Source organism: Janthinobacterium rivuli (assembly GCF_029690045.1).
GTDB lineage: Bacteria > Pseudomonadota > Gammaproteobacteria > Burkholderiales > Burkholderiaceae_D > Janthinobacterium > Janthinobacterium rivuli.
Map to the genome: position 1 here is coordinate 2,337,678 of NZ_CP121464.1, position 922,746 is coordinate 3,260,423.

Genomic DNA, 922,746 nt, shown 5'->3' on the forward strand with positions numbered 1-922,746 from the left:
AGGCCGACGTCGTCGTCGCGCTCGGTTCGCGCCTGGGGCCGTTCGGCACCTTGCCGCAGCACGGCATGGATTACTGGCCGAAGAATGCCAAGATCATCCAGATCGACGCGGACAACAAGATGCTGGGGCTGGTGAAAAAGATTTCGGTCGGCATCTGCGGCGACGCCAAGGCGGCCGCCAAAGCGATTCTTTCCCGCCTCGATGGCAAGACGCTCGACTGCGACGCCACGCGCGACGAGCGCTATGCCACCGTGCAAGCCGAGAAGGCGGCGTGGGAAGAAGAGCTGACGAACTGGACGCACGAAAAAGATGCGTACAGCCTGGACATGATCGAAGAGCAGAAGAAAGAGCCTGGCAGCTATCTGCACCCGCGCCAGGTCTTGCGCGAGCTGGAAAAAGCCATGCCGGAAGACGTGATGGTGTCGACCGACATCGGCAACATCAACTCGGTGGCAAATAGTTACCTGCGCTTTGAAAAGCCGCGCAGCTTCTTTGCGGCGATGAGCTTTGGCAACTGCGGCTACGCCTTCCCGACCATCATCGGCGCCAAGGTTGCCGCGCCGCACCGTCCGGCCGTGTCGTACGCGGGCGACGGCGCCTGGGGCATGAGCTTGATGGAAACGATGACCTGCGTGCGCCACAACATTCCCGTCACGGCCGTGGTGTTCCACAACCGCCAGTGGGGCGCGGAAAAGAAAAACCAGGTCGATTTCTACAACCGCCGTTTCGTGGCCGGTGAACTCGACAACCAGAGCTTTGCCGAGATCGCGCGCGCCATGGGCGCCGAAGGCATCACGGTCGACAAGCTGGAAGACGTGGGTCCGGCCTTGAAGAAAGCGATCGACATGCAGATGAATGAAGGCAAGACCACCATCATCGAAATCATGTGCACGCGCGAGCTGGGCGACCCGTTCCGCCGCGATGCGCTGAGTAAACCTGTGCGTCACCTGGACAAGTATAAAGACTACGTTTGATGTGATGGTGTTGTTGGATTACGCCCTGGCGGGCTAATCCAACCTACGGGTACCTGCATCTGCATGCGGGTAATCCCACACCACTGTGACCGATCCTTGTATGACCCCGGCAATCGCGCCGGGTTTTATGTGCCGGAGCCATCTTTGTGCTTCCATGGTTCCGGCATTTTTTTACCGAATTGGAGTCGCCATGAAAGCCCTGCACCGCATCATCGCGCAAGCCCGCGCCGTGCCGAAAAACATCGTCTTGTGCGAAGGCGGCGATGTGCGCGTGCTGCAGGCGGCCGCGCGTGCCGCTGCCGAAGGCCTGGCGCACATCACCATCGTCGGCAAGCCGGCCGCCATCCTGGCCCTGGCGCGGGAACACGCGCTGGACCTGGACGCCGTGCGCCTGGTCGATCCGGCAACGTCTGACGAGTCGGAACACTATGCCCAGCAATTGTTCGTGCTGCGCCAGGCCAAGGGCATGACGGTGGAGCAGGCGAGGATCGCCGTGCAGGAACCCTTGTGCTATGCCAACCTGATGGTGCGCCTGGGCGACGCGGACGGCTGCGTGGCGGGGGCCGTGCACACGACGGCCGACGTGGTGCGCAGCGCCATCCAGATCATCGGCGTCGATCCGGCCTTCAAGCTCGTGTCCAGCTTTTTCCTGATGATGCTGTGCGAACCATTCCACAGCCTCAAGGGCGGCTTCATCTTTTCCGACTGCGCCCTCGTGGTCGATCCGAAAGCCGAGGAATTGGCCGACATCGCCATGGCCGCCGCCGACAGCGCGCAAGCCTTGCTGATGGAAGAACCGCGCGTGGCCATGCTGTCGTTTTCCACCAGCGGCAGCGCCCACCACGCGGCCGTCGACAAGGTGCATGCGGCAACAGACCGGGTCAAGGCCCAGCGTCCGCTGCTGGCCATCGATGGCGACGTGCAGCTCGATGCGGCCATCGTGGCCGAGATTTCCCAGAGAAAAGTCAAGGATTCCGTCGTCAACGGCCGCGCGAATGTGCTGGTGTTCCCGAACCTGGACGCGGGCAATATCGGCTACAAGCTGGCCGAGCGCATGGGCGGCGCCGTCGCCATCGGCCCCTTGCTGCAAGGCTTGAAGAAGCCCGCCAACGATCTGTCGCGCGGTTGCAGCGCCGACGATGTCTATAACGTGATTGCGGTCACGTCCGTGCAGGCCCAGGGTGGGCGCTGAGTTGTTCAGCTGGCCCGTGCTGGCGCTGCTGGGCGTAGTGGCGGCGGGCACGTACTTCCAGACCGTCACGGGCTTTGGCCTGGGCATGATCGTCATGGGCGTGGCCAGCGGCCTGGGCCTGGCGCCCGTGCCGGCGCTGGCGGCCCTCGTCAGTTTGTTGTCCCTGGCCAATTGCCTCGTGGCCTTGCCGGGCGCCTTGCACCACCTGGACTGGCGCGCCATCCGCGCAGCCAGCATCGGTTTGCTGCCCGCCATGGCGGCCGGCGTGTTGCTGCTCGGCTACCTGGACCAGGCGTATGCGCCCTTGCTGCATCTGTTATTGGGCGCGGCCATCGTATATGGCGGCGTCAGCATCCTGCTGCAAGCGCCGCCGGGACCGGGCGCGGCGGATAAACGCAGCTTCTTCATCAGCGGCGTGTGCGGCGGCCTGTTCTCGGGCCTGTTTTCGCTGGCCGGGCCACCGCTCGTGTACCAGTTCTACCGCCAGGAAATGAGTCTGAAAACCATCCGCTACAGCCTGATCTTTTTGTTTGCCATCAGCGCGGGCGGACGCTCGCTGATGGCGGGTAGCCAGGGCCAGCTGGACGCAAAAGTGCTGTTGCTGTGCTCGCTGGCCTTGCCCGTGGGCGTGCTGGCCACGATGGCCGGCAAGCGCTACCCGCCGCCGATCGCCCAGCGCGGCATGCGCCGCATCGCGTTTGCCGTGCTGACCTTGATCGGCATTTCGCTGATGGCGGCGGCCGTGCCGCAATTGCTGGGCTAGTCTCCAAGCGTGCGGCGCTTGCAAAATAATTAAACTGCCGTTATATTTCCGGTTCTTTCTAGAACCTCTTCCTTATTGGAGCCAAAAGTGCCTCGCTACTTCGCCATCACCTGCTAACGCTGACGAAATGCTCTCTGCAGCATCGTTCGGCGCGTTGACGCCCCCGATTGCTGCGGCACTGTTTTTGTTCCATCCGCACACGTATCCAAGACTACGCTCTTGATCGTCCACGCCCGAACACGTCGTCAGCACCCCTGACCCTGTATGGACACGCCCCGGTGAACGCGGCGTGGGACGCTATGTTTTTACAATCTTTGCCCTTATTCAAATATCCGCGCACGCCGCACTTGGAAGGCTCGCGCCTGCAGGACGGCGACGACGGTTCCGACCAGATGCCCCTGAAAAAGCTGGCCGGCCAGTACGTCGTCATCGAGGAAAAAATCGATGGCGCCAACTCCGCCGTGTCGTTCAGCGATGCGGGCGAGGTGCTGCTGCAGTCGCGCGGCCACTATCTGGCGGGCGGCGGCAGCGAACGCCAGTTCAACCTGTTGAAACCGTGGGCGCATGCGCATGAGCACGCCTTGCTGCACCTGCTGGAAGACCAGTATGTGCTGTTTGGCGAATGGTCGTACAGCAAGCATTCCGTGTTTTACGACCGGCTGCCCCATTACTTCAACGAGTTCGACGTGTATTGCCGCCGCAGCCAGATGTTTTTGTCGACGGCGCGCCGCCACGCCATGCTGGCCGGCTCGCCCGTGCTGTCCGTCCCCGTGCTGTATGCGGGATTGATGCCTACGTCGCCAAAGCAGCTGTGGCAGCTGCTGCGCCATTCGCTGGCCAAGTCCCGGCTGTGGCGCGACGCTTTCGAAGGAGCGGTGGCGCGCGAACGCCTGCCGCTGGACCTGTGCTGGAAGCAGACGGACAAGTCCGACCACGCGGAAGGCCTGTACCTGAAAGTGGAAGACGACGAGCAAGTGCTGGCCCGCTACAAGCTGGTGCGCCATGACTTTACGCAAACCATCCTCGACAGCGGTTCGCACCACAGCACGCGGCCCTTGATCCCGAACCAGCTGGCCGAGGGCGTGGACCTGTACGCACCGCAGCCGCTCGTCACGTGGGAAAGCCTGGGTTTACACACCTGCCGGTCGCTCGACGAACTGGCAGTTTTATCGAGGAGTACAACATGATGCACTGGAAAACCCTGCAACAACTGGTGCCCATGCCGGGCCAGTCGCCCGATTTCAACGCTTGCCTGGCCGCCTTTCCCCAGCTGGAACTGGCCAAGACGACGCCGCAAAACCCCGTGTACCACGCGGAAGGCGATGTGTGGACGCATACGATGATGGTGGTCGAATCCCTGCTGGGCATGCTTGAATATCAGCAAGCCACGCGGGCGGAACAGGAAATCGTGTTTCTCGCCGCCTTGCTGCACGACGTGGCCAAGTGCAGCACCACGGTGATCGACCCCGTGACGGGCGCCATCGGCCAGCCGGGCCACTCGCGCAAGGGCGCCCTCGATGCGCGCATCGCCCTGTGGGATGGCGACGTGCCGTTTGCCGCGCGCGAAGAGATCTGCCGCCTGATCAATGTGCACCAGGTGCCGTTCTTTGCGCTGGAAACATCGCGGCGCGGCGTCACGCCCGAGTTCACCGTGCGCGAACTGTCGTGGCAAGTCGATATCCGCCTGCTGGCCATGCTGGCCGAAGCCGATATTCGCGGGCGCATCTGTCCCGATCCGCAGCGCATACTCGACGCCATCGAGCTGTTCCGCGAACTGGCGCGCGAGGAGGGCTGTTATGGACAGCGGCGCGCCTTTGTCGACGACCACACGCGCGTCAAATATTTTCGCGGCGCCGAGGCGCATCCCGATTATTCCCTGTTCCAGGAAGCGGGTTCGTACGTGATCGTCATGTCGGGCTTGCCCGCGTCGGGCAAGAATACGTGGGTGGAGAAACACCATCCGCGCCTGCCCGTCGTGTCGTTTGACGATGCGCGCACGGCCCTGGGCTTGAAGCACGGCAAGAACGAAGGGCAGGTGGGCGACTATGCGGAAGAGCGGGCGCGCGAACTGTTGCGCAAGGGCGAACCGTTCGTGTGGAACGCCACGCACCTGTCCAAGCTGATGCGCGAAAAGACGCTCAACCTGCTGTACAAGTACAACGCGCAGGTGGAGCTCGTGTACCTGGAACAGCCGCGCAAGGAATTACTGCGGCGCAACGGCCAGCGCGACACATCGCTCAGCAACAAGAAGCTGCAAGCGATGCTGTGGAACTGGGAAATCCCGCTGCCGATGGAAGCGCATGCCGTGCGCTACGAGGTGAGTTGAACCGCTAGCGTTTGCGTCCACCGAGCAACTGCGCGATCTCGCTGAACAGCTCATTGTTCAGCGAGGCGGGCAGGGTGGTGGCCAGGCTACGGCTGTAGTAGGCGCCCAGGTCCAGGCCCAGTCCCAGGCCGCAGATTTCCACGGCGCCCTGCGCTTCGCGGCGCGCCACCACCTGTTTCAGATGTTGCGCCAGGTAAAACTCGTCGTTGGCCAGATTCGTGGCCGTATCCATCGGGCAACCGTCGGAGACGACGAGCAGGATTCGCCGCCGTTCCGGACGCGCCAGCATGCGCGTGCACGCCCAGTCCACGGCTTCGCCATCGACGCCTTCGCGGTACAAATCCGCCTTCAGCAGGGCCGCGATGTCGGGCCGCGCGCGGCGCCAGCTCGTATCCCCATCCTTGAACACCATGTGCACGAGTTCATTCAAGCGGCCCGGATTGGCGGGCGAGCGGGCGCGCATCCAGTCGCGCTTGACTCGTCCTCCGTTCCAGGCGCCCGTCGTAAAGCCCAGCAATTCGGTGGTGATGCCGGCCTGGTCCAGCGCGCGCAACAGAATGTCGAGCAGCACGGCCACGGATTCCGCATGCGTCTTCATGGAGCCGGAACAATCGACGAGAAAGGACACCAGGCAATCGGATTGCGGCAGGAATTGTTCCTTGCGAAACAGCCTGCGCTCGGACGGCGAACTGATCAGCTGCGCCAGCCGCCGGCCATCGATATACCCCTCTTCTTCGCCAAATGACCAGCCATCGCGCTGGGGCACGGCCAGCAATTGCGTGAACCGCCGCGCCAGACGTGCCGTGTTGATGCCCAGGCTGGCGATGCGGGCATCCATGCGTTCGCGGTAGTCGAGCAGCAGGGCGCGGCGCACGAGCTCGCCCGCTTTTTCCTCGCGGTCATAGGCCGTGGAGTACGCCTTGTAGCCGCCATCGCCATCGCTGAAGGCGCTGCTCTCGCCCAGCGGGGCGGCGTCTGGAATATTGTCGTTATCGCTGTCGAAATCGAGCAGCAGCTTGAAGGCTGCCTGCGCCTTGGCATCGCCCCCATCGTCCTGGCTGCCGTCGCGCGCCGTTTGCGCGTCTTTCAGCATGGCATCGACGGCGTGGGCGATGGCCAGCGCGTGCCGTGCAAAGGCCGCCTGGTCGGCACGGTGGCGGCGCAAGCCAGCCAGGTCGCCGCTCAGTGTTGAGGACACGGACCAGCGCGTGGCCTCGATAAAATCTTCCGTCTTTTCCAGCACGGGCCTGGCCGTCAGGCGCGACCAGCACATCTGGAACACTGTATACAAGAGCAAGCCCGATGCGCCTTCCGCCAGGCCGGAATCGTAAAACGCGTGCGACCAGGCCGTGAAACGGTGGCGCAGGTTGGCGATCACGCCGGCATGTTGATCTGGCGCAAGCGTTTCCACCCTTAACTGTTCCAGCAGCTCGAAGACGAGGCGCGCCACGGGGTCAAGCGGACACAGGGACTTGTGCAGGGCGGCATCCGTGTGCAGCAGGCGCAGGGCCACGCTGTCGGCCGCGCCGCGCAAGGAGGGCAAATCCTGCAGCGCCGCATCGGGCTGCAGATGGGCCGCATGGATGGGCAGCGGGCGGTGGCCGTCGTGCAGGCGCCGGCCCCGGTAGCGTATCGAGGGAGAACCGCTGAGGGCGCGGATGGCGCCCGCGCACAGCTCATCCGTTTCCTGCTGCTCGCGCGTGTAGGCGGCAGGAATGATGGCTTCGGCGTTCATGCCTGGCTCGCCAGCAATTCCTCATTGAAACAGCGCTGGTAATACTCGGCCACCATGGGCCGCTCGGCCTCGTCGCATTTGTTGAGAAAGGACAGGCGGAAGGCCAGGGCCGGGTCGCGGAAGATCTGGCAATTCTCCGCCCAGGTGATCACCGTGCGCGGCGACATCAGACAAGCCAGGTCGCCCGCCGCATAACCGTGGCGCGTGAGGCTGGCCACGGCCACCATGCGGGCGGCCAGCTGGCGGCCCGCCTCGTCGTTCATGGCGGGGACACGCGCCAGCACGATCTGCGTTTCCTCGTCCTGCGGCAGATAATTCAAGGTGGCAACGATGTTCCAGCGGTCGATCTGCGCGTGATTGAGCACTTGCGTGCCGTGGTACATGCCGTTCAGGTTGCCCAGGCCCACCGTGTTCGAGGTGGCGAACAAACGGAAGTGGGGGTGCGGCGTGATGACACGGTTCTGGTCGAGCAAAGTAAATTTGCCATCGCGTTCGAGGATGCGCTGGATGACGAACATCACGTCGGGGCGGCCCGCATCGTACTCGTCGAAGATCAGCGCCACGGGGCGCTGCAAGGACCAGGGCACGATGCCTTCCTGGAATTCGGTCACTTGCTGCTGCTCGCGCAGCACGATGGCGTCCTTGCCGACCAGGTCCAGGCGGCTGATGTGGCCGTCGAGGTTGACCCTCACGCAAGGCCAGTTCAAGCGCGCCGCCACTTGCTCGATGTGCGTGGACTTGCCCGTGCCGTGCAAGCCCTGCACCATCACGCGGCGGTTGTGGGTGAAGCCGGCCAGTATCGCCAGGGTCACATCCTTGTTGAAGCGGTAGGCGGGGTCGATGTCGGGCACGTGCGGATCGCGCTCCGTGAAGACGGGCACGAGCAGGTCGCTGTCGATATCGAACAGGCTGCGCACGGACTGCAAGGTTTGCGCCGCTGCGGCGGGGGGATGTTGGCGTGAATCGGGCACCTTGTTCTCCTGTGAAACCGCAGCATGGGCGCTACGGCGGTTATGTGTGAGTTGCGGAATTACCGGTTTGCAATGCGTCGTCGTCCCCGCCCGTCGTCGGCATGGTTTCCGATTCGATGGCGGCCAGGGCTTGCGCGGCGCGCTGCAATGCTGGCAAGAAATGTAAAGCCTTGTCGTGCGTCAAACGGATGATGGGCGCCTGGATGGCCACGGCCAGGTTCGAGCGGCCGTTCGGGTTCGGCACCAGCACGGCCACGCACAGCAGGCCGGGCAGGAATTCCTCGTCGTCCAGCGCATAGCCGTTGCGGCGCACCAGTTCCAGTTCGCGTTCCAGCTTGACGGGGTCCGTTTCCGTCTTGTCCGTAAAGCGCGTCAATTCCATATGGCCCAGCAGGCGGCGCCGTTGTACGGGCGTCATTTGCGCCAGGAACAGCTTGCCGCTGGACGAGCAGTGGGCCGGCACGCGCGAACCGGGATGCAGGTAGAAGCGCAGCGGCGCCGCCGTTTCCACCCGGTCCAGGTACACCACTTCGCTGCCGCTGAAGGCCGTCAGGTTGCAGCTTTCGCCCACTTCCTCGACCAGCTGGCGCAAGACCATGCGGCGGGCGCCATGGAAAGTGTTGTTAATCAAGAGGTTCGACGCCAGGCGGCGCAGGCGCACGCCCGTGCTGTAGTGGCGACCATCGCTTTCGCGCTGCAGCACGCCCACGCTTTCCAGCTGTTGCAGCATGCGGTGCAAGGTGGGTTTTGGTAGACCCGTCTCTTCCACCAGCGCTTGCAGCGACAGCAACTGGTCTTTTTCGGCAATCACTTCCAGCAAGGCAAACAAACGCATCGTGGGCGTGTCGCCTTCCAGTTTTTCCGGCTCAAGTTTTGGGGATGAAATCATGTCCATGGTGGCCTCGGTTGTCTGTCTGAGTGTTATTTCATTTTCGAACTCAAATTGTACCGTTTCCTCGAAATTCTGTTTGACTTTTGATTGCTGAACGCTTAAATTGAATTGTATATCAAATTTCGGAACAAAATATACCGTTTTTTGATAATTTAGACGAAGCTTATCACCACAGACCAGGAGACACCCATGAATGACATGACCGAGCAAAAAGCCGCCGCCGCAGTGCCCCCCCCCCACCGGCCCGCAAAAGATGACGCCTTCCGAAGCGTTCGTGGAAACCCTGGCCGCCAATGGCGTGACCGACATGTTCGGTATCATGGGCTCGGCCTTCATGGACCCGATGGACATTTTTGCCCCGGCCGGCATCCGTTTGATCCCCGTCGTGCACGAGCAGGGCGCCGGCCACATGGCTGACGGCTATGCCCGCGTCTCGGGCCGCCATGGCGTCGTCATCGGCCAGAACGGCCCCGGCATCAGCAATTGCGTCACCGCCATCGCCGCCGCCTACTGGGCGCACACCCCCGTCGTGATCATCACGCCGGAAACGGGCACCATGAGCATGGGCCTGGGCGGCTTCCAGGAAGCGAATCAGCTGCCGATGTTCGAGGAATTTACGAAATACCAGGGCCATGTGACGAATCCCGCCCGCATGGCGGAATTTACGGGCCGCTGCTTTGACCGCGCCATGTCGGAAATGGGCCCGACGCAACTGAATATCCCGCGCGACTATTTCTATGGCGAAATCAAGGCGGAAATCCCGAAACCGAACCGCCTGGATCGCGGCGCCGGCGGCGAACAAAGCCTCAATGATGCGGCGGAATTGCTGGCCAAGGCCAAGTTCCCTGTGATCATCTCGGGCGGCGGCGTCGTCATGGGCGAAGCGATTGAAGAGTGCAAGGCGCTGGCCGAACGCCTCGGCGCACCCGTCGTCAACAGCTATCTGCACAACGACTCGTTTCCCGCCAGCCATCCGCTGTGGTGCGGCCCGCTCGGCTACCAGGGTTCCAAGGCAGCCATGAAACTGATCGCCCAGGCCGACGTCGTCGTGGCCCTCGGCTCGCGCCTGGGACCGTTCGGCACCTTGCCGCAGCACGGCATGGATTACTGGCCGAAAAACGCCAAGATCATCCAGATCGATGCGGACAACAAGATGCTCGGGCTGGTGAAAAAGATTTCGGTGGGCATCTGCGGCGACGCCAAGGCGGCCGCCAAGGCGATTATTGCGCGCCTGGATGGCAAGACGCTCGACTGCGATGCGACGCGCGACGAGCGCTACGCCACCGTGCAAGCGGAGAAGGCGGCATGGGAAGAGGAATTGACGAACTGGACGCACGAAAAAGATGCGTACAGCCTGGACATGATCGAAGAACAAAAGAAAGAGCCGGGCAGCTATCTGCACCCGCGCCAGGTCTTGCGCGAACTGGAAAAAGCCATGCCGGAAGACGTGATGGTATCGACCGACATCGGCAACATCAACTCGGTGGCCAACAGCTATCTGCGCTTTGAAAAGCCGCGCAGCTTCTTTGCGGCCATGAGCTTTGGCAACTGCGGCTATGCGTTTCCGACCATCATCGGCGCGAAAGTGGCCGCGCCGCACCGTCCGGCCGTGTCGTATGCGGGCGACGGCGCCTGGGGTATGAGCTTGATGGAAACGATGACCTGCGTGCGCCACAACATTCCCGTGACGGCCGTGGTGTTCCACAACCGCCAGTGGGGCGCGGAAAAGAAAAACCAGGTGGATTTCTACAACCGCCGCTTCGTCGCCGGTGAACTCGACAACCAGAGCTTTGCCGAGATCGCGCGGGCCATGGGCGCCGAAGGCATCACGGTCGACAAGCTGGAAGACGTGGGGCCGGCGCTGAAAAAGGCGATCGACATGCAAATGAATGAAGGCAAGACCACCATCATTGAAATCATGTGCACGCGTGAATTGGGCGACCCGTTCCGCCGGGATGCGCTGAGTAAACCTGTGCGTCACCTGGACAAATATAAAGATTACGTTTGATGTGATGGTGTTGTTGGATTACGCCCTCTGGGTTAATCCAACCTACGCCACTGCATGTGCGTAGGTCGGATTAGCCGGGCGCAAGCCCGGCGTAATCCGACACAGCGCTGTGTCGAAATTCTCACACATTGTCACTTCTTCATCGCTATTTCAATAAAGAATACAAAACGTCCCGGTATTTGGATTATTTGATTTGACAAGCCCAAGCATTAAGCTTAAATTCAATAAAATACTAAAAAACGGAACGAATAGTACCAAATTCGACTCACGGAGACAAAAATGAACACACGAGTACCTACCGACGCCGTCACCACCGCTGTCACTACTGACTTCCTGCAAGCGTTCGGCGATGCCTGGAACCGCCATGATATCGACGCCCTGATGGCCGCCATGGCCGACGATTGCGAATTCCACGCCGTGGCCGGCCCTGACTTGCTGGGCAAGAGTTTTATCGGCCGCGACGCCGTGCGTGCCGGTTTTGAGCTGGCCTGGCAAACCTTCCCCGACGCGGCATGGCTTAACCCCGTGCACTTCGTCAGCGGCGAGCGCGGCGTGACGGAGTCGACCTTTGCCGGCACCAAGGCGGACGGCACGCGCATCGAAGCGCGCATGGTCGACATTTTTACTTTCCGCGACGGCAAGATCGCCGTGAAGAACGCTTTCCGCAAGGATCGCCCACCGGTCGTCACGGCTGCCAAAGCCTGAGCCAGTACGTTCACCAGGAATGACCATGAACAAACCTGTCGACACCCCATCTGACGTACTGGGCAACAGCACCGCCGCCCGCACGCCCTACGATCCCGCCTTCGATCCGCTGGTGGCCCAGCGCCCCGGCCACGGCAATGCCTACGCGCCCACCTACTGGATCGGCACGGCCGGCGAGCCGCCCGCCGACGACGGCCCCATCACGCATGACATCGACGTTGACGTGGCCATCATCGGCTCGGGTTTTACCGGCCTGTCCTGCGCCATCTTCCTGGCCCAGGAACACGGCATCAAGGCCACCGTGCTGGAAGCGAACCGTGTCAGCTGGGGCTGCAGCACGCGCAATGGCGGCCAGGCGCAATGCACGACGGGCCGCCTGAAGCGCTCGCAGTGGATAGACCGCTATGGGCTGGACACGGCCCTGAAACTGCACACGGAAGTGTGCGACGCGATGGAAACGTTCAAGAAGATCACGGCCGACATCGATTGCGACCCGCAGCCGGGCGGCCACCTGTACATCGCCCACAAGGCGAAAGCCATGCCCGCGCTGGAAAAGGAAGCCAAGATCATGCGCGAGATCTTCAAGTACGACGCGCGCATCCTCGACGCCGACACCGTCAAGCGCGAGTATGTGGACGACAAGGAAGCGGCCGGCGCGCTGCACGAGCCGGAAGGCATCGGCATCCACGCGGGCAAGCTGGCCTTCGGCTACTTGCGCAAGGCGCGTGCGCTGGGCGCCAAGGTACACCCGTCCAGCCCGGTGATGGGCTGGGAAACGCGCAACGGCGTGCATTATCTGCAAACGCCGGGCGGCGTCGTGCGCGCCCGCTCCGTGGCCGTGGCCACAGGCGGTTACACCTCGCCGCACTTGCACCCGCAAGTGAAAAACCGCTTGCTGCCGATTCTGTCGAACTCGCTCGTCACGCGTCCGTTGACCCCGGCGGAAATCGCGGCGTGCAATTTCCGTACCCACCAGGTGATCACGGATACGCGCATCCTGCGCCACTACTACCGCTTGATGCCGGACAACCGCGTACAGATCGGCAGCCGCAGCGCCATCACGGGCGCCGACGCGCCGGACGAGAAATACAAACAGTTTTTGATCAACGATCTGCACCGCAAGTTCCCCGCGTTGACCGGGATCGGCATCGATTATTCGTGGTGGGGCTGGGTCGACGTCAGCCACGACATGATGCCGCGCATCGTGCAACCGGATCCGAAGCAATCGATCTTCTATTCGCTCGGTTACGGCGGCAACGGCGTGATGTACTCGGCGCAGGCGGGCCGGCGCATGGCCGAGCGCATCGCGGGCAAGGCCAGCGACACGGGCTTGCCGATCTTCAATTCCAAACTGCCGTATCCGAACATGATGGAACTGGTCGAGTCGCAAGCCTTCGCCCCGTTCCGCCGCCTGGGCCAGCGCTTCCTGTACCGCTGGTATCACTTGAAGGATGAAGTGTTTTAAATAGCAGTAGCCGTACCAAGCCGCCGTATGGTTGACAAAGAGCAACCAGCGGCGCCTGTTCCGCAAGGAGCAGATATTGCCCGAACGTTCACACATAACAATAAACTTGGAGTGAGACATGAACACGATTACGAGCAAAACCCCGAGCAAAACGGTTTTTTCAACGATGCGCCGCGCCATTCTCGGCACCCTGGTGCTGGGCGTAGTGGCGGCCTCCAGCGGTACCGCCTTTGCGCAAAGCAAGGAAGTGACGATTGCCTACCAGGAAATCAACGGTCCCTTCCTGGTGGCGATCGCCAGCGGCGAAGTGGAAAAAACCACCGGCTATAAAATTAACTGGCGCAAGTTCGATTCGGGCGCCAAGGTAGCCACCGGCATGGCGTCCGGCGACGTGCAGATCGGCGTCATCGGTTCCAGCCCCCTGACGGCGGCCGTCAGCCGCGGCGTCGACCTGCAGCTGTTCTGGATCATCGACGATATCAATGAAGCCGAAGCGATGGTGGCCCGCAATGGCGCCGGCATCACCAAGCCGACCGACCTGCGCGGCAAGAAAATCGCCGTGCCTTTCGTTTCCACCACGCACTTCCACACCATGTTCGCGCTGGAAACGTGGGGCATCAAGCCCACGGAAGTGAAATTGCTGAACATGCAGCCGAACCAGATCGCCGCTGCCTGGGAGCGCGGCGACATCGACGCGGCCTTCGTGTGGGACCCGGCCTTGAGCAAGCTCAAGCAAAACGGCAAGGTGCTCGTCACCTCCGGCGAATTGAGCAAGAAGGGCAAAGCCACGTTTGACGGCATGGCCGTCGAGCGCGGCTGGGGCGAAGCGAACGCCGACTTCATGGCCAAGTTCGTCAAGGTGATGGCCGCTGCCGACGCCGACTACCGCGCCAATCCGAAAGCGTGGACCATCGATTCCCCGCAAGTCAAAGCCAACGTCAAGCATTCGGGCGCGGCCGCCAAGGACGTGGCCGCTTCCGTGGCCCTGTACGCCTATCCATCGCTGCAGGAGCAGGCGTCGCCGGCCTGGCTCGGTGGCGGCGCGAAGGGCGGCGTGGCGCAAGCCTTGCTGGCCACGGCGCAATTTTTGAAGGGCGAAGGCAAGATCGACACCCTGGCAACAGATTACGCCAAGTATGTGACACCCAGGTATGCACAGGCCGCCGGCCTGCTGAAGTAAACGTTGTGCGATGGCGCGCCTGCGGGCGCGCTGACTGAACAGAATGCGTTGAACTGAAGTGACTACACCTATGCGGGGCACATGATGGAAAATCTCTACGTCAAGGATGTCAGCGTGATTTATCCGGGCAAGACGGCCGGTGAACGCGTACATGCCTTAAATAATATCAATCTCACCATCAATAGCGGCGACTTCGTCGTCGCGCTCGGTGCCTCGGGTTGCGGCAAGACCACTTTGCTGAGCCTGATGGCGGGCTTTATCGCTCCCTCCAAGGGCGAAATCATGTTGGGCAGCAATAAAGTGGAAGGGCCGGGCGCCGACCGTGGCGTCGTGTTCCAGAAGCATGCCTTGCTGCCATGGCTGAACGTGATGGAAAACGTGGAATTCGGCCTCAAGCTGCAAGGCGTGGCGAAAGCCGTGCGGCGCGAACAGGCGGCGAAAAACCTGGCGCTGGTGGGCTTGAAGGACTTTCACGACAATATGATTTATCAATTGTCGGGCGGCATGCAGCAAAGGGTGGGCATCGCCCGCGCCCTGACCAGCAATCCCGCCATGTTGCTGATGGATGAACCGATGGCGGCGCTCGATGCGCTGACGCGCGAAACCATCCAGGAGTTGCTGCTCGATATCTGGGCCAAGTCCAGCACCATGTTCTTCTTCATTACCCACAGCGTCGACGAGGCGCTGTTCCTGGCGAACCGGCTGATCGTCATGTCGCCCCGTCCGGGCCGCATCACGCACACGTATGAACTCGATTTCAACAAGCGTTTCCTCGAATGCCGCGATGCGCGCGCCGTGAAATCGAGCCCGGACTTCATCAAGATGCGCGAAACGGTGCTCAACATCATTTATGGCGACGAGCGCGCTGTCAATAAAGAGCTGGAGGTGTCTCATGCATAGCCCATCCGCCGTGGGATTTCCTCCCGCCACCGCCAAGCGCGCCGGCTTCTTTGGCCGCCTGTTCGCTCCCCGCTGCGCCATGCCAGGCGAAGCGTTCGGCGCGCCGGGGCAGGGCAATTCCAGCCGCATCGCTACCGTCACCGTCATCGCTGTGCTCTTGCTGTGGTTCGGCGTGACGGCCAGCGGCATGGTCAAACCGCTGTTCCTGCCGTCGCCGCAAGCCGTCTACGAGAAATTCATCATGGCGGCCACCACCGGTTTCGGCGGCGCCACCCTGTGGGAACACACGGTCGCCAGTCTGGTGCGTGTGTTCGGCGCTTTTGGCCTGGCTTGTTTGTTCGCCATTCCCATCGGCGTGATGATGGGCGTCAACCGCGTGGCGCGCGGCATCTTCGATCCCTTGATCGAGTTCTACCGCCCGCTGCCGCCGCTTGCTTACTTGCCACTGGTTATCATCTGGTTCGGCATCGGCGAGTTTTCGAAGGTCTACCTGATCTTTCTGGCCATCTTCGCGCCGATGGCGATTGCGGCCCGCGCCGGCGTCAGCTCCGTGTCGCTGGAGCAAATCCACGCTGCGTATTCGATGGGCGCCACCCGTTTCCAGGTCATCGTGCACGTGATTTTGCGTGCTGCGATACCGGAAATTCTCACCGGCATGCGCATCGGCATCGGCGTGGGCTGGACCACCCTGGTGGCGGGCGAAATGGTGGCGGCCACGCGCGGCCTCGGTTACATGGTGCTGAGCGCTTCCGAGTTCCTGGCCAGCGATGTGGTGATCATGGGCATCATCGTGATCGGCTTCTTTGCTTTCCTGTTTGATTTGATGATGCGTTACCTCGAACGTACCCTCGTGCCATGGAAGGGCAAGGTGTAAGACGTTCCCGGGAGTGGCGCGCACGCCACAAGTGTTGCCGCCGCTCCTTTTTTTTAGCAACCCTCACTGTACGTAACCTCCAGCGCGCTTGCCCCTTGGCTGCCGCGCCGGGCCGCTGCATTTCCAGATTGACTTATGGAATGCGGCCAACCAGACTGATTCACACGATGTATCGATGCTGCTTGACGGTGTTGCCTAAATAAAACAAAGCCGCGCGGCAAGAACAAGCCGCAGCAGGCAGGGCGCACCGGGCTTCAGAGATTTTCAGGAGACAAAACATGATTAGCGAATCGCATAACAGTACCGGCTTGCAGCACTCGCTCAAGCAACGCCACATGAGCATGATCGCCATCGGCGGCGTGATCGGCGCCGGCCTCTTCGTCGGCAGCGGCGTCATCGCCAAGGCCGCCGGCCCGGCCGCCATCCTTTCCTTTCTGCTCACGGGCGGCCTCGTCGTCCTGATCATGCGCATGCTGGGCGAGCTGGCTTCGTCCCTGCCCGTGGTCGGCTCCTTTTACGAATATGCGCGCCTGGCCTTCGACGACAAGCCGAAAGTGTCGAAATTCCTCGGCTTCATGAGCGGCTGGATGTACTGGTATTTCTGGGTCGTTGTCGTGGCGCTGGAAGCCATCGCCGGCGCCAAGCTCGTCAACTTCTGGCTGCCCGACGTGCCGTCGTGGTCGATCAGCCTGGTGCTGCTTGTCTCGATGACCATCCTCAACCTGTTCTCCGTGAAAGCGTTCGGCGAATTCGAATTCTGGTTCGCCTCGATCAAGGTCGTCGCCATCATCGTCTTCCTGTTCGTCGGCGCCCTGTTCATCACGGGCAGCTTGCCCAACAGCATCCCGACCCTGGGCTTTTTGACCAGCAACGGCGGCTTCATGCCGCACGGCTGGGGACCGGTGCTCAGTGGCGCCGTCGCCGCCACGGCCTTTTATTCGGGCGCCGAGATCGTCACCATCGCCGCCGCCGAAACGTCGGATCCTGCCAAGGCCATCGCCCGCGCCACCAATTCCGTCATCACGCGCGTGCTGATGTTTTATGTCGGCTCCATGTTTGTCGTCGTCTGCATCGTGCCCTGGGATTCGCCGGCCATCGCCACGCCATTCGTCAGCGCCCTGACCGTCATGAATATCCCGTACGCGGCCCACATCATGAACGCCATCATTCTGACGGCCGTGCTGTCGGCTCTGAACTCCAGCCTGTACGCCTCGTCGCGCATGATCTTCGCGCTGACGCGCCGCGGTGACGCCCCCACGGGCCTGGTCAAGCTGAGCAAGAATGGCGTGCCGATCCGCGCCATTTTGTTCAGCACCTTGTTCGCCTATTTCGCCATTGCCGTCTCGTATGTGTCGGCCGACCTCGTATTCCCCTTCATCGTCAATTCCTACGGCATCCTGATCCTGTTCGTCTACCTGCTCATTGCGATATCTCAATTGCGTTTGCGTCGCCGCCTGGAACGCGAATGCCCGGAACGCATCAAGGTGCGCATGTGGCTGTTTCCCTACCTGACGTATTTCACCATCATCGCCATGCTGGTGATCCTGGGCGCCATGAGCGTGTCGTCCGATACGGAGCAGCGCGTGTCGTTCTGGTTCGGCCTGTTGAGCGTAGTCATCCTGAGCGTCATGTACTACATCAAGAAACTGGTCAACGACGACCGCAACGGCGACAACGAAGCCAAAGTGGAGCTCAAACATGTCTGACACGACCTTGTTGCCCGCAGGCCGGCGCCGCTTCCTGCGCACGACGGCCGCCCTGGGCGCCGCCGCCGTGGCCGGCCCAGCCTTGGCGGATTCCATCACTTTGCCGTTTGAAAATGGCGAGCGCGAACTGGTGGCCTTCCCGCAAAAGCGTCCGCTGATCCTGCTGACCAGCCGTCCGCCCCAGCTGGAAACGCCGTTCAGCGTGTTCAATGAAGGCGCGATCACGCCCAACGACGCGTTTTTCGTGCGCTACCACTGGAGCGGCTTGCCCACCAGCATCGATGGTGGCAGTTACCGGCTGCGCATAGCCGGCCTCGTCAAAACGCCTTTGGAATTGTCGCTGGGCGAGCTGAAACAGCTGGCCGCGCCCGTCGAGGTGGTGGCCGTGACGCAATGTTCGGGCAACAGCCGCGGCTTCTTTGCCCCGCGCGCGAACGGCGGACAGCTGGGCAATGGCGCCATGGGCAATGCCCGCTGGACGGGTATCCCCCTGAAAACCGTGCTGGAAAAGGCCGGCATCGCGGCCAGCGCCGTGCAAGTGGCCTTCAATGGACTGGAAACGCCGCCCGTGGGCGACGGCCCCGATTTCCAGAAAGCCCTGTCGGTCGAGCACATCATGGCAGGCGACGTCATGCTGGCCTGGGCCATGAATGGCGAGGACATTCCTTTCCTGAACGGCTATCCGCTGCGCCTGATCGTGCCAGGGTTCTATGGCACTTACTGGGTCAAGCACCTGAGCGACATCACCGTGCTCGACAAGCCGTTTGACGGCTTCTGGATGAGCACGGGCTACCGCATTCCGGACAACGGCTCCGGCTTCATCGAACCGGGCGCGCCCGTGGGCAAGACGACGCCGATCAGCCGCCTCAACGTGCGCTCGTTCATTACCAGCGTGCAAGATGGCGCGCAGGTGAAAGCGGGGCGCGACCTGGCGCTGCGCGGCATCGCTTTTGACGGCGGCCAGGGCATCAGCGAGGTGAGCGTATCGGTGGACGGCGGCCAGACGTGGCAGGAAGCCAAGCTGGGCAAGGACCTGGGACGCTTTTCGTTCCGCGAGTGGACGATGGTCATGAAGGCGCCGCGCAAGGGCAAGCATGTGCTGATGGTGCGCGCCGTCAACCGCATCGGCCAGAGCCAGCCCATGAAAGCCCTGTGGAATCCCATGGGTTATATGCGCAACGTGGTGGAAACCACGCACATCCAGGCAGTCTGAGGAGAACCATATGAAGATCTTGTTTGCCGCGCTGGCACTGTCGGCGGCGGGCGGCGCGTGCGCGCTGGAAATCCATTTGCCACCGGAAACGGCGACTTATAAACCCAGCGAATTGCCCGGCTACCAACTGGTGCAGCGCAACTGCATGACGTGCCACGCGGCCCAGTACGCATCGAGCCAGCCGCCCGCTTCGCCGCGCGCCTACTGGGAAGCGACCGTCAAGAAAATGAAAAAGCCATTCGGCGCCCAGTTTGACGACGCGGACATGCCGGCCATGGTCGATTACCTGGTGAAAACCTATGGTGCGGAACGGGGCGCGGCCACCCTTGCTGCTGTGGCCGCGAAGTCTGTTGCTGCTGCACCGGCCGCCAGCGGCAAGGACGTGAAAACCTTGCTGGCGACGAACGGCTGCATGGCTTGTCACGCGCTCGACCAGAAAGTGGTCGGCCCGGGTTTTACCGAGGTGGCAGCCAGGTACAAGGGCAAGGATGGTGCCGCCGCCGTGGCGGCCAACATCCGCAGTGGCGGCGCCGGCAAATGGGGGCCCGTGCCCATGCCGCCGTTCAGACAGCTCAGTGCAGCCGACGCGGCCAGTCTGGCGAAGTACGTGCTGAACAGATAAGTTCGTCCCGGACGCGCAGCAACCCTTAATACCACTTGCCGCCGCCCATCCTGCGCGGTATTGCCCGCTGCCATTGCGCAGCGGGCTTTTTTTACTTCCCCCATTCGCCGCTGCATCGCTTGCCAAAGCAACAATCCTCAGCACTGGTATTGTAAAAAACACCGTTATACAAAACCACTTGACTACCAATTTAGGGCGTCGCATTCTCTGTGCAGAAAGCCGACGCTTCGCTGTGCTTTCTTTACGTACAACATAAAAAGCTACTTCGATAGTTTTCGTATAACGTTCAGGAGACACTGTGAAGACACGGCAAATTAGCCGGCTGGCCTCGCCTTTGATGGCTGGCCTGCTGGGCAGCGCGCTGCTCGCTTGCGGCGGCAATTCCACCACCGAACCCCCATCGACCCTGCTGGCCGCCACGGCCGCCAGCGACAGTTGCGCGGCCTGGAGCGCCAGCGCCGTCTACACGGCGGGCCAGTGCGCCGTCTATGACGGCAAGGTGTACCGCGCCAAATGGTGGGTGCAGGGCACGGCGCCGAACAACGACCAGTGGGGACCGTGGAGTCTCGATACGAGCACGCCAACCCCGACGCCAACGCCCACTCCAACGCCGACGCCGACGCCGACGCCGACGCCGACCCCGACGCCCACGCCCACGCCCACGCCAGGCGTGCCCACCAAGGCCCAGGCCGAGGCCAACGAGGCGGCGCTGACGAACAACGATTTCTTTCGCAAGGTCAAGGCGTCGATCCGCACCCTGGGCAATGCGGCCGTCGAAGCCGTCCAGCCTGGCCTGGCCAGCAATCCGCTCAACGTCAAGCGGGTCGAACGCCTGCTGCCGGCGGCGAAGTGGGATTACTATTTTGCCGCGCGCGACGCCAGCTACACGTACCAGCGCTTCCTGCAAGCCGTGGCCAAGTTCCCCGCCGTGTGCGACGACTACAGTAACGGACGCAATGCGGACGCCATCTGCCGCCACAGCCTGTCCACCATGTTCGCCCATTTTGTGCAGGAAACGGGCGACCATAACGCCAGCAGCCCGCTGCCGCAATGGCGCCAGGGTTTGAAGTATTTGCGCGAGCTGGGCTGCGACGAAACGGGCGCCGGCTGCGGCTACAACGTCGAGTGCGCCGATCCCGTCTTCAACAAGGTGTGGACCTGCGGCAAGAACGCCGACGGCAGCTTCAAGAAATATTTTGGCCGCGGCGCCAAGCAGTTGTCGTACAACTACAACTACGGTCCCTTTTCGCAAGCCATGCATGACGGCGATCAATCCGTGCTGCTGAAGAACCCGGACCTGGTGGCGTCGACCTGGCTGAACCTGGCCTCGGCCACGTTTTTCTTTGTCTATCCGCAACCGCCGAAGCCGTCGATGCTGGATGTGCTGGACGGTACGTGGGTGCCGAACGCGGCCGATACGACGGCGGGTGCGGGCAATAACTTTGCCACCACCATCATGATCATCAACGCCGAATGCGGGCAGGGCACGGAAAAGCAGGCCGCGCAAAACCGCATCGATTACTACAAGCAATTTGCCGCCGACATGGGCTGGGATTATTCCGGCGAACAACTGTCTTGCGCCAACATGCAACGCTTCACCCCGGCCAGTTCCGCTTCCTACAACATTTATTGGGAAAAGAACTGGAGCGCCGGTGGCGACAATCAATGCCAGCTGGTCAGCTATCAAACCCCGTACAGCGCCTTGCTGGCCGGGAACTACGTGAAATGCGTGGAAGCCAACTGGAATGTGAAGTTGCAGTAGCAGCAAAAGCAGGACCAGCCAGCCAGGGATAACAGTTGACAAGAGCCCCTTCAGGGGCCTGCAACAGCTCTCGATGTAAAACCATAACGGAGACCAATACAACATGAAATCGAATGCATTATTGATGGCCCTGCTCAGCGGCGTACTCGTCGCTTGCGGAGGCGGAGGCCAGGACGGTACGACCGCCACCCCGAACACCTTGCTCGCCGCCGTCGAAGCGTGCGCCGTCTGGGATGCCGCCACCGTCTACACGGGCGGCCAGTGCGTGCTCTACCAAGGCGTCACCTACAAGGCCAAGTGGTGGACGCAGGGCAATGTCCCCAGCGCCACGGACCAGTGGGGCCCATGGGCCGTGACGGATACGCCGACGCCAACACCGACGCCAACGCCAACGCCAACGCCGACCCCGACCCCGACGCCAACGCCGACACCGACACCGACACCGACACCGACCCCCACAGCTTGCCGTCCTGACGGCCTGATCTCGGCCGTGCCGAATGTGCCGTACTGCAAGGTGTACGATACGAATGGCCGCGAAGTGCTGAGCAATGGCTTGAACCGGCGCATCGTCGGCTACTTCGCCAGCTGGCGCACGGGCGTCGATGGCAGCCCGACTTACCTCGTGAATAACCTGCCGTGGGACAAGATCACCCACCTGAACTATGCGTTCGCTTCCGTCGACCCGGCCACGTCAAAAATCGCCATCGGCAGCGGCGCGGCCAATCCCGATACGGGCCTCACATGGCCGAACGTGCCGGCCGCCGCCATGGACCCGTCGCTGCCGTACAAGGGCCACTTCAACTTGCTGTCGCAATACAAGAAGAAGTATCCAGGCGTCAAATTGATGATATCCGTGGGCGGCTGGGCCGGCAGCGGCGGCTTCTACACGGCCACGACGAACGCGGATGGCAGCATCAATACGGCCGGCATCAATACCCTGGCCGATTCCATGGTGGCCTTCGTGCGCCAATATAACTTCTTCGATGGCGTCGATGTCGATTACGAACACCCGACCACCAACAATGAAGCGGGTAATCCGAACGACTTCGCCGTCTCGAAGCCGCGCCTGGCCGGCCTGATGACGAGCTATAACCTGCTGCTGAAAGTACTGCGCCAGAAGCTCGACGAAGCGGCCGTGCAGGACAATAAATACTATCTGCTGACTATCGCCGGTTCCGCCTCGGGCTGGGTCTTGCGTGGCGAAGAAAACATGTCGGGATTGAAATATCTCGATTACGCCAGCCTGATGAGCTATGACTTGCACGGCGCATGGAACCAGTATGTGGGGCCGAACGCGGCGCTGTTTGACGACGGCAACGATGGTGAATTGCGTGCCGGTAACGCCTACCAGTTCCAGAACATCGGCTACCTGAACACGGACTGGGCTTACCGCTACTACCGGGGCGCCATGCAGGCGGGACGCATCAATATCGGCGTGCCGTTCTACACGCGGGGCTGGAAGGATGTGACGGGCGGCACGAACGGCCTGTGGGGCACGACGCCACTGATCAGTTCCACTGTCACCTGCGCCGGCACCAAGACCTGCGGCACGGGCGCCACTGGCATCGACAACGTCTGGTACGACCTGGACTCGCAGGGCAACCCCACGCCGGGCGGTGGCAACCCCATCTGGCATGCGCTGAACTTGCAGAACGGCATCGTTCCAAGCTACCTCGATGCGTATAAAGTCACGGACAAGGCGCTGGTGGGCAGCTATGTGCCGTATTACAGCAGTACCATGGTGGCGCCGTGGCTGTGGAATGCGACCAAGAAAGTGTTCATTTCCACGGAAACCACGCAATCGATCGCGGCCAAGGCCCAGTACATCGTCAACAACAATATCGGCGGCGTGATGATCTGGGAAATGGCGGGCGACTATGCCTGGGATGCCACGCGCAACAGCGGCAAGGGCGAGTACTTCATGGGTACCACCCTGACGGACGTGCTGTACCAGGCTTTCCGCACGGCTGGCGTGTATGGCAACAAGCGCGCCGAAATCGCCATGCCGGGCACGGCGGCCAACGTCAGCATCACCCTGGGCGGATGGAAGCTGGGCGACAACAACTTCCCCATCAATCCCGTGATGACGGTGAAGAACAACACCACGTCGACCCTGCCGGGCGGCACCGTGGTGGAGTTCGACTATCCCGTGTCGGCACCGTCGGACATGAGCGACCAGTCCGGCTTCGGCTTGACGGTGATCAATGCCGGCTACACGGGGCCGAACAATATCGGCGGCTTTACGAAGAACTACAACCGTGCCCGCTTTGCGATTCCCGCCTGGCAATCGCTGGCGCCGGGCGGCTCCGTGGCGCTGACCCTGAACTACCGCTTGCCGATCTCGGGACCGGCCAACTACACGGTCACCGTGGGCGGCACCAAGTATGCGTTGACGCAGGAGTATCCGGAACTGCCGGTGGCGCTGCCGTAAATTGGTGATGCCGTAAAGTAAAAGGGCGGAACCGAGGTTCCGCCCTTTTTTAGTTTTTACCGCTGATTCCGTTTAGAACCAGGTTTCTACCTGGAAACCATACGAGGTGCCGCTGGTATTGTTGTTGTAGATCGGGCCGCCGTTGTTCGACGCATTGACCGAGGCGGTAGCCGCATCGTTCCATTTGCCGTAGGTGACGAAAGCGCGCAGTTCAGGACGCGACCACAGGCCAGGACCGGCCGAGATCGTCGGGGCGATGGTCAGCTTGGTCAAGCGCTTGGCCGGCAGGCCGCCCGCTTGCGTCACGCGGTCCGTGCCCAGTTCGCCCACCAGCTTGAAGTTGTCGGTGAAGGCATACACGGGACGCACGCCGACCGAGGTCCAGGTCGAGGAACCGTTGGCGTTCGACTCGTCTTTTTGCCACAGGGCGACGAATTCCATGCCGAAGTTGGCCATCGGCTGGATCGCCATGTCATTGAAGATACGCGTGCGTTTCACGTCCGAACCCAAACCGGTGTCGCCCGAAGCGCCGAACTGTGCGCCCTTGCCGGTGCCGGGACCGACGCCGTACTGCACGCCGAAGGTATTGCCGCCGCCAAACACTTTACCTTGACGGTGGAATGCCGACAGCTGCCAGCCGTTATTGCGCTTACCAGTGATGACGTCATCCTTACCTTCGCCGATGATGTAGGTCGCGGCCAGGTCCAGCGTGCCGTTTTCATTGACGGGAATCTCGCCAAAGATGAAGTTCTGGCGCACGGCCGATTTGGTGTTGACGCCGCCGTTCGGCAACGGGACCTTGACGTCGTTGTCCTTGAAGAAGGCGTACGAGAATTTACCCGGTCCTGCAGGAATGCGGTCCAGGCCGGCGCCCGTGCCGTTCATGTTGATGTACTGCAAGTCCAGCATGTGGATGTCAGGACGGTAGTAGAAGCGCTTACCTATCCAGGCCGTGCCGCCGTTCAGGAAATCGAGTCCCTGCGCTTCGACATAGGCCTTGACGATGCCCAGTTTGTTGTCGCCGAAATCCGAGTTTGGCGCGTAGGCGTTGACCCAGATGGTGGCCAGGTAGTTCACGCCGCCGGACTTGGCGACGGACTTGGTGTAGCCGAATTCCGTGTAGGCGTCGCACTCATTGCCCAGACGGTATTTCATGGTATTGCCACCCAGGCCGAAGCAGCCTTGCGAACCGCCGTCGCCCGAGGTATTGCTGCCGGCGCCAGCGCGCAGGTAGCCATGGAAGCCTTCGGCGTCACTTGGGTACATGGGGTCGGCCATGGCGGAAGCGCTGGCGAGGGCCAGGATGAGGGCAGGTAAGGTTTTCAATGCAGTGCGGTTCATGCGGTCTCCAGAAGAATGTAGGTGGTAACGGTGGCGCCCAGGGGGACGGTCACCGCACGCGGTCTAATGCCGAAAACCAAGTCTAGCAGCGCTTTTTTAACCACCCTGATACAAAACGTGCAAGTGCTGATACTTTCTTTCAGAGTGTTGTTTTTGCCACATATCGATACTCTTGCGCATGGCAGGTTTGCAAAGGAGTATCGAATTGCGGTTTTGGAGTATCAGAAAGTATCAAAGTCCGGTGCTACATTGTGGTCGTGGTGCCAAGTACCTGAGCATTGCCAACGACAAAAAACACTGGAGACACACAATGAAACGTTCCGCCATTGCCGCGCTGATCGCCGGCTGCCTCAGCTCGTCCGCTTTCGCCGCTACCGACCTGGTCATCGCGACCGTCAACAACGGCCACATGATCGAAATGCAAAAGCTCAGCAAGTTCTTCGAGCAAGCCAATCCCGACATCAAGCTCAAATGGGTGACCCTGGAAGAGGGCGTCTTGCGCCAGCGCATGACCACCGATATCGCCACCAAGGGCGGCCAGTTCGACGTGATGACCATCGGCCTGTATGAAACGCCCATCTGGGGCAAGAAAAACTGGCTGATCCCCATCAAGCCGGACGCCAAGTACGATATCGACGACTTGCTGCCCGCCATCCGCGAAGGGCTGTCCGGCGACGGCAAGCTGTACGCCTCGCCGTTCTATGGCGAAAGCTCGATGATCATGTACCGCAGCGACCTCGTCAAAAAAGCGGGCGTGACGATCGAGGACCGCCCAAGCTGGAACCAGCTGCGCGACGTGGCGGCCAAGCTGCACGATCCGGCCAACGGCGTGTACGGCATCTGCCTGCGCGGCAAGCCGGGCTGGGGCGACAATATGGCCCTGATCACCACCATGGCCAATTCCTACGGCGGCCAGCTGTTCGACATGAAATGGAAGCCGCAATTTACCAGCAAGCCGTGGAAAGACGCGGTCACCATGTATGTCGACCTGATGAAGAAATACGGCCCGCCGGGCGCGGCCGCCAACAGCTTCAATGAAAACCTGGCGCTGTTCAACCAGGGCAAGTGCGGCATCTGGATCGACGCGACGATTGCCGCCTCCTTCATCACGGATCCCAAGCAAAGCAAAGTGGCCGACAAGGTGGCGTTTGCCCAGTCGCCCGTCGGCGTGACGGAGCGGGGCGCCAACTGGCTGTGGATCTGGTCGCTGGCCATTCCAGCCAGCTCCAAGCACCCGAATGAAGCGCAGCGCTTCATCAACTGGGCCACCTCGCCCGACTACGTGAAACTGGTGGCCAAGGAAACGAGCTGGGCCAACGTGCCGACCGGCACGCGCAAGTCGACGTATGCGAGCCCCGAGTTCCAGAAAGTGGCGAAATTTGCCGCCGCCGAAGGCAAGGCCCTGGCCACCACGCGCGCCGTGCAAAGCACCTTGCCGCCATCGCCGTACGTGGGCGTGCAATTCGCGTCGATTCCCGAATTCCAGGTGATCGGTGTGGCGGCCGGCCAGCAGATGGCGGCAGCATTGTTGGGCAAAGTGACGGTGGACCAGGCGCTGGAATTGTCGCAGCAGACGGCGGAAAGAGAAATGCGCAAGGGCGGCTACTACAAATAACGCAGCGTCCTTGTCGAGTAGTTTGCTTACCCCAACGGCGTAAAGCAGGGGTCAGACCCGCCGGGTCTGACCCCAGATTTCACCTTGTCCCAAGAGAATCCTATGAAACGCATTATCCCCCGGACTTTGCTGACGCCGGCCGTGGTCGCCGTCTCCGTCATTTCCGTGATCCCGCTGTTGATCACCCTGTATTACGCGTTCGTGCGCTATTCCATGCTCGATCCGAGCGGCCATCCATTCCATGGCCTGGACAATTTTCACTTTTTCTTTACGGATGCCTCTTTCCTGCCGGCATTGCAGAATACCTTCACCCTGCTGTTTTCCGTGATGCTGATCACGGTGGTGCTGGGCACGGCGCTGGGCTTGCTGATCAATGAAGCGTTCCCGGGACGCGCCATCGTGCGCGTGCTGCTGATTTCGCCCTTCCTCGTCATGCCGGCCGTGAATGCCCTGATGTGGAAGAACATGCTGCTCAACCCGATCTACGGCCTGTTCGCGCAGATCAGCCTGTTCTTTGGCGCCACGCCCGTCGACTGGCTGTCGGCCCACCCCCTGTTTTCCATCATCATGATGGTCTCGTGGCAATGGCTGCCGTTCGCCTGCCTGATTTTCATGACGGCCCTGCAATCGATGGACCGGGAACAGCTGGAAGCGGCGCGCATGGATGGCGCCACGTATCTGCAGCAGCTGCGCTACCTCTACATTCCCCACCTGGGCCGCGCCGTCTCGGTGGTGCTGATGATCGAGATGATCTTTTTGCTGTCGATCTTTGCGGAAATCTTTACCACCACGGGCGGTGGTCCAGGTTTCGACACGACCACCATCACCTTCATGATTTACCAGCAGGCACTGTTGTCGTATGACGTGGGAGCGGCCTCGGCCGGCGCCCTGTTCGCCGTGCTCATCGCCAACATCGCCGCCTTCTTCCTGATGCGCGTCATCGGCAAGAATCTGTCGAAATAAGGAGACCTTGATGCATAGCAAACTCAATCTATATGGGCGCACGGCCGCCGCCTGGCTGGTCGCGCTGCTGCTGTTCTTTCCCATCTTCTGGCTGGGCCTGATGGCCTTCAAGACGGAAGGGCAAGCCATTTCCACGCCGCCGCTGCTGTTCTTCACGCCCACGCTCGACAGCTTCCGCGAAGTGCTGGCGCGCGACAATTACTTCGGCTACGCGTGGAACTCGCTGTTTACCAGCGTGCTGTCGACGGCCATTGGCCTGTTGATCGCCATCCCGGCCGCGTATTCGATGGCCTTCTTTCCCACGGGCGGCACCATCGGCTTGCTGAAATTCATGCTCAGCTCGCGCTACATGCCCGGTGTGGGCGCCCTGATGCCCATCTATATCTGCTACCAGTATTTCGGCCTGCTCGACACGCGTATCGGCCTGACCATCATGTTCATGCTGATGAATTTGCCCATCATGATCTGGCTGCTGTACACGAGCATGAAGGAGCTGCCGCGCGAAATCCTCGAAGCGTCGCGCATGGATGGCGCCACCGTGTGGGATGAATTCCGCCACGTCGTGCTGCCCCTGTCCGTGGGCGGCATCGCTTCCACGGCGCTCGTGTGCATGGTGTGGTCGTGGAATGAATCGTTCTGGTCGCTGAACCTGGGCGCCTCCAACGCCGGCACCCTGGCCTGGCTCATCGCCTCATATTCCAGCCCGGAAGGCCTGTTCTGGGCCAAATTGTCGGCCGCGTCGCTGATGGCGATTGCGCCCATCATGGCGCTGGGCTGGTTCTGCCAAAAACAACTGGTCCAGGGTATGACCTTTGGCGCAGTCAAGTAGCATCGAAAACAAATCAGAAATGAGACAATCATGGCTTACCTTCAACTGAGCAATATCGAAAAATTCTTTGGCGAGCACCGCGCCATCAAGGGCATCGACCTGGAGATCAAACAGGGCGAGTTCGTCGTCTTTGTCGGACCGTCCGGCTGCGGCAAATCCACCTTGCTGCGCCTGATCGCGGGCCTGGAGCCGATCGACGGCGGCAAGCTGTCGCTCGACGGGCGCGACATCACCAGCGTGCCGTCATCGAAGCGCGACCTGGCGATGGTCTTTCAATCGTATGCGCTGTATCCGCACATGACGGTGTTCCAGAACATGTCGTTCGCGCTGAAACTGGCCGGCGTCGATCCGGCCATCATCCGCGAGAAAGTCGACAAGGCGGCCGCCATCCTCGACCTTGGGCGTTACCTGGAGCGCACGCCGAAGGAACTGTCGGGCGGCCAGCGCCAGCGGGTGGCCATCGGCCGCGCCATCGTGCGCGACCCGAAAGTGTTCCTGTTCGATGAACCGCTGTCGAACCTCGACGCGGCCCTGCGCGTGCAGACGCGCATCGAGATCGCCAAGCTGCACCGCGAACTGGGCGCCACCACGATTTACGTCACGCATGACCAGGTCGAAGCGATGACCCTGGCCGACCGGGTTGTGGTGCTGCGCGATGGGCAGATCGAGCAGCATGGCTCGCCCCTGGAATTGTATGACCGTCCCGCGAACCGCTTTGTCGCCCAGTTCATCGGCACGCCCAGCATGAACGTGGTGCCGGCCGATGCGGCGCCGCAGTTGCTGGCGCAGGCGGGCAGCGCGGCGCAGGCGGACGGCTTTGTCGGCATCCGCCCGGAACACGTGCACTTGGGCGCGGCGCAGCCAGGCAGCGTGCCCGTCACCGTCGATCTGGTGGAGTCCCTGGGCGTGGAAACCCTGACCTATGTGCGCTTGCCGAACAACGTGCAGGTGGTGTCGCGCGGCGCGGAGCGCAGCAGCCTGCAGCCGGGCCAGCAGACGCATCTGACGTTCGAGCCGGGCTTCGTCCATTATTTTGACCGCGCCGGCAAGACCTATGCCGCCGCCAAGGGAGTTTGAAATGAGCGCCATTGAACTGAAACAGGCGAACCTGGCAAATCTGCCAGGGAACGTGACCGTGCCCGCGTATGCGCGCGAGACGCTCGTGCCCAGCATCGTGCACATCGGCGTGGGCGGTTTTTTCCGCGCCCACCAGGCCGTGTATCTCGACGATTTGCTGGCCTTGCCGGGCCAGGAACACGCGCAGTGGGGCTATTGCGGCGTGGGCTTGCTGGCGCACGATGCGGCCATGCGCGATGCCATGAGGGCGCAGGATGGCATGTACACGGTGGTCGAGCGCAGCGCGGCCGGCGATACGGCGCGCATCATCGGCTGCATCGGCGACTACCTGTATGCGCCCGACGAGCCGCAAGCCGTGCTGGAAAAGCTGGCCGACCCTGGCACGCGCATCGTCGCGCTGACCATCACCGAGGGCGGCTATTATGTGAACCAGGGCACGGGCGAATTCGACGCGCAACACCCCGATATCGTGCATGAACTGGCGCATCCGGAATCGCCGCGCTGCTCGTTCGGCTACCTGGCCGCCGCGCTGGCCCTGCGCCGCGAGCGGGGCCTGGCGCCGTTTACCATCATGTCCTGCGATAACCTGCAAAACAATGGCGACGTCACGCGCAAGATGCTGCTGGCCTTTGTCGCCCTGCGCGACGGGGACCTGGCGCGCTGGCTGGCCAGCGATGGCAGCTTCCCCAACAGCATGGTCGACCGCATCACGCCGGCCACCACCGATGAACACCGGGCGCTGGTGCGCGACAGCTTCGGCATCATCGACGCCTGGCCCGTCGTGTGCGAGCCGTTCCGCCAATGGGTCATCGAAGACGAATTCCCGCAGGGCCGGCCGGCCTGGGAGCTGGTGGGCGCGCAGATGACGCACGACGTGCTGCCGTATGAAAAAATGAAGCTGCGCCTCCTGAATGCCAGCCACCAGGCCCTGTGCTACATCGGCATGCAGCTCGGTTACACGTTTGCGCACGAAGCGATGGAAGATCCTGGCATCCGCGCACTCGTGCGGCGCATGATGGATGACGAGGTCACGCCCTTGCTCGACGAAGTGGAAGGCATCGATCTGGCGCGCTATAAAGATACCCTGATCGAGCGCTTCTCGAACCCCGCCGTGCGCGACCAGCTGGCGCGCATCGGCACGGAGGGTTCCGCGCGCATCCCGAAATTCGTCCTGCCGTCCGTGCGCGAAGCGCTGGCCAAGGGGGGCTCCATCGAGCTGCTGGCGTTTACCGTGGCGTGCTGGTTCCGCTACCTGGAAGGCCATGACGAAGCGGGGCGCGAGATGCCCTTGAATGACCCGTATGCGGCGCGCCTGCGCGCGCTGGCGCTGCAGGGCGGGGCAGACGCTGCGGCCTTGCTGTCCTTGCGCGAACTGTTCGGCGAGTTGAGCGACACAGCAGCGTTCACGCAGGCGGTGGGGCAGTCGTTGGCCAGTCTGTATGGGCTGGGCGCGCGCGCGGCGCTGGAACAGATCGTCGCCTGACGGGGAGGGTGCGCCATGCCACGCAAAGCCGATGCCTCATTGCCGCAAATGGAGCTGGAACAGCAGCGCGACGCCACTCCCGGCTTCGAGCCGAAAGGCAGTTTCGGCTTCATCCGCTACCTCGAGCACGGCTTTCCGAATGCACTGGTGCGCTGGCACTACCACGAGGAGTACGAACTGCACCTGATCGTCGAGACGAGCGGCAAGGTTTTTGTTGGCGACTACATCGGCCAGTTCACGCCTGGCCACCTGGTGCTGACGGGGCCGCGCGTGCCACACAACTGGGTATCGCTCGGCACGCCGCCCGAAGGCGTGGCCTTGCGCGACATGGTGATCCAGTTTTCGCATGCGCCGCTGGCCTCGATGGCCTCCGCCATTCCCGAACTGAAGGATATTTTTCCGCTGCTGCAGCGCGCCTTGCACGGCGTGGAATTCTTTGGCGTCAGCGAGCAATCGCTGCGTCGCTTCCAGCGCATCCGCGACAGCAGCGGCCTGCCGCGCTTCATCGAATTTTTGACCCTGCTGGGAGAACTGGCGCAGACCAGCGACTACCAGCTGCTGTCGACGGTGCCGATGCAATCGAGCGACGACGACGTGGCGCTGGCGCGCATCAGTTCGGCCATCAACTACATCGTGCACAATTACAGCAGCCAGTTTTCGCTGAGACAGCTGGCCGAGCAGGTGGACATGCCCGAGCGGACGTTTTCGCGTTTCTTTCGCAGCGCCACGGGCAACAGCTTCACGGACTTCGTCAACCGCCTGCGCATCAACAAGGCTTGCCAGCTGCTGATGGAGACGGAGCGCTACGTCAGCAACATCTGCTACGAGTCCGGTTTCAATAACGTGGCCAATTTCAACCGGCGTTTCCTGGAACTCAAGGGCATGACGCCGAAGGAGTTTCGCCAGCAGGCGCTGGGCCGTTTTGGCGCCTGAGGTTTTTTGAGGTACATTCGAGGGCGCAGGCGGGGACAGCCTGGGAGAGACTAGCATGGAACACCTATGGCAGAAGGACAGCGAGCGCAAGGCGCCCGAACTGGAACGCGAAAGCTACGATGGCATCATCAATTACCTGGAACATGGCTACCCCAGCTCGCGCGTGCGCTGGCACTGCCACGAGGAATATGAGCTGCACCTGATCGTCGCCACCAGCGGGCGATTGTTCGTGGGTGACTATATCGGCGAATTTTCGCCCGGCCACCTGGTGCTGACGGGCCCGCGATTGCCGCACAACTGGATTTCCAACGTCATGCCGGAGGGCGGCGTGGCGCTGCGCGACATGATCGTGCAGTTCGCCCACGCGCCCTTGGCGGGCGCCGCGCGCCTCATCCCCGAATTGCGCGAACTGCTGCCGCTGCTGGAACGCTCCAGCTATGGCGTGGAGTTTTTCGGGATGGGAGCGGAAGCGGAGCAGCATCTGGCGCGCATCCGCGCCACGCATGGCGCCGAACGCTTTGCCGCATTCGTGCAATTAATGAGCAAGCTGGCGCGCACGGCCAATTACCGCTTGCTGTCGAGCGCCTCCCTGCGTTCCTACGACGATGACGCCACCCTGGCCAAGGTCAATTCCGTCCTCAACTACATCACGGACAATTACCGCGAGCCGATTTCGGCGGAAATGCTGGCCGAGCAGGTGGGCATGTCGCTGAGTAAATTCTCGCGCTTCTTCCGCAAGGCGACGGGCAACAGTTTTACGGATTTCATCAGCCGCCTGCGCATCAACAAGGCGTGCCAGCTGCTGATGGACACGGATCAATACGTCTCCAACGTTTGCTATGACGTCGGCTTCCAGAACGTGGCCAACTTCAACCGCCGCTTTTTGCAGGTGAAGGGCGTCACGCCGAAGCAATTCCGGCGCCAGGCCGATGGCCGCTTTGGCGGCATCGGCGGGCCCGTGGCGGATATGCCACAGGCATGAGGACTGTCATGGGCTTGTCACGTTGACTGGTTATGCTCCACGGCTTCAATCCCACCTTAGCCGAGGAATGCATGAACACTGCCGTAACGTCGATCCCGAAACTGACCCTGCTGGCCATCGCCGCCGGCCTGACCCTGGCCGCCTGTGGCGGCAGCGATAACACGCCGGCGGAGCCTTCTAGGCCCGTGGCGCAAACGGGCGTGTTCCTCGACGGCGCGGTGGAAGGACTCGATTACGTGGCCGGCAGCGCGGCCAAGGCCAGCACCAATGCCAAGGGCGAATTCACGTGCAATCCGGGCGATACGGTGGCCTTCAGCGTGGGTGGCCTGGCCCTGGGTTCTGCCCCATGCGGCGCCATCGTCACGCCGCTGGCGCTGGCCGCCAGCACCAACGTGGCGGACGACAAGGTCGTCAACCGCCTGCTGGCGCTGCAACTGCTCGACGATGACAGCGATCCGTCGAACGGCATCAGGCTGACGGCGGAAGTGAAGGCCGCGCTGGCCGGCAAGACGCTGGACTTTGCCGCCGCCCCGGCCGTTTTCAACGCTGCCCTGTCCGCGCATTTGACTGCCGTGGGCGCGAAATTCGCCGGCCGCACGGTCGATGCGGAGCGCCGCGCCCTCGTGCGCGAGCATTTCGAAGACACCCTCGCCTCGAAAGCGGGCGCGCCCGTCAACGAGGCGCTGACGCAAGCCAATCCCCTCGGCGAAGTGAAAGTGACCGTGACGCGCTACCAGATCCAGGCAGCCGATAAATTCTACGTGCCGTACGAAGGCGCCAACGCCAAGATCAAGGGCGAATTCCCGAACGGCTTCCTGCCATCGTACGGCTCGGGCCTGGCCTACAAGGGCAAGAACGCGGCGGGCGACCTGGAATTCTATGGATTGACGGACCGTGGCCCGAACGGCGACGGCCCGCTGGTGCCCGATCCATCGGGCAAGGGCACGATCGGCAGCAAGATATTCCCGTCGCCCAGCTTCACCCCTTCGTTCGGCGTGCTCACGGTGGGCAAGAACGGCGCCGTCTTGAGTTCGTCGACGCCGATCAAGGTGTCGGCGAGCGTCAACAGCTCGGGCTTGCCCGTGCCCGTGGGCGCCGTCGGCAATTCGGCCGAGATTCCCGTCATGGATGCGATGAAGTTCGACGCAAGCGGCAAGGCCGTCTTCAATGCGGGCGGCCTCGATTCGGAAGCCATCGTCGTCGACGCGAAGCGCAATGCGCTGTGGGTCTCGGACGAATACGGGCCCTTCATCGTCAAGATCGATGCGGCCACTGGCATCATCCAGGCCAAGTACGAGCCGGGCAAGGGCTTGCCGGCGCTGTTCGCCAAGCGCCGCGCCAACCGTGGCATGGAAGGCATGACCCTCGATACGAGCAACGACAAGCTGTACGCCTTCCTGCAAAGCCCCTTGTCCGACGGCACGGCGCCGTACTCGGTAACGAAGAAGAATGAACAGGTCGAGCGCTTTGCCCGCTTCACGCGCTGGATCGAATTCGATCCGGTGACGGGCACCAGCGGCAAGATGTATGCATATCCGCTCAATGCCGCCGACTACCAGGATGGCCGCACGGGCAACGCCAAGCTGGGCGACATGGTGGCGCTGGGCGGCGGCAAGTTCCTCGTCATCGAGCAGGGTGCCGCGCCGTCGGGCAAGGTGTTCAATAAACTGATGCTGGTCGAATTGAAGGGTGCCACGGATATCGCGGCCGCCGCTTTCAACGCGGCGACGTCCGATCTGGAAAAGAGCAGCATGGGTGGCGCGGCCGTCAATGGCGCCGACTGGGCCGCCGTCACGCCGTTGAAGAAAACCCTGCTGCTGGACTTGAACGCCATCGGCTGGGCGGCGGAAAAGGCGGAAGGCCTGACCCTGGTCGACGACTCCACCATCGCGCTGGCCAACGACAATGACTTCGGCCTGAAAACCAAGGTGTATGACGCGGCCGGCGTGGAAGTCGATGGCGCCGACGTGACCAAGTGCACGGTCGATGCGAGCGGCACCATCGTCACGAGCAGCGCGGCCGGCTGCAACGCGGCCAACACCATCCGCGTGGCGCGCGGCGACGACCGCGAGCGTCCTAGCCGTTTGTGGATCGTGAAGTTCGCCAAGGCGCTCAGTACGTATTGATGTGTTGCGGTGATGTCGGATTACGCGCCGCGGTGCGGCGCTAATCCGACCTACATGAACATGAAAAAGCCGCGCGGTGCTGGATGCACCGCGCGGCTTTTTTAACCCTGAAGGCGAAATACCGGGGTCGGACTTTCAGGGTCCGACCCCGGCCCTTTCGCTTGGGTTTACTTCTTCGTGTAGGTATTCAACCAGTCCAGCACCGTGTGATGCCACAGCAGCGAATTGGCCGGCTTCAGCACCCAGTGGTTCTCGTCCGGGAAGACCAGCAGCTTGCTCGGGATGCCCCGGCGCTGCAGCGCCGTGAAGGTGCCCAGGCCTTGCGCGGTGGGGATGCGGAAGTCCAGGTCGCCCTGCACCACCAGCATCGGCGTCTTCCAGTTTTTCACGAAGTTGACGGGATTGAACTGTTCGTGCTTGGCTGGCGCGTCGTAGTACGGGCCGCCGTTTTCCCATTCCGTGAACCACAGTTCTTCCGTCGCGTAAGCCATGCCGCGCTGGTCGAACACGCCGTCGTGGTTGACCAGGCACTTGAAGCCGTCCGGCCAGTTACCGGCGATCCAGTTCATCATGTAGCCGCCGTAGGACGCGCCCAGCGCGCAGCTGCGCTCGCGGTCCAGCCACGGGAATTTCTTGGTGGCCGCTTCCAGGCCCTTCTGCAAGTCGACCAGCGGCTTGCCGCCCCAGTCGCCGCTGATGGAGTCCGTGAACTTCTGGCCATAGCCGGTCGAACCGTGAAAGTCGATGAAGACGGTGGCGTAGCCGGCGCCCGCATACACTTGCGGGTTCCAGCGGTAGCTCCAGCTGTTGCCAAAGCTGCCTTGCGGGCCGCCGTGCACGAGGAAGGCGACCGGATACTTTTCACCGGCCTTGGCATTCCATGGCTTCATGACGTGGCCGTAGACGGTTTCGCTATTCGCGCCGGCGAACGAGAACTGTTCATATTCGCCGAAACGCACATCGGCCAGTGCTGCCGCATTCTGCTTCGTCAGCTGCACCATCGGCGCGGTTTCCGACTTGGCGTCGAGTTTGCGCGTGTACAGCTGCGCGCCCGACGTCAGGCTCGCTTGCGCCAGCACGATGGTATTGCCGCGCACGTCGAAGTCGCCCACGGAGCCCTTGCCCGTCAGCGCAGCGACCTTGCCGCTGGCCGCGTCGATGTGGAACAGACGGTGCTGGCCCACGTCATCGGCGGCGACGAGGAAAGCCTTGCTGTCCGGCGTCCAGCGGAAGTCGGCCACGGAACGGTCCCAGTCGTCGGCCACGGTGCGTTTCTTGCCGGTGGCGACATCCATCAGCACCAGGTGGAAACGGTCCGCTTCGAAGCCGGGCTTGGTCATGGCGACATAGGCCAGGGTGCGGCCATCGGGCGACCAGGTGGCTTTCGCGTCCCAGGCCGGATTGTCGGCCGTGAGGTTGCGCGGCGCCTGGCCGCCGGCGGCAGGAATCGTGTAGACGTCGAAGTTGGTCGACCACGATTCCGTGCGGCCAGCCACGCGCACGGAGAAGGCCACGGTTTTGCCGTCCGGGCTGAAGTGGTATTCGCCGTTGTCGCCGAACGGTTTCGACGGCGCGTCGCCGTCGAGGGTGCCGCTCAGGCTCACGGGTGCGGCGCTGACCTTGCCGGTCGAATCGATCGGCGCCGAGTACAGCGCGTTGCGGCGGCCATCGGCCCAGGTATCCCAGTGGCGTACGAACATCTGGTCGTAGACCATGCCGCTCGCCTTGTTCTTGGCTTTGTCATCGAGGCGCTTTTTCGTGCAGGCGATGTCCGCGCAATCGAGGAAGACGCCCATGCTGAAGGCCAGGCGGTCGCCCTGTGGCGACAAACGGTAGGTGTCGACGTCCAGCGCCAGGTCGGTGACCTTGGCCGCTTCGCCGCCGTTCAGGGGCAGTTGCCACACTTGCGAGGAGCCGGAGCGGCCCGAGAGGAAGTAGATGGCGTCGCCGTTCGGCGACCATTGCGGGTCGCTGGCGCTGGCATCGCCGCGCGTGAGCTGGCGTGGCGCCGCATTCGGTGCGCGCAGGTCGATCATCCACAGCTGCGTGTTGCCGCGGTTTTTATCCAGGTTGGTGGTGCGCACCGTGTAGACGACGCGCGTGGCGTCCGGCGACAGCACGGGGCTGCCCACACGTTCCATGGCCACCATGTCTTCCACGGTAAACCCGCGCGGCGCGGCCAAGGCCGGCACGGCGGCCGTGGTGGCCAGGGCGGCACTGAATGCTCCCAAGAGCAGCAGACGTAAACTCATTCAAACTCCCAATGTTATTGCGACGTTGTTGATGTGATATGAACGTGGCCGGCTGTACCGCCGGCAGGCCGACATCATAGCAATAAAGACGCGCCAGCTGCGGGAGTTGACCGCCGGTTAGCCGGCCTGAGTGGCCAGTTGGTCGAGCGCCACGTGGCCCCGGAAACCGCCCTGGCTGGCGGCCGGCAAGCCAGCTTCGATGGCGTGGGCGAAGCGGATGCCGGGGTCCTGTTCCAGCGCGGCCAGCACGCGCGCCGTGTTCGGATAATCGGCCAGGCTGGCCAGCTGCAGCGGTTCTGCCCAGCGCGCCGTGGCCGCCAGATAGGCGTCGGCGATGGTCGGCGCCGTGTCCGATGCCAGCCAGGCGCGGCCAGCGAGCAGGCGCTCCAGGTGGGCCAGGCTTTTGTTGACCTTCTCGATGGCCATCTCGCGCCAGACGGCCGCGCGCGCATCGTCCGGTGCCGCACGCGCGGCCTGGAAGGCGGGCATGAAGGCCGCGTGAAAGGTCGTGTGCAAAAAGGACAGCACGCTGTTCAGGCGGTCGTATTGCGGCGTGCCTTGCGCATAACCCAGCTTGCTGTTTGGCGCGCGGGCGGCGAGGTGCAGCAGGATCGCCATGCTTTCCAGCAGCGGCGCACCCGTGTGCGTGAGCAGGGCCGGCGTCTGGCCCAGCGGATTGATGGCGAGAAAGGCCGGATGCTGCTTGCTGGCCGGGTCGCGCGCTTCCACGCGGGCCAAACGATACGGCAAACCGCTCCATTCGAGGGCGGCAATGGCGGCAAACGAGCAGCCGAACGGGACGCTGTAGATCAGGGTGGTTTCCAAGTCGAAACTCCAAGTTGGGTGGGGAAGGGCAGTCTAAGGGCAATGGTTACTATTTGGAAGAAGGCAGAATAATGTGGTATAGGTACATTTTTTATACCACGCAGGAAGCAAACCATGAAAGACAATGTCTCCGGCTGCGCCGTGGAAGAAGCCATGCGCTTGCTGGGCGGGCGCTGGAGAACCGTGCTGCTCAGCTATCTGATGGCGGGTCCGAAGCGCTTCAGCGAAATCCGCCGCGCCGTGCCGAATATCTCGCAGCGCATGCTGACCCTGGACTTGCGTGCGCTGGAAGAGGCCGGTTTGCTGACGCGCACGATTTATGCGGAAGTGCCCGTCAAGGTGGAATACCGGCTGACGGACGAGGGCTTGCGCTTGCGCGAACTGGTCGAGATGCTGCGCGCCATCGGCCTGCGCCTGCGCGGGCAGGCGGATGCGGGCGGCGCCTTTCTCGCCCCCGATGGCGAGGGTCATTCTCAATAGAAACAGCTGTTGTTATGCAAAGTGCTAGACTGCCGGCCTTAGCTCACTACTCCCGATACCCATGCGCCTGACTTCCATCGCCCTGACCGCCGCCGCCCTGTTCGCTATCCTGCCGGCCCATGCCGCCACCATGCCGACACTCGAACAAATCCACGCCGCCGTGCAGGCGGGCGTGGCCAAGACCCAAGCCAAGATGCAATCGGCTATGCCGGTACCGATCGCCGTCAAGGTCACCAGCCTGGTCGGCTGCCAGGAGTCGCAGGAAGTGCCAGGCGAAGTGGTGTGCCTGGTGGGCATGAGCGCCGGCATGCGCGATGCTTTTAACGTACTGCCATTGCGTAATGAGGGCGGCACCTGGGTTGGCGTCGAACGCAAGAACGCCAGGTTCACGGGGCCATCGCCGGCCGAGGCGCAGGCGATGATACGCGCCTGGGCCAAGGAAGAAGTGGCGCGCAATCCGGAAGCGGCCAAGGACGTGCAGATGCAGGAAGCGCAAAGCACCATGCAGGTCAAGGCCGTCAACGAGTGCGTCGTCAAGCGCAAGACGGGCTATCTGGTATGCGATACAGAATTGAGCGTGCCGAGCCGTCCGGAAGCCATCAAGACGGAACTGACCTTTATGCTGGAAAACGCCAGCTGGCGCTACGTGCCGCGCTAAGCCGCCGGCCGCGACGCCGTTCGCGCGTCCGCCTGATACTTCTTTCGCCATAGCGCCAGCCCCACGTCGGGGCGCCGGCGCTGGCGCACTTCCCTTCCGCACAGTATGCCCAAGCGGCGGCCCATGAGGCCGCTGGCAGGCATGCGCCGCCATGATCGGCAGAATACATGCAAAACTGTAAATTCTGCATGATTTAATTGACATATTTATTAATTTAATATTTATTTCAATGAAAGCGATAGAATTGGTGATTATTGTTGTATTTATTGCGATTCTGCCATATAAAATAAATATTCGGTTTAATCATTATTTTTTCAGCGTATGATATTGATAATGCGCAAGTAAATGCCGCGATCTGACTGTGTGGAGAACCGTCGTGCTGAAAAAAATAAGGAGTAGTGAACTGGTGCTGGGAATGTATGTCGAGCGCCTGGGCCGTTCCTGGCTCGATAACCCGTTCTGGGCGCGTTCCTTCCTGCTCGAGTTGCCGGCTGACCTGGAACGTATCCGCGCGGCACGCCTCTGCGAGGTATGGATCGATACGGCGCGGGGGCTGGCGCCGCCGGTTGCCGTGCCGCCTGCCGTGCCGCCTTCCGTGCCGCTGGCTGCAGTCGCGCCGGCAACAGGTAGCGGCCCCGTCCCGAATGCGGCGCCAGCCAGGTCGCGCGACGAGGAACTGGCGCAAGCCCGGCGCCTGATCGAACGTTCGCGCCAGGCCGTGCAGACCATGTTTGACGAGGTGCGCATGGGCAAGGCTTTGTCTGCGGCGCAGGCCTATACACTGGTCGACGATATCGCCGCGTCGGTGCTGCGCGGCGGTAACGTGCTGCTAGGCCTGGCGCGTCTGAAAACCGCCGACAATTACACGTATATGCATTCGGTGGCCGTGTGCGCGCTGATGACGGCGCTGGCCAGGGAGCTGGGCCTGGCGCCCGAGCAGGTGCGCTCGGCCGGCCTGGCGGGCTTGCTGCACGATATCGGCAAGATGGCCGTGCCGTCCGCCATCCTCAACAAGCCGGGCAGCCTCAGCGAAGCGGAATTTTCTTCCGTGCGCGCCCATCCGGCCGCCGGGCACCGCATGCTGCGCGAAGTGGGCGAGATCGATCCGGTGGCGCTCGACGTGTGCCTGCACCACCATGAAAAGCTCGATGGCAGCGGTTACCCGGAGGGATTGCGCGGCGAGGAAGTCAGCCTGTTTGCGCGCATGGGCGCCATTTGCGACGTGTACGATGCGATCACCTCGAACCGGCCGTACAAGCAGGGCTGGTGCCCGGCCGATTCGCTGCGCCGCATGGCCGCCTGGCGCGGCGGGCATCTCGACGCGCAACTGTTCGCCGCCTTCGTCAAATGCCTGGGCATCTATCCGTTGGGCACCCTGGTACGGCTGCAGTCGGAACGTCTGGCCGTCGTGGTGGGACAGGCGCCGGGCAAGCCGCTGACCGCGCCCACCGTGCGCGTCTTTTTTTCCATCCGCGCCGGCACGTGCATCGCGCCGGCCGTCGTCGACCTGGCCGCGCCGGGTTGCCAGGAGCGCATTGTTTCCACGGAAAGCGCAACGGATTGGCGCTTGCAGGACGTCGACCGTTACTGGGCCGGCGAAGCCGCCATGGCATGACGGCTGGCACGGCCGTAATAAAGTGCATTTTGTTAATAATAAAATATTAAAATAATGGTGCCAGTGCCGTGTCCGCTTTCCTGGCTGGCGACCGTTCCTTGTCCGCATACCCGTCACCGTACGGGCTACTTCTGAGGATGTGACCATGCGACTCAATCTTCCCGTCAGCGATACCGAAATCAATCTGAGCGATACCGAGACCATCGTCTCGACTACCGACTTGCAAGGCAATATCACGTATGCCAACCCGTATTTCATCGCCGTCAGCGGTTACAGCGCGGAAGAATTGATCGGTGCGCCGCAAAACATCCTCCGGCATCCGGACATGCCGGTCGAAGCGTTCGCCGATTTCTGGGCCACCATCCGCTCGGGCCGGTCGTGGAGCGGCATGGTGAAAAACCGCTGCAAGAACGGCGATTGCTACTGGGTGCTGGCGAACGTGACGCCCGTGGTGGAAGACGGCGTGGCTGTCGGCTACATGTCCGTGCGCACCAAGCCCACGCGCCAGCAGGTGGCGCAGGCGTCCGCCCTGTACGCGCGCATCAAGGCGGGGCAGGCCGATGGCCTTGTCATCAGCCAGGGCGCGGCCGTGCGCACGGGCTGGCTGGCCAGGCTGGCGAGCTTGCGCGATCTGCCGCTGGGCAAGCGTATCGGCTGGAATTTGGGTTTGCTGAGCCTGGTGTTGCTGCTGCAGCTGGCGTGGAATGCGGGCGTGCTGCCCGATGCAAGCCACGGCTGGCTGACGGGCCTGTCCGTGCTGGCCGTGTGCGCCACCCTGTATTTCTGGCACAGCTTGCACCGCGCCGTGCTGCAACCGCTGCAGCAGGCGCGCCAGGCCTGCGACGTGATGGCGGGCGGCGACCTGACGGGCGAACTCGATACGACACGGCGCGACGAGATGGGGCAGCTGCTGCGTTCCTTGCGCCAGCTGCGCGTGAACTTGCATTCCATCGTTGGCGACGTGCGCGGCAATTTCTTGCGCATCAGTATGGCCAGCCAGGAAATTGCCGCCGGCAATATGGATTTGTCGGGCCGCACGGAGGCGCAGGCGTCGGCCCTGCAGCAGACGGCGTCGAGCATGGAGCAACTGGCGGCCACGGTGCAGCAAAACAGCGGCAACGCCGTGCAGGCCAGCGACATGGCGGGCAAGGTGCACGGCCTGGCCGGGCGCGGCGGCGAACTCGTCGGCCAGATGGTGGCGATGATGGCGGACATTAACGCTTCATCGAAGAAGATCGGCGACATTACGGGCATTATCGAAGGCATTGCCTTCCAGACGAATATCCTCGCCTTGAACGCGGCCGTGGAAGCGGCGCGCGCGGGCGACCAGGGGCGGGGATTTGCCGTCGTGGCGGGCGAAGTGCGCAGCCTGGCCCATCGCAGCGCGTCGGCCGCCACGGAAATCAAGCAATTGATCACGGCATCGCTGGCGCAGGTGCAGGCGGGCGCGAAGCTGGCGCAGCAGGCGGGCGCCAGCAGCGCGGAAATGCTGGGCGCCGTGCAGGGCGTGCACGGCATCATGGAAGAGATCGCGTCGGCGTCGCGCGAGCAAAGCCACGGCATCGGTCAAGTCAACATGGCCGTCACGCAAATGGATGAAGTGACGCAGCAGAACGCGGCGCTGGTCGAGGAATCGGCGGCGGCGTCCGCGTCGCTGCAGGATCAGACCTTGCAGCTGGAGCAGGCGATGGCCCTGTTCAAGCTGGAACGGCGCAGGGGCGGCCAAGCTGTTCCCCTGCGCGCGCCCGAGCGACGCCGCGCTACAGCAGGCGCTCTGACAGCGCCTTGAAGGCAACCTCGGGCACGACAAAGGCAAACGGTGCTGACACGGGCGGCAGTTGCCCCAGCAAGCCGCAGTCGGCGCGCACGGCCATCAGCGCTTGCACCTGATCCACATCAACGGGCAAGTCGATTTCGCCAAAGACGAGCTTGCCGTTGCGTGGCACATGCGCGATGGCCGCATCCTGGCAGGCGAGGAAGGCGACGGCGTCGCGCCAGTTGCCGAACAGTTGCTGCCAGCCGGCATCGAGGCCATGCTCAGCCGTGATGTCCGCCTGCACGTCGAGCAGCGGCGCGCTGCCGGCGCCGCTGGCAATGCTGCAGCGCGCTTGCGTGGCCGTGACTTCCAGCGCCATGCCGGCGGCCAGGTGGGTCGGCAGGATGTCGCTGAACAGCCGCGTGCCCAGCGCATGGGGCAGGCTGTCCATGATATTTTTCAAAAAATACACGCAAGGCACGTCCGGCGCGCCCGCTGGCGTGTGATCGAGGTACAGGCGCCAGTTGCTTTGCAGCGGAGACGGCAGCAGGCGGCGCAAGCGGCCGAGCAGTGCCGGGCCGAAATGCCCGTGGCGGTAGGTCAGCACGGTGAACGGCGTCTTGCCGTCGCGTTGCCACAGGGTCACGCCGGCGGGCAGCATCCGCTGCGCGGCAGCGGCATCGACCAGCCAGCTCACGTAGACGACATCGCGCACGTCGCTGTGCAGGGTCAGGAAGGGCAGGCGCGACATGACGGCCTGGCGCACACTGGCAAAACGCGTGCAATTGGCGAGCGCGGCAAACAATTGCCCCGGCCAGCCCGCGCGCGGGTGGCGGTAAGTGTTGTCTTGCAATTGGGAACTTTCAGATGCGGTGATGCAGGCGGACGGCGCCGCCTGCCGGAGACGCTACGTGTTATTGCATGTGCCAGCCGTGGCTGACGACGATCGATTGTCCGCTCAGGGCGTTCGACGGGAACGCCGCCAGGAACACGGCCGTTTGCGCCACGTCTTGCGTGGTGGTGAATTCGCCGTCGATGGTGTCTTTCAGCATGACTTTCTTGATCACGTCTTCTTCGCTGATGTTCAGCTGGGCCGCCTGTTCGGGGATTTGCTTGTCGACCAGTGGCGTGCGCACGAAGCCCGGGCAGATGACGTTGGCGCGGATGCCATCTTTCGCGCCTTCCTTGGCCACCACCTTGGCCAGGCCCAGCAAACCGTGCTTGGCGGCCACGTAGGCGCTCTTGAACGGCGAGCCTTCATGCGAGTGCACGGAACCCATGTAGATGATGGCGCCGCCGCGGCCGGCCTTGATCATTTCGCGCATGCAGGCGCGCGTGGTGAGGAAGGCGCCGTCCATGTGAATGGCCAGCATCTTTTTCCATTGCTCGAACGGGTAGTCGACGACGGGGCTGATGATCTGGATGCCCGCATTGCTGATCAGGATATCGATGCCGCCGAAGTGGGCCGCGGCATCGGCCACGCCCTTGTCGACTTGTTCTTCGCTCGAGACATCCATGGCGACGGCAAACGCCTGGCCGCCCGACTGCTTGATTTCCTCGGCCGTCTTGCTGGCCGCTTCCAGGGCCAGGTCGGCGATGACGACCTTGGCGCCCTGTTTTGCGTATTCAATGGCCATTTCCTTGCCGATACCACTGGCGGCGCCGGTAATCAGTGCGACTTTGTCTTTGAGTTGCATATTAATCCTTTGCATTGCGGGTTGGAGTGATCGTGGAAAATCTGACTATGCCAGTATAGCGAGAAAACGGACTGCGCATGCCCCGCGCACGGCTAAACGGCTTGCTGCCTGTCAAGGATTTCCTGTAGCCGCCAGGCGCCGGGATTGGTGCCCGCCCAGGTGCGAAACGCGTGATTGAACGCGCTTTGTTCCTGGTAGCCGAGCAGGAAGGCGATGTCGACCAGTGACAAATGCGGCTCGCGCAGATAGTCGCGCGCCAGGCCGTACCTGGCCTGGTCCAGCAAGGCCTGGAAACTGGTACCCGCGTCGGCCAGCTTGCGCTGCAAGGTGCGCGGCGTGACGGCCAGGGTGGCGGCAACGGTGGCCAGCCGCGCCGAACCGTGGCGCAAGCCCGCCACGATGGCCGCGTGCACTTGCGCGTCGATGGCGCCGCCGGTGTCCGCTTCTGCCTGGCGCTGCGCCAGCAATTGTTCCGCATGCTGGCACAGCACGGGGTACAGGCTGACGTCGGCGTTTGGCACGGGCCAGTCCAGCAATTGCGCATCGAAGGTGGCCGTGTTGGCGGCGGCGTTGAAATCGGGCAGGCTGCCCAGCACGCGCACGTATTCGTCGCGGTGGGCCGCGTGGCGCAGCAAGTCGCCGCCGCCATCGTGGCTGAACGCCAGCCGGGCCGGCGGCAGCGGCATGCCGGCCAGCCAGTCGCCGCTGACACGGATGCCGGCAAAGACGCTGTCGACCAAATGCCGGCTGGCGCCCGGGTAATTGCTGGTCCAGCCGTAATGCGCGACGGCGCCATCGCGCTGCAGGGTCGAGCGGCCCAGGTCGTGCGCCAGCCGTTCATAGCGGGCCGTCTGTTCCAGCACCTGGCCCACGTTGCTGCAACTGAGCAGTATCAAGCCATATGCGCTGTACGTGCCCATGCGCACCCGCTGGCCCACGTGCAGGCCGAAATGTGCATCGCCCGCCAGCTGCGCGCCCGCATCGAGCAGGCGCACGTAGTCGCGCGCAGGCAGGCCAGGCGCGGACGCTTCCAGATTGTGCGGCGCCACGCCGGCCGCTTGCGCCAGGGTGGCTGCCGCGATGCCGTGCGCGCCGGCCGCTTCCAGCAGCGGCAGCAGATAGGCGCCGGCGACCCGGCCGTCAGTATTTGTCATGATGGAACAATGCGATTGTCATGAAAAACCAATACCCTTCGTCTGTGGCGGCATATGCTATCGATCAAGCAAGAAAATCAAGCAAGAAAATCAAGCAAGAAAATCAGGCAGGAACAGTATAGCAAGCCGCCGTGGCGCGCAACTGGCCGAACACAGGGGATGTCGATGCAACGCTGGAATGGCTGGGGAGATGAAAGCATCACGTATGCGCTGAGCGAGGACGCGCTGGCGTTTTTGCGCGAGCGCCTGGGGCCGGGCAGCGCCATTGCCGATGCCACCTTCGACGACGCCTGCGCGCAAGTGCCCGCCTCGCGCCTGGCGCCGCATCCGCTGATCGACACCACGCCTGCCACGCGCGTGCGCCATGCGCTCGGCCAAAGCCTGCCCGACTGGTTTAAATTGCGCCATGGCCGCATCGGCGCGGTGCCCGATGGCGTGGCCTTTCCCGACAGCGCGCTGCAGGTGCGCCAGCTGCTCGCGTATGCGCGTCAGGCGTGCGTGGCCGTCATTCCGCACGGTGGCGGCACCAGCGTGGCCGGGCATTTGACTGTAGCGGCAGGACCGCGTCCCGTGCTGTCGATCAGCCTCGCGCGCCTGTGCGCGCTGGGCCACCTGGACCGCGAAGCGCAACTGGCCACGTTCGGCGCGGGCGTGTATGGCCCCGACCTGGAAGCGCAGCTGCGCGCGCAGGGCTACACCCTCGGTCATTATCCGCAGTCGTTCGAATATTCGACCCTGGGCGGCTGGATCGCCACGCGCTCGTCGGGCCAGCAATCGTTGCGCTATGGCCGCATCGAGCAGCTGTTCGCGGGCGGCGAAGTGGAAACGCCGGCCGGCACCTTGCGCATCCCCACGTTTCCCGCGTCGGCGGCCGGCATCGACCTGCGCGAAATGGTGCTCGGCTCCGAAGGGCGGCTGGGCATCGTGACGCAGGCGACGGTGCGCGTCTCGCCGCTGCCGCCTTATGAGGCGTTTCACGCCGTGTTTTTCGCCGACTGGGGCCAGGCGCAGGCGGCCGTGCGGGCGCTGGCCCAGTCGCGCCTGCCCCTGTGCATGCTGCGCCTGTCGAACGCGGTCGAAACGCAAACCATGCTGACCCTGGCCGGGCACAAGAAACTGGTGGGACTGCTGGAACGTTATCTGTCGCTGCGCGGTTGCGGCGAAGGCAAGTGCATGCTGATGCTGGGTGTCAGCGGAGAGGCCGCGCCGGCGCGCGCGGCCCTGCGCGGCGCCCTGGCGCTGGCGCGGCGGCATGGCGGCGTGCACGTGGGACGGCACATGGGCGACAAATGGAAGCAGGGACGCTTTCGCAACGTCTACCTGCGCAATGGCGCGTGGGAGCATGGCTATGTCATCGACACGGTGGAAACGGCCGTCGACTGGCCCCGCGTGGCCCCGATGATGGCGGCGCTGGAGCAGGCGGGTGTCAATGCGCTGGCCGCGCACGGCGAACAGGTGCACGCGTACACGCATTTGTCGCATGTGTATACGCAGGGCGCCAGCGTCTACACCACGTATGTGTACCGGCTGGCGCCCACCTTTGAAGACAACATGGCGCACTGGCGTGCCTTGAAAGACGCGGCCGGCGCCGCCATCGTCGCCAACGGCGGCACCATCAGCCACCAGCATGGCGTGGGCACGGACCACGCGCCATGGCTGGCGGCCGAAAAAGGTGAACTGGGCATCGCCGCCATGCGCGCGCTGCTGCGCCAGTTCGATCCGCAGGGCATGATGAACCCCGGCAAACTGCTGCCTGATGGGGGAGGCCCATTGTGAACCGGGCGGATTTGCCTGGCATCCTGGTGCGCGAGTGGGACGTGCTGATCGTCGGCGGCGGCATCACGGGCGCCGGCATCTTGCTGGAAGCATCGCGGCGCGGTTTGAAGGCCTTGCTGGTGGAACAGCGCGATTTCGCCTGGGGCACGTCGAGCCGTTCCTCGAAGCTGGTGCACGGCGGCTTGCGCTACCTGAAGCAGGGACAGTTCGCCATGACGCGCGAATCGGTGCATGAGCGGCAAGCCTTGCTGACGGATGCGGCGGGGCTGGTCGAGCCGCAGGGCTTTGCCTTTGGCGACTACACGGGCAGGAAGCCAGGGCGGCGCCAGTTCATGCTGGGCCTGGCGATTTATGACGTGATGGCGGGCCGGCGTGCGCGCCGCTATGTCGACGCGGCGGACTTTGCCATGCTGGCGCCGCACATCCGGCGCGACGATCTGCAGGGCGGCATGCTGTACCAGGACGCGAAGACGGACGATGCGCGCCTGGTGCTGCGCGTGCTGCAGGAGGCGCGCCGCCATGGCGGCGTGGCCGTCAATTACCTGGGCGTCGCATCGCTGTTGCGCGAAGATGACAAGGTCGCCGGCGCCACCTTGACCGATGCGGTCGATGGCACGGCATTCACCGTGCGTGCGCGCCTGGTGATCAGCGCCACGGGCGCCTGGGCCGACGCCTTGCGCGGCCAGGTGGGAGAACAGCCGAAACTGCGGCCCCTGCGCGGCAGCCATTTGCTGCTGCCGGCCTGGCGTTTGCCGCTGGCGCAAGCCGTCAGCCTGATGCACCCGCACGATGGCCGCCCCGTGTTTGCGTATCCATGGGAGGGCGTGACCCTGGTGGGCACCACCGATGTCGACCACGGCGCCAGCCTGGACCTGGAGCCGGCCATCACGCGCGGCGAACTCGCATATCTGCTGGCCGCCTTGCGCTGGCAGTTCCCGCAGCTGGCGCTGGGCGAAGACGACGTGCTGGCCACGTTTGCCGGCGTGCGTCCCGTGATCGGCAGCGGCCAGCTTGACCCGTCGAAGGAAGCGCGCGAGCATGCGCTATGGCTGGAAAACGGCTTGCTGACGGTGGCCGGCGGCAAGCTGACGACGTTTCGCGTGATCGCCCTCGATGCCTTGCGCCGCGCCGCGCCGCTGCTGCCGGGCTGGCAGGCGGATTTGCGCCCCTTGCCGATTTTCGACGCTACGCCACCGTTGTCGGGCAAGGCCCTGGTACTCGATGGCGAGCAGCGCGAACGGCTGCTGGGCCGTCATGGCGCGGGGGCGCAGGCGCTGTGCGATGCGGCGCAGGAGGGTGAGCTGGCGCCGATTCCCGGCACGCAGACCCTGTGGGCGCAGCTGCGCTGGGGCGCGCGCAGCGAGGACGTGCAGCACCTGGACGACTTGCTGCTGCGGCGCACGCGCCTCGGTTTGCAGCTGGCTGGCGGTGGGCTTGCTATCATGCCGCGCCTGCGCGCCATCTGCCAGCGCGAACTGGGCTGGGACGACGCGCGCTGGGAAGAAGAACAGCAGCGTTACCTGGCCCTTTGGCGCCGCCATTACAGCGTGCCGCAAGGCGACTGAAAAAGTATAAAAAATAAGGAGAGCATCATCGAGACTACCCTGTTTGGCCAGCCCCTGGAACTGGGCGACGCCCGCATCACCTACGACAGCCTGTCGCCGCTGGACTTGCGCCAGAGCGTGGACGTCCTCGTCGACGACCTGGGTGAAGACCTGCTGCAAATCACGTGCGCGAATGGCGACATCGTCGACGTGGGCTGGTATCCGGCCTGGAATGCACAGGGACGCTTGCGCGTGGTGGCCGTGCGGGGACAGGATTGGGAAGCGCCTGTCTTCAGCGCGCTGCCGGAAAAAGATCCGCAGGCGCTGCTGGCCGCGTTGCGCGCCGCGCTGGCCAGCCTGGGCTGAGGCCATGGCCAGCGCAGCCGGCCAGGGGCCGTACATTCTCGCCATCGACAATGGCACGCAAAGCGTGCGCGCGCTGCTGTTCGACAGGGACGGCAACCTGGCGGCGAAGGCGCAAGTGTTCCTCGAAGCGTATTACTCGGAGCACCCCGGCTGGGCCGAGCACGACGCCGACGGCTACTGGCAAGCCGTGTGCGCAGCGTGCCAGCAGCTGTGGCGCAGCACGGACATCGCCAAATCGTCGGTGGCCGGCGTGGCCGTCACCACGCAGCGCGGCACGGTGGTCAACGTGGATGAAGAGGGACAGCCCTTGCGGCCCGCGATCACCTGGCTGGACCAGCGCAGCACGCGCGACATCCCCCAGTTGGCGCCATGGTGGCGCGCGCTGTTTCGCGCCACGCGTCTCGATGGCACGATCGCGTATTTTCGCCGCGAGGCCGAGATCAACTGGATCAGCGCACACCAGCCCGACGTCTGGCGCCGCACGCATAAATTCCTGCTGCTGTCGGGCTTTTTGAACCACCGCCTCTGCGGACGCTACGTCGATTCGACGGGCTCGCAGGTGGCGTATATTCCCTTCGACTACAAGCGCCATGCGTGGGCCGGGCGCTTCGACTGGAAATGGCAGGCACTTGCCGTTAAACCATCGATGCTGCCGGAACTGGTGGCGCCGGGCACGCGCATGGGCGCCATCACGGCATCGGCCGCCGCGGCGACGGGCATTTTGGAAGGCACGCCCCTGCTGGCGGCGGCCGCCGACAAGGCGTGCGAAGTGCTGGGCGCCGGCTGCGTCGAACCGCAGGTGGCGTGCCTGAGCTACGGCACCACGGCCACCATCAATACGACCAACCGCAAATACGTGGAAGTGACGCGCTTCATTCCGCCGTATCCGGCCGCCATGCCGGGCGCCTACAGCACGGAAGTGCAGATATTCCGCGGCTACTGGATGGTCAACTGGTTCAAGGAGCAGTTCGGCGACCGCGAACGTGCGGCGGCCGCCGAGGATGGCACGGGCTTGTCCGCCGAAGCGCTGTTCGACCGCCTGGTCGAGGCCGTGCCGCCCGGTTCCATGGGCCTGATGCTGCAGCCGTACTGGAGTCCCGGCATCAAGGTGCCGGGGCCGGAAGCGAAGGGCGCCATGATCGGCTTTGGCGACGTGCACACACGCGCGCACATTTACCGCGCCATTCTCGAAGGTCTCGCGTATGCGCTGCGCGAAGGCAAGGAGCGCATCGAGCGGCGCAGCGGCATCGCCATCACGGAGCTGCGCATCGCGGGCGGCGGTTCGCAAAGCGACGCCGCCATGCAGCTGACGGCCGACATCTTCGGCTTGCCAGCCGCGCGCGCCCACGTGTATGAAAGTTCGGGCCTGGGTGCGGCCATCGCCGCCAGCGTGGGCCTGGGCTGGCATGCGGATTTCCCTGCCGCCGTGCAGGCGATGACGCGCAAGGGCAAGGTATTTCAGCCGCATCCCGGGCACCGCAAGATCTACGAGCAGTTGTACCGGCGCGTGTACCAGAAAATGTATGCGCGGCTGCAACCGCTGTACCGCGAGATAGCCGACATCACCGGCTATCCGGAATAGCTAGTCATTAAATCGTATTGCGAATCATTCGCATCCGATATATGATGTGTTCCGCATTTCACTAAGGCAACTTATCCCGGTGACTGCAGTGCGCCGCCGGCCATGCGCAGGCGGCGTGTCCGCGCGGGCAGAGTTCCGCCGCAACGCTTCCTTCAACGCCGCCGCTTGATCGTGCACCGCTGTCCTCTGCCCCTGCATTTTTTCATTCCACAAGCATCGAGCAGCAAGCAAACCCAGGCAAGGATAGCGATGAAGAGCAGCAGCAAACATGGATTGACCCCGCTGGCCGCCGCGCTGGCGCTGGCATTGGGTGGCGCGCACGGCCACGTGTGGGCGGCGGCGATGGCCGACAAGATCGAGAAGGCCGACGCCGTGCAGATGCCCGCCATCAGCGTGTTCGGCGACGCCATCAGCGCCGGCACGGCCGGACGCTCGTACATCAACAGCGCCGACATCGAACGCCAGCAGGCCGACAATGTCGCGTCCCTGCTCGACACCTTGCCCGGCGTGGACCTGGCCGGTACGGCCCGTCCCAGCGGTCAGAGCCTCAATATATGGGGCTTCAATAAAGTGCAGGACGTGAAAGTCATCCTCGATGGCGTGCCGAAGGGCTTTGAAAAATACCGCCAGGGTTCCATCTTCATCGAGCCGGAACTGATCAAGCAGATCGAAGTGAACAAGGGCGCGCATACGAGTTTGTATGGCAATGGCGGCTTCGGCGGCGTCATCACGGTCGAGACCAAGGATGCGCAAGACTTGCTGGAAGGCGGCGAAAAGGCGGGCGCCATGCTCAAGTACTCGCGCCACTCGAACAATGCGGAAAACGACGCCACCGTGGCCGTCTACGGCCGTACGGGAGATGGCCGTTTCGATGCGATGGCCTTCACTACGCAGCGCAAGTCCGATGACCTGCGCAAACCCGATGGCAAGCCATTCCGCTTTTCCGCCATCGATGCGCCATCGAGCCTGGCCAAGCTCAATATCCGGCTGACGCCGGAGCAGCTCTTGACCCTGACGGCGATGAAGAGCGGAAGTTCGGGCTGGGGCCCGTTCGCCGCCATGGGCGAGGACGTGCCCACGCCGACCGAGGCGGAAATCAAAAAATACGGACTGGAAGAGGCGTGGCAGCGCAAGGCCGTGTACCGCGACCAGGACGACGACACCTATTCCGTGAAGTGGCAGTACGCGCCGCAGAACAATCCATGGATCAAGCTGACGGCCAGCGCCGGCTATTCGCACACGGACCAGCATGACAAGCGCCTGCCCTCCGCGTCGCTCGGTTCCTACCTGGGGTCACTGGGCAATGAGAGCTGGGCTTCATATGTGGACCGTATCGTGGAGGTGCGCAACGAAAGTGTGTTTAGCACGGGCGCCGTGTCGCACGTGCTGCTGACGGGACTGCAATGGCACAAGAACGTGCGCGACACCTTGATGTACTACCCGTCGTCGACGGCGCTGAAGGACCCCAGCTACAACTATGGCTACTTCCAGCCCTACTACATGCCGGCTGGGCGCCAGGAAACCACGGGCCTGTATCTGCAGGATGCGATGACGTATGGCGACGTGACGGTAACGGCGGCACTGCGCCACGACAGAGTCGTTTCGGAGGGCGTGCCGAACAAGGCGCCGCGCTACAACAGCCCGCTGGCGGCAGCCGGCCACGACTTCAGCGAAAAGGCACACGAGGACTGGTCGCCGCGCCTGGGCCTGTTCTGGAAGGCATCCAGCACGCTGGCCTTGTTCGGCGACTTGAGCCGCACCTGGCGCGCGCCGACGATCGACGAGATGTATTCGAATGAATATTATGTGTCGTCCAGGCTCGGTTCATCGACGCCGGGCACCAGCCGCGACCTGGCCGTCGAGCGCGTGACGGCCGTGCGCACGGGCGTCATGCTGCATCGGCAAAACGTGTTCATGGAACGCGACGACGTGCAGCTGCGCCTGACGGCGTACCAGAACCGCGTCAGCGACAATATCGGCCCGCGACTGGGCATCCTGATCGAAGGCTATGTGCCGGGATCGGGCAAGGTGCCGCCGGCGCTGTCCGACTACCGCAACCTGGCAGGTTTCCGCACGCAGGGCGTGGAGGTCGAATCCTACTACAACGCGCCGCGCCTGTTTGCCAGCGCCTCGCTGTCAAGGCAGCGCGGCACGCGCAGCGGTTCCCAGCGCGACCCGTGGGGCCAGGACGAACCCGTGTCGACGATTGCGCCGGACAAACTGATGGCGGGCCTGGGCTGGCGCTTGCCCGACCTTGGGGCCACCATGGGCTGGCAGGGCCGCTTCGTGGCAAAGCAGGAGCGCGTCCTGCCGGTGGGGAATGTGTACCGCCTGCCGCCATCGAAAGGCTATGCGCTGCACACTTTGTTCGCGTCGTGGAATGGCCGGCAGGGTGCGTGGCGCGGCACGGAAGTGCGGCTGACGGTGGACAACGTCTTCAACCGCAATTACATGCCCTACTTGAGTGAAGCGGTTACCGGCGTGGGGCGTAATGCGAAGTTGAGTGTGTCGCGTAAGTTTTGATTAGTTTTAAGAATGGCGGGCCGGAGACGCGGGACTGAGAAAATGCCGATGGCAGCGTTGCAGCTTCCTTGCCGTACATGCGTACTGTCTGCGTCGCTGCGCCTTGCCCTCGACATTTTTCAGGTCCGCTTGGCCCGGGGTGCCTTTTTTTGTGACTTGGGCCTACTCCGGGTCCGATGCATTTTCCGTTGAACTCCCAACTTCAAACGTCAACGAAACACCAACGCCTTGACCGTTTCCCAGGCCGCGCTGCCCGACTGCGTGACGCGCACCTGGTTGCGGCCCCCTTCCTTGGCCACGTACAGGGCGCGGTCGGCGGCGACGAACAGCGCTTCGCGGTCGTCCAGCTGGTGCGGGCGGATGGTCGCCACGCCGATGCTGACGGTGATCCACGGCGAGGTGATCGATCTCGGGTGCGGCAGTTGCAGCGCCTCGATGTGCGTGCGGATGGTTTCGGCCAGGTGCAGGGCGCCTTCGGCATCCGTGTCGGCAAACAGCAGCACGAATTCCTCGCCGCCGTAGCGGGCCGCCAGGTCGCCCGGGCGGGCGGCGTGCGAGGCGATCGCTTGCGCCACCTGCTGCAGGCAGCTGTCGCCAGCCGGGTGGCCCAGGCTGTCGTTGTACAGCTTGAAGTGGTCGACGTCGAGCACCACCAGCGACACGGCGCCGCCGACCCGCACGGCGCGCTGCCACTCTTTTTCCAGGAAGCTGTCGAAATGCCGGCGGTTGGCGATCTGCGTCAGCGGGTCGAGGTAGGCGGCGCGCTGCAGCGCGTCTTCCGACTGCTTGTGATGCGTGATGTCGTGCAGCAGGCCGATATACAGGGGCTGGCGCAGGTACATCGGCGTGAGGGTCAGGTCCATGCTCAGCGCCTCGCCATTGCGGTGGCGGATCGCCACTTCGCGCGTGCCGTGGTTGTGCGCCTTTTCCGGATTGGCCGCGTGCATGGCGAAGTAATCGAGGTATTCCTGCGTCACCAGAGGGCTGAGCAGTTCGCCGATGAAGCGCCCGGACAGTTCATTTTCGCGGTAGCCCAGGTACTGGTCGCAGGCCGGATTGGTGTACTGGATGCGGCCGTCCGCCTCGATGATCAGCAAGCCCTCGGCCATGTTGTTGACGATGGTGCGCAGGCGCTCGGCCTGTTCCTGCTGGGTTTCATTGTTGCTGCGGATTTGCAGCTGCGCGCGCACGCGGGCGCACACTTCGGCCATGCGCAGCGGCTTGCTGATGTAATCGACGGCGCCGCAGTCGAAACCGGCCACCACGTCTTCCGTTTCCGTCCTGGCGCTCATGAAGATGACGGGGATGCCCTGCGTCAGCGGGTGCTGCTTGAGGCGGCGGCACGTTTCGATGCCGTCCATGTCCGGCATCAGCACGTCGAGCAGGATCAGGTCGGGGCGGGCGCGCTGGGCGATCGCCAGCGCCCGTTCGCCGGACGTGGCGACATAGGTTTGATAACCCTGTTCGCTCATCAGCTTGCGCAGCACCTCAAGGCTGGCCGGCGCATCGTCGACAATCAAAATGGCGGCGTCGCGCCGCTGGTAATGTTCCACACTGCCTGAACTCATTGCTTCCGGCCTTCTCGATGTACTTTGCGCTGCCAGCGTTTGCCGCACTGTCGGTGATGCTGACCGGATTCAAATCGGATACAGCGTTCAAATCATACCGCCTTGCCAATTTTTTGGGTAAAAAATCGACGTTGCGCGAGGCGGAAAATATTATTTTTATACTATTTTTAAAAATAAATACACGCAGTTGCTGTCGTGAAGGCGGTTTTTAGGCGGAAAAGGCGCGTGCCCCCGGCGCCGGGGGCAGCTGGGACACGCCCCGCAGCTGCGGGGCGTGAAGAGGCGAGTTACATTTTTGCGGCGATCAGCTTGCCCAGGATGGCGATGCCTTCGCGGATGCGTTCCGGCGGCACCGTCACGAACGACAGGCGCAGGGTGTGCGTTTCCGGCGTGTTCGCGTAGAACGGCGCGCCCGGCACGAATGCCACTTTATTGGCGATGGCTTCATCGAGCAGTTTCATCGCGTCGATGTGCTTCGGCAGGGTGACCCAGATGAACATGCCGCCTTCCGGCTTGGTCCACGTGACGCCGGCCGGGAAGTGCTCTTCCAGCGCCGACAGCATGGCCTGGCACTGGTTGCCGTACAGGCTGCGGATGCTGGGGATATGGCGGTCCAGGAATCCATCCTTGATCACTTCATGCACGACCATCTGCGTCAGCTGCGAGGTGTGCAGGTCGGCCGCCTGCTTGGCCAGCTCCAGGCGGCGTACCAGCGGCATTGGCGCCACCACGTAGCCGAGGCGGATGCCTGGCGTGAGCACTTTCGAGAACGAACCCATATAGATGACGCCATCGGGATTCATGTTGATCATCTTCGGATACGGCTCGCCGCTGTAGCTCAGGGCGCCGTACGGATCATCCTCGATCAGCGGCAGGCCGTGGCGGGCGCAGGTTTCCACCAGTTCCACGCGGCGCGCCACGGACAGGCTGCGGCCCGTCGGGTTCTGGAAGTTCGGCAGCGCGTACAAGAGGCGCGCGCCATCGGCGACGGGGTTGATCGACGACGGCACCAGGCCTTCATCATCGGTGTCGACGGAAACGAATTCGGGACGGTAGACGGAAAACGCCTGCAGGGCGCCCAGGTAGCTGGGGGTTTCCACCAACACTTTGCTGCCTTCGTCGATCAGGACCTTGCCCAGCAAGTCCAGCGCCTGTTGCGAGCCGGACGTCATCAGCACTTGTTCCGGCATGATGGTGCCGCCATTACCCGAGAGCGAGTCGGCGATCCACTGGCGCAGCGGCAGGTAGCCGTCGGTCGGGCCGTATTGCAGGGCGACCTTGCCATTGTTCGACAGGACTTTGTCGAAGGCCGTCTTCATTTCTTCCACGGGGAAGGTGGCGGGCGAGGGCAGGCCGCCGGCAAACGAGATGATCTCGGGACGCTGCGTGATCTTCAGGATTTCGCGGATGAACGAGCTTTGCAGCTGTTCCGCGCGTTCGGCAAAGCGCCATTGGATCGGATTCGGATTTTCAATTTTCATACGAGTCTCACAGAAGATGCCGAGCTGCGCCGGCTGGATTTGTTGGCCCGCTTGTGGCGGTGCTTGCGCAAGCGGCGCCGGATAGGCGTCGCCATGGTGCTGCGGTATTGTACGGCCTGCACGCCGCCGTGCCCATCCGCACGCGCAAGGGCGTTGCAAATGGGCGTCAGGGAGCGTTACTTCAGCTTGCGCCCGATCCCCACCACGGCGATCACGGCGCCGGCAAACAGCAGGCTTTCCCCCGTCAATGGCTCATTCAGCAGCAGCGCCGCGCCCACCAGGGTGAGGAAAGGCTGCAGCAGCTGCGTCTGTCCCACGCGCGCCACGCCGCCCAGCGCCATGCCCCGGTACCAGAAAAAGAAACCGATAAACATGGAAAACACGGAGATGTAGGTAAAACCCAGCCAGGCCGCGCCGCTGGCCTGCGCCATCAGCGCGCGCTGCGGCCAGGCGTTCCACAGCACCACGGGTAGTACGAAAGGTACGGCCAGCAGCAGCGCCCAGGAAATCACATGCTGGCCCGGCATCGCTTGGGCCAGGCGTCCGCCTTCCGCATAGCCGAGTGCGGCCAGCAGCACGGCGGCAAAGATCAGCCAGTCGGCCAGGTGGAAGCTGCCGCCGCCCTGGCGCAGCGCGAACGCCACCACCAGCGCCGTGCCGAGCAGGGCCATCAGCCAGAATCCCGGCGAGGGGCGTTCCTTGCCGCGCAGCACGGCAAACACGGCCGTGGCCAGCGGCAAAATGCCCACCAGCACGGCGCCGTGCGAAGCGGGCAGGCTGCGCATGGCGATCGACGTCAGCCACGGAAAGCCCAGCACGCAGCCCAGCGACACGAGCGCCAGCGGCAGCCATTGCTCGCGGCGCGGCAGGGGCGCGCGCTGCTGCCACAGCCACAGGCCGGCCAGGCAGGCGGCCACCAGGGCGCGGCCCAGGGCGACAAAGGTGGGGTCGAGTTCGGCCACGGCCAGCCGCGTAAAGGGCAGGGTCAGGCTGAAGAGGGCGACGGCGATGAGGCCCAGCAACAGGCCTGTGCGGTCTGCGCCCAGGCGCAAAGGGTGACTGGAGGTGGTGGTGGTGTGCGATGGCATGGCTGTCCTGGTGCGGGTGTGTGAGATAAAGGCGGGCAGATGTGGATGAATGTGCCCGGTACTGCTATCCTAGGGCGCAATAGCAATACAGTACAAATACACTTCTACGCATAATTTCACATACTGTGATGGTCATATGAGCAATACACTCGCCTCTCCGTCTCTGCCCTTGCTGTCGCGCGCCTCGGGCGAAACCCTGATCGACCAGATCACGCGCTCGCTGGCGGCGCGCATCGACGACAAGCTGCTGCGCGGCGGCGCGCGCATGCCATCGATCCGCCAGTGCGCCGCCAGCCTGAGCGTGTCGTGCGCCACGGTGGTGGCCAGCTACGACAAGCTGGTGGCGCGCGGCTACCTGGAATCGCGGCGCGGCGCCGGCTTTTTCGTGCGCGAGCGCTCGCCCCTGAACACGCCGGCGCCGCCCGCTGGCGCGCAGGACGCGGTGGCGCAGCCGATGGACGTGGTGTGGCTGATCCGTAACATGTTTCGCCAGACACCTTCCATCCCCGCGCCCGGCTCCGGCATGCTGCCCGCCGAGTGGCTCGATGGCGAGCTGGTGGCGCGCGCCTTGCGCGACGTCAGCCGCCAGCCCGGCAGTTTGCTGCTCGGTTATGGCGCGCCGCAGGGTTTTTTGCCGCTGCGCCAGCAGTTGCAGCTGAAGCTGGCGGAGCTGGAAATCGCCTGCCCGCCCGAGCAGATCGTCACCACGGTGGGCGTGATGCAGGCGCTGGACCTGGTGGCGCGCGAGTTTGCCCGCCCCGGCGAGACCATTTTCGTCGACGATCCCGCGTACTGGCTGATGTTCGGCGCCTTTGCCGCCATGGGCATGACCGTCATCGGCATCCCGCGCCTCGGGGACGGCCCCGATATCGCCGTGCTGGCCGAGCTGGCGGCCCTGCACCGTCCCAGGCTGTACGTGATCAACTCGGTGCTGCACAACCCCAGTTCGACGTCGCTGTCGGCGGCCAAGGCGTTTCAGGTGCTGCGCCTGGCCGAACAGCACGACTTCCTGATCGTCGAGGATGACATTTATTGCGACATGCATCCCGGTGGCGCGGTGCAGCCGGCCACGCGCCTGGCCGCGCTGGATCAGCTGCGCCGTGTGATTTACCTGGGCGGCTTTTCCAAGAGCCTGGCGGCGAACCTGCGCGTGGGCTTCATCGCCACATCAAATGAGCGGGCGCAGCGCCTGGCCGACCGCAAAATGCTGGCCACCCTGACCACCAGCGACATCGGCGAGCGCGTCGTCTATAAAATCCTCTCGCAGGGGCTGTACCGCAAGCATGCGGAGCGCCTGCGCGCGCGGCTCGACAAGGTGCGCGACGGTACCTACCGCAAGGTCGAGCGGGCGGGTTTACGTTTCGAGCCGGCATCGGCCGGCATGTTCGTGTGGGCCGATGCCGGCTGCGACACGAATGTCCTGGCCGAAAAGGCGCTGGCCGAGGGGCTGGTGCTGGCGCCGGGCAGCCTGTTTTCGCCGCGCCAGCTGCCGTCGACGCGCATGCGCCTGAACCTGGCCACGGTGCAGGACGAGCGCATCTGGGCGTTTTTCGACCGCGCACTGGGCTGAAACAGCACATTTTTCGGGAGCTCTTGAAATCGCTTGTACCATCCCCAACTCCGTAGAATCCGTCCATCCACAAGACTATGAGGTAAAAATGGCTGTCTCCGAAAAGCAAACCCTGGGTTTTCAGACCGAAGTGAAGCAAATGCTGCACCTGATGATCCATTCCCTGTACTCGAACAAGGAAATCTTCCTGCGCGAATTGATCTCGAACGCGTCCGACGCGGCCGACAAATTGCGCTTTGAAGCGATCGATAACGACGCCCTGTACGGCAACGATCACGAATTGAAGATCAAGGTCAGCTTCGACAAGGATGCGCGCACCATCACCATTTCCGACAACGGTATCGGCATGACCCGTGACGAGGCGATCTCGCACCTGGGCACCATCGCCAAGTCGGGCACCAAGGAATTCTTCGGCAAGCTGTCGGGCGACCAGCAGCAGGATGCGGCCCTGATCGGCCAGTTCGGCGTGGGCTTCTATTCGGGCTTCATCGTCGCCGACAAGATCACCGTCGAAACGCGCCGCGCCGGCGCGGACGCCTCCGAAGGCGTGCGCTGGGAATCGGCCGGCGAAGGCGATTACAGCATCGAGACCATCGAAAAGACGGGCCGTGGCACGGACATCATCCTGCACCTGCGCGAAGGCGAGGACGAATTGCTGTCGAGCTGGAAGATCAAGTCCATCATCCGCAAATACTCGGACCATATCTCGCTGCCGATCGTGATGCAGAAGGAAGAGTGGGACGAAGAGAAAAAAGAAACCGTCGTCAAAGACGAATTCGAAACCGTCAACCAGGCCAGCGCCCTGTGGGCCCGCAACAAGGCCGACATCACGCCGGAACAGTACGACGAATTCTACAAGCACGTGTCGCACGACTTCCAGTCGCCGCTCACGCATACGCACAACCGCGTGGAAGGCCGCAGCGAATACACGCAGCTGCTGTACATTCCGGCCAAGGCGCCGTTCGACATGTGGGACCGCAACAAGCGCGGCGGCATCAAGCTGTACGTCAAGCGCGTCTTCATCATGGACGATGCCGAGCAGCTGATGCCAACGTATCTGCGCTTCGTGCGCGGGGTGATCGACTCGGCCGACCTGCCGCTGAACGTGTCGCGTGAAATCCTGCAGGAATCGCGCGACGTCAAGGTGATCCGCGAAGGCTCGACCAAGCGCGTGCTGGGCATGCTGGAAGAACTGGCGAACGCGGACGAGCAGGACAAGAAGGACAAGTACGCCGTCTTCTGGAAGGAATTCGGCCAGGTGCTGAAAGAAGGCATCGGCGAAGACGCGGCCAACAAGGAACGTCTGGCCAAGCTGCTGCGCTTTGCGTCGACCGCCAACGACAGCGACGAACAAATCACCTCGTTCGCCGATTACGTGGCGCGCATGAAGGAAGGCCAGGACAAGATTTACTACGTCACGGCCGACAACTACGCCGCCGCGAAAAACAGCCCGCACCTGGAAATCTTCCGCAAGAAGGGCGTCGAAGTGCTGCTGCTGACGGACCGTGTCGATGAATGGATGCTGTCGTTTATCCAGGACTTCGAAGGCAAGGAACTGGTTTCCGTCGCCAAGGGCGGCCTGGATCTGGGCGCGCTGGAAGACGAAGCGGAAAAGAAAGAGCACGAAGAAACGGAAACCTCGTACGCCGACCTGGTGGGCAAGATGAAGACCGTGCTGGCCGACAAGGCCAAGGACGTGCGCGTCACGTTCCGCCTGACCGATTCGCCAGCTTGCCTGGTGGCCGATGAAAACGAACTGTCAGGCAACCTGCTGCGCATGCTCAAGGCGGCGGGCCAGAGCGCGCCGGAATCGAAGCCGATTTTGGAAATCAACCCGAACCACCCGCTGGTGACGCGTCTGAAATACGAAGATGCCGAAGGCGGCAAGTTCGGCGACTGGGCCAACATCCTGTTCGACCAGGCCATGCTGGCCGAAGGCGGTTCGCTGGCCGACCCGGCCAGCTTCGTGAAACGCCTGAACGAATTGCTGCTCAATTCGGCGAAGTAATTCCCTTGCCGTAATCCGACACGGCGGCTGATGCATCCAGGCCGGCCCTTTCCTCGCGAAAGGGCCGGCTTTTTCATGCGTGACGTTCAGCGCCGCATGCGCGTGCCTCAAGCCCTGGCCGCGGCGACTTCAGGCATAATTGCCCCTTGTTGAATTTAATCCGTCGATGGCCGGCATGGCCGTTGGTGCAGGAGCCTGTCATGTCAGTGAGTACCCGCGACGCCCTTTTGAAAAGCGCAGAGATCCACCTGCGTTCGAAAGGCTACGCCGCTTTCAGTTATGCCGATTTGTCGGAAGAAATCGGCATACGCAAGGCCAGTATCCACCATCATTTCCCGACCAAGGAAAACCTCGGCGTGGCCTTGATCACGCAATATATCGAGGTGTTTACCGCGAAGCTGCAAGCCATCGATGCGGCGCATGCCGATCCGGTCGAACGCCTGCGCGAGTTCGGCGGGCTGTTCCTGGCCAGCGCCAACGATCATTTGCTGCCGCTGTGCGGCGCGCTGGCGGCCGAAATGGCGGCGCTGCCCGAATCGCTGCAGGCCCTGGGCCGGCAGCTGATGGCGCAGCAGCTGGACTGGATGGAAAACAATCTCGTGCAGGCGGCGCAGCTGCATGGCTGGACCTTGCGGAAAGCGCCGAAGGACTATGCCTTCATGCTGCTCAGCGCTCTGGAAGGCGCCAGCTTTATCGGCTGGGCCCTGGGGCCTTCGACCGATCCGCTGGCCGCGTTTCATTACATGCTCGACAATCTGGCGTAGCGCAGGCCAGCCTGTTCAGGCCAACAGGGCCGGTTTGGCGATCATCAGCGCGCAGATGGTCAAAAATACGGCCAGCTTGATGCACAGCCAGATTCCCAGCCTGGCGCCCGCCTGCGCGTATCCCTGTTCCATTTTCTCTTCCACCTTGTCCGCCCAGAAATGGTCGATGGCTTGCGCGCCGATAAACAGCGCGAGGGACAGGCGCATCCAGCCCATGTGCAGCCAGGCCCATTCTTGCTGGTACAGCAGGACCAGCCCGCCGATCAGCAGTATCCAGCCTGCGACGGCGATCTGCTGATGGAGTTTATGTAATGTATCGCGGCCGGCAGGCTCGCGCATCAGATGCAGCAGGCGCGGTGTCAGCATCATCGGCCCGATGAAGGCGATGGCGGCGACGATGTGCAATATCAGCAGGAATGTATAGGTGTGCATGGCGTTCTCGTATCGGCAAGGACGGTTGTTTGCGGAACGTTTAGAATAAGTTTTACTACCCACTTCCGCTACTCGCATTCATGGAAAAAACTGCAGCGCATGGAGAACCCCGCAAGCGGCCGTCCCAGGCCAGATCGGCTGCCACCGTGGCGGCGATGGTGGAGGCGGCTGCTCGCATTATCGAGGTGCGGGGATGGGCCGCGCTGACGACGAATCACGTTGCCGAGCTGTCTGGCGTCAGCATCGGCTCGCTGTACCAGTACTTCCCGTCGAAAGAGGCGCTGCTGGCCGAACTGGTACGCCGCGAACGCGCGCTGCTGCTGCACGACGTGGGTCTGGCCATGGCGCTGGAGGGCGAATTGCCGTCCGCGATAGAGCAAGGTGTGATGGCCGGCCTGGCGCACCAGTTCAGGCGCCCCGCGCTTGCGCTCGCGCTGGAATCGGCGCCGTCGTCGCCATCCTTGCAGCGTGAGGACGAGGCCTTGCGGCAGGCGCTTGCCGGCCAGCTCGCGGGGCTGCTGGCGCGTCATGGCGTCGCCGATCCTGATATGGCCGCCGCCGACGTGATTGCGCTATGCCGCGGCATCATCGACGCCGCGGCGCTGCGGGGAGAAACGGATATGGCGTCGCTTGCGCGGCGCCTGGGGCGCGCGGTCCACGGCTACCTGGACACGGCGGCGCCTGCGAGGGAAGCCGCCGCCGGTGCTTAAGGCAGGATGCAGCCGTCCAGGCCGCAGACCTCTCCGGCCGATGCGGCCAGGTCCTGCCGCGATTGCGCATGGAGATTTTCCAGCGCCTGGCTGAACACTTCTGGCGGCTGCGCGCCGGAAATGTGCGTCCCATTGCCAAAGACGAACAGCGGCACGCCGGAAGCGATGCGCGAGGCCTGGTACTCATCGTCCTGCACCTGCTGGCGCCATTGCGGTGTCGACCAGGCCTGCTCCACCACTTCGGCAGGTACGCCCGCCTGGGCCGCGAGCAGGGCGAGGGAATCGCGGTCGAACAGCAACTTGCCGTGCGAAATACTCTGCGCATACAGCACTTCGGCCAGGCGCTGTTGCGATGCCGCGTCGCCGGCAGCCTTGACGAGCATGTGCGCGTCCATGGTGTCGCCAAACAGCATGGTATCGAAGCGGTAGTCCAGGCCTTCCGCGGCCCCATGCGACTGCACCGAGTACAACATGCCCTCGGCGGCCAGCGGATCGCGAAACTTTTTCAGCAAGGCTGCCTTGATCGGCTCCGCTGGATGGCCGGGCGCGATGCGGTAGGCGCGCAGCCTGACCTGCACGGCGTCCCTGTGCTCGAAAGCAGCAAGGGCCTTGTCGAAGCGCCGCTTGGCGATCCAGCACCAGGGGCAGACGAAATCGGACCAGATGTCGACGACCAGCGTTTGTGGGATGTGTTTCATGGTTGCTCCTTGAATGGCGGCGGTATCAAGCCTTGTCGAACGCGTCCAGCACGTGGGTGCTGTACACAAGGGCGGCGCCCGCATTGAGGTTGATCGCCACGCCGAGCGCCTCGGCGATTTCTTCGGTGGTGATGCCCAGTTTCTTGGCGGCGGCAGCGTGGAAGGCGATGCAGCCGTCGCAGCGCGTGGTGACGGCCACGGCCAGCGCGATCAGTTCCCGTGTTTTCGCGTCGAGATGGTTGGTCTTGTCGCCGGCGCCGCCCAATGCGGCGATGCCTTTCATGGTGTCGGGCGTCAATGCGTTCAGTTGCATCGCACGTGTGTTGATATCTTGCCGAGCTTGTTTCCAGTCTTCCATGATTTCCTCGCTGTATAGGCGCTTGCGCGCGGGTTGGTGGTTCGATGATTCCCGGGAGGGGAATCAGGCCTCGATTATTTCCAGGGTGGGCAGCATGCGGATGGCCTTCGAGAAATTGGCCAGGTTGACCGACGTTTTGGTGACGGCCTGGTGCAGCGTTTCGACGCGTTCGCGCGAAGCATCCGTGCGCAGTCGCACCACGTAGCTGACTTCGTCGTAGCCGGGATTGACGCTCTCGTCCAGGCCAAGGAAGCCGCGCAGATCCAGCTTGCCGTCCGTTTCGATCTCCAGGCTGTGCACGGTGATGCCCATGGCCGCCGCATTGGCCGCGTAACCGACCGACAGGCAGGCGTTGAGGGCGGCCATCAGCAGCTCTTGCGGATTGGGCGCCGTGTTTTGGCCCAGCAATTCATGCGGTTCGTCCGAGGCGATCTCGAAATGGCGCGCATGCTTTTCACCGCCCAGCACATAGTGGCTGACGGTGGCCACGCTGCGCGTCTGGTGTTGCCAGCGGGTCTTGACGTTGAAACGGGCGTCGCCTTTGTCTGGATGGCCTGCCACACTCTGGGCAAATTGCTGCAATGCTGCCACGTTGATGCCATTGAGCATGTTGGCGCCGGCCGCCGCGCCATACGCCGGATAGTCGGTATAGCCCTGGGACGGGGCGCCGCTGGCGCCGTAATAGGTCGAGCGGTCGCTGTCGGCCAGCGGCCAGTTGTTTTGCATGCGTTCCACCAGATCCGGGTTGGAAATGAACGGCATGCCGAAGGCGATCAGATCGAGGTCGCCTTTTTCCAGCTCGCTGCGCGCCAGTTCCTGCGTGAAGCCGCCCGCGCCGATCAGGGTGCCGTGGTAGGCCTGGCGGAACTGCGCGCCAAAGCCGGCTGGCACTTCCGCCGCCGTGATGGTGGGCTGGTAGTTCAGGTGCACATAGGCCAGCTGCCTCGTATCGAGCGCCTGCGCCACGCTGCTCCACACCTGCGCTTCGTCGGCATAGGCGCGCATGTCGTACAGGCGGCCGAACGGCGAGATGCGCACGCCGACCTTGCCGCTGCCGATGGCGGCCGACACGGCGTCTACCGTTTCGAGCAAAAAGCGCTGGCGGTTGGCGATGCTGCCGCCGTACTGGTCCGTGCGCGTATTGACGGCGCTGCTGAGGAACTGGTCGAACAGGAAGCCGTTGGCCGCCATGATCTCGATCCCGTCAAAGCCGGCGTCGATAGCGACTTTTGCCGCATGCACGAAGTCGGCGGTGACCCGCGCGATCTCGTCGACGGTCAGCGCGCGTGGCACGCTGGGCAGCACCGGTCCCGCCTTGCCCGCTTCGGTCCAGGCGTACACGGTGGTGTTTTCCGCCGCCACGTCGCTGGGGCCGACGGGCGCTGCGTTGCCCGGCTGGATCGATACGTGCGACATGCGGCCCACGTGCCACAGCTGGGCGAAGATCTTGCCGCCCTTGGCGTGCACGGCATCGGTCACCTGGCGCCAGCCCTGGCCCTGTATGTCGCTATGGATGCCCGGCGTGTACAAATAGCCGCGGCCTTCATCGGAGACGGGCAAGCCTTCGGTGACGATCAGGCCGGCCGAGGCGCGCTGGGCGTAATACAGCGCGGTGAGCGCGTCGGGATTGTTTTCCAGGGTGCGCGTGCGCGTCATCGGCGCCATGACGACGCGGTTGGCCAGGGAAATGCCGGACAGGTCATAGGGGGTGAACAGTTGATGCATGTAATGCCTCGCAGAGAGTCGAATGCGCCGTGGCGCGGAAGGATTACCGGGTGAAATACCGGGTTCGAAATAAGTCTACCATCTAGTAGGTAGGCTAGTCAATCGATCGTAGCGCCAGCAAAATCGCTATGATGCGGCTTTGCACGAGACGATACGGATGATTGCCATGAAGAACCGCCTGATGGCGGGCCTGGGCGCGCATGCGCTGGGCTGCCTGCTGTTTATTGTGTTGAGCTGGCTGGGTTTTTACCTGTACACGCAGCTGTTCGGCAGCCTCGGCTCGCGCGGCGTGGCCGGCGGCCTGGCCTTGCTGCTCGTGTTTTATGTGTATGCGGGCACGAATTTGCTGCTGGCGCTGTTGCCGCCCGGCAGGTGGAAGCCGGTGCTATGCGGTTTGCTGGGCGCGGCCGTGCTCGCGTATCTGCTGCCCCAGCATCCGCTGCGGGCGATCTACTTCAGCGTGCTGTCGGGCGGCTTGAGCTGGCTGGCCGTGCTGGCCAGCGTGCGTTTAGTTGAGCGCCTGCGGAGCTGACAGGCTGTCGATAAAAGCGGCGACGGCGACGGCGGCCGCTTCCGGCGCTGCCTGCAGCAGCATGTGCGGCGCGGCGATGTCAACCAGTTGCGCGTCCGCTGCCTGCCGCAGTATCTGTACGGCGTTGGCCGGCGGCACCAGGCGGTCGTGGCGGGCGCGCAGATACAGCACGGGCAGGCTGCCGCGTGCGAAGCTGCGCGAGGCGTCGGTTTCCAGCACGGCGCGCAGGCGCTGGCGCAGCACGCTGGGCGGCACTTGCGCCAGCGCCGCTGCCAGTTCCGCCTGCAGTTGCGGCGTGGCGTGGGGCGCCAGCAGCGCCTGGCGCAGCGCGAAGCCGGGCATGGCGCCAAAGGGCACCATGTGCAGCAAGTGGCGCAGCGGCGCCAGCATCGGGCGCGGATTGCGCACGAACGAACAGCACAGGATCAGGGCGCGCATGCCGGGTGGCGGATCGGCGCGCAACGCTGCCCCCAGCGGCCCGGAAAACGATTCGGCCAGCACGACGAATGGACGGCCCTGCGGCAGGCGCTCGCGTACGAACGCTTCCAGCGCCGCGTAATCGAGCGGCGCGGCCGGATAGGCGATGGCCAGGGTAACGATGGCGCTGTGCGCGCGCAAGGCGGCGTCAAAACGGTGGAACAGGCTGGCCGTGCCATCCATGCCGGGCAGGAGGACGAGCAGTGTCGAAGCGGGAGGAGAGGTCGTCATTGCGGCCATCATAACAGCGGCCTCGGCGCACGCGCCGTCCGCCAGCCGCGCCGCATGGGCGCGGGCGCCATGCTAGAATCGCCGGCGCGCCATGCGTGGCCGTAATCGCGGTCTAATCCCCGACAGACAGAATCATGCATATCATTTTTTCGAATTACCGCACCCTGGGCAGCGCCTTGCTGGTAGCGGCCTGCGTCCTTTCCCAGCCTGCCCGCGCCACGGCGGCGCCCTCTGCGCCGGCCGGGAAAAGCCTGTCGTCCTTGCTGGCCGGCGGTCCCTTGCCGCGATTGAGCGAAGACCCGCAAGTGCGCGCGGCCCTGTTCGATTTCTTCGGTTACGCGCGCGGCAGCTATACGGAAGACGATGAATTGCTGCTGGCGCAGGCGCTCGAAGCGATCAGCGAAAAGCGCGATGCCACGCGCACCGTGCTGGCCGATGGCCGCCAGTTGCTCGCGTCGATGAATGACCGCAAGCAGGGCCGTGAACGGGGCGCCATGCTGCTCGACAAGCGCGGCGCCATCATCGCCTTTGGCCTCGTCAACGGGCATTGCCGCCTGGAGGGCCAGCCGCTGGCGAAAGTCTGCAATCCCGATCCGAATGCCGTGCTGACGGTGTTCCACCGCAAGGGCATGCTGGTCGGGGATGCGGCGCCTTTGCTGGCCTGGGCCCGGCAATTGCCGCCCATGCTGGCGCTGATCGCGGGCGACAAGGAAGCGGGCGCCGACGGGCAAAAGATCGCCAGCGTTGAATATGTGCTGGCGCAGCCGGCCCTGCCGGGCTGGAACCGCGCCCAGCTGCCGCCCGCGTATCCGCCGGCGCTGCTGCCGCTGCTGCTCGATAAATCCACGGTGCTGACGTCGGCCGGCGCCGGCGTGTTTGCCTATCCGCTGACCCTCAAGGGCAAGAAACAGAACAATGTGCTCGACCATGCGGAAGGCCGCCCGCCGCGCGACCTGGAAGTGGCGCTGCGCAGCTATGCCAGTTTCGACACGGTGGTCGAGCGTTACCGCCAGCTGGCCAAGGGCGCCCGGCTGCAGCGCAACGAGCGCACGGCCTACCTCGATGGCAACATGGGACAGGGCAGCTACCGCGTCTACATCCGCAACACGGGCGCCGATGGCGTGATGATCGACGTGGCGCTGTGGCAGCGCAAGTTGTCTGCCAGCCGCTGAATTCAATCAGGGCGCGCCTCTTCGTAGCCCAGTTGCGCCAGCTGCGCGGCGATGGCGTCGTCGCGGGTTTTCTTGCCGGTGCGCAGGCGCGCATGCGTGAGCGACGCGGGCAAACCATGCGCCAGCAAGGCGTCGATGTCGAGCATGGTTTCGGATGCCGACAGCTGGCGCAGGGCGGGCAAGGCGGCAAGGCCTGGCAGGCTGTCGAGCGTCTTGCAGGTGTGCAGATGCAGGCGTTCAAGCACGGGATTGGGCCCCAGCGCGATCTGCCGCAGCTTGATCTGGTCTTCCACCCATAGCGCCTGCAGCAGCGGGAAGCGGCCGATATCGCCCAGGGTTTCCAGGCCGCGCACGCGTATCACTTCCAGTTTCCGCAACAGGGGCGCCTCGACGTGCGTGAGCGATTCGCGCCCGCCCAGCTGCAACAGCAGCCGGTCCAGGCGGGCCATCTCCGAGATGAAATCCAATGGCACCTTGTTCTTGATGCGGTATAGCGACAGCTCGTGCAGCGCCGGCAGGCCGGCCACGGTGTCGATATGCTGGTGGTGGCCCTCGATGACCAGGCTGGCCAGCTGCGCGTAGTGGCGCAGCGGGGCCAGGTCGATATTGTTTTTGGCCGACTCGCCCAGGTTCAGGTATTCGAGGCCACGCAAATTGTCGAGCTGCAGGATGTCGGCCTGCGCCAGCTGGTACACGCCCAGGCTCAGGCGCTTCAGGTGGCGCAGCTCGCCCAGGGTTTCCAGATGGATGGCTTGCCAGTGGCAGTCGATGGACAGGCTGGCCACATGCGGCAGCGCGCGCAGGATGCGGGCGTCGAACACCCTCGGGTCGTAACCGTAGATGCGGATGGTCAGCGCCGTGCCGCAGGTGGCGGCCAGGGCGTCGAGGTCGGCCAGCAGCGGCTCCGGCTCGCCCAGGGTATCGAACTGCACCAGCACCTGCTGGCCGCCCGCGATGGCGGCGCGGATCGCCGCAGCGTCGATGCGCCCGGGGTTCTGGATGCGTAGCGGCTGAGTTGTTTGCGTCATGGTCATAGTCCTATCGGATAGTCGACTTTCCTGGGGGGAGGGCAGCCTTCCGGTCCCGGAAACGTCTGCTTGCCCGTGTCGTCGTAGCGCTTGCCGCACTCGACGAGCACGCGCTTGCGGAAGGTGTAGATGCTGGCCACCTTGCCGTTCGGGTGGTAGCAGATATTGTCGCCGTCGCGGTCGGTCGAAGCGTAGCTGATCGTGGTCTCGCCGTTGACCGTGCGCGTGCTGTGGCCGCTGCGCGGCTCCGTGCATTTGAGCTGGCCGCTTTCGTAATAGACGTTGAGGACGGAGGTGTCGGCGGCACGGTCGACCAGCAGTTCATCCTTGCGCTTGCCGTTCGGGTAGTTCGAATAGCCTTCCTGGCGCTGGCCGTACTGGAAGGCGTAGTAATACTGCGGTTTGCCGTCCGGGTAGTACATGTGGTGGTACTCGCATACGTCGTCGCGCGTGCTGCCGTACTCCTTGAAGGTGCAGCGGTGGATGTCGTTGAACAGCTGGCCATCCTCATAGTACTCGCGCAGGTGCGTGAGCAGGCGGCCCTGGTCGATGACGGCCAGGCGTTCCGGCTTGCCGTTCGGGTAGTAGCGCGCGTCCAGGCCCTGCTTCTTGCCCATGTCCCACAAGGTGTCGAGACGCAGGATCTTGCCGCTGTCATCGAACGCCTGTTCGCGCCCATCGAGCTGCCCGCTGCGGTAGGAGGCCGTGTAGACCGCGTATTCCTTGCCGGCCGGGCCCAGATAGCGCGTGCGGCTGCCTTCGAGCACGCCGGCCTGGTAATGGTCGCGCAGGCGCAGCGCACCTTGCGCATCCGTGTCGATCGCTTCACCCTGCTTTTTGCCTTGCACGAAAGTGACGCTTTGCGTGGCCTGGTCCTTGAGCTTGAGCTTCCACGGCCCGTCGCGCAAGCCTTCGATGAAGCTGCCGTCGCCGTCTTCCGTGATCCACGCGCCATGGCGCGCGCCGTTGACGTAGTTGCCGCGCGTTTGCAGCTTGCCGCCCATGCTGCGTTCGTGCGGGCCGTTCAGCTGGCCGCCCGCGTAGGTGTCGAAGCCCGTCACTTCCTCTGCATCGGCATAGTTGACGACCGTCCAGCGGCCTTCGCGCTTGCCGGCACGGTACATGCCGCTCTCGCTCTGCTTGGGATAGTTGAAGGACCACAGGCCTTCTTGCAGGCCGTTGACGAAGTGGCCCTTTTCGCTGCCTTCGTGCATGCCGTCGCGCACCCACAGGCCCTGGCGCTTGCCCTTCACGTACTGGCCCCGCTCGACCACCGAACCGTCGTCCCAGGCCAGGCTGTAGATGACGGAAGGGCCTTCCTGGCTGCCCGTGAACTGCTTCGGCGCCGTTTCCCACGTCACTTGCCACAGGCGGTAATTGCGCAGGATGCCGGCGCCGACATCGCTGTACAGGGTGTAGCTGGCGGTGAGAAAACGCTCGCCTTTTTTCCCGAAGGTTTTCTTGTAGATGATGGCGTCCTGGCTGCCGGCCGCCACGGGTTTACCCTCATCGCTGTAGTAGCCGACGATGGTGCCCTGCGTATGGTCGATGGCGTCGAAATCCGCATTGCCGCTCTTGCCGCGCGCGACGCTGTAGTCCATCGGCGCCAGTTTCGCCAGCGCCGCCTTGACCTGGCCCGCGTTGGGCGCGGCGCTTTGCGCCACGATGCGGTTCAACGCCGGCTGCAAGCCGTCCAGGCGCCTGTATTTGCCGGAACTGCGGTCGTAGCGGTAGGCGCGCAGTCCGTTCTTGCCGTCCTGGCGGAACAGCACCAGCATGGTTTGCACGCTGTCGTTCGAATCCTTGTCCAGCGAGGCGTAGAAGACGGAGCGGATGACGGCGTTGCCGAACTGGTCGAGCAGGATGGGCTTAGCGGTGCTGCTCTTGCACTCGCAGTAATAGCCGTTGACGCCTTCTTTTTCCTTGAGAAAGGCGACGTCAAGCCCGCTGTCCTGCGCGGCGCTGATGGCGGGATGGGCGAGGCTCTTGCCTTCGTAGAAGGGCGCGCCGTGGGCAAGGGCGGAGCAAAGCAGCAAGGGCAGAAGCAGACGTTTCATCGTGAGGCTGGCGCCGGGGCGCCGCAATGGAAAGGCCACGATTCTGCCTGCGTTCTTACTTGCGGGCAAATGGGCGCGCGTCTATCGTGTGCGCGCCCCCGTTCAGGGCTGGTGCGCGGCGCAGAAGTCCAGCAGCAGCTGTTCGCCGTCCGGCCACGGGCCGTAGCCGGCGTCGCCGTTGATATGGCCGGCGTCGCCGATCATGGTGAAATCGCTGCCCCAGGCGGCGGCAAACGCGCGTGCCCGCGCGAAGCTGACGTAGGGATCATCGCCGCTGGCGACCACCAGGCTGGGAAACGGCAAGGCTAGCAGCGGCATCGGCGCAAAGCCCGTCGTACCGGCGGGGTAGGAGGGCGCTTCCACATCGCTGGGGGCGACGAGGAAGGCGCCGGCGATCTTGTGCGGCGAGCCGCTGGCCGCCCAGTGGGCCACCAGCGTGCAGGCCAGGCTGTGCGCCGCCAGCACGGGCGGGCGCTCGCAGGCGGCGATGGCGCGGTCGAGCTCCGCCACCCATTCGTCCTTGTCCGGCGTCTGCCATTCCCGGTGCGGCACGCGCGACCATTGCGGGTGGCGCGCTTCCCAATGGGTTTGCCAGTGCTGCGGCCCGGAATTCCACAGGCCGGCCAGGTTCAGGACGAGAGACGACATCGATGCTCCTTAAAGTTATAACTCCGTGCGAAGGGCAAACAGTTCGGGGAACAATACCACGTCGAGCATCTTGCGCAAATAGCTCACGCCCGCCGTGCCGCCCGTACCCGTCTTGAAGCCGATGATGCGTTCGACCGTCGTCACGTGGCGGAAGCGCCAGAAGCGGAAGGCCGTTTCCAGGTCGACCAGCTTTTCGGCCAGTTCGTACAGGGCCCAGTGTTTCGACGGGTCGCGGTAGACTTCCAGCCACGCCGCCTTGACGGAGGCGTCGGCGCTGGTCGGCAGGGCCCAGTCGGCGTTCAGGCGCTCGGGGGAGATGGGCAGGCCGCTGCGCGCCAGCAGCTTGATCGACTCGTCGTAGACGGAGGGCGCGCGCAGGGCGGCGTCGAGCACCTTGTAGGTTTCCGGCGCCGTCGTATGCACGTTGAGCAGGGCGGCGTTCTTGTTCCCCAAAATGAATTCGATCTCGCGGTACTGGTAAGACTGGAAGCCGGACGAGGCGCCCAGGTAAGGGCGGATGGCCGTGTATTCGGGCGGCGTCATGGTGGCTAGCACGTCCCAGGCGTGCACCAGCTGGTCCATGATGCGCGCCACGCGGGCCAGCATTTTAAAGGCGGGCGCCAGGTCGCCGCTTTGCAGGTTGGCGCGCACGGCGTGCATTTCGTGCAGCATCAGTTTCATCCACAATTCGCTCGTCTGGTGCTGCACGATGAACAGCATTTCGTTGTGGTTCGGCGACAGCGGATGCTGGGCCGTCAGAATGCGGTCCAGCGCCAGGTAATTGCCGTAGCTCATGGACTCACTGAAATCCATCTGCGCGCCATGCCACTGCGTATCCTGGCCGCCCGCATGCATGGGACAGCCGCTGGTGTTTTCCTTGTTCATATTCTTGTCGTCGCTCATGGGATGTTTCAGGTGACGGCATCGCGCTTGGCGGCGATGTCGTAGGCTAGTGTGTCGAGGATGTCGCGCAGGATTTCCACGGCATCCCACACGTCGGCAAAGCTCGTGTACAGGGGCGTGAAGCCAAAGCGCATGATGGCCGGTTCGCGGTAGTCGCCGATCACGCCGCGCGCGATCAGCGCCTGCATCACGGCATAGCCGTGCGGGTGCGTGAAGCTGACATGGCTGCCGCGGCGCGCATGCTCGCGCGGCGTGACGAGGCCCAGCGGATGGCTGGCGCAGCGCTGCTCCACCAGCGCGATGAACAGATCGGTCAGGGCCAGCGACTTGCGGCGGATGGCTTCCATGCTGGTTTGCGCAAAGATATCGAGGCCGCATTCGACCAGGGCCAGCGAGAGTATCGGCTGCGTGCCGCACAGGGCGCGGGCGATGCCGTCGGCGGGCGCGAAGCCCGGCTCCATGGCGAACGGCGTGGCGTGGCCCCACCAGCCGGACAAAGGCTGGCGGAAGCGCGCCTGGTGTTTTTCCGGCACCCAGATGAAAGCGGGCGAGCCGGGGCCGCCGTTCAGGTATTTATAGGTGCAGCCGACGGCCAGGTCGGCGCCGGCGCCGTTCAGGTCCAGCGGCACGGCGCCGGCTGAATGGGCCAGGTCCCACAGCGCCAGTGCGCCCTGCGCGTGGCAATGGCTGCTGATGGCGGCCATGTCATGCTGATAGCCGCTGCGGTAGTTGACGTGCGTGAGCATGGCGACGGCGCAATCGGCAGCTATGGCTTGCGTCAGTTCTTCCGGGCTGTCGACCAGGCGCAGCTGGTAACCGCGATCGAGCCAGGCGGCCAGGCCTTGCGCCATGTACAGGTCGGTGGGGAAGTTGCTGCGTTCGCTGACGATGATGCGCCGCGCCGCATGCGCGGGATCGCTGGCCTGCATCTGCAGGGCGGCGGCCAGGGCCTTGAACAGGTTGACGGAGGTGGTGTCGGTGATCACCACTTCGCCCGTGCCGGCGCCCAGTAGCGGGGCCAGGCGGTCGCCCAGGCGCTTGGGCAGGTCGAACCAGCCGGCCGTATTCCAGCTGCGGATCAGGTCCGTGCCCCATTCCGCCGTGATGACGTGCTGGGCGCGGGCCAGGGCCGCTTTCGGCCGCGCGCCCAGGGAGTTGCCGTCGAGGTAAATCACGCCTTGCGGCAAGTCGAATTGCTGGCGCAGGGGCGCCAGGGGATCGTCGAGGTCGCGTGCGCTGCAGTCATGTCGAGAAATCATGGTGGCTTTCATATTGATACTTGTCTCAGTGGCACGATATTGCTTGAAGCTTAAAGTATTGTGCGGAAGCAGGCAGTGTAGCAAATTCACGCTGGAAAGCGGAATTTCCGCTCGGGTTGAAGCGCGGAAAGTACCTGCCTGCGGGGCGTCAACGAAAAAAATCACGATTTTTAAAAATATTTTCAAATAGCCCTAAAGTTCTGCGATTCGCCGCCGTCAACGATTACATGAACGGTGTCAAACCGACGGAAAAAGAATGCGGGTTTTTGAAATATTTTTCAAAAAAGCCCTAAAGTTCCCGCCAGGACAGCCGTTATCTAGGTAGACAGGCTTGATTCCAATCAAGTTGTTGTAAAAAAGTGATATTTTTTACAGGCCAAAAATTGGCTAAATCCGGCCCAGAGCCAACCCTCCATACCCGCGCCGTTGCTGGCGCGCGACCATGATCGAGTAGTGTTTGTCAGACAAACACCTACGATCCCATCCGCTATTGCCCGACCAAAAATACAGCGCTACGCCTCTGTTGCATTTAATGTTGCTCCTGCAGAATGTATCTCACTGGCAACACACAACGCCAGCTGAATTCAACGGATTGAGGAGATGGAAATGACTGCTAACGATATGATGGCTGAGATTCGCGACGCTAACCTGAGCTACCTGATGCTGGCCCAGCAAATGATTCGTGCGGACAAGGTAACGGCCATCTTCCGTTTGGGCATTGCCGCCGAAATCGCCGAACTGATCGAAGGCATGAGCAATGCGCAGATCCTGAAGCTCGCTGGCGGCAACATGATGCTGGCCCGCTTCCGCTTCGACGACAGCGCCATCCTGGGCATGTTGACGAACTACAATAAAGACCGCTCGCTGGCGCAATCGCACGCAGCTATCCTGATGGCAGGCCAGGGCGTCGAAGAAATCGCTTGATTCAGCAATCTTCAGTCAGTATCAGTTAGTTAGTATCAGTCAGTCGCGGAGTACACAGCATGGCCAAAAAAAGTGTCGTATCGGAAGCGCAGGAAATCCAGCTGGCCATCGAACTGATACAGCTGGGCGCCCGTTTGCAACTGCTGGAGACCGAAGTCTCGCTGTCGCGCGAACGCCTGCTCAATCTGTACAAGGAATTGAAGGGCGTCTCGCCGCCCAAGGGCATGCTGCCTTTTTCCACCGACTGGTTCATCACCTGGCAACCGAATATCCATTCCTCGCTGTTCATCAACATCCACAAATTCCTCGTCGACCACGCCGGCGCCACGGGCATCGAAGCCGTGATGAAGGCGTATAAACTGTATCTGGAACAGATGCCGCCCGACGCGGGCGAAGAGCCGCTGCTGTCGCTGACGCGGGCCTGGACCCTGGTGCGCTTTTTCAGCAGCAAGATGCTGGACATGGCCCCTTGCGGCAAGTGCGGCGGCAAGTTTGTTGTCAACTGTCTCGACCTGAACGCCGATTATGTGTGCGGCCTGTGCCACATGCCTTCGCGTGCCGGCAAGACCAAGAAGGCGCGCGATGAAGCGGCCGCTGTCGCGCCACCGAGTGTCGCCGCCTGATATTGCCCGAATTACTGTCCCAATAATAGCCTCAGTGAAAACCGGAGCGGTCGCCAGACCGGACTCCGGTTTTTTCATGGCGCTTTCGCTTACACTGGCGTTTTCCTCCTTTAACTTGCCCATGCTGCAGCAAATCCTGCGCGCGCCCGCGCTCAAGGCCATCCTGATCCAGGTGCTGGCCTTTCCCTTGATGTTGCTATTGGTATATGGTCTGGCGCGCGCCGGCGTGGCCATGTCGCTGCCGGCCGTGGCGCTGGTGCAGGGCGTGCTGGCGGCGCTCATCACGTGGCGCGCGGGACTGGCGCGCTGGTGGTGCGCCATCGGCCTGCTGTTCGCGCCCGCCTTGCTGGCCGCCAGCCTGCTCGAGCTGCCGCCGGCCGTGTTCCTGGCGGCCTTTGTTTTCCTGCTGAGCTTGTACTGGTCGACGTTCCGCACGCAAGTGCCGTTTTACCCGTCGGGGCCGAAGGTGTGGCAGGCGGTGGCCGGGCTGATCGCGGACCGTCCCGGCGTGCGCCTGATCGATATCGGCAGCGGCCTCGGCGGCCTGGTGCTGGACCTGGCGCGGCGCCGGCCCGATGGGCAGTTTTCCGGTATCGAGCTGGCGCCGCTGCCGTGGCTGGCAAGCCGCTTGCGCGCATGGCTGGCGGGCAGCCGCGCGCGCTTCCTGCGCGGTGACTACGAGGCGCTCGACTTCGGCCGCTACGATGCCGTCTTTGCCTACCTGTCGCCAGCGGCGATGGCGGCCCTGTGGCGCAAGGCGGAAAAGGAAATGTTGCCCGGTAGCATGCTTCTTAGTTACGAATTCCAGATCGCGGCACGCGCGCCCGATAAGACCATCGCCGCCACAGAGGGTGGCCCTTTACTTTACATATGGTGCTTTTAAGCAATTGTCTGCGTTATTTGCTTGCCCGTGGGGCAATCTCACGTTATTGTAGTTCCACACGGCATTTTCTCGGAATTGCATTGAAAAGCAGCACATTTCAATTAACTTCCGGTTGCTTTTTTTGCCGCTGTCTTTGCCGGCGGCGCAGCCGCCAGAAGACAGAACAGGTTTGAACATGCCGGGCGTACAGCCCCGGCCATTATTGGGAGTCAGGGCACTTGTTAGTCATAATCGGATACATCATCGTCTGCGCCTCGGTCTTTGGCGGCTTCGCAATGGCCGGCGGCCATCTGGCGGCGCTGTTCCAGCCGCTGGAGTTGCTGATGATCGGCGGCGCCGCCCTGGGCGCCTTCCTTGTTGGTAACAATAACAAGGCCATCAAGGCGACGATCGCCGCCTTGCCCAGCTTGTTCAAGGGTTCGCGCTATACCAAAGAGCTGTACATGGAACTGATGTCGCTGTTGTTCGAAGTGCTCAGCAAGGTGCGCAAGGAAGGCTTGATGTCGATCGAAGGCGATATCGACAAGCCCGAGGAAAGCCCGCTGTTTTCCAAGTACCCGGCCGTGCTGGCCGACCACCACATCGTCGAATTCATGACCGATTACCTGCGCCTGATGGTATCGGGCAATATGGATGCGTTCCAGATCGAAAACCTGATGGACAACGAAATCGAGACGCACCATCACGAAGGCGCCGTGCCGGCCCACGTGATCGCCAAGGTGGGCGATGGCTTGCCCGCGTTCGGTATCGTCGCCGCCGTCATGGGCGTGGTGCACACGATGGAATCGGTGGGCATCCCGCCGGCCGAGCTGGGCATGCTGATCGCGCACGCGCTGGTCGGCACCTTCCTCGGCATCTTGCTGGCGTATGGCTTCGTCGGCCCGCTGGCCAGCCTGCTCGAACAGAAGCTGGAAGAGTCGAGCAAGATGTTCCAGTGCGTGAAAGTGACCCTGCTGGCCAGCCTGAACGGCTATGCGCCGGCGCTTGCCGTGGAGTTCGGCCGCAAGGTGCTGTTCTCGACCGAGCGTCCGACGTTCAATGAGCTGGAAGACCACATCAAGAAATCGAAAACGAAGTAAGCAGTGAATATACGCCTGGACACCATGAGTCATTTGCAGCACACGGAAGGGGGATGCCATGGCCGATGAAGGCATGCGCCCGATTATCGTCAAGCGTATCAAGAAGACGGCTGGCGGACACCATGGCGGGGCGTGGAAAATCGCCTACGCCGACTTTGTCACGGCCATGATGGCCTTCTTCCTGCTGATGTGGCTGCTGGGCTCCACCTCGAAGGGCGACTTGAACGGCATTTCCGAATTCTTCAAGACACCGCTGAAAGTGGCGATGGCGGGCGGTTCCGGCAGCGGCGAGAGCAATTCCGTGATCCAAGGCGGCGGCCAGGACCTGTCGCGCCAGGATGGGCAAGTGCGCAAGGCGCAGGAAGAGCAGCAGCGCAAATCGTTCGACCTCAATTCCGCCAAGGCCGCGCTCGAACGCGAGGAAGGCAAGCGCCTGCAGGCGCTCAAGGCGCGCATCGAAGCGACCATCGACGCCAATCCCCTGCTGAAAAAATACAAGAACCAGTTGCTGCTCGATATCACCAGCGAAGGCTTGCGCATCCAGATCGTCGACGAGCAGAACCGTCCGATGTTTGCGCTGGCCAATGCGAACCTGCAACCGTACACCAAGGAAATCCTGCACGCCATCGGCTCCGTGCTCAATGAAGTGCCGAACCGCATCGGCCTGTCCGGGCATACGGATTCGACGCCCTACATGAGCGATGCCGGCTACAGCAACTGGGAATTGTCGGCCGACCGCGCGAATGCGTCGCGGCGCGAACTGGTGATTGGCGGCATGAAGGAAGAGAAAGTATTGCGCGTGGTGGGACTGGGCTCGGCCGCCCACCTGGACAAGCTCGATCCCTTCAATCCGATCAACCGGCGCATCAGCATCATCGTCATGAACAAGCGCACGGAAGAAAATGTCCTGCGCGATGGCTCGGCGATCGAGCTGCCGGTGACCGATGCCGCTTCCGCCGCTGTCGCTTCAGGGCTGGCGGCCGGCGCGCCGCCCGCGGCGGCGCCAGCCCCCAGCCCGGTAGCGGCGAAAAAATAACACGCAAGGCTGTCGACGCGTGATGTATTGAAACAATGAGACCTTTATGACAAGAAAGAAAATACTTGGCTCGCATGTAAAGCGCCTGCTGTCTGGCGTGTCGGACCATGGCCGCAAGCACTTGACGGAGGTGGAAACCGACCTGGTGCAGACCGGCATCTTGCTGGAAGAGGCGATCGAGAAGCTGTCCTTCAATTTCATGGCGATACATGCAGCCGTCGCTGCGCAGCAAGACACCATCGCGCTGCTGCTCGACGGCGGTATTCCGGCCGAGCAGCAGCGCGAAAAACTGCTGGCGTTGCAGGATGAGGTGGGGGGCTACGTGAATGCCGCCATCACCAGCCTGCAGTTCCAGGACATGACCAGCCAGCTGATCGAGCGCACCTTGAAGCGCGTGACGGGCTTGCGCGAGTTCCTCGGGACCCTGGGCGAGCATGGCGCGGAGATGTTGCCGGAGAGCGACAATGAAGAAATTGTCGCCTTGCTGGGGCGGGTCAGCATGGCGCTGGCGATTCAAAGCCTGGAGTTGCGCAGCGTGCTGCGCAAGGCTGTCAGTCAACAGCATTTGGAAAGTGGCGACATCGAGCTGTTCTAGCATGCCAGTGCTGAACGCTTGTGGTTGCATGGATTGATTAATCAAATACTCGGGCAGGATGCCCGGAATAAGTGGGAGCAAAGATGGCCAAAACGATACTTGCAGTGGACGATTCCAGCTCATTGCGCCAGATGGTGGCGTTCAGCCTGAAAGCCGCCGGTTACCAGGTGGTGGAGGCCGTCGACGGCCAGGACGGACTGGAAAAAGCCAAGCTGCAAACCGTGGACCTGGTCTTGACGGACCAGAACATGCCGCGCATGGATGGCCTGGAGCTGATCAAGCTGCTGCGCGAACTGCCGACCTACCAGAAAGTGCCCATCCTGATGCTGACGACGGAGTCGTCGGACGAGATGAAATCGAAGGGACGTGCCGCCGGCGCCAATGGCTGGCTGGTCAAGCCATTCGATCCGCAACGCCTGATCGAAGTGGTCAAGAAGGTGATCGGCTGATGCCAGCCGCGCAGCACAACGATGCAATTGACGGAGTCACCCTATGACCATCGATATTAGCCAGTTTTTTCAGGTCTTTTTCGATGAGGCCGAAGAACTGCTGGCTGAAAAAGAACGGCTGCTGCTGGCCGTTGATATTGCGGCGCCCGACGCCGAAGACCTGAATGCCATTTTCCGCACCGCCCATTCGATCAAGGGCGGCGCATCGACGTTCGGCCTGTCCGACATGAGCGAGGTGACGCACATCCTCGAGTCGCTGCTCGACCGCATCCGCCAGGGCCAGATGGCCCTGACGGCGGAACACGTCGACGCCTTTTTGGCGGCCAAGGATATCCTCAAGATGCAGCTCGATGGCCATCGCCTGGGCAGCGCCGTCGACCAGGATGCCGTGGCCAATGTGCGCATGATGCTGCAGTCGTTCTCGCAGGACGTGCCCGTGGCCGCGCTCACGCCCGTCGCGCCGGCCTTCCATACGGCGGAAAAGGCCGCCGTCAGCCATGCCGGCGGCCATCGCATCCGCCTGGAACTGCCGCAGATGGAAGGGCGCGAAGTCGATGCGCTGGCGGCCGAACTGGGCTTGCTGGGCGACGTCGCCGTGTCCAGCTTGCCCGACGCGCGCAAGGTGCTGGAAGTGACGACGCATGAAAGCCTGGACGATATCCTGGCCATCTGCTCGTTCGTGCTCAATCCGGACGACATGGTGATCACGCAGGCGCCGCCACTGGCGCCAGGCGAAGCCGAAGCGGCCCGCGCGGCGCAGGAAAAGGCGCAAGGTTACGGTTTCTTCGACCCGCTGCCAGGCGCGCCTGGCGCGGCCGATCCCGGCTATGGCTTCTTCCAGCCGCTCGAGGATATCCGCGCCGCCGCCGGCGTGCAGAGCGACGCCGAACAGGGCTACGGTTTCTTCCAGCCGCTCGAACAGATACGCGCCGACGCGGCCAGGGCGGGCAACGCCAGCGCCGCCGCCGCGCCGGTCGTGGCCAGCGCCGTGGCCGAAGCGGAGCAGGAAAAGAAACCGGCCAAGAAAGAAGGCGACAAGGCCGGCGCCGAATCGTCGTCGATCCGCGTCTCGATCGAGAAAGTCGACCAGCTGATCAACCTGGTGGGCGAACTGGTGATCACGCAGGCGATGATCGAGCAGCGCGCCAGCGCGCTCGATCCGATGCTGCATGAAAAACTGCTCGACAGCGTCAGCCACCTGACGCGCAACACGCGCGACTTGCAGGAAGCGGTGATGTCGATCCGCATGATGCCGATGGATTTCGTCTTTTCGCGCTTCCCGCGCATGGTGCGCGACCTGGCGACGAAACTGGGCAAGAAGGTCGATTTCATCACGAATGGCGCCGCCACGGAACTGGACAAGGGCCTCATCGAGCGCATCGTCGATCCGCTCACGCACCTGGTGCGCAACAGTATCGACCATGGCGTGGAAATGCCGGCCGCCCGCGTGGCCGCCGGCAAGACCGAGGCTGGCCGCTTGTTCCTCTCGGCCAGCCACCAGGGTGGCAACATCATCATCGAAGTATCCGATGACGGCGCTGGGTTGAACCGCGAGCGCATCCTGGCCAAGGCCGCGCAGCAGGGCCTGGACGTGTCCGAGACGATGAGCGACGCCGACGTGTGGCAGCTGATTTTCGCGCCCGGTTTTTCCACCGCCGAAGCCGTCACCGACGTGTCGGGCCGCGGCGTGGGCATGGATGTCGTCAAGCGCAATATCAGCGCCATGGGCGGCGTCGTCGACATCCGTTCGGCCAAGGGTTTCGGCACGACGATTTCGATCTCGCTGCCGCTGACCCTGGCCATCCTGGACGGCATGTCGATCCGGGTCGGCGACGAAGTGTATATTTTACCGCTGGGCTTTGTCATCGAATCGCTGCAGCCAGCCGTTGAGGATATCAAGGACATCAGTGGCAAGGGGCAGGTGGTGAAAGTGCGCGGCGAATACCTGCCATTGATCCCGCTGTACCAGATGTTCGACATCGCGCCGCGCTTTACCAGCCCTTCGGAAGGCATCTGCGTGATCCTCGAGACGGAAGGGCGCAAGGCGGCCCTGTTTGTCGACGACCTGGTGGGACAGCAGCAAGTCGTGGTGAAAAACCTCGAATCGAATTACCGCAAGGTGGTGGGCATTTCCGGCGCCACCATCCTGGGCGATGGCGGCGTGTCGCTGATTCTCGATGTCGCCGCCCTGATCCGTTCCTCTCGCCAGCTGGCCGACGAGTCCATTTTTTCGTAATACCGATAGATAAAGATAGGAAAACGCACCATGTCAGATACTCAACAAACATCCGGAAGCAATGCGGGCGACGGCAAGGACATCGCCGGCCGTGAATTCCTGGCCTTCACCCTGGGCTCCGAAGAGTACGGCATCGATATCCTGAAGGTCCAGGAGATCCGTGGTTACGAAGCGGTCACCCGCATCGCCAACGCGCCTGAATTCATCAAGGGCGTGATCAACCTGCGCGGCATCATCATTCCCGTGGTCGACATGCGCATCAAGTTCAACCTGGGCACGCCCGTGTACGACCAGTTCACGGTGGTGATCATCCTGAACATCGGCGGGCGCATCGTCGGCATGGTGGTCGACAGCGTTTCCGACGTCACCACCCTGACGCCGGAGCAGGTGAAACCGGCGCCGGAAATGGGCACCGCCTTCTCGACCGACTACATGATCGGCCTGGGCACCATCGACGAGCGCATGCTGATCCTGGTCGACATCGACAAGCTGATGTCGAGCAGCGAGATGGGCCTGATCGACAAGCTGGCGGCGTAAGCCTCCGCATGGCAGCAAGGCGGCGCCCGGTGCGCCGCCGTTTTGGCACGCAAAGAATCACTACAGATATGCATGTACCGGCGCGGCCAGAGGCGCGCCGGCAGGCTGCAAGGTCCGTCAGAGACCAGGCCACAACACGGCGCCGTCCGGTTGAACGGGCGCCGTTCACATAAATATTGGAGACTGTAATGAGTTTGCGCGATTTCAAGATAGGCACCCGGCTGGGGATAGGTTTTGGCAGCATCCTCGCCATCCTAGTGGTGGTGATCGTTTCGGCGAATGCACTGAATTACCGTAACAAGGCCCAGTTGCTCACGGGCCTGGCGCTGGCAAGCGAAAAGAATACGCAGGCGTCGCTGATGAAAAGCGCGATGCTGGAAACCGGCATCGCCATGCGCAATATCGGCCTGCAGGGCGATGTGGCCCTGATGCAGGCGGAAGAGGGCAAGGTGCGCGAGCAGCGCAAGCTGTATGACGGCGCGCGCGGCAAGCTGGCCACCCTGGGCCTGTCCGAGGGCGAAAAGGCGCTGCTGGCCAATATCGCCAAGGTCGACGGCGATGTCGATGCCGCCTTCAAGGAGGCGATGGGGCAGGTGCTGGCGTTTAACAGCGAGGGCGCGGCGAAGGTGATTGCCACCCGCATCGACCCATTGAACAAGACGACCCTGGCCGATATCAACAAGCTGCTCGACTTGCAGCACGTGGCGCAGCAAAGCTTCATGGATGACTCGCTGGCGGCCGATGCGCGGCTGATGACGGTACTGTTCATCCTGGGCGGCGCGGCGGTGGCGATCGGCGCCTGGTGCGCCATCTTCATCACGCGCTCGATCACGGTGCCATTGTCCGGCGCCCTCGCCGTGGCGCAGAAGGTGGCGGCCGGCGAGCTGACGTCGCGCGTGGTGGTCGAAGGCAAGGATGAAACGAGCGCCTTGCAGCAGGCGCTCAAGGACATGAACGAGAGCCTGGTGCAGACGGTCAGCGACGTGCGCAATGGAACGGACACGATTACCGTGGCGTCGCGCGAGATCGCCAGCGGCAATGCGGACCTGTCGGCGCGCACGGAAACGCAGGCCAGTTCGCTCGAAGAGACGGCATCGTCGATGGAAGAACTGACGTCGACCGTGAAGCAGAATGCGGACAACGCGCGCCAGGCCAACCAGCTGGCCGTGTCGGCGTCGTCGGTGGCGGAGCAGGGCGGCAAGGTGGTGGCGCAAGTGGTCGATACCATGGGCTCCATCAAGGACAGTTCGCGCAAGATCGTCGACATCATCGGCGTCATCGACGGCATCGCGTTCCAGACGAATATCCTGGCATTGAATGCGGCCGTTGAAGCGGCGCGCGCAGGCGAGCAGGGACGCGGTTTTGCGGTGGTGGCGTCGGAAGTGCGCAATCTGGCGCAACGATCGGCCGGCGCGGCGAAAGAGATCAAGGGCCTGATCGGCGACTCGGTCGACAAGGTTGATGCGGGCAGCCGCCTGGTGGACGAGGCGGGGCAGACCATGGGCCTGATCGTCACGTCGATCCGGCAGGTGGCCGACATCATGGGCGAGATCACGGCGGCGACGCAGGAACAGAGTCATGGCATCGAGGAAGTGAACCAGGCCATCGCGCAGATGGACCAGATGACGCAGCAAAACGCGGCGCTGGTCGAGGAAGCGGCGGCGGCGGCCGAAAGCATGCAGGACCAGGCGCAGAAACTGGCCGACGCCGCCCGCATCTTCAAGCTCGATGGCGAGAGCGCGGCGCAGGTGGCCATGCCCGTACCCGCGCCAGCAGTCAAGGCGGCGGCACGGCCGGCGCCTGTTGTGGCGGCAAATACACGGCGATTGGCAAAGACGGCGCAAGCCGGCACGCCAGCGCCCGCGAAAAAGCTGGCGGCAGCCGGCGGCGACGATTGGGAAGAGTTCTGACGCCAACCCGGTCCCGCTAGTTATACTTGCAAAGGCATTGGTCAGAGTAGTCATAGAGAGGTAAAAATAAAATGCCGCAAACTAAAACGGATTCGGTCAAGGAATTTGATTTCACTGGCAAGGACTTCGAGCGGGTCCGCGCCATGATTTACAAGCGGGCCGGCATCGCGCTGGCCGACAGCAAGCAGGAGATGGTCTACAGCCGTCTGGCCAGGCGCTTGCGCGCGACCGGCATCTCCTCGTTCGTCCGCTACCTGGACGACCTGGAAGCTGGCCGCATGGGCGATGAGTGGGAAGCGTTCACGAATGCGCTGACGACCAACCTGACGTCGTTCTTCCGCGAGGCGCATCACTTCCCGCTGCTGGCCGAGCATGTGAAAAAACTGAGCGGGCCGATCACCATCTGGTGTTCAGCCAGTTCCACCGGCGAGGAGCCGTATTCGATCGCCATGACGGTGTGCGAGGCGTTCAATACGCTCACGCCGCCCGTCACCATCATCGCCACGGACATCGACACGAACGTGCTGGCCACGGCCGCCAATGGCGTCTACAACCTGGACCGGCTCGACAAGATGCCGGCCGACCGTGCGCGGCGCTTTTTCTTGCGCGGCAAGGGCGATCGCGAGGGGCAGGTGCGGGTGCGCCCGGAACTGCGCCAGATGATCACCTTCAAGCCGCTCAACCTGCTGGCCGACGGCTGGCCATTGACGGGGCAGTTCGACGTCATCTTTTGCCGTAACGTGATGATTTATTTTGACAAGGCGACGCAGCGCAAGATCCTGTCGCGCTTTGTGCCCTTGATGAAGCCGGATGCCCTGCTGTTTGCGGGCCATTCGGAGAATTTTCTGTACGTGTCGGATTCATTGAAGCTGCGCGGTAAAACAGTCTATGAGCTCGATCAGCCTCGGGGCGCCGCGCCCAAGGCATCGTCGCATCGTACATGAGAGTGAAATATGAGCCTGGAATCCAAAGAGCAATTCGCCACTAACGTCTATTACGACAGGACGTTCAATTGTGACGCCGCCAAGATCTTGCCTGGTGAGTACTACTTTACCAACAAGGATATGCTGATCGTCACCGTGCTCGGCTCCTGCGTCTCGGCCTGCATCCGCGACCGCGTCACGGGCCTGGGCGGCATGAACCACTTCATGCTGCCCGATGGCGGCAGCGACCCGAACAGTCCGATTTCCGCGTCGATGCGCTATGGCACCTACGCCATGGAAATCCTGATCAACGATTTGCTGAAGGCGGGCGCGCGGCGCGAGAACATGGAAGCGAAAGTGTTCGGCGGCGGCGCCGTGCTGCGCGGCTTCACGGCGATCAACGTCGGCGAACGCAATGCGGCCTTCGTCATCAACTATCTGAAAGCGGAAAAGATGCGCGTGGTGGCCGAAGACCTGAACGACATCCACCCGCGCAAAGTGTATTTTTTCCCCCGCAGCGGCAAGGTGCTGGTGAAAAAGCTGATGCAGACGCATAACGATACGCTGGTGCGCCGCGAACTCGATTACGCCAGCCGCCTCAAGGTCGCGCCGGTGGGCGGCGAAGTCGAACTGTTCTGACACACACCAGGCCAAACTTGCTGCGCGTCGCGCTGTGCGGCTTGCGGCGGTTTTGTCCGGTGTACTAATTTAATAAAGAATAAGGGCCGCAAGGCCTGGAAGGAAGAATATGAAGATCAAGGTTTTGATCGTGGATGATTCGGCGCTGATCCGCAGCGTCATGACGGAAATCGTAAACAGCCAGCCCGACATGGAAGTGGTGGGCGCGGCGCCCGATCCGCTGGTGGCGCGCGAGATGATCAAGCAGACCAACCCCGACGTGCTGACCCTCGACGTCGAGATGCCGAAGATGGATGGCCTCGACTTCCTGGAAAAACTGATGCGCTTGCGCCCGATGCCGGTCTTGATGGTGTCGTCGCTGACCGAGCGCGGTTCGGAAATCACCATGCGCGCGCTGGAACTGGGCGCCGTCGATTTCGTCACCAAGCCGAAAATTTCCATCCAGAGCGGCATGCGCGAGTACACCGACATGATCGCCGACAAGATCCGCGCCGCCTCGAAGGCGCGCATCCGTGCGCGCACCCTGCCGTCGGCCGGCGACAAGGTGGCCGCGCCGCTGCCTGCCCTGCGCAGCCCATTGACGTCGAGCGAAAAGCTGATCATCGTGGGCGCCTCGACGGGCGGCACGGAAGCGATCCGCGAATTTCTCATGCAGATGCCGTCCGACTGCCCCGGCATCCTGATCACGCAGCACATGCCGGAAGGCTTTACGCGCTCGTTCGCGCGCCGCCTCGATTCGCTGTGCAAGATATCGGTGCAGGAAGCGGCAGGCGGCGAACGGGTGCTGCCCGGCCACGCCTACATCGCGCCCGGCCATTCGCACCTGACCCTGACGCGCAGTGGCGCCAACTACATGACCAAGATCGACCAGGGCGAACCGGTCAACCGCCACCGCCCGTCCGTCGACGTGCTGTTCCGATCGGCCGCGCAATCGGCCGGTAAAAATGCCGTCGGCGTGATCCTCACAGGCATGGGCAAGGATGGCGCACAAGGCATGTTGGAGATGAAGGCCGCAGGAGCGTATAATTTTGCGCAGGATGAAGCCAGTTGCGTGGTGTTCGGCATGCCGCGCGAGGCGATCGCCGTTGGTGCTACGCATGAGGTCGGCGCTCTGACGGCATTGCCTGGCATGGTGCTGGGACACCTGGCGGCGCATGGCATGCGTGCTTTGCGCGTGTAAGCCACGTTTTATATGATCTGAGGCAAGTTTGTTCGCCTAAAAGCAACGAAAATGCTATCCTACAACTTGCTGCCGTAGTGTCGACCATAATGTCGGCATTCATGTCGATATTATTAACAAACCGCTACAGAAACAACGGAGTTATTCATGGCTGATCCAAAGATGAAATTTTTAGTCGTTGACGATTTTTCGACGATGCGCCGCATTGTCCGGAATCTGTTGAAGGAACTGGGTTATGCCAACGTCGATGAGGCGGAAGACGGCGTGATGGGCCTGGCCAAGCTGCGCGCGGAATCGTTCGATTTCGTCGTGTCGGACTGGAACATGCCCAACATGGATGGCCTGACGATGCTGCAGCATATCCGCGCCGATCCCGCACTGGCCAAGCTGCCCGTGCTGATGGTCACCGCCGAAGCGAAAAAAGAAAACATCATCGCCGCCGCCCAGGCTGGCGCCAGCGGTTATGTCGTCAAGCCGTTCACGGCCGCGACCCTCGATGAAAAGCTGAACAAGATTTTCGAGAAGCTGGAAAAAGCCGGCGCCTGATCCAGGCTTGACCGTTATCAAGAAAACGCTGCCCGTGCAAACCGGCAGCGTTTTTTTCGTCCGCCTGCGCCGATCACATGAGATTGCGCAAAGGAATTAAATATTTCCTAAAGTTAACTTTACACGTCAAATAATTTGGCCCATGATCGCTGCAGTATTTCCCTTTGTCCCCGACCCCGACAAGAAGGAGCGCGCGATGCGCCGAGCACCCGTATTATTTTTCGCCCTGAGCACAGCCATGTTGGCGGGCTGTGGCGTGAGCCTTGAACAAACCACCGCTGCGCCTGTCGCGTCGGTCGAGATGCAGGAGCTGGCCGCGCAGTCGCCTGCCGAAGCCGATGGCCGGCATGCTTATCTGCACCGCGTGGGTGGGCATGACTATGTCAGCCTGAGCCAGAACGGCCCGGAAGGCGGCTTGCCGATCCTTACGGGCACACAGCGCCATGCGCACGCCATTCGCCTGCTGGCAGCCGATCCGGCCCAGCAAGGGCCATCCTGCGCAGCCTGAGGCTGCCTGCAAACCAGCGCAAGCTGTGGGCGGGAGAAGAAATCGTGCTTGATGCGGCCAGCTATGACATGTTGCAAGCGGCCCGCGGCAGCAACAAGCCGCTGTTTGCCGAACTCAAGCTGGTGGGGATGGAGAAGTAAAAAAAGAAAGGCTCTGTCATCGATAAATAGGGGATCTGCCTGAATCTTTCCTTGGCTGTGCTGTCTGACTCTGCATACCCACCATGCAGGAGCCGATCATGCAGCCAGCCGAATGGATACGCTTTATCGCGCAGTTTGCGCAGTTGAACCGACGCCAGCGGCAGGCAGGAATAGCCTTGCTGTGTGGCAATGGGCCACACGATGTGACCGTCACGCTGCTTGAAAACGCTACGCAAGCACGCCTGGGGTGTCCCGCCTGCCAATCGTGTCACCTGCACCGGCATGGCCATGCGCACGGCCTGCAGCGCTACCGCTGTGTATCCTGTGGGCGCACATTCAATGCCTTGACGGGCACGCCGCTGGCGCACTTGCGCCATAAATCGCTGTGGCTCGACTATGCGGATTGCCTGCTTGATTCCAGGTCGGTACGCCAGGCCGCTCAGCAGTTGGGACTGCACCGCAACACCACGTTTCGCTGGCGACACCGTTTTCTCAGCGTAGCAAAGACGGACCGGCCGCATTGTCTGCATGGCATTGCCGAGGCCGATGAACTCTACGTGCTGGAATCAGAAAAGGGATCCAGGCAAATGACGCGTCCGGCGCGCCGCCGTGGCGGCCATGCCCATCAGCGCGGCATTTCCAATGAACAGGTTTGCATCCTGGTGGCGCGCGACCGTACTGGGCAGACCCTCGATTTCGTCACGGGCAAAGGGGCGTTGACGAAGGCACAGCTGCATCATTCGCTGCTACCCGTTATCGACAAGGACGTGCTGCTGGTGACCGACGGTCATGCCGCCTATCTGGCTTTTGCGAAGGAAGCGGGCATCAGCCACCAAGCAGTCAACTTGCGCGCTGGCATCCGTGTGCGAGGGGCCGCCCACGTGCAGAACGTCAATGCCTATCACAGCCGCTTGCGCGCATGGCTACGGCCCTTTCACGGCGTGGCGACGCGCTACCTGCCGAACTACCTGGGCTGGCGCTGGATACTCGACGCCAGGCGCATCCGTTCATCGGAAACGTTATTGAAAGCAACGTTGGGCGCATTCCCACACTTGACGGTGACATAGCCAAAAGAAACGGGGCCGAATGGCCCCGTTGTGACAATGCTTAAATTTCCAGGTTGTCGATGAGTCGCGTCTGCCCCAGCTTGGCGGCAGCCAGCACCACCAGCGGTTCGCCGGCGGCCAGCTCGGCGGCGCTAGGCGCTTGCAGGTTGGCGCGCTTGCGCACGGCGATGTAGTCCGATTTCCAGCCGCGGCCGTCCAGCAACTGCATGGCTGCCTGTTCCAGTTCGCCGACGGCCAGGTTACCCTTGCGCACTTCTTCGGCCACGAAATTAAGTCCCTTGTACAGTTCCGGCGCTTCCGCGCGTTCGCTTTCCGACAGATACATATTGCGCGACGATAAGGCCAGGCCATCGTCCGCGCGGTACGTTTCTGCGGCGATGATTTCCGTTGGCAGCGCGAACTGGCGCGCCATGTTGCGGATGATCATCAGCTGCTGGTAATCCTTCTTGCCGAACACGGCCACGCGCGGACCCACGCACGAAAACAGCTTGGTGACGACCGTGCACACGCCTTCAAAGAAGCCGGGGCGGAATTCGCCTTCCAGCGTATTGCCCAGGTCATCGGGCGGGCGCACGCGGTATTCCTGCGGTTCCGGGTACAGTTCCTTTTCCGTCGGCGCGAACAGCACGTACACGCCTTCCTTTTCCAGCTTGGCGATGTCGGCGGCCATGGTGCGCGGATATTTTTCGAAGTCTTCGTTCGGGCCGAATTGCAGGCGGTTCACGAAGATCGAGGCGACGACGGGGTCGCCATGCTTGCGCGCCAGACGCATCAGCGACAGATGGCCTTCATGCAGGTTGCCCATGGTAGGGACGAACGCCGTGCGCAGCTGTCCGCTGAGCTGGTCGCGCAATTCTTCGATGTCGGAAATAATTTTCATGGATTGCTTTCGCTAAAACCCCGTTGTACGGTGGTCAGTGACAAAGGGAGGGAGTCAGGCGGGTGAATAGGCCAGCCGGACGTAGATGGGTGCAAACGGTTCTGCCTGCGTGATCTCGATCAGGGTTTCCTTGGCCAGTTCCAGCAGGGCCACGAAGTTGACCACCACTACGGGCACGCCGCCGGCAATGTCGAACAGCTCGCTGAACTCGACGAAGCGCGACGACTGCAAATGGCGCAGGATGCTCGACATGTGCTCGCGCACGGACAGTTCCTGGCGGCTGATGCGGTGATGCTGGGTCAGCTTGGCGCGTTTCAGCACGTCGAGCCACGCCTGCTGCAAGTCCACCGGTTCCACGTCGGGCCAGGTGGGCGTCAGGCTTTGCTCGATGAAAATCTGCGTGCGCACGAAATCGCGCTCGAACTGCGGGATGGCGTTCAGGTCGTAGGCGGCCAGCTTGATCTGCTCGTATTCGAGCAGGCGGCGCACCAGTTCGGCGCGGGGGTCGCCGCCATCTTCCTCGACGTCGCTCTTGCGCGATGGCAAGAGCATGCGCGACTTGATCTCGATCAGCATGGCCGCCATCAGCAAGTACTCGGCGGCCAGTTCCAGGTTGCGCACGCGGATCTGGTCGACATATTTCAGATATTGCAGGGTCACCTGCGCCATCGGAATATCGAGAATGTTGAAATTTTGCTTGCGGATCAGGTAGAGCAGCAAGTCGAGCGGGCCTTCGAAGGCTTCGAGGAAGATTTCCAGCGCGTCCGGCGGAATGTACAAATCCGTCGGCATGCGCAGCATCGGCTCGCCATACAGGCGGGCGATGCCCAGCGGGTCGGCGGCCGGCGCCGCGTCCGTTACTGCCGTGGCCGATGTTGCAGGGTCGCCGCTGCCGTCGCCTTCAGCGACAGGTGGGAGCGACTCGATGACTGCGCCGGCACCGGAAGCGTCGGCTTCCGGCGTGACTGCAGACTCTTCAGGCAACATCGTGCCGGTTCCAGATCTTAGTTCTTGTTCTGGTAAACGTAAGCCTGTTGCTTGACGGCTGACGCCAGCTGGCGTTCCTGCTCATCGATGCTGACGGCCGGCTTGTCCCACAGCAGGGCGCGGCCCGCTTGCTGGCCCGCCTCCATGCCAGGGTTCTTGGCCTTCAGTTCGGCGATGAACAAGGTGTGGTCGGATACGTAGTTGTTGTGTTTTGCAGGCAGTTTCATATTCTCTTCTGAGTGTCTTATGGGTAAGGTCAGCCGGCCGTATTTTACCGCGCCGTGCGGCCTGGCGGGTTGTTGTATCGGCAAGTCCGGGGCGAAATTGCTAAAAATCAATAACGCAGCAAACGCCGCATCACCATCGGCGCCGGTTCGGCGGGGTTGGCGTGCGAATATTCCAGTTCTTCGGCCAGGTCGAATTCGAAGGCCGCATAAAAATCGATCAGCTTGCGCTGGTCGCGCCGCACGGCCAGGCGCAATTCCTCGGCCTGGCACGACAGGCCGTGATGAATGATGGCTTCCAGTAAATGCTGCGAAACGTGGCTGCCCCGGTAGGCGGGCAGTACGCCCATGCGTGAAATCTTCCAGATGGCGGGATCGCTGTCGAGCGGCATCCAGCGCAGCGAACCGGCTGGAATGTCGTCGATCAGCAACAGAAAACCGCCGCCGTGGCGCAATTGCTCTTCCACTTGCTGCGCCGTCTCGTGGTGTCCACTGGACGAGGCGGCCACCTTGCCGGCCCACGCGGCGCGGGTCAGCTCGGCCATCAGTTGTGCATCGGCATTTGTTGCTTCGCGCACCACGATATTCATCATCGGTCCTTGTGCTGGCTTAACGGATGCGCATGCCAGGTTCGGCGCCCGGCCACGGGTTCAGGATGTAGATGCCTGGATTGGCCTTCTCGTCTGCGCTCGATGCGGCCATGACCATGCCTTCGGAAATGCCGAACTTCATCTTGCGCGGCGCCAGATTGGCCACCAGCACGGTCAGCTTGCCGACCAATTCTTCCGGCTGGTAAGCCGAGCGGATGCCCGAGAATACGTTACGCAGACGGCCTTCGCCCGCATCGAGGGTCAGGCGCAGCAGCTTGTCGGAACCGTCCACCAGTTCGCAATTGACGATTTTCGCGATGCGCAGGTCGACCTTGAGGAAGTCGTCGATCTTGATTTCGGGCGCCAGTTCCTCGATGGCGGCTGCGGCCGGAGCAGCGGATACTGCGTCATTCGCGGCGTCGCCGGCCGGTGCGGCAATGGCGGCGGCCGCTTGCGGCGCGTCGAACAGCGCTTCGATCATCTTCGCATCCATGCGCGTCATCAAATGGCTGTAGGCGCCGATGGTGCGGCCCAGCATGCTGTTCGAGACGGCGTCGCCGAACACTTGCGTGTCGGCCCAAGTAAATTCTGCGTCGTTGAGGAACGAGGCCACGTTCTTGGCCACGCCCGGCAGGACCGGCGACAGCAAAATCGTCAGCTGGCGGAACAGGATCAGGGCCGTGGTGCACACGTCGTGCAGTTCCGCCGTCTTTTCGGCGTCCTTGGCCAAAATCCACGGCTTGTTTTCATCGACATACTGGTTGGTGATGTCGGCGATTTCCATGATTTCGCGCAAGGCCTTGCCGAATTCGCGGTTCTCGAAGTGCGCGGCGATGCTGGCCTGGCGCTCGACGATGACGCCGTTGACGTCCACCGTCAGGGCGCGGTTGATCCAGCTTTGCGCGCCTTCCGACAGCGTCGACGCCAGTTTGCCGTCGAAACGCTTGGCGATGAAGCCGGCGCAGCGGCTGGCGATGTTCACGTACTTGCCGATCAGGTCGCTGTTCACGCGGGCGACAAAGTCTTCGCCGTTGAAGTCCAGGTCTTCCACTTTCGAGTTCAGCTTGAAGGCGATGTAGTAGCGCAGCCATTCCGGGTTCATGCCCAGGTCCAGGTAGCGCAGCGGCGAGATGCCCGTGCCGCGCGACTTCGACATTTTTTCGTTGTTGACCGTCAGGAAGCCGTGTACGTTGACTTTCAGTTTGTCGATCACCGGGTGATTGGCGAACTTCAGCATGGCGGGCCAGAACAGCAAGTGGAAGGAAACGATGTCCTTGCCGATGAAGTGGATCTGTTCCGTCGACGGGTCATTCAGGAAGGCGTCGAAATCGATGCCTTTCTTGTCGCAATAGTTTTTCAGGCTGGCCAGGTAACCGACGGGCGCATCCATCCACACATAGAAGAATTTACCAGGTGCATCAGGAATCGGGATGCCGAAGTAGGGCGCATCGCGCGAAATATCCCAGTCGGCCAGCTTTTCACCGGCTTCGCCCAGCCATTCGCTGACCTTGTTGACCATTTCCGGCTGCAAGCGGCCTGGCGTATTGAGCCAATCTTTCAGGAATTCGAAGCAGCGCGGGTCGGACAGCTTGAAGAAATACTGTTCCGACGGCTTCATCACGGGCGTCGCGTTGGTAAACACGGAGAACGGGTTGACCAGGTCGGTTGGCTGGTAGGCGGCGCCGCACACTTCGCAATTGTCGCCGTACTGGTTCTTGGCACCGCATTTCGGGCATTCGCCCTTGATGTTGCGGTCGGCCAGGAACATGCCCTTGACCGGATCGAAGAAGCGGTCGACGGTTTTCGTGACGATCAGGCCCGTATCGCGCAACTTGCGGTAGATCGATTGCGACAGGTCGACGTTTTCAGGCGAGTCGGTCGAATACCAGTTGTCGAAGGCGATATGGAAGCCGTCGAGGTACTGGGCGCGGCCGGCCGCGATGTTGGCGACGAATTGCTGCGGCGTGATGCCTTCCTTTTCGGCGGCGATCATGATGGGCGTGCCATGCGTATCGTCGGCGCCCACAAAGTGCACTTCACGGTCGGCTGCGCCATCGCGTTGCATTCGCTGGAACCGGACCCAGATATCGGCCTGGATGTATTCCATGATGTGGCCAATGTGAAAAGCGGCGTTTGCGTAAGGCAGGGCAGTGGTGACGAACAGCTTGCGAGTCATGATTGATGCACTTTTGGGATGGATAATAGGACATTTTAACAGCGGAAAGGCAATATGAGCAGATGCAGCGCCGGCAAGTGATGCTTTTGCCGCCATCGCGCCATGCAAATTTGCGCTAGACTGCGCGTATTGCACATATGTAGTACACACGGAGATTTACATGAGCATCACAGTAGAAGACGTCAAGGCCGCGCTGGCCCAGGTTATTGATCCAAATACACATAAAGATTTCGTTTCCAGCAAAACCGTCAAGAATCTGAAGGTCGATGGCGATGATATTTCCCTCGACATCGAACTGGGCTACCCCGCCAAAAGCCAGATCGACCTGATCCGCAAATCCGTGCTGGCCGCCCTGCGCGTGCTGCCGGGTGTGGGCAACGTCAGCGTGGGCGTGTCGTCGAAAATCATTTCGCACACGGTGCAGCGCGGCTTGAAGCCGATGAGCAACGTGAAAAACATCATCGCCGTCGCTTCCGGCAAGGGCGGTGTGGGCAAATCGACCACGGCCGTCAACCTGGCCCTGGCCCTGGCGGCCGAAGGCGCCACCGTTGGCATGCTGGACGCCGATATCTATGGTCCGTCGCAACCGATGATGCTGGGCATCAGCGGCCAGCCAAAAACCCTCGACGGCAAGAGCATGGAGCCGATGGAAAACCACGGCCTGCAAGTGTCGTCGATCGGCTTCATGATCGATCCGGACGAGCCGATGGTGTGGCGCGGCCCGATGGTCACGCAAGCCTTGCAGCAACTGCTGGACCAGACCAACTGGCGCGACCTCGATTACCTGATCGTCGACATGCCGCCAGGTACGGGCGACATCCAGCTGACCCTGTCGCAGAAAGTGCCCGTCACGGGCGCCGTCATCGTCACGACGCCGCAGGACATCGCCCTGCTGGACGCGCGCAAGGGCTTGAAAATGTTCGAGAAGGTCGGCATCCCGATTCTGGGCGTGGTGGAAAACATGAGCACGCACATCTGCTCGAACTGCGGCCATGCGGAAGAAATCTTCGGCGCCGGCGGCGGCTCGAAGATGTGCGCGGACTTTGGCGTGGAATTCCTCGGCGCCTTGCCGCTGACCATGGCGATTCGCCAGCAGACGGATTCGGGCACGCCGACCGTCGTGGCCGAGCCGGAAGGCCCTGTCGCCGTGATCTACAAGCAGATCGCCCGCACCATCGCGATCAAGGTGGCGGAAAAGGCGAAGGACATGACCAGCAAGTTCCCGAGTATCGTGATCAAGAACGATTGATCGATAGCCAGCTTAAGCCCAAGGCAAAGACTGGGGTCGAACCCTCAGGGTTCGACCCCGGCTCTTTATGGGTTAACAATCCTGCGCCATTGTCAGCAGGAATATGGTTTCATGCAGTCCGTGTTGTTATCAAACAAGAGGAGACATCATGCAATTGACCACCGTATTCCTGCGTAAAGCCGCCGTCGTGATCGCCGGCAGCCTGCTGGCCGCCAGCGCTTTCGCCCAATCCGTTTCCTTCGTCGAGCCAGTCGATGGCGCGACGGTGACGAGCCCGTTCAAAGTGAAATTTGCCATCAAAGGCATGGACGTCAAGCCGGCCGGCGACATGACGGCCAAGACGGGCCACCATCATCTGCTCATCAATATGGGGCCGATGAAGGCGGGCGAGATGATACCCATGGATGACAAGCATTTGCATTTCGGCAAAGGACAAACGGAAACGGACGTCACCTTGCCGCCGGGCCAGTACACGCTCACCATGCAGTTTGCCAATGGTGCGCACCAGTCATATGGACCGGAGTTGAGCAAAAGCATCAAGGTGACGGTCAAGTAAGTCAGGCAGATTGTCTGTTGCGGCATAAGGCCGGGTTCCAGCGATGGAACCTGGCCTTTTTTATATTGTTGCCTCTTGTCATTATTGTGTCATATAGTCGGCGTATGCTGGCCGGTGGCCTAACTTTTGATGAGCGGATATGACGAAACATTTCTCCCTTTCCCGGCAACTGGCGCAGGCGCTGCTGCTGGTCGCTGGCGTGGCGGCGTGCCAGGCGCATGCGGCCAAGGCAGTTCCCAATGCTGCGACGCAGCCGAAGCTGGTCGTCGTGCTGGTGGTCGATGGCTTGCCGCAGGAACAGGTGACGCGCTACCGCGAGCAGTTCGGCCAGGGCGGTTTCCGCCGCCTGCTGGAGCAGGGCGCGTGGTTCAGCGACGCGCACCAGGCGCACGGCATCACGGTCACCGCCATCGGCCACTCGGCCGTGCTGTCGGGCGCTTACCCGTACCAGCATGGCGTGATCGGCAATAACTGGATCGACCCCGTCACGAAGAAATCCGTGTATTGCACCGAGGATGGTAATTTCCATTACATCGGCGAAGAGACGCAACCCGACGACGGCACGGCGCCGACCAAGCTGCGCGTGAGCACCCTGGGCGATGAATTGCGCTATTCCACGGGCGACAAGTCCAAGGTCGTCACGGTATCCGGCAAGGACCGGGGCGCCATCCTGCTGGCCGGGAAAACGGGCACGGCGTACATGTACATGGAAAAGACGGGCAATTTCGCCAGCAGCACCTACTATATGCAGCAGCATCCGCAATGGGTGCAGCGCTACCAGGCCGCCAAGCCGCAGGACCGCTATTACGGCAAGAGCTGGACGCCGCTGCTGGCCGATTCGGCCTATGTCAATGATGCCCGCGATGACATCGTGGCGGCCAAGCTGGGCACGCGCAACACCTTCCCGTTTGCCTACTACAGCGACAGCGGCAAGCTCGATGGCGAGTACTACAGCCGCCTGAAATCCGGCCCCTTCCTCGATGAGCTGACCCTGGAATTCGCCCGCGCCGCCATCGATGGCGAGAACCTGGGCCGCAACCCGGCCGGCGTGCCCGATATTCTCGGCGTGAGCCTGTCCGCGCACGACTACGTGAACCATGCCTACGGCCCGGAAAGCAAGATGTCGCACGACCACCTGCAGCGCCTGGACCGCATGCTGGCCGGCTTCTTTGCCGACCTCGATAAAAAAGTCGGCATGGACAACGTGCTGGTGGTGCTGACGGCCGACCATGGCTTTGCCAACGTGCCGGAATTTGCCGAAACGCGCGGCTTCTCGGCCAAGCGCATCGATGGCGCCAAACTGGTCGATGCCTTGAACCAGCACCTGGCGACAAGCCTGGGCATCGACAAGCTGGTGACGACGTCCTCGCTGCCGAATATCTACCTCGATTACGCGCTGGCGGAAAAGAGCGGCATCCATCGCGCCGCGCTGGAAGACGCGGCGGCCCGCTTTCTGATGCAGCAGGACGGCCTGGCCCAAGTCTATACGCGCACGCAGATGGAAACGGGAGCCGTCGCCACGCGCATGGACACCCTGATGCGCCGCGCCTGGAACCGCCAGCTGTCGGGCGACCTGATGGTCGTTACCAAGCCGGCCTGGTACTTCGGCAAGGGCAGCGGCGGCACGTCGCACGGCACACCTTACACGTATGACACCAACGTGCCGCTGATGGTCTTCGGCCCCCGCTGGATCAAGCCGGGCGCCTACGGCCAGTACGCGGAAGTGGTCGACATCGCGCCGACCTTGGCCCACCTGCTGCGCATACGCCAGCCGTCGGCGTCGGAGGGGCGGGTGTTGACGGAGGCGGTGAGGTAAAAGAACCCCGGTGCGAAAAGCCGGGGTCGGACCCTCAGGGTCCGACCCCAGGGTTTGTCGGTGGGTTGGCCGTTAAAAAGGTACTACAGCAGCCAGTCTATCGGCAGCACCGACAGAATCGCCACCCCCATGCGCTTCCACACGCTGGTGCCCGGTTCCGTGTCGTAGCGCGTTGTGGTGCCGCTGGCGTCGCGGGCGATCCAGTACAGCGCACCGTCGTCGCCCAGCATGACCTGGTAAGCGCGTTGCGGGATCGTGGTGCGCATGGCCTGGCCCAGCTGGCTGGCCAGCGCGGGGCTGTCGATGACGAGGCCCATTTCCGTATTCAATTCGATCGAGCGCGGGTCGAAGTTGAACGAACCGACGAAGACGCGCTGGTCGTCGACGGCAAAGGTCTTCGCATGCAGGCTCGATGCGGAGCTGCCGAAGCGGCCGGTCTGTTCGCGCGCATCGCCGCGTTCCCACGAGCGGCGCGACTCGTACAGCAGCACGCCCGCTTCCAGCAGCGGCTTTCTCCACTTCGCATAACCCGCATGCACGGCCGCCACGTCGGTCGCTTCCAGCGCATTCGTCAGGATGCGCACGCCCACGCCTTTTCTTGCCAGGTCGGCAAAGGCTTGCGTGCCCGACTTGCCGGGCACGAAATACGGCGACACCAGGTCCACTTCCTTTTCCGGCACACCGAGCAGGTTTTGCAGCTTGTCCGCCACGCCCGTGCCGGGCCTGGCCTGGTCCAGCACCTTGGCTGGGTCGTCGCTGACCATGCGCGTCCTGGCCCATTCGAAGGGCAGGGTGCGTTCCATCATCTGCTTGACGAAAGGCGAGGTGCGCAGCGCCTGCACGTATTCCTCGGCTGCCTTGGTGTCGTCGATGCGGTCCGCCTCGGCGGCGATGGTGGCCGCGTCGCCCTCAACAGGGCTGGTCAGCAGCAGCCTGGCAGGGTAGGCCGATGTGCTGTTCCAGTAGCGGTCGAAATCGTGCGAGACATCGTCGACGACGGGGCCGATGGCCAGCACGTCCAGGTCGGCGAACAGCACGTCGCCGGCCGCGCCAAAATATTCATCGCCCACATTGCGCCCGCCGACGATGGTGGCCTGGTTATCGGCCGTGAACGATTTGTTGTGCATGCGCCGGTTGAGGCGGGAAAAATCCGTGGCAAAGGCGAGAACGCGCGGTGAACGGGGCGCGAAGGGATTGAACAGGCGGATTTCCAGATTCTGCTGCTTGCCCAGCATCGTCAGGGTCTGGTCCAGGCCCGCCGTGTTGTTATCGTCGAGCAGCAGGCGCACACGCACGCCCCGTTCTGCCGCCTGGCGCAGGGCATCGAACAGCAAGGTGCCCGTGATGTCCTTGTGCCAGATGTAGTACTGCACGTCCAGGCTGCGCTGGGCGGCGGCGGCCAGCAGGGCGCGCGCGGCAAAGGCATCGCGTCCGTCCACCAGCGGATAAATGCCGGACACGCCCGGATGCTGCGCCACCATGGGCGCAATGGCCGTGGCCAGCTGGGTGTGCTTTGTGTCGGCAATGACGGTGGAGGGAATGCGGCCTTCCAGCGAGGGCAGTGAAGCGCAGCCGGTGAGGATGGCGGACAGCAGCAGGGGCAGCAGAGGCAGCAGAAAAACGCCGCTGCGGCGGGCAAGGGTGGTGGCGGGCATGGCGGGCTTTCATCGAGTTGCCCCGATGTTAGCAGATGCGCATGCCCGCACGCGGGCGCGGTTTTAGAGTTGTTCCAGTGCGATCAGTTCGGCCACCGTCTGGCGGCGGCGGATCAAGCGGGACTGCTCTCCATCGACCAGGTATTCCGCCGCATGCGGACGGCTGTTGTAGTTCGACGACATCGACGCGCCATACGCGCCCGCACCTTCGAAGACGACGTAGTCACCCACCTGCGCTGCAGGCAGAAGGCGTGTTTCCACCACGCCGCCATCGCGCTGGGTAAACACGTCGCCCGATTCGCACAGGGGGCCGCCGACCACGGTGGCGTGCTGGGTGTCCAGTGCCCGGCCGTCATGCGCGATGACCGACATCTCATGGTAGCTGCCGTACATGGCGGGGCGCATCAGTTCATTGAAGCCCGTGTCGAGCAGGGTGAAGTGGTTGCCGCCCATTTGCTTGGTGGCGCGCACTTCGGCCACCAGCAGGCCCGCGTCGGCCACGAGGAAGCGGCCCGGTTCGATTTCCAGGTGCACGGGATGGCCCAGGTGCGCCTCGATCTGCTTGCGCGCCGCATCCCACAGCTGGAAGTAGTGGTCCGTATCGACGGGCTGCTCGCCTTCGCGGTAAGGCACGGACAGGCCGCCGCCGGTGGAAATGGCTTCGATGTCGTGGCCCATGTTTTTGACCAGGTCGACCATGGTGCCGCAGACGGTTTCCAGGTGGCTGTAGTCGACGCCCGAGCCGATGTGCATGTGCAGGCCGACCAGGTGCAGGCCATGCGCGCGGATGACGGCCAGCGCCTCCGGCAGCTCTTCATGCCAGATACCGTGCTTGCTGTTTTCGCCGCCCGTATTGGTCTTGTTGCTATGGCCATGGCCATAGCCGGGATTGATGCGCAGCCAGACGCGGTGGCCGGGCGACACGGGACCCAGCTGGCGCAGCATGTCGACGGAGCCGCAATTGACTTCGATCTTCGCCGCCGCCACGCGCGCCAGGGTGGCGCGGTCGAACAGGTCGCAGGTGAACACCACCCCGGCGGCGCCGTTCGTTTGCGCCGGCGTAAAGCCTGCCTGCAGCGCGCGTTCGATCTCACCCAGCGAGACGGCATCCACGTGCACGTCCGCTTCACGCATCAGTGTGAGCAGATGGATGTTCGAATTGGCCTTTTGCGCGAAGCGCACCGTGTCGAATTGCGCCAGTTGGGCGACGCGCGCGCGGATGGTGGCCGCGTCATACACCCACAATGGCGTGCCGTGTTCCTGGGCGAGTTGGGCGAGGGTGGCGTCTGGGACTGGTTTCATGGTGGTTGTCTTTGTCATGTGATGGGTGGCGTCCGAGGTGGTGTCGGATTACGCGGGCTTTGCCCGCTAATCCGACCTACGATGCTGGCCATGATGCCGCTTTTTAGGCTAAACATAAAATATCCATTTGCGCTGACCTTATTCATTTATGATATGACCATGACTATCTCCTTGCGCCATATCGAAGTCTTCCGCGCCATCATGACGACGGGCAGCGTGACGGCCGCCGCCGCCATGCTGCACACGTCGCAGCCCACCGTCAGCCGCGAGCTGGCGCGCCTCGAGCACTTGACGGGCCTCACCCTGTTCGAGCGCGAGCGGGGGCGGTTGCGTCCGACGGCCCAGGCGCTGCAACTGTTCGAGGAAGTGCAGCGCGCGTATTTCGGCCTGGAGCGCATCGTCAGCACGGCGGCAGCCTTGCGCCAGTTCGACCAGGGCCAGTTGTCGATCGCCTGCCTGCCCGTGTTTTCCCAGTCCCTGCTGCCGCAGGCGTGCAAACGCTTCGTCGCCGATTTTCCCAAGGTGAGCATCAGCATCACGCCGCAGGAGTCGCCGCTGCTGGAAGAGTGGCTGTCGGCGCAGCGCCACGACATCGGCCTGACGGAAGTGGGTAATGCGCCGCCGGGCACCGCGCTCGATACCTTGATGTCCGTCGATGAAGTGTGCGTGCTGCCCGATGGCCATGCGCTCGCAAGTAAAACCGTGCTGCAGCCGGCGGACTTCGCGGGCCAGCCTTTCATCAGCCTGGCCGCCGTCGACCCCTACCGCCAGCAGATCGACGCCATTTTCGCGCAGGCCGGCGTGGAGCGGCGCATGGCGCTCGACACGCACAGCGCCGCTTCCGTCTGCGCGATGGTGCGCGAAGGCGTGGGGCTGGCCATCGTCAATCCACTCACTGCCCTCGATTATGCGGGGCAGGGCTTGCAGATCCGCCGCTTTGCCGTGTCCTTGCCGTTCACGGTGAATCTCGTGAAACCTTTGCACCGGCCCCTGTCACAACTGGTCGCCCTGTTCGAGCGGGCGCTGCATGCGCAGGCGGAAGAAGTAAAAAGGCGGCTGCTGGCACTATAAGACAAGCCCCTTGAAGGACCGGGGTCAGACCCTCAGGGTCTGACCCCAGCGTTCGTGGTGGGGTTTGCCTTAGGGCTTTGCTTAGGTAGTAAAATGGCGTTTTACTTATTCAAGCCTGATTACTTCGATGACCACAACCGCTACTCCCGTCCGTACCCGTTTCGCTCCCAGCCCGACCGGCTATCTGCACCTGGGCGGCGCCCGCACCGCTTTATATAGCTGGGCGTATGCCCGCCACTTCGGCGGCACCTTCGTGCTGCGCATCGAAGATACGGACGTGGAGCGTTCCACGCCGGAAGCCGTGCAAGCCATCATCGAAGGCATGAAGTGGCTGGGCCTGGACCACGACGAAGGCCCGTTCTACCAGATGCAGCGCATGGACCGCTACCGCGAAGTGGTGGCGCAGATGCTGCTTGAGGGCACGGCATATCACTGCTACTCGTCGCCGGAAGAAGTCGAAGCGATGCGCGAGCGCATGCGCGCCGCTGGCGAAAAGCCGCGCTACGACGGCACCTGGCGTCCGGAGCCGGGCAAGACCTTGCCGGCCATTCCTGCCGACCGCAAGCCCGTCGTGCGCTTCAAGAACCCGCTCGATGGCGACGTGACGTGGGACGACGTGGTCAAGGGCACGATCACGATTTCGAACCGCGAGCTGGACGACCTGGTGATCGCCCGCCCGGACGGCACGCCAACGTATAACTTCTGCGTGGCCGTCGACGACTGGGACATGCAGATCACCCACGTGATCCGCGGCGACGACCATGTCAACAACACCCCGCGCCAGATCAACATCCTGCGCGCCATCGGCGCACCGCTGCCGCTGTACGGCCACCTGCCGATGATTTTGGGTGCGGACGGCGAGAAACTGTCGAAGCGCCACGGCGCCGTCAGCGTGATGGATTACCCGGCGCAGGGCTTCCTGCCGGAAGCGATGCTGAACTACCTGGCGCGCCTGGGCTGGAGCCATGGCGACGATGAAGTGTTCTCGACCGAGCAGTTCTGCGAATGGTTCAACCTGAACCACCTGTCGAAATCGGCGGCACAGTTCAACAATGAAAAACTGGCCTGGCTGAACAACCACTATATCAAGCAGGCCGACAACACGCGCCTGGCCGACCTGGCGCGTCCGCAAATGGCCGCCGCCGGCGCCGTCTTTGAAGGCGCGCCGGACCTGGCGCAAGTGCTGGGCATGATGAAAGAGCGCGCCAACACGGTCAATGAACTGGCGGCCGCCTCGATGCTGTTCTTCCGCGCGCCGCAGCCGGAAGCGGAACTGGCGGCGCAGCACATCACGGATGCCATCAAGCCTGTGCTGGCGCAGTTTGCCGAGCGTATCGCCACGGTGGAGTGGAGCAAGGAAGCCGTTGCCGCCATGATCAAGGAAGTGCTGGCCGCCAACACCATCAAGATGCCGCTGCTGGCCATGCCTTTGCGTTTGATTTTGACGGGCCAGTTGCAGACCCCGGCCATCGATCAGGTGGTGGTGATCTTCGGCCGCGACACCGTGCTGGCGCGCCTGGCAAAGTGGCTGTAAGCGCCGCTCTTAAATACGCGTAAAAATACGGTGCGGAAACCGCCCCTATGAAAAGTTGCTCATAGACGAAAAAGGGTATTTGCAGAGTGAAACTTCTTTGCTATACTCTTGTTTCTGCACCAACGGGGGTATAGCTCAGCTGGGAGAGCGCTTGCATGGCATGCAAGAGGTCAGCGGTTCGATCCCGCTTACCTCCACCAGCAGCAATGATGTTGCTTGTTGAAGTGGTGCAGATGTTGTTTGGAAGTTCCGCGGTCCCCATCGTCTAGAGGCCTAGGACATCACCCTTTCACGGTGAGTACAGGGGTTCGAATCCCCTTGGGGACGCCAGGTAGTTGTGGTATAGTAGTGGCAGTTGTTTGTACTGATTGTTGTAAGTTCAGGCCCGTAAAAAACGGAATCTGGATGGAAAGCAAGTAGTGGAACAAAGTCGCCAAGTGCGGCTTTTATTATTTCTGCGCCCGGGGGGTATAGCTCAGCTGGGAGAGCGCTTGCATGGCATGCAAGAGGTCAGCGGTTCGATCCCGCTTACCTCCACCAACAGCGCAGAAGTAAAGCAGCAAACTGTAGTGCCGAGGTCCCCATCGTCTAGAGGCCTAGGACATCACCCTTTCACGGTGAGTACAGGGGTTCGAATCCCCTTGGGGACGCCAGTTCAGTCTGGTGTTGTAGTAAAGAAGTAGCAGTGTTTCTGCGCCCGGGGGGTATAGCTCAGCTGGGAGAGCGCTTGCATGGCATGCAAGAGGTCAGCGGTTCGATCCCGCTTACCTCCACCAACAGCGCAGAAACAGGTAGTGAATAAATCAAAGTCGCCTAGAGCGGCTTTTTTTATTTTGGCGAAGTATTTCCGCCATACCCTTGGGGGAATATGGCTAAGCTGTTAGCGCGCTTGCATGGCATGCAAGAGGTCAGCGGTTCCATCCCGCTTACCTCCACCAACAGCGCAGAAGCAGGTAGTGAATAAATCAAAGTCGCCTTGAGCGGCTTTTTTTATTTGTGCTGGCGGTTTCTTCGCTCGGGGGAATATGGCTAAGCTGTTAGTGCGCTTGCATGGCATGCAAGAGGTCAGCGATTGGCTCCCGCTTACCTCCACCAACAGCGCAGAAATCACACAGTAATCAAAGTCGCCTCGAGCGGCTTTTTTGTTTCCGCGACACTTTTCGCCATACCCCTCGGAGGAATGTGGCGTAGGTCGGATTAGCGCAGCGTAATCCGACAACACCGTCGGCCTAACTCGGCATCCATAAGTCGCTTATGCGGCTTTTTTACGCCTGCTGAAATTACAATAACGCAGTATTTCCGTATCGCACGCGCATCTTCTGCCCCATAGGGAGATCTGTGCAAATAAGATGGAAAATAAAACCCCCGGCAGTTGATTTCGTGAATCGCTTCGTGTTAAACTTCGCGCACGCTTTTTTGAGGGGCTAAGCAAAGCCTTCAACGAAGAGTCCGCTGAGAGTAAAACCAGCACAGGTCCCCATCGTCTAGAGGCCTAGGACATCACCCTTTCACGGTGAGTACAGGGGTTCGAATCCCCTTGGGGACGCCAGGATTTAGTTGTAAAGTAAGAGAGCAGTGCTGAACGGGCCTGACAAGTCAGGCTTTTTTTGTTTCTGCCATATTGCTGCAGTACCGGGTCAGGATGCAAAGTAGTGCATTCAGGACAGATTTATGTCCCCATCGTCTAGAGGCCTAGGACATCACCCTTTCACGGTGAGTACAGGGGTTCGAATCCCCTTGGGGACGCCAGATTCGCAAGCAGTAACAGGTCGGGGTGCGGAATAATGCATCTTGGACAGATTTTCTGTCCCCATCGTCTAGAGGCCTAGGACATCACCCTTTCACGGTGAGTACAGGGGTTCGAATCCCCTTGGGGACGCCAGACCGGCTGAATCAGCCAACAAAAAGCCGCCTGGTAACAGTGCGGCTTTTTTGTTATGGGTCGCCATGCCAACGTTTTTCTCTTTCCCTTGCATATGCCATTACCCACCGATCGCGCAGCATCTCTGGCCATCTTCTGCAAAGTCGTCGACAACTACGGTGATATCGGCATTTGCTGGCGCCTCGCGCGGCAGTTGAGCGGCGAGCATGGCGTCGCCGTCACCCTGTGGGTCGATGATTTACCGAGTTTCCAGCGTATCTGCCCTGAAGTCGACGTGGCGGCCGAAGCGCAGCGCGTCTCCGGCGTCACGGTGCGCCACTGGCGCGGCCAGGATGGCGTGTTTTCGCCCGCCGATATCGCCGATATCGTCATCGAGTTTTTTGCCTGCGACATTCCGCCCGGCTATATCGCCGCCATGGCGCAGTGCGCCCCGCAGCCCGTGTGGCTGAACCTGGAAGGCTTGACGGCGGAAGAGTGGGTCGAAGGCTGCCATGCGCTGACGTCGCCGCGCCACGGCATGATCAAGCATTTCTTCTTCCCCGGTTTTACCAATAAAACGGGCGGCTTGCTGCGCGAGGCGGCGCTCGATGAAAAAAGGCTGGCATTCCAGGCTGATGCCGGCGTCATGGCGGCATTCCTGGGGCAATTCGGCGTGAGTCCGGCGGAAATGTCTGCCTTGAAGGTATCGCTGTTCTGCTACCCGTCCGCGCCCGTCGCCGAGCTGTTTGGCGTGTGGCAGGCGGGCAGCGAACCCGTGACGTGCCTGGTGCCGGAAGGCGTCGCGTTCGATTCCGTTCAGGCCTTTATCGGCGATGATGCGGCGGTGGCCGGTGCGGCGCGCACGCGCGGCGCGCTCACCGTGCGCGTGCTGCCGTTCGTGCCGCAAGACGATTACGACCGTCTGCTGTGGGCTTGCGACGTCAATCTCGTGCGCGGCGAAGATTCCTTCGTGCGCGCGCAATGGGCTGGCCAGCCGTTTCTCTGGCATATCTATGTGCAGGATGAAAACTTGCATCACGTGAAATTGCGCGCCTTCCTGCAGCGCTATGCGATGGACGCGGACGGCGCCATCGACAGCCTGGTGCAAGCGGCGCTGGCCTGGAATGACGCCAGCGCGGATGCCTCGCCATGGACGCAGCTGTGGCCCGCATTGCAGGCCGATCTGCCGCGCATCCGGGCGCGCGCGCAGGCCTGGCAGCGGCAGATGCAGGCTAATGGCGATCTGGCAAGTAAGCTGCTGGCATTCGCTGGCGCGACGAGATAGGCGCTTGCCAAAAATTAAGGTAAAATGCTCGGTTATTTCTAACGTATTTTTAACCGATCAAACGCAAGCTTGCGGCGCTGATGGCGCACAGGCGGCAGATGGTCTTCATGCAACCCACTTTTTACGTACATTCCTATGAAACCCGCAAAAGAAATTCGTGTTGGCAATATCATCATGGTCGACAGCAAGCCAATGATCGTGTTGCGTTCTGATGTCAACGGTTCGAGCCGCACGGGCTTCACCTACAAATGGAAGATGAAAAATCTTCTGACGAACACCCCGATGGAAAACGTGTTCCGCGGCGACGACAAGTTCGACGTTGTTGTTCTGGATAAAAAGCCAGTGACGTATTCGTACTTCGCCGACCCGCTGTTCGTGTTCATGGACACCGAGTACAACCAGTACGAAATTGAAGAAGAAAACCTGGGCGAAGCGCTGAACTACCTGAAAGATGGCATGGAATGCGAAGCCATTTTCTACGACGGCAAAGCGATCTCCGTTGAACTGCCTACGACCATCGCCCGTCAAGTGGTGTACTCGGAGCCAGCGGTCAAGGGCAACACCTCGGGCAACGTCCTGAAAGAAGCCAAGATCGAAAACGCCATCGACGCACATCGCCACACCGTGCAAGTGCCGCTGTTCGTGGCACAGGACGACGTCATCGAAATCGACACCCGTACCAACGAATACAAGCGTGTTGTACGCAACTGATTTGCCCCAGTGCCAAATCATCAAGAAACGCTGCCTTCGGGCAGCGTTTTTTTTGCTTAAAAAATAATTCCCTTCAACAACAATTGTGTTGCAAGGACTGCTATGCTATGGCTAGAACATTATTGCGGTAGAAACATTGAAGTTTCCTGGAGATACCATGCAGCGCAGTCAGATGTTACGCGGTGGCGCGTCGCGTCCCGTATTGGCCCGTGCCACGGCGCCCGCCAGTCCCATGGCCCATCTGCTCGATGCGGGCGTCTTGCCGCAACAGCAGATGATGCAGGCAGGCAAACTCAGTTCCCATGCGCTGACGTCGCAGTACCTGGGGCGTATCCGCTCCCTGTGCAGCATCGGCGCGCGCGCCTATCCCGGCATTGAAATCAATCCCGATGCGCTGAAAATTGCCCTGGAAATGGACCGCGAACGGCAAGTGCACAAGGTGCGCGGTCCCTTGCATGGCATTCCCGTCGTCTTGCGCGACAATATCGCCACGGGCGACCGCATGAAGACGCGCACGCAGTCACCGCTGGCCACGCATGCCGGCTGCGATTCCTTCGTGGCGGCGCGCCTGCGCGCGGCCGGCGCCGTCATCATCGGCAAAAGCAATTTGCGCCAGTGGGCCGCCGTCAGCGTGCCGCATGCCACTGCCAGCTGGGCCGGGCTGACCATCCTGGCCGTCGACAGCGCGGCGGACGGCTCCATCGTCGCGCCTGCTTCAAACTGCGGCCTGGTCGCCATCAAGCCCACGGGCAGGACTGCCGCGGGGCAGGGCGGTGAGCCAGCCACGGCCGGACCGATGGCGCCCAGCGTGCGTGAGGCGGCCTGGCTGCTCGCAGCCTTGAGCGGCGAGCGCCTGGCCGATGGTGTGGTGCTCGATACTGCCGGTTTGCATGGGCGCCGCATCGGCGTGGCGCGCAGCCTGTTCGGCCAGTGTGCCGGGACCGATGCCGTGATCGGGCAGGCGCTGCTGGCGTTGCGCGAACAGGGCGCGCAACTGATCGAGATCCCGGCCGCGCCCGTGCCTGGCGGCATCGAAGCGTTGCTGTGCTCGCATGGGTTCGATGCGCTGGTGGGGCCTACCTGTCATGGCGTGGCGCAGGCGCCGTCGGCCTTGCCGCATATCACGGTGCCGGCCGGCGTGGCCGGCGGCGCGCCGGTCGGTTTGTCCTTCATCGGTCCTGCCCACGGTGACATGCAGCTCATTGCGATGGCGTACGCCTACGAGCAGGCGACCTTGCACCGGCGCACGCCGGCGCTGCCGTCGAGCATTACCCTGGCGCTGCGCCTGCCATGATGATTCTTTTCGTTTTCTTGCGATAAATTATGCTTGCAATCTTGCTGCTGAGCGCGGCCGTGGCCGCCACCCCGACTCCTTTCGACGCCACGCAATTGTCTGGCAGCTGGTCCGACAGCGTGAATACGAATAGTGTGTGCGAAGAAGCGCGGCACTTTACGCGCATGCAGTTGTCTGACGATCATCAGCGGCTGGCGATCTTTAATGACCGGACGTGGAAAAGCAAGTTGGGTGAAACCAACCGCTTCGCCGCGACCGTGGTGGCGGAAACGGAGCATAGCTTGACGTTGCGCTATGACAATGAAACCCGTGTCAATGCCGCTGGCAAGCTGGTGGAATGGCAGTTGATCATCGTCGCGCCCGGCGTGTACCGCTGGCGCGAGACGGGCTGGGCGGAAGGCAAGGTCAACGGGGTCGTCGGCATCCGCTGTTCTCCCTGAGGCCGCTGCGCAAGCATGCCATTCTGCTATGCTGCCCCCATTATTGGATGCTTTTAGGAGATTGCATGTCCGCACGTTTGCTCTTACCCCTGTTCCTTGGCGCCGCCGTGACGCTGGCCGCCATGCCGGCGCAAGCGCGTACGCCCAAACTGTCGCTGATCGAGCAGGCGCAAAGCTGCGATGGCGGCCCTGCCTGCCCATATTTCCCCGACGTCTACAAGTCTGACTACGCCTTTCGCCAGGCCTTCAATATCGGCCTAAAAAAGGCTGGCCTGAAGCGGCAGCGCTGGGTGCCCGATGGCGTGGCCAGTCCGCTCAAGCCCGTCGAGATCGACGGCAAGGCGCGTCTGCTGAGCAGTGTCTGCGAGCCGCACAATTGCGGCCACCGCTATTCTATTTTGTACGATCCGGCTCAGCGCAGCATGACGGGCGTGTACGTGGGCAGCGACGCCAAGGGCGAACCGCGCACCGTGTATTTCGGCGAGCCCAGCATCGCTGAGGCCGACTTGCTGTACAAGAACTGATGCACGCGCCACTACACATTTCCAGCGAGCGCGGCGACCTGGACGTGCCCATGATCCACCGCTACCTGAGCGAGCAGTCGTACTGGAAGCGCGGCGTGGCGATTGAAACCGTGTGCAAGGGGATCGCCAACGCCCTGTGCTTCGGCGGCTACGTGGACGGCCAGCAAGTGGCGTTCGCCAGGGTCATCACCGACTACACGGATTTTGCCTACCTGCGCGACGTGTTCGTGCTGCCGCCATACCAGGGGCGGGGCTATGGCAAGCAGATGGTGGCCGCCGTGCTCGGCGACGAGCGCTTGCGCCAGGTCGCCTGGATGCTGGGGACCGATGATGCGCATGGCCTGTATGCGGGCTTTGGTTTTGCGCCACTGGAGGCGCCGCACAAATACATGCGCCGCCCCGCGCCATAATGGTTATTAAATTAATAGTTGATTCCAGGATAACCATTAATATTGTTGCATGAGATTAATGTTGCCTTGATAATGACAACATGTCATTATGCGCGCTGTGCTGCGATTGCGTAGCCGTACTTTGCTGGTGTTTTGCCTTGCCATCGCCATGCGGTGAGGGCGAGCTCAATGAGCGGTCTGTCTGGTCGTCCCCTGGTACGTTTTCTCGACTATTTAAAGGAATACATCATGAAACAATATGGCGCCGAATTTCTCGGCACGTTCTGGCTGGTCCTGGGCGGTTGCGGCAGCGCCGTGCTGGCCGCCGCCTTTCCGGGCCTCGGCATCGGCTTTGTCGGCGTGGCGCTGGCGTTTGGCCTGACGGTGCTGACCATGGCTTACGCCATCGGCCACATCTCGGGCTGTCACCTGAATCCCGCCGTCTCGATCGGCCTGTGGGCCGGCGGCCGTTTCCCCGCCAATAAACTTTTGCCGTACATCATCGCGCAAGTGCTGGGCGCCATCGTGGCCGGCGGCGTGCTGTACGTGATCGCCAGCGGCCAGGCCGGCTTCGATGTCAGCAAGGGCTTTGCCTCGAACGGCTTCGGCGCCCATTCGCCGGGCGGCTATTCGATGCTGTCGGCCCTGGTCATTGAAATCGTGCTGACGATGTTCTTCCTGATCGTCATCCTGGGCGCCACCGACAAGCGCGCGCCGGCCGGCTTCGCCCCGCTGCCGATCGGCCTGGCGCTGACGCTGATCCACCTGATCAGCATTCCCGTCACCAATACCTCCGTCAACCCGGCCCGCAGCACGGGCGTGGCCCTGTACGTGGGCGACTGGGCCACCAGCCAGCTGTGGCTGTTCTGGCTGGCACCGATCATCGGCGCCTTGCTGGGCGCGCTGGCCTACCGCTTGATCGCTGGCGAAAAAGAGTAGGCCGGTTTAGACCGCAGGGCGTAAGCCGACAATGCCGGCAACGCAGCTTGTCGGCTTACGCGTGGCCATGCCACGCTAAGCCGACCTACGCGGCGCCCATCATCGGCGCCTTGCCCGGTACGCCGACATCGTCGTAGGTCGGCTTAGCCCGCAGGGCGTAAGCCGACAATTGACAATTGCCGGCAAACCACTTGACGAAAGCAGCCTGCGGGCTGCTTTTTTCGTTTAGTCGGCGGCGCGCCACTCGCTCAGGTAGTGTTGCGGCGTGCGGCCCAGGATGCGGCGGAACATGGCGCTGAAGGCGCTGGGGCTGGCGTAGCCCAGCGCATAGGCGATGGCCGCCACGCCTTCGCCCCGGTCCAGGCGGCAGAAGGCCTCGGCCAGGTGGACTTGCTGCAGCCATTGGCGGTAGTGCAAGCCCGTCTCCTTGGGGAATAAACGGATCAGGGTGCGCGCGCTGGCGCCCGCATCCTGCGCCCACTCTTCGATGCTGCGCCGGCTGCCGGGCGCGCTCATGATGGCCGAGCAGACGGCCACCAGGCGCCGGTCGCGCGGCCAGGGGATGGCGAGGGGTACGGTATCGGCCGCTGCCAGTTCCGACAGGATCAGGTGCGCCAGCCAGTCGCCGCGCCCCGCCAGCGCATATTCGACCGGTTCGGCCAGCAAGGCCAGGATCAGCTCGCGCAACAGCCGGCTCACTTCCAGCACCTTGCAATCGTCGCCATACGGGGCCGCCACTTGCGCATCGATGTACACGGTGCGCATGCTCAGTTCGCTCAAGATGTGGACTTCATGCACGACGCCCACGGGGATCAGCAGGGCGCGCCGCGGCGGCAAGATCCACACGCCGTGTTCGGTGGACACGCGCATCACGCCTTCCGTCGCATACAGCAGCTGCGCCCGCACGTGGCTGTGCGGCGCCGTGTAGTCGCCGGCCGCATATTGCCTGGACATGGCCGTCACGGGGCGCGGCACGTGCTGGTAATCGTGCGAGCTGGTGCTGCGGCTGAACGGCACGCCGTCGGGATGGGTCTGGACGAGTGGTTGGGTGTACATGCTGGTCGTTGGCTTGTCACCTAGTTGTCACTTGGGCGACGATTATTGGAAGTTATCAGTTCAGTGACCATACTATACTGGCTTCTTTGCCGGGCCGCCCGCCGTGCCCGATTATTGCGGATGACACATGCACACAACCACAACTGCCCCAGCATTGGCCAAGTCCGTGCCGGCGGCTCCTTCGCTTCATAGTTCCCAACAACAATCCGGTCTGGCCATGCACATCCTGGGCGCCGTCGCCTTCGTGCATTTGCTCAATGACTTGATCCAGGCATTATTGCCGTCGATTTATCCGATGCTGAAAGCCGAGTTTTCACTCAGTTTTACCCAGGTCGGCCTCATTACCCTGACGTTCCAGTGCACGGCCTCGCTGCTGCAGCCCTGGATCGGCTTGTACACGGACCGCCGTCCGCTGCCATTCCTGCTGCCCGTCGGCATGTGCTTTACCCTGGCCGGCGTGCTGATGCTGTCCGTCGTCTCGACCTTCCCGACTCTGCTGATCGCCGCTGGCCTGATCGGCGTCGGCTCGTCGACCTTCCACCCGGAAGCGTCGCGCGTGGCGCGCATGGCCTCGGGCGGACGCTACGGCTTTGCCCAGTCGCTGTTCCAGGTGGGCGGCAACATCGGTTCCGCGCTGGGGCCGCTGCTGGCGGCCGCCGTCATCGTCAATCGTGGCCACGGCAATGTCGCCTGGTTCAGTTTGCTGGCCGCGCTGGCCATCGGCGTGCTGTACAAGGTCAGCCACTGGTACAGCGGCCACCTGGCCAGCTTCAAGCCGAAGACGGGCGGCCTTGGACCGAACTTGTCGCGCAACAAGGTGATTGGCGCGCTGGGCGTGCTGGCCCTACTGGTGTTTTCGAAGTACATCTACATGGCCAGCCTGTCGAGCTATTACACGTTTTACCTGATCGACAAATTCCACTTGTCGCTCAGCGATGCCCAGCTGTATTTGTTCCTGTTCCTCGCCGCCGTGGCGGCCGGCACCTTCATGGGCGGCCCCATCGGCGACCGCATCGGCCGCAAGCGCGTGATCTGGATTTCCATCCTGGGTGCGGCGCCGTTTACCCTGCTGCTGCCCTACGTCGACCTGTTCTGGACGGCCGTGCTGACGGTGATCATCGGCTTCGTGATTTCGTCCGCCTTTTCCGCCATCGTCGTCTTCGCGCAGGAACTGGTGCCGGGCAAGGTGGGCATGATCGCGGGGATTTTCTTTGGCCTGATGTTCGGCGTGTCCGGCATCGCGGCCGCCGCCATGGGCCACCTGGCCGACGTGGCAGGCATCGCCTATGTGTACAAAATCTGCTCCTACCTGCCGCTGCTGGGCATGTTGACGGTACTGCTGCCGCATATCGAGCAGGCGAAAAAGTAGGCTAGCGCCGCGGGAGGGCTTGACGGCCCGCCCGCGCGCATGCGATATTGTCTCCATGATCTCTTCCATCCTCCATCCAGTCCCTGCATATCGCGCCGCCGCTGCGCTGTGTCCGTGTACCTGGCTTCGCGAGGATGCGGCCCGGCGCCGTTAAATTTTTACTCCTCATTCCGATGGCCACAGTGTTGAAAAACCTGTGGCCATTTTCTTTTTCCGCAACGCACATGAAAGTCCCGCATGACACTTCATTTGTACGACACGTATAGCCGCAGCCTGCGGCCCTTCGAGACCATCGCCCCGGGCCAGGCGGGCCTGTACGCCTGCGGCCCCACGGTCTACGATTACGCGCACATCGGCAACCTGCGCACCTATCTGTTCGTCGACGGCTTGCGCCGCGCGCTCGAATTCAACGGCTTGCAAGTGCGCCACGTGATGAACATCACGGACGTGGGCCATCTGACGTCGGATGCGGACAGCGGCGACGACAAGATCGAGGCGCGCAGCGCCCGCAGCGGCAAGTCGGCCTGGGATATCGCCGCTGAATTCACGCGCGCGTTTGAGGATGACCTGCACGCGCTGAATATCCTGCCGCCCACCGTCTGGTGCCGCGCCACCGACCACATCGCCGAGCAGATTGCCTTCATCCTCGACCTGGAAGCGAAGGGCTACACTTACCGCACGGACGACGGCATTTATTTCGACACGACGCGCCAGGACAGTTATGGAAAACTGGCACGCCTGAACCGCGACGGCCTGCAGGCGGGGAAAAGGGTCGACCTGGGAGAAAAACGCGACATCTGCGACTTCGCGCTGTGGAAGTTCAGCGGCGTGCCGGGACAGCGGCAAATGGAGTGGGACAGTCCGTGGGGCCTGGGTTTTCCGGGCTGGCATATCGAGTGCTCGGCCATGGCGGAAAAGCACCTGGGCGCGTATTTCGACATCCATTGCGGCGGCGAAGACCATGTGGCCGTCCACCACAGCAACGAGATCGCGCAAACGGAAGCGCGCCACGGCACGCGCCTGGCCAACTTCTGGCTGCACGGCGCCTTCCTGAAAACACAGGACGCGAAGATGTCGAAATCGTCGGGCGAATTTTTGCGTTTGCAAAGCCTGGTGGAGCAGGGCGTCGATCCGCTGGCCTACCGCTACCTGTGCCTGGGCGCCCACTACCGCAGCAGCCTCAATTTCACGGACGAAGCCCTGCGCGCCGCCAGCAGCGGCCTGGCGCGCCTGCGGGTCAGCGTACATGGGCTGGGCCAGGCGGATAGTGAGGCCGCTCCTGATCTTGCATGGCTGGCGCGCTTCGCGGCGCAGATCAACGATGACCTGAACTTTCCACGCGCCCTGGCCATGGCCTGGGAACTGTTGAAAAGCGAGCTGCCGGATGCCGTCAAAAAGGCCACCATGGCCCGTTTCGATGCGGCCCTGGGACTCGATCTGCTGGCCTGGCAGCCAGCGCAGGTGGCAGTGCCGCAGCCGGTGCAGGCATGGATGGCGGAACGGGCCATCGCCCGCGCGCAGCGCCAGTGGGCCGAGGCGGACCGTTTGCGTGCACTGGCGCGCGCGGCCGGCTATGACATCGACGATACGCCGCAGGGGCAACAGGCGCGGCCTTTGTGAAGATGTCCGGCATAATGGCCGCCTGATGACACTGGAGATGCCGTGAAGCGCCGTTTGCTGCTATTGAGTTGTTGCCTTGCCTTTTCTGCCGCGCATGCGGCCAGCGAATGTCCTGGCTTTCCCGCGCTGGCCACTTCCAGCGAGGCGCTGCTGGCGCAAGTGCGCGCGCTGCCGCCCGTCGGCATCGACCGCGAGCGGCAGGCGTGCGCGCCGGCGACCGTCATCGATTTCGCCTACAGCGGCGGGGTGCTCTGTCGTTTTGGCAGTGAAGTGGATGCGGCGACATCGGCCGTCACGCGCCTGGCGGACGGCGGTGAACTGGTCGAGTACCTGTATCTGTTCCCGTATGCGCCGGCCACGCATGCGCGCCTGCTGGCGCTGCTGTCCGCGCGGTTTACGCCAGTCGACAGGGCTGCCTGGCCGATCTTCCTGCAGGCGGCCAAGCCCGGCAAGGAAACCACGGCCCTGTTCACCCACGGCGGCTTTTATATCTCGCTGGGCAAGCCCACCGAAGGCGATCCTGCCGCATGGTATTCGAATGTGATCTTTGAAAAGGCGGATAAACCCGCGCTGGGCGTGCGCAAGGTTTGCAAGGAAGCCAGCGATGGCTGAAGCGGATGCCTTTCCGGCCGCATTGGCCGGCACGGTGGCGCAGCTGCTGCCCGCGCTGGGGAGCAGCCACGCACACCCGCCATTTGCCGTTTGCCAGGATGGACAGGTCTTGCTGATCCCGACGCGCACGTATTACGACCGCAAGCTGCTGCTGGCCTGCACGCAGCTGCCCGGCGACGCGGGCGTGCTCGCCCTGTGCCTGGGCACGCGCCACCATGACGGCCATGTGCGCGAAGCGTGTGTAAGGCAGCTCTTGCTGCAGGAGCGGGCGTGGACGGTGCCGTTCGTCGTGCACCTGTGCGGCGAATACGTGCTGGAGATCGTCGAGGCAATTGGCGCGCTGCTGCCGGCCTGGAATGCGCAGGCGCTGGCGCGCTACCTGCGGGAGAACCCCGCGTATGTGACCACCCTGGAGCGGCGCGTCATCAGCTACTGGAACTGCTACTACCGCCGGCAGTATCCCGTGTGGGAAGACTATCCGGGATGCAGGGCCATGGCGGCCCTGCATGCCTTGCAGGCACTTACGCCTCGATAAAGCGCATCTTGAAGCTGCGGCCCTTGATGTTGCCGAAGTCGCGGCCCAAGGTGTTGCCCGCGTTCAGGCGCTTGAATGCCGCCTCGGCCACCTTGCGGTCCAGCGCCACGTAGGTCATGAACTCGAACACGTTGATCTTGCCCACTTGCTCCTTGGTGAGGCCCGCGTCGCCCGTCAGCGCGCCCAGCAAGTCGCCCGGACGCAGCTTGTCCTTCTTGCCGCCCATGATGCACAGGGTGACCATCGGCGCCGGCAGCGCCTCCATTCCGTCATCTTCCGCCAGTTCCTTCAGGTCGTGCCATTCGGCGGCGCTGTTCTGGTATTGCTCGATCAGCTTGACCCATTTTTTCTCGTTTGGCGCGCACAGCGACAGGGCCAGGCCCTTCTTGCTACCGCGGCCCGTGCGGCCGATGCGGTGGATGTGCACTTCCGTGTCCTTCGACACGTCGACGTTGATCACGGCGCCCAGGTCGGAAATATCGAGGCCGCGCGCGGCGACGTCGGTGGCCACCAGCACGGAGCAGCTGCGGTTGGCGAACAGCACGAGGATTTCATCGCGCTCGCGCTGTTCCAGTTCGCCGTACAGGGCCAGTGCGGAAAAGCCTTGCTGGCGCAGTTCTTCGGCCAGTTCGCGGCAATGCACCTTGGTGTTACAGAAGGCCAGGGTCGATTCCGGCTTGAAGTGTTTCAACAGCTTGCCGACGGCGCCATTGCGCTCGTCGAAGCCGATTTCATAGAAGCGCTGTTCGATCTTGTCGTTGTCGTGCTGCGCCTCGACCGTCACTTCCAGCGGATTGACGAGGAACGACGCCGTGGCGCGGCGGATGTCTTCCGGATACGTGGCCGAGAACAGCAAGGTCTGGCGGCGTGCCGGGCAGGCGCTGACGATGCCGGCGATTTCCTCGTAAAAGCCCATGTCCGTCATGCGGTCCGCTTCATCGAGCACCAGGGTTTGCACGTGATTGAGGTTGATGGTGCCGCGGCCCAGGTGGTCGCGCAAACGGCCCGGCGTGCCGACGACGATGTGGGCGCCGTGTTCCAGGGAGGCGATTTGCGGGCGCATCGGCGCGCCGCCCGTCAGGGTCAGGATCTTGATGTTGCCGGCCGCGCGGGCCAGGCGGCGCAGCTCATTGGCCACCTGGTCGGCCAGTTCGCGCGTGGGGCACAGCACCAGTCCCTGCACGGCAAACCAGGTCGGATTGAGCTTGTGCAGAATGCCGATGCCGAAGGCGGCGGTCTTGCCGCTGCCCGTTTTCGCCTGGGCGATCAGGTCGCGGCCATCGAGCACCGCCGGCAGGCTTTGCGCCTGGATGGTGGTCATCTCGTGGTAGCCGAGCGAGTCCAGATTGGCCAAAAAGGCGGGCGTCAGCGGCAGGCTGGAAAAAGAAGTGGTAGTGGCAGTGGTGGTGTTCATAAGGGCGGAGCCGGTAAAAAGCGGGTGGATGGGCACAGTCTACAGGCGTTCTACGCCCTTGTGCGGATGGTGATGAAGCCGGCGGCAAACGGCCGCCCGCGTTGGGAAATCAGGTATCGGGAGCCCAGATGGGCAAACCGGTGAGATCGAGTCCGGCGTCGCGCGTCCAGACGGGCAAGCCCGTGGCGTCGGTCGGCTCCAGCAATTCGAGCTGCACCTGCTTCAAAGCCACCTTGCGCGCGCGCGTGCGGCGCTGCGGCTCCGGCGCCGGCTCTTGGGCCTCGTGCGCTGGCGGCGGGCCGAAGCCGGGCAAGTCGATGGTGGCGTTGTCTTTTTTATCTCTCATTTGCTAACCTCTGTCCCTGGCCTGCGAAAACCAGGGGGCGGGCAAGGTGCTGCCCGCCTATGTCTATACGCTTTAACTTCATCCACAAAACAAAAGCCCGGCTACTGGAGTCGGGCTCATTGTTGGGACAACCTGCAGGAAAACTTGTCCTGCGGATTTAAGTGCGGCACGCAGTGTATCACAGGCGTGCCGCATTGTGGGTGGCTTAGCGGAAGCTGAGGGCGCCCGTCAGGTCGCCCGGCGGCAGCGCGCCGCGTGACGCAAAGGCGTCATTGCGCACTTTCAGGCCTTCGAGCAGCGGCAGGTCGTGCAGACGCGTGATCAGGCGCAGGATCGACGTCGTGTCATAAAAACTGTGGTCGACGGCGCCTTTCTTCGCGTACGGCGAGATGACGATGGCGGGAATGCGCGTGCCCGGACCCCAGCGGTCGCCTTTTGGCGGCGCCACGTGATCCCACCAGCCGCCGTTTTCATCGAACGTGATCACCACGATCATGTCTTTCCACTGCGGCGATTCCTTCAGATGCTGGATGACGTTGGCCACGTGCTGGTCGCCCGACTCGATATCCGAGTACCCGGCGTGCAGGTTCAGATTGCCCTGCGGCTTGTAGAAGGTCACGGCCGGCAGCTTGCCCGCCACGGCGGCGGCGAGGAATTTGTTCGAGATGGGGCTGTCGCCCGTGCCGCCGTCGCGCAGGTGTTCGGCGCGCGCGGCCGTGCCTGGGGCGAACTGCTTGAAGTAGTTCAGCGGCTGGTGGTGGAACTGGAAGTTCGGTTTGCTGCCGCCGCCCTTGTGGTCGAGCGCCGCTTGCCAGCCGCCGCCATACCACGCCCAGCTGACGCCCTTGCGCGACAGCAGGTCGCCGATGGTGTCATAGGTTTGCGGCGGCAGGGTATTCGCGTCCGCCGGGTCGGCATGCAGCGGGTCGCCGTCGAAGGCGGGGCGGATATAGCTCGGTTGATATGGCGGCGCCATGGTGTTGACGGCGTAGCCGTCCGGCGTGAGGGCGCCATCATTGACGTATTTCGGCTTGCCGTCCAGCGCGGAGGCGGGGCAGTCGGGCGAAATGGCCAGGCGCACGCCTTGCGGGCCGTCGGACAGCACGGCGATCTTTTTCTTCGCTGCCGTCTCGGAAGCATTGAAGTATTCGTTGGCGCGGCCCGTCACCAGGAACTGGTGGTTCATGTAGGAGCCGCCGAAGGCCGCCATGAAGAAGTTGTCGCACAGGGTGTACTGCTCGGCGATCTGCCACAGGTTCAGGTTTTTCGACGTTTCGCCGTAGTGGCCCATCACCAGGCCGCCGCTGTCGGCCCACGCGGCAAAGCCGTCGTTCTTGCCGCCGTTGATCTGCATCTGGTTGTTATAGAAGCGGTGCACGAGGTCGCGCGTGATGATGCTCTCGGGCAGGGGCTTGCCGGCTGCGTCGCTCAATTTGTAGGGCGCGTTCGGCAGGCCGGAAATCTGCTCTTCCTTGATCAGATAATCGATGCCGCCGATATTTTGCTGGTTCGGCACGAGGCCGCCCCAGATCTTCGGCAGGGTGGCCAGCGGCTTGCCGTCGCGGTCCAGCTGCTGCGCCTGTTCGGCCGTGACGGCGGACAGGGGCGCGCTGGTGCCGGGGAAGTTGGCGAACAGGTTGTTGAAGCTGCGGTTTTCCAGGTAGATCACGACCACGTTCTTGACGTGCGCCTTGAGTTTCGCGTCGAGCGAACCCTTGGCGATGGTCTTTTTTGCTGGCGCGGCGTCGGCCAGCGCTGGCAGGCTGGCGGCCAGGCCGACTGCGGAAGCGGCCTGGAAAATGCGCCGGCGCGAGGGATTGGCGGGTTGGTCGGCCGGATCGGCTGGCAGGGCGGGGGCGAGGTCCTTCACACATTCTCCTTGGGTGTCTCTATGGGCACGGGCGTTGACGGGAATGGCCGGCAACGCCCGTGAAGCGGGAAAATTGTATCACCGGCCCTGCGCCAATGTGAAATATTCAGCCCGGCCTAGAATTGATAGCGCACGCTTAATGCCACCTTGCGCGCCGGGCCATACATGCCCGAGTACCACCAGTCCGAGATCGAGGCCGTGTACTGCTTGTCGAACAGGTTGGACACGTTGACGGTGGCCGACAGCTTGTCGTTGACGTCGTAGCGCGCCATCAGGCTGGCCACCGAGTAGGCCTTCTGTTCCCAGTGCAGGGTACTCTTGATCTGCCATGCGTCGATGTCGGAATACACGCGGCTCTGCCAGTTCATGCCGCCGCCCACCGTCAGGCGATGCAGCTCGCCGGGCAGGCGGTAAGTGGTCCACAGTTTCACCAGGTGGCGCGGGAAGGTGCCCAGGATGGCCTTGCCTTCATTGTTTTCCGTCTGGCTGTACGACCACGAGGCCGAGATGTTCCAGTCCGGCGTCAGGGCGCCCGTCGCTTCCAGGTCCACGCCCTGGGTTTTGGCGCCCTTGATGGCGCGGCTGGCGAAATTTTGGGTGCCAGGCACGTAGTAACCTGGATCCGACTCGGCCAGGTTGTTCTGGCGGATCTGGTACAGCGCGGCGGCCGTGTTCAGGCGCCCATCGAGCCAGCCGCTCTTGACGCCCGCTTCCAGGGTCTTGCCTTCGCGCGGCGCCAGCAGCTGGCCATAGCGGTCCTGCGATGCTTGCGGCTGATGGATGGTGGAGTAGCTGGCGTAGGCGCTGTGCGTGCCGTCGATGTCGAACACCAGGCCGCCATACGGCGTGACGACGCGGCTTTCCGAGGCTGGCGCCGCGTTGTAATAGGACTCGGCAGGCGTGTTCGAGATGTAATTTTCGTCGTAGCGCAGCACTTTTGCCCCGGCGATCAATTTCAGGCGCTCGGAGAGATGGAGGCGCGTGGCGGCATACACGCTGGCCTGGCGGCGCGTGCTGTCGTTGGTGCCATAGGTGCCGCCAAACACGGGCGTCGCCGTGCGATTCCAGCGGTACAGGTTGGCGGGCGTGCGCTCGATGCTTTTGTCGAAACGGGCATCCGTCGTGCTTTGAAATTCGCTGTAATCCATGCCCAGCACCAGTTCGTGCTGGCGGCCGAATGCGCTGAACGGTCCGCGCACATTGACATCCACGCTGTTGATCTGGAGCTGGTAGTCGCGGTAGTCGGCGTTCAAGCGCAGGCCATCGCCCGTGGCCTGGTCGGGCAAGCCGCCACTGACGCTCAGGTAGACGGCGCGCTCTTCCTGCGACGACTGCACGCGGTTGGCCGATATTTTCAGCTTCCAGTCGTTTGCCAGCGCGTGTTCCACAGTGGCGAAGAGGTCGGTCGAATTGGTGTCGAAGCGGTTCGATTTGGCCGCCGGGCTGAACGAGCGGGGCAGGTCCGTCATGGCGCCATTGCTGTAGAACAGGGGGAAGCCCAGGTAGGACAACGATCCATTCGTGCGCTTGCGCTGGTGCGTGACGCCAGCCGTCAGCTTCGTGTCGGCGGACAGATCCGCCTCGACCACGCCGTAGACCACTTTCTTGTCGCGGTTGTAGCCGTCGACGATGCTGTCGCCTTCCTCGTACACCGTCACCAGGCGGCCGCGCACGGTGCCTGCCTCGTTCAGCGGACCCGCGATGTCGGCCATGGCGCGCCGCTCATCGTGGGAACCCAGCTCGCCTTCGACGGACGCCTGGAACTGCGCCGTCGGCTTCTTGCGCACCATGTTGATGGCGCCCGAGGCATCGCCCGCACCCGTCATCAGGCCCGAGGCGCCGCGCAGCACTTCGATGCGGTCGTATAGCGCCATGTCGGCCAGGCTTTGCGACGGTATCGCATTGAGGCCCATGGTTTCCGAGTGCGTGCTGACGCCGTCGAGCTGGTAATTGCTGATCGAATAGCCGCGCGAAGTAAAGCCCGTGCGTTCGCTGCCCAGCGAATACAGGGTGATGCCCGGCGTTTGCGCCATCACTTGCGCAATCGTGCTCAAGCCCTGATCCTGCATGCGCTGCTGCGTGATGACGCTGACCGATTGCGGCGTTTCCTTCACGGACAGGCCCAGCGGCGTGGCCGTGGCGATCGGCAGGGTGGAGACATACGCGCCCGAGCCTTCCGTCGCATCCTGCTGCGCCTTGACCGACACTTCCGGCATCATCGACAGCGCTTCGCCACCGGCCGCCGCATCGGCCGGACGCAGGACAAAGCTGCCATTGGCGCTGCGCTCGGCCTTCAGGCCCGTGCCGCGCAGCACGCCGTTCAGGGCGGCCAGCACGTCGTGGCGGCCGCTCAAGCCGGCCGACGTCTTGCCGCGCGTCTGTTCCGGCGTGAAGCTGAGAATGACCCGCGACTGGCTGGCGACCTGGCGCAGCGCCGCTGCCAGGTCGCCGGCCGGCACCTGGAAATCCTGACTGGTGGCTGGCGCTGTGGCGCTTTCCTGCGCCAGGGCTGGCGCCTGGGCGTTCAGCAGCAGGGCCGAACCGATGAAGACGAGTTGAATGGCATGCGCCATGCGCTTGATGCGCGGCTTGGAATGAATGGCAAGAGACATGGTTACCTTGTGGTGTAGTCGTCAAAAAGAACGTTGCCTACACAGGTCACGCGAGAAACGAAAGCGGGTACTTTTTTTTGCGCCGGCGTCAAAATATATTTTCAGCGCGGCTGGCGCGCCTCGACCTGCACCCAGTAGCGCGTGCGCAGGCGCACGTCCACCGGCAGGGAATCGGGCAGCGACAGCAGCACGGCGTCCAGGTCGGCCAGCGGGAAGACGCCGGAGATGCGCAGGCCGGCGACGGCGTCGTCGCAGCCCAGCAAGCCGTGGCGGTAGCGGCTCAGTTCATGCAGGAAGTCGCGCAGCGGCATGGCGTCGGCCAGCAGCAAACCCTGGCGCCAGGCCCAGATGTCGGGCGAGACGGCGTGCGCGGGCAGGGCATCGTGCGCCGTCATGCCGCCGCCCTGGCCCGCGCGGATCAGCGGACTGGCGTCGCCATGGCGCGGCATCAGCCGGACGGCGCCTTCCTCGACGGCGACCAGCGTGCTGCCTTCGGTCTGGCGCACCGAGTAGCGCGTGCCCAGCGCCTGCGCCTGGCCTTGCGCCGTTTCGACGAGGAAGGGGCGGTAAGGGCGGCCCGTTTCGTGGGCCGTGGCGATGAAGACTTCGCCCTGCACCAGTTGCAGCAGGCGCCGCGTGCCCGTGTAGCGGATGTTGACGGCGCTGCCGCTGTTCAGGTGCAGACGGCTGCCGTCGGGCAGGGGCAGCTCGCGGCGTTCGCCCACGCCCGTGGACAGGTCGGCCAGCGCGGCGCGGGCAAGGACGGGCGCATAGTCCGAACGCGCGCCGAACCAGCCCGTGAGGCCGATGGTGGCTGTCCACGCCAGCAACTGCAGGCTGCGGCGGCGCGAGATGGTCGAGGCAGGACGGGAGCGCTGTGTCAACGCCGTGCGGCTGGCCTGCGCATCGAGTTCGCGCAAGCCGCCGCTGGCGCTTTCGATGTGTTTCCACGCCCGCTCATGGTCGGGGTGCGCCTGGCGCCACTCGTGCCAGGCCGCTTTTTCCGCCGGCGTCGTTGCGCCGCTCATCAGGGTGGCCAGCCATTCGGCCGCCTGCATGGCGATGGCCAGGTCGATGGGCTGGCCCTGTGCGTAGACGGTGGCGCCGCGCATGTCAGGATGCGGCAAAATCGGGCACGGCAAAAAAGCACAGCAGATTGGCCTTGCTCAGGTATTTTTTGACGGAATGCGTGGTGGTGCCCAGTTCGGCGGCGATCTCGGCATAGGTCATGCCGTCCAGGTGGGCCAGCAGGAAAGCGGCCCTGGCCTTGGCGGACAACTGCTCCAGCGCGCGGTCGACCAGCTGCAGCGATTCGAGCAGGAGGGACATCGCTTCCGGCGACGGCGTGCACGCTTGCGGCTGATGCAGCAGGGCGTCGAGGTAGGCCCGTTCGAGCGCTTCGCGCCGGCAGTGGTTGGCCAGCAGGCGCTTGGCGATGGTGGCCAGGAAGGGGCGCGGCTGCGCGATCCCGGCGCTGCTGCGCGCGACGAAAATCTTGATGAAGGTATCTTGCGCCAGGTCGCCGGCCAGCCCCGCATCGTGCAGGCGGCGCTTCAGCCAGTGCAGCAGCCAGGAATGGTGCTCGGCATACAGGGCCTGGAAATCGGACGACGGGGAAGGGGCGGACAACATGGCGGGTGGAATGCGGCTTAATCTAAATGAGAATTGTTCTCATAATAGCGCAGCGGCGCGCGCCAGGCAATCAGGAAAACGCGGCGTTGCTGAAATGCGACTGCATGCCCGGCTCGTGTGCAGTGCCGGATTTGCGCCTGCGCACGGCAGATGTAAAAGTTTCCTTGGCGCAAGCTTTCATGTGAGAAAATGCGGCTTGTCGATGTGGTGCGGAGCGAAAAATGATGTGGATGGTTGGCGGTGCCCTGGTTCTCCTGGTCGCCAGATTCTTATGGTTGGCCTTTTTTCACCGGGTCAACGCGATGTCGCGCCAGGCGGAACTGATGAACTGGCTCGACATCGGCCGGGTGTCGAATCCCGATGGCGGCAAGGATATCCTGTTGGCGCGAAACGAGCGCGGCGCCCGGATCGACTGGCGCACGGGCGAAGTCTGGCTGATGAATCCCAAGGTGGCCGAGCCGTTTGCCGATTTTCTCGCCGTCGAGCGCTGGCTGACTATGCGCGACATGCCGACGGCGGACAAGCCGGCCGCAGCCGCGCCTGCGCCAGCGGAACCCGAAGCGGCGCCTGAACCCGGCCCCGTGCGCGACACCTTGCCGGCCTTCCAGCAAAAGGTCGACGCTTGCCTTGCCAAGGCCGAGGGCGGCCAGGAGTTGCTGGAAACCAAACAGGCGTTCGAGGCGGGCAGCGAGCCCTATCTTGAAGCGTCGACGGAATTGAGCAAGACGGCGCTGGAGCTGGAAGTGTCGCCGGCGATGGTGGCCACGTTCCATATCAGCGCCTTTGCCGCGCTGGCCGAAACGGCGGGCGCCGACAAGCTGGAACGGGTGGCGGCCAGCCTGCATGCGGCGGCCAGGCAGATCAGGGCCAGCGTCGCCGCATAAAAGTACTGGCCCGGCCTGAAATGAAAAAACCGCTGAATCCCTTGCAGGAGTCAGCGGTTTTTATGTATTGGTTGCGGGGACAGGATTTGAACCTGTGACCTTCGGGTTATGAGCCCGACGAGCTGCCAGACTGCTCCACCCCGCAGGCGAATTATATACCAGTTTGTTGCATTGCGAAAGAGCGCATTGCAAGCGGGGGCATTTGGTGTGCAGGAGGGGCATGGACATGCTGCGCCGCAATGGAAAAAGCCGCCGATCCCCTTGCAGGAATCAGCGGCTTTTATATGTTGGTTGCGGGGACAGGATTTGAACCTGTGACCTTCGGGTTATGAGCCCGACGAGCTGCCAGACTGCTCCACCCCGCAGGCGAATTATAGCGGGGTTTGCTGCAATGCGCAATGGCTGACTGGATTACGCCGCCGCCAGGCGCCACAGCGAGGTGATTTCCTGCGAGCGGGCCGCATGCAGGCTGTCCGTCGCATCCTGCGCGCGCGGGTGCGTGGGTTTCACGTCCAGGCGGTCGATGACCTTCAAGCCCGCTTGCGTGATCCATTCCAGTAATTGCGCGCGCGGGCGCAGTCCCAGGTGCTCGGCCAGGTCCGACAAAATCAGCCAGCCTTCGCCGCCCGGCTCCAGGTGGTCGGCCAGGCCGGCGAGGAAGCCGCGCAGCATGCGGCTGTCCGGATCGTAGACGGCGTATTCGATCGGCGAGCTTGGGCGGGCCGGCAGCCATGGCGGATTGCACACGACGAGCGGGGCGCGGCCGGCGGGGAACAGGTCGGCCTGCACCACCTCGACCTTGTCGATCACATCGAGGCGGGCCAGGTTTTCGCGCGCGCAGGACAGGGCGCGCGGGTCCTGGTCGGTCGCGACGATGCGTTGCACGCCGCGTTGCGCCAGCACGGCGGCCAGCACGCCCGTGCCGGTGCCGATGTCGAAGGCCAGCTTGGCGCGCGCGGGCAGCGGCGCTTCCATCACCAGGCCCACGTATTCGCCGCGGATGGGCGCGAACACGCCGTAGTGCGGGTGGATGCGCTGGCCCAGGGCCGGCAGTTCCACGCCCGTGCGGCGCCATTCGTGCGCGCCGATCAGGCCCAGCAGCTCGCGCAGCGAGGCGACGAACGGCTCTTCGCCGCGGCCATATGCTTCATTGCACGCCAGTTTCACGTCCGGCGCGCGGCGCAGCGGAATCGTGTAGTCGGCGTCAAAAGGCAGCAGCAGCATGGCCAGGGTGCGGGCGCGCTGCGACTGGGCCTGGCGGTGCAAGTGAAACGCTTCCGTGGCCGTCGGTTCCGGCTTGGCCAGCTTGGCGGCCTTGGCCTTTTTGCTCGGTTTGTCGTTCTTGTGGTCGGCGCGCCGCGCCAGCGCCTGCAGCAGCTGGCGCGCATTCTGGAAGTCGCCGCGCCACAGCATGGCCGTGCCTTCGCAGGCCAGGCGGTAAGCCTGGTCGGCCGTCGTGCGGTCATCGGCGATGACGACGCGCTTGGGCGGCGGCATGCCGCTTTCCGAGCGCCAGCGGGCCGAATGCTCGGCGCCGTTTTCGCTCCAGTGGATCTGCGGATGAACGGTAGGTGAAGAAGTGTCGGACATGGGATTCAATCGATAGAAGGTGGGCGCGCGGCATGGTCGCCTGCGCAGGCCGTCTTCCATTATACGTTGCTGGCCGTGCTGCTAGCGGTGTCGGTGCCATAGGCCAGCGCCAGCGCACGGGCGCGCGCCTGCTCTTCCTTGGCGGCGTCGACCGCTGTATCCGGCTGCACCAGCTTGAGCAAACGCAAGCTCAAGCTGCCCGCCAGGTCGCCATCCTTGGCGCTGGCGCTGGCGTCATCGGCGCTGCCCTGATAGAGATTGCTTTGCAATTGCTGGCCCAGCAGCTTGAACAGGTCGTGCAGATTGCCGGCGAAATGCGTGTCGGGCAACTCTTTCTCAGGCAGGTTTGTGTCATCGGCGGAGCCTGCTTCCTCGGCGGCATTCTGCGTTTGCTCAAGCATGCCCGCGCTGATGTTCGATTGATATTGCACTTCCACTTCGAAGTCGAAGGTCTGGCCATCGGCCGTCGTGATCTTGCCCTTGCCGATGAAATGGGCGTTTTCATCGAGGCTGAAGGCGGCCGCGCGGCTGCTGCCGCCCGCGCCCGAGACGCTGGCGCTGCCACTGCTGAAGCTGGAGCCGGCTTGCAGGTCGACGGAATCGAAGGAGACAGTGGCGCCATCGCCAAATAGCTGGCGCGTCATGTTGTTCAGAAAATCCTGCGCCACGTCGACGGTGGCGTTGCCCAGCGCATCGGTGCGTTGCGACAGTCCCCTGGCCGACAGGTCCAGGCCATTTTTCGACAGCGCCACCACGTCTTGCGCCGTGCGCTGCATCAGGGGCGAGCCTGCCAACCCCGTGGCGCCGCTGCCCGTGCGGGACGGCTGCTGGCCAGCCAGCGTATTCGAGGCGGGTTGACGGCTGGCGAGGGCGGGAAGCTGGGACATGGCGGTTTCTCAATGAGCGAAGTACCGTTATTAACGGCGTTCTACGCCCATTCTTTAACCATTAGTGGTGGTGCGACCAGCTACCGTCCGCCGACTCCAGGTAAGACTTGACGGCATCGGCCTGGCCCGTGGCATGGCGCTTGAGTTCGCCGCATGCGCAAATGCCCTGGTACGGCTGGATATGCGAGCAGGCGGAGACTTTTTGCAGGTAGACCTGCATGGATTTGTGACATTTTACGCACTTGAAGGTGAGGCTGCGGGCGGCTTTCATGGGGTTCCTTGAACTGTTGCGGGGCGTAGAGTTCATCTGCGCGAAGGCGGCGATTTTAACGCACTCCAGCCATCGTTACACGTTGTTGCATCTGCGCCACGCACACGTCAACTGAATCCGCGCCATCACGTTGAGCGTATATGGGAGGTCGTCTGACCGCCATTGAAGAGGTAGCACCATGGACAAGCATGACAAGGAAAAGCCTGCACAGCCCGCCAAGGAGCTGGTCAGGAAGTGGCTGAAAGCGGAGCTGGAACAGCGCCGGCCGCCGCCCGACCCCGAGCAGATCCGCCGCGAACTGGGCTGGGATATGCTCAGGCTGTGCCGGGAGCCGGCCAGCCGCTAGCGGCCTAGCGCACCGTCACCACGCTCTTACCGCCGGATCCCGGCTGCACAAGGATGCGGGTGGCGATGCGCTCCGTCATTTCCTGTACGTGCGAGATGACGCCCACCTTGCGGCCCATCGCTTGCAAGCCGTCGAGCGCATCCATGGCCACGCGCAGGGTTTCCGTGTCCAGGCTGCCGAAGCCTTCGTCGATGAACAGCGATTCCACGCGCACGCGGTTCGAGGACAGCGAGGCCAGGCCCAGCGCCAGGGCCAGCGAAACGAGGAACGATTCGCCGCCCGACAGCGAATGCACGGAGCGCAGCTCGCCGCCCATGTCCTGGTCGCGCACCATCAGGCCCAGCGATGGATTGTTCGGGTTGTCGATGCGTTCCAGCTGATAGCGGCGCGCCAGGTGGTTCAGGTGCGCGTTGGCATAGCCGAGCAGCACTTCCAGCGTGAATTGCTGCGCGTAGTTGCGGAATTTCTTGCCGTCGGCCGAGCCGATCAATTCATTCAGGCTGGCCCAGCGCCGCTCGATGACGGCTTGCGCCTCGATCTGCGCCAGCATCGCTTGCGCGCTGTGGCGCCGTGCGTCGTCCTGCGCGATGGCCAGGCGCAAGCGCGTCGCTTCCTGGTTCGCCGCCTGGCGTTCCTGCAGCAGCGCGTCGAGCGCGGCCTGCAGCACGGCCACGTCCATTTCCAGCGCCTCCGGCGGCTGTTGCACGTGCATCGCCAGTTGCTGCCGGCGTTCGGCCAGCACGGAAACGGCAGCCGTGTGGCGGTCGGCGATCACTTGCAGGGCGTCGCGTTCGGCGCGCATGGCGTCCGGCGCGATGGCCAGGCGCGCGCGCAGCGCGTCGAGCGTGGCGGGCGCGTGGCCGGCGTGACGCTGCTGGAACTGCTGCAGCCAGTCGTGCAGGGCGGCGGTGGCGCCGTGTTGCTGTTCCCGCAAGGCGGCCAGGCGCTGTGCCATCTGCGCGCACGCTTCATCGAGGCGCGTGCGCTGCTGGCTGGCCGACTGCGCCGCCGTTTGCTGCTGCGCCAGCTGTTCTTTGGCCTGGGCGATGGCGCCTGCCAGGCTGCGCTCGACCTCGGCCACGCTCTGGCCCTGCCATAGCGCGCTGCGCCGCGTTTGCAGTGCCGTGCGCTGTTTATCGGCGGCCGCAAAGGCGGCGTGGGCTTCCTGCGCCGTGTGCTGCGCCTTGCCGGCGGCCAGCAGCGCCGCTTCCAGTTGCGCGGCCAGGGTCGCCAGCGCGTGGCCGCGCTGGTCCTGGTCCGTTTGCTGTTTCAGCCATTGCCGGCTTTCCGATTCCCGCGCCGCGCGGAAGGCGGCCGGACCGGCGCGCCAGTTGTCTTTCCAGCCTTCGGCTCCTTCCACGTCGTCAAACGCGGCATCGAGCTGCGCCAGCAAGGCATCGAGCGCGGCGCGCGCCGTCTCGCCCTTGTCGGCGTTGCCCGCTTGCTGCGCCTGCAGCTGGGCCAGCCGCGCTTGCGCCTCGGCGACGGTGCTGGTGCAGCGCGCGTGCTCGCTGGACGCCAGTTCATGCGCCGCCTGCGCCTGCTCGCGCAGTGTACTGGCCTGGCGCAGCGCCGCTTCCTGCTGCGCCAGCGCCTGCAAGCCTGCCGCATTGGCCACCAGTTGCTGCGCGAACCAGTCCGCGCGCTGGTCTTCCTGCGGCAGCGGCAAGATGTCGGCATGCGGCTGCCACTGTGCATTCAGGCTGTCGATGATGGACGGCAGTGCAGATAGTTCTTCCGCCGTCTGCGCCTTTTCGTGCAGATGGGCGGCCAGTGCCGCCTTGTGCGTGGCCAGCCGTTCCAGATTGCCGCGCGCCTGCGTGCGGCAAGCCAGCACCTCATCCTGCAAGCTGGCCAGCATCGCCTGCAAGGCCTCGTCGGCGTGGCCAGCGTGGATATATGGGTGTTCCAGCGCGCCGCAGACGGGGCAGGGCTGCTCGTCCTGCAAGGTGGCGCGCAGCTGCGCGACGCTGGCCGCGCATGCCGCTTCCGCGCCTTTCAACGATTTTTCCGCCTGCGCCAGGCGCGCTTCCAGCAGCGCCGTTTGCGCCGCTTCCACTGCCAGTGCCGTGCTTTCCGTTTGCGCGGCCTGCGCCAGTTGGGCTGCCTTCGCTTGCCAGTGCGCCAACGCCTGCTGCTGGCGCGCCAGTTCGCTCCAGGTTTTTTCCGCGCTGCTCAACATGCGCGCGTGTGCCTCCAGCTGGCCGCGCTGTTCCTGCAGCCCCTGGCCATCGATGGCTTGCATGGCCGCCAGCGCCTCGCGCCGTTCGGCATCGCGCAGCGCCAGCGCGGCCGCGGCGCTGTCCAGCGCCGTTTGCGCCGCCTGGGTGGCGTCAAAGGCCAGGCGCACCTGGCGCGCCGATGCTGCCATGCTGGCCTCGGCCGCATCGGCTTGCGCGGCCGCTTGCCCGGCCTGGGCAAACAATTGATCCCACAACTGCCACGATTGCGCCAGCGCCTGCCACTGCTGGTGCGATGTCAGCCACTGGCGGCCCGTTTCCTGCTCCGCCTGCATGGCCTGCTGGCGCTGCTGCAGATCGTGCAAGGTGGCGCGCGCCGCCTCGTTGGCCTGGTCGGCGGCCAAGGCGCCATCTTGCGCCTGGCGGTGCGCGGGCAAGTGGGCCGCAATGCCTGCGTCGAGCGCCTTGGCCTGGTCGAGCAGGGGTGCCGCATCGCGCAGCGCCGCTTCCCTGGCCAGCAAGTCCGCCGCCGCCAGCTGCACGGCCTGCGCCAGCTGCGTCTCGCTGGCCACGGCTTGTGCGGCCTGCAGGCGCGACGCTTCCAGCGCGGCGCCGGTGCTGGCGATCTCGCCGGCCAGGCGCGCCACGCCGTCGATCAGGGGCCGCGCCGGCTGCAGCAATTCCCACTGCGCCAGCGCTGCGCGGCGCTCTTCGGCGGCGGCCCGTTCGGCATCCGCGCCATCGAGTACTTCCTGCGCCACTGTTATCTGGCTTTGCAGCTTGTGCGTCTCCTGGTGCCAGCGCTGCTGCAGTTCCAGTACGGCCTTGCGCAAGTCGATGGTGTGCAGGGTGGCTTCGGCCGCCTCGCCCAAGGTTGCCGTCTCGGCCCGTTCTTCCGGCGACAATGGCCGCTGGTCGGCCAGCTTTTCGCCCAGGCGTTCGAGGACCTGCTTTTCCTTTTTCGCCCGCTCGAAGGCGCGCATGGAAATGTCGGTATAGATGCTGCTGCCGGTCAGGGTTTCCAGCAACTCGCCCCGTTCATTGTCTTCCGTCTTGAGGAAGGTGGAAAACTCGTTCTGCGCCAGCAGCACGGCGCGCGTAAACTGGTCGAACGACAGGCCGATGCGCTTTTCGATTTCTTCCTTGACTTCCGTCTTGGTGCCGCCGATGGGCTGCAGCGCGGGCAGCTGGTGCAAGCTCATGGCGGTCGCCTGCAGCGCCCCCTCCGCCTTGGTGCGCGAGCGGCGCACGCTCCAGCGCGCGCGGTAGCTTGCGCCGTCGTTGCCGACGAAGTCCACTTGCGCGTAACCGTCCGGCGTGCCGCGGCGCAGCAGGGTGCGCGTATCCTGGGCATTGACGGTTTCCTTGCCCACGTCGGGCAGGGCGCTGCCCCGTCCCAGCACTTTCAGCAAACGCGGCGTGGCGTCGTACAGGGCCAGGCACAGGGCGTCGAGCAGGGTGCTCTTGCCCGCGCCCGTGGGACCGCTGATGGCGAACAGGCCGGATGACGCCAGCGGTTCCTGCTGGAAGTCGACTTCAAATTCGCCGGCCAGCGAGGCCAGGTTCTTGCCGCTGATTTTCAGGATTTTCATGGTTCTTCAGTTGCGCTCACGCGCCGGGCAGCAGCAGTTCGGCCAGGGCCGACAGTTGTTCGGGTGGCGCTTCCTTGCCATATTTTTGCAGGTACAGGCGGCGGAAGATGTCGTCGGGCTGCAGCTGGCCCAATTGGTCTAGCGTCATGTTCTCGGGCGCGCTGCTGCGCGCGGCGCTCGACGTTTCGATCTTCGCCAGGCGCACGGGCTTGCCGTCGAGCGCCGTTTCGATGCGCGTGCGCAGGCCCGGTTCCGGCGCATCGAGGCGCACGCGCACTTCCAGGAAGGGCTGCGCTTCGGCTGGCGCGGCGGGCACGTCGAGGGCGGCCAGCTGCGCCAGTACCTCGTTGATGGGCGCCGGCGTGGCGGGCACGCGCAGCAGGGGTACGGCGCGCGGCACTTCGATGGCGCGCACGGACTGCAGCGCTTCGCCGTCGATGTCGAGGCACAGCACCTGGTGGCGGTAGTTCACCTCCGCGAAGGACAGGGGAATCGGGCTGCCGCAGTAGCGGATGTGCTCCTGGCCGCCCACGGCCTGCGCCTTGTGCAAATGGCCCAGCGCCGCATACGCGATGGCGGCGTCAAAAATCCCCGACGGCAGCATCTCCGTGCCGCCGATGACGATGCGGCGCTCGGAATCGTTCGACATTTCGCCGCCCACCATGTGGCAGTGGCCCATGGCAAGGATGGCTTGGCCGGGCTGGCGGCGCGCCAGCGCCAGGTCCGTCAATTGCCGGTACAGCAGGGCGATGCCGCCCAGGTAGGCATCCTGCGTATCGCCGGCCGGCAGTTTCGGCACGTCGCCGGGGCGCAAAAAGGGCACGGCCAGGCACCAGGCTTGCACTTGCCCGTCGGCGCCCGCCAAAGGCAGCAGCAGGCGTTCCAGGTCGATATTGCCTGCCTCGCCGCGCAGCAGATGGCCAATCACGTGCGTGCCATGCGCGGCCAGCAGGGGGCCGGGCGCTTCCAGCCGCCCCGCCGAATCGTGGTTGCCGGCGACGACGACCAGTTGCAGCGCGGGCAGGCGCGCGCGCGCCTGCTGCAGGAAGACATATAACTGCTTTTGCGAGGCGGCCGACGGGTTGGCGTTGTCGAACACGTCGCCCGCCACCAGCAGCACGTCGGCCTGTTCGGCGACGAGCGTGTCGAGCAGCCAGTCGAGGAAGCGCTGGTGCTCGTAGCCCCTTTCAAAATTGTGCAGGGTCTGGCCCAGATGCCAGTCGGAAGTGTGCAGCAGGCGCATGGTGTGGCAAGGGTAGGGGAGACAGGCGCCAATATAGCAGGAATGACGGCATGCGCCAGTGGCTATATCAAGCCGTCAAGGCGCCGGCGCGATAGGTATTCCTGCCATCCTGCTTGGCCTTGTACAGCAGCACGTCGGCCCGCTGCAGCAGTACGGCGGGCGAAATGTCTTCGTCGCGGTAGAAGGCCAGGCCGATACTGGCGGAAATGCGCACGGTGATGCCATCGAGGTCGAACGGCTGCTGCATGGCGGTGACGATTTTTTCCGCCAGCACGGCCGCGTCGTCGGGCCGGGTGATCTGTTCCATGATGATGGTGAATTCGTCGCCGCCCAGGCGGGCGATGATGTCGGTGGCGCGCATGGTCTGCGTCAGGCGCTGGGCGAAGGCGCGCAGCAGGGCGTCGCCGGTGCCGTGGCCGTGCGTGTCGTTGACGGGCTTGAAGCGGTCGATATCCATGTACATGACGGCCATCAGGTGCTGCTGCTGGCGGCTCGCGTGCATGGCGTCGCTGAGTTTTTGCTGGAAGCCGGCGCGGTTCGACAAGCCCGTCAGCGCATCGACCTGGGCCAGTTTCAGCAGGCGCTGTTTTTCGCGCTTTTGCACGGTGATATCCTGGCGCATCACGTGAAAGCCCACCACCTGCAGCTTGTCTTCGCCGATCTGCGGGATGTAGATCACTTCCATGCAGCGCTCGATGCCTTCCTTGTCGTCTTCTTCCTCGAAGCTCAACGTTTCGCCGGCCAGCACTCTTTCGATATACGGCGCCACCGTGCCGTAGCGCGCCTCGCCCACCGTGTCGCGCACGCTCTTGCCCAGCACCAGCTTGCCCGTCAGGCCGAATTCGCGTTCATAGGCGATGTTCAGGAAGCGGTAGATCTGGTCGGCGTCGATGTAGGCGATCATGGCCGGCAAGGTGTCGGCGATGGTGCGCAGGCGCGCTTCGCTTTCCAGCAGCGCCACTTCCGATTCGCGCAAGGTGGTGATGTCGTCCAGGGTCCCCACGTAGCCTTCGATCTGGCCGTCGATGAGGATGGGGGCGATTTTGACGGATACCCACACCAGCCTGCCGTCGCGCTGCAGGCAGCGCAGGGTGGACTGGAACGGCGCATGGCTGCGCGTGAGCTGTTCCAGCGCCACGTGCATCAGCGGATAGTCGTCCGGATGCAGGGCGCTGGTCCAGCCGGCGCCCAGGGCGGCCGCGCGCGGCAGGCCCGTGATCGATTCGAAGGTGCGGTTGACGTAGGTGCAGCGGCGCTGGCGGTCCAGGCGCACGAGGCCGAGCGGCGAGGCGTCGTTGACGGCGGCCAGCTCGGCCTGTTTCTGCCGCAGTTCCAGCTCCTGCTGGCGGCGCTGCGAGATATCCTCGGCGATGCACAGGATATGTTCGATCTGCTGGCGCTCGTCGAACACGGGCACGGAGACGGCGCGCAGGTAGCGCAGGCTGCCGTCCGCCAGGCGCAGCGGCTTTTCCGTATGGTCGATGACGCCGTGCTCGGCCAGGATGGCGCGGTCGTCCTCGGCATCGTGCAGGCCGAAGTCGGGCGGGAAGGCCTGGCAATCGGTCTTGCCGATGACGTCGGCGGCCAGGTGGCCGGTGATGTCCTCGGCCGCCTTGTTCCACACTTCCATCTGGCCGAAGTTTTCCGGGCGCGCGCTTTTCACGTAGACCAGCACGGGCAAATGGTCGATCAGCGACTGCAGGAAGCTGCGGTTATCCTGCAGCGCCAGTTCGTCGTGCTTGCGCGCGCTGATGTCGCGCGAAGTGACTGCCACGCCGTCGGTGATCGGCACCACCTGGTGGCGCAGCCAGCGCGTGCCGCCCGAGGCCAGCGGCAGCTCGAATTCATCTTCCAGCGGCTGGCCCGTTTCCATCACCAGCACGAAGCGCTTGAAGAAACGCTCGCCGCGCAGCAGCGGCATCTGCTGCAGCACGCGCTGGCCCAGCAGTTCGGAGCGCGGCTTGCCCAGCATGTCGGCGGCCCGCTCGTTGATGTCGGCAAAGGTGAAGTCTTCCACCGGCTTGCCTGGCGCGGGGCGCCAGGCTTTGAGCAGCAGCACGGCATCGAGGCTGCCCTGGTGCGCCGCGCGCAGCAGCGCCTGCGTTTCCGTGGCCTGGCGGATGCTGCGGCGCAGGCGCGCGCTCTGGCGCATCAGCAGGGCCGTGAAGCCGGCAATGAGTACGCTGGCGGCGAGCAGCGCGCCCACATACACGAGGCGGCGGTGTTCGAAGCGCGCCAGGGCGACGGCGCGGCTCACGCCCACCACGGCCAGCAGCGGGTAGCGCGGCAGCTCGTGGTAGCTGTAGATGCGCGGCGTCGCATCGACGGGCGGTTCGATCAGCGGTTCTTCGGACGCGTGTTCGGGTGGTCCCGGCATGCGGAAGTCGATGCGGTCGCTGAGTATCAATTGCTCGCCGATGCGCCCCACCGTCAGGCCGCTGTCGCGCGCCACCAGCATCAGCGCGCCATGCTCGTCGAGGTTCAGGCGGTCGTAGTCGTCGACGAAATACGTGGGGTCGACGAGGATGACGATGGCGCCGGCGAAGCGGCCCCGCGCATCGTTCAGGCGGCGCGCCAGGCGGATGGTCCAGCGCTTGCCGTCCGCGTCGAGCATGGGGGTGTCGACCAGGGCCGTGTCGGAGGCATTGGCGGCCAGCGCTCTGAAAAAAGGCTGCGCGGCCAGGTTTTCCGGCAGATAGGCGTGGGCGCTGTCGAGCACATTGCCGTGCGCGTCGATGAGAGCGATCGGCAGTTCCAGCTTCGATGGCAGCACGCTGTCGAGCAGGCCCTGGCGGCGCGTGAATTCATTCAGGCGCAGGCCGCCGCCCGTTTCCTCGTATTTGAGCTTGAACAGCTGCGTGGCGTGGTCCGTCTGGCGCAGGGTGAAACTGGTATGGTCGGCCAGGGTGCGCGCCAGCGTCTGGCTGACGGCCACGGCGTCGCGCACGGCGCTGGCCCGCTCCTGGCCCACCTGATAGTAGACGGCCGCCCACAGCGCCAGCAGCAGGATGAGCGCGAACAGGGGCACCAGACTGATGCGGTACAGGCGGCGGGCAAGGCGTTGCAGGGGTCTCGTTATCGCTATCACGGGCGCTTGCAGGCTAGATTCATGGAAAAAGGGAGGGGCGGCGTGGCGCGCATGATAGCCGAAATCGGCTGCCTTGCGCATAAGCCCTTCGCCGCCACGCCCATCGTCTGTTCGCGGTCTGTCGCTGGGCTTATTTTGCGTTAAATCAAGTAATTGTGGTGCCGCGCACGCTAAAAAAAGCACGCCGGCGGCGACAGGGGCTGGCGGCGTGGCAGAAAAAGTACAATTGCGCCCCCATCCTCATTAAAATGGGCGCTTCTACCTCCCATATCGAAAGTTGTCATGCAGAGTAAAAAGCCCGATGCGGCACGGCTGGACAAGATCGTGGCCGAAGCGCGCCGCGCCGCCGACCAGCGCGAGAGCGGCTACCGCGAGCGCTCGCTGAAGATGTATCCGTGGGTGTGCGGCCGCTGCATGCGCGAATTTACGCGCGCCAACGTGCAGCAGCTGACCGTGCATCATCGCGACCACAACCACGACAACAATCCGTCGGACGGCAGCAACTGGGAACTGCTGTGCCTGTATTGCCACGACAATGAGCACTCGCGCTACCTGGAAGCGGACCGTGGCGCCGGCCTGCTGTCGGCCGAGGTGGCGCCCGCCACGCACAATCCGTTTGCCGCGCTGGCGGGCCTGATCAAGAAAAAGGACTGAGCGGGCCGCGCCGCTTCCCCATGCGCATCTTGCTGACCGAAGACGACCCGCAGCTGGGCCGCGCCACGCAAATCGGCCTGGAACAGGGCGGCTATGCCGTCGACTGGGTCACCAGCGCCGAACACGCCCATACGGCCGTGCGCCTGCACGACTATGGCTGCATCCTGCTCGACCTGGGCTTGCCGGGGCAGGACGGCATGCAGGCGCTGGGCGTGCTGCGCGACAACGGCTACAGCGGCGCCGTGCTGGTCGTCACGGCGCGCGACACGGTGGGCGAGCGCATCGCCGGACTCGACGCGGGCGCCGACGACTTCATCGTGAAACCGTTCGACCTCGACGAACTGGCCGCGCGCATCCGCAGCGCCTGCCGCCGCGCCGCGGGCCGCCTGCGCGAAAATCTCGTGCACGGCGACCTGGTGCTCGATATCGCCGACCGGCAGGTGACGCAAGGGGGCTTGCCCGTGCTGCTGACGGTGAAGGAATTTCGCATCCTGCAACTGCTGCTGGAACACGGCGGCCGGGTGCTGAGCCGGGAACAGCTGGAGAAAAACCTGTACAGCTGGGGCGGCGAGGTGGAAAGCAATGCCGTGCAAGTGCACATCCACCACCTGCGCAAGAAGCTGGGGCGGGACCTGATACGCACCGTGCATGCGATCGGTTATTGCATCGACAAGCCGAAAGCGGCCTGACAAAGAAAACGGGCCGCCCTGAGGCAGCCCCTTGTGCTCTATGGCTGGTCAGCCATCAACGCATCAGAAATCGACGGTCGCCGACAACCACAGGCGGCGTCCGTCCAGGCTGTTGACATAGCGGTTGGCGTAGGTCAAGGTCGGCGCCGATGAGCCACGGTACGGCTGGTAGTCGATGAAGTCCTTGTTGAGCAAGTTGTACACGGCCGCGTTCAGCGTGACGCGTTTGTTCAGCTGGTAGCTGGTGCCCAGGTGCAGCATGGTGTAGCCCTTGTAGTCGCCCAGCGCGGCCTTGGCGGCGCGCGTGGAAGCCGAGGTGCCCGGATCGCGGAAGCGCTCGCTGCGGTACTCGGCGCGCAGCCAGCCGTTCCACTCGCGCGAGATATCCCACGACAGGCGCGCATTGACGGCGTGCTTGGGCGTGTCGCTCAGGGGCTTGCCCGCGTTGCTGCCGCTCTTCTGTTCGCTTTCCGTGTACGTGTAGTTGGCGCTGGCCGACAAGGTCTTGCCCAGCGGGAAGCGCGTGTTCAGCTCGACGCCGCGCGTGACGGCCTCATCCACGTTGACGGATTGGCCAAACGCATCGACGTTGGGCCAGTTGCCAAAGCTGACGCAGCCGGGACGGTTGGGCGAAGGGCGGTAGTCGCAGTTGACGAGGCCCGTGCCCGTCGTGATTTTGTCCTTGAACTCATTGTTGAACAGGGAGCCGCTGGCCGTCCAGCCGGCCAGGTTGTCGAAGTAGGCGCCGATCTCCGTTGTCGTGCTCGTTTCCGGCTTCAGGTTCGGGCTGCCGACGAGGGGAATCGTGCCCTGGCCGCCAAAACCGTTGATGCCTGGCGACAGTTGCTCCACGCGCGGCGTCTTGTAGCCCTTGCTGACGCCGCCCTTGACGGTCCAGCGTGGCGTTGCGTTCCACACGGCATAGGCACGGGGGCTGGTCTGGCCGCCGAAGATGCTGTGATCGTCATAACGGGCGCCGAAGGTCAGCGCGACGTTCTCCAGCACTTGCCATTCATCTTCCACGAACAGGGCTTTTTGCGTGAATTCGAATTTTTTCGGCGCCACGCCATCCGTCATTTCCGCCTTCCACCATTGCGCGCCGACGGTCGCCATGTGCTTGCCCAACGGCATGACCAGCTTGGTGTCGAACACCTGGCTTTCCACTTCCAGGGTGCGCGCGCTGCCGGCCACGGCGCCGGGCGTGCCTGGCGGAATCGTGCGGCCCAGGGTTTCCGTCTTGTTCACCATATAGCTGCTATCCAACGTGCCGAAGCCGAAGCGGCCCGTGTGCGACAGGATCCACTGGTCGCGGTTGTATTTCTGCTCGGGACCGTAGCCGCCTTGCAAGCCCAGGGTGCCCAGCTGCTTCTTCGAATTGTCGTAGGTCTGGCGGCCCGCGTCCGCGTCGAGGATGACGGTGTGGTAGCGGTTTGGCGTGAAGGCCAGGCGCGCGCCAAAGTTTTCAATGTCCGCACGCACGGGGTTGGCGCCCATGCTCGGCACATTCGCCCCTCCGGCCGCGTCGTTGTAGCGGATGTTGGCCGCATCGCGGCGCTGCTTGCTGCCGCGCAGGGACAGGCCCAGCAGGTCGGTGGCGATGGGGCCGCTCAGGTAGAAGCGGCCGTTTTTTACGTCGCCGAAATCGGATTCTTCCTGCACGGTGTAGTCAGCAGAGATAGAACCCATCCACTGCTTGCCCACCTTGCGCGTGATGATGTTGATCACGCCGCCCATGGCGTCCGAGCCGTACAGGGTCGACATGGGGCCGCGGATGATTTCGATGCGCTCGATGGCGGCCAGCGGCGGCATGAAGCTCGTCTGCGTTCCGCCGAAGCCGTTCGGCGTGACGTTGCCGGCCGCGTTCTGGCGGCGTCCGTCGATCAGCACCAGCGTGTAGTCGCTGGGCATGCCGCGGATGCTGATGTTCATGCCGCCCGTCTTGTCGCCCGCCGCGCCCACGTCGATGCCTTCCACGCTTTCCAGCGCCTGCGTCAGGTTGCCGAAGCGCTCCTTCGACAGTTCCTGGCGCGTCAGCACCGTGATCGATGCCGGCGCCTGCTTGATGTCCTGCTCGAAACCGGAAGCGGAAACCACCACTTCGGGCATGCTGGCCGGCGCGCCCGTCTGGGCGTGCGCCGGCAGGCAGGACAGGGCGGCCAAGGCCAGGGCCAGGGTGGTGGGACGCGGCAGGCGCGCGCGGCGGGGGCTGTTGGACATGCAAACTCCTGATGGTGGATGAGTTATCGGTTGATGTTGCTGCTGCAAGCTAATGGGAATCATTGATGCAATAAGAATCATTTACAATTGCGCCCATGGTTACCCAAAAAATATTTCGCTCCGGATCTTGCGCAGAAGTTCTTAAGAGATTCTTAACGGCTGGCGGCGGCGTGAAAACATGGTCGCTGCGGCGCACCCTGCTGGCCGTGCTGCTGGGCCTGACCCTGGCCCTGTGGGTGGGCAGCGCCGCCATCGTGTACGTGGAAGCGCGCCGCGAAAGCCAGGAGTTGTTCGACCAGTCGCTGATCGAGACGGGACATTTGCTGCTGTCGCTGGTGGAAAAGGATGTGCGCCAACACGGCTTGACGGGACCGATCGACCTGCCGCTGCGCGGCCAGCCGAATCCCCACCAGTATTTGCTGTTCAAGGTACGCGACGCGCAACAGCGCGTGCTGTACCGCAATGACGCGGCGACCGACATCGCCCTGTCGCGCAGCGCGCCGGACGGCCTGTCGTGGACCAGCATAGCCGGCCAGCGCTGGCGATTGTTTTCGCTGTGGGACCCGCAGCGCAGCCTGCAACTGCTGGTGGCCGAGCCGACCAGCCACCGCGACGACATCAGCCGTGGCTTCTTTTACCGCATCGCCGTGTTCGGCCTGCTGCTGGTGGCGCTGGCCACCATCGCCATCTGGTGGAGCATCCACCGCGTGTTTCGCGTGCTGCAGGCGTCCGCCGATGAAGTGTCGGCGCGCACGCCTGATGAACTGGCCGACGTCAGGCTCGCTGGCGCGCCCGCGGAGCTGCATCCGCTGCTGCTGGAAATAAACCGCCTGTTCGGCAGGGTGCGGCAAAGCCGCGACAACGAGCAGCGCTTCACGGCCGATGCGGCGCACGAGCTGCGCACGCCGCTGGCCGCCATCAAGACCAATCTGCAAGTGCTGCAGCGGGCCCGCAGCGCGGACGAGCGCGAGGAATTCATCGCCGCCCTGGGCGCCAGCGTGGAGCGGGCCACGCGCCTCGTCAACCAGTTGCTGGCGCTGGCGCAGCTCGATCCGCAGTCGCAGGCGGAGACAGCGCTGGCGCCGGGCGACCTGGCCGAGCTTCTGTCTCGGCAGGCCGCGCAGTGGCAGGCGCTGGCCGCGCCATACGGGCTGTCGCTGGCCGTGAGCCTTGCGCCGGCGCCGTGCGCGCTGCATGCGGGCAGCCTGCATATCCTGCTGCGCAACCTGGTCGAGAATGCGCTGCGTTACACGCCGGCGCCGGGCTTTGTGGCCGTCAGCTGCGGCGTGGAAGCGGGGCGCAGCTACCTGCGCGTGGCCGATACGGGGCCGGGCGTCGCCGAGGAATTGCATGAGTGCGTGTTCGAACGCTTCGTGCGCCTGGGCGGCGGACAGCTGCCCGGCAGCGGCCTGGGATTGTCCATCGTGCGCCGCATCGCCGAACGGCATGGCGCGCAGATTGTTCTTGGCACCGGCTTGCAGGGCCGGGGGCTGGCGGTGACGGTCATGTTTCCCGCAGCCTAGCGTGGCCAGCGGCCGCGCGATCCGATAGCGATAAAACGCACAAGCGACGGGCAGAATGCGGTATCTTTCTGTTATGCACAGCCCCCACCAGCCCATTCCTTCCGCAGTCCCCTCCTTGTCGCTGCCCGCCGCGCGCGCCTTGCACCTGGCCGCGCAGGGCTTGCTGCAGGCGCGGCGTAAAAAGGCTGTGAAGGCCGACGTGCTGGCCGCCATCCGACAGATGGGCGTGCTGCAGATCGACACCATCCATGTGGTGGCGCGCAGCCCGTATCTTGTGCTGTGGAGCCGGCTGGGCGACTATCCGCAGCCGTGGCTCGAGCAATTGCTGGCCGAGGGCGCGCTGTTCGAGTACTGGGCGCATGAAGCGTGTTTCGTGCCCATCGAAGACTATGGCTTGTACCGCCACCGCATGCTTGATCCGGCCGCCATGGGATGGAAGTATTCCGTCAAATGGATGGCCGAGCAGGGGGACGCCGTCGCTTCGGTGCTCGAGCATATCCGCGCCAACGGCGCCGCGCGCTCGGCCGACTTTGAACGCACGGATGGCAAGGCGGGCGGCTGGTGGAGCTGGAAGCCGGAAAAGCGCTCGCTCGAAGTCTTGTTTACCTCGGGCGTGCTGATGATCGCCAGGCGCCATCAGTTCCAGCGCTATTACGACCTGGCCGAACGCGTCTTGCCGGGCTGGCACGACGGCTTGCTGCCGCCGGAAGAACAGGTGCGCCGGCACCTGCTGCTGGCCAGCGTGAAGGCGCTGGGCCTGGCGCGGGCCAGCTGGATTAGCGACTACTTCCGCACCAAGCAGTCGCGCGCCAGCCTGGCGCACGACTTGCAGGCGCTGGTGGACGAGGGCGCGCTGCTGCGCTGCACGGTCGATGGCTGGATGGACGCCGTGTACGTGCATGCGGATCATGCGCAATTGGCGCGCGACGCGGCCGCCGGCAAGCTGGCCCCCACCCTGACGACGATCTTGTCGCCGTTCGATCCTGTCGTCTGGGACCGGCGCCGCGCGCTGGAATTGTTCGGCTTTGACTACCGGCTCGAATGCTACACGCCCGCTGAAAAACGCCGCTATGGCTATTTCACCTTGCCGGTCTTGCGCCGCGGCGCGCTGGTGGGACGCCTGGACGCCAAGGCGCACCGCGCGCAGGGGCGCTTCGAGATCAAGTCGCTGGCGCTGGAAGACGGGGTGCGTCTCAGTGCCCGCCTGGTGCAGGACGTGGCCGGCGCCGTGCAGCGGCTGGCGCTCTGGCATGCCTGTCCCGATATTGATATTGCGCAGGCGCAGCCGGCGCTATTTGGCCAGCAGCTGGCCGAGGCCCTGCACGACGGCGGCGCTGCCGCAAGGCAGGCCGCATGACGCTGCCAGCTGCTCCTTCCCATCTGCTCGACGCCGACGGCCAGCCCCGCTTCGGCCGCTACACGGGCCAACTGGACGCCTTCGACTGGGCCGCGCTGGCGCCGCCCTATGCGCGCGGCGCCCTCTGGCGGCTGTTCCACCACAAGCGCTGGCATTACGTGGCCCTGTCCACGCCCACCCTGTTCTGCGGCGTGGCCATCGTCGACCTGGGCTGGACCAGCACGGCCTTCGCGTATGCCTTCGACCGCCACAAGGGCAAGATCGTGGCGGCCTTTTCGCAGGATGGCGTGCCGGGCCTGTCCGCTACTGTCGCGCCGAACGCTGGCGCCAGCAGCCGTTTCCGCGTCCTTTCGCAAGTGATCTCCATTGAGGCCCTGCCGCAGCAGCGCTACCATTTGCGGCTCGATTGCGGCCATTTCGGCATCGACGCGGAATGCGGCCCGCCCGTGGCGCCCACCTTGCTGGCCGTGGGCCCCGTGGGCGAGGGCGGCAGCGTGCATGCGACGCAAAAGTCGGGCGGCCTGCCCTTGTGGGGCACCGTGCGCTGCGGCGCCATGGGCTACAGCCTCGATGACGGCGTGGCCAGCTTCGATTATTCGAACGGGCTGCTGGCGCGCGAGACGGAATGGCGCTGGGCCTCGGCGCACAGCCTGGACCTGGGTTTCAATCTGCAGGCTGGCTATTTCGGCGCGCATGAAAACGCGCTGTGGCTCGATGGCCAGCTGTATCCGCTGGGCCGCGCGCATTTTGACTTCAATCCCGACAATCCGCTGGCGCCGTGGCATGTGTGGACGGACGACGATTTGCTGGACCTGCACTTCAAGCCGGAAGGCGCGCGGCGCGAGGATAAAAACCTGTGGATCGCCGCCAGCCGCTACATCCAGCCGATCGGCACGTTCAGCGGGTGGGTGCGCGCCAGCGCGGAGTCGCCCAAGCGCATCGTGGCGCAATTGGCCGGGGTGACGGAAAGCCACCGCTCGCGCTGGTAGTAGGCGCATGGTTTTTTGTGAAACGCATCGCAAGGTCAAATTTTTTTGGCAACGCATCCTTTACACTGGGGCGTTACCAAGCAAGCCACTCCGGCAATCCATGAGGCCAGAACATGAGCATCCGTAATCTCGACAAGCTGTTCAAGCCGGCCTCGGTGGCCCTGATCGGCGCCACGGCGCGCGAGCGCAAGCTGGGCGCCATTGCCCTGTACAACCTGCTGGGCGGCGGCTACCAAGGGGAAATCTGGCCCGTGAATCCCAAGTATGACGAGCTGATGGGCCTGAAATGCTACCGCAAGCTGGCGCACTTGCCCAAGGCGCCGGACCTGGCCATTATCTGCACGCCGCCCGCCACCATCACGGCGCTGATCCGCGAACTGGGCGCGCTGGGCACGCGCGCGGCCATCGTCATGACGTCGGGCCTCGACCCCGTGCGCGAGCAGTCGCTGCGCCTGGCCATGCTGAAGGCGGCCAAGCCGCATTTGCTGCGCATCCTCGGCCCCAACAGCATGGGGCTGCTGGTGCCGAAACTGGGCTTGAACGCCAGCTTCGGGCATCTGGGCGCGACGAGCGGCAAGATCGCCTTCGTCTCGCAATCGGGGGCGCTGGTGTCGGGCGTGCTCGATTGGGCCAATGCGCATGGCGTGGGCTTTTCCAAGTTCATTTCGCTGGGCGCCAGCTACGACATCGATTTCGGCGACCTGCTCGATTACCTGGCCGGCGACATCGACACGGCCGCCATCCTGCTGTACATGGAAGACATCCAGGCGGCGCGCAAATTCATGTCGGCGGCGCGGGCGGCCGCGCGCAGCAAACCCGTCATCGTCCTGAAAGCGGGGCGTGAGGCGGAAGGCGCGGCCATGGCGGCCTGGCATACGGGCGCGCTGGCCGGTTCCGACGCCGTGTACGACGCGGCCATCCGCCGCGCCGGCATGCTGCGCGTGTATTCGGCCGAAGAACTGTTCGACGCCGTGGAAACGCTCACGCACATCCGCTCGCAGCGCGGTGAGCGCCTGGCGATTTTGTGCAATGGCGGCGGCCTGGGCGTGATGGCCACCGACGCGCTGGTGAGCAGCGGCGGCAAACTGGCCGAACTGTCGCCCGATACCGTCATCGCGCTGGAAAAGGCGCTGCCACGGGGCTGGTCGCACGACAACCCCGTCGGCTTGCCCGGCGACGCGGCCGTGCAGCGCTATGCCGACGCCATCAAGCCCTTGCTCGACGAGCCGCAGGCGGACGCCTTGCTGCTGCTGCATGCGCCCACGGCCATGGTGTCGTCGATCGACATCGCCGAAGCCGTCACGCCGCTGATCAAGGCGACCTCGCGCACGGTGCTGTCGTGCCTCTTGGGCGGCACCACCGTGGCGCCCGCGCGCCAGGTCTTTAACCGGGCCGGCATTCCCACCTACGACACGCCGGAAAAGGCCGTGCATGGCTTCATGCAGATCGTGCAGTACCGGCGCAACCAGGAAACCCTGATGCAGGTGCCAGCGCAATTACCCATGTCGGCCACGCCGCGCCGCGCCAGGGTGCGCGAAATCGTCGCCGCCGCGCTGGCGGCCGGCCAGACGGTGCTCGGCGAATGCCGCTCGAAAGAGATTTTGGCTGCTTACGGCATTCCCGTCGCCACCACGCGCATGGCGGCCGACGTGGAAGAGGCGCTGGCCGTGGCGGCCGACATCGGCTATCCCGTCGCGCTGAAAATCCACTCTCCCGACATCGCCCACAAATCCGACGTGGGCGGCGTGGCGCTCGACCTCGACACGCCCGACATCCTGCGCACGGCCGCCGCCGCCATGCTCAAGCGCGTGCGCCGCATGCGTCCCGACGCGCTGATCGACGGTTTTACCGTGCAGCAGATGGCGCGCCGGCCGCAATCGCATGAATTGATCGTCGGCGTGACGACGGACGCCGCCTTTGGCCCCGTCATATTGGTGGGGCAGGGCGGCATCGCCGTGGAGGTGACGGCCGATCACGCCATCGGCCTGCCGCCGCTGAACATGGTGCTGGCGCGCGACATGCTGGCGCGCACGCGCGTGTCGAAACTGCTGGCCGGCTACCGCAACCAGCCGCCGGCTGACATCGACGCCATCTGCTACACCCTGATCCAGGTGGCCGAACTGGTGGCCGACATCGGCGAACTGGCCGAACTCGATATCAATCCGCTGGTGGCCGACGCGGACGGCGTGATCGCCCTCGACGCGCGCATCCGTTTGCAGCCGGGCCAGCAGCGCGACCGCCTGGCCATCCGCCCGTATCCGCAGGAACTGGAAGAGCAGGTGACGTGGATGGACCAGCCGATTCTGCTGCGCCCCATCCGCCCTGAGGACGCGCCGCAGCACATGGACCTGTTCCACGCGCTGGACCCGGACGACGTGCGCCTGCGCTTTTTCACGTCCATGCGCGAGCTGCCCGTGTCGCAGCTGGCGCGCCTGACGCAGATCGATTACGACCGCGCCATGGCCTTCATCGCCACGCACACGGGGCCGGACGGCAAGCCGGAAACCCTGGGCGTGGTGCGCGCCGTGGCCGACCCGGATAACATTCACGCCGATTTCGCCATCGCCGTGCGCTCGGCCCTGAAGGGCAAGGGGCTGGGGCACATCCTGTTTGAAAAGCTGGTCGACTACTTCCGCAGCCGCGGCACGGAAGCGCTGGTGGGCGAGGCCATGGCGCGCAACAAGGGCATGCAGCGGCTGGTGAAAAGCTTTGGCGGCGAAGTCACGCCGTCGGAAGAGCCTGGCGTCGTGAACCTGCATATCGGTCTGCGCGCGCCGTAAAAGAATGCGCGGCTGGCCCGCCGCGGGTTTGTGCAGGATCAAGCCCACCCCTGTCGGTAGTCTTTACACTTTCACTTCCAGGATGAGACATCCAGCGCGTTTTCGGGAGTGAGTGCATGCTTACGGCAACATATATATTGGTTTCCCTGTCGGTGGAACAGGCCAGCATCCGCTTGAGCTTGCTGGCTTTTCAGAAGTACATGCATGTGCAGCTGCGCCATCAGAGTCAGCTCAGCCTGGCGCAACTGCAATATGCGGGCGACTGGCTGAACCGGCTGTACCAGGGGGGCTACTGGCGCAAGGTGGAGATGTATCTGATCCCCGCCATCCGCCAGGCCGCACCGCATGCCGACGGCTTGCTCAATGAGCTCAATGGCTTGAACCATGCGGCGCTGGAAAGCATCAACGTGGTGCAGCAGCGCGCGGGCGCCGCCATCGACCATTCCGAATTGCAGGCCGGGCAGCTGTGCGCCGCCATCGACGCCTTTTGCGCGGCCTTGCTGCAGCGCCTGGAAAAGGAAGAGCGCGAGCTGTTCGCGCTGGCGCGCAAGGTCATCGTCGGCGAAGCGTGGTTCGCCATCGCCTACCAGTTCCTCGCCCACGATGCGCGCGCGCAGGAAGCGCGCCGTGGCAAGGCGCAAGTGCTGCCCTTTGTTTTGCCAGCGCCCTTGCCAGCGCCCTTGCAGGCAGCCGGCGGCAGCGCTGAAACGGCAGTGGATGGCGCCGCTTTCACGCCGCCCGTGCCGCCACAGCCGCTGCGTGCGCAGGCTTGAATGGGTAGCAAGCGCACACCCCGTCAGGCGCTATCTGCCGGGAGCGTTTTTGTGATGATCACTGGCGCACCGTCATAGGGAAAAGATATAGGGAAAGATTCGATTTATTCATTTGATAACTTGTTCAGTCCTGTCCGATGCAATACCCGGGGCTTTGTTATGATGGTGGTTTTGATCCACGCGAAACCCGTCATGTTCGAATTTCTCTTCAAGCGTTCTGCCAGCAAGACTGCCGCACCCGATCCTGTCGTGGCAGAACAGGCCGCCGCCTCGGCGCAGAGCGCATCGCGCCGCGCTGAACAGGTTGCGCGTGCCCATGCCGTGGCCGGCGACGAAGCCGCAGCTGCCGATTTCATCCTGTCCAGCGAATTTGCCGATGCCCGTCTGATCGCGGCCGAACACGTTCATGCCTTGCCTTTGCTGGAAAAAGTCCACCACGCCATGCGCAACACGGACCGCCGCGTGGCCAAGCTGATGCAGGGCCGCATCGACCTGATCCGCCACCAGGCGGCCGAGACGCAGCGCGCCCAGGCCAGCATTGACACGGCCCAGCGCCTGTTGAACGATGAAAAACTGAGCCCGAACCAGGTAGCCGAGCTGGACCGCCAATGGCAAGTCATCAAGGCTACGCCCGAGCTGGCGATGGCGTTTGCCGCCGCGCGCGCCGCGCTGGCCGCCCGCCTGGAAGCGCAAGTGCTGCTGCAGCGCGCCGTGATCGATGCCGTGGGTGCCATGCGCGCGCTGGCCAGCAATGGCCAGTCCGCCGACGAGCTGGCGCAGGCGCTGGCCCGCCTTGATGCCGACCATGCGCGGCATGCGCAATCGCCTGAGCGCGCTTCCTTGCCGAAACACCTGGAAAGCGATTTCAGCCAGGCGCGCGAGCAGGCGCAGTCCGCCTTGCAAGCGCTGCAGCAGCACCAGGCCGTGTTCGACGCGCGCCAGGCCGCGCTGGCCGAATGGCAGGCGCAGGATGCCGCCACGCTCGACGCGGACACCTTGAAACGCGCGTGGCAAGCCCTGCCGCGCCTGCCCGAATCGCCGTTGTCCGACAGCCTGCAGCAGCAATTCGCGGCCCTGCTGGCCAGCGCGCCGGCGCCCGTGCAGTCGGCGGCGCCAGAGTCCGCATCGGTCCACGCCGAGCCTGTACCTGTGCTGCGCAAGCCGCGCCAGGAGCACGCGCCCGTGTCGAAAGAGGCGACGGAGCAATTCTTCAAGGTGCTCGACGCCATGGAAGCGGCGTTGCAGGATGGCTTGCTGCACGTGGCTTCCGAGCATGACAAGACCTTGCGCGACACCAAGCACGGCCGTTTGACGCCGGCGCAAGCGGACCGTTTGGCCCATGTGCGCGGCGAATTCAAGCGCCTGGCCGACTGGGCGCGCTGGGGCGGCAACGTCTCGCGCGAGGAACTGGTCAAGGCGGGCGAGGAATTGCCGGCGCAGCAACTCCCGATGGCCGAGCTGGCCAAGAAAGTGGGCAGCCTGCGCGAGCGCTGGAAGTCGCTCGACACCCTGTCCGGCCCGGCGCCGAAGTCCCTGTGGGAGCGTTTCGACGCGGCCTGTAGCGTGGCGTATGCGCCAGCGGCCCAGCATTTCAAGCAACTGGCAGAAGAGCGTCACGGCAATGCGGCCAAGGCCCAGGAACTGATCGCGGAAACGGCGGCCCTGGCGGCCGAAGAGAGTACCGACTGGAAACACGTCGCCTCCGCCTCGCAGCGTTTGCGCCAGGCGTGGACGCGCCTGGGCACCATCGACCGCAAGGAAAAGAAACGCCTAGATACCGAGTTCGGCGCCGCGCTGGACGCCCTGTCGAAGCCGCTCGATACCCAGCGCCAGATCGAGACGGCGCGTCGCGAACAATTGATCGTCGAAGTGGGCTTGCTCAAGCCATCCGAGCGCAACACGGTCGACATGCTGAAAGCCTTGCAGGACAAATGGCAGGAACTGGCGAAAGCCCTGCCGCTGGAGCGCCGCGCGGAACAGGCGCTGTGGCAACGTTTCCGCGCCGCCTGCGACGACATCTTCGCCAGACGCAAGGAAACGGCCCACGCGGCCGACCACGAACGCCGCGAACACCTGCATGCGCGCGAAGCGCTGTGCGCCGCGCTGGAAACGGCCGTCGTGCCCGAGGGTGACGACAAGAGCCGCACATCCTTCATCAACCACTTGCTGCGCGACACGCGCGCCGCCTGGAATGCCACGGGCCCCGTGCCGCGCGCCAGCGAAGCGAAGATCGAGCAGCGCTACCAGGCGGCCGTGGCTGGCGTGCAAGCGCAGGCGGACGCCATCGCCGAACGGGCTGGCGCAGCGCAAGCCAACGCCCTGCGCGACAAGCTGCGCCTCGTGCAATCGCTGGAAGCGGCGCTGCTTGACGCCGGTGCCGCCACCGACGCGCAAGCGTGGAGCGAGCGCTGGAGCGCCTTGCCGCCGCTCGACGCCCAGTACGAACGCAGTCTGCAGCAGCGCTTTGCCGCCGCCCAGGCCGCGCTGGGCGAAGGCAGCGCCGCCTACGTGCAGCAATTGCAGTCGAACCAGGAGCGCTTGCTTGAGGAAGTATTACGACTGGAAATCGTCGCCGGCGTCGACAGCGGCGCCGAATTTGCCCGCGACCGCCTGAAAATGCAGGTGGAAGTGCTGCAATCGTCGCTCAAATCAGGCCAGAAGCCGCTCACGCAAGCGTCGCAGCTGATGCAGCTGTGCGCGATTGCCGCCGCCACCGATGCGCGCACGGCCAGCCGCATCGAAACCTTGCTGCGCCGCATTGGAGGCCATGCCAAATGAGTACCAGCGTCCGCATCCAGCAAGCTGATTTTGACTTGAGTCAAGAAATCGCACAATTGCGTGCAGGCAACCCCAAGGTGGGCGCTGTCGTCGGCTTCGTCGGCACGGTGCGCGACATGAACGAAGGGCTGGACGTGGCCGCCATGGAGCTTGAACATTATCCGGGCATGACGGAAAAGTCCATCGTCGCCATCGTCGAGCAGGCGCGGGAACGCTGGCCCCTGTCCGGTGCGCTGGTGATCCACCGCGTGGGGCCGCTGCTGCCACAGGAGCAGATCGTGCTGGTGGCGGTCTCGTCCGCACACCGGGGCGAGGCGTTTGCCGCCTGCGAGTTCATCATCGACTACCTGAAGACGGAAGCGCCGTTCTGGAAGAAGGAAGACACGCCCGAAGGGGCGCGCTGGGTCGATGCGCGCGACAGCGACGAGACGGCGCTGGACAAGTGGGCCGTAAAAACAAGCGCCATCTGAATCGTACGCGCCCCGCACCCTAGCTTTTGTCCAAAAGCATCGGTTTTCTGCTTTGTGTATGCTTGAAAAGTACTGCCTCACCCCAATTTGGTTAACAACTAATTAACCGGGAGCGCTTTTCATGCGACAAGACAAACTCACTACCAAATTACAGGAAGCCCTGGCCGATGCGCAAAGCTTGGCCGTGGGCAACGACAATCCCTATATCGAACCAGTCCATTTGCTGACGGCCCTGTTGAACCAGGACGACGGCGGCGCCCGCTCGCTGTTGCAGCGTGCCGGCGTCAACGTGGGCGGCCTGTCCAAGGCCCTGGGCGCGTCGCTCGAACGCTTGCCGAAAGTGTCGGGCACGGGCGGCGACGTGCAGGTCAGCCGCGAATTCGTGGCCTTGCTGAACCTGGCCGACAAGGAAGCGCAAAAGGCGGGCGACCAGTTCGTCTCCAGCGAAATGGTCTTGCTGGCCATGACGGAGGACAAGTCCGACTGCGGCAAGCTGGCGCGCGAAAACGGCCTGACCCGCAAGGCCCTGGAAGCGGCCATCGAGGCTGTGCGCGGAGGCAACAAGGTCGACTCGCAAGAAGCCGAAGGCCAGCGCGAAGCCCTGAAAAAATACACCCTGGACCTGACGGAGCGGGCGCGCAAGGGCAAGCTCGACCCTGTCATCGGCCGCGACGATGAAATCCGCCGCACCATCCAGATCCTGCAGCGCCGCAGCAAGAACAATCCCGTGCTGATCGGCGAACCGGGCGTGGGCAAGACGGCCATCGTCGAAGGCCTGGCGCAGCGCATCGTCAATGGCGAAGTGCCCGAGTCCCTGAAAGGCAAGCGCGTGCTGGCGCTGGACATGGCCGCCCTGGTTGCCGGTGCCAAGTTCCGCGGCGAGTTCGAAGAGCGCCTGAAATCCGTGCTCAAGGAACTGGCCATGGATGAAGGGCAAACCATCGTCTTCATCGACGAGATGCACACCATGGTGGGCGCGGGCAAGGCCGACGGCGCGATGGACGCGGGCAATATGCTCAAACCTGCGCTGGCGCGCGGCGAGCTGCACTGCGTGGGCGCCACCACGCTCGACGAGTACCGCAAGTACATCGAGAAGGATGCCGCGCTGGAGCGCCGCTTCCAGAAAGTGCTGGTCGACGAGCCGACCGTGGAGGCGACGATCGCCATCCTGCGCGGCTTGCAGGATAAATATGCGCTGCACCACAAGGTGGAGATCACGGACGCGGCCATCATCGCCGCCGCCGAGCTGTCGCACCGCTACATCACGGACCGTTTTTTACCGGACAAGGCGATCGACCTGATCGATGAAGCGGCGGCGAAGATCAAGATCGAGATCGACTCGAAGCCGGAAGTGATGGACAAGCTGGAACGCCGTCTGATCCAGCTGAAAATCGAGCGCGAAGCCGTCAAGAAGGAAAAAGACGAAGCATCGTTGCGCCGCCTGGGCCTGATCGAGGAAGAGATCCTCAAGCTGCAGCGCGAATACAATGACTTCGAGGAAATCCTGAAGGCGGAAAAAGCCGTGGTGCAAGGCAGCACGCACATCAAGGAAGAGATCGAGCAAGTCAAGCTGCAGATGGAGCAGGCCACGCGCGAGAGCAACTGGCAGAAAGTGTCGGAGCTGCAGTATGGCAGGCTGCCGCAGCTGGAAGCCCAGCTCAAGCAGGCTGACAGCGGCATCCCGAAACTCGACCCGGACCAGCCGAAACTGCTGCGCACGGAAGTGGGCGCCGAGGAAATCGCCGAAGTGGTGTCGCGCGCGACGGGCATCCCCGTGTCGCGCATGATGCAGGGCGAGCGCGACAAGCTGCTGCACATCGAAGAGAAGCTGCACGAGCGCGTCGTGGGCCAGGATGAAGCGATCACGGCCGTGGCCGACGCCATCCGTCGCTCGCGCGCCGGCTTGAGCGATCCGAACCGTCCATATGGTTCCTTCATGTTCCTGGGACCGACGGGCGTCGGCAAGACGGAATTGAGCAAGGCGCTGGCCACTTTCCTGTTCGATACGGAAGAATCGATGATACGCATCGACATGAGCGAGTTCATGGAGAAGCATTCAGTGGCCCGCCTGATCGGTGCGCCACCGGGCTATGTCGGCTACGACGAGGGCGGCTACCTGACGGAAGCCGTGCGCCGTAAGCCGTACAGCGTGATCCTGCTCGACGAAGTGGAAAAGGCGCATGCCGACGTCTTCAACGTGCTGCTGCAAGTGCTCGACGATGGACGCATGACGGATGGCCAGGGCCGCACGGTGGACTTCAAGAATACCGTCATCATCATGACCTCGAACCTGGGTTCGCATAAAATCCAGGCCATGGATAGCGATGATCCCGGTGTCGTGAAGCTGGCCGTGATGGCCGAGGTACGCTCGCACTTCCGTCCCGAGTTCGTCAACCGCATCGACGAAATCGTCGTGTTCCACGGCCTCGACGAGAAAAACATCGGCGCGATCGCGAAGATCCAGCTGAAAATCCTCGAAGAACGCCTGGCGCGCATGGATATGCAGCTGAGCTTGACGGACGCGGCATTGCAGCAAATCGCCGAAGCGGGCTACGACCCGGTGTATGGCGCCCGTCCGCTGAAACGGGCGATCCAGCAGCAGATCGAAAATCCGCTGTCGAAGCTGATCCTGGAAGGCAAGTTTGGCCCGAAAGACGAGATCCGCATCGACGCCCAGAACGGCAACCTGGTGTTTACGGGCGCGCAGGTGGGGCTGGATAAGGTGTAATGTCGCAAAGGCCGGGGTCAGACCCCCGTCATTGTCAGCGCTGAATTTTGCGTTGGCGGTGTTGAGGGTCTGACCCCAGCGGTGAAAGCAGGGCGGTATCAGGCTAGACCTGATGCCGCCCTTCTTGCTATCATCGTCACTATTTTCTGACTATTTCCGGAGGCGGTACGATGGCAAACACATGGCAAGCAGGGCGGCGCATTGGAGTGGGACTGGCCTTGGCGGCGGCCGCACTGGCCTTGTCTGCGCAAGCTCAGGCTCAGGAAGAGAAAGTCCTGAACATCTATAACTGGTCCGACTATATCGGCGACGATACGATCAAGAATTTTGAGAAGGAAACGGGCATCAAGGTGCGCTACGACGTTTTCGACAATAACGAAATCCTCAATGCGAAACTGGTGGCGGGCAAGTCCGGTTACGACATCGTCGTGCCGACGGCCCAGTGGGCGCGCCTGCAGATCGATGCGGGCTTGCTGCGCAAACTCGACAAGAGCAAGCTGACGAACCTGGGCAACCTGGACCAGAACCTGCAGGCCAAGCTGTCGAAGATCGACCCGAACAACGATTACCTGGTCGACTGGCTGTGGGGCTACACGACGGTGGGCATCAACGTCAACAAGGTCAAGGCCGCGCTGGGCGGCATGCCCATGCCTGAAAACGCCTGGGACCTGATCTTCGACCCGAAATACGCGGCGAAGCTGAAGTCCTGCGGCGTGTCCTTCCTCGACTCGCCGTCCGAAGTGCTGCCGGCCGCCCTGCAATACCTGGGCAAGCCCGCCTATTCGAAAGCGGCCGCCGATTACCAGGAAGCGGGCAAGGTGCTGCAGGCGATCCGCCCCTACGTGACCCTGTTCAGCTCGTCCGGCTACATCAATGACATGGCCAACGGTTCCGTCTGCGTGGCGCTGGGCTGGTCGGGCGACATCAATATCGCACGCCAGCGCGCCATCGATGCGAAGAACGGCAATGTGATCCAGGTGCTGGTGCCGAAGACGGCCGCCCTGATGTTCGACACCATGGCCATCCCGGCCGACGCGCCCCATCCGACCAATGCGCACCTGTTCATCAACTACATTTTGCGCCCGCAAGTGCATGCCAGCCTGAGTAACAAGGTGTTTTACGCGAATCCGAATCCGGCCAGCATCAAATATGTGCGCAAGGATATCGGCGAGAACAAGGCCATCTTCCTGTCGGACGCCGACAAGCAGCGCATGGCCGCACCGGAAGCGACCACGGCCGATATTCGCCGCTTGATGACGCGCATCTATACGAAGTTCAAAACGGGAGTGTAAGGCGGGAGTGTAAATACAAGGATGGCGCGAGGGACGGGGATATGCCGTCGCTGGCGCCATTCGATAGTGCCGGGGTGAACACTACTCGTGGTAGCGGTCCATCAGCTTGTGGTGACTGCCGCGCATTTCTTCGACCAGTTCAAAGGCGACGAAGCCGATGATGGCGGCGAAGATGGCGATGAAGAGAAAAACGAGGAAGGTTAACATGGTCTTTCAGCCGCCGTTGGACGGCTGTCCGCTGGGTTGCTCAATGTGCCAGAGCGGCGCTCCAGCACGTAGTTGATGCAATTAAACTCTAGCAGATCGGCAGCGCTTTACAAGGCTGCCGTGTTGTAATTTCTGCCAGTAGTTGTCCCAGCGCACTTTTTGCGCATTTCCCTGCTTGAGCAGTCCTATTTCACCACAAGGTCATGTGCCATAACCGCCTTGAGATAAACACTGATCGGGTCGCCCGGTTCGCGCTGGGAGAACCACCACGCGCTGGCCTTGCGCATTTCCCATTCCTGCTCCTCGCCCGTCAATAGCAGGGCGGCCGCCTGGCCCAGCGTGGGCTGGTGGCCGACGATGAGCACGGTTTCCTTGCCGCCGGGCCAGTTGGCCGCCTTGAGGATGTCTTCCGCCTCGGCGCCGGGCGCCAGTTCAGGCATCAGCTTGAACTTGCGCCCCAGCGCTTCCGCCGTTTGCAGGGTGCGCAGGGCGGGGCTGACGAGGATACGGCAATTTTCCGGTAGTTGCGAGGCCAGCCATTCGCCCATGCGGCGCGCCTGTTTCTGGCCTTTGACGGTCAGGGCGCGTTCGAGGTCGGGAACGCCCGGCTCCGCTTCTGCGTGTCGCCACAAGATGAGATCCATGCTGTACTCCTCTGTGTAGAATTGCCTATTCGCCGACCTCCGCGCCCGGCGTGCCCAGTGTATGCATCAAATATTGCTGGGCGCTGAACGGCGTTTGCTTGCCACGCGGCTTGCGGCGCGCGTAATGGCCCGTCGGCTCCAGTTCCCATGCATTGGTATTATCCTTCAAATACGGATTCAGGCCCTCGGCGATCACGCGCCGTTTCAGCGCACGGTCAAGTACCGGGAAGGCCACTTCCACGCGGCGGAACAGGTTGCGGCTCATCCAGTCGGCGCTGGCCAGGTAGACATCGTGCGCCAGGTCGTTGCGGAAGTAGTAAATGCGGCTGTGTTCGAGGAAACGGCCGATCACGGAGCGCACCTTGATATTTTCCGACAGGCCCGGCACGCCCGGCTTCAGGGTGCAGGCGCCGCGCACGATCAGGTCGATCTTCACGCCATCGGTCGAGGCCGCATACAGGGCGCGGATCACGGATTCGTCGACCAGCGCGTTGACTTTCACGATGATGCGCCCGCGCCGGCCCGAGCGGGCGATCTTCGCCTCGTTGCGGATGGCCTTGATGATCTCGCTTTGCAGGCCGAACGGCGCCAGCCACAAGTGGTTCAGGTTATGCGGCTTGGTCAGGCTGGTCAGGTGGATGAAGACCTCATTGACTTCCACGGCCAGGTCCTGGTTGGCCGTCAGCAAGCCAAAATCCGTGTACAGCTTGGTGGTCGTGGGGTGGTAGTTGCCGGTGCCCAAGTGGGCGTAGAAGCGCAAGCTGCCTTCTTCGCGGCGGATGACGAGCGCCACCTTGGCATGGGTTTTCAATCCCACCACGCCGTACACGACTTGCGCACCGGCTTGTTCGAGCTTGTCGGCCCAGTTGATATTGGCTTCCTCGTCGAAACGCGCCATCAATTCCACGATGACGGTCACTTCCTTGCCCATCTTCGCCGCCGTGATCAAGGATTCCATCAAGTCCGAATTCATGCCCGTGCGGTAGATCGTCTGCTTGATGGCGACGACGGACGGATCATAGGCGGCGCTGCGGATGAAGTCGATCACCGTCTGGAACGACTGGTACGGGTGGTGCAGCAGGATGTCGTGCCTGGTCAGCGCGGCAAAGATGTCGTTGCCGATGGCTTTATGCGCGAGGCCGGGGAAGAACGGCGGGAAGCGCAGCTCCGGTTGCTTGACGTGGTCGATCATTTCCGACAGGCGCACCAGGTTCACGGGGCCGTTGACGCGGTACAGCCGGCTTTGATCCAGGCTGAACTGGTCGAGCAGGAATTGCGACAATTCTGGCGGGCAATTGCGTGCCACTTCCAGGCGCACGGAGGTGCCGAACTGGCGCCCGACCAGCTCGCCTTTCAGGGCCTGGCGCAGATTCTTGACTTCGTCTTCATCGACCCACAGGTCGCTGTCGCGCGTGACGCGGAATTGCGAATAGGCGATCACTTCGCGCCCGGCGAACAGGTCCGAGATATGCGCGTGGATAACGGACGATAATAAACAGAAAGACACGCCATCGCCGGAAATCTCGTCCGGCAGCTTGATGACGCGTGGCAAGACGCGGGGCGCCTTGACGATGGCGATCGCCGTGCCGCGGCCGAACGCATCCTTGCCGCTCAGCGAGACGATGAAATTGAGACTTTTATTGACCACTTGCGGGAATGGGTGGGCCGGGTCGAGGCCAATCGGCGTCAGCAGGGGGCGCACTTCGCGGTCGAAGTATTGCTTGACCCACGCGCGCTGCGCCTCGTTGCGGTCGCTGTCGCGCAGCAAATGCACGCCCGCTTCGCGCAGGGCCGGCAAGACGTCGCTATTTAATATCTCGTACTGGCGTTCCACCAGCGCATGGCATTCCTTGCCGATACGTTCCAGGTTGGCAGCCAGGGCAGGGTGGCCCGCCAGCGAACCGCCGATGCTGCCGGCCGCCAGCAGGCTGGCCACGCGCACCTCGAAGAACTCATCCATGTTACTGCTGACGATGCACAGGTAGCGCAGGCGCTCGAGCAGCGGAATGTTCGGATCTTCCGCCTGGGCCATCACGCGCCGGTTGAAAGTCAGTTGCGACAGCTCGCGGTCAAGCAGGATGCCCGATTTGGTCACTTCCGTGTGCAGTTCAGGTTTCATATTCTTTTGTCTTTGCAGATAGTTAATTCTAGCCGTATTTCATCATGTATGACGCGTTGTGAGTGTAATCATGAAATATGACGTAAGCGTGACATAAGCTGTCATAAAGCGTCGCCCGTCCTGTCATTTTTCATGCCGAAAATGGCCATCCTCGGGGCGTAGGCAATTATTTCAGGAATTTTTACCCATGTCATAAAGCTGTCATATTCGCTTGCTAGACTGCGCAGCATTCAACCGGGACTTTGAGCCCTAACAACCCTGAGGACTTGATATGCAAATGAAGCAAATGTTCAAATTTATCGTCGTGGGTGCTTCGGCAGCGATGGCATTTTCTTCCGCTTCCGTCATGGCGGCAGATATGACAGGTGCTGGCGCAACCTTCCCGTACCCGATCTACGCCAAATGGGCCGAGACGTACAAAGCCAACACGGGCAACGGCCTGAACTACCAGTCCGTCGGTTCCGGCGCTGGCATCAAGCAAATCAAGGCCAAGACTGTTGAATTCGGCGCCTCGGACATGCCTTTGAAGGCAGAAGAGCTGGAAGAGGCGGGCCTGATGCAGTTCCCGGCCATCATGGGCGGCGTGGTCACCATCGTCAACCTGGACGGCGTGACCCCAGGCCAGCTGAAAATGACGGGTAAAGTCGTTGGCGACATCTACCTGGGCAAGATCACCAAGTGGAGCGCTCCTGAAATCGCCGCGCTGAACAGTGGCGTCAAGCTGCCGGACACGGAAATCACCGTGGTGCACCGCGCCGACGGTTCGGGCACCTCGTTCCTGTTCACCGACTTCCTGTCGAAAACCAACCCGGAATTCAAATCGAAAATCGGCGCTGGCTCGGCTGTGAAATGGGCCGTGGGCGTGGGCGGTAAGGGTAACGAAGGCGTCGCCGCCAACGTACAGCGTATCAAGGGTTCGATCGGCTACGTCGAGTGGGCTTACGCCAAGAAAAACAAGATGTCGCACACCCAGCTGCAAAACAAGGATGGCAACTTCCTGCAGCCTGACGACGAAAACTTCAAGGCAGCAGCCGCTTCGGCACCTTGGACGCAAACCCCAGGCTTCGGCGTGGTCCTGACCGACCAGGCTGGCAAGAACAGCTGGCCTATCACCGGCGTGTCGTTCATCCTGATGCACAAAGTCCAGGCTGACGCAGGCAAGGCAAAAGAAGTCCTGAAATTCTTCGACTGGGCCTACAAGAACGGCGGCCCTGCTGCCGTCGAACTGGACTACGTGCCGATGCCGGCATCGGTCGTGAAACTGGTGCAAGAGTCGTGGAAGGCCAACCTGAAAGACGCATCGGGCAAGTCGATCTACTAATCCGATAGTCTGAATACAGCAATATCCATCCTTGTCCCCGCCAGCAGCACGGCGGGGCAGGGAGTTAGCCAGGACCGCCCGCAAGCCCTTGCAGACGGTCCTGGCTAAAGAAGCAACAATAAAACAAGAGTTCAAAATAGCGACACCGGCAGTACCACCCACATCTGGCACAATATGAGCGCACAATCTACCTCCTCCACGATCCCCATGCCAGGCGGCACCATGACCGATTCCATCAGTCACGCGCAAATGCTTTCCACCATGCGCAAGCAGCGCTTCCAGGATTTCATGTTCCACAAGGTGACGATGCTGTTCGCCCTGTCGGTGCTGATCGTCCTGGTCGGCATCATCATTTCGCTGATCATGGAATCGATACCGGCCTTCAAGACCTTCGGCCTGCATTTCATCGTGTCCGCGGAATGGGACCCCGTCAATGACCAGTACGGCGCCCTGATCCCCATCATCGGCACCCTGGTGACCTCGGTTATCGCCTTGCTGATCGCCTTTCCCGTCAGCTTCGGCATTGCCCTGTTCCTCACGGAAATCTGCCCGGCCTGGCTGCGCCGCCCGCTGGGCACGGCTGTCGAATTGCTGGCCGGCGTGCCATCGATCATCTACGGCATCTGGGGCCTGTTCGTCTTCGCGCCCCTGTTTGCCGACCACGTCCAGCCTATCCTGAAAGCCACCCTCGGCAACGTGCCCGTCATCGGCCAGCTGTTTAGCGGCCCCATGATGGGCATCGGCTTGCTGACGGCCGGCCTGGTGCTGGCCATCATGATCATCCCCTTCATCGCTTCCGTGATGCGCGACGTGTTCGAGATCGTCCCTGCCGTGCTGAAGGAATCCGCATACGGCCTGGGCTGCACGCGCTGGGAAGTCGTACGCAAGATCGTCTTGCCATACACCAAGACCGGCGTCGTCGGCGGCGTCATGCTGGGCCTGGGCCGCGCACTGGGCGAGACCATGGCCGTCACCTTCGTCATCGGCAACGCGAATAAACTGTCGTGGTCGCTGTTCGCCGCCGGTAACAGCATCACCTCCCTGCTGGCGAATGAATTTGGCGAAGCGCAATCCGAGCTGCACGTGGCCTCGCTGTTCTCGCTGGCCCTGATCCTGTTTGTCATCACCTTTATCGTCTTATCCGCCGCCAAGCTGATGCTGGCTGGCATGTCCCGCAAGGAAGGCACGAAATGAGCCAAGTAAGCACTCTCGACGCTCCGGTCAAGCCGGCCATGAATCCCGTCTACCGCAAGCGCCTGCTGATGCACCGTGTCGGCATCGCCCTGTCGGTGGCCGCCATGGCCCTGGGCCTGGCCGTGCTCGTGTGGATCCTGTTCACCCTGGTGATCAAGGGCTTCGGCGCCCTGTCCGTCGACCTGTTCACGCAAACGACGCCGGCGCCCGGCAGCGAAGGCGGCGGCTTGATCAATGCCATCGTCGGCAGCGCCCTGATGGTGGGCCTGGCGACTGTCGTCAGCACCCCGATCGGCATCCTGGCCGGCATCTACCTGGCCGAATACGGCGAAGAAAACAAGCTGGCGCAAGTGACGCGTTTTGTGACGGACATCATGCTGTCGGCGCCATCGATCGTCATCGGCCTGTTCGTGTATGCGCTGTACGTGGCACACGTCAAACACTTCTCCGGTTATGCCGGTGCCATCGCGCTGTCCCTGATCGCCGTGCCGGTGGTGGTGCGCACGACGGACAATATGCTGCGTTTGGTACCGAACAGCCTGCTCGAAGCCGCGTTTGCTCTCGGCGCGCCGCGCTGGAAGGTCGCCACCCTGGTGCGCTTGCGCGCCGTCAAGGCGGGCGTGATCACCGGCGTACTGCTGGCATTGGCCCGCATCGCCGGCGAAACGGCGCCGCTGCTGTTCACGGCCCTGAATAACCAGTTCCAAAGCTTCAACATGAATGCGCCGATGGCCAACTTGCCGTCCGTCATCGCATCGTTTGCGATGAGCCCGTACGACAACTGGCGATCGCTGGCCTGGGGCGGCGCACTGCTGATCACCTTCAGCGTGCTGGCCTTGAATATCCTGTCGCGCACCGTGTTCAGCCAAAAAGTCCCTAATTAAACAGATACCGAGCGAAGCGAACCCATATGAATACGCAAATGAATCCAGCCCAAGACCTGGCACCAAAGAAGAAAACCATCGAGATTTCGGGCCTGAACTTTTTTTACGGCAAAACGCAAAGCTTGCATAACGTCAACCTCGATATCCACGAGAAAAAGGTCACGGCCTTCATCGGCCCGTCCGGTTGCGGCAAGTCGACCCTGTTGCGCACCCTGAACCGCATGTACGACCTGTATCCGGGCCAGCGCGCGGAAGGCTCGATCCTGTACCGCGGCCGCAACGTGCTTGACGCGGACCAGGACGTCAACATGCTGCGCGCCAAGGTTGGCATGGTGTTCCAGAAGCCGACGCCGTTCCCCATGTCCGTGTACGACAACATCGCCTTCGGCGTGCGCCTGTATGAAGACCTGTCGAAGGGCGAAATGGACGAGCGCGTCGAGTGGGCCCTGAAAAAGGCGGCGCTGTGGGGCGAGGTCAAAGATAAACTGTCGAAGAGCGGCCTGTCGCTGTCGGGCGGCCAGCAGCAGCGTTTGTGCATCGCGCGCGGCGTGGCCGTCAAACCGGACGTCTTGCTGCTCGACGAGCCGACCTCGGCGCTGGACCCGATCTCGACTTCGAAAGTGGAAGAACTGATCAGCGAACTGAAACAGGATTACACGATCGCCATCGTGACGCACAATATGCAACAGGCGGCGCGCTGCTCCGACTACACGGCCTATATGTATTTGGGCGAGCTGGTGGAATTCGGCGAAACGGACCAGATCTTCATGAATCCGGCCCGCAAGGAAACGCAGGATTACATCACGGGCCGCTTCGGCTGATCCATCCCGCATAGCTATACATACAAGACAACTGAATACGGAGAGACGGCATGATAGGCGAACATTCATCCAAGCAATACGACAACGAACTCGAAGCGATCCGCTCGAAAGTGCTCCTGATGGGCGGCATCGTTGAAACCCAGTTCCTCGACGCGATGACGTGCTTCCGCATCGGCAATGCCGAGCGCGCCGACCGCGTGATGCGCGAAGACGACGTCGTCAACCAGCTCGAAGTGTCGCTCGACGACGCCTGCAGCCATCTGATCGTGCGCCGCCAGCCCGCCGCCAACGACTTGCGCACCATCATGGCCACCATCAAGGTGATTACCGACCTCGAGCGCGTAGGCGACGAAGCGACCAAAATCGCCCGCGTGGCGAAGAATCTGCACAAGCGCGGCAACGGCGTCGTCAACCATTACGAGATGGTGCGCGGCATCGCCAACACGGCCACCGACATGCTGCACGACGCGCTGGACGCGTTCGCGCGCAACGATGGCAAGCAAGCCTTACAATTAATTGCACAAGATGCCATCATCGATCATGAGTTTCGGTCTATCATGCGCAACTTGATCACCTTTATGATGGAAGACCCGCGCACGATTTCGGCGGCGCTCGATACCCTGTGGGTGGCCAAGGCCATCGAACGGATCGGCGACCATGCGAAAAACATCGCCGAATACGTGATTTACGTGGTTGAAGGCAAGGACATCCGCCACACTAAGGTGGCTGCTCCCGCCATTTCCGAGGAGCTCCCTGAGTAAGCTTTATGGCATCTGATAAAACCACGGTATTGATTGTTGAAGATGAGCCGGCCATCGTTGAACTGGTCACCTATTCGCTGCGCGAATCCGGCTGGAATTGCTGTTCCGTACAAAACGTCGCCGATGCCTGGGAATTCATCCAGCACCGCACGCCGCATCTGATCCTGCTGGACTGGATGCTGCCGGACCAGACGGGCTTGCGCCTGCTGTCGCGCATCCGCGCCGACCGCAATTTCGCCGCCATCCCCGTCATCATGCTCACCGCCAAGAGCATGGAAGAAGACAAGCTGGCCGGCCTGAACAGCGGAGCCGACGATTACGTCACCAAGCCGTTCTCGCCGCGCGAACTGCTGGCCCGCGCCAAGGCTCTCTTGCGACGCAAGAGTCCGGAACACGCGCAGGCGCCCATGCGCGCCGGCAACGTGGCGCTGGATCCCGTCAGCTGCACCGTCATGATGGATGAACAGAAGATCGATATCGGCCACGCCGAATACAAGCTGCTGAAATTCCTGCTGGCCCATCCGGAACGCGTGTTTTCGCGCAGCCAGCTGCTCGACAAGGTGTGGGGCGACCATGTGGTGATCGAGGAACGCACGGTCGATGTCCACGTATTGCGCTTGCGCAAAGCCTTGAAAGAGGCGGAAAGCCTGATCAAGACGGTGCGCAGCGTCGGCTACATGTTGTCTGAAAAGTAAAGTTTGACTCTATGAATCCGAAATTGCTGTTCTGGGTACCGGCCGCCTTGCGCATGGTGCTGGCGCTGCTGGGCGTGGCCGTCGTCTGGTATCTGTTTGGCGCCACGTATGCGCTGGGCATCGCTTTCGTGCTGATGGCCATGATGGTGTTCGTGCAGCTGTCGTATCTGTTCCAGCTGAGTAACTGGCTGGACAATCCGCAAAGCGCCAAGCTGCCCGACGGCTGGGGCGCCTGGACCAGCATTTTCGCGCGCCTGTACCGCATGCGCCGCGACGACGAGAAAAACCAGGCCGAGCTGACGGAATGGCTGGCGCGTTTCCGCCAGGCCATGCACCTGCTGCCCGACGGCGTCGTCATCATGGACGACGTGCTGTTCCTCGAATGGTGCAACCCGGCCGCCGAGAAGCACCTGGGCCTCACGCACGAGCGCGACAAGGGCATGCGTGTGACCAACCTGATCCGCAGCCCCGAGTTCATGGATTACATCATCCTGGGCCGCTACGACCAGCCGCTGACGATCACTTTCCGCAACCGCAAGCTGATCGTGCAGATCATTCCATTTGAGAACCGCCGCCAGATCCTCGTCACGCACGACGTGACGGAGACGGAACGCATTGAAATGATGCGCCGCGACTTCATCGCCAACGCCTCGCACGAACTGCGCACGCCGCTCACCGTCATCGTCGGCTTCCTGGAAATCGCTTCCGCCGAGCTGGACCTGGACGCCACCACGCGCGCCTCCCACCTCAAGCTGATGACGGAGCAGGGTCACCGCATGCAGCATCTGATCGAGGACATGCTGACGTTGTCGCGCCTGGAATCGGTCGACTACCCGCTGCGCCCCGAGCCCGTGGATATCAAAAAGCTCATGCAGCAAGTCTTGCGCGACGCCAAGGGGCTGTCGGCCGGCAAGCATGAAGTGACCATGGAATGCAACGGTCCCGACGTGCTGGGCAGCTACGACGAGCTGTACAGCGCCTTCGGCAACCTGGCGTCGAACGCCGTGCGCTACACGCCAGCGGGCGGCACCATCACCCTGCGCTGGCAGGATGGCCCGGCCGGACCGCAATTCATCGCGCAAGATACGGGCATCGGCATCAGCCAGGAACATATCTCGCGCCTGACGGAGCGTTTCTACCGCGTCGACAAGAGCCGTTCGCGCGAAACCCAGGGCACGGGCCTGGGCCTGGCCATCGTCAAGCACGTGCTGCTGCGCCATGGCGGCACCCTGGCCATCCAGTCCGTGGCCGACAAGGGCAGCAGTTTCATCGTCAGCATGCCCAAATCCGTTGTCACGCCGCTACAGGGCGAGCTGCTGGTCAAGTAAGCCGCAAGGGGGATAGTTTCCCCCTTGTTTCCCTGGCGACTGGTGCAAGCTTGGCATAAGTCGTTACAATCAGGCCATGACTTTAATCAACGCCTCTTTCCGCCATGCCGGCGCGCAGCAACTGGCCCAGTCGCTGCAGGCCGCGCGCCAGAATACGCTTTCCCTGTTCGACTGTTACGTCACTGCCGGCCTGGACGTGGTGGCCGGCTTGCCGCGCCATCCGCGCCTCGTTCCGCCCTTGTGGCAACTGGCGCAGATCGCCTGGTTTGCCGAGTGGTTCATCCTGCGCGAAGCCGCTACCAGCCATCCGGCCGACGCCATTTATAACTCCCTGCTGACGCGCGGCGACGACTTGTTCGACGCCAACATGGTCGAGCACCGCGCGCGCTGGAAGCTGGAATTGCCCAGCCCGGGCGCCGTGAAGACGTATTGCCGCGAAGTACTCGACCGGGTGCTCGATAAACTCTCGCGCGAAGCCAATGTCGACAGCGCCCTGGCGCCGTACCGCCTGGCTTTGGCGCATGAGGACTTGTGCGGCGAGGAAATGCTGGCCGGCTTGCAATGGCTGGGTCTGGAAGCGCCGGAATCCCTCGCCGCCAGCCCGGCCTTGCCGCCAGGCGCGGGCGAGATCGCTTTTCCTGGCGGCAGCATCGAACTGGGCTCGCCGCGCGGGGCCGGGTTTGCCTTCGACAATGAATCGCCGCCCTACAGCTGTTATGTGGCGCCGTTCTCCATCGATGCCTGCGCCGTATCGAACGCCCAGTTTGCCGATTTTGTCGCTGACGGCGGCTACCAGAACCGCCAGTTCTGGAGTGCGGCCGGCAGTGCCTGGCTGATGCGGCAGGAGCGCTCGTCGCCCCTGTACTGGCTGCGTGAAGCAACGCAGTGGCGCACCATGCGTTTCGGCCAGCGCACGACCTTGCCGCCGAACGAAGCCGTGCGCCACATCAACCTGTATGAGGCGCAGGCCTACTGCGCTTGGGCGGGGCGCCGCCTGGCGACCGAGGCGGAATGGGAGTATGCTGCGCTGTCCGGCCATCCGCGCTTTCACTGGGGCCAGGTGTGGGAGTGGACGGCGACGCCGTTCGAACCGTATCCGGGCTTTGCGGTGGACGCCTGGCGCGAATATTCCGCGCCGTATTTCATGCAATACCAGGTGCTGCGCGGCGCCGCCTTCGCCACGCCAGCGCGCCTGCATTCGCCCCGCATGCGCGCCTTCCATGCGCCCGAACGGGGCGACATCTTTGCCGGCCTGCGCACCTGCGCCTGGTAGCGCGCCCAGAACAGACATCATTTCAGGATACCCTTGAGTACAGATAACGCCCCGCAGTTCATTCCCAAACGCATCACGCCCACGCCGGAGCAGGTGGCCATCCAGACGGCGCAAAAGAAAGTGGTCTTGATCGACGCCAATGCCGGCGCGGCCAAGACGACGACCCTGGCCCTGCGCCTGGCCGAGGCGCTGCACCGGGGCCGCGCGCCCGAGCGCATGTTGGCCCTGGTCTTCACGGAAGCGGCGCGCGTGGCCCTGCGCCAGCGCCTGCTGGAAGTGGGCGTGCCGCTCGGCGTCGTCAAGCGCCTGACCATCGATACCTTCGACGCGTTTGCCGCCAAGGTGCTGCTGCAGCTGGAAAACATGCAGGTGGCATCCATGCGCAGCGATGAAGAGCTGCGCCCGGTAGCCTGGGAAGCGCTGGAAGTGGTGTCGGAAAAGTATGCTCACCGCTACCCGCTGGAAATCAACACGACCAACGGGGCGATTGCCGAGTTCTTGAAATTGCAGTTGCGCACCAAGGCGCGCCTGGATTTTCAACATCCTGACTTCGAAAGCAATTCCCTGGACGACAATCTGGAAATGCTGGGCATGTCGCGCACGCATTATCTGTGGCTGCGCGAATACGAAGGTTTGCGCGGCGCCGACACGGGTGATATCCAGTTCCGCGCGCCGTTCGACGCCACCTACGACCTCGTGCGCATGCTCGATGGCGACGAGCCGCTGCGCCAGCAATTGCCGGCCTTCCAGATCATCGTGGCCGATGAATTGCACGACTTGAACGAAGCGTCATTCCGCCTGCTGACCATGCTGATACGCCGCGGCAACGCATTTTTCTGCGGCGCCGGCGACAAGGATCAAGTCATCTACACGTGGTCGGGCGCCGACCACCGCTTCCTGCGCCAGCGCTTCGAGCAGGAATTCCCTGCCTTGCAGCGCCTGCCGCTGACGGCTTCCTACCGCTACGGTCCGCAACTGGCGCAGGCTGTCGGCGTGCTGAAAAACAAGGCCAGCGTGTCGGCCCTGTCGCGCGCCACCCACATCGAAGTGCTGCAATACGAGCATATGCAGCCGCAGGCGTGCAGCGCCCAGCTGATCGCCGCGCTCGAACATGCGCATGCGGGCACGACGGCGATCTTGCTGCGCGACCGCGACCAGGCCATCCGCGTGGAAACGGCGCTGTTCCAGAGCGGCATCGCGTATGGCCTGGTGGACATGAACAGCTATCTGCTGAGCCTGGAAGTGCTGATGTTGCGCGGCATGGTCGCCATCGCCCGCAAGGACTTGCACGCGATCAAGAGCGGCCCGCGCCGCGGTGAAATCCTCGAAGCCCTGGTGGCCTTCGCGGAAATCCCTTTTACGCGCGCGGAATTGCAGCAAGCCAAGGCCGACGTGGTCAACTATCCCGACTTGCTGGAAGGCTTTTTGACGAACCAGCTGGCCAAGTCGCAGAACCAGGACAAGGCGGCGCTGACCCTGGCCGCCGTCGATTACCTGCGCGCGCTGCCCCCCGACGCCCTGGCCGGTGACGCCCTGCAGCACATCTTTGGCTTGATGCAGCTGGAACAGACGGCGCGCCGCATCTATGTCGACCCGGCCCAGGCGCGCGTCGTCGCCCGTTCCCTGCACGGTTTTATCGCCGTGTGCCGCGAAGCGGGCGTGGCGCTGGGCGGCTTTGCCGGCTGGCTGGGCGAGATGGAAGAAGCCGTGATGGTCTCGACCGGCAAGGCCAAGCTGGTCATCGCCTGCATCGACCAGATCAAGGGCCTCGAATACAACCACGTGATCTTGCCCTACCTGGCCGTCGATGAATTCCCGCGCAGCAAGACCGACCCGCTGGAAGAGGAAAACCGTTTTTATGTGGCCGCCACCCGCGCGCGCGACAGGCTCACCTTGCTGACGCCGGAAGATCCTGCTTACCAAAGCCGCTACATTGCTGCCCTGCAGCTGAAACAGAAGACTGTTGCGTCCAAGTCATAGATCTTTTGCTGCGCGGCTGCTTTTTGCGAAAGACGAAAGCGGGCATACTGGACTGGTGTGATTGACAGCAATCTAACCAGACAGGGAGTAAAGCATGAAAGTATTCTTGACGGGCGCGGCAGGTTTCATCGGCAGTTCCATCGCGGCGGGCCTCGTGCGGGCCGGCCACCAGGTCACGGGCCTCGTGCGCAAGCCGGAGCAGGTGGCCGAGCTGGCTGCTATTGGGGTGCACGGTGTCGTCGGCACCTTGAACGACCGCGCATTGCTCATCGAGCAGGCGAAGGCGGCCGATGCCGTCATCAATGCGGCCAGCAGCGACCACCGGGGCGCCGTCGAAGCCATTATTGAAGCGCTGGCCGGCACCAACAAAGTGTTTTTGCACACCAGCGGCTCGTCCATCGTGGGCGACGCCTCGGGCGGTGAGGGCACGGAACAGATCTATTACGAAGACAAGCTGCCGGCGCCCACGGCCGACAAGGCGGCCCGCGTGGCCATCGACGACCTGGTTCTGGCCAGCGCAAGCCAGGGCGTGCGCGCCAGCGTCTTGTGCAACACCCTGATCTACGGCCACGGCGCCTTGCCGCGCGACAGCGTGCAATTGCCTCGCTTATTGAAACAGGCGCGCAAGAGCGGCATCGTGCGCCATGTGGGTCCGGGCCGTAACATCTGGTCCAATGTGCATATCGACGATGTCGTCAGCCTGTATCTGCTGGCGCTGGAAAAGTCGCCGGCCGGCACCTTTTACTTTGTCGAATCGGGCGAAGCGGCTTTCCGCGACATGACGGCCGCCATCGCCGCCGCGCTGGACCTGGGCCCCGCACAGGACTGGCCGCTGCCTGAGGCGATTGCCGAATGGGGTTACGAGATGGCGTCGTATGGCCTCGGCTCCAACAGCCGCGTGCGCGGCGAGCGGGCGCGCAAGCTGCTGGGCTGGCAGCCGCAGGGACCGTCCGTGCTGGCATGGATCAAGCACGACATGCTCAAACCGCCGCACGCCGTCACGGGTTGATGCAGCTCAGCAAAACTCCATCAGTGTGCGCTAGCGAACGGTGCTGTCTGGCGATCGGGAGTATGATGTCTCTGCTTGGTTGAGACGCACTGCCGTGAAGTTGGCGGCATGTTCGATCTTCCAGCAGGTCAGCCGGTCGCCTCGAGGATCGGCACCAGATTTCTGTTCGCGTTTGCGCCCTGCGCCACGCGGCTGTGCACTGCAACTCCAGGTCGCGGTGTGGACTGCGAACCCCTTCAAGGCCGGCTTAGCCGGTCTTTTTTTTGCCTGTTTTTTCCCCGTCATTTCCACCGTTGCGCCATTCACCGCTGTCTTTCCGCCATTCGCCGAAGCGTTGTTTTCTCCTCCCCGAAATCCGCGTATCTTTACGATCAACCAACTTCAAGGGGTGACCGTGAAACCTGAACCAGCCTATTGCCGCCGTACCCAGCTGCTGTGGGGCGTGCTGCTGATCGCCATCGGCGCCATCGTCCTGCTGGACCGGCTCGATGTGATCTATCTCCACGATTACTATTCACTATGGCATTATTGGCCGGTGATACTGGCCGTCTTTGGCCTGAACAAGCTGCTGACGCCCGTCTCCGCCAAGCAGGTACTGAGCGGCCTGTGGCTGATCTTTTTCGCCGCGTGGTGGTATGTCTCGTATGAAGAACTGTGGAACTTGCATTTTTACAATAGCTGGCCCGCCTTGCTGATCGCCTGGGGCGTCGGTCTCGTGCTGGAACCGCTGCTGAACAAACATTTTATTGCCTACCGGGAGTCCGAGCATGAAAAATAAACCGCCGCTGCACTCGCCATCGCAGATCGTGCTGGGCGTCATCGTCATCGGCCTGGGGCTGCTGTTTCTGCTCGACAACCTCGGTTTCATCGATGTGCGCTATACCTTCCGCTTCTGGCCCACGGCGCTGATCGTGTTCGGTCTGCTGAAACTGTCGCAAAGCCGCAGCGCGAACGGTTATTTATTGGGCGGCATGCTGGTGCTGCTGGGCGTGGCATGGACCCTCAAGCACATGGGTATCTTCTACATGAACTGGGACTTGCTGTGGCCCTTGCTGATCATCGGCCTGGGCGTGGCCGTCGTGTCGAAATCCTTGCCCGGCGCGCAGCAGCGCCAGCGCCGCCGGCGCTTTGGGGCGCAGCAGGATGGCCCCGCAGCGCCTGACTCGTTCGGCCAGGCCAGAAATGGCGCCGTGTCGCTCGACAAGGACGCCGCCGATGCCACGGCAGCGCCCGGCGCCAGTGGACAATCGGACGATGACAGCATCATCGAAGTGACGGCCATCCTCGGCGGCTACGTGCGGCGCGTGTCGTCGCAGCGCTTCAAGGGAGGCGATATCAATGTCATCATGGCCGGCTGCGAAATCGACTTGCGCCAGGCGTCGATCGAAGGCGAAGCCGTGCTCAACGTATTTGCCCTGTGCGGCGGCGTCACCATCAAGATTCCGCCCGACTGGAGCGTCGTGCTGCAGGGCACGCCCATCCTCGGAGGCTTCGAGGAAAAGACCATCGTGCCGCCGAACCAGGCCAAGCGCCTGTACGTGACGGGCTACGCCATCATGGGCGGCCTGGAAATCCGCAACTAGGCGCGCATGTCGGGGCCTTTGTCGAAGCGGCGTGGCGCCGTGGTGGTGTTCCTGGTCTGCATCGCGCTGGGCCTGGCCCTGGCTTCCATCCTGGCCAGGGTGGCGCACGCGCCCTGGCTCAATGCCGTCGTGCTGGTGGTGCCCGCCACGCTCGTGTATGCGATCGGTTCGGGTTTTTCCGCATACTACCTGTGCCGCGCCTACCCCTTGCACGCCCGCCATCCATTCGCCATCGCCGGCGTGATGGGCGTGGCGGCGCTGTTCGCGGGCTTGCTGTGGGCCACCCTGCTGCAATTTTTGAACAGCGTCAGCCTGGTGCTGGAGCTGCGCTGGCTGGGCGTGAACCTGACGCAATCGCTGCTGGCCCTGTTCTTCGGCCTCGGTGCGCTGCTGTATTGCCTGGCTGCCGCCGTGCATTATCTGTTGCTGGAATTCGTGCGCGCCAGGATGGCCGAGCAGCGGGGGCTGGAAGCGCAACTGACGGCGCAGGAAGCGCAGTTGCGCATGCTGCGCACGCAGATCGATCCGCATTTCCTGTTCAACAGCCTGAACTCCATCAGCGCCCTGACGTCTATCGATGCAAAGGGCGCGCGCCAGATGACGGTGCAGCTGGCCAGTTTCTTTCGCCAGAGCCTGAGCCTGGAAGCGCACAAGCACATTACCGTGGAGCAGGAACTGGTGCTGATCCGCCACTTTCTCGCCATCGAGCACGTGCGTTTCGGCGCACGTCTGCAAGTGACGGAAAGCCTCGACACTGCCGCGCTGGCGTGTCTGCTGCCACCCATGCTGATACAGCCGCTGGTGGAAAATGCCGTCAAGCATGGTATCTGCGGCTTGACGGAAGGCGGCCTGATCGCCATCGAGGCGCGGCGCGTAGGCAGCCTGCTGCAGCTCGCCGTGCGCAACCCGGTCGATGCGGATCAAGGGCCTGAGCGCGGCAATGGCGTCGGCCTGGAGAACGTGCGCCAGCGACTGGCCGGCGCGTATGGCCATGAGGCCAGCGTGCACTGGGGCCGGCGCGACGGCCATTTCGAAGTGATGATTTCCATGCCGGCGCAGACCGGCGACACGGAGGAAGCATGATGCAGGCAAGAATGCGGGTGGCCATCGTCGATGACGAATTGCTGGCGCGCAGCGTGTTGCGCGAATACCTGGCGCGCCACGACGATATCGATATCGTGGCCGAGTGCGCCAACGGCTTCGAAGCCGTCAAGGCCATCGCGGACCTGGAACCGGAACTGGTGTTTCTCGACATACAGATGCCGCGCCTGGACGGCTTCGAAGTGGCCGAATTGATCGGCGCGAAGACAAAGCTGATCTTTGTCACGGCCTACGACCAGTACGCCTTGAAAGCGTTCGAATGCCATGCCCTCGACTATCTGCTCAAACCATTCAGCGAACAGCGCTTCGACCAGGCGCTGGCCCATGCGCGCGCCAATCGCAGCTTGCCCGAGACTGTGCTGACGCTGGCACGCGAGGCGGCCACGCGCAGCGCGCCGCTGGACCGCGTGCTGATACGCGACGGCGCCAAGGTCCACGTGATCGCCAGCGCGCGCATCGAGTACATCGAGGCGCAAGATGACTACATCAGCATCCGTTCCGAGGGCAAGTCCTACCTGAAAAGCCAGACGCTGGCGGAACTGGAGACCCAGCTCGACCCCGCCAAGTTCCTGCGGGTGCACAGGTCGTATCTGCTCAATATCGACGGTATCCGCCGCATCGAGGCGGCGACGAAAGACAGCCACGTGGCCATCCTGCGCGATGATACGAGGATACCCGTGAGCAAGGCGGGCTATCAGAAGCTCAGATTATTGGTGGGTTAGCATTTTCGCTGGCGTAGATGCATAATCATCTACGCATGATATCATCTGGAGGTGATGGTGAATGCGCCGAGGACATGGCCGGTCACGTTTCACGATGACTTCGATGCGGAATTCGATGCTCTGCCGATAGATGTTCAGGATGAATTGCTGGCGAGTGCCGATGCGCTGTCGAAGCTGGGCCCGGCTGCCGGGCGTCCTCACGTTGGGACGTTGAAGAATCCCAAACACCCGAACATGAAAGAGCTGCGTTTCAAGGCCAATAACGGGGTAGAGGTGTGGCGCGCGGTCTTTGCGTTCGATACGAGGCGTGAGGCGGTCATTCTGGTTGCGGCGGCCAAGCAAGGTGTCAATGAGGACAAGTTTTACAGGGATTTGTTATTCAAGGCAAATGCTCGCTACGAGCAACATCTCACCAACCTGGCTGCGGCGAAGGCGAGGCAGGACAAAGGCAGTAGATGATTTCAGGAGCAGGAGTTTGTCATGGGAAGAAATGTGAACGACGTCATCCACAGTTTGCCGGCCGAGCGGCAGGCAAAAATTGCGGCTCTATCCCAGGAAAAGATGCACGAAATGATAGCGCACGCCGCCACGCTGACGGATTTCCGCAAGGCAGTAGGCAAGACCCAGGCGGAAGTTGCGAAGGAACTGGGGATTCAACAGCATGCCGTTTCCCAACTGGAAAAGCGTACCGATACTTATGTCTCGACCTTGCGCCGTTTTTTGCAATCGCTGGGCATGACATTGGAGATGTCGGTCGTTGCGCAAAACGGTGTGCGTATCGAACTGCAAAATTTTCTGCGCAGCCAGGAAGTTGATGCGGATGTCCATGACAGTGCACTTGCTACGCCTGCGACGCCCCCAGGGAAGCGGAAAGCCGGCGTGTCGCGCAAGCGGGCTGGCAACACCTGAAGCTGCTTTATCCAGTAGCTAGCTGCACATTCCACCACGTCGGCAAGAGCTGGCGGATTTCCGGCCGTGAAAAACGGTCGTCGATCAGGTAGACGACGCCCTTGTCGGACGTCGTGCGGATCACGCGGCCGGCCGCCTGCACCACCTTTTGCATGCCTGGATACAGATACGTGTAGTCGTAGCCGGTACCGAAGATGTCGCCCATGCGCTGGCGGATTTGCTCGTTGACGGGGTTGATCTGCGGCAAACCGAGGGTGGCGATGAAGGCGCCGATCAGGCGCGCGCCGGGCAAGTCGATGCCTTCACCGAAGGCGCCGCCCAAAACGGCAAAGCCGATGCCGCGCGTGTCCAGGCCAAAACGGCCCAGGAATTGCGCGCGGGCAGTATCGTCCATGCGGCGCGGCTGCTGCCAGATCGGCACGTCCGGGTAATGCTGGGCAAACAGGGTGGCCGTCTTTTCCATGTAGTCAAAACTGCTGAAGAAGGCCAGGTAGTTGCCCGGCGTTTCAGCGTATTGCTTCGCCATCAGCTGGGCGATGGGCAGCAAGGAGGCGGCGCGGTGCTGGTAGCGTGTGGAAATGGTATCGGCCACGCGCACGGACAATTGTTCCGCCTGGAACGGCGATTCCACGTCGACCCAGGCCGTGTTGGCTGGCATGCCCAGGGTGTCGCTGTAGTAATTCCACGGGCTCAGGGTGGCGGAAAACAGGGCCGTGCTGTGGCTGGCCGCGAAGCGATCCTTGAGAAATGGCGCCGGCACGATGTTGCGGATGCAGACGGTGGAACCCGTCTCCGTTTTGCTGACGTCGAACAGCGAATGCGCGCCGAAACTTTCCGCCAGGCGGTTGATCAGCAGCACGTCGAAATAAAAGCGCTGTAAGTCTTCATCTAGCGCGGCCGCGTGTTCGGCCATGTAGTCGCCGATGGCCGTCGCCACCCCTTGCAGGGCGCCAAAGAATTTGTCGGGCAAGGCGGGATGCACGTGGTAGTCGCCATCCTGCTCTTTCAGCAAAGCCGTCCACTGGCGCGAGAGGCGGTCGAGCGGCTTTTTCAAGGCGTCGGGCGCGAACTTGCGCAGCATTTTCAGGTGGATCTGCGCCAGCTCGGCCGAATACATGTTGCGCGCACGCGACACCATATTGTGCGCTTCGTCGACCAGCACATTGACTTTCCAGTCGTGGGCCAGGGTCATGCCATACAGCATGGCGCTGAGGTCGAAGTAATAATTGTAGTCGCCGATGACGACGTCGCTCCAGCGCGCCAGCTCCATGCCCAGGTAGTAGGGACAAATACCCTGCTGCAAGGCGATGGCGCGCACGGCTTCCTTGTCGAGGATCAAGCCGCTGGCCAGCGCCACTTCGCGCGCCAGCGGCAGGCGGTCGTAAAAACCCTTGGCCAGCGGACACGATTCGCCATGGCACGCCTTGTCCGGATGCTCGCAGGCGCTGCTCTTGGCGCTCAGTTCCAGCACGCGCAAGGGCAGCAGCGGGGCGCTGTCCTTGAGGATGGCGCAGGCGTCGAGCGCCATTTGCCGGCCCGGCACCTTGGCTGCCAGAAAAAACAGTTTATCGAGGCCATGCGCGGCCGTCGCTTTCAACATGGGGAACAGGCTGCCCACCGTCTTGCCGATGCCGGTCGGCGCCTGCGCCAGCAAGCCGCAGCCACGGCTGCTGGCCTTGTACATGGCTTCGGCCAGCTGGCGCTGGCCCGGACGAAAATCGGCATGGGGAAAGGCCATGGCTGTCAGTTGTGCGTCGCGGCTGGCCCGGTGCGCCATTTCCTGCTCGGCCCAGTCGAGGAAGAGGGCGCAATGCTGCTCGAAGAAGGTGCGCAGCGCCTCGGCGGCGCACTCCTCGTGCATGACGGTTTCCTTCTGGCTCACGATATCGAAATACACGAGCGCCACGCGCAGCATGGGCAAGTTCAGCTGCCGGCACAGCAGGTGGCCATAGATGCGCGCCTGCGCCCAGTGCAGCTGGCGGTGGTTGGCGGGCATCGCGTCGAGTTCGCCCCGGTAGGTCTTGATTTCTTCCAGCTGGCGCCGCGCCGGGTCGTAGCCATCGGCGCGGCCGCGCACGTGCAGGGGGCCGAAGTCGCCGCACAAGCTGATTTCGCGCTGGTAATCGTCATCGCGCCGGCCCGTCACGGTGGCATGGCCCGCCATGCCTTCCTGCGCCGTGGGGGACGGCGTGAAACGCAAGTCCAGGTCGCCCACCTTGGCCGTGAATTCGCACAGGGCGCGCACGGCGATGGTGTAAGTGTTGCGGCTCATGCTGCCGCCTGCCATTGCAGGTAGCACACGCTGACGGGCATGGCGTGCTCGGCGCAATACGCGATCCAGCGCAGCTGGTTGTCTTGCAGGCGGTCGCCCGGACCCTTGACTTCGATCATGCGGTAGCGCCGTTCCGCAGGCCAGAACTGGATCAGGTCGGGAAAGCCGCTGCGGTTGCTTTTGATGTCGAGCAAGATGCGCTCGAACGCCTTCTTCAGGTGCGCGGCCGGGATGCAGTCCAGCGCCAGGTCCAGCAAGCCGTCGTCGAGTACGTCCCAGCTGACGAAGGGCGAGACGATGCCGTGCTTGGCGGCAAGCGTGGCGCGGATGGCGGCGTGGTAGCTGCCATCGTCCAGTTGCGCCAGGCAAGCGGCAAAGTCCAGGCAGCGGCGCTGGTAAAAATCGGCGCTGTGCAAGTCGGCTGGGCCCCTGTGAAACGGGTGGAAGAAGGCGCCCGGCATGGGCTTGAAGATGGCGGGCCAGCACAGCAGGCCGAACAGCGAATTGATCAGGGTGTTTTCCACGTAATACACGGGGGCGTCATCCTGCATCAGATGTTGCTGTACCACCCCTTCCACGTAGCACGCCTGTTCAGGGCAGGGCAGCAGCAGATCGATGCGTTCCACGGCGGCGGCCGCGTTGGCCGCCTGCTTCGCATGGCCCAGTTTGCGCCGCAAACGGGGCGCCATGCGCAACAGCAATTGCTGTTCCGCTTCGCTTTCCGGCGCGGCCTGGGCGATCATCAGGCGCTCGTAGGCAGCTTGCGGCTGCTCATCTTTCTCCAGCACGCGGATGGCGCGGCCACGCGCGCCCGGATAGCGGCAATCGGCGTAGGCGCGGTAGGCTGCCGGCCAGTCCTGGCATTTTTCCAGATGCTGGGCGATCTGGAAGCGCAGCTTGTCGCGCCGGCTGGCCAGCCAGGTGTTGTCCTCGGACAAGGGCAGCGCAGCCAGTTCCTGCAGCACCTCGTCCGCCGGCGCGCTGTCGTTGTAGCGTTCGCGGCACTGGTGCAGCACTTCATAGTGTTCGATATCCTGGCGCGTGCGAAAACCGCGTGACTGCGGCGAGAATTCCACTTTTTCATATTGGTACACGCCGAGGTCGGACAGCACGAACTCCGACCAGTCCTGGTGATAATTGCCAAAGTAAATCAGGCGCAGGCGGTCGCACAGCGCTTGCAAGTCGATGCGGTACAGCACGTCACTGGAAGCCGGATGCCAGGCGGAAAACGGTTTACTTTTTCTATGCTGCTCGCGCAAGGCATCCAGTTGCTCCGCCTTGCGCGCCGCCTTCAGGGGCGCGTCGAGAGCGAAGGCCTGGACAATTTCTACTTTCAGCAGCAGGTCGAACAGTTCATCGAGCGAAATGGCAGGATCGGCTTCCACCCAGCCCGTGGCGAGCAAGGGCAGGGCGGCGGCGCGCGTGTCGCCGATTTCCGGGTAATTGAGCTTGCTGGCGCGAAACAGGCAGCCCTTGCGCATGACGAGGCGCACGAACAGGGCGCGCGATGGCTGCGGCAGGGCGCCGAAGGCGGCGATGAACTGCCTCTCTTCAGGACTCAGCAGATCGGCGTAACGCGCGGCTATCCAGTTCAGCACATCCTGGAAATTATCCAGATAGTACAGGGGATTTTCCAGGACTCTCAACATGGGGATGGCAATAGGGCAAGATGCAAGGTGATGGGTTTTACTGTGTTTATATACAGTTTAAACCTTCAGCCGCCGCTTGCCCAGCGAATTATGTTCAGTCAGCCGCGCTGTAGGCAAAACCGCTGTCGAACTTTTCGTAGGGAATCAATTCCGCGCGCAGGCTGGCCAGTTCGATATCGGTCAGCAAGCCCCGGTGCGCCTCCGTGCGTCCTTTCGGCAACGCCACGTCGTAATCGATGATGTCCCGAGCCAGCAGGCCCTGCAGCACGTCGGCTTGCCGCGCCGTCAGGTAGCGCGCATGCGTGCCCAGGGTTTTCGTCAGTTGATCCTTGAATGCCTCGTCGCTGACGTCGTTGTACGTATCCTGGTCGGCCATGCTGTTTAACAATATGTGAACCATGAAATCTTGCAGGTTTTTCGCCAGGTACTGGGCTTCATTGTCGTCATGCCACAGCAGCACGATGGGCATCTCGCCGTCTTGCTCGCCTGACGCGAAAAAGCAGTAGTGGTCGCCCGCGCCCGTTTGCGCGAACGGGATGAACTGGAAGGCGGGGTCGATCTGCCGGTAATTGTCCGTATCCAGCAGCGCGTCCACTTCCGCGGCAACGGCCTCGATGTTGAGCAATTCAAAATCGTCCGCATGCAACAGCAGGGTGGGCCGCTCCGTCAAGGTGGGATAGACCAGCTTATGCCAGTCGGGGCCATATTCGCCCACGGCCAGCATGCCGTCGCGCTCCAGCTGCCGATACAATGCGGGATAGGTGAAGCCGTGTTGCCGTTCAATTTCTGACAGTGTCATGTTTGCCCCGTTAAACGTGATTCGTGTGGGCATGATAGCCGAGGCCGTGCCTGGCACGCTTCACCGCAGCAAGGAGGGCGCCATTAATAAACATTTACATTTGCTTATGTGGCATGGCCACGTATGCTTGCCAGACTAAGCCAGACTAAAATTCGCCGAACCCGCATGAAAAACATCATCCTGATTTCCGCCGCCTGCCTGCTGGCGCTGCTGTCGACCATCGGCGCCTCGCTGCCATATCCTATCCTGCCGCCCCTGTTCGCGGCCGAAGCGCCGAATGCCTTCAATAATTTCCTCGGCTTGCCGTCGAAATTGCTGTTTGGCCTGGCGCTGACCATCAACCCGCTGGGCTTGCTGATCGGCTCGGCCCTGCTGGGCCCCTTGTCCGACCGTTATGGCCGCCGTCCCTTGCTGATGCGCACTGCCGTGGGCGCCGCCATCGGCCACGCCATCACGGCCTGGGCGCTGGTGATCCAGTCCTACCCGCTGTTCATCGTCGCCCGTTTCATCACGGGTTTGCTGGAAGGGAACGGCGCCGTGGCGCGCGCCATGCTGGCCGACCAGCTGACGGGTCCGCTGCGCCTGCGCGCCATGTCATGGCTGAACGGCGCGTTTTACCTGGGCTGGCTGGTGGGCCCGATCCTGGCGGGCGCGACCCTGCATTGGGGCGTGACGGTGCCGTTCTGGATCGCCGCCGCAGCTTTGATGCTCGTCGCCGTGCTGGTGGCCGTGGGCTTGCCGCGCGAAACGCCCTCGCTCTTGACGACGTCGTGGTGGCAAGTGGCGCGCGACCGCCATTCGCTCAATTTGCTGCGTCATGAGGAGTTGCGCACGCTGTTCATCGTGCAACTGGCATTTACGTGCGGCGTGGCCAGTTTTTACGAGTTCTATCCGCTGTGGCTGGTCGAGACGGCCAATTACCACGCACAGGAGATTGCCTGGGTGAATGTGGGACTGTGCGGCACGATGACGGTCACGTCCTTGCTGGCGGGCGGTCCCAGCCGCCATGCGCCCTTGCTGCGGGCCAGCTGGTATGCGTGCGGCGTGGCGCTGGCCGTAGGAATCTTAGCATTGGGTAATATCTGGGTGGGCATCGCGGCCATCGTGCTGTTCGGCATTCCGAATGCGCTGTACAACACGGTGATACAGGGCTGGTGCGCCGAACGCTTCAGCGCGCACGGGCAGGGTGCCGTGATGGGTTTGCTGGCCACCACCTTTTGCATCGCCAACATCGTCGTCGCCCTCAGCGGCTCCGTGCTGACCCTGATCGATACGCGGCTGATCCTCGTCGCGGGCGCCGTGTCCGCCGCCTGGGCCGCGTGGCGCATGGTCGCCTGGCGGCGGCAGCTGGACGGCGCCGTCGAGGCGAAGGCATGCCAGGATTTATGCGGCTAGGAGTTGGCTATCTTTCGGGGGTATGGGAGGGGGCGAATGCCGGACCCTGCCGGTGGATTCATTGTAGGTCGGGTTTGCGCTACGCGCGTAACCCGACATTCCTGCTGCGCCAACACTATTGTCGGATTACGCGCGGCTTCGCCGCGCTAATCCGACCTACGTCGCTTATTTTTTCGCTGCTTTCGGCTTGGCAGCCGGCGCCGCTTTTTCAGCCGCGGCGGTGGCGCCGTTTGTCGCCTTTTCCGTTGCCTGCGCCACTTGCGCGCTGGCCTTGGCGATCTGCTCTTCCACTGTTTTGACGGCCTGTTTCGTGGCCTTGGTCACTTGTTCGTAACCGAGGAAGGCGTTGTCGATGGCGGCCTTGACGATGGCGACGGCGTTTTCCGAGCCTGGCGGTACGTTTTTCGTGACGTCGTAGATCAGGGCGCTCAGATTGCTTTTCGCTTCGGCCACATGGGCTTCGGCGGCCGTGGTGAATTCCGTGTGGATTTCCTTGATGATGTCGTCGAGCTGCTGTTTATACGCTTTCGCGCCGGCCACGCCTGGTTGAAGCTGGGCGGCGGCGGCGGCCATGGCGGCTTTCGGATCCTTGGCCTGGCTGATTTCCTTGCCGGCGGCAAGGCCATCCTCGATGCCGGACCTGGCGGTGGCCATGTTCAGCGCCAATACCTGTTCCACGCCTTGCACGGCTTTGGAGGTGAGGGTGTTGAAGGTCATCAGCTGGAATTCAAACAGGGCCTTGGTGGCCGTTGCGAATTGTTCGGGATTCGTAAACATGTGGTCTCCTCGGTTTGAATAGATACGTTCTTATCGTTCCATACTCTTTCGACGCCGCAATGCCATCGCTTGATCTCAAGCCGGTGCCCCGTGTGGTCATGGCCCCATTATTTAACAAGCGCCGGTTTTTCGCAACGGCTATCTTTGTACGGTCCCGAGGCCAGTTCCCAGCCAAATCCCAGGGTCGATTGGGCGCACGACAGGGTGCCGTCGATCTTGCTGCGCCATTTGTACCAGGGGGCGGGTCCGGCCATTGCGCAGGCGCAAACTGCCAGCAGGGCGGCGGCGGTCAGGTATTTCATGGGTGCTCCGAAAGAAATGCTTGCGGGCATTGTAGCGCGCTTGTCATTCAGGGGGCGGGCGCTTGCGGCGCGGCGGCGGGCAGCTGCAGGGTGAAGGTGGTGCCGCTGCCATCGCCGGTGCTGCTGGTGGCGTCGATATGGCCGCCCAGCACGCCCGTGACGATGTTGTGCGCCACATGCAGGCCCAGGCCCGAACCGCCGGAACCGAGCTTGGTCGTGAAGAAGGGGTCGTAGACGTGCACGAGGTCGTCGGCGGCGATGCCCACGCCCGTGTCGGCGATGGACATGGTGATCGTCTTGCCGTCGTCGCTGCCACGCGCCCTGATGTGAATGGTGCCGCCGCTGCGGCCCTCGAAGGCGTGGCGCAGGCAGTTTTCCAGCAGGTTGCTCAGTACCTGGCCCAAGGGACCGGGATAGCTGTCCATGGCCAGGCCCTCGGGCACGTCCTGCGTCAGCGTCAAGCCGGCGGCCTTGAGCTGCGTGCACAGGGGCAGCATCAGCTCGGCGACGAACTGGCGTAGCAGGAAGTGGCGGCGCTGCGAGCTGGCGCGGTCGACGGCGATCTGCTTGAAGCTCGACACGAGGTCGGCGGCGCGCTGCAGGTTGCGCAGCATGATGGCATCGGCCTCGCTGGCCTGGGTCAGGTAGGCGCCCAGTTCGGAGCGGCGCAAGCCGTCGAGGAAGCTGGCCTGGATTTCGCGCGTGCGTTCGGCCATGGTGGTGGCCACCACCAGGCCGTTGCCGATCGGCGTATTGAGTTCATGCGCGATGCCGGCCACCAGCGCGCCGAGCGCGGCGAGCTTGTCGCGACGCACCAGTTCTTCCTGCGTGATGGACAGGTTTTCCAGCGCGGCGGCCAGTTCCAGGTTCGTTTGCTCCGAGTGTTCCTTGGCCAGCGTCAGCGCTGCCGTTCGTTCTGCCACCAGGTCTTCCAGGTGGGCGCGGTGGCGCTGCAGCTCGCGTTCGTGGCGCATGCGGCCAATCGCGATGCCGGCCAGGTCGGTCGCCGTGTCGATCAGTTCCAGGTCGCGCGCGTCTGGCTTGCGCACTTCGCGGTAGTACATGGCAAACGAGCCGAGCACGGCGCCATCCTGGCTGAAGATGGGACGCGACCAGCAGGCGCGCAAGCCGAACGGCGCGGCCAGCTCGCGGTAGGGCGCCCACAGCGGGTCGTGCATGATGTCGGTGACGACCACCGGTTGGCGCAGGAACATGGCCGTGCCGCAGGAACCCACGCCGTCGCCGATGGCCACGCCTTCGAGCAGGGCCATGTACTCGGGCGGCAGGCTGGGGCCGGCCGCGCTGTGCATGTGGACGCCGTCGTCGTCGAGCAGCATGATGGAACAGAGCACGCCGCGCGACTGGCCTTCGATCAAGAGCAGCAAGTGGTTCAGGGTGGGGGTCAAGGGCGCGCCCTTGGCGACCATTTCCAGCAGGGCGCTCTGGCCCGAGCGCATGGCTTCGGCGAGGTTGCGTTCGGTCAAGTCGATGATACGCGCATGCACCAGCTGGCGGCCTGGCACGGACAATCGCATCAGGCGGATTTCGCAGGCGATCGGGTGGTTGTCGCGATGGCAGCAGCTGGCGCGGAAGACGACGATCTTGCCTTGCAAGGTATCGCGGATCTTTTCTTCCAGCAATTGCGGCGAGGCGCGGCCATCGCCCTGATGCCTGGGGAACAGCGGCTCCATGCCGCCTTGCAGCAGCTCGGCCAGCGGCATGCCGAACAGTTCCTCGGCCAGGTGGTTGGCGTCGATCAGCAGGCCGTTGTCGATATCGAACAGCAGCACGGCGTCGGGCGAACCGGCCAGGATGGAGTGGTAATTGACTTCCAGCGTTTGCGGATGCAGGGGGCGCGGCGGTGTGACGGCATGCGGCGCGGGCGCCTCGGCCCTGTGCAGCGCCAGTTCCATGAGGATTTTTTCCGCCACGTCGCGCGCATTGAAGGGCATCTTGATGTAGTCGGAGGCGCCGGCGCCCACGCTGCGGCCCTGCTCCTCGGCGCTGGGCGTGGCCGACATCAGCAGCAGGGGCACGCTGTGGCGTCCGCCCGCATTGCGCAGGCGCATGCAGGTGGCGCCGATATTCGAGCCGGCCAGGGCCGCGTCAAGCAGGATCAGGTCCGTGCCGCCGGCCGCCAGTTCCACGCCCTCGTCGATATCGCCCGCCAGTCCCGTGCCCAGGTTATGCCGGTCCAGCACATACAGCAGTTCGCGCACATCGTTCGGCGAATTGCTGACCAGCAGCACATTGGCCCGGTCGGTGATGGAAGAAATCAACTGATTCATGGTATCGCGCCCTTACGCGTTTCATGGGCCTAGTATTACATCAAGGCAAGTAGGAGTAAACGATAATTCTTGATGACCAAAAGCAAGGGTCGCAGCACTCGTTCAGGCGGCGTTTTGTGCGGCTTGCGGCGCCAGATCGGCGCGCGCCTGCTCGATGCGCGGGTAATTATCCTCGATCCAGTCGACCAGCACGGCCAGGCGTTCGGCCGCCTCGCGTCCCAGCGGCGTGAGGCTGTATTCCACCTTGGGCGGGATCACCAGATACGCTTGGCGCAGCACGAAGCCGTCGCCAGCCAGCGCTTCCAGGGTTTGCGCCAGCATTTTTTCGCTGACGCCGCCCACTTCACGGCGCAGTTCGCTGAAGCGCCGCGTGCCGCTCAGCAGTAGCACCAGCACCAGCACGGCCCAGCGGCTGGTGAGATGGCTGAGCACGGCGCGCGACGGGCAGGCGGCCGCCAGCAGGTGCGCGCCCTGGGTTTGCAGGGCGAGGGCAGCGCGCAGGCTGGCGCCGGGAGTGTCTGTGGACATGATAGTTGGCCTTGTTAGTGGGGAATACATTCATACTTACCAAAAGGTACGTACTTACAATAAGTAAGTAATAGTCCTATTATAGGGTTTTACCACCCACGTACCAAGGAGAAATCATGATCGTCATCACCGGCGCCACAGGCAATCTGGGCCAGCACGTCATCGCCAGCCTGCTCAAGTCCGTTCCTGCCGCCAGCATCATCGCCGCCGTGCGCAACCCGGCCAAGGCCGGCAATCTGGCCGCCCAAGGCGTGCAAGTGCGCCAGGCCGATTACAACGATGGCGCCAGCCTCGATGCGGCATTCAAGGGCGCGACGAAAATCCTGCTGATTTCGTCGAGCGAAGTGGGCCAGCGCGCGCAGCAGCACCAGAACGTCATCGATGCCGCCAAGCGGGCCGGCGTGGCCCTGCTGGCCTACACCAGCGTCTTGCGCGCCGACACGTCGCCGCTGGGCCTGGCCGCCGAGCACGTGATCACGGAGGCGGCGATTCGCGCATCCGGCCTGCCGTACACTTTCCTGCGCAACGGCTGGTACCTGGAAAACCATACGGAACACCTGGCGCCCGTGCTCGAGCATGGCGTCGTGCTGGGCGCGGCGCAAGACGGGCGTTTCTCGTCGGCCGCGCGTCTTGATTACGCTGCCGCCGCCGCTGCCGTGCTGACAGCGGATAAACCGCAAGCCATCTATGAACTGGCGGGCGACCAGGGCTTTACCCTGGCGGAATATGCGGCCGAAGTGGCGCGCCAGTCGGGCAAGCCGATTGTGTATAAAGATTTGCCGCAGGCGGACTTCAAGGCGGCGCTGGTGGGCGTGGGTGTGCCGGAAGGCTTTGCCGACCTGCTGGCTGATTCCGATGCGGGCGCGGCCAAGGGCGGCCTGGAAGACCATGGCAAGCAATTGAGCGCGCTGATCGGCCGTCCGACGACGAGCCTGCTTGACGCCGTGAAGGCGGCGCTGGCCAAATAAGGGGAGGGTGCCGCAGGGATGCGGCATTCTGGAATGAAAAAAGCCGCAAACTCGTGAAAGTTTGCGGCTTTTTTGCGAATTAGGTAATGGTGCCCACGAAGGGACTCGAACCCCTACACCCGAAGGCACATGGACCTGAACCATGCGCGTCTACCAATTCCGCCACGTGGGCACTGATGCTGCTTACAACGATATCTCACTACTGTACTGCGGACTACAACGAAAACAACTCGTTGCTGGTGGTGCCCACGAAGGGACTCGAACCCCTACACCCGAAGGCACATGGACCTGAACCATGCGCGTCTACCAATTCCGCCACGTGGGCATTGTGTTGCTTGTTACTGCTATCTTACTACTGTACTGCGGATCACAACAATGAACAACTTGTTGCTGGTGGTGCCCACGAAGGGACTCGAACCCCTACACCCGAAGGCACATGGACCTGAACCATGCGCGTCTACCAATTCCGCCACGTGGGCATTGTTACTACTTGCTGCTTGTCGCTGCGTGTTCTGCAGCGAGGACAAAATCATAAGGGCTGGCGCGCATTCGGTCAATCAACATTTTGCACTTTTCTTCAAGAAACATGTTTTTTCGTCTGAAAAGGGCTGTTCCCTATGAAAAATGGCTGGATCTGCCTCTTTTTTCAGCGCTTTTCCGCAGCTTTCCGTCCGTACGCGTGTCAGGTGATCCGGCTGCCTGGAGGGGAGTGCTTTTTGCTGCGGAAATGAAAAAAGCCGCAAACTCGTGAAAGTTTGCGGCCTTTTTGCGAATTAGGTAATGGTGCCCACGAAGGGACTCGAACCCCTACACCCGAAGGCACATGGACCTGAACCATGCGCGTCTACCAATTCCGCCACGTGGGCACTGATGCTGCTATTACTACTTGTTGAAAAATAACTTCACAACAATTCTGCTATTATAGCGACTTGAAGAGTTTTGCGCCAGATGAGCTTTCGCTCCATACTGCACATCAACCCTGTACCGCTTTCCTGCAACTGCATTCCCGTGAAGGTTTGTCGCTGCAAGAGACCGAGATTATAGAGCAATATTTGCCGAAGTCAAATGCATTGCGCAGCTTTTCTCCTTTTTTTCATCGGCGGGGCACTTGTTCGGTTTCCGCTACGCTGTCCGTTAGGCAAACCAAGGCGTCCTCCGGTACACTACCGGACATCACCGTGTCAATATTGACGGTGATGTCATCGGTCTTTGTCTTCCGTTTGATCACTGTCAATAACAACTATAGAAATACTTTTGAGCCAAAATACCCACACCATCCCCAGCCGGGAGGACATTCTCGGCATATTCCGCAGCGTCAGCGCGCCTCTCGACCCGCAGTCTCTCGGGAAAACGCTGCAAGTGCATGCCGATTCCATGGATGTCCTGGTCCGTCGCCTGAAGGCGATGGAGCGCGACGGCCAGCTCAAGTCTGACGCCAGCGGTGTTTTCAGCCTGGCCGACCAGAGCGCGCTTGTCGCCGGTCGCGTCACCAGCCACCGCGATGGCTTCGGCTTCGTCATTCCCGACGACGCCAGCGCCGACCTGTTCCTGCCCGAGAAAGAAATGCAGAAAGTACTGCATGGCGACAAGGTCATGGCCCGCATCGTCGGCACGGACCGCCGCGGCCGCCCTGAAGGCACGATCGTCGAAGTCACCTACCGCGCCAACACCCACGTCATCGGCCGTTTGATCCATGAAAACGGCACCTGGGTCGTGGCGCCGGAAGACCAGCGCATCGGCCAGGACATCCTCGTCACCGGTTCGGTCGGCAAGGCAAAAGCCGGCCAGATCGTCAGCGTCGAACTGACCGAGCAACCGATGCGCTTCAAACAGCCGGTCGGCAAGATCGTCGAAGTGCTCGGTGCGCTCGATGATCCCGGCATGGAAATTGAAATTGCTGTGCGCAAATTCAACGTGCCGCACATCTTTTCCGCCGCCGCCCTCAAGCAAGCTGAAAAGCTGCCGTTCGAAGTGCGCGCCGCCGACCTGAAAGACCGTGTTGACCTGCGCGACGTGCCTTTGGTGACCATCGATGGCGAGGACGCGCGCGATTTCGACGACGCCGTGTATTGCGAACCCGTCAAGATCGGCCGCGCCAACTGCTTCCGCCTGATCGTGGCAATTGCCGACGTCAGCCATTACGTGAAACCGAACGACGCGCTCGATGCCGATGCGCTCGAACGCAGCACGTCCGTCTACTTCCCGCGCCGCGTGATCCCGATGCTGCCGGAAAAACTGTCGAATGGTTTGTGCTCGCTGAACCCGGCCGTCGACCGCCTGACCCTCGTCTGCGACGCCGTCGTCAGCGACAAGGGCGAGCTGAAGGCGTACCAGTTCTACCCGGCCGTGATCCACTCTGCCGCGCGTCTCACGTATGACGAAGTCGCTGCCGTGCTGGGCAACACCAAGGGCCCCGAAGCGGCACGCCGCGCGGACATCCTGCCGCACCTGCAGAACCTGGAAGCCGTCTACCGTGCCTTGCTGAAAGCGCGCACGGAGCGGGGCGCCATCGATTTCGAGACGACGGAAACCTATATCGTCTGCAATACGGCTGGCAAGATCGAAAAGATCATCCCCCGCACGCGCAACGAAGCGCACAAGATCATCGAAGAGTGCATGCTGGCGGCCAACGTCTGCGCGGCCGATCTGTTGCTGCGCAACAAGCATCCAGGCACGTACCGCATCCACGCCAGCCCGACCAAGGAAAAGCTCACGCAAGTGCGCACCTTCCTCAAGCAAGTCGGCCTGAACCTGACGGGCGGCGACACGCCATCGGCATCCGATTACCAGACCCTGATGCAGCAGATCAAGCAGCGTCCCGACGCGGCCCTGCTGCAAACGATGCTGTTGCGCTCGATGCAGCAAGCCGTCTACAGCCCGGACAATATCGGCCACTTCGGCCTGGCGTACGAGGCTTATGCCCACTTCACCAGCCCGATCCGCCGCTATCCCGACCTGCTGACGCACCGCGCCATCAAGGCCATTCTGCAAGGCAAGAAATACGAGCCGAAGCTGTCCGAGAAGACCGTGCTGAACACCAACGTGTCGAACGCCACGCGCAAGCAGCAGGCCAAGGACAAGGCCGACGGCAAGCCGAAAAAGACGGATCTGACGATCTGGGACGCGCTGGGCGTGCATTGCTCGGCCAACGAGCGCCGCGCCGACGAAGCGTCGCGCGACGTCGAAGCCTGGCTGAAGTGCTACTTCATGCAAGACAAGCTGGGCGAGGAGTTCACCGGCACGATCACCGGCGTGACCACCTTCGGCGTGTTCGTGCAACTCGACACCCTGTTTGTCGAAGGCCTGGTGCACGTCACCGAGCTGGGCACCGACTACTTCCAGTACGACGATGCGCGCCATGAATTGCGCGGCGAACGCACGGGCAAGCGCTACCAGTTGACGGACCGTCTGACGGTGCAAGTGGCACGTGTCGACCTGGAAACGCGCAAGATCGACCTGCGTTTGGTGACCGATGCGGAACTGGCGGGCGAAGAAGCGCCAGCCAAGCAAGCTGGCGGCAAGCGCAAGGGTGAAAAGAAATCGATGGTCAAGCCCGGTCCCGCGACCGAGCAGCGCCACGAGATCAAAACCAGCGTCAATGGCGGCAAGGGTTCCGGCGGCCGTTCCAACGGCGCCAAGCCTGTTGCCAAGGAAGTCCCCAAGGCAGCCGCGCCGAAGCGCAGCAAGAAACCAGCCGCGGCACCCGCTGCGGCGGCACCACGTGCAGCAAAAACTGTATCAAAATCAAGCAAGAACAAGCGATAAAAGAAACGATAACAAATGAAGAATAAAATGATTTTCGGCTTCCACGCCGTCACCTCGCGTCTGCGTCATGAAGCGTCGTCCGTGGAAGAAATTTTCGTCGATGCCAGCCGCGTCGACGGCCGCATGAAGGACATGATCGCCGCCGCCAAGGCTGCCAACGTGCGCGTCATGCCCGTCGATTCGTCGCGTCTGGACAAGATCGTCGGCACGCGCCGCCACCAGGGCGTGATCGCGTTTGCCTCGCAACTGTCGCTGGCGCGCAATCTCGATGAGCTGCTGGACGCCATCGACGGCCCGCCGCTGCTGTTGATTCTCGACGGCATCACCGACCCGCACAACCTGGGCGCCTGCCTGCGCGTGGCCGACGGCGTCGGCGCACATGCCGTCATCGTGCCGAAGGACCGCGCCGTGGGCTTGAACGCCACGGCCGCCAAGGTCGCCAGCGGCGCCGCCGAAACCGTCCCGTACATCACCGTGACGAATCTGGCGCGCACCATGCGTGAATTGAAGGATCGCGGCATCTGGCTGATCGGCACCTCGGACGACGGCGAAAAAGGCTTGTACGAAGCCGATTTCACGGGCCCGACGGCTCTCGTCATGGGTTCCGAAGGCGAAGGCATGCGCCGCTTGACGCGCGACACCTGCGACATCCTCGTCAGCATCCCGATGTTCGGCTCCGTCGAGAGTCTGAACGTGTCGGTCGCTTCCGGTGTCTGTCTCTACGAAGCGCGCCGCCAGCGGATTGCTTTAGAAGCATAAGCTAGCGTCACTTGGGGTCAGACCCGTCGGGTCTGACCCCAGCTTGCCGTTGAGGAGCCTCTCGACGTCAGCCCCTCCAGCATTCCCCCTCCGAATACGCTACCATTTGCGTTCCACCTTATTCATTGTCATTATGTTCCACCACCTGCGCGAAGACATCAACAGCATCATCGAACGTGACCCGGCCGCCCGCAATGGCTGGGAGGTGCTGACCTGTTATCCCGGCTTGCACGCCATCGTCATGCATGGCTGGGCGCACTGGTGCTGGACGCGGCACATGAAGTGGGTAGGGCGCTTCATTTCGTATATCGCCCGCATCATCACGGGCATCGAGATCCATCCGGGCGCGGTCATCGGCAGGCGCGTCTTCATCGACCATGGCTTCGGCGTGGTGATCGGCGAGACGGCCGTCGTCGGCGACGACTGCACCATCTACCAGGGCGTTACTTTGGGCGGCACCTCGCTGCACAGCGGCGCCAAGCGCCATCCGACCCTCGAGCGCGGCGTCATCGTCGGCGCCGGCGCGCAGGTGCTGGGCAGCTTCACGGTGGGCGAGTACGCCAAGGTGGGTTCGAACGCCGTGCTGTTGAAACCCGTGCCGTCCGGCGCGACGGCCGTCGGCAACCCCGCGCACATCGTGCAAAAGGATGTCAGCGCCCTGCGCGAGGGCAGCACGGCCCATTTGTTCGCCGCGTATGGCGTCACGCCCAACGGCGACGATCCGCTGTCGAAAGCCCTGCAAGGCTTGATCACGCATGCCGTGGCACAGGAACAGCGCATCGAAACCATCCTCGCCACCCTGAAGGCGGCCGGTATCTGCTGCCAGGCTGTGCCCGAGTGTGATAAATTCGATTCCGAGCAAATGAACAAGCTGGTTGATTAAGGATACAGGCATGACTACAGACGCAAACATAGCTGAAAACGCAGCAGAAAAAAGCAGTGACAATCCGAATCTGCTCGACCCTTTCGAGATCCGCGTGCTGGCCGTGCTGGCCGAAAAGGAAGCGCTGACGCCGGACAGCTATCCGCTCTCGCTCAACGCGCTGACGAACGGCTGCAACCAGCTATCGAGCCGCGACCCCGTCATGGCCCTGTCCGAGGAAACCGTCTACGACGTGCTGCAGCGGCTAATGCAGCGCAAGTTCGTCAATGGCATCACGCAGGCGGGCGCCCGGGTCGCCAAGTACGAACACCGCATGCGCATCAAGTGGTCGCTGGAACAGGACAAGCTGGCCATCCTGACGATCTTGATGCTGCGCGGCTTGCAGACAGCGGGCGAAATCCGCAGCCGCAGCGGCAGGGTGCATGAATTCAAGTCCGTGGCGGAAGTGGAATCCGGCCTGCAATTTTTGATCGACAAATACCCGCCGCTGGTGGCCAAGCTGGCCGTCGCGCCTGGCGCCAAGGAACCGCGCTACGGACACTTGCTGGGTGGTGAAGAGGCGCTGGCGCAGATCGAGACGGCGGCGGGCTACGCCGGCGCCGTCAGCGCGCCGCAACAGGGCAGTCGCGTCGCGCAGCTGGAACAGGAAGTGCTGCAGCTGCGCAGCGACTTCGATGGCCTGGCGGCGCAGTTCGAGGCGTTCCGCAAGCAGTTCGAATAACGTCACTGCACGCATGACTTTTTCCTTCCTGTGCCGCTCCTGCGGCGAAACCCACACGGGCATGCCCAGCTTCGGCGCCGATGCGCCGTGGCTGTATGAGCAGATGGCGCCGGCCGAGCGCGAAGCGCGCTGCCAGCTCGACAGCGACGCCTGCATCGTCGATGAAGCGCACTGCTTCGTGCGCGCCACCATCGACATCCCCGTGCATGGCTCGGATGAGCCATTCAGCTGGGGCGTGTGGGTGTCGCTGAGCGGCGAGAGCTTCGACTCCTGGGATGCCTGCTTCAATGACGCGCAGCGGGCGCACATCGGCCCCTTCTTCGGCTGGCTGAGCACGCAGCTGTCCGTGTACCCGGCTACCCTGAACCTGAAAACCCGCGTCCACCTGCGCGACGATGGCGTGCGCCCATCCATCGAGCTGGAGCCGACGGAGCATCCGCTGGCCATCGAACAGCGCGACGGCATCACGGCAGAGCGGGTGGCCGAGCTGTATGCGCGGCTGGTGCATGGCGCGTGACAGGCCAGGCTTTGCAGCCGCTCCCTGTCAGTCAGCTCGCGTTTCCGGTATCATTCGGCATGAATACTATTTCCTTCCAACCGTTTGTTATTGGTGTCGCTGGCGGAAGCGGCAGTGGCAAGTCCACCGTATCCCAACAAGTGCTGGCGTCGTTTGGCGCCGACATGGTCTCGGTCGTGATGCAGGACGACTACTACTGCGACCAAACCCATCTCTCCCCAGAAGTCCGGCGCCAGCAGAATTACGACCATCCGCAGGCGTTCGAGTGGCCATTGCTGGTGCAGCACATCCAGGCCTTGCGCAATGGCGAAGCGATCGAGATGCCCGAGTACGACTTCACGCTGCACAATCGCTCCAGCCGGACCATACCCGTCAAGCCGGCGCCGGTGATCGTCATCGAAGGCCTGTTCGCCCTGTATGACGAGAACTTGCGCGACATGATGTCGCTGAAGATCTTTGTCGACACGGCCTCCGACGTGCGCTTCATCCGCCGCATGCAACGCGACATCACGGAGCGCGGCCGCTCGGTGGAAAGCGTCATCGAGCAGTATCTGGAAACCGTGCGCCCGATGCACAAGCAATTCATCGAACCGACCAAGCGCAATGCCGACGTCATCTTGCCGCATGGCGCGAATGGCCCTGCGGTCGACATGATTACGGCCAAGGTGGCCAGCGTCATTGGCCGCCTGAAGCCGGCCGGCTAAAAGTCCGCCGCGTCAGCGCTCCCCCATCGATTCCGAAAACGTCTTGGTGATCGGTTTCGTCAGGTAGCGCAAGACCGTCTTGCGGCCCGTGTTGATTTCCACCGTGGCCGTCATGCCGGGCTGGATCAGGATAGGCTCGCCATTCTTGCCCATCAGATTGCGCCCGCTGGTCTTGATCTGCACGCGGTAGTAGGGCTGCTCGTTGCCCTTGTTGTCCTCACTTAAGGTATCGGCGCTGATGTAGCTGACGGTGCCGCGCAAACGCCCGTAAATGCCGTAGTCGTAGGCGTCGAGTTTCACGGCCGTGGGCAGGCCCGGCTTGATGAAGGCGATGTCGGCCGGTTTGACTTTCGCCTCGATGATCAGATCATCGTCCGTCGGCACGATCTGCAGGATTTCCTCGCCCGGCTTGGCCACGCCGCCCAGAGTGGTGAGGCGCACGTTGCGCACGATGCCGTCCGTGGGCGCGTAGATATCCGTCGAGCCCAGCTGCTCCTTGCGCTGCGTCACCGTCTGCAGCACGCCGGCCAGGTCTTCCTGGGCTTTCACGAGGTCCGTCTGACTGTCTTGCAGATATTTGTTGCGCCGGTTGGTGATCTGCGCCTGGATGTCGACCACTTGCCGCCGCAGTTTCAGCACCTCGGCGCGGCTGACATCGCCCGTTTCCAGCAGCGGCAGATTCATTTCCAGCTCTTCCTTGATCAGCTTCATGGCGCTTTCCAGCGAGCTCACTTCCGCCTGCACGGCGCCCTGGCGCTTGCTGAACAGGGCCAGCTGGTTGGCGCGAAATTCCGGGAACGCCTGCAGTTCGGGCGGGAACTTCGGCGCGCCGCCAAACACTTCCGCCTGCAGGCGCGCCACGGCCGCCTTCAGACCGGCTGCCTTGGCCGTGCTTTCCAGGTAGCTCGTCTCGGCCCGTGTGCGGTCGAAGCGCGCCAGCAATGCTCCCTTTTTCACGACGCTGCCTTCATGCACGCGCAGTTCGGCCAGCACGCCGCCATCGGCCACCTGGATGATCTGGTTGCGCGAACTGGCAATGACCTGGCCGTTGGCGCGCGTGACCTGGTCCAGCTCCGCCCACGAAGCCCAGGCGATGACACCGGCCAGCGCCGCCGTGCAGCTCCAGATCAGCACCCGGCCCCGTTTCGCTTCCTCTTTCGCTTCGACCCTGGCCAGTTTCATGCGACGGCTCCTTGCGCCACCGGCGCGGTAGCGGAACTGGGCACGGCCTGCGGCTTGCCCGACAATTTGGCCAGCACGGCATCGCGCGGGCCGTCGAGCAGTACTCTTCCCGCCTGCAGCACCACCAGGCGGTCGAGCAGGGGCAGCAGGGCGTTCTTGTGCGTGGTGGCGACCATGGTCACGCCTTCGGCCGCCAGTTCGCCCAATAGCCCGACGATGCGCGCCTCCGTTTTCGCATCCATGGCGCCTGTCGGTTCATCGAGCAGCCAGATGCGCGGCTTGGCCAGCAGCAAACGCGTGACGGCGATCAGCTGGCGCTGGCCGCCCGAGACGCCGCGCCCGCCTTCGGTGATGCCCAGCGCCAGCCCCCGTGGTTGGCCCAGTATCAGCTCGATCAATCCCGTGCGTTTGGCGGCAGCCAGGATCGCTTCCTCGCCCGGGTCGGCCAGCCCCAATAACAGGTTGTCGCGCAGGGTGCCGCTGAACAGCCGCGTTTCCTGCGGCAGGTAGCCGACCATTTCGCGCACCACGGCCGGCGCCAGCAAGGCCATGTCGACGTCGCCCAGGTAGGCCTTGCCCTCGGCCGGCTGGTACAGGCCCGAGGCCAGTTTCAGCAAGGTGCTCTTGCCCGAACCGATGGCGCCCACCAGGCCGACCCGTTCGCCGGGGCGGATGGCCAGGCTTTCCACTTCCAGCGCCACTTTTTGCGCGCCGCCATACGTAAAGCGGATGCGTTCGAAGCGCAAGCCCGTATCGAGGCTGCGCGGCGTCAGCGCGAACTGCGCGTTGTCCGCCTCGTTGGGCAGGCTGATGACCTGTTCCAGGCCGTCGATCGAGGCGCGCGCATGCGCCCACTGCACCATCACGGCGGGCAGCTGCACGATGGGCATCAGCGCGCGGTTGCTGATGATGGTGCAGGCCATCAGGGCGCCCATGGTCATCTGGTTTTCGGCCACGAACCACGCGCCCATGGAGATCAACGCCACGTTGGTCAGCTGCTGGAAGGCGGCCGTGATGTTTTGCGACAGGGCCGCATAGTCGCGGATATTCTGCTCCGCGTGGCTGCTCTCGGCCACCAGTTCGGCCCAGCGCGCCTGCATCATCCATTCTGCGCTGCTGCCCTTGAGCGTTTCGACGCCATCGACGGCTTCCACCAGCAGGCCCGCCTTGCGGTTGCTGGCGTTGAGGTTCTTGCGCGTATGGCTCTCGATGGCGCGCTGGAACATCAGGCCGCACACGAGGGCCAGCGGCAGGGCCACCAGCGGCACCACCACGAGCCAGCCGCCGATGATGGTGATCATGGCGAGAAAAATCACGGCGAAGGGCACGTCCGTGAGCACGAACAGCGATGTCGACGTCAGCACGCCGCGCACCATTTCAAAACCTTTGACCTGCGCCGCCAATGTGCCGACGGAAGCGGGGCGCGCCTCCATGCGGATGCCCAGCATGCGCTGGAAAAACCACTCGGACAATTCATGGTCGACGTCATTGCACGAGTGGTCGACGATGCGGCTGCGCACCTGCTTGAGGATGAATTCCAGGCCGATCGACAGGGCCACGCCCACCACCAGCACCCACAGGGTGCTGAAGCTCTGGTTCGGGATCACGCGGTCGTACACCTGCATGGAAAACAGCGAGGTGGCCATGGTCAGCAGGGTCACCAGCGCGGTGGCCAGCACGGCGTCGACAAACACGCTTTTCTTCAGCCACAGGGCGTTGCGCACCAGCCCCAGGGCGCCGGGGCGGGCGGCGCTTTTTTCGCTGCGGCGCGGCAGGCCCACGCAAGCCAGGCCAGCCAGTGTCGCCAGTTGCAAGGCGCGCCCATCGACGCCTTCGCCGCGCCAGGCGCCGTCGGCGCCGCGCGACTGCAGCAAGCCCCAGCCCGTGCTGGCGCTGTAGACGGCGAACGGCAGCTCGCCCGGCGTCGGCTCGTGCAGCGGGCGCGCCGCGCCTTCCAGGCCGGCCGCCTGCCAGATGGTGGTCAGTACCGCGCCGGGCGCGCCATTGCCGTCGGCGTCATCGAGCTGGCGCTGCAGGTCGGCCAGGCGCGCGGCAGGCACGTGCTGGCCCGTCAGGCGGGCGGCGCGCTCGATGAGTGTCAGCAAGCCATGTTTGATGGAGGTATCCACGCTGTCTCCTGTTCGTGTTCTGTGGCGGTCAATTGGCGCGCACCATGCCTGCCGGCGCCGTGCGCCCGGCCAGGGTGCCCGTTTGCGCTGCCAGGCGCAGGCTGGCGGCAATCGCCTGCGCGCGCGTGTCTTCCAGCGAAAACTGCGCCTGGGTCGCTTCGCGCACGGCATTGAGTACGTCGTTCCAGCTCTTGCGGCCGATCACGTACTGGCGCGCATACGATTCGAATACCTGCGTCGAGGTGGTGCTGGCTTCGCCCGCATTGCCCAGGCGCTGGCGGCTCGCCTCGGCCTCGTTCCAGTCCAGGGTGAAACGCTCGCGCACCTCGCGTTCGGCCACGTCGTGCGCGGCGCGCGCGCCTTCGCGCCGGGCCACGGCGGCATCCACGCCGGCCTTGGCCGACAGGCCGGCGCCCGGCTGCGCCTGCAGCACCAGCATGGCGCGCGTGCGGTTGTCGGCATTGATGCCGCCCGTGGGCTTTTCCATGCGCAGCACCACTTTCGGCATGTAGGCCGAGCGCTGCAGGGTGATTTCGGAATCGGCCGCCTGCGCCTCGAACTCGAGGCGGTGCAGGGTAGGGGAGTAGTCGATGGCCTGGCGCATGACCCGATCCAGGCTGGCGTCGGGCAGGGGTTCGCCCACGCCGATGCCCGTGGCGCTGACGAGGCGCACGGGTTTGCCAGCCAGTTGCGACAGCTGCGCCAGCGCGTTTTCCAGCGCCTGGCGCGCATTCGATACGTCGTTGGCCGCCTGGTAGGCGCGTGATTCGGCCAGGCGCTGGTCCGTTTGCGAGCTGACCGACTGCGCCACGCGGCGCTTGATCATGTCCAGCAGGCGCTGGTGCTCGGCCAATCCGCCTTCCGCGGAGCGCACGCGCGCCGTCTGGCGCAGCGCTTCCGTGTAGGCGGCGATCACGCGCAGCGAGAGGCTCAGGCGTTCTTCCTCGATGGCGGCGCCGGCCGCATCGACCCGGCTGCCGGCAGCATCGATGCCGGCGTCGATGCGCCCGCCGCTCCACAGCGGCTGCTCGATGCGCACCACGCCGCCCGTTTCCTGCGAACCCGTGGGGACTTCCGCCGACAGGCTGGGATAGCGCTGCCATTGCGCGCCATCGAGTTCGGCGCGCGCGGCCGCCTGCGCCGAACGCCTGCCTTGCACGGCGGGATGGTTTTGCAGCGCCTGCTGCAAGACCTGGTCGAAGCTCCAGGCGGTGGCGCCCTGGGCGCCGGCGAAAGACGATACCGATGCCATGGCCACGGCCGCCAGCAGGGCCGCGATGCGTGGCAGTGAAGACAATGCTGGGAAACCGCGTAATCTCATCCCGTATTTTTCCGGCACCAGGCCTGACGCATTTCTAGGTGTGGCGGGAGCGCGCCGTGTTGCGTTGCGCTCCCGCCGCCGTGCCAGGCGCGGCGCCTGGCGTGGGTGCCCGGCTTCAGACGACGAAGTTGGCCGCCGTCAGTTGCGTGATGTTCACCCCGCTGAGCAGCACCAGCGCCGTGTCGATGGCGTTGGCGTTGCTCAGGTCACTCGAGTGATACACCGTCACGGCGCCGCTGTTTTGCGCATCGGCGATGACGATGTAGCCCTGGCCCGACAAGACGCTGCTGTCGGCCGCGATGGCGCTGGCCGCCGCGCCGATCGACACGGACGTGCCGTCGAAGATGAACAGGTTGTCGTTGCCAAAGTCCGTGCTCAGGTTGACGCCCACGGCCACGGCAGCCGTCAGGTCGGCGATGGCCGACATGTCGATCACGTCGCCGCCGGCGGCCGGCAGACCGGTGCTGAAGTCGGCTACCGTCAGCGGGTTGTGCAGGGCATTCTGGCTCAGCACGAACAGCTGGCTCGCGTCCGTCAGGTCCGCTTGCGCCTGCGCCGCCGCCGCCGCGGCGGCATCGGCATTCGCCGCCACCGTCAGCGAGCTGGCGTCCGTCAGGTCTGCCTGCGCCTGCGCCTGCACGGCGGCGGCGGCCGCCGCATCGGCTGCGAGGTGCAGGGCATTGGCGTCCGTCAGGGCGGCCGTCTGCGCCGCCGCCAGCGCCGCTGCCGCCGCCGCATCGGCAGCCTGGGTGAGTGCCACGGCATCGGTCTGGTCGGCCAGCGCCTGCGCGGCGGCGGCAGCGGCGGCGTCCGCATTCGACACCACGGCCAGGGCGCTAGCGTCGGTCTGCGCGGCGAGGGCGTTCGCTTGTGCCAGGACCACGTCGGCAGCCTGCGCGTCGGCATTGGCCTGGGCCGCTGCCGCGTCGTCCGCCTGCGCGGCATTCGCATTGGCGTGCGCTTGCGCCGCCGCAGCGGCCGCGCTGGCGGCGGCCGCATCGTCGGCTTGCGCCGCTTGCAGGGCCAGCAGGGAGGCGGCGGCCTGCGCCTGCGCCAGCGGCGCGGCCGCATCGGCCGCATGGGCCGCCGCTGCCGCTGCTATCGCAGTATTGGCGTTGACCGTGGCGGCTGCCGCCGCCGCATCGTCGGCCTGTGCCTGCTGCGTGTCGGCCAGCGAGGAGGCTGCCTGGGCGGCTGCGGCCGCGGCAGCGTCGTCGTCGTTCTGCGCTGCCGTGGCGGCAGCCAGTGCGCTCGCTGCCGCGGTTGCCGTACTGACGGCCAGGGCATCGGCGGCGATGGCGGCCGTATGCGCGGCGGCGGCGGCGGCGGCATTGGCCGCTGCCTGGTTGGCGGCCGTGTCGTCGGCCTGCGCCGCCTGTGCGGCGAGCAGCGATGCCGCCGCTGCGGCGGCGCTGGCGGTGGCGGCGGCATCGGCCGCTGCCGCTGCGGTGGCAGCCGCTTGCGCCAGCGCTGCGGTGGCGGCGGCATCCGCGGCGGCCTGGTCGTCGGCGACGGCGGCGTTATGCGCCGCCTGGGCGTTGGCGGCGTTGGCCGCTGCCAGTGCGGCTGCCGCGTCGTCGGCCTGCGCCGCCTGCGTGGCTGCCAGGGTGATGGCGGCGGCAACGGCTGCTGCCGCTGCCGCGACATCGGCGTCGTGCGCGTTTTGCGCCGCCAGTTGGGCGGCGGCGGCTGCCGCCGCGGTGGCGGCGACGTTGGCGTCGGCGGCGATGGCGGCGTCCAGCGCCAGTTGCGCATTGGCGGCGGCCGTGGCGGCGGCTGCCGCCGTGGCGTCGTCGGCCTGGGCATTGAGCGTGTTGGCCATCGAGATGGCCGCTTGCGCCGCTGCCGCTGCCGCGGCGGCATCGGCGTTTTGCGCCGCGACGGCCGCCGCATGCGCGGCAACCGCATTGGCGGCAGCGGTGGCGGCAGCCGCATCGTCGGCCTGGGCCGCCGCCAGCGCCGCATGGGCGGCAGCCGCATTGGCATTGGCCTGGGCCGCATCATCGGCCGCACCCTGGGCGGCGAGCAGGAGGTTCAGTTTCAGCGTCTTGTCATTGTCCGCATCCGTGGCGTTGACATCGGCCGTCACGGCGGCGGTCAGGTTGGCGATGGCCGCGTTGAGCGCGGCATGGGCGTTCAGGGCTGCCGTATCGGACAGTTGCGCCGCCAGGGTGGCGGCCGCCGAGAGGGCGGCCGTGTGCGCGGCATCGGCGGCGGCATCGTCGGCGGCCAGGGCCAGGCTGGCGGCCTTCAATGCGTTGTTGGCCGCCGTGGCGAGCAAGGCCAGGTCGGTATCGGCCAGCAAGGCCGCATTGGCAAGGAGCTGTGCCGCTGCGGCGGCCGCCGCCGTGCTTGCCGCCGTGGCGTCGTCGGCCGCGGCGGCATTGGCGGCGGCGAGCGAGGCGCTGGCCGTCACTATCGCCGCGTTCAGTGCCGTCGTGGCGTTATTCAGGGCCGTTTGCGCGTTGGCTGCCGCCGTGGCTGCCGCTGCGGCGAGGCTGTCGTCGTTCAGCGCCTGGGTCAATGCGGCCAGCGCGCTCGCTGCCGCTGCCGCGGTCGTGCCGACGGCGAGATCGGCGGCCTGTGCGGCCTGGGTGGCTGCCAGCGAGATGGACGCCGTGAGGGCGGCGGTGGCGGCGGCGATATCGTCCGCCTGCGCATGTTGCGTGGCGGCGGCCGAGATGGCTGCCACGGCGGCGGCGGCGGCGGCGGCCGTATCGGCGGTGGCAGCGGCAACCGCGGCGGCCGTTGCATTGGTGGAGTTGAGTACAGCCGCAGCGGCCGCCGCGTCGTCGGCCAGGGCCGCATTCAGGGACGCGAGCGCGTTGGCGGCGATGGTGGCGGCGCTGGCGGCGGCACTGTCGGCCAGTTGCGCCGCTTGCGCGGCAGCTTGCGAGACGTTGGCGACAGTGGCGGCCGTCGCAGCGGCCAGATCGTCGGCGACGGCGGCAGCGGTGGCCGCACTCGTCGTGATGGCGGCAGCGGCCGTGGCGGCCGCATTCGCGTCCGCCTGCAAGGCCGCATTCAGGGCGGCCAGGGCGCTGGCGGCCGTCGCGGCCGTCGTGGCGGCGGCGGTATCGGCCGCTTGCGCGGCCTGGGCCGCTGCCAGCGAGGTGGCAGCGACGCCGGCGGCGGTGGCCGCGAGCGTGTCGTCCAGCGCCGCCGCCGTGGCTGCCGCCTGGGAAGTCAGGGCCAGGGTGGCGGCGGCGGTGGCGGCACTGTCAGCCGCGAGCGCATTGTTCAGGGCGGTCAGGGACGCTGCCGCCGTGGCTGCTGTCGAGGCGGCCGCCGCGTCATCGGCCTGCGCCGACTGTGCGGCGGCGAGCGACAAGGATGCCGTGGTGGCGGCGACGGTGGAGGCCAGTGCCGCCACCAGATCGAATGGATGGGCGGCCGAATAGGCGGCCAGGGCGGCGGCATTCGCGGCATCGTTGTTGGCGACGGTGGTCAGGGCGGCGGCATCCGTCAAGGCGGCCTTGGTGGCCGCCACGGTGGCGGCCGTGACGTTGAGCGTGTGGGCAGTCCCCAGCAGGACGGCGTCGGTGAGGCCGGCGACGGCGGCCGCGGCCGTGGAGGCGGTGGCGTTGACGGTCGCTGCCAGGCCCAGGGCGACGGCGTCCGTCAGGTTGGCCGTCGTTTGCGCTGCGGTGGCGGCGGCCGCATCGACGGTCGCTACCAGGCCCAGGGCGACGGCATCGGTCAGGGCGGCCGTGGCCGCTGCCGTGTTGGCGGCGGCCGTGGCGGCTGTCGAGACGGTGCCCAGCGCCACGGCATCGGTCAGGCTGGCAACGGCGGCAGCGGTGCTGGCGGCCGTGTTGGCGGCCGTCGACACGAGGCCCAGCGCAACGGCGTCGGTCAGGTTGGCCGTCGTTTGCAGGGCGGCAGCGGCAGCCGCGTCGGCCGTGGCGACCAGGCCCAGGGCCGTGGCGTCGGTCAGCGCGGCGGTGGCGGCAGCCGTATTGGCGGCCGTGGTGGCAGCGGTCGAGAGCGTGCCCAGGGCCACCGCATCGGTCAGGTTGGCAACATTCGTCGCCGTATTGGCGGCGGCTGCGGCGGCCGTGGCGAGCAGGCCCAGTGCGGCGGCATCCGTCAGGTTGGCCGTTGTCTGCAGGGTGGCGGCCACGGTGGCATCGGCGGTCGAGATCAGGCCCAGCGCCGTGGCGTCCGTCAGCGCCGCCAGGCTGGCTGCCGAGGAGGCGACCAGCGCATCGGCATTCGAGATGAGGCTCAGCGCGGTGGCATCGGTCTGGCCAGCCGTCGTCAAGGCCAGGCCCGCGGCCGCGTCGGCGGCCGTCGAGACGAGGCCCAGGGCCACGGCGTCGGTCAGGTTGGCCGTGTTTTGCGCAGCCGTGGCTGCCGCTTGTGCCAAGGTATTGGCAGCGCTCAGCGTGTTGACGGCGGTCTGGGCGGCAAGTTCAGCGGCGGCGTCGGTGGTGGAAACGAGGCCCAGCGCGCCGGCATCGGTCAATGCGGCAGTGGCGGCTGCGGCAGTGGCGGTGGCCTGCGCCGCGGCAGCCGCGCTGACGGCCGAGATGTCGACCCCGCCCAGCCCGGCGGCTATTTCCGCCGCCGAGACGGCAGATGCCGCCGTGGCGATGAGTGCATCGGCATCGGTCGCGGCGGCGATGGCTTGCAGGCCGGTGGCCGTCAGCGCATCGGCGGTGGAGATGCCGGCAAGAATGGTGGCATCGAACAGGGCGGCAGTGATATCGGCGTTATCGGCGCCGAGCTGCAAGCTATTGACGGTGGCCGTCAGGTCGAGCACGCTGGTTTGGCCAGCCGTGACGTTGGCGGCCAGGGCGGCGAGGTTGGCGAGATTGAAGGCATTGAGCGCGACATTGACGTCCAGCAGGCTGGCTTGCGCATTCGCCGCATCGGCATCGGCATCGGCCTGGTCGGCCGCTTGCTGCAGGGCGACGACATCGGTCTGGTCAGCCACTGTTTGCGCATTCGCGGCATCGCTGGCGGCGGCTGCGTCGGCAGCGGCCAGGGCGGCCGCATCCGTCTGGTTGGCCGTCGTTTGCGCCGTCAGCGCGGCGGCGGCATCGGCGTCGGAAATCACTTGCAGGGCGGCCGCGTCCGTCAATGCCGCTTGCGTGGCGGCGCTGGCGGCCGTGCTGGCGGCTGCATCGGCCGTGATTTGCAGGGCGGCCGCGTCGCTCAGGCTGGCCGTGACGACGGCATTCGCCGCCACCGTGGCGGCAAGGGCAGCGGCCGCGTCGAGCGCGGCGGCATCGCTACTGGCGGCCAGGGCGGCGGCCGCCGCCGTGGCGGCATCGGCATCGGAAATCAGGGCCAGCGCGGCCGCATCCGTCAGGCCGGCCTGGAGTTGCGCGGCGTCCGATGCCAGGGTGGCGGCATCGGCGATCAGGCCCAGGGTGGGCGCGTCCGTCATGTTCGCTTGTGTCTGGGCATTGGCGGCGTTTGTCGCGGCGGCATTGGCTGCCGCTTGCAGGGCGACGGCGTCGGTGGCGTTGGCGATGGTAGCGTCCTGGGCGGCAACGCCGGCGGCGGCATCGGCTGCCATGCTCAAGGTGACGGCGTCGGTCAGCCCCGCTTGGGTGGCGGCGGCGGTGGCTGCGTTCGCGGCGGCGGTGGCGGCGATGCCCAGTGCCGTGGCGTCGCTGGCATTGGCCGCTGTCGCCGCATCGGCGGCGGCCGTGGCGGCGGCGCTGGCGGCGGCGGCCAGGGCGGCGGCATCGGTCACATCGGCCAGTTCGGTCGCGGCGGCAGACGCGGCGGCATCCGCATCCGAGATGAGGGCCAGGGCGTCGGCATCGGTAAAGCTGGCCTGGATGCCTGCGGCGACGGCGGCGTTGGCGGCGGCCGTTGCCGCCAGGTCCAGCGCGGCGGCGTCCGTGGCATTGGCCAGCGCCGTGGCGGCGGCAGCGGCGGCGGCATCGTTGGCCGCGATGACGCCAAGGGCTGCCGCATCGGTCAGCGCTGCCTGGGTGTTGGCCGCGGCGGCGACCACGTCGGCGGCATCGGCGACGGCTTGCAGCGCCGGGGCGTTGGTCTGGTCCGCTTGCGTTTGCGCCGCATCGGCAGCGGCGTGCGCGGCGGCGGCGTTGGCGGCGGCCGTGGCGGCGGCCGCATCGGCATTTTGCGCCGAGGTGGTGGCGGCAAGGGATATGGCGGCGGTGGCGGCAGCGGCGGCGGCCGCGCTGTCGTCATCCGTGGCGGCGCCAGCGGCCGCTTGCGCGCCGGGGACGACGGCCGCCGTGCTGGCCGCCAGCGTGTCGTCGCTGGTGGCGGTATTGGCGGCGAGCAAAGCTGCCGCCGCCGCAGCGGCGGCCTGCGCCGCCAGTTGGTCGGCCAGGATGGCGGCATTCGCCGCTGCCAGCGAAGCTGCTGCCGTGGCCGCTGCCGCGGCGGCGGCGGCGTCATCGGCCAGAGCGTTATTGGCGGCGGCGACAGCCGCGGCGGCGGCCAGTATGGCTGCGTCGGTGACGACGGTGGTGGTGGATTGATTGCCGGTGCCACCGCCGGTCGAGCCGCCCGTGCCACCGGTACCGCCTGTACCTCCTGTCCCCGTGCCACCGCCGGTGCCGCCAGTGCCCGTACCGCCGCCAGTGCCGCCGGTGCCCGTGCCACCGCCGGTGCCACCACCGGTACCGCCCGTGCCACCGGTGCCGGAGCCGCCGGCCGCAGCGCCACCGCCTCCGCCACCGCCTGCCGCGGCGGCAACCAGGCCAAGGCCGCCGAGCGCGCCCAGCACGCCAAGTCCGCCCAGCCCGCCTGTAGCGCCGGCACCTGCACCCGCGCCAGCCGAAGCCCCGGCGACATCGACCACACTGCCGCTGGGGATGCCGGCCGCCCCGGCGCCGGCGCCAGCGGCGCCACCGTTGTTGTCGCTTTGCGGCGTGCCGGAATCGGCGCCGCCGTTGCCCGCCTGGCCGGCCGCCGCACCACTGCCGCCGGCTGCCAGGGCGGCTGCCGCAGCCAGCGCCGCGGCCGTGCCCAGGGCGGCGGCATTGCCGCTTTCGGCGCTTCCCGTGACTTCCACGACATTTTCAGGCGGCATGGTCGCGCTGGCATCGGCCCCTTTGATCAGTTCGTCTTCGTCATACTGCTTGCGCTCGCCGTCTTTTGGATTGACGGCTTTTTTTGCCGGCGTCGTGATCCTGGCGGCTGCGCCTTCGGCATTGACGGGAACTTGGGCTGGATTTTGGGTGGTGGCCATTTGGAAGTCTCCGGAAAAGGTTATGTACTCGTTCAATTTTCTAAAATAATAAAAAATCAATAATCTGATTCGATTCCTTGCTTGCTCCGGCGAGGCTTGGGCCGTGGTCGAACTTGGGTGTTACCGATGTCGATAATGGCAAGTAAAACATAACTGGAAAAAAAACGCTGGCACAACAGAACATTTATTCAGAAACTATAAAAATGCCATTTTTATAGTTGTTTCATGCGGCATCATTTTTTTGTCTTTTGTTTCTATTGCAACTGGATTGCCGGCTGATATTCACTCGCGGAATGCGGTATTTACAGGCGATGCCTATCTGCTCCCACTCTGATGATAGTTTCAATTCTGAAACTTTCAATTTCATTTTGATCATTTTTCATGACTCTATTCTGTCAAGCTTTGCTTTCACCAATCATCACGAATTGTCACGAAATGGAGCTTTCCTGCTGAATCTGCCAACATGCGCCAGTGTTTCTGCGTCTTTTATTCAAAAAACATATCGCTATCGAATTGCTAGTTGTTGCTTTTTTGTGTGGTGATTATCAAATGTGATTTGGAATAAAATACGATAGAAATAATTATTTGTAATTATCATATCGATTTATTACTATCGATCGGATAGCCGGTATTGAATGAAGAGGATTTTTCATAATAACTATCAGTAAAGTAGTTATTGCTTCATTGACTTGAATGGGGCGGAAAATGCAAAACGCCCCGACGGGCGGGGCGTTTTTTAGGGGATGAGACAGTGCGCTGTCAGCCTTCCTCGCGCCAGCGGCGCAGGCGGATGGCGGCGTAAATCAGCGCCGCGCCTGCCGCCGCGCCCAGCCAGACGGCTGGCAAGGCCAGGCTGGACCAGGAATTGCTGAACACATCGATGCGCGTCATGTGCGATCCTCCCTCCGCCAGGGCGTGCATGCGCGGCAGCAGTTCCGGTTCGAACAGATACCAACTGCCGGGGAGAGTGCCCAGCAGGGCGCGTCCGATGACATTCATCTGTATCCAGCTGAGATCGCTTTCCGTCTGCGTCAGCTTGCCTGCCCAGACTGTCAGGATAAGCAGCAGCAGCGGCACGCCGACGGCCCACAGGAAGACTTTCGACTTGGCCCAGCTCGATACCATCAGCAGCCAGCCAACGGTCGGCAAGGCCCACAGACAATACACGGGCAGCAAGCCGAACACGCGCAGCGGTCCCAGGTACAGGCCCGGGGTGGCGAGCAGTTCGGCAAACACGTGGATGCCGTTGGCCGCCAGTACGCCGCTGAGGATCAGGATCAGGGCCAGCGACGTCAGGCTGGCTGCAGCAGCCACGATCAGCGGTGCGACCAGCAGGGCGATGGCCGCTTTCGACAGCACTGTCTGCGCATCCGAAATGGGCAGCGATTTCCAGAACAGCACGCTGCGGTCGCGGCGGTCGTCATGCAGGGCGCTCAGGCAATAGAAAAACACGAGGAAACCCAGCGCCAGGAACAGCGGCGCGGCCGCGTACGTATAGTTGTTGGCGACGGCGTCGATGATTTCCGTGCGGCGCGGCCCGAAGGTGCGCGTATTGAAGATGGTGCTCCAGGAAATTTCCTCGCCGTTGACGATGAGCGCCGTGTGCATTTTGGTCCTTGCGACAGTCGCGGCCGCCATCAGGGCGCCCAGCACCGTCATGACGACGCCGATCAGGGCCGGCGTCCACACCAGCATGCCCTTGTGTTCCCACAACTCGCGCCGGAGCAGCCATTGCATCTTGTTTACAGGGGAAATACTCATTGGTACGATCCTTTCATGGTCGCGACAAACAGGTCAGCCAGGCTGGGCGTGCGTACTTCGCCGAGGGCGGCCAGCTGGGTGCGGGCGACGCCATCGAACAGCATCACCGACTTGCCGAACACGCTGCGTTCGCTGATCGGCTGCAGGGCGCGCGCCGGATTGACGTGCTGCGGACCCACCATCACCTCGATGTAGCGCTCGCCTACTTCTTCCATGCTCGACGCCAGCACGATCTGGCCGTCGCGAATGAACATCAGGTCGCTGAGGATGTGTTCCACTTCCTCGATCTGGTGCGTGGTGATGACGATGGTCTTGTTTTCATCAAAATAGTCTTCCAGCAAGTTCTGGTAGAACTGCTTGCGGTAGAGGATGTCCAGGCCCAGGGTCGGCTCGTCGAGCACCAGCAGTTTGGCGTCGATGGCCATCACCAGTGCAAGGTGCAGCTGCACCACCATGCCCTTCGACATGGCCTTGACCTTCATTTTCGGCGACAGTTTGGTGTGGGCCAGGTAGCGTTCAGCCTTGCTGCGGTCGAAACGTGGATGCACGCCGGCAACGAAATCGATGGCGTCGGCCACGCGCAGCCAGCCCGGCAGGATGGCCACGTCGGCGATGAAGCACACGTCTTCCATCAGCGCGTCGCGCTGCACGCGGGGATCGCGCCCCAGCACCGACAAGTCGCCCTCGAAGCCCGTCAGGCCCAGGATGGCTTTCAGCGTGGTGGTCTTGCCGGAGCCGTTAGGCCCGATCAAGCCGACGATGCGGCCCGGCGCGATATCGAAGCTGATGCCATTGATGGCCACCTGCTTGCCATACTGCTTGCGCAGGCCGCGCGCGCTGATGACGCTGTCCTTGTTCAATGCATTCATGCGTTCTCTCCGTGTGCGCCGGCGTCGCGGCTCGCTTGCAGCAGTTGATCGAGGTCAAGGCCCAGGCGCGTGATGTGTTCCAGCAAGGCTGGCCATTCTTCGCGCAGGAAGCGTTCGCGTTCACTGGCCAGCAATTTGTCGCGGGCGCCTTCCAGTACATACATGCCGAGTCCTCTGCGTTTTTCCACCAGGGCATCGTCGACCAGTTCCTGGTAGGCGCGCGAGACCGTGATGGGATTCAATTGATAATCGGCCGCCACCTGGCGCACCGAAGGCAAGGCGTCGCCGGATTGCAGCACGCCATCGAGCATCATGCCCACCACCCTGGCCTTGAGCTGGCGGTAGATGGGGCTATTGTCATTCCATTCCGCGCTCATGGGATGCGCTCCGACAAGGGGGGGGCGGTGCGGCGCATGAAAAATGCTGTTGGCATTGAAGCTCCGTGATGTATCGAGTTGGTGTTGTAGTTAACTATAACAGTGAAAATTCAAATGTCAACATATTCATGTTTTTCTATCCACAAGGAAACTATAATATTGTGTGTTTGAAAATCTTACTTGATAACTTTTGGCGTGCATGTCGCCGCAACCATGAAAGCAGAAATGATAAATTGCTTTGGAGAAGTACAAAACCTGTTCAGGCGTGCCGGTGGCGGCGCCACCCTGTTGGCGCTGCTGAGCGCCTGTGGCGGTGGTTCCGGCGGCGGCACGTCCACGCCGCCACCGACACCCGTGGCACCGGTCGAGACGTCGCGCTATTTGCTGGGCGGCACGGTCAGCGGCCTGCTGCCTGGCGCCAGCGTCGTGCTGGCGAACGGCACGGATAAAGTGACCGTCACGGCCAACGGCCCCTTCAGCTTTGCCGGCAAGCTGGCGGCGGGCGCCAGTTATGAAGGCAAGGTCGACAGCGCTTCCGCGGGTCTCGCTTGCAGCATCGCGCAAGGCGCGGCCACCATGGGCAGCGCGGACGTCAGCAGCCTGGCCGTGCGTTGCCTGCCTATCGTGCTGGCCGGCGTGCAGGAAAAAATCCAGAATGTGGCCGGCATGGTGCAAGATGTGGCGGGCAACTATTACATCGCCGATGCTGTGCGGCAAGTCATTCATAAAGTCACGCCTGGCGGTGCCTTGAGCGTGTATGCGGGCATCTCGGGCAAGCCGGGCGCCGACGATGGCGCTGCTGCCACAGCCACTTTCCATATGAGTGGCGGGATTTCGATCCTGACCATTGATCGCGCGGCGAATCTGTATCTTTTCGATAATTGCAATGCACTCTTGCGCAAGATTACGCCCACCGGCGTGGTCAGCACGGTAGCGGGACAGCGCAGCGCGGCATGCGACTGGTCTGCCCCGGAAGCGGTAGTCGCGGATGGACAAGGGGCACTGGCGCAATTCGGCTGGACTACGGGCATGGCCATGGATAGCAATGGCGATGTCCTGCTTGCTGATGCTGAGCGGCAAATGATTCGCCGGGTGAGACCTGGAGGGCTCGTTAGTTCCGAGAAGCTGGTTGATAGCCGGGGATACCGGATATCCCCATCGCAATTGGCCGCCGATGCCAGCGGCACGATCTACTTCAGCGATGGGATTGGCAGCCGGATATATCGTTGGCAGCAGGGCGTGGCCGTCGTGGTTGCGGGAAGCAACAAGCGTGTGAGCGAGGACGGCAAAGGCGCCGCCGCCAGCTTCCGCAATATTCGCGGCATGGCGGTTGACCGTGACGGCAATGTGCTGGCGGCTGACGTCACGGCTATTCGCCGCATGACGCCGGATGGTGACGTGACGACCCTGGTTGGCGGGGCGGTGACGGACGCGGCTGGCGTTTCCGCCGGCTGGACATATCTCAATTCCCTGTTGCTGGAGTCTTCAGGCGCCTTGATAGTCCACGATGCCAGCAAGCACCGTTTGGTCCGTTTCGACGCGACAAAGGTGTTGTCCGCCATGCCATTCATGCCGGGCAATATGGGGGTGGCCGAGGCTGTGGGCGGGGCTGCCCGTGTGGGATATGTGGGTAGCTCTGGCATGTGCAGCGATCCTGCTGGCAACGTCTATCTGCTCGATATGACAAACAAGGTGCTGCGCCGTGTCACGCCGGACGGGGCACTCAGCGTCTACGCAGGCATCGCTGGCGTGGCCGGCAGCAATGACGGTCCGCGCACCAGCGCGACCATGCTTGGCCCTGTCGCGATCGCCTGCGACAAGGATGGCGCTGTATATTTTGCCGACAAGACAGCTGCTGGCACCGGATTCAACTTGCGCAAGATCGGCAAGGATGGCCAGGTATCCACGCAGGAAGCTTTGCCGGCCGGCACAGGCAAGCCTTTGCAGTATCGGCTGGCGATTGACAAGGATGGCTATCTGGCCTGGCTGGGCTGGGGACCCGACGGCATCTTCCGCCGCCCTCCCGGGGAACGTTTTCGGCTTTCCTGTCATTTGAAACCCTGACGCGCTCGCTGGGCGACACGGGGTCTGGCTGGGAATACATGGACCCGGGAAGTCTGGTTTTTGACAGCAAGGGCAATCTGTATTTTGACGATAATGTGCATCAAGTTGTCTTCAAGGTCGATCGCGCAGGCAAGGCCAGCGTTTTTGCCGGTACCTTGAACAAGGGAAGCGGCGGCGATGGCCCGCCAGGCGTAGGCGGCCTGTCGTTTACTGGGGCGCCCAGCCTGGCTGTCGATGCGAGCGACAATCTGTACCTGAGCGGCCAGGGCTGGGTGCGCAAGATCGATGCAGCCGGTGTTATTTCCACGCCAGCATTGGCATGGGGCCGTCCGGATATCGGTATCCTTGCCTTTGGCAACGGTATCTTGTACGGCTTCACGACCCAGGCGGTGCTGCAAACGCCGTTGCCTTAGTCGCTGATCCGCGCCTGCAAGTCCAGCGCATTGAACAGGGCGGCCCCGGCCGCCGTATTGTCGAAGATGCACCAGCTGTCCGCCTGCACCGATGCGTGCAATTCGGCGGCCAGCGCTGCCAGGTAATCGGCAGGGTAGTCCGAATAATATATTCTCGGGCTGCCGTGCAGGCGCAGGTAGGCCACGCTGGTCGTCGGCACGTGCGGGCCCGGCTGCCCGGCAGGCGGATCGGCGCGCACGCGGGTGATGCGCTGCATCTTCAATAGCTCGGTGGCGCCTGCCTCGAACCAGCTAGGGTGGCGCGCCTCGCACGCGAGCATGCCGTCGAAGCGTTGCCGTAGCGCAGTCAGGAAGTCAAAGGCCACGTCCGCTTCGAATCGCAGGCTGGGCGGCAGCTGCACCAGCACGCAGCCCAGTTTATTCCCCGGTTGCATCACTTCTCCCGCAAAACGATCGAGTTCGGCCGCACAGTCGCGCAAGCGCCGTTCGTGCGTGATGCTGCGCGGCAATTTCACGCTGAAGCGGAAGTGGTCGGGTACGCTGGCGGCCCAGCGCGCGTAGGTGGCACTCTGGTGCGGGCGGTAGAAGGAACTGTTGATTTCCACGCAGTTGAGCACCTGGGCATAGCGCTGCAGGTGGCTGCCATCGAGGGGGAAGTGGCTGGCGGCGGCGCTGGAAATACTCCAGCCGGCCGTGCCGATGTAAACAGGGTGCATGGCGCCATTACAGCAGGGCCAGGCGGGCGCGGCTATCGGACAAACGCCCGTGTCGCGGTCAGCGACCGTCTAGTCGATGAAGTCGCCATTCAGGTCGTGGCGCGTGATGTTGCCGCGCGTATCGATGGCGATCCAGCCGCCGCGCGGCTGTTGCGGCGGTGTCACATCGCATTCCCAGTCGGGCAAGACGTAGCGCAGAGTATGGCCGACCTGGTGCAGGGCGGGGCGGTGCGTGTGGCCGTGGATCATGACGGTGCTCGCATGTTCGGCAAATACTTGCGCGACAGCATCGGGCGTGACATCCATGATGTCCATGGACTTTTCGCCATTGTGCTCGCGGCTGCTTTGGCGCAAACCGTCGATGATGGCCTTGCGCTGCGCCAGCGGCATGGACAGGAACTGTTTTTGCCAGGCGGGCTGGCGCACCATGGCGCGAAACTCCATGTATTGCACGTCTTTCGTGCATTCGGCGTCGCCATGCAGCAAGACGACGCGCCGGCCGGCAAGCGTGGCCACATGCGGTTCGCTGAGCAGGGTAGCGCCGGCGGCGGCCGCAAAGCCGGAGCCGACGAGAAAATCGCGGTTGCCGGCGATCCAGTAGACGTGCACGCCCGCATCGCTGACGGCGCGGATGGCGGCCGTCATGCGCGCATTGAACGGGTCTTCCAGGTCATCGTCGCCGGCCCAGTACTCGAACAGGTCGCCTAATAGATACAGCGCTTGCGCATATTGCGCATGGTGTTCGAGGAAAGAAAGAAACGCCGCGCTGGTGCGCGGGTGCGAGCTCTGCAGATGCAGGTCGGAAATAAAGAGTGCGGCAGGCATTGTCATCGTTCAACGCTCCCCAAAAGTGATGTGCATGGAAAAGCGCAAACGCTGCAATGCCTGTTTTTCATGATGCGAAAGCCTGATTACGCGGCTTCTACCTTCTCGATGATGACGTCCGTCACTGGCACGTCGGCGAACATGCCGGCGCGCGAGGTTTTCACGGCGCGGATGGCGTCGACGACTTCCTTGCCTTCGGTGACTTTACCGAACACGGCGTAGCCCCAGCCGTCCTGGCCTGGGTAGTCGAGGAAGCTGTTGTTCTTGATGTTGATGAAGAACTGGGCCGATGCCGAATGCGGATCCGACGTGCGGGCCATGGCCAGCGTGTACGTGTCGTTTTTCAGGCCGTTCTTGGCTTCGTTTTCCACGGTGGTGTCGGCTGGCTTTTGTTTCATGCCTGGCTCGAAACCGCCGCCCTGGATCATGAAGCCGTCGATGACGCGGTGGAAAATCGTGTTGTCGTAGTGACCGGCTTGCATGTAGGCCAGGAAGTTGGCAACCGTTTTCGGCGCTTTCTCGGCGTCCAGTTCAGCGGTGATCTTGCCCAGATTGGTGGTGATGATGACGGAGGTCATGATGATCCTTAATAAATTGGATGATAAATGATTCAACGGCCCGTGTCGTTCAGGGCCGCAAAAACGCTATTTTACAGTTTTGCGGGCGCTGTCTTGAGTAAAGTCGCCGATTCGATCACCACGGGGGTGACCGGCACGTTCTGGTGCGGGCCCTTGTCCGCCACGGGCACGGCCTTGATCTTGTCGACCACGTCCATGCCGCTGACGACTTTGCCGAACACCGTGTAGCCGAAGCCGTCGCGGCCAGGGTAGTCGAGCGCGCCATTGTCGTTGACGTTAATGAAAAATTGCGCGGTGGCCGAATGCGGGTCGCCCGTGCGCGCCATGGCGATGCTGTAGGTGACGTTTTGCAAGCCGTTTTGCGCTTCATTCTTGATCGGCGCCTTGGTGGCTTTCTGTTTCATGTTCTTGTCGAAGCCGCCGCCCTGTATCATGAAGCCGTCGATGACGCGGTGAAACACCGTGCCCTTGTAGTAACCGCTGTTGACGTACTGCAGGAAGTTGGCCACGCTTTTCGGCGCTTTTTCCTGGTCCAGTTCCAGCACGATCTCGCCCATGCTGGTTTTCAGGGCCACATGCGGCGTGGGGTCGAGGGCAGTTGCCGGAGCGGCTGCCACGACGGCGCTGCCCAGGGTCAGGCCGGCAAACACGGTGCAAAAGCGGGCCAGGAAAGACAGGCGTTTCGATTTGATTTCTTGCATGAAGGCGTCCTTGATCGTTATTTTTCTTTAAACTTGCTTTAATTGTAAAGAAATGAAAATTCGGTTGAACATCGTAAAAACCTGATTCATATCGGGCCAGTATGGTTTTTATCAATGTTATACTTGACCGCTAACGCCCTAATTCTAACAAACAAGAACAACAATATAGCGGGTCGACCAGTCTTCGGCGCACACGGCAGTTCAGTGGCGCGGCACCCCCGGTGTCCGCGCCTGTCTGTCGTTTTGCCAGGCTGGCGGCCGCTCCACTTGCAAAGCACGATGAGCAATCTAAAGATTTACAACACCCTGGCGCGCGAAAAGCAGGTATTCGTCCCGATGGAAGCGGGCAAGGTACGCATGTACGTGTGCGGCATGACCATCTACGACTATTGCCATATCGGCCATGCGCGCATGATGATGGCGTTCGACGTCATCTACCGCTGGCTGAAGGCGTCCGGTTTCGACGTCACCTATGTGCGCAACATTACGGACATCGACGACAAGATCATCCGCCGCGCCGTGGAAAATGGCGAGACGATTTCCCAGCTGACGACGCGTTTCACCCAGTACATGGATGAAGACACGGCCGCGCTGGGCATCTTGACGCCCGACCACACGCCGCGCGCCACCGAATACGTGCCGCAGATGCTGCGCCTGATTGAGCAGCTGGAAGCGAAGGACCTGGCTTACCAGGGCGCGGATGGCGACGTGAACTATGCCGTGCGCAATTTCCCCCACTACGGCAAGCTGTCGGGCAAGTCGCTCGACGACCTGCGCGCGGGCGAAAGAGTCGACGTGAACACGGGCAAGCGCGATCCGCTCGACTTCGTGCTGTGGAAGTCGTCGAAAGAATCGGAGCCGGAAGAAGTCAAATGGGATTCGAAATGGGGCCGCGGCCGCCCGGGCTGGCATATCGAGTGCTCGGCCATGTCGTGCGCCTTGCTCGGTGAACAGTTCGACATCCATGGCGGCGGCGCGGACTTGCAATTCCCGCACCACGAAAACGAGATCGCCCAGTCCGAAGGCGCGTTCGGCCATACCAGCGTGAATTACTGGATACATAACGGTTTCGTGCGCCTGGACAATGAAAAAATGTCCAAGTCGCTCGGCAACTTCTTCACCATCCGCGAAGTGCTGCAAAAATTCGATGCCGAAGTGATCCGCTTCTTCATCCTGCGCGCGCACTACCGCAGCCCCCTGAATTACTCGGACGTGCACCTCGATGACGCTCGCTTGTCCCTGACCCGTTTGTACACGGCGCTGGCCGACGTGGCGGTGGAAGAGGGCGCCATCGACTGGAGCGAAGCGCACGCCGTGCGCGTGCGCGAAGCGATGGACGACGATTTCAACACGCCGCTGGCCGTGGCCGCCCTGTTCGACCTGGCAACGGAAGTGAACAAGAGCAAGTCGCCGGTCCTGGCGCGTCAATTGAAGGGCCTGGCGGGCGTGTTCGGCTTGCTGGAACGCACGCCGCAGCAATTCCTGCAAGCGACCGTCGGCGCCGCCGGCGGCCAGGATGAGGCTGCCGGCATCGAAGCGGCCATCGCGGCGCGCAGCGCGGCGAAAAAGGCGCGCGACTTTGCGCAGTCCGACAAGATCCGCGCCGAACTGTTGGCGGCGGGCATCATTCTTGAAGACAAGCCTGACGGCTCGACCAACTGGCGCCGCGCATGATGCCTACGTCCAGGGAAAACGGGGAAGTCCCCAAGGTGACGGACTTGGCGCAAGTGATCCAGGTGCCGTCCTACTGGGAAGAGGCGAAGATCGAGCTGATGAAGCGCGACCGCATCATGAAAAAGCTCATCCCGCAATTTGGCGACCTGCACCTGGTCGGCCATAGCGACCCGTTTACTACCCTGGCCCGTTCGCTGGTGGGGCAGCAGATCACGCCCAAGGCGGCCGATGCTGCCTGGAAAAAGCTGCTGCTCGCTTGCCCGAAATGCACGCCCTCGCAAGTGCTGAAGGCGGGCGCCGAGCAACTGTCCGCCTGTGGTTTGTCCAAACGCAAGACCGAATACATCCTCGACCTGGCTGACCATTTCAAGGCCAAGCGCGTGCACGCGAGCCAGTGGGACCAGATGGATGACGAAGCCGTCATCGCCGAACTGGTGCAGATCCGCGGCATCGGCCGCTGGACAGCCGAGATGTTTTTGATATTTAATCTGCTCCGGCCGAATGTCTTGCCGCTCGACGACCCCGGTTTGATCCAGGGCATCAGCGTCAATTACTTCTCCGGCGAACCAGTTTCCCGCAGCGATGCGCGCGAAGTTTCCGCCAATTGGGAACCGTGGCGCACCGTGGCGACGTGGTATTTGTGGCGCAGTCTCGACCCTGCAGCCGCCCCTGCCGCACCCGATGCAGCCCCCGGCGCAGCAGCCGGTACGGTAAAATAAACATAGATGACGCCGCGCGCCCTGGCGCCGTGGCCGGTAAAACCTGGAGGTACAATGACTAAAACGACTTTCCTCAATTTTGAACAGCCGATCGCGGAACTCGATTCCAAGATCGAAGAGTTGCGCTTCGTGCAAGACGATTCGGCCGTCGACATCTCGGAAGAGATCGACCGCCTGGCCAAAAAGAGCCAGCAGCTGACCAAGGATATCTACGCCAAGCTGACCCCTTGGCAAGTGGCGCAGATCGCGCGCCACCCACAGCGCCCCTACACCATGGATTACGTGAATGAAATCTTTACCGATTTCCACGAACTGCATGGCGACCGCAGCTACGCGGACGATCTGTCCGTCGTCGGCGGCCTGGCCCGCTTCAATGGCCAGCCGTGCATGGTCATCGGTCACCAGAAGGGCCGCGACACGAAAGAGCGCGCCATGCGCAATTTCGGCATGCCGAAGCCGGAAGGCTACCGCAAGGCCATGCGCCTGATGAAAGTGGCTGAAAAGTTCAACCTGCCGATCTTTACTTTTGTTGACACGCCAGGCGCCTTCCCCGGCATCGACGCGGAAGAGCGCGGCCAGTCGGAAGCCATCGGCCATAACCTGTACGTGATGGCCGAACTGAAAGTGCCGCTGATCGCCACCATCATCGGTGAAGGCGGTTCCGGCGGCGCGCTGGCGATTGCCGTGGGCGACGCCGTGCTGATGCTGCAATACTCGACCTACGCCGTGATCTCGCCGGAAGGCTGCGCCTCGATCCTGTGGAAGAGCGCCGAGCGCGCCTCCGACGCGGCCGAAGCGCTGGGCCTGACTGCCCACCGCCTGAAAGCCATGGGCCTGATCGACAAGATCATCAACGAACCGCTGGGCGGCGCCCACCGCGATCCGAAACAGATGGCCACCTTGCTCAAGCGCGCACTGGCCGACACCCTGCGCCAGTTCCACGGCATGAAAACCAAGGACCTGCTGGCCGCGCGCCATGAAAAACTGCTGAGCTACGGCAAGTTCAAGGAAACGACGCCGAGCGAGTAAGCGTTATTGGCTACGCAGCAAAATGCTGGGGTCAGACCCGTCGGGTCTGACCCCTGATTTTCGCCTGCAATGAATAAGTATTTCCAGGGACAGTCCGCTAAACGACACCATCCGTTTAGCAGCCTGTCCCTCTTTGCATTCCCGGAGTCCTGATTGAAAAAGCAACAAACCGCCACCGTCGCCGATATCTTCGCCAGCGCGCTGGCAACCTGCGGACCACAAACCGGCGAGACGGTCGGCATCGCCCTCAGCGGCGGCCTCGATTCCGCAGCCCTGCTGCACCTGGCGCATGCCTGGGCGCAGGAGCATGGCGTGTTTCTTTACGCCTTCCACGTGCATCACGGCCTGAGCCCGAATGCGGATGCCTGGCTGGCCCACTGCGAGCAGTTGTGCGCCGGCCTGGGTATCGCCTTCGAGGCACGCCGTGTCACCCTGGAAAAGAATGCGAAGACGGGCACGGAAGAGGCGGCCCGCAAGCGCCGTTACGCGGCCCTGGGCCAGTTGTGCGCCGCGCACGGCGTGCGCCTGCTGCTCACGGCCCACCACCAGGATGACCAGGCCGAGACGGTGCTGCTGCAATTGCTGCGCGGCTCCGGCACGGCGGGCTTGTCGGGCATGGATGGCGCCAACAGTGCGCCCGAGTTGCTGGGCAACCCTGACCTGGTGATGGCGCGCCCCTTGCTGCCCGTGTCGCGCAAGCAACTCGAAGCGTACGTGGCGAGCCATGCGATCGCGCATATCCACGATGAATCGAACGACGATCCCCGCTTCGCCCGCAATGCCTTGCGGCATCAGGTGATGCCCGTGCTGGCGCAGGCGTTTCCCGGTTTCCAGGAGCGCTTCGCCCGCAGCGCCCAGCATGCGCAATCGGCGCAGCGCCTGCTGACGGAACTGGCGACGCAGGATCTGGCGGCGTGCCTCGATGGCGACTGCATCGAGCTGGCGAAATTGCGCGAGTTGAGCGCGGACCGCTGCTACAACCTGCTGCGCCACTGGTTCGGCACGCGCGGCTTGCGCATGCCGTCGACGGCATGGCTGGCGGAAATGCTGGCGCAATTGCTGGAAGCGCGGCCCGATGCGCAATTGCTGGTCACGCACCCCGAATGCCACGTGCGGCGCCACCGCGACCGGCTGTATCTGACGCCGAAGCTGAATGACCTTGCCGGCATGCGTGACAAAAGCGATGCGGGCATTCCCGGCCTGGAAAAGGCCAGCCAGCAATTTAGCTGGCAAGGCGAAGCCAGCCTGGCCTTTCCCGCGTATGGCGGCGTGCTGCATTTCGATGCGGTGGAAGAGGGCGGCCAGGGTATCGATATTGCCTGGTTGCAATCTCAAACCTTGACGATCGACTTCCGCCAGGGTGGCGAGCGCCTGAAACTGGCCTTGAACCGTCCCACCAAGAGCTTGAAATACCACTACCAGGCGTTTGACGTGCCCGCCTGGGAACGCGAACGCCTGCCCCTTGTCTGTGCGGCGCAACAATTGCTGTTCGCGGCTGGTATCGGCCTCGATTGCCATTGCCTGAGTCTGCTGGACCGTCCCCGCGTCGCCCTGCGCTGGGTCTCCTGCTGAGCGTAGGGCCAGCCGCCACGGCCACTCCCGGGGTGGCCGCCAAGCGGCTGCCCAAGCCAGCTGGACTGCATGGATTGGTTATTTCCATATGCGCAATCGGTATGAGCTAATGCGCTTTTTAGCTTGTTATTTTGCATTGCGGCATGTAGAGTAAAGCCCTCCTTTTTTATTCTTCTTGAGCGGAAACTTCACTCTTATGGCTTTAATCGTCCACAAATATGGCGGTACGTCGATGGGCTCGACTGACCGTATCAAGAATGTCGCCAAGCGCGTTGCCAAGTGGCACGACGCTGGGCATCAAATCGTGGTGGTGCCATCCGCCATGTCGGGCGAAACGAACCGCCTGATTGGACTGGCCAAGGAAATCATGGATCAACCCGATCCCCGTGAACTTGACATGATCGCCTCGACAGGCGAACAAGTGTCCGTCGGCCTATTGTCGATGGCACTGCTGGCGATCGGCAAACAAGCCGTATCCTATGCTGGCTGGCAAGTCGCGATCAAGACCGATTCCGCCTTTACCAAGGCACGCATTCAGTCGATCGATGACGAAAAAGTCAAACGCGACCTCGATGCGGGCAAGATTGTCATCATTACCGGTTTCCAGGGTGTCGACGAACACGACAACATCGCGACCCTGGGCCGCGGCGGTTCGGACACCTCGGCAGTGGCGATCGCCGCCGCCATGAAGGCGGCCGAATGCCTGATCTTCACGGACGTCGACGGCGTCTACACGACCGACCCGCGCGTGGTTTCCGAGGCGCGCCGCCTGAAGACCATCACCTTTGAAGAAATGCTGGAACTGGCTTCGCTGGGTTCCAAAGTGCTGCAAACGCGTTCGGTGGAATTCGCCGGCAACTACCGCGTGCCCACGCGCGTGCTGTCGTCGCTGACCGACCCGATGTTGCCGCTGGAAATAGAAGCCAATTCAGGCACCCTGATTTCGTTTGAGGAAGATACAAACATGGAACAAGCAGTCATCTCCGGCATCGCCTTCAACCGCGATGAAGCCAAAATCACCGTGCTCGGCGTGCCCGACCGTCCAGGCGTGGCGTACCACATCCTGGGACCGGTGGCGGATGCGAACATCGAGGTCGACATGATCATACAGAATCAGTCGGTCGACGGTAAAACGGACTTCACCTTCACGGTCTCGCGCGGCGAGTACACGCGCGCCTTGGCCGTGCTGGAAGCGAACCGCGAATCGCTGGGCGCGGCCAGCATCACGGGCGACGCGAAAGTGTCGAAACTGTCCGTCGTCGGCGTGGGCATGCGCAGCCACGTTGGCGTCGCCTCGCAAATGTTCCGCACCCTGTCGGAAGAGGGCATCAACATCATGATGATCTCCACTTCCGAGATCAAGATCTCCGTGCTGATCGATGAAAAGTACATGGAACTGGCCGTGCGCGCGCTGCATAAGGCGTTCGAGCTGGAAAAAGCTTAAATATCCAAAAAAATTGCCCCACGCCCTTGACCAAAGGGGGGGCAATCGATATTATGACGTTCGTCGCTGCAGCGCAGTTAGCTACAGAGACATAGTTGAGTAATCAGCTAGGAGACGTGGCCGAGTGGCCGAAGGCACATCCCTGCTAAGGATGCATACGGCTTATACCTGTATCGTGGGTTCGAATCCCACCGTCTCCGCCAGAATCAAACAAAAAAGCCTCCCCTGCGGGAGGCTTTTTTGTTTGTCTGGACGGAACGGTGGGATTCGAAGACGGAGCGCCCTAAGGGGCGCGAGGCTATCCGAATCGCCATTCTGCCGCGCCCCGCGCGGCCCCGCTGGCCGCGCAGCGGCCAACGCCGTCCCCTCATTTCAGGCCGTAGCGGCCAGCGCCTCGCACCGCCAGCATCACCCAGACGGCCAAAATCACCGCTTCGCCTCCCGCTCCAGCGTATCCCTGCCAATAATCTTCAAGCTCGTCCCGCCCTTGAACGGCAACGTTTCCTCGCCAGCGTCAGATGCGGCGCCGCCGCCGATCCGGATCCCCGCCGAGACGCCGATTTCGGCCGTCACGTCGACGAATTCCTTGCGGAACAGCAGCAGCTCCGTATGCTTGATGATGCTTTGCAGCGCAATCGACTGGCCCGGCGCGATGGTGGTAAAGGCGCGCTTGAGCGCATGGTTCGCCAGGCCCGTCTTCAGGACCTGGCTTTGTTCGCTCACATTGTCGACCAGGCGCAGGTTGGGGCCGCGTTGCTGGATGTAGTCGAGCGGATAGCCGACGGCCGCGCTGCCGGTATTTTTGATGACGACCTCGATGCGCATGTCGCTGCCCGTGAAAATGCAGGCCGGATTGTCGAGGCAATGGGCGCTAACGGAAAGTACGTCGTTCGGCATGGCGTGTCCTGTGAGGTGTAGGGAGGTTGCAAACAGCCCGGTTACGAGCCATTGAGGATGATATCGCATTTGATTTTCCGTCCTATTTTTGCCCGCAGCAATTCTTGCACTTCGATGGCGATTTGCCAGCCGTGCCGCTTGAGGACAATCACGGAGCCGTAGGCACTCATGATGTTGGCAACTGCCGGGTCCGGTTCCGTGCCGTCCGCCAGGGCCGGTACGGGCGCATCCCAGCTGCCGTCGGGCTTCATGTACTTGACGGTTTCGTCATCGCCGTCGACATAGGAATATTCGTCCGGTATGCCATAGCAATGGCCGAATTCATGCGCGTGGGTTTGCCCGTTGGTGGCCATCGATACGTCGATCACGGTGCCGGTCACGCCTTCGCGGTCGTAGCGTTTGTGGATCTGCATGGTGTAGTGCTCCCTGCTTTCCACGTACTCCACGCGGTAGACGATGGGCAGGATGCGCGTGCCGCATTCCGGATCGACGATCTCCATGCGGAATTTATTGTTCCAGTGCTGTTCCAGGCCCGTCCTGGCGACTTCCTTGACGTACTTGATGACGGCGGCGCGCTGCTTGGCCCGCGTGGCGGCCTGTGGGGTACCCTTCTCGCGCGCTTCCAGCGCCTGGTCTTCGGCCGACAGCACCGTCACCACCTTGACGCGCAATTCGGCGATGATGCTGGTATTCGACTTGACGGGCACGTAGATCTTGTAGCGCACGGTGTCGAAATAATTATGCGGCGCGCCATTGGTGCCGAAAGTATTGTTGTAGCGCGGCACGCTGGAGACATCGATCTCCTTTTCGTAGTCGGCGATCCAGCAGGCGGGGCGCTTGATCAGCACTTCCTTGCGCTGCTTGTTGTCGACGGGGCTGGTGCTCGACGTACCCGTTTCCTTGAATTTTGGCTCGGGCTTGGGCGGCGCCTTGGCCGTCGTGCCGGGCGCGGGCGCCTTGGCGCGCGTATCTGGCGCGGGTGCGGGCGCAGGGCTGTCCGGTGTCTCGGGCAACTCGCCCGGCGATTTGAGCAGTTCGATCACCAGTAGCTCGACGGCGGCAGCCGCCACGATGTGGGTCAAGCCCCTGGCGTCCGTCATGCCCGTTTCGATGCTGCCGTCGGCGCGCTTGACGCGGTACGGCTGGCGCGGCATCAGTTCGCCCGTGTCGCGGTCTTTCAGCACGAAGCCTTCGTCGAACAGTTTCAGGCGGCTGTCGGGCAAGGGCGGCAGGCCGGCGGCGACGCTGGCGCCGCCGTTGAAGACATGCTGCCCGCCCTTGACCGTGAAATGACCGGGGCAGCGGAAGGTGATGTCGCCGCCTTCGAGCGTGATCGACGATTGTCCCGCCTGCAGGACGATTTTCTGGTTGGCCTTGATGTCGATGCTGTCGCTCACGGAGATCACCGTGATGGCTTGATCGGCGAGGATTTCCAGCTGGTCGGTATGCGCTTCGAGCGAGACGGGGCCGTTGCCCGCGACGGCCTTGATGCCGCCTTCCTGGCTGAACAGCGTGGCCGCGTTGGCCGCCACCGAGGCGACCGTCTGGCCAGCCGTCATGTGCAGGTCGGCCTGCGCCGTCCAGTGCAGCTGCTGGCCCGCGAACAGCACGGTCGACGCGGGCGTGGCCCAGTTGATGCTGCTGGGCGACTCCATCACCACCAGCGGCTGGGCGTAGCGTTCCACGGGCTGCGCCGCATCGGGCGCGCGCGTGCCGCTGCCCGCCTTGCTGGCTTCCTGGCCGCCGACAGCGGCCTGGTACTTGCCATCCTGTTGCGGGTCGATCTGCGCCGCCATGTCCAGCTGCGCCTGGTTCGCATCCTTGCTGACGAGGGCGTTTTGCTGGCTAGCCGACGTCGCCACCGTCTTGCTCAGTTCACAGGCGCCGCGCAGCAGGGCCAGTGCTTCCTTCGTGTCGAGCTGGCTCGAGGTCACGCCGGCGCCCTGGCGCGCGCGCGCCGTGGTCGAGATCAGCATGCCTTCGCCAGCGCGCAGCATGGCCCAGGCATCGGTGCGCAATTCAAAGCCGCTGCCGCGGTAGCTGCCCCGTTGCGCCGAGCTGGCGCCTTGCTGCACCAGGTAGCCCAGATTGAGCTCGGTGGCGGCGCTGCTCGAAGCGAGCCGGGTGCGCAGCTGGCCCTGGGTATCGTCGAGTACCCATTGGTTGTAGCCGGCGCCGTCGAAATTGTGGCTGTGCATGCCCGACAGGACGCCCGCGTGGTTGACGCCCGAATCCTCGCCGGCCGCATACGGCGGCGTGTCGCTGCCCGTGTAGAGCTGGGCGACGACCAGCGGGCGGTCCATGTCGCCTTCGATAAAGTCGACCAGCACTTCCGTGCCGAGGCGCGGCGTGAATTGCGAACCCCAGTTCGGGCCGGCCAGCGCTTCGGCCACGCGCACCCAGGCGCCGGACGCCTCGTTGCCGGGCGCGTTGCCCTGCGCGTCGGTATTGTGCGCCAGGCCGCCCGGATTGGCGGCGCTGCCGCGCTGCCAGGCGAACTGGATGCGCACCTGGTGGTCGCGGCCCGTGGTGGCCACGCTGTCGGCCAGCCCCACCACCAGCGCCGTCTGCGGGCCCAGCGCCACGGCCGGCGCGCGCGCGGCGGTGGCGCGCGGCACGATGGCCACGCTGGTGCGCACGCAGCCGAAGCGGTTGCGGTAGGTGCCCGGTTCGATCTGGCCGGCGATCCAGTCGGCCACGCCGCCCAGGCCGGCCTTCTTGGCCAGCGTCGACAGCATGCCGCCCAGACTGGCGCCGGCTGTTCCCGCATTGTTGCGCGCCTGGTGTTCGGCCCACAGCACGGTGAAGGCGTTGGCGCCATCGGCATGCTGTTCGTGCTGCAGCAGGCGCATGGCGTGGCCGGCGGCCAGGCGGCGCACGGCGCCGGCGCCGTCGAACTGCTTGTTGTCCAGTTCCAGCGCTTGCAGCATGCGCTCGCTGTGCGGCCCGGCCGCCGCGCGGTCGGCGTGCCGGCGTTCGCCAGCGCCGTCATACACGGCCAGCTGCGGCAATTGCCCCGCCTCCAGGCTGGAAACCTGCTCGGCGGCGGGCGCCGTCACCTGTTCCGGATGCCAGCTGCTGATGCTGACGGCATTCGACCGCACCTGGCGGCGCGCGCCGAAGCGGTCGATGGCGTCGTCCGTATCGGTGGCGCGCACGCCGTGAAAGCGCATGTCGGCGCCGCCCGGCGTCTGTGGCGCGGCGGCCTTGCTGTCGAAGATCACCAGCTTGTGCCTGGCCTGCGCGTCGCCATCGCCGCCTTCCTGCGCGCCGCCGGGCTGGTCGTGCTCGAAGCGCCAGCTCAGGCCTTCCGCCGCCAGCAGGCGCGCGAAGAATTCGAAGTCGCTTTCGCGGTACTGGGTACAGATGGCGCGCGTGGCCAAGGCCTGGCTGACGTCGAATTCGAAGCGCAGCTGCGGGTAGTCGGCCAGCAGCTCGGTGACGATGTCGCGTGCGTTCTTGTCCTGGAAAATATAACTGTCGCGGCGCAGCTGCAGCAGGGCCAGGGCCGGCTCGAGGCGCAGCCGGTAGCGCGCCACGCCGCCGTCGGCGCCGATCCAGGCGCAATCGGTGCAGATGCCGTGCCAGGCGCGCTGGCTACCGTCGGGCTGCAGCAGGCACAGCGTCATTTCCTCGCCGATGAAGGAAGCCAGGTCCAGGCTGGCCGCGGTGCTCAGCGCGTCGACCTCGAAGCGGAACAGTTCATTGACGGCCTCGCGGCCCTCGAACTGTTCCGCCATCAGCGATTCCGGCTGCCCGGACTGCTGCGCCGTGGCCAGGGTGATGAGCCGCGCATGCTGGCTCAGGCCTGTGCCGAACTGACCCGTCGCTGCGGGGCTTGCTTGTGCGTCGCTCATCACGGCAGGGTAATGCTCAGGTTAGCCACGCGCGGCGCCAGCTTGACGATGTCGTTGTAGGCATTGATCTGCGCTTGCGTCTGTTTGGCCAGCATGGTGCGCAGCCCCAGGTAGCCCATGGCGCAGATCAGGGCGAACACCGAACACAGCACCCAGACCGGCACGTTGTTGCGCAGCTTGTGGATGATCTGGTCGGGCCGCTCCGCATGCGGGGCGAAGCCGGTTTTCTTGCCCTTCATCTGGGCGATTTCGTCGCCCAGGCGCGCCGTCAGGTAGTTGAGTTTTTCCGGGCCTTCGAGGATGTAGCGGCCCTGGAAACCCAGCAGCAGGCACATGTGGAAGACTTCGAGCGCCTGCAGGTGCGCGCTGCCGCGCGCGCGCAGCGCTTCGAGACGGATGAAGAAGTTTTCGCCGGCCAGCTGGTCGCCGAAGAGCACCAGCTGCAAGGGCCGGCGCGCCCATTCGTCGCGGATGCTGTAGGGCGAGCGCAGGATGATTTCATCGACGGCCGCGCAGAACGCATATTTTGCGGCGTCGATGTCGTCCGCCGACGCGCCCTGTTTTTTCGCGCCGCGGCTGAACTCATCGAGGAAGTGCGTCATTTTGCTGATGAAATCGGCATTGTCTTGCGGCCCGCTGCCGTTCTTCAGCATGAAGAGGGCGTAAAAGCCGTCGTACATCAAGTCCATCAAGGTGTGTTCGGTGCCGGGACCGGCAGCCATGCTGGAGGCATAGGCGGCCTGGCCGCCGGACATCAGGGAAGGGGTAGCGCTGGAGTGCATCGTTGGACCTCAGGAAGTGACGGCGACAAGTTCGAGTTTCAGTTCACGCATGCCGGACGGGACATACACCAGCAGCGACTGCGCCTGCAGCATGCGTTCGTACATCTGCCCCTTGGCCTCGATGGTGAAGTAAAACATGTCGGGGCGCACCGGCACGGCGGCCGGCACCTGCGGCGCGTGCTGCAGGCGCACCCCGGGCAGGGCGGAGAGGACGAATTTTTCCACGTCGTCCGGCGCGCCCACCTTGAAGCGCAGCGGCACCACGTCGACCAGTTCCACGCCGGCCATGTCGGCCGACACGCCCAGGTAGAACGCCGTCTTGGCATCGATCTTTTCCGAGTCGAGCTTGCCGTGATGGTAGGACGGTTTGGTTTCTGTCAGCGCGATGGCGAAGTATTTCGACGAGATCACGGTGTCGAGCAATTCGCGGATCATGGCGTGCAGCTGGGCGAACGCGGGACCGGGATCGGCATGCCGGTACGGCGGCAAGTCGGCCAGCGCATGGCTTCTTGAAAAGGTCATCAGGCCGCCCGCCAGGCCCAGCAGCTGTTCGTACAGCCGCTCCGGATGCAGGGCTGGATGATGGAAATAATGGCTGAGCGAGGCGTAGGCCGCGCTGGCCGTATGCAGCAGCCAGAACGAGGACATGTCGCCGGAGCGGAACTCGATCACGCTCTTGCTCGGCTCACGGTGATGTCCATACAGCGCGTTGACCTTGGCCTGCAGCGCGTCGATCAGGCGGCGCAGCTGCAGGAACAGCAGGGGCGCGCTGCGGATGGACAGGCTGGGCGGCACGAAGGCCGGATCCTGCTCGAAGCCGCCCGTCGACAGGCGCCGCAGGCGCAACAGGGGGAAGCTGACGTAGGAATCGCGCGGTTCGGCATCGGCGACCAGGCGCAGGGTTTTTTTCAGGTAGGTCAGTTCGGCCTGCGCGGCCTGGGTGTACAGGTCCGGCGTGCTGAGATTGGCCTGGGCATAGCGCGCCGCGTTGTTGGGCTGGCCGCTGGCGGCGAAGTTGCCGCCGAATGGCTTGAACGCCGGCAAGGCGGCGTGAAAGGTCACCGATTGCAAGGACGACGGCACGTTGCCCAGGTCGAGCGCGTCGGGCAGTTCATCGCTCCCGGCGGCGTTGTAGATTTCGCCGTCCTGGAAGACCAGCGACAGTTCCAGCAGGCGCAGGCTGTTGTTGGCCAGCGCATCGCGGTCGATCTGCAACTGGTTCACGCCCCACGCATACGGATGCAGCGCCTTGACGCTTTCGTGCAGGCGCTGCTCGTGGTACTGGTCTTGCTGCTGGAAATGCTGGGGCCGCAGGAACAGCCCTTCGCCCCATAACAATTTGTTTGCCATGCTCATGGATTGCCCTCTATGCCAGACACAGTGAGGCGCGGCAGCGACTGAAAATCATGCTTCGCATCGCGCAAGGTGGTGCTTTTTTCGCAACTGCAAGAACCTTAACATTATCTTGAATAATGGCGCGTACTGTACGTTTTTGGCGTGAGTAGTGTGAGTTTTCGCGTATTTTCTATTGAACGCAGTGTTTTTTCAAATCATGCTACGCTCCGAAAAATAGATAATTAGCAACTATAAAAAGCAACTTTTCAGTCCACCAAACAGTCTTCTTTTTTGAAGGAAAGCCCAACATGACACGCTCGGTTTCGCTACGCACGCTTGCAGTAATCGCCTGTGCTTTTGCCCTCAGCGCATGCAGTACAACGCCGGTGGCCAAAGCGCCGCCCGCCGCGGCGCCGCCGACGCTGGAGGAGCTGATGGCCAAGGCCACGCAGGCCGTGGACACGGGCAACAAGGCGGCGGCGCTGGCGCTGTGGCAGGAGGCCGCCGCCGCCGCGCCCGCCGACAAGCAGCCCTGGGTGCGCATGGCGCAAAGCCGCTACGATGCCGGCCAGTATGGTGAAGCCATCCTCAATGCCCAGGAAGTGCTGGTGCGCGATCCTGCCGACAAGCTGGCCAACAGCGTGATCGCCATCAGCGGACTGCGCCTGTCGACGCGGGCGCTGGCTGACCTGAGCCGTCAGAACAACCTGTCCGGTCCGCTGCGCGCGGAATCGCAGGACCTGGCCAAGCTGCTGCGCGAGAGCCTCGGCGAAACCGTGCTGGTGCCGCCGCCGGACAAGCCGCCCGTGCGCCAATCGCGCAAGCAGCCAAGCAAGCGCACTGCCGACGAGGGCAGCGCCAATCCATTCAATGCCCTGAAGTAGTCAGCCAGGCACAGCTACGCCGCAGTTCAACAGGCGCATCGCCGATGCCGCCAATATTTGGAAGGGGATGTCATGTCGAAGAAAGATAGTGTGCAGAAGCGCTTGCAAAAGGTACGCCCGCCACGCGTGCAGATGACGTATGACGTCGAGATCGGCGACGCCATCGAAAACAAGGAGCTGCCCTTCGTGGTTGGCGTGGTCGGCGATTTTGGCGGCAATTCCGAACTCGAACAGAAGCGCCTGAAGGACCGCAAGTTCGTCGATATCGACCGCGATAATTTCGATGAAGTGATGAAGGGCATCGAGCCGCGCGCCACCTTCCGCGTGCCGAATGAACTGGGCGCCGGCGGCGACCAGTTCGGCGTTGAACTGAAATTCCGCTCGATCGCCGATTTCCGCCCGGAAGCGGTGGTCGGGCAGGTCGAGCCGCTGCGCAAGCTGCTCGAAGCGCGCACCAAGCTGGCCGACCTGCGCAACAAGCTGGCCGGCAACGACAAGCTGGAAGACATCCTCAATGACGTGCTCAACAGCACGGAAAAACTGGCCCAGCTGGAACAACATTCGCACGTCAGGAAAGATTGATATGTCCGCACAACTGACCCCCGCATTGAGCGCCGCCGGCGCCGCCGAAATCGATTTGCTCGACCAGATCGTCGAGCAGAGCAAGGTGGCCAAGTCCAGCGTCGAACACGCCCGCGCCAAGGATCTGATTTCCGAACTGGTGAGCCAGGTCATGGATGGCACGGTGGTGGTATCGAATAACCTGGCCGCCACCATCGATGCCCGCGTGGCCGAACTGGACCAGCTCATTTCCGCGCAGCTCAGCGCCATCATGCACGCGCCCGAATTCCAGAAGCTGGAAAGCAGCTGGACGGGCCTGCATTACCTGGTGAAGAACACGGCTACCGGCACGAACCTGAAAATCAAGCTGATGAACGCGACCAAGCGCGAACTGGTGAAGGATTTCCAGAGCGCGCTGGAGTTCGACCAGTCGACCATGTTCAAGAAGGTCTACGAAGAGGAATTCGGCACCTTCGGCGGGGCGCCGTTCGGCACCTTGCTGGGCGACTTCGAATTCAGCCGCCAGCCGGAAGACATGTATTTCATCGAACAGATGTCGCATGTGGCCGCCGCCGCGCACGCGCCGTTCATCTCGTCCGCGTCGCCGGAACTGTTTGGCCTGGAAAGCTACAGCGACCTGGGCAAGCCGCGCGACCTGGCCAAGGTATTCGACACGGTCGAGTATGCAAAGTGGAAATCCCTGCGCGAATCGGAAGACTCGCGCTACGTGGGCCTGACCTTGCCCCGTTTCCTGGGGCGGCTGCCGTTCAATCCGCTCGATGGCGCCACCGTCGACGGCTTCAATTTCGTCGAGGACGTCGACGGCACCGACCACCAGAAATACCTGTGGTGCAACGCCGCCTACGCGTTCGGCACCAAGCTGACGGCCGCCTTCGAGGATTACGGCTGGTGCGCGGCGATCCGCGGCGTGGAGGGGGGCGGCCTGGTGGAAGACTTGCCGACGCATACCTTCAAGACGGACGAGGGCGAGGTGGCGCTGAAATGCCCGACCGAGATCGCCATCACGGACCGCCGCGAAAAGGAATTGAGCGACCTGGGCTTCATCTCCCTGGTGCACTGCAAGAACACGGACTATGCCGCGTTTTTCGGCGCCCAGTCGGCGCAGAAGGCGAAAAAATACAATACCGACGCCGCCAACGCGAACGCCGTGCTGTCGGCGCAGCTGCAATACATCTTCGCCGTGTCGCGCATCGCCCACTACATGAAGGCCATGATGCGCGACAAGATCGGCAGCTTTGCCGCCGCCTCCAACGTGGAAGATTTCCTCAACCGCTGGCTGACGCAATACGTGCTGCTCGACGATAACGCCAGCCAGGAACAGAAAGCCCAGTTTCCGCTGCGCGAAGCCTCGGTGCAGGTGGCGGAAGTGCCGGGCCGGCCCGGCGTGTACCGCGCCGTGTCCTTTTTGCGTCCGCATTTCCAGCTGGACGAATTGTCCGTTTCACTCCGTTTGGTCGCGGAGCTTCCGCAGTCGACCAAATCGTAATGTATTTTTCTTCACACCCTTGAAAGGAATGACATGGCAATCGACGTATACTTGCAAATTGATGGCATCAAAGGCGAATCCACGGATAACAGCCACAAAGATTGGATCGAATGCAAGTCGGTCCAGTGGCAGGTGTTGCAACCCAAATCGGCGACCGCCTCGACAGGCGGCGGCCATACCGCCGAACGTACCGAGCACAAGGATATCGTCATCGCCAAGATGGCCGATCTCGCCAGCCCCTTGCTGCTGCAGACGTGCTCCTCGGGCAAGACCATCCCGAAAGCCAAGCTCGAGTTCCTGCGCGCCGATGGCCAGGGCGAGCGCATCAAGTACTTCGAAATCGAACTCGAGAACGTGATGATCAGCAGCGTGGCGCCATCGGTGGCCGCAGGCGACATACTCGGCGAAGACCTGGCGCTCAAGTATTCCAAGGTCAAGTGGAAATACACCCAGCAAAAAGTGGGTGGCGGCTCGGGCGGCAACACCTCGGGCGGCTGGGATCTGTCGGCCAACAAGACGGCCTGATCGTACCTGACCGCGTACGCCAGCGGCGCGCTCTGCCGCCGCTGGCTTTCCTAGCCGCCGGCAGCGGCGTCCACGCCAGCCATGAAACGGGAAACCCATGAAAGGTTTTACGCCGGGCCTGTTCGACCGCCTGATGGATACGCCCGTGCACGGCGCCTCCAGCGGCACCGTCTCGCGCCTTTCGCTCGAGGACTTGAAAGACACCGTGGCGCGCGATCTCGAAGCGCTGCTCAACACGCGCGCCGTGCTGCCCGAGGCGCTGCTCAAACCCTTTCCCGAATGCGGCAAGTCGATCATCACGTACGGCTTGAACGATTTCGCCGGGCTTAGCCTGTCGAGCACGGACGACCGCGCCTATATCTGCCAGTGCCTGGAAAAGGCCATCGCCCGCCACGAGCCGCGCTTGCGCCAGGTACGCGCATCGCTGGAAATCGAGGAAGGCTCGATCAACCGCCTCAATTTCGCCATCAGCGCGCTGCTGGTGGTGCATGCGGCGCACGAACCGGTCAGCTTCGACGCCATCCTGCAGCCTTCCAGCCTGCATTACACGATCAGCAAGGGACGCCGCGCCGCGTCCACGGGAGCCTGAGCTTGGACGAATTGCTGCCTTACTACGAGCGCGAACTGGGTTTCCTGCGCCGCTACTCGCGCGAGTTTTCCGAGCGCTACCCGAAGATCGCCGGCCGCCTGCTGATGGGCGGCGAAGTGTGCGAAGACCCGCACATCGAGCGCATGATCCAGTCGTTCGCGCTGCTCAATTCGCGCATCTCGAAGCGCATCGACGACGATTATCCCGAATTTACCGAAGCGCTGTTCGAAGTGCTGTATCCGCATTACCTGCGGCCTTTTCCCTCGTGCTCGATCGCGCGCATGGATTACGCCGCCGCGGCGGCGCAGCTGACGGCGCCGGCGGAAATCGCCCGCGGCACGGAGCTGACGACGCGCCCCGTGAAGGGCGTGGCCTGCACCTTCCGCACGGCCTACCCTGTGACGGTGGCGCCGCTGGCGCTCACGCACGCGGCTTTTTCCGCCATCATCGAGGCGCCGGAACAGGTGCTGCTGCCGGCGAATGCCACCTCGGGCGTGCGCATCACCATCGAGTCGAGCGCCGCGCAGCTGTCGCCGGGCCAGCTGGGACTGGCGTCGCTGCGCGTGTTCATCGATGGCCAGCCTTCGTTTTGCGCGGCGCTGCGCGACGCCCTGTTCATGCGCACCGTGAAGGCCTACGCCGAGGCGGACGGCAGCGGCAGCTGGGTCGCGCTCGACGGCATTCCGGTGCGCAGCGCCGGCTTTGCCGAGGACGATGCGCTGATCCCGTTTTCCGCCCGCTCGCATCCGGCCTACCGGCTGCTGACCGAGTATTTCTGCTTTCCCGAAAAATTCAATTTCTTCGACATCGACCTCGGCGCGCTGTGCGCCGCGCTGCCGTCCGGCTGCCGCCGCATCACCTTGCACCTGGCGCTGAGCGGCTTGCGCACCGATTCGAACACGGCGCGCCTGCTGGGGACGATGAACACGCACAACCTGCTGCTGGGCTGCACGCCGGTGGTCAACCTGTTCCGCCAGCGCGGCGAGCCTATCCGGCTCACGCACACGGCCGCCAGTTATCCCGTGCTGGCCGATGCGCGCCGCGCCTATGCGTTCGAGGTGCAGTCGATCGACTCGGTCAAGCTGGTGCGGCAGACGCCGCAGGGCGAATCCGTGGTGGAATTTCGTCCCTTCTATTCGCTGCGCCATGGCGAGACTCCGGCCAGGGATGGCCATTACTGGGTCATGCGGCGCGACGAGATCCTCGCCAGCAAGAGTCCCGGTTACGAGACGCAGATCTCCATCGTCGACATCGATTTCGATCCGGCCGCGGTGGAAACGGACACGCTCAGCCTGGAGCTGAGCTGCACCAACCGCGATTTGCCGGCGCAGCTGACCTACGGCTTGCATGGCGGCGACCTGTTCCTCGAAGGCGGTTCCAGCGTGCGCAGCATCAGCTTGCTGCGCAAACCCAGCGAGTCGCACCGTTTCGAACGGGGACGGGGCGCCCACTGGCGCTTGATTTCGCATCTGGCGCTGAATCACCTGTCGCTGGCCGGCAGCGGCCTGGAAGCGTTCCAGGAAATGCTGACCCTGTACGACCTGCCGCGCTCGGCCACTTCGCAGCGGCAAATCCGCGGCATCACGGCCATCGCCCACCAGGCCGTCAATGCCTGGCTGCCAGGCAATCCCTTCGCCTGCCTGGTGCGCGGCGTCGAAGTGCGGCTGACGATAGACGAAGAGGCCTTCGTCGGCAGCGGCATCCACGCCTTTGCGCATGTGATCGAGTGCTTCCTGGGCTTGTATGTGCATGCGAACAGCTTCACGCAACTGGTGGTGCTGGCCAAAAAATCAGGAGAGGAGCTGTGGCGATGCAAACCACGCAGCGGCGATTCGAGCCTAGTGTAATCGAGCGCCTGTTTGCCCAGCCTTGCCGCTTCCAGTACTTCCAGGCGGTGCGCATGCTGGAGCTTTGGCTCAGGCGCAACGGCTTGCCGCACGACGATGCGGTGGCCAGTTTCCTGCGCTTCCAGAATTCCGTCTCGCTCGACTTCGCCCCCAGCCAGATCGAGGCGCTGGCGCCGGAACCGCGCGAACTGGCCACGGACGCCAACGCTCTGGGCACGGCGCTGCGCGGCGGACAGCTGAAATACGTGCGCGTCACGCCGGCCTTCATGGGCTTTCTCGGCGTCGCCGGCGCGCTGCCGCTGCACTATACGGAACGCATCGCCACGCACCAGCTGTATGAAAAGGACGAGGGGCCGCGCGCCTTCCTCGACACGTTTTCGAACCGCGCCTTGGCCCTGTTCTATGAAGCGTGGCGCAAATACCGGCTGGAACTCAAATACCAGCTCGACGGCAAGGACCAGTTTCTGCCGCTGCTGCTGTCGCTGGCCGGGCTGGGCAACGCCTCGCTGCGCCAGCGCCTGGCGTGGGACGGCGCCGGCGTGCTCGATGAATCGGTGGGCTACTTTGCCGCCGCCATGCGCCACCGGCCGCCGTCGGCCGTGCTGATCGGCCAGGTGCTGTCCGAGTATTTCGGGCAGCGCATCGCCGTCAGCCAGTTTGTCGGCTGCTGGTACGACGTGCCGCGCGAGCAGCAAAGCACCTTGGGCGGCAGCAATGCCTTGCTGGGCGCCACCGCCATGGTGGGCGCGCGCGTCTGGCAGCGCGACCTGCGCCTGCGGCTGACCATCGGCCCGCTGGCCCGCTGCCACTTCGACGCCTTCCTGCCTGGCGGCGCGGCCGCCCTTGCGCTCGAGAAGATGCTCGCCATGTTCACCGGCTTGTGCCTGGAATACGAAGTGCAGCTGGTGCTGCGCGCCGCCGACGTGCAGGGCATTGCGCTGACGGTGCCGCGCAGCGGCGGGCGGCTGGGCTGGGACAGCTTCCTGATCACCGGCGGCGAGGCGCGCGACCGCGCCGATGTCCGCTATGAATTGCATGCGCCGGCCTGAGCTCGCGCTTCTCCACCGATTTCGCCAACCATTACCCGACAAGGACCGCCGCCCCATGAGCATCAACCTGAAAACCCTGATCAGCAAGTTGAACGACACCTGCCGCACGGCCGCCACGCGGGCGGCCAGTCTTTGCGTCGGCCTGGGGCAGTATGAAGTCGACCTGGAGCACGTTTTCCTCGCGCTGCTGGAGCAGCCGCGCAGCGATTTCGTGCTGATTGCGCGCAGGAGCGGCGTCAGCGTGAGCATGCTGGAAGCGGATTTGCGCGCCGAAGTGGCGCGCCTGCAGACGGGCAACACGCGCACGCCCGTGTTTTCCGTGCGCCTGCCCAAGCTGTTCGAGCATGCCTGGCTGATCGCTTCGCTCGATTTGCGCGCCGGGCGGCAGGTGAGCATCCGCAGCGGCCACCTGCTGCAGGCGCTGCTGACCGAGCCGGAACTGGCGCAGCTGGCCTACCGGGGCTCGGCGCTGTTCCACGAATTCAAGCTCGACGAGATCAAGCACGGGCTCGACAAGCTGACCGAGGGGTCGCAGGAAGCCGGCGAGGCGGCGACGGGGCAGGAGGACGCGGGCGACGCCGGCGGCGATCCCGTGGGGGAACTGGCCGGTGCGGCGGCGTCGAAAACGCCGGCGCTGGATCAGTTCACTGTCAACCTGACGGCCCGCGCGCGCGCCGGCAAGGTCGATCCCGTGATCGGGCGCGACATGGAAATCCGCCAGGCGATCGACATCCTGATGCGGCGGCGCCAGAACAATCCCATCCTGACGGGCGAGGCGGGCGTCGGCAAGACGGCCGTGGTGGAGGGCCTGGCGCTGCGCATCGTGCAGGGCGACGTGCCCGACATTTTGCAGGGCGTGGAAATCCACACGCTGGACATGGGCCTGCTGCAGGCCGGCGCCAGCGTCAAGGGCGAGTTCGAGAACCGCCTGAAAAACGTCATCGCCGAAGTGGGCAAGAGCGCGCACGCCATCATCCTCTTTATCGACGAGGCGCACACGATGATCGGCGCCGGCGGCAGCGCCGGCCAGAACGATGCGGCGAACCTGCTGAAACCGGCGCTGGCGCGCGGCGAGCTGCGCACCATCGCCGCCACCACCTGGGGCGAATACAAAAAATATTTTGAAAAGGATGCCGCGCTGGCGCGCCGCTTCCAGGTCGTCAAGATCGAGGAGCCGAGCGAAGAGCTGGCGTGCGCCATGTTGCGCGGCATGGCGCCGCTGATGGAACAGCATTTCAAGGTGCGCATCTTCGACGAGGCGATCACCGAAGCCGTGCGCCTGTCGCACCGCTACATCGCCGGCCGCCAGCTGCCGGACAAGGCCATCAGCGTGCTCGATACGGCTTGCGCCAGGGTGGCGCTGGGGCAGAGCGCCACGCCGGCCCTGCTCGACAGCGTGGCGCGCCGGCGCGAGCGCATCGATGCGGAAGCCTCGGCCCTGGCGCGCGAGGAGAGCGGCGGCGCGCGCCACGGCGCGCGGCTGCAGCTGCTCGACGCCGAACGCGGCGCCGCCACGCAGGAACACGCGCAGCTGGCCGCGCGCTGGGACAGCGAAAAGGCGCTGTCGGAACAGATCCAGGCGATCCGCCGCCAGCTCGAGAACGGCACGCCGGCCGACGCGGGCCAGGGGCGCGAGCTGCTGGCGCTGCAGGCCGAACTGGCGTCGCTGCAGGGCGAGACACCGCTGGTGCCGGTGCAGGTCGACGGCCACGTGGTGGCGGAAATCGTCGCTGGCTGGACCGGCATACCGCTGGGCAAGATGGTCAAGGATGAACTCAAGACGGTGCTGCGGCTGAAGGATTTGCTGCAGGAGCGCGTGCTGGGCCAGCCCCACGCGATCGAGGCCGTGGCGCAACGCGTGCGCACGGCGCGCGCCAACCTGGACGACCCGGACAAGCCGAAGGGCGTGTTCCTGTTCGTCGGCCCGTCCGGCATCGGCAAGACGGAAACGGCGCTGGCGCTGGCCGACGTGCTGTATGGCGGCGAGCGCAAGCTCATTTCCATCAACATGAGCGAATACCAGGAAGCCCACAGCGTGTCGGGCTTGAAGGGTTCGCCGCCCGGCTATGTCGGCTATGGCGAAGGCGGCGTGCTGACCGAGGCCGTGCGCCGCAATCCGTACAGCGTGCTGCTGCTCGACGAGGTGGAAAAGGCGCATTCCGATGTCATGGAGCTGTTCTTCCAGGTCTTCGACAAGGGCGTGATGGACGATGCCGAGGGACGCGAGATCGATTTCAAGAATACCATCATCATCCTGACCTCGAACGTGGCGTCGGCCAGCATGATGCAGGCGTGCCTGAACCTGCCGCCAGAGCAGCTGCCGACGCCGGAGCAGCTGGAGCTGGCCATCCGCCCGCAATTGCTGAAGGTCTTCAAGCCCGCGTTCCTGGGGCGCCTGAAGGTGATCCCCTTTTATCCGCTCGGCGACGATGTGCTGGCCCGTATCATCGGCCTGAAGCTGGGCCGCATCGCCGCGCGCATCGCCGCCAATCACCAGGCCGAGTTTATCTACGACGAGGCGCTGGTCGAGGCGGTGCTGGCGCGCTGCACCGAAGTCGATTCGGGCGCGCGCAATGTCGACAATATCCTCAATGGCAGCCTGCTGCCGGAAATCGCCGAAGCCGTGCTGGCGCGCATGGCCGAAGGGCAGGGCATCAGCCGTATCAAGGCCAGCGCCGGCAAGCAGGGCCAGTTCCGGTATACGATCAAATAGGCGTCAAGCCGCTTCAGTGGCCGCTGCCGGGCGCGATGCCCAGCAGCTCCTCGATGTGGGCCAGCGAGGCGCCGTCCTTGACCACGCCGCGCAGCCATTCGTGCAAATTCTGTTCGCCCGCGTTGGCGGCCTTGTCGGCGAAGTACGAGACGGGGCTGTGCGGCTCCGTCTGGCGGAAGTACTGCGCCACCTGGCGCAGCTGCGCCAGCGCCTGGGCGCGGCTTTGCAACTCTCCGGGCGCCGCCGGCGGCAGCGCCGGTACGGCGGCCGGTGCCGCCAGGCCGCCAGCCGGCACCGGTGTGGCGGCGACACTGGCGGCAGGGATGGCTACGGCCGCGGCGGGCAGGGCCAGCTGCATCGCCTGCAGCGCCTCGCGCGCCAGTGAAAAGCCCGGACTATCCTTGCCCAGGCGGCTATCGGCGGCCTGTTCCAGCTCGGCCAGCGCGTCCAGGCAGAACTGGGCGTCAGCGGCAAAGGCGGCGCGGAACTGCGCCGACGTGGCGCGCCGCGCCGCCTCCATGTCCACCAGCTTGGTGCCGTTGACGCCGTCCTGGTTGCTGGCGGCCCGCTTGCGCGCCGTCTCGAAGTCGATGGTCGACCAGCCGCCCGATTGCTTGTCCGTCAGCGCCATGGCGCGCACCAGGGATGGCGTGCGCGCCAGGATCCAGCTCAGGTTGCCGATACGCTGCTCGTGGTCGTCGCCATCGGGCTGCGGGTACAGGCCCAGGTCCCAGTACTGGCGCAGCAGGCCGGCCAGCAGGCGATAGCCTTCGCCCAGGCCGCGCAAATGGTCTTGCCTGGCGCTGGCTTCGGCCAGCCAGGCGGCGAGCCGCAAGTCCTTGCTCTTGTCGCCCAGCAGGGCGGCGCAGCGCTGCTGGACGAAGGCCCAGTCGGCTTCCTTCAGGTCGGTGACCCACTCGCCCTGGTCGAGCGTGGGGTCGTCGAACTTGCGCGCCTGGCCGATGGCGTCGAAGTCGGTGGAGAAGGACAGGTCGACGCCGCATGGCTGCTCGGCGCTGATGGGAAGTAGGAGCTGGTCGGCTGAAATCATGTGTGTTCTCGGCAGTGGGGCGGATGGCTTGCTGGCGGCATGGCGGCCTTACTGGACCATGCGAAATTCGATGCGGCGGTTGCGCGCGCGGCCATCGGCGCTGTCATTGCTGGCGATGGGACGGTCCGGGCCCTGTCCTGAAGCGCTGAGCAGATCGCCGTCGATGCCCTTGCCGGCCAGGTAGGTCTTGACCGCCTCGGCGCGCGCCTGGCTCAGGTTCTGGTTGCTGGCGCGCAGTCCCAGGTTGTCGGTGTGGCCGATGATGTCCACCTTGCGGCCCGCCAGCTTGTGCAGCGCCGCGCTCATTTCGTCGAGGATGGCGCGGCCCGACGGCGTCAGCGTGGTCTTGCCGCTCTCGAATTCGATGGTGCGGTTGGCCAGCGCGCCGTCGAGGATGTTCTGCTCGGAGGCGGACACGCGCAAGCCGTTGTTGACGGTGTACGTGGGATTGAGGCTGGTGGCGAAGTCGCTGGCGATCTTTTGCCGCTGCGCCTCGTTGGCCACTTCGCCGCGCACGCTGACCACGCTGCCTTCGATCTTCAGCTGGCCGCGGCGGATCTGCTTGAGGTCCGCCGTCAGCAGCTTTTGCACATAGGCGTTCCAGTTGGCCGGCTGCGCGACTTGGCCGACGGCGATCTGGTCGACCACCTTGTCGGCGCCGTACAGTTCGCGCAGGCGCACCAGCACGGCCGCCTTGGCCGCTTCGTCCGGCACCGTGCCGCTGGCCAGGACCTGACCCGGCTGCGGCGTGGCGGCGGCGGGCGCCGAGACAGTGGCCGCCGGCGCGGCGGTGCTTTGCGCGCTGGCGCCGGCCGGCGCGAAGACCAGGCTGAGAAGGATGGCAAGGCGGATGTGGCGCATGATCAGGTCCCGATGAAGGCGGCACGAAACGTGTCGTGCGCCGATTTGAGTGACAGGTTGGCCTGCGCGAGGTAGCTCGAGGCTTTCTTGATGGCGTAGTCGCTGTCGGCGTGTTCCTCGACCCAGGCCAGGTCGTCGAAGGCGATGTGGTGCTCCAGCGCCGCCTGCGGTTCCATGATGGCGTGCAGGGTTTGCGCCGAGGCGCCGCAAAAGCCCAGCACCAGCGCATGGCGGCCGCGGATGCGGGTGATGAACAGCGCCAGTTCGAAGTCGGCGCGCGCCAGGAACGGGGAGATCAGGTGCATCCAGAAGGCCGCTACCAGGTTGCGGTACAGCGGGTCGGCCGGCAGCGGCAGTTCCAGGCTTTTTTCCAGCCGGCTGGAGCTGCTGGCCATGACGGGCTGCAGCAGCATGCCCAGGGCCAGCAGCACCTGGCGCACGGAACCGCCAAAACCCGTGGGCGCCAGCAGGGCGTCGAGCGCGCCCACCGTCTGCAAGGCGAGAAAATCGTCGAAGGCGGCCTCGTAGGCGCTGCCGCGCAAGTCCAGTTCGATGCTGGCGCCGGCGGCGGCCGCCGGCAGCGCGGCGCCGGCCGCCGCGCCGCACATCTCGGCGCTCAGGGCATCGAGGCGGTTCCACAGGCGCGACAGCACCAGCGGACTGGTTGGTACAAAGCCGGCCGGCTGCGCCACTTCCATGGCGCCCATCATCAGGAAGGGAAAGCGGCGCGACGAGGCATCGCTGCTGGCGGCGATATGCCCGGCGATGGCGCGGCCGCGGCGCGGGCCGATGAAGGCGAAATGCAGCGGCGGCAGCGCATCGTAGGTGAGCTTCCAGCGCGCATCGGCCGTCATCAGTTCCATGGCGTTGGCGAGCCAGTCATCGAGCATCTTCAGCAGGGGCGGATTGTCGCCGTGCTTGATGAAGTCGCCGCGGCTGGGGATCTTGCCGAAATAGCCGATCTGGGTAACGGTAGGGCGGCTCATGGCGTGTTCCCGGCGATGGCGGTGGCCGTTTCCGGCGCGCCGATGGCGACCGATTCCGGCAGTTTCAGGCCACGGAAACCCTGGTTGCCGGCGGAGGTGGCGGCCGGCGCGGGCGCGGTCACGATCTTCAGGTTGGCCGTCACGGTGACGCCGCTGTTTTCCCAGCTCAGTTCGAATACGCCGCCCTCCTTGCGCGTGCGCCTGGCCGAGTCGATCATCTTCTTCAGGCCGAAATGCCCCGGTTCGTTCAGCAGCACCACGGTGCGCCCTTCCGGCGTGATGGCGCTGATGCGCGAGCCGGGTACGCCCTGCGGGTTGGGCCAGACCATGTGCACCCAGGGTTGCGGCTGGCCGCGCCAGCGCAGCGCCTGGCCATCGATCTCGATCGTGTATTCGGCGGCGCCGGGCGCGCTCAGCGCCTGCAGGTCGAAGCGCGTTTGCGCTTCGGCGGCGCCGGCCGCCGTGGCCACGCCGTTGGCGCTGAGCGGGGCGACCCAGCCGGGCAGGCTGGCCACTACCGGCGGCGCCAGGGTGATGCCCATCGCGGCCCAGGTCCTGGCGCTGATGGCGTCGCCGCGCCGCACGACCAGCGGGCCGATGGTGGTGTTGAAGAACTTGGCGATGGCGCCTTCCGGGCCGAAGACCTGGCCGATGTCGGCATTGCTCGCCTCGATGCGCGAGTCGGGCGCGAACGGATATTTCGGCGCCAGGGTTTTCTGGAACGGTTCGAGCACCTGCGCCAGCCAGACCTTGTTGATCTCCGTTTCGGTCGGCTTGACGATGACGGCGAAGGTCTGCATCAGCGGGCGCACCAGCAGCGGGCGGATGGCCTGCTTTTGCTGGTCGCTCATGCCGGTCAGCATCTGCTCGTCCACGTACTTGAGCGCGTCGGCCAGCTCCGAGCCGTTGCCATCGAGCGTCTGCTGCATCAGCTGCTTGGCGCCGGGGCCCGTGTCGCCCTGGTTCTTGATCTGGTTGAAGCGCACGCGCAGCTTCGACAGGGCCGCCAGGTAGCCGCGCATGGGCGAGGCTTCCTTGTCGCGCGCCACCATCAGGCGCGCCACGCCCGAAAATTCGCGGCCGACGGGTCCCATCGGCATGGCGCCGCCGGCCTGGCCCGCCGCCGCGACGGCGGGCTTCTGGCGCAGCACCGTTTCGCGGAACCAGTCCATCGCCCCGCGCTGGGCGCGCTGCAAGCCCTGGCCCAGCAGCGAAGGGTTGTCCCACGAGGTTTCCTGGTACACCGTCTCGATCAGCTTGTTGAGGGGCGACGCTTGCGGATCGCCGAGGCGGTTCATCGCCTGCGCCGCGTTGTCGAAACCGTTCAATTCGCGGATGCTCACGCCCTGGAGGAATTTCTGCCACTCCCTGGCGTAATCGGTCTTGTACAGTTCCACCAGCGCCTTCTGGATCTGTTCCGGGCTGCCTTCCAGGGTCAGGTCATCCTTCGACGCCGTCTTGAGCACCCAGTCGGCGCTTTGCAATTCGCGGTTGGCCGCTTCCTGGAACGCCTGCTGGATGTATTTTTCCCACGCGTCGCGCGTGAAGGTGCCGGGGATGGCGTAGCTGCCCAGCACCAGTTCCTTGTCCTGCTCGCCAACGATGCGCGCCACCGTCATCGACGGGAAGCGCGTGGCGGCGCGCGCCTTCACGTCCGCATACACGCGGTCGCGCGCCGGCATGCCGCGCACCACGCGGCGCAGGCTGTCGCGCGACTGGTCGGCCAGGGCCCGCTTGTTCTCGATCTGCGGCCAGGACGGATCGTCGATCTGCGTCAGATAGAACGAGATCAGGCGCTCGGCGCTGCGGATCATCTGTTCGCGCGGCATGTTGCCCCGGTTGGCGTCGAGCCAGCCGCGCCAGTAGCGGGTCAGCTGGTCGTTCAGGTGGCCGGCCTCGGCGCGCGACTTGTCGCCCAGCATCAGGTAGGTTTTCAGGGCATTGTAGGCATCCTCGACATTCGTCGGCGCGGCATCCTTGAAGGGCTGGCTTGCCGCACTGACTGGCGCACTGGCTGGCGGACTGGCTGTGGTCGCGGCCGTCGTGCCGGCCGGTACGGCCGTCAGCGGCTGCAGCTGGTCGGCGCCCGCGTTCACTTCCGCCAGGAACGATTCCAGCGATTGCGCCACCGGCGCGAGCATGACTTCCTTGAGGCCGGAAAAATACTCCTCGCGCAGTTTGCGCTCCAGCAAATCGCCCTGGTACAGGCCCAGGCTGAGCGCCAGTGGCCGCTTGCTGCGGTACGCTTCCAGCTGTTCGATGCGGTCCTGCATGATTTCCAGGGCCTGGAAGCGCGACTGCAGATCCAGGCGCTTGTCCTGCACCTTGATGGCTTGCTCCAGGTCGGCCTGGACGTTGGCCGCCAGCTGGCGGTTGGCCAGGTAGGACCAGCTCCAGCCGCCCAGCGCCAGGCCGGCCAGCGTGATGGCGGTGAAAAACGTGGCATAGCGCAAGCGCGTCTTGCGCGGGCTGGCGTATTGCGCCACCAGTTCCCGGTCGGCGAAGATCACCTTGCGAAACAGGTTCAGCAGGAAGTAGCCGTGCTGGTCCTGGGCCTGGACAGCCTGGTGTTCCTGCGGCTGCGGCTTGAGGTCGAAGCGCTGCGCCACCCGCTCCGACGAGGCGGAGACGGAAGCGCCTTCCTGCAGCGCGCTGGTGAAATAGAAGCCGCGGAAGACGGGCTTGAACTGGAACGGATTTTCCTCGAACAGGGTGGCGATGAAGGCGCGCAGCGGCCCTTTCACGGAACTGAATTCCAGCGGGAAGGTGAACACGCCGGGCGGCATGCGCTCGCGTCCCAGCAGCGACATATTGGCCAGGCTGAGGTCCTTCAGGCCATCGTACAGCTCGTCGAAACGCTGGTCGAACTGTTCCAGCACGTCCTGCTTCGAGTTGTTGACGCCGTAGGGCAGGGTGGCGCCCCAGACCTTGTCGCGTTCGGCGCGCTCGGCATCGTGGAAAAATTCGCTGAAGCCGGTGATCAGGTCGGCCTTGGTGAATACCACGTACACGGGCGCATGGACTTCCAGCTTCTCCGTCAGTTCCTGCACGCGCTGGCGCAGGTTCTTGGCCAGTTCGATGGCGAATTCAGGCTTGCTGCCGGTCAGCTCGGCAATGCTGACGGCGATGATGATGCCGTTGATCGGCGCGCGCTTGCGGTGTTTTTTCAGCAGGTTGAGAAAGCCGAACCACTCGGCGCGGTCTTCATCGTTGATGGCGTAGCGCCCGGCCGTGTCGAGCAGGATGCCGTCGGTGGTGAAAAACCAGTCGCAGTTGCGCGTGCCGCCCATGCCTTGCACGATCTTGCTGTCAACAAAAGGAAACTGCAGGCCGGAATTGGCGATCGCCGTGCTCTTGCCGGCGGCGGGATTGCCGATGATCATGTACCACGGCAATTCATACAGCGCGGCATCGCCCGACAGCTGGCCCAGCCGCGATGTCTTGATGGTATTGATCGCTTCGAGCATGCGCTTGCGGATGGCTTCGGTTTCCTCGCGTTGCACCGGGCCGGCCTTGGGCGCGGCGCCGGCCGCCTGCTGCTCCAGCATGCTGTTGAAACTGGCGCCCTCGCGCCGGCGCCGGCGGCGGCGCAGCCACCACACGATGGCGCCCAGCAGCGCCGCCGCGGCCAGGAAGGGCAGCAGCCGGATGGCTGGCCAGTCGAAAATGACGGCGCAGGCGAAGAGCAGCAGGATGGCGGCCGCGATGCCGAGGATGAGCAGGCTGGTGCGTGAAGTCAGGAAGTGCCAGAATCGTTGCATCATAGTTTTATCGTGTGCAAACCGTTAAGGTGCGTGAATGGGACGTCGCTGTGTATCAGGTGGTGCTGTGACTGTTTTGCGCGGGCGGACCAATGACGAGGGCGCCGCGCTGGAGTGGATCGAGGTTGCTGAGACATAAAACTTGCGCGCCGTCGTCGGCCGCCGCCTGCCGTGCCATGGCCAGGGCGGCCAGCGTCGTGACGGCGCCGCACTGGCCGCATGCGGCGCCGACGCCCAGCACCTGTTCGCCCAGGTCCAGCTGGGGCAAGAGGGCGCCAGCGCACTGCATCAGTTCGAGCATGCGGTTGGCGCGCTGGTCGGTATCGGCGCTGACCAGCGCGATGCCGGCCGTCGCCTCGTCGCCAGCCGCCGCCAGCGCCTGCCTGCCCAGGTCCGCCAGCATGTTCTTGTCGGCTGCTCCCCGCTGGCTGGCGCCTTGCGGCAGTTCGCCCGTGGCGGCGCGGTGCAGCAGGACTGGCGCCGGCTCGTCCAGTGGTGGCGCCGCGCCTGGGATATCCAGCAGCAGGCCGGCCGCGCCTTCGCCGGGAATCTGTCCATTCGTCTGGCTGGCGCTGAACAGCTGCTCCTGGCTCGCCAGGACATGCACGCGCAGCTCGCCCAGGTGCGAATCGCAGGCCAGCACGATGGACAGGCAGGGCGGCTGCGGCGGCGCCGCGTGGCCGGCAAGCTGGTTCAACAGGGCAAACGGCGCCGCTTGCCGGGTGGCCGGCTCGGTGGGCGGCAGCAATTGCTGCGCCGGCCACCCCTGTTCGCGCGCCAGATGGCGCAGCCAGGCGTCGCCGGCCTGGTGCTGTGCGGCGTTCCACGAGGCCGGCATCAGCAGGTGCAGCCGCAGCATGGGCAGCGCGCTGGCTGGCGAGGCCGGTGCACCTGCGGACAGCGCATGCTGCAGGGCTTCGTCCACCAGTTCGGCCAGCACCACGGCGCCCAGGGCCAGCGCGCGCAAGTCTTCCGGATTGAAGGGAAACGGTTCGCTGGCCAGGCCGGCCTGCGGATGCTCGCGCAGCCAGGCGGCCAGCAATTGCTGCTGCAGCTCTTCGTCGATGCCGTCCACCCTGGCGCACAGCAGGGGATAGCCGTCCGCATCGAGCAACTGGCCGTCGAGCGCGGGACGGCATTGGCGCGAGCGCATGGCGGCCAGCAATTCTGACGGCGTGGCGCCGCCCGGCATGCGCAGGCTGGCGGCCACGATATGCAGCGGCACCGCCGCCGCGGGAGGTGTCGCCGCCTCGGCCTGCAGGGGCGCGGCAGGGCCCGGCGCCGCCAGGGCTGGCCCGGCCAGCAGCCTGGCCAGCACTTTTTTACCCAGCCACAGCATGAATAGCAGGGCCAGCGGCAGCGCCAGCATGGCGCCGGCCAGCTCGCCCGGCGTCGGCATGCGCGTGCTGTCGCGCCAGTAGGCGATGGCGCCCGTCCAGCTCAGCGCAAAGACGGACACGGTCAGCAGGCAGCGTCGCAACCAGGGGGCGCATCAGCGGGCTCCTCCGCATATGGGCAGGGTCGTCATGCCTGGTCGGTGGTGGCTTGCTGGCTGGCGATCAGCAGCGCCCCGCAGCTGGTCTTGTCGCCGTGGCGCGCCACGGGCTTGCCATCGACGATGAGGCTGGAGTCGCCGCTGACGATGGGGCACACGCCATGGCCGGGCAGGGGACAGGCGACCTTGTCGCCGACCCGCGCCATGCCGATGCCGCCGCTGTCGCTCACCGCCGATGCTTCCAGCACGGTGCCGCCATGCGATGTCTTGTCGCCTAATCTGATTACCGGACCCGCCATACGCGCTCCCTTCAGTGTTTTTTCATGACGCCGGGCAGGCGCAGTTCCGTATGCCCGAAATCCATCATCTTCCAGCGTCCGCCCCAGGTCATGCCGACCGATTCGGCCACTTCGCCATACAGCTGGTAGCCGCGCATGGCCCACGGATCCTTCTCGGAAATGACCAGCTTGCCATTGCGCAGGAAGGCGCAGTCGGCCGCCAGGCCGTACTGGTGCCAGCTTTGAAAGGCGGCCGCGTTGCTGACGTTGGGGCCCATGCCGGCCAGCATGTCTTGCCGCTCGGGACTGCGGTAGCCTTCCAGCAGCGCCATCTCGTAGCCATGTTTTTCCTTCATGATCTTGAAGACCAGCAGCAGGCGCTGGGCGTATTCCACATTCAGCAAGGTCCAGTTGCGGCTGGCCGATACCAGCAGCGGACGCTCCTGGCGCACTTCTTCCGTGGCAAACACCAGCGGCGGCAGGTCGACGGGCGGCACCAACTGTTCGCCCTGCAGCAGGCTGGCCACCTGCGTATTCATTTCCCGCGTCGACACATCGTAGGCGCCCAGCATGGATTTGCTGTCGGCCATCAGGGCCAGCAGGGTCGGCAGGCTGATCGCGGCCACGCCCGCGAGACACAGCAGGTAATGACGGCGCAGCAGGTCGGCCGTGCGGGCCCACAGCGTGGCGCCGCGCAGTCCCAGGCTGGCCATGCCCGTCTGCCGGCGCCTGGCCACGCGCTGCAGGCAGGCGGCGAGGCGCTGCTCCGCGCCATCGACGGCGTGCAGCACAAAATCGCGCCCGGCAGGAAACAGGATCAGCCAGCTGATCAGGCATGCCAGGATGAAATACAGCGCTACCGCGAGTAGGAACACGCTAACCTCAATCAATAAATGTTTGGCTGCGGGGAACGGTGCTGTCCATCAGGGAAAACAGGGAAGCGATGGATATTGCCTGGAAGTATATCTTACAAAACTGATAATTAAGGGGGGCTTTTTTCAATTGTGCGGGGGGTGCGCACTGTTGATTTTATGGCACGCGTCATGATTTTGTTGAATAGCGTAAAGTCTTGCAAATATTACAGGAGCGCACATTTTGCGAACTCATGACGATAGCCCCCGGCTCCCGGCCCGGCCCAGCCTGTTGACCCAGGCGCAGCAGGCGGAGGCCGACCGTAACCGCATCCTGACCACGCTCGAGGGTGGCAGTACCGGCTCGCCCGTCAGGGCCAGGCGCGGCAGTCTGGCGCTGCGCGGGGGCATGGGCGCGGTGGCCGCGCTGCTGCTCTTGTTGGCCGCTGGCATCTGGCTGGGCCAGCGCGGAGAACGGGCTGGCGACGACGCTGCGCCAGCTGCGCCGCTTCCCCTGCCCGCCGCCACCGCCGCACCCGCCGCCGTGGCGCCGCCGGCCGTCGCCAGCATCCATGACGAGGCGCCGCCCGGCGCGGCGGCACCGCAGCAGAGCCTGAGCGAGATGCTCGATGCCAGCGCGACCGCCACAGCCGCCACGGCCGCTGCCGGGAAAGCGCGTGCCGCGCATCCCGACGATGTGCTGAGCAAGGCGCTGGAAACGCCATCGCCGCCACCGGCTGCCGTGAAACCGGCGGTCAAGGCCCCCCGTCCTGCAGCCAAAAAGCCACCGGTGAAAGGGCCGGCTGCCACGCCCGCGCGCCGCGCCGAAGACAGCGATGTCGCCCTGCTGTCGGCCCTGCTGGCCCACACGCAGGCCGCGCCAGTGCCGAAGAAAACCGCTTCCGGCCTGCGGACCCAGTTGCAGCAATGCGCGGCGCTCAAGCGCGACGCCGCCGTGGCGTGCCGCGCACGCGCCTGCCAGGGCCATGCCGGCAACGCGCAATGCAAGGCCGGGCAAGCTGCCGCGAAAGGCGGAAAATGAGTGCCGCCAGCGCCGATCAGGTCAACGCTTCGCTGGCTGGTTTCAGCAGCGTGACGCGGCTGTATGAGCTGTCGCTGGACGGCGGCGAGGGCGGGACGTCACAGTGGCTGGTGGAAGCGTTTGTCGCCGACGAGCAGTTGCAGACCGTGGGCGCGCGCGACATCATCGTGCTGTCCACGCAGGCGAATGTGGCGCTGGCGCCGTTGCTGGGCAAGCCGGCCGCGCTGCACGCCAGCCTGGCCGATGGCACGCGCACGCAGTTTTCCGGCTATATCAGTGCTGCGGCCATGCTGGGCAGCGATGGCGGACTGGCCCGTTTCCGGCTGCGCCTGACGCCGTGGCTATGGCTGTTGAGCCAGGTACGCAACAGCCGCGTCTGGCAAGACAAGAGCGTGATCGAGATCGTCGACAGCGTGTTCCAGGCGTACGCGCCGCAAGCCGACTGGCGCTGGAGCGGCGACACGGGACCGTTCATGGCCGAGGCGCAGCCGCGCAGCTATTGCTGCCAGTACCGCGAGTCGGACCTGGCTTTCGTCACGCGCCTGCTGAGCGAAGAAGGTCTGGCCTGGCGTTTCGAAGAACATGAGGGCGGCCATTGCCTGGTGCTGTTCGCCGACAGCAGCGCCTTGAGCGCGGTGCCGGAAGACGCCAGCAGCGCGCAAGGCGGCGGCATCCGTTTTCATGGCGCGCGGGCCATGGAGCAGGCCGATTCCATCCAGGCGCTCAGCCGGGCGCGCGTCTTGCGCACGGCGGTGGCGAGCGTGCTCAGCTACGATTACAAGGCCAAGAAAGCCGTCAGCGCCAGCGTGCCGACGCGGCTGGCGCCGGGCGGAAAAAACGCGCCCGCGCTGGAAAGCTATGACACGCCGGGCCAGTATTTCTATGCCAGTGCGGCCCAGGCCGAACGCTACGCCTTGCTGCAGATGCAGGCGATCGAAGCGCGCGGCGAGCGCTGGCAGGCGCGTTCGACCGTGCGCACCTTGCGTGCCGGCACGCGCTTTACCCTGACGCAGGGACCGCTGCAGCAGGATGGCGCCGAGGCGCCGGCGCTGGTGGTGCTGCGCGTGTGCAGCGTGGGCGTGAATAATCTGCCGGCGCCCGCGCGGCAGGGCCTGGCTGAACTGTTCGGCCCCATCCCCGAATTGCTGCAGGAAAGCCTGGCTGGCCAGGCGCTGGCGCCGCGCGATATCGCGCAATTCCAGCAAGTGATCGCGCAGGCGGCCGAGAGCGGCTATGCCAACCATATTGAAGCGATCGCGGCCGATACGCCATGGCGCCCCGTGCATGACGGCGGCGACGCGCGCCACCACCCGAAACCGACGGCCTGCGGCAGCCAGAGCGCCATCGTCGTCGGCGCCGACGGCGGCACCAGCGCCAGCGGCGGCAGCGAAATCCATTGCGACAAGCTGGGCCGGGTGCGCATCCGTTTCCACTGGCAACTTAACGGCAGCGCCACCTGCTGGGTGCGCGTGGCGCAGCGCTCGGCCGGCGGCGGCATGGGCAGCCAGTTCCTGCCGCGCATCGGCCAGGAAGTGCTGGTGCAATTTCTGGAAAACGATATCGACCGGCCCATCATCGTCGGCGCCCTGTACAACGGGCAAGGCGAGGGCGGCGTCGCGCCCACGCCGGGCGGCATCACGGACAAGCCCGCGGACGCCAGCGTCTTCGAACCGGCGCGCGACCATGCGCCATCGGCGCAGGGCAACGTGGCCGGCGGCAACAGCCCGCTCTGGCATGGCGCGGCTGGCGGCAGCGCTGGCCACCGCAACGGCGCGGCGCAATGGGGCATCCGCAGCAAGGAATTCGGCGCCGCCGGCTCCGGCTCTGGCTACAACCAGTTGCTGTTCGACGATACCGACCAGCAGGGGCGCATCCAGCTCAAGAGCAGCCATGCGGCAAGCGAACTCAATCTTGGCCACCTGATCCATGCGGCCGACAATTACCGGGGCAGCCTGCGCGGCACGGGCGCCGAGCTGCGCACGGACGCTTACGGTGCCGTGCGGGCCGGTGCCGGCCTGCTCATTTCCAGCTACCTCGTCAACCACGACGCGCAGGCGCGCGATCCGGCTGGCGACAATGCACCGGGCATGGTCTTGCTCAAGCAGGCAGCCAAGCTGGGTGCAACCTTCAGCGCCGCCGCCGTCACGCACAAGACGGTCGCGTATGCCAGCCACCTGGGCCCGGCCAAGGCGAATGCCAGCGTGCTCGACGAAAAGGCGGCGCCCTTGCCGGCGTTCCTGACCAGCGTTTCCGGCATGCTGAGCCAGGAAAATACGGCCGCCGCCAGGCGCGACGCGGCGGGCAAGCCGACCAGTCCCGGCGACGACAAGCTGCCGCACAGCAGCGACGCCATCATCGCCATCGCCGCCCGCGCCGGCCTGGGCGTGCTGGCGGGCCAGGATATCCAGCTGGTCAATGGCGAAACCACCTCCCTGATGAGCGGCCAAGACACCCAGTTCGTCGGCGGCGGCCAGTTGCGCGTGCACAGCGGCCAGGCCATCGGCGCGCTGGCCGGCGTCGTCAAGGCGGGCGAGAACAATATCGGCCTGCAACTGATCGCCGCCAAACAAGCCATCGACCTGCAGGCGCAGGCCGACGTGCTCAACGTGCAGGCGCGCGAGGAAGTCAATATCGTCAGCGCCGCCGCGCACATCGACTGGGCGGCGGCCAAGAGCATCCGCCTGTCGACGGCGGGCGGGGCGAATATCACCATCGAGGGCGGCAACATCACCGTGCAGTGCCCGGGCAAGATCACGGTGCATGCCGGCAAGAAGAGTTTTGACGGGCCATCCCGTGCAAGCTATCCACTGCCGGTAATGCCTCGCAGTATTTGCAAGGAATGCCTGTTAAATGCGGCCAGGAGCGGCTCGCCCTTTGCCGCGAAGGGGGAATGATCATGCGCGAAAACGATGGCGGGACCCCCGCGTGTGGTTTGCAGTTGCTTGCGCTGCTCGATCGTCCTGCTCTCGACAAGGGGGAGTCCCTCTACAGCTTGATTGATGGTGCCAAGTTGGATGGTGTGGCCCGTATCCGCTTGCCTGGCGATCACAGCGTTGAGTTGTATTCCCTGTTGGGTGAATTGGCTGAGCCGGACGCCCTGTACGCTGGCCCGATATTGTTGCGGCATATGCAGCGCGAGAAATGTCCCTTGCTCGCCAAATTGCTGTGCACTGCCGGCAGCGCCCATTTTATGTCGCTGATTGTTTCTGGCCAGCCCCTGCAGCAATTGTTAGAACGGCTGACCTGGTTGACAGAGGTGGTGCACGATGACGGTACCGAGTGGATCATGCGCTACTACGATCCGCTTATCCTGCCGCACTGGCTGGACGTGCTGGAAACGGCGCAGCGCAAGATTGCACTCGCAGGCATCACGGGCTGGTTGTACAAGGACGTGCGTGGGGTGCCACAAATTGTACATGGCGAGAAAAATGAGGCGCCTGCCCCGCCTGGCAGTGAATGCATGCTTTTGACGCAACATCAGTATCTCGAACTGATGCATAGAGCAGCGCCGTACATGCTGATGAAGCAAATGGAGAGCGATGATCCGCAGGCGCTCGATGGTTTGCCTCCGGATCAGCGCTACGACTTTTTTTTTGAACAACTGGGCAGGGCGCAGGCATATGGATTAAGTTCGCCCACAGACTTGAAAAGTTACTGCATGTTGTCGCTCATGTTAGGTGCCGATTTTCATCTGGCGCCACTCGCCGCCATCGCTTTGCAGGCCGAAGGAACGGCGCAGTCTTTCAGTGACCGGATCCTGGCCTGGACTCCTGGGCAATGGGCTGCGCTCGAAGAAGTTTCCGCTTCCAATATGAATGCGATCCCGACATGAAAAAACTGGCCTCCATCGTGTTGTGCCTATTTATTTTGGCCGCTTGCGATTCCAGGGCGAAGGAAGAACGCTTGCAACAGGAATTAAACGAGAAAACCTTCACTACGACGTCATATAACTACACACCTTACGATATTTATTCGATCGCATTCAAGGGCATTTCACTGCCATTCAATGTCGATGAAGCGCCCAGCGGTGGTTCCATTTTTTTTCGCGACGCAAGCGAGGCGGAAATGGACAATGGTGAAAAAGTCAGTTTCAGCAGTGGAAATTGCTGTTTCATCTGGGATAGTCCTGTGGATAAACCGCTACGCGTGCGCGTGGTCTGGAGCGTGGTTTTCGATACGACCTACCACGATGGAAAATCGAGTGTCGACTATGACGAACGCACTTCCAGGATGAGTGCTCCTGGAAGCCGCTGGTGTCAGGCTACTGTTGACATCCTGCCCGCCAAAGGGCCCGAGCGCCCAACCATCGTGCTTTTGCACTTTCTTGCCGATGGTACGGTTCAGGCACATCTGGGCACATTCAAGACGCAGGCGCCGCTTGCTGCCGAGCAGGTAAAACTGCATTCGGCGCGCCTTCCCCAAGGCCAGTTCTGCAAGCAGGAAATCGAGAATCCTTTTTATGGCATACCGCGGACACCCCACAGGGAATAGACCATGAGCAATCCAACGATACGCCGGCTTAGCGACGTCACGAAGAGTGAGCGGCTTGCGCGAGGAATTTATCGCAAGGAACTGGAGAAATGTGCGAAGGAGTCGGATTGCCGAAAGCCCGTCTGGATCAGTTGTTTTTTTGACGGCACTGGAAATAATTTCAAAAAAGATGGCAATGGCTCGCTGGCTTCGTCGAAGGTAAAGTACAGCAATATTGCGAAATTGGGAAAATTTGCGCATACGGCCGAAGATGAAAAAAACAAGACCTACGCGATATATGCGCCAGGGGTCGGCACGCCGTTTCCAGAGGTTCAGGATAGTGGTGATGGAATCGATGGGGCGCTCGGCATGGCATCTGCTGCAAAAGGGCAGGCCCGGATCAGCTGGATGCTGAAGGAGTTCAAGATGCGGGTGGACAAACACATGCCGCATGTAAATCAAATCAATGTTGCGGTGTTTGGCTTCAGTCGGGGGGCAGCCCAGGCACGGGCCTTTGTGCGTCAGTTGGCTGGACAATGTTATCAGCAAGGAGATGGACTGATCTGGACCAAAAGTGGCGGATTTATTCAGCCGCGTCTGGTGATCTACTTCCTCGGCATTTTTGATACCGTGGCCTCGGTGGGGTTTGGCGGCAGTCGCCTTGAGTCCGATCTCAAATATTACCTGGGGCCTGTGTGGGGGGGCGTGATGTATTTGGCGGACGAGGGCGGCCATGCGGAATGGGCCGCCGATCTGCGTATTCCACCATACGTGCGCTTCTGCGAACATTATGTCGCAGCGCATGAAGTACGGGAGAAATTCCCATCCGATTCTATTCGAATCGATCAGGCCACTGACTCAAACTGCCGGGAAACCCTTTATCCCGGGGCCCACTCCGACGTGGGCGGCGGGTATGACGACATGAATCAGGAAGGACGCTCAAACGAGTTGTCGCGCATTCCGCTGTGCAATATGTATCTGTCGGCATATGCGGCGGGGGTGCCGTTCAAGTCTCCCGAAGAGGTTCTTCAGGATTATGGCTCGCTGTTTAACATCAGCAGCGAATTGCAGGGATGCTTCGACACCTACATGAAGCACGTCAGCGCAGACAAGCGGCTCGAGAAACAAGTCATCAGCCACATGAACAATTACTATCATTGGCGCTGGGGGCGCACGGAACGCCAGCGCGCGGCGCGCAAAGAACGCGAAGCCATCATCGCAAAGGGGCAGTCCGTCATGTATGCCACGCCGGATAAATACATGACCACGACGGACAGCGAATGGGAACGCGACGTGCAGAACATCGCAGAAAAGAAGACAGGTTTTTTTCGTAGTGCCACGGAACCGCTGGAAGACGCGATCTACGATGCCTGGAAAGGCAAGCTCCGAAAGTCGATGTCGGTTGCGGAGCGGACTTTATTTGACAAATTCTTCGATCGTTATGTGCATGATTCTGTTGCGGGATTCAAGAATCAGATGACTGACGCCAGTATCGGCTTTGTTGAAGCCAGTCGCTGGTCCCGAAACCGGCAGTATTTCATGGGGAAACGGGGCAAGAAATATCTTTATTGGCGATATGAGGGTTCAAAACCGGAATTGGGCGGCGTAAAAGAGGCGATGCTGGTGCCGAAAGAAGCGTCGGCAGGTGGCGATACGGCGATAGCCTAGCAGAAACGGGCTTTGCCGCTATCTGGCGCGGACCGCCGCCCTGGCTTGCTTGTCGCACTCGCGCACGGCCGCTTTGCATGCGGAAAACGCTTCCAGATAGGTCACGGCGCTCTGCCGCTCTGCGACCTGTTCTGCCACCTGCTGCGTGAGCTGCATCGCTGTCGTCGCGGGCATTTTCTCCAGTTTTCTGGTGATGTCTTGTAGCGAATTTTTTTGACGCACCAGTTCCGCGGCCAGCACGGCCTTGCGTTCGGCGGCGGGCAGGGCCGGATACAGCCGGCCATTGCCAGCCTCGACACTGCCATCGGCCGTCATCGACAGCGACGCGTGCGGGGCGCGAAATTCCAGCGCCAGCTTGCCATCGGCCTGCACGATGACCAGCAGTTCCTCGGTGGCAGTGCCGGCCGGCAGCGGCAAGGTACGCGTTTCCGGCTTGCCGTCCGGCAGCCAGCGGTACTCGATGTTGAGCTGTACCGGCTTCCGTGGGGCGGCTGGCAGGTAGAAACAGCAATTGGCGGCGCTGCTCATGTAAGGGTTCAGGGGATCGGTATCGACGGCGTTGGCCGGATTGCCGGCATCGCTGACGCCGACCTGGATGGAGCGGGCGCTGTAGTTCAAGGTGCTGACCGCTATCTTTGCCTCATCGGCCCCGGGCCGGTAGTCATGCTGGCCGCGCTCGCCCCGTTCGGCATGGCCTGCCAGCAGCGGACGGCGCTGCATGGACTTGATGCCGATGGCAAAGATATGGCTCAGGTAGCCCGTATCCGAGCGGCCGTCGCGCGAGTAACTTCCGCCGGGCGTGTAGTAGAGGTAGCCGATGTCCTCTATCGCCAGGGCGCGCACCTTGCCGTCCTGAGGGAATAATGCTTCCGCCAGGTAGCGATCCTTGGCGCCCATGACCTTGGCGGAGAGCACGCCGGCCCATGCCCGTTCGCCCGCGAAACGGGGAAAGACGTTGAATTCGCCATCGATGAAGGGTTTGATCTTCAGCACATCCTGTGTCATGCCCGTGACGGGATCGATGACGGAGTAAATCCCTGGGAAGGGGCCGTCGGCGGCGTGCGCAAGCGCGGGCATGGCGAAAATGAGACAGGCTGCCATCACGGCGGGTTTGTTGCTCATGCTGGATCCAATCGCATGGAGGGTGGCTGACGCTGGAATGCCACCAGGTCGGCGGGATAGAATGCGGCATCGCGATAGCTGCTGTCGTCGATATCGAGCAGGCAGGTGATGGCTGCCGCTTCCCATGACCAGTAGCCTGAAGTGACGTGTCGCGCGCGTGGCTGTCATGGTAGGGTTCGCGGCGGCTGGCGTCATACCATTTTGCCAGGTAGTCCTGCATCAATGCCGGACGCGCTTGTTTTTCTGCCGCAAATATCTTGAGCGTCTTGACATAGGGCTGGCGGCGCGTGCATGTTGGCCAGGCGGTGTCCCTGCCATCGACGGAAAAGGCCAGCAGGCGTTCGACCAGCCAAAAAAGTGTGTTCGTCCAGAGTCTGCATCCTTACTCCCGAAAATCCGTGTCATGGCAGGGCTGTTTGCCTTCGACATGTCCGACATCGCCCGCCGCATTCATATCTATGCTGGTATAACGGTTTTCCTCGCGCAGTGCACGCCCATACGCAACGAGATCTGTCGGGTAGGCGAAATGATCGATACCGCTGTCATCGAGGTCAAACACAAAGGCCATTGCACCGGCTTCAAATGCCCAGTAACCGTAATAGGGAGCGTAGCCTTCGTCGCTAATGCGCAGATGGCCGTTGTACCAGCGTGGATGATCCTTCATGGCAGGGTACCACTGCTTCAAATATTTTTTAATGAGAGTTTGTGCCGCACCTTCATCGCTTTCATATACCGTCTGCAGCAACGTCTCGTAGGGCTGGCCCAGTACGCAGGTATCGAGGGGCATCTTATCGACCACATATGCGCCAATCAGCTGTTCAAACAGGCCGTCCTGTCCTCGGTGGCTGCGAAATATGCGGATGATGCGCATGACCGAGCGCTGATCGTGCAATAATATGGCGACACTTAGTAATTGCAGCGTATCTTCATAATCGGAAAGGTCGCCGAAATTTGGCGCCGCCCTGTATTTGTATGGGCCATACTCGGGGTATTGCGACAACATTTTCTTTTGTTGATGTTGATCGGCTTCGTTCCATTCCGAAAACCTGTCCACGATATCGGACAGCCGTGGCGCAAGTTCCTCGATTGGCACGCCAGCGGTGTAATCCAGCATCCAGATCCAGAAATTTTCCAGATATAGGAAATGGCAAGCCAAACTGGTGTCTCCAGCGCATTCAGCTGATTCCTTGTTTCTTAGCTGAACTTGTAGCAGCGCACGTGAATTCTCCAGGGTTTTTTCATATAACTGCCGACAAAGAAATTGTTGGCGGCGGCGATCATCGAATGGTGGATTTTTCATTTTATTCGCCGCGTTCTCGTTTGGCCGATGGTTTCATCTCCACGCTGCTGTGGTGGCTCTCTTTCCGTAGCTGGCGCGCATAATCGACCAGGTCTTTGGGGTAGACCAGATGGTCGATCTGGCTGTCGTCCAGGTCAAGTAAAAAAACCGTCGCACCTGCTTCAAATGCCCAGTAACCGTAATAGGGAGCGTATCCCTCGTCCCTGATTCTCAGATGCCCGTCGTACCAGCGAGGATGACCTTTCATGGCTGGATACCACTGTTTCAGGTATTTCTGGACCAGTTTGAGTGTCTCTCTCTCATTATTTTCATAGAAAACCTGAAGCAAAGTATCATAGGGCTTTTCGAGAATGCACGAATCGAGATCTTGCTTATCCTCGACATATGCGCCTATCAATTGCTCAAATAAGCCATCCTGGCCACGGTGACTGCGTAGCACATGGATGATGCGTAAGACCGAATGTTGATCGCGCAATAATATCGCAATGCTGAGTAGTTGTAGCGTGTTCTCGTAATTTGCAAGGGTGGAAAAGTCCGGCGCTCCGTTGTATTCGTACGGCCCATAATCCGGAAACTCGAGCGCCGCCTCCTGTTGACAGAATTGATCGATCTCATTCCATTCTTTAAACCTGTCCACGATGCTGGCGATACGCGGCGCCAGTGCATCGATCGGTTCACCCGCTGTGTAGTCCAGCATCCAGATCCAGAACGCTTCCAAATACAGAAACTGATGCGCCACAGAGTTTTCCAGCGTTGATTCCACTATCTTTTTATTTGCAAGTCGGACTTCAATTAATGCGAGCAGATTTTCCCGTGTTTTATGGTAAAGATCTTCGTAGAGAAATTTCTGCCGGCGCCGCACGTCGAACGGGGCGGTGATCATTGTTTCCCCGTCGTTTTTGCTGCTCGCTGACGCAGTTCGGCGCTGGGCCAGTCGCTGTCGGCGTCGAAGCGCCGCATCCAGCGCAGCGAGTCGGCGTCGTTGAAGCGTTCGTTGGGGTCGCCATTCCATTGGGCGCCACTTAGCAGGCCCATATGATCATGACGTATCGGCTTGAGCAATTTGTTGAGTAATACCGGCAGTGCCGGGACACCATCTTCAACCGGGTAAAGCGACGGCTCTTCGCCCAATTCAATCCATAGCCCCACGCTGAGTTCTTCTATTTTGATGCTTGGATGATGGAGGCTGAGCTTGACCTGCTCGCGGCTGATATCCAGTTTCTCGCGCCAGGTGTCCGACAGCAGAAAGCCCCACGTGGGGGGACGGATACCTACCACCAATTCACCGTGCATGCCGAGATAATCATCGATATCAAGTCCGTAAAAATGGGTTGTCAGAGAACGTTCCCAGACTGAGACTTCTGATCGGGAGCCATACGCCAATGGCGTCGCCATGGCAAAGCCGCTGTATACCTGTGCAGCATCAAGGATTCCAGCCGTTTGAAGGACAAATTTTCTCCAAGCGTCTTTATTCTCGAGCCACCATGACCAACGATAGTAAAATTGAATAGATGAATAGGTTCTGTTTGATGGCACCGCGTCGTCGTTCATATAGTCCCGAACTTTCCAAAAATATCCTGCCGTGGCAGGAGAGGAAATATGATTTTTCTGATCGGTAAAATTGAAGGCGAAATAGTCTTCTTTTTTTGTTTTTCGGGCAAATTCACGCAGATCTGGCAAACGCTTTGAGCCGTAAGGGTGAGGACGTTCCGAATCAGGGTGCGTGCCAACAAGATAGGGGTTTCCCGTCAGATGCTCAAATTGCTCATGTATATCCACCATCAGCAATGATGTATCAAGATAATGCTTGCTGTCGTAGAGAAAATAAAAGCTGACGAAAGGGCTGACATTATGTGTGATATGGTCATTTCCATAAGATGAATTCGGCCACTCCTTGAGATCGGAAACAAATCCTTCGATATCGTCATTGCCAAGAAAACTGTCCCTTGTACTCATTATTGTTCTTCACTCCAGTACCAGATGGTTTCGCCATGTACCGCATCGTCAAAAACAGGCATGATTTGGCCCTGCTCAAAATGGCTACGGCTGTGCAACTTTGCTGGGTTTTCCCAGAAGCCTGCTTGCGGGCAGGGCAGGCCGCCCTCGACGCGCCCCTTGCGTATCAGTGGCTCTGTTTCCTGACTGGTGTAGCGGCCTTCTTCCCATAATGTTCGCGCATAGTCGACCAGGTCTTTGGGATAGACCAGATGGTCGATCTGGCTGTCGTCCAGGTCGAGTATAAAGACGGTCGCCCCCGCTTCAAAGGCCCAGTAACCGTAATACGCGGCATAGCCTTCCTCGTTGATGTTGAGATGCTCATCGTACCAGCGTGGATGATTTTTCATGGCCGGATACCACTGTTTCAAATACTTCTGGAGCAGGGCTAAGGCAGCGTTGTCGTCTTCTTCATAGAATACTTGCAGCAGGGTGTTGTAGGGCTTGCCGATAATGCAGGTGTCCAGGTCTTGACCGTCCTCGACATATGCGCCAAACAATTGCTCGAACAGCCCATCGCGGCCACGGTGGCTGCGCAGTACGTGAATAATACGTCGCACCGAACGCTGATCGCGCAGCAGGATGGCGATGCTGAGCAGTTGTAGTGTGTCCTCATAGTCGGAAAGGGTGGAAAACTGCGGCGCACCCTCGTATTCATATGGCCCATCTTCTGAAAAATCGAGCGCCGCTTCCTGCTGATAGAGTTGATCGACTTCATTCCATTCTTCAAATTTATCCACGATACCCGCGATGCGCGGCGCCAGTGCTTCGATTGGTTCACCAGCGGTATAGTCGAGCATCCAGATCCAGAATTCTTCTAAATACAAAAAATGATGGACGGAAGCATTTCCCTGCATTGAGTCGGTTATTCTTTTATTTTCGAGTTCAACATCTATTATTGCGAGTTGATTTTCCCGCGTTTTATGGTAAAGATCTTCGTGGAGAAATTTCTGCCGGCGCCGCACGTCGAACGGGGCGGTGATCATTGTTTTCCCGTCGTTTTTGCTGCTCGCTGACGCAGTTCGACGCTGGGCCAGTCGCTGTCGGCGTCGAAGCGCCGCATCCAGCGCAGCGAGTCGGCATCGTTGAAGCGTTCGTTGGGATCGCCGTCCCATTGGCCAAAGCCCAGCAGCGCCATGTGATCGTCGCGGATCGGCTTGAGCAGCTTGTTGAGCAGCGCCGGCAATTCCGGCACGCCGTCCTCTACCGGGTAGAGCGCCGGCTCCTCGCCCAGTTCGATCCATAGGCCGGAGTCGAGCTCGTCGATCCGGATTTGCGGATGCTGCAGGCTGAGTTTTATCTGGTCGCGGCTGAGGTCCAATTTTTCACGCCACGTATCCGATAGCAAAAAGCCCCAGGTTGGCGGGCGGATGCCGTCTGCCAGTGAGCCGCTCATGGAAAAAGGATAATCAATGTCCAAACCAAAAAATCGCGGCGCCAGAGAGCGTTCCCACACGGTCACTGCCGAGCGGGTGCCGAAAGCAAGCGGATTGGCCATCGAAAAGCCGCTGTAAACCTGATCAGGTTTTAGTTTTCCCATGGTTTCCAGAACAAACTGCCGCCACGCATTCTTGTTGTCCTTCCACCATGACCAGCGATAGTAGAATTGAATGGATGAGTAAACCTTGTTTGACGGTTCTGAATTATCGTTCATATAATCTTTCATCTTCCAAAAATATCCCGCTGTGGAAGGAGATGATCTGTGATTTTTTTGATCAGAAAAATCGAAAATGAATGATTGACCGGGTTTTCTCTTGTGCGCAAACTCCCGCAAATCAGGTAGGCGTTTGGACCCGTAACGATGTGGCCGTTCTGAATCTGGATGCGTGGCGAAAAGATAAGGCATTCCAGTTAAACGCTCAAAATCTTCGTGGATGTCTACCATCAGTAGCGATGTTGTCAAAGAGTGATTGGTATCATATAAGAAATAGAAAGTAATAAAAGGAGACACTCCCAGATCTTGATTACCATCGTCACAGGACATGTTTGGCCATTCCTTGAGGTCAGCAACCATTCCCTCTACATCTTCGGCAGTAAAAAAACGTTCCGTTGTGCTCATCGTGTATTCCTCAATCTGGTTTCCTGTTCGTTCTTTTTCTCTTTAGGTTCCTTCGCTGCGGCGCCTATGCAGTCTTCCGGTACACGCAGCAATGCGACTCGCTACTGGCCCATTTTTTCGGGCAAATTCACGCAAATCTGGCAAACGCTTTGAGCCGTAAGGGTGAGGACGTTCCGAATCGGGGTGCGTGCCAACAAGATAGGGGTTTCCCGTCAGACGCTCAAATTGCTCATGTATATCCACCATCAGCAGTGACGTATCAAGATAATGCTTGCTGTCGTAGAGAAAATAAAAGCTGACGAAAGGGCTGACATTATGTGTGATATGGTCATTTCCACAAGATGAATTCGGCCACTCCTTGAGATCGGAAACAAATTCTTCGATATCGTCATTGCCAAGAAAACTGTCCCTTGTAATCATTATTGTTCTTCACTCCAGTACCAGCTGGTTTCGCCATGTACCGCATCGTCAAAAACAGGCATGATTTGGCCCTGCTCAAAATGGCTACGGCTGTGTAACTTTGCTGGGGTTTCCCAGAAACCTGTTTGAGGGCAGGGCTGGTCGCCCTCGACACGCCCCTTGCGTATCAGTGGCTCTGTTTCCTGACTGGTGTAACGGCCTTCTTCCCATAATGTTCGCGCATAGTCGACCAGGTCTTTGGGGTAGACCAGATGCTCGATCTGGCTGTCGTCCAGGTCGAGTATAAAGACGGTCGCCCCCGCTTCAAAGGCCCAGTAACCGTAATACGCGGCATAGCCTTCCTCGTTGATGTTGAGATGCTCATCGTACCAACGCGGATGATTTTTCATGGCCGGATACCACTGTTTCAAATACTTCTGGAGCAGGGCTAAGGCAGCGTTGTCGTCTTCTTCATAGAATACTTGCAGCAGAGTGTTGTAGGGCTTGCTGATAATGCAGGTGTCCAGGTCTTGACTGTCCTCGACATATGCACCAATCAATTGCTCGAACAGCCCATCGTGGCCACGGTGGCTGCGCAGCACGTGGATGATGCGTCGCACCGACCGCTGATCGCGTAGCAGAATGGCGATGCTGAGCAGTTGAAGCGTGTCTTCATAATCGGAAAGGATGGAAAACTGCGGCGCACCCTCGTATTCATATGGCCCATCTTCTGGAAAATCGAACGCCAATTCTTGCTGATAGAGTTGATCCACCTCGTTCCATTCTTCAAATTTATCCACGATGTCTGCAATGCGCGGCGCCAGTGCATCAAGCGGTTCACCTGCCGTATAGTCGAGTATCCATATCCAGAACGCTTCCAAATACAAAAACTGGTAAATGACCGTTTGACTTTGTGTCGAATCAGCGATATTTTTGTTGAGAAGTTGTCCTTCAAATAATTCGAGTTGGTTTTTTCGCGTGTTATGGTAAATGTCTTCACGGAGAAATTTTTGCCGGCGCCGCGCATTGAATGGACTGGTACTCATTGTTTTCCTGTAAGCTAAACACCGTGGAACGTTAATTTATCTCAGCGCTGACGAATTTCGAGGGAAGCATCTCCCATGCTGTCATGGAGGCTACTGTTCCGTACTCCAATACCAAATGATTTCTCCATAATTAGAGTCATCGAAAACTGGCATTCTGTCACCTTGCTCAAAATGGCTACGGCTGTGTAACTTTGCTTGGGTTTCCCAGAAGCCGGTTTGCGGGCAGGGTTGGCCTCCCTCGATACGACCGGCCTTATTTATTAAGGCAGTATCAACACTGGTGTAACGGTGTTCCGCGCGTAACTTGCGGCCATAATTGACCAGGTCTTTGGGGTAGACCAGATGATCAATAGCGCTGTCGTCCAGGTCGAGAATAAAGACCGCCGCTCCGGCTTCAAATGCCCAATAGCCATAGTAGCCGGCATAGCCCTCTTCGCTGATCCTAAGATGCTCGTCATGCCAGCGTGGATGATTCTTCATTGCCGGATACCACTGTTGCAGATATTTCTTGAGCAAGGTGAGTGTGGCCGTTTCATCTTCTTCATAAAACACACGTAGCAAGGTGTCATAAGGGGCGCCAAGTAAACAGGTATCGCGCTCGACGACGTTGTCGGCATAAGCACTGATCAATTGCTCGAACAGGCCATCTTGACCGCGATGGCTACGAAGTACGTGAATGATACGTTGGACCGAACGCTGATCGCGTACCAATATGGCAATGCTCAGCAGTTGCAGCGTGTCTTCGTAGTCGGAAAGTATCGAGAAATCGGGCGCCCCCGAATATGTATACGGACCATATTCAGGCAGCTTCAGCGCACACTCCTGTTGATACCTTTGATCCACTTCGTTCCACTCTTCAAATTTGTCCACAATATCGGCGATTCGAGGCGCCAGTTGATCGAGGGCTATGCCTGCCGTGTAGTCAAGCATCCATATCCAGAGCAATTCCAGATACAGAAAATGATGAACGGAGGAACTTTCGCCTATCGAATATGCATCCTTTCTGTTTTCTTCTCCTCCCCGGATCAAGGAAAGTTGATTTGTCCGTGTTTTTTGATAAAGTTCTTCATGGAGAAAATGCTGTCTACGTCGTTGATGAAAGGGTAAATCTTCCATGGTTACGTGTTTTTCTCTTGGGTAAATTGTATTCGTGTCAAAGAAGGTACGCGTATCTCGAACCGCAATGCATGATTGCCTTTTCCAATCGAGCATCAGGTCGATGGTCTCGAACCTCGGTACCGTCGCTGTTTCTTCATGCGTTCAGGAAGCGCCACACCGTCAAGCCATAGGCGGAATCCAGATTGCTCATGATCTCGCCCTGTTCAAATCGCCGGGTTTGCGGCGGAATGTCCAGCGCTTGCCATTGTCCGGCCTGCGGGCAGGCCTCGCTGGCGTAGGCACGCAATTCCAATGGCTCCTGTGCTGGCGCGGTGTCATCCGGGCCGCCGTCATCGCGGCGCTGACGCAGCTCGGCGCTGGGCCAGTCGCTGTCGGCATCGAAGCGCCGCATCCAGCGCAGCGAGTCGGCATCGTTGAAGCGTTCGTTGGGATCGCCGTCCCATTGGCCAAAGCCCAGCAGCGCCATATGATCGTCGCGGATCGGCTTGAGCAGCTTGTTGAGCAGCGCCGGCAATTCCGGCACGCCGTCCTCTACCGGGTAGAGCGCCGGCTCCTCGCCCAGTTCGATCCATAGGCCGGAGTCGAGCTCGTCGATCCTGATTTGCGGATGCTGCAGGCCGAGTTTTATCTGGTCGCGGCTGAGGTCCAATTTTTCACGCCACGTATCCGATAGCAAAAAGCCCCAGGTTGGCGGGCGGATGCCGTCTGCCAGCGAGCCGCTCATGGAAAAAGGATAATCAATGTCCAAGCCAAAAAATCGCGGCGCCAGAGAGCGTTCCCACACGGTCACTGCCGAGCGGGTACCGAAGGCAAGCGGATTGGCCATCGAAAAGCCGCTGTAAACCTGATCAGGTTTTAGTTTTTCCATGGTTTCCAGAACAAACTGCCGCCACGCATTCTTGTTGTCCTTCCACCATGACCAGCGATAGTAGAATTGAATGGATGAGTAATCCCTGTTTGATGGTTCTGGATCATCGTTCATATGATCCCGCATTTTCCAGAAATATCCAGCAGTAGAAGGAGACGAGTTGTGTTTTTTCTGATCGGTAAAATTGAAGGCGAAATAGTCTGTTTTTCTTGTTTTTCGAGCAAATTCACGCAGAACTGGCAAACGCTTTGAGCCGTAAGGGTGAGGACGTTCCGAGTCGGGATGCGTGCCGATAAGATAGGGATTCCCTGTCAGTCGTTCAAATTCCTCATGAATACCCACCATCAGCACTGACGTATCAAGGTGGTGCTTAGTGTTGTAGAGGAAATAGAAAGTAGTAAATGGAGACACACCTAGATCTTGATTTCCATCGTCACAGGACATGTTTGGCCATTCCTTGAGGTCCGCAACCATTCCCTCTACATCTTCGGCAGTAAAAAAACGTTCCGTTGTGCTCATCTTTTCTCCTCTCACGTCGTTGTTTTTTATACCTTCAGAAAATGCCATACCGTCAAGCCACAGGCAGCATCCAGATTGCTCATGATCTCGCCCTGTTCCAATCTGCGGGTTGGCAGCCGAATGTCCAGTGCTTGCCGCTGACCGGCCTGCGTAGGGGCGCCATTTCAAAGGCTCGTGCGCTGACGCAGTTCGGCGCTGGGGCAGTCGCTGGCTGTGCCAGATGGAAAATTGGCTATTGTTCTTCACTCCAGTACCAGATGGTTTCACCGTATGCCGCATCATCAAAAACAGGCATGATTTGGCCCTGCTCAAAATGGCTACGGCTGTGTAACTTTGCTGGGGTTTCCCAGAAACCTGTTTGAGGGCAGGGCTGGCCACCCTCGACGCGTCCCTTGCGTATCAGTGGTTCTGTTTCCTGACTGGTGTAGCGGCCTTCTTTCCATAACTGTCGCGCATAGTCGACCAGATCTTTGGGGTAGACGAGATGCTCGATCTGGCTGTCGTCCAGGTCGAGCATAAAGACGGTCGCAGCCGCTTCAAATGCCCAGTAACCGTAATAGGGCGCGTAGCCTTCGTCCCGGATTCTTAGATGCCCTTCATACCAGCGGGGATGATTTTTCATGGCTGGATACCACTGTCTCAGGTATTTTTGGAGCAGGTCGAGCGTGGCCTTCTCATCTTCCTCATAGAACACTTGCAACAGCGTGCTATAGGGCTTGCCGATGATACAGGTGTCGAGGGCTTGTCCATCCTCCACATACCCGTCAATCAATTGTTCGAACAGGCCATCGCGGCCACGGTGACTGCGTAGCATGTAGATAATGCGTTTAACCGAATGATGGTCGCGCAGAAGGATGGCAATGCTGAGTAGTTGCAGTGTGTCCTGATAGTCGGAAAGGATGGGAAACTCCGGTGCTCCCTCATATTCGTACTGCCCAAACTCTGGAAACTCGAGCGCTGCTTCCTGCTGACAGAATTGATCGACCTTATTCCACTCTTCAAACTTATCCACGATGTCGGCGATGCGCGGCGCCAGTGCAGTGATCGGCTCGCCCGCCGTATAGTCGAGCATCCATATCCAGAACGCTTCTAAATATAAAAACTGATGCACTGAAGAATTTTCCAGCGTCGAGTCGGCTACTTTTTTGTTTTCAATGCCCCCGTTAATTAACGCAAATTGATTTGCTCTCGTTTTGTTATAAAGATCTTCGTAGAGAAATTGCTGTCGGCGACGCATGTCGAACGGGGTTGTCATCATTGTTTTTCCGTCGTTTTTTCTGATCGCTGGCGCAGCTCGGCGGTGGGCCAGTCGCTGATTGTGCCAGATGGAAAATTGGCTATTGTTCTTCAATCCAATGCCAGATGGTTTCACCGTATGCAGTGTCATCAAAAACAGGCATCACTTGGCCTTGCGCGAAATGACTGCGGCTGTGTAATTTTGCTGGGGTTTCCCAGAAGCCTGTTTGAGGGCAGGACTGGCCGCCCTAGACGCGTCCCTTGCGTATCAGTGGTTCTGTTTCCTGACTGGTGTAGCGGCCTTCTTCCCATAACTGTCGTGCATAATCGACCAGGTCTTTGGGGGAGACGAGATGCTCGATCTGGCTGTCGTCCAGGTCGAGCATAAAGACGGTCGCAGTCGCTTCGAAGGTCACGTAGCCGTAAAAGGCGGCATAGCCTTCTTCGCTGATTTTGAGATGCTCATCGTACCAGCGCGGATGATTTTCATGGCCGGATACCGTTCCGTACTCCAATACCAAATTGTTTCCCCATAGTTGGAGTCATCGAAAACCGGCATCTTGCCGCCTTGGGATGTTTTTGAGCGCCTGGCGCCCCGCGGGCATATTCAATTTTCCAGATATCGCCAGACAGTCAATCCATATCCTGACTCGAGGTCGAGCATGGGCTGTTCCCGCTCATACGACATGGCACGCGGAGGAATATCGAGCGATTCCCACGTTCCCGCCTTGGGGCAGGGGTCGCCAGCCTTGGCGCGCAACTCGTTTGCCGGCACAGGACCGCCGCCGTCCGGTTCATAGTCCACGCGTGCCTGCCGGAAAAAGGCCGTCAGGTCTGCCGGATAGAATGTGGCATCGCGATAGCTGCTGTCGTCGATATCGAGCAGGCAGGTGATGGCTGCCGCTTCCCATGACCAGTAGCCTAAAAATGACGTATCGCGCTCGTGACTGTCATAGTAGGGTTCACGGCGGCTGGCGTAATACCATTCTTCCAGGTAGTCCTGCATCAACGCCGGACGATCTTTTTCTTCTGCCGCGAATATCTTGAGTGTCTTGAAATAGGGCAGGTGGCGCGTGCATTCCGGCCAGTCGGTATCCCTGCCATCGATGGAAAATGCCAGCAGGCGTTCAACCAGCCCATCTTTTTCATGGTTGTTGAAATCGATGACAGGCGCCAAGCGGGGCAGCAAATTACCCCAACCCAGGAGAATGCCAAGGCAGATCATCCGGTTGACTTGTTCGTATGCGACATCGGGCAGGGCGAAGTGGGGAAAGCCCCGTTCCGCGGCGCTGGCCTGCAGGTCAAAAGCCGTGTCATATCTGGCAAACTCTTCCCAATATTCCAGTATCGTGGGATACAGCGCGCGCAGATCGGCTGTCGTATGGCCGGCGCTGTAGGCCAGGGTGAGCTGGTCGATACCTTCCCAGGCCCGCTGGCGCGTCGCCGTCATGAAGTTTTCTGGCGGGATATTTTGCAGTACTTCCGCGGGCTGTTGCAAGCCTGCCTCCACCATGTCGAAGCACTCGTCCTGGCTGTCTTTGCTTTCAACATAGATGGCGTATGACAACAGCAACTCCCTACGGGATGCGAGAAAAGTCTTTTCATCCAGTGTCTGCATGCTTATTTCCTTAATATATTTTCTGGAATATCCAGCATCAACTGGATTTCATGATTGCGTCCCTTTGACTGCCGATGCTTGGTCAATTGACGACCGGTGACCAGTGAAATCCAGCGCAGATAGGGGGGGCTGGCTTTGGGATTGAGCAGCTGGCCTGCCGCGTATTTTTTCATCAAGGGCTTGATGGTGACTCCGGTAGCCGTGAGTTTCTCCGATTTTATCGAGCGGGCGATCCATTCGTGGCTCATTTGCGTCGGCAGCTTCGTTTCTTTATTTTCCTTGTTCAAGCCCTTTCTCAGTTCTTTTTCATCCGCTTCCTGGTTCCCTATTTTTACGTCTTGATTTGCATGGGCATCGCGGTCCGCATTTTCGAAAATATTCGGTTTGTTATTGTTTTTCGTGGGATTCGCCGCTTCGTCCGCCCTCAGGGAACTGAATTTTTCCTGCAGATCGGCCGGTAGCGCCGCCATCAGGCGGAAGGAATCGAACAGGCTCGACTTGGTTTCGCCGACAACGAAAGGCTGGCTAAGTGCAGCGCCTTTGAACCACAGATGATCGAGTCCTGCGTGCGGCAGGCTATGCTCTTCGGTCAGCTTGCCGGCATTGTTCGCCTTCTTGAACAGCGCATGTCTTTTCTTCACGAAGTAATCCGTGATGTGCTCGGCCGGTACGCCGGTGTGCCAGCCCTGCTTTTTCTTTTCGCCTTTTTTCTTGGTATTGACCTTGCTGGAATTGGGCTTGGCCTGATTGCCGGTGACGTCCTTGTTCTTTTTCGCTGCAAGTCTCTTTTCGGCCTTGCTGGCGGCTTTTGCTTCCTTGCCGGCAATGTCCTTTCCCGCCTCCTGTGCTGCATGCTGCACGCCTTTTCCTGTCGCGTTGCCGACCGCAGCCGTGTTGTGCGGCAGGTCATGGCCCATCATCTTGCCATGCAGTTTTTTCAGTTCGGCGAAGGCGTCCTCGATCATTTTGGGTCCGCGCTTCTGGATTGCCTGCATTTCCTGGATCAACAGCTTGACTTCCGACTTTCCCGCCACGGCTTTGACGATCCAGCTATCGATGCCGTCGATAAACGTATCGATTACACCCTTGAACAAGCTCTTGCTTTCACGGGCCAGTACGTTCCAGTCGATCTTGCGCATGAATTTTTCGACGTTGCCGCGCAGCTTGGGCGAGACGGCTTCCAGCACACGGCCAAAATTGTGCCCCTTGTTCATCAGCTTGAAGCCGACCTTGAGCGTATCGCCCACGGCGGGTACGCAACCGACCAGGGTGATGGCCAGTTCCACCCAGGCGCCGATGGCGGACGGCGATTTGCTGATGACAATGATGCCAAGGATCAAGTCGCGCGCATCCATGGCCTGTCCCACACCAGGGACGACACCGAGAATGCCGGTGATGATAATGTGCGCGGGAGATGAGCCCGAACCAGTGACGAGGTCACTCAGCCAAGTACCGATGCCGTCATCGGCCTGCCTGAGCGCCCGGCTGGCAGGCGAGGCGCCACGGATCGCGCTGGCCGGGACGGTAGGGGTTAGGCCGCTCATGACTCGTCGCCTTCCTGATCGTGCAAGTCCCGGTAGCTTTTGCTTGCGGCTTTGTCAGCAATGCTGTCCTCGTCCTTGTAGCGATAATCGTCGTAGTGAAAATCATATTCGAGTGTGCTGACGGTGGCGCCTGCAGGAAAGTCCTCAGCCATTTCAGCGAGCTCATCCGGAAAAAAGTTGTCTTTGTAGTAAGCGGCCTCTTGCGCCAGATAGCGTTCGAGGACCGATTGCGCCTCGTCGTCGCTTTTCGGCTTGCTGCCAGCCAGCTGGTTCGGTTTCTGCTTGTGGCGGGGAACCGCTTCCCTTTCGTCTTCGCCGTAGATCACGACGGCATTGCGATCAGGCAGGTTTTCCAGACGGGCAAAGCCGTTTGCATCGAGCTTGCCTTCCAGGCGGGTGCCATTGTCGAACAGCAAGGCGTATGGCGCCCCCACCATGGGCTGTAAATCATCCCAGCGATAATTCAATTCCATGAAATTGCTTACGTCCCCAGCCTGTGGCAACAAAGGTAATTTTGGGGTGCTGCTCGCCGGTCCCGTCAATTCCTTCATGCTGGCGTTGAAATCGATTTTTCCGGGTCCATGCAGCATGATGTTGCCGCCTTCGAGGCGGATGTACGCGCCCTGGGCCGTCATCAGGATGTGCTGCTTGGCCGCCGCCGTGACGCTCTTGGCGGTGCTGCTGACGGTGATGGCCTTGTCCGCCGTCAGCCGTGTCGCATCGGACTGGCTTTGACTGCTGACCTTGCCGCTGGCCGCATGCAGGCGGATGCCGGTTTCCTGGTTGGGCTTGTCCTTGCTGCTGGCCTTGCCGTAGGTGAACAGGCTGATGCCCTTGCCCAGCGCGTACAGGCTGTTGCCTTGCGCCGCAAAGTTGAGATCCGCGCCCGCCGCCAGACTGCCATTGCCGCCCGCGACCAGCACGGCGTTGGCCGGCGTGGTGGCGGCGATGCCGGACGGACTGGACAATTGCAGCTGCGGGTCGCCATACGCGCTGGCCTGGCCTTCGCCGCCCGCCGCCTGCTGGCCCTGGCCCTGGCCCGTCGTGGCGGCGCCCTCGGCCGTCGCGCCCAGGATCTCGATGCTGTGCTGCATCTGGGCGAGGGCGGGGAGCTGCGCGGCTGGCGAAGGCGTCTCCGCCTGGTCCGGCGTGGCAGTGGAAGCTGGCGCGGCCGCACCGGCTGTGGCCGGGCTGGGCATTTCGAGCGCGAAATGTTTCTGCGCCTGCTCAGTCAGCGAGGTCTGCAGTTGCAAGCTTTGCCTGAGCTGTTCCAGCGCTTCCTGCGCATCCATGTGGCTGCCGCCGGCATCGCGGCCATGCGCCGACAGCAGCATGCCCGCTCCCGCACGCAGGGCGGCGCTGTGTTCCGTTTTCAGCTCGGCGCCAAAGCCGGCCGGCGCCAGCCGCTGGTTGTCGCTCTGGTGCCGCAAATGGCCCAGGTTCAGTTCGGCCGTTCCCTGATGGGGGCCGGCGTGGCGCTGCAGGGCGACGCGGCCCTGGCCCGGGCTGTCGTCGAACACCAGCTGGCTGTAGGCGCCACCGCCGCCCTGGCTCGTTGGCAATGCCTGCGTCTTGATGCCCGACAAGGCCGCCGGGTGGGCGTGGGCGCCGGCCTGGCCGGGAAACCACGCCGGCGCGTTGCCCGTCGCCGCGCCCGTGCCCTGGCTGACCTGGTTGTTTTGCGCGTCGGCCTGGCCGCGGCCGTTGTACAGCGTGCCGATGACGACGGGGCGGTCGATATTGCCTTCCAGGAAATCGACGAGCACTTCCTGGCCCACGCGGGGCAGGGCGTTGCTGCCCCAGTTGGCGCCGGCAACGGGCGCCAGCGGCGTGGCCACCCGCACCCACGTGCCGGCGCTGTCGTCGCCGGGCGCGCCCGTGTGGCCGTCGGCCGCCGGATGCGCCAGCCGGCTATGGCTTTGCGCGCCCCGCTGCCAGTGGAATTGCACCTTGATGCGGTGGTCGCGGTCCGTATGCAGCTGGGCGCCAGCCGGGCCGACGACGATGGCGGTCTGCTGGCCCATGATGACGGGGCGTGGATGCAGCAGTTGACCATGCTGGTCGGCATAGCTGCTGCGGTAGGGGACCTTGCTGCGGATGGCGTCGATGCGGTTGCGGTAGGGCGGGCGTTCGCTGATGGTGTCGCCGACGGCATGCAGGCTGCCGGCCGCCTCTTCGCCGATCAGCGCGTCGAGCAAGCCCTGGCCGAGGCGCTGCAGCAGGCCGCCGCCGAGTTCCGCATCGAGGTTGTTATGCATCAGGTGCACCGTGCGGGTGACGAGGAAGGTCGCTGCGTCGCCACCGCCGGCCGCATCCGTTTGCGCCTGGCCGCTCAGGGTAAACGTGGTGCCGGGCGCCAGGGTGCGCACGGTGCCGGCGCCCGTAAACACTTCCCTGGACGCCGTCAGCGCCTGCAACTGGCGCTCGGCAAGCCGTTGTCCGTGTTCGCGCGACGGGTAGGCATAGGCGCCGGGCGCGTCGCGGCTGATCAGCGCCATCGTTCCGTCATGGGCGCTGGCGGCGCTGATGGGGCGCTGGCCCAGCGCGCGGTAGTCCCAGCTGGACAGTTCGATGCCGTTGGTTTGCTGGCGCAGCTGCATGCGCCAGCGATCCATCGTGTCTTGCGGCATGACGGCGCCTGGCTGGCTGTAGGCAATGCTGGCCTGGGCGTTGGGCTTGAAGCTGCCGTTGTGGTCGGCGATGACGAGGGTATGGCTGCCCAGGCTGGCGCTGCCCGCGTCGCCCGTGTGTTCGGCATAGTAAAACAGGCCTTCCTCGCTCATCAGCCGCTCGGCAAAGGCCCAGTCGCTTTCCTGGTATTGGCTGCAGATGCTGCGTTTCGGATAGATTGCGCGGTCGAGCAGGTCGAAGCGCCAGGCCGGCGCCAGCATGCCCTGGCCCTGGTAGCGGGCAAAGACGACTTCGAGGATGTCGGGCACCGCCAGGTCCTGGAAGACGCGGCTGTCGCGGCCGTGCGCCAGGAAGGCCGTCCACGGCTGCATGGTCAGGTTGTAGCGGGCAAAGCCGCCGTTCGCGCCCGCCAGTTCGACGGCGGTGACGTGGCCGTGGAACGGGCGCCAGCCGCCATCGGCCATGAGCAATTCCAGCAGGATGGGCTGGCCGATCAGCGACTTGAGGGGAATGGCCGCGTCGAGCGACAGGGCGGCGATGTTGAAGGTATAGCCCAGCCCCAGGCCTTCCTCGCCGCGCACGCATTCGGCCAGCAGCTTGTCCGGGCCCAGGGGCGTGCTCAGCTTCAGCAGGCGCGTGGCCTGGCTGTAGCCATTGGCGACGGGTGCTGCACCGGATGATGACGACGCGTTTGTTTGGACCAATTCGGACATGGACTGGAACTCCGTGTGGCGAGATGAGTGTGCTTGCAATTAATTCAATGATTTACTTATAAGATTACACCTCAGAAATAATGATTTAACAAGCGCGATTCAATTGAATCGTGCGCCGGGGCCTGTCCTTCCATGTCGTGCGGGCTGTTTTCTCCCTATCAGGTAGAGTGCGGATCTTGCCAATTCCACCATTGAAAAAAATTGTGCAATAACCGGAGCAAGAATGAATACGATGCAATGCGTGGCTGCCGCCATGTTGTGTGCCAGCCTGTCGCCCGCCATGGCGGCGACATCCCCCGTCGAGCCGCCGTTTCTCGATGTGCTCGTCCATCAATACGCCAATTGCGTCAAACCTTCCTACCATCAGGCTGACCTGCGGGTACAGGACGGGGTGGGGCGCTATCAGATCGACGTCAAGGGTGAGGCCTACACGGTCGAACTGCAGGAACGCCTGGGCTTTTCGCTGCAGGCGGGGATAGACGGGCCCGTGGCGGCCATCGTCAAGCTGGACCGGCCGCCCAAGGGACAGTTCGGCGAGCAGGCGCGCTGGCGCGAACGCTGGCTGCGCGATGTGGCCGAGCGCAGCGGCGTGGCGCTGGACGAGCGGGCGCTTGCCGGTGGTGCGCGCCTGCTGACCGTGAACAAGGGCGAGATCAAGGGTAATTATGTGGGCCAGTCCCTGCTGATCGATCCGGCGCGGCTGTTGTTCATCGATATGGCGTGGCCGAACACGCTGGGGATCTATCGTGGCCCCGATGGCCTGCGGCATGTGCGGGAGGTGCAGGACGACGTATGGAAGCGTCTGCTGTCTTGCCCGCCGGCTGCGTGACGCTGGCGGCCACCGCATACCCCTACTGAGCGTGCGCGCATGGATAAATAATAATGATTCTCATTTATAATGCGGATCCATGGGGTAGCGATGGGCTGGCGCCATGGCGCCACGGTCGGTGAAGGAGGGCATGATGGGCAGTATGTATGGCAACGAGGACATGGTCGCGCGCGAGCATCGCGTGCTGATGGGGGAATATGGCCGCGCGCAGGCGCGCTGCAGTGCGCAGATGGCTGCGCAGGCGGCCCGCATCGCGCAGCTGGAGTCGGACTTGATGCGCGCGCGGGCGCAGGTCGTGATCCGCGATACAAAACTGGCGCTGGCGCGCGATGAACTGGCCGAACTGGCGGCCAGCGTGCCGGGCTTGCCGACGCGTGCAAGGCTGGCGCGCCGGGTCGAGTGGCTCGGTGAGCGGGTGCAGGACCTGATGCGCGAGCTGCTGCGCCTGCAGTGGCTGCCCGCGCCAGCCCTGCAGGCCGACGTGCGCGAAAAAGCCGTGCTGTATGTGGGCAGCTATCTGGAGCAGAATGCGGGCCAGCAGGCCGCCGGCGCCAACGTGGCGCAGCAAGCCATCGAGCAAGCCGGCGGGCGCTTCCTGCACCATGCTGGCGGTGACGATGGCGCCGACGACGTAGCGGCGCTGGAAGCGGGCCTGGTGGCGGCCGACCTGGTGATTTGCCAGACGGGCTGCGTCAGCCACGACGCCTACTGGCGCGTGCACGACCACTGCAAGCGCACGGGCAAGCAGTGCGTGCTGGTGGACCAGCCGCAAGCCATGCATTTCGTGCGCAAGGAGGCGCTGCTCACCTGACCTTCGCACCGCTTAACGCCTGCTTAATCCGCATGGGCCACAATGGCCGTCCCTCGACGTTCCTGAAAGCGCCCATGCTGTCCCTGCAAATCGGTCCCCTGGCCCTGCCCACGGGCCTCGTCCTGCTGATCGTTTCCCTGTGCGTCGCTTATGGCGTGGCGTGGTCGCTAAGGCGGTATCGCCAACAGCCGGACGCCGGTCCTCTCGTTTCCGACATGCTGATCGCCGGCCTGCTGGCGGCGCGCCTGGCATTCGTTCTACGCTGGCACGAACAATATCTGGTGGCGCCGTGGTCCATCATCAATATCCGCGATGGCGGTTTTCTCGCGCCGGCCGGCATCGCGGCCGCGCTGGCCATCGCCGCGTGGCGCTGCCGGCGCCCCGCCATGGCGGCCATGCGCCGTCCGCTGGCCATCAGCGTGGCTACTGGCGCGCTGGCCTGGGGCGTGCTGAGTGCAGGGATCTCGCTGGCGTACGACAAGCCGACGGCCTTGCCGGCCGTGGCGTTGCAGGCGCTCGACGGCGCGCCGGTGACCCTGGCGGCGCTGGCCAGCGGCAAGCCCATGGTGGTCAATCTGTGGGCCAGCTGGTGCCCGCCATGCCGGCGAGAGATGCCCGTACTGGCCGCCGCGCAGCAGGCGCGCGCCGATATCGTCTTCGTGTATGCGAACCAGCGCGAGGATGCGGCGGCGGCCAGCGCTTTTCTGGATCGGAGCGGCGTGACCCTGCGCAACGTGCTGCTCGACAGCGACGCGGCGCTGGGCAAGGCGGCCGGTTCCTCGGCCCTGCCCACGACCCTGTTCTACGACGCGCAGGGGAGATTGATCGATACTCACCTGGGCGAATTGTCCGACGCCTCGCTGGCCAGCAAGCTGCAAAAGATCGCGCCGTCCGTTTCGCTCTGATAGTATACCCCCCTATAGTATTTATCGGGATGAAATCATGGGACACACGGCGCACAACAAGACCAAGCTGCTCAATCGCGTGAAGCGTATCCGGGGGCAGGTGGAAGGCCTGGAGCGGGGCCTGGAAGAAGGGCGCGACTGCGGCGAGGTGCTGCAGCTGATCGCCGCCGTGCGCGGCGCCGTCAATGGCCTGATGGCCGAAGTCATCGAAGAACACTTGCGCGAGCACGTGGCCAGTCCCGATATCTCCGGCGAGGAGCGGGCCAGGGGCGCCGACGACATCGCGGGCATCCTGCGCACCTACCTCAAATAAGGAGAACGCCATGCACACGCCATCCCTCAAGGAAGACCTCTCGGCCTGGCAGCACGAACACGTTTTTGACAGCAGCAATGGCAAGGCCGAGCGCCGCGCGCGCATCGTCATGTGGATCACCCTGGCCACCATGGTGCTGGAAATCGTCGCCGGCTGGTGGTACAACTCCATGGCCCTGCTGGCCGATGGCTGGCATATGAGTTCGCACGCGCTGGCCATCGGCCTGGCCGCGTTTGCGTATGCGGCCGCGCGCCGCTATGCGCGCGACCCGCGCTTTGCCTTCGGCACGTGGAAGATCGAGGTGCTGGCTGGCTATACCAGCGCCATCTTGCTGCTGGGGGTGGCCGTGCTGATGGTCGTGGCCTCCGTCGAGCGCCTGTTCTCGCCGCAGCCCATCCACTATGCGCAGGCCATGGCGGTAGCGGCCTTCGGCCTGGCCGTCAACCTCGTGTGCGCGCTGATCCTCGGCGGGCACCATGACCACCATCATGACCACGGCCATGGGCATGACCACCACGATCACCACGACCACCATGGCCATGGCGAAGACCTGAACATGAAGGCCGCCTACATCCACGTGCTGGCCGATGCCGCCACGTCCGTGCTGGCCATCCTTGCGCTGGCCGGCGCGTGGGCTTACGGCTGGCAGTGGCTCGATCCCGTGATGGGCATCGCGGGCGCCGTGCTGGTGGCCTTGTGGGCGAAAAAGCTGATGCAGGAGACGGGCAAGGTCTTGCTGGACCGCGAAATGGATCACCCGGTGGTGCAGGAAATCCGCGAGGCGGTCGAGGTGGAAGAGGGGGGCGACACGCCGCGCATCGTCGACCTGCACGTCTGGCGCGTTGGCAAGCAGCTGTATTCGTGCGCGCTGTCGGTGGTCAGCCGCGACCCCACCCTGACGGCTGCGCGGCTGCGCGCACGGATAAGCATCCACGAGGAAATCGTCCACAGCACCATCGAGATAGTGCTGCGTAGCTGAACGACGGCGTTGCCGATACCCGCTTACACGCCAACGAGCGATACGGCCTTGGTATTGAGGTAGGAATCCAGCGCCTCCGGCCCGCCTTCCGTGCCATGTCCCGAATCCTTGATGCCGCCGAAGGGCATTTCGGCGCTCGGGGTGGCGGGTTGGTTGATCCATAACATGCCCACCTCCATGCGGTTCATCAGCAGGTGGGCGTTCTTGATCGAGCGCGTGAAAGCGTAGCCGGCCAGGCCGAACGGCAGGCGGTTCGCTTCAAGGATGGCTTCCTCCAGACTGTCGAAACCGCGGATGCCGGCGATCGGGCCGAACGGTTCATCGTTGAATATGCTCGCGTCGAGCGGCACGTCGGCAAACACGGTCGGCGCGAAAAAGTTGCCGGTGTCGCCAATGCGGCTGCCGCCGGTGGCCAGGGTGGCGCCTCTGGCCTGCGCGTCTTCGACTACCTTCGCCATGGCGCTGAGGCGGCGCGCATTGGCCAGCGGCCCCAGCGTGGTGCCCTGTTGCAGGCCATCGCCCAGCTTCAGGCTTTCGGCGTGCTTGACCAGCGCGCTGGTGAATTCGGCCTTGACGGCGTTGTGCACGAGGAAGCGGGTCGGCGAAATGCACACCTGGCCCGCATTGCGGAACTTGGCGCCGCCGGCGGCCTTGACGGCCAGTGCCACATCGGCGTCTTCGGCAATGATCACCGGGGCGTGGCCGCCCAGTTCCATCGTCACGCGCTTCATGTGGGCGCCGGCCAGCGCGGCCAGCTGCTTGCCTACCGGCGTCGAGCCAGTGAACGTCACCTTGCGAATCACCGGATGCGGGATCAGATAGCCAGAGATTTCGGCCGGGTCGCCGAACACCAGGCCCACCACGCCCGGTGGCAGGCCGGCGTCGACGAAGCATTGCATCAGCGCCGCAGGCGAGGCCGGCGTTTATTCCTGGGCCTTGCACAGGAAGGAGCAACCGGTGGCCAGCGCGGCCGACAATTTGCGCACGATCTGGTTGATCGGGAAATTCCACGGCGTGAAGGCGGCAACCGGGCCGACTGGTTCCTTGAGCACCAGCTGCTGCGCGGCCGGGTTGCGCGACGGCACGATGCGGCCATAGACGCGCATGCCTTCGGCGGCAAACCAGTCGATGATGTCGGCGCCGGCCAGTATTTCCACTTTCGCTTCGCCCAGCGGCTTGCCCTGCTCCTGCGTCATCTGCCTGGCGATATCGACGGCGCGCCACGTTTCGAAACCCTGCTGGGCGGCGGCCAGCGCGCGATCGAGGTCGGCGATGCTGGCATGGGCCACCGTGCCGATGGCCTGCCCGGTGGCAGGATTGAGCACGGGTATGGATTTGCCGCCGCTGGCCTCCACCCATGCGTTGGCGATCAAAGGCGGGTATCGGGATAGCTGGATGTCGTCATTACTGGTCACTCCTGTCAGTGGAAATTAGGGTGTTGCCTGCCGGCGTTATCTGGCTTCCTTGCGCGCCCGGAAAGCGGCGACCTTCATCCGGTTGCCACAAACGGCCATGCTGCACCAGCGCCGGCGGCCCGATTTGGTGACATCGAGGAAACGCAGCGTGCAATCATGCGCTTCGCACTGGCGCACTTGCGCCAGCTCGCCCTGCGTCAGCAGCTGGACCAGCGCCGCTGCCACCGGTTCGAGCAAGCTGGCCGCGCTGTCGTCGCGGCGCCGTTTCCATAATACGACGTTATCGCCTTCGCCCTGCGCCAGCGTGCGCACAGGGCGGCCAGCCTCCAGTATCCGGTTCACCACCGCGAAGTCGGTTGGCTCACGCGGCATGTTCAAATCGATCAGCCGTTCCGCCGCCGTCCGCAGCGACTGTGCCAGCGTTGCCAGTCCGGTAGGCGGTGTATTGAAGTCGGGCGCCAGCAGGCCCGCCGCCTTGAGCCAGGCCAGCGCGCCGGCGTTGTCGGCCAGGCAATCCCAGCTGTCATCCCCCATGCCAAAGGCGCTGTTGATGAAATCGAGCGCCAGGTGGTTGCCGATGAAGTGCGGAGCGTGCTCGGGATGTGGCGTCATTTGAAATCCTTTGTAACCTCTGAAAATAATATTGACAGGTTACCAGAAATGCTTGTAACCTTCAAATACTCACTTTAAAGGTTACAAGGACATTGCCATGAATATCAAGACCACCACTCTCGCCGCCGCCACCACCGTGGCCATGGCGGCCAGCGCCGGCGCCGCCCCGATGTCGGCAGCCGACAAGGCGCAAGTACACTACCGGTTTGAAAAAGTCGGCGACGTGAATGTTTTTTATCGCGAGGCGGGCGACCCTGCCGCGCCGACCATCGTGCTGCTGCATGGCTTTGCCGGGTCCTCGTTCATGTACCGCGACGTGATCCCGGCGCTGAGCGACCGCTATCACGTGGTGGCGCCGGACCTGCCTTCCTTCGGCTACACCGAAGCGCCGGCGCGCGAACACTACGCCTACACCTTCGACAACATCACCCGGACCATGGACCGTTTTACCGAGCAGTTGAAGCTGGACCGCTACGCCATCATGGTGCACGACTACGGCGCGCCAGTGGGCTGGCGCCTGGCGCTGGCCCATCCTGCGCGCATCACGGCCATCATCTCGCAGAACGGCAACGCGTATGAAGAGGGACTGTCGAAGGGCTGGGACGGCATCAGGCAATACTGGCAGGCGCCGACGGCGCAAAACCGCGCGGCGCTGGCCGACTTTCCGACGCCGGCCGGGATAAAATGGCAATATCTGGAAGGCGTGCCCGATCCGAGCAGCGTTTCTCCCGACGGCTATACCCTGGAAGGCATGCGGGTGGCGCGTCCTGGCAACGCCGACATCCAGCTCGACCTGCTCCTCGATTACGCGTCCAATGTGCGCATGTACCCGCAATTCCAGGCCTATTTCCGCCAGCAGCAACTGCCGCTGCTGGCCGTCTGGGGCAAGAACGATCCGTTTTTCCTGCCAGCCGGTGCGCAGGCATGGAAACGCGATTTGCCCAACGCCGATATCCGGTTCTACGACACCGGCCACTTCGCCCTTGAAACGCATGCCCGCGAGATCGGGCAGGTGATCCGCGCCTTCCTGGATAAAAATATCAAATAAGGCTGCGACGTCATATGCGAAAAAGCCCGCCGATGGCGGGCGTAGCGCTTATAATGTCGGCTTTTACAGCACGCGCTGTTCACCAGACAGAGAATAAAATGAGCACATTACCACCATGCCCGCAATGCAAATCCGAATTCACGTACGAAGATGGCAGCCAGTTGATCTGCCCTGAATGCGCGCATGAATGGTCGGCCACGGCTGGCGAAGCGGTGGAAGAGGGCGCCAAGGTGTACCGCGATTCGGCCGGCAATATCCTGCAGGACGGCGACACGGTCAGCGTCATCAAGGACTTGAAATTGAAGGGCGGCGGCGGTGTCGTCAAGATGGGCACCAAGGTCAAGAACATCCGCCTGGTCGACAGCGACCACGATATCGACTGCAAGATCGACGGCTTCGGTTCCATGAGCCTGAAGACGGAATTCGTCAAGAAAGTCTAACGCTTTTATCCGTAACACGGCGCGCCGGCTTCATTCCTGCGCGCCGTTTTTTTATTCAGACGCCATGCAAATCGACCATCTCCGCCAGCGCCTGCGCGCCTTGGGCGCCAAGCCCCTGCACGAACAGCGCGTGCTGCGGGACTGGATCCAGGGGCAGCCGCACGACCAGGGTCGGCGCCGCGCCGAAGATTTTTTGCCTTTGCCCGTGCGCGAGGCCTTGCCCGCGCTCGACCTCGAATTGCAGGGCATGCTGAAACTGCTCAGTACGCACCCGGGCGCGGACGGTTCCGTGCGCCTGCTGGTGGGACTGCACGACGGCCAGACGGTGGAAAGCGTGCTGCTGCCGCGCGACGGCTTGTGCGTATCGAGCCAGGTCGGTTGCGCCGTCGGCTGCCAGTTCTGCATGACGGGCCGCGACGGCTTGATCCGGCAAGTCACCAGCGGAGAAATTGTCGCCCAGGTGGTACTGGCGCGCACCATGCGTCCCGTGAAAAAAGTCGTCTTCATGGGCATGGGCGAGCCGGCGCATAACCTGAACAATGTGATGGAAGCGATCGAGCTGCTGGGCACCGAGGGCAATATCGGCCACAAGAACCTCGTGTTTTCCACCGTGGGCGACCCGCGCGCCTTCGAGCGCCTGCCGCAAGGCAGGGTCAAGCCGGCGCTGGCGCTGTCGCTGCACACGACCAAGCCGGAACTGCGCGAACAGCTGCTGCCGCGCGCGCCCAAGCTCACTCCGCGCGAACTGGTGGACTTCGGCGAATCATATGCGCGCCTGACCGGCTACCCGGTGCAGTATCAGTGGACCCTGATGGAAGGCGTCAACGACGGTGACGATGAGATGGATGGCATCGTCGCGCTCTTGCAGGGCAAGTACGCGGTGCTGAACATGATCCCGTATAACACCATCGCCGACTTGCCGTTCAAGCGCCCCAGCTGGGAAAAGGCGCGCGCGATTGCCGCCGCCCTGCACGCGCGCGGCGTGCTGACCAAGCTGCGCGATTCGGCCGGGCAGGACGTGGAAGGCGGCTGCGGGCAGTTGCGGGCGCGCGAAGCGAAGGGCAAGGTCATTCCCATCCGCGCCAGCGTGGCGGCGTAGGTCGGATTAGCGGAGCGTAATCCGACATTCGCACATACGCCAACAATGGTGTCGGATTACGCGGTGCCCGCTAATCCGACCTACTCGGCTCACACCCCACCGAGCAAATCGTTTTCATTCAATATCGCAAACGCGATCTCTGGGTGCGCGGCCAGGCAGCGGCGCACGGCGGCCGGAATGGCGGCGCGCGTCTTGCGGCACAGGCCGGGCCGCTCCAGCAGGCGGATCTGGAAGCCGCGCACGGTGCGCACTTCGCCGCTGCCCGGTGTAATTTGCAATTCCACGCCCAGGTTTTTCTGCAGCAGCAGTTGCAGTTTCCGCAGCTGGGCAAGGGTGGCGATGCCGTCGATGTGCGCCAGCAGGCGCTTTTCTTCCGTCAGGTTCAGGCGCAGGATGGACAGGTCCGCCTGCGCATCGCCGAGCAGGCGCTCGCGCGCGCAGTCGCACAACTGCGGCGGACACTTCTTGCGGACTTCAAAGTCGACGATACGCATGTGCGGCTTCCAATGGCAACCTCGGATAAATCAAGTATCGTCGTCCGCCTGGCGCATGTCAATCAGTGCGGGCTGACGATCAGGCGCCAAGGAGTCTGCCCTTGCTCGTTGCTGTGCTGGTGATGGGTTTGCGGCGGCATGACGCGGCCTTGACCGCGTGTCTTGGCGCGCGTGCCGCCCTGTGTTGTAATGTTGCTCATTCCATTTGAACACGCAAGGCCATGAGAACCCGCATCAAGATTTGCTGCATCGCTTCCATCGACGAAGCGCAACTGGCCATAGCCGCCGGCGCCGATGCGCTGGGCCTGGTGGCGGCCATGCCGTCCGGCCCCGGCCCGATTCCCGACGCGCGCATCGCGCAGATCGCCGCCTGGACGCCGCCCCCCGTGGCCACGTTCCTGCTGACGTCCGAGACGACGGCGCAGCGCATCGCCGAACACGTGCGCGCCACGCAACCATCCACCGTGCAGATTGTCGGCCATATCGACCCGCGTGAAGTCGAGGAACTGGCGCACCTGCTGCCGCATGTGCGGCGCGTGCAGGTGATCCACGTGGAAGGACCCGAGGCTTTGGCGCTGATTCCCGCCTACGCGCCCCACGTACACGCTTTCCTGCTCGATTCGGGCCGCCCTGGCGCGCTGGTCCCGGAACTGGGCGGCACGGGCCGCACGCACGACTGGTCCATCAGCGCGCGCTTCGTGCGCGCCAGCCCCCGTCCCGTTTTCCTCGCCGGTGGGCTGGACGACACCAACGTTGCCGACGCGCTGCGCCAGGTGCGCCCCTACGGCATCGACCTGTGCTCGCGCGTGCGCACGGACGGCAAGCTCGATGTCATGAAGCTGGCCTTGCTGATGGCGGCCGTGCGCGACGTGGACGCGGCGCTGTATGCGGAAGGCTAGAGTGTATTCATCTCGCGCACGAACGCTTCCGTAAACGCGGCCACCATGCCGCTGGCCGCGCGCGGCGAAATCAGGCCGACGACGGAATGCGATTCCTCGTCCGGCAGCGCGATGAAACGCACGCCGGGCGGCGCCACCAGGCGCATGCTGTCGGGGACGATGGCGATGCCCATGTTCGCCTCGATCAGGTTCAGCTGCGAGGTCTTGCGCGACAGGGCGCGCGCCGCCTTCGGAAAGAAGCCCTGCGCCAGGCACAGGCCTGCCACCAGGTAGCTCAGGCCTCCGCGGTCCTTGTGCGGGATCGAGACGAAGGCTTCGTCGCGCAGGGCGGCTATCGTCGTGCGTTCCAGCGTGGCCAGCGGCGACATCGCCGACACGGCCACCACCAGCTTTTCCGCAAACAGTTCGCGCACGACGATATTGGCATGCTTGCGCAGGGTGGGCAGGCGCACGAGGCCCAGGTCGGCGCGGCCTTCCTCGATGTCGGCGGCCTGGTTTTCCGACGAGCCCTTCGATACATCGAGCGAGACGCCGGGGAACTGCGCCAGCAGCCGGTTCAGCACGGTGCCGATGGCGGGCGTGAGCGTGACGGAACTCGAATGCAGCAGGCGGATGATGCCTTGCTCGCCTTGTCCCACGTGGCGCGTCTGGCGCACGGTTTCGTCGATGTCTTCGAGGATGCGCTTGGCCCGTTCATAAAAGACTTGCCCTGCGGGCGTGAGTTCGATATGGCGCGCGTCGCGCGTCAGCAGCAGGGCTTGCACTTCACCTTCCAGCTCCTTGATCTGGCGGCTCAGGGCCGACTGTGCGATGTACAGCTTTTCCGCCGCGCGCGAGTAGCTGCCCGCATCGACGACTTCGACAAAATAGCGGAACTGTCTGATGGAAATCAATCGTATGCCTTTTCGAGATCGGAGACTGCTTGATTTGATATTAGCCTGGCCCCGGCATTCGCGTTACAGTGGCCTGGTCTGCTGTCACTGCAAAGGAATGGCCATGCTGGAATTGATCGGGGTGCTGGGATTGCTCGTCAGTATTATCGTAAAACTGATTTTCGTCCAGATTGGTGGAACTGGCAAAGGCAAGGAAGATTAATATGCCAGAGTCGCGACATACGGTGCCGGCAAGGCCAGCGCTTGCATGCGGCACGCCGGCGTGGTCCCATCCCACTCCGCCAGCGGCAGCCCTGCGCACTTGAGCACCGCCTCGCGCGCCGTCCACGCCTGCGCCAGGGCCAAGGGGCGCTGTGCATCGGGGCAGGCGACCAGTTCCGCTGTCACCTGCGGCCCCAGATAGTCGCGCGCCAGATTGAACCAGCCGGCAATGTCCTGCACCCGCATCACGTCGATGCCGACAGGACCATGCAGGCCGATGGCGGCCAGCGAGATGCCCTCGTCATGGCTGAACGACAGGCCCGCAACGCCGCCGGGAAACAGCAGGCGGGGAGGGGCGCCCGGCGTTGACTCCACCGAGATCGCCTCGATATCCATCTTCAGCCATGTCGCCATCGCCTCGCGCACGGCGGCGCGGATGCGCAAGCGGGCCTCGGCGCGCGGCAGCACGGCGGCGATGCCGATCACCAGCACGCCATCCCCGGACCAGAGCACCGTAGAGTCCATCAGCTACGATCAGTTGCGCAAAGGCGCGGCCGGGCAGCCCGCCCAGTTGCTGCCGGCGGGGATGTGCTCGCCCTTCATCACCAGGGTCAACGGTCCCAGGCGTGCGTTGTCGCCCACCTTGGCGCTGTACAGCACGGAGCTGCGCGGGCCCATGTAGACGCGCTGGCCGATCTCCACGTGGTCGATCTTCATCACGCGGTCTTCGAACAGATGCGTCTGTGGGCAGGTCAGCGCATTCAGTTCGCTGTAGTCGCCGATGTGCACACAGTCGAATTCCGTGATGTCCGTCGTGTCCATGTAGACGCCGCGGCCGATCTTGCAGCCGAACAGGCGGAAGGCCAGCGGCAGCCACGGCGTGCCGCGCAGGTAGCGCATGAAGTTGGGCACGGCGATGCCTTCGTACAGATTGGTCACGCCTTCCGAAATCCACACGAACGGCGTCCACATGGGCGCCGCGTGCTTGCGGTAGCGTCCCAGCAGCAGCCACTTGAACAGCACGACCACCAGGAAATTGCCGATGCCGTAGGCCAGGCCGGCAATCGCCAGGTCGCTCACCACTTCGCCCCAGCGTCCCGCGCCCGCGATCGGCATCACGTCCAGCACCAGGGTATAGCCGACGGCGATCACCACCGCGTGCGGCGCGACGATGCGGAACGCTTCGATCAGGCTGCGGCCCAGGCGGCGCAACAGCGACGGCTTGAACGTCAGGTGCTCGGCAAAGCCGCTGACCTGTTCGCGCGCGGGCAAATGCATGGGCGGTGAGCCGAGCCAGGTATCGCCGCTGTGCATCTGCTCATTGCGCGGCGCATGCGTATGCACGCCGATCAGCACGTGCTCGGGCAGCACCGTGCCATCCGGGATATAGCTACCGTTGCCGACGAAGCTGCGGTGCGAGATGACGGTGGGGCGCATGGTCATCCAGCCACCGTCGATCTGCTCGTCGCCCAGCATGACGGCGTCGGCGATGAAGGTGTCGTCGCCCAGGGTCAGCATGTCGGGTACCACGCCCAGGGCCGTGGAAATCTCGGCGCCCTTGCCGACCTTGGCGCCCAGCAGGCGGTACCAGTACGGCGCGTAGACGGTGGCGTAAATACCGTGCAGGACGTTCAGGCTCGATTCCTGGATATGGCTGACCAGCCACTTGGCGCAATAGATATTGCTGTGCACGGGCGAGCTGCCCGGCTTTAATCGGGGCAGCGCACCCCAGCGGATGGCGGCCGACAGCAGGGCCGTGAGCACGATCAGCACGGCGCTGGCGGGGAAGGCCAGCAGGAAGTAGCGGGCCAGCTGGGTCGTCACGTCGCGGCCCTGCAGCCACGGCATCATTTCGCGTTCGTCGAACCAGTCGATCAGCACGAAGCTGGGGAAGACGGGCATGAAGAACAGCACGGCGATCAAGACCATGCCGAAGCAAAAGAACGCGGTTTCGCCCGTCAGGCGCAGGCGGGAGACGGCGGGGCGCGGCGGGTGGCTGGCAGGGTCGAACGCGCCAATGTCGCGCGCGGGAGAACCTGTGTAGACTCTTCCGGCCGGCACCGCCGCGCCATCGGCCAGCGCGGACTGTCCCTCCAGGTGGCCGAAGGCGCCCACCTGGGTATTGCCTTCCATGATGGCGTAAGAACTGATGCAGGCATCGTCGCCGATGCTGATCTGGCCCAGCAGCAAACGGCCCCGTTCCACGCGGGCGTTTTCAAAGTTGACGGCATTGCCCACGCTGACGTTGTCGCCGATGGACAGCAGGTCGGGCGCGCGCAGGGTCATCGAGCCGATGACGACTTCCTTGCCCACTTTGGCGCCCAGCGCGCGCAGCCACCAGCTGTTCAGGGACGAGCCGCTGAGCAGGTAGGCGGGCGCCGATTCGACCAGGCGATCGGCCAGCCACCAGCGGTAATAGGTGACGCCCCACAGCGGATAGCTGCCCGGCTTCAAGCGCCCCGCGATCAGCCACTTGCCGGCGATCGCAATGGCAAATTCGGCCAGGGTCGCGAGTAAAAACACCCCGATGGAGGCGGCGATGGCGCGCGGCACGGTGTCGCCCGTGTCGCCCGTGAAGAAGTGGTACGTAAAGAACGGCGCCATCCACTGTGCCATGCGCAAGGTGACGAGGCCCGGCACGGCCGCCGCCTGTGCCGCGCCGCACAGCCAGCGTTTCACGGTCGATGGCGGCGTCCACTCCGCTTCCGGCGTGGCCAGCGCCGGCGCTTCATTGAGCACGGCGGCGATCTTGCCGATCTGGCGATTGTGATAAATGTCGCGCACCGTCATGTGGGCGTAGGCCGGATCGGCGCGCAGGGCGGACGCCAGGCGCGCGGCCAGGAAGGAATGGCCACCGAGGTCGCTGAAAAAGTCCAGCTGGCGCAAGATCGCCTGGCCCGGAAACAGCTTGGCCAGCGCCGCGAACAGGGCTGCTTCGGCCGGCGTTTCCGGCACGTCCGATTCACCCGCCTCGCCAGCTGGCGGTGCGGACAGGGGCATGGCTTTCAAGGCTTTTCTGTCGATCTTGCCGGAAGTGAGGCGCGGCATCAGCGGCAGCAATTCAAAACGGCCCGGCACCATGTACGGCGGCAGGTGCAGGTTCAGGGCGGCGCGCAGGGTTTTTGCCGCCAGGGCGTCGGCCGGCGCCTCGTCGCCGCCGACGATGTACGCCACCAGCTGGTCGATGCCGTCATCCTTGCGCAGCAACACGGCCACCGTGCCTACGCCAGGTTGCTGCGCCAGCACGGCTTCGATCTCGCCCAGCTCCACGCGGAAGCCGCGTATCTTGACCTGGTCGTCGGCGCGGCCCAGGCACAGCACCTGGCCATCAAGATCGATGCGCGCCAGGTCGCCCGTGCGGTACAGGCGTGCATCGTCAGGGCCCGTGCTCCAGGGATTGGGCAGGAATTTTTCCACCGTCAGGTCGGGCCGGCCCAGGTAACCCTCGGCCAGGCCGGGGCCGATGATGCACAGCTCACCCGTTTCGCCGCGCGCCAGCAAAGTCAAGGGACGTTTTTCTCCCGGCTCGGCCACCTGCAGCACCAGCAAGCCGTAGTTGGGCAGCGGCGTGCCGATGGTCACCGGCTCGCCCGGCCGCAAACGCGCCAGGCTGCACGAGACGGTCGCTTCCGTGGGGCCATAGGTGTTGAACATGGCGCGGCCCGGGCGCGACCAGCGTTCGACCAGGGACTCCGGGCACATCTCGCCACCCAGGTTGATCAGGCGCAGGCTCGGCACTTCCTCGGCGAACAGGGCCAGCAAGGTCGGCACGGCGTGCAGCACGGTGACGTGGTTGGCGGCCAGCGCGCGCGGCAAGGCTTCCGGGTCGCCCGAAATCTCCTTGGGGCCCAGCCACAGGGTGGCGCCCACCAGGTAGGCGATCCAGATTTCCTCGAACGACATGTCGAAGGCGACGGAAAAGCCCTGGTAGACGGTGTCGTCCTGCGTCACTTCCAGCACGGCGTTTTCGCTGCGCAGAAAGTGGCAGATGCTGCGCTGGTTGATCAATATGCCTTTGGGCTTGCCCGTGGAGCCGGATGTGTAGATCACGTAGGCGGGGTGCTCGGGCAGCACGGCTCCGCGCGTCGGCAGCAGTTCGCCCGGCGCGGCGGGGGCCAGCAGGCTTTCCGCCGTCCACACGTGGCGTTTGACGCCGGCGTCAAATAGCCGTGGCGCAAACTGCGCGCAGCTGATGACGCCAAAGCCATTCGCATCATCGAGGCACACCTGCAGGCGCTCGACGGGCGTGTCTTCATCGACGGGCAGCCACGCGGCGCCCGCCTTGGCAATGGCCGCCTGCATCAGCAGCAGATGGGCGCCGCGCGGCAGCCACAGTCCCACGATGTCGCCGGGCTTGACGCCGGCCGCCACCAGGCGCGATGCGGCCAGGCCGGCCTGCGCATCGAGCTGCGCATACGTGATGCGGCGCGCGCCATCGATCAGGGCGATTTGCTCGGGGCAGCGGCGAGCCGTTGCCTCCAGCAGGTCGGCCAGCACTTCCTCGCACAGCAGATCCGGTCGCGGCGGGCCGTACAGGATGTCGGCGTGGGTGGAAGGGAGGCCTGGGCTGACTGCGGTGAAATCGTTCATGGATGACGCTTATCTGTAATGCGGTGTGAGGAATCTGCTATGCCGCGCAAGGTGCGCGGCACAGTTGATACATTACAGTACGCAAGACGTTTCAGCGTTGCAGAACGGGGAATTTTGTGGGACTTTCAACAATTATGTGGCTGCAGGATCAACCGCCATGATTACGGAATGTAAATCGCGGAAACATGGCGCCGATTTGCGCCACAGTAGTCGCCGCCGGATAGCCGTGCAAGGGGCGGCCGGACAGCGCCGCATCCGCGCAGCCTTCGGCGCGGAACTGCTGCAGCACGTAGTTCTCGACGCCCTTGGCGGCCAGGGTGGCGGCCAGGGCCAGCAACTGCTCGTCCGGCAGCAGGTCCGGGTGGGTGGTGGTACGGCACTCGTAGGCCACGCCGCTGGCGAGGATGGCGTCCAGGCAGGCGCGCGCCGGGTCGCCGCTGCCGGCCACGCGGGTCACATGACGATAATCGGCAAACGGCGCCTTGATGTCGAAGCCGACCCAATCGACCAGGGGCAGCACTTCCTGCAGGCGCTGCGGATAGATGCAGGCCGTGTGCAGGCCGATGCTGAACCCCAGTTCCCTGGCGTCCTGCATGGCGCGCGCCAGCGCCGGGTCCATGCACGCTTCGCCGCCGCTGAAGACGACGGCGTCGACCAGACCTACGCGGCGGCGCAGCCAGGTCAGGACGTCCTGCCAGGGCATGGCGCCTTCCGGCGTGCGCGCCTGCAAATGCGGATTGTGGCAATAGCCGCAACGCCAGGGGCAGCCCTGCACGAACACCACGGCAGCCAGCTTGCCCGGGTAGTCGGTGGCGGAAAAGGGCGTCAGGCCGCCCACTTTCAACTCAGCCATGGCAGGCGGGCTGGCCAACCTTGGCGCTCGCTTCCGTAAAATACTGGCGCTCGTGGAATTCGCCCTGCTTGCCGATGTTGAACGAGGCGACGGGGCGGTGGTAGCCCATCACGCGCGTCCAGATTTCGCAGCGCTGGCGTTCCGTGTCGAGCAGGGTGATGGCGGGAGTGAAGTCGGGACGTGCGTTCATGGCGTTTCCTTGAGTGGGTGAGCGAGATCGGACTGCTTGCGGGCGATCAGTTCCGCGTCGCAGGTGGGACAGAATTCATGTTTGCCGGCCAGGTAGCCGTGGCGCGGGCAGATGGAAAACGTGGGGGTGACGGTGATGTAGGGCAGCGAGAAGCGGCTCAGCGCGCGTTTGACCAGCTCGCGGCAGGCGTTCGCATCCGACAGCGCTTCCGTCATGTACAGGTGCAGCACCGTGCCGCCCGTGTACTTGCGCTGCAGCGCGTCCTGCAATTCCAGCGCCTCGAACGGATCGTCCGTGTGACCCACGGGCAGCTGCGACGAATTCGTGTAATACGGATTGTCGCTTGTTCCCGCCTGCAGGATGGCGGGATAGCGCTTGCGGTCTTCGCGGGCGAAGCGGTACGTCGTGCCTTCGGCCGGCGTCGCTTCCAGGTTGTACATATGGCCCGTCTCTTCCTGGAATTGCACCATGCGGGCGCGCACGTGGTCGAGCAGGCGTATCGCCAGCGCATGGCCCTCGGCGGACGTGATGTCGTAAGCGTCGCCGCTGAAATTGCGGATCATCTCGTTGATGCCGTTCACGCCCAGGGTGGAAAAGTGATTGCGCAAGGTGCCCAGGTAACGCTTCGTGTACGGGAACAGGCCTTGCTGCATCAGTTCCTCGATGGTGCGGCGCTTGATTTCCAGGCTGGCCTTGCCCAGTTCCAGCAGGCGGTCCAGGTCGGCCAGCAACGCTGGCTCGTCGCCGCGCCACAAGTGGCCCAGGCGCGCGCAGTTGATCGTCACCACGCCCAGGGAACCGGTCTGCTCGGCGGAACCGAATAGGCCATTGCCCCTTTTGAGCAGTTCGCGCAAGTCCAGCTGCAAGCGGCAGCACATGGAACGTATCATGTTCGGCTTGAGTTCCGAATTGATGAAGTTCTGGAAGTAGGGCAGGCCGTAGCGGGCCGTCATCTCGAACAGGCGTTCCGCGTTTTCGCTATGCCAGTCGAAATCCTCGGTGATGTTATAGGTGGGGATGGGGAAGGTGAAGACCCGGCCCTTGGCGTCGCCCGCCATCATGATCTCGATGTAGGCGCGGTTGATCATGTCCATCTCCGCCTGCAGCTCGCCATAGCTGAAGTCCATCTCCTGGCCGGCGATGACGGGAATCTGCTCGCGCAGGTCGTCCGGGCAGACCCAGTCGAACGTGAGGTTGGTGAACGGCGTCTGCGTGCCCCAGCGCGATGGCACGTTGAGGTTGAAGATCAGCTCCTGCATGTACTGGCGCACGTCTTCGTAGCGCAGGCTGTCCTTGCGGATGTAGGGCGCCATGTAAGTGTCGAAGGAGCTGAACGCCTGCGCGCCGGCCCACTCGTTTTGCAAGGTGCCGAGGAAATTGACGATCTGGCCGATGGCGCTCGACATGTGCTTCGGCGGGCCCGATTCGATCTTGCCCGGCACGCCATTCAAGCCTTCGTGCAGCAGGGTGCGCAGCGACCAGCCGGCGCAATAGCCGGCCAGCATGTCGAGGTCGTGGATGTGCAGCGCCGCTTCGCGGTGCGCCGCGCCCACTTCCGGCGGATACACCTGGTCCAGCCAGTAGTTGGCGATGACCTTGCCCGACACGTTGAGTATCAGGCCACCCAGCGAGTAGCCCTGGTTGGCATTGGCGTTGACACGCCAGTCGCGCCGGTCCAGGTATTCATTGATGGACGCGGCGACATCGACCTGGCCGCGTGTGGGGGAAACTGCATTCGTCGTCATGAAACCTCCAATAAACACAACATGCGGTGTTTTTATGAAGGTTATATACTAAATGTAGTGTCGTCAAAGGTGGCGTGCAGTTGCGTGACGAATCCTTGATGCAGGTGAAAAAACTACCTCAGCCGGTTTTGTTCCAGCGCGTTTCGCGCAGGATCAGCCAGCTCGCGCAAAAGAACGCGGCGCCGCAGGCGGCGATGCTGGCGACGGAGGCGGGCAGCACGTGCGCCCAGATTTCCAGCGGCGAGTAGGTGCTCCAGCTGGCCACGCGTGCGTCGAACGTCACGTAGTTCGCCAGCAGCCAGTAGATGGCCAGCAGGCCCGTGCAGATGGCGGCCTGGCGCAGCAGCGGCAATTGGCGGCGCGCGAACACGGCCAGCAGGAACAGCAGCAGCACGCCCGGATACGCGCCCAGCACTTCGGGCGACAGCACGGAGATGGTCCCTGCGTCATAGCCATCGGCCGGGCCGGCCCACTGCACTTGCAGCGCGGTGAGGAACAAGGTAAGCAGGAAAATCAGCAGCGGTTTGCGGGTCATGGCGGTCAATCGACGAGGGTGAAAAGTGGGGCATTTTACAGCCAGGTCAAGCAAGTTGAACGCGCGCCAGCCATGCATGCATTCCTTCACCTGCGTCAAGGACTGGGCGGCATGGGCGGGGCTATAGTCTGCACCCTGAGCCGATACAGGACTGTGAATATCATGATGCTTGATTCAACCACCGCCACCCGCGTGGCCGGACCGCTGGAACTGGTCTGCCCCGCCGGCAGCCTGCCTGCCTTGAAAGCGGCCGTCGACAATGGCGCCGACACCGTCTACCTGGGCTTTCGCGACGCCACCAATGCGCGCAATTTCGCCGGCCTCAATTTCGACGAGAAGGCCATCGCCGAGGGCGTGCGCTACGCCCATCAATATGGACGCAAGGTGCTGCTGGCGCTGAACACCTATCCGCAGCCGCACAACTGGGCCGTGTGGCGCAGCGCCATTGACCGCGCCGCGCAAGCCGGTATCGACGCCATGATCGTGGCCGATCCGGGCCTGATGGCGTATGCGGCCCAGCACCACCCGCAGCTGCGTTTGCACCTGTCCGTGCAAGGCTCGGCCACCAACTACGAAGCCATCAATTTTTATCATGAGCACTTCGGCATCGCCCGTGCCGTGCTGCCGCGCGTGCTGTCGATGGCGCAGGTCGAGCAATTGATCGCCAAGACGGAAGTCGAGATCGAGGTCTTCGGTTTCGGCAGCCTGTGCGTGATGGTCGAAGGGCGCTGCGCGCTGTCGTCGTATGCGACGGGCGAGGCGCCGAACACGCACGGCGTGTGTTCGCCGGCGAAATCCGTGCGCTGGCTGGAAACGCCGAAGGGCCTGGAATCGCGTCTGAACGGCGTGTTGATCGACCGCTATGCGCCCGGTGAAAACGCCAGCTATCCCACCCTGTGCAAGGGGCGTTTCGAAGTCAATGACGAAGAGTATTACGCCATCGAGGAACCGGCCAGCCTGAACACGCTGGCGCTGCTGCCGCAACTGATCGCCATGGGCGTGCGCGCCGTGAAAATCGAAGGACGCCAGCGCAGTCCCGCCTATGTGGCGCAGGTGACGCGCGTGTGGCGCGAAGCGATTGACGCCTGCCGCGAAGGCAATGCGCGCTACGCCGTCAAGCCGGGCTGGATGGCGGCCATGGACAAGCTGGCCGAGGGCCAGCAGCACACCCTCGGCGCTTACCATAGATCTTGGAAATAAAGGATGAACATGCTGAAGCTTTCTTTGGGCCCCTTGCTGTACTACTGGCCGCGCGCCACCGTCTTCGAGTTTTACCAGCAGATCGCCGGCACGGCCGTCGATATCGTGTATCTGGGCGAAACCGTCTGTTCGCGCCGGCATGAGGTACGCCTGGCCGACTGGCTCGATATCGCCGACATGCTGGCCGCCGCCGGCAAGGAAGTGGTGCTGTCGACGCAGGCGCTGATCGAGGCGGGCGCGGAACTGGCGACCCTGCGCCGCATCACGGGCAATGGCCGCTACGGCGTCGAGGCAAACGACATGGGCGCCGTGCACTGCATGGAAAAGGGCACATCCTTCGTCGCCGGCCCCCATCTGAACCTTTTCAATGGCCCCAGCCTGCAGTTGCTGGCGCGCCTCGGCGCGCGGCGCTGGGTGATGCCGCTGGAAATGGGGCAGACGGCGCTGGCCGAGATGCAGCGCCAGAAACCGGAAGGGCTGGAGACGGAAGTGTTCGCCTACGGCCGCATGCCGCTGGCGTTTTCCGCGCGCTGCTTCACGGCGCGCAACCGCAACCTGCCGAAGGACGATTGCGGCTACAGCTGTCTGGAAGAGCCGGACGGCCTGCTGCTGCGCACGCGCGACGAAGTGCCGTTCCTCGTGTTGAACGGCACGCAGACGCAGTCGGCGCTCGTCTACAACCTGGTGCGCGAACTCGACGCCATGCGCGACATGGGCGTGGCGGTGGCGCGTATCAGCCCGCAGGCCATGCATACGGAACAGGTGATCGCCATCTTTGACCGCGCCCGCCGCGGCCAGGTCAGCGGCATCGGCGCCCAGGCCCAGCTGGCGGCCTGCCAGCCGGCCGGCGCCTGTGACGGTTACTGGCATGGCCAGCCCGGCATGGAACAGCACGCCGCCCATTGAACGCATTGAAAGGAAGCACCATGCAAGATCAACTGGAAAGATTGCCCGTCCCGGCCAAGCCACCCATGAGCAAGCCCGCCGTGTCGTACCGTCTGCCCGAACCGCTGGCCGAATTGCTGTCCAAGCTGCCGCCGTATCCCGCCTCCTGGCTGTTCGTACAAGGCTTGAACCGCCTGCTGGCGCCGCAATTGCCCGACGACGTGCGGCGCAGCCTGGAAGGGCGCAGCCTGCGTTTGCGGCTGCTGGACGCGGGCATCGCCTTCGATTTCGAGTGGCAGGGCACGGTGTTCGTGGCCGAGCGCTATGTCGACGTGCCGGACCTGTGCATCGCCGCCAGCGTGCATGATCTGATGCTGCTGGCGCGGCGCCAGGAAGATCCGGACACCCTGTTCTTCAGCCGCCGCCTGAGCCTGGAAGGCGACACGGAACTGGGTCTGCTGTTCAAGAATACGCTCGACGCCATCGAGTTGCCGCCGTTCGACCTGCAGGCGCTGGGACCGCGCCGCGTGCTGGCGCATCTGCGCGACCGGGGCGCGCGGGAAGGCTGAGCGGGGAGTTGGCTGCGTTCAGTGGCGGCAGTGGCCGCAGGCGCCGCTGCAGGACGGCAGTTGTTCTTCGTTGGAGGCCTCGCCCATGAAGCCGGCGTCATTGACGGCGGCCAGCAGGCGTTCCTGCGTGGCCAGCCGTTCGTCGAACTGCACCGTGGCACCGTGGCGCGCCAGCGAGACGCACACGGTGGCCACGCCCGTGACGGCTTCGAGCGCCCCCGTCAGCCTGTCGGCGCAGCCTTCGTGATCCATTCCAATAATATTCAAGCGCGCTGTCCGCATGGGTTCCTCTTGTTTTTCAAATAAAAAAACAGCGTAGGCGAGGGGCGCGCATGCCGTCCAGAGCAGCACGCAAGATTTATTTTGTATTTGCGGTTTTATTGATCTGGATTAATTCCCAACCCTGCTGGCCAGCCTGGAAGTGCTGTTGTGCCCTCCATGGCGGCTCTATTTTCAGTTTGCTGGAGGCAACGCCGCTGGCGCGTAAGGCACTTTGGTATCGTCAAAAACATTACTAATGGTTTTATTGATCGATGTCAAACAGACGCTTCAATCGTGCGCAGGATGTTTGATGAAACGCAAGGCGAGTTCAACAGAACAGCTGTTGACACTTGTAAATTTTTCACCGAACATGATTCCTCGTAACAACATTTCTCCGGCGCAAGCGCTTACCGCAGGTGTCGTGCGGGACCCTGTGCGCCCATTCAACAGTCAGCCGCCGCCAGTCGCCGAGCGCTCTGTTTCCTTGTAACCATCCGTTATCTTTTCGAAGGTTCACCCATGCTCGAGTCGATCACGTCGGTATTGCACCAGGTGCCGGAACTGGCCCTGTTCCTGGCGCTGGCGCTCGGTTACGCGGTAGGGCAGATACGCTTCGGCCCCATCCAGCTGGGCGGCGTGTGCGGCACCCTGATCGCCGCGCTGCTGATCGGCCAGCTGGGCATCACCTTGGACGCCAGCGTCAAGAACGTCTTTTTCATGCTGTTCATCTTTGCCCTCGGCTATGCGGGCGGTCCCCAGTTCTTTGCCAACCTGAATGCCAAGGGCTTGCGCCTGGGCCTGCTGTGCCTGATCGAAGTGGTGGTGGTGCTGGCGCTGGTGCTGCTGGCCACGCGTTTCCTCGGCCTGGACCAGGGCACGGCGGCCGGCATGATGGCGGGTGCGGCGACGGAGTCGGCCGTCGTCGGCACGGCCACGGACGCAATCTCGAAGCTGGCGCTGCCGGCCGCCCGCATCGCCGAGCTGCAAGCCAACGTGGTCACCGCGTATTCCATCACGTATATCTTCGGCCTGATCGCCATCGTCATCGCCACCAGCCAGATTTTTCCGCTGTTGTTGCGCGTCAACCTGCGCGAGGAAGCCGATAAATTGTGGGAAAAGATGGGCGGCGCGCAGACCGATGGCGACGGCGTGCAGGCGACGCCGGACATGGTGGGCCGCGCTTACCGCATCAGCCGCGGCGCGGGACGCCGTCTCGACGCCTTACAGCATATTTTCGCGGGCCGCGCCAGCATCACGCGCGTGCGCCGGCATGGCAAGGTATTGCCTTTGGAACCGGAATTGCGCCTGCGTAACAACGACGAAGTGCTGGTGATCGGCCACCGTCCCGCGCTGGTGGCGGCCGAAGCCATCCTGGGCGAGGAATTTGCCGACACGACGGGCTTGAACATGGCTGTCTCCGCAGTGGAAGTGGTGCTGCAGCAAGCATCACTGGTCGGCCAGCCCTTGCGTCAGCTGGCCTTGCCTTCGGGCGTGCACGTGGCGGCCGTCGTCCGTGGCGAGCACAGCATGCCGCCGCTGCCTGACCTGACACTGCAGCGCGACGACGTGCTGCGCCTGTACGGCACGACGGAAGGGCGCGAGCTGAACACGGCGCTGGCCGCCATCGGCAAGCGCGTGCCCACCGGGGACCGCAGCAATATCGTCTACGCCAGTATCGGCATCGTGCTGGGCGTGTATATCGGCGGCTTCAGTGCCAAGCTGGGCGGCATCCCGTTTTCGCTGGGCACGGGCGGCGGCGCCTTGCTGACGGGCCTCGTGTTTGGCTGGTACCAGGCGAGAAAACCGGGCATGCCGGACATCCACCCCAGCGCGCTCGACATGATGAAAGATATCGGCCTGGCCACCTTCATCGCCTGCGTGGGCCTGGCGTCGGGGCCGCAGGCGATCGATCTGATCCGCCAGTACGGCCTGTCGCTGCCGCTGATGGGCGTGTTGATCGCCGTCGTCCCCGCCTCGCTGTCCCTGCTGGTGGGGCACTTTTTCCTCAAGCTGGAAGCGCCCGTGCTCCTGGGCGCCATCGCCGGGCAGCAGTGCAGCACGCCGGCCCTGTCCGCCGTGCAGAACGCGGCCGGCAATTCCACGCCCTTGCTGGGCTACACGATCACGTATGCGATTTCGAACGTGGTGCTGCCCCTGCTGGGGCCGCTCATCGTGGCCCTGGCCGGGTCGGTGCACGCATAAGTAATCAGCAAGAGCACAAGTAGTAAAGAATTCCTTCAACACGAAAGGCGGTCCGCATGGAATGGTTGCATGAGTTATTCAAGAAGTCGCCTGAAATTGCCTTGTTTCTCTCCCTGGCAGCGGGTTATTACATCGGCAAAATCAAGTTCGGCTCGTTTCAGCTGGGCGGGGTCGCCGGTTCACTGCTGGTGGCGGTACTCGTCAGCCAGGTAGGCGTCGCCATCGATCCTGGCGTCAAGTCGGTGCTGTTCGCCCTGTTCATTTACGCGGTCGGCTATGAAAGCGGGCCGCAATTTTTCAATTCGCTGGGGCGCCAGTCGGTGCGCGAAATCATCCTGGCCGTCGTGCTGGCAGTGACGTCGCTGCTGACGGTGGTCATCCTGGCCAGGCTCTTTGGCCTGGATAAGGGCCTGGCGGCCGGCGTGGCGGCGGGCGGCTTGACGCAGTCGGCCATCATCGGCACGGCCGGCGACGCGATCACCAAGCTGGGCCTGGCGGCCGAGGAAGTGGCGCGCTTGCAGGGCAACGTGGCCGTCGGCTATGCCGTCACGTATGTGTTCGGCTCGTTTGGCGCCATCATCGTTTGCGTCAACATCTTGCCAAAGCTCATGGGACGCACTATCCGCGAAGACGCGATCAAGGCGGAAACGGCGCTGCAGGCGGGCGTGCAGGTGCTGGGGCCGGGCCAGACGCCGGCCGCGCCTGACCTGATCGGCCGCATCTACGACGTGGGTCCCGGTGCCGGCCGTTCCGTGGAAGAGATTGAAAGCGCCCATCCGAACACGGCCATCACTATCGAGCGCGTGAAACGCAATGGCCAGATCATCGACGTCAGTCCGGACCTGGTGCTGGCGGCCGACGATATCGTGCTGCTGGTGGGCCGGCGCGAAGCCATGCTCAGCGTGTCTTCCCAGCTGGGCAAGGAATTGCTGGCCGTCGAAGGCATGGAACTGGTGATGCAGCGCCGCGACATGGTGCTGACCAACAAGGCTTACCACAACAAGACGGTGGGCGAGATCCGCAGCGCCACGGCGCCGGGCGTGCGTCACGGCATCTTTGTCGTGCAACTGAGCCGCATGGGCAAGATCCTGCCGATGCAGGCGGAAACCATCGTCCAGACGGGTGACGTGGTGACCATCTACGGCGCCGAGCAGGACGTCAAGCGCGTGGCGGCCGAAGTGGGCTACATGATCGTGCCAAGCGCCAAGACGGATTTTGTTTACATGGGCGCCGGCCTCGTCGTCGGCCTGCTGGTGGGCTTGCTGGTGGCGCGCATCGGTTCGATTCCACTGACCCTGGGCAGCGGCGGCGGCGTTCTGCTGTCGGGCCTGGTATTCGGCTGGTTCCGCGCCAAGCGCCAGACCTTCGGCTACATGCCCAGCGGCGCCGTGCAAATCTTGAAAGACCTGGGCCTGGCCGGCTTCGTTGCCGTCGTCGGCCTCACGTCCGGCCTGCAAGCCGTGCAAACCGTGCGCGAACACGGCCTGACCCTGTTTGGCGTGGGCGTGGTGGTGACCATCTTGCCGATGATTTTGACCATGCTGATCGGCCGCTACATCTTGCGTTATGACAACGTGGCCGTGTTTGCGGGCGCCTTGTCCGGCTCGCGCAGCGCCAATCCCGCGTTCGGCGAAGTGCTGAACGCGGCGCAAAACTCGATTCCCACCGTACCGTTTGCCATCACGTATGCCCTGGCCAACGTTTTCCTGACCTTGCTGGGGCCGCTGATCGTGGCCTTCGTCTGAGTCTGCAAGAACCCTGCACATTGTCTGTCTAAAGGAGTAGCACACATGGATTTCAGTAACCCAAGCAAACTCGCCCTGTTGAGCCCATTCGAATTGAAGGATGCGCTGATCCAGACGGCCAAGCAAAGCAACCGTTTGATGCTCAATGCGGGCCGCGGCAACCCGAATTTCCTGGCCACCACGCCCCGTCACGGCTTCTTCCAGTTTGGCCAGTTCGCCATGACGGAAGCGGAACGTTCCTATGTGTACATGGACGACGTGGGCGGTTTCCCCACGCGCGACGGCATCGAGGCGCGCTTTGAAATTTTCGTGCGCAAGCATGAAGGCAACCCGGGCGTGCATTTCATCGAGGCGGCCGTGTCGTATGTGCGCGACCAGCTGGGCTTGAGCGCAGGCGATTTCCTCTACGAGATGTGCGAAGCCATCCTCGGCTGCAACTATCCGGTGCCGGACCGCATGCTGCGCCTGTCCGAGAAAATCGTCGGCCAGTATATCCACCGCGAAATGATCGGCAAGCACCCGTTCGTCGACAACTTCGACATGTACGCCGTCGAAGGCGGCACTGCCGCCATGACGTATCTGTTTGCCAGCCTGAAATCGAACCACATCATCCAGGAAGGCGACACGATCGCCCTGGGCATGCCGATCTTCACGCCCTACATTGAAATTCCCCAGCTGAACGATTACAAGCTAAACACCGTGCACATCGATGCGCCGCAATCGAACAACTGGCAATTCACCAAGAAGGAACTGGACAAGCTGCTCGATCCGAAAGTCAAAGCCTTCTTCCTCGTCAACCCCAGCAATCCGCCGTCCGTCAAGATCGATGACGAAACCCTGGAATACATCGCCAAGATCATCAAGAAGCGCCCGGACCTGATCATTTTGACCGATGACGTGTACGGCACCTTTGCCGACAATTTCGTTTCGCTGTTCGCCATTTGCCCGTTCAACACCATCCTCGTGTATTCGTTCTCGAAATATTTCGGCGCGACGGGCTGGCGCATGGGCGTGGTGGCCACGCATGAAAACAATGTGCTCGACGCCAAGATTGCCAAGTTGCCGGAAACCATCAAGAAGCAGCTCGATGCGCGCTATCACTCCATCACGACGGAGCCGCGCGAGCTGAAATTCATCGACCGCCTGGTGGCCGACAGCCGCACGGTGGCGCTGAACCACACGGCTGGCCTGTCCACGCCCGTGCAGGCGCAGATGACCTTGTTCTCCCTGTTCTCGCTGATGGATGAAGAGCAAAAGTACAAGCAGTCGATGAAGCGCATTGTGCTGCGCCGCAAGGAAGCGCTGTATCGCGAACTGGGCTTGCCAATGGTGCACGACGCCAATTCCGTGCGCTACTACCATCTGCTGGACATGGAGTCCCTGGCCGCGCAGATGCATGGCGTGGAGTTTTCGCAGTGGCTGCTGAAAAAACTGAAACCCAACGAAGCCCTGTTCCGCCTGGCCGAGGAAACGGGCGTCATCCTGCTGCCGGGCCGCGGCTTCGGCACCACGCACCCGTCCGGCCGCGTGTCGCTGGCCAACCTGAACGAATACGACTACGCCAACATCGGCCGCGCCATCCGCAACATGGCGTCCGAGTTCTTTGCCGTGTTTGAAAAGGAGAAAGAGAAGGTCAATAAAAAGGCCAAGAAATAACTGGCTTGGCTGAGGTTTGACCGCAACGGGCGCCCCGCAAGAGGCGCCCGTTTTTTTGTTTCAGTTCCAGTAACCAATAGTGCAGGCTGGAATGGACATCCATGGATATAATTGCTATTGCGAAAGTATAAACATGGCAACCCCGTGCTTTCCCCTCATTCATTGACTGGACGCTACATGGGCAGATTGCAAGGACACATATCATTATTGCTGGCGGGCGCGCTGGGCGCGGCCATGCCCGCCCAGGCGGAACCGCTGACCTTTAACGAAGCGCTGCAGCAAGCGGCCAGGGCTTCGGGCGCCGTGCAGGGCGCCGCGCTCGACGTGCGGGCCAAAACACTGAAGGCCGAAGCCTTGTCGAATATCGATGGTCCTTCCGTGGACTTGACGGCGTTTCGCGGCCGGTTGTCGACGGATTTGAGTATCGATACGAGCGGCCTGGCCGGCGTGGTGGGCGGCATCGAATCCGCGCTGCCGGCGATTCCCGGCTTGCCCACGCCGCACATTCCCAATTCCCTGAACCGCGAAGTGGTGACGGATTTGACGTCGTTCGGCTTGCTGGGCATGTGGCCCATCTACACGGGCGGGCGCCTGGACGCCGTCAAGGGACTCGCATCGAGCCTGACTCTGGCCGCGCAAGCGGAGCGTACGGAAGCGGAAGAGCAGCTGGCCACCCTGGTGGCGCAGCGCTACTTCCAGTTGCTGCTGGCCAAAAGAGTGGTGGCCGTGCGGGCCGAAGTGACGGCCGGCGTGACGCAGCACCAGCGTGACGCTGCCAGGCTGGAAAAGGGCGGCCTGATTTCGCGCGCGGAACGCCTGCGCGCCGATGTGGCCCTCGACAGCGCCCGCAGCGACGAAGCGCAGGCCCGCAGCGACGAGGAAATCGCCCAGGTGGCGCTTGATCGCTTGCTTGCCGTCAGCACGCAAGTGCTGCCCAGCACGCCGCTGTTCGTCAACAGCTTGCCGGTCGGTACTTTGCAATCGTTCATCAGCACGGGCATGCGCGAAAACGCGAACTGGAAAAAGATCGACAGCAAGCGTGTGCAGGCCGAGCAAGCATTGAAGCTGCACGGCAAGGAATACGCGCCCACCGTCTTTGCCATCGGTAATTACAATTTGAACCGCGGCAATGAAAAGCTCGTGCGCTCGAACTGGGCCATCGGCCTGGTCGTGTCCGTGCCCCTCGTGCACCGCATCAATACGGGCAAGATGATCGCCGCCGCCAAGCTCGACCAGGAGCGGGTGGAAGTGGTGGCGCGCCAGGCCGAGCGCGACATTCCGACCCTGATCGAAAAGAACTGGCGCGCGCTGGAAAACGCCCGCATCCAGTACCTGTCCACGGCGTCGTCGGTGGAACTGGCGCGCGAAAATATCCGCTTGCAAACGGTGGCTTTCCAGCAAGGGCAAGTGACGTCGCTGGAAGTGGTCGACGCGCGCCTGAACCTGGCCAAGGTCGAGACCCAACGCGCGCAGACTGCCTATAACTATGTGATGGGGCTGGCGCAATTGCTGGAAGCGACGGGCGAAACGCAGCGCCTGGGCAGCCTGGCCGCCGCGGCCGATATCCAATTACCTGTGGACAAATAATAATGAGTACCTCCAAAAAACCGTTGGCCATAGTCGCCGCAGTGATTGTTCTGGCTTTCGTCGGCTGGGGCTTGTACCAGGCATTCCAGCCGCAGCGCCTGCCTTTGCAGGGGCAGATGGATGCGCAGGAAGTCAATGTCTCGTCGAAAGTGCCGGGCAGGGTGGGCGAGCTGTACGTCAAGCTGGGCCAGACGGTGCCGAAAGGTGAGCTGCTGTTCCAGCTGACGAGTCCGGAAGTGGATGCGAAGATCGCGCAGGCGACGGCCGCCACGCAAGCGGCCGAGGCCGTGGCGCAAAAGGCGCAAGCGGGGGCGCGTCCGGAAGAAGTCGCCGCCGCCAAAGCCAACTGGGAGCGGGCGCAAACGGGCGCCACCATCGCCAAAACCACGTACACCCGCGTCAATAATATGTACGAGCAAGGCGTGATCGCCCAGCAGAAACGCGATGAGGCGCAAGCGCAATGGCGCGCCGCCGACCAGCTGGCGCAGGCGGCCCGCGCCCAATATGACATGGCGCAAAAGGGCGCTCGTCCGGAAGACAAGACGGCCGCCGCCGCCCAGGCGCGGCAGGTGGGGGCCGTGCTGACGGAAGCGCAGATCGCTTTGGCCGAAACGAAGATCGCCGCGCCTGTGGCGGGCCAGGTCAGCAAGATCCAGATACAGCCCGGTGAACTGGCGCCGCAAGGCTTTCCCGTGATTACCTTGGTGAACCTCGACGACGCCTGGGCCGTGCTGCAGGTGCGCGAAGATGAAATGGCCGCGTTTGCCATGGGCAGCACGCATACGGCGAATGTGCCGGCGCTGAAACAGCAGCTGAGCTTCAAGGTCAGTTCGGTCGCCGTGCTGCCGGACTTCGCCACGTGGCGCGCGGCCCGTCCGGGCGGCACGGATTTGCGCACGTTTGAAATCCGCTTGCGTCCCGCCATCAAGGTCGAGGGCTTGCGTCCGGGCATGTCGGTCGTGTTTCCACCGCTCTGATACGAGATGAGGGAGATTGACAAAGAGCAGCCGGCGGCGCTGGCACGCGAGTGGCGGCGCTTGCGCGGCGACTTCTGGGACTTTGGCATGCTCAGCTGGATTCCAGTCGTGCTGTGCGGCATGTTGTGGCTGGTGTTTTCGGCCGGCATCGCGCGCGACTTGCCCATCGTCGTCATCGACAACGATAACTCCACCTTGTCGCGCCAGCTGACGCGCTGGCTCGACGCCTCGCCAGGCATCGCCGTGGCGGCGAAAGTGGCGTCCAGCGACGAAGCTTTGCACCGCTTGCGCGAACGCACGGCATTCGGCTACCTGCTGATCCCCGACGATTTCGAGCAGAAACTGCTGGGCGGACGCCAAGCCACCGTGCAATGGCTGTACAACGCGCAGTTTTCCTCGCACGCGGGCGCCTTGCTGCGCGACGTGCGCACGGTCAGCACGACCTTGTCGGCCGGCATCGAGATGACGGCGCGGGTGAAAAAGGGCATGCCGGGCGTGCAGGCTGCCGCCCAGTTCGAACCGATACGCACGACCTTGAACAGTCTATACAACGAAAACACCAGCTATGAAGCGTTTCTGACCCTGGCCCTGATGCCGGCCATGCTGCAGATTTTCATCGTCGTCGCCATCGTCACGAGCATCGGACGCGAGTTGCGCGATGGCACGGTGCCGCAATGGCTGGCCTCGGCGAAGGGCAGCTGGCTGCGCGCCATCGGCGCCAAGCTGCTGTTTCCCTTGCTTGCTTATGTTGCGCTGGCGCTGCTGTACCTGCTGTTTTTCAGCCTGGCGCGGGGCTGGGCCGTGGCGGGCAGCTTGCCGGCGTTACTACTGAGCATGTTGCTGCTGGTGCTGGCCTATTGCGGCCTGGCGACCTTGCTGATCGCCGCCACCTTGTCCCTGCGTCTGGCCCTGTCGGGCGCGGCCTTCATCACGGCGCCGGCCTTCGCATTTGCGGGCCAGGCCTTTCCCTTGATGGCCATGCCGGCGCCAGCCCGCGTCTGGGCGCAAGCCTTGCCGCTCACGCATTATCTGCAGCTGCAAACGAAATACTGGCTGGCCGGCGCGCCCTGGCGTTATGGCGTGCAGGAAATGTTGATACTGGCAGGCTTTGCCATCGGCTGCGGCGCCGTGGGCGTGTTCCTGCTGGCGCGCCGCGCAAATGCGCCTGCCGCCTGGGGGCGCACATGATGTGGCAATCCTTCCGCTCCACCTGGCGCGCCATGCTGACGGACAAGGGCGCGCTGACCTTGCTGTTCATCGGCGGCATCATCTATTCCTTCTTTTATCCACTGCCATACTCGACGGAAATCGTCCAGCGCGTACCCGTGGCCGTCGTTGACCAGGACCGCAGCGCCATGTCGCGCCAGTTGACGCGCTTTGCCATGGCCCATCCCTCGCTGCAGGTGATCGCCGTCACGCCGGACTTGCCCGTCGCGCAGGACTTGCTGTGGCGCGACGAAGTCATGGGCGTCTTGATCATTCCCGACGGCTTGCAGACGGACGTGCTGGCCGGACGCGCTGCCCACGCGCAGGTGGCAGGCAATGGCTTGTATCTGATGCTCAACAAGGTGGCCCTGAATGGCCTGGCCGAAGTGGTGGGCACGGTGTCGGCCGGTATCGAATTGAAACGTCTGGGGGCGGGTACGCCATCGACCGTGCAGGCCAACCAGCAGCGCTCGCCCATCGCCTTCGACGCCGTGCCCCTGTTTAACGTCAAGGAAGGCTATGGCGCCTATGTCGTGCCCGGCGTGGCGACCTTGATCGTGCAGCAGACCTTGCTGATCGGCATGACCATGCTGTTCGGCACCTGGTACCAGCGCAAGAGTTTCCCCGTGGCCGGCAAGCGCACGGCGGGTGCTTACATCGGCATGCTGCTGGCGTTTGCCTGCGTGGCGTTCCTCAACTGCTGCTATTTCTTCGGCTTCGTCTTCTGGTTCCAGGATTACCCCCGTGGCGGCAACTTCGGCGGCATGCTCTTGCTGCTGGTGCTGTTTTCGCTGGCGGAAGCGGCTTTCGGCATGCTGCTGGGCATGCTGTTCCGCACACGCGAACGGGGCACGCAGCTGATGATCGCCACCTCGATGCCCGTGCTGTTCCTGGCGGGCCTGACCTGGCCCGTGTCGTCCATGCCCGTCGTGCTGCAATGGCTGCGCTGGCTGCTGCCATCGACGGCCGGCATCCAGGGCTTTGTCGCGCTCAACCAGATGGGCGCTTCGCTGTATGAAATCCGCCATGAAGTGGCGGGCTTGCTGGCCTTGCTGGTAGCCTGCGTGGCGCTGGGCTGGTGGCGCTGGCGCGCCGAGGCGCCAGCGCCCATTGTCCAGCAAGGATGAGCATGAAACCAGAGAAAGCGCTGGAGCCCCAGCTGGCCGTGGCGGAAGAAAGATATGCCATGATTTTGGCATCGATCCAGGCTTTTGCGCAGTTCTGTGACGCACATGGCGACGACGACAATGCCGAATACGACAGACTCGCGGATCAATTGCAGACGCTAACGGGAAAAGATATCTCCCGCTTCAATTTGCGCGAGTGGTGGGAAGAGGAGGGCGCGGAAGTGCTGGCGTTCAGGATCGCCTTGCCCGACCCCGTGAAACTTGACGATGTCAGCAGGATGGACATCGCACACATCGTTGCCAGGATAGGCCGCTTCGAGCTGTCCGAAGAAGACGCAAGCGAACCAGGCTTCCAGCAGACATTCAGCGCTTTTCTTGATGACTACTACCACGCCTGGTTGAAGCTGCACTGCAAGAGCTATAACTACAAGAAAATATTCGGTGCGCACAAGGACAAGGACGGAAAGCGCTTGTGGTTGACCGACGACGAGAAGGTTGATGTACTCTGGCCGCAACGCTAGCGACGGTATCCATCATGTGTACACCATGCAAGCTTGGCACACCAGGGCGGTGGCGTGCTGTCGTGGTGGGGCAAGGCAGGCTTATGGTCGCTTGGCTCTTTTTCTGCAATGCTGCCAGCAGCAGCCGGCAAAAACTGTCACGCCCGGGATCGGGCAGCTTGTCACTGGCACGCGCGGCTGGCGAACTGAACAATGCTAGCTGGTACTTTATGTAATAATTTTACTTAGGTGAACCCGGCAAATGGCTGGGTTCGAAATTACTGATTTTCTGAAAATTGTCCATGGCTTTCAACCTCTTCCAGCGCCTGTCCCAGGCCCCCACCAAACCCAAGTCCGCGCCCGTTGCGCGGCAGTTCGACGTGGCCGACCTGTACCAGGGCCCCATCGCGCTGGGAGCGGAAGGCGAGGCGCAGGCGCGGCCTTTCGATGAAAAGCTGCGCCAGGCGTATTTCTGGATCGTCAACCACGCCATCATCAGCCCCCATTACGACATCGAATACAACGATGGCCCGTCGCAGACGTATTCAGTGGGCGACAGCCGCCGCACCCTGAATCTGCCGTCGGCGCAAAGCTATTCGAGCTTCATTTTGCTGCCGCTGCTGACGTTCGCCACGCGCCGCAAATGCCTGTTCGTCGGCGGACCGGGGCGGGGCAAGACGGCCAGCGCCTTGCTGATGGGCGTGCTGGCCGGCTCCACCGTCAAGGAAGTCAAACGGGCCATGCAGCATGGCCACCCGCAGATGACGGTGGCCGATTTGCTCGGCAATCCGCTGCCGGCCGATCTGGTCAACGCGCAAAGCATGGACGATATCCGCATCGCCTGGCGCGCCTGGCTGGGCATGCGCGTCAAGATTGTCGATGAATACAACCGCATCCCCACGCGCACGCAAAGCGCGCTGCTCACCGTCATGGGCGACAATTACGCGGAAGTGCTGAACCACATTTACGAATGCCCGGAAGCGGCCTGGTATCTGACGGCCAACGACGACCAGGGCGGCGGCACCTACCAGGTGATCGAAGCGCTGCGCGACCGGGTCGACGTGACGGTGCAGGCGCTGGCCTTCAACCCGCGCTTTCTGAACGAGTTGCTGCTGCGCGTCGAAGAAAACGTGCGCCCCGAAGAGCTGGTACCGCCCGATATCATCTTCACGGAAGGCGAAGTAGACCAGATCGGCGTAGCGATCCGCCAGGTGGGTATCCCCGACGCCGTGCGCCGCCGTCTGGAATTCTTTGCCAGCCAGTTCGAGCTGTTCGAGACGGCCGGTGGCCAGTTCGAATACATGACCAAGGATACGGCCCGCTTGGCCGGCGCCGACCGGGGGCAGGCGCAGGCGGCCGACAATGGGCGCGACCGCCTGAAGGATCTGGGCTGCCAGACCCTGAACGGCATCTCCGTGCGCACCTTGATGGCGCTCATGATCTACGCCAAGGCCATGGCGTATTTCCGCGGCAATGGCGAGGTGGAGTTGGAAGACTTGCGCCAGGTGCTGCCGTTCGTCCTGCATAACAAGCTGCAGCCGGACCCGGACGCGCCATTTTTCGCGCTGCCGGAAAACGCCGCCTACCGCAGCGACAGACTGGGCTGGTTGCGCCGTTTGTTCGATTTGTCGAACGATGAATTCAACCGCCTGGACCTGGACCGCGATGACCCTGTCGGCGTGCTGTCGGCCGAATTCGACCTGGGCCTCGGCGGCGTCAGCGAGCGCGAAACCCTGGCGCGTTTGAACCGCATCGAAAAGCTGATCGGCGAACGCACGAAGGGTAGAAAACTGTACGGTCCCCTGTACGACGATCTGTTGAAACTCAAGTACCTGCACCAGCGCTATACCAACTACCGCAGCTGGCTGCGTTCGCAATGAGCGTCCTTCGCTGTCAAGGCTTCCTGGAAGCGCTGGCGCTACTGAATAGCGAAGCGAGCGATCTGTGCGCGAGCTACGAGTTGCAGCGCCTGCCCGATGCGCCCGATTTGACGACGGCGCTGGGCTTGCGCGTGGAAGATTACGCCTTGAACGTCATCGCACCCGCGCGCGACTTGCCGGCGCCGCTGTGGCACATTAGTGCGGCGCCGTGCGGGCGCGCGCACCTGGAGCAGGTATGCCAGCGCTGGTTTTTCTCATCGCGGCACATGCAGGCAGCGCCCCCCGGGCGCTTTCGCGCGCAGCTGGTGGCCGCCTTCCTCGAGTCGCTCGACGACGCGCTCTGCGGATTTTCCCTGCACGCCGTGACGATGACGCCACCAATGTGGTTCGCGATCCACTGGGACGAGATCGTGTTCGAGCGTGATGGCGAACGCTATCTGCTGCACTTGTCGCACAGCGACTGAAAGGCTGCGATGATTTCTCCTGCCTTCGCCTCGATACTTGCCAGCGGCCGCGCCCAGTTCAATGCGCGCGCTGTGGAAGCGCGCCGGCGCTTTCCCGCGCTCGACATGGCCGCCTTCGGCGCCTTCTTGCACGACGGCGTCGATCCGCTGGTGCAGGCCGTGTCCGCCGCCGCGCCCGAGCGCGTGGGCGGCGTCACCCTGGCCGCCTACGACATGGCCCTGGAACTGGTGGGCCATGGCCTGGCCGGACCGGCCGCGAAAAATCCGTTCTTGAATACCGTGTGGCGCGAACTGGCGCCGCAGTTTGCACCGCTGCTGGCGACGGCGCCCGTGGATGTATTGGGCATGCTCAGCAACGCGGCCATTCACCTGGGGAGCGTGGCCGGAGCGCGGCCCGCGCAGTGGCAGGCTGGGATGGCTGCCGTGGCGCCGCAAGTGGGTAGCGTCGTGCAGCTGCGCGCCGTGGGCCAGGTATTGGCGTGGCGCGCCGGCGTCGCGCATTTCCGCCTGGGCGCGCTGGCCGCCGCCGACACCTTGCCGCCCGCGCTGGCGCTGGCCGCGTTTGGCGAACCGGGCGCGCAATGGCCGCAGGTGCATGCGCAGCTCATGGCGAATCCATGGCGGGGCAATGCCGATGGCCGGGAGTTCGGCAGCTTCAGCGGCCTCGGTGGCGCTTTCGGCACACCGCCGCAAGTGCGCGCCACGGTGGACGGTTGCGGCTTTGCTGTGCGCAGCGCCGAGCGCCACTACCTGCTGGTGGCCGACGCCTATGGCGCCGTGCTGCACAGCGCCACGGCGCAGGAGTATGAACAGGCCACTACCGGCATGCCATCGTCCGTGCGTCTCGATGGGGCCACCGTGCACGTCGGCGCGCGCAGTATCGCGCTCGACCTGCCGGCCGGCGACATTGCGCTTGCCGCGAATGCGCACACGCTGGCCATCACGTCGCCATGGACGCACGCGATCCGCCTGCTGCCGCTCGCATGAAGACGTCCGTCGACACCACGCTGATCGACGCCTGGCGCGCCGCCTGGCCCGAGGCCCTGGCCGTGTGGAGCAAATTTACGCGCTTGCGCGACCCGAGCCTGTGCGCCAGCCGCGTCGAGGCCAGCAAGCAGGGCTTGTCCGGCAGCTTCGCCATGATCCGCTTGCTGGATCAGAGCGTGGTGGTGGACTTGCCGCTCGTGACGGAGCTGGGGCTGGACGACTATGCGCTGGAAGTGCTCGCCCATGAAATCGGCCACCACATCCTGGCGCCCGGCAGCGCCAGCGACCAGTTTCGCCTGCTGGCGCGCATGCGCCGCGCCTTGCCCACTCTGGAACAGCACGCGCCCATGGTGGCCAATCTGTACACGGACCTGTTCATCAACGACCGCTTGCAGCGCCAGGCGAATCTGCGCATGGCCGACATCTACCGCAAGCTGCAGCAGGGGCGCGCGGCGGATGCGGACGCAAAAAGCAGCGGCGGCGTGTGGACCCTGTACATGCGCATCTATGAAAACCTGTGGCAGCTGGAAAAGGGCGAGCTCGGTGGCGGCCAGGCCGACGAACGGCTGGACACGGATGCCTGGCTGGGTGCGCGCCTGATACGCGTCTACGCGAACGACTGGATGCTGGCGGCGGGCCGCTTCGCCACTTTGCTGCTGCCTTACCTGGTGGAAGATACGGATGCATTGAGCCCGAGCCGCTATCTGCTCGACACGCGCGATGCGGCCCGTGGCTGCCAGACGTATGGCGCGCAGCAGATCGAGGATGACGAGGAGGACGGTGCCATCCATCCCGTGCACGACAAGCGCATCTCGGGCCTTGATGGTGAAGAACCGCCAGCCGAGGCGCCGGCCAGGCAGGGCGCCGGCCAGCTGCGCGAACCGTTCGAGCTGGGCGACATTCTAAAGGCGTCGGGCGTGGACCTGAGCGACCATGAAATCGCCATCCGCTATTACCGCGAGCGGGCCTTGCCGCACCTGGTGGCCTTCCCCAGCCGTCCTGCACCCGAATCGCAGGAGCCGCAGATGGAAGGGCTGGAGCCGTGGGAAATCGGCGACCCGCTGGAAGACATCGACTGGCTGCAATCCGTGATGCAGTCGCCGCGCCCCGTGCCCGGCGTGACCACCGTGCGCCGCGTGTACGGCCGCGAACCGGCGCGCGCCATCGACGCCGTGCCCGTCGATCTCGATATGTACGTGGACAGTTCCGGCTCCATGCCGAACCCGCAGGCACATACCTCGTTTTTGACACTGGCTGGCGCCGTCATCGCGCTATCGGCCTTGCGCGCCGGGGCGAAAGTGCAAGTGACCCTGTGGAGCGGCAAGAGCGAAGTGATGCAAACGCCCGGTTTCGTGCGCGATGAAGATCTGATCCTGGGCGTGCTGACGGAATTTTTCGGCGGCGGCACCTGTTTTCCGATCGACCGCCTGCGCCAGACCTATGCGGCCAGGCGCGAGCGGCCCGCGCACATTTTGATGATTTCCGACGATGGCATCACCACCATGTTCGACAAGGATGAACTGGGCAACAGCGGCTGGGATATTTCCGCCAAGGCGCTGGCGCAGGGGGGCGCGGGCGGCACCATGGCCCTGAACCTGGAGCGCGACTGGGAGGGCGCTGCCAGCCACACATGGCTGCAGAAAACCTACGACGATTTGAAGCGCGCGCGCCGCGAGCAGGGCTGGGATATCCACGCCGTCGAGCGCTACGAGGACTTGCTGGACTTTGCGCGCGCGTTCAGCCGGCGCCACTATATACAACAATGACATGCATACTCACGGTCCCCACCTCGAAACCCTGACCCACCGCCTGGCCGACACGCCCGTCGAATTCCTGGCCGAGCCCCGCATCGCCGGCGTCGCCAATGCGCAGGCCGTGGCCGTTGCCGCGCTCGTCAACGACATTTTGCTGCTGCATGGCGCCCGCGCGCCGGCCGCGTCCCTGCAGGGTTTTATCGGCGCGCAAGTGAAGGCGGACCGCAACCGGCTGGCGCTGGCCATGATCGTGTGCTGGCTGCTGGCCGACGAGTGGTTCATCGGACAGCAGTTGCCGCAGCACGATTTATTACAGTTGCTGGGCGAGGCGGCGCGCGAACTGGCCGCTGCCACGCCGGCCCACCAGTTCACGCAAGACCCCGAGCGGCGCGAGGAACTGGCGCGCATCGTGCTGGCGCGCCTGGGCTTTCGGCCCCGCGACGAAAGCGTGGCGCAGGCCACGGACCGCTTGTCCGCCATCAGCGGCACGGAACGCCGCCGCCTGCTCGAAGCGAGCCGCTTGGCGGAACAGCGCGCGCGTGAAATCCGCGAAGCGCTGGCAAAAAAGGCGGCCGAGGAATCGGCCGACAAGTGGTCGCGCGAATGACGCTCGCTGGCAAACCTGACGTCAACCTGCCGGGTGGCGCCTGGGAATCGGACCGCGACTACTGTCCCACCCTGACACAGGCGGGTGCGCGCATGCTGGAAAAACTGCGCAGCCATCCCGCGGCGCCCGTCTACCGCAACCGCAGCGGCAACAAGCTGCTGGCAGCGGAGGTCGAATCACTGCGCGCCTACGAGCAGGAAGTCATGCAGGCGGAGATAGGCTGGAGCACAGACGCGCCGCCGCCCTGGCTGACCGGTTTTCTCAGGACGGCCTACGCCACCGTGCCGCATTACCGCGCCTGCGGTTCGCCGCCTTCTCGCCTTGCGGACGTGGCGCCCATCAGCCGCGCCGAGCTGGCGCACGACATCGCCGCCTTCGTGCCTGACGATGCGGATCTGGCGCGCATGATCAATTTCCAGACGACGGGCACCACGGGACACCCGCTGCTGATCGCCTCGCACCCGCTGGTGGCGGGCCGTTACCTGGCCTTCCACAAGCGCGCGCTGCGCCGTTTCGGCGTGACTCTGCGCCATGGCGCGGGCCAGGTGGGGGTGATGCTGCTGGGGCACCAGCGCCGCTGCTTCACCTATGTCTCCGTCACGCCGACGATGCATGAATCGGGTCTGGCGAAGATCAACCTGCACGTGGACGACTGGCGCGACCCGGAGGACCGCGCGCGCTACCTCGATGCCATGGCGCCGGAGCTGATCGCGGGCGACCCCATCTCGTTTGCCGAACTGCTGGCCTTGCCCATGGCGCACAAGCCGGCCGCATTGATGTCCGTGTCGATGATGCTGTTGCCGGGCATGCGCGCGCGCCTGGAAGCGCACTTCGGCTGTCCCGTGCTCGACGTCTATTCGCTCAATGAAGTGGGGCCCGTCGCCGTCTACGATGAACGGGCGGGTGGTCACGTGCTGCTGCAGCACCGGCTATACGTGGAAATCCTCGATGGTGCAGGCCAGCCCGTGCCCGATGGCGTACGCGGCGAAATCACGGTGACGGGCGGTTTTAACTTTTGCCTGCCCCTGGTGCGCTACCGCACGGGCGATTATGCTTCGCTGGCGCATGGCCCGCACGGTCCCGTGCTGGTGGGGCTGGCCGGCCGCAGCCCCTTGCGCTATCGCACGGTCAAGGGCGAGTGGATCAACAATATCGACATCACGCACGCCCTGAAACCGCTGGCCATCGCCCTGTTCGGCGTGCACCAGCATGGCGACGGCACCATCGCGCTGCGTCTGGCGCCGGGCGCCATGCCGCAGGCCGACCAGGCGCGCGCCTTGCTCGCGCCTTTTTTCGGCGCCATCGCGGTTGAGACTTTGCTGGCGGAAGACAAGATCATTCAATACACCTCGGATTTGCAGGAAGCAGTGGCATGAACCTATATAAACGCGGCCTCGTGGTCGGCAAATTTTGCCCGCTGCACCAGGGCCACGAACTGTTGATCAACCGTGCGCAAGACGCCAGCGAAGAACTGCTGGTGGTCAGCTACACCAGGCCTGAATTTTCGGGCTACGAGCCGGCGCGCCGGGAAGGCTGGCTGCGCGCGCAATTCCCGCAGGCGCACATCGTCGTGCTGGACGATGCGCGCCTGGCCGCCTTGTGCGCCGCGCGCGGCGTGCCATCGCGCGCGCTGCCGCACAACGACGACGATGGCGAGCTGCATCGCCACTTCATGGGCTGGCTGTGCTGGACGGTGCTGGAGCGGCCTGTCGATGCCGTCTTTACCAGCGAAGACTATGGCTCCGGCTTTGCACAGGTGCTGGAACGGCACTATGCGAGCGGGCCGGTGGCGCACGTGAGCGTGGACCAGGCGAGAACGTTGGTGCCCGTGTCCGGTACCGTGGCGCGGCAAGACCCGCATGCGCACGGCGCCTTCCTGTCGCCCATCGTGCGCGCCGATTTTGTCACGCGCGTGTGCGTGCTTGGTGGCGAATCGAGCGGCAAGACGACCCTGGCGGCCGCGTTGGCGGCGCATTTCGAGACGGCCTGGGTGGCTGAATATGGGCGCGAACTGTGGGAAAGCCAGGATGGTATTTTGGTTTATGACGATCTGCTCAAGATCGGCCGGGAGCAGCTGCGCCGCGAAGCGCAGGCGCTGTTGGCGGCGCGGCGCTGGCTGTTTTGCGACACCTCGCCCATGACCACGTATTTCTACTGCGTCGAGATGTTCGGCAAGGCCGAGCAGGAACTGGCGCAGCTGGCCGAACACGGCTACGACCTGGTGCTGCTGTGCGCCCCCGACTTCCCGTTTATCCAGGACGGCACGCGCCGCGACGAGGATTTCCGCGCGCGCCAGCATGCGTGGTACCAAGCCGAACTGGCGCGGCGCGGGATCGCTTTTGTCGATGTGTCAGGTTCGGTGGATGACAGGGTCGGGCAGGTGGCGCGGTTGCTCGTGCGCGGAGTGGATTAGGTCCGAACGGCCGTAATCCGGCAACGTTGCTGGCGTCCGCGGTGATGTCGGATGTTGCTGCGCCGCGGCAAAAAAAAGGCTATGTCACCGACAAGTGTGGGAATGCGCCCAACGTTGCTTTCAATAACGTTTCCGATGAACGGATGCGCCTGGCGTCGAGTATCCAGCGCCAGCCCAGGTAGTTCGGCAGGTAGCGCGTCGCCACGCCGTGAAAGGGCCGTAGCCATTCGCGCAAGCGGCTGTGATAGGCATTGACGTTCTGCACGTGGGCGGCTCCTCGCACACGGATGCCAGCGCGCAAGTTGACTGCTTGGTGGCTGATGCCCGCTTCCCTCGCAAAAGCCAGATAGGCGGCATGACCGTCGGTCACCAGCAGCACGTCCTTGTCGATAACGGGTAGCAGCGAATGATGCAGCTGTGCCTTCGTCAACGCCCCTTTGCCCGTGACGAAATCGAGGGTCTGGCCCGTACGGTCGCGCGCCACCAGGATGCAAACCTGTTCATTGGAAATGCCGCGCTGATGGGCATGGCCGCCACGGCGGCGCGCCGGACGCGTCATCTGCCTGGATCCCTTTTCTGATTCCAGCACGTAGAGTTCATCGGCCTCGGCAATGCCATGCAGACAATGCGGCCGGTCTGTCTTTGCTACGCTGAGAAAACGGTGTCGCCAGCGAAACGTGGTGTTGCGGTGCAGTCCCAACTGCTGAGCGGCCTGGCGTACCGACCTGGAATCAAGCAGGCAATCCGCATAGTCGAGCCACAGCGATTTATGGCGCAAGTGCGCCAGCGGCGTGCCCGTCAAGGCATTGAATGTGCGCCCACAGGATACACAGCGGTAGCGCTGCAGGCCGTGCGCATGGCCATGCCGGTGCAGGTGACACGATTGGCAGGCGGGACAGCCCAGGCGTGCTTGCGTAGCGTTTTCAAGCAGCGTGACGGTCACATCGTGTGGCCCATTGCCACACAGCAAGGCTATTCCTGCCTGCCGCTGGCGTCGGTTCAACTGCGCAAACTGCGCGATAAAGCGTATCCATTCGACTGGCTGCATGATCGGCTCCTGCATGGTGGGTATGCAGAGTCAGACAGCACAGCCAAGGAAAGATTCAGGCAGATCCCCTATTTATCGATGACAGAGCCAAAAAAATGCCGTCCAGTCTAGACTGAACGGCATTCGCCCGCAGGCGAGGATTGTCGGCGATGGCAGTCCGGGGACTGCCATGTGCAATCAGCGATTATTTAAACTTGTAGCGTGCGTTCAAGTAAATATAACGGCCGACGATATCGTTCATCGCATTGACGTAGGTATCGACATACGCACTGTTCGCGTACACGGTACCTTTATCGAACATATTGTTGACGCCGAAACTCACATCCAGGTCTTTGACGGGCTTGAAGTTGACATTCATGTCCCATGCCGTGAACGCGCCAATACGCTTGTTGGTAATGGCGGCGTCCTGCAGTTTCGTCGGATCGTCAATATTTTTCGTGCTGGAGCGGGTACGGGCGGTCAGGGCCACTTCCTTGTCGTTGCGCTCGAAGCCGATACGCAGCGTGTTTGACCATTTTGGATGGTTAATGCCGTCCAGGCGATCGGTCGGCTCGCTGCCCGGCGCGATGCTTTGCTCGTACTTCAAATTGTAGCTATTGGACTCGCGCAGTTTCACGGTGCCGTATTCACCCACTTTGAATGAGTACTTCACATCCAGATCCAGGCCTGCGACATTCGTCTTGCCAACGTTTTGGAAAGGCAGTGTCATGTCCTTGATACGGCCCTTGTTCAAACCGGGATTTGCCGCTTCCAGCGCGGGATTGCGCGGATCGCGGCCGATCAGTGCGGCGAAGCCTGGGATCGTATCTTCATGATCGAGCACGTATTGCGCATCCAGGGTCTGGATCGTGTCCTTTTGACGCACGCTATACCAATCCAGCGATGCCGACAGGTCCTTGATCGGCTGCAGGACGATACCCAGGGAGAAGTTCTTCGCTTTTTCCGCCTTCAGATCAGGATTGCCGGACAGGTAAACCTTGGGGCTGTAGGAGCATTGCACGCCCGTGTAACCCAAGGGTCCGCAACGCGCCCAGTCGGCCACGGTGGAGTAGGCAGTGGTGGTCGAGGCGATCTCCGGCAAGGTCGGCGCCTTGAACGAGGTCGTGGCCGAACCGCGCAACATCACTTGCTGGTTCGGACGCCATGCGAGCGCCACTTTCGGGTTGTAGGAATTACCGAAATCGCTGTAATGGTCGCCGCGCAGCGCCAATTGCATTTCCACTTGCTTGGCGATCGGTACGTTCAACTCGCCGTAGATGGAATACACCGTGCGGCTGGCCTTGCTGCTGGTTGCGCCAAAGTTGACGATGTTGCCCGCTGTCATCTGTGGATCGGCGACGTCGTCGATCGACTCGTGGCTGCCCTGCAGGCCCCAGGCGAAGCCAACGGGTTCGCCGGCCAGCGAGAACAATTCAGGCGTGCTCATCTTCCATTCGGCACTGCTCAGCTTGGAGGTAGAGCGGTGCGAAGTTGTTGTCAAGAAAGGCAAGTAGGCGCTTTCCGGATTATTCAGGACAAAGGGATCGTAGCCACCCGCTTTGCCCAGCAAGCCAGCTTGCAAGGCCGCCGTCGACTTGTCCAGCAGCGATTGCTTGTCTGCGTCGTCGCTCAGCTTGTTCTGGTTCAGGCTGATTGCACCTTCGCTATCCCATTTGCCCAGCGTACCGCGCCAGCCGCCGACCACGCGTGCGGTTTTGCTCGTTACCTTCGAGGTCCGGTTGCCTGCCTCGTAGACGCTGCGGAAAACCTGTACCAGATCGCCAGGCATGAAGCCGTTCACGCTGCCATCGCTGCCGTCCGGCAGCGTCGCCAGACCGGGGTTGGTCGAGCCGGCCGTCCTGTAGTTGGCGCTGCTAAAGTTGGGGGGATTTCCGATAAAGGTAGACGAGTTCTGGGTGTAGGCGGCTTCCACGAACAATTCGTCGCTGCTGTTGAGGCGCTGCGTGAAAATGGTGGAAATACCGGCGCGTTCCTGCCTCGGCGTCAGGTTCGAAGCCGGATTGGTGAAGCAGACATTGTCGCCAGTGCTGGAGACGCCCACCGTGCCCTGGCAACCGGGGATCACATAACCCTTGTCGCCACTGCTCTGGTTGCGGATCCAGCCCATGTACTCGTTGGTCCTGCGGTTGTCGGAGCCGCCGAACTTGCGGAAATCGTGCGCCGCCAGGTTCGAATGCTTGTTCGAAACGAGCGGATTGCGGCGGTACAAGTCCAGCGTCAACAGCAAGTTGCGCCCATCTTGCTCCAGATCGCCCCAGCCTGAGGTCAGGCTGACGTTGCCGGTCTGGCCGTCGCCCTTCTGGTTGGCGCCGATGTTGGCGGTACCTTCTACGCCCTGGTAGTTGGTGCGGGTCTTGAAGTTGATTACGCCAGCGACGGCGTCGGAGCCATAAATGGCCGAAGCGCCATCACGCAGGATTTCCACCGACTCGATGGCCGACAAAGGCAGGCTGTTCAAGTCAACGAAGGAATTCTCCGCGCCGATCGCGAAGCCGTAGTTGGCCAGGCGGCGGCCATTCAACAAAATCAGCGTGTACTTGGAGTCGAGACCACGCAAGGCGGCCGAGGAGGCGCCGGAGGCGAAGGTGGAACTACTGTTGCCGTCGAGTGCGACGGAAATCGACGGCAGTTTGCTTAACAATTCGATCACGGTGGAGGCGCCGGACTTGGCGATGTCGGCACGCTTGACGACCTCGATTGGCGTAGGGCCTTCCATATCGACGCGCGAAATATTGGAACCGGTAACGACGACGCGCTGGATTTTATCGTTGGCGGCGTCGGTTTGCTGCGCTTGCGCCTGACTGACGATGAAAATGCTTCCGGCCATGACGCTCAGTGCGATTTTCACCGCATGAACGCTCTTTTTTTCTTGAAAAATCATATTCTCCGAGCCCTAGTAAATAGTTGATTGCTTTAATAAACAACAAAATTCAAGCCCGCGGTATCAGTTAACTACACGCTGCTGAAATCATTGTTGCTTCGTTTTTGCCAACAGGCTCATGGATTGACTGTCGATGGTCTTCTCCATAAGGCGAAGTTAACTATACAACTACGGGCTGAATGCGGTTTGTATAATGTTGCCAATAAACAACGGAAAAATATGTATTTGAGCAATATTTATCTGTATCAATGGATTCCTCGTTTGACTTTCCCGGGCACCAGGCGCACCGGCGCATCCCAGGGATGAAAAATCAGGGCGCTGCCTTTCTCTTGACGGGTACTTTTGCCACGAATGTGGCGCAGCCGGATATTGCCTTGAAGGAAAGATTCTATCGCTGAACGTACTGTCCGCGGCCAAGCCGAAGGCAGGCATCGGCTCGTGCAGGCACCGGCTCCAGAGAGCGCTGCGCCCGTCCCGGCAGGGGCGGCATGCATGTGCCGGGACAGGCTGGCCGCCTGGTGTCAGCCTGATTGCTACTTGAATTGCTGCTTGAGTTGCTGCCTACTCAGGCCGCGTTCAAGGCTTGCTCCAGGTCTTCGCGCAAGTCGTCGATATGCTCGATGCCGACGGACAGGCGCAGCATGTCTTCCGACACGCCTGCCTTCGCCAGTTCTTCGGGATTGAGCTGGCGGTGCGTGGTCGAGGCTGGGTGCGTGGCCAGCGACTTGGCGTCGCCGATGTTGACCAGGCGCGTGAACAGTTGCAGGGCGTCGAGCACGCGGGCGCCGGCCGCGCGTGGATCCTCACCAGCCGCCAGTTTCAGGCCGAACGATAAAATGCCCGAGGCGCGGCCATTCATGTATTTCTTCACCAGCGCATGGTCCGGGTGGTCTTCCAGGCCCGCGTAATTGACCCATGCGACTTTCGGATGCTGTTTCAGGTGCCTGGCCAGGGCCAGCGTGTTGTCGCAAATGCGGTCCATGCGCAGGGCCAGCGTCTCGATGCCCTGGATCAGCTGGAAGGCGGAGAGGGGCGAAATCGCCGCGCCCATATTACGCAGCGGGACGACGCGCGCGCGGCCGATGAAGGCGGCGGGGCCGAACGCTTCCGTGTAGACCACGCCGTGATACGACACATCCGGTTCGTTCAGACGCTTGAAGCGCTCCTTGTGATCAAACCAGGGGAATTTGCCGCTGTCGACGATGGCGCCGCCCACGGTGGTGCCGTGGCCGCCCAGGTATTTGGTCAGCGAGTGGACGACGATGTCGGCGCCGTGCTCGATGGGGCGGAACAGATAGGGGCTGGGCACCGTGTTATCGACGATCAGCGGGATGCCGTGCGCATGCGCGATCTCGGCCAGTTTGGCTACATCGGTGACATTGCCCAGCGGGTTGCCGATCGATTCGCAGAAGATGGCCTTGGTGCGCGCATCGATCAGGGCGGCGAAGGTTTCCGGCTGGCGCGCGTCGGCGAAGCGCACTTCGATGCCGATCTGGGGCAGGGTGTGGGCAAACAGGTTGTAGGTGCCGCCATACAGCTGGCTGGCGGAGATGAAATTGTCGCCCGCTTCGGCAATCGTCTGGATCGCGTAGGTGATGGCCGCCATGCCCGAGGCCACGGCCAGCGCGGCCACGCCGCCTTCCAGCGCCGCGACGCGCTTTTCCAGCACGTGCTGCGTGGGGTTCATGATGCGCGTGTAGATATTGCCGGCGACCTTCAGATCGAACAGGTCGGCGCCATGCTGGGCATTGTCGAAGGCGTAGGCCACTGTCTGGTAAATGGGGACGGCGGCGGCCTTGGTGGTCGGGTCGGGGGTATAGCCGGCGTGCACGGCCAGGGTTTCGATTCTCATGTGGTCTCCGGTTTCAATAGTCTGTGTGGTGAAATCCGCAGCCATTGTGCCATGCGCACCTTAGCTCGATGCTACGCTTGATAGAATATTAAGTCATAAGCTAGTGTGGTCTTGATATAAGTCATTCAGCTCTGCCAGCCCGATGAAGCGTTCATGCGTGCCGTTCTGCGCGCAGGCAAACGCGCCGCCGATGGCGCCACGGCGCATGGCCGCGTCGATGCCCGCGCCATCGAGCCAGGCCTGCAAAAACGCCGCCACGAAGGAATCGCCGGCGCCATTCGTGTCCACCACGGGCAGCGTCAAGCCTGCCGTCGGAGTGTGGCGCACGGACGCGCCGCCCCGTTCCAGCAGGTAGGCGCCGTGCGCGCCCGCCATGGCGATGACTGCCTGCGCACGGCCTTGCGAGATGATGGCGCGCATGACGTCGTCCCGGCGCTCGCCCAGTGCCGCCGTGCTGAGAAACACCAGGTCGGCGCGCAGCGCAAAGACCTTGTGGTGCGGGTTGAGGCCATCCCAGTCGTGCAAATCGGTCGACACCGTCGTGCCGCACACCAGCGCATCGTCGAACAGTTCGGCCACCCAGCCCATGATGGAAAAGTGCGCGTGGCGCGCCGGACCCAGGTAGGATAGATAGAAGGCGGCCGGCATGCGCACGTCTTCCGGGTGACGGCCGTCGTACAACGACAGCCGGCGCCCTTGCGGGTCGACCAGGTTGACGCTGCGCCGCGTGCCCGAGGGTTCGACGATGTGCGAGAAATCGAGCTTGGCATCTTTATAGCGCTGCAGGATGGCTGCGCCTTGCGCGTCGTCGCCGATGAAGTCGATGAACTTGCAGCGCAAGCCCAGCGCATGGCAGCCGAGCGCCACGCCATTGCCCGTGTGCGCCACGTAGTCGCGGATGGGCGGCACGTGGACGGAGTCGGCGACGGGCAATTGCAGGTCGGGCACGCGCACGATGGTGTCGATGCCGGCGCCGCCGACCACTAAAATGTCATAGGTACTCATGGTGCAGCTTTCTCCAGCAGGACGGTGCCGGCCGCGTGTACCGCGACGGCGCCGTCCTTGACTATGTAGGTTTGGTTTGTATAGGCGTCGCGCAGGCTGGCGCCATCGGCGAACACGCCGTGCACTTTGAGTTCGAGCGCGCCTTGCGCCTCGGGCACGGCGATGACGGCGTCACCATCGATCACGCGGGCGAACGCATACGGCTTTTCATCGATCAGGCGATGCTCTCCGCGCGCCAGGGCAGGGTGGCGCAGCCGGAACTGGCCCAGCTTGCGCGCATGGGCCAGGGTGGCCGCATCGAGCGTGTTCCAGTTCATGTCGGAGCGGGTCGCCTGCTGTTCGTCGCCGATGGGCGCCGCGCCAGGCTGTCGCGCGCTTTCATCGCCATAGAACAGCTGCACGCCGCCCGGCGCCAGCAGCAGGGCGGACAAGCCGTGCTTCAATTGATCGCGCGGGAACAGGCTGGTGTCGTGCGACGAGATATACGACAGGATGTCGTAGCGGGGGCTCTTATTCAGCAAGCCCGCGTACTGGCGGTACACGCCATCGATGCTTTTCCAGCCGCCGCCGGCGCGATGTTGGAACTCGAAATTGATCATCGAGTCGAAGCCAGCGTCATGCCAGCTGCTGCCCTCGGGGCCATGGCCCCACGCTTCGCCCGTCATCCAGAACGGTGCGTCGTCGATTTTCTGTTCTGGATGACGCGTTTTCCAGTCTTTTAATGCGTCGGTGGCTGCCGCGCGCAGGGCCAGCCAGCTGGCTGGCTCCACGTGCTTGACGGTGTCGGCCCTGAAACCGTCGACGCCGAATTCGCGCACCCAGTCGGCCAGCCACTGCACCAGGTAGCCGCGCACGGTGGTGTCGGGCAGGGCCACGGCGCGTGTGTCGGCTTTGTGTTGCAGGATGGGCGGCAAGCCCACGGCCTTGCCGCTTTCCGTGCGGAAGTCGGGCAGGTAGGCCAGCTGCATCGTGAAATCGTCCTTGCCGCCGTCCGGGTAGCCGGGCAAGCCCGCGCGTACCCAGTCCGGACCCCACCACTGCGCGAATGCGAAGTTGTTGTAGTCGATGAAGCTGTGATAATCGCGCAGCACGGCTTTTTCGTGGCCGGGCCACAGCACGGGCACCTTGTATTCAGCCAGGGTGCGCAAGTCCGCGTAGCCGGGGTGATTGAGCACCACGTCGAACAGGACGCGGATGCCTTGCGCGTGGGCGATGTCGATCATCTCGCGCAATTCGTCGCGCGTGCCCATGTTGGCGTCCATCGTCGTGTAGTCGAGCGCCCAGTAGCCGTGGTAGGCGTAGTGCTGGAATTGCTGCTTGCCGCCCACCACCCAGCCGTGTATCTGCTCGTACGGCGCCGTGATCCACAGGGCGTTGACGCCCAGTTCCTTGAAATAGCCGGCTTTCAGCTGCTGCGTGATGCCGGCGATGTCGCCGCCGTGAAAGCTGCCGACATCGCCGCCAGCCGGGTCGGCGGCGCGGCCATAACTGTGGTCGTTGCCGGGATTGCCGTTGGCGAAACGGTCCGTCACGGCGAAGTAGACGATGGGGTTGTCCGCAAAGCTCCCTGCCTGCGCCGAAGCGCTGAGTAACAGGGCGGCCAGCGTAGTCAGGGCGCGCCGCATGGTCAGCCCTTCACGCCGCCAGCCGTCAGGCCGGAGATCATCCATTTTTGCGCCAGCAGGAACACGGCCGTGATGGGCAGGCCGGACAAGATGGCTGCCGCGGCGAAGTCGCCCCACAGGTATTTTTGCTCGTACAGGAACAGCTTGGAGCCGACGGCCAGGGTCAGGTTGTTCTGTTCATGCAGCAGCACGGAGGCGATCGGGTATTCGATGATGGCGCCAATGAACGACAGCAGGAACACCACCATCAGGATGGGCACCGTCATCGGCAGCAGCACGTAGATGAAGGCCTGCCACTGCGTGGCGCCGTCGACCTTGGCCGCTTCCTCGATTTCGATGGGGATGGTTTGATAGTAGCCCTTGATGGTCCAGATATGCAGGGCGATGCCGCCCGTGTAGGCCAGCACCAGGCTGCCGTGGTGGTCGATGCCCAGCCATGGCACGTAGCTGCCCAGCACGTCGAAGATGGCGTAGATGGCCACCAGGGCCAGCACGGCGGGGAACATCTGCAGCAGCATCAGCGCGGACAGGGTTTGCGATTTGAAGCGGAACTGCATGCGCGCGAACGCATACGCGCAGGTGGTCGACAGCAGTACGGTGACGGTGGCGCTCATGCTGGCCACCTTGATGGAATTCCACAGCCACAGCAGCACGGGGAAATCCGGCTCGACGAGGGCGCCGTTGGGCGCCTGGTAGGACATGCCCAGCGCCAAACGCCAGTGCTCGAAGCTGATCTCGGGCGGGATCAAACTGCCCGAGGCGAAGTTGCCGGGCCGCAGCGAGATCGACAAGATCATCAGGAAGGGGAACATCACCAGCGCGATCAGCGCGATCACGGCGACGTGGGCCGCCAGGATGCGCCAGCGGTTGGAACGGTCGACAACGATAGCCATATGCTGTCCTTTATGCTTTGTTCATGCGCGTCAGGCGCATGTTGACCAGCGAAATCGCGGCCACGAGGAAGAAGATCAGGGTCGAGATGGCGGCGGCCAGGCCAAAGTTCTGGCCGGAATCCTCGAACGCGATGCGGTAGGTATAGGACACGAGCAAGTCCGTCGTGCCGGCCGGCAAGGTTGTGTCGAGGAAATCGGGACGCCCGCCCGTCAGCAAGCTGATCAGTACGAAATTGTTGAAATTGAAACCCAGGCTGGCCACCATCAGCGGCGTGAGCGGCTTGATGATCAGGGGCAGGGTGATCTTGAAGAAATTCGTCAGCGGTCCCGCGCCGGCCAAGGCCGAGGCTTCGTACAGATCCGACGGAATCGCCTTGATCAAGCCCATGCACACCACCATCATGTAGGGGTAGCCGAGCCAGGTATTCACGATCAAAATCATGGCCTTGGCCAGGGTGGTATCCGAGAACCAGGCGGGTTTGATGCCGAACAGGGCGTCGAGCACGAGGTTGATTTCGCCAAAGTTATTATTGAACAAGCCCTTGAAGACCAGGATGGAAATGAAGCCCGGCACGGCGTACGGCAGGAACAGCAGGGTACGGTACAGGCCGCGGAAGCGCAGCGCATCCCAGTTCAGGAGCACGGCCAGCACCATGCCCAGGCCTGTCGTGGTGGCCACGCTGATCAGGGCGAAAACGATGGTCCACACGAAAATACGCAGGAAGGGGCCGCGGAACGCTTCGTCGGAGAAAATCTTCACGAAGTTGGCGAAGCCGACATTGACCTTGAAGCCTGGTTCCAGTTTCGTGCCGTCCGGCATTTCATAAAAGCCCGTCTTGAAGTTCGGTGTGACCAGTTCGCCCGTGGCGATTTTCTTCAGGGTCTTGTCCGGCAATTGCTTGTAGACGTGCGCGACAGGGCCGAATTCGCGCAAGCCCACCATGCGCAGCTCGATCTTGTTCGGCAGCACGAGGGTGAGCAGCTTGATATCCTTTTGCAGGGCGATGATGTCCTTGATGCCCAGCGGCGCGGCCAGCACGGGCGCCTGCACGGGATCGATCGGCGCCACTTCCACGTTCAGGGGCACGGCGCGCTTCAGGGCTAGCGGCTGCGTCAGCAGCACTTCGCCCGTGTCCGGGCTTTCCAGGCGCAAACGGTATTCCTTGTTGTCGGCATGCACGGTCATGGCATAGCCGGCGCTTTCCACCCGCTGCGTTTCGTCCAGCAAATATTGCGTGGCCCGTTCATAGGTGAGCAGGTTACGCGAACTGAAATTGGTAAAGCCGATCGACACCGTGTACACCATCGGCAGCAGCACGAAGACGATCACCGCCGTGATGCCGGGAAACAGATAACGGTAGGCATAGGCGCGCGGCGACGTGAAGACGAACGTCGTCAGGGTCAGCAAGCCGAGGAAAACGGCGGCCAGCATGGTCTGGCCGGAAATGTACAACAGGAAGAGCAGATACAGACCCAGCGCCATGCTGATGGTCAATACCGTAGGGCCGATAAACTTGCGCACGATGGATACCTGTAATGATACGTAGGTCGGATTAGGCCCAAAGGGCCGTAATCCGACAACATTGTTGGCGGCACATGTCGGATTACGCGCTACACGCTAATCCGACCTACGCTCAAACAAAATATGGCTTAATTGGCGGTCGTAATCCGCTTCGCCGCCGCATCCAGGCCATCCTTGGTCGTCTGGCGGCCTTGCGTGATGTTTTCCAGCGCCGATTGCATCGACGACCAGAAGCGGCCCATTTCCGGGTTGTTCGGCATTGGACGGCCAGCTTGCGCGCTTTCCATCGTTGCCTGGATGTTCGGATTGGCCTTCAATTCCGCGAACAGCACCTTGTTTGCTGGCGTGCCCAGCGGGACGTCGGCGTTGATGGTTTTCAGGCCATTGAGCTGCAGCATCTGGTTTTCCAGGAATTCCGTGGCCAGATCCTTGTTCGGGCTGGCCTTCGAAATCATCGCGCCCAGCACGCCCACGAATGGGGTGGCCGTCTTGCCTGCCACGGTAGGGATCGTTGCCACGCCGAAGTTGATCTTCGACTTGCGCGCATTGTCCCACGACCATGGGCCGTTGATCATCATGGCGATCTTGCCCTGGTTGAAGCCGGCTTCCATCTCGGCATAGCCGGCGCCCTTCGGCATGGCGCCGCTGTTGATCAGGGTCATCAGCGCATTCACGCCCGCTTGCGAGCCGGCATTGTTGACACCCGTCTTGGCTGCATCGTAGCGGCCGTCGGACTTGACTTCAAACGGGAAGCCGCCGCCCGCGCCCAGCAATGGCCACGTGAAATAGGTGTTCGTGTAATCCCACAGGATGGCTTTCTTGCCTTGCGCGGAGAGTTTCTTGTCCAGTGCGGCGATTTCCTCGAAGGTTTTTGGCGGCGTCGGCACCAGGTCCTTGTTGTAGACGAGGGCGACGGCTTCGATGGAGATCGGGTAGCCCCAGGTCTTGCCGCTCACCGTAAAGGCGTTCCAGGCCAGTGGCAGAATGGCGGCGCGCGCTTCCTTGCTTGGCGTCAATGGTTGCAGCAAGCCGGCGTCGATCCAGGTGCCGATGCGGTCATGCGGCCAGATCCAGATGTCCGGACCCTTGCCGGCGGCGGCCGCCTGCTGGAATTTGTTTGGCGCATCTTCCGGATGCTCGACGACGACCTTGATGCCCGTCTTCTTGGTGAATTCTTCGCCGACCTTGGCCAGACCCTTGTAGCCTTTGTCGCCATTGATCCAGATCAGCAGGGTGCCTGCTTCGGCCGCGTGCGCCATGCTGACGGCGGCCAGGTTGCCGATGCCGGCCAGGGCGGCGGCGATCAGGGTGGTTTTGATGAAGCTGCGTTTCGGGTGCGTGAAGGACATGTCAATCTCCAGTGTCTTTTTTTATGCTAAGTTTATGTTGAGTATCAAGGCTGAAACGATGCAACCAGGCCAGGCGGCGCCTGTAGCGCCTGGCCCTTAAAGCCGGGTGTCAGGTACGGGTCTGGCCATGCTCGTCGAACACGTGGACGCGGGCCGGCGCCACTTGCAGCGCCACGGACTGGCCAATGGCCCAGTCCGTTTCCGCATCGGCGCGCACCACCAGCGGCTCGTCGCCGCCCGCTACCTGCACATACAGATAGCTGATGTCGCCCAGTTTTTCCACCGCCTGCACGGTGGCCGTGAGAGCGGCTGTGGCGCCGGGCGCGCACGCTTGCACGTGCTCGGGACGCGCGCCGACGGTGACGGGGGTACCGCTGGCCAATGGCTGCGTCAACACGGCCTGCAGCATGCCGCCCGCGTTGGTGGCGATGGTGGCCACGCCGTCGGCATAGCTGTGGATCTTGCCTTTGAGGAAGTTCATGCGCGGCGAACCGAGGAAGCCTGCCACGAACAGGTTGGCCGGGTGGTGGTACAGCTCCAGCGGTGCGCCCACTTGCTCGATGCGGCCCGCGTTGAGCACGACGATGCGGTCGGCCAGGGTCATCGCTTCGACTTGGTCATGCGTGACGTAAATCATGGTCGAGCGCAATTCGCGGTGCAAGTTCGCCAGTTCGATGCGCATCTGCACGCGCAGCGATGCGTCGAGGTTCGACAGCGGTTCGTCGAACAGGAAAACGTCGGGTTTGCGCACGATGGCGCGGCCGATGGCCACGCGCTGGCGCTGGCCGCCCGACAAGTCTTTTGGTTTGCGTTCCAGCAAAGGTTCGATGCGCAGGATTTGCGCGGCGCGCTGCACGGCGTCGGCGATCTGCACCTTGTTCATGCCGGCCAGTTTCAGGCCGAAGGCCATGTTTTGCGCCACGCTCATGTGCGGGTACAGGGCGTAGCTCTGGAAGACCATGGCGATGCCGCGCTTGGCGGGCGGCACGTCGTTCATGCGGGTCTTGCCGATATACAAGTCGCCGCCGCTGATTTCTTCCAGGCCGCAGATGCTGCGCAGCAAGGTGGATTTGCCGCAACCCGACGGGCCCACGAAGACCATGAATTCGCCGTCCGCGATCTCCAGGTCGATGCCGTGCAGGGTTTGCACGTCGCCATATGCCTTTTTCAGCCCTGCTAATTTCAGTCCAGCCATGTCGTCCTCATCATCTCAATTTGGCCCCGCTGATGCGCGGGGCTCGTTATTGTAATTGGCGGCATGGCCGCCAAAGCCTGCGATTTACGCCAGGGTGCCGAACCAGCCGCCATGCGCGGGCAGGGTGATCTGCTGGCCATTTTTATTACCTGGCAAGCCGTGACCGGCCAGGTCGGCCGCCGGCGCCGCGTCTGGCCAGGCGAAGGTGACGGCTTGCGTGCCCAGGTTGAAGGCAGCCAGGACCGATGGTTGGCCGGGCAGGTCGCGGCGCAGGGCCAGCACGGGTTCCGGTGCATCGAAGAAACTGATGTCGCCGCGCAGCAATTGCGGCAGGGTGCGGCGCCAGGCGAGGATGTTCTGCGCAAAGCGCAGCGCCGAGCCGCTATCGTGTTCTTCGACGTCAGCGGCGCGCGCCAGGTGTTCCGGCGGCACGGGCAGCCATGGTTTTGCCGAACTGAAGCCGCCGTGCGGCGCGTCAGATACCCATGGCATTGGCGTGCGGCAGCCGTCGCGGCCCTTGAACTGGGGCCAGAACGGGATGCCGTACGGGTCTTGCAGCGCCTCGAAAGGAATGTCCGCTTCCGTCAGAGCCAGCTCGTCGCCCTGGTACAGGCACGGCGTGCCTTTCAGCGCGGCCTGCACGGCCAGCACGACCTTGGCCAGCGACGGCGACGGGTTTTCGCCGCCCCAGCGCGTCATGACGCGCACGCTATCGTGGTTACCCACGGACCAGGAAGCCCAGCCGTCGGCCACTTGCGCTTCGAACTCTTCCACTTGCTTGCGGATGTGCGCGGCGGAAAACTCCGCCGTCAGCAAGTTGAAGCTGTAGGCCATGTGCAGCTTGTCGGCGCCCGTGTAGGCGGCCATGGTGGCCAGCGCATTGTCGTCGCCCACTTCGCCGATGGAAATGGCCTGGTATTCATCGAGCACGGCGCGCACGCGTTGCAGGTAGGCGATGTTTTCCGGCTGCGTCTTGTCGTACACGTGCGCTTGCATGCCATACGGGTTGATGGCCGATACGCTGCTGGCATCGCGTTGCGCGGCTGGCGGATTGTCGCGCAGCAATTGATCGTGATACGGGAAGTTGCAGGAATCGAAGCGGAAACCGTCGACGCCGCGTTCCAGCCAGAAACGCAGATTGTCCAGCTGCGCTTGCTGCACGGCCGGATTGTGGAAGTTCAGGTCGGGCTGGCTGACGAGGAAATCATGCAGGTAATACTGGCCGCGGCGCGGCTCCCATTGCCAGGCCGAACCGCCGAACACGGACAGCCAGTTGTTCGGCGCCGTGCCGTCCGGTTTCTGGTCGGCCCAGACATACCAGTCGGCCTTGGGATTGTCGCGGCTGGAGCGGCTTTCCACGAACCATGGGTGGACGTCGGACGAGTGCGACAGCACCTGGTCGATCATTACTTTCAAGCCCAGTTCATGGGCGCGTGCCACCAGGCGGTCGAAGTCGGCCAAAGTACCAAACATGGGATCGACGTCGCAGAAATCGGCCACGTCATAGCCGAAGTCTTTCATCGGCGACGTGAAGAAGGGCGAGATCCACACGATGTCGGCGCCCAGGGCGGCGATGTATGCGAGCTTGGAGGTAATGCCGGGCAAGTCGCCGATGCCGTCGCCATTGCTGTCGAGGAAGCTGCGTGGATACACTTGGTAGATGACGGCGCTGCGCCACCAGTCGGCGGGCAGGTGGGCGAGATTGTTCTGGATGGTCGGCATGAATGATTTCTTAAAAGTTGCCTGTAGCCTTGGCTATCAGGGCGGCGCTGCTGGTTGGTAGGCGAACGTCTTATTTTAAAATTCAAAGCGCTTTGGGTATGAAATGAGTATAGTTCAAAGCGCTTTGAAAAGTAAAGCGATACACGCGCCAGACATACGATTTTTTTATGAGGGTGATTCAGGAGGGCAAAACAGAGCGGAAGAGGGCGTTTTACGAAACCCCAAGCGGAGGCTGGGGTCGGACCCTGAGGGTCCGACCCCAGTAGTTTGCTCTAGGGGTAAATCAGGCGCGTATTACCGGTCCCGCCGACTCCCCCGGCAACAGTTCGCACGGCCACAGTTCCTGCAGGTCGGTGACGGGCGTGCCGTCCATCAGGGCCAGCAGCATATGGATCATCTTCGCACCGGCGCCGCGCGGGTCGGGCTGGACGACGGTGGTGACGTTGTGGCCGGCCAGGGAATCTTCCATCACGCCCCAGACAATCAGCGACATCTCGCTGCCGATGGCGATGCCCGCGTCGAGCAGGGCGCGCACGGCGCCCACGCCCGACATGTGATTGTCGACGATGACGGCAGTGGGACGGGGCGAGCGGGCCAGCAGGCGCTGCATGGCCTGGTAGCCGGCGCGGCGGTCATGGGCGTTGTCGACCAGGTTGTCCGGGTCGACGGGCAGTCCGCCCGCCTGCATGGCGTGCTGGAAACTGTCGACGCGCTGGCGCACGAAGTTCAGGTCCGGCGTGGCGCTGATGAGGCCAATGCGCTGGTGGCCCAGCTGCGCCAGGCGCTCGACGGCCAGGCGCATGCCGGCCTCGTTGTCATAGTCGAACCACGCGTGCGGCTGGTTCAGCTGCGTGCGGCCGTGCGCGACAAACGGCATGCCCTGTTGCGCCAGGTAGGCGATGCGCTCGTCGAACGGCTTTGTACGGCCGACGATCAGGCCATCGATGCGGCGGCCCTTGACCATGCGTTCATACGTGTGGAATTCATTGGTGGCGGAAGCGGGCGCGATCATCATGTCCATCTGCTGCGCTTCCAGCGCTTCCGACATGCCGCCGACGATCTCGATGAACATGGGGTCGGCCAGGTCGTTCGGCATCAGCGGGTAGATGATGCCGACGATATTCGTGCGCCCGACGGCCAGACTGCGCGCCATGGGATTGGGACGGTAGCCAGCCGCCTGCGCGGCGGCCAGCACCCGCTCGCGAGTGCGTTCGCTTACTTCAGGATAGCCGTTCAAGGCGCGGCTGACGGTGGTTTCGGATATTCCTAGCGTTTTGGCGAGATTTTTGAGGTTCATGGATGCTGCAGTCGGGGTCTATCCAGGGTGGGTCGGGAGCGTTGCGGCGCGATAAAGGGTAGTTTATCTGATAAATGCCGGATTGATCAGGGGTATGGCAAGCGGCGGCGGCGCGCAAAAAAATACGCGGGCAAACCCAGGGGCGCCCGCGCTAAAAGAGGATACTGCTGAATCACTACATTGAAGCTGCCGGCCATCGCGTGCAGCGGCGAAATGGTGGGTCCGGTTAAAGCATGCCCCCAGGAAGGCGGGCGGTGCTGCTGCCAGTGGCTGGCGCCTTGCGGCATCAGCCAGTGTTGGATGCCTCTGATTAATAAAGAGCGTCTGATAAAACGTTCAGGGCAAGGCGCACGGTCGCAGACAGTACGCTAGTACGGCAAGACCGTGCAACGCCGCCATGGACGTTTTTCAGATGCTCTTACCACCACGACTCGACCTGGAAACCAACCGAGCTGCCGTTGGTCTTGCCACCAAACACGCCCGTCGACGACAGCGCCGATTCCGCGGCCGCGGCCGACTGGGCTGCCTTGTTCCATTTGGCGTAGGTGTAGAAGGCGCGCAGCACGGGGCGCGACCAGAAGCTGTTGCCGGCCGACAGTTGCGGCGCGAAGGTCAGCTTGGTCAGGTTGCGGCTTTCGCCGCCTTCCGGCTTGACGATGTCGTGGCCCAGTTCCACGGCCAGGCTGTAGTTGTCCGTGAAGTGGTAGACGGGGCGCGCGCCGATCGACGTCCACTTGCTGCTCACGCCTGCCGTTTCCTTGTCTTCATAGACGAAGGTGCCCATGCCCGACCAGGCGCCTTTGGGCTGGATCATGATCTGTTCCGTCAGACGCACGACCTTGTCATCCTTGCCGGCGCCCAGGCTGAAGCCGCCCGTGTTGGCGGCGCTGCCTTTGCCGTACTGCAATGCCACTTTGTTGAAGCCGCCCAGCAGATTGCCTTGCGTATGCATGATGGTCAGCAAGTGGCCGCTGGCGATGGGGGCCGCGCCTTGCGCGTTGCGTTTCTGGTTGAATTGCAAGCCCAGGGTCAGTTCGCCGTCCGGGTTGACCTTGATGCCGGAGAAGCGCAGGTCGTGGGACAGGCCCATGCGATTGCTGTCGCCGTCGTCGGCCGTGCGCACGATGGCGTAGGCCAGCTTGGCGGCGCCCAGGTCGATGTTTTCCAGGCCGGCGCCAGGGCCGCTGTTATTCCAGAAGTAGTAATCGGTGATGTGCACGTCCTGGCGGTCGTAGTAGCGCTTGCCGACCCAGGCGCGCGCTTCGGCGAAGGCGCCCGTGCCGATCTTGTCGGCGACGACGTTCATTTCGCGCCACGACGGGTCCGATTGTTCCCAGTCCTGGTTCTGGTTGACGGAGAAGGCCACCAGGGTATTGATGCGGAAAGTGGTGCCGTTGGCCGCCTTGAAGGCTTCGCCGCCGAATTTCAGCTCGCCGTAGGTTTCGCACTCATTGCCCAGGCGATACTTGGACGAGGCGCCGGCCAGGCCGAAACACGCTTCCTTGCCGCCTTCGCTGCTGGTGCCGAAGCCCGAGCGGATGTAGCCGCCGAAATCGATCGGCAGGGCGGCCTGGGCGGCCGAAGCGCTCAAGGCCAACGCCACGGCGGCAGGCAAAGTTTTCAAGAAATGTTTGTTCATTGCGTCTCCAGTGTTTTTATAGGTGTGGGATCGGTGCGCATAACTTCGCACAACCAAAGCGCTTTAGTTATGTTTCAAAGCGCTTTGAGTATAGTTCAAAGCGCTTTGATCAGTAAACTAGTTTTATTCCTTGAAACTTTTGAGGTGTTGCGGAGAAACATCAGGGGAGGAAGGGCGGCACGTTTGCCGCCCGGTCTTGCAGGGGCGAAGCTAGCGGCTCAGTTTGTCGTCTTGCTGGCGGGCGCGGTGGCAATAGGTTCGGTAGCACCGGCCGGATGACGCAGGAATGTCAGGATCAGCAGTGCCGACGCCGTCGTGATGCTGGCCAGCACATACAGCAAATGGCGGAAGGCCGTGCCGTACGCTTGCGCCAGTTCGCCGGCGCCGGCCTGCGGCAACAGGGTAGCTGTATGGCGCAGCTCGCCCAGCGCCAGGAAGGGGCCGGCGTACGCCGCCTCGTGCGCGCCGACGCCGGCACCGCCCAGCGCCGCGACGGTGAACGTGCCCAGCAGCGCGCTGACGATGGCCAGCGCCAGGCCTTCGCCCGCCACGCGCGTCGTATTGAAGATGCCGGCCGCCATGCCGGCCCGCTCGACGGGGACGACGCTGATGGCCAGGCCATCCATCAAACCCCACGGCAGGCTGATGCCGCAGCCGATCAGCAGCAACGGCCCGATCAAGGTGGCGGGCGGCTGGCCCGGCGCGCAGGTCGATAGCCACAGCAAGCCGCCCGCCGCCAGCAGCAGGCCGCTGGCGCAAATGTGCGCGGCGGCGATGCGTTGCGCCGCCATGCCGGCCAGTACCGGCAGCACCAGCATGGGCGCGGACAGGGCGATCATCATGCGTCCCGCCTCCAGCGCACTGTAGCCTTCGATGCCGATGAAGCGGGCCGGCAGCAGCACCAGCAGCACGACGAAGGAAAACGCGGGCGCGGCGGCCAGCAGTTGCACGCCGGCAAAGGCGGGCAGGCGGAACAGGGGCAAGTCCAGCATGGGCCGCGCCGCGCGCCGCTCCACGCGGATGAAAACGGCCAGCAGCAAGGCCGCGCCACCGAGCAGCGCCAGGCTGGCGGCACTGCCCCAGCCACTGTCAGGCGCCTGCAGCAAGCCATAGGTAAACAGGGACAGCGCACCGGTAAACGTCAGGGCGCCGGGCCAGTCGACGCCTTGCGCTTGCGGGTCGCGCGATTCGCGCATGGCGCGCGCGGCGGCCAGCAGGGCGGCCAGGCCGGCCGCGGCCGTAGCGATAAAAATGGCGCGCCAGCCCGTGTGCGTGATCAAGGTGCCAGCCAGGAAGGGGCCGAAGGCCAGGCCCACGCCGAAGGCCGTGCCGATCAGGCTGAAGGCGCGCGCGCGGGCAGCGCCGTCGAATTCCTGCGCCAGGGCCGCCAGTCCGCTCGACAGTGCCATGGCGCAACCCAGGCCCTGGACGGCGCGCAGCACGTCGAGCCACACAATGCCGGGCGCGGCCGCCAGCGCCAGCGCGGCGGCGGAAAACACGGCCATGCCCAGCAAGAATAGGCGCTTGCGGCCATAGCGGTCGGCCAGCGCGCCGGCCACCATCAGGCAGCCGCCAAAGCTGAGCATGAAGGCATTCGTGATCCACGCCAGCGCCAGCGGCGTGCCGTGCAGGTCGGCGGCGATGGCGGGAATGGCGATGGCCGGTCCCGTAAAACTGAGCGGCATGCATAGCGCAGCCAGGCTGACGGCGGCCAGCACCAGCGTGCGGCGTGCTGCCGCTGGTTCCGGGGCTTGCGCGGAAAGATTCGTATCCATAGGGATGATTCCTGAAAGAGGGAATCTGATGATAATATGGACGCAATCCATGAAAAAGTGGCTGAAAATCCACTCATAGAGGACAAATATTCCTTAATCAAGATGGCGAGACGGCATGGATAATCTGAACGGCATTGCCGCCTTCGTGCGCGCGGCGGAAACTTCCAGTTATGTGGCGGCCGGTCGGCTGCTCGGCGTGTCGGCTTCGGCCGTGGGCAAGAGCGTGGCGCGGCTGGAAGAAAAGCTGGGGGTGCGCTTGCTCAACCGCAGCACGCGGCGCATCAGCCTGAGCAACGAGGGCGCGCTGTTTTACGAGCGCTGCCAGCGCATCCTGGCCGACCTCGGTGATGCCGAGGCGGAACTATCGCACCTGGCCGAGGCGCCGCGCGGCAAGCTCAAGGTCAGCCTGCCCGTGATCGGCTACCGCATCATCCTGCCCCTGCTGGCGGACTTTACACGGCTGTATCCGGAGATTGAGCTCGACCTTGATTTCAATGACCGCCTGGTCGACGTGGTGGCCGAAGGCGTCGACGTGGCCGTGCGCAGCGGTACGCTCACCGATTCGCGGCTGATGGCGCGCGAACTGGGGCCGTTTGCCTTTGCCATCGTCGGTTCGCCCGCGTATTTCGGCCGCCATGGCGTGCCGGCCACGCCGCGCGCGCTGGAAGGGCACGCTTGCGTGCGCTATAAATTCCCCACCACGGGCAAGCTGCAGGAATGGGCGTTGCAGCGCGCCGGGGGCGACAATGGCGGCGAGTTGCGCTTGCCGACCGCCTTGACTTGCAACAATATCGAAGCCTTGATCGGCGCCGCCACGCAAGGCGTGGGCCTTGCTTATTTGCCTGACTTTATCGTGCGCGACGCCATCGGACGGGGTGAGCTGCAAGCCGTGCTGGCCGAGTACTTGCTGTACTCGAGCAAGTTCTGGGTGCTGTGGCCGTCAAGCCGCCACCTGTCGCCCAAGATTCGTGTTTTTGTTGACCATTTGTGTACCCACCTGCATTTCTCCTCGGCACCTTCCATCCCCTGAATGCTCTGACAGCCGCCATGGCGGCTGGTTGAGGAATATTCCTACCCTACAGAGATTTTTCCTAGCATTGCGGAACATTTATTTGTTGCAATGCACCACGCTACGCCGCGTGCCGTCACCTTATGTCCTTTCTGAATACCCATCATGCGTTAACTAAATTGCCATAAGGAATTTATTTATGTTAATTTAATATCTGTTTCCACAACATTGCATCAACTTCATGGTTGTGGAAATAAGTGCATGATGAGGCGCCATAAGCGTGTAGTAACCAACAATTAGGGGTAATTACCCCATTCCGTTCAGGGAGTGTGCATGAAGACAGTCACGACGACGCCGCCGGATCCGGCGCCAGCCGCGCCAGCGAAACCGGCCCGCAAAACGGGTCTGCTGCTGGGGGGCGGCGCACCAAATTCCACCTTGATCGCCGGCGCCCTGGCCGCGTTCCTCGACGAAGGCATCGAGTTCGACGTCATTTCCGCCTCGGGCGCCGGTGTGTTGATGGGTTTGCTTTACACGACGCCGCATGAAGCCACGCCGCGCCAGGCCTTGCAAAGCTGGGCCGACACGGGCGTGGCCGACAGCATCTACAAGATGATTCCGATCAACTACAAGGTCTTCCAGAAGCCGGGCATGCAGGCGAGCACGTTCCGCGACGCCTTCCAGCCGCCAGCCAACAATCCTTTTTTTCAGGCGTTCCAGCAAACGTTTGCGGGCGTGCCCACAGCTTGGTCGGACTGGGGGAAATTGATGGTGTCGTCGCTGTCGCCATCGGACCTGTCGGCGAAAAGCCTGGGCCTGTGCGCGCACTTGCCCTTCCTGGAAAAAGCCGTGGATTTTTCGGGCGTGGCGCGCATGCGCCCCGATTTCTACATCAATGCCTACAACCTCAGCGAGCACCGCATGCAAATCTGGGGCAAGCACGAGATCGAGCCGATTCACGTGCGCGCCGCGCTGTCGTTTCCGTTTCTGTATGCACCGACGACCATCGCGGGCGACGATTACATCGAAGGCGCGGCGCTCGATACGCTCAATTTCGACCCGTTTATCGAAGGCAAGGGCGAGCACCATGACGCCGACACCCTGGTCATCCTCGACATTCTCGGCGACGAGCGCTTGCTGCGCAAGCCGCGCAACCTGTACGACGCCTGGGTGCGCTCCATCATCACGCCGCTGGTGAAAATTTCCAAGAGCGAGCTGCGCTTGTTCGAACTCGAGCACAACACGGATGCGCGCACGGGCCTGCCCAAGCGGCGCTTGCTCAAGCTCGACCTGATGGGCGGCATCCCGGAGCAGCACTGGCCCGACACCCTGGACTGGTCGAGCTCGAACATGCAGCTGCTGTTCGACGTGGGCCACAAGGCGGGCCTGGCGTTTTGCCGCCAGCATGGCGACTTGCTGCGCCGCACGCCTGACGCCGCACCGCTGGCGGCCTAGTACCGCTGGCAAGCGATCCCGGCCACCTGATCGGCAGCTCATATCCCGCCTGGCCTTGCCAGGCCACACTTTTTACTGTGACACACCATGAATATCACCAAGCAATTAATTCTGACCCTTACCATCGCTTTGCTGGCCCTGCTATTGCTGGGCGCCGGCGGCGCCATCCAGCTGCAGCGCGCCCAGGAGCGTTTTGACACCGTGCAAAACCGCATCATCCCCAGCATCCAGGGCTTGAATGCGGCCAAGGGTTTCCTGGCCGATTCGCGTCTGGCCGGCTACCGCCTGTCCGTGTTCTCTAACCTGGCCGACAAGACGGCACTGGACAAGGCCGTGGCCGACGCCAACACGAATTTCGACAAGGTCATCGCCACCTACCGCGCCGAGCGCCTGTACGACGCGACAGACAGCAAGATGCTCGACGCCGACCAGGCCGCCATGGAAGCCTACCGCCGCGCGCTGGTGCCATTCTTTGCCGCCGCCTACGCGGGCGACATGGATGGCGTGCGCGCCACCTTGTTGGCCGGCACGCCGCTGGCCATCACGGCCGCCGCCGCCAAGAAAAGCATGGATGACCACATCGCCTACAACAACAAGCTGGTCGACGACGTGAAGGCCGAGAGCCTGGCCGCCTACGACACGGCGTTCAACACCATGCTGGCCGTGCTGGGCGTGGCCGTGCTGCTGACGGGCGCGCTGGCCTGGCATATCTACCGCACCATCAGCGGCGGCCTGGGCAATATCGAACATACGCTGGAAAGGGTCAGCGCCTCGCTGGACCTGTCCGCCGCCATGCCCGTCGAGCGGATGGATGAAGTGGGACGCACGGCCACGGCCTTCAACAAGTTCCTCGAGCGCATCGTCGGCGTGATCGCCACCGTGCGTGCCTCGGCCGATACGGTCAGTGTGGCGGCCGCGCAGATTTCCGCCGGCAACGCGGACTTGTCCGTGCGCACCGAGCAGCAGGCGTCGTCGCTGGAAGAAACGGCGTCGAGCCTGGAAGAGCTGACTTCGGCCGTGCGCCAGAACACGGACAATGCGCGCCAGGCGAACGCGCTGGCCGTGTCGGCCTCGGACGTGGCCCGCAAGGGCGGCGCCGTGGTGGCGCAAGTGGTGGGCACGATGGGTTCGATCAACGAATCGGCGAAGAAGATCGCCGACATTATCGGTGTGATCGACGGCATTGCCTTCCAAACCAACATTTTGGCGTTGAACGCGGCCGTCGAAGCGGCCCGAGCGGGCGAGCAGGGCCGTGGCTTCGCCGTGGTGGCCACCGAGGTGCGCAACCTGGCGCAGCGCTCGGCGGCGGCGGCCAAGGAAATCAAGGGATTGATCGAGGATTCCGTGGATAAAGTCAACACGGGCAGCGTGCTGGTCGATCAGGCCGGCGCGACGATGGAAGAAATCGTCGCCAGCATCCGTCGCGTGACGGACATCATGGGCGACATCGCCAACGCCAGCCATGAACAAAGCGCCGGCATCGAGCAAGTGAACCAGGCCATTTCGCAAATGGACCAGGTCACCCAGCAAAACGCAGCCCTGGTGGAAGAGGCGGCCGCGGCAGCCTCCTCGCTGCAAGACCGCGCCATCGAACTGGTCGACGTGGTGGCCGTGTTCCGCCTGCGCGGCGATACTCAAGGGAAAGCGTTGAAAGTGGCGGGCGGCTTGCCGGCCCCGGCAACAGCCGCCGCCAGCCGGCGCCTGGCGTTGCCGGGCCGCAGTGCTCGCGCTTGAACCTTGTGACTGCCCCGGTACGCCGGGGTTTTTCTTTGATGCTCGCGTCGTCGGATGGGGGCCTTGAGTTCTGCAGCTGTGGCGAGTGGGAGTAAAGTTGTTCGGGCTGGCAGGGCGGAGGGAGGGGGACCACTCGCCTCCGCGCCAGTCAGGGTGTCTGCTTCATTGTCGGGCGCTATGTCCGCTTTCGCCCCAAAGCGGACGTATGGGTAGTTCGAAAGCCGAACCAAACTATCTGCGCCGGCGTGACTCGAACTCATCGATCAAACGATACAGTGCATCCAGCTGGGTTGCCGTAGCACCAGTACCTTCCAGTTCGTCGATCCGATGGTGCACTAGGTAAAATTGGTTTTCACTACGAATGCGGCCATTTATCAGAATCTGCTCAAGGTATTTAGCTTCCTTTGCGACGAATTCTGGATAAGCAGCACGCACGGCATTATTTAACGCGTCTGTAATTTTGGCACGGTTCTGTGGCTCGACACCAGCGAGGAGCAATGGAAGTTCACGGAGTCCTTGCTCTAGTCCAGCAGCAATTTTTGACTTCGATTCTCCAGCATTAATAAGTTGGACATATTGGGCTTTTGCGCAACACCATGAATCCCGTAGCTCAGAAATTCGCCGGTCTGACAACTCAGGAAACGATGCATAGAATTGTTCAAAGACATTGTATAGTTTGTCGAATTTGCTTTTGAATAGGCTTAGCGTTTCGCTCATCTATTTCCCTATGCTTGACGAAATATTACGAAAAATCGATCGACCGCTCTTGGCCGCTAGCTGAAGTCCAGAGGATGGAAATCCGACATTGCTTTACGCAGCAAAGGACGAGTATATACATCTTCATTGCTACCGCTTACTTGCCCTGTATGCAAATACTCGCCTTCATCAAAGGCTTGGTACACCGCCCAAGAGTAGGAAGGAAAATCTTCAAGCGGCGTCCAGGAAGACAGTGCATTCATCGCACAATCAGCAATGTCGAAGTCAATCGAACCCGCAAGATATCTCTCCGCAATTTCTTTCGAAAAACTGTCGGAAAACTCACTTCTTGACGCGCCATAAACAGTAAATGCGGCATTGAGCTCTGCGATGACCTGGGAGTGTCCCTCGTGAATGTGGCGAAGAATATTCTCCATGTTTTCTCGATTAATTTAACGGCCGCTTCTGGCCGCCAACGGCCCATGAGCATAACGAATTAGCCAGCGAGAAAAGTCACACATTGTCTCCTCAACGTGAATGTCCGCTCCTGGCCGGTTACAGTCATTGGCAACTTCCGCGCCGTTGCTTACCTTGCCCTTAATCGCTGTGCGCAACGTTAAGCATGAGTTCTTCGGCGAAAGGCTTCCGGTGTGCTTCGAAATACGAAACCCAGAAAGACATCACGGTATTTGTCGCCGCTAGATTTGCTGCAAGCCGATATACTTCGCGCCCGTTGTCGGCCTCATGCAAGACCTCGCGACTGCCTACCCAGCCATTTCCGCTTACGTTGACTGTACGCTCTTTGCCAAGCATTTCCTCAGGTGACGCAGGCTGGCCGTTTGCTTGTCCCCCAAGCTCCATGATGTGCACATCGACTGCCCAGTCGGCGCCCCATGCAGACCACGAGCCATTGTCATTCCGCTCATGGTATGCAGGCGGTAGCCTTACGACCCAGCCGCCCCACAGATCAACTGTCCCGCCGTTCTCAAGTAAGGTCGCCATTTATCCGTGCCGAAATAAGTTTGTTAGGTGACGACTGCATTAACGCTAAATGTCCGCTCCTGGCCGAAAGCGGAACTCCCCGAGAGCATTCTACCTCGGCCTCCTGTGCCAAACATTATTGTTTTGTGCTTGACTTCAATAGGCGCGCTCCAGTGAGGCAGCCGGATTAATCCACTGCATCGCTGAGCAGCGCATCCATCAGTGAAAAAACGTGACCGCATCCGGCGCAACATGCGCTGCCAAACAGAAAAGGTAAGCGAAACGCGATGTCATCCAGCAATGGCAAAGCGTCCGTTTGCGCTTGCAACCAGGCAAAGGCGGCAAGGTGGGGTGAATTGTCGGCAGGGCCGGCAATCACCAGCAGCGTTTTCGCTGCTGGCGTAAAGACGGGATCCTCGGCGGCGGCCGACAGCCCTTGCGCTACCGGCCAGACATAGAGCTCTACGCCGCAGGTAGGACATGCCAGGCAGAACTCCTCGTTGGTAAAGCCGCTCAGCACTCGCGCCACGCCGGCAAATCCAGCGAATGAAGCGGCGGCCTTAAGCATGTAGATTCCAGTCACCGTGTCCTCGACCTGCCGCAGGTCGGAGCTTGCCATGGCGAGCGCGGCCGGGACTGCGGCATGAAAGGCCGCGACATAAGGGGATGCCTTCAATTCCTCGTCGAGGCCGGCGCTTTCATGAATCGACGCCGCCAGCGACAGCACGCCGGCGCGCAGGTCCGGCGATGTCACCGCCGCCGCCAGGGAAACCAAGTGCGGGAATGCGGCGACCGACGCCGGATAAATCGAGCCCTGGTGACAAATATGGCCATACAAATCGTCCAGGGCCTCGGCGTCTCCCCGCCGCAGGTCTTGCAGCATCGCAGGAATTTTTTCAGCGCCGCCGTAACCATCCGTCAGACTTGCCCATGCGGCAGAACGCAGATCGAGTGGTGTCGTTTCAGTGTGTTTTTCCATTGCATTAACTTAAGCGATGGACGGCAGGCCGTCAAGCCTGACGCTACGTGGCCGTGTACTGCCCGGGACCGGTCCAGGCGATGATCCTGGACGGGCCGTTGATATGGCCTTGATCCCTGTAGTACGTTACCACCTCGGCCGCATTCCAGCCCCAGCCGGCGAAGAATACGGAGCGCAACGCGATCAGCCGAAGGATGAGCGATAGACGCTCCTCGTCTTTTTTCACCGGCAAAATGAAATAGCCGTCCTCTTCCACAAAACTCAATGCCGCGATGGCACCGCCGCGTACCGCTGCCGTCGCGTGGATGCGCGCTTGGGAGCCGGCGATACCTGCCTATGTGACTGCCGGGATACCCGACAGCGGCGCCAAAAACAAGGATTTCATAGGAAAGAGTTTGATCTTCATGGGCTTTCCCGTGGTTTTTTGTCTGCTCCTGGCCGAACTCGGCCTTTAATCAAAGACAATTCGCTGCCCCACCTCGAATGCATTTTCATGGCAATAAAACAGGATGAACGGCGTGTCGTTCGAATAGACCATCGCGTCGTCACGTGACGGTACAAAAATATCCGACCAGTTCTCGACCAGGAACACACTGCTGCAGACGAAGCATGCGTCTTCGCCAAACACCACCACGACCTGCTGAATTCCTGGTACGCGCTCCCGTAACCAGCTGGTTGCGATGGCCACGTCGTCTCCGAAGGCGAACCGCTCGATGGAATCAACGGTGTTAATGTTCAAGCCGAGATGCGCCTTCGAATCATGCAGACCCACCAAATCATAGGCACGGCGAGCACCCTCGGCATCAAGCCAGACGATATCGGCCGAGTGATGTTTTAGCTCCTTAACCCGCCAATGTGTTTCGTTTGTCATCTTTCAACATCCAAGGTGCCCTGGGCAGCGTTTCTAAGGTAGCATCGTGCTCAGGTGTGACTACATGCCTGGTCACTGGCCTTGTCAAGCGCGCCTGCTCAATGGCATAGCGCTTGAGCCTGGCTATAGACAAGGCGCTCTTCATGGCCCGGCCAGTACAGCCGGAATGCAATTATATTGATAATAGTAGGGAGAACCCGATTGATGCAAATCGAAGAAAGCATTCACGTTGCGGTCCCGCCCACGGTCATTGATCAAATCTGGAGCGAGGTCGACCGATGGCAGCTGTGGGATCCGGACACCAAGCAAGCCCGGCTCAATGGGCCATTTGCGGTGGGAACACAGGGCAGGATAGTCCCGAACAAGGGGATGGGTATTCCGATGGTGGTCACCGAGCGCACTGCAGGGCGCTCGTTCACCGTCGAGGGCTACATCCATTTGTTCCGCATCCACTTCGAGCACACGGTGGTTGCCGCAGATGGCGGATCGCAAGTCGTTCACCGCGTGTGGTTCACGGGAGCGCTTGCCTTTCTGTTTGGGCCAGGCGTTGCCAAACAAGTCCGGCAAGGGCTACCCAAGACGATGCGCTCGCTCAAGGCCTATGCCGAGAAACGCCACTCGGCTCTCCATGATGGCGAGGTGAATGGGGCAAACGCGACGACAGCCTGATAGATAGTTTCCCCTCGTCAATTCCTTGCAAAGCACCGCGTCAAATTAACGTGCCCTTCCTGTCATGATGGAATACAATTCCTGCGTGGCAGCCAGCTTGCCTGGCAAGGCCGGGCACGGCGTCACGCTATGACCTCGGAAAGATGTTGGCTTATGACTCTGCAGTTCCCCCAGCGAACGGCGCCTTGCGCGCCATCCAGCCTGTCCCAGCCACTCGGCTCCCTGTTTGCCCTGACCCTGTTCTGCCTGATTCCAGCGGCGTCCGCCATGGCGGCCGCGCCCGCCAGCAGCAGCGTCATGCTGGAAGAGCTGACCAGCACGGAGTTGCGCAGCCGTATAGACCACGGCGCCACCACCGTGCTGGTGCCGATAGGCGGCGTCGAGCAGAGCGGGCCGTATATCGCGCTGGGCAAGCACAATGTGCGCGCCGGGCTGCTGGCGCGGCAAATTGCGCAAAAGCTGGGCAATACCATTGTCGCACCCGTCGTTTCCTACGTGCCGGAAGGCGCGATTACTCCGCCGGCCGGCCACATGCGCTTTGCCGGCACGATCTCGATACCGCCGGCCGCCTTCGAAGCCGTGCTGGAAGGGGCGGCCGCCAGCCTGCGCCAGCATGGTTTCCGCGACATCATCTTTCTCGGCGACCATGGCGGCTATCAAAAGAACGAGCAGAACGTGGCCAACAAGCTCAATCGGGCCTGGGGCAAGGCTGCCGCCGCCAAAGATGCGCGTGCTTACGCCTTGCTCGACTACTATGACATCACGCAATCGGCCTATATCGCCGAGTTGCAGAAACGCGGCCACAGCAGCGCCGAGATCGGCCTGCACGCTGGTTTGGCGGACGCGGCGCTGATGCTGGCGACGGACCCGTCGCTGATACGCAGCGAGGCCATGGCGCACGGCCCGAAACCGGGCGTGGCGGACGGCGTGCGCGGCGACGCGACCCGTGCCACGGCGGAGCTGGGCCAGATCGGTATCAAGCTGCAGGTGGACACCTCGGTGGCTGCCATCAAGCAGCTGCTGCAACGTACTAAATAACTCCGCTGGAAGTGCTGAACTTCCGGCTTTTGCAACGAAACGACGCGAAATCACATGAAAAAATTCCAACGACGCACCATCGTCACCTTGTCCGCCCTGGCTGCCGCACTGGCCGGCCTGGGCGTGGCCAGCCAGGTCATCGGCGCCAGCACAGCGGCTCCAGCCGCCGCAGCGCCGGCCGCCGCCTATTCACCGCTGCCGGGCATGCCGCCGCTGGTGGATCCGAAAAACGTGTATGGCAGCATCGCCAGCAGCAATATGAGCGCCGTCGTCAAGGATCACTTGCGCCGCGTCTACGTGCCCAACCTGCGCTCGAACGACGTCTACGTGATCGATCAGGACAGCCTGAAAGTGGTCGACAAGTTCAAGGTCGGCAGCGGCCCGCAGCACGTGGTGCCATCGTGGGACTTGCGCACCCTGTGGGTGGCGAACAATGCCGAGCGCACGGACAAGGGCAGTTTGACGCCGATCGACCCGTTGACGGGCAAGCCGGGCAAGGAAGTGCCCGTGGACGATCCCTACAATATGTATTACACGCCGGACGGCAAGTCGGCCATTGTCGTGGCCGAAGCGCGCCACCGCCTCGATTTCCGCGATCCGAAGACCATGGCCGTGCAGTATTCGATCGACACGCCCCAGTGCGGCGGCATCAACCATGCGGATTTTTCAAATGACGGCCGCTACGCCATGTTCACCTGCGAGTTCGACGGCACCATCGCCAAGATCGACCTGGTGGGCCGCAAGGTCGACGGCTACCTGAAATTGCAGATGCCGGCCAAGCGCTTCGCCGAGTCCGGTCCCGTGGGCGGCCCGGCGAATGAAATCTGCAGCGTCAAGAAGGGCATGCCGCAAGACATACGCATCTCGCCTGACGGCAAGAAATTCTTTATCGCCGACATGGACGCCGACGGTGTGCACATCGTCGATGGCGCCACCCTGAAGGAAATCGGCTTCATCCAGACGGGCGTGGGCGCGCACGGCCTGTATCCTAGCCGTGACGGCAAAAAATTGTACGTGGCCAACCGCGGCACGCACCGCATCCATGGCAAGCCGAAGGGCAAGGGCAGCGTCAGCGTGATCGATTTCGCCACGGAAAAAGTCGTCTCGAACTGGCCAATTCCCGGTGGCGGCAGTCCAGACATGGGCAATGTGTCCGCCGACGGCAAGTATCTGTGGCTGTCCGGCCGTTTCGACGATGTGGTCTACCGCATCGATACGAACAGCGGCGACGTTGCCAAGGTGAAAGTCGGCCAGGAACCGCACGGCCTGACCGTGTGGCCGCAGCCGGGCCGCTATTCGCTTGGTCACACGGGCAATCTGCGTTAAGCGGGCGCCTGGCGCTCTCTGGAACAACGGTGCGGGATCTGCAGTTATGCTTGCCTAAAAGGCAATATTGGCGCATACTATATTTTCCATTCCACTACCTCCAGGGAGCACCATCATGATTCTTGATCACATTGGTTTGAATGTCAGCGATGCACAGGCCAGCAAGGCCTTCTTTTCGGCCGCCCTGGCGCCCTTGGGCGTGTCGGTGGTGATGGAAGAGCAGGGCTGGGTCGGCCTGGGCAAGGATGGCAAGCCCGATTTCTGGTTCGGCGTGGGCGGTGCGCCGCATGCCGGCATGCATCTGGCCTTCACGGCGGATAACCGTGCCCAGGTGGATGCGTTTTACCAGGCCGCGCTGGAAGCGGGCGGCAAGGATAACGGCGCGCCAGGCATCCGTGCCCTGTACCATCCGAACTACTATGGCGCTTTCGTGCTGGGGCCCGATGGTCACAATGTCGAAGCCGTCTGCCACCGTCCCGAACCCTGACACCGTTATTTTCTGAAGAGAGCAGCATGAAGCACAGCGCCACCCTGTTTGCCGACGATGCCGGCCGCTATGCCTACGTGAAAGCGGGTTTTTCCTGGCCGGCCCTGTTCCTGGGTTCGTTCTGGGCCGTCGCCAAGCGCCGCTGGTGGCTGTTGCTGCTCATGCTGGCGATGGATGCCTGCCTGTGGTTTGGTAGCCATCTGGCCACTGAACTGCGCATCGGCCCGATGATGCTGCTGATGGCCGCCGCGGAGCTCAGTTACCTGCTGGCGCGTGGCTGGTATGGCAACCGCTGGCTGGAAGCGTCGTTGCGCAGCCATGGCTACAAGCCCGTCGTGCTGGGCGCGGGCGCCGCTGCTTGAGCGTGCCTGGCACAGATTTTCCTTCCCGTCACTGACGTTTGCCAAGGGCAAGCCGTCCAGCCAAAACTTTCTGCGCAGCCGAGCGCACCTTTGATCCAGATCATCCCTCACCTGCGGTGCTCACGTAGCCTTGGGACTCGCGTTGCAAAGCATCTTCCCACCAACCGGATATGTTTTTTCGCGTTTCGTGGCGTAGCCCGGCCGTCTGCCTCACCGTTCGACAGCCGGTGGTGTCGCCATCTGTTTATGTCCACCCAACCGCTATTTAATGAGGAACTCCATGTATCCATATTCCCGTAGTGTTACCCCCGCCGCCAAAAACCACCTGGAAGCGCAACTGGCTTTCTTCAATGGCCTGTCGAAGTCCTTGTTTCAGTCGGTGCAGCACTTCAGCGACCTGAACATGCAACTGGCGCAAGGTTTGCTGGAAGAAACCACGGTCACCAGCCAGAACCTGCTGACGGTCGAGCGTGCTGAAGATGCGTTCCAGGTGGCTGCCGCCTCGGGCCAGCCAGCCGCCGAGCAACTGCGCAAGTACCAGCAACAGGTGTCGCGTCTGGCAGCCGATACGCAGGTCGAACTGGCCAACGTGGCAGAGCGTCATGTGAATGAAACGAGCCGTACCGCCAAGGCCCTGGCCGAAGAAGTCGCCCGTACTGCTTCGGAAGAAACGGAGAAAAACGTGCGCAAGCAGCAGGAAGCGATGCAGCGCATGGCCGAACCGTTCCAGGCCTATCAGCAAAACGGCGCCAGCCGCGACCAGCAGCGTGGTGCGCAAAGCCGTGACGGTCAAAGCCTGCAAAGCGCCAGCCATCAGGGCAGCCAGCAGTCGGCCGGCAGCGAAAGCTCGGCCAGCGGCAGCGCCTCGCAAGCGGGCTCTGCACAAAACAAAAGCAGCAGCGCCAGCCGTAAAGAGTAAGCACGAGGCTGCTTGCAGCTAAGCCGCATCGCAAGGGCCGAGCCTTGATATGCGGCTAGCCATGCGGCCAACTGGCACGCAATATCGTGCGTATTGGTCTGGGCAGAGCGCCCGCCGTTCACGGGGCGGGCGTTTTGTCGTATGCGTGCAGTTCAGGGGCTGGCGTGGCCGTGCCCGCTGAGCGGGACGGCAAGGCTATGCTTGCCGGCAAGGCCTTGGTTGGCACGTCTGCGGGCAAATCTGCGGACAAGAGCGCCGACGAGACCGCGTCACCGGTGCCGCTGTTGGCATCGATAAAAGCGCTGACGGCGTCCAGGGTGGGCGCCAGCCTGCGCAAGGGACTGGCCAGCGTGGCAACCAGGGTGGCGTGGCCCACGTGGTCGAAATAGGTTTCCGTCACGGGCCTGGAAAGCGCGCGCAAGGCCTGGGCCAGGCCGCCCGTGTTGCGTTGCGGATCGACCAGTTTATCCTGTCCGGGCAAGGGGGCGATCAGCAGGGCGGGCGGGGCCTCGGCCGTCACGTGATGGATGGGTTGCGAAGCGGCGGGCGTGTCCGGGTAAAAGAAAACGGGCCGCGTGGTGGTGTTTTCAATGGGCAAAAAATCATAGGGGCCGGCCAGGCCTATCCAGCCCCGCAAGTCGTGCGGGCGCATGCCGTGGCGCGCCAGCAGGCTGGCGTCGAGCGCCACCATCGCCGCATTGTAGGCGCCGGCGCTATGGCCCATGATGAACAGGCGCGCCGGGTCGCCGCCATGGCGGCTGGACTCCATCGCGGCCCAGGCCACGGCGCGGGCCGCATCCTGCAAAATCTCGGGGTAATGCACGTCCGGATACAGCCGGTAGTCGGCGATCACGGCCAGGTAGCCGCGCGCCGCGAGTGCGTGGCCAACGAAGGCATAGTCGGCGCGCTCGCCCGTCGTCCAGTTGCCGCCATAAAAGAACACCACCACGGGCACCGGTCCCTTGCGCACTTTTGGAGCGTAGACATCGAGCTTTTGCCGCGGCAAGGGGCCGTAGGCCAGGCCGCGCGTCACTTGCGAGGCGCTGCCGGACGACAAGGCATTGATGGCAATCAAGGGTGAGCAGGCGGCCAGGCCGGCAGCCAGCGGGATGGCCCCCAGCACGCCGAGCAGAGTGGTGCGCAGGATCGTCATGCTTGCTCCTGATGGTGATGGTTGATGCTTGCAGTGTAGGCCAGGCCGGGCAGGGCGAACACGGGGAAGTTGCTGTATAGCATAGATAAATGTTGCATGCGTCAATCAATCCTGTAACAGCCATTTGCGCGCCGTGGCGATGACGGCGTCCGACAGGGTGCGCGTGAGGGGCGTCTGGATATCCCAGGCATGCCAGGTCAGAGGCACGTCAAGCGCCTGACCGGCCGCCACGTCGACCAGCCTGCCGGCGGCCAGCGCCGTTTCGGCCTGCAGCAAGGGCACCATGCCATAAGCATAGCCCGCTTCGATGAAGCGCACGAAGTCGCGCGCCGAACCGAGCACATGGTGCGGATAGCGGCCCGTGTAGCCGAGGCGGTGCTGCAGATAGCGCTCGTGCAGCGCATCCTTGCTGCCAAACGTGATGGCGGGCGCCTGGCTGACGGCTTCCACCGTAAAACCATGGGGAAACCATTGCTGCGCGAACGCGGGCGAGGCCACGCACAGGTAGCGCATGCCGCCCAGCGGCGTGGCCGTGGTGCCGGCCACCAGGTCGTTGGCGCTGGTGACGCAGGCAAACACGCGCCCTTCGCGCAGCTGGCTCAGGGTGTGATCCTGGTCGTCGAGGCGGATATCGAGCAGGCAGGACGGCGGCGACAGCAGCGGCCCCAGCGCTTCCGGAATCCAGGTGGCGGCGCTGTCGGCGTTGACGGCGATGGCCAGTGCCGGCAATTGCGTGGTGGGACCGGGCTGGGCGTCGAGCGCCGCTTCGAGCAGCTTGACTTGCCGGTAGTGGGCGATCAGGCGCTGGCCCGCTTCCGTCGGCAGGGGCGGGTGGCTGCGGATGATCAGCAAGGTGCCTTCCAGGTTTTCCAGGGTGCGGATGCGCTGCGACACGGCCGGCTGGCTGATCGCCAGCGCCTGCGCGGCCTTTTCAAAGCTGCCCAGGCCGATCACGGCGTCGAGGGCGGCCAATCCACGGTAATCGACGACGCGCATAAGTTTCTCTTATATATGTTTAGAATCATTCATTATACTTATATTTACTTTTTCTTTACACTGTTGAAATAGGGTAACAACTCCACTCTCCCGCGCGGTCCTGCTGGTACCGCTACACCCTCCACCTACCTTTGATGACTTTGCCGTCGCCGGCAGAGCGTGGGCGGCCGTGCGCGTGATGGAAAGCAATAAAGGAATCGATATGGACAGCGCAATCTTCTTGAAAGGCATGGGGCTCGGAGCGAGCCTGATCGTGGCCATCGGCACGCAAAACGCTTTTTTGCTCAAGCAGGGCTTGAAGCGCCATTACGTGCTCACCTGCATCCTCGTCTGCCTCGTGTGCGACGCGATGTTGATCACGGCCGGCGTGGCCGGCATGGGCACCTTCATTGCCGACAATCCTAATTTCCTGCTGTGGGCCAAGGCCGGCGGCGCGACCTTCCTGATCGCCTATGGCTTGCGCGCGGCCAAATCCGCCTGGCGTCCGACGGCCATGACGGTGTCGGCGGCCAAGTCGCCGGAAGGCTACTGGGCCGTGATCGGCGCGGCGCTGGCGTTCAGCCTGCTGAACCCGCACGCCTTCCTCGATACGGTGATTTTGCTCGGCTCGATCGGCGGCCAGCATGAAGGCGTGGGACGCTTCTACTTCGCCGGCGGCGCCATCATGGCTTCGGCCCTGTGGTTCTTCCTGCTGGGCTTTGGCGCCCGCTACCTGGCGCCCGTGTTTGCCAAGCCCATGGCATGGCGCGTGCTTGACGGCATCATCGCCCTCGTCATGTGGGCCATCGCCGCCTCGCTGTTCCTGTAATCAGCGGGTCAGGAAGTTCAATACGCGGCTGGCCAGCTTGCCGTACGGCGGCCACAGCAGTTTCAAAGCGCTGTAGCGGGCCTGGTAAAACACGGGCCGCAGCTTGCTGAAGGTGTGAAAACCTTCCACGCCGTGGTAGTGGCCCATGCCGGACTCTCCCACGCCGCCGAAGGGCAGGTCGTGCTGGCCCACGTGGTACAGGGCGTCGTTGACGGACACGCCGCCCGACATCACCCGGTCGATCAGCAGCTGCACCGTACGGGCATCATTGCTGAACGGATAGATGGCCAGCGGGCGCGGCCCCGCGTTGATGCTGTCGATGACGCTTTCCAGATTCGTGTAGCCGCGCAGCGGCAGGATGGGGCCAAAGATTTCGCGCGTCAGCAGCAGGCTGTCCTCGGGTGCGTCGAGCACGATGTGCGGCGCGATCTTGCGTGTGGCCCGGTCGTGGCTTGGGCCCGGCAGCAGCGAAATCACTTGCGCGCCCCGTGCGCGCGCTTCGTCGAGCGCCTGCAGCAGCCGTTCAAACGCAGCCGCGTCGATGATGGACGTGTAGTCTGGCGTATTCAGCCCGGCATAGCGGGCCGGCATGATCTGGCGCGCATGGTCGACGAAGGCGGCGATGCTGGCTTCGGGCAGCCAGGCGTGGTCGACGCTGGTGCAGATTTGCCCCGCGTTCAGGTACTTGACGAACAGGATGCGCTCGGCTGCCGTGCGCACGTCGAAGTCGGCGCAGACGATGGCCGGCGCCTTGCCGCCCAGCTCCAGGGTGACGGGGCACAGGTTCTGCGCGGCCGCCGCCATGACGGCGCGTCCCGTCTGGCCGGAACCCGTAAACAGCAGATGGTCGAACGGCAGTTGCGAGAAGTCAATGCCCACGCCGCCCGTCTCGTCAAAGAACTGCAGTTTTTCAGGCGGAAAGTAGGCGGGCATGGTGTCGATCAGCAGTCGCGCCAGGTGGCGCGAGTTTTCGCTCATCTTGACCATGGCGCGGTTGCCGGCGGCAAAAATGTAGGTCAAGGGCACCAGGCTCAGGTTCACGGGAAAATTCCACGGCACGATGACACCCACCACGCCCAGCGGCTGCGGCATCACGCGGTTGCGGGCGCCAGGGAAGGTGCGCCAGTCGGCGCCACGGCGCTGCGGCCGCATCCATTTTTTCAGGTGTTTTAATACATGGGTGATGCCGTCAATGGCGGGAAAGATCTCCGCCAGCAAGGTTTCGTGGTTGGAACGGTTGCCATAATCGGCGCTGATCGCTTCGCAGAGCGCGTCTTTATGGTCGCGGATGAAGCGCTGCAAGGTTTGCAGGTCGCGTTTGCGCTCGGCCAGGGTCGGCACAGGGTGGGCCAGGCAGGCGGCGCGCTGCATGGCCAGGGCGGCAGCCAGCTCGGCGTTCTTCAATTCCCTGTTTTCTGCGACATCAGGCATTGTTTTCCTTGGCCGGCTCGGCAATGCGCGCGCCGTTCCGGCACACTATAGTCGACTATCCAGATAGGCGCCGCCAGCGTGCCGACGGCCTTGCACGATACGCCGTAAAATGTCCGGCAACTGTACGCTACCCTTTCCAGGAATGCCATGACCTCGACCACGCCAGGCTCCCTGCACATCGTGTGCCCCCATTGCGACGCCGTCAACCGCCTGCCTGCCGCCCGCCTGATTGAGCAGCCCACTTGCGGCAAGTGCCAGAAGGATTTGTTTACGGGACAGCCCGTGGACCTGGCCAGCGCCCGCTTCCTCAAGCATATCGAGCGCAGCGACATTCCCGTGCTGGTCGACTTCTGGGCGCCGTGGTGCGGCCCGTGCCGCAGCATGGCGCCATTCTATGTGCAAGCCGCCAAGACCCTGGAGCCGGCGTTTCGCGTCGTCAAGGTGAATACGGAAGCGTCGCCGGACCTGGGCAGCCGTTTCAATATTCGCAGCATTCCCACGCTGGCCCTGTTCCGCAAGGGCGTGGAAGTGGCGCGCCAGCCGGGCGCCATCGATGCCAATGCCATCATCGCCTGGGCAAGGGATAAAGCCCGCTTGTGAGGCGAGAGGAAAACCATCGCGGTTTTCCATTTGACATTTCGTATGGCGCCATATTATATTGCGCCATATGATAAAACTCGAACAGAAATACACGGCCCTGCTCGGTGATGTGCAGCGCCGCGCCAGTGGTCTCGACATGACGCGATCCATCGGACAGTTGCGCCTGTGCTTTGAAGTGCTGGGCCTGGCGTCCGCCATCGATGGCGATTGCGCCGTGCGCCTGGGCCGGCATGGCTTGTCGGAAGGAAAATTTGTCTTGTTGTCCCTGTTGCGCGACGTGCCGGGCGGGCTGTCGCCGCATGAACTGGCCGAACGGGCAGGCGTGACGCGCGGCACCATCACGGGCTTGCTCGACGGCATGGAACGCGACGGTTTCCTGGCGCGCCATCCTGACCAGTTTGATAGGCGCAAGCTGCTGGTGCGCCTGAGTCCCAAGGGAGACATGGCCGCCGCGACCCTGGTCGATGAACACGCGCAATGGATCGCCAGCCTGTTTGCCGATTTCACGGCCGAGGAAATGCAGTTGTTGAGCGCGCTGCTGGAAAAAGCCTGGCGCAAGACGGACCGAGGTGTGGCATGAGCCGTGGCGTCGCCGACATCGCTCCCGCGCGCCTGGCCCTGCTGAACGGGGGCAGCGTGCCCAGCGCCACCCTGACGGAAGGCCTGGCCATCGATTTCGCCCAGCTGCTGGCCGCAGCCGTGCCCGCTGTCGGCGCCGCGCGCCTGGAGCAACTGCGCGCGCAGGCCGCAGCTGGCATCACCAAACGCATGGCGCTGGCGGCGCAATTGCTGCTCGAAGCCAACACCGACCTGGCGCTGCTGCAAGCGCATGCCTCCGACACGGTACGCGGCTGGGTCTGCTTTGCCATCGCCGCCCAGGCTGGCTGGACCTTGCCGCAGCAGCTGGCCGCCATGCGGCCGCTGGCCGACGATGGCCACTTCGGCGTGCGCGAATGGGCCTGGCTGGCGCTGCGGCCCCATCTGGCGGCGCAGCTTGACGAGGCGATTGCCTTGCTGGCGCCGTGGACGGCGGACCCGTCGGAAAGAGTGCGCCGTTTCGCCTGCGAAGCGCTGCGCCCGCGCGGCGTCTGGTGCGCGCATATTGCCCGCTTAAAAGAGCAGCCGCAGCTGGCCTTGCCCATGCTGCAAGCCTTGCGCGCCGACCCGGCCGTTTATGTGCAGGATTCCGTGGCCAACTGGCTCAACGATGCGGCCAAGAGCCAGCCGGACTGGGTGCGCAGCCTGTGCGCGCAATGGCTGCTGGAAAGTGACAATGCCGCCACCCAGCGCATCTGCAAGCGTGCCCAGCGCTCGCTGGCCTGACGATTGATTACCCAAGGAGAAAGCATGCATTACCTGTTAGAACTGTATAGCCCAAAACCGGCCTGGCTGGCCCTCGACGGCGCCGCGCGCCAGGCGTATTTCGACATGGTGGGCGCCGGCATGGCGGCCTTGTCCGGCACGGGTGCCGAAGCGCTGGCCATGGGCGCCATCGATGGCGGCAAGCTGCATGCGGCTGCCCAGCAATTCTATGCCGTCTGGCGCTTCCCGGACGAGGCCGCACTGGACGCCTTGCTGGCTGGCATCGCCGCCACGGGCTGGCATGATTATTTTGACACCATCAATGCGGCTGGCCCGGCCGTGGATTTCCCTGCCCACCTGGCGCAGCTGGCGGCGGTCTAAGCGTACGGCGTTTTCCTTGCCACTGAGGTAAAGTTTGCATTTCCATCCGAACACTGACGTTGATGCCGACCAAACTGCTTTCCACCCTGATGCTTGCCCTGGCGCCCATGCTGGCGTCGGCAATCCCTGCCACCCCGCAAGCCCTCGTCGCCGCCGCCCGCAAGCAGGTGGGGGTGACCGTGCAGTACGACCCGCGCTACGAACGGCTCGCTTATCCGGGCGGCGACGTGCCGCTCGAGCGGGGCGTGTGCACGGATGTGGTCGTGCGCGCCTACCGCCAGCTGGGGCAGGATTTGCAGGTGCTGGTGCACGAAGACATGCGCAAGGCGTGGCAGGTGTACCAGCAGCAGGGACGCTGGCAAATGAAGGGGCCGGACCGCAATATCGACCACCGCCGCGTGCCGAACCTGGGCACCTACTTTGCCCGCCATGGCACCAGCTTGCGGCCAAGCAAGGAAGCGAACGCTTACCGCGCGGGCGACATCGTCACCTGGCGCCTGCCGCGCAACCTCACGCACATCGGCATCGTCAGCGACAAGCAGTCGTGGGGCGGCGTGCCGCTCATCATCCACAATATCGGCGAGGGTGCGCGCGAGGAAAATATTCTGTTCAGCTATCCGATCACGGGGCACTACCGCTGGCAGCCACGTTGACGGGGAGGGGCGCTATTTCCTGCAAAATCGCCAGCACGAGGGCCAGCGCCGTGTCGATATCGAGCTTGTCGATGGCGCCATAGCCGAGGAACAGGCCTTCATGGCGGGCGGTGCCATGGTAAAAGCCCGATAGCGCATACAGGCTGACGTCGGCCTGGCGTGCGCGGCGCAGCAATTCGGCGATATCGAGCGGCGCCTGCGCCAGGGCCGCCACGTGGAAGCCGGCGCTGGCCGGCACCAGGCGGAACCACGGCGCCAGCGGACCGTTGAACCAGTGCTGCAGCCGCTCGCGCCGCCCCGCATAAATATCATGGCAGCGGCGTATGTGGCGCAGCAAATGGCCGTCGCCGATGAACTTGGCCAGCGCATGCTGGCCCAGGCTGGCCGTATGGCAATCGCTCAGGTATTTCACCGTTTCCACTGCGGCCACGATGGCTTGCGGCAGCACCGCATAGCCGAGCCGCAATTCCGGCAGCATGATTTTCGAAAAGCTGCCCACATGGGCGACGATGCCGTAGCGGTCCATGCTTTGCAGGGAATCCTCGGGCCGGCCTTCGTAGCGGAAGGCGCTGTCGTAATCGTCCTCAATGATGATGGCACCCAGTTGCTGGGCCCGCTCCAGCAAGGCATGGCGGCGCGCCATGCTCATCGGCATGCCCAGCGGAAATTGATGCGCGGGCGTGACATAGATCAGCCGCGTGCCGTCCGGGATTTGCCCGACGATGAGGCCATCCTCATCCACTTCGATGCCCACCACGCGGGCGCCCTGGCTGGCGAACACGGCGCGCGCCACCGGGTAGCCAGGTTCTTCCACGGCAACCGTGTCGCCCGCTTCCAGCAGGGTCAGCGCCAGCAGGTGCAAGGCTTGCTGCGCGCCGCTGGTGACGAGCACTTGTTCCTCGGTGCAATGGATGCCGCGGCTGAAGGCGGCATGGCCGGCAATCGCCGCGCGCAAGGCCGGCAAACCGGCGACAGGGCCATAGCGGCCGCGCGCCTGGCCACCCTGGCGCAGCGCGTGCAGCATGCAGGCGCGCCATTCATCCTGCGGGAAGTGCGCGGGCGTGGCGCGTCCGCCGATGAAGGCGTAGCGAGCGGGCTCTTCCTGGCTGGCGCGGCGCAGGGGCGTGGGCGTCGCTTCCCAGCGGGCGATGCGCTGCGCGCTGGCCAGCGGCGTGCTGGCGTGGCGCCGCTGCGGCGAGGCGTGCGGCGTCTGCACGAAGCTGCCCACACCTACTTTGCCGACCAGCAACTTTTCATAACCGAGCCTGTCATACACGTCGGACACCGTCTTGCGCGACAGGCCCAGCTGGCTGGCCAGCAGGCGCGATGGCGGCAATTGCTGGCCGTCCGTCAGCCGGCCCGAGCGGATGGCCTCGCTGAGCTGGCGGTACAGCTGGCCGCCCAGGTCGCGCGTGCCGTCGATCAGGATATGTAATTCCATGGTGTGTCTGCTGGTGGTCTGCCGGTTTTTGGGGGGATTGGCCTGCCTCGCTTACTGCTTGCGCTTTTACAATGATGCATCTCTACTTTACAAGGAATGCCATCATGACACAGCAACGACTCGACTTCACACAAGCTTCGCCGGACGCTGTCAAGGCCATGTACGCGCTGGAAGCGGCGATCGCCAGGCTGGGCGTGGAACACTCGCTGCTCGAACTGATCCGCCTGCGCGCCTCGCAAATCAACGGCTGCGCTTTTTGCGTGGACATGCACACGAGCGACGCGCGCAAGGCGGGCGAAACGGAACGCCGCCTGTATGCCGTGTCCGTCTGGCGCGAAACGCCGTTCTTCACGCCGCGCGAGCGGGCCGTGCTGGCCTGGACGGAAGCGCTGACCCTGCTGCCGCAAAGCCAGGCACCGGATGACGTGTATGCGGCGCTGGCGGAACAATTGACGCCGGCGGAAATGGTCAACGTGACCCTGGCCATCGGCTCCATCAACACCTGGAACCGCCTGGCCGTGGGCTTTCGCAAGATGCCTGAATAAATCCTGTGTTCGTTCGCGAACAGACGTATGGTTTGCTGCTGCGTAGGCTGGCAGGACGATTGATCAGCCAGGGAGCAGCCATGCAAGTACCTATTGAGGAAGGCGCCGACAAGACGTTGGAGCAGCACGAAGAAGCGCGCCGCGAATTCATCGCCGAACTGTGGCGGCGCTACGAAGCGTTGCAGGAATGGGCCGTCAGCCATTGGCCGGATCAGCAACACCCGCTCAGTTCCGCCGACTTCGTCGAATCGCGCAAGGAAATCTTGAGCTTGCGTTCGCCGGCCGGTTCCTTGAACCAGCCAGCGCAGCAAAATGAAGCGGAACCGGAGCAGGGCGGGGCGCAATATGTTGATGTGACGCCAGCGCCATGGCCGTAACCTTGACCGTAATCCGACGTCACCCGCCAACAATGTTGTCGGATTACGCGCTTGCGCGCTAATCCGACCTACGCGTCGCTTTTGCCCTGTGCAAACACCCAGCAAACCAAACTTACCAGCAGCCCCGCCATCACGCCATACGCCAGATTCAAGGCGCTGTCGAACAGCAGCGGCGCCACCAGGCCCGAGACCAGCGCGAACAGCAGCATCTGGATGAACGATTGCATCGACGACGCCAGACCGCTGTTGTTGGGGAAGTGGTTCAGGGCCATCAGGGTCATTGGCGGCATGGCGATCGACAGGGCGAACGAATAGAAGAACAGGGGCAGCACGGCCCACGGCACTTCGGCGGCAAAGACATAGTTGTAGCCGATGTTGGCTGCAGCCGCCACCAGCATCAGGATGAAGCCGGCCCAGATCATCTGGCGCTGGCTGTAGCGGTGGGCGATTTTCGCCGACAGGGCCGAACCGAACACCATGCCGCTGATCAGGGGAATGAACAGCCAGGCAAATGCCGTCTCCGGCAGGTGCAGGATGTTGATGATGAAGTAGGCAGCCGAACCGATGTACAGGGCGAAGCCGCCAAAGGCGGCGCCAATGGCCGTCGACAGCAGCAGGAACTGGCGGTGGCACAGCACTTTCCAGTAATTGACGGCGATGTCGCCCAGGTGGAAGGCGTGGCGCTGCTCCTTCGGCAGGCTCTCCGGCAGCGCGCGCCAGACGACGACGAACATCAGCACGCCGAAGGCCGACAGGAACCAGAATATCCAGCGCCAGCCCAGGCCCACCTGCAGCCAGCCGCCCAGCACGGGCGCGATGGCCGGCGCCAGCGCGAACACCATCATGATGTGCGAGAGGATTTTTTGTGCGGCGGCGCCCGAATAGCGGTCTTGCACGATGGCGCGGCCGATCACGGAGCCGGCACCGGCCGACAGCCCCTGCAGCACGCGCCAGGCCAGCAGCCAGCCCAGCGACGGCGCCAGCGCGGCGCCCACGGAGGCGATCACATACAGCACCAGCGAGACGAGAATCACGGGACGGCGGCCGAACGAGTCGGACAGGGTGCCGTAAAACAGCATCATGAAGGCGAACGTGAACAGGAAAAAGCTCAGGGTCTGCTGCACCAGCAGGGGGCTGGCATTGAAATCTTGCACGATGGCGGGGAACGACGGCAGATAGGTGTCAATTGCAAGCGGTCCGACCATCGCCAGGCCCGCCAAAATCCATGTTAATAATTTAGTCATGTTGAACAGTGTTTTTGTTAGCCCGTCATTTTACGCTAGTGGAAGCAATCGGGTTTGCCGGCGACCTCTCTTAGTCAGGCATATGCGTTTTTTGCATATGGATGCTTGAAATTCTTCGTTTGCTTTGTCATGTGCCGCCTTTAAGCTGGGGCGACCCGGCTTGTTTGCCGTTTTCTGGAAGTGATACGCCATGCATAGCATTTACCCCGCGGCGCCCGCCGACGACACGGCCCAGTGGAACCTGGGGCCCGTGATCCAGGCCTTGCGCAGCTCGCGCGAAGACAAGCACAAGATCCGCCATAACGGCAGGGTGCGTGAACTGCCGTCGCGCGAAGCGCTCACCACCATCGTCAACGGCCTGTCGGCGGCCCTGTTCCCCACGCATTACGGGCGGCCCAATCTGACGGACGAAAGCATCGATTATTTTGTCGGCGATACCCTCAACACCACCCTGAACCGCCTCAGCGAACAGGTGCGGCGCGGCCTGCTGTTCTCGGCTCCGGCTCACGCCATTCCGGCCGGTGATGAAGGCGATGCCGCCAGCGATGATGCGGCCCTGGCGCAGCAGGCGCGCGACATCACCCGTGCATTCGCCGCCAGCCTGCCCGACATCCGCGCCCTGCTGGTGTCGGACGTGCAGGCCGCGTATGCGGGCGACCCGGCCGCCACCTCGGTGGCCGAGATCATGCTGTGCTACCCGGGCACCATCGCCATCTTGTACCACCGCCTGGCGCACCGTCTGCATGCGCTGGGTGCGCCGTTCCTGGCGCGCCTGATCGCCGACATCGCGCACACCCTGACGGGCATCGACATCCATCCGGGCGCGCACATCGGCGCCTCCTTTTTCATCGACCACGGCACGGGCGTGGTGATCGGCGAGACGGCCATCATCGGCCAGCGGGTGCGCCTGTACCAGGCCGTCACCCTGGGCGCGAAGCGCTTCCCGGCCGACGCAAGCGGTGCGCTGATCAAGGGCACGCCGCGCCACCCCATCGTCGAGGATGACGTGGTCATTTACGCGGGCGCGACCGTGCTGGGGCGCATCACCATCGGCGCGGGATCGACTATCGGGGGAAATGTGTGGCTGACGCAGAGCGTGCCAGCGAATAGCAATGTATCGCAGGCGCAGATGCGCAACGACTGAGAAGAATGGAAGGGAAAACGAACCCCAGCGCAGAAACTGGGGTCGTACCCTCAGGGTACGACCCCGGTATTTGCGGTTGGGTTTACTTCGCCGTCAGCACTTCATACCGCGCCACGGGCACGCCATCTTTCAGCAGCAGCAATTCCTGGTCGGCGTAGCGGTAGCCATTGACTTCGCCCAGGGTGCTCAAGAGCAGGCGCTCGAGGTCCATGTCCTGCGGCTGGCACATCATCATGGTGCCGGCCATCTGTCCAAAGTTCAAGGTGCTGACGCCATCGCTGGTGTAGCCGCCCATCATCTGGTTGCAGCCGCTGTTGCCGCTGGCACGGCCATCAGCCAGCTGCAGGGTCACTTCGCGCTGTTCGGGCGCCTTGCGCACCACTTGCTTGCCCTTCAATTCCTTCAGCTTCCACTGCGTGCCCGTCAGCTTCGGCGCCGGCTTGGCGGGCGATGTGGCGCCTGGCGCGGCGGCGGCTGCGTCGCTGCGTACGGGCGTTTGCGCGCAGCCGGCCGTGATGGCGACGATGGCGGCGAAGGGAATCAGTCTGGCGAGTTTGAACATGGTATTTCCTGGTTAACGTGATAAATAATAGCCGCCAGCGTAGCAGATCGGCGCCGCGCCGGCGTGCACGCTTGACAAGCTCAATGGCAAGCTCACTGCTGTTTTTCCTGTTCCAGCCGGGACTCGAGCACCGTGCGCGCCGCCGCCACGTAGGCGCGGCAAGCTTGCGGGTCGATGAACGCCTCGCTGCCGGCCGTGGCGCTGGCCTCCAGACGCTCCCATAATTGCGACGCCTCCGGGTGAGCCGAGATCAGTACGTCGCACGGCAGTTTTTCCAGGGTCTCGAAGCTGTGGCGCAAGTCCGCCACCGCGTTCGGATACTCGCTGCTGGCGCTGAACTTGAAGCCGGGACGCGAGACGGCGTTGAGGCTGTCCGCGTAGACCATGTTCAGGCAGCGGGGGCCGTCGCACGATTGCCACGTCCAGCTCAGGCCTCCGGGCGTGTGGCCCGGCGTGGCATGCGCCGTCAGGTTGACGGGGCCGACGTTGAACTGGCCGCCGTCGCGCGCCAGGCGCATGTCCTTGACGGGCGGGTACTTGGGCAGCGCGTGGTATTGCGGGTCGTCCGGGCCCACTTCGCCCGACGCCAGATCCAGTGCGGCCGATGGGCTGGCCGCCACCAGCGCATTGCTGCGACGCTGCAGTTCGGCCAGGCCGCCCGCATGGTCGATATGGCCATGCGAATTGAGTATCAGCTTGACGTCCTCGATGCGAAAACCCAGGGTGGCGATATTGTCGACGATCTTGGGCGCCGATTCCGGCAAGCCACCGTCGATCAGCACGTGGCCCTGCGGCGACGTCACCAGCACGGAACTGAGGCCTTTCACGCCCACATAATAGGTATTGCCGAAGATGCGGAACGGTGTCTGGTCCGCGTTCCAGGTGGCGCAGACGTCGCAGCCCGGCGTCGGCGCCGTGACTGGCGCCTGCGCCCATGCCAGGGAAGCATGGCCTGCCAGCAGCACCAGTGCCAGCGCGCGTGTAAGAGTGGGGGGCATTGCGTTCCTTATCCGTGTTGCCAAGGTGGCGTATGCTGACATGGAACGGGACTGGACGCAAATGGCGCCTGGTGTCAGATCGCGTGCGCGGCGTGCAGTTCGCCGAGGATGGTTTCTTTTAAATGGGCTTGCGCCGCCGGCGTGCGGCCACGTCGTAATGGGCGCGTGGCAGGCTGACATGGTCATAACTTAGTTCATTCTGATGTGATGACGACTAAATAATGCTTTGAAGAACTGTTCAACCATAATTGATGACTGAGGGGATTGTAGTTCAATCCCTCCAAATCGATAAACCTCATAACCTGCCAATTTGAGTTCCCGGTCTCCTGCCGCCAATCGAGCATACCTGCGCGTGTCAGCTCGGCAGTTATCATCGGCGTAGTGTTGAACCCCGTCAACTTCAATTACGACCCTAGCACCGCCAGGTAGTAGAAGAAGGAAGTCCATACGATGGTTGAGTAGTGCGTGCACACCACGCTGTGCCACAGTCTTAGGATCCCAGTGCAACCAGACCTCTGGTAATAGCGCTGGCAAATCCGGAATCTCCTTCCCGAATGCGCTGTAGAACGATGTGAACAGCAAGCGCTGGGGTGGTGAAGATTTCGGCAAGCAAGACAATAGCCTTTGGTACAACGTCTTTTTCGCAGCTTGCGGGTCCTTTTCCATCGATGTATCCGCCCACCATTGCTGCAAGTCTTTCCAGCGCAGGCCTTCCACACCTATTGGTCTGTCATAGAAGAGGCAGTCGTTTGCATTTGATGCAATTTCAATGTCGTTGTTTACCGCGTCTCGGAAACGAATGTCTGGTTTGATGGAGGATGCGAAGATAAGATTTTTCGGTCGGGCGTGTGCTGTATGCAGGGCTACTAGGCTGTAGACCGGGTAGCCTTCGTGCTCGTCTATGTGACGCATCTCTACACCACATGCCTTAAGAGGTACATTCATCGCCGCTACGATGGACATCTGGTGCTCAATGTCTATCTGGACGTCTGCCGAGGTGAGACCTTTGAGAAAGACACTAAATCGATTGTCAGAAAGATCAAACACCGTCAGGTAGTCGAATAGCCATTCGACGTTGGCGTCTTCTTCATTGCGGACAAAATGTCGAAAAATTTCTCCAAGTACTCCAGTGGGCTCGCCAGTTAAAGATGCCCAGCTTACTGCCTCGTAGATGACAAACACATCTTTGAGTAGTTGAGCAAAGCTTTCCCAATGGTGAAAGAGCACAAGTGACTGCAGTGCGCGCGCGACGTCGCGACGGTGCCGTTTCGGTATAACAACAACTGGTGTATCGTCCCAAAGGATGTCTTGGACGTCATTACGCACTTGAGGACTCAAGTGCCGCCGGTCGACCAATCCTTGCGCGAAGCGGGGGACATCTATATCTTCCAAAGCATCGAAAGCGGCGTGCCAGCGGTCTCGCTTACTACCCACGTCGTCCGGAACTGGCAGCCCTAACTCAATGCAGCGCTCCGGTATAAACGTATTTGTACAGAGATCTTTGAAATCGCCGACTGTAGGACGAAGTATGTCGCGTAGAGCAGGAATATCCATTTGGTCATATTGGTCAGAGGACGAACCAATTCTACTCTACGACGTATAACTGTAGGCGAGTTGCCTGGCTACCCGGGCAGAAGTAATTCTCCAGCGTAGGTCTTTCGTGTAGTGATCGTGTGCGACCTGGCCAGCGACAGGAGACCCGTGTCGGAGCTAACTGCCGTCTATAGCTCGTCTCATCAAGTGTCCGGATTTGGAAAACCCGATGGCGAGCTTGATCTTTATCTATTCCGCGACGCCCCCAAACGCTTGCTGCTGGGATTTCACTTCAGCATTAGCATGTACTCGGCCAGGGTGGGTATGACGTTGATGGCGCCGCTGGCGGCCAGTTGCAAGATGGTTCTGCGTTTCATGAAGTCCTTGAGGTAAGAGTGATGCGTCAGGCTGCCAGCGCAGATTCGGACGCGGGTGCAATGCTGACCTGCCGACCCGCATGACCGGCCGGCAGGCGCGGGCCCAGGCCGAAGACTTTGTGGCGCAAGCTGCCTTCCTCGTACTCGGTGCGGTAGCGGCCGCGCCGCTGCAGTTCCGGCACGATGTGGGTCACCACGTCGGCCATGCTGTCGTGGGCCACGGCGAAGGCGAGGTTGAAACCGTCGATACCCGTTTCATCGAGCCAGTTTTCCAGCTGGTCGGCCACCTGGCGCGCATCGCCCACCAGCACCGGGCCGCGCCCGCCCAGGCCGATGTATTCGGCCGCTTCGCGCACCGTCCACGTGCGGTCCGGGTCGGCCTGGCTGAACGAGGCCAGCGCCGAGCGGCCGGCCGGGGAATCGATGTAGTCGATGGTGGCGTCGAGCGGGTAGCGGCTGAAATCGACGCCCGTCCAGCCGGACAGCAGCACCAGGGCCGCCTCGATATTCACGTGGCGCAGGTAGCCGGCGTGCTTGGCGCGCGCTTCTTCCTCGGTGGCGCCCGTGATGACGAGCGCTTGCGCGTAGATCAGCAGCGCGTCGCCATCGCGCCCGCTTTGCCGCACGGCGGCGCGCAAGTCGTCGGCATAGCGCTTGACCACCGTCTTGCTGGGGCCACTGACAAAGGTGGCTTCCGCGTGGCGCGCCGCGAAGCGCGTGCCGCGCGGCGAGGTGCCCGCCTGGTACAGCAGGGGCGTGCGCTGCGGTGACGGCTCGCACAAATGGATGCCGGGCACCTGGTAGTGGCGCCCGGCATGGTTGATCGGATGGACTTTGGCGGGATCGGCGTAGATGCCGCGCGCCTTGTCGTTGACGACGGCGTCGTCGTCCCAGCTTTTTTCCCACAGCTTGTAGACGACGTCCAGGTATTCGTCGGCCAGGTCATAGCGCTCATCGTGGCCCAACTGCTGTTGCAGGCCCAGGTTGCGCGCCGCGCTGTCTAAATAGCCGGTGACGATATTCCAGCCGATGCGCCCTTTCGTCAGATGGTCGAGGGTGGAGATGCGCCGCGCGAACGTGTACGGGTGTTCATAGGTGAGGGCGCAGGTGACGCCGAAACCCAGATGCGTGGTCGCTTGCGCCATGATGGGCACGAGGGCCAGCGGGTCGTTCAGCGGCACTTGCACGCCATGTTCCAGGGCCGCATCGAGGCTGCCCCGGTACACGTCGTACACGCCCAGCACATCGGCCAGGAACACCGCGTCGAACAGGCCCGCTTCCAGCAGCTGCGCCAGTTCCGTCCAGTGCGCGGGGTCCGTGTAGCGGTGGCTGCGGTCGCGCGCATGCGTCCACAGGCCCGGCGACTGATGGCCGACGGTATTCATCTGGAAGGCGTTGAAGCGTATCGTCTTTGCCATGGCTTATTTTGCTGCCGTCTGCAAGGCTTGCTGGTAGTCGGGTTTCGAATAGCCGGCAAAGTGTTTATTCGTGATGTCGAGGAATTCGCGCGAGCGGTAGGCGGCCGTCAGATCCTTGGCGAACTGCTTGTCCTTGTCCGCCGTGCGGATGGCCACCAGGTTGATGTAGTTGGGCGAGATTTTCTCGGCCACCAGCGCCTCCGTCAGCTTCAGCCCCGACGCCAGCGCGTAATTGCCGTTGATGAAGGAGTAATCGGTGTCGCCCAGCGAGCGTGGCAGCTGCGCCGCTTCCAGCGGCAGCAGCTTGATTTTCTTCGTGTTGACGGCGATATCCTTTTCCGACGCGCGCACGGGGTCGAAGCTGGCGCGCAGCTTGATCCAGCCCAATTGGTCGAGCAGCACCAGCGCGCGCGCCTGGTTGGTCGGGTCGTTCGGCAAGCCCACCGTCGTGCCTTCCTTCACGTCATCCAGCGTCTTGTGCTTCTTGCTGTAAATGGCAATCGGCGCCGTGGGTATCGTGATCAGGTCCGTCAGGGCCAGCTTGTGCTCCAGCGCGAATTTCTTCAGGTAGACGATGTGCTGGAAGACGTTGGCGTCCAGCGAACCCTCGGCCAGCGCGAAGTTCGGCTGGATGTAGTCATTGAATTCCACCAGCCTGACCTTGTAGCCCTGCTTTTCCAGGATAGGCTTGATGCCCAGCTTGATCTGGTCCGCGTACGGCCCCGCGCTGGTGCCGATGGTGATGTCTTTCGGGTCCTTGGCGTGGACGAAGCTGCTCGCCAGGGCGAGGGTCAGGGCGGTGAGAAGGATGCTGCGGCGGGCGAAGGTCATGGTGGCTCCTTGGTGGGTAAATTATGAATACGCGGTCGGCTCGGGCACCGTGCCGGTCAAGGCAAAGCGTCCCAGGTCGCGCAGCTTGTAGTCGATGGGGTCGTGCAGGGTATGCACGCGCACGTTGCGCCAGTAGCGGTCGTAGCCATACTGGGCCGAGGTGGAACGGGCGCCCGTCAGTTCGAACATCTGGCTGCTGATGTCCAGTCCCGCCTTGTGCGCCAGGCATTTGGCTTCGGCCACGGCCACGGCCAGCAAGCCCCGTTCGCGCGCCGTCACCAGCGCCCCCTTGCGGAACACCTTTTCCAGTTCCTGCGCCGCCAAGTCGGCCAGCACTTGCGCGGGGCGCAGCAAGAGCCACAGCTGGCCGTAGCGGTGCTGCACCAATGGGTCGTCCGTTGCCCTGGCCACGCCCGAGGCAAACCACGCTTTCGCCTGCTCGTCCGTGTACTGGCGCGCCGCCTCGAACGCGCCTTCGGCGATGCCCAAATACAGATTGGCCATGATCAGCTGCGCGATCTGCGAGCGCACGGTCGCTTGCGGCGTGGCGGCCTGCGCGGGCGCCTGCAGCACCAGCTCCCGCGGCAGGGCGACACCTTGGAAATGCACGTTGCCGCTGTCCGTCTGGCGCTGGCCGAAGGCGTCCCAGTCCGCCTGCACGGTGATGCCATCCTGGCGCGTGGGCAAGGCGGCGATCAGCGCCGTCTGCGTGGGCGCATGCCAGGCGGAGACGGTCAGCCAGTCGGACCCCACGGAACCGGAAGAAAAACTCTTGATGCCGTCGAGGATATAGCCGTCGTCGCTGTCGGTGGCCGTGACCCGTTTGTCGAGCGGGTTCAAGGCATTGCCCCAGAACAGGCGCTCGTCGACGGTCAGGGTGAGCAGGCGGCGCTGCTGCTGCGCGCTGCCATACAGCTGCAAACCGGCCAGCTGCAAATGGTGGAAGCCGAAGACGTGCGCCAGCGCGCTGTCGGCCCGCGCCAGGATGCGGATCACCTGGTAGACGAGGGGCCACGACGCACCCTGGCCGCCGAATTCCACGGGGATCGACAAGGTGAGCAAGCCTGAATCGCGCAGCCATTCACGCTCCTGCGCCGCATGGCCGCCGGCCTGGTCGCGGGCATTGGCCGTTTCGGCCAGGCGCGCGGACAGCGAGGTGGCGATGCGGATGGCGTCCTGCAGGGGTTCCGGCACAGGCGGCTGGGGACGGGCGGCATGGAGAAAAACGCTAGACATGGGTGACATTCCAGAAAGACGATGACGCCGATATTGCACCGCCAGGCACACGCCGTACACGAAGAAAACCGCGCATGGATATGCGGAAAAAGCCAGGCGGGGAGCGGCGCCTTCGCTTGCGGGGCGTCAGGCCCGGATAGTCAAAAAACGCATATCGAAGCGCGAAAGCATTCGTTTTGCCGGGCGGCTGATGGCGATAGGCTGCAAGCATCCGAGCAACGCCACTTTCGACAACCTACAGGGACGGGCATCACATGAGCATCTTGTTATTGGGCGGTAGCCCGCAACTCCCATCGAGTTCCAGCCGCCTGCTGCTGCATATCGGCGAACAGCTGGCGCTGCAAGGCCACAGCTACGCCAAGCTGCATGTGCGCGACTTGCCGGCGCGTGCCTTGCTGCTGGCCGACTACGACGATGCGGCGATTGCCCGCGCCGTGCGCGCCGTGGCCGATGCCGACGCCATCGTGATCGCCACACCCATCTACAAGGCGTCGTATACAGGGCTGCTGAAAGCCTTCCTCGACTTGCTGCCGCAAGATGGCCTGGCCGGCAAGCTGGTGCTGCCGCTGGCCACGGGCGGCGGTCATGCCCACACCCTGGCGCTCGACTATGCGTTGCGTCCCGTGCTGCATGCGCTGGGCGCCAAGCAAGTCTTCACGAGCATCTATGCCAATGCACAGCAGCTGGCGTGGCACGAAGAGCGGGGACTGAGCCTGGATGCGCCGATTGCCGCACGCGTGCAGGCCGGCATCGAGGAACTGTCCACGGGCCTGTTCGTGCTGCAGGGCCGCCGTCCGCCCGCGCCAGCCGAGGTCTCGCACCCCGTGCGTTCGCTGCAAGAGCAGCCTTACGCCCCTCAGTATCAAGCCGCCTGATTATTCACCGACCAAGGAACTTCCATGACACACCGCCACGCACAACGACTTTCGCGCCGTACCACTTTGGGCCTGCTGTTTGCCGCCGCCGCCGGCGTGATGGCGGCCGGCATGCCGGTCGCGGCGCAGGCGCAAGCCAAAGGGGAGGTCCAGGTGCAGGTGCAGGTTCGCATTGGCTACCAGAAATACGGCACCCTGACCCTGCTGAAAGGGCGCGGCACGCTGGAAAAACGCCTGGCCGAGCAGGGCGTGGGCGTGAAATGGACGGAATTCCCGGCCGGCCCCGTGCTGCTGGAAGGCTTGAACGTGGGTAGCATCGATTTCGGCACCGTGGGCGAGGCGCCGCCGATCTTCGCCCAGGCGGCCGGCGCCAATCTGGTGTATGTCGGCAATGAGCCGGCGTCACCGGCCAGCGAAGCCATCGTCGTGCCCAAGGGTTCAGGCCTGCGCACCCTCGCCGACTTGAAGGGCAAGAAAATCGCGCTGAACAAAGGCTCGAACGTGCACTACCTGTTATTGAAAGCGCTGGAAAAGGCCGGCGTCGCGTACGCCGACATCCAGCCCGTGTTCCTGCCGCCCGCCGATGCGCGCGCCGCTTTTGAACGGGGCAGCGTGGATGCGTGGGCCATCTGGGATCCATTCCTGGCGGCCGCTGAAAAGCAGCTGGGCGCGCGCGTGCTGGCCGATGGCAAGGGCCTGGTGGCGAATTATCAGTTTTATCTGGCTTCGCGCACGTATGCGGAAAAGCATCCCGAGATCCTGCGCATCGTGCTCGATGAAGTGGCCAAGGTCGACGACTGGGGCCGCAACAACCCGGAGGAAGTGGCGACGATCCTGTCGGCACAGACGGGGCTGGGCAAGGATGTCGTGGCGCTGGCCGCCTCGCGCTATGCGTATGGCGTGAAACCCGTGTCGGTCGACGTCATCGCGTCGCAGCAAAGGGTGGCCGATGCGTTTTCCAGCCTGAAGCTGATTCCGAAACCGATCGTTGTCAAGGACGCGCTGCTGCCCGTCAAGCAAGTCGCCACCAAATAAACAAAGAGAGATAGAGAACGCCATGTCATTGAATATATTCTGGTTCATCCCTACCCACGGCGACAGCCGCTACCTGGGCACGTCGCAAGGCGCGCGTACCGTCGATGCCGATTATTTGTGCCAGGTGGCCGTGGCCGCCGACACGCTCGGCTACGACGGCGTGCTGCTGCCGACGGGCCGCTCCTGCGAAGATGCTTGGGTGGTGGCCTCGTCGCTGATCAGCGTGACGCAAAAGCTCAAATTCCTCGTCGCCATCCGCCCCGGCCTGTCCACGCCCGGCCTGGCCGTGCGCATGGCGTCCACGTTTGACCGCCTGTCGAACGGACGCCTCTTGATCAACGTCGTCACGGGCGGCGACCAGGGCGAGCTGGAAGCGGACGGCCTGTTTGCCGACCACGCCAAGCGCTATGAAATCTCCGATGAATTCATCAAGGTGTGGCGCGCCACGCTGGCGGGCGAGGGCGGCGCGGCCGGCTACGATTTCGAGGGCAAGCATATCCAGGTAAAGGGCGCGAAAACCCTGTATCCGCCCGTGCAGAAGCCGTATCCACCGCTGTATTTCGGCGGCTCGTCGGAGCCCGCGCATGAACTGGCGGCCGAACAGATGGACGTGTACCTGACGTGGGGCGAGCCGCCTGCCGCCGTCGCCGAGAAAATCGCCGACATCCGCGCGCGCGCGGCAAAAAAAGGCCGCACAGTGCGGTTTGGCATCCGATTGCACGTGATCGTGCGCGAAACGAACGAGGCGGCCTGGCGCGCGGCCGATGAACTGATCAGCCATCTGGACGACGACATCATCGCCAAGGCACAGGCGGCCTTCGGCAAGATGGATTCCGTGGGCCAGCAGCGCATGGCGGCCCTGCATGGCGGACGGCGCGACAAGCTCGAAGTGTCGCCGAATCTGTGGGCCGGCGTGGGCCTGGTGCGCGGCGGCGCGGGCACGGCCCTTGTCGGCGACGGCCCGACGGTGGTGGCGCGCATGCAGGAGTACGCGGACCTGGGTATCGACACCTTCATTTTCTCGGGCTACCCGCACCTGGAAGAATCGTACCGCTTCGCCGAACTGGTGTTCCCCTTGCTGGGCAAGGGCAAGGCCGTGGGTGAGCAGTCCTTGAGCGGCCCCTTCGGCGAAGTCATGGCGAGCAATATCTTGCCTGCCGCACCGCAGAAAAAGGCGGCCTGAGATGGCGGCCGGCTCCATACGACGGGCAGGCGGCGCGCCGTGGCGTGATTCGCTGGCGCCGTGGGCCTTGCCCGTGGCGCTGCTGCTGGCCTGGCAGCTGGCGGCGCAGTGGGGCTGGCTGTCGAGCCGCATCCTGCCCGAGCCGTGGGCCGTGGCGAAAGCCTTCTGGCACCTGGCCGTGTCGGGCGAATTGTGGCTGCACCTGAAAACAAGCTTGTGGCGCGCCACGGTCGGTTTCGCCATCGGCGCGGGACTGGGCTTGCTGCTGGGCTTATTGACGGGCAGCTTCCGCCACGCGGAAACCCTGCTCGACACGACCCTGCAAATGGTGCGCAACATCCCGGCCCTGGCCCTGATCCCGCTGGTGATCCTGTGGTTCGGCATCGATGAAACGGCCAAGCTGTTTCTGCTGGCCGTCGGCGTGTTCTTTCCCGTCTACCTGAACACCTTCCACGGCATCCGTTCGGCCGATCAGGGCTTGATCGAAATGGCGAAAAGCTATGGCTTGTCCGGCTGGCCCTTGTACCGCGACGTGATCCTGCCGGCCGCCATGCCGTCCATTCTGGTCGGCGTGCGCTTTTCGCTGGGCCTCGTGTGGGTGCTGCTGATCGTCGCCGAAACCATCTCGGCGCAGGCCGGCATCGGCTACATGACCATGAATGCCCGCGAATTCCTGCAAACGGACGTGGTGCTGGTGGGGATTTTGCTGTACGCCTTGCTGGGCAAGCTGGCCGATCTGTTCTCGCGCCGGCTGGAACGCCACTGCCTGCGCTGGAATCCCGCTTACCGATAGTGACGAAATGAGGAAAGAAACTACCATGCTGCTTGCCCCCATCCAGATCGAAACGGATTTTTTGTCGCACTTCGTGCAGTACGACCCGGCCAGCGCGCCGCCGCAGGCCAAGGCAGCCCCGCAAACTCCCCTGGCGCGCCGCGGCGTGCCTTTGGAACTGACGCAATTGAGCAAGGCCTATGGCGAACGTCCGGTGTTGAAAAACGTCGACCTGCAGCTGGAAGCGGGAGAATTTGTCGCCATCGTCGGGCGCAGCGGCTGCGGCAAGAGCACCTTGCTGCGCTCGATCGCGGGGCTGGAAAGCGTCGATGACGGTAGCATCGCCATCGGCAGCGGCGTGGGCGCGCCCGACATCCGCATTATGTTCCAGGAATCGCGTTTGCTGCCGTGGAAGACGGTGCTCGACAACGTGGCCCTGGGGCTACCCCGCTCCGTCGGTGCGGCGGCCGCTTCGCTGTGGACGGTGGGCCTGGCCGAACGGGCGGACGACTGGCCGTCGGCCCTGTCGGGCGGGCAGAAGCAGCGCGTGGCGCTGGCACGCGCCCTCGTGCACGAACCACAACTGCTGCTGCTCGACGAACCCCTGGGCGCGCTCGACGCCCTGACGCGCATCGAGATGCAGCAGCTGATCGAGTCGCTATGGCTGGCGCGCGGTTTCACGGCCGTGCTAGTGACGCACGACGTGGCCGAAGCCGTGGCCCTGGCCGACCGGGTGCTGCTGATCGAGGATGGCCAGATCACCATGGACGTGCCGGTGGACTTGCCGCGCCCGCGACAGCGCGGCCATGCGGCTTTCGCCGCGCTGGAGCAGGCTATCTTGTCGCGCGTGCTGCAGCCGTCTCGGCCAGGACAATAAAACCGTCGGCATCGACGGTTGCCACGATGCGCTCGTAGCTGGCGATGGCAGGGTGGCGCGTGGCCAGCGGGTGCGCGTGCGTGGCGGTGACGACGATGACTTTCGCGCCAGCCGCTTCGCCCGCCTCAATGCCGACCGACGCATCTTCGAACACCAGGCAGTCGGCTGGCGCCACGCCCAGTTTTTCAGCGGCCAGCAGATAGCAATCGGGTTTTGGTTTGCCGGCCTTGACGTCTTCCGCCGTCACCATGATGGCCGGTATCGGCATGCCGGCCGCCTTCAGGCGGGCAGTGGCCAGTGCCCTCGGCGCCGAGGTGACGATGGCCCATTGCGCGGGCGGCAGCGATTCCAAAAAGCGCAGCGCGCCCGCGATTTCAATAATCCCTTCCACATCGATGATTTCCGCATCCGTGATGCCCTGCGACTCGCGCTGCGCGTCGACGCCGGGCAAGCGCAGTTTGGCGATGGTGTCGACCGAGCGCGCGCCGTGGATGGTGGGCAGGAACGCCGCCACATCGAGGCCCTGGCGCTGCGCCCAAGTGCCCCAGATGCGTTCGGCGGCGGCGATGGAATTGATGACGGTGCCGTCCATGTCGAACAGAAAAGCGCGATAGCGGCCGGCGGCCGATGGTGTCGGGGATGAAGACGGCGAGGGCAGTGCGGACATGGCTTCCTTCCAGATGATGGGCTGGAAGCCATTGTAACGGCAGGCGATTTTTATTTCACAGGTAGACCGATTCAAACCTGGCCACGGGCGCGCCATCTTTGAGCAGGATCAGCTTCTCGCCCTCGAGCTGGTAGCCCGTCACGCTGTTCAAATTGGCCAGCACGGCGCTTTCCAGCTGCATCAACGGCGGCGGGCAGGCCATGCGCGTGCCAGCCAGCTGGGTGAAGCGCAGGGTCCTGCCGGCCACGGTATAGCCGCCCATGACGCGGTTGCAGCCAGTGAAACCGGTGACCTTGCCATCGTCGGTGAGGGTAATGCGCACTTCGCGCTCCTGCTGCGGCGCCATCGCCACGGGAGTCCCATCGAGCTGCGTGAGCTTCCAGTAGGTATTCGTCAGGCTGGCGTTCGGCTTGGCTCTGTCGCTGGTGGCGGCGCAACCGCCGGCCATGGCGATGGCGGCGGCAAAAGCAAGGTATTTCAGGCGCTGCGGCATGGGATGCTCCTGTGAGGGGGAATGCCTGCAGACTAGCAGGTTTTTCGCACCGTTCAGCACACGGCAGCGGTGATTGTTTCCATTTTGCCAGTCCTGGCATTAAACTCATGCTTTCTATTGTTTTAACTTTGATCGGGGAGCCGGGCCGATGCTGCAAGCGCAAGCGCTGGATAATCGACTCGTCGCCACCACTGCCGACGATGTGCTGGTCGACCGTATCGTGCCCGGCGCGCCGCTGGTGATCGCCTTCGGCTTCGTTTCGTGGACCACGCGTCCCGCCTTCGATTTTTACGGGCGCCTGAGAAAACTGGAACAGGCCAGCGGCCAGCATCTGAATAAAATTCTCGTGCGCGATTCGGGCAATGCCTGGTACCACCGCCGCATCGCGGGCCTGGGCAACCACGTCGACGAGACGGCGCAAGCCCTGCGCGAGCTTGTGCGCCGCATCGCACCGAGCCAGGTCACGACCGTCGGCCAGTCCATGGGCGCGTATGGGGCCGTCATGTATGGCTTGCTGCTGGACGTGCAGCAAATCGTCGCCTTCGGGCCGTTGTCCTTCCTCGAGGTGCAGCAGGCGCGCTTGTACCATGAGCTGCGCTGGCTGCCCGTGATGGAGTCGCTGGCGCAAGACCCGCCGGCGTCCGGCTACTACGACCTGGCGGCCCTGTGCCGCGCCAGGGCGACGGACGCCATGCAGCTGCATCTGGTGTTCGGCACGCGGCCCGACGCGGCCCGACCGGATGTAGCTAACCTTGGCGCCAGCGCCAGCGAATCGGTCAACCTCGACGCCATGCACGCGCAGCGCCTGGCTGCGTTCGGCCGCTGCACCTTGCACCCGTATCCGCAGTCGGGCCATGCGGTGGTGCAGCACCTGATCGACACGAAGCGCATCAACGGCTTGCTGGCCACATGCATACTCGGTCTCACGCTGGAAGATGAACCGATGCCGGAGATCGGCGCGGCATGGCAGGACTGGGTGGCGGAAAACCTGCGTTTGGGCTGTGCCGGCGAACAGCTGGTGGCGGTGCTGCAGCAGCACGGTTTTTCGCTGGCCAGCAGCAGGGCGGCCGTGGATGCCGTCCGCGCCAAGGCCACATGACGCCGCAGTTCGAACTCGATACCCTGAAAATGCGCATCGCCGCGCCGGAACTGGCGGCGCTCGACTTGCGCGTGCGCGTGCAGCGCGCGCTGCGCCAGTTGATACTCGATGGCGTGCTGGCTCCGGGCCTGCGCCTGCCGGCCACGCGCGTGCTGGCGCAATCGCTGGGCGTGTCGCGCGATACGGTGGAAATGGCGTATGCGCAGCTGCGCCTGGACGGTTATATCGAGCGCCAGGCGGGATCGGGCAGTTTTGTCTCGCCGACGATAGGCGCGAGCCTGCTGGGCAAGCATTCGCAGGGGCTGGCGCCCATGTCCGCGCAGCCGGTGGCCCTCAGCGCGCGCGGCGCACAGATTATCGCCAGCGGCGGCGTGGCCGACCAGCAGACCGTCAAAGCTTTTGCCACGGGTTTGCCGGAAACGCGGGCCTTTCCGCTTGACGTGTGGGAGCGCTTGCGGCGCCAGGCGGCCGGCGAACACCGTGCCGGCATACTGCTGCACGGCGACCCGCAAGGCGCCGAGGCTTTGCGCCAGGCCATCGCCGACTATGTGAATCTGGAGCGGGGCGCGCGGGCCACGGCCAGCCAGGTGCTGGTGCTGAGCAGCACGCGCCAGGCCCTGTATCTGTGCGCGCAAGTGCTGGCCGATGCGCATGGCCCGATATTGATGGAAGACCCCGGCTATTTCGGCGCGCGCAAGGCGTTCGAGATGGCGCAGCTGCGCGTCGTGCCCGTGCCCGTCGATGCGGATGGCTTGTCCATCGACCACCTGCGGGCGGACCGCAGCGGCGCCAACACGGTGTATGTGACGCCGTCGCATCAATACCCGACGGGCGCCACCCTGGCGCTCGAACGCCGCCTGGCCCTGACCGCCTGGGCGGCCGAGCGCCAGGGCTGGATCATCGAGGACGATTACGACAGCCAGTTTCATTACGCAGGTTTGCCGACAGCGTGCGTGCAAGGGCTCGACACGCAGCAGCGCACGATTTACCTGGGCACTTTCGCCAAGTCGCTGTATCCGGGACTGCGCATCGGCTACATGGTGCTGCCGCCGACGCTGGTGAAACCGATGATCCATGCGCGCAGCATCCTCGATGGCCACACGCCGCAACTCGATCAAATGACACTGGCCCGTTTCATCGCCGATGGCCATTTCGCGGCCCATGTGCGCGCCATGCGCAAGGTCTACGCCGTGCGCCGCGATGCGATGGCGCAGGCCGTGCAGCGGCACTTGCCGCACGTCGTCACGGCGCAGCTGCCGCCGGGCGGCTTGCAGATGCCGTGTCTGCTGCACGAGGGCAGGGACGAGCTGGACACGATACGCCTGGCGGCGCAGGCGGGCATCGCGCTGCCGGGCCTGAGCCGCTTGTACGCGACGCCGCCGGCGCGCGGCGGCTGGCTGCTGGGCTTTGCGGCCTTGACCCCGCACGAGATCGACAGCGGCATCGTCCGCCTGGCCCGCGCGCTCGGTTAATGTCGTCAAAGTGGTCTGTCGCATGCGCTTAAAATGGCCTGCTTGGGCAGTCCATGTGACCATTAATATGCTCGCTTTCAATGGCAGAGGCATATACATGACAACCACCACAACAAGCGCCGCCATGGCCGACCGGGCGCGCTGGCGCGACCTGGCGTCCCCCACCATGGCCGCCTTCATTTCCGTCCTCGTCAACTATGGCGGCACCTTCGTGCTGGTGTTCCAAGCGGCCCAGCTGGCCCAGCTGAGCGCCGCGCAGACGGCGTCCTGGGTCTGGTCGCTGAGCATCGGCGTGGGCGTGACGGGCATCTGGCTCAGCTACCGCTACCGCGCGCCCATCATCACGGCCTGGTCCACGCCCGGTGTAGCCTTCCTTGCCACCGTGATGCCGCACACGCCGTATGCCGAGGTGATCGGCGCCTATATCATTTCCGCCATTGCCTTCATTCTGCTGGGCATGTCCGGCGCCTTCGAACGCCTCGTGCGGCTGATCCCCGGTGGCATCGCGGCCGGTCTGCTGGCCGGCATCCTGCTGCAGTTCGGCGTGAACGCGTTCGGCGGCGCCAGCGCCGATCCCGTGCTGGTGGTGGTGTTGCTGTTGTCGTACGCCGTGCTGCGCCGCTTTACGGCACGCTTTGCCGTGGTCGGCATCATGCTGATCGGCCTGGCCCTGCTGCTGGCGCAGGGGCGCATCGATGCGCAAGGCATAGCACTGGCCCTGGCCGCGCCCGTGTTCGAGATGCCGCGCTTTTCCGTGGCGTCCCTGCTGGGCGTGGCGCTGCCCCTGTTCCTGATCACATTGACTGGGCAATACATGCCCGGCATGCTGGTGCTGCGCAATGACGGCTACCAGGTCAGCGCCAATCCCATTCTGACGGTGACGGGACTCGGCTCGCTGCTCATGGCGCCGTTCGGCGCGCATGCGTTCAACGTGGCCGCCATCACGGCCGCCATTTGCACGGGCAAGGATGCCCATGCGGACCCGTCGAAGCGCTATGTCGCGGGCCTGGCTTGCGGCGTGCTGTACATCCTCGTGGGTATCTTCGGCGTCACCCTGGCCAGCCTGTTCATGGTCTTGCCGCGCCCCTTCATCACGGCGCTGGCGGGCCTGGCCTTGCTGGGCGCCATCGGCAATAGCCTGGCGCAGGCGATGGCGGACGTGCGCATGCGCGAAACGGCCCTGATTACTTTCCTGGCGACGGCCGCGAACGTGACCCTGCTGGGCGTGGGCGGCGCCCTGTGGGGGCTGGCGGCGGGACTGGCGGCGCATGGGCTGATGCATGGCTGGCGCAAGGCGGCATAGCAAGACAGGTTGCTCATGTTGCCCGCCGCCGCATACAATTGCTGCGCCCGTGCCCGTTGGCACCGTCCTTTTCCCGATGTGAGCGATGGCCGACCTGACTTCCCTGGCGCAGTATCTGCTGGCAATCACGCCCGCCTTCCTCGTCTGCGCCGCCTTGCTGTTGGCAACTCCACGTACTGTGCCACATTCGGTGCCGCTGCTGCGCGTGCTCGTGCACATCCTGTTTTTCGTGCTGGCGCGCGATGCGATGACGGCGCACGGCTACTGGCAAGTGGCGGCGGGCGGCTTGCGCTTCACGGCGCCGCCGCTGGTCTTGCTGGCGCTGGGCGCCATGTCGCTGGGGCTGGTGGTCTCCACCTGCTGGCTGGAAAGCGAGGCGCGTCGCCAGATCCACTGGCTGGGCATGCGCCCGGCCCTGTCCGTGCTGCTGGGCGTGGCGGGCGCTTGCCTGATCGTCGCGCTGGCGACGGGCTTGAAAGCGCTGTTTGGCTTGCCGTCCCTGCCGACCGTCGCGCCATCCGCGCTGCCCTTGCTGCTGGGTTTTGCGCTGGCGGCCAACTGTTATGAGGAATTGCTGTTTCGCGGCTTGCTGCAGCAGCAATTGCGCGCCTGGCTGCCGGCCTGGCGCGCGGCGCTCGTGTCGGGCCTGCTGTTCGGCCTGTGCCACGCGTTTCTTGCCACCACCGTCACGCAGGTGGGCGCGCCCATCCTCGTCTTCACCGTGATCGAAGGCGTGGTGGCGGGACTGGTATATTGCCGTGCCGGCTTGCTGGGCGCGTCCCTGGCGCATGGCCTGGCGATTTTTGCGCTGGCCGCCGGCTGGGTGTGAATATTTACTAATTAATGAAAAGCGAGAAAGCGATGCCTGTCAGTTCCTACCTGAATACCCGTCCCGTCCTGGGCGAGCGCGTCTACCTGCATGACACGGCGCAAGTGATTGGCGATGTGCAGATCGGCGACGACTGCTCGATCTGGTGCAACAGCGTGCTGCGCGGCGACGTCAACCGCATCGTCATCGGCGAAGGCAGCAATATCCAGGATTTTTCCATGGGCCATGTGTCGCACAAGAATGCGGCCAAGCCCGATGGTTCTCCCTTGACCATCGGCAAGTACGTGACCATCGGCCACTCCGTGATCTTGCACGGCTGCACGATTGGCGACGAGTGCCTGATCGGCATGGGCAGCATCGTCATGGATGACGTGGTGGTGGAAAAGCACGTGATGCTGGGCGCGGGCAGCCTCGTGTCGCCGGGCAAGGTGCTGGAAAGCGGCCATCTGTACGTGGGCCGCCCGGCCGCCAAGGTGCGCGCGCTCACTGAAGCGGAGATCGTCTACCTGCGCTATTCAGCGGAGCACTACGTGCGCGTGAAGAACAATTACCTGGCTGGCGAGCCAGGCTGATGCGTCAGGCTGGCGCCGTGGCCAGCGCATTGATGCGTGCCGCCATGGCGCGCGCATCAGGCACGCCCAGTACCAGGCGTGCCCATTTTTCGCCTTGCAATTCGATGACCAGTGGCTGCATGCCGCGCGTCATGAAGACGAACTGGCGGTCACCGCCTTTGTGGTAAGTACCCGCCGAAATGACTCCCGGCAGGTTGGTGCCCGGTGCGCGCAAGCCCAAGGCCGCGCCACGGAAACCGTCATCGTCGGTGGCGCCACGCACATGCCGCAGGGGAATGCACAGGTTGCCGTGGAAGGATGCCAGCTTTTCCCACAGGGCCAGGCGGATGGTCAGTGCATCGTCGTTCAATTCGAGGCTGGGCATGGTGTCTCCTTCGGTGGTTGATCCAGATGGCTTAACAGGCGTTCGCCCAGCAGGCGGGACGTATCGGCGCCTGTGTCCAGCACGGCTGCACGGCACAGCGCCGTGATCGCGGCGTCAGAGGGCGCCAGTTCCTTCAGGGCGATGATCAGCAAATCGACGGCTTCTTCCCGCGCCGGCCAGCCAGGCTGCAGTGCTTGTGTCAGCACGCGCTCAAACAGATGGCGCTTGGAGCCGAAAGCCTTGTACAGGCTGCCACGCAGCAAACCCGTCGCCTTGACCAGGTCATCGATCGACGCGGCGTTGTAGCCCAGGCTGCCAAAGACAGCGGCGGCCTGGCTGGTCACGGTGGCTTCGTCAAAGTTGCGCGGTCTGGCCATGGTAGCGGTGCAAAGTGTGCGGCGGGGCGGGATGCCCCGTGTCTGCCACCACTATAGGCATTGGTGAACGATTGGTCAACAACTATCTGCGGACAGTCGTTTCGCGCAGTTCCGGCCGCGGCGCCAGGTCTTGCGGCAGGCGCAGGGCGGACACGAGGCCCAGGCGCCGCAACAGCAGCAGCATCCACCAGCCCGGGTCCCATTCGCCCGGCAGCAGGCCCAGCCTGGCTGAGCCCGGATACGCGTGATGGTTGTTGTGCCAGCATTCGCCCATGGTCAGCAGCGACGTCAGGCGGATATTGCGGCCTTGCACGGCGGCGCCGTCGACGTAAAAATGCATCTGTCCATGGTTGTGGGCGAAGTAGCCGATCAGCCAGTGGCCGAGCACGCCGGCGCTGACCCGCGCGCAGACGCCCCAGCAAACCAGGCCCCAGCCACCCCAGACGTAGAACAGCACGGCCCACGGCAGTTGCTGCAGCATCCAGCTTCTTTCCAGAAAGCGGTAAAAGCGGTCGTGCGCGATGCGCGCTTCGATGGCGATGTGCGGCGGGTGGTCGAGATCGAGGCGGCAGAACAATTGCCACCAGGCATCGCGCCAGAAGCCGGCGCCGTGGCGCAGATAGGGGTGGCAAGCGGGCAGGCGCTGCGCATAGTCGCGCAGTTCGTGCTGGCGCAGCAAGGCCAGCGGGCCGCTCAGGCCCACCAGTACGCCCAGGTACACGAGCAGGTATTCCAGCCATTTTGGGCATTCAAAGCTGTCGTGGATCAGCTTGCGGTGGCTGCCCAGCGAGTGGCCGAACAGCAGGACGATGGCCGTGCTGACGATAAACAGCGCCACGCCCGTCCAGCTGAAGAAGCACAGGGCGCCAGACACGGCGCCGGCCAGCATGGCCGCCAGCCATAGCGATGGCAACGGCGCAAAGCGCACCGTGCCGTCCAGCACGCTGTTGGCGTGGCTGGCGCGGGCGCGGTGGCCATCCAGGCTGGCCGCCGTCATCAACCCTTGGGGGCCGACGACGGTTGCGTGTACTTGTCGAAGTTGGTGATGTAGTCGTTGAAGTTGTCGGTCAGCATGCGCTTGTACTGTTCCGTGAAGAAGGCCACGGCGCCTTCCTTTTCTTCCTGCATCTTGGCCACGTCGTTGCTCTTGCTGGCGACGAGGAAGGCGTTGAAGCGGGCAGCTGCGTACAGCAGCGAGGTGGCCACTTCATTGCCTCCGCTGTGCATGCATTGCTCATTGGCCAGGGCGATGACCTGGTCGGCGCGTTCCCAGAATTCCGGGCCCGGTGCTGGTTTTGTCGTTGGTGTGCTCATAAAATCCCTCATGAAAGTGCGCGCCAGTCTACACAGGGGGGCGCGGGCTGTCCAGCCGCGCGGCCGCCGCTCAGGGCGCTTGCAGGATCTGTTCCACCAGCACGGCCAGCGGCTGGCGGATGTCGAGCACGATGCCGGCTTCGTCCGCCTGCAGTGGCTGCAGGGTGGCCAGCTGGCTGTCGAGCAGGCTGGCCGGCATGAAATGGCCGGGCCGCTGCAAGCGGCTTTCCAGCACGGCGCGCGGGCCGTCCAGGTGGACAAAGCGCAGGGCCGGGTCGCCTGCGCGCAGCACGTCGCGGTAGGCGCGCTTCAGGGCCGAGCAGGAGACGACGAGACCGCTGCCTTGCGCGCGGGCCGTGGCGATGCGCTCGCGCAGGGCGGCCAGCCAGCCGGTCCGGTCGCTATCGTCGAGTGCGATGCCGGCCGCCATCTTGGCCACATTTTCCGGGGAATGCACGTCGTCGCCTTCCACGTAGGGCACGTGCAAGGCGTCGGCCAGCAGGCTGCCGACGGCGCTCTTGCCGCAGCCGGACACGCCCATCACGACCCAGCGCACGGCGGGCACGCCCATGATCAAGGCGCCGACACGATGACGGTGACGCGGCGGTTTTCCGCCTTGCCCGTCTTGCTGGCGTTCGAGGCCACGGGTTTACTCATGCCCAGGCCCTTGACGGTGATGTTGTCGCGCGGAATGCCCGAGGCGCTCATGGCGTCGGCCACCACGTTGGCGCGCGCCAGCGACAGCTTGTCGTTGTACGCTTCCGTGCCTTCGTTATCCGTATGGCCTTCCACGCGCATGTGGGTGATGCCCACTTTCAGCAGGGCGGCGCTGATTTTCTGGATGGCGACGCGGCTGGGCGGGATCAGCTTGGCGGCGTCGAACTCGAACAGCAGCTTGTCGGTAAAGCTCAGTTCCCAGCCTTCGTCCGTCTGGTTGAAGCCTTGTTCCTTCAGGGTGGCGACTTGCTCGGCGTTGAACACGGGTTTGGTCTCTGGCGTGCTCTGGCAGGCGGCCAGCAGGCCCAGCATGAACAAGCCGAGGAAGCCTCGGCGTAATTGCGTGTAGATGGATTGCATGGTGTTGCTCCTTGGTTCAGGGGTGAATATGGGGTTGCGGCAGGCGCGCGACCTGGCGCGTGCCGCGTTGCGCCTGCTTGGCGCGGTACATGGCTTCGTCCGCCGCGCCCACCAGCGAGACGGCGTCGATGGCGTGATCGGGGAAGACGGCCACGCCGATGGTCAGCGAGCTGACGATGCTGTTGCCTGTAGGCAGTTCAATGGCTTGCGCCATGGCGGCGATGATGTTGTCGGCGATGTGCATGGCGTCGCTGCTGTTGCGCAGCGGCTTGAGCAGGATGGCGAATTCGTCGCCGCCCAGGCGCGCCACCAGGTCGCCTTCGCGCAATTGTTGCTTGATGCGCGCGGCGATCGTCACCAGCACCCGGTCGCCCGAGGCGTGGCCGAAGGTGTCGTTGATGTATTTGAAACGGTCGCTGTCGAGGAACAGCACGGCCACCTTGCCATTGCCGACCCGCGCGTCGAGGATGGCGCGTTCCAGTTCCGCTTCCATGAAGGCGCGGTTCGACAGGCCCGTCAGGCTGTCGTGGTTGGCGCGGTGCGACAGCGAGGCGTGTTCCTTCTGCAGATGGCTTTGCCATGCTTCCAGTTCGTCGAGCAGGGCGTTGAAGTCGTCATTGATCTGGTTCAGTTCGGCGATATTGGCTGGCGGCACGCGCAGTTCGAACGAGCGGTCGCGCCGCACGCGGTGCGCCGTTTCCGCCAGGTGGCGCAGCGGCGACGTGATCTCCGTTTCCATGCGGCGCGACAGGCGCACGGCGACGACCAGGCTCAGTACCAGGCAAGCGAGCAGGCAGGACAGGCCGCTGAGCAGGAAGGGCAGCAGGCTGCGGCTGTGCGGCACCAGCTTGATGCTGCCGATGGCCTGTTCATTGCGCGTGATGGGGAAGGTCAGCGAATCGGGCAGCATCCAGCCCGTCAGCGCGCGTTCGATGTAGTAGCGCGTGCCGTGTTCGCCCCGTTCCCAGCGGGCCAGCACCTTGCCGGCCATGTCGCTCACTTGCGCCTGGTCGATATCTTCATTCACGCCGATCAGGGCCAGCGCTTCCCTGGCGGCCATGGAGTCGCCAAAGACGACGGCCCCTTCCACCGTGTAGCTCATCGAGCGGGCCACCAGGCGCAGGTTCTGGTCCGAATACACGCGCAGGGCCAGCAGCGCCACGGCCGTCAGGGTCAGGCCGGCCGCCAGCACGGCGATCAGCGACACGCTCAAGTGGGCGCGCCGCAGCACGCTGTCGAGCGTGGGGCGGGGCTGGCGGGCAGGCTTGTTGTTCAGGCGGGCGCTCATGGCGGCGGTCCCTTGCGACGTGCAATTTGCAAGGCGTTTGGATGCACGCGCAGGCCGCTGCGGGCGATGGCGTCGAGGTTGACGTCAAAACCGATCTGCGCCTCGTTCAGGCGCAGGCAGAACATGGTGCCCACGGTGCAGGAGGTGCCCGGTTCGGCGACCGACAAGATCGGCTTGCCGATGATCTGCGCCAGCAGATGCTCGCGTTCGCCCTCGGGCAGGCTGCCCATGTAGACGACGTCGCATTCGCCGGCCGTGCTGGCCACCGCCGGGATTTTCACGCGGATGCGCTGGCCCAGGCTGGAAGCGGGCTTGTCGACGATGGCCGCGCCGTAGCGGGGCGCACCGAGCATGCAGACGCGCACTTCCTGGCGCACCACGGGCCAGCGCACATAACTGATGATGCCAAACAGGACCTGGGCCACCTCGGCGGGACGCCTGGCGTCGGCCGCCGCGCCCGTTTGCGCCCACGCCGCGCGCGGCGCCAGCACAGCGCAGGCGAGCAGCGAGGCCAGCAGCACGGCAGCGAGCAGGACGGGCGGCGCGGGGCGCTGCCGGTGGCGGGAAGAGGAGGGCACGGCGTCGGTGTCTTTATGCAGGTCGGGTGGCTATTCAAATAGTTACGCAGCAACACAGACTCTACGGAAGTCCCAGTTGAAAGTAAATCACGGCGCTACGCCATAAACCTTGCATTATAAACACGAATGTTAAAACTTGCATTCTTTGCCATGAGAATTACTTATCAACACTGCCATGCCGCCTCAAAGTGTTGCTATTCTTCCAATGTCGCTTCCAGCAAGTCGATTTCGCGCAGCAGGCGCAAATGGATGGTGTCGTCCAGTTCGCCCGAGATGCGGCGGCGGAACAGTTCGTCCCGCTCGGCATTGAGCGCTTCCAGGCGCAGCGCCCGCTCGGCCTTGGCCAGTTCCTGCAGCCGCATCGCCTCGTCGTTGCTGCTTTCGCCATACGCGAGGCGGCGCCCGTAGGCTTCAATCAGGCGGTTGGCCGCCTCCGTGACGACTTGCTGCTTGTCATTCTTGTCGATGCCTTCGCACACTTTTTCCAGCCGCGCGATGGCCGCTTCGGCGGCGGCGGCGCGGGCGTTGCGCTCTTCCGTCGAGCGGCGCGCGGGCGGCGCGAACACCAGGCCCTTGGTCAGCAGGGGCAGGGTGACGCTGGCCAGCAGCAGCGACAATAAAATCACCCCCATGGCCAGGAAGATGACGAGGTCGCGCGCGGGAAAGCGCGTGCCGTCGGGCAAGAACAAGGGCAGGGTCAGGATGCCGGCCAGGGTCAGCGCGCCGCGCACGCCCGCGAACGACGCCACCAGCAGCAAGCGCAGGCTGGGACGGGCCAGCAGCGCCGCGTCCTTCGATTCGCCCGCCACCTTCTTGTGGTGCTTGAACAGGGTCAGCTTCATGGAAATGAAGACCCACAGGAAGCGCATGAAGGTCAGTCCCACCGTGATGGCGATGACGAACAGCGGCAGTTTCCAGGCGCTGCCGGCGCCGATTTCGGCGGAGGCGGCCGGCAAGCCGGCAACGGTGGTGGGCAGTTGCGCGCCCAGCATGACGAAGATCACGCCATTCAGGACCAGTTGCACGGTATCCCACACGGCCTTGCGCTGGGTGCGCGTGGCGGCCAGCGGACGGCCGATCAGGTCGGCGTAATGCATGGACACGCCGGCCGTGGCGGCGGCCAGGATGCCGGAACCGTGGATTTGTTCGGCGCCCAGGTAGGCGGCGAACGGGATCAGGATGCTGATGAGAATTTGCAGGCCCGGCTCTTCGCCGACCTTGCTCACCAGCCATTTATTCGCCAGGCCCACGCCCCACGAAATGGCCAGGCCGATGATGATGCCGCCGCCCGCTTCCTGCAAGAAACTCAGCGAGGCGGCGCCGATGGAAAAGCCGCCCGTCATCATGGCGCCCACGGCAAACGTGAAGCAGACGAGGCCCGACGCGTCGTTGAGCAGGGATTCGCCTTCGAGGATGTGCATCAGACGCGGCGGGATCGGGTTGCCGGCGGCAATCGCCGAGACGGCCACGGGGTCCGTCGGCGACAGGATGGCGCCCAGCGCGAAGGCGACGGCCAGCGGCACGCTGGGAATCAGCCAGTCGATGAAAAATCCCATGCCGAGCACGGTAAACAGCACGAGGCCGATGGCCAGCATCAGGATCGAGCGCGCGTCGGAAAAGAAGGCGCCCTTGGGAATGCGCCAGCCATCGAGAAACAGCAGCGGCGGGATGAAGAGCAGGAAGAAAATGTCGGGATCGAGCGGCACTTGCACGCCAAACACGGCCAATCCCGTGCCGCCGGCGATCTGGATCAGCGGCAGCGGCAGCCTGACCCAGCGCGAGCGGGCGAGAAAGCCGCACAGGACGACGGTCAACACGAGGATGAGGATGATGGTAACGGTATGCATGAAGGAGCGGCGGCGTGCTGAAACGCTGATTATAAGGCGCAGCCCGCCTGCGGGCAGCACCTGCGTGTCATTGCGTACATACAACAAGTCACAATCGCGGTAAGATTCTCCCATTCATTGCCACAATCTGCCCTGCTGCCGCCGTCCGTGCGCGGCAGGCGCGTGCCTGGCCTCTTACCGGACTCCTGTTTTGCTCAAGAAAATCTTCACCGGCTTGCTGCTGTCGCTGGCATTGCTCATCGTGGCGGCCCTGGCCGCGTACCTGTATTACTGGCGCCCCGCGCTGGCGCCCATCGATCCGCCTGCCGCCACGGCCTTTTCCCCGCAAGTGGTGGAGCGTGGGCGCATCCTGGCGGGCATGGGCAATTGCGCCGCCTGCCACACGGCCAAGGGCGGCGCCGAGTACGCGGGCGGCCACGGCCTGGCCACGCCGTTCGGCACGATATACGCGACGAATATCACGCCGGACAGGCAAACGGGCATCGGCCGCTGGTCGCTGGCCGCCTTCCAGCGGGCCATGCGCGAAGGCGTGGGCCGCGATGGCGCCCATTTGTATCCCGTCTTTCCGTACACCCATTTTAATCTTGTCTCGGATGCCGACCTGACGGCCCTGTACGCGTATGTCATGACGCGCCCACCCGTGTATGCGGTAGCGCCCGCCAACAGCGTGCCTTTCCCCCTGAACTTGCGTCCCTTGCAGGCAGGCTGGAAGCTGCTGTTCTTCAAGCCAGCCAGCTTTCAGCTGAACCCCGCGCAAGGCCTGGACTGGAACCGGGGCCGCTACCTGGCCGAAGGCCTGGCCCATTGCGCCGCCTGCCACACGCCGCGCAATGCGCTGGGCGCCGAGCTTGCGGGTTCGTCGTATCTGGGCGCGTCCATCGACCACTGGTATGCGCCGGCCTTGACCAGCGCCAATACGGCGCCCCTGCCGTGGACGCAGGACGAGCTGTACGCCTTTTTGCGCACGGGGGCGACGGCCCTGCACGGCGTGGCGGCAGGCCCCATGTCGGCCGTCGTGCACGAAGGCATGGGCGCTTCGCCCGATAGCGATATCCGCGCGCTGGCAACGTATTTTGCCGGCGTGGCCGGGGCGGAGCAACGCCAGGTCGATACTGATACCGTGGTGAAAGCTGGCATCGCCCGCTCGCAGCGCGTCAGCCTGGTCGACAATGACCGTGGCGCCAGCCTGTACGTGGCCGCCTGCGCGGCTTGCCATTCGAACAGCGATGGCAAGCCCGCGGCGCTGCGGCCGGAACTGAGCCTGAACAGCGCCGTCAGCGCGCCCGATCCCGCCAACCTGATCCAGGTGATATTGCACGGCTTGAGCAAGGACGAAGCCATGCCTGGCGTGCTGATGCCCGGTTTTGCCGCCTCGCTGACGGACAATGACGTGGCTCAACTGGCCGCCTATCTGCGCCGCAGCCGCAGCCACCAGCCGGCCTGGACGAATCTGGAAGCGGCCGTGGCGCGCGCGCGCGCCGGCAAGTAATTCTTGAAAGTTTCTTATGTATAACACTCATGTATAACCTTATTGTCAATGGCCAGCCCTTCGGCACCGAGGCCGACGCCGAGACGCCCCTGCTGTGGGTGCTGCGCGATGAAGTCCATTTAAAGGGCACGAAGTTTGGCTGCGGCATCGGCATGTGCGGCGCCTGCACCGTGCACGTGGATGGCCGCGCCATGCGCTCGTGCATCACGCCGATTGCCGCCGTGGCCGGCTGCGCCATCACCACCATCGAAGGCCTGTCGCCCGATGGCACGCACCCGCTGCAGCGGGCGTGGCTGGCCACGCAAGCGCCCCAGTGCGGCTATTGCCAGTCGGGCCAGATCATGCAGGCGGCTACCTTGTTGAAAGATTATCCGCAGCCGACGGATGCGAATATCGATGCCGTCATGAGCGGCAACCTGTGCCGCTGCATGGCGTATGTGCGCATCCGCAAGGCCATTAAACTGGCGGCCGGCATGCAGGAGGCGCCCGGTGTTTAAGTTGCCGAAAGAAACTACCAGTGCCCGTCCTAGCTCGCTGGGCCGGCGCGGTTTCCTGATCGCCGCCGCCGGCACGGGTTTTACGCTGGCCTTCTTGCGCGCCGACAGCTCCCTGGCTGCTGGCAAGGTGGCGCCCGTGGCAGCCTCCAAGTCTGCCGTTGCGCCCGTGTTCGATCCCAGCATCTGGTTCCAGATCTGCCGCGACGGCATCGTCACCGTCAACATCGCCAAGGCGGAAATGGGCCAGCACATCGGCACGGCCCTGGCGCGCATCGTCGCCGAGGAGCTGGAAGCGGACTGGAGCAAAATACGCCTGCATTACGTGGACACGGACCCGAAATGGGGGCTGATGGTGACGGGCGGCAGCTGGTCCGTCTGGCAGAATTTCGATCCGCTCAGCCGTGCCGGCGCGGCCGGGCGCCTGGCGCTGGTCGAGGAGGGGGCGCGCCTGTTGCGCCTGCCCGTGTCCGCCTGCCACGCCAGGCTGGGCGTCGTGCATGGCCGTGGGCGCTCGATCAGCTATGGCGACATCGTGCGCCGTGGCAAGCTGGCGCGCCAGTACACGCCCGAGCAACTGAAAGCCATCGTGCTGAAAACGCCGCAGCAGCGCAGCCTTATCGGCCAGAACGTGCAGGCGCTGGACATCCCCGCGAAAATCAATGGCACGGCCGTGTATGGCATCGATGCGGAAATCGAGGGCATGCTGTTTGCGCGCCCGAAGATCCCGCCCACGCGCTACGGCGCGAAAGTGGTGTCCATCGATGACTCGGCGGCCAGGAAGGTGCAGGGCTATCTGCGTTCGTTCGCCTTGCAAGACCCCAGCGGCACGGTGCCCGGCTGGGTCATGGTGGTGGCCGAAACCTATGCGGCGGCCATGCGCGCGGCCGACCTGGTGCAAGTGAAATGGCGGGCCGGCGCGGCGGCCCACGTGGCGGAGCAGGATATTGTCAACTATGCCACCAAGCAACTGGCCGATGCCAGCCTGGGCGCCCGTGTCGTCGATGATGATGGCGTGGAGCAAGCGTTCAACGATGCCAGCCTGCAGCTGGAACGCCACTACACGACCAGCACCGTGCTGCATTTCCAGCTGGAACCCGTCAATGCGCTGGCGCAGGAAATCGACGGTGTCTGGCACATTCATGCGGGCAATCAGTGGCAATCGCTGATCCTGCCCGTGCTGGCGCAAGCGTTGAAGGTGCCGGAGAGCAAGGTGATGCTGCATACCTATCTGCTCGGCGGTGGCTTCGGGCGGCGCCTGAATGGCGATTATTGCGTGCCGGCTGCGCTGGCGGCGCAAGCCGTGGGGCGCCCCGTCAAGATGATTTGCACGCGGTCCGACGACGCCCGTTTCGATTCGCCCCGTTCGCCCTCCGTGCAGCATGTGCGCATGGCGTTCGACGACGCGGGCAAGGTGTCGGCCATGGTGCACGAGGCCAGCGCGGGCTGGCCCACGCAAGCGATGATTCCCGCCTTCCTGGCCAAGGATAAGCAAGGCCATCCGTATGACCCGTTTGCCATCGCCGGCGCCGACCACTGGTACACGGTGGGCGCGCAGCGCGTGCGGGCCGTGTCGAACGACCTGGCCAACAGCAGTTTCCGCCCGGGCTGGCTGCGCTCCGTTGGCCCCGGCTGGACGAATTGGGCTGTGGAAAGTTTTATGGACGAGGCGGCGCAGGCGGCCAAGGTCGATCCGCTGGCCTTCCGTTTATCCCTGCTGCAGGCGGCAGGTCGCAACGCGGGCAGCGCGCCGAACGCCGTCGGCGGCGCCGCGCGGCTGGCCCATGTGCTGCGGCGCGTGGCGGAAAAAGCAGGTTGGGGCACGGCCATGCCGCCCGACACGGGCCTGGGCATCGCCGCCACGTTCGGCCAGGAACGCGACATGCCCACCTGGACGGCCTGTGTTGCTAGAGTGAAAGTGGACCGCAGCACTTGCATGGTGAAAGTCGAAAAGCTGTTCATGGTGATCGACGCGGGCAGCATCGTCGACCCCGATGGCGCGCTGGCGCAGGCGGAAGGGGGCGCCCTGTGGGGCGTGAGCATGGCCTTGCATGAAGGCACGGCCTTCCTCAACGGCGAAGTGAAGGATACCAACCTGAATACCTACACGCCGCTGCGCATGGCCGACGTGCCCGAGCTCGATATCGAATTTGTTGCCAGCACGCACACGGCGACGGGCATGGGCGAGCCGCCCACGACGGCCGTGGCGCCAGCGATAGGCAACGCCATCTTTGCCGCCGTCGCTTCGCGCGTGCGGCATTTGCCGATCCGTCCGGAAGCCGTGCTGAAGGGGCTGGACCGGCACGGCGCCGTCTGATGCGGGCGCGCGGCGAATTTGACGTGCGCCGCGCGTGAACGGGCGCAGGCTGCTACACTGAGGTTAGCCGCCGTGGGCATGCAGGCTGTGCCCGGCCCGGCAAGATCCCAGCTCGATTGCGGAGGCAACCATGCAAGAACAATTTGTCAGCATTACGGCCGATGAACTTCAAATGGATGGCGTGCTCGACATGCCCGAGCGGCCGGTGGGCATCGTCCTGTTTGCCCACGGCGCAGGCGCCGACAGCGACTACCTGGGCGCCTCCAGCCACGCCACTTCCCAGGATTTTTTGCGAGCGGGCATCGCCACCTTGCGCTTCGACCAGGCCGGTGTCGGGCCTGGCGGCGGCAGCAATGGCCATGCGTATTTCGTGCGCAGCGATATCGTGCTGCTGGCGCGCCAACTGGAAAAAGCCCTGGGCTGGCTGCAAGTGGACCCGTCCACGCGGCGCTTGCCCTGCGGCCTGTACGGCTATGGCACCAGCGCGGCCGTCGTGATGCAACTGGCGGCCTGGCGCAGCGCGGAGATCGCCGCGCTGGCCGTCTGCGATGGCCAGGTGGAAATGGCCGGCAAGGCGGCGCTGGAAAACGTGCGCGTGCCGTCGCTGCTGATCGTGGGCGGCCGCGACCCCGACGTGGCTGGCCTGAACCGCATGGCGTTCGCCACCTTGCGCTGCGACAAACAACTGGAACAGATCGCCGCCCCCGGCGGCCCCGACACGCGCCACCAGGCCGCTTTGCTGGCCACGGACTGGTACACGCGCCATTTCAACGGGCATACCAGCACGGCACAGTAGTTAATAGATCAGGCAAGGCCGCCCATCGAGTGGCCGAAAATGCCCGTGCGTTGCGCATCGATCGCCAGTTCCTGCTCCAGCAGGGCGCGCAGTTCCAGGATGTAGCTGTACATGCGGTAGCTCCGAAATTGGCAGAGCATCAGGAGCCATGCGGTTCTCCCATTGTTAAAGCCGCGTGTACAAATTCCGCACGAAAAATATGAAATTTTACAAAAAAATTAGTTCACAATTAATTGTTGATTCGCGACATTCTGTGTTACTTAGCTGATGGGTGGTAGGCGGCATCACTTAAGGATTTCACTCACCATGTCGCTCGACTCTGCGGCAAAATAATTGGTTCTTTCCTTCCACCTGGGGTTACTGCCAATCGAGAATCGGTATTGAACTTGACGTACCTGACTAATAGCGCCTAGTGAGTAGTCTCAGGTGTAGTTTTCTAAGATACTGGTGTTAAAACCGACATCAAGTACCAGCCAGGAAACAATCATCATGAGGTTGGTGGTGGCCTACTGATTTTGCTACTCCTGTACCGGATTTGGAACGCCTTGATAAACATCGGCTAGCTCCCAATGGCGTTCTAGTTCTGCTGCATCGTTGGTGTCTAAGCCGATAGCGGCAAGTGCCTTGATCGCCGTTACGACACCAACGGCGATCAGCAATCGGGTGTGATTGATGTAAAACTGCCAGTCTTGATCGTTGGTGTGTGTGATGCCGAGTAACTTTGACGCTAGATCCCGTTTCCTATCGGGAGAACATTGTTCAAAGAAATTGGATAGTGAGCCGCCGAGATTGCTCACCTCATGATGTAGTGGTTTAATGTACCCGGACACTGATTTAGGCGAGAATGCTCGCCATGAAGAGGTGTTTGATGAGTAAGCAAAGACGTACGTTTTCCCCTGAGTTCAAACAGCAGGCGGCATGCCTGGTACTGGATCAAGGATATAGTCATACGGAGGCAAGCCGGTCGGTCGGCATCGGCGAATCAGTGCTGCGCCGCTGGGTGCAGCAGCTTCAGTTGGAGCGGCAAGGCATCACGCCACAGAGTAAGGCAATGACGCCTGATCAGCAGCGAATACAGGAACTCGAAGCGCGCATTGAGCGTCTCGAGCGGGAGAAGTCCATTTTAAAAAAGGCTACCGCGCTCTTGATGTCGGAAGGGATAGAACGTACGAGGTAATCGATCAGATTTGTGGTGACGAATCAATCGAGTTGATCTGCGCGGTGTTCGACGTAGCGCGGTCATGCCTGTACGCGCATCGGGAGCGCGCCCGGCACATTGATGTTGAGCGCATGGCATTGCGTAGCCGCGTGCACGAGCTGTTCGTCGAAAGTCGCAGTTCGGCGGGAAGCCGTAGCATCATGGGCATGATGCGCGAGGAAGGCACGGCAATTGGCCGCTTCAAAGTCAGTCGTTTGATGGAAGAGCTAGGGCTGGTCTGCAAACAGCCTGGCAGCCATGCCTATAAGCAGGCTACGGTGGAGCGGGTCGATATTCCGAACCACCTCAATCGTGAATTCACAGTCGAGGCGCCAAATCAGGTCTGGTGCGGGGACATCACCTATGTCTGGGCGCAAGGCCGATGGTATTACTTGGCAGTGGTGTTGGATTTATTCGCTCGCCGAGCGGTGGGTTGGGCATTCTCGCTACGGCCCGACGCCGACCTTGTTGTGCAAGCGCTGGAAATGGCTTACGAGCAGCGAGGTCGACCGCAGGGGCTGCTGTTTCATTCGGATCAAGGTAGCCAGTACGCCAGTCGAAAATTCCGTCAGCGCTTGTGGCGCTATCGGATACGACAGAGTATGAGCCGTCGGGGAAATTGTTGGGATAACTCTCCGATGGAACGGCTGTTTCGCAGCTTCAAAACTGAATGGCTGCCGTCAACTGGTTACGTGACGGCACAGGAAGCACAACGGGACATCAGCCATTACCTGATGCACCGGTATAACTGGATACGGCCACATCAGTTTAATCACGGATTGGCACCGGCCATCGCCGAAGAAAAACTTAACGTAGTGTCCGGGATGGGTTGACCACTACATGAGCAAATGAATTACGGAACTGTGCGACGGCGTTAAGCTGATCTTTGACGCCTTTGGAAATCACGCTCAGTTTAACCGCTAGCTCTAACCGCTTACCATTTGGAAGATCGCTGAAGTGGTCATACCAGACGCTACGATTTTCGTCATCCGCAACTATGCTAACAAGCGCATGTGTTACCGCTGCCTCGCAAAGCACAGCAGTTTTTACGATGTAGGCCCAGTCATCTTTCTCAGAATCGAGATTTTCAATGAACCCGTTGGGAATACCCAACCGAGACTCAAGACTTGCATAAAGGCTTAGCCTTTCTGCGTGGCGCACGGCCTGTTCTGCCAAGTGCTGCCGATCTTCATCGGACCAATCATCATCTGCCTCGTTAACGGTCACTCGGTTCTCCCACTTCTAAATCAGTTAACGCGTGCTGCCGACAAGTCCACGCCAGCAGCAACCATAGCTTTTACCCAGTTCGGCTGACGACCACTGCCAGTCCATTCCTGCAATGCGTCTTGCGGGTTGCGGTATTGCACGGCTACTTTGCCGGTTGACTTCTTGATGTTGCCATTGCCGATCATGTCTTTCAGCGGCAAGCCCATGCGATGGGCAATGGCGTAAATTTCATTGCGTGCGGCTTCAAGGTCAGACTTGGCGCAGCTCTTTTCTTCTGCCTCCGCGGCTACCTATGAAGCCGTCTGGCTTCCACCCGATGCCAAGCACCACGCTTTCGTGACAAAGCAATCTGTCATCGACAGGTTTATGGCGCACGACTTGCCAGCACGTATTTCACCAGACACAGATGCAGGCCGTCGCATCATGCACGGTAAACGTTACACCATCGACCATGGTGCGCCAGTGCCAAAGCCCATTACGTTGGTAGATTGCTATTTTATTCTTCTGAAGTGATGCAATACCGACTTCGTACACAAAAAATGCGCAAATTCTGTTTTGAAAGCGTGTACAAAAATGCACAAATTCTGCTATGAAATTAGTATTGCAGGGTCAGGACGGATACATTCTGGCAACTAAGAAATAAACAAAATTATGGCAATAATAACATCAAAAAAATGCCTCGGTAGCTTCTACTCAGCCGAGGGCACGCAAGTTGTGCGCATGGAAGCGCACATGCTCTTCCATGAAGCTGGCGATGAAGTAATAGCCGTGGTCGTAGCCGGCATGGCGGCGCAGCCGTAGTGGCTGGCCGGCGTCGCGGCACGCCGCTTCGAAGATGTCGGGGTGCAGTTGTTCGGGCAGGAATTTGTCGGCCAGGCCCTGGTCGATCAAAATGCCTTGTGGGAACAGCGGTGGCTGGCCCGGCAGGCCGCGCATCAGCGCGCTGGCATCGTACTGCTGCCAGCTGGCCTCGTCGCTGCCCAGATAGCCCGTAAACGCCTTCTTGCCCCACGGACACTGGCTTGGTGCGGCGATGGGGGCGAAGGCGGAGACGGAGCGGAACAGTTCCGGGTTGCGCAAGGCCAGCACCAGCGCGCCATGGCCGCCCATCGAGTGGCCGAAAATGCCCGTGCGTTGCGCATCGATCGCCAGTTCTTCTTCCAGCAGGGCGCGCAGTTCCAGCAGGTAGCTGTACATCCGATAATGGCTGCGCCATGGCGCCTCGGTGGCGTCCACGTAAAAGCCGGCGCCCACGCCGAAATCCCAGGAGTCGCTCTCGCCCGCGATGTTCGCGCCACGGGGGCTGGTGTCGGGCGCGATCAGGATCAAGCCTTCCTCCGCTGCCACGCGCTGGGCGCCGCCCTTGATCATGAACGTTTCTTCCGTGCAGGTCAGGCCCGCCAGGTAAAACAGGGCGGGGCGCTTGGTGGTGGCCACGCTGCCGGGCGCCGTGTCGGGGATGAAGGCCGAGAAACGCATGGGCAAGCCGATGGCTTGCGCGTCGTGGCGATAAAAGCGTTGTACGCCGCCAAAACAGGCGTGTTCACTCAACAGTTCCAGCATGAATTCTCCTCGTTAATGCCACAGTATAGCCAGAGCGGCGCAGGGCCGGCTCGGGATCAGCCCAGCATGGCCGCTAATGCAGGCAAGATGTCTTGTGCCGGCGCTTCGGTCTTGAAGGCCAGCAAATGGTCGGCGCGCGTCTTGCCCAGGTTGATGGCGGCCACGGGCTTGCCCGCTTCGGCCGCCATGCGGCACAGGCGAAAGCTCGAATACACCATGACGGACGAGCCCACGACCAGCAGGGCGCTGGCCGTGTGCATCTTGCTTTCGGCCTCGGCCGCGCAGGCGGCGGGCACGCCATCGCCGAAAAACACCACGTCGGGCTGCAGGGTGCCGCCGCAGCGGGGACAGACGGGCACGTGGAAGGTGGCCAGCTGCGACGGCTCCAGCAAGGCGTCGCCATCGGGCGCCGGCGTGGCCGTGGCGCCCAGCAGCTGTGGATTGTCGCGTTCGAGCTGGTCCTGGATCAGGCGGCGCGTATGGCGGGTATGGCAATCGAGGCACACGACGCCATGTATGCTGCCGTGCAACTCCGTGACGGCGGTACTGCCGGCTTGCTGATGCAGGCCATCCACGTTTTGCGTGACCAGGCCGCCTATTCTCTGGCGCTGGGCCAGTTGCGCGATGGCCAAGTGGCCAGGATTGGGCGTGGCGCGCGCCAGGGTCGGCCAGCCCACCATGCTGCGTGCCCAGTAGCGGCGGCGCACGGCTTCCTGGCGGCGAAAATCGGGGCCTTGCACGGGCGCGTTGCCGCGCCGTACGCCTTGCGTGTCGCGGTAGTCGGGTATGCCGGACGCCGTGCTGATGCCGGCGCCCGTCAGCAGCAGCACGTCGGGATGGCGCCGCAGGAACTGCGCCAGCTGCTCAAGGGCAAGATCGTCGCTGGCGGCTTGCAGGCTGGCTGAGGAAAAATTTTGCATGATGCGCCATGCTAACCGAAAAGCACGGCGCCGTTGCAAGGGCGAGGTTTATTCGAGCTTCATGCCGAAACGCTGCAGCCTCGGCTGCCAATGCTCCTGGATATTGGCCGACACGAGGATGCGTTCGGCCTTGCCGATCAGCAATTCGCGGGGCACGAAGCCGAAGTAGCGCGAGTCGGCGCTGTTGTCGCGGTTGTCTCCCAGCATGAGGAAATGGTCGGCCGGCACGGTCACGGGCGCAAAGCTGCGGGCCGCACCGGCGATTTGCGGCAAAACCTGGATGCGGTGCTGCTCGGTCTGGTTGCGTTCGCTGATGCGCTGTGCCGTCAGCTGGCCCACGTGGGCGATGGTTTCAGGCGCCGTGTCGAGCGCCGTGTACTGGGCGGGCTGGCCATTGATGACCAGCTGTTCATTGCGCATCTCGATTGTGTCGCCGGGCAGGGCGATGATGCGCTTGATCAAGCGCGTGCCGTCTTTCGGCGAAGAAAAGGTGACGATGTCGCCCCGCTGCGGTTCGCCCAGGCGCTGCAGCACGATATCGGTGAGCGGCACTTTCAGGTTGAAGGCCAGGCGGTTGACGAAGACCACGTCTCCTTCGAGCAGGTTGGGGCGCATCGACGCCGACGGTATGGGATTCCAGTCCGCCACGGCCGTGCGGAACACGCCGAACAGCAGGAGAAACATCAAAAAACCTTTGTTGGCGCGCATCCATGTGCTCATGTTGGCTCTTTCGCTGGGCTGTGCCCGTGATGGTGAAGGGGGCGCCATTGCTGCTGGCGATATATTCACGATGCACGGCGAGGCTGAAGCCAGTCTTAAATCACGCCAATGCGCGCGCCATGGCGTGCCGCTGTTGCGTGCACGCATCACTACGCCGGTATCAAGGGTGCTGGCACGGTGTATGCGTGTCGTCGCCGTTCTGCAGGCGCTTGCCGTGCATGTCATCCCACAGCTCGCCGAGCGCCACCAGCAAGCCGCCGCCCACGAAGGGGATTGCCACCAGCCATGGATTGCTGTCGAGCCAGGGCCCCAGCACGATGGCCGAGACCACGGCGATGACGATGGCGCTGCACCAGAAGCGGCGCGGATGCCGCAGGGTCAGCAGGTAGTGAAAGTCGTTCATAAATCCTCCTTGGTGAGCATGCGGAACAGCCGGGCGGCCAGGATGCTGCTGACGGCAATGACGATGCAGCCGTCCAGGAAAAACAGTACCTTGCCAACCAGATGCATGCCTTGTACGAGATAGGCGGGCAGTTCCCGCGCTTCCGCCCACTGTGTCATCCGTGCCAGCACGATGGCGGCGGCAAAGATGACGACGGCCAAGGCCAGCACCACCAGCACGTGTTCGAACAGGCGTAGCCGCAGTTTCATGTTGGACTTGGCAAGGTTGGGAAGATTCCCGAGCCTTGAAGTTATCAGTCCATCATGGTGCGGCTTTGCGCTGCGACAAAGTCGCCCCTGATAGTATCAAAGTCGTGTTGCTGCCGGAAAAATGCGGCATCTCAGGCCATGGCTTGCGTGTTGCGCCGCTCAAAATACAGCAAGTCCGACCAGGCATTCTGGAAAAACATGGCTTGTTCCGACTTGCCATACTGATGAAAGCCGTTGCGCTGCATGACGGCGACCGAGCCCAGGTTTTGCGGCCGCGCCGTCGCTTCCAGGCGCCACAGTTCCAGTGGGCCGAAAGCCTCTTCCAGCAGCAGGGCCACCACGCGGGTGGCGTAGCCGCGTCCGCCGAACCGTTCGCCGATGCGGTAACCGAGCGTTGCTTTATTGAAATAGGGGCGGGTAACGGCCGTCAGGTTGACCCGGCCGATGATTTGCCCGTCCAGTTTTGCCAGGTACTGGTAGGCGCGGTCTTGCTGGCGCTCGCGCTGTGCCTGCTCGATGGCGGCGGCGATGGCTTCCTGGTGATAGTAGGATGGCGCGCGCGCCGTGACCCAGTTTTCAAAATACGCGCGGTTTTCGAGTTCAAAGGCCAGCAAGGCGGGAAGGTCGCTGCTGGCCGGCGGGTGTAGCTGAAGGCGGTCGAGGTCTGGCATGGGAGCGTGTCCAAAAGCGATGCGCCATTATAATCAGCTGGCGCATTTCGCCGCACACCTGCCTGAATTCATCAAGGAGCAGCATGCTGTCCCATATTTGCCTCGGCACCAACGACTTTCCACGCGCCTACGTCTTCTACACGACCCTGCTGGGAGAACTCGGCTTGATCGAGAAATTCCACGACCCGGCCAAACCCTGGGCCGGCTGGATGGCGAACGAGGCGCCGCGCCCCCTGTTGGTGCTGACGGTGCCGCATGACGGCTTGCCGGCCGCGCCCGGCAACGGACAGATGACGGCCTTGCTGGCGGCCAGCCGCGCCCAGGTGGACCGCTGCTACCAGGCTGCGCTGGCGCTGGGCGCCGCGTGCGAAGGGCCGCCCGGCTTGCGCCCCGATTACCACGCCCATTACTATGGCGCCTACTTCCGCGACCTCGATGGCAACAAGCTGTGCGTCTGCTGCCACGCCGGGGAATGACTCAGCGCTGGCCCCAGACGGCGTCTTCCGTCCAGCCCAGCTCCGCAAAATCCTGCGCCCGCTCGTCCGCCTCGCCGGCGCAATAGAACTCGTCGAGCTGGGGCGGCGCGATGCGCGTGCCGGCCAGCATGGCGTGCACTTGCCCCCGGTGGTGGATCTGGTGCTGGAACAGATGCGCCAGCATGCGCAGTCGCGTGTCGACTTGCGGCGTGTCGCGCAATATCGTCACGGGCCGCGCCAGGTCCGCATCGCACAGGCTGCGGCAATGGGCAATCAGGCGCAGGTCCGACGCGCACTGCGCCGCGTGAAGGGCCGCGCAGTCGGTAAATGGCTCGTCCTTTTCAAAGAAGACATAGCAGTCGGCATGCGGCGCTTCGCCGCGCAGCTCGCGTTCGAGCGCATCGAGGTAAAACCAGTCGCATGTGAGGATATGGTTCAGGGTGGACTGGATGGTGGGGAAAAAGCTGACGCGCGTGGCCTGGAACTCGGCCTGGCTCAGCTGTCCGCAAGCCTTCAGCAGGCGGTGGTTGGCCCAGGCGTTGTTGCAGGCCTGAGCGGTGATGTACTGGGCAAGCATATTGCTCATGATTTACCTTGCAAAGCAGGGAAGCTGCGAGAGCGCCACTGTAACACTTTGCGGCAGATGAACAACGCCGGTCACGCCCGCCGCACCGGCACGGCTGTCATCAAGTAAAATCGCGGGGCGGATGTCGCGATAGTGATGCAGATAGGGCTGGAAGAATAAAATGGGTTGGATAGGAAAATTACTGAACGGCGGCGACGAAAAAAATAAGCTTGCGCCCCTCACGGCAGCGGCGGCGCCCGAGATGGCACGGCAGCCAGCCACCATCACCGAAATCGATGCCATCTACTACCGCTGGCTGGCGGCCGCCGGTTCGGCGCAGGCGACAAAGCAGGCGGAACAGCAGATTCTGGACGAATTGACGCGCCTGGCCAGTGAGCCGATCGCTGGCGCCGCGCTGATACCGCGCATTCCGGCCATCATTCCGCAGTTGATGCGGACCTTGCAAAATGAAAACATGAGCGCGGCGGAGCTGTCGCGCCAGCTGGCCCAGGACGTGCTGCTGGTCGCCGAGGTCTACCGTGAAGCGAACCGGCCCCGCTACCATTCGCGCTACAACGCCAGCCCGTCGATCAACAACATGGAAGGCGCCATCATGCTGCTTGGGCAAAACGGCATGCGCATGCTGCTGGCCCGCGTCGCCTTCCGTCCCATCGTCAGCATGCAAAGCGGTGGACTGACCATACGTACGGCGCCGCTGATCTGGCGCCAGTCCGAGAAATGCGCGCTGGCGGCCAACCTGGTCGCGCCGGCCATGCAGGCCAACGCCTTCGACGCCTATCTGGCGGGACTGATGGCCAATGTCGGCCTGGTGGTGGCGTTCCGCCTGATCGACCAGATGCATGCGCCCGACGCCTTCCCGCAATCGGACGCCTTCATCGCCCAGGTGTTTGCCCAAGCGCGCATCCTGTCGGTCCGGATCGCCGAATTATGGGAGTTTCCCGAGTCCGTGACCCGCGCGATCGGGCATGCGGGCGTCGATGCCCACGACGATGCCGATCCGCAGGCCCGAGCGCTGGCGCTGGGCGACCGCTTGAGCAAACTGCGCATGCTGGTCGATACGGGCCGCTTTCCTGCCGACCATCCCTTCGTGATGACCGGACTGGGCAAGAGTGAGCTGCTGGTGTTCGACAAGCTGGCCGACGAGGACGAAGACGAGGAGGAGTAATAGCCGCATGCAGCGGATATCACTCAGCGCGCAAAATACAGTTCGTGCAGGTGCTCGAGGTCGACCTCGGAAGCCGCCTGCGACAGCGCCACTTTGCCGCTTTGCATCAGATACACGTGATCGGCCACGCCCACGGCGCGCGCCGTGTTCTGTTCGACGAGGATGATGGTGCGCCGGCCGTCGTTCAGGCGCGCGAGGATCTCGAACAGCTCGTTGACCACCAGCGGCGCCAGGCCCAGCGACGGCTCGTCGATGATCAGCAGCGACGGGTCCGACATCAGGCCCCGCGCCATGGCCAGCATCTGCGCCTCGCCTCCGGAGAGCGATCCGGCCAGCTGCTTGCGGCGCTCGTGCAGGCGCGGGAACATGGCGTAGGCTTCGGCCAGGCGCGCCGGCATGTGACTGCGGTGCTCCTTCGGAAACGCGCCCATGATCAGGTTTTCTTCCACGCTCATGTCGCGAAACGTCATGCGCCCCTCGGGTATCATCGTCACCCTGGCGTCGCTCATTTTCCACGTCGGCGTGCCGTTGATGGACTGGCCATCGAGCGCGATGCTGCCCGCGCCTACGGGCAGCAGGCCCATGATGGCGCGCAGCAGGGTGGTCTTGCCGGCCCCGTTCGGGCCGATGATGGTGGTCAGCTTGCCCTTCTGGATAGCCAGCGACACATCCCACAGCACATTGATGGCGCCATAACCGGCGCGCAGGTTTTCTATCTCAAGCATGGGCTGCCCCTGTATAACTTTCGATCACGGCCGGATCGCGGAAGACGGCGTCCGGCGTGCCATCGGCGATCAGTTGGCCAAAATTGAGCACGGCCACGCGCTGGCACAGATTGCTGATGGTTTCGATATCGTGTTCGATCATGACGATGCCCACGCCAAAGGCGGTGTGCAAGTCCTTCAGCATGCCCATGAAGCGGCGCTTGCCGTTCGTTTCCAGGCCGGCCAGCACTTCGTCGAGCAGCAGCAGCTTCGGGTTGGTCGCCAGCGCCTTGGCCACTTCCAGCGCTTTCAATTCCGTCAGCGCCAGTTCGCTGGCCGCGTCGCGCCCGGCCTTGTCCGCCAGGCTCGTGAAATCGAGGATTTCATCGATCTTGCGCTGGTCTACCTTGCCGGTGCCGAAGCGCTGCGCGACGACGAGGTTTTCGCGCACCGTCAGTTCATGCATCGGTTGCGGAATCTGGAAAGTGCGGCCCAGCCCCAGGCGCGCGCGCTGGTACATGGGCGTAGCCATGATGTCGCGTCCCTCGAAGCGGATGCAGCCGCTGGTGGGGCGCACCAGGCCGGAAATCGCGTTGAACAGGGTGGTCTTGCCGGCGCCATTCGCGCCCACCAGGCCGATCACGTCGTGGCTGCCCACCTTTAACGTGACGGAATCAACGGCCGTCAGGCCGCCGAAACGCACGGATACATTATCGAGTTCAAGCATGTGCTTTCTCCTTCGCGTTGAACAGTTTGCGGAGCAGCGGCAGCAAGCCGTTCGGACTGAAGACGATCATCGCCACCAGCAGCACGCCCAGCACCAGCTGGTGGCCAGTGGGGATCAGCGACTTGAAGATCAGCTGGTCAACCAGGTAGACCACCACGGCGCCCAGCACGGGGCCGAGTATCGTGCGGTAGCCGCCGAAGATGGCCGCCACGATCGGTAACGTGACCCACAGGCTGTTGAAGGCGTAGTCCGGTTCCAGGAAGTTGATGTAGTGGGCATTGAAGGCGCCGAACAGGCCCGCCATGAAGGCCGACACGAGCAGCATGGCGCCTTTCAGCAAGGTGCTGTTGACGCCGACGACGCGCGTGGCGTCTTCGCTGTCGTGCATGGCGCGCAGGGCGATGCCGTAATGGCTGGCGCGGATGCGGCTATAGGCAAATGCGCATGCCACCACCAGGGTCAGCACGACCAGGTAGGCGCCCGTCTTGTTGGCCAGATCGAAGCCCAAGACGGTGGGCAAGGTGGGAATATTATTGATGCCGCCGGCGCCGCCCGTGACCGAACTCCATTCCGTGGCCAGGATGCGGAAGATGTGCGCGTAGGCGAGGATGGCCAGCGCAAAATACGGCCCGCGCAGGCGCAGTACGGGCAGCATGATGACGGCAGCGATGGCCGCGCCCGCGCCGCCCAGCAGCATGGCGGCAAACACGGGCAGGCCCAGTTTCACGGTGGCCAGCGCGGAGGCATACGCGCCCACGCCGAAGAAGGCCGCATGGCCGAAGCTGACCATGCCGCCCAGGTTCCCCAGCAGGGCCCAGGACATGGCCACGCCGCCGATGATCAGGGCCGCCACCACCATGCTCATCACATACTGGTTGGCGCCCAGGGCCAGCGGCACGGCGACGTAGGCGGCCAGCAGCAGGCCCGCCGTGGAGATCAGTGTCGAGCGCTTCATCCGCGCCTCCGTTGTGCGCCGAACAAGCCGTTCGGCATGATGAACAGCACCAGCAGGAACAGCACCATGCCCGACAATTCCTGCAGCGCGGAGCTGGCCAGGGTAACGGTCAGGGCTTCGGCAACGCCCAGCAGCACGGCGGCCAGCAGCACGCCGGGAATCGAGCCGATGCCGGCCAATACCGTGATGATGAAGGCTTTCACCGTCAGCGCGCCGCCGTAGGCGGGCTGGATCACCCCATAGCTGAACAGGGCCACGCCGGCAAACGCAGCCAGGATGCCGGCGACCAGAAAGGACACGAGTTCCGTGCGGCCCGGGTCGATGCCCATCAGCTTGGCCGCGTCGCGGTTGCTGGAGACGGCGCGCACGGCGCGGCCATACCAGCTGGTGGCCAGCCAGCGCCACAGGGCCGCCATCAGCACCAGGCTGACGCCAAAGAAAATCACTTCGCTGCGCATGCTGAAAAACGGACCGATTTCAAACCCTTCCTGCAGCCAGCTCGACGACGTCGAGCGGATGTCGGCCTTCCATACGAGCAGGATGAAATTGGTGAGGATCACGCCGATGCCGTAGGTGAGGATCAGCGAGTTGATTTCGCGGTCTTTCTTGATGCGGCTGACGATCAGGTACACGCCGACGGACGTGAGGCTGACGATCACCAGCGCGATGGGAATGGCGAACATGGGCCCCAGGCCCAGGCCGGACTCCACGCTGTAGGCGATGTAGGCGGCCAGCAGCACCAGTTCGCCGTGCGCCAGGTTGATCACTTTCATGGTGCCGAAGACCAGCGCCAGTCCCAGTGCGATCAGGGCGTAGGAGCCGCCCTGCAGCAAGCCCGAATACAGGGCTTGCAAGATTAATTCTGTCATGTCGTCATCCCGTCAGGCCTCCCTGGCGCACCGCGAAGCTGCGCCAGGACTGCCGTTCATCGGTGCGCGCCCGGCAGGCGCGCGCGTGTGCAGCGGGAGGCTGCTGTTACCAGGGCAGGGCGGGATAGGCCAGCTTGCCCGTCGCGTGTTCCTTCGGCCAAACGATCACCACTTTCTTGTCCTGGTGCTGCGCCATGCGGTGCACGAAGTTCTGGTTGTCGCCATTGGCGGCGAACTGCACCCGGCCGATCAGGGTTTCGCGGTCCGTCTTGCGCATTTCCTCGGCCACGCCGCCTTTCTTGAGCGTGCCCTTGTCGGCCGCGCGCGCGATCGCCTCGAACAGCAGCATCGACTGCACGTAGCCGAACTGGCCCAGGTAGTCGGGCTCCTTCTTGTACAGTTGCTTGTAGGCGTCGCTGAAGGCCTTGCCGTCGGCCGTCTTGAATTCGGTGGGGAAGGGCAGCAAGGCCGTGCCGAACACGTTCGGCATCAGGTCGGGAAAATCGGCCGCCATCTTTGGCGTGGCCAGCGACCACACGCCCACCATGGCCTTGATCTTCGGTTTCAGGACGCGGGCGGCGCGGATGATGCCCACGTAATCGTTTTCGTAGCCGACCATGGCGACGACTTCCGATTTATCCTGCAGCTTGATCTTGTTGATGATGGGCTTGAAGTCGGTGATTGCCGGGTCGAACGAGTGCGTCGTCACTTTCACGCCCTTGGCCGCCAGGGCCTTTTCCACATCCTTGGCCAGGCCCGTGGTGGCGTCCTTGGTCGAATACACGATGGAGACGGACTTGGCGCCCACGTCGGCAAGCAGTCCCAGCATGGCTTTTTCGTAGCCGGCCGTGTTATTGATGCGGAAAAAATTCTTGCGTCCGCTGCTCACCAGGCTGTCGTCCACACCGCCCGAGGTGATGTAGACGAGACCCAGTTTATTCGCCGTGTCCGAGGCGGGCGAGATATTGTTCGAGCCATAGCCGCCCGTGATGGCTACCACGCCCTGGCTGGCCAGCTTTTCCACGGCGGCGATGGCCTTGGCGGGCGCCGATTCGTCGTCGACGGTGATGATCTTGATCGTGTGCTTGCCGTTGGTCTTGTTGAAGACTTCGGCCGCGACCATGATCCCTTCCTGCATGCCGGCGCCGACGCGCGCCAGGTTGCCCGTCAGCGGGATTTCCGCGCCGACCAGGAATTCGTCGGCGCTGGCCTGCGTCATCCAGGCGCTGGCAACCAGCGCTGCCATGGCGATGCGTGTGTAGGTGCGTTTCATCGTGTCTCCTCCGGTGATGTGGCTTGGTTTTATTGTCGGGTCTGGTACTACATGGTCAACTTATCGTGCATTCTGCGCCATTTGCCGCAGCTGTCCCTTTAAAATCTTGCCCGTGGCGGCCGCCGGCAGCGCTTCCATGACGATGATGGCGGACGGGCATTTGTACGGCGACAGCGTCTGCGCCAGCCAGGCCTGCAATTGTGCCACGCTGGCGGGCTGGCGCGGATCCAGCTCCACATAGGCGATGACGTCCTCGTTGCCATCGTCCACAGTGCGTCCCACCACGGCCGACTGCACCACGGACGGGTGGGCGTTCAGGGCCGTTTCCACTTCCAGCGGATACACATTGAAGCCCGAGCGGATGATCAGTTCCTTGGTGCGGCCCACGATGAACAGCGCGCCGTCCGGGTCCTGGCGCGCCATGTCGCCCGTATTGAGCCAGCCGCCGTCGCGCATGGTGGCCGCCGTCATGGCCGGTTCGCGGTAATAGCCGGCCATGATGTTCGGCCCGCGTATCCACAATTCGCCCGGCTCGCCCGGCGCCACGTCCGTGCCGGCCACGTCCACCACGCGCACTTCCACGCCGGGAATCGGCATGCCGACGGAATCGTCGCGGCGCGGCGTTTCCAGGCGCGTCTGGCTGATGGTGGGCGCGCTTTCCGTCATGCCGTAGCCATTGTGCAGCGCGGTGCCCAGCAGCTTTTCCACCTCGTGCTTGAGCGACGGCGCCAGCGGCGAGCCGCCCGCATACGCAAAGCGCAGCCGCGTCGGCAAAGGAGTTTCCGCGCCGCCCAGGGTTTGCAGCAGCTTGGCGTACATGGCGGGCACGCCCTGCACGATGGTCAGCTCATCGTCCTTCAGCGCCGAGAGCAGGCCGTCGACGGAAAAGCGCGGCACCAGGTACAGCGCGGCGCCCGCGTACAGGGTGCCCAGGGCCACCGAGGCGAGGCCGTACACGTGCGAAATCGGCAGCACGCCGTAGGCGCGGTCGGTGCGCGTCAATCCCCGCAAGGTGCTGGAGACGGCGGCGATGAACAGCAGGTTGCGGTGCGTGAGCATCACGCCTTTCGACTGGCCCGTCGTGCCCGTCGTGTAGATCAGCGCGGCCACCTGTTCGTTGCCGGGAACAGTGTCTTCCGCGATGGCCAGTTCGTTCAAGTCGCCCGCCAGCAGCTCGCCCATGCCATCGACCGTGGCGCTGGCCGCGCCCAGACGTGCGGCATGCGCGGCCGCTTCCGGCGAGGCGCCGGCCAGGAACAGCACGCGCCGCGCGGAACTGTGCGTGGCGATGGTGTCGATCTCGCGCGCCGACAGCCGTGCATTGACGTTGACGATCCACGCATCGATGCTGGCGGCAGCAAAAATCAGCGCTACCTGCAGCGCGCCATTTTCGCCCACCACCATCAGGCGGTCGCCTGCGCGCACGTCCAGCTGGCGCAGCAGCTGCGCTGCGTTTTCCACACCGTGCTGCAACTGGGTATAGGTCCAGTGGCGGCCACCTTCATGCAGCGCCGGCGCATCGGGCGCGCGCGCGGCCCAGTAGGCGGGGATGGCCGACAGGCGTGCTGGCAAGCCGGCCAGCAGGGAAGGGATGTCCATGGCTGCCTCCTTCACTTTTGCGCTGCCTTGATCATGTTGCGCGCGATGACGATCTGCTGGATCTGCGTCGTGCCCTCATAAATGCGGAACAGGCGAACGTCGCGGTAGAAGCGTTCGGCCGCGTATTCGCTGATGTAGCCGGCGCCACCGTGGATCTGCACGGAGCGGTCAGCGACCCTGCCGCACATTTCGGAGGCGAACAGCTTGCAGCACGACGCTTCCGTCGAAATGTCTTCCTTGTTGTCGCGCCGGCGCGCCGCGTCGAGCACCATGCTGCGCGCCGCATAAATCTCCGCCTTGCTGTCGGCCAGCATGGCCTGGATCAGCTGGAATTCGGCAATCGGCTGGCCGAACTGCTGGCGCTCCATCGCGTAGGCCAGGGCGTCGGCCAGCATGCGTTCGGCTGCGCCCACGCAGACGGCGGCGATATGCAAACGCCCCTTGTCGAGCACCTTCATGGCGGTCTTGAAGCCCACGCCTTCCTTGCCGCCGATGATATTCGCGGCCGGGACACGGCAGTTTTCAAAGATGACGTCGCAGGTATGCGCGCCTTGCTGGCCCATCTTCCTGTCGATCTTGCCTAAAGAGAGGCCCGGCGTTTCCTTTTCCACGATGAAGGCGGAAATGGCCGAGGCGCCCCGCTTGACGGGATCCGTGCGCGCCATGACGGTAAAAATGCTGGCCTCTGGCGCGTTGGTGATATAGCGCTTGCTGCCGTTGAGGATATAAAAGTCGCCATCGCGCACGGCCGTCGTGCGCAGCGACGCCGCGTCGGAACCGGATCCCGCTTCCGTCAGGGCGAAGGAGCCGATGATGTCGCCGGCGGCCAGCTTGGGCAGGTAGTATTGTTTTTGCGCTTCCGTGCCGTCGATGACGATGCCTTGCGAGCCGATGCCGTTGTTCGTGCCGATCAGCGAACGGAAGGCGGGCGAGGTGCGGGCGATCTCGAAAGCGACGCGCACTTCCTCTTCCATGCTTAGTTCCAGGCCGCCGTAGGCTTCCGGAATCGACAGACCGAACAGGCCCAGTTCGCGCATCTGCGCCACGATGGCGGGCGGGATCGTGTCCGTTTCCGCCACCAGCGCCTCGTTCGGCACCAGCACTTCGCGCACGAAACGGGCGATGCTGTCGAGCAGGATGTTCAGGGTTTCTTCGTCGCGTATCATCAGGGTCCTCGTAGGCGATGTTGAGAGGGGGCGCGCAGTCTAACCGCGGCCCAGGTTTTTTTCCACTGTCTTGACGAGGGCGACCAGGCGCGGCCCCAGGTCCGATTCGAGCTTTTCACGCGACAGCAAAAAGGCGGGGCCGCCGCAATTGAAGGCCATCACCTGTTCGCCATCCGCTCCCAGCATGGGCACGCCCACGGCATGCACGTCGTTCTGCCACTCGCCGGCCGAAATGCAAAAGCCCCGGTCCTGATAATCCTTGAAACCTTGTTCGATGCCGGCCTTGATGCGCGGCCAGCGTTCCGTCTCGTGCACCCTGGCGTGGTCCATCAGGTAGTCGCGCTCGGCCTGCGGCAGGATGCACAGCAGGGCTTTGCCCATGGCCGTCGTCATCAGGGGGATGCGCGAGCCGACATCGAGGCGCAGGGTGACGTTGGCGCTGCTGCGGCACGTCTCCACGTAGACCATGCTGAGGCGGTCGCGCGTGCCCAGCGACACGGACGCTTGCGCATGTTCGGCCAGTTCCTCCATCAGCGGGCGCGCCATCTTGCGCACGTCGAGGTTCGACAGCATGCGGTAGCCGAGGGCCAGCACGCCGGCGCCCAGCTGGTATTTGCCCAGGCTGTCCGAGTAATTGAGGTAGCCGAGTTTGGTGAGCGTGTAGGTGAGGCGTGAAATCGTCGGTTTCGGGATGCCCGTGCGCTTGGCCATGTCCGCGTTCGACAGATAGACTTCGCCGGGACGGAAGCAACGCAGCACTTCCAGCCCGCGCGCCAGCGCGTTGACGAACTGGCGGTCCTTGCCTTCCTCGTCATCGCCAAAGACGATGAGTTCCGGATCTGCCGCGGTCTGAATATTTGTCATATTTGCATTCATTTTCAGGCTCCCTGGAAATCAGTTTGCCTAGTCAAATGGGACGTGTCAATCGTTTTGTGAAACATTCGTTCGCACAGCGAAATGGTGCGGTGCATGAAATTGTGCATGAATTTTTCCCGGAAAATTGACCTGCGCAGCGGTTTGTGGCCTTGTCGCTTGAGCATCGTTATATACGTCTGTATATTGCGCTGTTGGATGGCGGCCGCCGCATGCGTGGCCGATTTTGTATTTTTTTGCATATCGCTATATAAAGCGATATATAACGAGAAAGAAAGATTAACGACGATGTTGAAACAGGTAATGGCAGGCGCCGTGATGCTGGCGCTGGCGCAGCAGGCCGCCGGCAAGGAAGACGCGGATGCGGCGGCGCCGTTCGTGCTGGGCACGGTAACGGTGGTCGGCCAGCGCGAGCAGGCGGGGCAGATGGAACAGCAGGTGGGATCGCAAGTGAGCCGCGCCCAGATGCGCCGCTTTAACCGCGATAACGTGGGCGACGCCTTGAATCTGCTGTCCGGCGTGTCGCTGTCGACGAATACGCGCAACGAAAAAACCATCGCCATCCGCGGCTTTGATGCGCGCCAGGTGCCGCTGTACATCGACGGTATTCCCGTCTACGTGCCGTACGACGGCTACGTCGATTTCAACCGCTTCACGACGAGCGACCTGGCGGCCATCCAGGTGGCGAAAGGGTTCAGCTCCGTGGCGTACGGCGCCAATACCCTGGGCGGCGCCATCAACCTGGTGTCGCGCAAGCCGACGGCGTTGACGGAAGGCGATGTGTCCGTGGGTTTCGGCTCGGGCAGCGAACGCCAGGTGTCGGCTAACGTGGGCACGAACCAGGGCCTGTGGTATCTGCAGGCGGGCGTGTCGTATATCGACAGCGACGGCTTTCCCCTGTCGTCCGATTTCCGCCCGACGGTCACGGAAGATGGCGGCATGCGTAACAACTCATATCGCAAGGATCACAAGCTGTCGTTCAAGGTGGGTTACACACCTGTGGTTGGTGATGAGTATGCCCTCAGCTACTACAAGCAGCATGGCGAAAAGGGCCAGCCGCCATCGACGAATCCCGTCGGCGCGCGCTACTGGCAATGGCCGTACTGGAACAAGGAAAGCGTGTATTTCGTCTCGCAGACGCGCTTGGGCGAAGCCGAGCGTTTGAAACTGCGCCTGTACCACGACAGCTACGACAATGAAATCACGTCCTACACGAACGGCAGCTACGGCACCCTCAAGGCGAGTGGCCAGGGCAGCGTGAGCGGTGGGCGCAGCATCTATAACGACCGCACGAATGGCGGCCAGGTGGAACTCGAATCGTTCCGCCTGGCCGCGCACAGCCTGCGTTTTGTGGCCAGCTACAAGGCCGATGAACACCAGGAGCTCGATGCCAAGGGCGTGCGCACCACCTGGTACAAGGATGCCCTGTGGACCCTGGGCGCGGAAGACAGCATCGCCCTCAATGCGGCGACGGAACTGTCGCTGGGCGTGTCGCGCAATGCACTGCGCCCCGACACCGTCTACAGCGCCGGCAACGCCTACACCTTGCCGGAGAATCAGTCGGCCACCGACTTGCAGGCGGGCCTGTTCCATCAATTGCATCCCGAGGCGAAGGTATATGCCACCGTGGCGCGCAAGTCGCGCCTGCCGACCCTGAAGGATCGCTACTCGCAGCGCCTGGGCACGTATATCGAAAATCCGGCCCTGCGTGCGGAACAGGCGATCAACTATGAGCTGGGGTATCAAGGAAACGTGGAGGGCGCCAGCCTGGAAGCGGCGCTGTTCTACAGCGATGTGAAGGACAAGATCCAGAGCGTGGCGAACGTGGCGGGCGTGCGTGCGCAGATGCGCAACGCGGGCAGGGCGCATATCAGCGGCGTGGAACTGGGCTTGCGCGGGCGCGCCGGCGCATGGCTGGACTGGGGCGGCAACTACACCTACACGGACATGCAGAACGTCAGCGACCGCGCCATGCGCCTGACGGATGTGCCGCGCCACAAGCTGACGGCGCATGCCGTGCTGCACGCTTCGCGCCAGATCGACGTGGTGGCCATCGCGGAATCGAACAGCGGGCGCTGGGTGTCGAACACCCTGGAACTCGGTGGATTTGCGACGCTGAACCTGAAGGCCGTGGTCCGGCTCTTGCCAGCCTTGACCCTGGAAGCGGGCGTGAGCAACCTGGCTGACCGCAATTACGCGCTGGCCGACGGTTTCCCCAGCGCGGGCCGCACGTGGCTGGCCAATGCGCAATACCAGTTCTGATTTTTTGATCGTTCCATGAAAGGACACAGCATGTTGAAGAAAATATTCGCCGGTTTTGCTTCGGCCTCGTTGCTGGTGGCGGCGCCCGCGTGGGCCGACCCGGCGCCGGCGCGCGACAATATGAGCCACGCGCTGACCGTCACGGGCATGGTGGAAACGCCCTTGACCCTGAAGGTGGCCGACCTGCGCCAGCTGCCGCCGGCCAACGGCGGGGAAATCGCTGTCACGCGCCACAATGGCGACAAGGCAGAGACCATCACCAGTTACAAAGGCGTGCGCCTGCGCGACATCCTCGGCAAGGCGGTGCTCGATGCACCGGGCCACAACGACGTCAAGAAGCTCGCCATCATCGCCACCGCCACCGATGGCTACGCGGTGGTGTTTTCCTGGGGCGAGCTGTATAACTCTCCGGCCGGCGAAGGCATCATCGTCTACTACGAAAAAAACGGCAAGGCGCTCGACGAGAACGATGGCGAGATCGCGCTGATCTCGGCGAAGGATATTCGCACGGGGCCGCGCCATGTGAAGTGGCTGAACGGTATCGAGGTGCGCAAGCTGGTGGAATAAGGAAGTGACAAGATCGGCCGCCGTGGAGCCATCCCCGGCGGCCGATGTTCTTACCTTGCCAGTGCTTTTTTCATCGCCTGGCCCGCCACCTCGAACAATCCCCGCGCCGCTGGCGTCAAGCCCAGCATGTGCATAGCCGCATGGATCATGCCGTCAAGCTGCACGCACTCTGCCGCCACGCCATCGTCGCGCAGCCGCTGTGCGTACGTTACCCCCTCGTCATGCAGCGGGTCGTACTCGCATACCAGCACGGTTGCCGGCGGCAAGTCCTTCAGCGTACTTGCCCGCAATGGCGCCGCATAGGGTTGCGTGCCGTCGGCCGGTTCATTCAGGTACGCCGACCAGCAAAAACGCATGGCTTCCCGCGTCAGCGAATGGCCTTCCGCATGGCGCTGGTAGGACGGCGTGTCGAAGGCAAAATCAAGCGCCGGGTACAGCAGCAACTGGTGCGCCAGCGCGGGACCGGCCTGGTCGCGCGCCATCAGGGCGGCGGCTGCCGCCAGGTTGCCACCCGCGCTGTCGCCGCCCACGGCCAGCCGCCGCGCATCGATGCCCAGCGCCGCCGCATGTTCGGCGACCCAGCACAGCGCCCGGTAAAAATCGTCGAGCGGCACGGGGAACTTGTGCTCGGGCGCCAGCCGGTAGTCGACGGAAAAGATCACGCAGCCGGTGGCGTTGGCCAGTGCGCGGCACGGGTTGTCGTACAGGTCCAGCGAGCACAGACACCATCCGCCCCCATGCGCAAAGACGATGGCGGGCAAGGGCTGGCCCGTCTCCGCGCCGGCCGGCACATAGGCGCGCACGGCCAGTGCATGCTCGCCGGGCAGCACGTAATCCTTGACCGACGCGACGTCTTCCAATGGCCCGTGCAACTGGCGCAAGCCCGTTTCCGTGGCTGCGCGCAAGTCTGCCAGCGAGGCGGCCGGCGGCGCATCTTTTGTCTGTTCCAGCCAGGCGGCGATCAGCGGATCGAGGCTCATGCGTTGTTTCCTGACTTTTCTCCGGCCAGGAACGGCAGCAGATGGGCGATGAACGCCTCCGGCTGTTCTTCCATGATGAAGTGGCCGCATTCGGCGACGATGGCGCCTTGCAAATTGTCCGCCTTGCCCTGCATGGTCAGCAGGGGCGCGTCGTTTGTCGCATGGTCGGCGCCGATGGCCAGCACCGGCATGGCCAGGCTCTTTTTCGCCCGCTCGAGGTTTTGCTTGATGGTTTCGGGAATGGCCCGGTAGTAGGCGAAGCCGGCGCGCAGGGCGCCTGGCGTGGCGTAGGCGTCCGCATACACGTCGACGGCCACCTTGTCGCGGCGGTACGACCAGCGGTCGAAGATGAAGCGGATGTACTCGCGTTCCTTGCCCGCCGTGAGCATTTCCGGCAAGTCCAGCACCTGATTGAACATGAAGTGCCACAGGAAGATATTGTCGGACGGCGCGACAAAAATGGGCGGCGCCGGCGCCAGGCCGGGAATGACGGCTTCCGTCAGCGCCAGTTTCGTCACGGCCTGCGGGAAATCGCTGGCCAGCGCATAGCCGACCCACATGCCGATGTCGTGGCCGACCACGTCGTACTGCGCGTGGCCCAGGGCCAGCATGGCGCGGTGCAGGGTAGTTGCCACGGCGCCCGTGTCGTAGCCGCCGGCCGGTCGGTCGGAGTGGCCGCTGCCGGGCGGGTCGATGGCGACGGCCTGGTAGCCGTTGGCGGCCAGCGCCGCCATCACGTGGCGCCACGCATACCAGGTTTGCGGCCAGCCGGGGATCAGCAGCACGGGTTTGCCTTCGCCAGCGATGACGCAATGCAGGCGCTGGCCGTCGATGCGGACGTAGTCGTGAATGAAGTCGTTCATATGGTTTCCTTGATTAGTTGTGCTGGATGCCCAGCAGAGTATGGATCTGCTCTGCGCTGACGGGGGCGCCGGCGAAGTCGTCGAAGATCTTGTCCGTGACGGGAATGATGTGGGCATTGATGAAGGCCACGCCTTCGCGCGCGCCCACCTCCTGGTCCTTCAGGCAGCACTCCCACTCCAGGGTGGCCCAGCCCGCGTAGTCGTTCTGCGCCATCTTCGAGAAGATGGCCTTGAAGTCGACCTGGCCATCGCCGAGCGAACGGAAACGCCCGGCGCGGTTTTCCCACGACTGGTAGCCGCCGTAAATGCCTTGCCGCCCCGTCGGATTGAACTCTGCATCTTTCACATGGAACATGCGGATATGGTCCTTGTAGATGTCGATGAATTCCAGGTAGTTCAGCTGCTGCAGCACGAAGTGGCTGGGGTCGAACAGCATCTTGCAGCGCGGATGGCGGCCCACGCGCTCGTAGAACATTTCGAAGCTGATGCCGTCATGCAGGTCTTCGCTGGGGTGGATTTCGTAGCACAGGTTGACGCCTTGTTCCTCGCACACGTCGAGGATGGGCAGCCAGCGGCGCGCCAGTTCGTCGAAGGCCGTCTCGATCAGGCCGGGCGGACGCTGCGGGAACGGGAATAAATATGGCCAGGCGAACGAGCCAGAAAACGTGCCCATGTCGGTCAGGCCCAGGCGCTTCGAGGCCATGGCCGCCAGCTTGACTTGTTCGATGGCCCATGCCGTGCGCGCTTCCGGCTGGCCGTGCAGGTGTTCCGGCGCGAAGCTGTCGCACAGAGCGTCGTAGGCCGGGTGCACGGCCACCAGTTGGCCGAGGATGTGCGTCGTCAGTTCACTGATGACGAGGCCATGGCCCGCCAGCATGGCGACCAGATCGTCGCAATACTGCTGGCTGTGCGCGGCCTGCGCCACGTCGAACAGGCGCGCATCCCAGGCGGGAATCTGCAGGGCCTTGAAGCCCATGCCGGCCGCCCACTCGGCGATGGCGGGCAGGGTGTTGAAGGGCGCCGTGTCGGCGGCGAATTGTGCCAGGTGCAGGCTCGGTCCTTGGATGGTTTTCATATCGGCTCCTATTGTTTGTCGATCGACAAAGAATAGGCGAAATTTTCTGTTCGGTCAAGGCGGTCATGCAAAATAAATCGCGAATGCGCGGCGGGCGCCAGGCGTTATACTGGCCGCCAGTTCGTAAGCAGAGGATGAAAATGGCAGGAAGACCGAGGGAATTTGACCGCGCGCTGGCGTTGGCAAAAGCGCGCGATGCGTTCTGGATGCGCGGCTACGAGGGCGTGTCGATGGCCGATCTGGTGGCGGCGCTGGGCATCGCCTCGGCGCGCATCTATGCGGCGTTCGGCTCGAAGGAGCAGCTGTTCCGCGAAGCCGTGGAATTGTATGAAACGGGCGAAGGTGCGTTTGCCGTGCACGCGCTGGCGGCCAGCCTGAATGTGCGCGACGCCGTGGCGCGCATGCTGGAAGAAGCCGTGCTGCTGTACACGCGCAGCGGCCAGCCGCAAGGCTGCATGGTGGTCACGGCCGCCACGAACACGAGCGCGGACAACGCGGGCATCGCCGACTGGCTGGCGCAGCACCGCCGCGCGCGCACGCAAGCCGTCATCGAGCGTTTGCGCGCGGCGCAGCTGGCGGGAGAATTGAAAGAGGAGGCGGACGTGCAGGCGCTGGGCGACTATTATGCGGCCTTGCTGCATGGCCTGTCGGTGCAGGCGCGCGACGGCATTCCGGCCGAACGGCTGCTGGCGCTGATTCAACCGGCGCTGGCGCCGTTGGCGCTGGAAATGAAAAATTAAACTATCTTGTCGATAGTCGCCGTGTTTAAGTCTTGACGTCGATCAGGCTGCCCAGGGCCTGGTCGGCCGCCTTGACGACATTCGCCGACAAATTAAAGCCGGCCTTGTAGACGAGGTTATCCGTCAGTTCGGACGCGAGGCCCACGCCGTTCGGCCGGCTTTCGGCCGCCCTGGCCGCATTCGCGTTGGCGCCGCTGACGCTTTCGCTGGCGGCCAGCTTGCGCCCTTCGACAGAGAGGGTGACGCCCGTGCCGGCCGGGCTGGCTTCCTGGAACTGGGCTTGCTGCGGCTGGAAACCCGGCGTATTCGCATTGGCGATATTGTTGGCGGCCACATCCAGCGCGCGCTGGTTGGCGGTCAGCCCCGAGGTGCCGGTGGTGAGGGCGGATATGGACATGGCAACTCCTTCAGTAGGCTTCCAGTTTACTCCCGCCATCGGAAAAAGTGGTTGGTGCAAGGCAACAATTTTCCCCACAGGTGGTTGCCGCAAAAAATATGTGCGTCACGTAATTTTTTTATATTGTTCTGTGGCATTTCACTGTCTAGACTGGCAGGGAAGTCATCCACGGAGTCCGCCATTTTTCACCTGCTTCGCCCTCTCTTCCCGGGTTTGCTGCTCAGTCTGCTTTGCCTGCCCCTGAAAGCCCAGCTTGTTCCCACGCCGTTGCCGCTTGATGCGCGCCTGAACGAGCAAGTCATCATGCTGCCGGCCGGCGACGGCTTGCGCGAGACGCTGGAAACGACGGTGTTCCGTCCTGCCGGCCCCGGTCCGTTTCCTTTGCTGCTGATGAATCATGGCAAACAGGCCGGCCCGGCCCGGTTGCAGCAGCGCGAGCGCTTTATCTATATGGCCACCGAATTCGTGCGCCGCGGCTATGCGGTGATGCTGCCCATGCGCGCCGGCTTTGCCCGCTCCACGGGCGCCTACCGCGATTTCGGCTGCGACATGCTGGGCAACGCCCAGGGCCAGGCGCGCGACATGCTCGCCGCGCTCGCGTACGCGCGCCGCCAGAGCTGGGTCGACCCGCAGCGCATCGTCGTCGCGGGCCAGTCGTATGGCGGCATGGCGGCGCTGGCGCTGGCCACCCGGGTGGTGCCCGGCGTGCGCGGCGTGCTCAATTTTTCCGGCGGGCTGCGCGTCGACATGCCCGGCTGCGACTGGCAAGCGGCGCTGGCCAAGTCCTTCGCCACGATGGGCGCTTACAACCATATCCCCAGCCTGTGGCTGTATGGCGCCAACGACTCGTATTTCGGGCCGGCCCTGGCGCGGCGCCTGTTTCGCTCGTTTACGGGATCCGGCGGGCAGGCGCAACTGGTCGCCTATGGCCCGTTCAAGCGCGACGCCCACCTGACCCTGGGCAGCCGCGATGGCGTGGCCGTGTGGCTACCCGCCACCGAGCGCTTCCTGCAGAAAATCGGCATGCCGGTGCGCCAGGTCTACCGCGTGGCCGATGCTTCATCGCCGCCGGCCACGCATTTCGCGCCGCAGGACGATATCGCCGCCGTGCCCTACCTGGAAGAGCAGGGCCGCGCCGCTTACCGCGATTTTCTGGAGAAAACCGCGCCGCGCGCCTTTGCCCTGTCGGCCAGCGGCGCCTGGGGCTGGGCCGAGGAGGGCGAAAGCCCCGATGTGCGCGCGCTCGCTTCGTGCCAGCGGCGCAGCAGCGTGCCGTGCCAGCTGTATTCGGTCGATGAAAGCGTCGTTTGGCCCGTTGCCGGCGCCAGCGCGAGCGCCGCCGGCGGTGCGCAATAGGCTGCCGCGCACGATAGTTGTCGCCGAAACGGGGGATGGGCGAATATACTAGGCGAAAAGGGAGGCGTTGCGCTTCCCGTCCGCCCTTATCATCAGCGAGAATTCACCCTTATGGCGTCATCCCCAGAAAACCTCAGCATGGCCGTGTTTTGCGACTTCGAGAACGTCGCGCTCGGCGTGCGAGATGCAAATTACGAAAAATTCGATATCAAGCCCATCCTCGAACGCTTGCTGCTCAAGGGCAGCATCGTTGTCAAGAAGGCATATTGCGACTGGGACCGCTATAAAAGTTTCAAGGGCACCATGCATGAGGCGAACTTCGAACTGATCGAAATTCCCCACGTACGCCAGTCCGGCAAGAATTCGGCCGACATCCGCCTCGTGGTCGATGCGCTGGACTTGTGCTACACCAAGGCCCACGTCAACACCTTCGTCATCATCAGCGGCGATTCCGACTTTTCGCCGCTGGTGTCGAAACTGCGCGAAAACGCCAAGCAGGTGATCGGCGTGGGCGTCAAGCAGTCGACCTCCGACCTGCTGGTGGCCAACTGCGACGAATTCATTTTCTACGATGACCTGGTGCGCGAAAGCCGCCGTACGGCCGCCAAGCGCGATGCGCGCGAAACCCCGGCCGCCAAGCGTTCGCCGGACGAAGAAGTGCGCCGCAAGGAAAAATATGAGTCGCGCAAGACGGAAGCGATCGAGATGGCCGTTGCCACCTTCGATGCGCTGGTGTCCGAACGTGGCGACAGCGGCAAGATCTGGGCCTCGATGCTGAAAGAAGCGATCAAGCGCCGCAAGCCCGACTTCAGCGAGTCGTACTATGGTTTCCGCACCTTCGGCAACCTGCTGGAAGAAGCGCAGACGCGCGGCTTGCTGGAATTTGGCCGCGATGAAAAATCGGGCGCCTACGTCTACCGCAGCAGCGGCCTGGTGCCTTTCGCCGCGCCAGTAAATGGCGAAGTCGCCAGCGTAGCCATCGTCACCGGCGAGTCCGGCGTGGCGGCGGAAGAGGGCAATCAGCGCGATGGTGGCAGCCGCCGCGATTCGCGCCGCAATGGCCGTGGCGGCCGCAAACAGAACGAGCAGCGCCGCGGCGAGTCCGCGCCACAGGCTTTCGTGCCGGTGGCCGACGCGGAAACAGACGTCGTCGAGCCGTACGCGCCGGCGCCGCAGCCGGAGGTACAGCACGAGGTAGCCGAAGCCGCCGCCGAGGTGGTGGCTGAAGAAGGCAACGTCAAGCGCGGTTCGCGCCGCAATGGCCGCGGCGGCCGCAAGAATGGCGATGGCGCCCGCGAAGCGCGCGCCGAAGTCGTCGAAGTCGAGGTGGCGCCGGTTGTCGAAGCCATGCCTGAACCTGTACCTGAGCCGGTAGTGGAAGCGAAGCCGAAGGCCAAGCCGCGCACGCCGGCCCACAAGGCGGCAGCGGCGAAGAAGCCGGCCAAGAAGGCGGCTGAGGCGGTAGTGGAAGCTGCACCTGTGATTGAGCCTGCTCCGGTCGAAGTGGCTGTCGTGGCCGAAGACAAGCCAGCCAAGGCGCCGCGCAAAACGCCGGCACGCCGTCCTGCACGCAAGAAGGCGGAAGCGGCTTGATTGAACCCCCGAAAGCAAGGGCTGGGGTCGGACGGGGACGCCAAGTCCCGGCGGGTCTGACCCCGGATGTCTGCTGCGTTCCGGTACGTTCGGCTTAAGCCATGTACCACGGCGAACGCTTCAACAGCATTTCCCATGTGGTGGGCGCCGCGCTGGCGGCCATCGGCGGCGTCATCCTGATCGTCGTGGCGGCCCGCACGGGCGACCCGTGGAAAATCGTCAGCTGCAGCGTGTATGCGGCCATGCTGCTCACGCTGTACCTGACATCCACCCTGTACCACAGCGTGCGCGGCAAGGCCAAGGCCGTGCTGCAGCGGCTCGACCACTGCGCCATCTACCTGCTCATCGCGGGAACCTACACGCCCTTCATGCTGGTGACCCTGCGCGGGCCGTGGGGCTGGTCGCTGTTCGGCGTCGTCTGGGGCCTGGCCCTGTTTGGCATCGTGCAGGAGTATGTGTACGCGAAAGGCGCGCGCATCCTGTCGCTGGTGATATACGTGGCCATGGGCTGGCTGATCGTCATCGGCATCAAGCCGCTCTTGGCGGCGCTCGAGTGGAACGGCTTCCTGTGGCTGGTGGCGGGCGGCCTGTGCTACACGGGCGGCATCGCTTTCTATGCCACCGACCACAAACTGCGCCATGGCCACGGCATCTGGCACCTGTTCGTGCTGGCCGGCAGTAGCTGTCATTTTATCGCCATTTTGTTCTACGTTGCCTGACGTTGGCTGCCGCCTTCACTGTTGCCGCTATTCCATTATAATGGCGCGATATGTGAAATTAGCGCAACAATGCGGCAACAATAAGGCAACAATGGATATCAATTCGGACGACCTGAAAATCTTCGTCACCGTCATCGACAGCGGCACCCTGAGCGCGGCCGCCGTGCACCTGGGGCAAACCACCTCGGGCGTCAGCCGGGCCCTGTCGCGCCTGGAAGACAAGCTGGCCACCTCGCTCTTGACGCGTACCACGCGGCGCATGGAGCTGACGGAAGAGGGGCAGCTGTTCCTGGACAAGGCGCGCGCCATTCTCGCGTCGATGGAAGACGTGGAGGAATCGATCCGCATCCGCCGCCAGAAACCGGCCGGACGCCTGTCCGTCGACGCCGCCTCGCCCTTCATGCTCCATTGCGTGGTGCCCCACGTTGCGGAATTTCGCGCCATGTACCCGGACATCCGCCTGGAGCTGACCAGCAACGACCAGATCGCCGACCTGCTCGAGCACCGCACCGACATCGCCATCCGCATCGGCGCCCTGGTCGATTCGACCCTGCATGCGCGCCCGCTCAGTGCCAGTCCGCTGCACGTGCTGGCCACGCCCGCCTACCTGGCGCGCCACGGCGAACCGGCCACGCCGGAAGCGCTGTCCGGCCATGCGCTGCTGGGCTTTGCGCAATATGAACTGGGGAATAACTGGCCGCTGCGCCACGAAGCGGGCAACAGCCTGCAGATCGTGCCCGCGCTGGCCGCCTCCAGCGGCGAAACCCTGCGCCAGCTGGCCCTGCACGACCAGGGCATCGTCTGCCTGTCCGACTTCATGACGAAGGACGACATCGCCGCCGGCCGGCTGGTGCAGGTGCTGCAGCCGTTCTATACGGGCTACCGGCAGCAGATCCACGCCGTCTACTACCGCAATACGCAGCTGGCGCAGCGCATCAGCTGCTTCCTCGAATTCCTGCAACAGAAGCTGTAAGGCCGGGCATGAAGGAGAAGAGCATGGAGTGCCCCACCTGCGGCGAATATGGCGACCTGCTGCATGCGACCATCCGCAAAACGGGGCAACAGGTGATCGTTTGCTCGGAGTGCGATCTGTTGTGGACGCATCCGCAACAGGATATCGACCCGGCCCGCGCATCGGATGTGGCGTCGTTTTTGGCGCAGGCGGGCATTGAGCCCGATTGGCAGGAGCTGCAACTGGGCGCCAGGGTGCCGCCGCCGGCTACTGTGTGACGGGCGTTTCTTCCGCCCGCAGCAGCGCTTCCACTTCATGCGCGGGCAGCGGCCGGCTGAAGTAAAAACCTTGTGCTTCGTCGCAGCCATGGCGGCGCAGGTAATCGAGCTGCTCCGCCGTTTCCACGCCTTCGGCCACCACGCGCAGTTTCAGATTGTGCGCCAGGGCGATGATGGAGACGACGATGGCCGCGTCGTCCGCGTCGCGCGCCACGTCGCCGACGAAACTGCGGTCGATCTTCAGCACGTCGATGGGGAAGGTGCGCAGGTAGGCAAAGCTGGAATAGCCGGTGCCGAAGTCGTCGATCGACAGCTGCACCCCCAGCGCCTTCATGTCGTGCAGCTGACTGACGGCCAGCGCCACGTCGTGCATGAACAGGCTTTCCGTCAGTTCCAGCTCCAGGCAGGCGGGCGGCAGGCCCGTTTCCTGCAGCACTTCCGCAATCGAGGCCACCAGGTTCGGCTCGTTGAACTGGCGCGCCGACAGGTTCACGGCCAGGCGCAAGGTGTCGAGTCCCGCCGCATGCCAGCGCTTCACCTGCGCGCACGCTTCGCGCATGACCCAGGCGCCGATCGGCACGATCAGGCCCGTGTCTTCGGCCAGCGCGATGAAGCGCTGCGGCGCCACCATGCCCAGGTCAGGATGCTGCCAGCGCAGCAGCGCTTCCACGCCGACGATGCGTCCGCTGGCCAGGTCCACCTGCGGCTGGTAATGCAGCACGAACTGCTCGCGTTCGAGCGCGTTGCGCAGCGCCGTCTCGATGCGCAGGCGCTCCAGCGTGGCCTGGTTCATGGCCGTCGTGTAGAACTTGATGTTGTTGCGGCCCTGTTTCTTGGCGCAGTACATGGCGATGTCGGCCTGCTCGATCAGGTTTTGCGTCTCGCCATTCAGGGTCACGTCGCCGGGCGCGTCGTAGCGCGACATGTCGTACACGGCCACGCCGATGCTGCAGGTGACGAAAAATTCCTTGCCGTCCAATAGTACGGGCTGGGCCACGGCATCCATCACGCGCTGCACGATGGCGCCGCTAAGCACTTCGTCCGCCTGTTCGCACAGGATGGCGACGAATTCATCGCCCGACAGGCGCGCCACCGTATCGCTCTCGCGCAGGCTGGCCTGTAATCGCGTGGCGATGGTTTTCAGCAGCAGGTCGCCGGCCTTGTGTCCGAGGCTGTCGTTGACGAACTTGAAGCGGTCGAGGTCGATCAACAGCACCCACAAGGCGCGGTTCTTGCGGCGCGACAGAGCCATCGCCTGCGCCAGGCGGTCGCGCAGCAGGGCGCGGTTGGGTAAACCCGTCAGCACGTCGTGGTGGGCGATGTGCTGGATTTGCTGTTCGGCCAGCTTGCGTTCCGTGATTTCGGAGCCCGTGCCCCGGTAGCCGCGAAATTCACCGAGCTCGTTGAACAGCGGTTCGCCATTGATGCTGAACCAGCGCAGCTGGCCGTCGCGGTCCTGCATCGCATATTCGAGGTTGGAAAAGGGCAGGTGCGCTTCCAGGTTGGCGATATGCTGCTTGCCCCAGCGCGAATTGCGCATCTCCGCGTTGTTGTCCCAGCGCGTCATGCCGATGAAGCGTTCCAGCGGCATGTTCGACTTGTCCGTGAAACCGCTGGTGATGTGGGTGAAGCAGAAATGGGCGTCCTGTTCCCAGTACCAGTCCGAGGACAGGGCCAGCAGGCGGCGGAAGCGCTTTTCGCTTTCCTGCAAGGCGCGCTCCGTGCGCTGGCGCGCCCGCACGTCGGCGCTGAGCAGCTCGTTGCTGCGCTTGAGGTCGGCCGTGCGCTGCTCCACCAGCAGCTGCACGCGGCGCGAGCGCTGTGTCAGCGACTGCACGAAGGCGGCCGTCAGCAAGCTGAACAGCAAGCCCGTGATCAGGGTAAACAATGAGCCCAGGTGGTCGGCCAGGAAGGGGCGCGGATGGGCCACCACGCGCACGTGCCAGGGCCGGCCGGCGGAGGTGAAGGCCCGGTCATAATGGTTGTGGTAGGCAAAGTGCAGCCAGCGCGGGAGGGACTCCCAGGCGCCGCCCGGCTCGTCGACGGGCGCCTGGCCGTGGCGGAAGATCAATTGACGCGGGTCGGCGCCGGCGTCGGCGTAGACACTCAGTTCAAGCTGGGAGTCGCCCAGCAGGTCGGCGCCGGCAAGGATTTTCTGCACCAGTTCCCCGGCGCGCACGATGACGGCCGTATCGCCGATCAGCGCCGCGCGCCGCTGCGCTATCGTTTGCAGGGGCACGCCGTGGCGGTACACGGGACGCACGATGACGAAGCCCCGTTGCGGCCCTTGCGCCAGGGCCAGCAGACCGGTGGCGGTGGTCTGGCCGCTGATGATCGCCTGTTCCAGCGCGCGCGCCAGCACCCCGCTCGGGCTGACGTTCAGGCCGAAGGCGGGGCCGTTGCCCTGCAAGGGTTCGAGGTAATCGACCACCAGGTAGCTGGCGCGCGTGGTGGCGGGCACGACGACGCCATCGCGCATTTCCGTCATGGCGTAGCCGGGCACGATGCGCCGCAGTTCGGCCTCGAATGCAGGGCGCTGCGCATGCGGCACGATGCGGTGGAAATTGAAGGCCTGGATGAAGGGGTGGCGCTGCAGCAGCGGCGTGGTGAAGTCGTGGAATTGTTCGCGCGTGACGGGCACGACGGCGGCAAACAGCTGGTTCGTCGTGGTCAGCACCTCGACCGCGTCGTCGAGCCCCTGCTCGATGGCGGCCACCCTGGCGCCGGCGCGCTGCTGCAGGCTCAGGCCCATCTTGTCGTATTCGAGCTGGCTGATGGCGGCAAACAGCACGGCCGTCACGCTGACGCCGCAGGCAAAGGTCAGCGCGGCCGCGGCGGAAATCGACAATGGCAGGCGGCCACGCAGCATGGTTTTTCCTATCTCACTTCATGGACACATGGGTTCGGCGGCGCCTGCCGGCCCCACGCAGGCCGTAGTTTGTCATAAACCACTTCCATCATGCGAATTTTGCACCAAATCACTGCTAATAAGCAACAACATCTATGACCGGAGAAGTCGACTTTCAGTCGTTGCCCGCGCCTGACTGGCGGCGCAGGCGCCATAACTGCCATGCCGGCAGCCATCGGTTCAGGAAAGACAGGCCGGCCATCCGGCGCCAGCGCACCAGGCGCACCATGCGCATGGCGCGGCCGTCGGCGTCCTGGCCCGGCTCGGGCTTGGCGGCAAAGACGATGCGGTTATTGCCGGCGATGCCGTCGAAGTGGCACACGGCGCCGCGGAAAGTCAGCATCAGGCGCGCCAGCATGGCGGGATAGTGCTCGTCATAGCTGAACAGGTTGGCCACCAGTACGCCGCCGGGCAGCAGCGCGCGCAGGCAGTCCGCATAGAAGCGCGCGCTGCCCAGGGCCGGCGGCAAGCCCGTCTCGTCGTAGCCGTCGAGCAGCAGCACGTCGGCGCAGCCCGGATGCTGGCGGATATAGCTGACGGCGTCCGTCTCGATGACGCGCAGGCGCGCATCGTCGGGCGGCAGCATGAACTGCTCGCGCAGGGCGATCACGTCGGCGCGCAATTCCAGCACCGTAATGCGCGTGTCGGGCAGGTGGCGGTGGCAGAATTTCAGCAGCGAACCGCCGCCCAGGCCCACCATCAGGATGTGCCGTGGGCGCGGCACGAACAGGGTAAAGCACATCATGGCACGCGCATAGCGCAGCAGCAGATGGTCGGGGCGCGACAGCAGCATTTCGCTCTGGATCATGCCGGGCTGGAATTCCAGGCGGCGCCGGTCGCCACAGGTATGCACCTGCGGGGCAGGCGGGGTGGTGCTTCTGTTTTCCGGCATGGGACGACTTCGCTGAGTGGACTGGGGGAGATGCTTTGTTGCATTCAGAGAAATCTGATAAGCTCCCGTGAGCATACCCGATTAATCCGCGCCGAGCATGCGTATATGTATATGCATACGGCGCGCGGCGGCACGGCTGCGCAGTCGGGCACCATGGAGGCAAGCATGTTTTTGGATCACCCCATCATTACGGCGACGAACAGTTTTACGGAGCCTGACCGCATCGAGCGGCTGACGCGCGTGTACGGCTATGCGGCGGCGCTGGCCGACCAGGCCGGCAATGTCGGTTTCATTGAAAAAGTGGCGCAAATCCACGACCACAAGGGCACCCTCATCGTCTTCTGGCATGAAGTTCCCAGCGAAGTGGAAAAGCAGTATTTCGTGCAGGCCTGGGCCAGCAAGGTCGGCGACGGCAGTACCAATGTCGAGCACGAAATCTGAGCGGGCGTGCCGCGCCTGCGCGGCGACGGCGTAGCCCATGGATATCAAGACCCTGGTACTGGCCCTGGCGCTTGGCAACCTGAGCCTGTGCGCGGCCCTGTTCTTCTTCGAGTACGAGCGCAAGAAGTCGCTCAGCATGTCCACCTGGGCGGTGGCCAAGCAATGCCAGGCCGTGGCCTGGTGTCTGCTGTATTTCCGCGGCGTGCTGCCCGATTCCCTCTCCATCTTGCTGGGCAACAGCCTGCTGTTTGCCGGCATGGCGCTGGACGCGGGCGCACTGTGGCAGGCGGCCGGGCGCAGCAGCTGGCGCCGCTATGTCTTGCCGGCGCTGGGTGTGTCGGTGGGGCTGTTTGCCGCCTGTTATCTGTTCGACGTGGCGCCGCTGCTGCGCAGCGCCGGCGGTTCGCTGATCGTCGCCGGCTTCTTCCTCGCCGGCGTGGCCGCGCTGTGCCTGAAATGGCGCGAGGCGAGCATGCTGCGCCGCTTCCTCGTCGTCAGCATGGGTCTGCTGTCCTTGCTGATCGCCGCGCGCGGCGTGCTGGCCGCCACGATCCCGGCTTTTGACGCGGAGCTGCTGCAGCTGGCCGGCTTCGGCGCCCTGTACCTGATGATGCTGACGAACGCTTTCGGCTATTTGCTGCTGTCGCGTGAAAAACTGGGCGGCGAGCTGGCGCGCCTGGAGGTGCTCGACGCGGCCACGGGCGTGCCGAACCGGCGCGGCTTTTACCAGGCGCTGGCGCCGTGGATGGCGCTGGCGCGCCGGCCTGGCTTGCCCACGGCGCTGGTGGTGCTCAATATCGACCACTTCAAACGAGTCAACGACAGCTATGGCCATCCGGTCGGTGATGCGGTGCTGAAAACCATCGTCGACACCTGCCGCCAGCAGTTGCGCGACAGCGACCTGATGGGCCGCCTGGGCGGCGCCGAGTTCGCCATCCAGCTGCCGCGCACGACCTTGGCCGATGCGCTGATGGTGGCCGAGCGCATCCGCGCCGCCGTCGAAGTGCTGCCCGTCAAGACGGAACGGGCCGTGCTGCAACTGACGGCCAGCCTGGGCGTGACCACCATCCGCGCCGAAGACAGCACCGTCAGCCTGTTCAAGCGGGCCGACGAAGCGCTGCAATCGGCCAAGCAGGCGGGCCGCAACAGGGTCGTCGAGGCGCAAGCTGCGAGCACCCTCGATATTTAAAGGCTATGTCACCGTCAAATGTGGGAATGCGCCCAGCGTTACTTTCAATAACGTTTCCGGTGAACGGATGCGCCTGGCGTCGAGGATCCAGCGCCAGCCCAGGTAGTTCGGCAGGTAGCGCGTCGCCACGCCATGAAACGGACCCAGCCATTGCCGCAAACGGCTGTGATAGGCATTGACGTTCTGCACATGGGCGGCGCCCTGCACGCGGATGCCGGCGCGCAAGTTGACGGCCTGGTGGCTGATGCCCGCTTCCCTCGCAAAGGCCCGGTAGGCGGCATGGCCATCGGTCACCAGCAGCACGTCCTTGTCGATGACAGGCAACAAGCAATGATGCAGCTGCGCTTTCGTCAACGCCCCTTTTCCCGTGACAAAATCGAGCGTCTGCCCCGTGCGGTCGCGTGCCACCAGGATGCAGACCTGTTCATTGGAAATGCCGCGCTTGTGGGCATGGCCGCCCCGGTGGCGCGCTGGACGCGTCATGTTTCTGGATCCCTTTTCCGATTCCAGCAGATATAACTCGTCGGCTTCGGCGATGCCGTGCAGACCATGCGGTCTGTCCGTCTTTGCCAACGACAAAAACCGGTGGCGCCAGCGGAACGTCGTGTTGCGGTGTACGCCCAGCTGTAACGCCGCCTTGCGCACGGAATCCGATGCCAGCAGGCAATCGGTGTAGTCGAGCCACAAGGTTTTATGGCGCAAGCGGGCCAACGGCGTGCCGGTGAGTGCATTGAAGGTGCGACCGCAGGGCACGCAGCGGTAGCGCTGCAGGCCGTGCGCATGGCCGTGCCGGTGCAAGTGCACCGAGTGGCAGGCGGGACAGGCCAATCGCAACTGCGCCACACTTTCCAGCAGCGCGACGGTCGCGTCGTGTGGAGAGTTACCTCGCAGCAGGGCAATGCCCGCCTGCCGCTGGCGCTGGCTCAAATGAGCAAACTGCGCGATAAAACTGATCCATTCGGCTGGCAGCATGATCTTCTGCTCCCTGTGAGGTGAGTATGCAGAGTCAGACAGCACGGCCACAGGAAGATTCCGACATTTCCCTACTTGCCGATGACAGAGCCATATTTAAATCGGATTATTTCTTGCGCGAGCCCAGCCAGCTCGGTTCCTTGCCGCATTCCTTGGGCAGGAACAGGGCATCGAGGCCCGGATCGCAGCGCCGGTCAGGCGCCTTCATCGGCTCGACGGTCAGCCATTCGCTCTTGGGCAGTATCTTTTCTTCGCGTGGCGCGACGGGCGGCGCGGGCGGCAGGCTGTCTTGCCAGCGTGACTCCGCGGCAGGCGCGGGCGGGGTGGCCCAGTTCGCGTCAACCTGCGCTTCGGGCGCTGGCGGCGTGTCCGCATGAGCGGCGGCGCACAGCAAGCTGCTGGCGAAGATGAGCGTGCGCATGGCTGTGCTGTTTATTGAAATCATGGTCTGTCCTTGGTCGGTGCCGCGAGGGCTGGCTCTGCATTATGACGCCAGCCGGAAGCAAAAACACAAGAAAATTGCAACGGCATGTTACCAAAGGGACTATAGTTACTAGTAGCAAGCAGGTGCACTGCAGCAAGGTGATTGAAAGGTGAGCGCGGCGCGGGGCGCCGACACCCGAGCATGTGCATTCCCTAACTTTCATTTAAGCTAGGCAAGTTATGCTATGGCATGCACGCCAGGCTGTCCTTTGCCGTTCGCACCGCAGTTCCCCTTTTTTACTCTTGCCAGGCCCATAATGAAAATGCTCAAATCCCTGCCTGTATGGCCGCTTGCCGCCCCGATTGCCGGTTGGCTGTTCCTGTTCGGTTCCACCTTCAATCTTGGCGGCACCTACCAGATACTGCTGGTGGCTGGCCTGATCGGCAGCGTGCTGGCCGCCGTGTACCACGCGGAAGTGGTGGCCCACCGAATCGGCGAACCGTATGGCACCCTGGTGCTGGCGCTGGCCGTGACCCTGATCGAGGTGGCGCTGATCGTCTCGCTGATGCTGGCCGGCGGACCGGAAACGACGGGCCTGGCGCGCGACACCGTGTTTGCCGCCATCATGATCATTTTGAACGGCATCGTCGGCATCTGCCTGTTGCTGGGCGCCGGGCGCCATCGCGAGCAGACCTTCGGCCTGCTGGGCGTGAGCGCGTCGCTGGCCACCCTGGCGGCGATTGCCGTTCTGACCCTGGTGCTGCCGAACTACACCTCGAGCGCCGCCGGTCCTTTCTACAATTCCAGCCAGCTGATTTTCATCGCCGTGATCTCGCTGGTCCTGTATGGCACCTTCGTGCTGGTGCAGACGGTGCGCCACCGCGACTACTTCCTGCCCAAGGAAGCCGTCGGTGATGAAGAGGTGCATGCGGCGCCGCCCACGCCCACGGTCGCCTGGGTCAGCGCCGGCGCGCTGCTCGTGTGCCTGGGCGCAGTGGTGCTGCTGGCCAAGTCGCTGGCGCCCGCGCTGGAGACGGCGATTGCCGCCATGGGCGCGCCGAAAACCCTGGTCGGCATCGTCATCGCCGCCATCGTGCTGCTGCCCGAAGGCCTGGCCGCCGTGCGCGCCGCGCGTGCGAACCGTCTGCAAACGAGCCTGAACCTGGCGCTCGGTTCCGCGCTGGCCAGCATCGGCCTGACGATACCCGCCGTGGTGGTGGTGTCGCTGGCCACGGGCCTGACGATCACGCTGGGACTCGACATCAAGTCGACGGTGCTGTTGCTGCTGTCGCTGATGGTGGCCACCCTGTCGCTGGGCACGGGACGCACCACGGTCATGCAGGGCACGGTGCACCTGGTGATTTTTGCGGTTTATTTATTCACCACCATCGTGCCGTAAACGTCGCCGCTGCGCGACTTCTTGTCACAATCCTGTCACGCCGCTGTCATACGATGGGGGTAGTGTGGTAGGATTTTTAAATCGTTTAAATGATTTATATAGTTTAGCAACTGAGTTTGCCAACTTTTTCAGTTGGCATTGCAATGACAAGACAAGAGGCCAGTATGTATGCAGCGGTGGACCTGGGGTCCAACAGTTTTCGTTTACACGTCGGCAAGCATGATGGCGACACGATCCGCGTGGTCAAGAGCGTGCGCGACCCGATACGCCTGGCCGCCGGTCTGGACGCCAATGGCGACCTGACCGAAGCGGCCATGCAGGGCGCGCTGGCTTGTTTGCAGCGCTTTCGCGCCATCCTCGCCGGCTTTGAGCTCGATGCCGTGCGCGTGGTGGCCACGTCGGCCATGCGCGTGGCGCGCAACGGCGCCGTCTTCCTGCCGCTGGCCGAGCAAGCCATCGGCCATCCGATCGAGATCATCTCGGGCGAGGAAGAGGGGCGCCTGATCTACATGGGCGTGGCCAATGCGCTGGCCATACCCGGCGAACGCCGGCTGGTGATGGACATCGGCGGCGGCTCGACCGAACTGATACTGGGGCGCGGCAACGATATCGAGCGGGTGGAGTCGTTCAGCCTGGGCACCGTCAAGCAAAGCCTGTCGTTCTTCATCGGCGGACGCATCGACGCGCCGTCGTTCGAGGCGGCCATTTTGTCCGCGCGCAGCCACTTCGAGGATGCGGCGCCGCCGTATCATCCGCAGCACTGGAAGACGGCCTACGGCTCTTCCGGCACCATCCGCACCATCGCCGACATCATCGCCCGCAACAAGCTCGGTGATGGCTTGCTCACGAGCGTCAGCCTCGACGCGCTGGCGCGCCGCTTCATCGAACTCGGTCACACCAGCCGCATCGACATGCCCGGTTTGCGTCCCGACCGCGCCAGCACCATCGTCGGCGGCCTGGCCATCTTGATCGGCCTGTTCCGCGAACTGGCCATTCCCGCCATGACGCCGATCGAGGCGGGTTTGCGCATGGGCGTGATGTGGGATTTGTACCTGCGCTCGACCAAGCGCGACCGCCGCGAGCAGTCGGTGCAGGGCTGCATGGAGAAATTTCATATCGACCAGCAGCGCGCCGGCCGGGTGGCCGAGCAGGCGCTGGCCATGTATGCGCAGCTCAAGCCCACCTCCGACGCCCTGGTGAAATGCCTGCGCTGGAGCAGCCTGCTGCACGAAGTGGGCCTGGCCGTGTCGCAGACGGGCTACCACAAGCATGCCTCCTACATCGTGGAAAACGCCGACTTGCCCGGTTTTACCACGCGCGAACAGAAGACCATGAGCCGCTTGATCCTGGCGCAGAAGGGCAACTTGCGCAAGATCGGCGAAGTGCTGTCCGACCCCGATTTTGCCAAGGCCGTGCTGGCCCTGCGCCTGTCGATCCTGCTCATGCATGCGCGCATCGAAGCCGATTTCAGCGAACTGCGCCTGCGCATGAAGAGCCGCATCGAGCTCGATATCAAGCGCGGCTGGGTGGCGCACCATCCTACCGTGTCGTTCTGGATCGAGAAGGAGCAGGAATTCTGGGACGAGGTGGGAGTCGATTTCACCATCCGCGCCAGCGCATAGTGGGTCATTGCGCCATGCCGTGCGCATGGCTTGATGTGCAGCAAGCAATATTTTTAAAAACAGTATATATTGTTTATATTATTTACTAGATTGGAAAATCCATGACCAAAACCGTCCCAGCGAAAAAAGCCGACAGCGCCCCCGTATCGATGTTCCCCACCAGCGCTTCGATCAATGCGGCAGCGGCCAAGGCCGCGCCAGCCGCCAAGCCTGCAGCCAAGCCAGCCGTGAAGCCTGCGGCCAAGCCGGTGGCAAAAGCCGCCGTCAAGCCGGTCGCCGCCAAGCCTGCGGCAGCGAAACCGGTAGTAGCGAAACCAGTAGCAGCGAAAGCTGCCGCAGCCAAGGCGCCCGCCGCCAAGCCGGCGGCCAAGGCCGTCGTCGCCAAAGCCGTTGCCAAGCCAGCGGCCAAGGTTGCCGCGAAGCCCGCCGCCAAGGCCGTCGCCAAGCCTGCAGCGAAAGCCGCCGTCAAACCGGTAGCGAAACCGGTAGCCAAAGCGGCCGCCAAGCCTGCGCCAGCGAAAAAAGCGCCGGTCGCCAAGGTCGCCGCCGTCAAGGAAAAAGCCCGCAAGCCGAAACTCGTGCGCGACAGCTTCACCATGCCGGAAGCGGAATATGAAGTGCTGGGCCAGGTGAAAAAAGCCTGCCTGAAGGCCGGTTTCGAGATCAAGAAAAGCGAATTGCTGCGCATCGGCGTGGCGCTGATCAGCCAGATCGACCTGGCCACCCTGCAAAACGTGCTGGCCGGCTTGCCGCAGCTGAAAACGGGCCGTCCGAAGAAGGACTGAGGGCGCGGGCAGGGGCCGCCCCCTGCCTGGCCGTTCTGGTTTACCATGGGGCCTGTGATAGTTCCCCCATGGTTGCCATGTCAGAAGATACAGAGATCGAACGCGCCGGCTTCGTCGAGCGCGCCATCGTCCGCCACCAGGCGGGCGTTGCTACCCCCGCCATCGACCACGTCGCCGAGGAAATTCCTGTCGCGCTGGTCTTCAATGGCATTTCCCACGTCGTCATGATGGCCACCCCGCGCGATCTGGAAGCGTTCGCATATGGCTTCGCGCTGACGGAAGGCGTGGTCGCTTCCGCCGATGCCATCTTCGACTGCGAAGTGTTCCTGCGCGCCGACTCCGCCGAAGTGGCGTTGAGCATCGCCCAGGAAGATTTCGTGCGCCTGAAGGACCGGCGCCGCCAGCTGACGGGCCGCACGGGCTGCGGCGTGTGCGGCATCGACAGCATCGACATGCTCGACTTGCGGCCGCAAGCGCTGCCGCCGTCCCTGATCCGCGTCGACTTGCCGGCCGCATTGGCGCGCGCATCAAGCGGCCTGCGCGAGCACCAGGCGCTGATGCGGGAAACGGGCGGCGTGCACGCGGCCGCGTGGTGCACGCCCGACGGCGATATCGTGCACGTGTTCGAGGATGTCGGCCGCCACAATGGCCTCGATAAATTGATTGGCCATCTGGCGCTGCACGATATCGACATGCGGCGCGGCTTCGTCTTCCTGTCCAGCCGTGGCAGCTACGAGCTGGCGCGCAAGGCGGCGCGCATGCAGATCCCGCTGCTGGCGACGATTTCCGCCCCCAGTTCACTGGCCATTTCCATCGCCACGCAGGCGGGCATGAAGCTGGTGGGTTTCTGCCGCCAGGATGCCTACGTCGATTACACGCCAGCCATCACGCTTTAACTTCACTGCGTTGCAGCAGCACGGGCACGGACTTTGACGTGGGCGTGCCGGCGCCGTCGGCCGTGCTGGCCAGCGGCACCAGCGCGTTCGTCTCGGGGTAATACGCGCCCAGGCAGCCGCGCGGGATGTCGTAGGCGACGAGCCGGAAACCGTCGGCGCGGCGCCCCACGCCATCGTCCCAGGCGCCGATCAGGTCCACCAGCTCGCCATCGGCAAAGCCCAGCATGGCGATATCTTCCGCGTTGGCGAAGACCACCTTGCGCGTGCCGTACACGCCGCGGTAGCGGTCATCCATGCCGTAGATGGTGGTGTTGTACTGGTCGTGCGAGCGCGTGCTCATCAACACCATCAGGCGTTCGCCGTGGCGCGCTCTAGCGCGGTGCAGCGGCGTGTCCAGCGGCAGCGGGGCGACGAGGAAGCTGGCCTTGCCGCTGGCCGTCTTCCACACGCGTTCGCGCGACGCCACCGTCAGATGAAAGCCGCCCGGCTGCGCCACCCTGGCGTTGTAGTCGTAAAAATCGTCGAATACCTTTTCGATATCGTCGCGGATACGCGCATAGTCTGCCGCATACGCGCGCCAGTCCACCAGGCTGCTCCCCACGGTCGCTTCGGCCATGCCGGCCACGATGGCCACTTCCGAGCGCAGCTGCGGCGAAGCGGGCGCATTGCGGCCGTACGAGATATGCACCATGCTCATCGAGTCTTCCACCGTCACGCCCTGCGCCACGCCGTGCTGCAGGTCGATTTCCGTGCGCCCCAGGGTGGGCAGCAGCAGGGCTTCACGGCCGATGACCAGGTGGCTGCGATTGAGCTTGGTGGCCACCTGCACCGTCAGCGTGCACTGGCGCAGGGCGGCAAAGGTCAGCGGCGTGTCCGGCGTGGCGGCCGCGAAATTGCCGCCCAGCGCGATGAACACTTTTACCTCGCCGCGCCGCATCGCTGCGATGGTGGCCACCACGTCGTGGCCATGCGCGCGCGGCGGCGCGAATCCATACACCTGGCCCAGACGGTCGAGGAAGGCCGCCGTCGGCTTTTCCTCGATGCCCACCGTGCGGTCGCCCTGCACGTTCGAGTGGCCGCGCACGGGGCACAGCCCTGCACCGGGCTTGCCGATCTGCCCGCGCAGCATCATCAGGTTTGACAGCATGCGGATGGCCGCCACGCTGTGCTTGTGCTGCGTCAGTCCCATGCCCCAGGTGGCGATGATGCGCTGGCCATGAATAAAAATGTCCGTCAGCGCCTCGATCTGCGCGCGCGCCACGCCCGATTCTGCCACGAGCAGTTGCCAATTCTCTGCGCGCAAGTCGTCGCGGAAAGCGTCGAAGCCGCTGCAGTGTTCCGCGATGAAGGCGTGGTCGATGACGGCGGGCCTGCCTGCCGCCTGCGCCGCGTCGTCATGCTCGACGACCCTCTTGGCGACGGCCTTGATCAGGGCGAAGTCGCCGCCCAAGGTGGGCTGGACGAACAGGCCGGCCAGGCGCGTGCTGCCCAGGGTCGCCATTTCCAGCGCGCTTTGCGGGTCCATGAAGCGCTGCAAGCCCCGTTCGCGCAGGGGATTGATGGAGACGATGCTGCCGCCGCGGCGCGCGCAGTCGCGCAGTTCGCCCAGCATGCGCGGGTGGTTGGTGGCTGGATTCTGGCCGAAGATGAGGATGGTGTCGGCCAGTTCGAAGTCGGCCAGGGTCACCGTGCCCTTGCCGATGCCGACCGTGGCCGGCAAGCCGCGGCTGGTCGCCTCGTGGCACAGGTTGGAGCAGTCGGGGAAGTTATTGGTGCCGTACAGGCGCGCCATCAGCTGGTACAGAAAGGCCGCTTCGTTGCTGGCGCGGCCCGACGTATAGAACGCAGCCTGGTCCGGGTCGGGCAGGGCGCGCAGGTGGCGCCCCACGAGCGCGCAGGCGTCGTCCCAGGAGATCGGCACGTAGCGGTCGCTGGCGGCGTCGTACACCATCGGTTCCGTCAAACGGCCGTGCTGCTCGAGCGCGTAGTCCGACTGCTCCAGCAGCTGCGTGACGGTATGGCTGGCGAACAGCTCCGGGCCGGCGCGGCGGCTGGTCGCTTCGGCGGCGACGGCCTTGGCGCCGTTTTCGCAAAAGGCAAACGTGGAAGCGTGGTTGCGGTCGGGCCAGGCGCAGCCGGGACAGTCAAAACCGTCGGGCTGGTTTTGCGCCAGCAGCGCCTTCAGGTTCCCGGGCGCGACGCGCTCCTGGCGCAGGCTGATGGCCACGTGTTTCAAGGCGTCCCAGCCGGCGGCGGGCTTGGTGTAGGGCGTGATGTGGACGGCGTCGGTGTCTTTCATGGGCTCTTTTGGCTGGGCGAGTGTGGTAATTATGCACGATCCCCGAATGACATTGACTTGCGTCACGGAAATGACATTCGGCTGTCATTTTCCTGACATATTAGACAAGTACGCTGGAGTCGTCTTGATCACAGGGATGAAACCATGCAGAACATAATCGCATCAAACGAAGCCAAGGCCCGTCCGGTCCAACTGGTGCTGAGCCAGGCCACTACCGCGGCGGAAGTGCGCGAAGTCCAGCGTTTGCGCTACAAGGTGTTTATCGAAACCATGGGCCTGACGTCGCTGGCCAACGCCGATGGCCTCGACAGCGATGAATTCGACGCGCACTGCGACCACCTGATCGTGCGCGATGCCGATACCCTGAAAGTGGTGGGCACCTACCGCGTGCTGAGCGCGGCCAAGGCGGCCAAGATCGGCCGGCTGTATTCGGAAAACGAGTTCGACCTGAGCCGCCTGAAGAACCTGCGCGGACGCATGGTCGAAGCGGGCCGCGCCTGCATCCACCCGAAATACCGGGGCGGCAGCGTGATCATGCTGCTGTGGTCTGGCCTGGCCGAGTACATGCGCCGCGAGCGCTGCGACTACCTGGTCGGCTGCGCCAGCATCAGCCTGGCCGATGGCGGGCATAACGCCGTCGCCGTGTACCAGGCGCTGGCCGAAAAGCACATGGCCCCAAGCGAATACCGCGTCACGCCGCACCTGCCTTTCCCCATCCACCAGGTGGAAGCGGCGCACAAGCCGCAGGTGCCGCCGCTGATCAAGGGTTACCTGCGTTCGGGCGCCTGGATTTGCGGCGAACCGGCCTGGGATCCTGATTTCGAAAGCGCCGACATGTTCATGATGATGCCGCTGGCGAATCTGGACGAGCGCTATGCGCGCCATTACGGCGTGGTGCCTGGCTAAGACCGACGCCGGGAAGTGAGGCCTGCAGCTGGCTGGCCAGCGCCTGCACGGCGCTGCGCAAGCCGGTGTCCGCGCTGTCGGGCGGCAGCAGTTCGAGCAGGAAGCGCAGCGGCGCCGTGATCGTTTCGGGTTCGCCGATGCTGCCGTGGCGCTGCACGGCGTCGTGGTACAGGGCCAGGAAGGCGGCGCGCGCGGGCGCGTCGAAGGGCTGGCCTTCCGGCACCTGCCACAGGGCCGCCAGCAGGGCGGCGCGCACGGGAGCGCCGGCGTCGATGGCGCGGTGTTCGTCCGCGTGGCGCTGGCGCGCATAGGCGATGGCGTCATGCAGCAAGTCGCCCAGCTGCGGATCGAGCGCGCGCCAGGCGCCGCCGTCGCCATGGGCTTTCAGCAGCAGGGCGCCCGCCAGCACCTGGAAAATCAGGTCGCAGTCGGCCACGCCGCTGCGCCGCCGCGCTTCTTCCAGAGCGGCCAGGCAGGCATCCGTCATGGCCTGCAGTGCCGGCGCGCCGGAGCTTCCTTCGGTGCAGGCCAGGCGCGCCTGCAAGGCCCAGTAGCGTCCCAGCAGGGCCAGACGCTGCGCCGTGGGCGCCAGCGCCACCAGCAGGTCGATATGATGTTTTCCATCCTGCAGCAACTGGCGGCCCTGCGCCATATCGGGCACGGCCGGCACCTCGATGCCAGCGCCCGCATCGAGGCCGCACAGGGCCGCCCCCTGGCGTATCTCCAGTTCCGCCCAGTGCGCCAGCGCGCGCAAGCCTACCTTGCCGTCGGCCGCGCTGTGCGCCGCCCGGTAGTGTTCGATGGCGCGCAGGGTGTTCTCCAGGCCACCGAGGCCGGCGCGCGCGGCGGCCATGTTTTCGCGGATGTCGGCGCAGCCGAAGAAGCGCGCGCGCACGGCTTCTTCGATGCTGCCCAGTTTTTCCTCGATGGCCGCGCGGCGCGCAGGATCGGCGCCCGCCAGGCGCGCGTGCAGGGTTTCCAGGTCCGCCAGCAAGTGGCCGTGGTAGTGGTAGTCGGGCGCTTGCCAGGGGCGGCTCTGAGTATTCGGAAAACGGTAGCGGTCGTCGCCATACGCCTGGTAGGCGCCCCAGGTGTTTGACGCGGGGAACTGCAGGTAGGCCGCCTCGCGCGCCAGGCGCACGGCGTCGCCGAAGTATTCGCCACTCAGCATGGCGTGATAAAAGCTGTGCGCGAAGATGCTGGCCGCCTGGTCGTCGATGCGCCAGCCGGCCGCGATCACCGCCTGCGAGCCCATTTCAATGAAGGCCGTGGCCAGGCTGGCGGCCAGTTTCGACCACGGCGCGATGGCGTCCGGGCGCATGTCGCCCAGGTGGCAGCAATTGATGAAGACGAATTGCGGCACGCGCTTCAATTTACCCACCTGCGCCGCCGTCAGCCGCGTCTTCGGTCCCAGCACCAGGCCCGTATGGGCGATGCCGGGACCGGCCACTTCGCCATGGCCGGCCAGGTGGATGGCGAAATAGCGCTCGTCGAACAGGTGCACCAGCACGCGCTGCGCCTGCGGGCGCAGCAGCTCGCGCACCTGGTAGCCGTACGCGCCGAACATGCGCGCCACGTCCTGCGCCTCGGCTTGCGCGCCGGGCAGCTCGGGCAGGCCGGAATCGGTGTCGCCGATCACCAGCACGCTGTTGCTGGGCGGGCTGACGGCGGGCGGCTGCTCGCGCAGGCTGGCCAGCTGGCGCACCATGCCGATGCGCGTTGACAGCGGGCTTTCCTCGCTGCCCGCCTCGTCGCGCATCAGTTCCCACGGATAGATGGCGGCGCTCTGGTCGACGGCCAGGATCAGGCCGCGCATCTCGGGGATGGCAGCCTTCAGGCCATTCGGCAGCATCAGTTCGTACAGGGCGCGCGACAGGCCCGGCTGGTCGGTGGTGTTGTCGGTGGCGTCCATGATCAGGCCATCGACGGCTTGCCGCTGGTTCGGCTCTTCGTCGACGCTGTTGTGCGCGCGGTCCGTCAGCACGGTGAAGCGCAGGGCGCCGGAAAGGTCGGCGGCGACGATCTGCACGCGGCGCCAGCCATTGTCGCCGCTCAGGCTGGGCAGGATGCGCCGGTAGCCGCCGGGGCTGTGGCGGATGCGCCGCTCGAACGTGAAGCTGCCCTGGTAGCGCGCCTCGGCCATGATCTGTTCGATGGCCACGGCGGCGGCGATGGCGCGCGCCTCGGACTGTTCATAGATGGCGATGTGGCCGATGCGGCACGCCATGCCCGCGTCTTCCAGACGCCGGTTGGCGCTGCGCGCGCCATCGATCAGGGCGCGCGCGCACAGGGCGATGCTCAAGCCGCCATAGCCGGAACCGGACAACAGGCTGGCCACGCGCAAGCCGTGTTCGCCCATCGGCGGCGCGGCCACATGGCCGGCGGCGCGCACCTGCAGGCAGACGCACGCGTATTCGAGCAGGCCGCCGGCAAAGGCGCGCGCCAGTTCACCCGGCGTCAGCTCGCCCAGCGCGCCCAGGCCGATGACGATGGCGCCGCCGGGCCGGCGCGCCGCGTCGGGCTGCAGCACCACGAGGGCGGAGTCGGGACGCTGCGGAAAGCGCCCCAGCGCGTGGATTTCCTGCAGCTTGCCGGCCAGCAGGCGGTCGAGAAAGCTCATGCTGCCGCGCAGCGATTCGGAGGCGTAGCAGCCGCTCATGACGGGCGCGTCGGCCGAGGCCATGCTGCCGTGGATGAGGGATAGGCTCAGCTGGGGGGCGCGGCTCTCCGGCGCGCTGGCGGGGCCGGCGGCACCGATGGCCGCGTCGAGCAATTCCTGCGGCTGCGGGTACAGCGGCGTGGCGTCGGGGGCGTATGGATGGAAGCGGGGCGGTATGCCGCCGGGCGCGTGCGGCGGGTGGCGCGGCAGGGCGGCGGCCTGGCCGCTGTCGAGCAGCTGCGCGATGGCCGGGTAGTAGTCCTTTTGCAGCAGCAGGTCGCCGTGCGCCACCGGCAGGTAGCAGGCCGCCACGCCGTCCGGCAACGCGCCTTGCCAGGGCGTGCGGCCATCGCCGTCCGGCGACCAGGCCGTCTCGATGCCGCCGTCGCGCAGGCGCAGCGCCACCGGCGTGGCGGCGCAGCCGGCCAGGTAGCTGCAATGGCGCGCGTCGAGCGGGGCCGCTTCCAGCAGGGCCACGGTGGCGCGCGCGGCGGCCAGCGCCTGGGCTTCGGGCGCCTGCCAGCCGCCGGGCAGGTCCGCTTGAACATCGCCTGCGGCCAGCCGCGCCCAGGCCTCGGCATCGAAATAGTCGATGCCGCCCGCCTGCGGCCACGGCAGCATGTCCAGCACGCCGGGAAAGGCGCGCACGAAGCCGAGGAACTGGCGCCGCGTGTGCTTCCAGCCGATCCAGCAGGCCAGCATCTGCACCAGCCGGTCGCGTCCCAGCAGCACTTGCACCATCGCCTGCGTGCCGCGGTTGGCCGTGCCCACCTGCAGCAAGCGGCTGCCGGGCAGGGCGCCGAAGCGCTGCCAGCGGCCCTTCAGGGCCAGGCGCGCCACCAGCCCGCCCATGCCGTGGGCGACGATGCGCAGCGCCTGTCCGCGCTGTTCCGCGTCGCGCATGGCGTCGTCGAGCACGGGCAGGAAGGCGTTGCTGGAGTGCTGCAGCGACAGACGCCAGTCATAGGTAAAGGGCCGCACTTCCTGGCTTTGCGCGAGAAAACGGGCAAACGGTTCGTAGCACGATTCGATCCAGCCGGCGCTGACGATGTGCGGCTGGCCCACGGCCAGGCGTTCGATGCGCCCTTCGACGAGGTTGACGGGGTCGAACCAGATGCGGTTGCTGCCCACTTGCAGGTGGCTGCCCATGATGTCGGGCAGCAGCAGCACGATCGGTGCGTGCGCGCGCCGTTTCGGCACTTCGCCGCCGCGCGCCAGCGGGCCGTGCTCGATGCCGGATAGCGGCAGGTAGGCTGTCTCGTCGCCAGTGAGCGCCTGCACGGCGGCCTGGCCCGACGGCGCACGCTCGAAGTAGTTCAGGTGGTGCGCGTGCGGCCCGCGCAACAGCAGTTGCCGCACCGGCGTGCTGCGCGTGGCGCCGCCGGCCATCGAGGCGCAATTGACCACCAGGTCGTTCTGCCCGCCGTACAGCTGGTCGTCGAGGCAGTCGCCCAGCCAGCCCAGCAAGCCATCGCCGCTGCACGCGCCGGCCAGCACATGCAGCGGGCTGGCCACGCGCACGTCGGGCGCGTTGAGCAGCGCCACCAGGGGCGAGTCGGGCATCATCGCTTCGAGGCCCGGCAGGATGCGCGCGTCGCAGCGCTGCCGCACCACGGCCAGCAGGAAAGCCATGGCGCCGTCGGGTACGCCGCCGTGCAGCAGCAGATTGAACATCACGCTGGCCCAGCGGTCGAGCCGCCCCGACATCAGGGTGGTGCCGCGCGCCGGGCAGGCCACGCGCACGAAGCGGGTGATGCGGATGGCGCGCGTTTTGAGTTCCACGCTCAGTGCGCGCAGGCGCGCCGCATCCGCGTCGTGGCCGGCGCGTCCGCCCAGCCGCGCCTGCGCCGTGAAGTGGTCGATATCGTGGCTGTTGAACGCTTCGCCGCCCACCGTGTTTTCGCTCAGCCGCTCCAGGCCGTCGCCGGCCAGGTCGACGGCGCCGCGGCTGTCGATGCGCTGCGCGCGCGCCAGCAATTCGCCCACCAGGCCACCGCGCGAATGGCTCAGGAGGTGCAGCACGGCGCCGTGCGGCAACTGGCGCACGAGGGTCAGCGCATTCTCGATGGGGCTGTCGCTGAGGCTGCGGTGCTCATAGCCGTAGATGCGGTTGCCGTATTGCGCCGCCAGTTGCGGCGCCAGGCCGTTGCGCCACAGGCCGGCAAAGCTGCGCTGGGTCGACGAGGCCGTGCCGTGCAACAGCAGCAGCACCGGTTCCGGCCCGGCGGGCAGGCTGGCGACGGCCGTCATGCTGCCCGCCTCGATGCCGCAGCGGTACAGGCCCAGGCGCTGGTCCAGCTGGCGGTCCTGGAATGCGCCCGCCGCCGCCAGGGCCGTCATGGCGGCGGCGCCGCAGCGGTACACGCGCACGGCCCGCAGCATCCAGGCGCCCAGGCCGTCGCGGCTGGCGCCGGGCGGCTGGCGCGCCGCCTGCGGGCGCAAGGCCAGTCCCACTTCGATGCTGGCGGGGGCGCCATCGCGTGCCAATGTGGCCGGCCCCAGGTAGCGTGGCAGGTCCAGGCTGCCAGCGAGCAGCGAACTGCCGTCGCACAGCAGCAGTTGCACCACGTCGTCCGCGCCGATATCGAGGGCGATGCGGCAACTGCCGATGCCGCGCGCGCCGGACAGCACGTGGGTTTCGGCATGCCAGCCGGGCGCGGCGGGGCAGTCGCCGGCATGGGCGAGGGGATCGCGCGTGAGCGTCAGGCGCAGCACGGGCGGCGCAAGAGGATCGCTGGACATGCGGTTGGGATCGCTGGTTAAAAGCTGACCTTGATGCCTGCGCGGACTATGCGTGTTGTGTCAGATCAAGTTTGAGTGGAAATGCAGGGGAGACGCTGGAGGGGGCGTGCTGGAGCGGGAGGGCAGAGAAACGGTCAGCATGGTTTGGGCTGGGTCTCTTCGCTATCGTGCCCGGTTGTGGTGCGGTGGGCGAACTGCGCGAATTGTATGGCAAAAGTTCATGGCGCCGGGGACCTGGGTGCCTGGCATGGCATTACAACAGCGGGTAGATCAATGGACTGGCGTGGCGGACAGTTCCTTCAGTTCGCGGATGGTGATGTCCGATTTTTCATGCATGCGCAATAAAATCGTTGCACCGACCGACAGTTTGCCGTGCCGAATCTTGCTGATGATGGGGGGCTGGACCTCCAGTACACGGCACAGTTCCGCATCATTTTTCAGGTTCAGCTTCTCGATCAGGGTATCGAGCAGCTTGTTGGGCACAAAACTCGATGGTTCGAGCGCACGCGCCCGGTTCATCGCTTCAATCATTTCCAGCTTCTTTTGCCGAACGTTCATTTACTCCTCCTTCAGGTTATGCAAGGGACGAGACCACTTTACGCGGTCCCGGCTATAGTTCGTCATCGCAGTACGGCTGTCCGGGTGACGTAGTACACCATTCGCGTTACAACATTGATAACCAGGCAAGTGTTTTAAATAATACTACGATAACAAAACTTGTGACAGATGGTCAGTTAAATTAACTGATTGTTTGATCAATTTGGTTGACGATTGTTGTATTTTGTAATCCGCTTTTCGTCAAAATCATGGTCCGGTCCGCCATTTCGGCGGCGGCCAGCGAATGCGTGACCATGATCGCGCAACTGCCGTTGGCCTTGATTTCGGCGCGCAGCAATTGCAGGATGCTGTGCGCCGTGTCCGGGTCGAGGTTGCCCGTGGGCTCGTCGGCCAGCACCAGCGCCGGCTTGTGGACGAGTGCGCGGGCGATGGCCACGCGCTGCATTTCGCCGCCGGACAATTGCTGCGGAAAGTCGCCGCCGCGTCCGCCCAGGCCGACCGCCTCGAGCATGCTGGCGGCACGCTCCTGGGGCAATCCGTTGAGCAGCAGCGGCAGGGCCACGTTTTGCAGCAGGGTCAGGTGCGGCAAGACGTGGAAGGCCTGGAAAATAAAGCCCATGCGGGCGCGACGCAGCCGGGTCGCGGCGGCGTCATCGAGGCTGGACATGGCAATGCCGTCCACCAGGATAGGGTGCGCTTCGGCACCCGCGTCGGGCGTATCGAGGCCGGCGATCAGGTTCAGCAGTGTCGACTTGCCCACGCCCGAGTCGCCCATGATGGCGATGAATTCCCCCGCCTTGAAACGGCAGGAAATGTTGGCCAGCACGGGACGGGCATTGGCATAGGACTTCGACAGATGGCGCAATTCGAGCATGGTTGATCTTGATTAATAACGGCTATCGTAAAGGGAGGCACGCGGGGGAGAGGGGGCCTGGGAACTGCAAAGGGGCGCGGATTGTTTGGCCGGCAATGTGTAGTATACGACAGGCTTATGCTTTTTGCTTGGCAATACCACTTTTGTGTTCACACTGCCGGTTTGACCTTAAGTTACCTGCCGCACGGCTGGCTTGCGCGGATTCCGTTATGATGGAAAAAAGTCATCGGCAAGGCGCCCGCAAACCGCTACGGCAGGGGCGGCGCGCCCGGTGGCCGCCCATGCAAGCCCTTCGTGAACCTTGAGAGACGACGCCAGCCCATGACCATGCCACTTGCGCAACAGCAGTTTAATTTGTATCCCGCCAGCAACGCAGAAGCGGCCAGCGCTACTCCTGCCACGATAGCCGAGATCAGCAGCGGCCTGCTGGCGCGCGATGCCTGGACGTCGCCCAAGTACCTGTACGACGCGCTCGGTTCGAAACTGTTCGAAGCCATCTGCGCCTTGCCCGAGTACTATCCGACGCGCACGGAAGCGGCCATCTTCGCCCGCCACGGCGCCGAGATCGCCCATGCCGTGGGGCCAGGCAGCACCCTGATCGACCTGGGCGCGGGCAATTGCGCCAAGGCCGCCAGCCTGTTTCCGCTGCTGCACCCGGCCCAGTACGTGGCCGTGGACATTTCCTACGATTTCCTCAGCGAATCGCTGAGCCGGCTGCAGCAGCGTTTTCCGCACATCGAAATGACGGGCCTGGGCCTGGATTTCTCCAGCCGCCTGGACTTGCCCGACAGCGTGCGCGAGGCGCGGCGATTGTTCTTCTATCCCGGCTCCTCGATCGGCAATTTTGCGCCAGAGCAAGCAACCGCCTTTTTGCGCCGCCTGCGCGCGAATGCGGACGGCGACGGCGGCCTGCTGATCGGCGTCGACCTGATCAAGGACGACGCCATCCTCGACGCGGCCTATGACGATGCCTTGGGCGTGACGGCCGCCTTCAACCTGAACATGCTGCGCCACGTGAACGGGCTGATCGGCGCCGACTTCGACGTGCGCGCGTGGCAGCACCACGGCTTTTTCAACGCCGACGAGCGCCGCGTCGAGATGCACCTGGAAGCGCGCAGCGAACAGCTTGTCCACTGGAAAGGCGGCCAGCGGCGCTTCGCGAAAGGCGAGCGCATCCATACGGAAGACAGCTACAAATACACGCGCGCCACCTTCGTCGGCTTGCTGGAGCAGGCCGGGTTTTCCACCGTGCAAGTCTGGACGGACCCGCAGCAGTGGTTTGCCGTGATTTACGCCAGAGTGATCCGGGATTAAGAAAGAAATGATGCTGATCGATCATTACAACAAGGTGCGCCAGCACTCGCTGCGGCTGGCCGAACCCCTGTCCGACGAGGATTGCGGCGCCCAGTCGATGCCGGACGCCAGTCCCGTGAAATGGCATCTCGCGCATACCACCTGGTTTTTCGAAACGTTTATCCTGGAAAGCATGGAAGCGGCGTTCGCGCCGTTCCATCCCGCCTTCCGCGTGCTGTTCAATTCCTATTACAACGGCGTGGGCGAAAAGCATCCGCGCGCCCAGCGGGGTTTGCTGACGCGGCCCGGCATGGATGTCGTGCGCGCCTACCGGGCCAACGTCGATGCGCGCATCGCGCGTCTGCTGGCGGGCGAACTGGCGCGCGGCGAGCGCGAACGGCTGACCATGCTGCTGGCGCTGGGCCTCGAACACGAGCAGCAGCACCAGGAGCTGCTGTTGACGGACGTCAAGCATCTGCTGGCGCAGAGCGCCCTGTTTCCCGCTTACCTTGATAACGCCGCTCCGCCAGCGCCGCAAGCTGCGCAGTCCACGGCCTGGCTCGCCTTCGACGGCGGCCTGGCGCAGATCGGCCATGTAGGCGATGGTTTTTGCTTTGACAATGAATTGCCGCGCCATCCGCAATACGTGGCGCCGTTCGAACTGGCCAGCGCGCTGGTGACGAATGGCGAATATCTCGCTTTCATCGAGGCGGGCGGCTACCGCACGGCGCATTTGTGGCTGGCCGAAGGCTGGGACTGGGTGCGCAGCCAGCAGCTGGCATGTCCGCTGTACTGGCAGCGCGATGACGCCGGGCACTGGCAGGAATTCACTTTATTTGGCTTGCGTCCGCTGGACTGGCAGGCGCCGGCCACGCATCTGTCCCTGTTCGAGGCGGACGCTTATGCGCACTGGGCTGGCGCGCGCCTGCCGACGGAAGCGGAGTGGGAAGTGGCGGCGCAAGGCGTCGCCGTGGAAGTGGGCCAGCTGCATCCGGCCGCCGGCGCGCCGGGAACGGGATTGCGGCAAATGTTCGGCCGCTGCTGGCAGTGGACCAGCAGCAGCTACGCGCCGTATCCCGGTTACCGCACGGCGCCCGGCGCGCTCGGCGAATACAACGGCAAGTTCATGCTGAATCAGTATGTGCTGCGCGGCTCGTCGTGCGCCACGCCGGCCGGCCATGCACGCGCCAGCTACCGCAATTTCTTTCCGGCCGGCGCGCGCTGGCAATTTACGGGCATCCGCCTGGCGCGCCAGGTGGAATAGCAACTTAGTGCAAGCGCGGGACGGACGCAGCAGGACGGCCTGGCGTCTTGCCGCCGGTGCTCTGTTCCAGCTTGAACTGGCTGACGAGGGTTTCCAGTTCGCCCGCCTGTTCATGCATGGCTGCCGCCGCCGCGGCCGCTTCCTCGACGAGGGCTGCGTTTTGCTGCGTCGTCTGATCCATCTGCATGATGGCCGCATTGATTTGCTCGATGCCTTCGCTTTGCTCGTGGTTGGCGACGCTGATTTCACCGACGATGGCGCTGACCCGGCCCACGCTGGCCACCACTTCATCCATCGTGGCGCCCGCCTGGCTGACCAGTTGCGCGCCCTGGTCGACCCGGCTGACGGAGTCGGCGATCAGTTCCTTGATTTCCTTCGCCGCCGCCGCCGAGCGTTGTGCCAGGTTGCGTACTTCTGAGGCCACGACGGCAAAGCCACGGCCTTGCTCGCCGGCACGCGCTGCCTCGACCGCCGCGTTCAGGGCCAGGATATTCGTCTGGAAGGCGATGCCGTCGATGACGGCGATGATGTCGACGATCTTGCGCGACGAGGCATTGATGGCGTCCATGGTGCCGATCACTTCCGCCATGGCCGAGCCGCCGCGCTGCGCGATGCTTGACGCCGAGCGGGCCAGGCTGTCGGCCTGGCGCGCATTGTCGCTATTGCTGCGCACGGTGCCCGTCAGTTCGATCATCGACGAGGCCGTCTCTTCCAGCGCGCTGGCTTGCGCCTCCGTGCGGGCCGACAGGTCGGCATTGCCGCTGGCGATCTGGCTCGACGCCACGGCGATCGTGCCCGTGCCGCCGCGCACTTGTCCCACCAGGGTGGCCAGGTTGGTATTCATGTCGCGCAGGGCCTGCAGCAACTGGCCCGCTTCATCCTTGCCGTCGGCCACGATTTTACTGCTCAGGTCGCCTCCTGCCACGGCTTGCGCCACGCGCAGCGCATACGCGATCGGCGTGGTGATCGAGCGCGTGACCCGCCAGGCGAAGAGCACGCCCAGCAGCAGCGCGGCCGTGCCCAGGCTGGCCATCAGCACATTCGCCGCGGAAATATTCTGCTTGATCTGCTGGCCGCCATGCACAACCACGCCGCGCTGGATTTCATTCAGGCGGTTCACGGATTGTTGCAACTGGTTCAGGGCGGGCAGGGTATCGTCGCGCACGTGCATGGCCGCTTCCGCGCGCTGTCCCGCCACCAGCAGCTTGTCGGCCTGGCTGAACGACACGACATAAGCCTTGCGCTGCTGCTTCAGGGTGGCCAGCAGTTCCTTGCCTTCAGGCAGCACGATCAGGCGGTCGAGGATGGCCAGCGCATCGGTGATGGTGGCTTTGTTGGCGTCGATTTCGCCGTGAATGGCGTTGGCGCGGGCCGGATCTTCATGGATGAACAGCTCCAGCACCAGTGCCGCGTTCGAACGCGTGGTGCTGCGGATCGTGGCGATGGCGTCGGCCTTGGCCCAGTCTTTCTCGATGATGGCTTCGCTGAGCGCGCCGATCTTGTCCAGGCGCAGCAGGCCCGTGCCCACCAGCACTGCCATCAGCAGCAGCACCACGCCAAAACCGGCGCCCAGGCGCACGCCTATCTTCATGTCCGTCAATTTCATACTGATTCCCTCGGTAGCTAATGATCTGTCTCCGGTGGTCTTGTTATGAAACAATTATACGGCTGGTGATACATGATTTGCACTACTAATTGCCGCATAGAAATGAAAAAGCGGCACGGCGATCAAGCCGTACCGCTTTTTCTCCCTATGGAGCGCGCTGAAAAGACTCAGGCGGCGCTGGCAGCCACGTCGGCCGCTGTTGTTTTTTCGGCGTCCGTCTGCCCGATGCGGCGGTTCACGGCCGACAAGACAGCCTTGAACGAGGCGGTGACGATATTGCTGTCGATGGCGGCGCCGAACAGGGTCGGGCCGTTGTCGAGGCGCAATTCCACGTAGCAAGCCGCTTGCGCGTTGGCGCCGGAGCCGATCGAGTGTTCATGGTAATCCATCAGCTTGATGTCGAGACCGAGCGCATTGACGAAGGCGTCGATGGGGCCATTGCCGCCGCCTTGCAGGGCCAGTGGCGTCTGGCGGTGCGACAGGCTGATGTCGATTTGCACGGATTCATCGCTGCTCGTGTCTTCCACCATGCGGTGCGAAGCGTAGGCGTACGGGGCCGTCTGCTCCAGGTATTCCTTCTGGAAGATGTCATGGATATCCTGCGCGGCGATTTCGCGGCCCGTGGCGTCGGCCACGGCTTGCACGGCGCGCGAGAATTCGATTTGCAGGCGGCGCGGCAAGACCAGGCCGTATTCCTGTTCCAGCAAATACGCCATGCCGCCCTTGCCGGACTGGCTGTTGACGCGGATCACGGCGTCGTAGCTGCGGCCCAGGTCGGCCGGGTCGATTGGCAAGTACGGCACTTCCCAGATGCTGTCCGGTTGTTGTTTGGCAAAACCTTTCTTGATCGCATCCTGGTGCGAGCCGGAGAAGGCAGTGAAGACCAGGTCGCCCGCATACGGGTGGCGCGGGTGGACGGGCAACTGGTTGCACTCTTCCACGCATTTGCGCACGCTGTCGATGTCGGAGAAATCCAGGCCCGGATGCACGCCCTGCGTGTACAAGTTCATCGCCAACGTCACCAGGTCGACGTTGCCGGTGCGCTCGCCATTGCCGAACAAACAGCCTTCCACGCGGTCGGCGCCCGCCATCACGGCCAGCTCGGCCGAGGCGACGGCCGTGCCGCGGTCGTTATGCGGGTGCACGCTGATGATGATGGAATCGCGGCGCGCCAGCTTGCGCGACATCCATTCGATCTGGTCCGCATACACGTTGGGCGTGCTGCACTCCACAGTCGACGGCAGGTTGATGATCATCTTGTTGGCGGGCGTGGGCTTCCAGATGGCGCTGACGGCGTCGCAGATATGCTTGGAGAAATCGAGTTCCGTCGTCGAGAACGATTCCGGCGTGTATTCAAAGCCCCATTCCGTTTGCGGATGCTGGGCCACCAACTGTTTGACGAGGGTGGTGCCGGTGGTGGCGATGTTCGTGATTTCCTCGCGCGACATGCCGAACACGACCTTGCGGAACACGGGCGCCACGGAGTTGTACAGGTGCACGATGGCGCGCTTGGCGCCGACGACCGATTCCACCGTGCGGCGGATCAGCTCTTCACGCGACTGCGTCAGCACGATGATGGTGACGTCGTCCGGGATGCGGCCTTCATCGACGAGCTTGCGCACGAAATCGAAATCCGTCTGCGATGCCGATGGGAAACCCACTTCGATTTCCTTCAGGCCGATGGCGATCAGCATCTCGAAGAACCGCAGCTTCTTTTCCGCGCTCATCGGCTCGATCAGCGACTGGTTGCCGTCGCGCAAGTCGGTGCTCATCCAGATCGGCGGTTTGCTGATGATCTGGTTCGGCCATTGACGGTCGGTCAATTTAACTGGAGGAAAGGCGCGGTATTTGGAAGCTGGGTTCTGCAACATCATGATCGGGTACTCCTGAAGATAGGGGGAAATCAATGGTTGTGGCGCAAGCTTGCCGGGCGGCCACGCAACACTAGGCCAGGCAAGCGATCGGTAGTTTTAGCAGGCAAAGGACGGCAACGGCGGTCGCGGCGGTCGCGTCAGAAAATACGGGTGTAGCGGGGGATGGTGCAAACATCATCAAACCTTCCAGGGTTTTTGAAACACGCCGGCGTGTGGCCAGGCGAAGCAATGCGGCAAACTTATGCGCGTGCTGGTAGTAGTCGCGATAGCGACAGCAGGGAAGGGGAGGAATGTTTGAAGGAGGACATGCACTCAATGTAAGGGAAGTCGGGCGGGGCTGTCAAGCGTTTCCGTTCTACATGTAATGCACGTGTGTCGCCCCGTCCGGCGCAGCCAGCGCCATGCGCGCCAGAATGCGCTGCAGGATGGCCGCTTCGCCGGGCAGGCGCGCCGCGAAGGCTGGCCAGCCGCGCAGCTCTAGCTGTTGCGGCATGTCCACCAGGCCCGTGATGGCATCGTGGAAGGCATCCCAGTTCATGCCGTAGAAGGAAGGAAAGTCCAGCGCGGCTGCCAGTGCCGCATGCAACTGGCGCGGCGTGTTGATATCGCTCATGTCGATTGTCACGAGGGCTTGTCGATTCATGCTATTTCCTTGAGCAAGTTCTGCAGGTTTTCGTGCATGCCGCCCACGACCGTTTCGGCAAACTGGACGCCGCTATGGCGCCGATTTTTGGCAGCGTGCGGAAAATTGCATGGTGGCGCTATTTTCAAAAGGGGAATTGAACTCGCCCTTTACCTGCGTCAAGTTGCCGCTAAAACGCATGGTCAGGGGGCCGCTGGCCGGCCCTGCGTCGTATGTGCAAGACAGGCTGTCGCCGTTTTGCCGGCAGCCGTAAAAGTTGCCTGCTTTGCCGCGCCCGTCAACCAGGTGGGTGCCTTGGGCGCCGTGCTTGTCGGGGGCGTCGAAGCTGAGCTCAATCGTGTGTTTCTCCGTATCATTGGGAATTTGTATGTTCCCCGTACAAGTAAAGCCCTCCATTCTTGCCGCGATGCTATCCTGGCGCTCCGTCGCCGCGACGGGGGCGGCGTTGGCGCAGGCCGCACCCAGCAGGGCTGCAACGAGCAAGCATGGGTGCGCGATGAGGTGGAACAGGTCTGTTTTCATAAGCCGCTCAATGGAAGTGGGGGAGGTGGGAAGCCAGGAGCCAGTCTAGCAGCCGGCGTGGTGCGCACGGTTCGAAATATTGTCATTTTTAAACATTTAAGACCACCTTCAGTGCGGGCGGCTCCGCTTGCGCTACAATCGGCTCTCCTTTATTGCCACTGCCGCGCGCGGTTCTCCCTCTCCACCATGTTCCCTAAACGCCTGACCCTGCTTGCCCTGGCCGCCTTTGCGCTGGCCGGCTGCGATACCACCGCCCCGAAACCGATACAAGTATTGACGCCACCGGAACCCACCGTCGTCACGCCGCGCAAGATCAAGATCGGCCTGGCGCTGGGCGGCGGCGCGGCGCGCGGTTTCGCGCATATCGGCGTGATCAAGGCGCTCGAATCGCAAGGCATTCAGGCCGACATCGTCACGGGCACCAGCGCCGGCAGCGTAGTGGGCGCCATGTATGCGGCGGGCAACTCCGGCTTCGCTCTGCAAAAGATGGCGTTCGACATGGACGAGGCGGCCATTTCCGACTGGGCCTTGCCCCTGTTCGGCAAGTCGTCCGGCGTGCTGAAAGGCGAAGCGCTGCAAAGCTATGTCAACAAGGCTGTCGGCGGCGTGCCGCTGGAAAAACTCAAGATACCGTTTGGCGTGGTGGCGACCGATCTGAAAAATGGCCAGCCGATCCTGTTCCAGCGCGGCAACACCGGCATGGCCGTGCGCGCCTCGTCGGCCGTGCCCGGCGTGTTCCAGCCCGTGACGATTGCGGGCCACACTTATGTCGATGGCGGCCTCGTCGCGCCCGTGCCCGTGCGCTTTGCGCGCGACATGGGCGCCGATTTCATCATCGCCGTGAATATTTCATCGCAAACGGATACCCAGAAGGCCATCAGCTCGATGGAAGTGCTGATGCAGACGTTCGCCATCATGGGTCAGCGCATCAACCAGTTCGAGCTGAAAGATGCGGACGTGGTGATCCAGCCCAGCCTGGGCACCATGAAGGGCAACGATTTCAACAGCCGCAACCAGGCCATCCTGGCGGGCGAGCAGGCGACCTTTGCCGTGATGGCGCAGCTCAAGCAAAAGCTGAAAGCCAAACGCGAGCAGTGATGGATAGCGCCGCCGCGCATTTCGTATACAATTTTGTTTCAACATAACAAGGATGCACCATGCAATCGAAACCGATTTTGACCCTGGACGACGTAAAGAAAATCGCTGCCGCCGCCGAAGCGGAAGCGGTCAAGAATAACTGGGCGGTCACGATCGCCATCGTCGACGACGGCGGCCACCTGCTGTGGCTGCAGCGCATGGATGGCGTGGCGCCGATCTCGTCGCACATCGCCCCATCGAAAGCCAAGACGGCCGCGCTGGGCCGCCGCGAATCGCGCATCTATGAAGAGATGATCAATGGCGGCCGCGTGTCGTTCCTGAGCGCGCCGGAAATCGACGGCTTGCTTGAAGGCGGCGTGCCCATCGTGTTTGACGGTCACTATGTGGGCGCCGTCGGCGTCTCGGGCGTGAAATCCGCCGAGGACGCGCAAATCGCCAAGGCCGGCATTGCGGCGCTAGTGTAAGTAGTAACCGGTATTGCTTTGCAAGCCGCCCCGCGCAAGCCGGGCGGCTTTTTTCATGGGGCGCAGGATTTATGCTGCTGCGCAAAAAAATGCCGGGGCTTCTGTATTTTCTTCCTTGTGGAAAAGCTTCCTTTTGGTTATAATTCAAAGGTTTAGCCAATCACACATATACCGTAGCGACTACCCATCCCCTCATTCAAAATGACCGTTGAAACACCCTGAGTGCATCTGGCTCGGGTAACTAGGCGGTCGGTCTGACGTGGCGCAGCTACGGTAACTTTATCAGGAGTTGCCCTTGCCGCCATTTTTTTCTGGCCCTGCCGTTCCAGCCATATTAGCGCTTGCTGATGGAACGATCTTTAAAGGTTTTTCGATCGGTGCCGCCGGTCATACCACGGGCGAGGTTGTTTTCAACACCTCGATGACCGGGTATCAGGAAATCCTTACCGACCCAAGCTATTGCCGCCAGATGGTCACCCTGACCTATCCGCATATTGGCAATACGGGCGTCAATCCGGAAGACGTCGAATCTTCCAAGGTTCACGCCGCTGGCCTCATCATCCGCGATCTGCCATTGCTGGCATCCAATTTCCGTTCCACCCTCTCCCTGTCCGACTACCTCAAAGCTGAAAATATCGTCGCCATCGCCGGCATCGATACACGCAAGCTCACGCGCATTCTGCGTGAAAAAGGTGCGCAGGGCGGCGCCATCCTCGTCGGCACACAAGGCAACGAGCCATCCGCCGCGCAAGCGCTGGAACTGGCCCGCTCCTTCCCCGGCCTGGCCGGCATGGACCTGGCTAAAGTAGTCTCAAGCAAGGACGCCTACGAATACCGCGAAACGGAATGGACCTTGGGCCAAGGCTACGGCCAGCTGGCCGATGCCGACGCGAAATACCACGTGGTCGCCTTCGACTACGGCGTCAAGCGCAACATCCTGCGCATGCTGACGGCACGCGGCTGCAAAGTCACCGTGCTGCCGGCGCAAGCTTCCGCCGCCGACGCCCTGGCGTTGAACCCGGACGGCATCTTCCTGTCGAACGGCCCTGGCGACCCGGAACCATGTGACTACGCCATCGCGGCGACCAAGGAACTGATCGAGAAGGGCATCCCGACCTTCGGCATCTGCCTCGGTCACCAGATCATGGCGATCGCTTCCGGTGCGAAAACCTTGAAGATGAAGTTCGGCCACCACGGCGCCAACCACCCGGTGCAAGACCTGGAAACGAAACAGGTCTTGATTACCTCGCAAAACCACGGTTTCGCAGTCGACGCGGCAACTTTGCCCGCGAATTGCCGCGTGACCCATGAATCGCTGTTCGACGGCTCCCTGCAGGGCTTTGCCCGCACGGACAAGCCGGCCTTCTGCTTCCAGGGCCACCCTGAAGCGTCGCCGGGCCCGATGGATGTTGCTTACCTGTTTGACCGCTTCATCAACCTGATGGCTGCGGAGGAGAAAAAGAAAAATGCCTAAACGTTTAGATATTAAAAGTATTCTGATTATTGGCGCTGGCCCGATCGTGATCGGCCAGGCCTGCGAATTCGATTATTCCGGCGCGCAAGCGTGCAAGGCCCTGCGCGAAGAGGGCTACAAAGTCATCCTGGTCAACAGCAATCCTGCGACCATCATGACGGACCCGGAAATGGCCGACGTGACCTATATCGAACCGATCACCTGGTCGGTCGTTGAACGCATCATCGCCAAGGAGCGTCCTGACGCGATCCTGCCGACGATGGGTGGCCAGACGGCGCTGAACTGCGCGCTGGACCTGTTCAACAATGGCGTGCTGGAAAAATACAACGTCGAGCTGATCGGCGCGTCGCCGGAAGCCATCGACAAGGCCGAAGACCGTTCCAAGTTCAAGGACGCGATGACCAAGATCGGCCTCGGTTCGGCCCGTTCCGGCGTGGCGCACTCGATGGAAGAATCGTGGGCCGTGCAGCGCACCCTGGGCTTCCCGACCATCATCCGTCCATCGTTCACCATGGGCGGTTCCGGCGGCGGCATCGCCTACAACGAAGAAGAATTCGAAACCATCTGCAAACGCGGCCTGGAAGCGTCGCCGACGAAAGAGTTGCTGATCGAAGAATCGTTGCTGGGCTGGAAAGAGTACGAGATGGAAGTGGTGCGCGACAAGGCGGACAACTGCATCATCATTTGCTCGATCGAAAACCTCGATCCAATGGGCGTGCACACGGGCGACTCGATTACCGTCGCTCCTGCGCAAACCCTGACGGACAAGGAATACCAGATCATGCGCAATGCCAGTCTGGCAGTGCTGCGCGAGATCGGCGTCGACACCGGTGGCTCGAACGTGCAATTCTCGATCAATCCTGTCGATGGCCGCATGATCGTCATCGAGATGAATCCGCGCGTGTCGCGTTCGTCGGCCCTGGCCTCGAAAGCGACGGGCTTCCCGATCGCCAAGATCGCCGCCAAGCTGGCCGTCGGTTTCACCCTGGACGAGCTGCGCAATGAAATCACGGGCGGTGCCACGCCGGCCTCGTTCGAGCCGTCGATCGATTACGTCGTCACGAAGATTCCCCGTTTCACGTTCGAGAAGTTCCCGACCGCCGACCACCACCTGACGACGCAAATGAAATCCGTCGGCGAAGTGATGGCCATTGGCCGTACCTTCCAGGAATCGTTCCAGAAAGCCTTGCGCGGCCTGGAAGTGGGCGTGGACGGCATGAACGAAAAAACCAAGGACCGCGAAAAGATCGAAGAAGAACTGGGCGAGCCTGGTCCTGAGCGCATCTGGTACGTGGGCGACGCGTTTGCCCAGGGCTTCACCCTGGAAGAAGTGCACAACCTGACCAAGATCGACCCATGGTTCCTGATCCAGATCAAGGAAATCGTCGACCTGGAACTGTGGCTGGACACGCAGAAGCTGGAAAACCTGGACAAGAACACCCTGTACAAGTTGAAACAGAAGGGCTTCTCGGATCGCCGCCTGGGCTTTTTGCTGCAGACGACTGACACGGCCGTGCGCCAGCAGCGCCATGCGCTGAACATCCGTCCCGTCTACAAGCGCGTCGACACCTGCGCAGCGGAATTTTCGACCGATACGGCGTACATGTATTCCACGTACGACGAAGAGTGCGAATCGAATCCGACCGACAAGAAAAAGATCATGGTGCTGGGCGGTGGCCCGAACCGTATCGGCCAGGGTATCGAGTTTGACTATTGCTGCGTCCACGCTGCCCTCGCCATGCGCGAAGATGGCTACGAAACCATCATGGTCAATTGCAACCCAGAAACGGTTTCGACAGACTACGACACTTCCGACCGTCTGTACTTCGAGTCGCTGACCCTGGAAGACGTGCTGGAAATCGTCGCCATCGAAAAACCGGTCGGCGTGATCGTGCAGTACGGCGGCCAGACGCCTTTGAAACTGGCGCTGGACCTGGAAGCGAATGGCGTGCCGATTATCGGCACCTCGCCCGACATGATCGACGCGGCCGAAGACCGCGAGCGTTTCCAGCAAATGCTGCACAAGCTGGAACTGCGCCAGCCGCCTAACCGCACCGCGCGCACGGAAGCCGACGCTCTGGCGCTGGCGCAGGAAATCGGCTACCCGCTGGTCGTGCGTCCATCGTACGTGCTGGGCGGCCGCGCCATGGAAATCGTCCACGAGCAACGCGACCTCGAGCGCTACATGCGCGAAGCCGTCAAGGTCTCGCACGATTCGCCAGTGTTGCTGGACCGCTTCCTGAACGACGCCATCGAGTGCGACGTCGATTGCATCTCCGACGGCGAAACGACGTTCATCGGCGGCGTGATGGAACACATCGAACAGGCTGGCGTCCACTCGGGCGACTCGGCTTGCTCGCTGCCACCATACTCGCTGTCGCAAGAAACCATTGATGAACTGAAACGCCAGACGGCGCTGATGGCCAAGGGTTTGAATGTGGTCGGCCTGATGAACGTGCAGTTCGCGATCCAGAAGCAAGAGATCGACGGCGAAATGAAAGACGTCGTCTTCGTGCTGGAAGTCAATCCACGCGCGTCGCGCACCGTGCCTTTCGTTTCGAAAGCCACCGGTCTGCAACTGGCGAAGATTGCCGCGCGCTGCATGGTCGGCCAGTCGCTGGCCTCGCAAGGCATCACGCAGGAAGTCGTGCCGCCATACTTCAGCGTCAAGGAAGCCGTGTTCCCGTTCGTCAAGTTCCCTGGCGTGGACACCATCCTCGGCCCTGAAATGAAATCGACGGGCGAAGTCATGGGCGTGGGCCTGACCTTCGGCGAAGCATTTGTAAAATCGCAGCTGGGCGCCGGCGTGAACCTGCCAAAATCGGGCAAGGTCTTCATCAGCGTGAAAGCGTCGGACAAGCCGCGCGCCGTGCAAGTGGCGCGTGATTTGGTCGAGTCCGGTTTCACCGTGGTCGCCACCAAGGGTACCGCCGCCGTGATCGCTGCCGCCGGCATCGCCGTCACGCCGGTGAACAAGGTGATCGAAGGCCGTCCGCACGTGGTCGACATGATCAAGAACCATGAAATCGTGCTGGTGATCAACACCGTGGAAGAAAAGCGCAGCGCCATCGTCGATTCGCGGGCCATCCGCACGTCGGCCCTGGCGTCGCGCGTGACGACCTACACCACCATCGCCGGCGCGGAAGCGGCCGTCGAAGGCATCCGCCACCTCGATGAGCTGCGTGTGTACGATTTGCAAGGCCTGCACAAGACCCTGCAGCAAGCGTAGTCCGCGCGCCATTTGCAGTGACCGCCGTTAGGCGGTACACTGCATGCTTATCAACCACAGAGTTCCGTGCAGAGCAGCGCGCGGCCTCTGTGGTTTTCACTTGGTAAGGCCGTTAAACGTGGCAACACACTGCAACGGCGCCGATAACTAGCAGATAGTAGAGATAACATGACCTCAGTCCCATTGACCAAATACGGCGCAGAACTTCTGAAGGAAGAGCTGCATCATTTGAAGACCAAGGAACGCCGCATCGTCATCGATGCGATCGCCGAAGCGCGTTCGCACGGAGATTTGTCGGAAAACGCCGAGTACGATGCCGCCAAGGAACGCCAGGCCTTCGTCGAAGGCCGCATCGCCGAGCTCGAAGGCAAACTGGGTGCGGCGCAAATCATCGACCCGACCGCGCTCGACGCGGAAGGCCGCGTGGTGTTTGCCTCGACGGTGAACCTGGAAGACCTGGAATCGGGCCAGAAAGTCACGTACCAGATCGTCGGCCTCGATGAAGCCGACCTGAAAAAGAACAAGGTTTCCGTGACGTCCCCGATCGCCCGCGCGTTGATCGGCAAGTATGCCGGCGACGTGGTGGAAGTGCAGGCGCCGTCCGGCCCGCGCGAATACGAAATCCTGGAAGTACTGTACATCTGATGCTCGCCCGCGTGCGCATCCTCGTTGCCACCCTGTGGGCCGGCAGCCTGTGGACCATCGGCTTCATCGTGGCGCCGACCCTGTTCGGCACCCTGAGCGACAGAGTGCTGGCGGGCAATATCGCCGGCAGCATGTTCCGCGCCGAAGCCTGGCTGTCCATCGCCTGCGCTGTGGTACTGCTGGCCTTGCTGCAATGGGCGCCCGGCGCGCTGGAACTCAAGCGCCGGCGCCTGCTGGGCGCGCTGGTGCTGTCGATGCTGGTGTGCGCGCTGCTCAGCCATTTCGGCATTTCGCCGCTGATGGCCGAACTCAAGGCGCAAGCCCCGTCGGGCATCATGGACGAAGCCATGCGCAGCCGCTTCGGCATGCTGCATGGCGTGTCGACCGTGATCTTTGCCGTGCAAAGCTTGCTGGCGGGCGTGTTGATCTGGAAACAGCAATAATTGTTTTAACCCGAGAAGCAAAAAAACCGGGGTCAGACCCTCAGGGTCTGACCCCAGCCTTTGCTGTTGGGTTTATGGTAATAAAAAAGCGGAGCAGGGAAGATCCCGTGCTCCGCTTCTTGTTTCAACAGCCTTGCGGCTGCTGAACGACAGGCTTACTTGCTGCCCAGTGCGCTTTTCTTGGCGCTTTTCTGACGTGGCTTGGCACGCTTGATGGAACCGCCTTCGGTAACGCGCTCATTGCCCTTGATCATGACTTTCGTCACGCTCGGGCGCTTGGTGCCGCTGGCGCTGGCCTTGACGATGGTCACTTCGCGCATGCCTTTGCCGGCGCTGACCTTCTCCTTAACCACTTCTTTTTTCGGACGGTAGATTACCAGCAGTTTGCCAATATGTTGTACCGGGGCGGCGCCGAGATTGCCGCAAATCGTATCGTACATTCCGACGCGGGCTTCGCGGTCGTCGCCGAACACGCGGACTTTAATCAGACCGTGCGAATCCAGGCCAAGGTCGATCTCTTTGAGGACAGCAGGTGTCAAGCCCGCTTCGCCAATAATGACGATAGGCTTCAGCGCGTGTGCTTCGGCGCGCAGTGCGCTGCGCTCTACGGGTGTAAGTTTTAGCATAATAATATTTAGTAATTCCCTTAAAAGCAGTATTCTACGCGAATGGCAAAGAAGAAATTAAACAAAAACTGGTTGCACGACCACATAAATGATCCTTATGTGAAGTTGGCGCAAAAAGAGGGCTACCGCGCCCGGGCAGCATACAAGCTCAAAGAAATCGATGAAGACGAAAAACTGATCAAACCTGGCCAGGTGATTGTCGACCTTGGTTGCACTCCCGGCAGCTGGGCCCAGTACACGCGGCGCAAGCTGGCCGGCAAGGACGGCGGCGGGGTCAATGGTACCCTGATTGGCCTGGACATGCTGGAAATGGAGCCCATCGCCGATTTCCACTTCATCCAGGGCGACTTCCGCGAAGCGCGCGTGCTGCGCCAGCTGGAAGTGGTGTTGCAGGGCCGCAAGGTCGACCTGGTCCTGTCGGACATGGCACCCAACCTGTCGGGCATCGCCACGGCGGACGCCGCGCGCATGGAACACTTGATTGACCTGGCCATCGAATTTTCGCAATTGCACCTGAAGCCGTCTGGCGTGCTGCTGGTGAAATGCTTCAAAGACATGGGTTTCAGCCAGATCGTGGAGAAATTCCGCGCTGAATTCAAGGTCGTGGTGCAGAAAAAGCCGAAGGCCAGCCGCGATAAATCGTCGGAAATCTTCCTGATGGGCCGTGGAATCAAGAATCCGCTGAAAAATGCCGTGGAAGAAGATGATTCCGCCCTTGATATTTAAGCGGGAATCCGCACATGGGAACGAGAAGTGCAGTAGCGTCTGATGGCATAAAAGCCTAAATTGTTTATACTGCATTTTTTTGCGTGAACGCGATTTTTTCGCGCGCACGGATCGGCGGGCTTTGGCACGGCCCGCTTATTGCGAGTAAAATCGTGTTTCTAGCTATAGGTAAAGAGATGCGCACTGCATCCAAGGAGTCTTCGTGAATAACATGTTTTCCAAATCTGCCATCTGGGTAGTCGTATTGCTGCTGTTGTTCATGCTGTTCAAGCAATTCGACAGTCATGGCGCCACAGGCGGCAGCAAGGCCATCGCTTATTCCGATTTGCTGGATGAAGTCAAAGCCAAGCGCGTCAAGGATGTCGTGATCGAAGGTTCGTCGATCACCGCCAAGCTGATGGACGACACCAAGGTGCGTACCACCGCCACCAGCCTCGACAAGGGCCTGATCGGCGACCTGCGCGACAATGGCGTGCATTTCGATGTGCGTCCGCCTGAGGAAGCGTCTTTCCTGCAAACTATTTTTGTTTCCTGGTTCCCCATGCTGCTGTTAATCGGCGTCTGGGTCTTCTTCATGCGTCAGATGCAAGGCGGCGGCAAGGGCGGGGCATTCTCGTTCGGCAAGTCGAAGGCGCGCATGATGGATGAAGCCAGCAACACCGTCACCTTCGCCGATGTCGCCGGTTGCGACGAAGCGAAAGAAGAAGTCAACGAAGTGGTCGACTTCCTCAAGGATCCGAGCAAGTTCCAGAAACTGGGCGGCCGCATTCCTCGCGGCGTGCTGATGGTTGGTCCTCCGGGCACGGGTAAAACCCTGCTGGCGCGCGCCATTGCCGGTGAAGCCAAGGTGCCGTTCTTCTCGATTTCCGGTTCTGACTTCGTGGAAATGTTCGTCGGCGTGGGCGCCAGCCGTGTGCGCGACATGTTTGAAAACGCGAAAAAACATTCGCCGTGCATCATCTTCATCGATGAGATCGACGCTGTCGGCCGTCACCGTGGTGCCGGCATGGGCGGCGGCAATGACGAGCGCGAACAGACCTTGAACCAGTTGCTGGTCGAGATGGACGGTTTTGAAGCGAACTCCGGCGTGATCGTCGTGGCCGCCACCAACCGCGCCGACGTGCTCGACAAAGCTTTGCTGCGTCCAGGCCGTTTCGACCGCCAGGTGTCCGTCGGCTTGCCCGATATCCGCGGCCGCGAACAGATCTTGAACGTGCACATGCGCAAAGTGCCTATCGGTACCGACGTGAAAGCCGATATCCTGGCCCGCGGCACCCCTGGTTTCTCGGGCGCGGACCTGGCCAACCTGGTCAACGAGGCAGCCCTGTTCGCGGCACGCCGCAGCAAGCGTCTGGTGGAAATGGCCGACTTCGAAGACGCGAAAGACAAGATCTACATGGGTCCTGAGCGTAAATCGATGATCATCCGCGAGGAAGAGCGTCGCAATACGGCTTACCATGAGTCCGGTCACGCCGTCGTCGCCAAGCTGCTGCCGAAGGCTGATCCCGTGCATAAAGTGACGATCATGCCGCGCGGCTGGGCCCTGGGCCTGACCTGGCAGCTGCCGGAACACGACAACTTGTCCGCCTACAAGGACAAGATGCTGGAAGAAATTTCCATCCTGTTCGGTGGCCGTATCGCCGAAGAGATTTTCGTGGGACAAATGTCCACGGGCGCGTCGAACGACTTCTCGCGCGCCACCAAGCTGGCCCGTTCCATGGTGACCCGTTTCGGCATGTCCGACAGCATGGGCGTGATGGTCTACGAAGACAGCGAAAACGAAGGTTTCTTCGGTGGCGCCACCAAGACGATCTCGGAAGCGACCCAGCAAAAGGTCGATGCTGAAATCCGCAACATTCTCGACAAGCAATATGCTTTGGCGCGCACCTTGCTGGAAGGCAACCGAGACAAGGTCGAAATGATGACCAAAGCCTTGCTGGAATGGGAAACCATTGATGCAGAGCAAATCAATGACATCATGGCCGGCCTGGAGCCGCGTCCACCGAAAGTCATCCCGCCACGCCGCAATGCGGGCGACAGCGGCACGGGCGGCATCTCGCCTAACGTGACGGCACCAGCCTGATAACGGCCGCCCTGACCGGCGGCGCGCAAGGGTATGGCAAGAACGAGGGTAAGGAGCAATCCTTGCCCTTTTTCGTTGCCGCGGCAGTTTTTTCCTGACGACTACAAAGATTCACATGCGACACTATTTGCAATTCGGCCGTTTCGGCTTCAACCTGTCCGGCACGCAGGCGCTGGTGATGGGCATCCTGAACATCACGCCTGACTCGTTTTCCGATGCGGGCCAGTATCAACACCTGGAGTTTGCCATCTCGCGCGCCGAGCAGATGATGGTTGACGGCGTCGACATCATCGACATCGGCGGCGAATCGAGCCGTCCCGGCGCGCCGCCGCTGCCGCTGCAGGGCGAGTTGCAGCGCGTCATGCCGGTGCTGTACGCCTTGCGCGATTGCGGCAAGCCGCTGTCCGTCGACACCTATAAACCCGAAGTGATGCGCGAAGCCATCCTGGCGGGTGCCGACATGATCAACGATATCAACGGTTTCCGCGCGCCAGGCGCCATCGACGCCGTGCGGGACAGCGATTGTGCGCTGTGCATCATGCACATGCAGAACATGCCAGAAACCATGCAAGCCCAGCCGCAGTACGAGGATGTGGTGCGCGAAGTCATCGACTTCTTGCGCGAACGCATCGACACGATGACGGCGGCCGGCATCGCCCGCGAACGCCTGTGCATTGACCCCGGTTTCGGTTTTGGCAAGACGGTGGAGCAGAACTATGCCTTGCTGCGCGCCACGCGCCAGCTGCGCAGCGAGCTGGACCTGCCGGTGCTGGCCGGCCTGTCGCGCAAATCGATGATCGGCGCCGTCACGGGACGTCCCGTCGAGCAGCGCCTGGCCGGCAGTGTTGCCGGTGCGCTTGCTGCGGTAGCGCAAGGTGCGGAAATTATCCGTGTGCATGATGTAGCTGAAACCGTCGATGCACTGAAGGTCTGGCGCATGGCACACTGAGCCTGTAAGATTTATCATAAACAACAAAAAGAGAAATACTATGACGCGTAAATATTTTGGTACCGATGGCATTCGTGGCCTGGTGGGCACGGCTCCGATTACCCCCGATTTCGTCATGCGCCTCGGCTATGCGGCCGGCAAGGTGCTGGCCAAGTCGCAAGGCGGCAAGACCCGCCCGACGGTGCTGATCGGCAAGGACACGCGCATTTCCGGCTACATGCTGGAAGCGGCGCTGGAAGCGGGCCTGTCGGCCGCTGGCGTGGACGTGATGCTGGCCGGCCCCATGCCGACGCCGGCCATCGCCTACCTGACGCGGGCGTTGCGCCTGTCGGCTGGCGTCGTCATTTCCGCCTCGCACAATCCCTACCATGACAATGGCATCAAGTTCTTTTCCGGCCAGGGCACCAAGCTGCCCGACAGCGTGGAGCTGGAAATCGAAGCGGCGCTCGACGAACCGATGGCCTGCGTGCCATCTGAAAAGCTGGGCCGCGCCAAGCGCCTGGACGATGCCCAGGGCCGCTACATCGAATTTTGCAAGGGCACCTTCCCGAACGAGCTGGATCTGCGCGGCCTGAAGATCGTCGTCGATTGCGCACACGGCGCCGCCTACCATATCGCGCCGCACGTGTTCCATGAGCTGGGCGCGGAAGTCATCGCCATCGGCAACAAGCCCGACGGTTTCAACATCAATGCGGGCTTCGGCGCCACGGCAACCAAGGCCATGGCCGAAGCCGTCGTCGAGCACGGCGCGGACCTGGGCATCGCCCTCGATGGCGACGCCGACCGCCTGATCATGTGCGACGCCACGGGCCGCCTGTATAACGGCGACGAACTGTTGTACGTCATGGTCAAGGACCGCCTGGCAACAGGCCCCGTGGCCGGTGCCGTCGGCACCTTGATGACCAACATGGCGCTGGAAGTGCTGTTCAAGCAGCAGGGCATCGGCTTTGCGCGCGCCAAGGTGGGCGACCGCTACGTGCTGGAAGTCATGAAGGAAAAGGGCTGGATACTGGGCGGCGAAGGCTCCGGCCATTTGCTGTGCCTGGACAAGCACACGACGGGTGACGGCATCGTCTCCGCGCTGCAAGTATTGTCCGCGCTCAAGCGCAGCGGACAGAGCCTGCAGCAATGCCTGGCCGAACTGGTGCTGTTCCCGCAAACCCTGATCAACCTGCGCGTGGCGCCCGGTTTCGACTGGCAGAAAAATGCCGCCATGGTGGCCGAGAAAGAACTGGTCGAGGCCGAGCTGGGTGACACGGGCCGCGTGCTGATCCGCGCTTCGGGCACGGAACCGCTGATCCGCGTGATGGTGGAAGCGAAGGATAAAGCGAACGCTGAAAGCATGGCGCGCCGCATCGCCGATAAAGTGGCTGTGTAAAGGCAGGCGTCGATAGTTATTTCCATCTAATTCGTCTATGGCAATTGACGAAATTGGGTGGGGGCGTTATTATCTTGTCTTCGGAGTGTGGCGCAGCCCGGTAGCGCACCTGGTTTGGGACCAGGGGGTCCAAGGTTCGAATCCTTGTACTCCGACCAAAGTCATAAGCGGGCTGTCAGAAATGACAGCCCGTTTTCTATTCCGCGCCAGCATTTCATTGCTGGCGCGCATGGACTAAAATACTGCACCTCTCCGCCCATCGTTCAACGGATAGGACAACGGTCTTCTAAACCGTGAATGGGGGTTCGATTCCCTCTGGGCGGACCAGTTTCATACTGGCCACAATCATGCGGCGGCAAGCTGCCTCAACTCACCGCACCGCATCTTTTTCCCTCATTCAGTTTCCGCGCACCGCTTCAGGGCTGCGCGCACAGCACCACGCTCAGCAAATACAGCAGCGGCGCCGCGCACAGCAGGGCCGAGCACAGCGATAGCACTTTCTTGCTGGTCACGCGCGCCAGGCGCAGCCGTTCGCGCACGGGCAAATGCTGGCGCAGCACATTGCGCGCGCGTGGCTGGAACGGGGATTCATGCATGAGGACTCCTTCGCAAGGGTGGTGCCAGCCAGCATAGCGAGAGGGGCATAAAGACAGTGTAAAGAGTCAGGCGCGGCGCGTATGCGCGCTGTAAACGCCGCGCTTATTTATCGCCGTCGTCGGGGCTCTTGCCAAACAGGCGATCCTTGGCGTTGAGCAGTTTTTGCACCTTGGCGCCCATTTTCATCAGCTGCGCCATCGATTCGGGCGACAGGCGCTGCAAGTCGTCGAACCAGGTGTTGGCCAAGTCGACCAATTCATACATTTCGCGCATGCGCTCCTGCGCATACTGGTCGACGGGTTCCGTGGCCGGCGCCAGCAGCGATTCGCGCAGCACCGTCAAGGTGGGCGCCACTTCGCGGCGGCGGCGTTCGGCGGCCACCACGCGGAAGATTTGCCACACATCGCCCAGCGAGGAAAAATACTCGCGCCGGTCGCCGGGGATGCGCGACTGGCGGATCAAGCCCCAGCCCTGCAATTCCTTCAGGCCGATGCTCACGTTCGAGCGCGAAAAACTCAGGTGTTCCGCGATTTCATCCGCGTGTAAAGGATGCTCCGCGACAAACAACAAGGCGTACACTTGCCCCACTGTGCGGTTAAAGCCCCAGCGGCTGCCCATCTCGCCGAAATGGCTGACGAAGGTCAGGATCAGCGGCGTCATTTGGATATGTTGAGTTTTCATAATTATCTGAATTTTTTCACGCCACACCCGCAGGGTCAATTGATATATGTCATGTTTCGCAGTATTATACAAAATATCGAATTTACAGAAAATTCTGAAAACTCAAAAAGTATAGAGATGCCGACTACGCCACTGTCCTTGCCCCGCTTTATTCTTCCCCGTGCCGCCAGCCTGGCGCAGGGCGGCGCCGCCTTGCTGTGGCTGCCCCAAGCGGCCTTGCTGGCCTGGGCCGTGCAAGCCATGCTGGACGGTGCAGCGTGGCGCGCTGCCTTGCTGCCTGCCGCTGGCGTGCTGCTGCTGGGCGTGCTGCGGGCCGGCTGCGAAGCGTGGGGCGCGCGGCGCATGTATGCGGCGGCGCGCGTGCACCTGTCCACCTTGCGCGCACAAGTGGCGCAAGCGCTGGCGCGCCGTTCGCCGCTGGACCGCCAGCGTGCGCAGTCGGGCCAGGCGGCCAGCGTCATCGCCGAACAGGCCGAAGCCATCGTGCCCTACCTGGTGCGCTACAAGCCCGCGCGCTGGAAAGTCATGCTGGTGCCGGTCGTGATCCTCGCCGTGGTGACGCCGCTGTCGTGGATCGCCGCCTTGATCCTGCTCATCGCCGCGCCGTTGATTCCCGTCTTCATGGCCCTGGTCGGCATGGGCGCGCAAGCGGCCAGCCGCGCACAAATGGTGGAAATGGGCAGCATGAACGCCTTTCTATTGGACCGCCTGCGCGGCCTGGCCACCCTGCGCGCGCTCGACGCCGTCGATGCCACGGCCGAACGGCTCGACGCCTCGTCGCAATCCGTGCGCCGGCGCACGATGGTGGTGCTGCGCATCGCCTTTTTGTCGTCGGCCGTGCTGGAACTGTTTTCCGCGCTCGGTGTCGCCATGGTGGCGGCCTTCATCGGTTTCTCCCTCTTGGGCAGCATCAATTTCGGCACCTGGGGCCGCGAGCTGACCTTGGGGCAGGGCCTGTTCATCCTGTTGCTGGCGCCCGCGTTTTTCGAACCCTTGCGCGAACTGGCCGCCGTCTGGCACGACAAGGCGGCCGGCGAAGCGGGCCTGGCCGGCCTGCACGACCTGGCGGCCGACGGCGTGCCGCTGCCTGGGGCTGGCGTGGAAGTGGCTGCCGTCTCCGCTGCCGCCATGGCCGTGGCGCCGCCGCCCGCTATCGACATCCATCAACTGCGTTTTGCCCACCCTGGCGAAGCGCCCGTATTCGACCACTTTGACTTGAGCGTGCGCGCTGGCGAGCACGTGGCCCTGCTGGGCGCCAGCGGCGCCGGCAAGACCACCTTGCTGTCGCTGCTGGCCGGCTTGCTGCCCGCCAGCGGCGGAGACATCCGCATCGGCGGCGTGCGCCTGACCGACAGTACCGTCAATACCTTGCGCCAGCGCATGGCCTGGATGGGCCAGCGCCCGCACGTGTTTGCCGCCTCCGTCAGCCAGAATGTGACCCTGGGCCGCACGGGCGCCAGCGCCGCGCAAGTGACGCAGGCGCTGCACCTGGCCGACCTGGCTGCCGTGGCGCAGGCGCAGCCGGCCGTCATGCTCAGCGATGGCGGCCAGGGCTTGTCCGGCGGCGAAGCCGTGCGTCTGGCGCTGGCCCGCGTGGCCCTGCATCCGCATGCCGACTTGCTGCTGGTCGATGAACCGACGGCGCACCTGGACAGCGAAACGGCGGCGCGCGTCACGGACGCCTTGCTGGCACTGGCGCAAGGCAAGACGATGATCGTCGCCACGCACGACCCCGTGCTGGCTGGCCGCCTGCAGCGCACGGTGCAGGTCGATGCCCGGGTATCGGCGCAGGAGCGGCAGGCATGAAAAATTCAATGATGCTCAATCCCGTGCTGCGGCAATTGCTGCTGGCCCAGCCCGGCAAGCTGATCGGCGGCGCCTTGCTGGCGGCCCTGACGGCGGTGTCCGGCATGGCCTTATTGGGCTTGTCCGGCTGGTTTATCACGGCCACCTCGATTGCCGGCCTGCACGCGTCGACGGCGATCCTGTTCGACGTCTTCGGTCCATCGGCCGGTATCCGCCTGCTGGCCATCGGCCGCACGGGTTCGCGCTATGCGGAACGGCTCGTCACGCACGACGCCACGTTCGCCGCGCTGGCCAGCATCCGCGTGCGGCTGTTCCGTGGCTGGTCGCGCCCGGAAGCGGCCAGCCGCTTGCTGCGCCAGCCCGCCAAGCTGCTGTTCCGCCTGACGGCCGATATCGACGCGCTCGAATCGCTGTATTTGCGCCTGCTGGTGCCTGCTTTCACGGCCTTGTGCGTAGCCTTGCTGGCCGGCGTGGCGCTGGGCGTGATGCAGTGGCAGCTGGGCCTGGGCCTGGCCGTGTGGCTGCTGGCCGCCGGCGGCGGCATCAGCTGGATGGTGGCGCAACGCGCCCGCCGTCCCGCCATCGTGCGTACACGCGCCATCGAAAAATTGCGCTCCGGCACCATCGACCTGATGGCGGGCCAGACGGATCTCGTGATGGCGGGCCGCATCGACGCCCAGTGCGCGGCGCTGGGGCAGATCGACCGGTCGCTGGCGCAAGCCGATTTCGCCCTGTTGCGCCTGGAAACTGCCGCCGGCGCCGCGTATGGCGTGGCGGGCAGCGCGACCCTGGCTGGCGTGTTGCTGGCCGTGGCCGCGCTGGTGCAGCAGCAAACGATGAGTGTGCCGCTGGCGGCCCTGGCCCTGTTGATCGCCCTGACGGCCGTGGAACCGTTCGCGGGACTGCGCCGCGGCGCGCTGGAAGCGGGCCGCATGCTGCTGGCCATACGCCGCCTGGCGCCGCGCCTGGAAGGAGACGACGTGGTGACGCCGCCCGTCGATGCCGCGCCGGGCTTGCGCCTGGAACACGTGAGCGCCGCGCATGCGGGCAGCCACGTTGCCATCTTGCACGACGTATCGCTGCACATCGCCGATGGCGAGCGCGTGGCCTTGATCGGCCCCAGCGGCGCGGGCAAGTCCACCTTGCTGGCCCTGGCCGCGCGCGAGCTGGCGCCGCTGTCGGGCAGTGTCCACGCGGGACGCGCCTGCCTGTTCACGCAGAAGACGGAATTGTTCCAGGACAGCTTGCGCGACAACCTGCGCCTGGCCGACCCGTGCGCCAGCGATGCGCAGCTGTGGGCGGCGCTGCAGGCAGCCGGTCTGGACGACGAGGTGCGGTCCTTCGCGGACGGCCTGGACACCAAGCTGGGCGAGGGCGGCCTGGGCTTGTCAGGCGGCCAGGCGCGGCGATTGGCGCTGGCGCGGCTGTTCCTGCACGAATCGACCTTGTGGCTGCTGGACGAAGCGACGGAAGCGCTTAATGCGCAGACGGCGATCGATGTCTTGCAGCGCTTGGGGGCGCGCAGCGAAGGACGTACTTTGCTGATCGCCACCCACTTGCGGCGCGAAGCGGCGCAGGCGGACCGGCTGGTCAGCCTGCGCGATGGCCGCATCGTGGGCGATGCGCGCCGTGGCACGCCAGCCTTTGAGGCAGCCATGGCGGGCTTGCGGGGGGACTGACGGGCAAGCGGTCAGTATTTGAACGGTAGCAAATTTACACACAGTAGGGAAACACCAAGGAAATCATATGGACTTCGATATTGTCGCTTTATCCAGACTGCAGTTCGCGCTGACAGCTCTGTACCACTTTATATTTGTTCCGCTGACGATAGGCCTGTCAGTGATCCTCGCCATCATGGAGACGGTTTACGTGATGACGAACCGCCCCATCTGGCGTGACATGACCAAGTTCTGGGGCGTCTTGTTCGGCATCAACTTCGCCATGGGCGTGGCGACGGGCATCGTCATGGAATTTCAGTTCGGCATGAACTGGAGCTATTACAGCCATTATGTGGGCGACATTTTCGGCGCGCCGCTGGCCATCGAGGGCTTGATGGCCTTCTTCCTGGAAGCGACCTTTGTCGGCCTGTTCTTCTTCGGCTGGGACAAGCTGTCGAAGCGGGGCCACCTGGTCACGACCTGGCTGGTGGCCATCGGTTCGAACTTCTCGGCCCTGTGGATTTTGATCGCCAACGGCTGGATGCAAAATCCCGTCGGCGCGGCCTTCAATCCGCAAACCATGCGCATGGAAGTGACGGACTTCGGCGCCGTACTGACGAATCCGGTGGCGCAGGCGAAATTCGTGCACACGGTGTCGGCTGGCTATACGGCCGCGGCCATCTTCGTGCTCGGTATTTCCGCCTGGTATCTGCTGAAGGGCCGCCACGTGCAGCTGGCCAAGCGCTCGATGACGGTGGCCGCCTCGTTCGGCCTGGCCGCCACCTTGTCGGTGGTGGTGCTCGGTGATGAAAGCGGCTACCTGTCGTCCGAACATCAGAAGATGAAGCTGGCCGCCATCGAGGCCATGTGGACCACGGAGCCGGCCCCGGCCGCCTTCACGGCCATCGGCTTCCCTGACGCGAAAGCGCGCGAGACGCATTACGCCGTCCACATCCCGATGGTGATGGGCTTGATCGGCACGCGTTCACTGTCGACGGAAATCCCCGGCATCGAGCAGCTGGTCGACCGTGGTGAACTGCTGATCAAGGATGGCATCAAGGCGTATGACGCGCTGCAAACCATCCGCGGCGTGGCGCCAGGCGCCCCCGTGCCGCAGGACGCGAAGGACGTGTTCGAGTCGAAAGGCCAGTCCATGGGCTATGCCTTGCTGCTGAAACGCTATGTCGACGATCCGCGCCAGGCCACGCCCGAGCAGATACGCAAGGCCGCGCTCGATACCGTGCCGCCCGTGGGGCCCTTGTTCTGGTCCTTCCGCGTGATGGTGGGCCTGGGCATGTTCTTTATCTTGCTGACTGGCACGTTCTTCGTGCTGTCGACGCGCCGCACCCTGGACAAGCACCGCTGGCTGCTGAAGCTGGCCGTGTTCGCCATTCCGCTGCCGTGGGTGGCCATTGAGGCGGGCTGGATCGTGGCCGAAGTGGGCCGCCAGCCATGGGTCATCGAAGGCGTGCTGCCAACGGCCGTGGCCGTCTCCAACCTGGGCGCTTCGACCCTGTTGATCACGATTGCCGGCTTTGCCGCCATCTACACCGTGCTGCTGATTATCGAAATGAAGCTCATGCTCAAGGCCATCCGCAAGGGGCCGGAAGAGAAGGCGCCGGCCCCCGCGCCTGCGGCCGCAGCCATTCATACTCAACGCGCCTGAGGAGGGCCAGACCATGATTTTGCATGAAATGATTTCGTATGAAACCCTGCGCCTGATCTGGTGGCTGCTGATCGGCATCCTGCTGGTGGGCTTTGCCATCACGGACGGCTTCGACCTGGGCACGGGTATTTTGCTGCCTTTCGTCGGCAAGACGGACCTGGAACGCAGGGTCGTCATCAACAGTATCGGTCCCGTGTGGGAAGGCAACCAGGTATGGCTGATCCTTGGCGGCGGCGCCATCTTCGCCGCCTGGCCGCAACTGTACGCCGTCTCGTTCTCGGGCTTTTACCTGGCCATGTTCGTCATCCTGGTGGCGCTGATCGTGCGTCCCGTGGCGTTCAAATTCCGCAGCAAGCGCGAAGATCCCCGCTGGCGCGCCCGCTGGGACGCGGCCCTGTTCGTGGGCGGCTTCGTGCCGGCCCTGATCTGCGGCGTGGCGATTGGCAACGTGCTGCAAGGCGTGCCGTTCCGTTTCTCGCCGGACATGCACATCTTCTATGACGGCACCTTCTTTGCGCTGCTCAACCCGTTCGCGCTGCTGTGCGGCCTCGTCTCGGTGGCCATGCTGGTGATGCACGGCGCCACCTGGCTGCAGCTGAAGACGGACGGTGCCGTGGCCGAACGGGCACGCCGCTATGGCAGCGTGGCGGCAATCGCCACGGTCGTGCTGTATGCGGCCGCCGGCGTGGCCCTGTGGCTGTGGGTCGATGGCTATCGCGTCACCAGCGCCGTCGTCGTCGACGGTCCGTCGAACCCGATGCTGAAAACGGCGCAAGTGCACGTGGGCGCCTGGTTCCTCAACTTTGCAGCTCATCCGTGGACCTGGATCGCCCCTGCACTGGGTCTGCTTGGCCCGCTGCTGGCTTTCGCCTTCCAGCGCGCGCGCCGCGAAGTGCCCGCCTTGCTGGCCAGCGCGGCGGCCATCGCCGGCATCATCCTCGGCGTGGGCGCGGCCATGTTCCCGTTCATCCTGCCTTCGTCGATCGACCCGCGCGCCAGCCTGACGGTGTGGGATTCCTCGTCCAGCCACATGACCCTGTTCATCATGCTGGTCGTCACGGCTATCTTCATCCCCCTCATCGTGGCCTACACGACGTGGGTGTATAAAGTGCTGTGGGGCAAGGTTGACGGCAAAGCCATCGAAGACGACAGCGGTCACGCCTACTAAGAATTTACGAAAGGATATAACTATGTGGTATTTCGCCTGGATACTGGGTCTTCCGCTGGCGGCGACCTTCGCCGTGCTCAATGCGATGTGGTATGAAATCGCCGATGGCGACACGACGCCCGAGCAGTACCGCGACTAGGCCAACTGGCCGCAGTACGAACTGAACAGCCCCGCCCGGCGCCATGCCCGGCGGGGCTTTTTGCTTGCTACAGCAAGATGAATTCGCCACGGATGCGCAGCTTCATGCCGCGCGGCGCGTCGGCACCCGCCGCCACGGCCCAGGCCGTGACCCATTGCGCGCAGCGTTGCCGCTCGGCCGCATCGTGCAAGCGCTGCAAACGCGCATCGGCACGGTCGATACGCTGGGCCAGGTACAGGCGCTGGTCCATGGGATCCGTCTTTTTGCTGTAGTGCTGCATGGCGATTCCTTTCCGCGTGGTAACGTCGTTCGGTCATGGCATAGCCATGTACGCGGGGGCGGGGCGTCCGGATTCAGTTTCAGCAAAAAAAGAAGCCACCGCAAGGGTGGCTGTTGGGGCGTGTATCAGGAAGGTGTCTTGCCGGCTGGCTTTGGGATGGTAATGGCGATCGGGTCGCTGGCCGGAAAGCTTTCCTTGAGCGCTTCATCGAGTGCTTCCTCGGCATGGCCTTCATTGGCCGGGGTGGGCGAATCGCGCTCTGGCGGCGGGGCGGGTGCGGTGGCGGCGTTGGTGCTCGAATGCATGATGATCTCCTCGCGGTGGTGCGCCATGTTGCCGAGGTGGCCGTGGCGCGTGCTGCTGTTTCCAGCCTAGCACATCGCGCAGGAAGGGCGCGCCGGATGCGCCTGCCGTAGCGACGGTGACGGCGTCTGCTACACTGCGCTCCACTTTTATCGACGGAACCGCCATGACCTCCCTATCCCTGCCATACCGCGCCACCGCAATCGAAGCCTGTGCCTGGCTGGCGCAAGAGACGGGCACGCCGTGGACCCTGGCGCGTTTGCTGGAGCAGGGCGGCTTGCCGTTTGTCTGGCTCGATTACAGCGAAGCATGGGCCGAGCTGTTCCATGACGGCGTGACGCGCTATGCGGCGCCCGTCGTGTTCATCGGAGACAAGCAGCACCTGGCTTCGGGTGCGGACGCTTCGGGTGTGGACGATGTGTGGCTGCGTTTTACGCGCGACTCGGGCAACATCGCCATTGAACTGAAGGCGCCGGGACTGCGCGTGCCCTTGGACGGCTTGCACTTCCAGGAGCGCGATCTGTTGCGTTTGCTCAAGGAATTGCAGCATCCGCAGCCCGCTGAAGCGCAGGCGGACAAGGCGCCCGTGGTCTTGCCCAGCGCCTTGAAGGGCCTGGGCCGCGAGCAGATTTTGCTGGCCTTTGCCGGTGTGGGCAAGGTCGACCTGGACCAGGGAATGGCCAGCGGCGTGGGTATCTTTGGCGACGATGGCGCGCGCGTGCGCAAGAATTCGCGCGGCGGCAAGAACAGCCACCTGTGGCATCCGGTAACGTTGGCGTTCGGCCTGCACGACGTGCACCGCGTGCCGATGGCGCACCTGAAGAAGGCGTTCGCCACGCAACCGTTGCTGCGCGAATGGAAGGCGGACTGGCTGGAATCGCTGCGCCTGCTGGGCGAGTAACAAGATCAATCTAGCCTGCCGCGCCGGCCTCTCGTTCGGCGGCATCAGCCTTTGCTACTTTATTCGCTCTCCTCGATCCGGCCGCCGCATTGCGTATAGCACGCTCTGTAGTCTGACTCGCATTGCCACGTTCCAGAAGGGCTGGAGGAACAATATTGGCGTTTCTTCGAGCACAGTTCCCGGTCCGCATCGGTTTTCGCCACTGCCAGGCAGATGGAAACCGTACTGACGTTGCGCATCTCGCAAGCTTGTGCCTGGGCTGCAGCAACCTGCTCCTTGCCGGCAATGCATATCTGTTGATTGGTCCCGCAGCTCGTCACGCATTGACGCCCGGCATCCGAGTCCGGCGGAATATAGCGATAGCTGGTGCAGCCCGCCAAGGTAATGGCGAAACAAATCGCTGCGGCAAGGCGGAACAAGAAGGAATGGTGGATTTGCAAAGTACGCATGCTTGAAAAGTATTTTCCCGTGTAAATGAATTAGCTTGAATATCGTGAATATTGATATTCTGACAGGTGATCATTTCAAGAACAATGCGCTGCAATAATTGTTACATCTTGGCGGGACACAGTTTTACAGTTCGATGGGCGCTACTTCCGTGCCGATATCGGGTGCCGCGTAATGCATGCTGAAATACACGAAGGCGCCGATATTGAGGGCGACCGTGATCCAGAACGCGATGCGGAACGAGCGCTTGCTGGACTTGTGGCGCAGCCATTGCTGGGCCAGCACGGCGCCAGGCCAGCCGCACAGCAGTCCCAATAGCAGCAGGGTGCGTTCCGAGGTGCGCCAGCGTCCCCCTTTTGCGGCCGATTTGTCGATTGCATAGGCCACGAAACAGCTCAGGCTCAGCACGCCATACACGAGGGCGACGAGGGCGGGGATGTGGAAAAAGAAGGTGGCCAGCAAATACAGAACGACAAAAAACAGGATGACAAGATAGGACATAGGATGTGTTTGCTTGAACGGGGGGCGTGAGTATCCCACAAGGGGCGCGATGCTGCAGCCTAAAACAAGCAGCCTTGCGCCGTATCGATGGGCACGGCGCGGCGGCGGGCGTGGCCCGTTTTCAGCGTTTCGCGGTCGCTGGACAGGGCGATGCCTTCCAGGGCCAGCAAGGTTTCCTTGGCATGCAGGCCGCCCGCAAAGCCCGTCAACTCGCCCGTGGCGCCGATGACCCGGTGGCAGGGGGCGATGATGGAAATGGGATTCTTGCCGTTGGCGGCACCCACGGCGCGCACGGCGGCGGGGCGGCCGATCTGGCGCGCGATCTCGCCATAGCTGCGCGTCTGGCCATACGGTATCGTCAGCAGCGCGCGCCACACTTCCTGCTGGAACGGGGTGCCGGCAAAATCGAGCGGCACCTCAAAACGCTGGCGCGTGCCGGCGAAATATTCCCCCAGCTGGCGCGCCGTTTCCCGCAGCACGGCGCAACCGTCAGCGACGCGCATCGCACCCAGGCGCACGCGGTTGGGCTTGTCGTTTTCCCACAGGATGGCGGCCAGGGCCTCGCCGCGCGCCACCAGGGTCAGCTCGCCCACGGGCGAGGGCATCACGATGCAGTCGTATTCCATGTCTGTTCCTTGATCGGAGAGCGCCAGTGTAGCAGGATGGCGGCAGCGTGCGTATCCCATGTAAGATAGGGTTTTTCAGCACGGAGAACTGGCTTTGACGACGATCCCCAGCTATGACGATATCCGCGCAATTGCCGCGCGGCTGGTGCGGCAGCGCTACCCCACGGCCGTGGCGGCCATCATCGGCGGTTCGTTCGCCACGGGCCGGCAAACGCCCAGTTCCGATATCGACTTGCTGCTGCTGTTCGAGCACGTTGATTGCGCCTGGCGCGATACTCTCGTGGCCGAAGGGCGCACGGTGGAACTGTTCGCGCACGATGTGGCCACGTTCACGTATTTTTGCAAGGAAATCGACGCGGCAGGTGGCACGGTGCCGCTGGCGATGATGGTGCTCGAAGGCGAGAACATCGCCGCCCCCGGACCGCAGCACGCGCAGTTGCTGGCGCTGGCGCAAGCATTCGCCGCCGCCGGGCCGCCCGTGCTGGACGTCGACAATTTACAGCGGCGCCGCTACGCCATCACCACCGCGCTGGAAGACCTGGTCGACAGCCAGCACCCGGGCGAGGCGCTGGCCGTTGCCTGTCAGCTGTATCCGGCGCTGGCCGACCTGCACTTGCGCGCGGCGGGTGAATGGAGCGGCGAGGGCAAGCACCTGTTTCGCCGCCTGCAGGCCTTCGACGCCGCCATCGCCGACCAGCTCGATGGCGCGCTGCGCCTGGTCGCCAGCGACTTGCCGGCCGGGCAGCACGCGTTCGAGCAAGTCGCCGCCGCCGTGCTGGCGCCCGTGGGCGGCCCCTTGCTCGAAGGTTTTACCCTGCCCGCGCCCGCGCACTGGCGCGCTTAAAACGCCGTGCGCACGGCCAGGCTGATGTTGCGCGGTTCGCCCCAGAACACGCCGTCGAAGAAGCCCACGTTGCGGTAGTACTTTTTGTCGAGCAAGTTATTCACGTTCAGCTGCACGCTGGCGTGGCGGTTGAGCGCATAGCTGGCCATGGCGTTGAACAGCGCGTAGCCCGCTTGCGGGATATTCGTGATTCTGCCCGAGGGCGGGCGGCCGTACCACGATTCGCTGTAGGTGGCGCTTTGTGCCGTCATGCTGGCGCCCGCCCTCAAGCCGGCCAGCTGGCCATCGAAACGGTAGCTGGTGGCCAGGCGCAGCAAATGTCGCGGCTGCGTGGTGGCGGCGCGGCGGCCATCGGCCTCTGCCGCGTGCAGATAAGTATAGCCGCCGCTCGCTTCCCAAGCCGGCGTGATCTGGCCGGAGACGTCGAACTCGACGCCCTTGGCAGTCACGCCGGCGCCGTTGGCCACCATGGCCTGGCCGCCGTCGGGCAGCAAAAAGCCGGGCGGCACCGTGCGGTCGAGTTCCGCCAGATTCTTTTTCTTCGTGTGGAACAGGGCGGCCGAGGCGTTCAGCTTGCCTTCATAGAACTCCCCCTTGATACCCAACTCGGCATTGTCGCCCGTTTCCGGCGCCAGAAACTTGTCGTTGCGGTCCTTGCTCGATTGCGGGTTGAACAGCTGCGTGAAGCTGGCGTAGGCCGAATACTGCTTGTTGATGTCGAACACGGCGCCCACGTAGGGCGTGACCTCGTTGCGCGTTTCCACGAAGTCGCCGCTGCCCGTGTACACGCCTTGCGTGTTGTAATCGCGTGTATCCGTGCGGTAAGTGCTGCTGCGCGCACCGATGATCACATGCAGCGGGTCGGCCAGGCTCAAACGCGTGGCGACATAGCCGCCCGCCAGGCGCGTGACGGTTTCCGAGTGCGAGCCGTCCGGGTGGAACACGGGGCGGGGAATGTTGCCTGTCCAGCTGCGGTAATCGGGGATAAAGTCCGGGTAATTGATTTCCGCTTCACCACCCAGCGAGCGCGAGCGCTGATTGCCGCCGTTCCAGCCGACGATGGCCGTGTGCTTGCGTCCCAGCAAGGTGAAGGGACCGCTGGCGTACACGTCGAAATTGTCGCTGTTCTTCTTGCCTGCGCCCCAGGCGCCCGTCCACAGTTCCATGCCTTCGCCGGTGGCGGGATCGGGATAACCTTTGCCTGCATAGAGAACGGTGGTGCGGTTCGTGCTTTCCGTGCGCGCATAGCCGAGGTGCATATTCCAGTTGCCGGGCAGGCGCTGATCCAGCGACGTAAATACCGTGTGCTGCTTGTTGGCCCAGGTGCTCCATGGCGTCGTCCAGCTGGTATTGCGTGGCAAGTTCGCCAGACTGCCGTCCGCGTTCCAGTAGGGCACGGCGCCCCAGGTGGCGCCTGTGGGTTGGTTGTCCTGGAAGTCGACGCCGGCCGTCAGCAGGGTGCCGGGATGCACGTCCGCCTCGACGATGAGCATGCCGACCGTCTTGCGCTCGTGATACATGTCCAGGTAGGAGTCGCGTTTTTGCCAGGCCAGGGCCGTGCGCGCGCGCACGCTGCCTTCCGCGTTCAGCGGCGTGGACAGGTCGGCCTCGAAGCGCTGGTCATCCCAGCGGCCCATGATCAGGCCGGCGCTGGCCTGGAAGGTTTTCGTGGGCCGCTTGCGTATCATGTTGATGGTGGCCGACGGGTCGCCTTTGCCGCCCATCAGGCCGGTGGCGCCGCGCACGACCTCGATGCGGTCGTACAAAATCGTGTCTTGCAATGGCGCATTGCCGCCACGCGCCATGCCGTCGATCTGGAGATTGTTGATGCCAAAGCCGCGCGCATAAAAGGTCGTGCGCTCCGTGTCGTTCTGGCCAACCTGGATGCCCGTCGTCTGCGCCAGCGCCTGGTCCAGGCGCACGGCGCCCAGGTCGTCGAGCAACTGGCGCGTGATGACGCTGACCGATTGCGGCGTCTCGCGCAGGGACAGGTCCATGCGCGTGGCGCTGCGCGTTTCGCCTGCCGTGTACGACTGCGTGCCTTCCGTGGTGGCCATCGACTGGCCCAGCACAGTGACGGCCGGCATGGTGACGTCGGCCGTGGCGGCGTCGGTTGCGTGTGCCGGCAAGACCACGCCGGCGGCAAGGCTCAGCAGAGCGATGTGTAATAAACGGGGCAGGGGGCGCAAGGCGGGCTGGCGCGAAGAAGAGACGATGGTGATCGATTGCATAATTTTCCTGGAGTATTTTTAGTCGTGTGTGTTCCTATCTCGTCTGGCGAGGTGCGCAGTAGCTGGGGGGATGGCGTGACGCTGGCCCGTGGTCTGGCTTGGATAGCAGTTCCACCCGCGCCTGGCAGTGGAAAGATGAGCATGATTCCTGCCACATTTGTGAATAAGAATCATTATCAATATAGGTGATATTTGCCAAATAATCAAGCGTGCGCACCAAAAGAGTGCTATTGGGGCTGTGGCGCGCATCGTCCGGCCTTCTGCGATAATGCAGGCGCTGATAAAATATTTTCCTCATTGAAAGAAATGCATGCGTACATGGATCGCTTGTGCCGGATGGTTGTGTGTCGTGTCGCTGGGCCAGGCCCAGGAGCACGCGCCGCCGCCGGCTGTTCCCGCGCCGCTGCAGAGCGCCAGCGTGCCGCCCGCCGCCGTATTGCCACCTGTATCGCCGCCCGTTGCGCCGGCCGCATCCGCAGCATCAGCGCCAGAGGTAACGGCGAGCGCAGAGGACGCCTTGCCGTCGCAAACGGTGACGATCACGGCCAGCAGCGACGCCAAGGCGCCGCGCGTGCGCTTCACGGCGTATCGCGAAAGTTATCTGACGGCCAGGAAAGTGTGGCAAGTGTCGAGCGGCAGCGTGGTCATGGCCCTGCGCCTGATTCCGGCCAAGCTGAGCGCCACCATCGACGACGTGCGCGTGGCTTTGCAAGGCAATGGCGCACCCGTGCCGATCAAGGTTTCCAGCGGCGGCGTGTTTGTCGTGCCGCTCAACGATGACATCGCCGCGCAGGACGGTACTTTCCTGGTGAACAAGAGCAGGGGCGAGCTGACGGCGAATATCGTGCTTCAGCCGTCCGTGGCGCGCGATGCCTGGAACGTCACGCGCGTGGGGCAGGTTTTGCACGACGCCCGGCGCGCCGTGCGGGCCATTACGCCGTGGTACAAGCGGCCGTTCGCCAGCGATGTGCAATCGCTGGCGTTCTGCGCTACCGAGCGGGGCAGCGCGCTGCAACTGGTCGAAGGCGAGCAGCTGATCGCCACCCTGCCCATGAACGAGGCGGCCGTCAACGACATCAACCAACCCGTGTTTTGCAAGATTTTCGATGGCGAAGACAAGTACCCGGGACACTACCGCGTCGTCTTGCCCGAGCAAGCGACGGTGCTGCTGCTGTAGCGTCTAGTTCGGCTGGCGCTGCACCAGTTCCAGCGCCGCCGCCAGGGCCAGGTCCATGGTGGCCTGATGGAAGATCAGCCATTGCGGCAACAGCGACAGCGCATGGCGCCCCTGTTCCAGGTCACCTTCATCGACGGCGGCCCAGGCATGGTGCAAGCCGCTGAGCACGCGCGCATGCTGTTCGCGGTGGTTGGCCAGCGAGGGAAAGCCGATTTGTTCCATCAAATCTTCTTCCTCGCGGAAATCGCGTTCGACGGCGGCAATCAGCTCGCGAAACGCCACGCTGAAATGTTGGTCGCCCAGTTGCTGCAGCCGCGCCAGTTCCTGAAACAGCGCTTCATGCGCCTCGTCGATGACGGGAACCCCCAGCGCCATCTCATCCTTCCAATGCGATTTACCCATGTTGATGCTCCAGGTTAAGTCCGTCCCGGTGCGAAGCGGACTGTTCCAGTGTGGACGCGGCGAAGAGGGAAATCCATGACTTGGATCAAATGTGCAGTGAAGAGCGTTTGAGGAAAACTAGAAAAACTGATCGGTGAAGAGAACAAATTCCCACCGGCAACAAAGCGGTTTTTGAATGTGAACGCCACTAGCGAGCTCCGCTGAAAGCAGCGCAGCCAGCGGCGTTTTCTCAGCCGCGCGTATTATTAATGCTTAGGCCAGTGAGCCCAAATGGCATGGGCATCGACATTCGGCACCTGCAGCTGCTGCCCGGCGGACAACTGCATCGTATCCCGTAACACGAGGGGCGCGAGCAGCAGGGCCGACAAGGCAAGGCAGGCCAGCACTTTGAGCGTCAACATGGTCGTCTCCCGGTGTCCCGGCGGCGGCGCGGGGATGCGGCGCCTGCCGGTCACTTCCTTATGCACTACCATGCTTGCAGTTTAGTTCATCTGGTCGTAACTTCAACTTATTGCTGTGGTGCACCGCACCAGTTCGCCTGTTGCCACAGGCTTATTTGGCCTTGCGGCTGCGCCGTGGCTTGCCTGTTGGCGGCAGAAAGGAATCGAACCACACTTGCGTCAGTTGCCGCGTATTTTTCGCCGCTTCGCGCTTGACGGCGGCCGTCGCATGGCCGCGCGCCGTGTTGGCGATGCGGTTGGCCGCGCTCAGGTACATGCTCATCCAGGGGTTTTTCATGGCTAGCCTCGCAGTCGGTGGGGGGAATGTCTCCACTCTATCCCGATGGCTGGCGCCGACAGTGCGCCTGCCCACATAGCCGGGCCGTGCTGGCGATGGGCTGAGGCAGATCAATACACGTCGCGGCGGTAGCGTCCGGCCGCCAGCAAGGCGTCGAGTCCCTCCTGGCCCAGCAATTCTTGCAGTACAGCATCGATTCCTGTGGCCATGCCTTGCAGGCTGCCGCACACGTAGACGATGGCGCCTTGCGCCAGCCACTCGCGCAGTTCATTCGCGCTGGCGCGCAGGCGATCCTGCACGTATTGTCGTTCACCATCGCGCGAAAAGACCTTGTCCAGGCGCGCCAGGTGGCCAGTGTCCAGCCAGCCTTGCAACTCTGCGCCGCAGACGCTGTCAAAAGCTTGCTGGCGCTCGCCAAACAGCAGCCAGTTGCGGGCCAGCCCCGCCCGCTGGCGCGCGCGCAGGTGCGCACGCAGGCCGGCCAGGCCGGAACCGTTGCCGATATATATGCAGGGCACGTCGACCAGGGCCGGCGCGAAGGCGGGATTGGCTTGCAGGCGCAGGCGGATGGGGCTGCCTAGCGGGGCGAAGCGCGTGAGCCAGCCGGAAGCGAGGCCATGGCCCTGGTTTTCCTCGCCCGCATGGCGCTCCTGGCGCACCAGTAATTGCAGTTCGCCGTCGGATGGCAGCGAAGCGAGCGAATAGCTGCGCGGCGCGTGATGGGCACTGTCGGGGTGGCTACCCTCGCCATCGCTGCCATCCGCGTTGCAGGGAATGATTTCCGCCAGCGCACCCGCTTCCCAGGTGGCGTCGGCCGGGCCCGTCAAGGTGATTTCATGTAGTTCGCCGCCCAGGCTGCCCGGGTTGAGCAGCACGCGGCGCGCCAGGCGCCACTCGGCATACGACGCTTCTTCCTGCACGCCGATGGCGTCGATGGCGCTGCCGCTGCAGCGGGCCAGCGCTGTGGACCAGCCGGCCAAGGCGGCGGGGTCGTGCTTGTCCACCTCGATCAAGGGGAACAGGGAAGTGGCGCCCAGCGCGTGCAATTGTTGCGCCAGTGCATGGCCAAAGCCGCAGAAGGCGCTGTAGTGGCGGTCGCCCAGGGCCAGCATGCCGAATTCCAGGCCGGCCAGCGGCGTGCCGGTGGTCGCTTGCAGCAGGCGCGCGAAGCGGCGCGTGCCGTCCGGCGCCTCGCCTTCGCCAAAGGTGCTGGCGACGATCAGAGCTCGTTGGTACTGGCGCAATTGTGCGGGATCAAAGCGGTCCAGCGATTGCACGTCGACGGCCACGCCCGCCTGCTGCAGTGCGCGCGCGCTTTCCAGGGCCAGGCGTTCGGCCTGGCCAGATTGGCTGGCGTAGGCGACGAGCGTCGGCAAGCCGGTATTTTGCTTGTTCGCTGCGCCGGCGCCCAGCATGGCGCGCTGCGCCTGCACAGCCCGCTTAGCCTTGCGGCGGCCCAGATACAGCATCCAGCCCGTGATGGCGAACAGGGGCAGACCCAGGCTGGCCACGGTGACGATGATGCGGCCCGGCAAGCCAAAATACGTGCCCATGTGCAGCGGATAAATGATGTTGACGAGGCGCGATCCCAGCGCCTGTTGGCTGTACGGTTCGCTTTCCGTGAGCGTGCCGTCGGCCGGTGCAATGCTCATGCGGCTGCGCGCCCGTTCGTGCGGCGCATCGCTGGCCAGCCACGTGAATTGCACGGCTTCGCCGGCGCGCGTGGGCAGGCGCACGCTGGCCAGGGTCCAGCCGGCGGCGTGCAGCTGGAAGCTGGTCCAGGCCAGGCTGATGTCGACGGCGGGCGCCTTGCCGCCGCCTTTTTTCGCGGGCGCCTGTGCCATCCTTGGCGGCTTGCCGGCCCAGGCGTCGATATTGTCGCGCACCACGTCGTAGCTCCAGTAAATGCCCGTCAGGGTCAGCGCCACGTAGACGACCAGGCACCAGGTGCCGGCCACGGCATGCAGATTCCACAAAAAGGAACGGCCTTTCAGGGCCGGATCGAAGGTCAGCCAGGTGCGCCAGTCCAGCGGACGGCGCGGCCAGCGCAGATACAGGCCGGACAGGGCTAACCCCAGCAGGCACAGGGCCAGCGCGCCCGCCACCTGGCGGCCCGGATCGCGCGGCAGCAGCAGCCAGCGGTGCAAGGACTCCGTCCACTCGAAAAATTCCGCGCCCGCCAGCGCCGGCTGGGTCGCGCCCGTGTACGGATGCAGGTAGATGGACTCGCCGCGCCGCTGGCCATTCTTCGGTGCGAAGAACAGCCGTGGCGCCGCGCCCGCTTCTGCATACATGGTGATCGAGGCTACGCGCTGGCCGTGTTCGGCGGCAGCAATGTTGCTCAGCTGGGCTGGCGTCAGCGGGGTGCGCGTTTCCACGGCGACGTGGCGCACGCCGGGATTCATGAGGTCCAGCAATTCATCCTTGAAGGCCAGGGTGGCGCCGCTCAGGCCAATGATCACCAGCACCGTGCCGGCCGTGATGCCGATAAACCAGTGCAATTGAAACCATACCTGCTTCCAGTTCCAGTACCGGCGTTGCTGTTGCGGGGCGGCAAGCTGGCGAGTCTGCGGCGCATCGTCGGCGCTGGCGCGTAACTGGGGAAGGGAGGAGGTGGTCATGGCGGCTTTCGATAGCGCCGCCATGCAGTGCGTCAGGCATGGCGGGAAGAAGGAAGGCTGACATTTTAACGCAAACGAGAATCATTCGCAAATGATGGTGCCCTGTTGTCACGTGGCGGGGGCCATCCCCGTTTGCCTGATTGGGTGCCATAGGCGCTACAATAGGGATACTGTTCACTAGTTCCCATTGCCGCCATGACCACTTCCACACCGAATCTCGTCGTCACCCCATCCGCCCACCCCCTGTCCGACGCCGAGCGCGCCGCGCGCATGGTCAATCCCGCCTTCGGCCGCATCTTCACCGACCACATGGTGGTGATTCCTTACCGTGACGGCAAGTGGCAGCAGGGTGAACTGAAAGCCTACGGCCCTTTGTCGCTGGACCCGTCCGCTTCGTCCCTGCACTACGGCCAGGCCATCTTCGAAGGCTACAAGGCGTTTGCCCAGCCTGATGGCAGCATCAAGACTTTCCGTCCGGAACAAAATGCCGAGCGTTTCAACCGCAGCGCCGCGCGCCTGGCCATGCCGGCCATTCCTGTCGAGCTGTTCCTGGAAGCGGGCGACGCGCTGATTGCGCAAGACCGCAACTGGGTGCCGAAGAATACGGGCGAGAGCCTGTACATGCGTCCGCTGATGATCGCCACCGACCCTTACCTGGGCGTGCGTCCGTCGGAAGAATACCTGTTCGTGCTGTTCGCCTCGCCAGCCGGCGCCTACTTCCCGAAAGGCGTGAAACCCGTTACCGTGTGGATCAGCGAAGACTTCGTGCGCGCCGCGCCGGGCGGCACTGGTGAAGCCAAATGCGCAGGCAACTACGCGGCGAGCCTGATGGCCCAGTCGCAAGCGCAAGAAAAGGGCTGCGACCAGGTCGTGTGGCTCGACGCCGTGCACCGCGAATTCATCGAAGAGATGGGCGGCATGAACCTTTTCTTCGTGTATAAAGATGGCGAGAAGATCACCGTCGTGACGCCTGAACTGACGGGCACTTTGTTGCCAGGCATCACCCGCCGCAGCCTGCTGGAAATGGCGAAAGACCTCGGCTATGCCACGGAAGAGCGTAAATTGTCCGTCCAGCAATGGCGCGACGACATCGCCTCGGGCCGCATGACCGAAGTGTTCGCCTGCGGCACGGCTGCCGTCATCACGCCCGTGGGCGTGGCCAAGGCCAATGGCTTTGAAATGACCATCAACAACAATGAAAACGGCGCCGTCACCCTGGCCCTGCGCGAAGCGTTGCTGGGTCTGCAACATGGCACGGCTGCAGACACCCACGGCTGGATGCACAAGGTCTGCTGATCAGCTTGCTTGATTGATACCGCGCCGGCACCCAGTTGCCGGCGTTTTTATATCTTGAAGGAATTATGATGAACATTCGCTCTGTCTTGCCCGCGCTGGCCGCCGCTTTCCTCAGCCTGTCCGCTGGCGCCGTCCACGCGGCGGACGCCAGCTGCGCCATTCCGCGCAACGTCAGCTATTACGATTACGACGTGAAGCCGTCGGACGAGAAAAACACGTGCTACAAGCAAAGCACGAACGTGCCCACCGATTACTTCATGCTGGCGCTGTCGTGGTCGCCGGGCTTTTGCGACAGCCAGCGCCGCCGTGGCGCAGTGTCAAAGAAGGCCGCCTTCCAGTGTGCCGAGAGCAACCAGTTCGGCTGGATCGTACATGGCCTGTGGGCGCAGTCGAACAATCCGGCCACCTGCGAAGATATTTCCGTGACGCCACCGCGGAAGACGGACATGCATCCGCGCTATTGCAAGGGCAATCTGCCGAAGCTGGCGCCCTCGGACATCTTGCCCTATATGTGCATGCAGCCGGGCGAAGCCTTGCTGCAGGGTGAATGGGAAAAGCATGGCGCCTGCGATTTCGATACCGCCAAGCAGTATTTCGAGAAGGAGCGCGAACTGTTCCAGGCCTTGAAGTTGCCGGATTCCACCATGCCGAAAAACGAGTTGTTCCAGTGGATGAAGCAGCACAACCCGCAATTGAAGGGCCGCTGGCTCGGCTATGAAAAGCACTCGGGCGAGTTGCGCATCTGTTATTCGAAAGATTTCAAGGTCATCGATTGCCAGAAGTAAGCTTGCCTGTCCTGCAGGTTTTTTGCATACATGCTAGTGTATTGCCCGGATCAGCAAGATGAACAGGTAGTGTATTTATGCAGCAGACTAGGCAGCGGCGCACGCAAGCCGTCATGGTAGGCGAGGACGGCTTGCCGCCCGGCGCCCGTTTATGGGCCATGCTGGCGCTGGCCATCGGCGTGGGCATGGCCTCGCTCGATACGGCCATTGCCAACACGGCCTTGCCGGCCATTGCCAGCGAGCTGCACACGACGCCGGCCGCTTCCGTCTGGATCGTCAACGTTTACCAACTGGCCATGGTGGCGACCCTGCTGCCGTTCTCGGCGCTCGGCGAAATCGCCGGCTACCGGCGCGTGTTCATCTCCGGCATGTTCCTGTTTACCTTGGCCTCGCTCGCCTGCGCGCTGGCCTGGTCCTTGCCCTCGCTGGTGGTGGCGCGGCTATTCCAGGGCGTCGGCGCCAGCGCCATGATGAGCGTCAACACGGCGCTGCTGCGCGCCCTGTATCCGAAACATTTGCTGGGCCGCGCCTTTGGCAACAATGCGCTGGTGGTGGCAGTCGCGTTCGCCATCGGCCCCACGGCTGCCTCGCTGATCCTGGCGACGGCATCGTGGCCATGGCTGTTCGCCATCAATGTGCCGCTGGGCGTGGCCGGCTTTTTCCTCGCCAGCCGCATGTTGCCGGCCACCAAATTGTCCGGCCACACCCTCGATGCGCGCACGGCGCTGTACAACGTGGGCGCCTTCGGCTTGCTCATTCTGCTGTTTGGCGACGCTGCCCATCATGCATCCAGCGCCGTCCTGCTGGCGGAACTGGTGGCCGTGGTGATCTTTTTTATTTTGCTGCTGCGCCGCCAGGCGGGGCACGCGGCGCCGATGCTGCCGATCGACCTGTTTCGCCGTCCATTATTCCTGCTGTCGTCGCTGACGGCCATCTGCACGTTTGCCGCGCAGGGCCTGGCTTTCGTCTCGCTGCCATTCTATTTTGAAGTGACACTGGGCCGCTCACCCGTCGAGACGGGCTTTTTGATGACGCCGTGGGCCGTGCTGGTGGCCGTGATGGCGCCCGTCGCGGGCCGCCTGAGCGACCGCTATTCTCCGGGCGTGCTGGGCGGCATCGGCCTGGCGGCGCTGGCCGGCGGCTTGCTGACCCTGGTGTGGATCCCGGCGCATCCGAGCGTCTTTGACATCGGCTGGCGCATGGCCTTGTGCGGCATCGGCTTCGGCTTTTTCCAGGCGCCGAATCTGAAAGCCATCATGGGCAGCGCGCCGCCCGAGCGGGCTGGCGGCGCCAGCGGCGTGGTGGCCACGTCGCGCCTGATCGGCCAAGCGACGGGCGCGGCGCTGGTCGCGTATTGCTTCACGGTTTCCGCCGCCAGAGGCACGACGTATGCGCTGTGCCTGGCGGCAGGATTTGCCGCCGTGGCCAGCATCGCCAGCTTCTCGCGCCTGGTGGTGGCGCAGCCGGCGTGGCTGACGGGCAAGCGCGACTGACTGGTATCGCTTAAACGTCGATGGCCTTGTCCGACTGCATGCGCTTGCGCAGTTCGAACTTCTGGATCTTGCCCGTCGACGTGCGGGGCAGGGGACCGAAATAAATGGCTTTCGGTACCTTGAAACCGGCCAGGTTGTTCTTGCAAAAGGCGATCAATTCCGCTTCCGTCACCGTGCCGCCCTCGCGCAGTTCGACGAACGCGCACGGCGTCTCGCCCCATTTTTCGTCCGGCTGGGCGATGACGGCGGCGGCCAGTACTTGCGGGTGGTGGTACAAGGCGTCTTCCACTTCCACGCTGGAAATGTTTTCTCCACCGGAAATGATGATATCCTTGCTGCGGTCCTTCAGCTTGATATAGCCATCCGGATACATGACGCCGAGGTCGCCCGTGTGGAACCAGCCGCCCGCGAACGCTTCCTGCGTCGCCTTTTCATTCTTCAGATAACCCTTCATGCAGATGTTGCCACGGAACATGATCTCGCCGATCTGTTCGCCGTCGGCCGCCACGGGCTGCATGGTGTCCGGGTCGATCACGGCCACGGCGCTTTGCAAGTGGTAGCGCACGCCTTGGCGCGATTTCAATACGGCCCGCTCTTCCTGCGACAGCGCCGCCCACTCGTCCTGCTCGGCGCAGATGGCGGCCGGGCCATACACTTCCGTCAAGCCATACGAGTGGATCAAGTCGAAACCCATGGCTTCGATCTTCGCCACCATGGCCGCCGGCGGCGGCGCGCCGGCCACCATGCCGCGCACGGTCCAGTCGATTCCTTCGCGCCAGTTGGCGGGCGCATTGGCCAGGGCCGCATGCACGATGGGGGCGGCGCAATAGTGGGTGATGCGCAATTCGCGCATCAGGTCGAACACGAGCTTTGGCTCGAACTTGCGCAGGCACACGTTGACGCCGGCGCGCGCGGCCACGGTCCACGGGAAACACCAGCCGTTGCAGTGGAACATGGGCAATGTCCATAAATACACGGCATGCTTGGGCATGTCCCACTCCAGTATGTTCGACAGGGCATTGAGGGCCGCGCCGCGGTGGTGGTAGACGACGCCTTTCGGATCGCCCGTGGTGCCGGACGTGTAGTTCAATGCGATGGCATCCCACTCGTCCGCTGGCGGTTGCCAGTCGTAATCGGGGTCGCCGCTGGCCAGCAAGGCTTCGTAGTCGAGCTCGGCAAATGCGTCCACTTCCGGTCCCAGCACGTCGTTGACCTGGATCACGCGCAAGCCGGGAATCTGCGCCGCCATCTGGCGCGCCAGTTCGGCAAATTCCGTGTCGGCCAGCAAGACTTTCGCCTGGCCATGGCGCAGCATGAAGGTCAGCGAAGCCAGGTCGAGGCGGATATTCAGGGCGTTGAGGACGGCGCCCGCCATCGGGACGCCAAAGCTCGCTTCCACCATGGCGGGGGTGTTCGGCAGCATCACGGCCACCGTATCGCCCGTGCCCACGCCCAGCTTAATCAAGCCTGAGGCGAGGCGGCGCGTGCGCGCATACGTTTCGCCCCACGTCTGGCGCAAGGCGCCATGTGCAATTGCCAGGCGATTGCCATATACTGCGGCTGCCCTGGCGATATAGTCGAGCGGGGTGAGGGCGGCGTAGTTGGCGCTGTTTTTGCCGAGGCCGGTGTTGAAATCAGCTGTCATGCTTGTCTCCTGGTAAAAGAATCTTGTAGCTCCCTGTTTCGGGATTGATACCGGTTAGCATAGCACCGGTGCTGGAAAATCACTGTCATCTTAGTGACAGCTGACGTGTGAAATTGAAGGATGGAATGGACAGCAACGATAGTGTAGAACGTACGATGCCGGAATTCGACAGCCACGACTGGTTCACGGCCCTCGATACCCGGCATCAGACCCTGTTGCGCGCCGGCAGCGTGCTCCGGCATGTCGAGGCGGGCGCCTTCATCACGCGGCGCGGCGAACCGTCGGCGCACTGGATAGGCGTGCACACGGGCTTGATCAAGCTGGCCGTCTACAACGCCGATGGGCGCGGCGCCACGTTTTCCGGCGTGCCGGCGGGCGGCTGGTGCGGCGAGGGCAGCGTGCTCAAGCGCGAACTGCGCCGCTACGACGTGGTGGCCGTGCGCGCATCGGGCATCCTCCTCGTGCCGGTGGACCTGTTTCACCTGCTGCTGGCCGAAAGCCTTTCCTTTAACGCCTTCGTCATCCGCCAGCTGAACGAACGCATGGGCCAGTTCATCGCCACCATCCAGAACCAGCGCCTGCTGGCCGTCGACGCGCAAGTGGCGCAAGCGATCGCGCAACTGTTCCACCCCATGTTATATCCGCGCACTTCCAGCGTGCTTGAGCTGTCGCAGGAAGAAATCGGCTTGCTGACCGGCATTTCGCGCCAGCGCGTGAACCAGGCACTGGGCCACTTGGCCGCATTAAACCTCATCAGCATCGCCTACCAATCGATCCGCGTCGTCGACCTCGACGGCTTGCGCCGTTATGGCGTAGCGTCGCTGTGATGACAGACTGCTTGCGCGATGTATGGCATGCTGGCGGCTCGTTCACCATATTGACCTGACGCATGGCCCTCGTTTCCGATCATCCCTTGCACCTGCTGGGCTTGCGCTTTCCGCTGCGGCTGCGCGTCACCGTGCGCCAGGGTTTTGTCACTTTGCACAATGAAATCACCACCAAGAAACTGGCCAGCGGCGACAGTTTCGTCGTGCCCGCCTTCTTGCGCTTCGCCTGCGACGTGATGCCGGGGCGGGGCAAGCCGGCCGTGTTCACCCTGGCGCTGGAAGACGATGAACCCGATGGCGGCCACGGCGGCGGCAAGCGCTGGAGCCAGGCGCTGGCGCAGCATATCTTTGATACGCCGCAAGGCAAGTGGACGGCGGCGCGCCTGGCGACCCTGTGGCAAGTGACGCCGCACAAGGCCCGGGCGCGCCTGTTTTCCGAGGGTGAGGCATTATTGAGCCTGGTGCGCGAGCAGCGCCTGGCGCACGCGCTGCACACGGCGGCGCAAGCGGACGCCGATGGCGAACAGGGCGAGCGCGACCTGGCACAAGTGGCGGCCGGCTCCGGCTTTGCCTCGATCCCCGCGTTTTGCGACGCTTGCGTGGACGTGGCCGGCGTGCGCCCGAGCCTGTTCCTGCGCGGGCCGGCGCCCGGATAGCCAGACTCCGTTATAATCGGGGCCATGGGATCATTATTGAAGCGCAAACAGTGGCATATGTGGTTCGCCTGCCTGGCGATACTGCTCAATGCGCTGTCGCCATCCCTGTCGTATGCCTTTGCTTCGCTGCACGCGAACGCGAACAATGCCGCCGTCGACATCTGCTCGGCCAGCGGCGCCGTCTATACGCAGGCGGACCTGGCGCCAGCCGCCACATCCACCACCGGTTCCGTGCTGCACCACATCGAGCATTGCCCATTCTGCATGAGCCATGCGGGCAGCGTGGGTTTGCCGCCGTCGTCAGCATCGCCGCTGCCCGTCATTACGGGCCACGACCTGTATCCGCCCCTGTTTTACCAGGCGCCGCAGGCCCCGTTCGCGTGGCTGGCCGCCAGCCCGCGCGGTCCCCCTTCAGCTGCCTGAACACCCAGTCACGCCTTCCACGTCTTAACCGTATCCACTACGCCCCTCGGGCCAGAATGCCATGAAACGTCGTCTTTTCCTTCTCGCCGGTACGGCGGGATTGCTTACGCTTGCCGCTTGCGAACCAGCGCCGAAACCCCATTACAACGGCCTCGACCTGACGGGAGGCGATTACAAGCCCGACTTCAAGTTGAGCGGCCCCGACGGCAAGGTCTACACCCTGGCCGATTTCAAGGGCAAATATGTGATGGTCTTCTTTGGATTCACGCAATGCCCGGACGTGTGCCCGACAGCCCTGTCGCGCGCGCTGGAAATCCGCCAGAAACTGGGCGCCGATGGCGATAAATTGCAGGTAATCTTCATCAGCATCGACCCCGAGCGCGACACACCCGAGTTGCTGGGCGAATACATGCGCGCCTTCGACCCCAGCTTCCTCGGCTTGCGCACGGACCCGAAGAACACGGCGCAGACGGCCTTCAATTACAAGGTCTTCTACCGCAGAGTGCCGAGCGGCAGCTCGTACACGATGGATCACACGGCCATCAGCTATGTGCTCGATGCCGAGGGACGCATGCGCCTGGGCTTGAAGCACCAGTTGACGGGCGACGAGTGCGTGCAGGATATCAAGACCCTGATGAAATCGAAATACACCTTATAACCATACCGAGGAAATAATCATGACCCATTTGAAAACCCTGCTGGCCACGGCCCTGACCGTGCTGTCCTTCTCCGCCATCGCACAAACCAGCGTGCAGATTTCCGACCCGTGGGTGCGCGCCACCGTGCCGCAGCAAAAAGCCACGGGTGCCTTCATGCAGATCACGGCGCCGAAAGCCATGCGCCTGCTGGAAGTGCGTTCTCCCGTGGCCGGCGTGGCGGAAATCCATGAAATGAGCATGACGGACAATATGATGCGCATGCGCCAGGTCAAGGAAATCGCCTTGCCAGCCGGCAAAGCCGTCGAGCTGAAGCCGGGCGGCTACCACGTGATGCTGCTGGACCTGAAAGGGCAGGTGAAGGCGGGCGACAAGATCCCGCTGACCCTCGTCGTTGAAGGCGAGGACAAGCACCGTGTAACCATCGAAGTCAATGCCGTGGCCCGTCCGCTGGGCGCCACTTCGGCCCCGATGCCTGCCATGAAGCACTGATCGCCATCATTCTGGCCAGAAGCCCGGTTCGCCGGGCTTTTTTGCGCCCGCCTGAAAGTTAAACGGTTGTTTGATATAATTCCGCACAATATTAAACATCTGTTTAAATAATGGGAATGGCATGACGCAAGACAAGGGAAACGAAAGAGAAAGCGAACCGGCGCGCGCGCGCATCCTGCAGGCGGCGGTCCAGCTGTTTGCCGATGAGGGCTACAAGCTCGCGTCCGTGCGCAGGATCTGCGAGGCGGCCCACGTCAACGTGGCGATGGTCAATTACTATTTTCATGGCAAGGAAGAGCTGTACCTGGCCGCTTTTGATTATGCGCGCGAGCTGGCGCAGGCCTCGGCTGCGGACGTGGCCGCCGCCAGCGCGCAGGCGCAGCTGCCGCCCGTGGAACAGTTGCGCCTGGCCATAGAAGCGCTCGTCTCCGACATGCTGCGCTCCGGTTCCGCGTCCCTGTTCAGCCGCCTGGTGGCGCGCGAACTGATCGAGCCGACGGCCGCCATCCACAAGCTGGCCGAGCGCAATGTGCGCCCGCAGCATGCGCTGTTCACTCGCTTGATCCGTGGCGTGGTGGGGCCGGCCATGCCCGCCGATGTGGTGCAGAAATGCGTGTTCAGCGTGATTGGCCAGGTGGTGTTCTATGCCCGTTCGCGCATCGTGCATGAACTGGTGGTGCCGGAAATCACCTATGACGAGGCGGGTATCGCCGATATCGCCCGGCACATTGCCGCCTTCTCGCTGGCGGCCCTCGACGGCTTGCGCCGCCAGCATGTTGCGCAGGAGCTTGCATGAAGGCCCGCAACCTGACCCTGGTGCTGGCCGGGCTGGCCATGCTGGGCCCGTTCGCCACCGATACCTTCTTGCCGTCGTTTCCCGCAATCGGCACGCATTTCGATGTCAGCAGCGTGCTGGTGCAGCAGACCCTGAGCGTCTACCTGGCCGCCTATGCCTTCATGACCTTGTTTTATGGCACCTTGTCCGACTCGTTCGGCCGCCGTCCCGTGATTCTCGCTTCGCTGCTGCTCTTTGCCGTCGGCTCCATCGGCGCCGCGTTCGCGCCCAGCTTTGGCTGGCTGCTGTTCTTCCGCGGCATGCAAGGCGCCTCGGCGGGGGCGGGCAGGGTCATCGGCCAAGCCATCGTGCGCGACAGCTTGTCGGGCGCGGCCGCGCAAAAGATGCTGGCCAATATCATGATGGTGTTCGGCATCGCGCCAGCCATCGCGCCCATCATCGGCGGCTGGCTGCACGTGGCCTACGGCTGGCAGTCGACGTTTGTGTTCACCTTTGCCGTCACGGTGCTGCTGGCGCTGGCCTGCCTGAAAGGCTTGCCGGAAAGTTTGGCAGTCGAGCAGCGCCAGCCTTTCCACCCAGGCAATATCGCGCGCAATTACTGGCTGGCCTTGCGCCACCGGGCGTTCCTGCTGCGTTCGCTGGCCGTGGCCTTCGCCTTTGGCGGCTTCGCCCTGTACATCGCGTCCGCCCCGCATTTTATTCTGGAACTGCTGCATCTGCCGGAAACGGCCTTCGGCTGGATGTTCATCCCCATGGTGGCCGGCCTGGTGGGCGGCTCGGCGCTGTCGGGCAAGCTGGCGCATGCCGTGAAAAGCGCCGTGCTGGTGCGCTGGGGCTTGCTGGCCATGGCGGCCACGGGTGCGCTCAATATTGCATACAACCACTGGTTTGCGGCCAGCATCCCGTTCGCCGTCGTGCCCGTGATGCTGTACGCGTTCGGCATGTCGCTGGCTTTGCCGGGCATGACCATGTCGACGCTTGACATTTTCCCGCAGATGCGGGGCCTGGCCGCGTCCCTGCAAAACTTCGTGCAAATGCTGGTGTTTGCGCTGGTGTCCGGTTTTGTCGCACCGTTGCTGTTCGACAGTGCGTTCAAGCTGGCACTGGGACAGGCTTCGGCCGTGGTGCTGGCCGCCGCGTTCTGGTGGCTGGGCAGCCGCCAGGAGGCGGAACAGGGTGCGATGGGCGTTGCCAAAACGGCATGAGCGAAGTTTGGAAAGGTAGGCATGCTTCCTGCTTTGTTACACTGTGACAATCAGACCCGCGCGGGTCTAAGCAGTTTTGCAACTTTACCTTTGGCTATCATGCACTTGATTAACTCCAGTTTGAACCACGCCTTGCGCGTGCCGCTGGCTGCGGAAATCCACTCGCGGCCGTTTTTGCAGCTCGACGCCCCCGAGCTGATCACCCATCTGGCCGTGTATAAAGATGACAGTGTGGCGTCCGGTGCGTCGAATATGGCGGCCCAGCACGCCACCCTGGCGGCCCTGTGCACGCATTTCGGCGTCACGCCGCCCGCCGCCGAAGCCAAGTATTTTTATTATGACTTTGGCCGCTTCCGCCTGAAATGGGAATGCCACACGGAATTTGCCACGTTTACCTTCGCCGAGCATCCTGGTGCCGCCTTGCCTCTGGAGCAGGCGTTCGAGCGCATGCCCCTGGAACAGTTGCCGCAGCAGTGGCTGGTGGGCTTGAAGGGCAAGCTGATGGTGGCGGCCCACGTGGTGCTGGAGCAGGCGACGGAACCGGCCGAAATCTTCATGCAGGGCTTGTCGCGCGTGTTCGAGGGCAATACCCTGGCCGGCAGCAAGGTGCTGCAGGGCGGCGAATTGTGGACGGATTTCACGATCCAGTCCGACGGCTTCAGCCGTTTCGTCATCCGCGACGCGGGCATGCGCTCGCAGCAGTCGGGCCGTTTGGTGCAGCGCGTGCTGGAAATCGAAACCTACCGCATGATGGCCTTGCTGGGCTTGCCTTACGCCATGCAGGCGGCGCCATCGTTGAACGCCATCGAAAACGAACTGGCCACCCTGGCCGCCGCCATGGTCGATACGGACGACGCGCCAGGCCTGGCCAAGAGCGACGACGGTGTCTCCGAGCAAGCCTTGCTCGACCGCATCACGCGACTGGCGGCCCGCATTGAAAAGCTGTCGCTCGACAATAGCTACCGTTTTTCCGCTTCGAAAGCCTACATGGGCCTCGTGAAAGCGCGCATCGACGAGTTGCGCGAGGTGCGTATCGAAGGCATCCCGACGGTTGAGGAATTCATGGATCGCCGCCTGACACCGGCCATGAATACGTGCGAAGCGATGGCCAGCCGGCAGGAAGCGATGGCGCAGCGTATTGCCAACACGAATGACTTGCTGCGCACGCGCGTGGGCATCGTGCAGGAATTGCAAAACCGGCAAATCCTGCAATCGATGAACGCCCGCGCCGCGCAGCAGCTGCAACTGCAGCAGGCGGTGGAAGGCTTGTCGGTTGCCGCCATTTCCTATTACGTGATCGGGCTGTTCAGCTACACGGGCAAGGCGGCCAAGGTGATGGGCTTGCCCGTGAATCCGGAAATCCTCGTCGGCGCCCTGGTGCCATTCGTGGCAGCCGCCGTGTGGCTGGGCCTGCGCCGCATGCACCACAAGCTGCACACGAACTGAACAGGACGACGCTGCGCTGTCATTTTTGCTATCTTTCAACATTCGACCGTCAGGTATTGTTGAAAGGATGCAGAGTGCCAGCGAATGTTGCCGATGTGCTTAATGAATATGTTTCCAGGCGCCAGCTTGTCGATGAAGCGAGACAACGGCAATTCAATGCGCCTGTCGGTGACGAGGATGTAATGGTTGGCGGGCAATTATTGCCGCCATATACGTCCAGGATCGACGACAGCATCTTGCAAACGGTCAGCGAGTTGTCCGAGCTGGACCGCCTGCCACGGCTGATGCGCCTCGCCACACGCCACGGCACTCTTGAACTGATGGAGTATGTTGCCCGGCATCCTTTCCTGCATGAACTGAGCTGGCAATCGTCCACCGTCAGCGAGCCCGATTTTAGCCAGAGCAATCTGGCGCGCCTGAACGTGGATCTGACAGGCGTCACATGCCTGAAGCTCAATCCTGTCCTGCATTCCCTGGCCTTGCGCGGGGCGCCTTCACCCGGGCTGCGCATAATTGATGGCCATGAGGGGCAGTTTCTGGCCCTGGAATGCGAGCAAGGCGTGCCGCCGTTCTCCGGTCTCGACCGGGTCGCTGATTTGTCGCTGGTCGGGGTGAGGGAACTCGACCTGGCCGCATTGGCGCAGCGCTTTCCTGGGCTGCGGCAGTTGCGTATCTGGGGCAAGCCGGGCATGCTTGCCCATCTGCCCGCCATCGCGCAACTGAAACAGTTGCAGACGTTCACCGCTGACAATCTGTTCGGCTACGGCGCCGACGATATTCCGTCCGCCGCTCAATTGCCGCAGCTTGCCACCTTGTCGATGAACAGCCTGCCGGACGACGCGGCCAAGGCCATCAAGGCCAACTTCAGGCAGGCGGCGGCTCAGGGACTGGAACTGCGCATTAGCAAGCCGCGCAAGCCGGAATGGCTGGCTGAAAACCTGCTCAATCCCTTCCGCGACTGGGATGGCCGTGCGAATATTTCCGCCACCCAGGCGAAAAAGGCGGCGCAAGCCTACAAACAGCTGTTGGCCGGCACCCGCGCGATCGATGCGGCGATGGACGCCGCCAGCGTGGCCGAGGTGCTCAGTGCGATGATTGACGCCTATGTCGGCGTGTTCAATCAGCTCGATCGGCGCGCCCGCATAATCGAAACGGTGGAGCGCGAAGAGATCGGCACGGCGCTGGCGGGCCTGTTGGAGCCGCTGGTGCGGCGGTTGGGGGAACGGGGTGTGGCGCTGGCCGATGAGGCGGTGCTGCTGCAACGGTTCGATGCACTGCGCGAATTTTAGCGTGAAGACGGCGCATCCCACCCTGCCGGGACAGCTCCCTATTTAAAAAGGAAATTAGAGTGCTAGCAAATGTCGGAGATATCTACAGTGTGTTTTCAACGGAGCTGCAGCAGTACGTGGCTTGCCAGATCACCCGCATCAAGGATACGTCATCGTCCAGGCCGGTAGCTGCCGTGCTGGAGCTGGACTGGACCGGTGACGCCTTGCCCGATGCGGCGGCCGTGCAAGCCATGCGGCCGCTGCTGTGCGACTATTTCTTCTGGAATAATCGCCACGACCATTGCTATGCCACGGCGAACGTGCCGCCTGGCCATACTCTCGTTGGCAATATCGCGCCGCTGGTCGATGTGGAAGTCAACAGCTACCGCAGCGGCTGGAACGTGGGCGACAGCGTGCTGCGCCAGCGCAACTGGGAGCGCATCGATCCGTTGCGGCGCCAGCGGTTCAAGGCCGCGTCGGCCGAGCGTGAAGTAACAGTCGGCGGCCAGGTCTTCCGCCAGGACGCGACGAAAATCGATGACAGCATCTTGCAGGCGCTGGACGACGTGTCCGAGCTGGAGCAACTGCCTTGCCTGATGTCCATCGAGACCAGCAATGGCACGCAGGCTCTGATGGAGTTTATCCAGGGCAATCCCTTCATCAATGAGCTGCACTGGCAGTCATCGACGGTGCATGCGCTCGATTTCAGCGGCAGCGGCGTGAGCCGGCTGATCCTGCAGCCCGATGGCGTTACCAGCCTGGTCTTGAACGAAGGCCTGGGCCTGCTCGCGTTGCGCGGCGCGCCGTCGCCGGCGCTGCGCATCAAGGATGGCGCCGATGGCCGCCATCTGACACTGCAGTGCACGCAGACGCTGCCGCCGTTCCACGGTCTTGACCAGCTGGGCGGCCTGTCGCTGGTCAGCATGAAGGAAGTCGACCTGGCGCAAGTGGCGCAGCGCTTTCCCCATCTGACGACCTTGCGCATCTGGGGCAAGCCGGGGCTGGCGTCGCAGATGGCCAGCCTGGCGCAGCTGACCCAGCTGCGGATGTTCACCGCCTATGATCTGTTCGGCTACACGGCGCAAGAGTTTCCATCAGCCACGCAATTGCCGCAGTTGTCGGCCTTATGGCTGACCAGCTTGCCCGCCGATGTGGCCAAGGCCGTCAAGGCCGGCTACAAGAGGGCGGCGGCGCTGGGACTGGACTTGTCGGTGAGCAAGGCGCGCAAGCCGGAATGGCTGGCGGACAACCTGCTCAACCCCTTCCGCGACTGGGATGGCCGCGAGCATATTTCCCCCGCGTATGCGAAAAAGGCGGCGCTGGCCTACAAGAACATGCTGGCCGTAACGCGCGGCATCGATGCCGCCATTGACGCGACGGCGGCCGCCGCCGCGCTGGAAGCGATGGTCACCGCCTATGTGGATGCATTCAACAAGATCGAGCGGCGCGCCAGCATCATCGAGACGGTCGAGCGTGAGGAAATCTATACGGTGCTGGCCGAACTGCTGGTCGAGCTGGCGCAGCAACTGGGGCCGGCGCTGGTCGACGAGGCGGCCTTGCTGGAGCTGTTCGACCGCTTGCGCGAGTTCTAGGACCATCGCCAGGCATTCTAGAAAAAAAGTTCTAGACATTGAGTTCTAGAATCGGTATTCTGGCGGCATGTTAAAAAATACCTCCACTCCCCATCCCACGGCCGCCGAACTGGACCTGCTGCGCATCCTGTGGCAACGCGGTCCGTCCGACGCGCGCGCCGTGTATGACGCCTTGGCCGGTGAGCGTGCCGACGCCAGTTATGCCACCGTGTTGCGCCAGTTGCAGCTGATGCATGGCAAGGGCTTGCTGAGCCGAAATGAAAGCCAGCGGCCGCAGCTGTATGCGGCCGTCGAAGCGCAGGAAAAGTTACAGACCAGCTTGCTCAAGGATTTGATCGGCAAGGTGTTTTCCGGTTCCGGCAAGGCGCTCGTGCTGACGGCGCTGCGCGAGCACGTGAGCGATGCGGAACGCCTGGAAATTGAAAAAATCCTGCGCAGCAAGGACGGCGGGGCGCCATGAACCTGGACGCGAGCTTGGGCATTGAGTTGGGCAAGCTTGTCCCTGCGCTGGGCTGGGTCTTGCTGTATTTTGTCTGGCAGGGCGTGATCGTCGGCGCAATGTCCGCCGTCCTGCTGTGGCTGCTGCGCCACGCCAGCGCGCGCTGGCGCTATGCCGTTTGCGCGCTGGCGCTGCTGCTGTGCTTGTGCATTCCTACCGTCCACCTGCTCTCGCTCCTGTCCGGCACAGCGCTGGTCCAGCTGCCCATGGCCGCGCCGCCCGCCTGGCGTGCCGCGCTGCAAGCGTGGATGCCGGCCCTGGTGCTGGCCTGGAGCGCCGGCGTTGGCCTGATGAGCTTGCGGCTGTGCCTGGGCCTGGCCTGGGTCGGCAAGCTGCGCCGCCAGGCGGTGGCCGCACCCGCCATCTGGCAGGCGCGCCTCGATGCGCTGGCGCAGCGCATGGGCTTGCACGGGCGGCCGCCGCTGAAGCTGCACGCTGGGCTGGCCAGTCCCGTCACCGTGGGCTTCTGGCGCCCCGTCGTCCTGCTGCCGGCCGCCTTGCTGAGCGGCATGCCCGTCGCCTTGCTCGAAGCGCTGCTGGCGCATGAGCTGGCGCACGTGCGGCGCTGGGATTACCTGGTCAATCTGTTGCAAAGCGTGGCCGAGGCGCTGCTGTTTTTTCACCCCGTCGTCTGGTGGCTGTCGGCGCGCATGCGGGCCGAACGGGAACAGGTGGCCGACGCCCTGGCCGCGCAAGCGCTAAAAGATCCGCAGCAGCTGGCCACGGCCCTGCATGCGCTGTCCTTGCAGACGGCCGCGCCAAACCATTCCGGTTTGCTGATGTCGGCCCGGGGCGGGGCATTGCTCACACGCATAGAACGCCTGATGGCGCCCGGCCTGGACAGCGGCAGCTGGAAGATGGCCGTGCCCGCCTTGCTGCTGGCCTGCGCCACCTTGCTGCTGCAGACGCAGGGCAAGCCCGAAGTCAGCGGCGAGATCCTTGCCGAGGCCGCCGCCGGCATGCTGGACTTGCCCGTCAGCGCGAAACACATGCTGGTGTTCGATGACGCCAGCGGCAAGGTGCTGATGGCGAAAGACGCGGACGCCGTCGTGCCGATCGCCTCGATCACCAAGCTGATGACGGCCATGGTGGTGCTCGACGCAGGGCAGGATAAGGAAGAGCAAGTGCGCATCGTGCGCGCCGATGGCGATGCATCCTTGCAGCGCCACAGCCTGCTGGCCGATGGCGTGGCCGTGTCGCGCGGCGCGCTGTTGCAACTGGCGCTGCTGCCGTCTGAAAACCGCGCCGCCGCCGCGCTGGCGCGCACCTATCCGGGCGGCAGCGCGGCTTTTAATGACGCCTTGCAAGCAAAGATCCGCCACCTGGGCTTGAGGCGCACCTCGCTGACGGACCCCGACGGCAGTTCGCCCGCGAATACGTCCACGGCCAGCGAGGTGGCAAAGATCGTCGCGGCGGCCGCGCGCTATCCGGACATCGCGCGCATCACCAGCCACCCGCAAGCGAGCGTGGCCGTCAATGGCAAGCTGCGCACCTTGCACAACACCAACCCGCTGGTCGGTGGCAAAGGCTGGGACATTGTGCTGTCGAAAACGGGCAGCAGCCATGAGGCGGGCAGCTGCCTGACCATGCGCATGCGCAGCGGCGGCAAGCACGTCACCGTGGTGCTGCTGGACGCCGCCGGCGCGCAGCGGCGCTCGCTCGACGCCGGACACATCCGCGACACCCTGGCCGACAGGACCGGCCGCATGCATTGATACCCCCCCCCCGGGCGCGCCAGTGCGGGCGCCCATCTTTTTACACTCTGGAGATGAAGATGACACTATTGGCGAAGTTGATGCTGGCTACGGTTGCGACCATGGCGGCTGGTACGGTGCAGGCGAAGACGCCGACGACTGTGCAGGATAAACCGGTGAATTGTGATAATTGCAAGGAATGGAACGCGCCCGTCAAGCCGTTCAACGTCTTTGGCAATACCTGGTATGTGGGCACGGCCGGTCTGTCCGCCGTGCTGGTGACGAGTCCGCAGGGCCATATCCTGCTCGACGGTGCGCTGCCGCAATCGGCGCCCTTGATCATCGCAAACATCAAGGCGCTGGGCTTTCGCATCGAGGATGTGAAATACATCCTCAATTCGCATGCCCATTGGGACCATGCGGGCGGCATTGCCGCGCTGCAGCGGGCCAGCGGCGCCACCGTGATGGCCAGCGCGGCCGCCGCCCCCGTGCTGCAAAGCGGCACCAACGGCAAGGACGATCCGCAGTACCAGGCCGATCCCGTCGTGCACGTCGCCAAGGTGCGCAAGGTCAGCCTGGTGGGCGAGGGCGATACCGTCAAGGTAGGACCGTTGTCCTTGACTGCCCACATGACGCCGGGCCACACGCCAGGCGGCACGACGTGGACGTGGACGTCGTGCGAAGGCCAGCGCTGCCTGGACGTCGTGTATGCGGATAGCCTGAACCCGTATTCGAGCGGCGATTTCCGCTATACGGGCAAAGGCGCGGGCCAAGGCGGCACGCCCGATATTTCGGCCTCGTTCGAAGCGAGCATCGCCAAGGTGGCCGCCTTGCCATGCGACATCATCATCCCCGTGCATCCGGGCACGACGGACGTGCTGGGCAAGGCCGCCAGGCGCAGCGGAACGGACAATCCCCTGATCGACGCCAACGCCTGCCGCGCGTATGCGGCCGAAGCGGGCGGCTTGCTGGCCAAGAAGCTGGCGAAAGAACGGGGCGTGGCGTTACCAACCGAAGCCAAAGGCGCGGCGCACGCGCATTAAGCCTTTTACCCTGCCGCCTGCCGCTGTTTGTGCAGGCGTTTCAGAAATACCGTCATTTCCTTGACGGCTTGCAAGTCGCCTTGCTGCTGGGCCACGCTCACGCCCGTGCTCCAGGCGGCTTGCGCTTCGTCCGGGCGGCCCAGCTGATGCAAGGCCTTGCCCAGCAGTTTCCAGGCGGCGGAATAGCTGGGCTGCTGCACGGTGGCTTGCGCCAGGTGCAGGGCTGCTTGCTCGGCGTCTTGGTCTTTCAGGCAGGCATCGCCCAGGCCAAAGCGCAGCAGGGCGTTGTCGCGCCCCTGCGCCAGCAGTTTTTCCAGATTTTCACGCATGCCCGACTCCTTAATATGCAAGTTAATGCTTGCATATTAACGCTTGAGCGCGCGGGAAACAAGCGGGCGTTTCATCGTCCACGTCCGCCAGCAGGACAGATATGGGCCGAGTATCGTTCAAAAATACATTAATGAGAATCTATTATCATTTATAATGCAAGCTTATTGCATTGATTTGCGCCCTCATCAGGAATCCCATGTCCGTGTTTTTACACCGCCCCGTGGCGCTTTTGCTGGCCGCCGCCAGTCCCTGGTCACTGGCAGTCGATGGTGCGCAGGCCGATGATGTCGTCACCGTCAAGGCCGAGCGCCAGCATTACCGCAGCTTGTCCGCCACGGGAGCCACCAAGACGGATGCCTTGCTGATGGACTTGCCGCAAAGCGTGCGCGTGCTGACCGGCGACCTGCTGCGCGACGCTGGCGTGACGACCCTGGCTGGCGCCCTGGACCTGGCCAGCGGTATTGCAAAACAAAGCCCGCTGGGCGGCCTGTGGGACAGCTACGCCATGCGCGGTTTCACGGGCGATCCGAATTTCGGTTCCGACTACATGGTCAACGGTTTCAGTTCCAGCCGCGGCTACAACGGCATGCGCGACGGCGGCAATACGCAGGCCATCGAAGTGCTGAAAGGTCCCGCGTCGGCCCTGTATGGCCGGGGCGAGCCGGGCGGCACGGTCAATATCACGACGAAAAAGCCGAAGTTCGCGCCTGAATACAGCGCCGATATGTCACTCGGCAGTTTCAGCACGCGCCGCGCCGCGCTGGATTTGACGGGACCCTTGAGCGACACCATCGCCTACCGCCTGAACGCCGCGCATGAGGAAGGGCACAGCTTCCGCGATACGGTGAAAGTCGAGCGCAGCCTGTTTTCTCCGTCCTTCCTCTGGCTGGTGGGCGAGCACACGACCGTGTCGTATGAAATCGAAGCCGTGCGGCAGCGCGCGCCGTTCGACCGCGGCGTCGTCGCCGTGAATGGCAAGCTGGGGGCCGTGCCAGTGTCGCGCTTCCTGGGCGAACCGGGCGACGGCCCGATGACGGTCAAGTCGCTGGGGCAGCAGCTGTTTATCCACCACGCGCTGTCCGATGACTGGACGGTGCAGGCGGGTGCGTCCTACCGCGACAGCGAATTGAGCGGTTATTCGTCTGAGGCGAGCAAGCTGCTGGCCGATGGCCGCACCCTGAACCGCCAGCGCCGCCACCGCGATTTCTCGTCCACCGATGTATCGGCACGCGTTGAAGTGCTGGGCAAGTTCAGGACGGGTGCGCTGGCGCATGAAGTGCTGGCCGGCGTCGATGCCTATCACTTCGATGACCATCGGGTGCAGCTGCGCCGCAATCCTTCGGCCGCGAATGCCTATGCCATCGATATTTTCAATCCCGTGTATGGCGGCAAGGCCGCTCCGCTGGCCCTGTCCATCGACACGCAGGAAGGACAAAAGTCGCGTGGCCTGTATGCGCAGGACCAGGTCGACCTGGGCGCGCAATGGAAGGCGCTGGTCGGCGTGCGCCACGATACGTACACGCAGGACGTGTCGAACAATCGCCTGAACGTGAGCAACCGCCAGTCGCTGTCGGCCACCAGCCCGCGCGCGGGCCTCGTCTACCAGCCGTCGAAGGCGTGGTCGCTGTATGCGAGCGCGGCCAAGGGCTTCCGGCCCAACAGCGGCATCAGCATCGCCAACCAGGCTTTCCCGGCTGAGCGAAGCCGCTCGTATGAACTGGGCGCGAAGCTGGAAATGGGCAAGCTGACGGGCACCGTGGCCGTGTACGACATCCGCAAGAGCAATGTGCTGACGACCAATCCCGTCAACACGGACTTCGCCATCGCGGCGGGCGAGGTGGGCAGCCGGGGCCTGGAACTCGACGTGTCGGGCGAAGTGGCGCGCGGCTTGCGCGTCTCGGGCGCCTATGCATATACGGACGCCACCGTCACGCGCGGCGACAATACGATCGTGACGGGCAGCCGCTTCGCCAACGTGCCGCGCCACAGCGCCAACCTGCTGGCCACGCAGCAATTCGCGCTGGGTACGGGCACGGCCAGCGTGGGCGGCGGCCTGCAATACGTGGGCGAGCGCCTGGGCGACGTGGCAGTCAGCAGCAGCTTTACCCTGCCGGCCTATACGACGGCCAAGCTGCTGGCGTCGTATTCTCCCAACGCCAAACTGCGCCTTGCCCTGAACGTGGAAAACCTGTTCAACCGCAGCTATTATGCGAGTTCGTATAGCCAGCTGTGGGTCGCGCCGGGGGCGGAGCGTGCGGTGACGTTGAATGCGCATTACAGGTTTTAACGGTGGCACTCTGTACATGCCACAGAATTGTTCGAACCCAGCAGCGTAGAGCCGGGGTCAGACCCGCCGGGTCTGACCCCAGTTTTTGCCTGTGGGCTGAAATAACACTGTCGACTCACTAAAGTTTTTACATCAACCAATGACTGCCTCCCTGACTTTCCCCGCCACCCTGCGCACCCGCATCGCCGTCATCGACGTCATGCGCGGCCTCGTCATGCTGATCATGCTGTTCGACCATGTGCGCGAAACGTTCTTTCTGCATCACCAGGTCAGCGACCCGATGGATGCGGCCCACGTCGATCCGGCACTATTCTTCACGCGCCTGGCCGCCCACGTGTGCGCACCCATGTTTGTCTTTTTGACGGGCTTGTCCGCCTGGCTGTACGCGCATCCGGCCGCCGGTCCGCGCAGCGCTACCGGTTTCCTGTTCAAGCGGGGCTTGTTGCTGGTCGTGCTGGAACTGGTGTTCGTCAACTTTGCCTGGATGGGCACTTTCACGCCGGCGATCCTGTATCTGCAGGTGATCTGGGTCATCGGCCTGGCCATGATGGCGCTGGCCGTGCTGCACAAGCTGCCGTTGAAAGTGCTGGTCGTGCTGGGCGTGGCGATCATCGCCGGCCAGCATTTGTTTACCTGGCTGCACGCGGAAGAGGGCAGCCTTGGCTACTATCTGCTGACGGTATTGCTGCAACGCGGTTACCTGGTGGCTGATGGCGCCATGAAAATCAAGGTCAGCTATCCGCTGCTGCCATGGATAGGCGTGATCGTGCTCGGCTATGCAGCCGGGCCCCTGTATGCGTGCGGGCTGTCCGCCGAAGGACGCCGTCGCCTGCTGCTGGCGCTGGGCGCGGGCAGCTTGCTGCTGCTGGCCGTGCTGCGCGGTTTCAATCTCTATGGCGAAACCCTGCCGTGGGTGGCCGGCGACACGGCCTTGCGCACGGCGATGAGCGTGCTGAACTTCACCAAGTACCCGCCATCGCTGGACTTTTTGCTGTTCACCCTGGGCCTGGGCTTGCTGGGCATGGCCTGGCTGGAAAGCGTCGATAACTGGTTTACGCGGGCCTGCGCCACCTTTGGCGGCGCGCCCATGTTTTACTATCTGCTGCACCTGTATCTGCTGCTGGCCATCGGCATCACCTTGACTGCCGTGCTGGGCGCCAACCATGGCGACCGTTATGGCGTCGAGCACATCTGGCAAGTCTGGCTGATTGCGCTGGCGCTGATGCCCGTGCTGTATTTCCCTTGCCGCGCGTTCGCCAATTACAAGCGCACCTCAACACAGGCCTGGGTGCGCTATTTCTGATGCAGCCCCTACTTGCAGTACAGCCTGTCGATGCTGTGCGACGACGCCAGGTAATGCCGTGTCTGCCACCCGATGGCCACCCGGTAGGCACACGGCGGATCGAGCGCCACGTTGACGGGGAAGCCGCCGTTGTTGCCCGATAAATGCGGCCCGCCCGTGCCGCCGCGGAACAGATAATCGCTCGGTGGTGGCGGCGGCGTGAAGCTGGCGGCCGGCAGCGGTGGCGGCGGGTGCGTGATGCCGTTGTTGTTGGAAATCGTGATATTGAAAAAGCGCAGATGCGGGTGATCGATCGTGTACAGGATATGCACGAGGCCGCCCGCGATGGGATTGCAGGCATTGCTGCGCAGCTCTTCCAGGTCCAGCGCCACGATCACGGGCGAGTTGTCGAAGACGATGGAATCGAGCCCGTCCGTGGCCACCAGCGCCAGGCTGATGCCGTCGCGCACCTCGAAGCCCAGGCGGTAGCGGCGTATCGGTTCGCTTTCGGCCGCGCTCAGGCTGCGGCCCGCGTCGAGGATGGGCAAGCCGCCCGGCAACTTGGCCGGGTGCAGGCTGGTGATGGCTGGCGTATTTACGGTCAGCAAGTCGAACGTGCGCAGGAAGATGTTGGGCGCCACATTGACGACGGCCGTCGTGCCGTCGCGCATGTCCACGGTGACGGGCTTGCCGTCCACCCGTATCCAGCCGCCCGGTTTCAAGTCGCCCGCATCGATGATGACGGGCGCCGAATCGCCGAGGCCCAATCCATTCGTATAAAACACATAGCCGACGTGTGTGCCGAGCACTTGCGTCAACGGCGCCAGGCTGGCGGGCGCCACCGGGGGGATGGCTGTCGGGTCGTCGCTGCCGCCCGGCCAGGACCATTCGCCGATGAGAAAGCGGTATTCAAGCGGGTTGGCGGGAATGGCGCTGTTGCGCAGCGGGCAATTGCCCTTCAGGGTGACACCGCCGGCGAATACATACGAGGCGCCGGGGCCGCCCGCATAGCCTTGCGGGGAAAAGCCGGCCAGCGAGGGGAACGGGTGGATGTCGAAGATTTCCACTTGCTGCCAGTGGGGCACGCCTTCCACGTCGGGCGGCAAGACTTCCTTCGAGCACAATTCCACGCAGAAACAGTGACCCACGTTTTCGCGACCCGGCTGGCGGCCGTTGGCCTGCGTTTCCGACAGAATGCTGACGCTGCCCAGCTGCGCCGTGAAATACACGTCGGGGCCGCTGGCGAACTCCACGTTGATGAACGGAGAGAAAGGCGTCAATGTAAAATCCGACGTCAGGTAATCGATGCGGAAGCGCCCACTGGCGTCCGTCACCGCAACACCGAGCGCATCGTCCTGCAGCCAGTCTGCGTCGAAGGCCCGCACTGTTGCGCCGGCGATCGGCGCGTGGGGAGCCTCGCAAGTGCGCAATCGGCCGCAGATGGTCCAGGCGCCGAAGCGGGCGCGCACCAGGCACCAGAAGCGTTGCGGCAGGCAATAGTCCCAGATGGCGAGGAAGTCGTTCTCTACCTGGCGCCAGCGGGGCTGGATGGTGGTGATGGAAAACTGCAGCGGCACCGGGTCTTTCGGCCCCGGGTTCAATTGCGGCACGGTAGGGCACAGGACGTCGACTTCGACGGCCTCACCCTGATAATCGTCGTCCAAAGTGAAACTGTAATTGCCGTCGTCATCCGTGCGTGCTTCGGCCAGCAGGAAAGGCGCCTTCGCCTGCACCTCTTCGTCGGTGAGGATGGCGAAGGTTTCCTTGGCGCTGGCCATGGCCAGCGCCGTGACGTTTTGCGACTCGCGCGGCCGGTACAGGCGCACGATGACGTGGGATAAGGCTTCAGGACACTCGGCACAGATCAAGCCGCACAGCTTGCCCCGCAGGATGTAGGCCATGATGGCTCCCTTGCTGATGTGGACGGCGCGCCGCTCGGAATGGCGGCGCTGTTACCAAGCTAGCAAATGAATGGCCGATGGACTTGATCTGGCTTAAACCTGCTTTCTATTTAATCAGCGTCAATACCTCGCGGAAACGCGGATGCTTGCAGTCGCGCAACCATTCAAAGGCCAGCATCTCCACCGTCACCAGATGAGCGCCGAGCTTGCCCAGGCGGGCCAGCGCCGCGTCGCGGCTGGCCCCCTGGCGCGAACCGACGGCATCGATGGCGATGATGACCTCGTAGCCCAGTTCCAGCAAGCCGATGGCCGTCTGCAGCATGCACACATGGGCTTCGCACCCCGTGACGACGATCTGTTTGCGCCCTGGCGGCAGCATCTCCTGCAAGCCATCAAAACAGGCGCCGAAATGCGTCTTGTGCAAGGTCCGTTCGCACAGGGCGGCGATCTCTTCCACGTTCGGCCCAAGCCCTTGCCGGTTCTGTTCCGTGCCCAGCACGGGCACGTCGAGCAGGCGGGCAATCTTTGCCAGGCGCAGGTTTTGCGCCAGCACCAGGCCCGCATCGTGGATGGCCGGCATCAAGCGGCCTTGCAGGTCGACAATGAGCAGTACGGCCTGGTTCGCATCCATCAGCATGGCGTTCTCCTTATTAGTATGTGTCGACAGTGTAGCGCGCCGCAGCGTGCTCAAGCTGGCCAGCTGGGCACGGCTGTTTCGCCCATCAGGTAGGCGTGATTCAATTCGATGGCGCTGCGCAGGTAGTTCCACAGGGCGCTGACCCGGGCGATATTGCGCCGCTCACTAGGCGAGACCATCCAGAAGGCGCGCAGCAGGTCGATCTCGCCGTCGAGCACGGGCACCAGTTCGTTCGATTGCTGGGCCACGAAGCAGGGCAGGATCGCCAGCGCCTGGCCCGCGCGCGCCGCGTGGTACTGGGCGATCACGCTGGTGCTGCGAAACGCGCGCAGGGAATCGGGCGCCACGTTGTCCATGTAGCGCAGTTCCGAACTGAAGACCAGATCGTCCACATAGCCGATGATCGGGTGCTGCGCCAGTTGCGCCACGCTGGTGATCGGCGCGTGGCGCGCCAGGTAGGCCGGCGTGGCGTACAGTTTCAGCCGGTAGTCGGACAGTTTCGTCACCACGTACGGGCCGGACAGGGGGCGCTCGATGGAAATGGCCACGTCCGCCTCTCGCTTGGACAGGCTGACGAAGCGGGGTACGGCGATCAGGTCCACGCTGATGTGTGGATAGCGCCCGCAAAACTGCGCCAGGTGGGGCGCCAGCACGATGGCGCCGAAGCCTTCCGTGGCGCCCAGGCGCACCTGGCCTGACAGCAGCCGGTTGTGTTCGCCCAGTTCTTCGGTGGCGGCAAACACCGTGCTTTCCATGGTTTCCGCGTATTCCATCAGGCGGTGGCCTTCTGGCGTCAGCTGGTAGCCCACGTAGTTGCGGTCGAACAGCTGCGTGCCCACCTGCTCCTCGAACTTGCGCATGCGCCGCGACACGGTGGAATGGTCGATGCCCAGCTTTTTCGCCGCATCGACGAGGCCGGCGCTGCGCGTCAGTTCCAGGAAGACCCGTACATTGTCCCAATCGAGCATGGCTGATCCTCTCTGTGCATTTTTGCAAAGGAATTATGCATTAATTTCACTTGAGTGCATATTTTTACACATGCAGAATGCAGATATACATATAAGAAAAACCCCCACCCCTCAGGAGACACGCATGAAAAAAACCGTTCTGGCCATGGGCGCGCTGGCGCTTACCCTGTCCTTTGGCGCGCAGGCGCAGATTTCCGATGGCGTCGTCAAGGTCGGCATCCTGACCGACATGTCCGGCCCCTATTCGGCCATGGGCGGGCGCGGCTCCGTCGTCGCCAGCCAGATGGCCGTCGAGGATTGTCTGAAGGCCGAATGCAAGGGCATGAAGATCGAAATCGTCTCGGCCGACCACTTGAACAAGGCCGACATCGCCGCCTCCAAGGCGCGCGAATGGATAGACCGCGACAAGGTCGACGCCATCGCCGATCTGACCAATTCCTCGGTGGCCCTGTCCGTGCAAAAGCTGATGAAAGAGAAGGGCGGCATCGCCATGTTCAGCGGCCCGGCCACGGGTCGGTTGACCAATGAAGACTGCTCGCCGAACGGCTTCCACTGGATGTTCGACACGTATTCGCAGGCGGCCGGCACGGCGGCGGCATTGACGAAACTGGGACAAAAGTCGTGGTATTTCGTCACCGTCGATTACGCGTTCGGCCACTCGCTGGAAAAAGACGCCAGCGACGTCGTCAAGCGCAATGGCGGCACGGTGCTGGGCGCCGTGCGCCATCCGCTCAACGCGTCCGATTTCTCGTCCTTCCTGGTGCAGGCGCAAGGCTCGAAAGCGCAGGTGATCGGCCTGGCCAATGGTGGGGCGGACACCGTCTCCGCCATCAAGCAGGCGCGCGAATTCCGTATCGGCAGCGGCAAGGACCAGCGCCTGGCCGCCTTGCTCGTGTTCCTGTCCGACGTGCACGCGCTGGGGCTGGAAACGGCACAGGGCCTCGTCTATGCGGACGGTTTTTACTGGGATTACGACGACCGCAGCCGCGCGTTCGCCAAGCGTTTCGAGGCGCTCAACAAGGGCGCCAAGCCGACCATGGTGCAGGCGGGCGTGTATTCCAGTGTCTACCACTACCTGAAATCGGTGGCGGCGGCCAAAAGCGACGATTCGAAGATCGTCGCCCAGAAAATGCGCGAGCTGCCGATCAAGGATGCCGTCATGAACAACGCCTCGATCCGCCCCGATGGCCGCGTCATCCACGACATGTACCTGGTGCAGGTGAAAACCCCGGCCGAATCGAAAGGCGCGTGGGATTACCTGAAAGTGCTGTCGACCATCCCTGCCGACCAGGCGTTCAAGACTATGGATGCGGCGGCGTGCAACCTGGTCAAGAAATAATTTTCGGCGGATCAGCAGAGTGCCGGGGTCAGACCCGCTGGGTCTGACCCCAGATTTCCGCCGCTGTGACGCGACTTTCGCGTATCGAATTAATGGAGCCTTACATGAACCAAGCCCTCACCCAAATCCCCGCCATCCCCCTGCACATCGCCGGCAAGCACCACGCTTCGACCAGCACGGAATGGCGTGACGTCATCAACCCGGCCACACAGGAAATCGTCGCCAAGGTGCCGTTTTCCACGCCGGACGAAGTCAACCTGGCCGTCGCCACGGCCAAGGAAGCGTTTAAAACCTGGCGGAATACCCCGCTGGCCGCGCGCATGCGCATCATGCTCAAGTACCAGCACCTGATCCGTGAAAACATCGGTACTTTGGCCGAACTGATCACGCGCGAACACGGCAAGACCTTGCCGGACGCGGAAGGGGAGGTGATGCGCGGCCTGGAAGTGGTGGAACACGCGTGCTCGATTGCCACCCTGCAGCTGGGCGAGATCGCGGAAAACGCGGCCACCGGCGTCGATGTCTACAATATCTACCAGCCGCTTGGTGTGGGCGCCGGCATCACGGCCTTCAATTTCCCCGTCATGCTGCCGTGCTTCATGTTCCCCATCGCCATCGCCTGCGGCAATACGTTTGTGCTGAAACCGTCGGAGCAGGATCCGTCCTCGTCGATGTACCTGGTCGAACTGATGTACCAGGCGGGCTTGCCGGCCGGCGTGCTGAACGTCGTGCATGGCGGCGCCGACGTCGTCAACATGCTGTGCGACCATCCCGACATCAAGGCCGTTTCCTTCATCGGCTCCACCCATGTGGGCACGCATGTGTACCGCCGCGCCAGCGAATCGGGCAAGCGCGCGCAATCGATGATGGGCGCGAAAAACCATTGCGTCGTGCTGGCCGACGCCAACAAGGAGCAGGCGATCAATAACCTGATCGGCGCGGCGTTCGGCGCGGCCGGCCAGCGCTGCATGGCCAATTCCGTCGTGGTGCTGGTGGGCGAGGCGCGCTCCTGGCTGCCGGAAATCGTCGCCCGCTCGCAAGCGCTGAAAGTGGGGCCGGGCAGCGACCGCGATGCCGACCTGGGGCCGATGGTGTCGAAAGCGGCCATGCAGCGGGCGGAAAAATTGATACAGGCGGGCGTGGACGAAGGCGCGCAGCTGCTGCTCGATGGCCGCGGTCACAAGGTGGCCGGCTATGAGGGCGGCAACTTCATGGGCCCGACGATCTTTTCGAAGGTGGCGGCATCGAACTCCGTCTACACGCAGGAAATCTTTGGCCCCGCCATGTGCGTGGTCGAGACGGACACGCTGGACCAGGCCATCGCCTTCATCAACGCCAACCCGAACGGTAATGGCACCTCGATCTTCACATCGTCCGGCTGGGCGGGGCGCAAGTTCCAGAACGAGATCGACGTGGGGCAGGTGGGCATCAACGTGGCCATTCCCGTGCCCGTCGCCTATTTCAGTTTTACGGGGTCGCGCGCGTCGAAACTGGGCGATCTGGGCCCGAACGGCAAGCAAGCCTTGTACTTCTGGACGCAGACCAAGACCGTCACGGCGCGCTGGTTCGCCCCGGACGATGGCGGCAGCGGCGTCAATACCACCATCTCGATGAAATAAGGGGCTGCCATGGCGACCAATATCGTTTTCATCGGCCTGGGGAACATGGGCTTGCCCATGGCGCAAAACCTCGTGCGGGCCGGCTATGCGGTGACGGGTTTTGACCTGGTGCCCGCCAGCGTGCGGCAATTCGCCGACGGCGGCGGCCTGGTGTCCGATGACCAGGCGGCTGCGATTGGCCAAGCCGACATCGTCTTCACCATGCTGCCGGCCAGCCGGCATGTTCTCGGCGCGTACCTTGGAGACGCGGGCATTCTGGCGCAGGCGCGGCCCGGCACCCTGCTGATCGACTGTTCGACGATTTCCACCGAGGCGGCGCGCCAGGTGGGCCGCGCGGCGCAGGAGAAGGGCTTGCCCATGCTGGACGCGCCCGTCTCGGGCGGCACGGCGGGCGCCACCAACGGCACCCTGACCTTCATGGTGGGCGGCGAAGAATCCGCGCTGGCGGCGGCGCGGCCTTATCTGGACGTCATGGGCAAGGCGGTTTTCCACGCGGGCGGCTCGGGCTGCGGCCAGACGGTCAAGATCTGCAACAACATGCTGCTGGGGATACTGATGATCGGCACCAGCGAAGCGATCCGCCTGGGCGTGGCCAATGGCCTGGACCCGAAGGTGGTGTCGGACGTGATGGCGAAAAGCTCGGGTCGCAACTGGACCCTGGACGTGTACAACCCGTGTCCCGGCGTGGCCGAAAACGTGCCCGCATCGCGCGGCTACACGGGCGGCTTCGGCGTCGATTTGATGCTGAAAGACCTGGGGCTGGCCGTGGAAAGCGCGCTGGCCAGCGGAGCGAGTGTGCCGCTGGGCGCCTTGTCGCGCAATTTGTATAGTTTGCACAGCAAGGCGGGATCAGGCGCGCTGGATTTTTCCAGCATTTATCAGCTATTGGGTGATAAAACTTAAGGTTGTTGCGCCTGCAGGGCCGCCAAATCGGCCCTGGCTTTTTCCAGCTTGCCTTCCAGCTTGGCGATCTTCTTCGGCTGTTTATTCGCTTCCTGGGCCAGGCGCAGCGAACGCTCCGTCTGGTTGACCTTCGCCTGCGCCTTGACGATTTTCTTGTTGTGGCGTTCGACCAGGGTGTTGTCGCGGCAGTGGGCGTTGACTTCGTCGAGCGCGCGCGTGAGGCCCGCGACCTTGTCGGCCAAGCCCTGTTCCTGCGCCAGGCGCAATTCGCTGCGGATGTTTTCGCGCTTGGCGGCGCAGCCGGCCAGCTGGGTGTCTGCGGCGCTGGCGCCCACGGAGGCCGCGGCGAGCAGCAGGGTCAAGGCGGTGGTGGCGAGGCGGTTCATGGCGTTCCTGTATAAGTGATAAGCTCGTGCAATGTAAGCCCGCCGGGATGCCCTGTCAAACTTCGCCTGCAGTGCGCGCCTGTCCGGCCGGGCATCGGCTACCATGCGTGTTTTCTTCTTCCCGATACCGCCGCATGCCCAAGAAATTACTCTGTCTGCTGCCTTTTCTGCTGCCGCTGCCCGTCCTGGCGCAAACTTCGCCCACCTTGCTCGATCTGCAGCTGCTCGCCATCAAGGCACGGGCCGATGTGACTACCCATAGCCCGGAAAGCATCGCTGAATTTGCCGAGACCCGGCGGCTGGCGGAAACGGGCGACGTCGAGGCGCAGCTGGAACTGGCGCGCATGCTGCAGCTGGGCGTGGGTGCGCCGCAAGACACGGCGCAGTCGATGGCCTGGATACGCAAGTCGGCCGAGGGCGGCTATGCGCCGGCGCAAGCGGCTTTGGGCCTGGCCTATGCCGTGGGCGGCAAGGTGCCGATCGATCGCGTGCAAGGTGAATATTGGCTTCGCAAGGGCGCGGCGCAGGGTGACGCACAGGCGCAAACCATCCTGGCGCTGGAATTCATCGATGGCGACAGCAGTGCCGAAGAGCAGGCGCTGGCCATCACCTGGCTGAAGGCGGCGGCGAACGAGCAGCACTTTGTGCCCGCCTACAATGCGCTGGGCGAGCACCTGATGCGCGCCGCCACCGATGAGCAGGACCGCGGCGAGGCTTTCCACTGGTTTGACCGATCAGCGCGTGAAAAGGAGCCGGCCGGCATGCGCAACCTGGCCCGCGCACATGAACTGGGCCTGGGCGTGAAACAGTCCGACAAGCTGGCCCTGCTCTGGTACGAACGGGCGGGATGGAGCGGCGACGTGCCCGCCATGCGGCGCATGGTCGATGTGTACGTCAACGGCGAACTGGGACAGCAGGCGAATGCCGAAGACGCCGCCGAATGGCGCGGCAAATTGGCTGAAAAGGAAAACAAATGAAGACCATGTTGTTCATCTTGAGCCTTGCGTTGGCGCAGCCCGTCCTGGCGCAACAGGCGTCCGCCAAAGCACCGCGCCAGCATCCGGCGCTGGTGGAATTCGATATGTCCGGCCAGGACGCCATGCGCGCAAAGGTGCAGGCCGTGATCAACCGCCCGGCCGACCTGTCGCCGGACAAGGTCGTCGCCTTCGACAAGGCGCGGCTGGCGGCGCAAGCGGAAGATAGCGCCGCGCAGCTGGAGCTGGCGCAGATGCTGCACCAGGGCGAAGGCACGCCGCGTGACCTTGACGCCGGCCTGGCGTGGCTGCGGAAATCGGCCGAAGGCGGCTACGGCCCGGCGCAGGCTTTCCTGGGTGTGGCCTATACCCTGGGCCAGGGCATGGCCATTGACCGCAAGCTGGGCGAATTCTGGTCGCGCAAGGGCGCCGCGCAAGGCGTGGAACTGGCCAATTTCACCGTGGCCCAGCACTTTGAAAACATCCACAGCAGCCCGGAAGAGCAGGCGCATGCGCTGCACTGGCTGAAGTTCTATGCCGAGAAAGGCTTCATTCCCGCCTACAATGAAATCGGCTATCGGCTGATGATGACGGCCAAGGACGAGGCGCAGCGCAAGGAGGCGTTCGGCTGGTACATGAAGTCGGCCAAGGCGCTCGATCCGTCGGGCTTGAACAATGTCGCGTATTCGTATGAAGTGGGGCAGGGCGTGCCGCGGAGCGACGAGGCGGCCCTGGGCTGGTATGAAATGGCGGCCATCGCCAAAAGTCCGCCGGGCCAGACGGGTTTTGCGCGGCTGCTGGAGCAGGGCCGCGGCGGGCCGACCCGGCAAGGGCCGGCTCCTGAACCGTTCGCGTTGTATCTGCTGGCGGCAAAGCAGGGCGACGTGGAGGCCATCGAACGGCTGGTCAAGGTGTACGACAAGGGCGAGCTGGGACAGGCTGCCGACCCCGCGCAGGCCGCACTGTGGCGCGAAAAGCTCAGGCTGGCCAAGACGCCTTGAGCGGGCATGACGGCGCGGAAACGGCATGCTATCATCATTGTTATCGATAACAATATCATGAGAGACCGATGAATCCCGATTTCCGCTCCAAGGCGATGCTCGAAGCGCATATCCTGCACACGATGCACTTTTATCACCCGCGCGCCATTGACCCCAGCGGCGGCTTTTATCACTTTTTCCTCGACGATGGCACGGTGTACGACGCCAGCACGCGCCACCTGGTCAGCAGCACACGCTTCATCTTCAATTACGCCATGGCGTACCGCCGTTTCGGCGGCGACGATTACCTGGCGGCCGTGCGCCACGGCGTGGCCTTCTTGCGCGACGCGCACCGCGACCCGGCCACGGGCGGCTACGCCTGGCAACTGTCGTGGAAAGACGGCGTCAAGCAGGTGGAAGACGGCGCCAACCACTGCTACGGCCTCGCCTTCGTGCTGCTGGCCTATGCCCACGCCTTGCAGGCGGGGATGACGGAAGCGCGCGCCTACCTGGACGAAACGTTCGAATTGATGGAGCAGCGTTTCTGGCTGCCCGAACACGGCCTGTATGCGGACGTGGCCAGCGCCGACTGGTCTGTTCTGGATGGTTACCGTGGCCAGAACGCCAACATGCATGCGTGCGAAGCGATGCTGGCCGCGTTCGAAGCGACGGGCGAAGCGCGCTATCTGCACCGCGCCGAAACGCTGGCGCACAACATCACGGTGCGCCAGGCGGGCCTGGCGAACGGCATGATCTGGGAGCACTACACGCCCGACTGGGCCATCGACTGGGATTACAACCTGCACGACAAGAGTAATATCTTCCGCCCGTGGGGCTACCAGCCCGGCCACTTCACGGAATGGGCCAAGCTGCTGCTGATCATGGAGCGCCATGCCAAGTTCATGGCCGGCCCGTCCGACTGGCTGCTGCCGCGCGCGCGCCAATTGTATGACACGGCCCTGGCAAAGGCCTGGGATGGCACGCATGGCGGCATCCACTATGGTTTCGGCCCGCACGATGAAATCTGCGATGGCGACAAATACTTCTGGGTGCAGGCGGAAAGCTTCGCCGCGGCCGCCGTGCTGGCCGCGCGCACCGGGGACGAGGCCTACTGGCACAGCTATGACAAGATCTGGGACTACAGCTGGCAGCACTTCGTCGACCATGAACACGGCGCCTGGTACCGCATTCTGACGCCCGAGAATGGCAAGATCAGCAAGGAGAAAAGCCCGGCCGGCAAGACCGATTACCACACCATGGGCGCCTGCCATGAAGTGCTGAACGCGATTGGCGGTGCGGCATGAGCACCTCTTTTCCAACTTTTGTGTCGGCCGGCGAGGCGCTGACGGACATGTTGCGCACGGGTGCGGATTCCTGGAGCAGCCAGGTGGGCGGCTCGACCTGGAATGTGGCGCGCGTGATGGCACGCCTGGGCGTGCCCAGCGCCTTTGCGGGCGCCGTCAGCCTCGACGTCTTTGGCGACGCGCTGGCGCAAGCGACGGACGTGGCGGGCCTGGACATGCGCTTTTTGCAGCGCCATGCGAAGTCGCCGCTGCTGGCCATCGTGCATGAACTGCATCCACCCACATATTACTTCATCGGCGACGACAGCGCCGACCTGCATTTCGACGCGGCGCGCTTGCCGGCCGGCTGGATGCAGGGCGCGCAATGGGTGCATTTCGGCGGCATCAGCCTGGCGCGCGAACCGCTGGCGGGCAAGCTGGTGGCGCTGGCGCAGGAACTGAAGGCGGCTGGCGTGAAAATCAGCTACGACCCCAACTTCCGCATCATGATGGATGAACGCTACGACACTACCCTGCGCCGCATGACGCAGTTGGCCGACGTGATCAAGGTGTCCGATGAAGACCTGGCGGGCCTGTTCCGCCACGACGACATCGATGGCGCGTTTGCCATGCTGCGCAGCTGGAATCCGCACGCCATGTATTTATATACGCGCGGCGCGCAGGGCGCGGCCCTGTACCAGGGCGAACGGACATGGCAGGCGGCGCCGCCCGTCATCGAGGTGGTCGACTCGGTGGGGGCGGGCGACGCCAGCATCGGCGGCCTGCTGTACAGCCTGATGTACCGGCCCGACGCCGATGGCGGCCAGCACTTGCGCTTTGCCGTCGCGGCGGGCGCGGGCGCCTGCCTGGCGGCCGGCGGCGCGCCACCTTCGGTGGAACTGGTGGAATCGCTGGAGGCGCGCACGGTCGTCAGTTAGGTCAGCAGTTAGGTCAGGCCAGGCCTGATCTGCATCAACAAGGTAGGCACCTTTACGTTCGGCCTACCTTGTCGTAAGCCATGCTCCTACATGGCTATCACAGGGTGCTGTCTAGAATGGGGACTTCATGTGTACAACTGGAGACAACATCATGGCCACCCAATCACCTCAGGCAGCTTCCGTTTCCCAAACACAGGCCGGCATGCCGGACATGGACGCGATCGAGCTGCTGACGCAAGACCATCAAACCGTGAAAGAACTGTTCGAACAGTATGAGGGCCTCAGCGACCGTTCGCTGGCCAGCAAGCGCAAGCTGGCCTTGAAAATCTGTCAGGAACTGAGTAAGCATGCGATGGTGGAAGAAGAAATTTTCTATCCCGCCGTGCGCGACGCCAGCCGCTCGAATGAAGACTTGATCGACGAAGCCGTCGTCGAACACGCATCGGCGAAGGAGCTGATCGCGCAAATCGTCGCCATGGCGCCTGGCGAAGACTTGTACGACGCCAAGGTCAAGGTCTTGTCCGAGCAAATCGATCACCACGTGCTGGAAGAAGAGGGCGAGATTTTCCCGTGTGCGCGCGACGCGGAACTCGACCTGCAAGCCATGGCCAGCCAGATCGCGGCGCGCAAGGCGGAAATCGAACTGCCCGACATGCAGGCTTGAGCGTCATGCACGCGCGCGGCTAGCGTGCGCGTCCCGTCGACGCCCGTTCCATCAGGGTGAACGCCATCAGATGATGCGTGGCGGGCGACGTTTCTCCTGTACGGCGCTGGCGGATTTCGTCGATGACGAGATTGACGGCGGCGCGCGCCATGTCGGCGATGGGCTGGTGGATGGTGGTCAGTTCGGGCCAGACGGTGGTGGCGACGGGGGTGTCGTCGAAGCCGCACACGCTCAATTCCGCTGGCACCTGCAAGCCCATGCCGTGCGCCACGGCCAGGGTGGCGGCGGCCATGTCGTCGTTGCTGGCGAAGATGGCGCTCGGGTGCGGTGCTTGCGCCAGCAGCTGGCGTGCCGCGTCGAGTCCCGAGCGATACGTAAAGTAGCCTTGCGCCACCCTGTGCGGCGGCACCTGCAAACCCGCTTCCCGCATGGCGTCTTCGAAGGCCTGGCGGCGCAGCAGGGCGGGCGTGTGCGCCGGGTCGCCTTCGATGAAGCCGATGTCGCGGTGGCCCAGTGCGATCAAATGGCGCGTCATGGCCAGCGCCCCTTCGTAGTCGTCGATGCGCACGGCCGAGACGCCGGGCGAGGGACGCGCCGTGGCCACGGCGATGGCGGGGATGCCCATCTGGTTCAGCTGCGCCAGCACCTGCGGCGAATCGCACAGGGGCGGCGGCACGAGGATGCCGTCCACGCCGGCCGCCACCAGGCAATCGATGCCGGCGCGCTGGCTGTCGATGTCTTCGCAGCGTTCGAGCAGCAACTGGCCGCCGCCCTGGCGGCATTGATCCATGGCGCCGACCAGGAATTCGCTGAGAAAGGCGGCGCTCGGGTTGCTGTACAACAGACCGATGCGCAGGGTGCCCGTGCGGGCCGCCCTGGCCGCCAGGTTGGGCTGGTAGCGCAGGCTGGCGATCGCCGCCTCGACCTTGTCGCGCGTGGCCGCGCTGACGCTGGTGCGTCCGTTGATCACGCGCGATACCGTCATGGCCGAGACGCCGGCCACGCGCGCCACATCATGCACGGTGGCGCCGCTGGACGTATCGGGGGCGGCGTGCGCCGCCTTATTCGAGGTGGCCACCGAATTTCAGCTTGCCGCTGATGCGCATGCCGTGCAATTGACCCTCTTCCAGTTCGGCGGCGCTGGTGCGCTGCGCCGTGTCGCGCCGCGCCAGTCCCACCGACAGGATATCGAGCATCATCAGCTGCAGCAGACGCACGATCATGGGCACGAAATTGAGGTTGCCTTCCGGGTGGTTCAGGGTCAGCAGCACGTCGGCCAGCTTGGCCAGCGGCGAACCGCTGGCCGTGATGGCCAGCACGCGCGCGCCGCAGCCTTGCGCCACCTTGACGGTGCGCAGCAGGTCGGGCAGGGCGCCCGAGCGGGAAATGACCAACGCGACATCGCCCGGCTTGAGCATGGCGGCGCTCATTTCCTGCGCTTGCGGGTCGGCAAAGAAGCTGCTGACGATGCCCAGGTTGAGCAGCTTGTGCTGCATGTCGTCGGCCACCACGCGGGCGCTGCCCACGGCCAGCAGTTCCACGCGCTGTGCGCCGCGCAGCAGCTCGATGGCGGCCGTCAGCGCTTTCACGTCGAGCATGTCGCGCATGGCCAGCGCGGCCGAGGCGTTATTGCCCAGCACCTTGCGCGCCAGTTCCGCGTCGGAATCCGAGATTTCCACATGGCAGTGCGCCACGGTGATGGCGCCGCCCGTCAGTCCCGACGCCAGCTTGAGTTTGAAGTCGGCCAGGCCCTGCACGCCGACCGAGCGGCAAAAGCGCATGACGGTCGGCTGGCTGACGCCAACCCGCTGGGCGATTTCGGCGATCGGCAGGGTCAGCATGGCGTTCGGCTCTTTCAAGACCCAGTCGGCCACCTTGCATTCCGATGGGCTCATGCGGCCGCGCGCCTGGCGCACGGATTCGAGCATGGGCGCGCCGGTATGGGCGCGTTTGAGCTTTTGCGCGAGGATGGCGGCGATGCCGAGGAAAGTGGGCAGTTCGGCCGTGATCAGGAAGGTGGGGATCTGCGCCAGGTATTCGTTCAGGCGGCCCTTTTGCTCGAAGCGGGCGCGGAACTGCGACTGTTCGAACAGGGGGCCCAGGCGCGGCACGATGCCCCCGCCTATATAGATGCCGCCCAGCGCGCCCAGGGTCATGGCCACGTTGCCAGCGATGGAGCCGAGGATGGCGCAGAAGCAGTCGACTGCTTCGAGGCATACGTCGCATTCATTGTTCAGCGCGCGGCTGGTGATGTCGGCCGCCAGCAGCGGCGGCGCATCGGGCATACCGGCGCGCTCGGACAGGGCGCGGTAGATCAGTTCCAGCCCGCGTCCGGAGGCGAGGCGCTCGGCCGAGACGTGCGACAGTTCGCGCCAGGCGAAGGACAGCACGTCCATCTCGCGCTGGTCGCACGGGGCGAAACTGACGTGGCCCCCTTCGCTGCCCAGCGCGATCCAGCGGTCTTCGGCGGGGATCATGCCCGACACGCCCAGGCCCGTGCCCGAGCCGAGCAGGCCGATGACGCTGTCGGCGCGCGCCATGCCGCCGCCGATCTGCAGGCGCTGGTCGGGCCGCAGGTAGGGCAGGGCCATGGCCAGCGCCGTGAAGTCGTTTACCACCAGCAGGGTGTCGAGGCCCAGCGTGGCGCGCATGGCTTCGATCGAGAAGAACCAGTGATGGTTCATCATGCGGATATTGTCGTCGTCGATGGGATTGGCGATGGCGATGGCCGCATGGCGCACGCGCGCCGAACCGGCGGCGCGCGCCTCGCTGCTGTCCATATAGGCGGTGATGGCGTCGAGCAGCGATGCGTAGTCGTCGCAGGGCAGCACGGCCACCGCTTCCAGGTGGCCCTGGCGCGTTTCGAGCACGAAGCGGGCGTTGGTGCCGCCGATGTCGGCCAGCAGGCGCGGCCCTTCACTGAAGCGCTCCGCCGGATCGCTGCCTGCTACTTCCATTTTTTCATCAATTTTCATGGCGGTGCCTAGTCTCGTATGCGTGCGCTGTCTTGGCGGCGCACTGTCGTTATGGCAAAAACCAAGGATTTTAATTCGTATACGTGCCGCGTGCCGAAAAATGCGGGACGCCTGCGCAAATGCTTGCCCGCAGTGCTGGAAACGGATGGCGCCAGCGGGAAAAACAGGGCAGTCAACTCGCCTGTCGGTACGCAAATAAAGTGTCGCAGAGTAGTCGTAGGATTACAACATAATATGTTGATATTTGTTCGTAGTATAGTTACTATGTCTCTGCTGGAAAGAATTCTGGCCAGTACATTCGGCCACGAATGACTAGATAAAAAATAACTACTGAGGAGACTTACCATGCTGCATCGCAACATGTTGAAGGCCGTGTTGAAGACACTGCCAGCTGCCATCGTCTTAGCCATCGCCAGCGGTTCCGCTGCCGCCGATCCAATGTACCCATCCGACGCCGAAGGCTTCCACGGCTACCTGCGCGCTGGCGCCGGCAGCAATACCTCGGGCGACGGCGGTTCGCAAGGCTGCTTCGGCCTGGGTGGCAATACCATGAAATACCGTCTGGGCAATGAGTGCGACGCCTACACGGAATTCGGCTACACCAAGTCCGTTGCCCAGTCCGGCGGCGTGAACTATCTGGCCACCGTCTGGGTCAACGCCTACGCGCCAAACTCGGATTTCGGCAGCAACAAGCTGGGCATCGTCAAGGCCTATGTCGAAGCGCAGGGACTCGATTTCCTGAACGGCGGCACGGCCTGGATCGGTAAACGCTTCTACTACCGTCCTGACATCCACATGCTGGACTTGCAGTACATCAACATGAACGGCACGGGCGCCGGCCTGGACCGCATTCCTGCTGGCCCGGGTAAATTCTCGTACGCCTTCTTCAAGGACAACGATGTCAACAAGCGCGACGATAACGGCGCCATCCTCGGCACCACCTCGGCCGTGCGCCAGAACTTCATCTACGGTGAAATTCCCGTCAATGAAAACGGCACCCTGGATCTGGCCGCGACCTACATCATCGGCGAAGGCAAGGACAACGACTTCTACGGCAAGAAGCATAACGGCTGGCAGTTGTCGGCATTCCACCGCCAGGCGAAAGTGTTCGGCGGCGGCAATACCTTCGGCGTGCAGTACGGCGTCGGCCCTGGCACCGGCACGGGCGCGCAGTTCGGCGCTTCGGGCGACACCACTTTCGGTTCGGACGTGAAACGCACGCGCATCTTCAATGACATGGCGATCCAGCCGATGGCCAACTTCGGCATGGAATTCGTCGCCTTGTGGCAAAAAGACGAATCGAACGCCAAGGGTTCGTCGACCTGGACCTCGGTCGGCGTGCGTCCCGTGTATGCATTCACCAACAACTTCAAGCTGGTGGGCGAACTGGGCACGGATCGCGTGACGCAATCGGGCGGCCAGCCAGCCAAGCGTTTGACCAAGCTGACCATCGCACCGACGATCTCCGCCGGTCCTGGCCTGTGGTCGCGTCCTGAACTGCGCGCTTTTGTTACCTACGGCAAATGGAACGATGCGGCCACCGCCTCGGTCAACGCGTCGAACAACGGCGGCCCGATCTACAACAACAATACCAGCGGTACTTCGTACGGCTTCCAAGTCGAAACCTGGTTCTAAACACAGAACCAAACCTGCTGCGCGGCGCGCTTTGCGGCCTGCGATGCTCACCGTGCTCCAGCACGGCTGCGCTTCTCGGCCACAAATCACTGCCGCTCGCGACGGTTTGGTTCAGTGTTGATGTTTGTAAGTGCAGATCAACCTGGCGCATCCTTCGCGGATGCGTTTTTGGCGCCGTCCCGTGATATAAATGCAGTGTAGTCATGTCATGGATCACGGCGCCGTCTTTACACCAAGATGATGCCCGTTTATAAGCGGGTCTGAGCACAAGAGCGCCGGTACAGGCGCAGATTTCACCTTTTTCGGCCCCCGTATGCCGAAGCCCCCTAAAAGCTTGATCAAAAAAGGAATGTGGAGATGAAACTGAAATTCAAGATTACCCAACTGGCCGCATTGACCACCCTGGCATTTGCCGGCAGCGCGTTTGCGACCGACGTGGAAGTGTTGCACTACTGGACCTCCGGCGGTGAAGCGAAGTCCGTGGGCCAGTTGCAGCAAATCGTGAAAGAAAGCGGCTTCGGCTGGAAAGACTTCGCCGTGGCCGGTGGCGCTGGCGAAAACGCCGCGACCGCGCTGAAAACCCGCGTCATTTCCGGCAACCCGCCGACGGCCGCCCAGATCAAGGGTCCATCGATCCAGGAGTGGGGCGCTGAAGGCGTGCTGGCCAATATCGATGATGCCGCCATTCCAGGCAAATGGGATGCCGTGCTGCCGAAAGTCGTCGCCGACATCATGAAATACAAGGGCCACTATGTTGCCGCTCCCGTCAACGTCCACCGCGTCAACTGGATGTGGGTCAATCCGGAAGTGCTGAAAAAAGCCGGCGTGGCCACCACCCCGACCACCTGGGATGCGTTCTTCGACGCGGCCGAGAAGATCAAGAAGTCGGGCGGCATCGCGATCGCCCACGGCGGCCAGCCTTGGCAGGACGCCACCGTGTTTGAATCCGTCGCGCTGGGCGTGGGCGGCACGGAGTTCTACAAGAAAGCCATCCTCAAGCTGGACCAGAAGGAATTGACCGGCCCGACCATGCTCAAGGTGTTCGACACCCTGGGCAAGGTGAAGACCTACATCGACAAGGATGCGGCAGGCCGCGACTGGAATCTGGCGACCGCCATGGTCATCAACAACAAGGCCGGCTTCCAGTTCATGGGCGACTGGGCCAAGGGCGAGTTCACGGCCGCAGGCAAGGTGCCGGGCAAGGACTACCTGTGCGTGGCAGCGCCTGGCACGGACAAGGCCTACACCTTCAACATCGATTCGTTTGCCATGTTCACGCAAAAGGATGCGAATGCGAAGAAAGGGCAGATCGCCCTGGCCAACGCCATCATGAATCCGAAGTTCCAGTCGATCTTCAACCTGAACAAGGGTTCCATCCCTGTGCGTTCCGGCGTATCGAAGGACAAGTTTGACGCTTGCGCCCTGAAATCGATGGAAGACATGGACGCCACCAACAAGACCGGCGGCCTGGTGCCATCGTTCGCCCACGGCATGGCGCTGCCATCGGCCACGCAAGGCGCCGTGACCGACGTCATCGCCAAGTTCATGAACACCAACATGAGCTCGAAAGACGCGGTTGCAGCCCTGGCCAAAGCGGCAAAAGTGAAGTAATCACGACGGCGCCGGCACGCTCGCCGGCGCCCGCTGCATTGCATGCATCGCAGGCGTCCGCCCTGGCTTCGACCAGGCCGGCGCCACACGCAGTTCTCTCTACGGCTCTCCTATGTCCATACGCAAGCAATTCGACCGATGGATACCGCAGATGGTGTTGGGCCCCACGCTCATCGCCAGCCTGGTATTCGTCTATGGTTTTATCTTTTTGACCGGTTGGCTGTCGCTGACCGAATCGCGGCTGATGCCGAACTACGAGTTCGCCGGCCTGGTGCAATACTATGAGCTGTTCGACAACGAGCGCTGGTGGACCTCGCTCAAGAACCTCGGCATCTTCGGTGTCCTGTTCATCGGTTGCAGCATCGCCATCGGCCTGTTCCTGGCGATCCTGCTGGACCAGAAAATCCGCGCCGAAGGCGCGCTGCGCGCCATCTACCTGTATCCGATGGCGCTGTCCTTCATCGTCACCGGCACGGCCTGGAAATGGATGCTCAATCCCAGCCTGGGCCTGGAAAAGGTCATGCACGACTGGGGCTGGACCTCGTTTACCTTCGACTGGCTGGTGAACTCCGACATGGCCATCTACACGGTGGTGATCGCCGGCGTATGGCAGTCGTCGGGCTTTGTCATGGCCCTGTTCCTGGCCGGCCTGCGCGGCATCGATGACGAAATCATCAAGGCGGCGCAAGTCGATGGCGCGTCCCTGCCGACGATCTACTGGCGCATCGTGATTCCCGCCATGCGTCCCGTGTTCTTCAGCGTGCTGCTGATCCTCGCGCATATCGCCATCAAGAGCTTCGACCTGGTCATCGCACTGACGGCTGGCGGCCCTGGCAATTCGTCGTCCGTGCCGGCCATCTTCATGTACCAGTTTTCCTTCACCCGCGGCCAGCTGGGCCTGGGCTCGGCGTCGGCAATGATGATGCTGGCCACCATCGTGGCCGTGCTCGTGCCGCTGATGTACCTGGAAACGCGCAGCGCAAAGGCGATGAGATGACACACACACCTACACGTAACAACAAACTCACCCTGGGACGGGTGGTGCTATACCTGCTGCTGATTCTGTTCGCGGTGTACTACATCGTGCCCCTGTACGTGACCCTGTCGACGTCGTTCAAGTCGCTCGACGAGATCCGCAGCGGCAACCTGCTGGCCTTGCCGCACGTGTGGCAGTTCGATTCCTGGGCCAAGGCCTGGTCTTCGGCTTGCACGGGCGTCACCTGCGACGGCATGCAGCCGTTCTTCTGGAACTCGATCAAGATGGTGATTCCCGCCGTGCTGATCTCGACCTTCCTGGGCGCCTTCAACGGCTATGTGTTCGCGCACTGGCGCTTCCGCGGTTCGGAAATCCTGTTTGCCGCCTTGCTGGTGGGCTGCTTCATTCCCTTCCAGGTGGTGATCCTGCCGATGGCGCGCCTGCTGGGCGAATTCGGCCTGGCCAATACCACCACGGGCCTCGTCTTCGTGCACGTGGTGTATGGCACGGCGTTCACGACCCTGTTCTTCCGTAACTACTATATCGGTGTGCCGGAAGAACTGATCAAGGCGGCACGGATCGACGGCGCCGGCTTCTTCCTGATCTTCCGCAAGATCGTGCTGCCGATTTCGGGTCCGATTTTCGTCGTCTGCATCATCTGGCAATTCACGCAGATCTGGAACGACTTCCTGTTCGGCATCGTCTTCGCCAGCGGCGATTCGCAGCCGATCACGGTGGGCTTGAACAACCTGGTCAACACGTCCACGGGCGTGAAGGAATACAACGTCAACATGGCGGCCGCGGTGATTGCCGCGCTGCCGACCCTGCTGGTCTATCTGGTCGCAGGTCGCTATTTTGTGCGCGGTCTGACCGCAGGCGCAGTCAAAGGTTAAGGAAAGAATATGTCCAGTTTATCGATACGCAGCATCCGCAAGGTGTACACGAATGGCGTCGAAGTCTTGAAAGGCATCGACATCGAAATCAAGGATGGCCAGTTCCTGATCCTCGTCGGCGGCTCCGGCTCCGGCAAGTCGACCTTGCTCAACATGGTGGCCGGCCTGGAAAGCGTCACGTCCGGCGAAATCCTCATCGACGGCAAGGTCGTCAACGACTTGCCGCCGAAAGACCGCGACATCGCCATGGTGTTCCAGTCCTACGCGCTGTACCCGTCGATGACGGTGCGCGAAAACATCGCGTTCGGTTTGAACGTGAAAAAAGTGCCGAAGGCGGAGCAGCAGGAAATCGTCGCCCGCGTCGCCGAAACCCTGCAGATCACGCACTTGCTGGACCGTCGTCCGGCGCAGCTGTCGGGCGGCCAGCGCCAGCGCGTGGCCATGGGCCGCGCCATTTCGCGCAAGCCGTCGCTGTTCCTGTTCGACGAACCGCTGTCGAACCTGGACGCCAAGCTGCGCGTGGAAATGCGCGCCGAGATCAAGCTGCTGCACCAGCGCCTGAAAGCCACCATCGTCTACGTCACGCATGACCAGATCGAGGCGATGACGATGGGCGACCTGATCGCCGTCATGAAGGATGGGGTGGTGCAGCAACTGGGCACGCCGCAGGAAATCTACGACAATCCGGCCAACCTGTTCGTGGCCGGTTTCATCGGCTCGCCGTCGATGAATTTTGTTACCGTCAAGCCTGTCATCGAAGGCAACGAGGTGTTTGTCGCCATCGAGAACGCGGGCAAGAGCCTGCGTCTTGCCTTGCCGTTCGCGGCCGACAAGCTGCGCAGCTATGCGGGCCGCGACGTAATCCTGGGCGTGCGTCCGGAGCAGATCACGGACATGAGCAGCGCGCACGGCGACGTGGGCCAGGAACTCGGTTGTTTGATCGACCTGGTCGAGCCGACCGGCCCCGATACCCTGCTGACGACGCGTTTGAACGGCGCCGCCGTCACTTGCCGCACGCATCCGCGCGAAGCCGTGCTGCCAGGGCAGACCATGCAGCTGTCGTTTAACCTGTCGAAAGCGGCCATGTTTGATCCGGCCAACGGCGAACGCATCGCCTAGGCGTTGTCTCCATAAAAACGGCCCGCTTGTCCTGGTGACAAGCGGGCCGTTGTTGTTTGCGCAGGCGCTTATCGTGCCAGCGATTTCTTGTACATGATGGACTGGCGCAGCTTGCCCTTGTCGTCGATCAGTTCATCGAATTCTTCCCGGTTGACTTCCCGCAGCGCGCCCAGGTCCGCCGCGCGCTTGCCGTCGCTGACGATATCGTCCGCTTGCAGCGCCACCATCGCCTGCGCCGCCAGCAGGATCGCATTCGCATACGCGGCGGGGTCGCGCAGGTCGACCCGCGCAAGGTCCGGCGCCGGTTTGCGGCGCAGCCAGTCGGCCCAGTAAAATTCGAGAAATTCCGTGGCCTGGCCGGGCGGCTTGTAGCCGATCCCGCGCGTGAAGTAGACGAGCGAGCGGTACGGGTCGTCGCCCAGCGCTGCGAGGCCGATGGCCGATGGTAGTTGCTGCGGCGTGATGGCCTGGTTGCGCCCATCTTTCAGCCACACCTTGTTTTCCGCGCGCATGCGGGTCCAGAAGGCCGCTTCGCCCAGCGCGCTGAAATTGTCGCTGACCTTGACCCACACCTTCAATTGATGATTGCGCCCGCCATCGGCATCCCAGAAGGTGGAAAACGTGTGGTGGCCATCGGTCAGGTAGACGATGCCGCGCGGGCCGATGACGACGCTTTTCATGGCGCCCGGTCGGCTGCCCACGGCCGCCTCGCAGCGGTAGCCGGCCGGTGGCGCGGCCAGGGTGGCACCTGGCACATTGGCCGTGCCCGGCAGGACGTCGTGCTGGCCATTGGCTTCGCACAGGTCAGCGAATTTCTTGGGCTTGGCGATGTCGGCGAGGTGTTTTTCTTCGGCCGCATAGCGTCCCAGCTTGTAATAGACCTGGTCGTAGCCGATGGCCGGCTGGGTCGGATGCAATTCATCGAGGCGCACCTGCAGGATGCGCGGATGGGCGGCGTTGCCCACGACGGTGGCCATCAGCGCCTGCTGGCGCGCGCTCAAGGCGGGCAGCGTGGCGGCATCGCGCGCCAGTGCCGGCGGCAGGAATGCCCACTGGCAGCCCAATGCCAGCAGCAGGGCAGGGGAGCGGTGGAAAATCCGGAGCATTGCATCCTCGCTAAAAGACACAGTATCGCTGATGCCATGCACCGCAGCTTGATGCCGCGCAGGCTGGCGTCAATTCATGCGGCCCGCCGTCAGCGGCCCAGCATGCGCAGGCAGGCGTCCGCGACATCGGCGGCAAAGGCGCTGCTGTCCTGCAGTTGCGCGGCGATGGCGTCGTCCGTCACGCCGTGCACGGCCGAGTAAATCATCAGGGCCGCCAGGCGCGGCTGCGGCAACGGCCATGCGCCCGCTGCCGCGCCGCCAGCGAGGATGGCGTCCAGCTGGGCCAGGATGGCGTTCTTGTCGGGGTTGTCCGCCGGCTCGATGCCGAGGCTGCGCCGGTGGCTCGTGTAGACGATGTCGTGCAGCCGCCAGGTACGCAGATAGGTAGCGACATTGGCCTGTACCCATGCGCGCAGCCGGCCCTCCCAGTCGTGCGGCATGCACAGGTCAACGGCCGCTTCCAGGCTGGCCAGGAAGCGGCTGGTGTAGCGTGCGGCCAGCGCCGCCAGCATTTCCTGCTTGGACGGAAAATAATGATAGAACGTGCCTTTCGCCACGCCCGCCAGAGTGGTGATATCGCTGACCGTGGTCGCTTCCACGCCCTTGTCCAGGAACAGCTGCTCGGCGGCGGCCATCAATTCATCAAGGCGAATCTCGGCCGGTTTGGTGCGCGGGCGGGCGGACGCTGGGGCGGCATCGGGCATGGCGGGGCGAAGAGTAGTCATGCGCCCAGTATAAATGAAGCGCCGGCGCAGCCCAAGCATATGGCGCACGCTGCTTTCATTCAATTGACTGACGGTCAGTCGATATGTATGATGAAGGGGAACTCATGAATTGGAGCATCTTCATGCAACGTTATCGCCGCACGGCCTTGGTGGCCGCCGCCTACCTGGGCACTTTTCTTGCGTCGCTCGACATCAGCATCGTCAACGTGGCCCTGCCGACCTTGCAGACGGCGCTGGCGACGGACATGGCGGGTTTGCAGTGGGTGGTCAATGCGTACGCGCTCTGCCTGTCGGCCTGCATGCTGTCGGCCGGCCCGCTGGGCGACCGGCATGGCCACAAGCGCATCTGGCTGCTGGGCGTGGCATTGTTTACCGCCGGTTCGCTACTGTGCGCGCTGGCGGCCAGCCTGCCGCTGCTGCTGGCCGGGCGCGCCGTGCAGGGCGTGGCGGGGGCCTTGTTGATTCCAGGCGCGATGCCGATACTCAGCCATGCTTTTCCGGATCCGCGCGAACGGGCGCATGTGATCGGCGGCTGGTCGGCCTTCAGTGCGCTGGCGCTGATTCTGGGACCGTTGTTGGGCGGCATGCTGCTGGAGGCCACGGGATGGCAAAGCATCTTCCTGATCAATCTGCCGCTGGGTTTGCTGGCCATGCTGCTGGGCGCCTGGGGCATCACGGAGCGTCATTACCGCGAGCAGGCGGCGCTGGACCGGACCGGGCAGGTGTTGAGCATCGCCTGGCTGGGCGCACTCACGTATGGCTTGATCGCGCTGGGTTCAGGCGGTACGCCGGCCTGGCCGCCACTGGTGTTCGCGCTGCTGGCCTTTATCGCCTTCCTTGCCGTCGAGGCGCGCGCGCCGCGCCCCTTGTTGCCGCTACGAATGTTTCGCGAGCGAAGCTTCGCGCTGGTCAACCTGGCCTCGCTGGTGCTGGGCTTTGCCTGCTACAGCAGCCTGTTCTTTTTCTCGCTGTACTTGCAGCAAATCCAGGGCTGGGCGGCGGGAGCCAGCGGCTGGCGCATGTTGCCGCAGTTTGCCGCCATGGGCATCGTTTCCCTGGGCTTTGGCCGTCTCAGCCGCCACGTGCCTTTGCGCCGCCTGATGTTGGGTGGCTACATGCTGGCGGGACTGGTGCTGCTGGCGACGGCGACCTTGGCGCCACAGACGCCGTATGCCATCGTCGGTACCCTGTTCGGCTTGCTGGGCGTGGCCATGGGACTGGCCGTGCCAGCCACAGGCTTGCTGGCCATGGCCAGCGTGGGCAGCGAGCGTGGCGCCATGGCGTCGGCCATCATGAATGCCTTGCGCCAGGCAGGCATGACCCTGGGCGTGGCGGTGCTGGGCAGCGTGATGAGCTTGCGTGCCGCCGCCATGCTGGAGCGGTCGGGACAGGTTGCCGCACTCGCCGCCGGCTTCCAGCTGGCCATGCTGCTGGCGGGGCTGGCATGCCTGGCGGTGGCCTTGCCGCTGTACTGGCTGCCAGCCAGGCAGCCCTAGGCGAGCAAGCCGCTGGGCACGCGCGGCGAAGACATCAAATCGCGGAACGCGGCCCAGTGTTCCGCGCGCGTCGCGCCCTGGCGCTCGACATAGGCTTTCGCCATATCCTGGCCCAGGTTGTAATTGATGACGTACGCGCCCATCGCATCGTAGAACTGCAGGCGCTGCGCCGATTTCTCGGCCGGATACAGGCGCACGTTGACCAGCCATTCCAGCGCTTCCTCGCGCGTGATGCTGCCTTCGAGGTACTGGCGCGCGATGTCGTTGTCGGCGTAACTCAGTTTGGCCAGCAGCGCATTGAGTTGCGCATAGCGGGGCGCCAATGCCGGATCGAGGCCGGCCAGCGGGTACAGCACCTGCTGTTCGAAAGCGAGCCGTTCTTCATCCGTAAAGCTCAGTTCGATGCCGTAATTGGCCGTGCCTTCGGCGATCAGGGATTGCGGCGAGTACAGCGGATAGATGCAGTATTCCATCCAGCCCTTGCCGCGCACCAGATCGCATTCCAGCAGCACGTTGTAGACATGGTGGCCCGGATACGCTTCGTGGCAGCCGAGGTCGACGGCGCGATCGATGTACACGGGCAAGTCGGTATTGATCTGGATCACGCTCTGGTAGTTGCCCTTGTACCAGTTGTAGCCGCTCCATGGTTTGCCGGTGACGAATTCCAGCACAAAATCTTCGCCGTCGGGCAGGGTGATGTACTGCAAGGTGCGTTCCCTGCCAGCCCTGATGGCGGCCTGCATGACGTCCTGCAATCGCTCTGGCGGAATGATGAACTGGCTGCGAAATTGCTGCACACGTTCGCTCACCGCTTGTTTGCCGGGCAACAGGTCGGCCACTTGCGCAACGATGGCTTCATACCAGGCGCGGGTGTGATGGGGAGAAACGGCGTCGTAGAGCTGCGTACTTTCTTCGTCAAAGCCAAGTTTCTCGCCGCCGAGCATCGCCACCTTCGTTTGCATTGCCAGCAATTGCCTGCGCAGGCTGCGCGCGCGCAGCTGCGTTTCCTGGTCAGTGGCCAAAGGTCGCTGCACCAGCAGCGCAAGCGCTGCTGCGATGTCTTGGCTGATCCGTGTGAGCGGCAAGGGCGCAGTCGCCGCCGCCGCTTGCCATTCGGGCGGGCCGTAATACGCGTCCACGTAGGAGGCGTCATGCTGGCCGATGGCCAGCACCAGATGCACATAGCGTTCTGCAATATCGGACAGGAAAGCGGGCATGGCGGCAGGAAGAAGGGAATCGAAGAAGCAGTATAGCAGTCCCGCGGCGTTGTAAATATGGCTGTGACCAGGCTAAGCAGCGCTGAATCAGCGTGATCAATGAAGCCCGTGCCTGATTGTCAGGCACGGGCTTGCAACGCTTTATTGCTTGGCACTCCACTGCCAGATTGTCTGACCATACGCGGCATCTTCGAACGCTGGCATCACTTCGCCATGCTCGAATTAGCGACGGCCATGCAAGCTGGCCGGTGTTTCCCAGAAGCCCGCTTTCGGACATGGCTGACCACCTTCGATGCGCCCCCCATCGGCTACAAGGGCAGCATCAAGACTGGTATGGCGATTTTCCGTACGTAGTTTACGAGCGTAATCCACCAAGTCTTTCGGATAGACCATATGGTCTATCCCGCTGTCGTTGAGATCAAGTAAAAATACCGCCGCACCTGCTTCAAATGCCCAATAGCCATAATACCCAGCGTAGCCTTCGTCGCTGATCTTCAAATGCTCGTCGTGCCAGCGCGGATGATCTTTCATCGCGGGATACCATTGTTTCAGGTACTGTTTCAGCAAGTGCAGTGTCTCTTGCTCGTCTTCCTCGTAAAACACTTGTAGCAGGGTATCGTAGGGCTTGCCCAAGATACACGTGTCGAGCGCCATTTCGTTGTCTACATACCCGCCAATCAATTGCTCGTACAGTCCGTCAAGGCCGCGATGGCTACGCAGCATATCAACCAGCCGCATGACTGATCGTCGGTCACGCAGCAATATTGCAATGCTGAGTAATTGCAAGGTGTTTTCATAATCGGAGAGAATGGAAAACTGAGGTGCGCCCTCATATTCATAGGGGCCATATTCCGGGTATTCAAGCACAGCTTGCTGCCGGTAAACCTGATCAACTTCATTCCATTTTTCAAATAGATCGACAATGCCGGAAATACGCGGCGCCAGTTCGTCGATCTCCACTCCGGCGGTGTAGTCGAGCATCCATAGCCAGAATGTTTCCAGATATAAAAAATGGTAAGCCAGCGCTGCATCTTGTGCTGTTTCAGCAATGTCCTTGTTTTCCTGTTGTCCTTCGATTAAAGCCAGTTGATTTTCCCTCGTTTTTATATACAGCTCTTCATAGAGAAATTGTTGCCTTCTTTTTTCGTGAAATGGGGGATGGCTCATTCTCAGGTGCCTTTTCTTTTTTCTGCCTTTGCTCTCGGGGAAGGGGAAGTCTTGGGTTTTTCATCTTTTTCGGCCCTGTTTTTTTTGGGCTGCGAGGTGAGCGCAAGTTTTCTGCCAGTCTCTACTTTGCGGGTGGGTTTTGTCACGAACGGGTTTGAGGCAGCAGGGGTACCCAGCATAAGATAAACCCATCGATTTTTCAAATTGGCCGGATTTTGCATGGTTTTGTCCTTGACGCTGTTGGTAATCCATTCTTTACTCATCTGCGTCCCTTTTTTCGGCTCTCCCAGCAACGTCCACAGCATCAATTGCCTGTCGTTCAGTGACGCCGGCGCCTTCGGGATTGTGCCGTTTCCTGTATTTCTTTTCAGTCGCGCATGCAGGCTATAAATGCTCTCGCTGAACTTCGCCTCGATAAACTGGTAGGTCGTGGCATCGGTCTGCCAGATGGTATCGACGCCGGACAAGGTCACCTTGGCCAGGTCTTCCGGCACCAGTTCCGAGGGGCGCTTGTGTTTGCTGTCAGGGCCGACAATGCGCGGGAAGGCGGCGCTCCACTTGCCCTTGACGTTACCGTGCGGCCAGGCGTTGGTCTTCTTGAGAATATGTTCCATATGATAATAGTCCGCCATGTGCTCACCGACCAGTCACCGCGGCCCAAATTTGATTTCGGACAGCAATTCGCGAATCGGCCGCGACGTATTCTTCACTGGCGCGGTACCGCCGTCGCTGCTCTGGCGGTGCGAGTCGGCCACGGGTTTGTGTTCCTTGCCCTTGCCCGGCGAGTCCCGTTCTTTGGTTTTTGCTTTGGCATCCACGCCCTTGGGCTTTTTATCTGAGCTTGTCGTGCGCGATTTGAACTGGGCGTTGGCGCTGTGCGGATGCGTGTTGCCTGGCTTGTGATTGTGCCTGGCTGCCGTATTGGCGCCGGTGCCGGCTGCGGCGGCGATTTTTCTTGCCGCCCATAACGCGTCTTCACCCAGCATGTCCTCGATCAAGTCCTGCAACGCCTTGGCGCCTTGCGCAATACCGGCTTTGAGCGGACCGCGCACCGCTTCGACTTGCGGCTTCATGTCGCGCGCCAGATGCTGCAAGTCCGACGGCAGCCGCCAATGGCTGGTCGACAGGTAGCCGAGCAATTGCACGCAATTGTCCAGTGCGCTCATGGCCGTGCTGATTGCCAGCTGGGTGTTTTGCGCCCACTGGAAGGTTTTCAGGAATTTGATCGCGGCGCCCTTGCTCTTGCCCAGCATCGCTTCGATCATGACATTGCCGCCAGCGGCGGCCGCGCCAACCTCTTTGCGGTACTTGCGCAAAGGCTTGATGATGGTCTTGAACAGGCTGCCGACTTCCGGAATGCAGCCGAACGCCGCCAGCGCCATGTCGACCCAGTCATCGCGGGTCGCGCGCGACACGCCTTTCCTGCCGACGCGGTAGATCATGCCCGAGACATCGCGCACGTCCATCACCTGGTCAACCACGGGGCAAGGGGGGCAGGTGGCATGATAAAACTGCAGACAGGCTGGCGCCTGCTGCCGGAAAATGGCGCCGGCGTATAGGCACGCCGGCGCCGGCGCTTAAAACTCGATAGGCCGCGCTTCGCGCATCGCTTGCGTCATGGCCAGGCCGATGCGCGTCGCTTCCGTTGCATCGTGCAAGGTCAGCGACAAGGTGCGCCGGCCCAGTGCCGCATCCGTAAACTCCTGCGCCTCGATCAAGAAGGCGTCGGCGAAGCGGGCATAGAAGTCCGGCGTGCACTCATTGCGCACGCCATGTGCATCTGAAATTTCCACCCGGTTCAGGCGCGGGTTGCTGCCCACGGCCAGACGGCCGCCCGTGCCGAACACTTCCGTCAGGGTTTCATGGCCATGCGCCATGGTGCGCGAGGCCATGAAGCTGGCCATGCTGCCATCGCTGAACTCGACCGTTGCCAGCCCGTTGTCGACATCGCCGAACGCCTGCAAGCCCGTGTGGATGGCGTTGGTGCCGCTCGCATACACGCGCTTGGGCACGGGGTTGCCCAGCAGCCAGCGCGCCAGGTCGATGTCATGCACGCTGCAATCGAGGAAGATGCCGCCGCTGGTGGGGGCGAAGCGCATGAAGGCACCGCTGGGGTCGTTCTGGTCGCAGGTTTGCGAACGGACAAGGTAAGGCTTGCCGATCATGCCTTGGGCGATCTTTTGCTGCGCGTCATGGTAGCTGGCGTCAAAACGCCGCACGAAGCCGATCATGATGGTCAACTGCGGATGGCGCGCCGCTTCCGCTTCCACCTTCAGGCAGTCGGCCAGGTCCAGCGACAGCGGTTTTTCGCAAAACACGTGCTTGCCGGCGCGCAGGGCGGCGATGATCTGGTCCGCATGCAGCGAGGTGGGCGTGACGAGGAAGACGGCGTCCAGGCCCGGATGGGCCAGCAGGGCGTCGTAGTCCGCATAGCCGGTGGTGATGCCGAGCGTGCTGGCGGCCCAGTCCAGTTCGGCCGGCATGGGGCTGCAGGCGGCCACGACTTCGGCATTCGGCACACGCTGCGCCAGGTTGATGGCATGGCGCTGGCCCAGCCGGCCCAGGCCGACGATGCCGACTTTTAATGTTGGGGATGACATGGTGTCTCCAGATATTTTTATTATTGGTTTATAAAGTGACCACGCGCTGTTCGCGCCACGACAGGGTGGCCGCTTCGGCCAGTTCCAGCGCCTTCAAGCCATCGTGCACGGTCGTGCGCAGCGGCGTGCCGTGGCTGAGGGCGTCAAAGAAGTGCGCCATTTCCTGTGCGTAGGCCACGCGATAACGTTCCAGGAAAAAATCTTCCGGCTTGTCCACGCTGACGTTCACCGAACCATAGGCCGTCACTTCCGTCGGCTTGTGGTTGCCCGCTTGCAGCATGCCGGCGCTGCCCAGCACCTCAAAACGCTGGTCGTAGCCGTAGGCGGCGCGGCGCGAGGCATTGATCTGGCACAAACGTCCTTTTGCCGTGCGGATGGTGACGACGGCCGTATCGAGGTCGCCCGCTTCGCCGATGGCGGGATCGACGAGGCAACTGCCCGTGGCGTGCACGCTGACGGCTTCATCGTCGAGTATCCAGCGGAAGATGTCGAAATCGTGGATCAGCATATCCTTGAAGATGCCGCCCGATACCTTGATGTAGCTGACGGGAGGTGGACCCGGATCGCGGCTGGTAACGATCAGCAATTCCGGTGTGCCGATCTCGCCCGCTACGATGCGTGTCTTGACGGCATTGAAGGTCGGGTCATAGCGGCGCTGGAAGCCCAGCATGCACAGCACTTTGGCTTCCTTGACGGCGGCGGCGCAGGCACGCGCGCGGTCGAGGGTCAGGTCGACGGGTTTTTCGCAAAAGATGGCCTTGCCGGCGGCTGCCGAGCGCAGGATCAGGTCCGCGTGCGTGTCCGTGCTGGAGGCGATGACGACGGCCTTGACGGCGGGGTCGGCCAGTGCCGTCTCGACCGTCGCGCTGCTGCCGCCATGCAAGCCAGCCAGCGCGGCGGCCGCTTCCTGGTTGACGTCGACCACATACTTGAACTGCACGCCGGGTTGGGCAGCCAGGTTGGCCGCGTGGATTTTGCCGATGCGTCCGGCGCCGAACAACGCTACTTCAATCATCATGTTCTCCTGGGGTGTGGATTTCTTCGATGTCGAGCTCTAATTTGTATGCCAGCGCGATGAACAGCGCCTGGCACAGGCAGATGGTGCTGGTCAGCGAGCGGAAGGCGAAGGCGCTGCCCTCGGTGACGGTGAGCAGCGCGTCGGCGGCCCGCGCGAGCGGGGCCAGCTTGCTGTCGGTAATCACCAGGACCTTGGCGCCCTTGTCTTGCGCCGCCTTGATGCACTGCTGGGTTTCCTTGCCGTAAGGCGAGAAACTGATGGCGATCGCCACATCGCGTTCGCGCACACTGCGCATCTGTTCGCGGTGCATGCCGCCCAGTCCGCTGATCAGGTGCACGCGCTTGTCCGTGTGTTCCAGCGCGTAGGCGATGTAAGAGGCGATCGGGAAGGACCGGCGCACGCCGATCACATAGATGTTTTCCGCTTTCAGCAGCAGATTGACGGCCGCTTCCAGCTGGGCGTCGTCGAGGCCTGCGGCCAGGTCGTCGAGGCCGGCGCGGCTGGCGCCGACGAATTCGCGCGTCAGGTCGCCCGCGCTCAGCGCCGCGTCGCGCGTGGAAATGAGCTTGCGGATGCGCTGCTGATAGTCAGGTGTGGCGCCGGCCTGGTCAGTATAAGCCTGGCGGAAGACATCCTGCATTTCACTGAAACCCGTGTAGCCGAAGCGCTGCGCGAAACGCACGATGGCGGACGGCTGCACGTCGCAGGCGGCAGCGATGTCGCTGATGCGCTCGAGCATCAGGCTGGCGCGGTGCTTTTCAATGTATTGGGCGATGACTTTCAGCTGGCGCGACAGGTTGTCGTACTCGGCGGCAATGTGCTGCATCAGCTGTTCGATGGGGGCGGTGGCTGCCATGATGTTTCCTTTGGGCTGGTTCTGGCGAGAATTATAGGAGTGAATTCAGAAAATAGAAATGATTTTCTATTTATATTTATTTTGAAAATTTTATTGCATTTGTCTTTTTTGTGGCCTAAGCTGTGCGCAGTGCATCGGGTCTTGCCAGTTTTCCGGCTCCCCGCTGACACGCGACAAAAGCTGGCAACTATAAAAATTAATCCTTCAAGGAGACATTCATGCAAAGCAATAAGCGTAAGGGATTTCTGAAGCGCCTGGCCGTGCTGGGCCTCGGCCTGGGACTGGGTCTGGGCATGAGCGCCAGCCACGCGGCGGGCGAGAAATTCGTGTTGATCAGCCATGCGCCTGATTCCGATTCCTGGTGGAATACGATCAAAAATTCCGTCAAGCAAGCTGGTGAAGACTTCAATGTCACCGTTGACTACCGCAATCCGCCGAATGGCGACCTGGCCGATATGGCGCGCCTGGTCGAGCAATCGGCAGCCCGTAACTACGATGGCGTGATCGTCAGCATCGCCGACTTCAGCGTGCTGCAAAAACCGCTGGGTCTGGTTGCCGCCAAGAAGATTCCGTTTGTCACGATTAACTCCGGCACCCTGGCGCAAAGTGAGCAGTTGGGCGCCGTGATGCACGTGGGCCAGCCTGAATTCGAGGCAGGCAAGGGCGCCGGTGAAAAAGCCAAGGCGGCCGGCATCAAGTCCTTCGTCTGCGTCAACCACTACGCGACAAACCCGTCGTCGTTCGAGCGCTGCCGCGGCTTTGCCGAGGCCATCGGCGTCGATTTCAAGGCTGCCACCCTGGATGCGGGCGAAGATCCGACCACCATCGAGAGCAAGCTGAGCGCCTACCTGCGCAACAACCCGAAAACCCAGGCCGTGCTGGCGTTGGGACCCACTTCGGCCCACGCTTCGTTGAAGGCGCTGGAAAAAATGGGTTTGAAGGGCAAGATGTGGTTTGCCACGTTCGACCTGTCTGATGATATCTCGAAAGGCATCAAGGATGGCAGCATCCAGTTCGCGATCGACCAGCAACCGTACCTGCAAGGCTATATCCCCGTTGCCGTGCTGGCCATCATGAAGCAGGACAAGACCACGGACCTGGCCAAGATCCGCGAAAAGCTGATCAATAACGCCAAGTTCAAGGCGCGCCTGGCCGAGTACGGCCTGGCACCATCGTATGGCCCGCGCCATATCGGTTCCGGTCCCGGGTATGTCACCAAGGACAATATCGGCAAGGTGGAGAAATACGCCGGCCAGTTCCGTTAAGCAACCGCTTTTCAATTCAATCAATACTTAGTTGTAGTCCCCGCGCGCAGGCCATGCTTGCCGGCGCGCGGGTCCTGCCGCCCTGGAATTGTTGGCGAGGCTGGCAGGTTGCTATAAAACAAGGGAGACATAGCATGAGTACCGTGAAATTAAGCGTGGAGCAGGGTGGCATGGCCGCCTCGGGCACGCCGCCGCAAAAGCAGGGCTTTGATGAGCGCGTGGGGCAGGTCAGCTGGCTCAAGCGGCTGTTCAGTCGCCCGGAGTTCGCCTCGATCTCGGGCGCCATCCTGGTGTTCGCCTTCTTCGTCCTGACGGCCGGCGACTCTGGCATGTTCAACCTCGACGGCGTGATCAACTGGGCGCAAGTGGCCGCCTACCTGGGCATCATCGCCATCGGCGCCTGCGTATTGATGATCGCCGGCGAATTCGACCTGTCGATCGGTTCCATGATCGGCTTTGCCGGAATGATGATCGCCATTCCTTCCGTCTACTTCCACTGGCCAGTGTGGGCCGCCATCCTGTTCGCCTTTGCCGGTTCCATGGCGCTGGGCTGGCTCAACGGCTACCTGGTCATCAAGACGCGCTTGCCTTCGTTTATCGTCACCCTGGCGTTCCTGTTCATCCTGCGCGGCCTGACCCTGGCGCTGTCCATCATGTTTGCCAACCGCACCATCGTCAGCGGCATCGGCGCGCTGGCCGCCGACGACTGGCTGGCCACGACCCTGTTCCATGGCGAAGTGGGCACTTCGCTGTTCGCCTGGATGGCCAAGGCGGGCTGGATCACGGCGCTCGACAATGGCGCGCCGCTGGTCAAGGGCATCCCCAAGGTCATCGTCTGGTGGGCCGGCCTGGCGCTCGTGTCCGGCTTCGTCCTGGCCCGCACCCGTATCGGCAACTGGATCTTCGCCGTCGGCGGCGACGCCAACGCGGCCAAGAACGTGGGCGTACCTGTGAAAACCATCAAGGTATCGCTGTTCGTCTTCACCGCCTTCTGCGCCTGCCTGTTTGCCACGCTGCAAGTATTTGACGTGGGTTCGGCCGCCGCCGACCGCGGCATGCAAAAGGAATTCGAAGCCATCATCGCGGCTGTCATCGGCGGCGCCTTGCTGACGGGCGGCTACGGTTCCGTCGTCGGCGCCTGCTTCGGCGCGCTGATCTTCGGCGTGGTGCAGATCGGCATTACTTATACCAATATCAATTCGGACTGGTTCCGCGTCTTCCTCGGCGTCATGCTGCTGATCGCGGTACTGTTCAACAACTTTGTCCGTGCCCGTGTCACGGAAGCGAGATAAGCCATGAGCGAATACATCCTTGCGCTGGAAAATATCAGCAAACGTTTCGGCTCCGTCATCGCCCTGCAAAACGTCACCCTGCGCTTGAAACCGGGCGAAGTGCATTGCCTGCTCGGTGACAACGGCGCCGGCAAGTCGACCCTGATCAAGACCCTGGCCGGCGTGCACCGGCCCACCAGCGGGCAATACCTGGTCGATGGCAAGCCCGTCAGCTTCAATTCGCCGAAAGAGGCGCTCGACCTGGGCGTGGCCACCGTCTACCAGGATCTGGCGTTGGTGCCCCTGCTGTCCGTGGCGCGCAATTTCTTCATGGGCCGCGAACCGATGCGAAAAATGTTCGGCGTGCTGCCCGTGATGGATATGGAATACGCGGCTACCACGGCGCGCGACAAGCTGGCCGAGATGGGCATCATGGTGCGCGACCCGCATCAGGCCGTGGGCACGATGTCGGGCGGCGAGCGGCAATGCCTGGCCATTGCCCGCGCCATCCACTTCGGCGCGCGCGTGCTGATCCTCGACGAGCCGACGGCGGCGCTGGGCGTGAAACAGTCGTTCAATGTGCTGAAATTGATTTACAAGGCGCGCGAACGGGGCTTGTCCGTGATCTTTATTACCCACAATGTGCACCATGCCTATCCCGTGGGCGACTCGTTCACCCTCTTGAACCGGGGCAAGTCGCTGGGCACTTACACCAAGGAAACCGTTTCCAAGGAAGAAGTACTCGACATGATGGCGGGCGGTGCGGAAATGCAAACGCTGATGAGTGAACTCGACGGTGTCACGATTTAAGGATAGCCATGAATAATTCCACACAATTTGCCCAGGGCCGCGCGCTGGACGTCATCTGCCTGGGCCGCCTGGCGGTGGACCTGTACGCGCAGCAGATCGGCAGCACCCTGGAAGACGCCACCAGTTTCGCCAAATACCTGGGCGGCTCGTCGGCGAACATCGCCTTCGGCACGGCCAGGCTGGGCCTCAAATCGGCCATGCTGTCGAAAGTGGGCGACGACCACATGGGGCGTTTCCTCACTGACACCTTGTCGAAGGAGGGCTGCGACGTCAGCCACGTCGGCATCGACCGCGATCGCCTGACGGCTTTAGTCATGCTGGGTATCAAGGATAAAAACACCTTTCCCCTGATTTTTTACCGTGAAAATTGCGCCGACATGGCCATCGACGCATCGTCGGTGGATGCGGCCTTCATTGCGTCGAGCAAGGCCTTGCTCATTACCGGCACGCATTTCTCCACGGCCGCCATGCACGCCGTCAGCACGCAAGCCTTGCAACTGGCCCGCGCGAACAATGTGCGCACCGTGCTCGACATCGATTACCGGCCCGTGCTGTGGGGCCTGTCGGGCAAGGCCGATGGCGAAACGCGTTTCGTTTCGAACGAAGGCGTCACCAAACACCTGCAGGCGATCCTGCCTCATTTTGATTTGATCGTCGGCACGGAAGAGGAATTCATGATCGCCGGCGGCGGCGCCGACATCATGGCGTCCTTGCGCGCCGTACGGGCCGCCACCCTGGCCACCCTGGTCGTCAAGCGGGGTCCGCTGGGCAGCGCCGTCATCGACAATGTGGTGCCGGCCAGTTTAGATGACGCCTATAATTACCGCGGCGTGCGCGTGGAAGTGCTGAATGTGCTGGGTGCGGGCGATGCGTTTCTGTCAGGATTTCTGAAAGGCTGGCTGCGCGGCGAGGATTACGAGGCGTGCTGCCGCTATGCGAATGGCTGCGGCGCCCTGGTCGTGTCGCGCCACGGCTGCGCGCCGGCCATGCCATCGCCCGTCGAGCTCGACTATTTCCTCGCCAATGCGGCGAAACTGACGCAGCCGGACCAGGACGCGACCTTGTCGCGCTTGCACCGCACGACGGTGGCGCGCAAACAGTGGGACGAGCTGTGCGTGTTTGCCTTTGACCACCGTACGCAGTTCTTTGAGCTGGCGCAACAGACTGGCGCGCCCGAGTCGCGTATTTCGGCCCTGAAGCAATTGATGGTGCAAGCCGTGGCGCAGACGGAAACGGCCTTGCAGCTGGCCGGCAAGACGGGCGTGCTGATCGATGGCCGCTATGGCGTCGACGCGCTCAACGATGCGACGGGGCGGGGCTGGTGGATCGGCCGTCCCGTTGAGTTGCCGGGATCGAACCCGCTGCAATTCGACTGGGGCCGTTCCATCGGTTCGCACCTGCTCAGCTGGCCGAAGGAACACGTGATCAAGTGCCTGGTGCAGTTGCATCCGGACGACGCCGTGGAAAACCGTCTGGAGCAGGAAGCGCAGATCAAGGCCCTGTACGATGCGGCGCAAGTGAGCGGTCACGAACTGTTGCTGGAAGTCATACCGTCGGAAGCCTTGCCGCACAGTGACGACACGGTCTTGCGCGCCGTCAAGCGCCTGTACAACCTGGGCATTTACCCGGAATGGTGGAAGCTGGAAAGCATGTCGGCCCAGCAATGGCAAGCCATCGATGCCCTGGTGCACGAGCGCGATCCGCATTGCCGTGGCGTCGTGTTGCTGGGTTTGAACGCACCGATTGCCGCCCTGGCCGCCAGTTTCGAGCAAGCCAGTGCCAGCCGTACTTGCAAGGGTTTCATGGTTGGCCGCACCATCTTCCAGGAACCGAGCCGCCGCTGGCTGGCCGGGGAACTTGACGATGCGGGCCTGATCGCCGCAGTGCGCGCCAACTTCGAGCAGCTCATTAGCTTGTGGCAACGCACGCGCAAGCACCTGGAGTGTGCGGCATGAAGACCACCACGATCAGATTGACCATGGCGCAGGCTCTCGTGCGCTATCTGGCCGCCTTGCGCACGGACGATGGACAGCCGCTGTTCGGCGGCGCTTTTGCCATCTTTGGCCACGGCAACGTGGCGGGGCTGGGCGAGGCGCTGTATCAATACCGCGACAGCTTTCCCACGTATCGGGCGCATAACGAACAGGCAATGGCGCACTCGGCCATCGCCTATGCGAAAGCCCACATGCGCCGCCGCATGATGGCCGTGACCAGTTCCATCGGTCCGGGCGCCACCAACTTGTTGACGGCGGCCGCGCTGGCCCACGTGAACCGCTTGCCGGTATTGCTGTTGCCGGGCGACGTGTTCGTCTCGCGCGCGCCCGATCCCGTGCTGCAGCAGCTGGAAGATGGCACGGATGGCAGCGTGTCCGTCAACGATGCATTCAAACCTTTATCGCGTTATTTCGACCGCATCGTGTATCCGGAACAGTTACTGACCGCCTTGCCGCGCGCCATTGCCGCCTTGACGGACCCGGCCGCCTGCGGTCCCGTGACTTTATCCTTGCCGCAAGACGTACAAACGATGGCGTATGACTATCCGGCCGACTTTTTTGAGCCGCGCATCGTGCGTTTCCGCGCCTTGCCGTCCGTCGAGCAGGAACTGGAAGAGGCGGCGCTGCTGTTGAAAAACGCGAAACAGCCGCTGATACTGGCCGGTGGCGGCGTGCTGTACGGCCAGGCCAGCGCCGCCTTGCAGGCGTTTGCCGAGCGCCATGGCATTCCCGTGGCCGAAACCCAGGCCGGCAAAAGTTCCTTGCCGTGGGACCACCCTTTGCAGCTGGGCGCCATCGGCGTGACGGGCTCGCCTGCGGCGAACGCGCTGGCAGCGGACGCGGACGTGGTGCTGGCCGTCGGCACGCGCTTGCAGGATTTCACGACGGGCTCGAATTCCCTGTTTGCGCAAGCACAACTGGTGAGCCTGAACGTCAACCATTTTGACGCCCTGAAACGCCGTGGCCTCGGTGTGCAGGCGGATGCGACGCTGGGCTTGCAAGGCCTGTCGCGGTTGCTGGGCAGCTGGAACAGCGCGGGCCAGTGGATGGACCGGGCGCAGCAGGCAGGGAACGCGTGGCGCGCGACGGTCGCAAGCATCACCGGCAAGCGTGACGTGGCTGGCTTGCCGTACGACGGCGAAGTCATCGGCGCCGTGCAACGCTCATCCAAGGATTCCACCAGCAACGACATCGTCGTCTGCGCGGCGGGCACCTTGCCGGCCGAACTGCACAAGCTGTGGCGCACCAGTACGCCGGGCGGCTACCACATGGAATACGGCTACTCGTGCATGGGCTATGAAATCGCCGGCGGCCTCGGCGTCAAGATGGCCAAGCCTGAGCGCGAAGTCATCGTCATGGTGGGCGATGGCAGCTATCTGATGATGAATTCGGAAATCGCCACCTCCGTCATGCTGGACAAAAAACTCATCATCGTCGTGCTCGACAACCGGGGCTATGGCTGCATCAACCGCCTGCAGCAGGCGTGCGGTAATCCTTCGTTCAACAATATGCTGCCCGATAGCGCGCCACACATCGACTTCGCCCTGCATGCACAATCCTTGGGCGCGCTATCCGAACACGTGGACTCGATTGCCGAGCTGGAACAGGCGATGCTGCGCGCCCGGGCAGCCAGCCGCACGTATCTGATCTGCATCAATACGGACGACACGCGCACGACCGAAGAGGGCGGTTGCTGGTGGGAAGTGGCCGTGCCCGAGGTCTCCACGCAAGCCGGCGTGCAAGCTGCCCGCGCCCGTTATGAACTTGACCGCCAAGGACAAATACAATGAACGCACCGACATGGAATGTGAAGATCGGCATCAACCCGATCTCGTGGATGAACGACGATTTGCCCAGCCTGGGCGGCGAAACCCCGCTGGAAACGGCCCTCAAGGAAGGCGCCGAGATCGGCTATGTGGGCTTTGAACTGGGCAACAAGTTTCCGAAAGATGCCCCGGCCCTGAACGCGGTGCTGGGCAAATACAATCTTGCCTGTGTTTCCGGCTGGTATTCGGGTCGGTTGGCCCATCGCTCGGTGGAAGAGGAAATCGCCGCCGTGGCATCGCACTTGCGCTTGCTGGCCGACAGCGGCGCCACCGTCATGGTCTACGGCGAAGTGGCTGACGCCATCCAGGGCGAAGCGCGCCCTTTGTATAAACGCCCCCGTTTCCAGTCGCAGCAGCAGTGGCAGGACTACGCCGACAAATTGACGGCGTTTGCGAAGCACTTGCTCGACAACGGCGTGCGGCTTGCCTATCACCATCATATGGGGGCCTATGTGGAAACCCCGGCTGACGTGGATCAGCTGATGGCCTTGACGGGGCCGGAAGTGGGCTTGTTGTTTGATACGGGTCATATCACCTTTGCGGGCGGCGATGCGCTGGCGGTGCTGAACAAACATATTGACAGGATTTGCCATGTGCATTGCAAGGATGTGCGCCCCAACGTGGTGAAACTGGCCCGCAATGGCCACTGGAGCTTCCTGCAAGCAGTCATCAACGGGGCCTTCAGCGTGCCGGGCGACGGCAGCATCGACTTCCCGGCCATCCTCACGCGTCTGTATCTGCACGGCTACGAGGGCTGGCTGGTGGTGGAAGCGGAGCAGGACCCGGCCGTCGCACCGAGCTACGAATACGCGAAGCTGGGCCACGATTACCTGGCCAAGCTCGTCAATGCGATTCCCCGCTTGAAACGGGAGGCGGCATGAGTCCGCTGCTGGTCAAAGCGGACAAGGCCGGCGGCAAGATCGTCGAGGTGACGCCCGAGTCGGCCGGCTGGACGCATGTCGGTTTCGCCGCGCATCGGCTGGCCGCCGGCGAGTCCCTGAACCTGGAGACGGGCAGCCGCGAACTGTGCATCGTCGTGTTGACGGGCACGGTCACCGTGCAGGCTGGCGAACAGAGCTGGGAAGCCATCGGCAATCGCGCCAGCGTTTTTGAAGACATCTCACCCTACGCCGTGTATGTCCCATTGGAAACCAAGGTCAGCATCACGGCGGTGAGCGCTGCGGAAGTGGCGCTGTGCAGCGCGCCGGCCACAACCCAGCGTCCGGCGCGCCTGATCGAGCCATCGACCATGACGCGCTCCGTGCGCGGCAAGGGCGCCAACACGCGTTATGTGTGCGACATCCTGCCGCAGACGGCCGAGGCGGACGGCTTGCTGGTGGTCGAGGTGGTTACGCCGTCCGGCCATTCATCGAGCTATCCGCCGCACAAGCACGACAGCGACAATGTGCCGCTGGAAAGTTCTCTGGAAGAAACGTATTACCACCGCCTCAATCCGGAGCAGGGCTTTGCCTACCAAAGAGTCTACACGGACGACCGTTCCATCGATGAAGCCATGGCCGTGGAAAACCACGACGTGGTGATGGTGCCCAGGGGCTACCACCCCGTGACCGTGCCGTATGGCTACGATGGCTATTACCTGAACGTGATGGCCGGCCCCAAGCGGGTCTGGCATTTCAAGAACGACCCGGCCCATGAATGGCTGATGAATACCAAATAAAGGAACTGCAATGACAACGCAACAGATCGGCCACTTTATTGGTGGCAACCCCATGGCTTCGCGCTCCGAGCGCACGAGCGACGTCTTCAATCCCGCCACGGGCGCCGTGACGGCCAAGGTGGCGCTGGCCACGCCTTCCGAACTGAACGCGGCCGTGGCCGCCGCCCATGCGGCGTTTCCCGCCTGGTCGCAAACCTCGCCGCTGCGCCGCGCCAGGGTCATGTTCAAATTCAAGGAATTGCTGGAAGAGCATGCCGACCAGCTGGCCGCCCTGATCACGGCGGAGCACGGCAAAGTCTTCACGGATGCGAAAGGCGAAGTCACGCGCGGCATCGAAGTGGTGGAATTTGCTTGCGGCATCCCGCAAATGATGAAGGGAGAGTATTCGGAGCAAGTGGCCGGCGGCATCGATGCCTGGTCCATCCGCCAGGCGCTCGGTGTCTGCGTCGGCATCACGCCCTTCAACTTTCCCGTGATGGTGCCGATGTGGATGTTTCCGATGGCGATTGCCTGCGGCAATACCTTTGTCTTGAAACCATCGGAGCGTGATCCGTCGGCCAGCTTGCTGCTGGCGCAACTGCTGACGGATGCTGGCTTGCCGGACGGCGTCTTCAACGTGGTGCAGGGAGATAAAGAGGCCGTGGACGGCTTGCTGCACCACCCGGACGTGCGCGCCGTCAGCTTTGTCGGTTCCACGCCGATTGCCGAGTATATTTATGCGACGGGCTGCGCGCAGGGCAAGCGCGTGCAAGCGCTCGGCGGCGCGAAAAATCACATGGTCGTCATGCCGGACGCGGATATTCCCCAGACGGTCGACGCCCTGATGGGCGCCGCGTTTGGCTCGGCCGGCGAGCGCTGCATGGCCATATCCGTCGTCGTGGCGGTGGGCAATGTGGCGGATCAACTGGTCGAAGCCTTGGTGCCGCGCATCGCCGCCCTGAAAATCACGCAAGGCATGGATCTGTCGGCCGAGATGGGGCCTGTCGTCACGCAAGTGCACAAGGAGAAGATCGCCGGCTATATCGCCAAGGGTGTGGAAGAGGGCGCCAAGCTGGTGGCCGACGGGCGCGGTTTCGTCTTGCCCGGCCACGAAAACGGCTTTTTCCTTGGCGGCAGCCTGTTCGACCATGTCACGCCGGAAATGACGATTTATAAAGAGGAAATCTTCGGCCCCGTGCTGTGCATCGTGCGCGTGCCCGATTTCGCCACGGCGCTGGACCTGGTCAATGCGCATGAATATGGCAACGGCACGGCCATTTACACGCGCGACGGCAATACGGCGCGCGAATACACGCATCGCGTGCAGGTCGGCATGGTCGGCGTTAACGTGCCGATCCCCGTGCCGATGGCCTTCCACAGTTTCGGCGGCTGGAAGCGCAGCCTGTTCGGCGACCACCATGCGCATGGCCCGGAATCGGTGCGTTTCTATACGAAACAAAAGGCCGTCACGCAGCGCTGGCCCGCCTCGACGGCTGCTGGTGCCGAGTTTGCCATGCCGACCCTGAAGTAAAGCACCATGTAAATCCGGCTGGTTCGCTTCTTGCTTACTGCAATGGTTGTGTTTAGCCATTGCAGATCGCTCCCATGACGTCCAGCCGTACCCAGCCTTTGCGCATCGTTGTCGTCAACACCATCGTCGAGCACGGCGTGCACGAGAATGCTGCATTGGCTGCTCAGGTGCAGCGCGGCAATGCTTTGCGCATCGGTTTGCTGGAATCGGGCTTCGACATCGTCGCCTCGCTGCCAGCCGACCTCTACCTTCCCGAGCGCATCGCGCAACTGCAGCCTGACCTCATCATCATCGACGCCGAATCGGACGCGCGCGACGTGCTCGAGCACATCGTCATCGCCACGCGCGACGAGCGCCGTCCCATCGTCCTGTTTACCGAAGACGGCGCCACGGCCAGCATCGACGCGGCCATGGCGGCCGGCGTATCCGCCTATATCGTGGCCGGCTTGCAGGCCGAGCGCATCCAGCCCGTGTTGAATGTGGCGCTGGCGCGCTTTCGCCAGGAAGAAAAATTGCGCGCCGAATTGCTCGACACGCGGCACAAGCTGCAGGAACGCAAGGTGATCGAACGGGCCAAGGGCCTGTTGATGACGCATCACGGCTTCACGGAAGAGCAGGCTTACCAGCGCTTGCGCAGCATGGCCATGAACAAGAAACTCAAGCTGGCGGACATCGCCCAGCGCATCCTCGACGTGGAAGATTTGCTGGGATGAGCGGGTATGCCAATTTTATGACGTGGTTTTATGACATATCGTGGTGCAGTGCACTGTATTGGTGCAATGCTGCCAGCAAGGTCAGGTAAAGGAATCCAGTATGACAGAGCAAGCGGGTAACCCGGTGGCAAGCAGCGTCCACGTGATGCGATCGCTGCATCCGGAAAAACAGACGATACGCATCGGCTATCTGCCGCTGACCGATTGCGCCTCGCTGGTGATGGCGGCTAAGCTGGGCCTGGATGAAAAATACGGCATCAAGATCGAACTGAGCCGGGAGATGTCGTGGGCCGGCGTGCGCGACAAATTGAACAGCGGCGAACTCGACGCTGCCCACGTGTTGTACGGTCTCGTGTATGGCGTGCAGATGGGCATCGGCGGGCAACAGCACGACATGGCCGTGCTGATGAACCTCAATCACAGCGGCCAGGCCGTCACCCTGTCGGCGGCGCTGGCGCGCGAGGGCGCCCACGATGGCGCCTTGCTGGCGCGCCACATGCGCGCCGCGGCGCGGCCATTTGCGTTTGCGCATACTTTTCCAACTGGCAACCACGCGATGCTGCTGCAATACTGGCTGGCCGCGCATGGCATCGATCCGCTGCGCGACGCGCGCGTGATGACGGTGCCGCCGTCGCAGATGGTGGCCGCCTTGCGCGCAGGCCAGATGGATGGCTTTTGCGCCGGCGAACCGTGGGGCTACAAGGCCATCGTCGATGGCGTGGGCGTGACTGCCACCACCAGCGGCGCCATCTGGCCCGACCATCCGGGCAAGGTGCTGGGCACCAGCGCCGCGTTTGCGCAGCAGCATCCGAACAGCTGCCGCGCCCTGATCGCCGCCGTGCTCGAAGCGGGGCGCTGGATCGACGCCAGCGACAGCAACCGGCTGGCCATGGCGGCCACCCTGGCCGAGCCCGCTTATCTGCATACGCCGCAGGAAACCCTGGCGCCGCGCATCCTCGGCCATTACCAGGATGGCCTGGGCAAGACCTGGGACGAGGCGCACGGCTTGCGGTTTTACGGCGATGGCGCCGTGAATTTCCCTTACCTGTCCGACGGCATGTGGTTCATGACCCAGCACCGGCGCTGGGGCTTGCTGCGCGACGAACCCGATTATGTGGCGGTGGCAAGGCAAGTCAACCGCATCGACCTGTACCGCCAGGCGGCGGAAATGACGGCCACGCCCCTACCCAAGGCGCCCATGCGCAGCTCGACCCTGTGCGACGGCGTCGTGTGGGACGGCAGCGCGCCGGAAGCGTACGCGGCATCGTTTGCCATCGGTCACTTTTTTTAATGGGAGATTTCATCATGGCGCAATGTGGTAGCGTGACACTGGTCGGCGCCGGGCCCGGCGACCCGGACCTGCTGACGATCAAGGCAGTGAAGGCCATCGCGCGGGCCGACGTCGTGCTGATCGACGACCTCGTCAACCCGGCCATCCTCGCGCATGCGGCACAAGGCGTGCGCGTGGTCGAGGTGGGCAAGCGGGGCGGCTGCGCGTCCACGCCGCAAGCGTTCATCGAACGCCTGATGCTGTCCGAAGCGCGCGCCGGCCTGCACGTGGTGCGCCTGAAAGGGGGCGACCCTTATCTGTTCGGGCGCGGCGGCGAAGAGCGCGCCTATCTGCGCAGCCACGGCGTGGCCGTCGACGTGATCCCCGGCATCAGCAGCGGCCTGGCCGCGCCAACGGCCATCGGCGTGCCGCTGACGCACCGCGGCTGGAGCCAGGGCGCCATCTTCGTCACGGGTCACGGCAAGGATAGCGCGTCGGAACCGAACTGGCTTGCGCTGGCGCAAAGCGGCCTCACCCTCGTCATCTACATGGGCGTGGCCAGGGTGGCCGCCATCCAGGCCGGCTTGCTGGCCGGCGGCATGGCGCCGGGCACGCCCGTGGCCGTGGTGCAATCGGCCAGCCTGCCGGCCCAGCGCCAGTTGCTCAGCACTTTGCACGCCTTGCCAGATGACTTGCAAACCAGCGGCCTGGGCAGCCCCAGCATCATCGTCGTGGGCGACGTGGTGCGCTGCGCCGATGCCTGGGATGAGCAGACGATGACGACAGCACTGCGTGCTGTATGCCAAACTTGAGATCCCTTACGGACTTCATTGCCAGTACGCTCGATGTAAGGTATCTGCATATTGAAATCAAACCGATGGATAGGAAAGGTGGAGTCAAGAGGAAAACCGTTTGGTGCACGAGACACCTATCTTGATACTTAGATGATCATCAACTGGCGTCGCCGGCTATGGCTTTTATCTTAATTTTTAATGGCTTTTTGTAATAGACGCACCATTTTCTCAACCTCACTTTGTAACTGAAGTTCCGGCACGTCTTTTATTCTTCCGATCCGGCGGACATTCGCTGTTGCGAATTTATCTATTTCTTTTCCAAATACCTTTTTTAATCCGGATTTTAAGTTGGGAAGGAGATTGGCCTGCACATAAATTGGCCAGAACTCGACTACGACAGAATACTTTCGCTGCTTGGCGCCCGCCTCATCATCGGCCGGTGTTCTATCTCGTATCTTTACGGTCAGTGGCCAGTAAATTGCAGATGAATCGCGGAATGTATCCCATTCCTTGTCAATTACATACATTACCCTCTTCCTGACGTCCAGTCTGATGTCGTTTCCGAAAATTTTGGTGAGACCATTGGAGAGAAAAGCCAGTGGTTTTTGTTGTTCCAGCATTCTTGCGAGATCGCGGTTCTGATGTGTCCATACCCAGATCAGGCTTTCAATATCTTTCAATTTGAGCTGTGTCGCTGTCGGGCGGTACGACTTCCGAGCAACGCTAATCGCTTGAACCACTTCGCGATGAGCCTGGTTTATTTTTGCTAACATCCCATCCAGGGCTTTCTCATCCTCAGACTCGTATTCAGCTTGCCGTCGGCAATACGAAATAACTAGTTGATGGCCTACATCCCCATTTCGGAAAGCTCGCACTTCAGCTCTACGTGCCGCCTTCTCAAGCCATGTGTAGTTAATGTGACACCACTGCTGTATTTCTTTGACATTTTTTGATAGTGCGCTCGATAACTGGACTTCTTCGCCAGATTCGTCCTTAAATTTGTCTAATAAAACAAAGCCGGTTTTGAATCCTTCATATGGCTGTCCGACTTTAGTTAATGCTTCTAGTGACTGTCGATATCCTGCAAGCTGAGCAGGCGTCCACTTCGAGCCTGACTTGTTCTCCACTAAAATCACGAATTTGTGAGCTGGGTCGACCAAAAGTAAGTCCTGTCGACCGGCACCTAAAATGGCTTTCTCTCGAACCACAATTAACGATTGGAACCCGCTAATGGCTGTCTTTCCAGGATTCCAATTTTTGAAAAGGAGTTGCGGCTGTGAAGCACTGAGATTCGCTTCATAAATCGCGTTAAGAAAATCCTTGAAAATTGCCTCACCCTGACCGTGTCCCTCACGCGGATCGAAAAGCCATTGCAAAATGCAGGAGTGCTGATTTTCGTTCGGATTAATCAAATCGAAAACATCATCAACTTTTCTAACCAATTCGACGGTTCGCGCTAAGATTGGATCAGAAAGAAAAATATGAAACTGTGCTTGTAAAGTCATATATCAGAGATTCCGGTTGATGTGGTGAGCGTCCATGGACAGACGGTTGGTTACATACGAATGAACTCTATTGTACTTTCTTTTTGGCAATTAATTGTGCCGTAGCAGGGAGGCCTACATTTGCTATGCGTGCAGTAAATTTTCATTGTGTTTTTAATTTCACAGGCTGACGATTCAGCAGCTATATTTGCGGCGGAGATAGGTGCTGCAACAGCTTTGATAGTATCCTCGTACTTGCTGGGCGGCCGGAGCGCCGCACATTCGAGGAAACCGGAATAAGCGATCGACAATGCACACTTTGAGCAAGGGCGGGGCGGGATCAGGCATCAGGATCTGGGCGGGTGGCCTGTTGCTGGCCCTGGCGGTGGGCGGCGCCCTGTACGCGGGCGCGGCGCGCACGGTCAATGACGACGCCGAACAGCGTTTCGACAATCTCACGCATAGCGCCCAGCATAGCCTGATCACGCGTGTAAAAAGCTATTCCGACCTGCTGCGCGGCCTCGAAGCCCTGTTCCGCACCAGCGAGCACCTGACGCGGCGACAGTTCCACGATTACGTGGCCGGCCTCGATATCGCGCGCCAGTTCCCCGCCATCGAATCGGTCAACTATGCGGTGGCCGTTCCGTCGGCGCAGCGCGCCGCCTTCATCGAGACCGTGCGCAGAGACACCAGCCTGTCGCCGCGCGGCTATCCCGCCTTCACCATCCGGCCTGCGGGGGAGCGGCCGGAACACACGGTGCTCACTTACCTGGAACCCGATTCCCTGCTGGCCGAACGCATGGGCGTCGATATCGGCGCCAACCCGCTGGTGGCGCAATCGCTGGCGCAGGCGCGCGACAGCGGCGAGGTCAGCGCGTCGGGCCAGGTGATCATGATCAAGGGGCCGCCCGCGCACGTGGGCCTGGGCATGCGCCTGCCCGTGTACCGCAACGGCATGCCGCAGGGCAGCGTGGCCGAGCGCCGCGCCGCCTACCAGGGTTCCGTCGGCATCGGCTTTGGCGTGGCGCAGCTGGTGCACAGCGCGCTCGAACGCAGCGCCCTGGAACCGCTGCACCTGACCCTGTACAGCGCGGGCGAACCTCTGCCGGCCCAAGGCGTCCTGCGCATCACGCCGCAGGACCGCCTGCTGTTCAACGATGACGGCGATCTGGCGGCGGCGCCGCCGCAACCGGGCAGCGATGCCGGCTATTTCGACCAGGTGCTGCCCGTGGCGTACCAGGGCGGCCTGTGGAAAGCCCATTTCCGCGTGCGCAAGGCGGAGCTGTACAGCCCCTTCGACCGCTATTTCCCTTGGCTGGCGCTGGCCGTCGGCGTGGCCGGCACCCTGCTCATTTACGGCTATATCTTTACCCTGTACCGGTCGCGCCGCAACGCGGTGGCGCAGCGCACCCTGCTCGATACGGTGCTCGACAGCGTCGACGCCTACGTCTACATGAAGGATGCCGACCTGCGCTACCGCTATGTGAATGCGCGCACGGCGAAGATACTGGGCCGTCCGGCGGAGCAGCTGATCGGCCGCCAGGATGGCGAATTGATGCTTGGCGATGCAGCGGCGTCCGCGCAGCGCACGGAGCGCCAGGTGTTCGACAGCGGCACCAAGTTCGTCGGCGAGGAGCGCTTCGTCGATGCGCAGGGCCAGGTGCATCACCTGTGGAGCGTGAAGGTGCCGCTGGGCTTGCCCGGTCCCGTCACGGGCCTGATCGGTCTGTCCACCGACGTGACGGAACTGCACCGCCTGAAGGAGCAGGCCGACGCGGCCAGCCAGGCCAAGAGCGACTTCCTGTCGAACATGAGCCATGAAATCCGCACGCCGATGAACAGCATCATCGGCATGGCGCACCTGGCGCTGAAATCGGTGGCCGACGCGCGCCAGCGCGACTACCTGCAAAAAATCTTCCATTCGGGCCAGCATTTGCTGGGCCTGATCAACGACATCCTCGACTTTTCCAAGATCGAGGCGGGCAAGCTGGAACTGGAAGTGCTGGACTTCCGTCTCGATACCCTGCTGGCGAACATTGCCAGCCAGCTGGGCGACGCGGCCGCCGTCAAGGGCCTGGCGCTGCAGTTCGATATCGCGCCGGAGCTGTCGCAGCGCTGGCGTGGCGACCCGCTGCGCCTGGAGCAGGTCTTGCTGAACCTGACCAGCAACGCCATCAAGTTTTCCGACAATGGCAGTATCTTCGTGCGCGTGCGCCAGTCCGAGGAGCGGGGCAGCCACAGCATGCTGCGCTTCGAGGTGCAGGACCGCGGCATCGGCATGAACCAGGAAGAGGTGGCGCAGCTGTTCCGCTCCTTCCACCAGGCCGACCCGTCGACGACGCGCAAATATGGCGGCAGCGGCCTGGGACTGGTGATCAGCAAGCAGCTGGTCGAGCTCATGGGCGGCAAGGTGGGCGTGTACAGCCAGCCGGGCCTGGGCAGCACCTTCTGGTTCACGGCGCGCCTGGAGAAAAGCGCGCAGGCGGCTGACGAGCGTATCGCCGAAGTCGAGCCGGAAGTACTGGACGTGATACGCGGCGCGTCCATTCTGCTGGTGGAGGACAACGTCTTCAGCCAGCAGGTGGGCTGCGAATTGCTGGAAGACGCCGGCGCCACCGTCTGCGTCGCCTGCAATGGCCGCGAAGCGCTGGAATTGCTGGCGCACCGGCGCTACGACTGCGTGCTGATGGACGTGCAGATGCCGGAGATGGACGGCTTCGAGGCGACGCGCCGCATCCGCGCCGACCCGCAGCTTGCCGGCCTGCTGGTGATCGCCATGACGGCCAATGCGGGCAGCGAAGACCGCGCCCGCTGCCTGGCGGCGGGCATGGATGAATTCCTGACCAAGCCGATCGCCCCGAATCTGCTGTTTCGCCTGCTGGCGAAATGGTTCCGGCTGCGCGGCGGCATCGGCAACATCGGCCGCATGCGCGCAAGCGACAGGCTGGCGGTGGCGCCGCCTGCGCCGCCAGCGGACGCCGCGCCGGAATCGCGCGATACGGCCATCCTCGACCTGGGCACCCTGGCGCTCACGTTCAGCAATGACGCCGCGAAGATGCGCAAATACACGCAGCTGTTTCTCGACACGGCGCGCGACGGCATCGCCGAAATGGAGCAGGCCATGGCGCTGGAAGACCTGGGACGCCTGGCCGACCTGGGCCACCGCAGCAAATCGTCGGCGCTGGCCGTGGGCGCCCATGCCTTTGCCGGCCTGTGCACGTCGATCGAAGGCTTGCGCGTGGGCGGCGACCTGCAGCAGGCGCGCACGCTGCTGACGGCCTTGAGGCCGGCGCTGGCGCAGGTGGCGGAACAAATTTCCATGGAATTTGCCGCCAGCGACACTCCCTGACGCAGGCAACGGCGATAATATGCGTTTGACGCCTGCGGCCACCCGGCCGCAGGCGCGGCAACCCATCGGATCAGCATGCATACTCCCGTCACGCCCGGCCTCCTCATCCTGCATGGCAACCAGCTAGAACAGCTGCGCGCCGCCGTCTTCCAGTGGCTGCGCCAGCATCCGCTGGCACCGCTGGAAACGGATATTTTCCTGGTGCAGTCGAACGGCGTGGCCGAATGGCTGAAGATCGCCCTGGCCGAGGAGATGGGTGTGTGCGCCGCCACGCGCATCGCGCTGCCGGCGCGCCTGCTGTGGGAAAGCTACCGCGGCATGCTGGGGCGCGAGCGCGTCCCGCGCGTGTCGCCGTTCGACAAATCCCCGCTGACGTGGCGCTTGATGCGTCTGTTGCCGTCGCTGCTGGCCGACCCTGTGTTTGAGCCGCTGCGCTACTTCCTTGCCGATGGCGATAGCGAACGCCGGCTGCAGCTGGCCGAGCGCCTGGCCGACCTGTTCGACCAGTACCAGGTCTACCGCGCCGACTGGCTGGCCGACTGGGCCGCAGGGCGTGACCAGTTGCGCACGGCGCGCGGCGAAGCTATCCCATTGAAGGAGGACCAGCGCTGGCAGGCGCAGTTGTGGCGCGCCGTGGCGGCCGACGTCGAGGCCTTCGAGCGCGACACGGGCCGCGCCGACATCCACGACGCCTTCCTGGCGGCGATCGCGGCCGGCGATGCGCCTGCCGGCAAGCTGCCGCGCCGGGTCGTGCTGTTCGGCGTGTCAGCCTTGCCGTACCAGACCTTGCAGGCGCTGGCCGCGCTGGCGCGCCACACGCAGGTGGTGCTGGCCGTGCCGAATCCGTGCCAGTTCTACTGGGGCGACATCATCGACGGGCGCGACTTGCTGCGCGCGCAAAACAAGCGCCAGCGGCAGCGCAACGGCACCGACCTGGCCGGGATTCCGCTGGAAGAACTGCATGCGCACAGCCACCCGCTGCTGGCCAGCTGGGGCAGGCAAGGGCGCGATTTCATCCGCATGCTTGACGAATTTGACGAACACGCGCAAGCCGAAGGGCGCGACGACAGCCTGCGCATCGACCTGTTTGGCGAGGAAACGGGCGAAACCTTGCTGCAGCAGGTGCAGGTGGCCATCCGCGAACTGCGTCCGCTGGCCGAACACGAGCAGACGCCGCCCGAGGCAGGCGACCGCTCGATCGAATTTCACGTGGCGCACAGCGTGCAGCGCGAAGTGGAAGTGCTGCACGACCAGCTGCTGGCCATGTTCGCGCACAGCGCCGAGACGGGCCTGCGCCCGCGCGACGTAGTGGTAATGGTGCCCGACATCGACACGTTCACGGCCGCCATCCACGCCGTCTTCGGCCAGTACCGGCGCAACGACGAACGCTTCATCCCGTTCGAGATCGGCGACGTGAAGGACCGCAGCGTCAACCCGCTGCTCGTCGCGCTCGAGTGGCTGCTGCAGCTGCCGCAGCAGCGCTGCCGCCAGAGCGAAGTGCGCGACCTGCTCGACGTGCCGGCGCTGGCGGCACGTTTTGGCTTGCAGCCGGACGACCTGGCCACTCTGGGTGCCTGGATCGAAGGGGCGGGCGTGCGCTGGGGCCTGGACCAGCAACACCGCGCCGGCCTGGGACTCGGCGCGGCCGGCGAACAGAATGCGTGGATCTTCGGCGTGCGGCGCATGCTGCTTGGCTATGCCAGCGGCAGTGGGGCCAGTTTTGGCGGCATCGAGCCATATGCGGAGGTGGGCGGCCTCGATGCGGCGCTGGCGGGTTCGCTGGCGCAGCTGGTCGAGGCGCTGCTGCACTGGCGCGGTGTGCTGGCCGGCGCGCGCACGCCGGCCGAATGGGGCGTGCAGGCGCGCGCGCTGCTGGCCGCCTTCTTTGACGCCGATGACGAAGGCGATCGCCTGACCCTGGCGCAGCTGGAAGGCGCTTTGCAGGGCTGGCTGGAAACCTGCGAACACGCGGGCTTTGTCGAGCAGGTGCCGCTGTCCGTGCTGCGCGTGGCGTGGCTGGGCGCGCTCGACGAGCCGACCCTGAACCATCAATTCGTCTCCGGCGGCGTGACCTTCTGCACCCTGATGCCGATGCGCGCCGTGCCATTCCGCGTCGTGTGCCTGCTGGGCATGAACGATGGCGACTTCCCGCGCCGCGCGCAAAAGGCCGATTTCGACTTGCTGGCATTGCCCGGCATGGCGCGCCCGGGCGACCGCTCGCGCCGCGACGATGACCGCTACCTGATGCTCGAAGCCTTGCTGGCCGCGCGCGACAAGCTGTACGTGAGCTGGGTGGGGCGCAATGTGCGCGACAATTCCGAGCAGCCGCCGTCCGTCCTCGTGTCGCAGCTGCGCGATTACCTGGCCGCCGGCTGGTCGCTGGACCGGCATCTGGCAAGCCTGACGACCGAGCATGCGTTGCAGCCGTTCAGCCGCCGCTATTTCGAGGCCGACGGTTTGCTGACCTATGCGCGCGAATGGCGCGTGGTGCATACCGATGCCGATGCGCAGGCCGCCGTACTGCCGCTGGATCCTTACGAGCTCGATCCCGGTACGCGCTTGAAACTGGGCGAGCTGGCCAGCTTTTTGCGCCAGCCCGTCAAATACTTTTTCCGCTGCCGCCTGAGCGTGTATTTCGCCGACGCGGCCATGCTGGGCGAGGATGAAGAGCCGTTCGGCCTGAATGCGCTCGAACGCTATCTGCTGGAAGACACCATGCTGGACGACGGCGGCGCCGTCGAAGCGCTCGATGACGTGCGCGCCAGCCTGCAAGCGCGCGCGGAAAAGCTGGCGCGCGAAGGCGTGCTGCCCATCGGCCTGATCGGCCGGCAGGTGCAGGCGCAGCTGGTCGAGGCGCTGGTGCCCGTGCGCAGCGCGTGGTTGTCGCTGCGCGCCTCGTTCCCGTACGCGGCCGACAAGCGCGCCATCAACTTGCCGTTCGGCGAGCTGCAGATCGACGACTGGCTCGACAAATTGTGCAGCAACGGGACGGACACGGCCTGGCTGATGCAGATTTCGTCGAAGGTGACGGACAAGGGCGGCCTGGCGCGCGGCGACAAGCTGATGCTGATGTGGCTGCGCCAGCTGGCCGCCGCCGCCCTCGGCTTTCCCGTCACCGGCTACCTGGTGGCGCGCGACGCCATCGTCAGCATGGCGCCGCTCGATCCGGCCAGTTCGCGCGAGGCGCTGGCCACCTTGCTGGCGCTGTGGCGCGAAGGCATGAACCATCCGCTGCCGACGGCCTGCAAGACTGGCCTGGCGCTGGTGCAGCAAGGCGACCCGCGCGCTGTCTACGATGGCGGTTTTGAGCTGTCGGGCGAGCGCGACGAACTGTGTCTGGCGCGCCTGTGGCCCGAGTTTTCCGCGCTGGCCGCGGAGGAAGCCTGGGAAGACTGCACGCGCGAGCTGTATGGCCCGCTGGCCGACTGGCTGCAGCAGCACATTACGATAGACCCGATCAGCGCGCCCGATGATGGCGCGGGAGAAGAACAATGACGAGCCATCTGCTCAACCCCCTGGCGTTCCCGCTGCACGGCTCGCGCCTGATCGAAGCGTCCGCCGGCACCGGTAAAACCTGGACCATCGCCGCGCTGTACGTGCGGCTAGTACTTGGTCACGGCGTGGGCCACGGCGGCGAAGGCACGGCTTTTACCCGTCCCCTGCTGCCGGCCGATATTTTGGTGATGACGTTTACCCGCGCCGCCACGCGCGAATTGTCGAACCGCGTGCGCGAGCGCCTGATCGAGGCGGCCGCATATTTCCGCCACGAGTCTGGCGGCAGCGACCCGTTTCTCGACGCCTTGCTCGAGTCCTATCCGGATGAGAGCGAGCGGCAAAAGGCCGCGCACCGGCTGATGCTCGCTGCCGAGACGATGGATGAAGCGGCCATTTTCACCATCGACGCGTGGTGCCAGCGCATGCTGCGCGAGCATGCGTTCGACAGCGGCAGCCTGTTCGACGAAGAACTGGTCAGCGACGAGCAAGCCCTGTTCGAGGATGCCGCCCACGATTACTGGCGCCAGCAAGTCTATCCCTTGCCGCCGCAGGCGCTCGACGTGCTGCTGGCCTGCTGGCCCGACGTGGGGGCGCTGAAGAAAGGCGCGCGCGAGCTGGCGCGCCGCGCCGACATCATGGGCATGGCGGACGAAGAACCGTTATCCATGCTGATCGCGCGCGAACAGCGGGCGCTGGCCGCGCAGCTGGCCACCCTGAAGGCGGGTTGGGTCGAGCGCGTCGACCGGATGGCCGTGTGGATCAACGACCACCGTGCCGCCAATCCCAAGTGTTTTAACGGCGTCAAGATGAAGCCGGAGAACCTGGCGAAGTGGTTCGACGGCTTGCGCAAGTGGGCGCAGGATCCGCTGTTGCTGCTGCCGGCCATCACGGCCAAGGCGTGGGAGCGATTGACGCCGTTCGGCATCGAGGATGCGTTTGCCAAGAGTTTCACGGCGCAGGTGCCCGAATGCTTCGAGCATACGGAGGCGTTGGGGATCGCCCTGGCGGGTATCACGCCGCTGGCGCACAAGCTGCACCTGCATGCGGCGGCGGCCATCGCGCGGCGCATGGACCAGTTGAAGCGCCAGTCGCGCCAGTTCGGCTTTGCCGACATGCTGCAGCGATTGCACGACGCGCTGGCTGGCGAAAATGGCGCGGCCCTGCGCCAGCGCATCATCGACCAGTATCCGCTGGCCATGGTCGATGAATTCCAGGATACGGCGCCGGCCCAGTACCGGATTTTCAACCTGCTGTACCGCATCGCCGACAACGATCCGGCCCTGGGCCTGTTCCTGATCGGCGACCCGAAACAGTCGATCTACGGCTTTCGCGGCGCCGACATCCAGAGCTACCTGGCGGCGCGCCGCGCGACAACGGGACGCCATTACCAGCTGGGTACCAATTACCGTTCCACGGCGCCGCTGGTGGCGGCCGTCAACCAGCTGTTCCTGCACGCCGAGCGCGAGGAGGTGCCGGCTGGCGCCTTCCGCTACCGCAAAAACGGCGAGAATCCGCTGCCGTTCGAGGCCGTCGACGCCAAGGGCCGCGCCGAGCACCTGGTGAACGCCAGCGGCCCGCTGCCTGCCCTGATGGCCGCCTGCGCCAGCGATGAAGGGCTGCGCGGCGACAGCTACCGCGAGTATTTCGCGCAGCACTGCGCCGAACATATCGTCGCCATGCTGGGCGATGCGCAAGCTGGTTTTACTGGCCCGGACGGTTTTACGCGCCTGCAGCCGGCCGATGTCGCCATCCTCGTGCGCGACCGCAAGGAGGCGGCAGCCATCCGCCGCGCGCTGGCGCGCCGCCGGGTCGCCAGCGTCTACCTGTCCGACAAGGATTCCGTCGTCGACAGCGAGGAAGCGCAAGACGTGCTGCGCTGGCTGGCGGCGCTGGCCAACCCGCTCGACGGGGGGCTGGCGCGCGCCGCCTTTGCCACGCGCACCATTGGCCTGTCGCTGGGCGAACTGGCGCGCCTGTCGAGCGATGAACTGGAATGGGAGCGCCGGGTCGAGCAACTGAAGGCCTTGCATTTGATCTGGCAGCGCCAGGGCGTGCTGGCCATGCTGCGCCGCTTCATCCACGAACTGCAGTTGCCGGCCATGCTGCTGCAGCAGACGGGCGGCGAGCGGCGCTTGACGAATCTGCTGCACCTGGCCGAACTGCTGCAATCGGCCAGCCGCCAGCTTGATGGCGAGCAGGCGCTGATACGCTGGCTGGCCGAGCAGATCGCCGGCGAAGGCGAGGGCGGCGACGAACGCGTGCTGCGCCTGGAAAGCGATGCGGAGCTGGTGAAAGTCATCACGGTGCACAAATCCAAGGGACTCGAATATCCGCTCGTGTATCTGCCGTTTTCCGTCACGGCGCGCAAGGTGGACAAACGCAACCGCAGCTTCTTCGAGTACGCGGGCGAGGATGGCGAACGCCGCCTCGACTTGTCCTTGTCCGACGAAGCCATGGCGGCCGTCGAAGAAGCACGTATCGAGGAAGACTTGCGCCTGCTGTACGTGGCGCTGACGCGCGCGCGCCACTTCCTGTGGCTGGGCGTGGCCGCCCAGGCGGCGCGCAAGGCGGGCGATAACACCTTGCACGAATCGGCGCTCGGCTACCTGCTGACGGGCGGCGACAAGCTGCCGTTCGACCAGCTGCTGTTGCGCTGGCAGCAGGTGGCGGGCAGTTGCGACGCCATCTACGTGGGTTCTTTGGCGCAGCCCGACGCCTGCACGGTGCTGGACCGCGTCGAGCGGCGTCCCGAGCTGCGTCCCGCCCCCGTGTTCGCGGGCGAATTCGAACGCGACTGGTCGGTGGGCAGCTTCACGTCGCTGACGCGCCAGATCGGCGCCGTGACGGCCGCGCACGTGCCGCAGCGGGCGCTGGAAGAAACCTTGCTGGAAGATGGCACGGCGGTGGCCGTGGCCACGCCGATGCACATGGGCGACGCGCCCTGGCACCGCTTCCCGCGCGGTTCCGTGCCCGGCAATTTCCTGCACGAGCAGCTCGAATGGATGGGCGGCGAGGGTTTTGACTGCGTCCACGACGACAATTTCAATACCCGCCTGGCCGCGCGCTGCGAGCGGGCGGGCTGGGGCCACCGCCAGGACGACGCCATCGCCTGGCTGCGCGAGATCGCCATCACGCCGCTGCCGCTGCTCGATGCCTCGCTGTCGCAGCTTAATAGCACCCTGTCCGAGATGGAGTTCTGGTTCCCCAGCGAGCATTTGTCCACGGCGGCGCTCGATCAGCTGTGCACGCGCTTGCTGCTCGACGGCGCGCCGCGTCCCGTGCTGCCGCGGCGCCAGCTGCACGGCATGCTGAAAGGCTTTGCCGACCTGGTCATCGAACAAGATGGCCGCTACTGGGTGCTCGACTACAAGTCGAATGCGCTGGGCGCCAACGACGCTGCCTATCACACGCAGGCACTGGCGGCCGGCATGGCGCAGCACCGCTACGATATCCAGGGCGCCATCTACATGCTGGCCCTGCACCGGCTGCTGAAAAGCCGCATGGGCGACGCGTATGACCCGGCCGAGCACCTGGGCGGCGCCATCTTCCTGTTCCTGCGCGGCATAGCGAATGCGGACACGCATGGCTGCTATTGGCTGGCGCCGCAGCTGGAACTGCTGGACGGCCTCGATCAATTATTGTCAGAAGAAGTGGAAATAGCATGAACCATGACGTGGCCCTGGACGCCCTGTTTACCCATGTAGACGGCGTCGCCGAAGCGGGCCATCTGCGCCGCCTGAGCGCCGCCTTTGCCCGCTTCATCGCCAGCCTGGACGAGCAGGCGCCAAATGCGTCCGCCGTGGCCGTGGCGTGCGTCGTGCTATCCGAGCTGGAAGGGCGGGGCCATAGCTGTTTGATGCTCGCTGACCTGTCTGGCGAACCGTCGCAGTTGCTGGGCTGGAGCGAGGAGCTGTGGCATGGCGTGCTGGCCGTTTCCGGCCCGCTGCCGGACAGCGTCGATGGCTGGCGCGCGCTGCTGGCCGGCGCGCCGCAGGTGTGGCAGGTGGGTGCGCCCGACGTGAAACAGCCGCTGGTGCTCGATGGCGACCGCCTGTATTTGCGCCGCTACTGGCGCGATGAAAGCCTGGTGGGCGAAAAAATCGCCGCGCGCGCACAGGATTTGACCAATCCACCGCTGGCGCAGGTGCGGCAATGGCTCGACATCCTGTTCGACCAGCCGACGCACGACGGTGGTCCGGACTGGCAAAAAGTGGCGTGCGCCGTCGCCCTGCGCGGCAAGGTGGCCATCATCACGGGCGGGCCGGGGACGGGCAAGACGTACACGGTGGCCAGTTTGCTGACCTTGCTGTTTGCCGTCTCGCCGCAGCCGGAGCAGCTGCGCATCGCGCTGGCCGCGCCCACGGGCAAGGCGGCCGCGCGCTTAAAACAGTCGATCGACAAGGCCTTGAGCGGCCTGGCGAAAAAGGTCGGGGTAGCCTTGCCCCTGCTGGAACTGGCGCGGCGCATGGGCGCGGCCCGCACCCTGCATAGCTTGCTGGGCGCGCGGCCCGATACGCGCGCCTTTGCTCACCACGCGGGCAATCCGCTCGACGTCGACGTGCTGATCGTCGATGAAGCGTCGATGGTGCACCTGGAGATGATGGCGTCCGTGCTTGACGCCTTGCCGTCCACGGCGATATTGATCCTGCTCGGCGACAAGGACCAACTGGCGTCCGTGGAAGCGGGCGCCGTGCTCGGTGACTTGTGCCACGACGCGCAGGCGGGCGGCTATACGGACGCCACCATCGCGTATGCGCAGGCGGCCAGCGGCGTGGCCATTCCGGCCGACTTTGCGGGGGCGGCCGGCGCGCTGGCGCAGCAGACGGTGATGCTGCGTCACAGCCACCGTTTCAGCGGCCCGATCGGCGAGCTGGCCTTGGCCGTGAACGGCGGCAGGCCCGATCTGGCCAGGGCGTGCTTCGCCAGCGACAGCGGCGGCCAGCTGGCGTGGACGGTGCCAGCGCAGCAGGAAGACGTGCTGCGCCTGGCCTTGCGCGGACGGCTTGAGGCGCCGGGCGGGTATCAGCCGTATCTGCAACTGGTGAATGCCGGCGAGGCCGCGTACGCGCAGCATGACGACTGGGTGCGCGCCGTGCTGCACGCGTTTGAAGCATTCCGCATCCTGTGCGCCGTGCGCGAGGGAGAATGGGGCGTGGCCGGCCTGAACACGGCCATCGAGCTGCGGCTGGAAAAGGAAGGCTTGATACGCCGCAGCGAATGGTATGTGGGCCGTCCCGTGATGGTCACGCGCAACGACTATGGCACGGGCGTGTTCAATGGCGACATCGGCCTGACTTTGCGCGATCCGGCGCGGCCGGGATCATTGCGCGTGTACTTCCTGGAAGGCGAGAACGTGCGCAGTGTGCTGGCCACGCGTTTGCGCCATGTGGAAACGGCGTTCGCCATGACGGTGCACAAATCGCAGGGCTCGGAATTTCGCCACACGGTGCTGGTGCTGCCGCAGGAGGGCGGCGCCATGCTGGCGCGCGAACTGGTCTACACGGGCATCACGCGCGCGCGCGACTTCTTTACCCTCGTCTCGCCCACGCAGGCCGTGCTGTTCGACGCGATTCTGCGCCGCACGCAGCGCGCCAGCGGGCTGCGCGGCTTGATCGGCTGAGTTACTTCGCCAGCTTCGCCTTGGCCACCAGCGCCTGCACCACTTGCAGGGTCGCCTGATCGACGCCCTGGCGCGGCAAGCCCGGGTTGGCGCCGGCCACCATCGATGGATTGGTTAAATAGCGCCCGCCCACGATCAGGGTGGGCGTGCTGTCGACCTGGTAGCCGGCGGCCAGTCGCGGCAGGTTTTTCAGCCTGGTTTGCACGCCAAACGACTGGTAGGCGCCTTCGAAGGCTGCCCTGTCCAGGCCATTTTTCAGCGCCCAGTCGAGGTTATCCTTGTCGCTGGCCAGGCGCTTGCGTTCCACATGCCAGGTGTGCATGACTTGCGCGTGCAGCGCCTCTTCTTTCTTCAGTGCTTCCAGGGTCAGGAACAGATGCGCTTCCGGATCATTTGCCGGCGTGTGCGGCAAATGGATGCGGCGGAACGACACCGTGGCGGCATTGTCCTTGACCCAGCGCGCCAGGCTCGGCTCCAGCGCGTTGCAGGCGGGGCAGTGGTACATGAAAAATTCGATCACTTCCACCTTGCCCGGCGCCGTTTGCACGGGCTGTGGCGTGGCCAGCACCAGGTAGTCGGCGCCCTGCACGGGTGCTTGCGGCGAGGCGAAGGCGCTGGCGGCGGCGAAGCTGGCGCAGGCCAGGATGAGGTGGTGCAAACGCATGGCGGCTCCTTTGAAAAGATTGACTATGAGGCAATCGTTGTAGAGCGTCAACGGTTGATGGTGTTGCTTTGATGTAATAAACGTTTATTATTCCAAATATTGAATGATAATGTTCCGATTTTTGTGTGAGAATGCTGGTGAAGTGTGCGTGGCAAGGCTGCTGCTTCACACCATAAAAATCACTACAAGGGAGTACACCATGTTTTCATCGTTGCGTACGCGTCTGGTGCTCATTTGCGTGGCCATCGTCGTATTGTCCATGCTGGCCCTGTCGGTCGCCAATTACGTCACCACGCGCAGCAGCATGCTGGCGTCGTCGGACCAGCAGATGCAGCAGCTGCTGCAAAGCCAGTCGGCCGTGTTGGCGCAATGGGTCGATGGCAAGAAAAAGGTCATGGCGTCCGTCGTCATGTCGGCCGAGACGCCAGATCCGCTGCGCGCCTTCCAGATCGCGGAAAAGGCCGGCGATTTCGCGGAAGTGTTCATCGGCTACGCGGACAAGCGTTCCGTGTTTACCCATCCGGGGCGCCCGGCCGATTTCGATCCCACGGCGCGCGCCTGGTACACGGACACCGTCAAGGCGGGCGTGCCGATGCTCACGCCGCCGTACGTGGACGCGGCCAGCCACAAACTCGTGGTGTCGTTCACGGCGCCCGTCGGGCCGAAAGAAGCGCTGGTGGGCGTGGCCGGCGCGGACGTGCTGCTCGATACGGTGATCGCCAACGTGGTGGCGATCAAGCCGACGCCGCACAGCTTTGCCTTCCTCGTCGACCAGAGCGGCACCATCATCGCCCATGCGAACAAGGACCTGAGCCTGCAGCCGGTGGCGAAACTCGATGCGTCGCTGTCGGCCGCGCAGGTCAACCGTCTGGAAAGCGCGCGCACCAGCGAGGCCGTGCGACTCAATGACCGCGACGGCAAGCTGTACGTCACGCGCGTGGCGGGCACCGACTGGCTGCTGGCCGTGGTGCTGGATCAGCAGGAAGCCATGCAAGCTTTGCAGACGATGCTGACGACGGCCACCGTCACGGCCGCGCTGTTGACAGGGCTGGCGGCGCTGCTGCTGTCGCTGCTGGTGTTCAGGATGCTCAAGCGCCTGGAACTGGTGCGCGACGCGCTCGACGACATCGCCTCGGGCGAAGGCGACCTGACTCTTCGCCTCGACGCTTCCGGCGTGGATGAACTGGCGCAGATCGCCGGCGCCTTCAACCGCTTCATCGACAAGATCGCCGCCGTGCTCGTGAAAATCCGCACGGCCAGCGAATCGGTGAAAGTCTCGTCGTCGGAAATCGCCGCCGGCAACCAGGACCTGTCGTCGCGCACGGAACAGCAAGCCAGCTCGCTGGAAGAGACGGCCGCCTCGATGGAGGAGCTGACCAGCACCGTGAAACAGAACGCCGACAATGCGCGCCAGGCGAATCAGATGGCGCAATCGGCGTCCGGCGTGGCCAGCAAGGGCGGGCAAGTGGTGGCGCAGGTGGTCGATACCATGGCCTCGATCAATGATTCGTCGAAGAAGATCGTCGACATCATCAGCGTCATCGACGGCATCGCCTTCCAGACGAATATTCTCGCGCTCAATGCGGCCGTGGAAGCGGCGCGCGCGGGCGAGCAGGGACGGGGCTTTGCCGTGGTGGCAACAGAGGTGCGCAGCCTGGCGCAACGCTCCGCTGGCGCAGCGAAGGAAATCAAGCTGCTGATCGACGATTCGGTGGGCAAGGTCGATTCTGGTGCGCGCCTCGTCGACGAAGCTGGCGCGACGATGCAGGAAATCGTCGACAGCGTGCGCCGCGTTACCGACATCATGGGCGAGATCACGGCCGCCAGCGCCGAGCAAAGCTCGGGCATCGAGCAGGTGAACCAGGCCATCGCGCAGATGGACCAGGTGACCCAGCAGAACGCGGCCCTGGTGGAAGAGGCGGCCGCCGCAGCGGAAAGCCTGCAAGACCAGGCCAGCACCCTGGCGCAGGTGGTGGGCGTGTTCAAGCTCGATGAGGGGCAGGCGCCGGCGCCTGTCAAACCGGTGCTGCGCGCACCTGCCGCGCCGCGCCTCGCCAGCAGTCCGGCAAGGACGGCTGCCGTCAAGCCGGAGCGCGGCGAGGAGTGGGAGACGTTTTAAGCGCGGCTAGGCGCGCCGGGGCGCCAGGGTCGGCGCCATCTGTTTCGCCACCTCGAAAAAGGCATTGGTGGCCGGCGTATTCTGGCGCCGGTCGCGCACGGCCAGGCCCACCTTGCGGCTGACGGGCGGGTTTAACGGCAGTGCGACCAGCTCCGGATACTGCTCGCGCAGGCGCTGCGGCAGGGCCAGTTCGGCGACGATGGACAGGCCGTCGCCGCGGCTGACCATGTCGAGGATGGTGATTACCTGGCTGATGCGGTAAGGCACGTTCGGCTGCAGGCCCGCGTTGGCGAACAGCGGTTCGATCAGGCAGGCGCAGCCCGCCTCGGACATGATGAACGGCCCGTCGCACAGCTGCGCCAGGGTGATGGACGTTTCGCTGGCCAGCGGATGGCTGCGCGGCACCAGCGCCATCATCTGGTCTTCCACCAGCGGCGCCGTATCGAAACGCTCGTCGGGCAGCACGACGAAGCCGACATCGACCCTGCGTTCGCGTATCCACTGCACCACTTCATGGTCGGCGCCTTCGTCGATGCGCAGGTCGATTCCCGGATAGCGCAGGCGAAATTGCGCCGTGATGGCAGGCAGCAGATTCAAGGACGACGTCGGGCCGAAGGAGCCGATGCGCAGGGTGCCCTGGCGCTGGCCCAGCACGTCGGCCGCTTCCTGGCGCATGGCTTCGGATAAACCCAGGATTTCGCGCGCGCGCACGAGCAACTGGCGGCCCACGTCCGTCAGCTCGGCCGAGGCCTGGTGGCGCACGATCAGGTCCACGCCCATCTCCTTTTCCAGCGCTTTCAAGGCATGCGAGACGGCCGACTGGCTGATGCCCAGCTGCGCGGCGGCGGCGGAAAAGCCGTGCAGTTCGGCCACCAGGGTAAAAATTTCCAGTTGCGTGAAGGTCATGCTGTGGCTTTCCTGTGCTATGAGTATTTGCTCATTATTTCATGAGTTGATATTAGTATTAATATATATCTGCAGCGTCCGCTGTACAAGCGATATCATAGGACTTTCCATGCGCACTACCGTCATACCTTCCGCCGCCTTGCCTTCCGTGCAATCGCCGCTCGTCTACATCAAACTGATTTTCGTCGCCCTGTTCTGGGGCGGCACCTTTATCGCGGGCCGCGTGCTGGCGCAGCAGATGCCGCCGATGACGGCGGCCAGCGGACGCTTCGGCGTGGCCGTGCTGTTGTTGGTGCTACTTGCATGGAAACTCGAAGGCGGCTTGCCGCGCCTGGACCGCAAGCAATTGATGACGACGGCCGCGCTGGGCCTGACGGGCATCTTTCTGTACAACCTGTGCTTCCTGGCGGCCCTGTCGCGCATGCCGGCCGGGCGCACGGCCCTGTTCGTGGCCCTGAACCCCATCGTCACGGCGCTGGCCTCGGCCTTCCTGTTCCGCGAACGGCTCGGATCGTTCAAATGGCTGGGCATCATGCTGGCGTTTTGCGGCACGGCCATCGTCATCACGCGCGGCGACTTGGCCGGCGTGCTGCATGGTAACGGCGGCGGCATCGGCATGGGCGAGGTGTTCATGTTCTGCGGCATTTCCAGCTGGGCCGCCTACACCCTGATCGGCCGGGTCGCGCTGAAGGGCTTGAGCCCGATTGCCGCCACCACGTATGCATCGATGTGGGGCCTGGCCTTTTTGCTCGTGGGCGCGGCCATGGAATTCCCCATCGTGCCATGGCACAGCTTTGGCTGGCAAGTGTGGGCCGCCATCGGCTATCTGGGCGTGTTCGGCACGGTGATCGGCTTTGTCTGGTATTACGAGGGCGTGAAAGCGCTGGGCCCGTCGCGCACGGCCGTGTTCAACAACCTCGTGCCCGTGTTCGGCATCGTGCTGGCGGCAGTGCTGCTGGGCGAACCCGTGCTGGTTTCGATGCTGGTGGGCGGTGCGGTGACGATTGCCGGCGTCATCATGACCAACCGGCAAGCGAAATAGTTATTTGGCGCGGCGGCGCTTCGATGGTTTCGCCGGCGCCTTCTTGTGCCGGCTGACGGAGGCGCGCATCACTTTCGGCTCTTCGATGCCGTTCTCGGCCGCCAGCATGCGGCGGATGTTGACGGCGTCCATGGCGCGCACGGAATTGGCGCGCGCGTTGAGCAGGATCATGGTGGCGAACTTGCCGGCCGACTTGATGCGCATGATCAGGCAGCGGCCCGCCTCATTCGTGTAGCCCGTCTTCGACAGGCCGATATCCCAGCCCTTGGCGCCCACCAGGCGGTTCGTGTTGTGGTATTCCACGTCGCGGCCCTTGATCTGGATCACGTCCTTCGAGTCCGTGGTGATGCGGCTGATTTCCGGGTAGCGCGAGGCGGCCACGGCCATCTTGACGAGGTCGGCCGCCGTCGATTGGTTGTTCGGCGACAAGCCCGTCGGCTCTTCGATCACGGTCTGGCGCATGCCCAGGGCCTTGATCTTGGCGTTGACGGCCACGGCAAATGCCGTCGGGCCACCGGGGAAGGTGCGCGCCAGCGAGGCGGCGGCGCGGTTGTCGGATGACATCAGCGCCAGTTGCAGCACGTCGTGGCGGCTCAGGGTGGCGCCCACGGGCACGCGCGAGGTGCTGTGCTTCAAGGTGTCGACATCCTCGCGGTCGATGCTGATCTCTTCCTGCATATTCGCCTTGGAATCGAGCACGACCATGGCCGTCATGAGTTTGGTCAGCGAGGCGATGGGTACCACCACGTTGGAATTTTTTTCAAGCAAGACTTTGCCTGTGCCGTCTTCGACCACCAGTATCGACTGGGAACCGAAGGGCACGGCGATGGCCGCTGTCGAAAGCGTCATCAGCACCGCGGCGAACATTTTTTTGAGCATGGGATTGTATGTGGGAAAGCAGTTTTGGGGCGCCATCGTGGGCGCTGCGCGCAAATCCGGAAACGGGCCGCGCGGGGACGCGGCGTGTATCTCGGAGGCAATATTTGCCAAGCTTAAACAATACCATTAAAGATCAAGCGATGTCTACGGTACAGGCCCGCGACAAGCGGCGTTGCGGCCAATTTGGCAAATAATTGAGGCTAATCTTGCCGTAGTGAAAATTGTTGCGCGATTATTGATTTCGTCTTGGAAACTTCGTATTATTTCAGCAATATTGGCAGCGCGAGTCCGGCAGGCGCCGTGCGCTTCGTCGTTGATGCCTGCCGCTTCGTGCTTCGTCGCCCCGCGCTATGCCCTGTACCAAGGGCGCCGTAGACTGCGTTCATGCCTGATTGAGACGACAAGGAGAACGCAGCATGTGGAAAAAATTTGCCGGATGGTATCGCTGTTACGACGATGAAACCCTCAGGGTGCTTGCGCATCCGGACACGGCGGCCCAGGTCCCGCAGGGCTGGCGGCGCTGGGTGGCGTTGCGGCTCGTGACTTTGACGCCGATCGAGCGCCAGCAATTCCACGCCTTCATGCTCAAGTACCGGGGCGCTGGCTTTTACCTGGCGGCGGCCAGGCTGGTGCTGTTGTTCAGCATCATCGGCGTCGTGCTGCATCTGCTGCTGCCCGACAAGGTGGGCTGGACCAAGGCCGTGGTGCTCAGCAATGTGTTGGGCCTGGCGATGGCCTGGGGCGTGCTGGGGGTCTGGTTCAATTACCGCAAGCTGGCGCAAAAGAAGTTCAAGACGCTGCTGTTGCTACTGCTGGTGCCGGCCCTGGGCGGTGTGGCGATCGGTGTGCTGCGCGCCATGCTGGAAGGTCATGCTTCCATCGGCGTGGCCATTGAGCGCGGCGCGCGCGTGGGCGGCTGGGCCGCGCTCACTGCCGGGCTGGTCTACATGGTGCCGATGACCATCGTTGTTCTGTGGCGCAACCGCCAGTACGAAGCGCTGGCCCTGCAGCTGCAGCAGGATGCCGAGCGCGACCGTCTGGCGCGCGAACTGAGCGAATCGCAGCTGCGTTTGCTGCGCGCGCAGATCGAACCGCATTTCCTGTTCAACACCCTGGGCGCCGTGCAGCAGCTGGCCGAGCAGGGCGCCAGCGGGGCGGCGCAGGCGGCCGCGCTGACGGCCAACCTGATCGCCTTCTTGCGCGCCAGCCTGGCCGAGATGCGCGCCGACCAGGTGCCCCTGCAAACGGAATTTGACGTCGTGCAAGCGTATCTGCAAGTGATGCAGGTACGCATGGGCGCGCGCCTTTCCTTCCGCCTCGGCTTGCCGCCCGGCCTGGCGCAGATACAGGTGCCCAGCATGATCTTGCTGACCCTGGTGGAAAACGCCATCAAGCATGGCATCGAGCCATCGCTGCGGGGTGGCGAGATCGTCGTCTCGGCCCTGCTCGATGCGGACGGCGCCATGCGCTTGCGCGTGCAGGATACCGGTGTGGGCCTGGGCGCCGCGAGTGCGCCCGGAGGCGGCCTGGGCCTGGAAAATGTGCGCCGCCGGCTGCAGCTGGCCGCGGCCGCTGCCAGCCTGCATGTGCAAAATGGCGAGGAGGAGGGCGTGCTCGCCGAGATCGTATTGCCGATGACTACCAAGGAACTTGCCGCATGAATACCACCATCCTGATCGCCGAAGACGAGCCCCTGATGCGCGAACGCCTGCAAACGATGCTGGCGCTGGCCTGGCCCGAGGCGCGCATCGTGCTGGTGGCGGAAAACGGTAACGACGCCTGGGACGGTTTCCTCGAGCATGAGCCGGACGTGGTCTTCCTCGACATCCGCATGCCTGGCCTGTCGGGCTTGGAAGTGGCCGAGCGCATCGGCAGCCGGGCGCACGTGGTATTTGTCACCGCATATGACCAGTATGCCGTCGATGCCTTCGACGCGGGCGCCGTCGATTATCTGTTGAAGCCCGTGCAGGCCGAACGCCTGCAGCGGGCGCTGGCCCGGCTGCGCGACAAGCTCGGCGCCCAGCCGGCCGATATGGCCAATTTATTGCAATCACTGCGCGCCGCCTTGCCGGCGCCGCCGCGCGAAAAACTGAAATGGATCAGGGCCAGCGTGGGCAAGCAGATCCGTTTGATCGACATCAACGACGTGCTGTTCTTCCAGGCCGACACCAAGTACACGCGCGTGGTGCTGGCCGGCTCGGAAGCGCTGGTGCGCACGCCGCTCAAGGATTTATTGGGCGGCCTCGATCCGGAACAGTTCTGGCAAATCCACCGTGGCACCATGGTCAACGTGAAAGCCATCGAAGCGGCCGAACGCATCGATGCCGAGCGCATGCAGGTGTTGCTGCGCGGCAGCACGGAAAAGTTGCCCGTTAGTCGCACGTTTACGTATTTATTCAGAGATTGATATGATGGCAATGTTTTTAATCTGCCACTGAAATGGACATCTCATGACAATCTTGCGCCGCTGGTTCTCCGCCATCCTTCTTTCCTTGCTCGCTTGCACCGCCGCCACGGCAGCGCAGAAGGAGGAAAAGGTGGTGTATCACGTCAATGACGCCAGCAATGCCACGGCTGCGCTGAAAAACATCCGCAATCACCTGGACGCCAGCCCCCAAGCCACCATCGTGCTCGTCGCGCACGGCCCCGGCATCGATTTTCTGCTCGATGGCGCCATCGACAAGAATGGCAATCCGTATGATGCAGTGGTGCGCGAGCTGGCCAAGCGTGGCGTGAGCTTTCGCGTCTGCAATAACACCTTGCAAGGACGCAACATCGACCGCCAGCGCGTGCTGCCCGAAGCCATCATCGTACCCTCGGGCGTTGCCGAGTTGAGCCGCTTGCAGTGGCAGGAAGGGTATGCGTATATCAAGCCCTGATGCAAACGCCGCGCCGCTGCCGGATGGCAAGGGGGCGCGGCGTCAGTGGGCGGATAACGCTTACTGGATCTTGGCGATCGACACTTCCGTCGATTTCACCAGCGCGATGACTTCGCTGCCCACTTTCAGGTCCAGATCCTTGATCGAGCGCGAGGTGATGACCGAGGTGACGATGCCGTGCGGCGTTTCCACGTCCACTTCCGACACCACGGGGCCAAAGATGATTTCCTTGATCTTGCCGCGAAACTGGTTGCGTACATTCACTTCCGAGATAGCCATGATATTTCCTTTGTTCCCGTAATACGCCATGCGGCGCGACAAGGCCAGAGTACGGCGCGCGCGGAGTTTTGACCACGAATCGATGCGCATATCGATATGCGCAAACAGGCGCGGACATGAAAAAACCGGGACAAATGAACTGACCCCAGATAGTTGGACGGTTTAGTTTGCTAGGTTACCCAGGGCTGAGTTCTGTATTGCACGGGACTCAGCCCTTTTAGCTTGAGCTTGATGCGGTCGTGATTATAGTAGTGGATGTACTTTTTGATGCCGCGTTGTAGTTCATCGACGCTGCCGAACTTGTTCAGATAGAAGAACTCTGTCTTGAGCACCGCGAAGAAGCTTTCCATGGCCGCATTGTCAAGACAGTTCCCTTTACGCGACATGCTCTGCACCACTTTTTTTTCTTGTAATGCACGCTGATAAGCCGACATTCGGTATTGCCAGCCTTGATCCGAATGCATGATGGGCCTCTCATCGTGCTTGAGCTTTTTCAAAGCCTTCCTGAGCATGCTGCCAACCAATGCGAACTCTGGATGCCTTGAGGTCTCAAATGCAATGATTTCGCCGTTGTACAAATCCATGACCGGCGAGAGGTACAGCTTCTCGCCGCGCACCTTGAACTCCGTCACATCCGTCACCCATTTTTGATTGGCGCCATTGGCCTCGAAGCATCGCTTCAGGATATGCGGCGCTGCTTGTCCGACCTCTCCTTTGTACGACCGATACTTTTTGGGCCGTACCAGCGACTTGAGGCCGAGCTTGCGCATCAGGCTTTGAACAGTTTTGTGGTTGACCTTCTCGCCCAATTGTCTGATGGCCAAAGTGATGCGCCGGTAACCATACCGCCCCTTGTGGCGAGCATAGATGGCAGCGATCTGCTTCTTCAGTCCTGCATATTTGTCGCATGCCTGGGCCGCTTTCTGCTGATAGTAGAAAGTACTGCGTGGCATGCCAGCGAGCTCAAGCAATGCGCTCAACGGGAAATACGGCCTTAGCTCAGTGACTACTTGCGTTTTTTGCGCGTTGTCGTACTCTGCCGCTTCTGCGCTTGAGCTAAGGCTTCTAACTTTTTTAGGTAAGCTACCTCCATGCGCAATTGGTTTACCTCGGCGACCAATTCGTCGTGGGTGCGTTCTGCGGGATCCGGAAGGGATTCGGACGGCTCTGTAGGTGATGGTAAGGGCATTTGCTTGGGCTTTCCACGTTTGCGTGGAATCAGGGCTTCTAGACCCCCGCTATGATAGCAGCGCTCCCAATGACTGATGATGCCGCGATTGCGGATATTGAATAGCGCGGCGACCTGCCAGCAAGACAAATCAGCGGCCCACATATGCTGCAACACAGAGAGCTTGAACTCTGCACTGTAATGGCTGAACTTTTTTACCAGGCCGCCAATGCCATGCGCTGCATGCAATTTAATCCACAATCTCACAGTTGAATGATGAAGATTGTGCTTGTCAGCAATCTGTTTATACCCCACAGAACCGGACAAATATTGCTGGATAATGCTGAGCTTAAATTGCTCACTGTACTTCGACATGAAAAACCCCAAAAGTTGGTGTCCAACTTTTGGGGTTCAGTTCACATGTCCCGGTTTTGAGCTGATGCGGCGAATTTACTTCTGATAAATCTTGTCGAACTCGCCGCCATCGTCAAAGTGTTTCTTTTGCGCCTGTTTCCAGCCGCCAAAGACGTCATCGATGGTGAACAGGGTGATCGGCTTGAAGCTGGCCGCGTATTTCTTGGCTACTGTTGCCGAACGGGGGCGCAAATAGTGCTTGGCGACCAGTTCCTGGCCTGCTTCCGAGTACAGGTATTGCAGGTAGGCCGTGGCTTCCTTGCGGACGCCGCGGCGGTCCACGACCTTGTCGACGACGGCCACCGGCGACTCGGCCAGGATCGAGATGCTTGGATACACCACTTCAAAGTTGTCGCCGAACTCGGCGCGCACCAGTTGCACTTCATTTTCAAACGTCACCAGCACGTCGCCGATTTCACGTTGCGTGAAGGTGGTGGTGGCGCCGCGGCCGCCGCCATCGAGCACGGGCACGTTCTTGAACAGCTTGGTGACGAGGTCGCGCGCCTGCGCTTCGCTGCCGCCTTTTTTCACGGCATAGCCCCAGGCCGCCAGGTAGGTGTAGCGGCCGTTGCCCGAGGTTTTCGGGTTTGGCACGATGACCTTGATGCCGGGCTTGGCCAGGTCGTCCCAATCCTTGATGTGTTTCGGGTTGCCTTTGCGCACCAGGTACACCATGGTCGAGTAGAACGGCGCCGCATTGTTCGGGAATTTCTTGGCCCAGTCGGCCACCACGAGGCCGCGGTCGACGAGGATGTCGATGTCATTGGCCTGATTCATCGTCACGACGGACGCTTCCAGGCCATCGGCGACGGAGCGCGCCTGCTTGCTGGAACCGCCGTGCGATTGCTTGATGGTAATCGTTTCGCCCGTTTTGGCTTTCCAATCAGCAATAAATGCTGGATTTACATCCTTGAATAGTTCGCGCATCACGTCGTAGGACGCGTTCAGCAAGACCACCGGTTCGGCGGCGCTGGCGGCCATCGGCAAGCTCATGGCGGCAGCGGAAGCGGCCAGGGCGCTGGCCAGGAACCAGCGGCGCGAGCGTTGGGTGAGCGCTGCTGCGGCAGTCGATACGGCGTTGGAATGGGTCATGTTGAACTCTTGTTGTGAGAATAGATAGACATAGTCTAAAATTCCGGCCGGAAAAGAAACGAATTTTTCGTAATATGCTTAGATTCGATTCCCGTTTGCGCTAAAAAACAGATATCGATTTCTGGAAACATTCGTGGGCAAGATGCGCATCAGCACTTAGTCTGCAGGCATCGCGCCATAGGCAAAACCGGCCCGTGGCGTGCGGCAAAAAACCCGAAAGCGCCGCTTGGTGTATAGTCGAATCGCACGATACAGGGGTAGAACCGTCTGCATCGGCAACTGGAATATTTTGTGAGCGTACATGAGTCTTGAAATTCGTATTGCAACATCGACCGACGCTTTCGAGGCGTGCAACGTATTACGACGCTCCATCGTCGAATGCTGCAGCCTCGATCATCGGGATGATCCGGCCATCCTGGAAGCCTGGCTGGGCAATAAAACACCGCAGATGGTGGCGTGCTGGTTCGCGTCGCCCACCAATTTTTCGCTGGTCGCAGTCGAGGCGGGAGCCGTGGTCGGCGTCGGCTTGCTGACGCGCGCCGGCAAGCTGGCCCTGTGCTACCTGTTGCCCGAGGCGCAAGGCCGCGGCGCCGGCAAGGCGCTGGTCGAGCAACTGGAAGCGCAGGCGCGCGAGTGGGGCATCAAGGCCCTGCAACTGCACAGCACGGCCAGCAGCCAGTCCTTTTTCGTCAAGCAGGGGTATATCGAGGCGGGCAATGTGCGTTCGCCGTATGGCGTGGAAACGATTTTTTGCTGGAAACAGATTGACCCCGCGGGTATCGCCAGCGGCGACCCCAAGCGCAAGCGCTTTTGCAACTGCAATTCGGCCTGACGCCTATCCTGCACTTTAGGCCGCCCATCCGGCGGCGGGCCATTTCCTCCCTTTGCATAATTCTCTTCAATAACTGATCTGGATATACACGCCTGGTTGCATGCCTTGTTGCGCGCTCTCGTTTGCCAGCAGCAAGGTGCCGCCGGCAAACAGTTTCAGTTCTCCCGGTGCGAACGCCAGCCACTCCTCGTTTTGCGTCAGCGGATGCGTGGCGATGACGGCGATGCGGTCGTCCAGGTGGTTGTGCTGGCGAAAGTCGATGCTGCGCTCGCAGTCGATCAGTTGCGCCACGGAAAACGGGTATTCGCGTATCACGTAGTGCAAATGCGTGGAACAGTGGGCAAACAGCAGTTCGCCGTCCGACAGGATGAAATTGAAGGTGCCGTGCGCAGCGATTTCCGTGGCGACCTCGGCGATGGCGGCGCGCAAGGCGGCGCGCGCGGGTTCACCCTGGGGAAACTGCGTGCGCAAGGTGGCCAGCAGGTGGCAAAAGGCCTGTTCGCTGTCCGTGTCGCCGCTGGCGCGGTAGTGCGCATTGGCGGGCGCGCACCACGTTTTCAAGTCGCCATTGTGGGCGAAGGACCAGGTCTTGCCCCACAGTTCGCGGGCGAACGGGTGGGTGTTTTCCGGGGCGATGCGGCCCTGCGTGGCCTTGCGGATGTGCGCGACGATGTTTTTCGCCTTCACAGGATGCCGCTGCACCTGGGCCGCCAGCGGTGAATCGATGGCAGCCAGGTGATCCGTCAGCAGGGTGCAGCCGCTACTGGAATGATAGGCGATGCCCCAGCCGTCGCGGTGCTCGTCCGTGCGTCCGCCCCGTTCGGCAAAGCCGGCAAAGGAGAAACCCAGCGCGGCCGGCTTGCTGCTGTTCATTGCGAGTAACTGGCACATGGCGGCCCTTCCTGATGGTATCGGTACATGAGCACAGTAAAGGCCGGGGCAGGTGGCTGGAAGGAATGTTTCCGAGTATCGTTATGCGCTGGCCGTCGCACCTCTTATGTGCTGGGCGCATATCAAATGGCGAAACCATTCGTTCTCCTTTGCCTGGCGCTGCCTTACTCTGCACACTTTGGCGCCGCCTTCCCCATGAGGGCAACTGGCGCAGCCCGATGAAGGAGCATGTATGCCATTTCCCGTCCTGAAAAATTACCTGGCCCGCCTGTCGCACCAAACCCAGGCCGGCACCAGCGTCTGGCTCGACGGGGAGGGCAGGGCGCTGGGGCGCTTTTTCAATTGCACCATGACCAGCGCTTTCCAGCCGCTGCGCGAACTGGACAGCGGCAAGCTGGTGGCGTTCGAAGGGCTGGCACGCAGCGTGTCGAAGGCGGACGAGGGCTTGTCGCTGTGGCGCTTGCTCGATCACGCGGCCAGCGACGATGAATCGGTGGAGCTGGACCGGCTGTGCCGCATGCTGCACGCGATCAATTTCTTCCGCCAGAGCGAAGCGGAGGAAGCCGACCTGTACCTGAACGTGCATGACCGCTTGCTGAGCGCCGTCAGCAGCAATCACGGCCACGCCTTTCAGCGCATCCTCGACGCGTTGGGTTTGCCCATCGAGCGCATCGTGCTGCAATTGCCGACGGTCACGCCGAACCAGGGCTGGCTGCTCAACTATGTGGCCGACAATTACCGGCGCAACGGTTTCCGCCTGGCCATCAATGTGGCCAGCGTGCAGGAGGCCACGGGCATGCTGGAGCGTTTGCACCCGCATGCGTTCAAGCTCGATGCGGGCAACCTCAGCGACGAGCAGGCCGTCGCCAGCTTCGTCACCGTGTGCCATGCGGCGAAAATCCGCGTCATTTTCAAACGCCTCGACACGCCGGCCGCGCTGGCTGCGCTGCAGCGCATCGCCGCCGCCACGGGCTTGCCCATCGTCGCCCAGGGTTATCTGCTCGACAAGCCATTGACGGCGCTGGCGCAGGCGAAAGGCGCGGGCGTCGCCGTTGCAGCTGCCGCCTGACGCAAAATGCCTTGAAATGAGGGCGACACGATAGGCATTGAGGGTTTTTCTTCGCGGCACAATACGCTATAGTATTCCCATCGTTATATTGGACTGACTATGGCATCGCGCAGAAATTTTCTACACCACGGTATGGGCCTGGCCGCGCTGGGCCTGGTTGCCACCCCGCTCATCGGCTGCGCCTCGCGCACGGCCGCTCCCGCCTCGGCTTCGGCCAGCGCCAAGCCGCGCGCGCCGCGCACGGCCGTGCCGCCGCAGCCGACGCAACTGGCCAGCATCGACCGCTCGGTCACCTCGCAGTCGCGCTCGGTCATCACCGAGATGGAACCGCCACCCGACATTTTTGATGCGCAAGCGCTGGACCTGGAATTCTGGCTCAAGCCCCGCACCCTGGAAGTGGTGCGCCCGGCCAGCAATGAAAAAGCCAAGCTGCTGTACTGGAAAGATGGCGAAGTCATCGATTCGGCCTACCAGGAACTGTGCCACTTGCTGCGCGACGTGAACGGCAAGAAGACGGCGCCCATCGACCCGAAACTGCTGGAAACCCTGTGGGGCACGCAAGCGTTCGTGGCCCGCTACGGCATCGAGCAGCCGCTGGAGATTTTGTCGGGCTACCGCACGGCCGAGTCGAACAGCCGCCTGCGCGAAGCGGGCGTACCGGCCGCGCGCCAGTCGCTGCACATCTCGGGCCGCGCCGCCGACATCCGCGTGGCGAACCTGAATGCAGAAGTGCTCGGTTCGCTCGTGCGCAGCTTCAAGCAGGGCGGCGTGGGCTTCTATTACCGCAACGGCCCGCGTGGCGGCTGGATCCATGCCGATACGGGATTGCAGCGCGTCTGGAAAGGCTAGGAGCTTTTTAGTCGTAATGGTAAGGCGGCTCCGGCACGCTATCGCGTTCGGTGCGCCGCCATTCATCGAAATTCACGGGGCGTTCCCAGTAAATGCGCCAGCCCAGGCGCTGGCTGGTTTGCGCTTCTGGATGGTCGCGCAGGTAGCCGTCGATAAAGCGCGTGAATTCCGAGACATAGCCGCCGCGGCGGTAGGGAAGTGGATGAGTCATGGCTCCTCCTGCTATCGAGATTTCTTTCATTCTATCGCCGGCGGCGCAAACGTGCCGCCCGCTTTCCGCTTCCCATTTTTCGATTCCATGAAACTCTCCAGCCATAACATCGAACTGTTCCTGGCCGTCGTCGACGGCGGCTCGTTCTCGGCCGCCGCGCGCGCCTTGCGGCGGGCGCCGTCGGCCGTCAGCATGGCGATGGCCAATATCGAGGCGGAACTGGGCATCACCCTGTTCGACCGCGGCGCGCGCGAAGCCGTGCCCACGCCGGCCGCCATGGCCCTGATACCGCATGCGCGCCTGATCGCCGAACAGTTGAAACAGTTGCACCTGCACGTGCAGGAATTGTCGCAGGGACTGGAAAGCCGCATTTCGCTGGGCATCGCGGCCGAGCTCGACCATACGCCCTTCCTGGCCGCCGTGCGCGCGCTGTCGCAGCGCCATCCGCTGCTTGACATCGAAGTGCTGACGGCGCCGCAGGATGATGTGCTCGACATGCTGCACCGGGGCCGCATCAGCGCCTGCATGGCGTTTGCTGGCGGACGCATCAATCACGAGGAGCAGTTCCAGCTGGTGGGCAGCGATGCCTTGCTGGCGATTATCTCGACCCAGCATCCGCCCAGCGCGGCGGGCCAGCCCTTGTATATCGAGGAATTGGTGAATTTGCGTCAGATCATCGTCGCCAGCCGCGAACTCGACCTGGCCGATGCGCGTCCCGTGGTCGGGCTGTCCTATTGGCGCACGGACAGCTTGCCGATGGCGCTGGCCATGGTGGAAGCGGGCTTGGGATGGGGCAACTTTGCGGCCTCGGCCATCCAGCATTCGCTGGCGGCGGGGCGGGTACGCTGCGTGGCGTTCAAGAATACGGGCAATGGCCTGGTCGTGCCCATCCACCTGGTGTGGATGAAGGACCGGCCGCTGGGCATGGCGGCGCGGTCCTTTCTTCAGTTACTCAGCGAAGCTGCCTGAACGTCGGGCGCCTCTTCCTTCGGCTGCTGCGCCGACAGGGGCACGCCGAATAAACCATCGAAGAAATAGTTAAAAATGAAGCTGTAGCACGGGATGATCAGCATCAGGGCGAAGTCCAGCACGAAGGCTTGCCACAGGCTGATGTCGAGCCACCAGGCGATCAGCGGAATCAGGTAGATGACCAAGGTGATCTGGAAGCCGATCGCGTGCAGGATGCGGCGCCAGACGGTGCGCGTGCGCGACACTTGCCGGATTTCCCAGTATTCGAAGGCCGTGTTGTAGAGCAGGTTCCAGATCACGGCGATGGTGGTGATCATGATGGCCAGCGGGCCCGTGCTGGTGGGCGACTCGCCCGAAAGCAGAGTCAGCCAAGCCGTGGAAATGGCCATGCCGATGATTTCAAAGGCGGTGACGTAGACGATTTTGCGTTTGATGCCTTGCATGTAAAGCCTGTAAAGAAGAGATGGTGCGTATTTTAAGTCAGGTATGTTGATCTTTAAAGTCGATAGCTGTCAGTTTTTCTGATGAATTCGCCATGGGAATACCATGCTTGCCATGAACGGTGGATAATGGCGACTGGCAGGCAACCGGTCCCGCCGCATCACCGCAGAAAAGGTCAACCAGCATGCAAGGCGCAGCAGACAGCAACATCCCCGACGTTCCCGACATTCCCGACACGCCGGCCAGTGCGGACGAACGTCCCCGTTTCCGCCCCCGTCCGTGGGAGCACCTGGAAACGCCGTACGACGTGGAAGTGTGGATCGAAGAACATAACCGCAGCATGCAGGACAATATCCGCGCCACGGAAACGGGCGTGGGCATCTGCTTCACCTTGGCCGAGGGCGGCGACATCTATATGCAGACAAGTGCCGACGGCGCCGTCGTGCTTGACGTGACGCCGGACGCGGCCTGGGTGTCTCCCCTGATCAGCGCGGCCACGGGCTGCGAGACGCCGGACTCGTCGCTGTGGATCTTGCCTGACGACAAATTGATCCAGCTGATCGTGGGGCTGTCGAGCCTGGTGGCCAGCACCTTGCTGGTGGTGGGCCATGATTTCGGCTTGCGCCGGCGCCGCATGGGCCGCTGAGCCGTTCGCGCGCCGATGGTGCCGGGAGGCCATGCCCCTTGTCCCGCTCCCGTTTGCGCTGTATCATGCGGGCGTTGCAAAATATGCCATGCCCGCGCCTGGTACGCCTTCCACCTGCACTCCGATGAAAAGCCTGTAATGCATAATGACAAACTGGACCTTCGCAACATCAGCCTGGTGTGCGTGGAAACGCGTTATCCCGAGCTGGCCAGCTTTGCCATCGAGCGCTGCCTGGCCGGCGCCGATTTCAAGGAATGCCTGCTGTTCACTTCCCGCCTGCATGATTTGCCCCCGCATATACGCCAGGTACTGATCGCCCCCATCGAGAGCGTGGAAGCGTATTCGGCATTCATGGTGCATGAGCTGGGCGCCCATTTCAGCGGCACGCATGTGCTCGTCATGCAGTGGGACAGTTTCATCGTCGATGCACGCCAATGGCAGAACGCTTTCCTGGACTGCGACTATATCGGTTCACCGTGGTCGCATCGCCCGGTGGCCGTCGGCAATGGCGGTTTTTCGCTGCGTTCGCGGCGCCTGTATGACGTCTTGCCGCAGCTGGCCATCACGCAACCCCATCCGGAGGATTATGCGATCTGCGAACTGCATGGCGACCGGCTGCGCCAGGAGTTTGGCGTGCGTTTCGCCGATGCTGGCCTGGCCTCCAGCTTTGCCTTCGAAGGCATTATGCCGGCCGGTCCCACGTTCGGTTTCCATGGTTTTTTCAACTTTGGCGAAGTGCTGGACGACACGGAACTGACCGACTACCTGCGCAAGTGCGACGATGCCACGCTGCATGCGCCAGTCGCGCGCGGGCTGATCAAGCAGTTGTATCGCTCCGGCCGCTACGGGATGGCGCTACGGGTATTGCGGCGGCGCCTCAACGGCGGCGCGTCGTTATTCGGCGATGCTTGCCTGCTTGCCTTGCGGACAGGCATGCACGCGCTCAAGCATGGCCGCTCGCGCCCGGCTTCGCCGCGCGCCTAGCCGTCCTGACGGCCGCCGCGTGCCGGAAGTGTCATGCCGGCATGCATCGCTCGACACTGCGCGTTGCGCATGCTAGTCTCGGGACAGCGTCCGCCTGATTGCCTGGGCGGTGGTGCAAAGGATAGCCATGGACAATACGCCGCATGCGGTCTCAGCTCCTGATTCCTCCCTGCATGGCCACGACCCCGTGCCGTGGCCAGCCATGTCTTTGCTTGACGATGGCGTCTTCAGCCCGGAACGGGTGAAGGCCGAACGCGAGCAAGCCTATTTCAACGATTTATACCTGCTGGCGCCCGTCGCCTATTTCGTGCTGGGCATCGATGGCGCGATCGTGCAGGTCAACCTGGTGGCGGCTGAATTGTTCGGCCTGGTGCGCGAGCGCCTTGGCCATGTGCTGTTCCGATCCTATGTGCATGAGGCGTTCCGCCACGATTTCGAGCAGTTCGTGCAGCGCGTGCTCAATAGCAGCGAGCCCGAGCGCATCCAGCTGCAGGTACGGCTGCGTCCGCCGTGTACCGGCGCGCGCGAGGCCGGCTTGCCCGTCAGCCTGCTGGGCAGCGCCGATCCGAACGGTCAGGCGCTACGCTTGGTGCTGGAGCAGGCCGAGGGCAAGCTGGCCGCGCTCGAACGCAGCGAAGAGCGCTTCCGGCGCATCGTGCACAGCGCCGAGGAGGGTATCTGGGAAATCGATGCGCAGGCGCTGACCAGCTTTGTCAATCCGAAGATGGCACAGATGCTCGGTTGCCGGATCGAGGATATGCTGGGCCAGCCGCTGGCCGCCTTCATGGATGACGAGGGGCGCGCCATCCTGGAGCGCAACATCGCGCGGCGCCAGGATGGCATCGTCGAGCGCCACGAATTCAAGTTCCAGCGGCGTGACGGCAGCACCTTGTGGGCCACCCTGGCCACCAATCCCATCTTCGACTCCTGCGGCACCTATTTGGGCGCGCTGGCGCTGGTCAGCGACATCACGGCGCAGCGCGCGGCGTCCGAGCGCATCTGGCGGCAAGCCAATTTCGATCCCTTGACGGGATTACCGAACCGCCACATGTTCCTCGACCGCTTGCAACATGAGGCGCGGCACGCCAAACGGGAGGGCGCTTGCCTGGCCCTGCTGTTCATCGACCTCGACCATTTCAAGCAGGTGAATGACCGCCTCGGCCACGAGAAGGGCGACATGCTGCTGCGCCAGGCGGCGCTGCGCATCAGCGCGCATGTTCGCGCCACCGATACGGTGGCGCGCCTGGGCGGCGACGAGTTCACCGTCATCCTCGCCGGCGTGGGGCAGCTGGGCGGCATCGAACGCGTGCTGCAGGACTTGACGACGGCGCTGGCCCTGCCGTTCGTGCTCGACGGCGATACGGCGCAAGTGTCGGCCAGCGTGGGCGTGGCCCTGTATCCGGCCGACGCGGAGGCGCCGGACAGCTTGCTGCGGCATGCCGACCAGGCCATGTATGCGGCCAAGAGCGCGGGGCGCAACGGCTACAGCTATTTCACGCCGGCCTTGCAGCAGGCGGCCGATCTGCGCCGCGCCACGGTGCGCGAGATGCGCCTGGCGCTGGCGCAGGATCAGTTTGAAGTGCATTACCAGCCCATCATCCGCCTGTGCGATGGCACGATTGAGCGGGCCGAGGCGCTGTTGCGCTGGCGCCATCCGCTGCGCGGCTTGCTCGTGCCCGCCGATTTCATCGCCTTTGCCGAGGCCAACGGCCTGATCATCGATATCGGCGAGTGGGTGTTTCGCCAGGTCGTACGCCAGGCGCGCCAGTGGCAGGACGAGCATGGCGCCATGTTCCAGGTATGTATCAACAAGTCGGCCGTGGAATTTCGCTGCGACGCCGCGCTGTACCAGGATTGGGGCAACGCCCTGGCGCGGGCGGGCCTGGCGCCGGGCGCCATCGTCATCGAAACAACGGAAGCCGTGCTGCTCGACGAGGCGCGCCAGGTGATCGACCGCTTGCGCCAGTTCCGCGCCATGGGCCTGGCGCTGGCGCTCGACGACTTTGGCGTCGGCAACATCTCGCTGGCCTGCCTGAAGCGGGGCGATCTCGAAGTGCTCAAGCTCGACTCCTCGCTGGTGCGGGATCTGGGGCCGGGAGACGCTGCGCTGGCCGTATGCGCGGCCATCATCAGTCTGGCGCAGCAGCTGGGCCTGACAGTGGTGGCGGAAGGCGTGGAGACGGCCACGCAGCGTGACTTGCTGCGGGCCGCCGGTTGCGATTATGCGCAGGGTTATGTATTTTCAGGCGCGGTGCCTGTCGAGCAGCTGAGCGCAATGCTGGCCGCGGGCCGGCGTTTTTAATCCAGGCCCAGCAGGGCGACGACTCGCTCGCGGCTGATGCCGACCAGCGCCGAGCTGATCGCCAGCAGCGACTCATAGCCGGGCTGGCTGGCCTTTTCCGTGAAGTTTTCCGCCAGGGTATCCATGCTGACGTGCACTTGTACCGGTTGCGCGCGGGCCACCCGTCCCGTCGCCTGCGCCAGGGCCAGGCTGACGGAGCTGCGCGCCGCCTGCAACTGCGCCAGCGCCTGCACCACTTGCTGCAAGGTGGCGCGCAGGGCTTCCGTGTCGCCGGTATGCCATTCTTCCGGGGCGATGGCGGCCGGTTCCGCATCTGTGCGCACGCGGCTCATCTGGCCGGTCGGGTAGCGGATGCCGCTGCCGCGCACGGACAGGCTGTCGCGCACGTTGGTCCAGGCCGCTTCCGATGTGCTGAACACCAGTTCGCCATTTTCGCCCAGCTTGACGCCGATGCCGGACGGCATCAGTGCGCGGTCGAAGCGCGAGACGATTTCATTCTGGCTTAGGCCAGGTTCGATATTCACCGAGCGCAAGGCCTGGTTCGCGCCGCCGACGGAAAAGGCCAGCACTTCCTGCGGGCCTTCCTGCAGGCTGGCCATGGTCAGGCCGCGGATGCTGAAGTTCTGCTGCGCCGCTTGCGGGCTGGTATAGCTGAGCTGTGCGTCGAGCGTGCCGCCCGAGGCGCTGGCGCGCTGGCGCCATGTATTGCTGAACTGGCGTACTCTGGCCTCGACTTGCCCTTCGCGGCCCTGGCGTGCGGCCAGCTTGGCCGCCAGTTCGCTTTTCAGTGCCTGCAACTGGCTGCTGCTGCGTTCCAGATAGTCGAGGGTTTGTTGCGCGTTAGAAATTTCCCCCTGCAACTGGTGATCCCAGTTGCTCAGGCCACGCTGCAGGTTCGCCGTTGAACTCCTCGCTGCAGGCGCCTCGCTGCGCGCGCTGGCGCTGCCTTTGACCGCGGCGGACGCGTCATCGACGACGCGCGCGGTGCCGGCGCCTTTGGCATTGACGCCGGAAGAGGAGGAGGTCTGAACGATTTGCATGATGGTCAGAGAAGATCAAACAGGGAAATGGTGCCAACTTTGGCGTAGGCTTTATAGGTTGCCTGCAGGGCCGTCTGGTAGCCGGTCAGTTCAATGGCGGCCGCGCCCATGTCGGTCTTCTTCAGATCGGACAACGCCATGTCGTTCGACAGCGATACATTGGCCAGGTTGCCGGAGAGCGTGGTGAGGATGTTTTGCGCGCCGCCAAAGATGGCGATCTTGCCGGAAAGTAAATCCATGCCGTCATCGGTGCCATCGAGCGCTGCACCCACCACGCTGCGCACGGCTGGGTCGTTCGGACTGACGCCAGGCTTGCTCAGCGTGTCGATGGCCTGGTCGATCTTGTTCAGCCACACTTGCAGCTTGTCCACGTCGACGTTGGCCGCCTGCGTCACGCCATTGCCCACCACCACGGTTTGCGTGGCGGTGTTGCCGTTGTAAGTGTAGCGCAAGCCGGGATTCGCAGCGGGATCGAAAGCGATGGCCGGCTTGTCGGTATCCGTGCCGGAAAACATGTAGCGGCCTTCCTGGTCCTTCAGGTTGGCCGTGTACAGCACGCTGTCGCGCATGGCGATCAGCGATTGCGTCATCGCATTCAGGTCGTCCGGCGCATTGCTGCCGTCGGCGGCCCACACCAGCAGGTCGCGCACCTGGCCCATGTCGGTGACCATGCTCGACAGGTAGTTTTCATTCTTCAGCAGGCGCACTTTGACCGTGGCGATATTGTCCTGGTATTGCGTGACCATGGCTTGCTCGCGCGTCAGGCGCGAAATGCGCACGTTGCCGATCGGATCGTCCGATGGCAGCTGGATGCGCAAGCCCGACGACATTTGCTGGGTCAGGTAATTGATGCGTTCCTGATTTTGCTGAAGAGAAATATTAATCAGCGATTGATACTGGCTGCTGGCGACACGCATGCTCTTCTCCTTAACCCATCATTTGCAAAGTGGCATCAAACAAGGTATTCGCCACGGAAATGACTTTCATGTTTGCCTGGTACATATTCTGGAATTCGACCAGGTTCATCGCTTCCTCGTCCTTGTTCACGCCGCTGGTGGACTTCCAGTCGTCGATGGCTTGCGCGCGCACCGTGTTGGACGTCTTCAGCAGGGCCTGGTTCTGCTGGCTGTAGATAGCCAGCTTGCCGACCAGCTGCGTATCCGCATCGCTCATCAGGACCGCGCCCACCCAGCTCACATTGATCGATTGATTCTTGATATCGATCAATTTCTGCAAGTTGCCGCTGTCGCCGGCCGCGCCCGTCAGCGACAGGGCCAGGTCCTTGGCGTTAAAGCCGGGAGTAATGCTCAGCTTGCCATTCGCGTAGGCCAGCAAGGGGGTGCCGTTATTGCCAGGAGGCGGGGCCATGGTCGTGCCCAGTGCCAGCTGTGCGTTGACCTTGCTGGTCAACTGGGTGGCCATGTCTTGCAGCGACTGTTGCAGCGGTTTCAGGGTATTTCTCTCGAATTCGCCCAGGCCGCCCATCTGGCCGCCGATGGTGACCAGATCGAGGGTGTACGACGACTTGGCGAAATCAAGGCTCAGGGTTTGCTCGCCCGTGTTCGTCATGTTGCTGGTCAAGGTGCCGGCCAGACTGCCGATGACCAGCGGCTGGCCCGACTTCAGCGAGATATTGCGCGAGCCGTCTGGCTGGTCGAGGACGTCGATGCCCATTTGCGCGGCCAGGCCATCGATCAGCTGGTCGCGCGCATCCATCAGCGATGACACGTTCGTGCCCGAGGCCGCGGAGGTGCTGATGCGCTGGTTCAGTGCGGCGATATTGGCCAGCGTGGTATTGGCTTGCGGCACGATCGCTGCGCGTTGTTGCTGCAGCGACAGCAATTGGTTGCCCATCACGGTGCTGATGCTGTTGAAGCGCTGCGACATGGCGTCGGCCGAGGTGATGATCTGCTGGCGCAGCGGCGTCGAGGTCGGGTCGACGGCCGAGGCATTGAGCGCGGCGAAAAAGCCGTCGATGCCGTTGCTGATGCTGGAGGCATCGTCGCCCATCACGCGCTCGAGCTGAGTCAGGTAAGGCTGGGTCTGCGAACGGGCGCCCTGGTCGGACGCGGCACGCCACATTTGCTGGCTTTTATAAGCATCGGCAAAGCGCAGCAGGGCGGACACTTCCACGCCATTGCCGGCCGAGCGCACGCCGGCGGTGGCGCCAAGCGAAGACAACAGCACGCCTTGACGGGTGTAGCCCGCCGTTTGCAGGTTGGCGATGTTCTGGCTGGCCGCATTGAGTGCGGCCTGGGCGGCGATGCTGCCTGACAATGCATTGCTGATGATGCTCATTGGGCAAGTTTCTTTCGTGAAGAGTGTGGCGCGTGCGGGTGGGCAGGCCTTGAATCGTTGTTACCTTGTACAGGCGACGCTTCAGACGGTTTTATTAAGCGGCGCTGCAATATTGTCGGTCTTGACAGTGCTTTTGGCTGCCACGGGCGCGCTGGCCGCCGGCAGCAACTGGCGCAGGATGGCGTCGGCGATGCCGAAGGCGCGCTGGCCGGCCATCTTGTCCGCTACCAGGTTGTCGGCCATTTCCAGCATGTCGCTGTTGACGGGGTCCTTGAAGACGCTGTCTTCGCCGGCCATCTCGCGCGTGCCCGAGCGCATCTGGCGCAGCATGTGCGAGATGAAGAAGGCTTCGAACTTGACGGCCGCCTCGGTGGCCTTGGCCGCATAGCGGGGATCGGCCGGCGTGGCCGCCGCAGGGGATTTGTCGTCGAGCGCCGAGGGCAGGGCGCTGCTGCTGTCGTTGATATTGAGCATCAAATCACCACCAGTTCGCCTTCGATGGCCCCGGCTTGATCCAGGGCTTGCAGAATTGCCATGATGTCATCGGGCGAAGCGCCCAGGCTGTTGACCACGTCGATGATCGATTGCAGCTTGGCGCCGGCCGGCCATTTGAACATATTGCCGTTGCCCTGGTCGACCGACACTTTGGATTGCGGCGTGACGGTGGTCTGGCCGCGGCCGAACGGCGCCGGCTGGCTCACTGCCGAGCTTTCGGAAATGACGACCTTGAGCGAGCCGTGCGTGACGGCGGCCGCCTTCACGCGCAAGCCTTCGGCGATGACGACGGTGCCGGTGCGGGAATTGAAGACCACTTTCGGCGTATCGACGCCCACATCGACGGACAGCGCTTCCAGTTTGGCCATGAAGGCCACACGCTGGGTCGGGTTTTCCGGCGCCAGCACTTCCACGCTGGTGGCGTCGCGCGTGGTGGCGACGGCGCCAAAGCGGCGGTTGACGGCTTCGACGATATTGATGGCCGTCTCGAAATGCGGGTGGCGCAAGTTCAGGGTGACGGTCGGTTTGGTCGAGAAATCGCTGAGGATTTCGCGCTCGATGTTGGCGCCGTTGGGAATGCGGCCCGAGGTGGGCGTGTTGACGGTGACGGACGAGCCACTCTTGCCGGTGGCGTTCAAGCCGCCGACGACGACGTTGCCTTGCGCCAGCGCATACGTTTCATTGTCGGCCGCGCGCAATTGCGTCAGCAACAAGGTGCCGCCGCGCAAGCTTTTCGCATCGCCCAAGGACGACACGGTGACGTCGATAGCCTGGCCACGGCGGTATCCTGGTGGAAACACGGCGCTGACCATGACGGTGGCGACGTTCTTGCTTTTCGCTTCGGCGCCGTCCGGCATTTTGACGCCGAACTGCTTGAGCATGTTGACCACGGACTGGCTGGAAAACTTCACCTGGGTGGTGTCGCCGCTGCCGTTCAGGCCCACGACGAGGCCGTAGCCGACCAGCGGGTTGTCGCGCACGCCCTCGATACTGACCAGGTTGCGCAGTACTTGCGCGGCGCTGGCGGGCAGGGCAAAGCCGGAGACCATGGCCAGCATGGCTGCCAGGGGCAGGGCGGAACGAAATTTCATGAGCTCACCTTAAAACGGCATCCATGGGCCGACGAAGAAGCGCGTCAGCCAGCCTGGTGTATTGGCTTCGGCCAGGGTGCCCTGGCCGGAGTAGGCGATCTGTGCATTGGCGATGCGCAAGGACGAGACCTGGTTGTTGGAATCGATATCGGCGGCGCGCAGGTAGCCGCGCAGGCGCACGAATTCCTCGCCCTGGTTCAGGGTCAGGGTTTTCTCGCCCTGTACGCGCAGCAAGCCGTTCGGCAGCACTTCCTGCACGATCACGGTGATGGCGCCAGACAGCGCATTTTGCTGCGTGCTGGTCGAGTCGCCGGCGAAGTTGCGGTCGGCCGACAGGTCGATACCGGTCTTGGGGAGGGTCTTGCCGAGGATGTTGGCCGCCTTCACGCCGACGGACGAACCCTTGTTGAACGAAGTGCCCGCCTTTTTGCTGGCCTGCGTGGTTTCCTGCAAGGCCACCGTGACGACGTCCCCGACGCGGAAGGCGCGGCTGTCCGAGATCAGGTCCAGGCCTGCGTCGGGATTGAAAACGCCGCCGCCCACGCCGCCGCGCGCAGCGCTGCGCGGCGCCACGGGCAGCGGCGTATCGGAAAAGCTGGGCGCCACCGGCGCGGCCGGCTGGCTGGCGCAACCGGCCATCAACACCAGCAGCATGGCTGCCGTGGCTTTCATGGCGACTGTCATCAGCGTGCCGCTTGCGCCAGGTATTGCAGCATATTATCGGCGGCCGACAGCACCTTGGTGTTCATTTCATAGGTGCGCTGGGCAGCGATCATGTCAACCATCTCTTCAACCACCTGCACGTTCGAGCCTTCCAGCGCGAACTGTTTCAGCTTGCCCAGTGCGCCTTCGCCAGGACGGCCTTCCGTTGGCGTGCCGCTCGATGCCGTTTCCTGGAACAGGTTTTCACCAAGTGCCAGCAGGCCGGTCGGGTTGACGAAGCTGGAGAGGTTCAGCTGGCCCAGCTGGGTGCCGTTGACATTGCCCGGCACGGTGGCCGTGACCATGCCGTTTTCGCCGATGGTGATCGCCGTGGCGTTGTTCGGCACGGTGATTTGCGGCACCAGGGGCAAGCCCTGGGCGTTGACCATCACGCCGTTTTCATTGATGCCCAGCTGGCCGGCGCGCGTGTAGGCTGCCTCGCCGTTCGGGCGCAGCACTTGCAGGAAACCGTTGCCGGTGATGGCGACGTCGAATTCGCGGCTGGTCGTTTGCAGGCTGCCGGTGGTAAACACCTTTTGCGTGCCGACCATGTGGGTACCGTTACCCAGCTGTACGCCCGAGGGCGAGAGGGTGTTGTCGGCGCGCTGCGTGCCCGGCTGCTGCTCGACCTGGTAAAACAGGTCTTCGAAGACGACGCGGTCGCGCTTGAAGCCGACGGTGTTGACGTTGGCCAGGTTATTCGCGATGGCTTGCAGTTTGGCATCTTGTGCCTGCACGCCGGTCTTGCTGATCCACATTGCTGGATTCATGGTTTACTCCTGATAATTGGTTGGCGTTGGGCTTAAGCGCCCAGCAGGCGGTTACCGGATTCCGTCATGGAATCGCTGGCCTTGAAAATTTTCATCTGCATCTCGAAACTGCGGTTCAGGCTCATGGTGGCGACCATTTCCTCGACGGCCGAGACGTTGCTGCCTTCCAGGTGGCGGTCGCGGATGCGTACCGTCGGATCGGCTTGCAAGTCTTCGCCGCCGCGCGCCACGATCAGGCCCGCTTCGTTCTTGGTCAGCTCGCCCGCTTCCGCGTTGACCAGCTTGAGCTTGTCGACCGTCTGCATCTGCGCGGTGCCCGGCACCTGGATGGAAATCGTGCCATCGCCGCCGATCGACAGGCTGGTGTGTTCGGGTATCGTGATCGGTCCGCCTTCGCCCAGCACGGGCCGGCCGTTGATGGTCAGCGCGCCCGTTTCATCGAGGTCCATGGCGCCGGCGCGCGTGTAGGCTTCGCCGTTTTGCCACTGCACCGCAAGAAAGCCGGGGCCCGTGACGGCCACGTCGAGTTCGCGTCCCGTTTCCTTGATGGCACCCGTGCGCGTACCGATGGCGCTCGACTGCGTCTGCGTCATGTGGCGGTCGTCGTAGCCATAGCCGTTCTGCAACGGCTGGGCGGTGGACACCTCGAGGTTGGCGCGAAAGCCGCCCGTCTCGATGTTGGCCAGGTTGTTGGCGTGTACCTGCTGTGCCCGCAGGGCACGGTCGGCCCCGCTCATGGCGGTATAAATCAGCGCATCCATTGCTCTTTACCTTTGCGTGGTGGCGATTACAACGCTTGCATCAGCGATTGCAGCATGGCGTTCTCGGTCGAGATGACCTTCGAGTTCGCCTGGTAGTTGCGCTGCGACGTCATCAGGCCCACCAGTTCGGAGGTGATGTCGACGTTCGACTGTTCCAGCGAGCTCGTCACCAGTTTGCCGGCCATGCCGACGCCCGGGCGGTCATAGATGGCGGTGCCGGAGGTGGTCGAGGCGACCCAGCTGGTATCGTTGACGGCCGTCAGCGCGCCTTCGTCGGGGAAGGTGGCCAGGGCGATCACGCCGATGCTTTGCTTCTGGCCGTTCGTGTATTTTGCCACGACGGAGCCGTCATCGGCCAGTTCCACGCCCGTGTAGGTGCCCGAAGCATAGCCGTCGGCGCGGTCGGTCGAGGTGGTCGATTCGCCCGCGAACTGGGTCGTGCCTGTGTAGTCGATGGCGATCGACAGCGGCGCGGCGCCGGTCGGCGTGCCCAGCGCCAGCGTGACCGGCGCGGTCATCGTCAGCTTGCCGGAGGTGTTGAAGGCCATGTTCGTCACCAGCGCCGGCGCTGGTGCCGGCCCTGGCAATGTCACATCGACGTTGTCCAGGGTGTAGTGCACGTCGACGCCCGCTGCCGTCTTGACGAAGTACTGGCCCAGCGAGTGCTTGGCGCCCAGCGAATCGTAGATGATCGAGGACTTGGCGCTGTTGTAGCTCAGTTCGTTGGTCTTGTCGAAGGGTACGGCCTTGATGGGCCATTCGGACGACATGTTGGCGGCATACGCCAGCTTGGTCGATGCCACTGCGGGAATCTGGCCCGTCGGAATGAGCATGTCGCCCAAGGTGCCCAGCGTGGTGCTGCCCTTGACGGCGGCATAGCCTTGCACCAGGCGGCCGTTCGAGTCGATCAGCTTGCCGTCATTGCTGGCCGAAAAGATGCCGACCCGGCTGTAGCTCATGGTGTTTTGCGCATCGCGCGCGACGAAATAGCCGCGGCCATCGATGGCCGCGTCGAGCGCGCGGCCCGTGTTCAGCACGCCGCCATTGAGCGACATGCTTTGCGTAATCGAGCCGATTTCCGTGCCCGTGGCGCGCGAACCGGCGTACATGGCCGAAAAGTTGGCGCGGCTGCTCTTGAAGCCGTAGGTGCCGGCGTTGGCGATATTGTTACTGGTGCTGTTCAACTGTTGGTTGATGGACTGGATACCGGACAGGGCGATGTCGAAACTCATGTTGACTTCCTTTAGTGAAGGACGAGATTAGTGTGCAGGGAGCGAAGGGGCGGGCGGATCAGGCCGTCTTGCCGTTAAAGCCGGTGATCGCGCCAGGGTTGACTTCGCCCAGGTTCGACACGCTCAGTATCATGCTGCCGCCGGACGACAGGCGCACGCTGTTGAGTTTGCCTGCGATGTCGACCGATGGCTTTTCGGTGCCGCTGGTGCTGACCTTCATGCTGTAGGTGCCAGCAGGCAAGCCCAAGGCCACGGGATCGATGGTGAACGGCACCGTGCCTGGCGCTTTGGCGCCCAGTTCGATCTTGTATTCCTTGTCGTCCAGCCCTTTCAGGGTGACGGTGGTCTTGGTGGTGCTGGCGGCCAGCGCGATGGTGCCGCTGACCTTGCTCTTGTCGAGCTGCACCGTTTCACTGTTGACCATGACTTCCGAGCCCACTTGCGCGCCCAGGGCCAGCACTTGCATCGATTGCAGCACACTGGCATTGGCGCTGGTCAGCGCCGACAGGTTTTGCATCGCTTCCGTTTGCGCCTGCTGCGTCAATTGATTGACGAACTGGCTCGGATCGGTTGGCGCGAGGGGATCCTGGTTCTTGATCTGCGCGACCAGCAATTTGGTGAACATATCCTGGGTGGCATTGCTTTGCGACTTGACGGCATTGTTATTGCTGCCGCTGCCGTTGGTGTTGTTTGTAAAGAGATTGGTTTCCATGGATTATGCTTCACCTAATTTGAGGAGCGATTGCTGCATCGACTTGATGCGGCCCAGAACTTCGACATTGGTTTCAAAGGCGCGCGACGCCGACATCATGTCGGTCATCTCGGCCACCTGATTGACGTTGGGGTAGAACACCATGCCGTCGGCATTGGCCATCGGGTGGCCTGGCTCATACACTTTGCGCAGCGGCTCGTCGCTTTGCACCACGTCGAGGACCTGTACCCGTCCACCGGCGCCGCTGGCGCCGGGGCCGTCCATCACGGCCGCAAACACGGGTTTGCGGGCGCGGTAGGTTTCGCCTTCGGAACCGGCAACGGAATCGGCATTGGCCAGGTTGCTGGCGATGGTATTGAGGCGCACGGTTTGCGCCGCCATCGCCGAACCGGCGATCTTGGAAATATCCTGGAAGCTCATGCTGATCCTTATTGTCCGGAAATGGCCTTGGACAGACCCTTCAGTTTCATGTTGACGAAAGTGAGGCTGGTCTGGAAGTCGGTGGCATTCTGCGAGAACGCCGCCTGCTCGACGCCGATTTCGACGGTGTTGCCGTCGCGGCTAGGGTGGTAGGGGACGCGGTACAGGGCGCTGGCATCGTCATCGGTCGACAGCAGGCCGGCCTCGTTGTCCTGCAACTGCTGCAGGGCGCTGCCGAAATCCATGTCCATGGCCTGGAAGCCGGGCGTGTTTTCATTGGCGATGTTGGCGGCCAGTACGCGTGTACGGTCGGCACGCAGCGCAAGTGCATCGGCGTGCACGCCCAGCGCATCCTTGAAATTAATCCCCATGGTCATCCTTTGTGTTGAATTCGTTCGTGCTTTTTGCGGTTCGGGCTAGAAAACAGGTAGTGCAGAGGTAAAATCCCAGCCAGGTCATGTTGACGCATGGTAAGGTCATGCCGCTTCAGTATCTTTGATTAAGGTTAGCAATGATTTACTTTGAGAACTATTCCGTGATGTGGAACAAGGCGCAATGTCGTCACCTACTGTTGCCAAGCCTATTTTTACTGACCAGCCTATATAGTAGTGCAGGACGCGCAGAATTGCCAGCCGACAATATATTTTCGCGTGTGGAACAATTGGCGCGGGAGCAATTAACACGGCAAGCAGCCGCGGCGGGGCTGCTGGAACCGCAGTTCCAGGTGACCGTGGTAAAAAGCACGCGCCCCGTGCCGGCGTGCGCGGCGCCCGTCGCGCTGGAAACGGCGGACAGCCGTTCGGCGCAGCGCATGCGCTTTGTGGCGGTGTGTCCTGGAAGCAACGGTTGGCGCTATGAAATGCTGGCGCGCGGCAGCATCACGGCCCAGGTGGCCGTCACCACCGTCCCCGTGACGGCGAATACGCCGTTGCAAGCGGGCGATGTGACCCTGGCGCGGCGCGACGTGACGATGGTGCCTGACAGTATTGCTTCCCTGCCCGGCGCCGTCGGTCTGTCGAGTAGGCGCAGCTTGCGTGCCGGCGAAGTGTTGCGAGAGGGACAACTGGCGTCGCCCGTGTTGATCAAGCGGGGCAGTGCGGTGAATATCGTGGCGCGCAAGGAGCAGGTGGAAGTGAGCATGGCCGGCGAAGCGATGGATCCGGGCGCGCTGGGCGAGGTGATTCGCGTGCGCAACGCCACCAGCGGCACGGTGATACGTGCCAGGGTGGTCGATGCGGGCGTCGTGGAACCGGCCGATATTCCCGGCCGTTAAGGAGTATCAGTCTGCGGCGGCCGTGCGCTGCAGACGTGTCGCCAGCTGCGTCAGCTTGGCGGCGTAGTTGGGATCGGTGGCGTAGCCGCCACGGGCCAGGCCTTGCGCGAACGCGCCCGCGTCGGCACCCGTGTTCAGGGCGGCGCGGTAGCGCGGGTTGTCGAGCAATACCTGCGCATAGTCGCGGAAGGCGCTGGCCTGGTCCGGGTAGCTGCGGAAACGCTCGGTTTTTTTCAGGGCCGTGCCGCTGCCCGCCTCGTATTCGGTGGTGACATTGCTGGCCACGTCGCCCTGCCATTTGCCGCCGGCCTTGATGCCGAACAGATTATTCGTGTCCGCACCCGTGCCCTGGCGCAGCGGACGCTGGCCCCAGCCCGATTCCAGCGCCGCGTGGGCGGCGACGATTTCCGGCGCCACGCCCAGGCGGGCGCCCGTTTCTTGCGTCCATGGCTTGATCGAGGCGAGGAATTGCTGCTGCGTTTCGCCGATCTCGCCGCCCTGGCTGATGCTGCCCAGCACATTGACGGGCTGGCTTTGCTCCAGGTAGGCGCGGCCTTGCGGGTTCAGGCTGGTGGCGTTGCCGCCGCCCTGTTCGATGAAGCGGGCCACTTCGCCCTGTACTTGCCGGAACACGCTGCTGAAGTTGCCGCTGGAGCCCGTGGCGTCGGTGGCGCGCATATTGCTTTGCACGGCGGATGTGGCTGCCGTCGATGGCGTTGCCGCCGTGGCGCGGGTGGTCAGGAAATCAGCCTGGCGCATAGGTATCTTCCTCGCCATGCAGCACGCGCTGCATGATGCTGTACTGCTCTGTTAATAAATCGCTGTTGCGGGCGTTCAGGCGCTTGCATTCAAGCACCATCTGCTCGAGCGCGGCCCAGTCGCGCTCGGCGGTGGTGCGCGCGCTTTCTTGCAACAACGCAAACAATTGTGGCATATCGCCTTGCGGCCCCAGCAGGGCAGTGACGAGGCTGACCCGCTGGCGGCGGCGCGCATCGAGCGGCTCGACGGCGGCGATGACCTGGTCGGCCAGTGCCGTCAGCTGCGCGCTCTGGTGGTGCAGGGTGGCCTGGAATTGCTCTTCCAATAAGGTGTGCAGGGCGGCATAGCCGGCGCGGTCGTCCGCCATGCCTTGCAGTACGCGGCGCATGGCTTCCTGGCGCGTGATGCCCTTGCGTGGCGCGGTCACGATTCGCCGCCGTGGAAACGCTGGATCAGGCCTGCCAGTTTCGACGGATCGAACGGCAATTCACCCTTGGCCAGCGCATCGCGCAGCATGGCCACGCGCTCATGGTCGATCTCGGGCATGGCGCGCAGGGCGGCCATGGCCGGTTGCAGCACGGCCGATTGCAGTTCCGCCCCGGCCGAGGAGCCGCCCATGGCGCCAGCGGCGCCCGCGTTCTCGGCGATCGCCTCGGCTGGCGCGACGGCGCTGCTGCGTACGGCAGCGCCGGTATTGCCGGAGGAGATTTTCATACGTTGTCCCTTGCCCTTAATTTGCATGCTCATCCCGCTCCTTCTTGGCGGGCAGGCCCAGTTTCTCGCGCAGGCGCTGCAAGGTGCCCGAGTCCGGTTCGCCCACTTGCAACTCTTCGCCCTGCGCCTTTTGTCCGGCCATGCCGAACATGGCGGCGATGCTGTCAGCCTGGCCACGCGTCAATATTAACAGTTCGATGCGGCGGTTGATGCCGGCGCTGGCATTTTTCACGTCCAGCGGCGCGCGGTCGGCCATGCCGACTACTTGCAGCACGCTGTCAGGACTCATGCTGCCGATCAACAATTGCGCGCGCGCCGACATGGCGCGGTTGGCCGACAGGGTCCAGTTCGAAAAGCCTTCATAGCCGGTATTGGCGTATTGCATCGAATCGGTGTGGCCGACGATCAGCATCTGGTTTTCCATCTGGGCAAACACGGGGCCCATCTGGCGCAGCAGCTTGCGGAAACGGTCGGTCGGCACGGCGCTGCCGCGCACGAACATGCCTTGCTTGTCCGTATCGTGCAGCATGACGCGCAAGCCGTACGGCGTGATCACCGACTGCAGGTTGCTCTTCAATCCCGCTTCGTCGCTGAGCTTGTCGAGCGCGCGCGACAGGGACAGCAAGTCTTCCGGCGACTGGTAGCTGACCTTGGTCTGATTCGGCGGGGCGGAGCCAGCCTTGCCATCCTGCATCTGCTTGCCTTCCGTGCGCGTGTCGCCCGTGCCCTTGCGGGGCATGGGGAAGCGCTCGATCAGGCTGCCGCGCGGGCCGCCTTTCTGTTCCGGCATGACGCCCTGGCCTTCGCCCTGGCGGCTGCCTGCCGACGCATCCATCATGATTTCCTTCATCGCCTGCTGCTCGCGCGCGGCCATCAGCCACAGCACGAGGAAGAGCGACAGCAGGGCCAGGCAAAAGTCGGCGAACGCTACTTTCCAGGCGCCGCCATGGCCATCGTCGTCGTGCTTGCGTCCCGCACGCTTGATGATGGCCTGTTCATGTTTCTCATGCGGCTTTAGCACGGCGGCCTCCCCGGCCTTGGCCTTGCTCTTGTTCGGCGCCGCCATCTTCCAGCGCATTGATCCAGCTTTCCAGCTGGGCGAAGCTCGGCTTGATGTTCAGCTGCACCAGACGGCGGCCCGCATCAATGGCCAGCAGGGGCGGCTTGCCCGCCACGTGCGTGACCAGCACGACCTTCACGCATTCCATGGTCGAGCCTTCCTCGCCCACCAATTGCTTCATCATGTTGCACATCGGATCGAGCACGCCGTAGCAAAAGAAGATGCCGATGAAGGTACCGACCATGGCGGCGCCCACTTTTTCCGAAATTTCCGCCGCATCGGCGCCGTCGGCCACGGAATTCATGGCCATCACGATGCCGAGAACGGCGGCCAGGATACCGAAACCGGGCATGGCTTCGGCGATCTTGTGCAAGGATTTCGACGGTTGCAGCAATTCGTCGTGGATGGCTTCCAGTTCCTGCTCCAGCACGCCTTCGAGTTCGTGCGCGTTGATCTTGCCCATCGCCATCAAGCGGAAGTTGTCGACGATGAAGGCCAGCAGCTTTGGCTCTTCCAGCACCAGCGGATAGCGCTGGAACAGGGCGCTTTCGCGCGGTGCCTCGACGTGGGCGTCGAGCGCCTTCAGGCCGCCGGCGGCCGTTTGCAGCAGTTCATACATCAGCAGCAGCAACTGGCGCTGGAATTCCGAGCCTTGCTTCTTGTGCGTGACGATCTTGCGCATCTGGTGCAGCATTTCACCGAGTACATGCTTGGGGTTGCCCAGCACCAGCGCGCCGACGGCGGCGCCGATGATGATGATCAACTCGACCGGTTGCCAGATCGCGTGGACGGTGCCGCCCATCAGGGCGAAGCCTCCGAATACACACCCCATCACGATTAAGATACCGATAATTACCATGTCAACTGCCTTTCTGCGTCATTGTGCTGCGTCAATTTGATGGGTGTTGCTGAAACTAGTGCTGAAACTTATGCGTCTTGCAGCATGGCTCTCATCTTGCCCAGCGCCGTCTTGTTGAGCTGGCAGACGCGGGCGTCGCTCAGGTCCAGCACGGCGGCAATTTCTTTGTAGCTCAGTTCGAATTCGTAATACATCTGGATCACGCGCTGCTCGCGTTCGTCCAGCGTGCGCAGCGCCTGTTCCAGGCTGCGCCGCACCATCAATTGTTCTTCCGGGCTCGGGGCGCTGTCCGCTTGCCCCAGGCTTTCCTGCAGCACTTCGTCAAAACTGGCGATCAGCTCGGCGTTTTCCGCCAGCTGGTACTCCTGGAAGGCTTCCGGCGTCAGTTTCAGGGCGGCCATAATTTCCGCGTCCAGCGGCTCGCGCCCCAGGCGCCGGGTCAGGGCGCGCACGCTGTCGCGCAGGCGGTGGCTTTCCTGGCGCACGGCGCGCGGACGCCAGTCCTGGCGCCGCAGTTCATCGAGGATGGCGCCGCGGATGCGCAGGCTGGCATAGCTGCCGAACGACTGGTCCGGCACGCCGTAGCGGCGCAAGGCTTCGAGCAAGCCCATCAGGCCGATCTGTTCCATGTCGTCGCGGTCGATGGCGCCCGACACCTGCGAATTGAGCTGGCGCACGATGCGTTTCACCAGCGGGGAGTACGCCACCAGATGTTGTTGCTCTTCAGCAACGCTGAGCACGGCCGCGCAAGCGCTGGCCGCGGCATATTCGCCGGCGCCATACGCTTCCTGGTATTGCTCTACATAGGCCAAGGGATCTCCCACTAGGTCGTCTGGCGTGTCGGCTTATTCAATGATCAGCTTGCCGACCATGACTTCGGTGAACGGCTTTTCCATCTGCTCGCGTTCATAGCTGACATTGAAGGCCTTGTTGATCTGCTCGGCAAATTGCTCCACCGTCATGGTCTGCGCCTTGTCCATCGGAAAGCTCGACAGGGTGCTGACGGCGATCGAGCGCATCAGCGGCAAGTGATCCTTGGTCAGCTTTTCCTTTTCCTCGGTGGTGGCGATCACCAGGTCGGCCGACAGGTAATGCGTTTCACCTTCGCCGGGGCCGCGGCGCAGCATCACGATGACCTTGTCCAGTGTGATGAATTTGCGCGCCTTCTTGCCTGTGGCGGGGGGCGGGGCTTTCGCTTCGGCCACCTCGGCATGGCCGGCAACCGGCTTGGCCAGATACCACATGGCGCCGCCAGCCGCGCCGGCGGCCAGGACGGCCACGGCGACAAAGCCGCCTATCAGTTTCATTTTCATATTCATCAGGCAGTTTCTCGCTCATGCATGGCGTAAGTGGTACCGGCTGTGCTGCCGTCGGACAGGGCGCGGCCCGGCTCGGCGTCGTCGTTCTGGCGGCCCGGTTGACGCTGGCCGCGCGCATCGCCTTCGGCAAATGCCTGGGCGGCCGGGCTGCGCGGGGTGGCGCTGATATTCACGGCCACGTCGGTGTACTGGCGCTGCGCCAGGTCGCTGCGCATGTTTTCGCCGATGCCTTGCAACTGGCGCAACACTTCCGAGTTTGACGCGGTGACGTTCACCTGCAGCGCGCCGGCCGTGTGGCGGATGGAAATTTCAATGCGGCCCAGCATCGGCGGGTCGAGGCGGATCGTCGCGTGTTCGCTGTTGCGGCCGATCTGCGTCTGCAGGCGTTCGCCCAGCGCTTCGCGCAGCGGTTCCTGCCATTGCTGGGCAGGGCCGCTGAGCTTGATGGTATCGCCGGCCGGGGCTGGCGTAGCCGTATTGCCGACCGCGCCCGTCAGGCCCAGGTTGGGCGTGGCTGGCGCAGGCGTCGCGGCGCCACGTTCGCCATCGCGCGCGGCAGGGGCCGCTGCGGCGGTCACCGGAGCGGCTTGCTGCAGCAGCGATTCGAACGGCTGTGCCGGTGCATTGCCTTTGGCGGCGGTCGCCGGGATGGCCGCTGCCAGCGGTTCACGCGTATCGCGGCTTGCCGGCTGCGCCGCTCCCTGTGCGGTGAGGGTGATTGCCGCCGGATGCAGGCTGATGTTGAGTGCAGGGTTGGCTTGCGCCACATTCGCCTGCGCTTGTGTCTGCGTTTGTGTCTGCGCTTGTGTGGCGGCGCGTGCCTCGGCTGCGGCCGCGTCCGTTGGCGGCAGCAGCGCCACCGGCAAGCCGATGACGGGCGCGGCCATGGCTGGCAGGCTGTTGTCGACCTGGCTGTCGCTGTCGCTATCCTTGGCGGGCGCGGGCGCGGGCGCTGGCGTGCCCGCATCGGCCGTTTCCACGGCGGTCACGTCGAGCACCTGCGCAAACAGGGGCAGGGCGGAGGGCGCGGCACCAGTGCTGCCGTAGCCTGGCGTGCCGGGCAAGGCAGCGGCCTGTGCCGACGCTGGCGCCGGTGCGGATGCCGCAGTGGCGGCCGGTGCCGGAGCGGCCGGCGCCTTGTTGAAGTTCATGATCATGCTTGATTCCCGTCCGAGTCGTATTCGCCGAGCGCGGCGTAGGCGACCCAACCTTCCTTATTTGCCTGTAATGCACCGAGGTGTTGACCCAGGCGTTCTTTTTCCTCAGAGCAAATTTTAACCGCTTGCGCGTGAATTTTGCGCAATTGCAACAATTCTGTTTGTTCCAGCGCATTCCATGCGCCCCGTTCAGCCAGCAGCGGGATGTTTTTCGCCAGGCTGGCCGAGAGTTTTCCCATCGCTTCCCAGTCCGGCTGCGCGATCGCCGCGCTCAATTGCCGGCTCAGCTGCTGCAGCGCGGCGCGCCTAGGCATTGTTGGCCTGGACGCCCACCCAGCCGCGCTTGATGGTGGTCATCAAGGTCGTCACTTCATCAATCAGGGTCGGGTCGAGCTTGATGCCGGCCGTGTACAGGCGCGCCACGCAATAGTCGTACAGGCGGGCCAGGTTGACGACCACTTCGCCGCCATTGTCGAAATCGAGCGAGCTCGACAGGCCGTTGATGATCTGCGTGCATTTATCCAGGCTGATGGCCTTTTGTTCGTAGCGTTTGCCCACGATATGCCCGCGCGCGCGCGCCAGTTCTTCCAGCAGGCCGTCCGTCAGCACCAGTACCAGCTCGACCGGTGTGGCGCGGGCGGTCTGGGCATCCAGGTTGACGGCGTGGTAGTTGCCGTAAGCTTCATTGTTTAACATTATTATCTTCTCGCTATGTTTAACGTGGCGCGGCGCGGCAGGCACGCTCGCCTTAGGATTTGTCGTTGCCGAACATGGCGTCGAACATGTCGACCGTCTTGTACATCTGTTCCTGCATGACTTGCAGGCGCGTAAATTGATCGAGGAAACGTTTGTATGCCGTGTCATATTGGGCCGTGAGGCGCTCGCCGCTCTTGACCAGGCTTTTCTGCAGTTTTTCCGTGGCGGCCTGGCGCTGGGTGATCTGGCCCTTGGTGATATTGCTCCACTGGCCCAGTACCTTGTCCAGGCTGCCGAGCACGCCGGCAGGGGCGGACAGGCTGTTGTTGCCAAAAAGCTTGTCCAAGCCCGTCGGGTTGTCGGCCAGCTTGGCCGTCAGCTTGGCGGCGTTGAGGCTGATTGTGCCGTCGCGCTGGGCCGTAATGCCGTAGGACACCAGCGATACGCCATTGACGTTCAGGCGCAGGGCGTCGCCCATGCGGCTGCGCAAAGCATTCAGGCCGGAATCATGGGCGAAGACGCCCGCGGCAACACCCTTTTCCGGGTTGCCGGGACTGGCCAGGCCATCCATCAGGGTTTTCAGCTTGTTGTAGGCATCGACGAACGCCTGCACGTTGGCGGCGGTGCCGCTGTTGTCCGTGGCCACAGTCAAGGTCACGGGCGCTTCGGCGGCACTCATGGCGCGGGTGAAGGTGATTTTCACATCCTGCACGTTGGTGAAGGTATTCGACGCTTGCGTGATGGCCGTGCCGCCGGGTTTGCCGCCCAGCCAGACGGTGGCGTCGTCAGCCGTGACGACTTCCTTGATGTTGGCCGGAGCGATCAGCGCGCCTTTCAGCGCGATATTATTGACGCCGCTGGCGTCGAGCGTGGCGGCGTTTGCGATGCCCGTCGCATTCGACGTCAGTACCAGTTGCGCCTGGTTGTTGATGGTCACGATGGACGCGGTGACGCGCGAATTGTTCTTGCTGTTGCCATTGATGGCGGCAGCGATTTCCTGTGGTGTCAGCGTGCCGTTGCCATCCTTGTCGGCGGCGGCCAGGTCGATGTCGAGCGTGTTGTCGCCCACGCCATCGCCAATTTTGACTTTTAGCGTGCCCGTGCCATCGGCCGTGTTGACGCTGCTCAGGCCGCCATACGACATCTGGCTGGCCGTGGCCAGTTTTTCAACGAAAAAGGAATAGGTGCCCGGCGTCGCATTGATGCCGGCCGTGGCAGACCCGTAGCCGGCGGCCGGGAAGGTGGCGGACTGGCTCAGCACCGATTTGCTGCTGGTCATGCTCGACATGGCGCTCTGGAAGGCCGAGATGGCCGACTTCAGGTTGCCCAGCGCCGTGCTGGTGTTGCTGGCCAGCGTGTTCTGCGCCTGCAGGGCCGCCTTTTGCGCAGCGACAGCCTTGGTGGCCAGTTTTTCGGCCGTTGGGATCGGATCGTATTGCGGTGCAGTAATTACGCTTGCCATGCCAGACTCCTGAATAAAGGGATATACCGGTACAAGGCGACCCCCATTCCCGTTTTGTGAAGTTTTCCTGAAAGAAACTTACACAAACCTCATTTTACCTGCCCGCGGAACCAGAATTGCGTCGCCAGCTCGTCTTGCCGCTTGGCATCAACTCGGTGTTGCTCATTTGCAACATGCTTTTGTTTTTGCGTCAGCACCTGGTCCAGCACTTCGCGCTTGGCCCAGGCCGTATTCAGGGCGCGTTGCGACACGGCCATGTTGGCTTCGTGCAGGTGCAAATCGGTACGGTGCTGGTCGGCCATCTGCATCACGGCTTGCTTGAAGTTGCCGCAGTTGACGGACAGGGCCAGGGGCAGGGCGCCGCTGGGGCCGCTATCCGTGTACAGGCCCGTCAGGCGCTCCAGGTTTTTCTGGTAGCGCTCGCGCACGGCCGTCTGCGCCGCCATTTCACCTTGCAGGCGTTCCACTTCGGTGCTGCGCAGGCCGACCAGGGTGGTCAGGTTGCGGATGGTATGCGCGTCGCTCACGTATGCTCCTAGGCCATGATCTGTTCAAGTTGTTCGATGCACGGCCCCATCGGCGCCTCTTCCTTGGTGCCCTGGCACAGGAAGGCTTCGATGGGCGCGTGCAACTGGACGGCGCGGTCGGTGATCGGGTCGGCGCCGGGCACGTAGGCGCCCAGCGGGATCAGGTCGCGCACGCGCGCATGGCGCGCCATCGACGCTTTCAGCGCGCGCGCCGCCTGCATATGGGGCGGCGTGATCACCTGCGCCATGCAGCGGCTGATCGAGGCGGCGATGTCGATGGCGGGGTAGTGGCCCCGCTCGGCCAGTTCGCGCGTGAGCACGATGTGGCCGTCGAGAATCGCGCGCGCCGTGTCGACCACAGGGTCCTGCTGGTCGTCGCCTTCGGCCAGCACCGTGTAGATGGCGCTCATGCTGCCTTCCGGATGGGCGCCATTGCCGGCGCTTTCCACCAGTTGCGGCAAGTTTGAAAAGACGGACGGCGGATAGCCGCGCGTGGCCGGCGGCTCGCCCAAGGCCAGCGCCACTTCGCGCAAGGCCATCGCATAGCGCGTCAGCGAATCGACCAGCAGCAGCACGTGCTTGCCCTGGTCGCGGTAATGGGCGGCAATGGAATGGCACAGTTCGGTGGCCATGATGCGCATCAAGGGCGATTCATCGGCCGGCGCGATCACCAGCACGGCCTTTTTCAAGCCTTCGGCGCCGAGCGACTTTTCCACGAATTCGCGCACTTCGCGTCCCCGTTCGCCGATCAGGCCGACGACGACGACATCGGCCACCGTCTGGCGCGTGATCAGGCCCAGCAGTACGCTCTTGCCGACGCCGGAACCGGCCATCAGGCCCACGCGCTGGCCCTTGCCCAGGGTCAGCATGCTGTTGATGGCGCGCACGCCCACATCCAGCGGCTCGACCACCGGTTGTTTCTTCAGGGGATTGATTTTTGGCGGCGTGACTTCCAGCGTGTGTTCGCCACCGAGGCGGCCCAGGTCGTCGATCGGCTCGCCCAGGCCATTGACCATGCGGCCCAGCCACGACGGACCGATCTGCAGGCTGGCCTTGTCGGGCAGGGGCAGTACGCGCGCGCCGGTGGTCAGGCCGGTGGCTTTCTTGAACGGCATCAGGTAGGACAGTTTTTCGCGAAAGCCGACGACTTGCGCGTCGAGCCATTCGCCGCTCACAGTTTCAATTTGACAACGCTGGCCCGTGTGCAGCCGGCAGCCGGCGCTTTCCAGCAGCAGGCCGGACGCGCCAACCAGGCGGCCGGTCGGTGTCGCGACCGGGATATCGCCGATCTCGAAACTGCGCAGCGTGTCGGCGATCATGCAGGCGCGCCCTGGTCCGCGTGTTCGGCGGCCAGCGCCAGGTGGCTGCTGACTTGTTCCATGCAGGCCGACAGGCGTTGATGGCAGCCCGCGTCGACTTCATTGTCGCCCGCCTTGATGCGGCATTCGCCCGCGTCGAGGCGCGCGTCGGCGATCAGGTTCCAGCGCTTGGCGCGCTTCGGATCGAGTTCGCTGATGCGTTTGAGTTCTTCGGGATTGAGGAAGACGTCGATTTCCTCGCGCGTGGGCGGCATCGAGGCCAGGGTCTCGTCGACCAGAGCCAGCAATTGCACGGGCTGCAGCGCCAGTTCCGCGCGGATCACCTGGCGCGCCACCTTGGCCACCAGGTCGACCACTTCCTTGCGCTGCGCTTCACGGTAATCGGCGCGCACTTTTTTCAGGTCGCGCAAAATCGCGTCGACGGGGCGCGCCAGGCGGTCCAGCGCCACCAGGGTTTCATTGCGGCCTTCTTCGCGGCCCTGCGCCATGCCGTCGTTGCGTCCGGTGTCGTAGCCGTCCTGCTGGCCTTGCACCAGGCCCACTTCGTAGCCGTCGCGCTGGCCCTGCTCGAAGCCTTCCGAGACGGACGCCTGCCACTGGCCATCCGTGTCCTCGTTGGAGGCACGCTGGCCAGCGGCGATGAATTGCGACAGGGGAGGGAAGCGATACGAGCGGAAGTGTTTCATTCGATCACCGCTTCGGCAAACAGTTGTACTTCGATCTCGCCTGCATCGGCGAGGCCCTTGACGGTGGCCATGATTTCCTGGCGCGTCTGTTCGATGCGCGACAGCGGCACGGGGCCGGAACGGCGCATCATGTCTTCGAAGCTCTGTGCCTGGCGGCGCGGCATGGTTTTCAGCACGGCGTCGCGGATCGACGGTTCCGCGCCCTTCAGTGCAATCGCCCACTGTTCCATCGGCACGTCTTCCAGGATGCGCGTGAGCGTGACATCGCTCTGCGTGGCCAGGATCAGGAAGTCGTACATGCTCAGTTCGATTTCGGAAACGACGTCCGGATCGTGCGCGCGCAGCAGTTCGACCAGCGCGGCGCGGTTGCCCGGCATGCGGTTGAGAATCTCTGCCGCCTGGCGGATGCCCTCCACGCTGGTGCTTTGCGTGTCGAGCGTGCCCAGGCAGCGGCCTACCAGTTCGTCGAGCTCGACCAGCAGGTCGCGGTCGATCTCGTCCAGGCGCGCCAGGTTCAGCAAGACCAGGTCGCGGCCTTCGACGGGCAGGGCGTCGAGGATCTGGCCAGCCAGCGCGGGCGGCAAAAATGCCAGGAACACGGCCTGCATCTGCACGTGTTCATTGACGATGTATTCGGCCAGCCATTTTGGCGAGGCCCACTGCAGGCGCGCCATTTTCGGGCGGATCGCGTCGCCGTAAATGTTGTTCAGCACGCTGTTCGCGATATCGCTGCCCAGCGCCATGTCCAGCGAGCGCTTCAGGTAGCTGCGCGAGGCGCCATGCACGCCGCTTTGCTGGCGGTAGTCGTCGAAGAAGGTCTGCATGGCCGTTTTCACGGATTCGACCTTGATGCCGCTCATGCGCGACATCACTTGCGTGACTTCCAGCAATTCTTCGCGCGACAGGCAGCGCAGCACGTTGGCGGCCTGTTCTTCGCCGATGCTCAGCAGCACGATGGCCGCCTGTTCCACGGGATTCAGGCTGGCACTTTCGTACTCGGCGCCGTCGGAGGGATTATTGTTGTTGAGTTCGGCCATTTTTCTGCATCCATTGTTTGACGACTTCGGCGACACGCTCGGGTTCTTTTTCAGCCAGCACTTTCAGGTGGTCGACCATCACGTCGACCGCCGAGCCTGGTGGCGGCAAGTCATAGTTTTCCAGCAGCGGCACGACCGGCATGTTGCCGCCGGCGGACTCGCCTTCGAGCGCCAGCGGGCTGCCATTCACGCCCAGGGCTGGCGCGCCGGCAACGGCCGCGCCATTCGCGCCAGCGGCGCTGCTGCCGGCCAGGGCCATGGCGGGATCGATCTGCTTGAGCGCTGGCGGCGCCAGGCGCGTGGTCAGCAGGCGCAGCAGCGGACGCAGGATCAGGAAGTAGCCAAGGATGGCGCCCAGCGCGTACAACAGCCAGCTGCTGAAATCGACGACGGTGTCGCGCTCTTCCCACCACTGCGCCACGGGCGGCTTGGCCGGGAAGGCCAGCGCCGTCAGGCTCAGGCTGTCGCCGCGCTGGGCATTGATGCCCAGGCCGCTGCTCAGCATTTTTTCGATATTGCCCAGTTCGGCAGGGGTCCAGCCGGTTTTCGGATTCGGTGCGGCGGCGCTGTTGAGGACCACGGCGACGCTGAGTTTTTCCAGGCGGCCGCGGCTGCGCTTGATCTGCGTGATGCTGCGGTCGTAGGCGTACTGGCGCGTGGTGGCGTTCTTGCGGGCCGTGCCGTCGTCGGACGGCTTCGGTGCGCCATCGGCAGGCGCGGCGCCGGCGGCGTCTGCCGGTGCCGGCACGGCGGCCGCTGGCGGACGGTTCGACAGGCTGCCGGGAATGCCGGCCACGGTGCGGTTGCGTTCCTGCTCTTCGCGCATGGCTTCGCTCGTCACTTTCGGGGCTTCGCCGTATTTTTCCAGGGTTTCGTCCACGCGGTCGTTGTTCACGGCGGCCGTCACGCTGAGCTTGAAGTTGTCTTCGCCGATGACGGGACCGAGCAAGCCCGTGACGTTGCGGCGGATTTCATCCTGAAAACGTTTCGCGCCTTCATTGCCGGCGGCCGAGGCGTCGAAGCCGTCCGTCAGGTCGACGTGCGCGGACAGCAGGTTGCCGCCCTGGTCGACCAGGCTCACGCGCGTGGGCGCCAGGCTGGCGACGCTGCCGGCCACCATGTTGATGACGGCGGCGATCTGTTCCGGCGCCAGGGTGCGGCCCGGTTTCAGCGCCACGACGATCGAGGCGGACGATTTGTCGCCGTCGCTGGCGACAAACGACGTCGATTTCGCAATCGACAGATGGACGCGCGCCGAAGCGATCGCGTCCATCGTCATGATGCTTTGCGCCAGTTCGCCTTCCAGGCCGCGGCGGAAGCGCACGTCCTGCACGAATTGCGACACGCCCAGCGGGTCGTTCTTGTCCATCAGTTCCAGGCCGGCCGGCAGCTGCGCCGTCACGCCTTTCGAGGCGAGCAGCATGCGCACCTTGCCCAGCATGGCGTCGGGCACCAGCACCTGGCCGCTGTCCGGATGCAAACGGTAGGGGATGTGCTCGGCGTCCAGGGTGGCCATCATGTCCGTCACGGCCACTTTTTCGCGCGCGCCAAACACCGGCTTGTAGTTGGCCTGGTCGCGCCAGGCATACATGGTCACCATGGCGGTGATGCCGATGGCCAGCACGACGATGGGAACCAGGTTTTTCAGCAGGGCGGGCGGGATGGCGGGCTGGGCGCCAAGGCGCCAGCGCGCAAATGCGGACTTCATGGGGGTAATCACTTGGGATAACTTTCGCTGGGAGGCTGGGCGTGGTTCAGGGCGTGAAGATTACAGAGGCAGTTTGATGAGTTCGTCGACGGCGCCCATGACCTTGTTGCGCACTTGCATCAACATGGAGAAGGACAGGCTCGCTTCCTGGCTGGCCAGCATGGCGCCGACCATGTCGTCGCTCTTGCCGCTGTCGACGTCGCTCATTTTCTGCGCCGCCATGCGGTCGTCGCCGTTGACCTTGCCAATGGCGTCTTTCATGCTTTGCGCGAAGGAGAAGCCCGATTGTTCCGGGGCGCCGAATTGGGCGGCAGGCGCGATGCTGGCGCCCAGGGCGCGCGCGTCGTTGCTCAGTGCTGCCAGATCGGCCTTGATCAGACCTGCGAGTTCGTTGCTCATCGTGCCCTCTACTTTCAATATGCGGTGACGTATCAATCAGAAATTACTGGTGTTGCCATTCCGGCAGGCATTTCATTGAATGCCATCGCGCCCGGCCCGAATGACAGGGCCCATCAGTTTTATCAGTTGCCACACCATCCGCTCAAGCAGATTCAAACAAACCCGGCAGACCCGCGCCGATATGATTTACATGGCCATGACAACTAATAATTATCTGATAAAAGTTTCTTCTGGTGGCAATAAGGAAACTGAAAACTGCCATAAAAACCGGAATCAGGTAAGCGGAATGGCGCACTGCAAATCACTATTTTCTCGCTATAAGCTTACCTCGCGGCAACTATAAAGTAAAGAGAGGATTGCCTCAAGGAATATTGATACATGGCAATATTTAGCTTTTTCATGTATTGTTCAGCACCGTAGTCATCTAGCATGCGATACGATGCGCAATCGTTTGCTTGCGGACCAGTACCCTGGGTCAAGATGATGCTGTATTTAATTTCGGGCGATCCGTATAATTTGTTCTGCCACCGCAATACCGACATGACCACTACATGACAATCCTTACCAAGACAGATCAAACTGTGCGCCATCAAGTCCTCGATTCCTGTCTGCTTGGACGTCCTGTCCATTTGCTGCATGTATTCGGCGCCCAGCTGCGCGACGACCTGGCCGTGGCCCTGCGCCAGCCGATGAGCCGTCGCTACTGGGGCAATTTCCAGATCGACGCCGTCACCTTGTCGCGCGTGGAAAACGAGGACAGCGTGAACCGCTGGCTGAGTTTTTCCACGCCGGCCAGCCAGACGGGCTTTGCCCTCGAGCGGCAGATACTCTTGAGCGTGCTGAACTATCGCTATGGTAGTGCCGGCGCCAAGGGCGCGTTGCCCGATCCGGCGCAGGTGCGCGTGACGGCCACGGAAGAGCGCCTCGCTGTGGTGCTGGGACAACAGTTGGTCAACAGTTTGATTTCCCGCGTCCACAAGAATCTGCAAACCCTAGGCAAAAGCAGCGACATCGACACCAGTGCCGAGGTCGCCGTGCAGTCGGGCGTGCATCCGGTGCGCGGCAGCTGGATCGTCACCGTGGCGCTCAGCGACGTCGAGGCGGGGCAGAGCGGCCAGTTCTGGTTCTCGCTGGACAAGCGCCTGATGGCCGACGTGCTGCGCGGCTTGCTGCCCGAGCGCGCGCAAGCGAAGAAAGCCCTGCGCGGCAGCGTACGCCCGCTCGCGTCGCGCCTGCAAGTGACCCTGGAAGGCCGGCTCGTCAGCAAACAGGTGCAACTGGGCGCCTTGTTCGACCTGCGCGTGGGCGACGTGATTCCCGTCAGCCTCAGCCGTACCGACGTCATGCTCGACGACTCCCGTTTATTTACAGCTGCTGTTTCCGAACACAAGGGCAAGCTCTGTTTAACCTCCTTTGAAGATGTCGAATAATATGAATATGACCGATACCAACCAGAGCGAAACCCTGCTGGAAGACCTGGGCGATGACATGATCATCGAGCAGGGCGATGTGTCCGACGTGGCCAGCGGCCGTGCGCGGCGCGACATTCCGCAGATGATGCGCAAGATTCCCGTCACCCTGACCCTGGAAGTGGGCTCGGCCCGCATCTCGCTGGAAGAGTTGATGGCCATCGGCCCGGAAAGCGTGATCGAACTCGACATGCTGGCCGGCGAACCGCTGGTGATCAAGGTCAACGGCACGCCGATCGGCCGTGCCGAAGTGGTGGTGGCCGGCGAGAACTATGGCCTGAAAGTCATCGACCTCGACGGCCTCAATCTCGACCTGATGACAGCATGAAGCTGGCGGTACCCGGTTTGAGCCGGCGCCGCGGCGCGCTGGCTGCCGCGCTGGCTGTTCCCGTCCTGATGCTGTGCTGCGCCACCGCTGGCGCGCAGGATTTATTGGCCGGCGTGGTGCCGGGCGCGAAGACCGACCTGTCGGTCAAGATGCAGATCCTCGTCGTCATGACCCTGCTCGGGCTGCTGCCCGTGATGGTCATGATGATGACCAGCTTTACCCGCTTCGTCATCGTGCTGTCCCTGCTGCGCCAGGCCCTGGGCCTGCAGCAGGGCTTGCCCAACCGCATCGTCACCGGCATCGCCCTGATCCTCACCTTGCTGGTCATGCGCCCCATCGGCGACCAGGTGTGGAAGGAAGCGTTCGTGCCGTACGACCGCGACCAGATCGGCATGCAGGAAGCCCTGAAGATCGCCGAAGTGCCGATTTCGCGCTTCATGCTGGCGCAGACGAGCAAGGCGGCGCTGGCGCAGATCGCGCACCTGGCAGGCGAACCGGCAAGCATGCGCCCGCAAGATCATAGTTTCACGGTCAAGCTGGCCGCGTTCGTGCTGTCCGAACTCAAGACGGCGTTCCAGATCGGCTGCATGCTGTTCATACCGTTCCTCATCATCGATCTGGTGGTGGCGTCCGTGCTGATGGCCATGGGCATGATGATGCTCTCGCCGCTCGTCATTTCGCTGCCGTTCAAGCTGCTGCTGTTCGTGCTCGTCGACGGCTGGACCCTGACCGTCAACACCCTAGTTACCAGCATACAGGGCTATTGACCGATGTTTACCCCTGAAGTCGCCGTCGACCTGATCATCGAAGCATTGCATGTCGTCATGCTGCTGGTGGTGATCCTGGTCGTGCCCGGTTTGCTCATGGGCCTGCTGGTCGCGCTGGTGCAGGCGGCCACCTCGATCAATGAACAGACTATGAGTTTCCTGCCGCGCCTGCTGGTCACCCTGCTGGCCCTGATCCTGGCCGGACGCTGGATGGCCGGTTATCTGATGGATTATTGCGTGTCCATCTTTCAGCGCGCCGCCACCCTGGTCGGATAGCGCCGCGCGCCATGGATCAGATTTTCAATCAGGTGCTGCCGTTTCTGCTGGCCGTGTGGTGGCCGTTCTGCCGCATCCTGGCCATGCTCAGCGCCTCGCCCGTGATCGGCGACGCCATGGTGCCCGTGCCCGTGCGGGTGCTGCTGTCGCTGGTGCTGGCGATCCTGATGCTGCCCGTGATGCAGGCCTCGGGCGTGTCGCAGGACTTGCTGAAGATTGATCCGTTTTCGCTGCACGCCCTCGTCGCCACCCTGGAGCAGGCCATCATCGGCTTCGTCCTGGGCCTGGCCTTCCACTTCGCCATGTCCGTCATGTCGGTGCTCGGCTACCTGGTGTCGAGCCAGGTTGGCTTTTCCATGGCCGTCATGAACGACCCGCTCAACGGCACCTCGTCGGACGTGATCACGGGGATGCTCACCATCATGTGCATGATCGTGTTTTTCGCCATCGACGGCCACCTCGTGCTGACGGGCGTGATCGGCGCCAGTTTCAAGGCCTGGCCCGTGGGGCAGGGCTACGGGCCGCTGCTGCTGCAGACGGTGGCATACAACGTGGCGTGGATTTTCGCCGCCGCCATGCTGCTGGCCTTGCCCATCGTCTTTTCCACCATGGTGGTGCAACTGGGTTTCGGCTTCCTGAACCGCGTGGCGCCGTCGCTGAACCTGTTTTCGCTGGGCTTTTCCATGATCACCGTGTTCGGCCTGCTGATGGTGGGGCAGATCGTGCGCTTTATCCCGGAGCACTACATCGCCATGACGAACCGGGTGCTCGATATGATCGCCGAACAGATGCGGGTGGCCCATGGATAGCGCACGTACCAACAAGCTACTGCGCAGTCCACTTCCGGGCATCCGTTGCTCGCTGTACCTCCGTACAGCTGCGCTACTCAACCCGGCATTGAACTTGCTCGCTACGCTTGTAGGGCACGTGCGGAAAGGGGTGGCCCATGGCGGATAGCAGCACGGGCGATAAAACCGAAAAGGCGTCACAGCAAAAGCTGAAGAAGTCGCGCCAGGAAGGGCAGGTGGTGCGTTCGCGCGACCTGTCGACGGCGCTGGGCATCCTGATCAGCATGAAGGTTTTCATTTACCTGCTGCCAGGCTATCTGGTGAGCTTTCGCGAGCTGTTCGCCATGGCCTTCATGCCGCTCGACAGCAAGGGCGCGCTGGAAAATGCCATGTCGATGGCGTTTACGACGTCGGTGGGCTTGCTGATCAAGATGATCGTGCCGCTGTTCTGCGTGCCCCTGTTCGTCGTGCTCGGCTCATTGATCCCCGGCGGCTGGGTCATCAGCTCGAAGAACTGGATGCCGAAGATGGAGCGCCTGAGCCCGGCCAAGAATCTGGGCCGTCTGTTTGCGCCCAAGCATGCTTTTGAATTCGGCTTGTCGATCGCCAAGGCCGCCGTACTGGGCATGGTGCTGGTGCATGTGAGCCGCTCCAGCCTGGTGCAATACGTGGACTTGCAACACCGGCCCCTGCAGCAGGCCATGCTCGACGGCTCGGCGCTGATGCTCGACGGGCTGATGGCGCTCATTTCCGTCTTCGTCCTGTTTGCCATCATCGACGTGCCGGCGCAGGCGTTTTTCTTTGCCCGCAACCAGCGCATGAGCAAGCAGGATGTCAAGGAAGAGCATAAAAGCAGCGAAGGGCGGCCCGAAGTGCGCCAGCGCATCCGCCAGCTGCAGCAGCAGATCGGCCGGCGCAGCGTGCGCAAGACCGTGCCCGACGCCGACGTGGTGATCGTCAACCCCGAGCATTACGCCGTCGCACTGAAGTATGACCACGACCGCGCCGAGGCGCCGTTCGTCGTTGCCAAGGGCGTCGACGAGATGGCGCTGTATATCCGGCAAGTGGCGAAGGAACACAATATTGAAACGCTGGAGTTGCCGCCGCTGGCGCGCGCCATCTACAACACCAGCCAGGTGCAGCAGCAGATTCCCGTGCAGCTGTACCAGGCCGTGTCGCAGGTGCTGAACTACATCCTGCAATTGAAAGCATTCCGGTCCGGGCAGCGTGCCGCCCAGCCCGTATTACCCACCGAGATGGCCGTGCCATCTCATCTGAGCGAGGTAGTCCCTTCATGAATTTCCTGAACCGCGTGGTTGCTGAAATGCGCCGCCACAAGTTCGCCACGCCGCTGTTCCTGCTGGTGATCCTGGCAATGATCATCCTGCCGCTGCCGCCGGTGCTGCTCGATATCTTGTTCACTTTCAATATCGTGCTGGCACTGATCGTCATCCTCGTCAGCGTGTCGGCCAAGCGGCCGCTCGATTTCTCCGTCTTCCCGACGGTGATCCTGGCCACCACCATGCTCAGGCTGACCCTGAACGTGGCGTCCACGCGCGTGGTGCTGTTGCACGGCCATACGGGTGCGGATGCGGCTGGTAAGGTGATCGAGGCGTTTGGTAACGTGGTGATCGGCGGCAACTTCGTCGTCGGTATCGTGGTCTTCGTGATCTTGATGATCATCAACTTCGCCGTCGTCACCAAGGGCGCCGAGCGTATATCCGAGGTGTCGGCGCGCTTTACCCTGGACGCCTTGCCGGGCAAGCAGATGGCCATTGACGCCGACCTGAACGCCGGCCTGATCAATCAGGAAAAAGCCCAGATCCGCCGCAAGGACGTGGCCGCCGAAGCGGATTTCTACGGCGCCATGGACGGCGCGTCGAAGTTCGTGCGGGGCGACGCCGTCGCCAGTATCCTGATTTTGATCATCAATATGGTCGGCGGCGTGGCCATCGGCTCGCTGATGCACGACCTGTCGTTCGGCGATGCCTTCCGTCAATACGCACTGCTGACCATCGGTGATGGCCTGGTGGCGCAGATTCCGGCGCTGCTGCTGTCGGCCGCGGCCGCCATCCTGGTCACCCGCATCAGCGATTCGGGCGACTTCGAACAGCAAGTGGCAGGCCAGGTGCTGACCTCGCCAACGGTGATCTACAGCGCGGCCGGCATGATGGTGGCGCTGGCCCTGATTCCAGGCATGCCATGGTTCATGTTCATGACCTTTGCCGGCGTGCTGGCGTTTGTCGCCTGGCGATTGACCAAGCGCGTGAAGGGACCCGATGCGGCCGGCATGGCGGCCATCGAGGCGGCCTTGCGCGACGAGCGCCCGGCCGAACTGGAGTGGCAGCAACTGCCTGCCGTGCAGCCCTTGATGGTGATGCTCGGCTATAAACTGGTCGGCATGGTGGATAAAACGCAAGGCGAGCCATTGAACAAGCGCGTCAAGGGCGTGCGCCAGAGCCTGTCCGAGGCGATGGGCTTGCTGCTGCCGAATATCGGCGTGCGCGACGACCTGGCCCTGAAGCCGTCGCAATATGCGATCGTCCTGTCGGGCACCGTGGTGGCGCAGGCGGAAGTGCAGGCCGACCGCCTGATGGCGATCCCGTCGCCGAACGTGTATGGCCAGCTGGACGGCATTCCCGGCATCGAGCCGGCCTACGGCATGCCCGTGACGTGGATTGAGCCGAGCGAGAAGGCGCATGCGCTGGGCCTCGGTTACCAGGTCATCGAGGCGCCCAGCGTGATCGCCACGCACTTGTCGAAGATGGTGCGCGAATACTTGCCGGAACTGTTCCGCCACGAAGATGTCTCGAACATGATGGAGCGACTGACGGCCCTGTCGCCCAAGCTCGCCGGCGCGCTGGACAAGGCGCTGACGCACACGCAGCTGCTGCGCGTGTTCCGCGTCTTGCTGGCGGAAAATGTGTCGCTGAAGGATATCGTGCCCATCGCCACCACCTTGCTCGACAGTTCGGAAACCACCAAGGATCCGATCCTGCTGGCGGCCGAGGTGCGCTGTGCGCTGCGGCGCCAGATCGTCAGCGGCCTGTTCGGCCAGAAGATGGAAATGCAGGCGTTTAACCTGGGCGGCGAGCTGGAAAACATGCTGCTCGGTTCGTTGAACCAGGCGCGCCAGTCCGGCAAGGTGACCCTCGATAACTATCCGATCGACCCGCATCTGCTGTCGCAGCTGCAAGTGAACATGCCCGTGGCGCGCGAACAGATGAAGCAGCAGGCCACGCCGCCGCTGCTGCTGGTGCTGCCGCAGATCCGTCCGCTGCTGGCCCGCTACGCGCGCCTGTTCGCGCCGGGCCTGCACGTACTGTCGTATAACGAGATCCCGGAAAACCGCGAAGTGAGCATCATCGGCACGGTGGGGTAATCGATGGAGTAACAAAAACGGCGCTTCGGGCGCCGTTTTTTATGCTGTATCAATTTTGTTGCATCAATCCTGCTCGTCGATGGGTGGCAGTAGCTCGTGTTCCTGGCCATCGGCCAGCAGCAGCACGCTGCTGGCTTGCGCCGTGTCTTCGTCGTCGCCATAGTCGTAACCGAGCGGCGCCGCCACTTCCTTCGAGACGATGATTTCTTCCTCCGGCTCGGCCGCGGGCGCCTCTGCCGGCGCCTCGGGATCGGCTGCCGCTTCCGCTTCCGGCCGCGTCAGCAGCAGGGCCACTTCGGCCATGGCGCGGAACAGGGCCAGCGACAGCGACGCGGCGCCCGCCTGCATCGGGTAATTGCCGTGCACGCGCTGCGCATGCAACTGGCGGTTCAGGCGGCAGCGCACCACGCGCAGGCCGGTGCGCCGTACGGCGTCGGCGATCTCGGGCAGGGCCAGGCGCAAATGGCGCAATGCCGCCTCCTCGTCGGCAGCCAGTTCCAGCAGCACGCCGTCGCCGGACGGTTCCATCTGGATCACGACCCGGCCGATGCCGATGATGATCAGCTCGACGCGCAGCGCCACCTTGCCGCGCCGCCTCGGTGTTGCTTCTTCGTCTTCGTCGCTGGCCAACACGCGCAGCAGCAGGCGCTGGCCGCCCCAGCCATACACGGCAAAGCGCCACGCTTCGCTGTCGACCGTCAACGGCGGACGGGCGCCTTCGCGCAGCAGGGCCGGTTGCTGCTCGGCCATGAACAGATTGCCCGGCACGTGCTGGCCGCGCGCCTGCTCCTGCAGCGCCGCGTATTGCTCGCCATAGGTCTTGACCATCACGCGCCACGAGGCGGCCAGCTGCGCCGCATCGGGCGGCTGCCAGACCAGCTGGCGCGTGAAGAACAGCTGATTGACCTGCATGGCGCTGCTGTCGCGCGGCATGGCGCCGCCCGTGCCGTCGGCATTGGGCTTGATGAGGGACGCCAGGCTGTCCTGCCCCTTCTGGTGCAGCTGGGCGGGCAGGGTGCCGGCATCGGGGGCGGGCGCCATGTAGGGACCGATGGGCACCAGCGGCTGGACCACGCCCGGCACCATCGGCGTAGCGGGGCTGACGTCGAAGCGCTGGGTAATCAGGGGAACCGGGTTGCCCGATGAAATGCGGTCTATCGCCATGCCACTGTGTCCAGATGAAAGTCTATAAAAGCCGGTGAATCAGGCGGTATCAGCCATCATGGCTGCAACAGCGACAGTATCATTTTCTGCATGCTCTGGCTTTGCTTGAGCATCGCCGTGCTGGCCTGCAGCAACATTTGCGCCGACGTCATGTTGGCACTTTCCGCCGCGTAATCGACATCCATGATGCGGCCGATGGCGGCCTTGGTGTTGGTGACCATGTTGGCCAGGTTGTTGTGCACGTGGTCGAGGCGGTTGGCCGCCGCACCCAGGGCAGAGCGCACGCCGCCGACCTGGTCGAGCGCCGCCGCCAGCTGGTCGATCATGCTGTTGGCGCTCCCATTCGTGCCGATCTCGCTGCCGGCCGTGCCGGTGGCGGCAAAGTTGGCGGAAATGGCTTTCAAGATCGTGTCCAGGCTGCCCATCTTGCCCGACACGTCGAGCCCCATGGTTTCGCCGCTGCTGGCGCCGATCTGGAAGGTCATCGCCTCCGACAGGGCGCCCTTGCCGGCACCACCGTTGCCCAGCAGCAGGCTGCCGCCATAGGAAGTTTTTGTCATGACGTTGTACAGCTCGAGCCCCAGCGCATCGTACTCGGACTGCATGGCGTCGCGGTCGGTCTGGTTGGAGGAGGCGTCGGCCGCCTGCGTGGCCAGGTCCTTCATGCGTACCAGCATGTCGGTGACTTCGCCAAACGCGCCTTCGGCCGTCTGCAGCATCGAGGTGCTGTTCTGCGTATTGCGCATGGCCACCGTCATGCCGCTGACCTGGGCGCTGAGCCGCGTGGCGATCTGCAGGCCCGCGGCGTCGTCCATGGCCGAGTTGATGCGAAAGCCGGTGGAGAGGCGCATCATCGACGTCGACAGACGGCTTTGCGCGCTGGCGGCGGCGCTTTGGGCGTACATCGCGGCGATATTGGTGTGAATGCTCAGCACGTGGCGGCTCCGGTGGGCGGTGAGGGTGAATCGGGTCTACCTTGTATAGGCGACTGCGGCACCAGCATTGTTAAATCGAAAGGCAATATAGTCAAATCAATACGTTTCGCACATAAAAAAAGCCAGACCGCAGTCTGGCTTGGCGTTGCTGGCCGCGGACGGCCAGGCAAAGATTATTGCAGCAAGGACATGACCATCGAGGACATGCTGTTGCTTTGTTTCAGCATCGCGGTGCCGGCTTGCAGCAGCATTTGCGACGACGTCATGTTCGAGCTTTCGGTGGCGAAGTCGACGTCCATGATGCGGCCGGTAGCGGCCTTGGTGTTGGTCGAGATGTTCGACAGGTTGTTGTTGACGTGGTCCAGACGGTTGGCGGCGGCGCCCAGTGCCGAACGGATTTCGCCGACGTTGTCGATCAGATTCGACAGTGCCGTGATGGCGCCGTTAGCGGCCGTGCCGGTAGCGATTTCTGCACCGGCTGCTGCTGGAGCGGATGCTTTGTAGGTGCCGATGGCGGTACCCAGTGCGCTTGCCAGCGCGCTCATTTTGGTCGATACGTCCAGATCCATCGTTTCACCGGCGCTGGCGCCGATCTGGAACGTCATTTTGGCAGCCAGGGTGCCGCCGGTCAGCAGGTCGCTGCCGCCGAACGTGGTCTTGGTCATGACGTTGTACAGTTCTTTGCCCAGGGCATCGAACTCGGCTTGCATGGCGTCCTTGTCATCGGTGTTCGACGACGCATCGGCTGCCTGGGTGGCCAGGTCTTTCATGCGGACCAGCATGTTGGTCACTTCGTTGAACGCGCCTTCGGCCGTTTGCAGCATCGAGGTGCTGTTTTGGGTGTTGCTCATGGCAACGGTCATGCCGCTGGTTTGCGCTTTCAGGCGGGTTGCGATTTGCAGGCCGGCAGCGTCATCCATTGCCGAGTTGATGCGGTAGCCGGTGCTCAGGCGGGTCATCGAAGTCGACAGTTGCGATTGGGTTTTAGCGATCGAATTTTGTGCCGACAGTGCAGCGTTGTTCGTGTGAAGGCTCAGCATGGTGTAGCTCCTAAGGGGGTGGATACATTCTGGAGCAACGGTTTCTTGTGCTCTCCCAAGTACAAGACGACTAAGCGGAAGAATTTATTAAATGCTTTGGAGAAATTTTTTCATTTCTTTATGCGCGCAGCGATATAGGTGGGCAAAACCGGGGCGGCAGACATGAAAAAAGCCAGGCAGCAGCCTGGCTTTGTCTCGCTGGCCGCAAGCGGCCAGGCAAAGATTATTGCAGCAAGGACATGACCATCGAGGACATGCTGTTGCTTTGTTTCAGCATCGCGGTGCCGGCTTGCAGCAGCATTTGCGACGACGTCATGTTCGAGCTTTCGGTGGCGAAGTCGACGTCCATGATGCGGCCGGTAGCGGCCTTGGTGTTGGTCGAGATGTTCGACAGGTTGTTGTTGACGTGGTCCAGACGGTTGGCGGCGGCGCCCAGTGCCGAACGGATTTCGCCGACGTTGTCGATCAGGGTCGACAGCGCGGTGATGCTGGTGTTGGCGGTCGTGCCGGTGCCGATTTCGGTACCCAGGGTCGAAGGTGGCGCGCTGGCGTAGGTTTTAACGGCGGCGGCCAGGTTGGTGCCCAAGGTCGTCATTTTGGCCGAAACGTCCAGGGCCATCGTTTCGCCGGCGCTGGCGCCGATCTGGAACGTCATGCTCGATGCCAGCGTACCGCCTACCAGCAGGCTGCTGCCGCCGAAGGTGGTCTTGGTCATGACGTTGTACAGTTCTTTGCCCAGGGCGTCGAACTCGGCTTGCATGGCTTCCTTGTCGTCGGTGTTCGACGACGCGTCGGCTGCCTGGGTGGCCAGGTCTTTCATGCGGACCAGCATGTTGGTCACTTCGTTGAACGCGCCTTCGGCCGTTTGCAGCATCGAGGTGCTGTTTTGGGTGTTGCTCATGGCAACGGTCATACCGCTGGTTTGGGCTTTCAGACGGGTTGCGATTTGCAGGCCGGCAGCGTCGTCCATTGCCGAGTTGATGCGGTAGCCGGTGCTCAGGCGGGTCATCGAAGTCGACAGTTGCGATTGGGTTTTGGCGATCGAATTTTGTGCCGACAGTGCAGCGTTGTTCGTGTGAAGGCTCAGCATGGTGTAGCTCCTAAGGTGGTGGATACATTCTGGAGCAACGGTTCCCTGTGCTCTCCCAAGTACAAGACGACTAAGCGCCGACACTTATTAAATGCTTTAGAGAAATTTTTTCATTTCTTTATGCGCGCAGCGATGATGGTACCTGTGCCAGCGGAGAAAACTTGCGGCTGTCCAGGTAGGCTTTCACCACGCCAGGCGGGTTCCACATCAGTACGTCGAGGATGGACAAGTGCTCGACAAATTCATAGCGCCGGGTGGGGTAGGTGAACGACACCAGGCTGGTAAAGTCCAGTTCGATGCCGCGCTCTTGCCATTCGGCTGGCCGAAATATCTCCCTGCCGCCGGGCGGATTGAGGTAGGCCTGCGCACCAAGCGCATGGGCAATTTCCAGCGCCCAGGCACCGGCGTGCGGTATTTCAGGCAAGGTCAGGTTCAGATCAGATAAATTATCATATTCAAATGGCATATCCAGGCAGGCGCAGATGGCCGCCAGCGAGGCGACGTTCAGGTCGCGCAGCAGGCCGCTGGGGGCGCCAGCAAAAGTTTCGCTGATCATTGAGCTGACCGCTGCATAGCCAGGGGCGCCTGCCGCACGGTAATGCACGATCTGGCCCTGGATCTTGTCATGTGCCGCCTGCGGATCGAGCAGCGTCACGTCGCTGATCAGGCCGGCACCGGCATGCCGGTCGACCGGCACGCTGACATATTGCCACCCTTGTGTCGGATGCAGGATGCGGTTTCTGTTCATCCAACTCTTCGGCGCATAGGATACGACATCGAAAACGATCCAGCGGTCGCAACGGTTGATCAGGTCGAAGTAACCGAGGTAGGGGAAAAAGTATGGCTGCATGATGCCAAGCGTGACTTTTTCCGCCATGTCACGCCCGTGCATGCTGTTCGATGGCGGTGGCGTCTTGTTGCGCGCGCGCCAGCAGCTCGCAGATGCGCGCGATATCTTCCAGCGTCAGCAGTGCACCTATGGGCAATTGCATGCTGCTGGCACATAGCGTGTCCGTTTGTGGCAGGCGCGACTGGTAGGCGGGGAATTGCTCCGCATAGGGGATGCAGCGGTGAATGCCAGGGTAGAAATAGCGGCGCGCCAGCACGTTTTCTGCCTTCAGCAATTCCATGAGGCGGTCGCGCGTCAGGCCAAACCGTTCGCTATCGATGCTGCATACAAGGTATTGATAATTGGAAAAGCTCACGCCGCCCGGTTGCGTCAGGGTAATGCCCGGAATGTCGCGCAAGCCATCCGCGTATGCCTGGAATTGCGCGGCATTGTTTTGCTGGTTGGCGGGAAAGTCTTCCAGGCTCATCAATGCAATGGCTGCCTGTGCCTCGGACATGCGCCCGTTCGAGGTTTTGACCACGGGCACGGTGTGCCCGGCGCCATAGCTGCTACGAATATTGCGCAGGCGCGCGGCCAGTTCGTCGTCATTCGTGCTGATGCAGCCGCCTTCGCTGGCGCTGAGGATCTTGGTGGCATGGAAGGAAAACACTTCCAGCTGGCCGAAATTTCCGATCTTGCGGTCGCCCAGTGCGCAGCCGAAAGCGTGCGCCGAGTCGAAGTAGAGCTGCAGGCCGTGTTTGCGCGCCAGCGCTTCGAGGGCCAATGGATCACAGGCGCCGCCCCACAGGTTGACGCCCATGATGGCGCTGACCTCGTCGTCGATCAGGGCCTCGATTTGTGCCAGGTCAATCTGGCCCGTGCTTGCATCCGCATCGCAGAAGACCGGTTCAAGACCGGTCCAGCTCAGCGATTGCGCCGACGCCACAAAGGTGAACGCGGGCAAAATTACCTTGCCGCGCAACTGCATGGCCTCGGCCGCCATCATCAGCCCGATGGTGGCGTTGCTGACGCAAATGACGTGGCGTACCCCCAGGAAGTCTTGCAGCCTGGCTTCCAGCTGGGCCGTCAGTGGCCCCTGGTTCGTGTAGTACTGGCGTTCGAAGATATCGCGAAAAGCGCTTTCATAGCGCTCCCATGAAGGGAAATACAGTTGTCCGACAGGCAGCGGGCTTTCAAAGGCGGGCGCTGCGCCGAACAGCGCAAAAGCGGGGATGTTCATGCAGCCTCCAGCTGGTGTTTGATTGCGGTCGCCTGCTGCGCCAGCATGGCAAGCAATGCGGCAATCTGTTCGATATCGTGTTCTTCCACATGGTGGCCGCACGGCAGCAGCAGGAATTGATCGGCCAGGACATCGGTTACCGGCAAGTCGGCGGCGACATGCGGATAGGCCATGGATTTCTGATGCAGCGCAGGGTAGTAATAGGGGCGAGCAACAATCTTTTCGGCATGCAGGATGCGCAGCGTATCGGCACGGCTGAGTGGCCAGTCGGCGTCCAGGCGCACGACGATATTCTTGTAGCTGGTGGCGTGGTGTTCATCAAATTCCAGCAACTGCATGCCTGGAATCGATTGCAGCAGGCGTTGATACAGGCGATAGCGTACGCGGTTGCGCGCGACTTGCTGTTCCAGGTCATCGAGGCTGGCCAGGGCCATCGCCGCATGAATTTCGTTCAGTTTCGCATTCATGCCGCCAGGCACGGCAATATTGTCGGCATGCTTGAAACCAAAACCGCGCATCAGCGACAGATCTTCGGCCAGTTGCCGGTTGTTGGTAGTCAGGTAGCCGCCCTCATACCCGTTGAGCAGTTTGCTTGCGTGCAAGGAGAAGATTTCAGCGTCGCCGAATTGCCCTACCTTGCCGGCCGCCTGGGTCTCATAGACAGATTCCACCGCATCGAACAATAGGGGGATCTGGCGCTCGCGGGCAAGCGCCGCCACACCTTCGCTATCGCAGCAATTGACGATCGGATGCACGCATAATATCAGCGCGGTATTGTCGTTGATGCATTCCTTTGCAGTGGCCGCGCTCATTGCCAGGGTGTGTGGGTCGACCTCGCAGAAACGCGGCTGCAGCCGGTTCCAGGCCGCGATATCGGCCATGCGGCGATACGTCAGCGACGGCATGACGATTTCGCTTTTTCCCTGGAGGGCCAGCTTGGAAATGGCCAGCACAAGTGCCCAGAATCCACTGCAGAAGGTGACGCAGTATTCGGTCCGGTGTAAGGTGGCCAGTCGTTTTTCCAGTTGCCTGACCAGCGGCCCATTGTTGGTGTACTGGCGCTGGGCATAGAATTGCTTCGAGTAGGCGAGGAAGCCTTCGATGTCGGGGCGCACCAGGTTCGAAGTGGATTTGGGTACGGCAAAGAGACTGTTGCCGCCAAACAGTGCCAGATCGGCTACGGTATTTTTCATGTGCAGGATGGTGCGTGGTTAGCGGCTCAAGAGGACGTCGTAGCGGTAGTGCGCCGCGTAAAACTGTGGATCGGCGGCGACAAACTGCGCGCGCCAGCCGGCCGCTTTGGCCAGCGCCTCGAATTCACGCTTGCTGCGCCAGATACCGATGCGCGAAGCATGGTCGGACAATTCGGCCTCGCTGGGACGGTTTTCCTTGTAGAACAGGTCGAGCTTGTCGCGGTCTGGCAAGTTGCCGATGTAGACCTTGTCGACGTGGCTGAAGCGCTGGCATAGCAATTCCAGCACGGTGCGTGCCGCGGCTGCTGAAAAGTACGAGAAACTGCCGTAGCAAAGCACTTTTGAAAATCGCTCGGGCCGTGGGTCGGACTGTACATAGCTATCGGCGCTCTGCTCGAGAAAGGTGTAGCGCGGGGCGATCTCATAGTGTTGGCGGGCAACTGAAATCAGATAGCCGGACAAATCCACCCCGACAAATTCCTGGCAGCGATCAAACAGGCGGGTCGACAGCGCGCCATTGCCACAGGCCAGGTCGAGCAACACCTCTCCTTCCTGCAGGCCAAGGTTGTTCTTGATCGTCGTGACGATCAGCTGGATCTGTTCTTCAGTGACGGGCTTGCCATTGACGGTGCGCTTGATCTGGCCCCAGAAATCGTCGGCTGGCCGGCTGCGCGCGTACTCGTCATGGTCGAGTACAGGGTAGTCTTTTTCGCGCTCGCTGTCGTGCGTGCTCATGGCATGGATTCCTTGTTTGAGGCCTGTTGCTGTTCGTGATGCATGGCATCAAAGGCGATGGGGGGGGAGTTCGGCGCACCAGCGGCGCCACATGATGCGCAGTGCGCGTTCGAGCCCCTGCGTTACCAGTGCGGGTTGGGCGACTGGCGAGAGTAGGAAGCGTTCACGCAGGGTGGAACGCAGCTGGGCAAGCGCTGCAATGTTTCGGGAGAGGAAGATTCCCTTGTTGACGAAATCTGCTTCGTCATGCGCCGCGAATGCGTCTAGGCCCACATGGCCAAGATAAGCGGCGGCGGAACGGGTCGGGATGGTGCTGCCACTGAGGCTCAGGGTTGGCACGCCCATCCACAGCGCATGGCATAGCGTCGTGGTACCCGTGTAGGGGAAGGTATTCAGGCAGACATCGACTTGCTGGTGCAATTGCATGTACTCGGCCATGTTGGTGCGTGCGTGGAAATGCAGGCGCGTATGGTCGATGCCTTCTTCGGCAAACCAGTTGCGCAGATAATCATCGCGCTCGTCGCCGTCGAGGCCGGCGAGCAGCATGACCGAGTTTGGCAGCGCACGCAGCACTTGCGACCACAGGGCGATTACCTTGCGATTGAGCTTGTTGGCACGGTTGAAGCTCCCAAAAGTGACATGCCCATTGGCCAGTGCCGGCAAGGGGCCGACGTCGGGCGCATCCGCATAGGGAATGAAAGGTGCGCTGATGGGCAGGTGGACGATTTTTTCCAGGAACAGGTGATCGAAATGGCCCGCCGGCAATATTTTATTGTCACTCAGGAAATAATCCATCGTCCGCAGACCGGTGGTGCCCGGATAGCCCATCCAACTGACCTGGATGGGGGCTGGTCTGCGCGCGAAGACGGGCAAGCGGTTGGCTGCAGAATGCCCGGAGAGGTCGATCAGGATATCGATGATGTCGTCACGTATCAGTGTTTCCATGGCGGTGTCGCTCAGACTCGTCACATTGCGCCAGTGGTCCATGTAGCCGCGCAATATGTGCGTGTGCACTTCTTCGCTGCTCTTGTTGTAGTAGGCGTACAGTTCCAGATCCGGATTGCACGTCAGCAATGCGAGCACGGGAGCAAGGAAGCTGGCGATAGCGTGGTTGTTGAAGTCGCCGGAAACCATGCCTATGCGCAAGCGCCGCTCCGCTTGCGGCGTATTCGCAAAGGGCAGGCTGGCACTGTCGCCTGCGCTGGCGTCCAGCAATTCGCCAAAACGGCAGTGCTCTGCGAACAGCGTGCCGGCATCCGCCGTGTTGCTGTGGCTCAGGCTAAACAGCAGATTGCTGTGTGCCAGCGCATAGTGGCCTTCCTTGGCTTGCAAGGCTTGCCGGATGTGCTGCATGCCCTGTTCGCCCTGTCCTTGGAGTTGCAGCAAGCTGCCCAGGTTGACATGCGCTTCGGCATAATCGGGATCACGCTCCAGTGCCGCCTGAAAATGGCCTTTGGCCGCTTCTGTCTGTCTGAGCGCCTGCAGCGAATTGGCTATATTGAAATGCAGCGGTGCATCGTCTTCACCGAGTTCCTGCATCCGGCGGCAGACTTGCAGCGCTTCCTCGTGCCGTCCAAGGTGCTGCAGGGTGGTACAGAGATTGTTATGCACCACCAGATAATCTGGTGTCAGGGTCAAGGCCTGGCGGTAACTCGCTTCGGCTTCATCAAATTGTCCCAGTGCCTGCAGGCAGGCGCCAAGGTTGCAATGGGCAACGTCCGAATCGGGACTGAGCGTGAGGGCATGCCGCTGATGTGCGATGGCTTCCTCTACCTGCCGCAGGCCCAGCAGGGCGGCTCCCAGATTGTTCAGCGTCATGACGGAGTCGGCATCGATCTCCAATGCCCGGTAATAGCATGCCACGGCTTCTTCGGCGCGGCCCAGGCTTTGCAGGCATGCGCCGTGGCTGAAATGGACGTCGATATCGTGCGGATTCAGGCTGGCCGCATCGCGGTAAGCGGCCAATGCATCATCAGGCTGTCCGGCGTGCTTCAGCACATTGGCCAGCGACAGCATGATGGGGCCATTGTCAGCGTCTATTTCCAGTGCCTGGCGGTAGCTGTCGATAGCCGCATCGGCTTGTCCGAGGGCGCGGTAGGCGTCGCCCAGGCGCGTCAGCAGCGCGATGGAATGCGGTTGGGCGGCGAGGGCCAGCCGGTAAGCGTCCACGGCGGCGTCATATTGCTGCAGCGAGTGCAGGGCGAGCGCCATATTATGATGCAGCATGTCGAGATGTGGATCGAGCTGCGCCGCGCGGTGGTAGCTGGCGACGGCATCTTCCACCTGACCGGCACCCTGCAGCGCAGCCCCCAGGCCCGCGTGGGCCCTGGCATCTTGCGGCGTCATCTGCAATTGACTGCGGAAACTTGCGGCGGCTTCGTCGAACTGGCCCAGTGCATGCGCGATTTCGCCGAGTTGAAAATGCGCCTCGGTATCGTACGGCCTCAGGGCCAGCGCACTGCGGTAGCTATCGCTCGCCTGGACCAGCTTGCCCTGGGTTTTGAGTGTATTGGCCAGATTGAAATGAGCTTTGGCGTAGTCGGGGCGGATGGCCAGCGCACGTTGATAGCTGGCCGCCGCCTCTTGGTGGCGTCCCTGCGCCTGCAATGCGCTACCCAGATTGCTGTGTGCCTCGGCAAATTCCGGATCGATTTCCAGTGCACGCAAATAGCTGTCGATGGCGTTGCTGATGTTGCCGATATCCTGCCAAGCATTGCCCAGATTGCCATGTGCCTGGGCATCGTGCGGTGTTAGCTCGACAGTCTTGCGAAGGGCTGACAGCGCATCTTTTCCCTGCACTTGCAGGGCAGTGCCCAGTACGCTCCAGCCAAAAGACGATTCGGGGAATTTTTCCAGCAAATGGTGGCAAGCCATTTCCATCTGTACAAAATCACCTCTGTGATACAGATCGACAATATGCTGCGTCTCTTCCTGTGAAGGCGCCAAGGCCGCATCAGCCAGTGCCTGCAGCGAACGCTGGCGCAGGGCTTGCGAAGTTTCATTGTCGAGGCCGCGTGCGATGGCAGTATCGATGATGTCGAGCGCTTCTGCAGGCTGGTCCGCCTGCAGCAGACCATTTGCGTACGATAGCCAGAATTGACCCTCTTCCGGATCAACCGACAGTGCTTTGCGCAAATAGGGCAGGCCAGCGGCATATTGCCCCACCTGACCCGCAAGCAAGCCCAGATTGTGATTGGCAACGGCATGATACGGCTGTACCTGCAAGATCGCCAGATACAGCTCCTCTGCCTGTAAATAGCGTCCCGCCTGGTGTTCGGCGATGGCTTGCTGTAGTTCGGATTCCAATGGCACTACGGGCGGAGCAATGGCGGTCATGGGCTGGAATACACGGAAATGTTTGTCAGCGGGAATTGTAACTGTTAGAAATGCATAGGAGAAACTTTCCGCACAGAATTTTTTTGTAATGCAAGATTTGTTGTTGCGATAGATGCCAAGTACAGCGGAATATTGATTTTTTATAAAAATAAGCTTTTCGAAAGCGTGGTCTGCCAACGATTGCACTGTCCGGCCTGCAAAAGCAGCCATGCTGATATGCATGGCCATGTACAAGGACTCCAGTGTCGCCGCTGTGTGCCCTTCGGCCGCACTTTCAATGCGCTCACTGGTGTGCCTGGGCCACCAAGCGCAGTGGCTCGCTTACGCCAGTTGCCTGCAGGCATCTGTATCTGTGTGCAAAGCGGTGTTACAGCTGGGCGAGCACCACAACACATGGTCTGTAGAACCATTATTGAGGGCACGCCGGGAGCATTGTCACATTCGACGGTGGCGTTGCAAAAAAAAAGCGCGCAACCCAATAGGCGCGCGCTGTTTTACAGGAGGTACGGTGTGTGCGGGAGAATTACATATTCGGATAATTCGGCCCGCCGCCGCCTTCCGGTGTCACCCACACGATGTTCTGCGTCGGGTCCTTGATGTCGCAGGTTTTACAGTGCACGCAGTTCTGTGCATTGATCTGCAGGCGTTCGGCGCCGTCGTCGTTTTTCACGAATTCGTACACGCCGGCGGGACAGTAACGCGCTTCCGGACCCGCATACGTGGCCAGGTTGACGTCGACCGGGACGCTGGCGTTCTTCAACGTCAGGTGGATCGGCTGGTCTTCCGCGTGGTTCGTGTTCGAGATGAACACGGACGACATCTTGTCGAAAGTCAGCTTGCCATCGGGTTTCGGATACACGATCTTTTTCGACTGGGCGGCCGGTTTCAGGCATTCGTGGTCGCCGTGCGAGTGGTGCAGCGTCCATGGCGCCTTGCCGCGGAAGATCAACTGGTCGATGCCCGTCATCAGGCTGCCCAGGTACAGGCCCTTCGACAGCCATGGCTTGACGTTGCGCGCCACGTGCAGCTCTTCATGCAGCCAGGATTGTTCAAAGGCGACAGGGTAGCTCGTCAGTTCGTCGTGCTGGCGCTGTTCGCCCAGCGCGCCGAAGGCCGCGTCCGCCGCCAGCATGCCGCTCTTGATGGCCGCGTGGCTGCCCTTGATGCGGCTCATGTTCAGGAAGCCCGCATCGCAGCCGATCAGCGCGCCGCCGGCAAACACCAGTTTCGGCAACGATTGCAGGCCGCCGGCCGCGATCGCGCGCGCGCCGTAGGAAATACGCTTGCCGCCTTCGAAGAACTTGCGGATTTCCGGATGCGTTTTATAGCGCTGGAATTCCTCGTATGGGGACAAATACGGGTTTTCGTAGTTCAGTCCCACCACGTAGCCGACCATCACCTGGTTGTTTTCCAGGTGGTACAGGAAGGAGCCGCCATAGGTTTTCGTGTCCAGCGGCCAGCCGCTCGAGTGGATCACCAGGCCCGGCTTGTGCTGGGCCGGGTCGATTTCCCACAATTCCTTGATGCCGATACCGTATGACTGGGGATCTTTGCCGGCGTTCAAGTCATACTTGGCCATCAATTGCTTGCCCAGGTGGCCGCGCGCGCCTTCGGCGAACAGGGTGTACTTGGCGTGCAATTCCATGCCCAGCTGGAAGTCGGGACCCGGTTCGCCATCGCGCTTGACGCCCATGTTGCCGGTCGCCACGCCTTTCACGGAGCCGTCGTCGTTGTAGAGGATTTCCGCGGCAGGGAAGCCCGGGAAGATTTCCACGCCCAGGTTTTCCGCCTGCTGGCCCATCCAGCGCACCACATTGCCCAGCGAGACGATGTAGTTGCCGTGGTTTTCAAAGCAGGCCGGCACGGCGAAGCCCGGCGTTTTATACGCTTTCGTTTCGGTCAGGAACAGGATGCGGTCTTCCGTCACTTCCGTGTTCAGGGGCGCGCCCAGTTCTTTCCAGTTCGGAATCAGTTCGGTCAACGCTTTCGGGTCCATGATGGCGCCCGACAGGATATGCGCGCCCAGTTCGCCGCCTTTTTCCAGCACGCAGACGGACACTTCCTGGCTCTTTTCAGCGGCCAGCTGCTTCAGGCGGATCGCCGCGGCCAAGCCTGCGGGGCCACCGCCGACGATCACCACGTCATACTCCATGGTTTCGCGCGGTCCGTACTGTTCAACTAAGTTATTAGGCTGTGTCATGGTCTCGATTGTTAGTAACTAAATAGGTAGCAAGGATAGGGAATAAAGCATCATCGGGGAAATTTAAGCACGAGTGTGCTTGTTTTTGACGAGGATTGCAACTTTGGCGCCATTTTGCGTGACATTGCCCCTCGCCGCAATCTAAATCCGGCCATTTTGTGTAATGATGGCGTTTACTTTTGCTCGAGTGCGCTGCGGGGGAATGTGCCCGATTGCCATAGGCACGGCGCAGAGTGTTGTCTAAAATAAAACAGGAGTAGCTCGTGGGCATAGAAGTCAATTTCGAGGGCAAGATTGCCCTGATTACCGGCGCATCGAGCGGCCTCGGCGCGCGCTTTGCGAAAGTGCTGGCCCAGGCCGGCGCACAGGTCGTGCTGGCGTCGCGCCGCACCGAACGCCTGAAGGAGTTGCGCGCCGAAATCGAAGCGGACGGCGGCGCCGCGCACGTGGTGTCGCTCGACGTGACCGACTTCGCCAGCATCAAGTCGGCCATCGCGCATGCGGAAACGGAAGCGGGCCCCATCGATATCCTCGTCAACAATTCCGGTGTCTCCACCACGCAACGCCTGGTTGACGTCACGCCCGAAGATTACTCGTTCGTGATGGACACCAACCTGCGCGGATCGTTCTTCGTGGCCCAGCAAACGGCCAAGCGCATGATCGCGCGCGCCAAGGGCGACCCGAAAAAACAGCACCGCATCATCAATATCGCCTCGATGGCGGGCTTGCAGGTGCTGCCGCAGATCGGCGTGTACTGCATGAGCAAGGCGGGCATGGTACACATGACGCGCGCCATGGCCGTGGAGTGGGGAAAATATGGCATCAACACGAACGCCATCTGTCCCGGCTATATTTCCACGGAAATCAATGAAGATTACTTCGCCACCGAGCAGGGCAAGAAGCTGATCGAAATGCTGCCGAATAAACGTCCGGGCAAGCCGGAAGACCTCGACGGCCTGTTGCTGCTGCTGGCGGGCGAGGATTCGCATTTCATCAATGGCGCCATCATTTCCGCAGACGGTGGAATGAGTACCTTCTAACGCTGCAGCTGCAGCCCCACCAGCTTGTGCACGAGTTCCGACGACGTCGATGCGGCGAACTTGCGCATCAGCTTGGCGCGGTGCATTTCCACCGTGCGGGGGCTGAGGTCGATCTGGCGGGCGATGACCTTGCTGGTCTTGCCTTCCACCAGCAGGGCGGCGATTTCGCGCTCGCGCGGGGTCAGTTCGGCCGTCACGGGACGTTTCTCGCTGACATCCTCGAACGTCCAGATGCCCGCTCCCAGCGGTTTGTTCGGCAGCATGGCGTGGCCCGTGACGTGGCACCAGAACAATTCCCCATTACTGCGGCGCATGATGCGCTCGTCCGAATAGCGGCCTTTGGCGTTCATGATGGGGATGATGCGGTCACCCGTGCGCAGGAATTCGTCGTGCGTGGGGTAGAGTACTTCGAAGGACTGGTCGTCGAGCTGGGCGCGCGCATAGCCGAACATGGCTGCCAGCGCTTCGTTGCAGCTGCGCATGATACGGTTTTCCGACATGCACATGCCCACGGGCGCGTGCAGGAAGATGCTTTCATAATCGATGGCTGACGCGGCGTTCATCTGATACGTATCACTCTCACAGGGGGATTGCTGGCACGGCGCCGGTAGTTCTACGGTATTGTACTTTCCACTCGCGTATTTTATGCTGAGTCGCTGCCTGAGTCATGGACTCAAGACCAAAGCTTAACAAAAGATAGAGGGACACCCATGAATAAAGTTTATCCTGACGCCGCCTCGGCGCTGGCCGGTATCGTCCAAGATGGCCAGACCATCGCCGTCGGCGGCTTCGGCCTGTGCGGCATTCCCGAAGCCCTGATCGCTGCCTTGCGCGATTCGGGCGTGACGGGCCTGACGGCCATTTCGAATAACGCCGGCGTGGACGGCTTCGGCCTGGGCCAGCTCTTGACCACGCGCCAGATCAAGAAAATGATCGCCTCCTACGTGGGTGAAAACAAGGAATTCGCGCGCCAGTACCTGGCCGGCGAACTGGAACTGGAATTCACGCCGCAAGGCACGCTGGCTGAAAAACTGCGCGCCGGCGGCGCCGGCATTCCCGCCTTCTTCACCAAGACGGGCGTGGGCACCATCGTTGCCGACGGCAAGGAACTGCGCGAATTCGACGGCGAGCAATACGTGATGGAGCGCAGCCTCGTGGCCGACGTGTCGCTGGTCAAAGCCTACATGGCTGACCGCGCCGGCAATTTGGTCTACCGCAAGACGGCGCGCAATTTCAACCCGAACGTGGCCATGGCCGGCAAGATCACCATCGTCGAAGTGGAAAAACTGGTGGAAGTGGGCGAAATCGACCCGGACCAGGTCCATACGCCGAGCATCTTCGTGCACCGCATCGTGGTCAACGCGAACCCGGAAAAACGCATCGAGCAGCGCACCGTGCGCACTGAAGCATAAAACAGAATACGGAGATAATCATGGCTTGGACGAGAGATGAGATGGCCGCGCGCGCGGCGAAAGAATTGCAGGATGGCTTTTATGTGAACCTGGGCATCGGCTTGCCGACCCTGGTCGCGAACTATGTGCCGGAGAACATCGAAGTATTCCTGCAGTCGGAAAACGGTTTATTGGGCATCGGCCCGTTCCCCACCGATGCGGAAGTCGATGCCGACCTGATCAACGCGGGTAAACAGACGGTGACGGCCTTGCCCGGCGCCGCCTACTTCAGCTCGGCCGATTCTTTCGGCATGATCCGCGGCGGCAAGATCAACCTGGCCATCCTGGGCGCCATGCAAGTGTCGGAAAAGGGCGACCTGGCGAACTGGATGATCCCAGGAAAAATGGTCAAGGGCATGGGCGGCGCGATGGACCTCGTCGCCGGCGTCAAGCGCGTGGTCGTGCTGATGGAACACGTGGCCACGGCCAAGGATGGCACGACGTCGCACAAGCTGCTGAAACAGTGCGACTTGCCGCTGACGGGCGTGGGCGTGGTCGACGTCATCATCAGCGACCTGGGCGTGATCGATGTGACGGAAAACGGCCTGAAGCTGGTGGAACTGGCGCCGGGCGTGACCAAGGAACAAGTGCAGGCGGCCACGGGCGCTGAGCTGGACGTCTCCGCCGTGTAAGCCAGGCGGATCGTCGTATGAAAGCAGGGCGGACAGCGATGTCCGCCCTTTTTTATGCGCCCGCCTTGCCGCGCAGCCCGTCCAGGCTGTAGGCGCCGGCGCCCGCTGCCGCGAAATACAGGAAGGTGAAGCAGTACATCACGGCCATTTCGCCGCCATTCAGGATCGGCAGGAAGCCGGCTGGCGCGTGCGCCATGAAATAGGCGGCCGCCATCTGGCCCGACAGGATGAAGGCGACGGGGCGCGTGAACAGGCCCACCAGCAGCAAGGTACCGCCGACCAGTTCGATGACGCCGGCCGCACCCATCACGGAAAACAGTTGCAAGCCATCGAACATGGCCACGTGCGGCGCGCCGAACAGCTTGGCCGTGCCGTGTTGCAGGAAGAGAAAGCCAAGGATGATGCGCAGCACGCCCAGCAAACGTGGGCTCCAGGTGGCGTAAAAGGCGGGCGAGAGGGACATGACGTACTCCATTCAAAGGTGGATGGTTCGGTGTCAGGCTTGCATTAACGCAATGTCATTATGCGCGAGCCTGGCGGCGAACAGTAAGTCAGTACTGTAATGGTTTTTGATTCATTGATCATCATGGTAAATATTGATGAATGATTTACTATTGGTTGATGATGCGATCGATAGCCCACGCGCAATGAAAAAAGCCCCGCGGATCGCTCTGCGGGGCTTTCAAAGGAGTGTACTGCTTACTTGACGATATTCACGGCCGGGGCGACATACGCGTCGTCGGTCGGGTGGGTTGGATTCGCCAGCTCGCTATGCAGCTTGTCCATGTCCAGTTCCTTTTCCCATTTCGACACGACGATGGTGGCCACGCCGTTGCCGACGAAATTGGTCAGCGCGCGACATTCGCTCATGAAGCGGTCGATGCCCAGGATCAGCGCCATGCCGGCCACAGGAATCGTCGGCACGACGGCCAGGGTCGCGGCCAGGGTGATGAAGCCGGCGCCCGTGATGCCGGAGGCGCCTTTCGACGTCAGCATCGCCACGCCGAGGATGGTCAGTTCCTGCCAGATGGTCAGTTCCGTGTTGGTGGCTTGCGCCACGAACAGGGCGGCCATGGTCATGTAGATATTGGTGCCGTCCAGGTTGAACGAGTAGCCGGTCGGCACGACCAGGCCGACGACTGGCTTGGAGCAGCCCAGGCGTTCGAGTTTTTTCATCAGGGCCGGCAGGGCCGATTCCGACGAGCTGGTACCGAGCACGATCAGCAGCTCTTCCTTGATGTACAGCAAGAAGCGGCCGATGGAGAAGCCCGTGTACTTGGCGATCAGGCCCAGCACGACGAAGACGAACAGGAAGCAGGTCAGGTAGAACGAGCCCATCAGCTTGGCCAGCGGGATCAGCGAAGCCAGGCCGTATTTGCCGATGGTAAATGCCATCGCGCCGAATGCGCCGATCGGAGCGACTTTCATGATGATGTTGACCATGCCGAAGATGGCATGCGACAGCTCGTCGATCAGCTTGGTGACCGGACGGCCGCGCTCGCCCAGCAGTGACAGCGAGAAGCCGAACAGGATGGCGATCAACAGCACTTGCAGGATGTCGCCCTTGGCGAAGGCGTCAACGAAGGTCTTCGGAATGATGTTCATCACGAAGTCGACCGTCGACATGCCTTCGGCGTGCGTGTATTGCGCGATCGACTTGGCGTCCAGGTGGGCCGGATCGGCGTTGAAACCGGCGCCCGGTTTGAGGATATTGGCGACCAGCAAGCCGATGGCCAGCGCGAAGGTGGAGACCACTTCGAAGTACAGCAGCGCCTTGCCGCCCACTCGGCCGATCTTCTTGACGTCCTGCATGCCGGCGATACCGGAGACCACGGTACAGAAGATCACCGGGGCGATGATCATCTTGATCAGTTTGATAAAGCCGTCGCCCAGCGGTTTCATGTCGACGGCGTTCGAAGGGTAGAACACCCCCAGCAGCACGCCGGCCACGATGGCGAACAGCACCTGTACGTACAGGATTTTATAGAATGGTTTTTTCACGAGTGGTCTCCTCTTGCGGGTTGATGCTGCGATCATCCGCCCATTGCCAGGCCGCCTCAATTGTGGATAACCGCAGATATGCATTTTCGCTATATCGGGTATTGCGCCATGGCGACCGTGCCAGTGCTGTGCTGCGGCGCAGCATTTCAGGCGCGCGCTTGGAGCATTGCCCGCGCTGCGCTACACTGCCGTAGCGTCGCGCGCGGGACACCTCCTGGCGGGCAGGAAGCGGTGCTCTTTTTATATCGAATAAGGAATTGGCATGATCGAAGCGAGCATCAAATCCGTGCAATGCATCTCCCCCGCAGGCTTGCATACCATGTCGTACAAGGAGTGGGGCGCGGCCGATAATCCGAACGTGCTCGTCTGCGCCCATGGCGTGACGCGGGTGGCGGACGACTTCGACAACCTGGCGCGCGCCATGGCCAGCGATTACCGCGTGATCTGCCCCGACGTGGTGGGACGCGGGCGCTCGGGCTGGCTGGCCAATCCCCAGTTTTACCGCGTGCCGCAATATGTGAGCGACATGGTGACCCTGCTGGCGCGCGTGCTGGCCAATGGCGAGCGCCAGACGGTGGACTGGTTCGGTACGTCGATGGGCGGCTTGATCGGCCTGGGCCTGGCCTCGTTGCCCAACAGCCCGATCAGCAAACTGGTGCTGAACGATATCGGCCCGACTCTGGCGCCGGAAGCCTTGCAGCGCATCGGCGACTACATCGGCCAGGACTTGCGTTTCGAGACGTTTGAACAGGGCGCCAGGTTCGTGCGCGACGTGTCCGCCAGCTTCGGCCCGCACACGGACGCGGAATGGCATAAACTGGCGGTGGATGTGTTGCGCCAGGATAAAGATGGGCACTGGCGCCGCCACTATGATATGGGACTGGCCATGCCGTTCCGCTCGGCCACGCCGGAATCGGCGGCCAGCGACGAAGCCATGCTGTGGGCCGCGTATGATGCCGTGCGCTGCCCCACCTTGCTGGTGCGCGGGTCGGAATCGGACCTGCTGTCGCGCGAGACGGCGCAGATCATGCTCGGTCGCGGCCCGAAGGCGGAGCTGGTGGAAATCGCCGGCGTGGGCCATGCGCCCACTTTCGTCCACGACGACCAGATCGCCATCGCCCGCAAGTTTTTGCTGGGCAAGTAATAGTCAGTAACAATCAGTAACGCTGTACAGATTTTGAAACAACCGAAAGAAGAAGCATGGAAATTACACGACTGCACGTAGGCAAACGCCTCTCCGAAGTAGCCATACACAACAACACCATCTACCTGGCGGGCCAGATCGCCGAAGATACCACGCAAGGCATCGTCGGCCAGACGCGCGAAGTGCTCGGCCACGTCGACCGTCTGCTGATGGAAGCGGGCAGCGACAAGACTTGCATCCTGTCGTGCCAGATCTACATCGCCGACATGAAGGATTTCCCCGGCATGAATGAAGTGTGGGACGACTGGGTCGCCTCAGGCCACACGCCGCCGCGCGCCACGGTGGAAGCGAAACTGGCCAATCCGGCATGCCTGGTTGAAATCGTCATCATCGCTGCAGAACGCTAAGTTTTTCAAGCTGTTGAGTCATCAAGTTTATAAGGTAATACATGGTTTCCATCTCGGCCCCGAATAGCGTCACATCGGAACAACTGGTAGAGGGCTTGAGTGCGCCGGACTGCGCGCGCGTGCTGGACGCGCTCGCGTATGCCACCGAAGCGTATGGCGACAAGCAGACCTTTGCCGGCCGTTCCGCGCTGGAGTTCGCCATCGGCGTAGCCACCACCCTGGCTTTCCTGCGCAGCGATGCGGAAACGCGCATCGCCGGCCTGATGTTCGAGCTGACCTTGCTGGAACCGGATACGGCGGCCGACATCGAGCCACGCTTCGGCAAGCAGGTGTGCGACCTGGCCACCGGCGTGCGCCAGCTGATCCGCTTGCGCGCGCTGACCCAGGCGCAGCACGGCAGTGTCGGCGGGCGCGGCAAGAATGCGGCGCAGCAAGCCGTGGCCCAGGTGGAAACCCTGCGCAAGATGTTGCTGGCGATGGCGTCCGACATGCGTGTCGTGCTGGTGCGCCTGGCCGCCTGCGTGACGACCTTGCGTTACTTTGCTGAATTAAAGCTGTTCAACGAAATGACGCGTGAATACGGCAAGGAAACGCTGGATTTGTACGCGCCGCTGGCCAACCGCCTCGGCATCTGGCAACTGAAGTGGGAACTGGAAGACCTGTCGTTCCGCTTCATCGAGCCGGAAGCGTATAAACGCATCGCCAAGATGCTGGAAGAAAAGCGCATGATGCGCGAGGGTTTTGTTTCCTCCGCGATTTTGCGCCTGCAGACGGAACTGGCTTCGGCCGGTATCCAGGCGGAAGTGTTTGGCCGCCCGAAACACATTTACAGCATCTGGAACAAGATGCGCGGCAAGGAGCTGGACTTTACGGCCCTGTACGACGTGCGCGCCTTCCGCGTCATCGTTGCCGACGTGAAAACCTGCTACACGGTGCTGGGCGTGGTCCACAATATCTGGACCCCCATCCCGAAAGAATTCGACGATTACATTTCGCGGCCGAAACCCAACGGTTACCAGTCGCTGCACACGGTGGTGACGGCCGAGGATGGCCGCCCGCTGGAAGTGCAAATCCGCACCAATGAAATGCACAGCTTTGCCGAATACGGCGTGGCCGCGCACTGGCGCTACAAGGAAGAGGGCGGCTCGAACTTTGCCGGCCAGAAATACGACGAAAAGATCGCCTGGCTGCGCCAGTTGCTGGCCTGGAAAACGGAAGTGGCCGACGCCGTCGTGGGCCAGGAAGAAATCCAGCGCGAATGGGTGGAAAAGCTCAAATCCGCCACCTTGGACGACCGCATCTTCGTCATGACGCCGCAGGCGCGGGTGCTGGAGTTGCCGGTCGGCGCCACGCCCGTCGATTTTGCCTATCACCTGCACACGGATGTGGGCCACCGCTGCCGCGGCGCCAAGGTCGACGGCATCATGGTGCCCCTGAATACGCAACTGAAAAACGGCCAGACCTGCGAAATCATCACGGCCAAGGGCGCGCCGGGCACGGCCGGACCGTCGCGCGACTGGCTCAGCGCCGGCTACGCCGTCAGCACGCGCACGCGCTCGAAAATCCGCGCCTGGTTCCACGCCATCGACATGCAGGAAACCCTGGCCCACGGCCGCGCGCTGGTGGAAAAGTCATTGCAGCGCGAAGGCAAGACGGCCGTCAACCTTGAGGCGCTGGCGCAAAAGCTGGGCTTTGCGAAAGTCGACGAGCTGTTCCTGTCGGTGGGCAAGGATGAGTTCAGCCTGCGCCACGTGGAGCAGGCGCTGCACGACAATGGCGAAGTGGTGGTGCCGGAAGACGCCGTGCTGGTGGGTAAAAGCCGCGCTTCCAGTGTGGAGCAGGGCGCCAAGTCCGGCGTGCTGGTGGTGGGCACGGAAGGCCTCATGACCGTGCTGGCCAAATGCTGCAAGCCGGCGCCGCCGGACAGCATCGTCGGTTTCGTCACGCGCGGCAAGGGCGTCTCCATCCACCGCGCCACGTGTAAAAATTTCGAGGAAATGCGCGCCAAGTCGCCCGAGCGTGTGATTTTTACCGAGTGGGGCAGCACGGGCGGGCACGACACGGTGTATCCGGTCGATATCTTCATCCTGGCCGGTGACCGTCAGGGCTTGCTGCGCGACATCTCCGAAATCTTTTCGCGTGAAAAGATCAACGTGATCGGCGTCAACACCCAAAGCGCCAAGGGCCAGGCCCGCATGACCTTTACGGCCGAGATCAGCTCGACGGCGCAGTTGTTGAAGGCGCTGAATGTAATTAAAGACGTCAGTGGTGTTCTTGAGGCTCGGCGTAGTTAGTTTTGTTGAACCCCAAGTGCAGAAGCTGGGGTCGTACCCTGAGGGTACGACCCCGGTCTTTGCCGTTGGGTTTAATTAGTGCGTCTTGTCGCCCTGATGCAACCCCGCCATCGCCGCCGTCTCCGGCTGCAAGGTAATGTGGTCGATGCCATGCTTACTCAGTAACATCTTCTTGATCGCCCGCAAGACCTTCGGCCAATGGTCGAGGTGTTCGATCTCCACGTGGCCGATCAGGGCCGGCTGGCCCGGCGACATGTCCCACACGTGCAAATCGTGCACGGCGATCACGCCGTCCACCTGCTCCACGTCCGTGCCCACTTCGATGTAGTCAATGTGCATGGGCACGCCTTCCATCAGAAAGTGGTAGGACTCGCGCAGCACGCCGAATGTCGATTTTAAAATCAGCAGCGACACCAGCACGGACAGCAGCGGGTCGATCTGCATCCAGCCCGTAAAGTAAATCACGGCGCCGGCGACGATGGCGGCGACCGAACCGAGCAAATCGCCCATCACGTGCACGAGGGCGGCGCGTGTGTTGACGCTTTGCTTGTCTTTCGATAATACCCACGCCACCACCAGGTTGATGGCCAGGCCGATGAAGGCGACGACGAAGACCATGCCGCCTTGCACGGTTTGCGGTGCGGAAAAGCGCTGCACGGCTTCATAGCAGATCCAGCCCACCACGCACAGCATGGCCAGACCGTTGACGAAGGCGGCCAGCGCTTCGGCGCGGCCAAAGCCGAACGAGTGGCGCGGGGAAGGCGGGCGGCGCGCGATCAGCTGCGCCAGCAGGGCCAGGCCCAGCGCGGCCGCGTCCGTGACCATGTGGCCCGCGTCGGAAATCAGGGCCAGCGAATTGGACATGAAACCGGCGATGACCTCGATGCCGGCGAATGACAGGGTCAGCCCCAGCGCCCACGCGAGGATGCTCTGGCTGCGTCCCTCGAACGAGTGGGTATGCTTGGCGTCGCCCTTCAGGTGGGCGTGCAGATGGGTGGCGTCGTGTTCGGTGTTGTCGTGCGTGGGATGCATGGAATGCTTTGTGGAATGATGTTGCCGTCAGTGTAATTGAAAAGCAACAACATAGTCGGCGCATAAAAAAACCTGCAGGCCGCGAGGCGCTGCAGGTTTTACCTGGAGCAAATAACTTTACTGCGCCGCCGTCTCGCCAAACTTGCCTTCGCGGAAATCCTGTACGGCCTGGAATACTTCCGCCTGGGTATTCATGACGAACGGGCCATACTGCGCGATGGGCTCGTTCAAGGGCTGGCCGGCGACGAAGATCACGCGGCCGCCTTCGGGCGCTTCGATGCGCACGCCGTCGCTGCCCGGCGTGTTGGCGAAGATGGCCATGCGCAGGGCGGGCACGGCCTTGCCGTCGACCTGCACTTCGCCACGGAACGTGTAGATGAAGGCGTTATGGCCTGGCGGCAAGGGCTGCTCGAAACTGGCGCCGGCTGGCAGGTCGATGTCGAGGTACAACGGTTCCGTCAGTTCGCGCTGCACGGCGCCCGTCACGCCATGGCTCTCGCCGGCGATCACTTGCACGGCGACACCTGCCTCCGTCGTGTAGCGGGGGATTTCACTGCTCGTGAAATCGCGGTACCACGGCGTGCGCATCTTGTCGCGCGCGGGCAGGTTCAGCCACAGCTGAAAACCTTCCATCACGCCTTCTTCCTGCTCCGGCATTTCCGAATGGATCACGCCGCTGCCGGCCGTCATCCATTGCACGCCGCCCGACGTCAGCAAGCCTTCGTGGCCGGCGCTGTCCTTGTGGCGCATGCGTCCCGTGATCATGTACGACACGGTTTCGAAACCGCGGTGCGGATGCTCGGGGAAGCCGGCGATATAGTCGTTCGGCTTGTCGCTGGCGAAATTGTCGAGCATCAAAAACGGGTCGAGACGGCGCTGCAACTGCTGCGTCAGCACGCGGTTGATCTTCACGCCGGCGCCATCCATGACGGCCTGGCCGGCGATCACGCGCTCGACGGCGCGTGGCTTGTTGACGGTGGTGATGTCGCTCATTGCTTTCTCCTCTAGGCCAGGACGGCGCCAGTGCGCCGCCCCTTTCACTGCTGGGATTACACCAAAATGGCGTTGATCTCGGCGTCCGCCTGGGCTTGCGCCTTGGCCACGGCTTCCGGACCCATGCCCATGCCTTCCGAATACACATATTGCACGTCGGTCAGGCCCAGGAAGCCGAACATGGTGTTCAGGTAAGGCACCTGGCTATCGTTGGCGCTGTCGCGGTGCAAGCCGCCGCGGGACAGGCCCACGTAGACTTTCTTGCCGCTCAAGAGGCCAACAGGGCCGTTTTCCGTGTACTTGAAGGTGACGTTGGCGCGGGCAATCGCGTCGAACCAGCTTTTCAGTTGCACGGTGATGCCGAAGTTGTACATCGGCGCGCCGATGACGATCACGTCAGCTGCTTGCACTTGCGCAATCAATGCGTCGTCCAGGGCGATACGGGCCGCTTGCTCCGGCGTGCGCTTGTCGGCTGGCGTGAACAGCGCTTGCAGCGTCGGCTCGTCGAGCACGGGGTGCGGTGCGGCAGCCAGGTCACGGCGGACGAGGGCGGCGCCCGGGTTGGCTGCTTGTACGCGGCTGACGATGGCGTCAGCCAGGCGGGTCGAGGCGGAACCGGTGCTGCGGGCGCTGGAATTGATTTGCAGGATGTTCATCTTGTTTTCTCCGTTGTGAGGTGTCTTGCGATGGATGAACTATAGCAATTCCAAAATTGATGCGGAAGCCGTTAAAATGGATAACATTAATCCACTCATGGAACAATCAAAAGTATGGATATCGATCCCGGAGATTTATTGCTGTTTGCCAGAGTCGTCGAATGCGGCAGTTTCAGTCGCGCCGCCGTGCGTGTGGACTTGCCCAAATCGACCCTGTCGCGCCGCATCTCGCTGCTGGAAGCGAAGTTGGGTGAACGGCTGCTGCTGCGCACCACGCGCAAGCTGGCGCTGACGGAGTTTGGCGCCAGCCTGCTCGAGCATGCGCGCAAGGTGGTCGAGGAAACGGAGGCGGCCGGCGCCTTGGCGCAGCACCGGCAGGCCGGGCCCAGCGGCTTGCTGCGCATTTCCATGCCGGCCGACTTTGGCGACACCCTGATGCGCCAGGTGCTGGCCGAGTTCGTGCGCCGCTATCCTGCCATTTCGCTGGAACTGGACTTGTCGGCGCGCAGGGTGGATTTGCTGGAAGAAAATTTCGACCTGGCCATCCGCATGGGCAACTTGCCCGACGACGCCAGCCTGTCCGCGCGCCGCGTGGCCTTCAGCACCCTGGCGTTGTATGCCTCGCCGCAATACACGAGCGTGCACGGCTTGCCCGAGCATCCCGACGATTTATATGGCCATGATCTGCTCAGCTTGCCACGGGCCGTGCATGGCCTCGTGCACTGGACTTTGATCCGCGGCAAGACGACGTGGGAACGCGATCTGCCCGTGCGCCTGCTGGCCAACTCGCCGGAATTGCTGGTGCGCATGGCGTGCACGGGCGTGGGCATCGCGGCCAGCACGGACCGTTTTGCCAAGGCGTATGTGGCGACGGGGGAATTGGTGCGCGTGCTGCCCGAGTGGAGTTTCCCGCTGGTCACGGGTTGGGCCGTGTTTCCTGGCCGGCGCTTGATGCCGGCCAAGACGCGCGCGTTTCTGGATCTGATGGAGGAGATGTATCGCACGGACGCGCCCGTCTAGGCGCGCGTCCGGATGCTTTACTTGGGCAGGTTGCCCATGACCTCGCCCAGCTGCACGGGGCCGGTCGGTTGCCAGTTGGCATTGAACGTCACGGTGTCTTTCGGGAACAGCATGACGACTGTGGAGCCGAGCAGGAAGCGTCCCAGCTCTTCACCCTGTTTCAGCACCACGTTGTCGTTCGCATAGCTCCAGTCGCGCACCTGTCCCGTGCGGGGCGGGTTGACGACGCCGTGCCAGACGGTGGCCATGCTGCCGACGATGGTGGCGCCGACCAGAGTCATGACGAAGGGGCCGTTGGCCGTGTCGAACACGCAGACGACGCGCTCGTTGCGGGCGAACAGGCCGGGAATGCCGCGCGCCGTCGTCGGGTTGACGGAGAACAATTCACCGGGCACATAAATCATGCGCGTCAAGCGGCCGTCGCAGGGCATGTGGATGCGGTGGTAGTCGCGCGGGCTCAGGTACAGATTGGCGAAGCTGCCGTGCTCGAACTGGGCCGCCAGTGCCGCATCGCCGCCGACCAGGGCCGTCGTGCTGAAGTTGTGGCCCTTGGCCTGGAAGATCTGGTCCTTGTCGATCGTGCCGAACTGGCTGATGCGGCCATCGACGGGGCAGACGTAGTCGGCCTGGGCCAGCGGACGGGCATCGGGGCGCAGCGCGCGCGTGAAAAAGTCGTTAAAGCTCGTGTAGTGCGTGATGTCCGGATCCAGCGCCTCATCCATGTTGACGTTGTAGCGGCCGACGAACCAGCGGATCAAACGCGTGGTCATGGCGCCGCCTTTGGCGCCGGCGATCCGGCCGGCAAAGTTGGTCAACGCTCCTTTGGGAAGCAGATATTGAGGCAGGACGGCAAGACGGTCAGACACGATGGGAAGCCTTTGACGGGGTGATGGGAACAATGGTGAAAACGCATTATAGCGGCGATGTGGCGCGCAATACTATGCGCCGTATGCAAGGGTGCGTATCGCAGCCCGCCGCCGAATTTAATTTGCTATAGGAAATATTTTCAGGAAACTGTGTCACTTGGAAAAAATTAAAGCACAATACAGCGGCCTGTTTTTTAGCTTTTAGCCATTTTTATTCAGCCAACTTTTTTAGCCAGGTCATGATGCCACGCCGTTGCCTTCGCCTTACCGTCCTTTGTTCAGCCGTTTTACTTGCCTGGAATGTCCAGGCCCAGCAATCCGAAGCGCCAGCCGACGCTGCCGCTGCCTCTGCGCCGCTGAAGGCTGAAAAGCCCGCCGCGCCCGCGATGCAAACCGTTGAAGTCAAGGGCAGCGGCTATGATCCGCGCCGCGACGATACGGCCAGCAAGATGGTCGTTGGCAGCGAGGAAATCCTCAAGTATGGCGACACGAATGTCACCGACGTGCTCAAACGCTTGCCCGGCATCACGGTTTCCGGCGCGGCCGGGCGCTCGGGCGGCGAAATCCGCATGCGCGGCCTGGGCAGCGGCTACACGCAGATATTGCTCAATGGCGAGCGGGCGCCGGCCGGTTTTTCGCTCGACACCCTGTCGCCGGATGTGATCGAACGCATCGAGATTTTGCATGCGGCCAGCGCCGAATACAGTACGCAGTCGATTGCCGGCACCATCAATGTGGTGCTCAAGAAAGCCGTGAAGACGGCGCAGCGCGAGCTCAAGCTGGGCGTGCAGGGTAGCGACGTGAGCTTTTCGCCCAGCGTCAACGTGCAACTGTCCGACCGCGACGGCAATTTTTCGTATTCGCTGGCCGGCTCGCTGTTCCGCTACGACTATCATTACGACAATCCCGGGCTGGAACTGGGCTACGCGCCCGATGGCCGGCAAAACCTGCTGCGCCGCACGAATGGCACGGGTGATGGCCGCCCGGAAGGCATCAATCTGTCGCCGCGCCTGAACTGGGTGCTGTCCAACGGCGACAATGTGACGGCGCAATTCTTTTTCAATGGCGGGCGCTCGAACCACCGCAATTTCAGCCACGCGGAAACGCAGCAGGGCTTGCGCCCCGATTACGACACCAATACGGGCGGCTCCAGCAACCACAATGCCTTCGGCCGCAGCGACCTGACGTGGATGCACAAGCTGGCCGGCGGCGCCCGGCTGGAATTGAAAATCGGCGCCTCGGCCGCCCGCAATACGTCCGATAGCCTGCAGCAGGGCTTTATCGATGGCAGCGGCCTGGCGCTCGAGCGCAAAGTGGGCGTGAAGGCGACGGAAAACGGCGTCAGTTCGACCGGCAAGTATTCCACGCCCTTGCTGCCCGGCCACGCCCTGTCGATGGGCTGGGACGGTGCCTACACGGAGCGCGAGGAAACGCGCCGCCAGCGCGAAGCGGTGCTGGGCACCTCGGGTGCGCGCCCGCCCGTCGACAGCGACGAAGGTTTCGATGCCACCATCAAGCGTCTGGCCCTGTTTGTGCAGGACGACTGGGAAATCACGCCGCGCTGGTCCATGTATGCGGGCGTACGCTGGGAAGGCATAGACACGCGCAGCGCGGGCAATACCTATGATGAAGTGAACCAGCGCACCAGCGTGTGGAGCCCGCTGTTGCAAACCTTGTGGAAGTTGCCTGATACCAAGGGTGACCAGGTACGCCTGGCCCTGACGCGCACCTACAAGGCGCAGCCCACGGCGAGCCTGATTCCGCGTCGTAATACCTCGACCAACAATAGCCAGACTGACCCCGACCGCGAAGGCAATCCCTACCTGAAACCGGAGCTGGCGCTGGGCATCGACGCCTCGTACGAGCACTACTGGGCCGAAGGCGCTTTGCTCAGCGCGCGCGCCTCGGCCCGCCGTATCGATGGCTATACGCGCCAAGGCTTGCTGTTCATCAATGATCGCTGGGTGTCCACCCCCGTCAATGATGGCCGCGCGAATACTCAGACACTGGAACTGGAGGCGAAGTTCCCGCTGCGCGCCGTGCTGGCCGCGCCCGTGCCCGCCATCGACTTGCGCGCCAGCGTCAGCCGCAACTGGTCGCAGGTGGAGCAGGTGCCGGGGCCAAACAACCGGCTCGACCAGCAAACCCCCGTCAGCGGCAACTTCGGTCTCGATTACAAGACGCCGGACGGTGTGCTGACGACGGGCGGCAGCTTCAACTTCCGCAATGGCGGCCCCGTGCGCATCACCGAGCGCCAGAGCGCCTATACGTCGCCGCGGCGCGACGTCGACATTTATGCGCTGTGGAAATTCGATGCGAAGAACCAGCTGCGCCTGGCCGTGTCGAATTTGCTGGCGCAAGACTTCGAAAGCACCACAGCGTATGCGGACGCCAGCGGCACCATCGTGCGCAACAGCATTTCGCCGAGTTCACCGCAGGCGCGCGCGACCCTGGAAATGAAGTTTTGACGCGTTTGTTTTAACGGTGAAACCCCGGCCGGCATCCCCGCTGGCCTATAATCTCGGCAATCGCGCGCACGGCCCGTCCGTGCGCGCCACCTTTTACTTTGCCAAGATTGCTTTCCCCATGACGTTTTCCTCCCTCGGCCTGATCGATCCCCTGGTCCGCAAACTTGACGAGCTCGGCTATGCCAAGCCCACGCCCGTGCAGGCGCAAGCGATTCCCGCCGTGCTGGCCGGGCGCGACCTGATGGCCGCCGCCCAGACGGGCACGGGCAAGACGGCCGGTTTCGCCGTGCCGCTGCTGCAGCGCCTGACTTTGGAAGGCGTGGTGGCGCCCCAGTGCGTGCGCGTGCTCGTGCTGGTGCCCACGCGCGAACTGGCCGAGCAAGTCTATGCCAGCTTCCGCAGCTATGGCGGCAACTTGCCGCTACGCAGCTTTGTCGCGTACGGCGGCGTACCCATCGAGCCGCAGATCAGCAAATTGCGCAAGGGCCTCGACGTACTGGTGGCCACGCCAGGCCGCTTGCTGGATTTGCAGACGCAGGGCGCCGTCAAGTTCGAGCAAGTGCAAACGCTGGTGCTGGACGAGGCCGACCGCATGCTGGACCTGGGCTTCGAGCGCGAGCTTGATATATTGCTGATGACCATGCCCAAGCAGCGCCAGACCCTGCTGTTCTCGGCGACGTTCTCGGACGCCATCCGCGCCATGGCGAAGACCATGCTGAAGGATCCCGTTTCGGTGGAGGTCAGCGCGCGCAACAGCACGGTCAAGGCCGTGAAGCAATCGGTGATCGTGTGCGACAAGAAACGCAAGCCGGAACTCTTTTTGCACTTGCTGAAGAAAAAGCGCTGGGGCCAGGTATTGGTCTTCGTCAAGACGCGCAAGGGTGTCGAGTTGCTGGTGAACACTTTGCTGGAGCAGGGCGTGCGCGCCGACTCCATCCACGGCGACAAGACCCAGCCGAACCGTTTGCGCGCGCTGGCCCGCTTCAAATCGGCCGAGGTGCAGGTGCTGGTGGCGACCGACGTGGCCGCCCGTGGCCTGGACATCGACCAATTGCCCGTCGTCGTCAATTTCGATTTGCCCACCGTGGCGGAAGACTATATCCACCGCATCGGCCGCACGGGCCGCGCGGGCGCTTCAGGCGAAGCGATCTCGCTCGTTTGCGCCGATGAGGTGGAATTGCTGTCGGCCGTGGAAGCGCTGACCCGGCAAACCCTGAAACGCAATGAGGAACCCGGTTTCGAGGCGGAGCACCGCGTGCCGGGCACGTCCGCCGGCGGCACCATCCAGAAGAAGGCCGTGAAAGTGCTGGCGCCGAAGGCGGCGGAGCGGGCCAAGAAGCGCCGTTTTTATAAGTAAAAAGGGGACGCAAGGAGCGCTGCACGGATATCGCATTCGTGCCATCATGCGCCATGACCTCGATACCTTTGTTCCCGCTCAATACGGTGCTGTATCCCGACGGCTATCTGCCCCTGCAGATCTTCGAGGTACGCTATCTGGACATGATACGTCAGTGCATCATGGGCGAGCAGCCGTTCGGCGTGGTGCAGTTGCTGGACGGCGGGGAAGTGCGCAAGCCGGGCCAGCAAGAGACCCTGGCGCCCGTGGGCACCCTGGCGCGTGTCATCGACTGGGCCGCGCCCCTGTCGGGCTTGCTGCAAATCAAATGCATGGGCATGCAGCGCTTTCATATCGTTTCCAGCGAACAGCTGAAGCACGGCTTGTGGATGGCGCAGATCGAAACCTTGCCGCCCGATAAAACCGTTCCCATCCCGCAAGAGCAGCAGAACGTGGCCGACGCGCTCGGCGCCCTGATTCGCACCTTGCAGGAGCAAAAGATCCCGCCCGAGCAAATGCCCTTGCAGCCGCCATACCGGCTCGACGAGTGCGGCTGGGTGGCGAACCGCTGGTGCGAACTGCTGTCCTTGAGCGCCATGCAAAAGCAATTGCTGCTGAGCCAGGACAATCCCGTGCTGCGCCTGGAACTGGTGCAGGATATGCTCACGGAAAACGGATTGTTAGAGGAATAAATTGCCTGAGGCCGCATGTTTTCTCATGCTTCCGTTGTGCAATTGCAATTTCTATTGAGAAATACTTTACGCTTTGCCGCCGCTGGCATAAGATAATGCCCCTGGGCAAGATTGCCCTGGGCAACATTCAAGAGCAGACGACATGGCAAAAGTAAGCGCGGAACAGATCAATGCGGCAATGGAAGCGATGGCGGGCGAAGGCCAGGCCATCACGGTGCGCGCCTTGCGCGAACGGCTGGGCAACGGCGCCTGCCTGGGCACCATCAGCAAGCTCTTGCTGCGCCGCAAGGCCGGTGCGCAGCGCCAGATCGCTGCCGCCGCCGAACTGTCGCCCGTGCTGCAGCAAGCCATCCTCGATTATGTAGGACAGGAATTAAGCGCCAGCCACAGCGCGCATGAAGCCGAGATGAACGACAATCAACAGGAATTGATGGACCTGGCCAGCGAGAACGAGCGTCAGCAAGAGTTGCTCGACCTGCAGGCCGGTGAGCTGGAAACCTTGCGCGAGGAACTTGAACGCGAGCGGCAAGTGGCGAACCAGGCCCGCACGGACCTGGCCAAGGCGCAGTTGCGCCTGGAAGGCTTGCCGCGCCTGGAAGAAGCGGCCGAGCAGGCACGCATGGACCTGGCCAAGGCGCAATTCAAGCTCGAAGGCATCCCTCGTCTGGAAGAGGCCGCCGAAGCGGCGCGCGCCGAACTGATCCAGGCCCAGCTGAAGCTGGAAAGCCTGACGCGCGTGGAAACGGAACTGGCGGCCGCGCGCCTGGAGCTGGAAGCGGAACGCGAGGAGCTGGGCGAAACGCGCGCCGAGCTCGATGAAGAGCGCACCTTGCGTATCAAGGCGCAGCAGTTCATCGTGGATCCGATATTCAAGACGCCAGTCTGAAGACGCCTGACCAACCTGCTGCGCGTCGGTATAGGCGGCCTGCGATGCTCACCGTACTTTAGTACGGTTGCGCTTCTCGGCCACCTCTCCCTTCCGCTCGCTACGGTTTCGTCAGGTGTCGTTACGTCTCTGTTCTAAGCTAACGCTGCTTACAGTGTTAGCCGGCGCACGGAATCGTGTCACGAGGCGCGGCAAAATAGTTCAGTGATCCAGGCGCGAAAGGGCTGGCATGGAAACGCTGATCGTCATGGGGGCCTCGGTGGGCGGCGTGAGCGCACTGTCCACCATCTTTGCCGCCTTGCCGGCGAATTTTCCCGCGGCAATCCTGGCCGTCATGCACGTAGGCGCGCGCAACAGCGTATTGCACGAGATCCTAGGCAAAACCTCCGCTTTGCCCGTGCGCTTTGCCGAAGAGCGCGAACCCGTGCGCGCCGGGCGCATCCTGCTGGCGCCGCCGGACCGGCACATGCTTGTTGCCAACCTGGCCGGCCAGGCGACGGTCGAGCTGACCCGGGGACCGAAGGAAAACCATACGCGTCCCGCCATCGACCCCCTGTTTCGCAGTGCGGCCGCCGCTTTCGGCCCGAAGGTGGTGGGCGTGGTACTCAGCGGCTACCTCGACGATGGCACGGCGGGTTTGCAGGCCATCAAGGCCTGCGGCGGCAGGGCGCTGGTGCAGGAGCCGCAGGACGCGGTGGCGCCGTCAATGCCGCAAAGCGCGATCGACTATGCCGAAGTGGACTGGCGTCTGCCGGCCGCCGAGATCGGGCCGGCCCTGCTGGCGCTGGCCAACGGCAACTTGGCGCCGGCCAGCGCCGCGCAGTCCTTGCCGCCCGCGCCCCCGTGGATCACCGTGGAAAACCGTTTTGCCCGGGGAGTGGGGAATATGGACCAACTGGAAAAAATTGCCACGCCATCGACTTTCACCTGTCCCGAATGCCAGGGCACCCTGTGGGAGCTGCATGGCCAGAAGCCGCAGCGTTTTCGCTGCCATACGGGCCACAGTTTCACGGCGCAGATGCTCGGTGAGTTGCAGCATGACAAGGCGGAAGACGCCATCTGGGCCGCCGTCAGGGCGCTGCAGGAAAAAGAAAAACTCTACCTGAACCTGGCTGCCAAGGCCCAGGCCTGGCTGCATCCGGGCACGGCCAGCGAGTATGCCGCCAAGGCGCGGCAGGCGGGCGAGCAGGCCGATGTGCTGAAACGGGCCCTGCTGGCTTAAAATAGCGCACTGTCGCGCCATGCCGCGCCCTGATCGCAAAGAAGGTTTATGTCTGCAGAAAAAAATGCGCCGCTCCCGCTTGCGGCAGTCCCCATGTTGCCACGCGCGCTGCCGCCCAGGCCGCCAGCCGAATTCAGTTCTGCCGCCACAGCCCTTGCGCACAAGCAAGCGCGTGAAGAGAAGGATGCGCAGGTGCGCGGCGTCACGTCCATCGATGCCATGCGTGTCGCCATCAGACAGGCGGCGCGTGACTTGCCGGCCATCACCGCCGTGCCATGCCTGGGCATGCTGGACGCCGCCGCCTTCCGCGCGCGTGCCGCGCTGGGCTTGCCATTTTTGATGCGCGGGCTGGTGCAACGCTGGCCCTTATCCCAGCTGGCGCCCGAAGTCTTGCGCGAGCAGTTCAGCCACGTGCCCGTGCGGGCGCGGGTGGGCGACTACATCAACACGGCCTTCGCGGCCGACCGCGCCATGCAGGATATGTCGATGGGGCAATACCTGGATCTGGTGGACGAGGGCGCGCATGCGCTGCCGCCGTACCTGGGCAACCTGGAATTGCGCGAACTGAACCGCCTGTGCCACTGGCCCACGTATTTCGACAAGATGGGCCCGCCGCGCTTCTGGGTCGGGCCGGCAGGCACTGTCACGCCCTTGCATTGCGATTACGATGACAATATCTTCGCGCAAGTGTGGGGCCGCAAGCGCATCTTTTTATCGCCGCCGCACCATGACGCTTTTCTGTATCCCAGCGAAGCGAACGCCATCCTGTTCGGTTCGCCCTTCGATCCGGAAGCGCCCGATTTCCAGCGCTTTCCGCTGGCGCGCCAGGCCAGCATGATCGAGTGCCTCGTCGAGCCGGGCGACATGCTGTACGTGCCCGCCGGCTGGTACCACCAGGTGCGGGCGCTGACGTTTTCCCTGTCGTCGAACCGCTGGGCCAGGGCCGTGCCGCTGGCCTTGCACGGCGGGGCGGAGTTGCGGCGTACCGAGGCTTAATCTGATGACACGATGGCCTTGCCATCGGCGCGCAAACGCCGGGGCCGCCACTCGCTGAGGATGCCCGCAGCGATGATCAATATCGCGCCCACGATGGCCAGGGCCGGCAGGCGCTCGCCGGCAATGCGGCCGATGACGCCAGCCCACACCGGTTCGCCCGCATAGATCAAGGTGGCCTTGGTGGCGGAAATGCGCTTTTGCGCCCAGTTCATCACATACTGGATCAGTGCGCTGGCGCAGCCCAGCGCCAGCACGCTGAGGATGAAAGTCTTGCCGAGTACTGGCGGCGCTTCGCCCATGACGGGCATCAGCAGCAGGGCGATCAAGGATGCCGTGGCCAGTTGCACGATGGTCACGCGCAGGATGTTCAGTTGCGGCGAGACGCGGCTGATCAGGATGATTTCCAGGGCAATGGCGATGGCGCCCACGGCCGTGATCAGCTCGCCCTTGCCGAAACCCATGCTCAAGCCATCCGTGCCCGTGAGCAGCAATAACCCCACGAAGGCCAGCACGACGGCCGCCCACACGGCAGGGTGGGGCCGCTGCTTGAAGACCAGCCATTGCACCAGCGGCACGATGGGCACGTAGAAGGCTGTGATGAAGGCCGATTTGCTGCTCGTGATATGCATCAAGCCATAGGTTTGCAGCGCGTAGCCGCCAAAGATGCTCACGCCGATGGCCATGCCGGTGACTAACTCCGCCTTCGTCAAGTGGCGCAGCTGGCCCCGGCAAATCAGGGCGCCGATGCCCGCGGCCACGGCAAAGCGGGCGGCCACGAAGGCCAGGGGACCGCTGACCGTCACGGCATGTTGCACGACGAGAAACGTGCCGCCCCAGATGAAGGTAATGGCGATCAGGGCCAGTTCGGGCAGACCAATGGCGGGTGGGGGACTTGCGTGTGTTTTCATGGGAGGCTATGCTATGAGCAAAATATTTCCCATCATAATAGGAGCAATATATTGCGCAGTCAAGCCGAGGCCGGTGGCGTGCTGGCACACCTGGCCACCAATCTGCGGCGCTTGCGCCTTGCCGCCGGCCTCAGCCAGGAAGAGCTGGCGCGCCAGTCGGGCCTGAGCCGGCGCATGGTCAATGGCGTCGAGGCGGGCAGCACCAACATCAGCCTGGCCAACCTCGACCGTGTGGCGGCCGCCTTGAACGTGGCCTTTGTCGACCTGGTCCAGCCGCCGCAGCAAGCGCAGGCCAGCCTGCGCGTGCTGATGTGGCAAAGCGCCACGCAGGCCAGCCAGGCCGTGCTGCTGGGCGCGGCGCCCGCCAGCCGCCAGGTGGAACTGTGGTCGTGGACCCTGGCGCCTGGCGAGCGCTACGATGCGCAAGCCGACCCGGCCGGCTTCAGCGAAATGCTCTACGTGCTCGAAGGCGAGTTGCAGCTCGTGCTGGCGGCGGAAACCAGGCAACTGGCCACGGGCGATTTTTTTGTCTTCAGCAGCGCGCAAGCGTATGCCTACGTGAATGCGGGTGCATCCACCTTGCGCTTTACGCGCAATGTGGCCAGCTAGGAACCAAGGGAGAATCATGATGACTTCAACTATATACCAGCCGACTTTGCATGACCGTTATCTGGGCGCCATGCTGGGACTTGCCTGTGGCGATGCCGTCGGCACGACCGTGGAGTTTTCCCCGCGCGGCAGTTTTGCGCCCGTGACGGACATGACGGGCGGCGGCCCATTCGGCCTGCAGCCGGGACAGTGGACGGACGATACCTCGATGGCGCTGTGCCTGGCCGAGAGTCTGGTATTGAAAGGGGCGTTCGATCCGGCGGACCAGATGGTGCGGTATTTGAACTGGTGGCAATGGGGTTACCTGAGTTCCACCGGCACCTGCTTCGATATCGGCGGAACGGTAAGGGACGCGCTGGCCAGTTTCCAGGAAACGGGCAACCCCTGGAGTGGTTCCACCGCGCCTGACACGGCGGGCAATGGCTCGCTCATGCGCCTGGTCCCGGTCGTGCTGTTTGCCTATCCGGATGTGGCGGCAGCCGTGGCCTGCGCCGCCGACAGTTCCCGCACCACTCACGCCGCGGCGGAAGCGGTCGAAAGCTGCCAGCTGTTTGCCGCCTTGCTGTGCGGCGCGCTGGCGGGCACGGCGAAGGAAGCGTTGATGGGCAGCATCGCGTACCGGCCTGCCGAACCGAAGCTGAGAGAGCTGGCAAGCGGCAGTTTCATTGGCAAAACGGAGCAGCAGATACGCGGCACCGGCTATTGCGTGGAATCGCTGGAAGCGGCGCTCTGGTGCTTCTTCAATACGGATTCACTGGAAGAGGCCGTATTACGCGCCGTCAACCTGGGCGAGGATGCCGATACAACCGGCGCCATCGTCGGCCAGCTTGCCGGCGCCTATTATGGCGCCCAGGCAATTCCTGCGCGCTGGATGGAAATGCTGGCCATGCGCGGAGATATCGAAGAGCTGGCGGACAATTTGTTCGAGCGGGCGCGGGGCTAAGAAGCCGTCGTTGTCGTAAATATGCTGTGTCATATGCCGCGATCCTTGTGCTCTGTGCGCTTGGCGTGGCCACGCCGCTGCGCCCGGTATATCCCCGCGTGGCCGGAAAACAGGTAGGCCACGACGCAGGCGATGGCCGCGTACACGCCGATTTCGGCGCCGAACAGTTCCATCGCCATCAGGGTCGAGGCGATCGGCGTGTTGGCCGCGCCCGCAAAGACGGCGACAAAACCGATGGCGGCCAGCAGGGTGGCGGGCTGGTGCAGCAGCGGGCCCAGCGCATTGCCCAGGGTCGCCCCGATAAAGAACAATGGCGTCACTTCGCCGCCCTTGAAGCCCGTGCCCAGCGAAACGATGGTAAACGCCATCTTGCCAAGGAAATCCCAGGCGGGCAGCGGTTCCTTCAGCGCGTCGACGATGGTGGGAATGCCCAGGCCGATGTAGCGATCCGTGCCGATCAGCCATACGGCGGCGGCGATGATCACGCCGCCGGCCAGCGGACGCAGCGGGGCGTAGGCGATCCAGCGTTTCATCAGGCCGCTCAAGCCGTGCGTGGCTTGCGCGAATACTTTGCCCGTCACGCCGAACAGCACGCCAGCGATCACCATCGCGCACAAGGTCCAGGCGGAGAGGGCGGGGATCAAGGGCACGGCGTAATGCGTATGGTGGACTCCCCACAGCAAACCCACCTGGTCGGCGATGACGGCAGCGGCCAGGCAGGGCAGCATGGCTTCATAGCGCAGGCGACCGATGGCCAATACTTCCAGGCCAAAGAGGGCGCCTGCCAATGGCGTGCCGAAGACGGAGGCAAAGCCGGCGCTGATGCCGGCCATCAGGATGATACGGCGGTCTTCGTTGTTCAGGCGGAACAGGCGCGTGAGCTGGTCGGCCAGCGCGCCGCCCATCTGCACGGCCGTGCCCTCGCGTCCGACGGAGGCGCCGAACAGATGCGAGATGACGGTGCCGCCCAGCACCAGCGGCGCCATGCGCAAGGGGATGATTTTTTTCGGGTCGTGGATTTCATCGATGAGCAGGTTGGCGCCGCCTTCGACACTGCGGCCATAGCGCAGATACAGCCAGCCTACGGCAAAGCCCGCCACGGGCAGCAGCCAGATCAGCCACGCGTGCGCCATCCGCGTGCGCGTGGCCCAGTCCAGGGCGAACAGGAAGAAGGCCGAGGCCGATCCCGCCAGCACGGCCACGACCAAGGCCAGTAGCAGCCATTTCAACAGATGCTTTAACAGATCGGTGAGGGCGCTAAGACGCTGCATTGTTCATCCAGTTAAGGCTGATGGGTGGGGGATTCCTTACAGGCCCAATTCCGCCACCAGCGCCTGGCCGATGGCGCGCTGTTCGGCCAAAATGGCGCGCAAGTGGTGGGGGCGCGTCTTGACGTTGGTCATGACCACGCGCAGCACATTGGTCGGGCCGGGGTAGCGCGTCGATTCGAGTACCGTGCGCGACACGAAGCTGTGGCCTTGCGCCTTTTGCCGGTTCTGCAGCTTGGCGTTCAAGGTGTTGAGTTGCTTGTTCAGTTCGCTCGCCGCCTCCACGTCGCCGCTGGCCAGCAAGCTTTCCATGCGCTGGCGCAAGTGCGCGGGCACGTAGCGGTAGGTGAGAATGAAGGTGTCCGAGCGCGTGACCAGTTCGAAATCCTGCTGGTCGGCCAATAAATCCTGCAACTGGCCGGACAGGGTGGCCGCCTGCTGCAGCAAGGTCGTGTAGCCGGACACGCCGAGCACCTTGAACGAGGTCCACAGTTTCAAGGCGTCGAAGCGGCGCGAACCTTCCAGCGAGGTCTGGCCCAGGTCACCCGAGTTGTCGCGCAAGATGTAGTTGGCGTTGTGTTTGAGCAGGTTCAGGCTGGCGCTGTCCTTGAACAGCACCATGCTTTGCGCCATCGGCACCCACAGCAATTTATGCCCGTCGATGACGACGGAGTCGGCCAGGGCAATGCCGTCGTACAGTGCGCGGTACCGTTCGGCGATCAAGAGCGCGCCGCCCCAGGCCGCATCCACGTGGAACCAGATGTTTTCCCGTGCGGCAATCGCCGCCATGGCGGCCAGCGGGTCGATGGCGCCCGTTTCCGTCGTGCCGGCGATACCGATCATGGCGACGACCTTGATTTTGCGCAATTTCAAGTCGGCAATGGTTGCTTCCAGCGCGGCGACGTCGATGCGGTTGTCGCGGTCGACGGCCACCAGATGCAAGGCGTTTTCACCGAGCCCCAGGGTCGCCAGCGCCTTTTTCACGGAGTAATGGCTGCGGGCCGAACCGATCACGGCCAGTCCCGCGTAACCGGATTCCTGCATGGCGGCAAACAAACCGCGCTTGCGGGTGCCGGGCAATTGCTGTTCCAGCGCCACGGCCAGGGCCGTCAGGTTGCCCATGGTGCCGCCATTGACGACATTGCCCAGCGCGCCGCTGGTGGCGGCCATGGCCTGTGTGTAGACGGCGTCCGGTTGCTGGTACACCTGGCGGTGCAGCCAGCCGAGGATCTGCTTTTCGATCAGGGTCGACACGTACGCCGTCTCGATCTTGACCTGGTTCTGGTTCAGGGTGGCCGTAAACGCTTCGGCCAGCACGCTGATCCACGGCAAGGCCTGCGTCATGTGGCCGATGTATTGCGGGTGGTTCAGCTGGGCCGTATTGGCCAGCACGGTGGTGTCGAGTTCTTGCAGGAATTGCGCCACGGGCATGCCGTGCGCGGGCAGGCTGGTGTCGGACAGTTGCGTCAGCAGTTCCGCATACGGCGTGTGCGGATAGGCCGTGTCGCGTTCGGCGGCCAGCCAGCCGCCCAGCATGCCCAGCGCCTGCCGCAGGGGCGCGGGCGAGCGTTGCAGCGCATCGATGGAAAAATGCTGCTGCAGCAGCTGTTCGATAGGGGTATCGGTCATGGCGCGTTGTCTTCTCTACGGATTGCTGGTGCCACGGTGACAAACGAATTGCGCCCAGGCGAAAGCGGGATTTTACCCGACTCCGCCTGAGCGCATCAGTTTGCCATTACTGCTATTGATCAGAAGTAGTTGAGACCCAGCGCCGACTTGACTTCATCGGCCGTGCGGGCCGCCACTTCGCGTGCCTTGAACGTGCCTTCCTTGAGCATCTGGATGACTTGCCCCTTGTCCTTGGCGAACTCTTCGCGGCGGGCGCGGATCGGCGCCAGCATTTCCTGCAAGACCACGTCCAGGCGCTTCTTGACGATGCTGTCGCCCAGGCCGCCACGCACGTAATGGGCTTTCATTTCGGCCAGCGCCGCTTTTTCAGGGTCAAACGCGTCCAGGTAGGTAAAGGCGATATTGCCTTCCAGGTGGCCCGGATCTTCCACGCGCAGGTGCAGCGGATCGGTATAGACTTTTTTCACGGCGGCCGTGATTTCGGCCGAGGTCGCGCCCAGGTTGATGGTGTTGCCCAGCGACTTGCTCATCTTCGCCTTGCCGTCGATGCCGGGCAGGCGGCCGATGTCCGGCACCAGCGCCTTGCATTCCATCAATACTTCGCGGTTGTACATGCGGTTGAAGCGGCGCACGATTTCATTCGTTTGCTCGATCATCGGGATCTGGTCTTCGCCCACGGGCACCACGCCCGCCTTGAAGGCCGTGATGTCGGCCGCCTGGCTGGCAGGGTAGGTCAGGAAGCCGGCTGGAATGTCGCGCTCGAAGCCGCGCAGGCGGATTTCTTCCTTGACGGTAGGGTTGCGCTCGAGGCGCGCCACGGTGACGATGTTCAGGTAGTAAAAGGTCAGCTCGGCCAGTTCCGGGATCTGCGACTGGATGAAGACCGTGGTTTTCGCCGGGTCGATGCCGACGGCCAGGTAATCGAGCGCCACTTCGACGACGTTACGGTGCACCTTGTCGATGTCATCCATATTGTCCGTCAGTGCTTGCGCGTCGGCCAGCATGATGAATTGCTTGTAGCTGTTCTGGTAGCGGACCCTGTCGCGCAGGCTGCCCACGTAGTGACCCAGGTGCAAGGGACCGGTCGGGCGGTCGCCCGTCAGGATCACGGATTGCGAAGCGATGGCGGCAGGGGACAGCGGCGCTGCCGGTGCGTCGTTCTGGTCTTGGGTATCGGGGGTATTAGGCAAGCTCATCAAGTTTCCTTTTGAGCCGCCTGCATCGGGGATGATCCAGGCTGAGCCTGTTACGCCACCGATCGAGGCGGCGTGGATCAGATTCACATCACTATGCAGTGGCCGCGCGAAAGTGAGCGGGACCACCAATTCAAGCAGGCGTGTTGTGAAGGGATAAATTTCATGGCGTTATGGTTGCAGTTCGCACGCGTTCTGTCAAGTTTGCGCCCCGATTTCTCTGCTGCGCCGCGTCAGAGGCTTGCCTTATGCAAAACTTGCTTTCCGGGTACTATTGCCGTTCGGCCACTTTTGCGTGGCATGAATCATTGGAGAACAGTATGCACGTGTCGTCCCCCGTCCGGCTCACCGGCCTGGCCTTGATTGTAAGTTCCCTGTTTGCCGCGCCCGTGCTGGCGCAAACGCCGAAAACGCCGCCCATGACGCCCGATATCGGCGCCAAACTGGTGATGCCGGACCTGAACGACTACGTCAAGCGGGTGGTGATGATCCCCATGCGCGACGGCGTCAAGCTGTACACGGTGATCGTCGTGCCGAAAGGCGCGCAAAAAGCGCCGATCATGCTCACGCGCACGCCGTACAACGCAGCCCGCCGCGCCCAGCGCGCCGCCAGCCCCAGCATGCTGGTCACCTTGCCGCTGGGCGACGATACCCTGGTGGAAAACGGCTACATCCGCGTGTTCCAGGACGTGCGCGGCAAGCATGGCTCGGAAGGCGATTACGTGATGACGCGGCCCGTGCGCGGCCCGCTGAACAATACCAAGGTCGATAATGTGACCGATGCGTGGGACACCATAGACTGGCTGGTGAAAAACGTGCCGGAAACGAATGGCAAAGTGGGCATGCTCGGTTCCTCGTACGAGGGACACACGGTGCTGATGGCCCTGGTCGACCCGCATCCGGCCCTGAAGGTGGCCGTGCCCATGAGCGCCATGGTCGACGGCTGGCGCGGCGACGACTGGTTTCATAATGGCGCCTTCCGCATGCCCAGCCTGTCGTACATCGCGGGCCAGACGAGCGTGCGCGGCAGCGGCGAATCGCCGGCGCTCGGTGTCTACGACGATTACGAGGCGTATCTGCGCATCGGTTCGGCCGGTGATTACGCGAAGAAATTCGGCATCGACAAGCTGACCTACACGAAAAAGCTGTTCGAACACCCGGCTTACGACAGTTACTGGCAGGAACAGGCGCTCGACAAGATACTCGCCAAGCGTCAGCTGATCGTGCCCACCATGCACGTGGTAGGACAGTGGGACCAGGAAGACATCTATGGCCCCTACGCCACCTACTGGGCGATGGAAGGGCGTGACACGCGCAACAACCTCAATTACCTGGCCATCGGCCCGTGGCGCCACAGCGGCGTCAATTATGACGGCTCCAGTCTGGGCGCCCTGAAGTTTGACGGCGATACGGCGCGCCAGTTCCGTGAAAAAGTCATGCAGCCATTCCTCAATCAATATCTGAAGGATGGCGCGCCGGAAGCGAACACGGCGCCCGTCGTGTCGTACCAGAGCGGCACCAACCAGTGGCAGCGCCTGCAGCAGTGGCCGCTGGCCTGCGAGACGTGTGATATCAAGCTGACGCCAATCTATCTGCAGGATGGCTACAAGCTGGGCTTTGCGGCGTCATCGGCCACAGCCGATGCAGCCAGCGGCGCGTTCGATGAATACGTGGCCGATCCCGCGAAACCCGTGCCGTTCGTGCCCCGTCCCGTGCGCCTGAACGATGGCGACGTGTGGAAGCCATGGCTGGTCAGCGACCAGCGTGGCTATGCGGACCGCACGGACGTGCTCAGCTATGTTTCCGAACCGTTGAAGACGGCCGTGCGCATCGCCGGCGCGCCGATGGTCAACCTGTTCGCCGCCACCAGCGGCACGGATGCCGACTGGGTGGTAAAACTGATCGACGTGTATCCGGATGAAGTACCGTCGCAGCCGGCCATGGGTGGCTACCAGCTGGGCGTGGCGATGGACATCTTCCGCGGGCGCTACCGGGACAGCCTCGAACACCCGACGGCGATTCCTGCCGGTAAGGTCGAGCGCTACCGTTTCGCCTTGCCGAACGCGAATCACGTCTTCCTGCCCGGCCACCGCATCGCCGTGCAAGTGCAGTCGAGCTGGTTCCCCCTGTACGACCGCAATCCGCAAACCTTCGTGCCGAATATCTTCCTGGCCCAGCCAGGCGATTATAAAAAGGCGACGCAGCGCGTGTACCACGCGGCAGGCGCTGCCAGTGCCATCGAGTTGCCGATAGCGCCGCTCGACGCGCGCTAGCCCATGCGCATGAGGATGGCGCCCGCCGCGATCAGGCCGATGGCCAGGTAGCGGCGGGGGCTGATTTTTTCGCGCAGGAACAGCGCCGCAATGGCGATGGCGAACAGGATCGACGTTTCGCGCAGGGCCGCGATGGCGGCCACGGGCGCCTGTGTCATGGCCCACAGGGCCAGGCCATACGACGCCAGGGTACCGAAACCGCCAAAGGCGGCCAAACGCCATTGCGTTTGCGCATAGGCAAGCAAGTCGGCGGGGCGGCGCAACGCCGTCCACAGCAGCAGTCCGCTGCCGTTCAAGACAAAAATCCACATCGTGTAGGCGGCCGGCGCGCCTGACAGGCGCACGCCGATGCCGTCGATCAGGGTATAGCTGGCGATGACGCAGGCGTTGCCCAGCGCAAAGGCGGTGGCGCGGCCCGTGCTTTTCGGTGCCTTGCCGATGGCGGGCAGGCGCGCGGCAAGATACAGGCCGAGGATGCCCGCGCAGATGCAGGCGACGGCGCCCATCTGCATGGGAGACAGGCGCTCGCCGATCAGCGGCCAGCTGGCCAGCGCCACGAGCAATGGCGCGCTGCCGCGCATCAAGGGGTAGGCATGGCTCATGTCGCCCGCCTTGTAGGCGGCCGCCAGCAGCGAGTAATACGCCAGCTGCGCCACGGCCGAGGCAGCCAGGTAAGGCCAGCTGGCAGGAGCGGGAGGGTTGACGAAAGGCAGGATGGCCAGCGAAATCAGGGCCGCGCCCACGGAGACGAGCACCGTGCTGAGAAAGGTATCCTTGCCCGACTTGACGATGGCGTTCCAGCTGGCGTGCAGCAGGGCGGCAAACAGGACGACGGCGACGACCAGACCGGACATGCAGGCCTTAGCGGGGGCGTATGCTGAGCGACAACAGTTCCTGGCGGTGATGGCGCTGGAAGCCTTCCATCACGGAACCGGAGCGGCCCGCCTTGTCCAGCAGTTCGCGCAGGGTGGCCTGGTCTTCCGGCGTGAGGGACTTGCGCGACAGGTAGACGCCGCTCATGCCCCAGGGCAGTTCCGGCAGCGCTTCCAGGCGCAAGCGGTCGGCCAGGCCATATACGCGCGCATCGTTCTGCGCCACGCCGGCGAGGATGGTGGGGCTCATGATGGTGGCATCGATGAAGCCGCTTTGCATCAGGCGCGCCACGGACAGCGCGTCGACTTCATAAAACAGGCGGCCCTGGCTGCTCAGTTCCTTCGCCAGCGCCTGGTACGGTGCGCCATAGTCGTAGCCGCGCACCAGCGCCACGCGCAATTCGCGCCGCTCGATCAGTTCCTGCATGGTGTTGATGGGCGCGCGCGCGCCCTGCAGCGAGATCAGCAGGGGGCGGCTGCCCAGCATGGGAATGAACAGGCCATGCTGGTCGCGCCGCAAGGTGCTGCTGGCCGGGATCAGCATATCGGCCTTGCCCGTCTCGAACATCGCTTCCAGGCGCGCGCGGGGCACGGCCGTGAAGATGAAATTGCAGCCGAGTTTGGCGCCCATGCTGCGCAGCAAGTCGGGATAGATGCCGCCGATCGTGGCGCCATTGACCACCACGCTGGCGCCGATGGCCGAGACGGGCACCTGGATGTCGCGCGAGCATTGCGCGCCCGCCAGCGGTGGCAGCGCCAGCGCCAGCATGGCCACGGTCCGGCGCCAGGCGCTGGAATAAAAGTCAGTCATACCCATCCTTGCTCACCATCGAATGCGGGGCGTCGGCAACGCTCCGCTGATTATCCCATTCTCGCCTATTTATTTCTCAAGTGCAATATTATACCGCCGACTACTTTGTGGTGGAAACCACAAGTCTTGCCTGGCGTTGCGCCTTGAAGTAGCGCCAGGCCACCAGGATGCCCAGAATTTGCATGATGGCGCACAGGTAGAAAGTGCTGCCGATGCGCCAGTCCTGCGGCGGCAAGTGGCTCACTTCACCCAGGATCATGCTGCCGAGCAAAGGCATGATGATGATGCCCAGGCTGCTGATCGATTGCAGGGAACCCATCAGCTCTCCCTGTTCGCTGGCGTTCGATGATTTCGAGATGATGCCTTGCAGGGCGGGGCCGGCGGCAAAGGCCAGCAGGTTGCACAGGATCAGCGCATACATCATCCAGCCCTGTGTTGCCAGGCCGTACAGCAAATAGGTGAGGGCGCCCGAGGCCATGCCCAGCAGGGACAGGCGCACTTCGCCAAAGCGCTTGATGAGTATGCCCAGCAAGCCCGCCTGCACGACGGCCGCGCACAGGCCCACGCAGAACAGGGCGATGCCGTTCTGGCGCGGCGTCCAGTCGAAACGGAAATGCGTGTACAGCACCCAGGTGGTGTTGAGCATCATTTGCGCAAACGTCATCAGGCCGAAGGCCAGCACCAAGCCGCGGATTTCCACGCGGCGCACCAGCTTCAGCAGGGCGGCAAACGGGTTGATGCGCGCCAGGGTAAACGGTGCGCGCGGGCCCGGCCGCAGCGACTCGGGCACGCAGAAATAGCCGTAGATGAAATTGGCCGCCGACAGGCCCGCCGCCACGTAAAACGGCAGGCGCAGATCGATTTCGCCCAGCAGGCCGCCCAGCATGGGCCCGCAGATGAAGCCCAGGCCAAAGGCGGCGCCGATCTTGCCGAAACTCTTGGCGCGGTTGTCGGGCGTGGACACGTCGGAGGCATAGGCGGACGCGACCGACATGCTGGCCGACGAGACGCCGCCGATGACCCTGCCGATGAACAGGCAGGCCAGGTTCGGCGCCCAACCCGTGGCGAGAAAGTTGATGCCCATGCCGGCCATCGAGTACAGCAGCACGGGACGGCGTCCCACGCGGTCGCTGATGGCGCCCAGCATGGGCATGAAGATGAACTGCAGCAAACCGAAGAGGGCCGCCATGATGCCGTACCAGAACGCTTGCGCATCCTTGCCGTCGACAAAGTTGCCGATCAGGATGGGCAGCACGGGCACCACCAGGCCGATGCCCAGCATGTCGATGAAGACGCAGACGAGGATGAAATTGAGGTTGCCGGCGCTCTTTAGGGCGGGGGAGGACGGGGAATTGCTGTCGGGGCTGGTTTTATCGGACATGCATGCTTTCGGCGCGTTGGCATAGCGCCGGCGCGTGACAGGATGCTGCTGACGCGCGGCGCGATAGCTGAGGCTTGCATTATAGACAGCGGGAACCACGCTGGCTATCGCCATCCATGTCAGGGGGCATTCCCCATTCGTCGGCAAAGGCGGCGCGGAAGTCCGTCAACACGGCCAGCCGCTGTTCGGCCAGTGCGCGTCCTGCCGCCGTCTGCATCTTGCCGGGCAGCTTGTCGAGCTTGGTGACGATATGGTCGAGCGCATAGGCCTTGTCGTCGAGCGGACGCTGCTGTGCCAGCGGATCCGTGCCATGCGCCAGCGCGCTATCCATGCGCGCGGCAGTGTAAAACAGGCGCGCCAGTCCCACGGCGCCCAGCGCGTCGATGCGGTCGGCATCCTGCACGATCTGCGCTTCGATGGTGTGTGGCGGCAAGTTGGCGGAAAAACTGTGCGTCTCGATGGCGTGGGCCACGCCCGCCAATTTTTCTGCCGGGAAATCCAGTTCCGCCAACTGGCGGCAAGCCAGCGCCGCCGCCTGGCGCGAGGCCAGGTGGCGTTCGGGGTGGTTTTTTGGCAGGTTGACGAGGTCGTGCAGATAGCAGGCGGCCATCACGGTGAGGGGGTCCGCGTCCGCATGCTCTTGCAGCAGGGCACTGGCATTGCGCCAGACGCGGTGCAGGTGGTTGAGGTCGTGGGCGCTGTCATCGCCCAGGCCGGCCGTGGCCAGCGCCAGCAGGCGTGGTTGCCATTGAGAAAGCAAAGAGTGCATGGTTAAGGTCATAAAAAGCAGGGGCCGCCAGTGTGGCATAAAACGCCGCCGACTGCGGCCGGTGGTCTGCCCTTCGGCGTGCCGTATTTGCTACATAAATTGTACTTTTGAAATCATTCTTCCAGCAATTGCTCTTTTTTAGTGCATGTAGAATTTACATGGGGTAACATTGCCGCACGGAAATTAGAAGCATAAGCTAATTGCGAGAAAGTATTTGCAAAAAACATACTAGTGGCAGTCATGCCATCGTGCATGCTGGCCTGCGCCCCAGGCGAGTTAATTAAAGGATTATCATGAACACCATTTCCAGCGACACTGGCGCAACCGTTGCCAAGGCTGCCGAATACCTGGCTTTTACCCTCGGCCAGGAAGAGTATGGCATCGACATCCAGAAAGTCAGCGAAATCCGCAGCTATGAAACGCCGACCCGCATCGCCAACGCCCCCGAGTTCGTCAAGGGCGTGGTCAACCTGCGCGGCATCATCGTGCCGATCGTCGACATGCGCATCAAGTTCAACCTGGGCACGCCCAGCTATGACCAGTTCACCGTCGTCATCATCCTCAACATCGGCAACCGCGTCGTCGGCATGGTCGTCGACCGCGTCTCCGACGTCACCACGCTGATGCCGGAACAGATCAAGCCGGCGCCGGACATGGGCCGTTCGATCAATACGGAATACGTGATCGGCCTGGGCACCATCGACGAGCGCATGCTGATCCTGGTCGATATCGACCAGCTGATGTCCAGCGCCGACATGGGCTTGATCGAAAAATTAGCCGCTTAATTCTCGCCGCGGTCATTTTGACTGGATTTGTCGGAAATAATTGACTCTCGGCATTGTTTGCTTTTTCTGCAAGGCGCACGCTAGCGCATTTCCTGGCGCACGGTTCAGCCGAACCGTGCGCCAGTTTCACTTGTCACGCCAATTCGCTACAGCGGCCAGCCAGCGCCCGCCCATGAGCGAGATCGTCAGCTTGTTCTCAGGCTGACGGCAGGGCTTTTTAGGATAGTCACATGAATTTATTACGCAACGTCAGCATCGGTGTTCGCCTCGGACTCGGTTTTGCCGTGATTTTGCTGTTTTCCATGCTCATTACGGGCATCAGCGTCTGGCGCCTGCACGACGTGGCCAGCGCCACGCGCGTCATGATGGAGCAACCGCTGGCGAAGGAACGCTACATTTCCGACTGGTATGGCCGTATCGACAGCGCCGTGCGCCGCACCATCGCGATTGCCCGCAGCAGCGACACCTCGCTCAGCGGCTATTTCGCGGAAGAATCGAAAGTCTCGTCGTCCAGCTCGGCTGAACTGCAAAAGAAAATCGAGGCGCTGATCGACAAGCCGGAAGAAAAAGCCATGTTCGCGGGCTTGCTGGAACAGCGCAAGGTGTACATCAGTTCGCGCGACCAGGTCTACAAGCTGAAGGGCGAAGCGCAGGCCGACGCCGCCAATGAAGTGTTTGAAAAGACCTTCGTGCCGGCCGCCGCCAAGTACCAGAAGATGGTGCAGGACTTGCTGGAACACCAGCGCGCCAGCATCGACACGACGGCGCGCGAAATCGACGGCGTCGCCAATACCAGCCGCAACCTGATGCTGGTGCTGGCCGCGCTGGCGCTGGGCTTCGGCGTCGTGTGCGCCTGGGTCTTGACGATGGGCATCGTGCGTCCCTTGCGCACGGCCGTGGACATCGCCCGCAAGGTGGCCGATGGCGACTTGACGGCGCAGATCGACGCCAGCGCCAAGGATGAAACGGGCCAACTTTTGCTGGCCCTGAAGGACATGAACACGAGCCTGCTCAACATCGTGGGCGAAGTGCGCAGCGGCACGGACAGCATCGCCACATCCTCGACGCAAATCGCCGCCGGCAACCAGGACCTGTCTTCCCGCACGGAAGAGCAGGCCGGTTCCCTGGAGGAGACGGCGTCATCGATGGAAGAACTGACCAGCACCGTGAAACAGAATGCGGACAATGCGCGCCAGGCGAATCAATTGGCGGCCTCGGCGGCGCAAGTGGCTGTCAAGGGCGGCGAAGTCGTGGCGCAGGTGGTCGGCACGATGGAATCGATCAATGCGTCGTCGAACAAGATCGTCGACATCATTTCCGTCATCGACGGCATCGCTTTCCAGACGAATATCCTGGCCTTGAACGCGGCCGTGGAAGCTGCACGCGCCGGTGAACAGGGACGTGGTTTTGCCGTCGTGGCGTCCGAAGTGCGCAATCTGGCCCAGCGTTCCGCTTCGGCCGCGAAAGAGATCAAGACCCTGATCGGCGCGTCCGTGGAGCAAGTCAACGCGGGCAGCATGCTGGTGGCGCAAGCTGGTTCGACCATGACCGACATCGTCGACAGCGTGCAGCGCGTGAGCGACATCATCACGGAAATCACGGCAGCCAGCAGCGAGCAAAGCGTGGGCATCGACGAGATCAACCGCGCCATCGGCCAGATGGACGCCGTGACGCAGCAAAACGCGGCCCTGGTGGAAGAATCGGCTGCTGCCGCCGAATCGATGCAGCACCAGGCGCATAACCTGGCGCAGGTCGTCAGCGTCTTCAAGCTCAACGGCCAGCAGGCCGGCGCCAGTGCTGCCAAGACGCCAAAACGCCCGGCAGCGCCGCAAACCGCCTTGCGCATCGGCACACGCTGATCGCGCCGCGGCCGCCCCGTGCAGCCGCAACCCCTTTTATATAGTCTGGTTCCGCTTTTTTAGGATATTCACATGAATTTGTTAAGAAACGTCAGTATTGGTGTGCGCCTCGGCCTGGGTTTTGCCGTGATTTTGCTGTTTTCCATGCTCATCACCGGCATCAGCGTGTGGCGTTTGCATGACGTGGCCACGGCCACGCGCACCATGATGGAATTGCCGCTGACGAAGGAACGCTATATTTCCGACTGGTACGCGAAAATCGACAGCGGCGTGCGCCGCACCACGGCCATCGCGCGCAGCAGCGACACGACCTTGGGCGCGTATTTTGCGGAAGAAGCCAAGCAATCGTCCGTCGTCTCGGGCGAATTGCAAAAGAAAATCGAAGCCTTGATTTCCAGCCCGGAAGAAAAAGAACTGTTCCGCCTGGTGAGCGAACAGCGCAAGGTCTACCTCGATTCGCGCGCGCAAGTGTCGAAGCTGAAGGCGGATGGACAGGAAGCGGAAGCGGAGCAGGCTTTCCAGGGCATCTTCGTGCCTGGTTCGACGAAATACCTGAAAGTGGTCAACGACATGCTGCAGCACCAGCGCGCCAGCATCGATAAAACCGCGCGCGAGATCGACGAGGTCGCCAAGACGAGCCGCAACTTGCTGCTGACTCTGGCCGTGCTGGCGCTGGGTTTTGGCGTCGTGTGCGCCTGGTTGTTGACGATGGGCATCGTGCGTCCCTTGCGCACGGCCGTGGACATCGCCCGCAAGGTGGCTGATGGCGACTTGACGGCGCAGATCGACGCCAGCGCCAAGGATGAGACGGGCCAACTCTTGCTGGCTCTGAAGGACATGAACACGAGCCTGCTCAACATCGTGGGCGAAGTGCGCAGCGGCACGGACAGCATCGCCACGTCGTCGACGCAAATTGCCGCCGGCAACCAGGACCTGTCTTCCCGCACGGAAGAGCAGGCCGGTTCCTTGGAAGAAACTGCGTCGTCGATGGAAGAATTGACCAGCACCGTGAAACAGAATGCGGACAATGCGCGCCAGGCGAATCAATTGGCGGCCTCGGCGGCGCAAGTGGCTGTCAAGGGCGGTGAAGTCGTGGCGCAAGTGGTGGGCACGATGGAATCGATCAACGCTTCGTCGAACAAGATCGTCGACATCATTTCCGTGATCGACGGCATCGCCTTCCAGACGAATATCCTGGCCTTGAACGCGGCCGTGGAAGCGGCGCGCGCAGGTGAACAGGGACGTGGTTTTGCCGTCGTGGCGTCCGAAGTTCGCAATCTGGCCCAGCGTTCCGCTTCTGCCGCGAAAGAGATCAAAACCCTGATCGGCGCGTCCGTGGAGCAAGTCAACGCGGGCAGCATGCTGGTGGCGCAAGCCGGTTCGACCATGACCGACATCGTCGACAGCGTACAGCGCGTGAGCGACATCATCACGGAAATCACGGCAGCGAGCAGCGAGCAAAGCGTGGGCATCGACGAGATCAACCGCGCCATCGGCCAGATGGATGCCGTCACGCAGCAAAATGCGGCCCTGGTGGAAGAGTCGGCGGCGGCCGCCGAATCGATGCAGCACCAGGCGCATAACCTGGCGCAAGTCGTCAGCGTCTTTAAACTGAACGGGCAGCAGGCCAGTGTCAGCGGTTTGAAGGGCGCCAAGCGTCCTGCGGCCAAGGCACAGCAAGAAGCATTGCGGATCGGCCGCGCTGCTTAATCTTCTTCTACCCAGCCGCTAATCGCCAGCTGGGACAGCCGGTCCGCCTCGCCATTCCTGTGGCGAGGAATCCAGCGCAAGCTCACATCCGTGAATTGTTCCAGCAGGGCCACTACGGTGGCCCTTTGCGTTTCCAGTCCCTTGGCGCCGACCGGCGTCGTTCCCAGCACGTCGTTGATCACCACCTGGCTGTCGCCGAACAGCAGCAATTGCACGGGCTGCGGGCGCACCTTGAGTGCCGCTTGCAGCACGGCCGTCAGGGCCGCGTATTCCGCGTCGCTGCTGCTGCCATAGCCAGCCGACTCGCTTACCTCGATGCGTTCGCCGTTCGGCCCCAGCAGCAGTGCGCCTATGCCCAGCTTGCCCGGATTCGGATGGGCTGAGCCGTCGAACCAGCCGCGCCAGGCCAGCGGGCCGCCATGGTCCTGGCGGCTGAGCGCCAGCTGCGCGCGGCGCGCCTGCATCCTGGCTTCCTTGCGCAGTTTGCGCGCGACTGCTTCCGTCGTCATGGCTTGATCAGGAAGGTGTCGACGAGGCTGCCTATCCAGCACGCCGCCAGCACACCCACGGCCACCGTCATGGCGGGCCCGTCATTGGCAGACAGGGCATCGACTTTTTCCACGATCAGCTGCACGTCGAGGGGCAGGGCGCCGCTGTCGATCTGTGCCATTACCTGGTCTAAACGTGCCATGATCTGGCGCAATACGAGTATCAGCGCCACCAGGGCCGGCACGAGGAAGAGGCAGCCGCGCGCCTTGCGTTTCAATACAAAATGCCCGCTGCCGGGGAAGACGAGGGCCGACAACAGCAGGGCAAGATTACGTTTGGAAAGGGAAGAGCCGCTCATGCGCGCCTTTTGTAGGGGAAAGAGCGGCTCATCATACTATTGCCAGCCGAATTTGCGCAGATACACGCGTTTCATGAACGTCGTCAGCACCGTGTAGCACACGAGGATGCCCAGCAGCCAGGGGAAATAGCCCAGCGGCAAGGCTTGCAGCTTGAAGTAGGTCGCCAGCGGTCCCATCGGCAGGAACACGCCCACGGCCATGATAAGGGTCGTGGCCACCAGCAGGGGCACGGACGCAATGCTGTCGATGAAGGGCAGCTTGGGCGTACGGATCAGGTGCACGATCAGGGTTTGCGTCAAGAGTCCCACGACGAACCAGCCGGACTGGAACAGCGTCTGCTGCTCAGGCGTGTTCGCGCCAAACACATGCCACATCAGGATAAAAGTGCTGATGTCGAAGATCGAGCTGATGGGGCCGAAGAAGACCATGAAGCGGCCGATGTCGCGCGGGTTCCAGCTCAGAGGCTGCTGGATTAGCTCGGCATCCACATTGTCGAAGGGAATGGCGATCTGCGACACGTCATACAACAGGTTTTGCACCAGCAAGTGCAGCGGCAGCATCGGCAAAAACGGCAAGAAGGCGCTGGCCACCAGTACGGAAAACACATTGCCGAAGTTCGAACTGGCCGTCATGCGTATGTATTTGAGCATGTTGCTGAAGGTGCGCCGGCCTTCCAGCACGCCTTCTTCCAGCACCATCAGGCTTTTTTCCAGCAGGATGATGTCGGCCGCTTCCTTGGCGATATCGACGGCCGAATCGACGGAAATGCCGATGTCGGCCGCGCGCAGGGCGGGCGCGTCGTTGATGCCGTCGCCCATGAAGCCGACGATGTGGCCATTGCCGCGCAGGGCGCGCACGAGGCGCTCCTTGTGCAGCGGGCTGAGCTTGGCAAACACGGTGTTGTCTTCGGCCGCTTGCGCCAGGGTGGCGTCGTCCATGTCGTCCAGTTGCGGGCCTTGCAGCACGCCATGCACGGCCAGACCCACTTCGCGGCAAATCTTCGCCGTCACCAGGTGGTTGTCGCCCGTCAAGACTTTCACGGTGACGCCATGTTCCGCCAGCGCGCGCAGGGCGGGCGCCGTCGATTCCTTCGGCGGATCGAGAAACGCCACATAACCGATCAGGGTCAGCGCCGTTTCATCGGCCACGCCATACACGGTTTTATGGGGCGGCACTTCCTTGACGGCCACGGCGACCACTCTTAGCCCTTCCGCGTTCAGGCCATGCGTGGTGTCCAGCACCTTGGCCAGCAGGGCAGGATCGAGGGGAATGTTCACGCCGCCCAGGCGCAATTGGCTGCAGGCGGCGAGGATTTCCTCGACGGCGCCCTTGCAGATCAGTTCATGGTGATCATTCTTTTCGGACACGACGACGGACATGCGGCGGCGCACGAAATCAAACGGGATTTCATCGACTTTCACGTAATCGCGGGCCAGCTGCATTTCCGTCTGCAATTCCACGTGGTCGAGCACGGCGCGATCGAGCAGGTTTTTCAGGCCCGTCTGGTAGTGGCTGTTCAGATACGCGAATTGCAGCACTTCATCGGATGGCTGGCCGAACACGTCCGTATGGCGCTCGAGCACGATCTTGTCCTGCGTCAAGGTGCCCGTCTTGTCCGTGCACAACACGTCCATGGCGCCGAAGTTCTGGATGGCGTCCAGGCGTTTCACGACGACTTTCTTTTTCGACAGTTTCACGGCGCCCTTGGCCAGGGTGCTGGTGACGATCATGGGCAGCATTTCCGGCGTCAGGCCCACGGCGACCGACAGGGCGAACAGGAACGCTTCCATCCAGTCGCCCTTGGTCCAGCCATTGATCAGGAACACGAGTGGCGCCATCACGAGAGCGAAGCGGATCAAGAGCCAGCTGACGCTGTTGACGCCCGCTTCGAACGCCGTTGGCGTGCGCTCGGTAGCCGTCACTCTCGTGGCGATGGTGCCGAAATAGGTGCGGTTGCCGGTCGCCAGGACCAGCGCCGTGGCCGCGCCCGAAATCACGTTCGTGCCCATGAACAGCAAATTGGCCAGTTCCATCGGATCGCGGCCAGCGCTGTCGGCCAGCTCGGCCATCTTTTCCACCGGCAAGGACTCGCCCGTCATGGCTGCCTGGCTGACGAACAGGTCTTTCGCACTGAGCAGTCGGCAATCGGCGGGGATCATGTCGCCGGCCGACAGCACGATGATGTCGCCCTGCACCAACTGGCGGATCGGCAGCTCGATCTGCTGGCCATTGCGCAGCACGGTGGCTGTGTTGCTGACCATGGCTTTCAGACGCTCGGCAGCCCGGTTCGAGCGGCCTTCCTGCACGAAGCGCAGCAGGGTCGACAGGATCACCATGGTGCCGATGACGATGGTCGCCTTCGGGTCTTCCGTCAGGTAGGACACGATGGCCAGCACCGTGAGCAGCAGGTTGAACGGATTTTTGTAGCACAGCCACAGGTGCTGGTACCAGGCCAGCGGTTTTTCATGCTCGACCTCGTTCGGGCCCGTTTGCGCGCCGATCACTTGCGCCTCTGCATCGCGCAAGCCTTCGGCCCGCGTGTGCAGGCGGTTCAGCGCGCTGTCCAGGTCTTCATGGGCGGCGGCCAGCAGCTGGCGCGCCAGGTGGTCGGGCACGGGGCGGGCCGTGCTGTTTTCCAGCGGCATGGCGCGACGGCGGAAGTGGCCGGCCGTATGGCGCTTGCGCAGGAACGATTCGAATAAGCGGGTGAAGAGATTCATGGCTCTTCCTTTCACGACGAGGTGTTGACGGGCGGCGCAGCCGCAGGCAAGACTTGCGTGCCGCCAGCACGCATGGCAAAGCATGGCGCTGGCGGGCAATCCGGGTCAGTAGCCGGTCGCGATCGGAAAGAGGGAGGGGGCGCGCAACCGGACTGGCCGCGCGAGACACCGCACCTTGCTCAGCAAGGCACGGAGGAAAGAGAGTTCCGCGTTGCTTGCTGTTTAGCTGCCGAGGCAATCACCGATACAAGATCGGCTACTGTCACTAGAACAAGTACCCACGTGGGACTCCGTAAATGAATAATGAGGGCATCTTATGGATGGGCTGCCCAGGTGTCAACTGAAGAAATCTTAGGTTTCCAAAGTGTAATGTGACAATCTGTGATTTTTTGCCGTTTGGCAATCCATTATGCTTGAGTACGCTGATTGGCTGGAAGTAGCCACGGTAAACTCTATGCAAATACAGAAAAACACATGTCTATGGAATTGATCGTTGGGGCGATAATAGTCGGCCTTGTCGTCATCTTCTTTGTCGGCAAGCACTTTTCTAAAAAGCGGCCCAAAGAAACACATTTCGAATGTGCCCGTTGCGGTACGCTTGCATGCCACACCGATCGAACGATTGAAGCCTGGTGCAACAACAAAACCACGTTCTTCTGTCAGTCCTGCCATATCAAATGGCTACATGCCAGGACGCCACGCGAGCGTGAGCGCGGCACTTCTCCTGCGGGTTCCAGACCGGGATCCAGATCAGGATGTCTTGGCGTTGTTGTGCTGTTTGCCGTCGTTCCGCTTGCTGGCTTGATACTGGTGCACGCGTATGCCTGACCCAGTTTTCGCGCAGTGAGCCTCGCCGAAAATCATGTGGCCTCCACCTTATGCCGCATCAGGCCGTTTGCGCCGCCATCGCCAGCGAATCGGACAATATCTGCCATAGCGCAGCGTGACGCTGCTGCAGCGCGGCGCCACCCGCATAGATCAACTCCACATGCAGGCTGTCGACGATGCCCAGGTAGGCTTGAGCATACAGCTCGACGCGCTGCGGCGGCAGGGATGGCGCCATGCGACTCAGGCTGGACACGTAATGCCGCTGCAATTGCGCCAGCAAGGCTTCGTAGCCCGTGCCGACTTCGATGCGCAGGGGCGCTGGCGGCAAATACGCCGTGCGCAGCAAAAAGCGCAAATGGGCCGACTCCGCGTAGCGCTGCGCCATGCGGTCGCAGTACACGGCGCCAGCTTGCTGGCCGCCGGGCGCCGCCAGCGCCGACTCGTCGGCGAAGCAACTGTCCATGAAGGCTTGCTCTTCAGCCAGCGCGTCGGCAAACACGTCCAGAAACAGGGCGTCCTTGCCGGCGAAATGCGAATACAGCGAAGCCTTGCGCATGCCCGCCTGCGCGGCGATGTCGCTGAGGGACGACGCATCGTAGCCGTGCTCCGAAAAGTGCACGACGGCGACGGCACAGATGTTATCGGCCGAAGCCGAGCGTTTTTTCATCATTGGGGTGAGAGTGGGTGAGGCGTCAGTGCGCTCCCAGGCTGCTGGCATGGACCGGATGGACGCGCGCAGTGGCCAGGGTCAGCCATGATACCAGCAGGCCGGCCACGGTCAAGAACAGCAGCCATGGCAACGGCCCCCGTTCGGACAGGCTGGCCGCCAGCGGCGTGGCCAGGGACGACAAGCTCATCTGGATGGCGCCCAGCAGGGCGGCCGTGGAACCGAGCGCGCGCTGCTGGGAAACCATGGCCATGGCCATCAGCGCCGCTTCCGCGATGCCCAGGCCGAACAGGGCTACGAACATGCCCGGCACGACGGCCGTTATTCCCCCTCCCGCCCAGGCACCGAGCAATGCCAGTCCAGCGCCGCCCAGCATGGCCACGCTGCCCGCCACGCTCAGGCGTGCCACGCCATGCTTTTCCACCAGGCGGGCGCTGGCCATCGCGCCCAGCAGCACGGCCACGCCCGTGGCGCCAAAGACCAGGCCGAAATTGCTGGCGGACAGGCCGAAATCGCGCTGGTACACGAGCGATGCGCCGCCGATATACGCAAACAGGAAAAAGAAAGCGGCGGACAGGGCCAGCGCGGGCAGCAGGAAGGCGCGGTCCAGTGCGATGCGCGCATAGGTGCGGTGCATGCCTTGCGGTGAAACGCGCTTCTTCAGCGGCAAGGTTTCCGGTAGGAACAGCGCGCTATTGAGCAGGGTCAACACACCCAGCGCGGCCAGGGCCAGCATCACGGCGCGCCAACCGTAGTGCGCGTCGAGCAAGCCGCCCACGGCCGGCGCCAGCACGGGCGCCAGGCCGACGATGGTCATCAGGAGGGCAAACAGCCGCGCCGCCTGCACGCCATCGGCCACGTCGCGCACCATGCCCATCACTACGACCAGGGTCAGCGCCGCGCCCAGGCCTTGTACCAGCCGCGCCAGCAGCAGGGTGCTCAATTGATCCGCCTGCGACGCCCAGGCGGCCGCAAGTATATACACGACGATGCCGGCCAAGAGCGGACGGCGTCGGCCCAGCATGTCGGTCAGCGGCCCGCACAGCAGCTGCCCGCCGCCCAGGGCCAGCAGGAAGACGGTCAGGCTCAGTTGCACGTTCGCATACGAGGTGTGCAGCTCGCGCGCCATGGCGGGCATCGAGGCCAGATACATGTCGATGCCGGCCGGACCGAGCACGGCCACGAGGGCCAGGGAAGCCGCCAGCCCAAGACTGGCGGCGGGGAGAGTGGTTTGCTGCTGCATTGCGCTTCCTTCGTGTCGTCAAAAAAACGGGGCATGGACGCCGCCGTGTTTTTTATTGTACACTTACTGCCTACCGGTAGGTAGCTTGCTCAATCAATGAAAAGGATGAGAACGATGAAAAAAGAATCAATGGCGGGAAAGCTGGCATGACGGAAGTGGGAATTGCGCTCAGCGGCGTGGCCGTGGCGCTGCTGTTTGCCGCCTGGAGTTCGCACCGCGCCCGCTGCGAACGGCGCGATGTCATGTTGCTGACGATGCTGAGTACCGTGCTGGGGCTGCCCGGCGCGGTCTTGCTGGCGTTGTAGGTCGGATTAGCGTAGCGTAATCCGACAACATTGTTGGCGAGGCCGGTGGTGGTGTCGGATTACGCGCTCACGCGCTAATCCGACCTACGATGAAAGAAGGCAGGCCGTGTGGCCTGCCTTCTTGTCGTCGACACGCCCGCCGAAGCGGGCGCGTGGCGCTTACTCTTCTTCGTACGAACTGATCGGAGCACAGCCGCAGAACAGGTTGCGGTCGCCGTACACGTTGTCGGCGCGGCCGACCGGTGGCCAGTATTTGCGCTGGCGCAGCGAGGCGACCGGGTAGGCGGCGATCTCACGGCTGTACTTGCGTTCCCAGTTGTCCGACATCAGCACCTGCGCCGTGTGCGGCGCGTTTTTCAATGGGTTGTCGTCGTGGTCGAATTCGCCGCTGGCGACCTTGGCGATTTCCGCGCGGATGGCGATCATGGCGTCGATGAAGCGGTCGATTTCCACTTTCGATTCGCTTTCCGTCGGCTCGATCATCAGGGTGCCCGGCACGGGGAAGCTCATGGTCGGCGCATGGAAACCGAAGTCCATCAAACGCTTGGCCACGTCTTCGTTGCTGATGCCGGTGGCGTCCGTGATCGGGCGCAGGTCCAGGATGCATTCGTGCGCGACCAGGCCGTCGTGGCCCGAGTACAGCACGGGATAGTGCGGCGCCAGGCGGCGGGCGATGTAGTTCGCCGCCAGAATCGCCGTCTCGGTCGCTGCGGTCAAGCCCTCTGCGCCCATCATGGCGATGTACATCCACGAAATCGGCAGGATGCTGGCCGAGCCGAATGGCGCGGCGCTGACGGCGCCGATGCCGGCGGCGTCACGTTGGTAGCCGGAGGAACGCTGGTTCGGCAGGAATTTCGCCAGGTGGGCGCCCACGCCGATCGGGCCGACGCCTGGTCCGCCACCACCGTGCGGGATGCAGAAGGTTTTGTGCAGGTTCAGGTGCGACACGTCGCCGCCAAACGAGCCGGGAGCGGCCACGCCGACCAGCGCATTCATGTTGGCGCCGTCGATGTAGACCTGGCCGCCGTGCGCGTGGATGATCTCGCACAGTTCCTGGATGCCTTCTTCAAACACGCCGTGGGTGGATGGGTAGGTGACCATCACGCAAGCGAGGTTGGCGCTGTGCTTTTCCGCTTTCGCTTTCAGGTCGGCCAGGTCCACGTTGCCGTTGGCGTCGCAGCTGGTGACGACGACCTGCATGCCGACCATATTGGCCGATGCGGGGTTGGTGCCGTGCGCCGACGAGGGAATCAGGCAGATGTTGCGGTGGCCTTCGCCGCGCGACTCGTGATACGCCTTGATCACCAGCAGACCCGCGTATTCACCCTGCGAGCCGGCGTTCGGCTGCAGCGAGACGGCCGCGTAGCCCGTCAGCGCGCACAGCATTTCTTCCAGTTGCGAGATCATTTCGCGGTAGCCGACCGTTTGCGCATCCGGCGCGAACGGGTGGATGTTCGAGAACTCGGGCCAGGTGACGGGAATCATTTCGCTCGTCGCGTTCAGCTTCATGGTGCACGAGCCGAGCGGGATCATGGTGCGGTCCAGCGCCAGGTCCTTGTCGGCCAGGCTGCGCAGGTAGCGCAGCATTTCGTGTTCCGAGTGGTAGCTGTTGAATACCGGGTGCGTCAGGTAGGCGCTTTCACGCGCCAGATTCGCCGGCAGCGCGCTGGTCACGGCCGCTTCAACGGCGTCCAGGTCCGGGGCGGCAGGCGCGTTGACCAGGCCGTGCGCGAACACTTTCCACAGCAACGCGATATCGTCGCGCGTGGTGGTTTCATCGAGCGACACGCCGACATGGGTGTTGTCGATCTTGCGCAGGTTGACGCCGTGGTGCATGGCCGTCGCGTGCAGTTGCGCCGCATCGGCCACGTTGATGGTCAGGGTGTCGAAGTAGCTGGCGTTGACGACGCCATAACCGAGGGTCTTCAGGTTGGCGGCCAGCACGCCCGTAAAGCGGTGCACGCGCTGGGCGATCTGCAGCAGGCCGGCAGGGCCGTGGTAGACAGCGTACATCGAGGCCATCACGGCCAGCAGCACTTGCGCCGTGCAGATATTCGACGTCGCTTTTTCGCGGCGGATGTGCTGTTCGCGCGTTTGCAGGGCCAGACGATACGCCTTGTTGCCTTGCGCATCGACGGTCACGCCGACCAGGCGGCCCGACATATTGCGCTTGAATTCATCGCGCGTGGACAGGAAGCCCGCGTGCGGGCCGCCGAAACCGAGCGGCACGCCGAAGCGCTGGCTGTTGCCGACGACGACGTCGGCGCCCCATTCGCCCGGAGGCGTCAGCATGGTCAGGGCCAGCAGGTCGGCCGCGACGATGACCATGGCGCCATTCGCGTGCAGTTTTTCCACGCCGGCGCGGTAGTCGCGGACTAAACCGTTCACGCCAGGGTATTGCAGCAGCACGCCGAAGCAGGCGTCCAGCGACTCAATCTCCGCCGGGTCGAAGGTGCGCACGTCGATGCCGATCGGCTGGGCGCGCGTCTGCACCACTTCCAGCGTTTGCGGCAGCACGTCATTGGCGACGTACAGCACGTTCGACTTCGACTTGCCCACGCGCTGGATCAGGGTCATCGCTTCGGCGGCGGCCGTGCCTTCGTCCAGCATCGAGGCGTTCGAGATGCCCATGCCGGTCAGGTCCGTGATCACTTGCTGGAAGTTCAGGATCGCTTCCAGGCGGCCTTGCGAAATCTCCGGCTGGTAAGGCGTGTACGCCGTGTACCAGGCCGGGTTTTCAAAGATGTTGCGCAGCACGACGCCAGGGGTGAACGTGTTGTAGTAGCCCTGGCCGATCAGGGATTTGAGCACCTGGTTCTTGCCGGCGATGGCTTTCAGGCGCGACAGCGCTTCCTGTTCCGGCATCGGCTGCGAGTAAGCACCCAATGGCAGGGCGCCCTTGTTGCGGATGTTGGCCGGCACCAGGGCGTCGATCAGCGCGGCGCGCGATGGATAGCCGAGGGTCGCCAGCATGGCTTGCTGTTCGGTGGCGGAAGGGCCGATGTGGCGGGCGATGAAGGCATCGCGTGCTTCGAGTTGGGTCAGGCTGGTGCGGGTCATGATATAGAGGCCAAAAAAGACTGAAAAACCGGGATGCGGCGCGCGGGCGCGGCGGCGGGGCATAGCTACAAAATTAAATGCAAACGGGCCGCAAACGCGGCCCGTGAGTCAAACGCGATTAGGCGCTGGTGGTGGCGCCATAGGCGGCAGCGTCGAGCAAGCCGTCCAGGGCCGACACGTCGGCTGGCTTGATCTTGAACAGCCAGTTGGCGTAGGCGTCGGCATTGATCGACTCGGGCGAGTTGACCACGTCGTCGTTGACGGCCACGACTTCGCCGGCGATCGGCGCGTAGATGTCGCTCGCTGCCTTGACCGATTCCACCACGGCGGCGTCGTCGCCGGCGCCGTAGGTATTGCCCACGGTTGGCAGTTCGACGAAGACGATGTCGCCCAGGGCGTCCTGCGCGTACTCGGTGATGCCGACGGTGATCGTGCCGTCGCCTTCAAGGCGTACCCATTCGTGGGAAGCGGTGTACTTCAGGTCTGCAGGAATGTTCATGTGTGGCTCCAGATGGTAAGTGTTCGTTATTGATTATGGTTGTACGGTCTTGCGGGCGGCTCTAATACGCTTACGCAGCCAGGATTTTACCGTTACGCACGAAAGGCAGCTTGACGACCGAAGCGGCCAGTTGCTTGCCGCGGATTTCCACGTGCACGCTGTCGCCTACCGCTACGCCGTTGGGCACGCGCGCCAGGGCGATCGCTTCCTGCATGGTCGGGCTGAAGGTGCCGCTGGTGATTTCGCCCGTGGCGTCATTGCCGGCGATGATGACTTTCTGGTGGGCGCGCAGCACGCCGCCTTTTTCACGCAGGATCAGGCCGACGAATTGCGCGTTCTGGCCCTTGGCCAGCAGGGCAGCCTTGCCGATGAAGTCGCGCTCGCTGACCAGGTCGATGGTCCACGCCAGGCCCGCGTCGAGCGGGTTGACGGTTTCGTCCATGTCCTGGCCGTACAGATTCATGCCCGCTTCCAGGCGCAGGGTGTCGCGCGCGCCCAGGCCGGCCGGCTTGACGCCGGCGGCGATCAAGGCGTTCCACAGCGCTTCCACCTGGGTGGCGGCCACGCCGATTTCAAAGCCGTCTTCGCCCGTGTAGCCGGTGCGCGCCAGCATCACTTCGCCGAAAGCCGTGTCCTTGACGATGACGACATTGAACGGTTTGATGGCTTCGGAGGCGGCTTGCGTTTCCGGCAGCACTTGCCATACCTTGGCGCGCGCGTTCGGGCCTTGTACGGCGACGAGGGCCATCGGATCGTTGGCATTGCGGCGTTCGGTGATCGTCAGGCCGCTGCTGGTGGCGGTGTTTTGCTGCTGCATCCAGGCCACGTCTTTTTCAGCCGTGCCCGCGTTGACGACGAGGCGGAACCAGTTTTCGTTGAAGAAGTAGACGATCAGGTCATCGATGACGGTGCCTTCGGCATTCAACATGCACGAGTACAGCGCCTTGCCCGACACTTGCAGCTTGTCAACATTGTTGGCCAGCAAGCCGCGCAGGAAGGCGCGCACGTTCGGGCCTTCGATATCGACCACGCACATATGGGACACGTCGAACATGCCGGCATCGCCGCGCACGGCGTTGTGTTCTTCGATTTGCGAGCCGTAGTTGACAGGCATGTCCCAGCCGCCGAAATCGACCATGCGGGCGCCGAGGGCACGGTGGGCGTTGTTGAGTGGGGTCGCTTTGAGCGTCATGGATTCCTCGGGACGAAGGTAATAGGGGAGTTAACAAAACATAGAATAGCCAAACACGGCTTTCCAGCGTGATCACTGACCCCCCTGTCCTTTGTACCTGAGAGATTACGGGGGCTTGCCCCGTGCGCCCCTTCGGTGGGCCGCCGGCAATAGCCGCGGCCGCTCTCCAGAGTTGAGCTAAAGATGTCGCCAAAGCAACAACTTCAGTCCGCCTGATCGGTCCTTTTGCCTGAGAGTTTTTGGGTAGTGCCCCTTCGGCGGCAACGCTGGGTTGCCCTCTCCCGATCAAGTGGGAGGAATATATGCCAGCAGGGTGTTTCTGTCAATCTGAAAAGACGTTGCCAAATTGCAGCAAAAGCCCCGGTTTGCGGGGCTGGCAGGGGCGCTGGCCCGTTGCAAAAGGGCGCCCGGCCGCGCGGGAATGCGCTATGATGAAATCCTGGCTTTCTTGCGGGTGCCTGCCATGAACACTACACAAAGCGAGACGCAAAACAACACCGAGCAGCACGGTTACTTTACTCTCTCGGGCGACGTCAACAGCGATATGGTACGGCGCGTCTTCAACGCCGTGGCCGACATCACGGAAGACAAGCTCACCACCGCGCACATTTTGATACAGTCCAACGGCGGCTATGTCAGCGATGGCATCTGTCTGTACAACTTTCTCAGCAAGTTGCCGCTCGACATCGTCACCTATAACGCGGGCGCCGTGGCCTCCATCGCCGTCACCCTGTTCCTGGCGGGGCGGCGCCGCCATGCCAGCGACACGGCCCGCTTCATGGTGCACAAGTCGCATGCGACAGCTTCGCCCGGTTCGCGCCCCGATGCGCTCAGCATCATCGTCGAGGGCTTGCGCGCCGATGACATGCGCACCGAGCGCATCCTGCGCGGCCACGTCAACCTGACGGAAGAGCAGTGGCAGGTGCACGCGTATTCCGACCTGCACCTGACGGCCGACCAGGCGCTGGAAGTGGGCATGATCGAATCGATCCGCGACTTTGCGCCGCCCAAGGGCAGGCGCCTGACGAATATCTGACGCCATCAGGCTGTCCAGGCGGATGGTGTTGGCGTGGGAATTTTGTAATCGAATGTAATTCTTCGCTGCAGCACAGCAAAAGCCGCGCGGAACAGGGCAGAGTCGTGGCATAGTGCAAGCTGATCATGAAATAAGCGCGTGCACGATGACTTGGTGGAATGGGATTTCTTTTGCGGCCGACATGTCCGTGATGGGGCCGGCTGGCGTGGCGATCGCCCTGTGGCTGCTCGTCTCGCGCCAATGGCGTCTGGTGCTCAGCTGGAGCTTGTGGTATGGCGGCGGCCTGGCCCTCGTGGTGCTGTCCAAGCTGGCCTTCATGAGCTGGGGCGTGGGCAGCAGCGCGCTCGATTTTACGGGTTTCAGCGGCCACGCCATGCGCGCCGGCGCCGTGTTTCCCGTGCTGATGTACGTGTTGTTGCAGCGGGCCGAACCGCGCTGGCGCCATGCCGGCGTGCTCGTCGGCGTGGCCTTTGCCGTGCTGGTGGCCATCTCGCGCGTGGTCGTGCATGCGCACAGCGTGTCGGAAGCCGTCAGCGGCTGTGTGCTGGGCCTGGCGCTGGCGCTGGGCTTTATGTGGAATGCCCGCGGCGCCGTCCATTTTGCCGTCAGCCATGCGCTGGCACTGGCCAGTCTGGTGCTGATGGTGGTGCTCAGCTTCAAGGCCGAACCCATGCCGACCGAGCAATGGCTGCAAAAACTGGCCCTGGTGTTGTCCGGTCATGAGCGTGTTTTTTCCCGTGAAGACTGGAAACTGGCGCAGGATGCCCATCCAGCCCCTTAGGATGGTGCCGGCTGGCACTTGACGCTGCTGTTTTTGGCCAGAAAAGTATCAGGAAATGGTATGATGAACCACTTTTTTGCGGTGAGTGGCCAGGCCTCCACCGTGCACCTGAACTGAGTATGAACCGGGTTCACCCATAATATAACCGCCAGCATAGGCCAGGAACTCTAAAACACGTGCGTCTCTCTTCCATCAAGTTGTCGGGATTTAAGTCTTTCGTCGATCCCACCAATTTCCAGGTGCCAGGCCAGCTCGTGGGCGTGGTCGGGCCGAATGGCTGCGGCAAGTCGAACATCATCGACGCCGTGCGCTGGGTGCTGGGCGAATCGAAAGCATCTGAATTGCGCGGCGAATCGATGCAGGACGTCATTTTCAATGGCTCCACCCACCGCAAGCCAGCCGGGCGCGCTTCCGTGGAACTGGTGTTCGACAATAACGATGGCAAGGCGTCCGGCCAATGGGGCCAGTACGCCGAGATCGCCGTCAAGCGCACCCTGACGCGCGACGGCACCTCCACCTATTACATCAATGGCCAGCCCGTGCGCCGGCGCGACATCCAGGATATTTTCCTCGGCACCGGCCTTGGCCCGCGCGCCTACGCCATCATCGGCCAGGGCATGATTTCGCGCATCATCGAATCGCGCCCCGAAGAATTGCGCGTCTTCCTCGAAGAAGCGGCAGGTGTCTCCAAATACAAGGAACGCCGCCGCGAGACGGAAAACCGCCTGCAGGACACGCGCGAGAATTTGCTGCGCGTGGAAGACATCTTGCGCGAACTCAATGCCAACCTGGAAAAGCTGGAAGCGCAGGCGGCCGTGGCCACGCGTTTCCACGCCTTGCAGGCGGACCAGGAAGAAAAGCAGAAACTCTTGTGGCTGCTGCGCAAGAACGAGGCGCAAAACGAGCAGACGCGCTATTTCCGCGAAGTGGAGCAGGCGCAGACGGATCTGGAAGAACAGACGGCCAAGCTGCGCAACGTGGAACTGACGCTAGAGCAGATGCGCCAGGCGCACTTTGCCGTGGGCGACCGTTTGCATACGGCGCAGGGTCATCTGTACCAGACGAATGCGGAAATCGGCAGCCTGGAAGCGCAGATCAAGTTCGTCATCGAATCGCGCGCCCGCTTGCAGGCACAGCTGGCGACCCTGACGGCCCAGCGCGACCAGTGGAACAGCCAAGGCGGCGAATACCAGGAACAGATCGAAGAGGCGGAATTCCACCTCGAAGAGCTGGCCGCGAAGGTGGAGCAATCGCAAATGATGGCCGAGCAGAAGGGCGAGCAATTGCCCGAGCTCGACGCCGCCTGGCGCGCCGCGCAAAACAAGAGCACGGAATCGCGCGCCCGAATCATGCAGGCCCAGCAGCAGCTGGAACTGGAGTCGGCGCACCAGCGCAACGCCTCGAACATCCTGGCCAGCCTGCTCACGCGCCGCGAGCGCCTGCAGCAGGAAAAGAACAGCCTGAGTTTGCCCGACAGCAGCCACCTGGAAAACCTGAAACTGCAGCTGGAAGAAAAGCAGCAGACGCTGGAAGAGCAGGGTTTTTACCTGGAAGAAGCGCTGGAGCAGCAACCGAAGCTGGAGCAGGAGCGGGCCGAGGCGCAGGCGCAGGTGAATGCCGAAACGGCCGCCAACGCCCAGCTGGAAGCGCGTCTTTCCGCTTTGAAACAATTGCAGGAACGGGTGCAAACCCAGGGCAAGGTCCAGCCGTGGCTGAAAAAGCACGAGCTCGACACCTTGCCGCGCCTGTGGCAAAAGCTGCAGATCGAAGCGGGCTGGGAAGCGGCCATGGAATCGATCTTGCGCGAACGCACGTCGGCCTTGCAACTGTCGAACATCGACTGGGCCAAGGCCTTCTTTGCCGACGCGCCACCGGCCAAGCTGGCCCTGTACGCGCCTTCCACCGTGGCGCCGTTGCCGCAGCCGGAAGTGCCGGGCCTCAAGCCTTTCCTGAACTTATTGAAACTCAATGATCCGGGCTTGCGCGGCTTGCTGCAGGATTGGCTGTACAACGCCTACGCCGTGGAAGACGCGGCCGAAGCCTTGCTTGAACGCGCAAAATTGCCGCCGGGCGGCTATTTCGTCACCCGCGCGGGCCACGTGGTCACGGCCACCAGCGTGCGCTTCTATGCAGCCGATTCGGAGCAGGAAGGCATGCTGGGCCGCCAGCAGGAAATCGAGAATATCGGCAAACAGTTGCGCGCCCAGCAATTGCTGGCCGAAGAGGCGCGCGCCCGTTCCGTGCGGGCCGACGCGGCCGTGGCTACCCTGACGCGCAACCTGTCCGATTTGCGCCTGCGCATCCAGCAACTGACATCGTCCGTGCATACCCTGCAGCTGGATGTGGTGAAACTGTCGGAAGTGGAAGCGCGTTTTAGTCAGCGCAGCACGCAGATCGGCGCGGACCTGGCGGAAATTGCCGCGCAGGAAGCGGAGCAGATGCAGACCAAGCTGGAATCGGAAGAAAAATTCGAACAGCTGGACATGGAGCTGGGCAACCTGCAGGAAGCGCACGAAGACGGCCATACGGACTTCCTGCAGAAGGAACAGCGTCTGGCCGAGGCGCGCGAAGCCTTGCGTGACCTGGAACGCGCCGCCAAAGATACGGAATACGCGGAAAAAGCCCACCGCGCGAAGATCGAGGAATTGCGCCGCAATATCGCCACGGCCAGTACGCAAGCCCAGCAAGTGACGGCCAGCCTGCAGGCGGGCGAACTCGAGCTGGCCAACCTGGAAAGCGGCGCGGCGGCCGATGGCTTGCAGGACCTGTTAGAACGCCGCACCACGCAGGAGCGGGCGCTGGCGGACGCGCGCCACGAACTGGACCAGATTACGCAGCAGCTGCGCCTGTCCGAAGATGCGCGCACGCAATCGGAACGCAGCTTGCAGCCGCAGCGCGACAAGATCATGGAAATGCAGCTCAAGGAGCAGGCCGCGCGCCTGAACCAGGAGCAATTCGCCCAGCAATTGCTGGAGTCGGGCGCCGACGAGGCTGCGTTGACGGAAAAGTTGCACCCGGACATGCGTCCATCGTATCTGCAGGGCGAAGTCACGCGTTTGACGAACGCCATCACGGGCCTGGGCGCCGTCAACCTGGCCGCGCTGGACGAGCTGGCACAGGCGTCCGAGCGCAAGAATTTCCTCGATGCCCAGAATGCCGACCTGACGGAAGCGATCAATACCCTGGAAGACGCGATCCACAAGATCGACAAGGAAACGCGCGACTTGCTGCAAGACACGTTTGACAAGGTCAATCATCACTTTTCCGAGCTGTTCCCGATTCTGTTCGGCGGCGGCCAGGCGAAACTGACCATGACGGGCGACGAGATTCTCGATTCCGGTGTACAAGTCATGGCGCAGCCTCCCGGCAAGAAAAATGCCACCATCCACCTGTTGTCCGGTGGAGAGAAGGCGCTGACCGCGACCGCATTGGTGTTCTCCATGTTCCGCCTGAATCCGGCGCCGTTCTGCCTGCTCGACGAAGTCGATGCACCGCTGGACGATTCGAACACGGAACGCTTCTGCCGCATGGTCAAGCGCATGTCCGACCAGACCCAATTCCTTTTCATTTCGCATAACAAGATTGCGATGGAAATGGCCCATCAATTGATCGGTGTGACGATGCAGGAGCAGGGCGTATCGCGCATCGTGGCGGTGGACATGGAGTCCGCCGCAAATTTTGCAACCGAGGCACAAGCAGCATGACAGACCTTCAAATTACCTTGTTCGGCGCCGGCGGCGTCTTTATCGTCGGCGTTTTTTCGTACAACAAATGGCAGGAATACAAGGCCAAGAAAAGCGTGGAACGGGCCTTTTCCACCGACCACGACGACGTGCTGATGCGCGAGGGCGACGCCCCCGCGGTCGAAGCCCAGGAACCCGTGCTGCGCCAGGAGCCGCGCTTTGACGCGGCGCCCGCCGCCAAGGCCGAACCGTCGTTTGGCGCAGCGCCTGCCGCCGCCGTGCCGGACTTTCCGGTGCATGCGGAACCGTCGCTGGCCGATGCCGATCCTGTCCCTGCCAGCCCTGCCGCGCCGGCGCAGCAGGAAGTCAGCGCCGCCAGCGAACAGGCGACCAGCCTGGTCGACCCGCTCATCGATTGCCTGCTGCCTTTGTCGCTGGAAGCGCCCGTGCGCGGCGACAAGATATTGCCCGTGCTGCAAACCCTGCGCCTGGTGGGCAACAAGCCTGTCCACTTCATCGGTTTGCACGTGAATGGCGACTGGGAACCGATCACGCATGGCGGTGTCTACACCAAGATGCAGGGCGGCGTGCAACTGGCCAGCCGCAGCACGGCCCTGAATGAACTCGAATACTCGGAACTGGTCACGCGCCTGCGCGGCGTGGCTGACGAGATAGGCGCCGAGCCGGAAGTGCCCGACATGATGGAAGTGATGGCCGAAGCGCGCAATCTGCACCGCTTCGTGGCCGGCCACGATGCCCAGCTGGGCGTGAACCTGCACACGAATGGCGCGCCATGGGCCATTTCCACCTTGCTGTTCGCGCTGGAAAAGCAGGGCTTCGACGTGCGTCCGGACGGCCGTTTCGTCATGCCGGACGGCGACGGCGGCTATCTGTTCTCGCTGTCGACGAATGTGACGCTGGCCGAGGAAACCACGCCGCGCCTGACCCTGCTGCTGGACGTGCCTTGCGTGGCGCCTGCGCGTGACGGTTTTGGCGCCATGGTCGCTTGCGCCAAGGCACTGGTGGGCCGCCTGGACGCGACCATCGTCGACGATTACAACCAGGCCCTGTCCGATGCGGCGCTGGCCGAGATCGCTGGCCAGGTGCAAGAGTTTTACCAGGAAATGGACGCGGCCGACATTCCGGCCGGGTCTACCCGCGCCCTGCGTTTATTTAGCTGAAGAATCTCGCAACAATGACTGATCCGATCAACCAGGACGCCGCCCAGCGCGTCCTGGATCTCACCGCCGAACTTAATCGGCACCTGCACGCCTACCACGTGCTCGACAATCCCACCATTCCCGACGCCGAGTACGACAAGCTGTTCGTCGAACTGCAAACGCTGGAAACGGCCCATCCCGACTTGCGCACGCCCGATTCGCCTACCTTGCGCGTGGGCGCGGCGCCGTTGCCGCAATTCGAGCAAGTCACGCACACGGTGCCGATGTTGTCGCTGAACAATGGTTTCACCGACGACGATATTGTCAATTTCGACCGCCGCGTGCGCGAAGGCCTGGGCCTCGACGCGCAGGACGTCGCGTATGCGGCCGAAGTGAAATTCGACGGCCTGGCCATCAACCTGCGCTATGAAAACGGCTTGTTCGTGCAGGCGGCCACGCGCGGCGACGGCGCCACGGGCGAGGACGTGACGGCGAATATCCGCACCATTTCCGGCATCCCTTTGCGCCTGCATGGCGACAAGATTCCCGCACTGCTCGACGTACGCGGCGAAGTCATGATGTTCAAGGGCGATTTTGCCCGCCTGAACGAACGCCAGCGCGAGGCGGGGCAGAAGGAATTCGCCAATCCGCGCAATGCGGCCGCTGGCAGCCTGCGCCAGCTCGATTCGCGCATCACGGCGCAGCGCAAGCTGCGTTTCTATGCCTATGGCATCGGCGCCCTCGATGGCGCCGCCATGCCGGTGTCGCATTCGGCCTTGCTGGACTGGTACGAAACCCTGGGCATCCCCGTGTCAAAAGAGCGCAAGGTGGTGCAGGGCGCGCAGGGCTTGCTTGCCTACTACGCCGATATCGGCGCACGCCGTCCCGCCTTGCCGTATGAAATCGACGGCGTGGTCTACAAGGTGAACGCGACGGAAGACCAGCAGGAGCTGGGCTTTGTGTCGCGCGCGCCACGCTTTGCGCTGGCGCACAAATTTCCCGCCGAAGAGGCGCTGACGCAGGTGCTGGGCATCGATATTCAGGTGGGCCGCACGGGCGCCATGACGCCCGTGGCGCGCCTGGCGCCCGTGTCCGTGGGCGGCGTGACGGTGACGAACGCCACCTTGCACAATGAAGATGAAGTGCTGCGCAAGGATGTGCGCGTGGGCGATACCGTCGTCGTGCGCCGCGCCGGCGACGTCATCCCCGAAGTGCTGAGCGTGGTGCTGGAAAAACGTTTGGCGCCGGCGCCGCTGCCGTTCAAGATGCTGGAAGCGTGTCCCGTGTGCGGCTCGCACGTGGTGCGCGAAGAGGGCGAGGCGATTGCCCGCTGCTCGGGTGGCCTGTTCTGCTCGGCGCAGCGCAAGGAAGCGTTCCGCCATTTCGCGGGACGGCGCATGATGGATATCGAAGGCCTGGGGGAACGTTATATCGATACCCTGGTCGAACTGGAATACGTGCATGGCCTCGCTGACCTGTACAGCCTGACCCTGGATAAATTGCTGGAAATGAAAGTGCGCGCCGATGAGCGCGATGGTTCGACGCCAGAGACAGTGCAACAAGGCAAGATTCCCACCAAGTGGGCGGAAAACCTGCTGGCCGGCATCGAGGCGAGCAAGCGCCCGCCGCTCGAGCGTTTCCTGTTCGCGCTGGGCATCCGCCACGTGGGCGAATCGACGGCCAAGACCTTGGCCGAGTGGCTGGGCAGTCTGGCCTATGTGCGCAAAGCGCCGGCGGCTTTGCTGCGCGTGCTGCCCGACATCGGCGGCACCGTGGCGGAGTCGATCGCCGACTTCTTTGCCGAGGAAAAGAACCTGCAGGCGCTGCAGGCTTTGCTCGATGCCGGTGTCACGCCGCAAGGCGAACATGCGCCCAGCGCCAAGCTGCGCACGCAGCTCGAGGAAATCAAATTGCTGGCAGCCATCGGCATCCCGAAGCTGACGGAGCCGCGCAGCAAGCAGCTGGTGGAGCGGGGCGTGACCCTGGCCAGCCTGGCCGCGCAAGGCGCCAGCTTCCACGCTGGCTTGCCCGCCGCCGTGGCCGAAGCGCTGGCGCAATGGCTGGCCGATGAGAGCAATGTCAAGCTGCTGGTTCAACTGGACGCCCTGCGCAATGAATTACTGTCACAATTACCTGAAATGCCAGCCGCTGGCGGCAAGCTGGACGGCAAGACCTTTGTTCTGACGGGCACCTTGCCCAATATGAGCCGCGACGAGGCCGCGGAGCTGATCGAGGCGGCTGGTGGCAAGGTCAGCGGTTCTGTATCGAAGAAGACAGGCTATGTCGTGGCCGGTTCTGACGCTGGCAGCAAGCTGGCCAAGGCGCAGGAACTGGGCGTGGCCATCCTCGACGAGGCTGGCTTGCTGGCCCTGTTGGCGCAGGACTAACCATTCAACATACTACAAAAGACCCATGAAAAAAATCAGAAAAGCAGTCTTTCCCGTCGCCGGCCTGGGCAGCCGTTTCTTGCCCGCGACCAAGGCGCAACCGAAGGAAATGTTGCCCATCGTCGACAAGCCATTGATCCAGTACGCGGTGGAAGAAGCCGTGGCGGCCGGCATCACGGAAATGATCTTCATCACGGGCCGCAACAAGCGCGCCATCGAAGACCATTTCGATACGGCTTACGAGCTCGAGTCGGAACTGGAAGCGGCTGGCAAGCGCCAATTGCTCGACATGGTGCAAAACGTCATTCCCAAGCACATCAATTGCATTTACATCCGCCAGTCGGCGCCGCTGGGCCTGGGGCATGCCGTGCTGTGCGCCCGTCCCGTGATCGGCGACGAGCCGTTTGCCGTCTTGCTGGCCGACGACTTCATGGATGTGGAAGAGGGTGTACGCCCCGTGCTGGCGCAGATGACCGATGTCTTCCAGTATGAAAATTGCTCGCTGCTGGCGGTGCAGGATGTGCCGCGCGCGGAAACCAAGCAGTACGGTATTGTCTCGGCAAAGAATTATCAGCCCGACCTGGAACTGGTCTCGGCCATCGTGGAAAAGCCTGCGCCCGAAGAGGCGCCATCGACCCTGGCCGTGGTGGGCCGTTATGTGCTGACCAGCCGTATCTTTAGCCACCTGGAAAATATCGGCACGGGCGCCGGCGGTGAAATCCAGTTGACGGACGGCATCGCCGCCCTGATGCGCGAAGAGCGCGTGCTGGCTTACCGCTATCAGGGGCAGCGTTATGATTGCGGCTCCAAGCTTGGCTACTTGAAGGCAACGACGGCGATGGGCATGAAACACCCTGAAACGGGCGCGGCCTTCCGCACTTACCTGCAAGAACTGCAATCGGCACTGGACGCAAAATGACCGTACGTGAAATCCTCAAGATGGGCGATCCGCGCCTGCTGCGCATGGCCGAGCCCGTGCGTGAATTCGATACGCCCGAACTGCATGCCTTGATCGCCGACATGTTCGACACCATGCATGCGGCCAATGGCGCGGGCCTGGCGGCACCGCAGATCGGTGTCAACCTGCAACTGGTGATCTACGGCTTCAAGCAGAACCTGCGTTACCCTGATGCGCCGCAAGTGCCCGAAACCGTGCTGATCAACCCTGTGCTGACGCCTTTGTCGGAACGCAAGGAAGAGGGTTTCGAGGGCTGCCTGTCCGTGCCTGGCCTGCGTGGCAGCGTGCCGCGCTGGAGCGAGCTGCACTACGAAGGCGTGGACCAGTTCGGCCAGCCCATCAGCCGCGACTGCGACGGCTTCCATGCGCGCGTGGTGCAGCACGAGGTGGACCACTTGCACGGCATTCTGTATCCGATGCGTATCGTCGACTTCACGCAGTTCGGCTATACCGAGGTGATGTTCCCCGATCTCGACCCAAACGACGACGATTAGGCGCCCGATACCTGTCGACGATAAAACAATGGCCGCGCAGCATGAGCTGGGCGGCCATTTTTTATGCGTGAAGCAAACCTAGCGCACCTTGCGGCTGCTGCCCAGGTCATCGAGCAGTACTTTCAATTCATCCTGCATGGCATCCGTCAGGTTCAGGAAGCGGCAGCCGATCTGCACTTGCTCGCCCAGCAGGAAAGAGCGGAAGGTGCGCGACAGGCGGATTTCCAGGTCGGCGATCATGACCTTGTTCGGTCCCAGTTCCAGGCGCACGCGCGACAGCTTGCGCCCCACGTACAGACCGACCGTGTCGCGCGGATGGGCGCGCATGCCGATGCCGCCGGCCGAGAAATCATACAGCTGCAATTCATATGGACGCCCCTCGAGCACGAAGGCGGCCAGGTAGTACACGCCCAGCGGCGTTTCCAGGCGCGTCGATTCGCGCCGTTCCAGCACCAGGCAATGGCTGGGGAAGTTGGTCAGGTACACGTTCGGCCGCTCGGGATACGCTTCCCATTCGCCATTGATGGTAAATTGCAGCTTGGCGCTTTGCACCCACGACACAAACGTGGCGCCGCCAGGCGGCAGGGTCGCGCCCTCATTGAGTTCCAGCACGAATTGCGGCAAGTCGTCGTCCACGGACAGAATGCGCGCCATGATGACGTCTTCGCCACCCGCCGGGTAGATGGAAATGGCGTCGCCGTTGTCAGCCAGGCTGCACAGGGTTTCGCCGATATCCCACGGATCGCTCATATGGTGCGGCTTGGTGCCGGGCGCCATCGGCTCGGCCACGTCAGCCAGGCTGGGCGCGCCTTTGCGCAGGGGATTGGGGATGGGATCGTTCACGACAGCGTATCTCTTTTGTTCTAATGGGGAATAGTGTATAGGTTTAAAGCAATATTTACTAAGTAAATCACAATAATTGTTTTTATATCACTATATTCCTGTTGTAGTCTTGCATGGCACCTTGACGTCGTAGCTTAAAATTGTTCGTCCGCGCTCAGATAACGCCATTGGCCTGTCGGCAAGTCGCCCAGCTTGACCTTGCCGATGCGCACGCGTTTCAGTCCCAGCACTTTCAGGCCCACGGCTTCGCACATGCGGCGGATCTGGCGTTTCTTGCCTTCGCGCAGGGTAAAGCTCAGCTGGTCTTCATTTTGCCAGCGCACCTTGGCCGGCAGCAAAGGCTTGCCGTCGAGCCACAGGCCGTGGTTGAGCTTTTTCAGCTCGCTGTCGGGCAGGGTGCCGCCCTTGGTGTAGCTCACGCGCACCAGGTATTCCTTGTCGATATCGGTATCGTGGCCGATCAGTTGCTTGGCCACGCGCCCATCCTGCGTCAGGACCAGCAAGCCGACGGAATCGATGTCCAGGCGGCCGGCCGCCACCAGGCTGCGCAGCTGGGTCGGGTGGAACTGTTCCGGGCTGCGGTCTTCCGCCCAGCGGTTTTCCGCCTTGATCAGGGCTACGGCGGGCGTGTAGCCGTCTTCGGCCTGGCCGCTGACGTAACCGACGGGTTTGTTGATCAGCACGGTGACGCGCTTCGATTGTTCGGCCGCCGCCTGGCGTTCCACGGTGACTTTCTGGCTCGGGTAGACCTTGCTGCCCAGCTCGGACACCACCTTGCCATCCACGCGGACCCAGCCGCGGGCGATCCATTCATCGGCTTCGCGGCGGGAAGACAGGCCCAGTTCGGACATGCGTTTGGACAAGCGTAATAATTCTTCGGTCATGTTGTTTCAGTTTCAGTAAGGGTAGGCGCTGCGCAGAAGGTATTTAGACTTTCAGCGCATCGAGTAAATCGGTTTCCAGCAATATCTGGTTGCGGGCATTGTTGAGCGCGGGACCGTCGACGAGGAAGACGTCTTCGACCCGCTCGCCCAGGGTCATGATCTTGGCCGTGTGCAAGTTGATGCGGTACTTGGTCAGCACGTTGGCGATCGCATACAGCAAGCCCGTGCGGTCGTTGGCCGCCACCGACAGTAAATAATATTGACCCTTTTCATCGGGCCGCAAATCCACGGTCGGCTGGAAGGGGAAGGTGCGCGACAGGCGCGACAGCCGTCCCTTGCCCGGCGGCGGCAGCGGCGTTTGCGACTGCAGCAGCTCGCCCAGCTCATGCTCGATCAGGCTGATGATGTCGCGGTAGCTCTTGGCGAAGTTCTGCTCGGTGACGAGGAAGGTGTCGAGCGCATAGCCGTTTTTCGTCGTGTGGATCTTCGCGTCGAGGATGCTGAAATTCTTGCGGTCGAAATAGCTGCAGATGCGCGCGAACAGGTCGGGCTGGTCGGGAATGTACACGGCCACCTGCAAGCCTTCGCCGATGGGCGCCAGCCGGCATTTTACCACCGGCAACTTGCTGTCGAGCTTGTCATAAAGCGAGCGCGTCTGCCAGGCGATGTCGGACGCGTCGTGGCGCAGGAAATACGCCACGTCCAGCTGCTGCCACAGTTTCAGGTGCGCATCGGGCGGCAAGCCGTACAGGCGCAGGGTGGCCAGCGCTTCCTGCTGGCGGTTTTTCAGCTCGCGGTCGGCCGTGTGCGGCTCGCCGCCGAGCACGCGCAGGGTGATCTTGTACAGGTCTTCCAGCAGCTTGCCCTTCCACGCATTCCACACTTTCGGGCTGGTGCCGCGGATGTCGGCCACCGTCAGCAGGTACAGGCCTGTCAGGTGGCGCTCGTCCTTGACCACTTTCGCAAAGGCCTGGACGACGTCGGGATCGGACAGATCCTGCTTTTGCGCCACTTGCGACATGGTCAAATGATTTTCCACCAGGAATGCCACCAGTTCCGTGTCTTCTTCCGACAGACCGTGGTCTTGGCAGAACTGGGTGGCGTCGGCCACGCCCAGCTTCGAGTGGTCGCCGCCGCGGCCCTTGGCGATGTCGTGGAACAGGGCTGCCACGTACAGCAGCCACGACTGCGAGAAATCGGCCATCAGCTGGCTGCAGAACGGGTATTCGTGCGCATGTTCGCTCATCGTGAAGCGGCGCATGTTGCGCACCACCATCAAAATGTGCTGGTCGACCGTGTACACGTGGAACAGGTCGTGCTGCATCTGGCCCACGATGCGGCGGAAATTCGGCAGGTAGCGCCCCAGGATGCTCATCTCGTTCATGCGCCGCAGCGCATGGATGATGCCGACCGGGGCTTGCATGATGCGCAGGAAGAGGGCGCGGTTGACGGGATCCTGGCGGAAGGCGGCGTCGATCTTGAAGCGCGCGTGCCACAGGGCCCGCGTGGCGCGCGAGGTCATGCCCTTCAGGGCCGGGCGTTCCGTCATCAGCACGAAGACTTCCAGCATGGCCGATGGGTATTGTTCGAAGGTATCGTCGGCGCTGATGTCGATCAGGCTGTTGACTTCATTGAAGCGCTCGTTGATGGGCACGGCCACGTCGTCTTGCGGAAACAGCCGTGCCTCGATGTTTTGCAGCAAAATCGTGTTGAGCTGGGTCACCGTCTTGGCGGCCCAGTAGTAGCGCTGCATCAGGAATTCGCTGGCGCGGCGCATGTGCGGCCCGCTGCCCGTCGCTTGCAGGCCCAGCGATTCGGCGATCGCCGTCTGCACGTCGAACACGAGGCGGTCTTCGCGCCGTCCCGCGTGCAGGTGCAGGCGCACGCGAATATCCTTGAAGGCGCGCTCCTTTTCCATCAACTGGCGCGCTTCCGTCAGGGTGATCAGGCCGCCCGTGGCCAGGGTGCGCCACGAGTTGGCCAGGCCGGCCGCCTTGGCCACCCACAAAATCACTTGCAAGTCGCGCAGGCCGCCCGGGCTTTCCTTGCAATTCGGTTCCAGGCTGAAGGCCGTGTCTTCGTATTTTGCGTGTCTCTGGCGCATTTCCGCCGTTTTTGCCTGAAAGAACGCTTGCGGGTCCATGGCCGCGTCGTAGCGCTGCTGCAACTGCGCGAACAGGTCCGCGTTGCCGCACACGAGGCGCGCTTCGAGCAAGCTTGTTTGCACCGTGATGTCGGCCTTCGATTCGATCAAACACTCATCGACCGTGCGGATACTGTGGCCGATTTCCAGGCCCAGGTCCCACAGCAGTTGCACCAATTCCTCGAGCTTTTCCTGCGTGGCGGCATCGGGCGCCTGTTGCAGCAGGATCAGCAGGTCGACGTCGGAATACGGAAACAGTTCGCCGCGGCCATAGCCGCCCACGCCCACCAGGGCCGTGCCTGGCGGCAAGCCCGCTTCCTGCCAGGCACGCGCCAGCACGCCATCGACGCTGTGGCGCAGGCTGCGCAGCAGTTTTTCAGGCTTGCCGTCGGCCTGGAAGGCCGCAATGACGACCTGGCGGTCGGCTTTCAGTTGCTGTTTCAGCTGTTCCCGAACTTGCTTTTTCATCTGGGCCCTGGGGTGGCGGTGCGTGGGATGGAGAATCAGGCTTTGTTCAGGATCAAGGCGGGTGGCGGCGGCATGCCGGGTGAGACGGTCAGCACTTCATAGCCCGTTTCCGTCACCAGCACCGTGTGTTCCCATTGCGCCGACAGGCTGCGGTCCTTGGTTTTGATGGTCCAGCCATCGTTCATTTCGCGGATTTCGCGGCGGCCCGAGTTGATCATCGGCTCGACCGTGAAAATCATGCCCGCTTCCAGGCGCTCCAGGGTGCCTGGTTTGCCGTAATGCAGCACTTGCGGCTCTTCATGGAAGACCTTGCCGATGCCGTGGCCGCAGAATTCGCGCACCACGCTGTAGCCGGCCTTTTCAGCATGCTGCTGGATGGCGTGGCCGATATCGCCCAGGTGGGCGCCAGGCTTGATCTGGTCGATGCCCAGCCACATGCATTCATAGGTGATTTCCGACAGGCGCTTGGCCAGGATGGTGGGCGTGCCGACGAGGAACATGCGGCTGTTGTCGCCGTGGTAGCCATCCTTGATGACGGTGATGTCGAGGTTGACGGAGTCGCCGCTTTTCAAGACCTTGTCGCCAGGAATGCCGTGGCAGATGACGTCGTTGACGGAGGTGCAGATGGCTTTCGGGTAGGGCGTGTAGCCAGGAGGACAGTAGTTCAGCGGGGCAGGGATGGTGCCTTGCACGTTGACCATGTATTCGTGGCACAGGCGGTCCAGTTCGCCCGTCGTGACGCCGACCTTGACGAAAGGCGTGATGTAATCGAGTACTTCGGCGCCGAGCTTGCCGGCAACGCGCATGCCTTCGATGTCGGCGGCGGTATTGATACGGATGGTGGACATGGTGTAATTCGCAATCTGCAAGATGTTCGGGTGAAAAGCACAGACGAATCTCAGCGTATGAGGAAAAGTCTGCAAATATGTCGAAATTATAAACGAGGCGCCCGGCATCCGCCGCCTCCATCCTATGGCTGGCAGGTGATTTTTGCGGGAAAACCGATGGTCGATAAGCCTTGCACCAGTGTGGTGCAAGGCTTGCCGTCGCTGCGCGCGCGATTTGCGGCGTGGGCTTGATGAAATGGGCATTTCAGTGTAGAATCCCGGGTTGCTTGAATTCTCTTTTAAGCAGTGCAGTAAAACAGTGTCTTTAATTTATATAAACACGCGAATCCGGTCGACAAGGGTGCCTGTATGGTGACTGATCGGATTCCAGACCCAACCCTGGAGTTAATAATGTCCGTAACAATGCGCGAAATGCTGGAAGCCGGTGTCCACTTTGGTCACCAAACCCGTTTTTGGAATCCAAAAATGGCACCGTTCATCTTCGGCCATCGCAACAAGATCCACATCATCAACCTGGAAAAAACCATGGCGATGTACCAGGACGCAATGAAGCACGTGCGTCAACTGGCTGCAAACCGTGGCACCATCCTGATGGTTGGCACTAAGCGTCAAGCTCGCGAAATCATCGCTGCTGAAGCACAACGCGCTGGCGTGCCTTTCGTTGATCAACGTTGGTTGGGCGGCATGCTGACCAACTTCAAAACGATCAAAACCTCGATCAAGCGTCTGAAAGACATGGAAGTGATGATCGAAGACGGTTCGATCGAGAAGCTGTCGAAAAAAGAAGCGCTGATGTTCTCCCGCGAAATGATCAAGCTGCAAAAATCGATCGGCGGCATCAAGGACATGGGCGGCATTCCTGACGCAATCTTCGTTGTGGACGTCGGCTACCACAAAGGTGCGATCACCGAAGCAGCTAAACTGGGTATCCCGGTCATCGGCGTTGTCGATACCAACCACTCCCCAGAAGGCGTGAACTTCGTGATCCCAGGTAACGATGACTCCTCGAAAGCCATCATGTTGTACGCTCGCGGTGTTGCTGATGCAATCATCGAAGGCCGTGCAGCTGCCGGTAACGAAGTTGTTGAAATGGTTAAAGCAGCCGCTGGCGACGAATTCGTCGAAGTTAACGAACAGGCTTAATGGCCAGGCTATCGCAAGATAGCCGTTTGTAAGCACAGCAGTAAGGGAAAAGGGGTGGCAGCAGCTCCCCCTTTTTTTTAACAAAAAAACGATAGTGACCGCTGGCGAGGCATGCATGCCCGGCCGCGACTATCGACTCACCGAATCAGGAGAAACACATGGCAGCGATTACAGCAGCGATGGTAGGCGAATTGCGCGGCAAAACCGACGCACCAATGATGGAATGCAAAAAAGCACTGACCGAAGCCGAAGGCGACATGGCTCGTGCGGAAGAGATCCTGCGCGTCAAGCTGGGCGGCAAGGCATCGAAAGCATCGGCACGCATCACCGCTGAAGGCGTCGTGGCAACCTACATCGCCAACGGCGTAGGCGCCCTGGTCGAAGTGAACTCGGAAACCGACTTCGTTGCGAAAAACGACGATTTCCTGGCACTGGCCAACAACGCTGCCCGTCTGGTAGCGGAACACAATCCGGCTGACGTAGCTGCCCTGCTGGCCCTGCCACTCGATGGCAAGACCCTGGAAGACGTGCGCGCTGCCCTGATCGGCAAAATCGGCGAAAACATGACCATCCGCCGCTTCCAGCGTTTCGAAACCAGCGCCAAGCTGGCTTCGTACCTGCACGGTTCGCGCATTGGCGTGATCGTCGAATTCGACGGCGCCGATGAGCAAGTGGGTAAAGACGTGGCCATGCACATCGCTGCCATGAAGCCAGTGTCGCTGTCGTCGAACGAAGTTCCTGCGGAACTGATCGAAAAAGAGCGCTCGGTTGCACAACTGAAAGCCGAAGAAGACGCAGCCAAAGCGGCCGCCGAAGGCAAGCCAGCGCAATCGCCGGAAATCCTGGCCAAGCGCCTGGAAGGTTCCGTACAGAAGTTCCTGAAAGAAGTTTCCCTGCTGAACCAGGCTTTCGTGAAAAACGACAAGCTGTCGGTTGAGCAAATGCTGAAGGCGGCTAACACCAGCGTCAAAGGTTTCGCCATGTACGTAGTGGGCGAGGGCATCGAGAAGAAGCAAGACGACTTCGCAGCAGAAGTCGCAGCACAGATGGCTGCCTCCCAGGGAGCGTAAGTAAAGCGGGCCGAGAGGCCCGTTTTTTTGGCCCGCCCGCACCTGTCGTGCCGGGCGGCGGCATGGGCAGCTTCCTCCCGCCTATCCGGCGCTGCAAGGCGCTGCGCCATGTCATACTCGAATAACCTCATTTATGGAGCCCAGCTCATGTCAAAACCAGCCTACAAGCGCGTCCTCCTCAAGTTGTCCGGCGAAGCCCTGATGGGCGATGATCCCTACGGCATCAACCGCGCCACGATCGAGCGCATGGTGGCCGATGTGGCCGAGGTGGCGAAGTTGGGTGTGGAACTGGCAATCGTGATTGGCGGCGGCAATATTTTCCGCGGCGTCGCGCCTGGCGCGCAAGGCATGGACCGTGCCACCGCCGACTACATGGGCATGCTTGCCACGGTGATGAATGCCCTGGCCCTGGCCGATGCCATGCGCCACGTCGGCATTACCGCGCGCGTCATGTCGGCCATCGGCATCGAGCAAGTGGTCGAGCCGTACGTCCGCCCGAAAGCCCTGCAATACCTGGAAGAAGGTAAAGTGGTGGTCTTCGCCGCCGGCACCGGCAATCCGTTCTTCACCACCGACACGGCAGCTGCCCTGCGCGGTGCCGAGATCAGCGCCGAGATCGTCCTGAAGGCCACCAAGGTCGACGGCGTGTACACGGCCGATCCGCAGAAAGATCCGAACGCCACCCTGTTCCACACGATTACGTTCGACGACGCCATCGCCAAGCACCTGCAAGTGATGGATGCCACGGCATTCGCCCTGTGTCGCGACCAGAAACTGCCAATCAAAGTGTTTTCGATCACCAAGCCAGGCGCGCTGATGCGCGTCATCATGGGCGAAGACGAAGGCACGCTGGTTCACGTATAAGGGAAGCGGAGCGCCGAGAAACCGCTCATGGCTGCGTTGCAGCGCCTCGCCGTACATTAAGTACTGTCTTCGGCGCTGCGCCTTGCCCTGAACGGTTTTCGGCACTCCCGACTGCGCGAACATTTACACTGCAGTGAATAATTGTAATACCCATTTATTATCAAGATATAGGAGGGCGTATGTCCTTAGCTGACGTTAAAAAGAACACCCAGGAACGCATGACGAAGTCGCTGGAAACACTGCGGGCCGATCTGGCCAAAGTGCGTACCGGCCGCGCCCATACGGGTATCCTGGACCACGTGATGGTCGATTACTACGGTTCGCCGACGGCGCTGACCCAGGTCGCCAACGTGACCCTGATCGATGCGCGTACCATCGGTGTGCAGCCGTACGAAAAGAAGATGGCCAACACCATCGAAAAAGCCATCCGCGACGCCGACCTGGGCCTGAACCCGTCGGCACAGGGCGACCTGATCCGCGTTCCGACGCCGCCGCTGACGGAAGAGCGCCGCAAGGAAATGGTCAAGCTGGTCAAGAGCGAAGCGGAAGACGCGAAGATTGCCGTGCGTAACATTCGCCGCGATGCGAACGAGTCGCTGAAGAAGCTGGTCAAGGAAAAAGCCTGCTCCGAGGACGATGAGCGCCGCTCGTCGGAAGAAGTGCAGAAGCTGACGGACAAGTTTATTGCCGACATCGACAAGATGGTCGTCGACAAAGAAAAAGAAGTGCTGACGGTCTAGTTTTCAGTCCTTCGACACTGCCCGGAAAAGCATGGCTTTTCCGGGCAGTGCTATTTGGCGCATAATAGCTATCTTTTATTTTTGGTATTCTTGTTTTCATGATCTATTCGAGTTCGACAACGGCAGTACCTGAGGTCGGTACGGTGCCGCGCCATGTGGCAATCATTATGGATGGCAATGGTCGCTGGGCAACCAAACGCTTCCTGCCCCGCGTGGCTGGCCACGTCAAGGGCGCCGACGCCGTGCGCGGCATCGTCGAGACTTGCCTCGAACGCGGTGTCGAGTACCTGACCCTGTTTGCCTTCAGTTCTGAAAACTGGCGCCGCCCGGAAGAAGAGGTGTCGATGCTGATGCGCCTGTTCGTCACGATGCTGGAACGCGAAGTGGTCAAGATGCATGCCAACGATATCCGCCTGAAGGTGGTGGGCGACCTGTCGCGCTTCAATGAGCAGCTGCAAACCCTGATCGCCAATGCGGAGCGCAAGACGGCGAACAACACACGCCTGACGGTGTCCATCTGCGCCAATTACGGCGGCCGCTGGGACATCATGCAGGCAGTCAATAAAATGACGGCCGAGGCGGCAGTCAATGGCCAGCCCGCCGCACACGCTTACACGGAAGAGCAACTGGCGCCGCACCTGGCCATGGCCTACGCGCCCGAGCCCGACCTGTTCATCCGCACGGGCGGCGAGCAGCGCATTTCCAATTTCCTCCTGTGGCAACTGGCGTACACTGAGTTGTTTTTCACCGAGACTTTCTGGCCCGACTTCAATGACGAGTGCCTCGACGCGGCAATCGCGTCTTACCAGCAGCGCGAACGGCGCTTTGGCCGTACCAGCGCGCAATTAACTGAAAAGACAAACTGATGCTGAAAACACGGATAATCACCGCCCTGGTCTTGTTGGCGGTCTTGCTGCCGGTTCTGTATCTGAATTATTTCCCCGCCTTCGCCGTGATCGCCACGGCGTTCTTCGGCGCCGCCATCTGGGAAAGCTTCCGCATCTTCAAAAATCGCCAGGCGCTGCTGATTGCCGCCATCTGGACCGCCGCCTTCGCATATACGTTTTTTGTCGGCAACGGCATGGCGCAGCTCAATTTCTGGTTCGCCCTGTGCGTGGCCATCTGGCTGATCCGCTTCGTGCCCTCGCTGGCGACGGGCTTGCCGCCCACCGAAGGCCTGGGCAATACCTTGCTCAGCCTGGTGTACCCGGTGACCATCGTCGGCTGTTTTGTTGCCATCATCGCCCTGTTCCTGCATAGCCCCTTGTACCTGCTGTCCGTCATGGCCCTCGTGTGGATCGCCGATATCGGCGCCTACTTCTCGGGCAAGGCTTTCGGCAAGCGCAAGCTGGCGCCAAGTATTTCCCCCGGTAAATCCTGGGAAGGCGCCATCGGCGGCGGTATCGCCGTGCTCGTCATCTCCGCCATCACCATCGTGGCCGCGCCATCGCTGCCGGTCTTGCAAGACACCTTTGCCGTGCAGCTGCAATTGCGCCGCGGCTGGCCGGTGGCCTTGCTGGTGCTGCTGCTGATCGTCGCCGCCAGCATCGTCGGCGACCTGTTCGAATCCCAATTGAAGCGCCGCGCCGGCATCAAGGACAGCAGCAACCTGCTGCCTGGCCATGGCGGCGTACTCGACCGTATCGATGCCTTGATCCCGGTCCTGCCATTTGCCGCCCTCGTGGCCAGCTGGCTTTAAGGAAACTCATGCAATACCTCACCATCCTTGGCGCGACCGGCTCGATCGGCGTGTCCACCCTGGACGTGCTCGCGCGTCATCCGGAGCAATACAGCGTGTATGCGCTGAGCGCGCACAGCCGTGTGGCTGAGCTGGCCGCCCAGTGTCTGCAATTCCGTCCCCAGCGCGCCGTCGTCGGCACGGCGGATGCCGCCCTTGAACTGACGCGCTTGCTGCGCGGGCAGGGCGTCGATACGCAGGTCGAGTACGGCGTGGACGCCCTGTGCGCCATCGCCAGCGCGCCGCAAGTGACGGGTGTGATGGCGGCCATCGTCGGCGCGGCCGGCCTGGCGCCCACCCTGGCGGCGGCGCGTGCTGGCAAGAAAGTATTGCTGGCCAATAAAGAAGCGCTGGTGATGTCCGGCCAGCTGTTCATCGATGCCGTGCACGATAACGGCGCCGTGCTGCTGCCGATCGACAGCGAACACAACGCCATCTTCCAATGCATGCCGCACGCCCATGGCCGCGCGCCGGGCGCCGCCGGCGTGGCGAAAATCGTGCTCACCGCTTCCGGCGGTCCCTTCCTCACGCGCGACGTCGAGACGCTCGACGCGGTCACGCCGGACCAGGCCTGCAAACATCCGACCTGGGCCATGGGGCGCAAGATTTCCGTCGATTCGGCCACCATGATGAACAAGGGCCTGGAAGTGATCGAGGCGCACTGGCTGTTCGGCGCGCCGGCCGAGCAGATCGAAGTGCTGATCCACCCGCAAAGCGTGATCCATTCGATGGTGTCGTACATCGACGGTTCCGTGCTGGCCCAGCTGGGCAATCCGGACATGCGCACGCCGATCGCGCACGCGCTGGCGTATCCGCGGCGCATCGCTTCCGGCGTGGCGCAACTGGACCTGGCGCAAGTGGCGACCCTGCAGTTCGAGCGCCCCGATTTCCGCCGTTTCCCTTGCCTGGCGCTGGCCTTCGACGCCTTGCGGGCGGGCGGTACGGCGCCGGCCCTGCTGAACGCGGCCAATGAAGTGGCCGTGCAAGCGTTTCTTGACGAACGGATCGGTTTCCGCCATATCGACCGGGTCATCGCGCACGTGATCGAGACGGTGCCGCACGGCGCCGCGTCCAGCATCGAAGCCGTGATGGAGCAGGACCGCCTGGCCCGAGCGGCCGCGCAAGCGTACATCGCCCAAAGGCTGGCCGCATGACCTTGATTACCACCTTGCTGGCGTTCATCGTTGCGCTGGGCTCGCTGATCACCTTGCACGAGCTGGGGCATTACCTGGTGGCGCGCTGGTGCGGCGTCAAAGTGCTGCGTTTCTCGATCGGCATGGGAAAAGTGGTGTACTCGCGCAAGTTTGGCAAGGACCAGACGGAGTGGGCGATTTCCGCGCTGCCGCTGGGCGGCTATGTGAGCATGCTCGACAGCCGCGCGCAAGACCTCAGCGATTTGCCGGAAAGCGAATTGCGCCGCGAGTTCACGCGCCAGAGCGTGTGGCGCCGCATCGCCATCGTGGCCGCCGGCCCGCTGGCCAATTTCCTCGTCGCCATCGTGCTGTATGCGGGTCTGTTCATGCATGGCATCGAAGAGCCGTCGAGTAAACTCGGTCCCGTGGCCGAAGAGACGGCCGCCCATGCGGCCGGCTTGCGCAGCGGCGATACGGTTGAAGCGGTGAATGGCAAGGCCGTGGCCAGCTGGTCCGAACTGCGCTGGGAATTGATCCAGGCTACCCTCGACAAGCAGCCGGCCCGCATCGAAGTGCGCCGTCCCGACCGCGGCCAGCAGGAAGCGATCTTGCCGACGGCCAGCCTGACGGAGACGGACCTGGAAGGCGACGTGCTGGGCAAGCTGGGCCTGACCCTGGCCCGTTCCGCGCCCACCTTGATGGAAATCATGCCCGGTGGCGCCGCCGCGCGCGCCGGCCTGCAGAAGAACGACCAGATCCTGGCCATCGACGAACAGCCCGTGCACGACGTGGCGGCCGTCATCGCCACCCTGAGCCAGGCGCCGGGCAAGACCTTGCAATTGCAGCTCCTGCGCCAGGGCCAGGATCTGACCCTGTCCATCACGCCGGACGCCGTGCCGGGCGCCGGGGCGGAGGGAGCTGTAACAGTTGGTAAGATACAAGCAAAGCTGGGGCAGGTGCCGGATATGATCACCGTGGCCTCCGGACCGTTCGCCGCCGTGGGCAAGGCGTCCACCAAGGTCTGGGATACCAGTGTCATGAGCCTGAAAATGCTGGGCAAAATGATCACCGGCCAGGTCTCGCTGAAGAATGTGACGGGGCCCATTACCATCGCCGATTACGCGGGCCAGACGGCGCGCATCGGCCTGGTAAGCTACCTGAGCTTCATTGCCTTCATCAGTATCAGTCTGGGCGTGATGAATTTGCTACCCATTCCTGTTCTGGATGGCGGGCATTTGCTGTATTATTCGCTGGAAGTTTTGACCGGACGCCCCTTGCCGGAGCGCGTAGGCGAGATTGCCCAGCGCCTGGGGATCGGTTTGTTGCTGACCTTGATGGTGCTTGCCGTCTTTAATGACGTGTTGCGATTGCTGAATTAGGGCGGTGGTTGATGCCATTGCGTGAGTCGCACAAGCAATCTTTTGTGTATGTTGTCCATTGATTTACCCATTGAATAACCCCAATGAAATTACATTCTGCTCGTTTTGCCTTGCCTTCCTTTCGCCGCAGCCTGATCGGCGCCGCCGTCATGGCCATCTGTTCCGGCCACGCGCTGGCCGTCCAGCCATTTACTGTCAAGGACATCCGGGTCGAAGGGATCCAGCGTACTGAAGCGGGCACCGTGTTTGCCTACCTGCCGGTGCGGGTTGGCGAAACGTTCTCCGACGAGAAGAGTATCGCCGCCATCAAGGCCCTGTATGCGACGGGCATGTTCAAGGATGTGCGCCTGGAAGCCGAGGGCGACGTGCTGGTGGTGCTGGTCGAGGAACGTCCGGCCATCGCTTCCGTGGCATTTACGGGTACCAAGGAATTTGAAAAGGATGTGCTGGTCAAGGCATTGAAGGAAATCGGCGTGGGTGAAGCCAAGATTTTCGACAAGGCATCCGTTGACCGCGCGGAACAGGAACTCAAGCGCCAGTACCTGTCGCATGGCCTGTACGGCGTGAAGATCACCACCACCGTCACGCCGATCGAGCGCAACCGCGTCAACGTGGTGTTCGCCGTCGACGAGGGCGACGTGGCCCGCATCAAGCAGATCAATATCGTCGGCAACAAGGCCTTCACCGACAAGGAGCTGCGCGAACAGCTGGCCTTGAACACGGGCGGCTGGTTCAGCTGGTACACCAAGGCCGATCAATATTCGAAGACCAAGCTGACGGGCGACATCGAAGCGCTCAAGTCCTACTACCTGGACCGCGGCTATATCGAGATGCAGGTCGACTCGACGCAAGTGTCGATCACGCCCGATAAAAAAGACATTTACCTGACGATCAATATCACCGAAGGTGAAAAGTACAAGATCGCCGGCACCAAGTTCGAAGGCGAGATGTTCGGCCGCGAAGAAGAACTGAAAGCGCTGAACCTGATGCGCGAAGGCGAGATCTATTCGGGCGCGCGCCTGACGGCCACGAACAAGCGCATCCAGGACCGCCTGGCCACGTTCGGCTACGCCTTTGCCAACGTCAACGCGAATCCGGAAATCAACCGCGAAAAGCATGAAGTCGGTTTCACCTTTTTCATCGATCCGGGCAAGCGCGTCTACGTGCGCCACATGAATATCGCCGGCAACACCACCACGCGCGATGAAGTCATCCGCCGTGAATTCCGCCAGTTCGAATCGTCCTGGTACGACAGCAACAAGATCAAGCTGTCGCGCGACCGTGTCGACCGCCTCGGCTACTTCAAGGACGTGACCATCGACACGCCGGAAGCGCAGGGCACGACCGACCAGGTCGACGTCAACGTGACGGTGGTGGAAAAACCAACGGGTAACTTCCTGATCGGCGGCGCGTTCTCGCAATCGGAAAAATTCACGCTGTCGGCGTCGATTTCGCAGGCCAACTTCGCCGGTAGCGGCAACACGGTCGGCATTGAACTCAATACCAGCCATTACAGCCGCACCATTGCGTTTTCGCAAACCAATCCGTACTACACGGACGATGGCATTTCGCGCAGTTTTGAAGTCTACCTGCGCACGACGGAACCGCCGGCGCTGAACATCGGCAGCTACAAGATCAAGCAAACCGGTGGCCGCGTCAGTTTCGGCGTGCCGTTCTCGGAAGTCGATACCGTCTTCTTCGGTATCGGCGGCGAGCGCTCGCGCATCGAGACCGATATCACCAGCCCGATCCGCTTCAAACAGTACGTGGTCGACAATGGCGGCCCGTCCGACGGCATCGGTTCGGCCACGACGAATTCCATCCCGCTGACGGCGGCATGGCAGCGCGACAGCCGCGACAGCGCCCTGACGCCATCGATCGGCCGCTACCAGCGCGTCAACCTGGAGGCTGACCTGATCGGCGACCAGAAGTACTTCCGTGCCATCTACGAGCACCAGTATTTCCGTCCGCTGTTCAGCAAAGTCACCCTGGCGCTGAAGGGCGAGCTCGATTACGGCCACGGCATCGGCAAGCACGTGTATCCGGTCTTCAAGAACTTCTACGGCGGCGGCATCGGTTCGGTGCGCGGCTACCTGAGTTCCTCGCTGGGCGCGGTCGAACCGAGCACCAACGATGCCTTGGGCGGCGCTTCGCGCCTGATCGCCAACGCGGAACTGCAGATGCCATTCCCCGGTTCGGGCAATGACCGCAGCTTGCGCTGGTTCGGTTTCCTTGACGGCGGCCAGGTCTACCAGGAAGGCGAAAAAATGCGTCTGTCGCAATTGCGCTATTCTGCTGGCTTGGGCATCAGCTGGATTTCACCGGTGGGCCCGCTCAAACTGAGCTATGCCAAGCCGCTGAACGCCAAGCCGACGGATCGCCTGGAGCGCTTCCAGTTCCAGATGGGCACCGGTTTTTAACCGGCCATCTGAACCGGGGCGAGAGCTTTTACTTTTTGACCATGGAGTATCATGAACACCGCATCCGCTACCCTGCCCAAGACCCTTGCCGTGATCGCATTGTGCTGGAGTTCGCTGTTGCCGGTGCAGGCGCAGGCTCAGGAGTCGAAGATCGCCTGGATCAGCAGCGAACGTATTTATAACGAATCGAGACTGGCCAAGCTGGCCAGCGCCAAGCTGGCCGAAGAGTTCCGCTCGCGTGAAAAGGCCGTGCAGGAACTGGCCAGCCGCTTCAAGGTCGCCAACGAAGCCCTGGAAAAGGACATGCCGACCCTGAGCGAGGCGGAGCGCGCCAAGCGCCAGCGCGAGTTTTTCGAGCTGGACAAGGAGCTGCAACGCCGTCAGCGCGAGTTCCGCGAAGACCTGAGCCAGCGCACGAACGAAGAGCGTAGCGCCATCGCGGAAAAAGCCAACACCATCATCCAGCAGATGGCGCATATCGAAGGATATGACATCGTGCTGCAGGAAGCCCTGTGGGCCAGCCCGCGCATCGACATTACCGACAAGGTTTTGAAGGCGCTGGATAAGTAACAGTAACGGTTTCAAGCCTGGCAGTGCCGTAGCGAGCGGATGTGAGTTGTGGTTGAGAAGCGGAGCTGTGCTGGAGCACAGTGAGCATCGGAGACCGCAAATCGCGCCGCGCAACAGGCATAGTCAGGCGTTTTTATAAGGGTATATCGATGGGCACTCGACTAGGTGAATTGGTCGAACGCTTCGGCGGGCAATTGGCGGGCGATGCCAACCTGGAAGTTACAGGCATCGCACCGCTGGCCGACGCCGGCGCTTCGCACATCAGCTTTCTCAGCAATAGCAAATTCCGCGCACAGGCGGCCCAGAGCGGCGCTTGCGCGCTGATACTCACGCCGGCCGACGACGCGCTGATCGGCGGCGAGTACGCCGGCGCGCGTATCGTCACTCCGAATCCCTATGTGTATTTCGCGCGCGCGGCGCAGTATTTCGCCGCCCTGCACGACATCAAGCCGCCCGTGGGTATCCATGCCAGCGCCATCGTTGATGATGGCGCGCAGGTCGACGCGACCGCATCGGTCGGGCCGCGCGCCGTGATCGAAGCGGGCGCCGTGATCGGTCCTGCCTGCGTCATCGGCGCCGGTTGCGTGGTAGGGCGCGACGCCGTCATCGGCGCCGGTACCCAGTTGTTCGCCAACGTCACCTTCCATGCGCGCTGCGTGATTGGCCAGCGCGGCATCATCCATTCGGGCGCCGTCATCGGCACCGACGGATTCGGCTTTGCCAACGAAGGCGGCGTGTATATCAAGATTCCGCAGACGGGCAGGGTGGTGATCGGTGACGATGTCGACATCGGCGCCAACACCACCATCGACCGTGGCGCACTGGCCGACACCATCATCGAAGATGGCGTCAAGCTCGATAACCAGATCCAGATCGGCCACAACTGCCACATTGGCGCGCACACGGCCATGGCCGGTTGCGTCGGCGTGGCCGGCAGCGCCGTCATCGGCAAGTACTGCACCTTTGGCGGCGCCGCCATGGTGCTGGGCCACCTGACCATCGCCGACCGCGTCCACGTGGGCTCGGGCAGCATGGTTTCGCGTTCGATTCTTGAGGCGGGCCAGTACACGGGCTTCTATCCGCTGGCCAAGAACGCCGACTGGGAAAAGAGCGCCGCCATCGTGCGCAACCTGTCAAGCATGCGCGAGAAGATCCGCGCGCTTGAAAAAACAATTAAAACACTGACCACGCAAGACGAAAAATGACTACTGAAAAAAAGACCCTCGACATCCTCGCCATCAAATCGCTGCTGCCGCACCGTTACCCGCTGCTGCTGGTTGACCGCGTGCTGGACTGGGAAGCGAACAAAACCATCACCGCCATCAAGAACGTGACGGTCAACGAAGAGTTCTTCCAGGGCCATTTCCCGCACAAGCCGGTCATGCCTGGCGTGCTGATGATCGAAGCGCTGGCGCAGACGGCGGCCTTGCTGTCGTTCCTGTCGATGGGCGTGAAACCGGACGAAAATTCGGTGGTGTACTTTGTCGGTATCGACAATGCGCGCTTCAAGCGTCCCGTCGAACCGGGCGACCAGCTGAAGATGGACGTGGAAATCCTGCGCGTTTCGCGCGGCATCTGGAAGTACAAGGCCGTCGGTACGGTCGACGGCAAGGTCGCGCTGGAAGCGGAACTGATGTGCACCATCCGCAGCGCGCAGGATGCGAGCCAATCTGCGAGCCAGCCAGCGGGGCAGTAATGGCGGCCATCCACTCCACGGCAGTCATCGATCCGAAGGCCGAGCTCGACAGCTCGGTCGAGGTGGGTCCGTACACCATCATCGGTCCGCACGTGCGCATCGGCGCTGGCACGAAGGTTGGCCCGCACGTGGTCATCGACGGCCACACGACGATCGGCAGCGACAACCACCTGTTCCAGTTTTCCTCCATCGGCGCGCAGCCGCAGGATAAAAAATGGGCGGGCGAGGCGACGCGCCTGGACATCGGCGACCGCAACACCATCCGCGAATTTTGCACCTTCAACACGGGCACCGTGCAGGGTGGCGGCGTGACGCGCCTGGGCAATGACAACTGGATCTCGGCGTATGTGCACCTGGCGCACGACTGCCTGGTGGGCAACAACACGATTTTTTCCAACAACGCGCAGCTGGCGGGCCACGTGGAAATCGGCGACTGGGTCATCATGAGCGGCTTCGCCAACGTGCACCAGTTTTGCAAGATCGGCGCGCACGCCTTCGTCGGCATGAGCACCAGCCTGACGCAGGACGTACCACCGTTCGTCCTGTTGAACGGTAATCCGGCGCAAGCCCACGGCGTCAATATCGAAGGCTTGAAACGCCGCGGCTTTACGCGCGAGCAGATCAACGGCATCCGCACCGCGTATAAACTCATCTACCGCTCGGGACTGACCCTGGAAGAATCCAAGGCTGCCCTGTTCGAAGAAGAGGCGGCGTCGTCGCCCGAGGTGGCGCAACACATACGCGCCATGCGCGAATTCCTTGGCGTGGCGTCGCGTGGCATCGTCCGCTGACCAAACCAGCGGCCTGCCGGTCGCCAACGTCGCCATCGTCGCCGGCGAGGTGTCGGGCGACCTGCTGGCCAGCAGGCTGCTGTCCGGCCTCGTGCCGCAGCTGCCTGGAACGCGCTTCCACGGCATCGGCGGCGAGCACATGGCCAGGCAGGGTTTTGTCTCTGACTGGCCGCTCGACAAGCTGACCGTGCGCGGCCTGTTCGAGATCATCCCCCGCTACCGCGAGATCAAAGGCATCCAGAACGCGCTGCGCGACCAGCTGCTGGCCGAGCGTCCCGCCGTCTTCATCGGCGCCGACTACCCGGGTTTCAACCTGGGGCTGGAACAGCAACTGAAGGAAGGCGGTATCCCCACGGTGCACTACATCGGGCCGCAGATCTGGGCCTGGCGCGGTGGCCGTATCAAGAAAATCATCAAGGCCGTCTCGCACATGCTGGTGATCTTTCCGTTCGAGCAAGAGATCTACCGCAAGGCGGGCGTGCCCGTCACCTATGTCGGCCATCCGCTGGCCGAAATGATTCCGTTGCAGCCCGACGAAGCGGCCGCGCGCCGTGCCCTGGGCTTGCCGGAAGACGCGAATGTCGTGACCCTGATGCCGGGCAGCCGCGCGGGCGAACTCAAATACAATACGGTGGCTTTCGTGACCGCCTGCAAATTGCTGCTGGCGCGCGACCGCTCCCTGCGTTTCGTCGCGCCCATGGCCGGCGAAAAACAGCGCCAGTACTTCCTGCAATTGATCGCGGAAGCGGGCTTGCAGGACGTCGAGATACTGCTCACCGACGGTGGCTCGCACACGGCCATCTGCGCCGCCGATGCGGTGCTGGTGGCGTCCGGCACGGCGTCGCTGGAAGTGGCGCTGTACAAGAAGCCCATGGTCATCGCCTACAAGATGATGCGCGCTTCGTGGGAGATCATGCGCCACATGGGCTACCAGCCGTGGATAGGTTTGCCGAACATCCTGGCGCGCGACTACCTGGTGCCCGAGCTGCTGCAAAACGCGGCCAGCCCCGAGGCGCTGGCCGAGGCCATGTGGCAGCAGCTGAGCGACGTGCCGGGCCGTTTGCGCCTGGTGCAGCGCTTCACGGACATGCATCACAGCCTGCTGCGCGACAGCGCGCAGGAAAGCGCGAATGCCGTCATGCAGGTCATCGCCGCACACCGCAAGTAAGCACCGTTTCAATCGCAGTTCCTACCAAAGATTCAACGTGAAAAATATCTATCCCGGCCTGTTTGACGACTTGCCATTCTCGCTCGATGAAATCATCTGTGGCGTCGACGAGGCAGGCCGCGGTCCGCTGGCCGGCCCCGTGTTCGCCGCCGCCGTGATCCTCGACCCGAATCAGCCGATCGACGGCTTGCGCGATTCGAAAAAACTCAGCGAAGCCAAACGCGACCTGCTGGCGCCGCAGATCAAGGCCAAGGCCCTGGCCTGGGCCATCGCCGAAGCGTCGGAAGAAGAGATCGACCGCCTGAACATTTTGCAGGCATCGATGCTGGCCATGCGCCGCGCCGTCGAGGCGCTGGCGACCGTGCCGACCCTGGCCCTGATCGACGGCAACCGCTGTCCCGTGATGCCGATACGCGGCATGGCCATCGTCGGTGGCGACGACAAGGTCGATTCGATTTCGGCCGCCTCGATCCTGGCCAAGACGGCGCGCGACGCGGCCCTGGTGCATCTGCACGCGGCCTATCCCGAGTACTGCTTCGACCAGCACAAGGGCTATGGCACCAAATTGCACCTGGAACGCCTGCACCTGCACGGCGCCTCGCCCGTGCACCGCCGCTCGTTCGCGCCCGTGCGCAACGTGATCGCCCTGTTTGGTGGACAGGAGGTGGCGGCATGAAGACGATTACCTCGCGCGACAATGCGCAATACAAGGATTTGCTGAAACTGGCGGGCAGTTCGCAGGCGCGCCGCAAGTCGGGCCGCACCCTGCTCGATGGCGTGCATCTGTGCCAGTCGTATCTGCAACTGCGCGGCATGCCGGAGCAATGCATCGTCAGCGAAAGCGCCTTGCGTAACCCCGAAGTGATGGAGATCGTCGGCCAGCTGGAAAGCCAGCGCGCGCATGTACTGGGCTTGCCCGACGCGCTGTACAACGCGGTGAGCCAGGTCGAACACGGCGTGGGCGTGATGTTCCTCATCGAGACGCCGGAGCGGGCCGTCACGCAGCCGCTGAGCGTGTCGGCCGTGCTGCTCGATAACCTGCAGGATCCGGGCAACGTGGGGTCGATTTTGCGCAGCGCGGCCGCCGCCGGCATCACGCAGGTGTACTGCAGCGCCGGCACGGCCTTCTGCTGGTCGCCGAAGGTGCTGCGCGCAGCGATGGGCGCACACTTCGTGCTCGACATCTTTGAAAACGTCGACCTGGCGGCGCTCGTGTCGGGCGCCACGGTGGCGACCCTGGCCACCAGCGGCTATGCCACGCAGCAGCTGTACGACGTCGACCTGCGCCAACCGGTCGCCTGGCTGTTTGGCCATGAAGGGCAGGGCGTCGCCGACGATTTATTGTCGATGGCGACGCACCAGGTGGTCATTCCGCACCTGGGCCAGATCGAATCGCTGAACGTGGCCGCCTGCGCCGCCGTCTGCTTCTTCGAGCAGCTGCGTCAGGGGCGTACTTGACGGTGACATCATGCCTGCGCGGGCGGCGCGGCTGAGGTTGGCGCGAGGAAATGAAGGGGGAAAGCAATGGCAGATGACTATTTCGACACGACCTTGACTGCTATGGAGCAGCTTTTGTTGGGTACGAAAATAGCTGTTGAGCATTTTAATGGAAGATTCCACAGCATTCATGGGGAGCCGATTGCAGAAGTCGAGATTCGAGGCTTATGGGATCACGCTGTCGTCATGGATAGCACCACGGTGGCCAGGCTTTTGATGATACCGGATAGCTCTAGCGTCGCTTTTGGAAAATTTGCGGAGCAGGAGGACGGGGCGCCAGCCGGTTTTAGTGCCAGATTTTGCAATGCGTATACGAGGGACGACGAGACCAACTCCGTGATTGCTTTCATGGACAATGACGGCGCAATGGTTTCAATCGAATCTCTTTACGTGCAGCGGATAATGTTAAATGTGTTGGCGCCTAAATATTTTTGTACTGTGGCATTTGGGCTGATGGCGATAACGGCATATCGGCATGGTTTCAGGAAGATTTCCCTGTTTGCTGCCGGCAGCGGTAAGGAACTCGCAGGTGATCCGGACGCACTGGCCGGCTATGACGTCTGGCCAAAATTCGGTTTCGACGCGCCGCTCATGCGGGTTGATCTGCAGCGCAATGCTCTGCATGCACTGAAAGATTGCCAGTCTGTCCAGGAGGTTTTGGCCATTGTGCCACAGTGGTGGGCAGATAATGGCACTCCTCGCGAGATGCATTTCGACCTGACCGCCGACAGCAGATCGTGGGATATTCTGCTAGACTATCTGACAGCAATGTTGGACAAAGGAGAAGTCTGATGACTACACATTTAAAGAATCCTGCAAAGGTTTTGTGTGATGATCCGTCCGCGTCGAAGGCTGCGCTGCGGCTGGAGAAATTGCAGAGATTGCTCGTTTCGCGGCCGACAGTTCATGTGGCAGCACCGGAAGCCGCTACAGCGAAGAAGAAAAATATTGACCATAAGGCGTCTTACAAAGGATCGCTGGCTTTTGCAGAGCAAGCACGGTCGCACTTTTTTGTTCAAGACGCGGTACTTAAAGATGGTAGAGTTTCCATCACGGTGTCAGGCAAACCTATTTCTGATGTTCACCGCGTGCAGATGGTTTATGGGTCGAAGATAGACATCCCGGAAATCAGGCGATCCGGGAAAACCCAAAAGTAAAAAAACGGTCTGCGGACCGTTTTTTTTGCTTATGGGGTGAGTGCCATGTTTCCATGTATGTTCACTTGCAATTCCTGCCTGGCGTTCAATATTCGCGGCGGTTCGGCTTAATCTCTTGCAAAATGGTCGTGGAGATCTCCTCGATCGACTTGGTGGTCGACGACAGCCAGCGGATACCCTCGCGTTTCATCATTTTTTCCGCCTCGTTGACCTCGTAACGGCAATTTTCGATGGCCGCATACTTGCTGCCAGCGCGTCTTTCGTTGCGTATTTCCGACAAACGTTCGGGCGTAATGCTCAATCCGAAAATTTTATTCTTAAATTCCAGTAAGGCGGAAGGCAGCTTGTCGCGCTCGAAATCGTCGGGAATCAGCGGATAATTGGCCGCCTTGATACCGTATTGCATGGCCAGGTACAGGCTGGTCGGGGTCTTGCCAGAGCGCGATACACCCACCAGAATGACATCGGCCGAGGACAGGTTCTTGTGCGACTGGCCGTCGTCATGCGCCAGCGAATAGTTGATCGCCTCGATGCGGTTCTTGTATTCCTCGCTGTCGACGATGTTGTGCGAACGGCCGATGGTATGGGTCGACATCACGCCCAGCTCCTGCTCCAGCGGGGCGACAAAGGTCTGGATCAGGTCCATGTGCATGCCGCTGGACTTGCGGATCACGGCCGACAGGTCGTTCTTCACCAGGGTCGAGAAAATGATGGGGCGCTGGCCATCGGTGGCAAACGCTTCGTTGATCTTGCGCGCCGCCTCGTAGGCCTTGTCCATGGTGTCGATGAAGGGCAGGCGGATCTGGCGGAAGCGCAGATCGAACTGCGTCAGCACCGAGTGGCCGAACGTCTCGGCGGTGATGCCGGTGCCGTCGGAAACGAAGAAGACGGTGCGGGCCGCGGAGGGCAGAGGAGGGCGTGGTTCTTGTGTCATGGGTTTTCGGATCAAGATTGTGCGTCGTCAATTTGCGCCGCACAAGGTAAAATGGCTGCAACGGTATGATTGTGCTGCACGACGCCAAGAATAACAAGAAGACTGTCTGTGCGCCGCGCGTAAAGATTTCTATCATCAGTAAGGGTGTCATTATGACCAACGCAGTATCGCAACAGCAGGAAGACAAGGACGCGGTGTATGTTGCCTCGTTCGAGCATTTGCGCATGACGGATGTCGAATCCGTCGGCGGCAAGAACGCCTCCCTGGGCGAAATGATCAGCCAACTGGCGGAAGCCGGCGTGCGCGTGCCCGGTGGCTTTGCCACCACGGCGCAGGCATTCCGCGATTTCCTGTCGTATAGCGCCAACGGCGGCTTGCCGCTGGCCGAACGCATCGCCCAGCGCCTCGAAGGGCTGAACATCGATGACGTGCGCTCGCTGGCGCAAGCCGGTGCGGAGATCCGTCAATGGATCGTGGAAACGCCATTCCAGCCTCGCCTGGCCGCTGAAATCGACCAGTTCTACGCCAAGCTGGTAGCCGATTCCGATACCGAAATGTCGTTTGCCGTGCGCTCCTCGGCCACGGCGGAAGACTTGCCGGACGCTTCTTTTGCTGGTCAGCAAGAAACCTTCCTGAACGTGGTTGGCATCGACAACGTGCTCGACGCCATGAAACAGGTGTTCGCCTCGCTGTACAACGACCGCGCCATCTCGTATCGCGTACATAAAGGCTTTACGCACGCGGAAGTGGCCCTGTCGGCCGGCGTGCAGCGCATGGTGCGTTCCGACCTGGGCGCGGCTGGCGTGATGTTTACCATCGATACCGAATCGGGCTTCAAGGACGTGGTCTTCGTCACCTCCAGCTATGGCCTGGGCGAAACCGTGGTGCAGGGCGCCGTCAATCCCGACGAATTCTATGTGCACAAGCCGATGCTGGAAAAAGGCAAGTCGCCCGTGATCCGCCGCAATATCGGCTCGAAGCTGCTGAAGATGGAATTTACGAACGAAGCGAAAGCTGGCCGTTCCGTGAAAACCGTCGACGTGCCCGTCGAAATGCGCAACCGCTACTCGCTGAACGACAGCGAAGTGGTGGAACTGGCCAAGTACGCCGTCATCATCGAAAACCACTACGGCCGTCCGATGGACATCGAGTGGGGCAAGGATGGCCGCGACGGCAAGCTGTACATCCTGCAAGCGCGTCCCGAGACCGTCAAGTCGCAGCAAAAGGCGACCGACGTGCAGGAACGCTTCAAGCTGAAAAGCACCGGTACCGTGCTGACCTCGGGCCGCGCCATCGGCCAGAAGATCGGCGCCGGCCCAGTGCGCGTGATTCACGACCCGGCCGACATGGAGCGCGTGCAGCCAGGCGACGTGCTCGTTGCCGACATGACGGATCCGAACTGGGAACCGGTCATGAAGCGCGCTTCGGCCATCGTCACCAACCGTGGCGGGCGTACCTGCCACGCTGCGATTATCGCGCGTGAACTCGGCGTGCCGGCCGTCGTCGGCTGCGGCAATGCCACCGACGTGCTGAAAGACGGCACGTTCGTCACCGTCGTCTGCTCGGAAGGCGACGAAGGCAAGATCTACGACGGCTTGCTGGAAACGGAAGTGTCGGAAGTGTCGCGCGGCGAATTGCCGAAGCTCGACACCAAGATCATGCTCAACGTGGGTAACCCGCAGCTGGCGTTCGACTTCCAGTCCGTGCCGAATGCCGGCGTGGGCCTGGCGCGCCTGGAATTCATCATCAATAACAATATTGGTGTGCATCCGCGCGCGATCCTGGAATACCCGAACATCGATGCCGACCTGAAAAAGGCCGTGGAATCGGTGGCGCGTGGCCATGCATCGCCAAAAGCGTTTTATATCGACAAGCTGGCCGAAGGCATCGCCACCATCGCCGCCGCGTTCTGGCCGAAAAAAGTCATCGTGCGCCTGTCCGACTTCAAGTCGAACGAGTACAAGAAGCTGATCGGCGGTTCGCGCTACGAGCCGGACGAGGAAAACCCGATGCTGGGCTTCCGTGGCGCGGCGCGCTACCTGTCGGCCGACTTCTCCGAAGCGTTCAACATGGAATGCGAAGCGATGAAGCGCGTGCGTAACGACATGGGCCTGACGAACGTGGAAATCATGGTGCCATTCGTGCGCACCTTGGGCCAGGCCGAGAAAGTCATCGATCTGCTGGCGAAAAATGGCCTGAAGCGCGGCGAGAACGACCTGCGCGTCATCATGATGTGCGAAGTGCCGTCGAACGCCATCCTGGCCGACCAGTTCCTCGACCATTTCGACGGCTTCTCGATCGGTTCGAACGACCTGACCCAGCTGACCCTGGGCCTGGACCGCGATTCCGGCATGGAATTGCTGGCCGCCGACTTCGACGAACGCGATCCTGCCGTGAAAGCCCTGCTGGCCCTGGCCATCAAGGCGTGCCTGGCACGCGGCAAATACATCGGCATCTGCGGCCAGGGTCCTTCCGATCATCCTGACTTCGCCGTCTGGCTGATGGAGCAGGGCATCGAATCGATGTCCCTGAATCCCGACTCGGTGATCGACACCTGGCAAAAGCTGGCTGCGCTGAAAGCGTAAGCATCTTTATCGCCCTCTGAAAACCCGCTGCCGCTCACCTGGCAGCGGGTTTTTTTATGCCCATCATGCAGGGACAGGCGATAACCATGCGGCGCACGGCAGTATTCGATGGGCTTGCGCCAGATCAGCTAAAATGATTCCACCAATACATTGAAACGGGAGTTCTCATGGCAAGCAAGAAACCGAGCAAAGTGGCAAAGATCGACATCGGCATTTCCGAGGCGGACCGCGCGAAGATCGCGGAAGGCCTGTCCGGCCTGCTGGCCGACAGCTACACCTTGTACCTGATGACCCATAATTTTCACTGGAACGTCAAGGGGCCGATGTTCAACACCCTGCACCTGATGTTCATGACGCAATACACGGAGCAGTGGGCCGCGCTGGATCTGATCGCCGAGCGCATTCGCGCCCTTGGCTATCCGGCGCCGGGTACCTACAAGGAATTCGTGAAGCTGGCCTCGATCAAGGAAATCGACGGCGTGCCGCCGGCGCTGGACATGGTCAGCCACCTGGTGTCGGCGCAGGAAGCGACCGCGCGCACGGCGCGCCGCCTGTTCCCTTTGCTGGAAAAGGCCAATGACCAGCCGACGGCTGACCTGATCACGCAGCGCCTCGATTTGCATGAAAAAACGGCATGGATGCTGCGCAGCCTGCTGGAAGAGTAATGCCGGGCCTGCGGCGCTAATTCGTCCCTGCCTATTGACGCCATCAGGAATTGCGTTAGACTGCTTGTATATAGGTGTTTGGCAAGAATAATATCAGGCAGTCATACGCATTAAACCCCGTCGCTTATATAGGCTGCGGGGTTTTTTATTTTCGGATTCGCAAAGATGGAGGCATCATGGCTGAATGGGTAGGCTGGTTTGTGGCGGCAGGCGCGGTATTGATCCTTGAGCTGTTTACGGGCACGTTTTATTTGCTGATGATCGCCATCGGCATCAGTGCCGGAGGACTGGTGGCGCTGGCGGGCGGCAATGGTGGCTGGCAAGCTCTGACGGCGGCCATTGTCGGCGTGGCGGCCACTTTGTTATTGCGGCGCAGCCGTTTTGGCAAGGCGGCGCGGCGCGATGCGGCGCAGGATCCGAATGTGAATCTCGATATCGGCCAAAGCGTGGCGGTCGCGCATTGGGTCGATGGCGCGGCGCGCGTCATGTACCGCGGCGCCTTGTGGGATGTGGAACTGATTCCCGGCAGCGATACGCAGGCCGGTCATTACACCATACGTGCCGTGCGTGGCAGCCGTTTGATTGTTGAATAACCTGGAGAGTAGATTATGGAAGTAAGCACTGGAAGCGTGTCGCTGATCTTGTTATTGCTGGCATTGGTATTTGTCTTCAAGACGGTCAATGTGGTGCCGCAGCAGCATGCCTGGGTGGTGGAACGCCTGGGCAAGTTCCATGCGGTATTGGGTCCTGGCCTGAATATCGTCGTGCCTTTTGTCGACCGCATCGCCTACAAGCACGTGCTCAAGGAAATTCCGCTCGACGTGCCGCCGCAGGTGTGCATTACGCGCGACAATACGCAATTGCAGGTCGATGGCATTCTGTATTTCCAGATTACCGACGCCATGCGTGCTTCATATGGCTCGTCGAATTATATTGCCGCCATTACGCAACTGGCGCAAACGACCTTGCGTTCGGTGATCGGTAAAATGGAACTCGACAAGACATTTGAAGAACGCGACCATATCAATACGGCCATCGTGAATGCCATCGATGAATCGGCGGCGAATTGGGGCGTCAAGGTATTGCGCTATGAAATCAAGGATTTGACGCCGCCCAAGGAAATCCTGCATGCGATGCAGGCACAGATTACGGCCGAACGCGAAAAGCGCGCCCTGATTGCCGCCTCGGAAGGGCGCAAGCAGGAGCAGATCAATATCGCCAGCGGTGAGCGCGAAGCGGCCATTGCCCGCTCCGAAGGCGAAAAGCAGGCGTCGATCAACCGTGCCGAAGGTCAGGCCACTGCCATCGTCGCGCTGGCGCAAGCCAGCGCCGAGGCGCTGCGCCAGGTGGGGGCGGCCATACGGGAGCCGGGCGGGGAAGATGCCGTCAATCTGAAAGTGGCAGAGCAGTATGTGGGCGCGTTCGCGCAATTGGCGAAAACAAATAACTCGATTATCGTGCCGGCCAATCTGGGCGATATGAGCGGCTTGATTGCCACCGCGATGCAGGTGGTGAAAACGCAGAAGCCGAAAGGCGGCGTGGCGATTCCCTGATTGCCGCTGGATGGGTGAATAGCAAATCCGTAGCAAGTTTGTCGTCAAAAACTGCCCGCCGTATTGCGGGCAGTTTTCATTTGCGCTACTGGAATATATGTCGGCAGCCGGGCTCGCGTATCTGCGCTTGAATCCATAACGTTGAAATATTTTCTTTATGCTATGCTGTGCGCACTTTGGGGATTATATGCTGTCGTGCGACGCTTATCTTTTTGATTGAAGTAGAATCTGCTGCGCATGCGTGGCGATGATTGCGCCAATATGCGCGACGGATGCGTGGGGAGTGCTTGGTAGTCGATGCAGAATTGGCGATAGTATTGCTCCCATGTATATTTTGAATTGCTATTTATAATTACTATAAATTGCAATGAAACAAAAAGTGCTGCAAAATAAATACTGCAGATGGCGCTGTATTGAATCGCCGCCGCCCAAAGCAGGGACGCTTGCGCAGACTGTTTGCGCGCGATGGATGTTCCGGGGATTGAAGGTTTGCAGTGTTCGAAAGCCAGGGAAGTCGGTTTTTTGGTAAAAGAATTGTAAAAAACAATCAAATCTGAAGAAAAATCACCTCAGTCGCGTTACAATTGGATAGAATTTAACTGTTCAGTTATATTTTTCAACTCACACAAGGAAATATCATGGATCTGTCCAGCTTATCCCTGTCCGAACTGCGCACCTTGCAGGACGACATCAAGAAGCAAATGAAGAAACGCGAACAGGACGATCTGTCCAAAGCGCGCGAGCAAATCCTGGCAATTGCCCAAAGCGTTGGCGTTTCCGTCAAAGATCTGGTTGGCACGGGTATCCGCGCTAAAACCGGCACGGTCGCAGTACGCTATCGCAATCCGGATGATGCGACGCAGCAATGGACTGGCCGTGGCCGTCAACCGAAATGGGTCAAAGAGTGGACCGATGCGGGCAAATCGCGTGATCTGCTGAAGGTGTAATGTAATACGCCATTCATTCGGATGCTTGTCCTGTGGAGTAGTACAGGTGTAGTACAAGGCAGCATGCAAGCATCCGGAACTTTCCTGATTTATCGTCTTTGGCCAGACAGGCAAAGCGGATTCGCATCGCTTATCTCCCCGGTATTTTCGCCCATACCAGTCTTATTTCCGCCGTATCTCTTTCCTTCTCCTGTTTTCATCCCGTCGCGCCATGCTTTTCATTTGCCGCAGGCACCGGCAAAATAAAACCCGGCATATAGCCGGGCTTGATGGTGTTGGCGCAGCACGCTGCGCGTAGTGCCGTATCAGCGGCGGTGCGACTTCATTGCCGCCTGGACTTCGCGCGCGCCATCGCGGTCGCGTTCCGCTGCCCGCTTGTCGTGTTGCTTCTTGCCCTTGGCCAGGCCGATTTCGCATTTCACGCGGCCGCCCTTGTAGTGCAGGTTGAGCGGCACCAGGGTATAGCCGGAGCGTTCCACCTTGCCGATCAGTTTATCCATTTCCGTGCGGTGCAGCAGCAGCTTGCGCGTGCGTACGGCTTCCGGGTGGATGTGGGTGGAGGCGGTCGGCAGGGCGCTGATATGCGCGCCGAACAGGAAGAGCTCATCGCCGCGGACGACGACGTAGGCTTCCTTGATTTGTACGCGGGCGTCGCGGATGGCTTTGACTTCCCAGCCTTCCAGCACGATGCCGGCTTCGTAGCGATCCTCGATAAAGTAGTCGTGGAAGGCTTTTCTGTTGTCTGCTATGGTCATGAGATGGTAAATGTGCGCGGGTCGGTTAAACTACTGTCTCGCGCAAGCGCGATAAAATCAAATGTATCCAACATCATAGCAAATGGTTCTTCAATGGCAGTAGTACATAAATCAGTTTTTCTCGGCTATAGCGCCGAACAAATGTTCGCGCTGGTGGCGGCGGTAGAGGATTATCCCAAATTCCTGCCCTGGTGCGGTGCGGTCGAGATTCGCGAGCGGGGCGAGAACACGGTCGTCGCCAGCGTGGGCATACATTACCACGGCGTGCGCCAAAGCTTCACCACGTCCAACGAGAACGTGCCGCCGACTTCCATCAAGATGAAGCTGGTGGACGGTCCTTTCAAGACCCTCGACGGCGTGTGGACCTTCAAGGCCCTGCGCGACGATGCGTGCAAGATCGAGCTGGACCTGCACTACGAGTTTTCCAGCCGCGTACTGGAACAGATCATCGGCCCCGTCTTCGGCATGATCGCCAACAGCATGGTCGATTCCTTCTGCAAGCGCGCGGAGACGGTGTATGGCTGAAGCGGGCATCACGGTACAAGTCTGTCACGCCTTGCCTGACAGCAGCTTTCTGCGTGCCTTGACGGTGCCTGCGGGTACCACCATCGGGCAGGCGGTAGAGCAGAGCGGCTTGCTGCGGGAAATCCCCTCTATCGACCTGGCCGTGAACATGGTTGGCATTTATGGCAAGAAGAAGCCGCTCGATACCATCCTGCGCGAGCATGACCGCGTGGAAGTGTACCGGCCTTTGCAAGCGGACCCGAAAGAAGCGCGCCGGCGCCGGGCTGGCGGCAAGCCTGCCAAGGGCTGAGCGGGCAGGGGTGGCGGCAGCCTGGCCGCTGCCGGCCGAGCGCCATTTTTTGCTATTTTCAAATATCTTTTCTATGCTGCAAGGACGGAGGGTGCTTTTTTCTGTATAATCTGCTTTTGCGCCAATAGGAAATGCTATGCGTCTACTTCAAAAAGCACTCACATTCGATGACGTGCTGCTCGTCCCAGCCTACTCCAACGTTCTGCCCGCCGATACGTCCCTCAAAACTCGCCTGACCCGCAATATCACCCTGAATATTCCCTTGCTGTCCGCAGCCATGGATACGGTGACGGAAGCCCGTCTGGCGATCGCGATGGCCCAGGAAGGCGGCATCGGCATCATCCACAAGAATTTGAATCCGAAGGACCAGGCGCGTGAAGTGGCCCGCGTGAAGCGTTTCGAAGCTGGCGTGTTGCGTGATCCGATCACGATTCCACCGGAAATGAAAATCCGCGACGTGATCGCGCTGACGGAACAATACGGCATCAGCGGTTTCCCTGTCGTCAAGGGCAAGGAAGTCGTCGGCATCATCACCAACCGCGATTTGCGCTTTGAGCAGGAACTCGACGCGGAAGCCTCCGCCAAGATGACCCCGCGCGAAAAGCTGGTGGTCGTCAATGAAGACGCCGATACGGCCGAAGCCAAGCGCCTGATGAACAAGCACCGCCTCGAGCGCGTGCTGGTCGTCAACGACGCGTTTGAACTGCGCGGCCTGATCACCGTCAAGGATATCCAGAAGTCGACCTCGCACCCGTTCGCGTCGAAAGACAGCCAGGGCAAACTGCTGGTCGGCGCTGCCGTCGGCGTCGGCGCCAAGGATGAAGAACGCATCGACCTGCTGGTCGCCGCCGGTGTCGACGTGCTGGTGGTCGACACGGCCCACGGTCACTCGCAAGGCATCCTCGACCGCGTACGCTGGATCAAGACCAAGTACCCGCAAGTGGAAGTGATTGGCGGCAACATCGCTACCGCCGCCGCCGCCAAGGCGCTGGTGGAATACGGCGCCGATGCGGTCAAGGTCGGCATCGGCCCTGGCTCGATCTGCACCACGCGTATCGTCGCTGGTGTGGGCGTGCCGCAAATCACGGCCATCTCGAATGTCGCCGAAGCACTGGAAGGCACGGGCGTGCCATGTATCGCCGACGGCGGTATCCGCTTCTCGGGCGATATTTCGAAAGCGCTGGCCGCTGGCGCCTCGACCGTCATGATGGGTTCCATGTTTGCCGGTACGGAAGAAGCACCGGGCGAAGTGATCCTGTACCAGGGTCGCAGCTACAAATCGTATCGCGGCATGGGTTCGCTGGGCGCGATGTCCGATGGTTCGGCTGACCGCTATTTCCAGGACGCCACCATGAAGGCCGACAAGTTCGTGCCTGAAGGTATCGAAGGCCGCGTTGCTTACAAGGGTAGCGTGCTGGCGATCATCTTCCAGCTGGTGGGCGGCGTGCGTCAATCGATGGGTTACTGCGGTTGCGCCACCATCGACGAACTGCGCGAAAAAGCGGAATTCGTGGAAATCACCTCGGCCGGCATGCGCGAGTCGCATGTCCATGATGTGCAGATCACGAAAGAAGCGCCAAATTATCGCTCCGAGTAAGCGGTAACGAAAGTCCAGACCGGCGCCCAGTGCGCCGGTTTTGCAATTGACCTTGAATAAAGCTCCGACCATGCATTCTAAAATCCTCATTCTCGATTTCGGCTCCCAAGTCACCCAGTTGATCGCCCGCCGCGTGCGCGATTCCGGCGTGTTTTCCGAAGTCTTCCCGTATGACGTCAGCGACGAATTCGTGCGCAACTATGGCGCCGCCGGCGTGATCCTGTCGGGCAGCCACAATTCGACCCTGGACGGCGACTCGCCGCGCGCGCCGCAAGCCGTGTTCGAGCTGGGCGTGCCCGTGCTGGGCATCTGCTACGGCATGCAAACCATGGCGGCTCAATTGGGCGGCAAGGTGGAAAACGGTCTGGTGCGCGAATTTGGCTACGCCGAAGTGCGCGCCCGCAGCCATACGAAGTTGCTCAACGGTATCGCCGACTTCGTCACCGACGAAGGCCACGGCATGCTGAAAGTGTGGATGAGCCATGGCGACAAGGTGCTGGAAATGCCGCCAGGCTTCAAGCTGATGGGCAACACCCCGAGCTGCCCGATCGCCGCCATGGCCGATGAAGAGCGCCAGTTCTACGGCGTGCAATTCCATCCGGAAGTGACGCACACGGTGCAGGGCAAGGCCATGCTCGGCCGTTTCGTGCATGAAATCTGCGGCTGCAAGTCGGACTGGAACATGCCTGATTACATCAGCGAAGCGGTGGAAAAAATCCGCGCGCAAGTCGGTACCGATGACGTCATCCTGGGCCTGTCCGGCGGCGTCGATTCGTCCGTCGCTGCAGCGCTGATCCACCGCGCCATCGGCGATCAGCTGACCTGCGTCTTCGTCGACCATGGCCTGCTGCGGCTGGACGAAGGCAAAATGGTGATGGACATGTTCGCCAAGAACCTGGGCGTGAAAGTCATCCGCGTCGATGCTGAAGAGCAGTTCATGGGCCACCTGGCCGGCGTGACCGACCCCGAGCAAAAGCGCAAGATCATCGGCCGCGAATTCGTCGAAGTGTTCCAGGTCGAATCGGGCAAGCTGGTCAACGCAAAATGGCTGGCGCAAGGCACGATTTACCCGGACGTCATCGAATCGGCCGGCAAGGGCAAGAAAGGCCAGACCATCAAGAGCCACCACAACGTGGGCGGCTTGCCGGACACCATGAAGCTCAAGTTGCTTGAACCCTTGCGCGAACTGTTCAAGGACGAAGTGCGTAAACTCGGCGTGGCCCTGGGCTTGCCGCATGACATGGTCTACCGCCACCCATTCCCGGGCCCAGGCCTGGGCGTGCGCATCCTCGGCGAAGTCAAGAAAGACTACGCCGACCTGCTGCGCCGCGCCGATGCCATCTTCATCGAAGAACTGCGCAACACGCCGTATGAGCCGGTCGTAGTGCCTGGCTTCGACCAGGATAGCGTGCCGACCAACTGGTACGAAGCGACGAGCCAGGCGTTTGCCGTCTTCCTGCCCGTCAAATCGGTGGGCGTGATGGGCGATGGCCGCACCTACGAATACGTGGTGGCCCTGCGCGCCGTGCAAACGCAAGACTTCATGACGGCCCACTGGGCGCACCTGCCGCACAGCTTGCTGGGCAAGGTCTCCAATCGCATCATTAATGAAGTGCGCGGCATCAACCGTGTCGTCTACGATATCTCGGGCAAGCCGCCGGCGACCATCGAGTGGGAATAGTCTCCCATCCGGCAGCGTAAGGTAACGCCGGGTCATTGAAACAGCTAAGCCCCTGATTTTTCAGGGGCTTTTTTTATTTTGTTTGGCAAACCCAAGCATCCCATGGCAGAGCCAAGCACGCTTTTTCGTGGGTATTTTAAGGGGACTCACTTGGCGTACGAACGCGATCTGAAACGCCCATTTGGCAGTCTCCTGCTGCATGAGATTACGCACAACGAGTTGCGTTCCGTATGCGACGCCAGCCGGTCAACACGTGCCTGTCGTTCGACGGTCTCCACGCACTAGCGAAAGATGTCATGCATCAAGATCCGTTGTCTGGGCACCTGTTCGCGTTCTCTAGTTGCATGTGGGCCAATACCCAAAGTTCTTGACGCCAAGCAAACTGGATCGCCTAATGTAATTAGAAAGATAACATTTCTGTGATCTAATGCAGACTTGGATTTTTCGACCCCAATATCAAGATGCGATCGATTCGCATCCCAGGAGCATCTCCCCCTATGTCAGCGCTGCTCAACAGCTTCACTCAAGATACACGCGTGCTTGCGTTCAGCACGCCTATTGGCCGCGACAAGCTTCTTGCCGAATGCTTTCGCGGCGAGGAAGGACTTAGCGAGTGCTATGAATTCAAGGTCACTGCGCTCTCGACCGACGCGGGAATGTCTCTCAAATCGTTGCACGGGCAGCCGGTTCTGCTTGAACTGCTCACGGCCACGAGTCGCGATGACAAACGCCCATTCCATGGCCATATCACGTCGGCCGAACGGGCCGGTGCTGACGGCGGTTTCGCGCGCTATGTGTTTACAATTGGCCCCTGGTACGCATTCCTGGCTCATGGCCGCGATAGCCGAATATTCCAAGACAAAACTGTATTCGACATCCTCGATGCGATCTTCGGTGGTTGGCAGAACGTGGGGCCCTTGGTGCCGGCGTGGCGCTACGACATCCTCGACAGAGACGTGTATCCGATCAGATCGCTGACTTGCCAGTATCAGGAAAGTAATATGGCGTTCGCCGAACGCCTGATGCGGGAAGAGGGCTTGTTTTACTATTTCGAGCACATCGGCAATGCTGAAAGCGCCATCCTTGGCTCCCACACCATGGTCATCGCCGACCATAATGGCTGTTTCAAACCAAATGCTCAGGCCACGATCAATTTCACGCAGCCTGGCGCCGTGATGAAAGAGGACAGCATGGACCGCTGGCGCACCAGCGTGCGCCTGCAAACGAACGCCATCGAGTTGTCGAGTTGGGATTACCGCACGACCGGATCGCGCCCGGTGAGCTCGGTCAGCGCCAATGGTGATGGCGGAAACCCGCTGGTCAGCCGCGACACTCCCGGCGCATACGCCTACGAGTCGATGAAGCAGGGCCAGCGTATCGCGGACAACCAGATGCAGGCGCTGGACGCGATGCGTGAGACGCACATCGGCGCAGGTACCGTGCGCACGCTCTCTGCGGGCACGACCATCACTCTCCATGGGCAATCGCAACTCGATGCTGCCAGTGTCAGCGGCGGCGACGACGCACGCACCTTCGTCATCGTGCGCGTGGTGCACCTCGCCCATAATAACCTGAGTACCGAGGCGAAGACAGAAATCACCGAACGACTGGGCCAGAGCGTACTCGACGTCCTTATTCAGAAAGAGCGCAAGCATAGTCTGCATGCAGTGGGCGCGGAGAAGGGCGAACGTCCCGTCTACCGCAACCGCATCGATGCCATCCGCAGCAAGGCACCCTATCGCAGCAGGGGGCAGGATGGACATGGCCAACTCCTGAATCCGCGGCCCACCGTCCATGGACAGCAGACCGCAATCGTGGTCGGACCAGCCGGCGCGGCAACCTACACGGATCGTGATCATCGCATCAAGGTGCAGTTCCATTGGCAACGTGGAACGGGTGAGAGCGATCTGAGCCACAGCCGCCTGAACCATCCTTCGCCCGAGGGGCAGGCAGGTGCGTCCGCAAACGAAAAGGCCGGCACATGGGTGCGCATATCCACGCCGATGGCGCCGGTCGCGGGCGCCAACTGGGGCTCGGTCGCCGTGCCACGCATCGGCAGTGAAGTGGTGATCGATTTCCTTGACGGCGACATTGACCGTCCAGTGGTCATTGGCAGCCTGTACAACGGCAAAGGCCAGGACAACGCCCAGCACAATCAGGTGGCACAGGGTGCCGGCGTTTCGACTGGCAACGCGCCAGCATGGTTCCCAGGCGACTCTGGCGCGCACGCGCATCCAGCTGTGCTGTCGGGATTCAAGACACAGGCAATGAACACCAGTCAAAATGGCGCAGGTGCCTACAGCCAACTGGTATTTGACGATACGGCGGGTCAGTCGCGCGTGGCGCTGCAACGCCATGCCAACCCGCACCAAGGCACTGCCGAACTGAACATGGGGCATTTGCGTCACCAGAGCGACAACCAGCGTCTCAGCCCTGTCGGATTCGGTGCCGAACTCAAAACGGAACACGGCGCCGCCATTCGAGCCGGTTCCGGCCTGCTGCTGTCTACCGACGCACGGCTCAATGCCAACGGTAGCCAACTCGATTCGCGCGAGGCCAAGGTACAGATCGAGCAAAGCCTGCAATTGCAGACGGCGCTTGCGACAACGGCGCAAAAGCACAATGCCACGCTCAAGGACGACAAGGGCCAGGCCGAGCCAGCGCCCGAGAAGTTGCCATCGATTGCGCAGATGGCGCACAGCGTCAGCGTCATCGAAACGATGGAGGGCAACACGTCAAGCGGCGACGGTGCCGGCGGCTCCGGCAAGGTGACGGCCTACGCCGAACCGCATCTGCAGTTGTCGAGTCCCGCCGGGATCGCGGCGACCACCCCGGCCGACGCGATCATCATCGCAGGCAACACCAGCAGCATTACGGCCGGTCAGGACATCAACTTTGCGGCCCAGGGCAACAGCCTGTATGCGGTCAAGGCCGGCATCAGTCTGTTCACGTACGGCAAGGCGGACAGCAAGGACAAGCCGAACCAGGAAACGGGCATCATGCTGCACGCGGCCAGCGGCAAGGTGTCCAGCCAGAGCCAGTCGGACGAGACGCGCATCACGGCCGACAAGGCCATCACGGTGGCGAGCATGACCAAGAGCGTCACCGTGGCGGCCAAGGAGCATGTGCTGTTGACCTCACAAGACGCCTATATCAAGCTCGAAGGCGGCAACATCATGATCCACGGACCAGGGGCGATGACGTTCAAGGCCAGCATGAAGGAGCTGGCTGGGCCTTCTGCCTCTACTTCCATCCTGCCGCCGCTACCGAAGATTGATCAGATCAAGAACTTCATCGAATTCAACCATCACTGGCCGGACTTGACGCCTGTCGCAGGCGGCGCGTACCGGGCCGAATTCGCTGATGGCACCGCATGTGTCGGCAAGCTCGACGCCAAAGGCCACGCCCGCCTGGAAAACATTCCGCAGGGCGCGGTCAAGGTCTATTTTGGCGAAGACCCTAGACCGTTCACGGCAGACAGCCCCAAAGACGCCGGGAAGACCACCTTGGAAAACGTGCAAAACGACTTGAAAAAACACGGCCAACCCACCGATCCAGACGATGTCGAGTCACTGCTGTACAGCATGGTTGGAAGGGATATCCAATGAGCGAAGCACCTGCGACCAGCGCCCCTCAAGCGTGCGAGACACAAACCGACAGCGCGGCCATCACCAGCGCCATCGAAGAGATCGGCGTCGCCGTCGCCACCGGACTCGTCCCCTTCCTGGGCCAGGCGATCAATATCTACGACACCATCGACTGCATGCTGACGCTCCACAATAGCACCACGGCGGAAGATCAGATGGAAGCCAAATTCGACCTGGTCCTGGCGCTGGTGGGCTGGATACCGGGCGCGGGCGGTGGTGTCAAGAAGACCATCCGCATCGTCAACAAGCATCCGGAGCGCTTCGCGCCAATTCTGTTCGACGTGCTGCGCATGGTCTGCGACAAGGTCGGCATCCACACCAGCCCGGAATTCTTGCTCGACAAATTATTCGATGCGGCCGGCCTGAAAAAGCAGCTTGGCACAGTCCAGAGCGCGATCGAAGGTTCGTGGCTTTACGACGACCTGCCCGCCGAAGGACGGCTCGCCTTGAGCACCTGCATGAGCACGGTGCGCGCCCAGTTGCCGGCCATGGTGATGCTTGTCACGCTCAAGTTGACCCACTGGAAGACCAAGCAACGCAACAATGCGGCGCAAGCGACCGGGCCGCAAGGCAAGGTCAATCCGGTGGAAAAGAAGCCGGAAAAGAAGGATCCCAAAGTCGCCGAAGCCGGCCACAATGCGCCCACGCATACCACATCGAACAATACGGTCAATGCCTCGATTGGTACGAACGTCATCGAGGGCTTGAGCAAAAGCCAGACCGGCATTGTCGGTGAGCATATTACCGATTATTTTCTGTATGAAAAATACGGCTGGGGCAGGGGATGGAGCCGACACGACATGGGCATGCGGGGCGAATGGAAAGAAATGCCCAGCAAGACCTTTCCTGGCAAACTCAACGAAGCGTCCCGGCTCAATCCATTGTTCGCCCTGAACGCGCATGGCACAGGGATTGATGCTGTGTGGAAAGTGCAAATGGGAGACCCGCACAATGGCGGCAAGCCGTATGCGATTGTGGAATCGAAAGCGTCAAGGGTGGGAACGGCACCGAAGAATGCCTCCCGTAAGCCGGGCGTGAAAGGCAAACTGCTGGACAATGCCAAGCGGATCAGGGACGCGGCGCTGCCGAAGTCTGAGGAATTGCTGGAGCCGGATACGAGCGAGGGCAGCGATTCCGCCGGGGCGGGGAAACCAGGCGGCAAACCGGGCGGAAAGCCAGGTGTGAAAGAAGGCAAGCAAGCGCAGCCGAAGCAGGATGCGCCGGTTGGTGTCGCGTCAACTACATCGAAGAGTAATGCGGAGCAACCTCTTGTGCAGATGAGTCAGGAGTGGATTTCAAAAAATATCCGCATTGCAGTTGAGGATAAGGCAATTGCTTTAGAAATAATTAGTAAGCGAACGAAAGTCTACTCTCGCCATTTATTCTATACACCATTTTATCTACCTTCAGCCGCAGCGCATGAGAAGGCATTGCTGGCGGATGAACGAGAGAAACACGAGAAACATGCCGATCACGATATACCATCAACGCATCGTCACGATGAACAAGAAGTGAAAGCGGCTGTTAATCATAAACATACTAAAATTGGTTTGGCACTTGAGCCATAGAAAAATTCCGCATCTAGTACCGATATTAATTAGGTGGATATTATGAAATTTCATGAAAAACGTAGGCAGCAATTCTTAAATGAAACGGCTTTTGAAAAAACGGCGACTTTTTTTATCACTACTGCACAAGCGGAATTTTCACGCGAATTAGGCGATCCAAGTAATGATGCACTGGGCCGCAGTCTTGTGTCAGCAGCAATCGCCGATTATACAGTTACAAATTATTTATTGAGCTACACCGCAGGCGAATCATTGGATGTGTTGCGTGAAAACCTTACCGAAATTATAAAGGTTCATGAGCAATCAACTAAATATGTTAGGGAGTATCAACACGACTCAGCGTTTCCGCCTCTGCGCTTCGCCGAAATAGACGATTACGAGCGCGCAATGCAACTCATTGGCCTTTGCTATCTTCTACATCGCCGTGACCTATTACCACGATTGGCAGCGATGCTTGACGGCGCATTTGCCGGTAAAGATACGCTCTATGAGGATTTGTTTGCCTATGAACTCAAGGATCGTTACGAAGTCGACGAGTGGTACCACGACGCGCCCTATCGCAATATCATCAATAGCTTTTATCGCGATACGGCAGAGGAAAGCATTCGGGACATCGAAGCCTATCTGAAGGCTTGGTACAAGTCTATGAAAAAAGCGCCGTGGCACGACAGTCATTTGAGCATGAACGCAGAAGGTTGCGGCGCGTATTTTGGTTATTGGGCAATTGAAGCCGCTGCGGCAGTATATCTTTTGGAACTGGACGACCGCAGTTTCCGCGATCACATCGTGTATCCAAAAGACTTGCTGGATTACGCAAGAAAGCTCGATAAACAAGCACCACTGGCGCCCTCAGCGCCAGAAAAACTGCGTGTTGAAGGTGGCACACCATGTCCCCAAACCGGCTACTGGTTCACCCCTGCTATATCCGGTAGTCTTCGTCATTTTGAACAAGGCGAGATCATGCCTGTATCCATGGATTCGCAGTATGGCGCGACCATCTGGCAATGGAGTAGTGAGCAATTACCGCCATAAGCGAACAGAGGGGTGAGGTACCCAGACTTTTTCGGCCACTCCTGTTTGGTAAACTTCTCCCACGGGGGAGTTGATGAAGCGAGCAATAATATACACGCCGGAGCGGTGAGCAGCGGTGGGCCGATGTAAGCTCCGAACAGCTTTCTATGATCGCGGAGCCCAATTGCCGCCTGCATCGTCGCTTGGTGGCGCGCCGATAGGTGTGCGGTCGGCTAGACCTCGAAGGGTGGTGAGCAACGCAACAATGCGGCGCAAGCGACCGGCCCGCAAGGCAAGGTTAATCCAGCGGAAAAGAAGCCGGAAAAGAAGGATCCCAAAGTCGCCGAAGCCGTCCACAACGCACCCACGCTTACCGCATCGAGCAATACGGTTAATGCCTCGATTGGCAACAGCGTCATCGAAGGTGTCAGCAAAAGCCTGGACGCCCTGGCAGACCTGGATGTGCTGGAGTAAAACCAAAGGAAAACACGCCAGCAACAAAAGCGCCGGCAGCATCGAACACAGGAACATCGAGCGAAATTATTGTACAGATGAGTCGCGCTTGGATTGGAAGAACATCAAGAGCGCCGTTGGAAATGAATTAGCGGAGGATATAAAGAGAAATGGTTATTCACCCCATCTTTTCTATACGCCGTTCTACCTGCCTTTGGCCGCAGAACATGAGAAAGCGTTGCTGAAGGACGAACGGGACAAGCACGAGAAACACTCCGATCACGACATCCCATCCACACATCGACACGCTGAACAAGAAGTGAAAGCGGCAGTTAATCACAAACATGCCAAACTTGGCTTAAAGTCCGAATCATGAGCGCGCTTGATTAATCTTTACTTATTGGCTAAGAACTATGCACTTTCATGAAAAACGTAGGCAGAAATTCTTAAGCGAACATTATTTTTCGTTTTTTTGTAACTCGATAAAAAAGGCAATTGAATATTGGAAGCATAATTTTCCTCCAGACATAGAAACGGAAGCACTCGCAAGATCGCTCGCTGCGGCAGATTTTGCCGGGCAAACTTGCGACCTTTTCTTGCTTCGATACACAGGCGGGGAACCGCTAGATCTATTGCGCGACGAGCTCGTCGGCGTAGTCGAGGCCTATGAAATATCCGCCAGATACAAGCGAGATTTCCAAGAAAAAGAAGATTTTCCTGTGTTTGCCTTCCAAGAAATCGATGACTTTGAAAGAATTGTTCAGCTACTTGGCTTGGCCATATTGTTGCATCGACGCGAGCTGATACCCCGCATTCATTCCTTAGTTGCCAATTCGGCCTATGACGGGCAAGATGCGATGTATGAGGAACTTGTCAGCCATGATATAGCTGATCGTCCTTATTTAGAGGCTTGGTATCACCAATTCCCCTATCTACACCTCCTCAGCGCAACTGACTTGGAAAGCTCCCAAGAAAAAATAGAGCAAATGCAGCAGTATCTTAAAATTTGGTACAAGTCGATGGAAAAGACGCCTTGGCATGATAGTCATTTTTCAATGACAGAGGAAGGTGGCACCTATTTCGGGTACTGGGCAATTGAGGCCGCCGCAATTGTTTATCTCTACGACATCAACGACAGCAGTTTTCGTGACCACATTGTCTATCCAAAAGACTTGGTGGACTTTGCGAGAGAACTCGATAAACAAGCACCACTGGCGCCCTCAGCGCCAGAAAAACTGCTTGTTGAAGGCGGCAATCCATGCCCCCAAACCGGCTACTGGTTCACCCCTGCCATCCCCGACAGTCGCCGTCATTTCGAACAAGGCGCGGTTATGCCTGTATCCGCGGATTCGCAGTATGGCGCCACCATCTGGCAATGGGGTACAGAATACAATTCCCGCTTATGCAATTCCATGAAATTTGAGCCGTAAAATACTTCGACATTCTTGGAAATACGAAAAATATTTCAATACATTGGCTTCAATTCAATGTTCCCGGAACTAGGATGAGACAGGCGCGAAACGGCACTTGCAAAAAATTTCTTTGCGTACCTGTCAAGTATAAAAATTCTTTAGGTGAGCCTTATGCAATTTCATGAAAAGCGCAGACAACAATTTTTGAGCAAGCAGTATTTTGAGGCGGATATTCAACATGCTACTGATATAAGTATTCCAAATCTATTGCAGGTTCTTAATGCGCCTGATAGCGATGCTGAGGACCGAAGTCGTGTTTCAGAAGCAATCGCATATAGCACATGCAAGAACTTTTTTTTGAACTATACGGCCGGTGAATCTTTAGATGTTTTGCGTGATGATCTTTCGAAAGTCATAGCGGCTTACGAGCAATACACGAAATTCGATCGTGAGTATGAAAAAAAACCGAAATTTCCGCCATTTCGTTTTGCCGAAATAGATGATTACGAACGCGCAATTCAACTCATTAGCCTTTGTTATTTGCTACATCGCCGCGACTTGTTGCCACGATTGGCTGCAATGCTTGACGGCGCATTTGCAGGCAAAGATACGCTTTACGAGGACTTATTTACCTATGAACTCAAAGGCCGTTATGATGTCGATGAGTGGTACCACGACAAGCCGTATCGCGACATCATTAACAGCTTTTATCGCGACATGCCAGAAGAAAGTATTTCGGACTTAGAGAAATATTTGAAAAATTGGTACACATCGATGAAAAAAGCACCTTGGCACGATAGTCATTTGGACATGAGAGAAACCGGGGGGGGCTATTTTGGTTATTGGGCTATCGAAGCTGCAGCAGCAGTATATCTTTTGGAACTGGACGACCGCAGTTTCCGAGACCATATCGTGTATCCAAAAGACTTGTTGGACTACGCCAGAAAGCTCGATAAACAAGCTGCACTTATGTCCACAGTGCCAGAAAAGCTGCGTGTTGAAGGCGGCAACCCATGCCCCCAAATCGGCTACTGGTTCACCCCTGCTATACCCGGCAGTCTTCGTCATTTTGAACAAGGCGAGATCATGCCTGTATCCATGGATTCGCAGTATGGCGCGACCATCTGGCAATGGAGTAGTGAGCAATTACCGTTATAAGCGAACAGAGGGGTGAGGTACCGGGCGGAAAGCCAGGTGGGAAAGAAGGCAAGAGGAATGGGAAGCATTCGGGTGGCGGCAAGCGAGCGCAGCCGAAGCAGGATGCGCCGGGCACCGGTACTACCGCAACACCGTAGACGAACAGTCATGTTGAACAACCGCTCGTGCAAATAAGCCGAGATTGGATTGCAAAAAACATTAAATCCTCGGGACTAGAGAGATCAGTAGTCGATGATTTTAAGGATGGCGGTATTAAAGTTTATTCCCGGCACTTGTTCTATACGCCGTTCTACCTGCCTTCGGCCGCAGAACATGAGAGGGTATTGCTGGAGGATGAACGAGAAAAGCACGAAAAACATGCCAATCACGACATCCCATCCACACATCGGCACGATGAGCAAGAAGTGAAAGCGGCTGTTAATCATAAAAACGCAAAACTTTGTTTGCCGATTGAAACTTAAAATATTTAACTATTTTTTTTAAATCAATTTTGGTGAGTAAAATGCAATTCCATGAAAAGCGCAGGCAGCAGTTTTTGAACGACCGATATTATGAATTGGAAATTCAATATTCCATTGATGAGAGTTTCCCCCGATTTTTACGAGCGCTTCATGCGAGCGACAGCAATGCAGAAGATAGAAGTCGTATTTCGGAAGCTATAGCAGATCAACTCTTTAAGATTTTCTTATTGAATTATACTGCGGGCGAATCGTTAGATATTTTGCGTAACGACCTTCCGAAGGTTGTAGGGGCTTACGAGCAGCATGCGAAATATATACAAGAATACGCAAATGATCCGATTTTCCCTCCATTTCGTTTTGCTGAAGTAGACAATTACGAACGTGCAATGCAATTAATCAGTCTTTGTTACCTGCTACATCGCCGTGACTTATTGCCAAGATTGGCGGCAATGCTCGACGGCGCTTTTGCCGGAAAAGATACGCTCTACGAAGACTTGTTTTCCTATGAGCTCAAAGACCGTTTCGAAGTCGATGAGTGGTACCACGATAAGCCATATCGCGACATCATCAACAGTTTTTATCGTGATACGCCAGAAGAAAGTATTTCGGATGTGCAGAAATACCTGAAAGCATGGTACACATCGATGAAAAAAGCATTCTGGCATGATAGTCATTTGAACATGAGAGAAGACGGTGGCGCGTATTTTGGCTATTGGGCGATTGAAGCCGCTGCGGCAGTATATCTTTTGGAACTGGACGACCGCAGTTTTCGCGATCATATTGTCTACCCCAAGGATCTGCTGGACTATGCTAGAAAGCTCGATAAACAAGCGCCACCCACGCCATTAGCACCAAGACAACTGCGTGTTGAAGGCGGCAATCCGTGCCCCCAGGCGGGCTACTGGTTTACCCCTGCCATCGCCGACAGTCTTCGTCATTTCGAACAAGGCGAGATCATGCCTGTATCCATGGATTGGCAGTATGGCGCGACCATCTGGCAATGGAGTAAGGAGCAATTACCTCCCCTTAAACCAACTGTGAAGTGAGCCGTTCTTGGCCTTATTAAATAGTCCGGTCTGGGAATGGGAGCCAAGTTCAGATCCGCCATTCGTGCACGATCTCAGCCTTGGCCGTCTTGATCTGCAGCAGGTGCGCTTTATTAAATGCCGATACGGCCCGACCGACTGACTGTCTTGCTCGAGACGTGAAAAGCGGTGGCGATGTGGGACACAGTAAAAGCGGTTAACAGATAAGCGCGTGTCATTGTTTCGTCTCTGTCGCTATAGCGGGCATGATATTGCGCGAGTGACAGTGTAACAGCGCGGCGCTGCTGCCTTGGCGTACGTTTGAATGCTGCGGAACGCTGCGATTGCTGATGTGCCGAAACGAAGGCTTCATCGCAAGAAGAATTGGCTGGCTCGTGCGAGCGAGCGGACTGGTGTCTCCCATCCCAGTCGCGACAAACCGTCAATAACGGATTTTTCTGGTGAAGGTTTTTTTGAGGGTATCGTTTAGCGAATGGTTTGGAAAGCACTGAAAAATTAAGAGCGTAGGTACGTCATTGACCATCGAGTGGGAGTGAGTTTTCACTAGGAAACTTTACATGCTGGAATGACTGAGTAAGCCAAAGCCCTGTTTTTACAGGGCTTTTTTATGCCGTCGATGCCAGCTCCCATAGCCTGCTGTGCTGCCACAAGGCGGCGCGGCTTTTTACTAGTGGTAATTGGATAGATGAAAGACAGTTACCAAACAGGTAAAGTTCTCAAGAAATAAATAAAATTGCTATACGGAAATAATTATTTTATAATCTACTTAAGAAAATAATTACGTAAGGCAACATATGCACCTGCGCTTGACGCCATGGTGCGGTGTATTTTTGTTCAGTGGCGCCCTGTGTGCCGCCGTGTCCGCGCAGACCCGTCCCGAAATTGCACCGCCCCTTCCCAACACGCCTGGCGCCAGCCAGCGCGACGATGCCAGCCAAGAACTCATCCGCCAGCAAGAACGTGAGCGCCTCCTGCGCCAGCAGCAGGAGCGCAATCCCGACGTGCGCCTGCTCAAGGCGCCGGTAGCCGTCTCGGCCAACCGCTTGCCTGCGGGCGAATCGCCGTGCTTTACCATCAACCAGCTTGTGTTGCGCGGCGAGGGCAGTGCGCAGTTTCAATGGGCGCTGGACGCCGCCGGGCGCGATGACCTGGGCGCGGCTGACTCTGCGCTGGGCCGCTGCCTGGGCACGCAGGCCATCAATGTACTGATGGGGCGGCTGCAAAACGCCATCATCGCGCGCGGCTATGTCACCACGCGCGTGCTGGCTGAACCGCAGGATTTGAGCCGTGGCACCCTGGCCTTGAGCCTGATACCGGGGCGCATCCGCCAGATCGGCTTTGCGCCCGGCACCAATCCGCGCGCCACCTGGTGGAACGCCGTGCCGGCGCGGCCCGGCGACTTGCTCAATGTGCGCGATACGGAACAGGCGCTGGAAAACTTCAAGCGCGTGCCGACGGCCGAAGCTGATATCCAGATCATGCCGGCCGAGGGCGGCAATGCCAAGCCGGGCGAGAGCGACCTGCAGATCCAGTGGAAGCAGTGCTTGCCATTCCGCCTGGCGCTGGGGCTCGACGATGGCGGTTCGCGCTCGACCGGCAAGCTGCAGGGCAGCGTGACCTTGTCGTACGACCACTGGCTGACCCTGAACGATCTGTTTTACCTGAGCCTGAACCAGAACGTCGACGGCGACCGCAACGGCCCGCGCGGCACGGCCGGCATGGTGGCGCATTATTCGATCCCATACGCCTACTGGCTGCTGGCCTTCACGGTCAGCGACAGCCACTACCACCAGTCCGTGGCCGGCATCAGCCAGGACTACAACTACAGCGGCGCCAGCCAGAATCGCGAAGTGAAACTGTCGCGCCTGGTCTACCGCGACGCCTCGCGCAAGACGACGGTTTCCTTGCGGGGCTGGCAGCGCGCCGCGCAAAACTTCATCGACGACACGGAAGTGGAAGTGCAGCGCCGTCGCATGGCCGGCTGGGAAGTTGGCATCGGCCACCGCGAATTTCTGGGCCAGGCGACGCTGGACCTGAATCTGCAATACCGGCGCGGCACGGGCGCGATGGATGCGCTGGCAGCGCCCGAGGAAGCGTTTGGCGAAGGCACCTCGCGCCTCAAGCTGCTCCTGGCCGACGCGGCCCTGTCGGCGCCGTTCACGCTGGCTGGCCAGCCGCTGCGCTACACAGGCAGCTGGCGCACGCAGCACAACCGCACGCCGCTGGTGCCGCAGGACCGCTTTGCCATCGGCGGACGTTACACGGTGCGCGGCTATGACGGCGAAAGCAGCCTGTCGGCCGAACGTGGCTGGCTGTTGCGCAACGAAGTTGGCGTGCCGCTGGGCAGCAGCGGCCAGGAAGCATATGCCGGGCTCGACCACGGCGAAGTATCGGGACCGTCCGCCGAATGGCTGATCGCGCGCCGCCTTACGGGCGGCTTCGTCGGCTTGCGCGGCCAGTGGCTGGGCGTGCAGTACGACGCCTTTGTCGGCTGGCCCGTGCGCAAACCTGAGCTGTTCCGCACGGCCAGCCATACGGCCGGCTTCAGCCTGAACGCCAGTTATTGATAATTAATAATGTAGTTACGTAGTTTTAAAGAATCAAGTCACTAAACGCAGCCATCCGCCAGACGTTTTCCTTTATCTGTTTTTGGCCGCTATTAGGACTTTCATGAACAAGAACCTGTACCGCATCATCTTCAACAAACGCCGTGGCCAATTGATGGTCGTCGCCGAAAACGCTTCCTCGCAAGGCAAGGCGGCCAAGGGGGAAGGTGGCCTGGACAGCGGCGTATTTGGCGGTGATGGCGGCGGGGTCAATGCCAGGTTGCGGCCGCTGGCCTTGGCGATATTCGGCGCGCTGGGCATGGTGAGCTTTGTGGCCGGTCCGGCCATGGGCCAGATCGTGTCCGACCCGAATGCGCCGGGCCGTCAGCGTCCGACCGTGGTGCAAAGCGCGAATGGCGTAACGCAGGTGAATATCCAGACGCCGAGCGCGGCGGGTGTCTCGCGCAATACCTACAGCCAGTTCGACGTGACGGCGAATGGCGCCATCCTCAACAATAGCCGCGGCAATGTGCAGACGCAGACGGGCGGCTGGGTACAAGGTAACCCCTGGCTGGCAGGCGGCAGCGCGCGCGTGATATTGAACGAAGTCAATTCGGCCAACCCCAGCCAACTGCGCGGCTACGTCGAGGTAGCGGGCCAGCGCGCCGAAGTCGTCATCGCCAACCCGGCCGGCGTGGCCGTCGACGGCGGCGGTTTCATCAATGCCAGCCGGGTCACGCTGACGACAGGCACACCGATCCTCAACGGAGGCAACCTGGACGGTTACATGGTGCAGCGCGGCGTGGTCAGCATCAATGGAAGGGGACTGGACACGTCGCTGAGCGACTACACGGCGATTTTGGCGCGCGCCGCGCAGATCAATGGCGGTATCTGGGCGCAGGAATTGAAGGTGGTGACGGGAACTAACCAGATCGATGCGGCGCATGGCGTGGCGGGCGCAGTCAATGGCGCGGGTCCGGCCCCCGCCTACGCGCTGGACGTGGCGCAACTGGGCGGCATGTATGCAGGCAAGATCACCCTGATCGGCACCGAAGCGGGCCTGGGCGTGCGCAATGCGGGCGTGTTGGCGGCCACGGCCGGCAACCTGGTGCTGCAATCGAATGGCTGGCTGAGCAACAACGGCAATATCCAGTCCGCCGGCGCTGGCAGCCAGACGAGCATTACCGTCGCGGGCGACGTGGCCAACAGCGGCACCGTGTATGCGGGCGGTGACAGCCAGGTGCAGGCGCAGGGCAATATTGCCAACAGTGGCGTGATTGCGGCGCAGGGCAATACCAGTGTGCAGGCAATGGGCGCCGCCTCGCGTATCGATACGGGGGCGGGTTCCGTGCTGGCGGCCGGCCTCAACCTGGATAACACCCTGTCGGGCAGCGGCAAGCTGAACGTGCTGGCGGGCGATCTGGTGGCCGTGCATGGCATGGCCGTGGCAGCCGGCGACAGCACGCTGTCCGCGCGTCGGCTGGAGCTGGCCGACGCACAAGTGTCGGGCGCGAACGTCAGCCTGGGCGCCAGCGCCGGCGGCCTCGACGCCAGCCGCGCGCAGGTCAGTGCACGCGAACGCCTGCAACTGGACGCGGCGCAGACCGTGCGCAGCGATGGCGGACAACTGACGGGCCAACAGCTGGGCGTGAACGCGCACGACTTGTCGAACGTAGGCGGCCAGCTCATGCAACTGGGCGCCGGCGACCTGGCGATTCAATTGCCTGGAAGCCTGGACAATACGCGCGGCGTCATCGCCACGAACAGCCAGGCGCTGCGCCTGCAGGCTGCCAGCCTGAGCAACCAGGACGGGCAAATCCAGCATGCGGGCACGGGCGCGCTGGAGATCGGCGCGGCGCAGATCAACTTGCAGCGCGGCAGCATCATCAGCAATGGCGCCATGGCGCTGAGCGGCGAGCAGATCGACCACCGCGATGCCCGCACGGTGGCTGGGCAGCTCAGCATCAACGCCGGCACCTTGGACAACCGGGGCGGCAGCCTGGCGCAAAGCGGCCAAGGCGACACTCGCGTGCAGGTGCGCAACGGGCTGGACAACCGCAGCGGTGCGTTCGAAAGCAATGGCGCTTTGAGCGTGCAGGCAGGCAATGTGCAAAACCAGAAAGGCCGTATCGTCTCGGGCACGGACCTGGCACTGTCCACTGGCGCGCTGGACAACACCGAGGCTACCCTGGCTGCGGGCCGTACATTGCGCCTCGACAGCGGCGACGTCAACAATACGCGCGGCCAGATTCAGGCGCTGGCGGGTGATGCCAGCCTATCCTTGGCTAAGCTGAACAACACTGCCGGCAGCGTCTTTGCCGGTGGCAATCTTGCCACCAATGCTAGCGAAGTACTGAACAGCGGCAATGTGTATGCGGCCGGCAGCCAGGCGCTGCAAGTGAGCGGCGCCGTCAGCAACAGCGGCGTCATCGCCGCGCAGGGCGACAACCGTATTGACGCCAGCCGGATCGACAGCACGGCCGGCAGCTTGCTGGGCGCCGGCATCCGCGGCGACGGTAGCCTGTCCGGCAACGGCCAGTTGCAACTGACGGCTGGGCAAGCGATCAGTGCGCACGGTCAGAACCTGGCCGCTGGCAAGACCAGCCTGCACGCCACCGCCATCGACCTGAGCGGCAGCCAGACGGGCGGCGCTGCTATTGCGCTCAATGCCAGTGCCGGCAATGTCGTCACCGATAACGCACTGGTGACAACGACCGGCCTGCTGTCCGTGACGGCGGCAGGCAGCAGCCAGGCCCTGTCGAACGTGCGCGGCACCCTGAGCGCGGGGCAGCTGGACCTGAAAATGGGATCGCTGGACAACCGCAGCGGCACCCTCATCCAGACGGGCAATGGCGACACCACCTTGCAAGGCAGCACCCTGGACAATACGGGCGGGCGCATCGCCGTCAACAGCGCCAATCTGTCATTGACCGCCGAACAGATGACTAACCGCGACGGCAGTATCGAGCACGCGGGCACGGGCAGCCTGAATATTGATGCCGTGCGCTTCGATGACGAACGGGGCAAGGTGACGGGCAATGGTTTAGTTGATATCCAGGCGGAAACAATCGATCACCGCCATGCCATCACTTCCGGGCAGCAGGTAGCGGTGCAGGCCGGCCAGCTGGACAATAGCGACGGCACCCTGCAGCAGACGGGACCGGGACAGATGCGCGTGGATGTGGCACAGGCGCTGGACAATACGCGCGGCAGCATCGCCGGAAATGGCAGCGTGCAAGTGCAAGCTGGCGTGGTGGACAACAGCAAGGGGCGTATCACGTCCGCTGCTTCGGCGAACATTACCAGCAAAGGAGCTCTGAATAATACCGATGGCGTGATGGCTGCGACTGCTGATTTGAAGGTCGGCGGTGTGAATATCGACAACACGCGCGGCATCTTGCAGGCGGACAATTTACGTCTGGATGCCGCGAATGTGCTGAACCAGCAAGGCACGGTCAGCGCCGGCACGGACTTGACGACGAAAGTGAGTGGTGACCTGAACAACGCAGGTCTACAGTACGCGGGCCGCCATCAGCAACTGACAGTGGGTGGCTTGCTGAACAACACGGGATCGATTGCCTCCGTCAACAACACCCATATTACGGCGGGCAAAGTGACCAGCAGCGGCTTGCTGGGCGCCGGCGTGAAAGCGGACGGCAGCCTTGGTACGGCAGGCGATTTGACCATCAATGCGGATGGCATCTTGCAGACGAGCGGACAGAACCTGGCGGCGGGCAGCGCCGTGCTGAAAGGTGATTCCATTGATTTGTCTGGCAGCCAGACGGGCGCGGCGAACATCGCCATCACGGCAAATACTGGCGATGTCGTGACGAACAAGGCACTGATTTCCGCCAGCAATCTGCTGGCCATTACCGCCAACGCGAACAACGCCCTGTCACTGGTAAACAGCCAGGGCCAGCTGGTTGCCGGTCAGCTGCAGCTGAACGTGGCCAACCTGAACAACGCCAGCGGCGACATCGTGCAGACGGGCACGGGCGACACCGTCATCACCACAGCCAAGCTGGATAACACGGCCGGCCGCATCGCTGTCAACAGCGCGAACCTGGCTCTGAACGCGACGGTGTTGACGAACATTAACGGCAAGCTGGAGCACGCTGGTGCCGGTGTGTTGGCCATCAACGCTGGCCAGTTCAACAACCAGCACGGCAAGATCACGGGCAATGGCAAGCTCGACATCACGGCAGCCGCTCTGGATCACCGCAATGCGACAACGGTGGCGAATCAGCTGACCATTAATGCCGGTACGCTGGACAACCGCAGTGGTAGCCTGGCGCAGACGGGCCCGGGCTTGATGACGGTCGCGGCCACGGGCCAGCTGGACAACACGGGTGGCAAGATCGAGGGCAATGGTGATGCGCTGGTGAAGGCCATCACTTTGCTGAACAGCACAGGCCGCATCGTGGCGGCGCAAGATGCTGCATTGAACTTCGGTAGCCTGGATAATAAGGACGGTACGGTCGCGGCAGGACGTCATCTGCAGCTGTCCGGTGGCGACATCGACAATACCAAGGGACAACTGCAAGCCGTGGCGGGCGATGCGACCTTGAACGTTGGCAAGTTGAACAACAACGCGGGCAACGTGTTTGCCGGCGCCAACCTGAACGCCACCCTGGCTAGCCTGAACAATACCGGCAGCCTGTACGCGGCCGGCAATCAGACCTTGAACGCCAGCGGCGCCATCGTTAACACGGGCGTGATCGCGGCGCAGGGGAACAACAGTCTTACGGCGAATAGCCTCGACAGCAGTGCAAGCAGCCTGATCGGCGCCGGCATGCAGGCCGATGGCAAGCTGGGCACGGTTGGTGATCTGGCGATCAACACCGCGCAAACGCTGGCTGCGCATGGCCAGAATCTGGCGGCGCGCAGCGCCAATCTGACGGGCGCCAGCATCGACATCGCCAGCAGCCAGACCAGCGCCGCCAACATTGGCCTGACGGCAACCCTGGGTGACGTCAGCACGAATAAAGCGGTGGTGACGACGCCGGGCACATTGAATGTGACGACCACCACGACCCTGCATAACACGGATGGTACCTTGCAGGCGGGGCAACTCGACCTGCATGCGGCAAACCTGGACAACGCCAAAGGTACTGTCTTGCAGACAGGCACGGGCGACACGACCATCGTCACCGGCAGTCTGGACAACACGGCTGGGCGTATCGCCGTCAACAGCAGTAATCTGAACATCGATGCCGTCAAGGTCACCAACAAAGAAGGCAAGATCGAGCACTCGGGTACGGGCATCTTGGATATGCAATCGGGCGTGCTGGACAACAGCAAGGGCCGTATCACGTCCGCCGCCTCGGCGGAGATCGTCAGCAAGGCGGCGCTGAACAATACGGATGGCGTGCTGGCGGCGGCCGCCTACTTGCACATCGGCGGCGTCACTGTCGACAACACACGCGGTGTATTGCAGGCGGATAATTTGCAGCTTGATGCTGCGACCTTGCAGAATCAGCAGGGGACAGTAAGCGCCGGCAAGGACCTGACGGCGCGCATCAGCGCAGACTTGAACAACGCGGGTCTGCTGTATGCGGGCCGCAATCAGCAACTGACGGTGGGCGGCCTGTTGAACAACACGGGATCGATTGCTTCCGTCAACAACACCCATATTACTGCTGGAAAAGTGACCAGTAGCGGCTTGCTGGGCGCCGGCGTGAAAGCGGACGGCAGCCTGGGTACGGCGGGCGATCTCACGGTTAATGCCGATGGCGTGCTGCAAGCGAGCGGTCAGAACCTGGCGGCAGGCAATGCCGTATTGACGGGCGCAAATGTGGACCTGTCGGGCAGCCAGACGGGCGCCGCCAACATCGCCATCACAGCGCGCGGCGGCGACGTACTGACGAATAAAGCCGTCATCTCGGCCAGCAACGTGCTGGCCATCACGGCCAATGCGAATAACGCCCAGTCGCTGGTGAACAGCCAAGGGCAACTGGTGGCAGGGCAGTTACAGCTGAACGTGGCCAATCTGAACAACGCCAGCGGCGACATCGTGCAGACGGGCACGGGTGACACCGTCATCACCACAGGAAAACTGGACAACACGGCTGGCCGTATTGCCGTCAACAGCGCGAACCTGGCCCTGAATGCGACGGTGTTGACGAACATCAACGGCAAGCTGGAGCACGCAGGCGCTGGCGTTCTTGCCATCAACGCGAACCAGTTCAACAACCAGCATGGCAAGATCACGGGCAATGGCAAGCTCGATATCACGGCGATCACCTTGGATCATCGCAATGCGACGACGGTGGCAAATCAGCTGACCATCAATGCCGGTACGCTGGACAACCGCAGCGGCAGCCTGGCGCAGACGGGCACCGGCTTGATGACGGTCGCGGCCACGGGCCAGCTCGACAACACAGACGGCAAGATCGAGGGCAATGGCGATGCGCTGGTAAAGGCCACAACCTTGCTGAACAGTACGGGCCGCATCGTGGCGGCGCAGGATGCCGCGTTGAACTTCGGTAGCCTGGATAACAAGGATGGCACGGTGGCAACAGGCCGTCATCTGGCATTGACCGGCGATGACATCGACAATACCAAGGGACAACTGCAAGCCGTGGCCGGTGACGCGACCTTGAACGTGGGCAAGTTGAACAACAACGCAGGCAGCGTGTTTGCCGGCGGCAACCTGAACGCCACCTTGGCTAGCCTGAACAATACGGGCAGCCTGTACGCGGCCGGCAATCAGACCTTGAACGCCAGCGGCGCCATCGTCAACACGGGCGTGATCGCGGCGCAGGGCAACAACAGCATCACGGCGAAGTCCATCGATAGCAGTGCAAGCAGTTTGATCGGCGCTGGCATGCAGGCCGATGGCAAGCTGGGCACGGCTGGTGACTTGATTATCAATACCGCGCAAACGCTGGCTGCGCATGGGCAGAATCTGGCGGCGGGCAACGCCAATCTCACTGGCGCTAATGTGGATCTGTCTGGCAGCCAGACCAGCGCCGCCAACATCGGCCTGACGGCAACCCAGGGTGACGTCAGCTCGAATAAAGCGGTGGTGACGACACCGGGTACATTGAATGTGACGAGCACCACGACCCTGCATAACATGGACGGCACGGTGCAGGCAGGCCAGCTCAACCTGCATGTGGGTAACTTGGACAACGCCAAGGGCACGGTACTGCAGACTGGCACGGGCGATACGAGGATCGTCACCGGCAGTCTGGACAACACGGCCGGGCGCATCGCCGTCAACAGCAGTAATCTGAACATCGATGCCGTCAAGGTCACCAACAAAGAAGGCAAGATCGAGCACGCGGGTACGGGCATCTTGGATCTGCAAGCAGGCGTGCTGGACAACAGCAAGGGCCGTATCACGTCCGCCGCATCGGCGGAAATTGTCAGCAAGGCGGCGCTGAACAATACCGATGGCGTGCTGGCTGCGGTCGCCGACTTGTACGTCGGCGGCGTCACTGTCGACAACACGCGCGGTGTATTGCAGGCGGATAATTTGCAGCTTGATGCGGCAACCTTGCTGAATCAGCAGGGGACAGTAAGCGCCGGCAAGGACCTGACGGCGCGCCTCAGCGCAGACTTGAACAATGCGGGCCTGCTGTATGCGGGCCGCAACCAGCAGCTGACGGTGGGCGGCTTGCTGAGCAACACGGGATCGATTGCCTCCGTCAACAACACCCATATTACGGCTGGCAAAGTCACCAGCAGCGGCTTGCTGGGCGCCGGCGTGAACGCGGACGGTAGCCTGGGTACGGCGGGCGATCTCACGGTTAGTGCCGATGGCGTGCTGCAAGCGAGCGGACAGAACTTGGCGGCGGGCAGCGCCGTGCTGAAGGGCGATTCCATTGATTTCTCGGCTAGCCAGACGGGCGCCGCCAACATCGCCATCACCGCACGCAGCGGCGACGTATTGACGAATAAAGCCGTTATCTCGGCCAGCAACGTGCTGGCCATTACGGCCAACGCGAATAACGCCCAGTCGCTGGTGAACAGCCAAGGGCAACTGGTGGCAGGGCAGTTACAGCTGAACGTGGCCAATCTGAACAACGCCAGCGGCGACATCGTGCAGACGGGCGCAGGCGACACCGTCATCACCACAGCCAAGCTGGACAACACGGCTGGCCGCATCGCTGTCAACAGCAATAACCTGGTCCTTAACGCCACGGTCTTGACGAACATCAATGGCAAGTTGGAACACGCAGGCGCGGGCCTCCTTGCCATCAACGCGGGTCAGTTCAACAACCAGCATGGCAAGATCACGGGCAATGGCAAGCTCGACATCACGGCAGCCGCCTTTGATCATCGCAATGCGACGACGGTGGCCAATCAGCTGACCATCAATGCCGGTACGCTGAACAACCGCAGTGGTAGCCTGGCGCAGATGGGCACTGGCTTGATGACGGTCGCGGCCACAGGCCAGCTCGACAACACGGGCGGCAAGATCGAGGGCAATGGCGACGCACTGGTAAAAGCCGCAACCTTGCTGAACAGCACAGGCCGCATCGTGGCGGCGCAGGATGCCGCATTGAACTTCGGTAGCCTGGACAACACGGAAGGCACCGTGGGCGCCGGCCGCAATCTGGCATTGAACGGTGGCGACATCGACAATACCAAGGGACAACTGCAAGCCGTGGCCGGCGATGCGACCTTGAACGTGAGCAAGTTGAACAACAACGCGGGCAGCGTGTTTGCCGGCGTCAACCTGAACGCTACCCTGGCTAGCCTGAACAATACCGGCAACCTGTACGCGGCCGGCAATCACACCCTGAACGCCAGCGGCGCCATCGTCAACACGGGCGTGATCGCGGCGCAGGGGAACAACAGTCTTACGGCGAATAGCCTCGACAGCAGTGCAAGCAGCCTGATCGGCGCCGGCATGCAGGCCGATGGCAAGCTGGGCACAGCCGGTGACCTGACGATCAGCACTACACAAACGCTGGCTGCGCATGGCCAAGTCCTGGCAGCAGGCAGCGCCAATCTGACCGGCGCCAGCGTGGATATGTCAGGCAGCCAGACCAGTGCCGCCAACATCGGCCTGACGGCAACACAGGGCGATGTCAGCACGAACAAGGCGGTGGTTACGACGCCAGGCACGCTCAACATCATGAGCAATGCCACCTTGCACAACACGGAAGGCACCTTGCAGGCTGGCCAACTCGATCTGCACGTGGGCAATCTGAACAACGCCAAGGGTACCGTGATACAGACGGGCTCGGGCGATACCGTCATGCAGACGGGCAAGCTGGACAATAGCGCCGGGCGCATCGCTGTCAATAGCAATAATTTGACCCTGGGTGCGGCCACCTTGACGAATACGGGCGGCAAGATCGAGCATGCGGGGGCCGGCACCCTGGCCATCACGGCGGCCAACTTGCAGGGAGCCGGCGGCAGCATCATCGGCAATGGCGCCGTCGATCTCAAGGCTGGCTTGCTGGACCACGCCAACGCGACCACCACGGGCCATACCCTGAACGTGCAGGCAGACAGCTTGAGCAATCGGGGCGGTCATCTGCTGCAAACGGGCGTGGGCGGCATGACGGTCGCCGTCACGGGCCAGCTCGACAATACGAGTGGGGAAATCGCCGGCAACGGCGTGCTGTCGGTGCAGACCGGCAGCCTGGACAACACCAAAGGCAAGATCACCTCGGCAACGTCCGCCGACATCGCCAGCACTGGCGCACTCGTTAATACCGACGGCGTGATCGCGGCGGCGACCGATTTGCACTTGGGCGGTGCCATCGACAATACGCGCGGCTTGCTGCAGGCGGGCACTGGCGCCTTGCGACTGGATGCGGCCAGTCTGCGCAATGCGCAGGGCACGCTCAGCGCGGGCACGGATATCGCGGCCAAGGTCAGCGGCGACGTGCTCAACGCTGGCGTGCTGTATGCGGGGCGCAACCAGACCCTGGATGTCGGTGGCGTGCTGAGTAATACCGGCTCGCTGGCCGCACTGGGCAATACGACGATTACGGTAGGACAGCTCAGCGGCAACGGTTTGCTGGCGGCAGGCATGCGCGCCGATGGCAGCTTTGCCTCGGCCGGTGACCTGACGGTGACAGCCCGTGGCGCCTTGCAAGCCGGTGGCCAGAACATGGCGGCGGGCCAGTTGCAGCTGACGGGCGCATCGGTCGACGTGGGCGGCAGCCAGACCAGCGCGGCGAATGTCGGCTTGACGGCCTTGACGGGCAATGTGACGACCAGCAAGGCCGTTGTGTCGACCAACGGCTTGCTGGCCATCATGGCGAATGCCGCCAACGGGCAGGCACTGGTGAACCAGGGCGGCAGCCTGAGCGCCGGGCAACTGTCCCTGCGCGTTGCCAACCTGGACAACACCAAGGGCACCTTGATCCAGACGGGCGCTGGTGACACGGTCATCGAAACGGGCACGCTGGACAATACAGGCGGGCGCATCGCCGTCAACAGCGCCAATCTGCGCCTGCAGGCGGGAGACCTGACGAATATCGATGGCAAGATCGAGCATGCGGGCAAGGGTGTGCTGGACATCCGCGCCACGAATCTGTACGGCCAACGGGGCCAGCTCACGGGCAATGGCGCGCTGCAGGTGGCGGCCAATTACATCGATCACCGCAACGCCAGCCTGCTGGCGCAGCAGGTGAACGTCTCTGCTGGCGTCCTCGACAATCGCCAGGGGCAGATCACGCAGCTGGGCACGAGTGCGGCAACGGTGCAGGCCAGCACGCGCCTGGACAATAGCGGCGGCAAGATCGAGGGGAATGGCAACGTGCGCGTGGAAACGGGCGAGTTGCTCAACGATCATGGCCGTATTGCGTCCGCGCAGGACGTCAATGTGGCGGCGACGGCCAAGCTGGACAATACCAGCGGCGTGATCATTGCCGGGCGCGACCTGACGTTGGCCGGTGGCAAGGTGGACAATACCCTGGGCCAATTGCAGGCGGCAGGCGGCAATGCGCAATTGAGCATGGACGAGCTGCTCAATGCACAGGGCAGCATCGTTGCCAGCGGCAATCTGACGACGACGGCGGGCAGCGTGCGCAACAGCGGCAGCCTGTTTGCCGGCGGCGAGCAAGTGCTGAAGCTGAGCGGAGCGTTGGAGAATGCCGGCGTGATCCTGGCCCAGGGCAACAACACGATCAGCGCCACCAGCGTCAACAGCGGCGCGGCCAGCCTGATCGGGGCGGGTGTGAAAGCCGATGGCAGCTTGCAGGCGAGCGGCAACTTACAAGTCACGGCGCAGCAGGCGTTGGGTGCTCATGGCCAGGTATTGGCGGCAGACAATGCCATCCTGAGCGGTGGCAGCGTCGACCTCGGTGGCAGCCGCAGCAGTGCCGGCAATATCAGCCTGATGGCCAGCGTGGGAGATGTCAGCACCAGCGGCGCCGTGGTCACCACGCCGGGCGCCTTGACGATCAAGACCGGTGCGAATAGCCAGACGTGGAACAACCAGCGCGGCGACATCAGCGCTGGCCAGCTGGCTGTTGGTGTGGCCAACCTGAACAACCAGCAAGGCAGCATCGTGCAGACGGGTGCCGGCAATACGGCTATCGAGATGACGGCGCCAGCGGGCGTGCTGGACAACACGGGCGGGCGCATTGCCGTCAACAGCGCCAACTTGACCCTGAAGGCAGCCACCCTGACGAACACGGATGGCAAGATCGAGCATGCGGGCAGCGGCACCTTGAACCTGCAAGCGAACCAGCTGAACGATCTGCGCGGACAGATCACGGGCAATGGCGCCCTCGTCGTCACGGCCGGCGCCATTGACCACCGCAACGCCAGTACCATCGCGCAGCAAATCAGCGTGACGGGTAGCACTCTGGACAATGGCGGTGGCAACCTGACGCAGCTGGGTAAAGGCGATACCAGCATCCAATTGACGACCAGCCTGGACAACCATGGCGGCACCATCGCCAGCAACGGCAACACCAATATCGTCGCACCGAACCTGAATAACCAAGGCGGCAAGCTGCAGGCGGCGGGTACCGCCAATCTGACGGTGACGGCGAACAATGTGCTGGACAACCGGCATGGCGGCGCCATCGCCGGCGGCGGCAATGTCGTGCTGGGTGCCGGAAATCTGCTGAACCAGGGCGGCAGCGCCACAGCGGGCGGACAACTGACGGCGAACGTGGCGCAGGCATTGAACAATGCGGGCGGCTTGCTGGCCGCCACGGGCAATATGAGCGTGAACGCGGCCAGCGTCGACAACAGCGCCGGCGGCAAGCTGGCCTCGGTGCAGGGCCAGTTGCAGGTGATCACTACGGGCGCCACCGTCAACAGTGGCGGCACCCTGCAAGCGGGTGGCGACATCATCCTGCGTAATGGCGGTCTGTGGAACGGGCAAGGCACCATTGCCGGCGCGAACGTCACGCTCGATACGCACGGCCAAGTCTTCAACAACAACCAGGGAACCTTGGCGGGTGCAGGAACCGTCAACTTGCAGACGGGTATCCTGGACAACGATGGCGGCTTGCTGCAATCGGGCGGCGCCATGACCATCGATACGCACAGCAACGCCTTGCTCAATACCAATGCGGGCGCGTATGCGGTGCGCCATCCTGGCAGCGCTGGTGGCATCAGCAGCGGCGCCGGCCTCAGCCTGCAAGCGGGCAGCTGGAACAATGCGGGTGGCTACCTGGGCGCCGCTGGCAACATCACGGGCAGCGTAGGCCAGCTGGACAACCGTGGCGGCCAGGTCGTCGGCAAGTCGGCGCTGGACCTGACCTTGAGCGGCTTGCAAAACCAGGGCGGGCAAATCCAGGTGCTGGGTAATATCGGCCTGAACGCCGGTGGCGGCAGCGTCAATAACCAGCAAGGATTGATCCGTTCCGGCGCGGCCGTCACGCTGACGGGCGGGGTGATCGACAACAGCAGCACGCTGGGGGCAAACCAGGGCATCGAAGGCATCCATGTGACCCTGAACAGTGTCAACGTCAGCAATGTGCAAGGCGCGGTGCGCGCGGACGGCAACCTGGCGATCAACAGCGCGGGCAGCGTCAACAATACCCTGGGCATGCTCAGCGCCGGTGGCACGCTGGCGCTGCACGATGCCGGTCCCGGCCGTGGACTGGCCGTGACCAACTCGGGCGGCACCATCATCGGGGGTGTGCGTACCGACCTCCGCGCGGGCAGCTTGAGCGGCGATGGCAAGGTGTTGTCACAGAAGGACCTGGCACTGGATCTGGCCGGCAATTTTACGTTGAATGCCGGGGCAGAACTGATGGCCAACGGCAATGCCGATATCACCATCGGGGGACAACTGACCAACGCCGGGAAAATCCAGGCGCTCAGCATGCTGACCCTGGGCGCCGCTAATTTCGACAATGCCGGCACGGGCGACATCAACGCGGGCACGACGCGCGTCAACGTCGCCGGTCTGCTGAACAACCGCGGCGTGATCGACGGCATCAGCACACAACTGAACGTCGGCACATTGAACAACATGGGCACGGGCCGCATCTACGGTGATCATCTGAGTATAGCCGGCGGCACCGTCAACAACGACGTGGAAGGCGGCGTGGCAGCCACCATCGCGGCGCGCGAGCGCCTCGACATCGGCGTGACGGCACTCAACAACCGTGAACACGGCCTGATCTTCAGCGGCGGCGACATGGCCATCGGCGGCTACCTGGACGGCAACCGCATCGCCACGGGCTGGGCTGGGTCTGTGACGAATGCCAGTGCGACGATTGAGGCGTTGGGGAATTTGAATTTGGATGCAGGCCAGGTGAATGTGCTTAATAACCATCTGGTTTTTGAGGAAGGGCGGATGACGACAGAGACGATAACTGAGTATCAAGTGCCAGGGAGCGATATCACGTATGGAGAGAATACGCCAGGCATGTCCGCCAATCCGATCACTCAAGTTAACAACTATACCATCTTAACTTTGCCGGGTATCGGGGGTGTTGTTAACTTCACAAAGCGTGAAGTCACTCGCACAAGCCTTGAGAGCGTTATCGTTAGTTCCGATCCAGGGAGAATTATTGCGAGCAATAATTTGAAAATTAACGCCAGCGCCATCGTGAATGACAACAGCCACATCATTGCTGGTGGTACTTTGGATATGGATCGGGCGATTCTAAATAATAAGACAACGAAGGGTCAGAAAACTGTACATGAGAAAGGAAAGTTAACAGTTTTTACAACGGCTCGTGGCGGAAATAATGAAGTTTACTCGAAAGGGACTTACACCCCCTTCGAGCGGACTGTAACTGAGCCGTCCAGTTCTGCCAGCACCTCACGCAATGAAGGAAATGCAAATACCGGCGGCCAGGGCACAAAACCAGATACTAACTTCAAAAATGGCGTTGGCGGGGCGAGCGAGCGCATAGGCGGTGCGGAAACGCAGGTGCGCACTTCGGCTTTCTCTGCGGAGGCAACAGAAATCCGGAAGGGGGATGTCAGCGGTCAAGGAACCAATCGTGTCGATGGCGGCAGTATTGTCCAGAAGACCGACCGTGCTGGGAATCCCGTCACCGATGCGGCTGTTGGCGTCACGCCAGGCAGCAAGCTTGATGGCGCGACAGGCATCGCTGCGGATACAGGGACGTCACTGAAGCACGTGTCGACAGGCGCGGCAGGTAGCGTTGCCGCACAGGGCGCAGCCACGGTGTCGGGCGCTCACGGTGCGACGGGCAGCACGCGTACGGGCGATGCGGCTCGTACTGTTGCCGTTGACACGGTGTCCAGTGCTCACGTTGATGCTGCCAGCGGTGCTGGCCAGCCTGGCGCAGGCGTTGATGCGGCCTTGCTGTCTCGCTCGTCTGTGGGTTCTGTCACGGTCGTGTCAGGCGGCAATGGACCTGGACGCGCTGCTCATGGTGGCGTCCTTGGCCAGGCTGGGGCTGTGGGCACGGTGAATTCTGCCCAGTTGAGTGGCATTGCCGGCGACCACGCCAGCACCCACACGGGACTCGTTCCCGTCGCCGGGGCTGGCATTGCGGCAGATCAAGTGCAGGGCCAAAGCGGGCCAGGCGGTATCGCCAATGCGGGCATGCTTGGCCGGGCAGGCGAGATTGCAACGCTGGCGCCGACTGCATTGGCCGGTGTCAATGGCGCGCAAGCAAGCGCCGGAACCGGATTGAACCCGCTGAAAGACGTGGCGATCGCAGCCTCGACAGGCAGCGCGGCACACGCAGGTGCTGTCGGTGGCGTGGGGCAGGTGCGCATGAATGGCATTACCCAGGTGAAACTGGGCAACCCATCCACCCGTGCGCAAGTGGTCCGGACCACGGGGTCATCGCTGCAGATTCCGAACGCCAGCCTGTATAAAGTGAGCTCTGCGCCATCGTCCCGCTATCTGGTGGAAACGGATCCGCGCTTTGCCAGCTATCGGGAATGGACGGGTTCCGACTATCTGCTCAGCCAGGTGAAAAGCGATCCGTCCGTGACGCAAAAGCGACTGGGCGACGGTTTCTACGAGCAACGCCTGGTGCGCGAACAGGTGGCCGCGTTGACGGGACAACGTTTCGTGGGCGACTACAGCAACGACGAACAGCAGTACAAGGCCTTGATGGATCAGGGCATTGCCTTTGCCAAGCAATGGGACCTTCGTCCCGGTATTGCGTTGACAGCGGAGCAAATGGCGGGGCTGACCAGCGATATCGTCTGGCTGGTGGAGCAGGAAGTCGTGCTGGCCGACGGCAGCACGCAAAAAGTGCTGGCGCCGCAAGTGTATGTGCGCGTGCGTGAGGGCGATATCGATGGTCAGGGCGGATTATTGGCCGGCAAGGAAGTCAATCTGAATCTCGAAGGCGATTTGACCAATAGCGGTACGATTGCTGGGCGTACGATCGTCAAGTTGAACGCGGAAAATATCGAAAACCTGGGAGGGCGGATCAGTGGCGATGCCATTTCTGCAAATGCCAAAAATGACTTGAACAACATTGGCGGCACCATTTCTGCCAATAGCGAGCTGCAAGTCAGTGCGGGCAGGGATATCAATGTGAAGACGTCGACACTGGCGTCCAGCGGCAGCGATGGCAAAAACAGTCTCAGTCGTACCAGCCTCGATAACCTGGCGGGCCTTTATGTCACTGGAAATGGTACCGCCGGCAGCGGCAATTTGCTGGTTTCTGCCGGGCGCGACGTGACTATCGCGGGTGCTTCCGTCGTGAATACGGATACCCGCGGCGGCATTGGCATTACAGCCGGCCGTGATATTGCCGTCACGACGGTGAACAGCGGCAGTGAGTTCACGTTGGCAGGTCCTGGGCAGCGGCACACGACCAATACGTCCAGTAAAGAAACCGCCAGCACTATTTCATCTGCCGGCGATATTCGCCTGAGTGCAGGTGACAATATCCAGCTGAAAGCGGCAAATGTCCAGGCAGCGGAAACGCTGCAGTTATCTGCCGAACGCAATATCGATATTGTCACGGCGCGTGATACAGAAACGCGTCAAGGCTGGTATGGCAACAGCTCGACCAAGAGTACCAGCCAGGGCAGCGAGCTGGGCGGCAAGCAGATCGTCATGCTGGCCGGCAATGACATTAATAATGTCGGCGGCCAGGTGATCGCGACGGACAAGCTCATCGCCGGCGCGGGCCGCGACATCAACGTGGTCACGACCACGGTCAGCAATGCCAGCTCGAAATGGGCAGGTAACAGCGAGACCAGCACCGTCGTCGACAAGGTCGCCGGCATGTACGTGACTGGCACGGGCGAAGGCAATACGCTGATCGCGCAGGCGGGCCGTGATATGACGCTGACTGGCGGCGTCATCGCCAATGCCAGTGCAAATGGCCAGACCAGCCTGATCGCGGGCAATAACCTGACCCTCAATACCGTCACCATCGCCTCGACCCACGACGAAGTGCGTAACGCTAACAATTACCGCAAAGAAAGCAAGACGGGCGAAGTAGGCAGCCAGATCATCGGCGCCGGCAATGTCAATTTGCAGGCAGGAAATGATTTGCTGGCACGCGCGGCCGATGTGCAGGCGGGCGGGGCGCTGGGTCTGGTGGCGGGCAATGACATCAGCCTGGTCAATGGCGTGGCCACCGACAGCCTGGATGTGGCAAGCAAGGTCAAGAAGAGCGGTACTTTCTCCAGCAAAACCACGACCACGCGCGATCTCGTACAGACCAGCACGGCGCTGGGGACTTCATTGACGGGCAATACCGTCGATATTGTCGCCGGGCATGATCTGAAGGTGGCGGGTTCATCGGTGCTTGCGCACGAGGCCGCCAATTTAATGGCGAAAAACGATATCAGCATCGAGTCCGTCGGACTGGACGGCAAGGAGATTCACTCCAAGCAAGTCAAGAAGAGCGGCACCTTTGGCCTGAGCAAGTCGCTGACCAGCCAGGCCGACGATGGTCGCACCGTTACCCAGGCGGGAAGCGCCGTCAGTGGCGGCAGTGTGACGATGGTGGGCGGGCGCGACGTCGCCATCAAGGGCAGTACGGTGGTAGCCGATGGCAACATTGACTTGACCGCCTTGCGCAACCTGAGCATCGTCAGTGCCGAGAATGACAAGGACACGACGTCTAGCAGCTACAGCAAGAAGTCCGGCTTTATCGGCAGCTTCACCCAGCCAGCCTTCGGCACGGTAAAAACCACCAGCGATGGCAAGAACACGGATGTGGCGCAAGTGGGTAGTCAGATTGCCAGCCTGGGCGGCAATGTGTCGCTACGCGCGGGCGAGACATATACGCAGACGGCCAGCGAAGTGCTGGCGACCGGCACGGGTGCGAATGGCGGCTTGCCCGGCGATATCAGTATCGTGGGCAAGAATGTGCTGATCAAGGAGGCGTACAACAGCAATGCCAGCGAGCAGCACACGACCTTCAGCAAGGTGGCCCTCGGCGGTACGGTCAACGTGCCGATTGTCGATGCCGTGAAAAGCATCGGCAGCCTGGCAAAGGCAGCCGAACAGACGAAGGACTCGCGCATGCAGGCCTTGGCGGCCGTAACTTTGGCATCGAAGGCCACGGATCTGGCTGGCATGGCTTCAAAGGGATTGACTAACACTGCTGGCATCAAGATTAGCGTCAGCCTGGGCAGCAGCAAGAGCGAAAGCGACATGCACCAAAGCAGCAGCACCGTGGTCGGCAGCGCGGTCAATGCGGCGGGCAACGTCAGCATCGTTGCAACCGGGGCAGGGGCGGGCAGCGACTTGACGGTAGCTGGCAGCAAGATTGCTGCGGGCGGCAATCTTACCTTGTTCGCCGACGACAAGATCAACTTGCTGGCGGCGCAGAATACAGCGACGCAAACGAGCAAGAACAGCAGCAGTGGTTCCAGCATCGGCATCGGCTATACCTTTGGCGGTGCGCAGAACGGTTTCAGCCTCGATATTGCCGCAAACCAGGCGCGCGGCAAGGCCGATGGCACGGACAATTACTACACCAACACCTATGTGACGGCAGGTAAGACCGCGACCATCATCAGTGGTGGCGATACCACCTTGCAGGGGGCCATCTTGGCGGCGGACATGGTCAAGGGCGCCATTGGCGGCAACTTGAATATTGTCAGCTTGCAAGATACAAGCACCTACGCCAGCAAGAGCAGCAGCGCGGGCTTCAACATGAGCTTGTGCATTCCTCCGTTCTGCTATGGCGCCAGCAGTGTCGGCGGCAGTGTCTCGAAGAGCAAGGCCAAAGGTGACTTTGCCAGCGTTACGGAACAAAGCGGCATCAAGGCGGGCGACGGCGGCTTCCAGATCAACGTCAGCGGCAATACCGACCTGCAGGCGGGTGTGATTGCCAGCACTGGCAAGGCGATCACGGACGGCAAGAACTCGCTGATCACGGGCACCTTAACGACGAGCGAGCTGCAAAACAAGGACGAGCATTCGGCGAGCGGGTTTAGTTTGAGTGGGTCAGTCAGTGGAAAGTTAGGTGACCAGAGTACGGCAAGCACTGCCAAAGACAAGGCCGCAGCGGGTGCGAAATCGGCGCCAGGGGGTTCTGGAGGTATTGGTAACGTATCCGGTAGCCAGAGTAGCACGACAAACTCGGGCATCAGTGGCGGCACTATCCTGATCACGGATGCAGCCAAGCAGCAAGCACTGTCAGGCAAGACAGCGACGGAAATGTTGGTCGAACTCAACCGCGATGTGAGCAGCGATAAGGACCAAAGCGGGGCGCTGACGAAAAGTTGGGACGGTCGCGCACTTGATTCTGAAGTGCAATCGCAGATCAAGATTACTCAGGCATTCAATGACATCTCCCCCAAATTGATTGCAAATTTTGCAGCATCGAAGTCTGAAAATCTGAGAGCAATGGCAGATTTGGAACGAGATCCAGAAAAACAATTGGAATTGATCAATTCCGCAAAACAATGGGAGGAGGGAGGCATCTATCGCACCGCATTACATAGTGTGAATGGCTTGCTTACAGGTGGCGTTGCAGGTGCATTGGGCGCCGGAGCTGTTGCTAATGCGGCAACTACGCTATCCGATTTGCAAAAAAATACCCAGCAAGCATTGGAGCAGCAGGGTCTATCTCCTGACGCTGCGAAGATGATTTCGCAAGGGATTGCTGAAGTCACAGCCAGCAGCATTGGTGCGTTAGTCGGCGGAGGAAGTGGGGCTAGCACGGCAATTGCAACGGATACAAACAATCGTCAATTACATGAAGATGCTTTGGCCAAAGAAAAGACTTTTGCTCGTAAGTTGGCTGAAAAAGCCAACTTGCAGGGTCTAAGAAACTCTCAAGGTCAAGCGTACACCGCCTCTGATTTTGAGAATGCGTTACGGAGCGCCAATAATAAAAATCTAGGAGAAACCTGGCAAAGTGGCATGATAGTGGGGATTGATAAGAACACAAAAAGCACAGATTTGTACGATACAACTGGAATGGTTTTAACTGGAGATGGTAATGGTAACCATAAGATGGTGCAGACTGGATTGAGTTTGCCATCGAGAAATGTTATGGATTTCATTAAAAATAACGATGGTGGAAACTACAGCTGGGATAATTCTGTCCCTCCCCCCGTTACTTCTCCGAAATTCGAGAACTTCTCGGTTCCTCCTGGCTGGAGTTATGGAGGGGCAGCTTCCTCTGGCATGGATACATTAAAAATGGGGATGCCACTACCAGACTATCTATCGCTTAGCGGATCAACTAAATATCTTAATTTTGGCGTCTCCATTTCCATTAATTTACATAATGGAACAATTTATGCGGGCGGCTTTGTTCCTGATGCGGCTTCGAATGGAGCCACAGCAACTTTCGGGTATTTGCCGAGCAGCTATGAGTATAATAGAAGCCGTGAAGATAAAGCAAAAAGCACCGATAGCCTTATGACTGGAGCATCTGCAGGATTAAGTGGCTGTGCTTACGGAGCATGTCTTGGTATTAATCATGCAATAGGTGGGGAAACGGCAAAAGAAGTAGGCATCGGATTCGGCGGCATATCAAAAGTACCGGCCCCATCAATTAATGTCAACGTAGGAGCATCAGGCCCCATAAATCAATAATCGGCAACTCTAAAATTCTTCCATCTGGAAATTTTATACATATGAGCATTAAAATTAAAGAAAAAATACATTTAATATTTTTCGCCATTATATTTATTATTTTTGTTTTTTCATTTATTAAAAATAGAACTGATATAAGCGGCCATGAGAAAATGATATTCATGGAAAATGATGTCAATGAAATATTAAAAAATGGAGGCAACATTATTGGCAAAAAACCAAGGGCGCAGAGGGATTCTGCAACGTATTTTTTAACATTAAAAGATGAGGGGTGGAGTTCAGCCTTGCTGCAAAAGAACATTAATACGCTTCTTTTGTTAGGATGGGAAAAACGTCGAAATAATATTTTTTGCAAAAAAGGAGTAAAATTGGAGATCAAAGAGGGACAGAGCATGCATCAAGGACAGGGGACGAATACTATAGATCTATTTTATAGTGCAAAGACCATAAAGGAATGTCAGTGAATATTAAAACTCGTCGCGACGTTACAGTAAAAAGAGAGAGATACTCACCTATCACTTAACATGGGGGCGGGGTCAAACATGGGGGCGGGGTCAGGTCCGACTTTTGTACACGGTCTCAACCTTTGCCGTCGTGATCGACAGCAAGTTGCGCTTTATTAAATGCCAATACGGCCCGACTGACTGTCTTGCTCGAGACGTGAAAAGCGGCGGCGATGTGGGACATCGTAAAAGCGGTTGACAGATAAGCGCGTGCCATGGCCTCGTCTCGGTCGCTATAGCGGGCTTGATATTGTGCTAATGACAGCGTGACAGCGCGGCGCTGCTGCCTTGGTGTATCTTTGAATACATCGGAACGCTGCGATTGCTGATGTGCCGAAACGAAGGCTTCATCGCCCAGAAGAATCTGGTGACAGGTGCGAGCGAGCGGACTTACCTCGCCCATCCCGCCCGCGACAAACCGGCAGTACGCAGGGATGGCCTCGTCGCGCGTAACGCCAAACTGGCTCAAGAGCCAGTCACGCGTCAACCAGCATGGAGGTGCTGCATCGTCCAAAACGTAGTGATGGCTGCTCCAGTACCAGTCATCGGGGGATGCCACCATGTGCGCCCGGACTGGATTCAAGACGATGTAGCGGGCCAATTCCAACAGATAATTTTCTTTCTGCACCAAGATGGCTTTGTAGCGGCCTTGCAATACGTGCCCGACAAGCTTGTGGCGTCGATTGAAATGCTGGGTATAAACGCCATTGAGTTGGCGCATGCCTTGCGAAAGATTCGCCTCGACCGTTTCGACGAGAAGATGATAATGATTGCTCATCTGGCAGAAACTGTGCACGATAAAATGGTGCCGTTCACACACATGTTCTAATACTTCTTGCCAAGCAAGGCGATCAGTATCGTCCCGATAAATTGTGCCACGCCGGTCACCGCGCGAAGTAACGTGGTAGAGAACACCGGCAAACTCAAGTCGTAGTGGTCGCGTCATACGGTACAGGGTATCTGAGCCGTAAGTATTGGCACTGAGATTGCGCAGAGATTCTAGGTTGGGTATGGCTGAGGCCGTGTAAGAATGGCGGACCTGACCCTGCCTCCGGATGACCCTGCCTCCGGAGGCCGTGTAAGAATGGCGGACCTGACCCTGCCTCCGGATGACCCTGCCTCCGGAGGCCGTGTAAGAATGGCGGACCTGACCCTGCCTCCGCTGTGACCCTGCCTCCGCTGGAAGCTCTTCAAGTAATTCTAATTCTGGAAATGCAAATTCCAATTCGCAGATTTCAATTAATTACAAAAATGGCATCGATTTTGAAAAAAGTCTTATTGATGAACTTAAACATGTTGGTGCGGAGAAAAATACTACAGCGATAACTGTCAGGTTGGCGGACGGGCGTGAGGTTAAGACAATTGTAGATATAAGCGGGAAAAATGTTGGAGGAATGATTGAAGCACAAAATGTGGTTGATTTATCTCTGTCACCTCAGTTTAGAGCGCAAGTGCAAATTGCACAGGAGACTGGACAGCCACTGAATCTGGTAGTTAGTCCAAGAAATAAAACCATATCCAAGAATCTTGTTGCTGAAATTAAAAAAACGGGTGGGGAAATATACGTATATGATCCTGTCGCAAAAACCATTAAGAAAATATAATCGTCATGAAAAAGTATATAAAAATTAATATCAGAACAAAGAGCGAAACAGTTAATTGGCGTATTGGGGAACATATTTTAGATAGTTTGTGTGAATTTCAAGGGAATCTCCTTCCTGAGCAAATTTCTCATAATCCTGATAAATTTGATGCACCGTTTCTTGGAAAGAAATGTGTTGAAAATTTCTGGGCGACGCCTGTTACTTTGAGTTATAGCGGAGGAACATTTGAAGTTGCGGACACATTTGCCTGGCGGCGAAAAAAATCGGTGAAATCTTTGGGTTATGTGACTCATACAAAAAGAAATATAAAATCTCAGATTGTTCCTGGGGAAATCAGCTTTACTTCGGACTACGCATCGAAAGTAAATTTTTATGAATTATTTAAGTCGTGGTGTTGTATTCTTCCTCCGCAAATTGGCATGCTACATTTATTTGTTGAAGAAGAATTTAAAGATCTTGGACGGTACGATAGCTTTCGTTTGGGATCCTTTAATGCTTCACTGAATCCGGAAATTTGCGGGATAGGATGGGCTATGTACTATGGTCCTGATTTTTGTAAAGATATCGATATTCAAAAATTAGAAGAATCAGGATTTTTTGTGGAAAAGATTGGTGATGGATTTATTGTTAGAGTGACGCAAAACATTGCGGATGTTAATGACAATTTCGCTATTTTTTTGGAGCGGCGCGAAGAAATGAGGAAATTGTTTCCTCAAAATTTTTTCAAAGGCGAAGATGATGAATGAACAGGACTATGACCCGGTCCGTCATTCGTGAGGGCCGGGGTTAGATACCGTCTTGAACGACAAGTCCTTGTGCCCAGTAATGCGCATCAAAGGGCCTGTCAGTATGGATCACGCCATAGATCAGATGGACTAATTTGTGCATGATTGCGCCAATCACTGTTTTTTTCGCCATGCCCGTTGCAGACAAGCGTTCGGCAAAACGGCAGAGAATGGGATTGTGGCGGCGTGCGACCAAGTTGGGCATGTAAAGCGGCGCGCGCAGCGAGGTATTGCCGGTACGACTGGTCATACTGCGCCCCTTCACTGAAGGCCATTTCAAATAATCGAACTTTGCAGTAACTAGGCACGCCGTCGGGACCGCTGCATGATGCGCGTTCAATTTGCTGCTGTTTTCAGTGCGTGCGATCAGTCGGTTGGCTACAGCGTTAAGCTTTACTGGGCAGCTAGGGCCACATTATGACGCTGGGTTCCGCGTTTCAGAATGCCGGTAGGCCTCGTTTCTTCAAATACACGAGTCGCTGCAAGTTGGTGCTGGCAGTTTTGAGGTTCAACGCGAAGTTTCGCGCTCTATCCCAATGCAGTGCGCCAGGTGCTAGCAAGCGGACTGGTGTCTTCCATCTCGGTCGCGACAAACCGGCAATGACGGATTTTGCAGGTGAGGGTATTTTTGCGGGTATCGGCAACTGAATGGTTTGGAAAACACCGAAAAATCAACCGCTTAGCAACCTCATTGACAATCGAGTGGGAATAATCTCCCATCCTGCAGCGTAAGCTAATACCGGATCAATGAAGCAGCTAAGCCTCTGATTCTCAGTTTTTTAAACGCCAGTCGCAAGACCGCTGGCGATATCTGCATGGGCTATGCAGTCTGCCCCAAACTGACCAGGCGGCCCAGCGTCTCCTGCGCATTCATGCTCTTGGCCAATGAAACGGCAGTCATGCCGCGGCTGTCCACAGCATCGATGCGGGCGCCGTGTTGCAGCAGCAGGTCGAGGATGGCCAGGCGGTTGAACATGGCGGCCATCATCAAGGGGGTCTTGCCATCCGGACTGTTGCCTTCTACCTTGGCGCCGTGCTGCAGCAGTAGCTCTGTGATGTCCAGGTAGCCTTTGTAGGCCACGCCGGCCAGCGGCGTCTGGCCCTGGTCGTTGGGCACGTTGGCGTCGGCGCCCGCTTCGAGCAGCAGGCGCGATGTTTCCAAGTGGCCATGGTAGCTGGCCAGCATGATCAGGCTGTCGCCTTTTTCGTTGCGAAAGTTCACTGGCACGCCCTGAGCCACCATGGCGCCCAGTTGCTGCGTATCGCCTTCGCGCACCAGGGCGAACATGCCCTGGATGAATTCCAGCGTCTCGGCATCCATCGTTGCGGGGATTTTTCGTGCGTCGTTGATCATCGTGTTCTTTCCGCGAAGGTGGTTAATGCCATAAGTCTACTATGCGGCCGCCGCCAGCGCCTTTTGCCGCGCGGCCAGCGCCGCGCCGATGAAGAGGGCGATGGCCGAGGCGATCAAGCCCCGTTCCAGGCCGGCGGGGCCATCGGCGACCCAGCCGACGACGATGGGGCCGGCGATCTGGCCCAGCGCAAACACCGTCGTGTAGGCGCTGATGCCAGCCGTCCAGGATTGTTGCGGCAGGTTATGCCGCACCAGGGCCGTGGTCGACGCCACCACCGACAGGAATACGGCGCCGAAGACGAGGCCTGAAAGGAACACGACGGGCGCAAAGCTCGTCAGCGCGGGCAGGATGGTCACTGCGCCCAGCACGCCATTCAATATCGCCAGCGATTCGCCGCCCTTGTAGCGGTCCAGCATGCGCGCCCAGATGCGCGACGACGCCACCACCGCCAGCCCCAGCAAGGTGTAGAACACGGTAATCAAGGTGGCGCTCATGCCTTGCTGCTTGAGCAGGGCGATGACGAAGGTCATGTAGCCGATATAGCCGACGCCAAACATGAAATAGCCGGCCAGGCTGGGGGCAAAGTCGCGCCAGGCGAAGGGGCGCGGCGTGTCGACGGCGCGCGGCGCTTCGCCGATCGCCTTCGCCGGCAGGGCCATGATGGCGGTGGCGAGCAGGCAGGCGATGCCCAGTGCCAGCCAGGGCCACTGCCAGGCATGCGCGGCGCCGTGCTCCTGGGCGGACGCCAATGCGGCCGGTACCAGCAGGGCAGACAAAGCAATGCCGAAACCCGTGCCGCCGTAATACAGGCCGATGTAGAAGCCGGCGCGCTGGCTGTGCATGGAACCGAGCCGCGCCGCCAGCACGCCGCCGGCGATGAAGATGAAGGCGCTGGCCACGCCCGCGCACACGCGCTGCAGGAACAGGGTGGCCGTGTCGCTGACGAGGCCCGACATCAGCATGAAGATGCTGGCCAGCACGGAACCGATGATCAGCAAGCGCCACACGCCCAGGCGGCGCATCAGGGCCGGTGTGGCCAGGGCGCCGACAAAATAGCCGAGCGCATTGAACGTATTCATGGCCCCGGCCAGCAGGTAGGACCAGCCCAGGTCGGCGCGCATGGGCGGCAGCAGCAAGCCGTAGGAAAAGCGCGACAGGCCCAGGGCGACGGCGGCGCCCAGCGAGAGCGCCAGCGCCGTGGCCAGCGGATGGGCCGGGGAATGATCGTGTGTCGGCATGGCCTTGGGACCCGTTGATGTGAACAGCGTGGCATTGGCGCCGGGGCAGGCCGGCGGGCGAGGTCTGTGTGGCACAGTGGCACAGGGCGCTGACGACACGCTTTTTTACTATCAAGTTAATGAATTGGCGCTGGGAAGTCAAGCAGGGCCACACCTGTGTATGGCGGGCAATCATGCAATCCTTGCCATCGTTACTTTTGGAGAGAATTGTGAGACATGCAATACCATATAATTGCAATTAGGAAATTAACTTGCTTAAAATCAATTTTGCAGGTGGCTCCTGATCCTCCATATCATAAGGGCACTATGAACAAGAATAAACCCGGCGCGTTGTTGATTGCAGCGCTGATTGGCGCGGCGTTGGCTGGCTGCGCTTCCGAATCGTCACAAGCTTTGGCTGTTCCCACGGTTGCCAGCGCAGCCCGTCCCTACGTTGGTCCACGCACGCTGATCGCTGTCGGCAAGTTCGACAACCGCTCGAATTTCATGCGCGGCATCTTCTCCGATGGCGTCGACCGCCTGGGCAGCCAGTCGAAAACGATTTTGATTGCGCACCTGCAAACGTCCAACCGTTTCAACGTGCTCGACCGAGACAATATGGCGGAACTCAAGCAGGAAGCCGAGTTCAAGAAGCAGGGCCAGAATATCAAGGGCGCCGATTTCGTCGTCACGGGTGACGTGACCGAATTCGGCCGCAAGGAAGTGGGCGACAAGCAATTGTTCGGCATCATGGGCCGCGGCAAGACGCAAGTGGCGTATGCCAAGGTTACCTTGAACGTCGTCAATATCGCCACCTCGGAAGTCGTGTACTCGGCTGGCGGCGCCGGCGAATACAGCCTGTCGAACCGTGAAGTGCTGGGTTTTGGCGGCACTGCCAGCTATGACGCCACCCTCAACGGCAAAGTCCTGGACCTGGCCATGCGCGAAGCGGTCGAGCGCCTGGTGGCTGGCGTCGAAGCGGGCGCACTGCGCAAACAATAAGGTATCCCATGAAAACAATGATGAACAAGGGCGCAGCCCTGCTGGCGCTGCTCGTCTGTGCCGCCCTGACCGGTTGCGCCACGCAATCGAAGACCCTGTACCAATGGGAAGGCTACCAGCCGCAAGTGTATGAATACCTGAAGGGTGAAAGCCCGGAGCAGCAGATCGCCGCCATGGAAAAAGACTTGCAAGTGATCGGCGCCAAGGGCAATCACGCGCCGCCGGGCTACCACGCCCACCTGGGCATGCTGTACTCGATCGCGGGCAAGCCGGAGCAGGTGGCCGCGCAGTTCGAAGACGAGAAAAAACTGTTCCCGGAATCGACGCCGTACATGGACTTCCTGTTGGGTAAATTGAAAAAAGGCGAGAAATTATGATGTCGCGCATGTTGAAAATGGCCCTGTGCCTGGGTCCCGCCATCTTCATGGTTGGTTGCGCCACCAAACAGGCGGCATACGATTACACCGCCTTCAAGGCAGCCAAGCCCCGCTCGATCGTGGTCTTGCCGCCGTTGAACAATTCGCCGGAAGTCAATGCCGGCAACAGCGTCTACGCGCAAGTGACCTATCCGCTGGCCGAAGCGGGCTACTATGTGCTGCCGGTGGCCGTGGTCGGTGAAACCTTCAAGCAGAACGGCTTGACGAACGCCGCCGATATCCACGGCGTCGATGCGAAAAAGCTCAACGAGATCTTCGGCGCCGATGCGGGCCTGTACGTGACGATTTCCAAGTACGGCACGACCTACGCCGTGATCGACAGCGTGACGGTGGTGTCGGTCGATGCCAAGCTGGTCGACCTGAAGACGGGCGCCTTGCTGTGGCAGGGCGCGGCCAGCGCGTCGAGCAACGAAGGCAACAACAGCGGTGGCGGCGGCCTGGTCGGCATGCTGGTGACGGCGGCCGTCAAGCAGATCATCAACACCAGCACCGATGCCAGCCATCCGCTGGCTGGCACGGCGAATGCGCGCATGCTGTCGGCCGGCGTGCCGAATGGCCTGCTGTACGGTCCCCGTTCGGAACGCTACCTGGTGCAGTAATCGTAATACCAGGTCTTGCGCTGTGCAGGGCCTGGTACATATTGCTTGTTTGTAAATATATAAAATAGTATATTCATCGGATATTTCCAACCCAACCTTTAAGGAATGATATGAAAATCAAGGCTATTTTCTGTGTTGGCGCGGTATCCCTGCTGGCTTTTCTGCCCGTATCGCAAGCGGCCCAGCCAGGCGAGGCGCTCGCTGCGGCGGCACCGCTATCGAATGGCGTGGCGCTGTATCCCCAAGAAGGCAATATCCCGCCGTTCCGCGGGTCCGGGTCCAGGTAAGGCCGCCGCGGCCGCCCATGCGGCGCGGCGCCGCTCAAGGTAAGATGGTGGCATTTTCAAGACATTGAGAGGCCCTGGGTGCGCGTATTGCTGGTGGAAGACGATCCGATGATCGGGGAAAGCCTGGTCGAGGGCTTGCGCGGCGAGTGCTATGCCGTCGACTGGGTGCGCGATGGCCACGATGCGGAGCTGGCGCTGGCCGGTTTCGCCTACGATTTGATGCTGCTGGACCTGGGCTTGCCCGGCAAGCAGGGCATGGACGTGCTGCGCAGCATGCGCGCGCGGGGCGCCGAGTTGCCCGTGCTGATCATCACGGCGCGCGACGGCACGCCGGCCCGCGTGGAAGGCCTGGACAGCGGCGCCGACGATTACCTGGTCAAGCCCTTCGACCTCGACGAGCTGCTGGCGCGCATCCGCGCCTTGCTGCGGCGCCGGGTCAGCCGTTCTCGCTCCGTCATCGAGCATGGCGCGCTGATCCTCGACCTGGCCAGTCACGACGTCACGTTCGAAGGTGAGCTGATCAAGCTGCCGCCGCGCGAATTTTCCGTGCTGCGCGCCTTGCTCGACCATCCGGGCAAGGTGGTGTCGAAGCGCCAGCTGAGCGAAAAGCTGTACGGCTGGGATTGCGAAGTGGAAAGCAATACCGTCGACGTGTACGTGTACCAGTTGCGCAAGAAGCTCGGTGCGGACAGCATCCAGACCGTGCGCGGCGTGGGCTACAAGATGCGGGTGGCAGCATGCTGACCATCCGCCGTCAGTTGCTGCTCGGTTTGCTGGCCGCCACCTTGCTGTGCGTGCTGGGCGCCGGCATTTCGCTGTTCCGCTCGCTGCTGGAAGAAACCAATGAACTGGCCGATTTGCAGCTGCGCCAGCTGGCCGTGGCCTTGCCCGACGAGTTCGAGACGCAGACGGGCCTGGCCGCCGCGCAAGACCCGGAAGAAGCGTTCGTGCTGCAGGCGTGGGACGAGGACGGCCAGCCCTTGCCCGTCCTGCAGGGCCAGCCGGCACTGCCGCGCTATGCGCTGGCCGGCTTTGCCGATGTCGTGCTGCACGGCGAGGACTGGCGCCTGTACGGCGAAACGCGGCGCGGCCGCTACGTGCAGGTGGCGCAGGCGCAGGCCGTGCGCGACCAGCTGGCCTGGCAAATGACCACGCGCGCCGGCGCACCGCTGCTGGTGTTCGCGCTGATCCTGGCGCTGCTGATCGTCGCCGTGGTCGGGCGCGCGCTGGCGCCGCTGCACCGGCTGGCCGAATCCGTGGCGGGCCGGTCGCCGGACGCCCTGACGCCGCTGGCGGCCGACGACATGCCGCCCGAACTGCGGCCCGTGGCCTTGGCGCTGAATAGCCTGATGGGGCAGTTCGAGGCGGCGCTGACGGCGCAGCGCACCTTTGTCGCCGATGCCGCGCATGAATTGCGCTCGCCGCTGACGGCGCTGAAACTGCAGCTGCAGGTGGCCGAACGGGCCGGCAGCGAGGAGGAACGCCGCGTGGCCCTGGAGCGGCTGCACGAACGACTGGACCGCAGCACGCACCTCGTGCGCCAGCTGCTCAGCCTGGCGCGCCATGAAACGGCGTTGACTTCCAGCCAGCTGCACACGGTGGACCTGGGGCAATTGCTGGAAGCGGCCGTGGCCGACCACAGCGCGCTGGCCGACAGCCGGGAGATCGACCTGGGCGTGCTGGAAACGCCGCCGGCCAGGGTGCTGGTGCAAGCCGATCCCGACGGCTTGCAAGTGTTGCTGAATAACCTGATCGACAACGCCTTGCGCTACACGCAGCAGGGCGGCAGGGTCGACTTGCAGGCGGCGCTGGAAGAGGGCCGGCCCCTGCTGCGCGTGTCCGACAACGGGCCCGGCGTGCCGCAGCAGCACCATGCGCGTCTGTTCGACCGCTTCTTCCGTCCCGACGGCAACGACGCCTGGGGCTGCGGCCTGGGCCTGTCCATCGTGCGCCACATCGCCGAGCACCACCAGGCCGATATCGCGCTGGCCGACGGGGAAGAGGGACGGGGCCTGCAAGTGACGGTGCGCTTCCCGCAGCCAGCCTGAAAGCAAAAAAAGCGGATGCCGGCGAGGGCATCCGCTTTTCAGTCACGGGCGAGGCGCTGACAACGCTTACGCCAGCTCGGTGATGAATTGCTCGCGCGCAGGGCGCACTTTTTTCAAGTCCACGAGCCAGTCGCCTGCGTCGGCGCGGTAGCCGAGCGGCAACATGACGACGGAACGCAGGCCTTTTTCGCGCAGGTTCAGGATTTCGTCGACCTTGGCCGGATCAAAACCTTCCATCGGCGTCGAATCGACCTTTTCCTGCGCCGCGGCGATCAGGGCCGTGCCCACGCCGATATACGCCTGGCGCGCCGCGTGCTGGTAGTTGGTTTCCGCATCGCGCTGTGGATACGCGGCCAGGATTTGCTGGCGGTACGCTTCCCAGCCTTCGTTCTTGAAGCCGCGCACTTCATTGACCAGGTCAAAGCGGGCGTTGATGCGTTCTACCGTGTAATTATCCCAGGCGGCAAACACCAGCAGATGCGAGGCGTCCGTCACTTGCGACTGGTTCCAGGCATGCGGCTTGATCTGCTCGCGCAGGGCCGGATTCGTCACGACGAAGACTTCGTAAGGATGCAGTCCGCTGGAGCTGGCCGTCAGGCGCACGGCTTCCAGGATGCGCTCGACCTTGTCTTGCGGCACCGTTTTCGTCGGATCCATCTTCTTGGTGGCGTAGCGCCATTGCAGTGTTTCGAGCAGTGCGGACATGTCAATCTCTTTCATAATGAATAGTTCAGATTGGAAATGATAGCGGATTCGGGCATTTCAAGTGCGCTGGACAAAAAAGTACCGGTATAGCGCACTCATGCACGGTTGTCTACAGGCCAAGCATGGCAAGCTCATGTTGCGGGTAGCGCGCGCCCTGCACGCTGACGGGCGTGATGGCCGCGCCGATGGCGGCCAGCTCGGTGTCGCTCAGGGATATCTGCGCGGCGGCCACGTTCTCTTCCAGGTGCGCCAGGCCGCGGGCGCCCGGTATCGGCACGATGTCAGTACCTTGCGCCAGCAGCCAGGCCAGCGCCAGCTGGGCCGCCGTGGCGCCGCGCGCGGCCGCCAGGCGCTGCAGTTCGGCAACGAGATGGGCATTGGCCGCCATCGCGGGCGGCTGGAAGCGGGGCAGGCTGTGGCGGTAGTCGTCTGGCGCCAAGGTGGCGCTGGAGTTCAGCTGACCCGTCAAAAATCCCCGGCCCAGCGGGCTGTAGGGCACGAAGCCGACGCCGAGGGCGCGACAGGCGGGCAGCACATCGGCTTCCACGTCGCGGCTCCACAGCGAATACTCGGACTGCACCGCCGCGATCGGGTGCACTGCGTGGGCGCGGCGCAGGGTGGCGGCCGACACTTCCGACAGCCCCAGGTGGCGCACCTTGCCCGCCCGCACCAGCTCCGCCATGGCGCCGACCACGTCTTCGATGGGCACGGCGGGATCCACGCGGTGCTGGTACAGCAAGTCGATGCACTCGATGCCCAGCCTGGACAGCGACGCTTCCACGGCTTGGACAATGTGCTCGGGGCGGCTGTCGACACCGGCCATGCGTTCCACGCCCTGGCCGTGGGGCAATATCCTGAAGCCAAACTTGGTGGCGATGTGGACCTTGCCGCGCAGCTGCTTCAGGGCGCGGCCTACCAAGTCCTCATTGGCGTAGGGGCCGTAGACTTCCGCCGTGTCGATCAGGGTCACGCCCAGTTCCACGGCGCGGTGCAGCACGCGCAGCGAGCTGGCCTCGTCCGCGCCGCCGTAGGCAAAGCTCATGCCCATGCAGCCCAGGCCGATGGGGGCGACGCGCAGGCCGGAGTGGCCCAGTGTTCTGTGTTCCATTGTCATTCCTTTTCAAAAAAAGATGCAAGGAGTATGGGTGAAGCAACAGCATGCGATAAGATGGTTAATCCTGCATGTATTGCTGAATGAAACTCATGAATGATGGCTGATCTGAACGAATTGGCGGCCTTTGCCGCCGTCGCCCGCCTGCGCAGCTTTCGCAAGGCGGCCCTGGAACGGGGCGTGTCCGCTTCCGCCCTCAGCCATGCGCTGCGCGCGCTGGAAGAGCGCCTGGGCGTGCGCCTGCTGAACCGCACCACGCGCAGCGTCACGCCGACCGAGGCAGGGCAGCAGCTCCTGGCGCGGCTGGCGCCTGCCATGCGCGAAATCGATGATGCCTTGCTGGACTTGAGCACCTTGCAGGATGTGCCCACAGGCAAGCTGCGCCTGAACGTGCCCCGTCCGGCCGCCAGGCTGCTGCTGGCGCCCATGCTGGCCAGTTTTGTCGCCCTCTATCCGCGCGTGCAGGTCGAAGTGGTCACCGATGACGGCATGATCGATATCGTGCGTGACGGTTTTGACGCGGGCATCCGCTTCGGCGAGCAGGTGGCGGCCGACATGATCGCCGTGCCCGTGGGCGCGCCGCAACCGTTCGTGGTGGTGGCGTCGCCCGCCTACCTGGCGGTGCATGGGGCGCCAAGCACGCCGCGCGGCTTGCTGGAGCACGCTTGCATAGGCCGGCGTTTCCCCAGCGGGCGCCAGTATGCGTGGGAGTTCGGGCAGGACGGGGAGGGTGTCAGCATCGCCGTCGGCGGCCCGCTGGTGTTCGACGATGATGAATTGATGCTGCGCGCGGCGCGCGATGGCGCGGGGCTGGCCTACGTGTACGAAGCCGATGCGCGTGCCGATATCGCGGCCGGGCGCCTGGCGTGCGTGCTGGAGCACTGCATGCCGCCGCCGTCGCGCTACTTCCTGTATTACCCGAGCCGGCGGCAGATGCCGGCCGTGCTGCGCGCCTTTGTCGACATGCTGCGCGCGCCAGCGTAGTCAGCCGGCGGGCGGCGGCGCGGCATGTTCGACCGGCCACTTGACGGTAAACACGCTGCCGCCCGCCTTGCCACGCGTGCAGACGGCGCTGCCGCCGTGGGCGCGGGCGATGGCTTCGACCACGGCCAGTCCCAGGCCGCTGCCCGCGTTCAGGTCGACCCTGGCGCTGTCGCCGCGACGGAAGGCCTCGAATACGTGCGGCGCCAGTTCCTCTGCAATGCCGGGACCCGCATCCTCGACGCTCAGATAGTACTGGCCGGCCTGCACGCGGGTGCGCACGCGCAGCAGGCCCGGATGCGCATAGCGGCGCGCGTTGTCGAGCAGGGCCAGCACGATTTGCCGGATGCGCGCCGCGTCGCAGCAGACGGGATGGTCGGACAGGTGCAGTTGCAACGTAAAGCCCGCCGCTTCCATCTCTTGCGCCAGCAGGCGGCGCACTTCGCCGATTTCCAGGGTCAGGTCCGTCCACGCCATGCGCAGCTGCATGTGGCCGCTGTCGGCCAGGCTCAGGGTGCGCAAGTCCTCGATGAGCCGTCCCAGGTCTTCCACTTGCGCCAGCAGGCTGGAAAACGGCACTTCCTCGGGCTTGAAGACGCCGTCGACGACGCCTTGCAAGGTGCCGCGCAGGATGGTCACGGGCGTGCGCAGTTCGTGCGCGATGGCCGCGTTCCACGTTTCGCTTTCCTTGGCGCCCCGCTGCAGGCGCTCGGCCATGCTGTTGAAATCGTCGACCAGCATGGCCGTCTCGCCCAGGCTGCGGTCGCCCGCGAAGGCGCGCGCGGACAGGTCGCCATGGGCCACGCGGCGCACGCTGTCCATCACGGAATTGATCGGTTTGAGGATGCGCGAAGCGAGCTTGAGGGCGAAAAAGGCGGCCAGGCCAAGGCCAAAGATGGTGATGGCGAAAATCCACAGCCATTCGACGGTGCTGGGCGACCAGTCGTCCGGCTCGGACAGCATGCCGGGATCGATCTTGAAGGCGATGGCAAAGAAGGTCCAGGAACCGATCCAGATGATCAGGATGCTGCTGACCATCAGCACGGACATCGACAGGATGATTTGCCGGTTCAAGCCTGTGAAGCGCATCAGAAGTCGCTTTCCAGGCGATAGCCCACGCCGCGCAGGCTGGCTGGCATGTTCAGCACGCCCGCTTCTTCCAGCTTCTTGCGCAGCTTGCTGACGTGGCTGTCCACCGTGCGTTCCATCGAATTGCTCTCGGGCATGCAGGACTCGAGCAACTCCAGGCGGCTGCAGACGCGGCGCGGCGTGCGCGCCAGGTGGGCCAGCAGGCGAAATTCCGTCAATGTCAGGCTGAGCATGAGAGGCTGGGCCATGCCATCGCGCAGCACGCTGGCCACATAGGTTTCCTGGTCGATTTCGATGGGGCCGCAGCGCAGGCGCTGGCCGCCGACCGGGTGGTGGCGCACGCGCGAGCGGCGCAGCACGGCGGCCACGCGGGCCACCACTTCGGCCGGATTGAAAGGCTTGATGATGTAGTCGTCGGCGCCTACGCGCAGGGCGGCCAGCTTGTCGGCATCCTGGTCGCGGGCTGTGAGCATGATGACGGGCGTTTCGCCGCGCCGGCGCACTTCCGCCAGCACGCCCCAGCCATCGACCCTGGGCATTTGCACATCGAGCAGCAAGAGGTCCGGCGCCAATGCAAGGTGCTGGTTCAGCGCTTCCTGGCCATCGTGCGCGAAGGCCGTGCGGTAGCCGTCGCGCTCGAGGTAACCGGCGAGGATGCGGGCGATTTGCGGTTCATCTTCGGCGATCAGGACGAGGGCGGAAGGCGGCGTGGTGGCAAGGAAGGAGGGCTGGCTGGCGCTGTGATGATAGTTCATCCAAATAGTCTAGCATTCTTCGCTGTCTCCATCGAATCTCCACATTTCTTTGACGGAACATCCACGTTGGCCTTCTATGCTCTTGTTATCTGTCGACCGGACTGCCGGTTGGGATCAGCCATAGAGAAAAGTCATGCCAGTAAAGTACCTCACCAGGAAAAACATGTTGATCGCCGCGGCACTGCTCAGCCTTGCCGCCTGTTCCAAACCCGCGACGGAAGAAGGCGCCGCGCCGCCCGCCGCCGTCACTGTGCTCAAGCTGCAAGCGGCGCCCGTCGTCCTCAGCGACGAATTGCCGGGCAGGGTGGTTGCCTTCCGCACGGCCGACATCCGCCCGCAGGTGGGCGGCATCGTACTGCGCCGCCAGTTCGAGCAGGGCGCCGAAGTGAAAGCGGGCCAGAAGCTGTTCCAGCTCAATCCCGCGCCATTCCAGGCGGACGTCGATTCGGCCGCCGCCACCCTGCAGCACGCGGTGGCCACGGCGAAGCGCGCCAGCAGCCAGGCCGACAGGTTAAAACCGCTGGTGGAAGCGGACGCCATCAGCCGCCAGGCGTATGACGACGCCGTGGCCCAGCGCGAGCAAGCCGTGGCCACCGTGGCGCAGGCACGCGCGGCCCTGGCGCGGCGCCGCCTGGACCTGGCTTTTGCCAGCATCGAGGCGCCGATTGCCGGGCGCATCGGCTCCGAACTGGTGACGGAAGGCGCGCTCGTGGGCATGACGGATGCGACGCCGATGGCGCGCATCCAGCAGATCGACAAGGTGTACGTCGACGTGCGCCAGCCGGCCGCCGCGCTGGCCGCCTTGCAAGCCTCCGGTACCGGCGGCGCGGACAAGCTGCCCGTGACCATTTTGGGCGCGGATGGCCAGCCGCATCCCGTCACGGGCCGCATCCTGTTCTCGGGCATCAGCGTCGATGCGGGTACGGGCGACGCCGTCGTCCGCGTGCTGGTCGACAATCCGCAGCGCCAGCTGCTGCCGGGCATGTTCGTGCGCGCCCGCATTGCCCGCGCCGTGCAGGCAAATGGCGTGCTGTTGCCGCAGCAAGCCGTCTTGCACAGCAGCGGCGGCCAGGCGCAGGCCTGGGTCCTCGATGGCACGAACAAAGCCAGCCTCAAAACCATCGCCGTGGGCGACGTGATCGAGCACCAGTACGTGGTCAACGGCGGCTTGAAGGCCGGTGAAACCGTCGTCATCGAAGGCCAGGAACGCTTGCAGCCGGGCGCCACCGCCGCGCCGCAGCCGTGGAAGCCGGCCGTCGTGGCAACGGCGGCTGCCGCCAAGGCCCGTTGATGCCCACTTTGAATACAATGAAAGCCTAACGACATGCCTCAATTTTTCATTAACCGCCCCGTCTTTGCGTGGGTGGTGGCGGTCTTCATCGTCCTGTTCGGACTGATCGCCATACCGCAATTGCCGATTGCGCGTTTCCCTTCGGTGGCGCCGCCCAGCGTCAGCATCAGCGCCAACTATCCTGGCGCCACGCCGCAAACCATGAACGATTCCGTGGTCGGCCTGATCGAGCGCGAACTGTCGGGCGTCAAGCACCTGCTGTATTTCGAGTCGTCCACCGATACGTCGGGTTCGGCCTCGATCACCGTCACCTTCCAGCCGGGAACGAATCCGGAAATGGCGCAGGTGGACGTGCAAAACCGCCTGAAAGCCATCGAACCGCGTTTGCCGCAAGCCGTGCGGCAAAACGGCTTGACGGTGGAGTCGGCGTCGTCCGGCTTCCTGATGATCGTCAGCCTGATTTCCGACAATGGCCAGCACGATGAAGTGGCGCTGGGCGACTACCTGGCGCGCAACGTGACGGAAGAACTGCGCCGCATTCCCGGCGTGGGCAAGGTGCAGCTGTTCGGCTCCGAGCGGGCCATGCGCATCTGGGTCGATCCGGCCAAGCTGGTGTCGTACAACATCGCCATGGGCGAGCTGACGGCCGCCATCGCGCAGCAAAATGCGCAGATCGCGCCGGGCCGCCTGGGCGATTCGCCGGCCGTGCACGGCCAGCGCGTGACCATTCCGCTGACGGTGCAGGGCCAGTTGCAAACGCCGGCCGAATTTGCCGCCATCGTGCTGCGCGCGAATGCGGATGGCTCGAAAGTGACCATCGGCGACGTGGCGAAAGTGTCGCTGGGCGCGCAAAGCTTCAACTTCAGCATCCGCGAAAACGGGCAAGCCGCGTCGGGCGCTGCCATCATGCTGTCGCCGGGCGCCAACGCCGTGCAGACGGCGGCCGCCGTGCGCGCGCGCATGGCCGAACTGGCGCACACCATGCCGGCCGGGATCAAGTACTCGGTGCCGTTCGATACGGCGCCGTTCGTGAAAATCTCGATTGAAAAGGTCATCGTCACCCTGCTGGAAGCGATGGTGCTGGTCTTCCTCGTCATGTACCTGTTCCTGCAAAAGATACGCTACACCCTGATTCCCGCCATCGTCGCGCCGATTGCCCTGATGGGCACCTTCACGGTGATGCTGATGGCCGGCTATTCCGTCAACGTGCTGACCATGTTCGGCATGGTGCTGGCCATCGGCATCATCGTCGACGATGCCATCGTGGTGGTGGAAGCCGTCGAGCGCCTGATGGCGACCGAGGGCTTGTCGCCGAAGGAAGCGACGTCGAAAGCCATGCGTGAAATCACGGGTGCCGTCGTCGGCATCACCCTGGTGCTGACGGCCGTGTTCATCCCGATGGCGCTGGCCAGCGGTTCCGTGGGCGCCATCTACCGCCAGTTCACCCTGGCCATGGCCGTGTCGATTTTGTTCTCGGCGTTCCTGGCCTTGACCCTGACGCCGGCCCTGTGCGCCACCATGCTCAAACCGATAGGCCCGCACGACCACGATAAAAAGGGCTTTTTCCTGTGGTTCGACCGCCAGTTTGAGCGCATGACGGCGCGCTATGAAAAGGGTGTGGTGGCGATGGTGAAACGCGCCGGCCGCTCGATGCTGCTGTATGGCGCCATCGTCGCGGCGCTGGGCGTGGCTTTCATGCAGCTGCCGTCGGCCTTTTTGCCGGAAGAAGACCAGGGATACTTCATCACCTCGATCCAGCTGCCGTCCGACGCCACCATGGAGCGCACGCTCGATGTCGTCAAACTGTACGAGCAGCACGTGGCCACGCGGCCCGGCATCGAAGTGAACCAGTCTATTCTCGGTTTCAGCTTTTCCGGCGCGGGGCCGAACGCGGGCCTGGCCTTCACCATGCTGAAGGACTGGAAACAGCGCAACGGCGCCACGGCGCAGGAAGAAGTGGCGCTGGCGCAGGCCGCCATGTCGCAGGCGAAGGAGGGCGTGATCATGAGTTTGATGCCACCCGCCATCGATGAACTGGGCAACTCGTCCGGCTTTTCCATGCGCCTGCAAGACCGCGCCAACCAGGGCATCACTGCCCTGCAGGCGGCGCAGAACCAGTTGCTGGGACTGGCCGCGCAAAGCGCCAAGGTGGCGGGCGTGTATCCGGACGGCTTGCCACCGGGCGCCAGCGTGCGCCTCGATATCGACCGCACCAAGGCCGAAGCGCTGGGCATGTCGTTTACGGCCATTGCCGACATGCTGACGGCGGCCATGGGTTCGACCTATGTCAACGATTTTCCCAACGCTGGCCGCATGCAGCAGGTGATCATCCAGGCCGATGCGCCGTCGCGCATGCAGTTGAACGATGTGCTGGCACTGCGCATCCGCAATAACGCGGGCGGCATGGTGGCCCTGGGTGAACTGGTGCGCCCCGTGTGGAGCGAGTCGCCGCTGCAGCTGGTGCGCTACCAGGGTTATCCTGCGGCGCGCATTTCCGGCAGCGCCGCACCGGGCGTCTCCAGCGGCGACGCCATGCTGGAAATGGAACGCCTCGTGAAGCAACTGCCACCGGGCTTTGCGCTGGCGTGGACGGGCCAGTCGCTGCAAGAGAAGGAATCGGCGTCGCAAGCGCCCATGCTGATGGCGCTGTCGATGCTGGTGGTCTTCCTCGTGCTGGCGGCGCTGTATGAAAGCTGGTCGATTCCCGTCTCCGTGATGCTGGTTGTGCCTTTGGGATTATTGGGCGCCGTGCTGGCCGTGATGTTGCGCGGCATGCCGAACGATGTGTTCTTCAAGGTGGGCATGATCACGATCATCGGCCTGTCGGCGAAGAACGCCATTTTGATCGTCGAATATGCGCGCCAGCTGCAGGCGCAAGGGCGTGGACTGGTCGAGGCGACGGTGGAAGCGGCTAGATTGCGCCTGCGCCCGATTTTGATGACGTCACTGGCGTTTGCGCTGGGCGTGGTGCCGCTGATGCTGGCCACGGGCGCCAGCGCTGAGACGCAGCACGCGATCGGTACGGGCGTATTCGGCGGCATGATCACCGCCACCGTGCTGGCCGTGTTTTTCGTGCCCGTGTTCTTTGTCGTGGTGCTGGGCGCCGTCGACAAGATGGGCGCGTACTTCAACAAACGCAGTAACCGCATCGCCGTCAAGGCGGTGGAAGGAGAATCGTAATGCGTTTATTCTTTATCACACCCCTGGCCGTGCTGGCCCTGTCGGCGTGTTCCTTGACGCCGCCGCTGGTCAAGCCGGCGGCGCCGATCCCTGCCAGTTATGGCGAACTCGCTGCGCAGGGTAGCGCCGCGGACCTGGGCTGGCGCCAGATGCTGCTCGATGCGCGTCTGCAGCGCCTGGTCGATATCGCGCTGGAAAACAACCGCGACTTGCGCGTCGCGTCCCTCAACGTGGAAGCCGTGCGGGCGCAGTACCAGATCCAGGATGCGGGCCGTTATCCGGCCATCGGCGCGAATGTGGGCGGCGTGCGCCAGCGCGGCGCCGATGCGGTGACGCAAAACCAGTTCACTGCCGGCATCGCCATGAGCGCGTTCGAGATCGACCTGTTCGGCCGCCTGCGCTCGCTGTCGGACGCCGCGTTCGCCCGCTACCTGGCCACGCAGCAGGGCCAGCGCGCCGCGCACATGGCCCTGATCGGCGCCGTGGCCGACGCCTACCTGGAACAGCGGCTGGCGGAAGAGCAGCTGGCACTGGCGCGGCAAACCCTGCTTGACTGGCGCCAGGCCTTGCTCCTGACGCAGCGCCTGCACGGCGCGCAGCAGGGCAGCGGCCTGGACGTGGCGCAGGCGGAAGGGCAGGCGGCCACGGCGGAAGCGGACGTGCAGGCGCGCGAACGGGCCAGTCTACTTTCGCGCAACAACCTGGAATTGCTGCTCGGCGCGCCGCTGCCAACGGACTTGCCGGCAGGCCGGCCGCTCGATGGCCAGCCCGTGCTGACGCAGCTGCCGCCCGGCCTGCCATCGGACTTGCTTGCGCGCCGCCCCGATATCCTGCAGGCCGAATATGCGCTGGTGGCGGCGAATGCGGAAATCGGCGCCGCCCGCGCCGCCTTCTTCCCGCGCCTGTCGCTGACGGCGTCGCTGGGCTTTGCCAGCCCGGAACTCGGTGATTTGTTCCGCGGCAGCGCGCGCAGCTGGGCGTTCGCGCCGCAAGTGACGCAGCCGCTGTTCCAGGGCGGCCAGTTGCGCGCGGAATTGCAGCTGTCGCGCCTGCGCAAGGACGTGGCCGTGCTGCAGTACGAACAGGCGATCCAGGCGGCGTTCCGCGACGTGCGCGACGGCCTGGCCGGCAGTGCCACGTATGCGCAGCAGATCGCCGCGCAAGAGCGCGTGGTGGTGGCGGCGCGGCAGCGTCAGCGCCTGTCGCAGCTGCGCTACGACGCGGGCCAGGACAGCCGCCTGGAACTGCTTGACGCGCAGCGCCAGTCGTATGCGGCGCAGCAAACCCTGCTCGACGCGCGGCGCGACCAGTTCAAGTCGGCCGTGGCCCTGTACAAGGCGCTGGGGGGAGGGCTGGAAGAGTAGCGGCCTTGCGGGCTTGGCGCCGTTCTACGACAGGCAGCCCTTCAGCCTGTGTGGTTTGGTCCAGCCGGCTTCGCTGGCCTTGTCGACAAAACAGATGGCCAGTTGCGCGAAGCCTGGCGAGGTGAAGTACATGCTGGCCGTCGCATCCTGGCGCTCACGGGTGATGAACCACTGCGCGTCGCCATGCGCCAGTCCGTAGCTGGCCGCGCGGTGCACCAGCAAGTCGGCGTTGCCACGCTGCACGATGGCTACCCGTACGTCGGCTTCGCCCATGTTGTTGGTTTGATAGATGCGCGCCACTTTCCTGACCCCGGTTTTAATCGTGCCTGCGACTATACACCGATTAAGTTGCCTAAAGACAACTACAAGCTGGGACGGCAAAACTTTTTTTGCGCCGCTGCATCCAAACGCGTGCATGGCAAGTAGTACAGGGGTGCGCTCGCCGCAAACGCGGCATGAGCGGCACCTTCACTCACTCTTACAGGGGCCACGACCATGCCACATTTGCCAACCTTGCCATACGCCAAGCTGCTGCTCGTTTCCGCCGTCGCCATGTCGCTTTCCGCCTGCGGCGGCGGCAGCGACCATGACGATGTGGTTGTTCCGCCACCGCCGCCCGTGGTGGTGGCCGGCGACGTCTTCGTGCTCACCGCCAGTAATAAACTGCTGTCGTTCGACCGCGCCGCGCCAGCCACCATCCGCAGCACGGTCACCGTCACGGGCTTGCAGGCTGGCGAAAACCTGCTGGGCATCGATTTCCGTCCCGCCGATGGCCAGCTGTACGGCGTCGGCAGCACGGGACGCATCTACACCCTGAATGGCGTGACGGGTGCCGCCACCGTCAAAGCCACCCTGGCAGCCGATGCGGCCGACGCGACGGCGCCTTACACGGCGCTGGCCGGCACGGAGTTCGGCGTCGACTTCAACCCCGTCGCCGACCGCCTGCGCATCGTCAGCAACACGGGCCAGAGCCTGCGCATCAATGTCGATACGGGCGCCACCACCACGGATGGCGCCATCAACGGCGGAGCAGGCAATACGGCCATCACGGCCGCCGCCTACAGCAACAGTTTTGCGGGCACGGCCAGCACGACCCTGTTCGTCATCGACGCGGCCAACGCCACCCTGTACACGCAAAATCCGCCCAACAACGGTACCCTGGCCAGCGCCGTGCCGCTGGGCGTGGCGGCCACCGGCGTGGCCGGCTTCGACATCGACGCGCGCACCAACACGGGCTACGCCGTCATGACGGTGGCTGGCGTGCGCAATCTGTACACGCTGAATCTGGCAGCCAGCACGGCGCCGGCGACCCTGGTGGCGGCCATCGGCGTGACGGAAGAAGTGCGCGGCATCGCCCTGAAAGCGCCGGCGGCGCCCGTCGCCTACGGCCTGACGGACGACAATCGCATCGTCAGCTTCAAGACGGCCACCCCGAACACCCTGGACGCCAATGTGGCCGTGACGGGCCTGGCGGCGGGCGAGCGCCTGCTGGGTTTTGACATCCGTCCCAAGGATGGCTTGCTGTACGGGATATCGTCGGCGGGACGCATCGTCACCATCGCCCCGGACACGGGCGCCGTCACCGTCAAGGCGACGCTGGCCGCCGATGCGGCGGATGCCACCGCGCCGTACACGGCCATCGCCGGCACGGCCTTTGGCGTCGATTTCAACCCCGTCGCCGACCGCCTGCGCGTGATCGGCAACACGGGACAAAGCCTGCGCATCAATGTCGACACGGGCGCCACCACCACCGACGGCGCCGTCAACAGGGCTGGCGCGGCGCCTGTCGTCACGGCAGCCGCCTACAGCAACAGCTTTGCCGGCACGACGTCGACCATGTTGTTCGATATCGACACGGCCAGCGCCAGTCTCGCCTTGCAAAATCCGCCGAACGACGGCACCCTCGTCAACGTCGGCGCGCTGGGCGTGGCGGTGGCCGGTGACGCGGGCTTCGACATCGCGGGCGGCGCCAACGGCTTGGCCCTGGCGGTGCTGCGCACGTCGGCCACGGGACCGAGCTCGCTGTACCGCATTGACCTGGCGACGGGTGCGGCCGTGCTGAGCGGCGGCGCGGCCACGCCGGCCGCTTCCGCCATCGGCAACGGGTCGGTGGGCTTGGTCGATATTGCCATCGCGCTCAAGTAAGGAAGCACGCCGCAGCTTTGCTTTGATTCAATAATTCCAGTATCATGGAATTATTGTTGATATTCAATGGCTGCGGCGCATGGTGCCCGCGATGCCGCAACGAACGGGACCTCATGCTCACCGCTTTCCTCATCTTTCTCGCCACATTAGTCCTCGTCATCTGGCAGCCGCGCGGCCTGGGCATCGGCTGGAGCGCCGTCATCGGCGCTGGTGTCGCCTTGCTGGCCGGCGTGATCCACTGGGGCGACATCCCCGTCGTCTGGCATATCGTGTGGAACGCCACGGGCACGTTTGTTGCCGTGATCATCATCAGTCTGCTGCTCGACGCGGCCGGCTTCTTTGAATGGGCCGCGCTGCACGTGGCGCGCTGGGGCGGCGGCAGCGGACGCAAACTGTTCGTGCTGCTGGTCTTGCTGGGCGCCCTGGTTTCCGCCGTGTTCGCCAATGACGGCGCCGCGCTGATCCTGACGCCCATCGTCATCGCCATGCTGCGCGCCCTGAAATTTTCCGCCAAGGCCACCCTGGCCTACGTGATGGCGGCCGGTTTCATCGCCGACACGGCCAGCCTGCCGCTGGTGGTGTCGAACCTGGTGAATATCGTCTCGGCCGATTTCTTCAAGATCGGCTTTGCCGAATATGCGTCCGTGATGGTGCCCGTCAACGTTGTCGCCGTGCTGGCAACCCTGGCGGCCTTGCTGATCTTTTTCCGCAAGGATATCCCTCGCGACTACGAAGTCGCGCAGCTGAAACGCCCTGACGCCGCCATCCGCGACCCGGGCACCTTCCGCGCCGGCTGGCTGGTGCTGGCGCTGCTGCTGGTGGGATTTTTCTCGCAAGAAGCCTTGGGCGTGCCCATCAGCCTGATCGCCGCCGTGGGCGCGGCGCTGCTGCTGGCCGTGGCCGGCAAGGGCCACGTGATTTCCACGCGCCACGTGCTGCGCCATGCGCCGTGGCAGATCGTCGTCTTTTCGCTGGGCATGTACCTGGTCGTGTACGGCTTGCGCAATGCTGGCTTGACGGCTTACCTGACGGGTATGCTGAACCACTTCGCGCAGTACGGCGTGTGGGGCGCGGCCATGGGCACGGGCGTGCTGACGGCGTTATTGTCTTCCGTGATGAACAACCTGCCAACGGTGCTGGTGGGCGCGTTGGCCATCGATCCGACGACGGCGCAAGGGGCAGTGCGCGAAGCGATGATTTACGCGAACGTCATCGGCAGCGACCTGGGACCGAAGATCACGCCCATCGGCAGCCTGGCCACTTTGCTGTGGCTGCACGTGCTCGACAGCAAGAACATCCACATTTCCTGGGGCTACTATTTCCGCGTCGGCATCGTGCTGACCGTGCCCGTGCTGCTGGTGACCCTGGCCGCGCTGGCGCTGCGCCTGGGGTGATGGCGGAGCGGGGGATGGTTTACTAGACGACCGGTCAGATTTTTTGCTATACTGGCCGCATGAGCAAAAAATCTTCCGCTGACATGCGCCAGCACCTGATCGACATCGCCAAGGCCCTGATGGCCGAGAAGGGCTATACGGCCGTGGGCCTGGCCGAACTGGTGGCGGCGGCCGGCGTGCCGAAAGGCTCGTTCTACTATTACTTCAAGTCGAAGGAAGAGTTTGGCCAAGCCTTGCTCGACGATTACTTCAGCACCTATCTGCAGACGGTCGATGCCTTGCTGGACGGCCCGGGCAATGCCCGCGAGCGCCTGCTCGCGTATTTTGACTACTGGCGCGCGACCCAGGCCGGCAACGCGCCGGAAGGCAAATGCCTGGTGGTCAAGCTGGGCGCCGAAGTGTGCGACTTGTCCGTGGACATGGGCGCCGTGCTGCAACAGGGCACGGGCGCCATCCTGGACCGCCTGACGCAGTGCCTGGAAGCGGGCCACCTCGACGGTTCCGTGGCGGCGGCAACGCCGGCCCGCGTGCTGGCCGAATCGCTGTACCAGCTGTGGCTGGGCGCTTCGCTGATGGTCAAGGTGGCCAGGAACGGCGGACCGTTCGACGCTGCCATGTCGACCACGCAACGGCTGTTGTCCTAGCCGTTTTTTTAACCATTAGCTAGACGACCGGTCAGTTATTTTAACCTCTCGCACAATATGAAAGCAGTACGATGACCGAACAGCATGAAAGCGATCTATTTTCTCCAGTCGACCTGGGCGCGCTGGCCCTAGCCAACCGCATCGTCATGGCGCCGCTCACGCGCAGCCGCATGGGCGATGATGGCGTGCCGAACGCCTTGCACGCCGAGTATTACGCCCAGCGTGCCAGCGCCGGCCTGATCATCAGCGAAGCGACGAATATCTCGCCGCAGGCGCGCGGTTACGCCCTGACACCGGGCATCTGGTCGGACGAGCAGGTGGCTGGCTGGAAGCTGGTCACGGATGCCGTGCATGTGGCCGGCGGCAAGATCGTTTGCCAGCTGTGGCATGTGGGACGCTTTTCGCATACGAGTCTGCAGCCCGATGGCGCCGCGCCCGTCGCGCCTTCCGCCATCCGGGCCGAAGGCAGCACCTACACGGCCAGCGGCATGCAGCCCGTATCGATGCCGCGCGCGCTGGAAACGCGGGAAATCGCCGGCATCGTGGCGCAGTATGCGCATGCGGCCGCATGCGCGCTGCGCGCCGGTTTCGATGGCGTCGAGGTGCATTCGGCCAATAGCTACCTGCTCGACCAGTTCCTGCGCGATTCCACCAACCGGCGCACGGACGCTTACGGCGGCAGCATCGACAACCGCGCGCGGCTGACCCTGGAAGTGACGGATGCCGTGGTGAACGTCTGGGGCGGGGCGCGGGTCGGCATCCGCCTGTCCCCCGTCACGCCCGACGCGGGCAACACGCCCGTCGACAGTGACGTGATGGCCACCTACGGCTACCTGATCGAGCAACTGAACCGCCATGGACTGGCCTATCTGCACTTCGTCGAGGGCGCCACGGCCACCTCGCGCGCTGTGCCGACAGGCGTCGACCTCGATGCGTTGCGGGCGCTGTTCGACGGTCCGTACATCGGCAACAACCACTACGACTTGCCGCTGGCGCAGGCGCGCCGCGCGCAAGGCAAGGTCGATGCGGTGGCGTTCGGCCGTCCCTCCATCGCCAACCCGGACCTCGTGGCGCGCCTGCACCATGGCGTGCCGCTGGCCGTGGCGCCGCGCGCAGCGTATTACGGCGGCGCCAGCGGCTACACCGACTGGCCCGCCAGCCAGTCCTGATTTTTTCACACACCCAAGGAGCGCAATATGAACACCACCACTTATGTGCAGGATTACCAGGCCATCGTCGCCGTGCTGAATCAATACAATGCAGGCGGCGCGCAGGCCGACAGCAGCATCATGCGCCCGGCCTTCAGCAGCCAGGCCACCATTTTCGGCGTCGATGGCGACGATCAACTGACGGGCGGGCCCATCGAAGGTCTGTTCGAGATCATCGACAGCGCCTTCCGCCCATCGCCGCAGGCAAAGGCGGCCATTGCGCGCATCGATATCGTGGGCACGGCGGCCAGCGCGCGCGTCGATACGGACGATATCTCGGGCTTCCGCTTCACCGACTTTTTCAATCTGCTCAAGGTGCAGGGAGAGTGGACCATCGTCAGCAAGATCTATCACACGCACGCGGGCGCCTGATACTGTATCGTGTGGCGTCCAGCATGCGGGGAGAATGAATGAAACTGATACTGATAGGCGCCACTGGCCTGGTGGGCCGAGAAGTACTGCGCCTGGCGCTGGCTGATGCGCGCGTCACGGCCATCGTCGCGCCCGTGCGCAAGCCCTTGCCGGCGCATCCCAAGCTCGATGCGCCGCTCGTCGATTTCGACCGCTTGCCGGCGGACGCGCCCTGGTGGCAGGCGGACGCCGTCATCTGCACGCTGGGCACGACCATGAAGGTGGCGGGCACGCGGCAGGCGTTCCGCAGAGTCGACCACGACTATCCGCTGGCCGCGGCGCGCCTGGCACTGGCGGCCGGCACGCGCACGTATGCGCTCAATTCCGCCGCCGGCGCCAACGCCGCTTCGCGCTTTTTCTACAACCGCGTCAAGGGCGAGCTGGAACGCGACCTGGAAGCGCTGGGCTTTGGCTCGCTCACGCACGTGCGTCCCGGCCTGATCGGCGGCGAGCGCGACGTGGCGCGGGCGGGCGAGGGCGCCGCCTTGCGCCTGCTGCGCGTGCTCGGCCCCGTGCTACCGCGCCGCTGGCGCATCAATCCCGCGCCACGCATCGCCAGCGCCTTGCTGGCAGCGGCGCTGGCCAGCGCGCCGGGCGTGCACGTCGTCAGCCCGGAGCAGCTGGTTTGAACGCGCCGCCCGTATAATTCCCGATCATCTACTTGCGAGTACAAACAATGCAGACAGTACGTGTTTACCAGGCCGGCGACCGCGATGCCTGCCTGTCCCTTTTCGACGGCAATACGCCGCGTTTTTTCGACCCGTCCGAGCGCGCCAGCTTTGTCGCCTGGCTGGAAAATTCGACACATCCTTATCTGGTCATCGAACGCGACGGACGCATCGTCGCCTGCGGCGGCCATGCGCTCGATGCGAGCGGCACGGTGGCCAGCCTGTGCTGGGGCATGGTGGCGCGGGATATGCACGGTCAGGGCCTGGGCCGCGTGCTGACGCAGGCGCGCCTGGCCGCCATCCGCGCCGTGCCGGGCGTGGCCAAGGTGAGCATGCATACCAGCCAGCACACGCAGGCCTTTTATGCGCGTTTCGGCTTTGAACCAGTCAAGGTGACGCCGGACGGTTTCGGGCCCGGCATCGACCAGTGGGACATGCTGCTGTCGCTAAATGAACGGGACCATATCGCCGCCGTGCCGCTGGAAAAAGCCTACCGGCTGCTCAATCACGGCCCCTCCATTCTCGTTTCGGCGCGCCATGCGGGCGTGGACAACGTGATGGCCGCCGCGTGGGCTTGCGCCCTCGATTTCGCGCCGCCCAAATTGACCGTGGTGCTGGACAAGGCCACGCGCACGCGCGCGCTGGTCGAAGGCAGCGGCAGCTTCGTCATCCAGGTGCCGACGGCGGCGCAGTTGCAGCTCACGCATGCGGTGGGCACGCACAGCCTCGATGCGCAGCCCGATAAACTGGCGCGCGCCGGGGTAGGGCTATTCCATCGGGAAGGGTTTGATCTGCCGTTCGTGGCCGGATGCTCGGCCTGGCTGGCTTGCCGGTTGATCCCCGAGCCGCACAATCAGCAGGCATATGATTTGTTCATTGGCGAAGTGGTGGGCGCCTGGGCCGACACGCGCGTGTTCCGCGACGGGCACTGGCATTTCGAGGATGCCGATCCATCGTGGCGCAGCCTGCACTACATTGCCGGCGGGCGCTTTTATGCGATCGGCGAAGCGCTCGACGCGGACAAATGATCAGTCGAGGGCGATGACCCTGTCGTTTGCGCCTGGAATACAGCCGTCGGCGATCGCATCCCAGCCCCGGTGCACCACCACCTGCTTGCCGTCGTGGCAGATTTCCACGCGCTCGCTGGCGGGCAGGCGCTGGCGCGCGAACGCTTCCAGGCTGGCCGGCAGACTCACTTCCAGCTGCATCGTGCCGATGGCTTCCGGCGGGTGGTCGTCCATGTGCACGAGCGGCACGAAGATCGATCCCAGCATCAGCCAGCGCGCACCCACGTCGACGGGGGAGGGCGCATACGGCGCGGCGCGCAGCCAGTCCTGGGCGCGCGCGCGCAAGTCGCCGCCGGCCGCCAGTTCGCCCCAGGCGGCGGCCAGCATTTCCACCACCCACTGATTGCAGTTCTGGTATTTCAAATTGAAGGCGTACGCGTTGGCGCTGTAGCGGCCCGCCAGCAACTGCTGCACGCGCACGGGGTCGAGCAGGGCGCGGCGCAGGGGCGGCACGGTTTCGGCCGGCAGTTTCACGAGGGAGATGTAGCCGAGCGCGGGATTTTCCGTGCCCATGGCGAAACCGGCCGTGCCCTGGTCGAAGATGCGCGGGCGGCCTTCGTCGCAGGCGTAGTACAGCTGGCGCGCGGACCAGCCGCTGTCATTGTCGTGGCGCCAGGCCAGCGCCGCATGCGAATAGCGGATGCCGAAGCGGGCCAGGTCCAGGCCGGAGCGGCTGATCAGGGCCACGCTGCCTTCGCTGGCGGCCAGTTCCTCGCGCACGACGGCGGCAAAGCGCAACAGGCGGTCCTGTTCCGTTGCCGTGAGTTCCTGCGCGCGGTCGCAAAAGCGCGAGGAGGCGAGCGAAGTACCTGCCTGGGCGGCGCCAGCCAGGACGAGTGCGGCGCAGCCGGCCTGCAGCCGTGGGGTCACACCCAGAATCAAAGGCTGACGGGACGCGTGGCCATTTCGCCGTACCAGTCGTCGGCCAGCACGAGGAAGAAGGCGGCGCGCGTGTCGTTGCGCGAGAATTCGATGCCGTAGGCGCGGTTTTGCGCGTGCACCACGTCGCCTTGCGCCAGTTGCTGCTTGTCGAGCGCCGCTTGCGGCAAGTCCAGCACCAGCGGCGTCGCCGTGGCGTCGGCCTGCATGGTCAGGCGCGTCATGCCGTCGCGGCCCGGCACGGCGGCCACGTCGATGATGCGGTAGGGGCCATTGGCCACCTTGTTGTCGCGCGAGGAGCTGTTGCTCGAACCGTTGAGCGAATCGGAAATGCTGCCGCTCGACTGGGAACCGGCGCTGGAGGCCGAGGAAACGAAGCTGTCGGCGTTGGCGTTGCACGCCATGGTCAGAGCTGCGGCCAGGCCGAGCATGCGTAAGGAGGTAGTCAAGGCAGTTTTCCAGTGGACGTCAATGAAAGCAGGCCGGATCCATTCCGGCCTGCGCCATCATAGCAGATAGGCCATTAGCTGAGCAGTACCTCGATCAGGCCCTTCGCTTCGGCCGACGGTTGCGTGCGCAGCGCCTGCAGCACGGGATCATTTTCCAGGTAGGCCTGCAGCGGCGCGCTGATGGTGATGCCGGCCTGCGGCAGCGGCGAAGGGATGGGCGCCAGCGCCTTGGCCAGCAGCAGGGTGTCGCGCAAGCCCTCGGGCGGCAGCATGATGGTCGAGCCGGGCAAGGTATTGACGGCATCGGCTACCTGCAGCGGCACGCCCAGCTGGCGCATCAGCGCGCGGCCGATCACTTCCAGGGCGGACGCCATCTGCGTTTCCAGGTGGGCGTACAGGCCCGGAGTCTTGTCGGCCTGGGCCAGCAAATAAAAGCCGGCCACTTCATGCACGATGCCGGCGAACAGGGCCGTATCGGCATCCGTGTGCGTGACGGCGCCTGCCAGGCCATGCGCCAGCGCCGCCACGTGCACGGTGTGCGCCCACAGCTGGGTGGCGCGGGCGCGCAAGGCCTCGTCGCGGATGCCCGCGTTCAGCTGGCGGATGACGGCCGCCGTCGCCAGCGCATACAGGTTGCGGTGGCCCAGCCGCTCGACGGCGGCGCGCACGCTGGTGATGGCGGGCGACTGGCCGGGCGCAAACAGGGCTGAATTGGCCAGCGCCACGGCGCGCGCCGACAAGGTCGGTTCGCACAGCAGCAGCCGGCTGATGTCGGCCGAGTGGCAATCGGGATTGGCCAGTTCCTTTTGCAGGAGCAGGGCCGTATTGATGCTGGTGGGAAAGGCCAGGGTTTCCGTTTCGGCGCTGGCCAAAAGTTGCGCCAGGCTGCTGAGCGTGTTGACGTGCATGGGTAGGGGAGCGGGAAGTAGCAATGCTCCCATAGTATCAGGCAATCCGGCCTGCATGGCGCCCGGCAGCCTTTTCAGCCATGCGCCTGTCAGGGAAGCAGCAATGCATGCTGGCCGGCCGTATGAAAGTCGCGCCACACGCGGTTGATGGTGCTGTCTTCGCGGGCCGCGTACAGGCCGCAGTACGGATACAGGCCATCGACGGCTGAGCGCGCGGTGGCCACCAGGGCCAGCGAAGCGGCTTGCACGGCCTGCATGGCGTTGTCGTCCAGCACCGCGCCGCCTGCCACCGTTGCCCAGCTGTCGTCCAGCACGGCGTAAAAACGGGTGCGTGCGGCAATAAAAGCGCCTTTCTTGCCCTGCAGCATGGCCGCCACCTCCGGTACCTCCAGCAGCGGCAAGCCTGCGCGCGCGTGGCGGCGGTGGTGCATGCATTCTTCGGCCAATTGCATGAAATGCGCGGCCATGCCCGCCACGTTGGCGGCCAGGGTCACGTAGGCGAGCGAGTAAAACGGGTAGCGGTACAGGGGGCCGTCGGCCGTCGCGGCGCTGGCGTCGATGGTGAAGCCATGTTCCTTGGCAATCCACTGGCCGTCGATCCGATAACTGTGCGAGGCGCTGGCGCGCATACCGATGCTGGTCCACGAAGGCAGCAGCTGCACCAGCGCGGCGGGCACGAGGAAGGCGCGGATGCGCGGCTTGCCTTCGTCATCGAGCAGGAGCTGGCCATCGCGCCGCAGCCGGGCGTTCAGGGTGAAGTGGGTCGCCATGGGCGCGCCGCTGGCGTAGTCCCAGCTGCCGGTGATGCGGTAGCCGTCGCCTTCTTCCTCCGCGTAGCCGGTGGCCGCGCCGCTGCCGCCCAGGCAGACGCGCGGCGTGCCGATGATGGCGCGCGCCATCTCGGGCGCCAGAAAGCCCGCGAACCAGCCCGCGCCCGCGCACAAGGTCAGCACCCAGCCCATGCTGCCATCGACGGCGGCCACGGCTTCCTCCAGGCGCACCACTTGCGGCAAGGGCAATTCGGCCCCGCCCGCGCTGCGCGGCGCCAGCATCGTCAGCCAGCCGCGCCGGTGCAGCAAGGCTTGCTGGGCCGGATGCAGGAAGCGGGCCGCATCAGCCGCCTGGGCGTGGCGGGCGATGCGGCGCGCGTCGCGTTCGGAAAGGGTAGCAATGGCAGCGTGCGGCATGGGCAAAGTCCGGCAATGGCAGAGGCGGGCATTTTCGCACAGCGCGGCGGCGCCGTTGCCGTCAGCCGTGCGGCATGGCGATTTTTTCCATCACGGCGCGCAGCAGCGTGGCGCCTGGCGCCGCGGCCGGGGCCGAGCGCCAGGCGACGATGCCGTCCGGCCGGACGATCACGGCGCCGTCATCGCCTGTGCCGTAGGTGTCGCCGAAGGCCTGATCGGCGGGGAAGAGCACATCGGCGCCGATGAGCAAGGTCTTCAACGATAGGTGCGCGGCGGCGGCGGACCAGCGGGGATCGGCTGTCAGCAGCACGAAATCGTCGGTCAAGAGGTCGATGCTGGAGACGCTGTTGCCGCGATGCCGGACCCATACGTGGGGCGCGCGCGTGCCGGGCTGGCCAGCCCAGTCGCGCGGGTGGGCGGCCGGCGGCAGCGCCGCATCCGCGCCAAGGATGGCGCCAGAGCGCGTCAACTGGCCCAGTTCCATCGCCAGGTTGCCATACAAGGGTTCGTTCTGGTAGCCGTCGCCGACCCATTTCGCGTAGTCCGGCCGGGCGAAGGTTTGCTGGTGCCGCAGCCAGGCGATGGGCCGGCGCTCATCCGTATAGGTGTCGAGCAGGGCGGGGCGCGATTGTTGCCGCACGACCCTTTGCAGCTTCCATGCCAGGTTGTAGACGTCGTCGATGCCCGTGTTGGCGCCGTAGCCGCCCCGCGTGGGGGGCAATTGGTGGGCCGCATCGCCGGCCAGGAAAATGCGCCCTTCGCTGAACCTGTCCGCGATCAGCCCGGCCAGCTCCCAGCGCCCCGTGGTGATCAGCTCGAAGGCCATGTCCTTGCCCAGGGCCTGGCGGATCAGCGCCCGCAATTGCGCGTCAGTGCTGTCGCTTTGTTCTTCAAACATGAGGAACCAGCGCCCGTCCGAATACGTGCCCAGAAAACCCTTGAAGCCTGGCTGATCGATATCGAACTGGCGGATACCCCGTTCCAGAAAAGTATCCGCCTCCGCGCAGCGGAACAGCACGCTGCGCAGCACGCGCAGGGGACCGGCGCCCTGGCGCGCGATGCCCAGCTGTTCGCGGATGGGGCTGGCCGCGCCATCGGCGGCGATCAGGTAATCGGCCGTGACGGCATAGCTTGCGCCCGTGTCGCGCTGGCGCAGCTGCGCCGTGACGCGCTGCGAATCTTGCTGCACGGACAACAGTTCCACGCCCGTGCGCAGATCGGCGCCCCGTGCGCGCGCGGCCTCGCGCAGGATCGGTTCCAGCAAGTCCTGGGCGATGGCGGCGCCGGCCATGGGCGTAGCCTTGCCGTCGCGCTCTTCCTGCTGGCCTGGCGTCCACGGCAATTCCTCGTAGTGCAGACCCGCCAGACTTTCCACGCGGGCGCGGCGCACGCTGGCGCCGGGCGGCACCTGGGGAATGCGTTCGGCGATGCCGGCGGCGCGGAAAAATTCCAGCGTGTGTTCCGTAAAGCCCGTGGCGCGTGGGTGGGCGGCGCTGCCGTGGTGTTTTTCAACGAGGATATGCGGCACGCCCCGCCATGCGAGGAAGAGCGATGCTGAAAGTCCGACGAGACTGCCGCCGATGATGAGTACAGGGGTGTGGATTGAAGCTGGGTTCATGATGTCGTCCTGGGTGTTGTGCAGAGCACACTCGGTCAAGGACGTGGTGAATTTTCGCGGCAGGCGCAACGACGTTCAGGCAGCAGGGTGACGGAACGCACGCCGACGAAAAAACGGCGCACGTCCGCTTTCCGTCGTGGTCCGCGGCCCCTTGGGCTGGAATATGACCGTCCGCAGGCGGACGGCTGACCGGGGCTCACCACGCCGGTCCACCTTTTTCGACAGCACGATCTTAGCACGGGACAGTCGCGCTCCGCCAGCCCAGGGAACCCCGTGCGAAGGGCTTCAGGCGGCCTTGGCCAATCCTTCCGCTTCCCAGGCAGCCCTGACGCTGTCGCGCTGGGCCACTCTTGCCAGGAAGGCTTGCACATGCGCCAGCGCGGACAAATCCACGCCCAGGCCTGGCGCCCAGCCCGTGATGACGAACAGATAGGCGTCGGCGACCGTGAACGTGTCGCCCGTCAGATAGGACTGGCCTTCCAGGCGGCTGTCCACCCATTTGTATTTCTTGCCCAGCTGCTCAATGAACAAGGCCTTGGTGGCAGCGTCGATGCGGGAATCGAACAGGGGGCTGAACGATTTATGCAGTTCGGACGTGATGTAGTTCTGCCACTCCAGCACCTTGTAGCGGGCCAGGCTGCCCACGGCTGGCAGCAGGTCTTGCTTGCCGCTCTGTTCGGCGATGTACTGGGCGATGACGGGGCCTTCGCTCAAGGTCGTGCCATCGTCGAGCTCCAGCAGCGGCACTTGTCCCTTCGGGTTGAGTTCATAGTAATTGCCGCCTTCCTGCGTCCGGTGCTGGCTCAGGTCGACTTTCACCAGCGTAAATGGCGTGCCCGTTTCGCGCAGGAGGATGTGCGGCGCCTGCGAGCAGGCGCCCGGAGAATAAAAGAGTTTCATGGCGATCCTGTCCTTGAAAAGGTGGGGAAGATGCCACTATAGACTTGCGCCGCCGCGCGGTAAACGCATGTTCGCGCAAGTGGCCGTGCACGCTCGAAGGAGGTTTGCGCTGGCTCAAATGGCCGCCGGCGCCGCATCGTTCCAGGCACCAGGCTTTCCAGCTCGCTGCCGGGTATTGCCGGGTTTGCTTGATGGATCAGTTTTATCGCGCAGTTTGCTCAGTTATGGCGCTGGATACTCGACGCCCGGTGTATCCGTTCACCGGAGCATTATTGAAAGCAACGCTGGGCGCATTCCCACATCTGACGGTGACATAGCCATATTTTGCAATGTATCCGCTTTTCGGAGTGCTCCTATATGGCATGTGCCGTTGGGGCCATACACTTCATCCGCAACAACACAGGAGCGATTTCGGGCATCGATGCTTTCCATCTGAACGCCGGACATTCCTGGCTCGGGGCTGCCACGGAGCAATTGCTGCGCCGCTGGGCGCCCTCGCCAGCGCCATGATTACGTCATGAATCATCAGTAAGTTGCACCAATCAACATATAAAAGGTCGCGTTATGAATATTGGCTCTTTACTCAAATCGGGTCTGGCCGTCGCGCTGCTGTGGGCGGTAGCCGATTCGGCTTTCGCGGTCAACTGCACTTACTCGAACGGGATCCAGCCGGCAATAGGCAACATGCCTTTGCAAGTGTCGGCGATCACCGTCGGGCGCGACGTGCCGGTGGGTACCGAGGTGTATCGCCAGACATTCAAAATGGCCTCCGGCCAGGCAGTGACACCGGATTGCCAGAACGCGCCGTTTCAAATGTTTACCGAGTTCACGGTTGACGCCCGCTTCGGCCTGGCAACCTGGACCAGCGGGATGTATGCCAATAAAGTATACAAAACCAATATTGCGGGGTTGGGGGTTGTCATGAGCAGTCGGGGCGGTGTGCTGCCAAGACGGACCCCCACGCAGCCGAGCACCTGCACACCAGGCTATCGCTGTCTGATTCCTTTCGAGGGGCCGTCCAATTTTGAACTGATATTGATCAAGCTGGGAGACGTGACTCCCGGGGTGTTGACAAACAGCTCATTGCCGACCGTCAGCCTGTACGGCAATTTCGGCGATGCCAGAGTGCTGGGCTTCCAGATGGGCATCACTGGCAGTCTCCAGATCGTCTCGAAGACCTGCAGCACGCCGGATGTCTCGGTGCCCATGGGCACGTATGCACCCAAAGATTTTAGCGGGACCAACAGCGCCACCGGCTGGAAGGATTTTTCCATACGCTTGAATGATTGCCCGGCGTTTCATGGAACAGTGAGCAAGACCGCTGCAAGCTGGGAGTCGCAAAGCGGCAGCTCCCCGGGCGGCACGGGGACACGCGGAACGCGTGAAGTGAACAGCCTGCGCTATCGCATCGATCCCGTTCGCATGGCCATCAACGCAGGCAATGGCGTGCTGAGCCTCGACTCCGCTGCCGCCGGGCGTCCTCCCGCCGCCGCCGGCATAGGCCTGCAGATAGCAAACCAGGCCGCTAACGCGATACCGTTGGCCAGCCTGCAGAACAGTGGCCTGACCCTGAGCTCCGCCGAACGCAGTTATGTCATCCCGCTGCGCGCGCGCTACTTGCAGACGGGCAGCAAGGTGACGCCAGGTCCGGCAAATGCGTCGGCCACGTTTACGATCAGTTATGACTAACTTGAGGAAAGATAGTGTGGGAAACGCAAGCCTCGAAACGGTTTGTTTCGTGCATCATGCTGGCCCTGGCCGCTCATGCTGCCGGTGCTGACGTGCGGCGTGACGGCGGCCGGAATGGACGCTGGCGCTCGGCTATAATCCGGGCACGTTGACAAGTCTTGCTCAACGTTATTACGAGGCCGCCCATGCATAAACTGATTTCCGAACTCACCCGCCTGTATCTGTTCGAAGAACAGCAGCAATACGTCGATGCGGAGGGCGGCGCGCAGCCGCTGACGCCAGCCGTGCTGGCGCGCCATCTGTCGGGCGAGCAGACGGTGGCGGTGCAACTCGTGACCGGGAGCGGCCTGACACGTGCCTTGGTGCTGGAGTTTGGCGGCAAGGGCGGCGGCGAGGCGCACTGGAGCGCGTTGTGCACGATCGCCAATGCCGTGCAGCACGAGCTGGACTTGCCGGCGCCCGCCGTCAGCATCTCGGGCAGTGCATTCCAACTGTGGCTGTCGCTGGCCACGCCCGTACCCGTCGCGCAGGCGCGCCAATTCGTCCAATTGCTGCACTCGACTTTCCTGCCAGCATCGACCGACATCCTCGCTATCGCGCCGCCAGACTACGTGGAACAGGCGGCGCTGCCGCCGTGCCTGCAGCCGACGGGCAAGTGGGCCGCCTTCATCCACCCCAGCATGGGCGCCGCCTTCGTTGACGAGCCGGGCCTGGACATGCCGCCGCCCCCAGCCGCGCAGCTGGGTTTCCTGGAAAGTTTGCGCAGCATCACCCCGGGACAATTCGCGCAGGCGCTGGCGAAGCTGCAGGGACATGCGGGCCTGCTTGACGCCGTGCCCGCTCCCGCCATCGCCGTATTGCCAGTGGCAACATCCGCCGCTACGCCGGGCTTGCTGCTGCAGGACGCCAGCCTGGAAGACATCGTCCGTTGGCTGCATGCGCGCAACATCGAGCCGACTTTCCGGCACCGGCTGCCGTAGCGGGGCGCTCTTTCTCCCTGACCGCACACTACGTTAGACACCCAGGAGGCAACATGACAGTCAAGCGCATGGACAACGTCGGCATCGTGGTAGAAGACATCGATGCCGCCATTGCATTCTTCACCGAACTTGGTCTCGTTCTCGAAGGGCGCGTCCCGGTTGAAGGAGAGTGGGCAGATGGCGTCACCGGACTGCACGGCATGCGCGTCGAGATTGCCATGATGCGTACGCCGGACGGTCACAGCCGTCTGGAGTTATCCCGCTTCCTCGCGCCGCCCGTGGTCGCCGATCACCGCAACGCCCCAGTGAACGCGCTCGGCTACCTGCGCGTCATGTTTACCGTCGAGAATATCGACGATACGCTCGTCCGGCTCGTCAAACGCGGCGCGAAGCTGGTCGGCGAAGTAGTCCAGTACGAAAACATGTACCGGCTCTGCTATATTCGCGGTCCGGAAGGAATCCTCATCGGGCTTGCCGAACAGCTTGTGCAGAAAACGGCCTGAGGGAATCCCACCGGATCGGCGTGTAGCCCGTTAGTGAAACAACGGCAACCGGCCAGCAGCAGTCGTTGAGTATCCAATCAATCTTGTGCAAAAAACTGGGAGAACTACATTGGGAGTAATTGCAGACTTCTTTATCGCCGGTCCAGCCGAGGCCATTCGATATGTAAATCGGATTGACGAGCCTGACGAAGGTGAGGAAATTGCGCTTTTGTTGAATCCGGTCCACTTCAATGGCATCACAGACCTGGAAATCGGTACTCTTTGGGCCATTTTGGAAAGCAAGGAGTGGGATATAGAAAAACACATGCCTGAAGACATCTACGTTGAGGAGGACGGCGAGTCCTGGCTGCACCGTTTTCCGGACGAGCTGACAAGCCTTCTTGCAAATTCAAATGCGGACGGGTTGGAGAGCGCATCGGAGCAATGGGCAAAAACTGAAGAGATGGAGTGCGATGCAGCAGATTTGCGGCCGCTATTAAAGGATTTGCAATCGCTCGCACGGCAAGCCACCACCACGGGACAGTCCATTTATCTTTGGGGCTGTCTCTAAGGCTACTTCGTGGCAAGCGTATCATCGCTGAAAGGTCCGCTTCGCGGCTGAAGCGGATACTGCAATGCCGTCGCAGCGTCTAGCCAAGACGGCATGCCAAGGGCTTCCTTGTCCTGGCCGCCCGCATGTCAGCGGCGTGCTGAAATCAGCGCGCCATTTCCCTGGCCAAAGTCAACATCAATTCCTCCGCCCCCATTTCCCGCGCCAGCGGCGCGCCTTGGCCAGCCCATTGCGCGGCGAACTCGCTGTTGCCGTGCTGGCTGGCCAGCGCGTTCAATTGTTTGGCGGCATCGTAGGCGACCGGGTAGTCGGCCGGTGGCGGGCTGCCTGGCGCTTCGCCGTGTTCGATCAGGCGGTTCACCATGCCGCGCGCCAGGCGGCCCGAGAGCACGCTGGTCAGGCGCGTGGCCGATGCCCGCTCGCTTTTCAGGTTGGCGCGGTAGCCTGCATTGGCCGACGATTCCGGACATAGTACGAACGCCGTGCCCAGCTGGGCGGCTGCGGCGCCCAGGGCCAGCGCGGCGCGAATGCCTCGCCCATCCATGATGCCGCCGGCGGCGATCAGGGGCAGGGCGGTGCGGCCCGCCAGCAGGCGCAGCAGCACGCTGGTGCTGTGGCGCTCGTCCGGCGCTTGCGGGTCGAACACGCCGCGATGGCCGCCCGCTTCCACGCCTTGCGCCACGATGGCGTCGACGCCGGCCTGTTCGATCAGGGCCGCCTCGCGCAGATTGGTGGCGGTGGCCATGGTGTAGATGCCGGCCTGGCGCAGGGCCTGGACTTGCTGCGGCGTCGGCAAGCCGAAATGGAAGCTGACGACGGCGGGCCGCTGTTCAAGCAACAGATCGAATGCCGCGTCATTGCCGATGAACGTTGCGTAGATTTCGTCGAGTTCCACGGGCACGCTTGCCCCCAGCTCCGCGAACAGGGGCGCCAGATGGGCCAGCCAGGCCGCTTCGCGCCGCGCATCCCGCACGGCCGGTGCATGGCAAAACACATTGATATTGAAGGGCCCATCCGTCAGCGCGCGCGTGTCGGCTATCACCTGACGCGCCTGCGCCACCGTGCCCGCGCCGATGGCCAGCGAACCGAGGCCGCCCGCGTTCGAGACGGCGGCGGCCATGCGCGGCGTGGAGACGCCCGCCATTGGCGCCTGAATGATGGGCAGTTGCAAGCCGAGACGGTCGAGGAAGGGCTGGATTGAAGTCATGATGTTTCCTTCATGAAGTTGAGGATGCTGCATTCAATTCGTATTTTGAGAATATAATAGCATAATCATTTTCAAATGGAGAATACGATGGGGTTGGAATCATTGCGGATTTTTTGCTCTGTCGCCAGTGAGCTGAGTGTGACCCAGGCCGCCGCCAGGCTGGGCCGCGCGCCGTCCAGCGTCACCACGCGCATCCAGCAGCTGGAAGCCGATATCGGCGCGGAACTGTTCGTGCGCACCAATAAACGCATGGCCCTGACGGCGGCCGGCGAGCGCTTTCTCGAGTATGCGCAGCGTTTGCTGGCGCTGGCGGAAGAAGCGCGGCACGTCGTCACCGGCGGGAGAGAGGGCGGCACCTTGCGCGTCGGTAGCATGGAAAGCACGGCGGCCAGCCGGCTGCCGGCCCTGCTGGCCGCGTATCACGCCCGCCATCCGGCCACGCGCCTGGCGCTGAGCACGGGGCCGTCGCGCCCCCTGATCGAGCAGGTGCGCACGGGCTTGCTCGACTGTGCTTTCGTCGCCTTGCCGCCCGCCTTCGGCGGCGCCGCCGCATTGGAAGAGCTGGGCCTGGCATCGACAGCCGTGTGGCGCGAGGAACTGTGTTTGCTGCTGCCGGCCAGCGAAGGGCAGGTGCGCCGTGCTGCGGACGTGCGCACGCGCTCGCTGGCGGCGTTTCCGCAGGGCTGCACCTACCGCGGCATCGCCGAAGAGCTGCTGGGCGTGGCCGGCAGCACGCAGTGGCAGGTGCAGGAGCTGAGTTCGTATCACACCATGATCGCCTGCGTGGCGGCCGGCGCCTGCGTGACCCTGCTGCCGGCCAGCGTGCTGGCGCTGTCGGACGCGCCGGCCACCTTGATAACCTTGCCCGCAGGGCAGATTGACACCGTGCTGGTGTGGCGCGCCGGGTTCGACGTGCCCGCCTTTCAGCATTTGCTGGCGCAACTCGGCCAGGCGGCGCCGTGAGCGCGCCGGCCAGGCTGCGCGCGGCCATCGCCGCGGCGGCCATCCTCGCCATCGGCATGGGTTTTGGCCGCTTCGCCTTCACGGCCATCTACCCGCACATGGTGGAGGAAGGCGTCTTGAGCTTGCGCGACGGCAGCCTGGCCGCCTCGGCCAACTATGCCGGTTACTTGCTGGGCGCCATCCTGGCCATACGCGCGCGGGCGCACAGCGCGCACCGGCTGTGCCTGTGGTCGGTGGCTGGCACGGCGCTGTGCCTGGGCGTGCTGGCCTTGACTATGCCCGTCTGGCTCATCGTGACGGTGCGCGGCGTGGCCGGCGTCTTCAGCGCCCTGGCCATGGTGGCGGCCTCGCTGTGGCTGCTGGAACAGCGCCGGCATGCGCGCGGCGCGCCGCTGCTGTATGCAGGCGTGGGCGCCGGCATCGCTGTCTCGGCCGAATTGCTGGTGCTGGCGTCGCACCTGGGCTGGCACAGCGCCGGCATGTGGCTGCTGCTGGCCGGCGTCACCGTGCTGGCGGGGCTGGCGGCTGCGCCCGCCATTGCCGCCAGCGGCCAGTCGGCGCCGGATGCGCCGGATGCGCCGGCGCAAGTTGGCGCAACCGCGCTGGCGCCCGTGGCGCCGTGGCCGCTGGTGCTGATCTACGGACTGGCGGGACTCGGCTACATCGTCACGGCCACGTATTTGCCCGTGCTGGTCGGCGCGGCCTTGCCCGGGCTCAATTCCGCCCACGTGTGGGCCGTCTTCGGCCTCGGTGCGGCGCCCTCGTGTTTCCTGTGGCACCGCCTGCACGAGAGACTTGGCACGCGCCAGGTGCTCAGGCTGAACTTGCTGCTGCAGGCGCTGGGCGTGGCCTTGCCCGTGCTGGCGCCCTCGGCCGCCGGTTATCTGCTCAGCGCCATTCTCGTCGGCGGCACGTTTGTCGGCACGGTGACCATCGCCATGCCTGCCGCGCAGTGGGCCGCAGTCAAGGCCGGCAGCAACATGATGGCCATCATGACGGTGGTGTACGGCATCGGCCAGATCCTCGGCCCCGTGCTGGCCGGCAGCCTGTATGCGCAGTCGCATAGTTTCAATAATGCATTATTGGCGGCGGCTGGCGCGCTGCTGCTGGCGATTGTCGTCAGCCTGCGGCTGTAAGCCGCCGCTTTAAATGCTCGCTGGGAATTTTAGGACTGTTCTGATTTCGGTCAAGAAAGTCTGTCGCTACACTTCAAGTCATCACCGGTTCGCGCCAGCCGCCATGCGCATGGCGCGGCCGGTTCCTGACCTTCCATATTGAAAGTAGCGGCTATGACAAAGCAAATACAGCAGCATCCCCCACGCGTGACGGGATTACGCAACCGGCTTCCTCTGAATGCCGCAAGCGGTTTTCGCAATGCCGATCTGCTCGATGTGCTCATCGATTTTCTGGGCTTGAAGAACGATGCGGCCCTGGGGCGCGAATTGCAGGTATCGGCTCCCATCCTTTCCAAAATCAGACATGGTTCGCTGCCAGTGAGCGCCGCCATCCTCATACGCATGCACGAAGTGAGCCGCTTGAGTATTCAAGAGCTGCGGGCATGCATGGGCGATCATCGCACGCGTTTCGGCATGCCCGATGAAGAGGACAGCAATTAAGAGGTTTGCCGCCCGTCATTTTCTGGCGTTCCCACTCTTTGTTCACCCATGCGTCTTAACCCAAGGAAAACTTCCGTGAAAACCATCAGCTCCCCTGTGCGTAGCGAATTCCATTGCCTGCGCGTGCTGACCTTGACGCCTGATACGGACAAGAGTGGTGCCCGATGGCTGGGCACGATGCTGAGTGCCATCAATGTCGCAGACGTGAAAAGTATCAATTCCTTGAGCTTGATTCCCTCGCTGTTGCGCGAAGGGAAGGTTGACGTGATCGTCGCGGATGTCGAACATGGTGGCCTGATGGTGCCGACCTTGCTCAAGACGCTCGATGCGGCCAACCCGCTGGCGCGTTTTCCGCATGTGCTGTGGGTCGGCCAGCCGACACTGCTCAATTTGCTGCATGGGCAAGCCGCGGCGATGCTGGAAAAACCGGCGGTTGCCCGCATCGGCGGCCTGTCCGTGTCGGCATTATTGGCGCATGCCCGGCTGGCGCATCGCGCCGGCATCAATGTCGGCATGGTCTACGGTGGAGGTAATGCCGCGTTTGCCGAGGCCTTGCGCGCTTTGCTGCTGGTCCCGTCGATCAAGCGGCAGGCAGGCAGTTTTGCGCCACCCGACGGTCCGACGGAAGCCGATGTGATCGAAGCGTTGACGACAGGCAAGAATCTGCGCGTGATGCTGCAGCCGCAGTACGATTTGCGTACCAGGCGCATCATCGGCGCCGAGGCGCTGCTGCGCTGGAACCATCCCGGCGTTGGCGAAGTGCCGCCATCGGTGCTGATTCCCATGGTCAACCGCCTGGGCCTGCACTTGCTGTTGTTCAGCTTTATCGAGACGCGCGTGATCGACGTTCTGCTGGTGCTCAAGAGCCGCCAGGTGACCTTGCCCATCGCCCTGAATGCTTCTGCCGAAACCGTGTGTACGCCAGGTCTGGCGCAGCGGCTGGCTGAAAAGATGCAGCGGGCAGGCGTGCCGCCGCAATTGCTGAAAATTGAATTGACTGGCGATCTGCCGGTCGACGATGAACTGCTGCTGTCCGCTTCGCTCAATACGCTGCGCGCGAAAGGGTTTCCCGTTTCGCTTGATGATTTTGGGCAGGGTTCATCGACCCTGAATCTGCTGGCCAGGATGACCTTTGACGAGGTCAAGATCGATGGCGCGTTTGTGCGCGACATGAAAACCAGTGCTTCCGCGCAGGCCGTGATTACCGCGACGGTGAACCTGGCACGGCTGATGAATCTGAAAGTGGTGGCGGAAGGTATCGAAGACGCATCGTGCATCGAGGCGCTGTGCCAGCTTGGCTGCCCCACGGGGCAAGGCTATGCATTGGCGCGCCCCCTGGAGTTGCGCGACTTTTTTGCCAGCGTCAGCAATAAATAATGCGTGCCTTCGCTAATGCAATAAAAGTAACTTTATTGTGATGTGAGTCTGAAGGCGGGTAAATCGAAGCATTTTTGTTGCACAGGAGCACCTATGTTAATAAACTGCATCTCGTATGGCGGTCGTGGCACAAATAGGAGTAATCTCATCAAAAGAAACTTTTTTCATACAGCGTCTGGTTCTTGCCCATGCCTATGAAACGCTTACGCATTGCCTTGCTCGACGATCACGCCGTGGTGCGGCATGGCCTTGTGGCCCGCCTCGGCGCGGAACCGGATATCGACGTGGTGGGCGCCTACAGTACCAGCCGGGAGCTGATCGCGGGCTTGCTCGCGGCCCCGGCCGACGTCATTTTGCTCGACTATGCGCTGGGTCCGGACGAACTCGATGGCGTGTCGCTGATCCGCGCATTGCGGGCCAAATTCCCCGATTGTCCCATCCTGGTGTTGTCCACGCATCATGAGCCGGCCACGGTGGCGCTGGCCTTGCGCGTCGGCGCCCGTGGTTTTGCCGGCAAGGGCGAGGAAATGGCGGAGCTGGTCAAGGCGCTGCGCAAGGTGGTGTCGGGCGCCGTGTACCTGAGCGCCGAGATGTCCTATCGGGTGGCGGAAGCGAGCACCACCTTTGATGCGCGAGAGGGTGAGGACGGCGCGGATGCGCTGCTGCTGGGGGCGGCGCTGTCGGCGCGCGAGCGCGAGGTGATCCGTTGTTATCTGGCGGGGATGACGGTGACGGAAATCGCCGAAAAATTCAAGCGCAGCATCAAGACCATCAGCTCGCAAAAGACCACCGCCTTCCGCAAGCTCGGCGTCACGTCGAATAATGAACTATTCAAGATCAGGCATACCATAGGCGAAGCATGAGGCGCTGGCGAGCCGGCATCGCCGCTTTCCTGCTGGCCGTTTGCTGCATGGCGGCGCAGGGGCAGGAAAGGGCGCACGCGCTCAACGCCGCGGAGCAAGCCTGGGTGCGCGCGCATCCCGTGTTGAAGCTGGGCCTGCTGCAAAACCGGCCACCATTTGAAATCGTCCAGCGCGGCGCGACCGGGGTTGGCATCGCCGCCGATTACATCAAAGTCATTCAACGGCATAGCGGCCTGGACTTTGATATCGTGACCTTGGCCGACACGGACAACGGTCTGGCTGCGCTGCGTGAAGGCAGGGTCGATTGCCTGCCCGCGGTGCGCAGCATCGGCACGCCGGAGCAGGTGCCCGGCATCAGCTACAGCTTGCCCTACCTGTCGACCACGGCTATTGCCGCCACGCGTGAACAGGGTGAACCTGGTGCCGATGGCATCGCATTCGATGGCAAGACCGTGGCGCTGCCGGCCGCGGAAGCTGGCCTGTTCGGTCCCTTCCTGCGTGAACGCCACGACGGCATGCGCATCGTTGTCAGTCCCACCATGCGTCAGGCGCTGGCGCTGCTGTCGAAAGGCGGCGCCGACGTCGCCATCGGCAGCAAGGCGCAGTTATTGCCGGGATTGATGCGCGAGGAAGGCGCGGACCTGCATTTTACGGAACTGCCCGTGGCGATGACGTCCGACGTGCGCATGGCGTTGCGCGATAGCGATCCCTTGCTGGTATCGATCGTGAACAAGTCGCTGGCCGCGATGACCCCGGCCCAGATCCGGCTGGTACGCCAGGATTGGCTGGGAGCACCGGGCGATGATCACTCGGGCATGCTGTTCTCCGCGGACCACTTTGGCGAACATGTGGGCCTGGCTGTCGCCTTGCTGCTGATCCTGGCGGGCCTGGCGTACCAGGCCTACAGCGCGCACCGGCGTGCCTTGCGCAACGAGCGCAGGGCGGCCATGTTCCTGGCCGTGATGAGCCATGAAATCCGCTCGCCCATGAATGCCGTGCTGGCCGCCGTGGAATTGCTGCGCTCCACGCCCATGAATGCGGAGCAGCGCCACTTTGTCGACCTGGCCAGCAACGGCGGAAATATCCTGCTGCGCTTGCTCGACGACGTGCTCGATGTTTCCAAGCTGGAGGCGGGACAACTGACGCTCAGCCTCGATGCGGTCGATGTCGCAGCCCTGGCCAACGACGTGGCGGCCCTGCAGCAGCTGCGGGCGCGGGAGAAGGGCATTACGCTCGATGTAGTGCTGCCCGTGGCGGTGCCGCTGCTGATGCTGGACGAGGCCAGGCTGTTGCAGGTGCTGCATAACCTGGTCTCGAACGCCATCAAATTTACGGCAAGCGGCGGCGTCGAGATACAGATTGCCATGCTGGACGACGGGCAGGGGCAGGCACGGCTGGAAATTGCCGTTGCCGATACGGGCATTGGCATAGCCGCCGCTATGCAGGCGACCCTGTTCCGGCCGTATGTGCAGGTGGAGGGTACCTACAAGCGTTCGGGCGGCACCGGCCTGGGCCTGGTCATTTGCCGCGAATTGGTGACATTGATGCAGGGCACGATCACCATCGACAGCGAGATGGGCAGGGGTACGCGCATGCTGATTTCCTTGCCTGCACAGATAGCGTCCGGGGCCGCTCCGGCGATAGACGCGGTCGTTGCGGGGCCCGCTCCGGTGGGTGGCGCGGCGGCGCAGCGCCTGTCGATCCTGGTGGTTGAGGATGTAGCGGCCAACCAGGCCGTGTTGCGGGCCCAGCTCGCCAGCCTGGGCTGCGATGCCGACATTGCCGAGAATGGCGCCAGGGCCCTGGCCTGTTTCCAGCTGCGCGAATATGACCTGGTGCTGATGGATTGCGACTTGCCCGACATCGACGGCTACAGCCTGACGGCCGAATGGCGCAGGCGCGAAGCGGATCTGGAGCAGGCGCGCTGTCCGGTCATCGCGATTTCCGCTTCGACGGGCGAGGATCATGCGGAACGCTGCTTCGAGGCAGGCATGGATGGCATATTGAGCAAGCCGATCCGGTTGGCGAAACTGCAGGATATCGTCGAACTGTGGTGCGACGTGGCCTTGGCGCTGCATGCGCCGCCGATGGAAACCCTGGCGGTATTCGATATGCCGCAGGTGCGCGCAGCGTTCGCCAACGATATGGGCGAGTTGCTGCAGGCCATGGTCATGCACGAACCGGATGGTGCGGTGCGTGCCGCGCATCGCCTGCATGGCGCCGCCCTGGCCATGCAATGGACGGAGATGGCGCAGCCGGCAGGGCAGCTCGAGAGCCTGTTGCGCAGTGAAGCAGCGCACGCTGATGCGCGTTGCGGCCAGCTTCTGCAGGACGTCGTGGCAGCCTGGCGCAGCCGCGGTCAGCATTGATTTCAATTGAAAGGAGCATCATGTTGCGCAGGATGAACAAGAATAAAAAAGAGGCCATGGGGATGCTGGCGTTGATGTTGCCGACCACCTTGCTGTTCCTGGTATTGTCCGGCATGGATCCGACAAAGTTGCCGTTGGCATCCCAGCCCCTGCCATTCGGCCTGCCCGCGACGCTTGGCAATTTCCCGATAGCGGCCGTGATCTTTTACATCAGCATGGGGTTGACGGGGCTGGTGCTGGCACTGCTGCCGGAAACCCTGTCGCGCAAGAAAACCTTGCTGGCGGGCTTCCTGTTGCTGGCGGTCGCTGCGTTGATGGGCATGTTTTCCCGCTCGCTATTTGAACTGTGCTGCTGGAGCTTGCTGGGCGGCATCGGATGCACGATGAATATCTGTGCCTGGATCAGTATCGGGGCCACGTATTTCCCCCGCCATTGCGCCTTGGTCGTGGGACTCATGATTTGCCTTACCGCGGCCAGTAACATTGTCGCGAACAAACTCAGCGCCATTCAGCATGCCATCAATGAACAGGGGAAACTGCCCCTGTTGCCCGCCCTGGCGGGCATGCTCATCCTGATCCTGCTGTATATCCTGATCTGGCATTTTTTCCAGCAGATCAGCGCCGCCGGCGAGCGGCGTTTTATCCGTCCTGAAGCCAGGAGCCAGGTGGGGTCGGTCTGGTCCCGTGCTCCGTTGCTGCTGTTTCTGGCAGCCGTATGCCTGCCATTGAGTGCGGGTAATTTCGACTACCTGTATAGCGTGTACATGCGCGAGATACTGGGATTTCCCCTCAGGACGGTAGAGATGGTGATCGGCATTGCCATGAGTGCAACCTTGCTATCGCCACTGGGCGGCTGGCTGGGGGACCGCCATGGCGCCATGAAAATACTGTTGATCACGCTCCCCATCACGGCGGCTATCGGCGGCCTGATAGCGTTGGAATGGCATCTGCCCGTGGATATCCTCATGTTGCTGGCATTCCTCCTGGGCTTTGGCTTGAGCGCCGTGTTTTATATCAACATCCTGGCGGCCCTGATCCAATCGGTGCCGCCCATGCAGAACATGCGGGCGGCGGGCTTGTTCTATGTCGCGTTCAACCTGGGCATTCCTGCCACGGATGTGCTTTTCACCCATCTGAAAGAGAGGGTGGACTTGACAACGCTGGTGTTATTGCAGCTTGTCTTGCCACTGGTGCTGGCGACCGTTCTGGTCTGGCTGGCGCAGCGCATCTTGACGCCTGCCGATCAGGCGGTGCCGCCCGGCTGATCGGCAGGCCTTTACCTTGCCTGCAAGCGCCGCCTTGCAGGCTTTCCCATCGCTTTCATCCCCGCACTGCCTCCCCCATTTTCTCCATCCACGCCGCAACGTCAATTTGCCAGGCTGCTTGCATCCTGTGCGTGTTGTTGCCGATGTGTGCGTCTATTTGCACATGTCTTATCCGGCGGCGCGGATTTTTAAGACCATTCTCATATCGACAACTACCGCGGCTATGTAAAGTACGTATCTGCAACAACAGCCGCGTTCCTACATTAACTGGTGCGCATTTACCTTTATCTTTCAGGAGTAGTCTCAATGAAATCCCAAGTCCGTATCCTCGCCGTTCTGCTGGCCGCCGCTGTAAGCCAATCCGCTTTCGCTTCCGATGGCACGATCAATTTTGAAGGCCAACTGCTCGATTCGACTTGTACCGTGAATGTTAACGGCACGGTTGGCCCTGCTGCTGCGACCGTGACATTGCCGAAAGTCTCGGCTGCCCAGCTGAAAACGGCTGGCACCATTGCAGGTCAGACAGGTTTTAACATTACGCTGAGTGCTTGTAGCGGTACGACCACCAAGGCCGCCGCATTTTTCGAAGCGGGTGCCAACGTTGATCCACTGACCCATAATCTGAGAAATAACGACAAGAGCGTAGGTGGTGCCCAGAATGTTCAGCTGCAGCTGGTCGATGCCAATAACGGTCAGGTGATCAAGGCTGGTGATTTCTCGCAAGTTGCGAATACCAGCAAGGTCACGAAAGATGCCAGCGGCGGCGCGGTTCTGCCGTATGCCGTGCAATATATTTCCACCGGCGTTGCCGCCGCCGGTCTGGTGAAGGGTGCCGTTACCTACTCCATCACTTACGAGTAATCCACTCGCCAGGGAAGCACGTCCTCGCCGCATAGGCGGGACGCGCTTCCGGTCTACATTCTGAGGTCTTCCATGCTCCCCTATCATTCATTGCAAAGTTCGTTGTTGCTCAGTCTCGCCTTGTTGTTTTGTTCTTCCTCAATGGCCAGCGTAGTGATCACGGGCACGCGGCAGATTTATCCGGCGAAGCAAAAAGAAATCACGGTCAAGCTCAATAACGATGGCGCAGTGCCGGCGCTGGTGCAGGCGTGGGTCGATGCTGGCGATGTCGCATCGACGCCGGCGGCGGCCAAAGTGCCTTTTGTGCTGACGCCGCCACTGGCCCGCATCGATCCGGGCAAGGGCCAGAGCCTGCGCCTGATATTTGTCGGTCCGGCGCTGCCGGCAACGAAAGAATCGGTGTTCTGGCTGAATATGCTGGAGATTCCACCCAAGTCGCAAGACGCCGATGTGAACAGCCTGCAGATGGCGTTCCGCTCACGCATCAAGATTTTTTATCGCCCCGAGGGGCTCGCTGGCAATCCTGTCGACGCGATCGAACAAGTGCAATGGCGTGCCGTTTCTGCCAGCAATGGCAAGGGCTTTGCCCTGGAAGCATATAACCCGTCCGCCTTTCACGTGTCGGTGGCGTCGCTGTCGCTGGTGGCCGGCGCCCAGCGCAGCGAGAGTGATGGCGGCATGGTGGCGCCAGGCGAGACGAAACAATTTGCGCTGCCCTCCCTGAAGGCCTTGCCTGCCGCAGGCGCACAGGTGGAGTTTAGCGCCATCAATGATTACGGTGTCCCGATGCCGGCACGGCGTAGCCTTTCTGCGCCGGCCGCGCGGCCCGCTCCTTAAGGTTTGAATCATGAATAATCATCGCCAAGTCTTCTATTATCCTCAAGCAAGGCCAAGTCCAGGCGTCAATGCGCTTGTTGGCAGTATGCTCAAGGCGGTGGCGTTCAGTTCATGTGCTTTGACCATACCAGCTGCGCATGCGGACCAGGTCGAGTTTAATAGTGTTTTCTTGCCGGAAGGCTCGCGCAGCCTGGATCTCGCTATTTATCAAAAAGGCAATCCTGTCTTGCCGGGCACGTACCGCGCCGATATCGCCCTCAACGGCGAGCTGAGAAATCGCCAGGATATCCGCATCAATGCCAACGATGACGGCAGTAATCCCGTGGTGTGCATATCGCGCAAACTGCTTGAATTGCTGGGCGTGAATATATCACTGCTGTCGCCGGAAGCCATGAGCTTGCTGGCAGAAGGGCAGTGTGTCGAATTGGGCAAATTGATAGCGAATGCCACGGCCGTGTTTTTGCCGGAGATTCAGCAGGTCAGTATCAGCATTCCCCAGGCGTCGCTGCGGCGCAATGCGCGCGGTTATGTCAGCCCGGAACTGTGGGATAGCGGTGTCACTTCGGGCATGTTGGGTTACAATTTTAACAGCTATCACAACAAGAGTGGCGGAACGTCATTCGACTCCGCTTATCTGGGCCTCAACGGCGGCTTCAATATGGGCGGCTGGCGTTTTCGCCATAATGGCGCACTCAGCTGGCAGCAGCAGGGAGGCAGTCGTTACCAGGTGCTCGATACCTATGCGCGGCGCGACATGACGGCGCTGAAAAGCCAGCTGACACTGGGCGATGCGAATACCAGCGGGGAGATTTTCGATACCTTATCCTTCCGGGGTGCGCAACTGGCCAGCGATGACCGCATGTTGCCCAATTCCTTGCGCGGCTATGCGCCCGTGGTGCGCGGCATTGCCCGCACCAACGCTCGCGTGAGCATACGCCAGGCGGGCAATCTCCTGCTTGAAACGACGGTGGCGCCAGGCGCCTTCGTCATCGATGACATGTATGCCACGGGTTACGGTGGCGACTTGAACGTGACGGTGTCCGAAGCGGACGGTAGCGAACAGCGCTTTGTCGTGCCGTATGCGGCCGTCAGCCAGTTGCTGCGTCCGGGTTCGCTGCGCTTCGGCGCGGCGGCTGGCGTAACGCGCAATAATTTCTTGAGCAAGCAGGCGCGCGTCCTGCAGGGCACTTTGCAGTATGGTTTGAATAATAGCCTGACCGGTTACGGTGGCTTGCAGGCCAGTGAGGACTATTTGTCCCTGCTTGGCGGCGTGGCCTTTGCATTACCGATAGGCGCCGTATCCATCGATCTGAGTCACGCGCAGACGAAACTTGCCGCGGACACGGCCAAGGGCCAAAGTCTGCGCTTGTCATACAGCAAGAATGTCTTGAGCACCGGCAGTAATTTCTCGATGGCTGCTTACCGTTTTTCCACCAGCGGCTATCTGGATTTTGCCAATGCGACGCAAGTACTCGACGCCGAACGCAATGGTTACGATTCCAATATGCAGTATAGGCCCCGTAACCGCGTGTCCTTGACCGCCGACCAGCGCCTGGGTGCGTGGGGGCAGGTCAGCATCAGTGGTTATGCACAGAATTACTGGAACCGGCCGGGCCAGGACTTGCAATATCAGCTCAGCTACAACAAGCAGGTGGGGCGCGTGAGCTACGGCATCAATGCCAATCGCAGCAAGGTATCTTATGGCGGCATGGAAAGCAGGATACAACTGACCTTGAGCATGCCGCTGGGTGGCAATGACAGTCTGTACAGGCCGCAAATGTCGGCGCAGGTATCGCGCGACACGGATGGCCGCTATGACCAGCTGGCAACGCTGAGCGGCAGCGCCGGAGAAGAACGGCAATTTAGCTATGGCGCATCAGTGAGCCGCAATGGCAGCAGCAACAGCAGCACCCTCAACGGCCAGTATACCGGGGCGCAGGCGATGGTTGGCGCCAGCGTGGGGCGCGGTACCGGCTATAGCAGTGCCTCGGTCAGCATGAGCGGCAGCGTGGTGGCCCATCCGGGTGGTGTGACCCTGACGCCGCTGCGTGGCGAAACCATCGCCGTCGTGCATGCGCCTGGTGCCGCCGGCGCCAGGGTTGCCGGCTATCCTGGCCTCAGGCTCGACGCAAGCGGCAATGCGGTTCTGCCCTATTTGCGTCCGTATGAATTGAATGAAGTGGCGATTGATCCGCAGGGCACGTCGATGGATGTCGAGCTGAGCGAAACAAGCCAGCAGGTGGCACCGCGCGATGGCGCTGTCGTATTTTTGAAGTATGGCACCAGCACGGGCCGCGCGATCCTGTTCAACGTGAGCTTGGCGAACGGCGAGGCGCTGGTCTTTGGTGCTACAGTGAAAGATGAGCAAGGCTTGCCGGTGGGCGTGGTGGGACAGGGCGGCCAGCTGTATGCGCGCCTGCAGGAAACTACCCGGCAGTTGTCGATTTCCTGGGGCGGCAGGGCGCATGAACGATGTACCTTGGCCATTCCCGCATCTGTCATGCAGGGCGAGGGCGGCAAGCTGCAGCAGGCCGATGCCGTGTGCGTACCGGAATTGATCAACGCCAAGGCGGCGCCCGCCGATGAACGCAGCGCCGAACTGCTGGGCGGCACGCATACGGTCGACATTTTCGTCAATGGCCAGCGCATGGAACGGCGCGACGTGGCCTTCCTGCCGGTGGCTGGAGAAAGCCGCCCCTCACCGTGCATGAGTACGGTGGATTTGCAGGAATATGGCGTGCAGCTGTCCAAAGCGCAGCATCTGCTGCCTTGCCAGCAAGTGCTGGCATCGATTCCCGGCGCCAGCTGGAGTCATGAGGCTGCCGTCCAGCGCCTCGATCTGCAGGTGCCGCCGGCATTCCTCACGGCGCGCTCGCCGCGCCAGGGCCCGCAGCTGGCCGCCGCAGGCATCACGCAAAAGAGAAAGCCATAAAGCTGTGCAATGGCTGGAGCATGCCGCCATGCGGGCATGCTCCGATACAAAAAAACGGCGCGCCAGTGATGGCGCGCCGTTTTTGCGTGGGGAGCGGTCATGCCGCCCGTCAGCGATCAGGGGCGGGAACCCGTGAGTGCCCGCAGTTCGCCGATGGACAGGCCCGATGCTTCGTGCATGCGTATCAGCATGTCGGTATCGAGCGCGGCGTTGCCTCTTCTCAGCTTGCTGATCGCGAAGGGCGGCACGCCCAGTTCGCGCGCCAGGCAGGCGTCATTGCGCAGTCCCATGTAGGCGAGCAGGCGTTCGACCAGCGCCGCGGCATCGTGCGTGTGGACGCTTGTGCCGGCAGCCATGGCATCGGTGGTCAAGATCAGCGGTAATTGCTTCATGTCGCTCATGTCACATCGCCTTCAGTGTCATTGCCATTGCCACTGGCCTGGTCAGTTGACGCTGGATAAACTCTTCGCGCTCCATCGGGCGCGCCAGTGCATAGCCCTGGCCGATATGGCAGCCGATACCCAGCAAGGCCGCCAGTACCGATTCGTTCTCGATGCCTTCGGCCACCAGCTTGAGGTTGAGTCTTTGTGCCAGTGAAATGAGGGTGGCGACGATGGCGTGCGAATGGGCGTTGGTTTCCATGTCGCGAATGAAGGCGCCGTCGATCTTGACTTCATCGAAAGGCATCTTGAACAGGACGTTGAAGGTGGCGGAACCGGCGCCGAAATCATCGAGCGACAGGGGAAAGCCCTTCGCCCGCAAGGTGTTGAGGCAAGCCGACAGGCACAGTTCGTCGAGCACCGGCAAGTCTTCGGTGACTTCGACTTTCAGCAGCCGCGTCGGCAGGCAGGCATCCCACATTTTTGTGGCAAGCAGATCGGCCATGCCGGGCGTGCACACGGTATCGATCGAGGCGTTGACGGCAACCGGAACGTCGCCACCTTGACGGCGCAGGTGCTGCAACATGGCGATGACTTCCTTGACGACCAGCTCGAACAGCGGCAGATGCAGGCCGAGCCGGTTCACCATGGGAATGAGTACCGACGGCGGCACGCTGCCATGCTGTGGATGATCCCAGCGCAGCAGCGCTTCCGCGCTGACAACGCGCCGGCTGTGCAAGTCATACTGGGGCTGGTAGACGACACGCAGCCCGTCACCCGAATGGATGGCATGGATGACGTCCGCGTCGCTGGGCAGGGTGAAGGGGCGCGCCGGCAGGCGCTGCCTCATCGTGGTGGATGAAAGGGCATACACGGCTGCGCTCATGGCGATTTTCCCGACAGGTTAAGATGGACGAAGTATAGGAACTTCGGCATCCACGGAAAATCGGACTGTTCTGAAAAGCGGCGTGGCTTCAGAGATCGAATGCGCAGCGCATGAAGTCGCGCCGGATGTCGTTGATCCTGTCGAACTCGCGCGTGTAATACAGCTTGTTCGTCAGCAGCACGGAATAGCGGCCGCGCCTCGGGCTGATCCACATGGCCGTGCCCGTAAAGCCCAGGTGGCACCAGACATCGTCTTGCGGCCCGGTGCCTGCCGCCGGGTGCCAGAACAGGCCGCGCGACGGCTGCAGCTCGCCCGTCCGCACCGTCAGCGAATCGCGCACCCAGCCGGCGTCGAATACCTTGCCGTCCGGCGCCAGCATCGCCCGCAGGAAGCGCTGCAGGTCCGGCACGTTGGAAAACAGCCCGGAAATGCCGCACACGCCGCCCAGCAGCCGGGCCGAAAAATCATGCACCACGCCGGCAAGGTGGGTGCCCGCCTGTTCGCAATACTCGGTCGGCGCGACCAGCTGGCCGTACTGTGGCGCCACAGGGCCGTAGCCCGTGGCGGCCATGCCCAGCGGTTGCAGCACGTACTCGGCCAGCGCCACGTCCAGCGGCATGCCCAGCAGCCGCTCGATGACCAGGCCGAGGATCAGGGCCGCGCGGTCCGTGTATTCGACAGCTCGACTTGGTATGCCTTCCAGCGGCTCGCGCAGCACGCCGCGCACGATGTCGTCGTACACCTCGCCATAGCTGGCGCGCAGGCGGGCGCGCAGCGGCAGGCCGGCCGTGTGCGTCAGCAGCTGGAAAATCGTGATGGGCGCCAGCGCGTATCCCACTGTGCCGGGCAGCAGGTCCGCCAGCCGGCTGTCCAGGCGCAGGCGTTCCTGCTTTACCAGCTGGCCGGTCAGCGACCAGACGCTGATGATCTTGGTCAGCGACGCGATGTCGAACAAGGTGTCGACTTGCATCGCGGCACTGGACGCTTCGGGCGTGAGCCGCCCGGCCGCGCCTGCCACGCCGTGGTCGACGCTGCCCACGGCCCAGGCCGCGCCTGGGAAAATGTGTTCATGCACGCCGGCTTCCACCAGCGCCGTCAGTTGGTCGGTATGGTTGCTTATTTGCATGATGATCGTGCCGTGTTTGTCTTGTCATGCTCTGCCGTTGCCACACCCAGCCAGCGCGCCACCGATTGCGCTACCCATTGCCCCTCGTCGAGCGGCAGGTCGTGACCCGCGTCGCCGTGGATCAAACAATCGGCTTGCCAGGCGCGCGCCAGACGCTGCGAGCAGCGGTGGTCGACCAATCGGTCCAGCGCGCCGGCCATCACCAGCACGGGCATGGCCGGGCGGCTGTCAGGCGCGCGGTAGCGGGCCGCCGACAGCAGCTGGCGCAGCGCGTTGCGCCGGCTGACCGGATATTGCTGCTGAAAACTGAGCCAGCAGGCCAGCAGCGCGGGGTTGCCGCCAGCATGCCGCTGGCTGGTCAGGCGCAAGATCAGACTTTCCTGGCTGCCTGCATCGCCCAGCAGCAGCTGGCGCAGCAGCGCGCCATAGTTTTGCCAGCGCAGGCGCCGGTAAAACGGACTATATGGCCGCATGCTGGTGTTGATCAGCACGCAGCGGGCGATTTCCTGTGGGTAGCGGTGAGCCCATTCCACGGCCACCATGCCGCCCAGGGAAAGTGCCAGCAAGTGGTACGGCGCCGGGATGCCGCGCGCCTGCAGCTCCTGGCGGCAGGCTTCCACCATGTCGGCCACGCGGGTGGCGCTGTCCTGCGCGTGGCGCCCGCCATTGCCGGGGAAGTCGGGCGTGACGATGTGGGCGCCGGGCAGGGCGCGCGCCAGGGTGGCGGGAAAGCTGCCCCAGTGGCGTTGTTCGCGCATCAGGCCGCGCAGCAGGATCCAGGTGGGCGCGTCGCTCATGACTCGTACCATTGCGCCAGCGCGCGCCGTCGTTGCGCCTTGCGCAGCAAGCCTTCCGGCATCCAGCGGCCGTGGCTGCTGGCGGCGCGCATGAGGAAATCGAACCACACGAGGTGCCGGCGCAGCACGCGCTGCAGGCGGTGCGCGGCCGTGGGGTTGAAGATGCTGACCCGGTTGAACAGCTGGCGCGGGTTTTTCTTGACCCAGAGCCATGAACCCATTTCCAGGGTCAGCGGCAGGAACACGCGCCCGCTGTAGCTGGTGCCGTTCAGGTACAGATAGTCCCACAGGTCGCCGTGCGTGCGGTATTGGCGGCTTTGCGGCTCGAATACATAGTTGTGGTTGGGATAGCTCTGGCTGAACAGCTCTTCCAGCGCGCCGATCTCGGCCAGGTGCTCGATGGGCACCTGGGTATGCGCGTGGGGAAACCAGATGCGGTCGCGCAAGCCGAAACCGGAATGGCAATCGAGGGCGATGCTGAACTGGCGCGACAGCAGTTCGCGCTCGACGAGGTCGCACACGGCCTGGCTTTCCACCTCCATCGGCCCCCCGGCCGCGCCGCGGTACCAGGGCAGGCGGGCACTGTAGCGCTGTCCACCGAGCATGAACGGCACTTTTTCGCGTGCGCTCAATGGCGCGTTGCGCATCAGGTCGACCCCCTGCGGATTGCAGCGCGTGGCTTGCCACATGCCGCCCGGATTAACCAGCGGCATGAACACGAGGCGCATGCTTTCCAGTTGCTGGTGCAGGGTGGCGTCCCAGCGCAGGCGGGCGATCAGGCTTTCCAGGAAAGACAGGATGACTTGCGTGCCGATGCGTTCGAGGCCGTGGATGCCGCCGAAAAAGCCCAGCACGGGCACGTCGGGGCTCGGATTGCCCAGCGCAATCGTGTACACGGGAAACTCGCGCCCATCCATGGCGATGCTGCAGGGCGCGGCCACTTCCAGGTGGCTGCCGCCCTCGTCGATGAGGCGCTTCAGCATGACCAGCTCGGGCAGATTCTTTTCGATCATCAGGCGTCTGAAAGGGAGAGTAGCAGCCAGTGTAGCCGAAATCGCCGCCGCACCCGACGTCCCGCATGGCGAAATTTGCGCACGCCGCTGATGTCACGAAGCCGTCATTTTTTGTGTGTAGGCTATTGCAGTTGATGCAAGAATTGTTACTTGGCAATGCCTTGTTTCCACGCATTTCTCCCTCACACGATAGCGACTCGATAGCGATATGACAGGCAGCCCGGCATCCGTCCATGTGCTCGCGCTGGCGGGATACCTGGTTTTGCTGGGTTTCCTGGCCGCGGTGGGACCGGTGCGGGCGCAGCCGGCCGATGGCGCCGTGCTGCAGTTCGATATCGCTGCGCAAAACCTCGGCGACGCGCTCGACCTGTACAGCCGCCGCACGGGCATCGCCGTGCTGATGGACCAGCGCTACGCGCAGCGCCAGTCGGCCGCCGTGCGCGGCCCCCATGCGGCCGGCGCGGCCCTGCAAGCCTTGCTGGAAGGCACGGGCCTGCAATCGCGCCTGTCCGATGCGCAAGCCGTCATCGTGTATGCGCCGGCCGCAGCTGACTTGCCGCAAGTCAGCGTCGTGGCCGCCGCCGACATCCCCGGCGCCACGCAGGGCGGCGGCGACCATGCGGCCTATGTCAGCCGCTTGCAGCACGTGCTGCTGGGACTGCTGTGCCGCGCGGCGCAGACGCGTCCCGGCGGCTACCGGCTGGCGCTGCAACTGTATCTGAACCGCGCCGGCGTGGTGGACCGCGTGCATTTGCTCGACAGCACGGGTTTGCGCGCGCGCGACACGGCCATTGCGCGCGTGGTGCTGGGCATGCGCGTGGGCGCCGCGCCGCTGCCGTCGATGCCGCAGCCCGTTTCCATCCTGCTGCTGCCGCAGGGGCCGGGCAGCGAAGTCGATTGCGGCCCCGGCACGACGGCAAGGCTTGCGCCATGAGCATGCCCGACCTGCGCACCAAGCTCAAACGCCACCTCAGTGCGCGCTATGCCGTGCTGCGCTGGCGCCTGGAGCGCGTGGTCGGCTGCAAGCACCATGCGGCCGATGCGCTGCAGGAAACCTGGCTGCGCCTCGAAGCGATGGTGGCGCCTGGCCCGGCCGCCGCGCCCGTCCACAATCCCGACGCCTATCTGCTGCGCATGGCGGCCAATATCGCCACCGACGCGTACCGGCGCGACCGCATCATCGTCACCGAGCGCGAACGCGAAGAGCTGATGCACATGGCCGACGAGGCCGGCGACGACATCAGCGACCCGGCGCGCATCGTCTCGGCGCGGCTCGACGTGCAGGCGCTCGACTCTGCCCTGGCGGGCCTGTCGCCGCGCCGCCGCGCCATCCTGACGGCGGCGCGCATCGACGGCATGCTCAATGCGGACATCGCCGAGCGCTTCGGCATTTCCGTGGCGATGGTCAAGAAAGAATTGCAGGCCGCCATGCAACACTGTAAAACGTGCATGGCCGGCGCCGATGCCGCCCAGCGCAGCGATGTGTCGGGCCGCCGTAAATATTGATGAATCCCATGACTGCTCCTGACCGCGATCCACGCGACGTTTTTGAACATACCGACACGGCCATCGGCCGGGAAGCCGCCGCCTGGTGGGCGCGCCTGCGTGCCGACGATTTTACGCAGGCCGACGCCGACGCCTTGCGCGCCTGGTGCGCGCGCAGCCCCGACCATGCGCGCGCCTGGCGCGAGCTCAAGCAAGTGTGGCAGGCGCTCGATCCCGCCTTGACCCGCGCCGCCGCTGCGCCGCAGGGGGAAAACGTGCTGGCGTTCCCGGCGCGCCCCGGCCGGCGGGCGTTTCTCGGTGGCGCGCTGGCGGCCGGCGTGGCCGTGCTGGCTTTGCGTCCACCGCTGGGCGCCTGGCCGTCGCTGCAGGAATTCTCCGCCGACTACCGCACGGGCACGGGCGAGCAGCGGCAAGTGGCCCTGTCGCAGCAGATGACGATACAGATGAATACGCAGACGCGCATCGATGTGCGCGCGCCCGAGTCCATCGAATTGCTGGGCGGCGAGGCGGAAATCCTTGCCAGCGGCGCGCGCCAGCCCGTGTCGGTGCTGGCGGGCGCGGGGCGCCTGCTGGCGCAGTCGGCCCGTTTCAATGTGCGCCACACGGACGACGCCGTCTGCGTCACCTGCCTGGCGGGCGCCGTGGAGGTGGTTTGGCAGCAGCGCCGCCACACCCTCGATGCGGGGCAGCAACTGGTGTACGACGAGCGGGGCGTGCAGGCGGCCACGGCGGCGCCGGTGGAAGAGGCCAGCGCGTGGCGCACGGGCGCGCTGTCGTTTGTCGGCAAGCCGCTGGCCGATGTCGTCGATGAAATCAACCGCTACCGGCCCGGCCGGGTGGTGTTGCGCAACGCCGAGCTGGGCCGCCGCCTCGTGCGCATGCGTTTTTCCATCGGGCAAACTGACGGCGCGCTGGCGATGATACGCGACCTGTACGGCGCGCAAATGACCAGCCTGCCGGGCGGCATCGTGCTGCTCAGCTGATTCCTGGTTTCCCTGCGGCAGGGGAATCAAAATATTTTTCAAAAAGCATTATCCCTTCCGCCGCCCAGCTACGTCATGGAGGTATGGACGCTTGCGCTACCGCCAGGCTCCGTTCCCTACTCTCTAGCCAGGAAACCATTGCCATGACCAAGCTTCACACTGCCCAGCGCCCAGTCCCAAACGTTGACACGGACGCGCAGCGTACCTCCACGCTGGGCAGCCGCTTGCGGCTCACGCCGCTCGCTTACGCATTGACCACCATGCTGATGGCGGGCGCCTTTGCCACGCCGGCGCGCGCGCAGCAGGCGTTCAGCGGCGGCTGGTTCGCGGCCAAGGGCGCGGCGCAAAATACGGCGGCCAACTCGGGCCGCCTGCCGAATGGCCAGCCGCTGCCGCTGGGCAGCCGTCCCGACGGCCAGCAACAGCAAGCAAACCAGCAGTTGCAGCGCTCGCTCAACAACCTGAACCTGGCCGCGCGCGCCATCGCCGCACAGCAAGCATCCCAGGCGCAGGCGCGCCAGGCGGCCGCCGGCGGCGCCAGTGTGCCAAATGGCCTGGCGCAGGGCGGCTTGCAGGTCGACACCAATAGCCTGACGGCCGGCTGGCTCAATGCCCAGGGTCCCGTGCAGACGGTGGCGAACGGCAAGACGGCCGTGGTGGTGCAGCAGACGGCGGACAAGGCCATCCTGAACTGGGAAACGTTTAACGTGGGCAAGGACACGACCTTGACGTTCCAGCAGCAGAAGGACTGGGCCGTGCTGAACCGCGTCAACGATCCGCTGGCGCGTCCCAGCCAGATCCAGGGCCAGATCAAGGCCGACGGCACGCTGCTGCTGGTCAACCGCAACGGCATCGTATTTACGGGCACGAGCCAGGTCGATACGCGCAGCCTGGTGGCGGCCGCGGCCCGCATCAGCGATGCGCAATTCCAGAAAAACGGCATCTACAGCCCCGGCACGGCCGGCGCCACGACGTTCACCGATGCCGCCGGCAAGGTGCAGGTGCAGGCCGGCGCGCGCGTCAGTAGCAATGCGCCCAAGGGCAGCACGGAAGGCGGCGGTTACGTGATGCTGCTGGGGACAGAGGTGCACAATGCGGGCGAGATCAATACGCCCAAGGGCCAGACCCTGCTGGCCGCCGGCGACGGTTTTACCATCAAGAAGGGCGTGGGCACGGACGGCAATCCGCTGTCGACCACGCGCGGCAGCGAAGTCACGCCGCAGTTCGCGGCCGGCAGCACGGCGGGCAAGGTCGTCAACACGGGCCTGATACAGGCGCGGGAAGGCGATGTCACGCTGGCGGGCCGCGACGTGCGCCAGGAAGGCGTGCTGCTCGCCACCACCACGGCCGCCACGCGCGGCACGGTCCACCTCAACGCCCTGGGCAGCGACGCGGCCGTCACCGTGGGACGCGGCGCCACCACGGCCATCCTCGTCGAGGATGACGGCAAGACGATGGCACTCGACAGCCAGCGCGACGCCATGCGCGGACCGGCCGTGACGGGCACGGAAAACATCGTTGCCGTCAACGACCGCCGCGACCAGTCGCGCATCGAGATCGGCAGCGCCGGCACGGTGGAATTCATCGGCGACTCGCTGACCCTGGCCACGGGCGGCCAGATCGCCGTGAATGCGGCCAGCCGCAGCCTGTTGCGCGACGGGGCGCAGCTCGACGTGTCCGGCGCCGTCGGCGTCAAGGTGGCGATGGCGGCCAACAATATCGAGATCAATGTGCAGGGCAACGAGCAGCGCGATGCGCCAGTCAACCGCGATGGCAAGGCCCTGATCAACAACAGTATCTGGGTCGACCGCCGCAAACTCGTGTTCGTACCGAAAGGCACGAATGGCTATGACAGCGACCGCTGGTACACGGCCGGCGGCTTGCTGGAAGTGGCCGGTTATCTGGGCACGCAGGGGCACTCCGTCAGCGAATGGATGGGGCAGGGCGGCACGGTGAGCTTCGGCGGCAAGGATGTCGTCACGCAGCTTGGCTCCAGCATCAATCTGTCCGGCGGCACCCTGGACGTGCAGACGGGCGCGTTGCGCCAGACCTGGCTGAAAGGCGCGGACGGCAAGCTGTACGAAGCGGGCAGCGCACCGGCCGACTTGCCGTACGCGGGCGTGTACAAGGGTTACGAGGAAGAACATGCGCGCTGGGGCAAGGAAGCCAGCGCTTTCTACGCCAATCCCCTGATCGCCGCACAACAGCGCCTGGAAAACGGCTACACGGTGGGCCGCGACGCGGGCAAGCTGGTGGTGGCCACGGGGTCGGCCGTGCTGGAAGGAGCGATTGCGGGCGATGTTTTCCAGGGCGAGCGCCAGAGCCAGGCGCCGCAGGCGCTGCTCGACGGCTACCAGCAGTCGCAACTGGCGGCCGCGCAGCGGGGCCAGCTGGTCGTCGGCCAGTATCAGGCCATGGTCGACAAGCGCACGGGCGTGCTGCAGCATGCGCTGTCGGCCGTCATGGACGAGGTGCGCCTGACGCGGGTGCAGGACGGCATCGCCGCCGGCCTCGATGTGACAGGCGCGCTGGAGCCGGAGCGCCAGGGCAGGCTGCTGCTTGACACCAGCTTGCTGAACAATCAGCAACTGGGCGCCATCCGCATCGCCGCCAAGGGCGCGATCACCGTCGACAGCGCGCTGCAAGTGGCCGATGGCGGCAACATCACCCTGTTCGGCAAGGACGTGGCCATCAATAGCAACCTGCGCAGCCATGGCGGCAGCATCATGGCCGGCAATGTGCTGAACCAGATCGGCGCGCTGGGCATGGCTGACACTGTCGTCAATCCGGGCGTGCCGCCGGGCACGTTGCTGCTGGCCGATGGCGTGAGTCTCGACACCAGCGGCTTGCTTAGCAACGTGCTGCGCGTCCCGCTGGCCGCCGCCGGCTTGCCCTACCTGAACGGCGGCACGGTATCGTTGCGCGCGTTTGGCGACGTGCGCATCGGCAATGGCAGTCTGATCGACGTCAGCTCGGGCGCGGCCATCCTGTCGCAGGCGAAACAGCAGGGCGGCAAGGGCGGCAACGTGGCCCTGGCCAGCTATGGGCCGGAAGCCGACCTGGTGCTGGGCGAGGGCGCGCAAGTGCGCGGCCATGGCGTGACCGGCGGCGGCAAGCTGGAATTGCAGGCGAACAAGATCGCGATTGGCCAAGCCGATACCGGACAGAAAGGTATCCTGCAGCTGGAGGGCGACTTCTTCGACAAGGGCTTTTCCAGCTACAGCCTGCTCGGCAAGCAGGGCGTGACGGTGGCGGACGGCGCGCAGGTCGACGTGCGCATGCCCGTGCTGCGCGTGGTGGACAATGAAAAACTGGCCCTGTGGACGCCGGAACAGGTCACGGAAAACGCCGTCAAGGGTACCTTGACGCAGCGCAAGGGCGCCAGCCTGGCCCTGCAGGTGGGCGACGTGCAGTCCGATGCGGCCGACATGGCCAGCGCCGAGTTGCTGGTCGGCAAGGGCGCCGTGGTGAATGTCGATGCGGGCCAGTCGATCAAGCTGTCCAGCGTGGGCCAGCTGACGGTGGAAGGGCGGCTGAACGCCTGGGGCGGCAAGATCAGCCTCGGCGGCGTGGGCGTCGCCGTGAATGTGTCCGAAGCGGTGGAAGCGGCCGGCCATGGCCGCTCCCTGTGGATAGGCGAAAATGCCGTGCTCGACGTGGCCTCGCGCGCCGTCACGGCCACGGACGTGCAGGGCCGGCGCTACGGCAAGGTGCTCGATGGCGGCAGCATCGTCATCGGCGGCGAGATCGACCATGCGCAGGGCAGCACGTCGGCGGCTAGCCTGTTCGTCGTCGTGCGCGACGGCGCCGTGCTGGACGCTTCGGGCGCGCATGCGGTGCTCGATGTGAACGGCGCGGCCATCGACGTGGCCAGCGCCGGCGGCAGCATCGCGCTGGCGTCGAACAATGGCTTGTACCTCGATGGCCTGTTGCTGGCCCGGGCGGGCGGCGCGGGCGCGGCGGGCGGCAGCCTGTCCGTCGCCACGGGCACCCCCGTCTACCTGAAAGTGCTGGCCACGGACAAGGTGCTGCAGGGGCGCCAGCTGGCCGTGACGCAACGCCAGGGCGCCAGCGACCTGGCTGAACACGTGAACGCTCGGGATGCGGCGGCAACGCTGCAGTACGGCCACGGCCGTTTTTCCGTCGAGCAAGTGGAAGCGGGCGGCTTCGGCAGCCTGGCCCTGCTGGGCGCCGCCTCCTTCGATGGCGACGTGTCGCTGAATCTGCAGCAAAGCTTCCAGCTGTACGGCGCGCCCGTGTTGACACCAGGCAGCAAGCCCGGCGCGAAGGTCAGCATCGCGGCACCGTACGTGCGCCTGGCCAGCATCAAGCCGGCCGGCAAGGATTTCTATGTCACGCCAGGCACGGCCGGGGAGTCGCCGATGGCCGGCCAGGTCAGCATCGCGGGCGACCTGATCGATGTGCGCGGCCTGGTCAATATCGTTGCCGACGACGTGCGCCTGAGCAGCCGCGGCGACTTGCGCTTCCTGCTGTCCCCGCTGGGCTGGGGCGGCGCGGAGGCGACGACGGTGCTGTCCTCGCCGGGCGACATGACCCTCAGTGCAGCCCAGCTGTATCCGGAAACGGGCGCCGGCGCCGCCGTACGCGTCGGCTACGGCCGCGTCGATGGAACGTTTGGCTACGACCCGGCGCGCAGCCTGCGCATCGCCCGCACGACGGACAGCGTGCCGGCCATGCCGTATTCCGCCTTCGGCTCGCTGGAACTGGAGGCCGCGCATATCGAGCAGGGCGGCGTGGTGCGCGCACCGCTGGGGCGCCTGGCGATCGGCGCTGCCCGCTATGAAAATGACAAGAGCCTGAGCGTCAATCTGCTGGCCAACAGCATCAGCTCCGTCAGCGGCGCCGGCCTGGTCATGCCGTATGGCGGCACGGTCGATGGCCAGAGCTGGAATGTGGATGGCAAGCTGGCCACCTTCATGGGCGTGGGCGGCTTCAATGCGCAGGGCGGCCTGCGCGTCGGCGTGGAAATGGCCGGCGTGGCCGTGGACGTGCAGCCGGGCGCGCTGCTCGACCTGTCCGGCGGCGGCGAACTGACGGGCGCCGGCTTCATCGCGGGCCGCGGCGGTTCCACCGATGCGCGCTATCATCCGCTGGCGCAAGTGAATGCGAACGGCGGTTTCATCCTGCCGGGCCTGGCGACGAATCCCGTGTACGCCATCGTGCCCGGCGTGCAGGCGCCGCAAGCGCCTTCGGGCGCCTCCGATGCGGCCATCGGCCGGCAAGTGACGATAGGCAACGGCGTGCCGGGCCTGGCGGCCGGCACCTACACCCTGATGCCGTCGACCTACGCCTTGCTGCCGGGCGCCTTCCGCGTGGAGCTGAACGGCCTGGCGGGGCAGGGCAGCGCCGGTACGCTGGCGCAGCCGCTGCGCAACGGTTCCTGGGCCGCGCCCGGCACCTTGTCGATCGCCGGCACGGACATCCGCGCGCCGCTGGCCAGCCAGCTGATCATCACGCCGGCCAAGGTCGTGCGCACGTATTCCCAGTACAACGAAATGGGTTATGCCGCGTTCGCCCTGGCCGATGCGCAGACGCGGGGCATTCCCCGCGCGATGCTGCCGGCCGATGCGAAAACGCTCAAGCTGAACCTGGCGCCCGGCGGCGGCCTGGAGACGTTCCAGTTCCACGGCACGGGCAAGTTCGCCGCGGCCGAGGGCGGCTATGGCGGCACCGTGGTGCTGATGTCGAGCAATACCTCCGCTGGCGAGATCGAGCTCCTCGCCGATGGCGCGCCGGCCAGCGGTGACGCGAAACAGGTCAGCATACGCACTTCCAGTTTGAACAATATCGGCGCGGCCCGCATCGTGGTGGGCAATGCGCCCACGGTGGAATATGGCCAGGGCGGCAATTACGTGAACTTCGGCGTCCAGTCGGCGCGCGCCATTTACCTGCGCGCCGGCGCCGTCCTGTCGGCGCCCGAAGTATTCCTCGTCGCCCAGGATCCGGGCAATTCTGAACTGGGCGACGGCGTGATCGATATCGCGCCCGGCGCCGGCATCAACACCCTGGGACGCGGCAAGGCGGCCTACGACGCCAACGATGGCTTCATCTACCAGAGCCGCCCGGACGTGCACGTGCTGGCCGCGTCGAACGGCTTGCTCAACGTGGCGCCCGTCAGCGGCGCGACGCGCGGCGGCATCCGCATCGGCATGTGCGCCGACGCTTGCGCGGGTAGCGGCACGGCCAGCCTGTACTCGGAAGGCACCCTGCTGCTGGCGACCAGCGGCAGCTTCCAGCTCGACGACACTGCCCGCTACGGCACGCGCAACCTGAGCCTGGCTGTGGGCGCCATCAATATCGGCTCGAACGAGGCGCTGGCGGCGGCCCAGGCCAGCGGCACGCGTCCCGCCGGACTGACCCTGAACCAGGGGCTGCTGGACCGTTTGCTGCGCGGCGACACCAGCACGGGCGCGCCGGCGCTGCAGGCGCTGATGCTCAACGCGGCCGACAGCGTTAATTTTTATGGCGACGTGGTGCTCGACACCTACGACAAAATCAGCGGAAAATCGAACCTGGAGCGCCTGGTGCTGACCACGCCGGCCATGTATGGCCAGGGCGGTGCCAGCACGGTGGCGACCATCCGCACGGCCAACCTGATCTGGGGCGGCGCCCTGTCGGCGCCCGGCAATGTGATCGCGCATGGCGCCGGCACGGGCAGCGGCACCCTGAACCTGGAGGCCGAACGCATCGATTTCGGCTTCGGCCCCTTCACACAGCCGGCCGGTGTCGCCACCTTCGACCGCCTGGCGCTGGGTTTTGGCACCGTCAACCTGAAAGCGTCGGACCAGGTCACGGCCAACCACAAGGGCAGCCTGTCCGTCCACCAGGCGCAGGGCGCGTATGAAACGGGCAAGGGCTTCCGGTACAGCGGCGGCAACCTGAACATCAGCACGCCGCTGCTGACGGGCGAGGCCGGTTCGTCGCACAGCTACACGGCGGGCGGCGCGCTGGCCGTGACGGCGCCGGCCGGCGCGCCAGCCCCTTTCGCCAAAACTAACGCGGCGCTGGGCGCCCAGCTGGCCTTGAACGGCGACAGCGTGAACGTGGCCACGGCCGTGGTGCTGCCGAGCGGCAAGCTCACCGTCAATGCGCAGCACGATATCAGCGTGGCCGACGCTGCGCGCATCGACATGGCGGGCCGCAAGAGCACCTTCTTCGACGTGGATAAATACAGCTGGGGCGGTGACGTGACCCTGGACAGCCGCGCCGGGGATATCCGCGCAGCTGCCGGCAGCGTGATCGACCTGTCGGCCGAGAACAACCGCGCCGGCAGCCTGAAGGCCGTAGCCCTCGATGGCGCGGCCGGCATGGTGGAGCTGCAAGGCAAGATATTGGGCGGCGCCAGCGGCAACTACGACGCGGGCGGCACCGTGGTGCCGTACAAGCTGGGCAGCGTGGACGTGCGTGCGCAAACCCTGGGCCCAAGTGGCACCCTGGACAGCCAGTTCGCGTCGCTGAACAAGCGCCTGAGCGAAGGCGGCGTGACGGGCGCACGCAGCTTCCAGCTGAAACAGGGTGACCTGACGATAGGTAACGAAATCAAGGCTGGCGAAGTGCAGGTATCCGTCGATAACGGCCGCCTCACCGTTGCTGGCACCATCGACGCCAGCGGCGAGCGCGTGGGCAGCATCCGCCTGGCCGGCAAGCATGGCGTCACCCTGGCCGGCAACGCCGTGCTCGATGCGCACGGCACCGTCTTGCGCGTCGACAGCTATGGCAAGATCATCGATAGCCCGAACCGGGCCACGGTGGAACTGAACGCGGGGGAGGGAACATTGGACCTGGCCGGCGGCGCGCAGATCGACGTGCGCCACGGCACGGCGGCCGTGCTTGGCAAGGGCAAGGGCGAATACGACGGCGCCGCGCGCGGCACGGTGGAACTGAGCGCGCCGCGCCTGGGCAGCGGCGGTTCCCGCACGGACGCAGACGCGGCCACCTTCGGCGACGTCGCCATCGCCAGCGGCAGCGGTTTTACCGTGCGCGGCGCGAAATCGATCGCCATCAACGCCATGCAGCGCTACGACGATGCGGCTTATGCCACGGACCTGTCGGCCAGCGGCCGCCCGTATCAGGTGGTCAACCAGGCATACCTCGACAGCAAGCATGCGGACAGCACGGCTTTTATCGATGCGGCGCTGGCCAACACGAACTTGCGCAATGGCAAGCTGGCGGGCTTGAACACGGCCGCGTATGCCGAGGCGCTGCACTTGCGTCCCGGCGTCGATATCGTCAGCAAGACGGCGGACGGCGACCTGGTGGTGCAGGGCGACCTGGATTTGTCCGGCATGCGCTACGCCAGCCTGAACCCGCGTTTTCAAGTGACGCATGCACGCGGCTCGGGCGAGGTGGGCAGCCTGCTGCTGCGCGCCGGCGGCGATTTGAATATCTATGGCAGCATCAATGACGGCTTCGCGCCGCCGCCGTCCACGCAGGACGACAAGGGCTGGTTGCTGCTGCCGGGGCGCGACATCAACGGCAGCGACGTCATCGTGCCGGGCACGGGCGTGACCCTGGCCGACGGCACCATCTTCCCGGGCGGCGTCACGCTCAATTACGACGTGCCCGTCAAGGCCCTGAGTTTCCGCGCCAACACGCGCCTGCCCGTGGATGTGGTCCTGAACCAGGTGCTCACCTTGCCGGCCGGCACGGTGCTGGCGGCCGCCGTGCGCGATAGCGCCGGCAATATCGTCCATGCGGCGGGCACCTTGCTGGCCAAGGAACAGACCTTTACTGCCGGCATGCGGCTCGACGCGGGCAGCGTGGTCGCGCAAATGGTCAAGGTACGCGCCATGACCTGGCCGAAAGGCGTTGCCTTGCCGGGCTTGCTGGGCGAGCGCAACGTGGTCACCCTCAGTGGCAAAGTGGAGCTGCCCGTCGGCGCGCTGATCCCGAACGGCACCGACGTCAAGCTGCTGCCCGGCGTGACGTCCATCGCATTGCGCCCGGAAGTGGCGGGGCGCCAGGGCGCGCTGTGGGCCATCGCGCCGATGCTGGCCGAAGGTTCGCAATCGTGGGGCATGCGCCTGGCGGCCGGCGCCGACCTGGAGGCGGCCGACACGCGCAGCGTGCAGGCGCATCCGGCGCACGGCACCCTGCGCCTGGCCGACAGCCATTACGGCATGTATGGCGTCATGATCCCGCCGAAGGGCGTGCAGCACTGGACGCAGGCGGCGCAGGAGCTGGGCGAGCGCGAGGGCATCGTCGGCATCGTGGCGGGCGAACCGATCACCGAGGAATTCATCAGCCAGTTCGGCCAGACCGTGGCGGAATTTTGCGCTGGCGACGCCAGCATGTGCGTGCTGAAGCTGGCCTATGTGTGGACCAAGGCCGGCGCCGAAGAATTCGCCGACCCGAGCGTGAAGGCGGGCGACGTGGTCGACCTGGCCGGCCTGGGCTGGCCCACCATGTGCGAGGAAAACCCCACCTGGTGCGGCACCTCCAACCCCACCTTCGACAATAAGGCGTCCAGCCTGCGCTACAGCGTGCTGCGCACGGGCACGGGCGACCTGGACCTCGTCAGCGGCGGCGACTTGCGCATGGACAGCCTGTACGGCGTGTACACGGCCGGCATGTCGTCGGTGGCGACGGCGGCGGGCGACCCGTACAACCTGCCGCGCGCGCGCAATCTGGACGGCACGGTGCTGTCCAACCCCGATGGCGCGCATGAGCGCCTGGTCGATGGCGGCGCAGACAGTCTCTACCGCGCCTGGTATCCGGACCAGGGCGGCAATCTGCTGCTGCGGGTGGCCGGCGACCTGAGCGGCTCGCTGGTCGGCGGGGCTGCCGCCACCAACGGGCGCCCCGTCAGCAAGGATGGCCCTGGCGATTCGGTGGCGGTGGGCAACTGGCTGTGGCGCCAGGGCAGCGGCGGCGTGGCCACGGGCGGTCCGGCCCAGCCGACGGCGTGGTGGATCAATTTCGGCAGCTACGTGGGCCGCGATACCCTGGCCGATACCGTGCTGGGCTTTACGGGCTTCGGCACCCTGGGCGGCGGCAATGTGCGCGCCGACGTGGCCGGCGATGCGGGCGTGCTGGCGCCGAAGGTTGCCACCGTCTTCAACACCAACATCAATCCGCGCTCGCAGGGCTTGCTGCTGGCCGTGGGCAGCACGGGCCGCGTGCTGGCCGACGGCAGCCTGCAACTGACGGGCGGCGGCGACCTGGACCTGCGCGTGGGCGGCGGCCTCAATCCGTCCAGCCAGTCCGGTGGCGGCCACTTGAATGGCGCGCTGGCCGACTTGCGCGGCCACGTGGAGGTGGCCGCTGCCCAGCTGGGCAAGGTCGCGCTGCAGTACGGCACGCGCGCTACCGACCACGTGCCGCTGGAAACGCGCGCCTTCGACGCCTTCCGCGCCACCCGCGCCACGCCGCAGGGCGGCATGACCCTGGTGCCCGGCGACGCCACTTTCAATGTGGCCACCCTGGGCGACCAGGTGCTGCAGGATGTGGCCGACCCCGGCCGCGTACCGATGTTCAACGCCGCGTCGTATACCAGTGCGGCGGGCGAAGCGGGCGCCGGCTACAGCTGGTTCAGCCTGTGGACGCCGCGCACGGCACTCGACCTGTTTTCCGCCGGCGGCAACATGACGCCGCTGACCGCGCCGATCGGCACGGCCACCGACCTGGCCGTCGTCTATCCCTCCATCGTGCGGGCCGCGGCCGCGAATGGCAGCTTGTACTATGGCAAGACCATCACGGACTGGGGTGGCGCGACCGCGTATGCCGATCCTTTGCTGCTGGCGCCGTCGCCAAACGCCCAGCTGGAATGGCTGGCCGGCGATTCCATCTATGCGGGCGGCTACGCCGTCAGCCAGTCCGGCGCGGCCGCCGACAGCATGGCGACGCCGTTCAAGCCAGCGTTCGCGGCCTGGAACCTCAGGCCCGGCAGCCAGACTGCCCTGGGCGGCAATGTTTCGAGCACGGGCGTGCCGTCGTCGCAGTGGAACGCTCCGCTGTTCGCCTTCGGGCCCGATTCCGCCGCCGGCCCGGCCAACAGCGGCACGCAAGCGGCGCGCATCTACGCCGTGAAGGGCGATCTGATCGGCGTCAATAGCGGCCGCATGGTCGCGTTCTATGATGCCAAGCATGCGGGCGTCACCTGGTACGAGGGGGCGCAACCGGTGTGGATGAAGGCGGGCCGCGATATCGTCGGCAGCGGCACGGCGCTGCTGGAAGCCATCGATGGCACGGGCGGTGGCGACATGATGTTCCGCAATTACAGCAACCTGTTCGTGCACAACAACGCATTTGACGTGTCGGTGGTGTCGGCCGGACGCGATATCCTGGCCAGTTCCTTCAACGTGGCCGGCCCCGGCACGCTCGATATCAGCGCCGGGCGCAATATCCTGATGCAGGACAAGGGCAGCGTCGTCAGCCTCGGCCCCGTCGTCACGGGAGACAAGCGCCCGGGCGCCGGCATCGCCATGCAGGCCGGCGTGGGCGCGGCCGGTCTCGACTACCTGCGCTTCGTCAAGCCCTATCTTGACCCGGCGAACGTGGCGCAGGCGGGCGTGCCGCTGGCCGACCAGGCCGGCAAGGTGGTGAAATCGTACGGCGGCGAACTGGCCACCTGGCTCGGTGAACGCTACGGCTTCAAGGGCACGGCCGCCGAGGCGCAGGCCTTTTATCTCGCCTTGCCCGAGCCGCAGCAGCGCGTGTTCGCCCGCGACGTGTATTTCGCGGAACTGAAGGCGGGCGGGCGCGAGTACAACGATGCGGACAGCGCGCGTTATGGCAGCTTCCTGCGCAGCCGCAACGCCATCGCGGGCCTGGCGCCGGCCACGGACGCCAACGGCAAGGCGATTGCCTATACGGGCGACATCATCATATACCGCGGCCTGTATTCCAAGTGGAACGACGGCGAGCAGCGCAGGGATTACTTCCCCCGCAGCGGCTACGTGCACACCAACTTCGGCGGCGGCATCCAGATGCTGACGCCGGGCGGCAAGCAGGTGCTGGGCATTGAAGGCGAGGCGCCGCCGTCGACCTCGGGCATCATCACCAAGGGCGGCGGCAACATCGACCTGTTCTCGCAAGGCAGCATCCTGCTGGGCCAGAGCCGCATCATGACGACGTTTGGCGGCGATATCCTCGGCTGGTCCTCGCAAGGCGACATCAACGCGGGCCGCGGTTCGAAGTCGACCATCGTCTACACGCCGCCCAAGCGCGTGTATGACAACTGGGGCAACGTGACCCTGTCGTCCGACGTGCCAAGCACGGGCGCCGGCATCGCCACCCTGGCGCCGATCGCCGAAGTACCGGCCGGCGACGTGGACTTGCTGGCCCCGCTGGGCACCATCGATGCGGGAGAGGCGGGCATCCGCGTGTCGGGCAACGTCAACCTGGCCGCGCTGATCGTGATGAACGCGGCGAATATCCAGGTCAAGGGAGAAGCGAAGGGCATGCCGGCGGTGGCGTCCGTCAACGTGGCCGCCATGACGAACGCCAGCGCGGCCGCCACGCAGGCGACGGCCGCCGCCCAGGACGTGGTGCAGCGCGAACGCGCCGCCACCCGTTCCGCGCAGCCATCGGTGTTTACGGTGCGCGTGCTGGGCTTTGGCAATGACGCACCGCCCGACAGCGCGCAAGCGATGCCGCAGGACGGCGCGCGCATCGAGGCGGCCGATTACAACCCGCGCAGCGCCGTGCGCGTGCTGGGCCTGGGCACGCTGCCGGAATCGGCCACGCGCCAGCTGACGGCGCAAGAGCGCAGCAGGTTGTCGCCATGATGGCCGGCGTGGTGAGTATGGCTGCTGCCTTGCCCCTGCGCATGGCCGGCATGGCCTGGTACCGTCCCGCCATCCGGCCCCGTCTGCAGGCGGCCAACGACGTGGCGCCAGGGCAGGGCGCGCAACTGCAGGCTGTACTGGAAAGCAATTACGCGGCCCTGCACCGGCGCCTGGCGCGCCACCTGGGCTGCGCCGAGCTGGCCAGCGACAGCCTGCACGACGCCTGGCTGCGTCTGGGCACGCTGGCGGCCGGGGACGGGGCTGCGCTGGCGCACAACCCCGTCGCCTATGTGTTCCGCGTGGCGTGCAATGCGGCCATGGACAGTCTGCGCCGCAACCGAGCCTGGCTGTATGCGGACGAGGGCGAAGGGGATGGCGGCGCCGGCCTCGTCGATTTCCTCGCCGATACGGCGGCCGGGCCGGAACGCCTGGCCGAGCTGCAGGCCGACGTGCGCCGGCTGGCGCAGGCCGTCGAGCTGCTGCCGCGGCGCCACCGGCAAGTGCTCGAAGCGCTGCGCGTGGACGAGCTGACCCGCCAGGAAGTGGCTGAGCGGCACGACATGTCGCTGCGCAATGTCGATACGGCCTTGCGCCAGGCGCTCGACCATTGCGCCCGCCACACGGGTTATGCGGCGCAGGGCGGCGTCGGCACGACCCGGCGCGGCTTGAGGCTGAACGTTCGTTCGCGTACAGACGCGTAAACATCCGGCCGTCAGACTGGTGCTTCGGGCCTGCATGCGCCCACCCAGCCAGTCCACAGCCAGGAGGAAGCGCGACATGACAGAGTCCCATCACATCAATGCCGGCAGGCGCGGCTTGCTGATCGCCGGCGCGCTGTCGGCCACGGCGGCGGCCGTGCCCAGTGTGGCAGGCGCGGCGCAGGCCGTCAGCACGAGCGGCCAGGCACCGCCAGTGCTGATGAAAGTCAGCCTCGACGTCAACGGCCGGCGCCACAGCCTGGAACTCGACACGCGCACCACCTTGCTCGATGCCTTGCGCGAACACTTGCACCTGACGGGCACCAAGAAGGGCTGCGACCACGGCCAGTGCGGCGCCTGCACCGTCATGCTCGACGGCCAGCGCATCAATGCCTGCTTGACTCTTGCCGTAATGCATGATGGCGCCAAGGTCACCACCATCGAGGGACTCGGCACGCCCGATAAGCTGCACCCGATGCAGGCCGCCTTCATCGCGCATGACGGTTATCAGTGCGGCTATTGCACGCCGGGGCAGATCTGCTCGGCCGTGGCCGCGCTGGGCGAGATCCGCCAGGGCATCCCCAGCCACGTCAGCGCGGACTTGAACGCGGCCCCGCAGGCGACACCCGAGGAATTGCGCGAACGCATGAGCGGCAACATCTGCCGCTGCGGCGCCTACTCCAACATCATCGAAGCGATCACCGAGGTGGCGGGGAGGCCGGCATGAGAGTGTTCAGCTACCAGAAGGCCGCCACGCCGGCCGAAGCGGCCGCCGCCGCCTTGCACACGCCGGGCGCGCGCTTCATCGCGGGCGGCACGAATCTGCTTGACCTGATGAAACTGGAAATCGAAACGCCCGCGCATCTGATCGATGTCAATGGCCTGGCGCTGGATAAAGTGGAAGCAACAAAGGACGGTGGCTTGCGCATCGGCGCCCTCGTGCGCAATACGGCCTTGGCAGCCCACGCCACGGTGCGCCGCGATTATGCCGTGCTGTCGCGCGCCTTGCTGGCGGGCGCCTCGGCGCAATTGCGCAACAAGGCGACGACGGCCGGCAACCTGCTGCAGCGTACGCGCTGCCCGTATTTCTATGACACGAACCAGGCCTGCAACAAGCGCGTGCCGGGCAGCGGCTGCTCGGCCATAGCCGGCTTCAGCCGGCCGCTGGCGATTCTGGGCGGCAGCGAGGCCTGCATCGCCACGCACCCGAGCGACATGGCCGTGGCCATGCGCGTGCTCGACGCCGGCATCGACACGGTACGTCCCGACGGCAGCACGCGCAGCATCCCCATCGCCGACTTTTACCGTTTGCCGGGCAACACGCCGCACGTGGAAACCGTGCTGCAGCCGGGCGAACTGATCACCAGCGTGACTTTGCCCCGGCCCATCGGCGGCACGCACGTCTACCGCAAGGTGCGCGACCGCGCCTCGTATGCGTTCGCGCTCGTATCCGTGGCGGCCATCATCTTGCCCAATGGTACGGGCAAGCTGGCCTTGGGCGGCGTCGCGCCGCAGCCGTGGCGAGTGCCTGCCGCCGAGCAGGCGATCCCCAATGGCGCCGCCGCCGTGAGCGAACGCCTGCTGGCCGGCGCCAGGACGACTGACGACAATGCCTTCAAGGTGACCCTGGCGCAGCGCACGATTGCCTCGGTGCTGGCTGAAGCGCAAGCAAAGAAAGGCTAGGGCCATGAAATTTACGACACCGGCGACCACCAATCCCATCGACCAGCTGAAAGTCGTGGGCCGTCCCACGGACCGCATCGACGGCCCCCTGAAAACCACGGGCACGGCGCCGTATGCATATGAACAGAACAAGGCCGCGCCGCATGCCGCTTACGGCCATGTCGTCGGCGCGGCGATTGCCAAGGGACGCATCGCGTCGATAGACACGAGCGCGGCGCGGCGCGCGCCCGGCGTGCTGGCCGTGGTGACGGCCGAATCGGTTGGGAAATTGGGCAAAGGCAAGATGAACACGGCAAAGCTGCTGGGCGGGCCGGACATTGAACATTACCACCAGGCCATCGCGCTGGTGGTGGCGGAAACCTTCGAACAAGCCCGCTCGGCCGCGCAGTTGCTGGACGTCAAATATGTCGAGCAGAAGGGCGTTTTCGACCTGGCCAAGGCAAAAAGCACGGCCACCAAGCCGAAAGACGGCAAGCCCGACAGCAAGACGGGCAACTTCGCCGGCGCCTTTGCCAATGCGCCCGTGCGCCTGGACGCCACCTACACGACGCCTGACCAGTCGCACGCCATGATGGAGCCGCACGCCTCGATTGCGGCTTGGGAGGGCGACAAGGTGACGGTGTGGACGGCGAACCAGATGGTGGACTGGGGCCGTGGCGACCTGGCCCGTACGCTTGGCATTGCGAAAGACAAGGTGCGGATCGTTTCGCCGTACATCGGCGGCGGCTTCGGCGGCAAGCTGTTCGTGCGCGCGGAAGCCTTGCTGGCGGCCTTGGGCGCGCGCGCGGCCCAGCGTCCCGTCAAGGTGGCCCTGGCGCGCCCCTTGATGATCAACAACACGACGCACCGGCCCGCCACCATCCAGCGCCTGCGCATCGGCGCCACGCGCGACGGCAAGATCACGGCCATCGGCCATGAATCGTGGTCCGGCGACCTCAAAGGTGGGCAGCCGGAAACGGCCGTGATGCAGACGCGGTTGCTGTACGCGGGCCCAAACCGCATGACGGTCATGCGCCTGGCCGTGCTCGACCTGCCGGAAGGCAATGCCATGCGTGCGCCGGGCGAGGCGCCGGGCCTGATGGCGCTGGAAATCGCCATGGACGAGATGGCCGACAAGCTGAAAATGGATCCCATCGTCTTTCGCATCCTGAACGACACCAAAGTGGACCCGGAAAAACCGGGCAGGCCGTTTTCCCAGCGCCGCCTGATCGACTGCCTGCGCACGGGCGCCGTGGAATTCGGCTGGAAGGAGAGACCAACGCAGCCGGGCATGCGGCGCGACGGGCGCTGGCTCGTGGGCATGGGCGTGGCGGCGGCCTTCCGCAACAACCTCGTCATGCAGTCCGCCGCCAGGGTGCGCCTCGATGGCAATGGCGTGATCACGGTGGAAACGGACATGACGGACATCGGCACAGGCAGCTATACCATCATCGCCCAGACGGCGGCGGAAATGCTGGGCGTGACCTTGAACAAGGTCGTCGTGCGCCTGGGCGACTCGGATTTTCCCGTTTCGGCCGGGTCGGGCGGGCAGTGGGGCGGCAACAGTTCCACGGCTGGCGTGTACGCGGCCTGCGTGCGCCTGCGCCAGACCATCGCCGCCAAGCTGGGCTTCGATGAGAAAGAGGCGCGCTTTTCTGATGGCCAGGTGAGCCAGGGCGACCGCAGCGTGCCACTCGCGGCCGCCGCGTTCCATGGCGACATCGTCGCGGAAGACCACATGGAATACGGCGACCTCGATAAAAAATTCCAGCAATCGACGTTCGGCGCGCATTTCGTGGAGGTGGGCGTGGACGGCGACACGGGCGAAGTGCGCGTGCGCCGCATGCTGGCCGTGTGCGCGGCAGGCCGCATCCTGAACCCGAAAGCGGCACGCAGCCAGGTCATCGGCGCCATGACCATGGGCGTGGGCGCGGCCCTGATGGAAGAACTGGTGGTCGACCAGCGCCGCGGCTTTTTCGTCAACCACGACCTGGCCAGCTACGAAGTGCCCGTGCACGCCGACATCCCGCACCAGGACGTCATTTTTCTGGACGAAACGGACCCCATGTCCTCGCCCATGAAAGCCAAGGGCGTGGGCGAGCTGGGGATTTGCGGCGTGGCGGCGGCTGTCGCGAACGCCGTGTACAACGCGACGGGGGTGCGGGTGCGGGACTATCCGGTAACGTTGGACAAGCTGCTGGCAAGACTGCCGGATACGCCGCGCGAGGTGTAGTTTTTACATTTTCTCAGGCTACATTCAAGGGCAGATGACGGGCTTGGGCAGCGCGTCCAGCGCGCCTTTGTCATTGTGCGAATTGACCATGGCAAAGACATCGACGGCGCGATCGGATTGCATGTCGTTTACTCCCACGGAGGTGCCAATGCCTTGTGCGCCGCCCACCGAGATCACGGCATGTTCAACATTAAAAGTGGCTTGCGGCGTCAATATTTTTTGGACCACCCAACTGGCACGCGCCATTGCCAGCGCCTGATTCGAGCCATAGATGCCCATCGGTTGCGGCTTGAGCTGGCGCTTGTCGACCCGTCCGATGACTTCCCATCCACCAACCTGTATCTTGTCGTACCGTACCAGCGCATTGCGGACACACTCTACGGTACTGTGCGCATCAAGCAAATGCCCTCCATCGGGAAACGGACCTACCGTCACGACTTTTCGTATGAACGTATAGTACGGACGTGGATTATCGACCGTATTTTCAACCTTGGTGAGCTTGACTTGAATTTCCCCGACCAAGTTGTCCAGCGCGAACAGCGTGGTATCAAACTTGATTTTTCCTCCCAATCCCAAGATTGAACCGCTAACGAACATTATTCCACCGACAATTTTCTGACGCCACGTTTTCCCTAATAAAAAAAGCGCCGCGCCCAGCATCGCGAAAGTGGCAGCCAGCGCAATGAAGAGTGTCATCCGTAAGCCGTCAGCGACATTGCCATCTGTTGTTGGCGTGCTTGTTATCTGTTTTTGTGATTGAATGATTTCGTTGGCGACAATACTGGGGGAAGTGGATGCGGGGATCATCATCGAGATGATGAACATGATAGTAAAGAAAAGCATGGCCCATAGATAATTGTTTATCGCCCGGCTTGCCACCGTAAGATTATCAAGTTTTATTTGATTGATTTGATGTAGCGAGGAAATGTAAAATAATACTTCATTTTTTTCATTCAAAAAGCTGTTTATTTTATTCTGCGGATAAATTGTTTCGCCGTTCTGGTAAGTAAAGAATGCTTTCGCAGTCAATCCTCTAATTATTGCGCGCAGCGCCGCAATCCATTGGAGAAGCAAGTAGACACAAGCAAAGATGAAAAAAAATCTCGTCATTGGCAGGTCGAGATGCGCTTTGCCAATGAAGAAAAAAACACATCCTGCTACGAAAAGAAAAGCTAATATTGCAATATGGAGAATGACGTCCAAATTAATTTTATGGCTTTGTTTTTCTTTTTCCCCTTGGACTGATTTTACATTGCGATTCCACGAATCAGAAAAAAAATCGTAGTGCTTGTATGAGTTGGAGAGTTTTTCAACCTCCTTTTCGAATATGTCATTTTCCTCTTTTTGACGGCGTAGATATTTTTTTTCAAGGGAAGGCCATAGAAAGTCTGCCAGGAGGCGGGAAAGGGTAGCCATCAGGATCGTTGCGCAAACGCGCCAGTGTTGCTTGCGATTCGCGGCTTGTCAGCCCATTGGTCTTCAGCAAGCATTCCAGAAGTAAAACTGTGAACGGCGCGCAAGTGGTATGTGTCTTTCATCTTTGGTCCTGTCGGCATGCTGGTGAATCAGCTTTAGTATCGCGGAGTACGTTCGACCTTTACCTCCCTATCCGGGTATTCTTATACGAAGGCATAGTCAGCTTGATCGCCCACATAGTCCGGATTTATTCATTTATTGTCAACATATTTCCGTATGAAAACAAAATTTCGGATTGGACCATGTTTATCATCAAATGGTTTTGAATGCCGTATCTGAAAAATGCTGATTGCGAAGAGACAGCGGCAAGGCGAATACCGCATGGCATGCATGCTGGGGACGTGGCGGAGTGCCTGGCATCCATCGAATACGTGTCGTTCAGGTCCACCACCACGTTTGCATACGGCACGAACTTGCTCTTGGCGAAGGCAAAACGGGCGCTGCTGTTATAACCGATGCGGTTCTTGTCCCATCGCGTCAGGCGTCCGCCCAGGGTGAATGGGCCGGACAGTGTCACGTCGGTGCTGCTCTCTGGTCGCGTTGGCCAATATGGCGGTTCGGATATCCAGCCATGGCCCAGCGCGTGTTCAGGAGACGGCTGCCAGCGGCATTTCAAATTGGCGTGCCAGAATGTGAATATGGCAGCTTCGTTGGCAGGGTCATCATGGTCTTTCCGCTATACTTGCCCCCCGATATTGCCGCCCTTAGCCGAAAACCACCATGGACTTGAGTACCCACGCCGCCGTCGTCAATTGCGAAGCCTATCGCGACGGCAAGAAGATCGCGCATTTCGACATCGACAAGGTGGGCGACTTTCTCGGCGACCCCGATTGCTTCGTCTGGATCGGCATGGCCAGTCCCGATGCCACGGCCATGCAGGCGCTGCAATCGGCGTTTGGCTTGCACGAACTGGCCGTCGAGGATGCGCAGGGCGCGCACGAGAGGCCCAAGCTGGAAGAGTATGGCGACACCCTGTTCATGGTGGTGCACACGGCCACGCTGGACGGCGAGGCCATCGTCTACGGCGAAACCCACGTCTTTCTCGGCCCCCGCTTCATCATCACGGTGCGCCACGGCCCCTCGGCCGGCTATGCGAAGTTGCGCGAACGCAAAGAAAGCGTGCCCGAGAAACTGGCCAGCGGCCCTGGTTACGTGCTGTATTCCATCATCGACTTCATCGTCGACCAGTACCAGCCCTGCATCGACCATTTGCAGGCGAAGTTTCAGCACTATGAATTGCAGCTGTTCAAGCCCAGTTTGAGCGAGGACAAGCTACAGGATTTTTACCAGCTTAAGACGGAACTGCTCAAGCTCGACGCGGCCGTCAACCCGCTGCACGACATCTGCACCCAGCTGATCCGCTTCCATGGCGACATCGTGCCCAAGGAAAACCGCATCTATTACCGCGACATTCTCGACCACGTCAAACGGGTCACGCATACGGCTGGTCAGATGCGCGAGCTGGTCAATTCAGCCATGCAGGTGGCGCTGGGGCAAATTTCGATCCGCCAGAACGAGGTCGTCAAGCGCCTGGCCGCCTGGGCCGCCATCCTGGCCGTGCCCACCATGGTATTCAGCCTGTACGGCATGAACTTCGAATTCATGCCGGAACTGAAGTGGCGCGGCAGCTATCCGGCCGTGATCGTCGTCATCATCGCCGGCTGCTACTGGCTGCACCGGCGCCTGAAGCGCGAGGGGTGGCTGTAGCCGGCAGGTTTAGCCGCTTGCCACCTCGCTTGCCGCCTCCAGTATCAGCGCCGCCACTTCGATGGGGCGCGAGGCCAGCGACGCGTGGCTGGCGTTCAGGGTGATGACTTTCCTGGCGCTCAGGCGCGCCGCCATGCGGTCGGCAGTGGACACCTGGTACCAGCTGGGTTTGTGCTTCCAGGCCGGGTCGCTGACGGTGTCGCCAAAGGTGCTGGCCAGCGGTGCTTTCTGCACCACGCCCAGCACGGCGCCTTCTTCCGCGTCGAGATCCTGGCAAAAGCTGTCATGGTAGTGCTCGGGTTTGACCCACACATGGCGGCTGCCGGCGAACAGGGTCAGCTCGTTGCCGGCGCCGGTGCGAAGCGGTTTGCCCGATTGGCCATAGCCGCGGTGCGTGATGGCCAGCACGCGGTGGCGGCTAGTGCGACACCAGCACCGGCAAGGTCATCTCCTGCAGCACCGTGCGCGTGACGCCGCCCAGCAGCGCTTCGCGCAGGCGCATGTGGCCGTAGCAGCCCATCACGACCAGGTCGCAGTGTCGCTGGGCGGCCATGGACAGCAGGGCCGCGCCCACGTCCTGGCCCGGCGGCGTGTCGTGCTGCAGCACCTCGACGTTGACGCCATGGCGCGCCAGGTACAGGGCCAGGTCGGCGCCCGGCTGCTCGCCATGCGCGGCCGGCTGGGCGTGCGAATTGACGACGGCCAGCGTTACCTGCCGCGCCCCCTGCAGCAGCGGCAGCGCATCGGTGATGGCGCGCAGCGCTTCTGCGCTGCCGTTCCAGGCCAGCAGCGGATGCTGCGCGATGCCCGCCGGCGCGGCGGACGGCGCGTACGGCACCATCAGCACGGGCCGGCCGCAGTGGAGCATCAGGTATTCGGCCGTGCCGGCGATGACGCGCGACGGCGTATCCTGCGCATCGGTCTGGCCGAGGATCAGCAAGTCGCAATAGCGCGCCTGCAGCAGCAGCGCGCCTTGCGCGTCGTCGTCGACGAAGCGCGTCTCGTAACTGCCCAGGCCTTCCTCGCGGGCGATGCGCTCGAAGTCGTGCAAGGCCTCGCTGGCCTGGGTGCGCAGCGCCTGCATCTGCGCCGGCGCGAACTGCAGCGCGTTGACGCCGCCGCCATACGCGTAGCGCGAGATGCCGCTCATGGCCGAGCCGATCAGGTGGGCGCCGTCGGTGACGGCCAGGCGCACGGCCAGGCGGATGCGCTGGGCGCAGTGGCGCGAATTGTCGACGTGGACCAGCAGGGTGGTGTAGGGCATGGCGTTTTCCTCGGTTGTCGCTAGATTGTCGCTAGATTGTCGCTCGGTTGTCGGTGATCAGGTTTGCAGCACGTAGCGGCCCGGCGCATCGCCCAGGTCGGGCCCCATCGCCGGCGGCGCCACTTGCGCGCTCGCGCGTTCTTCCAGCCAGGCTTGCCAGGCGGGCCACCACGAACCGTCATGCTGCGGCACGTCGCGCTGCCAGCTGTCCGCATCGATGTAGGGCGCATCGTGGCGGTGCGTGGCCAGCTGGTAGCTGCGGCGCGGCTGGCCCGGCGGCGAGACCACGCCAGCATTGTGGCCGCCCGAGGTCAGCAAAAAGGTGACGTCGGTGTCGGTCAGCAGCTGCAGTTTATACACGGAGCGCCATGGCGCCACGTGGTCCGTCAGGGTGCCGACGGCAAAGATGGGCGCATCGATGTCGGGCAGGGCGATGTGGCGGCCGGCCGTGCGGTAGCGGCCTTCGGCCAGGTCGTTGTGCAGGAACAGGCGGCGCAGGTATTCCGAATGCATGCGGCAGGGCATGCGCGTGGCGTCGCCGTTCCAGGCCATCAGGTCGCTGTCCTGCTCGTCTTGTCCCAGCAGGTAGTGGCGCAGCTGGCGCGACCAGATCAGATCGTTCGAGCGCAGCAGCTGGAAGGCGCCCGCCATCTGCTTCGTGTCGAGGTAACCCTGCTTCCACATGGCCGCTTCCAGGAAGCTGACCTGGCTCTCGTCGATGAACAGCGACAGTTCGCCCGGCTCCTTGAAGTCCACCTGCGACGCCAGCATGGTGAGGCTGGCCAGGCGCGCATCGCCATCGCGCGCCATGGTCGCGGCGGCGATCGCCAGCAGGGTGCCGCCCAGGCAGTAGCCGACAGCGTGCACCTGCGGCGCGCCCGCGATGCTGGCAACGGCGTCAAGCGCGTCCATCACGCCCAGCTGGCGGTAGTCTTCCAGCGACAGCTCGCGGTCTTCTTCCGTCGGGTTTTTCCAGGAAATCATGAACACCGTGTGGCCCTGGTCCACCAGGTAGCGCACCAGCGAATTGTGCGGCGACAGGTCGAGAATATAGAACTTCATGATCCACGCCGGCACGAACAGCAGCGGCGTCGCGTGCACCGTCGCCGTCGTGGGCGCGTACTGTATCAATTCGATCAGGTCGTTGCGGTAGACCACCTTGCCCGGCGTGACGGCCACGTTCTGGCCTGCCTGGTAACGGCGCGTGTCGGGCGCATACGGCCCCATGGCGGCGCGCTGCCAGTCGGCGGCCGCATGCGCTGCGCCGCGCGCCAGGCTGGCGCAGCCGCTTTCCAGGGCCGATTGCTGCACCACGGGATTGGTCGGCACGAAGTTCGACGGCGCCAGCATGTCGAGCCACTGGCGCACGGTGAACGTGACGACATCCTCGTGGTGCGGCGAGACGCCGCGCACGCCCGTGGTGGCGCGGTGCCACCACTGCTGCTGCAGCAAAAAGCCCTGGTAGACGAGGTTGTACGGCCAGCGCCGCCAGGCCGGGTCGTCGAAGCGCCGGTCCTGCGGCAGCGGCGCGATGCACGGTTTGGCGTCGCCGCCGGTCAGGGCCGATTGCATGGCGTACTGTTGCCAGCGGCCGATCTTCTTCCAGGCTTCCTGTAGCAGGGCTTGCTGCTTCGATGGCGCCAGCGCCAGGTGGCCGAGCCAGTCGGCATACGCGTTGCCCAGCGCGGCCGGCGAAATGCCGCCCGTGAACTTGCCCAGCCAGGCGTTCAGCAGCAGATCCAGGGTGGCGCCTTCCGGCGCGCTTTCCGGATAGCCGGGCGCCGGCACGCCTTGCCAGGCGCTGCCCAGGCGCTCATGTTCCACGTTGTGCTGCGCGTCGCTCGGCTGCGTCTTGCTCATCCGGTGCTCCCGTCATTTTTTTACAGGATAGCAAGAGCTTGTTCAAAAAATTATGATCTACATCAAGTTTGACCGGATGCGTGCCCATGTGGCTTGCCGCCTGATGGCAAGTGCGACTAAAAAAGATTTAATCGAATATCGTAATTTCATTGTTTTTCGTGATGAAATAAAGAAAAGCGATTTATTCGTGAATTTATTTATTGTATTTGGTAAATTTATGTAGCAAAATGCAGTGAGGCAAGACCGGTCACTATGGATGGAGGAGATGGACATGCATACGAAAATGTCGGCAAGCGGCAACGAAGAGGCGGCCAGAGGCTATTTACGCGGGGCAGCCGGGGGCGTGCGTCGTTCTTCCGCGCGGCGCCTGAAGGCAATCGGCTACCTGGCCCTGTTGCTGGCCGTGGTGCCGGCTGCGGCCTGCATCGCCACGGGGCGCGCCGGCGTGCCGGTGCTGTTTACCACCATGTGCGGCGTGGTGTCGTGCGCGGCCGGCGGCCATGCACTCTAGCGCGCGGCCTGCGCTTCCTCGCAGATCCATGCCATGAAGGCCTGCACGGCGGGGCGCGTGGCCGCGTCGGGCCGCGTCACCAGATAGTAGGCAAAGCGCGCGGGCCAGGGCAAGTCCAGCACTTGCACCAGGCGCCCGGCGGCGATCTCCTCCTGCGCGTACAGCTGCGGCACCAGGGCCAGGCCCTGGCCCGCCTCGGCCGCGCGTATCAACAGAAAATCATCTTCGAAGGCCGAGCCGCGCAGCGCCCGCGCCGCATCCTCGCTGTCGTCCGGCGCGCCGTGCGCGGCCAGCCACAGGGTCCAGTCGGCGCGGTCCGTATCGTGCAGCAGCGGGTAGCGCAGGCAATCGGCCGGCGTGGCGATGGACGGCTGGCCCGCCATCAGGGCTGGGCTGGCGACGGGTACCAGCACGGGCGCCATCAAGCGTGTCACCTGCAAGCCCGGATAGTCGCCCAGGCCGTGGCGCAAGGCCACGTCGACCCGGTCGCGGCGCAGGTCGACGAGGGCCGATGTCGCTTCCACGCGTACCTCGATTTGCGGATGGCGCTGGTTGAAGCGGCCCAGCCTCGGCACCAGCCACGCGGCGGCAAACGTGGCGACCGTGCTGACGGTCAGCGTCTGGCGCGCGCCCATGTCTTCCAGCGCCTGGCTGGCGCCGGCGATCTGCGCGAAGGCGCCCAGCAGGGCGGGGTGGACCCTGGCGCCCGCCTCGGTCAGGCGCAGGCCCTGGCGTTCGCGCGTAAACAGGGGCATGCCGACCCGATCTTCGAGCAGGCGGATTTGCTGGCTGACGGCGCCCGACGTCACGTGCAGCGCCTCGGCGGCCGCCTTGATGCTGCCGCGCTGGCCCACTTCGACAAAGGCGCGCAACGCCTGGAGTGGTAAAGGATGTTTCATTGATATAGTTTTTCTATAGCCAGACACTAAAAATCATCGTTTCCATTCTTTGAGGATAACAACGAGGATGGCGGTGTTTACAAGGCTGATTGTACTTCAGTAAAACTATATCAACAGGACACTCCATGCACAGCATCACATCCCCGGCCGGTTCGCTTGAACTCTACACCGACAGCTCGCCCAACGGTTTCAAAGCCACCATCGCGCTGGCCGAACTGGGTTTGCCCTACCAATTGCGCCACGTGCGCATCGAGCAGGGCGAACACCGCTTGCCCGCTTTCCTGGCCCTCAATCCGCATGGACGCATTCCCGTGCTGGTCGACCACGACACGGGCGTCACCGTGTTCGAATCGGCCGCCATCCTGCTGTACCTGGCCGGGAAAACGGGGCGGCTGCTGCCGAAGGCGCCCGCGCAGCGCTGGGCCGCCATCACCTGGCTGCAATTCCACGCGGCCAGCATGGGGCCGATGCTGGGCCAGCGCGTGCATTTCGAGATCGCCGAGGCAGGCGCGAATGCGGCCGCCACGGCGCACTTTCGCCAGTTGTGCGGCGCGGCGCTGTCCAGCATGGATGGCCGCCTGGCGAACCACGCCTACCTGGGCGGCGACGCCTATTCCATCGCCGACATCGCCAGCTTTGGCTGGCTGCATATCGCCGACCTGATCGGTTTCAAGCTCGATGACTGGCCGCACGTGGGCGCCTGGTACGCCCGCGTGGCGGCCCGCCCGGCCGTGCAGCTGGGCATCACCATTCCCGCGCCCGCGACGGGCGCCTGATTTTTATCAAGGAACAATATGAGCATGGACATCACGCAAGGCGCTTCATCGCAAGCCTTCACGCAGCACCGCGGCTACCGCCGCATGTTCGCGCCCGGCGCGCTCACCGTCGGCATTTATCTGCCGCTGCGCTTTTACCAGGGCGACATGCGGGCGCTGGCCGGCCAGGCCGACCTGGTCGCCGCCATGGACAGGCAGGGCTTTGCCGCCGCCTGGGTGCGCGACATTCCCCTGTTCGACCCGCGCTTCGGCGATGCGGGCCAGCTGTTCGACCCGTGGACCTACCTCGCTTACCTGGCGGCGCGTACGGACTCGCTGGCCTTGGCCACGGGTAGCGCCATCTTTACCCTGCGCCACCCCATCGACCTGGCCAAGGCGGCCGCCAGCATCGACCAGCTGTCGGGAGGACGCCTGGTGCTGGGCACGGCGTCGGGCGACCGCGCCAGCGAATTTCCCGCGTATGGCGTGCCGTACGCCACGCGCGGCGAGCGCTATGCGCAGGCCGTGCAGCTGTTCCGCCAGTTGCTGCGCGCCGGCCCCGCCAGCGTCAAAGGCCCGCTGGGCAGCATCGAGGGCCTGGAACTGCTGCCCAAGCCCGTGGCGGGCGCCATTCCCCTGGTCGTCACCAGTTCCTCGGGCCAGCCTTTGGCATGGATAGGGCGCCATGCGGACGGCTGGCTGACGTATCCGGAAGCGACGGATACGCCGGAAGGGCCGCGCCGGCTGGCGGACAAGATCCGCGCCTGGCGCCGGTGCATCCCGGATGGCGGCTTCCGCCCCCACATGTGCAATGAGTGGCTGGACTTGGTGGACGACCCCGACTACCCGCGCACGCCCGTTCGCAGCGGCTATGTGCTGCGCACGGGGCGCAAGGGCTTGATCGATTTGCTCGGTGAATGGCGCGAAGCGGGTGTCAACCATGCGGCGCTGGGCATCCAGCATGGCCAGCGCCCGGCCGCGGAAGTGCTGCAGGAACTGGCGCAGGAAGTGCTGCCGCATTTTCCCTCGCATGCGGCGCCGCCCAGCGCCGTGCCGCGTTGGTGAAGGGGAGATTAACGCGCTTAAAACGCGTGGCTGGCGGCGTAAATCAGCAAGCCGGCCAGGCCGCCCACGATGGTGCCGTTGATGCGGATGAATTGCAGGTCGCGCCCGATGGCCAGTTCGATGCGCTCGCTCATTTCATCCTTGCTCCACAAGTCCAGGCGGGCGGCGATGAAGGCGCCCACCTCCCCCCGGTAGCGGCGCACCAGCGAGCCGCTGCCGGCGACGATGGCGTCGTTCAGCCATGCCCGCGCAGCTTTGTCCGTTTCCAGCACCTTGCCCGTGTTGCGTGCCAGGCTGGCGATGGCTTGCGCCAGCAAGGGCTGGTCCGCGTGCAGTTCGGTCAGCAGGCGCGTGCTGAGGTGCTTCCAGACGTCGCCCAGCATGGCTTGCACGGTATCGCTGGCGATCAGTTGCAGCTGGTAGCGGCGCACGGTTTCCTGCCACTGCGGGTCGGCCTTCAGGTGCAGGGCGCTGTCGGCGATCCAGCCGGCGATGCGCTGGCGCAGCGGGTGCTGCGGATCGACGCGCACGGCGAGGGCGAATTTTTGCAGCGAGGCGATCATGCGCGGTTCATACGCTTTCACGGCCTTTTTCACGAGTGCGTTCTCGATCTGGAAAGCGCCCAGCACGAAGTCGCCGATGGCCGCGTGATGCGTCTCGTCGTCGAGGTAGGCGGCGCTGCGGTCGAGCAGGAAGTCCAGCAGTTCCTGCGGCTTGCCGTCGGCGATCAGCGCATCGATGCAGTCGGCCGCCACGTCCGATACATTCAATTGTCCCAGGTAGTTGCTGGCTTGCTCGCGCAGCAATCGCCCCAGTTGCTGGTGGTTGGCCATCGCCAGCAGCTGTCTGGCGACGCTGGCGCTGGCCATGCCCAGCTGCCGGGCGTGGCTCTCGTCACCGAGCCAGGCGCCCAGGCGCGCGGCGGGATCGGCTTGCGCGATGCGTTCGGCGATGCCTTGTTCGGTAATGAAATGGTTTTCCACGAAGGCGCCCAGGCTGCGGCCGATGTCGGCCTTGCTGTTCGGGATGATGGCCGTATGCCACAGGGGGATGCCCAGCGGGTGGCGGAACAGGGCGACGACGGCGAACCAGTCGGCGATCGCCCCCACCATGGCCGCTTCGGCGAATGCTTCCACATAGCCCCAGGCGGGGTGGCCGTCCCGCTGCGAGCGGGCCACGGCGAAGACCAGCGCGGCCAGCAGCAGCAAGCCGACGGCCAGCCACTGCATGTTGCGCAGGCGCGCGCGCTTGAGCTGGTCCGTGCTCTGGTCCAGTTGTGCGATGAGGTCGGGGGAACGTTGCATGGATGGCGGCCTGCGGTGGTTGCGAGACCGCCATCTTAACTGCGGCAGCGACAGGATGTGTCGCTGCCGGGGACTTTTTACTGTTGCGGGTGCAGCAGCGAACGGCGGCGCGCGTAGCCGAAGTAGATGACCAGGCCGATCACCAGCCAGATGGAAAAGGCCAGCCAGGTGACCCAGCTGAGGAAGGTCATCAGACCCACGCACAGGATCACGGCCAGCGCCGGCACGTAGGGCACGCCGGGGCAGCGGAAGGCGCGCGGCAGGTCCGGGCGCTTCTTGCGCAGCACCACCACGGCAATCGAGACCATGGTGAAGGCGGCCAAAGTACCAATGTTGATCAGTTCGGCGAGGATGTTGAGCGGGATCACGGCGGCGATCAGGCCGAAGACGATGCCGACCAGCCAGGTGGCGAAGAACGGCGTGTGGAAGCGCGGGTGCACGGTCGACAGGCGCTTGGGCAGCAAGCCGTCGCGCGACATGGCGAAGATGATGCGCGTCTGGCCGAAAGCCATCACGAGGATCACGGTGGTCATGCCGAGGATGGCGCCCAGGTCGACGAAGCCGGCGATCCAGTTTTCGCCTGCATACTGCAGGGCCAGCGAGACGGGATGGTCGACGCCGAGGAATTTTTGGTACGGCACGATGCCCGTCATGATGGCCGAGACGACCACGTACAGCACGGCGCACACGGCCAGGGAACCGATGATGCCGATCGGCAGGTCGCGCGACGGTTTCTTGACTTCCTCTGCGGCAGAGGTGACGGCGTCGAAGCCGATGAAGGCGAAGAAGACGAGGGCGGCCGCGCTCAGCATGCCGTGGTAGCCGAACGGCATGTAGGGCTGCCAGTTGGCTGGCTGCACGTGGCGCGCGCCGAAAATGATGAACAGCAGCACCACGCCCACCTTGATGGCCACCATGATGTTGTTCAGGCGCGCCGATTCGCGCACGCCCCAGCCCAGCATGGCCGTCAGGGCCAGCATGATGACGAGGGCCGGCAGGTTGATGAAGGTGGTCACGCCGGGCAGGGCACCCGGTGCGGCAGTCAGGGCCACGGGCAGGGCGATGCCAAAGCCCGACAGCAGCGACTGGAAATAGCCGGACCAGCCGACGGAGACGGCGGCGGCGGCCAGGCCGTATTCGAGCAGCAAGTCCCAGCCTATCATCCAGGCGGCCAGCTCGCCCAGGGTGGCATAGCTGTACGTGTAGATGGAGCCTGCCACGGGCACGGTGGAAGCGAATTCCGCGTAGCACAGGGCGGCGAAGCAGCAGGCGACGGCCGCCACGACAAACGACAGCGACAGCGCGGGGCCGGCCGTCAGCGCGCCCGTGCCGGTGAGCACGAAAATGCCCGTGCCGACGATGGCGCCGATGCCCATGAGGACAAGGTCGAAGGGCCCCAGCACTTTCGCCAGGCCTCCCGGTTTCTTGCTGTGGGCGATCATGTCATCCAAATTCTTGGTTCTAAATAAGCTCACTGTGTCTCCTGGTGGTTTTTGTCATGGCGCCATTGCCGCCTCGTGAGTAGCACGACGCAGCCAGATTCTAGCCCACGCGCCCGTGATTCCTGAAGGAAAACCGTACGGTGCCGTGCGCGCCAGCCCTGCAAACTTGTCCAGCAGGCAAAAAAACAGCCCCGGATGGTGGGCCGGGGCTGGAAAGGAGACTGCTACAGTTGCTTACTCTGGCTTATTTGGCAAAGTGCGCTTCAATTTCCTCCAGCGTCTTGCCCTTGGTTTCCGGCAGCAGGAAGGCCGCCGCCAGGAAGTACAGCACTGTGCAGCCGGCGCCGAAGAAGAACAGGGTCGAATAGCCGTGCAAACCCACGGTTGGCAGGAAGATGGCGGCGATCACCGTCGAGACGAACTGGTTCACCAGCAGGGCGATGCTCATGCCGTTCGAGCGGATGCGCGTCGGCATCAGCTCGGACAGGGCCAGCCACACGCACACGCCCGGTCCCACGGCGAAGCTGGACACGAACACGCAGATGGCAATCGCCACCAGCCAGCCGTGCGTGGACGAGGGCACGGGGCCCAGGCTGGCCTTCTCGATGCGCAGCGGCGCCTCGCGCCCGGCGGCCGGGTCGGCAAACGGATTGAGGTGCAGCTTGCGGAAGAACACGCCGATCACGCTGTCAGGCTGCACGGCGTCGTCGCGGGCGATGGTCACCTGGCGCAGCACGGGATCGTCGCTGCGCAGGCTTTTCACGTTCGTGAACGGGCCGTAGGCGTAGGCGATGGTCAGCTGCTGCGGCGTGCCGTCGGCCGCCGCGCCCAGGGCCGTCAAGGCGGCCGCATCGAGGTTCAGGCGCAGAGCATCGGCTTGTACCTGGGCGGCGATGGCGGGGCGTACGTCGGCCAGGTGGGCTTCGGCGCTGCGGAACAGCAAGCCGGCCGCCAGCAGCGAGACGACGATGCCGCCCGTGCCCAGCATCAGCAGGAACTTGCGGCCCTTGCGGTCCACCAGCAGCACGGCCACCACCGTCATCACGGCATTGAGCACTTTCAGCAGCACGTCGGCCATATTGGCCGAGGCGCCCGACAGGCCCGCCTGGTTCAAAATATTGACGACATAGGCGAGGATGGAATTGATGCCCGTCGCCTGCGTGCAGGCGAGGATCAGGCAAGCGAGCAGGAAAGGCAGCACGTAGCGGCGGCTCAGCAGCGGATCCTTCGCCTTGCCGCTGGCCTTGGCCGTATTTTCCGGCGTGTCCTGCATTTCGCGCAGCTCGATGTCGGCGGCGGCGGGCAGGCGTGTGCGCAGCAGCGACTGGCGCGCCTGCTCGATGCGGCCCCGTTGCGCCAGCCAGCGCGGCGACTCGGCCAGCAGCAGGGCGCCGACGGTAAACACGAGGCCCGGCGTCAGACAGACCCAGAAGATGCTGCGCCAGGCCTGGTCCTTGGCCGTGAAGATGGCGGCGATGCGGCCCGCTTCCGGCAACGCCTGCGCCGCCTGCGTGGCCGTTTCCACCGTCTGCGCCTGCAGCAGGCCGATCAGGGCGGCGGCCACCAGGCCGATGGTCAGCAGCAGCTGGAACAGGGCGGCGCCGCGTCCACGCTGTTGCGCGGGCAGGCATTCGGCCAGGTACAGGGGCACGACGACGCCGATCAAGCCGCCGCTGATGCCTTGCAGCAGACGGCCCAGCAGCAGCGGCGTGTAGCCGTCGGCCAGGGCGATCAGCGGGATGCTGGCGCTGAACAGGGCGCCGGCCAGGAACATCACCCAGCGCCGGCCGATGATATCGGCCAGGGCACCGGCGAACAGCGACGACAGAACCGAACCCAATAGCACGGCGGCGACGATAAAGCTCAGCTGTTGGGCCGTCAGTTTCCAGGCCACCGAGGCCGTCGATTCCAGATAGGGCAGGGCGCCGGCGATGATGCCGATGTCTATGCCGTACAGCAATCCCCCCATGCCGGCAATAAATAGCAGGTAGCGCATGGCCCACACGGGGGCCTTGTGTGACGTGTCGTGCATGGTAACTCCGGGACGGGGTTGAGGTAAGTTGAGGTGGTCTAGCGGGTGGAAAGATCGATGGCCGCGCCTTCGACGAAGACGGACACTGGCTGTAGTGTGGAATCGAGGACGACGATATCGGCCCAGGCGCCCGGCGCCAGGCGGCCCCGTTCGGACTCGCCCAGGTAGTCGGCCGGGTACAGCGACAAGCGGTTCGAGGCGTCGGCCAGGTCCAGGCCCAGGTCGACGAAATTGCGCAGGGCCTGGTCCATGGTCAGCACGCTGCCGGCCAGGGAACCTGTGGCCAGGCGCACGCAGCCCAGGCATTTGTAGACGCGCTGCGTACCCAGGCCGTATTCGCCATCGGGCATGCCGGTGGCCGAGGTGGCGTCCGTCACGCCGTACAGGCGCGGAATGGCGCGCAGGGCCGCGCGCAGGGCGCCCTTGGCCACGTGCTGCAGGTCGGGGATGATTTCCGCGTATTCGGCATGCGCCAGCGCCGCGCCCACCATGCCCGGGTCGTAGTGGGTCATGCCCGTCATGCCGTTGTACAGGTGGGTAAAGCCGGAGACGCCGGCATTCAGCGCGGCCACGCCTTCGTCATACGTGCCGGCGCTGTGGCCGATCTGCACGCGGATGCCCATCGCCGCCAGTTGCGGGATCAGTTCCAGGTGGCCGGGGATTTCCGGCGCCATGGTCAAGACCTTGATGGGCGCGATGGCGTGGAAGCGCTGCACCAGCGCCAGGCTGGCCTGCACCACGTCGGGCGGCTGCGCGCCCAGGCGGTGCAAATTCAAAAACGGGCCTTCCAGGTGCACGCCCAGCATGCGCGCGCCGTTGGCAGGGCGCTCGGCGATGACGCCGGCCAGGCCTTGCAGGGCGTGCAGGATCGACGGCTCTTTCGCCGTCAGGGTGGTGCCCAGCAGGGCCGTGGTGCCATGGCGCGCATGCACCTGCGCCACGGTGGCGCCCGCGTTCCCGCCTTCCATGATGTCGACGCCGGCCGCGCCATGCACGTGCAGGTCGATGAAGCCGGGCAAAATGGTCAGCGCGCTGTCGGCGGCAGGGTCTTCTTGTATCTGGACGATGCGCTGGTCAAAGGTGATGGTGCCCGTGATCCAGCCAGATGGGGTAAGGATTCTGCCGCTCAGCATGTGTTATTCCGCTATAAAAAGTTCGATGCCCAGCTTTTGCAGCCCTTCGCGGTACTCCTGGCTGATGCTGGCATCGGTGATGACGGTATCGACCCGGTCCAGCTGCACGATGCGGTGCAGGCTGACGCGGCCGAACTTGGAGGCGTCCGTGAGGACGATGATTTTCTTGGCCCGTTCCACCATCTTGTGGTTCAGGCTTGCTTCCGCTTCGTGGTGGGTGGTCACGCCAAACTGCAGGTCGAAACCGTCGACGCCCAGAAACAGCTTGTCGAAGCTGTAGGCCTGCAGACAGGTTTCGGCCTGGCTGCCCTGGATCGACAGCGACTGCTTGCGCAGCAGGCCGCCCGTCAGGATCAGGTCCACGCCGGGCGCGTCGGCCAGTTCCCACGCGATGTTCAGGCCATTCGTCGCCACCGTCACGCCGGTCGCATCGCGCAAATGGCGCGCCAGCGAGATGGTGGTGGTGCCCGAGTCGATGATGATGTTGTCGCCAGGTTCCACCAGCCGCGCCGCATAGGCGCCGATGCGCTCCTTCTGCTCGTGGTTGATGGCGTCCTTCTGGCGTATCGTGTGTTCAGGCGGCGGCGTGCGCGTGAGGGTCGCGCCGCCGTGGCTGCGCGTGGCCATGCCTTGCGCTTCCAGCGCATTCAAGTCGCTGCGGATGGTGACCGCGGACACGCCGAGCTTTTCCACCAGATCGGTCACCTGCACCGAGCCCTGCTGGGCAAGCATTTGGAGGATGGATTCACGGCGTTGGCTGGTATTTCGCATGGTGGCGGGCTCAGTAAAAAATGAAAATACCGAGCTTAACAGATTGCCGCTTCGGCAATGACGGGGACTGCCGCATTGCGGTTGCAGGCGCGCGCATATTGCGCCAGCAAGCTGCCGATCTTGTGCTCGATCAAGGCCGGCGCCTGAACTGGCAGGCTGCCCTGCACCACGGCCAGGTACTGCTCCGGCAAATGCTGGCTCAACAGCGGCAGCGGAATGGCCACCGTGTCCAGGTTGGCCAGCAGCTTGGCGACGGCGGCCGCCACTTCCGGTTCGCCCCAGTAATAGCGGCAACGGTCGCTCAAGCCGTAGCGGCGCATCAATCGCTGCTCGTCCGGCGTGCCCAGGTAATGCTTGATCCAGTTCTTCGGCTTGGCCACCATCACGTCGTCGAGCACCTGCATCAGTTGCGAGGTGGCGTGCGCCGGCAGCAGTTCTTCCTCGATCTGGCACAGGGCGAACAGCGCTTCGCGCAGGGCGAAGGTGGCGGCAGGACCCACTTTCAGGATGGCGAAATGGTCGCGCACCATGGCGTGCAGGGCGGACTCGCGCTGGTAGTCGGTGGAATGGGCTTCGAACACGAGGCCAGGCTGCTCGGCGACAAAGGCCGACAGCTCGGTGGCGGCATCGGCGTCGTAATGCTGGATGCTGCTCTGGTCGAAATCGACGCCAGGCTGCACCACCATGGCGATGACCCGGCGCCAGGCGCCATGCAGCTCGTTTTCCAGAAACGCGCGGCGGTGCACGTCGAGGGTGCGGCGCGCGGCCTGCGGACTGGTGACGGCGCCAGCCTGCGCCAGCGACGCTTCGCCGCCGGGAATCGGCACTTCCGTGCCGATCACGTAGACGGGCGGCGCGAAGCCGGCGGCGGCCGCCGCTTCCTCGGCGACGATGCACAGGCGCGCCGAACGGGCGGCCACGGTCTCATCGTCGAGCTGCAACGGGTCGTCGGCGCAGCGCATGCTGCAATCGAGGTGGATTTTATGGAAGCCGGCGGCCGCATACGCGGCGATCAGGGTTTCGGCGTGGTTCATGGCGGTGGCCGCATCGAGGTGCTGCCAGGCGTTCGGGCCCAGATGGTCGCCGCCCAGCACGAGGCGGCTTGCGGGGAAACCCTGTTCGCGGGCCAGTGCCAGCATGGTGTCGCGGAAAACGGCCGGGGTCATGCCCGTGTAGCCGCCGAACTGGTCGACCTGGTTCGACGTCGCCTCGACCAGCAGCACGGTGTCGTACTCGCTGGCCACGCGCATGGCGGCGCGCAGCACGCTCGGGTGGCTGCAGCAGACGGCGTACAGTCCCACTCGCTCGCCGCGGCGGTGCGCCTTGATCACTTGCTGGATCGGGGACAGGGTAAAAGTCGGGTTTTCCGCTTGCTTCATCATGGTTACGCCTTCGTATGTTGTCGGATCAGGAGGGCCGCGCCGCGCGCGCCGCCGGCGTCGCCAAAGCGGGGCGGCAGTATCGGCGGCACGTGCACGCCGGGGAACAGATGGCGCTTGACGGCGGCCGGCAGCTTGTCGTACAGGTGCGGCAGCTTGGACAAGCCGCCGCCAAGCACGATCACGTGCGGGTCGTAGGCCAGCACCAGGCCGGCCAGCGCGTGGCCCAGCACATCGAGGTGCACGGCCACCGTGCGCTGGGCCACGGCGTCGCCCATGTTGGCGCGCGCCACGATCGCCAGAGGCTCTGCGCCGTCGCCGCCAAAGTGGGCGTGGATTTTGCGCATGGCGGGGCCGGAGACATAGCGTTCCAGGCAGCCCGCCTTGCCGCACGGGCAGGGGTAATCGGCCAGGCCGTGCTGCGCCATCAGGGTGGCGGGCAGGCTCCAGTGGCCCCATTCGCCGGCCACGCCGTTAAAGCCGCGCAGCAGCTGGCCGCCCACGCAATAGCCGCCGCCAGCGCCCGTGCCGAGAATGGCGCCGAACATGCTGGCGGCATTGTCGGCCGCGCCTCCTTGCGCTTCCGACAGGGCGAAACACTGGCAATCGTTGCCGATGGCGACAGGACGCTGCAAGGCCTGCTGCAGGTTTTGCGCCACGAGGCGGCCATTCAGGGCCGGCACGTTGGAACTGAGCTGTCGGCCGCTGGCGCTGTCGATCACGCCGGGCAAGCCGATGCCGACGGGTGCCGTCGTGCCCAGTGCCGCGTCGCCGCGCGCCACCAGGTCGACGATGGCTTGCACGAAGGCGGCAAAATCGTCGCCCGGCGTGGCCACCCGTTCGCGGAACACTTCCGCCAGCGCGCCATCGCGGTCGGCGAAGGCGACCAGCTCCATCTTGCTGCCGCCGATGTCGATGCCGTGGTAGCCGGCGGTGGGATTAGAATTGGTCATGGCCATAGATGGTGACGCCTTGCACGACACGGTTGACGATGCCGCCGGCGAATGGATTGTCGGGGCGCAGTTGCAGCAGTGCGGACTGGTGCAGCGCATATTGCTGCGCCATCAGCAGCCACAGCGGGGCCAGCCAGGCGTCGGGCCAGGCCGGCGCATCGGCAGATAAGTCACCGCCGATACCGACGGTCAGGCAGGTCTGCGCCACGCTGTCGCGCTGCAGTTCTTTCAATAGGTCGTCTTCGTACTGGCGCGCCAGCGGCTTGCTGCTGCGCAGCAGGATCACCAGCGACTCCGTGGTGACGGCCGATTTCGGGCCGTGGCGGAAACCCAGCGGCGTATTCGCCATCGCCATCACGCGCCCGCCCGTCAATTCCAGGATCTTCAATGCCGCTTCCTTGGCCAGCGCTTCCAGCGGACCGCTGCCCAGGTAGACGACGCGCTGCACCGGTGTCGAACCGAGGTCCGCCACGGGCGCCGACCAGTCGCGCAAGGCTTGCTCGCCCAGCTGCGCCAAGGTCTCAAGGCGCGTCAAATCGACGTCCTTGCCCAGTACCGACAGGGCGGCCAGCAGCATGCTGCTGAAACTGCTGGTCATGGCGAAGCCGCGGTCGCAGCTGCCTTCCGGCATCAGCAGGTTATAGGTATTGCTGTCGTTCGCGCCCTGGCGCGCCAGCTTGCCGTCCGCGTTGCAGGTGATGTTCAGGAAGCGTGCGCCGGGCACGACCTGGCGCAGCAGTTCCACGGCCGCCAGGCTTTCCGGGCTGTCGCCGCTGCGGGCAAACGAGACGAGCAGGGTGGGCGCGTCCGCTTCCAGGTACAGCTCGTGGTGCGTCAGCAAGGTTGTGGTGGCGATGGCGCGGATCTGCGCGGGCCAGGCCGCATTCAGGGTATCGACGACGATTTCACCCACGTAGGCCGAGCTGCCGGCGCCCGTCAGAATGACGCGTTGTTGTGGATTCGACAGCGCGTCGCCGAGGAAGGCGGCCAGTGCCGCTTGCTCCTTGCGCAAAATGCCGGCCAGCGCGCGCCAGATGGCTGGCTGGTGGGCGATTTCCTCGGCCGTGTGCAGGCCGCCGATGTCGCGCCAGGTTTGAATGTCACGCTGAAGAAGGGTAGTCATGAGAGCTCAGTAAAGTGTTTGTTGGAGAAAGCATAAATACTAAATTTCGAAAAGTCAAATACGAAAGTAAAACGAAAGTAAATAGTTTGCTGGCTTGCGAAATAATGTCGTTTTTAAGGTGGTGAAGCGTGCTGCGGTGCAGCGTAAAAGCCCGTGGCGGCGCGGCCTGTCGCTGAAATGCCACGATAACGAAAGTATGTTTTGTGACATTTTGGTGAAACGTAAGAAAAATGCGCCAATTCTGGGCATTTTATTAATAAATTGCCGCTTTAACTTTCTTTTGATTGACGATATTTATTTTTCTTCTTAAAGTATTTCATCGAATCACTTCTGAAAGCCGATAGATGAAACCTCTCCCGCTTCCCCGCCGCGTCCTTGCCGCCTGTGTCCTCGCCGCCCTTGCCACCTTGTCCACGCAAAGCGTGCAGGCCGCGCCTGTCGGCAACCTGGCCAGCGTGAGTGCCGTGCACGCGGCCGACGTGGCCAAGGGCGAGGCACTGGGCTGGGATCTGCGCAGCGATACTGGCATGCAGCTGCGTATCAGCCTGCCGCAGGTGGACGTGCTGCGCATCCAGGCCGGCGGAAAAGGGGGCTTGACGGGGCCGGGCGACAAGGCCGCGCCCATCGTCGTGGGCCAGCCGGCCGCGCAGGTGGCATACCAGATCCATGAACAGCCCGACCATATCCTGATCAGCACCGAAGCCCTGAGCCTGCGCATCGACCGCAAACCGTTGCGCTTTACCCTGCTGCGCAAGGGCGACGCGCTGCCGCTGTGGCGCGAAGTGCAGCCGCTGTCGCTCGACGACAAGCAGGGCGTGCAGGTGCTATCGAGCTTGCCGGGCGAGCGTTACTTTGGCGGCGGCCAGCAAAATGGCCGCTTCGAATTCAAGGGCAAGCAGGTGCCCGTGTCGTATTCGGGCGGCTGGGAAGAGGGCGACCGGCCGAATCCCGCGCCATTCCTCATGAGTTCACGCGGATGGGGCATGCTGCGCAATACCTGGTCCGATGGGAACTACGACTTGCGCGATGCGCAGCAGATCTCGCTGCAGCACGCGGAAGGGCGCTTCGATGCGTATTTCTTCGTTGGCAAGGACCTGCGCGACGTCGTCGCCCGCTATGCGGACTTGACGGGCCGCGCGCGCATGCTGCCCCGCTGGGCGCTGGAATACGGCGACGCCGATTGCTACAACGATGGCGACAACGTGAAAAAGCCCGGTTCCGTGCCCAAGGGCTGGAGCGATGGCCCCACGGGCAAGACGCCGGACGTGGTGGAAAGCGTGGCGCGCCAGTACCGCGAACACGACATGCCTGGCGGCTGGATTTTGCCCAACGACGGCTATGGCTGCGGCTACACGAATTTGCCGGAAACGGTGAAGGGACTGGCCGGCTATGGTTTTCGCACGGGATTGTGGACGGAAAATGGCGTCGACAAGATTGCCTGGGAAGTGGGCCAGGCGGGCAGCCGCGTGCAGAAGCTCGACGTGGCGTGGACGGGCAAGGGCTACCAGTTCGCCATGGATGCGAACAAGTCGGCCTACGACGGCATCCTGAACAACTCCGACAGCCGCCCCTTCCTGTGGACGGTGATGGGCTGGGCCGGCATCCAGCGCTACGCCGTGGCGTGGACGGGCGACCAGAGCGCCAGCTGGGACTACATCCGCTGGCACATCCCGACCCTGATCGGCTCGGGCCTGTCCGGCCAGGCCTATGCATCGGGCGACGTGGACGCCATCTTCGGCGGCAGCCCGGAAACCTATCTGCGCGACCTGCAGTGGAAGAGTTTTACGCCAGTCCTGATGGGCATGTCCGGCTGGGCCGCGGCCGAGCGCAAGCATCCGTGGTGGTTCGAGCAGCCGTACCGCGACATCAACCGCCGCTATCTGAAGCTGAAGATGCGCCTTACCCCCTATATGTATACCCTCGTGCGCGAAGCGGAGCAATCGGGTGCGCCGCTGGTGCGCGGCCTGATGTGGGACTACCCGCAAGACCCGGCCGCCTACACGGAAGCGTATAAATATCAATTCCTGCTGGGGCGCGACGTGCTGGTGGCGCCCGTCTACCGCAGCCAGGCCGTCAGCGGCGGCTGGCGCAAGGGCATCCACCTGCCGCAGGGCACGTGGTACGACTACTGGGATGGCCGCCAGGCCACGGCGGACGCGAAAGGACGCGACCTGGACATGCAGGTGACGCTCGATAAACTGCCCGTGTTCGTGCGCGCCGGCGCCATCCTGCCCATGTATCCGGAAATGCTGTATGACGGCCAGAAGCCGAAGGACCAGCTCACGCTCGATATCTATCCGCGCGGCGATTCCGACTACACGCTGTATGAAGACGACGGCAGCACGCGCCAGTACCAGGGCGGCGCCTTCAGCCAGCAAATCATCCGCATGCGCCAGACGGGTGCCGACGTGCAGGTCGACATCGGCGCCGTCGATGGCCAGTACCAAGGCCAGGATGCGCGCCGCGGCTATGCGCTGCGCATGCTGGCGGGCCAGGCGCCGGCCACCGTGCGGGCTGGCGAACGGCTGATCGCGGCAGCGGGCGACCGCGCCGCCTACGACAGGGCGGTCGAAGGCTGGTTCTTCGATGCAGCCGACAGGCAAGGCACCCTGCACGTGAAAGTGGCGGCGCAGGACATCCGCCAGCCTTTAGCTTTGCAGGTCGCCGGCGCGCTGGCCGTGGCGAGAGTCGACGCCGACTTCCCGGCCGCCCCCGTGCCGGGCCGCGCCTTGCCGGCCGACGCCATGCAGGTGGTGGCGCGTCCTGCCGAAGAAAACGGCTATCCGCTGGAAAACGCCTTCGATGGCAAGCCGGAGACGTGGTTCCGCACCGTGCGCAGTCCGTCCGTGAAAAGCGGGCCGCACGAATGGGTGATCGGCTTTACGGAACGGCGCCTGATCGACGGCATCGAACTGGCGCCGCGCAACGACCAGCACTGGAAGCATGGCCAGGTGCGCGACTATGAAATCTACATTGGCGACAACAATGGCGAGTGGGGCGCGGCGCTTGCGCGCGGCACCCTCAAGCTGCAGGAAGGCACGCAGACGATCAACTTCCCCGCCACGGCCGGGCGCTTGCTGCGCTTCCGCGTCATGAGCACGCAAAATCCGGAAGGCGATGGCGCAGCGTCCCTGGACCCGATGGTGACGGCGGCGCAAGCAGGGCCGGTGGCGCGCGCGTTTGACGCGGCGCTGGCCACCGACGTGGCGCCCGTCACCTTGTCCGCATTCCGCGTGCTCGAACACCGCGTGGCCGAAGGCGAGGAAGTACAGCGCTACCTGTCGGACCTGGCGCTGCCGAAGACTATCGCGAAAGACCGGCCAGCCGGCAAGGCGGCCGACATGCGCATGAACGGGCTGTGGTTCCGCAAGGGCCTCGGCGTGGGGCCTGCCAGCCGTATCGACTTGCAGCTGGTGGGCAACTGGAATGTGCTGCGCGCCGACCTGGGCGTGGACGATAGCTGCCGCGGCGCGGGCGGCTTGCAATTCCAGGTCTGGAGCGGTGAGCGGCTGCTGTATGACAGCGGCCTGGTCACGGCTCCCGGGGTGGTCAAACCCGAAATCGACGTGCGCGGCCTGAGCCAGCTCAGTTTGCGCACCCTGGGCGCACGCGGCGCCCACCCGGCCCAGGTGTGCGGCAACTGGGCCAACGCCGTGCTGACCGGCACGGAAGGCGCGACCGTCAAGCCGCGCTAGACACACTTCACTTCATCATTTCACTAACAAGGAGCCCCTCTTCGGACCGGGGAGGGGCTCTTGCAGCCTTGCGAAAACAAATCACTTATAAAAGGGAGTTGAGAATGCACTTGAAAAAACTGATGGCCGCCATGGTGGCGGTAGGGTTGGCCTCAACGGCGCTGGCGGCGGAGGAGGAGAAACTGCAGCGTGTGGAAGTGACGGGTTCCAGCCTGAAGCGCATCAACGCGGAGACGGCGTCGCCCGTGCAGGTGATCAACGCCAAGCAGATCGAAAACATGGGCGCGCTCACCTTGCTGCAAGTGCTCGACAACCTGCCTGCCGCCCGCCCGGCGCAGCAGGATTTCCGCTCGATGTTCACTGGTTCCGATGGCGGCTCGCAAGCGAACTTGCGCGGCCTCGGCGCGCAGGGCACCTTGGTGCTCTTGAATGGCCGCCGCCTGTCGTTCTATGGCGCGCCGGCCGGCTTCCAGACCATGTTCGTCAATATCGACGCCATTCCCGCCGCCGCCATCGAGCGCATGGAAATTTTGACGGATGGCGCGTCGGCCGTGTATGGCTCCGACGCCGTCGCCGGCGTCATCAACGTGATCACCAAAAAGTCGTACCAGGGCCTGGAAGCGCGCGCCAATGGCGAGTTTTCACCGAGCGTGAAATCGTATGGCGAACGCCAGGCCAGCGTGCTGTATGGCCTGGGCGACCTGGCCAGCGACGGCTACAACATCTATGGTTCCGTGAACGTTTATCAGCGCGACCGCATTGCGCTGGCCGATACCTGGCGCAAGCGTCCTTCGTATTTTTATGCGAACAATCCCAATTTCATCCCGAACATGCGCGTGGGCGTGGGCAGCGAACCGGGCACGGTGAATCCCGGAACCTTCTTTGTCTTCGACAAGGCGAACAACAATGCGCGCACCCAGCGCGCCGTCAATGGCTGCAACAACAGCATCACCGAAGCGTCGGGCACGCGCTGCGTGTGGAATGCGCTGCCCAACCAGCTCGACACGGGACCCACCTCGGAGCGGGCCACGGCTTACCTGAGCGGCAGGCTGAAACTGGGTGGCGACATGGAAGCGTTCGCGGAAGGCGCTTTCACCCACATCAAGATGCGCGGCGAAAATGGCCCGTCCAGCTTCAACAGCGGCAGCACGAACAACTGGTTCGCGCGCAATACGGGCAATACCCTGAACACCTTCGCCACGCCTTTCCTGAGCCCGAACAACGTCTACCTGAAAGGCAAGCTCGATGCCGACATGGTGGCCAGGATGGGCGGCGCGGCCGGCTTGAACTACCTGCTGCAGGATGCACAAGGCCACTTCGGCCAGAAGAACGTCGATGAAAACTACCGCGCGCTCGTCGGCCTGCGCGGCAGCATCGGCGGCGGCTGGGATTTTGAAACGGCGCTCAGCGTGGCGGGCAGCCATTCGACCCTGTTCCAGACGGCGAACATCAACATCAAGGGTTTCGAGCAGGCATTCGGGCCGTTCACGAAAGACCCCGTCAGCGGCCGCACGTATATCGCCGACAATCCCGCCTACAAGTTCGGCGAAATCAGCGAGGCGAATGCGGCGCTGGTACGCAGCGCCTATCCGACCTTCGCCATCGAATCGTGGACCAAGCTGATGACGTGGGATGCGAAAGTGGAAGGCACCCTGTTCAAGCTGGGCGAGCGCGAAGTGCGCGCCGCCGTCGGCACCAACGTGATGCGCGAGAGTTTTCTCACGCCCGGCAACGCGGATGCGGCCAATGGCCTGATCACGCAGCAGGGCGGTTCCTGGTTCGACGGCCGGCGCACCATCGCCGCCGTGTTTGGCGAAGTGGTGGTGCCGCTCAGCGACACGCTGGAAGTCAATGCGGCCGCACGCCTGGACAAATACCCGCATTTCTCGGCCAACCTGGCGCCCAAGCTGGGCGTGATCTGGCGCGCGCGGCCTGACCTGATGCTGCGCGGGACGTATTCGGAAGGCTTCCGCGCGCCCAACCTGGCCGAATCGGGCACGGGCGGCGTCTTTGCGCAGGTGGGCGGCATCCGCGACACGGTGCGCTGCGATGAAACGAACGCCATGGCGCGCGCGCTGATGAAGTCAAAAATAGCGACGGATGCGGACCTGGGCAAGAGCCTGCTCAATTCGAACTGCTCCACGACGGTGGGCGGCCTGACGCCGCCGAACCAGAACCTGCGTCCGGAAAAGGCGAAGATATCGACCGTGGGCCTGGTGCTGCAGCCGGCCAAGGATGTGAGCATCTCCATCGATTACTGGTTCATCAACCGCCGCGACGAAATCGTGCGCCAGGACTTCAACGAGCTGTTTACGGAACTGGTGGGCAAGTACGGCCCGACCCTGGCCGGCACATCGAGCGCCATCCGCAACGACCTGACGGACACGGACCGGGGCAATGTGGCGGCGGTGGCGGCCATGTGCGCCAATCCCGCCAACGCTGGCGTGTGCGCGGGCGGCGTGCCTGGCTACTCGGTGGGCAACCTGGGCGGCTTGATCAACTCGTATTCGAACCGCGGCCGCACCCTGATGGACGGCGTGGACATCGATGCCCGCACGCGCTTCGCGCTCGGCGACTGGGGCAAGCTGAGCACCGGCATCGCCGCCACCATCCGCAAGCGCGACACCCACGACAGCGAGGACGGCAGCGACATCAAGGGCAACACCGTCGGCTACTACGATTCGCCGCGCTACCGGGCCACCGTGAATGCCGACTGGAGCTACCGTAACTTCGTCAGCAGCGTCTTCGTCAACTACTCGGGCAAGACGCGCTGGGCCTACGGTCCCTGGGACAAGGACAACACGCCGGAAAACTGCACTGCCGCCTCGGTGGCGCTGCCGGCCGGCCAGTGCAAGGGCGCGCCGTCGTACACGACGGTCAACCTGGCCTTCAGCTGGAAGCCGATGAAGAACCTGGACGTGGGCCTGAACGTGAAAAACGCGTTCAACAAGCAGCCGTACTACGACCCGAACGGCTGGGAAGGCTACAACCATAGCCAGGACCTGTTCGGCCGTCAGTTCGCCCTGTCGGCCAGCTACAAGTTCTTTTAACACGTGACGATGCCCCGGCCCGCCAGCGGGCATGGTGGCGGACCGGGGTATTGCCACGAAAAGAAAAGACAATATTCTTAAATGTGCAATACGAAAGATAAACGTAAGTGAAAGGCGATTGCCCTGGCTGCTTTCGCGTTGATATCCCCAGATTTTGGCGCCGGTTCTGTGCTCATGGCCATCTCCGTACCTACGTGTGTATCCGTCACACCACGATAGCGAAAGTTATATGACGCATGGCTGGTTTAATCGAAAGATAAAACGCCCAAATTTACTGAATTTAGCGATAAATTTGCGTTATAACTTTCTTTTTGTTGACGATACTTATTTTTCTTTTTAAAGTAATCCCAAGAAAACGAAAATCAGCCGATACGGACTGATTTCCCGGAAGGCGCAATTGCCTGGCTGCGCCGGCCGACGACCACCATAAAAATTGCATCCCCCGGCTCCGCCCTGGAGCGGGGAGGGCGCGCATAACCCTCGATATAGACGGAGACACAGCATGCATACCACCCGACTCAAATTGCGCGACATCAGCCGCGCCGCCGCGATCGTGATCGCCCTGGCGGCCGGCGTGCCAGGCCAGGCCTGGGCACAGTCGAACGCCACCAGCACCATTTTCGGTGAAGTAAGCGCGCCGGCCGGCGCCACCGTGGTGCTGGAAAACCTGGCGACGGGCGTGCAGCGCAGCCTGACGCCCGATACGTCGGGCCGCTATGTGGCCAACTCCATGCCGCCAGGGCGCTATGCGGTGCGCGTGCTGCGTGCCGGTTCGGTGGAAGCGTCGCAGGAAGTCGAAGCCCTGATCGGCGCCGGTGCGGAAGCGAACTTCGGTCCGGCCAGCGCGGCCGGTGCCGTGGGCCAGGCGCAAACCGTCGTGGTGAAGGCGTCGCGCAACCCGATCGACGTGTCGAACACGAACAATGGTGTGATCTTCACGGCCAAGGAATTGAAAGCGCTGCCGGTCGGGAACGACGTCGCTTCCATCGTGCAGCTGACGCCGGGCGTGGCGCGCGGCACCAACAGCGTGTATGGCAATGCGCCATCGATCGGCGGCTCGGGCCAGTCGGAAAACGCCTTCTACGTCAACGGTTTCCCCATCACGAACATCCTCACCCAGGTGGGCGCGTCGGAACTGCCGTTTGGCGCGATCTCGAACCTGCAGGTGCTGTCGGGCGGCTACGGCTCGGAGTTTGGCCGTTCCACGGGCGGCGTGATCAACATCACGACCAAGAGCGGCGGCAACAAGGTCGAATTCGGCGGCAAGGTTTCCATCATCCCCCGTTCGCTGAAGGGGACTACGGAAAACCGGTACTACCCGAACACGGGCGCCAATCCGGGCACGGATGGCACCTTGAAGTACTGGAACCGCGATAACGGCAGCACCAGCAAGGTCGTCGGCTTGTATGGCAGCGGGCCGCTGATCGAGAACAAGCTGTTCGCCTTCGTGGCGCTGGAACAGACGCGCACGGACGGCGGCGCCGTCGCCGGTGCGCGCGACGACATGGTGAACAAGGTGTTGCCGAACGGCTGGCGCGAGAGCAAGAGCAAGGTTGACCGCATGATGGCCAAGCTCGATTACAACCTGACGGACGACCATCACTTCGAATACACCAAGCTGTATGACCGCACGACTACGGATAGCCAGAGCTATGGCTTCGACTATGCCACCTTGAAACGCAACAACGTGCCTGGCGGCGGCAGCGAGACCACCATCAACTGCTGCGGCTCGTCGGCCGCGCCGGGCGCGAACGTCGACATCTTCAAGTACACGGGCTACCTGACGGACAAGCTGACGGTGACGGCCATGATGGGGCAGTCGCGGACTGCGCACCGCCGCACGCCGGATGGCTACAATCCGCTGCTGGCGCAAACGTCATCGAATGCATCGACCCAGGTGCCTGGCCTGACGTACACCAATCCGCAAACGGTGACCGGTACTCTGGTCGACCCGTCGTCGGCAGACCGCCAGAAGGCCAAGCGCCTGGACCTGGAATACAAGCTGGGCAAGCATTCGCTGCGCGGCGGCATCGACCGCATCGACGTGGAATCGCAAGTGGGCCTGAGCCTGGCCGGCGGCTACCGCTGGAGGTACGAGAAGGTCAAGGATCCGACGCTCTTGATCAACGGCGCCTTTGAGACGCCGGCCCAGGGCAACGGCTATGGCAAGGATGGCTATTACGTCAGCAAGGAATTGAACGCCAACCTGGCGCGTCCGACCAGCGTGCAATCGGCGCAGTACATCCAGGATCACTATCAGGTCACGGAGCGGGTACTGCTGGACCTGGGCCTGCGCCGCGAGCAGTTCACCAACTACAGCACCGATGGCGTGGCTTTTATCTCGCAGCGCAACATGATCGCCCCGCGCGTGGGCGCCACCTGGGACTACCTGGGCGACGGCAGCCTGAAATTCTTCGCCAACGGCGGCCGCTACCACCTGCCGGTGCCATCGAATTTGTCGAGCAATATGGCCAGCCCCTTCCTGGCCACCAGCGAGATGTACACCTATACGGGCGTTGATCCCGTGACGGGCGCGCCGACGGGCCTGCATGCGATCAGCAAGCCGTATTCGGCCAACAATGCGTATGGCCAGAGCCGCGATGCGCGCGAAGTGACGGCCGTTGGCCTGAAACCGCTGTCGCAGGATGAATTCTCGCTCGGCTTCGAACGCGCCCTGAGCAAGAAGCTGGTGGTGGGCGCCAGCGTCCTGTACCGCAAACTGAACGACACCAACGACGACACCTGCGACGCGCGTCCGCTGCAAGCCTGGGCCACGCGCAACGGCGTCGATACGGGCAACTGGAGCGGTTTCCAGTGCGCCATCATCAACCCGGGCCGCGACAACAGCCTGATGGTGGACTTCGACGATGGCAAGGGCCTGCGCCGCGTGGATATTTCGGCGGCCGAGTGGGGCAACCCGCTGCCATCGCGCACCTACCGCGCCTTGAACATGTTCGTCGAGCACCCGTACACGAACGGCTGGTACGGCAAGCTGACCTACACCTTGTCCGGCCTGAAGGGCAATATGGAAGGCCAGACGGACAGCATCGGCGGCGGCGACGTGGGCCTGACGGTCAGCGACGACCACAAGGAGCTGATGTACAACGCGTATGGCTATCTGCCGGGCGACCACCGCCACGCTTTCAAGGCCTACGGCTTCATGCAGCTCATCCCGGACGTGATGGTGGGCGCCAACCTGTCGCTGATCTCGGGTGCGCCGCGCAACTGCATCGGCGCGTTGCCCGATAATCTGAAGTTCGAGGGCAATTACGGCGATTCCTATTTCTATTGCAACGGCAAGCCGGCGCCGCGCGGCAGCCAGGGCCGCCTGCCGTGGCAAGCCCAGCTGGACATGAATGTGGCCTATACTCCCCGCGCCGTCAAAGGCCTGAGCCTGAAAGTGGACGTGTTCAACGTCTTCAACAGCCAGACCGTCACCCGCTATACCGAAACGCGCGAAGACCATGGCGCCATCTCCCGCAATTACCTGCAGGTCGATGGACGCACGGCGCCGCGTTCCGTGCGCTTCACGGCTGAATACACCTATTAAACTGCAACCGGCCTGCCGTGCGGCGGGCCGGTGACGATTCTTACCAACGGAAGCGAGAAGAGACCAATGACGACACAAATCAATCGACGCAATTTCCTGTCCGCCAGCGCCGCGCTGGCCGGTGGCGCCATGGCCGGCAGCGCCTTGCTGCCTGGCGAGGCCAACGCCGCACCGGCCGCCGGCCGCGACAAGGTCCGCCTGGGCGTCATCGGCACGGGCATGCGCGGCCAGGTGCTGCTGGCCGAACTGGTGCGCCGCGACGACGTGGAAGTGGTCGCCCTGTGCGATATCGAACCGATCATGCTGAAACACGCGCTGGGCCAGGTGGCCAAGGCCGGCAAGCCGCGTCCGCGCACGTATGGCGAAGACCGCGACGAGAAATCCTACAAGCGCATGCTGGACGCGGGCGGCCTCGATGGCGTGATCATCGCCACGCCGTGGGAATTCCACGCGCCGATGGCGATCGCCGCCATGCAGGCAAAGATACCCGTCGGTTGCGAAGTGGTGGCCGGCATCACCCTGCAAGACCACTGGGATGTCCTCAATACCCAGCTGAAAACGGGCACGCCCTACATGTTGCTGGAAAACGTGTGCTACCGCCGCGATGTGATGGCTGCGCTGCAGATGGTGCGCGCGGGCCTGTTCGGCGAACTGCTGCACCTGCAGGGCGGCTACCAGCACGACCTGCGCGCCGTCAAATTCAACAGCGGCAATCCAGCCAAGCCGTATGGCGGCGGCGTGGAATTCGGCGAGAAGGGCTGGTCGGAAGCCCATTGGCGCACGCAGCACTCGGTCGAGCGCAATGGCGAACTGTATCCAAGCCACGGCATCGGCCCGTGCGCCATGTACACGAACATCAACCGCGGCAACCGTTTTACGCGCATCAACGCCTTCGCCACCAAGGCGCGCGGCTTGCACGACTACATCGTCAAGCAGCCGGGCGGCGCGCAGCACGCGAACGCCAAGGTGAAATTCAAACTGGGCGACGTGGTCACCACCACGCTGGCGTGCGAGAACGGCGAAACCATCATCCTGCAGCACGATACGAGCCTGCCGCGTCCATATTCGCTGGGCTTCCGCGTGCAAGGCACGGACGGCCTGTGGATGGATTTGAACAATTCGATTCACATCGAAGGCGTCAGCAAGCCGCACCAGTGGGACGACTTCAAGGTCTACCAGGACAAGTATGAGCACCCGCTCTGGGGCAAGTACGCGGCGCAAGCGGAAGGCGCGGGCCACGGCGGCATGGACTTCTTCGTCATCCACGCCTTTGTCGAAGCGCTGAAGGCCAACGCGCCGATGCCGATCGATATCTACGATGCCGTGACGTGGAGCGCCATCACGCCGCTGTCCGAGCAATCGATCGCCGCCAACTTCCAGACCCTGGACTTCCCGGACTTCACGGGTGGGCAGTGGAAATCGCGCAAGCCGATCTTCGCCCTCGACGGCAAGTACTAAGCCTTGACGACCCGCTACCGCGCCTGCCGCCGTAGCGGGTTTTTTCCATTAAGGAGACGTTGATGAAACACACAAATTCATTGCTCTGCGCAGTCCTTTCCGCCATGCCCTTACTTGCCGCTTGCGTGGCCGCGCCCGTGGCGTACGCGACGCCCGCCAGCGTGGAACTGGCTGGCAATGCCTTTATCACCAGCGGGCAGGAGGGCGCCGTCATCGGCGAGCATGGCCTGGCCGGCTGGAGCAATCCGGCTGCCGTCGCCAGCACGTATTTCCGCGTGGCCGAAGCAGGTCCCGTCCAGGTGGCGCTCGACGCCAGTCTGGCCGATGGCGGCAACAGCACCATCCGCGTGAAGATCAATGGCGTGCCGTTCGACGTCAAGCTGGCCGGCAAGGCCCGCAAGACCTATGCCGTGGGCACGGTGAACGTGCCGGCGGCCGGTTATGTGAGGGTGGACTTGCAGGGAATCTCGCGCGCCAAGGCCACGTTCGGCGACGTCTCCGCGCTGAAGGTGACGTCGAACGCCGCGCTAACGTACGCCAACGATCCCGCCAATTACTACTGGTCGCGGCGCGGGCCGTCCGTGCACATGGGCTACACGGTGCCGGCCAATACCGAGTATTTTTATAACGAGATGACGATCCCCAAAGGGCAGGACGCCATCGGTTCCTACTTCATGGCCAATGGTTTTGGCCAGGGCTACATGGGTATTCAGGTGAAATCACCGAGCGAGCGCTGGATATTGTTCTCCGTGTGGGATGCCGATAATGGCGCCAAGACCACCCTGGTCAGCAAGGGCGAGGGCGTCATCGACAATGCCTTCGGCGGCGAGGGCACGGGCGGGCAGACCTATCTGTCGTATAACTGGGCGGCTGGCACGACGTACCGCTTCATCACGCGCGCGCGGCCCGACGGCAAGGGCGGCAGCGATTACTCGGCCTGGTTCTTCGCGCCGGAAACGGGCCAGTGGCGCTACATCGCCACCTGGAAGCGGCCGGCGATTTCCACCTATCTGACGCGCGTGCATTCCTTTCTCGAGAACTTCATCGACACCCTCGGCTACACGCAGCGCCGCGTCCAGTTCGGCAACCAGTGGGCCAGGAACGTTTCCGGTACATGGTCCGAAGTGACGGCGGGAAGGTTCACCGGCGACGCCACGGCCACCAATGCGCAGCGCATGGATTATGCGGGCGGGCTGGAAAACGGCAGGTTCTATCTGCATAACGGCGGCTTCTTCGCTGATGTCGTGAAAACCGGCCAGAACTTCACGCGCCCGGCCACGGGCCAGGCACCGGCCGTCGATGTGGCGACCTTGCCGATGCAATAGGCGTGGTTTCTCAGAACGGCCGCTTGCCCACCATCGCCTCGATGCCGCGATAGTAGGTGAGCGGCCGTCCTATCGTCACGCCCATCAATGCCGCCGCCTGGATGATGTCGTTTGTATCGCGCCGGTACACGACCAGCGCATCCATTTCATCGGTGCCATTGCCGTCGATCTGGATCAGCTCATAGCCGCCTTCGTCCACGGCGCGCTGCGCCAGTTCCGTGTCCAGCCACTCGAAATAGGGCAGCGCGCTACCGCCGCTGTCCTTGAGCAGCGCGTACGGGAAGTCGGGGAATTCGTCGAACATGTCCTGGATCTGTTCGTGCAGTTCATCGAGCTTGTCGCTCGACGCCATATGGCCGGCCAGCTGCGAGAGCATTTCCACCGCATAGGCTTGCGCATCGCTGTCGATCCACTCGTCGCGCGGCGCGGAGGGAGCTTCGGTGATGGCGGCGACGGCGTCGTCGAGTTCCTCGCCTTCCAGGTCGCCGCAGGTCAGCTTGGTCAATAGTTCGGATAAAAGCATGGTTGCCTTTCAGGGGAGCGGCACGGCCACGGTGGCTGCCTTGTCGATGAAGTTGCCAATACTATCATTACCGTGCAGCTTGCCGCGTTCCGCAGAAGTCGTATGGCGTCCTTTGACTACTTGTCAACTAGACATTTTCGGGCCAGGCGGATACACTGAAAATATTTCCAATTAGCAATATTTATCTGGACTCATGCAGGCACAGGCGCGCTTGCCGTCCTTTGCCCTTTGCCCATCACTTGTGACCCATTTCTTCATTTTATTCAGGATCATCCATGTTTGTCCGAACCACCATGCTGCGCGCGCTGGCGTGCGCCGTCTTGCTGCCGGCGCTGTTGTCGGCCTGCGTCACCGGCCGCAATAGCGCGCCTGCGTTTACCTACAGGACACCCGACCTTGCCAAGGGCGTTGTCGTCGGCACCGTGTTCGAGAGCTCCGTCTTCGAGGCGCATGGCGCCAGGTTCGGCATCGTCAGCAGCGACCCTGCCGCCCTCGAGGGAAAAAGTCTGTGGTTATCCAGCCATGCTCCCGCCGGCCAGGTCGCCTTGCAGAATGTCTTGCCAAAAGTGCCTACGGGCAAGGGCAGCACCTTTGCGCTGCAGCTGACGCCGGGACGCTACAGCGTCATCATCTGGCTGCTTGACTATGGATTCAGGTCCAGGTACTCCGAATCGTCGCCGAAGCCGATCGAGTTTGACGTCGTTGCTGGCAAGGTCACCTACCTGGGACGTCTGGATGCCAACCGTTTCCTGCAAGTGGCTTCGATATACGACAATTTCGAGGAAGATATCGCTTACCTGAAGAAAAATCCCTTGCTGGCCAATGCCAGCATCGAGAACAAGGCGCTCGAGGTGCGTGAATGGTGGCTACAGGACGCCCTTGGCAAGGAAATTCAGGAAAGAAACCGCGCCAAATAAGCACCTGCAGGTCGCGCCGCGCACGCGTCACTCTGTACTGCAGGCGCGACCCTGCGCTACATTTTTTGCTGCATCAGAGCGGCCAGGCCTGTTTGGTCACGGCTACGGCGACGATGTAGGCGAAGACCAGCACGGCGCCCAAGAAGGCGGCGCCGCGCACGGCTGGCGTCTTGCCGCGTTTTAGCGCGATGGTGCCCAGCACGATGTAGGCCACCAGTGCGCACAGCTTGGCGGCCAGCCAGGGCTGGCTGCCCGGCGACTGGCCGCTCCAGATGGCCAGGGTGATGGCGCTGGCCAGCAGGGCCGTGTCGACCAGGTGCGGCAGGATTTTTACCCAGCGCTGCTGCAAGGCGGGCGAGGCGCGCAGCATCCAGGCGCCGCGCAAGAGGAAAAGCAAGCCGCTGGCGGCGGCGCAAGCCATGTGGAAATGCTTGAGGCTCAGATAATCCATATATGTATGCTGCCCTTATTGAGAGTGGCGCCAGCATAGCCGCCTTTGGCGCGCCGCGCCATACACCGTCGGGAGGAGACTGGCCTAAGGCAGGAATTTGACATACACGAGTTCCGGGTCTCCCTCGTCGAGATGGTCGATCTGGCCGCTGCGCACGAAGCCCGCGCTGGCGAACAGCTGTTGCGCGGCCAGGTTGGACTGGTTCGTCGACGTGAAAATTTTCCCTGTCCGGCACGCGTCTGCGGCGGCTGCCAGCAGGCGCAAACCCACGCCGCGCCGCTGCTGGCCGGCAGCGACCACCACCAGCGAGACAAAACCGTAGCCGAAGAAGTCGTCGTGCGTGAGGACATAGCCGGCCACCTGGCCGGCCCGGATGGCCACCTGGCATTGACCTTTGCCGACGGCGGCGCGTACGGCATCGCCCCGGCTGGCGTGCGCCTGCGCGTAGGCGTCGCAGGCCAGCATGGCTGCCACATCGCCAGGCAGCGCCGCGCGCGTGATGATGGTGTCTGTTGCGTGATTGTTCTGCATGCCGCTCCTTTTCTCCAGGCGCCGAGTGTGCCAAAAATACCTGCGTTTGTAAAACACCCGCCATCCAGCCTAGGTCCGCACCGCGCCATCTAGTCACTTTTGCCGATATGGCTATCCAGATTGCCTTTCCAGAATCACCCTGTGACCGATAGTGCCTTTCGACTCTGGCACGTAAGCTGGTCGGGACGGCTGGCCAGACGGCCAGTGCATTCATGGAGAAACATCGTGGCTACCCTAGATGGCACTAAGAACAACAGTAGTAACAAGGCAGTCGAACCCGGCATGCGGCGCAAGCAGGCGTCCGTGCTGATCAGCAGCACCTTCGCCTTCACCATCTGCTTTGCAGTCTGGATGATGTTTGCCGTGCTCGGCATCCCCATCAAGACCAGCCTGGGATTGACTGAAACACAATTCGGCCTGCTGGCCGCCATGCCCGTGCTGACGGGCTCCCTCGTGCGCGTGCCGCTGGGCATCTGGACGGACAAATACGGCGGACGCCGCGTCTTCTTCTGGCTGATGCTGGCCAGCGTCGTGCCGATCTACCTGATCTCCTACGCCACCGCCTACTGGCATTTCCTCGTGCTGGGCATGTTCGTGGGCCTGGCGGGCGGCTCGTTTTCCGTCGGCACGCCGTACGTGGCGCGCTGGTATGAAAAGGAGCGCCGCGGTCTGGCGATGGGCATCTTCGGCGCTGGTAACTCCGGTTCCGCGCTGACCAAGTTCGTCGCGCCCGGCATCGTCGCCGCCTTCGGCTGGCAGATGCTGCCCAAGGTGTATGCGGTGGCCATGCTGGCCACGGCCATCATCTTCTGGCTGTTTTCGTACACGGACAAATCGCACCTGGCGCCATCGGGCGAAAGTTTTACGGCGCAAATGAAGGTGCTGAAGGACCCGCGCGTGTGGCGCTATTGCCAGTACTACTCGGTGGTGTTCGGCGGCTACGTGGCGCTGGCGCTGTGGATGACGAAATACTACGTGGCCGAATACGGTTTTGATTTGAAGCACGCGGCGCTGCTGGCCGCCTGCTTCTCGCTGCCGGGCGGCGTGCTGCGCGCGTTTGGCGGCTGGATCTCCGACAAATACGGCGCGGCGAAAGTCACCTGGGCCGTGATGTGGGTGTGCTGGGTGTGCTTCTTCCTGCTGTCGTATCCGCAAACGCAGATGGTGATCGAGACCGTCACGGGGCCGCTGGCCATCCACATCGGCCTGTCTCCGCTGTGGTTCACCGTGCTGCTGTTCATCGTCGGCATCGCCATGGCCGTCGGCAAGGCGTCCGTCTTCAAGTTCATCGGCGATGACTTTTCCGACAACATCGGCGCCGTCTCGGGCGTGGTGGGCCTGGCCGGCGGCCTGGGAGGCTTCATCCTGCCCGTGATGTTCGGCGCCCTGGTGGACTTCACGGGCGTGCGTTCGAGCTCCTTCATGCTCTTGTACGGCACCGTCTGCGTTTCCCTCGTCTGGATGTATTTCTCGTTCAAGCCGCTGCGCGCGGCGACTATCCCTCAACCTGCAGGAGTTAAAGCATGAGCCGCTACATGATCAATACCTGGGAGCCGGAAACCCCGAGCTTCTGGCAAAACACGGGCAAGGCCACGGCCGCGCGCAATCTGTGGATATCGATTCCCGCGCTGCTGCTGGCGTTCGCCGTGTGGATGGTGTGGAGCGTGGTGGTGGTCAACCTGCCCAACATCGGTTTTACTTACAGTAACAACCAGCTGTTCTGGCTGACGGCCTTGCCGGGCCTGTCCGGCGCCACCTTGCGCATCTTTTATTCGTTCATGGTGCCGATCTTCGGCGGGCGCCGCTGGACGGCCATTTCCACGGGCTCGCTGCTGATTCCCGCCATCGGCATCGGCCTGGCCGTGCAGGACGTGAACACGGGCTATCCGACCATGCTGATCCTGGCCCTGCTGTGCGGCTTCGGCGGCGGCAATTTCGCCTCGTCGATGGCCAACATCAGCTTTTTCTATCCAAAGGCGAGCAAGGGCTTCGCGCTGGGCATGAATGCGGGCCTGGGCAACCTGGGCGTATCGGTGGTGCAGTTCGTCGTGCCGCTGGTGATCACGTTTGCCGTCTTCGGCGCCTGGGGCGGCGATTCGCTCACCTGGGTGAAAAATGGCGTGAGCAAGGACATGTGGCTGCAAAACGCGGGCTTCATCTGGGTGCCGTTCATCGCGCTGTCCACCTTGCTGGCCTGGTTCGGCATGAATGACCTGGCGTCGGCCAAGGCCTCGTTTTCCGAACAGGCCGTGATCTTCAAGCGCAAGCACAACTGGCTCATGTGCTGGCTGTACACAGGCACCTTCGGCTCCTTCATCGGTTACTCGGCCGCGTTTCCACTGCTGATCAAGATCCAGTTCCCCGACGTGAATCCGCTCGATTACGCCTTCCTCGGCCCCTTGGTCGGTGCCCTGGCGCGCGTGGCCGGCGGCGTGATTTCCGACAAACTGGGCGGCGCCCGCGTCACCCTGTGGTCCTTCCTCTTGATGATAGGCGCCGTGCTGGGCGTGCTGTACTTCATGCCGCAAGGCGGAGTGGGTGGCAGTTTCAATGGCTTCTTCTGGATGTTCATGCTGCTGTTCGCCGGCACGGGCGTCGGCAATGCGTCGACTTTCCGCATGATCCCCGTGATCTTTTTGACGGAACACCAGCGCGCTGCCGCCGGCAAGGGCAAGGCGGTGCAGGAGCAAGCCATCCTTGACGCCAACAAGGAAGGCGCCGCCGTCCTGGGTTTCACGTCGGCCGTGGCCGCGTATGGCGCCTTCTTCATCCCGAAAAGCTATGGCACCTCGATCGCGCTGACGGGCAGCCCCGACGCGGCCCTGTGGTGCTTCATCGGCTTTTATGTCAGCTGCATCGCGATCACCTGGTGGTGCTATGCGCGCAAGAATGCGGCGATGCCTTGCTAAAGTTGGAACGTCTGGCAAGTCGTTTTTGCCAGACGTTGAGGAAATGAAAGTATGTCATGGAAGAACTGGAAAAATTCGTCAACGGCTTCAGCCTGTTTCAGCAGCAGTATTTCAGCGAGCCGCAAACCTTGTATGACAGCCTGCGCGACGGGCAGCGGCCTTCGACCTTGCTGATCGGCTGCTGCGATTCGCGCGTCGATCCCATGCTGTTGACGGGCAGCGACCCGGGCGACATGTTCGTCGTGCGTAATATCGCCAACCTGGTGCCGCCGTGTACCCCGGACGCGCCGCCCGGCGTCAGTTCGGCCATCGAGTTCGCCGTCTGCAAGCTCGAAGTGGCCAGGGTCATCGTGCTCGGACATGCGCGCTGTGGCGGCATCCGCGCGCTGCTGGAACCGCAGCCGCGCGCGGAAGGGCAGGAAACGGACTTCGTTGGACAGTGGATGCGCATCGCCGAACCGGTGGCGCAGCGCGTGCGGCGCGAGCTGGCGCACCGCTCGTCAGCGGAACAGCACCACGCGTGCGAGCTGGCCAGCATCCTGCAGTCGCTGGACAACCTGCTCACCTACCCATGGCTGAAACGCCGGGTGGAGCAGGGATTATTGAAATTGCATGGATGGTATTTCGATATCGACAGCGGGGCGCTGATGGCGTATTCGGCGCGCCAGCAGCAGTTTTTGCCGCTGGTCTGTCCGATAGAAAGGGCGCGTCATTTGCATGAGCGCCCGTGGCCGGACTCAGCTAAAACGTAACAAATCCCCGCTGCGGTCAAACGCCAGCAGGCTGTCGATGCGGCCTTGCTCGATGGCCGTCACCATGGCGCGCAGGGGCGCTTCGCATTCCTGCGCCGCGGGCGGCTGGCCCTCGCGGCCCGCCAGTCCCGCCACGAAGACCACGTCCCAGTGCGTCTGCATCTGTTTCGACTCCTCCTTCAATGTCTCGAAGCTGTCCAGTTCCTCGGGCAGCTTGTCGGCGCACATCACGGGCGTGAGGGACTTGCCCTGGCCGCCAGGCTGGGCCTGCGCCTGGGTAAAGGTAAACAGCAGGCGTTGCGGCTGCTCCTGGTTGCGGGCGCTGCTCAGCAGGCTGGCGTAATCGGTAATCGGCATGGTGCTCTTTCTCTGTGTTGAACGATGACGACAGGTATACCGCAGCTCCGCCGCGCCGCCCATAGGCAATAGTGACTATCCGGGTGACTACGCGCCTATGCATTCCTGGTGCCGGAAACCGACTTCTTGCCAATACCGCCGGACGCGGCGCATCGATAGACTGTTTGTATCGACGCTTGAGCCATCCTGCTTGCAGCGTTTTTTAAGACCTGGCGCCGCTGTCGGCGGCGCAATGTGGAGGTAGCATGAGTCACTTTCTGGACCGCCTGAAATTTTTTAGCAAGCCCGCCGAGCCGTTTTCAAACGGCCATGGCACCGTGGTCGATGAAGACCGTACCTGGGAAAACGCCTACCGCCAGCGCTGGCAGCACGACAAGATCGTGCGCTCCACGCATGGCGTGAACTGCACCGGCTCGTGCAGCTGGAAGGTGTACGTCAAGAATGGCCTGATCACCTGGGAAACCCAGCAAACCGATTACCCGCGCACGCGGCCCGACCTGCCGAACCACGAACCGCGCGGCTGCCCGCGCGGCGCCAGCTATTCCTGGTACGTGTATTCGGCCCAGCGCGTGAAATACCCGATGGTGCGCGGCCGCCTGATGGAAATGTGGCGCGAAGCGCGCAAGACCATGGATCCCGTCACGGCCTGGGACTGGATCAGCCAGGACCCCGTGCGCTCGCAGCAGTACAAATCCATCCGCGGCCTGGGCGGCTTCGTGCGCGCCACGTGGGATGAATCGAATGAAATCATCGCCGCCGCGAATGCGCTGACGATCAAGAAATACGGCCCGGACCGCGTCGTCGGCTTCTCGCCGATTCCCGCCATGTCCATGGTCAGCTATGCCTCCGGCACGCGCTACCTGTCGCTGATCGGCGGCGTGGCCCTGAGTTTCTATGACTGGTACTGCGACTTGCCGCCGGCCAGCCCGCAAGTGTGGGGCGAGCAGACGGACGTGCCGGAATCGGCCGACTGGTACAACTCGACCTATCTGATGGTGTGGGGCTCGAACGTGCCGATGACGCGCACGCCGGACGCCCACTTCTACACGGAAGTGCGCTACAAGGGCACCAAAACCGTGGCCATCTCGCCCGACTACGGCGAAATGGTGAAGTTCGGCGACATCTGGCTGGCGCCGAAGCAGGGCACGGACGCCGCGCTGGCGCTGGCAATGGGCCACGTCATCCTCAAGGAATTCCACTCGGAAGGGCAGAGCGCCTACTTCCGCGACTACGCACGCCAGTACACGGACTTCCCCATGCTGGTGCTGCTCAAGGAACATAACGGCACCCTGGTGCCCGACTACTTCCTGCGCGCTTCGCACCTGGACAACAATCTCGACGAAACCAACAATCCGGAATGGAAAACCCTCGTCATTGACGAGACCACGGGCGCCATTACCGCGCCGGCCGGCTCCATCGGCTTCCGCTGGGGCGAGTCGGGCAAGTGGAATCTGGAACAGAAGGCCGGCGGCAGCGGCGAACCCATCGTGCCGATGCTCTCCATGATCAACGACAGCGACGCCGTCACGGAAGTGGGCTTTGCCTACTTCGGCGGCAAGGACGCATCCGACATGTTGCTGCGCAAAGTGCCGGTGAAAACCATCCGCCTGGCCGACGGCACGACGGGCCTCGTCACCACCGTGTTCGACCTGACCCTGGCCAACTACGGCATCGACCGTGGCCTCGGCGGCGCCAATGTCGCGGAAAGCTATGACGACGACGTGCCGTACACCCCCGCATGGCAAGAGAAGCACACGGGCGTGAAACGCGCCGACGTCATCACCGTGGCGCGCCAGTTCGCGGAAAACGCGGACCAGACACGCGGCAAGAGCATGGTCATCGTGGGCGCCGGCCTGAATCACTGGTACCACATGGACATGACCTACCGCGGCATCATCAACATGCTGATGATGTGCGGCTGTATCGGCCAGTCCGGCGGCGGCTGGGCCCATTACGTGGGCCAGGAAAAGCTGCGTCCGCAAACGGGCTGGACGCCATTGGCCTTCGCCCAGGACTGGGTGCGTCCGATGCGCCAGATGAACGGCACCTCGTTCTTCTATGCCCACACGAGCCAGTGGCGCCACGAAAAGCTGGAAACGGGCGACATCGCCTCGCCATCGGCCGCAGGCGGCACGGGCGACCTGACCCTGCTCGACTACAACGCCAAGGCCGAGCGCATGGGCTGGCTGCCATCGGCGCCGCAGCTGCAAACGAATCCGCTGGAAGTGGCCAAGGCCGCCAAGGCGGCAGGGCAGGCGCCGGCCGCGTATGCGCTCGACCAGATCAAGGAGGGCCAGCTGCAGTTTTCGTGCGACGACCCGGACAATCCGGCCAACTTCCCGCGCAATATGTTTGTCTGGCGCTCGAATATCCTCGGCAGCTCGGGCAAGGGCCACGAGTACTTCCTGAAGTACCTGCTCGGCACGCAGAATGGCTTGCTCAGCGACGAAGACGATTGCATCACGCCGAAACAGGTGAAAGTGCGCCCGGCCGCCGAAGGCAAGCTCGATCTGCTGGTGGTGCTGGACTTCCGCATGTCGACCACCTGCCTGTATGGCGACGTGGTGCTGCCGACTGCCACCTGGTATGAAAAAGACGACTTGAACACGTCGGACATGCATCCGTTCATTCACCCGCTGTCCGAAGCCGTACAGCCGCTGTGGCAATCGAAGTCGGACTGGGAAATCTACAAAGGGCTGGCCGAGAAATTCTCGGAAATCGGCGGCGAGCTGCTGGGCACCCAGCAAGACATCATCCTCACGCCGCTGATGCACGACACGCCGGGTGAACTGGGTCAGCCTTTCGATCCCAAGGACTGGCGCGCCGGCGAATGCGACGCCATTCCCGGCAAGACCATGCCGAACATGACGGTGGTCGAGCGCAATTACCGCGACGTCTACAAGAAGTTCACCTCGATCGGCCCGCTGCTGGAAACCATCGGCAACGGCGGCAAGGGCATTTCCTGGAAAACGGGGCATGAAGTCGAGGTCCTGCGCGGCATCAACCGCACGGTGCTGGAAGAAGGCGTGTCGCAGGGCCAGCCGCGCCTCGATACGGCCATCGATGCGGCCGAGATGATTCTGTCGCTGGCGCCGGAAACGAATGGCCACGTGGCCGTGAAAGCCTGGGCCGCGCTGTCCGCCATCACGGGACGCGAGCATACGCATCTGGCGCTGCCGCGCGAGCATGACAGCATCCGCTTCCGCGATGTGCAGGCGCAGCCGCGCAAGATCATTTCCTCGCCGACGTGGTCGGGCCTGGAAAGCGAAGAAGTCAGCTACACGGCCGGCTATACCAACGTGCATGAACTGATCCCTTGGCGCACCCTGACGGGCCGCCAGCAGTTTTACCAGGATCACCTGTGGATGCGCGATTTTGGCGAAGGACTGTGCGTGTACAAGCCGGCCATCAACACGAAGACGACGGAAGCGCTGCTGGGCACCAAGCCGAACGGCAACAAGGAACTGGCGCTGAACTTCCTTACACCGCACCAGAAGTGGGGCATCCACTCCACGTATTCGGACAACCTGCGCATGCTGACCCTGTCGCGTGGCGGACCGCACGTGTGGCTGTCGGAAACGGACGCGCAGACGGCCGGCATCGTCGACAACGACTGGATCGAGGTCTTCAACGTGAATGGCAGCCTGACGGCGCGTGCCATCGTCAGCCAGCGCATCCCGGCCGGCATGACGATGATGTATCACGCCCAGGAAAAGATCATCAACGTGCCTGGCGCGGAGATGACGGGCAAGCGGGGCGGCATCCATAACTCGGTGACGCGCGCCGTGCCCAAGCCGACGCACATGATCGGCGGCTACGCCCAGCTGGCGTACGGCTTCAATTACTACGGCACGGTGGGCTCCAACCGCGATGAATTCGTATTGGTGCGCAAGATGAACAAGGTTGACTGGCTCGAAGGCCCGTTGCAGGAAGAAGGAGCATAGTATGAAAATCAGAGCGCAAATCGGCATGGTGCTGAACCTGGACAAGTGCATCGGCTGCCACACTTGTTCCGTCACCTGCAAGAACGTATGGACCAGCCGCGACGGCGTCGAGTACGCATGGTTCAACAACGTGGAAACCAAACCCGGCATCGGCTATCCGAAGCAGTGGGAAAACCAGGACAAGTGGAATGGCGGCTGGCGCCGCACGGATGCGGGCAAGATCGAGCCGCGCCAGGGCAGCCGTCTGAAAATTCTGGCGAATATCTTCGCCAACCCGAACCTGCCCGCCATCGACGAGTACTACGAGCCGTTCACCTACGACTACGAGCACCTGCAAAGCGCGCCGCTGTCGCAGACGCCGCCGACGGCCCGTCCGATCTCCGTGCTGACGGGGAAAAAGATGGAAAAAATCGAGTGGGGTCCGAACTGGGAAGATGACCTGGGCGGCGAGTTTGCCCAGCGCAGCAAGGATAAACTGTTCGACAACATGCAGAAGGAGATGTACGGCACGTTTGAAAACACCTTCATGATGTACTTGCCGCGTCTGTGCGAGCATTGCCTCAATCCGACGTGCGTGGCGTCGTGCCCATCCGGCTCCGTGTACAAGCGCGAAGACGACGGCATCGTGCTGATCGACCAGGACAAGTGCCGCGGCTGGCGCATGTGCATCTCCGGTTGCCCGTACAAGAAGATTTACTACAATTGGTCGTCCGGCAAGGCGGAGAAGTGCACCTTCTGCTTCCCCCGCATCGAGGCGGGCCAGCCTACCGTGTGCTCGGAAACGTGCGTGGGCCGCATCCGCTACCTGGGCGTGCTGCTGTACGACGCAGACAAGATCGAGGCCGCCGCCTCCGTGCCGCAAGAGCAGGACCTGTACCAGGCGCAGCTCGACCTGTTCCTCGATCCGCACGACCCGGCCATCATCGCCGAGGCGCGCCGCCAGGGCATTCCCGACCTGTGGCTGGAAGCGGCCGTCAAGTCGCCCGTCTACAAGATGGCCGTCGAGTGGAAAGTGGCGTTCCCGCTGCATCCCGAATACCGCACCTTGCCGATGGTGTGGTACGTGCCACCGCTGTCGCCGATCCAGGCGGCCGCCGAATCGGGCAAGCTGGGCGTGAACGGCATGCTGCCGGACACGCAAAGCCTGCGCATTCCGGTGCAGTACCTGGCCAATTTGCTGACGGCCGGCGACCAGCCGCCCATCGTCACGGCGCTGGACCGCATGCTGGCCATGCGTGCCTACATGCGCAGCAAGACCGTCGAGAAGGTGGAAAACCTCACGGTCCTGAAACAGGTGGGATTGACCAAGGCGCAGGTGGAGGACATGTACCACATCATGGCCATCGCCAATTACGAAGACCGCTTCGTCATCCCCAGCAGCCACAAGGAAATGGCCGAGGACAGCTTCAACGAGAAGGGTTCGTGCGGCTTCAGTTTCGGCAACGGCTGCTCGGACGGCACCAGCGAACCGACCTTGTTCGGCAAGAAAAAACACGGTTCGGCCATCTTCATGCAGATGCCGAAGTCGCGCAAAACGGCGCCAGGCGCTTAAGGAGCTGATATGGAACACGCTATGCATCACTACCAAATCCTCTCGCGCCTGCTGCTGTATCCCGAGCCCGAGCTGATCGCCCACCTGCCGCAGCTGGACGCCGCGCTGGCGGCGGTGCCGGAACAGCACGCGCTGCTGCGGCCCTTGCTGGCGCACCTGGAAAGCAGCAGCCTGATCGACCTGCAGCAGCAGTACGTGGCCACGTTCGACCGCAATCCGTCGCACTCGCTGCATCTGTTCGAGCATATCCACGGCGAATCGCGCGACCGGGGTCAGGCCATGGTCGACCTGATGGAGGAGTACAAGCGCCACGGCCTGCAAATGGTGGGCGACGACTTGCCCGACTTCGTGCCGCTGTTCCTGGAATTCCTCGCGCAGCTCGACGAGGCAGTCTCGGCGCCACTGCTGGGCGACGCCGTCCACGTGCTGGCGCACATCGGCCGCAAGCTGACGGCCAACGGCAGTCCGTATGCGCCCGTCTTCACCGTGCTCGAACGCCTGAGCCCCGTGGCGGCGGAAATGCTGGCCGAACCGCCGGTGCGCGACATGGATGAAGCGCTGGAAACCTTCGGTCCCGGTGCGGACGGCGTCGAGCCGCTGCTGCGCCAAGGTCCGGCCCAGGTTCCGGGCGGCGTCCATCCCGTGCATTTTCACCCGCAGCCGCGGCGCGCTGCTTAATTGGCCGCTTGCGCCCGCATGAGGAGAGTACATCATGAGTAATTATTTGCATCAATTTGTGTATGGCATTTATCCATACATCGCGCTGGCCATCTTTTTCCTGGGTAGCCTGATCCGTTTCGACCGCGAGCAATACACGTGGAAGTCCGATTCCAGCCAGTTGCTGCACCGCGGCAGCCTGCGCCTGGGCAATATCCTGTTCCACATCGGCATCATCGGCCTGCTGTTCGGTCATGCGGCCGGCTTGCTCACCCCCGTCTGGGTGTGGGATACCCTGGGCGTGTCCCACAGCCTGAAACAGGGCGTGGCCATGGCGGCCGGCGGCGTGATGGGCGGCCTGTGCCTGGTCGGCATCCTGATCCTGCTGGTGCGCCGCTTCAGTAACGACCGGCTGCGCGCCGTCACCACGGCCGGCGACAAGCTGGTGATGCTGTGGATTTTGCTGACCTTGCTGTTGGGGCTGTCGTCGATCTTTGTCTCGGCGTCGCACATGGATGGCCACATGATGGTCTTGCTGATGAACTGGGCGCAGCACATCGTGACCTTCCGCGGTGACGCGGCCAGCTTCATCGTCGATGCGCCGCTGGTGTTCAAGCTGCACCTGTTCATGGGCATGTCGCTGTTCGTCATCTTCCCGTTCACCCGTCTGGTGCACGTGTGGAGCGGCTTTGGCGCCATCGGATATCTGGGCCGTGCCTATCAATTAGTTCGCCGCCGCTAAGAAAGGAGCTACATCATGGGAATCTCCGTCAATGGCATCGATATCGACGATGCCGACATCGCGCAGGAACTGCCGCATCACGACGGTGCCGGCAATCCGCTGAAACAGGCCGTGCATGAACTGGTGCTGCGCCGGCTGCTGCTGGAAGAAGCCGACCGCCTCGGCGTGCAGGGCGGCAGTATTGATGACCGCATCGAAGCGCTGTTCGCGCAGGAAGTGCGCGTGCCGCCCGCCGACGATGCGGCTTGCCGCACCTTTTATGCGCAGCGCCCGCAGCTGTTTTGCAGCGGGGCGCTGGTCGAGGCGCGCCACATCCTGTTCCAGGTGACGCCCGAGGCGCCCTTGGAACTGCTGCGCACGACGGCGCAGGCCGTGCTCGACGCCTTGAAACTGGCACCCGAACGCTTCGGCGAACTGGCGGAGCAGTATTCGAACTGCCCGTCGGGCGCCCTTGGGGGGAACCTGGGCCAGCTGTCGCCGGGCCAGAGCGTGCCGGAATTCGACGCGCTGCTGTTCCGCCTGGAAGAGGGCGCGCTGGCCGGCCATTTGCTGGAAACGCGCTTCGGCTACCACATCGTGCAAGTGCTGCGCCGGGTCGAAGGCCAGGCCATCGCCTACGAGGCCGTGCAGGCGCAGATCGCCGACCGCCTGTCGCGCGCCGCGTGGCAGCGCGCCGTGCACCAGTATCTGCACTTGCTGGTGGGGCGCGCCGAGATCGCCGGCATCGAGCTCGAAGGCACGGCCAGTCCGCTGGTTCAGTAGGTAGAAGTGCGTAGGCCGAAAGGCGTAGGCCGCTAGGCCTTCTGGGGCACAGCCAGATCGTGCCCCAGCCTTTACAATCACGAAAGAATCAGGAGTAGCGTCATGGGTAGCGTCAAGTTGCAGGACCGTTTTGGCCGTTCGATCGATTATGTGCGGCTGTCCGTCACCGACCGCTGCGACTTGCGCTGCAGTTATTGCATGCCCAAGGGCTTTCGCGGCTTCGAGGAGCCGAAGGACTGGCTGACGTTCGACGAGATCGAGCGCCTGATGGGCATCTTCGTTCGCCTCGGCACGCGCCGCGTGCGCCTGACGGGTGGCGAACCGCTGTTGCGGCGCAACCTGCCGGAACTGGCGCGCAAGCTGACGGCGCTGCCTGGCCTGCAGGACTTGTCGCTGTCGACCAACGCCACCCAACTGGGCAAGCACGCCGTGGCCTTGCGCGCGGCGGGCGTGGACCGCATCAACGTCAGCCTCGATTCGCTGGACCGCGCCTGCATGCAGCAGATCACGGGGCGCGACAGCCTGCAGCCGATTCTCGATGGCCTGATGGCGGGCAAGGCGGCCGGTTTCGACCCGATCAAGATCAATATGGTGGCCATGCGCGGCATCAATGACGGCCAGATCGAGGCCATGGCGGCGTTTTGCATCGAGCAGCAGTTCATCCTGCGCCTGATCGAAGCCATGCCGATGGGCAGTACGGGCCGCAATGCCAGCTACATGCCGCTCGGTCCCGTGCGTGAGCGCCTGGCGGCCCGTTTTGGCCTGGTGCCGCAGGCGCAGGAATTGGGCGGCGGACCGGCGCGCTATATGGCGACAGCCGATGGCCGTTCGAGCATCGGTTTTATTACGCCCATGTCGCAGCATTTTTGCGCCAGTTGCAACCGCGTGCGCCTGTCCGTCGATGGTACCCTGTATTTGTGCCTGGGCCAGGAAGAGAAATTCGCCCTCGGCCCCATGCTGCGCGGCGGGGCCACGGATGCGGAGATCGAAGCGGCGATCCGCGCCGCCATCGAACTCAAGCCGCAGCAGCATGATTTCAATACGCAGCCAGACAAGATTATCCGTTTTATGGCCCAAACCGGAGGCTGAACGGGGCGGTGCCAAGTAAAGGGTGTATGAAATTTAAAGCGATGTTTTCCTCCTGGCAGAAGCTGTCGACCAAGATCGTCGGCGCGCTGCTGCTCATGCTGGTGCTGGCCCTGAGCGCCATCGGCTGCACCCTGTTTTTGTCGTGGCAGCTCGAAGGCAGTTCGGCCGCCATCAACGAGACGGGCCGGCTGCGCATGCAGACCTACCGCCTGACCCTGCTGCTTGCCAGCGACGCCCGCGAGCAGGCGCGCCAGCAAGTGCTGCTGATTGACGAGACCCTGGCCAAGATCGGCCACGGCGACCCGCAGCGCCCCCTGTTCCTGCCGCCCAGCACGGCCATCAAGTCCGAATTCGAACGCATCGGCACTGCCTGGCGCGGCGCCTTGCGCCCGGCCGCGCTGGCCGCCGATTCCACCGCGCGCGCGCGCCAGTTCGAGCATGACGCCGACACCTTTGTGGGCCAGGTCGATCAACTGGTGCGCCTGATCGAGCACGATAGCGAACAGCGCACCTTCTGGCTGCGCGCCTCGCAACTGATCCTCGTCGGCATGGCCGTCATCGGCACGGTCAGCATGATTTACCTGATGTTCATGCTCATCATCGAGCCCGTCACGCGCCTGCGCCTGGGCATGCAGCGCATGAAGGAACGCGATTTCAGCGTGCGCCTGGCCGTCGAAAGCAATGACGAATTCGGCCAGCTGGCCAGTGGCTTCAACCAGATGGCCGACCGCCTGCAGGCGCTGTACGGCAACCTGGAAGAGGGCGTGCGCAGCAAGACGGCCACGCTCGAATACCGCAACCGCGAACTGGCCTTGCTGTACGAAAGCGCCGCTTTCCTGCAGCGCCCGCAGCCCCTGGAAGACATTTGCGGCGGCTTCATGCAGCGCATCGTCGACTATTTCGAGGCCGACGGCTCCACCGTGCGCGTGCTCGACGCCGAGCGGGGCAACCTGCACATGGTGGTGCATACGGGCCTGTCCGAGGAGCTGGTGGCGTCCGAGCACTGCCTGAAGGTGGGCGACTGCCTGTGCGGCACGGCCGTCGAAATGAAGGTGGCGAAGGTGCACGACATGCGCCGCATCGACAAGGCGCACGAGCTGCGCTGCCACCGCGAAGGCTTTGCCACCGTCTCCGTCTTCCATATCCATGCGCACGAACAGCACCTGGGCTTCTTCAACCTGCATTTCCGCCATGCGCGCGTGTTTTCCGCGCGCGAACTGGCCTTGCTCGAAACCCTGGGCCAGCTGCTGGGCATCGCGCTGGAAAACCTGCGCCTGGCCGCGCGCGAACGCGAAATGGCCATTTCCGAAGAGCGCAATCTGGTGGCACAGGGCCTGCACGACAGCATCGCGCAAAGCCTCAATTTCCTCAACCTGCAAGTGCAGATGCTCGACGACTCGGTGCGCAACGCGCGTTTCGACGAGGTGGCGGGCATCGTGCCGGCCCTGCATGCGGGCGTGAAGGAAAGCTATGAAGACGTGCGCGAATTGCTGGCCAACTTCCGCAGCCGATTGATGGAGGATGATTTGATCGGCTCCCTGCGCGCGGCGGTGGACAAATTCCGCCGCCAGACGGGCATCGAGGCCGATCTGCTGGCTGACGTCGACGGCGCGCCATTCCCCCGCGAGCAGCAATTGCAGTTATTATTCATCGTGCAGGAAGCGCTGTCGAACATCCGCAAGCACGCCCAGGCCAGCCACGTCGAAGTGCGCCTCGCCGATCACCAGGATTTTACGCTGACGATCAGCGATAATGGCGTTGGCTTCGACGCTGCCGCCGTGCTGGAAAAGGGCGACAGCCATGTCGGCATCCATATCATGCGCGAGCGCGCGCAGCGCATCGAGGCCACGTTCGACGTGCATGCCTGCCAGGGCGGCGGCACCACGGTCGAACTGCACCTGTCGCGCGAGCAGCGCCGCGCCGCCTGAGTAACTACCTGAAAGTATAAAAAATGGAGACACCCGATAAACCGATCACCGTCATGCTGGTGGACGACCACGCGCTGTTCCGCAGCGGCATACGCTCGCTGCTGCAGCGGCACACGGACTTTTCCGTCGTGGGCGAGGCGGCCGATGGCGTGGAAGGCATCAAGCGCGCCATCCAGCTGCAGCCCGACGTGGTGCTGCTGGACCTGAACATGGCCGGCATGTCCGGCGTGGAAGCGCTGCAGCTGATGCAGCACGACTGCCCCGATACGGCCATCGTCATGCTGACCGTGTCGGAAGACGCGGAAGACCTGGCGACGGCCCTGCGCGCGGGCGCCTGCGGTTACCTGATCAAGAATATCGACGCCGACTACCTGGTGCGCGCCATCCGCCGCGCGGCGGCCGGCGAAGTGGTCATCGCCGAAGCCATGACGGGCAAGCTGGTGGCGCAGCTGCAGGCGGGCACGCGGCGCGAGGAACCCGTGTCGGAACTGGACAAGCTCACGCCGCGCGAAAAGGAAATCATCGATTGCCTGTCGCGCGGCGAGAGCAACAAGGGCATCGCCCGCACTCTCGACCTGGCCGAAAGCACGGTCAAGATCCACGTGCAGAACGTGCTGAAAAAACTCAACCTCACCAGCCGCGTGCAGGCGGCCGTGTATGCGGTCGAGCACCGCCAGGGCAAATAGCCCGAGTCGGGGTCTGACCCGCCGGGCCGGACCCCATGGCGATTATCTCTCTCTAGTCCTTTTTGCCGATGGATGTCCTTGCGCTTTTAAAGTAGTATATGGAATATATCTTTAAAAGCGAGCCCATCATGGCCATTACCCCGATCAGCGAACCTTCCCCACCTTCCACGACGGCAGGCGCCGCCCCCTGGCATGCGCGCCACGCCGTCTGGCAACTGGGTTTTCGCCCGTTTTATCTGCTGGCGGCCGCGTTCGCGGCCCTCGGTATTCCCCTGTGGCTGGCCAGCTATGCGGGCTGGCTGACGGGCGGCTTGCAGGTGGGGCTGGGCTGGCATATGCATGAAATGGTGTTCGGCTTCGCGCTGGCCGTCGTCGTAGGCTTTTTGTACACGGCAGGGCGCAACTGGACGGGCTTGCCCACGCCGCACGGCGCGCAGCTGATGGCGCTGGCGGCGTTGTGGCTGGCGGGGCGCATCGCCATGCTGTGCGCTCCCGGCCTGTTGCCGGCGCTGGTCGACTGGCTGTTCCTGCCGCTGGCCGCCTGGCCCTTGTACCTGGTGCTGCGCCGCTCGGGCAATACGCGCAACCTGTTCCTTGTCGGTTTGCTGGCCTTGCTGGCGCTGGCCAATGGCCTGTTCCACGCGGCCGTGCTGGGCTGGTTGCCGCTGTCGCTGTTCCTGCCCGTGCAGGCGGCCATCTTCATCATCGTGCTGATCGAATCGGTGATCGGCGCGCGCGTGATCCCCATGTTCACCCGCAATGGTGCACCTGGCAGCTCACCCGTGGCCAGCCCGAAGCGCGCGCTGGTCGCCGTGGCCTGCATGGCGGCTGCCGCGATCGCGTGGCTGGCTGGTGCGCCGGCCTGGCTGACGGCGCCGCTGGCCCTCGTGGCAAGCGGCGTGTCGCTGGCCAACCTGCTGGCCTGGCAGCCGCAGCGCACGCTGCGCGTGCCGCTGCTGTGGATATTGCACCTGTCGTATGCGTGGATCGGCATCGGCTTCGCGCTGCTGGCGGCCGCCAGCCTGGGCCTGCTGCCGGTCAGCGCCGCCTTGCACGCGCTGACCGTGGGCTCGATGGCGGGCCTGATCATCGGCATGATGACGCGCACCACGCTGGGCCACACGGGACGTGCGCTCAAGGGTGGCAGGGCGGAGGCGGCGATGTACTGGCTGATCCAAGTGGGCGCGCTGGCGCGCCTGCTGGCCGCCGTCGGTCCCGCTACGCTGGCCATGCCGCTGCTGCTGGCGGCTGGCGCCTGCTGGTCGCTGGCCTTTGGCCTGTATGCGTGCGTGTATGCGCCCTACCTGTGGCGCGCGAGGGTGGATGGCCGCGAAGGCTAGGCCAGGGTCAGGAAGGGCGCCAGCTTATCAGTTCCCTGATTTCCGGCGCCCAGTAGGACAGCGAATCGCCCACGACGAAGAGCAGCAGGGCCAGCATGATGGCCTTCAGCAGCAAATCCCTGCACCAGATCATAGTGTCCCCCCAGTTTTCATGTTGACAAGTTTACCATTGGCATGCACGGCCATGTTGAGTTTCTGGCATGGCAGCCTGGCTGGCCGGCGTCTGTGCCGTGAAGGCGGCGGCGGCCTCGATGGCGTGCGCCAGCGCCTGTTCCAGTGCATCGAGCGCGGCGGCCGCATCGTCGCCTGCGTGCAGCAGCTGTTCCGCATGCCGGGCCGCATGCAGGGTGGCGGGCAGGGCCAGGCTGCCGGCCACGCCGGCCAGCTGGTGCGCCAGCGCGGCCGCGTCGTCGCGTGCATCGGCCGCCAGCAGCGCGCGCATGGCGCCCACCGTGTTGCTGTAGGTGTCGCCAAAGCGCGACAGGTGCTGGCGGTAGGGCGCTTCATCGAGCCACTGCGCCAGACCTTGCGCCAGGTCGATCGCGGGCGCCGCGCCGTCCGGCGGCACGGGCATCACGCCTTCGGCCACGCCCGGCGGCAGGGCAGGCAAGCCTTGCGCATGGCGCCGGTGCACGCGCGCGACCAGGGCGATGGTCTGCGGCACGTCGAACGGCTTGCTGATGAAATGGTTGACGCCCGCTTCCAGTGCCGCCGTGCGCTGCGTCTGGAAGGCGCCGGCCGTCAGCGCCACCACGGGCAAATCCTGAAACTGCGGCAACTGGCGCAGCGCGCGCGTCGCCTGCAAGCCATCCATGACGGGCATCTGCACGTCCATCAGCACGATGTCGACGTCGTCGGGGTGGGCCAGCAGCCAGTCCAGCGCCTGCCGGCCATCGCAGGCGAACGAGGGCAAGGCGCCCTGGTCGCACAGGATGTGCCTGACCACATCGCGGTTGATCTCGCTGTCGTCGACCACCAGCACGCGCACGCCAGCCAGCTGGCGCTCTTCCAGCGGCACCAGACTGGCGTCCAGGCCGGCGGCCATGGCGCGCTGCTGGCGCGCCTCCATCGTCGCGTTGTACAGGCTCGTAGCGGTCACCGGTTCGTTGAGGATGGCATCGGCGGCATTGGCCGGGTCGGTACGGCGCCGCGCGGGTGACGTCGCCGGCATGCCGCTGGCGGCCAGAATGACGACGGGGCAGTCCTGCGGCGGCAGGTATTCGCGCAGCGCGCGCGCCGCGGCTTCCCCTTCCATGTCGGGCATGCGCGCGGCCAGCAACACCACGCCGGGGCGCGCGTCGTCGGCGCAGGCCAGCGCATAGTCGAGCGCCGCCTGGCCGCCGGACACGGCATGCACGTGCCAGCCCAGGCCGCGCGCCACGGCGGCCACCGCCTCGCGCGTGCCGGCCTTGCCATCGGCCAGCAAGACGCGCAGATCCTGCATGCCCTGCATGTCGGGCGAGGACGGGGCTTGGGTGTGCATCAGTTGCACAGGCACCGTAAAACTGAAGGCGCTGCCCTGGCCCAGGGCGCTTTGCAGGTGCAGGCTGCCGCCCATCAGGCGCACCAGCTGGCGGCAGATGGTCAGGCCCAGGCCCGTGCCGCCGAAGCGGCGCGTGGTCGAGCTGTCGGCCTGGGCGAAGGCGGAAAAGATCGCCTCCTGCACTTCCGGGGCGATGCCGATGCCCGTGTCGCGTACGCAAAAACGCAGCACGGCGGCGTCGCCGTCGCGGCTCTCCAGCGTCGTCAGCAGCTCGACCTTGCCCTGCGGCGTGAATTTGATGGCATTGCTGCCCAGGTTGATCAGCACTTGCTCCAGCCGCAGCGCGTCGCCGAGCACGTGGTCGATGCCGTCGGGCAGCGGTCCGATGCGCACCGCAATCGGCTTGTCATGCGCGGCCACGCCCATGCTGGCGGCGATCTTCTCGATCACCTCGGCCAGGCGGAACGGCGCCTGTTCGATGGTCATGTGGCCCGCCTCGATTTTCGACACGTCCAGCACGTCGTTGATGATGCCCAGCAGGGACTGGCCGGCGGCGCGGATCTTGCGCGTCATCAGCAGTCCGTCTTCATCTAGGCGGCCCCTTTCCAGCAGCCAGGCCATGCCAAGGATGGCGTTCAGCGGCGAGCGGATTTCATGGCTCATGTTGGCGAGGAATTCCGCCTTGCTGCGGTTGGCCGCTTCGGCCCCGTCGCGCGCCAGCAGCATGGCCGCCTCGGCCTGCTTTTGCGCGGAAATATCCTGGGCAAAGATCAGGGTGGCCGGTCCATCCTTGAGCATCACGCGCGTGCTGGTCTTGAGGATGGGCACGGGCCGGCCCTGCTTGTCCACGCCGACGGCTTCAAACATCTGTTCGCTGGCCGAATCGGCCTCGATCAGCGCTTCGTTGCTTGCCAGCGCCACTTGCGAGGCGGCCGTGAGCATGCTGCGCCAGGCCAGGCCGCTCAGGTCATCCTCGGGGGCATAGCCATGCAGGTGGCGGTAGCGGGGATTGGAATACACGAAGCGTCCATGGCGCAGGATGGCGATGGCCACGGGCGCATCTTCGATCAGGGTGCGAAAGCGCGTTTCGCTGTCGGACACGGCTTGCATGGCCTGGCGCTCCCTTTCCTGTTCCACCTGCCAGGCGGCTTGCTGCCGGCGCCGCCGCTGGCTCCAGAACAGCAGGCTGGCGCCGGCCAGCGCCAGCATGGCAAAGCCGAGGATGTAGCTCAGCGCCTGCCGCCGCAGCGGGGCGGCGATGGCCGCTTCTTCGCGGCTCAGGCCGATGATCAGGGCGCGGTCCATGCGCAGCGCGGCGGGCGCGATGGTCGCCATCGCCATGACGCGGGGGGAGGCGGCGCCGGCGCCGGCAATCTCGACGCCGCCCAGCACGCCCGCCTGAAAGCCGCTGTCGCGGAAGCGCCGCAGGAAGCTGCCGGGCAGGTCCACATTGTCGCCGTTCGCGCTTCTGGCCGGATAGTTGAGGAATTGCCGGCCGTCGCCATGCACGACGACGGCCCAGACATCGGCCGCATACATGGCGGTGCGGAACTTGGCCGTGAAGTATTCGGGGGCGAAGGTGGCCACCACGACGCCGGCAAAGCGGCCTTGCCGGTCCTGCACCATGCGCGCCGCCGTGATGACCAGGTCGCGCTTGAAGGACAGGAAAGGCGCCGAGATGTACAGCATGCGCGCATCGGGCGCATCGCGCGCCGTCTGGAAGTAGCCGCGGCGCGAAAAGTCCTGGCCGGCCAGTTCCGGGATGTTGGTGGCGACCGGCTTGCCATTGGCGTCGATGACCAGCATGGTGCGCACGCCCGGCATGGCGTCGACCAGCGCGGCCAGGCGCCGGGGCAGCGCTTGCCCGGCGTCGGGGGCGGCACCGGCGCCAAGGTAGTCGCGGATCACGCCGTCAAGCACCAGGTTGGTCGCCGCCAGGTCGACTTCGATGTTTTTTGCCAGCAGCGCCGTCAGCACGCTGAGCCGCTCGCGTTCGGCCGCGTCATGCCGCGAGACTTCAGACAGGTGCGCGTAGGCGAGGGCGGCGGCCATGATCAGCAGCCCGAGGAGAAAAAACAGCCATTCGATCAATCGTCTGCGCACTGCCGCCGCATCTGGGTGGAGGTTCATGTGGCGATGCTATACCCGATATGCACGAAGAACAACTTTTGCGCGCGACTATGCAGTTGATAGTGTGGTCAATTTGCCGCCCAGCGGCAGGTGCAGGCGGAAGACGGCGCCGCGGCCCGGCGCGGAGGTCACGCCGATGCGCCCGCCCATCAGGGTGACGAGCTGGCGCGCGATGGCCAGGCCCATGCCGGCGCCGCCATGGGCGCGGCTCGGCGAGTCGTCGGCCTGCGAGAAGTTGTCGAAGATGTCGTCCTGCCGCGCCAGCGCGATGCCGATGCCCGTATCGCGCACCTCGATCTGCAGCTCGGCGCCGCTGTGCATGACGTGCACGTCGACCCGTCCCGCGGCCGTGTAGCGGATGGCGTTGTCGAGCAGGATATCGAGCACGCGCACCAGGCGGACGCGGTCGCAATCGATGCCGGGCGGCGTGGCGGGCGCGACTTGCGCGGCCAGCTGCAAGCCCTTGTGCGCGGCGCGCGGCCGGTGCGGCGCCAGCGCCAGTTCCAGCAGCTGGTCCAGGGACGCGGCGCCCGGCGCCAGCCGCACCTGCTCGTGCTCGAGCGCGCTCAATTCCATCGCCGCCTCGACCATGGACAGCAACTGGCGGCCGCAGTCGTGTATCGTTTGCGCGTAGGCGGCTTGTTCCGGCTCGCGCAGCTGTTCCTGCAGCAGCTCGGAGAAACCGAGGATGCCGTTGAGGGGCGTGCGCAGTTCATGCGACATGTTCGACAGGAAGCGCGACTTGGCCTCGCTGGCGGCGATGGCCCTGGCGCGGCTGTCGACCAGGCGGCCGATCAGCAGCACCAGCGCGGCCCACGACAGCACGATCAGCGCGCTCGTGATGGCCGCCATCAGCAAGGCCTGGTCGCGGCGCGAAACGTAGTCGGCCAATATGGTGTCGCGGTCCAGGCCGACCAGCACGTAGAGCGGGTAGCCGGCCAGTTTTTCGAACGCATACAGGCGCAGCGTGCCATCGACGGGACTGCGCTCGGTGAAACTGCCGCGCGCGCCGCCACGCATCAGGGCAAATACCTTGCTGTCGCCGACATCCTGGCCTATGGTGTTGACGGCGCCGACCCGGCGCGCGCGCACCACGCCGTCGCTGCCGACGAGCGCGATGGAGCTGTTCTCGCCCAGGTCGACTTCATCGTACAAGCGCGTAAAGTAATACGGATCCATCGAGACCACCACGACGCCCTTGAAACGGCCATCGGCGTGGTTGATGCGGCGCGTCATCTGGAGCGACCATTTTTTCGACACGCGGCCCAGCACCGGCTTGCTGATATACAGTTCGCCGCTGTCGCGCTGCATGTGTACCCGGATGTGCTCGCGGTCGGCCAGATTGGTCGGCTGGAAGGGGCGGCTCGACAGCACCGTGTCGCCGTGTTCGTCGATGATGCTGAACAGGTTGTACAGGGGGCCTGGATTGAGGCCTTGCCGCAGGTCCGCCACGATGTCGAGGCGGTTGCCCAGCGCTTGGTAGCGGCTGCGCAGGTAGGTGGCCGCCTGGTCCGCCGCCTCGATCGTGCGGATTGCGTGCTCGTCGAAGACGCGCGCCATGCTGCGCGCATCGCGCCCGGCGCCGGCGATGGCGGCGACATAGGCGTGCCGCAGTTGCAGCACGGTGATGTTCCACAGCCCCGCCAGCAGGATGGCCATGAAGAGCGACAGCAGGGTGCGCGCATCCCAGCGCTCCCAGGCCACGGCCTTGCCATCTGTGTGCTGCCGCATGCCGCCTCCGCAGGATAAAGCGTTACGCGTGGATGTCCGGCGTCACCGGCGCGCGTCAATATGAATCAATTATAGCGAATATAATTGATTTTATCGAATAAAATGATTTTTATGTGGGAAGTGTTGTATCGGACGCCGGCCCGGGCGGCTGGCGTGTCAGCCAGCGCTCGACCATGTCGCGCAGCTGGGCGGCCGTGAAGGGTTTGGACAGGTAATCGTCCATGCCGGCCGCCGAGCAGCGCTGCCGGTCATCCCCGGTGACGCCGGCCGTGAGGGCGATGACGGGCAGGCGCGGCGCACCGCTGGCCGCTTCGCGCGCGCGCAGGGCCAGGCACGCCTGATAGCCGTCCATGACGGGCATCATGCAATCCATCAGCACCAGGTCGTACTGCTGCGTGGCCAGCGCCTGCAGGCCCAGCGCGCCGTTTTCCGCCGTGTCGATGCTGTAGCCGCGGCCGGCCAGCTGCAGGCACACGAGCTGGCGGTTCAGCGCCGTATCCTCGACCAGCAGGATGCGCGCGCCCGGTTTCGGGGCGGGTGCGGGTACGGAAGCCGCTTCTTCGTCCGGTTGCGGCGCCATGGCCGCGCCGCGCTCCTGGCCCCCGTTCATGCTTGTACACCCGTGTAGTCAAGCATGCTGCGGCGTACCTCCCGCTCCACTTCTCCGATCAGCGCCGCCGTTTCGGCCAGCCAGCCCGGTGCCGCCACGCCCTGGTGGCGCACCAGCTGCTCGAGTTGCGCCAGGCGCGCCACCAGGGCGCTGGCGCCCAGCAGGGCGACGGTGCCGCGCAAGGTATGGCAGCTGTGCACGATGGCTTGCGCCGCGCCGCCGCGCACGGCCTGCTCGACGCGCGCAAACATGGCCGGCGACGTATCGAGGTAGGTCTGCGACAGGGCGCGGAACATCTCCAGGTCGTGGCCGGTGGCGTGGAACAGCACGGCAGGATCGATGTGGCGATAGGCTGGCATGGCGGCTCCGTGACGAAGGGGGAGGCGGTGGCGACCTATGCGGCCAGGCTGTTGCGCCGGGCATGGCCGGCGCAACAGGCGCGCAGATAGCCGCGCAGTTCGTCGTAATTGACGGGCTTGGCAAAGAACACCACGCCGGGCGGCACGCCGCCCCGTTCTTCCAGTTCCTCAGGCGTCAGGCTCGACAGCATGGCGATGTGCATCTCCGCCAGCAGCGGGTCGGCCAGGATGGTGCGGATCACCTCGTAGCCGTCGATGCCTTCCATGATGATGTCGGCCAGCAGGATGTCGGGCTGGTCGCGGGCGATTTCCATCAGCGCCTGGTAGCCGTTTTCGCAAAAGCGCAAGCTTGCCTGCAAGCCCCATGAACCGATCTGCTTTTCATACAGCGCGCGTTCGATCGGATTGTCTTCGATGACCAGGATCGAGGGCGGGCGGCCCGATGGGGCGGGGCGGTTAGCGCGTGCCGCGCGCTGGTCCTGGCCCGGCTGGCCGGGATTGCCTTTGTACGCTTCGACGGCCGCGAGGGGAATGCGCCGGTGGCCGCCCTTGGTCTTCCAGGCTTCGATGACGCCTGCCTCGACCAGTTGCTGCACCGAAGTGACCGAGATGCCGAGGATTTCGGCAGCCTTTTGGGTAGTGCAAACGTCTGCAGTGTGCATGATGGGCTTTATGGTCGCGGATGTAGTTGAAGGGGATGATACGCAATCGCGCATAAAAAATCAATTTCAACGAATTAGATGAATTCACTAAAAACTTTGCATGTGGCGAGCCGGGGTCTGGCGCGTGCTCATGGCCGGCTTCCGACGCCGCTGCGGTCGTCAGCCAGCGCCGCGCCCGTTTGCAGGGCCGTGACGGCTTGCGACAGCGCATCGAGCGCCATCAGCAATTCCGCATGCAGTCGGCGCAGTGCGCCGATATCGTTGGCAAAGCCCGCATGCACGGCCTGGCGCGCCAGCGCCTGCAAGGGGAGCAGGCCCATGGACTGGCTGCCGTCGAGAATTTCCTGCGCCAGCACTCTTGCCGGGGCGGTCCGCTCGCAGCGCAGCGCATGGGCGATGCCGGCGAGGCGGTCGCGCGTCTCGGCCACGAACAGGGCCAGAATCTCGCCCTGCAGGCGCCGGTCGTAGCCGAACATGGCGTCCAGGCGGGGCGCGTCGAACGGCGGCGTGTCCGGTGCCCTGGGGGCTGGCGGCGGTGCGCTGCCAGCCGCCTTCGCCTGCGGGGCCGCCTTGCGCATTTGCAGCAGCGCATGCAGATCGGACGGCGCGCCGCTGGCGGCCGGCGCGCGGCCGGCCTGGCGCCAGCGCTTGCGGCGCCACAGCAGGGCGGCCAGCAGCAACAGCAAGCCTGCCAGCGCCAGCGCCGGGCGCATCAGCGACAGGTCTTCGCAGCGCAGGAAGGGGTGGATCGAGAGAAAGGCGTTCATGGCAGTGCTCCAGTACGGGCTATGCGGGTGATCCTGCGTGATGGCGGACCTAAAATACTTCCCAGTCGCCTGCATCGGCGGCGGCCGGGGCCGTGTTTCTGGCCTGGCCTGCGGGGCGCGTGGCGACCAGCCTGAGCGTGGCCTTGTGTGGTGCGGGCCGCCGGGCTGAACGCGCCTGGGGCGCCGCGCCGGCTTGCCCCTGCGCCAGCTTGAAGGTGGCCACCACGCCGGCCAGGCTGGCCGCCTGCTCCTGCAGCGATTGCGATGCCGCCGCCGCTTGCTCGACCAGGGCCGCATTCTGCTGCGTGACCTCATCCATCTGCGTGATGGCGCGGTTGATTTCCTCGATGCCCGTGCTTTGCTCCACGCTGCCGGCCGAGATTTCGCTGACGATGTCGGTCACGCTGCGTACCGTTTCAACCACTTCCGTCATGCTCGCGCCGGCCTGCCGGACCAGCTTGCCGCCTTGCTGCACCTGTTGCACGGAGTCGCTGATGAGCACCTTGATTTCCTTCGCGGCCGCCGCGGAACGGTGCGCCAGGTTGCGCACTTCGGTGGCCACGACGGCAAAGCCGCGTCCCTGCTCCCCGGCGCGCGCCGCTTCCACGGCCGCATTCAGGGCCAGGATATTGGTCTGGAAGGCGATGCCGTCGATGACGCCGATGATGTCGGCGATCTTGTTGGACGAGCTGTCGATCGCTTCCATCGTGCGTATGACGTCGCCCATCACCTGGCCGCCCCGCTGCGCCTTGTCCGAGGCGCTGACGGCCATTTGCTGGGCCTGGCGGGCGTTGTCCGCGTTCTGCCGCACGGTGGCCGTCAGTTCTTCCATGGCCGAGGCGGTTTCTTCCAGCGAGCCGGCTTGCTGCTCCGTGCGCGCCGACAGGTCCAGGTTGCCTGCCGCGATCTCGCTTGACGCCGTGCCGATGGTGTCCGTGCCGGAGCGTACTTCGGCCACGATGCGCACCAGGCTCCCGCTCATGTCCGCCAGGGCCGTCATCAGCTGGCCCACCTCGTCGTTCGAGGCGGCGCGGACCTGCACGCTGAGGTCGCCGCCGGCGATGGTGCGGGCCACGCCGATGGCGCCGTCCAGCGAGGCGGCGATGCGCCGCGCCAGCAGCAGGCCCATGCCGGCCACCAGGACCGTCACGGCCAGGGCCAGGCCGATGGCAATCCAGCGCGCGCTGGCAGCGGCGGCGGCCCCGTCGGCCGCACCCCTGGCGGCCAGGGTTTCGTTGTAGCGGTGGTGGGCGGCAAGGGCGTCGACCAGTTCCTTGATGATGGGCTGGCTTGCCATCAGCAAGTCGCGTGCCGCGCCGGGTTCGCCCGCTTTCGACAGGGCCAGCACCTTGTCGCGCAGCGTGTCGTAGCGCAGCAGCACGGCACGCTCGGCGGCCAGCAGCGCGCGGTCCTGTTCATCGGTGATGTCTTCTTTTTCATACTGGTCGAGCGCCTTGCCGACCGCCGCGCGCGCTTCCGTGATACCCGCTTCCAGCTTGACTCGTCCGGCGGCATCCTTGCTGGCCATGTGCTGCCAGACGGCCGTGCGCATCTGCGCGAACGGTACGAACGCCTGGTTCAAGGTCAGCAGGCTGGGAACGGTGTTGACGGTGGCATAGCTGGCCGCCGTGTAGACGCGGTCCATCTGGTAGATGCCAAAGCCCGCCAGGGCGGCCAACCCGAGGATGACGGAAAGGATCAATGCGTACAGGCGTTTAGCGATGGTCATGATGGGCGCCGCTCCAGGGAAAGTGGAAATTCACGGAAATGCTTGGTCTGTCTGTTTTTTATTTTACGATATAAATTTGTTTTATTCGAGAAATTTGTTGTTTATTTATTTTAATCGATGTTTTTCATCAGAATCGCATGCTTGTGACGGGCTGGACGGTCAGCTCGTGTATAAAAAGCCACACGGCAGGCAGCCGATGCTCTGGCGTGTGGCACGCTTTGCCAATTAGTGAAAAAATGGAATTTCCTTGATCGCCATCAAATACGGTGCGCAGGCGCGTGCCGCCGACTGACTCTTGCAAAAGGAGCATCATGACTGCCTCTGCCCGGCCTGGACCCTTGCTTGTCATCACCGCAGTCATCTTCATCTTGCTGGGCCTGGCGCTTGCCGGCGGCGGCGCCTGGCTCGTCAGCCTTGGCGGCTCCTGGTATTACGTCGTGGCCGGCATCGGCATGCTCATCGCGGGCGCGCTCGTGTGGAAGGGGCGGCGCAGCGCCCAGCTGTTTCTCGCCCTGCTGCTGTTCGCCACCCTGATCTGGTCCGTGATCGAAGTGAAATTCGACTGGTGGCAATTGCTGCCGCGCCTCGATATCTGGTTCGCCGCCGCCGTCTGGCTGCTGCTGCCGTTCGTCGACCGCCGCCTCGATCCGCCCTTGACGGCCGGGGCGAAACCGCGCGACGCGGGCAAGAGCGCGCTGACGGCCGCCGTGCTGGTCACCGCCGCCGTGGGCGTGTTCTCCCTGTTCCAGGACTATTACACCCTGCATGGCGAAGTGCCGGCCGAAAACATGGCGGCCACGCCGCAAGGCGATTTTGCGCCCGGCGTGGCGCCCAACGACTGGGCCGCGTATGGCCGCTCCGGCTATGGCGACCGCTACGCGCCGGCCGCGCAGATCACGCCGGCCAACGCTGCGCAGCTGAAACAGGCGTGGGTCTACAACACGGGTGACTTCAAGGGCCCGAACGATCCGGGCGAGATCGCCAACGAAGTCACGCCGCTGAAGGTAAACGGCATGCTGTACCTGTGCACGCCGCATAACATCGTCATCGCGCTCGATCCGGATACGGGCAAGGAAATCTGGCGCCATGATCCGAAGATCAACCGCGACGCATCGAGCTACCAGCACATGATCTGCCGCGGCGTGGCCTACTGGGACGTCAACGCGGGCCGCGCCAAGGGCGACCCGGCACCCGAGGCGGCCGGCATGGAGTGCCCGCGCCGCATCCTCGCGCCCACCATGGATGCCACCCTGATCGCCGTGAATGCCGATACGGGCGAAGCGTGCAAAAGCTTTGGCGAAAACGGCGTGATCGGCCTGTACCACGGCATGGGCATGAAGAAGCGGGGCTTTTTGATGCCGACGTCGCCGCCGGCCGTGGCGCAGAACGTGGTGGTGATGGCCGCCAGCGTCACCGATAACTTTTCCACGGAAGAGCCGTCCGGCGTGATCCGTGGCTATGATCCCGTCACGGGCAAGCTGATGTGGAACTGGGACGCCTCGAACCCCGACGACACGGCCCCGATTGCCGACGGCAAGACGTACACGAACAACTCGCCCAATTCCTGGGGCGTGTCGAGCGTTGATGAAAAGCTGGGCATGGTCTACATTCCGATGGGCAATGAAACACCGGACACGTGGGGCGGCAACCGCAATCCCCATGGCGAAAAATACAATAGCGCCATCGTCGCGCTGGACCTGGCGACCGGTAAAGTACGCTGGGTTTACCAGACCGTGCACCACGATATCTGGGACATGGATATCGGCGGCCAGCCCACCCTGGTCGATATCGACACGCCGAAAGGCAAAGTGCCGTCCGTTGTGGCGACCACCAAGCGGGGCGATATCTACGTGATCGACCGCCGCGATGGCAGCCTGGTCGTGCCGGCGCCGGAAAAACCCGTGCCGACGAATAACCCGGCTCCCGGCGACCGCCTGTCGCCCACGCAGCCATTCTCGGCCCTCACTTTCTTGCCCGAGAAAAACATCAGTGAAACGGATATGTGGGGCACGACGCCGTTCGACCAGCTGGCGTGCCGCATCATCTTCCGCCAGCACCGCTACGAAGGGCCGTTCACGCCGCAAACCGTGGCCGAAGGCAAGATCAAGGGCGCCATCATCTCGCCGGGCCCGCTCGGCATCTTCGAGTGGGGCGGGGCGGCCGTCGATCCCGTGCGTCAATTGTTGCTGGTGAACCCCGACTACATGGGCTTCCTGGAGCGCCTGGTGCCGCGCGCGCAAGCCAATGCGAAGGGCGGCACGGGCTCGGAAATGGGCTTGCAGCCGCAGACGGGTGTGCCGTTTGCCGTGGAAATCAAGCCTTTTCTTTCTCCGCTGGGCTTCCCATGCCAGGCGCCGCCGTGGGGCTATATCGCCGCCGTCGACTTGCGCACGATGAAAAAAGTCTGGATGCACAAGAACGGCACCACGCGCGACAGCGCCCCCGTGCCCATCGCCTTGCCACTGGGCGTGCCCAGCCTGGGCGGCATCAGCACCACGGGCGGCGGCGTGGCCTTCCTCAGCAGCACGCTCGACTACTATATCCGCGGCTACGATGTGCGCAACGGCAAGACCGTGTGGAAAGCCCGCCTGCCGGCCGGCGGCCAGGCTACGCCAATGAGTTACGTGTCAGACAAGACGGGCAAGCAATATGTCGTCGTCATGGCCGGCGGCCACGGTTCGCTGGGGACGAAGATGGGCGATAGCCTGGTGGCGTTTGCCTTGCCGGATGAGGCGGTGGAGAAGAAAAAGTAAAGGGCTTAATGTGCATGCTGCGGGATGCTTGGAGCCCACAGGCAAAGAGCTGGGGTCAGACCCCACGGGTCTGACCCTAGATTTTATTGCGCTGCCAATCCCAGTTTCAGTCCCACCAGCTTGCCCGGCGCGGCATCGGTTTTTTCCGGCGCACCCGCGCTGACCCTGGCCGCAGGCGTGCCGTCCTGTTGCAGGGCGGCCAGAATCGCCGCGCTGCGCTGGGTGCCCAGCTTGCTCAAGGCGTCGGCTGGCAGCGGTTGCTTGGCTTCCAGTTGCTCGCGCAAGCCGTTGTAGAAGGCGCCCGTGTCGGCCACTTGCGGCTCGCCTTCGATCAGCTTGCCCAGGCGTTGGAATACGGGGATTTTTGCCGGAGCCGATGCGGCAGCTGATGCCGACGCTGCTACGGGCGCCGCCGATTCCGCCGCCTTTTTCTGCTTGTCCAGCTCGGCCTTGCCGAAGCGCTCGCCGTACAGGTCGCGCAGGGCTCCCCGTATCTTGCGTTCGCCCAGGTTCAACGGTCCCGGTTCCTCGCCCGCTTCCAGCTTGATGCCGGCCTTGGCGGCGATGGCGCGGCGCACGGCTTGGGCGCGCAGGGCGGCCCCGTCCGTGTCGCTGTACTGGCCCGGCACGGCCAGCCTCAGCTGTTCGCGCTTGGCCAGGATTTGCGCCACTTGCTTGAGCTTTTCCCGCTCGGGCGGCAGCAGCACGGCGCTGCCCGCATCGAAGTCGATAGCTTCGAGCTTGTCGGCGCTGATGCCAAGCAAGTTGCCCAGCGCGCGGAACGGCGCCGTGACGATTTTCGTCAGCACATTGCCCACGGCTTTCCAGATCAGGGCGCCATAGCTGAATTGCGGGTCATTCATGTCGCCCGACACGGGCAAGCCCAGGTCGATGCGCCCGTCGCTATCCTTGAGGATGGCCAGCGCCAGTTCCAAGGGCAGCTTCAGGGCGTCCGGGCTGTCGATGCGCTCGCCCAGGGTCAGTTTGTCGAGCACGATCTGGTTGGTGCCGTCGAGCTGGCGGTTGCGCACCTTGTATTGCAAGTCCAGCGAAATCTTGCCTTCGGCCACCTTGTAGCCGGCGAACTTCATCGTGTACGGCGAGGCGGAGACCATGTCGACGTTCTTGAAGACCACGTTCAAGTCCGTGTTGTCGGTCGGGGCGAAGGGATTGAGCTGGCCGCGCACGCGGGCCAGGCCGAATTCGTCGATGCGGCCATCAAGTTCGATCTGGCTGCGCGCATCGCGTTTCGTGGACAGGCCCGTGACGACGCCATTGAGTTCATAGATCTTGGCGGCGAACTGGGGCCGCAAGCTGAGGTCGGCAAAGTCCAGCTTGGCGTTTTGCAGGCGCACGCGGCGCACGCGCACGGGGAAGGCGGCGTCGGCCGCCGGCGTGGCGGTGGCCGCAGGAGCGGGGGCCGTGGCCGTGGCAGGCTCGGGCGCCTTCACCAGCAGGCGCTGCGCGTTCAGGCTGCGGTCGTTTTCGATGATCAGCTGGGCGTTCGGTTCGACCACGCGCAGTTCGGGGATGTCGACAAAGTCGGGACCCACGCTGGCCGTCAGCTTGTCGGCGCGCACGCTTTTCCACGAGGCGAAGCGTTTGCCATCCGTTTCATTGAGCACGAGGCCGGCGATATCGACGCCGCCCTCATAGCGCACTTTCGGCGCTTTCGGCGCGCCGCCGCCCGTCGTCAGTCGGCCGCTGCCGGAAAGCGAGCCGCCCGCCAGTTTCAGTTTGATATGTTGCGCCAGCAACGGTTGCACAGGGGCCAGGGTCAGCTGTTTCAAATTCAGTTGCGCATCGACGGCGCCCGTGCCCGGCACGAACTTGCCGTTGGCCGTGAGCAAGCCGCCTTCGCGCAGGCCCACGCCCAGCTCGAACGGCAGCGCCTGTTTCATATCATTGCTGACGTTGTGCAGGGACAAACGGGCATCCTGCAGGTTACCCTTGATGCCAGTGCCCGCATCATCGAAACGGGCGCCGAACTTGCTCAGTTCTACCTTGTCTATCTTGGTGGACCAGGGCGCGGATGGGGCGTCCTTGGCAGTGTCGGCTTTGCCGGAAGCAAATACGGGCAGCTTTTGCGCAATCGCGAATTCTCCCAGGCGGTTGCGCGCCAGGTCGATCTGCGCGCCGCTGGCCGTCACGGCGCCCACGTGCACGGTATGCGCCGCCAGGTCGATCTTGCCTTCCGTAACGCCCAGTTGCTGCAGCTTGAACGGCGTTTGCGCGCCCCGTTGCATGGCCAGATCTGCCAAGCTGAAATTTGCGCCGTCGATCACGGTAGCCATGCCCGCTGGCGCTTGCTGCAAGCCCAGCTGCAGCTGCAGTTGCAACTGCTTCGCGCTCAATTGCAGGGCCGGCGAGACGGTTTCATCGATGGCGGACACATCCACATTGGCCAGCGCCAGCTGTTTCAAGTCCACTTTCCATTGACCTGGCTTGGCTGGTGCGGCGGGGGCTGTGTCGGCTGGTGCGGGATTACCCGGCAGCATCAGGTTCGCCACGTCGATCTCGCCCTTGCTGTCGCGGCGCACGGCCACCTTGCCACCGTACAGATTGATTTTATCCACGGTGACCTTCTGGCGCGCCAGGTCCACGTTCACGCCGGCGATGCCCAGGGTGTCCAGCGACGTAAAGGCGTCGCTCTTGCCACTTTGTACCAGCGCCAGGTCGCGCAAGGCCAGGCCCGCACCTTTGACGGTCGCTTCCAGCTTGCCGTCGGCATAGGAAAAGGCGTAGGGCAGGCGCGCCGACAGCTTGCCGCTGGTCACTAGCGCGCGCGTGTACGCTTTCAAATAGGCCGCCAGGCCGGGCAGGGAAGCGTCGTTCAGTATCAGTTCGCCTTCGCCACGGATCGGGCTCAGTGAAGCCGTGCCGCGCCAGTGCAGCTTGCCGCCGCGCGCCGCGTCGGCGCTGAGGCTGTAGCTGCCGTTGGCGTCGGGCAGGGTGGAGATATTATCGAGCGTAAAGTTGATCGGCGTGAAGTTGTCCGCATAGCCGGCCTTCTGGTCTTGCCAGTCGACTTTGCCTTGCTCCAGCGCAAAGTGGGCGATGACGAGGCGCGGCATGCCGCCTTCGCTTTTTTCCGGATGCTTGCGTTGCCAGGTGGCCAGCACTTCGGCCAGGTTGAACTTGCCGTCCGGCGTGATCGTCAGCTGGGCTTGCGGGGCCGTGATACGGATTTCCGCCAGGCTCCAGGCGCGGCGCACGATGGATTTCCATTCCAGCTGCACGGCCAGGGCGCCGATGGACAGTAGCGGTGCATTGTTTGCGCTAGCCGCTTCCTTGAACGCGATCTGGTCCGCTTCCAGGCGCAAGGTAAACGGGTTGAAGCGCACGTCGCCTATGCTGGCCTGGCGCGTGAGTTCTTTCTCGGCAAATTTAGGCAGCTGGTTTTTGATGACGTAGGGCACCAGCCAGAAGCCGGCCGCGCTGTAGGCGGCCAGGGCGCAGCCTGTGCCGACGGCCCAGCGCTGCCAGCGTTTCCAGCGAAATGTTTTCGTCTGCACGCTTTTGTTGTCGATTGTGTTCACGAACTTACCTTTTGATCTTGTTAGATGGCACGTCTTGCGCGCCGTGACTGTCAGTATGCCTCTTTGCGGCCTCGTCTGCAAAATCCAAACGTGTTTAAGTGATAACAGGCGCCTAAGGGAGCTAGTTTCTTCTATAAAACTCACACAAACTCACTCTTACTTGATAATGATTCTCATTATCGGTATCATGTCCGCTAACCGTAAGTTCTCATCCGCACTATTTTCTCATTGAAAGCCTGATGTCATGCCTGTCGTCACTCCTCGTACCCGCTTACTTCCAGTCGCCGCAGCCCTGTCGCTGGCCTTCGCTTCCCACGCCGTGCTGGCGGCCAATGCAGCCGGCGGCCAGGACGAGCCGACGGCTGGCGATGAGAAAGTCATGCAAGCCGTGCAAGTGACGGGCGCCCGCGCGCAAGGACTGGTGCCGCTGACCACGGAGGCGGGAAGTTTCCGTGGCGCCAGCATCATGGACGTGCCGTCGACCGTCAACGTGATCACGCGCGAATTGCTGGAGCAGCAAGCCGTGTCCGGCCTGTACGACGCCGTGCGTAACACGGCCGGCGTGACGCGCCAGCAAAACGGGGGAGAGACGTGGGATCAGCTGGTGATACGCGGCATCGCCGTGGAAAACCGCACGAATTACCGCCTCAACGGTTCCCTGCCCATCATGAACTTCTCGCAAGTACCCATGGAAAACAAGGAGCGGGTGGAAGTGCTGAAGGGCGCCTCGGCCCTGTACTACGGTTTTACGTCGCCAGCCGGCGTCGTCAATTTCGTTACCAAGCGGGCCGGCAGCCAGCCCGTCACGAGCATGGGCTTGAGCCTCGATGACCGTGGCAGTGCCGTGGCGAACGTCGACGTGGCGCGCCGCTTTGGCGCGCAACAGGAATTCGGCGTGCGCGTGAATGCGGCCGGCGGCACCCTGGGTTCCTACCTCGACCATGTCGGCAACGGCAACCGCCGCTTCCTTTCCACGGCACTCGACTGGAGAGTAACGAACAAATTGCTGCTCAAGGCCGACCTGGAATACGAGCGCCGCAGGGTGACGGAGCAGGCGGGCGTGGCCTTGCCCACGGCCGTGAAAGGCGTGATCCGCTTGCCGCGCGCCGTCGATCCACGCCAGTTGATCGGCCCCGACTGGTCGAATTTCGAAGCACAAACGAAAAACGCGCAATTGCGCGCCGACTACGCCATCGCCGATGGCTGGGCCTTGACGGTGGAGGCGGGCCACTCGGAAACGGCGCGCGACCGCCGCCTGGCCATCTTCCGGCTGAACAACGCTGCCGCGCTGGCCACGGGCGCGGGCCGCATCACGGGCAATATCCAGCACAGCGTGATGGCGTCGGACTTGCTGCGCACGGAACTGGCCGGCAATTTTAATACGGGCTTCGTTGCCCACGAACTGACTCTGGGCGCCTCGCGCACGGACAAGTCGCAAGATGCTATCTACCAAAGCAATTACACGATCGCCTCGCAAAACCTGTACAACCCGGTCCCCGTGACGAATGTCGTGTTCGGTCCCAAACCGACGGTGCCGACGACGGCCGCGCTCGACACGCGCGACACGGGCTTGTACGCGCTCGACCGCATGGTTTTCAGCCAGCAATGGCAAAGCGTCATCGGCGTGCGCCGCAGCAGCTATCAAAGCGACCAAGGCGCCAGCCACTACGACGTCAGCAAGACGACGCCGATGGCCTCGTTGATCTACAAGGCCACGCCCGAGCTGTCGTTCTATGCGTCCACGGCGCGGGGGCTGGAAGAGGGCGAGACGGGCCCGACGGGCACCGTCAACCAGGGCGTCAAGATGGCGCCCGGCGTGAGTAAACAAAAGGAACTGGGCGCGCGCTGGCTGACGCCGGGCGGCACTTTGGTTTCCGCCGCCTTGTTCGACATCACGCGCCCCGGCTACTACACGAATGCCGGCAATGTGTTCACGTCGGACGGTGAACAGCGCTACCGTGGCCTGGAACTGTCGACCCAGGGCAAGCTGACGCGTCAGTTGTCGTGGCAGACCTCGGCCCAGTTCCTCGACCCTCGCTTTGCGCACATCAATGCCGACTACAACGGCAAGGCGCCGGAAAACGCGTCGAAACGCACGGCCAGCGCCTTCCTCGCTTACGCGTTTGACGCCGTGCCGGGCCTGTCCGTCAACGGCGGCGCGTATTACTACAGCGCCCGTCCCGTCAACGACCTGAACCAGGCCTTCTTAGGTGGCGTGAGCCTGTTCAGCGCCGGCGCCCGCTATGCGAGCCGCGTGCTGGACAAGGCCGTCGTGTGGCAGCTGAATGTGGAAAATGCGGCCGGCAAGCGCTACTGGGCCGGCGCCGGCACGCGTTTGGCGTCGGGCGCGCCGCGCGCCATCAAGCTGAGCATGAAGGTCGATTTGTAAGCAAGGTTTGACTTGCGCCCTGTGCGCAGGGGCCTTGCGCTGATACAATGTTGCCATGTTCATCAGCAAAGGCAAGGCCAGCATTGTCCTGTGGATCGCGTGTATCGCCATCTTCCTGGCCACGCTCGCCCCTACGGTGTCGCGCGCGCTGACGGTCGCCAGCGGCCTGGCCGTGCCCAGCCTGGAAATCTGTTCGGTGGCGGGCGGCATGAATATGCTGCCCGCAACATTCAATACCGACGCCCCCGATACCTCCAAGGGCGGCATGCGCATGGGCGATTGCCCGTGCTGCAGCATGCATGCCGACACCTTGTCGATGCCGCCCACGACCCTCGTGCTCGCTTCCGGAGAAATCCTCACGGGCTTGCTGCCCGAGCTGTTCTACCAATCCGCCACACCCCTGTTTGCCTGGACGCCTGTCCAGCCTCGCGGTCCGCCCGCCGCTTTCTGATCTGTCCTTTCCCTGAACTGCCTTGTGCCGCGCGGCAATGTGCTGTGCTGCGCTTGCGCCTGTTCGTCTTGCCCATACAGAATCTGAAAGCAGCACCATGAAACATTTACCGTTATTGATTTCCCTCGCCATCGCCATGCCCGCCGTGGCGCAAACGCGCACTGAACAGGTACTGCCTGAAATGAAAGTCATCGTCACGGCCATCGGCGACGGCTACCGTCCCGCCGCCGACACGGCCCTGATGCTCAGCAGCACACCCGGCTACAGCGTGGCGGCAGGCGGCGGCGTATCCGGCTTGCCCGTCGTGAATGGCTTTGCCGATGACCGTATCAAGATCCGCATCGACGGCATGGAACTGACGTCGGCCTGCGCCAATCACATGAATGCGCCGCTGTCGTACATCGATCCGCAGCAGGTGCAGCGCATCAAGTTGATCGCGGGCGTGACACCCGTCAGCGCGGGTGGCGACAGCATCGCCGGCACCATCGAGGTGCAATCGAACGCCCCCGTGTTCGCCCAGCCCGGTGCGGGCCTGCTGACGCAAGGCAGCTTTGCCGTGTCGGGCCGCAGCGTCAACAACAGCGTGGCGACCAGCGTGAACGCCTCGGCCGCCAGCGACGTGCTCAGCATCGGCTACAGCGGCGCTTACACGCGCGGACACAGCTATGAAGACGGTCACGGCAATAAAGTGCTGGCCAGCATGTATGAAAGCATCAACCAGTCCATCGTGCTGGCGGCCAAGCGCGATGGCCAGCAGCTGACCCTGCGCGCCGGCGTGCAGCACATTCCGTATCAGGGCTTCCCCAACCAGTACATGGACATGACGGATAACCATGGCCAGTTCGCCAATCTCGCCTACAAAGGCGAATTCGGCTGGGGCGTGCTCGACGCGCGCGCCTACTGGCAGCAGACGGACCATGAAATGGGCTTTTTCTCGCCCGAGCGCAAGGGTTCGATGCCGATGATTACGCATGGACGCAATACTGGCTATGCGCTGATGGCCAGCCTGCCCATGAGCGCGGGCGAGTTGCGCCTGGGCCAGGAGTGGCATGGCTTCCGCCTCGACGATTACTGGCCGGCCGTGCCCGGTTCCATGATGATGGGGCCGCGCACCTATCTGAACATCAACGATGGCAAGCGCGACCGCACCGTGCTGTTTGGCGAGCTGGAAACGCGCCATGATGCGCGCTGGACGAGCGTGCTGGGCTTGCGCGGCGAATCCGTGCGCATGGATGCGGGCGACGTGCAATCGTACGGCACCAATATGATGAACATGCCGGACCTGATGGCCGCCAAGGCCTTCAATGCGCGCAGCCGCAGCCAGCGCGACACGAATATCGATGCTTCGGCGCAAGCTACCTTCACGCCGGATCTTGCCAGCAGCTATGAATTCGCGCTGGCGCGCAAGGTGCGCTCGCCCAACCTGTACGAGCGCTATTCCTGGGGCCGCGGCTCGATGGCCATGACCATGACCAACTGGTTTGGCGACGGCAACGGCTATGTGGGCGATATCGACCTGAAACCCGAGACGGCTTATACGGCGGCATTCACGGCCGACTGGCATGGCGGCGGCGAGGAGGGCTGGTTCCTGCGCGTCAATCCCTATTACAGCAAGGTCGACAATTACATCGACGTCGACGTGCTGGCGTCTTTCCATCCGTACATGAAAATGGGTGCCAACGGCAACTTGCTGCGCTTTGCCAACCACGACGCCAAGTTGTATGGCGCCAATGTGGCGTGGCAGTTGCCGCTGGCCAGCAGCGCGCGCTGGGGCCGCTTCATGGCGACGGGCAATGCCGCTTACACGCGGGGCAAGCGCAGCGATGGCGGCGACCTGTACCGCATGATGCCGTTCAACGCCTTGCTGGCCGTCGAGCACAAGCTGGGGGCCTGGAGCAGCCGCATCGAAACGAAGATCGTGGTCCGCAAGGACAAGGTCGATGCGCGCCGCTTCGAACCGGAAACGGGCGGCTACGCGCTCGTCAACCTGCGCAGCAGCGTGGCATTGAACAAGATGGCCAGCCTGAGCGCCGGTGTCAGCAACCTGTTCAACCGCGCGTATGCGGACCCGCTCGGTGGCGTGTATCTGTCGGGCTTGAAGGCGAACGGCGGCGCGCTGCAAGCCTTGCCGGCCGAGGGCCGGTCGATTGATCTGGGGCTGCAGCTGACGTTCTAAGCGCAATGGCGCCTTCCAGCTGCCGTTGCGGCAGGTGGAAGGCGCCTGCCGAACTCACCGCATAGGCGAAAGCCAGGTGGTCGTGACAATGTGCGTATGTTTCTTCTTGGTAATTTGTTATGCTGCATGGCGTCCTGTTGCCGGCATGTGCCGTCCAGGTGCGATAGCGAGGCCTGTGCGGGTAGGAAGCTGGCTCCGTGCCGTGTGAACCATAAGGAGATAAGTATTTTTCCCCGCAAACTGCTTGGCGAAGATGCCGCCGCCATCGTGCTGTCCCTGACTGTTGTCGCGTATGTGGTATCGCTGTTCTTGACGGCAATCGTGCACTCCCACGAAGTCTTGCTGGGTGGGGGCGTATTATTGCTCGGCTGGTTAGGGCCGTTGGCTGGCAGTTTTGCCTGGTTTGCCAATCCGCTGCTTATTTTTGCCATGTACTTCTCGAAAGACAAGCCCAGTGCCGCCAAGCTGGCCGCCTTTTTTGGCTTTGCGCTGGCACTGACAGCCTTTGGCATCAAGACAATTCCTAGTGATAATGGTTCCTATGAAGTGCTGGGATTCGGTGCCGGATGCTATCTTTGGCTGGCCTGTTTTCCAGCCGTGTTCATCGCATCGTTCTTGAGCAGCAGAAAATCCAGGGCTCCTGCCCCTGGCGACTAGCCTGTTTTTTTTCTGTCGCGGCATCACAGATGATCTGTGGTCATCCATCGCCTGAGCAAGCATCGTTTGCCAGCGGCGTCAGGATGCGGTCTAATCATGGCTTCTTCCTTGACGAGCTTGCCATGCTGCCCACTTCCGCCATCTCCGCGCTGCGCGAAAAATTTCCCCTGATTACAGAATTGATGGCCTTGCAGCCCTTGAGCTGGTTCAATCCCGCCATCGCACCCGCTGCCGAGGCCTTGAATGACGTGGGCTTGACGGCGGCTGACGTGGCCGACGCCAGCGCACGCCTGGCGCGTTTCGCGCCCTATCTGGCCAGGGCGTTTCCGGAAACGCAGGCCAGCGGCGGCATCATCGAGTCGCCCGTCGTGCCGCTGCCGGCCATGCAGGCGGCGCTGGGTTTGGCATCAAGCATGACGAGCGGTCAGCTGTGGCTCAAGCAGGATAGCCATTTGCCCATTTCCGGCTCGATCAAGGCGCGCGGCGGCATTTATGAAGTGCTGAAACATGCGGAAATGCTGGCGCTCGACGCCGGCTTGCTGAAAGAGGGCGATGATTACAGCCTGCTGGCCAGCGATGCCGTGCGCGCTTTCTTTGGCCAGTATGCGATCGCCGTCGGCTCCACGGGCAATCTGGGCTTGTCGATCGGCATCATGAGCGCGCGCCTGGGCTTTCGCGCCACCGTGCACATGTCGGCCGACGCGCGGCAATGGAAGAAAGATAAATTGCGCAGCCATGGCGTGACCGTCGTCGAATACCCGACCGACTACAGCGTGGCCGTGGAAGCGGGGCGCAAACAGGCGGAAAACGATCCGACTTGCCACTTCGTCGACGATGAAAACTCGCACGATCTGTTCCTCGGCTACGCGGTGGCGGGGCAGCGCCTGAAAGCCCAGTTCGTGACACTTGGTGTCGCGGTCGATGCGCAGCACCCGCTGTTCGTCTACCTGCCGTGCGGCGTGGGTGGCGGTCCCGGCGGCGTGGCCTTCGGCTTGAAGCTGGCCTTTGGCGACGCGGTTCACTGTGTGTTTGTCGAGCCGACCCACTCGCCGTGCATGCTGCTGGGCGTGCACACGGGCTTGCATGATGGCATCAGCGTGCAGGAAATCGGCATCGACAACCTGACGGCCGCCGATGGTCTGGCCGTGGGACGCCCGTCCGGCTTCGTCGGACGCGCCATGCAGCGGCTGATCGACGGCTACGCCACTGTCACGGATGAAGAACTGTACCGCTTGCTGGCGACGCTTGAGCAAACGCAAGGCTTGCGCCTGGAACCGTCCGCCGTGGCCGGTTTCGCCGGCATCCAGCCCGTGCTGGCCGCATCGCAATATCAACCGAATCTGGCCCAGGCCACGCACCTGGTGTGGGGCACGGGCGGCAGTATGGTGCCGCAGGCGGAAATGGACGCCTACGTGGCGCGCGGCCGCGCCTTGCTGGCGGCCGGAGCCGTTTGATGCCGGCCGGCGCGCCGCTCAGGGCCACGCTGACGGCCAGCCAGTTCGCCAACCTGCACACCTTTCTTGTGGCGGCGCGCCACGCCAGTTTCGCGCTGGCGGCGCAGGAACTGGCGCTGACGCCCAGCGCCGTCAGCCACCGCATCGCCCGGCTGGAAAGCAGCCTGGGCTTGCGGCTGTTCGAGCGCCTGACGCGCCAGGTCAGGCTGACGCAAGACGGCGAACGCATCTTCGCCGCCCTGCAAAGTGGCTGGGACAGCCTGCACGCGGCCCTGGCCGGCGGCGACACGCTGGCAGGCAGCGTCACCGTGCATGCGCGCCCATCTGTTGCGCAATGCTGGCTGGTGCCGCGGCTGGCAGGCTTCGCTGCGCAATATCCGGACGTGTCGATGGACTTGCGCGTGGGCAATGATAGTGTCGACTTTCGCGCCGGCCAGGTCGACCTGGCCTTGCACTATGGCGACGGCAGCTTTCCCGGCCTGGCCTCGCGCAAGCTGATGGATGAATGGCTGGCGCCCGTCTGCAGCCCGCAATATGCGCGCCAGCACGGCTTGCTGGATGCGCCACGCAACTTGCCCGGCGCGACGGTACTGCACGACACCCTGGCCTGGCCCGCCTGCGCGCCCGATGCCGAGTGGCGTTTGTGGCTAAACGGGCAGGCGCCCGAGGTGAGTTTGCCCGCGCGCAGCCTGCGATTCGACCGCGCCGACCTGTGCGCGCAGGCGGCTATCCACCACGCGGGCGTGGCCATGGGCCGGCGCCAGTTGGTGCAGCCATGGCTGGACAGCGGCCAGCTGATCCTGCCGTTTGGCGGGTTTGCCTTGGCCGGCCCGCAGGCGTATTACCTCGTGCACGCCGCGCGGACACCTCTGCCGGCAAGAGTGCAGGCCTTGTTCGACTGGCTGCTGGGGCAGGCAATTTGATACACTGCGCGCCTTGTTCAAGAACGCGCACGAAGGAAGCACCATGCACGCATCATCTCCATTGACCTCCACGCCGCCACAGGAACTGCGAACGGATGCGCTCGCCTGCCTGCTCGAACCGGATCCGGCAACGAAGGTGGCGATGGTGGCGGCCATGGCCGAAGCACAGCTTGCGCTCGATGCGCAGGCGCCGCTGGCGCCGACCGGCCCCGTGCCAGGGCGTCCCGAGCGTCCGGAACTGGTGCCGCCGCGCCTGGTGGGGCGGCGTTCGATGATCACGCCGGAAGGGCGCGCCATGCTGGTTCACGCGCTCGCGCACATCGAATTCAATGCGATGAATCTGGCGCTCGACGCCCTGTGGCGCTTCCCCGATTTGCCCTTTGATTACTATACGGACTGGCTGCGCGTGGCAAAAGAGGAAGCCACGCACTTTGCCATGCTGCAGGCGCACTTGCAGGTGCTGGGCCACACGTACGGCGACTTTCCCGGCCACGATAGCCTGTGGGAAATGGTCGACAAGACGCGCGGCGACGTGCTGGCGCGCATGGCGCTCGTGCCGCGCACCCTGGAAGCGCGGGGCCTGGACGCGATTCCGCCGCTGCGCGCCAAGCTGGCGCAGGCGGGCGACATGGCCGCCGCCGCCATCCTCGACATCATCCTGCGCGATGAAGTGGGGCACGTGGAGATCGGCAACCGCTGGTACGGCTACCTGTGCGATCAAAGGGGCCTGGAGCTGCGCGCCACCTATGCCGAGCTGGCGCTGCGCTACGAAGCGCCGACCCTGCGCGGCCCGTTCAATCTGGAAGCGCGGCGCCGGGCGGGCTTTTCGGAGCTGGAACTGTCCGATCTGCCCGCCTGACCTTGCTTACGGATGGGCCGTGATGCTGATGTGCCAGTGGCTCAGGTGTCCCGCCTCGATGTGCACCTTTGCCGGCTTGGTCCAGGTGCCAGCGCCGGGGATATGGTCGGTCGGGGCGGCGGAAAAACGTCCGTCGACGAGGGCCAGTTTGATGAAGCTGGGGCCGATGTAGATGACGCGCGTGCTGGCCGGCGCCGCTTCCAAGTCCAGCATGGCGCGGTTCGCCGCGATCCACGCCAGCAGGGCGGCCAGTTTCGGCTTTTGCGCGGGGTTGGCCACCACTTCCGCCTTCGCGGCATTGATCAGCTGGTGAATGGCGGCGCCATCGTTCTGGCCGCCCAGCGCGTCCGTGTAGCCGCCCGCGCCGTCCGCGTAGCGCAAGTCGATCTGCTGGCCGTCGCTGTGGCCGCTGTGGCCGAGGATGGAACGGCCCGTTGCCGTCTGCGTCACGTGCTGGCCGCTGATGTCGTCGAAACGGTAGGGCTTGCCCGCCAGCCAGGCGATGGCCAGGCGCGTGGCCCACGAATCGCCGCCCGCATCGCGCGTGCCGTAGCGCCGCGCCGCCAGCGCCGCCTCGTCGTTGGCCAGGTACAGGGGGGTGTAGGCCGTGTCGCCCTTGAACTCCACTTGCCCCCCTTCGGCCGGGTCGGAGCTGGCATCGACATTGTCGATGCTGCCTTTCAGTCGCACCGTGACGACGGCCTTCTTGTCGAGCTTGGCGCCGGCAAAGGCTGGCAGCACCAGGCTGGGGAATTTCACTGTGCCGGCAGTCTTGGTATTCGTTTGGGACAATAAATTCTCCGTGCTGAAGGCGGGATCGCCGCCGCCCGACGAGATGCCGATGTTGACTTCCGTAATCGTTGCCGCCGCCGGCGTGTAGTGCAATTCCAGCGGCACGGTGTGCGTGGCCGTGGCCGTTCCTTGCGACACGGATACATACGGCCCCGCCAGATTGCCCGTCAGCTTGATCGGCTGCAGCACGGGGTGGGCGGCCTGGTTCGGCGAGCTGAACTTCGCCAGCGTCACCTTCAAGCCCTTGCAGGCGAGGCTCAGTTCCACCGTCGTCACGGTGGCCAGGGCGCTGTCGCCGATATTCGTGGCGCTGACGTTGCCGCCCAGGCTCAAGGCTCCAGCCTCGGTTTGCTTGTTGACGTCGACGCACTCCGTCCTGACGATGGTGCCTTGCGTGAAGTGCGTCTGGTTGACGGCGCCCGTGGCGGCCAGGTTGACGCCGGGCAGCCCCGTCACGGCGTACGACCAGGTATCGTTGTACTGGCTTTGCGCCGTCGTGTAGGTGGGATACTCGGCCGTGCTGACGGTGATTTTCACGCCCACGTTTTTCGTGCCTTTCGGTACCGTGAAGGCGACGGGCGTCGTGATGGTCTGGTTTTGCGCGGCCGCCGTGGCCGTGAACGTCTTGCTGCCCTCGTCATCCTGCGGCGTGGCGTCGCCCGCGGCGCGGGGGCCGGCGGGCACTTCGCGCGCGCGCGGCCCGGCGCCATCCTGCGTGACGCTGCCTGCCACATAGGTCTTTGCCTCGGCGCGCAGGGCCAGGCCGGCCCCGTACGGGTAGACGATGCCGACGTTGACGCTGCTGCTGTTCTCAAACACGACGGCGCTGACGCTGACCACGTTCGGGTGGACGAGGTCGTTCAAGGTCAGCTGGTAGGTATCGGGCAGCACGCCATCGAAGTGAAAGGCGCCCGTGGCGTCGACCACGGCCACCTGGCGCTGGTGGTTGTTATAGCCGGCCAATAACATTTTCTTGCCGGCCAGCCCCGTGGCATTGCCGCCTGCCGGCGTGCGCAACTGTCCTTGCAGCACGATGCCGGACTTGATGACGATCAAGGCATAGCTGGCCGTGAATTCGCCATCCTGCGAGACGAAATTGAGGTTCAGGTCATAACTGCCGTTGGGCAAGGAGGCCAGCAGTTGCTGCATGGCCGTGGCGCTGATGCTGAAGGTGCCGCTGGCCGCATCGAACGTCCAGTAGGTCTTCAGGCTGATGGCCAGGCCATTCGGGGTCGACAGCAGGCCGTCGCTGTCATCCTGCAGCGTGATCGGGGCCGCGCCCATCAGGCGGAACCCCAGGGCGCCCGGCTGCAACCGGTTGTTCGGCCCCAGTCCCGTGATGGCCAGCACGGGCGCCGCGGAGGGCAGGTTACCATCGTCGTCCGGCTCCACATAGGTTTCCACGGCCGTGGGCAGTGCCGTCTGGATCAGCAAGTCCAGGGTGGTGGTCTTGCCGCCCTTGCTGAGGGTAAATTGCGCGTGCTGGTCTACGCCCGTGTCGCCGGGCGTGGAAAAGCGCAGGCTGCCGTCCTGCAGCAGCACGTCCGTGACGGCGCCGCTGGCCTTGACGCTGTCGGCGCCGTCGGGAAAGCCCAGCCCGGCCAGCGGCAGCACGACCACTTGCGCGGGCCGCACGGGGGCGAGGACGAGGCCGGCGCCGGTGCTGAAGGTCCACGTCAGACCGGCGCTCTGGAAGGGGATGTTGCGCTCGATGCGCAGGGTGATGGTGTCGGTGGGCGTGACGGTGGCGCCCGCGCCGATGCTGCCGGCCTGCACCTCGCCATCGATGATGGTGCAGCCTGCAGGCGCGCTGGCCAGCACGGCTTGCAGATTGCTGGCCGCTTCGCCGCCATTGTTGCGGATGTGCACGCGGTAGGTATAGTCCCAGGCCGTGCGGCTGACGCGCTGTTCGGCCACTTTTTCCAGCAAGGTCACTTCCAGGTCTCCGGCGGCCTGGGCGGTGGTGCTGGTCGCGGCGGCGGCCAGCATGACCTTTGGCGCGGGTGCTTGCGTGGGATCGTTCGGCCCGCCGCAGGCGCACAGGCCCATTGCCAGCCCTGTGGCCAGCGCGGCGCCCGCCAGTTGCCGGCGCCGCAGGCAGGCCATGGCCAGTACGCCCGCCAGCAACAGCCATGGGGTGGAGGGCAGGGCGACGGCGGCCGGCTGCGTGATGCCCGCCTCGAGCTCGATGAAGGAGACAGGATCGAGGATGGAAAACGGCTGGGCGCCAGGGCTGCCCGCGCCCAGGTAATCGAAGGTGACGGAAAAGCCCGTGGCCGTGGCGCCGGGCGCGATGCCGCCGGCCAGCGCCAGCGCGTCGAGGTAGCCGTCGCCTGGAATGGCTGGGTCGGGCTGCACCAGCAGCACGTCCCAGCCTGGCAGCGTGGAGACGCTGTGCAGGTTGGCGTACTGGCCCACGCTGAAGAACAAGGTGAATTCCTCGATGGGAATGGCCAGCGTGGTATTGCTGACCGTATAGTCGTAGCGCCACTGCGTGCCGCCCAGCGATGTTGCCGTGTAGCCGATGCTGGTGGCATGCGCGGCAGACATCGCGCATAGCAGCAGCGCCAGCAGCGCCTGTTTTATAAAGCTCATGATCGTTCCCCCGTTGACTGGCGCCAAGCGTGCCCAGGCAGGAGGTCAAGCAGGAAGCGTTCCTGTATCAATTGTGCTGTAAAAACAAGGGCTTGGCGGATGCGGGCGGGAGCAGGTGTCAAATCTGCCGACACAGGTCTTTATGGCTGAGCCTGTCAGCGCTGTCCTACCCGTCTTGTCGAAACTGTCTGATTGTATGCCTTGCGGAAACACGCGATGATCGTGTCCATGCTGAAACAGCCAACCAGTCCGACGGAGTATGCGATGCAAAAGCCAGGCCAGTCCCTCCACGTGAACAAGCCTTTCCTGCTGATCTGCCTGTTTACCTTCTCGACCTTGGCGGCCACCTGGATGACGACGGTCGAGGCGCCGGCCAGCGACGCCGCGCCGGCGCCCGTGGCGCGCGATGCTGGCCACGGCGCCTTGCCCATCTGCAGCAGCGACGCCCTCACACTGTCGGTACGCTGCCAGCCGCAGCCCGCGCGCCAGGCTTGAGCGCACCCTGCAGCCGCTGCTGCAGCAAGGCCAGCACGGCCGCTTCCTCCGGCGCCAGCGCCTGTAAATCGTCCTGCATCTGCTGCCGCGCCCGCGCGCGCATGCCTTCCAATAAACTGCCATCCAGATACGATTCCAGCACGGCCGGGTGCACATAGCACTTGCGGCAGATCGTCGGCGTGTTGCCCAGCTTTTTCGCCACGGACTCGATCGCCTGCACGATGTTTTTCTTCGCTTGCGCATCGGAATCGACCTGTTCGAACGCCTGCAGGGCCAGCGCGGCCAGCAGGGTGCCGGACCAGGTGCGGAAATCCTTGGCCGTGTAGTCTTCGCCCGTCACCTCGCGCAGGTAGTCGTTGACGTCGCCCGAATCGACGCCATGGCGCGCACCGTCCTCATCGACATATTGAAACAGTTCCTGGCCCGGCAGTTCGCGCATGCGCTGCAGCACCCTGGCCAGGCGCCGGTCGCTCAGGCGGATATCGTGGCGCACGCCGCTCTTGCCCTTGAAGTGAAAGGCCACGGCGCTGCCGTCGACCTGCACATGGCGCGTGCGCAGGGTGGTCAGGCCGAACGTTTTGTTCGTGCGCGCGTATTCTTCATTGCCGATGCGCATCATCGTCAATTCCAGCAGGTGGACGATGGTGGCCAGCACTTTTTCACGGGGCAAACCCGGCAACTGCATGCCGCGCGCGACGGCGGCGCGGATGGCGGGCAGGGCGCGGCCAAAGCTGAGCATGCGCTCGTATTTCACTTCGTCGCGCACCTGGCGCCAGCGCGCGTGGTAGCGGTACTGTTTGCGGCCGCGCGCGTCGCGTCCCGTCGCCTGCAGGTGGCCGTTGGCGTGCGGGCAGATCCACACGTCCGTCCAGGCCGGCGGTATGGCCAGCGCCTTGATGCGCGCCAGGGTGGCGGCATCGCGCAGGATATGGCCGTCCGTGTCGCGGTAGCGGAACTTGCCGGGCTTGCCCAATCTGGCGATGCCGCTTTGATGGTCGCCCGTGTAGCGCAGGCCGGCCGCGCGGGCCGTGGTGGTGGCGGATATTTCCATGGATATAAGGTACCTTGCAGGCCGCGCACCCGTCGCGCCGTTATGCTAAGGTGCGCATTCGTAACGCCGTGCGCGGCACAGACAGGAGCAGCAGATGTTTGGCAGAAAAAAGAATCTGGAAGAAGACCACGCCCCCCAGGCCGACAAGCAGTATGAAAAGAAATACACGGATGACAGCTTCTGGGACAAGGTCGTCAAGTTCGCCAAGACGGCGGGACGCGAAGTCATCGAAAAAGCCCTGTGGCTGTACTACGCGGCGCAGCAGCCGAATACGCCACTGTGGGCCAAGACGGCCATCTATGGCGCGCTCGGCTATTTCATTTCGCCCATCGATGCGATTCCCGACATCACGCCCGTGGTCGGCTATGCGGATGACCTGGCCGTGCTGGCGGCGGCCGTCGCCACGGTCGCCACCTACATCACGGCCGAGGTCAAGGAACGGGCCGCCGAAAAACTGCGCGGCTGGTTCGGGGCCTAGCCAGCAGGAGCGGGCTGGCCCGGCTGGCCCGCTTGTCCCTTGACGGCGTTGCGGTACTTGGCCCTGGCCTCGGCCCGCTTGACCAACTCGCTGGCGATGTTCTGTGCCTTGATGCGGGCTTTTTCACTTTTGCTGCGCTGTTGCGCCACGTCCTTGTTGCCGATGCGGTTCGTCATGCTGGTCTCCTCGTTGAGTGTCAAGTCTGACCAGCACAGCATACTTTCTTGCTTGTACGCTACCGTGCGCCCGCTCACACAAGCGGCATGCCTACCGCGCCAGCACGCCGCTGCCGCCATGGGCCAGCAGGCGCAGCACGACTTCTTTCTGGAATGAACGAAACTCCTTGTCGGCACTGACGTTGGCGAAGGCCAGCACGGCTGTCTTGCTGGCGCGGTCCACGCAGACGACGGACGCGGCACCCGGGTCGCCGCCGCTGTGCGTGGCCAGCGGCCTGCCATCGACGTCGCGCAGCAGCCACACCAGGGCTTGCCGCACGGATGCATCGGCGGGCGAGACGGCGGCCGCTTGCGGCGCGAAAAACAATTGCAGGGTGGCGTCCTGCAGGTAGCGGTGGCCTTCGACCCGGCCGTTATTGCTGAAGATGGCCAGGAAACGGGCGAAGTCATGCGCCGAGCTGCGCAGCAGGCCGGCCGGCCAGTCCGGATAGCCGACGGGCGGCAGCACTTGCAGGCCCGCCTCCTTGTGCGCATACGGCTGGGCCACGACGGCGCGCCGCGGCAAGCCGGCCAAATTCCACGCCGTGCTGTCCATGCCCAGCGGTTCGAACAGGTGCTCGTGTGCAAAGGCGTCGAGGCCGTCGGGGTTCAAACGGCCCACCAGATAGCCGAGCAGGGCGATGCCGACATTGCTGTAGCGCCATTCCGTGCCGGGTCGGGCGGCAAACGACACGTCCGCGTCATACCAGGCGCCGCCGCGCGACAGATAGCCCTTGACGAAGTCGCGCAGGGGCAATCGCGGGTCGCCCTGCACGGCAAAGGCCGTCGTCTTTTCGTACACGGCGTCGGAAATGCCCGAGGTGTGGCTCAGCAAATGCCGAAAGGTGATGGGCACGTCGGGAAACTTCGGATGCATGAGCGGGAAGTCCAGATAGGCCGCCACCTTGTCGTCGAGCTGGAAGGCGCCCTGTTCCAGCAGCATCATGACGGCCGTGGCCGTGACGAGCTTGCTGACGGAGGCGACATGGAACACCGTGTTGGCATCGGCCTTCTTGCCGGCCTGGATGTCGGCCCAGCCATAGCCGCGCGAGAAAATGGTCTGTTCGCCGCGCACCACGGCCACGCTCATGCCCGGCGTTTCCGTGCGGGCCAGGCCGTCGCGCATGAAGCCGTCAAATTCTGTTTCCCACGCCAGCCTGGCCGGATCGGTGGCGCAGCCCGTTTGCAGCAGGGCCAGTGAGACGCCCAGTCCCAGCACACTTCGTCGTTTCATTGCTTCTCTCTTTTGCCATTTTTAATGATCTTAACAATATTTCTGCCCGCCATAGGGGCAATTGACAAAACATTGCTGTGCAGCAATGACAAAGGGGGATCGCCGGCGCCTATTTGCATCCGTTATTTGCGCCAGTAGCGTTCCAGCAAAGGCTTGACCGTCAGGCCGTGCGCGACGATGGACAGGATGACGACGACCAGGGTGATGTCGGCCAGCTCGCGCGCCAGGGGACGCGGCAAGCCATGCGCGATGGCATAGCTGAGGTAGTACAGCGAGCCGATGCCGCGCACGCCGAACCAGGCGGCCAGCCCGCGCAGGCGCACGCTGGTGCCCGAAGCCAGCAAACCGAGCATCACGCTGGCCGGGCGCGCCACCAGCAGCAGGAACAGGGCCACGCTCCACGCCTGCCAGCTCCAGGCGGCGGCCGTGACGGCGCCGCCCAGCAGCAGCACCAGGGTCAGTTCGGACAGGCGTTCCAGGTGTTCCTTGAAGACGAGCGATTCGCCGCTGACGGTCAGCGGCACGTCGCTGTCGTGCGGCCTGGCGGCGGACACGGCGTGGGTGTCCTCGGCCTGCAGCAAGCCTTGCCGGTCTTTTGGCGCGCCGGCCAGCCGCAGTTCCGTCTGGCGCAAGGCCACGCCGGCAAAGAACACGGCCAAGAAGCCCCACGCGTGCAGCCACGTGGCCAGGCCATACACGAGGGCGATCAAGCCCAGCGCCGCCAGGTCGTCCAGCATGGCGTGCTTCGGTTCCTTGGCGCGCACCTGCCAGCCCAGCCAGGCCAGCAGCGCGCCGCCGGCCGCGCCCAGGGCGATGGCGCCCGCGCTGGCCCAGAGCAAGTCGCGCCACAGCCAGGTGGCGCCGTGCGGCCCCAGCTCATGCAGGCCCAGCAAGCCCAGGCCCAGCATGACGAAGGGAAAGCCGCTGCCGTCGTTCATGCCCGCCTCGCTGGTCAGGATGAAGCGCAATTGCTCGCTGTCGCCCGCATGGCGCAGCTGCACGTCGGTGGCCAGCACGGGGTCGGTGGGCGCGAGGATGGCGCCCAGCAGCACGCCCGCGCCCAGGGGCAGGCCCAGCACCCAGTAGGCGAACGCGGCCACCAGGGCCACGGAAATGGCCATCGACAGCCACGCCAGGCGCAGCGACGGCAGCCAGCGCGCCAGGCTGAAAGGCACGGGCATCTTGACGCCGGCGGAAAACAGGGAGATGAGGACGGCGATTTCCGTCAGGGTTTCCAGCAGCGGCGCCTGCCGCACCAGGTCGAAGGAAAACAGGCCAAGGAACATGGGGCCCAGCAGCAGGCCCACGCCCAGGTAAGCCATGGCCGAAGTCAATGGCAGGCGCGCGATGCTGTCGGCGCCCAGGCCGCGCGCCAGCATCAGGCAGCCGATCAGGATGAACCAGGCGGTGGTGCTCATGCGCCTTATTTTAGCGGCGCGCGGGCCAGGGCAGCGCGCCGCAGGTTTTTTTATGCTTTGTGCAGCGACACGCTGTCGTTCTGCGCCTGCATCGCATGCACCTCGATGGGGTCGTGCGTGGAGCGCAAGCGGGGCAGGCCGTGCGGGTAGTGGGTGGTGATGAAGGCCAGCATCTGCTCGCGCACGAGGCAGCGCAGTTCGAAAGCCAGGCCCGAATCTGCCGCACTGATCAGAAAGCGCACGCGCACGGCCCGCTCGTTCGAATCCGTCGCCTGCACCGTGCAGACGCGGCCATCCCATTGCGTGGCGGATTCGCAAATGCGCGCCAGTTCCGCGCGCAGCGGTTCGAGCGGGATGCTGAAATCGAGCCACAGGAACACCGTGCCCAGCAGTGTGGACGAGCTGTGCGTCCAGTTCTCGAACGGATTTTCAATGAACCATTGCAGCGGCACGATCAGGCGCCGCTCGTCCCATACGCGCACGACGACATAGGTGCCCTTGATTTCCTCGACCTTGCCCCATTCGCCATTGACGATCAGCACGTCATCGATGCGGATCGGTTGCGAAAACGCAATTTGCAGCCCAGCAATGAAATTGCCGAGCACGGGACGGGCAGCGATACCGGCCACCAGGCCCGCGACGCCGGCCGAGGCCAGCAGGCTGGCGCCGATCTGCCGCGCGCCGGGCAGGGTCAGCAGCACGAAGGCCAGGCCCAGGATCACGACGATGGCGTGCGCGCTGCGCGTGAGCACGCGGGCCTGGGTGATCAGGCGGCGCGCGCGCAGGTTGTCGGCCACGTCGACGGGATTGACTTCGGAAATCGTGATGGAGAGGGCCTGGATGCATTGCATGGCCAGCCAGGTCAGCGCGATGATCAGCGCCACGCTGGCCATGTGCGACATGGCAACGAGGCCAGGCGTGTCGTCGGGCGCGCCGGCCAGCACCATGCGCAAGCCGAAGACGATCACGCACAGCTGGCTGGCGCGGAAGGCCACGCGCGTGGCGTTGGTGGTGAACGGTCGGCCATTGGCCAGTCTTTTCAGCAAGCCGATGCCGGCCCGGTGCACGCCGATGGCGACCACGGTGACGAGCAGGGCGGAAACGAGCACGGTCAGCGCCGAGCGCAGCGGGCCTCCCATCAGCGAGTGGAACGTGCTGAGATCCATAGGCGAAAACTCCTTAGACTGGATTGGTGAGGGATGTCGGAAGCGGGTATTTTACGGGCAGATGGCGTAACGGGGGCGTGCGTTGCCGTACGGATAAGACTTGCGTCAACGTGGATACTGGACGAAATTGCTGCGCTGCGCCATGTCACGTTGACGTTTCAATACGGAAAGCAAACGGGCGTCGCCGCAGCGGAAACATAGTCATACTTGCCATGCTTTTTGTTTTTGCAAAGGAAAACGATGATAGTACGATCACTCCGAATGTCCTTGCGCTTCATCCTGCCACTGGCCCTGGTGCTGGGACTGTTTGCCTATATCGTAGTACCCCTGCTCGACAACATCACCCTGCGCTGGTATGTGCGCGATCTCGACAGCCGAGCAGAATTGCTCGCTGGAACCCTCCGGCCCTCGCTCACTGAATACCTGCCCGCGCAAGACGCCACCCGCATCAGCGAACTGTTCCAGGGCGCCACGCGCGACGAACGCCTGATCGCCATCGGCTTTTGCGACAACGCGGGCCACTTGCTGTACCAATCCGCGCAATACCCGGCCTCCATCGGCTGCTGGAGCACGCCTCCTACGGGAGGCCTGTACAAATCCCTGGCGCAATTGCCGCAAGGCCAAGTCCACCTCAGCGAAACGCCCGTGATGCAGGATGCATCGCAGCTGGGACGCCTGGTGCTGGTGCAGGACATGAGCTTTGTCGAGCGCCGCAATACGGATACCAAACGTTTTATATTTGCCTTCCTGGCCGTGCTGGCCGTGCTGATTTCCCTGATGACCGTGTTCGTCGCGCACTTGAGCTGGCGCGGCTGGCTGTCGGCCGTGAAGGAAATTTTACGGGGCGAATTACTGCCGAAAAGTAATGGCGCAGTGGCCACCGCCGCTCCCGCCGCCGTGCCCGCGCCGCCGCCGGAAATGCAGCCGCTGATCGGCGACTTGCGCGAATTGCTGCAGGAATACCACCTGGAACGCCAGGGCGATAACGGCTGGTCGTCCGACTGGACGCCGGACAAGCTGCGCGCCTTGCTGGAAGCGGACTTGCAGGGCGACCAGGTGCTGGTGGTGTCGAACCGCGAGCCTTACATCCACACCAAAACGGAGAATGGTATTGCGGTGCAGCGCCCGGCCAGCGGCCTGGTGACGGCCGTGGAAGCCGTGATGCGCGCCTGTTCCGGCACGTGGATCGCGCATGGCGCCGGTTCCGCCGACCGCGAGACGGTCGATAAGCTCGACCATGTCCCCGTGCCGCCCGACAATCCCAGCTATACCTTGCGCCGCGTGTGGCTGACGCAAGAGGAAGAGCAGGGCTATTATTATGGCTTCGCCAATGAAGGCATGTGGCCGCTGTGCCATATCGCCCATGTGCGCCCCGTGTTCCGCTCGTCCGACTGGGAGCAGTATGTAAAAGTCAACCGCCGCTTCGCCGACGCCGTGATCGCCGAGGCGAAGACGGACAACCCCGTCGTGCTGGTGCAGGATTACCACTTTGCCTTGTTGCCGCGCATGGTGCGCGAAGCCTTGCCGAAGGCGACGATTATTACCTTCTGGCATATCCCTTGGCCGAATTCGGAATCGTTCGGCATCTGTCCATGGCGCGAAGAAATCCTCGACGGCTTGCTGGGCAGCACGATTCTCGGTTTCCATACGCCATTCCACCGCAAGAATTTCCTGGAAACGGTGGACCGCTACCTGGAAACCCGTATCGAGCCGGAAGCGTCGACTATTTCCTACGGCGGCGAGATGACGCAGGTCGAGGATTACCCGATTTCCATCGCCTGGCCCGACGATGATACGGCGCAGCCCGACGTGGCCACGTGCCGCGCGCAAATCCGCAGCGAACTGGGCGTGGCGCCCGACCACTTGCTGGGCATCGGCGTGGACCGCCTCGATTACACGAAAGGCATCGTCGAACGCTTCCAGGCCGTCGAGCGCATGCTGGAACAGCAGCCTGGCATGGTGGGCAATTTTACCTTCGTGCAAATTGCCGCCCCCAGCCGCGCTTCGCTCGATGAATATCAAAGTTTCGACGCCCGGGTGCGCAAGATGGTCGAACGCATCAACCGACGCTTCGGCAGCGGCAACTACGTGCCCATCCTGCTGAAAGCCGAGCACCATGGACAGGACGATTTGCAGCGCTATTTCCGCGCTTCCGAAGTGTGCATGGTGACGAGCTTGCATGACGGCATGAACCTGGTGGCCAAGGAATTCATCGCCGCCCGCGACGACGAGCTGGGCGTGCTGGTGCTGAGCCAATTCACGGGCGCCGCGCGCGAGCTGCATGAAGCGCTGATCATCAACCCCTACCACATCGAGCAGGGCGCCGAAGCCCTGTACCGCGCCCTTGTGATGCCGCCCGTGGAGCAGCGCGAGCGCATGAAAAGCATGCGGGCCCGTGTGAAACATTTCAATGTCTACCGATGGGCGGGGCGCATGCTGCTGGACGCGGCCCGCTTGCGCCAGCGCGACAAGGTCATGACCAAGATCGACGCCCACAGCCGCATCAAGCGGCGCAAGGGGATCTGATGGACGATACACCTGACGATAGCGCGGCCTTGTTGCAGCTGCTGGGTGCGCCCGGCAGTGCCGTCTTCCTCGACTTCGACGGCACCCTGGTCGACCTGGCTTCCACGCCCGACGGCGTGCGCCTGGAAGGGGGCGTGGTCGAAGCGCTGGCGCTGCTGGCCGAACGCCATGGCGGCGCGCTGGCCCTCATTTCCGGCCGTCCCATCGCCCAGATCGATGCCATGCTGGCGCCCTTGACCCTGCCGGTTGCCGGCGTGCACGGCGTGGAGCGGCGCGACGCCGATGGCGTGCTGCATGTGGCGGCCACGCCCGACGTTTCGCCCGTGCTGGCCCGCGCCCGGGCGCTGGCGGCGATATATCCCGGCTTGCTGGTGGAACACAAGCGCGGCGCCGTGGCCCTGCATTACCGGCTGGCGCCCGAACTCGAGCAATTGTGCGTGCACGAAATGACGGCGGCCGTGCAAGCGTGCCCGGGGGTATTGCTGTTGCATGGCAAAATGGTCCTGGAAGCCAAGCCGGCCTCCACGGACAAGGGTGGCGCCATCGCCGCCTTCATGGTGGAGGCGCCATTCGCCGGCCGCCGGCCCGTGTTCGCGGGCGATGACACCACCGACGAGGCAGGCTTTGCCTTTGTACAACAAGCAGGCGGGCAGGGCGTGAAAGTGGGCAAGGGCCCCAGCGCCGCCACCCTGCGCCTGGCCAGCCCGGGCGCCTTGCGCACGGCGCTGCTGGCCGCGTCCGTATCCCCTTTCAAGGAGTAGCCGATGACCATATCCACTGAACAAGCTTATGACGCCCCCGGCGGCGTGCCCGCGCAAGCGTCCCTCAACTGCGGTGTGGTGGGCAATTGCGCCTTCAGCGCCCTGATCGACCAGGCGGGGCAAGTCGTCTGGTCGTGCCTGCCCCGTTTCGATGGCGACCCGGTCTTCAACGGCTTGCTGGACGCCACGGAAAACGGCAGCGTGTGGGCCATCGACATTGAAAACTTTGCCCGCAGCGAGCAATTCTACGAGCCGAACACGGCCGTGCTGCGCACGCGGCTGTACGACACGCAGGGGCGCGGCGTGGAAATTACGGACTTCGCGCCCCGGTTCCTCAGCCGCGACCGCATGTTCCGCCCGCTGATGCTGATCCGCCGCGTCCGGCCGCTCGACCACGCCGTGCGCATCCGCGTGCGCCTGCGCCCCCGCTACGACTGGGGCAAACTGGCGCCACAGATCACGCAGGGCAGCCACCACATCCGCTACGTGGGGCCGGAACAGACCTTGCGCCTGAACACGGATGTATCGCTCAATTATGTGCTGAGCGAAACGTATTTCGTGCTGGGCGGCACGGCCAATTTCCTGCTGGGACCCGATGAAACCTTGGCTGGCGGCATCGACGAGACGGCGCGCATCTTCGAAAAGGAAACCATCAATTATTGGCGCACTTACACGCGCCGCCTGGCCGTGCCGCTGGAATGGCAGGACGTGGTCATCCGCGCGGCCATCACGTTAAAACTGTCTTTATATGAAGACACGGGCGCCATCATTGCCGCCATGACGACGAGCATCCCGGAAGCGCCCGGCAGCAGCCGCAACTGGGATTACCGCTACTGCTGGCTGCGCGACGCCTTCTTTGTCGTGCGCGCACTCAATAGTTTGTCCGAAGTGGGCACCATGGAAGAGTATCTGCGCTGGCTGACGAACATCGTCGCCCGCTCGAAAGGCGGCCACATCCAGCCCCTGTACGGCATCGGTCTGGAAGAACAATTGCCGGAATCGACGCTCGACCACTTGCCCGGTTACCGCGGCAATGGCCCCGTGCGCGTCGGCAACCAGGCGCAGGAACATTTCCAGCACGATGTCTATGGCAATATCGTCCTGGGCGCGGCGCAGGCGTTTCTTGACCATCGCTTGTTCCACCGGGCGGGAAAAGCCGAGTTCGCCGCGCTGGAAGCCGTGGGCGACCAGGCCTTCAAACTGCACGCGGAACCGGACGCGGGCATGTGGGAGCTGCGCACGCGCGCCAGGGTCCACACCTCGTCCATGCTGATGAGCTGGGCCGCGTGCGACCGCCTGGCGAAAGTCGCGCATAAACTGGGCTTGCCGGACCGCGCCGACCACTGGAACAGCCGCGCCGTGCTGATACGCGAGAGATTACTGCGCGAAGCGTGGAGCGAGGAACGTCTGGCCTTCGCGGAAAGCCTGGGCGGGCGCGACCTCGACGCCTCCGTGCTGCTGATGGCGGAAGTCAACTTCATCGACCCCATGGATCCGCGTTTCATCGCGACAGTCGACGCGCTCGAAGCATCGCTGTGCGACGGCCCCTACATGCGCCGCTACGAAGCGCCCGACGACTTCGGCAAGCCCGAGACCGCCTTCAACATCTGCACCTTCTGGCGCATCGACGCACTGGCGCGCATCGGCAGGAAAGACGAAGCGCGCAAAATCTTCGAGACCATGCTGCTGGCGCGCAACCACCTGGGCTTGTTGTCGGAAGATACGCATCCCGTGACGGGCGAGATGTGGGGCAATTTCCCGCAGACGTATTCGATGGTGGGCCTCATCAACTGCGCCGTGCGCTTGTCAGCGCCTTGGGATAGCGCGGTTTAATCGTACCGTGTCATTCCGCGCCAGGTCATCACCCGCCTTGGTGCGCCAGAACACGAAATGCCGAATGGCATCTACACTGATCAATATGAAATATCGAGATGACGACCGAAAACGACATTTTAGCGACAATAAATGACAGCACTTTTCTTGAGACTATTTTCCAGAAAGAGACTGATTGGGATGCTGCATTGGACGACAGGGAATCTGCTGAGTTTGATGGCGCATGGTGTGCCAGCTACGAAAAAGTGAGCTCATCTTGTCCATCTGAAGGCGCCCAAGTGAAGGAGATCAGGGAGATCGCATTCAAGAAAGTGTATCAAGTCACTGAAAATTCCGACCTTGCTGGCTACGTGTCGGACGATATGGGCTTGATTGCGCAGGCATGCCAGAATAAAGTCGAGATCGACTTTATCGACAATCTCTGGAAAACCTATATGCGCGGAGAGTTTCCAACTTGAGTTGATACAGGCATGCTCGCGGCGCTCCTGCGACGCTATTTCAGTTGCCAGTTGCGCGCTCGCCACGTCCATACAATCGGCACTCCGCCGCCAGCGCCAGCAAATTCGGGTCGCGCTCGCGGCTGCTCAGCATCAGCAGGGTGATTTGCTGGTGCGAGCCGTAGCGTGCGTCCAGAGGGATCAGTTCGATGCGCGAGCTGAAGGCGCGCACGCGGCCGGGCAGCAGGCTGTAGCCGATGCCGCCGCTGACGAGGTTGATCAGCGAGAAGATGTCGCCCACCCGCATGGCCGTGTCGGGCACGAATCCTGCCAGGTCGAACGCGTGGTTGAAGCTTTGCGACGTGACGAAGCCCTCGTTGAGGGTGACGAATTTATCGTTGCGCAGCTGCTGCAAGTCCACCGATGCGGCCCCCGCATACGGCGAGGCTAGCGGTGCGGCCAGGTAGATGTCGTCCTGGAACAGGGGCACGGCGACGAGGCCCGCATGCTGTTCGTCTTCCTGCACGCCGACGATGATGGCGTCCAAACGTCCATCGGCCAGGCTTTGCAGCAGTTCGCGGTTCGAGCCCAGGGTCAGGTCGATGTCGAGGCCGGGCCGGCGCAGCTTCAGGGCGATCACCAGCTGCGGGATGCAGTGCAGGGTCAAGGAATACAGCGAACCGATTTTCAGGCGCACGGGGTTGATGCCCGACATTTCGCGCACCTTGCGCACGCCTTCCTCGCACTCGGCCAGCGCGCGCCGCGCCGATTCGGCAAAGGTGTAGGCCGCATGCAGGGGGATCAGGCTGCGTCCCTCGCGCTTGAACAGGGGACAGCGCAAGCCGTCTTCCAGCGAGTGCAGGGCGCGGTGCACGCTGACCGTGCTCTGGCCCAGCGCGTCGGCCACCCGCGCCAGGTTGTTCAATTCCATAAAGCTGAGAAACACCTCGAGCTTTTTCAGCGTGATTTCTTCGTTGATGGCCATGATCACCGTGATTATCGTGAGTTCATTAACTTCAGGGTAATGAACATGGTAGCAGGTTGATTGTCGCGCCTCCGTTTTCACTCTATCGTCAAGGTTCGATAGCTTAATTCGGAGGCAAGATGTCAACCGCCACAGCAGCGCCAGCGCAGCGGCAAAAACAATGGGACACGCGTCGCACCGAGAAGCGCCGCCGCCTCGACGCCGTGCGCCAGTACGCGAGCGGCCCCGTGCTGCAACAGGGCGACATGGTCGCCGTGCTCGAAGCGCTGCTGGCGCCGGGCGACCGCGTCGTCCTCGAAGGAAATAACCAGAAGCAGGCCGATTTCCTCGCCCGCATGCTGACCCAGGTCAACCCCGACAAGATTAACCATCTGCACCTGATCATGCCCAGCGTCAGCCTGCCCGAACACCTGGACCTGTTCGAGCGGGGCATCGCCCGCAAGCTCGATTTCTCGTTTGCCGGCACGCAAAGCCTGCGCATCGCCCAGTTCCTGCAGGATGGCTTGCTCGAGGTGGGCGCCATCCACACCTACATCGAACTGTATGCGCGCCTGTTCGTCGACCTCACACCCAACGTCGTCATGGTGGCCGGCTACATGGCCGACCGCCAGGGCAATCTGTACACGGGCCCCAGCACGGAGGACACGCCGACCCTGGTGGAATCGGCCGCCTTCCGCGACGGCATCGTCATCGCCCAGGTCAATCAGATCGTCGACGACGTCAGCGATTTACCCAGGGTCGACGTGCCCGGCTCGTGGATCGATTTCGTCGTGCAGTCCGATAAACCGTTCTTCATCGAGCCGCTGTTTACCCGCGACCCGCGCGTGATCAAGCCCGTGCACGTGCTGATGGCCATGATGGCGATCCGCGGCGTGTATGAAAAACACCAGGTGCAGTCGCTCAATCACGGCATCGGTTTCAATACGGCCGCCATCGAGCTGATTTTGCCCACGTATGGCGAGCAGCTGGGCCTGAAAGGCAAGATCTGCCGCAACTGGGTGCTCAATCCCCATCCGACCTTGATCCCTGCCATCGAGACGGGCTGGGTCGAGAGCGTGCACTGCTTCGGCGCGGAACTGGGCATGGAAGGCTATGCGGCCGCGCGGCCCGACGTGTTCTTTACGGGCCGCGACGGCTCCATGCGCTCGAACCGAGCCCTGTGCCAGCTGGCTGGCCAGTACGCGGTCGATCTGTTCATCGGCGCCACCTTGCAGATGGATGGCCTGGGCAACTCGTCCACCGTGACGAATGGCCGCCTGGCCGGCTTCGGCGGCGCGCCCAACATGGGCCACGACCCGCATGGCCGGCGCCACCCGACGCCGGCCTGGCTGGACCTGATCGAGACGGACGACCCGCTCGCGCGCGGCAAGAAGCTGGTGGTGCAGATGGTCGAGACGTTCCAGGATGGCGGCCAGCCGACGATCGTCGAATCGCTCGACGCCGTGGCAGTGGGCCAGGCCAGCGGCATGCCGCTCGCGCCCGTGATGATCTATGGCGACGACGTCACCCACGTGCTGACGGAAGAGGGCATCGCCTATCTGTACAAGGCCCGTTCGCTCGAAGAGCGCAAGGCCATGCTGGCGGCCGTCGCTGGCGTCACGCCCATCGGCCTGCGCCACGACCCGAAGACGACGGCGAAATTGCGCGCCGACGGCCTGATCGCGCTGCCCGAGGATATCGGCGTGCAGCGCGGCGCGGCGAACCGCTCGCTGCTGGCGGCGAAAAGCATCGCCGACCTGGTCGAATGGTCGGACGGCCTGTATCAACCCCCCGCCAAATTCAGGAGCTGGTAATGACGACCACGATGACGATGACAGTGTCGGTGCGCGAACGTTCTGCCGCGCTGGGACGGCAAGTGCTGCAGGCGCTGCTCGATGAAGTGACCTTGACGCCGAAACCGGGCCTGGTCGATTTGCGCAGCCGTGGCGCCCACACGGACTTGAACTGGGCCCTGATGTGCCATTCGGCCTGCGTGCTGCAGCCCGTGTTTGCCGCCATGGCCGACGCTGGCGCGCAGAGTGAAGACGACGACCAGCTGCGCCAGCGCATCGGCGCCATCGGCCGCAATGGCGAGGCGCTGATGCTGGCGGCGACGGGCGGCGTGAACACGCACCGGGGCGCCATCTGGGCGCTGGGTCTCCTGGTGACGGCGGCGGCGCAGCAGGGCGCGCGCGGCGCATCGCTGGCGCCAACGGCCGTGGCGGCGCGGGCCGGTGCGCTGGCCCGTTTGCACGACCGCGGCGCGCCTGGCGCCACGGGCAACAAGGGCGAGCTGGCGTGCCGCCAGTACCAGGTCGATGGCGCACGGGGCCAGGCCCGCGCCGGCTTTCCCTTGGTGACGGGCGCCGGATTGCCGGCCTTGCACGCCTCGCGGGCACGCGGCGACAACGAAACGACGGCGCGCCTGAACGCCTTGCTGGCGATAGTCAGCCAGCTCGATGACACCTGCCTGCTGTCGCGCGGCGGCGAGTCTGCCTTGCTGGCATTGCAGGAGGGGGCGGCGCGGGTGCTGGCGGCCGGCGGCGCGGCCACGGCAGATGGCGCCAAGGCGCTGCTGGCGCTGGAAGCCGTGGCGCTGGCGCGGGGCGTGTCGCCTGGCGGCGCGGCCGACCTGCTGGCGGCGACCCTGTTCCTCGACCGGTTGACACAAGGAGAAGCGCATGGAAACGCGTGACTATACATTCGCGGCCGGGCAGCCGGCGTCTAGCCGCGCCCTGGCCGGCGTCGTCGGCTCGGGCGATCTGGAAGTGCTGCTGCAGCCAGGCGACGATGGCGTGACCCGCATCGTCGTCAACACCTCCGTCGATGGCAAGGGCGCCGTGTGGGATGCGCTCCTGCAGCGCGTATTCGGCGGCGAGCCGCTGCCGGCGGCGCGCATCGTCATCAACGATTGCGGCGCCACGCCGGGCGTGGTGCGCATGCGCATCGAGCAAGCCTACGAAGAATTGCAAGCGGGGAGGACGGCATGAGCACCTTGAAGGAATTGCTGGAGCGCGACAGCTTCATCGAACGCGGGGCGCGCAGCCGGGCCAGGGCCTTGCTGGACGCTGGCAGCATGCGCGAACTGCTCGATCCGTTCTGCGGCATCACCTCGCCCTGGCTGCCGCAACAAGGCGTGACGGCCCAGGCGGATGACGGCGTGGTGGTAGCCAAGGGCCTGTTCGACGGCCAGCCGGCCGTGGTGCTGGCCATTGAAGGCGCCTACCAGGGCGGCAGCATGGGCGAAGTGGGCGGCGCGAAAATCGCCGGCGCGCTGGAACTGGCGGCGCGCGACAACCGCCAGGGAATACCGACACGCGCCGTGATCCTGTTCGAGACGGGTGGCGTGCGCCTGCAGGAAGCCAACCTGGGCCTCGCTGCCATTGCCGACATCCATGCGGCGATTGTCGATCTGCGCCGCTACCAGCCCGTGATAGGGATTACGGCTGGCACCGTGGGCTGCTACGGCGGCATGTCGATCGCGGCAGGTCTGTGCAGTTACTTGATCGTCACGCGCGAGGCGCGCCTGGGTCTCAATGGTCCCGCCGTGATCGAGCAGGAAGCGGGCGTGGACGAATTCGACTCGCGCAACAAACCGTTCATCTGGAGCCTCACGGGCGGCGAGCAGCGTTTCCACAGCGGCCTGGCCGACGCCTATGTCGAGGACGATACGGCGCAGATGCGCGCCACCGTGGCCGCCTTGTTTGCACGCGGCGTGCCGGCGCAGCACCGCAGCAGCCAGGCCGACGATTTTCTTGCCCGCCTGGCGCAAGTGGACGCCGGGCCGCAAGCCACGTCGCAAGCCGTGCGCAGCATCTACAGCAAAGGAACCGCAGCATGAACGCCATTACCGAAACGAGCCGGGGCGCCGTCTGGCTGGCGGCACTCACGAATAACGCTGCGCCGCTGGACGGTTATCCGCCTTCCGTGCGCGTGGTCGACGCGCTGCTGGCGGGCGAGCCGGCGCGCTACCTCGCCGTGCTGCCCGACCCGGACAACCGTTTTTCGCGTGCCCGCACCGGTGAAATCGGCCTGGTCGAGGCGTGGCAGCTGGCGCGTGCCGTGCGGCAGGTGGTGTTGGAGGACCGCGACCTGGCCGTGAAGCGGCCCATCGTCGCCGTCATCGACGTGGCCAGCCAGGCGTACGGCCGGCGCGAAGAAGCGTACGGCATCCACCAGGCGCTGGCCGGCGCGGCGGGGGCGTATGCCGAGGCGCGCCTGGCCGGCCATCCCGTGATCGGCCTGATCGTCGGCAAGGCCATGTCGGGCGCTTTTCTCGCCCACGGCTACCAGGCCAACCGCCTGATCGCGCTCGACGACCCGCACGTGATGGTGCATGCGATGGGCAAGGCCTCGGCCGCCCGCATCACCCTGCGCACGGTGGCAGCGCTGGAAGCGCTGGCCGCAAGCATCGCGCCGATGGCCTACGACATTGGCAACTACGCCACCCTGGGCTTGCTGTGGCAAACCTTGCACGTGGCGCAGCCGGACGATCCGTCCCAGCTTGATCTGGCACAGGTGCAGGGCAGCCTGCAGGCGGCGCTGGCCGACATTCGCGCCGACCCGCAGCGCGACCTGTCCAGCCGCCTGGGCGCGCTGCACCGCCAGGCGTCGGCAAAAGTCAGGGAGGTGCTGGGGCAGCAGTGGTAAGTGAAACAACAGAGAAGACTTCAAGTCATTCCTATTCCTATAACGGAGACAAATCATGATCATTTACGGAACCGCACTGCTGGCCCTGTGCCATTTGCTCGGCATCTTCCTGGGCGACCTGCTCGGGCAGCTGATGGGCGTCAAGACCAATGTGGGCGGCGTGGGCATCGCCATGCTGCTGCTGATCTGCGCCCGGCTCTACATGCAGCGGCGCGCCTGGCTGCCGCAGATGACGGAACGGGGCGTCGAATACTGGGGCGCCATGTATATTCCCGTGGTGGTGGCGATGGCGGCGCAGCAGGATGTGGTGGCGGCGCTGCGCGGCGGGCCGGTGGCCGTGCTGGCCGCCATCGGTTCCGTGCTCGTTTGCGGTGCCGTGATCTCGCTGATTAATCGTATGGAAAGCCCGGCCGCCATCGCCGCCGCCGAAGCCGAGTCGATGTTGATGAAGGAGCACCGTCATGCTTGAGCTCTTTGAAAAAGCCGCCATCCACAATGGCCTCGTGACGGCCTTCGCCTTTGTCGGCCTGATCATGCTGCTGTCGGTGGCGCTGTCGAAGTATCTGACCCTGGGCCGCGTGCACGGTTCGGCGATTGCCATCGTGATCGGCCTGGGCCTCGCTTACTGGGGCGGCGTGCATAGCGGCGGCCACAAGGGACTGGCCGATCTGTCGCTGTTCGGCGGCATCGGCCTGATGGGCGGCGCCATGCTGCGCGACTTTGCCATCGTCGCCACGGCCTTCGAGGTGCAGGCGACGGAGGCGCGCAAGGCGGGCCTGATCGGCGTCGTGGCGCTGATGCTGGGCGTGGTGCTGCCGTTTCTCGTCGGCGCCGGCGTGGCGTACGCGTTTGGCTATTCGGACGCCGTCAGCATGACCACCATCGGCGCCGGCGCCGTCACGTACATCGTCGGCCCCGTCACGGGAGCGGCCATCGGCGCCAGTTCGGACGTCATGGCCCTGAGTATCGCGGCGGGCCTCATCAAGGCCATCCTGGTGATGGTGGGCACGCCCGCCGCGGCGCGCTTTTTGCGCCTGAAAACGCCGCGTTCGGCCATGGTCTTCGGCGGCCTGGCCGGCACCGTCAGCGGCGTCTCGGCGGGCCTTGCCGCCACCGACCGCAAACTGGTGCCGTACGGCGCGCTGGTCGCCACCTTTCATACGGGCCTGGGATGCTTGCTGGGACCGTCCTTGCTATTCTTTGCCGTCAAGGCGGTGGTGGCCTGATGGAAGCCTGGCGCGCGCATGATTTGCTGTGGGTGTCCGGCCTGCCGGACGGCGCATCCTTGCCCGCCTGGGCCGACTCTGCGTGGCTGCAGGATGCACCCCTGGTGGTGCGGCGCGCCAGC

Annotated in this window: 784 protein-coding genes, 17 tRNA genes, 6 pseudogenes and 2 riboswitches (2 of these 809 running past the window's edge); of the genes and pseudogenes, 456 read left to right on the forward strand and 351 right to left on the reverse strand. The window is 63.0% G+C overall.

What is annotated here, in order from left to right; genetic code table 11:
* From xsc (P9875_RS10755) to P9875_RS10775, 5 genes are all read left to right on the forward strand, one after another.
* A protein-coding gene (gene xsc / locus P9875_RS10755; protein WP_278318358.1) for a sulfoacetaldehyde acetyltransferase crosses the window boundary here: on the forward strand, positions 1-974 show its 3' portion. Its footprint begins 841 nt before the window's first position; the window shows 974 of its 1,815 coding nt (coding positions 842-1,815); its start codon lies off the left edge, out of view; its stop codon occupies positions 972-974.
* A 190-nt stretch (positions 975-1,164) separates the two neighbouring features.
* A complete protein-coding gene (gene pta / locus P9875_RS10760) occupies positions 1,165-2,166 on the forward strand; it encodes a phosphate acetyltransferase (RefSeq protein WP_278318359.1) in 1,002 nt (333 codons plus the stop codon).
* A gap of 1 nt (position 2,167) precedes the next feature.
* Positions 2,168-2,929 (forward strand): sulfite exporter TauE/SafE family protein, encoded by a 762-nt coding sequence (locus tag P9875_RS10765; RefSeq protein WP_225240641.1) that lies wholly within the window; start codon positions 2,168-2,170, stop codon positions 2,927-2,929.
* Positions 2,930-3,228: 299 nt separating this feature from the next.
* Complete coding sequence (locus P9875_RS10770) at positions 3,229-4,116, forward strand: RNA ligase family protein (protein ID WP_278318360.1); 888 nt, start codon at positions 3,229-3,231, stop codon at positions 4,114-4,116.
* A complete protein-coding gene (locus P9875_RS10775) occupies positions 4,113-5,255 on the forward strand; it encodes an AAA family ATPase (RefSeq protein WP_423221834.1) in 1,143 nt (380 codons plus the stop codon). Before P9875_RS10770 ends, P9875_RS10775 begins: the two co-directional genes overlap by 4 nt.
* 4 nt (positions 5,256-5,259) lie before the next feature.
* Here the strand turns inward: P9875_RS10775 and P9875_RS10780 are convergent, their stop codons facing one another.
* The 3 genes from P9875_RS10780 to P9875_RS10790 are packed head-to-tail and all read right to left on the reverse strand — an operon-like array spanning position 5,260 to position 8,850.
* Positions 5,260-6,990, reverse strand: coding sequence for a cobaltochelatase CobT-related protein (locus tag P9875_RS10780; RefSeq protein WP_278318361.1), 1,731 nt, complete (start codon positions 6,988-6,990; stop codon positions 5,260-5,262).
* Positions 6,987-7,961, reverse strand: a complete 975-nt coding sequence (locus tag P9875_RS10785; protein WP_278318362.1) for an AAA family ATPase — start codon at positions 7,959-7,961, stop codon at positions 6,987-6,989. Before P9875_RS10785 ends, P9875_RS10780 begins: the two co-directional genes overlap by 4 nt.
* Before the next feature lie 40 nt (positions 7,962-8,001).
* Entirely contained in the window at positions 8,002-8,850 is an 849-nt protein-coding gene (locus tag P9875_RS10790) for an IclR family transcriptional regulator (protein WP_374106449.1), read from the reverse strand.
* Between the two features lie 256 nt (positions 8,851-9,106).
* Here P9875_RS10790 and xsc (P9875_RS10795) point away from each other — a divergent pair, with 256 nt between their 5' ends.
* The 11 genes from xsc (P9875_RS10795) (at position 9,107) to P9875_RS10845 (ending at position 23,719) form a co-directional block, all read left to right on the forward strand.
* Positions 9,107-10,861, forward strand: coding sequence for a sulfoacetaldehyde acetyltransferase (gene xsc / locus P9875_RS10795; protein WP_278318363.1), 1,755 nt, complete (start codon positions 9,107-9,109; stop codon positions 10,859-10,861).
* Between the two features lie 279 nt (positions 10,862-11,140).
* The gene (locus P9875_RS10800) at positions 11,141-11,566 is read left to right on the forward strand and encodes a nuclear transport factor 2 family protein (protein WP_051959513.1); all 426 of its coding nucleotides are present in this window, start codon (positions 11,141-11,143) and stop codon (positions 11,564-11,566) included.
* Positions 11,567-11,591: 25 nt separating this feature from the next.
* Positions 11,592-13,031 carry an NAD(P)/FAD-dependent oxidoreductase gene (locus tag P9875_RS10805; protein WP_278318364.1) on the forward strand — a complete coding sequence of 480 codons (1,440 nt, stop codon included), beginning with the start codon at positions 11,592-11,594 and terminating at the stop codon, positions 13,029-13,031.
* Positions 13,032-13,149: 118 nt separating this feature from the next.
* Positions 13,150-14,211, forward strand: coding sequence for a taurine ABC transporter substrate-binding protein (tauA, locus tag P9875_RS10810; RefSeq protein WP_423221835.1), 1,062 nt, complete (start codon positions 13,150-13,152; stop codon positions 14,209-14,211).
* A gap of 84 nt (positions 14,212-14,295) precedes the next feature.
* Positions 14,296-15,111 (forward strand): taurine ABC transporter ATP-binding protein, encoded by an 816-nt coding sequence (locus P9875_RS10815; RefSeq protein ID WP_035828937.1) that lies wholly within the window; start codon positions 14,296-14,298, stop codon positions 15,109-15,111.
* 79 nt (positions 15,112-15,190) lie between these two features.
* Complete coding sequence (locus tag P9875_RS10820) at positions 15,191-15,985, forward strand: ABC transporter permease subunit (RefSeq protein ID WP_051959683.1); 795 nt, start codon at positions 15,191-15,193, stop codon at positions 15,983-15,985.
* A 278-nt stretch (positions 15,986-16,263) separates the two neighbouring features.
* Positions 16,264-17,691: an amino acid permease gene (locus tag P9875_RS10825; protein ID WP_099402675.1), complete on the forward strand. Its 1,428-nt coding sequence runs from the start codon at positions 16,264-16,266 to the stop codon at positions 17,689-17,691.
* Entirely contained in the window at positions 17,684-18,904 is a 1,221-nt protein-coding gene (locus P9875_RS10830; protein WP_278318365.1) for a molybdopterin-dependent oxidoreductase, read from the forward strand. The genes P9875_RS10825 and P9875_RS10830 overlap by 8 nt, the downstream gene beginning before the upstream one ends.
* Positions 18,905-18,914: 10 nt before the next feature.
* The gene (locus P9875_RS10835; protein WP_099402677.1) at positions 18,915-19,526 is read left to right on the forward strand and encodes a c-type cytochrome; all 612 of its coding nucleotides are present in this window, start codon (positions 18,915-18,917) and stop codon (positions 19,524-19,526) included.
* 298 nt (positions 19,527-19,824) lie between these two features.
* The gene (locus P9875_RS10840) at positions 19,825-21,288 is read left to right on the forward strand and encodes a glycoside hydrolase family 19 protein (protein ID WP_278318366.1); all 1,464 of its coding nucleotides are present in this window, start codon (positions 19,825-19,827) and stop codon (positions 21,286-21,288) included.
* Positions 21,289-21,391: 103 nt separating this feature from the next.
* Entirely contained in the window at positions 21,392-23,719 is a 2,328-nt protein-coding gene (locus P9875_RS10845; protein WP_278318367.1) for a chitinase C-terminal domain-containing protein, read from the forward strand.
* A gap of 72 nt (positions 23,720-23,791) precedes the next feature.
* Here P9875_RS10845 and P9875_RS10850 read toward each other — a convergent pair whose 3' ends face one another.
* On the reverse strand, positions 23,792-25,060 hold the full coding sequence (locus P9875_RS10850; protein WP_278318368.1) for a maltoporin: 1,269 nt from the start codon (positions 25,058-25,060) through the stop codon (positions 23,792-23,794).
* A 310-nt stretch (positions 25,061-25,370) separates the two neighbouring features.
* On the opposite strand from P9875_RS10850, the gene P9875_RS10855 reads away from it, so the two are divergent.
* The 8 genes from P9875_RS10855 to P9875_RS10890 all read left to right on the forward strand — a co-directional run bounded on the left by P9875_RS10855 (position 25,371) and on the right by P9875_RS10890 (position 35,068).
* Positions 25,371-26,675 (forward strand): ABC transporter substrate-binding protein, encoded by a 1,305-nt coding sequence (locus tag P9875_RS10855; RefSeq protein ID WP_278318369.1) that lies wholly within the window; start codon positions 25,371-25,373, stop codon positions 26,673-26,675.
* Positions 26,676-26,777: 102 nt separating this feature from the next.
* On the forward strand, positions 26,778-27,638 hold the full coding sequence (locus P9875_RS10860; RefSeq protein WP_035826515.1) for a carbohydrate ABC transporter permease: 861 nt from the start codon (positions 26,778-26,780) through the stop codon (positions 27,636-27,638).
* A gap of 10 nt (positions 27,639-27,648) precedes the next feature.
* Positions 27,649-28,467: a carbohydrate ABC transporter permease gene (locus P9875_RS10865; RefSeq protein WP_035826517.1), complete on the forward strand. Its 819-nt coding sequence runs from the start codon at positions 27,649-27,651 to the stop codon at positions 28,465-28,467.
* A gap of 30 nt (positions 28,468-28,497) precedes the next feature.
* On the forward strand, positions 28,498-29,544 hold the full coding sequence (locus tag P9875_RS10870) for an ABC transporter ATP-binding protein (RefSeq protein ID WP_219313367.1): 1,047 nt from the start codon (positions 28,498-28,500) through the stop codon (positions 29,542-29,544).
* Position 29,545: 1 nt separating this feature from the next.
* A complete protein-coding gene (locus P9875_RS10875; protein ID WP_278318370.1) occupies positions 29,546-31,027 on the forward strand; it encodes a mannitol dehydrogenase family protein in 1,482 nt (493 codons plus the stop codon).
* Between the two features lie 15 nt (positions 31,028-31,042).
* Positions 31,043-31,960, forward strand: coding sequence for an AraC family transcriptional regulator (locus P9875_RS10880; protein ID WP_278318371.1), 918 nt, complete (start codon positions 31,043-31,045; stop codon positions 31,958-31,960).
* Positions 31,961-32,015: 55 nt separating this feature from the next.
* Entirely contained in the window at positions 32,016-32,942 is a 927-nt protein-coding gene (locus tag P9875_RS10885) for an AraC family transcriptional regulator (RefSeq protein ID WP_278318372.1), read from the forward strand.
* 71 nt (positions 32,943-33,013) lie between these two features.
* The gene (locus tag P9875_RS10890) at positions 33,014-35,068 is read left to right on the forward strand and encodes an esterase-like activity of phytase family protein (RefSeq protein WP_278318373.1); all 2,055 of its coding nucleotides are present in this window, start codon (positions 33,014-33,016) and stop codon (positions 35,066-35,068) included.
* Positions 35,069-35,235: 167 nt separating this feature from the next.
* Here the strand turns inward: P9875_RS10890 and P9875_RS10895 are convergent, their stop codons facing one another.
* Positions 35,236-37,320, reverse strand: coding sequence for an alpha/beta hydrolase family protein (locus P9875_RS10895; protein WP_278318374.1), 2,085 nt, complete (start codon positions 37,318-37,320; stop codon positions 35,236-35,238).
* 117 nt (positions 37,321-37,437) lie between these two features.
* On the reverse strand, positions 37,438-38,145 hold the full coding sequence (locus P9875_RS10900) for a glutathione S-transferase family protein (RefSeq protein WP_278318375.1): 708 nt from the start codon (positions 38,143-38,145) through the stop codon (positions 37,438-37,440).
* A 114-nt stretch (positions 38,146-38,259) separates the two neighbouring features.
* On the opposite strand from P9875_RS10900, the gene P9875_RS10905 reads away from it, so the two are divergent.
* The 4 genes from P9875_RS10905 to P9875_RS10920 all read left to right on the forward strand — a co-directional run bounded on the left by P9875_RS10905 (position 38,260) and on the right by P9875_RS10920 (position 42,687).
* Positions 38,260-38,625: a winged helix-turn-helix transcriptional regulator gene (locus tag P9875_RS10905; protein WP_278318376.1), complete on the forward strand. Its 366-nt coding sequence runs from the start codon at positions 38,260-38,262 to the stop codon at positions 38,623-38,625.
* A gap of 61 nt (positions 38,626-38,686) precedes the next feature.
* On the forward strand, positions 38,687-39,283 hold the full coding sequence (locus P9875_RS10910) for a hypothetical protein (protein WP_278318377.1): 597 nt from the start codon (positions 38,687-38,689) through the stop codon (positions 39,281-39,283).
* 376 nt (positions 39,284-39,659) lie between these two features.
* Positions 39,660-40,898 carry an HD-GYP domain-containing protein gene (locus tag P9875_RS10915; protein WP_278318378.1) on the forward strand — a complete coding sequence of 413 codons (1,239 nt, stop codon included), beginning with the start codon at positions 39,660-39,662 and terminating at the stop codon, positions 40,896-40,898.
* A gap of 145 nt (positions 40,899-41,043) precedes the next feature.
* Positions 41,044-42,687 (forward strand): methyl-accepting chemotaxis protein, encoded by a 1,644-nt coding sequence (locus P9875_RS10920; protein ID WP_176390365.1) that lies wholly within the window; start codon positions 41,044-41,046, stop codon positions 42,685-42,687.
* Here the strand turns inward: P9875_RS10920 and P9875_RS10925 are convergent.
* The 3 genes from P9875_RS10925 to P9875_RS10935 all read right to left on the reverse strand — a co-directional run bounded on the left by P9875_RS10925 (position 42,659) and on the right by P9875_RS10935 (position 45,505).
* A complete protein-coding gene (locus P9875_RS10925; RefSeq protein WP_278318379.1) occupies positions 42,659-43,507 on the reverse strand; it encodes a DUF2071 domain-containing protein in 849 nt (282 codons plus the stop codon). The two genes, P9875_RS10920 and P9875_RS10925, sit on opposite strands and share 29 nt — an antisense overlap.
* Before the next feature lie 61 nt (positions 43,508-43,568).
* The gene (locus P9875_RS10930; protein ID WP_070257772.1) at positions 43,569-44,351 is read right to left on the reverse strand and encodes a 3-hydroxybutyrate dehydrogenase; all 783 of its coding nucleotides are present in this window, start codon (positions 44,349-44,351) and stop codon (positions 43,569-43,571) included.
* A 92-nt stretch (positions 44,352-44,443) separates the two neighbouring features.
* Positions 44,444-45,505 carry an AraC family transcriptional regulator gene (locus tag P9875_RS10935; RefSeq protein WP_278318380.1) on the reverse strand — a complete coding sequence of 354 codons (1,062 nt, stop codon included), beginning with the start codon at positions 45,503-45,505 and terminating at the stop codon, positions 44,444-44,446.
* A gap of 165 nt (positions 45,506-45,670) precedes the next feature.
* On the opposite strand from P9875_RS10935, the gene P9875_RS10940 reads away from it, so the two are divergent.
* The 5 genes from P9875_RS10940 (at position 45,671) to P9875_RS10960 (ending at position 53,296) form a co-directional block, all read left to right on the forward strand.
* A complete protein-coding gene (locus P9875_RS10940; RefSeq protein WP_278318381.1) occupies positions 45,671-47,281 on the forward strand; it encodes an FAD-binding oxidoreductase in 1,611 nt (536 codons plus the stop codon).
* Positions 47,278-48,846, forward strand: a complete 1,569-nt coding sequence (locus P9875_RS10945) for a glycerol-3-phosphate dehydrogenase/oxidase (protein WP_278318382.1) — start codon at positions 47,278-47,280, stop codon at positions 48,844-48,846. Before P9875_RS10940 ends, P9875_RS10945 begins: the two co-directional genes overlap by 4 nt.
* 117 nt (positions 48,847-48,963) lie before the next feature.
* Positions 48,964-49,191: a hypothetical protein gene (locus P9875_RS10950; RefSeq protein WP_278318383.1), complete on the forward strand. Its 228-nt coding sequence runs from the start codon at positions 48,964-48,966 to the stop codon at positions 49,189-49,191.
* A gap of 4 nt (positions 49,192-49,195) precedes the next feature.
* Positions 49,196-50,773: an FGGY-family carbohydrate kinase gene (locus tag P9875_RS10955; RefSeq protein WP_278318384.1), complete on the forward strand. Its 1,578-nt coding sequence runs from the start codon at positions 49,196-49,198 to the stop codon at positions 50,771-50,773.
* A gap of 249 nt (positions 50,774-51,022) precedes the next feature.
* Positions 51,023-53,296, forward strand: coding sequence for a TonB-dependent hemoglobin/transferrin/lactoferrin family receptor (locus tag P9875_RS10960; protein WP_278318385.1), 2,274 nt, complete (start codon positions 51,023-51,025; stop codon positions 53,294-53,296).
* A 209-nt stretch (positions 53,297-53,505) separates the two neighbouring features.
* Here P9875_RS10960 and P9875_RS10965 read toward each other — a convergent pair whose 3' ends face one another.
* The 3 genes from P9875_RS10965 to P9875_RS10975 form a co-directional block, all read right to left on the reverse strand.
* Positions 53,506-54,864 (reverse strand): diguanylate cyclase domain-containing protein, encoded by a 1,359-nt coding sequence (locus tag P9875_RS10965; protein ID WP_278318386.1) that lies wholly within the window; start codon positions 54,862-54,864, stop codon positions 53,506-53,508.
* Positions 54,865-55,151: 287 nt separating this feature from the next.
* The gene (locus tag P9875_RS10970; RefSeq protein WP_099402695.1) at positions 55,152-56,345 is read right to left on the reverse strand and encodes a PLP-dependent aminotransferase family protein; all 1,194 of its coding nucleotides are present in this window, start codon (positions 56,343-56,345) and stop codon (positions 55,152-55,154) included.
* 176 nt (positions 56,346-56,521) lie between these two features.
* Positions 56,522-57,433, reverse strand: coding sequence for a DMT family transporter (locus P9875_RS10975; RefSeq protein ID WP_278318387.1), 912 nt, complete (start codon positions 57,431-57,433; stop codon positions 56,522-56,524).
* Positions 57,434-57,569: 136 nt separating this feature from the next.
* On the opposite strand from P9875_RS10975, the gene P9875_RS10980 reads away from it, so the two are divergent.
* The 3 genes from P9875_RS10980 (at position 57,570) to P9875_RS10990 (ending at position 61,775) form a co-directional block, all read left to right on the forward strand.
* Entirely contained in the window at positions 57,570-59,003 is a 1,434-nt protein-coding gene (locus tag P9875_RS10980; protein WP_278318388.1) for a PLP-dependent aminotransferase family protein, read from the forward strand.
* Between the two features lie 88 nt (positions 59,004-59,091).
* The gene (htpG, locus tag P9875_RS10985; protein ID WP_278318389.1) at positions 59,092-61,011 is read left to right on the forward strand and encodes a molecular chaperone HtpG; all 1,920 of its coding nucleotides are present in this window, start codon (positions 59,092-59,094) and stop codon (positions 61,009-61,011) included.
* A gap of 200 nt (positions 61,012-61,211) precedes the next feature.
* Positions 61,212-61,775 carry a TetR/AcrR family transcriptional regulator gene (locus tag P9875_RS10990; protein WP_099402699.1) on the forward strand — a complete coding sequence of 188 codons (564 nt, stop codon included), beginning with the start codon at positions 61,212-61,214 and terminating at the stop codon, positions 61,773-61,775.
* Between the two features lie 15 nt (positions 61,776-61,790).
* Here the strand turns inward: P9875_RS10990 and P9875_RS10995 are convergent, their stop codons facing one another.
* Complete coding sequence (locus P9875_RS10995) at positions 61,791-62,207, reverse strand: hypothetical protein (RefSeq protein ID WP_278318390.1); 417 nt, start codon at positions 62,205-62,207, stop codon at positions 61,791-61,793.
* An 80-nt stretch (positions 62,208-62,287) separates the two neighbouring features.
* On the opposite strand from P9875_RS10995, the gene P9875_RS11000 reads away from it, so the two are divergent.
* The gene (locus tag P9875_RS11000) at positions 62,288-62,917 is read left to right on the forward strand and encodes a TetR/AcrR family transcriptional regulator (protein ID WP_278318391.1); all 630 of its coding nucleotides are present in this window, start codon (positions 62,288-62,290) and stop codon (positions 62,915-62,917) included.
* Here P9875_RS11000 and P9875_RS11005 read toward each other — a convergent pair.
* The 4 genes and pseudogenes from P9875_RS11005 to P9875_RS11020 form a co-directional block, all read right to left on the reverse strand.
* Entirely contained in the window at positions 62,914-63,615 is a 702-nt protein-coding gene (locus tag P9875_RS11005; protein ID WP_278318392.1) for a DsbA family oxidoreductase, read from the reverse strand. The two genes, P9875_RS11000 and P9875_RS11005, sit on opposite strands and share 4 nt — an antisense overlap.
* A 25-nt stretch (positions 63,616-63,640) precedes the next feature.
* Positions 63,641-63,973 carry a carboxymuconolactone decarboxylase family protein gene (locus tag P9875_RS11010; RefSeq protein ID WP_035826564.1) on the reverse strand — a complete coding sequence of 111 codons (333 nt, stop codon included), beginning with the start codon at positions 63,971-63,973 and terminating at the stop codon, positions 63,641-63,643.
* Positions 63,974-64,036: 63 nt separating this feature from the next.
* Entirely contained in the window at positions 64,037-64,582 is a 546-nt protein-coding gene (locus P9875_RS11015; protein ID WP_278318817.1) for an OsmC family protein, read from the reverse strand.
* A 21-nt stretch (positions 64,583-64,603) separates the two neighbouring features.
* A pseudogene (locus P9875_RS11020) lies at positions 64,604-65,698 on the reverse strand (alkene reductase); the annotation flags it as partial.
* A gap of 166 nt (positions 65,699-65,864) precedes the next feature.
* On the opposite strand from P9875_RS11020, the gene P9875_RS11025 reads away from it, so the two are divergent.
* The gene (locus P9875_RS11025) at positions 65,865-66,230 is read left to right on the forward strand and encodes a hypothetical protein (RefSeq protein ID WP_278318393.1); all 366 of its coding nucleotides are present in this window, start codon (positions 65,865-65,867) and stop codon (positions 66,228-66,230) included.
* Here the strand turns inward: P9875_RS11025 and P9875_RS11030 are convergent.
* Positions 66,207-66,938 carry an alpha/beta fold hydrolase gene (locus P9875_RS11030; RefSeq protein ID WP_278318394.1) on the reverse strand — a complete coding sequence of 244 codons (732 nt, stop codon included), beginning with the start codon at positions 66,936-66,938 and terminating at the stop codon, positions 66,207-66,209. The genes P9875_RS11025 and P9875_RS11030 overlap by 24 nt on opposite strands.
* A gap of 134 nt (positions 66,939-67,072) precedes the next feature.
* On the opposite strand from P9875_RS11030, the gene P9875_RS11035 reads away from it, so the two are divergent.
* A complete protein-coding gene (locus P9875_RS11035) occupies positions 67,073-68,110 on the forward strand; it encodes a hypothetical protein (RefSeq protein ID WP_278318395.1) in 1,038 nt (345 codons plus the stop codon).
* Between the two features lie 2 nt (positions 68,111-68,112).
* Here P9875_RS11035 and P9875_RS11040 read toward each other — a convergent pair whose 3' ends face one another.
* The 5 genes from P9875_RS11040 to kynU form a co-directional block, all read right to left on the reverse strand.
* A complete protein-coding gene (locus P9875_RS11040) occupies positions 68,113-69,138 on the reverse strand; it encodes a hypothetical protein (protein WP_278318396.1) in 1,026 nt (341 codons plus the stop codon).
* A gap of 2 nt (positions 69,139-69,140) precedes the next feature.
* Positions 69,141-71,195 (reverse strand): hypothetical protein, encoded by a 2,055-nt coding sequence (locus P9875_RS11045; RefSeq protein ID WP_278318397.1) that lies wholly within the window; start codon positions 71,193-71,195, stop codon positions 69,141-69,143.
* A 102-nt stretch (positions 71,196-71,297) separates the two neighbouring features.
* The gene (locus P9875_RS11050; RefSeq protein ID WP_099402705.1) at positions 71,298-71,843 is read right to left on the reverse strand and encodes an RBBP9/YdeN family alpha/beta hydrolase; all 546 of its coding nucleotides are present in this window, start codon (positions 71,841-71,843) and stop codon (positions 71,298-71,300) included.
* A gap of 15 nt (positions 71,844-71,858) precedes the next feature.
* A complete protein-coding gene (kynA, locus tag P9875_RS11055) occupies positions 71,859-72,746 on the reverse strand; it encodes a tryptophan 2,3-dioxygenase (protein ID WP_099402706.1) in 888 nt (295 codons plus the stop codon).
* Between the two features lie 8 nt (positions 72,747-72,754).
* On the reverse strand, positions 72,755-74,005 hold the full coding sequence (gene kynU, locus P9875_RS11060) for a kynureninase (protein WP_099402805.1): 1,251 nt from the start codon (positions 74,003-74,005) through the stop codon (positions 72,755-72,757).
* Positions 74,006-74,611: 606 nt separating this feature from the next.
* Between kynU and flhD the strand changes: the two genes are divergently transcribed.
* The 16 genes from flhD (at position 74,612) to P9875_RS11140 (ending at position 89,280) form a co-directional block, all read left to right on the forward strand.
* Entirely contained in the window at positions 74,612-74,929 is a 318-nt protein-coding gene (flhD, locus tag P9875_RS11065; RefSeq protein WP_034758381.1) for a flagellar transcriptional regulator FlhD, read from the forward strand.
* Between the two features lie 59 nt (positions 74,930-74,988).
* On the forward strand, positions 74,989-75,552 hold the full coding sequence (gene flhC / locus P9875_RS11070) for a flagellar transcriptional regulator FlhC (RefSeq protein ID WP_278318398.1): 564 nt from the start codon (positions 74,989-74,991) through the stop codon (positions 75,550-75,552).
* A 76-nt stretch (positions 75,553-75,628) separates the two neighbouring features.
* Complete coding sequence (locus P9875_RS11075) at positions 75,629-76,435, forward strand: class I SAM-dependent methyltransferase (protein ID WP_278318399.1); 807 nt, start codon at positions 75,629-75,631, stop codon at positions 76,433-76,435.
* Positions 76,436-76,653: 218 nt separating this feature from the next.
* On the forward strand, positions 76,654-77,514 hold the full coding sequence (gene motA, locus P9875_RS11080) for a flagellar motor stator protein MotA (RefSeq protein ID WP_034758373.1): 861 nt from the start codon (positions 76,654-76,656) through the stop codon (positions 77,512-77,514).
* Between the two features lie 58 nt (positions 77,515-77,572).
* Positions 77,573-78,550, forward strand: coding sequence for a flagellar motor protein MotB (gene motB / locus P9875_RS11085; protein ID WP_099380614.1), 978 nt, complete (start codon positions 77,573-77,575; stop codon positions 78,548-78,550).
* 46 nt (positions 78,551-78,596) lie between these two features.
* Positions 78,597-79,145: a hypothetical protein gene (locus tag P9875_RS11090; RefSeq protein WP_034758366.1), complete on the forward strand. Its 549-nt coding sequence runs from the start codon at positions 78,597-78,599 to the stop codon at positions 79,143-79,145.
* Between the two features lie 83 nt (positions 79,146-79,228).
* On the forward strand, positions 79,229-79,594 hold the full coding sequence (locus P9875_RS11095) for a response regulator (protein WP_034758362.1): 366 nt from the start codon (positions 79,229-79,231) through the stop codon (positions 79,592-79,594).
* 43 nt (positions 79,595-79,637) lie between these two features.
* Positions 79,638-81,830 carry a chemotaxis protein CheA gene (gene cheA / locus P9875_RS11100; protein WP_035826595.1) on the forward strand — a complete coding sequence of 731 codons (2,193 nt, stop codon included), beginning with the start codon at positions 79,638-79,640 and terminating at the stop codon, positions 81,828-81,830.
* Between the two features lie 30 nt (positions 81,831-81,860).
* Positions 81,861-82,367, forward strand: coding sequence for a chemotaxis protein CheW (locus P9875_RS11105; protein ID WP_034758356.1), 507 nt, complete (start codon positions 81,861-81,863; stop codon positions 82,365-82,367).
* Between the two features lie 188 nt (positions 82,368-82,555).
* Positions 82,556-84,277 (forward strand): methyl-accepting chemotaxis protein, encoded by a 1,722-nt coding sequence (locus tag P9875_RS11110; protein ID WP_278318400.1) that lies wholly within the window; start codon positions 82,556-82,558, stop codon positions 84,275-84,277.
* A 71-nt stretch (positions 84,278-84,348) separates the two neighbouring features.
* Complete coding sequence (locus tag P9875_RS11115; RefSeq protein ID WP_035826600.1) at positions 84,349-85,221, forward strand: CheR family methyltransferase; 873 nt, start codon at positions 84,349-84,351, stop codon at positions 85,219-85,221.
* A 9-nt stretch (positions 85,222-85,230) separates the two neighbouring features.
* Positions 85,231-85,839: a chemoreceptor glutamine deamidase CheD gene (gene cheD, locus P9875_RS11120; RefSeq protein ID WP_034758343.1), complete on the forward strand. Its 609-nt coding sequence runs from the start codon at positions 85,231-85,233 to the stop codon at positions 85,837-85,839.
* 109 nt (positions 85,840-85,948) lie between these two features.
* A complete protein-coding gene (locus P9875_RS11125) occupies positions 85,949-87,019 on the forward strand; it encodes a protein-glutamate methylesterase/protein-glutamine glutaminase (protein WP_035826603.1) in 1,071 nt (356 codons plus the stop codon).
* A 147-nt stretch (positions 87,020-87,166) separates the two neighbouring features.
* Positions 87,167-87,565: a chemotaxis response regulator CheY gene (gene cheY / locus P9875_RS11130; RefSeq protein WP_026132837.1), complete on the forward strand. Its 399-nt coding sequence runs from the start codon at positions 87,167-87,169 to the stop codon at positions 87,563-87,565.
* A gap of 256 nt (positions 87,566-87,821) precedes the next feature.
* Positions 87,822-88,073, forward strand: a complete 252-nt coding sequence (locus P9875_RS11135; RefSeq protein ID WP_278318401.1) for a hypothetical protein — start codon at positions 87,822-87,824, stop codon at positions 88,071-88,073.
* Positions 88,074-88,311: 238 nt separating this feature from the next.
* Entirely contained in the window at positions 88,312-89,280 is a 969-nt protein-coding gene (locus P9875_RS11140; RefSeq protein ID WP_099402806.1) for an IS1595 family transposase, read from the forward strand.
* A 40-nt stretch (positions 89,281-89,320) separates the two neighbouring features.
* On the opposite strand, the gene panC is transcribed toward P9875_RS11140, so the two are convergent.
* The 5 genes from panC to metG all read right to left on the reverse strand — a co-directional run bounded on the left by panC (position 89,321) and on the right by metG (position 94,137).
* The gene (panC, locus tag P9875_RS11145) at positions 89,321-90,160 is read right to left on the reverse strand and encodes a pantoate--beta-alanine ligase (protein ID WP_035826607.1); all 840 of its coding nucleotides are present in this window, start codon (positions 90,158-90,160) and stop codon (positions 89,321-89,323) included.
* A gap of 54 nt (positions 90,161-90,214) precedes the next feature.
* Positions 90,215-91,147, reverse strand: a complete 933-nt coding sequence (locus P9875_RS11150) for a segregation and condensation protein A (RefSeq protein ID WP_278318402.1) — start codon at positions 91,145-91,147, stop codon at positions 90,215-90,217.
* A gap of 17 nt (positions 91,148-91,164) precedes the next feature.
* Positions 91,165-91,374, reverse strand: coding sequence for a DUF3460 family protein (locus P9875_RS11155; RefSeq protein WP_034778041.1), 210 nt, complete (start codon positions 91,372-91,374; stop codon positions 91,165-91,167).
* Between the two features lie 107 nt (positions 91,375-91,481).
* Positions 91,482-91,961, reverse strand: coding sequence for a GNAT family N-acetyltransferase (locus P9875_RS11160; protein ID WP_034778216.1), 480 nt, complete (start codon positions 91,959-91,961; stop codon positions 91,482-91,484).
* A 19-nt stretch (positions 91,962-91,980) separates the two neighbouring features.
* Positions 91,981-94,137, reverse strand: coding sequence for a methionine--tRNA ligase (gene metG, locus P9875_RS11165; RefSeq protein ID WP_278318403.1), 2,157 nt, complete (start codon positions 94,135-94,137; stop codon positions 91,981-91,983).
* Between the two features lie 160 nt (positions 94,138-94,297).
* On the opposite strand from metG, the gene apbC reads away from it, so the two are divergent.
* From apbC to P9875_RS11180, 3 genes are all read left to right on the forward strand, one after another.
* Positions 94,298-95,386 (forward strand): iron-sulfur cluster carrier protein ApbC, encoded by a 1,089-nt coding sequence (apbC, locus tag P9875_RS11170; protein ID WP_278318404.1) that lies wholly within the window; start codon positions 94,298-94,300, stop codon positions 95,384-95,386.
* 148 nt (positions 95,387-95,534) lie between these two features.
* Positions 95,535-95,942, forward strand: a complete 408-nt coding sequence (locus tag P9875_RS11175) for a DUF4399 domain-containing protein (protein ID WP_278318405.1) — start codon at positions 95,535-95,537, stop codon at positions 95,940-95,942.
* A 139-nt stretch (positions 95,943-96,081) separates the two neighbouring features.
* Positions 96,082-97,758 (forward strand): alkaline phosphatase family protein, encoded by a 1,677-nt coding sequence (locus P9875_RS11180; RefSeq protein WP_278318406.1) that lies wholly within the window; start codon positions 96,082-96,084, stop codon positions 97,756-97,758.
* Positions 97,759-97,841: 83 nt separating this feature from the next.
* On the opposite strand, the gene P9875_RS11185 is transcribed toward P9875_RS11180, so the two are convergent.
* A complete protein-coding gene (locus P9875_RS11185) occupies positions 97,842-99,413 on the reverse strand; it encodes a phospholipase D family protein (protein ID WP_278318407.1) in 1,572 nt (523 codons plus the stop codon).
* Between the two features lie 63 nt (positions 99,414-99,476).
* Positions 99,477-100,715, reverse strand: coding sequence for a diaminopimelate decarboxylase (gene lysA, locus P9875_RS11190; RefSeq protein ID WP_278318408.1), 1,239 nt, complete (start codon positions 100,713-100,715; stop codon positions 99,477-99,479).
* A 159-nt stretch (positions 100,716-100,874) separates the two neighbouring features.
* Here lysA and P9875_RS11195 point away from each other — a divergent pair, with 159 nt between their 5' ends.
* The 17 genes from P9875_RS11195 (at position 100,875) to aqpZ (ending at position 110,763) form a co-directional block, all read left to right on the forward strand.
* Positions 100,875-101,786, forward strand: a complete 912-nt coding sequence (locus tag P9875_RS11195) for a LysR family transcriptional regulator (protein ID WP_099402809.1) — start codon at positions 100,875-100,877, stop codon at positions 101,784-101,786.
* A 127-nt stretch (positions 101,787-101,913) separates the two neighbouring features.
* Positions 101,914-103,320, forward strand: a complete 1,407-nt coding sequence (gltX, locus tag P9875_RS11200; protein ID WP_099402715.1) for a glutamate--tRNA ligase — start codon at positions 101,914-101,916, stop codon at positions 103,318-103,320.
* A 124-nt stretch (positions 103,321-103,444) separates the two neighbouring features.
* A tRNA-Ala gene (locus tag P9875_RS11205) sits at positions 103,445-103,520 on the forward strand.
* Between the two features lie 54 nt (positions 103,521-103,574).
* Positions 103,575-103,650 (forward strand) — tRNA-Glu (locus P9875_RS11210).
* Between the two features lie 134 nt (positions 103,651-103,784).
* Positions 103,785-103,860, forward strand: a tRNA-Ala gene (locus P9875_RS11215).
* A gap of 37 nt (positions 103,861-103,897) precedes the next feature.
* A tRNA-Glu gene (locus P9875_RS11220) sits at positions 103,898-103,973 on the forward strand.
* Between the two features lie 47 nt (positions 103,974-104,020).
* Positions 104,021-104,096: transfer RNA gene (locus tag P9875_RS11225), tRNA-Ala, on the forward strand.
* A gap of 697 nt (positions 104,097-104,793) precedes the next feature.
* Positions 104,794-104,869: transfer RNA gene (locus P9875_RS11230), tRNA-Glu, on the forward strand.
* A gap of 124 nt (positions 104,870-104,993) precedes the next feature.
* A tRNA-Glu gene (locus tag P9875_RS11235) sits at positions 104,994-105,069 on the forward strand.
* A 57-nt stretch (positions 105,070-105,126) separates the two neighbouring features.
* Positions 105,127-105,202, forward strand: a tRNA-Glu gene (locus P9875_RS11240).
* A gap of 94 nt (positions 105,203-105,296) precedes the next feature.
* Positions 105,297-106,466, forward strand: coding sequence for an elongation factor P maturation arginine rhamnosyltransferase EarP (gene earP / locus P9875_RS11245; protein ID WP_278318409.1), 1,170 nt, complete (start codon positions 105,297-105,299; stop codon positions 106,464-106,466).
* Positions 106,467-106,601: 135 nt separating this feature from the next.
* A complete protein-coding gene (locus P9875_RS11250; RefSeq protein ID WP_034758247.1) occupies positions 106,602-107,177 on the forward strand; it encodes an elongation factor P in 576 nt (191 codons plus the stop codon).
* Between the two features lie 157 nt (positions 107,178-107,334).
* Positions 107,335-108,471 (forward strand): amidase family protein, encoded by a 1,137-nt coding sequence (locus P9875_RS11255; RefSeq protein WP_051958244.1) that lies wholly within the window; start codon positions 107,335-107,337, stop codon positions 108,469-108,471.
* 29 nt (positions 108,472-108,500) lie between these two features.
* Positions 108,501-108,911 (forward strand): hypothetical protein, encoded by a 411-nt coding sequence (locus P9875_RS11260; protein WP_035817293.1) that lies wholly within the window; start codon positions 108,501-108,503, stop codon positions 108,909-108,911.
* Positions 108,912-108,976: 65 nt separating this feature from the next.
* A complete protein-coding gene (locus P9875_RS11265; RefSeq protein ID WP_158300182.1) occupies positions 108,977-109,435 on the forward strand; it encodes an Ivy family c-type lysozyme inhibitor in 459 nt (152 codons plus the stop codon).
* Entirely contained in the window at positions 109,435-109,845 is a 411-nt protein-coding gene (locus tag P9875_RS11270) for a GNAT family N-acetyltransferase (RefSeq protein WP_099402717.1), read from the forward strand. The genes P9875_RS11265 and P9875_RS11270 overlap by 1 nt, the downstream gene beginning before the upstream one ends.
* A gap of 228 nt (positions 109,846-110,073) precedes the next feature.
* Positions 110,074-110,763 (forward strand): aquaporin Z, encoded by a 690-nt coding sequence (gene aqpZ / locus P9875_RS11275; protein WP_035817302.1) that lies wholly within the window; start codon positions 110,074-110,076, stop codon positions 110,761-110,763.
* 225 nt (positions 110,764-110,988) lie between these two features.
* On the opposite strand, the gene P9875_RS11280 is transcribed toward aqpZ, so the two are convergent.
* Positions 110,989-111,819: an AraC family transcriptional regulator gene (locus tag P9875_RS11280; protein WP_099402718.1), complete on the reverse strand. Its 831-nt coding sequence runs from the start codon at positions 111,817-111,819 to the stop codon at positions 110,989-110,991.
* Positions 111,820-111,946: 127 nt separating this feature from the next.
* Here P9875_RS11280 and P9875_RS11285 point away from each other — a divergent pair, with 127 nt between their 5' ends.
* The 4 genes from P9875_RS11285 to P9875_RS11300 all read left to right on the forward strand — a co-directional run bounded on the left by P9875_RS11285 (position 111,947) and on the right by P9875_RS11300 (position 115,955).
* The gene (locus P9875_RS11285; RefSeq protein ID WP_423221836.1) at positions 111,947-113,188 is read left to right on the forward strand and encodes an MFS transporter; all 1,242 of its coding nucleotides are present in this window, start codon (positions 111,947-111,949) and stop codon (positions 113,186-113,188) included.
* Positions 113,189-113,425: 237 nt separating this feature from the next.
* Positions 113,426-114,808 carry a cysteine--tRNA ligase gene (cysS, locus tag P9875_RS11290; protein WP_278318410.1) on the forward strand — a complete coding sequence of 461 codons (1,383 nt, stop codon included), beginning with the start codon at positions 113,426-113,428 and terminating at the stop codon, positions 114,806-114,808.
* 42 nt (positions 114,809-114,850) lie between these two features.
* On the forward strand, positions 114,851-115,420 hold the full coding sequence (locus tag P9875_RS11295) for a hypothetical protein (RefSeq protein ID WP_278318411.1): 570 nt from the start codon (positions 114,851-114,853) through the stop codon (positions 115,418-115,420).
* The gene (locus P9875_RS11300) at positions 115,413-115,955 is read left to right on the forward strand and encodes a hypothetical protein (protein WP_278318412.1); all 543 of its coding nucleotides are present in this window, start codon (positions 115,413-115,415) and stop codon (positions 115,953-115,955) included. The genes P9875_RS11295 and P9875_RS11300 overlap by 8 nt, the downstream gene beginning before the upstream one ends.
* On the opposite strand, the gene dbpA is transcribed toward P9875_RS11300, so the two are convergent.
* The 6 genes from dbpA to P9875_RS11330 all read right to left on the reverse strand — a co-directional run bounded on the left by dbpA (position 115,942) and on the right by P9875_RS11330 (position 123,829).
* Positions 115,942-117,369: an ATP-dependent RNA helicase DbpA gene (dbpA, locus tag P9875_RS11305; RefSeq protein ID WP_278318413.1), complete on the reverse strand. Its 1,428-nt coding sequence runs from the start codon at positions 117,367-117,369 to the stop codon at positions 115,942-115,944. The genes P9875_RS11300 and dbpA overlap by 14 nt on opposite strands.
* A gap of 109 nt (positions 117,370-117,478) precedes the next feature.
* The gene (locus tag P9875_RS11310) at positions 117,479-117,715 is read right to left on the reverse strand and encodes a hypothetical protein (protein ID WP_176390779.1); all 237 of its coding nucleotides are present in this window, start codon (positions 117,713-117,715) and stop codon (positions 117,479-117,481) included.
* 205 nt (positions 117,716-117,920) lie between these two features.
* Positions 117,921-119,585, reverse strand: coding sequence for an acid phosphatase (locus tag P9875_RS11315; protein WP_278318414.1), 1,665 nt, complete (start codon positions 119,583-119,585; stop codon positions 117,921-117,923).
* A 116-nt stretch (positions 119,586-119,701) separates the two neighbouring features.
* The gene (locus tag P9875_RS11320) at positions 119,702-122,197 is read right to left on the reverse strand and encodes a TonB-dependent siderophore receptor (RefSeq protein ID WP_278318415.1); all 2,496 of its coding nucleotides are present in this window, start codon (positions 122,195-122,197) and stop codon (positions 119,702-119,704) included.
* A gap of 101 nt (positions 122,198-122,298) precedes the next feature.
* Positions 122,299-123,309, reverse strand: coding sequence for a FecR domain-containing protein (locus tag P9875_RS11325; RefSeq protein ID WP_278318416.1), 1,011 nt, complete (start codon positions 123,307-123,309; stop codon positions 122,299-122,301).
* A gap of 1 nt (position 123,310) precedes the next feature.
* Entirely contained in the window at positions 123,311-123,829 is a 519-nt protein-coding gene (locus tag P9875_RS11330) for a sigma-70 family RNA polymerase sigma factor (protein WP_099402728.1), read from the reverse strand.
* 275 nt (positions 123,830-124,104) lie between these two features.
* On the opposite strand from P9875_RS11330, the gene P9875_RS11335 reads away from it, so the two are divergent.
* Complete coding sequence (locus P9875_RS11335) at positions 124,105-124,713, forward strand: hypothetical protein (protein ID WP_278318417.1); 609 nt, start codon at positions 124,105-124,107, stop codon at positions 124,711-124,713.
* 68 nt (positions 124,714-124,781) lie between these two features.
* Here the strand turns inward: P9875_RS11335 and P9875_RS11340 are convergent.
* The 5 genes from P9875_RS11340 to P9875_RS11360 all read right to left on the reverse strand — a co-directional run bounded on the left by P9875_RS11340 (position 124,782) and on the right by P9875_RS11360 (position 127,461).
* Positions 124,782-124,858, reverse strand: a tRNA-Met gene (locus tag P9875_RS11340).
* Positions 124,859-125,001: 143 nt separating this feature from the next.
* Positions 125,002-125,078: transfer RNA gene (locus P9875_RS11345), tRNA-Met, on the reverse strand.
* Positions 125,079-125,124: 46 nt separating this feature from the next.
* Positions 125,125-126,303, reverse strand: a complete 1,179-nt coding sequence (locus P9875_RS11350; RefSeq protein ID WP_278318418.1) for a class I SAM-dependent methyltransferase — start codon at positions 126,301-126,303, stop codon at positions 125,125-125,127.
* A gap of 59 nt (positions 126,304-126,362) precedes the next feature.
* Positions 126,363-127,190, reverse strand: a complete 828-nt coding sequence (locus P9875_RS11355) for a hypothetical protein (protein ID WP_278318419.1) — start codon at positions 127,188-127,190, stop codon at positions 126,363-126,365.
* A gap of 61 nt (positions 127,191-127,251) precedes the next feature.
* Positions 127,252-127,461: a hypothetical protein gene (locus P9875_RS11360; protein WP_034755039.1), complete on the reverse strand. Its 210-nt coding sequence runs from the start codon at positions 127,459-127,461 to the stop codon at positions 127,252-127,254.
* A gap of 178 nt (positions 127,462-127,639) precedes the next feature.
* Between P9875_RS11360 and P9875_RS11365 the strand changes: the two genes are divergently transcribed.
* Positions 127,640-127,807: a hypothetical protein gene (locus tag P9875_RS11365; protein WP_166449232.1), complete on the forward strand. Its 168-nt coding sequence runs from the start codon at positions 127,640-127,642 to the stop codon at positions 127,805-127,807.
* A gap of 4 nt (positions 127,808-127,811) precedes the next feature.
* Here the strand turns inward: P9875_RS11365 and P9875_RS11370 are convergent, their stop codons facing one another.
* The 3 genes from P9875_RS11370 to P9875_RS11380 all read right to left on the reverse strand — a co-directional run bounded on the left by P9875_RS11370 (position 127,812) and on the right by P9875_RS11380 (position 135,991).
* Positions 127,812-131,579: an AAA family ATPase gene (locus P9875_RS11370; protein WP_278318420.1), complete on the reverse strand. Its 3,768-nt coding sequence runs from the start codon at positions 131,577-131,579 to the stop codon at positions 127,812-127,814.
* A 16-nt stretch (positions 131,580-131,595) separates the two neighbouring features.
* On the reverse strand, positions 131,596-132,822 hold the full coding sequence (locus P9875_RS11375; RefSeq protein ID WP_278318421.1) for an exonuclease SbcCD subunit D C-terminal domain-containing protein: 1,227 nt from the start codon (positions 132,820-132,822) through the stop codon (positions 131,596-131,598).
* Positions 132,823-132,889: 67 nt separating this feature from the next.
* Positions 132,890-135,991 carry a PAS domain-containing protein gene (locus P9875_RS11380; protein WP_278318422.1) on the reverse strand — a complete coding sequence of 1,034 codons (3,102 nt, stop codon included), beginning with the start codon at positions 135,989-135,991 and terminating at the stop codon, positions 132,890-132,892.
* A gap of 201 nt (positions 135,992-136,192) precedes the next feature.
* On the opposite strand from P9875_RS11380, the gene P9875_RS11385 reads away from it, so the two are divergent.
* Positions 136,193-136,564 (forward strand): YajD family HNH nuclease, encoded by a 372-nt coding sequence (locus tag P9875_RS11385; protein WP_099402734.1) that lies wholly within the window; start codon positions 136,193-136,195, stop codon positions 136,562-136,564.
* Positions 136,565-136,584: 20 nt separating this feature from the next.
* Positions 136,585-137,253, forward strand: a complete 669-nt coding sequence (locus tag P9875_RS11390; protein WP_278318423.1) for a response regulator — start codon at positions 136,585-136,587, stop codon at positions 137,251-137,253.
* Between the two features lie 63 nt (positions 137,254-137,316).
* Here the strand turns inward: P9875_RS11390 and P9875_RS11395 are convergent, their stop codons facing one another.
* Entirely contained in the window at positions 137,317-139,470 is a 2,154-nt protein-coding gene (locus P9875_RS11395; RefSeq protein WP_278318424.1) for a TonB-dependent receptor domain-containing protein, read from the reverse strand.
* Between the two features lie 170 nt (positions 139,471-139,640).
* Here P9875_RS11395 and P9875_RS11400 point away from each other — a divergent pair, with 170 nt between their 5' ends.
* The 9 genes from P9875_RS11400 (at position 139,641) to P9875_RS11440 (ending at position 154,160) form a co-directional block, all read left to right on the forward strand.
* Complete coding sequence (locus P9875_RS11400) at positions 139,641-140,993, forward strand: ATP-binding protein (protein WP_278318425.1); 1,353 nt, start codon at positions 139,641-139,643, stop codon at positions 140,991-140,993.
* A 73-nt stretch (positions 140,994-141,066) separates the two neighbouring features.
* Positions 141,067-142,350, forward strand: a complete 1,284-nt coding sequence (locus P9875_RS11405; RefSeq protein WP_278318426.1) for a winged helix-turn-helix domain-containing protein — start codon at positions 141,067-141,069, stop codon at positions 142,348-142,350.
* The gene (locus P9875_RS11410) at positions 142,347-143,339 is read left to right on the forward strand and encodes a DUF2804 domain-containing protein (protein WP_278318427.1); all 993 of its coding nucleotides are present in this window, start codon (positions 142,347-142,349) and stop codon (positions 143,337-143,339) included. Before P9875_RS11405 ends, P9875_RS11410 begins: the two co-directional genes overlap by 4 nt.
* Positions 143,340-143,452: 113 nt before the next feature.
* Positions 143,453-146,119, forward strand: coding sequence for a bifunctional acetate--CoA ligase family protein/GNAT family N-acetyltransferase (locus tag P9875_RS11415; protein WP_278318428.1), 2,667 nt, complete (start codon positions 143,453-143,455; stop codon positions 146,117-146,119).
* A gap of 116 nt (positions 146,120-146,235) precedes the next feature.
* Positions 146,236-146,892: a hypothetical protein gene (locus P9875_RS11420; RefSeq protein ID WP_176389765.1), complete on the forward strand. Its 657-nt coding sequence runs from the start codon at positions 146,236-146,238 to the stop codon at positions 146,890-146,892.
* A 192-nt stretch (positions 146,893-147,084) separates the two neighbouring features.
* A complete protein-coding gene (locus tag P9875_RS11425) occupies positions 147,085-149,670 on the forward strand; it encodes a DUF349 domain-containing protein (protein ID WP_278318429.1) in 2,586 nt (861 codons plus the stop codon).
* A complete protein-coding gene (gene moaE / locus P9875_RS11430; RefSeq protein ID WP_278318430.1) occupies positions 149,667-150,140 on the forward strand; it encodes a molybdopterin synthase catalytic subunit MoaE in 474 nt (157 codons plus the stop codon). Before P9875_RS11425 ends, moaE begins: the two co-directional genes overlap by 4 nt.
* Before the next feature lie 121 nt (positions 150,141-150,261).
* Positions 150,262-152,868, forward strand: coding sequence for an ATP-dependent chaperone ClpB (gene clpB / locus P9875_RS11435; protein ID WP_278318431.1), 2,607 nt, complete (start codon positions 150,262-150,264; stop codon positions 152,866-152,868).
* A gap of 170 nt (positions 152,869-153,038) precedes the next feature.
* Positions 153,039-154,160, forward strand: coding sequence for a polyamine ABC transporter substrate-binding protein (locus tag P9875_RS11440; protein ID WP_278318432.1), 1,122 nt, complete (start codon positions 153,039-153,041; stop codon positions 154,158-154,160).
* Between the two features lie 81 nt (positions 154,161-154,241).
* On the opposite strand, the gene P9875_RS11445 is transcribed toward P9875_RS11440, so the two are convergent.
* The 3 genes from P9875_RS11445 to ppk1 form a co-directional block, all read right to left on the reverse strand.
* Positions 154,242-154,367 carry a hypothetical protein gene (locus P9875_RS11445; protein ID WP_255206302.1) on the reverse strand — a complete coding sequence of 42 codons (126 nt, stop codon included), beginning with the start codon at positions 154,365-154,367 and terminating at the stop codon, positions 154,242-154,244.
* A gap of 185 nt (positions 154,368-154,552) precedes the next feature.
* Positions 154,553-155,011 carry a phosphohistidine phosphatase SixA gene (sixA, locus tag P9875_RS11450; protein ID WP_035817346.1) on the reverse strand — a complete coding sequence of 153 codons (459 nt, stop codon included), beginning with the start codon at positions 155,009-155,011 and terminating at the stop codon, positions 154,553-154,555.
* A 25-nt stretch (positions 155,012-155,036) separates the two neighbouring features.
* A complete protein-coding gene (gene ppk1, locus P9875_RS11455) occupies positions 155,037-157,130 on the reverse strand; it encodes a polyphosphate kinase 1 (RefSeq protein WP_278318433.1) in 2,094 nt (697 codons plus the stop codon).
* A gap of 286 nt (positions 157,131-157,416) precedes the next feature.
* Here ppk1 and pstS point away from each other — a divergent pair, with 286 nt between their 5' ends.
* From pstS to P9875_RS11535, 16 genes are all read left to right on the forward strand, one after another.
* Positions 157,417-158,451: a phosphate ABC transporter substrate-binding protein PstS gene (pstS, locus tag P9875_RS11460; RefSeq protein WP_371933509.1), complete on the forward strand. Its 1,035-nt coding sequence runs from the start codon at positions 157,417-157,419 to the stop codon at positions 158,449-158,451.
* Between the two features lie 222 nt (positions 158,452-158,673).
* Entirely contained in the window at positions 158,674-159,645 is a 972-nt protein-coding gene (pstC, locus tag P9875_RS11465) for a phosphate ABC transporter permease subunit PstC (RefSeq protein ID WP_225240714.1), read from the forward strand.
* Entirely contained in the window at positions 159,642-160,529 is an 888-nt protein-coding gene (gene pstA / locus P9875_RS11470; RefSeq protein WP_278318434.1) for a phosphate ABC transporter permease PstA, read from the forward strand. The genes pstC and pstA overlap by 4 nt, the downstream gene beginning before the upstream one ends.
* Before the next feature lie 38 nt (positions 160,530-160,567).
* Positions 160,568-161,350 (forward strand): phosphate ABC transporter ATP-binding protein PstB, encoded by a 783-nt coding sequence (gene pstB / locus P9875_RS11475; protein ID WP_010396817.1) that lies wholly within the window; start codon positions 160,568-160,570, stop codon positions 161,348-161,350.
* 50 nt (positions 161,351-161,400) lie between these two features.
* Entirely contained in the window at positions 161,401-162,111 is a 711-nt protein-coding gene (gene phoU / locus P9875_RS11480; protein ID WP_034755071.1) for a phosphate signaling complex protein PhoU, read from the forward strand.
* Between the two features lie 5 nt (positions 162,112-162,116).
* Entirely contained in the window at positions 162,117-162,806 is a 690-nt protein-coding gene (locus P9875_RS11485) for a response regulator (protein WP_034755074.1), read from the forward strand.
* A gap of 11 nt (positions 162,807-162,817) precedes the next feature.
* A complete protein-coding gene (gene phoR / locus P9875_RS11490) occupies positions 162,818-164,134 on the forward strand; it encodes a phosphate regulon sensor histidine kinase PhoR (protein WP_278318435.1) in 1,317 nt (438 codons plus the stop codon).
* Between the two features lie 76 nt (positions 164,135-164,210).
* A complete protein-coding gene (senA, locus tag P9875_RS11495; protein ID WP_278318436.1) occupies positions 164,211-165,407 on the forward strand; it encodes a selenoneine synthase SenA in 1,197 nt (398 codons plus the stop codon).
* A 33-nt stretch (positions 165,408-165,440) separates the two neighbouring features.
* Complete coding sequence (locus tag P9875_RS11500; RefSeq protein WP_278318437.1) at positions 165,441-167,387, forward strand: UvrD-helicase domain-containing protein; 1,947 nt, start codon at positions 165,441-165,443, stop codon at positions 167,385-167,387.
* 94 nt (positions 167,388-167,481) lie between these two features.
* Positions 167,482-168,396 (forward strand): NAD-dependent epimerase/dehydratase family protein, encoded by a 915-nt coding sequence (locus P9875_RS11505; RefSeq protein WP_278318438.1) that lies wholly within the window; start codon positions 167,482-167,484, stop codon positions 168,394-168,396.
* Positions 168,397-168,790: 394 nt separating this feature from the next.
* Positions 168,791-169,174 carry a LiaF transmembrane domain-containing protein gene (locus P9875_RS11510; RefSeq protein WP_278318439.1) on the forward strand — a complete coding sequence of 128 codons (384 nt, stop codon included), beginning with the start codon at positions 168,791-168,793 and terminating at the stop codon, positions 169,172-169,174.
* Positions 169,164-169,979, forward strand: coding sequence for a LiaI-LiaF-like domain-containing protein (locus P9875_RS11515; RefSeq protein ID WP_035817364.1), 816 nt, complete (start codon positions 169,164-169,166; stop codon positions 169,977-169,979). The genes P9875_RS11510 and P9875_RS11515 overlap by 11 nt, the downstream gene beginning before the upstream one ends.
* Positions 169,980-169,985: 6 nt before the next feature.
* Positions 169,986-171,062, forward strand: coding sequence for a sensor histidine kinase (locus P9875_RS11520; protein ID WP_278318440.1), 1,077 nt, complete (start codon positions 169,986-169,988; stop codon positions 171,060-171,062).
* Positions 171,063-171,073: 11 nt separating this feature from the next.
* Positions 171,074-171,802, forward strand: a complete 729-nt coding sequence (locus P9875_RS11525) for a LytR/AlgR family response regulator transcription factor (protein WP_278318819.1) — start codon at positions 171,074-171,076, stop codon at positions 171,800-171,802.
* 54 nt (positions 171,803-171,856) lie between these two features.
* Positions 171,857-172,261, forward strand: a complete 405-nt coding sequence (locus P9875_RS11530) for a type II toxin-antitoxin system RelE/ParE family toxin (RefSeq protein ID WP_099402751.1) — start codon at positions 171,857-171,859, stop codon at positions 172,259-172,261.
* Positions 172,262-172,294: 33 nt separating this feature from the next.
* Positions 172,295-172,711, forward strand: a complete 417-nt coding sequence (locus tag P9875_RS11535; RefSeq protein WP_278318441.1) for an XRE family transcriptional regulator — start codon at positions 172,295-172,297, stop codon at positions 172,709-172,711.
* Between the two features lie 7 nt (positions 172,712-172,718).
* Here P9875_RS11535 and P9875_RS11540 read toward each other — a convergent pair whose 3' ends face one another.
* The 3 genes from P9875_RS11540 to P9875_RS11550 form a co-directional block, all read right to left on the reverse strand.
* Complete coding sequence (locus tag P9875_RS11540) at positions 172,719-174,983, reverse strand: ATP-dependent DNA helicase (RefSeq protein ID WP_278318442.1); 2,265 nt, start codon at positions 174,981-174,983, stop codon at positions 172,719-172,721.
* Positions 174,980-176,632 (reverse strand): VRR-NUC domain-containing protein, encoded by a 1,653-nt coding sequence (locus P9875_RS11545; RefSeq protein ID WP_278318443.1) that lies wholly within the window; start codon positions 176,630-176,632, stop codon positions 174,980-174,982. Before P9875_RS11545 ends, P9875_RS11540 begins: the two co-directional genes overlap by 4 nt.
* A 94-nt stretch (positions 176,633-176,726) precedes the next feature.
* Positions 176,727-177,431, reverse strand: coding sequence for an SMI1/KNR4 family protein (locus P9875_RS11550; protein ID WP_278318444.1), 705 nt, complete (start codon positions 177,429-177,431; stop codon positions 176,727-176,729).
* 165 nt (positions 177,432-177,596) lie between these two features.
* Between P9875_RS11550 and P9875_RS11555 the strand changes: the two genes are divergently transcribed.
* Positions 177,597-178,826: an MFS transporter gene (locus P9875_RS11555; protein ID WP_278318445.1), complete on the forward strand. Its 1,230-nt coding sequence runs from the start codon at positions 177,597-177,599 to the stop codon at positions 178,824-178,826.
* Positions 178,827-178,991: 165 nt separating this feature from the next.
* Here the strand turns inward: P9875_RS11555 and phaP (P9875_RS11560) are convergent, their stop codons facing one another.
* From phaP (P9875_RS11560) to P9875_RS11575, 4 genes are all read right to left on the reverse strand, one after another.
* Positions 178,992-179,603, reverse strand: coding sequence for a TIGR01841 family phasin (phaP, locus tag P9875_RS11560; protein ID WP_278318446.1), 612 nt, complete (start codon positions 179,601-179,603; stop codon positions 178,992-178,994).
* A 107-nt stretch (positions 179,604-179,710) separates the two neighbouring features.
* Positions 179,711-179,905: a hypothetical protein gene (locus P9875_RS11565; RefSeq protein ID WP_035817380.1), complete on the reverse strand. Its 195-nt coding sequence runs from the start codon at positions 179,903-179,905 to the stop codon at positions 179,711-179,713.
* A 47-nt stretch (positions 179,906-179,952) separates the two neighbouring features.
* Positions 179,953-182,193: an ATP-binding protein gene (locus P9875_RS11570; protein WP_278318447.1), complete on the reverse strand. Its 2,241-nt coding sequence runs from the start codon at positions 182,191-182,193 to the stop codon at positions 179,953-179,955.
* A gap of 102 nt (positions 182,194-182,295) precedes the next feature.
* Complete coding sequence (locus tag P9875_RS11575; RefSeq protein ID WP_278318448.1) at positions 182,296-182,721, reverse strand: winged helix-turn-helix transcriptional regulator; 426 nt, start codon at positions 182,719-182,721, stop codon at positions 182,296-182,298.
* A 116-nt stretch (positions 182,722-182,837) separates the two neighbouring features.
* On the opposite strand from P9875_RS11575, the gene P9875_RS11580 reads away from it, so the two are divergent.
* The gene (locus P9875_RS11580) at positions 182,838-183,689 is read left to right on the forward strand and encodes an SDR family oxidoreductase (protein WP_278318449.1); all 852 of its coding nucleotides are present in this window, start codon (positions 182,838-182,840) and stop codon (positions 183,687-183,689) included.
* An 87-nt stretch (positions 183,690-183,776) separates the two neighbouring features.
* Here P9875_RS11580 and P9875_RS11585 read toward each other — a convergent pair.
* From P9875_RS11585 to P9875_RS11595, 3 genes are all read right to left on the reverse strand, one after another.
* Positions 183,777-183,861, reverse strand: a tRNA-Leu gene (locus P9875_RS11585).
* Between the two features lie 68 nt (positions 183,862-183,929).
* Positions 183,930-184,014 (reverse strand) — tRNA-Leu (locus tag P9875_RS11590).
* A 69-nt stretch (positions 184,015-184,083) separates the two neighbouring features.
* A tRNA-Leu gene (locus tag P9875_RS11595) sits at positions 184,084-184,168 on the reverse strand.
* Positions 184,169-184,275: 107 nt separating this feature from the next.
* Between P9875_RS11595 and P9875_RS11600 the strand changes: the two genes are divergently transcribed.
* Positions 184,276-184,440 carry a hypothetical protein gene (locus P9875_RS11600; protein WP_219313196.1) on the forward strand — a complete coding sequence of 55 codons (165 nt, stop codon included), beginning with the start codon at positions 184,276-184,278 and terminating at the stop codon, positions 184,438-184,440.
* Positions 184,441-184,470: 30 nt separating this feature from the next.
* Here P9875_RS11600 and P9875_RS11605 read toward each other — a convergent pair.
* Positions 184,471-184,555, reverse strand: a tRNA-Leu gene (locus P9875_RS11605).
* A 388-nt stretch (positions 184,556-184,943) separates the two neighbouring features.
* Between P9875_RS11605 and rnr the strand changes: the two genes are divergently transcribed.
* From rnr to udk, 6 genes are all read left to right on the forward strand, one after another.
* Positions 184,944-187,454 carry a ribonuclease R gene (gene rnr, locus P9875_RS11610; RefSeq protein WP_278318450.1) on the forward strand — a complete coding sequence of 837 codons (2,511 nt, stop codon included), beginning with the start codon at positions 184,944-184,946 and terminating at the stop codon, positions 187,452-187,454.
* A 15-nt stretch (positions 187,455-187,469) separates the two neighbouring features.
* Complete coding sequence (gene rlmB / locus P9875_RS11615; RefSeq protein WP_058048541.1) at positions 187,470-188,213, forward strand: 23S rRNA (guanosine(2251)-2'-O)-methyltransferase RlmB; 744 nt, start codon at positions 187,470-187,472, stop codon at positions 188,211-188,213.
* Between the two features lie 133 nt (positions 188,214-188,346).
* Complete coding sequence (gene cysE / locus P9875_RS11620; protein WP_092712499.1) at positions 188,347-189,096, forward strand: serine O-acetyltransferase; 750 nt, start codon at positions 188,347-188,349, stop codon at positions 189,094-189,096.
* A 10-nt stretch (positions 189,097-189,106) separates the two neighbouring features.
* Entirely contained in the window at positions 189,107-189,817 is a 711-nt protein-coding gene (locus tag P9875_RS11625) for a YceH family protein (RefSeq protein ID WP_128139835.1), read from the forward strand.
* Between the two features lie 13 nt (positions 189,818-189,830).
* Positions 189,831-190,334 carry a DUF2199 domain-containing protein gene (locus tag P9875_RS11630; RefSeq protein ID WP_278318451.1) on the forward strand — a complete coding sequence of 168 codons (504 nt, stop codon included), beginning with the start codon at positions 189,831-189,833 and terminating at the stop codon, positions 190,332-190,334.
* A 59-nt stretch (positions 190,335-190,393) separates the two neighbouring features.
* Positions 190,394-191,038 (forward strand): uridine kinase, encoded by a 645-nt coding sequence (udk, locus tag P9875_RS11635; RefSeq protein ID WP_034756921.1) that lies wholly within the window; start codon positions 190,394-190,396, stop codon positions 191,036-191,038.
* A gap of 12 nt (positions 191,039-191,050) precedes the next feature.
* On the opposite strand, the gene P9875_RS11640 is transcribed toward udk, so the two are convergent.
* The 7 genes from P9875_RS11640 to P9875_RS11670 form a co-directional block, all read right to left on the reverse strand.
* Positions 191,051-192,220: an HlyD family type I secretion periplasmic adaptor subunit gene (locus P9875_RS11640; RefSeq protein WP_099402763.1), complete on the reverse strand. Its 1,170-nt coding sequence runs from the start codon at positions 192,218-192,220 to the stop codon at positions 191,051-191,053.
* On the reverse strand, positions 192,217-194,349 hold the full coding sequence (locus P9875_RS11645; protein ID WP_278318452.1) for an ATP-binding cassette domain-containing protein: 2,133 nt from the start codon (positions 194,347-194,349) through the stop codon (positions 192,217-192,219). The genes P9875_RS11640 and P9875_RS11645 overlap by 4 nt, the downstream gene beginning before the upstream one ends.
* Positions 194,350-194,377: 28 nt before the next feature.
* The gene (locus P9875_RS11650) at positions 194,378-195,646 is read right to left on the reverse strand and encodes a TolC family protein (RefSeq protein WP_278318453.1); all 1,269 of its coding nucleotides are present in this window, start codon (positions 195,644-195,646) and stop codon (positions 194,378-194,380) included.
* 139 nt (positions 195,647-195,785) lie between these two features.
* On the reverse strand, positions 195,786-202,853 hold the full coding sequence (locus P9875_RS11655) for a hypothetical protein (RefSeq protein WP_278318454.1): 7,068 nt from the start codon (positions 202,851-202,853) through the stop codon (positions 195,786-195,788).
* A 759-nt stretch (positions 202,854-203,612) separates the two neighbouring features.
* Positions 203,613-204,614 carry a hypothetical protein gene (locus tag P9875_RS11660; protein WP_278318455.1) on the reverse strand — a complete coding sequence of 334 codons (1,002 nt, stop codon included), beginning with the start codon at positions 204,612-204,614 and terminating at the stop codon, positions 203,613-203,615.
* Entirely contained in the window at positions 204,611-205,483 is an 873-nt protein-coding gene (locus P9875_RS11665) for an ABC transporter ATP-binding protein (RefSeq protein WP_035817414.1), read from the reverse strand. The genes P9875_RS11660 and P9875_RS11665 overlap by 4 nt, the downstream gene beginning before the upstream one ends.
* Positions 205,480-205,860: a GntR family transcriptional regulator gene (locus P9875_RS11670; RefSeq protein ID WP_034784016.1), complete on the reverse strand. Its 381-nt coding sequence runs from the start codon at positions 205,858-205,860 to the stop codon at positions 205,480-205,482. The genes P9875_RS11665 and P9875_RS11670 overlap by 4 nt, the downstream gene beginning before the upstream one ends.
* Positions 205,861-206,085: 225 nt before the next feature.
* Between P9875_RS11670 and P9875_RS11675 the strand changes: the two genes are divergently transcribed.
* The gene (locus tag P9875_RS11675; RefSeq protein WP_278318456.1) at positions 206,086-207,924 is read left to right on the forward strand and encodes a hypothetical protein; all 1,839 of its coding nucleotides are present in this window, start codon (positions 206,086-206,088) and stop codon (positions 207,922-207,924) included.
* 38 nt (positions 207,925-207,962) lie between these two features.
* On the forward strand, positions 207,963-208,337 hold the full coding sequence (locus P9875_RS11680; RefSeq protein ID WP_278318457.1) for a hypothetical protein: 375 nt from the start codon (positions 207,963-207,965) through the stop codon (positions 208,335-208,337).
* Here the strand turns inward: P9875_RS11680 and P9875_RS11685 are convergent.
* The 4 genes from P9875_RS11685 to P9875_RS11700 all read right to left on the reverse strand — a co-directional run bounded on the left by P9875_RS11685 (position 208,334) and on the right by P9875_RS11700 (position 211,157).
* The gene (locus P9875_RS11685) at positions 208,334-209,053 is read right to left on the reverse strand and encodes a DUF72 domain-containing protein (protein WP_278318458.1); all 720 of its coding nucleotides are present in this window, start codon (positions 209,051-209,053) and stop codon (positions 208,334-208,336) included. The two genes, P9875_RS11680 and P9875_RS11685, sit on opposite strands and share 4 nt — an antisense overlap.
* 69 nt (positions 209,054-209,122) lie before the next feature.
* Positions 209,123-209,878 carry a UDP-2,3-diacylglucosamine diphosphatase gene (locus P9875_RS11690; RefSeq protein ID WP_278318459.1) on the reverse strand — a complete coding sequence of 252 codons (756 nt, stop codon included), beginning with the start codon at positions 209,876-209,878 and terminating at the stop codon, positions 209,123-209,125.
* A gap of 86 nt (positions 209,879-209,964) precedes the next feature.
* Positions 209,965-210,456, reverse strand: a complete 492-nt coding sequence (locus tag P9875_RS11695) for a peptidylprolyl isomerase (protein ID WP_035817428.1) — start codon at positions 210,454-210,456, stop codon at positions 209,965-209,967.
* 71 nt (positions 210,457-210,527) lie between these two features.
* A complete protein-coding gene (locus P9875_RS11700; RefSeq protein WP_176390933.1) occupies positions 210,528-211,157 on the reverse strand; it encodes a peptidylprolyl isomerase in 630 nt (209 codons plus the stop codon).
* A gap of 279 nt (positions 211,158-211,436) precedes the next feature.
* Between P9875_RS11700 and cysS (P9875_RS11705) the strand changes: the two genes are divergently transcribed.
* From cysS (P9875_RS11705) to P9875_RS11730, 6 genes are all read left to right on the forward strand, one after another.
* Positions 211,437-212,831, forward strand: a complete 1,395-nt coding sequence (cysS, locus tag P9875_RS11705; RefSeq protein WP_278318460.1) for a cysteine--tRNA ligase — start codon at positions 211,437-211,439, stop codon at positions 212,829-212,831.
* Positions 212,831-213,550, forward strand: coding sequence for a DNA-3-methyladenine glycosylase family protein (locus P9875_RS11710; RefSeq protein ID WP_278318820.1), 720 nt, complete (start codon positions 212,831-212,833; stop codon positions 213,548-213,550). The genes cysS (P9875_RS11705) and P9875_RS11710 overlap by 1 nt, the downstream gene beginning before the upstream one ends.
* A 54-nt stretch (positions 213,551-213,604) precedes the next feature.
* A complete protein-coding gene (locus P9875_RS11715) occupies positions 213,605-214,579 on the forward strand; it encodes an acetyl-CoA carboxylase carboxyltransferase subunit alpha (RefSeq protein ID WP_034756951.1) in 975 nt (324 codons plus the stop codon).
* Positions 214,580-214,732: 153 nt separating this feature from the next.
* Entirely contained in the window at positions 214,733-216,151 is a 1,419-nt protein-coding gene (gene tilS, locus P9875_RS11720; RefSeq protein WP_278318461.1) for a tRNA lysidine(34) synthetase TilS, read from the forward strand.
* Between the two features lie 196 nt (positions 216,152-216,347).
* Positions 216,348-217,595, forward strand: a complete 1,248-nt coding sequence (locus P9875_RS11725) for an aspartate kinase (RefSeq protein WP_035817435.1) — start codon at positions 216,348-216,350, stop codon at positions 217,593-217,595.
* Between the two features lie 110 nt (positions 217,596-217,705).
* Positions 217,706-217,798: transfer RNA gene (locus P9875_RS11730), tRNA-Ser, on the forward strand.
* Between the two features lie 223 nt (positions 217,799-218,021).
* Here the strand turns inward: P9875_RS11730 and P9875_RS11735 are convergent.
* The 5 genes from P9875_RS11735 to P9875_RS11755 form a co-directional block, all read right to left on the reverse strand.
* Positions 218,022-218,492: a hypothetical protein gene (locus tag P9875_RS11735; RefSeq protein WP_099402773.1), complete on the reverse strand. Its 471-nt coding sequence runs from the start codon at positions 218,490-218,492 to the stop codon at positions 218,022-218,024.
* Between the two features lie 41 nt (positions 218,493-218,533).
* Positions 218,534-222,349 carry a type VI secretion system Vgr family protein gene (gene tssI, locus P9875_RS11740; RefSeq protein ID WP_278318462.1) on the reverse strand — a complete coding sequence of 1,272 codons (3,816 nt, stop codon included), beginning with the start codon at positions 222,347-222,349 and terminating at the stop codon, positions 218,534-218,536.
* On the reverse strand, positions 222,349-223,131 hold the full coding sequence (gene icmH / locus P9875_RS11745; protein ID WP_035817440.1) for a type IVB secretion system protein IcmH/DotU: 783 nt from the start codon (positions 223,129-223,131) through the stop codon (positions 222,349-222,351). Before icmH ends, tssI begins: the two co-directional genes overlap by 1 nt.
* 9 nt (positions 223,132-223,140) lie before the next feature.
* On the reverse strand, positions 223,141-224,487 hold the full coding sequence (gene tssK, locus P9875_RS11750; RefSeq protein ID WP_035817442.1) for a type VI secretion system baseplate subunit TssK: 1,347 nt from the start codon (positions 224,485-224,487) through the stop codon (positions 223,141-223,143).
* A gap of 199 nt (positions 224,488-224,686) precedes the next feature.
* A complete protein-coding gene (locus tag P9875_RS11755; protein ID WP_278318463.1) occupies positions 224,687-224,908 on the reverse strand; it encodes a hypothetical protein in 222 nt (73 codons plus the stop codon).
* Here P9875_RS11755 and P9875_RS11760 point away from each other — a divergent pair.
* The 8 genes from P9875_RS11760 to tssH all read left to right on the forward strand — a co-directional run bounded on the left by P9875_RS11760 (position 224,901) and on the right by tssH (position 234,141).
* Positions 224,901-225,350, forward strand: coding sequence for a hypothetical protein (locus P9875_RS11760; RefSeq protein ID WP_278318464.1), 450 nt, complete (start codon positions 224,901-224,903; stop codon positions 225,348-225,350). The two genes, P9875_RS11755 and P9875_RS11760, sit on opposite strands and share 8 nt — an antisense overlap.
* A 72-nt stretch (positions 225,351-225,422) precedes the next feature.
* Positions 225,423-225,932 carry a type VI secretion system contractile sheath small subunit gene (gene tssB / locus P9875_RS11765; protein WP_035817446.1) on the forward strand — a complete coding sequence of 170 codons (510 nt, stop codon included), beginning with the start codon at positions 225,423-225,425 and terminating at the stop codon, positions 225,930-225,932.
* Position 225,933: 1 nt separating this feature from the next.
* Positions 225,934-227,418 carry a type VI secretion system contractile sheath large subunit gene (gene tssC / locus P9875_RS11770; protein WP_035817448.1) on the forward strand — a complete coding sequence of 495 codons (1,485 nt, stop codon included), beginning with the start codon at positions 225,934-225,936 and terminating at the stop codon, positions 227,416-227,418.
* Positions 227,419-227,451: 33 nt separating this feature from the next.
* Positions 227,452-227,943, forward strand: a complete 492-nt coding sequence (locus P9875_RS11775) for an Hcp family type VI secretion system effector (protein WP_035817450.1) — start codon at positions 227,452-227,454, stop codon at positions 227,941-227,943.
* Positions 227,944-228,040: 97 nt separating this feature from the next.
* Positions 228,041-228,532 carry a type VI secretion system baseplate subunit TssE gene (gene tssE, locus P9875_RS11780; RefSeq protein WP_035817453.1) on the forward strand — a complete coding sequence of 164 codons (492 nt, stop codon included), beginning with the start codon at positions 228,041-228,043 and terminating at the stop codon, positions 228,530-228,532.
* Positions 228,533-228,534: 2 nt separating this feature from the next.
* Positions 228,535-230,379 (forward strand): type VI secretion system baseplate subunit TssF, encoded by a 1,845-nt coding sequence (tssF, locus tag P9875_RS11785; protein ID WP_278318465.1) that lies wholly within the window; start codon positions 228,535-228,537, stop codon positions 230,377-230,379.
* A complete protein-coding gene (tssG, locus tag P9875_RS11790) occupies positions 230,343-231,428 on the forward strand; it encodes a type VI secretion system baseplate subunit TssG (RefSeq protein ID WP_278318466.1) in 1,086 nt (361 codons plus the stop codon). The genes tssF and tssG overlap by 37 nt, the downstream gene beginning before the upstream one ends.
* A 55-nt stretch (positions 231,429-231,483) precedes the next feature.
* Positions 231,484-234,141, forward strand: a complete 2,658-nt coding sequence (gene tssH / locus P9875_RS11795) for a type VI secretion system ATPase TssH (protein WP_278318467.1) — start codon at positions 231,484-231,486, stop codon at positions 234,139-234,141.
* Between the two features lie 13 nt (positions 234,142-234,154).
* Here the strand turns inward: tssH and tssA are convergent, their stop codons facing one another.
* Genes tssA through P9875_RS11830 form a run of 7 tightly spaced genes read right to left on the reverse strand, consistent with a single transcriptional unit; the run spans position 234,155 to position 243,448 of the window.
* Positions 234,155-235,192 carry a type VI secretion system protein TssA gene (tssA, locus tag P9875_RS11800; protein WP_278318468.1) on the reverse strand — a complete coding sequence of 346 codons (1,038 nt, stop codon included), beginning with the start codon at positions 235,190-235,192 and terminating at the stop codon, positions 234,155-234,157.
* A 48-nt stretch (positions 235,193-235,240) separates the two neighbouring features.
* Entirely contained in the window at positions 235,241-236,053 is an 813-nt protein-coding gene (locus P9875_RS11805; protein WP_278318469.1) for an OmpA family protein, read from the reverse strand.
* Between the two features lie 2 nt (positions 236,054-236,055).
* Entirely contained in the window at positions 236,056-237,039 is a 984-nt protein-coding gene (gene tagF / locus P9875_RS11810; protein WP_035817466.1) for a type VI secretion system-associated protein TagF, read from the reverse strand.
* The gene (gene tssM, locus P9875_RS11815; RefSeq protein ID WP_278318821.1) at positions 237,036-240,800 is read right to left on the reverse strand and encodes a type VI secretion system membrane subunit TssM; all 3,765 of its coding nucleotides are present in this window, start codon (positions 240,798-240,800) and stop codon (positions 237,036-237,038) included. The genes tagF and tssM overlap by 4 nt, the downstream gene beginning before the upstream one ends.
* A 55-nt stretch (positions 240,801-240,855) precedes the next feature.
* Positions 240,856-242,280 carry a hypothetical protein gene (locus P9875_RS11820; RefSeq protein ID WP_278318470.1) on the reverse strand — a complete coding sequence of 475 codons (1,425 nt, stop codon included), beginning with the start codon at positions 242,278-242,280 and terminating at the stop codon, positions 240,856-240,858.
* 44 nt (positions 242,281-242,324) lie between these two features.
* Complete coding sequence (locus P9875_RS11825; RefSeq protein WP_035817470.1) at positions 242,325-242,594, reverse strand: PAAR domain-containing protein; 270 nt, start codon at positions 242,592-242,594, stop codon at positions 242,325-242,327.
* Positions 242,595-242,605: 11 nt separating this feature from the next.
* A complete protein-coding gene (locus P9875_RS11830; protein WP_219311621.1) occupies positions 242,606-243,448 on the reverse strand; it encodes a M15 family metallopeptidase in 843 nt (280 codons plus the stop codon).
* 220 nt (positions 243,449-243,668) lie between these two features.
* On the opposite strand from P9875_RS11830, the gene P9875_RS11835 reads away from it, so the two are divergent.
* The 5 genes from P9875_RS11835 to P9875_RS11855 are packed head-to-tail and all read left to right on the forward strand — an operon-like array spanning position 243,669 to position 250,604.
* Positions 243,669-244,466: a hypothetical protein gene (locus P9875_RS11835; RefSeq protein WP_278318471.1), complete on the forward strand. Its 798-nt coding sequence runs from the start codon at positions 243,669-243,671 to the stop codon at positions 244,464-244,466.
* The gene (locus P9875_RS11840) at positions 244,463-247,360 is read left to right on the forward strand and encodes a type VI secretion system Vgr family protein (protein ID WP_278318472.1); all 2,898 of its coding nucleotides are present in this window, start codon (positions 244,463-244,465) and stop codon (positions 247,358-247,360) included. The genes P9875_RS11835 and P9875_RS11840 overlap by 4 nt, the downstream gene beginning before the upstream one ends.
* Positions 247,361-247,362: 2 nt before the next feature.
* A complete protein-coding gene (locus tag P9875_RS11845) occupies positions 247,363-248,298 on the forward strand; it encodes a DUF4123 domain-containing protein (RefSeq protein ID WP_278318473.1) in 936 nt (311 codons plus the stop codon).
* Positions 248,295-248,957, forward strand: coding sequence for a hypothetical protein (locus P9875_RS11850; RefSeq protein WP_278318474.1), 663 nt, complete (start codon positions 248,295-248,297; stop codon positions 248,955-248,957). Before P9875_RS11845 ends, P9875_RS11850 begins: the two co-directional genes overlap by 4 nt.
* Positions 248,958-248,960: 3 nt before the next feature.
* Positions 248,961-250,604 carry a T6SS phospholipase effector Tle1-like catalytic domain-containing protein gene (locus tag P9875_RS11855; RefSeq protein WP_176390242.1) on the forward strand — a complete coding sequence of 548 codons (1,644 nt, stop codon included), beginning with the start codon at positions 248,961-248,963 and terminating at the stop codon, positions 250,602-250,604.
* An 18-nt stretch (positions 250,605-250,622) separates the two neighbouring features.
* Here the strand turns inward: P9875_RS11855 and P9875_RS11860 are convergent, their stop codons facing one another.
* From P9875_RS11860 to P9875_RS11940, 16 genes and pseudogenes are all read right to left on the reverse strand, one after another.
* A complete protein-coding gene (locus P9875_RS11860; protein ID WP_278318475.1) occupies positions 250,623-251,726 on the reverse strand; it encodes a hypothetical protein in 1,104 nt (367 codons plus the stop codon).
* Positions 251,723-252,075: pseudogene (locus P9875_RS28695) on the reverse strand (PoNe immunity protein domain-containing protein). Before P9875_RS28695 ends, P9875_RS11860 begins: the two are co-directional and overlap by 4 nt.
* A gap of 33 nt (positions 252,076-252,108) precedes the next feature.
* Positions 252,109-253,026, reverse strand: a complete 918-nt coding sequence (locus P9875_RS11875; RefSeq protein WP_081922349.1) for a PoNe immunity protein domain-containing protein — start codon at positions 253,024-253,026, stop codon at positions 252,109-252,111.
* A gap of 1 nt (position 253,027) precedes the next feature.
* Positions 253,028-253,909: a PoNe immunity protein domain-containing protein gene (locus P9875_RS11880; protein WP_158300192.1), complete on the reverse strand. Its 882-nt coding sequence runs from the start codon at positions 253,907-253,909 to the stop codon at positions 253,028-253,030.
* Positions 253,906-254,982 carry a type VI immunity family protein gene (locus tag P9875_RS11885; RefSeq protein WP_278318476.1) on the reverse strand — a complete coding sequence of 359 codons (1,077 nt, stop codon included), beginning with the start codon at positions 254,980-254,982 and terminating at the stop codon, positions 253,906-253,908. Before P9875_RS11885 ends, P9875_RS11880 begins: the two co-directional genes overlap by 4 nt.
* A complete protein-coding gene (locus P9875_RS11890) occupies positions 254,982-256,007 on the reverse strand; it encodes a PoNe immunity protein domain-containing protein (RefSeq protein ID WP_278318477.1) in 1,026 nt (341 codons plus the stop codon). Before P9875_RS11890 ends, P9875_RS11885 begins: the two co-directional genes overlap by 1 nt.
* Entirely contained in the window at positions 256,004-257,080 is a 1,077-nt protein-coding gene (locus P9875_RS11895; RefSeq protein ID WP_099404140.1) for a type VI immunity family protein, read from the reverse strand. The genes P9875_RS11890 and P9875_RS11895 overlap by 4 nt, the downstream gene beginning before the upstream one ends.
* A 42-nt stretch (positions 257,081-257,122) precedes the next feature.
* Positions 257,123-257,500 carry a hypothetical protein gene (locus P9875_RS11900; RefSeq protein WP_158300296.1) on the reverse strand — a complete coding sequence of 126 codons (378 nt, stop codon included), beginning with the start codon at positions 257,498-257,500 and terminating at the stop codon, positions 257,123-257,125.
* Positions 257,500-258,525 (reverse strand): PoNe immunity protein domain-containing protein, encoded by a 1,026-nt coding sequence (locus P9875_RS11905; RefSeq protein ID WP_278318478.1) that lies wholly within the window; start codon positions 258,523-258,525, stop codon positions 257,500-257,502. Before P9875_RS11905 ends, P9875_RS11900 begins: the two co-directional genes overlap by 1 nt.
* A 90-nt stretch (positions 258,526-258,615) precedes the next feature.
* The gene (locus P9875_RS11910; RefSeq protein WP_158300167.1) at positions 258,616-259,641 is read right to left on the reverse strand and encodes a PoNe immunity protein domain-containing protein; all 1,026 of its coding nucleotides are present in this window, start codon (positions 259,639-259,641) and stop codon (positions 258,616-258,618) included.
* Positions 259,642-259,777: 136 nt separating this feature from the next.
* Positions 259,778-261,031 carry a type VI immunity family protein gene (locus P9875_RS11915; RefSeq protein ID WP_278318479.1) on the reverse strand — a complete coding sequence of 418 codons (1,254 nt, stop codon included), beginning with the start codon at positions 261,029-261,031 and terminating at the stop codon, positions 259,778-259,780.
* 232 nt (positions 261,032-261,263) lie between these two features.
* Positions 261,264-262,418: a PoNe immunity protein domain-containing protein gene (locus P9875_RS11920; protein ID WP_278318480.1), complete on the reverse strand. Its 1,155-nt coding sequence runs from the start codon at positions 262,416-262,418 to the stop codon at positions 261,264-261,266.
* Between the two features lie 97 nt (positions 262,419-262,515).
* Positions 262,516-262,782 carry a PoNe immunity protein domain-containing protein gene (locus P9875_RS11925; RefSeq protein ID WP_278318481.1) on the reverse strand — a complete coding sequence of 89 codons (267 nt, stop codon included), beginning with the start codon at positions 262,780-262,782 and terminating at the stop codon, positions 262,516-262,518.
* Positions 262,783-262,874: 92 nt separating this feature from the next.
* Positions 262,875-263,885: a PoNe immunity protein domain-containing protein gene (locus tag P9875_RS11930; protein WP_081922354.1), complete on the reverse strand. Its 1,011-nt coding sequence runs from the start codon at positions 263,883-263,885 to the stop codon at positions 262,875-262,877.
* A 2-nt stretch (positions 263,886-263,887) separates the two neighbouring features.
* A complete protein-coding gene (locus P9875_RS11935; protein ID WP_035817485.1) occupies positions 263,888-265,429 on the reverse strand; it encodes a hypothetical protein in 1,542 nt (513 codons plus the stop codon).
* A complete protein-coding gene (locus P9875_RS11940; protein ID WP_278318482.1) occupies positions 265,426-268,773 on the reverse strand; it encodes a type VI secretion system Vgr family protein in 3,348 nt (1,115 codons plus the stop codon). The genes P9875_RS11935 and P9875_RS11940 overlap by 4 nt, the downstream gene beginning before the upstream one ends.
* A 223-nt stretch (positions 268,774-268,996) precedes the next feature.
* On the opposite strand from P9875_RS11940, the gene P9875_RS11945 reads away from it, so the two are divergent.
* The 5 genes from P9875_RS11945 (at position 268,997) to dmeF (ending at position 272,610) form a co-directional block, all read left to right on the forward strand.
* Entirely contained in the window at positions 268,997-269,602 is a 606-nt protein-coding gene (locus tag P9875_RS11945; RefSeq protein ID WP_099402497.1) for a hypothetical protein, read from the forward strand.
* Between the two features lie 274 nt (positions 269,603-269,876).
* Entirely contained in the window at positions 269,877-270,413 is a 537-nt protein-coding gene (locus P9875_RS11950) for a DUF2325 domain-containing protein (protein WP_225242253.1), read from the forward strand.
* A 74-nt stretch (positions 270,414-270,487) separates the two neighbouring features.
* On the forward strand, positions 270,488-271,318 hold the full coding sequence (locus P9875_RS11955; RefSeq protein ID WP_278318483.1) for a TlpA disulfide reductase family protein: 831 nt from the start codon (positions 270,488-270,490) through the stop codon (positions 271,316-271,318).
* A 37-nt stretch (positions 271,319-271,355) separates the two neighbouring features.
* Entirely contained in the window at positions 271,356-271,631 is a 276-nt protein-coding gene (locus tag P9875_RS11960; protein WP_034756961.1) for a metal/formaldehyde-sensitive transcriptional repressor, read from the forward strand.
* Positions 271,632-271,641: 10 nt separating this feature from the next.
* Complete coding sequence (dmeF, locus tag P9875_RS11965) at positions 271,642-272,610, forward strand: CDF family Co(II)/Ni(II) efflux transporter DmeF (protein WP_278318484.1); 969 nt, start codon at positions 271,642-271,644, stop codon at positions 272,608-272,610.
* Positions 272,611-272,633: 23 nt separating this feature from the next.
* On the opposite strand, the pseudogene P9875_RS11970 reads toward dmeF, so the two are convergent.
* Positions 272,634-274,015, reverse strand: a pseudogene (locus P9875_RS11970) (NAD-dependent succinate-semialdehyde dehydrogenase).
* A gap of 46 nt (positions 274,016-274,061) precedes the next feature.
* A complete protein-coding gene (locus P9875_RS11975; RefSeq protein ID WP_099402495.1) occupies positions 274,062-274,637 on the reverse strand; it encodes a CGNR zinc finger domain-containing protein in 576 nt (191 codons plus the stop codon).
* Between the two features lie 169 nt (positions 274,638-274,806).
* Between P9875_RS11975 and P9875_RS11980 the strand changes: the two genes are divergently transcribed.
* The 3 genes from P9875_RS11980 to P9875_RS11990 all read left to right on the forward strand — a co-directional run bounded on the left by P9875_RS11980 (position 274,807) and on the right by P9875_RS11990 (position 277,224).
* The gene (locus tag P9875_RS11980; protein WP_255206347.1) at positions 274,807-275,685 is read left to right on the forward strand and encodes an alpha/beta fold hydrolase; all 879 of its coding nucleotides are present in this window, start codon (positions 274,807-274,809) and stop codon (positions 275,683-275,685) included.
* Positions 275,686-275,783: 98 nt separating this feature from the next.
* Positions 275,784-276,125 (forward strand): zinc ribbon domain-containing protein YjdM, encoded by a 342-nt coding sequence (locus tag P9875_RS11985; protein WP_034756972.1) that lies wholly within the window; start codon positions 275,784-275,786, stop codon positions 276,123-276,125.
* A 64-nt stretch (positions 276,126-276,189) separates the two neighbouring features.
* A complete protein-coding gene (locus P9875_RS11990; protein WP_099402494.1) occupies positions 276,190-277,224 on the forward strand; it encodes an RNA methyltransferase in 1,035 nt (344 codons plus the stop codon).
* An 89-nt stretch (positions 277,225-277,313) separates the two neighbouring features.
* On the opposite strand, the gene P9875_RS11995 is transcribed toward P9875_RS11990, so the two are convergent.
* Positions 277,314-277,718, reverse strand: a complete 405-nt coding sequence (locus P9875_RS11995) for a hypothetical protein (RefSeq protein WP_278318485.1) — start codon at positions 277,716-277,718, stop codon at positions 277,314-277,316.
* Positions 277,719-277,780: 62 nt separating this feature from the next.
* On the reverse strand, positions 277,781-277,918 hold the full coding sequence (locus P9875_RS12000) for a hypothetical protein (RefSeq protein WP_158300165.1): 138 nt from the start codon (positions 277,916-277,918) through the stop codon (positions 277,781-277,783).
* Positions 277,919-277,939: 21 nt separating this feature from the next.
* Between P9875_RS12000 and P9875_RS12005 the strand changes: the two genes are divergently transcribed.
* Complete coding sequence (locus tag P9875_RS12005; RefSeq protein WP_099402492.1) at positions 277,940-278,617, forward strand: phosphoribosylanthranilate isomerase; 678 nt, start codon at positions 277,940-277,942, stop codon at positions 278,615-278,617.
* On the opposite strand, the gene P9875_RS12010 is transcribed toward P9875_RS12005, so the two are convergent.
* The 7 genes from P9875_RS12010 to P9875_RS12040 form a co-directional block, all read right to left on the reverse strand.
* Positions 278,614-279,510 carry a LysR family transcriptional regulator gene (locus P9875_RS12010; protein ID WP_099402491.1) on the reverse strand — a complete coding sequence of 299 codons (897 nt, stop codon included), beginning with the start codon at positions 279,508-279,510 and terminating at the stop codon, positions 278,614-278,616. The two genes, P9875_RS12005 and P9875_RS12010, sit on opposite strands and share 4 nt — an antisense overlap.
* A gap of 198 nt (positions 279,511-279,708) precedes the next feature.
* Positions 279,709-280,224, reverse strand: a complete 516-nt coding sequence (locus P9875_RS12015; protein WP_278318486.1) for a 4'-phosphopantetheinyl transferase family protein — start codon at positions 280,222-280,224, stop codon at positions 279,709-279,711.
* Positions 280,225-280,245: 21 nt separating this feature from the next.
* On the reverse strand, positions 280,246-284,301 hold the full coding sequence (locus P9875_RS12020; protein ID WP_278318487.1) for a Pls/PosA family non-ribosomal peptide synthetase: 4,056 nt from the start codon (positions 284,299-284,301) through the stop codon (positions 280,246-280,248).
* 148 nt (positions 284,302-284,449) lie between these two features.
* A complete protein-coding gene (locus tag P9875_RS12025) occupies positions 284,450-285,154 on the reverse strand; it encodes an anaerobic ribonucleoside-triphosphate reductase activating protein (RefSeq protein WP_278318488.1) in 705 nt (234 codons plus the stop codon).
* Positions 285,147-285,344, reverse strand: a complete 198-nt coding sequence (gene nrdD / locus P9875_RS12030) for an anaerobic ribonucleoside-triphosphate reductase (RefSeq protein WP_035817515.1) — start codon at positions 285,342-285,344, stop codon at positions 285,147-285,149. Before nrdD ends, P9875_RS12025 begins: the two co-directional genes overlap by 8 nt.
* Positions 285,341-287,089 carry a ribonucleoside triphosphate reductase gene (locus tag P9875_RS12035; RefSeq protein WP_278318489.1) on the reverse strand — a complete coding sequence of 583 codons (1,749 nt, stop codon included), beginning with the start codon at positions 287,087-287,089 and terminating at the stop codon, positions 285,341-285,343. Before P9875_RS12035 ends, nrdD begins: the two co-directional genes overlap by 4 nt.
* 118 nt (positions 287,090-287,207) lie before the next feature.
* Entirely contained in the window at positions 287,208-287,624 is a 417-nt protein-coding gene (locus tag P9875_RS12040) for a hypothetical protein (protein ID WP_278318490.1), read from the reverse strand.
* Positions 287,625-287,786: 162 nt separating this feature from the next.
* Between P9875_RS12040 and ubiU the strand changes: the two genes are divergently transcribed.
* The 3 genes from ubiU to ubiT are packed head-to-tail and all read left to right on the forward strand — an operon-like array spanning position 287,787 to position 290,278.
* A complete protein-coding gene (gene ubiU, locus P9875_RS12045; protein WP_416208778.1) occupies positions 287,787-288,824 on the forward strand; it encodes a ubiquinone anaerobic biosynthesis protein UbiU in 1,038 nt (345 codons plus the stop codon).
* Between the two features lie 9 nt (positions 288,825-288,833).
* A complete protein-coding gene (gene ubiV, locus P9875_RS12050) occupies positions 288,834-289,730 on the forward strand; it encodes a ubiquinone anaerobic biosynthesis protein UbiV (RefSeq protein ID WP_034783050.1) in 897 nt (298 codons plus the stop codon).
* Positions 289,731-289,750: 20 nt separating this feature from the next.
* On the forward strand, positions 289,751-290,278 hold the full coding sequence (ubiT, locus tag P9875_RS12055; RefSeq protein ID WP_051958297.1) for a ubiquinone anaerobic biosynthesis accessory factor UbiT: 528 nt from the start codon (positions 289,751-289,753) through the stop codon (positions 290,276-290,278).
* Between the two features lie 18 nt (positions 290,279-290,296).
* Here the strand turns inward: ubiT and P9875_RS12060 are convergent, their stop codons facing one another.
* On the reverse strand, positions 290,297-290,545 hold the full coding sequence (locus P9875_RS12060; protein ID WP_158300164.1) for a heavy-metal-associated domain-containing protein: 249 nt from the start codon (positions 290,543-290,545) through the stop codon (positions 290,297-290,299).
* A gap of 304 nt (positions 290,546-290,849) precedes the next feature.
* Between P9875_RS12060 and P9875_RS12065 the strand changes: the two genes are divergently transcribed.
* The 16 genes from P9875_RS12065 (at position 290,850) to P9875_RS12140 (ending at position 309,644) form a co-directional block, all read left to right on the forward strand.
* Positions 290,850-291,029 carry a hypothetical protein gene (locus P9875_RS12065; RefSeq protein WP_278318491.1) on the forward strand — a complete coding sequence of 60 codons (180 nt, stop codon included), beginning with the start codon at positions 290,850-290,852 and terminating at the stop codon, positions 291,027-291,029.
* A 29-nt stretch (positions 291,030-291,058) separates the two neighbouring features.
* Entirely contained in the window at positions 291,059-292,741 is a 1,683-nt protein-coding gene (gene aspT / locus P9875_RS12070; protein ID WP_278318492.1) for an aspartate-alanine antiporter, read from the forward strand.
* Between the two features lie 56 nt (positions 292,742-292,797).
* Positions 292,798-294,486 carry an aspartate-alanine antiporter gene (gene aspT / locus P9875_RS12075; protein WP_278318493.1) on the forward strand — a complete coding sequence of 563 codons (1,689 nt, stop codon included), beginning with the start codon at positions 292,798-292,800 and terminating at the stop codon, positions 294,484-294,486.
* Positions 294,487-294,531: 45 nt separating this feature from the next.
* Positions 294,532-296,142, forward strand: a complete 1,611-nt coding sequence (locus tag P9875_RS12080) for a bifunctional aspartate transaminase/aspartate 4-decarboxylase (RefSeq protein WP_278318494.1) — start codon at positions 294,532-294,534, stop codon at positions 296,140-296,142.
* A gap of 177 nt (positions 296,143-296,319) precedes the next feature.
* Entirely contained in the window at positions 296,320-297,729 is a 1,410-nt protein-coding gene (locus P9875_RS12085; protein WP_278318495.1) for a TolC family protein, read from the forward strand.
* Between the two features lie 2 nt (positions 297,730-297,731).
* Complete coding sequence (locus tag P9875_RS12090) at positions 297,732-298,706, forward strand: HlyD family secretion protein (RefSeq protein ID WP_035817531.1); 975 nt, start codon at positions 297,732-297,734, stop codon at positions 298,704-298,706.
* Between the two features lie 6 nt (positions 298,707-298,712).
* Positions 298,713-299,894, forward strand: a complete 1,182-nt coding sequence (locus P9875_RS12095; RefSeq protein WP_278318496.1) for an ABC transporter permease — start codon at positions 298,713-298,715, stop codon at positions 299,892-299,894.
* Positions 299,891-301,039: an ABC transporter permease gene (locus tag P9875_RS12100; protein WP_278318497.1), complete on the forward strand. Its 1,149-nt coding sequence runs from the start codon at positions 299,891-299,893 to the stop codon at positions 301,037-301,039. Before P9875_RS12095 ends, P9875_RS12100 begins: the two co-directional genes overlap by 4 nt.
* Positions 301,040-301,041: 2 nt before the next feature.
* Positions 301,042-301,560, forward strand: a complete 519-nt coding sequence (locus P9875_RS12105; RefSeq protein WP_278318498.1) for a hypothetical protein — start codon at positions 301,042-301,044, stop codon at positions 301,558-301,560.
* Positions 301,561-301,841: 281 nt separating this feature from the next.
* A complete protein-coding gene (locus P9875_RS12110) occupies positions 301,842-303,419 on the forward strand; it encodes an AAA family ATPase (RefSeq protein ID WP_278318499.1) in 1,578 nt (525 codons plus the stop codon).
* The gene (locus tag P9875_RS12115) at positions 303,416-303,883 is read left to right on the forward strand and encodes a hypothetical protein (protein ID WP_278318500.1); all 468 of its coding nucleotides are present in this window, start codon (positions 303,416-303,418) and stop codon (positions 303,881-303,883) included. Before P9875_RS12110 ends, P9875_RS12115 begins: the two co-directional genes overlap by 4 nt.
* Before the next feature lie 9 nt (positions 303,884-303,892).
* Positions 303,893-304,870 (forward strand): hypothetical protein, encoded by a 978-nt coding sequence (locus tag P9875_RS12120; protein WP_278318501.1) that lies wholly within the window; start codon positions 303,893-303,895, stop codon positions 304,868-304,870.
* Entirely contained in the window at positions 304,867-306,636 is a 1,770-nt protein-coding gene (locus P9875_RS12125; protein ID WP_278318502.1) for a vWA domain-containing protein, read from the forward strand. Before P9875_RS12120 ends, P9875_RS12125 begins: the two co-directional genes overlap by 4 nt.
* Before the next feature lies 1 nt (position 306,637).
* Complete coding sequence (locus P9875_RS12130) at positions 306,638-307,231, forward strand: hypothetical protein (RefSeq protein ID WP_278318503.1); 594 nt, start codon at positions 306,638-306,640, stop codon at positions 307,229-307,231.
* Entirely contained in the window at positions 307,228-308,607 is a 1,380-nt protein-coding gene (locus P9875_RS12135) for a capsule biosynthesis protein CapK (protein WP_278318504.1), read from the forward strand. Before P9875_RS12130 ends, P9875_RS12135 begins: the two co-directional genes overlap by 4 nt.
* The gene (locus P9875_RS12140; RefSeq protein ID WP_278318505.1) at positions 308,604-309,644 is read left to right on the forward strand and encodes an AAA family ATPase; all 1,041 of its coding nucleotides are present in this window, start codon (positions 308,604-308,606) and stop codon (positions 309,642-309,644) included. Before P9875_RS12135 ends, P9875_RS12140 begins: the two co-directional genes overlap by 4 nt.
* Positions 309,645-309,723: 79 nt before the next feature.
* Here P9875_RS12140 and P9875_RS12145 read toward each other — a convergent pair whose 3' ends face one another.
* From P9875_RS12145 to P9875_RS12205, 13 genes are all read right to left on the reverse strand, one after another.
* Positions 309,724-310,692 (reverse strand): IS1595 family transposase, encoded by a 969-nt coding sequence (locus P9875_RS12145; protein ID WP_278318506.1) that lies wholly within the window; start codon positions 310,690-310,692, stop codon positions 309,724-309,726.
* A 184-nt stretch (positions 310,693-310,876) separates the two neighbouring features.
* On the reverse strand, positions 310,877-313,573 hold the full coding sequence (locus P9875_RS12150; RefSeq protein WP_278318507.1) for a TonB-dependent receptor: 2,697 nt from the start codon (positions 313,571-313,573) through the stop codon (positions 310,877-310,879).
* 565 nt (positions 313,574-314,138) lie between these two features.
* A complete protein-coding gene (locus P9875_RS12155; protein ID WP_278318508.1) occupies positions 314,139-315,425 on the reverse strand; it encodes an O-acetylhomoserine aminocarboxypropyltransferase/cysteine synthase family protein in 1,287 nt (428 codons plus the stop codon).
* A 93-nt stretch (positions 315,426-315,518) separates the two neighbouring features.
* Positions 315,519-316,430 (reverse strand): carbohydrate kinase family protein, encoded by a 912-nt coding sequence (locus P9875_RS12160; RefSeq protein ID WP_225240781.1) that lies wholly within the window; start codon positions 316,428-316,430, stop codon positions 315,519-315,521.
* Positions 316,427-318,100, reverse strand: coding sequence for an alpha-amylase family glycosyl hydrolase (locus tag P9875_RS12165; protein WP_278318509.1), 1,674 nt, complete (start codon positions 318,098-318,100; stop codon positions 316,427-316,429). Before P9875_RS12165 ends, P9875_RS12160 begins: the two co-directional genes overlap by 4 nt.
* Positions 318,058-318,948 (reverse strand): maltose ABC transporter permease MalG, encoded by an 891-nt coding sequence (malG, locus tag P9875_RS12170; RefSeq protein ID WP_034783032.1) that lies wholly within the window; start codon positions 318,946-318,948, stop codon positions 318,058-318,060. Before malG ends, P9875_RS12165 begins: the two co-directional genes overlap by 43 nt.
* Before the next feature lie 10 nt (positions 318,949-318,958).
* Entirely contained in the window at positions 318,959-320,470 is a 1,512-nt protein-coding gene (gene malF, locus P9875_RS12175) for a maltose ABC transporter permease MalF (protein WP_278318510.1), read from the reverse strand.
* Positions 320,471-320,598: 128 nt separating this feature from the next.
* Positions 320,599-321,819: a maltose/maltodextrin ABC transporter substrate-binding protein MalE gene (gene malE, locus P9875_RS12180; RefSeq protein ID WP_051958308.1), complete on the reverse strand. Its 1,221-nt coding sequence runs from the start codon at positions 321,817-321,819 to the stop codon at positions 320,599-320,601.
* Between the two features lie 109 nt (positions 321,820-321,928).
* Complete coding sequence (locus P9875_RS12185; protein WP_035817560.1) at positions 321,929-323,014, reverse strand: ABC transporter ATP-binding protein; 1,086 nt, start codon at positions 323,012-323,014, stop codon at positions 321,929-321,931.
* 84 nt (positions 323,015-323,098) lie between these two features.
* Positions 323,099-324,736 carry an alpha-amylase family glycosyl hydrolase gene (locus P9875_RS12190; RefSeq protein ID WP_278318511.1) on the reverse strand — a complete coding sequence of 546 codons (1,638 nt, stop codon included), beginning with the start codon at positions 324,734-324,736 and terminating at the stop codon, positions 323,099-323,101.
* A 283-nt stretch (positions 324,737-325,019) separates the two neighbouring features.
* Entirely contained in the window at positions 325,020-326,033 is a 1,014-nt protein-coding gene (locus tag P9875_RS12195; RefSeq protein ID WP_278318512.1) for a substrate-binding domain-containing protein, read from the reverse strand.
* Positions 326,034-326,451: 418 nt separating this feature from the next.
* Positions 326,452-327,672 (reverse strand): maltoporin, encoded by a 1,221-nt coding sequence (locus tag P9875_RS12200; RefSeq protein WP_219311506.1) that lies wholly within the window; start codon positions 327,670-327,672, stop codon positions 326,452-326,454.
* A gap of 218 nt (positions 327,673-327,890) precedes the next feature.
* Positions 327,891-329,447 (reverse strand): MFS transporter, encoded by a 1,557-nt coding sequence (locus P9875_RS12205; protein WP_278318513.1) that lies wholly within the window; start codon positions 329,445-329,447, stop codon positions 327,891-327,893.
* Between the two features lie 115 nt (positions 329,448-329,562).
* On the opposite strand from P9875_RS12205, the gene P9875_RS12210 reads away from it, so the two are divergent.
* The 3 genes from P9875_RS12210 (at position 329,563) to P9875_RS12220 (ending at position 333,645) form a co-directional block, all read left to right on the forward strand.
* On the forward strand, positions 329,563-330,477 hold the full coding sequence (locus P9875_RS12210) for a LysR family transcriptional regulator (protein ID WP_278318514.1): 915 nt from the start codon (positions 329,563-329,565) through the stop codon (positions 330,475-330,477).
* A 312-nt stretch (positions 330,478-330,789) separates the two neighbouring features.
* Entirely contained in the window at positions 330,790-331,911 is a 1,122-nt protein-coding gene (locus P9875_RS12215; RefSeq protein ID WP_278318515.1) for a patatin-like phospholipase family protein, read from the forward strand.
* Positions 331,912-331,998: 87 nt separating this feature from the next.
* Positions 331,999-333,645 (forward strand): methyl-accepting chemotaxis protein, encoded by a 1,647-nt coding sequence (locus P9875_RS12220; protein ID WP_225240790.1) that lies wholly within the window; start codon positions 331,999-332,001, stop codon positions 333,643-333,645.
* 231 nt (positions 333,646-333,876) lie between these two features.
* On the opposite strand, the gene P9875_RS12225 is transcribed toward P9875_RS12220, so the two are convergent.
* The 6 genes from P9875_RS12225 to P9875_RS12250 form a co-directional block, all read right to left on the reverse strand.
* On the reverse strand, positions 333,877-334,362 hold the full coding sequence (locus tag P9875_RS12225; protein WP_278318516.1) for a hypothetical protein: 486 nt from the start codon (positions 334,360-334,362) through the stop codon (positions 333,877-333,879).
* Positions 334,363-334,418: 56 nt separating this feature from the next.
* Positions 334,419-334,778 carry a hypothetical protein gene (locus P9875_RS12230; protein WP_278318517.1) on the reverse strand — a complete coding sequence of 120 codons (360 nt, stop codon included), beginning with the start codon at positions 334,776-334,778 and terminating at the stop codon, positions 334,419-334,421.
* Between the two features lie 160 nt (positions 334,779-334,938).
* Positions 334,939-335,343, reverse strand: a complete 405-nt coding sequence (locus P9875_RS12235) for a hypothetical protein (protein WP_278318518.1) — start codon at positions 335,341-335,343, stop codon at positions 334,939-334,941.
* Between the two features lie 166 nt (positions 335,344-335,509).
* Positions 335,510-336,301 carry a hypothetical protein gene (locus P9875_RS12240; RefSeq protein WP_278318519.1) on the reverse strand — a complete coding sequence of 264 codons (792 nt, stop codon included), beginning with the start codon at positions 336,299-336,301 and terminating at the stop codon, positions 335,510-335,512.
* Positions 336,302-336,344: 43 nt separating this feature from the next.
* The gene (locus P9875_RS12245) at positions 336,345-336,557 is read right to left on the reverse strand and encodes a hypothetical protein (protein ID WP_176388258.1); all 213 of its coding nucleotides are present in this window, start codon (positions 336,555-336,557) and stop codon (positions 336,345-336,347) included.
* Positions 336,558-336,752: 195 nt separating this feature from the next.
* On the reverse strand, positions 336,753-337,172 hold the full coding sequence (locus tag P9875_RS12250) for a hypothetical protein (RefSeq protein WP_278318520.1): 420 nt from the start codon (positions 337,170-337,172) through the stop codon (positions 336,753-336,755).
* A gap of 204 nt (positions 337,173-337,376) precedes the next feature.
* Between P9875_RS12250 and P9875_RS12255 the strand changes: the two genes are divergently transcribed.
* The 6 genes from P9875_RS12255 (at position 337,377) to phaP (P9875_RS12280) (ending at position 341,973) form a co-directional block, all read left to right on the forward strand.
* A complete protein-coding gene (locus tag P9875_RS12255) occupies positions 337,377-337,841 on the forward strand; it encodes an SRPBCC family protein (RefSeq protein ID WP_278318521.1) in 465 nt (154 codons plus the stop codon).
* A 153-nt stretch (positions 337,842-337,994) separates the two neighbouring features.
* A complete protein-coding gene (locus P9875_RS12260; RefSeq protein ID WP_341353824.1) occupies positions 337,995-338,879 on the forward strand; it encodes a creatininase family protein in 885 nt (294 codons plus the stop codon).
* Between the two features lie 54 nt (positions 338,880-338,933).
* Positions 338,934-340,205: a YncE family protein gene (locus P9875_RS12265; protein WP_099402456.1), complete on the forward strand. Its 1,272-nt coding sequence runs from the start codon at positions 338,934-338,936 to the stop codon at positions 340,203-340,205.
* Between the two features lie 115 nt (positions 340,206-340,320).
* Positions 340,321-340,692, forward strand: coding sequence for a VOC family protein (locus P9875_RS12270; RefSeq protein ID WP_081922360.1), 372 nt, complete (start codon positions 340,321-340,323; stop codon positions 340,690-340,692).
* 26 nt (positions 340,693-340,718) lie between these two features.
* Positions 340,719-341,054 carry a hypothetical protein gene (locus P9875_RS12275; protein WP_278318522.1) on the forward strand — a complete coding sequence of 112 codons (336 nt, stop codon included), beginning with the start codon at positions 340,719-340,721 and terminating at the stop codon, positions 341,052-341,054.
* Between the two features lie 280 nt (positions 341,055-341,334).
* Positions 341,335-341,973 (forward strand): phasin family protein, encoded by a 639-nt coding sequence (phaP, locus tag P9875_RS12280; protein WP_099402453.1) that lies wholly within the window; start codon positions 341,335-341,337, stop codon positions 341,971-341,973.
* Between the two features lie 118 nt (positions 341,974-342,091).
* On the opposite strand, the gene P9875_RS12285 is transcribed toward phaP (P9875_RS12280), so the two are convergent.
* Together P9875_RS12285 and P9875_RS12290 are read right to left on the reverse strand one after the other, a co-directional pair.
* Positions 342,092-343,126: an alpha/beta hydrolase gene (locus P9875_RS12285; protein ID WP_278318523.1), complete on the reverse strand. Its 1,035-nt coding sequence runs from the start codon at positions 343,124-343,126 to the stop codon at positions 342,092-342,094.
* A 105-nt stretch (positions 343,127-343,231) separates the two neighbouring features.
* Complete coding sequence (locus P9875_RS12290) at positions 343,232-344,122, reverse strand: LysR family transcriptional regulator ArgP (protein WP_035817600.1); 891 nt, start codon at positions 344,120-344,122, stop codon at positions 343,232-343,234.
* A gap of 202 nt (positions 344,123-344,324) precedes the next feature.
* Between P9875_RS12290 and P9875_RS12295 the strand changes: the two genes are divergently transcribed.
* Positions 344,325-344,930, forward strand: a complete 606-nt coding sequence (locus P9875_RS12295; protein WP_278318524.1) for a LysE/ArgO family amino acid transporter — start codon at positions 344,325-344,327, stop codon at positions 344,928-344,930.
* Here P9875_RS12295 and P9875_RS12300 read toward each other — a convergent pair whose 3' ends face one another.
* Entirely contained in the window at positions 344,931-346,361 is a 1,431-nt protein-coding gene (locus P9875_RS12300) for a coniferyl aldehyde dehydrogenase (RefSeq protein WP_278318525.1), read from the reverse strand.
* Between the two features lie 147 nt (positions 346,362-346,508).
* Between P9875_RS12300 and trxC the strand changes: the two genes are divergently transcribed.
* The 5 genes from trxC to P9875_RS12325 all read left to right on the forward strand — a co-directional run bounded on the left by trxC (position 346,509) and on the right by P9875_RS12325 (position 349,297).
* Positions 346,509-346,961: a thioredoxin TrxC gene (gene trxC / locus P9875_RS12305; RefSeq protein WP_278318526.1), complete on the forward strand. Its 453-nt coding sequence runs from the start codon at positions 346,509-346,511 to the stop codon at positions 346,959-346,961.
* A 70-nt stretch (positions 346,962-347,031) separates the two neighbouring features.
* Entirely contained in the window at positions 347,032-347,541 is a 510-nt protein-coding gene (locus P9875_RS12310; protein ID WP_423221850.1) for a MarR family winged helix-turn-helix transcriptional regulator, read from the forward strand.
* A complete protein-coding gene (locus P9875_RS12315) occupies positions 347,538-348,284 on the forward strand; it encodes a HEAT repeat domain-containing protein (RefSeq protein ID WP_278318528.1) in 747 nt (248 codons plus the stop codon). Before P9875_RS12310 ends, P9875_RS12315 begins: the two co-directional genes overlap by 4 nt.
* A 24-nt stretch (positions 348,285-348,308) precedes the next feature.
* Complete coding sequence (locus tag P9875_RS12320) at positions 348,309-348,644, forward strand: DUF6616 family protein (RefSeq protein ID WP_278318529.1); 336 nt, start codon at positions 348,309-348,311, stop codon at positions 348,642-348,644.
* A 62-nt stretch (positions 348,645-348,706) separates the two neighbouring features.
* The gene (locus P9875_RS12325) at positions 348,707-349,297 is read left to right on the forward strand and encodes a DUF1287 domain-containing protein (protein WP_278318530.1); all 591 of its coding nucleotides are present in this window, start codon (positions 348,707-348,709) and stop codon (positions 349,295-349,297) included.
* On the opposite strand, the gene P9875_RS12330 is transcribed toward P9875_RS12325, so the two are convergent.
* The gene (locus P9875_RS12330) at positions 349,266-350,738 is read right to left on the reverse strand and encodes a PLP-dependent aminotransferase family protein (RefSeq protein ID WP_278318531.1); all 1,473 of its coding nucleotides are present in this window, start codon (positions 350,736-350,738) and stop codon (positions 349,266-349,268) included. The two genes, P9875_RS12325 and P9875_RS12330, sit on opposite strands and share 32 nt — an antisense overlap.
* A 104-nt stretch (positions 350,739-350,842) precedes the next feature.
* Here P9875_RS12330 and P9875_RS12335 point away from each other — a divergent pair, with 104 nt between their 5' ends.
* Positions 350,843-351,283 carry a carboxymuconolactone decarboxylase family protein gene (locus P9875_RS12335; protein ID WP_035817618.1) on the forward strand — a complete coding sequence of 147 codons (441 nt, stop codon included), beginning with the start codon at positions 350,843-350,845 and terminating at the stop codon, positions 351,281-351,283.
* Between the two features lie 80 nt (positions 351,284-351,363).
* Positions 351,364-351,660 (forward strand): hypothetical protein, encoded by a 297-nt coding sequence (locus tag P9875_RS12340; protein ID WP_099402445.1) that lies wholly within the window; start codon positions 351,364-351,366, stop codon positions 351,658-351,660.
* Positions 351,661-351,728: 68 nt separating this feature from the next.
* Here the strand turns inward: P9875_RS12340 and P9875_RS12345 are convergent, their stop codons facing one another.
* Positions 351,729-352,904 carry a multidrug effflux MFS transporter gene (locus P9875_RS12345; RefSeq protein ID WP_035817620.1) on the reverse strand — a complete coding sequence of 392 codons (1,176 nt, stop codon included), beginning with the start codon at positions 352,902-352,904 and terminating at the stop codon, positions 351,729-351,731.
* Between the two features lie 190 nt (positions 352,905-353,094).
* Here P9875_RS12345 and epsC point away from each other — a divergent pair, with 190 nt between their 5' ends.
* Positions 353,095-354,048, forward strand: coding sequence for a serine O-acetyltransferase EpsC (epsC, locus tag P9875_RS12350; protein WP_278318532.1), 954 nt, complete (start codon positions 353,095-353,097; stop codon positions 354,046-354,048).
* Positions 354,049-354,130: 82 nt separating this feature from the next.
* Here epsC and P9875_RS12355 read toward each other — a convergent pair whose 3' ends face one another.
* The 6 genes from P9875_RS12355 to P9875_RS12380 all read right to left on the reverse strand — a co-directional run bounded on the left by P9875_RS12355 (position 354,131) and on the right by P9875_RS12380 (position 361,003).
* The gene (locus P9875_RS12355) at positions 354,131-354,610 is read right to left on the reverse strand and encodes an META domain-containing protein (protein ID WP_278318533.1); all 480 of its coding nucleotides are present in this window, start codon (positions 354,608-354,610) and stop codon (positions 354,131-354,133) included.
* 92 nt (positions 354,611-354,702) lie between these two features.
* Complete coding sequence (gene bla / locus P9875_RS12360) at positions 354,703-355,608, reverse strand: subclass B3 metallo-beta-lactamase (RefSeq protein WP_278318534.1); 906 nt, start codon at positions 355,606-355,608, stop codon at positions 354,703-354,705.
* 189 nt (positions 355,609-355,797) lie between these two features.
* Complete coding sequence (locus P9875_RS12365) at positions 355,798-357,162, reverse strand: hypothetical protein (protein WP_035817625.1); 1,365 nt, start codon at positions 357,160-357,162, stop codon at positions 355,798-355,800.
* A gap of 382 nt (positions 357,163-357,544) precedes the next feature.
* On the reverse strand, positions 357,545-358,936 hold the full coding sequence (locus P9875_RS12370; RefSeq protein ID WP_278318535.1) for an LLM class flavin-dependent oxidoreductase: 1,392 nt from the start codon (positions 358,934-358,936) through the stop codon (positions 357,545-357,547).
* 3 nt (positions 358,937-358,939) lie between these two features.
* Entirely contained in the window at positions 358,940-359,767 is an 828-nt protein-coding gene (locus P9875_RS12375; RefSeq protein ID WP_278318536.1) for a MetQ/NlpA family ABC transporter substrate-binding protein, read from the reverse strand.
* A gap of 21 nt (positions 359,768-359,788) precedes the next feature.
* Positions 359,789-361,003 carry an acyl-CoA dehydrogenase family protein gene (locus tag P9875_RS12380; RefSeq protein WP_278318537.1) on the reverse strand — a complete coding sequence of 405 codons (1,215 nt, stop codon included), beginning with the start codon at positions 361,001-361,003 and terminating at the stop codon, positions 359,789-359,791.
* A 254-nt stretch (positions 361,004-361,257) separates the two neighbouring features.
* On the opposite strand from P9875_RS12380, the gene ssuE reads away from it, so the two are divergent.
* Genes ssuE through P9875_RS12405 form a run of 5 tightly spaced genes read left to right on the forward strand, consistent with a single transcriptional unit; the run spans position 361,258 to position 365,745 of the window.
* Positions 361,258-361,878 (forward strand): NADPH-dependent FMN reductase, encoded by a 621-nt coding sequence (ssuE, locus tag P9875_RS12385; protein WP_278318538.1) that lies wholly within the window; start codon positions 361,258-361,260, stop codon positions 361,876-361,878.
* Positions 361,879-361,902: 24 nt separating this feature from the next.
* Positions 361,903-362,913, forward strand: coding sequence for a sulfonate ABC transporter substrate-binding protein (locus P9875_RS12390; protein WP_423221837.1), 1,011 nt, complete (start codon positions 361,903-361,905; stop codon positions 362,911-362,913).
* 22 nt (positions 362,914-362,935) lie between these two features.
* Complete coding sequence (gene ssuD / locus P9875_RS12395) at positions 362,936-364,096, forward strand: FMNH2-dependent alkanesulfonate monooxygenase (protein ID WP_278318539.1); 1,161 nt, start codon at positions 362,936-362,938, stop codon at positions 364,094-364,096.
* A gap of 1 nt (position 364,097) precedes the next feature.
* Positions 364,098-364,889: an aliphatic sulfonate ABC transporter permease SsuC gene (gene ssuC / locus P9875_RS12400; protein WP_278318540.1), complete on the forward strand. Its 792-nt coding sequence runs from the start codon at positions 364,098-364,100 to the stop codon at positions 364,887-364,889.
* Between the two features lie 25 nt (positions 364,890-364,914).
* A complete protein-coding gene (locus tag P9875_RS12405; RefSeq protein ID WP_278318541.1) occupies positions 364,915-365,745 on the forward strand; it encodes an ATP-binding cassette domain-containing protein in 831 nt (276 codons plus the stop codon).
* Here the strand turns inward: P9875_RS12405 and P9875_RS12410 are convergent.
* Both P9875_RS12410 and P9875_RS12415 read right to left on the reverse strand, forming a co-directional pair.
* A complete protein-coding gene (locus P9875_RS12410) occupies positions 365,702-366,412 on the reverse strand; it encodes an HAD-IA family hydrolase (RefSeq protein ID WP_278318542.1) in 711 nt (236 codons plus the stop codon). The two genes, P9875_RS12405 and P9875_RS12410, sit on opposite strands and share 44 nt — an antisense overlap.
* Before the next feature lie 55 nt (positions 366,413-366,467).
* Positions 366,468-366,905 carry an META domain-containing protein gene (locus P9875_RS12415; protein WP_278318543.1) on the reverse strand — a complete coding sequence of 146 codons (438 nt, stop codon included), beginning with the start codon at positions 366,903-366,905 and terminating at the stop codon, positions 366,468-366,470.
* 148 nt (positions 366,906-367,053) lie between these two features.
* Here P9875_RS12415 and P9875_RS12420 point away from each other — a divergent pair, with 148 nt between their 5' ends.
* From P9875_RS12420 to P9875_RS12440, 5 genes are all read left to right on the forward strand, one after another.
* Positions 367,054-368,004 carry a hypothetical protein gene (locus tag P9875_RS12420; protein WP_278318544.1) on the forward strand — a complete coding sequence of 317 codons (951 nt, stop codon included), beginning with the start codon at positions 367,054-367,056 and terminating at the stop codon, positions 368,002-368,004.
* Positions 368,001-369,476, forward strand: coding sequence for a PLP-dependent aminotransferase family protein (locus tag P9875_RS12425; protein ID WP_278318545.1), 1,476 nt, complete (start codon positions 368,001-368,003; stop codon positions 369,474-369,476). The genes P9875_RS12420 and P9875_RS12425 overlap by 4 nt, the downstream gene beginning before the upstream one ends.
* A 124-nt stretch (positions 369,477-369,600) precedes the next feature.
* Positions 369,601-370,779: a benzoate/H(+) symporter BenE family transporter gene (locus P9875_RS12430; RefSeq protein WP_423221851.1), complete on the forward strand. Its 1,179-nt coding sequence runs from the start codon at positions 369,601-369,603 to the stop codon at positions 370,777-370,779.
* Between the two features lie 85 nt (positions 370,780-370,864).
* The gene (locus P9875_RS12435; RefSeq protein ID WP_278318547.1) at positions 370,865-371,608 is read left to right on the forward strand and encodes a CPBP family intramembrane glutamic endopeptidase; all 744 of its coding nucleotides are present in this window, start codon (positions 370,865-370,867) and stop codon (positions 371,606-371,608) included.
* 32 nt (positions 371,609-371,640) lie between these two features.
* A complete protein-coding gene (locus P9875_RS12440; RefSeq protein WP_278318548.1) occupies positions 371,641-372,180 on the forward strand; it encodes a gamma carbonic anhydrase family protein in 540 nt (179 codons plus the stop codon).
* Positions 372,181-372,184: 4 nt separating this feature from the next.
* Here the strand turns inward: P9875_RS12440 and P9875_RS12445 are convergent, their stop codons facing one another.
* From P9875_RS12445 to P9875_RS12485, 9 genes are all read right to left on the reverse strand, one after another.
* Positions 372,185-372,544 (reverse strand): hypothetical protein, encoded by a 360-nt coding sequence (locus P9875_RS12445; RefSeq protein WP_099379639.1) that lies wholly within the window; start codon positions 372,542-372,544, stop codon positions 372,185-372,187.
* Positions 372,526-372,921 carry a helix-turn-helix domain-containing protein gene (locus tag P9875_RS12450; protein WP_099379638.1) on the reverse strand — a complete coding sequence of 132 codons (396 nt, stop codon included), beginning with the start codon at positions 372,919-372,921 and terminating at the stop codon, positions 372,526-372,528. The genes P9875_RS12445 and P9875_RS12450 overlap by 19 nt, the downstream gene beginning before the upstream one ends.
* 82 nt (positions 372,922-373,003) lie before the next feature.
* Positions 373,004-373,918 (reverse strand): acyl-CoA desaturase, encoded by a 915-nt coding sequence (locus P9875_RS12455; RefSeq protein ID WP_278318549.1) that lies wholly within the window; start codon positions 373,916-373,918, stop codon positions 373,004-373,006.
* A complete protein-coding gene (locus tag P9875_RS12460; RefSeq protein WP_034782889.1) occupies positions 373,918-374,235 on the reverse strand; it encodes a DUF3144 domain-containing protein in 318 nt (105 codons plus the stop codon). The genes P9875_RS12455 and P9875_RS12460 overlap by 1 nt, the downstream gene beginning before the upstream one ends.
* Before the next feature lie 70 nt (positions 374,236-374,305).
* The gene (locus P9875_RS12465) at positions 374,306-374,806 is read right to left on the reverse strand and encodes a gluconokinase (protein ID WP_278318550.1); all 501 of its coding nucleotides are present in this window, start codon (positions 374,804-374,806) and stop codon (positions 374,306-374,308) included.
* A 2-nt stretch (positions 374,807-374,808) separates the two neighbouring features.
* Positions 374,809-375,312, reverse strand: a complete 504-nt coding sequence (locus tag P9875_RS12470) for an OmpA family protein (RefSeq protein ID WP_099402427.1) — start codon at positions 375,310-375,312, stop codon at positions 374,809-374,811.
* A 16-nt stretch (positions 375,313-375,328) separates the two neighbouring features.
* Positions 375,329-376,600 (reverse strand): diguanylate cyclase domain-containing protein, encoded by a 1,272-nt coding sequence (locus tag P9875_RS12475; RefSeq protein WP_176388290.1) that lies wholly within the window; start codon positions 376,598-376,600, stop codon positions 375,329-375,331.
* On the reverse strand, positions 376,597-377,178 hold the full coding sequence (locus P9875_RS12480) for a YfiR family protein (protein WP_278318551.1): 582 nt from the start codon (positions 377,176-377,178) through the stop codon (positions 376,597-376,599). Before P9875_RS12480 ends, P9875_RS12475 begins: the two co-directional genes overlap by 4 nt.
* Positions 377,179-377,372: 194 nt before the next feature.
* Positions 377,373-379,025, reverse strand: a complete 1,653-nt coding sequence (locus tag P9875_RS12485; protein WP_278318552.1) for a Na+/H+ antiporter — start codon at positions 379,023-379,025, stop codon at positions 377,373-377,375.
* Positions 379,026-379,215: 190 nt separating this feature from the next.
* On the opposite strand from P9875_RS12485, the gene P9875_RS12490 reads away from it, so the two are divergent.
* The 4 genes from P9875_RS12490 (at position 379,216) to P9875_RS12505 (ending at position 384,121) form a co-directional block, all read left to right on the forward strand.
* Positions 379,216-380,514, forward strand: a complete 1,299-nt coding sequence (locus P9875_RS12490; RefSeq protein ID WP_278318553.1) for a cytochrome c — start codon at positions 379,216-379,218, stop codon at positions 380,512-380,514.
* 29 nt (positions 380,515-380,543) lie between these two features.
* Positions 380,544-381,011, forward strand: coding sequence for a (2Fe-2S)-binding protein (locus P9875_RS12495; RefSeq protein WP_278318554.1), 468 nt, complete (start codon positions 380,544-380,546; stop codon positions 381,009-381,011).
* Complete coding sequence (locus P9875_RS12500; protein WP_278318555.1) at positions 381,004-383,325, forward strand: xanthine dehydrogenase family protein molybdopterin-binding subunit; 2,322 nt, start codon at positions 381,004-381,006, stop codon at positions 383,323-383,325. Before P9875_RS12495 ends, P9875_RS12500 begins: the two co-directional genes overlap by 8 nt.
* Positions 383,326-383,455: 130 nt before the next feature.
* Complete coding sequence (locus P9875_RS12505) at positions 383,456-384,121, forward strand: dienelactone hydrolase family protein (protein WP_051958330.1); 666 nt, start codon at positions 383,456-383,458, stop codon at positions 384,119-384,121.
* Between the two features lie 17 nt (positions 384,122-384,138).
* On the opposite strand, the pseudogene P9875_RS12510 reads toward P9875_RS12505, so the two are convergent.
* Together P9875_RS12510 and P9875_RS12515 are read right to left on the reverse strand one after the other, a co-directional pair.
* A pseudogene (locus P9875_RS12510) lies at positions 384,139-384,240 on the reverse strand (S-formylglutathione hydrolase); the annotation flags it as partial.
* A 399-nt stretch (positions 384,241-384,639) separates the two neighbouring features.
* Positions 384,640-384,918 carry a hypothetical protein gene (locus tag P9875_RS12515; RefSeq protein ID WP_278318556.1) on the reverse strand — a complete coding sequence of 93 codons (279 nt, stop codon included), beginning with the start codon at positions 384,916-384,918 and terminating at the stop codon, positions 384,640-384,642.
* A gap of 71 nt (positions 384,919-384,989) precedes the next feature.
* Here P9875_RS12515 and P9875_RS12520 point away from each other — a divergent pair.
* Positions 384,990-386,152, forward strand: a protein-coding gene (locus tag P9875_RS12520) for an IS3 family transposase (protein WP_278318557.1) whose coding sequence is annotated in 2 segments (ribosomal slippage) — positions 384,990-385,245 and positions 385,245-386,152 — 1,164 coding nt in all. Because the reading frame shifts where the segments join, the coding sequence is not laid out codon by codon here.
* On the opposite strand, the gene P9875_RS12525 is transcribed toward P9875_RS12520, so the two are convergent.
* The 8 genes from P9875_RS12525 to P9875_RS12560 form a co-directional block, all read right to left on the reverse strand.
* Positions 386,127-386,546 (reverse strand): hypothetical protein, encoded by a 420-nt coding sequence (locus tag P9875_RS12525; RefSeq protein WP_278318558.1) that lies wholly within the window; start codon positions 386,544-386,546, stop codon positions 386,127-386,129. The genes P9875_RS12520 and P9875_RS12525 overlap by 26 nt on opposite strands.
* Positions 386,547-386,566: 20 nt before the next feature.
* Entirely contained in the window at positions 386,567-386,752 is a 186-nt protein-coding gene (locus P9875_RS12530) for an H-NS family nucleoid-associated regulatory protein (protein ID WP_423221838.1), read from the reverse strand.
* A gap of 487 nt (positions 386,753-387,239) precedes the next feature.
* A complete protein-coding gene (gene fghA / locus P9875_RS12535) occupies positions 387,240-388,109 on the reverse strand; it encodes an S-formylglutathione hydrolase (protein ID WP_278318559.1) in 870 nt (289 codons plus the stop codon).
* Between the two features lie 56 nt (positions 388,110-388,165).
* Entirely contained in the window at positions 388,166-389,029 is an 864-nt protein-coding gene (locus P9875_RS12540) for an NAD-dependent protein deacetylase (protein WP_278318560.1), read from the reverse strand.
* A 48-nt stretch (positions 389,030-389,077) separates the two neighbouring features.
* The gene (lepB, locus tag P9875_RS12545; protein WP_278318562.1) at positions 389,078-389,749 is read right to left on the reverse strand and encodes a signal peptidase I; all 672 of its coding nucleotides are present in this window, start codon (positions 389,747-389,749) and stop codon (positions 389,078-389,080) included.
* Positions 389,750-389,909: 160 nt separating this feature from the next.
* The gene (locus P9875_RS12550) at positions 389,910-390,152 is read right to left on the reverse strand and encodes a hypothetical protein (RefSeq protein ID WP_099402419.1); all 243 of its coding nucleotides are present in this window, start codon (positions 390,150-390,152) and stop codon (positions 389,910-389,912) included.
* Complete coding sequence (locus P9875_RS12555; protein ID WP_035817681.1) at positions 390,149-390,400, reverse strand: hypothetical protein; 252 nt, start codon at positions 390,398-390,400, stop codon at positions 390,149-390,151. The genes P9875_RS12550 and P9875_RS12555 overlap by 4 nt, the downstream gene beginning before the upstream one ends.
* A 131-nt stretch (positions 390,401-390,531) precedes the next feature.
* A complete protein-coding gene (locus P9875_RS12560; RefSeq protein ID WP_278318563.1) occupies positions 390,532-391,071 on the reverse strand; it encodes a GNAT family N-acetyltransferase in 540 nt (179 codons plus the stop codon).
* 83 nt (positions 391,072-391,154) lie between these two features.
* Here P9875_RS12560 and P9875_RS12565 point away from each other — a divergent pair, with 83 nt between their 5' ends.
* Complete coding sequence (locus P9875_RS12565) at positions 391,155-391,547, forward strand: VOC family protein (protein WP_225240835.1); 393 nt, start codon at positions 391,155-391,157, stop codon at positions 391,545-391,547.
* A gap of 1 nt (position 391,548) precedes the next feature.
* Here P9875_RS12565 and P9875_RS12570 read toward each other — a convergent pair whose 3' ends face one another.
* A complete protein-coding gene (locus P9875_RS12570) occupies positions 391,549-392,133 on the reverse strand; it encodes a DinB family protein (RefSeq protein ID WP_278318564.1) in 585 nt (194 codons plus the stop codon).
* 3 nt (positions 392,134-392,136) lie between these two features.
* Complete coding sequence (locus tag P9875_RS12575) at positions 392,137-392,415, reverse strand: hypothetical protein (RefSeq protein ID WP_278318565.1); 279 nt, start codon at positions 392,413-392,415, stop codon at positions 392,137-392,139.
* On the opposite strand from P9875_RS12575, the gene P9875_RS12580 reads away from it, so the two are divergent.
* Positions 392,375-393,298 (forward strand): HDOD domain-containing protein, encoded by a 924-nt coding sequence (locus P9875_RS12580; protein ID WP_278318566.1) that lies wholly within the window; start codon positions 392,375-392,377, stop codon positions 393,296-393,298. The genes P9875_RS12575 and P9875_RS12580 overlap by 41 nt on opposite strands.
* Before the next feature lie 23 nt (positions 393,299-393,321).
* On the opposite strand, the gene P9875_RS12585 is transcribed toward P9875_RS12580, so the two are convergent.
* From P9875_RS12585 to P9875_RS12620, 8 genes are all read right to left on the reverse strand, one after another.
* Complete coding sequence (locus P9875_RS12585) at positions 393,322-394,023, reverse strand: ABC transporter ATP-binding protein (RefSeq protein WP_278318567.1); 702 nt, start codon at positions 394,021-394,023, stop codon at positions 393,322-393,324.
* Positions 394,016-394,729 (reverse strand): ABC transporter ATP-binding protein, encoded by a 714-nt coding sequence (locus tag P9875_RS12590; protein ID WP_278318568.1) that lies wholly within the window; start codon positions 394,727-394,729, stop codon positions 394,016-394,018. The genes P9875_RS12585 and P9875_RS12590 overlap by 8 nt, the downstream gene beginning before the upstream one ends.
* Positions 394,722-395,684, reverse strand: coding sequence for a branched-chain amino acid ABC transporter permease (locus P9875_RS12595; protein WP_278318569.1), 963 nt, complete (start codon positions 395,682-395,684; stop codon positions 394,722-394,724). The genes P9875_RS12590 and P9875_RS12595 overlap by 8 nt, the downstream gene beginning before the upstream one ends.
* Entirely contained in the window at positions 395,681-396,553 is an 873-nt protein-coding gene (locus P9875_RS12600) for a branched-chain amino acid ABC transporter permease (RefSeq protein WP_099402412.1), read from the reverse strand. Before P9875_RS12600 ends, P9875_RS12595 begins: the two co-directional genes overlap by 4 nt.
* A 106-nt stretch (positions 396,554-396,659) precedes the next feature.
* Positions 396,660-397,826 carry an ABC transporter substrate-binding protein gene (locus tag P9875_RS12605; RefSeq protein WP_225240838.1) on the reverse strand — a complete coding sequence of 389 codons (1,167 nt, stop codon included), beginning with the start codon at positions 397,824-397,826 and terminating at the stop codon, positions 396,660-396,662.
* A 60-nt stretch (positions 397,827-397,886) separates the two neighbouring features.
* Entirely contained in the window at positions 397,887-399,425 is a 1,539-nt protein-coding gene (locus P9875_RS12610) for a class I adenylate-forming enzyme family protein (RefSeq protein ID WP_278318570.1), read from the reverse strand.
* A gap of 11 nt (positions 399,426-399,436) precedes the next feature.
* Positions 399,437-400,591: an acyl-CoA dehydrogenase family protein gene (locus tag P9875_RS12615; RefSeq protein ID WP_278318571.1), complete on the reverse strand. Its 1,155-nt coding sequence runs from the start codon at positions 400,589-400,591 to the stop codon at positions 399,437-399,439.
* Positions 400,592-400,630: 39 nt separating this feature from the next.
* Positions 400,631-401,455 (reverse strand): IclR family transcriptional regulator, encoded by an 825-nt coding sequence (locus tag P9875_RS12620; RefSeq protein WP_035817702.1) that lies wholly within the window; start codon positions 401,453-401,455, stop codon positions 400,631-400,633.
* A 297-nt stretch (positions 401,456-401,752) separates the two neighbouring features.
* On the opposite strand from P9875_RS12620, the gene P9875_RS12625 reads away from it, so the two are divergent.
* On the forward strand, positions 401,753-403,726 hold the full coding sequence (locus P9875_RS12625; RefSeq protein ID WP_278318572.1) for a TonB-dependent receptor plug domain-containing protein: 1,974 nt from the start codon (positions 401,753-401,755) through the stop codon (positions 403,724-403,726).
* Positions 403,727-403,756: 30 nt separating this feature from the next.
* Complete coding sequence (locus P9875_RS12630; RefSeq protein WP_278318573.1) at positions 403,757-404,293, forward strand: molybdopterin-dependent oxidoreductase; 537 nt, start codon at positions 403,757-403,759, stop codon at positions 404,291-404,293.
* A gap of 50 nt (positions 404,294-404,343) precedes the next feature.
* Here P9875_RS12630 and P9875_RS12635 read toward each other — a convergent pair whose 3' ends face one another.
* From P9875_RS12635 to P9875_RS12645, 3 genes are read right to left on the reverse strand one after another with little or no spacing between them, the layout of a single operon-like run.
* A complete protein-coding gene (locus P9875_RS12635) occupies positions 404,344-405,273 on the reverse strand; it encodes an alpha/beta hydrolase (RefSeq protein WP_278318574.1) in 930 nt (309 codons plus the stop codon).
* The gene (locus tag P9875_RS12640; RefSeq protein ID WP_278318575.1) at positions 405,270-406,136 is read right to left on the reverse strand and encodes an alpha/beta fold hydrolase; all 867 of its coding nucleotides are present in this window, start codon (positions 406,134-406,136) and stop codon (positions 405,270-405,272) included. The genes P9875_RS12635 and P9875_RS12640 overlap by 4 nt, the downstream gene beginning before the upstream one ends.
* 13 nt (positions 406,137-406,149) lie before the next feature.
* Positions 406,150-407,211: a sugar phosphate isomerase/epimerase family protein gene (locus tag P9875_RS12645; RefSeq protein ID WP_278318576.1), complete on the reverse strand. Its 1,062-nt coding sequence runs from the start codon at positions 407,209-407,211 to the stop codon at positions 406,150-406,152.
* Positions 407,212-407,351: 140 nt separating this feature from the next.
* Here P9875_RS12645 and P9875_RS12650 point away from each other — a divergent pair, with 140 nt between their 5' ends.
* A complete protein-coding gene (locus tag P9875_RS12650) occupies positions 407,352-407,951 on the forward strand; it encodes a TetR/AcrR family transcriptional regulator (RefSeq protein ID WP_278318577.1) in 600 nt (199 codons plus the stop codon).
* Positions 407,952-407,976: 25 nt separating this feature from the next.
* Here P9875_RS12650 and P9875_RS12655 read toward each other — a convergent pair whose 3' ends face one another.
* Positions 407,977-408,348 carry a flagellar basal body protein gene (locus P9875_RS12655; RefSeq protein WP_278318578.1) on the reverse strand — a complete coding sequence of 124 codons (372 nt, stop codon included), beginning with the start codon at positions 408,346-408,348 and terminating at the stop codon, positions 407,977-407,979.
* Positions 408,349-408,561: 213 nt separating this feature from the next.
* Here P9875_RS12655 and P9875_RS12660 point away from each other — a divergent pair, with 213 nt between their 5' ends.
* The 5 genes from P9875_RS12660 (at position 408,562) to P9875_RS12680 (ending at position 413,246) form a co-directional block, all read left to right on the forward strand.
* On the forward strand, positions 408,562-409,704 hold the full coding sequence (locus P9875_RS12660) for a dienelactone hydrolase family protein (RefSeq protein ID WP_278318579.1): 1,143 nt from the start codon (positions 408,562-408,564) through the stop codon (positions 409,702-409,704).
* 111 nt (positions 409,705-409,815) lie between these two features.
* Complete coding sequence (locus P9875_RS12665) at positions 409,816-411,297, forward strand: NYN domain-containing protein (protein WP_278318580.1); 1,482 nt, start codon at positions 409,816-409,818, stop codon at positions 411,295-411,297.
* A gap of 101 nt (positions 411,298-411,398) precedes the next feature.
* Entirely contained in the window at positions 411,399-412,016 is a 618-nt protein-coding gene (gene trhA / locus P9875_RS12670; protein WP_219311379.1) for a PAQR family membrane homeostasis protein TrhA, read from the forward strand.
* A 91-nt stretch (positions 412,017-412,107) separates the two neighbouring features.
* Positions 412,108-412,989 carry a LysR family transcriptional regulator gene (locus tag P9875_RS12675; protein ID WP_035817724.1) on the forward strand — a complete coding sequence of 294 codons (882 nt, stop codon included), beginning with the start codon at positions 412,108-412,110 and terminating at the stop codon, positions 412,987-412,989.
* A 23-nt stretch (positions 412,990-413,012) separates the two neighbouring features.
* Complete coding sequence (locus tag P9875_RS12680) at positions 413,013-413,246, forward strand: hypothetical protein (RefSeq protein ID WP_099402405.1); 234 nt, start codon at positions 413,013-413,015, stop codon at positions 413,244-413,246.
* Here P9875_RS12680 and P9875_RS12685 read toward each other — a convergent pair.
* Together P9875_RS12685 and P9875_RS12690 are read right to left on the reverse strand one after the other, a co-directional pair.
* Positions 413,236-416,115, reverse strand: coding sequence for a bifunctional diguanylate cyclase/phosphodiesterase (locus P9875_RS12685; protein WP_278318581.1), 2,880 nt, complete (start codon positions 416,113-416,115; stop codon positions 413,236-413,238). The two genes, P9875_RS12680 and P9875_RS12685, sit on opposite strands and share 11 nt — an antisense overlap.
* Positions 416,116-416,269: 154 nt before the next feature.
* Positions 416,270-417,046: a transferase spermidine synthase gene (locus P9875_RS12690; protein ID WP_219311373.1), complete on the reverse strand. Its 777-nt coding sequence runs from the start codon at positions 417,044-417,046 to the stop codon at positions 416,270-416,272.
* A gap of 165 nt (positions 417,047-417,211) precedes the next feature.
* Here P9875_RS12690 and P9875_RS12695 point away from each other — a divergent pair, with 165 nt between their 5' ends.
* Complete coding sequence (locus P9875_RS12695) at positions 417,212-417,487, forward strand: hypothetical protein (RefSeq protein WP_035826809.1); 276 nt, start codon at positions 417,212-417,214, stop codon at positions 417,485-417,487.
* A 37-nt stretch (positions 417,488-417,524) separates the two neighbouring features.
* Positions 417,525-418,676, forward strand: coding sequence for a GGDEF domain-containing protein (locus P9875_RS12700; protein WP_278318582.1), 1,152 nt, complete (start codon positions 417,525-417,527; stop codon positions 418,674-418,676).
* A gap of 3 nt (positions 418,677-418,679) precedes the next feature.
* Here the strand turns inward: P9875_RS12700 and P9875_RS12705 are convergent, their stop codons facing one another.
* Both P9875_RS12705 and P9875_RS12710 read right to left on the reverse strand, forming a co-directional pair.
* Entirely contained in the window at positions 418,680-419,648 is a 969-nt protein-coding gene (locus tag P9875_RS12705) for an IS1595 family transposase (protein ID WP_035817735.1), read from the reverse strand.
* A 106-nt stretch (positions 419,649-419,754) separates the two neighbouring features.
* Complete coding sequence (locus tag P9875_RS12710) at positions 419,755-420,093, reverse strand: hypothetical protein (protein WP_152598643.1); 339 nt, start codon at positions 420,091-420,093, stop codon at positions 419,755-419,757.
* Positions 420,094-420,388: 295 nt separating this feature from the next.
* Here P9875_RS12710 and P9875_RS12715 point away from each other — a divergent pair, with 295 nt between their 5' ends.
* The 4 genes from P9875_RS12715 (at position 420,389) to fdhD (ending at position 424,774) form a co-directional block, all read left to right on the forward strand.
* Entirely contained in the window at positions 420,389-421,471 is a 1,083-nt protein-coding gene (locus P9875_RS12715; protein ID WP_278318583.1) for a calcium:proton antiporter, read from the forward strand.
* Positions 421,472-421,635: 164 nt separating this feature from the next.
* Complete coding sequence (locus P9875_RS12720; protein WP_176388314.1) at positions 421,636-423,093, forward strand: Ppx/GppA phosphatase family protein; 1,458 nt, start codon at positions 421,636-421,638, stop codon at positions 423,091-423,093.
* A gap of 101 nt (positions 423,094-423,194) precedes the next feature.
* The gene (locus P9875_RS12725; RefSeq protein ID WP_278318584.1) at positions 423,195-423,878 is read left to right on the forward strand and encodes a hypothetical protein; all 684 of its coding nucleotides are present in this window, start codon (positions 423,195-423,197) and stop codon (positions 423,876-423,878) included.
* Positions 423,879-423,955: 77 nt separating this feature from the next.
* Positions 423,956-424,774 (forward strand): formate dehydrogenase accessory sulfurtransferase FdhD, encoded by an 819-nt coding sequence (gene fdhD / locus P9875_RS12730; RefSeq protein WP_423221839.1) that lies wholly within the window; start codon positions 423,956-423,958, stop codon positions 424,772-424,774.
* Here the strand turns inward: fdhD and P9875_RS12735 are convergent.
* A complete protein-coding gene (locus tag P9875_RS12735; RefSeq protein WP_278318586.1) occupies positions 424,764-427,073 on the reverse strand; it encodes an FdhF/YdeP family oxidoreductase in 2,310 nt (769 codons plus the stop codon). The genes fdhD and P9875_RS12735 overlap by 11 nt on opposite strands.
* A gap of 144 nt (positions 427,074-427,217) precedes the next feature.
* Between P9875_RS12735 and P9875_RS12740 the strand changes: the two genes are divergently transcribed.
* Entirely contained in the window at positions 427,218-427,979 is a 762-nt protein-coding gene (locus P9875_RS12740) for a GNAT family N-acetyltransferase (RefSeq protein WP_034786047.1), read from the forward strand.
* On the opposite strand, the gene P9875_RS12745 is transcribed toward P9875_RS12740, so the two are convergent.
* From P9875_RS12745 to P9875_RS12755, 3 genes are all read right to left on the reverse strand, one after another.
* Positions 427,912-433,380 carry a CHAT domain-containing protein gene (locus P9875_RS12745; RefSeq protein WP_278318587.1) on the reverse strand — a complete coding sequence of 1,823 codons (5,469 nt, stop codon included), beginning with the start codon at positions 433,378-433,380 and terminating at the stop codon, positions 427,912-427,914. The genes P9875_RS12740 and P9875_RS12745 overlap by 68 nt on opposite strands.
* A 270-nt stretch (positions 433,381-433,650) precedes the next feature.
* Complete coding sequence (locus P9875_RS12750) at positions 433,651-433,938, reverse strand: hypothetical protein (protein ID WP_034757399.1); 288 nt, start codon at positions 433,936-433,938, stop codon at positions 433,651-433,653.
* Between the two features lie 181 nt (positions 433,939-434,119).
* Positions 434,120-434,812 (reverse strand): ABC transporter ATP-binding protein, encoded by a 693-nt coding sequence (locus P9875_RS12755; RefSeq protein WP_034757401.1) that lies wholly within the window; start codon positions 434,810-434,812, stop codon positions 434,120-434,122.
* 321 nt (positions 434,813-435,133) lie between these two features.
* On the opposite strand from P9875_RS12755, the gene egtD reads away from it, so the two are divergent.
* On the forward strand, positions 435,134-436,126 hold the full coding sequence (egtD, locus tag P9875_RS12760; RefSeq protein ID WP_278318588.1) for an L-histidine N(alpha)-methyltransferase: 993 nt from the start codon (positions 435,134-435,136) through the stop codon (positions 436,124-436,126).
* 10 nt (positions 436,127-436,136) lie between these two features.
* Complete coding sequence (egtB, locus tag P9875_RS12765) at positions 436,137-437,369, forward strand: ergothioneine biosynthesis protein EgtB (protein ID WP_278318825.1); 1,233 nt, start codon at positions 436,137-436,139, stop codon at positions 437,367-437,369.
* 4 nt (positions 437,370-437,373) lie between these two features.
* Here the strand turns inward: egtB and P9875_RS12770 are convergent, their stop codons facing one another.
* From P9875_RS12770 to P9875_RS12785, 4 genes are all read right to left on the reverse strand, one after another.
* A complete protein-coding gene (locus P9875_RS12770) occupies positions 437,374-438,975 on the reverse strand; it encodes a methyl-accepting chemotaxis protein (protein WP_278318589.1) in 1,602 nt (533 codons plus the stop codon).
* Between the two features lie 167 nt (positions 438,976-439,142).
* Positions 439,143-440,849 (reverse strand): 2-isopropylmalate synthase, encoded by a 1,707-nt coding sequence (leuA, locus tag P9875_RS12775; RefSeq protein WP_035817753.1) that lies wholly within the window; start codon positions 440,847-440,849, stop codon positions 439,143-439,145.
* A 355-nt stretch (positions 440,850-441,204) separates the two neighbouring features.
* Positions 441,205-441,492, reverse strand: a complete 288-nt coding sequence (locus P9875_RS12780; RefSeq protein ID WP_278318590.1) for a barstar family protein — start codon at positions 441,490-441,492, stop codon at positions 441,205-441,207.
* A gap of 72 nt (positions 441,493-441,564) precedes the next feature.
* Complete coding sequence (locus tag P9875_RS12785) at positions 441,565-442,014, reverse strand: hypothetical protein (RefSeq protein ID WP_035817766.1); 450 nt, start codon at positions 442,012-442,014, stop codon at positions 441,565-441,567.
* A gap of 186 nt (positions 442,015-442,200) precedes the next feature.
* Between P9875_RS12785 and P9875_RS12790 the strand changes: the two genes are divergently transcribed.
* From P9875_RS12790 to P9875_RS12815, 6 genes are all read left to right on the forward strand, one after another.
* Positions 442,201-443,112: a patatin-like phospholipase family protein gene (locus P9875_RS12790; RefSeq protein WP_099379580.1), complete on the forward strand. Its 912-nt coding sequence runs from the start codon at positions 442,201-442,203 to the stop codon at positions 443,110-443,112.
* 59 nt (positions 443,113-443,171) lie between these two features.
* Positions 443,172-443,576 carry a GlcG/HbpS family heme-binding protein gene (locus tag P9875_RS12795; RefSeq protein WP_034757420.1) on the forward strand — a complete coding sequence of 135 codons (405 nt, stop codon included), beginning with the start codon at positions 443,172-443,174 and terminating at the stop codon, positions 443,574-443,576.
* A 295-nt stretch (positions 443,577-443,871) separates the two neighbouring features.
* A complete protein-coding gene (gene carA, locus P9875_RS12800) occupies positions 443,872-445,050 on the forward strand; it encodes a glutamine-hydrolyzing carbamoyl-phosphate synthase small subunit (protein WP_219311346.1) in 1,179 nt (392 codons plus the stop codon).
* Positions 445,043-448,279, forward strand: a complete 3,237-nt coding sequence (gene carB / locus P9875_RS12805; protein ID WP_176388330.1) for a carbamoyl-phosphate synthase large subunit — start codon at positions 445,043-445,045, stop codon at positions 448,277-448,279. Before carA ends, carB begins: the two co-directional genes overlap by 8 nt.
* Positions 448,280-448,447: 168 nt before the next feature.
* The gene (gene greA, locus P9875_RS12810) at positions 448,448-448,924 is read left to right on the forward strand and encodes a transcription elongation factor GreA (RefSeq protein WP_010397233.1); all 477 of its coding nucleotides are present in this window, start codon (positions 448,448-448,450) and stop codon (positions 448,922-448,924) included.
* Positions 448,924-449,367, forward strand: a complete 444-nt coding sequence (locus tag P9875_RS12815) for a DUF4149 domain-containing protein (RefSeq protein WP_278318591.1) — start codon at positions 448,924-448,926, stop codon at positions 449,365-449,367. Before greA ends, P9875_RS12815 begins: the two co-directional genes overlap by 1 nt.
* A gap of 155 nt (positions 449,368-449,522) precedes the next feature.
* On the opposite strand, the gene P9875_RS12820 is transcribed toward P9875_RS12815, so the two are convergent.
* Positions 449,523-449,993, reverse strand: coding sequence for a YhbY family RNA-binding protein (locus tag P9875_RS12820; protein ID WP_010397237.1), 471 nt, complete (start codon positions 449,991-449,993; stop codon positions 449,523-449,525).
* Between the two features lie 42 nt (positions 449,994-450,035).
* Between P9875_RS12820 and P9875_RS12825 the strand changes: the two genes are divergently transcribed.
* From P9875_RS12825 to P9875_RS12850, 6 genes are all read left to right on the forward strand, one after another.
* Positions 450,036-450,719, forward strand: a complete 684-nt coding sequence (locus P9875_RS12825; RefSeq protein ID WP_034757436.1) for an RlmE family RNA methyltransferase — start codon at positions 450,036-450,038, stop codon at positions 450,717-450,719.
* 202 nt (positions 450,720-450,921) lie between these two features.
* Positions 450,922-452,802 (forward strand): ATP-dependent zinc metalloprotease FtsH, encoded by a 1,881-nt coding sequence (gene ftsH / locus P9875_RS12830; RefSeq protein ID WP_035817778.1) that lies wholly within the window; start codon positions 450,922-450,924, stop codon positions 452,800-452,802.
* Between the two features lie 115 nt (positions 452,803-452,917).
* On the forward strand, positions 452,918-453,751 hold the full coding sequence (folP, locus tag P9875_RS12835; protein ID WP_278318592.1) for a dihydropteroate synthase: 834 nt from the start codon (positions 452,918-452,920) through the stop codon (positions 453,749-453,751).
* Positions 453,752-453,791: 40 nt separating this feature from the next.
* Positions 453,792-455,129: a phosphoglucosamine mutase gene (gene glmM, locus P9875_RS12840; RefSeq protein WP_278318593.1), complete on the forward strand. Its 1,338-nt coding sequence runs from the start codon at positions 453,792-453,794 to the stop codon at positions 455,127-455,129.
* 81 nt (positions 455,130-455,210) lie between these two features.
* Positions 455,211-455,287, forward strand: a tRNA-Pro gene (locus P9875_RS12845).
* A gap of 94 nt (positions 455,288-455,381) precedes the next feature.
* A tRNA-Arg gene (locus P9875_RS12850) sits at positions 455,382-455,456 on the forward strand.
* 89 nt (positions 455,457-455,545) lie between these two features.
* Here the strand turns inward: P9875_RS12850 and P9875_RS12855 are convergent.
* Both P9875_RS12855 and P9875_RS12860 read right to left on the reverse strand, forming a co-directional pair.
* A complete protein-coding gene (locus tag P9875_RS12855) occupies positions 455,546-455,725 on the reverse strand; it encodes a hypothetical protein (RefSeq protein WP_099402387.1) in 180 nt (59 codons plus the stop codon).
* Between the two features lie 103 nt (positions 455,726-455,828).
* Positions 455,829-456,386, reverse strand: a complete 558-nt coding sequence (locus P9875_RS12860; protein ID WP_278318594.1) for a GbsR/MarR family transcriptional regulator — start codon at positions 456,384-456,386, stop codon at positions 455,829-455,831.
* A 138-nt stretch (positions 456,387-456,524) separates the two neighbouring features.
* On the opposite strand from P9875_RS12860, the gene cydD reads away from it, so the two are divergent.
* From cydD to cydX, 5 genes are all read left to right on the forward strand, one after another.
* Positions 456,525-458,213 (forward strand): thiol reductant ABC exporter subunit CydD, encoded by a 1,689-nt coding sequence (gene cydD, locus P9875_RS12865; protein WP_278318595.1) that lies wholly within the window; start codon positions 456,525-456,527, stop codon positions 458,211-458,213.
* The gene (locus P9875_RS12870; protein WP_278318596.1) at positions 458,210-459,892 is read left to right on the forward strand and encodes an amino acid ABC transporter ATP-binding/permease protein; all 1,683 of its coding nucleotides are present in this window, start codon (positions 458,210-458,212) and stop codon (positions 459,890-459,892) included. Before cydD ends, P9875_RS12870 begins: the two co-directional genes overlap by 4 nt.
* A gap of 67 nt (positions 459,893-459,959) precedes the next feature.
* Positions 459,960-461,537: a cytochrome ubiquinol oxidase subunit I gene (locus tag P9875_RS12875; protein WP_278318597.1), complete on the forward strand. Its 1,578-nt coding sequence runs from the start codon at positions 459,960-459,962 to the stop codon at positions 461,535-461,537.
* A 13-nt stretch (positions 461,538-461,550) separates the two neighbouring features.
* Positions 461,551-462,705, forward strand: a complete 1,155-nt coding sequence (cydB, locus tag P9875_RS12880; protein WP_278318598.1) for a cytochrome d ubiquinol oxidase subunit II — start codon at positions 461,551-461,553, stop codon at positions 462,703-462,705.
* A gap of 22 nt (positions 462,706-462,727) precedes the next feature.
* Positions 462,728-462,844 (forward strand): cytochrome bd-I oxidase subunit CydX, encoded by a 117-nt coding sequence (gene cydX, locus P9875_RS12885; RefSeq protein WP_034757467.1) that lies wholly within the window; start codon positions 462,728-462,730, stop codon positions 462,842-462,844.
* 67 nt (positions 462,845-462,911) lie between these two features.
* Here cydX and P9875_RS12890 read toward each other — a convergent pair whose 3' ends face one another.
* Positions 462,912-463,124, reverse strand: coding sequence for a hypothetical protein (locus P9875_RS12890; protein WP_278318599.1), 213 nt, complete (start codon positions 463,122-463,124; stop codon positions 462,912-462,914).
* 125 nt (positions 463,125-463,249) lie between these two features.
* On the reverse strand, positions 463,250-463,429 hold the full coding sequence (locus P9875_RS12895) for a hypothetical protein (RefSeq protein ID WP_278318600.1): 180 nt from the start codon (positions 463,427-463,429) through the stop codon (positions 463,250-463,252).
* 164 nt (positions 463,430-463,593) lie between these two features.
* Here P9875_RS12895 and P9875_RS12900 point away from each other — a divergent pair, with 164 nt between their 5' ends.
* The gene (locus P9875_RS12900) at positions 463,594-464,328 is read left to right on the forward strand and encodes a hypothetical protein (RefSeq protein ID WP_278318601.1); all 735 of its coding nucleotides are present in this window, start codon (positions 463,594-463,596) and stop codon (positions 464,326-464,328) included.
* Between the two features lie 59 nt (positions 464,329-464,387).
* On the opposite strand, the gene P9875_RS12905 is transcribed toward P9875_RS12900, so the two are convergent.
* The 3 genes from P9875_RS12905 to P9875_RS12915 form a co-directional block, all read right to left on the reverse strand.
* On the reverse strand, positions 464,388-464,777 hold the full coding sequence (locus tag P9875_RS12905) for a hypothetical protein (RefSeq protein ID WP_219311326.1): 390 nt from the start codon (positions 464,775-464,777) through the stop codon (positions 464,388-464,390).
* A 124-nt stretch (positions 464,778-464,901) separates the two neighbouring features.
* Positions 464,902-465,276 (reverse strand): DUF1294 domain-containing protein, encoded by a 375-nt coding sequence (locus P9875_RS12910; protein ID WP_278318602.1) that lies wholly within the window; start codon positions 465,274-465,276, stop codon positions 464,902-464,904.
* 59 nt (positions 465,277-465,335) lie between these two features.
* Positions 465,336-465,902, reverse strand: coding sequence for a methylated-DNA--[protein]-cysteine S-methyltransferase (locus P9875_RS12915; RefSeq protein ID WP_278318603.1), 567 nt, complete (start codon positions 465,900-465,902; stop codon positions 465,336-465,338).
* A gap of 94 nt (positions 465,903-465,996) precedes the next feature.
* Here P9875_RS12915 and P9875_RS12920 point away from each other — a divergent pair, with 94 nt between their 5' ends.
* Positions 465,997-466,746 (forward strand): nucleotidyltransferase domain-containing protein, encoded by a 750-nt coding sequence (locus P9875_RS12920; RefSeq protein ID WP_278318604.1) that lies wholly within the window; start codon positions 465,997-465,999, stop codon positions 466,744-466,746.
* Here the strand turns inward: P9875_RS12920 and P9875_RS12925 are convergent.
* Positions 466,743-468,977: a TonB-dependent siderophore receptor gene (locus P9875_RS12925; protein ID WP_278318605.1), complete on the reverse strand. Its 2,235-nt coding sequence runs from the start codon at positions 468,975-468,977 to the stop codon at positions 466,743-466,745. The genes P9875_RS12920 and P9875_RS12925 overlap by 4 nt on opposite strands.
* 310 nt (positions 468,978-469,287) lie before the next feature.
* On the opposite strand from P9875_RS12925, the gene P9875_RS12930 reads away from it, so the two are divergent.
* Entirely contained in the window at positions 469,288-470,154 is an 867-nt protein-coding gene (locus P9875_RS12930; protein WP_278318606.1) for a hypothetical protein, read from the forward strand.
* Between the two features lie 3 nt (positions 470,155-470,157).
* On the opposite strand, the gene P9875_RS12935 is transcribed toward P9875_RS12930, so the two are convergent.
* The 4 genes from P9875_RS12935 to P9875_RS12950 form a co-directional block, all read right to left on the reverse strand.
* The gene (locus P9875_RS12935) at positions 470,158-470,556 is read right to left on the reverse strand and encodes a bacteriohemerythrin (RefSeq protein ID WP_158301300.1); all 399 of its coding nucleotides are present in this window, start codon (positions 470,554-470,556) and stop codon (positions 470,158-470,160) included.
* 245 nt (positions 470,557-470,801) lie between these two features.
* Entirely contained in the window at positions 470,802-470,957 is a 156-nt protein-coding gene (locus tag P9875_RS12940; RefSeq protein ID WP_176390698.1) for a hypothetical protein, read from the reverse strand.
* A 151-nt stretch (positions 470,958-471,108) separates the two neighbouring features.
* Positions 471,109-471,294 carry a hypothetical protein gene (locus tag P9875_RS12945; RefSeq protein ID WP_099402374.1) on the reverse strand — a complete coding sequence of 62 codons (186 nt, stop codon included), beginning with the start codon at positions 471,292-471,294 and terminating at the stop codon, positions 471,109-471,111.
* A 110-nt stretch (positions 471,295-471,404) separates the two neighbouring features.
* Positions 471,405-473,915: a sulfite reductase flavoprotein subunit alpha gene (locus P9875_RS12950; protein ID WP_278318607.1), complete on the reverse strand. Its 2,511-nt coding sequence runs from the start codon at positions 473,913-473,915 to the stop codon at positions 471,405-471,407.
* Positions 473,916-474,110: 195 nt separating this feature from the next.
* Here P9875_RS12950 and P9875_RS12955 point away from each other — a divergent pair, with 195 nt between their 5' ends.
* From P9875_RS12955 to P9875_RS12965, 3 genes are all read left to right on the forward strand, one after another.
* Complete coding sequence (locus tag P9875_RS12955) at positions 474,111-475,211, forward strand: branched-chain amino acid aminotransferase (protein WP_278318608.1); 1,101 nt, start codon at positions 474,111-474,113, stop codon at positions 475,209-475,211.
* A 68-nt stretch (positions 475,212-475,279) separates the two neighbouring features.
* Complete coding sequence (locus P9875_RS12960) at positions 475,280-475,996, forward strand: ribonuclease T2 family protein (RefSeq protein ID WP_278318609.1); 717 nt, start codon at positions 475,280-475,282, stop codon at positions 475,994-475,996.
* Between the two features lie 77 nt (positions 475,997-476,073).
* The gene (locus P9875_RS12965; RefSeq protein ID WP_278318610.1) at positions 476,074-477,489 is read left to right on the forward strand and encodes an MFS transporter; all 1,416 of its coding nucleotides are present in this window, start codon (positions 476,074-476,076) and stop codon (positions 477,487-477,489) included.
* 10 nt (positions 477,490-477,499) lie between these two features.
* Here the strand turns inward: P9875_RS12965 and P9875_RS12970 are convergent, their stop codons facing one another.
* Positions 477,500-479,134: an acyl-CoA synthetase gene (locus tag P9875_RS12970; RefSeq protein ID WP_278318611.1), complete on the reverse strand. Its 1,635-nt coding sequence runs from the start codon at positions 479,132-479,134 to the stop codon at positions 477,500-477,502.
* Between the two features lie 125 nt (positions 479,135-479,259).
* Between P9875_RS12970 and P9875_RS12975 the strand changes: the two genes are divergently transcribed.
* The 13 genes from P9875_RS12975 (at position 479,260) to bla (P9875_RS13035) (ending at position 491,731) form a co-directional block, all read left to right on the forward strand.
* Positions 479,260-479,961: a Crp/Fnr family transcriptional regulator gene (locus P9875_RS12975; protein ID WP_278318612.1), complete on the forward strand. Its 702-nt coding sequence runs from the start codon at positions 479,260-479,262 to the stop codon at positions 479,959-479,961.
* Between the two features lie 62 nt (positions 479,962-480,023).
* Complete coding sequence (locus P9875_RS12980; protein WP_278318613.1) at positions 480,024-480,617, forward strand: hypothetical protein; 594 nt, start codon at positions 480,024-480,026, stop codon at positions 480,615-480,617.
* 24 nt (positions 480,618-480,641) lie between these two features.
* Entirely contained in the window at positions 480,642-481,040 is a 399-nt protein-coding gene (locus P9875_RS12985) for a DUF2946 domain-containing protein (protein ID WP_278318614.1), read from the forward strand.
* Between the two features lie 61 nt (positions 481,041-481,101).
* Positions 481,102-481,698 (forward strand): SCO family protein, encoded by a 597-nt coding sequence (locus P9875_RS12990; RefSeq protein WP_035817840.1) that lies wholly within the window; start codon positions 481,102-481,104, stop codon positions 481,696-481,698.
* 19 nt (positions 481,699-481,717) lie between these two features.
* Positions 481,718-482,188, forward strand: coding sequence for a copper chaperone PCu(A)C (locus tag P9875_RS12995; RefSeq protein WP_278318615.1), 471 nt, complete (start codon positions 481,718-481,720; stop codon positions 482,186-482,188).
* 121 nt (positions 482,189-482,309) lie between these two features.
* Positions 482,310-482,984 (forward strand): CerR family C-terminal domain-containing protein, encoded by a 675-nt coding sequence (locus P9875_RS13000; protein WP_278318616.1) that lies wholly within the window; start codon positions 482,310-482,312, stop codon positions 482,982-482,984.
* The gene (locus tag P9875_RS13005; protein ID WP_278318617.1) at positions 482,981-484,189 is read left to right on the forward strand and encodes a multidrug effflux MFS transporter; all 1,209 of its coding nucleotides are present in this window, start codon (positions 482,981-482,983) and stop codon (positions 484,187-484,189) included. The genes P9875_RS13000 and P9875_RS13005 overlap by 4 nt, the downstream gene beginning before the upstream one ends.
* Before the next feature lie 99 nt (positions 484,190-484,288).
* Positions 484,289-485,635 (forward strand): DUF3422 family protein, encoded by a 1,347-nt coding sequence (locus P9875_RS13010; protein WP_099402365.1) that lies wholly within the window; start codon positions 484,289-484,291, stop codon positions 485,633-485,635.
* Between the two features lie 182 nt (positions 485,636-485,817).
* On the forward strand, positions 485,818-486,924 hold the full coding sequence (locus P9875_RS13015; protein ID WP_278318618.1) for a hypothetical protein: 1,107 nt from the start codon (positions 485,818-485,820) through the stop codon (positions 486,922-486,924).
* Positions 486,925-486,983: 59 nt separating this feature from the next.
* Positions 486,984-488,495, forward strand: coding sequence for a hypothetical protein (locus P9875_RS13020; protein WP_278318619.1), 1,512 nt, complete (start codon positions 486,984-486,986; stop codon positions 488,493-488,495).
* 67 nt (positions 488,496-488,562) lie between these two features.
* Entirely contained in the window at positions 488,563-488,955 is a 393-nt protein-coding gene (locus tag P9875_RS13025) for a BlaI/MecI/CopY family transcriptional regulator (protein ID WP_278318620.1), read from the forward strand.
* A complete protein-coding gene (locus P9875_RS13030; protein WP_278318621.1) occupies positions 488,952-490,709 on the forward strand; it encodes a M56 family metallopeptidase in 1,758 nt (585 codons plus the stop codon). The genes P9875_RS13025 and P9875_RS13030 overlap by 4 nt, the downstream gene beginning before the upstream one ends.
* Before the next feature lie 80 nt (positions 490,710-490,789).
* Positions 490,790-491,731, forward strand: a complete 942-nt coding sequence (gene bla / locus P9875_RS13035) for a subclass B3 metallo-beta-lactamase (RefSeq protein ID WP_278318622.1) — start codon at positions 490,790-490,792, stop codon at positions 491,729-491,731.
* Positions 491,732-491,736: 5 nt separating this feature from the next.
* Here the strand turns inward: bla (P9875_RS13035) and P9875_RS13040 are convergent, their stop codons facing one another.
* The gene (locus P9875_RS13040; protein WP_278318623.1) at positions 491,737-492,060 is read right to left on the reverse strand and encodes a tetratricopeptide repeat protein; all 324 of its coding nucleotides are present in this window, start codon (positions 492,058-492,060) and stop codon (positions 491,737-491,739) included.
* A gap of 197 nt (positions 492,061-492,257) precedes the next feature.
* Here P9875_RS13040 and P9875_RS13045 point away from each other — a divergent pair, with 197 nt between their 5' ends.
* Positions 492,258-494,348 carry a TonB-dependent siderophore receptor gene (locus P9875_RS13045; RefSeq protein WP_278318624.1) on the forward strand — a complete coding sequence of 697 codons (2,091 nt, stop codon included), beginning with the start codon at positions 492,258-492,260 and terminating at the stop codon, positions 494,346-494,348.
* Between the two features lie 139 nt (positions 494,349-494,487).
* Positions 494,488-495,651: a DUF1624 domain-containing protein gene (locus P9875_RS13050; protein WP_278318625.1), complete on the forward strand. Its 1,164-nt coding sequence runs from the start codon at positions 494,488-494,490 to the stop codon at positions 495,649-495,651.
* Between the two features lie 8 nt (positions 495,652-495,659).
* On the opposite strand, the gene P9875_RS13055 is transcribed toward P9875_RS13050, so the two are convergent.
* The 3 genes from P9875_RS13055 to P9875_RS13065 all read right to left on the reverse strand — a co-directional run bounded on the left by P9875_RS13055 (position 495,660) and on the right by P9875_RS13065 (position 499,136).
* A complete protein-coding gene (locus P9875_RS13055; RefSeq protein WP_278318626.1) occupies positions 495,660-497,531 on the reverse strand; it encodes a hypothetical protein in 1,872 nt (623 codons plus the stop codon).
* Between the two features lie 106 nt (positions 497,532-497,637).
* Positions 497,638-498,168, reverse strand: coding sequence for an isochorismatase family protein (locus P9875_RS13060; protein ID WP_278318627.1), 531 nt, complete (start codon positions 498,166-498,168; stop codon positions 497,638-497,640).
* A 50-nt stretch (positions 498,169-498,218) separates the two neighbouring features.
* Entirely contained in the window at positions 498,219-499,136 is a 918-nt protein-coding gene (locus P9875_RS13065) for a LysR family transcriptional regulator (protein ID WP_278318628.1), read from the reverse strand.
* Between the two features lie 124 nt (positions 499,137-499,260).
* Here P9875_RS13065 and P9875_RS13070 point away from each other — a divergent pair, with 124 nt between their 5' ends.
* The 3 genes from P9875_RS13070 to mmsB all read left to right on the forward strand — a co-directional run bounded on the left by P9875_RS13070 (position 499,261) and on the right by mmsB (position 502,997).
* Complete coding sequence (locus tag P9875_RS13070) at positions 499,261-500,475, forward strand: ABC transporter substrate-binding protein (RefSeq protein ID WP_099402355.1); 1,215 nt, start codon at positions 499,261-499,263, stop codon at positions 500,473-500,475.
* A gap of 104 nt (positions 500,476-500,579) precedes the next feature.
* Complete coding sequence (locus tag P9875_RS13075) at positions 500,580-502,094, forward strand: CoA-acylating methylmalonate-semialdehyde dehydrogenase (protein WP_278318629.1); 1,515 nt, start codon at positions 500,580-500,582, stop codon at positions 502,092-502,094.
* A 9-nt stretch (positions 502,095-502,103) separates the two neighbouring features.
* Entirely contained in the window at positions 502,104-502,997 is an 894-nt protein-coding gene (gene mmsB / locus P9875_RS13080) for a 3-hydroxyisobutyrate dehydrogenase (RefSeq protein ID WP_099402353.1), read from the forward strand.
* Here the strand turns inward: mmsB and P9875_RS13085 are convergent.
* Entirely contained in the window at positions 502,994-503,383 is a 390-nt protein-coding gene (locus P9875_RS13085; RefSeq protein ID WP_158300156.1) for a DUF1090 family protein, read from the reverse strand. The two genes, mmsB and P9875_RS13085, sit on opposite strands and share 4 nt — an antisense overlap.
* Before the next feature lie 134 nt (positions 503,384-503,517).
* Here P9875_RS13085 and P9875_RS13090 point away from each other — a divergent pair, with 134 nt between their 5' ends.
* The 5 genes from P9875_RS13090 (at position 503,518) to P9875_RS13110 (ending at position 508,222) form a co-directional block, all read left to right on the forward strand.
* Positions 503,518-504,360 (forward strand): tetratricopeptide repeat protein, encoded by an 843-nt coding sequence (locus tag P9875_RS13090; protein WP_278318630.1) that lies wholly within the window; start codon positions 503,518-503,520, stop codon positions 504,358-504,360.
* The gene (locus tag P9875_RS13095; RefSeq protein WP_099402351.1) at positions 504,357-505,358 is read left to right on the forward strand and encodes a tetratricopeptide repeat protein; all 1,002 of its coding nucleotides are present in this window, start codon (positions 504,357-504,359) and stop codon (positions 505,356-505,358) included. Before P9875_RS13090 ends, P9875_RS13095 begins: the two co-directional genes overlap by 4 nt.
* 68 nt (positions 505,359-505,426) lie before the next feature.
* Positions 505,427-506,641: an AGE family epimerase/isomerase gene (locus P9875_RS13100; protein WP_278318631.1), complete on the forward strand. Its 1,215-nt coding sequence runs from the start codon at positions 505,427-505,429 to the stop codon at positions 506,639-506,641.
* Positions 506,638-507,558, forward strand: coding sequence for a carbohydrate kinase family protein (locus P9875_RS13105; protein WP_278318632.1), 921 nt, complete (start codon positions 506,638-506,640; stop codon positions 507,556-507,558). The genes P9875_RS13100 and P9875_RS13105 overlap by 4 nt, the downstream gene beginning before the upstream one ends.
* 211 nt (positions 507,559-507,769) lie before the next feature.
* On the forward strand, positions 507,770-508,222 hold the full coding sequence (locus P9875_RS13110; RefSeq protein ID WP_099402517.1) for a hemerythrin domain-containing protein: 453 nt from the start codon (positions 507,770-507,772) through the stop codon (positions 508,220-508,222).
* A 19-nt stretch (positions 508,223-508,241) separates the two neighbouring features.
* On the opposite strand, the gene P9875_RS13115 is transcribed toward P9875_RS13110, so the two are convergent.
* Together P9875_RS13115 and P9875_RS13120 are read right to left on the reverse strand one after the other, a co-directional pair.
* Positions 508,242-509,300, reverse strand: a complete 1,059-nt coding sequence (locus P9875_RS13115; RefSeq protein WP_278318633.1) for a LacI family DNA-binding transcriptional regulator — start codon at positions 509,298-509,300, stop codon at positions 508,242-508,244.
* Positions 509,284-511,197 carry a glucokinase gene (locus tag P9875_RS13120; protein ID WP_035817879.1) on the reverse strand — a complete coding sequence of 638 codons (1,914 nt, stop codon included), beginning with the start codon at positions 511,195-511,197 and terminating at the stop codon, positions 509,284-509,286. The genes P9875_RS13115 and P9875_RS13120 overlap by 17 nt, the downstream gene beginning before the upstream one ends.
* Before the next feature lie 345 nt (positions 511,198-511,542).
* Here P9875_RS13120 and P9875_RS13125 point away from each other — a divergent pair, with 345 nt between their 5' ends.
* From P9875_RS13125 to P9875_RS13145, 5 genes are all read left to right on the forward strand, one after another.
* On the forward strand, positions 511,543-512,832 hold the full coding sequence (locus tag P9875_RS13125) for a maltoporin (RefSeq protein WP_176391018.1): 1,290 nt from the start codon (positions 511,543-511,545) through the stop codon (positions 512,830-512,832).
* 357 nt (positions 512,833-513,189) lie between these two features.
* Positions 513,190-514,443 (forward strand): ABC transporter substrate-binding protein, encoded by a 1,254-nt coding sequence (locus P9875_RS13130; RefSeq protein WP_035817882.1) that lies wholly within the window; start codon positions 513,190-513,192, stop codon positions 514,441-514,443.
* A gap of 112 nt (positions 514,444-514,555) precedes the next feature.
* Positions 514,556-515,440: a carbohydrate ABC transporter permease gene (locus P9875_RS13135; protein WP_034777935.1), complete on the forward strand. Its 885-nt coding sequence runs from the start codon at positions 514,556-514,558 to the stop codon at positions 515,438-515,440.
* Positions 515,437-516,312 (forward strand): carbohydrate ABC transporter permease, encoded by an 876-nt coding sequence (locus tag P9875_RS13140; protein WP_086147271.1) that lies wholly within the window; start codon positions 515,437-515,439, stop codon positions 516,310-516,312. Before P9875_RS13135 ends, P9875_RS13140 begins: the two co-directional genes overlap by 4 nt.
* Before the next feature lie 9 nt (positions 516,313-516,321).
* Positions 516,322-517,431: an ABC transporter ATP-binding protein gene (locus P9875_RS13145; protein ID WP_099402346.1), complete on the forward strand. Its 1,110-nt coding sequence runs from the start codon at positions 516,322-516,324 to the stop codon at positions 517,429-517,431.
* Between the two features lie 68 nt (positions 517,432-517,499).
* Here P9875_RS13145 and P9875_RS13150 read toward each other — a convergent pair whose 3' ends face one another.
* Positions 517,500-518,537, reverse strand: a complete 1,038-nt coding sequence (locus P9875_RS13150; protein WP_278318634.1) for a ParB/Srx family N-terminal domain-containing protein — start codon at positions 518,535-518,537, stop codon at positions 517,500-517,502.
* Positions 518,538-518,626: 89 nt separating this feature from the next.
* Positions 518,627-519,262 (reverse strand): TetR/AcrR family transcriptional regulator, encoded by a 636-nt coding sequence (locus P9875_RS13155; protein ID WP_255206189.1) that lies wholly within the window; start codon positions 519,260-519,262, stop codon positions 518,627-518,629.
* Positions 519,263-519,384: 122 nt separating this feature from the next.
* Between P9875_RS13155 and P9875_RS13160 the strand changes: the two genes are divergently transcribed.
* Positions 519,385-520,758, forward strand: a complete 1,374-nt coding sequence (locus P9875_RS13160) for an MFS transporter (RefSeq protein WP_278318635.1) — start codon at positions 519,385-519,387, stop codon at positions 520,756-520,758.
* Here P9875_RS13160 and P9875_RS13165 read toward each other — a convergent pair.
* The 7 genes from P9875_RS13165 to P9875_RS13195 form a co-directional block, all read right to left on the reverse strand.
* The gene (locus P9875_RS13165; protein ID WP_278318636.1) at positions 520,755-521,975 is read right to left on the reverse strand and encodes a hypothetical protein; all 1,221 of its coding nucleotides are present in this window, start codon (positions 521,973-521,975) and stop codon (positions 520,755-520,757) included. The two genes, P9875_RS13160 and P9875_RS13165, sit on opposite strands and share 4 nt — an antisense overlap.
* A gap of 222 nt (positions 521,976-522,197) precedes the next feature.
* Entirely contained in the window at positions 522,198-523,142 is a 945-nt protein-coding gene (locus P9875_RS13170; RefSeq protein ID WP_099402342.1) for a PoNe immunity protein domain-containing protein, read from the reverse strand.
* A 2-nt stretch (positions 523,143-523,144) separates the two neighbouring features.
* Complete coding sequence (locus tag P9875_RS13175) at positions 523,145-523,774, reverse strand: hypothetical protein (RefSeq protein ID WP_278318637.1); 630 nt, start codon at positions 523,772-523,774, stop codon at positions 523,145-523,147.
* Positions 523,775-523,789: 15 nt separating this feature from the next.
* Positions 523,790-524,608: a hypothetical protein gene (locus tag P9875_RS13180; protein WP_278318638.1), complete on the reverse strand. Its 819-nt coding sequence runs from the start codon at positions 524,606-524,608 to the stop codon at positions 523,790-523,792.
* 111 nt (positions 524,609-524,719) lie between these two features.
* Positions 524,720-525,742, reverse strand: coding sequence for a Gfo/Idh/MocA family oxidoreductase (locus tag P9875_RS13185; RefSeq protein WP_278318639.1), 1,023 nt, complete (start codon positions 525,740-525,742; stop codon positions 524,720-524,722).
* Positions 525,743-525,770: 28 nt separating this feature from the next.
* Positions 525,771-526,757: an inositol 2-dehydrogenase gene (gene iolG, locus P9875_RS13190; protein WP_278318826.1), complete on the reverse strand. Its 987-nt coding sequence runs from the start codon at positions 526,755-526,757 to the stop codon at positions 525,771-525,773.
* A complete protein-coding gene (locus P9875_RS13195; protein WP_034757651.1) occupies positions 526,750-527,616 on the reverse strand; it encodes a MurR/RpiR family transcriptional regulator in 867 nt (288 codons plus the stop codon). Before P9875_RS13195 ends, iolG begins: the two co-directional genes overlap by 8 nt.
* Positions 527,617-527,834: 218 nt before the next feature.
* On the opposite strand from P9875_RS13195, the gene P9875_RS13200 reads away from it, so the two are divergent.
* From P9875_RS13200 to cobA, 11 genes are all read left to right on the forward strand, one after another.
* Entirely contained in the window at positions 527,835-528,881 is a 1,047-nt protein-coding gene (locus tag P9875_RS13200; RefSeq protein WP_099402337.1) for a sugar ABC transporter substrate-binding protein, read from the forward strand.
* A 170-nt stretch (positions 528,882-529,051) separates the two neighbouring features.
* Positions 529,052-530,173 carry an ABC transporter permease gene (locus P9875_RS13205; protein ID WP_099402515.1) on the forward strand — a complete coding sequence of 374 codons (1,122 nt, stop codon included), beginning with the start codon at positions 529,052-529,054 and terminating at the stop codon, positions 530,171-530,173.
* Positions 530,174-530,176: 3 nt separating this feature from the next.
* Complete coding sequence (locus P9875_RS13210) at positions 530,177-530,962, forward strand: ATP-binding cassette domain-containing protein (RefSeq protein WP_278318640.1); 786 nt, start codon at positions 530,177-530,179, stop codon at positions 530,960-530,962.
* Between the two features lie 8 nt (positions 530,963-530,970).
* Positions 530,971-532,917: a bifunctional 5-dehydro-2-deoxygluconokinase/5-dehydro-2-deoxyphosphogluconate aldolase gene (locus P9875_RS13215; RefSeq protein ID WP_278318641.1), complete on the forward strand. Its 1,947-nt coding sequence runs from the start codon at positions 530,971-530,973 to the stop codon at positions 532,915-532,917.
* The gene (iolD, locus tag P9875_RS13220) at positions 532,914-534,746 is read left to right on the forward strand and encodes a 3D-(3,5/4)-trihydroxycyclohexane-1,2-dione acylhydrolase (decyclizing) (RefSeq protein WP_278318642.1); all 1,833 of its coding nucleotides are present in this window, start codon (positions 532,914-532,916) and stop codon (positions 534,744-534,746) included. Before P9875_RS13215 ends, iolD begins: the two co-directional genes overlap by 4 nt.
* Entirely contained in the window at positions 534,743-535,663 is a 921-nt protein-coding gene (gene iolE, locus P9875_RS13225) for a myo-inosose-2 dehydratase (protein ID WP_099402333.1), read from the forward strand. Before iolD ends, iolE begins: the two co-directional genes overlap by 4 nt.
* On the forward strand, positions 535,660-536,460 hold the full coding sequence (gene iolB / locus P9875_RS13230; RefSeq protein WP_278318643.1) for a 5-deoxy-glucuronate isomerase: 801 nt from the start codon (positions 535,660-535,662) through the stop codon (positions 536,458-536,460). The genes iolE and iolB overlap by 4 nt, the downstream gene beginning before the upstream one ends.
* A gap of 10 nt (positions 536,461-536,470) precedes the next feature.
* On the forward strand, positions 536,471-537,970 hold the full coding sequence (locus tag P9875_RS13235) for a CoA-acylating methylmalonate-semialdehyde dehydrogenase (protein WP_035817914.1): 1,500 nt from the start codon (positions 536,471-536,473) through the stop codon (positions 537,968-537,970).
* Positions 537,971-538,044: 74 nt separating this feature from the next.
* Positions 538,045-538,683, forward strand: a complete 639-nt coding sequence (locus P9875_RS13240; RefSeq protein WP_278318644.1) for an ANTAR domain-containing response regulator — start codon at positions 538,045-538,047, stop codon at positions 538,681-538,683.
* 100 nt (positions 538,684-538,783) lie between these two features.
* Positions 538,784-539,974 (forward strand): CmpA/NrtA family ABC transporter substrate-binding protein, encoded by a 1,191-nt coding sequence (locus tag P9875_RS13245; protein ID WP_278318645.1) that lies wholly within the window; start codon positions 538,784-538,786, stop codon positions 539,972-539,974.
* A 14-nt stretch (positions 539,975-539,988) separates the two neighbouring features.
* Positions 539,989-540,765, forward strand: a complete 777-nt coding sequence (cobA, locus tag P9875_RS13250; protein WP_278318646.1) for a uroporphyrinogen-III C-methyltransferase — start codon at positions 539,989-539,991, stop codon at positions 540,763-540,765.
* A gap of 170 nt (positions 540,766-540,935) precedes the next feature.
* Here cobA and P9875_RS13255 read toward each other — a convergent pair whose 3' ends face one another.
* Complete coding sequence (locus P9875_RS13255; protein WP_278318647.1) at positions 540,936-542,252, reverse strand: PD-(D/E)XK nuclease family protein; 1,317 nt, start codon at positions 542,250-542,252, stop codon at positions 540,936-540,938.
* Between the two features lie 289 nt (positions 542,253-542,541).
* Here P9875_RS13255 and P9875_RS13260 point away from each other — a divergent pair, with 289 nt between their 5' ends.
* From P9875_RS13260 to recD, 4 genes are all read left to right on the forward strand, one after another.
* Positions 542,542-545,580 (forward strand): CHASE domain-containing protein, encoded by a 3,039-nt coding sequence (locus tag P9875_RS13260; RefSeq protein WP_278318648.1) that lies wholly within the window; start codon positions 542,542-542,544, stop codon positions 545,578-545,580.
* A gap of 75 nt (positions 545,581-545,655) precedes the next feature.
* Positions 545,656-549,075: an exodeoxyribonuclease V subunit gamma gene (recC, locus tag P9875_RS13265; RefSeq protein WP_278318649.1), complete on the forward strand. Its 3,420-nt coding sequence runs from the start codon at positions 545,656-545,658 to the stop codon at positions 549,073-549,075.
* The gene (gene recB / locus P9875_RS13270) at positions 549,072-552,740 is read left to right on the forward strand and encodes an exodeoxyribonuclease V subunit beta (protein ID WP_278318650.1); all 3,669 of its coding nucleotides are present in this window, start codon (positions 549,072-549,074) and stop codon (positions 552,738-552,740) included. Before recC ends, recB begins: the two co-directional genes overlap by 4 nt.
* The gene (recD, locus tag P9875_RS13275; RefSeq protein WP_278318651.1) at positions 552,737-554,695 is read left to right on the forward strand and encodes an exodeoxyribonuclease V subunit alpha; all 1,959 of its coding nucleotides are present in this window, start codon (positions 552,737-552,739) and stop codon (positions 554,693-554,695) included. Before recB ends, recD begins: the two co-directional genes overlap by 4 nt.
* 1 nt (position 554,696) lies before the next feature.
* Here the strand turns inward: recD and P9875_RS13280 are convergent, their stop codons facing one another.
* Positions 554,697-555,359 (reverse strand): thiol:disulfide interchange protein DsbA/DsbL, encoded by a 663-nt coding sequence (locus P9875_RS13280; RefSeq protein WP_278318652.1) that lies wholly within the window; start codon positions 555,357-555,359, stop codon positions 554,697-554,699.
* 199 nt (positions 555,360-555,558) lie between these two features.
* On the opposite strand from P9875_RS13280, the gene P9875_RS13285 reads away from it, so the two are divergent.
* Entirely contained in the window at positions 555,559-557,478 is a 1,920-nt protein-coding gene (locus tag P9875_RS13285) for a methyl-accepting chemotaxis protein (protein ID WP_278318653.1), read from the forward strand.
* Between the two features lie 6 nt (positions 557,479-557,484).
* Here P9875_RS13285 and P9875_RS13290 read toward each other — a convergent pair whose 3' ends face one another.
* Entirely contained in the window at positions 557,485-558,384 is a 900-nt protein-coding gene (locus tag P9875_RS13290; protein WP_035817941.1) for a LysR family transcriptional regulator, read from the reverse strand.
* A gap of 109 nt (positions 558,385-558,493) precedes the next feature.
* Here P9875_RS13290 and P9875_RS13295 point away from each other — a divergent pair, with 109 nt between their 5' ends.
* Positions 558,494-559,426 carry a DMT family transporter gene (locus tag P9875_RS13295; RefSeq protein WP_278318654.1) on the forward strand — a complete coding sequence of 311 codons (933 nt, stop codon included), beginning with the start codon at positions 558,494-558,496 and terminating at the stop codon, positions 559,424-559,426.
* Here the strand turns inward: P9875_RS13295 and P9875_RS13300 are convergent, their stop codons facing one another.
* A complete protein-coding gene (locus P9875_RS13300) occupies positions 559,427-560,305 on the reverse strand; it encodes a serine hydrolase (RefSeq protein WP_035826880.1) in 879 nt (292 codons plus the stop codon). It abuts the gene before it with no gap.
* Between the two features lie 416 nt (positions 560,306-560,721).
* Between P9875_RS13300 and P9875_RS13305 the strand changes: the two genes are divergently transcribed.
* From P9875_RS13305 to P9875_RS13315, 3 genes are read left to right on the forward strand one after another with little or no spacing between them, the layout of a single operon-like run.
* The gene (locus P9875_RS13305) at positions 560,722-561,966 is read left to right on the forward strand and encodes a sensor histidine kinase (protein WP_278318655.1); all 1,245 of its coding nucleotides are present in this window, start codon (positions 560,722-560,724) and stop codon (positions 561,964-561,966) included.
* The gene (locus P9875_RS13310; RefSeq protein ID WP_099402320.1) at positions 561,963-562,712 is read left to right on the forward strand and encodes a LytR/AlgR family response regulator transcription factor; all 750 of its coding nucleotides are present in this window, start codon (positions 561,963-561,965) and stop codon (positions 562,710-562,712) included. Before P9875_RS13305 ends, P9875_RS13310 begins: the two co-directional genes overlap by 4 nt.
* Before the next feature lie 43 nt (positions 562,713-562,755).
* A complete protein-coding gene (locus P9875_RS13315; RefSeq protein ID WP_099380204.1) occupies positions 562,756-563,184 on the forward strand; it encodes a DsrE family protein in 429 nt (142 codons plus the stop codon).
* A gap of 60 nt (positions 563,185-563,244) precedes the next feature.
* Here the strand turns inward: P9875_RS13315 and P9875_RS13320 are convergent, their stop codons facing one another.
* From P9875_RS13320 to P9875_RS13330, 3 genes are all read right to left on the reverse strand, one after another.
* Positions 563,245-563,463, reverse strand: a complete 219-nt coding sequence (locus P9875_RS13320; protein ID WP_034757699.1) for a TOBE domain-containing protein — start codon at positions 563,461-563,463, stop codon at positions 563,245-563,247.
* 170 nt (positions 563,464-563,633) lie between these two features.
* Positions 563,634-565,006 (reverse strand): IS3 family transposase gene (locus tag P9875_RS13325; protein WP_423221840.1). Its coding sequence is split into 2 segments (ribosomal slippage): positions 563,634-564,532 and positions 564,532-565,006, totalling 1,374 coding nucleotides; the frame shifts between segments, so codons are not numbered across the junction.
* Between the two features lie 75 nt (positions 565,007-565,081).
* A complete protein-coding gene (locus P9875_RS13330; RefSeq protein WP_278318657.1) occupies positions 565,082-566,137 on the reverse strand; it encodes a sulfate ABC transporter substrate-binding protein in 1,056 nt (351 codons plus the stop codon).
* Between the two features lie 301 nt (positions 566,138-566,438).
* On the opposite strand from P9875_RS13330, the gene P9875_RS13335 reads away from it, so the two are divergent.
* Complete coding sequence (locus tag P9875_RS13335) at positions 566,439-566,969, forward strand: GNAT family N-acetyltransferase (RefSeq protein WP_278318658.1); 531 nt, start codon at positions 566,439-566,441, stop codon at positions 566,967-566,969.
* Between the two features lie 66 nt (positions 566,970-567,035).
* Here the strand turns inward: P9875_RS13335 and P9875_RS13340 are convergent, their stop codons facing one another.
* A complete protein-coding gene (locus tag P9875_RS13340; RefSeq protein ID WP_423221852.1) occupies positions 567,036-567,842 on the reverse strand; it encodes a class II glutamine amidotransferase in 807 nt (268 codons plus the stop codon).
* Positions 567,843-568,092: 250 nt separating this feature from the next.
* On the opposite strand from P9875_RS13340, the gene P9875_RS13345 reads away from it, so the two are divergent.
* Positions 568,093-568,929 (forward strand): EAL domain-containing protein, encoded by an 837-nt coding sequence (locus tag P9875_RS13345; RefSeq protein ID WP_278318660.1) that lies wholly within the window; start codon positions 568,093-568,095, stop codon positions 568,927-568,929.
* 99 nt (positions 568,930-569,028) lie between these two features.
* The gene (locus P9875_RS13350) at positions 569,029-569,778 is read left to right on the forward strand and encodes a YcbK family protein (RefSeq protein WP_374106421.1); all 750 of its coding nucleotides are present in this window, start codon (positions 569,029-569,031) and stop codon (positions 569,776-569,778) included.
* Positions 569,779-569,785: 7 nt separating this feature from the next.
* On the opposite strand, the gene P9875_RS13355 is transcribed toward P9875_RS13350, so the two are convergent.
* Positions 569,786-569,989 carry a DUF3460 family protein gene (locus P9875_RS13355; protein WP_035817978.1) on the reverse strand — a complete coding sequence of 68 codons (204 nt, stop codon included), beginning with the start codon at positions 569,987-569,989 and terminating at the stop codon, positions 569,786-569,788.
* 87 nt (positions 569,990-570,076) lie between these two features.
* On the opposite strand from P9875_RS13355, the gene P9875_RS13360 reads away from it, so the two are divergent.
* A complete protein-coding gene (locus P9875_RS13360) occupies positions 570,077-570,958 on the forward strand; it encodes a LysR family transcriptional regulator (RefSeq protein ID WP_035826890.1) in 882 nt (293 codons plus the stop codon).
* Here the strand turns inward: P9875_RS13360 and P9875_RS13365 are convergent.
* The gene (locus P9875_RS13365; protein ID WP_100872624.1) at positions 570,934-571,401 is read right to left on the reverse strand and encodes a PACE efflux transporter; all 468 of its coding nucleotides are present in this window, start codon (positions 571,399-571,401) and stop codon (positions 570,934-570,936) included. The genes P9875_RS13360 and P9875_RS13365 overlap by 25 nt on opposite strands.
* A 182-nt stretch (positions 571,402-571,583) precedes the next feature.
* Here P9875_RS13365 and P9875_RS13370 point away from each other — a divergent pair, with 182 nt between their 5' ends.
* The 3 genes from P9875_RS13370 to P9875_RS13380 all read left to right on the forward strand — a co-directional run bounded on the left by P9875_RS13370 (position 571,584) and on the right by P9875_RS13380 (position 575,331).
* Complete coding sequence (locus P9875_RS13370; protein ID WP_278318661.1) at positions 571,584-572,045, forward strand: hypothetical protein; 462 nt, start codon at positions 571,584-571,586, stop codon at positions 572,043-572,045.
* Between the two features lie 138 nt (positions 572,046-572,183).
* Positions 572,184-573,029, forward strand: coding sequence for a DUF5672 family protein (locus tag P9875_RS13375; RefSeq protein ID WP_278318662.1), 846 nt, complete (start codon positions 572,184-572,186; stop codon positions 573,027-573,029).
* 127 nt (positions 573,030-573,156) lie between these two features.
* The gene (locus tag P9875_RS13380) at positions 573,157-575,331 is read left to right on the forward strand and encodes a putative bifunctional diguanylate cyclase/phosphodiesterase (protein WP_341353825.1); all 2,175 of its coding nucleotides are present in this window, start codon (positions 573,157-573,159) and stop codon (positions 575,329-575,331) included.
* On the opposite strand, the gene P9875_RS13385 is transcribed toward P9875_RS13380, so the two are convergent.
* From P9875_RS13385 to flgB, 12 genes are all read right to left on the reverse strand, one after another.
* Positions 575,328-576,371: a hypothetical protein gene (locus tag P9875_RS13385; RefSeq protein WP_278318663.1), complete on the reverse strand. Its 1,044-nt coding sequence runs from the start codon at positions 576,369-576,371 to the stop codon at positions 575,328-575,330. The genes P9875_RS13380 and P9875_RS13385 overlap by 4 nt on opposite strands.
* 5 nt (positions 576,372-576,376) lie before the next feature.
* Positions 576,377-577,288, reverse strand: coding sequence for a flagellar hook-associated protein FlgL (gene flgL / locus P9875_RS13390; RefSeq protein ID WP_278318664.1), 912 nt, complete (start codon positions 577,286-577,288; stop codon positions 576,377-576,379).
* Positions 577,289-577,298: 10 nt separating this feature from the next.
* The gene (gene flgK, locus P9875_RS13395) at positions 577,299-578,669 is read right to left on the reverse strand and encodes a flagellar hook-associated protein FlgK (protein ID WP_278318665.1); all 1,371 of its coding nucleotides are present in this window, start codon (positions 578,667-578,669) and stop codon (positions 577,299-577,301) included.
* A gap of 81 nt (positions 578,670-578,750) precedes the next feature.
* Positions 578,751-579,143: a rod-binding protein gene (locus P9875_RS13400; protein ID WP_278318666.1), complete on the reverse strand. Its 393-nt coding sequence runs from the start codon at positions 579,141-579,143 to the stop codon at positions 578,751-578,753.
* Complete coding sequence (locus tag P9875_RS13405; protein ID WP_278318667.1) at positions 579,143-580,255, reverse strand: flagellar basal body P-ring protein FlgI; 1,113 nt, start codon at positions 580,253-580,255, stop codon at positions 579,143-579,145. The genes P9875_RS13400 and P9875_RS13405 overlap by 1 nt, the downstream gene beginning before the upstream one ends.
* A 9-nt stretch (positions 580,256-580,264) precedes the next feature.
* Positions 580,265-580,927: a flagellar basal body L-ring protein FlgH gene (gene flgH / locus P9875_RS13410; protein ID WP_278318668.1), complete on the reverse strand. Its 663-nt coding sequence runs from the start codon at positions 580,925-580,927 to the stop codon at positions 580,265-580,267.
* Positions 580,928-580,938: 11 nt separating this feature from the next.
* Positions 580,939-581,727, reverse strand: a complete 789-nt coding sequence (flgG, locus tag P9875_RS13415; protein ID WP_171985002.1) for a flagellar basal-body rod protein FlgG — start codon at positions 581,725-581,727, stop codon at positions 580,939-580,941.
* A gap of 32 nt (positions 581,728-581,759) precedes the next feature.
* Positions 581,760-582,488: a flagellar basal body rod protein FlgF gene (locus P9875_RS13420; protein ID WP_131685916.1), complete on the reverse strand. Its 729-nt coding sequence runs from the start codon at positions 582,486-582,488 to the stop codon at positions 581,760-581,762.
* 26 nt (positions 582,489-582,514) lie between these two features.
* A complete protein-coding gene (locus P9875_RS13425) occupies positions 582,515-583,720 on the reverse strand; it encodes a flagellar hook protein FlgE (protein ID WP_278318669.1) in 1,206 nt (401 codons plus the stop codon).
* Between the two features lie 58 nt (positions 583,721-583,778).
* Entirely contained in the window at positions 583,779-584,432 is a 654-nt protein-coding gene (locus P9875_RS13430) for a flagellar hook capping FlgD N-terminal domain-containing protein (protein WP_278318670.1), read from the reverse strand.
* 3 nt (positions 584,433-584,435) lie between these two features.
* Complete coding sequence (gene flgC, locus P9875_RS13435; RefSeq protein ID WP_034757795.1) at positions 584,436-584,852, reverse strand: flagellar basal body rod protein FlgC; 417 nt, start codon at positions 584,850-584,852, stop codon at positions 584,436-584,438.
* Positions 584,853-584,860: 8 nt separating this feature from the next.
* Positions 584,861-585,223: a flagellar basal body rod protein FlgB gene (gene flgB, locus P9875_RS13440; RefSeq protein WP_034758109.1), complete on the reverse strand. Its 363-nt coding sequence runs from the start codon at positions 585,221-585,223 to the stop codon at positions 584,861-584,863.
* 353 nt (positions 585,224-585,576) lie between these two features.
* Here flgB and flgA point away from each other — a divergent pair, with 353 nt between their 5' ends.
* Positions 585,577-586,125 (forward strand): flagellar basal body P-ring formation chaperone FlgA, encoded by a 549-nt coding sequence (gene flgA / locus P9875_RS13445; RefSeq protein ID WP_235211642.1) that lies wholly within the window; start codon positions 585,577-585,579, stop codon positions 586,123-586,125.
* Between the two features lie 6 nt (positions 586,126-586,131).
* On the opposite strand, the gene P9875_RS13450 is transcribed toward flgA, so the two are convergent.
* The 17 genes from P9875_RS13450 to P9875_RS13530 all read right to left on the reverse strand — a co-directional run bounded on the left by P9875_RS13450 (position 586,132) and on the right by P9875_RS13530 (position 599,827).
* Positions 586,132-586,884: a glycoside hydrolase family 73 protein gene (locus P9875_RS13450; protein WP_035818004.1), complete on the reverse strand. Its 753-nt coding sequence runs from the start codon at positions 586,882-586,884 to the stop codon at positions 586,132-586,134.
* Positions 586,871-587,311, reverse strand: a complete 441-nt coding sequence (gene flgN, locus P9875_RS13455; protein WP_081922385.1) for a flagellar export chaperone FlgN — start codon at positions 587,309-587,311, stop codon at positions 586,871-586,873. The genes P9875_RS13450 and flgN overlap by 14 nt, the downstream gene beginning before the upstream one ends.
* Positions 587,308-587,598, reverse strand: a complete 291-nt coding sequence (gene flgM / locus P9875_RS13460; protein ID WP_034757812.1) for a flagellar biosynthesis anti-sigma factor FlgM — start codon at positions 587,596-587,598, stop codon at positions 587,308-587,310. The genes flgN and flgM overlap by 4 nt, the downstream gene beginning before the upstream one ends.
* Before the next feature lie 16 nt (positions 587,599-587,614).
* Positions 587,615-588,676: a flagellar motor protein MotB gene (locus P9875_RS13465; protein ID WP_051958386.1), complete on the reverse strand. Its 1,062-nt coding sequence runs from the start codon at positions 588,674-588,676 to the stop codon at positions 587,615-587,617.
* A complete protein-coding gene (gene motA, locus P9875_RS13470) occupies positions 588,603-589,460 on the reverse strand; it encodes a flagellar motor stator protein MotA (RefSeq protein ID WP_269450144.1) in 858 nt (285 codons plus the stop codon). The genes P9875_RS13465 and motA (P9875_RS13470) overlap by 74 nt, the downstream gene beginning before the upstream one ends.
* 125 nt (positions 589,461-589,585) lie before the next feature.
* Positions 589,586-590,329 (reverse strand): FliA/WhiG family RNA polymerase sigma factor, encoded by a 744-nt coding sequence (locus P9875_RS13475; protein ID WP_035818006.1) that lies wholly within the window; start codon positions 590,327-590,329, stop codon positions 589,586-589,588.
* Positions 590,330-590,362: 33 nt separating this feature from the next.
* Positions 590,363-590,836 carry a flagellar basal body-associated FliL family protein gene (locus P9875_RS13480; RefSeq protein ID WP_081922386.1) on the reverse strand — a complete coding sequence of 158 codons (474 nt, stop codon included), beginning with the start codon at positions 590,834-590,836 and terminating at the stop codon, positions 590,363-590,365.
* Positions 590,836-591,993 carry a flagellar hook-length control protein FliK gene (locus tag P9875_RS13485; RefSeq protein WP_278318671.1) on the reverse strand — a complete coding sequence of 386 codons (1,158 nt, stop codon included), beginning with the start codon at positions 591,991-591,993 and terminating at the stop codon, positions 590,836-590,838. The genes P9875_RS13480 and P9875_RS13485 overlap by 1 nt, the downstream gene beginning before the upstream one ends.
* Positions 591,990-592,268: a hypothetical protein gene (locus tag P9875_RS13490; protein WP_255206192.1), complete on the reverse strand. Its 279-nt coding sequence runs from the start codon at positions 592,266-592,268 to the stop codon at positions 591,990-591,992. Before P9875_RS13490 ends, P9875_RS13485 begins: the two co-directional genes overlap by 4 nt.
* A gap of 31 nt (positions 592,269-592,299) precedes the next feature.
* The gene (fliS, locus tag P9875_RS13495) at positions 592,300-592,689 is read right to left on the reverse strand and encodes a flagellar export chaperone FliS (RefSeq protein ID WP_070219791.1); all 390 of its coding nucleotides are present in this window, start codon (positions 592,687-592,689) and stop codon (positions 592,300-592,302) included.
* Positions 592,690-592,741: 52 nt separating this feature from the next.
* On the reverse strand, positions 592,742-594,151 hold the full coding sequence (fliD, locus tag P9875_RS13500; RefSeq protein WP_278318672.1) for a flagellar filament capping protein FliD: 1,410 nt from the start codon (positions 594,149-594,151) through the stop codon (positions 592,742-592,744).
* An 89-nt stretch (positions 594,152-594,240) separates the two neighbouring features.
* The gene (locus tag P9875_RS13505; RefSeq protein WP_046684908.1) at positions 594,241-594,678 is read right to left on the reverse strand and encodes a flagellar export protein FliJ; all 438 of its coding nucleotides are present in this window, start codon (positions 594,676-594,678) and stop codon (positions 594,241-594,243) included.
* Between the two features lie 8 nt (positions 594,679-594,686).
* Complete coding sequence (gene fliI / locus P9875_RS13510; protein WP_278318673.1) at positions 594,687-595,997, reverse strand: flagellar protein export ATPase FliI; 1,311 nt, start codon at positions 595,995-595,997, stop codon at positions 594,687-594,689.
* Positions 595,994-596,683, reverse strand: coding sequence for a flagellar assembly protein FliH (gene fliH / locus P9875_RS13515; protein ID WP_034787861.1), 690 nt, complete (start codon positions 596,681-596,683; stop codon positions 595,994-595,996). The genes fliI and fliH overlap by 4 nt, the downstream gene beginning before the upstream one ends.
* Positions 596,680-597,720: a flagellar motor switch protein FliG gene (locus P9875_RS13520; RefSeq protein WP_176388762.1), complete on the reverse strand. Its 1,041-nt coding sequence runs from the start codon at positions 597,718-597,720 to the stop codon at positions 596,680-596,682. The genes fliH and P9875_RS13520 overlap by 4 nt, the downstream gene beginning before the upstream one ends.
* Complete coding sequence (gene fliF, locus P9875_RS13525; RefSeq protein ID WP_035818016.1) at positions 597,698-599,428, reverse strand: flagellar basal-body MS-ring/collar protein FliF; 1,731 nt, start codon at positions 599,426-599,428, stop codon at positions 597,698-597,700. Before fliF ends, P9875_RS13520 begins: the two co-directional genes overlap by 23 nt.
* Before the next feature lie 60 nt (positions 599,429-599,488).
* Complete coding sequence (locus P9875_RS13530) at positions 599,489-599,827, reverse strand: flagellar hook-basal body complex protein FliE (RefSeq protein ID WP_034787870.1); 339 nt, start codon at positions 599,825-599,827, stop codon at positions 599,489-599,491.
* Positions 599,828-600,408: 581 nt separating this feature from the next.
* Here P9875_RS13530 and P9875_RS13535 point away from each other — a divergent pair.
* From P9875_RS13535 to P9875_RS13565, 7 genes are all read left to right on the forward strand, one after another.
* Positions 600,409-601,257 (forward strand): FliM/FliN family flagellar motor switch protein, encoded by an 849-nt coding sequence (locus tag P9875_RS13535; protein ID WP_278318674.1) that lies wholly within the window; start codon positions 600,409-600,411, stop codon positions 601,255-601,257.
* Position 601,258: 1 nt separating this feature from the next.
* Positions 601,259-601,624: a FliM/FliN family flagellar motor switch protein gene (locus P9875_RS13540; RefSeq protein ID WP_035818022.1), complete on the forward strand. Its 366-nt coding sequence runs from the start codon at positions 601,259-601,261 to the stop codon at positions 601,622-601,624.
* On the forward strand, positions 601,621-602,391 hold the full coding sequence (gene fliP, locus P9875_RS13545) for a flagellar type III secretion system pore protein FliP (protein ID WP_035818023.1): 771 nt from the start codon (positions 601,621-601,623) through the stop codon (positions 602,389-602,391). Before P9875_RS13540 ends, fliP begins: the two co-directional genes overlap by 4 nt.
* Before the next feature lie 3 nt (positions 602,392-602,394).
* The gene (locus P9875_RS13550) at positions 602,395-602,667 is read left to right on the forward strand and encodes a flagellar biosynthetic protein FliQ (protein ID WP_034757874.1); all 273 of its coding nucleotides are present in this window, start codon (positions 602,395-602,397) and stop codon (positions 602,665-602,667) included.
* 11 nt (positions 602,668-602,678) lie between these two features.
* On the forward strand, positions 602,679-603,476 hold the full coding sequence (locus P9875_RS13555) for a flagellar biosynthetic protein FliR (RefSeq protein ID WP_035818025.1): 798 nt from the start codon (positions 602,679-602,681) through the stop codon (positions 603,474-603,476).
* A gap of 137 nt (positions 603,477-603,613) precedes the next feature.
* Complete coding sequence (locus tag P9875_RS13560; RefSeq protein WP_278318675.1) at positions 603,614-604,753, forward strand: EscU/YscU/HrcU family type III secretion system export apparatus switch protein; 1,140 nt, start codon at positions 603,614-603,616, stop codon at positions 604,751-604,753.
* Positions 604,750-606,837, forward strand: a complete 2,088-nt coding sequence (locus P9875_RS13565) for a flagellar biosynthesis protein FlhA (RefSeq protein WP_035818030.1) — start codon at positions 604,750-604,752, stop codon at positions 606,835-606,837. The genes P9875_RS13560 and P9875_RS13565 overlap by 4 nt, the downstream gene beginning before the upstream one ends.
* 63 nt (positions 606,838-606,900) lie before the next feature.
* Here P9875_RS13565 and P9875_RS13570 read toward each other — a convergent pair whose 3' ends face one another.
* The 10 genes from P9875_RS13570 to P9875_RS13620 form a co-directional block, all read right to left on the reverse strand.
* Entirely contained in the window at positions 606,901-608,001 is a 1,101-nt protein-coding gene (locus P9875_RS13570; RefSeq protein ID WP_278318676.1) for a hypothetical protein, read from the reverse strand.
* A 56-nt stretch (positions 608,002-608,057) separates the two neighbouring features.
* Positions 608,058-608,936, reverse strand: coding sequence for a flagellin (locus tag P9875_RS13575; RefSeq protein ID WP_278318677.1), 879 nt, complete (start codon positions 608,934-608,936; stop codon positions 608,058-608,060).
* A gap of 173 nt (positions 608,937-609,109) precedes the next feature.
* Entirely contained in the window at positions 609,110-609,976 is an 867-nt protein-coding gene (locus P9875_RS13580) for a flagellin (protein WP_278318678.1), read from the reverse strand.
* A 223-nt stretch (positions 609,977-610,199) separates the two neighbouring features.
* A complete protein-coding gene (locus P9875_RS13585; RefSeq protein ID WP_278318679.1) occupies positions 610,200-611,066 on the reverse strand; it encodes a flagellin in 867 nt (288 codons plus the stop codon).
* 118 nt (positions 611,067-611,184) lie between these two features.
* The gene (locus P9875_RS13590) at positions 611,185-611,943 is read right to left on the reverse strand and encodes a WbqC family protein (protein ID WP_278318680.1); all 759 of its coding nucleotides are present in this window, start codon (positions 611,941-611,943) and stop codon (positions 611,185-611,187) included.
* Between the two features lies 1 nt (position 611,944).
* Positions 611,945-613,135, reverse strand: a complete 1,191-nt coding sequence (locus P9875_RS13595) for an aminotransferase class I/II-fold pyridoxal phosphate-dependent enzyme (protein ID WP_278318681.1) — start codon at positions 613,133-613,135, stop codon at positions 611,945-611,947.
* On the reverse strand, positions 613,132-614,250 hold the full coding sequence (locus tag P9875_RS13600; protein ID WP_278318682.1) for an aminotransferase class I/II-fold pyridoxal phosphate-dependent enzyme: 1,119 nt from the start codon (positions 614,248-614,250) through the stop codon (positions 613,132-613,134). Before P9875_RS13600 ends, P9875_RS13595 begins: the two co-directional genes overlap by 4 nt.
* A gap of 96 nt (positions 614,251-614,346) precedes the next feature.
* Positions 614,347-615,063, reverse strand: a complete 717-nt coding sequence (locus P9875_RS13605; RefSeq protein ID WP_278318683.1) for a class I SAM-dependent methyltransferase — start codon at positions 615,061-615,063, stop codon at positions 614,347-614,349.
* Between the two features lie 48 nt (positions 615,064-615,111).
* The gene (locus P9875_RS13610) at positions 615,112-618,627 is read right to left on the reverse strand and encodes a tetratricopeptide repeat protein (RefSeq protein ID WP_341353826.1); all 3,516 of its coding nucleotides are present in this window, start codon (positions 618,625-618,627) and stop codon (positions 615,112-615,114) included.
* A gap of 295 nt (positions 618,628-618,922) precedes the next feature.
* A complete protein-coding gene (locus P9875_RS13620) occupies positions 618,923-620,599 on the reverse strand; it encodes an electron transfer flavoprotein-ubiquinone oxidoreductase (RefSeq protein ID WP_174718100.1) in 1,677 nt (558 codons plus the stop codon).
* A gap of 263 nt (positions 620,600-620,862) precedes the next feature.
* Here P9875_RS13620 and P9875_RS13625 point away from each other — a divergent pair, with 263 nt between their 5' ends.
* Complete coding sequence (locus P9875_RS13625) at positions 620,863-621,639, forward strand: SDR family oxidoreductase (RefSeq protein ID WP_034752351.1); 777 nt, start codon at positions 620,863-620,865, stop codon at positions 621,637-621,639.
* Here P9875_RS13625 and P9875_RS13630 read toward each other — a convergent pair.
* Positions 621,636-622,202, reverse strand: a complete 567-nt coding sequence (locus P9875_RS13630) for a LuxR C-terminal-related transcriptional regulator (RefSeq protein WP_035818062.1) — start codon at positions 622,200-622,202, stop codon at positions 621,636-621,638. The two genes, P9875_RS13625 and P9875_RS13630, sit on opposite strands and share 4 nt — an antisense overlap.
* A 147-nt stretch (positions 622,203-622,349) precedes the next feature.
* Between P9875_RS13630 and P9875_RS13635 the strand changes: the two genes are divergently transcribed.
* Complete coding sequence (locus P9875_RS13635) at positions 622,350-623,051, forward strand: CoA transferase subunit A (protein ID WP_101480844.1); 702 nt, start codon at positions 622,350-622,352, stop codon at positions 623,049-623,051.
* Between the two features lie 20 nt (positions 623,052-623,071).
* Entirely contained in the window at positions 623,072-623,722 is a 651-nt protein-coding gene (locus P9875_RS13640) for a CoA transferase subunit B (protein WP_035818065.1), read from the forward strand.
* A 52-nt stretch (positions 623,723-623,774) separates the two neighbouring features.
* Here the strand turns inward: P9875_RS13640 and P9875_RS13645 are convergent, their stop codons facing one another.
* Positions 623,775-624,185 carry a DoxX family protein gene (locus P9875_RS13645; RefSeq protein WP_278318684.1) on the reverse strand — a complete coding sequence of 137 codons (411 nt, stop codon included), beginning with the start codon at positions 624,183-624,185 and terminating at the stop codon, positions 623,775-623,777.
* Between the two features lie 236 nt (positions 624,186-624,421).
* Entirely contained in the window at positions 624,422-625,759 is a 1,338-nt protein-coding gene (locus P9875_RS13650) for a dicarboxylate/amino acid:cation symporter (RefSeq protein WP_278318685.1), read from the reverse strand.
* A gap of 226 nt (positions 625,760-625,985) precedes the next feature.
* Between P9875_RS13650 and P9875_RS13655 the strand changes: the two genes are divergently transcribed.
* From P9875_RS13655 to P9875_RS13665, 3 genes are read left to right on the forward strand one after another with little or no spacing between them, the layout of a single operon-like run.
* Positions 625,986-626,867, forward strand: coding sequence for an alpha/beta fold hydrolase (locus P9875_RS13655; RefSeq protein WP_035818069.1), 882 nt, complete (start codon positions 625,986-625,988; stop codon positions 626,865-626,867).
* Between the two features lie 56 nt (positions 626,868-626,923).
* Positions 626,924-627,274 carry a RidA family protein gene (locus P9875_RS13660; protein ID WP_034784210.1) on the forward strand — a complete coding sequence of 117 codons (351 nt, stop codon included), beginning with the start codon at positions 626,924-626,926 and terminating at the stop codon, positions 627,272-627,274.
* Between the two features lie 41 nt (positions 627,275-627,315).
* A complete protein-coding gene (locus tag P9875_RS13665) occupies positions 627,316-629,568 on the forward strand; it encodes a RelA/SpoT family protein (protein ID WP_035818071.1) in 2,253 nt (750 codons plus the stop codon).
* Between the two features lie 75 nt (positions 629,569-629,643).
* Here P9875_RS13665 and P9875_RS13670 read toward each other — a convergent pair whose 3' ends face one another.
* The 3 genes from P9875_RS13670 to P9875_RS13680 all read right to left on the reverse strand — a co-directional run bounded on the left by P9875_RS13670 (position 629,644) and on the right by P9875_RS13680 (position 632,249).
* Entirely contained in the window at positions 629,644-630,600 is a 957-nt protein-coding gene (locus P9875_RS13670) for a cation diffusion facilitator family transporter (RefSeq protein ID WP_278318686.1), read from the reverse strand.
* 117 nt (positions 630,601-630,717) lie between these two features.
* Complete coding sequence (locus P9875_RS13675) at positions 630,718-631,593, reverse strand: pirin family protein (RefSeq protein ID WP_278318687.1); 876 nt, start codon at positions 631,591-631,593, stop codon at positions 630,718-630,720.
* Between the two features lie 56 nt (positions 631,594-631,649).
* The gene (locus tag P9875_RS13680; RefSeq protein WP_099402284.1) at positions 631,650-632,249 is read right to left on the reverse strand and encodes an FMN-dependent NADH-azoreductase; all 600 of its coding nucleotides are present in this window, start codon (positions 632,247-632,249) and stop codon (positions 631,650-631,652) included.
* A 114-nt stretch (positions 632,250-632,363) separates the two neighbouring features.
* Here P9875_RS13680 and P9875_RS13685 point away from each other — a divergent pair, with 114 nt between their 5' ends.
* Positions 632,364-633,269: a LysR family transcriptional regulator gene (locus P9875_RS13685; RefSeq protein WP_035818083.1), complete on the forward strand. Its 906-nt coding sequence runs from the start codon at positions 632,364-632,366 to the stop codon at positions 633,267-633,269.
* Between the two features lie 17 nt (positions 633,270-633,286).
* Here the strand turns inward: P9875_RS13685 and asd are convergent, their stop codons facing one another.
* Positions 633,287-634,135, reverse strand: a complete 849-nt coding sequence (asd, locus tag P9875_RS13690; RefSeq protein WP_278318688.1) for an archaetidylserine decarboxylase — start codon at positions 634,133-634,135, stop codon at positions 633,287-633,289.
* Between the two features lie 386 nt (positions 634,136-634,521).
* Here asd and P9875_RS13695 point away from each other — a divergent pair, with 386 nt between their 5' ends.
* The 6 genes from P9875_RS13695 (at position 634,522) to P9875_RS13720 (ending at position 641,735) form a co-directional block, all read left to right on the forward strand.
* Positions 634,522-636,603: a TonB-dependent receptor plug domain-containing protein gene (locus P9875_RS13695; protein ID WP_278318689.1), complete on the forward strand. Its 2,082-nt coding sequence runs from the start codon at positions 634,522-634,524 to the stop codon at positions 636,601-636,603.
* A gap of 118 nt (positions 636,604-636,721) precedes the next feature.
* Positions 636,722-637,960 (forward strand): DEAD/DEAH box helicase, encoded by a 1,239-nt coding sequence (locus P9875_RS13700; protein ID WP_034752386.1) that lies wholly within the window; start codon positions 636,722-636,724, stop codon positions 637,958-637,960.
* Positions 637,961-638,013: 53 nt separating this feature from the next.
* The gene (locus P9875_RS13705; RefSeq protein ID WP_278318690.1) at positions 638,014-638,631 is read left to right on the forward strand and encodes an LON peptidase substrate-binding domain-containing protein; all 618 of its coding nucleotides are present in this window, start codon (positions 638,014-638,016) and stop codon (positions 638,629-638,631) included.
* Between the two features lie 142 nt (positions 638,632-638,773).
* Positions 638,774-639,517 (forward strand): DNA-binding protein, encoded by a 744-nt coding sequence (locus P9875_RS13710; protein ID WP_035818092.1) that lies wholly within the window; start codon positions 638,774-638,776, stop codon positions 639,515-639,517.
* A gap of 229 nt (positions 639,518-639,746) precedes the next feature.
* A complete protein-coding gene (locus P9875_RS13715; protein WP_278318691.1) occupies positions 639,747-640,739 on the forward strand; it encodes a chemotaxis protein CheB in 993 nt (330 codons plus the stop codon).
* Between the two features lie 48 nt (positions 640,740-640,787).
* Complete coding sequence (locus tag P9875_RS13720; RefSeq protein WP_423221841.1) at positions 640,788-641,735, forward strand: cupin-like domain-containing protein; 948 nt, start codon at positions 640,788-640,790, stop codon at positions 641,733-641,735.
* Here the strand turns inward: P9875_RS13720 and P9875_RS13725 are convergent.
* Positions 641,732-642,643: a DMT family transporter gene (locus P9875_RS13725; protein WP_278318693.1), complete on the reverse strand. Its 912-nt coding sequence runs from the start codon at positions 642,641-642,643 to the stop codon at positions 641,732-641,734. The two genes, P9875_RS13720 and P9875_RS13725, sit on opposite strands and share 4 nt — an antisense overlap.
* 51 nt (positions 642,644-642,694) lie before the next feature.
* On the opposite strand from P9875_RS13725, the gene P9875_RS13730 reads away from it, so the two are divergent.
* Both P9875_RS13730 and P9875_RS13735 read left to right on the forward strand, forming a co-directional pair.
* On the forward strand, positions 642,695-643,252 hold the full coding sequence (locus P9875_RS13730) for a helix-turn-helix domain-containing protein (protein ID WP_278318694.1): 558 nt from the start codon (positions 642,695-642,697) through the stop codon (positions 643,250-643,252).
* A gap of 16 nt (positions 643,253-643,268) precedes the next feature.
* Positions 643,269-644,195 (forward strand): ADP-ribosylglycohydrolase family protein, encoded by a 927-nt coding sequence (locus tag P9875_RS13735; protein WP_278318695.1) that lies wholly within the window; start codon positions 643,269-643,271, stop codon positions 644,193-644,195.
* Positions 644,196-644,224: 29 nt separating this feature from the next.
* Here P9875_RS13735 and P9875_RS13740 read toward each other — a convergent pair whose 3' ends face one another.
* From P9875_RS13740 to trpS, 3 genes are all read right to left on the reverse strand, one after another.
* Positions 644,225-645,466: a voltage-gated chloride channel family protein gene (locus P9875_RS13740; protein WP_278318696.1), complete on the reverse strand. Its 1,242-nt coding sequence runs from the start codon at positions 645,464-645,466 to the stop codon at positions 644,225-644,227.
* Between the two features lie 36 nt (positions 645,467-645,502).
* Positions 645,503-647,092 carry a pyridoxal-dependent decarboxylase gene (locus P9875_RS13745; protein ID WP_278318697.1) on the reverse strand — a complete coding sequence of 530 codons (1,590 nt, stop codon included), beginning with the start codon at positions 647,090-647,092 and terminating at the stop codon, positions 645,503-645,505.
* A 119-nt stretch (positions 647,093-647,211) separates the two neighbouring features.
* Positions 647,212-648,288, reverse strand: coding sequence for a tryptophan--tRNA ligase (gene trpS / locus P9875_RS13750; protein ID WP_200880242.1), 1,077 nt, complete (start codon positions 648,286-648,288; stop codon positions 647,212-647,214).
* A 317-nt stretch (positions 648,289-648,605) separates the two neighbouring features.
* Between trpS and P9875_RS13755 the strand changes: the two genes are divergently transcribed.
* The gene (locus tag P9875_RS13755) at positions 648,606-650,558 is read left to right on the forward strand and encodes a CocE/NonD family hydrolase (RefSeq protein ID WP_278318698.1); all 1,953 of its coding nucleotides are present in this window, start codon (positions 648,606-648,608) and stop codon (positions 650,556-650,558) included.
* On the opposite strand, the gene P9875_RS13760 is transcribed toward P9875_RS13755, so the two are convergent.
* The 4 genes from P9875_RS13760 to P9875_RS13775 all read right to left on the reverse strand — a co-directional run bounded on the left by P9875_RS13760 (position 650,555) and on the right by P9875_RS13775 (position 654,391).
* Positions 650,555-651,412, reverse strand: a complete 858-nt coding sequence (locus tag P9875_RS13760; RefSeq protein ID WP_278318699.1) for a DMT family transporter — start codon at positions 651,410-651,412, stop codon at positions 650,555-650,557. The two genes, P9875_RS13755 and P9875_RS13760, sit on opposite strands and share 4 nt — an antisense overlap.
* 7 nt (positions 651,413-651,419) lie before the next feature.
* Positions 651,420-652,241, reverse strand: a complete 822-nt coding sequence (locus P9875_RS13765) for a substrate-binding periplasmic protein (RefSeq protein ID WP_176388783.1) — start codon at positions 652,239-652,241, stop codon at positions 651,420-651,422.
* Positions 652,242-652,341: 100 nt separating this feature from the next.
* Positions 652,342-653,622: a TCR/Tet family MFS transporter gene (locus P9875_RS13770; protein ID WP_278318700.1), complete on the reverse strand. Its 1,281-nt coding sequence runs from the start codon at positions 653,620-653,622 to the stop codon at positions 652,342-652,344.
* Positions 653,623-653,701: 79 nt separating this feature from the next.
* Positions 653,702-654,391, reverse strand: a complete 690-nt coding sequence (locus P9875_RS13775; protein ID WP_278318701.1) for an HD domain-containing protein — start codon at positions 654,389-654,391, stop codon at positions 653,702-653,704.
* Positions 654,392-654,684: 293 nt separating this feature from the next.
* Between P9875_RS13775 and P9875_RS13780 the strand changes: the two genes are divergently transcribed.
* The 3 genes from P9875_RS13780 to P9875_RS13790 all read left to right on the forward strand — a co-directional run bounded on the left by P9875_RS13780 (position 654,685) and on the right by P9875_RS13790 (position 658,745).
* Entirely contained in the window at positions 654,685-655,176 is a 492-nt protein-coding gene (locus P9875_RS13780; RefSeq protein ID WP_035818113.1) for a chemotaxis protein CheW, read from the forward strand.
* A 230-nt stretch (positions 655,177-655,406) separates the two neighbouring features.
* Positions 655,407-657,035: a methyl-accepting chemotaxis protein gene (locus P9875_RS13785; RefSeq protein ID WP_219310566.1), complete on the forward strand. Its 1,629-nt coding sequence runs from the start codon at positions 655,407-655,409 to the stop codon at positions 657,033-657,035.
* A 72-nt stretch (positions 657,036-657,107) separates the two neighbouring features.
* Positions 657,108-658,745 carry a methyl-accepting chemotaxis protein gene (locus P9875_RS13790; protein WP_278318702.1) on the forward strand — a complete coding sequence of 546 codons (1,638 nt, stop codon included), beginning with the start codon at positions 657,108-657,110 and terminating at the stop codon, positions 658,743-658,745.
* Here P9875_RS13790 and P9875_RS13795 read toward each other — a convergent pair.
* The 3 genes from P9875_RS13795 to mgtA are packed head-to-tail and all read right to left on the reverse strand — an operon-like array spanning position 658,742 to position 662,313.
* A complete protein-coding gene (locus P9875_RS13795; protein WP_278318703.1) occupies positions 658,742-659,254 on the reverse strand; it encodes a ribonuclease HI family protein in 513 nt (170 codons plus the stop codon). The two genes, P9875_RS13790 and P9875_RS13795, sit on opposite strands and share 4 nt — an antisense overlap.
* The gene (locus P9875_RS13800; RefSeq protein ID WP_278318704.1) at positions 659,251-659,592 is read right to left on the reverse strand and encodes a DUF6677 family protein; all 342 of its coding nucleotides are present in this window, start codon (positions 659,590-659,592) and stop codon (positions 659,251-659,253) included. The genes P9875_RS13795 and P9875_RS13800 overlap by 4 nt, the downstream gene beginning before the upstream one ends.
* Positions 659,593-659,628: 36 nt before the next feature.
* The gene (gene mgtA, locus P9875_RS13805; RefSeq protein ID WP_099402265.1) at positions 659,629-662,313 is read right to left on the reverse strand and encodes a magnesium-translocating P-type ATPase; all 2,685 of its coding nucleotides are present in this window, start codon (positions 662,311-662,313) and stop codon (positions 659,629-659,631) included.
* Between the two features lie 474 nt (positions 662,314-662,787).
* On the opposite strand from mgtA, the gene P9875_RS13810 reads away from it, so the two are divergent.
* A complete protein-coding gene (locus P9875_RS13810) occupies positions 662,788-663,141 on the forward strand; it encodes a hypothetical protein (protein ID WP_278318705.1) in 354 nt (117 codons plus the stop codon).
* Between the two features lie 58 nt (positions 663,142-663,199).
* Here P9875_RS13810 and P9875_RS13815 read toward each other — a convergent pair whose 3' ends face one another.
* Together P9875_RS13815 and P9875_RS13820 are read right to left on the reverse strand one after the other, a co-directional pair.
* Positions 663,200-663,811: a TetR/AcrR family transcriptional regulator gene (locus P9875_RS13815; protein WP_278318706.1), complete on the reverse strand. Its 612-nt coding sequence runs from the start codon at positions 663,809-663,811 to the stop codon at positions 663,200-663,202.
* Between the two features lie 22 nt (positions 663,812-663,833).
* The gene (locus P9875_RS13820; RefSeq protein ID WP_278318707.1) at positions 663,834-665,051 is read right to left on the reverse strand and encodes a Bcr/CflA family efflux MFS transporter; all 1,218 of its coding nucleotides are present in this window, start codon (positions 665,049-665,051) and stop codon (positions 663,834-663,836) included.
* Between the two features lie 146 nt (positions 665,052-665,197).
* Between P9875_RS13820 and P9875_RS13825 the strand changes: the two genes are divergently transcribed.
* Complete coding sequence (locus P9875_RS13825) at positions 665,198-665,356, forward strand: hypothetical protein (RefSeq protein ID WP_278318708.1); 159 nt, start codon at positions 665,198-665,200, stop codon at positions 665,354-665,356.
* Positions 665,357-665,515: 159 nt separating this feature from the next.
* On the opposite strand, the gene gcvP is transcribed toward P9875_RS13825, so the two are convergent.
* The 3 genes from gcvP to gcvT form a co-directional block, all read right to left on the reverse strand.
* On the reverse strand, positions 665,516-668,416 hold the full coding sequence (gene gcvP, locus P9875_RS13830; protein WP_278318709.1) for an aminomethyl-transferring glycine dehydrogenase: 2,901 nt from the start codon (positions 668,414-668,416) through the stop codon (positions 665,516-665,518).
* Positions 668,417-668,534: 118 nt separating this feature from the next.
* On the reverse strand, positions 668,535-668,915 hold the full coding sequence (gene gcvH / locus P9875_RS13835) for a glycine cleavage system protein GcvH (protein ID WP_035818129.1): 381 nt from the start codon (positions 668,913-668,915) through the stop codon (positions 668,535-668,537).
* Between the two features lie 70 nt (positions 668,916-668,985).
* On the reverse strand, positions 668,986-670,107 hold the full coding sequence (gene gcvT / locus P9875_RS13840) for a glycine cleavage system aminomethyltransferase GcvT (protein ID WP_035818131.1): 1,122 nt from the start codon (positions 670,105-670,107) through the stop codon (positions 668,986-668,988).
* Positions 670,108-670,181: 74 nt separating this feature from the next.
* Positions 670,182-670,287: riboswitch (glycine riboswitch) on the reverse strand.
* 27 nt (positions 670,288-670,314) lie between these two features.
* A riboswitch (glycine riboswitch) is annotated at positions 670,315-670,401 on the reverse strand.
* A 169-nt stretch (positions 670,402-670,570) separates the two neighbouring features.
* On the opposite strand from gcvT, the gene P9875_RS13845 reads away from it, so the two are divergent.
* The 7 genes from P9875_RS13845 (at position 670,571) to def (ending at position 680,606) form a co-directional block, all read left to right on the forward strand.
* Positions 670,571-671,143: an ATP-dependent Clp protease proteolytic subunit gene (locus P9875_RS13845; RefSeq protein ID WP_035826947.1), complete on the forward strand. Its 573-nt coding sequence runs from the start codon at positions 670,571-670,573 to the stop codon at positions 671,141-671,143.
* Positions 671,144-671,288: 145 nt separating this feature from the next.
* The gene (locus tag P9875_RS13850) at positions 671,289-671,924 is read left to right on the forward strand and encodes a phosphatase PAP2 family protein (protein WP_278318710.1); all 636 of its coding nucleotides are present in this window, start codon (positions 671,289-671,291) and stop codon (positions 671,922-671,924) included.
* A 176-nt stretch (positions 671,925-672,100) separates the two neighbouring features.
* Positions 672,101-675,628 carry a chromosome segregation protein SMC gene (gene smc, locus P9875_RS13855; RefSeq protein ID WP_278318711.1) on the forward strand — a complete coding sequence of 1,176 codons (3,528 nt, stop codon included), beginning with the start codon at positions 672,101-672,103 and terminating at the stop codon, positions 675,626-675,628.
* Positions 675,625-676,788 carry a cell division protein ZipA C-terminal FtsZ-binding domain-containing protein gene (locus P9875_RS13860; RefSeq protein WP_278318712.1) on the forward strand — a complete coding sequence of 388 codons (1,164 nt, stop codon included), beginning with the start codon at positions 675,625-675,627 and terminating at the stop codon, positions 676,786-676,788. The genes smc and P9875_RS13860 overlap by 4 nt, the downstream gene beginning before the upstream one ends.
* A 14-nt stretch (positions 676,789-676,802) precedes the next feature.
* Positions 676,803-679,154, forward strand: coding sequence for an NAD-dependent DNA ligase LigA (gene ligA / locus P9875_RS13865; RefSeq protein WP_278318713.1), 2,352 nt, complete (start codon positions 676,803-676,805; stop codon positions 679,152-679,154).
* A 25-nt stretch (positions 679,155-679,179) separates the two neighbouring features.
* Positions 679,180-680,073, forward strand: a complete 894-nt coding sequence (gene galU / locus P9875_RS13870; protein WP_278318714.1) for a UTP--glucose-1-phosphate uridylyltransferase GalU — start codon at positions 679,180-679,182, stop codon at positions 680,071-680,073.
* The gene (gene def, locus P9875_RS13875) at positions 680,070-680,606 is read left to right on the forward strand and encodes a peptide deformylase (RefSeq protein WP_034752265.1); all 537 of its coding nucleotides are present in this window, start codon (positions 680,070-680,072) and stop codon (positions 680,604-680,606) included. Before galU ends, def begins: the two co-directional genes overlap by 4 nt.
* 78 nt (positions 680,607-680,684) lie before the next feature.
* Here the strand turns inward: def and P9875_RS13880 are convergent, their stop codons facing one another.
* The 4 genes from P9875_RS13880 to map all read right to left on the reverse strand — a co-directional run bounded on the left by P9875_RS13880 (position 680,685) and on the right by map (position 685,792).
* On the reverse strand, positions 680,685-681,449 hold the full coding sequence (locus P9875_RS13880) for a flagellar brake protein (protein WP_099379869.1): 765 nt from the start codon (positions 681,447-681,449) through the stop codon (positions 680,685-680,687).
* 134 nt (positions 681,450-681,583) lie between these two features.
* The gene (locus P9875_RS13885; RefSeq protein WP_278318715.1) at positions 681,584-682,333 is read right to left on the reverse strand and encodes a pseudouridine synthase; all 750 of its coding nucleotides are present in this window, start codon (positions 682,331-682,333) and stop codon (positions 681,584-681,586) included.
* A 43-nt stretch (positions 682,334-682,376) separates the two neighbouring features.
* Positions 682,377-684,944 (reverse strand): [protein-PII] uridylyltransferase, encoded by a 2,568-nt coding sequence (locus P9875_RS13890; RefSeq protein WP_278318716.1) that lies wholly within the window; start codon positions 684,942-684,944, stop codon positions 682,377-682,379.
* 35 nt (positions 684,945-684,979) lie between these two features.
* A complete protein-coding gene (gene map / locus P9875_RS13895) occupies positions 684,980-685,792 on the reverse strand; it encodes a type I methionyl aminopeptidase (RefSeq protein ID WP_035826955.1) in 813 nt (270 codons plus the stop codon).
* Between the two features lie 390 nt (positions 685,793-686,182).
* Between map and rpsB the strand changes: the two genes are divergently transcribed.
* The 18 genes from rpsB to P9875_RS13985 all read left to right on the forward strand — a co-directional run bounded on the left by rpsB (position 686,183) and on the right by P9875_RS13985 (position 703,158).
* Entirely contained in the window at positions 686,183-686,935 is a 753-nt protein-coding gene (gene rpsB / locus P9875_RS13900; RefSeq protein WP_010397614.1) for a 30S ribosomal protein S2, read from the forward strand.
* 158 nt (positions 686,936-687,093) lie between these two features.
* Entirely contained in the window at positions 687,094-688,005 is a 912-nt protein-coding gene (tsf, locus tag P9875_RS13905; RefSeq protein WP_034752260.1) for a translation elongation factor Ts, read from the forward strand.
* 147 nt (positions 688,006-688,152) lie between these two features.
* Complete coding sequence (pyrH, locus tag P9875_RS13910) at positions 688,153-688,869, forward strand: UMP kinase (RefSeq protein WP_035818156.1); 717 nt, start codon at positions 688,153-688,155, stop codon at positions 688,867-688,869.
* Positions 688,870-689,048: 179 nt separating this feature from the next.
* On the forward strand, positions 689,049-689,609 hold the full coding sequence (gene frr, locus P9875_RS13915) for a ribosome recycling factor (RefSeq protein WP_034784152.1): 561 nt from the start codon (positions 689,049-689,051) through the stop codon (positions 689,607-689,609).
* Between the two features lie 98 nt (positions 689,610-689,707).
* Positions 689,708-690,475, forward strand: coding sequence for a polyprenyl diphosphate synthase (gene uppS, locus P9875_RS13920; protein ID WP_278318717.1), 768 nt, complete (start codon positions 689,708-689,710; stop codon positions 690,473-690,475).
* Complete coding sequence (locus tag P9875_RS13925) at positions 690,475-691,308, forward strand: phosphatidate cytidylyltransferase (protein WP_278318718.1); 834 nt, start codon at positions 690,475-690,477, stop codon at positions 691,306-691,308. Before uppS ends, P9875_RS13925 begins: the two co-directional genes overlap by 1 nt.
* Before the next feature lie 8 nt (positions 691,309-691,316).
* Positions 691,317-692,501, forward strand: coding sequence for a 1-deoxy-D-xylulose-5-phosphate reductoisomerase (gene ispC, locus P9875_RS13930; protein WP_278318719.1), 1,185 nt, complete (start codon positions 691,317-691,319; stop codon positions 692,499-692,501).
* On the forward strand, positions 692,498-693,859 hold the full coding sequence (gene rseP / locus P9875_RS13935; RefSeq protein ID WP_035818163.1) for an RIP metalloprotease RseP: 1,362 nt from the start codon (positions 692,498-692,500) through the stop codon (positions 693,857-693,859). The genes ispC and rseP overlap by 4 nt, the downstream gene beginning before the upstream one ends.
* Before the next feature lie 83 nt (positions 693,860-693,942).
* A complete protein-coding gene (gene bamA / locus P9875_RS13940; RefSeq protein ID WP_278318720.1) occupies positions 693,943-696,279 on the forward strand; it encodes an outer membrane protein assembly factor BamA in 2,337 nt (778 codons plus the stop codon).
* A 51-nt stretch (positions 696,280-696,330) separates the two neighbouring features.
* Positions 696,331-696,849 (forward strand): OmpH family outer membrane protein, encoded by a 519-nt coding sequence (locus tag P9875_RS13945; protein ID WP_051958405.1) that lies wholly within the window; start codon positions 696,331-696,333, stop codon positions 696,847-696,849.
* A gap of 149 nt (positions 696,850-696,998) precedes the next feature.
* Positions 696,999-698,054, forward strand: a complete 1,056-nt coding sequence (gene lpxD, locus P9875_RS13950; protein WP_278318721.1) for a UDP-3-O-(3-hydroxymyristoyl)glucosamine N-acyltransferase — start codon at positions 696,999-697,001, stop codon at positions 698,052-698,054.
* Positions 698,051-698,545 (forward strand): 3-hydroxyacyl-ACP dehydratase FabZ, encoded by a 495-nt coding sequence (gene fabZ, locus P9875_RS13955; RefSeq protein WP_035818168.1) that lies wholly within the window; start codon positions 698,051-698,053, stop codon positions 698,543-698,545. Before lpxD ends, fabZ begins: the two co-directional genes overlap by 4 nt.
* Entirely contained in the window at positions 698,545-699,336 is a 792-nt protein-coding gene (gene lpxA, locus P9875_RS13960; protein ID WP_099402253.1) for an acyl-ACP--UDP-N-acetylglucosamine O-acyltransferase, read from the forward strand. The genes fabZ and lpxA overlap by 1 nt, the downstream gene beginning before the upstream one ends.
* Complete coding sequence (gene lpxB / locus P9875_RS13965) at positions 699,320-700,504, forward strand: lipid-A-disaccharide synthase (RefSeq protein WP_278318722.1); 1,185 nt, start codon at positions 699,320-699,322, stop codon at positions 700,502-700,504. Before lpxA ends, lpxB begins: the two co-directional genes overlap by 17 nt.
* 37 nt (positions 700,505-700,541) lie before the next feature.
* Positions 700,542-701,180, forward strand: coding sequence for a ribonuclease HII (rnhB, locus tag P9875_RS13970; RefSeq protein ID WP_070304017.1), 639 nt, complete (start codon positions 700,542-700,544; stop codon positions 701,178-701,180).
* The gene (locus P9875_RS13975; RefSeq protein ID WP_278318723.1) at positions 701,177-701,962 is read left to right on the forward strand and encodes a TrmH family RNA methyltransferase; all 786 of its coding nucleotides are present in this window, start codon (positions 701,177-701,179) and stop codon (positions 701,960-701,962) included. Before rnhB ends, P9875_RS13975 begins: the two co-directional genes overlap by 4 nt.
* A gap of 66 nt (positions 701,963-702,028) precedes the next feature.
* A complete protein-coding gene (locus P9875_RS13980) occupies positions 702,029-702,793 on the forward strand; it encodes a hypothetical protein (RefSeq protein ID WP_278318724.1) in 765 nt (254 codons plus the stop codon).
* Positions 702,793-703,158, forward strand: coding sequence for a hypothetical protein (locus tag P9875_RS13985; protein WP_278318725.1), 366 nt, complete (start codon positions 702,793-702,795; stop codon positions 703,156-703,158). The genes P9875_RS13980 and P9875_RS13985 overlap by 1 nt, the downstream gene beginning before the upstream one ends.
* 85 nt (positions 703,159-703,243) lie before the next feature.
* Here the strand turns inward: P9875_RS13985 and ppsR are convergent, their stop codons facing one another.
* The gene (ppsR, locus tag P9875_RS13990) at positions 703,244-704,092 is read right to left on the reverse strand and encodes a posphoenolpyruvate synthetase regulatory kinase/phosphorylase PpsR (protein ID WP_035818186.1); all 849 of its coding nucleotides are present in this window, start codon (positions 704,090-704,092) and stop codon (positions 703,244-703,246) included.
* Between the two features lie 152 nt (positions 704,093-704,244).
* Here ppsR and ppsA point away from each other — a divergent pair, with 152 nt between their 5' ends.
* The 5 genes from ppsA to P9875_RS14015 all read left to right on the forward strand — a co-directional run bounded on the left by ppsA (position 704,245) and on the right by P9875_RS14015 (position 709,842).
* Positions 704,245-706,677, forward strand: a complete 2,433-nt coding sequence (ppsA, locus tag P9875_RS13995) for a phosphoenolpyruvate synthase (RefSeq protein ID WP_035826959.1) — start codon at positions 704,245-704,247, stop codon at positions 706,675-706,677.
* A gap of 167 nt (positions 706,678-706,844) precedes the next feature.
* Positions 706,845-707,342, forward strand: a complete 498-nt coding sequence (locus tag P9875_RS14000) for a Dps family protein (RefSeq protein WP_034752224.1) — start codon at positions 706,845-706,847, stop codon at positions 707,340-707,342.
* Between the two features lie 176 nt (positions 707,343-707,518).
* A complete protein-coding gene (locus P9875_RS14005) occupies positions 707,519-707,935 on the forward strand; it encodes an NfeD family protein (RefSeq protein ID WP_035818188.1) in 417 nt (138 codons plus the stop codon).
* Between the two features lie 15 nt (positions 707,936-707,950).
* Complete coding sequence (locus tag P9875_RS14010) at positions 707,951-708,895, forward strand: SPFH domain-containing protein (RefSeq protein WP_035818190.1); 945 nt, start codon at positions 707,951-707,953, stop codon at positions 708,893-708,895.
* Positions 708,896-709,533: 638 nt separating this feature from the next.
* A complete protein-coding gene (locus tag P9875_RS14015) occupies positions 709,534-709,842 on the forward strand; it encodes an H-NS family nucleoid-associated regulatory protein (RefSeq protein ID WP_035818192.1) in 309 nt (102 codons plus the stop codon).
* A 305-nt stretch (positions 709,843-710,147) separates the two neighbouring features.
* Here the strand turns inward: P9875_RS14015 and smpB are convergent, their stop codons facing one another.
* Positions 710,148-710,597, reverse strand: coding sequence for an SsrA-binding protein SmpB (gene smpB, locus P9875_RS14020; RefSeq protein WP_034752217.1), 450 nt, complete (start codon positions 710,595-710,597; stop codon positions 710,148-710,150).
* A 93-nt stretch (positions 710,598-710,690) separates the two neighbouring features.
* Here smpB and P9875_RS14025 point away from each other — a divergent pair, with 93 nt between their 5' ends.
* The 14 genes from P9875_RS14025 (at position 710,691) to P9875_RS14090 (ending at position 748,847) form a co-directional block, all read left to right on the forward strand.
* Entirely contained in the window at positions 710,691-711,122 is a 432-nt protein-coding gene (locus P9875_RS14025; protein WP_278318726.1) for a type II toxin-antitoxin system RatA family toxin, read from the forward strand.
* Positions 711,115-711,411, forward strand: coding sequence for an RnfH family protein (locus P9875_RS14030; protein WP_035818197.1), 297 nt, complete (start codon positions 711,115-711,117; stop codon positions 711,409-711,411). Before P9875_RS14025 ends, P9875_RS14030 begins: the two co-directional genes overlap by 8 nt.
* A 136-nt stretch (positions 711,412-711,547) precedes the next feature.
* Positions 711,548-713,008, forward strand: coding sequence for an IMP dehydrogenase (gene guaB, locus P9875_RS14035; protein ID WP_035818200.1), 1,461 nt, complete (start codon positions 711,548-711,550; stop codon positions 713,006-713,008).
* Positions 713,009-713,078: 70 nt separating this feature from the next.
* The gene (guaA, locus tag P9875_RS14040; RefSeq protein ID WP_035818203.1) at positions 713,079-714,689 is read left to right on the forward strand and encodes a glutamine-hydrolyzing GMP synthase; all 1,611 of its coding nucleotides are present in this window, start codon (positions 713,079-713,081) and stop codon (positions 714,687-714,689) included.
* 497 nt (positions 714,690-715,186) lie between these two features.
* Positions 715,187-718,297 carry a type VI secretion system Vgr family protein gene (locus P9875_RS14045; protein WP_278318727.1) on the forward strand — a complete coding sequence of 1,037 codons (3,111 nt, stop codon included), beginning with the start codon at positions 715,187-715,189 and terminating at the stop codon, positions 718,295-718,297.
* The gene (locus P9875_RS14050) at positions 718,294-719,904 is read left to right on the forward strand and encodes a hypothetical protein (RefSeq protein WP_278318728.1); all 1,611 of its coding nucleotides are present in this window, start codon (positions 718,294-718,296) and stop codon (positions 719,902-719,904) included. The genes P9875_RS14045 and P9875_RS14050 overlap by 4 nt, the downstream gene beginning before the upstream one ends.
* Positions 719,905-719,946: 42 nt before the next feature.
* The gene (locus P9875_RS14055) at positions 719,947-720,936 is read left to right on the forward strand and encodes a PoNe immunity protein domain-containing protein (RefSeq protein ID WP_099402248.1); all 990 of its coding nucleotides are present in this window, start codon (positions 719,947-719,949) and stop codon (positions 720,934-720,936) included.
* A 373-nt stretch (positions 720,937-721,309) separates the two neighbouring features.
* Positions 721,310-721,744, forward strand: coding sequence for a hypothetical protein (locus tag P9875_RS14060; RefSeq protein ID WP_158300149.1), 435 nt, complete (start codon positions 721,310-721,312; stop codon positions 721,742-721,744).
* Between the two features lie 37 nt (positions 721,745-721,781).
* Entirely contained in the window at positions 721,782-722,798 is a 1,017-nt protein-coding gene (locus P9875_RS14065) for a PoNe immunity protein domain-containing protein (protein WP_035818209.1), read from the forward strand.
* Between the two features lie 153 nt (positions 722,799-722,951).
* A complete protein-coding gene (locus tag P9875_RS14070) occupies positions 722,952-723,938 on the forward strand; it encodes a PoNe immunity protein domain-containing protein (protein WP_278318729.1) in 987 nt (328 codons plus the stop codon).
* A 502-nt stretch (positions 723,939-724,440) separates the two neighbouring features.
* Positions 724,441-725,445: a PoNe immunity protein domain-containing protein gene (locus P9875_RS14075; protein WP_035826965.1), complete on the forward strand. Its 1,005-nt coding sequence runs from the start codon at positions 724,441-724,443 to the stop codon at positions 725,443-725,445.
* Positions 725,446-726,239: 794 nt separating this feature from the next.
* Entirely contained in the window at positions 726,240-728,012 is a 1,773-nt protein-coding gene (locus tag P9875_RS14080) for a ShlB/FhaC/HecB family hemolysin secretion/activation protein (protein WP_278318730.1), read from the forward strand.
* Positions 728,013-728,115: 103 nt separating this feature from the next.
* A complete protein-coding gene (locus P9875_RS14085; RefSeq protein WP_278318731.1) occupies positions 728,116-748,383 on the forward strand; it encodes a hemagglutinin repeat-containing protein in 20,268 nt (6,755 codons plus the stop codon).
* Between the two features lie 41 nt (positions 748,384-748,424).
* Positions 748,425-748,847, forward strand: a complete 423-nt coding sequence (locus P9875_RS14090; RefSeq protein ID WP_278318732.1) for a hypothetical protein — start codon at positions 748,425-748,427, stop codon at positions 748,845-748,847.
* A gap of 115 nt (positions 748,848-748,962) precedes the next feature.
* Here the strand turns inward: P9875_RS14090 and P9875_RS14095 are convergent, their stop codons facing one another.
* Positions 748,963-749,832 (reverse strand): transposase, encoded by an 870-nt coding sequence (locus P9875_RS14095; protein WP_278318733.1) that lies wholly within the window; start codon positions 749,830-749,832, stop codon positions 748,963-748,965.
* Positions 749,833-750,163: 331 nt separating this feature from the next.
* On the opposite strand from P9875_RS14095, the gene P9875_RS14100 reads away from it, so the two are divergent.
* Together P9875_RS14100 and P9875_RS14105 are read left to right on the forward strand one after the other, a co-directional pair.
* Positions 750,164-750,490 (forward strand): putative toxin, encoded by a 327-nt coding sequence (locus P9875_RS14100; protein ID WP_278318829.1) that lies wholly within the window; start codon positions 750,164-750,166, stop codon positions 750,488-750,490.
* A gap of 5 nt (positions 750,491-750,495) precedes the next feature.
* Positions 750,496-751,236, forward strand: a complete 741-nt coding sequence (locus P9875_RS14105) for a hypothetical protein (protein ID WP_278318734.1) — start codon at positions 750,496-750,498, stop codon at positions 751,234-751,236.
* A 40-nt stretch (positions 751,237-751,276) separates the two neighbouring features.
* Here the strand turns inward: P9875_RS14105 and P9875_RS14110 are convergent, their stop codons facing one another.
* The 3 genes from P9875_RS14110 to P9875_RS14120 form a co-directional block, all read right to left on the reverse strand.
* Positions 751,277-751,525, reverse strand: a complete 249-nt coding sequence (locus tag P9875_RS14110; protein ID WP_278318735.1) for a hypothetical protein — start codon at positions 751,523-751,525, stop codon at positions 751,277-751,279.
* Positions 751,526-752,095: 570 nt separating this feature from the next.
* Complete coding sequence (locus tag P9875_RS14115; protein WP_278318736.1) at positions 752,096-752,629, reverse strand: ankyrin repeat domain-containing protein; 534 nt, start codon at positions 752,627-752,629, stop codon at positions 752,096-752,098.
* A gap of 39 nt (positions 752,630-752,668) precedes the next feature.
* Complete coding sequence (locus P9875_RS14120) at positions 752,669-753,868, reverse strand: YbfB/YjiJ family MFS transporter (RefSeq protein WP_278318737.1); 1,200 nt, start codon at positions 753,866-753,868, stop codon at positions 752,669-752,671.
* 306 nt (positions 753,869-754,174) lie between these two features.
* Here P9875_RS14120 and P9875_RS14125 point away from each other — a divergent pair, with 306 nt between their 5' ends.
* From P9875_RS14125 to P9875_RS14150, 6 genes are all read left to right on the forward strand, one after another.
* Positions 754,175-754,849 (forward strand): CsgG/HfaB family protein, encoded by a 675-nt coding sequence (locus P9875_RS14125; protein WP_071077629.1) that lies wholly within the window; start codon positions 754,175-754,177, stop codon positions 754,847-754,849.
* Positions 754,850-754,857: 8 nt separating this feature from the next.
* Positions 754,858-755,226, forward strand: a complete 369-nt coding sequence (locus tag P9875_RS14130) for a DUF4810 domain-containing protein (protein ID WP_278318738.1) — start codon at positions 754,858-754,860, stop codon at positions 755,224-755,226.
* On the forward strand, positions 755,223-755,885 hold the full coding sequence (locus tag P9875_RS14135) for a DUF799 domain-containing protein (protein ID WP_099403403.1): 663 nt from the start codon (positions 755,223-755,225) through the stop codon (positions 755,883-755,885). Before P9875_RS14130 ends, P9875_RS14135 begins: the two co-directional genes overlap by 4 nt.
* A gap of 110 nt (positions 755,886-755,995) precedes the next feature.
* A complete protein-coding gene (locus tag P9875_RS14140; RefSeq protein WP_158300230.1) occupies positions 755,996-756,172 on the forward strand; it encodes a hypothetical protein in 177 nt (58 codons plus the stop codon).
* A 78-nt stretch (positions 756,173-756,250) separates the two neighbouring features.
* Complete coding sequence (locus tag P9875_RS14145) at positions 756,251-756,916, forward strand: response regulator transcription factor (protein WP_099403404.1); 666 nt, start codon at positions 756,251-756,253, stop codon at positions 756,914-756,916.
* Positions 756,910-758,220 (forward strand): ATP-binding protein, encoded by a 1,311-nt coding sequence (locus tag P9875_RS14150; protein WP_278318739.1) that lies wholly within the window; start codon positions 756,910-756,912, stop codon positions 758,218-758,220. The genes P9875_RS14145 and P9875_RS14150 overlap by 7 nt, the downstream gene beginning before the upstream one ends.
* A gap of 66 nt (positions 758,221-758,286) precedes the next feature.
* On the opposite strand, the gene P9875_RS14155 is transcribed toward P9875_RS14150, so the two are convergent.
* Together P9875_RS14155 and P9875_RS14160 are read right to left on the reverse strand one after the other, a co-directional pair.
* The gene (locus P9875_RS14155) at positions 758,287-758,925 is read right to left on the reverse strand and encodes an NAD(P)H-dependent oxidoreductase (protein WP_099403551.1); all 639 of its coding nucleotides are present in this window, start codon (positions 758,923-758,925) and stop codon (positions 758,287-758,289) included.
* Between the two features lie 109 nt (positions 758,926-759,034).
* Positions 759,035-760,033 carry an aldo/keto reductase gene (locus P9875_RS14160; protein WP_278318740.1) on the reverse strand — a complete coding sequence of 333 codons (999 nt, stop codon included), beginning with the start codon at positions 760,031-760,033 and terminating at the stop codon, positions 759,035-759,037.
* Positions 760,034-760,132: 99 nt separating this feature from the next.
* Here P9875_RS14160 and P9875_RS14165 point away from each other — a divergent pair, with 99 nt between their 5' ends.
* Positions 760,133-761,020: a LysR family transcriptional regulator gene (locus tag P9875_RS14165; RefSeq protein WP_341353827.1), complete on the forward strand. Its 888-nt coding sequence runs from the start codon at positions 760,133-760,135 to the stop codon at positions 761,018-761,020.
* On the opposite strand, the gene P9875_RS14170 is transcribed toward P9875_RS14165, so the two are convergent.
* Both P9875_RS14170 and P9875_RS14175 read right to left on the reverse strand, forming a co-directional pair.
* Positions 761,021-762,106, reverse strand: a complete 1,086-nt coding sequence (locus P9875_RS14170; protein WP_035818237.1) for an ATP-binding protein — start codon at positions 762,104-762,106, stop codon at positions 761,021-761,023.
* Complete coding sequence (locus P9875_RS14175; protein WP_278318741.1) at positions 762,106-762,861, reverse strand: response regulator; 756 nt, start codon at positions 762,859-762,861, stop codon at positions 762,106-762,108. The genes P9875_RS14170 and P9875_RS14175 overlap by 1 nt, the downstream gene beginning before the upstream one ends.
* A gap of 163 nt (positions 762,862-763,024) precedes the next feature.
* Here P9875_RS14175 and P9875_RS14180 point away from each other — a divergent pair, with 163 nt between their 5' ends.
* The 3 genes from P9875_RS14180 to P9875_RS14190 are packed head-to-tail and all read left to right on the forward strand — an operon-like array spanning position 763,025 to position 768,696.
* Positions 763,025-764,152: an efflux RND transporter periplasmic adaptor subunit gene (locus P9875_RS14180; RefSeq protein WP_278318742.1), complete on the forward strand. Its 1,128-nt coding sequence runs from the start codon at positions 763,025-763,027 to the stop codon at positions 764,150-764,152.
* A gap of 33 nt (positions 764,153-764,185) precedes the next feature.
* The gene (locus P9875_RS14185; protein WP_278318743.1) at positions 764,186-767,332 is read left to right on the forward strand and encodes an efflux RND transporter permease subunit; all 3,147 of its coding nucleotides are present in this window, start codon (positions 764,186-764,188) and stop codon (positions 767,330-767,332) included.
* Positions 767,332-768,696, forward strand: coding sequence for an efflux transporter outer membrane subunit (locus tag P9875_RS14190; RefSeq protein WP_278318744.1), 1,365 nt, complete (start codon positions 767,332-767,334; stop codon positions 768,694-768,696). The genes P9875_RS14185 and P9875_RS14190 overlap by 1 nt, the downstream gene beginning before the upstream one ends.
* A 24-nt stretch (positions 768,697-768,720) precedes the next feature.
* Here the strand turns inward: P9875_RS14190 and P9875_RS14195 are convergent, their stop codons facing one another.
* Complete coding sequence (locus P9875_RS14195) at positions 768,721-768,996, reverse strand: DUF6150 family protein (RefSeq protein ID WP_099403411.1); 276 nt, start codon at positions 768,994-768,996, stop codon at positions 768,721-768,723.
* Positions 768,997-769,191: 195 nt separating this feature from the next.
* Between P9875_RS14195 and P9875_RS14200 the strand changes: the two genes are divergently transcribed.
* From P9875_RS14200 to P9875_RS14235, 8 genes and pseudogenes are all read left to right on the forward strand, one after another.
* Positions 769,192-770,841: a DUF4394 domain-containing protein gene (locus P9875_RS14200; RefSeq protein ID WP_278318745.1), complete on the forward strand. Its 1,650-nt coding sequence runs from the start codon at positions 769,192-769,194 to the stop codon at positions 770,839-770,841.
* A 113-nt stretch (positions 770,842-770,954) separates the two neighbouring features.
* The gene (locus tag P9875_RS14205; RefSeq protein WP_278318746.1) at positions 770,955-772,235 is read left to right on the forward strand and encodes an arsenic transporter; all 1,281 of its coding nucleotides are present in this window, start codon (positions 770,955-770,957) and stop codon (positions 772,233-772,235) included.
* Between the two features lie 59 nt (positions 772,236-772,294).
* Positions 772,295-772,879: a TetR/AcrR family transcriptional regulator gene (locus P9875_RS14210; protein ID WP_278318747.1), complete on the forward strand. Its 585-nt coding sequence runs from the start codon at positions 772,295-772,297 to the stop codon at positions 772,877-772,879.
* Positions 772,880-772,950: 71 nt separating this feature from the next.
* Positions 772,951-774,048, forward strand: a complete 1,098-nt coding sequence (locus tag P9875_RS14215) for an alkene reductase (RefSeq protein ID WP_278318748.1) — start codon at positions 772,951-772,953, stop codon at positions 774,046-774,048.
* Positions 774,049-774,075: 27 nt separating this feature from the next.
* Positions 774,076-774,459 carry a nuclear transport factor 2 family protein gene (locus P9875_RS14220; RefSeq protein ID WP_278318749.1) on the forward strand — a complete coding sequence of 128 codons (384 nt, stop codon included), beginning with the start codon at positions 774,076-774,078 and terminating at the stop codon, positions 774,457-774,459.
* Positions 774,460-774,497: 38 nt separating this feature from the next.
* Positions 774,498-775,127 (forward strand): NAD-dependent dehydratase, encoded by a 630-nt coding sequence (locus P9875_RS14225; RefSeq protein ID WP_278318750.1) that lies wholly within the window; start codon positions 774,498-774,500, stop codon positions 775,125-775,127.
* Positions 775,128-775,174: 47 nt separating this feature from the next.
* Positions 775,175-775,591, forward strand: a pseudogene (locus P9875_RS14230) (GNAT family N-acetyltransferase); the annotation flags it as partial.
* A 9-nt stretch (positions 775,592-775,600) separates the two neighbouring features.
* Entirely contained in the window at positions 775,601-776,194 is a 594-nt protein-coding gene (locus tag P9875_RS14235; RefSeq protein WP_278318832.1) for a flavin reductase family protein, read from the forward strand.
* Here P9875_RS14235 and P9875_RS14240 read toward each other — a convergent pair whose 3' ends face one another.
* The 6 genes from P9875_RS14240 to gstA form a co-directional block, all read right to left on the reverse strand.
* Positions 776,195-777,103: a DUF2145 domain-containing protein gene (locus P9875_RS14240; protein WP_278318751.1), complete on the reverse strand. Its 909-nt coding sequence runs from the start codon at positions 777,101-777,103 to the stop codon at positions 776,195-776,197.
* Between the two features lie 8 nt (positions 777,104-777,111).
* On the reverse strand, positions 777,112-777,543 hold the full coding sequence (locus P9875_RS14245) for a hypothetical protein (protein WP_034788152.1): 432 nt from the start codon (positions 777,541-777,543) through the stop codon (positions 777,112-777,114).
* Positions 777,544-777,635: 92 nt separating this feature from the next.
* Complete coding sequence (locus P9875_RS14250; RefSeq protein ID WP_278318752.1) at positions 777,636-778,502, reverse strand: HDOD domain-containing protein; 867 nt, start codon at positions 778,500-778,502, stop codon at positions 777,636-777,638.
* 56 nt (positions 778,503-778,558) lie between these two features.
* Positions 778,559-779,656: an acyl-CoA dehydrogenase gene (locus tag P9875_RS14255; RefSeq protein WP_278318753.1), complete on the reverse strand. Its 1,098-nt coding sequence runs from the start codon at positions 779,654-779,656 to the stop codon at positions 778,559-778,561.
* 61 nt (positions 779,657-779,717) lie between these two features.
* Entirely contained in the window at positions 779,718-781,274 is a 1,557-nt protein-coding gene (locus tag P9875_RS14260; RefSeq protein WP_278318754.1) for an FAD-dependent monooxygenase, read from the reverse strand.
* A gap of 285 nt (positions 781,275-781,559) precedes the next feature.
* Complete coding sequence (gene gstA / locus P9875_RS14265; RefSeq protein WP_278318755.1) at positions 781,560-782,174, reverse strand: glutathione transferase GstA; 615 nt, start codon at positions 782,172-782,174, stop codon at positions 781,560-781,562.
* A gap of 564 nt (positions 782,175-782,738) precedes the next feature.
* Here gstA and P9875_RS14270 point away from each other — a divergent pair.
* The 4 genes from P9875_RS14270 to P9875_RS14285 all read left to right on the forward strand — a co-directional run bounded on the left by P9875_RS14270 (position 782,739) and on the right by P9875_RS14285 (position 785,896).
* Entirely contained in the window at positions 782,739-783,863 is a 1,125-nt protein-coding gene (locus P9875_RS14270; protein WP_278318756.1) for a fimbrial protein, read from the forward strand.
* A gap of 185 nt (positions 783,864-784,048) precedes the next feature.
* Positions 784,049-784,843 carry a TOTE conflict system archaeo-eukaryotic primase domain-containing protein gene (locus P9875_RS14275; RefSeq protein WP_099403423.1) on the forward strand — a complete coding sequence of 265 codons (795 nt, stop codon included), beginning with the start codon at positions 784,049-784,051 and terminating at the stop codon, positions 784,841-784,843.
* Between the two features lie 53 nt (positions 784,844-784,896).
* Positions 784,897-785,346: a VOC family protein gene (locus tag P9875_RS14280; RefSeq protein WP_278318757.1), complete on the forward strand. Its 450-nt coding sequence runs from the start codon at positions 784,897-784,899 to the stop codon at positions 785,344-785,346.
* Positions 785,347-785,455: 109 nt separating this feature from the next.
* Complete coding sequence (locus P9875_RS14285; RefSeq protein ID WP_278318758.1) at positions 785,456-785,896, forward strand: hypothetical protein; 441 nt, start codon at positions 785,456-785,458, stop codon at positions 785,894-785,896.
* Between the two features lie 145 nt (positions 785,897-786,041).
* Here the strand turns inward: P9875_RS14285 and P9875_RS14290 are convergent, their stop codons facing one another.
* Positions 786,042-787,103, reverse strand: a complete 1,062-nt coding sequence (locus tag P9875_RS14290) for an NAD(P)H-dependent flavin oxidoreductase (protein WP_278318759.1) — start codon at positions 787,101-787,103, stop codon at positions 786,042-786,044.
* A gap of 87 nt (positions 787,104-787,190) precedes the next feature.
* Here P9875_RS14290 and P9875_RS14295 point away from each other — a divergent pair, with 87 nt between their 5' ends.
* The 10 genes from P9875_RS14295 (at position 787,191) to P9875_RS14340 (ending at position 800,186) form a co-directional block, all read left to right on the forward strand.
* Positions 787,191-788,066, forward strand: coding sequence for a LysR family transcriptional regulator (locus tag P9875_RS14295; protein WP_278318760.1), 876 nt, complete (start codon positions 787,191-787,193; stop codon positions 788,064-788,066).
* Positions 788,063-789,202: a YbfB/YjiJ family MFS transporter gene (locus P9875_RS14300; RefSeq protein WP_278318761.1), complete on the forward strand. Its 1,140-nt coding sequence runs from the start codon at positions 788,063-788,065 to the stop codon at positions 789,200-789,202. Before P9875_RS14295 ends, P9875_RS14300 begins: the two co-directional genes overlap by 4 nt.
* Before the next feature lie 153 nt (positions 789,203-789,355).
* Positions 789,356-789,682 (forward strand): hypothetical protein, encoded by a 327-nt coding sequence (locus P9875_RS14305; RefSeq protein WP_255206221.1) that lies wholly within the window; start codon positions 789,356-789,358, stop codon positions 789,680-789,682.
* 75 nt (positions 789,683-789,757) lie between these two features.
* A complete protein-coding gene (locus P9875_RS14310; protein ID WP_278318762.1) occupies positions 789,758-791,059 on the forward strand; it encodes an EAL domain-containing protein in 1,302 nt (433 codons plus the stop codon).
* 194 nt (positions 791,060-791,253) lie between these two features.
* Positions 791,254-791,922, forward strand: a complete 669-nt coding sequence (locus tag P9875_RS14315) for a response regulator transcription factor (RefSeq protein ID WP_099403428.1) — start codon at positions 791,254-791,256, stop codon at positions 791,920-791,922.
* Complete coding sequence (locus P9875_RS14320; protein WP_278318763.1) at positions 791,919-794,291, forward strand: ATP-binding protein; 2,373 nt, start codon at positions 791,919-791,921, stop codon at positions 794,289-794,291. The genes P9875_RS14315 and P9875_RS14320 overlap by 4 nt, the downstream gene beginning before the upstream one ends.
* A 20-nt stretch (positions 794,292-794,311) precedes the next feature.
* Positions 794,312-795,556 (forward strand): MFS transporter, encoded by a 1,245-nt coding sequence (locus P9875_RS14325; RefSeq protein ID WP_278318764.1) that lies wholly within the window; start codon positions 794,312-794,314, stop codon positions 795,554-795,556.
* Between the two features lie 306 nt (positions 795,557-795,862).
* Complete coding sequence (locus P9875_RS14330) at positions 795,863-796,417, forward strand: fimbrial protein (RefSeq protein WP_278318765.1); 555 nt, start codon at positions 795,863-795,865, stop codon at positions 796,415-796,417.
* A 141-nt stretch (positions 796,418-796,558) separates the two neighbouring features.
* On the forward strand, positions 796,559-797,254 hold the full coding sequence (locus P9875_RS14335; RefSeq protein ID WP_278318766.1) for a fimbrial biogenesis chaperone: 696 nt from the start codon (positions 796,559-796,561) through the stop codon (positions 797,252-797,254).
* A 118-nt stretch (positions 797,255-797,372) separates the two neighbouring features.
* Entirely contained in the window at positions 797,373-800,186 is a 2,814-nt protein-coding gene (locus P9875_RS14340) for a fimbria/pilus outer membrane usher protein (RefSeq protein WP_278318767.1), read from the forward strand.
* A 116-nt stretch (positions 800,187-800,302) separates the two neighbouring features.
* Here P9875_RS14340 and P9875_RS14345 read toward each other — a convergent pair whose 3' ends face one another.
* From P9875_RS14345 to P9875_RS14365, 5 genes are all read right to left on the reverse strand, one after another.
* Positions 800,303-800,587 (reverse strand): hypothetical protein, encoded by a 285-nt coding sequence (locus P9875_RS14345; RefSeq protein WP_278318768.1) that lies wholly within the window; start codon positions 800,585-800,587, stop codon positions 800,303-800,305.
* Position 800,588: 1 nt separating this feature from the next.
* Positions 800,589-801,452, reverse strand: a complete 864-nt coding sequence (locus P9875_RS14350) for an EAL domain-containing protein (protein ID WP_278318769.1) — start codon at positions 801,450-801,452, stop codon at positions 800,589-800,591.
* 88 nt (positions 801,453-801,540) lie between these two features.
* Positions 801,541-802,578, reverse strand: coding sequence for a serine hydrolase domain-containing protein (locus P9875_RS14355; RefSeq protein WP_278318770.1), 1,038 nt, complete (start codon positions 802,576-802,578; stop codon positions 801,541-801,543).
* Positions 802,569-803,375 carry an alpha/beta fold hydrolase gene (locus P9875_RS14360; protein ID WP_278318771.1) on the reverse strand — a complete coding sequence of 269 codons (807 nt, stop codon included), beginning with the start codon at positions 803,373-803,375 and terminating at the stop codon, positions 802,569-802,571. The genes P9875_RS14355 and P9875_RS14360 overlap by 10 nt, the downstream gene beginning before the upstream one ends.
* Positions 803,372-804,388 carry a M14 family zinc carboxypeptidase gene (locus tag P9875_RS14365; protein WP_278318772.1) on the reverse strand — a complete coding sequence of 339 codons (1,017 nt, stop codon included), beginning with the start codon at positions 804,386-804,388 and terminating at the stop codon, positions 803,372-803,374. Before P9875_RS14365 ends, P9875_RS14360 begins: the two co-directional genes overlap by 4 nt.
* 208 nt (positions 804,389-804,596) lie before the next feature.
* Between P9875_RS14365 and P9875_RS14370 the strand changes: the two genes are divergently transcribed.
* The 8 genes from P9875_RS14370 to paoC all read left to right on the forward strand — a co-directional run bounded on the left by P9875_RS14370 (position 804,597) and on the right by paoC (position 824,219).
* Positions 804,597-805,322 carry a hypothetical protein gene (locus tag P9875_RS14370; protein ID WP_176388904.1) on the forward strand — a complete coding sequence of 242 codons (726 nt, stop codon included), beginning with the start codon at positions 804,597-804,599 and terminating at the stop codon, positions 805,320-805,322.
* Entirely contained in the window at positions 805,319-805,894 is a 576-nt protein-coding gene (locus tag P9875_RS14375; protein ID WP_099403432.1) for an RNA polymerase sigma factor, read from the forward strand. The genes P9875_RS14370 and P9875_RS14375 overlap by 4 nt, the downstream gene beginning before the upstream one ends.
* Positions 805,895-805,902: 8 nt before the next feature.
* Positions 805,903-806,877, forward strand: a complete 975-nt coding sequence (locus tag P9875_RS14380; protein WP_278318773.1) for a FecR family protein — start codon at positions 805,903-805,905, stop codon at positions 806,875-806,877.
* A 143-nt stretch (positions 806,878-807,020) separates the two neighbouring features.
* Positions 807,021-819,626 carry a filamentous haemagglutinin family protein gene (locus P9875_RS14385; protein WP_278318774.1) on the forward strand — a complete coding sequence of 4,202 codons (12,606 nt, stop codon included), beginning with the start codon at positions 807,021-807,023 and terminating at the stop codon, positions 819,624-819,626.
* 17 nt (positions 819,627-819,643) lie between these two features.
* Complete coding sequence (locus tag P9875_RS14390) at positions 819,644-820,327, forward strand: RNA polymerase sigma factor (RefSeq protein ID WP_278318775.1); 684 nt, start codon at positions 819,644-819,646, stop codon at positions 820,325-820,327.
* A gap of 76 nt (positions 820,328-820,403) precedes the next feature.
* Positions 820,404-821,051, forward strand: a complete 648-nt coding sequence (paoA, locus tag P9875_RS14395) for an aldehyde dehydrogenase iron-sulfur subunit PaoA (RefSeq protein WP_099403436.1) — start codon at positions 820,404-820,406, stop codon at positions 821,049-821,051.
* A complete protein-coding gene (locus tag P9875_RS14400) occupies positions 821,048-822,007 on the forward strand; it encodes an FAD binding domain-containing protein (protein ID WP_278318776.1) in 960 nt (319 codons plus the stop codon). Before paoA ends, P9875_RS14400 begins: the two co-directional genes overlap by 4 nt.
* Before the next feature lie 4 nt (positions 822,008-822,011).
* Positions 822,012-824,219, forward strand: coding sequence for an aldehyde oxidoreductase molybdenum-binding subunit PaoC (gene paoC, locus P9875_RS14405; protein WP_278318777.1), 2,208 nt, complete (start codon positions 822,012-822,014; stop codon positions 824,217-824,219).
* Positions 824,220-824,243: 24 nt separating this feature from the next.
* On the opposite strand, the gene P9875_RS14410 is transcribed toward paoC, so the two are convergent.
* Together P9875_RS14410 and P9875_RS14415 are read right to left on the reverse strand one after the other, a co-directional pair.
* Positions 824,244-825,635 carry a hypothetical protein gene (locus P9875_RS14410; protein WP_278318778.1) on the reverse strand — a complete coding sequence of 464 codons (1,392 nt, stop codon included), beginning with the start codon at positions 825,633-825,635 and terminating at the stop codon, positions 824,244-824,246.
* A gap of 247 nt (positions 825,636-825,882) precedes the next feature.
* Positions 825,883-826,212, reverse strand: coding sequence for a hypothetical protein (locus P9875_RS14415; RefSeq protein WP_158300235.1), 330 nt, complete (start codon positions 826,210-826,212; stop codon positions 825,883-825,885).
* A gap of 203 nt (positions 826,213-826,415) precedes the next feature.
* Here P9875_RS14415 and P9875_RS14420 point away from each other — a divergent pair, with 203 nt between their 5' ends.
* A complete protein-coding gene (locus P9875_RS14420; RefSeq protein ID WP_099403440.1) occupies positions 826,416-827,402 on the forward strand; it encodes a magnesium and cobalt transport protein CorA in 987 nt (328 codons plus the stop codon).
* Between the two features lie 9 nt (positions 827,403-827,411).
* On the opposite strand, the pseudogene P9875_RS14425 reads toward P9875_RS14420, so the two are convergent.
* From P9875_RS14425 to P9875_RS14435, 3 genes and pseudogenes are all read right to left on the reverse strand, one after another.
* Positions 827,412-827,717: pseudogene (locus P9875_RS14425) on the reverse strand (alpha/beta hydrolase); the annotation flags it as partial.
* Between the two features lie 103 nt (positions 827,718-827,820).
* Positions 827,821-828,666, reverse strand: coding sequence for a universal stress protein (locus P9875_RS14430; RefSeq protein ID WP_278315682.1), 846 nt, complete (start codon positions 828,664-828,666; stop codon positions 827,821-827,823).
* Positions 828,667-828,723: 57 nt separating this feature from the next.
* A complete protein-coding gene (locus tag P9875_RS14435) occupies positions 828,724-830,526 on the reverse strand; it encodes a PHA/PHB synthase family protein (RefSeq protein WP_278315683.1) in 1,803 nt (600 codons plus the stop codon).
* A gap of 271 nt (positions 830,527-830,797) precedes the next feature.
* Between P9875_RS14435 and P9875_RS14440 the strand changes: the two genes are divergently transcribed.
* Positions 830,798-831,037 carry a hypothetical protein gene (locus P9875_RS14440; RefSeq protein ID WP_278315684.1) on the forward strand — a complete coding sequence of 80 codons (240 nt, stop codon included), beginning with the start codon at positions 830,798-830,800 and terminating at the stop codon, positions 831,035-831,037.
* Here P9875_RS14440 and gcvA read toward each other — a convergent pair.
* Positions 831,034-831,936, reverse strand: a complete 903-nt coding sequence (gcvA, locus tag P9875_RS14445; RefSeq protein ID WP_278315685.1) for a transcriptional regulator GcvA — start codon at positions 831,934-831,936, stop codon at positions 831,034-831,036. The two genes, P9875_RS14440 and gcvA, sit on opposite strands and share 4 nt — an antisense overlap.
* 125 nt (positions 831,937-832,061) lie before the next feature.
* Between gcvA and P9875_RS14450 the strand changes: the two genes are divergently transcribed.
* Entirely contained in the window at positions 832,062-832,712 is a 651-nt protein-coding gene (locus tag P9875_RS14450; RefSeq protein ID WP_278315686.1) for a glutathione S-transferase family protein, read from the forward strand.
* Between the two features lie 24 nt (positions 832,713-832,736).
* On the forward strand, positions 832,737-833,756 hold the full coding sequence (locus P9875_RS14455; protein ID WP_278318833.1) for an LLM class oxidoreductase: 1,020 nt from the start codon (positions 832,737-832,739) through the stop codon (positions 833,754-833,756).
* 17 nt (positions 833,757-833,773) lie between these two features.
* Here P9875_RS14455 and P9875_RS14460 read toward each other — a convergent pair whose 3' ends face one another.
* The 8 genes from P9875_RS14460 to P9875_RS14495 all read right to left on the reverse strand — a co-directional run bounded on the left by P9875_RS14460 (position 833,774) and on the right by P9875_RS14495 (position 843,893).
* Positions 833,774-835,060, reverse strand: a complete 1,287-nt coding sequence (locus tag P9875_RS14460; RefSeq protein WP_278315687.1) for a DUF445 domain-containing protein — start codon at positions 835,058-835,060, stop codon at positions 833,774-833,776.
* Positions 835,061-835,137: 77 nt separating this feature from the next.
* Positions 835,138-836,535: an amino acid permease gene (locus tag P9875_RS14465; protein ID WP_081922399.1), complete on the reverse strand. Its 1,398-nt coding sequence runs from the start codon at positions 836,533-836,535 to the stop codon at positions 835,138-835,140.
* Positions 836,536-836,746: 211 nt separating this feature from the next.
* Entirely contained in the window at positions 836,747-838,534 is a 1,788-nt protein-coding gene (locus tag P9875_RS14470) for an MFS transporter (RefSeq protein ID WP_278315688.1), read from the reverse strand.
* A 38-nt stretch (positions 838,535-838,572) separates the two neighbouring features.
* Positions 838,573-839,667, reverse strand: coding sequence for an N-acetylglucosamine-6-phosphate deacetylase (locus P9875_RS14475; protein ID WP_278315689.1), 1,095 nt, complete (start codon positions 839,665-839,667; stop codon positions 838,573-838,575).
* Between the two features lie 3 nt (positions 839,668-839,670).
* Positions 839,671-840,438: a DeoR family transcriptional regulator gene (locus tag P9875_RS14480; protein ID WP_034781637.1), complete on the reverse strand. Its 768-nt coding sequence runs from the start codon at positions 840,436-840,438 to the stop codon at positions 839,671-839,673.
* Positions 840,439-840,473: 35 nt separating this feature from the next.
* A complete protein-coding gene (locus P9875_RS14485; protein ID WP_278318834.1) occupies positions 840,474-841,817 on the reverse strand; it encodes a D-tagatose-bisphosphate aldolase, class II, non-catalytic subunit in 1,344 nt (447 codons plus the stop codon).
* A gap of 5 nt (positions 841,818-841,822) precedes the next feature.
* Positions 841,823-842,770, reverse strand: coding sequence for an ROK family protein (locus tag P9875_RS14490; protein ID WP_278315690.1), 948 nt, complete (start codon positions 842,768-842,770; stop codon positions 841,823-841,825).
* Positions 842,757-843,893, reverse strand: coding sequence for an SIS domain-containing protein (locus tag P9875_RS14495; RefSeq protein WP_278315691.1), 1,137 nt, complete (start codon positions 843,891-843,893; stop codon positions 842,757-842,759). The genes P9875_RS14490 and P9875_RS14495 overlap by 14 nt, the downstream gene beginning before the upstream one ends.
* 344 nt (positions 843,894-844,237) lie before the next feature.
* On the opposite strand from P9875_RS14495, the gene P9875_RS14500 reads away from it, so the two are divergent.
* The 5 genes from P9875_RS14500 (at position 844,238) to P9875_RS14520 (ending at position 856,971) form a co-directional block, all read left to right on the forward strand.
* Positions 844,238-847,588 (forward strand): TIM-barrel domain-containing protein, encoded by a 3,351-nt coding sequence (locus tag P9875_RS14500; protein WP_278315692.1) that lies wholly within the window; start codon positions 844,238-844,240, stop codon positions 847,586-847,588.
* Positions 847,589-847,692: 104 nt separating this feature from the next.
* Positions 847,693-850,638, forward strand: a complete 2,946-nt coding sequence (locus P9875_RS14505; protein WP_278315693.1) for a TonB-dependent receptor plug domain-containing protein — start codon at positions 847,693-847,695, stop codon at positions 850,636-850,638.
* A gap of 502 nt (positions 850,639-851,140) precedes the next feature.
* On the forward strand, positions 851,141-854,188 hold the full coding sequence (locus P9875_RS14510; RefSeq protein ID WP_278315694.1) for a TonB-dependent receptor: 3,048 nt from the start codon (positions 851,141-851,143) through the stop codon (positions 854,186-854,188).
* Between the two features lie 66 nt (positions 854,189-854,254).
* Positions 854,255-855,646 carry a Gfo/Idh/MocA family protein gene (locus P9875_RS14515; RefSeq protein ID WP_278315695.1) on the forward strand — a complete coding sequence of 464 codons (1,392 nt, stop codon included), beginning with the start codon at positions 854,255-854,257 and terminating at the stop codon, positions 855,644-855,646.
* Between the two features lie 104 nt (positions 855,647-855,750).
* Entirely contained in the window at positions 855,751-856,971 is a 1,221-nt protein-coding gene (locus P9875_RS14520) for a DUF3472 domain-containing protein (RefSeq protein WP_278315696.1), read from the forward strand.
* Positions 856,972-856,981: 10 nt separating this feature from the next.
* Here the strand turns inward: P9875_RS14520 and P9875_RS14525 are convergent, their stop codons facing one another.
* Positions 856,982-857,494, reverse strand: a complete 513-nt coding sequence (locus P9875_RS14525; protein WP_152598658.1) for a hypothetical protein — start codon at positions 857,492-857,494, stop codon at positions 856,982-856,984.
* 275 nt (positions 857,495-857,769) lie between these two features.
* Between P9875_RS14525 and P9875_RS14530 the strand changes: the two genes are divergently transcribed.
* On the forward strand, positions 857,770-858,411 hold the full coding sequence (locus P9875_RS14530; RefSeq protein WP_278315697.1) for a hypothetical protein: 642 nt from the start codon (positions 857,770-857,772) through the stop codon (positions 858,409-858,411).
* Between the two features lie 73 nt (positions 858,412-858,484).
* Here the strand turns inward: P9875_RS14530 and P9875_RS14535 are convergent, their stop codons facing one another.
* Positions 858,485-858,862 carry a SirB2 family protein gene (locus P9875_RS14535; protein ID WP_278315698.1) on the reverse strand — a complete coding sequence of 126 codons (378 nt, stop codon included), beginning with the start codon at positions 858,860-858,862 and terminating at the stop codon, positions 858,485-858,487.
* 84 nt (positions 858,863-858,946) lie between these two features.
* A complete protein-coding gene (locus P9875_RS14540; protein ID WP_278315699.1) occupies positions 858,947-859,393 on the reverse strand; it encodes a GNAT family N-acetyltransferase in 447 nt (148 codons plus the stop codon).
* 282 nt (positions 859,394-859,675) lie between these two features.
* Here P9875_RS14540 and P9875_RS14545 point away from each other — a divergent pair, with 282 nt between their 5' ends.
* From P9875_RS14545 to P9875_RS14555, 3 genes are read left to right on the forward strand one after another with little or no spacing between them, the layout of a single operon-like run.
* Entirely contained in the window at positions 859,676-860,920 is a 1,245-nt protein-coding gene (locus tag P9875_RS14545) for an MFS transporter (protein WP_099403460.1), read from the forward strand.
* Positions 860,917-862,302: a NarK family nitrate/nitrite MFS transporter gene (locus P9875_RS14550; RefSeq protein ID WP_278315700.1), complete on the forward strand. Its 1,386-nt coding sequence runs from the start codon at positions 860,917-860,919 to the stop codon at positions 862,300-862,302. Before P9875_RS14545 ends, P9875_RS14550 begins: the two co-directional genes overlap by 4 nt.
* 56 nt (positions 862,303-862,358) lie before the next feature.
* On the forward strand, positions 862,359-863,054 hold the full coding sequence (locus P9875_RS14555; RefSeq protein ID WP_077403725.1) for a carbonic anhydrase: 696 nt from the start codon (positions 862,359-862,361) through the stop codon (positions 863,052-863,054).
* Here P9875_RS14555 and P9875_RS14560 read toward each other — a convergent pair.
* Positions 863,040-863,411 carry a hypothetical protein gene (locus tag P9875_RS14560; RefSeq protein WP_034751248.1) on the reverse strand — a complete coding sequence of 124 codons (372 nt, stop codon included), beginning with the start codon at positions 863,409-863,411 and terminating at the stop codon, positions 863,040-863,042. The two genes, P9875_RS14555 and P9875_RS14560, sit on opposite strands and share 15 nt — an antisense overlap.
* 245 nt (positions 863,412-863,656) lie before the next feature.
* Here P9875_RS14560 and P9875_RS14565 point away from each other — a divergent pair, with 245 nt between their 5' ends.
* The 9 genes from P9875_RS14565 to P9875_RS14605 all read left to right on the forward strand — a co-directional run bounded on the left by P9875_RS14565 (position 863,657) and on the right by P9875_RS14605 (position 876,111).
* A complete protein-coding gene (locus tag P9875_RS14565) occupies positions 863,657-867,355 on the forward strand; it encodes a nitrate reductase subunit alpha (RefSeq protein WP_278315701.1) in 3,699 nt (1,232 codons plus the stop codon).
* 1 nt (position 867,356) lies between these two features.
* On the forward strand, positions 867,357-868,907 hold the full coding sequence (narH, locus tag P9875_RS14570; RefSeq protein ID WP_034781611.1) for a nitrate reductase subunit beta: 1,551 nt from the start codon (positions 867,357-867,359) through the stop codon (positions 868,905-868,907).
* A gap of 21 nt (positions 868,908-868,928) precedes the next feature.
* Positions 868,929-869,585, forward strand: a complete 657-nt coding sequence (narJ, locus tag P9875_RS14575) for a nitrate reductase molybdenum cofactor assembly chaperone (protein ID WP_099403463.1) — start codon at positions 868,929-868,931, stop codon at positions 869,583-869,585.
* A gap of 34 nt (positions 869,586-869,619) precedes the next feature.
* Entirely contained in the window at positions 869,620-870,306 is a 687-nt protein-coding gene (gene narI, locus P9875_RS14580; protein WP_046685050.1) for a respiratory nitrate reductase subunit gamma, read from the forward strand.
* A 15-nt stretch (positions 870,307-870,321) separates the two neighbouring features.
* Positions 870,322-871,068 carry a peptidylprolyl isomerase gene (locus tag P9875_RS14585; RefSeq protein ID WP_278315702.1) on the forward strand — a complete coding sequence of 249 codons (747 nt, stop codon included), beginning with the start codon at positions 870,322-870,324 and terminating at the stop codon, positions 871,066-871,068.
* 102 nt (positions 871,069-871,170) lie between these two features.
* Entirely contained in the window at positions 871,171-872,157 is a 987-nt protein-coding gene (moaA, locus tag P9875_RS14590) for a GTP 3',8-cyclase MoaA (protein ID WP_099403466.1), read from the forward strand.
* Between the two features lie 26 nt (positions 872,158-872,183).
* A complete protein-coding gene (locus P9875_RS14595) occupies positions 872,184-874,085 on the forward strand; it encodes a type IV pili methyl-accepting chemotaxis transducer N-terminal domain-containing protein (RefSeq protein ID WP_219308838.1) in 1,902 nt (633 codons plus the stop codon).
* Positions 874,086-874,108: 23 nt separating this feature from the next.
* Entirely contained in the window at positions 874,109-874,771 is a 663-nt protein-coding gene (locus tag P9875_RS14600; RefSeq protein WP_034781594.1) for a response regulator, read from the forward strand.
* A 128-nt stretch (positions 874,772-874,899) separates the two neighbouring features.
* The gene (locus P9875_RS14605; protein ID WP_278315703.1) at positions 874,900-876,111 is read left to right on the forward strand and encodes an NnrS family protein; all 1,212 of its coding nucleotides are present in this window, start codon (positions 874,900-874,902) and stop codon (positions 876,109-876,111) included.
* 7 nt (positions 876,112-876,118) lie between these two features.
* Here P9875_RS14605 and P9875_RS14610 read toward each other — a convergent pair whose 3' ends face one another.
* The 8 genes from P9875_RS14610 to P9875_RS14645 form a co-directional block, all read right to left on the reverse strand.
* On the reverse strand, positions 876,119-876,244 hold the full coding sequence (locus tag P9875_RS14610; RefSeq protein ID WP_278315704.1) for a hypothetical protein: 126 nt from the start codon (positions 876,242-876,244) through the stop codon (positions 876,119-876,121).
* Positions 876,245-876,274: 30 nt separating this feature from the next.
* Positions 876,275-879,724 (reverse strand): response regulator, encoded by a 3,450-nt coding sequence (locus P9875_RS14615; protein WP_278315705.1) that lies wholly within the window; start codon positions 879,722-879,724, stop codon positions 876,275-876,277.
* Positions 879,725-879,772: 48 nt separating this feature from the next.
* Positions 879,773-881,455, reverse strand: coding sequence for a sensor histidine kinase (locus P9875_RS14620; protein WP_278315706.1), 1,683 nt, complete (start codon positions 881,453-881,455; stop codon positions 879,773-879,775).
* Positions 881,456-881,564: 109 nt separating this feature from the next.
* Complete coding sequence (locus P9875_RS14625) at positions 881,565-882,065, reverse strand: response regulator (protein WP_278315707.1); 501 nt, start codon at positions 882,063-882,065, stop codon at positions 881,565-881,567.
* Positions 882,062-882,424, reverse strand: coding sequence for an Hpt domain-containing protein (locus tag P9875_RS14630; protein WP_278315708.1), 363 nt, complete (start codon positions 882,422-882,424; stop codon positions 882,062-882,064). Before P9875_RS14630 ends, P9875_RS14625 begins: the two co-directional genes overlap by 4 nt.
* Positions 882,425-882,459: 35 nt before the next feature.
* A complete protein-coding gene (locus P9875_RS14635) occupies positions 882,460-883,086 on the reverse strand; it encodes a response regulator (protein ID WP_278315709.1) in 627 nt (208 codons plus the stop codon).
* Positions 883,087-883,214: 128 nt separating this feature from the next.
* Entirely contained in the window at positions 883,215-883,853 is a 639-nt protein-coding gene (locus tag P9875_RS14640) for a hypothetical protein (RefSeq protein ID WP_278315710.1), read from the reverse strand.
* A 49-nt stretch (positions 883,854-883,902) separates the two neighbouring features.
* Positions 883,903-885,582: a methyl-accepting chemotaxis protein gene (locus P9875_RS14645; protein ID WP_278315711.1), complete on the reverse strand. Its 1,680-nt coding sequence runs from the start codon at positions 885,580-885,582 to the stop codon at positions 883,903-883,905.
* Between the two features lie 311 nt (positions 885,583-885,893).
* Between P9875_RS14645 and P9875_RS14650 the strand changes: the two genes are divergently transcribed.
* Positions 885,894-888,335, forward strand: a complete 2,442-nt coding sequence (locus tag P9875_RS14650) for a membrane-bound PQQ-dependent dehydrogenase, glucose/quinate/shikimate family (RefSeq protein ID WP_278315712.1) — start codon at positions 885,894-885,896, stop codon at positions 888,333-888,335.
* Between the two features lie 83 nt (positions 888,336-888,418).
* On the opposite strand, the gene P9875_RS14655 is transcribed toward P9875_RS14650, so the two are convergent.
* On the reverse strand, positions 888,419-891,874 hold the full coding sequence (locus P9875_RS14655; RefSeq protein WP_278315713.1) for a DUF748 domain-containing protein: 3,456 nt from the start codon (positions 891,872-891,874) through the stop codon (positions 888,419-888,421).
* A 244-nt stretch (positions 891,875-892,118) separates the two neighbouring features.
* Between P9875_RS14655 and P9875_RS14660 the strand changes: the two genes are divergently transcribed.
* The 7 genes from P9875_RS14660 (at position 892,119) to P9875_RS14690 (ending at position 900,783) form a co-directional block, all read left to right on the forward strand.
* Positions 892,119-894,263, forward strand: a complete 2,145-nt coding sequence (locus P9875_RS14660; RefSeq protein ID WP_278315714.1) for a TonB-dependent siderophore receptor — start codon at positions 892,119-892,121, stop codon at positions 894,261-894,263.
* A 55-nt stretch (positions 894,264-894,318) separates the two neighbouring features.
* Entirely contained in the window at positions 894,319-894,714 is a 396-nt protein-coding gene (locus P9875_RS14665; RefSeq protein WP_278315715.1) for a DUF2946 domain-containing protein, read from the forward strand.
* Positions 894,715-894,811: 97 nt separating this feature from the next.
* Positions 894,812-896,890 (forward strand): TonB-dependent receptor, encoded by a 2,079-nt coding sequence (locus tag P9875_RS14670; RefSeq protein ID WP_278315716.1) that lies wholly within the window; start codon positions 894,812-894,814, stop codon positions 896,888-896,890.
* A gap of 204 nt (positions 896,891-897,094) precedes the next feature.
* Positions 897,095-897,547 carry a hypothetical protein gene (locus P9875_RS14675; RefSeq protein ID WP_051958450.1) on the forward strand — a complete coding sequence of 151 codons (453 nt, stop codon included), beginning with the start codon at positions 897,095-897,097 and terminating at the stop codon, positions 897,545-897,547.
* Between the two features lie 122 nt (positions 897,548-897,669).
* Positions 897,670-899,001: a D-serine ammonia-lyase gene (locus P9875_RS14680; protein WP_278315717.1), complete on the forward strand. Its 1,332-nt coding sequence runs from the start codon at positions 897,670-897,672 to the stop codon at positions 898,999-899,001.
* A complete protein-coding gene (gene dsdC / locus P9875_RS14685) occupies positions 899,001-899,924 on the forward strand; it encodes a DNA-binding transcriptional regulator DsdC (protein WP_278315718.1) in 924 nt (307 codons plus the stop codon). Before P9875_RS14680 ends, dsdC begins: the two co-directional genes overlap by 1 nt.
* 43 nt (positions 899,925-899,967) lie before the next feature.
* Positions 899,968-900,783, forward strand: coding sequence for a ferritin-like domain-containing protein (locus tag P9875_RS14690; RefSeq protein WP_278315719.1), 816 nt, complete (start codon positions 899,968-899,970; stop codon positions 900,781-900,783).
* Between the two features lie 6 nt (positions 900,784-900,789).
* Here the strand turns inward: P9875_RS14690 and P9875_RS14695 are convergent, their stop codons facing one another.
* Entirely contained in the window at positions 900,790-904,170 is a 3,381-nt protein-coding gene (locus P9875_RS14695; protein ID WP_278315720.1) for a hypothetical protein, read from the reverse strand.
* A 228-nt stretch (positions 904,171-904,398) separates the two neighbouring features.
* Here P9875_RS14695 and P9875_RS14700 point away from each other — a divergent pair, with 228 nt between their 5' ends.
* On the forward strand, positions 904,399-904,665 hold the full coding sequence (locus P9875_RS14700; protein WP_176390634.1) for a hypothetical protein: 267 nt from the start codon (positions 904,399-904,401) through the stop codon (positions 904,663-904,665).
* On the opposite strand, the gene P9875_RS14705 is transcribed toward P9875_RS14700, so the two are convergent.
* Positions 904,619-905,716 carry a DNA topoisomerase IB gene (locus P9875_RS14705; protein WP_278315721.1) on the reverse strand — a complete coding sequence of 366 codons (1,098 nt, stop codon included), beginning with the start codon at positions 905,714-905,716 and terminating at the stop codon, positions 904,619-904,621. The two genes, P9875_RS14700 and P9875_RS14705, sit on opposite strands and share 47 nt — an antisense overlap.
* 94 nt (positions 905,717-905,810) lie before the next feature.
* Here P9875_RS14705 and P9875_RS14710 point away from each other — a divergent pair, with 94 nt between their 5' ends.
* Positions 905,811-906,194 (forward strand): YkvA family protein, encoded by a 384-nt coding sequence (locus P9875_RS14710; RefSeq protein ID WP_046685558.1) that lies wholly within the window; start codon positions 905,811-905,813, stop codon positions 906,192-906,194.
* Here P9875_RS14710 and P9875_RS14715 read toward each other — a convergent pair.
* From P9875_RS14715 to P9875_RS14730, 4 genes are all read right to left on the reverse strand, one after another.
* Positions 906,191-906,370, reverse strand: coding sequence for a hypothetical protein (locus tag P9875_RS14715; RefSeq protein ID WP_278315722.1), 180 nt, complete (start codon positions 906,368-906,370; stop codon positions 906,191-906,193). The two genes, P9875_RS14710 and P9875_RS14715, sit on opposite strands and share 4 nt — an antisense overlap.
* A 91-nt stretch (positions 906,371-906,461) precedes the next feature.
* Positions 906,462-907,643 (reverse strand): serine hydrolase domain-containing protein, encoded by a 1,182-nt coding sequence (locus P9875_RS14720; RefSeq protein WP_278315723.1) that lies wholly within the window; start codon positions 907,641-907,643, stop codon positions 906,462-906,464.
* A 122-nt stretch (positions 907,644-907,765) separates the two neighbouring features.
* On the reverse strand, positions 907,766-909,061 hold the full coding sequence (locus P9875_RS14725) for a cation:proton antiporter (protein WP_278315724.1): 1,296 nt from the start codon (positions 909,059-909,061) through the stop codon (positions 907,766-907,768).
* A 50-nt stretch (positions 909,062-909,111) separates the two neighbouring features.
* Positions 909,112-910,227, reverse strand: a complete 1,116-nt coding sequence (locus P9875_RS14730) for a mechanosensitive ion channel family protein (RefSeq protein ID WP_278315725.1) — start codon at positions 910,225-910,227, stop codon at positions 909,112-909,114.
* 261 nt (positions 910,228-910,488) lie between these two features.
* On the opposite strand from P9875_RS14730, the gene P9875_RS14735 reads away from it, so the two are divergent.
* The 4 genes from P9875_RS14735 to P9875_RS14750 all read left to right on the forward strand — a co-directional run bounded on the left by P9875_RS14735 (position 910,489) and on the right by P9875_RS14750 (position 915,805).
* Positions 910,489-912,753 (forward strand): alpha,alpha-trehalose-phosphate synthase (UDP-forming), encoded by a 2,265-nt coding sequence (locus tag P9875_RS14735; RefSeq protein ID WP_278315726.1) that lies wholly within the window; start codon positions 910,489-910,491, stop codon positions 912,751-912,753.
* Positions 912,753-913,514: a trehalose-phosphatase gene (otsB, locus tag P9875_RS14740; RefSeq protein WP_278315727.1), complete on the forward strand. Its 762-nt coding sequence runs from the start codon at positions 912,753-912,755 to the stop codon at positions 913,512-913,514. The genes P9875_RS14735 and otsB overlap by 1 nt, the downstream gene beginning before the upstream one ends.
* A gap of 3 nt (positions 913,515-913,517) precedes the next feature.
* Positions 913,518-915,347, forward strand: coding sequence for a glycoside hydrolase family 15 protein (locus tag P9875_RS14745; RefSeq protein WP_278315728.1), 1,830 nt, complete (start codon positions 913,518-913,520; stop codon positions 915,345-915,347).
* Positions 915,348-915,445: 98 nt separating this feature from the next.
* A complete protein-coding gene (locus P9875_RS14750) occupies positions 915,446-915,805 on the forward strand; it encodes a hypothetical protein (protein WP_035818448.1) in 360 nt (119 codons plus the stop codon).
* A 40-nt stretch (positions 915,806-915,845) separates the two neighbouring features.
* Here the strand turns inward: P9875_RS14750 and P9875_RS14755 are convergent, their stop codons facing one another.
* A complete protein-coding gene (locus P9875_RS14755) occupies positions 915,846-916,769 on the reverse strand; it encodes a LysR family transcriptional regulator (RefSeq protein WP_278315729.1) in 924 nt (307 codons plus the stop codon).
* Positions 916,770-916,888: 119 nt separating this feature from the next.
* Here P9875_RS14755 and mdcA point away from each other — a divergent pair, with 119 nt between their 5' ends.
* The 8 genes in view from mdcA to P9875_RS14795 are tightly spaced (at most 55 nt apart) and all read left to right on the forward strand, a layout consistent with a single transcriptional unit that may run on beyond the window.
* Positions 916,889-918,562, forward strand: a complete 1,674-nt coding sequence (gene mdcA, locus P9875_RS14760; RefSeq protein ID WP_278315730.1) for a malonate decarboxylase subunit alpha — start codon at positions 916,889-916,891, stop codon at positions 918,560-918,562.
* Complete coding sequence (locus P9875_RS14765; RefSeq protein ID WP_423221780.1) at positions 918,562-919,443, forward strand: triphosphoribosyl-dephospho-CoA synthase; 882 nt, start codon at positions 918,562-918,564, stop codon at positions 919,441-919,443. The genes mdcA and P9875_RS14765 overlap by 1 nt, the downstream gene beginning before the upstream one ends.
* A complete protein-coding gene (locus P9875_RS14770; protein WP_278315731.1) occupies positions 919,430-919,738 on the forward strand; it encodes a malonate decarboxylase subunit delta in 309 nt (102 codons plus the stop codon). Before P9875_RS14765 ends, P9875_RS14770 begins: the two co-directional genes overlap by 14 nt.
* Positions 919,735-920,589 carry a biotin-independent malonate decarboxylase subunit beta gene (locus tag P9875_RS14775; protein ID WP_278315732.1) on the forward strand — a complete coding sequence of 285 codons (855 nt, stop codon included), beginning with the start codon at positions 919,735-919,737 and terminating at the stop codon, positions 920,587-920,589. The genes P9875_RS14770 and P9875_RS14775 overlap by 4 nt, the downstream gene beginning before the upstream one ends.
* Positions 920,586-921,398: a biotin-independent malonate decarboxylase subunit gamma gene (gene mdcE / locus P9875_RS14780; RefSeq protein WP_278315733.1), complete on the forward strand. Its 813-nt coding sequence runs from the start codon at positions 920,586-920,588 to the stop codon at positions 921,396-921,398. Before P9875_RS14775 ends, mdcE begins: the two co-directional genes overlap by 4 nt.
* Positions 921,399-921,453: 55 nt before the next feature.
* Positions 921,454-921,867: a malonate transporter subunit MadL gene (madL, locus tag P9875_RS14785; RefSeq protein ID WP_099376957.1), complete on the forward strand. Its 414-nt coding sequence runs from the start codon at positions 921,454-921,456 to the stop codon at positions 921,865-921,867.
* Positions 921,860-922,624 carry a malonate transporter subunit MadM gene (gene madM, locus P9875_RS14790; protein WP_035818466.1) on the forward strand — a complete coding sequence of 255 codons (765 nt, stop codon included), beginning with the start codon at positions 921,860-921,862 and terminating at the stop codon, positions 922,622-922,624. The genes madL and madM overlap by 8 nt, the downstream gene beginning before the upstream one ends.
* Positions 922,624-922,746, forward strand: the 5' end (the start) of a protein-coding gene (locus P9875_RS14795; RefSeq protein WP_278315734.1) for a malonate decarboxylase holo-ACP synthase. The gene runs 486 nt beyond the window's last position; the window shows 123 of its 609 coding nt (coding positions 1-123); the start codon lies at positions 922,624-922,626; the stop codon falls past the right edge of the window. Before madM ends, P9875_RS14795 begins: the two co-directional genes overlap by 1 nt.

What these genes read in the sequence shown, in the direction of transcription:
- pta (WP_278318359.1), top strand. Translation starts at nt 1,165, where the DNA reads ATGAAAGCCCTGCACCGCATCATCGCGCAAGCCCGCGCCGTGCCGAAA.
- P9875_RS10770 (WP_278318360.1), top strand. Translation starts at nt 3,229, where the DNA reads ATGTTTTTACAATCTTTGCCCTTATTCAAATATCCGCGCACGCCGCAC.
- P9875_RS10775 (WP_423221834.1), top strand. Translation starts at nt 4,113, where the DNA reads ATGATGCACTGGAAAACCCTGCAACAACTGGTGCCCATGCCGGGCCAG.
- P9875_RS10780 (WP_278318361.1), bottom strand. Translation starts at nt 6,990, where the DNA reads ATGAACGCCGAAGCCATCATTCCTGCCGCCTACACGCGCGAGCAGCAG.
- P9875_RS10790 (WP_374106449.1), bottom strand. Translation starts at nt 8,850, where the DNA reads ATGATTTCATCCCCAAAACTTGAGCCGGAAAAACTGGAAGGCGACACG.
- xsc (WP_278318363.1), top strand. Translation starts at nt 9,107, where the DNA reads ATGACGCCTTCCGAAGCGTTCGTGGAAACCCTGGCCGCCAATGGCGTG.
- P9875_RS10800 (WP_051959513.1), top strand. Translation starts at nt 11,141, where the DNA reads ATGAACACACGAGTACCTACCGACGCCGTCACCACCGCTGTCACTACT.
- P9875_RS10805 (WP_278318364.1), top strand. Translation starts at nt 11,592, where the DNA reads ATGAACAAACCTGTCGACACCCCATCTGACGTACTGGGCAACAGCACC.
- tauA (WP_423221835.1), top strand. Translation starts at nt 13,150, where the DNA reads ATGAACACGATTACGAGCAAAACCCCGAGCAAAACGGTTTTTTCAACG.
- P9875_RS10815 (WP_035828937.1), top strand. Translation starts at nt 14,296, where the DNA reads ATGGAAAATCTCTACGTCAAGGATGTCAGCGTGATTTATCCGGGCAAG.
- P9875_RS10820 (WP_051959683.1), top strand. Translation starts at nt 15,191, where the DNA reads ATGCCAGGCGAAGCGTTCGGCGCGCCGGGGCAGGGCAATTCCAGCCGC.
- P9875_RS10825 (WP_099402675.1), top strand. Translation starts at nt 16,264, where the DNA reads ATGATTAGCGAATCGCATAACAGTACCGGCTTGCAGCACTCGCTCAAG.
- P9875_RS10830 (WP_278318365.1), top strand. Translation starts at nt 17,684, where the DNA reads ATGTCTGACACGACCTTGTTGCCCGCAGGCCGGCGCCGCTTCCTGCGC.
- P9875_RS10835 (WP_099402677.1), top strand. Translation starts at nt 18,915, where the DNA reads ATGAAGATCTTGTTTGCCGCGCTGGCACTGTCGGCGGCGGGCGGCGCG.
- P9875_RS10845 (WP_278318367.1), top strand. Translation starts at nt 21,392, where the DNA reads ATGAAATCGAATGCATTATTGATGGCCCTGCTCAGCGGCGTACTCGTC.
- P9875_RS10850 (WP_278318368.1), bottom strand. Translation starts at nt 25,060, where the DNA reads ATGAACCGCACTGCATTGAAAACCTTACCTGCCCTCATCCTGGCCCTC.
- P9875_RS10855 (WP_278318369.1), top strand. Translation starts at nt 25,371, where the DNA reads ATGAAACGTTCCGCCATTGCCGCGCTGATCGCCGGCTGCCTCAGCTCG.
- P9875_RS10860 (WP_035826515.1), top strand. Translation starts at nt 26,778, where the DNA reads ATGAAACGCATTATCCCCCGGACTTTGCTGACGCCGGCCGTGGTCGCC.
- P9875_RS10865 (WP_035826517.1), top strand. Translation starts at nt 27,649, where the DNA reads ATGCATAGCAAACTCAATCTATATGGGCGCACGGCCGCCGCCTGGCTG.
- P9875_RS10870 (WP_219313367.1), top strand. Translation starts at nt 28,498, where the DNA reads ATGGCTTACCTTCAACTGAGCAATATCGAAAAATTCTTTGGCGAGCAC.
- P9875_RS10875 (WP_278318370.1), top strand. Translation starts at nt 29,546, where the DNA reads ATGAGCGCCATTGAACTGAAACAGGCGAACCTGGCAAATCTGCCAGGG.
- P9875_RS10880 (WP_278318371.1), top strand. Translation starts at nt 31,043, where the DNA reads ATGCCACGCAAAGCCGATGCCTCATTGCCGCAAATGGAGCTGGAACAG.
- P9875_RS10885 (WP_278318372.1), top strand. Translation starts at nt 32,016, where the DNA reads ATGGAACACCTATGGCAGAAGGACAGCGAGCGCAAGGCGCCCGAACTG.
- P9875_RS10890 (WP_278318373.1), top strand. Translation starts at nt 33,014, where the DNA reads ATGAACACTGCCGTAACGTCGATCCCGAAACTGACCCTGCTGGCCATC.
- P9875_RS10895 (WP_278318374.1), bottom strand. Translation starts at nt 37,320, where the DNA reads ATGAGTTTACGTCTGCTGCTCTTGGGAGCATTCAGTGCCGCCCTGGCC.
- P9875_RS10905 (WP_278318376.1), top strand. Translation starts at nt 38,260, where the DNA reads ATGAAAGACAATGTCTCCGGCTGCGCCGTGGAAGAAGCCATGCGCTTG.
- P9875_RS10910 (WP_278318377.1), top strand. Translation starts at nt 38,687, where the DNA reads ATGCGCCTGACTTCCATCGCCCTGACCGCCGCCGCCCTGTTCGCTATC.
- P9875_RS10920 (WP_176390365.1), top strand. Translation starts at nt 41,044, where the DNA reads ATGCGACTCAATCTTCCCGTCAGCGATACCGAAATCAATCTGAGCGAT.
- P9875_RS10930 (WP_070257772.1), bottom strand. Translation starts at nt 44,351, where the DNA reads ATGCAACTCAAAGACAAAGTCGCACTGATTACCGGCGCCGCCAGTGGT.
- P9875_RS10935 (WP_278318380.1), bottom strand. Translation starts at nt 45,505, where the DNA reads ATGACAAATACTGACGGCCGGGTCGCCGGCGCCTATCTGCTGCCGCTG.
- P9875_RS10940 (WP_278318381.1), top strand. Translation starts at nt 45,671, where the DNA reads ATGCAACGCTGGAATGGCTGGGGAGATGAAAGCATCACGTATGCGCTG.
- P9875_RS10955 (WP_278318384.1), top strand. Translation starts at nt 49,196, where the DNA reads ATGGCCAGCGCAGCCGGCCAGGGGCCGTACATTCTCGCCATCGACAAT.
- P9875_RS10960 (WP_278318385.1), top strand. Translation starts at nt 51,023, where the DNA reads ATGAAGAGCAGCAGCAAACATGGATTGACCCCGCTGGCCGCCGCGCTG.
- P9875_RS10965 (WP_278318386.1), bottom strand. Translation starts at nt 54,864, where the DNA reads ATGAGTTCAGGCAGTGTGGAACATTACCAGCGGCGCGACGCCGCCATT.
- P9875_RS10970 (WP_099402695.1), bottom strand. Translation starts at nt 56,345, where the DNA reads ATGAAAATTGAAAATCCGAATCCGATCCAATGGCGCTTTGCCGAACGC.
- P9875_RS10975 (WP_278318387.1), bottom strand. Translation starts at nt 57,433, where the DNA reads ATGCCATCGCACACCACCACCACCTCCAGTCACCCTTTGCGCCTGGGC.
- P9875_RS10980 (WP_278318388.1), top strand. Translation starts at nt 57,570, where the DNA reads ATGAGCAATACACTCGCCTCTCCGTCTCTGCCCTTGCTGTCGCGCGCC.
- htpG (WP_278318389.1), top strand. Translation starts at nt 59,092, where the DNA reads ATGGCTGTCTCCGAAAAGCAAACCCTGGGTTTTCAGACCGAAGTGAAG.
- P9875_RS10990 (WP_099402699.1), top strand. Translation starts at nt 61,212, where the DNA reads ATGTCAGTGAGTACCCGCGACGCCCTTTTGAAAAGCGCAGAGATCCAC.
- P9875_RS10995 (WP_278318390.1), bottom strand. Translation starts at nt 62,207, where the DNA reads ATGCACACCTATACATTCCTGCTGATATTGCACATCGTCGCCGCCATC.
- P9875_RS11000 (WP_278318391.1), top strand. Translation starts at nt 62,288, where the DNA reads ATGGAAAAAACTGCAGCGCATGGAGAACCCCGCAAGCGGCCGTCCCAG.
- P9875_RS11005 (WP_278318392.1), bottom strand. Translation starts at nt 63,615, where the DNA reads ATGAAACACATCCCACAAACGCTGGTCGTCGACATCTGGTCCGATTTC.
- P9875_RS11010 (WP_035826564.1), bottom strand. Translation starts at nt 63,973, where the DNA reads ATGGAAGACTGGAAACAAGCTCGGCAAGATATCAACACACGTGCGATG.
- P9875_RS11015 (WP_278318817.1), bottom strand. Translation starts at nt 64,582, where the DNA reads ATGCTCAATGGCATCAACGTGGCAGCATTGCAGCAATTTGCCCAGAGT.
- P9875_RS11025 (WP_278318393.1), top strand. Translation starts at nt 65,865, where the DNA reads ATGAAGAACCGCCTGATGGCGGGCCTGGGCGCGCATGCGCTGGGCTGC.
- P9875_RS11030 (WP_278318394.1), bottom strand. Translation starts at nt 66,938, where the DNA reads ATGACGACCTCTCCTCCCGCTTCGACACTGCTCGTCCTCCTGCCCGGC.
- P9875_RS11035 (WP_278318395.1), top strand. Translation starts at nt 67,073, where the DNA reads ATGCATATCATTTTTTCGAATTACCGCACCCTGGGCAGCGCCTTGCTG.
- P9875_RS11040 (WP_278318396.1), bottom strand. Translation starts at nt 69,138, where the DNA reads ATGACGCAAACAACTCAGCCGCTACGCATCCAGAACCCCGGGCGCATC.
- P9875_RS11045 (WP_278318397.1), bottom strand. Translation starts at nt 71,195, where the DNA reads ATGAAACGTCTGCTTCTGCCCTTGCTGCTTTGCTCCGCCCTTGCCCAC.
- P9875_RS11050 (WP_099402705.1), bottom strand. Translation starts at nt 71,843, where the DNA reads ATGTCGTCTCTCGTCCTGAACCTGGCCGGCCTGTGGAATTCCGGGCCG.
- kynA (WP_099402706.1), bottom strand. Translation starts at nt 72,746, where the DNA reads ATGAGCGACGACAAGAATATGAACAAGGAAAACACCAGCGGCTGTCCC.
- kynU (WP_099402805.1), bottom strand. Translation starts at nt 74,005, where the DNA reads ATGATTTCTCGACATGACTGCAGCGCACGCGACCTCGACGATCCCCTG.
- flhD (WP_034758381.1), top strand. Translation starts at nt 74,612, where the DNA reads ATGACTGCTAACGATATGATGGCTGAGATTCGCGACGCTAACCTGAGC.
- flhC (WP_278318398.1), top strand. Translation starts at nt 74,989, where the DNA reads ATGGCCAAAAAAAGTGTCGTATCGGAAGCGCAGGAAATCCAGCTGGCC.
- P9875_RS11075 (WP_278318399.1), top strand. Translation starts at nt 75,629, where the DNA reads ATGGCGCTTTCGCTTACACTGGCGTTTTCCTCCTTTAACTTGCCCATG.
- motB (WP_099380614.1), top strand. Translation starts at nt 77,573, where the DNA reads ATGGCCGATGAAGGCATGCGCCCGATTATCGTCAAGCGTATCAAGAAG.
- P9875_RS11090 (WP_034758366.1), top strand. Translation starts at nt 78,597, where the DNA reads ATGACAAGAAAGAAAATACTTGGCTCGCATGTAAAGCGCCTGCTGTCT.
- P9875_RS11095 (WP_034758362.1), top strand. Translation starts at nt 79,229, where the DNA reads ATGGCCAAAACGATACTTGCAGTGGACGATTCCAGCTCATTGCGCCAG.
- cheA (WP_035826595.1), top strand. Translation starts at nt 79,638, where the DNA reads ATGACCATCGATATTAGCCAGTTTTTTCAGGTCTTTTTCGATGAGGCC.
- P9875_RS11105 (WP_034758356.1), top strand. Translation starts at nt 81,861, where the DNA reads ATGTCAGATACTCAACAAACATCCGGAAGCAATGCGGGCGACGGCAAG.
- P9875_RS11110 (WP_278318400.1), top strand. Translation starts at nt 82,556, where the DNA reads ATGAGTTTGCGCGATTTCAAGATAGGCACCCGGCTGGGGATAGGTTTT.
- P9875_RS11115 (WP_035826600.1), top strand. Translation starts at nt 84,349, where the DNA reads ATGCCGCAAACTAAAACGGATTCGGTCAAGGAATTTGATTTCACTGGC.
- cheD (WP_034758343.1), top strand. Translation starts at nt 85,231, where the DNA reads ATGAGCCTGGAATCCAAAGAGCAATTCGCCACTAACGTCTATTACGAC.
- P9875_RS11125 (WP_035826603.1), top strand. Translation starts at nt 85,949, where the DNA reads ATGAAGATCAAGGTTTTGATCGTGGATGATTCGGCGCTGATCCGCAGC.
- cheY (WP_026132837.1), top strand. Translation starts at nt 87,167, where the DNA reads ATGGCTGATCCAAAGATGAAATTTTTAGTCGTTGACGATTTTTCGACG.
- P9875_RS11140 (WP_099402806.1), top strand. Translation starts at nt 88,312, where the DNA reads ATGCAGCCAGCCGAATGGATACGCTTTATCGCGCAGTTTGCGCAGTTG.
- panC (WP_035826607.1), bottom strand. Translation starts at nt 90,160, where the DNA reads ATGAAAATTATTTCCGACATCGAAGAATTGCGCGACCAGCTCAGCGGA.
- P9875_RS11150 (WP_278318402.1), bottom strand. Translation starts at nt 91,147, where the DNA reads ATGTTGCCTGAAGAGTCTGCAGTCACGCCGGAAGCCGACGCTTCCGGT.
- P9875_RS11155 (WP_034778041.1), bottom strand. Translation starts at nt 91,374, where the DNA reads ATGAAACTGCCTGCAAAACACAACAACTACGTATCCGACCACACCTTG.
- P9875_RS11160 (WP_034778216.1), bottom strand. Translation starts at nt 91,961, where the DNA reads ATGAATATCGTGGTGCGCGAAGCAACAAATGCCGATGCACAACTGATG.
- metG (WP_278318403.1), bottom strand. Translation starts at nt 94,137, where the DNA reads ATGACTCGCAAGCTGTTCGTCACCACTGCCCTGCCTTACGCAAACGCC.
- apbC (WP_278318404.1), top strand. Translation starts at nt 94,298, where the DNA reads ATGAGCATCACAGTAGAAGACGTCAAGGCCGCGCTGGCCCAGGTTATT.
- P9875_RS11175 (WP_278318405.1), top strand. Translation starts at nt 95,535, where the DNA reads ATGCAATTGACCACCGTATTCCTGCGTAAAGCCGCCGTCGTGATCGCC.
- P9875_RS11180 (WP_278318406.1), top strand. Translation starts at nt 96,082, where the DNA reads ATGACGAAACATTTCTCCCTTTCCCGGCAACTGGCGCAGGCGCTGCTG.
- P9875_RS11185 (WP_278318407.1), bottom strand. Translation starts at nt 99,413, where the DNA reads ATGCCCGCCACCACCCTTGCCCGCCGCAGCGGCGTTTTTCTGCTGCCT.
- lysA (WP_278318408.1), bottom strand. Translation starts at nt 100,715, where the DNA reads ATGAAACCAGTCCCAGACGCCACCCTCGCCCAACTCGCCCAGGAACAC.
- P9875_RS11195 (WP_099402809.1), top strand. Translation starts at nt 100,875, where the DNA reads ATGACTATCTCCTTGCGCCATATCGAAGTCTTCCGCGCCATCATGACG.
- gltX (WP_099402715.1), top strand. Translation starts at nt 101,914, where the DNA reads ATGACCACAACCGCTACTCCCGTCCGTACCCGTTTCGCTCCCAGCCCG.
- earP (WP_278318409.1), top strand. Translation starts at nt 105,297, where the DNA reads ATGCCATTACCCACCGATCGCGCAGCATCTCTGGCCATCTTCTGCAAA.
- P9875_RS11250 (WP_034758247.1), top strand. Translation starts at nt 106,602, where the DNA reads ATGAAACCCGCAAAAGAAATTCGTGTTGGCAATATCATCATGGTCGAC.
- P9875_RS11255 (WP_051958244.1), top strand. Translation starts at nt 107,335, where the DNA reads ATGCAGCGCAGTCAGATGTTACGCGGTGGCGCGTCGCGTCCCGTATTG.
- P9875_RS11260 (WP_035817293.1), top strand. Translation starts at nt 108,501, where the DNA reads ATGCTTGCAATCTTGCTGCTGAGCGCGGCCGTGGCCGCCACCCCGACT.
- P9875_RS11265 (WP_158300182.1), top strand. Translation starts at nt 108,977, where the DNA reads ATGTCCGCACGTTTGCTCTTACCCCTGTTCCTTGGCGCCGCCGTGACG.
- P9875_RS11270 (WP_099402717.1), top strand. Translation starts at nt 109,435, where the DNA reads ATGCACGCGCCACTACACATTTCCAGCGAGCGCGGCGACCTGGACGTG.
- aqpZ (WP_035817302.1), top strand. Translation starts at nt 110,074, where the DNA reads ATGAAACAATATGGCGCCGAATTTCTCGGCACGTTCTGGCTGGTCCTG.
- P9875_RS11280 (WP_099402718.1), bottom strand. Translation starts at nt 111,819, where the DNA reads ATGTACACCCAACCACTCGTCCAGACCCATCCCGACGGCGTGCCGTTC.
- P9875_RS11285 (WP_423221836.1), top strand. Translation starts at nt 111,947, where the DNA reads ATGCACACAACCACAACTGCCCCAGCATTGGCCAAGTCCGTGCCGGCG.
- cysS (WP_278318410.1), top strand. Translation starts at nt 113,426, where the DNA reads ATGACACTTCATTTGTACGACACGTATAGCCGCAGCCTGCGGCCCTTC.
- P9875_RS11300 (WP_278318412.1), top strand. Translation starts at nt 115,413, where the DNA reads ATGGCTGAAGCGGATGCCTTTCCGGCCGCATTGGCCGGCACGGTGGCG.
- dbpA (WP_278318413.1), bottom strand. Translation starts at nt 117,369, where the DNA reads ATGAACACCACCACTGCCACTACCACTTCTTTTTCCAGCCTGCCGCTG.
- P9875_RS11310 (WP_176390779.1), bottom strand. Translation starts at nt 117,715, where the DNA reads ATGAGAGATAAAAAAGACAACGCCACCATCGACTTGCCCGGCTTCGGC.
- P9875_RS11320 (WP_278318415.1), bottom strand. Translation starts at nt 122,197, where the DNA reads ATGTCTCTTGCCATTCATTCCAAGCCGCGCATCAAGCGCATGGCGCAT.
- P9875_RS11325 (WP_278318416.1), bottom strand. Translation starts at nt 123,309, where the DNA reads ATGCGCGGCGCCACCGTCTACGCACAGGGCCAGCCCATCGACCTGGCC.
- P9875_RS11330 (WP_099402728.1), bottom strand. Translation starts at nt 123,829, where the DNA reads ATGTTGTCCGCCCCTTCCCCGTCGTCCGATTTCCAGGCCCTGTATGCC.
- P9875_RS11350 (WP_278318418.1), bottom strand. Translation starts at nt 126,303, where the DNA reads ATGTCCGACACTTCTTCACCTACCGTTCATCCGCAGATCCACTGGAGC.
- P9875_RS11355 (WP_278318419.1), bottom strand. Translation starts at nt 127,190, where the DNA reads ATGTCCCAGCTTCCCGCCCTCGCCAGCCGTCAACCCGCCTCGAATACG.
- P9875_RS11360 (WP_034755039.1), bottom strand. Translation starts at nt 127,461, where the DNA reads ATGAAAGCCGCCCGCAGCCTCACCTTCAAGTGCGTAAAATGTCACAAA.
- P9875_RS11365 (WP_166449232.1), top strand. Translation starts at nt 127,640, where the DNA reads ATGGACAAGCATGACAAGGAAAAGCCTGCACAGCCCGCCAAGGAGCTG.
- P9875_RS11370 (WP_278318420.1), bottom strand. Translation starts at nt 131,579, where the DNA reads ATGAAAATCCTGAAAATCAGCGGCAAGAACCTGGCCTCGCTGGCCGGC.
- P9875_RS11375 (WP_278318421.1), bottom strand. Translation starts at nt 132,822, where the DNA reads ATGCGCCTGCTGCACACTTCCGACTGGCATCTGGGCCAGACCCTGCAC.
- P9875_RS11380 (WP_278318422.1), bottom strand. Translation starts at nt 135,991, where the DNA reads ATGCGCAAGGCAGCCGATTTCGGCTATCATGCGCGCCACGCCGCCCCT.
- P9875_RS11385 (WP_099402734.1), top strand. Translation starts at nt 136,193, where the DNA reads ATGCAGAGTAAAAAGCCCGATGCGGCACGGCTGGACAAGATCGTGGCC.
- P9875_RS11390 (WP_278318423.1), top strand. Translation starts at nt 136,585, where the DNA reads ATGCGCATCTTGCTGACCGAAGACGACCCGCAGCTGGGCCGCGCCACG.
- P9875_RS11395 (WP_278318424.1), bottom strand. Translation starts at nt 139,470, where the DNA reads ATGTCCAACAGCCCCCGCCGCGCGCGCCTGCCGCGTCCCACCACCCTG.
- P9875_RS11405 (WP_278318426.1), top strand. Translation starts at nt 141,067, where the DNA reads ATGCACAGCCCCCACCAGCCCATTCCTTCCGCAGTCCCCTCCTTGTCG.
- P9875_RS11410 (WP_278318427.1), top strand. Translation starts at nt 142,347, where the DNA reads ATGACGCTGCCAGCTGCTCCTTCCCATCTGCTCGACGCCGACGGCCAG.
- P9875_RS11415 (WP_278318428.1), top strand. Translation starts at nt 143,453, where the DNA reads ATGAGCATCCGTAATCTCGACAAGCTGTTCAAGCCGGCCTCGGTGGCC.
- P9875_RS11420 (WP_176389765.1), top strand. Translation starts at nt 146,236, where the DNA reads ATGCTTACGGCAACATATATATTGGTTTCCCTGTCGGTGGAACAGGCC.
- P9875_RS11425 (WP_278318429.1), top strand. Translation starts at nt 147,085, where the DNA reads ATGTTCGAATTTCTCTTCAAGCGTTCTGCCAGCAAGACTGCCGCACCC.
- moaE (WP_278318430.1), top strand. Translation starts at nt 149,667, where the DNA reads ATGAGTACCAGCGTCCGCATCCAGCAAGCTGATTTTGACTTGAGTCAA.
- clpB (WP_278318431.1), top strand. Translation starts at nt 150,262, where the DNA reads ATGCGACAAGACAAACTCACTACCAAATTACAGGAAGCCCTGGCCGAT.
- P9875_RS11440 (WP_278318432.1), top strand. Translation starts at nt 153,039, where the DNA reads ATGGCAAACACATGGCAAGCAGGGCGGCGCATTGGAGTGGGACTGGCC.
- P9875_RS11445 (WP_255206302.1), bottom strand. Translation starts at nt 154,367, where the DNA reads ATGTTAACCTTCCTCGTTTTTCTCTTCATCGCCATCTTCGCCGCCATC.
- sixA (WP_035817346.1), bottom strand. Translation starts at nt 155,011, where the DNA reads ATGGATCTCATCTTGTGGCGACACGCAGAAGCGGAGCCGGGCGTTCCC.
- ppk1 (WP_278318433.1), bottom strand. Translation starts at nt 157,130, where the DNA reads ATGAAACCTGAACTGCACACGGAAGTGACCAAATCGGGCATCCTGCTT.
- pstS (WP_371933509.1), top strand. Translation starts at nt 157,417, where the DNA reads ATGTTCAAATTTATCGTCGTGGGTGCTTCGGCAGCGATGGCATTTTCT.
- pstC (WP_225240714.1), top strand. Translation starts at nt 158,674, where the DNA reads ATGACCGATTCCATCAGTCACGCGCAAATGCTTTCCACCATGCGCAAG.
- pstA (WP_278318434.1), top strand. Translation starts at nt 159,642, where the DNA reads ATGAGCCAAGTAAGCACTCTCGACGCTCCGGTCAAGCCGGCCATGAAT.
- pstB (WP_010396817.1), top strand. Translation starts at nt 160,568, where the DNA reads ATGAATCCAGCCCAAGACCTGGCACCAAAGAAGAAAACCATCGAGATT.
- phoU (WP_034755071.1), top strand. Translation starts at nt 161,401, where the DNA reads ATGATAGGCGAACATTCATCCAAGCAATACGACAACGAACTCGAAGCG.
- P9875_RS11485 (WP_034755074.1), top strand. Translation starts at nt 162,117, where the DNA reads ATGGCATCTGATAAAACCACGGTATTGATTGTTGAAGATGAGCCGGCC.
- phoR (WP_278318435.1), top strand. Translation starts at nt 162,818, where the DNA reads ATGAATCCGAAATTGCTGTTCTGGGTACCGGCCGCCTTGCGCATGGTG.
- senA (WP_278318436.1), top strand. Translation starts at nt 164,211, where the DNA reads ATGACTTTAATCAACGCCTCTTTCCGCCATGCCGGCGCGCAGCAACTG.
- P9875_RS11505 (WP_278318438.1), top strand. Translation starts at nt 167,482, where the DNA reads ATGAAAGTATTCTTGACGGGCGCGGCAGGTTTCATCGGCAGTTCCATC.
- P9875_RS11515 (WP_035817364.1), top strand. Translation starts at nt 169,164, where the DNA reads ATGAAAAATAAACCGCCGCTGCACTCGCCATCGCAGATCGTGCTGGGC.
- P9875_RS11520 (WP_278318440.1), top strand. Translation starts at nt 169,986, where the DNA reads ATGTCGGGGCCTTTGTCGAAGCGGCGTGGCGCCGTGGTGGTGTTCCTG.
- P9875_RS11525 (WP_278318819.1), top strand. Translation starts at nt 171,074, where the DNA reads ATGCGGGTGGCCATCGTCGATGACGAATTGCTGGCGCGCAGCGTGTTG.
- P9875_RS11530 (WP_099402751.1), top strand. Translation starts at nt 171,857, where the DNA reads ATGGTGAATGCGCCGAGGACATGGCCGGTCACGTTTCACGATGACTTC.
- P9875_RS11540 (WP_278318442.1), bottom strand. Translation starts at nt 174,983, where the DNA reads ATGAGCCGCAACACTTACACCATCGCCGTGCGCGCCCTGTGCGAATTC.
- P9875_RS11545 (WP_278318443.1), bottom strand. Translation starts at nt 176,632, where the DNA reads ATGTTGAGAGTCCTGGAAAATCCCCTGTACTATCTGGATAATTTCCAG.
- P9875_RS11550 (WP_278318444.1), bottom strand. Translation starts at nt 177,431, where the DNA reads ATGACACTGTCAGAAATTGAACGGCAACACGGCTTCACCTATCCCGCA.
- P9875_RS11555 (WP_278318445.1), top strand. Translation starts at nt 177,597, where the DNA reads ATGAAAAACATCATCCTGATTTCCGCCGCCTGCCTGCTGGCGCTGCTG.
- phaP (WP_278318446.1), bottom strand. Translation starts at nt 179,603, where the DNA reads ATGTTTACGAATCCCGAACAATTCGCAACGGCCACCAAGGCCCTGTTT.
- P9875_RS11565 (WP_035817380.1), bottom strand. Translation starts at nt 179,905, where the DNA reads ATGAAATACCTGACCGCCGCCGCCCTGCTGGCAGTTTGCGCCTGCGCA.
- P9875_RS11570 (WP_278318447.1), bottom strand. Translation starts at nt 182,193, where the DNA reads ATGAATCAGTTGATTTCTTCCATCACCGACCGGGCCAATGTGCTGCTG.
- P9875_RS11575 (WP_278318448.1), bottom strand. Translation starts at nt 182,721, where the DNA reads ATGTCCACAGACACTCCCGGCGCCAGCCTGCGCGCTGCCCTCGCCCTG.
- P9875_RS11580 (WP_278318449.1), top strand. Translation starts at nt 182,838, where the DNA reads ATGATCGTCATCACCGGCGCCACAGGCAATCTGGGCCAGCACGTCATC.
- P9875_RS11600 (WP_219313196.1), top strand. Translation starts at nt 184,276, where the DNA reads ATGTTTTTTCGTCTGAAAAGGGCTGTTCCCTATGAAAAATGGCTGGAT.
- rlmB (WP_058048541.1), top strand. Translation starts at nt 187,470, where the DNA reads ATGAAGAATAAAATGATTTTCGGCTTCCACGCCGTCACCTCGCGTCTG.
- cysE (WP_092712499.1), top strand. Translation starts at nt 188,347, where the DNA reads ATGTTCCACCACCTGCGCGAAGACATCAACAGCATCATCGAACGTGAC.
- P9875_RS11625 (WP_128139835.1), top strand. Translation starts at nt 189,107, where the DNA reads ATGACTACAGACGCAAACATAGCTGAAAACGCAGCAGAAAAAAGCAGT.
- P9875_RS11630 (WP_278318451.1), top strand. Translation starts at nt 189,831, where the DNA reads ATGACTTTTTCCTTCCTGTGCCGCTCCTGCGGCGAAACCCACACGGGC.
- udk (WP_034756921.1), top strand. Translation starts at nt 190,394, where the DNA reads ATGAATACTATTTCCTTCCAACCGTTTGTTATTGGTGTCGCTGGCGGA.
- P9875_RS11640 (WP_099402763.1), bottom strand. Translation starts at nt 192,220, where the DNA reads ATGAAACTGGCCAGGGTCGAAGCGAAAGAGGAAGCGAAACGGGGCCGG.
- P9875_RS11655 (WP_278318454.1), bottom strand. Translation starts at nt 202,853, where the DNA reads ATGGCCACCACCCAAAATCCAGCCCAAGTTCCCGTCAATGCCGAAGGC.
- P9875_RS11660 (WP_278318455.1), bottom strand. Translation starts at nt 204,614, where the DNA reads ATGAGTATTTCCCCTGTAAACAAGATGCAATGGCTGCTCCGGCGCGAG.
- P9875_RS11665 (WP_035817414.1), bottom strand. Translation starts at nt 205,483, where the DNA reads ATGAATGCATTGAACAAGGACAGCGTCATCAGCGCGCGCGGCCTGCGC.
- P9875_RS11670 (WP_034784016.1), bottom strand. Translation starts at nt 205,860, where the DNA reads ATGAGCGCGGAATGGAATGACAATAGCCCCATCTACCGCCAGCTCAAG.
- P9875_RS11675 (WP_278318456.1), top strand. Translation starts at nt 206,086, where the DNA reads ATGATAAATTGCTTTGGAGAAGTACAAAACCTGTTCAGGCGTGCCGGT.
- P9875_RS11680 (WP_278318457.1), top strand. Translation starts at nt 207,963, where the DNA reads ATGGACCCGGGAAGTCTGGTTTTTGACAGCAAGGGCAATCTGTATTTT.
- P9875_RS11685 (WP_278318458.1), bottom strand. Translation starts at nt 209,053, where the DNA reads ATGCACCCTGTTTACATCGGCACGGCCGGCTGGAGTATTTCCAGCGCC.
- P9875_RS11690 (WP_278318459.1), bottom strand. Translation starts at nt 209,878, where the DNA reads ATGCCTGCCGCACTCTTTATTTCCGACCTGCATCTGCAGAGCTCGCAC.
- P9875_RS11695 (WP_035817428.1), bottom strand. Translation starts at nt 210,456, where the DNA reads ATGACCTCCGTCATCATCACCACCAATCTGGGCAAGATCACCGCTGAA.
- P9875_RS11700 (WP_176390933.1), bottom strand. Translation starts at nt 211,157, where the DNA reads ATGCAAGAAATCAAATCGAAACGCCTGTCTTTCCTGGCCCGCTTTTGC.
- cysS (WP_278318460.1), top strand. Translation starts at nt 211,437, where the DNA reads ATGAGCAATCTAAAGATTTACAACACCCTGGCGCGCGAAAAGCAGGTA.
- P9875_RS11710 (WP_278318820.1), top strand. Translation starts at nt 212,831, where the DNA reads ATGCCTACGTCCAGGGAAAACGGGGAAGTCCCCAAGGTGACGGACTTG.
- P9875_RS11715 (WP_034756951.1), top strand. Translation starts at nt 213,605, where the DNA reads ATGACTAAAACGACTTTCCTCAATTTTGAACAGCCGATCGCGGAACTC.
- P9875_RS11725 (WP_035817435.1), top strand. Translation starts at nt 216,348, where the DNA reads ATGGCTTTAATCGTCCACAAATATGGCGGTACGTCGATGGGCTCGACT.
- P9875_RS11735 (WP_099402773.1), bottom strand. Translation starts at nt 218,492, where the DNA reads ATGCCGAACGACGTACTTTCCGTTAGCGCCCATTGCCTCGACAATCCG.
- tssI (WP_278318462.1), bottom strand. Translation starts at nt 222,349, where the DNA reads ATGAGCGACGCACAAGCAAGCCCCGCAGCGACGGGTCAGTTCGGCACA.
- icmH (WP_035817440.1), bottom strand. Translation starts at nt 223,131, where the DNA reads ATGCACTCCAGCGCTACCCCTTCCCTGATGTCCGGCGGCCAGGCCGCC.
- tssK (WP_035817442.1), bottom strand. Translation starts at nt 224,487, where the DNA reads ATGAGCATGGCAAACAAATTGTTATGGGGCGAAGGGCTGTTCCTGCGG.
- P9875_RS11760 (WP_278318464.1), top strand. Translation starts at nt 224,901, where the DNA reads ATGGCCAAGGCCACGCAGGCCGTGGACACGGGCAACAAGGCGGCGGCG.
- tssB (WP_035817446.1), top strand. Translation starts at nt 225,423, where the DNA reads ATGTCGAAGAAAGATAGTGTGCAGAAGCGCTTGCAAAAGGTACGCCCG.
- tssC (WP_035817448.1), top strand. Translation starts at nt 225,934, where the DNA reads ATGTCCGCACAACTGACCCCCGCATTGAGCGCCGCCGGCGCCGCCGAA.
- P9875_RS11775 (WP_035817450.1), top strand. Translation starts at nt 227,452, where the DNA reads ATGGCAATCGACGTATACTTGCAAATTGATGGCATCAAAGGCGAATCC.
- tssE (WP_035817453.1), top strand. Translation starts at nt 228,041, where the DNA reads ATGAAAGGTTTTACGCCGGGCCTGTTCGACCGCCTGATGGATACGCCC.
- tssG (WP_278318466.1), top strand. Translation starts at nt 230,343, where the DNA reads ATGCAAACCACGCAGCGGCGATTCGAGCCTAGTGTAATCGAGCGCCTG.
- tssH (WP_278318467.1), top strand. Translation starts at nt 231,484, where the DNA reads ATGAGCATCAACCTGAAAACCCTGATCAGCAAGTTGAACGACACCTGC.
- tssA (WP_278318468.1), bottom strand. Translation starts at nt 235,192, where the DNA reads ATGATTTCAGCCGACCAGCTCCTACTTCCCATCAGCGCCGAGCAGCCA.
- P9875_RS11805 (WP_278318469.1), bottom strand. Translation starts at nt 236,053, where the DNA reads ATGCGCCACATCCGCCTTGCCATCCTTCTCAGCCTGGTCTTCGCGCCG.
- tagF (WP_035817466.1), bottom strand. Translation starts at nt 237,039, where the DNA reads ATGAGCCGCCCTACCGTTACCCAGATCGGCTATTTCGGCAAGATCCCC.
- tssM (WP_278318821.1), bottom strand. Translation starts at nt 240,800, where the DNA reads ATGCAACGATTCTGGCACTTCCTGACTTCACGCACCAGCCTGCTCATC.
- P9875_RS11825 (WP_035817470.1), bottom strand. Translation starts at nt 242,594, where the DNA reads ATGGCGGGTCCGGTAATCAGATTAGGCGACAAGACATCGCATGGCGGC.
- P9875_RS11840 (WP_278318472.1), top strand. Translation starts at nt 244,463, where the DNA reads ATGAGTGCCGCCAGCGCCGATCAGGTCAACGCTTCGCTGGCTGGTTTC.
- P9875_RS11845 (WP_278318473.1), top strand. Translation starts at nt 247,363, where the DNA reads ATGCGCGAAAACGATGGCGGGACCCCCGCGTGTGGTTTGCAGTTGCTT.
- P9875_RS11850 (WP_278318474.1), top strand. Translation starts at nt 248,295, where the DNA reads ATGAAAAAACTGGCCTCCATCGTGTTGTGCCTATTTATTTTGGCCGCT.
- P9875_RS11855 (WP_176390242.1), top strand. Translation starts at nt 248,961, where the DNA reads ATGAGCAATCCAACGATACGCCGGCTTAGCGACGTCACGAAGAGTGAG.
- P9875_RS11860 (WP_278318475.1), bottom strand. Translation starts at nt 251,726, where the DNA reads ATGAGCAACAAACCCGCCGTGATGGCAGCCTGTCTCATTTTCGCCATG.
- P9875_RS11875 (WP_081922349.1), bottom strand. Translation starts at nt 253,026, where the DNA reads ATGAAAAATCCACCATTCGATGATCGCCGCCGCCAACAATTTCTTTGT.
- P9875_RS11880 (WP_158300192.1), bottom strand. Translation starts at nt 253,909, where the DNA reads ATGATCACCGCCCCGTTCGACGTGCGGCGCCGGCAGAAATTTCTCTAC.
- P9875_RS11885 (WP_278318476.1), bottom strand. Translation starts at nt 254,982, where the DNA reads ATGAGTACAAGGGACAGTTTTCTTGGCAATGACGATATCGAAGGATTT.
- P9875_RS11890 (WP_278318477.1), bottom strand. Translation starts at nt 256,007, where the DNA reads ATGATCACCGCCCCGTTCGACGTGCGGCGCCGGCAGAAATTTCTCCAC.
- P9875_RS11895 (WP_099404140.1), bottom strand. Translation starts at nt 257,080, where the DNA reads ATGAGCACAACGGAACGTTTTTTTACTGCCGAAGATGTAGAGGGAATG.
- P9875_RS11900 (WP_158300296.1), bottom strand. Translation starts at nt 257,500, where the DNA reads ATGATTACAAGGGACAGTTTTCTTGGCAATGACGATATCGAAGAATTT.
- P9875_RS11905 (WP_278318478.1), bottom strand. Translation starts at nt 258,525, where the DNA reads ATGAGTACCAGTCCATTCAATGCGCGGCGCCGGCAAAAATTTCTCCGT.
- P9875_RS11910 (WP_158300167.1), bottom strand. Translation starts at nt 259,641, where the DNA reads ATGGAAGATTTACCCTTTCATCAACGACGTAGACAGCATTTTCTCCAT.
- P9875_RS11915 (WP_278318479.1), bottom strand. Translation starts at nt 261,031, where the DNA reads ATGAGCACAACGGAACGTTTTTTTACTGCCGAAGATGTAGAGGGAATG.
- P9875_RS11920 (WP_278318480.1), bottom strand. Translation starts at nt 262,418, where the DNA reads ATGACACTGCATACGGTGAAACCATCTGGCATTGGATTGAAGAACAAT.
- P9875_RS11930 (WP_081922354.1), bottom strand. Translation starts at nt 263,885, where the DNA reads ATGCAGACACTGGATGAAAAGACTTTTCTCGCATCCCGTAGGGAGTTG.
- P9875_RS11935 (WP_035817485.1), bottom strand. Translation starts at nt 265,429, where the DNA reads ATGAGCGGCCTAACCCCTACCGTCCCGGCCAGCGCGATCCGTGGCGCC.
- P9875_RS11940 (WP_278318482.1), bottom strand. Translation starts at nt 268,773, where the DNA reads ATGTCCGAATTGGTCCAAACAAACGCGTCGTCATCATCCGGTGCAGCA.
- P9875_RS11945 (WP_099402497.1), top strand. Translation starts at nt 268,997, where the DNA reads ATGAATACGATGCAATGCGTGGCTGCCGCCATGTTGTGTGCCAGCCTG.
- P9875_RS11950 (WP_225242253.1), top strand. Translation starts at nt 269,877, where the DNA reads ATGCGCGCGCGGGCGCAGGTCGTGATCCGCGATACAAAACTGGCGCTG.
- P9875_RS11955 (WP_278318483.1), top strand. Translation starts at nt 270,488, where the DNA reads ATGCTGTCCCTGCAAATCGGTCCCCTGGCCCTGCCCACGGGCCTCGTC.
- P9875_RS11960 (WP_034756961.1), top strand. Translation starts at nt 271,356, where the DNA reads ATGGGACACACGGCGCACAACAAGACCAAGCTGCTCAATCGCGTGAAG.
- dmeF (WP_278318484.1), top strand. Translation starts at nt 271,642, where the DNA reads ATGCACACGCCATCCCTCAAGGAAGACCTCTCGGCCTGGCAGCACGAA.
- P9875_RS11975 (WP_099402495.1), bottom strand. Translation starts at nt 274,637, where the DNA reads ATGACGCCACATCCCGAGCACGCTCCGCACTTCATCGGCAACCACCTG.
- P9875_RS11980 (WP_255206347.1), top strand. Translation starts at nt 274,807, where the DNA reads ATGTCGGCAGCCGACAAGGCGCAAGTACACTACCGGTTTGAAAAAGTC.
- P9875_RS11985 (WP_034756972.1), top strand. Translation starts at nt 275,784, where the DNA reads ATGAGCACATTACCACCATGCCCGCAATGCAAATCCGAATTCACGTAC.
- P9875_RS11990 (WP_099402494.1), top strand. Translation starts at nt 276,190, where the DNA reads ATGCAAATCGACCATCTCCGCCAGCGCCTGCGCGCCTTGGGCGCCAAG.
- P9875_RS11995 (WP_278318485.1), bottom strand. Translation starts at nt 277,718, where the DNA reads ATGCGTATCGTCGACTTTGAAGTCCGCAAGAAGTGTCCGCCGCAGTTG.
- P9875_RS12000 (WP_158300165.1), bottom strand. Translation starts at nt 277,918, where the DNA reads ATGAGCAACATTACAACACAGGGCGGCACGCGCGCCAAGACACGCGGT.
- P9875_RS12005 (WP_099402492.1), top strand. Translation starts at nt 277,940, where the DNA reads ATGAGAACCCGCATCAAGATTTGCTGCATCGCTTCCATCGACGAAGCG.
- P9875_RS12020 (WP_278318487.1), bottom strand. Translation starts at nt 284,301, where the DNA reads ATGAACGATTTCACCGCAGTCAGCCCAGGCCTCCCTTCCACCCACGCC.
- P9875_RS12025 (WP_278318488.1), bottom strand. Translation starts at nt 285,154, where the DNA reads ATGGCTGAGTTGAAAGTGGGCGGCCTGACGCCCTTTTCCGCCACCGAC.
- nrdD (WP_035817515.1), bottom strand. Translation starts at nt 285,344, where the DNA reads ATGAACGCACGTCCCGACTTCACTCCCGCCATCACCCTGCTCGACACG.
- P9875_RS12035 (WP_278318489.1), bottom strand. Translation starts at nt 287,089, where the DNA reads ATGACGACGAATGCAGTTTCCCCCACACGCGGCCAGGTCGATGTCGCC.
- P9875_RS12040 (WP_278318490.1), bottom strand. Translation starts at nt 287,624, where the DNA reads ATGACCCGCAAACCGCTGCTGATTTTCCTGCTTACCTTGTTCCTCACC.
- ubiU (WP_416208778.1), top strand. Translation starts at nt 287,787, where the DNA reads ATGATGCTTGATTCAACCACCGCCACCCGCGTGGCCGGACCGCTGGAA.
- ubiV (WP_034783050.1), top strand. Translation starts at nt 288,834, where the DNA reads ATGCTGAAGCTTTCTTTGGGCCCCTTGCTGTACTACTGGCCGCGCGCC.
- ubiT (WP_051958297.1), top strand. Translation starts at nt 289,751, where the DNA reads ATGCAAGATCAACTGGAAAGATTGCCCGTCCCGGCCAAGCCACCCATG.
- P9875_RS12065 (WP_278318491.1), top strand. Translation starts at nt 290,850, where the DNA reads ATGAAACGCAAGGCGAGTTCAACAGAACAGCTGTTGACACTTGTAAAT.
- aspT (WP_278318492.1), top strand. Translation starts at nt 291,059, where the DNA reads ATGCTCGAGTCGATCACGTCGGTATTGCACCAGGTGCCGGAACTGGCC.
- aspT (WP_278318493.1), top strand. Translation starts at nt 292,798, where the DNA reads ATGGAATGGTTGCATGAGTTATTCAAGAAGTCGCCTGAAATTGCCTTG.
- P9875_RS12080 (WP_278318494.1), top strand. Translation starts at nt 294,532, where the DNA reads ATGGATTTCAGTAACCCAAGCAAACTCGCCCTGTTGAGCCCATTCGAA.
- P9875_RS12085 (WP_278318495.1), top strand. Translation starts at nt 296,320, where the DNA reads ATGGGCAGATTGCAAGGACACATATCATTATTGCTGGCGGGCGCGCTG.
- P9875_RS12090 (WP_035817531.1), top strand. Translation starts at nt 297,732, where the DNA reads ATGAGTACCTCCAAAAAACCGTTGGCCATAGTCGCCGCAGTGATTGTT.
- P9875_RS12095 (WP_278318496.1), top strand. Translation starts at nt 298,713, where the DNA reads ATGAGGGAGATTGACAAAGAGCAGCCGGCGGCGCTGGCACGCGAGTGG.
- P9875_RS12100 (WP_278318497.1), top strand. Translation starts at nt 299,891, where the DNA reads ATGATGTGGCAATCCTTCCGCTCCACCTGGCGCGCCATGCTGACGGAC.
- P9875_RS12105 (WP_278318498.1), top strand. Translation starts at nt 301,042, where the DNA reads ATGAAACCAGAGAAAGCGCTGGAGCCCCAGCTGGCCGTGGCGGAAGAA.
- P9875_RS12110 (WP_278318499.1), top strand. Translation starts at nt 301,842, where the DNA reads ATGGCTTTCAACCTCTTCCAGCGCCTGTCCCAGGCCCCCACCAAACCC.
- P9875_RS12115 (WP_278318500.1), top strand. Translation starts at nt 303,416, where the DNA reads ATGAGCGTCCTTCGCTGTCAAGGCTTCCTGGAAGCGCTGGCGCTACTG.
- P9875_RS12120 (WP_278318501.1), top strand. Translation starts at nt 303,893, where the DNA reads ATGATTTCTCCTGCCTTCGCCTCGATACTTGCCAGCGGCCGCGCCCAG.
- P9875_RS12125 (WP_278318502.1), top strand. Translation starts at nt 304,867, where the DNA reads ATGAAGACGTCCGTCGACACCACGCTGATCGACGCCTGGCGCGCCGCC.
- P9875_RS12130 (WP_278318503.1), top strand. Translation starts at nt 306,638, where the DNA reads ATGCATACTCACGGTCCCCACCTCGAAACCCTGACCCACCGCCTGGCC.
- P9875_RS12135 (WP_278318504.1), top strand. Translation starts at nt 307,228, where the DNA reads ATGACGCTCGCTGGCAAACCTGACGTCAACCTGCCGGGTGGCGCCTGG.
- P9875_RS12140 (WP_278318505.1), top strand. Translation starts at nt 308,604, where the DNA reads ATGAACCTATATAAACGCGGCCTCGTGGTCGGCAAATTTTGCCCGCTG.
- P9875_RS12145 (WP_278318506.1), bottom strand. Translation starts at nt 310,692, where the DNA reads ATGCAGCCAGTCGAATGGATACGCTTTATCGCGCAGTTTGCGCAGTTG.
- P9875_RS12150 (WP_278318507.1), bottom strand. Translation starts at nt 313,573, where the DNA reads ATGATTTTTCAAGAAAAAAAGAGCGTTCATGCGGTGAAAATCGCACTG.
- P9875_RS12155 (WP_278318508.1), bottom strand. Translation starts at nt 315,425, where the DNA reads ATGAGAATCGAAACCCTGGCCGTGCACGCCGGCTATACCCCCGACCCG.
- P9875_RS12160 (WP_225240781.1), bottom strand. Translation starts at nt 316,430, where the DNA reads ATGAGTACCTATGACATTTTAGTGGTCGGCGGCGCCGGCATCGACACC.
- P9875_RS12165 (WP_278318509.1), bottom strand. Translation starts at nt 318,100, where the DNA reads ATGGATGATCTCCGGCCTGACGGCTGGCGGCGTGAAGGGCTGACCATG.
- malG (WP_034783032.1), bottom strand. Translation starts at nt 318,948, where the DNA reads ATGGCTATCGTTGTCGACCGTTCCAACCGCTGGCGCATCCTGGCGGCC.
- malE (WP_051958308.1), bottom strand. Translation starts at nt 321,819, where the DNA reads ATGTCCTTCACGCACCCGAAACGCAGCTTCATCAAAACCACCCTGATC.
- P9875_RS12185 (WP_035817560.1), bottom strand. Translation starts at nt 323,014, where the DNA reads ATGGCTGGACTGAAATTAGCAGGGCTGAAAAAGGCATATGGCGACGTG.
- P9875_RS12190 (WP_278318511.1), bottom strand. Translation starts at nt 324,736, where the DNA reads ATGCCGACCATCCAGAACAATCTCGCCCACCTGCCCGCCGACTGGTGG.
- P9875_RS12195 (WP_278318512.1), bottom strand. Translation starts at nt 326,033, where the DNA reads ATGAACCTCAAAAATCTCGCCAAAACGCTAGGAATATCCGAAACCACC.
- P9875_RS12200 (WP_219311506.1), bottom strand. Translation starts at nt 327,672, where the DNA reads ATGAACAAACATTTCTTGAAAACTTTGCCTGCCGCCGTGGCGTTGGCC.
- P9875_RS12205 (WP_278318513.1), bottom strand. Translation starts at nt 329,447, where the DNA reads ATGGATACGAATCTTTCCGCGCAAGCCCCGGAACCAGCGGCAGCACGC.
- P9875_RS12210 (WP_278318514.1), top strand. Translation starts at nt 329,563, where the DNA reads ATGGATAATCTGAACGGCATTGCCGCCTTCGTGCGCGCGGCGGAAACT.
- P9875_RS12215 (WP_278318515.1), top strand. Translation starts at nt 330,790, where the DNA reads ATGAAGACAGTCACGACGACGCCGCCGGATCCGGCGCCAGCCGCGCCA.
- P9875_RS12220 (WP_225240790.1), top strand. Translation starts at nt 331,999, where the DNA reads ATGAATATCACCAAGCAATTAATTCTGACCCTTACCATCGCTTTGCTG.
- P9875_RS12225 (WP_278318516.1), bottom strand. Translation starts at nt 334,362, where the DNA reads ATGAGCGAAACGCTAAGCCTATTCAAAAGCAAATTCGACAAACTATAC.
- P9875_RS12230 (WP_278318517.1), bottom strand. Translation starts at nt 334,778, where the DNA reads ATGGAGAATATTCTTCGCCACATTCACGAGGGACACTCCCAGGTCATC.
- P9875_RS12235 (WP_278318518.1), bottom strand. Translation starts at nt 335,343, where the DNA reads ATGGCGACCTTACTTGAGAACGGCGGGACAGTTGATCTGTGGGGCGGC.
- P9875_RS12240 (WP_278318519.1), bottom strand. Translation starts at nt 336,301, where the DNA reads ATGGAAAAACACACTGAAACGACACCACTCGATCTGCGTTCTGCCGCA.
- P9875_RS12250 (WP_278318520.1), bottom strand. Translation starts at nt 337,172, where the DNA reads ATGACAAACGAAACACATTGGCGGGTTAAGGAGCTAAAACATCACTCG.
- P9875_RS12255 (WP_278318521.1), top strand. Translation starts at nt 337,377, where the DNA reads ATGCAAATCGAAGAAAGCATTCACGTTGCGGTCCCGCCCACGGTCATT.
- P9875_RS12260 (WP_341353824.1), top strand. Translation starts at nt 337,995, where the DNA reads ATGACTCTGCAGTTCCCCCAGCGAACGGCGCCTTGCGCGCCATCCAGC.
- P9875_RS12265 (WP_099402456.1), top strand. Translation starts at nt 338,934, where the DNA reads ATGAAAAAATTCCAACGACGCACCATCGTCACCTTGTCCGCCCTGGCT.
- P9875_RS12270 (WP_081922360.1), top strand. Translation starts at nt 340,321, where the DNA reads ATGATTCTTGATCACATTGGTTTGAATGTCAGCGATGCACAGGCCAGC.
- P9875_RS12275 (WP_278318522.1), top strand. Translation starts at nt 340,719, where the DNA reads ATGAAGCACAGCGCCACCCTGTTTGCCGACGATGCCGGCCGCTATGCC.
- phaP (WP_099402453.1), top strand. Translation starts at nt 341,335, where the DNA reads ATGTATCCATATTCCCGTAGTGTTACCCCCGCCGCCAAAAACCACCTG.
- P9875_RS12285 (WP_278318523.1), bottom strand. Translation starts at nt 343,126, where the DNA reads ATGACGATCCTGCGCACCACTCTGCTCGGCGTGCTGGGGGCCATCCCG.
- P9875_RS12290 (WP_035817600.1), bottom strand. Translation starts at nt 344,122, where the DNA reads ATGCGCGTCGTCGATTACCGTGGATTGGCCGCCCTCGACGCCGTGATC.
- P9875_RS12295 (WP_278318524.1), top strand. Translation starts at nt 344,325, where the DNA reads ATGGACAGCGCAATCTTCTTGAAAGGCATGGGGCTCGGAGCGAGCCTG.
- P9875_RS12300 (WP_278318525.1), bottom strand. Translation starts at nt 346,361, where the DNA reads ATGCCTGATGTCGCAGAAAACAGGGAATTGAAGAACGCCGAGCTGGCT.
- trxC (WP_278318526.1), top strand. Translation starts at nt 346,509, where the DNA reads ATGACCTCGACCACGCCAGGCTCCCTGCACATCGTGTGCCCCCATTGC.
- P9875_RS12315 (WP_278318528.1), top strand. Translation starts at nt 347,538, where the DNA reads ATGAGCCGTGGCGTCGCCGACATCGCTCCCGCGCGCCTGGCCCTGCTG.
- P9875_RS12320 (WP_278318529.1), top strand. Translation starts at nt 348,309, where the DNA reads ATGCATTACCTGTTAGAACTGTATAGCCCAAAACCGGCCTGGCTGGCC.
- P9875_RS12325 (WP_278318530.1), top strand. Translation starts at nt 348,707, where the DNA reads ATGCCGACCAAACTGCTTTCCACCCTGATGCTTGCCCTGGCGCCCATG.
- P9875_RS12330 (WP_278318531.1), bottom strand. Translation starts at nt 350,738, where the DNA reads ATGGAATTACATATCCTGATCGACGGCACGCGCGACCTGGGCGGCCAG.
- P9875_RS12335 (WP_035817618.1), top strand. Translation starts at nt 350,843, where the DNA reads ATGACACAGCAACGACTCGACTTCACACAAGCTTCGCCGGACGCTGTC.
- P9875_RS12340 (WP_099402445.1), top strand. Translation starts at nt 351,364, where the DNA reads ATGCAAGTACCTATTGAGGAAGGCGCCGACAAGACGTTGGAGCAGCAC.
- P9875_RS12345 (WP_035817620.1), bottom strand. Translation starts at nt 352,904, where the DNA reads ATGACTAAATTATTAACATGGATTTTGGCGGGCCTGGCGATGGTCGGA.
- epsC (WP_278318532.1), top strand. Translation starts at nt 353,095, where the DNA reads ATGCATAGCATTTACCCCGCGGCGCCCGCCGACGACACGGCCCAGTGG.
- P9875_RS12355 (WP_278318533.1), bottom strand. Translation starts at nt 354,610, where the DNA reads ATGTTCAAACTCGCCAGACTGATTCCCTTCGCCGCCATCGTCGCCATC.
- bla (WP_278318534.1), bottom strand. Translation starts at nt 355,608, where the DNA reads ATGCCCCCCACTCTTACACGCGCGCTGGCACTGGTGCTGCTGGCAGGC.
- P9875_RS12365 (WP_035817625.1), bottom strand. Translation starts at nt 357,162, where the DNA reads ATGGATATTCCTGCTCTACGCGACATACTTCGTCCTACAGTCGGCGAT.
- P9875_RS12370 (WP_278318535.1), bottom strand. Translation starts at nt 358,936, where the DNA reads ATGGCAAAGACGATACGCTTCAACGCCTTCCAGATGAATACCGTCGGC.
- P9875_RS12375 (WP_278318536.1), bottom strand. Translation starts at nt 359,767, where the DNA reads ATGACCTTCGCCCGCCGCAGCATCCTTCTCACCGCCCTGACCCTCGCC.
- P9875_RS12380 (WP_278318537.1), bottom strand. Translation starts at nt 361,003, where the DNA reads ATGTCTAGCGTTTTTCTCCATGCCGCCCGTCCCCAGCCGCCTGTGCCG.
- ssuE (WP_278318538.1), top strand. Translation starts at nt 361,258, where the DNA reads ATGAGCATCTTGTTATTGGGCGGTAGCCCGCAACTCCCATCGAGTTCC.
- P9875_RS12390 (WP_423221837.1), top strand. Translation starts at nt 361,903, where the DNA reads ATGACACACCGCCACGCACAACGACTTTCGCGCCGTACCACTTTGGGC.
- ssuD (WP_278318539.1), top strand. Translation starts at nt 362,936, where the DNA reads ATGTCATTGAATATATTCTGGTTCATCCCTACCCACGGCGACAGCCGC.
- ssuC (WP_278318540.1), top strand. Translation starts at nt 364,098, where the DNA reads ATGGCGGCCGGCTCCATACGACGGGCAGGCGGCGCGCCGTGGCGTGAT.
- P9875_RS12405 (WP_278318541.1), top strand. Translation starts at nt 364,915, where the DNA reads ATGCTGCTTGCCCCCATCCAGATCGAAACGGATTTTTTGTCGCACTTC.
- P9875_RS12410 (WP_278318542.1), bottom strand. Translation starts at nt 366,412, where the DNA reads ATGTCCGCACTGCCCTCGCCGTCTTCATCCCCGACACCATCGGCCGCC.
- P9875_RS12415 (WP_278318543.1), bottom strand. Translation starts at nt 366,905, where the DNA reads ATGCCGCAGCGCCTGAAATACCTTGCTTTTGCCGCCGCCATCGCCATG.
- P9875_RS12420 (WP_278318544.1), top strand. Translation starts at nt 367,054, where the DNA reads ATGCTGCAAGCGCAAGCGCTGGATAATCGACTCGTCGCCACCACTGCC.
- P9875_RS12425 (WP_278318545.1), top strand. Translation starts at nt 368,001, where the DNA reads ATGACGCCGCAGTTCGAACTCGATACCCTGAAAATGCGCATCGCCGCG.
- P9875_RS12430 (WP_423221851.1), top strand. Translation starts at nt 369,601, where the DNA reads ATGGCCGACCGGGCGCGCTGGCGCGACCTGGCGTCCCCCACCATGGCC.
- P9875_RS12435 (WP_278318547.1), top strand. Translation starts at nt 370,865, where the DNA reads ATGGCCGACCTGACTTCCCTGGCGCAGTATCTGCTGGCAATCACGCCC.
- P9875_RS12440 (WP_278318548.1), top strand. Translation starts at nt 371,641, where the DNA reads ATGCCTGTCAGTTCCTACCTGAATACCCGTCCCGTCCTGGGCGAGCGC.
- P9875_RS12445 (WP_099379639.1), bottom strand. Translation starts at nt 372,544, where the DNA reads ATGCCCAGCCTCGAATTGAACGACGATGCACTGACCATCCGCCTGGCC.
- P9875_RS12450 (WP_099379638.1), bottom strand. Translation starts at nt 372,921, where the DNA reads ATGGCCAGACCGCGCAACTTTGACGAAGCCACCGTGACCAGCCAGGCC.
- P9875_RS12455 (WP_278318549.1), bottom strand. Translation starts at nt 373,918, where the DNA reads ATGACGGCGGCCAGCCTGGATGGCCACCGCGCCCGCGCCAGCCACGCC.
- P9875_RS12460 (WP_034782889.1), bottom strand. Translation starts at nt 374,235, where the DNA reads ATGAGCACACCAACGACAAAACCAGCACCGGGCCCGGAATTCTGGGAA.
- P9875_RS12465 (WP_278318550.1), bottom strand. Translation starts at nt 374,806, where the DNA reads ATGGGCGTGCCCGCCGTGCGCTGGGTCGTGATGGGCGTGTCCGGCTGC.
- P9875_RS12470 (WP_099402427.1), bottom strand. Translation starts at nt 375,312, where the DNA reads ATGCAATCCATCTACACGCAATTACGCCGAGGCTTCCTCGGCTTGTTC.
- P9875_RS12475 (WP_176388290.1), bottom strand. Translation starts at nt 376,600, where the DNA reads ATGAGCGCCCGCCTGAACAACAAGCCTGCCCGCCAGCCCCGCCCCACG.
- P9875_RS12485 (WP_278318552.1), bottom strand. Translation starts at nt 379,025, where the DNA reads ATGCATACCGTTACCATCATCCTCATCCTCGTGTTGACCGTCGTCCTG.
- P9875_RS12495 (WP_278318554.1), top strand. Translation starts at nt 380,544, where the DNA reads ATGTATAACCTTATTGTCAATGGCCAGCCCTTCGGCACCGAGGCCGAC.
- P9875_RS12505 (WP_051958330.1), top strand. Translation starts at nt 383,456, where the DNA reads ATGCAAGAACAATTTGTCAGCATTACGGCCGATGAACTTCAAATGGAT.
- P9875_RS12530 (WP_423221838.1), bottom strand. Translation starts at nt 386,752, where the DNA reads ATGGGCTTGCCGCTGAAAGACATGATCGGCAATGGCAACATCAAGAAG.
- fghA (WP_278318559.1), bottom strand. Translation starts at nt 388,109, where the DNA reads ATGCTGGAACTGTTGAGTGAACACGCCTGTTTTGGCGGCGTACAACGC.
- P9875_RS12540 (WP_278318560.1), bottom strand. Translation starts at nt 389,029, where the DNA reads ATGCAAAATTTTTCCTCAGCCAGCCTGCAAGCCGCCAGCGACGATCTT.
- lepB (WP_278318562.1), bottom strand. Translation starts at nt 389,749, where the DNA reads ATGAGCACATGGATGCGCGCCAACAAAGGTTTTTTGATGTTTCTCCTG.
- P9875_RS12550 (WP_099402419.1), bottom strand. Translation starts at nt 390,152, where the DNA reads ATGAACGACTTTCACTACCTGCTGACCCTGCGGCATCCGCGCCGCTTC.
- P9875_RS12555 (WP_035817681.1), bottom strand. Translation starts at nt 390,400, where the DNA reads ATGAAACTGCGGCTACGCCTGTTCGAACACGTGCTGGTGGTGCTGGCC.
- P9875_RS12560 (WP_278318563.1), bottom strand. Translation starts at nt 391,071, where the DNA reads ATGCCAGACCTCGACCGCCTTCAGCTACACCCGCCGGCCAGCAGCGAC.
- P9875_RS12565 (WP_225240835.1), top strand. Translation starts at nt 391,155, where the DNA reads ATGCTGTCCCATATTTGCCTCGGCACCAACGACTTTCCACGCGCCTAC.
- P9875_RS12570 (WP_278318564.1), bottom strand. Translation starts at nt 392,133, where the DNA reads ATGAGCAATATGCTTGCCCAGTACATCACCGCTCAGGCCTGCAACAAC.
- P9875_RS12580 (WP_278318566.1), top strand. Translation starts at nt 392,375, where the DNA reads ATGGCACGGCAGCCAGCCACCATCACCGAAATCGATGCCATCTACTAC.
- P9875_RS12575 (WP_278318565.1), bottom strand. Translation starts at nt 392,415, where the DNA reads ATGGCATCGATTTCGGTGATGGTGGCTGGCTGCCGTGCCATCTCGGGC.
- P9875_RS12585 (WP_278318567.1), bottom strand. Translation starts at nt 394,023, where the DNA reads ATGCTTGAGATAGAAAACCTGCGCGCCGGTTATGGCGCCATCAATGTG.
- P9875_RS12590 (WP_278318568.1), bottom strand. Translation starts at nt 394,729, where the DNA reads ATGCTTGAACTCGATAATGTATCCGTGCGTTTCGGCGGCCTGACGGCC.
- P9875_RS12595 (WP_278318569.1), bottom strand. Translation starts at nt 395,684, where the DNA reads ATGAAGCGCTCGACACTGATCTCCACGGCGGGCCTGCTGCTGGCCGCC.
- P9875_RS12600 (WP_099402412.1), bottom strand. Translation starts at nt 396,553, where the DNA reads ATGACAGAATTAATCTTGCAAGCCCTGTATTCGGGCTTGCTGCAGGGC.
- P9875_RS12605 (WP_225240838.1), bottom strand. Translation starts at nt 397,826, where the DNA reads ATGAAACGCACCTACACACGCATCGCCATGGCAGCGCTGGTTGCCAGC.
- P9875_RS12610 (WP_278318570.1), bottom strand. Translation starts at nt 399,425, where the DNA reads ATGGACATCCCTTCCCTGCTGGCCGGCTTGCCAGCACGCCTGTCGGCC.
- P9875_RS12615 (WP_278318571.1), bottom strand. Translation starts at nt 400,591, where the DNA reads ATGATACGCGACGAAGAAACCCTGAACATCCTGCTCGACAGCATCGCC.
- P9875_RS12620 (WP_035817702.1), bottom strand. Translation starts at nt 401,455, where the DNA reads ATGACAAATATTCAGACCGCGGCAGATCCGGAACTCATCGTCTTTGGC.
- P9875_RS12625 (WP_278318572.1), top strand. Translation starts at nt 401,753, where the DNA reads ATGTTGAAACAGGTAATGGCAGGCGCCGTGATGCTGGCGCTGGCGCAG.
- P9875_RS12630 (WP_278318573.1), top strand. Translation starts at nt 403,757, where the DNA reads ATGTTGAAGAAAATATTCGCCGGTTTTGCTTCGGCCTCGTTGCTGGTG.
- P9875_RS12635 (WP_278318574.1), bottom strand. Translation starts at nt 405,273, where the DNA reads ATGAGCCTCGATCCGCTGATCGCCGCCTGGCTGGAACAGACAAAAGAT.
- P9875_RS12640 (WP_278318575.1), bottom strand. Translation starts at nt 406,136, where the DNA reads ATGAACGACTTCATTCACGACTACGTCCGCATCGACGGCCAGCGCCTG.
- P9875_RS12645 (WP_278318576.1), bottom strand. Translation starts at nt 407,211, where the DNA reads ATGAAAACCATCCAAGGACCGAGCCTGCACCTGGCACAATTCGCCGCC.
- P9875_RS12650 (WP_278318577.1), top strand. Translation starts at nt 407,352, where the DNA reads ATGGCAGGAAGACCGAGGGAATTTGACCGCGCGCTGGCGTTGGCAAAA.
- P9875_RS12655 (WP_278318578.1), bottom strand. Translation starts at nt 408,348, where the DNA reads ATGTCCATATCCGCCCTCACCACCGGCACCTCGGGGCTGACCGCCAAC.
- P9875_RS12665 (WP_278318580.1), top strand. Translation starts at nt 409,816, where the DNA reads ATGGCGTCATCCCCAGAAAACCTCAGCATGGCCGTGTTTTGCGACTTC.
- trhA (WP_219311379.1), top strand. Translation starts at nt 411,399, where the DNA reads ATGTACCACGGCGAACGCTTCAACAGCATTTCCCATGTGGTGGGCGCC.
- P9875_RS12675 (WP_035817724.1), top strand. Translation starts at nt 412,108, where the DNA reads ATGGATATCAATTCGGACGACCTGAAAATCTTCGTCACCGTCATCGAC.
- P9875_RS12680 (WP_099402405.1), top strand. Translation starts at nt 413,013, where the DNA reads ATGGAGTGCCCCACCTGCGGCGAATATGGCGACCTGCTGCATGCGACC.
- P9875_RS12685 (WP_278318581.1), bottom strand. Translation starts at nt 416,115, where the DNA reads ATGCTGCGTGGCCGCCTGCCATTGTCGATTTCCGCCGCGGCCGCGCTG.
- P9875_RS12690 (WP_219311373.1), bottom strand. Translation starts at nt 417,046, where the DNA reads ATGCCGGAAAACAGAAGCACCACCCCGCCTGCCCCGCAGGTGCATACC.
- P9875_RS12695 (WP_035826809.1), top strand. Translation starts at nt 417,212, where the DNA reads ATGTTTTTGGATCACCCCATCATTACGGCGACGAACAGTTTTACGGAG.
- P9875_RS12700 (WP_278318582.1), top strand. Translation starts at nt 417,525, where the DNA reads ATGGATATCAAGACCCTGGTACTGGCCCTGGCGCTTGGCAACCTGAGC.
- P9875_RS12705 (WP_035817735.1), bottom strand. Translation starts at nt 419,648, where the DNA reads ATGCTGCCAGCCGAATGGATCAGTTTTATCGCGCAGTTTGCTCATTTG.
- P9875_RS12710 (WP_152598643.1), bottom strand. Translation starts at nt 420,093, where the DNA reads ATGATTTCAATAAACAGCACAGCCATGCGCACGCTCATCTTCGCCAGC.
- P9875_RS12715 (WP_278318583.1), top strand. Translation starts at nt 420,389, where the DNA reads ATGAAAATGCTCAAATCCCTGCCTGTATGGCCGCTTGCCGCCCCGATT.
- P9875_RS12720 (WP_176388314.1), top strand. Translation starts at nt 421,636, where the DNA reads ATGTATGCAGCGGTGGACCTGGGGTCCAACAGTTTTCGTTTACACGTC.
- P9875_RS12725 (WP_278318584.1), top strand. Translation starts at nt 423,195, where the DNA reads ATGACCAAAACCGTCCCAGCGAAAAAAGCCGACAGCGCCCCCGTATCG.
- fdhD (WP_423221839.1), top strand. Translation starts at nt 423,956, where the DNA reads ATGTCAGAAGATACAGAGATCGAACGCGCCGGCTTCGTCGAGCGCGCC.
- P9875_RS12735 (WP_278318586.1), bottom strand. Translation starts at nt 427,073, where the DNA reads ATGAAAGACACCGACGCCGTCCACATCACGCCCTACACCAAGCCCGCC.
- P9875_RS12740 (WP_034786047.1), top strand. Translation starts at nt 427,218, where the DNA reads ATGCAGAACATAATCGCATCAAACGAAGCCAAGGCCCGTCCGGTCCAA.
- P9875_RS12745 (WP_278318587.1), bottom strand. Translation starts at nt 433,380, where the DNA reads ATGTCCAGCGATCCTCTTGCGCCGCCCGTGCTGCGCCTGACGCTCACG.
- P9875_RS12750 (WP_034757399.1), bottom strand. Translation starts at nt 433,938, where the DNA reads ATGAACGTTCGGCAAAAGAAGCTGGAAATGATTGAAGCGATGAACCGG.
- P9875_RS12755 (WP_034757401.1), bottom strand. Translation starts at nt 434,812, where the DNA reads ATGCTCGAATTGCGCCATCTGTCGAAGTCCTATGCCAATGCCCGTCCC.
- egtD (WP_278318588.1), top strand. Translation starts at nt 435,134, where the DNA reads ATGACCATGCCACTTGCGCAACAGCAGTTTAATTTGTATCCCGCCAGC.
- egtB (WP_278318825.1), top strand. Translation starts at nt 436,137, where the DNA reads ATGCTGATCGATCATTACAACAAGGTGCGCCAGCACTCGCTGCGGCTG.
- P9875_RS12770 (WP_278318589.1), bottom strand. Translation starts at nt 438,975, where the DNA reads ATGAAATTGACGGACATGAAGATAGGCGTGCGCCTGGGCGCCGGTTTT.
- leuA (WP_035817753.1), bottom strand. Translation starts at nt 440,849, where the DNA reads ATGATGTTGCAGAACCCAGCTTCCAAATACCGCGCCTTTCCTCCAGTT.
- P9875_RS12780 (WP_278318590.1), bottom strand. Translation starts at nt 441,492, where the DNA reads ATGAATCGACAAGCCCTCGTGACAATCGACATGAGCGATATCAACACG.
- P9875_RS12785 (WP_035817766.1), bottom strand. Translation starts at nt 442,014, where the DNA reads ATGAAAACAGACCTGTTCCACCTCATCGCGCACCCATGCTTGCTCGTT.
- P9875_RS12790 (WP_099379580.1), top strand. Translation starts at nt 442,201, where the DNA reads ATGTTCCCTAAACGCCTGACCCTGCTTGCCCTGGCCGCCTTTGCGCTG.
- P9875_RS12795 (WP_034757420.1), top strand. Translation starts at nt 443,172, where the DNA reads ATGCAATCGAAACCGATTTTGACCCTGGACGACGTAAAGAAAATCGCT.
- carB (WP_176388330.1), top strand. Translation starts at nt 445,043, where the DNA reads ATGCCTAAACGTTTAGATATTAAAAGTATTCTGATTATTGGCGCTGGC.
- greA (WP_010397233.1), top strand. Translation starts at nt 448,448, where the DNA reads ATGACCTCAGTCCCATTGACCAAATACGGCGCAGAACTTCTGAAGGAA.
- P9875_RS12815 (WP_278318591.1), top strand. Translation starts at nt 448,924, where the DNA reads ATGCTCGCCCGCGTGCGCATCCTCGTTGCCACCCTGTGGGCCGGCAGC.
- P9875_RS12820 (WP_010397237.1), bottom strand. Translation starts at nt 449,993, where the DNA reads ATGCTAAAACTTACACCCGTAGAGCGCAGCGCACTGCGCGCCGAAGCA.
- P9875_RS12825 (WP_034757436.1), top strand. Translation starts at nt 450,036, where the DNA reads ATGGCAAAGAAGAAATTAAACAAAAACTGGTTGCACGACCACATAAAT.
- folP (WP_278318592.1), top strand. Translation starts at nt 452,918, where the DNA reads ATGCGACACTATTTGCAATTCGGCCGTTTCGGCTTCAACCTGTCCGGC.
- glmM (WP_278318593.1), top strand. Translation starts at nt 453,792, where the DNA reads ATGACGCGTAAATATTTTGGTACCGATGGCATTCGTGGCCTGGTGGGC.
- P9875_RS12855 (WP_099402387.1), bottom strand. Translation starts at nt 455,725, where the DNA reads ATGCATGAATCCCCGTTCCAGCCACGCGCGCGCAATGTGCTGCGCCAG.
- P9875_RS12860 (WP_278318594.1), bottom strand. Translation starts at nt 456,386, where the DNA reads ATGACGCCGCTGATCCTGACCTTCGTCAGCCATTTCGGCGAGATGGGC.
- cydD (WP_278318595.1), top strand. Translation starts at nt 456,525, where the DNA reads ATGCCGACTACGCCACTGTCCTTGCCCCGCTTTATTCTTCCCCGTGCC.
- P9875_RS12870 (WP_278318596.1), top strand. Translation starts at nt 458,210, where the DNA reads ATGAAAAATTCAATGATGCTCAATCCCGTGCTGCGGCAATTGCTGCTG.
- P9875_RS12875 (WP_278318597.1), top strand. Translation starts at nt 459,960, where the DNA reads ATGGACTTCGATATTGTCGCTTTATCCAGACTGCAGTTCGCGCTGACA.
- cydB (WP_278318598.1), top strand. Translation starts at nt 461,551, where the DNA reads ATGATTTTGCATGAAATGATTTCGTATGAAACCCTGCGCCTGATCTGG.
- cydX (WP_034757467.1), top strand. Translation starts at nt 462,728, where the DNA reads ATGTGGTATTTCGCCTGGATACTGGGTCTTCCGCTGGCGGCGACCTTC.
- P9875_RS12890 (WP_278318599.1), bottom strand. Translation starts at nt 463,124, where the DNA reads ATGCAGCACTACAGCAAAAAGACGGATCCCATGGACCAGCGCCTGTAC.
- P9875_RS12895 (WP_278318600.1), bottom strand. Translation starts at nt 463,429, where the DNA reads ATGCATTCGAGCACCAACGCCGCCACCGCACCCGCCCCGCCGCCAGAG.
- P9875_RS12900 (WP_278318601.1), top strand. Translation starts at nt 463,594, where the DNA reads ATGACCTCCCTATCCCTGCCATACCGCGCCACCGCAATCGAAGCCTGT.
- P9875_RS12905 (WP_219311326.1), bottom strand. Translation starts at nt 464,777, where the DNA reads ATGCGTACTTTGCAAATCCACCATTCCTTCTTGTTCCGCCTTGCCGCA.
- P9875_RS12910 (WP_278318602.1), bottom strand. Translation starts at nt 465,276, where the DNA reads ATGTCCTATCTTGTCATCCTGTTTTTTGTCGTTCTGTATTTGCTGGCC.
- P9875_RS12915 (WP_278318603.1), bottom strand. Translation starts at nt 465,902, where the DNA reads ATGGAATACGACTGCATCGTGATGCCCTCGCCCGTGGGCGAGCTGACC.
- P9875_RS12925 (WP_278318605.1), bottom strand. Translation starts at nt 468,977, where the DNA reads ATGCAATCGATCACCATCGTCTCTTCTTCGCGCCAGCCCGCCTTGCGC.
- P9875_RS12930 (WP_278318606.1), top strand. Translation starts at nt 469,288, where the DNA reads ATGCGTACATGGATCGCTTGTGCCGGATGGTTGTGTGTCGTGTCGCTG.
- P9875_RS12935 (WP_158301300.1), bottom strand. Translation starts at nt 470,556, where the DNA reads ATGGGTAAATCGCATTGGAAGGATGAGATGGCGCTGGGGGTTCCCGTC.
- P9875_RS12940 (WP_176390698.1), bottom strand. Translation starts at nt 470,957, where the DNA reads ATGTTGACGCTCAAAGTGCTGGCCTGCCTTGCCTTGTCGGCCCTGCTG.
- P9875_RS12945 (WP_099402374.1), bottom strand. Translation starts at nt 471,294, where the DNA reads ATGAAAAACCCCTGGATGAGCATGTACCTGAGCGCGGCCAACCGCATC.
- P9875_RS12950 (WP_278318607.1), bottom strand. Translation starts at nt 473,915, where the DNA reads ATGACCACCTCCTCCCTTCCCCAGTTACGCGCCAGCGCCGACGATGCG.
- P9875_RS12955 (WP_278318608.1), top strand. Translation starts at nt 474,111, where the DNA reads ATGACCACTTCCACACCGAATCTCGTCGTCACCCCATCCGCCCACCCC.
- P9875_RS12960 (WP_278318609.1), top strand. Translation starts at nt 475,280, where the DNA reads ATGAACATTCGCTCTGTCTTGCCCGCGCTGGCCGCCGCTTTCCTCAGC.
- P9875_RS12965 (WP_278318610.1), top strand. Translation starts at nt 476,074, where the DNA reads ATGCAGCAGACTAGGCAGCGGCGCACGCAAGCCGTCATGGTAGGCGAG.
- P9875_RS12970 (WP_278318611.1), bottom strand. Translation starts at nt 479,134, where the DNA reads ATGACAGCTGATTTCAACACCGGCCTCGGCAAAAACAGCGCCAACTAC.
- P9875_RS12975 (WP_278318612.1), top strand. Translation starts at nt 479,260, where the DNA reads ATGGACAGCAACGATAGTGTAGAACGTACGATGCCGGAATTCGACAGC.
- P9875_RS12980 (WP_278318613.1), top strand. Translation starts at nt 480,024, where the DNA reads ATGGCCCTCGTTTCCGATCATCCCTTGCACCTGCTGGGCTTGCGCTTT.
- P9875_RS12985 (WP_278318614.1), top strand. Translation starts at nt 480,642, where the DNA reads ATGGGATCATTATTGAAGCGCAAACAGTGGCATATGTGGTTCGCCTGC.
- P9875_RS12990 (WP_035817840.1), top strand. Translation starts at nt 481,102, where the DNA reads ATGAAACGTCGTCTTTTCCTTCTCGCCGGTACGGCGGGATTGCTTACG.
- P9875_RS12995 (WP_278318615.1), top strand. Translation starts at nt 481,718, where the DNA reads ATGACCCATTTGAAAACCCTGCTGGCCACGGCCCTGACCGTGCTGTCC.
- P9875_RS13000 (WP_278318616.1), top strand. Translation starts at nt 482,310, where the DNA reads ATGACGCAAGACAAGGGAAACGAAAGAGAAAGCGAACCGGCGCGCGCG.
- P9875_RS13005 (WP_278318617.1), top strand. Translation starts at nt 482,981, where the DNA reads ATGAAGGCCCGCAACCTGACCCTGGTGCTGGCCGGGCTGGCCATGCTG.
- P9875_RS13010 (WP_099402365.1), top strand. Translation starts at nt 484,289, where the DNA reads ATGCACTTGATTAACTCCAGTTTGAACCACGCCTTGCGCGTGCCGCTG.
- P9875_RS13015 (WP_278318618.1), top strand. Translation starts at nt 485,818, where the DNA reads ATGGTTGGCGGGCAATTATTGCCGCCATATACGTCCAGGATCGACGAC.
- P9875_RS13025 (WP_278318620.1), top strand. Translation starts at nt 488,563, where the DNA reads ATGTTAAAAAATACCTCCACTCCCCATCCCACGGCCGCCGAACTGGAC.
- P9875_RS13030 (WP_278318621.1), top strand. Translation starts at nt 488,952, where the DNA reads ATGAACCTGGACGCGAGCTTGGGCATTGAGTTGGGCAAGCTTGTCCCT.
- bla (WP_278318622.1), top strand. Translation starts at nt 490,790, where the DNA reads ATGCTGGCTACGGTTGCGACCATGGCGGCTGGTACGGTGCAGGCGAAG.
- P9875_RS13040 (WP_278318623.1), bottom strand. Translation starts at nt 492,060, where the DNA reads ATGCGTGAAAATCTGGAAAAACTGCTGGCGCAGGGGCGCGACAACGCC.
- P9875_RS13045 (WP_278318624.1), top strand. Translation starts at nt 492,258, where the DNA reads ATGTCCGTGTTTTTACACCGCCCCGTGGCGCTTTTGCTGGCCGCCGCC.
- P9875_RS13050 (WP_278318625.1), top strand. Translation starts at nt 494,488, where the DNA reads ATGACTGCCTCCCTGACTTTCCCCGCCACCCTGCGCACCCGCATCGCC.
- P9875_RS13055 (WP_278318626.1), bottom strand. Translation starts at nt 497,531, where the DNA reads ATGGCCTACATCCTGCGGGGCAAGCTGTGCGGCTTGATCTGTGCCGAG.
- P9875_RS13060 (WP_278318627.1), bottom strand. Translation starts at nt 498,168, where the DNA reads ATGCTGATGGATGCGAACCAGGCCGTACTGCTCATTGTCGACCTGCAA.
- P9875_RS13065 (WP_278318628.1), bottom strand. Translation starts at nt 499,136, where the DNA reads ATGCTCGATTGGGACAATGTACGGGTCTTCCTGGAACTGACGCGCAGC.
- P9875_RS13070 (WP_099402355.1), top strand. Translation starts at nt 499,261, where the DNA reads ATGAAAAAAACCGTTCTGGCCATGGGCGCGCTGGCGCTTACCCTGTCC.
- P9875_RS13075 (WP_278318629.1), top strand. Translation starts at nt 500,580, where the DNA reads ATGAACCAAGCCCTCACCCAAATCCCCGCCATCCCCCTGCACATCGCC.
- mmsB (WP_099402353.1), top strand. Translation starts at nt 502,104, where the DNA reads ATGGCGACCAATATCGTTTTCATCGGCCTGGGGAACATGGGCTTGCCC.
- P9875_RS13085 (WP_158300156.1), bottom strand. Translation starts at nt 503,383, where the DNA reads ATGAACCGCCTCGCCACCACCGCCTTGACCCTGCTGCTCGCCGCGGCC.
- P9875_RS13090 (WP_278318630.1), top strand. Translation starts at nt 503,518, where the DNA reads ATGCCCAAGAAATTACTCTGTCTGCTGCCTTTTCTGCTGCCGCTGCCC.
- P9875_RS13095 (WP_099402351.1), top strand. Translation starts at nt 504,357, where the DNA reads ATGAAGACCATGTTGTTCATCTTGAGCCTTGCGTTGGCGCAGCCCGTC.
- P9875_RS13100 (WP_278318631.1), top strand. Translation starts at nt 505,427, where the DNA reads ATGAATCCCGATTTCCGCTCCAAGGCGATGCTCGAAGCGCATATCCTG.
- P9875_RS13105 (WP_278318632.1), top strand. Translation starts at nt 506,638, where the DNA reads ATGAGCACCTCTTTTCCAACTTTTGTGTCGGCCGGCGAGGCGCTGACG.
- P9875_RS13110 (WP_099402517.1), top strand. Translation starts at nt 507,770, where the DNA reads ATGGACGCGATCGAGCTGCTGACGCAAGACCATCAAACCGTGAAAGAA.
- P9875_RS13120 (WP_035817879.1), bottom strand. Translation starts at nt 511,197, where the DNA reads ATGAAAATTGATGAAAAAATGGAAGTAGCAGGCAGCGATCCGGCGGAG.
- P9875_RS13125 (WP_176391018.1), top strand. Translation starts at nt 511,543, where the DNA reads ATGCTGCATCGCAACATGTTGAAGGCCGTGTTGAAGACACTGCCAGCT.
- P9875_RS13130 (WP_035817882.1), top strand. Translation starts at nt 513,190, where the DNA reads ATGAAACTGAAATTCAAGATTACCCAACTGGCCGCATTGACCACCCTG.
- P9875_RS13135 (WP_034777935.1), top strand. Translation starts at nt 514,556, where the DNA reads ATGTCCATACGCAAGCAATTCGACCGATGGATACCGCAGATGGTGTTG.
- P9875_RS13140 (WP_086147271.1), top strand. Translation starts at nt 515,437, where the DNA reads ATGACACACACACCTACACGTAACAACAAACTCACCCTGGGACGGGTG.
- P9875_RS13145 (WP_099402346.1), top strand. Translation starts at nt 516,322, where the DNA reads ATGTCCAGTTTATCGATACGCAGCATCCGCAAGGTGTACACGAATGGC.
- P9875_RS13150 (WP_278318634.1), bottom strand. Translation starts at nt 518,537, where the DNA reads ATGCTCCGGATTTTCCACCGCTCCCCTGCCCTGCTGCTGGCATTGGGC.
- P9875_RS13155 (WP_255206189.1), bottom strand. Translation starts at nt 519,262, where the DNA reads ATGACTACTCTTCGCCCCGCCATGCCCGATGCCGCCCCAGCGTCCGCC.
- P9875_RS13160 (WP_278318635.1), top strand. Translation starts at nt 519,385, where the DNA reads ATGCAACGTTATCGCCGCACGGCCTTGGTGGCCGCCGCCTACCTGGGC.
- P9875_RS13165 (WP_278318636.1), bottom strand. Translation starts at nt 521,975, where the DNA reads ATGCCCGCTTTCCTGTCCGATATTGCAGAACGCTATGTGCATCTGGTG.
- P9875_RS13170 (WP_099402342.1), bottom strand. Translation starts at nt 523,142, where the DNA reads ATGAGCCATCCCCCATTTCACGAAAAAAGAAGGCAACAATTTCTCTAT.
- P9875_RS13175 (WP_278318637.1), bottom strand. Translation starts at nt 523,774, where the DNA reads ATGGCGGACTATTATCATATGGAACATATTCTCAAGAAGACCAACGCC.
- P9875_RS13180 (WP_278318638.1), bottom strand. Translation starts at nt 524,608, where the DNA reads ATGGACGTGCGCGATGTCTCGGGCATGATCTACCGCGTCGGCAGGAAA.
- P9875_RS13185 (WP_278318639.1), bottom strand. Translation starts at nt 525,742, where the DNA reads ATGTCATCCCCAACATTAAAAGTCGGCATCGTCGGCCTGGGCCGGCTG.
- iolG (WP_278318826.1), bottom strand. Translation starts at nt 526,757, where the DNA reads ATGATTGAAGTAGCGTTGTTCGGCGCCGGACGCATCGGCAAAATCCAC.
- P9875_RS13195 (WP_034757651.1), bottom strand. Translation starts at nt 527,616, where the DNA reads ATGGCAGCCACCGCCCCCATCGAACAGCTGATGCAGCACATTGCCGCC.
- P9875_RS13200 (WP_099402337.1), top strand. Translation starts at nt 527,835, where the DNA reads ATGCAAAGCAATAAGCGTAAGGGATTTCTGAAGCGCCTGGCCGTGCTG.
- P9875_RS13205 (WP_099402515.1), top strand. Translation starts at nt 529,052, where the DNA reads ATGGCCGCCTCGGGCACGCCGCCGCAAAAGCAGGGCTTTGATGAGCGC.
- P9875_RS13210 (WP_278318640.1), top strand. Translation starts at nt 530,177, where the DNA reads ATGAGCGAATACATCCTTGCGCTGGAAAATATCAGCAAACGTTTCGGC.
- P9875_RS13215 (WP_278318641.1), top strand. Translation starts at nt 530,971, where the DNA reads ATGAATAATTCCACACAATTTGCCCAGGGCCGCGCGCTGGACGTCATC.
- iolD (WP_278318642.1), top strand. Translation starts at nt 532,914, where the DNA reads ATGAAGACCACCACGATCAGATTGACCATGGCGCAGGCTCTCGTGCGC.
- iolE (WP_099402333.1), top strand. Translation starts at nt 534,743, where the DNA reads ATGAACGCACCGACATGGAATGTGAAGATCGGCATCAACCCGATCTCG.
- iolB (WP_278318643.1), top strand. Translation starts at nt 535,660, where the DNA reads ATGAGTCCGCTGCTGGTCAAAGCGGACAAGGCCGGCGGCAAGATCGTC.
- P9875_RS13235 (WP_035817914.1), top strand. Translation starts at nt 536,471, where the DNA reads ATGACAACGCAACAGATCGGCCACTTTATTGGTGGCAACCCCATGGCT.
- P9875_RS13240 (WP_278318644.1), top strand. Translation starts at nt 538,045, where the DNA reads ATGACGTCCAGCCGTACCCAGCCTTTGCGCATCGTTGTCGTCAACACC.
- P9875_RS13245 (WP_278318645.1), top strand. Translation starts at nt 538,784, where the DNA reads ATGACAGAGCAAGCGGGTAACCCGGTGGCAAGCAGCGTCCACGTGATG.
- cobA (WP_278318646.1), top strand. Translation starts at nt 539,989, where the DNA reads ATGGCGCAATGTGGTAGCGTGACACTGGTCGGCGCCGGGCCCGGCGAC.
- P9875_RS13255 (WP_278318647.1), bottom strand. Translation starts at nt 542,252, where the DNA reads ATGACTTTACAAGCACAGTTTCATATTTTTCTTTCTGATCCAATCTTA.
- P9875_RS13260 (WP_278318648.1), top strand. Translation starts at nt 542,542, where the DNA reads ATGCACACTTTGAGCAAGGGCGGGGCGGGATCAGGCATCAGGATCTGG.
- recC (WP_278318649.1), top strand. Translation starts at nt 545,656, where the DNA reads ATGCATACTCCCGTCACGCCCGGCCTCCTCATCCTGCATGGCAACCAG.
- recB (WP_278318650.1), top strand. Translation starts at nt 549,072, where the DNA reads ATGACGAGCCATCTGCTCAACCCCCTGGCGTTCCCGCTGCACGGCTCG.
- recD (WP_278318651.1), top strand. Translation starts at nt 552,737, where the DNA reads ATGAACCATGACGTGGCCCTGGACGCCCTGTTTACCCATGTAGACGGC.
- P9875_RS13280 (WP_278318652.1), bottom strand. Translation starts at nt 555,359, where the DNA reads ATGCGTTTGCACCACCTCATCCTGGCCTGCGCCAGCTTCGCCGCCGCC.
- P9875_RS13285 (WP_278318653.1), top strand. Translation starts at nt 555,559, where the DNA reads ATGTTTTCATCGTTGCGTACGCGTCTGGTGCTCATTTGCGTGGCCATC.
- P9875_RS13290 (WP_035817941.1), bottom strand. Translation starts at nt 558,384, where the DNA reads ATGACCTTCACGCAACTGGAAATTTTTACCCTGGTGGCCGAACTGCAC.
- P9875_RS13295 (WP_278318654.1), top strand. Translation starts at nt 558,494, where the DNA reads ATGCGCACTACCGTCATACCTTCCGCCGCCTTGCCTTCCGTGCAATCG.
- P9875_RS13300 (WP_035826880.1), bottom strand. Translation starts at nt 560,305, where the DNA reads ATGCTCAAAAAAATGTTCGCCGCGGTGCTGATGACGCTTTCGACAGCG.
- P9875_RS13305 (WP_278318655.1), top strand. Translation starts at nt 560,722, where the DNA reads ATGTGGAAAAAATTTGCCGGATGGTATCGCTGTTACGACGATGAAACC.
- P9875_RS13310 (WP_099402320.1), top strand. Translation starts at nt 561,963, where the DNA reads ATGAATACCACCATCCTGATCGCCGAAGACGAGCCCCTGATGCGCGAA.
- P9875_RS13315 (WP_099380204.1), top strand. Translation starts at nt 562,756, where the DNA reads ATGACAATCTTGCGCCGCTGGTTCTCCGCCATCCTTCTTTCCTTGCTC.
- P9875_RS13320 (WP_034757699.1), bottom strand. Translation starts at nt 563,463, where the DNA reads ATGGCTATCTCGGAAGTGAATGTACGCAACCAGTTTCGCGGCAAGATC.
- P9875_RS13330 (WP_278318657.1), bottom strand. Translation starts at nt 566,137, where the DNA reads ATGACCCATTCCAACGCCGTATCGACTGCCGCAGCAGCGCTCACCCAA.
- P9875_RS13335 (WP_278318658.1), top strand. Translation starts at nt 566,439, where the DNA reads ATGAGTCTTGAAATTCGTATTGCAACATCGACCGACGCTTTCGAGGCG.
- P9875_RS13340 (WP_423221852.1), bottom strand. Translation starts at nt 567,842, where the DNA reads ATGAACAGCAGCAAGCCGGCCGCGCTGGGTTTCTCCTTTGCCGGCTTT.
- P9875_RS13345 (WP_278318660.1), top strand. Translation starts at nt 568,093, where the DNA reads ATGCCATTTCCCGTCCTGAAAAATTACCTGGCCCGCCTGTCGCACCAA.
- P9875_RS13350 (WP_374106421.1), top strand. Translation starts at nt 569,029, where the DNA reads ATGGCATCGCGCAGAAATTTTCTACACCACGGTATGGGCCTGGCCGCG.
- P9875_RS13355 (WP_035817978.1), bottom strand. Translation starts at nt 569,989, where the DNA reads ATGACTCATCCACTTCCCTACCGCCGCGGCGGCTATGTCTCGGAATTC.
- P9875_RS13360 (WP_035826890.1), top strand. Translation starts at nt 570,077, where the DNA reads ATGAAACTCTCCAGCCATAACATCGAACTGTTCCTGGCCGTCGTCGAC.
- P9875_RS13365 (WP_100872624.1), bottom strand. Translation starts at nt 571,401, where the DNA reads ATGCAAGGCATCAAACGCAAAATCGTCTACGTCACCGCCTTTGAAATC.
- P9875_RS13370 (WP_278318661.1), top strand. Translation starts at nt 571,584, where the DNA reads ATGCAAGGCGCAGCAGACAGCAACATCCCCGACGTTCCCGACATTCCC.
- P9875_RS13375 (WP_278318662.1), top strand. Translation starts at nt 572,184, where the DNA reads ATGCATAATGACAAACTGGACCTTCGCAACATCAGCCTGGTGTGCGTG.
- P9875_RS13380 (WP_341353825.1), top strand. Translation starts at nt 573,157, where the DNA reads ATGGACAATACGCCGCATGCGGTCTCAGCTCCTGATTCCTCCCTGCAT.
- P9875_RS13385 (WP_278318663.1), bottom strand. Translation starts at nt 576,371, where the DNA reads ATGCAAATCGTTCAGACCTCCTCCTCTTCCGGCGTCAATGCCAAAGGC.
- flgL (WP_278318664.1), bottom strand. Translation starts at nt 577,288, where the DNA reads ATGCGTGTCGCCAGCAGCCAGTATCAATCGCTGATTAATATTTCTCTT.
- flgK (WP_278318665.1), bottom strand. Translation starts at nt 578,669, where the DNA reads ATGAGCATCATCAGCAATGCATTGTCAGGCAGCATCGCCGCCCAGGCC.
- P9875_RS13400 (WP_278318666.1), bottom strand. Translation starts at nt 579,143, where the DNA reads ATGCTCAATATCAACGACAGCAGCAGCGCCCTGCCCTCGGCGCTCGAC.
- P9875_RS13405 (WP_278318667.1), bottom strand. Translation starts at nt 580,255, where the DNA reads ATGAAATTTCGTTCCGCCCTGCCCCTGGCAGCCATGCTGGCCATGGTC.
- flgH (WP_278318668.1), bottom strand. Translation starts at nt 580,927, where the DNA reads ATGAAAGCCACGGCAGCCATGCTGCTGGTGTTGATGGCCGGTTGCGCC.
- flgG (WP_171985002.1), bottom strand. Translation starts at nt 581,727, where the DNA reads ATGAATCCAGCAATGTGGATCAGCAAGACCGGCGTGCAGGCACAAGAT.
- P9875_RS13420 (WP_131685916.1), bottom strand. Translation starts at nt 582,488, where the DNA reads ATGGATGCGCTGATTTATACCGCCATGAGCGGGGCCGACCGTGCCCTG.
- P9875_RS13425 (WP_278318669.1), bottom strand. Translation starts at nt 583,720, where the DNA reads ATGAGTTTCGACATCGCCCTGTCCGGTATCCAGTCCATCAACCAACAG.
- P9875_RS13430 (WP_278318670.1), bottom strand. Translation starts at nt 584,432, where the DNA reads ATGGAAACCAATCTCTTTACAAACAACACCAACGGCAGCGGCAGCAAT.
- flgC (WP_034757795.1), bottom strand. Translation starts at nt 584,852, where the DNA reads ATGAGCTTCCAGGATATTTCCAAGATCGCCGGTTCGGCGATGGCGGCG.
- flgB (WP_034758109.1), bottom strand. Translation starts at nt 585,223, where the DNA reads ATGGGGATTAATTTCAAGGATGCGCTGGGCGTGCACGCCGATGCACTT.
- P9875_RS13450 (WP_035818004.1), bottom strand. Translation starts at nt 586,884, where the DNA reads ATGCGCCAGGCTGATTTCCTGACCACCCGCGCCACGGCGGCAACGCCA.
- flgM (WP_034757812.1), bottom strand. Translation starts at nt 587,598, where the DNA reads ATGAAAATCTCCTCCGGCAATACCGGCGCTGCCGTACGCAGCAGCGCC.
- P9875_RS13465 (WP_051958386.1), bottom strand. Translation starts at nt 588,676, where the DNA reads ATGCGCTGGAAGATGGCGGCGCCGAACAAGAGCAAGGCCAAGGCCGGG.
- motA (WP_269450144.1), bottom strand. Translation starts at nt 589,460, where the DNA reads ATGGGCGGCACCGTCCACGCGATCTGGCAACCGGTCGAGTTGATCATC.
- P9875_RS13480 (WP_081922386.1), bottom strand. Translation starts at nt 590,836, where the DNA reads ATGAATATGAAAATGAAACTGATAGGCGGCTTTGTCGCCGTGGCCGTC.
- P9875_RS13485 (WP_278318671.1), bottom strand. Translation starts at nt 591,993, where the DNA reads ATGATCATGAACTTCAACAAGGCGCCGGCCGCTCCGGCACCGGCCGCC.
- fliS (WP_070219791.1), bottom strand. Translation starts at nt 592,689, where the DNA reads ATGTTAAACAATGAAGCTTACGGCAACTACCACGCCGTCAACCTGGAT.
- fliD (WP_278318672.1), bottom strand. Translation starts at nt 594,151, where the DNA reads ATGGCAAGCGTAATTACTGCACCGCAATACGATCCGATCCCAACGGCC.
- fliI (WP_278318673.1), bottom strand. Translation starts at nt 595,997, where the DNA reads ATGATCGCCGACACGCTGCGCAGTTTCGAGATCGGCGATATCCCGGTC.
- fliH (WP_034787861.1), bottom strand. Translation starts at nt 596,683, where the DNA reads ATGAAACACTTCCGCTCGTATCGCTTCCCTCCCCTGTCGCAATTCATC.
- P9875_RS13520 (WP_176388762.1), bottom strand. Translation starts at nt 597,720, where the DNA reads ATGGCCGAACTCAACAACAATAATCCCTCCGACGGCGCCGAGTACGAA.
- fliF (WP_035818016.1), bottom strand. Translation starts at nt 599,428, where the DNA reads ATGAAGTCCGCATTTGCGCGCTGGCGCCTTGGCGCCCAGCCCGCCATC.
- P9875_RS13530 (WP_034787870.1), bottom strand. Translation starts at nt 599,827, where the DNA reads ATGAGCAACGAACTCGCAGGTCTGATCAAGGCCGATCTGGCAGCACTG.
- P9875_RS13540 (WP_035818022.1), top strand. Translation starts at nt 601,259, where the DNA reads ATGAATATGACCGATACCAACCAGAGCGAAACCCTGCTGGAAGACCTG.
- fliP (WP_035818023.1), top strand. Translation starts at nt 601,621, where the DNA reads ATGAAGCTGGCGGTACCCGGTTTGAGCCGGCGCCGCGGCGCGCTGGCT.
- P9875_RS13550 (WP_034757874.1), top strand. Translation starts at nt 602,395, where the DNA reads ATGTTTACCCCTGAAGTCGCCGTCGACCTGATCATCGAAGCATTGCAT.
- P9875_RS13555 (WP_035818025.1), top strand. Translation starts at nt 602,679, where the DNA reads ATGGATCAGATTTTCAATCAGGTGCTGCCGTTTCTGCTGGCCGTGTGG.
- P9875_RS13560 (WP_278318675.1), top strand. Translation starts at nt 603,614, where the DNA reads ATGGCGGATAGCAGCACGGGCGATAAAACCGAAAAGGCGTCACAGCAA.
- P9875_RS13565 (WP_035818030.1), top strand. Translation starts at nt 604,750, where the DNA reads ATGAATTTCCTGAACCGCGTGGTTGCTGAAATGCGCCGCCACAAGTTC.
- P9875_RS13570 (WP_278318676.1), bottom strand. Translation starts at nt 608,001, where the DNA reads ATGGCGATAGACCGCATTTCATCGGGCAACCCGGTTCCCCTGATTACC.
- P9875_RS13580 (WP_278318678.1), bottom strand. Translation starts at nt 609,976, where the DNA reads ATGCTGAGCCTTCACACGAACAACGCTGCACTGTCGGCACAAAATTCG.
- P9875_RS13585 (WP_278318679.1), bottom strand. Translation starts at nt 611,066, where the DNA reads ATGCTGAGCCTTCACACGAACAACGCTGCACTGTCGGCACAAAATTCG.
- P9875_RS13590 (WP_278318680.1), bottom strand. Translation starts at nt 611,943, where the DNA reads ATGGCGGAAAAAGTCACGCTTGGCATCATGCAGCCATACTTTTTCCCC.
- P9875_RS13595 (WP_278318681.1), bottom strand. Translation starts at nt 613,135, where the DNA reads ATGAACATCCCCGCTTTTGCGCTGTTCGGCGCAGCGCCCGCCTTTGAA.
- P9875_RS13605 (WP_278318683.1), bottom strand. Translation starts at nt 615,063, where the DNA reads ATGAGCACGCACGACAGCGAGCGCGAAAAAGACTACCCTGTACTCGAC.
- P9875_RS13610 (WP_341353826.1), bottom strand. Translation starts at nt 618,627, where the DNA reads ATGGCCATGCATATCAGCATGGCTGCTTTTGCAGGCCGGACAGTGCAA.
- P9875_RS13620 (WP_174718100.1), bottom strand. Translation starts at nt 620,599, where the DNA reads ATGACACAGCCTAATAACTTAGTTGAACAGTACGGACCGCGCGAAACC.
- P9875_RS13630 (WP_035818062.1), bottom strand. Translation starts at nt 622,202, where the DNA reads ATGAACGCCGCGTCAGCCATCGATTATGAAAGCATCTTCCTGCACGCG.
- P9875_RS13635 (WP_101480844.1), top strand. Translation starts at nt 622,350, where the DNA reads ATGAATAAAGTTTATCCTGACGCCGCCTCGGCGCTGGCCGGTATCGTC.
- P9875_RS13640 (WP_035818065.1), top strand. Translation starts at nt 623,072, where the DNA reads ATGGCTTGGACGAGAGATGAGATGGCCGCGCGCGCGGCGAAAGAATTG.
- P9875_RS13645 (WP_278318684.1), bottom strand. Translation starts at nt 624,185, where the DNA reads ATGTCCCTCTCGCCCGCCTTTTACGCCACCTGGAGCCCACGTTTGCTG.
- P9875_RS13650 (WP_278318685.1), bottom strand. Translation starts at nt 625,759, where the DNA reads ATGATCGCAGCATCAACCCGCAAGAGGAGACCACTCGTGAAAAAACCA.
- P9875_RS13655 (WP_035818069.1), top strand. Translation starts at nt 625,986, where the DNA reads ATGATCGAAGCGAGCATCAAATCCGTGCAATGCATCTCCCCCGCAGGC.
- P9875_RS13660 (WP_034784210.1), top strand. Translation starts at nt 626,924, where the DNA reads ATGGAAATTACACGACTGCACGTAGGCAAACGCCTCTCCGAAGTAGCC.
- P9875_RS13665 (WP_035818071.1), top strand. Translation starts at nt 627,316, where the DNA reads ATGGTTTCCATCTCGGCCCCGAATAGCGTCACATCGGAACAACTGGTA.
- P9875_RS13670 (WP_278318686.1), bottom strand. Translation starts at nt 630,600, where the DNA reads ATGCATCCCACGCACGACAACACCGAACACGACGCCACCCATCTGCAC.
- P9875_RS13675 (WP_278318687.1), bottom strand. Translation starts at nt 631,593, where the DNA reads ATGAGCGACATCACCACCGTCAACAAGCCACGCGCCGTCGAGCGCGTG.
- P9875_RS13680 (WP_099402284.1), bottom strand. Translation starts at nt 632,249, where the DNA reads ATGAACATCCTGCAAATCAATTCCAGCGCCCGCAGCACCGGTTCCGCC.
- P9875_RS13685 (WP_035818083.1), top strand. Translation starts at nt 632,364, where the DNA reads ATGGATATCGATCCCGGAGATTTATTGCTGTTTGCCAGAGTCGTCGAA.
- P9875_RS13695 (WP_278318689.1), top strand. Translation starts at nt 634,522, where the DNA reads ATGCAAACCGTTGAAGTCAAGGGCAGCGGCTATGATCCGCGCCGCGAC.
- P9875_RS13700 (WP_034752386.1), top strand. Translation starts at nt 636,722, where the DNA reads ATGACGTTTTCCTCCCTCGGCCTGATCGATCCCCTGGTCCGCAAACTT.
- P9875_RS13705 (WP_278318690.1), top strand. Translation starts at nt 638,014, where the DNA reads ATGACCTCGATACCTTTGTTCCCGCTCAATACGGTGCTGTATCCCGAC.
- P9875_RS13710 (WP_035818092.1), top strand. Translation starts at nt 638,774, where the DNA reads ATGGCAAAAGTAAGCGCGGAACAGATCAATGCGGCAATGGAAGCGATG.
- P9875_RS13715 (WP_278318691.1), top strand. Translation starts at nt 639,747, where the DNA reads ATGGAAACGCTGATCGTCATGGGGGCCTCGGTGGGCGGCGTGAGCGCA.
- P9875_RS13720 (WP_423221841.1), top strand. Translation starts at nt 640,788, where the DNA reads ATGTCTGCAGAAAAAAATGCGCCGCTCCCGCTTGCGGCAGTCCCCATG.
- P9875_RS13725 (WP_278318693.1), bottom strand. Translation starts at nt 642,643, where the DNA reads ATGAAAACACACGCAAGTCCCCCACCCGCCATTGGTCTGCCCGAACTG.
- P9875_RS13735 (WP_278318695.1), top strand. Translation starts at nt 643,269, where the DNA reads ATGATGACTTCAACTATATACCAGCCGACTTTGCATGACCGTTATCTG.
- P9875_RS13740 (WP_278318696.1), bottom strand. Translation starts at nt 645,466, where the DNA reads ATGCAGCGTCTTAGCGCCCTCACCGATCTGTTAAAGCATCTGTTGAAA.
- P9875_RS13745 (WP_278318697.1), bottom strand. Translation starts at nt 647,092, where the DNA reads ATGACCGATACCCCTATCGAACAGCTGCTGCAGCAGCATTTTTCCATC.
- trpS (WP_200880242.1), bottom strand. Translation starts at nt 648,288, where the DNA reads ATGAGCTTGCCTAATACCCCCGATACCCAAGACCAGAACGACGCACCG.
- P9875_RS13755 (WP_278318698.1), top strand. Translation starts at nt 648,606, where the DNA reads ATGCACGTGTCGTCCCCCGTCCGGCTCACCGGCCTGGCCTTGATTGTA.
- P9875_RS13760 (WP_278318699.1), bottom strand. Translation starts at nt 651,412, where the DNA reads ATGTCCGGTCTGGTCGTCGCCGTCGTCCTGTTTGCCGCCCTGCTGCAC.
- P9875_RS13765 (WP_176388783.1), bottom strand. Translation starts at nt 652,241, where the DNA reads ATGACTGACTTTTATTCCAGCGCCTGGCGCCGGACCGTGGCCATGCTG.
- P9875_RS13770 (WP_278318700.1), bottom strand. Translation starts at nt 653,622, where the DNA reads ATGTCCGATAAAACCAGCCCCGACAGCAATTCCCCGTCCTCCCCCGCC.
- P9875_RS13775 (WP_278318701.1), bottom strand. Translation starts at nt 654,391, where the DNA reads ATGCACTCTTTGCTTTCTCAATGGCAACCACGCCTGCTGGCGCTGGCC.
- P9875_RS13780 (WP_035818113.1), top strand. Translation starts at nt 654,685, where the DNA reads ATGAACACCATTTCCAGCGACACTGGCGCAACCGTTGCCAAGGCTGCC.
- P9875_RS13785 (WP_219310566.1), top strand. Translation starts at nt 655,407, where the DNA reads ATGAATTTATTACGCAACGTCAGCATCGGTGTTCGCCTCGGACTCGGT.
- P9875_RS13790 (WP_278318702.1), top strand. Translation starts at nt 657,108, where the DNA reads ATGAATTTGTTAAGAAACGTCAGTATTGGTGTGCGCCTCGGCCTGGGT.
- P9875_RS13795 (WP_278318703.1), bottom strand. Translation starts at nt 659,254, where the DNA reads ATGACGACGGAAGCAGTCGCGCGCAAACTGCGCAAGGAAGCCAGGATG.
- P9875_RS13800 (WP_278318704.1), bottom strand. Translation starts at nt 659,592, where the DNA reads ATGAGCGGCTCTTCCCTTTCCAAACGTAATCTTGCCCTGCTGTTGTCG.
- mgtA (WP_099402265.1), bottom strand. Translation starts at nt 662,313, where the DNA reads ATGAATCTCTTCACCCGCTTATTCGAATCGTTCCTGCGCAAGCGCCAT.
- P9875_RS13810 (WP_278318705.1), top strand. Translation starts at nt 662,788, where the DNA reads ATGTCTATGGAATTGATCGTTGGGGCGATAATAGTCGGCCTTGTCGTC.
- P9875_RS13815 (WP_278318706.1), bottom strand. Translation starts at nt 663,811, where the DNA reads ATGATGAAAAAACGCTCGGCTTCGGCCGATAACATCTGTGCCGTCGCC.
- P9875_RS13820 (WP_278318707.1), bottom strand. Translation starts at nt 665,051, where the DNA reads ATGCAGCAGCAAACCACTCTCCCCGCCGCCAGTCTTGGGCTGGCGGCT.
- P9875_RS13825 (WP_278318708.1), top strand. Translation starts at nt 665,198, where the DNA reads ATGACGGAAGTGGGAATTGCGCTCAGCGGCGTGGCCGTGGCGCTGCTG.
- gcvP (WP_278318709.1), bottom strand. Translation starts at nt 668,416, where the DNA reads ATGACCCGCACCAGCCTGACCCAACTCGAAGCACGCGATGCCTTCATC.
- gcvH (WP_035818129.1), bottom strand. Translation starts at nt 668,915, where the DNA reads ATGAACATTCCTGCAGACCTGAAGTACACCGCTTCCCACGAATGGGTA.
- gcvT (WP_035818131.1), bottom strand. Translation starts at nt 670,107, where the DNA reads ATGACGCTCAAAGCGACCCCACTCAACAACGCCCACCGTGCCCTCGGC.
- P9875_RS13845 (WP_035826947.1), top strand. Translation starts at nt 670,571, where the DNA reads ATGAACACTACACAAAGCGAGACGCAAAACAACACCGAGCAGCACGGT.
- P9875_RS13850 (WP_278318710.1), top strand. Translation starts at nt 671,289, where the DNA reads ATGACTTGGTGGAATGGGATTTCTTTTGCGGCCGACATGTCCGTGATG.
- P9875_RS13860 (WP_278318712.1), top strand. Translation starts at nt 675,625, where the DNA reads ATGACAGACCTTCAAATTACCTTGTTCGGCGCCGGCGGCGTCTTTATC.
- ligA (WP_278318713.1), top strand. Translation starts at nt 676,803, where the DNA reads ATGACTGATCCGATCAACCAGGACGCCGCCCAGCGCGTCCTGGATCTC.
- galU (WP_278318714.1), top strand. Translation starts at nt 679,180, where the DNA reads ATGAAAAAAATCAGAAAAGCAGTCTTTCCCGTCGCCGGCCTGGGCAGC.
- def (WP_034752265.1), top strand. Translation starts at nt 680,070, where the DNA reads ATGACCGTACGTGAAATCCTCAAGATGGGCGATCCGCGCCTGCTGCGC.
- P9875_RS13885 (WP_278318715.1), bottom strand. Translation starts at nt 682,333, where the DNA reads ATGACCGAAGAATTATTACGCTTGTCCAAACGCATGTCCGAACTGGGC.
- P9875_RS13890 (WP_278318716.1), bottom strand. Translation starts at nt 684,944, where the DNA reads ATGAAAAAGCAAGTTCGGGAACAGCTGAAACAGCAACTGAAAGCCGAC.
- map (WP_035826955.1), bottom strand. Translation starts at nt 685,792, where the DNA reads ATGTCCACCATCCGTATCAATACCGCCGCCGACATCGAAGGCATGCGC.
- rpsB (WP_010397614.1), top strand. Translation starts at nt 686,183, where the DNA reads ATGTCCGTAACAATGCGCGAAATGCTGGAAGCCGGTGTCCACTTTGGT.
- tsf (WP_034752260.1), top strand. Translation starts at nt 687,094, where the DNA reads ATGGCAGCGATTACAGCAGCGATGGTAGGCGAATTGCGCGGCAAAACC.
- pyrH (WP_035818156.1), top strand. Translation starts at nt 688,153, where the DNA reads ATGTCAAAACCAGCCTACAAGCGCGTCCTCCTCAAGTTGTCCGGCGAA.
- frr (WP_034784152.1), top strand. Translation starts at nt 689,049, where the DNA reads ATGTCCTTAGCTGACGTTAAAAAGAACACCCAGGAACGCATGACGAAG.
- uppS (WP_278318717.1), top strand. Translation starts at nt 689,708, where the DNA reads ATGATCTATTCGAGTTCGACAACGGCAGTACCTGAGGTCGGTACGGTG.
- P9875_RS13925 (WP_278318718.1), top strand. Translation starts at nt 690,475, where the DNA reads ATGCTGAAAACACGGATAATCACCGCCCTGGTCTTGTTGGCGGTCTTG.
- ispC (WP_278318719.1), top strand. Translation starts at nt 691,317, where the DNA reads ATGCAATACCTCACCATCCTTGGCGCGACCGGCTCGATCGGCGTGTCC.
- rseP (WP_035818163.1), top strand. Translation starts at nt 692,498, where the DNA reads ATGACCTTGATTACCACCTTGCTGGCGTTCATCGTTGCGCTGGGCTCG.
- bamA (WP_278318720.1), top strand. Translation starts at nt 693,943, where the DNA reads ATGAAATTACATTCTGCTCGTTTTGCCTTGCCTTCCTTTCGCCGCAGC.
- P9875_RS13945 (WP_051958405.1), top strand. Translation starts at nt 696,331, where the DNA reads ATGAACACCGCATCCGCTACCCTGCCCAAGACCCTTGCCGTGATCGCA.
- lpxD (WP_278318721.1), top strand. Translation starts at nt 696,999, where the DNA reads ATGGGCACTCGACTAGGTGAATTGGTCGAACGCTTCGGCGGGCAATTG.
- fabZ (WP_035818168.1), top strand. Translation starts at nt 698,051, where the DNA reads ATGACTACTGAAAAAAAGACCCTCGACATCCTCGCCATCAAATCGCTG.
- lpxA (WP_099402253.1), top strand. Translation starts at nt 698,545, where the DNA reads ATGGCGGCCATCCACTCCACGGCAGTCATCGATCCGAAGGCCGAGCTC.
- P9875_RS13975 (WP_278318723.1), top strand. Translation starts at nt 701,177, where the DNA reads ATGAAGACGATTACCTCGCGCGACAATGCGCAATACAAGGATTTGCTG.
- P9875_RS13980 (WP_278318724.1), top strand. Translation starts at nt 702,029, where the DNA reads ATGGCAGATGACTATTTCGACACGACCTTGACTGCTATGGAGCAGCTT.
- P9875_RS13985 (WP_278318725.1), top strand. Translation starts at nt 702,793, where the DNA reads ATGACTACACATTTAAAGAATCCTGCAAAGGTTTTGTGTGATGATCCG.
- ppsR (WP_035818186.1), bottom strand. Translation starts at nt 704,092, where the DNA reads ATGACACAAGAACCACGCCCTCCTCTGCCCTCCGCGGCCCGCACCGTC.
- ppsA (WP_035826959.1), top strand. Translation starts at nt 704,245, where the DNA reads ATGACCAACGCAGTATCGCAACAGCAGGAAGACAAGGACGCGGTGTAT.
- P9875_RS14000 (WP_034752224.1), top strand. Translation starts at nt 706,845, where the DNA reads ATGGCAAGCAAGAAACCGAGCAAAGTGGCAAAGATCGACATCGGCATT.
- P9875_RS14005 (WP_035818188.1), top strand. Translation starts at nt 707,519, where the DNA reads ATGGCTGAATGGGTAGGCTGGTTTGTGGCGGCAGGCGCGGTATTGATC.
- P9875_RS14010 (WP_035818190.1), top strand. Translation starts at nt 707,951, where the DNA reads ATGGAAGTAAGCACTGGAAGCGTGTCGCTGATCTTGTTATTGCTGGCA.
- P9875_RS14015 (WP_035818192.1), top strand. Translation starts at nt 709,534, where the DNA reads ATGGATCTGTCCAGCTTATCCCTGTCCGAACTGCGCACCTTGCAGGAC.
- smpB (WP_034752217.1), bottom strand. Translation starts at nt 710,597, where the DNA reads ATGACCATAGCAGACAACAGAAAAGCCTTCCACGACTACTTTATCGAG.
- P9875_RS14025 (WP_278318726.1), top strand. Translation starts at nt 710,691, where the DNA reads ATGGCAGTAGTACATAAATCAGTTTTTCTCGGCTATAGCGCCGAACAA.
- P9875_RS14030 (WP_035818197.1), top strand. Translation starts at nt 711,115, where the DNA reads ATGGCTGAAGCGGGCATCACGGTACAAGTCTGTCACGCCTTGCCTGAC.
- guaB (WP_035818200.1), top strand. Translation starts at nt 711,548, where the DNA reads ATGCGTCTACTTCAAAAAGCACTCACATTCGATGACGTGCTGCTCGTC.
- guaA (WP_035818203.1), top strand. Translation starts at nt 713,079, where the DNA reads ATGCATTCTAAAATCCTCATTCTCGATTTCGGCTCCCAAGTCACCCAG.
- P9875_RS14045 (WP_278318727.1), top strand. Translation starts at nt 715,187, where the DNA reads ATGTCAGCGCTGCTCAACAGCTTCACTCAAGATACACGCGTGCTTGCG.
- P9875_RS14050 (WP_278318728.1), top strand. Translation starts at nt 718,294, where the DNA reads ATGAGCGAAGCACCTGCGACCAGCGCCCCTCAAGCGTGCGAGACACAA.
- P9875_RS14055 (WP_099402248.1), top strand. Translation starts at nt 719,947, where the DNA reads ATGAAATTTCATGAAAAACGTAGGCAGCAATTCTTAAATGAAACGGCT.
- P9875_RS14060 (WP_158300149.1), top strand. Translation starts at nt 721,310, where the DNA reads ATGCCTCGATTGGCAACAGCGTCATCGAAGGTGTCAGCAAAAGCCTGG.
- P9875_RS14065 (WP_035818209.1), top strand. Translation starts at nt 721,782, where the DNA reads ATGCACTTTCATGAAAAACGTAGGCAGAAATTCTTAAGCGAACATTAT.
- P9875_RS14070 (WP_278318729.1), top strand. Translation starts at nt 722,952, where the DNA reads ATGCAATTTCATGAAAAGCGCAGACAACAATTTTTGAGCAAGCAGTAT.
- P9875_RS14075 (WP_035826965.1), top strand. Translation starts at nt 724,441, where the DNA reads ATGCAATTCCATGAAAAGCGCAGGCAGCAGTTTTTGAACGACCGATAT.
- P9875_RS14080 (WP_278318730.1), top strand. Translation starts at nt 726,240, where the DNA reads ATGCACCTGCGCTTGACGCCATGGTGCGGTGTATTTTTGTTCAGTGGC.
- P9875_RS14085 (WP_278318731.1), top strand. Translation starts at nt 728,116, where the DNA reads ATGAACAAGAACCTGTACCGCATCATCTTCAACAAACGCCGTGGCCAA.
- P9875_RS14090 (WP_278318732.1), top strand. Translation starts at nt 748,425, where the DNA reads ATGAGCATTAAAATTAAAGAAAAAATACATTTAATATTTTTCGCCATT.
- P9875_RS14095 (WP_278318733.1), bottom strand. Translation starts at nt 749,832, where the DNA reads ATGACGCGACCACTACGACTTGAGTTTGCCGGTGTTCTCTACCACGTT.
- P9875_RS14105 (WP_278318734.1), top strand. Translation starts at nt 750,496, where the DNA reads ATGAAAAAGTATATAAAAATTAATATCAGAACAAAGAGCGAAACAGTT.
- P9875_RS14110 (WP_278318735.1), bottom strand. Translation starts at nt 751,525, where the DNA reads ATGACCAGTCGTACCGGCAATACCTCGCTGCGCGCGCCGCTTTACATG.
- P9875_RS14115 (WP_278318736.1), bottom strand. Translation starts at nt 752,629, where the DNA reads ATGATCAACGACGCACGAAAAATCCCCGCAACGATGGATGCCGAGACG.
- P9875_RS14120 (WP_278318737.1), bottom strand. Translation starts at nt 753,868, where the DNA reads ATGCCGACACACGATCATTCCCCGGCCCATCCGCTGGCCACGGCGCTG.
- P9875_RS14125 (WP_071077629.1), top strand. Translation starts at nt 754,175, where the DNA reads ATGAACAAGAATAAACCCGGCGCGTTGTTGATTGCAGCGCTGATTGGC.
- P9875_RS14130 (WP_278318738.1), top strand. Translation starts at nt 754,858, where the DNA reads ATGAAAACAATGATGAACAAGGGCGCAGCCCTGCTGGCGCTGCTCGTC.
- P9875_RS14135 (WP_099403403.1), top strand. Translation starts at nt 755,223, where the DNA reads ATGATGTCGCGCATGTTGAAAATGGCCCTGTGCCTGGGTCCCGCCATC.
- P9875_RS14140 (WP_158300230.1), top strand. Translation starts at nt 755,996, where the DNA reads ATGAAAATCAAGGCTATTTTCTGTGTTGGCGCGGTATCCCTGCTGGCT.
- P9875_RS14150 (WP_278318739.1), top strand. Translation starts at nt 756,910, where the DNA reads ATGCTGACCATCCGCCGTCAGTTGCTGCTCGGTTTGCTGGCCGCCACC.
- P9875_RS14155 (WP_099403551.1), bottom strand. Translation starts at nt 758,925, where the DNA reads ATGTCCGCACTGCTCGAAACACTGCAATGGCGCTACGCCACCAAGAAG.
- P9875_RS14160 (WP_278318740.1), bottom strand. Translation starts at nt 760,033, where the DNA reads ATGGAACACAGAACACTGGGCCACTCCGGCCTGCGCGTCGCCCCCATC.
- P9875_RS14165 (WP_341353827.1), top strand. Translation starts at nt 760,133, where the DNA reads ATGATGGCTGATCTGAACGAATTGGCGGCCTTTGCCGCCGTCGCCCGC.
- P9875_RS14170 (WP_035818237.1), bottom strand. Translation starts at nt 762,106, where the DNA reads ATGCGCTTCACAGGCTTGAACCGGCAAATCATCCTGTCGATGTCCGTG.
- P9875_RS14175 (WP_278318741.1), bottom strand. Translation starts at nt 762,861, where the DNA reads ATGAACTATCATCACAGCGCCAGCCAGCCCTCCTTCCTTGCCACCACG.
- P9875_RS14180 (WP_278318742.1), top strand. Translation starts at nt 763,025, where the DNA reads ATGTTGATCGCCGCGGCACTGCTCAGCCTTGCCGCCTGTTCCAAACCC.
- P9875_RS14185 (WP_278318743.1), top strand. Translation starts at nt 764,186, where the DNA reads ATGCCTCAATTTTTCATTAACCGCCCCGTCTTTGCGTGGGTGGTGGCG.
- P9875_RS14190 (WP_278318744.1), top strand. Translation starts at nt 767,332, where the DNA reads ATGCGTTTATTCTTTATCACACCCCTGGCCGTGCTGGCCCTGTCGGCG.
- P9875_RS14200 (WP_278318745.1), top strand. Translation starts at nt 769,192, where the DNA reads ATGCCACATTTGCCAACCTTGCCATACGCCAAGCTGCTGCTCGTTTCC.
- P9875_RS14205 (WP_278318746.1), top strand. Translation starts at nt 770,955, where the DNA reads ATGCTCACCGCTTTCCTCATCTTTCTCGCCACATTAGTCCTCGTCATC.
- P9875_RS14210 (WP_278318747.1), top strand. Translation starts at nt 772,295, where the DNA reads ATGAGCAAAAAATCTTCCGCTGACATGCGCCAGCACCTGATCGACATC.
- P9875_RS14215 (WP_278318748.1), top strand. Translation starts at nt 772,951, where the DNA reads ATGACCGAACAGCATGAAAGCGATCTATTTTCTCCAGTCGACCTGGGC.
- P9875_RS14220 (WP_278318749.1), top strand. Translation starts at nt 774,076, where the DNA reads ATGAACACCACCACTTATGTGCAGGATTACCAGGCCATCGTCGCCGTG.
- P9875_RS14225 (WP_278318750.1), top strand. Translation starts at nt 774,498, where the DNA reads ATGAAACTGATACTGATAGGCGCCACTGGCCTGGTGGGCCGAGAAGTA.
- P9875_RS14235 (WP_278318832.1), top strand. Translation starts at nt 775,601, where the DNA reads ATGCTGCTGTCGCTAAATGAACGGGACCATATCGCCGCCGTGCCGCTG.
- P9875_RS14245 (WP_034788152.1), bottom strand. Translation starts at nt 777,543, where the DNA reads ATGCTCGGCCTGGCCGCAGCTCTGACCATGGCGTGCAACGCCAACGCC.
- P9875_RS14250 (WP_278318752.1), bottom strand. Translation starts at nt 778,502, where the DNA reads ATGGGAGCATTGCTACTTCCCGCTCCCCTACCCATGCACGTCAACACG.
- P9875_RS14255 (WP_278318753.1), bottom strand. Translation starts at nt 779,656, where the DNA reads ATGCCGCACGCTGCCATTGCTACCCTTTCCGAACGCGACGCGCGCCGC.
- P9875_RS14260 (WP_278318754.1), bottom strand. Translation starts at nt 781,274, where the DNA reads ATGAACCCAGCTTCAATCCACACCCCTGTACTCATCATCGGCGGCAGT.
- gstA (WP_278318755.1), bottom strand. Translation starts at nt 782,174, where the DNA reads ATGAAACTCTTTTATTCTCCGGGCGCCTGCTCGCAGGCGCCGCACATC.
- P9875_RS14270 (WP_278318756.1), top strand. Translation starts at nt 782,739, where the DNA reads ATGAATATTGGCTCTTTACTCAAATCGGGTCTGGCCGTCGCGCTGCTG.
- P9875_RS14275 (WP_099403423.1), top strand. Translation starts at nt 784,049, where the DNA reads ATGCATAAACTGATTTCCGAACTCACCCGCCTGTATCTGTTCGAAGAA.
- P9875_RS14280 (WP_278318757.1), top strand. Translation starts at nt 784,897, where the DNA reads ATGACAGTCAAGCGCATGGACAACGTCGGCATCGTGGTAGAAGACATC.
- P9875_RS14290 (WP_278318759.1), bottom strand. Translation starts at nt 787,103, where the DNA reads ATGACTTCAATCCAGCCCTTCCTCGACCGTCTCGGCTTGCAACTGCCC.
- P9875_RS14295 (WP_278318760.1), top strand. Translation starts at nt 787,191, where the DNA reads ATGGGGTTGGAATCATTGCGGATTTTTTGCTCTGTCGCCAGTGAGCTG.
- P9875_RS14305 (WP_255206221.1), top strand. Translation starts at nt 789,356, where the DNA reads ATGACAAAGCAAATACAGCAGCATCCCCCACGCGTGACGGGATTACGC.
- P9875_RS14315 (WP_099403428.1), top strand. Translation starts at nt 791,254, where the DNA reads ATGAAACGCTTACGCATTGCCTTGCTCGACGATCACGCCGTGGTGCGG.
- P9875_RS14320 (WP_278318763.1), top strand. Translation starts at nt 791,919, where the DNA reads ATGAGGCGCTGGCGAGCCGGCATCGCCGCTTTCCTGCTGGCCGTTTGC.
- P9875_RS14325 (WP_278318764.1), top strand. Translation starts at nt 794,312, where the DNA reads ATGTTGCGCAGGATGAACAAGAATAAAAAAGAGGCCATGGGGATGCTG.
- P9875_RS14330 (WP_278318765.1), top strand. Translation starts at nt 795,863, where the DNA reads ATGAAATCCCAAGTCCGTATCCTCGCCGTTCTGCTGGCCGCCGCTGTA.
- P9875_RS14335 (WP_278318766.1), top strand. Translation starts at nt 796,559, where the DNA reads ATGGCCAGCGTAGTGATCACGGGCACGCGGCAGATTTATCCGGCGAAG.
- P9875_RS14345 (WP_278318768.1), bottom strand. Translation starts at nt 800,587, where the DNA reads ATGAGCGACATGAAGCAATTACCGCTGATCTTGACCACCGATGCCATG.
- P9875_RS14350 (WP_278318769.1), bottom strand. Translation starts at nt 801,452, where the DNA reads ATGAGCGCAGCCGTGTATGCCCTTTCATCCACCACGATGAGGCAGCGC.
- P9875_RS14355 (WP_278318770.1), bottom strand. Translation starts at nt 802,578, where the DNA reads ATGCAAATAAGCAACCATACCGACCAACTGACGGCGCTGGTGGAAGCC.
- P9875_RS14360 (WP_278318771.1), bottom strand. Translation starts at nt 803,375, where the DNA reads ATGAGCGACGCGCCCACCTGGATCCTGCTGCGCGGCCTGATGCGCGAA.
- P9875_RS14365 (WP_278318772.1), bottom strand. Translation starts at nt 804,388, where the DNA reads ATGATCGAAAAGAATCTGCCCGAGCTGGTCATGCTGAAGCGCCTCATC.
- P9875_RS14370 (WP_176388904.1), top strand. Translation starts at nt 804,597, where the DNA reads ATGACAGGCAGCCCGGCATCCGTCCATGTGCTCGCGCTGGCGGGATAC.
- P9875_RS14375 (WP_099403432.1), top strand. Translation starts at nt 805,319, where the DNA reads ATGAGCATGCCCGACCTGCGCACCAAGCTCAAACGCCACCTCAGTGCG.
- P9875_RS14380 (WP_278318773.1), top strand. Translation starts at nt 805,903, where the DNA reads ATGACTGCTCCTGACCGCGATCCACGCGACGTTTTTGAACATACCGAC.
- P9875_RS14385 (WP_278318774.1), top strand. Translation starts at nt 807,021, where the DNA reads ATGACCAAGCTTCACACTGCCCAGCGCCCAGTCCCAAACGTTGACACG.
- P9875_RS14390 (WP_278318775.1), top strand. Translation starts at nt 819,644, where the DNA reads ATGGCTGCTGCCTTGCCCCTGCGCATGGCCGGCATGGCCTGGTACCGT.
- paoA (WP_099403436.1), top strand. Translation starts at nt 820,404, where the DNA reads ATGACAGAGTCCCATCACATCAATGCCGGCAGGCGCGGCTTGCTGATC.
- P9875_RS14400 (WP_278318776.1), top strand. Translation starts at nt 821,048, where the DNA reads ATGAGAGTGTTCAGCTACCAGAAGGCCGCCACGCCGGCCGAAGCGGCC.
- paoC (WP_278318777.1), top strand. Translation starts at nt 822,012, where the DNA reads ATGAAATTTACGACACCGGCGACCACCAATCCCATCGACCAGCTGAAA.
- P9875_RS14410 (WP_278318778.1), bottom strand. Translation starts at nt 825,635, where the DNA reads ATGGCTACCCTTTCCCGCCTCCTGGCAGACTTTCTATGGCCTTCCCTT.
- P9875_RS14420 (WP_099403440.1), top strand. Translation starts at nt 826,416, where the DNA reads ATGGACTTGAGTACCCACGCCGCCGTCGTCAATTGCGAAGCCTATCGC.
- P9875_RS14430 (WP_278315682.1), bottom strand. Translation starts at nt 828,666, where the DNA reads ATGCCCTACACCACCCTGCTGGTCCACGTCGACAATTCGCGCCACTGC.
- P9875_RS14435 (WP_278315683.1), bottom strand. Translation starts at nt 830,526, where the DNA reads ATGAGCAAGACGCAGCCGAGCGACGCGCAGCACAACGTGGAACATGAG.
- P9875_RS14440 (WP_278315684.1), top strand. Translation starts at nt 830,798, where the DNA reads ATGCATACGAAAATGTCGGCAAGCGGCAACGAAGAGGCGGCCAGAGGC.
- gcvA (WP_278315685.1), bottom strand. Translation starts at nt 831,936, where the DNA reads ATGAAACATCCTTTACCACTCCAGGCGTTGCGCGCCTTTGTCGAAGTG.
- P9875_RS14450 (WP_278315686.1), top strand. Translation starts at nt 832,062, where the DNA reads ATGCACAGCATCACATCCCCGGCCGGTTCGCTTGAACTCTACACCGAC.
- P9875_RS14455 (WP_278318833.1), top strand. Translation starts at nt 832,737, where the DNA reads ATGGACATCACGCAAGGCGCTTCATCGCAAGCCTTCACGCAGCACCGC.
- P9875_RS14460 (WP_278315687.1), bottom strand. Translation starts at nt 835,060, where the DNA reads ATGCAACGTTCCCCCGACCTCATCGCACAACTGGACCAGAGCACGGAC.
- P9875_RS14470 (WP_278315688.1), bottom strand. Translation starts at nt 838,534, where the DNA reads ATGCACGACACGTCACACAAGGCCCCCGTGTGGGCCATGCGCTACCTG.
- P9875_RS14475 (WP_278315689.1), bottom strand. Translation starts at nt 839,667, where the DNA reads ATGCTGAGCGGCAGAATCCTTACCCCATCTGGCTGGATCACGGGCACC.
- P9875_RS14480 (WP_034781637.1), bottom strand. Translation starts at nt 840,438, where the DNA reads ATGCGAAATACCAGCCAACGCCGTGAATCCATCCTCCAAATGCTTGCC.
- P9875_RS14485 (WP_278318834.1), bottom strand. Translation starts at nt 841,817, where the DNA reads ATGAAGCAAGCGGAAAACCCGACTTTTACCCTGTCCCCGATCCAGCAA.
- P9875_RS14490 (WP_278315690.1), bottom strand. Translation starts at nt 842,770, where the DNA reads ATGACCAATTCTAATCCCACCGCCGGCTACCACGGCATCGACATCGGC.
- P9875_RS14495 (WP_278315691.1), bottom strand. Translation starts at nt 843,893, where the DNA reads ATGACTACCCTTCTTCAGCGTGACATTCAAACCTGGCGCGACATCGGC.
- P9875_RS14500 (WP_278315692.1), top strand. Translation starts at nt 844,238, where the DNA reads ATGAAACCTCTCCCGCTTCCCCGCCGCGTCCTTGCCGCCTGTGTCCTC.
- P9875_RS14505 (WP_278315693.1), top strand. Translation starts at nt 847,693, where the DNA reads ATGCACTTGAAAAAACTGATGGCCGCCATGGTGGCGGTAGGGTTGGCC.
- P9875_RS14510 (WP_278315694.1), top strand. Translation starts at nt 851,141, where the DNA reads ATGCATACCACCCGACTCAAATTGCGCGACATCAGCCGCGCCGCCGCG.
- P9875_RS14515 (WP_278315695.1), top strand. Translation starts at nt 854,255, where the DNA reads ATGACGACACAAATCAATCGACGCAATTTCCTGTCCGCCAGCGCCGCG.
- P9875_RS14520 (WP_278315696.1), top strand. Translation starts at nt 855,751, where the DNA reads ATGCCCTTACTTGCCGCTTGCGTGGCCGCGCCCGTGGCGTACGCGACG.
- P9875_RS14525 (WP_152598658.1), bottom strand. Translation starts at nt 857,494, where the DNA reads ATGCTTTTATCCGAACTATTGACCAAGCTGACCTGCGGCGACCTGGAA.
- P9875_RS14530 (WP_278315697.1), top strand. Translation starts at nt 857,770, where the DNA reads ATGTTTGTCCGAACCACCATGCTGCGCGCGCTGGCGTGCGCCGTCTTG.
- P9875_RS14535 (WP_278315698.1), bottom strand. Translation starts at nt 858,862, where the DNA reads ATGGATTATCTGAGCCTCAAGCATTTCCACATGGCTTGCGCCGCCGCC.
- P9875_RS14540 (WP_278315699.1), bottom strand. Translation starts at nt 859,393, where the DNA reads ATGCAGAACAATCACGCAACAGACACCATCATCACGCGCGCGGCGCTG.
- P9875_RS14545 (WP_099403460.1), top strand. Translation starts at nt 859,676, where the DNA reads ATGCGGCGCAAGCAGGCGTCCGTGCTGATCAGCAGCACCTTCGCCTTC.
- P9875_RS14550 (WP_278315700.1), top strand. Translation starts at nt 860,917, where the DNA reads ATGAGCCGCTACATGATCAATACCTGGGAGCCGGAAACCCCGAGCTTC.
- P9875_RS14555 (WP_077403725.1), top strand. Translation starts at nt 862,359, where the DNA reads ATGGAAGAACTGGAAAAATTCGTCAACGGCTTCAGCCTGTTTCAGCAG.
- P9875_RS14560 (WP_034751248.1), bottom strand. Translation starts at nt 863,411, where the DNA reads ATGCCGATTACCGATTACGCCAGCCTGCTGAGCAGCGCCCGCAACCAG.
- P9875_RS14565 (WP_278315701.1), top strand. Translation starts at nt 863,657, where the DNA reads ATGAGTCACTTTCTGGACCGCCTGAAATTTTTTAGCAAGCCCGCCGAG.
- narH (WP_034781611.1), top strand. Translation starts at nt 867,357, where the DNA reads ATGAAAATCAGAGCGCAAATCGGCATGGTGCTGAACCTGGACAAGTGC.
- narJ (WP_099403463.1), top strand. Translation starts at nt 868,929, where the DNA reads ATGCATCACTACCAAATCCTCTCGCGCCTGCTGCTGTATCCCGAGCCC.
- narI (WP_046685050.1), top strand. Translation starts at nt 869,620, where the DNA reads ATGAGTAATTATTTGCATCAATTTGTGTATGGCATTTATCCATACATC.
- P9875_RS14585 (WP_278315702.1), top strand. Translation starts at nt 870,322, where the DNA reads ATGGGAATCTCCGTCAATGGCATCGATATCGACGATGCCGACATCGCG.
- moaA (WP_099403466.1), top strand. Translation starts at nt 871,171, where the DNA reads ATGGGTAGCGTCAAGTTGCAGGACCGTTTTGGCCGTTCGATCGATTAT.
- P9875_RS14595 (WP_219308838.1), top strand. Translation starts at nt 872,184, where the DNA reads ATGAAATTTAAAGCGATGTTTTCCTCCTGGCAGAAGCTGTCGACCAAG.
- P9875_RS14600 (WP_034781594.1), top strand. Translation starts at nt 874,109, where the DNA reads ATGGAGACACCCGATAAACCGATCACCGTCATGCTGGTGGACGACCAC.
- P9875_RS14605 (WP_278315703.1), top strand. Translation starts at nt 874,900, where the DNA reads ATGGCCATTACCCCGATCAGCGAACCTTCCCCACCTTCCACGACGGCA.
- P9875_RS14610 (WP_278315704.1), bottom strand. Translation starts at nt 876,244, where the DNA reads ATGATCTGGTGCAGGGATTTGCTGCTGAAGGCCATCATGCTGGCCCTG.
- P9875_RS14615 (WP_278315705.1), bottom strand. Translation starts at nt 879,724, where the DNA reads ATGAACCTCCACCCAGATGCGGCGGCAGTGCGCAGACGATTGATCGAA.
- P9875_RS14620 (WP_278315706.1), bottom strand. Translation starts at nt 881,455, where the DNA reads ATGCGGCAGCACACAGATGGCAAGGCCGTGGCCTGGGAGCGCTGGGAT.
- P9875_RS14625 (WP_278315707.1), bottom strand. Translation starts at nt 882,065, where the DNA reads ATGAACGGGGGCCAGGAGCGCGGCGCGGCCATGGCGCCGCAACCGGAC.
- P9875_RS14630 (WP_278315708.1), bottom strand. Translation starts at nt 882,424, where the DNA reads ATGCCAGCCTATCGCCACATCGATCCTGCCGTGCTGTTCCACGCCACC.
- P9875_RS14635 (WP_278315709.1), bottom strand. Translation starts at nt 883,086, where the DNA reads ATGCACACTGCAGACGTTTGCACTACCCAAAAGGCTGCCGAAATCCTC.
- P9875_RS14640 (WP_278315710.1), bottom strand. Translation starts at nt 883,853, where the DNA reads ATGAACGCCTTTCTCTCGATCCACCCCTTCCTGCGCTGCGAAGACCTG.
- P9875_RS14645 (WP_278315711.1), bottom strand. Translation starts at nt 885,582, where the DNA reads ATGACCATCGCTAAACGCCTGTACGCATTGATCCTTTCCGTCATCCTC.
- P9875_RS14650 (WP_278315712.1), top strand. Translation starts at nt 885,894, where the DNA reads ATGACTGCCTCTGCCCGGCCTGGACCCTTGCTTGTCATCACCGCAGTC.
- P9875_RS14660 (WP_278315714.1), top strand. Translation starts at nt 892,119, where the DNA reads ATGCCTGTCGTCACTCCTCGTACCCGCTTACTTCCAGTCGCCGCAGCC.
- P9875_RS14665 (WP_278315715.1), top strand. Translation starts at nt 894,319, where the DNA reads ATGTTCATCAGCAAAGGCAAGGCCAGCATTGTCCTGTGGATCGCGTGT.
- P9875_RS14670 (WP_278315716.1), top strand. Translation starts at nt 894,812, where the DNA reads ATGAAACATTTACCGTTATTGATTTCCCTCGCCATCGCCATGCCCGCC.
- P9875_RS14680 (WP_278315717.1), top strand. Translation starts at nt 897,670, where the DNA reads ATGCTGCCCACTTCCGCCATCTCCGCGCTGCGCGAAAAATTTCCCCTG.
- dsdC (WP_278315718.1), top strand. Translation starts at nt 899,001, where the DNA reads ATGCCGGCCGGCGCGCCGCTCAGGGCCACGCTGACGGCCAGCCAGTTC.
- P9875_RS14690 (WP_278315719.1), top strand. Translation starts at nt 899,968, where the DNA reads ATGCACGCATCATCTCCATTGACCTCCACGCCGCCACAGGAACTGCGA.
- P9875_RS14695 (WP_278315720.1), bottom strand. Translation starts at nt 904,170, where the DNA reads ATGAGCTTTATAAAACAGGCGCTGCTGGCGCTGCTGCTATGCGCGATG.
- P9875_RS14700 (WP_176390634.1), top strand. Translation starts at nt 904,399, where the DNA reads ATGCTGAAACAGCCAACCAGTCCGACGGAGTATGCGATGCAAAAGCCA.
- P9875_RS14705 (WP_278315721.1), bottom strand. Translation starts at nt 905,716, where the DNA reads ATGGAAATATCCGCCACCACCACGGCCCGCGCGGCCGGCCTGCGCTAC.
- P9875_RS14710 (WP_046685558.1), top strand. Translation starts at nt 905,811, where the DNA reads ATGTTTGGCAGAAAAAAGAATCTGGAAGAAGACCACGCCCCCCAGGCC.
- P9875_RS14715 (WP_278315722.1), bottom strand. Translation starts at nt 906,370, where the DNA reads ATGACGAACCGCATCGGCAACAAGGACGTGGCGCAACAGCGCAGCAAA.
- P9875_RS14720 (WP_278315723.1), bottom strand. Translation starts at nt 907,643, where the DNA reads ATGAAACGACGAAGTGTGCTGGGACTGGGCGTCTCACTGGCCCTGCTG.
- P9875_RS14725 (WP_278315724.1), bottom strand. Translation starts at nt 909,061, where the DNA reads ATGAGCACCACCGCCTGGTTCATCCTGATCGGCTGCCTGATGCTGGCG.
- P9875_RS14730 (WP_278315725.1), bottom strand. Translation starts at nt 910,227, where the DNA reads ATGGATCTCAGCACGTTCCACTCGCTGATGGGAGGCCCGCTGCGCTCG.
- P9875_RS14735 (WP_278315726.1), top strand. Translation starts at nt 910,489, where the DNA reads ATGTCCTTGCGCTTCATCCTGCCACTGGCCCTGGTGCTGGGACTGTTT.
- otsB (WP_278315727.1), top strand. Translation starts at nt 912,753, where the DNA reads ATGGACGATACACCTGACGATAGCGCGGCCTTGTTGCAGCTGCTGGGT.
- P9875_RS14745 (WP_278315728.1), top strand. Translation starts at nt 913,518, where the DNA reads ATGACCATATCCACTGAACAAGCTTATGACGCCCCCGGCGGCGTGCCC.
- P9875_RS14750 (WP_035818448.1), top strand. Translation starts at nt 915,446, where the DNA reads ATGACGACCGAAAACGACATTTTAGCGACAATAAATGACAGCACTTTT.
- P9875_RS14755 (WP_278315729.1), bottom strand. Translation starts at nt 916,769, where the DNA reads ATGGCCATCAACGAAGAAATCACGCTGAAAAAGCTCGAGGTGTTTCTC.
- mdcA (WP_278315730.1), top strand. Translation starts at nt 916,889, where the DNA reads ATGTCAACCGCCACAGCAGCGCCAGCGCAGCGGCAAAAACAATGGGAC.
- P9875_RS14765 (WP_423221780.1), top strand. Translation starts at nt 918,562, where the DNA reads ATGACGACCACGATGACGATGACAGTGTCGGTGCGCGAACGTTCTGCC.
- P9875_RS14770 (WP_278315731.1), top strand. Translation starts at nt 919,430, where the DNA reads ATGGAAACGCGTGACTATACATTCGCGGCCGGGCAGCCGGCGTCTAGC.
- P9875_RS14775 (WP_278315732.1), top strand. Translation starts at nt 919,735, where the DNA reads ATGAGCACCTTGAAGGAATTGCTGGAGCGCGACAGCTTCATCGAACGC.
- mdcE (WP_278315733.1), top strand. Translation starts at nt 920,586, where the DNA reads ATGAACGCCATTACCGAAACGAGCCGGGGCGCCGTCTGGCTGGCGGCA.
- madL (WP_099376957.1), top strand. Translation starts at nt 921,454, where the DNA reads ATGATCATTTACGGAACCGCACTGCTGGCCCTGTGCCATTTGCTCGGC.
- madM (WP_035818466.1), top strand. Translation starts at nt 921,860, where the DNA reads ATGCTTGAGCTCTTTGAAAAAGCCGCCATCCACAATGGCCTCGTGACG.